Source organism: Streptomyces sp. NBC_00425 (assembly GCF_036030735.1).
Lineage (GTDB): Bacteria > Actinomycetota > Actinomycetes > Streptomycetales > Streptomycetaceae > Streptomyces.
In genome coordinates this window covers 1,314,552-2,237,297 of the sequence record NZ_CP107928.1, presented here as the reverse complement: position 1 = coordinate 2,237,297, position 922,746 = coordinate 1,314,552, and the positions used below count along the sequence as shown (strand labels likewise).

The window sequence follows — 922,746 nt, the reverse complement described above, 5'->3', positions numbered from 1 at the left end:
TCGGCCCGCACGGCGACGGACTCCGTCTGTTGCGGGCCGAGCAGCGAGTGCACGACGAGACGGTCCGAATCACGCTCCACACACCAGACATGATGGTCGGTCAGGTGTGTCACGCGACCTGCGCCGAGGTGGGCGTCCAGTCCCGCGCGCAGGCGCTCCCAGGTGCGCCACCGGTGGTGCAGCGCCTCGGGGCGCCGGGCGCCGAGGCCGCGCGCGGGCTGCCGGTAGAACTGCCCGCCCGCCTCGGCTGCGGAGTCGACCAGCATCACGCGCACGCCTCGCGCCGCGGCCGCCAGAGCGGCGGCGAGCCCGGCCGGGCCGGCGCCGATCACCGCGAGGACGGGGCGCCGCTCACTCATCGTGGCCCGACCCGGACTGCGAGCGGACGACGGCCCCCGGCGCGGCCGGCACCAGACAGGCCCGCAGACCGGGTCGGCCGTCGACGGTGACCAGACAGTCGAAGCAGACTCCGATCCCGCAGAACACCCCGCGCGGCCGGCCCGCACCGCGGGTCGTGCGCCAGGCCGTGACACCGCCCGACCACAGCGCGGCGGCCAGCGTCTGCCCGGGCAGCGCCTCGATCTCCCGGTCGTCGAAGGTGACGGTGAACGGGACGCCGGGACGGGCCCGGACCAACCGCAGGGGATTCACGGAGAGGCCTCCTCGCTGAAGGGTTCCGCCCGGCCGGACCGGGCGGCCGGGCGGCCGGGGTCCGGGGAGCGGGGCGGGCGGTCGAAGCGGTCGGGTCGGAACGGCGTCAGATCCAGTTCCGGGCTCGCGCCGGTGAGCGTCTGCGCGAGGAGCCGGCCCGTGCCGGTGGCGAGACCGATGCCCGCGCCCTCGTGTCCGCAGGCGTGGAACAGACCCGGCACCCGCGGGTCGGGGCCGACCGCGGGCAGGTGGTCGGGCAGGTACGGGCGGAAGCCGACGTAGGTGCGCATCGCCCGGACGTGTGCCAGGAACGGGAAGAGGCGGGTGGCCCCCGCCGCCAGGGCGCGCACGACCGGCAGCGAGAAGGACCTGTCGAACCCGACCCGTTCCCGGCTCGCGCCGATCAGCACCGGACCGGCGGCGGTGCCCTCGACGACCGGGGAGGTCTGCAGGGCCGCCGAGTCGCTCGCCACGTCGGCCACGTAGTCGGCGGCGTACACCTTGTGCCGTACGCGTGGCGGCAGCGGCTCGGTGACGAGGACGAAGCCACGGCGGGGCAGCACGGGAACCGCGACGCCGGCCAGGGCGGCGACCTCCGCCGCTCCGACGCCCGCCGCGTTGACCACGGCGGGCGCGAGGATGTCGCCGCGGTCGGTCCGCACGCCCCGCACCGCACCGTCGGGGCCGCGCAGGATCCGGGTCACCGTACGGCCGGTCTCCAGCCGTGCGCCCGAGGCGCACATCAGGTGGGCGGCGGCGAGGGTGGGCATGACCTGGGCGTCCTGCGGGTACAGCACTCCGCCGGCGAGACCGGCCGCCAAGTGGGGTTCCAGGTCCCGAAGTTGCCCCGCGTCGACAGGGACGGCGCGCACCCCGGCGGCGCGCTGCCCGGCCGCGAGAGCCGTCAGCGCGGTGAGGGATTCCGCGGTCGACGCCACCACGAGGCCGCCCTTGGGCTCGTACTCCACGGCCGCGGCGAGCTCCCCCTCGGCCAGTTCCCGCCACAACCGGAGCGACAGCAGGGCCAGTTGGAGTTCCGGCCCGGGCTTCTTGTCGGAGACGAGGAGATTGCCCTCGCCGGCGCCGGTGGTGCCGCCGCCCACCGGGCCACGGTCCACCACGATCACGTCGAGACCGGCGCGTGCCGCGTACAGCGCACAGGCGGCGCCCACCATGCCCGCGCCGACGACCACCACGTCACCGCTCGGTCGCTTGGTCACGACAGTAATATGTCACATGGCGCTGTGCCGAGGAAGAGCGCGTGCAGGCGCGCGCCGATGAGTGGGGCACCTCAAAATGAGAGTGCAAATGAGAGTGGATGCCCCAAAATGATAGTGATGCAGGTCACTCTCAGGAGGTGGGCATATCTTGCCACGGCGATTAGCGCTGGTCACAGCTCCGCGAGCGGATGAGACGTTCGCGTCGTGGGTGGATCGGATGGCTCGCGTGAACCGATGTCCGCCGGCTGAGGTCGCCAACCTGATGGGGCTGCACCTTCGGGGGGTTTATGCGAGTACCCGGCCCCCTGTGTTCGGAGTGCAGTGTGATGAGGCGGTCCGGCAGGCCGTGTACGCAGCGACGGGTGTCCCAGGCAGCGCAGTGGACAGGATGCACCTGTCGGTTTTCGAGGATGGGCCGCTGAGTGTGGCGGCGGTGCTGTCCGCCAGCAAGGCGCGTGGGCCGTCGGCGGCCCGGGAGTGGGTGGAGGTGTACGGCAGCCGGGCCTGTCCGTGCTGTCTGCTGGCGTCGGGCGGGGTGTGGCGGCTGTGGTGGAAGCTGTCGTGTGCGGCGGTGTGCCCCGAGCATCAGGTGAAGCTGCTGGATCGGTGTCCGGCGTGCGGTTGGGCGCTGCGGTGGGGTGGAGCCCGGCCTCGGGTCCGTGCCACGGTGGGACAGGCCTCCAACGTGCTGCGCGAATTCCGTTCACGGGAGACCGTGTCCACAGTGGCTGCCCGCAGTTCGCGTGAGCCGGGCGGACGAGCGGACGGTCGACGCACAGCGGCGATGGCTGGACACCGCGTACCGCCGGGCATATCCCACGCTGGGAGGCGTGAAGGTATCGGCAGGAGAGTGGTTCGCGGCGTTCCGCGCGTGTGTGATCTTCTTGCGGCTCGGGCTGCCCACGATCATGGGACGTTTGCCGGGCGTGCCTGGCTGGTGTGCCCGGGCTCTTCTGGATGAACGCGTCGAGCGAGATGTGCACCGGAACCAGTTCGGCTGGGGCCCTGCTTCGGCCGGAGCTGCGGCAGCGTTTCTTACGGTGGTGACCCCTCTTCTGGCCGCGCCCGACAGGCGGGAGTTGAGTCGGTTTTTGTCGCCGTTGGTGCGTACGGCGATTGAGGAAGGTTGCTTGACGGCCCGTCCGTTGGTGCGGCTTCCGGTGCCGGGGGTTTTCGCGAGGGCAGTGGCAGCGCAGGTGCCGGTGGACAGTTCGGCCAGGAGTCCGCGGAAAGGAAATACTCGCGGTGAGCTGTGATGCGAAGGTACCGGAGCCATCTGTTCGAGACATCGACATGGTGCGGGTACGGTACGTCGATTCTGAGGGACTCCAGCATCTGGTACGGCTGGATGAGGCTGCTGACGTGCCGTTCGAGAACGGCAGGATGGTGCGGGCCATCCCCAGCCACCGGGACCAAGGGCACATGCCGGGCCAGTACTGGGTCGCGAAGTGGGGTGACTTCGCCGACTATGAAAGCGTTCTGGAGCCGAAGTGGCTGACGCTGCTGGACTTCGACCCACAGGTGACCGTGTTCGTCATGCAGCCCTTGGAATTCGACGCGATCGACGCTCGCGGGGTTTGGCAGCACACACCGGACGTCTTCGTACGCCACCGCGACGGCAGGGTGCTGCTGCTGGACGTGAAGAACCCTGAACTGCGTGACGATCCTGAGGTGTTGCTGCAGGAGGAGCGCACCCGACATACCTGCGCGCGGCTGGGCTGGGACTACGCGATGGTTTCGGAGCCGAGCGGGCAGCTGTACCACCTCGCCACCGGTACCCTCGACCGTCGTACCGAAGGGTGCAACCCCGGATGCCCGTACGACACAACACTGCTCGCCCTGGGCGATGCCGCCCCCACCGTTACCGGACGACACCTCGCGGCGGAGCGCGCCCGGGCCGGACGCAACATCTTCCGCTCCGGTTTCGCCCGGCTGGCGCACCGATGGCGCGGCCCCCGCTCATGACACATGCGTTGCCTCGGTGAGCCAACGCATGAGCAGCGTCTACCGATTGCCGCCTGGCAGAGAAAGAGGTACCGATGGTTCGCAAGGAGACCCTTGCGCAGCTCCTCGACGAAGGACGCCGCAAGATCCAGGTGACCGACGAGGAGCTCGCCGAGGCCAAGCGCCGCCGCCAACTCCTGGCCGCGTCCGCACGCCGGGCCTTCCCCGGTTCCACCGCCTACTACAACGGGAGCGTCGCGCACGGCGACGCCCAACACCCCGCTGACCGACGTCGACCTCGGCGTCGTCCTCACCAAGAAGGACGCTGAGCCGTACGGCCCCGGCAAGAAGAGCGCCCTGGACCTCATGGAGAAGGTCCGCGAGGTGATCCACGAGGACCTCGACGACGAGTTCGACAAGCTCACCATCGAGGTCGAAGGCCGCCGCCGCGCCGTACTCGTACGGTTCGGCGACCGGTCACGCAGGGCCAGGCCGACTTCACCACGGACGTGCTGACCGCGCTCCCGCCCCCCTCGGGCCGCGGGCTGCACATCCCGAACTCAAGGATCGCTGACCAGTGGGACCGCGCCGACCCGATCACCCACACGCGGATGGTGCTCCAGGCCATCGAGGCCACCGAGGTCGTATTCGCCCGTACGGTCCGGCTGCTGAAGCACTGGAACGGCACGCACAGCAAGCCCATGTGCTCCTGGAACAACAAGGCTCTCTGCCTCGGCTGCCTCGACGAGCCCATGCCGCTCGTCAACGCACTTCGCGCCTTCTTCACCTACGCGGCGGACGAGATCGACAAGGGCCCGACGCCCGACCCGGCCGGCGTGGCCGGCCCGATCCCGCTCAACATGCCGCGCCGCGACGTGCACAAGCGGCTGTCCACCGCCAAGGAGTACATCGACCTCGCCATCGAGCATGAGAAGGCAGGGCGGCCGCTCAGTGCGCAGCACGCGCTGCACCAAGTGCTCCCGGAACTCGTGCTGGACGCGGACGGAACACAGGAGGAGGCCGCCCGCCTCGTGCGGACCATCCTCACGGGCGGTACGGCCGCCTCGGGCCTGGGGCTCGCCACCCGACTCAACACGCCGACCAGGCCCCGGGCCTGGGGAGACTGACGTCATGCCCCTCTGGTACGGGGTCCAGCCGTCATGGTGGGCCCCGCTCGAACTTCACGGCGGCATAGGCGACGGACGGCGGCTGGACCTGGGCCCAGACCGCCGCACTGATCGTCCCCTTCATCGCCCTCTTCGGCGCCTTCCTGACATACGCCCTCAACCAACGGGCCGTACGCAAGGAGCGCCGGGCCAAGACCTTCGCGGAGGCCCTGACGGCGGTCGAGGAGTACCTGGAGATGCCGTACCGCATACGGCGGCGGCCCAAGTCCTCCTCCGCCGTACGGCAGCAGCTCACCGACGAGGTTAGCGGTCTACTGGCTCGGATGGCCTTCCACCAGGCATGGCTTCAGATCGAGGCATCGGAAGTCGCGGGTCCCTACGCGACTCTCGTGGCCACGGCACGAGCGGAAGCAGGCGCCCAGATGAGTCTCGCCTGGCAGCAGCCACCGATCACCAGCGACGGCGGCATGAACCTCTGCGTGCCGTATCCCCGCGACCGGTCGAACGCTGCCCGGGCCACGTGCCTTGAGATGATGCGCCGGCACCTCTGAAGCCAGAAGGTGTTCATGGCCGGGCCCCAGCTTCTGCGCCAAGGCCGAGGTTTCTCTCGATTCGCTACCCGGGCGCACCTCGGACGGAAGGCCACGGGACGCGACGAGCTCATTAGTCAACTCCACCGTGGCCAAGTACCACCAGAAGATCCAGTCGAGGAAGGCCTCGTCGTAGTCGCCGCGTTGGTCGGCCCGCCGGTGACGCAGGTCGAAGCGATTGGCGATTTCGAAGAGAGTTCCCTCGTCCTTGCCCAGTTGGTCTTTGACCAGGGCACGGCGCTCCTCCAGGATGCGGCCAAAGTTGAAGATCGCCGACCTCTTGCTGTCAGACGATGCATCACGCCCTCGGAAAAGTGCGATTGCGTGGCGCACGCCGGCCGTGACGTCGCGCGGGCTGTCGTGGAGGGCCCGACGCACCAACTCGGAGCGGGCGTCGTCGGTGACGGCGACCAGATGTCCGAGGTCCTCGCCCTCTGCGGCCAACTCGTACTCGATGCCGGCTTCACGCAGCAGCCGGTTCACCCTCCAACGGTACAGAATGCGTGCAGAGCCGTTATGGAACTCCGAGTGGTGCCAGCCGCAGCCGCCATAGCTGTGAAAATGCCGCCGCCTGAGACGACTGACCAAGTCGTGGTACTGCGCGCCCTCCGCGCCTGACGAGGGAGTAGTACAGGGGACGCGGTCAAGTTCACTGCTGAGCGTTGCGGACCGCCTGTGTGAAGCGGTCGTCACCCAGCGTCTGGTCGGGACGAGTCCCTGGACGTTCTCATGCGGCTCTTTCCGATGCCGGCCCCGTACTGATCGACCCCACCGAGAAGTTCTGTCTCGGTGGGGTCGGTCGTACGGGGCCGGCGTGGGCGGCACCTACCTGACGGGGACTACAAGTGCCTGGCCCAATGCGCGGCCGCCCAAGAGGACTACCTCGCCGGATTTCCCAGAGCCTCGGCTTCCCTCCGGGGTGCCGCCCCGCTCATCGGCGCGACCGGCATCCACTCCGGCACGGCCCCGCCGTTGCGGACTCGGCCTCCGACCTCGGCCGGTTCCGAAGGACCTCACCGACCACCCCGGTTCCAGCGGTTCGACAAGATCCTCATCTCCCGCTGACACGTTCGGAGCCGGGAGCCTGTCGGGAGTCGAGCCCGTCGCCACCGACGAGGTGCTCGCCTGACTGACAGCCGATCCAGGTGCGAGAACCCGTGGGAGAGGTGTCCTCGGAGGCAGCTGCACCGCGCAACTGATGTCCCGGCCGTCGTCAGTGTCGGATCGGGTCCGGGATCACCGTGATCGCGTACTCGGTGTTCGCGGGGTCGGTGGAGAAGAAGTGGGCGTTGGTCAGATAGAGCTTGTCGCCGTGGCGGGCGAGGGTGGTGGGGGTGTCGAACCGGGGGTCGCTCACCTCGGCCTTGAGCCGGCCGGCCGTGCCGGACTTGTTGAGCCGCAGGACGGTGAGCTTGTTGGGCGTGTTGCGTACGACGTAGAGGGTGCGGCCCTCCAGGCGCATGCCGTCGCCCCAGGCCATGTCCACGTTGCCGAGGTCCACCGGCTTGGCGTGGCCGGTGGCCGGGTTCACCCGGAACAGCGTGTTGGAGTTGGTGTCGACGACCAGGAGCGCCTTGCCGTCGGGGGTGGGGGCGATGCCGTTGGCGTTCCATCCGTAGTTGCCCTCCCCCCCGTAGGGCATCCCGTGGAGGGGGATGGTCCTGACCTGGCTCTGCCGGGGCAGCTGACCGTGCTTGCCCAGAGGGATCTTGTACAGGTTGGGGGCGAAGGAGTCGGTGACGTAGATGGCCCCGTTGAGGACCGCGAAGTCGTTGACGGCGGTGTAGGAGCCCTTGGGGGCCAACTGGTAGCGGGCCAGCAGCTTGCCGCTGTGGGAGTCGATCACGCGGACGCTCCCGCCGTAGCCGTCGGCGACGAACAGACGGTCGTGGTGGTCCAGCAGGATGCCGATCGATCCGACCCCGGTGGCCGGGGAGAACACGTGCCGCTTTCCGGTCCTCAGGTCGAAGCGGTAGATGGTGCCGTCCACGAAGGACGTGACGTAGGCCGTCGAGCCCTTGATCACGATGCCTTCGGGGCGCACGCCCTTCGGCATCTGCAGGGTCGAGGGCCACTGCGCCGGGGCCGTGGTGCGCACCGCGTGGGCGCTCTGTGTCACAGGGGCCGAGGGCTCGGCGGCGTAGGCGATCGGGGCGGCCGTCAGCACCGCCGCGACCAGGCCGGCGGACAGGGCAGAGGACAGTTTCATGATCTCGGTTCCTTCGAAATCGAGTTACGCGACTACTTTCAATATAGTTCACTCTATCGGCTAGAGTGTCAACATGAGTAGGGCCGAGGAACGACAGGAAGAGGAGGCGACCATGTCCGGAACACCTGAGCGGCGCCGCTACCGCTCCACGCTGCGCGACGAACGCGCGGCCGATACCCGCACCCGGATCATCGACGCCGCCCGCACCCTGTTCAGGGAACGCGGCTTCGCCGGCACCACGGTCGCGGTCATCGCCAAGCAGGCCGGGGTCGCCGCTCCCACGGTCTACGCCGTGTTCTGCAACAAGGCCGAGATCATCAAGGAACTGGTCCGCCGGCTCGAAGTCGAGGCCGACGGCGAACAGTGGCGCGCCCGCATCGGCGCCGAACCCGATCCGCGACGGAAACTCGACCTGTACGCCGCCTGGCACCGCCTTCTCTTCAGCAGGGGCCGGGACGTCCTCGGCGCCGCCATCGACGCCGGCGGCGACCCCGCCGTCCGCGAACTCCGAGAAGAGGGCGACCGCAGCAACCAGACGTGGCTCGGCCCCGTCGTCGACGCCCTCATGGAGGCCGGCCTCATCGCCCCCGGCCTCACCCGGCAGGATGCCGTCGACCGCATGATGCTCCTGAGCAGCGTCGAGCTCTACTTCCGTGCCACGGGCGGACGCGGCTGGACCGACGACCAGTACCAGCAGTGGCTGACCGAATCACTGCGTCAACAGCTGCTGGCCCAGCCACGGGCGACGACACCAGATCGGCGGTGACGGCAGGCCGTGCTGGTCCGTATGCGGACGACAACGGTCCGTTCCCTGGGGCTGCCACCACTCAGGCACCGGTAAGTGGACCACCGCGACGGCTCCGCCAACCGTGCTGTGCGGGAATGGCGCGACGCCGGGGTTCCGGGCAGCGGCCTTCAACGACGACGCTGATCATGACCGGCGTCCGGCTCGGCCTGGGGAGGGCGGTCCCCGGCATGATGATCGTCGAACTCCTCATGGTCTCGGGCAGTTTCGGCGGTCTGATCCTCGAATACCGCAGCCGCTTCGAGGCTCCAGGCTCTACGCGACGATCGTGATCGTCCTCGTCGAGGCCCTGTTGCTGATCGCCGCCGACCGCTGGGCCGAGCGCAAGGCCGCCCCCTGGGCCGCCTTCCAGAACCCCTCCGAGGAGCAAGCGTGATCGTGAGGCGTCAGCAAGAAGTTCACGGGGCGTGAGGGCGGTACGGTCCACGCCCTGCCCGAAGGCGACCTGACCATCGACGACAACGAGTTCGTGACCGTGCTCGGCCCCAGCGGCTGCGGCAGGACGGCACTTCTTCGTGCCATCGCGGGCCTCACGGACTGGGACGAGGGAGAGATCCTCGTAGACGCCACCCCCCGTCCGCGCCTCCGGACCGGAACGGGCCATGGTCGTCCAGAACTTCGCCCTTCTGCCCTGGACCACGGTCCTGGACAACGTCGTCTTCAGCGTGTGGGTCTGGCTCGGGCTCTCGCTGTCGAGCCCCGGCTGCTGCCCTTGGACGAGCCCTTCGGCGCCCTTGACGAGCAGACGCGCCGCATTCTTCAGGAGGAGCTGCTCGGCATCCGGGATGCGTAAACAGATCACCGTCGTCTTCATCACCCACAGCATGGACGAGGCCGTACTGCTCGGTGATCGCGTGGTGCGATGAGCCCGCGCCCCGGACGGATCGCGGAGATCGTCCCGGTGGGGTTGCCCCGGCCCCGCTCCTCGGACGTCGGCGGCTTGGAGCGGTCGCCGGAATGCACCGCGATCACCCAGCGTCTCTGGGAGAGCTTGCGCACCACGCACCCCGACCACCGCACGCCCGCCGCGGCGCCGGGCACGATCGCTTCGCGGACGAGATCAGCGTCCGCTTCCGCGCCCTGTGCGAAGCGCACGGCTTCGCGGAGAACTTCGACGCACTGACCGGCACGGGCCTGCGCGACCGCGTCTACACCTGGACCGCCGCAAGCTACCTTTTCCTCGCGGAGGCACACACGCCGAGGCAGCCGCTGACCAGCCGGCTACCGCACCGACCCATCCCCTCACCGACGGCGCCGGGCTCATCGGCCGCCTTGAGCGGGCCGGCGCCGACGGCCTGAGCCGCAACGAGGCCAATCTCCTTACCAAGAACACCACCGGCCAGTACCTGCCGCTCGGGGAGTGGTTCAAGTACCGCTACTACGGTTCGGGAACGGGTGGGGCGGCGGCCTCCGCCGGTATCACTCGCCGCACGGGCCGGAGTGGTCGCAGTAGGGCTGCAATTGACTGCTCCCGCAGCCGCACAGCACGGCCCTGCTCTCGGGGTGCGTCCCCTCCTGCGTGTCCAGCAGCAGTTCGCCGCGCACGAGCAACTGCCCGGCAGGCGTACGGGTGATGCGAGTGGGTCGGTCCGGAGTCTCTCTCCCGCCATCTGCCAGTTCGTACTGCAGCGCGCCGGAAGGGCAGCGCCGCACCACCTCTGCCAGTCGGTCGGCCGGGGCGCCATCGGGCCGAATCCACGGACGTGCACTCGCGTCGAAGACCTCGGGGAGGCCTCCGAGGCATTCAGCGGCATGCAGACAGCGCCTCGCCTCGAAGGTCACGGTGATCTCCGGCGCCTGGTACGCCTTCTTCTGCGGCTTGTCGCTCATACCGGTCCTCCATACTTCGGTCTTCGGCCGGCCGGTTCAGTCGCTGACCTTGCTCCGGGCCTGGTACAGCAGATCGGCGTACTCGGGGTGGCGGTCGATCCAGGCTGCGTAGAAGGGACACGTGGCCAGCACGCGCAACCCTGCGGCGCGTGCCTCGTCAAGGGAGGTGCGAACCAGCGCCGAACCGACCCCCCGGCCCTCGAACTCCGGAGCCACCTCCGTGTGCAGGAAGGCGATCAGTTCTGATGTGCGGAGATACTGAGAGAAGCCCGCGACCTCCTCCGACCAACCCTCCACCCTGGCCTCATAGCGGCGAGCCTCGGGAACGTCGATCACCTTGGTGGTCACTAGTCCTCCTCGGGGAATGTTGATGCATCAATAAAATATCCATGCCAAGTTGACGTGTCAACCTATGGTAGGGCGGTCTGACTCGTCGTCCACCGCGGCCGGTATCGCGCCGCTCAGCCGCAGTCCTTCTCCAGCTGATCGAGGATGCGGTTGGAGATCTGGGCGAGCATGGCGAGCTCTGCCGGGGTGAGCGGGTCGATGAACAGGCGGCGGACCGCTTCGACATGACGGGGAGCCGCGGCCGCGAGGGCCTCACGGCCGGCGGGGGTGACGGCCACGAACGCCCCGCGTGCGTCGGAGGGACAGTCCTCCCGGACGATCAGGCCGCGCTTGGCCATCCGGTTGAGGTGGTGGGACATTCGGCTCTTCTCCCACTCCAGCGCCCTGGCGAGCTCCAGCACGCGCAGCCTGCCCTCGGGAACCTCGGTGAGCTCGACGAGCACCCCGTAGTCGGCGGAGGACAGGCCGGAATCGGCCTGCATCTCGCGGCCCAGCCGGCCGAGGAGTCTGTCCTGTAGCCGCACGAAGCTGCGCCAGGCGTGTTGCTCCGTGTCGGTGAGCCAGCGTGATGTCTCAGTCATAGGTGCGAGTCTAGTCGACTTGTTGACACATCATCTGATTCTCGGCTTGGGAGTTCTGCTGCCCGCGCACTGATGACGGTACGTCCGCGCGCTGATGCCGGGAAGCGGTCGAGCATCGCGCGCAGTTCCTCGGCGCTGACGTTGGCGCCGAAGGGCTCCGTGCCCGGTTCCAGTCGAACCCCTACGGCAAGTGGTCCGGCAATGACCGGGTCGAAGCCGAAGTCGTCGACGAGGCGCGTGACGATGGCGAGGTCGTCCTGATCGTCACCGGCGACGGCGATCGCCTTGCGTCCCGGCGCACCCGAGGGCCGGGCCCCGTCCTCGAGATCGTGGTAGCCCATGTGATTGAAGGCCTTGACCACGCGTGCTCCGGACAGGTGTTCCTGCACGATCTCGCTTGACGAGGTGTACGGGTCGGTGAGGTCCTCGCGGATGCCGTCGACCTCCCACCAGTAGTTCATCGCGTCGATGACGAGTGCGCCCCGTAGCGCTTCGGCCGGAACGGTGCGGTACTTGCCGAGCGGTAGGGCCAGGATGGTGACGTCCCCCTGCGCGGCGGCCTGCGTGGCGGTGACCGGGACCGCGCCAGGAGTGAGGACCTCCGTGGTGAGGGCGATCTTGTCGGGGCCGCCGGATCCGGCGATGAGAACGCGGTAGCCGGCTGCCAGGGCCAGTCGTGCCAGCACGGTGCCGACCTTTCCCGCGCCCAGGATGCCGACGGTGCCGACGGCTGTGGTGTCCATTGTCTTCTCCGTTCGCGGCGTCAGCCGGCGAGGATGTCGCGGACCATCGGGATCACCTTCGTGCCGTACAGCTCGACCGCGCGCAGTCGCGGGCCGACCGGCATCGATCCCGAGGTGTAGACGAGGTCGAACCGGCCGACGTCGAGTGCCTGGACGGCGGCGGCGATCTTGCGGGCGACCGTCTCGGGTGAGCCGATGTAGAGGGAGCCGTGTGCGATCTCGCGTTCGTACTCCTCCCGGCGGACCGGCGGCCAGCCGCGCGTTGCGCCGATGCGGTCGCGGATGACCCGGTAGCGGGGCCAGTGCAGTTCCCTGGCCTCCTCGTCCGTGTCGGCGATGAACCCCGGCGAGTGCATCCCGACCGGATGAGCGGTCGTGCCGAGCTCTGCGGTGGCGCGTCGGTAGAGGTCCACGTAGGGCGCGAAACGGTCCGGGGCGCCGCCGATGATCGCGATCATGAGCGGGAAACCGTAGCTCGCGGTGCGGATCACTGACTGCGGCGAACCACCGACGCCGACCCAGGTGGTCAGGCGTCCGGACTCGGTCTTCGGGAAGACGTCGGCGTTGTCGAGCGATGCCCGCGTGGTGCCGCTCCAGGTGACGGGCTTCTCCTCCAGCAGCTTCGCGAAGAGCTCGATCTTCTCCTCGAACAGCACGTCGTAGTCGCTCAGGTCGTATCCGAACAGCGGGAACGACTCGGTGAAGGAGCCGCGCCCGAGAATGACCTCGGCCCGGCCGTTGGAGAGGGCGTCCACGGTCGCGAACCGCTGGAAGACGCGGACCGGGTCGTCGGAACTCAGTACGGTCACACCGGATGCCAGACGGATACGGCTCGTACGGGTGGCGATGCCGGCGAGCACCGTCTCCGGAGTCGAGATCGCGAACTCCGGACGGTGGTGCTCACCGAGGGCGAGGACATCGACGCCGGTCTCATCCGCGAGAACGGCCTCCGCGACGACCTGGCGGATGGCCGTCGCGTCGGACACGAGGGCGCCGGAGTCGTCCTCCGGCACATCGCCAAAGGTGTCCAGGCCGAAGACGAGATCAGACATGGGTGGTTCCTTCGTGAGTAGTTGTCAACCAGTGGTGGTGGCATGGGGGGAGGGGGTCGAGGGGGGGGAAAAGCGCGAGCTCGGTACGGCTATTCGTCACACTTGCGTGGCGTCCGTGCGTGCGGTGTCCACCAGGGAGGCCGCTTCACCGGTCGCCCCGTTCGGAGAGGCCGCTCGCGTCGCGCGCACCGGATGCTTGCTCATGATCGAGAGCCTGTTGAAGGCGTTCATCGTGATCGCCCCCCAGATCACCGCGGAGATCTGGTCGTCCGTGAGTTCATCTCGAGCGGCCCCGTAGGCGGATTCCTGTGCGAGTGCGTCGGTCGGGTCGGTCGTCGCCTCGGCCAGTGCCAGGGCCGCACGCTCCAGAGGGGTGAACACTTCGGTGTCCCGCCAGGCGGCCAGTACTCCCAGCCGCTGTGCCGACTCGCCCGCGCGTACGGCCGCTTTGGTGTGGGTGTCGAGACAGAAGGCGCAGCCGTTCAGCTGTGACACGCGGAGGTTGACCAGCTCCATGACGGTGCGGTCCAGTCCGGCGTCGGCGGCGACCGCGTGGACCGCTTCCGAGGTCTGCTTCAGAGCGCGGAAGGCACGGGGGCTCTGCTTGTCGATGAAGATCCTCCGGGGCGCGGCTCCCGGTGTACGGCTGCTCACTGATGGCCTCCTTCAGGGGCTGCCCGCGGCTTCCCCTGCTATTCATGCGCGTGCTGTGGCGACTGGCGACTGTCCGACCGTCCATGGCATTGTAGTTGATGCGACAACTTAAATTGTTGAAAGACGGAAGACGGACGGTGGTATCGGTGAGCAACGTGGAAGCCGAGTCTCTGGCGGTGGCGTGCGGAGCACTGGTCGACGAGAGGCAGCCGACCTCGGTGCCCCGGGTCGATGTGCTCTCCGCGCGCGATGTGCCCCTGGGCGGTCCGCGCGCGATGCATGTACTACGGACGCTGCCGCAGCGCTCCCGGACGCTGATCGGGGCCTGGTGCTTCGCCGATCGCTACGGCCCGCACGACGTCCCGTCGATGGGCGGCATGGACGTTCCCACGCATCCGCACACAGGTCTGCAGACGGTGACCTGGCTGTTCGAGGGGGAGATCGAGCACCGTGACAGCCTTGGCACCCACGCCCTCATCCGGCCCGGTGAGCTGAACCTCATGACGGGCGGGTACGGCATCTGCCACTCGGAGGTCTCCACCTCGCGCACCACCGTCCTGCACGGCGTCCAGCTGTGGGTGGCCCTCCCCGAGGAGCACCGGAACACCGGACGGGACTTCCAGCACCACGCACCCGAACCGGTGAGCATCGACGGGGCCGAGATCAGGGTCTTCCTGGGTTCGCTCACCGAAGCCACCTCCCCGGTGCGTACGTTCACGCCCCTTCTCGGTGCCCAGATCACCCTGGAGCCGCGAGCGACGATCACCCTCGCCCTGGACACCGGCTTCGAGCACGGCCTTCTCGTGGACAGCGGTGACGTCCGTGTGGCCGACACGCTGCTCAGCCCGGCGGAGATGGGTTATGTCCACCCGGGCATCGAGACCCTGACGTTGACGAACGAGTCGGACAGTCCGGCGCGGACGATCCTGCTCGGCGGCACTCCGTTCGAGGAGGAGATCGTCATGTGGTGGAACTTCGTCGGACGCAGTCACGAGGACATCGTCCGGGCCCGAGAGGACTGGGAGGCCACGTCCGAGCGCTTCGGCAGCATCGAGGAATACCCGGGGGGCCGCCTTGCCGCACCCGCCCTGCCGAACGCCGTCATCAGGCCGCGCGGCAACCCCCCGCGTCGCTGACCACCGCTCGAAAGGCGCCCCTGGGGGCCCGGCCTTCTGTCGCTCCGATCGCCACCCGCAAGGTTGACGCGTCATCTTTCTGAGACTAGCCTTGTAGACGCATCAACCATTGTGCAGTTCGTTGAACGTTGAACGACATCACTCAAGGAGTCACACCATGGGCATCTTCGGCCGCAAGAACACGACCACCGAGACCGCCGCGGTGAACCCCGAGCTCGCCGCGCTGTCCGGTGACTACACGATCGACGCATCCCACACCACGATCGGCTTCACGGCCCGCCACGCCATGGTCACCAACGTCAAGGGCAGCTTCCTCGACTTCTCCGGCAGTCTGCACCTGGACGGCTCGGACCCGTCCAAGTCCACCGCCTCCATCGACGTCAAGATGGAGAGCATCGACACCGGCAACGCCGACCGTGACGGGCACCTGAAGAGCGCGGACTTCTTCAAGACGGACGAGTTCCCGACGATGACCTTCCGCTCCACCGAGGCGGTCGCCCTCGGCGGTGACGACTACCGCATCACCGGTGACCTCTCCATCCTCGGAACGACCAAGCCGCTCACCATCGACCTGGAATTCAACGGCGCGGCCCAGGACCCCTTCGGCAACGAGCGCGTCGGGTTCGAGGGCAAGGCGGAGATCCTGCGCTCCGAGTGGGGCCTCACGTGGAACGCGGCGCTGGAGACGGGCGGCGTCCTGGTGTCGGACAAGATCAAGCTGACCTTCGACATCTCGGCGATCCGGAACGCGGGCTGAGTGTCGGGCCCGGCAGGGTGTCAGGCCCGGCGGAGTGTGAGGACGGGGCGGACCGTGAAGTCCTCGTAGAGGCCGTCGCCGTCCTCCCCGTACACGAACTCGGCCGTATCGGGGTGTGTGTGGGCGGTGGCCAGCGGCAGCCAGGCCAGCAGGTGACCGTATCCGCCGCAGACCGACTCGCCGCCGTCACCACCGCGAACTTCACTGGTGTCGCTGGTGAGTTCGGTGCTGTAGGTGTCGTGGGCGATCCGGAGGCCGAAGGCATTGGGCTCGTTGTGGGGGCCGGTTAGGTCCCCGTACGGGATGCGGTCGAGGGGGCAGTCGTCGCCCCACCGGAACACGGTGCCGGCCCCGGCTCCACAGGCGTGCTCCCACTCGTCGGAGGTGGGCATGCGCAGACCGCGTTCCGCGAGGACGGCCGGCATGTCGGCGGGCGCCTCGGTCAGTTGCTCCCCCTCCACCGCCATGAGCACCGTGGGCAGGACGACGGTGCGGCGCGGGCTGAGCACTCGCACGAGATGCTCCCGCAGGTCGGTGCCGTATTCGAACCCCTGTTCCCGACTCACCGCGTAGTCGGCGGTCTGCTCGGCCGTCGGACGCCAGGTCCGCGCGTCGAAGCCGAGGGTCACCCGGCCGCCGGGTATCAGGGCGAACTCCTGCCCGTCCCGCTCGATCCGTACCCGGTGCGAGGGCCCTCCGAGATGCTCGACGGCCTCGACGCCGACCAGTCGGCCGCCCACCAGGTCGGCGGCCTCACGAGCGACGCGCCGCGCGGCGGCCGGCTCGAACGAACGCCACTGGTCGAGGGTGAGTGCGGCGAGAGGGCCGCCGTCGACGGAGCAGACCGACGAGTCCGGGGCGGCACCGCGAGAGGTGGAGGAGCCGGCAGCGTCGGGGGCGTCAGGAAACATGCGACGGAGTGTGGCACGGGGGTCCGACATCGGCTTCCGGCCGTCGGCAGCGCCCGCCCGGCATCGTGCGTCGAGCAGGTCGGGTCCTGTCCGGCCGCCCCGCCCTCAGCCCGCCGAACGCCGCCCGCGACCGGGCGGCCGATGTGCGCGACGCGCCATGGCGCCGCCCGCATTCTCCGTTCGGTAGCCGATCTGCCGGATACCCACCCGAGGTGTCGCGAGGAACAGGGCCGAGGGCAGGCTCTGCCCGACCACGGTCGTGGCTCCGTGCCGTCGCAGTCCCTCGGCGAGGGCGTCGGCCACCGCGCGCTCTGCCATCTGGACTCTCCCTCATCGCCGGGCGGTTTCCGGCCTCGGTGAAATCGTTGGTTCAGCGCCCGTGCGGCGTCCGGCACAGCTCTGTGCAGGGCTGAGAAGCAACGGTTATTGTGATCGGGTGGATCTGCGCAGACTCGGGTACTTCGTGGTACTGGCCGAAGAACTGCACTTCCGTCGTGCGGCAGAACGCCTCCACATCGCCCAGCCCGGCCTCTCTCAACAGATCCGCGTCCTGGAGCGCGAGCTGGAAGCCACCCTGTTCGAACGCAGTACGGCGGGTGTGGCGCTGACCGACGCGGGCCGGATTCTGTTCGAAGAGAGCGTTCCCCTCCTGCACGAAATCGAGAGGATCAAGAATCGCGTCCGCGCCGCCGCGCAGGGCCAGACGGGGCTGCTGCGGATCGTGCACACCCGTTCCCTGGCCGATGGCCTCCCCTACGATCTGGTGAGAGGATTCCGGCTCTCGCACCCCGGGGCCGAAATCGCCGTGGAGATCGCCTGGACCACTCGGAACGTCGCGATGCTCCGCTCCGCCGAGGCCGACGCCGCGTTTGTCCGGCTTCCCCTCGCCGACGCCACAGATCTGCGGGTGCTCCCCCTGGGCAGCACCGAACTCGTCGCCGCGCTTCCGTCCGCGCATCCGTTGGCGCGCCGCCGCACCCTGCGCTTCGCCGATCTGCGCGGGACCGATGTCGTGAGCTGGCCCCGGGACCAGGCCCCCGGCTACTTCGATTACGTCCAGTCCACGGTGTGGGGCGAGGAGCCACCCACCGTCTCGGCGTCCGAACCCGACCCCGAGCACCTGCTCGCGGCCGTCGCAGCCGGCGTCGGGGTGTGTGTGCTCGATATGCAGCGCGCCCGCAAGCTGCGGCCCAGGGGAGTCGTACTGCGCCGGTTCGCCCGTCCCGCGCTGAGCGCAGAGTTCGGCCTGGCTTGGAACCCGGGCCGGGTTCCGCCCCTGCTCGACGCGTTCCTCACGCACTGCCGGAACGCCCGTGACACCCCACCCGACCACGACACTTGAGAAGCTTCAGTCCTCAAGTGGAACGACCTCGGTATCGGACGCGGCCTCCACTGCGGCTGTTCGCTGGATCCCGTCAGCCGCTACGGGAAGGTGCACACAGTGCGTACGCGGGTGATGGGAGGCACTCGGTTCCTCGGAGTCCGGCCCCGGGGATCAATCGAACCGCGGTTGGCGCTGAGATTGATCATGGCCCGGCTGTTGCAGCCCGAAGGGCGTTGACGCGGTTCTCGTACTCGCGGCGGGCCTTGCGCTGAGCCGGGACGGTCGGGGCGACTTGGCCGCCGTCGAGGGGCCCACAGCGGGCGAGGAACTGGCGGTGGATCGCCGGGGTAGTGCTGACGCGCAGCGTGTAGCCCCGGCCGCGCCATACGGTGACGCCCTGGTCGAGCGCGGTGCGCTCGGCGGGCTCCAGGTCCGCCGAGCGGGTTCGACCTGGGGGAGCCATCGATGTCCGGGTGTATCACGAACGTTCGTTACCGGACAACTTGTCCACCAACCGGAGCACCGCCTGCGGCCAGTGCTGGACCAACACCGACAACGGCACTTGCCACGGCTCCCCCGCTAACAGCGCGCCCAGAAGACGATCGGCCCGCTCGGGGTCGCCGGCGGCGGCGATCGCCCAGGCCGCAGCGGCCAGCGCCTGCACCTGATCGCCCGGGTCGGTGATCGAGCGCGCCAGCAGGCCTTCGCCGCACTGAAAGCCTCACCCGGCGCCGGCGCCTACTACGACCAGCAACGCGCCCGCGGCATAGGCCACCGGGCCGCGCTCCGCCAGCTCGGCAACCGGCTCGTCGGGATCCTGCACGGCTGCCTCAAGACCGGCACCCCGTACGACGAACACACCGCCTGGGCGGATGTTTGACAGCGTGCCGGGCACGGCCTTCTGGTACGGGAACGACGACTCCGCCGCCGGCACTGCGGGGCCGGCGGCGGAGTCGTTGGAGTGAGCGGTTACGCGATCTTCAGGTCCGTGAGCGTGAAGGGCTCGAGCGAGCCGCCACCCAGCTTGTCGAGCTGGCCGTTGACGATTAGCAGCCGGCCGTCGTGCAGCGAGGCGGTCGTGGGGAAGCGGAACGACGGGTCCGTCCTCTCGCTGACGACCTGGCCGCTGACCAGGTTGCCTGCCAGCTTGAGCTTCGTGATGACGGCCGCGGCGTTGCGCACCACGTAGAGGGTGCGGCCCTTCACCTCGAGGCCGTCGCCGCCGGTGACGGTCGCGCCACCGGTGTTGATACGGCTGATGGAGCCGTCCTTGGTGGCGACGCGGTACAGGTTGCCCGTGTCGGTCTGGACGACGACGAGGTACTGCTGGCTCACCGCGATGACGCCGTTGGCGTTGAACGCGCCCTTGGGGTCGACGCCGGCAAAGGATGAGAACACCTGCAGGGTGGAGTTCCGGGTGATGTCGGTCTTGTCGACCCGGTAGACGACGTCGCGGCTGGAGTCGGTGACGTACAGGTCGCCCTTCGGCGTCAGGGTGACGTCGTTGACGAAGGTGTCGCCAGAGCCCGAGACGGTGTGGATCGCCAAGAGCTTGGCGCTCTGGCGGTCGTAAATGAAGAGCTTGCCGGTGGTTCCGCCGGCCACGATGAGCAGCTTGTCGGTCGCCTTGATGCCGTTGGCGCTCGTGCGGCCGTCTGCGCCAGCGGACAGGAAGACTTCGGCGGAGTCGGTGTCGCCCAGCTGCCCTCGGAACACAGCGCCGTTGCCGAGGGACGTGGTGTAGAAGGTGTTGCCGATGGTGTCGACGCCCTCGAGGAAGAGCCGGTCGCCGGGCACGGTGTAGGTGATCGTGCTGGACGGGGCCTGGCTGGCGCTGGCGGGCACGGTCGCGAGCAGAGTGACAAGTGCAAGAGCGCCCGTCGTGGTGAACAAGCGGATGTTGCGCATGAGGGTGGTGGGGCCGGTCACGAGGTTCTCCGTCGGGTGTTTGCCATCCCCTATAGATGACGCGTCATGTACTTTAGTTGATTTAAATGACGTGTCAAGTGTTGAGGTAGGATGACGTCATGACCGAGTGGCTCAACGACAAGCAGCAGCGCACCTGGCGCGAGTTCCTGCAGGTGAAGAGTCGGCTGGACGTCGAGCTCAACCGGCAACTGCAGGAGTGCAACGACCTGTCGCAGTCCGACTACGCCGTCCTGGTCGAGCTGATCGAGGCTCCTGAGGGGCGCCTGCGTCCCTTCGAACTCGGCGCGGTGCTGGCCTGGGAGCAGAGCCGGCTGTCGCACCACCTGTCGCGGATGGTCAAGCGGGGTCTCGTCGTTCGAGAGGAGTGCAGGTCGGACCGACGTGGCGCCTATGTCGTCCTGACGCCCGCCGGTAAGCAGGCCATCATCACCGCTGCTCCCCCTCACGTGGCCAGGGTGCGGGAGTTGCTCTTCGACGGGCTCACGGATCGCGAGACGCAGAGCTTCGCGTCCTTGATGAGCAAGATGCTCGCGCGGCTCGACGACCTGCAGGCTGGTCAGCAGACCTAGACCTCGTAGAACGCCTGTCGGCACAAGTGACCGCCGGTCGTTCGGACCCGGAAGCACTAGCGCGCAACCGGGCTCACCCGGCTCACCACTTAGAGGCCCTAACGGAAGTTGTTGATCATGTGACTTTCGGCTTGGGTGGTGGTGGGGAAACGACAGTCGCGGCCTTGGATCGTGTCGGATGAACTGTGGTCGCTCATCGAGCCGTTGCTGCCCGAGCCAGGTCCGAAGCTGGTGGAGGGCCGCCCGCGGGTGGGGGCCGGCAGGCGCTGTGCGGGATCTTGTTCGTGCTGCATACAGGGATCCAGTGGGAGTACCTGCCGCAGGAGTTGGGCTTCGGCTCGGGCATGACGTGCTGGCGGCGCCTGGCCGCGTGGAACGAGGCCGGCGTGGGGGACGAACTGCACCTGGTGCTGCTGAAGAAGCTGCGGGCCGCGGGGAAGCCGGACTGGTCGCGAGCGGTGATCGACTCCTCCCATGTGCGGGCCGCTCGGCGCGGCTCAAAAGCGGGCCCAGCCCGGTCGACCGTGCACGGCCGGGCAGCAAGCACCACGTCCTCACCGACGGCCAGGGCATCCCACTCGCGGTGTCGCTGACCGGAGGCAACCGCAACGACGTCACGCAGTTGCTGGCGTTCTGGCTCGCCTTGCCCTGGCAGCCGGCTACCAGGTGAGCATCGCGGGTTCCGGCGACCCTCAGAAGATCGCGCTCACGGTGGACGTGCTCGCGATCGGAGCCCTGGCCGTCACCGTCGAGCAGGCGGCTGGCGGCTGGCGGCTGGCGAAGCAGACCTGGTGATTCTCGCGCTGCCCCTCGGTCGCCACCGCGAACTGCCTGTCGAGCAGCTGCGCGGGAAGCTCGTCCTCGATGCCATGAACCACTGGTACGAGGTCGACGGCCCTCGCCCGGACCTGACTGACCCGAGGACGTCGTCGAGCGAAGCGGTTCAGGCGTTCCTCGCGGGCACCCACCTGGTCAAGGGGGTCTGATGCAGGTTCGGGCACATGGGCTACCACGACCTCGAGGCCGGCGCCCGTCCTGCAGGCCACGCAGAGCGCAAGGCGATCGGAGTGGCCGGGCCGCACCCGTGGGTTGACCGGGCTGCGGAGTTCGTGGACGACCTTGGCTTTGATCCCGTCCACGCCGGCGGTCTGCCTGCTGGCGTCGCCTTCCAACCGGGCACCGAAGGGTTCGGCGCCAACGGGAGCAGTGAGAGCCTGACCCGTCTGCTCGGGAGCTTCCCAAGCAGTGAACGGGGGGTTGAGGTCGCCGCCGCCCGCAGCACGCTGCCCAGCCCCTGGACGCACGACGCCTGGCGACGGCAGGACGCCACGACCAGTCAGCACCGAGCACCGTCCGAGCACGAGACCAGACCGGATAGATGGCACAAGTAGATGTCTGGTCCGGCGAAGCGCACCAGACCGCCAGCAGCCATCCCGGCGTGTGATCTACCCCTTGGTAGCCCCAGTCGAGCGAGTTCAGTGGTGACCGACTGCAACGTGTCGAAGGAGGAGGCGGTGCTCGATCGCGCGCGTCCCGTCGATCCGATACAGGCGGTAGGCGCCACTCCGGACGCGTGCACTTTGGGCAACCGCAGAGTGCATGATGTGTCATGCTGTAGCCATGAGCGATGCCACTAGCGGATCCGGCTACGTCGAGCGCAACCGCGAGCAGGACTTCCAGCGGGACTCGAACTACATCAACGACCGGATAACTGCCGACGGCTCGGGCGGATGGCCGGTCGAGCCCGACCGCTACCGGCTGGTTGTCGCCCGCGCCTGCCCGTGGGCAAACCGCTCGACCATCGTCCGGCGCCTGCTGGGCCTGGAGCCGGTGCTGTCCATGGGCATCTGCGGTCCTGTGCACGACAAGCGCTCCTGGACGTTCGACCTCGACCCGGATGGGCGCGACCCGGTGCTGGGCTACGAGCGGCTGCAGGAGGCGTTTCTCGCCCGCGACCCGCAGTACTCCCGCGGCATCACCGTCCCTGCGATCGTCGACGTCCGCACGAAGTCCGTCGTCACCAACGACTTCGCGCAGATCACCCTCGACCTGTCCACCGAGTGGACGGCGTATCACCGTGACGGCGCCCCCGACCTTTACCCCGAGCACCTGCGGGACGAGATGCACGAGGTCATGCAGCGCGTCTACACCGAGGTCAACAACGGCGTGTACCGCTGCGGCTTTGCCGGCTCCCAGCAGGCTTACGACAAGGCGTACTCACGACTGTTCACCGCTCTGGACTGGTTGTCGGAGCGACTGGCCGACCGCCGCTACCTGATGGGCGACACGATCACGGAGGCCGACATCCGGTTGTTCACCACTCTGGCTCGGTTCGACGCCGTCTACCACGGGCACTTCAAGTGCAACCGGCAGAAGCTGTCGGAGATGCCGGTGCTGTGGGCCTACGCCCGCGACCTGTTCCAGACCCCGGGCTTTGGTGACACGACCGATTTCCCGCAGATCAAGGAGCACTACTACGTCGTCCACGCATTCATCAATCCGTCCCAGGTGACCCCGCTGGGGCCGGACACCGCGAACTGGCTGACCCGCCACGGGCGGGAGGAGCTGGGCGGCTCGCCGTTCGGTGACGGGACGCCGCCCGGGCCCGTCGCCGCGGGCGAGGCGGTCCCGGCCGAGCACGGCCCTGGGGGCATCGGCCACCGCTGAACGGCGGAGGCCAGCCCTTCCCATAGCCCTCGAGCGAGCCGCACCCGGCCGGGCACCTGCGGTGTCGTCACCGAGTGGATCGCGTACACACCCCATCGAGCATCCGCGCCGACTTCGCCATGCGAGGCCGGACCGCGAGCCAGTCCCGGTCCGTCGCCCGCCGCGCGGCGCTGATCAGCTTCACCTGCATCAGCACCGAGAACAGATCCAACGCGTCGTCGATCGCAGACGCCTTCAGGTGCCGACCACCGACGTCAGCAGCGCCGTGCGCTTCGGCTCCGGCGTGCGCTCCAGGATCGGCGCCCTCGACCCCAGGCCGACCCGCGCCAGCGTCGCCAGCCGGTTCGGCGGCACCTTGTCCGGCCTTGGGGACTAGCGGAACAGCCAGTAACGCTAAGCACTTGATCTTGCTACGTTCGCCTACAACTCAAACGTCAGCTGCCCGCCGGTTTCGAGCGCGGTATGCCGGGTCTGGGCCCGGGTACGGGCGTGGTGGTTACGGTCGTAGTGCAGGTGGCAGCCCTGGCATGGCTTTGAGGTTGGCCGGGTGACAGTTCTCCGGCGTGTGGTCGAGGTGCGCGCTCTCGTCGTCAGGATGACCCGCGAACCGGTGCCGTACACGGGCTGTCCGTGCCGGTTGGGACACCGGCCGGGGTGACTGCCGCGTCCGCACTCGCCTTCACACTCGCACCGCCAGCCGGCGCGTTCGTTGATGGCGTTGGAGATGTCCGGCCAGTCGGCGGGACAACGCTCGCGGTCCTAGGGACGGATCGGCACGTGGGGTCACCGTTCCGCAGCGTCGAGCTGGTGGGGGACGGCGGAGGCGCGCAGGTCTTGGAGGTCGGGGATGTGGTTGTAGAGGGTGCCCGGGGAGATGCCCAGCATTTTGGCGATCGAGGTGATGGAGCGGCCGGGGTCGGGCAGCAGGTCGCGGGCGGCGCGGATGACTTCCTCGGTAGCGACGGTGGGGCGCCCGCCGACCCGGCCGCGGGCGCGGGCGGCGGCCAGGCCCTCGCGGGTGCCCTGGACGATGAGTTCGCGGATGAACTCCGCCAGAGCGGCGAAGACGTGGAAGACGAGTCGGCCGCCGGGGGTGGTGGTGTCGAGGTTCTCGTGCAGCGAGGTGAAGCCGATCCCGCGCGTCCGGAGTTCGGCGACCATGTTGATGAGGTCCTGGAGGCTGCGGCCGTAGCGGTCGAGCGACGGGACGACGAGGGTGTCGCCAGCGTCGAGGAAGGCGTGGCACGCCTTCAATTCCGGGCGGAGGGCGTTCTTGCCGGACTTCTTGTCCGAGAAGATCTTCCGGCATCCGGCGGTGGTGAGGGCGTCGATCTGCCGGTCGAGCTTCTGTCCGCCGCTGGACACCCGCGCGTACCCGATCTTGATCTCGGTGCAGACAAGCGGTTCGGCAACGAGGAGTTCGGGGTGGCCGGACGGCTCCGGAGTCTCACTCATGACCCCGGATCATGTCAGAAAACGGTGGTCGAGGGTTCTTGAATGACCCAGGTTTTTGAAGGGTTTTTTGAAGGGGCTGCGGGGTGTGCGGACCCCCGCACGGTGATCTCCAGAAAACGTTCGTTTTTTGAAGGCGAGGCTCGTCGACCCGCATCGTCTTCTTTGTTGGATGGGAGTGTCGCAGTAAGGGCGGTTGGTGCGATGCCGGGCCCTCATCAGCACCCCGGGCGAGACTCTGACGGCACGGTCGGCGGCAGCCCGGCGGGGACGCAAGGGGTCATCCCGGTTTCTGATCGATCTCGGCGAGTTGCGCCTCCACCTGGTCTCCCAATTCGATCAGCAGGTCCATCTGCGCAGGGGTCACGTGGTCGATCAGCACATTGCGCACGTCAGCCAGGTGGAGCGGGGCGGCTGCCTCGACGAGGGTGCGGCCCTGTTCGGTGATGACCACGACGGCCCCTCGCTGGTCGGTCGCGCATCGCTCGCGGCGGATGAGGTTGCGGTTCTGCATGCGGGTCAGATGCTGCGACAGACGGCTCTTCTCCCATTGCAGCGCATCTCCGAGTGCGAACGACCGCAGGCGTCCCTCGGGCGCCTCAGACAGGTGCGCCAGCACCTGGTAGTCGGCGGTGGACAGCCCGCTGTGGGTGCGCAGCTGCCGCTCGATGTATTCGGACAGGCCGGCCTGCATCTTCATGAGGCTGCGCCAAGCCCGCTGTTCACGCTCGTCCAGCCATCGCGGTTCGTCCATGAAGCCCATCCTACCGCTTTGGTTGACATGTTAACCAGTCCGTCGTACGGTTTGGTTAACACCTCAACCAAATGGCTTGCGGAGGTCGGAGCCGCCTACAGAAACGCGGCGACAACAGACCGGACGACGAAGCTGCTCTGCCGCCTCGACAGCCTTCAGCAATTACTGGAACAGGGAGCACTCATGTCTGCAGACACCCGCTACGCCATCGTGGGCACCGGAAACATCGGTTCGGCGCTGGCGCGTCTCTTCGCCCGGGCCGGAGTCGAGGTCAGCATCGCCAACACCCGCGGACCGGGCTCGATCAGCGAACTCGCCGCCTCCTGGGGTTCCACGGTCCGGGCCGTGACGCTCACCGAGGCACTGGCGAGCGACGTCATCTTCATGGCCATCCCGTTCGGCGCAGTCGAGACGTTCGGCAACGCCCTGCCCGACTGGAACGGGAAGATCGTCGTCGACACCACCAACGCGCACTACGCGCCCAACGCGGGCGACATCCTCAAGGGTCGGCTCTCCTCGCAGTACGCGGCCGAGGTCCTGCCCGGCGCCCAGATCGTGAAGGGCTTCAACCACCTTCCCGCCCAGACGCTCGCCGCCGAAGTGCCCTCCGGCCAGGGCAAGCGCGTGGTCTTCGTCTCCAGCGACTCCGGGGAGGCCAGCTCCCAGATCGCCGAGCTCGCCCGCACGCTCGGCCTGTCGCCGGTGGAACTCGGCAGGATCGACGAAGGCGGACGCCTCATCGAGGTTCCCGGCGCACTGGTGCTCAGGAACTTCACCGAACAGCCCCTCACCTGATCGGCCGCATTCCGCCTTCCACAGGCGGTGCGGCCGGCGCCGACGAGCCGTCCCGCCTCAGCGTCTGCCGTCACCGGCCGCACCGCGGCGGCCGGCGCCCGGCCCGCGGCCGGGTTGCCGCGCAGCAGCGCTCTCCATCGATGAGACCGCACTTCAGCAACGCTCACGCGTGAGCAGCAAAACCCGCCGGCACACCCATCCTCCACGGATGCCGGTCCCTCACAGCTCGGGCGGTCCGAATCACTCTCCAGAAAGGCATGACCCGTGTTTGTCTTCGCCGCCGTACTGAGCGTTCTGCTCGCCGTTGTCGGGCTGGCCGCCGGACTACCGAAAGCCCTGCTCAAGGGCAGCATTCCAGCCCAGTTGCAGTCTCCCGGAGGCTTCAGCGCCCCGCTGGTCCGGTTCATCGGGCTGGCCGAGCTGGCCGCAGCCGCAGGGCTCATCGCCGGTCTCTTCTGGCAGCCCATCGGCGTTGCCGCCGCCCTGGGATTCGCAGTCCTGCTCGTCGGAGCCGTCGGCTTCCACGCCAAGTCCGGCGACTACGCCAACCCCGAGACCCGCGGCAACGCGATGGCACCCATCATCCTCACCGTCATCGCGATCGCTGCCGCCGCCACGCTCGTCCTCGCCTCCTGACCAGCGCCTGAATCCGAGGCGCCACAGCTCACCTTCCGCCCGGCAAACCCGGCCGGGTGATCGCGAGACCGCCCTCGCTACGCGGACCGTCACCGATCATCCGCATTCCCGACCACTGCTACACCTGAGGAACATCCCATGGCCACTCTTCTGCATCTCGATTCCTCGCTGTTTTCCGGCGACGCCTCCTCCTCCCGCGCCGTGACCGCCGCCTTCCGCCGGACCTGGCAGGAGCACCACCCCGAGGGCACGGTCATCTACCGTGACCTCGCCACGAACCCCGTACCGCACCTCACCGCCGACGCCCACACCGCCGGCCAGACCGACCCGGCCACGCACACCCCCGCCCAGGCCGCCGCCCTCGCCCACCGGCTGACGCTGATCGACGAGCTGGAGAACGCCGACGCCATACTGATCGGCGCTCCGATGTACAACTACTCGATTCCCTCGACCCTCAAGGCGTGGCTCGACAACATCGTCCTCGTCGGCCGCACCGCCGGCGTGGAAAGCTCCAGGCTCAAGGGCACCCCCGTCGCCGTCGTCGCCAGCCGCGGCGGCTCCTACGCCCCGGGCACGCCCCGCGAGGGCTACGAATACGTGCAGAACTACCTCACGGCCGTTCTGGCCGACGCGCTCGCCCTGGACGTGAACTTCATCGTCCCGGAACTCACGATGGCCGTACACAACCCGGCGATGTCCCAGCTGATCCCCCTCTTCGAAGCCTCCCGCCAGCAGGCACTGGACGACGCAGCCTCCACGGCCAAGGTGATAGCCCACCGCATCGCCGCCTAGAAACAGCGCCCTCCGGACGGCGGCCGTGAAGCACGCTTCACGGCCGCCGTGGGCGAACTCCAGCGGGGACAGGCGGCTGGCTGCCCTCGAAGGAATTTCTCGCCCCGGAGGAGCTGGACGACGCGAACCGGCGAATCGGCGAGGCGGCCGGCGCTGCCGGGCGGGACCCGAGCCGGACCAACCGGGTCTACAACCTGGTCGGTGACCGTTCGACTACACAGCGGGTCGACCTGCTGACGAGCTGGCCGGTCGAGCACGGCATGAACGGCACTGCTCCACAGTGAACGTCTGCCGGCCGCAGCCGCTGCTGCCCTGGCCCGAGGACACGCCGGCGCCCCAGACGAAGGCGTAGCGGCCGGCGGACAGTCGAGGCACGCGAGTTTCTCCACACTTGCAGGTGGACGCGCCGAGCAGACAAGCGGTGCCGAGCGCGCGGCGCCCACCCGCCCGCCGGGAGCCGTCTCATCCCGGTCGGTCACGGCTACGGCCTCGGCGGTGACTTCGCCGGTGTCGCTCGTCACGGAGATTCCGCAAAACCCCGGCGCCCGAGAGTCGGCCGCGAGCCGACCCCCGGCACCCTCGCCGCTGCCGTCATGGAGGTCGGCGCGCCCCGCCGAACAACCTTGTCAGGGTGTGCAGACGAAGTTCGTGAATCCGCCGTGCCGGGACGGCAGGTCGGCGAGGGCGCTGTTGATCTTCTCGAGCGGGAAGGCATGGTGTTCGAAGACGGAGAGGTCGAGCACTCCGCTGCCGGCCATGTCGGCCATGTCCTGGGCTTCCCCGGTGGAGAACCAGAGGCTGCCGATGACGCTGTTCTGCGAGCACATCATCGAGAACAGGTCGAGGGCAGGCCGCCCCATCATGCCCCCGATGTTCACCGCGACTCCGCCACGGCCCAGGGAGGAGAGCGCCTCGACGAAAGACTCCTCGGGGCTCCCGGGACCAAGGCTGTCGATCAGAATGTCGGCGCCCTCGCCGTCCGTACGTTCGCGTACCCACTCGGGCAACGGTCCGGTGCCGGCGGCGTGGACGTCGATGCGGTCGGGTGCGAGGGCCTTGACGTCTTGCAGCAGGTCGGCGTTGCGCCCGGTGCCCAGGATGCGGCCGACGCCGAGGCCGAGAGCGATGAGACAGGCACCCAGCCCCAGGGTTCCGGAGATGCCGTCGATGAGCACGGTGCGGCCCGGTCCGGCACCTGCCTTGCGCAGCGCAGAGTAGGCGGTACCCAGGTAGCCGAAGCGGGCTCCCTGCTCGAAGGTGACGCTGTCGGGCAGCTTGACGAGGTTGCGCTGCGGCGCCGTGAGGTATTCGGACAGCCCGCCGTAGGGGTAGGCGTCGAAACGGTCCTGGCCGTCGGTGCCGAAGGAGAAGTAGCCCATGAAGGTGTAGTTGTCGCAGTTGGGCTCCTCGCCTCGGCGACAGGCCCGGCAGGCTCCGCAGGACAGGCCGGGGTTGACGTAGACCCGGTCGCCCACTTCGACGTCGGTGACCAGGCTGCCGACCTGGGCGACCACGCCCGCGGAGTCGAGGCCGAAGACCGCCGGGAGCTTCGGCAGCGGCAGGTAAGGAAACCACTCGGCGTACGTGGTGAGCACGTTGCCCAGGTTCGGTACGACGTTGCATGCCTTGACCTGGACGAGGACATCGGTCGGCCGCGGCTCGGGAACGGGCAGCCGGTCGAGCTGCATAGGGGCGCCGATCTCGTGCAGCCGGGCGGTGAGCATCGTGTTCATGGCGGATGTCTCCTGAGATGTGGGGTTCGCTGGGGTGTGGTCGGACGACCGGGCGGTAGGCGGGGCTATGGCGTGCGCGCCTTCAAGGCCGCCACCAGGGCGTCGGTGGTGCTCACCTCGCCGAGCAGCGCGAAGGAGTCGAGTGTGGCCTGGTGGGCCTCGTCGGAGGCTGCGGAGCACGCGTCGGAGACCAGCACGGTCCGGTAGCCGTGGTTGACGGCTTCGCGTGCGGTGCCTTCCACGGAGACGTTCGTGGCGACGCCGGTGAAGAGCACGGTGTCGATGCCCTTGCCGCGCAGCAGGACGTCGAGTTCGGTGCCGTGGAATCCGGTGACGCGAGGATGGGTGATCACCAGGTCGCCGGCTTCGGGTGTGAGTTCCTTGACGATCGCGGCGCCTTCAGTGCCGTCTTCGAGTGCCTGGTGCTCGGCGACGAGGGCGAGGAGCGGGCAGTTGGCGAACAGGTCGGGGTAGCCGGGCCGGAACGCCACCCGGGTGTAGACGATCGTGGCGCCGGCGTCACGGGCCGCGCGGTTGAGCCGGTCGGCGCCGGCGATGACACCGCGCCGTTCGACGGGTTCCGCGAAGAACGGGCCGAAGGCCCCGTCGGCCGTCACGATGTCCCGCTGCCAGTGGACGTTGATCACGGCAGTGCGGGAAGGGTCGAGCTCGGTCATGGCGACCTCCGGAGAACTGTTGGGCGGCGGCTGGGTTCACGAAGCGAATGGGGCCGGACCGAAGTCGCTGTGAGTTGGTCGGCCGCGCGGGATCCGACGACGGGCATCCGCACGCCTCCGGACGCCAGATTCCCGGTAACTGGCATGCTAGCCTTCTAGAACAAAAAGGTAGCTTCGGCGACACCGGCGGGCAATACCCTGGACACACGAATTCGCAAGCTCGGCACGGGGGACATCTGATGGCACGGGACGAAACCGCACCGCAGCCCGGTCACCGCAGGTCGGAGGGCGCTTCCGGAGCGCAGTTCGCTCCTCGGGGTGCCCGTGGCCGGGCTCCGATGCGCCTGGGATCGCTGGCGTACGAGCAGATCAAGGAGCGGCTGTTGGAGGGCGGGTACCGCCCGGGACAGCGACTTTCCGCCGTCGAGCTGGGTGCCGAACTGGGGGTGAGTAAACAGCCCGTCATGGAGGCGCTGCGCCTGCTGTCCGCGGATGGACTGGTGACGATCATCCCGCAGGTCGGCTGCGAGGTTGCGCGCTACGAAGTGCACGAAGTCCAGGACTTCTTCGCCCTGTTCGCAAGTATGGAAGGCACCATCGCCGGCCTCGCGGCAACGCGCTGCACCGAGGCCGGGCTACGCGGGCTCGACGCCATTTCCGCGCGCATCGGGCACCTCACTTCCGAAACTGATCCCGCGGCGCGTTCCCACCACTACCGCGCCCTCAACCGCGAGTACCACGCGCAGATCCACACGCTCGCGGGTTCCGCCGTGGTTGCCGAGGTCAGTCACCGTATGTGGGATCTCAGCGACTTCCTGATCAACACTTCCGGTGCTGATCATCCTCTGCACGCCGCGCTCGACGCCCGCCACGACGACCACGAGAGCATCCGGAAGGCATTGTGGGACCACGACGCCGACACCGCTCGCAGAGAGATGGAACGCCACATCCTCGGCACACTGGCGATCATGCGCCCGACGCAGCTCTGACAGGATCTTCTGCGCGTACCACAGCTGTACTCACAGGCCCCTGCCGCACATGGTGTCGGCAGAGGCCTGCGTCATGCGGCTCGGTTCACGCGCGGGTGGGAAGAGCTGTCGTCACCGAGAATCCGGCGATGTACTCCTTGATCGGCCGGTAGTAGCGCGACGTCATCTGGTAGGGGCCCGCGGCCGACAGTGCCGCATAGGCGGCGATCCACGATCGGATCTCCTGGGCCGAGTTGCCGCCCCGGGCGACGATGTCGTCATTGCTGTAGGCGTCGATCGCATCGAAGTCGGCGGCGGCCAGGTGGTCGAGAAACGCGTTGTCCCACTCGGGGTTCAGGTCCTGGAGTTCTGTGTCGCCGGCGGCGAAACTCGCTGCCGCGTCGATGATCCGCTGCTGGCGGGCCGCTCTCATCTGCGCGGTGGGGTTGCGGTTGGAAATGAGCCGCTGCTCCGCCTCCGGCGTCGCGTCGGCGAGCCTGGGCACCGGCGGATCGTGGGACAGCCCGCCGGACCCGACGAGAAGGACCCGCTGGTCGCTCTGTGCCAGCCGGGTGCCCAGCGCATGTCCCAGGGCGCGCACACGCTCCACGGGAGTGAAGGGCGGCGCGACGCTGTTGAGGAACACGGGCACCACCGGGACGCTGTCGGGCGCACCGAAAAGGATCTCCAACGGCTGGACGATCCCGTGGTCGACTTCCATGCGGAGGGAGACCGCGAGGTCGACGCCGGCGTTCAAGGCTGCCTGCGCCAGTGCGTGGGCCGTCTCCCGCGGGACGTTCAGCGGTCCCTCCGCCGTGCCGAAGTCACCGATGCCTCGGGCCTGGAGCCCGATGCAGTAGGGCGGCATGAGCTCGTAGAAGAAACCGTTGTAGTGATCCGGCCCGAAGACCACCACGAGCTCCGGATCGTAGTCCTTCACGAACCCCCGGGCCGAGGCGAAGGCGGCGTCCACTTCCTTCGCCACGTCCTCAGGGGGCTGCGTGAACTCCAGCAGCGGGCTGTGCGACATGCAGGTCAGTGCGAGAGGCATGTTCCGGTTCCTCTCAGTCTTCCTGGTCGCGGTCGAGAAGGAAATCGAGGTGGATGCGGTTGAAGGTGTCCGCATCCTCGTACTGGGGCCAGTGGCCGCAGTTCTCCATCACCGCCAGGCGCCCGTGGGGAATCAGGCCGGCGATGCGGCGGCCTTCGTCGACCGGGCCGGAGGGATCCTTCGTCGTCCACACCACCAGGGCGTCAGCCTGGATCGCGCGCAGGTCGTCGTCGGAGAGCATGTTCCGCTTGCGGATCTCCGGGTTCTGCAGCGCCATGTTCGCTTCACACGCCTTGATCCAGTCCGGCTGCTGGAAGATGGCCTGCCGAGTCCTGATGAGGTCGTCGGTGACCATCGACGGGTCCGCCATCAGCCACTCGAGACGAGCCTGTACGCGTTCCCAGGAGGGGTCCTTCGCGGCCTCCATCGACAGGGTGTACAGCCGCTCCATCACCGCCGGGTTGGCCATGGTGCCACCCATGGTGTTGAGCACGACGCGCTCCACCCGTTCCGGCTGCCGTCGGGCGAACGCCGCAGTGACCCAGCCGCCGAGCGATTCCCCCGACAAGTACGCCTTCTCCGCACCGAGCGTGTCGAGGACGGCGTTGACCTGCTCGATGTAGTGCCTGATCTCCAGCGGGTGGTCGGGCTTGGCGGAGTAGCCGTGCCCGATGAAGTCGATGGCCCAGACGGAGAAGTACTCGGCGTGTGCGGCCAGGTTCCGCACGTAGGCTTCGGCGTGCCCGGTGATGCCGTGCAGCATCAGGAGGACGGGCTTGGAGTCGTCGCCCGCGTGCAGGTAGCGCGTGCGGTACGGGCCTGCCTGGAGGAACCCCTGGCTGAACTCGACCTGGGCGAGGTCCGACCAGACGCTCGTGTACGTTTCGTGGGTCATCGGTTCGCTTCCTCGATTGGGGTCGTCTCCCAGCCGAGCACCGCGTCCAGTGCCTGCTGGAGGAGCTTCCGGGCGTCCCCGGTGTTGTTCACCGGCTCGCTGTGCCGCCAGGCGACATATCCGTCGGGGCGCACGAGCAGCGCGCCCCCTTCGGGGAGTTCGCGGACACCGTGCCACTCGCCGTACGGGTCGGCGCTGCCGGGCTCCCCGACAACGACCGTGCGCAGATACGGGACGTCCAGTTCGTCGGTGGCCGCGGACCAGGCTTGTCCCGCGATTCCGGTGACCAGACTGAACTTGCCCTTGCCCGTGACGTCCAAGGTCGACAGGCGCCTGCCGTCCCGGCCCACCAGCCAGGCGTGCGGGATCTTGGCGCCGGGACGTGTGGTGGCCTGCAGGTACAGGCCCCGGTCCCGCTTCCACTCCTCCGGGGCGGAGTCGGGTTCCGGGACCACCGCGGACGACTCGTAGCGCTGGTTCAGCTCCGTTCCCTGGGCACTGAACTCGGTCTGTTTCAGCTCCAGGGCCTGGTAGAGCGCCTCGCGTACCCGTTCCCCTTCGGGCCCCGGGTCCTTCAGGCGCCGCATTCCGGCGGCGAAGGGGTCCTTCGCGCCCGGGTCCTTGAAGCACTCCTGAATCGGCCGGTAGTCGAGCCGGGACTGGTTGGCGCGGGCCACGACCTGCTTGCCCACGGGAGCCCGCTCGGGCGAGTAGGAATCCAGCAGGCTGGGCGCGGCGTGCCCCTGGATGACGTAGGCGAGCTTCCAGGCGAGGTTGAACGCGTCCTGGATGGAGGTGTTCGACCCAAGGCCGCTGCTCGGCGGGTGCCGGTGAACGGCGTCGCCCCCGCAGAAGACACGCCCCCGTGAGTAGTGCAGGGCGTGCTGCTGATTGACGTACCAGGTGGACACGGACCGGATGGTCAGGTCGATGTCCGGGTCTCCGATCAGGATGCGGACCCGGTCGAGGAGCGCTTCCGGGGAGTACTCGGGCTCGCCATCGGCCATGTCGAAGCCCCAGCCGGCGATCCACTGGTCCCACGGGCGGACCGCTCGCAGGACCGCCATGCCGATCTCACCGAACTCGGCAGCCGGGGACGCGATCCAGTGCAGAGTGCTCGGCCGGTGCTTCACATACCGGCTCAGGTCCGCGTCGAACTGGACGTAGACCGTACCGGCGCGGGCCATGCGTCCCTCGAAAGGCAGCTCCGCCTCTTCGGCGATCTGCGAGCGAGCTCCGTCGGCGCCCACCAGATAGCGCGTCCTGAACGTGTACTCGCGACCGGTGATCCTGTCCTGCAACCGCGCGGTGACGCCCTGGCCGTCCTGCTCGTGCCCCAGGTACTCCGTGTTGAAGCGGAGGTCGGTTCCGCGGGCGGCCGCGTTCTGTACCAGCACCGGTTCCAGCAAGGGCTGAACCACGTCGACAAGGGGGCACGGACTGCCACTGAGGTAGTCACCCCTGCGCGTGTCCCCGGTGCCCCAGGCCCGCAGCCGGGCGATCTCCTCCCCGGCGAGGCTGGTGGCGAAGAGCATGTCGCCCATCTGGTCCCAGGGTGTCGCCACCCGGAGAACCTCCTCTTCCACCCCGAGGTCTCGCAGCACCTCCAGCGCGCGCTGGTTGGTGATGTGGGCACGGGGGGTGTTCGCGACCCACGTCCAGCGCGACACCATCGCCACGCGCACGCCGTAGGTGGCGAGCGCCAGAGCTGTGGTCGCACCCATGGGTCCGGCGCCGACGACCAGAACGTCGGCATCAAAGACTTCGTTGTCGCTCATCTCGTCCCTCGATGAATAGAGGCGCCAGTGCCCGCAGCGGCCGCGGGATGTCGGCGGGGCGGATTCCACCGGTCCAGTTGAACAACAACTGGCGTACTAGCATGCAAGTAACGCTAGAGCGGGTTTCCTGCCAGCACAACCCCCTGCTTTCGGAGCCTGACTCAGACTCCGCTTCGCAGCGTCCGGGACAGACCGAGCGCGGCGGTGCGCACCGCCGGAGCCAGCCGCGCCGGGTGGAAGCTTGCCCGGGGTACTGCCACGGACAACGCTGCGACGGCCTTGCCGCCCGCCCCGAACACCGGGGCCGCAATGCAGCCCACCCCCTCGGCGGCCTCCTGCTCCTCATAGGCGAGGCCCGACACCTGGACCTGCTCAAGCGCGGTGCGGAGTCTGGCCGGGTCGGTCACCGAATAGCGGGTCAGCCGGGGCAACGGGCCCGCGAGCACCTCGTCGGTGAGTTCGGCCGGCGAGAAGGCCAGCAGAGCCTTGCCCACGCCCGTACAGGTCAGGGGCAGGCTGCCGCCGATACGCGAAGGAAGGGCGAGGGATTCGTGACCGTGAATCCGCTCGACGTAGACGACCTCGTGCCCCTCACGCACTCCGAGATGCACGGTGGCGCGCGTCGCCTCGAACAGATCCTGGAGAAACGGAAGGGCCGCCTCGCGCAGGTCACGGCGGCGCGGCACGAGCGATCCCAGCTCGAAGAGCTTTCCCCCGAGGTGATACCCCTCCTCGCTGCGCTCGAGCAGGCCGAGATCCAACAGAGAGCCCACCAGCCGGAACGTGGTGCTCTTGGCGAGGCCCGCGCGCTCCGCAAGTTCCGTGAGACGGAACGGTCCGCCACTGGGCTTGAAGCACTCCAGCAGAAGAATGGCCTTTTCCAGCATGGTGCCGTTCACCCTGTGCCGTGACATGGAACAAACTTTGCCGCATCTGCCGTGTGTCGTCTATCCAGGGATTGGTTTGACCCGCACTCCCGGAGGTTGCCCATGCCGCCCCATTCCCCCGACGCGCCTTCCCCGGAGACACGCAAAACGGCCGACGCTCTCTGGGAAGCAGAGCAGTCGGGCACACCGTGTCCGGCGGTACGCGACCAGCTGCCCGCCGGTGACCTCAGCACCGCCTACGCCGTACAGCGCATCAACGTCGAGCGCAGGCTCGCTCAGGGCCGCCGTCTCGTCGGCCGCAAGATCGGCCTGACCTCACCGGCCGTTCAACACCAGCTGGGAGTCGACGAGCCCGACTTCGGCGCCCTTCTGTCCGACATGGCGGTACCCGACGGCGGGACCGTGCCACACGGGCGGCTGCTCCAGCCCAAAATCGAGGCAGAGGTCGCACTCGTCCTGGCCTCGGACCTGCCGCACCCCGAGACGACGCTCGCCGATGTGCTGCGCGCTGTGGACTTCGCCCTGCCCGCCCTGGAGATCGTCGACAGCCGGATCGCGAACTGGGACATCAGCCTGGTCGACACGGTCGCCGACAACGCCTCCTCCGGCATGTTCGTCATCGGCGGCACTCCGGTGCCACTGACCTCGGTCGATCTTCGCACCGTGCGCATGACGCTCACCCGCGACGGTGAGGAGGTCTCCCACGGCAGCGGCGCCGACTGCCTCGGCAGCCCCCTGAACGCAGCCGTGTGGCTCGCGTCGACGCTGGCCGCGATGGGCGACCCGCTGCGCGCCGGCGATGTAGTACTGACCGGCGCTCTCGGCCCCATGGTCGCCGTCCTCCCCGGCAGCCGCTACGAAACGGTGATCTCCGGACTCGGCTCCGTACGTGTCGGCTTCGCTTCCCCCGCACCCGACCAGAAGGCAGAGCAGCAGTGACCACCACGACACCCTCGCCCCGTACCAAGGTGGCCGTCATCGGCTCGGGGAACATCGGCACCGACCTCATGATCAAGGTTCTGCGGCTGTCGGAGAGCCTGGAGATCGCCGCCATGGTTGGCATCGACCCGGCTTCCGACGGTCTTGCGCGGGCACGTCGCCTCAAGGTCGCCACCACGCACGAGGGCATCGACGGCCTGGTGGCCATGGACGAGTTCCAGGATGTGAGCATCGTCTTCGACGCCACCTCCGCGGGCGCCCACCGTCGTCACGACCAGGTCCTGCGCGAGCACGGAAAGACGGTCGTCGACCTCACTCCCGCCGCGCTGGGGCCGTACGTCGTCCCACCGGTCAACGGCGGTGACCACGTGGACGCCTCCAACGTCAACATGGTGACCTGCGGCGGCCAGGCCACCATCCCGATCGTCGCCGCCGTCAACGCGGTCACTCCGGTCCACTACGGCGAGATCGTCGCCTCCATCGCCTCCCGCTCCGCAGGCCCCGGCACCCGGGCGAACATCGACGAGTTCACCGAGACCACGTCCTCGGCCATCGAGAAGGTCGGCGGCGCGAGGACGGGTAAAGCGATCATCGTCCTCAACCCGGCCGAGCCACCGCTGATCATGCGGGACACCGTCTACTGCCTGGTCGGCGACTGCGACGAGGCGGCAGTGACCGCTTCGGTGGAGGACATGGTCGCCCGTGTGCGGACGTACGTGCCCGGCTACCGGCTGAAGCAGAAGGTGCAGTTCGAGCGGGTGCCGGCCGACGACCCGCTGCACGCCCTCGCCGCCCCCGGCGCCGACGAGGCCCTCAAGGTCTCGGTCTTCCTGGAGGTCGAGGGCGCCGCCCACTACCTCCCGGCCTACGCCGGAAACCTCGACATCATGACCTCGGCCGCGCTGCGTACCGCGGAGCGCATGGCCGCCCACCGTGCCACGGAGGTCGCAGCCCGATGACCCGTCTGTACATCCAGGACGTGACCCTGCGGGACGGGATGCACGCCGTCCGCCACCGCTACACCGTCGAGCAGGCCCGCACCATCGCGGCAGCGCTGGACGCGGCAGGCGTGGCCGCGATCGAGATCGCACACGGCGACGGGCTGTCCGGCTCCAGCATCAACTACGGCGTCGGCGCCCACACCGACTGGGAGTGGATCGAGGCCGTCACCGACGCCACCCACCACGCCGTGCCCACCACCCTCCTGCTGCCCGGCATCGCCACCATCCACGACCTCAAGCAGGCGCACGCCCTGGGCATCCGCTCCGTGCGTATCGCCACCCACTGCACCGAGGCCGACATCGCCGCCCAACACATCGCCGCCGCACGGGAACTGGACATGGACGTCGCCGGGTTCCTGATGATGTCCCACATGGCCGAGCCCGCTGAACTCGCCCGCCAGGCCAAGCTGATGGAGTCCTACGGCGCCCACTGCATATACGTCACCGACTCCGGCGGCCGCCTGACGATGGACGGCATCCGCGACCGCTTTCGCAGCTACCGCGAAGTCCTTTCCCCGGACACCGAGTTGGGCATCCACGCCCACCACAACCTCGCCCTCGGCGTCGCCAACAGCGTGGTCGCCGTCGAGGAGGGTGTCACCCGCGTCGACGCCTCACTCGCCGGACAGGGCGCGGGCGCCGGCAACTGCCCGCTGGAGGCGTTCGTCGCGGTCGCCGACCTCATGGGCTGGGAGCACGGCTGCGACCTGTTCCCCCTCATGGACGCCGCCGACGATCTCGTACGACCGCTGCAGGACCGCGAGGTGCGGGTGGACCGCGAGACCCTGACGCTCGGCTACGCGGGCGTCTACTCCAGCTTCCTGCGCCATGCCGAAAAGGCCTCCGAGCGCTACGGCATCGACACCCGCGCGATCCTCGTCGAGGTCGGACGCCGCAAGATGGTCGGCGGCCAGGAGGACATGATCACCGACATCGCTCTCGATCTCGCGTCGCGAGCGTCATCAGCCTGACGTGACGGTCCGGTCCAGCACCTGCAGGCGCACGGCCGGCTGAGGAAGGGGGCGGGCACGTCGCCTGAGACGGTGGCGAAAGCGCGGAAGTGGCACGAGTCGCGGCGCAGCCGAGTGAGCGGGACGAACACCTTGCGGAAGTAGGTGACCGTACTGGGCCGGCCGACGGCGGCCGGCCCAGGCCTTGCGCACCACGCCCGCGCAGCCGAGCGTGCTGACCGCAAAGCCCGCGCCCCATTCCGCTGAAGGTCCTACAGTCGCGCGATCCGCTCGATCGGCCGCTTGAGGGCGGGGCGCCGAGTGGCGCCGTCGACGAGCCCACCTTGCAACCCCACCTCGCGGGGCTTCTTCTGGGGGCTCTCGGTGTACCGCGCACCTGTGCGGACTGTCATCGCGTCTCCCCAAATCGCCTTACTGGCATGCTAGCCTTCCGGCGATCGCAACGTGAGTCTGCCTCACACCCGGAGGCATTTAGCCCGGGGTCACTGAACTTCGGTGGGCACCAATGACGGCCTACTCACCCTCAGCTGCGCGGAGCCATGGCGCAGCTCTGCTGACCCGTGAGCGGAAGGAATACTTCCGGCTCGTGCAGCAAGGCGTGAGTTACGCGGAGGCGGCCAAGTCATCAACCTCCACACGGGAAAGCGCGGGAAAGCGATGGCGCAACGGCCGGAACCCCTTAGGTGGACAGAAGGCGGCGCCACCGGCCAGACCGGTGGTGCCGCCTTCTGGAACGTCCCGCTACCTGCGCGAAGCCGCGCGCTGATCCCCGCATCACCCTGTGTGCGCTCGCCCGGGAGCGACCTCGAAGACCGGCACGGTCCCACCAAAGGTGCCGACATCCCGACGCAGGAACCACACGACAAGCCGGAACCACACGACAAACAGAGAGAAGCAGCCATGACCACCGTGCATGCGACAACCGTCGAGATTCCCACCCAGCACGGCACGGCCGACGCCTACCTGGCCCGCCCCGACGACAACCTCCCCCACCCCGCAGTCCTGTTCTACATGGACGCCTTCGGGATCCGCCCGCACCTGAAAAGGATGGCCGACCGCCTCGCAGGGGCCGGATACACCGTCCTGGTCCCCAACCTCTTCTACCGCCACGGGCGAGCACCCGTCTTCGAGTTGCCCGACTTCATCGACCTCTCCCAGCGCCCGGAGATCTTCCTGCAGGTCCGACCGCTCATGCAGGCGCTGACCCCCGAACTGGCGATGCACGACGCCGCTGCCTATCTGCGCTGGCTCACCGACTGCCCCCATGCCGCCGCCGGGCCCGCCGGCACCACCGGCTACTGCATGGGTGCCGGCCTGGCCCTGCGCACTGCCGCCACCTACCCGCAGCAGATCGCCGCCGCTGCCGGTTTCCACGGCGGCAACCTGGCACCCGACACCCCCGACAGCCCGCACCTGCTGGCCGACCGCATCACCGCCGAGGTGTACTTCGGCCACGCGGACCAGGACCACTCACTGCCCACCGAGCAGATCGACCGCCTCGACAAGGCGCTCACGGCGGCAGGCGTCCGCCACCACACCGAGGTCTATACCGGCGCGCACCACGGCTACACCCAGGCCGACACCGACGGCTACAACCCCGAGGCCGCGGAACGCCACTGGACAGCGCTGCTCGCCCTACTGAACCGCACCTTGTGAATCGCGACCGGCACAGGGCCGGACTACGGCTAGATCAACTCAACGGCTCAACCACAGCAGGCGCCGGTACTTGTCGTGGTCGTAGCCGCGGTCCGCGAGAAGCGCGTCGGGTCGGCGTCTGGGCCGACCGGGAACCCTGCGCCGGTGTCGACGATGCTCTGAGCGGCCCGGGTGACGCTGTGTACGCCACATGCTGGATGAAGCGCAGCGAGCGGTGTCAAGATCCCCGACTATCGGCGCTCGTCACCGAAGACGAGCTGAACCGTCCGCCGAACTTCCACTGGTAAGTGCACAGTGGCCTCATCCGTAAGGGCTGTCCTTCATGACACGTTTCGCAGATCGAGTAGTCATCGTGACCGGAGCCGGTGCCCCTGACGGAATCGGCGCTGCGGTGGCCAGGGGGCTGGTCGCCGAGGGTGCGCGCGTCGTGTTGGGCGCGACGTCCGAGCGGGTGCACCAGCGAGCGGCGGAGCTGGGGCCCGCCGCGGTCGGTGTGATCGCCGATCTCACCATCGACGGGGCCTCGGATGCCCTGGTGCAGGCCGCGATGGACCGCTGGGGCCGCGTCGACGTGCTGGTGAACAACGCCGGCATGACGTCCGTGGCGTCGGGCTGGGACGCGGGCGACGACGTCGCCGATCTGTCTCTGGCCGACTGGGAAACGGCGCTGTCCCGCAACCTGACCAGCGCTTTCCTGATGAGTAGGGCCGTGGTACCGATCATGCGGGCTGCCCGGTACGGCCGTATCGTCTCGGTCGGCTCCACCACCGGCACGGTCAGCGCAATGCCGGGGCAGGCCACGTACACGGCCGCGAAGGCGGGGCTGCTGGGGCTGTCCCGGGCGCTCGCCCTTGAGGTGGTGTCGTGCGGCGTCACCGTGAACGTCGTGGCCCCCGGCTATGTGGCGACCGGCTCGCAGTTGGAGTTCGAGGCAGCGGCCGCCGCGGCGGGCCCGATCGGACGCAGTGCCACACCGGACGAGATCGCGGCTTGCGTCATGTTTCTGGCGCACGAATCGGCGTCGTTCGTCACCGGCTCGGCTCTCGTGGCCGATGGCGGGCACAGCCTTCCGGAGACGTGGCCCCGACCGTGAGTCCCGTGCAGCTTCTCACAGGAGGTTTTGCCCGACGGCAGTCGACCTGATGAACGAGATGGCTCGGATGCGTCGGTCGCGGAGCCACGTGGAAAGCACATCGCCTGACGTGGTCGTGGGCATGATGTTCACGACCCCTGAGGGGCACGGGATGGTGTGTGACCAGCGTGCGTGAGCCACCTGCCGGGGCGACCGCGTAGGTCCCGTTGGCGCTTACGGCCTCTTCAGAGAACCAGCGAAAGTCGCCGTCCATGACCCGGCAACCGTAGAGGTCATCGCCGAGTCTCCGATGCCGCCGACGCGACCCATGCCATGGCTGCTGTCGATGCGGCTGCTGCTGCGCTCGAAGGCTGGCGTCACCTTGCTCCGCGTAAGCGGTCCGACTTCCTGCGCCGCACCTTCGAGCTGATGTTGCGCGGCCATGAGGCGTTGGCATGGTTGATCTCTGCCGAGAACGGAAAGTCACTTTCAGACGCCAGGGCAGAGATCACCTATGCCGCCGAGTTAGGTGCGTTCAGTCGGCACTGATCGTCCGTCGAGAAATAGGCCGGTTCTCCCGACCCCGTCGACGGACGAGGCCGATGTCGCGGTGGTCAACGTGCCAGTCCGGTCAAGGTGGTACTCGCCGAAATCCCCATGCCGGTGATCCACTCGGTCACCGGTTGGTACACGAGTGTCGGGAGCGGCTCGGCCCCAGCGAAGGCGCAGGCGATCCAGGTGCGGACCTCTGCGCCACCTGTGCCGGCCGGAGCGAGGTCGTCGGCCGTGAGGTCGGCCAGCTCTTCCCACTGGTCGCCGGCCAGCAGCGCCAGGAACTTCTTGTCCCACGCGGGGTTGATGGCCTCAGCTGCCTTTGCGAGGTTGTCGGTGATGAGCTTTTGGCGGTCGGCCTCGGTCAGGTCGCGGGCTCCGGGGATCAACGAGGGCGGAGCGTGGGAGATCCCGCCTGAGCCGATGACCAAGACGCGCTCGTCGGCCGCGATCTGGCTTCGGAGGAACGCGCCGACCGCCGCTCCGAGTGCTGCGGTTCGCTTCGCTGTCGACAGCGGGCGGTCCACACAGTTGATGATGATGGGGATCATGGGTACGGCTGAGAGCGAGCCGAAGAGATCGAACGTCGACTGGCCGAAGCCGTGGTCCAGTCGAAGGTCTGGAGCCATGGCGATGTCGATACCGGCGGCCGCAAGGTACTCACCCATGGCGAGAGCGAGATCGTGGGGAACGTCGTAGTCCTCCTGCGGAGTTCCCCAGTCTCCGTAACCGGTAGCCGACTCGACGACGGTGAAGCAGGGGGCGATGCCTGCGAGCGCCCGCATGTGATCGGGCCCGAAGTACACGATCAACGTCGGGTCGTATGTCTGGACAGCTTTGGCCAGCTTGGTGAATCCGGCCCGGAATTCGGCACCCTGGACGTGTTCGGTGTCCTGAGCCATCTGGGGGCTGTGCGAGAGCGCTACGGCGGCGATCTGGGGACCTGCAATGTTCATGACGGCGTCTTCTCCTGGTTTGGGGTATCGCGAAGCTCCGAGGGAAGTGCGGCGGAAGGGACATCTTGGAAGGCGACGGGTCGGAGGAAGCGGGCGACAGAGGCAGTGCCGACGGAGGTGCTGAGAGGCGCGGTGCTGGCCGGGTAGGGGCCGCCGTGCTGCTGAGCGTCAGTGACGGCGACTCCGGTTGGCCAGTCGTTCCAAAGAACGCGTCCGGCGTGCTCTGCGAGCCGAGCCACGAGTTCGATCTCGCCTGGGTCGGCGTCCTCGGAGCCCTGGACGGTCGCAGTGAGCTGACCGGGGAACAAGTCGACGAGGCTCAGGACGTCGGCCAGGTCCTCGTACTCGATGAGGACGGATGCTGGACCGAACGCTTCAAGGTCGAGGATCTCGGGATGCTCTCGAACGGTGGAGGTGCTGGTTCTGAACAGCACTGGCGACACCTCGTCGGCCAGGACCGCTCCGCGAGCAGTCTCAGTCAGGGCAGCGAGCTCCTTGACGCTGCGCAGGAATCCTGCCGCGATGTGGTCATTCAGCAGCGGCCCCGCGACGAGGTCCGGCAGACGCGTAAGGAACTCATCGACGTGAGGGACGAAGATCAAGCCGGGCTTCGTGCAGAACTGCCCAGCTCCGAGCATCACCGACCCTGCGAAGCCTGTCGTGATCGCGTCGGGTCGGTTCGCCCAGCCCCGTGGTGTGACGACGACCGGGTTGGTACTCCCGAGCTCACCGTAGAAGGGGATCGGCTCTGGTCGTCCCATGGCAAGGTCGAACAAGGCTCGTCCGCCGGCTGTCGAGCCAGTGAAGGCCACGCCCTTGATGATCGGACTGACAACGGCTTCGGCACCTGCCTGGTGACCCTCGATCAGACCGAAGGTTCCGTCCGGCGCTCCGCTGTCGGTCAGTGCGGAGAGGACGAGGTCCGCGGTGGCCCGGGAAAGGTCCGGATGGCCCGGATGTGCCTTGAGAACGACCGGGCAGCCCGCCGCGAGGGCACTCGCGGTGTCTCCTCCGGCCACGCTGAAGGCGAAGGGAAAGTTGCTGGCAGCGAAGACCAGAACCGGTCCGAGAGGTACGTGCGTTCGTCGCAGATCGGGTCGGGGCCCGATGGGCCAGTCAGGGTCGGCATGATCGACTTGATTGTCGCTCAGGGCTCCGGCGGCCAGGCGGTCGGCCAAGAGCCTGAGCTGGAACGTCGTGCGGGCGAGCTCCCCAATGAGCCGTCCCTCGGGCAGGTGCGTCTCGCGCATGGCCACAGGGATGAGGTCACCTGAGTGGGCGTCGAGCGCGGCGGCGATGGCGCGGAGCCACGCGGCGCGCATCGTGCGTGCGGCTCGGGCGACGGGACGCGCAGCACCCGCGGCTGCGGCGAGGACGTCCTTGGGAGCGAGAACCGAGGCGCTCATCGGGTGCACTCGGTGAGGAACCGGTTGATGAGGGCGTTGACGAGGCCAGCGCGTTCGATCTGCAGCCAATGCCCGGTCCGAGACAGAAGATGCAGGTCTGCGCGCGGCATGTGCTGGGCAAGCAGAACGCTGTTCTCGGCAGGCACCACACGGTCTTCCCGACCATGAAGAATGAGCGTGGGGACAGAGATGCTCTCAAGCTCTTCGTCGGTGTGGCCCGGCCCTGCGGCTGCGAGTCCCGCAAAGACGCTCTGCATCGCCTCGTGCGCTCCAGGCCGGGCGCTGACTTCGTACCGTTGCCTGACGAGCGCGGGCGTGACGATGTCCTGATCGGTCACGAAGCACTCGCGCAACAGCTGTTCCATCGCCTCTGGGCTGGGCACGTACTCTCGAAGGAGGCGCTGTGCGTGCGACTGCGACGGGCGCAGCCGAGTGCTGAGAAGGACAAGCCCGGCGATACGGTCAGGCTGTTCCAGCGCCATGCTCAATGCCACACGCGCACCCATGGAGTTGCCCACGACGACCACCTGGTCGAGCTCTCGTTCGTCCAGGATCTGCCAGGCCTGCCGCGTCCACAGCCGTGGGCCGTACGTCAGTTCAACCGGCTTGGCGCTGTCGCCGAAGCCGATGAGGTCGGGCGCGAGAATGCGATGGCCGCCGAGTGCCGGAATCGTGCGGTTGAAGTTGGCGTCAGCGGTCGTGCCGGGGGCTGTGCCGTGCAGGAGAAGAACTGCTGGCCCATCCCCGACGTCCAGGACGCTGCTCTGCGGCAGTGAGTCAGCCATGGCTTCGCTCATCGCGAACCCTCGGTGACCGCCAGCCGCGCCAAGACGCGCTGCTCTGCTTCGGTCCGGCTCCACGTGCGACGGCCGGGTTCGTTGAGCAGGTGCTGCAGCGCGGCGTCGATCATGTCGTGAAGTGGCAGGAACGGCTCGATCAGGCCGGCAGCGTCCGCGGCGGAGATGTCACCGATGGTGTTCTCGTTGCTGAAAGGGAACACGCAGTCCACGCCGTTGAACACGGGGAGGTCCTCGCCGGTGGCGCCGCCACCCACGGTGCGTACGCGCGGAGTGGTGCCGGAGACCTCTGCGCAGACGTCGACAAAACCCTCGAGCGAGGTGTTGCAGCGGCGAGAGGCGACGTTGTAGGGCTGGAATCCTTCGGCGACGAGCTCGGCGGCGCGGGCCAACGCGGTGGCCGCGTGCTTGAGCCAGACGTACTGGTGTACTGCCTGACCGTCGCCAGGGAACAGGATCAGTTCATTGTCGAGGAGTCGGTTGAGGACGAACTCTTCGCGTGCAATGAAGTTGCCGGGTCCCAGTACCAGCGGGAAACGGATCGAGACGGTGCTCAGCGGAGCGGGACGAAGCTCTCGCAGCGCCAGCTCGCAGCCGATCTTCTCCACGGCGTAGGAGCCCCACAGGGGATGCGGCCCGTAGGGGAGGTCCTCGGGCCACGGCAGGATCGGTGATGGCTGATAGACGTTGAGGGTCGAGACGTGTACGTAGTGAGGCACCTTCGGCAACGTCTCGAGCATCGACCGGGTCTGGTCGGCGGTGTAAGCCGACAGGTCGACGGCGACGTCGATGTCGAGCTCGGCGAGTAGGGCGCGGTCCTGTTGCACGTTCCGATCGCCGATGATCTGCTCGACGGGAGCGTTCCACTCCGGCTGCCGATTACCGCGGTGGAACGCGACGACGTCGTGGCCGGCCCTCAGCAGCTCGTTGACGAGCTCGACCCCGAGGAAGCGAGTGCCTCCCATGACCAGCGTTCGCATGTTGAGCCTTTCCGTCGCGGCTGATGACAGTCAGGTAACGCCGCATTCGTGGGTCTCGTCCAATAGGACGATGCGACAAGCCGAGAAGGAGCGCTTATTGATGCTCGGCCGAGGACGACCTGCGATACGCGTCGCTGACGGGAGCACAGTGCCGAATGAAGGCGTCGAGTAGTCCAGATCGTCTGCCGGCGCTCCAGGCGAGGCCGAAATCGGCTGTCAGCGACGGTCGCGTGAACCGCCGAATCGCGACCCCGCGAGGACGCAGTCTGCTGGGTCGCTCGGCGTCGAGTACGCACACGCCTACGTCGGCTGCGACGGCGGCGAGCAGGTGCTCCGGATCGGTCTCAGATGCCACCACGACGGGTCGATTGTCGCCCCAGCGCGTCGATAGTTGAGTTCTTCTGCCGGAACCACGAAGTAGCTGAGTCTCCGAAGGTCCATTGGGAGACGATAACCAACGGTTCTCAGTGCTGCACAGATCACTATTGGACCGACCCCGTGTCGCGGTTCCACGCTGGTGCCGGACGGCCCACCGTGGCTCGTCGAAACGTGGAGGAAACGATGAGGCAACGCACCGTCGCCGATGCCTTGGCCGAAGGGCTGGCGCGCCACGGGGTCACTGACATCTTCGGGCAGAGTCTGCCGTCGGCACTCTTCCTGGCCACCCCGAAGGTGGGGATCCGCCAGATCACGTACCGCACAGAGAATGCCGGCGGCACGATGGCCGACGGCTACGCGCGCGTCTCCGGGCGGATCGGCGTCGTGGCAGCGCAGAACGGTCCGGCCGCGACGTTGCTCGTCCCGCCGATGGCGGAGGCCCTGAAGGTCTCGGTGCCTCTGCTGGCGCTCGTTCAGGACGTGCCCTTGGCCAATCGAGACCGCAACGCGTTCCAGGAGTTCGACCACCGGGGATTGTTCAGCTCGGTCGCGAAGTGGATCGGGTCGCTCGACGACCCCGCACGCATCGACGACTACCTTGACATGGCCATCGCCACCGCGTGCTCCGGCAGGCCAGGACCGGTCGTCCTGCTGCTCCCGCGAGACGTGCTGATGATGGCAGCTCCCTCTACCTCCGTTCGGCGCGCGTCCCACGGCAGCTTCCCACTCGACCGGACGCAGGTCGGGGCCGCCGAGACCCACCGTGCTGCGGAGCTCATCGCCCGCGCAGAGCAGCCGCTGCTCATCGCCGGCGGCGGCGTGCATCTCTCCGGTGCTGCCGACGCCGTGGCCTCGCTTCAGGAGCGGGCGTCTGTCGCCGTGGCCACGACCACAATGGGCAAGGGAGCCGTCGACGAGCGTCACCCCCTGTCCTTGGGCGTCGTGTCGAACTACATGGGCAAGCACTCTGCCACCCACCACCTCCGTGACTGGGTCAAGGCCAGCGACCTGGTGATCTTCGTCGGCTCGCGCACGAATGAGAACGGCACCGACGCGTGGCAGGCCTTCCCGAGTGACGCAACCGTCATCCACCTCGACATCGACAGCGCCGAGATGGGCCGCAACTACGAGGCGGACCTCCGAGTGGCTGGTGATGCCCGCCTGAACCTCGAGGCGATCCTCGACGCTCTCGAAGGCATGGACCTCACCAAGCGCAACGAGGCGCGCGACGCGGTGGCGGAGGTCATCGCAGAAGCCAGAGCCCGCTTCACCGAGGCGGTTGCCGACCTCGTGACGGGCGACAGCCGGCCGATCCGCCCAGAGCGGGTGTCGGCCGAGATCGACGCCGCCGTCGCCAACCGCCGAGCCATCGTGACCGCCGACGCCAGCTACTCGACCATCTGGATGGGCAACTACATGCGCTCGCGGCGCGTGGGACAGCGCTTCCTTGCTCCTCGTGGACTGGCCGGCTTGGGCTGGGGGCTCCCGCTGGCCCTGGGAGCCCGCGCCGCGGACCCCGACTCCGTGGTCGTCGCGCTTGTCGGCGACGGCGGCTTCGGCCATGTCTGGTCCGAGCTCGAGAGCTCCGTTCGTGAGGGCCTGCCCGTGGTCGTCGTCGTGCTCGACAACGGCATCCTCGGCTTCCAGAAGCACGTAGAACTCGTCCAGTTCGGCGAACACACTTCCGCAGTCGACTTCGCGCCCGTCGACCACGCCGCAGTCGCTCGGGCCTGCGGCGCCGACGCGATCCGCGTCGAGGCCCCCTCAGAACTCGGACCGGCGCTCAAGAAGGCGCTGGACAGCGGGCGGACGTGGCTCATCGAGGTCCGGTGTGACCCCGATGCGCGTCCGCCTATCACATCGTGGGACGGAAAGGTGGAGTGATGGTGGACTTCTGTATCGGCAGCTGCGCCAAGATCGACTCGGTCGACTGGGTCAAGCAGGCTGAGGACGCCGGCGCGAGCCACTTCGGGGTCGGCGAAGGACCGCTCCTGTTCAGCGACCCGTACCAGTACCTCGCACTCGCCTCACGTGACACCAGCACGATCAAGCTGGGGACGTGGGTCACCAACCCCTTGACCCGGATTCCTCCGGTGACGGCCAACTCCATCGCGACGCTGAACGCTCTCGCACCCGGCCGGGTCTTCATGGCGATGGGCACCGCCAACAACGCGCTGAGGTCGATGGGTGCGAAGCCTTCGACGATGCGTGAGCTCGATGACGCGTTCAGTGTCATCAAGGGCCTGCTCGATGGGCAGCGGGTGACACAGAAGTGGCGGGGCCAGGAGCGCGAAGTCGAGTTCCTCGACAAGGAGGGCCTCTGGTACGACCTCGACAACCGGCCCGAGATCTGGATGGCGGTAGGGGGCCCGAAGGGCATGGCGATCGCCGCCAAGCACGCCGATGCCATCACCTACTGCCTCGGACCCAACCCGGACATGATCCAGGTCGTCCGCCGGGCCCTCGACAAGGCCGTCGCGGACGCCGGCCGCGAGCCCGGCTCGGTCAAGCTCGTCAGCAACACGTGGTTCTACCAGCTGCGGCCCGGCGAGACCTGGGAGGACGGGGTCGACAAGGGCTTCGGCTCCGGGCCGATCAGCTCCTGCATCGTGAACTCGGGATTCATGGCAGAGCACGTCGACCAGCTCGGCCAGCCGATCGTCGAGGCATCGACCAACGCCGCGATGGCCTACCTCGGTGACCCCACCGTGCAGGACGCTCCCCACTACCTCGACGTGTGGGCGAAGTACCTACGCGGTCTCGATCCGGTTCACCGACCCATCATCACCAAGGAGCTCGTCGACTACTGGTGCCTGTGCGGCTCCCCCGAAGAGCTCCAGCAGCAGCACCAGCTCATGAGGGACTCCGGCGTCGACATGGTCGGGGTCATGCTCTCCAACCCCTTCACCGCCGACCGCGACATCGCCGACATCGGCTCGTCGATCCTCGCCCACGGCTGAATCAACCCCCGTCTCGGATCCGGCCGGCAACTCCAAGCACCACCGCAGAGAGAAGAGAAGCGCCATGAATCCCATCGACCCGGCACGTAGCGCCGTGATCGCCGTGCACCTTCAAGGTGACGTCGTGGGTCCGGCCGGAGCCCTGGCCCCGTTCTTCCAGGCCGAAATCCAGCGCACCGGAGTGCTGGGGACCATCAGTCGGCTACTGGACGGTGCGCGAGCCGGCGGCGTCAAGGTCGTCTACACGCGGGTCGCCTTCCGGCCCGACTTCTCCGACATGGTCCCCAACTCGCCGCTGCTGGCGATGACCGCGCAAAACAATTGCCTCGTGGACGGGACCCCCGCGGCCGAGATCGTGAGTGAGGTCGCCCCCCGAGCCGGGGAAACGATCGTCACCCACCAGCGGGTCACCGGGTTTCACGCCAGTTCCCTGGACGTACTGCTGCGAGGAGCCGGCATCGACACGGTCATCATCGCGGGGGTCGCCACCAACCTCTCGGTGGAGGGCACCGCGCGAGCTGCCTCCGACCTCGGCTACCGGACGATTGTTGTCTCCGACGGCTGCTCAGCAGGCTCCGAGGCAGCTCACAGCGCCTCCTTGGAGTCGCTCGGGCTTCTGGCTGAGATCGCCACCGCCGACGAACTGCTCACCGCGGTCCGCACGTCGGCCACGGTCTGAGAGGCCATCGAGATGACGACCAGTAGGTCCATGTCAATCCCCTGGTTTCGTAGAGGCCTCCGTTGAGCGGCCAGGTCGTCCTGGTCGTAGTTGTTGCGCGCCTCGTTGATGATCTGTTCGAACTCGGCGGGCGGCAGGCCGCCCGCCGCGCTGTGGCGCCGTCATGTGTTGTAGAAGTCGACGATCCATATTGCGATCTTGACGCGGGCCTCCGGTTTCGGTGGATGTACTCGACCTTGATGGTCGAGTTGAAGCTCTCTGCGGCGGCTTTGTCGAAGCACGACGCTCGCCCGTCGCGTAGCCGAGCAGGGGGTGCGAGGGCCTGCTCAGCAAGGAGCGGGTCTGGCACGAGTGGCGCGGAGAGAACCGCGAGAAGGAATTCCTCGACACCGAGAGCGGCTTCTACCACCCCAGCGACGTCCCCATCTGGGTGGCGTGCGGCGGCCCAAAGGGCATCAAGGTCGCAGCCAGGTACGCCGATGCGACCATCTGCTGCCTCGGCCCGAACGCGGACATGATCAAGCTCGTCAAGTCGAGATCGACAAGGCTGTCGCCGAGGCCGGCCGCCCCCCAGGCTCGTCAACTCTCATTTTCAGGGGCCGCTCTCAGCCGACGGCGCGCCGGCCGATGTGCCGAGCCGGCGCGCTCAGTCGAACTCGCTGGGCTCGGGGGCCGGAGTGCGGCCCTCCCGGACGTCCTTGAGCCGGGTGGTGCCGTGGCTCACCGCGTCCTTGGTGCTGTCGTGGTCCGCACCGCCGTACCCGCCGTTGGTGACGGTGATCGCGTCGTCCCCGACCCGTACGGCCGCGACGTCCACCGTGAGGGTGACCGGTGAGCCGCCGGAGGTCCCCTTCACCGTCACGGTGACGCCCTCGCGGGCGTCCCCCGACTTCGGCAGCGAGGCTTCGACGACCTGCACGGTGAGGGTGCCGTCGGAGCCCTTCGCGGTGAACTGGTCGCACTCGGTGGGCAGCGACCCCAGCCAGTCCAGCGACTTGTCGAGGTCGTCCCGGTCGTAGGCGGCGACCTGGTAGAGCAGCCGCGAGTCGCCCTCGGTGAAGCCGGTGAGCTCCGACGCGCCGGACGGGCGGCCCAGCAGGTCGTCGCCGTACAGCCCGTCGAGCAGCCGCTGGCAGTCGGCGGCCTGCGTCTTGCCGGTGAGGAACTGCTGGGTGTCGACCGTGCCGATGAGCAGCTCGTCCTCCCAGGACTGCGCCGTCTTCTCCGCCACCTGCGTCCAGTCGTCCTCCAGGTCGCCCTCGGTGATCAGAGCGGTCCGCGCGCCGGCCGACGTGAGCGTGTTCTTGCCGGGGGACGCGGTGGTCGTCCGTTCGGCCACGGGCGAGGCCGCGACGCCGGAGGCGCTCGACGCGCTGGACGCGCCGTCCTCCCCGCCGGAACACGCGGCCGTCGTGACGAGCAGCGTTCCGGCGGCCAGGACGGCCGTCAGCGCCCGCACCGGGCGCACCGGGCGGCCCGGACGGGTCGGTCCCGCCGGGCCGGACGGGCGGGGCGGGCAGGTCGGGCGGGACGACGGACGAGGGGTGGTCACGGATGCCTCCAGAGGACGGGGTCGGCTGCCCTGCCCTCCACGGCACCACCGGCCAGGCCGCTCGACCAGCGCAACGAGTCGTACGGGTGAAGCCGCGGCGCCGGCGAGGGACAGCCCGGCGTCCGCGGGGCCGCCGGGAAAATGCGAGGTGGCGGGCACCGGGCGCAGGGCATCATGGCCATCCCGTCGCCCGATCGCGGCGCCGGGGTGATCATCGTCGGGGGAACGACCGGGGGCACCTGTGACCGTCACCAACATCCTGCTGTCCGGCATCGTCGGCTCGACCGCCTACGGCCTCGCCCACGAGGGCTCCGACGTGGACCGGCTCGGCATGTTCGCCGCACCCACCGAGGAACTGCACGGCCTGCACACCCCGAAGGAGTCGCACGTCAGCACGGCGCCCGACCGCACCCTGCACGAGGCCGCGAAGTGGTGCCGGCTCGCGCTCGGCGGCAATCCGACCGTCATGGAACTCGTCTGGCTGCCCGACGAGCTGTACGAGGTGCGCACCCCGCTCGGCGACGAACTCATCGGCCTGCGCACCACGTTGCTCAGCGCCCAGCGGGTGCGCGACGCCTATCTCGGGTACGCGACCCAGCAGTTCCGCCGACTGCGCAACCGCGGCGAGGGCGCTCCCGCGGCGGACAGCCGCAGACGCAGCGCCAAGCACGCCCGGCATCTCAGGCGGCTGTGCACCCAGGGATACGAGCTGTACTCCGCTGGGCGGCTGACGATCAGGGTCGAGGACCCGGAGAGCTACCACCGCTTCGGCGAGGAGGTCGCCGCCGATCCCGACGCCGCGCTGCCGCTGCTGCGCCGCTTCGAGGAGGCGTTCGCCGAGACGCGCAGCGTCCTGCCGGACCGGCCCGACGAGAGCGCCGCCGACGCCTGGCTGCGCCGGGTCCGCAGACGGTTCTACGCGGCGGCGTAGTCATGTCCCCACCGCCACGGCGCCGTCGACGGCAAGCCCGTTCCGGCCGAGGCCGAGGCCGAGGCCGAGGCCGAGGGGAGCCTCGCGCACCGTGGCCGAGGCGTCCGCCCCAGGACGACGATCCCCCGGACGACGGTAAATAACGTGCCGGGCCGGTCCTTCGCTCCTACACTCACTGCAGATCGAGCGCGACCGCTGCACGGCGGCGCGCCGTACCACCGCACACGAGGGGGCCCGGCCATGCGTGACCACACCGCTGTCGTCGCCCCCCGCTCCCGCTACGAGGTGATCCTCGTGTCTTCGTCCGTCCGGTGCCCGCTGCGCGGCCGGCACCGGATCGCCTGACGAAGGTCCGAGCGAACAAGAGACGTTCACCGCAGCACTTCTGACGATCCATCATCGTCGGACCTGCCGCGCGACCGTTCGAGCCCGTGCGGCTCGCCGCCCTCGTCCCGGCACATCGCGCCGCCCGTTCCCAGGAACATCCCGAAAGGCCGACGGCCGTGCGCACCAACCCCGATCGTGACCTCACCCGACTCTCCGCCGTCCGCAACCTGGGCATCCTCGCCCACGTCGACGCGGGCAAGACCACCGTCACCGAGCGGATCCTGTACGCCACCGGGACCACGCACAAGCGCGGCGAGGTCCACGACGGCACCACCGTCACCGACTTCGACCCCCAGGAGCGCGACCGCGGGATCACCATCTTCGCCGCGGCCGTCAGCTGCGAGTGGGACGGCCACCGCGTCAACCTGATCGACACCCCCGGGCACGTCGACTTCGCCGACGAGGTGGAGCGGTCCCTGCGGGTGCTGGACGGGGCGGTCGCCGTGTTCGACGCCGTGGCCGGCGTGGAACCGCAGAGCGAGTCCGTGTGGCGGCAGGCCGACCGCTACGGCGTGCCCAGGATCGCGTTCGTGAACAAGCTGGACCGGGCGGGCGCCGATCTCGACGCCGCGGTGGAGTCCATCCGGGCCCGGCTGCACCCCGTGCCGTTGGTCGTACAGCTGCCGATCGGGGCGGAGGACGCCTTCGAGGGGGTCGTCGACCTGCTGCGGATGCGGGCGCTGACCTGGAGTGCGGACGGCGGCGACACGGCCGTCGACACGCCCGTCCCGGAAGAGCTGCGGGAGGAGGCGCTGCGCCGGCGCAGACTGCTGGAGGAAGCCGTGGCGGAGCGGCACCCGGCAGCCCTGGAGGAGTTCTGCGACCGAGGGAAGCTGTCGGCGCGGACGCTCTCCGAAGCGCTGCGCGACCTCACCCGCACGGGTGACGGCGTGGTCGTGCTGTGCGGCTCGGCCTACCGAAACCGCGGGATCCAGCCGCTGCTCGACGCCGTCGTCGCGTATCTGCCGTCGCCCCTGGACGTGCCGCCGGTACGCGGTGCCGATCCGGCCGGCGGCGGGGTCCGCGGCGTCGGCCGGCAGCGGGACGCGGCCGGCGAGCAGCGTCGGGCCGACCCGGACGCGCCGTTCGCGGCCCTCGCGTTCAAGGTCGGGGCCACGCCCACGGGCCGGCTGACCTACCTCAGGGTGTACTCGGGCACGATCGAGAAGGGAGACGCGGTGTGGGAGTCGGGCACGCGGCGCACCGAGCGGATCGGGCGGATCCTGCGGGTGCAGGCCGACCGGCACGCCCAGTTGGAGCGGGCGGTCGCCGGGGACATCGTGGCGGTCGTGGGGCTCAAGGCGGCCCGCGCGGGCTCGACGCTGGCCGCGCCGGAGGCGCCCCTCGTCCTCGAGCCGCCCGGCGTGCCCGCGCCGGTCGTGTCGGTGGCGGTGGAGGCGCGTACCGGCGCCGACGCCGACCGCCTGGCGTCGGCGCTGGCGCGGTCGGCCGAGGAGGATCCGTCGCTGACGGTCAGGACCGATCCCGAGACCGGTCAGACGGTGCTGTCGGGCATGGGCGAACTGCATCTGGAGGTCGCGGTGGAGAAGATCCGCCGCAGCCTCGGTGTGGAGATCACCGTCGGCCGTCCACGGGTGACGTACCGCGAGACGGTCGCCCGGGGCGTGTCCGGTCTCGTCTTCCGGCACGTCAAACAGGACGGCGGGGCAGGGCAGTTCGCGCATGTCGTGCTCGACGTCGAACCGCTGGGCGCCGAACAGCAGGGCGCCGGGTCGCCGGGTGCGGACGCCGACGACCCGACCGGGTTCGTGTTCCGTTCGGCCGTCGTCGGCGGACGGGTGCCCCAGGAGTACGTTCGTGCCGTCGAGGCCGGCTGCCGGGACGCCCTCGCCGAGGGCCCGATCGGGGGACACCCGGTCACCGGCCTCAGGGTCACCCTGACCGACGGGGCGACGCACGTGAAGGACTCCTCCGAGACGGCCTTCCGCACGGCCGGCCGGCTCGGGCTCCGGGAGGCCCTGCGCCGCTGCGCGATGGTGCTGCTGGAACCGGTGGTCGAGGTGACGGTCACCGTGCCCGAAGGTGTGGTCGGCAAAGTCCTCGGCGACCTCGCCGGCCGACGCGGGCGGGTCACCGACTCGACCGTGCGCGGAGGTTCGGCCGTCGTCACCGCGACCGTGCCGCTGGCCGAACTGTTCGGCTACGCGACCCGGTTGCGCAGCCGGACCCAGGGGCGCGGCGTCTTCTCGGCCCGTCCGACGGGGTACGCCCCGGCGCCGACGGCGACGCCGGCGCGGTAGATCCCGGCGCGGGCCCGCAGGACCGGGGTCCCCGCGGGCCCGGCAGGCCCGCGGGGACCCCGGTCGCACGAGCCCCCGGTGCGTGCCGCGAACCGACCACGTTCGCGGCACGCACCGGGCCGGGGCAGCAGAACCGCCCCCCGCCGTGCGGGCGGTGCGCAGACCGGCGCGGGGGCTGCCGTCAGGGGTACGAGACCACCGTGGACGGCACCGTCGACGTGCCGGACGTCGGCGCGCCGAGGTCGTTGATCACGTGCTCGTACTGGCCCTGGCCGCCGAGCGAGACCACCAGGAGGTCGTGGAACTTCACGCCCGGCACGTCCGGGGCGGCGAAGCCGTGGTGCTGGACGATCGTGGGATCGACGTTGTAGAAGCAGTAACTGCCCAGCCCCCAGCCCTCGTGCGCGGTGACGTCGTCGCCGACCTTGTAGGCGGCGTACCCCTTCAGGGCGCCGTTCTGGATCGCCGCCTGGTTCGGGGCGTCGTACGCCTTCTCGTTCTGGAAGAAGATCGTGCGGCCGCGCTGGCCGTACCACTGCACGTCGTACTTGTTGAAGTGCTCCACGAACAGGCCCGTCGCCAGCACGTCGTGGCCGTTGACGACGACCCCGTAGTCGGCCCGGTTGGTCTCCCAGCCGACGCCCTCGCCGTGGTCGGCCCGCCAGACCCAGGTGTGGTCGACGATCGTGTGCCGGTTGTTGATCACCATGCTGGTGGTGGCCCTGCCGGCGCCCGCTCCGCCGATCCTGATGAAGACGTCCTGCACGGTGGTGGGGTCGGCCAAGTGGTCGCGCCGCGCTCCGGGCGGACCGACCTCCAGCAGGGTCGCCGAGTCGACCGGACCGGCGTCGATCAGGAAGCCGGCCAGCCGCACGCCGTCCACGTCGGCGACCTTCACGGCCGTGACGCCGTTGTCGGGGATGAGCGTGGCGTAGCCGAGGCCGAGGACGACGGTGCCCGCGCGGTTCACCCGGATCGGCCGGTCGAGGTGGTACACGCCCGGTGTGAGCAGCAGGTGCAGGCCCTGGTCGAGGGCCTGGTTGAGGGTGGCGGCCAAGACGCCCGGCCTGGCCACGTAGAACCGCGACAGGGGCAGCGAGCTGCCGCGCGGGGTGCCGCGGCCCCAGGTCACACCGCGTGCGTCGGTGCGCTTGGCGGGCAGGAACACGCGGTAGCCGCCGCGGTCGACGTACAGGAACGGCTTCTCCCGGGAGACGGGAGTCGTCTCGAGCGTGGTGTAGGGCGGGTTGGGGAAGCTCTGGGCGGGGGCGCCCTCGACGCCCGAGAAGACCATGTTCCACACGCCGTTGAGCCAGCTGCCGACGGCGCTGTCCCGGGTGTACCACTGCTGCTGCGAGTAGGGGCCGATCCCGCCTTCGATCCGGCTGTCGGCGATGTAGCCGCCACTGGCCCAACCGAAGCCCGACGGGGCGAGGTTGAGGCCGCCGTGGACGTGCATCCGGCGGAACGGGGCGGCCTGGGCGACCGCCCACCGGTTGGTGCCGCTGACCGGGACGAGCGCGAGGTTCTCCGCCGAACGCCAGAAGTTCTGCGTGGCGTTGCCGCCGAACCAGCCCGCGTCGACGGTCACGTCGCCGTTGATGGTGGTGTCGTCGGGGGAGAGGCCGAGGCCGGCGATGGACGTGTAGAAACCGAGTTGGGCGTTGAGTCCGTGGTAGACGCCGGGCCTGAACAGCAGGGCGTAGCGTCCGGTGCCGAACTGGGCCGACTCCTGCTGCCGGAACACCTCGTCGAGGCGGGCCTGGATGTCCGGGGTCGACGGGTCGAAGACGAGGACGTTCGGGCCGAGGTCGCCGCCGCCCGGCAGGGCGCAGGGACGCCCGCCGCGCGAGGGTGCGGCCGACGGCGTGCCGGTCGACGCCGTGGACGCCGATGTCGCGGACGCCGGTGCGGCGGAGGCCGGTGCGGCGGCCGGTCCGGCGAGGACGGGGGCGGCCGCGGCCGTGGCGGCGGCCGCGAGCACGGCTCTGCGGCGTACGGCGGGGGTGTCCGACGGCGGCTGGGCGTGGGGCATGGCGGCTCTCCTCGGTGCGGGCCGCTCACGGGGAACGGCTGGCTAAAGGAAGTGAACGGACACGTGCTTGAGAGCGCTCTCTCAGCGCTGAATGCTTCAACTGCCCGAACGTGCGCGTCAAGTGGTGCGACCGGAGTTGTCCGCCGAAGCGGCCCCGAGAAGGCCCCGAGAAAGCACCGAAGGCGCCTTGGAGGTCCAGGGGTGGGCCCGGGGTGGGCCCGGGGTGGGCCCGGAGTGGTCCGGAGTGTGCCGGAACCCTTGACGGGAGTCGCTTCCGAGGTTTAACTCACGTCCTAAATTAAGCCCTGATGACACCGGGAGCCGATCCATGCGCAGCATTCGAGCCGCGGCCACAGGAGCCGTCGTCATGTCACTCGCCCTCTCGGCCACGGCCTGCGGAGGCGGCGGCTCGACGGACGGCGGGGGATCCGACGACTCTCCGAAGACCTTGACCTACTGGGCCTCCAACCAGGGCGCGAGCATCGAGGTGGACAAGAAGGTCCTCCAGCCGGAACTCGACAAGTTCGAGAAGCGGACCGGGATCAAGGTGAAGCTGGAGGTCGTCCCCTGGTCGGACCTGCTCAACCGGATCCTCACCGCGACCACGTCCGGTCAGGGCCCCGACGTCCTCAACATCGGCAACACCTGGTCGGCCTCGCTCCAGGCCACGGGCGCGCTGCTGCCGTGGAACGACGCGAACCTCGCGAAGATCGGGGGCAAGGGCCGCTTCGTGGCCTCCGCGCTCGGCTCCACCGGGGCGCAGGGGCAGGACCCGGCCGCGGTGCCGCTGTACTCGATGGCGTACGCCCTGTACTACAACAAGCAGATCTTCGCCGACGCCGGCATCGCACAAGCCCCCACCACCTGGGACGAGTTGGTGGCAGACGGCAAGAAGATCCAGGCGAAGGGCAAACAGGTCCTGGGCGCCGAGGGCGCGAACGTCGCGGAGAACATCCACCACGTCTTCGTCTTCGCCGAGCAGCACGGCGCGCACTTCTTCACCGCCGACGGCAAGCCCGACTTCACCTCCGGCGGCGTGGTCTCGGCGGTCAAGCAGTACGTCGACCTGATGGCGAAGGACAAGGTCATCCCGCAGGGCAACGCCGAGTACGCGCAGAACCAGTCCGTCAGCGACTTCGCCAAGGGCAGGACGGCGATGCTGCTGTGGCAGTCCGCGTCGGCCAACCTCGCGTCCCAGGGCATGAGCGCGGACGCGTACGGCATCGCCCCGGTACCCGTGCAGTCCGGCTCCCCGGGCGCCGGCGCCCAGGTGAACTCGATGGTCGCGGGCATCAACCTGGCGGTCTTCAAGAACACCGACAACCTCGACGGCGCGACCGAGTTCGTGAAGTTCATGACCGGCGACGAGGAACAGAAGATCCTCAACACGGCCTACAGCACCATCCCGCCCGTCGCCTCCGCCCAGTCGGACGCCGCGTTCGACTCGCCCGCGAACGCGGTCCTCAAGGACACCCTCGCCAAGAGCGCCGCCGCGCTCCCCCAGGTCGCCGATGAGTCGCAGTTCGAGACGGTGGTCGGCACGGCCGTCAAGGAACTGTTCGCCGACGCCGCCGCGGGCCGCGCGGTCACCGCCGAGTCGGTGAAGGCCAAGCTCGCCAAGGCCCAGCAGCAGATGCCGGCGAAGTGAGCCCGATGACCACCACCGTCGAGGTCGTGAAACCCCCGGCACGCCCCGACGGCGGCGGGACCCCGCGACCGCGCCCCGGCCGCCTCCGCCGCGTCGGACTGCCCTACCTGCTGCTCCTGCCCGCCCTGATCCTGGAACTCCTCGTCCACCTGGTGCCGATGGTGATCGGCATCGTGATGAGCTTCAGGGAACTCACCCAGTTCTACATCCGTGACTGGGGCACGGCCCCCTGGTCCGGCCTCGACAACTACCGGATGTCGGTGGACTTCGACGCGCCCGTCGGCGAGGCCCTGCTCCACTCGTTCCTCGTCACGGTCGGCTTCACCCTGCTGTCGGTCGGCCTGTGCTGGCTCGTCGGCACGGCGGCGGCGGTCTTGATGCAGGACGCCTTCCGCGGCCGCGGACTCCTGCGCGCGCTGTTCCTGGTGCCGTACGCGCTGCCCGTCTACGCGGCGGTGATCACCTGGGTCTTCATGTTCCAGCACGACAACGGCCTGGTGAACCACGTCCTGCACGACCAGCTGCACCTCACCGACAACCGGTCCTTCTGGCTCATCGGGGACAACAGCTTCTACGCGCTGCTCACCGTGTCGGTGTGGAAGGGCTGGCCGTTCGCCTTCCTCATCGTGACGGCGGGCCTGCAGAACATTCCGCGCGAGCTGTACGAGGCGGCCGCGCTGGACGGCGCCGGGGTGTGGCAGCAGCTCCGCCGCATCACCCTGCCGTCCCTGGGCCCGGTCAACCAGGTGCTGGTGCTGGTGCTGTTCCTGTGGACGTTCAACGACTTCAACACCCCCTACGTCCTGTTCGGCAGGGCGGCCCCGGAAGCCGCGGACCTCATCTCGGTCCACATCTACCAGGCGTCCTTCGTCACCTGGAACTTCGGCACGGGCTCGGCGATGTCGGTCCTGCTGCTGCTCTTCCTGCTGGCCGTGACGGGCGTCTACCTGGCCCTCACCTCGCGACGGAGGTCTTCGCATGCGCGGTGACTCGCCCATGGCGCCGCCGAGTTCCTTCCTCTGGTCCCGACGGATCTTCCTCACCCTGCTCACCGGCTTCGTGCTGCTGCCGGTGTACGTGATGGTCTCCAGCTCGCTCAAGCCGCTCGCGGACGTCACGGGCGAGTTCCGCTGGCTGCCCAGCGGTCTGACGGTCCGCCCGTACATCGACATCTGGTCGACCGTCCCGCTCGCCCGGTACTTCGTGAACTCGCTGATCGTGGCGGGTGCGGCGACGGTCTGCTCGGTGGTGATCGCCGTGTTCAGCGCGTACGCGGTGAGCCGCTACGAGTTCCGGGGCAAGCGGGTGTTCACGGTCACCGTCCTGTCCACGCAGATGTTCCCCGGCATCCTCTTCCTCCTCCCGCTGTTCCTGCTCTACGTCAACATCGGCAACGCAACCGGCATCGCCCTGTTCGGCTCGCGGGGCGGGTTGATCCTGACGTATCTGACGTTCTCGCTCCCCTTCTCCATCTGGATGCTGATCGGATACTTCGACTCGGTGCCGCGCGACCTCGACGAGGCCGCACTGGTCGACGGCTGCGGCCCGCTCGGCGCGCTGCTGCGGATCGTGGTGCCGGCCGCGATCCCCGGCATCGTCGCCGTCGCCGTCTACGCCTTCATGACCGCGTGGGGCGAGGTGCTGTTCGCCTCCGTCATGACCAACGACACCACCCGCACGCTCGCCGTCGGACTCCAGGGCTACTCCACCCTCAACGACGTGTACTGGAACCAGATCATGGCCGCCTCGCTCGTCGTCAGCGTGCCCGTGGTCGCCGGGTTCCTGCTGCTCCAGCGCTACCTGGTCGCCGGACTGACGGCGGGCGCCGTCAAGTGACCTCCTCCGCATCCTCCGAAGGGACTTCCGTGACCATCGACTTCGCCGCACTCCCGCACGACTTCCTGTGGGGCACGGCCACGGCGGCGTACCAGATCGAGGGAGCCGTGGCTGAGGACGGACGTGCGCCGTCGATCTGGGACACGTTCTCCCACACCCCCGGCAAGGTCGCGGGCGACGACAACGGCGACGTCGCCTGCGACCACTACCACCGCTGGCGCGAGGACATCGCGCTGATGCGGCAACTGGGCGCCGACGCCTACCGGTTGTCCGTCGCCTGGCCGCGGGTCGTGCCCGGCGGTGACGGACCGGCCAACGCCAAGGGCCTGGCCTTCTACGACCAGGTGGTCGACGGGCTGCTGGAGGCGGGCATCACCCCGTCCGTCACCCTCTACCACTGGGACCTCCCGCAGGTGCTCCAGGACCGGGGAGGCTGGCCCGAGCGGGCGACCGCCGAGCACTTCGCCGCGTACGCCTCGGTCGTGGCCGAACGCCTCGGCGACCGCGTCACCCACTGGGCCACCCTCAACGAGCCCCTGTGCTCGGCCTGGATCGGACACCTCGACGGCACGATGGCCCCCGGCCTCAAGGACCTGACGGCGGCCGTCCGCGCCTCGTACCACCTGCTCCTCGGACACGGCCTCGCCGCACAGGCGGTCCGCGCCGCCGCCCCCGCCGCCCGGGTCGGCATCGTCAACAACCTCTCCACGATCCACCCCGCCACCGACCGCCCCGAGGACGTCGCCGCAGCCCGGCGCATGGACGGCCACACCAACCGTTGGTGGCTCGACCCGGTGCACGGCCGCGGCTTCCCGGCCGACATGCGCGAGGTGTACGGCGTCGAACTACCCGAAAAAGGAGGGGACTTGGAGACGATCGCGGCCCCGCTCGACTGGCTGGGCCTGAACTACTACTTCCCGCAGACCGTCGCCGACGACCCCACCGGCCCGGCGCCCCGTGTCCGCGCGGTCCGCCGGCCCGGCGTCCCGCGCACCGGCATGGACTGGGAGGTCGACGCGAGCGGCATCGAGGACCTGCTGCTCCGCCTCACCGACGAGTACGGGGCACGCAAGCTGTACGTCACCGAGAACGGCTCCGCGTTCGAGGACGTCGTCCGCCCCGACGGCACGGTGGACGATCCGCAACGCGAGGACTACCTGGTGAAGCACCTGGCCGCCTGCGCCTCCGCCGCCCGCAAGGGGGCCCCGCTGGCCGGCTACTTCGCCTGGTCGCTGCTGGACAACTTCGAGTGGGCGTACGGCTACGACAAGCGCTTCGGCCTCGTCCACGTCGACTACCGCACCCAGACGCGCACCATCAAGGGCACCGGTCACCGATACGCGGACATCATCCGCGGCCACCGCGAGCGAGGGCGAAAGGCCGCCTGAGGCCGTCCGGTCGGGCCCGCCGCAGCGCACCAAGGAACTCTCCCGGATGGTGCCCGAAGACACCGAACTGATCGCCTACATCGCTCCGAAGCCCGACGCGTACAAAGGCGACGTTCCGTTCACGCACCTCGGGCTCACAGGGCGGGAGACGATCACCTCGCACCCGGGGAAGACCGCACTCTCCGGGTTCTGTTGCGTTGCGTCACACGCCGGCTTCCACGAGGAACGGACTCGGGTGGCCTGACCAGGAGACGTGGAGGCTGTCGCGGGCTCTGGTGCAGGCGACGAAGAGGAGGCAGCGTTCGGACATCATGTCGGTCTCGTGCTGCTGGGCGTCGAGGTCGGGTGGGGTGACCGCTTTCGCGAAGGGCAGGGCGTCCTCGGTGACGCCGACCACGGCGACGCAGCGGAACTCGAGACCCTTGAACGAGTGCATGGTGCCGACCCGGACGGCGTCCGCGCCCTTGACCGTGTCGGCGGAGCGTAGGGCGACGGCGGGCAGTCCGGCGGCCTCGAGGTGGGCCACCGTCGTCGCGCACGCCTTGTTGAAGCGGGCGGTGACTCCGATCTCCGCCGGGTGCACTCCCGCGTCCATCCACGCCCGCACCTGCGCCGCGAGCGCGTCGAGTTCGGCTTCCTCGGTCGCTGCCGAGTGGACGGCGGGCCCGTCGCCGTGCAGGGCGGAGCGGTAACCGAGCAGAGTGTCCTTGCGGTTGGCGTCCTCCAGCTCGGCGATCGGCCGGCCGACGAGCAGCGCGGTCGACCAGCGCAGGATCTCCTGCGTGCTGCGGTAGTTCTTGCGCAGCTTCACCGACCGCCCGGTCACCTTGATGCCCAGCGACCTCAGGGACACCTTCGAGTCGTAGATGCGCTGGTGGGGGTCGCCCGCGATGAACAGGTCGTCGGGGCGGGCGGGGACGGCCGCGCGCAGCAGACGCCACTGCGCCGGGTGCAGGTCCTGCGCCTCGTCCACCACGACGTGCCGGTACTGCGGGCCCTTCTCCTCCAGCAGCCGTGCGGCGTCCGCACACGTCTGCAGCCAGGTGCGGGCTCCGTCGGCGGCCAGATCGGCCGTGAACCGCTCCACCGTCTTCCACACCAGGGGCCGCTCGGCCGCCGCCAGCCGGCTTCCGCGGCCACGTCGGTCCGCCGCCTCGTACGCGGCCAGGGTCGTGATGCCCTGGGCCAGGACGACGTGCCGGTACTCCTGGAGAAGGAACTGCGCGCTGCCGGGGAAGCCGGTCGCTTTCGCGGCCTTGCCCCAGCGGCTCTCCTCCTGGTTGTGCAGCAGGGGCCGCAGAGTCACTGCGCCGGGCGACTCGGCGACGACACGGCTCGCGAAGCCGTCCACCGTCGAGATGTCCACCCGTGCGCGCAGCTCCGGGTCCTCCACCAGGGACTCGAGACCGGCGCGCAGCGCACTGACGAGCGCGTTGGTGTACGTCGTGAGGAGGATGCGGTCTCCGTCGCGCAGATGCCCGAGCAGGTGCTTGACGCGGTGCAGCGCGACCACGGTCTTGCCGGTGCCGGGCCCGCCCGTGACCTGGGCGGGCCCGGAGTAGGACGCCCGGTAGGCGACCTTGCGCTGGGAGGGGTGCAGGAAGACCCGCCAGGCCGCGAACGGCTTCTCGAGGATGTCCCGCAGTTCCTCGGGAGCCGTGACCAGGGCGATGCGGGCCCGGCTGTGCCGGATCGCCGTCTCGTAGTCCTGGGTGTCCACCGGCTGGGACGACGCCTGCAGCGCGGGCGCGACGATGTCCCGCCAGACCTCCTCGACGCCGCAGCCCTCCGCGAGGTACTGCAGCACCTCCCGCTGGTCCTGCGGCAGCAGCGGCGCGAAGATCTCCAGCTGCTCCTTGTCGACGAGCGACCGGGCCTGGCGCAGCGTCTCGGCGTCGATGCCGAGCGCGGTGAGGTCTCCGTCGGAGAACTTCGCGAACAGCCGCTCCTTCGGTGACGTCAGCGCCACCCGCTCGTACGCCGGTGTGAGCTCGTCCAGGGTCGCCGCGTCGCGGATCTCGACGGCCCGTGTCACCTCGTTGATGCTGGACTTCTGCTTCTTCGCCCAGGCGATCGCTTTGTCGTGCTGCATGACCCGCAGCAGGACGAACGTGTCCCCGGTCGGCGGGGCGAGGACGACACCGCGCCAGAACTGGTCGATGCGGATCGTCCGGATCTGCTTGTCCTTCGCGTTGGTCAGGCTCTCCAGTTTCAGCCCCGGATCCTTGAAGAGCTGATCGAGGGTGAGCCGGCTGAACTTCTCCCACGCGTCCAGGACACCCTTCCGCACCGGCGGCTGGAGTTTGGGGAGTTCGGCGAAGAACGCGATGTCGAAGGCGAGCTGCGGCATGGGTGGATCCTAAGGGCCGGGCGGGCTGCGGCGGGGGGAGAAGCGGCAGGTCAGGTGGTCAGGTGGGCGAGCCGGACGGGCCACCGTCGAGATCGAGACGGATCACCGCGAGCGTCTCGGCCACCTCGGCGGTGAGTTCGTCGTCGGGGCCCCACACCACGCACAGGTCGGCGTGCAGTGGGTCCAGGACGCCGAGCGCGTCCGTCGTCCGGCCCTGCGCGAGCAGCAGCATGCCGATGTCGCGGCGCAGTTCGACGGCTTCCTCGCTCACGTCGCCGTCCACCGACCGTACGACGTCGAGGACGCCGTTCAGTCCGGCGAGCGCCTCTGTCACCTGGCCGAGTTCGCCACGGCAGCGGGCCGCCTGGGCCCGGCTGTCCCGGGCGTCCTCGCTGCTCGGTCCGCTGACCCGCCCGTAGGCGTCGGCCAGTGCCTCGAACTCGGGCAGGGCGGCCCGGTGGTCGCCGGCCAGCTGGCGGCTGAACGCACGGCGCCGGCGCAGTCCGAGGACCGCCTTGCTCTCCGCGCCGAGGGCCCGCGCGGCCGGTGCGATCATCTCGCCGACGACCTCGGCGGCCTGCGCGTACCGTTCCTCCTCCATGAGGGCGACGTAGTGCGCGTGGACGTCGAGGATCTGAGCCCGCAGTGCCTCCCGTTCGGCGGCCGGTACGGGCGCGGGAGGCGCGTCGGCTCCGGAGGCGGACGCGGCGCGCAGCGCGTGCGTGGCTCCGGCACGTGAGCGGGGTGCGTAGGGGCGGCGGAAGATGCCGGTCGGGTCGGGCGCGCCGAGGGGCCCCGACCCGTCGGGAACGCCGTCCTCACCGGCCGGCGGCAGGAAGGGCCGCAGCCGCTCGTACACCTCCTGCACGTCCACGGGACGCGCCTCGGGTGCCTTGCGGAGCAGATGCAGGACGAGCTCCTCCAGTTCCTCCGGAACGTCGGACCGCAGCTGCCGCAGAGGCGTGGGAGCCGCACTGACGTGCTGCATCATCAGGTGGAACTCGCCGTCGCCGCTGAACAGCATCCGTCCGCAGAGGAGTTCGTGCAGCACGCAGCCCAGGGCGTACAGGTCGGTGCGCGGCGTGACCCGTCCGCCGCGCACCTGTTCCGGTGCCATGTACTGGTGCGTCCCGATGGGACTGCCGGTCGCCGTCAGCCGGGTGACGTCCGTCTGGAGGATGGCCGCGATGCCGAAGTCGAGCACCTTCACGGTGCCGTCGCGTGCGACGAGAATGTTGCCCGGCTTCAGGTCCCGGTGCACCACGGGCACGTCGTGCGCGTACGACAGCACGGTCGCCACCTGCGCCGCCACGGCCACCGCCCAGCTGACGGGCAGCGGGCGCTCCGGGTTCACGTACGCGGTCAGCGGCACGCCGTCGACCAGCTCCATCACCAGGAACAGCTGCTCGTACGACTCGTCCAGCACCGCGTCGTACACCTGCGGCACACCGAGGTGCTGGATACGGGCGGTGATCCGCGCCTCGCGCTTGAACCGCTTCGCGAACTCCTCCGCCAGGTGTGGTGACGTCACGGCCTGTGGACGGATCAGCTTCACGGCGACCGGCCGGTCGAGGACGGCGTCATAGCCCCGCCACACGTCCCCCATGCCGCCGTGGCCGAACTGCTCGAGCAGTTCGTAGCGTTCCGCGATCCGACGTCCGTCCGGCACCTGGCCCCCGCCCCGCCGCCCCCGTCGAGCGAGCGTCCGAAGTGATCTCCGCTGTGGTCGGAGACCAGTTTCGCCGCCCCGGGCCGTGCACGTCCAGCCGGATCGCGGGGGGCGGCCGGCACCATCGGCCGACGTCATCGGCTCGGGTCGGCTCAGGCGTCGGGCCAGGTCAGGTCTGCTCGGTTCAGGCCTCGGACGGTGCACTCCGCCCAGACGGTCTTGCCCGGACCGCCCGTGGTGCGCGCGGTGCACCCCCAGCGGTCGGCCAGCGTCTCGACGAGCAGCAGCCCGCGACCGCCCTCGTCCGGTGCGGCGGCGCTGCGGACGCGGGGCAGGCGTTCGCCCCGGGTGTCGCTGACCTCGAGCCGTACGGTGCCGGTGGCCGGGTCCGCGGTGAGCAGGACGTGGAAGTCCCGTCCGGCGACGTGGCCGTGCCGTACGGCGTTCGCGCACAGCTCCGCCGCGACCAGGACGACGGCGTCGTGCGCGGCGCTGCCGTAGAGGATGCCCCAGGCGTCGAGGCGGTGCCCGCACAGCCGCCGGGCCAGGCGGGCCCCACGCGAGGTGGAGCTGAAGCGCATCGCGAACCGGTGGGCCGTGAGGGGTGGTTGTGTTGCGGTCATGCACACACGGTTGCGCTCTGTGGCATAGCGTGACCAGTGGTGACGCGCTGACGTCGGCTCTTCGTACGCGGCGGGCGCGGGCGCTGTACAGGACGGTACGCGGGCGTGGGGAGAGGCGGCAGGACGGTGACCATGCGGGACGAGGACGAGGAACAGCGGCAGCAGCGGCCGGAGGACGACCCGGGGACGGGCGTCGTCACCGCGTTCGGACGGCAGCTGAAGCTGCTGCGGGTGAGGGCGGGGCTGGAACGCGCCGAGTTCGGCAGCCGGGTCGGCTACGCGGCGGACACGGTGGCGTCCATCGAGCAGGGACGGCGGATTCCCCAGGCCCGCTTCATCGACAAGGCCGACGAGGCGCTCGGGGCCGGGGGCTTGCTGACGGCCCTGAAGGAGGAGGTGGGGCGGGCTCAGTATCCGGCGTTCTTCCGGGACATGGCGCGGCTGGAGGCGGAAGCGGTCGAGCTGTGCGCGTACGACACGCTCGTGGTCAACGGGCTGCTCCAGACCGAGGAGTACATGCGAGGTCTCCTCTCCATGCGCCGTCCATTGCTCGACGAGGAAACGATCGAACTGCGCGTCGCCGCACGTCTGGCGCGACAGGAGATCTTCAACCGCTGGCCTGCCCCGCTACTGAGCTTCGTGATGGAGGAGCCGCTGTTGCAACGGCCGTTGGGCGGGAAGGCCGTGCTGCGTGGACAGCTTGAGCATCTGCTCCTGACCGGCGAGAAGCGCAACGTGGAGCTTCAGGTGATGCCGCTGGACCGCGAGGACAACGCCGGTGTGGACGGACCGTTCACGGTGATCAACCGCAAGGCCGGCGAACAGTTCGTGTACGCCGAGGTGCAGGGACGCAGCAGCCTTCTGACCAAGCGTGATGAGACGAGTCTCGCGGCGGCCCGTTATGGGATTATCCGAAGCCAGGCACTCAGTCCGCGCGAGAGCCTGGACCACATCGCGAAGTTGCTGGGAGAGCTATGAACGCCGCAGGAAGCGAATCGGTGGCCACCGAACCGGCCTGGTTCAAGAGCAGTTACAGCGGCGCTGAAGGCGGCCAGTGCCTTGAGATCGCCGCGACCTCTGAAACCGTCCTCGTCCGTGACTCCAAGCGACCGGCAGAAGCCAGGTTGTCCTTCGGGGCCGAGGCGTGGGCGGGCTTTGTGCAGATGGCCGCAGCGCGCTGAACTGAGCGAGAACTGACGGGACCCGGTGCGGGCAGCGCACCGGGTCCCGTACTGTTCACAGCTCGTCCAGGCCCTCCTCCCGGCGGATCATCCGCCAGGCCGCGCGGCGGGCGCTGCGGTCGAGGTTGGACTTGAAGTCCCGGTCCGCGCCGAAGTAGCGCTTGCCGAGGGTGTCGATCGTGGAGACATGATCCATCATATTCTCCTCGAACTTCTTGTCGTAGACGATGCCGAAGTTCTCCTCGTCGTTGACGAGGGCGGCGGCCCGGACCTTCGGGTCCTGGTTGGTGAGGTTGAACACCGGCAGCAGGTCCTGCTCGGTGAAGTCCGTGCCGAACTTGGCGTTGAACTTGTCGATCAGCTCGGACAGCAGTGACTTGTCCGCGTCCTTACCGCCTCCCACGCCGTCGCCGAAGCCCTTCAGCTCGGCGGGCCCCTCGGGAGTGAGGGACACGTCGTGCTCGCCGGTCTTCTCGACGCGCAGGTGACTGAGGTCCACTTCGCCTATGTCCACTCCGCCGTCCGCGAGGCGGGGGAGGCGGTTGAGCAGGTAGCGACCGTAGAGGTACAGGCGCTCCAGCTCCGGGTCCTGGTACGGCACGATCTGCGCGAGGAAGCCGTACTTGCGGACGTAGTCGTTGAGGTTGGCCCGGAACTCCTCGGCGGTCTCGACGTCGTCGTCCTCCTCGCTCTCCAGGAGGTGGGTGAAGCGGACGACGGCGGGGGACAGGAGCCGGTACAGCTCTGCGTGCAGCTTCTCCCACTTGGACTGGGAGCCGGCCGCCTTCTCCTGCGCCTCGAAGTACGCGGCGACGAACCCGTCCATGTCCTGCTCGGAGATGACCGGCGCGGACATGACCCGACTCTGGGCCGTGTAGAGGAGGTTGGGGTCGGAGGGCAGGGTGTGCGCTTCCTCGAAGTACGGGCGGAAGGCGTCCTGTATGTCCTCGGCGTCGTTGACGAAGTCCAGGACGGCGAGGTCGCCCTGGGACTTGCGTTCGGCGGTGCGGTTGAGGCGGGACAGGGTCTGCACGGCGGCGATGCCGGTGAGCGTCTTGTTGACGTACATCGTCGTCAGCAGCGGCTGGTCGAAGCCGGTCTGGTACTTCTCCGCGACGACCAGGATGCGGTACTCCTGCTGGCCCTTGCCGCCCGCCTTCGCCGCTTTGTCGTCGGCGCGGGTGTAGACGAAGGCCTTCGGCAGCGCGCCTTCCGAGATGCCGCCGTTCTCCTTGACCTCGGTGGTCTCCTCGCCGTCGACGGTCAGGGAACCGGAGATCGCGACGAGGACGCCGAGATCCGGGTACTTGGTGTCGTAGTCGCGGTCGGCGATGTAGCTGCGGATGGCGCGGGCCATCTGCACGGCGGAGAGCCGGGACGCCGTCACGACCATCGCCTTCGCCCGTCCGCCGAGTCGGCCGCGGGTGTGCGCGACGAAGTGCTCGACGATCACCTGCGCGTGCTGCGACACCGTGTGCTCGTGCATGAGCGCGAACCGGGCGAGCAGGCTGTTCGCCTTGGAGGGGTCGACCTCCTTCTCGTCGTGGTTGAGGTTCGCGAGCTTCCAATAGGTGTTGTACGTGACGTAGTTGCGCAGCGGGTCGAGGATGAAGCCTTCCTCGATGGCCTGGCGCATCGAGTAGGTGTGGAAGGGCCGGTAGACGGTCTTGCCGTTCTCCACGCCCTCCGTGCCGAAGAGTTCAAGCGTCTTCTGCTTCGGCGTCGCCGTGAAGGCGAAGTAGGAGAGGTTGCCGGCGTGCGAGCGCTCGACCGCCTTCGCCTTCAGCTTCTCGTCCACGGTGACGGTGGTCGCGCCCTCGTCGTCCGAGTCGGCGTCCAGACCGAGGTCCCGCAGGGCCGACTTCACGGCCGTGGCGGCGTCGCCGGACTGGGAGGAGTGGGCCTCGTCCACGATGATCGCGAAGCGGGTGCCCTTGATCTCGGTCGGGTTGCGCTTGATGTAGTCGAGCAGCGCCGGGAACGAGTGCAGGGTGACCGTGACGATCTTCCCGGTGTCCCGGGACAGCGCGCGGGCCAACTGCTCGCTCTTCGCGCCGTGCTTCTCGTCGACCTTCACGACCAGGCCGTCCGTCTGAGAGAAGCTGCCGACCGTCGCCGAGAGCTGGGCGTCCAGGGCGCGCCGGTCCGTGATGACGATGACCTTGTCGAAGACGGGCTCACCGGGCTTGATGCGGCCGTCGGCGAGGGCGTCGGGTCGCAGGACGCGCGGGTCGGGGCGGGCGTGGAGGTCGCTGAGGCGGTGGGCCAGCCAGCCGATGGTGTTCGACTTGCCGGACCCGGCGGACGCCATGATCAGGTAGTTCTGGCCCGCGCCGTGCACGGACGCGTGCGCGGTGAGCTTCCGGACCACGTCCCACTGGTGGAACCGGGGGAAGATCGTCGACTTGGTGGTGCCGCCGCCGGGGGTTTTCGTCTTCTGCTGGTGCACGAAGCGCTGGAGCAGGTCGAGCCAGTTGTCCCGCTGCCAGACCTGTTCCCAGAGGTAGGAAGTGGCGTAGGAGCCGTGGGCCGTGGGCTCCGTGTTTCCGGCTCCACCGGGCTGACCAGGGCCGTTCGAGCCGGTGTTGAACGGCAGGAACTGGGTGCTCTTGCCGCGCAGTTGCGTGGTGACGAAGACCAGGTCGGGGTCGACGGCGAAGTTGGCGATCACGCGCCGCGTGAAGATCAACTCCGTCGGGTCGCGGTCGGTCCGGTACTGCTCCTTGGCCTGTTCGACGCCCTGGCCGGTGAGCGGGTTCTTCAACTCGGCCGTGGCGACCGGGATGCCGTTGAGGAACAGGGTGAGATCCAGCCGGTGACCCCAGTCGGCCTGCTTGGTGGCGTAGGGGAGTTCGCGGACGACAGTGAGGCGGTTGGCCCGGTAGCCGTCAAGAACGGAGTCTGCGGAGACGAGGTTGGGCCTGAAGTAGGCGACCCGGAGACGGACCCCACGATCCTTGACGCCGTTGCGGAGGACATGGAGCAGCCCGTCATCGGCGATGGCCCGGTCGAGCCGCTGAGCGAACCCGCGCTGCGCTTCGTTGGGGTCCCGGCCGTAGAGGGTGAGGAGCTGGTCCCACTCGTCGGGCTGCGACTTCCCGACGAAGGTGAACAGCTCGTTGGTGTCCAGCCCGAGGTCGGCCCGGTAATCCTCGGGATTCGCCTCCCGCCAGCCCCGCTCGCAGAGGGCGGCGACTATGGCGGACCCGAAGGAGGACTCGTCGTGCACGGGGCTCATACGGAGACTCCTTCGGTCACGTTGCGCCCGCTGGCGGTGGACACGTCGAACTGGCCGGTTACGGCGGCGGTGATGAGGGCTTGGCGGCGTTCCATGAGCAAGCTGATCTGATGATGGGCCAGTCTGTTACAGCGAGACGCGTGGTGCAGCGCCTCACCGGCAATCGTGGCGACGCGACGCTGGTGGTCCGGCGACGGCAAGGGTGCCTTCACCTGAGATAGGTGGGTGGGACCGAAGTGCTGCATGGTGGCACCCGTTTTCAGCAGGTCGATCTGCTGGGAGAACGAGGAGGACCGCAGAAATGCCTCTACATAGTTCATTTCTACGTTTGCCTGCGCCGGTCGCAGAATGATCAGACCGGTATAGGGGACGGAGCCGACGACAGCTGGGGATTGGACCACGGACACCCCGCCCATCGTCGCGCTCCCGCTGATCAATCGGTCACCCATGCGAAGACGGAAGTGCGACCACTGCCGAGCGACCTTTGCAGGGTCTAGGAAATTACAGCCGTTGAGGGTTACCTCGCCATGCTTCAATCCCGAGATGCGGATGAGCGGGACCCCATCGGGATGAAAGTCTGCGGCCATGATGCCGGGACCTTCGCGGAAGCGGACGATATAGCGTAGCGGTACGAGGTCCGCACGTTGCCCAACTGCGTCGTCTAGTACCCGCTGAGATCGTTCTGCGGCCAATTTGTCGAGCTGTCGATAAAGGCGGATCAGCTCGTTGATGCGGGCGATCTCGGTGTCGAGGAAGTCGGCGATGCGGTGTTGCTCTTCCAGCGGAGCTGCGGGCAGAAGTAGGTTCCCAACCTGATCGAAGTTGAGACCCTCACGGTTTCCGCCAGCCTGAAGCTCGCGGATCTGTTCCTGCCCTGGACGAGAGGCCAAGGCGTAAGCCAGATACCTAGAGTTGACTTCTTCGGTGGGGCGGATGATACAGACGTGCTGGTTTACGTTCGCCTCTCCGAAACTCAGTGGAGTCCGCGCAACTCGTCCGAGGGATGCGCCTGTGATGTTCAGCAGCACGTCGTCAGGCTGGACTCGTGTCGCCCGCATATCGCGATGTGTAGCCTGGTCGAGGAATGCGACGTCGTCCAGCCGCAGGCCATCAAAGTGGATGTTCTGACTCCGCAGGAAAATGATCCCCTCTTTTGCGTAAGTTTCCGAACCGCCGGTCGGCGTCTTGCCGCTGCCGATCTTTGATGCCACCGACTTGACGCGGCGAGTGCCCCAGAGCGACGTGAACGTGACGCTCATTCTGTCACATCCCTCAACAGTCCCTGAATTTCCGCCTCCAGCGCCTTCAACTCCGCGTCGATCTCCGCCAGCGGCCGGGGCGGCTCGTACACGTAGAAGTGTCGCGTGAACGGAATCTCGTACCCGATCTTTGTCTTGCTGTGGTCGATCCACGCGTCCGGGACGTGCGGGTGGACCTCTCGCTTCAGGTACTCCTCGACGTCCTCGCCCAGCGGTACGTTCTCGTAGTCGCGGAGTTCTGCGTCCGGCTCGGGCTGGCCCTTGATGCGCTGGACCTCGCCCTGCGGGTTCCGTACGCCGATCGCGTCGCGCAGGGCCTTGTTGAAGGGGGCGCCGGAGGGCCAGGTCGAGCCGGCCGCGACCACCGCGTCCTTGAGGGCGACCCAGGCCTCCTGCTTGGTGGCCCAGCTCCGGACCTGCATCGACTCGAAGGCGTCGAACATGACCGTTGCCTGCGGGAGCTTCTGGATGACCTTGGACGCCTCCAGGGCCGCCAGCGTTTCCTCCGTCACCTCGAAGCGCAGCTTCAGCGGGCGCTCGACCGTGATCCGCTGGTAGCCGAAGTCCTCGTTGGCGAAGACCTTCACCTTGCCGTGCAGCGGGTGTTCCGGATCGCCGGCCACGGCCAACGCGTCGCCGTACAGCTTGACCACCGTCGCGATGTGGTCCTTGCTCAGCTCCTTGCGCTTGTCGCCCAGCGACTTTCGCATCTTCTGCCACTGGTCGCGAGCGTCCAGGAGCACGACCTTGCCCTTGTGGTCCGGGTTTTTCCTGTTCGTCAGGATCCAGAAGTACGTGGAGATGCCGGTGTTGTAGAAGAGCTGGTCCGGCAGGGCGACGATGGCCTCCAGCCAGTCGTTCTCCAGGATCCAGCGGCGGATCTCCGACTCGCCCGAGCCCGCCGCGCCCGTGAAGAGGGGCGAGCCGTTGAAGACGATGGCAAGGCGCGAACCGCCGCCGCCGTTGACGTCCACCGGCTTCATCTTCGAGATCATGTGCTGGATGAACAGCAGCGAGCCGTCGTTGATGCGCGGCAGCCCCGCGCCGAAGCGGCCCGCCTCGCCGAGCGACTTGTGCTCGGCCTCGACGTCGTCCTTGACCTTCTTCCACTCCACGCCGAACGGCGGGTTGGCGAGCATGTAGTCGAAGGACTTGCGGGCGTGACCGTCGTCGTTGAACGAGTTGCCGAAGGCGATGTTCTCCGGGTCCTGGCCTTTGATCATGAGGTCGGACCGGCAGATCGCCCAGGACTCGGGGTTGAGCTCCTGCCCGTACACCTCCACCGTGGCACCCGGATTGAGCTCGGTGATGAGGTCGTCCATCGCGGAGAGCATGCCGCCGGTGCCGCAGGCCGGGTCGAGGACCGTGCGGACCGTGCCGGGCAGCTGGAGCGCGTCACCGTCCGGGGCGACGAGCAGCCGCACCATGAGCTGGATGACCTCGCGCGGGGTGAAGTGCTCGCCGGCCGTCTCGTTGGACTGCTCGGCGAAGCGCCGGATCAGCTCCTCGAAGATGTAGCCCATGTTGTGGTTGGGCACGACCTCGGGACGCAGGTCCAGGTCGGTGAACTTACCGATGACCTGGTAGAGGAGGCCCGCGCTGTCCAGGCGCTTGATCTGCTGCGCGAACTCGAAGCGGTCCAGCACGCCCTGCGCGTTGTCCGAGAAGGCCCCCACGTACACCTGGAGGTTCTTCGCCGCGCTCCCCGGGTCGCCGGCGATCTTCTTCAGCGTCAGGTCGGACTTGTTGTAGAAGGAGTGGCCGGAGGCGCGGCGCAGGAAGCGGTCCGGGTCGATCCCGGTGTCCTTGTACTGCGCGGCCTCCTCAGCGACCTTCTCGCGCGTCGGCGCGAGCACGCACTCGAGGCGTCGCAGCACGGTGAACGGCAGGATGACCTTGCCGTAGTCGGACTGCTTGTAGTCCCCCCGCAGGAGGTCGGCGACGGACCACGCGTGGTTCGCCAACTCCGTGTGCTTACTGCTGTTCACCTGAATCCCCGAATCCCTCTCCGAAATGTTCTGCATGTCCCGCCCCCACCTCGTCGCGGCATGAGCCGCGCGGGTGCCGACCAGTGTGGTCCATGTGCACGAAAGTCCGTATGTCTAATGCGGTGAATCGTCACCTTGCGGGTGAGCCGGTGTGTCCCGGTCCGGGAGGAGTTGCCCCCCGGTGAGGCCGCCCGCCAGCAGCCGTGCCGTCGCCTCGGCCAGCCGTGTCGCCCGCCGGGCCTCGGCCCGCAGTTCGTGCACGTGTCGGAACGCCTCCCCGTACCGGCGCTGCTCCTCCAGCGGCAGCAGCGGGACGCGCAGTCGGCCCGGGTTGACCGTCAGGACCGTGCTGCCTGTCGACGCGCCCGCGATGTTCTCGTCCGCGCCCATGAACCCGGCGAGGAACCAGGCGTCCAGGCGGGCCGGGTCGGGACGGAACAGGTGGACGTGCGGGCCGAGCAGTGCGCCCGCGTCCTCCTGGCCCGCGACCCGCGCCATCGGGCCGTCCCCGCCGGAGACCGCCCGTACGAGGACGTCCCCGACGGCGACCCGCGGTACCACGGCACCGCGCAGCTCCTCAGGGTCGCCGGAGGGGCCCGACCCGCGCGCGATGTCCGCGCCGGTCAGCACCGGGCGGCTCCCGGGCTCCCCGTCCGCGCCTGCCGCCCTTTGGGTCTCCGCCGCTCCTTCCCCGCGGGCCCGCGCACCCTCCGGGACCGTCCGCAGCAGGGTGAGCGCGCCTCCTCGGGAGAGGTCGGACGCCGTCGCCGTACGCCACTCGCGGGCCGAGTCGCCCGCGGCGCTCCAGCCCTCGTGACCGGCGGCCCGCGCCAACGACTTCGCCGCCTTGACGAGGTTCCGGCGGGTCGCGTCGGCCTGCGCCGACAGCTCCGCCGGATCGACGTCGGCGCGGGACGCCCGTACGAGACGTGCCGGGGTCAGGTCCACCACGTCGTCCAGCAGGTCCACCACGCCGACGGCGTGCGCGACGCCTGGCTCGCCCTCGAACGCGTCCGGGCGTTCCCGGAAGGTGTGCCACGCCCGTGCGATCCGCGCGGTGATCCCGGCCCAGTCCAGGGAGGCGGACCGGCTGCCACCGCCTCCCGCCGCTGCCCTCGTCCCCGTCCCCGCTGAGGCCCCTGCTGACGTCGGCGCTTCCGCCGTGTCCACGAACAGCACCGACTTGCGCTCCGGGCCGCCCGGTTCAGGTCGTTGCAGTACCCACACCTGGAGGCCGACGTGCAACGGCACCGACGCGCCGACCGGCAGGGCGATCACCGCGCGCAGTGCCCCGCCGCGTACAAGCTCCGCCCGTACGCGGCGGCCCGACGCGCGGCCTGCCACGGCCGGCGGCAGGATCAGGGCCGCGTGGCCGCCGGGGGTGAGGTGGGCCAGTGCGTGCTGCACCCACGCCAGCTCCGACTCCGCGCGGGGAGGGACGCCGTAGGCCCAGCGCGGGTCGTACGCGAGCTCGTCGTGACCCCAGTCCCGGACGCCGAACGGCGGGTTGCACAGCACCGCGTCGGCGACCAGTGCGGGGAAGGCGTCCGCGCGCAGACTGTCACCGGCGCGCACGGTGACCGTGGCCTGCGGTGCCGTCAGCGTCAGGCTCACCGCGCTGCGCCGGGCCTGCACGGGGAGCGTGTCCTGCCCGTACAGCTCGCGTGCGCCCCGGCGGGCGGCGGACGCCAGGAGGGTGCCGCTGCCGCACGCCGGGTCGAGGACGCGGACCGGTGCTCCGGGGATCAGGCCTGCCAGCAGGTCGGCGAGCGGCTCCGGGGTGCGGTACGCGCCGGACGCGGCGCTGTCCTCCAACTCCCGCTCGGCGAGCACGCCGAGCGCGGCCTCGCCGCCCTCCTCGCGTACACACACGTACAGCGCGCGCAGCACCGCCGCGTCGTCCACGGTGAAGCGCACGCCGTCCACGCCGTCTGCGCCGGGCACGGCGTGCGCCGCCGCGTCGTCCGCGTCCCGCTGTGCGCGGCTGACGAGATCCGCGTCGGGCGACTGTGCGGCCGCCGTCAGGTCCCCCGGAGCGCGGCCGGCCGCCGCGAGGACGAGAAGCAGCAGGTCGGACGTGATGCCGCCGCTCCGGGCGTGCAGGCGCAGGGTCGTCCGCAGCTCCTCCGACGGACTCGCGGCCGAGGCCTGGCCGCGCGACGCGAGCCAGGCGCGCACCGCCTCCAGGTCGTACAGCGGGCTGCTGTCCGTGCCGCCGGACGGCGCAGGGAAGTCGCCGTGCCGACGACGCCAGTTGCTGACCGTGGCGCGCGTGACGCCCGCGATGCGGGAGATCTCGGCGGCGGTCACCTGGGCGGATGGCTGGGACATGAAGGGGTCCTGGCTCTCTCGACGTCTCGGCAGTGGACGTCAACAAACTACAGCACTCGTCAAATCTGTCAACGTGATTGACGATGCTTTCAGTGCTGTGCTTATATGTGAATGCTTCCGATGGTAAGCGGTGGTCCAGTGGATCCCTGCCGCTCGGGGGCCGTCCGTCGTGGACGGGACGGACCAGGTGGACATCAGTGAACGAACGGAGAACGCCATGACGAACCCGACGCCCGCGCCCGACCCCCAGCCCGCCCAGGACCCGAAGCAGCTGCACGAGCCGCAGCAGCCCGCCCACGGCCGGCAGGGCGGCTGGGTCTCGCCGCCGCCGCTGCCGCAGGTCCCGGCCGGGCCCGGGGTGCCGTCCCGCCGCAGACAGCGGATCAAGCTCGGCGCGACGGCTGCCGTGGCCCTGTTCGTCGGCGTCGGCATAGGGGCCGGCGGCAGCAGCGGGTCGGCGTCCGGCGACACCACGGACGCGAAGGCCGTGCCCGGCCCCACGGTGACGGTCACCGAGGCGGCGCGGAGCGAGGCGGACCCCGCCCCCGAGGTTACGGAGACCGTCACGGCGACGGTCACCGCCCAGCCGAAGAAGGCCGAACCGGCCGGCCCCGCGACCACGTTCTCCGGCGAGGGCGAGTACCTGGTCGGCGAGGACATCAAACCCGGGACCTACAAGACCGCCGGTCCCGAGGGCGAGTTCGGCTGCTACTGGGAGCGGGCCAAGGACGCCAGCGGCGAGTTCGGCTCGATCATCGCCAACAACAACCTGGAAGGACCAGGCCGGGTGACCCTCCACAAGGGGGAGTACTTCAAGACCAACCGCTGCGAGGAGTGGAAGAGGGTCGGATGACGCCCTCCATCGCCGCGTCCCGGCAGGTCCCTGCCGGGCATGTGGCCTGGTGGGGTGGAACTGCGACTACGAGAGCGGCCCTGTCCTGCCTTAACATCAGGTCGATCACCGTGTCCGGGCCGATCGGGGAGGAAATCGGGCGTTCACGGGGAGGGGGAGGACGACGTCCATGACCCCCGAGCCGGCTGCCGCAGCCGACCTGGAGCAGCTGAGGCGTGCCGAACTGGAAAGGCGTGAGCGACTGCGCCGGGACCGGGAGGGCGGTGCGCGCGCTCCGCTGCGGGCCAGGCGTCGCCCGACGGGGAACGACTCTCTCACCGGGCAGCCGGACGAGTCCGGGTCCGGAGCTCCCACGCCGTTGCCGACGCCACTGCCCGCCCGCGTGTCACACGCCCTGCGACGGGCCTTGGACGAGCCGGGAGGAGACTGCGCGGTCACCGACCGCATCGAGGAACTGGCCGTCCGTGCGACCGACCCGCTGGGGGCGGCGGCCGCCGAAGCCGCCGACCTGCTGACACGGAAGGACCCCCTGGCCGCGTTGGGGCATCTCGTGGACCTGACCGTCAGCGGTCTTCCGCTCCTGGAGCAGGACGAGCTCTCCCGTGCCGAAGCGCTCCGCTCGGGGAGGGTGCCCGCGCCGGAGGTGCGGCCGGACTCGGTCGACTCGTGGCAACTGCATCTGGAGTCCGTCGAGGCACATGGGCGCGCGGTCCTGTCGACGGCCACCTGGCAACGACTCGTCGCAACGCTGCCGCTGTCCGTCGTCGACGACCTGATCGACGAAGGCGCCCTCACCTCGGCCGCGATCGGTGACGCCTGGCCGGAGCCCAGCGACCGCAGTCGGTATGTGACGGCACGTCTGGACCCCACAGGCTGACCGATGCCGAGGTGACCGCCCTGGACTGGGGAGACGAGGCGCGCCGCCGGATCCTCGAGGCGGGCGGCACGGTCGACCAGGTCGACGGGCGCCACGACGGCTGGAGTCTGCGCTCGGCGCTGCTGGGCGGAGACGTTTGCGCACTGGACGCCGTCCAGGTGCACGGAAACCAGGACCTGCCCCCGGAACTCGTCCACTTCGCGGTGGCCCTGCTGGGCATACGTCAAGGTGCCCCGGTCGACGCCCGTATGGGCCGGGACTGGTCCCTGTTCGGGGTGCTGGAGGACTGCACCCCCGAAAACCGTCTCGTCTCGGGCCGCACTCCGTTCCACTTCTGGGCCGGAACGCGACGCCTGTACCGCCTGCTGGACGACATGCACTGGGCCATGGCCTGCGAACCGGAGCGCACCGAGAACGCGGTACGCGCGGCCCTGCAACAGGCCGCGGCACTGCGCAACCCGGAGACGCAGGGTGCCGCCGGCGCGGCGGACCGGGAGGCACGGGTCGTACAGGCCTACCTCATCTTCCTGCATGCCCGTCCTGGCGATCGTGACCGGCTCGACCAGGGCGTGGGGCTGCTGGAAGACGTGCTGAAGCGGGGAGGCCGGGAGCGGGGCGGCGTCGGCGGGGCGCAGCGACGTCGTATGAGGGACCTGAGTGAACTCCTACAGTCCCTGCGGCTCAAGTCCAAGCCGCACGACGTCCTCAACCCCTACCTGGCGCTGTGCGTCGAGCACGACTCCACCGAATGGGGACAGGGATGGCGCGACCTGCGTCGACAGGTCGCCACGGAGCAACTCGAGTACATCAACGGGGCGAAGGACCGTATCCGGCGGATCGAGACCGCACGACGTCTGGGGGAGGAGCCTGAGCCCCTCTACGAGCTGCCCCTGGACGAGCGGTTCCTCTGGGTGCCGGACGACCGGAGTGACCTGCTGCAACCACGGCCGCAACCCCTGGCGCGCCGCACGAAGCCCAGCACCGAGCAGGAGAAGTCGTGGACCGCTACCGAGGCGGCCCGGGAAATCATCGGCCGCTGCGCCGGGAGACTGAGGAACGATCACTGATGCCCGCCAAGAGAGAACCCCGCAAGCCCACGGCGGAGCCCCGACGCATCAAGGCGTTCGAAGGGGTGCGCAGCAAGCCGGTGAAGAAGGCGGCACGGCGTGTCCCACCGCGTGACCCTGCGAGCCCCGAGTCCCGCGGTGACGGGGCGCGGGCATCAGGCAGCAGCCTGGCCCGCCCGGTACCGGCCGAAGACGTCCGGCGCGGCGACCGCGATGTCCCAAGCGCACGCGTCACCGGGGAAGGCGGGCCGCTGCTCGATCCTCGCGCGGACCCCGAGGTGATGTTCCGCATTCTCAGCGACAAGATCGCGGCGAAGGTGGACCGGGCGGCCATGAAGGCCGGAGCGAGCGCTGCCCAGGAAGTGAGCCGAAGGCTCACCGCGGAACTGGACGCGGCCATCGCCGGAGCACAGTCGGCCGCGGGCAAGATGGGCTCCCTCGTACAACAGGCGGTGCAGGCGGCCGTGGACGAGGCCTTGCGTACCGCCGTGCTCAACGCGACCCGTGTGCACGAGGAACACCTGGCGCAGCTGGCACTGATCGACCGCACCGCCCAGATGTCGCAGGACATCGCCGCTGTGCGCCTGCGTGTCGAAGAGGAGATGCGGCGTTCCGGGATCACGAGAATCACCGAGGCCGACCCCGAGTCCTTCAATCTGGTGAACCCTGCCGAGCATGCGGGCAGTTCCGCCTACGAGGTCCTCGCGCCCGCGTACGCGGACAGCCGCACGGGCCGCATCGTCCAGCGGGGTGAGATGAGGCGCCTGCCGTCGCACGCCGCCCCCATCGCGGAGGGAGGCGACGACCGATGACCTTCGGCATCGACTTCGGTACGAGCAACTCGGTCGTGGCCCGCTGGACGGGGAACGGCACCGAGGTGATCCGGGTGGACAGCGCCGCTCTGCCCGCGGAGTGGAACAGGCCGGGCTTCGACGAACTCTTTCCGTCCGTCGTGTCGCTGCGCGACATCCAGCGGACGCTGTGCTTCGGATGGTCCGCCAAGTGCGAGACCGCGGAGCCCCAGGACGCAGTCAAACGCATGCTCGCGTCACGCCCGAAGGGCATGGACGAGGAGAAGACTCCTCGCGCCGGCGCGCTCCCCGAGGAACACGAGGTCTGGCTGGGCGACGAGCCGTTCCGCAGCACGGTCGTCGCGGCGGCGCTCTTCGATCAGATGAAGGCCGGCGCGCGCCGCAATCTCCGCGAGATGGACGAGGCGGTGGTGACGGTCCCGGCCAACGCCACCGGAGCCGCCCGCTATCGCACCAGAGCTGCGGCCCGCCTGGCGAAGATCAAGGTCAAGGCTCTGATCAACGAACCGACGGCAGCCGCGATCAGCTACGCCCACGACTTCCCCGGAGAAGGCCGGTTCCTTGTCTTCGACTGGGGCGGCGGCACCATCGACGTCACCGTCCTAGAGCACTACGACGGCATCTTCGACGAGATGGCGTCACGCGGAATCACCGCGCTCGGCGGCCTCGAGTTCGACGAGGCACTCGTGAAGCTGGTCCTCACCAGGCTCGGCAGCCACCCGGAGAGGCTGACCCGGCTGGAGGCACGCCGCTGGAGGCGGCACGTCGAGCTGACGAAGATCGTGTTGTCGCAACCCGGCACGGACCAGGTGCTGTTCGAGCCGCTCGGCGGACTGCCTCCCGTCGTCATCCACCGAGGTGAGTTCGAGGAGGCGGTGCAACCGCTCGTGCGGCGTGCGCTCGTGCCACTGGCCGAGTGTCTTCAGGACGTGGGGCTCACCGCACAGGACCTCGACGCCGTCCTGATGATCGGTGGGACCTCGCAGATTCCGCTGGTGCGTCGTGAGGTCGAGCGGGTCCTGGGCAAGGCGGTGGTCGACGCCCGTCTGTGCAAGCCGATGACGGCGGTCGCCCGGGGCGCGGCGATCACCGCGGCGGAGATCGACGGCCTTGTCCCCGAGACCACCATCTCGGTTGCCACCAGCCATGACCTGGGGCTGTCCTTCGACGCCGGGGGACGACAGCGAGGCTTCGCCACGGTGATCCCCCGCTATTCGACGCTTCCGGCACGCGGTACGCGCAGCGCCATGCCCGCGGTCCGCGGGGCTTCCAAGGTCGTCCTGGAGATCGTCGAGGGTGACGGCAAGCGTGCCGCGGACGACGAGCGGACGTTCCCCCTCGCGCGGCTCGAACTTCCGGTGCCCCAGCCTCACGCCGAGCCGTCGGACAACATGTTCGACGTCGACTACCACTACGACCGCAGCGGCATCCTCAAACTGTATGCGAGGACCCGCCACAGCGGTGCGGTGATCCTCGACGAGGAACTGGACTGCTTCGGGCCGGACGGCACCCCCATCGCCCAGGGGCTCGACCGCGAACTCGAACGACTGCTCACCCGGATCGTCGAACCGGCCGTCGACCGTGCCGCCCAGGCTCCCGTCCCCACCGCGAGTGTCGAAACCGCTCTGGAAGAGATGCTCGTACCGGACGAGACGGAACACGACCTGACCCCGAGTGTGGTGGTCGACGGGCGTGGCATCATGACCGCCGGCCGCACGGCGGCGTCGCCTCGTCCGCCCAGCGTTCGTCTGCTCGGCTCCGCACTCACGGCCATCAGACGCCGCTATCCCGAGCACCGGGTGGTGACCGTGCTGGGCACGGACATCGTCGATGCGGTCGAGTACGACGACAAGGACGTCGTCGAGAGAGCGATCGAGGAGGGCCGCATCGTGACGGTCCCGTCCACTTCGCCGCAGTCGGTGTTGAACGTGGCGCAGCAACTGGACGCGGTCGTCGTCTCCATGGGTGACCTGACGCGCTTTCGGACACCTCATCCCTGGGTGACGCAGAAAGGGCGGTTCGTGAAGCTGACCCACGTGGATCGCAACTGGGTGTTCCTCTAGAGCCTTTGGCCTGCGGACCCGGCGTCCCGGGGAGCGGGAACCTGCCGGCGCCGGGTCCGCAGCGGGTTCAGCAGTCGCGCAGTTCTGCCGACTGGTTGAGGATCTGGGCGCGCTGGGAGGTGAAGCGGGTGTGGGTGGGGCCGCCGCGGGCTCCGGGGCGGAAGGCCGCGACGCGGTGGCAGTTCTGGAAGGCCAGGGTGATGTCGAAGTGGCGTTCCAGGCTGCCGCGGATGGCGTCGCTGGCGAGGGCGCGCAGTAGCTGGCCCCGCTCCTGCTCGGAGGCCGGCGGGGTCTGGTTGTCGGCGAACTCGGTGATCCCGGCGTGGAGTTGGGTGGCCAGGACGGAGACGAGGTCGTAGGCGTAGGGGAGGGAGGTACGGATCGTGTTCACGAAGTCCTCCTCGCGGACGGGGCCGGCTTCGGCTTCGGCGAGGAGCTCGGGGGAGACGTCGAGAGACATGGGTGTCCTTGTTCTGTGGCAGGGGGAGAGGGAGGGGGAAGGGGGTCAGGGGAGGAGTGCGGGGGGCGGGGTGAAGTCCGGGTCCACCTGGGCGGCCAGGTCCTGGCCGGTCGCCTCGTTCGCCCAGGTGCGGGCGTTGCGGAGGTGGAAGTGGACGGCATGGCGGTGGAGGGCCGGCCAGTCCTTCGGGCGGGCGTCGACCGCGCTGCGCAGGACGTCCAGGGCGTGACGGTTGGGCTCCTCCAACTCACCCTGAGGGTGGCCGCGTTCGGCCGATCGGACCCAGGGGGAGAGGGCGACGTGGGTGAGGAGGTCGTCGCCCACTTCCTCCTTGAGGAAGAGCAGGTCGTCCTCGCCGGTCACCTTGTTGCCGACCACGGCGAGGGGGATGCCGTACTCGCGGGCGTGGTCGCGGTACTGGCGGTAGACGGAGACGCCTCTGCGGGTGGGTTCGGCCACCAGGAACGTCATGTCGAAGCGGGCGAACAGGCCGGAGGCGAAGGCGTCGGCGCCCGCCGTCATGTCCATCACCAGGTACTCGCCGGGGCCGTCGACCAGGTGGCTCAGATAGAGCTCCACCGCGCCCAGCTTGGAGTGGTAGCAGGCCACCCCCAGGTCGCTCTCGTCGAACGCGCCCGTCACCATCAGCGGCACGCCGCCCACCCGTCGTACGTGGCGGGTGTGCAGCTCGTCGTCGCCCAACAGGCGAAGGAGCCGTGAACCGCGGCCCGGCGGGGTCGTCTTGACCATCGTCTCGCGGGAGGCGATGCGCGGGTTGTCGCCGCGCAGCAGGTCCTTGACGTCGTCCAGATGCGCGGCCAGCGGCGGGGCCGTGAACGGCGGTGCGCCGGCCGTGGGGTCCAGGGCCTCGGACAGGTGCTGGTTGATGTCGCCGTCCACGGCCAGCACCGGCGCGCCGGACCGCGCCAACCGGCGGGCGAACAGGGCCGTCAGGGTCGTCTTGCCGCTGCCGCCCTTCCCCACGAATGCGACGCGCATCACACCGCCTTGATGAAAATGAATGTCATGTGGCTAGATTTAGGGGTGCCTCATGATCTCTGTCAAGTCGACTTCCGGGCGCGGTGACGCCATGATCACCCTCGCTCCACTTACTGCATATGATGTGCAAGTGCGTGACTACTGCATACGGCCCGCTGGCCCCGACGACCTGGACGGCGCCCGAGCCGTCATGCTGGACACCGTCTACCGGGACTTCGGCAGCGGCTACGTGCCCCGCTGGCACCGCGACATCATCGATCCCGCCGCCGCCTACCTCGCCCCCGACCGCCACACCCTGCTGGTCGCGATCGACGGCGGCAACGGCGGCAGCGGCGAGGTCGTCGCCACCGCCGCCCTCGACTCCCGCGGACCCGCGCATCCGCCGAACCCCCGGCACGTCGCCGAGCGCTACCCCTGCGGCACCACCGCGCAGTTGCGCCGCGTCTACGTCCGCCCCGAACACCGCAGACGCGGTCTCGCCCGCCGACTGGTCGCCGAACTGCTCGCCTTCGCGGTCGCCGACGGCGGGTACCGCTCCGTCTATCTGCACACCGACCCCGCCGTCGAAGGCGCCGAGGCGTTCTGGCGGTCGCTCGCCGCCGTCGTGCACGACGAACGGGAGGAGGCGGACGGCGGCCAGGGCATCGTCCACTTCGACGTCCCGTTCGACGCTCTCCTCCCTGCCTGCTTCGCCCCTCGCCCCCGCTCCCGCACCACAGGCCGGTAACCCCATGCGCTTCGCCCGCTCCGCCCCGCTCGCCCCTCACACTCCTCCCGCCCCTCGCACTCCTCCCGCCCGCCTCGCGTCCCCGCCCCGTCGCCGCCCCCGGCTCCTCGCCGCCCTGTGCCTCGCCCCGCTGCTCACCGGCTGTTTCGCCGCCTCCGGCGAGGACGAAGGCGACGCCAAGGGGTCCGCCGCCGGGGGCGGCGCCCGGCTGCGCGTCGCCCTCGCCTTCCCGCCCGCCGAGAACCTCTCCCCGTACGGGGCCGACGCGACGATCCTCAGCCGGCTCGGCGTCACCGAGGGGCTGACCGCCCTCGACGCCAACGGGGCCGCCGCCCCCGCGCTCGCCGCGTCCTGGCGCCGCGAGGACGACCGCACCTGGCTGTTCACCCTGCGCGAGGCCGTCTTCCAGGACGGCTCGGACGTGACCCCCGCCGCCGTCGCCGCGTCCCTCACCCGGGCCACCCTCGCCAGGCCGGCCCCGGCCGCCCTCGCCGGCGTCACCCTCACCGCGAAGGCCGGCGGCGGTACGGGCGTGCGCGTCACGACCGCGCGGCCCGACCCGGTCCTGCCCCTGCGGCTGTCCAGCCCCTCCCTCGCCGTCCTGTCCCCGAAGGCGTACGCGAAGAAGGGGGCCGTCGACCCGGCCGGCACCGCCACCGGACCCTTCGAACTCACCGAGGTGAACGGGGCCACCGCCGCAGCCCTCGACCGCTTCGACGACTACTGGGGCGGTCTGGCCCGGGCCTCCGGCGTCGACGTGCGCTTCATCGCCGACGGGAGTGCCCGCGCCAACGCCCTGCGCACCGGCCAGGTCGACGTCGCCGAGGCGATACCCGTCGCGCAGGCCGCCGGCCTCGACGCGGACACCCGCCGTGAGACCGCCACGACCCGCACCACCAGCCTGCACCTCAACACCAGGTCGGGCGTGTTCAAGACCCCGGCGTTGCGCGCCGCCGCCCGGGCGGCCGTCGACACCTCCGCCCTCGCCGAGGGCGTCTACGAAGGGCACGCCGACGCAGGCGCCGGCATCTACGGCCCCGCCGTCACCTGGGCCGCGAGCAAGCGCGTCCAGCCCACCGGACGTGCAAGGCCCGCCGCCCCCGGCGGAGCCTTTGTCACCCTCGCCACCTATGACAACCGGCCCGAACTCCCTGAAGTGGCACAGGTGTTGAAGCAGCAGATGGAGAAGGCCGGCTTCACGGTGAAGCTTGAGGTGCGCGAGTACGCGCGGCTGGAGACCGACGCGCTCGCGGGGAAGTTCGACGCCGTCGTCGGGGCCCGCAACAGCCTGCTGGACACCGGCGACCCGGTGTCGCTCCTGGCGAGCGACTTCACCTGCGCCGGCGGCTACAACCTCGCGCTGCTCTGCGACAAGGGGGTCGACCGGGCCGTCGGCGCGGCACAGGCCGTCGCCGACACCGGCGGACGACAGGACGCCGCCATGGCCGCCGAAGCCGCGGTGCTCGGCACCGACGCCGTCGTCCCGCTCGTCCACCAGCGCGTCGTCACCGGCGTCGACGACGACGTCAGCGGGGTGCTCCTCGACCCCTACGAGCGCACCCTCGTCGGCACCGGGACCCGGCGCTGACGGCATGAGAAGCAGGGTGGGCACGCTGCTGTGGCGTGCCGTACTGGCCGCGCTGCTGGTGTGCGGGACCGGGCTGCTGCCGTGGATCTCGCACACCGACCCGGCGCTCACCGTGCTCAAGGCGCAGTCCGCCGACCGGGACGCCACCGCGCAGGCACTCGCCGACGTCCGCGCCCGACTCGGCCTGGACGACGGCCCGCTGCACCTGCTCGGGCAGTGGCTGGCGGGCCTGCCGCGCGGGGACGCCGGACGGTCCTGGATCTCCGGCGCCGAGGTCATGCCCGGCGTCCTCGTCGCCCTCGGCGCGTCCCTGCTGCTGGTGGCGGTGGCCCTGGCCGTCGCGCTGGTCACCGCCGCCGGCGTGTGCGCCCGCACCCTGCGCCTCGGCGCGCGACGCCGCCTCGACGGCCGGCCTGCCGGCGGCTCCGGCTCCGCCGTGCTCGCCGCGCTGCCGGAGTTCCTCATCGCCTCCGTCCTCGCCACGGTGGTCGGCGTGCAGCTGGGATGGCTGCCCGCCCTCGGCTGGTACGGCCCGCAGTGGACCGTGCTGCCCGCGCTCGCCCTCGGCCTGCCCGCCGGGGCAGTCCTCGGGCGCCTCCTCGACGACCAGCTGCCCGCCGCCTTCGCCGAGCCCTGGGCTGTCGCCACGGCCGCCCGAGGCCTGCCCGGCCGGAGCGTCGCCCGCAAGGCGCTGCGCCGCTGCGTGCCCGGACTGCTGCCCAACGTCGGGCTGTTCCTGGTGGGACTGACCGGCGGATCCGTCGCCGTGGAGCAGATCTTCGACATCCCGGGGCTCGGCCGCACGACCCTCCAGGCGGCGATCGCCCAGGACCTGCCCGTTCTCCAGGCGGGTGTCCTCGTGCTCGTCGCGCTCGCGGCCGTCACCACCGCCGTGGTCCGCCTCGCCGCCCGGCGGCTCATCGGGCCCGCCCTGCGCGACGGGGCCCTGCACTCCCTGCACCGGCCGGCGCCGCCCGCCCGGCGGATCCCGCCGCTCGCCCACGGCGTCGCGCTGCTCGCCGTCGTCCTGGGCGGTCTGCCCCGCGACCCGCTCGCCCTCGACACCGACGCCCGACTCCAAGCCCCCTCCGGGGCCCACCCGTTCGGCACCGACGCACTGGGGCGCGACGTCCTCGCCCGGGTCGCCCACGGCGCCCTCGACACCCTCACGCACGCCCTCGCGGTCAGCGCGATCGCGCTCGCGGCAGGCCTCCTGCTCGGGCTGCTGCCCCGGCTGTCCGGGCCTCTCGTCGACACGGTGAACGCCGTCCCGCCCGTCCTCGCGGCGCTCCTGGTCGCCGCCGTCCGGGGCGGCGGAGCCTGGACGCCCGTCCTCGCCGTGGCCGTGGTCGCCTGGGCGCCGCTCGCCGCGCACACGTCCGCGCTGCTGCGCGAGGAGCGGGCGACCCTCCACCTCGCCGCCACCCGGGCCCTCGGCGCCGGACCCTGGCGACTGCTCACCGGCGAACTCCTGCCCGCCGTCCTGCCTCCGGTCGCCCGGCACGCCCTTCTGCGCCTGCCCGGCATCGCCCTCGCCCTGGCCTCCCTCGGCTTCCTCGGCCTCGGCGCGCAGCCGCCGTCCCCCGAATGGGGCCTGCTGCTCGCCGAGAACCAGCCCTACGCCGAACGCGCTCCCTGGGCCGTCCTCGCCCCCGCCGCCGTCCTTGCCGTGCTGGGCGCCCTGGCGGTGACGGCGGCCGGGCTGCGACGAAGCCCGGGGCGACGCCGCGCGACGGACCGCGACTCCGGCGCTCGCTGCGGTGAACGCCCGCCCTCACAGCCTGAGTCGGTGAGTGCGGGATGACGGAGGTGCGACCCGAAGCCCGTCGTGGGACGGGCGTCGGCCCCCGACTGCCGTCCCTGCTGAGACTTCTGATCGCCACTCAATTCGCCTTCAACATCGGATTCTTCGCGGTCCTGCCCTTTCTCGCCGAGCATCTGGGCGACGCGGTGGGCATGGCCGGCTGGCTGGTCGGTTTCGTGCTGGGCCTGCGGACCTTCAGCCAGCAAGGGCTGTTCGTGGTCGGCGGGGCGCTCGCCGACCGCCACGGAGTACGGCCCGTCGTCCTCGCCGGGTGCGCGCTGCGCGTCGCAGGCTTCGCCTGGCTCGGTTACGCGGAGCAGACCTGGACGGTCGTCGCGGCGGTGCTCCTCACCGGGTTCGCGGCCGCATTGTTCTCGCCCGCCGTCGAGTCCGAGGCGGCGCGGCAGGCCGTCCTGCACGAGGAGGCCGGCGGCGGGCCGCGGACCCGGGTGCTGGCCCTGTTCACGGTCGCCGGGCAGGCCGGGGCGTTCCTCGGCCCGCTGCTCGGCGCACTGCTCCTCGAGGCCGACTTCCGCACGGTGTGCCTGGCCGGCGCCGGGGTCTTCGTGCTCGTCCTCGCCGCTCACGCCCGGCTGCTGCCGAGGCACCTCCCCGGACGCCCCCGCGTCCGCCTGCGCGGCGGTACGGGACCGCTGCTGCGCAACCGCCGCTTCCTCGCCCTGTGCTGCGCCCACGGCGCCTACCTCCTCGCCTACAACCAGCTCTACCTCGCCCTGCCCGCCGAGGTGGAGCGGGCGGCCGGTTCGCAGGCGCCGCTGGCCTGGCTGTTCGCGCTGTCCTCGCTGCTGGCGGTGACCGCCCAGCTGCCGGTCACCCGGTGGACGGGGGAGCGGACCGGCCCACGCCGCTCGATGGCCGCCGGACTCGCGCTGATCGCCGCCGGGTTCGCCGTCGTGGCCGCCGCCCTGCCCGCCGGCCGGACCGGCACGGCCGGGCTGCTGCCCGCGGCCGGATTCGTCGTGCTGCTCACCGTCGGTCAGATGCTCGTCGCCCCCGCCGCCCGGGCCTGGGTGCCCGACCTCGCCGAGGAGGGCCGGCTCGGTCTGTACACCGGGGCGCTGTCCTCGGTCTCCGGGCTGATCGTGCTGCTCGGCAGCGCGGGCACCGGCGCCCTCCTCGACACCGGACTGCCCCGGGCCGTCCCCTGGCTCGTGCTCGCCGTGGTCCCGGCCGCCGCCGTCGTGCTGTTGCCGCGCCGCGGGTGAAGGCGCAGGCCCGCGGGTGAACGCGTGGGCCGCGGGTGAACGCGTGGGCCGTGCCCGACGTACCAGGTGGACGTGGCAGGATCCCCACGATGAGTGCGTCCCCGGCCGTCCGGAGTCTGCGCGCCGCGGTGTTCGCCGCGGTGTGCGTCCTGCTGGCCGCCGCCGGACACGGACTCGCCACGGGCGGCCCGCCCCCGCCATGGGCGGACGGCGCCGGCTTCCTGGCGGTCTTCGCGGCCGGATGGCTGCTCGGCGCCCGCGAGCGCTCGCTGCCCGGGATCGGCGCGGCCACGCTCGCCACGCAGGCCGGCCTGCACGTCGCCTTCGACGCCGCCCACTCCCGGGCGGCCGCGCGCACCATGCCGGCGATGCCGATGACGTCCGCGCAGGGCATGCACCTGCACGCCCAGGCGACGGCCGTGACCCCGCACGCCACGGCGGCCCACGTCCTCGCCGCGCTGGCCGCCTCCTGGTGGCTGCGGCGCGGGGAGGCCGCCCTGTGGTCGCTGCTGCGCCGTGCGGTGGCGTTCCTGCCGGGCCTCGCCGCCTGGTGGCGGGGCACCCCCGTCCCGCCGCCCGTGCCCCCGATCCGGGCCGCCGCCCCCGCTCCCGTTCCCACACGGCAGTCGCTGCTCCGTCACGCGGTGAGCCGTCGCGGCCCGCCCACCCCGATCCCGTACGCGACCTGACCCCGAGCCGGCCCGAGCCGGACCCACACCCTTCCTGTACGGAGATCATCCACCCATGTCCTCGACACCCGTGTCCCCTGCACCCATGTCCTCGACATCCATGTCCCCTGCACCCGTGTCCTCGACACGGCCCGTCCTGCGCCGCGCCGGTCTCGGCGCCGTGCTCGCCGCCGCCGCGGTCCTCGCCGCCGCAGGCGCCGCCTCCGCGCACGTCACCGTGCACCCCGAGAGCTACGCCGAGGGCGCCACCGACGGCGTGCTCAGCTTCCGGGTCCCCAACGAGGAGGACACCGCGAGCACCACCGAGGTGCAGGTCTTCCTGCCCACCGACCACCCCGTGCTCGGCGTGCTGGTCCACCCGCAGGACGGCTGGACCGCGAAGGTGACCACGACGAAGCTCAAGACGCCCGTGAAGACGGACGACGGCACGATCACCGAGGCCGCCTCCGAGATCACCTGGACCGGCGGCAAGATCGGCGCCGGCCAGTACGAGGACTTCGACGTCGCCTTCGGGCAGCTCCCCGACGACACCGGCCGGCTGACCTTCAAGACCCTGCAGACCTACTCCGACGGCAAGACCGTCCGCTGGATCGAGGAGGCCGCGGCGGGAGCGGACGAGCCGGAGAACCCGGCGCCGGTGCTCGCGCTGACGCCGGCGGCGGACGCCGGCGCCACCGACGCCCCCTCCGCCCCCGCGAAGAGCGCGAGCGGCGCCGAGGCCACCGAGGCCGGTACGGCGCAGGCCGTCGACGGCAGTGACTCCACCGCCCGGCAACTGGGCGCCGCCGGGCTGGCCGTAGGCGTCCTCGGGCTCGCGGCAGCCGCCTTCGCCGTCGTACGGACGCGCCCGCGCCGCTCGTAACGGCGCGAGAACCACAGGAGAAGCGAGAACCACAGGGGGAAGGGCCCGGACCGAGTTCACGGTCCGGGCCCTTCCCCCTGTGAAGTGACGAACTGTACGAACTGCCCGAGTCACACGGGCTACACGAGCTCCAGCACCTTCTCCGCCGAGGTCTGCGCCGCGACCCGCGAGGTCCGCCACAGCCACAGCACGTCGCGGCCGAACGACCAGACCAGCGAGCCCAGCGCCAGCAGCACGACCGCGAAGTTGGCGGCGTACGGCAGCAGATCGGCGCCGGCCAGCAGCAACAGGACGCCCTGCAGGGCGGCGACCGTCTTGCGGGCGGTGCTCGGCGGCAGCGGGGCGTTGAGCCAGGGGGCCACCCGGGCCGCCGCGACGAACACGTAGCGCATGCCGCCGATGAGCAGGACCCACGGGCCCAGCGCCATGGACACGTACACGCTGAGCACCAGGATCAGGAACGCGTCGACCTCCATGTCGAACCGCGCGCCCAGCGCCGTCGAGGTGTTGGTGCGGCGGGCGACCTTGCCGTCGACCCCGTCGAGGATCAGGGCCACGGCCGTCAGGCCGACCAGCAGTGTCACCGGCGGCGTGCTCTCGAAGGAGTCCGCGACCAGCGCGGTCACCCCGCCGACCAGCGTCGCCCGGCCGAGCGTGACCCGGTTGGCCGGGCCGAAGGAGCGCAGGCTGGAGCGGTGCAGCGCCCGGGAGAGGACCGCCCAGGTGGCGATGGCGAAGACGAGGCCGGTGACCCAGCCCGCCGGCCCCATGCCGATCGCCGTGCCGAGCAGGGCCAGCAACAGGATCTGCACGCCCGCTCCCACAGCGGTCTCCTGCTGGACCAGCCTTGCGTCGTAAGTGTTGTTCAGGGCCACCGCACATTCCTCCGGCCAGATGACAGAGATGATCAGTGCCGCGTACTGTGCGCGGACTGTGCACACCTCGGTACGTGAACAGGTTCCCGATCGTTCAGGAGGATGTGGATGTCGACCGGCGCACGTGCGTTCTGGGTCAGCTCTCCGGGAGAGGGCGAGATCCGTCACGTCGAGCTTGCGGACCCCGCCGAGGGCGAGGTTCTGGTGCGTTCGCTGTGGTCCGGCGTCAGCCGCGGCACGGAGACCCTGGTCTTCCGCGGCGGGGTGCCCGAGAGCCAGCACGCGGTGATGCGGGCCCCGTTCCAGGAGGGCGACTTCCCCGGGCCCGTGAAGTACGGCTATCTCAACGTGGGGGTGGTGGAACAGGGTCCCGCGGCGCTCGTCGGGCGCACGGTCTTCTGCCTCTACCCGCACCAGACCCGGTACGTCGTCCCGGCGACGGCGGTGACGGTCGTGCCGGACTCGGTGCCCGCCGAACGCGCCGTCCTCGCCGGCACCGTCGAGACGGCCGTCAACGCCCTGTGGGACGCGGCGCCGCTGGCCGGCGACCGGATCGCGGTGGTCGGCGGCGGCATGGTCGGCTGCTCGGTGGCCGCGCTGCTCGCCCGCTTCCCCGGCGTGCGCGTCCAGCTGGTCGACGCCGACCCGGCGCGTGCGAAGACCGCGCAAGCGCTCGGCGTCGACTTCGCGACGCCCGCCGACGCGCTCGGCGGCCGCGACCTAGTGGTGCACGCGAGCGCGACCGAACAGGGCCTCGCCCGCTCCCTCGAGCTGCTCGCCGACGAGGGCACGGTCCTCGAACTGAGCTGGTACGGCGACCGGAAGGTGTCCCTCCCGCTGGGCGAGGACTTCCACTCCCGCCGCCTGGTCATCCGCAGCAGCCAGGTCGGAGCCGTCTCCCCGGCCCGCCGCGCCAGCCGCACCTACGCCGACCGGCTCGCCCTCGCGCTGGAACTGCTGGCCGACCCGGCGCTCGACGCCCTCGTCACCGGTGACAGCGCCTTCGGGGAGCTGCCGGAGGTGATGCCGAAGCTCGCGTCCGGCGAGATCCCGGCGCTGTGCCACCGCATCGGGTACGAGCAGGAGCGCCTGACCTGAGAAAAGAGTGAGATCGGACTGAACGGGGGGAACCGAGCAGCCGTACTACACGGCATCCCCCGGTTGGCCAATGGCCGGGGGACCAGACGCGCCGCACCTGGAGGGTCGTCCGTTGTTCAGTGTCACCGTCCGCGATCACATCATGATCGCCCACAGCTTCCGCGGCGAGGTCTTCGGACCCGCGCAGCGCCTGCACGGAGCGACGTTCCTGGTGGACGCCACATTCCGGCGCGAGCAGCTCGACGACGACAACATCGTCGTCGACATCGGCCTCGCCACGCAGGAGCTCGGGGCCGTGGTCAGCGAGCTGAACTACCGCAACCTCGACAACGAGCCCGACTTCGCCGGGGTCAACACGTCGACCGAGTTCCTCGCCAAGGTCGTCGCCGACCGGCTCGCGGAGCGCATCCACAAGGGCGCGCTCGGCGAGGGCGCCCGGGGCATCACCGCCATCGCCGTCAGCCTGCACGAGTCGCACATCGCCTGGGCGAGCTACGAGCGTGCGCTGTGACCGATGCGACCCTGGAGAAGGCCGTGCCCGCGGCCCCGCTCGCCTACGTGCCCGCGCAGGCGGCGCTCCCCCAGATCGGCGGGATCATCCCCATGTCCCTGCGTTCCGTGCACTTCGTGATGCCGGGCGGCGTCGACGACGCGGCGAACCCGAGCGGCGGCAACGCCTACGACCGGCGCCTCTGCCTGGATCTGCCCGGCTTCGGCTGGCAGGTCCACAAGCAGCTGGTGGCCGGCTCCTGGCCCCGGCCGGAGGCGGCCGCCCGCGCGGAACTGGCGCGCACGCTGCGTGAGTTCCCCGACGGCACGATCGTCCTGCTCGACGGGCTGGTGGCCTGCGGGGTGCCGGAGATCATCGTGCCCGAGGCCGAACGGCTGCAGCTCGCCGTCCTGGTGCACCTGCCGCTGGGCGACGAGCGCGGTCTCGCGCCGGAGACCGCGGCCGAACTCGACGCCAAGGAGCGGGCCGTGCTGCGGGCCGTGCCCGCGGTGATCGCCACCAGCGAGTGGGCGGTCCGCCGTCTCGTCTCCCACCACGGCCTCGCCCCCGAGCGGGTGCACGTCGCCGCCCCCGGCGCCGACATCGCCCCGCTGGCCTCCGGCACCGACGGCGTGTCCCGGCTGCTGTGCGTGGCCGCCGTGACTCCGCGCAAGGGCCAGCACCGGCTCGTGGAGGCGCTGGCCGCGGCCAGGGACCTGCCGTGGAGCTGCTCCTGCGTGGGCGGCCTCGGGCAGGACCCGGAGTACGTCGACCACCTGCGCGGCCTCATCCGCAGACACGGTCTCGAGGACCGGCTGGAGCTGGCGGGCCCCAAGGCGGGCGCCGAACTCGACGCCGCCTACGCCTCCGCCGACCTGATGGTCCTCACCTCCTACGCCGAGACGTACGGCATGGCCGTCACGGAGGCGCTGGCCCGCGGCATCCCCGTCCTCGCGACGGACGTCGGCGGTCTGCCCGAGGCGGTCGGCCGCGCCCCCGACGGCGGCGTCCCCGGCATCCTCGTCCCGCCGGAGGACCCGGCCGCGCTCGCGGCCGAACTGCGCGGCTGGTTCGGCGAGGCCGACGTGCGACGGCGGCTCAAGGCGGCCGCGCGCAGCCGCCGGGCGGCCCTGAACGGCTGGGCGAGCACCGCCCAGAGCCTGGCCGGCGTGCTCGGCCGGCTCCCGAGCGAACCCCGGAGGGCGGCATGAGGAAGACGACGGCGACCCCGGCCGACGTGGCGCGACGCGTCGGCGGCATCCCGACCCAGCCGGGCCGGACGGAGGCAGGTTCTGTGCTCGAGACGACGGCTCTCGCCGACGGCGGCCCCGTGGGGCCGGCCGCGGTGCACGGCGTCGAGGCCGTGGCGCCGGGCGTCATCGCCGGCGCCGGACCGGTGGGCCGGCCCGGCGAGCGGCCCACCGTACGGCTGCGCGACAGCGGGCCGGAGGAGCAGCCCCGCTACGCCCCCGAGTGGCTGGAGCTGCGCGAGCCGGCCGACGCCGCCGCCCGGGCGATGGACCTGCTGGACCCGCTGCGGATCCGGCTCGCCAACCTGCCCGGCCGCAGCGGGATCGCCATCCACGACCTGGGCTGCGGCACCGGCTCCATGGGCCGCTGGCTGGCCCCGCGGCTGGACGGCCCGCAGCACTGGGTCCTGCACGACCGCGACCCCTACCTCCTGCACTTCGCGGCCGTCGCCTCGCCGCGGGCGGCCGCCGACGGCAGCCGGGTCACCGTGGAGACGCGGCGCGGCGACGTCGCCCGGCTCACCCCGGACGCGCTGGCCGGCGCCTCGCTGGTGACCGCCTCCGCGCTGCTGGACGTCCTCACCCGCGAGGAGATCGAGACGCTCGCCGCGGCGTGTGCGGGCGCGGGCTGCCCGGCGCTGCTGACGCTGTCGGTCGCCGGCCGCGTCGAACTGAGCGCGCCCGACCCGCTGGACCAGGAGATAGCGGCCGCCTTCAACGACCACCAGCGGCGCGACGGACTCCTCGGCCCCGACGCGGTGAACGTCGCCTGCGAGGCGTTCGCCGACCAGGGCGCGACCGTCAAGGTGCACCCCAGCCCGTGGCGGCTCGGCCCGGAGAACGTCGGCCTGACCGCCCAGTGGCTGCGCGGCTGGGTCGGGGCCGCCGTGGAGGAGCGCCCCGAACTGGCCGAGCGCGCCGAGCCCTACCTGGCGGCCCGGCTCGCGGCCTGCGCGGCGGGCGACCTGCACGTCACCGTGCACCACAGCGACCTGCTGGCACTTGCCCGCCCGACGGGCGGAGCCGGATGAGCGCGGAGACGGTCGGCCCCAGGCTGGCGGCCGCGGCGCCCGTGCTGTGGGCCGAGGGGGCCCTGCCGGCCGCACGGCGGCCGCAGCGCGGCCCGGTGGCCGTCCGTACGGGCCCGGCCGTGTCCGAGGCCCGTATCGGGGTCATCGTGACCGCGCCGCACACGAAGCGGTCCCGGCTGCGCGCCCTGCTCGGGGGCCGCGCGCTGCGCACGCACTTCGGGACCGTCGCCGGGGTCGTCATCCTCACGGTCCTGCTGTGGCGGCTGGGCACCGGCGTCTTCCTGGACGGGCTGCGGCGGATCGACGCGCCGATCCTGCTGGCGGCGCTCGGCATCGGCGCCGTCACCACCGTGTTCAGCGCCTGGCGGTGGGCGCTGGTGGCCCGCGCGCTGCGCATCCGGCTGCCGCTCGGCGCCGCCGTCGCCGACTACTACCGGGCCCTGTTCCTCAACGCGGCGCTGCCCGGCGGCGTCCTCGGCGACGTGCACCGCGCGGTCCGGCACGGGCAGAGCGCCGGCGACGTCGGACGCGGTGTGCGGGCCGTCGTCCTGGAGCGCACCGCGGGACAGCTGGTGCTGACCGTGGCGGGCGTGACGATTCTGCTGACCCTGCCCTCCCCGGTCATGGCGGACGCCCGCCAGATCGCGCCGATCGTCCTGCTGGCCGGCGCGGGCGCGCTCGCCGTCGTCCTCGCCGTCCGGATGAACTCCGCAGCGCCCCGGCGCTCGGGGCGGCTGCGGGCGGCGCTGACCGAGGCGCGCGAGGGGCTGGTGTCCCGGCGCAACGGACCGGGCGTCGCCCTGTCCTCGGCGGTCGTGCTGGCCGGGCACCTCGGGATGTTCGTGGTGGCCGCCCGGGTCGCCGGCTCCGGCGCCTCCGTGCTCGCGCTGCTGCCCATCGCCGTCCTCGCCCTGCTCGCCATGGGCCTGCCGCTGAACGTCGGCGGCTGGGGCCCCCGCGAGGGCGTCACCGCGTGGGCGTTCGGCGCGGCCGGGCTCGGCGCGAGCACCGGCCTCGCGGTCGCCGTCGTGTACGGCGTGCTCAGCTTCGTCGCGGCGCTGCCGGGGGCGGTCGTGCTCGTCGTCCGCTGGTACGCGGGACTGCGCGACCGAAGCGCCGCCGGGGCCGCGCGCGACGGGGCTCCGGTCGCGGAGCCGCCCGCCGCGACGGCGGCCCCGTCCGCTCCGCTCTTCGAGGCCGCCGAAGCCGCGGCGACCGGCGGGGCCGCCGAGGCGGTTCAGGCTCCGGGGGATTCCGCGGTGAGCAGGGAGAAATACGCGCCGAAGGAATCCGCCAGGCTCGCCAGGAGTTCCTTCCCCTTTTCCGCCGACCCCAGGGAAGGACGGCCGATGACGCCCGAATCGGTATAGGCGGACATTCCCAGCGTGAGCAGATGACGGCGGTCGTCCGCGACGAAATCGGCCGACTCATAACCGGGCCGGACGAGTTCGGGGTGGGCGTGCAGCAGGATCGAGGTCTCGATCTCCCCGGCGTGCATGTCGGTGAGCAGCGAGGTCGACACTCCGGACTGCACCAGCGCCGCCTCCCAGTCCTCCGGGGCCGGGAAGAGGGCCATCCGCTCACCTGCGGCGGAGGACTCCTGGACGACGTTGCCCAGGACGTAGTTCCCGCCGTGTCCGTTGACCAGCACCAGGGCCTCGACGCCCGAGCGGCGCAGCGACGCCGCGACGTCCCGTACCACCGCGTGAAGGGTCACCGAGGAGATGCTGACGGTTCCCGGCCAGGCCGCGTGCTCGTGCGAGCAGGCGATGGTCACCGGCGGGAGGAGGTGCACCGGGTACGCCCCGGCGATCTCCCGTGCGATGGCGCAGGCCACCAGGGTGTCGGTGGCCAGCGGCAGGTGCGGGCCGTGCTGCTCGAAGCTCCCGACGGGAAGAACCGCCACCTGCGTCGAGACGCCGGCGCCCCGGGTCCGTACGTCTTCGGTAGTGTCCGTCGGCACCAGCCCGTACGCCGCCGACCGTATGTCCGAACCACTCATTTCTTCCCGGCCCTTCGTCTCTGCTTAGGAACCAGATCATGACAGAAAAAATTGGCGTACTCGGCACGAAGACCCCGCAGCGCACCGGTGTGGAACGCGTGGTGAATGCCCCCCTGCCCACCGTGTACGGCAAATTCCAGGCGATCGGTTACATGGACCACGACCGTGGTGACGAACAGGTCGCCCTGGTGTACGGGGAGATAGGCGCCGAGGAAGTTCTGACCCGGCTGCATTCCGAATGCCTGACCGGTGACGCGTTCGGCTCCCAGCACTGCGAGTGCGGCGCGCAGCTGGAGTCCGCGCTGCGGTCGGTCGTCGCCGAGGGCAGCGGGATCGTCGTCTACCTGCGCGGCCACGAGGGCCGTGGAATCGGCCTGCTGGGCAAGCTGCGTGCGATGGCGCTGCAGGCGGAGGGCCTGGACACCGTCGAGGCGAACGTCGCTCTCGGGTTCCCGGTCGACGCCCGCGACTACAAGGTGGCCGCCGACATCCTGCGCGACCTGGGCGTGGAGTCCGTCCGCCTGATGTCGAACAACCCGCGCAAGCGGGAGGCGCTGACGGACAACGGCATCAGGGTCGCCGAAGAGGTGCCCCTGCTGATCGAGCCGTGCGAGAACAACATCACCTACCTGCGCACCAAGCGGGAGCGGATGGACCACCGGCTGCCCCACCTGGACGCGGTGGCCCACTGGTCCTGAGCGTGCTTCGGACCGCTGTCCCCACGGGTAGGGAACACATCGGTCCCGGCGTTCCACCGCCCCGGCTCCGGCGTACGGGCCGGGGCCGCCGCCGAAAGGAGCCGTTCGCGTGAACACGCATGCCTCGGTCGTCGTCATCGGCGGCGGGGTGATGGGCACGAGCATCGCCTACCACCTCGCCGCCGCGGGCGTCCGCGACGTCCTGCTCGTCGAGCGGGACGAACTCGCCGCGGGCTCGACCTCGAAGGCCGCCGGAGGGGTCCGCGCCCAGTTCTCCGACGAGCTCAACATCCAGCTCGGTGCGCGCAGCCTCGAGGCGTTCGCGCGGTTCGGCGAGGAGATCGGGCAGGACATCGGGCTGCGCCGCGTCGGCTACCTGTTCCTGCTCTCCAGCCCCGAGGACGTCGCCGCCTTCGAGGCGGGCGTGCGGCTGCAGAACGCACTCGGCGTGCCCAGCCGCCTCATCGCCCCCGCCGAGGCCGGCCGGCTCTCCCCGCTGATCCGCACCGACGGGTTACTCGCGGCCGCGTTCTCGCCCGACGACGGCCACTGCACGCCCGAAGCCGTCGTCCACGGGTACGCGGCCGCCGCCCGCCGCTGCGGCGCGCGCGTCCTGCGGCACACCGCGGTCACCGGCATCGAACGGCAGGGGAGTGCCGTCACGGCCGTGCAGACCACCCTCGGCCGCATCACCACCGACACGGTGATCTGCGCGGCCGGCGCCTGGTCCAGGGCCGTCGGCGCGATGGCCGGCGTCGACCTGCCGGTGCAGCCGCTGCGCCGCCAGATCGCGGTCACCGAACCGGTGCCCGGCCTGCCGCCGGAGCTGCCCATGACCATCGACTTCAGCAGCTCCCTCTACTTCCACGCCGAGGGCCCCGGCCTCCTGGTCGGGATGTCCGACCCCGACGAGCGCCCGGGCTTCGCCACCGACGCCCACGACCGGTGGATCCCGCGCCTCGCCGACGCCATGCAACGCCGCGCCCCCGCCCTGCTCGACCTGCGCCGCACCGGGGGCTGGGCGGGCCTGTACGAGGTCACCCCGGACCACAACGCCCTGATCGGCGAGGCGTCGTCGGTGTCCCGCTTCCTGTACGCGACGGGCTTCTCCGGTCACGGCTTCCTCCAGGGCCCGGCCGTCGGCGAGGTCGTCCGGGACCTGTACCTCGGCCGCGTACCCTTCGTGGACGTCACCCCCCTGAGCGCCGACCGTTTCGCGGCCGACGCCCCGCGTCCGGAGGTCAACCGCGTATGACCGAACTGCACCTGTGGCTGCGCCACGAGGCCCGCACCACCGAACGCCGCACCCCGGTCGTCCCCGACGACGCCCGCCGCCTTCTCGAGTCCGGCGTGGCGCTGACCGTCGAGGACTCGCCGCAGCGCGTGTTCGCCACCGACGCCTACGCGGCGGCCGGCGCCCGGATCGCCCCCGCCGGCTCCTGGACGTCCGCGCCGCACGACACGGTCGTCCTCGGCCTGAAGGAACTCCCGGACACCCCCGACGAGTTGACGCACCGCCATGTCTTCTTCGGGCACGCCTACAAGCAACAGCCGGGAGCACGCGCCCTGTTGGAACGGTTCGCCGCCGGAGGAGGGGCCCTCCTCGATCTGGAGTACCTGATCGACGACCACGGGCGCCGCCTCGCCGCGTTCGGATACTGGGCGGGCTACCTCGGCGCGGCGCTGGCGGTGCTGCACCACCGGGGCAGGCTCACGGCGCCCCTGCGCCCCTCGGAGAAGGCCGAGTGGGACGAGGCGCTGCGCCCTGCTCCCGGCGACGAGGAGTTCACCGCCCTCGTCGTCGGCGCCCTGGGCCGCAGCGGCCGGGGCGCGCGGGCCGCGTTCGGCGCCGCCGGCGCGGAACCCGCCTGCTGGGACCTGGCGGAGACCCGCGACCTGGACCGCACCGCGCTGCTGGCCCACGACGTCCTGGTCAACTGCGTCCTCGCCACGACACCGGTGCCGCCGTTCGTCCGCGAGGAGGACCTCGACGACCCCGCCCGGCGGCTGCGCACCCTCTCCGACGTCACCTGTGACGTGGGCTCGCCGCTCAACGTCCTGCCCGTGTACGACCGCACCACCGAGTGGAGCGACCCCGTGCGCCGGCTGCGCAAGGAGCCCCCGCTCGACCTGATCGCCATCGACAACCTGCCGTCCCTGCTGCCGCGAGAGGCCAGCGCCGACTTCTCCGCGGCCCTGACCCCCGTGCTGCTGGACTTCGGCGCCGCCGGACCGTGGGACCGCTGCCTCGACCGCTTCCACGCCGCCTGCCGTGAACTCGGCCTCACCGCAGGGGAGTCCGGCCGTGTCTGACCGCGTCCCCGCCTCCGGCGCCGTCCACTGGGTCGGCGCGGGCCTGTCCACGGGCAGCGGTCTGGCGGCCCTGTGCGCCCACACCGACCGGGTGCGCCTGTGGCACCGTACGGCCGAGCGGGCGGCCGAGGCGCTCGACCGGCTGGGTCTCACCGGCCGCGCCGAGCCGCGCGCCTACACCCTCGACGCGCTGACGGCCGAACTGGCCCCCGGGGACGTCGTCGTGTCGATGCTGCCCGCGTCCGGGCACGCGGCGCTGCTGTCGGCGTGCGTCGCCCGGCGGGCCCACTTCGCCTGCTCCAGCTATGTCTCGGACGAGATCCTGGAGCTGGCGCCCGCGGCGGCCGGCTCCGGGACCGTCGTCCTCACCGAAGCGGGTCTCGACCCCGGAGTCGACCACCTCTTCGCGCACCGTCTCGTCGCCCGGGCCCGGGAGGCGATCGGCGACGACACAGCGGCGTCGTACCGGTTCACCTCCTACTGCGGAGGCGTGCCGGCCGTCCCCGACGCGTTTCGGTACCGCTTCAGCTGGGCGCCCCTCGGAGTCCTCAACGCCCTGCGCGCGCCCGCCCGTTACGTGGAGGACGGCGCCGAGATCGTGGCCGCCCGGCCCTGGGAGGCCACGCGGGCCCACCGGGTGGGCGACGAGCGCTTCGAGGCCTATCCCAACCGGGACAGCGTCCCGTTCATCGCGCAGTACGCGCTGCCGCCGTCCTGGCGGGCGCTGACCTTCGTGCGCGGCACGCTGCGTCTGGACGGCTGGCTGCGCGCCTGGGAGCCGGTGTTCGAGGAGCTGAGGGCGGGGGACGACACCCGGATCGAGGCGCTGGCCCGGGAGCTGGCGGCCGCCCACCCCACCACCGACGCCGACCGCGACCGCGTGGTCCTCGCCGTGTCGCTGGAGGTCCACGCGGACGCGGCGGCGGGCGGCGGACCCGGCGGCGCGAACGGAGGGGGGAACGGCACAGGCCGCTCCTGGTACGGCAGTCATCTCCTGGACCTGGAGGGCGACGAGACGGAGAGCGCGATGGCCCGCTGTGTCTCCCGGCCGCTCGCCCTCGGCGTCCGCCACATTCTGGACGGCTCGCTGCCGGCGGGCCTGAACCGGGCGGCCGGGACCGCCGCCCGCTCCGAGGAGTGGATGCGTGAACTCGCGGAGGAAGGACTGGAGTTCAGCTCGTGGCCGGGGGAGTGAGGGCCGAGCGGCCGGGGTCCGCGGCGGCCGGGAGGCGCGCCGTCAGTCCTTGATCGCCTCGTGCACCAGGCGCTTGAGGTCGGGGTAGAGCTTCAGGGACCGCCTCGGCCTCAGCTGGGTCAGGAACTGCACGCTCACGTCGTGGTCCGGGTCGACCCAGAACGTCGTGGTGGCGACGCCGCTCCAGCCGTAGGTGCCGAGCCCCGAGGGCGCCTGGGTGCGGCTCGGGTCGACGACCACGGAGACGCCGAGGCCGAAGCCCACGCCGTCGTTCCCGGGCTCGTCGTGGGCCGGGCGGCTGCCGAAGGCGCGCAGGTCGACGCCGTCGGGCAGATGGTTGGCCGTCATCAGGCCGACTGTCTGCGGCCGGAGCAGTCGCACCCCGTCGAGCTCGCCGCCGCGGCGCAGCATCTCGGTGAAGCGGTGGATGTCGTACGCGGTCGCCACCATGCCGCCGCTGCCGGACAGGAAGCGGGGGCGGCCGGACAACGGCAGTCCGGGGATCGGCTCGATGCCGTCGTCGCCGTCGCCGTACAGCTCCGCCAGCCGGCCGGCCTGTTCCGCCGTGACCTGGAAGCCGGCGTCGGGCATGCCGAGAGGGCGGAAGATCCGCTCGGCGAGGAACTCGTCCAGCGGCTTGCCGGAGACGACCTCGATGACGCGGCCCAGGACGTTGGTGGCCACCGAGTAGTTCCACTGCGTGCCCGGCTCGAACTGCAGCGGCAGCCGTGCGTACGCCTCCACCGTCGCGGCCAGGTCCGAGCCCGGCAGCACCGCCGACTCCAGGCCCGCCTCGCGGTAGAGGGCGTCGACGGGGTGACAGTGGTAGAAGGCGAAGGTGAGACCCGCGGTGTGGGTCATCAGGTGCTTCACCAGCAGGGGCCGCTCGAGCGGGCGCGTGGTGAGGTCCGCGCCGGCGCCGGCCTCGTACACCCGCAGCCCGGCGAAGGCCGGCAGATGGTCGGCGACCGGGTCGTCGAGCCGCAGCCGGCCCTCCTCGACCAGTATCAGCGCGGCCGCCGAGGTGACCGGTTTGGTCATGGAGTAGATCCGGTAGAGGGTGTCGTGCTCGACGGGCAGTCCGGCGGCGATGTCGCGACGGCCGTACGCGGTGAGGTGGGCGACCCGGCCGCCACGGGAGACGGCCAGGAGGAATCCGGGCAGGCGCCCCGCGTCGACCCGGCGGACGACGTGCCGGTCCAGGCGGTCCAGCGCCTCCGGGTCGAGCCCCGCCTCGCTCGGATCGACCTCTTGCCGCAGCAGTGCCATCGTTCGTTCTCCTCCGGTGCGCTCGCTCGAGGCGCGGTCCCGGCCAGGCTCGCCCGGACGACCTCAGATCTCATGGTCGCGTAGGGACCGGCCGTGCGGACCCCTTTCGACGTCAAGATCGATGTGCGTTGCGTCGCGTCGACCGGCCGGGGGAGCGCAGGCGGCGGACGATGCGCGTGCCGGGCGGGGCAGCGTGCGGCAGAGGGGCAGTGCCGCCACGGCGGCCAGCGCCGCCACGAGGAGCGGCGAGCGGGCCGGGCCGAGGTCCATGAGCACGGTCGCCGTCGCCACGCCGAGCACCGGCCCGACGTTCATCGCCGTCTGCTGCAGACCGCCGGCGACCCCCGCCGACTCCGCGGGCGCCTGCCGGACGACGACATGGGTCGCCGCCACCATCACCGCGCCGAACCCCGCTCCCACCAGGGCGAAGCCGGTGCAGAAGGCGAGCGGCCCGACGGCCCGGGCGAGCACCAGGAGACCCGCGGCGAGGACCGCCGTCGCGCCCGCGACGGTGGCGCGGGCGCCTGCCCGGCGCAGCAGGACCGCGGAGACGGGCGCGGCGGCCACCAGCAGCACGGCCAGCGGCAGACTGAGCAGGGCGCTGTGCAGCGCGGTGAGCCCCAGGCCGTCCTGGAGGATGTAGACGCAGGCGAACAGCCCGCCGTTGAGTGCCGCCGACGCGACGACGAGCAGGCCGAGCGCCGCGCCCACCGCCGGGGAGCCCACCACGCCCGGCGGCAGCAGCGGGGAAGGGGTGCGGCGTTCGTGCCGTACGAAGGCGGCTCCGGCCAGGACGGCGACCGCCGCCGACCACGTCGTGCCGGGGAGGGTGACGAGCGTGTGCACCAGGCAGGCCAGGGTCACCGCGAGCAGCAGGGCGCCGGGCAGGTCGAGCGGGGCGTCGGCGGGCGGACGCGGTCGCTCGGGGACGGTGAGGGCGAGGACGCCGAACAGCAGTGCGGGCACGATGTTGAGGAGGAACACGGCCCGCCAGCCGAACTCCGTGGCCAGCGCCCCGCCCACCACCGGCCCGGCCGCCGCGGCCACCCCGATGGACGCGGTGCGCACGGCGATCGGCGTCCGCAGCCGCTCGGGCGGGTAGGCGGTCCGCAGCATCCCGAGCGTGGCCGGTTGCAGCAGCGCCCCGAACACCCCCTGCACGATCCGCAGGACGATCACCCAGCCGATGCCGGGTGCGAGCGCGATGCCCGCCGAGGCGGCGCCGAAGCCGAGCATGCCCAGAGCGAAGGTGCGGCGGTGCCCGTAGCGGTCGCCGAGCCGCCCGGCGAACACCAGCAGGCCGGCCACCGCGACGAGGTATCCGGTGCTGGTCCACTGGACCTGGGCGAAGGTGGCGTGCAGGTCGCGTCGCAGGGCGGGCTGGGCGACCGTGAGGACGGTGCCGTCCAGGGCGACCACCATGGCGCCGGCCACGCTGCCCGCCAGCGTCAGCGGCAGCGGCGAGGGTCGGGAGGAACGCATCACCGGCCGGGCTCCGGACCGAGATGCGCGTCCAGGACCGTGCGCAGAAGAGGTGCGAAGTCGGTCGCTCCGGTGGCGAGTTGGAGGCTGCCCCAGCGCCAGAGCTGCGCGACGCCGTGCAGGTTCGCCCACAGTGCGCCCGCGACCGTGCGGGCGTCGCAGCCGGGGCGGGCCAGGCCGACCAGGTCCACCAGGACGGCGAACAACGGAAGGCTGGTGTCCCGCAGCCGCAGATGCCCGCTCTCCAGCAGATCGTGACGGAACATCAGGTCGTACATGCCGGGCTCGCCCGCCGCGAACTCGAGGTAGGCGCGTGCCAGTTCGGTCAGCCGGGTGCGCGGGTCGGCGCCGCCGGCGCCGACGGTCGCGCTCACCCGGGCGCCCAGCCGGGCGAAGCCGCGCTGCGCGATGGCCGACAGCAGTTCCAGGTGTGTGGGGAAGTGGCGGCGCGGCGCGCCGTGCGAGACGCCGGCCCTGCGGGCGATCTCCCGCAGCGTGAGGGCTCCGGCGCCCTCCCGGGCCAGCAGGTCCACGCCGACGTCGACGAGACGGGTGCGCAGATCGGGATCGGGCTTCTCCGGTTCGCTCATGGACACTGTCTACCAGTCATCGGTAGACAGTGTCTACCGATGAGGGCGGGGCACACGGGACGGGCCGGGGGAATGCGACCCGGGACACCGGCGGTTGAGCCGGGCATGACTCAGGAAACGACGCAGAACGCACTGCTCGCGCTGCTCGCCGAGGGCCGCAGCGGGGTACTGGTCACCCTCAAGCGCGACGGCCGCCCCCAGTTGTCGAACGTCAGCCACCACTACTACCCGGGCGAGCGCGTCATCCGGATCTCCGTCACCGACGGCCGCGCCAAGACCCGCAACCTGCGCCGTGACCCCCGGGCCTCCTACCACGTCACCGTCCCCGGCCACCGCGCCTACACCGTCGCCGAGGGCGCCGCCGACCTCACGCCGGTCGCCGCGGACCCCTATGACGAGACGGTCGAGGAACTGGTCCGCCTCTACCGCGACGTGCAGGGCGAACACCCCGACTGGGAGGACTACCGCGCCGCGATGGTCCGCGACCGCAGGCTGGTGCTGCGCCTTCGGGTGGAGCGGGCGTACGGCATCCCGCGGGGCGCCGACGGCCGCTGAGCGCCACACCCGGCCCGCGCCCGCCCCGGCCCCGCCCGCCCAGGACGTAGGCCCGAGGGCGCAGGTCCGACGGCCGATGTCCCGGCGGCAGGCCGCGCCTAGGCTGCGAGGGCGGACGGACGTCCGTCGCACCCCTGATGAGGAGAAGCCGAGATGCCCGTCGACGGTCGCAGTCACCTCCGTGTCGCCCGGCCCACCCGCGACCTCGCCACGGCCGAGCGGTTCTGGACGGAGGGGCTCGGTCTTCGCGTCCTGTGGCGGGCCGAGGGCGGCGACGGGCCGGGCGAGCACGCCCTGCTGATGCTCGGCTGGCCCGACGCGGGCTGGCACCTGGAGCTCGTGCACGAGCCGGGCCGTCCCGTGGAACCCCGGCCGACGGAGGAGGACCTCCTGGTGATCTACGTCGACGGTGCGGTCCCGGACGACCTGGTGGACCGGCTGGCACGCAGCGGCGGCAGGCAGGTGCGGTCGCCCAACCCGTACTGGAACGAGTGGGGGGTGACCTTCGAGGACCCCGACGGGTACCGGCTGGTGCTGTGCCGGCGTGGATGGTCCAACGTGACGGCGTGACAGTGTGACCGCCGGGCTTCGGGCTACTGCCGGCTGACCGTCCTGGTCACGCCCGCGACGACCGTCGTGGCCAGGATCCAGCCGGTCACGATGAGGACGTACGCCAGCCACTGGTAGTGGCCGACCGGCGCGTACGCGCTCTCCTGGCCGAACGAGATCACCGGCAGCAGCAGATCGAGGGTGTAGAACACCGGGTTGAAGTCCGGCGCCTCGCCCTCCTTGAGCGGGGGCGGGTGGTGTCCGGCGTACGCGATCGAGCCGACGACCAGCAGGGACAGCAGCCAGCCGGCCGCGCGTAGCGGACGAAACCCGTAGCCGACCGCCGCGTCCTGGAGACGGCCCCACGCTCGGCCGTACCAGGGCAGGGTGCGGCGGTGCCGGCGCTGCTTGGCCAGCTGGACGACCCGGGCCGCCCGGTCGTCGCCGATGCGCCGGTAGGCGGCCGTCAGCTGCTCGTAGGCGTGCGGGTCGAACGCGCCGTCGTCGCGCTCCAGCATCGGCAGCCGCCGCTCGGCGGGCTCGTGGGGGGTGAGGAAGGTGTACGTGAGGTCCAGCAGCCGCACCTGGTCCGGCAGCATCTCCGGCTGCAGCTGGAGCTGGCCCACTTCGGCCCGCCGCAGGTTGAGCCTGCCCTTGATCGGGGCGCCCTCGCGCAGCCAGAGCTCCCCGATGACGCAGCTGCTGGCCCGCAGCGCCGTGCCGCCCGGGTTGGACAGGGTGGTGCGCAGCAGGTCCACTCGGCCGGGGACGCGGGCGCCGCGCAGATCGATCCGGCCGTCCGCGCGCAGTCGCCGGGCCAGCAGGTTGGCGCCGACGTCGAGGGACTCCGCGGTCAGCACCTGGGCCCCGGGGTTGCTCAGTTCGGCGTCCTCGAGGTCGATCGAGCCGGTGACGGAGGCGCCGTCGAGGCGGATCAGGCCCTGGAGGCGCAGACCGCGGGCGCAGAGGTCGTTGTCGATGGAGACCTGGTTGAACTGCAGGGCGGGCTGGGCGGGGTCCGGGGCGGTGACCTCCGCCCCGTCTAGGTACAGCGCGCCCGAGATCTGCGCTCTGCTGAGGCGCACGGGGCCGCCGATACGGCAGCCGGTCAGCCGCAGCCCCCCGTCGACCCGGACGTGTGACGCGTCCAGACCGGGCAGTTCGGAGTCGCGCAGGCTGAGATGGGCGAGCTGCGCGCCGACCAGTCTCGGGGCCTCGTCGAAGCGGCAGTGGACCAGCCGGAACACGCAGTCGACGTCCGCCTGCCGCAGGTCGAGCAGACCGGTGATGTGCGCGCCGACGACCTTGAGGGCCGCTATCTCCCCGGTTTCCCGGGGGCCGCCCAGGAGCAGCGCCCGCAACACCGCCGCCCGCAGGCGGGGTCGGGGGCCGTTCTCCTCGCCCGCGACGCGGAAGTCCACGGTCGCCCCCGTGGCGAAGGCCCGCCAGACTCGTCGTTCGGCCGGTGTCAGTGCGTTGATCTCCATCAGCCGCGACTCTGGCGGGCCCTCGTGAGCGGTGTCAACCGACTATGCCCGTAGGTTCCATTCGGTGATCACGGGTCGCCCGTGCTCCGTCGACAGACGGCTGACCGTGGCCGTGGCGAGCTGGAACAACCGTCCTTCGGCGGGCGGCAGCCCGAGCCGGCGGGCCGTCAGCACCCGCAGGAAGTGGGAGTGGGCGACGAGGACGACGTCCCCGCGGGCGAGCGCGGGCACCGCCCGCTCCAGCACCCGGTCGGCCCGCCGTCCGACCTCGTCGGGCGACTCGCCGGGGTGGCCCTGCGGGCCGGGCGGCACGCCGTCCGTCCACAGGTCCCAGGCGGGACGGGTGCGGTGGATGTCGACGGTGGTGACGCCCTCGTACCCGCCGTAGTCCCATTCGTGCAGGTCGGGCTCGGGTGCGACGCCGGGGACGCCGGCGAGTTCCGCGGTGCGCGTCGCGCGGTGCAGCGGGCTGGTGAGAGCGAGCGAGAAGGTCCGGCCGGAGAGGAGCGGGACGAGGGACTTGGCCTGGTCCTCGCCGTGCGCGGTGAGGGGCAGGTCGGTCCAGCTGGTGTGCCGTCCCGACCTGCTCCACTCCGTCTCTCCGTGGCGGACCAGCAGAAGGTCCCCCACGGCCGGACCTACTTCTCCGCCGACTCGACGGCGTGGCCGCCGAACTGGTTGCGCAGCGCGGCGATCATCTTCATCTGCGGCGAGTCGTCCTGCCGGGAGGCGAACCGCGCGAACAGCGAGGCCGTGATCGCGGGCAGCGGCACGGCGTTGTCGATGGCCGCCTCGACCGTCCACCGGCCCTCGCCGGAGTCCTCGGCGTAACCGCGCAGCTTGTCCAGGTGGGTGTCCTCGTCGAGGGCGTTGACGGCCAGGTCCAGCAGCCAGGAGCGGATGACCGTGCCCTCCTGCCAGGACCGGAAGACCTCGCGCACGTTCTCCACGGAGTCGATCTTCTCCAGCAGTTCCCAGCCCTCGGCGTAGGCCTGCATCATGGCGTACTCGATGCCGTTGTGGACCATCTTGGAGAAGTGCCCGGCGCCGACCTTGCCCGCGTGGACGTAGCCGTACGGGCCGTCCGGCTTCAGCGCGTCGAAGACCGGCTGCACGCGGGCGATGTGCTCGGCGTCGCCGCCGACCATCAGGGCGTAGCCGTTCTGCAGGCCCCAGACGCCCCCGGAGACGCCCGCGTCGACGAAGCCGATGCCCTTGGCGCCGAGTTCGGCGGCGTGCTTCTCGTCGTCGGTCCAGCGGGAGTTGCCGCCGTCGACGACGGTGTCGCCGGGCTCGAGCAGGCCGCCGAGCTCGTCGACCACGGACTGGGTGGCCGCCCCCGCCGGGACCATCACCCAGACGGTGCGCGGCGCTTCGAGCCTGCCGACGAGTTCGGCCAGGTCCTTGACGTCGGAGACCTCGGGGTTGCGGTCGTATCCGACGACGGTGTGGCCGGCGCGGCGGATGCGCTCGCGCATGTTGCCGCCCATCTTGCCCAGACCGACCAGGCCCAGCTGCATCGATGTCATGTCAGTTCTCTACTTCCTGAGTTCGCGGTAGGCGGCGACGAGTGCGGTGGTGGAGGAGTCGAGGCCGGGGACCTCGGCGCCCTGGGTGAGGGCGGGCTCGACGCGCTTGGCGAGGACCTTGCCGAGCTCCACGCCCCACTGGTCGAAGGAGTCGATGTTCCAGACCGCGCCCTGCACGAACACCTTGTGCTCGTAGAGGGCGACGAGCTGACCGAGGACGGACGGGGTGAGTTCCTTCGCCAGGATCGTCGTGGTGGGGTGGTCGCCCTTGAACGTCTTGTGCGCCACCAGCTCCTCCGGCACCCCTTCCGCGCGGACCTCCTCGGGCGTCTTGCCGAACGCCAGCGCCTGCGTCTGCGCGAAGAAGTTCGCCATCAACAGGTCGTGCTGCGCGCCGAGTTCGCCGCTCAGTTCGTCGACCGGCCGGGCGAAGCCGATGAAGTCGGCGGGGATGAGCTTCGTGCCCTGGTGGATCAACTGGTAGTAGGCGTGCTGCCCGTTGGTGCCCGGCGTGCCCCACACCACCGGTCCGGTCTGCCACTGCACGGGCCGGCCCTCGCGGTCCACCGACTTGCCGTTGGACTCCATGTCCAGCTGCTGCAGGTAGGCGGCGAACTTCGACAGGTAGTGGCTGTAGGGCAGCACGGCGTGCGACTGCGCGTCGTGGAAGTTGCCGTACCAGACGCCCAGCAGGCCCAGGATGAGCGGGGCGTTGGACTCGGCGGGCGCGGTGCGGAAGTGCTCGTCGACGAGGTGGAAGCCGTCGAGCATCTCCCGGAACCGCTCCGGGCCGATGGCGATCATGAGCGACAGGCCGATCGCCGAGTCGAAGGAGTAGCGGCCGCCGACCCAGTCCCAGAACTCGAACATGTTGGCCGTGTCGATGCCGAAGCCGGCGACCTTCCCGGCGTTCGTCGACAGCGCCACGAAGTGCTGGGCGACCGCCTTCTCGTCGCCGCCCAGTCCGTCCAGGAGCCAGGAGCGGGCCGAGGTGGCGTTGGTGATCGTCTCGATGGTGGTGAAGGTCTTCGACGCGACGATGAACAGCGTCTCCGCCGGGTCCAGATCCCGGACCGCCTCGTGCAGGTCGGCGCCGTCCACGTTGGACACGAAGCGCACCGTGAGGTCGCGGTCGCTGTAGCTGCGCAGCGCCTCGTAGGCCATCGCCGGGCCCAGGTCGGAGCCGCCGATGCCGATGTTGACGACGTTGCGGATGCGGCGGCCGGTGTGTCCGGTCCACTCGCCGGAGCGCACCCGCTCGGCGAAGCCGGCCATCCTGTCGAGCACGGCGTGCACCGCCGGGACCACGTTCTCCCCGTCGACCTCGATCACCGCGTCGCGCGGGGCGCGCAGGGCGGTGTGCAGCACCGCCCGGTCCTCGGTGGTGTTGATCTTCTCGCCGCGGAACATGGCGTCGCGGAGCCCGAACACATCGGTGGCGGAGGCGAGTTCACGCAAGAGCGCGAGCGTCTCGTCGGTCACGAGGTTCTTCGAGTAGTCGATGCGCAGATCGCCGACGCGCACCACGTACCGCTCGGCGCGCTGCGGGTCGGCGGCGAACAGGTCCCGCAGACTCGCCTGCCGTCCGGCGCGGTGGTTCTGGAGGGCGGTCCACTCGGGCCGCCGGTCGGGGCGGGGGGTGTCAGACATGAGCAGGGGTCTCCTTGGTGCCCTCGCCGCGCAGGGCGATGGCGTACATCTCGTCCGCGTCGAGGCGCCTGAGCTCCTCGGCGATGAGTTCGGAGGTGGTGCGGACCTTCAGCGCGAGGGTGCGCGAGGGCTGTCCGGGCAGGGTGAGCGTGGCCAGCGGGCCCTCGGGGCGGTCGATGACGATGTCACCGTCCGCGGTGCCGAGCCGCACGGCCGTGACCACCGGGCCGTCGGTGACGACGCGGTCGATGGTGACCTTCAGCCGCGCCTCCAGCCAGCGGGCCAGCAGCTCCGCGGCGGGGTTGTCCGCCTCGGCCTCGACCGCGCCCGAGACGATCGGCACCCGAGCCTGGTCCAGGGCCGCCGCCAGCATCGAGCGCCACGGGGTGAGGCGGGTCCAGGCGAGGTCGGTGTCGCCGGGGGCGTAGGAGCGCACCCGGGTCTCCAGGGCCTGCAGCGGGTTCTCGACGGCGTACAGGTCGGTGATCCTGCGCTGGGCCAGTGCGCCCAGCGGGTCCTTCGACGGGTTCTGCGGCGCGTCGACGGGCCACCACACGACGACCGGCGCGTCCGGCAGCAGCAGCGGCAGCACGACGGAGTCGGCGTGGTCGGAGACCTCGCCGTAGGTCCGCAGCACGACCGTCTCGCCGGTGCCGGCCTCGGAGCCGACGCGGACCTCGGCGTCCAGCCGGGACCCGGTGCGCTCGCGCGGGGTGCGGGCGTGCCGCTTGATGACGACCAGGGTGCGCGAGGGGTGCTCGTGCGAGGCCTCCTCGGCCGCCTTGATGGCGTCGTAGGCGTTCTCCTCGTCCGTGACGATGACCATCGTCAGGACCATGCCCACGGCCGGTGTGCCGATGGCGCGGCGGCCCTTCACCAGCGCCTTGTTGATCTTGCTTGCAGTGGTGTCGGTCAGGTCGATCTTCATGGCCTGCGCCAGCTCCGTCCGTCTCGTGCGAGCATCTCGTCGGCTTCCTCGGGTCCCCAGCTGCCCGAGGGGTACTGCGCGGGCCTGCCGTGCCGCGCCCAGTACTCCTCGATCGGGTCGAGGATCTTCCAGGACTCTTCCACTTCCTGGTGGCGCGGGAACAGGTTGGCGTCGCCGAGCAGCACGTCCAGGATGAGGCGCTCGTACGCCTCGGGACTGGACTCGGTGAAGGACTCGCCGTAGGCGAAGTCCATCGTGACGTCCCGGATCTCCATGGAGGTGCCGGGCACCTTCGAGCCGAAGCGGACCGTGATCCCCTCGTCCGGCTGGACCCGGATGACGATGGCGTTGGCGCCCAGCTCCTCGGTGGCGCTGGAGTCGAACGGGGAGTGCGGGGCCCGCTGGAAGACGACCGCGATCTCGGTGACGCGCCGGCCGAGCCGCTTGCCGGTGCGCAGGTAGAAGGGGACGCCCGCCCAGCGGCGGTTGTCGACGTTCAGCTTCACCGCGGCGAAGGTGTCCGTCGTGGACGACGGGTCGATGCCGTCCTCCTCGAGGTAGCCGCGTACCTTCTCACCGCCCTGCCAGGCGCCCGCGTACTGGGCCCGCACGGTGTGCCGGCCCAGGTCGTCCGGCAGCTTCACGGACCGCAGCACCTTGAGCTTCTCGGTGAGCAGCGAGGCGGCGTCGAAGGAGGCCGGCTCCTCCATGGCGGTCAGCGCCATGAGCTGCAGGAGGTGGTTCTGGATGACGTCACGCGCCGAGCCGATGCCGTCGTAGTAGCCGGCCCGGCCGCCGATGCCGATGTCCTCGGCCATGGTGATCTGCACGTGGTCCACGAAGGACCGGTTCCAGATCGGCTCGAACATGGTGTTGGCGAAGCGCAGCGCCAGGATGTTCTGGACGGTCTCCTTGCCCAGGTAGTGGTCGATGCGGAAGACCTGGTCGGGTTCGAACACGTCGTGCACCACCGCGTTGAGCTGCTGAGCGCTCGCAAGGTCGCGCCCGAACGGCTTCTCGATGACCGCGCGCCGCCAGGAGCCCTCCGGCGCCTTCGCCAGCCCGTGCTTCTTGAGCTGCTCGACGACCTTGGGGAAGAACTTCGGCGGCACGGAGAGGTAGAAGGCGAAGTTGCCGCCGGTGCCCCGGGAGGCGTCCAGCTCCTCCACGGCCGTCTTGAGCTGCTTGAACGCCGTGTCGTCGTCGAAGTCGCCGGGGATGAACCGCATGCCCTCGGCGAGCTGCTGCCAGACCTCCTCGCGAAACGGCGTGCGGGAGTGCTCGCGCACCGCGTCGTGGACGATCTGCGCGAAGTCCTCGTCCTCCCAGTCGCGGCGGGCGAAGCCGACGAGCGAGAAGCCCGGCGGGAGCAGTCCGCGGTTGGCGAGGTCGTACACCGCCGGCATCAGCTTCTTGCGGGACAGGTCGCCCGTCACCCCGAAGATGACGAGGCCGGAGGGGCCCGCGATGCGGGGCAGGCGCCGGTCGCGGGGGTCCCTCAGGGGGTTCTCCCAGGCCGCGCCGAGACTGCTGCTGCTCATTCCGCGTCAACTCCCTTGCTCATCGGCGACTTCGTGACCGCGTCCAGAAGGTCCTGCCACGCCGCCTCGAACTCGGCGACGTCCTCGTCCTCCAACCGGGTGACCGCCTCGTTCGGGGAGAGGCCCGGCGCCTCCACCGCGACGAGGCCGCCGGCCGCCCCGGGGGGACCCCCGGCAGCCGTGTCGCCGGTGACCTCGCCGTGGTCGGCGGCGGCTTCCGGCGCGGTCCCGGGCCCGGTGCGGGCCGTGTCCGGCGCCACCGGGTCGTTCCCGTCCAGGGTGTCCCTGTAAGCAGGATGCTTCACACCGGTGGACGCCCACAGCGGACGCCTCCGGTTCGCCCCGGCCCCGGGCGCCTCGCTCCGGGGGCCGCCGGGCCCGGTCCGCCGCCGGGAGGGGCCCTCCGGCCGGGCACGGACGTCCTCCTCGGACGGTCGCCTGGGTGCTCCCGCTGGCGCGGTCGCTTCGGTCACGGTGATCATCTTCTTTCTGGCGTTGCGGTCAACCGCGGGCGGCGGCCACGGATTCCCGGGCCGCGGCGGCGACGTTCTCGGCGGTGAAGCCGTACTCGGCGAACAGGGTCCCGGCGTCGGCGGAGGCGCCGAAGTGCTCGAGGGAGACGATGCGCCCCGCGTCGCCCACGAACCGGTGCCAGGTCAGGCCGATGCCCGCCTCGACGGCGACCCGGGCCCGCACGGACGGTGGAAGCACCTGGTCGCGGTAGGCCCGCGGCTGCTCCTCGAACCACTCCACGGACGGCATCGACACCACCCGGGCGTCGATCCCCTCGGCCCGCAGCGCCTCGCGCGCGTCGACGGCCAGCCGCACCTCGGAGCCGGTGGCGATGAGCACCACGTCGGGGACGTCCGACGCGGAGTCCCGGAGCACGTACCCGCCCTTCGCCGCGTCCGGGTTCGGCGCGTACGTCGGCAGGCCCTGGCGGGAGAGGGCGAGTCCGTGCGGGGCGGGGCGGGTGGCGTGCCGCCGCAGGATCTCGGCCCAGGCGATCGCGGTCTCGTTGGCGTCGGCCGGGCGGACCACGTTCAGGCCGGGGACGGCGCGCAGCGACGCGAGGTGCTCGACCGGCTGGTGGGTGGGGCCGTCCTCGCCGAGGCCGACGGAGTCGTGCGTCCACACGTAGGTCACCGGCAGCTGCATCAGCGCCGACATGCGGACGGCGTTGCGCATGTAGTCGGAGAACACGAGGAACGTGCCGCCGTAGACGCGGGTGTCGCCGTGCAGCGCGATGCCGTTCATCGTCGCCGCCATCGCGAACTCGCGGATGCCGAAGTGGACCGTGCGGCCGTACGGGCTCGCCTCGGGCAGCGGGTTGCCCTCGGGCAGGAACGACGACGTCGTGTCGATGGTGGTGTTGTTGGAGCCGGCGAGGTCGGCGGAGCCGCCCCACAGCTCAGGCAGCACCGGGCCGAGCGCCTGCAGCACCTTGCCGGACGCGGCGCGGGTGGCGACCGACCCGCCGGGTTCGAACACCGGCAGCGCGTCCTCCCAGCCGTCGGGGAGCCGGCCCGCGACGACCCGGTCGAACAGGGCCGCCCGCGCGGGGTTCGCGGCCCGCCACCCGGCGAGCCGCCTGTCCCAGGCGGCGTGGGCCTGCGCGCCCCGGTCGAGGGCGGTGCGGGTGTGCGCGAGGACCTTGTCCTCGGCCTCGAAGGTCTTCTCCGGGTCGAAGCCCAGGACGCGCTTGGTGGCGGCGACCTCGTCCGCGCCGAGCGCCGAGCCGTGCGCGGCCTCGGTGTTGCGCGCGTTCGGCGCGGGCCAGGCGATGATCGTGCGCAGCGAGATGATCGACGGGCGGCCGGTCTCGGCCTGCGCCGCCCGCAGCGCCTGGTGGAGGGCGGGGACGTCGACGTCGCCGTCCCCGGCCGGCTCGACGCGCTGGGTGTGCCAGCCGTAGGCCGCGTACCGCCCCAGCACGTCCTCGGAGAACGCGGTGGCGGTGTCGCCCTCGATGGAGATGTGGTTGTCGTCGTAGACGAGGACGAGGTTGCCGAGCTTCTGGTGTCCCGCCAGCGAGGAGGCCTCCGCAGAGACGCCCTCCTCCAGGTCGCCGTCGGAGACGATGCCCCAGATCGTGTGGTCGAAGGGCGACTCGCCCTGCGGGGCGTCGGGGTCGAACAGACCGCGCTCGTAGCGCGCGGCCATCGCCATGCCGACGGCGTTGGCGACGCCCTGGCCGAGGGGTCCGGTGGTCGTCTCGACACCGGCGGTGTGCCCGTACTCGGGGTGTCCGGGCGTCTTCGAGCCGTGCGTGCGGAAGCGCTTCAGGTCCGCCAGCTCCAGCTCGTACCCGGCGAGGAAGAGCTGGGTGTAGAGGGTGAGCGAGGTGTGGCCCGGGGACAGCACGAAGCGGTCGCGCCCGGTCCACTCCGGATCGGCGGGATCGTGCCGCATCACCTTCTGAAAGATCGTGTAGGCGACGGGAGCCAGACTCATGGCGGTGCCGGGATGCCCGTTGCCCGCCTGCTGTACGGCGTCAGCCGCCAGAAGGCGGGCGGTGTCGACCGCACGCCGGTCGGTGTCGGTCCAGGTGAAATCGTTCGGTGTCTGCGTGCTCATCTTCAAGAAATCCTCGATGGGAGCGGTCAGCTGCTCTGACGTGTTCAAACTTAAAAGTCTGACTTTTCGGCGGGTAGGTCTCCCTGTGTCAGGCTGTGGTGAAAGTGGGACACCCCCGGGCGACAGATGAGCACCCCGGGACGGCAACTGGGCGGCGCGAGCAGGACATGGCGGACACACCTACCCAAGGCGGCGCCGAACACGGCATCAGAACCTTTCCCTTCCCGGTCGAGCACAGCGTCGGCGGCATCGGCATGCAGGTGGGCCCGATGGGTCCCGCGCACGGCGGCCGCTCCTGGCACACGGATGCCCCGCCGGACCGTGTGCACCGCATCGACTTCCACGTCGTGATGCTGTTCGACGCCGGTCCCGTCCGCCACATGATCGACTTCACCCGGCACGAGGCGGCGGCCGGCGACGTGCTGTGGATCCGCCCGGGGCAGGTCCACCGCTTCTCGAAGTCGAGCGAGTACCGCGGAACCGCCCTGACCATGCAGCCCGGCTTCCTGCCGCGTTCCACCGTCGAGGCGGCCGGCCTCTACCGCTACGACCTGCCGCCGCTGCTGCATCCGGACGAGGCGCAGCTCGCGGGGCTGCGCGCGGCGCTGACCCACCTGCGGCGCGAGTACGACGACGGGGCGGCGGGCACCCTCCCGCTGAGCCTGCACACGGCGGTGCTGCGGCACTCGCTCTCGGCGTTCCTGCTGCGGCTCGCGCATCTGGCGGCGAGCGGCGCGGAGGCGACACGGCGTCAGGCGGACACGACGTTCACGCTGTTCAGGGACGCGGTGGAGAAGGAGTTCGCCGCCAACCACAGTGTCAGCGCCTACGCCGACTCCCTCGGCTACTCACGGCGCACCCTCGTGCGGGCGGTCCGTGCGGCCACCGGCGAGACGCCCAAGGGCTTCATCGACAAGCGGGTCGTCCTCGAGGCGAAACGGCTCCTGGCGCACACGGACCTGCCGATCGGCCGGGTGGGCGTGGCGGTCGGCTTCCCCGACCCTGCGAACTTCTCCAGGTTCTTCCAACTGCACACCGGTCAGACGCCGGTGGCCTTCCGCGCCGAACAGGGCTGACGGCGGCGGCGCGGGCCTGCGTGCGGCAGGACGGAGCCGGGCGGCCGGCCTCGGTGCGAGGCCGGCCGGCCGGATCCGTCGAGCCGCCGGTTCAGTGACCGAAGGTGAACCAGTTGACGTTCACGAAGTCCGCCGGCTGACCGCTCGTGAAGGTCAGATAGACGTCGTGGGTTCCGGTGACGGAGCTGATGTTCGCCGGGATCGTCCGCCAGCTCTGCCAGCCGCCGGTGTTGCCCACCGCGAAGCTGCCGACGAGGGCGGCGCTGCGGCTGTCGAGGCGCACCTCGACCAGTCCGCTGACCCCGCCCGCCGCACCGCCGGCGACCCGTGCGCTGAACTGGGTCGCCGCCGACGAGCCGAAGTTCACGCCCTTGTACAGTGCCCAGTCGCCGTTTGCGAGGGCGCCGATGTTCTGGCCGCCGCCGGTGTCCGAGGTGGACTCGGTGATCGTGCCCGACTGGCTGTCGTACGACTCGGCCTGGATCGTGCCGTAGGCGCCTCGGCTGCCGGTCGGCGGGGGCGTCGTGGTGCCGCCGCCGGTGCCCGCGGCCTGCAGCACCTGCACGTAGTCGACGACCATCGGACGGCCCGGCTGGGTGTCGCCGTCCAGACCGCCGCCGAAGGCGTCGGGGAACGCCCCGCCCATCGCCACGTTCAGGATGACGAAGTAGCCGTGGTTCGTGGCGTTGGTCCACGTCGTCGCGTCGACCTGGTTCGCGGTGACGGTGTGGTAGTTCACGCCGTCGACGTAGAAGCGGATCGCCTCGGGGCTCACCGAGCGGTCCCACTCCATGCTGTACGTGTGGAAACCGGACTGGCACGTCGTGTTCGGACACGCGACGGAGTTGCCGATGCCGGTCGTCTCGTTGCACGGGCCGCCCGGGTTGCTGCCGCAGTGCATCGTCGCCCACACCTTGTTCAGGCCCTGGACGTTCTCCATGATGTCCAGCTCGCCGACGCCCGGCCAGTTCTGGTAGTTGCCCCGGTACGGTGCGCCGAGCGCCCAGAACGCTGGCCAGTAACCCTCGGCGGCGGTGCCGGTCACGTTCGGCATCTGGATCCGCGCCTCGACGCGCAGTCTGCCGCCGGACGGGGGCTGGAAGTCGGTGCGGTTGGTCTCGATGCGGCCGGACGTCCAGCGGCCGGCGGAGTCGCGCAGCGGGGTGATGCGCAGGTTGCCGTTGCCGTCGAGTGAGACGTTGGCCGTGCTGTTGGTCATCGTCTCGACCTCGCCGGTGCCCCAGTTGGCGGGGCCGCCCGGGTACGAGGTCCCGGTGCTGTACTGCCAGTCGGAGGTGTTCACGCCGGTCCCGGCGGGTCCGGTGAAGTCGTCGAGGAAGACCTGCGTCCAGCCGGACGGCGGCGTGGGCGCGGAGGCGTTCGCGGGCAGGGTGACGGCCGCGGCGGCCGCTGCCGCCAGGCCCAGCGTGCTGAGCACGGCGATGAGCGCGCGTCGCCGTCGGGGGATGCCGGAGGTTGTACTCATGAGGGGGGCCTCTCGGGTACGGAGTGATGGCGCGGGTGCCTTTCCCCACGTTTGAGAGCGCTCTCACAGTGCGCCCAATGTGCTCTCCGTCCCGAGGGCCGTCAAGAGTCAAAGCAAAGAAACTCCTTTCCTCCCACGGAAGTTCAGGGCGTGAACCGCACAAACGTGTGAAAGCGCGCCGGGCGCGGCGCAGTCGACGATCGGACCGTGTGGCCGCCCCGTCCGCGCACCGCCCCTACGCGAGGGGGTGGTCGTAACGGATGAACCCGCGGAACTCCGCCACCTTGTCGTACAGGGCCCGGGCGGTGGCGTTGCCCTCCTGGGTGGTCCAGTAGAGACGGCCGGCCCCCCCGCTCGCGCGCGGCGTCGGCCACCCGTTCGATCAACGCCCGTGCCACGCCCCGGCCACGGGCCGCCTCGTCGACGTAGAGATCCTCGAGGTAGCAACTGTCCGCCGTCCAGGCCGTGGAGTGGAACAGGTAGTGTGCGATGCCCACCAGACGTCCCTCCGCCCGGGCGGCGACCGCGTGCACCTCGGTCCCCTCCCGCAGGCGTCGCCACATCGTCTCGTAGCCCTCGTCGGGCACCTCGGTGCGGTAGAAGGTCTTGTAGCCGCGCGCCAGCGCTTCCCAGGCGGCGCGGTCCCCCGGGGCGAGCGAACCGGTCTCGATCATGGTCGCGCATTCTCGCCGAGGGGCGGCGACCGCGCCAACCGGGATTTCCCCCGCGCGGGCGGGGGCGAGGGGGGCAGAGCTGTCGGTGGTCGGTGGGTCAGTCGTGGTGTTGCTGTGGCTGCCAGCCCAGGGCTCGGGAGATGCCGCGGGCGGCGAGGCGGACCGCGGGCGCCAGGACCGGGACCTGGGCGCCGGCGTGCGGGACCACGACCGAGACGGCGGCGGTCACGGCGCCGTCCGGGCCGCGCACCGGAGCGGCCACCGACAGGGCGTCGTCCGTGACCTGACGGCTGCTCACCGCGACACCCGTGCGCCGCACTTCTGCCAGCGTCCGGCGCAACCGCAGCGGATCGGTGATGGTGTGGGCCGTGTAGGACGTCAACGGACCGGCGCAGTAGTCCTCTTGGAGCTCCGGGCTGCCGTGCGCCAGCAGGGCGAGCCCGACGCCGGTGACGTGCAGGGGCCAGCGGGCGCCCACCCGGATGTGCACGCCGACCGCCGACCGCCCCGACAGCCACTCGGTGTAGACGACCTCGTGGCCGTCGCGCACCGCCAACTGCACGTTCTCGTGGGTGGCTTCGTACAGGTCCTCCAGATACGGCAGCGCCGCCTGCCGCAGTGCCAGGCCGCGCGGCGCGAGCGCCGCGACCTCCCACAGCCGCAGCCCCACGTGGTACGTGCCCGACCCGTCGCGCTCCAGTGCGCCCCAGTCGGTCAGCGCGGCGACCAGCCGGTGGGCCGTGCTGAGCGTCAGGCCGGCGCGACGGCTGATGTCGGTGAGGGACAGCGCGGGATGCGTGTGGTCGAACGCCGCCAGCACGGACAGCAGGCGGCCGGGCGCGGAGCGGGCGTTCCCGTCGGGTGCCGGCCGGTCCATCGGGTCCTCCTCGCGGGTCGGGCTGACGGGGTCGGGCGCGGCGGCTCGCGGGGGAGGGCTCACGGCCTCAGGCGAGTCCGTCCTCGGCGATCCGCAGCAGCAGGGTGTGCAGCGCGTCGCGGTCGGCCGGGGCCAGCGGGCCGAGCAGTTCGTTGGTCACCCGCAGGCCGGCCTCGTCGGTGCCGCGCAGAAACGCGCGGCCGTCCTCGGTGAGGACGACGATCCTGCTGCGCCGGTCGTCGGGGGACGGCCTGCGCTCGGCGAAGCCCAGCTTCTCCAGGTCGTCGACGAGGCCGACGATCGCGCTGGGATCGTAGCCCAGCCGTGTGCTCAGCTCGCGCTGGAGCGCGCCCTCGGAGGTGGCGAGGAAACGCAGCACCGCGTAGTGGCGCAGCCGCAGCCCCGACTCCTGGAGGAACGTGTTGAAGAGCTGACCCGAGCGCAGCCCCAGGCGGTAGAGCAGGTAGCCCGTGTCGGCGTGCAGTGCGCGCATCCACGGCTCGTCCCCGTCGATCGGGGCGGCGTTCACTGCGTTGTCCTGGCGGGCGATGGCTGGCTCCCTGGTCTCGGTCCCCTCCCGGGGGCGGTTCGTCGTACAGATTTCAGCATGCCGCACGTTCAGGATGACAACAACTATTGACGACGACAATTATTGCTCTTAGCTTCGATCTCGAAGCCGTACCCCTCGTACCCCTCGTGCCGCCCGGCCGCCTCGCCGTGGCCGGCCGTACTCCCCATGTGAAGGGACACCGTCGTGCCCAGCATCGATCTCACCGGCAAGGTCGCCGTCGTCACCGGCAGCGGCCGGGGCCTCGGCCTCGCCTATGCGCACGCCCTGGCCGCCCACGGTGCGGCCGTCGTCGTCAACGACGTCGACGAGGCGGTCGCCGAGCAGGCCGTGAAGTCCCTCGTCGAGGCGGGCGGCAGGGCCGTCGCCGAGGTGGTCCCGGTCGGCACCGCCGAGGCCGCGGAACGGCTGGTCGACCGCGCCGTGCAGGAGTTCGGGCGGCTCGACGTCCTGGTCACCAACGCGGGCATCCTGCGCGACAAGGTGTTGTGGAAGATGACCGACGACGACTTCGACGCGGTGATCGCCACCCACCTCAAGGGCACCTTCACCTGCGCCCGCGCCGCCGCGGTGCGGATGCGCGAGCAGGGCGAGGGCGGCACGCTGATCCTCGTCGGCTCGCCGGCCGGCCAGCGCGGCAACTTCGGCCAGACGAACTACGCGGCCGCCAAGGCCGGCATCGCCGCGTTCGCCCGGACCTGGTCGATGGAGCTGGGCCGGGCGAACATCACCGTCAACGCGATCGTCCCGGTCGCCGCGACCGCGATGACCGAGACCATCCCCGCCTTCGCCCCGTACGTCGAGGCCCTGAAGAACGGCGAGCCGTTCCCGGACTTCCTGCGCAAGGGCGAGGGCTTCGGCACCCCCGAGGACTGCGCGGCGCTCGTGCCCTTCCTGGCCTCCGAGGCCGCCCGGGGCGTCACCGGCCAGGCCATCGGCATCGGCGGCGACAAGGTGGCACTCTGGTCGCATCCGCAGGAGATCCGCACGGCCTACGCCGACGGCGGCTGGACCCCCGAGACGCTGGCCGACGTCTTCCCCACCTCGGTCGGCGCCGAGCTCCAGACGGTCGGCATCCCGGCCCCCACGTTCCCGGAGGCGTGATGAGTCCCGCCGCGAGCCCCCTCCCGTCCCCCGCCATGAACGTCGACGACCTGGTCGCCATCGACGTCCACACCCACGCCGAGGTGTCGTCCAAGGGGCACTCCTCCCTGGACGACGACCTGCACGACGCGTCCTCCGCCTACTTCAAGGTCGAGGGCAAGCGCAAGCCCACCCTGGAGGAGACCGCCCGCTACTACCGTGAGCGCAGGATGGCCGCCGTGATCTTCACGGTGGACGCCGAGTCCGCGACCGGAACCGCTCCCGTGCCCAACGAGGAGGTCGCCGAGGCCGCCGCCGCCAACGCCGACGTCCTCATCCCCTTCGCCTCCATCGACCCCTTCCGCGGGAAGGCGGGAGTGAAGCAGGCGCGCCGCCTGGTGGAGGAGTACGGGGTGAGGGGCTTCAAGTTCCACCCCAGCATCCAGGGCTTCTTCCCCAACGACCGCTCGGTGGCGTACGACCTGTTCGAGGTGATCGAGGAGACGGGGACCATCGCCCTGTTCCACACCGGCCAGACGGGCATCGGCGCCGGGGTCCCGGGCGGCGGCGGGATCCGGCTCAAGTACTCCAACCCGCTGCACGTGGACGACGTCGCCGCGGACTTCCCGCACCTCAAGATCATCCTGGCGCATCCGTCGTTCCCCTGGCAGGACGAGGCCCTGGCGGTCGCCACCCACAAGCCGGGCGTGCACATCGACCTGTCCGGCTGGTCGCCGAAGTACTTCCCGCCGCAGCTCGTGCAGTACGCCAACACGCTGCTGAAGGACAAGGTCCTCTTCGGCTCCGACTTCCCCGTCCTCACCCCCGACCGCTGGCTCGCCGACTTCGACAAGCTGACGATCAAGGACGAGGTGAAGCCGAAGATCCTCAAGGAGAACGCCGCCCGTCTGCTCGGGCTGACCACACCGTAAGGGGCGTGGAAGATGCGCAACGAGGGACTGGGGTCCTGGCCCGCACGCCGGGCCCGCAAGACCCCGCACCGCACCGCCCTGGTCCACGACGGCAGGCCGACGGACTACCTCGCCCTGCACACCCGCACCACGCGCCTGGCGCACGCCCTGCGCGCCCGGGGCGTGCGGCGGGGCGACCGTATCGCCTACCTCGGTCCGAACCACCCCTCCTATCTGGAGGCCCTGTTCGCCGCCGGCTGCCTCGGCGCGGTCTTCGTCCCCCTGAACACCCGCCTCGCCGGCCCCGAGATCGCCTACCAGCTCGCCGACTCCGGGGCGAAGGCCCTCGTCTACGGGCCCTCGCACGCGGGCCTCGTCGCCGGACTGCCCGGGCACACGGACGTCCGGACGTACCTCGAGGTCGGGGCCGAGTACGAGGAGGCGCTCGCCGCGGCGCCGGACGAGCCGATCGACACGCCGGTCGCGCCCGACGACACCTGCATCATCATGTACACCTCGGGGACCACCGGCCGCCCCAAGGGCGCCATGCTCACCCACGGCAACCTCACCTGGAACGCGATCAACGTCCTCGTCGACACGGACCTCGTCGCCGACGAACGCGCCCTCGTCTCCGCGCCGCTGTTCCACACGGCCGGACTGAACATGCTGACCCTGCCGGTGCTCCTCAAGGGCGGCTGCTGCGTGCTCGTCGAGGCCTTCGACCCGCGGGCCACCCTCGACCTGATCGAGGAGCACCGGATCACCTTCATGTTCGGGGTGCCGACCATGTTCGACCAGGTCGCCCGGCACCCGCGCTGGCCCGCCGCCGACCTGTCCTCCCTGCGCATCCTGACCTGCGGCGGCTCCCCGGTGTCCTCGCCGCTCATCGAGGCCTACCAGGCGCGCGGTCTGACCTTCCTGCAGGGCTACGGCATGACCGAGGCCTCGCCCGGCACGCTCTTCCTGGACGCCGAGCACGCCGTCAGCAAGGCGGGCTCGGCAGGCGTCCCGCACTTCTTCAGCGACGTGCGGGTCGTACGGCCGGACCTGGCTCCCGTCGAGACCGGCGAGACCGGCGAGGTCGTGGTCCGCGGCCCGCACGTCATGCCCGGCTACTGGGGGCTGCCCGAGGAGACGGCCGCGGCCTTCGCCGACGGCTGGTTCCGCAGCGGGGACGCCGCCCGGGTCGACGAGGACGGATACGTGCACATCGTCGACCGCATCAAGGACATGATCATCTCGGGCGGGGAGAACATCTACCCCGCCGAGATCGAGGACCTGCTGCTGGCCCACCCCGACATCGTGGAGTGCGCGGTCATCGGGGTGGCGGACGACAAGTGGGGCGAGGTGCCCCGCGCGGTCGTCGTGCCCCGCGAGGGCGCCGTGCTCGACCCCGGCCAGGTGCTGGCCTCCCTGGCGGGCCGGCTCGCCAGGTACAAGATCCCCAAGTCGGTGGTCATCGCGGACGAACTGCCGCGCACCGCCTCGGGCAAGCTCCTCAAGGCCCGGGTGCGCTCCCGGTTCGGCACCCACTCCTGAACGACTCCGCTATGAGCAACTCCCCTGTGAGGAACGGTATATGAGCATCATCGTCAACGGCCTCGACGAGCTGAGGAAGCTGTCCGGCAGCGACCTGGGCACCAGCGAGTGGATCGAGGTCACCCAGGAGCGCATCGACACGTTCGCCGACGCGACCGGGGACCACCAGTGGATCCACGTGGACCCGGAGAAGGCCGCGGCAGGACCCTTCGGAGCGCCGATCGCCCACGGGTACCTGACCCTCTCCCTCTTCATCCCCCTCTTCACCGAACTGCTCGACGTCCAGGGCGTCACCACCAAGGTCAACTACGGGCTGAACAAGGTCCGCTTCCCCTCGCCGGTCAAGGTCGGCTCGCGGATCCGTCTGGTCGGCAAGCTGACCGACGTCGAGGACGTTGCCGGCGGGGTGCAGATCACCGTCGACGGGGCGATCGAGATCGAGGGCGGCGCGAAGCCCGCGGCCGTGCTGCAGAGCCTTTCGCGGTTCTACGGATAAGGGCTGACGCCGAGCACCGCTGAGTGAGGGGGTGCGGGGAACCGCGGACCGGTCGGGCCGGCCGCGCGGTTCCCCGCACCCCTTTCGGGGCGCGTCAGCTCACGACGTCCACGAAGATCGGGTTCGAGTAGAACCAGGTGTCCGCCCACGGGTCGCCGTTGCCCGGCTGGTGCGGGATCGGACCGCGCGGGTCCACCGAAGCGCCCAGGTAACCGGTTCCGCCCCGGTTGCCGTCGCTGCCCCGCAGCCGGACGTAGAAGGACTCGTCGCCCACCAAGAGCGGGACGCGCAGGGTGTACGTGCCCTTGCGGCCGCTCACGTCGGTGGAGCGCACGACCCTGGTGTCGGGCGCCCGCCAGGAGTCACGGTCGGACACCGGGCCCCGCACCGCACCGCGGATCACGTCGACGTGCGCCAACTCCGGCAGGATCCCTTGCGGGTTGGGGCGGGAGGCGGTGGTCACCGTGATGTCCAGGGTGAGCTTCTCGCCCCGGCGCACCCGCAGCCGTCCGCCGAGGGTGACGCCCCGGCCGCCGTCGTGCCCGCGCCGCAGCCGCACCTCGAGGCCGTCCAGCAGATGACCGTGGTCCAGCCAGACGCGGCCCTCCCGCAGACCCGTCATCACCGCGCGGTAGCCGTAGCGGGTCACGCCCACGTGGGTGCGGCTGAACTGGCCGGGCCAGAAGTCGCTGCCCGGCTGCGGGGTGTCGGTGTTCACCGGGTCCGGCAGCCTGCCGGTGTCGTCGAAGGTCTGCCCGGCCGGCCAGTCGCCGTTCTTCCAGGTGTCGAAGACGGTCCGGTGGTTGTCGGAGTTGGTGGTGATCGTGAACAGCCGGCCCTCGGCCAGCATCGAGTCCCACAGACCGCCCACGGTCGCGGTCGCCCAGTCGAAGCCGCCGTACGTGAGGTACGCGTCCGCCGGATAGCCCGCCCAGGACTGCGCCGACGGCTTGTTCTCGTACTCGCCGCGGATCGACGTGGCGCCGCGCCAGCCGGGGATCGCCGCGCCCTGGGCGCCGGGCGCGCCCTCCATGCCGATCACGATCTCGGGGGCCGCGTCGCGCCAGCCGCGCATCTCGTGCGGCGAGTCGATGCCCAGGCGCAGCGGGTGGTTGGCGAGGACGAGCACGTCGTCGACGTAGCCCGTGCGGCGCTGCTCGGCCAGCCACTTGATCGCCTTGACGGCGTGCGCCTCGTTGCGGGCGGTGTCGGCGGCGCCGGCGGATCCCTCGGTGTAGCCCAGCAGCTTGCCGTCGTAGGCCAGCTCGAACCGGGTGAGCAGGTCGACCTCGTGCGGGCCGGGCGCGGCGAACACCGTGCAGTGTTCGGCGGCCGGGATGTACCACTCCAGGCCCTGGAAGATCAGCTGGCGGGGGTTGGCGGCGCGGGCCTTCAGGATCTCCTTGTGCTCCAGCGCGGCACCGTGGGAGGCGTGCCCGAAGTTGGAGTGCTCGTTGAACACCATCCAGTCCAGGCCGTACCGGGCGGCGGCCCGCGCCTGCTGGGAGAACGTGTACTTCGCGTCGTGGCTGTACACGGAGTGCACGTGGTGGTCGCCGACGAGGTAGGCGAGCCGCGGGTCCTCGCCGCCGCAGCCCCTCTCGCCGGCCGCGGCCGGACCGGCCAGGGCGGGCGTGGCCGCGCCGCCCAGCGTGAACGCGGCGCCGAACAGGCCTGCACGGCGCAGAAGTTGCCGCCGGGACACGCCCTGGGGGTCGAGCGCGGCGGGGGAGACGGACGGGTCGGCCCAGACGGGCAGCTGCTGCTCGGTCATCAGGACTTCCATGAGGTCTCAGTGGTTCAGGAAGGAGGTCACGGGCAGCGCCCGCTCGACGATGCGCACGTCGCCGAGGCGGCCGTGCAGGATCTGGTCGATCTGTCCGGCGTACGTGTATCCGCCGAGCAGCCACGGCAGCCCGACGGAGGCGATGCCGACGGCCGCGGCCTTCGGGTTGCGGACCACGGGGCAGCCCTCGACGTACAGCGTGGTGTGCCGGCCGTCGTTGACGACCGCGAGGTGCCACCAGGTCTCCAGCGGCGTCTCCTGGCCCCAGTTGGTGGCGATGCCCTGCTGGTTCAGCGGACGCATCGCCCACTGCGGTTCCCGGTCGTTGGAGAGCGAGAGGGTGGCGAGCGGTTCGTCCGGATCGTCGGCGGACTTGCCCGCGGCGCCGCCCGTGCCGGTCCGGCCGACCAGCCCCGACCAGGCGTGGTGCGCCGGATCCCAGTCGGCGGGAAGACGGTAGAACGCCTCGACGGTGTAACCGTGTGCGAAGGTCGCCGCGTTCAGCGGGGCGCCGTCGACCGTGCGCAGGTAGGCGCCCTTCAGCGGGGACTTGAAGCCCCGGAACTCCAGGCTGCCGTGTCCGGGCTGGTCGGGATGGTGGTCGGACGACCAGCCGAGCGTTCCGCCGCCGACCGCGACGACCATGAGGTCGTTGCCCCGCCCGGACAGGTCACGCACGGTCCCGGAGACGGCCGAGCCGTCGGCGTGCCCGTCGAACCGCCAGTAGGCGGCCGTGCCCGGCACGAGGACCTTCGACACGGGTCGCGCCGGGCGGGCCGGCACCGGATCGAATCCGGCGAAGCGTTCGGCGAAGTCGATGCCGACCGTGAACCGGTCGGCGTCGCCGCTCAGTTCGAGCTCCTGCCGCTCCAGTTCGCCCAGCCCCTTCGCCGCCCGGCTCCGGATCCAGGGCGAGACGGTCTCCACGTCGATGACGTTCCGGTCGAGGTCGAAGCGGTACAGGCGGATCATCGCGGCGCCGCCGAAGTACCGGTTCTGGTAGTTCGTCAGATGCAGATGGACGTCGTGTCCGGCCGCGTTCTTCCGCGTCGCGCGGCCGGCGGGCCAGTAGTGCCCGTTGAGCGTGAGGAAGATCTGGTCGTGGTCCTCGATCAGCCGGTCCCACAGCTGCTGTCCGTACGCCGAGAGGGCGTCGTCCTCGACGACCAGTTCGTGGGTGGTCAGCACGACCGGCGTCCTCGGGTGCCGGGCGAGGACGTCGGCTGCCCAGGCGTACCCCTGTTCCGACAGCCGCCAGTCCAGTGCCAGCACCATCCACTCCCGGCCGCCCGCGCGGAACAGGTGGAAGCTGTTGTAGCCGTCCGGGGAGGCCCCGCCGAAGGTCGGTCGGCCCCGGAACCGCTGCGGGCCGAAGGCGTCCAGGTAGGGGGTCGCGCCGCGCCGGTCGGTCGACGAGGACGGCACGTCGTGGTTGCCCGCCAGCACGCTGTAGCCCACCCCGCGCCGGTCGAGCAGCCCGAACGCCTCGCTGATCGCGGCGACTTCCTCCTTCGCGCCGTTCTGGGTGAGGTCCCCCAGGTGGGACAGGAACACGATGTTGTCGTCCGCGCCCCGCTCCAGCAGATAGCGCAGCGACGCCTCGACCGGCGCCCTGTCGATGCTCGGCCCGTCGAAGAGGTACTGCGTGTCGGGCATGACGGCGAGCGTGAAACGGCGGCTGTCGGGGTCCGGGCGCCACCGGGCGGGGGCCGCTTCGGCGGCGGCCGGAACGGCGAGCCCGGCCGTCGCGGCGGCTCCGAGCAGGGCGGTGGCCCGCAGAAAGCCGCGCCTGCCGGCGCCGGGCCGGACGGCCTCTTCCTGAGTGTGGGCATGCGAAGTACACACGTGCTGCTCCGTTGCGAAGTCCGTTACCGGAGAGAGGGGTTCACAGGACGCGCAGGATCCAGCTCCACCGGTGGACGCCTGCCGGGACGAGGTAGGAGGGGAGGGTGTCGGGGCCGCACGACGCCGTGCCGAGGCCGCGGTGCGCGGCGTCCACGTGCACGACGCAGCCGTCCCGCGCGGTGAGCTCGTCGTGGTGGGCGGCGGCGGTCAGGTCCTCGGCGCGGTAGCGCGTGACGCAGACCTGGCGCGGCTCGTCCAGCGTGACCGCGAGGCCGGTGGCGTCCGGCGCCGAGAGCGTGAAGCGCCGCACGCCGTGCCGGCCGCCGCTCTCCTGCGGACGCAGATAGGGGGTGAACGCCTCGTCGACGGCGAGCGAGTGATGGCCCACCGGCGCGCCCGAGCCGCGGTCGGGGTAGGACTCCCAGGGGCCCTGCCCGAACCACTCCAGCAGGTCCAGCCCCGCGACCGTCTCGAAGACCGAGCCGACGCGCGGCACGTCCTCGAACTCCTCGGGCAGCTCCGCCTGTTCGTCGATCCGCAGGCCGCCCTCGACCGGCGTGAACACCTGCCGGTGCCGTACGACGCCGCCGGCGCCCGCGTACTCGGCGAGCACGGTCACGCCGTCGCCCTCCTGACGCACGGAGACCAGCCTGCGCACGAGCGAGTCCAGTCCCCACGCCCGCCAGCGACGCGCCATCCCGCCCAGCTCGTCGTTGTCGGTGGGCGCCCGCCACAGCGACAGCGTCGGCGCGGCGTGGAGCAGCGGGTGGACGAGGAGTCCGGCGGCGTCGGTCTCGACCCGGCCGGACCCCGCGGGCGCGTCGAACGGCTCGGCCGTCCGCAGCCGTACCTGCGGCGCGCACACCGCGGTGCCGCGCGGCGCCCACGGCAGGTCCTGCGCCGTCGTCACCCGCAGCGTCAGCCATGCCTCGCCGCCGTCCCGCGGAAGGTCGAAGGGCAGCGGCAGCAGGGCCGTCCCGCCCGGACACAGGTCGGGCAGTTCGGCGGCCGCGGTGAGCGTGCCGCCGTGGGCGAGCGACAGCTCCCACTCGCCCGCGAGCCACTCCAGACCGCGGAAATTCTGGTGGTTGGAGACCACCACCCCGTCCTCCCGCAGGCCGTGCAGCCGCACCGGCGCGGCGAGCTCCCGGTGCTCGGACATCACCGGCTTCGGAGTGCGGTCGGGGAAGACCACGCCGTCCGCGATGAACGCGCCGTCGTGGTCCTTCTCGCCGAAGTCGCCGCCGTACGCCCAGCGGTACCCGGGCGCGGCGACACCGTTGTCATACAGTCCGGCGCCCCCACGCCCGACCGGTCTCGCGTCGTTCACACCCTGGAGGATGCCGTGGTCCCAGAACTCCCAGATGAACCCGCCCTGAAGACCCGGGGTGGCCTCGATGGCGGCCCAGTGGTCGGCCAGCGTGCCGTTGCTGTTGCCCATCGCGTGGGAGTACTCGCACTGGATGAGCGGCTTGGTCTGCAGCCCGGACAGCGCGTGCGCCACACAGTCCTCCAGCGGCGCGTACATCGGGCAGGCGATGTCGGAGGCGACCTCCGGGTCGGCCCAGCCGAGCTTGGCGGCGCCCTCGTACTGCACCGGCCGGGTCGGATCGTGGCGGCGGACCCAGCCCGCGGCCGCGTCGTGGTTCGCGCCGTAGTCGGACTCGTTGCCCAGCGACCACACGATGACCGACGGGTGGTTCTTGTCGCGCAGCACCATCCGCGACACCCGGTCCACGAACGCGTTCAGGTAGCGGGGGTCGTCGGCGATCTCGTGGGCGTGGTCGTGGGACTCGATGTCCGCCTCGTCGACGACGTAGAAGCCGAGTTCGTCGGCGAGGTCGTACAGCGCGGGGTCGTTCGGGTAGTGCGCGGTGCGGATCGCGTTGAAGCCGTAGCGCTTGAGCACGACCAGGTCGGCGCGCATGTCCTCGTGTGACACGGTCCGTCCGGTCAGCGGGTGGAAGTCGTGCCGGTTGACCCCCCGGACGAAGATCCGCTCTCCGTTGACCAGCAGGTCGCGGCCCACGATCGTCACGTCCCGGAAGCCGATCCGGTGGCGGGAGGTGTCCGCGACGGAGCCGTCCGCGCGGTGCAGGCGCAGGGTCAGGCCGTACAGATCGGGCGTCTCGGCGCTCCAGGCGCGCACCCCGGGCACGCGCACGCCCAGCCGCACCTCGCCGAGGAAGGCGGAGACCCGCTCCTCCCGCGCGTTGGCCAGGTCGAACCCGGCGTCCCGCGCCAGCGGCAGGCCGTCCAGCTCGCCGCTGACGTACCAACCCGCGGGCAGCGCACCGCCCGCGTCCCGCACCCGGCAGTCGACGCGCAGCTCGCCGTCGGCCGATGCCACCACGTCCACGTCGGCCAGGTGCAGCGGGTCGGTGGCGTAGAGGAGCACCGAACGGGTGATCCCGCCGTGCCACCACTGGTCCTGGTCCTCGATGTGCGAGGCGTCCGACCACTTGACCACCGTCAGCCGGACGAGGTGCCGCCCGCCCGGGCGCACGACGTCCGAGAGGTCGAACTCGGCCGCCAGGTGGGAGTCCTTGGACACACCGACCGGCCGCCCGTCGACGTGCACCAGCAGCACGCTCTCGGCGGCCCCCACCTGCAGCACGATCCGGCGTCCCGCCCACTCGGCGGGGACGTCGAAGCCCCGCTCGTACACACCCGTCGGATTGGCGTCGGGCGCCAGCGGGGGCACGTCCGCGAACGGCATGCGGACGTTGAGGTACTGCGGGAGGTCGTCGGCGCCGTCGACGGACTGCATGGTCCACACGCCGGGCACGGCCGCGCTCGACCATCGACCGCCGACCGGCGCGTCCGGAGCGGGCAGCAACTGGAAACGCCAGTCGCCGTCCAGGGAGTGTGCTCCGGAGCGCCGGTCGACGGCGTTCATGGGAAGCCGGCCCCAGGAGGTCACCTCGGGCGCCGACCAGGGCCGCAGCGCCAGCAGCGGGTCCGTCACTTGATGGCTCCCTTGGCGAGGTCCCCGATGATCTGGCGGGCGCCTACCGCGAACACGATCAGCAGGGGGACGAGGGCGAGCAGGGCGCCGGTCATGACCATTCCGTAGTCCGTCGTCCCGTGGGTGCCGTTGAGCTGGGACAGGGCGACCTGGAGGGTCACGTTGTCGGGATCGGTGAGGGCGATCAGGGGCCAGGCGTAGTCGTTCCACTGCCCCATGAAGGTGAAGATGCCGAGGAAGGCCAGGCCCGGCCGGACGACGGGAAGGGCCACGTGCCAGTACTGGCGCAGGAAGTTCGCGCCGTCGATGCGGGAGGCGTCCAGCAGTTCGTCGTGGATGGCGCCCCTCATGTACTGCCGCATCCAGAAGATGCCGAACGCGTTGGCGGCCGCCGGCACGATCAGCGCCGTCATCGACCCGATCCAGCCGAGCTTGGCCATGATGACGAACTGCGGGATCGCCTGGAGCTGCGCCGGCACCATGAAGATGAACATGAGCAGCACGAACAGCAGGCGCTTGCCCGGGAAGTCGAACTTGGCGAAGACGAAGGCGGCCAGCGAGTCGAAGAACAGGACCAGGAACGTCACCGATCCCGCGACCAGCAGGGAGTTGAGCATCGAGCCGAAGAAGTCGACGGTGTCGAAGAGGCTGCGCAGGTTCTCCAGGAAGTGCGTGCCCGGCAGCAGCTTGGGCGGGTAGGAGAAGATCTCCGACGTGGTGTGCGTCGACATGATCACGGCCCAGTAGAACGGGAACGCCGAGAGCAGGACACCGACGACGAGGACCGCGTGCAGGGCGATCCCGCGGCGGCGGGATCCGTCGACCCCCCTGGTTCGCCGGGTGGTCGGGCTGGTACGCCGGGTGGTCCGGATGGATGCCATGGTGTGTGGCCCCCCTAGTCTTCGCCCCGGCGCTGCACCAGCCGCCAGTTGATGATCGAGAAGAGGACGACGACGAGGAAGATGCCCCACGCCACGGCGGCGCCGTAGCCGAAGTCGTTGTTGTCGAAGGTCTGCTGGAAGAAGTAGAGGACCATGGTCCGGCCGGCGTGGCCCGGCCCGCCCGAGAACGTCGAGTCGTTCGAGGTGTTCTGCAGCAGGACCTGGGGTTCGGAGAAGCTCTGCAGACCCGTGACCGTCGACACGACGAGCACGAACAGCAGCACCGGACGCATCATCGGCAGGGTGATCCGGAAGAAGGTCTGCACGGGACCCGCGCCGTCCATGCGCGCCGCCTCGTACAGCTCGCCGGGGACGGTCTGCAGGCCGGCCAGGAAGATGATCGCGTTGTAGCCGGTCCACTGCCAGGTCATCAGCGTCGCGACGGCGATCCTGATGCCCCACGGGGTGTTCAGCCAGGCGATCTGGTCGAAGCCGACGCCCTGCAGAAAGGCGTTCACCAGGCCGAAGTTGGTGGAGAACACCGAGCCGAAGACGATCGCGATCGCCACCACCGAGGTGACGTTCGGCAGGAAGTAGGCGATCCGGTAGAGGGTCCTGAAGCGGACCGCCGAGTTGAGCAGCACGGCCGTCACCATCGCCAGGAAGATCATGGGGAAGGTGGCCAGCGCCCAGATGACGATCGTGGTTCCGATCGAGCTCCAGAACTGGGAGTCGCCGAGCAGGTACCGGTACTGCGACAGCCCGGCCCACTCCATCGAGCCGAGGCCGTCCCAGCGGTGGAAGGACAGGTACAGGGAGAAGCCGACCGGGATCAGGCCGAAGCAGAGGAACAGCAGATAGAAGGGGGAGATCGCGGCGTACAGGTGCCAGTACGCGCGCAGGCCCTTGCGGGGCTGGACGACGGGCGTGGGCGCGACGACCGCGGGGGGCGTCTCGACCGCGGGGAGGGTGGCCATCAGACGCTCACCCCCAGGTGCCTCGCGATGCGCCGGCAGGTGCTCATGGCGTCACTCCAGGCTTGCTCCGGGTCCTTGCCGAGGACGCCGACGTTCTTGATCTCGTCCTTGACGGGCTGTCCGAGCGCCACGTCGAAGGGGCTGTTGTAGGCGACGACGATCTTCTGCGCGGCGGGGCCGAAGACGTCCATCGTGACCTGCCCGCCGAAGAACTCGTCGGGCTCGCGCACCTGTTTCAGGCCGTACGAGGCGGGGGTGGAGGGGAACAGCCCCGCGTCCAGGAAGCCCTGCGCCTGGTTTCCCGCGTCGAGCATCCAGCTGATGATCTGGAACGCCTGCTCGGGTTCCCGGCACGCCTTGGTGACCGACAGGAACGAACCGCCGTTGTTCGCGGGCCGCACGGGCATGTCGGCCACCCGCCAGCGGCCCTTGGTCTTCGGCACGCCGGTCTTGAGGTCGTTGGTGGCCCAGGAGGCGCCCAGCTGGCTGGGCAGCTTGCCGTCCTCCACCGCCGACAGCTGGTCCGGGGTGCCGCTGACCAGGTTCGAGACGATGCCGCGCCGCTTGGCCTCGACGGCGAGCGCCCAGGCGCGGCGTACGTGCTCCTGGTCGCCGATGAAGTGGCGGTCCTTGTCCACGTACCGTGCACTGCCCTGCTGCACCGCGTTCTCGAAGACGCTGTTGACGTCCGTCAGCAGTGAGGTCCCCGGGAGCCGCTTGCGCAGCTGTTCGCCGGCCGCGAAGAACTTCTCCCAGGTGTTCAGCTCCCGGGAGACGTCGGCCGGCTCGTAGGGCAGGCCCGCCTTCTGGAAGACCGCGTACTGGTAGAGGTGCGCGACGGGACCGCAGTCGATCGGGAAGCCGATCAGGGAGCCGTCGTCGGCGACGCCCTGGTCCCACTTCCACGGCAGGTACTGGCTCCTGTACTTCTCCGCGCCCAGCGTGCGCAGGTCCACGAACTGGTCGGCGTCGGGCAGATAGGACGCCATGTCCTCGCCCTTGAGCCCGGCGATGTCGGGGATGTGGGCGCGGCCGGCCAGCGTGGTGATCAGCTTGGAGCGGTAGTAGCCGCCGATCTTGATGGCCTGGAGGTCGACCGAGCCGTCGTAACGGGACTTGGCGTTCTTGACCACGGTGTCACCGAGGCCGCCGTCCCAGTACCAGAGGACCATGTTCCGGCCGGTCGAGCCGGTCGGGACGGCGCAGCCGGCCGCCAGGCCGCCGAGCGCCGTGGCTGCCGTGCCGGCCAGGCCCGCGCGCAGCAGGCCTCTTCGTGAGAGCCGCACAGCTCCCACCGCCTTTCGGATCTGTTCGCGTCTTCGCAGACGGGGTGCCGTTCGAGGGGCGTGCGTGGGGGGCGTCGTCCGTCCGGCTCAGGACCGCAGGACGGGCGGGGTGACGGGGGCGTGCCGTACGGGCGGGCCCACGTCCGCCGGGATGCGGTCGGCGAGGAAGCCGTACGCCCGCACGAGGTCCGGGTCGGTGAGCGAGCGCCACCAGCGCCGCACGCCGTACCAGCCGGGCGCGGCGAGTGCGCCGCCGTGGTGCCGTACGGACAGTCCGGCGGCGAGGACGGCGAACCGCAGCCGCTCCGCCAGCGGCCAGCCGCCGAGCGAGGCCGCCACGAAGCTCGCGCCGAACACGTCGCCGGCGCCGGTCGCGTCCAGGACGTCGACGTCCAGGGCGGGGACCTGCGCGTACTCGCCGGTGGTCTGGTCGACCGCGATCGCGCCGTGCGCGCCCCGGGTGACCACGGCCACCGGCACCAGCTCGGCGAGCGTGCCGAGCGCGGCGACCGCGCTGTCGGTGCGGGTGTAGGCCATCGCCTCGGTCTCGTTGGGGAGGAAGGCGTGGCACAGGGCCAGCTGGTCCAGCAGGTCGGCGGACCACTGAAGGGTGGGGTCCCAGCCGACGTCGGCGTAGACGTGGGTGCCGTTCGCGGCCGCCTTGGCGATCCAGGCGCGGGGTTCGGCCTCGAGGTGCACGAGGGCCGTGCGCGCCTCGGGCGGGTCGCCCATCAGCGCGTCCTGCGAGTACGGCGGCTCCTGGCCGTGGGTGACGAGGGCCCGGTCGGCGGCGGGGGCGACCCCGTTCACGGCGGGCCCGGCCCCGGGGAGGGCGAGGGCGACGGTGACGGGGGTGTGCCAGCCGTCGGCCGTGCGGGAGAGCGCCAGGTCCACGCCCTCCTGGCCGGCGAGGACCTGGCGGCAGTGGGCGCCGTAGAAGTCGTCGCCGAAGACCGTGGCGAGCGAGGTCTGCAGGCCGAAGCGGGACGCCGCGACCGCGAGGTTGGCGATGCCGCCGGGGCCGCAGCCCATGCCGCCGGTCCAGATCTCCTCACCCGGCGCCGGCGGCCTGCCGAGACCCGTGAGGACGAGGTCGTAGAAGAGCAGCCCGGTGAGCAGCACCTCGGGCCGGTCGTCGTCCACCGCACATCCTCTCGTCAAATCTCTTCATTTCGGTGACCGGAATCGTGCGCCCCTCGGCGAGATTGGTCAATACCTCAGCAGAAGTGAGCATGGATTTGATTGAAGATGACGAGTAGTGTTCACGTCGTGCTGGCAGAACGACGACATCAACTCATCCTGCGGGCCCTGCGCGCCGGGGGCCCCGCGGCCGTGACCGATCTCTCCGAGGAGCTGGGCGTGAGCCCGGCCACGATCAGGCGCGACCTGGTCAAACTCGAGGAGGACGGCCTGCTCACCCGGGTGCACGGCGGGGCCGTCGCGGAGGAGGGCGACCAGCCCTTCGCCGAGGTGGCCGAGGTGCGCGTGGCCGAGAAGGACGCGATAGCGGCCCGGGCCGCCGCGATGGTCGAGGACGGCCAGACCGTTCTGCTCGACATCGGCACCACCGCCTACCGGCTGGCCCGGCAGTTGCACGGCCGCAGACTCACGGTGATCACCAGCAACCTGGTGGTCTACGAGGAGCTCGCCGACGACGAGGGCATCGAGCTGGTGCTCCTCGGCGGCATGGTCCGCCGCGAGTACCGTTCGCTGGTGGGCTTCCTCACCGAGGACAACCTGCGCCAGCTGCACGCCGACTGGCTCTTCCTCGGCACCAGCGGCGTGCGCCCGGGTGGACAGGTGATGGACACGACGGTCGTCGAGGTGCCGGTCAAACGGGCCATGATCAAGGCCGGCGGCAGGGTCGTCCTGCTCGCCGACGCGGCGAAGTTCCCGGGCACGGGCATGGCGAAGGTCTGCGGTCCCGAGGACCTGGACGTGGTGGTGACGAACGGGCCGGTCGACCCGGCGACCCGGTCCTCCTTCGAGGAGGCGGGCGTCGAGGTGGTCCTGGCAGGAAAGGTGCAGGCGTGAAACTGACGATTCTGGGCGGCGGCGGCTTCCGGGTGCCGCTCGTGTACGGCGCGCTCCTGACGGACCGCGGCGAGGGGCGTGTCACGGACGTCGTCCTGCACGACCTGGACGACGGCCGGCTGCGGGCGGTCGCCCGGGTGCTGGCGGAGCAGGCCGCCGCCGTGCCCGGCGCCCCCCGGGTCACCGTCGCCACCGACCTCGACGAGGCCCTGCGCGGCGCCGACTTCGTCTTCTCCGCGATCCGCGTCGGCGGCCTCGAGGGCCGCGCCGACGACGAGCGGGTGGCCCTCGCGCAGGGCGTCCTCGGCCAGGAGACGGTCGGCGCAGGGGGCATCGCCTACGGTCTGCGGACGGTCCCCGTCGCCGTCGACATCGCCCGCCGGGCGGCCCGTCTCGCCCCCGACGCCTGGGTCATCAACTTCACCAACCCGGCGGGGCTCGTCACCGAGGCCATGTCCCGCCACCTCGGCGACCGCGTCATCGGCATCTGCGACTCGCCGGTCGGCCTCGGCCGCCGTATCGCCCGGGTCCTGGGCGCCGACCCGAAGCAGGCGTGGATCGACTACGTCGGCCTCAACCACCTCGGCTGGGTCCGCGGCCTGCGGATCGCCGGCCGCGACGAGCTCCCTCGGCTGCTCGCCGACCCCGACCTGCTCGGCTCCTTCGAGGAGGGCAAGCTCTTCGGCGCCGACTGGCTGCAGTCCCTCGGCGCGATCCCCAACGAGTACCTGCACTACTACTACTTCAACCGGGAGACCGTCCGCGCCTACCAGCAGGCCGAGAAGACCCGCGGCGCCTTCCTCGCCGACCAGCAGGCCCGCTTCTACGAGGAGATGCGCGACCCCGGGGCGGCGGCCCTGGCCGCCTGGGACCGCACCCGCGCCGAACGCGAGGCCACCTACATGGCCGAGAACCGGGAGAGCGCCGGGGCCGGCGAACGCGACGCCGACGACCTCTCCGGCGGCTACGAGAAGGTCGCCCTCGCCCTGATGCGGGCGATCGCCCGCGACGAGCGCACGACGCTGATCCTCAACGTCCGCAACCAGGGCGTCCTCTCGGTGCTGGACGACGATGCCGTCATCGAGGTGCCCTGCCTCGTCGACTCCGGCGGCGCCCATCCGGTGGCCGTCGCCCCGCTGCCCGAGCACGCCACGGGGCTGGTCTGCGCGGTGAAGGGCGTCGAGCGCGAGGTGCTCTCCGCCGCCGAGTCCGGCTCCCGGGCGACGGCCGTCAAGGCGTTCGCGCTGCACCCGCTGGTCGACTCGGTGAACGTCGCCCGCAGGTTGGTCGAGGGCTATACCGACGTCCACCCCGGGCTGGCGTACCTTAAGTAGCCCCATCGGAGGGAAAGCGCTTTCCCTCCGATGGGTCCAGCACCCGGCCTCCGGGCCTCCCGCACTTCGTGGTCCCTCTCTGGAGATTCCCCATGCATGACGAACGCCGCCGCATCGAGGAGCGCGTCGAGCGCGTCCACGACCAGCGCGTCAAGCCCGCCGTATACGCGGCCACCGTGCCCCTCGAGGTCGAGGCCTGGCAGGCGCCGGGGGAGCCCGTGCCCTTCGAGGAGGCCGCGGCCGCGGCCTACGAGCCCTTCGCCATGGACACCCCCTGGGGCCCGCCCTGGGGCACCACCTGGTTCCGGATGCGCGGCCGGGTGCCCGCCGAGTGGGCCGGCCGGCGCGTCGAGGCCGTCATCGACCTCGGCTTCGTCGGCGACTGGCCCGGCAACCAGGCCGAAGCCCTCGTCCACCGCACCGACGGGACGCCGCTGAAGGCCGTCAACCCGCTCAACCAGTACGTGCCCATCGGCAACCCGGCGACGGGCGGCGAGAGCGTCGACTACCTCGTCGAGGCGGCCTCCAACCCCGACATCCTGGCCGGCGACTTCGCCGCGCCGACCCCCCTCGGCGACGTGCTGACGGCCGGCGACCGTCCGCTGTACACCTTCCGCCGCGCCGACCTCGCGGTCCTCGACGAGCAGGTCTGGCACCTCGACCTCGACCTCCAGGTGCTGCGCGGCCTGATGGTCCACCTCGCCGAGCACGAACCGCGCCGCCACGAGATCATGCACGCCCTGGACCGGGCCATGGACGCCCTCGACCTGGACGACGTCTCCGGCAGCGCCGCCGCCGTCCGCGAGGTCCTCGCCCCGGTCCTGGCCCGGCCCGCGCACGCCAGCGCCCACACCATCTCCGGCGTCGGCCACGCGCACATCGACTCCGCCTGGCTGTGGCCGATCCGCGAGACCAAGCGCAAGACCTCCCGCACCTTCTCCAACGTCACCGCGCTCGCAGAGGAGTACGACGACTTCATCTTCGCCTGCTCGCAGGCCCAGCAGTACGAGTGGGTGCGCGACAACTACCCGCACGTGTGGGCGCGCATCCAGGAGTCGGTGAAGAAGGGACAGTGGGTCCCGGTCGGCGGCATGTGGGTCGAGTCCGACGGCAACCTGCCCGGCGGCGAGGCCATCGCCCGACAGCTCGTCCACGGCAAGCGGTTCTTCATCGAGCACTTCGGCGTCGAGACCAAGGGCGTCTGGCTGCCCGACTCGTTCGGCTACAACGCCGCCTACCCGCAGCTCGCCAAGCTCGCCGGCAACGACTGGTTCCTCACCCAGAAGATCTCCTGGAACCAGACCAACAAGTTCCCCCACCACACCTTCTGGTGGGAGGGCATCGACGGCACCCGCATCTTCACCCACTTCCCGCCCGTCGACACCTACAACGCCCGCTTCAGCGGCGAGGAGATGGACCGCGCGGTGCGCAACTACTCCGAGAAGGGCGGCGGCACCCGGTCGCTGGCCCCCTTCGGGTGGGGCGACGGCGGCGGCGGCCCCACCCGCGAGATCATGGAGCGGGCGCGCCGGCTGGCCGACCTGGAAGGCTCGCCGAAGGTCGTCGTCGAGCACCCCGACGCGTTCTTCGCCAAGGCCCGCGAGGAGTACCCGGACGCCCCCGTGTGGGTCGGCGAGCTCTACCTGGAGCTGCACCGCGCCACGTACACCACGCAGGCACGCGGCAAGCAGGGCAACCGCCGGTCCGAACACCGGCTCCGCGAAGCCGAGTTGTGGGCGACCACGGCCGCGCTGCACGCGCCGGGCTACGCCTACCCGTACGAGAGGCTCGACCGGCTCTGGAAGACGGTGCTGCTGCACCAGTTCCACGACATCCTGCCGGGCTCCTCGATCGCCTGGGTGCACCGCGAGGCGGAGGCCGAGTACGCCCGCGTCGCGGGGGAGCTGGAGGCGCTGACCGCAGAGGCGGTCGCCGCGCTGGGCGCGGGCGCCACCCGGGTGTTCAACACCAGCCCGTACGACCGCGCCGAGGTCGTCCGCACCTCCGCGGGGGCCCCGGCCTACGTGGAGGTCCCGGCGAGCGGCACCGCGCCCCTGGCCGCGGCCGCCGTCGGGTCCCCGCAGCCGGTGACGGTCCGCGGCCTGACCCTCGACAACGGACTGGTCCGCGTGGAGCTCGCGGCGGACGGCACGCTGTCCTCGGTACGCGACCTGCGGGCGGACCGCGAGGTCCTCGCCGGCCCCGGCAACCTGCTCCGCCTGCACACCGACCTGCCCAACTACTGGGACGCCTGGGACATCGACAAGCACTACAAGAACCGCTTCACCGACCTGCTCGACCCGGACTCGGTCACCGTCGTGGAGGACGACCCGCTGCTCGGCGCCCTGCGCGTCACCCGGTCCTTCGGCAAGGGCTCGACGCTCACCCAGACGATCACCGTGCGGGCCGGCAGCCCCCGCGTCGACATCGAGACCGACCTCGACTGGCACGAGGCCGAGAAGATCCTCAAGGCCGCCTTCCCGGTCGACGTCCGTGCGCCGCACTCGTCCGCCGAGATCCAGTTCGGGCACGTCCAGCGGCCCACCCACACCAACACCAGCTGGGAGGCGGCCCGTTTCGAGGTCTCCGGCCACCGCTGGGTGCACGTCGGCGAACCCGGCTACGGTGTCGCGGTCCTCAACGACTCGACGTACGGCCACGACGTCTCCCGCACGGTCCGCGAGGACGGCGGCACGACGACCACGGTCGCCCTCAGCCTGGTGCGCGCCCCGCGCATCCCGGACCCCGAGGCCGACCAGGGCCGGCACCGGTTCACGTACTCGCTGCTGCCGGGCGCCACCATCGCGGACGCGGTCGCCGAGGGCTACGCCCTCAACCTGCCGCTGCGCATGGCCGAGTCGGCGGGCGCCGCGGAGCCGGTCGTGTCCGTGGACGGCGACGGCGTGACCGTGGAGGCCGTCAAGCTCGCCGACGACCGGTCGGGCGACGTCGTGGTGCGGCTGTACGAGTCCCGCGGCGGACGGGCCCGGGGCGTGCTGCGCACCGGCTTCCCGCTGGCCGGCGCGCACGTCACCGACCTGCTGGAACGACCCCTGCAGGACGAGGCGGCGGCTGCCGTGCCCGGCGACGGCACGGTCGTCGTGACCCTGCGCCCCTTCCAGATCCTGACGCTGCGACTGCGCCGGGGCGAGTGACGCCCGGCCCGTACCGCAGGCCCGGACGTCACTGACGCACGGTCGGGCCGGTCGGCCGCTCCCCGTGACAGCGGCCGACCGACCCGATCCCCCGTGCCCCGAGGATCCCCCGTCGATCCCCGGGGTTCCCCCCGTCGATCCCTGTGCTTCCCCCCAAGGGCCGGTGCTCCCCCGGTGGCCCTTCCCCCTTGAGAGTCCGCGGGGGAGCCCCTGATACACCCCCTGCGGGAAAAAGTCCCCCGGACCGGGATCCGGGGGACTTTCACGGCCGTGGGGGAGGCTTCGGCCGGGCTTCCTCGGCTCTCGCCGGGAGGCTCAGCCGGTGAAGCCGGCCGTGATGGAGGTGAACTGCCAGGTGCTCTGGCTGATGCCGGAGCAGTTGCTCACCACGCCGCCGCCCGGGCAGGGCCGGTCGCGGTTGACGGCCCAGTAGGCGAGCCGGGCGATGTGGTGGCCGTTGGCCCAGTCACGGATCGACGTCCAGATCGCCGGGGTGGTGTTCTCCTGTTGGTCCGACAGGCCGTTCATGCCGGAGATGCCGATGTGGGCGTAGGCGGTGGCGTCGTCCCAGCCGAAGGTCGACTTCAGCTTGTTCTTCAGGCCCTCGGTGGCGTTCACGGTGTTGCCGTACATGTCCGAACCGCCGCCGAAGTCGAACGGCATGATGGTGAAGACGTCGATGTCGGCGCCGATCGACTTGGCCTGCTCGATGAGACGGTTGCCGTAGTAGGTCGGCCCGGTCGTGGACGTCCCGAAGGTGACGACGGTCTTCAGGCCGGGGTTGTCGGCCTTGACCGTCTTCAGCGCGGTGAGGATCCGTGCCTGTACGGCCTCGTTCTCGAACTCGTCGGTGTTCTCGATGTCCATGTCGATCGCCTTGAGCGAGTAGGCGTCGATCACCTTCTGCAGGGCGCCCGCCAGTGCGCTCGCCGAGGAGCAGTTGGCGCCGAGCTTGCTGCCCTGCCAGCCGCCGAACGAGGGCACGATGTCACCGCCCGCCGAGCGGATCTGGTTGACGACGCTCTGGTCGACCCCGCCGGCCAGCGCCCGGTTGCCGTCCCACAGGGGGTTGCAGCCGCCGCCGTCCAGGACGAACGCCATCGTGAACCACTTGACGCCGGTCGCGTTCATCACCGTGGTCACGTTCGGCGGGTCTCCCCACCCTTCGAACAGGTAGGGCGCGGCCTGCTTGAACCCGGTGCCGCCGCCCCCGCCCGCGCTGGTCGTGACGGACACGGAGTTGGAGGCCGCGGAGGTGTTGCCGGCGGCGTCGCGCGCCTTCACGGTGAAGGTGTACCCCGTGCTCGGGGACAGCCCGCTGACCGTGGCGGCCGTGCCGGAGACGGTGAGCACGTTCGCGGACCCGCTGTAGACGTCGTAGGACGTGACGCCGACGTTGTCGGTGGCGGCGTTCCAGGACAACGACACGCTGGACGACGTCTTGCCGGTCGAGGTGAGCCCGCCGGGCGCGGTCGGGGCCTGCGTGTCCGTGCCGCCCCCGCCGCCGGGTCCGTCCAGGCTGACGTCGTCCGCGTGGTAGGCGCCCTGGGCGTACCAGCCGTGGACGTAGATCGTGGCGCTGGTCTGCGAGGCCCCGGTGGTGAAGGACACCGACAGCCGGCTGTACGCCGAGGGCGACGACGTCCAGGTGGAGGCGCCGCCGTCGACGCCGAGGTAGACGTAGGAGCCGCGCACCCAGCCGGTCAGCGCGTAGGCGGTGTTCGGCCGGACGGAGACGGTCTGGCTGCACTTGGCGTTGTCGCCCGAACTCACCGCCCCCATGAGGGCTTTGGACCCGCTGTGGGCGGGCGAGGAGACGACGGAGCCGAGGTTTCCCGTACAGGACCAGGGCGACAGGGCGCCCGACTCGAACCCGGGGTTGGTCAGGACGTTGGCCGCCTGGGCGGTGCCCGGCAGGGCCACGGCGCCGGCGAGGGCGAGCCCGGCGGTGCCGAGCAGGGCGAGGAAGCGACGCCAGGGGCGTCGAAGGGGTGTGCTGCGCACGCGATCTCCCTGAAGGAATGGGGGTGTTCGGGAGTGCAGGGGAGTGCAGGGGGTGCGCAACAAAGTTGGTATGGACCAATCCGCCTGTCAAGACAATGGGCGGGATTGGTCCATACCGGTGGGTGAAATATCCGCTTCGGGCTGTCTAGAGCGGCAGCGCCTGCGCGGCCGGCGCGACCTCCACGGAGTCGGCCGGGGCGGGCATGGCCGGCAGCAGCGGCTCGGCCGCCACCTCCTCCATCCGCTGGTGCGGCAGCGTCACCGCGCGCAGCGGCCGCGGGCCCGACACCACCGTGTAGTCCTGTCCCAGGAACGGCGGCACGACCTCGCCCGGGTCCTCGCCGAGCGCCAACTGCACGGCGGCCCAGGGGGCGTTGACCCCGCACTGGGACAGCTGGTGCAGTCCGCCGGCCGGGCGGGTGTTGACGTCCATCAGGACCGGGCGGTCGCCGAACATCCGGAACTGGATGTTGGACAGGTAGTGCAGCCCGAAGCCCTCGGCGATGAGCCGCGCCGGCTCCAGCCACTGCTCGTGCAGGGTGAAGCCCCGCCGGCGGCCGTTCTTCGTCCGGCCGATGGCCATCCGCACGACGTTGTCGGGGCCGGTGAGACAGTCCACGGACACCTCCGGCTGCTCCAGGCGCGGCATGACGAGCCAGTCGACCTGGGACCCGTCCTGCTCCTCGGCCTGCTTCAGCACCTCGACCACCGCGTCCAGTTGGACGTACGGGCTCGGGAAACCGGTGAGGTGCGCCAGCGAGAAGGGGGCCCGGGTGATCATCCGGAAGCCGACCCCGCCCGCGCCGGACGCCGGCTTGAAGCACGGCTTGTGTCCCGCGTCCTCCAACTCCTCGACGGCGGCCACGAGTTCCTCCGCCGACCGGATCCGGTACCACGGCGGCACGGGCACGCCGATCGCCTGCACGGCCTCGTACGCGATCACCTTGTCGTGGAACACGGCGACGGCCTCCGGCGGCGGCGCCAGCAGCGCGGTGCCGACCGCCTCGAAGTCGGCGCGGTGCGCCACGATCGCCGACTGGTGCAGCCGGGGCACGAAGACGTCGATGCCGCGGCGCCGGCACTGGGCCAGCGCGTACTCGACGTACGCGGCCGGGGAGAGGCCCTCCGGCTCGAGCTCGGCGGTGTCGGCGGCGGCCAGCACGGGGGAGTCGGCGTCACCGTGCGTGGCGTGGATCTCGACGGCGCGGTCGCTGGGATTTCGTCGCAGCTGATCCGTGAAGAACACGTTCTCCGCGTACGTGCGGTTGAGCCAGACGCGTACGCGAGAGACCATGCGAGGCCGCCTTTCACGGTTCGCGGGCAGGGCGAAGCAGGCCCGGCCCGGGCAGGGGGAATGGTGGGTCACCAAACCGCCCTGCGGAAGGGACGTCCATGGCGGTGGTGTTGGGGCGATCATACGGCTTCCCGGGGGTGCCGCGTGCAACGCGGGTGTTACGGAATTCCCGATCTTGTTCACGTGTGGCGGCCTGTCCGGTAATGGGGAGCTCCGGCGCAGGTGGAGCCCGGTGCCGGCCTCGCGGACGACGTGATCCGACCTTGTACCGGGGCCGCGAATGTGTTCTCGTGGGCACACTGGTGTGTGCATGTGGATACGGAGCGTGGGCTCCTGAGCGGGGGTACGAAGTGACGTCGACGGCCGGTGCCGACGGGCGACTCCTGGCCATCAGCGATCTGCACATCGGCTATGCGGAGAACCGGGCGCTCGTCGAGGCCATGGTCCCGGAGACGGACGAGGACTGGCTGCTCGTCGCAGGGGACGTCTCGGAGAGCACCGACGACATCCGCTGGGCGCTGAAGACCCTCGCGAGCCGCTTCCGCAAGGTCGTCTGGGCCCCCGGCAACCACGAGCTGTGGACGTACCCCACGGATCCGGTCACCCTGCGCGGCGTCGCCCGCTACGAGCACCTGGTCGACCTCTGCCGCGACCTCGGCGTGACGAGCCCCGAGGATCCCTACCCGGTCTGGGAGGGCCCCGGCGGCCCGGTCGCCGTCGCGCCGCTGTTCCTGCTGTACGACTACTCGTTCCTGCCGGCCGGCTGCACGACCAAGGAGGAGGGGCTGGCCTACGCGGAGGGCACGGGCATCGTCTGCAACGACGAGTACCTGCTGTACCCCGACCCGTATCCGAGCCGCGAGGCCTGGTGCCGGGCGCGGGTCGCCGAGACCGGTCGGCGGCTCGCCGAGATCCCGGCGGACCTGCCGACGGTCCTCGTCAACCACTACCCGCTGCACCGTCACCCCATGGACGTCCTGTGGCACCCCGAGTTCGCCATGTGGTGCGGCACGGCCCTCACCGCGGACTGGCACCGGCGGTTCCGCGTCGAGGCCATGGTCTACGGCCACCTGCACATCCCGCGCACCACCAGGCAGGACGGCGTCCGCTTCGAGGAGGTGTCGGTGGGCTACCCCCGCGAATGGCGCAAACGGTCGCAGCAGCCGGGCCGCCTGCGGCGCATCCTGCCGCGGGAGGCCGAGGTCTCGTGATCGACGAACTGTTGCCCGCTTCCGTGGTGGTGGTGGAGGCGTTCGGCGAGGAGGGCGTCCGCGAGTTCGGGAACACGCCGCTGTACCCGCAGGAGGCGGCGCTTCTGGTCCGGGCGGTCGACAAGCGGCGCCGCGAGTTCACCGTCGTCCGCGGCTGCGCCCGGCGCGCCATGGAGAAACTCGGGGTGCCCGCGCAGCCCGTGCTGCGCGGCGAGCGCGGCGCGCCGTGCTGGCCGGACGGTGTCACGGGCAGCATGACGCACTGCGCGGACTACTCCGCGGCGGCCCTGGCCCGGTCCGTGGACCTGGCCTCGCTCGGTGTCGACGCCGAACCGAACGGGCCGCTGCCCGAGGGAGTGCTGGCCGCCATCGCCCTGCCCGAGGAGCTGGCGAGGCTCGAGCGGCTGGCCGCGGACCGTCCCGACGTCCACTGGGACAGGCTCCTGTTCAGCGCCAAGGAGTCCGTCTACAAGGCGTGGTTCCCCCTCACCGGCAAGTGGCTGGACTTCGGTGAGGCCGACATCGACCTCTCGGCCGACGCCGGCCTCACCCCCGTCGGCGCCGGACCGGCCGCGGGCGCGCAGGGCTCGTTCCGGGCCCGGCTGCTGGTCCCCGGGCCGGTGGTCGGCGGGCGCCGGGTCGGGTGCTTCGACGGCCGCTGGACCGTACGGCGCGGACTGGTCGCCACGGCCGTGACGGTGCCGCACCGCTGAGGCGGCCGCCCGCGGTCATCTGCCGGGGCACCAACTGTGCAGCAGCCGGAAGAACTCCTCCTCGTTGCCGGCCAGCCCGGCGTCGGCCAGCGCCTGCTCGGCCTCCGCCAGGACGCCGGGCGGCACCACCGGGGGCAGGCGGTCGTGCGGCGGGCGGGAGGCGCCGACGCGCCCACCGCCCTCCTCGTCGCCGAAGGCGGCGCGCACGGTGTGCAGCAGCCGGAGGTAGGCCTGGACTGCGGTGCGTTCGCGGTCGGTCAGTACGGCAGTGGGCATCGGTCGGCTCTCCCCGTGTCGGCGTCGTCGTCTGCCACGCGCCCCCACGGCGCGTACGCCACCGTGCGGCGGCGCACCCCCAGCTTGCCGCCCACCACTGACAATCCGACGGGCCTCGACGTCGGTTCGCCCGCTCAGCGCAGCGGCCGCACTCGCGCAACCCCGTCCCGGAAAGGGCTCCTGAGCTGTGTGAAAGGTCCTTGCGCGGGCTGCCGTCGGCCCGGATCGGGACGGGGCGCGCCGAGGCCCGTCACCTCATGAACGCGCCCGGCGCGCGCCCCCGGCCGCGCCGCCGCTCAGTTCTGCGGGCCCAGGTATCCGAGCGAGGCCTCGATACGGCCCGCCAGGTGGTCGCGCTGACCGCGGCCCCGGGGGGACGATCCCGGCAGCCAGGTACGGCACTTGCTGGCCAGCAGCAGACCGAAGGTCTCGGCCTGCCGTTCGTCGGCCAGGTCGAAACGGGTGCGCGCCGCGACGCTGCGCACCGTCGCCCGCAGGTCCGCTCCGTCGCTGAGTAAACGCGCCGCGACCGCGGCGCCCTCGACGTGCTGGCTGCAGTGCCCCGCCTTCATGTGCCACAGCTCGTGCCCCAGGATCACCAACTGGTGGTCGGGCGCGGTGCGTTCCTCGATGACGACGAGGTCCTGGTCGGCCATGTCGAGCCACAGCCCGCTGGCCGTGTCCGCGGGGAAGGGCGCCATCCGGAAGTGCACCGGGCGGCCACGCCGTCTGCTCATCCCGTCGCACAGAGCGGCGTACAGGTCGGCCGGCGGGGCGGGGGCCGGGAGGGTCAGCTCCGAGACCAGTTCGCCGCTGAGCCGGCGCATTTCCTTCGCGATGCTCACGCTTCTCCCCCGGATCACGACTCGGGCCGCTTCACGCTCTCCAGGAGCATGTCCAGCCACTCGGCGACCTTGTCGCGGTGCTGGTCGGTGGGCAGCTGAGCGGCACGCCACGCGATCCCGCGCACGCCGTGGTCCTGCAGCAGCCGCTCCAGCGGGTCCTCGGCGGCCGCGGCCGCCTCCCGCGCGGCGAGCTTCTGCAGCAGCTCCTGCTCGGTGTGCTGCAACGCCCCCGCGAGCGCCTCCGGGTCCTCCGCCGTGAGGAAGCCCGCGTGCACGCGGAAGAAGCGCTGAAGGGCGTCGCAGTGCTCCATCGTGGGACGCCGGTCGCCGTTGATGAGGGCGCCCGCCTGCTGGCGCGACATGCCCGCGCCGTCGGCGATCTCCTGCTGGGTGTACTTGCGGCCGTTCGGCTTGAGCCGCGTACGGCGCAGCAGGTCCAGGCGTTGCAGGAAGCGGGCCTGCACATCGGGCTCGCCGGCTGGCCGGCCGCTCAGCAGGGCCCTGACCACGGGCTCGGGGACACCGGAGGCGACGGACAGCCGCCCGGTGCCGAAGACCTCCGCGTGCGCCACGCCGAGCCGGTCGGCGAGCGCGGCGACACGGGCGACGACGGCCGACAGCAGCACCGTCGCCGTGGCGCCCGGAACCTCGAAGCCATCCTCCGCCACCGACAGGTCTCCTAGGTCTCTCACGTCCCCGTACACAGGGACACGCTCATCGGCACAGACGGTCGCCGTGAACTTGTGGAGAGTAGCGGGTGTTTCGAACTCACATCCAGGTCTCGCCACAACTGTGGCCAATTTCAGCCGTCAACGAGCATGGAATGCCACGATAGTTGACATGGCCGCGCCTCGGCAGCAGGATCGGGGCGCCGCGTGAAGGCCGCATAGGCAAGAGGGGTGACCTCCCGATGGCATATCAGGCAGGTGGGCAGCGGTCCGTGCCGCGTCCCGTCCCCGAAGGACCCGAGGCCCAGGCCTATCTGCAGGACTGCGCCGTCTACCTGGAGGCCGTCCCCTTCCCCTCCGTCGTGGTCGACCATCGCTGGGACGTGGTGCAGTCCAACGCTGCTTTCGCGTCACTTTTCCGTGCGGTGGGCCCGCATCCGACAGCCTTGCCGGGCGACAACTTCCTGCGCTTCGTGCTCTTCCACCCCGACGCGCCCTCGGTGCTCGGCGACCACGAGGCCGGCTGGTGCCTGCCGATGCTCGCCGGTTTCGCTGCGGCCGTTGAGCGGCACGGCCACGACCACGGGCTGCTGGCGATCCGCCGTGAGATCGCCCAGGACCCGATCATGGAGGCCGCCTACCGGTACGGCCTGCCGCACTGGATCCGCGCGGTGGGCGAGGGGGCCGCGGAGCACGACGGGGCGGTCCGCCCGCTGGTGCATCCCGACCCGCGCTGGGGCGCCACGGACTGCCGCATCGTCGAGGACACCCCGAGGGCCCTGCGGGACATGGGGTACACGCGGCTGACGATGGTGCTGCGCGAGGCGCGTCCCGCACCCGCCGCCCGCAGGACGCGCGCCGTGCGCCGCTCCGCGAGCCATCTCAGCGTGGTGCCGGCCGCCGAGGCCTGACGCCCCCGGGGCGTCCGCGTCCGGCGGGTCACAGGTCGAGGACCAGTTTCCTCCCCCGGCACCGGGACACACAGATCATCATGGTCTCCCCGGCCTCCCGCTCCTCGGCGGTGAGCACCGAGTCGCGGTGCTCCGGCACGCCCTCCAGCACATCGGTCTCGCAGGTGCCGCAGGTGCCCTCGGTACAGGAGAAGAGCACCTCGACGCCGGCCGCCCGCACCGTGTCCAGCACGGACACGCCCGGCGCGACCGTCACCGTACGGCCGCTCTGCGCGAGCTCGACCTCGAACTCGACGTCCGTGCCCGCGGGTTGCTCCTTGGCCTGGAACCGCTCGACGTGCAGCGCCCCGGCCGGGCAGCGCTCCTCCACCGCGTCCAGCAGGGGACCCGGGCCGCAGCAGTAGACGAGGGCGTCCGCGGGCAGTTCGTCGAGCACCGAGGCGAGGTCCAGCAGACCGGTCTCGTCCTGCGGCGCGACCGTGACCCGTTCTCCGTACCGCGCCAACTCCTGGATGAACGCCATGGATTCGCGGGTACGGCCGCCGTACAGCAGACGCCACTCGGCGCCCGCCGCCTCGGCCGCCGCGAGCATCGGCAGGACGGGCGTGATCCCGATGCCGCCCGCGATGAACCGGTAACGGGCCGCCGGGCGCAGGGCGAAGTGGTTGCGCGGACCGCGCACCCGGACCTTGTCGCCCTGCCTCACCTCCTCGTGCACATGGGCCGACCCGCCCCGCCCCGCCGGCTCGCGCAGCACCGCGATCCGCCAGGCGCTCCGGTCGGCCGGGTCGCCGCAGAGCGAGTACTGCCGCTCCAGCCCCGGCCCGAGGACCACGTCGACGTGGGCGCCGGGCTCCCAGGCCGCCAGCGGCTCGCCCAGTGGGTGGCGCAGAGTGAGGGCGAGTACGCCGTCGGCCGCGAACTCGCGCCGTGCGACGACGAGTTCGACTTCGTGGACGTCACTCATGAGGCTTCCTCCGGTGGCTCGGGCCCCTCGGGGGCGGGGTCGTGCGGTGTGTGACCCTCGGGGTGGGCGAGCATCCACTCCCACATCAGCACCGGGTCCTGTGCGGTGTGCTCGGCTCCGCAGTGGCAGGTGCCGTGCAGGACGTCGGTGCCCGGCAGCCAGTCGATGCGGTAGACCTCGCCGGTGGGGCTGCTCACAGGACCGGCTCCACCGGCTTGTCGCCCTCCTCCACCAGCCGGGCGAGGATGCGGCGGGCGGCGAGACCGCCGGTGTCGATGTTGATGCTCAGCTCCTGGTAGCCGGACCGCTCCGAACCCAGCGTCCGCTGAAGGAGGTTGAGGGCGTCGACGTCCTGCATGACCACCGTGTGGTTGTTGCCCCGCAGGAACTCGGTGACCTCGTCGTCGTCCGTCGCCCAGTCCCGCGAGACCATCCAGAAGTCGTACACCTTGCCGTCGGCGGACGGGGTGATCGCGTACGTGATCTCGGTGTGGAAGCCGTTCGGGTCGCTCCCGTCGGCCTCCGGCAGCACGCCCACCGGCGCGATGCGGCTGTGCAGCAGATACAGGCACGGCGCGTGGTACTCGATGTCCTGCCACCGGGTGATCCGCCCCTCGATCCCGGTAGAACGGGCGTAGAAGGGCGGGCACTCGGCGTCGTCCATGTGCCGGCTCACCCGCACGATCCCGGCGCCCTCGTCGACCTCGGTGGTGATGGGCGTCTCGGCGACCTCGGGGGTGCCGATGTATCCGCCGTGCAGATACGTCTCGTGGGACAGGTCCAGGAGGTTGTCGACGAGCAGCCCGTAGTCCGCGTCGATCGGCTCCATGCCGCGCACGGTCGTCCAGCCGGGGGAGTCCAGATGCCGGGCGCGCGGCACGGCCTGCGGGTCGGCGAGGGCCGGATCGCCGATCCACACCCACACCAGGGAGTCCTGCTCGACGACCGGGTAGGCGGTGACCCGGGCGGTGCGCGGGATGCGCTTCTGCCCCGGCACGTACACGCAGGCGCCGGTCGTGTCGTAGGTGAACCCGTGGTAGCCGCACACGATCCGGTCGCCGTCCAGCCGGCTCTCGGAGAGCGGGAACCGGCGGTGCACACACCGGTCGTGCAGCACGACCGGCGTGCCGTCCTCCTCGGTACGGTAGAAGACCAGCGGCTCCCCGAGGACCGTCCGCCCGAGCAGCTCCTCGCGGCCGACCTCGTGACTGTAGGCGGCGACGTACCACTGGTTCCTGGCGAATGCGGTGGTGTGCGGCATGGTGTGGGGCTCCCGTCTCTGGGTCGTGGCGACATCGTCGTGACGGGCTTCACAGGGGCGCAAGACGGCTTCCGCCTCACGGAAGCCCGCCCGGCCGGGACCGGCGCCCGGCGGCCCCCTCCCGCGCCGCGCGCCCCGCGTACCGCTGACCTTCACATCGGCGTCATCCGGCCCTTCCCTGACGTTCGACGCCCTTGCCACACTCCGTAGGCGCGCTTCCGTCACCACCGGCCGGCCCAGTCCTTGCGTACGAGAGGTGCCTCACCATGTCCGAAGTCAACCGGCGCCGCTTCCTCCAGCTCACGGGCGCCACAACGGCGTTCACCGCCCTGTCCGGCAGCGTCGAACGCGCTGCGGCCCTGCCCGCGCACCACCGCACGGGGTCGATCGAGGACGTGGAGCACATCGTCGTCCTGATGCAGGAGAACCGCTCCTTCGACCACTACTTCGGCACGCTCCGCGGCGTCCGCGGCTTCGGCGACCCTCGGCCGGCGACCCTCGCGAACGGCAGGTCGGTCTGGCACCAGGCGGACGCCGCTGGCAAGGACGTGCTGCCCTTTCGTCCCGACGCCGACGACCTGGGACTCGCCTTCGTCCAGGACCTCCCGCACGGCTGGAACGACGGCCACGCGGCCTTCGCCGACGGCAGGTACGACCGGTGGGTGCCCGCCAAGAGCGCGACGACGATGGCGTACCTGACGCGCAAGGACATCCCGTTCCACTACGCGCTCGCCGACGCCTTCACCGTCTGCGACGCCTACCACTGCTCCTTCATCGGCTCCACCGACCCCAACCGCTACTACCTGTGGACCGGTCATACGGGGAACGACGGCAAGGGCGGCGGCCCGGTCCTCGGCAACGACGAGGTCGGCTACAGCTGGACGACGTACCCCGAGCGCCTCGAGCGGGCGGGCGTCTCCTGGAAGATCTACCAGGACGTCGGCGACGGTCTGGACGCGAACGGCAGCTGGGGCTGGATCCAGGACGCCTACCGCGGCAACTACGGCGACAACTCGCTGCTCTACTTCACGCAGTACCAGAACGCGAAGCCCGGCGACCCCCTGTACGACAAGGCCCGCACGGGCACCGACGCGCGCGCGGGGCAGGGCTACTTCGACCGGCTGAAGGCGGACGTCCTGGGCGGGAAGCTGCCGCAGGTCTCCTGGATCGTCGCACCGGAGGCCTTCACCGAACACCCCAACTGGCCCGCCAACTACGGGGCCTGGTACGTCTCGCAGGTCCTCGACGCGCTCACCGCAGACCCCGAGGTGTGGGCCAGGACGGCCCTGTTCGTCACCTACGACGAGAACGACGGGTTCTTCGACCACGTCGTCCCGCCCTTCCCGCCGGCCTCCGCGGAGCGGGGCCGCTCGACGGTCGACGTCGGGCCCGACGTCTTCAAGGGCGACAGCGGCCACGTCCCCGGCCCCTACGGACTCGGCCAGCGTGTCCCGATGCTCGTCGTCTCCCCCTGGAGCAAGGGTGGTTACGTCTGCTCGGAGACGCTCGACCACACCTCGGTCATCCGCTTCGTCGAGCGTCGCTTCGGCGTCCACGAGCCGAACATCTCCCCGTGGCGGCGCGCGGTCTGCGGCGACCTGACCGCCGCGTTCGACTTCTCCCGCAAGGACGCCCGGCGGGTCGTCCTGCCGGAGACCGGCGGCTACGCGCCCCCGGACCGGGAACGCCACCCCGACTCCGTGCCCACCCCGCCGGCCCGCCCCGTCCTGCCGAAGCAGGAGCGCGGCACGCGACCCACCCGGCCGCTCAAGTACGCGCCCCGCGTGGACGGTTCGGCCGATCCGGCCGCCGGGACCCTCACCCTCGACTTCGCCTCCGGGGCCGAGGCCGGCGCCGCGTTCCTCGTCACCTCGGGCAACCGGGGGGACGGCCCGTGGAGCTACACGACCGGGGCCGGCGCGACCGTCTCGGACACCTGGAACGCGGCGTACTCCGGCGGCTCGCACGATCTGACCGTGCACGGACCGAACGGCTTCCTGCGCGTCTTCAAGGGGCGGGGGCAGACGGCCGGACCCGAGGTGACCGCACGGCACGTCGGCGACGGCGTCGAGCTGACCTTCACCCACCGGGGCTCCGGCACGGTGGAGTTGAAGGTGACGGACGGGTACGGCCGCCCGGCGACGACCGTCCGGGTGCGGCCCGGCGCCGTCCTCAAACGGACCGTGGACCTGCGGGCGAGCAGGCGCTGGTACGACCTGAGCGTCACCTCCGCCGCCGATCCGGCGTTCCTCAGGCGGTTCGCAGGACATGTGGAGAACGGGCGGCCCGGTGTGAGCGACCCGGCGATCGTCACGGCGTGAACGCGGCCGGGGGCGCGGGCCGCGGGTGCGGTGAATGCGCGATGAAGACCGCATCGCGGGGACTGGTCAGGTCCCGGTGGGCTCGGGATAGTGTGCCCCGGTGACCACGCATTCGAACACACCTGCAGGCTGGTATCCCGATCCGCACGGCGCGGCCCAGACCCTGCGTTACTGGGACGGCGCCCAGTGGACCGAGCAGACCCATGCCGACGGCAAGGGCGGCCCCGCCCCGCAGATACCGCAGCAGGCGGGGCCCGACGCCCGGGTCCAGCGCCAGGTGCAGCAGCAGGCCGGGGTCACGCCGAGCGGCCCCGGCGGCGGCTCCCTGTTCAGCGAGCCGGTGCTGGTGGTGAACCAGAAGGCGAAGCTGATCGAGCTCACCAACGAGTACAAGGTGATGGACCAGCAGGGCAACCAGCTCGGCTCGGTGGTCCAGGTCGGCCAGAGCACGCTGCGCAAGATCGTGCGCTTCCTCGCCAGCATCGACCAGTACCTGACGCAGCGACTGGAGATCCGCGACGCCCACGGGCGGCCGGTGCTGCTGCTGACCCGCCCGGCGAAGATCTTCAAGTCGCGGGTGATCGTGACCCGCCCCGACGGACAGCCGGTCGGCGAGATCGTCCAGCAGAACGTCTTCGGGAAGATCAACTTCGCGATCAAGGCGGACGGCCGCCAGGTCGGCGCCATCAAGGCGGAGAACTGGCGGGCCTGGAACTTCGCGATCGTCGACCACGCGGACAACGAGGTCGCCCGGATCACCAAGACCTGGGAAGGCCTCGCCAAGACGATGTTCACCACCGCGGACAACTACGTCCTGCAGATCCACTACCAGCTGCCCGAGCCGCTGTTGAGCCTCGTCGTGGCCACCGCCCTGACCGTGGACACCGCGCTCAAGCAGGACGCGCGCGGTCTGGGCTGACGCCCTCCCGCGGGTGGCGCCCTCGGGCGGGTGGCGCCCTCCCGCACGGGTGGCGCCCTCCGCGCACGGGTGGCGCCCTCCGCGCACGGGTGGCGCCCTCCGCGCACGGGTGGCGCCCTCCGCGCACGGGTGGCGCCCTCAGGGAAGGCGCCATCCGTTCCGGAACTACAGCGGGGTGAGGTGCTCCGGGCCGGTCGTCGGCCGGGGCAGCAGCGCCGGTTCGGCGGACGCCGTCTCCGGCCTCAGGGCCAGCACCGCCGCCACCGGGTGCTCCTCGTCCGCGACGGCCGCCGGGTGCGGCGCGGCCCGCGACAGCAGCACCACGCCCCGCCCCGCGAGCCCGGCTCCCGCCAGGGCGAGGAGCATCCCCGCGGGCCCGCCCTGGAGCCGTTCGCCGAGGAGCGCGAGGCCGATCACCGCGGCGGCCACCGGGTTGGCCAGCGTCACCATCGCCAGCGGGGCGCCGAGACCGTCCCGGTAGGCCGTCTGCGACAGCAGCAGTCCGCCCGTCGCGAAGGCCGCGACCAGGAGCGCCACCCCGATCACCTGCATGCTCAGCAGCGAGCCCGACCGGTCCGTCGCGGCCACCGTCACCGTCTGGGTGAGCGCCGAGGCGACGCCCGAGGCGAAGCCGGACGCGCTCGCGTGCCGCAGCCCCGGACGGGCGCCGCGCCGGGCCAGCAGCCCGATCAGCGCGGCCGTCGCCCCCGCCACGGCCACCGCCTCCGGCCCGCTCAGGACCTCCTCGGGGGCCGGCCCCGAGGCGGTGACCAGGATCGCGGCCAGGCCGGCCAGGGTGAGGGCGGTGCCGCGCCACTCGGCGGCGTCGACCCGGCGTCCCGCGACCCGTGCGCCCATCGGCACCGCCGCCACCAGGGTGAGCGCGCCGAGCGGCTGCACCACGGTGAGCGGGCCGTACTTCAGGGCCACGACGTGCAGCAGCGCGGCGGCGGCGTTCAGCCCCACCGAGCACCACCAGGCCCCGTTGCCGAGCAGGCCGGCCAGGCCCGAACCGGGATGCCGGGAGGCGAGCCGCTCCTGGGCGACCGCGGCGGCCGCGTACGCGACGGCCGAGAACAGGGAGAGGACGACGGCGACCAGGGTGGCGTTCATCGGCCCGCTCCTGCCAGGACCGGCTGCTCGGCCGGGACGTGGGCGCGCGTGCCGGGCCCGGCCTCGGTGGCCGTTCCGGGCGTGCGCCGGGGCACGGGGATCAGCGCCAGCGCCGCACCGAGCAGGGCGGCCGCGGCGATCGCGTCGAGCCAGTAGTGGTTCGCCGTGCCCACGATCACCAGCAGGGTGAGCAGCGGGTGCAGCAGCCACAGCCACCGCCACCGTGACCGGGTGGCGACGATCAGACCGATCGCCACCATCAGCGCCCAGCCGAAGTGGAGCGAGGGCATCGCCGCGAACTGGTTCGACAGATGGTCGCTCTGCGGCGGCCCGTACACCGACGGACCGTACACGCGCGCGGTGTCCACCAGGCCCGTCGCCGCCAGCATCCGCGGCGGGGCGAGCGGGAACGTCAGATGCAGCACCAGGGCGGCGGCGGTCACCGCGGCCAGCACCCGCCGCGCCCAGGTGTAGTGCGCCGGACGCCGCAGGTACAGCCAGACCAGGAAGGCCAGGGTGGCCGGGAAGTGCACGGTCGCGTAGTAGGCGTTCGCGGCTTCGGCCAGGCCGTCGCCGCGCAGCAGCAGGGACTGCACCGCGCCCTCGCCGGGCAGGTGCAGCCACCGCTCGGCGTGCCAGACGTCCCGGGCGTCGCGGAAGGCCTCGCCGGTGTGGCCCGCGGCCAGTTGCCGGCCGAGTTTGTACACGGCGAAGAGACCTGCGACGAGCAGGAGCTCTCGGACTACGGGCGGCCTCGCCGGTGTGACCGGCTCCGCTTCTGCAGGCTCGGTGCGGGCATTCATCCCCCGGCCCCTTCGCTGACGTGGTGCGTGTGAGGTGGTGCTGCCGGGCGGTGGCTCGTGCATGCACCATCGATACGATGTCGTACCGATACGCCAGTGTACCGATACGGACGCGTACCGGTACACTGGCGTATCGATTGATGTGCGCCACACTGGAGACCTGGGCCCGACCGGAGGCCCGCACCGCCTTCGGACGGGCACGCCCGGCGGAAGAGAAACGAGGGGGAGAGCAGATGACGTCGCAGGCCGCGGACGGACCGGAGTCGGCCGCCGCCACGCGCCGCTCGAAGATCACGCCCGAGCGGGAACAGGAGTTCTTCGACGCCGTCCTCGACCAGGTCCGTGAATGCGGCTACGAAGCCGTCACCATGGAGGGCGTCGCGGCGAGCACCCGCTGCAGCAAGTCGACGCTCTACCGGCAGTGGAGGACCAAGCCGCAGTTCGTCGTCGCCGCCCTGCGCTCCCGCCGGCAGGCCCGGTTGACCGGCATCGACACCGGCTCGCTCGCCGGGGACCTGCGCGAGGCCGCGGAGGCCGCGGGCCGCTGGTCCACCCATGACACCGAGCTGATGCAGGCCCTCGGCCACGCGGTCACCGGCGACCAGGAGCTCGCCCGCGCGCTGCGCGAGGCGATCGTCGCCCCGGAGATCGACGCCCTCCGGGAGATCCTGCGGCGCGGGGTGGAACGCGGCGAGATCGCCGGTGACCACCCGGCGCTGGAGTACGTCCCCGCGCAGATGTTCGGGGTGATCCGCGCCCGCCCGGTCGTCGACGGGGAGTACGCGGACCAGGAGTACCTGCTGCGTTTCGTGGAGGCCGCGGTGCTGCCGGCCCTCGGACTCGTCCCGCGCTCCGGCGGCGGCCTGCCGGGGGGCCGCTCGGGGGCCGCTCCGGGACCCGAAGGACCCAGGCCGCCGTCCACGGGATGACTGGACGGCAGCCTGTATCGCGCCGCACCGTGGGGACGGGGGCGGCGCGCACCCCCCGGCCGGGTGGGACCCCCCTGTGAGTACAGGGGGTCCCACCCGGCCGATCGTGTCCCGCGGGCCGGCTCCGGCGGTCAGACGTCCTGTCCGCTGCCGCCGCCCGTCGACACCTTGACGCTCGCGGTGATCGTGTCGATGACCGACACGTCCTGATCGGTGTCGAGACCGAAGCGGAGCACCACCATGCGCTTGGCGTCCGCGGGCGCCGGGAACGCCAGCGACTCGACATAGCCGTCCGCGCCCTTGCTCGTCACCGCCTTCCAGCGCACCAGATAGCCCTTCTGCCCGGCCACCGTCACCGCCTTCGAGGCGAGCACCTGGTGCGAGGTGATCGCGCCGTACGTCGTCCCGCCGTACGACTGCTCGGCGTTGGCCGCGATGTCCGCCTTCGCGACCTCCTCGGCCGTGCCGCCCTTGCTCCCCAGCACCTCGGCGGGCGACGAGTACACGCCCCCCTTGGTGCAGGTCTTGGTGGTGTCGCCCGGGCACTTGTAGGAGGCGCCGGAGACGACCTGGACGCCCACGTTGAGCTCCTGGCCCGCCCAGCCCTTCGGGATGGGGATGCTGATCCCGTTGAGCGCGTCGGTCACCGAACCGCTCTTGATCGTCGGCGGCTCGGAGCCCCGCGGCGAGGGCGACTCCCCGCCGGACCCGCCGGACCCGCCCGACCCGCCCTGACCGCCGCCGCCCGGGCCGCCGGGACCGCCCTGCCCGCCCGGTCCCTGGGCCGTGCCACCGCCGCCGCCCGAGCCGTCGTCCTTGGCGAGCGCGTACACGCCGACCCCGATGCTGGCGAGGACGGCGACGGCGGCCGCCACGGCTATGCCCGTGCGCAGCCCCCGCCGCCGGCCGGGCGCGGGCGCCGCGGGATACCCCGGGTAGCCGGCCTGCCCGGGGCCGCCGGGATACACGGGGCCGCCGGGGTACGCGGGACCTCCGGCGTATGCGGGACCTCCGGGGTACGCGGGGCCGCCGGGATACGCCGGGCCCCCCGGGTACGCCGGATACCCCGGCTGACCCGCGCCGCCGGGGTGGGCCGCGGGCGCGCCGTCGGCCGCGGTCTGCGCCGGCGGACCCCAAGCGGCGGCCGAGCCCGCGGCGCGGGTCTGGTCCGTCCATGCCTTGCCGTCCCACCAGCGTTCGGTGGCGGGACCGTCATTCGTCTGCCCCGGATCGGGATACCAACCGGGAGGAGTCACCTGCGTCATACCCCCACCGTATGAGGCGTCGGTGAGATCCGGATGAGAGGGAGCGCACTCCGTCGGAACCGGCCCCCGGCGCCAGGCCGCCCGGGTGGCGCGAATTCGACGTCAATTCGGTGCGCGTCACTCGCCGTTGACGTCATGGGGGCACTTCCGCAGGCCCGCCGGGGCCTTCGGCGCCGCGAGCCGTCACCCGTCGAGGCGGGACCTGCGCGGACAGCCCTCCGCGCGAGCCCTCGGAGAGCTACGCTCGACGTCGGTACGTCGTTCGGGCGACTTGGGGAGGTAGCGGGATGACGGAGGTCAGGCCGGCGGCGGCCACCTCGGCTTCCCTGTGGGAGCGCGACGCGGAGGTCGCCGCCATCGCGCAGGCGGTGGAGACGCTCTGCGCCGACCGGTCCTCCAGGGGTCACCTGCTGGTGCTCCGCGGCGAGGCCGGATTCGGCAAGACCGCCCTGCTGGCCGAGACGCGTCGCATCGCCGAGGCCCGCGGCTGCGCCGTCTGGTCGGCCCGCGGCGGCGAGACACTGAGGTCCGTCCCCTTCAACATGGTGCGGCAGCTGCTGCAGCCCGCCCTGATGTCCCTGCACCCGGAGGAGGCCCGCGAGTACCTCGGCGACTGGTTCGGCATCGCCGGTCCCGCTCTCGGCATCGTCGAGCCCGGAGAGGGCCACGCCGACCCGCAGGGCGTGTGCGACGGCCTCGTGGCCGCCGTCACCCGGCTGGCCAGGCGGGACTACCCGCTCGTGCTCCTCGTCGACGACGCGCACTGGGCCGACCAGGAATCCCTGCGCTGGCTGGCCGCCTTCGTGGAACGCCTCGACGAGCTGCCGGTCCTGATCGTCGTGGCCCGCAGGCCCGGCGACGTGAAGGCCGACGCGGCCCGCCACCTCGACGCCGTCGGGGAGGCCGCGGGCCACGCCGTCACCAGCCTCAGCGCCCTGACCCCGGCCGCGGTCGCCGGCCTGACCCGGGCCACCCTCGGCGACCACGCCGAGGGCTCGTTCTGCCGCGAGGTGTGGGCGGTCACCGACGGCAACCCGTACGAGACCGTCGAACTCCTCGCCAAGGTCCGCGACCGCGAGTTGACGCCGAGCGAGTCCTCCGCCACCGAACTGCGCGCCCTGAACCGGGCGGCCCGCGGCGGAGGACTCGTCGACCGCCTGGAGAAACTCGGCGTCGACGCCACCAAGTTCGCGATGGCGGCCGCGATCCTCGGCGCCGACATCTCCGTGGCCCAGGCCGCCCGGCTCGCCGGCCTCGGCCGTGACGACGCGGCGCGCTGCGCCGAACTGCTGCGCAGCGCCCGTATCCTCACCGAGCCCGATCCCGCCGCCGCCCCGGCCGAGGACGGCGACCTGGAGTTCGTCCACCCGCTGATCGCCTCCGCCGTCTACGACTCCATCCCCGGCGGCCTGCGCACCGCGATGCACGGCATCGCCGCCCAGGTCGTCGCCGACGCGGGGAAGGGCCTCGCGGCCGCCTCCCGGCATCTGCTGCAGGTGCACGCGGAGGGCGACGAGGAACTCGTCGAGCAGCTGCGCGAGGCCGCACGGGAACACCTCGCCGTCGGCGCCCCCGACGCGGCCCGCCGCTGTCTGGAACGGGCCCTGCGCGAACCGCCCGTGCCCGAGGTCCACGCGCGCGTGCTGTACGAACTGGGCTGCGCCACCCTGCTCACCGCACCGGCCCGGACCATCGAGCACCTGCGCAAGGCGCTCTCCCTGCCGGGCCTCGACGGCGACGAGCGGGTCGACGCCGTCTACCGCCTCTCCCAGGCGCTGCTGCACAACGACCAGTTGGGGGAGGCCGTCCGCACGGTCGAGGCGGAGGCCGCCCGGCAGGCGCCCGGGCCCGCTCGGCTGCGGCTGCAGGCCGTCCAGTTCATGTGGGAGGGCGTGAACGCCGGTGACCCGGCCTCCGCCCGCCGCTCCGAGAAGCTCGCCTCCCTCGCGGCGACCTGCACCGGCCGGGACAACTCCGAGCGCGCCCTGCTGATCCTGCGCGGGTTCGACCTGATGACCCACGGCGAGAACGCCGAGGAGGTCGTCGAGTTCTGCGACCGCGCCCTCGTCAACGGCCGCCTCGCCCCCGGGCTCGGCTGGACCGACCAGGAGTGGGGCATCGAGCTGCTGATGATGCTGGCCAGCTCCTACGCCTACACCGACCGGCTCGACCGCGCCGACGTCCTCTTCAACGAGGCCCTGCGCGCCTATGTGTCGGCCGGCTGGAGCGGCGGTCACCTCGCCCTGGCCCACGCCTACGTCGGTCTCGGGCTGCGTCGCAGGGGGCGTCTGAAGGAGGCGGAGGAATCGCTCACGGAGTCCCTGCGCCTCGCCGAACGCGTCGGCCGCGGGCTGCCGCTGTACTGGTCGGCGACCTGCAACCTCGTCGACACGCTGCTGGTGCGCGGCCATGTCGACCGGGCCTGGGAGGTGGCCGAACAGTACGGCTTCGCCCCGCCCTACCCGTCGACGATCGTGCTGCCCGACCCCCGGTCGGTGCGCGGCCGGCTGCTGCTGGCCGTCGGCCGGGTCCAGGAGGGCGTCAACGAGCTGGAGGAGGCCGAGAAGGCGGCGGCGGCCCGCGGCCACCTCAACCCGGTGATGGTGCCCTGGGCCGTCGACCTGGCCCGGGCTCTCGCCGTGCAGGACCCGGCACGGGCGAACCGGCTCGCCGCCGAGGCCCGCCGTCAGGCCGAGCGCTTCGGCACCGACACCGCGATCGGCGAGGCCCTGCGCTGCGCCGCCGCCCTGGAGACCGGGCAGCGTGCCGTACGGCTCGCCCAGCAGGCGGTCACCTACCTGGAACTGTCGCCCTGTCAGTACGAACACGCCGCCGCGCGGATCGAGTACGGCATCCTCTCCCGCTCGGTCGCCGAACTCGGCCGCGGCCTGACGCTGGCCCGCTCCTGTGGCGCGGACGGCCTCGTGGAGAAGGCGCAGCAGGCCCTTAAGGGGCTCGGCGCACCCCAGGTCGGCCTGGTCCCCGGCCAGACCAGGAGGTAGGGGGACGGCGAGGCGACGGCCCGCACTCCCGGACACGCAGCGGCTCCCCGGCGCACCCGGCGAGCCGGCAGCGCGCCTGGGGGCCGCAGGCCGACGCGTGCGCCGGCGGCGGAGGCGACGGTCCCCGGCGCGGCGGCACCGGGCGTCGCCGGGCCGGACGCCCGGCCGTTCGGGGCCGACGGCCTGGGCTCCCGGATACGCAGCGGCTCCCCGGCGAGCCGGGCGCGCGTCTGCGGGTCGCACGCCGACGCGTGCGCCCACGGCGGAGGCGACGGCCCCGGCGCGGCAGCTCGAAGCGATCATCTCCGGCGCACTCGTCCGCCCGGCCTGACGGAGGCCGGCCTCACGGAGTCCGGCCTCACGGATGAGGGTTCCCGGCCCACGTGCCGATCGCCTCGCGCGTCGCACGCCCGCCGTACGGTCTCAACCGGTCAAGCCGTCCTCCGCCTCCTCCTCCGCCAGTACCCGCTGGGCCGTGGCGAAGGCCGAGTTCGCGGCCGGGACCCCGCAGTAGACGGCCGTCTGGAGCAGCACCGCGCCGATCTCCTCGGGGGTGAGTCCGTTGCGGCGGGCCGCCCTGACGTGCATCGCCAGCTCGTCGTAGTGGCCGTGCGCCACCAGCGCGGTCAGCGTGATCATGCTGCGCTCGCGGCGGTCGAGCGTCGGGTCGGTCCAGATCTCCCCCCAGGCGTAGCGGGAGATGAAGTCCTGGTATCGGGCGGTGAACGCGTTCTGCCGCGACTGGGCCCGGTCCACGTGGGCGTCGCCCAGCACCTCGCGCCGCACCTCCATGCCCCGCTTCGCGGGTCCGTCGAGATGCGCCCGCAGCACGGTCAGCACGGCTTCGGGACACTGCGCGGGAGCGAGGTGCGAGGCCCCCGGCAGTTCGACGAGCGTGGCGTCCGGCACCGCGTCCGCGATCTCCCGCAGATGCGCCGGCGGCGTCGCCGGGTCCTGCCGGCCGGCGATCAGCAGGGTCCGAACGGCGATCTCCGGCAGCCGCTCGCGCAGGTCGAACGCGGCCAGCGCGTCACAGCACGCGGCGTACGCCTCCGGGTCCGCCGCACGGTGGTCCGCGATCAGCTCCGGCACGGTGAACCCGGGCGTGAACCACCGGGCGTCCGCGGTCTCGACGAGCCCCGCGAGCCCCTCCCCGCGCACCAGCGCGGCCCGCTCCTCCCACGGCCTCGACCCGTTGAAGTGGGCGGACGAACAGATCATCGCCAGCGACGACACCCGCTGCGGGTGGTGCAGCGCCAGATGCAGCCCCACCGCCCCGCCCAGGGAGACGCCCGCGTACGCGAACCGCTCCAGGCCGAGGGAGTCGGCGAGCGCCAGCACCAGGTCGGCGAGGTCGCCCACGGTGGCGCCGGGCCCGATCAGGTCGGCGGGCGAGCCCCCGTGCCCGGGCAGGTCCCAGCGGACCACCCGGTGGGTGGCGGACAGTTCGGGCGCGATCTTGCCCCACACGGCGTACGAGGCGCCCAGAGAGGGGCCGAGCAGCAGCGGGGGGCCGCAGGACGGGCCCTCGGCGCGGTGGTGGAGAAGGTTCTCGGTCAACGTCGCTCCAGCGCACGGTCGGTGAGGGCTCCGGCGGAGCCGGTGTAGCGGGCGGGGTCGGTGAGCTCGCCGAGGTCGAGTCCGGTCAAGTCCGGTTCCTCGGCGAGGAGTCGGTGCAGCGGCAGGTCCTCGGCGTAGGCGCGCCGGGCGAGTTCCGTCAGCAACTCCTTGGCGCGGGCGCGGCCGAGCAGCGCCGACAGCTCGGCGGACAGCCGCTCGGAGACGATCAGTCCGTGGGTGAGACCGAGGTTCGCGCGCATCGCGTCGGCGTCCACCCGCAGCCCTTCCGTGAGTTCGGCCGCGTCCCGGGCGGCACCGCCGACCAGCCGCAGCAGGTCCCTGAGCGGCTCCCACTCGGCGTGCCAGGCGCCGGCGGGGCGCTCGTCCTGCGCGGCGAGCGACCCGTAGAGCACGGCCGCGAGCTGCGGGGCGCGCCGGGCGGCCGCCGCGATCAGCGTCGAGCGCACCGGGTTCGCCTTGTGCGGCATGGCCGAGGAGCCGCCTCCGCTGCCCTCGGCCACCTCGCCGATCTCGGTGCGGGCGAGTGTGAGGACGTCCGCCGCCATCTTGCCGAGGGCGCCGACGGTGAACGCCAGGCAGCCGGCGAGGTCGGCGACGGGCGTGCGCAGGGTGTGCCACGGCAACAGGGGTGCCGCCAGACCGAGTTCCCGCGCGAAGGCGGCGGGCAGTGCCGTCGCGTCGTCGGCGCCGTACGCCGTGAAGGCGGCCAGGGTCCCTGCGGCGCCGCCGAGTTGGGCGGGCAGCGAGTCCCGTACGGCGGTCACCCGGTCCCGCGCGTCCAGCACCAGGGAACGCCACCCGGCCGCCTTCAGCCCGAACGTGGTCGGCACCGCGTGCTGGGTCAGCGTCCGCCCCGGCATCGCAGTGTCCCGGTGCGCCGCGGCGAGGCCGGTCAGTGCGTTCCCGGTGCGGTCGAGGTCGGCGAGGACGAGGCCGAGCGTGCGCACGGCGACCAGCATCGCCGCCGTGTCCATGATGTCCTGGCTGGTCGCGCCCCGGTGGACGTACGGACCGTGCCGCTCGCCGGCCGCCGCCGTCAGGTCGGCTACCAGCGGGATCACCGGGTTCCCGCCGCCGCGGGCGCGCTCGGCGAGGGAGCGCACGTCGAAGCCGCCGCCCTCCGCGGCCGAGGTGACCGCCGCCCCGGACCCCTCCGGGGCCAGACCCAGCGCCTCCTGGGCGCGGGTGAGCGCCGCCTCCGCGTCGAGCAGCGCCCGCAGCCAGGCATCGTCGTCGGTGGCGGAGGCGGCGGGGGAGCCGGTCCACCCGGGGGAGAGCAGACCGCTTCCGTACGGGACGTCGGATGGCGCAGGTGTCACTGGAACTCCAGGAAGACCGTCTCGCCTTCGCCCTGAAGGCGGATGTCGAAACGGTAGGTGCCGAGCGGCCCGTCCGTGGCGATCAGCGTGTCGCGCCGCGCCGGGTCCACCCGCCGCAGCAGCGGGTCGGCGGCCAGCGCGGCCTCGTCGCCGGGGAGGTAGATCCGGGTGTAGAGGTGCACGAGCAGGCCGCGCGCGAACACGCAGACGCTCAGGTACGGGGCGCTCCGCCCGCGTGCGCCGGGCCGCAGCGTACGCGCCGTCCAGTGGCCGTTCGCGTCCGTCTGGATCCGTCCCCACCCGGTGAACTCCACGCCGTTGCGGCCGAGGAATCCGCCGCTCGACGGGTCGCGCCGCATCGAGCCGTCGACCTGCGGCACGTTGCCCTCGGGGTCCGCGCCCCACAGCTCCACGAACGCGTCCGGCAACGGGTTGCCCTCACCGTCGTACACGAAGCCCTGCAGCGCGATGGCGTCCGGGTGGCCGGCCGGGGCGATGTCGCCGCCGCCGGGGAACGGCAGTGCGTGGCCGTAGAAGGGGCCGACCGTGTGCGACGGCGTGGGCAGCACGCTCTCCGGACGGCTGGTGTCGATCTTCGTCATGGCGGCTCAGCGTCCTTCTTCGATCCAGGTGGCGTGCGGCCCGTCGAGCACGATGTCCCAGTGGTAGCCCATGGAGAACTCGGGCACCGAGAGGCTGTGGTCGTAGGTGGCGACCAGTCGCTGCCGGGCCGCGTCGTCCGTGACCGACTGGATGATCGGGTCGTAGGGGAACAGCGGGTCGCTCGGGAAGTACATCTGCGTCACGAGCCGCTGGGTGAACGCCGTGCCGAACAGCGAGAAGTGGATGTGGGCCGGCCGCCACGCGTTGAGGTGCTGACGCCACGGGTAGGGTCCGGGCTGGATCGTGGTGAAGCGGTAGAAACCGGTGTCGTCCGTCAGCGTGCGGCCGACGCCCGTGAAGTTCGGGTCCAGCGGCGCGTCGTGCTGCTCACGCTGATGGGCGTACCGCCCCGCCGAGTTGGCCTGCCAGATCTCCACCAGCTGACCGCGGAGCGGATGTCCGTCGCGGTCCAGCAACCGGCCGGAGACCGTGATCCGTTCGCCGACCGGCTCGCCGGTGTGCTGCCGGGTGAGGTCGTTGTCGATCTCCGTGACGTCCCGCTCGCCGAAGGCGGGGGAGGACAGCTCCACCAGCTCCGGGTCCTGCGTCACGTCGATGGTGACCGGCGGCTGCTGCGGATGGCGCAGGACGGAGGAGCGGTACGGCGCGTAGTCGCGCCGCGGCTGGTGCTCCACGGGCGCGCCGCCGGCGAGCCGCTTCTCGTAGGCGGCGTGCTCGGCCGCGATCTCCAGGTCGATGTCGGCTTGCGTGAGTGTCATGGCGTTTCCCGTGTTTCCTGACGTTCGAGGACGGGGGTGAGGCCCCGGCCCTACGCCGATGCGGAGGGCGGCGGTGTCCGCGCCGCCGCCCCGGCGGGCGAGCCGGTCAATTAATCAGGGCACTGATTATTTTTCCGAGGGTTTTCACACGCTGCCATTGGAGGCGAGCCCCGTCAAGACCCCAGGCAGGGATGGTGAGCAGAGGCGGCGGCACACGAGATCCGGCCGAGTGGAGGGGAGTATCGTTCAGTGCACCGATGAAATCCAGGGACGAAGACGGACGTCGACGCCACGCAGAGGAGCGCACATGGCAGCGGTGGACCTCACCAGCCACCCCGGGCATCTCGCCCGACGGCTGCAGCAGGCGCACTACCTGTTGTGGAACACGATGGTCTCCGAGGAGATCACCTCCCCGCAGTTCGCGGTGCTCAACGCGCTCGTCGCCGAGCCCGGCCTCGACCAGCGCACGGTGGGGGAGCGGGTGGGGCTCGACCGCTCCACCGTCGCCGAGGTGATCAGCCGGCTCATCCGCCGGGAACTCCTCGACAAAGCCCGCGACCCGCAAGACGGCCGCCGCTACCTGCTGGGACTCACCGAGGAAGGGCTGCGCACGCACCGCAGGCTCACCGTGCGCACGGCCCGGATGAACCAGGTCTTCCTCTCGCCGCTCTCGGCCGCGGAACAGACGGTGTTCCTCGAACTCATCCAGCGCGTGTCGGACGCGGCCGAGGGGCTGCGCAATCCGGGGGAACCGCTGACCGCCCCGTCCTGATCGCCCGGCTGCTCCGCCGGGGCCGGTGGGATCGGTGGGGCCGGCGGGCCGTTCCGGACGGCCCGGTCGTCCGCGCCGCCGCTCCGGACACGCCGCCTCGTCCCGTCCCGGCGGACCGGTCACGGCGCGCGCGACACGGGCCTGTCCGCCGGTGACACGTTCGAGGCCGGTGATGCCTGCGAGGCGGAGGAGGAGGCGGAGGACGAGGACGCCGAGGCCGACGACGCGTTCGCGAAGACGACCCACACCTGGCCCCGGGCGAAGGCGACCGGGGCGCCGTCGGCGGTGGTGAAGTCGGTGCCGTCCGTCGCCGTGCCGCGTCTCCAGTTCACGTCGTAGGCCCGTCCGTCCCGCAGCACCTGCGCCTTTCCCGAACCCACCGTCTCGGTGTACGGCGTGTTGTTGCCCAGGAAGTCGTGGAAGCGCGACGTGCGCACCTTCACGTACTGCACGACCACCGTGGCCGGCGCCAGAGGCTGTCCTTCGCTCGTCCGGGTCGCCGCGCCGTCCGTCGAGACCAGCCAGCCCGCCCTGCTCGCGGACCAGGTGAAGGTGAAGCGGGCCGCCGGGTAGCGCACTGCGCGCGAGGCCGCCGTCGTGCCGCCCGAGGGCGCCGGCCCGTACCGGAAACCCGTGGTCAGCGCGGCGGCGCCCGGAGCGGACGGCAGCAGCCGGTTCGGGCGCAGAAACAGATTGTGCGGCGCCGCACGGTCCGCGCCGCGGAAGTACGCGCCGGACGCGTCGGACGGCGTGACGGCGTCCAGCGGCGCCCTGTCGATCAGCGGCAGCAGCCTGCCCTGCGCCCCGGAGAACGCCAGCACCGGCTGGTGGAACTGGCGCAGCAGCTCCAGATCGGACTCGCGGGCGCTGCGCACCGGACCGACCGCTTTCGGCAGCCGCGTCGCGTACACGGCCATCAGCCGGCTCAGCCCGCCCTCGACCTGCTCCACGTACACGACGTCCGCCGCGTCGAGCCCGGTCTGCGGTCGGGCGGGCGGCGCGTTGTCGATCTTCACGGCGAGCACGGGCGCGGCGACGGCACTCGGACGGTCCCCGCCGGGGCTCGGTTTCTGCGAGGCGCTGCGGCCGTCGTCCCCCGAGGGTTCCCGGGACGTGGTGCAGCCCGCCGTGAGAGAGACCGCCAGTGCGGCGGCCAGCGCCGAGGCCAGCAGCGCCGCCGCGGCCGGGGAGCGTCCGGCGCCCTCCGTGCGCGCCGGACGTCTGGAGCGTTTCGGACGACTCGGAACTCTCTCGCTCATCGTGTCCACCCCGTTCGGTGTCTCGATTGTGCGCTCGTCGGGCGACGGCGGCCATCCGTGACCGCGAGCGGCCGTCGGCGGTTCGGGGGCCAGGGCACGGGTACCCGGGCGGCAGCCAGGACCCGGGCCCCCCGGACCCGCCGGGACGGACCGGCCGGCGGAGGGAGCGCGGCACGATGAAGGCTGTGACCTGGCAGGGCAAGCGGGACGTGCGGGTGGACACCGTGCCCGACCCGACGATCCAGGAACCGACGGACGCCGTCGTCCGCATCACGTCCAGCGGGCTGTGCGGCTCCGACCTGCACCTGTACGAGGTGCTCACCCCGTTCATGACCCCGGGCGACATCCTGGGACACGAGCCCATGGGAATCGTCGAGGAGGTCGGCGCGGCCGTGCCCGACCTGAAGGTCGGCGACCGGGTCGTGGTGCCGTTCCAGATCGCCTGCGGCAACTGCTGGATGTGCCTGAACTCGCTGCCCACCCAGTGCGAGACCACCCAGGTCACCGGCGAGGGCATGGGCGCCGCCCTGTTCGGATACACCCGGCTGTACGGCGCGGTGCCGGGCGCCCAGGCCGAGTACCTGCGCGTGCCCCAGGCCCAGTTCGGCCCCATCAAGGTGCCCGAGGGCCCGCCCGACGACCGCTTCGTCTATCTCTCCGACGTCCTGCCCACCGCCTGGCAGGCGGTCGAGTACGCGGACGTGCCGGAGGGCGGCAGCGTCGCCGTGCTGGGCCTCGGCCCCATCGGTGACATGGCCTGCCGGGTGGCCCAGGTGCGCGGCGCCGGACAGGTCTTCGGCGTGGACCTGGTCGGCGACCGGCTGCGCCGGGCCCGCGCCCGGGGCGTGGTGACGTTCGACCTGCGCGGCTTCGACAGCGAGAAGGAACTCGTCGCCGCCATCCGCGACGTGACCGACGGCCGCGGCCCGGACGCCGTGATCGACGCCGTGGGCACCGAGGCGCACGGCAGCGCGGCCGCCCGGATGGTCCAGAACGCCTCCGCCCTGCTGCCGCGGAAACTGAGCGGACCGCTTGCGGAACGTTTCAGCGTCGACCGCCTCGCCGCCCTGCACACCGCCATCGAGCTGGTGCGCCGCGGCGGCACGCTCTCCCTGGTCGGCGTCTACGGCGGCATGGCCGATCCGCTGCCCATGCTCACCATGTTCGACAAGCAGCTCCAGATCCGCATGGGCCAGGCGAACGTGCGCCGCTGGGCCGACCGGATCCTGCCCTACCTGACCGACGAGGACCCGCTCGGCGTCGACGACTTCGCCACCCACCGGGTGCCGCTGGCGGACGCTCCGCACGCGTACGACATGTTCCAGCGCAAGCAGGACGGCGCGGTGAAGGTCCTGATGACGCCGTAGGCCTTCGGGCCGAGGGAGCGAGCCGAGGGAGCCGCGGGAGCGAGCCGAGGGGAGCGAACGCCGGCCGACGGGCGGCTTGCGGCCCGCCGACCCCGCCGGGGGCGCCGACCCCGGGACGTCCGTCAGGCGCGCGGCGGCGCCCCGAGGATCTCCGCCAGGTCGTAGCGCACCGGTTCCTCCAGTTGGGCGTACGTGCAGCTCTCCGGGGTGCGGTCCGGGCGCCAGCGGCGGAACCGCGCCGTGTGCCGGAACCGCGCCCCGTTCTCCATGTGGTCGTACGCCACCTCGACCACCCGCTCGGGCCGCAGCGGCACCCAGGACAGGTCCTTCTTGCCCGACCAGCGGCTCGGCGCCCCGGGCAGCCGGGCGCTCTCGTGCGCCGCCTCGTCCGACCAGGCCGCCCACGGGTGCCCGGTCGCCTCCGCCGTCCGCAGCGGCTCCAGCTCCTCGACCAGCTCCGCCCGGCGCTGCATGGTGAAGGCCGCACAGACCCCCACGTGCTGGAGGACGCCCGCCTCGTCGTGCAGGCCCAGCAGCAGCGAGCCCACCACGGGCCCGCTCTTGTGGAAGCGGTATCCGGCGACCACGACGTCCGCGGTGCGCTCGTGCTTGACCTTGAACATCGCGCGCTCGTTCTGCAGGTACCGCAGACCCGGCGGCTTGGCGATCACCCCGTCGAGTCCCGCGCCCTCGTACACCTCGAACCACCGGCGGGCCACTTCGACGTCGGTCGTCGCCGGCGCCACGTGCACCGGCGCCGTCACCCCCGCCAACGCCCTGGTCAGCAGCTCCCGCCGGTCGCTCTGCGGCACGTCCAGGACCGCCTCGTCGGCCAGCGCCAGCAGGTCGAAGGCGACGAACGACGCCGGGGTGCGCTCGGCGAGCGTACGCACCCGGGAGTCCGCCGGATGGATGCGCTCCGTCAGCGCGTCGAAGTCGAGCCGTCCCTCCCGGGCGATCACGATCTCGCCGTCCAGCACGCACCGTTTCGGCAACCGCTCCCGCAACGCCTCCACCAATTCGGGGAAGTATCTGGTCAGGGGCTTTCCGGTGCGACTGCCCAGTTCGATCTCGTCCCCGTCCCGGAAGACGATGGCGCGGAATCCGTCCCACTTCGCCTCGTACTGCATGCCCGGGGGGATGGTCGCCACCGACTTGGCGAGCATCGGCTTCACGGGCGGCATCACGGGCAGATCCATGGTGCGATTCTGCGCGCCGATCGCCTCGGCCGCCCGGCGGGCGGGGTCGCCGGGCGCGCGGGCGAGTCGCCGGCGTGCGCGCGCATGCGAGTCGCCAGGGGTGTGTCTACCGTGGCTCGCATGGCTGATGCGGTGGAACTGGAAGCGGCCGGCCGGACGGTGCGCCTGTCCAGCCCGGACAAGGTGTTCTTCCCGGAGCGCGGCTTCACCAAGCTGGACCTCGCCCGCTACTACCAGGCGGTCGCCCCCGGCATCCTGCGTGCCCTGCGCAACCGTCCCACCACCCTCGAGCGCTACCCCGACGGAGTGACCGGGGAGTCCTTCTTCCAGAAGCGGGCGCCCAAGAACATGCCCGACTGGATCCCCACCGCGCACATCACCTTCCCCAGCGGACGCAGCGCCGACGAGATGTGCCCGACGGAGGAGGCTGCCGTCCTGTGGGCCGCACAGTACGGCACCCTCACCTTCCACCCGTGGCCGGTGCGGCGCACCGACGTGGACCGCCCCGACGAACTGCGCATCGACCTCGACCCGCAACCCGGCACCGACTACGACGACGCCGTCCGCGCCGCCCACGAACTACGTTCCGTGCTGAACGAGTTCGGCGGACTGCGCGGCTGGCCCAAGACCTCCGGCGGGCGCGGCCTGCACGTCTTCGTGCCGATCGAGCCGCGCTGGACGTTCACCCAGGTCCGGCGCGCCGCCATCGCCGTGGGCCGGGAGATGGAGCGGCGGATGCCGGACCAGGTCACCATCCGCTGGTGGAAGGAGGAACGCGGCGAGCGCATCTTCGTCGACTACAACCAGACCGCCCGCGACCGCACCATCGCCTCCGCCTACTCCGTACGCCCGCGCCCGCACGCTCCGGTCTCGGCGCCCCTGCGCTGGGAGGAAGTGGGCGAGGCCCACCCCCGCGACTTCGACATCGCGACCATGCCCGCCCGTTTCGCCGAACTCGGCGACGTCCACGCCGACATGGACGACCACGCCTTCTCCCTCGACGCCCTCCTCGACCTGGCCCGGCGCGACGAGCACGACCACGGCCTCGGCGACCTGCCGTATCCGCCGGAGTACCCGAAGATGCCGGGCGAACCGAAGCGGGTGCAGCCCAGCAGGGCGAAGAAGGAGACGCCCGACGCGGGAGAGCCCCCGGCGGGCGCCACAGCTCCTTGACCGTTGACAGGGACGGCCGCGTGCCGAGGTCAACGTCCGGCGTGCTGCGGCCCCGCCGCCGACGGCGTGCTGCGGTGCCCCCGCTGCGGGGAGAGCGCTCTCAGCGGACTCCCGTCCGGCCCGTGGGCCGGGGCTATCCTGATCCGCAGTCGGCCAGGAGGAGCCCTGAAGTGACCGAGACAGTGTCGCGTCCCACGCTGGAGGCCGTGGCCGAGCGGGCCGGGGTCTCCCGGGCGACCGTGTCGAGAGTCGTCAACGGCGGGGACGGCGTCCGCGAACCGCTCGTCGAACGGGTGCGGCAGGCCGTGGAGGAGCTCGGCTACGTGCCCAACCAGGCCGCGCGCAGCCTCGTGACGAAGCGGCACGACGCCGTGGCCGTCGTCATCGCCGAGCCGGAGACCAGGGTCTTCGCCGACCCCTTCTTCGCGCTCCAGCTCCGTGGCATCAGCAAGGAGCTGACCGCCCACGACAACCAGCTGGTATTGCTGCTCACCGAGGGCCGGGACGACCACGCGCGCGTCGCCCGCTACCTCGCCGGCGGCCATGTCGACGGGGCGCTGGTCTTCTCGCTGCACCTCGACGACCCGCTGCCGGGCCTGATCCAGGGCGCGGGCGTTCCGACCGTGTTCGGCGGGCGGCCGGGCTGGAGCGACGGCACCCGCGACGTGGTCTACGTGGACAGCGACAACCGCGGCGGCGCCCGCGACGCCGTACGCCTGCTGGCCGGTCTCGGCCGCACCCGCATCGCGCACATCACCGGTCCGCTCGACCAGACCTCCGCGGCCGACCGGCTCGACGGGTACCGGGAGGTCATGGGCGACGCCGACCCGGGTCTGGTCGTCGAGAGCGACTTCACCCCCGGCGGCGGCGAACGCGCCATGCGCGAACTCCTCGAGCGTCGCCCCGACGTCGACGCCGTGTTCGCGGCCAACGACCTCACCGCCTCGGGCGCGGTGCGCGTGCTGCGGGAGCGAGGCAGGCGGGTGCCCGAGGACGTGGCCGTGGTCGGCTTCGACGACATGATGCCCCTCGCCGAGCAGACCGATCCGCCGCTGACGACGGTCCGCCAGGACATCGAGGAGATGGGCCGGATCATGGCCCGCCTCCTGCTGCGCCGCCTGGAGCGGCGCACCGCCGAGGGCGATCGGAGCGGTGTGGACGGCCCCGATGCCCCGGTGGTGCTGCCGACCACGCTGGTGCGCCGCGCGTCGGCCTAGACCGACGCGGCGCGCGGCGACGGCCCGACACCGCGCGCCGCGCCGGGCCGGGCCGGGCGCCATACCTGCGTGCCGCGCCCCCGCCCTGCGTGCCGCGCCCCCGTCCTGATGTCGCCCGCCTCAGCGGCCCTTCACCGTCCGGTCGGGGGCCGCGGCGTCACGTCTCCCGCGGGATGCTCCTGATCACCGCGAAGCGTGCGCCGTAGGGGTCGGCGAGCTTGGCGATGCGGCCGACGCCCTCCACGTCCGTGGCGGGCATCCGCAGTCCGCCGCCCCGGCCCGTGGCCTCGGCGACGACCGCGTCCACGTCGGTGACCTCGAAGTACGGCAGCCAGTACGGATCGGACCCCGCCTCCGCGGGATCGTCGGCGAGCGGGACGATCCCGCCGAACATCGCCTCCTCCCCGCCGTCGGCCGGGTTGACGCAGGTGTACGTGCCGCCGGGGAAGGGGGCGGCCGAGGTCTCCAGGCCCAGCGCGGTGTGGTAGAAGGCCGCCGCCGCGGCGATGTCCGGCGTGTACAGCTCGACCCAGCACAGCGAGCCGGGCTCGTCCGCCAGGTCCACGCCCTTCGTCAGGGCCGGCTCCCAGAGGCCGAAGGTGACGCCCGCCTGGTCGGCGAGGACCGCCATGGTGCCCTGGCCCATCACGTCCATCGGGGGGAGCAGCACTCTGCCGTGCGCCTGCTCGGCGGTCTTGGCGGTGGCCTGCGCGTCGGCTGTGCGGAAGTAGACCGTCCAGGACGGCGGCCCCTGTTCGGGGGTGGTCTGCATGCCGCCCGCCACGGTTCTGCCGTCCAGCTGGAAGAAGCCGTAGCCGCCGGCGTCGGGTCCCGCCGACCGGAACCGCCAACCGAAGAGCGCGTCGTAGAAGGAGACGGCGCCGTCGATGTCGGGTGTGCCGACGTCGATCCAGTTCGGAGCGCCGTCGACGAAACGGGTGGTGAGCATCATCGCCCTCCTCGAAAGGGGTCCCGTTCTCTGCACTGCCGAGTCTGGCACCGCCCACTGACAATCGCTGCCCGAGCGGACCCGCTTTCCGAAGCGCCCGCGGGCGGGTCATGGGCCACGCGGGTGGCCGCCGGTCGGGCGCGCGAGCGCGACGGCGACGCCGGGCGTCGGCCGGATTCCGCCGGGTCCCGACGGCATGGTCGCTCCGCGCGCCGCCGTGCGGCCCGTCGCCCGCGACGCCATCATCGGGGCGACGCCAGGACGACGTCAGGGCGACGCCGGCGCGCATCGGCGTGCACCGCAGCGCATCGGCGCGCCAGGGCACCACGTCGGGCACAGGGCCGGTGATGTCGCGCGTATACCCGGCGTTGATCGAACGTTTTGCGCCGCCGGGCACTGTTCTGGCCATGTACACCGACACGATTCCCACGCCCGACCTCTCCTGGCAGCGGGAGGCGCTGTGCGCGCAGACGGGGGCGGACTTCTTCTTCCCCGAACCCGGCAGTTCGGTGCGCGAGGCCAAGCGCATCTGCGGCATGTGCGACATGCGCCCCGCCTGCCTGGACTACGCCCTGGCCCACGACGAGCGCTTCGGCGTCTGGGGCGGCCTCTCCGAGAAGGAGCGACTGCAGATCAGACGCACCGCCGACTGACCCGTGCCGCGGCGGCGGATCGACCTGTGCCGACACGGCGGATCGACCTGTGCCGCGGCGGCGGAACGACCTGTCGCCGTCCCGGAATTCGAACGACCGCGTCGCGGGGGTGCGGTTAAGATCCGGGGGCGAGTTCGGGCTTGGCGCGGAGACAGGCGCATCGCCCTGCACAGGCGATCACGCCGGATTCCGTCCGGCCGTCCCGAACGCGTGCGCGGTCCCGTGGAGCAGAGGCCGACTCGACACCCGGTCAGGGTGGAATCGCCGGTTCGCATCCGGTCGGGGCCGCGGTACGGAGCACAGGGGCGGGCCGGGGGGCGGGGGCGAATGGGCGAGGAGAAGACGAGGGCGGCAAAGACCCAGCAGGTCACCGAGACGGAGCTGGCCGCCTTCCATCAGGTCGTGGGCAAGCTGCGGGCGCTGCCGGTCGACGATCCCGTACGGCTGCACGCCGAGCGGGTGGCCACGTCCTTCGCGCGCGACGGATGGCGGCGCAGGCGTCGTATCCGGGGCGCCGACGTGGCGGCCGCCGACGCGGCGACGATGGCCGCCACCGCCACCGGCGCACTGGACCGGCGTGAGGACGCGCCCCTCGTGAGCAGCGGCGAGGGCGGCGTGTTCCACCGGTCGCGCCCCTGCTACGTCTGCAAGTCGCACTATCGGGAGGCCGACGCGTTCTACCACCGGCTCTGCCCCGGCTGCGCCGCCGACAATGCGGCCCGTCGCGCGCTGAGCACCGACCTGAGGGGGCGCCGGGTGCTGCTGACCGGCGGCAGGGTCAAGATCGGTTTCCAGCTGGCGCTGATGATGCTGCGGGACGGCGCGGAGATCGTCGTCACCTCCCGGTTCCCGCACGACGCCGTCCGCCGTTTCCGGGCCGAGCCGGGCAGCGAGCGATGGCTGCACCGGCTCACGGTCCTCGCCGTCGACCTGCGCGACCCCCGACAGGTGCTGGGGCTGTGCGAGGAACTGCGCCAGGAGGGCGAGCCGTTCGACATCCTCGTCAACAACGCGGCGCAGACCGTGCGGCGACCGCCCGAGTCGTACGCGCTGCTGGCCGCAGGGGAGCGGGACGTCCTGCCCGAGGGCGCCCGGCGGGCGCCGGGCTTCACGCCGATGAGGATGCTGGAGGGGCTCGGCGGCACGGTGTCGGCGCTCCCGGCCGCGCTGCGCGAGGCCGACGAGGCGGGGCTGCTGCCCGACCCCTCCCCGGAGAACTCCTGGTCGGTCCGGCTCGGCGCGCTGGACCCGGCCGAGGTCCTGGAGACCCAGCTGGTCAACGCGCTCGCCCCGGCGCTGCTGTGCGACCGGCTGCTGCCGTTGCTGCTGGCGTCGCCGCGTCCGCGCCGGTACGTGATCAACGTGACCGCGGTCGAGGGACGGTTCGCCGTGCGCAACAAGATGCCCGGGCATCCGCACACCAACATGGCCAAGGCCGCCCTGAACATGCTCACCCGCACCAGCGCCGCCGCACTCGCCGAGCAGGGCGTGCACATGTGCGCCGTCGACACAGGCTGGGTCACGGACGAGAACCCGGCGCCGAAGAAGGCCCGGATGGCGGGCGCGGGGTTCCGTACGCCGCTGGACGTCGTGGACGGCGCCGCGCGCGTGTACGACCCGATCGTGCGCGGCGAGGCAGGGCACCCGGTCTCGGGCGTGTTCCTCAAGGACTACCAGGAGGCGGACTGGTGAGCGGGGCCGGGCGCGGACCGGTTCGCGGACCGGTCCGCGCCCGCACGCCCTCGGCGGGCCTCCCGTCGGCCGGGCCGCGCAGGAGGCCCCCCGCCGGCCGCCGTACTGCCTGTCCGGCGGCATGAGGCCGGCCGTCCGCCGGACCGTGTCGCCGCACTGCCTGCCTGGCGGCATGAGGCCGCGGACGGCGAACGGCCCGCGCCGCGAAACCGTTTCCGCGTGCGAGCCGTTCGAGGCGCCTGGTGCTCCGCGCCGTCAGCCCGCGGCGCGGGCGGCCATCCGGGCCTTGCGCGCGGCCAGCTTCTCGTCGAACTTCAGGGCCTCGGCGTCCAGGCCGCCCATGTACAGGCCGAGCTCCTCCTGCGCCTGGCGTCCCTCGGGGCCGAGGCCGTCGATCTCCATGACCTTCAGGAAGCGCAGCACGGGCTGGATGACGTCGTCGTGGTGGATGCGCAGGTTGTAGATCTCGCCGATCGCCATCTGCGCGGCGGCCCGCTCGAAGCCGGGCATGCCGTGGCCGGGCATGCGGAAGTTCACGATGACGTCGCGCACGGCCTGCATGGTGAGGTCGGGGGCGAGCTCGAAGGCGGCCTTCAGCAGGTTGCGGTAGAAGACCATGTGCAGGTTCTCGTCGGTCGCGATGCGCGCCAGCATGCGGTCGCAGACCGGGTCGCCCGACTGGTGGCCGGTGTTGCGGTGCGATACACGGGTCGCGAGCTCCTGGAAGGACACGTACGCGACCGAGTGCAGCATCGAGTGACGGTTGTCCGACTCGAAGCCCTCGCCCATGTGGGCCATCCGGAACTGCTCCAGCTTGTCCGGGTCCACCGCACGCGAGGCGAGGAGGTAGTCGCGCATCACGATGCCGTGCCGGCCCTCCTCGGCCGTCCAGCGGTGCACCCAGGTGCCCCAGGCGCCGTCCCGGCCGAAGAGCGAGGCGATCTCGTGGTGGTAGCTGGGCAGGTTGTCCTCGGTGAGGAGGTTCACGACCAGCGCGATCCGGCCGATCTCGGTGACCTTGGACTGCTCCTTCTCCCACGCCTCGCCGTCCTCGAAGAAGCCGGGGAAGTTGCGGGCGTCGCTCCACGGCACGTACTCGTGGGGCATCCAGTCCTTGGTGACCTTCAGGTGCCGGTTGAGTTCCGTCTCGACCACTTCCTCCAGCGCGAACAGCAGCTTGGCGTCGGTCCAGACGGCCGGATTGCCGAGGTGAGGGGAGGTGATCGACACGAGGAACTCCAGGGGACGTGAAGCGGAGTGGAACCGTCCGGCGAGCGGAACCGGAACTTACGGGATCGTAGGCTACGAATCCGTAGGTTACGAAGCCGCGGACTAAGCAGGGCGTAAAGATCGCTGATCAGCCGGGTTCCCCGGGCGATTCGGGGCATGCCGAACAGCCCCGGGGAATCGCAGGTCCAGGGCTGAAAAGGTGATCCGGTCACCCGGTCAGGCGTACAGCTCCCGCAGCCGCACCGAGAGGCATGTCACACAGCCCTCGAGTTTCTCGAACTCGCCGATGTCGACGAGGACGGGCTCGTGACCGAGATCGGCGAGCAGATCCGCCGTCTTCGGCGCGCTCGCCGCCATGAGCAGGTGGGGGCCGCCGAGGAGCACCACGTGCGCGCCGGCCTCCTCGGGCACCGACAGGAAGCGCGGGAACAGCGACGGCCGGTCCACCTGGGGGATGTGACCGATCACCGTGCCGTCGGGCAGCGCCGTGACCGCCGACTTCAGGTGCAGCACCTTGCTCACCGGCACCGCCACCACCGTCGCCCCGAGCGGTTCGAAGGCGGCCCGCAGCTGCTGGACGCCGGCCGCGTTGGTCCGCCCGCCCCGGCCGACGTAGATCGTGTCCCCGACCTTGAGCACGTCGCCGCCGTCCAGCGTGCCGGGCTCCCAGATCCAGTTCACCGAGCAGCCGAGGCGCGCCACGGCCTCCTCGACGCCGACGGTCTCCTCGCGCCGGGACTCGGCGCCGGAACGCGCGATCAGGGCGACGTTGCGGTACATCACCACCGTGTCCTCGACGAACACGGAGTCCGGGCAGTCGTCGGCCGGATCGACCTCGACGGTCTCCCAGCCGTGCGTGCGCAGGGCGTCGGCGTAGGCCTCCCACTGCTCCAGGGCGAGCTCCACGTCGACCTTCTCCCGCTCGACGTGCGTCACCAGGCCTTCGGCGAGGCGCGGGCTGGGGCGGCGGATGAGGGCCTTCTTGCTGGGCACGTCCAGGTCTCCGAATCGGGTGGAAAACCGGCGCCTCGGGCGCGGCGCCGGTCAGCCATCATGCAGCGCGGGACCACCAGGACAAAACCCCTCAGTAACAATGTGGCCCTCCCGAGACCCGCGCGGGGCGCCGAGAGACCCCGGGGCGTGTTTCGCCCTAGGCCGGGTCCGCCACCTCCTCAGCCGTCGTCTCCCTCAGCGTGCCGTCCATCAGCAGCCAGCGTGTGATGCCGATCGACTCCAGGAACGGCAGATCGTGGCCGGCCACGATCAGCGCCCCCTCGTACGACTCGAGCGCCGTCGTCAGCTGGCGCACGCTCGCCATGTCGAGGTTGTTGGTCGGCTCGTCGAGGAGCAGCAGCTGCGGCGCCGGCTCGGCGAGCATCAGGGCCGCCAGGGCCGCCCGGAAGCGTTCCCCGCCGGACAGGGTCGCCGCCTTCTGGTCGGCGCGGGCGCCCCGGAACAGGAAGCGGGCGAGCCGGGCCCGGATCCGGTTGTCGGTCGCTCCGGGCGCGAAGCGGGCCACGTTCTCGGCGACCGTGAGGTCGTCGTCGAGGACGTCGAGGCGCTGCGGCAGGAAACGCAGCGGCACGTGCGCGTGCGCCTCGCCCGCCTCCGGCGCCAGCTCCCCGGCGATCGTGCGCAGCAGCGTCGTCTTCCCGGATCCGTTGCGCCCCACCAGCGCCACCCGCTCCGGGCCGCGCAGATCGAAACCGCCCTCCACGCGCGCGCCGTGGGCGAGCCGCAGGTCCATGAGGGTGAGGACCTCCCGCCCCGGGGGCACGGCCGTGTACGGCAGGTCGACGCGGATCTCGTCGTCGTCGCGTACGGCCTCCACGGCGTCGTCGAGCCGGTCCCTGGCCACGGCGAGCTTCTCCTCGTGCATGATCCGGTGCTTGCCCGCCGACTCCTGCGCCGCGCGTTTGCGCGCCCCCATGACGATCTTGGGTTCCCGCTTGCTGTCCCACATCTTCTGCCCGTACCGCTTCCGGCGGGCGAGCTTGACCTGGGCGTCCACCAGTTCGCGTTTCTGTTTGCGCAGGTCGGCCTCCGCGACGCGCACCATGCGCTCGGCGGCCTCCTGCTCGGTGGCCAGGGCCTCCTCGTAGGCGGTGAAGTTGCCGCCGTACCAGGTGATCTCCCCCGAGCGCAGGTCGGCGATCTGGTCGACGAGGTCCAGCAGCTCCCGGTCGTGGCTGACCACGACCAGCACGCCCGGCCAGGACGTGACGGCCGCGTACAGCCGCCGCCGGGCGTACAGGTCGAGGTTGTTGGTCGGCTCGTCCAGCAGCAGGACGTCCGGCCGGCGCAGCAGCAGAGCGGCCAGCCGCAGCAGCACCGACTCGCCGCCGGACACCTCACCGGTCGTGCGGTCGAGGTCGACGTGGCCGAGCCCGAGCTCGCCGAGGGTGGCCAGGGCGCGCTCCTCGACGTCCCAGTCGTCGCCGACGGTCTCGAAGTGCTCCTCGGCCGCGTCGCCGGCCTCGATGGCGTGCAGGGCGGCCCGCCGGTCGGCGATGCCGAGCGCCTGGTCGATCCGCAGGGACGTGTCCAGGGTGACGTTCTGCGGGAGGTAGCCGACCTCGCCCGCGACGCGCACGGCGCCGTCGGCGGGGGTCAGTTCTCCGGCGATCAGCTTCAGCAGGGTCGACTTGCCGGAGCCGTTGACGCCGACGAGTCCGGTGCGGCCGCTGCCGAAGGCGACGTCGAGGTCGTCGAAGACGGGGGTTCCGTCGGGCCAGGAGAAGGCGAGGGAGGTACAGGTGATGGACTGATGCAAAGCGGGCCTCGTGGGTGCGTGTGCGGTCAGGGACGACACGTGTCGAGACACCGGAGGGCGGCGACCACCGCGGCGAGCGCGGAGCGCGGAGACAGCACGAAAAGCCCTGCTCCGCCGGGACGGCTCGAGGCCGAGGTCGCACGCTGCGCACACACACCGACAAGGGGTGTGGCGCGGGTGTCTCGGGACCTCAGACGAGCAACGTCCTACTCCGATCGGCGGCAACAGAAGCGCTTCACACCGTAGGAGGGCGGGGGGAGGGCCGTCAAAGGATTTTACGACGGGTCAGCAGGCGTCCCGCATCAGCTCCGCCAGATCGTGGTCCAGGTCGAGCTGACGGTGCTCCGTACCGGCGGGCACCAGCTCGCTCGCCGCCTGCAGGAAGCGGCGGATGTCGGCCGAGTGGACGTGCACGACGGCGGTGCCCTCGGGCGCGTGGAACTCCAGGACGGTGCGGTCGTACCCGTAGGGGCGTACCCGGACGTCGCCATGGCCCTCGGCGTCGTGCAGGCCCGCGGCGAGCAGTTCGCGCGAGAACGTCCAGCAGACCTCGACGCCCTCCAGGGTGGCCGGGGCCGGGAAGGTCATCCGCACGGCGAACGGGTCCAGGCGGTCGTAGTGCAGGGTGGCGGGGATGTTGGGCATCCGAGGCGCGGCCGCGACCAGACGGGCCTCTACGAGCTGTTCGATGACGGTGGACAACGCCTTGCTCCCTCGTGACGGCGGGACGAAACTCCGGGCGGTGGAACCGGACACTGGAAGAGACGCCGGAACCGGCCGATCCGTGCACACCACTTTCAAGTGACCTCGGTCACCGCGTTTCATGCACGGGAGTGACTCAGCTCTCCTGCCGTGACCCGTAAGGCGGTTGGGGCGGACGAGGGCCTCTGGACGCCGGCGGGAGCCTGGACTAGCTTCCCCCGCCATGAGGCGCTTGGGGAAGACGCGACGCACGGTACGGACAGCGCGGGGCCGCGGCCGAGTGGCCGCGGCGGCCTGCGGGGCGGCGCTCGCCGTGCTCACGGCACTGCCCGCGCAAGCCCACCCGGCGCCGTCGGCGCCGCCGCACTGGGAGCTCGAGGACACCGGCGTCACCGCGCGCCTGCGCGGTCTCGCGGCGGTCGACCGCGACACCGCGTGGGTCGCCGGAACCCAGGGCGTCGTGCTGCGCACCGCCGACGGCGGCGCGACCTGGCGGGACGTCTCCCCGCCCGGCGCGGCCGGCCTGCAGTTCCGCGACGTCGAGGCGTTCGACGCCCGCCGTGCCGTGGTGCTCGCCATCGGTGAGGGCGAGGCATCACGCGTGTACCGCACCGACGACGGCGGGACGACCTGGACCGAGTCCTTCCGCAACACCGACCCCCGCGCGTTCTACGACTGCATGACCTTCTTCGACCGCCGCCACGGACTCGCCGTGAGCGATCCCGTCGACGGGAGGTTCCGCGTCCTGTCGACCGGCGACGGCGGCCGCACCTGGACGGTCCTGCCCGACGCGGGGATGCCGGCCGCCCAGGAAGGCGAGGCGGGATTCGCCGCGAGCGGCCAGTGCCTGGTCGCCTCCGGAGCCAGGGACGTCTGGCTGGCGACCGGCGGGGCCGCACGCGCGCGGGTGCTGCACTCCTCCGACCGCGGGCTGACCTGGAAGGCCGCCGACGTCCCCGTTCCCGCCGGGGACCCCGCGCGCGGTGTCTTCGCCCTCGCCTTCCGCGACCGCGCGCACGGCCTCGCCGTGGGCGGCGACTACCGCCCCGACCAGCCCTCCCCGCGGGCCGCCGCCACGACCGCGGACGGCGGCCGCACCTGGCGGCCCGCGTCCGCCCCGCCGCCCGCCTACCGCTCAGGCGTCGCCTGGCTGCCGCACAGCCGCACCGCCGCCCTCGCGGTCGGCCCCGCCGGCACCGACCTGACCACCGACGCCGGCCGCACCTGGCGCACCCTCGACACCGGCTCGTACGACACCGTGGACTGCACGCCCGACCTCGGCTGCTGGGCCGCGGGTGAACAGGGCCGCGTGGCACGCCTGGAGAGCTGAACCGCTTTCCGGGTACCCGGGGGGCACGAACGCGAAGGGAGTGAGCGTCCATGCCACGCGGTTCCAGCCCCAAGCGGGAGCGCCAGTACGCGCACATCAAGGAGAGCGCGCAGGACCGGGGAGAGAGCGCCGGCCGCGCGAAGGAGATCGCCGCGCGGACGGTCAACAAGGAGCGCGCCCGGTCCGGCGAGTCGAAGACCGCGAGCCGCACCTCCACCGAGGACATGTCATCCGGCAGGCGAGGCGGTCAGCGGTCCGGCAAGGGCTCGCGGGGGCCCACCTACGACCAGCTGTACGAAGAGGCCAGGCGGCGGGGCGTCAAGGGCCGCTCGGACATGAACAAGAGCCAGTTGCGGCGCGCGCTCGACGACTGAGGGCGGCCCCGGCGGGCGGGCCCGCGAACGGAAATCATGATCGCGGGCCCGCCGCCGGGGCCGTACGCTCGTCCTCATCATGACGACCGTCAGCATTCCCGCGGGCTGGCCCGCGACCGAGGCAGAGGCCCGCGCCGTCCAGGACGAGCTGCGGGCCCGCGTCCTGCTCGAGCCGGGGCCGCCCGTGGGCGTCGGCCATGTGACGGGGGTCGACGTCGCCTACGACGACGAGCGCGACGTCGTCGCCGCGGCCGCCGTCGTGCTGGACGCGGCGAGCCTGGAGGTCGTCGCCGAGGCCACCGCCGTCGGGCGGATCTCCTTCCCCTACGTGCCCGGACTGCTCGCGTTCCGCGAGATCCCCACCGTGCTCGCCGCCCTGGACGCCCTGCCGCACGAGCCGGGCCTGGTGGTGTGCGACGGCTACGGTCTGGCCCACCCGCGCCGCTTCGGCCTCGCCAGCCACCTCGGGGTGCTCACCGGGCTGCCCACCATCGGCGTCGCCAAGAACCCGTTCGTCTTCACCCACGCAGACCCGGACGCCCCGCGCGGATCGGCGTCCCCACTGCTGGCGGGCGACGAGGAGGTGGGGCGGGCGCTGCGCACCCGGGCGGACGTGAAGCCGGTGTTCGTCTCCGTCGGCCACCGCGTCACCCTGGACGACGCCTGTGCCCACACGCTCGCCCTCACCCCCAGGTTCCGGCTCCCGGAGACCACCCGCCGGGCCGACTCACTGTGCCGGCGGGCCCTTCACGAGGCCACGATCCGCCACTGACCCACCTCCCGGTACTCCGAGTCGAGGATCGCCGCGCCGTCCCCGTCCCGCAGGGCGTAGTGCTTGAGGTTGCCGCCCCAGTACCGCAGGATCCGCTGCAGTTCCCCCACCGGGTCCTGAGCGGTCGCGCCCTCGTCGACGGTGACCTCCAGAACGAACTTCATGCTGCTCCCCTTTCGCTCCGACCGAGCACTTCAATCGTTTCATTGAAGTGCTTGTGGGGACTTCGGCGCGGAGCGGACGGTGGTCGGCGGGGAAAGCCTCAAATGCGAGGTGAGGGCCCGGGCGGGCGTACGCGGTCCGGGCGCCGGCCCGGGGAGCGGAGCGCCGTCCGGGTGCGCCGACCGAGTACGTCGTCTGAGTACCCGTACGGATGTAGGTCCGGCGCCGCGTCGGCAGGCTGGGCCGCATGACCACGCACCGTGCCCCCAAGCCCCTCGCCGACCCGGACCGCCCGGTCGAGCGTGCCGTGAACGCCGCGCTGATCCTCGCCGTCCTGGCCGGCCTCGGCTGGATCGTCGGGATGATCTACACGCTCGTGCAGTGGCCGCTCTGAGGGCGCTACCGGGCCGCTACGGCGCCACGGCCGCGGTCAGCGGCGCGCCGCGACGCGGAAGCGGACGCCCGCGCGGGTCAACCGCCCGGTCAGCGCGTCGCCCATCGCCACCGCCGTGGTGACCTGCCCGGCCGTCGGCGGGAGGTCGTCGCAGGCCAGCGCCATCGCCGCCTCGGCGAACATCTTCGCCGTCTCGTCGTAGCCCGGGTCGCCGCCCGCGACCTCGGTGTACACCCGCCGGCCGCCGCCCTCGCCGACGAACCGGACGGAGAACCAGCTCCGCGCCCGCTTCTGCTCGCTCGGCCCCTCGCCGGGCTTGAGCCGGTCCGACAGCCAGCGCCGGGCGGGCGGGACCTGGGCGGCTGCGGCGAGCGTCCCGACCGCGGCGACGCCGCCCACGGCGACGGGCAGCCGCCGGACGGCCGCGTAGTGGCGGTAGCGGAAGTCGGGGCCGTAACGCTGCAGCGTCCGGGCCGACCGGAGCACGATCTGCGGGTCGATGGTCGGCAGCGGCAGCGCCCAGGCGCCGACCTCCCCGGCGAACCGGGGCGCGCCCACCGGTGCGACGGCCCGGCGGCCCATCAGCCGCGGCTCGTGCCGCCCCCGTTCCCGTGCCGCGGCCAGCATCTGCCGCCCGCGCGCGAACTGACCGAGCGCGGAGGCGAAGGTCCCGCCCGAGAAGGAGGCGTCGGCCCTCACGAAGCCGTCCACGGTCAGCGGCACGCCCTCCGGGAGCTGCCGGACGGTGAAGTACACGCCGAGGTCGTGCGGGACGGAGTCGAAGCCGCACGCGTGGATCAGCCGTGCCCCCGTCTCCCGCGCGCGTGCGTCGTGCCGGACGTACATCAGGTCCACGAACTCCGGCTCGCCGGTGAGGTCGAGGTAGTCCGCGCCGGTGTCCGCGCAGGCGGCCACCAGTTCCTCGCCGTAGCGCACGTAGGGGCCCACCGTCGTGGCCACCACGCGCGCGTGCTCCGCCAGCACGCGCAGGGACGCCGGGTCCGCGACGTCGGCGCGCAGCACCCCGATGTCCACGTTGAGCCGTTCGCGCAGCCGCTCCAGCTTGCGCTCGTCCCGCCCGGCGATCGCCCAGCGCAGCCCCGCGGGCGCGTGGACGGCGAGGTACTCCGCGGTGAGGGTTCCCACGAAGCCCGTCGCCCCGAAGAGCACGACGTCGTACGGACGGTCGCTCGTTTTCAGCCTGCTCATGACATCCCTTCGCGGTGCAGCCCGTGCCGCTGTCGGTGGCTGAGGCTAGCGTGAGGAGTGCGGAGGCCGACGACGAGCCCGGAGGCAGCAGGTGACCGTGGACCGCCATGCCCTGAGGAAATGGGAGAAAGTGCGCGAGTTCGCACTCGGACTGCCGGGTGCGGCCGAGGAGTTCCCCTGGGGCGAGAGCGTGGCCAAGGTGAACGGGAAGGTGTTCGTCTTCCTCGGCGTCGACGACGGCAGTCACCCGCCGGCCGTCACCCTCAAGCTCAGGGACGAGACCGCGCACGCCCACGCACTGGCCGCGCCCGGCGCCGAGCCCGCCGGGTACGGCCTCGGCAGGTCGGGCTGGGTGCGCATCCCGTTGGAGGAGAAGGGTGCTCCCGCGGACGACCTGCTCTGCGACTGGGTGGAGGAGAGCTATCGCACGATCGCTCCCCGACGGCTCATATCCGAGCTGGAGACACGCTGAACCGTCGGGCCTGCGCGCCGCGATCCGGCTAAGCGCTTGCTCGCTCTGCTCTTGTGTCCGCAGGGACACGTTCCTAGCATCACTGGTGTTACATCAGTTGTGTCACAGCAAGGGGGCTGGATGACGACGGGACGGACGACCGGGCACGGCCCGCTGACCGGCGTGCGCGTGCTGGAGCTCGCCGGGATCGGCCCGGGCCCCTTCGCGGGCATGCTGCTGGCCGATCTCGGCGCCGACGTGGTCCGGGTGGACCGCCCCGGCGGCTCCGCCCTCGGCATCGACCCGGCCCGTGACGTCACCAACCGCAACAAGCGCTCGGTGCTCGTGGACCTCAAGGCGCCGGACGGCCCCGCGCGCGTCCTCGACCTCGCCGCCCGAGCCGACGTGCTGATCGAGGGCAACCGCCCGGGTGTCGCCGAGCGGCTCGGCGTCGGCCCCGCGGACTGCCACGCCCGCAACCCCCGACTGGTCTACGGCCGGATGACCGGCTGGGGCCAGGAGGGCCCGCTCGCCCACCGCGCCGGCCACGACATCGCCTACATCGCCCTCACCGGCGCCCTGGGCCTGATCGGCCCTCCGGACGCACCCCCGCCGGCCCCCGCCAACCTGCTCGGCGACTACGCGGGCGGTTCCCTCTACCTCGTCGTCGGCGTCCTCGCGGCGCTGCACCACGCGCGCGTGAGCGGCGTCGGCCAGGTCGTCGACGCGGCCATCGTGGACGGCGCCGCCCACCTCTCCGCGATGATCCACGGCATGCTCGCGGCCGGCGGCTGGCAGGACCGGCGCGGCGCCAACCTGCTCGACGGGGGCTGCCCGTACTACGGCGTCTACGAGACCGCCGACGGCGGGTACATGGCCGTCGGCGCGCTGGAGCCGCAGTTCTACGACGCGTTCGTGGACCTCCTGGGCCTCGCCGACCTCCGTGACGCCCGCAAGGACTGGACGCGTTGGGAAGAGCTGCGCGAGGCCGTCGCCGCCCGCTTCCGCACCCGCACCCGCGACGCGTGGACGGCGGTCTTCGAGGGCTCCGACGCGTGCGTGGCGCCGGTGCTGTCGCTGCGGGAGGCCCCGCACCACCCGCACCTGGCGGCCCGCGGCACCTTCGTCGACCACGGCGGCATCACCCAGCCCGCCCCCGCCCCGCGGTTCTCCGCGACCCCCACGACCGTCCGCACCGGCCCGGCACGGCCCGGCGCCGACACGCACCGGGTGGCCCGTGACTGGGACATACCGGAGCTCGCCCCCGATCTCGAGCAGCCTCTCCCGAACACCCCGGCCCGGGGCGACTGAACCCGCCCGGCCGGGCCCACCCTCCCGAAAGGCCCACCAGTGAGCACCGAAGCGTACGTGTACGACGCGATCCGCACCCCGCGCGGGCGCGGCAAGGCGAACGGCTCCCTGCACGGAACGAAGCCCATCGACCTCGTCGTCGGCCTCATCCACGAACTCCGCGACCGCTTCCCCGGCCTGGACCCGGCCGGGATCGACGACATCGTGCTCGGCGTGGTCAGCCCCGTGGGCGACCAGGGCTCTGACATCGCGCGCACCGCCGCGATCGCCGCCGGGCTGCCCGACACCGTGGCGGGCGTGCAGGAGAACCGCTTCTGCGCCTCGGGTCTGGAAGCCGTCAACCTGGCCGCCATGAAGGTCCGCTCGGGCTGGGAGGACCTGGTCCTCGCGGGCGGCGTCGAGTCGATGTCCCGGGTGCCGATGGCCTCGGACGGCGGCGCCTGGTTCAACGACCCGATGACCAACCTGGGCGTCAACTTCGTGCCACAGGGCATCGGCGCCGACCTCATCGCCACCATCGAGGGCTTCTCCCGGCGCGACGTCGACGAGTACGCCGCCCTGTCGCAGGAGCGGGCGGCGACGGCGTGGAAGGAGGGCCGCTTCGACCGCTCCGTCGTCCCGGTGAGGGACCGCAGCGGACTCGTCGTCCTCGACCACGACGAGCACCCCCGTCCCGGCACCACCGCGGACTCCCTCGCCAAGCTGAAGCCGTCGTTCGCCGACATCGGCGAACTCGGCGGGTTCGACGCCGTGGCGCTGCAGAAGTACCACTGGGTGGAGAAGATCGACCACGTCCACCACGCGGGCAACTCCTCCGGCATCGTCGACGGGGCCTCCCTGGTCGCCATCGGCACCAAGGAGGCCGGTGAGCGCCACGGGCTCGCCCCGCGCGCGCGGATCGTCTCCGCGGCCGTCTCCGGCTCCGAGCCGACGATCATGCTCACCGGTCCCGCGCCCGCAACCCGCAAGGCCCTCGCGAAGGCCGGCCTGACCATCGACGACATCGACCTCGTCGAGATCAACGAGGCGTTCGCCGCGGTGGTCCTGCGCTTCGTCAGGGACATGGGCCTGTCCCTGGACAAGGTCAACGTCAACGGCGGCGCGATCGCGCTGGGCCATCCGCTCGGCGCCACCGGCGCGATGATCCTCGGCTCGCTCGTCGACGAACTGGAGCGCCAGGACAAGCGCTACGGCCTCGCCACCCTCTGCGTCGGCGGCGGCATGGGCATCGCCACCGTCGTCGAGCGCGTCTGACCACCCCAGCGGAACCCGAGACCTCTACGGAGAACCCGTCATGACACAGAGCACCACCATCCGCTGGGAACAGGACCGCACCGGCCTCGTCACCCTCGTCCTCGACGACCCCGACCAGTCCGCGAACACCATGAACGCGGCCTTCCGCGCCTCCCTGGCCGCGGTCGCCGACCGCCTGGAGGCCGAGAAGGACTCCGTCCGGGGCGTCATCCTCACCTCGGCCAAGAAGACCTTCTTCGCCGGCGGCGACCTGCGCGACCTCATCCGCGTCACCCCGGACACGGCGCAGGAGCTGCTGGACGGCGGACTGGAGATCAAGCGCAACCTCCGCCGCATCGAGACCCTCGGCAAGCCCGTCGTCGCCGCCCTGAACGGCGCGGCCCTCGGCGGCGGCTACGAACTCGCCCTGGCCTGCCACCACCGCATCGCGCTCGACGCGCCCGGATCGAAGATCGGCTGCCCCGAGGTCACCCTCGGTCTGCTCCCCGGCGGCGGCGGCGTCGCGCGCACGGTCCGGCTGCTGGGCATCACCGACGCCCTCCTGAAGGTCCTCCTCAAGGGCACCCAGTACAGCCCGCGGCGGGCCCTGGAGAACGGTCTGGTCGACGACGTCGCCACCACGCCCGACGAACTGCTCGCCAAGGCCCGCGCCTTCGTCGACGCGAACCCCGAGTCGCAGCAGCCCTGGGACAGGCCGGGCTACCGCATCCCGGGCGGCACCCCGTCGAACCCCCGGTTCGCCGCCAACCTGCCCGCGTTCCCGGCCAGCCTGCGCAAGGAGACGGGCGGCGCCCCCTACCCCGCGCCGCGCAACATCCTCGCCGCGGCCGTCGAGGGCGCCCAGGTCGACTTCGAGACCGCACAGGTCATCGAGGCCCGCTACTTCGTCGAGCTGGCCGCCGGACAGACGTCGAAGAACATGATCCAGGCGTTCTTCTTCGACCTCCAGGCCGTCAACTCGGGCCTCAGCCGCCCCAAGGGCGTCGCACCCCGCCCGGTGCGCAGGGCGGCCGTCCTGGGCGCCGGGATGATGGGCGCCGGCATCGCCTACGCGTGCGCCCGCGCAGGCATCGACGTGGTTCTGAAGGACGTCTCCCTGGAGGCCGCCGTCAAGGGCAAGGCCTACTCCGAGAAGCTGTGCGCCAAGGCCGTCTCCCGCGGCCGCACGACCAAGGAGAAGGCGGACGCGCTCCTCGCCCGCATCACGCCCACCGCGGACCCCGCCGACCTGGCCGGCTGCGACGCCGTCATCGAGGCCGTCTTCGAGGACACCTCCCTCAAGCACAAGGTGTTCCAGGAGATCGAGCAGGTCGTCGCCCCCGACGCCCTGCTGTGCTCCAACACCTCCACGCTGCCCATCACCGCCCTCGCCGAAGGCGTCGAGCGCCAGGCCGACTTCATCGGGCTGCACTTCTTCTCACCCGTCGACAAGATGCCCCTCGTCGAGATCATCAAGGGCGAGCGCACCGGCGACGAGGCGCTCGCGCGCGCCTTCGACCTGGTGCGGCAGATCAACAAGACGCCGATCGTCGTCAACGACTCGCGCGGCTTCTTCACCTCCCGGGTGATCGGCCACTTCATCAACGAGGGCGTCGCCATGGTCGGCGAGGGCATCGAGCCCGCCTCCGTGGAACAGGCGGCCGCGCAGGCCGGCTACCCCGCCAAGGTGCTCTCCCTGATGGACGAGCTGACGCTCACCCTGCCGCGCAAGATCCGGGGTGAGTCGAAGCGGGCCGTGGAGGAGGCCGGCGGCACCTGGCCCGGCCACCCCGCCGAGGCCGTCATCGACCGCATGGTCGACGAGTTCGGCCGCACGGGGCGCAGCGGCGGCGCCGGCTTCTACGAGTACGGGGAGGACGGCAGGCGGACCGGCCTGTGGCCGGGTCTGCGCGAGCACTTCACCCGCGCGGGCGCCGAGATCCCCTTCGAGGACATGCAGGAGCGCATGCTCTTCTCCGAGGCCCTCGACACCGTCAGGCTCGTGGAGGAGGGCGTCCTGACCTCCGTGGCCGACGCCAACATCGGCTCCCTCTTCGGGATCGGCTTCCCCGGCTGGACCGGCGGAGTGCTCCAGTACATCAACGGCTACGACGGCGGGCTTCCCGGCTTCGTGGCCCGCGCGCGTGAACTCGCCGCACGCTACGGCGACCGTTTCACCCCGCCCGCCCTGCTGGTGGAGAAGGCGCAACGGGGGGAGACCTTCACGGACGCGCGCTGAGCGCCCGGACCGTCACGGGGAGCCGTCCGCCGGCGGCTCCCCGAGCCACTCCCGCAGCTCCTCCGTGAGCGAGCGCTGGAAGGCCGTCAGCAGCGCCTGGACGACCAGCGGCTGCATGTGCGCCGACAGCGACCGCACCGCCTGCGCGTCACGCTCCGGCACCTCCTCGCGCAGCAGCCGCGACAGCTCGTGGGCCGCCGCGCGCGCATGGTCGAGCAGGACGGTGCGCGCCGCGCGGATCGACTCCGGCGACAACGGCACGTCCAGCAGCCGGACGCCCAGCCGCAGCAGGCCGGGGTCGACCGCGTACCCGTCGTCGTCGCGGTGTACGACGTCCATCGCGACGAGCCGGTCCAGGTCCTCCTCGCCGAGCGTCCGCCCCGCCCGCCGCTGCAGCTCCTCCCGGGTCACCGTCTCCACCGCGTCCGGCGCCCAGGAAGCCACCACGGCCCGGTGCACGGCGAGGTCGTGGGCGTCGAGACCGGGCGGCAGTCGGTCCAGATAGCGCTCGATCGCGGCCAGCGTCAGCCCCTGCCCGCGCAGCTCCTCGATCAGCGCCAGGCGCGCGAGGTGCCCGGCGCCGTAACGCCCCACCCGGCGCGGCCCGATGACCGGCGGCGGGAGCAGCCCTTTGGTGCCGTAGAAGCGCACCGTGCGCACCGTGACCCCGGCGCGCGCGGCCAGCTCGTCGACCGTGAGGGCCGGCTCCTCGGTCTCGCTCGTCATGTGCAGCAGTATCGCTGTCACACCGATGCTGTGAAACCCGTGACGGCACAGCGACAGGCGGATCCCGAGGACCGGCGCGCCTGCGGACCGGCGTCGATGTCAGTGGCGTCGCCTACCGTGGCGTCATGGGGGAGATCACTTATGTCAGGGGCGACGCCACCGTGCCGTCGGTGAAGGGCGTGAAGGTGATCGCCCATGTCTGCAACGACATCGGGGGATGGGGGAAGGGCTTCGTCCTCGCGCTGTCCCGCCGCTGGCCCGAACCGGAGGCGGCCTACCGCGCCTGGCACCGGGAGCGGGCCTCCAACGACTTCGGCCTGGGCGCCCTCCAGCTGGTCCAGGTGGAGCCGTACGTGTGGGTCGCCAACATGATCGGCCAGCGCGGCGTGCGGACGGGCAGCAAGGGCGTCCCCGTGCGGTACGAGGCCATCGACGCGGCGCTGGCCCGGCTGGCCGGCCCCGCACGGGAACTCCACGCGTCCGTGCACATGCCGCGGATAGGCTGCGGCCTGGCCGGGGGCAAGTGGTCCCGCGTCGAGCCGCTCGTGAGTGAGCGGCTCGTGCGACGGGGCGTCGCGGTGACGGTGTACGACCACGGGGAGGGGTAGCGCCCATGCGCGCACAGACCGACGGGCACAGCGACGGCGTCGACGGCATCGACGTGCTGGTTCTCGGCGGAGCCGGCGTGGACACGATCGTGTACGTGCCGGAGCTGCCGCTCCCGTACGCCGACAGCTACATGATCGACAGCGGGATCCGCGCCCGCGCCGGCCAGACCGGTGACTTCGTGGCCCTGGGCCTCGCCGCCCTCGGCCTGCGCACCCACCATCTCGACTTCCTCGGCGACGACCCCGAGGGCGACCTCGTCCGTGCCCTGCACGACGAGCACGGCATCGCCCTCACCGCGCTCCCGCAGCCCGCCGGCACCAAGCGCGCGGTGAACCTGGTGAGCCCGGACGGCCGGCGGCTGTCGCTGTACGACACCAGCCGCGGGCGAGCGGACGACCGCTTCCCCGAGGACACCCTGCGCGCCCTCGCCGCGGCGAGCCGCCATGCGCACGTGTCCATCACGCAGCCCTGCGCCGAGGCGCTGCCCGTCCTGCGTGAGGCGGGCGTCGGCATCTCCACCGACCTGCACAACTGGGACGGCGAGAACCCCTACCAGGCGGCCTTCGCTCACGAGGCGGACGTCGTGTTCGTGTCCGCGACCGCCCTGTCCGACCCGCGGGCGACCATGCGCCGCATCGCCGAGCGCGGTCGCGCCGAAGCGGTCGTCGCCACCGCCGGAGCCGAGGGAGCGTATCTGCTGGCGGGCGGCGAGCTGACACATGTCCCCGCCGTCGCCCCGCCCGGACCGGTGGTCGACTCCAACGGCGCGGGCGACGCCTTCGCCGCCGCCTTCCTGTTCGGCCGGCTCCACGGCGAAACGCCCCGCCGGTGCGCCGAGTTCGGGGCACTGGCGGGGGCGTACGCGTGCACGGTGCCGGCCACGGAGAGCGCCGCCCTGCCCCGCGCCGAGCTGCTGGCGCGGGCGGGCGCCCGCTGACCGGAGGCCCGGCGGGCTCAGGCGGGCCGGGCGGCCCGGGCGAGGTCAGTTCTGCTTACGTCTCGCAGCGGACAGGCCGATCACCCCGACGAGGGCGACGACCGCGCCCACCAGGGTCAGCACGGGCACGCTGCCGATGAGGCCGACGGCCATCACCACCGCCCCGATCAGCGGCACCACTCTCCATGCGCCCAGACCCTCGTTGCCGTTCCGTGCAGCCGCCATGGCCGTCCCCCGCTCTCTTCGCAGTTCCTGCACGGCTTGATACCCACAACCTCCGCTTGTCAGACAGGAGTTCGCTGACTTCCGGCATCGCGGGGCGAAGCGGCGGCCCGCCGCGGTTGGCTCAATGCTCGTGGACGTCGTTCGTCGCCGCGATCTTCTTCCAGGACTTCGGCTGCACGGGGGCGGCCGCCGCCTTCGCGATCCCCGCCGTCCGTGCGGCGGCGGACGTCCCCGTGGTGGAGGCCGCCGGCTTCGCCGGCCGGAACAGCCAGGCGTCGAACAGCGCGCCCAGCTGCCTGCCCGAGACACGCTCGGCGTACCGCTGGAGATCGGCGACCGTCGCGTTGCCGTACGCGTGCTCCCTCGGCCACCCCTTCAGGACGGCGAAGAAGGCGTCGTCGCCGATCTCGTCGCGCAGGGCCTGCACCGCCAGCGCGCCCCGGTCGTACACGGCGATGTCGAACTGCCTGTCCGGACCCGGGTCGCCGGGCTTCACCGTCCAGAAGGCGTCGTCGGCCGGGTGCGAGGCGTACACGTAGTCCGCGATCTCCCGGGCCGTGCCCTCGTCCTCGTGCTCGGACCACAGCCACTGCGCGTACCGCGCGAAGCCCTCGTTCAGCCAGATGTCCTTCCACCCGGCGACGGACACGAAGTCGCCGTACCACTGGTGGGCCAGTTCGTGCACCACGACGGAGGTGTTGGAGCCGCCGGCGAACTGCCGCGGGCTGTAGAAGGGCCGGGTCTGCGTTTCCAGGGCGTACCCGGTGTTCGTGTTCGGCACATACCCGCCGAGCGCGTCGAAGGGATACGGCCCGAAGTACCCGCTCAGCCAGTCGGCGATCTCCCCGGTCCGCTCGACGCTCGCCCGCGCCGCGCCCGCGTCGGCGCCCAGATCCCTGCTGTAGGCGTTGACCACCGGCACGCCGCTCTCGGTCGTGCCGGTGGTGAGGTCGAACCTTCCGACGGCGAGCGTGGCCAGGTAGGTCGCCTGCGGCTTGCTGGAGCGCCAGTTGAAGCGCGTCCAGCCGGCCCGTGAACTCGTCGACTGCAGCGTGCCGTTGGAGAGGGCCTGGGTGCCGTCGGGCACCTGCACGGACACGTCGTAGGTGGCCTTGTCGAGCGGGTGGTCGTTGCTCGGGAACCACCACCAGGCCGCCTCGGGCTCGTTGGCGCCGACCCCGCCGTCCGGGGTGCGGTGCCAGCTGGTGAAGCCGTACGCCTGCTTCGAGGACGGCACGCCGCGGTAGCGGACCACGATCGTGACCTGCGCCCCCTCGGTCAGCGGCTTCCTCGGCGTGATCTCCAGCTCGTGCTCGCCCGAGGCCGCGAACGCCGCCGCCGCGCCGTCGACGCGCACCTCGCTCACGTCGAGCAGGAAGTCCAGGTCGAACCGCGACAGGTCCTGCGTGGCCTTCGCCAGGATCGTCGCCGTGCCCTCGAGCTCGTCCGTGGCCGGCCGGTACTTCAGCCGCAGGTCGTAGTGGGAGACGTCGTAGCCGCCGTTGCCGTACGCCGGATAGTAGGGGTCGCCGATGCCCGGTGCGCCGGGGGAGCCGCTCGCGGCCGACGCCGGGATCGCCAGCAGGACGGAGGCGGCGGCGAGCGCGCCGGGCGCGGTGAATCTGCGGTGCACGTGAACTCCAAGTCGTAGAGGAGCGCAGTCTGTTCGGAGCCTATGGACTCCCTGTGCCTCAGGACCTGCCCGACACCGCTCCCGTCACACGATCGCCATTCGGCCGTCACGAGCCGTCCGACGTGGCCGGCCCGGTCCCGGCCGGCGCCGGCCCGCGCTCCCGGCTCACCGTTCGCCGTCGCCTCATCTGCCCTCTTCTGCACGGGAGTTGACACGGGTACCGTCCCGCGCATGTGGACACGCATGCGCTTCACGACCTGGAGACCGCTCGCCACCGCCGCCGTCACCCTCCTGGTGGCCGCCTTCCTCACCCCTGCCGCGGCCCACGGCGCGCCCCGGGAGAGCCGACCCGTCTACTCCTACGAGAACGCCGTCCGCGAGGCCGTCTGGGTCGACACCGGACTCGACGCCGACGGCGACGGCCGGACCGACCGCGTCGCCGTCGACGTCGTCCGGCCGCGCGAACCCGCCGCGCAGGGCCGCAAAGTGCCCGTCATCATGGACGCCAGCCCCTACTACTCCTGCTGCGGACGCGGCAACGAGAGCCAGCGCAAGACCTACGACGCCGAGGGCCGCGTCGTCCGGATGCCGCTGTTCTACGACAACTACTTCGTGCCGCGGGGCTACGCCTTCGTCGGCGTCGACCTGGCCGGAACCAACCGCTCCGACGGCTGCGAGGACGTCGGCGGCCGCGGCGAGGTGCAGTCCGCGAAGGCGGTCGTCGACTGGCTGGGCGGCCGCGCCAAGGGCTACACCAGCCGCACCGGCGACACGACCGTCAAGGCGAGCTGGACCAACGGCCGAACGGGCATGATCGGCAAGAGCTGGGACGGCACCATCGCCAACGCCGTCGCCGCGACCGGCGTGCGGGGGCTGAGGACGATCGTCCCCATCGCCGCCATCTCCTCCTGGTACGACTACTACTTCGCCCAGGGCGCGCCCCTCTACGACTCCGGCCCCGACGCCCTCGCGGACTACGTCAGCAGTCCCGACGCCCGCGGCCGGTGCACCGCCGTCCAGCGCCGGCTCGTCGACGAGGCCCCGCGCACCGGCGACCGGACGCCGCTGTGGACCGCGCGCGACTACGTCAAGGACGCGCACAAGGTGAAGGCCAGCGTCTTCCTCGTGCACGGCATGCAGGACCTCAACGTCCGCACCAAGCACCTCGGCCAGTGGTGGGACGCCCTGGCGAAGAACGGCGTGCACCGCAAGATCTGGCTCTCCCAGACCGGCCACGTCGACCCCTTCGACTTCCGTCGCGCCGCCTGGGTCGACACCCTGCACCGCTGGTTCGACCACGAACTCCTCGGCTACGACAACGGCATCGACCGCGAGCCCATGGCCGACGTCGAACGCCACCCCGACCAGTGGGTCACCTCGACGTCCTGGCCGCCGCGCGGCACGCAGCCCGCGACCCTGCGCCCGGCCGCCGGCGAGCGCCCGGGCGTCGGGAAGCTCGGCCTGCGCAGGAGCACCGGGGCCGCAGCCTTCACCGACGACCCGCAGCACGACGAGAGCGACTGGGCCGCGCAGATCGACACCCCGACGCCCGACAAGGCGGGCTTCGTGACCGGCGCCCTCACCCGCGACCTGCGGCTGGCCGGCTCCTCGAAGGTCACCGTCACCGCCACGCCCAGCACGGCGACGGCCCACCTGAGCGCCGTCCTCGTCGATCTCGGCCCCGACACGATCCGCGACTACGCGGCGGCAGGCGAGGGGATCACCACCCTCGCCGCCCGCACCTGCTGGGGCGCGAGCACCGCGGGCGACAGCGCCTGCTTCAAGGAGACGAAGGCGGCGACGGCCGCCGTCGGCGCCACGGTCGTCAGCCGGGGCTGGGCCGACCTCGGGACCTTCGCCGACCCCGGCAAGGGCGTGCCGCTGACCCCGGGCCGGGCGTACACCATCACCCTGGACCTCGCGGCCACCGACCACGTCGTACCGGCCGGCCACCGCCTCGCACTGATCGTCGCGGGAACCGACAAGGACCTCATCGACCCGCCCGCCGACCGGCCGACCCTCACCCTGGACCTGGCCCGCACCTCGGCCCGGGTCCCCGTCGTGGGCGGCGCGAAGGCGTTCGCCGCAGCGACGGCCGGATCACCGGCGGCCGGCACCGCGCACCGCGCACCGCACACGGCTCCGCCGGCCGGGGCCGGCGCGCCGAGGAACGCCTTCCGGATCCCGTGACCGACAGGCCGAAGCGCGCTCCGGATCCCGTGCCCGGCCGGCCGGGCAACGCGCGTCGGCTTCCGTGACCGGTCAGGAGGAGGCGGCCAGTGCGGCCGCCTCCTCCGCGCACCCCCAGGCGACGGTCACGCCGGCGCCGCCGTGGCCGTAGTTGTGGATCACCGCACGGCCGTCGGGCAGCGTCCGCCGCTCCAGCCGTACCGCAGGCCGGGCAGGCCGCAGGCCCACCCGGTGCTCCAGGATCCGCGCCCCCGCCACCTCGGGCCGCAGCGCGGCGCACCGCCGCACGATCGCCTCCGCCTGAGCCGGATCCGGCTCCAGGGACCACACGCCGTCCTCGGCCGTGCCGCCCAGCAGCAGCCGCCCCGGCTGCGGGAAGAGGTAGGCCATCTTCCCGTCCGGGGCGGTGGAGACCAGCCAGGTCCGCAGCCCCGGGTTCTCCACGACGACCAGCTGCCCGCGCACCGGCCGCACCGTACGGTCCGCGACCAGGTCACGGGCGCCGAGGCCGGTGCAGTTGACGACGATCGGCGCGTCCACAGCCGTCAGATCGGACACGACCCGCTCCTCGACCGTGCCGCCCGCCCGCAGCAGCCGCTCCCGCAGCCACGGAAGGTGAGCCGCCATGTCGATGAGCGGCAGCCGCGCCCACAGGGCGTTCCCGGCCGGGTGCTCCCGGACGGTGGCCCGCCGCAGCACGGACAGCCGGCCCGCCGCCCAGGCCTCGACGTTCGCCGGGTCCGCCGGGCTCATGGCCCCCTCGACCAGCCGCACCCCGCTCTCCCCGGGACGCCCGGCCAGCTCCTGGTACACCTCCAGCGAGCGCAGCGCCCACGCGCGCGCCGACGCCATCGGCTCGATGCGGTACGGCCACCACAGCGCGCCGGCGACGGCCGAGGTGGTCCGCTCCACGGGGTCCCGCGACCACACCCGCACCCGACGGCCCCGCTCGGCGAGGACCACCGCCGTCGCCAGCCCGACGACCCCGCCGCCGACCACGACGATCTCGCCGCTCACCCGAGTGTCCACGCCCGGACGCTAACCGACCGCGCCCCGCTTCGGCGACCGGACGGACCCCGGCGTCCCGGCCGTCGCACGCGCACTAGGATCTGCTGTCTGATGACTGCCACTCTCGTCGCCAAGAACCTCGCCGCCGGGCACGGCGACCGCTCCCTCTTCTCCGGGCTCGACCTCGTGGTCGCCCCCGGGGACGTGATCGGGCTGGTCGGCGCCAACGGCGCGGGCAAGTCCACCCTGCTGAAGCTGCTCGCCGGGCTCACCGCGCCCGAGCAGGGCGAGCTCAGGCTCTCCCCGCCGACCGCGACCGTCGGCCATCTTCCCCAGGAACCGGAGCGCCGCCCCGGGGAGAGCGTCCGCGAGTTCCTCGCCCGCCGCACCGGCGTCGCCGAGGCGCAGCGCACGATGGACGAGGCGACCCAGGCCCTGGTCGACGGGGCGCCCGGCGCGGACGACGCCTACGCGACGAGCCTGGAACGCTGGCTCGACCTCGGCGGCGCCGACCTCGACGAGCGCGCCGAGGAGGTCGCCGACTCGCTGGGGCTCGGCGTGGACCTCGACCAGCCGATGACCTCCCTGTCCGGCGGCCAGGCCGCCCGCGCCGGCCTCGCCTCCCTCCTCCTGTCCCGCTACGACGTCTTCCTGCTCGACGAGCCGACCAACGACCTCGACCTGGACGGGCTGGAGCGCCTCGAACGCTTCGTGAGCGGTCTGCGCGCCGGCACGGTCGTCGTCAGCCACGACCGCGAGTTCCTCACCCGCACGGTCACCAAGGTCCTCGAACTGGACCTGGCACAGCAGCAGATCAACCTCTACGGAGGCGGCTACGACGCCTACCTGGAGGAGCGGGACGTGGCCCGCCGGCACGCGCGCGACGACTTCGAGGAGTACGCCGACAAGAAGGCCGCCCTCCAGGACCGGGCGCAGACCCAGCGCTCCTGGATGGACAAGGGCGTGAAGAACGCGCGCCGCAAGGCGGCCAACGACAACGACAAGATCGGCCGCAAGTTCCGCAGCGAGGCCAGCGAGAAGCAGGCCGCCAAGGCGCGGCAGACCCAGCGCATGATCGAGCGCCTGGAGGTCGTCGAGGAGCCGCGCAAGGAGTGGGAGCTGCGCATGGAGATCGCGGCCGCCCCGCGCTCCGGCGCGGTGGTCGCCTCCCTGCGCGACGCGGAGGTGCGCCGCGGCGGCTTCACGTTCGGTCCGGCGACGCTGCAGATCGACTGGGCCGACCGGGTCGCGGTGACCGGCGCGAACGGCGCGGGCAAGTCCACCCTCCTCGGGGCGCTGCTCGGACGGGTCCCGCTGGACGCCGGACACGCGGCCCTGGGCTCGGGCGTCCTGGTCGGCGAGGTCGACCAGGCGCGGGCGCTGTTCCACGGCGCACAGGCGCTGCTGGAGGCCTTCCGCGCCGCCGTCCCCGACACCGAGCCGGTCGAGGTCCGCACCCTGCTGGCCAAGTTCGGCCTGAAGTCGGACCACGTCATGCGCCCGGCGGCCAGCCTGTCGCCCGGCGAGCGCACCCGTGCCGCTCTCGCACTGCTCCAGGGGCGGGGCGTCAACCTCCTGGTCCTCGACGAGCCGACCAACCACCTCGACCTGCCGGCCATCGAACAGCTGGAGTCGGCCCTCGACGCCTACGAGGGCACCCTCCTCCTCGTCACCCACGACCGCCGCATGCTGGACGCGGTCCATGTCACGCGCCGCCTGGAGGTCGCGAACGGCAAGGTGACGGAGCGGTAGCCGCGGGGAGGTCCGTTCACCCCAGTCGGGTGGCGAGCCCCGGGTAGTCCAGGACGTACCCGTCCGGGTCGAAGACGACGTCGCTGCGGAAGCTTCCCGAGGCGAAGCGGACCATCGCGCCGCCGCCCCCGCCCGCCCCGAGATGCGTGTACGTCTGCCACGACGGCCGCACGGTCAGCGCGGGCACCGAGACCCAGGCCATCAGGAACCGGCGCTCGCCCGCCTGTCGGTGCAGCCCGTGCCGCAGCACCGGCATGGTGTTGGTGAGCGGGCACAGGCCCAGGTCGCAGTCGAGGGCCTCCTCGAAGCCGGGCAGGCGTTCCCCGTCGGCCGTCCAGCCGCCCCGTCCGTCGTGCCGCAGGTCGAGGGAGCGCGTGCGCGCGGCGGTCTCGACCGTGACCCGCAGCCGGCGGGTCACGAATCCGTCGGCCGCGTCGAGCTCGTAGGACACCCAGTACGGCTCCGGCGTCGTGCCGACCGCCCGCCCGCGGGCCCGGAGCGCGCCGTCGCGCTCCTCGGTCCACGCGGTCTCGTAGCCGCCGCTCGCCGACACGCTCCAGCTGAGGACCCGGGAAGCATCCATGCCGCGACTTTACGAGCGGTCCGGGCCCCGGCGCGTGCGCCCGCGGTCCCGGACCGCTCGTTCAGCTCCCCGTCAGCGCGTGCCCTTCTTCGGGTCCGCCAGGCCCGCTCGGCGCAGAGCGTCGGCCATCGCGCTGTTGGCCGGCGGCGGCGCCTGGCGCGAACCGCCGCCGCCACCGCCACCTCCGCCACGCTGCCCGCCCTGCTGCCGCTGCTGCGGCGGTCGCCCGCCGCCGCGCTGCGAACGGCCCCCGCCGGAGGACTGCCCCTGACCCCCCTGCGGGGCCGCCTCGTCGTCGAGCCGGAGCGTCAGCGAGATCCGCTTGCGCGGGATGTCGACGTCGAGCACCTTCACCTTGACGATGTCGCCGGGCTTGACGACGTCCCGGGGGTCCTTGACGAACGTCTTCGACAGCGCGGAGACGTGGGCCAGTCCGTCCTGGTGGACGCCGACGTCGATGAACGCCCCGAAGGCCGCCACGTTCGTCACCACGCCCTCCAGGACCATCCCGGAGGTCAGGTCGGAGATCTTCTCCACGCCGTCCTTGAAGGTCGCCGTCTTGAACGCGGGCCGCGGGTCGCGCCCGGGCTTCTCCAGCTCCCTGAGGATGTCGGTGACGGTCGGCAGTCCGAACGTCTCGTCCACGAAGTCCGTCGGCCGCAGCGAGCGCAGCACACCCGTGTTGCCGATGAGGGACGCCACCTCCTGACCGGAGGTCTTCACCATGCGCCGCACCACCGGGTACGCCTCGGGGTGCACGCTGGAGGAGTCCAGCGGGTCGGAGCCGCCGCGGATGCGCAGGAAGCCCGCGCACTGCTCGTAGGCCTTCGGGCCGAGCCGGGCCACCTTCTTCAGCTCGGAGCGGGAGGTGAAGGGCCCGTTGGCGTCCCGGTGCGCCACGATGTTCTCGGCGAGACCGGAGGAGATGCCGGACACCCGCGAGAGAAGCGGCGCCGAGGCGGTGTTGACGTCCACGCCGACGCCGTTCACGCAGTCCTCCACCACCGCGTCCAGCGAGCGCGACAGCTTCACCTCGGACAGGTCGTGCTGGTACTGGCCGACGCCGATCGACTTGGGGTCGATCTTCACCAGCTCGGCCAGCGGGTCCTGGAGCCGGCGGGCGATCGACACGGCGCCGCGCAGCGACACGTCCATGTCGGGCAGCTCCTGGGAGGCGAAGGCCGAGGCCGAGTACACGGAGGCGCCCGCCTCGGACACCATCACCTTGGTGAGCTGCAGTTCCGGGTGCTTCGTGATGAGTTCGCCGGCCAGCTTGTCGGTCTCGCGGGACGCGGTGCCGTTGCCGATGGCGACCAGGTCGACGGCGTGCTCCCTGGCCAGCCGCGCGAGCCGGGCGATCGCCTCGTCCCACTTGTTCGCCGGGACGTGCGGGTAGATCACGTCCGTCGCGACGACCTTGCCGGTCGCGTCGACGACGGCGACCTTCACGCCCGTACGGAAGCCGGGGTCCAGGCCCAGCGTCGCGCGCGTGCCGGCCGGGGCGGCGAGCAGCAGGTCGCGGAGGTTGGCGGCGAAGACGTTCACGGCCTCGTCCTCGGCGGCCGTGCGCAGCCGCAGCCGCAGGTCGATGCCGAGGTGGACCAGGATGCGGGTGCGCCACGCCCAGCGGACCGTGTCGCTCAGCCACTTGTCGCCGGGGCGACCGCGCTCGGCGATCTTGAACCTCGAGGCGATGATGGGCTCGTACGAGGAGGGGCCGGGCTGCTCGGAGGGCTCCTCCGGCTCCAGGACGAGGTCGAGGACGTCCTCCTTCTCGCCGCGCAGCATCGCCAGGATCCGGTGCGAGGGCAGCGCGGTGAACGGCTCGGCGAAGTCGAAGTAGTCGGCGAACTTCGCGCCCGCCTCCTCCTTGCCCTCGCGCACCCTGGCCGCCAGCCGCCCGCGCGCCCACATGCGTTCGCGCAGCTCGCCGATCAGGTCGGCGTCCTCCGAGAACCGCTCGGTGAGGATCGCCCGCGCGCCGTCCAGCGCGGCCTGCGGGTCGGCGACGCCCTTGTCGGCGTCCACGAACGCGGCGGCGGCCGCGAGCGGGTCGACCGAGGCGTCCCCGAGCAGGCCCTCGGCGAGCGGCTCGAGGCCCGCCTCGCGCGCGATCTGCGCCTTGGTGCGCCGCTTGGGCTTGAACGGGAGATAGATGTCCTCGAGGCGCGCCTTGGTCTGCGCGTCGCGGATCTGCGCCTCGAGGGCGTCGGTGAGCTTGCCCTGCTCGCGCACCGATTCCAGGACCGCCGACCGCCGCTCCTCCAGCTCCCGCAGATAGCGCAGCCGCTCCTCGAGCGTGCGCAGCTGCGCGTCGTCGAGCATCTCGGTCGCTTCCTTGCGGTAGCGAGCGATGAAGGGCACCGTCGAGCCGCCGTCGAGCAGCTCCACGGCGGCCTTGACCTGCCGCTCCCGTACGCCGAGCTCTTCGGCGATCCTGCCTTCGATGGATCCTGCTTCGATGGACCCGGGTGTCGTCACGATCCCGTACCGCCTTCTCCACTGAGGTTGCGCGGCAATTGTGGCAGGTGGCGCCGACAATCGGGGATCAGGGCGCGGCCATCGGGCCACGGGGCCGTCTCATCCCGACGTGCTCCACGTGAAGTGCGGCTCCCGGCGCTGAAGGAACGCGGCGACGCCTTCCGCGGTGTCGCCGCTGCCGCGCGCCTGCGCGCTCCAGTGGGCGTCGCGGTCGGTGCGTCCGTTCGCGAACTCCTTGGCGGCGGCCTGGGTCAGCTGCGAGCGCGACGCCAGCAGGCGGGTGAACTCGGCGACCCGCCCGTCGAGCGCGTCCGCGGGGAGCACCTCGTCGACCAGCCCGGTGCGCAGCGCCCGCCCTGCGTCGATCAACTCGCCGGAGAAAAGCAGGTACTTGGCGGTGGCGGGCCCCACCAGGGACACCAGCCGCCGGGTCGCGGAGGACGGGTAGACGATCCCGAGCCGGGCCGGTGTCACCCCGAACAGCGCGCCCTCCTCGGCGAACCGCAGGTCGCAGGCGGCGGCGAGCTGGGCGCCGCCGCCGACGCAGTGGCCCCGCACGGCGGCCAGCGTGGGCTTCGGGAACGCCGCCAGGGCCTCCTCGGCCCGCACGGCCAGCGCCTGCGCCTCGTCCGGTGAGCCCTGCAGGGTGGAGATGTCGGCGCCCGCGCAGAAGGTGCCGCCCGCACCCGTCAGCACCAGTGCCCGTACGGCGGGGTCGGCGGCCAGGGCGTCCAGCAGCGGGGGCAGCCCCGCCCACATCGCGGCCGTCATGGCGTTGCGCTTCGCGGGGTGGTGCAGGACGACGGTGGCGACCGCGTCCGTGACGCCGTGCAGCAGTTCGGGCTCCATGCCCCGGATGCTAGCCACCCGGCTCGTTCCGTGATCGGGTGGGCCGACGGGGGCGACCACGGCGACGCCGGCGGTGACGGCGGCAAAAGGAGTCAGAACGGGAAGAGCGTCGCCGCCGGACCCGTACGGCCCGAAGAGGGCGCGAAGGCGACGTGAATGCGAAAGAAACGGTCCTGCGGCCGCCCGGGTCTCCCGGATGCGGTCGAAAACGCTCGATAACCGCTGACTTCTGTTCAGTCATCCGAGGAGGACCGCCTCGTTGCCAACATTCCGGATGTGGTGACAATCGAGCGCGAGGGCGGCGACCGGACGATGGACGATCACGGGCGCGGGCCCGACCCACGCCCAGAGGGCGGACCAGGCGCACTTCCCGAGCCCCCCGCGGAGTCCGTGCCGCGCCCGCTGCCCTACGAAGGCGTCTGGCGGTTCACCGCCTCCGCCGTGGACGCCTCGGTCCCGCAGGCCCGGCACGCGGTGCGGGACCTGCTGTACCGCCAGGGTGTGCCGCTCTCCGACGACCTGGCCCAGGGGCTCCTGCTGATCGTCTCCGAGCTGGTGACCAACGCCGTGCGGCACGCGGCCCTGCTGTCACCCGAGCTGGCGGTGGAGGTCGCCGTCGGAGCCGAGTGGGTGCGGGTCGCCGTGGAGGACGCCCACCCCTACCGCCCGACCGCCCTGGAGGCCGATCACGGCCGCACCGGCGGCCGGGGACTGCTCCTGGTGCGGGAGATCGCCAGGGAGGCGGGCGGGGTGTGCGACGTCGAGCACACGGCCGGCGGCGGCAAGGTGATCTGGGCCGCCGTGCCGCTCAAGCCCGAGCGCACGCGCTGATGCTCACCAGCCCGCCGAGGGGCCCGTCAACTCGCGGACCGCGGGCCGTGCCGCGTCCAGCACGGTCATGAACCAGGAGGAGAACGGCTCCTTCGCGTGCCGTTCCGCCAGCTCGGCGGGCGTCACGAAGGCCGTGTCGCCGACCTCGTCCGCCTCCGGCCGCAGCGGGGACTGCACCAGACCGACGAACAGGTGGTTGTACTCCTGCTCCACCAGGCCCGAGTCCGGGTCCGGGTGGTTGTAGCGGACCGTGCCCGCCTCGGCGAGCAGCGACGGGGAGACGCCCAGCTCCTCGTGGGTGCGCCGGGCGGCCGCCGCGAACGGCGCCTCGTTCGGGTAGGGGTGGCCGCAGCAGGTGTTGGACCACACGCCGGGGGAGTGGTACTTGCCGAGCGCGCGCTGCTGGATCAGCAGCCGGCCCCGCTCGTCGAAGAGGAACACGGAGAACGCGCGGTGCAGCTGCCCGGGCGGCTGGTGGGCGGCGAGCTTCTCCGCGGTGCCGATCGTGACGCCGTTCTCGTCGACCAGCTCCAGCAAGATCGCTTCGGCGATCCCGTTCGACGAGTCGTGTGTCGCGGTGGCAGGTGTGATCGGCATACCCATCCTTAGCATCGGTCCTCGCGTCCCAGTCTGCCGCACTCGCCCGGCGCTCCCGGCCCTTCGCGGGAAAGCGCGCATGTCCCGCGCGCGTGTCCCGTTCGGCGCGGCGGGGGACTCGAAGGCGATCTTGCCCGGCGGCGGGTCCATGGAACCGTATCGAACGTCTGTGCGTATCCGCTGGTGTGCCGAACGGGCGCTCAGTGGCAGAGCCGCGCCTCGTGTTCGGCGTGCCCGCTCGGCTCCAGCTGGAAGGTGCAGTGCTCCACGTCGAAGTGGTCGCCCAGACACCCCTGGAGCTCGTGCAGCATCTTCTCGTGGCCGATCGCGTTCAGCGCCTCCGAGCTCACCACCACGTGCGCCGACAGCACCGGCATGCCGGAGGTGATCGTCCAGGCGTGCAGATCGTGCACGTCCTCCACCCCGTCCAGGGCGAGGATGTGGGACCGCACCTCGGCCATGTCGACGTCCTTGGGGGCCGACTCCAGCAGCACGTCGAGCGTCTCGCGCAGCAGCTTCACGGTCCGCGGCACGATCATCAGGCCGATGACCAGCGAGGCGATCGGGTCGGCGGTCTGCCAGCCGGTGGTCAGGATCACCACCGCCGAGATCAGCACCGCCACCGAGCCCAGCGCGTCGGCGGCCACCTCGAGGAACGCCCCGCGCACGTTCAGGCTCTCCGCCTGGCCGCGCATCAGCAGGGTCAGCGAGACCATGTTCGCCGCCAGGCCGATCGCGCCGAACCAGATCATCAGCCCGCCCTCGGTGGCGGCCGGCGAGAAGAACCGCTGGACCGCCTCGTACAGGACGTAACCGCCCACCCCGAGCAGCAGCAGACAGTTGGCGAGGGCGGCCAGGATCTCGGCGCGGGCGAGCCCGAAGGTGCGGTTCGCGCTCGGCGGCCGGCCCGCGAAGTGGATGGCGAGCAGCGCCATGCCCAGACCCAGCGCGTCCGTCGCCATGTGCGCCGCGTCCGCGACCAGCGCCAGGGAGTCCGCCAGCACTCCGCCGACGATCTCCACCACCATCACGCCGAGCGTGATCGCCAGAGCGCCGCGCAGCCTGCCGCGGTACGCCGCCGCGGCCGTGCCGGTGGGCGGCACGTGCGCGTGCGTGTGGCCGTGATCGTGCCCAGCCCCCATGGATACAGCCTTCCCGTGGTCCGTACGTGTGCTGCCCGGGCTCACAGTCAACTACGGGTGGGGGGTATCCGGCAACGCGGCACTGAACACCGTTGTCATGTGCCCTGACCTGCGGAAACGAAGCGCAGGTCAGGGCAGCTCCACACCCACTGTCAGGGGCGGTGCAGCCGCCAGCCCTGCCAAGCCGACTCGACCATCTCCCGTACCCCGCGCCGGGCCGTCCAGCCCAGTTCCCGGGCCGCCAGTTGCGCCGCGGCCACCGCGCGCGGCGCGTCCCCGGGCCTGCGCCCCTCGACGACGGCCGGGCGGGCGTCGCCGGTGACCTCGCCGATCAGGGTGACCAGCTCGCGCACCGAGACGCCCTCGCCCCGGCCGATGTTGACCGTCAGGTCGCCCGTCGCGTCCGGCGCGCCGAGCCGCCGGGCCGCCGCGAGATGGGCCTCGGCCAGGTCCGCCACGTGGATGTAGTCCCGCACGCAGGTCCCGTCCGCCGTCGGGTAGTCGTCGCCGAAGATCCGCGGGGCCTCGCCGCGGGTGAGCCGGTCGAAGACCATCGGGACGACGTTGAAGATCCCGGTGTCGGCCAGCTCGGGCGCCGCCGCCCCGGCCACGTTGAAGTAGCGCAGGCACGTCGTCGCGATGCCGTGCGCCTGTCCCGCCGCCCGCACCAGCCACTCTCCGGCGAGCTTGGTCTCGCCGTACGGGTTCACCGGCGCGCACGGGGTGTCCTCGGTGATGAGGTCCACATCGGGATTGCCGTAGACGGCCGCGGAGGAGGAGAACAGGAACCGCCGGATCCCGGCCTCGGCGACCGCCTCGAGCAGCGTGGCGAGACCGCCCACGTTGTCCCGGTAGTAGCGGGTGGGCTGCGCCACCGACTCCCCGACCTGCTTGTGCGCGGCCAGGTGCACGACACCGGTCACGGCGTGCTCCGCGAGGGTCTTCCTGAGCAGGTCGCCGTCGAGCGCCGAGCCTCTGACCAGCGGGACGTCCGCCCCGAGCCGGGCGGTGACGCCGGACGAGAGGTCGTCCAGCACGACGACCCTTTCCCCGGCCCCCGTGACGGCGCGCGCCACGTGGGCCCCAATGTATCCGGCTCCGCCGGTGATCAGCCACGTCATGCCTGTGACCCTATGCCGACCGCGGTGAAGGCCCGGCCCTGGGCGATATCCGGGATGTCGGCTCCGGGGGCCGCGGTTTGTCGGCCGGGCCGCCGATCACCCATGATGATCTCGGCGAAGGCCGGTTCCACCGGGGGACGGTGGCGCCGGGGACCGTGTCGGCCGTGCCGCAACGGGCGGTGAACGCGGCCTTCCCGGCATCCGATAGCCTCTGCCGACATGCCGCCCGCCTGGTGCGGCGCCGGTGAGGTCGCCGGTGCAGCCAAGGGGCGCCCCCCATCGTTCATGACCGGCGTGAACCGCGCCGGACCCAGGGAGTGAGTTCGGTTGTCGACCGCCATCCTCACCGGCTCGCCGGTCCCCGGATCGTCGATCGAGGGCGACCTGCGGTCCCTCGGCTTCGACGTCCTGACCGCCTCCGACGCCGGTGACGCCGAGACACTCCTCGCCGCCGTCCCCGGCGACCAGCGCGTCGCCGTCGTGGACGCCCGTTTCGTCGGCCACGAGCACGCGCTGCGCCTCGGGCTCACCGACCCCCGCTTCCCGCTCGCCGCGATCCCGGGCGCGCTGACCGCGCAGCCGGCCGGCCGGCAGGCCCTGACCCGCGCGATGGCCCGCGAGAACTCCGCGAGCGGCGGCACCCTGCTGGCCGTCGAGAGCCTCGCCGACCGTGTGGTCGCCGCCCTCGACGCCGACGGCGTCGGAGTGCACCGCCCCGAACTGGGCAGCCTGGTCGCGCAGGTCCCCGTCGACCCGCAGACCCGCAACGAGGCACGGCAGGCCGTGGCCGCCCTGGACGACGAGGCGGTGCGCCTGAAGTCGGCCGTCAAGGCCCGCGACGGCTTCTTCACCACGTACTTCATCAGCCCGTACTCCCGCTACATCGCCCGCTGGTGCGCCCGTCGCGGCCTCACCCCGAACCAGGTCACGACCGCCTCGCTGATCACCGCGCTGATCGCGGCGGGCTGCGCGGCCACCGGCACCCGCGGCGGGTTCGTCGCGGCCGGCGTCCTGCTGATCGCCTCGTTCGTCCTGGACTGCACCGACGGCCAGCTCGCCCGCTACTCCCTGCAGTACTCCACCCTGGGCGCCTGGCTCGACGCCACCTTCGACCGGGCCAAGGAGTACGCCTACTACGCGGGCCTCGCCCTGGGGGCGGCGCGCGGCGGCGACGACGTGTGGGCGCTCGCGCTGGGCGCCATGGTCCTGCAGACCTGCCGGCACGTCGTGGACTTCTCCTTCAACGAGGCCAACCACGACGCCACCGCCAACACCAGCCCCACCGCCGCCCTCTCCGACAAGCTCGACAGCGTGGGCTGGACGGTCTGGGTGCGGCGGATGATAGTTCTGCCCATCGGCGAACGATGGGCCATGATCGCCGTGCTGACCGCGCTCACCACCCCCCGCATCACCTTCTACGCGCTGCTGATCGGCTGTGCCTTCGCGGCGACGTACACGACGGCGGGCCGCGTTCTGCGCTCGCTGACCCGCAAGGCCAGGCGGACGGACCGGGCGGCGCAGGCGCTGGCGGACCTCGCGGACAGCGGGCCGCTGACCGAGGCGCTGGTCCGCCTCCTTCCCGGCAAGCCCCGGCGCACGGCGCCCCTCAGCGCCGCCGTCGGCGCCGTCCTGGTCGCCCTCGGGGCCTGGATGTGGGGCCCGAGCTGGTGGGTCGTCCTGATGGCCGGCGCGTACGTGCTGGCGTCCGCCGAGGCCGTCACCCATCCCCTCAAGGGCTCCCTCGACTGGCTGATCCCCCCGCTGTTCCGCGCCGCCGAGTACGGCACGGTCCTGATCCTGGCGGCCCGGGCCGACGTGGACGGAGCGCTTCCTGCGGCTTTCGGGCTGGTCGCCGCCGTCGCCTACCATCACTACGACACGGTGTACCGCATCCGCGGCGACGCCGGAGCGCCGCCGGCCTGGCTGGTGCGCACCGTCGGGGGGCAGGAGGGGCGGACGCTGCTCGTGGCCGTGCTGGCCGCGCTGCTCACCGCTTCGCAGTTCACGGTCGCGCTCACGGTCCTCGCCGTGGCCGTCGCCGTGGTGGTGCTCCTCGAGAGCATCCGCTTCTGGGTGGCCGCTCACAAGGGTGGCGCTCCCGCCGTACACGATGAAGGAGAACCCGCATGATCGGCCTCGTGCTGGCGGCCGGCGCCGGACGGCGTCTGCGCCCCTACACCGACAGCCTGCCCAAGGCGCTGGTGCCGGTGGGGCCCGCGGGCATAGAAGGCGAGCCCACGGTCCTCGACCTGACGCTCGGCAACTTCGCCGAGATCGGGCTGACCGAGGTCGCGGTCATCGTCGGCTACCGCAAGGAGGCCGTGTACGCGCGCAAAGCGGCGCTGGAGGCGAAGTACGGCCTCAGGATCACCCTCATCGACAACGACAGGGCCGAGGAGTGGAACAACGCGTACTCCCTGTGGTGCGGTCGTGACGCCCTCAAGGACGGCGTGATCCTCGCCAACGGCGACACCGTGCACCCGGTCTCCGTCGAGCGGACGCTGCTGGCCGCCCGTGGCGAGGGCAGGAGGATCATCCTCGCGCTGGACACCGTGAAGTCCCTCGCGGACGAGGAGATGAAGGTCGTCGTCGACCCCGAGAAGGGCATGACGAAGATCACCAAGCTGATGGACCCGGCCGAGGCGACCGGCGAGTACATCGGCGTCACGCTCATCGAGGGCGACGCGGCGCCCGAACTGGCCGACGCGCTGAAGACCGTGTGGGAGACCGACCCGCAGCAGTTCTACGAGCACGGGTACCAGGAACTGGTGAACCGCGGCTTCCGTATCGACGTGGCGCCGATCGGCGACGTCAAGTGGGTGGAGATCGACAACCACGACGATCTCGCCCGCGGACGGGAGATCGCGTGCCAGTACTGACCCGGCTGATTCCCTCACCGGTGGTCGTGGACATCCGCCCGGGCGCCCTCGACGACCTGGTCGGGGTCCTCGCCGACGAGCGCATCTCGCACTCGGGCAAGCTCGCGATCGCCGTCAGCGGCGGCTCGGGCGCCCGGCTGCGCGAGCGTCTCACCCCGGCCCTGCCCGGCGCCACCTGGTACGAGGTGGGCGGCGGCACCCTCGACGACGCCGTCCAGCTGGCCGGCGACATAAAGGCCGGCCACTACGACGCCGTCGTGGGCCTGGGCGGCGGCAAGATCATCGACTGCGCCAAGTTCGCCGCGGCGCGGGTGGGCCTGCCGCTGGTCGCCGTGCCGACGAACCTCGCGCACGACGGCCTGTGTTCGCCGGTCGCCACCCTCGACAACGACGCGGGGCGCGGCTCCTACGGCGTGCCGAACCCGATCGCGGTCGTCATCGACCTGGACGTCATCCGCGAGGCGCCGGTGCGGTTCGTGCGCGCCGGCATCGGCGACGCGGTGTCCAACATCTCGGCGATCGCCGACTGGGAGCTCGCCCACCAGGTCAAGGGCGAGAAGATCGACGGTCTCGCGGCCGCGATCGCCCGCCAGGCCGGCGAGGCCGTGCTGCGGCACCCGGGCGGCATCGGCGACACCGGCTTCCTCCAGGTGCTGGCCGAGGCACTGGTGCTCAGCGGCATCGCGATGTCGGTGTCGGGCGACTCCCGCCCCTCCTCCGGCGCGTGCCACGAGATCAACCACGCCTTCGACCTGCTCTTCCCCCGGCGGGCCGCGGCCCACGGGGAACAGTGCGGACTCGGCGCGGCCTTCGCGATGTACCTGCGCGGAGCGCACGAGGAGTCGGCCTACATGGCCCAGGTACTGCGGCGGCACGGACTGCCCGTCCTGCCGCAGGACATCGGCTTCACGGTGGACGAGTTCGTCCGCGCCGTGGGGTTCGCTCCCGAGACCCGGCCCGGCCGCTACACGATCCTCGAACACCTCGACCTCAAGCCCGACCAGATCAAGGACGTCTACACCGAATATGTCAAGGCCATCGGTAGCTGAACTCAGACCGGTCGTCCACCCCCCGGGGGTGAAGGACCGGCGCAGCGGTGAGCACTGGATGGGACGCCTCTACATGCGTGAGGTGTCCCTGCGGGTGGACCGCTACCTGGTGAACACCAGGGTCACGCCCAACCAGCTCACGTATCTGATGACCGTCTTCGGGGTGCTCGCGGCCCCGGCCCTGCTGGTGCCGGGGATCACGGGTGCCGTGCTCGGCGTGGTCTGCGTCCAGATGTACCTGCTGCTGGACTGCGTGGACGGCGAGATCGCGCGCTGGAAGAAGCAGTACTCGCTGGCCGGGGTCTATCTGGACCGGGTCGGCGCGTACCTGACCGACGCGGCCGTGCTCGTCGGTTTCGGTCTGCGCGCCGCCGACCTGTGGGGCAGCGGGCGCATCGACTGGCTGTGGGCCTTCCTCGGCACGCTGGCCGCGCTCGGCGCGATCCTGATCAAGGCGGAGACCGACCTCGTCGGCGTCGCCCGCCACCAGGGCGGGATGCCGCCGGTCAAGGAGTCGGCGTCCGAGCCGCGCTCCTCCGGCATGGCGCTGGCCCGCCGGGCCGCCTCGGCGCTCCAGTTCCACCGGCTGATCCTCGGCATCGAGGCGTCCCTGCTCATCCTGGTCCTGGCCGTCGCCGACCAGATGCGCGGCGACCTGTTCTTCTCCCGGCTCGGTGTGGCCGTGCTGGCCGGCATCGCGCTGCTGCAGACGCTGCTGCACCTGGTGTCCATCCTCGCCTCGAGCAGGCTCAAGTGAGCGCGGCGACGAAGGTCGGCGCGGTGATCATCACCATGGGCAACCGCCCCGACGAGCTGCGGGCCCTGCTCGACTCGGTCGCAGGGCAGGACGGCGACCGGGTGGAGGTGGTCGTGGTCGGCAACGGCGCGCCCGTCCCGGACGTCCCCGAGGGCGTCCGGACGGTCGAGCTGCCCGAGAACCTCGGCATCCCCGGCGGCCGCAACGTCGGCATCGAGGCCTTCGGGCCCGGCGGCCGCGACGTCGACGTCCTGCTCTTCCTGGACGACGACGGACTGCTGGCCCACACGGACACGGCCGAGCTGTGCCGCCGGGCCTTCGACGCCGATCCGGAACTGGGCATCATCAGCTTCCGGATCGCCGACCCCGACACCGGCGTCACCCAGCGCCGCCACGTGCCCCGGCTGCGTGCCTCCGACCCGATGCGCTCGTCCCGGGTCACCACCTTCCTCGGCGGCGCGAACGCCGTCCGCACGAAGGTGCTCGAGCAGGTCGGCGGCCTCCCCGGCGAGTTCTTCTACGCCCATGAGGAGACCGACCTCGCGTGGCGGGCGCTCGACGCGGGCTGGATGATCGACTACCGCTCGGACATGGTGCTGTACCACCCGACGACCGCGCCCTCACGGCACGCGGTCTACCACCGCATGGTGGCCCGCAACCGGGTGTGGCTGGCCCGCCGGAACCTTCCCGCCCCGCTGGTCCCGGTCTACCTCGGGGTCTGGATGCTGCTCACGCTGGTCCGCCGCCCCTCGGGGCCGGCCCTGAAGGCGTGGTTCGGCGGTTTCCGGGAGGGCTGGAGCACTCCCTGCGGGCCGCGCAGGCCCATGAAGTGGCGTACGGTGTGGCGGCTGACCCGACTGGGCCGGCCTCCGGTGATCTGACAAGCTCGTCCCTGAGGGCCCCGGGACGTACCGCGGCCCCCGGCTCATGCGGGCCCCCTCAAGGCCGCGCATCCCGAAGACGAAGGTTTCCTACCTGTGAGTGAGACAACGCATGACGTCGGAGTCGCCGTGAGCGCGCTTCCGTCGCCCGACGAGGGCCTCACGGCGGCGCAGCTGGCAGCCAGGTACGGGCTGGCCGTGAGCGGCGCCCGGCCTCCGCTGCGGGAGTACGTGCGCCAGCTGTGGGGGCGCCGTCACTTCATCCTGGCGTTCTCCCGGGCGAAGCTGGCCGCGCAGTACAGCCAGGCCAAGCTGGGCCAACTGTGGCAGGTGGCAACGCCCTTGCTGAACGCGGCCGTGTACTTCATGATCTTCGGCCTCCTCCTGAACGCCAGTCGCGGGATGCCCAAGGACGTGTACATCCCCTTCCTGGTCACGGGCGTCTTCGTGTTCACCTTCACGCAGACCTCGGTGATGAGCGGCGTCCGGGCGATCTCCGGCAACCTCGGTCTGGTGCGCGCGCTGCACTTCCCGCGCGCCTCGCTGCCGATCTCCTTCGCGCTGCAGCAGCTCCAGCAACTGCTGTACTCGATGCTGGTGCTGTTCGCCGTGGTGATCGGCATGGGCAGCTACCCGGACCTGTCCTGGACGCTGATCGTCCCGGTGCTGGCCCTGCAGTTCTGCTTCAACACCGGCCTGGCGCTGGTGTTCGCGCGGGCCGGCGCGAAGACCCCCGACCTGGCGCAGCTGATGCCGTTCGTGATGCGGACGTGGATGTACGCCTCCGGCGTGATGTTCTCCATCCCCGTCTTCCTCGCGGACAAGCCGCAGTGGGTGGCGAACGTCCTGCAGTGGAACCCCGCCGCCATCTACATGGACCTCATGCGCTTCGCGCTCATCGAGGAGTACGGCGCGGAGAACCTGCCCGACCACGTGTGGGCGGTCGCGGGCGGCTGGGCGGTCCTCATGGCCGTCGGCGGGTTCGTGTACTTCTGGAAGGCGGAGGAGAGGTACGGCCGTGGTTGATCCGCTTCCGGGGGAGAAGGCGGGACGTAGGGTCCCGACGGTCATCGCCGACGAGGTCCACATCGTCTACCGCGTCAACGGCGCCAAGAGCGGGAAGGGCAGCGCCACCGCCGCCCTCAGCCGTATCGTCAAGCGCGGTGAGGAACGCGGCGTGCGCAAGGTGCACGCGGTGCGCGGCGTCTCCTTCGTCGCCCACCGGGGCGAGGCCATCGGTCTGATCGGCTCCAACGGCTCGGGCAAGTCCACGCTGCTGCGCGCCATCGCCGGGCTGCTGCCGCCGGAGAGCGGCAAGGTCTACACCGACGGACAGCCCTCGCTGCTCGGCGTCAACGCCGCGATGATGAACGACCTCACCGGCGAACGCAACGTCACCCTGGGCGGTCTGGCGATGGGCATGTCCCGTGAGGAGATCAGGGAGCGCTACCAGGGGATCGTCGACTTCTCGGGCATCAACGAGAAGGGCGACTTCATCAGCCTGCCGATGCGCACCTACTCCTCCGGCATGCAGGCCCGGCTGCGGTTCTCCATCGCCGCGGCCAAGGACCACGACGTCCTGATGATCGACGAGGCCCTCGCCACCGGCGACGCCAAGTTCCGCCGGCGCTCCGAGGCACGGGTGCGCGAGCTGCGCGAGCAGGCCGGCACGGTGTTCCTGGTCAGCCACAGCAACCAGTCGATCAGGGACACCTGCGACCGGGTGCTCTGGCTGGAACGCGGTGAACTGCGTCTGGACGGGCCGACCGAAGAGGTCCTGCGGGAGTACGAGAAGTTCTCGGGCAAGTAGCTCGTGCCGCCGGGGCCCCGTCGGAACTGTCCGGCGGGGCCCCGCGTCTGCAAAGGAAGCGTCAACTCCCGCCCGCGCAAGGAATCTTGACGCCAATCGGTGTGTTGTTGTGATGTGCAGGACACCCCTGCGCACCTTGCTGCGTTGTACAACGTAAGCTGGACCGGTCCCGAAACGCGTCAAGTGGGGCGATAACGCTCAGCGCCCATGGCCGAAGCCCGCGCCGACGTGCGGGCGGCGTGTCCGAAATAGTGTGTATTGGGTCAGCAGTGTAGAACGGGAGATGTGACGGCATTGGCTACGGAAACTCCCCAGCTCAGCGCAGGCCGCGCCGTTTCCGCAGCGGGCGGCCGGGGATGACGGCGACCGCCGCGCCGGGCGTCGGCGACCCGGTGGACGCCACGCTGGACAAGGCCGCGCACGAGAACTTCCCCGTGGCCCCCTTCTTCCTGCCCCGGGCCTGGCGTGACGACCTCATGGCGGTGTACGGCTTCGCCCGTCTCGTCGACGACATCGGCGACGGAGACCTCGCGCCGGGCGGCGCCGACGCCCGGCTGCTCGGCGTGCCGGCCGCCGAGGCCGCGGACCGCATGGTCCTGCTGGACGCGTTCGAGGCCGATCTGCGACGGGTCTTCGACGGCACGCCCCGGCACCCTCTGCTGCGCCGCCTCCAGCCGGCCGTCCGCCGCCGCGCGCTCGGTCCGGAGCCCTTCCTCGGCCTGATCGCCGCCAACCGGCAGGACCAGCTCGTCACCCGCTACGAGACCTACGACGACCTCCTCGCCTACTGCGAGCTGTCCGCCAATCCCGTGGGCCGACTGGTCCTCGCCGTCACCGGCGCCTCGAGCCCCGAGCGGATCCGCCTCTCCGACTCCGTCTGCACCGCACTGCAGATCGTCGAACACCTGCAGGACGTGACCGAGGACCTCGGCCGTGACCGTGTCTACCTGCCCGCCGCGGACATGAAGCGCTTTCACGTCCAGGAAACGGACCTTGCCGAGGGGACCGCGGGCGCGTCGGTGCGCGCGCTGGTCGCGTACGAGGCGCAACGCGCCCGCGATCTGCTGAATGAAGGCGCCCCCTTGGTGGGTAGCGTCCACGGCAGGCTGAGACTGCTGCTCGCGGGGTTCGTGGCGGGAGGAAGGGCGGCGATCCGAGCGATCGCCGCCGCCGAGTACGACGTACTTCCCGGCCCGCCCAAGCCCGGCAAGCTCCAGTTGCTGCGCGAGGTGGGCGTGACCCTGCGAGGAGAGGGGTGATCCGGACCGTGGAGTCGTCCGTGCACGCGTCCGCACCGGTACTCGCCGCCTACAGCTACTGCGAGACCGTCACCGGACATCAGGCCCGCAACTTCGCGTACGGGATCCGGCTGCTGCCCACGCCCGAACGCCGCGCGATGTCGGCGCTCTACGCCTTCTCGCGCCGCGTCGACGACATCGGCGACGGCGCGCTGGACGGCGACGTCAAGAGTGCCCGGCTCGAGGACACCAGGGCGCTGCTCACCCGCATCCGCGCGGGCGAGATCGAGGAGGACGACACCGACCCCGTCGCCGTCGCCCTCGCGCACACGGCCCGGGCCTTCCCGGTCCCGCTGGGCGGCCTGGACGAACTGATCGACGGCGTGCTGATGGACGTGCGCGGCGAGACGTACGAGACCTGGGACGACCTGAAGGTGTACTGCCGCTGCGTGGCGGGCGCCATCGGGCGGCTCTCCCTCGGTGTGTTCGGCACCCAGCCGGGGGCGCGCGGAGCCGAGCGCGCGCCGGAGTACGCCGACACGCTCGGGCTCGCACTCCAGCTCACGAACATCCTCAGAGACGTGCGCGAGGACGCGGCGGGCGGCCGGACCTATCTGCCCGCCGACGACCTCGCCAAGTTCGGCTGCTCGGCCGGGTTCGACGGGCCGAAGCCGCCGGAGGGCTCCGACTTCGCGGGTCTCGTCCACTTCGAGGTGCGGCGGGCCCGCACCCTTTTCGCCGAGGGCTACCGGCTGCTGCCCATGCTCGACCGGCGCAGCGGCGCCTGCGTCGCCGCCATGGCCGGCATCTACCGCCGGCTCCTCGACCGCATCGAGCGCGACCCCGAGGCCGTGCTGCGCGGCCGCGTCTCGCTGCCCGGCCGGGAGAAGGCCTATGTCGCCGTGCGCGGCCTGTCGGGCCTGGACGCCCGGCACGTGTCGCGACGGAGCGTCAGGAGGCACGCCTGATGGACGTGCCGGGCGACGACCTGGGCCACGGTGACGCCACCGGGGAAAAGCGGTGCGCAACCCTCCGGTGCGGCGCGGCGTCCCTGACTGCGACGGCCTGCGGTGCAGCATTCAAACACCAGGGCCGGCCTGCACGGGAGGGTGCACGATGAACGACGAGCAGCTGGCGGACGCCGCGCAGGCGCCCGGACCTCCGGGGCGCACCGCCGTCGTCGTCGGGGGCGGGCTGGCCGGAGTCACCGCCGCGCTCGCGCTCGCCGACGCGGGTGTGCGCGTCACCCTGCTCGAGGGGCGGCCCCGGCTCGGCGGCCTCGCCTTCTCCTTCCGGCGCGGCGAGCTGACCGTCGACAACGGACAGCACGTCTACCTGCGCTGCTGCACCGCCTACCGGTGGTTCCTCGACCGCATCGACGGCAGCGCGCTGGCGCCGCTGCAGAATCGTCTCGACGTGCCCGTCGTCGACGTCGACAAGCCCGAGGGGCGGCGGCTCGGCCGGCTGCGCCGCGACGCCCTGCCGGTGCCCCTGCATCTGGGGCGCAGCCTCGCCGCGTATCCGCACCTCTCGCTCGCCGAACGCGCCAGGGTTGGCCGCGCGGCGCTCGCGCTGAAGGGGCTCGACCTCGCCGATCCGGCCCTGGACGCGCAGGACTTCGGCAGCTGGCTGACCGCGCACGGACAGTCGGCGCGCGCCGTCGAGGCCCTGTGGGACCTGGTCGGGGTCGCCACCCTCAACGCGGTCGCGGGCGACTGCTCGCTGGGGCTCGCCGCGATGGTGTTCAAGACCGGCCTGCTGTCCGACCCGGGCGCGGCCGACATCGGCTGGGCGCACGTCCCGCTGGGCGAGCTGCACGACCGGCTGGCCCGCAGGGCGCTCGACTCCGCGGGCGTGCGCACCGAGGTCCGTACCCGCGTCGCCTCCCTCGCTCCCGACGACGACGGGACCTGGCGCGTGCGGATTCCCGGCGAGACGCTCCGCACGGACGCCGTCGTGCTCGCCGTACCGCAGCGCGAGGCCTACGACCTGCTGCCCGCCGGAGCGCTCCACGACGTCGGACGACTGCTCGAGATCGGCACCGCGCCCATCCTCAACGTGCACGTCGTCTACGACCGCAAGGTGCTCGACACGCCCTTCTTCGCGGCCCTCGGCACCCCCGTGCAGTGGGTGTTCGACCGCACCCACGCCTCCGGGCTGCGCGAGGGCCAGTACCTCGCCCTCTCCCAGTCCGCCGCACAGGACGAGATCGACGAGCCCGTCGCCGCCCTGCGCGAGCGCTATCTGCCCGAGCTGCGACGGCTGCTGCCGGGCGCGCGCCGCGCCGAGGTGAAGGACTTCTTCGTGACCAGGGAGCGGACCGCCACGTTCGCCCCCGCCCCCGGCGTCGGGCGGCTCCGCCCCGGCGCCCGCACCGAAGCCCCCGGCCTGTACCTGGCCGGAGCGTGGACCGCCACAGGGTGGCCCGCGACCATGGAGGGTGCGGTCCGCAGCGGCGTGAGCGCGGCGGACGCCGCGCTCGGCGCCCTGGGCCGGCCCCGTCGCCTCTTCGCGTTCGAGGAGACGGCCCACAGCATCGTCCCGGGGGGCGACCCCCGCACCTTCGGCCCAGAGCCGGAGGGAACCGGCGTATCCCTGCGAGGTGGGACCCGGTGACGTTCGACCAGCACGGCTCGGCACACCCCCGCACCCCCTCCGGTACCGCGACAAGAGGAGAATCTGTGCCCACTGTGCCCCCGGCCACGTCGGCCGCCCGGCGGACCGCGGTGGACGTGACCGCGCTCCTGGAGCGCGGCCGCACCCTGGCCACACCGGTGCTGCGGGCGGCCGTCGACCGTCTGGCGCCGCCGATGGACACGGTCGCCGCCTACCACTTCGGCTGGATCGACGCCCAGGGCAACCCGACCGACGGCGACGGCGGCAAGGCGGTGCGTCCCGCGCTCGCCGTGCTCTCCGCGGAGGTCGCCGGGGCCGCTCCCGAGGTCGGCGTCCCCGGCGCGGTCGCCGTGGAGCTGGTCCACAACTTCTCGCTGCTGCACGACGACCTGATGGACGGCGACGAACAGCGCCGCCACCGCGACACCGTCTGGAAGGTGCACGGCCCCGCCCAGGCCATCCTGGTCGGCGACGCCCTGTTCGCCCTCGCCAACGAGATCCTGCTGGAACTCGGCACCGTCGAGGCCGGCCGCGCCACGCGCCGGCTGACCACCGCCACCCGCGCCCTCATCGACGGCCAGGCGCAGGACATCTCCTACGAGCACCGCGACCGGGTCAGCGTCGAGGAGTGCCTGGAGATGGAGGGCAACAAGACCGGCGCCCTGCTGGCCTGCGCCAGCTCGATCGGCGCGGTGCTCGGCGGAGCCGACGAGCGCACCGCGGACACCCTGGAGAGGTATGGCCACCACCTCGGCCTCGCCTTCCAGGCCGTCGACGATCTCCTCGGCATCTGGGGCGACCCGGAGGCCACCGGCAAGCAGACCTGGAGCGACCTGCGCCAGCGCAAGAAGTCACTGCCCGTGGTGGCCGCCCTCGCCGCGGGCGGCCCCGCCTCCGAGCGGCTCGGCGAGATCCTCGCCGCGGACGCCAAGAGCAGCGACTTCGCCAACTTCTCCGAGGAGGAGTTCGCGGCCCGGGCCGCCCTGATCGAGGAGGCGGGCGGCCGTGAGTGGACCGCCGGGGAGGCACGCCGGCAGCACGCCGTCGCCATCGAGGCCCTGAACGCCGTGGACATGCCCGAGCCGGTGCGGGAGCGGTTCACGGCGCTCGCCGACTTCGTCGTCGTACGAAAGAGATGATCACTATCGGTCGAATAGCCCTCGCGTAGTCGCCGGCCGGTGTGCGAGGAGAGAGAGCACCGGCCGACGGCGGACCCACAGCAGACGCAACGAGATGCACACTGCACGAAGGGGAAGCCATGACAGCGACGACCGACGGAAGCACCGGGGCGGCCCTGCCGCCCCGCGCTGCCGCGGCCAGCGAAACAGCCCTCACCATCCCCGTGGCGGCCGGGGTACAAGAAGCCGCCGCACGCGCCACGCAACGCGCCACCGACTTCCTGCTCGCCCGGCAGGACGCCGAGGGCTGGTGGAAGGGCGACCTCGAGACGAACGTCACGATGGACGCCGAGGATCTGCTGCTCCGCCAGTTCCTGGGCATCCGCGACGAGGCGACCACCCGGGCCACCGCGCTCTTCGTCCGCGGCGAGCAGCGCGAGGACGGCACCTGGGCCACCTTCTACGGCGGGCCGCCCGACCTCTCCGCCACCGTCGAGGCGTACGTCGCCCTGCGGCTGGCCGGCGACGAACCCGACGCGCCCCACATGGCCCGGGCCTCCGCCTGGATCCGCGACCAGGGGGGCATCGCGGCCGCCCGGGTCTTCACCCGGATCTGGCTGGCCCTGTTCGGCTGGTGGAGGTGGGAGGACCTGCCCGAACTGCCGCCCGAGCTCTTGTTCTTCCCCAAATGGTTTCCGCTGAGCATCTACAACTTCGGCTGCTGGGCCCGCCAGACGATCGTGCCGCTCACCGTCGTCTCGGCGAAGCGCCCGGTGCGCCCGGCGCCCTTCCCGCTCGACGAGCTGCACACCGACCCCGCCGACCCCTGTCCCCCCAGACCTCTTGCCCCCGTGAACACCTGGGACGGTCTCTTCCAGCGGCTCGACAAGGTGGTGCGCGGATACCGGACGGTCGCGGTGCGCAGGCTGCGCAAGGCGGCCCTGAACTCCGCCGCGCGGTGGATCGTCGAGCGCCAGGAGAACGACGGTTGCTGGGGCGGGATCCAGCCGCCCGCCGTGTACTCGGTCATCGCCCTGCACCTGCTCGGCTACGACTTCGGACATCCCGTGATGCAGGCCGGGCTGCGGTCGCTCGACCGTTACGCGGTGTGGCGCGAGGACGGCGCCCGGATGATCGAGGCCTGCCAGTCGCCGGTGTGGGACACCTGCCTGGCGACGATCGCGCTGGCCGACGCGGGAGTGCCCGCCGACCATCCGCAACTGGTCAAGGCCGCCGACTGGATGCTCGGCGAGCAGGTCGTGCGCCCCGGCGACTGGTCGGTACGAAGGCCTCAACTGCCGCCCGGTGGATGGGCGTTCGAGTTCCACAACGACAACTACCCGGACATCGACGACACCGCCGAGGTGGTGCTCGCCCTGCGCCGGGTCGCGCACCACGACCCGGAGCGGATGGACCGGGCCATCGCGCGCGGTGTGCGCTGGAACCTCGGGATGCAGTCGAAGAACGGCGCGTGGGGCGCCTTCGACGTCGACAACACCAGCCGGTTCCCCGACCGGCTGCCGTTCTGCGACTTCGGCGAGGTCATCGACCCGCCGTCCGCCGACGTCACCGCTCACGTGGTCGAGATGCTGGCCGTGGAGGGGCTCTCGGCCGACCCGCGCACCCGGCGCGGCATCACCTGGCTGCTGGCCGAACAGGAGCCGGAGGGTTCGTGGTTCGGGCGCTGGGGCGTCAACTACATCTACGGCACCGGGTCGGTGGTGCCCGCGCTCACGGCAGCGGGGCTGTCCCCACGGCATCCCGCGATCCGCCGGGCGGTGGCCTGGCTGGAACGGGTGCAGAACGACGACGGGGGCTGGGGCGAGGACCTGCGCTCCTACCGGGACCCCGCCCGCTGGAGCGGCCGGGGCGCCTCGACCGCCTCACAGACCGCCTGGGCCCTGATGGCGCTGCTGGCGGCGGGGGAGCGGGACTCCGAGGCCGTCGAACGCGGTGTCGCCTGGCTGGCGGCGACACAGCGGGAGGACGGCTCCTGGGACGAGCCGTACTTCACCGGCACCGGATTCCCCTGGGACTTCTCGATCAACTACCACCTCTACCGGCAGGTCTTCCCGCTGACCGCGCTGGGCCGGTATCTGCACGGAGAGCCGTTCAGCAAGAAGCCCGCCCCGCACGCGGCGTCCATCGAGGCCGAGGGGAGCTGATGAACGCGCAGCCCGTCCCGGCCCCGCTGCTGATCGCCTGCGCGCTCGGCATCGAGCACCTCGCCCTGCGCCTGGGCGACCGCAGCGGGGCCGACGGGCCGGTCACCGTCCTGCGGACGGGCATGGGCCCCAGAGCGGCGGAACGCTCCGTCACCCGGGTGCTGGCCGACCCGGTGCTCGGCGGGGCGGTCGTGCTGGCCACCGGCTTCTGCGCCGGTCTCGCGCCCGGCATGCACCCCGGCGACCTGGTCGTCGCCGAGGAGACCCGGGACCCGCGCGGCCGGGTGCCCTGCGTCGGCGCCGACCTGCTGGTCAAGGAGCTGGTGCGCATCCTGCCGGGGCGCACCGTGCACACCGGCCCGCTCACCGGCTCCGACCACGTGGTGCGCGGACACGAACGGGCCGACCTGCGTGCGACGGGCGCGATCGCGGTCGACATGGAGTCGGCGTCCACGCTCTGGAGCGCCGTGCGGGCCGAACCGCGCCCGGTTGCGGCCGTACGGGTGGTCGTGGACGCTCCTGAACATGAACTCGTCCGGATCGGCACGGTGCGCGGTGGAATATCGGCTTTCCGCGTCCTTCGTTCAGTGCTGCCTGCTTTTTTCGAATGGCACCGTAATGTTCTGCTCCCCCGGAGGTGAGCCACATGGCCATGCCGCTGCGCCAGTCCATCAAGGTCGCTACATACCTGGCTGAACAGAAGCTCCGCAAGCGGGACAAGTTCCCGCTCATCGTCGAGCTGGAACCCCTCTTCGCCTGCAACCTCAAGTGCGAGGGCTGCGGCAAGATCCAGCACCCGGCGGGAGTGCTGAAACAGCGCATGCCGGTCGCCCAGGCCGTCGGTGCGGTGCTGGAGTCCGGTGCGCCGATGGTGTCCATCGCGGGCGGCGAGCCCCTGATGCACCCTCAGATCGACGAGATCGTCCGGCAGTTGGTGGCGAAGAGGAAGTACGTCTTCCTCTGCACCAACGCCATGCTGCTGCGCAAGAAGATGGAGAAGTTCACGCCCTCTCCCTACTTCGCCTTCGCCGTGCACATCGACGGGCTGCGGGAGCGGCACGACGAGTCGGTGGCGAAGGAGGGCGTCTTCGACGAGGCCGTGGCGGCCATCAAGGAGGCCAAGCGGCGCGGGTTCCGGGTGACCACCAACTCGACCTTCTTCAACACCGACACCCCGCAGACCATCGTCGAGGTCCTCAACTTCCTCAACGACGACCTCAAGGTCGACGAGATGATGATCTCGCCCGCCTACGCCTACGAGAAGGCGCCCGACCAGGAGCACTTCCTCGGGGTTGAGCAGACCCGCGAACTGTTCAAGAAGGCCTTCTCGGGCGGCAACCGGCGTCGCTGGCGGCTCAACCACTCGCCGCTGTTCCTCGACTTCCTCGAGGGCAAGGTCGACTTCCCGTGCACCGCGTGGGCCATCCCGAACTACTCCCTCTTCGGCTGGCAGCGGCCCTGCTACCTGATGAGCGACGGATACGTGCCGACGTACCGCGAGCTCATCGAGGAGACCGACTGGGACCGGTACGGCCGCGGGAAGGACCCGCGCTGCGCCAACTGCATGGCGCACTGCGGCTACGAGCCGACCGCCGTCCTCGCCACCATGGGGTCGCTGAAGGAGTCCCTGCGCGCGATGCGCGAGACCGTCAACGGAAACCGGGAGTGAGGCGGTGACCGCCGTCAGCCTGGGCCTGCCCGGGATGCCGGTCCGGCCGGTGGCGTCGCGCCGCAGGAGCCGGCAGATCCAGGTCGGCTCCGTGGCGGTGGGTGGAGACGCCCCGGTGTCGGTGCAGTCGATGACGACGACGCGTACGTCGGACATCGGGGCGACGTTGCAGCAGATCGCGGAGCTGACGGCGTCGGGGTGTCAGATCGTGCGGGTGGCGTGTCCGACGCAGGACGACGCGGACGCGTTGTCGACGATCGCGCGCAAGTCGCAGATCCCGGTGATCGCGGACATCCACTTCCAGCCGAAGTACGTGTTCGCGGCGATCGAGGCGGGCTGTGCGGCGGTGCGGGTGAACCCGGGCAACATCAAGCAGTTCGACGACAAGGTGCGGGAGATCGCGAAGGCGGCGAAGGAGCACGGCACGCCGATCCGCATCGGTGTGAACGCGGGCTCGCTGGACCGTCGGCTGCTGCAGAAGTACGGCAGGGCGACGCCGGAGGCGCTGGTGGAGTCGGCGCTGTGGGAGGCGTCGCTGTTCGAGGAGCACGACTTCCGTGACATCAAGATCTCGGTGAAGCACAACGACCCGGTCGTGATGATCGAGGCGTACCGGCAGCTCGCCGCGCAGTGCGACTATCCCCTCCACCTCGGTGTCACGGAGGCGGGCCCGGCGTTCCAGGGCACGATCAAGTCGGCGGTCGCCTTCGGGGCGCTGCTCTGCGAGGGCATCGGCGACACCATCCGGGTCTCGTTGTCGGCTCCTCCGGTGGAGGAGGTCAAGGTCGGCAACCAGATCCTGGAGTCCCTGAACCTCAAGCAGCGCGGGCTGGAGATCGTCTCCTGCCCGTCCTGCGGCCGCGCCCAGGTCGACGTGTACAAGCTCGCCGAGGAAGTGACGGCGGGGCTCGAGGGCATGGAGGTCCCGCTGCGGGTCGCCGTCATGGGCTGCGTCGTCAACGGCCCCGGCGAGGCCCGCGAGGCCGACCTCGGCGTCGCCTCCGGCAACGGCAAGGGCCAGATCTTCGTGAAGGGCGAGGTCGTCAAGACCGTCCCCGAGTCGAAGATCGTGGAGACCCTCATCGAGGAGGCGATGAGGATCGCCGAGCAGTTGGAGCAGGACGGGGCCGCCTCCGGGGCCCCCGTGGTCACGGGGAAACCGGCAGTGACGGTGAGTTGAGGCAAGGCACGGACCGAGAGGGGGCCCGACGTGACGATCCTGGAGACCATCCGGCAACCACGCGACCTGAAGGCGCTGTCCGAGGCGGAACTCGGTGAACTGTCCGACGAGATAAGGGAGTTCCTGATCCACGCGGTCGCCAGGACCGGTGGACATCTGGGGCCCAACCTGGGCGTGGTGGAAGTGACCCTCGCGCTGCACCGGGTGTTCGAGTCGCCGGGCGACCGCATCCTGTGGGACACCGGCCACCAGAGCTATGTGCACAAACTGCTGACCGGGCGTCAGGACTTCTCCAAGCTGCGCGGGAAGGGCGGCCTGTCCGGCTATCCCTCGCGCGAGGAGTCCGAGCACGACGTCATCGAGAACAGCCACGCCTCCACCGCGCTGGGCTGGGCCGACGGGCTCGCCAAGGCACGCCAGGTGCGGGGCGGCAAGGGCCATGTGGTCGCGGTCATCGGCGACGGCGCGCTCACCGGCGGCATGGCCTGGGAGGCGCTGAACAACATCGCGGCCGCCAGGAACCGGCCGTTGATCATCGTCGTCAACGACAACGAGCGGTCGTACGCGCCCACCATCGGCGGCCTCGCCAACCACCTGGCGGCGCTGCGCACCACCGACGGCTACGAGCGGGTGCTGGCCTGGGGGAAGGACGTCCTGCTGCGCACACCGCTGGTCGGGCACACCCTCTACGAGTCCCTGCACGGCGCGAAGAAGGGCTTCAAGGACGCCTTCGCGCCGCAGGGCATGTTCGAGGACCTCGGCCTGAAGTACGTCGGTCCGATCGACGGTCACGACGTCGCAGCCGTCGAGTCCGCGCTGCGGCGGGCGAAGCGCTTCCACGGGCCGGTGCTGGTGCACTGCCTGACCGAGAAGGGCCGCGGCTACGAACCCGCCCTCGCCCACGAGGAGGACCACTTCCACACCGTGGGCGCGATGGACCCGCTCACCTGCGTCCCGCTCGCGCCCGCCGGCGGGCCGTCCTGGACGTCGGTCTTCGGCGACGAGATCGTGGCGATCGGCGAGGAACGCGACGACGTCGTGGCGATCACCGCGGCGATGCTGCACCCGGTGGGGCTCGGCAGGTTCGCCGAACGCTTCCCGGACCGCGTGTGGGACGTCGGCATAGCCGAGCAGCACGCGGCGGTGAGCGCGGCGGGCCTGGCGACCGGCGGCCTGCACCCGGTCGTGGCCGTCTACGCCACGTTTTTGAACCGCGCCTTCGACCAGCTGCTGATGGACGTGGCGCTGCACCGCTGCGGGGTGACGTTCGTCCTGGACCGGGCCGGGGTCACCGGCGTCGACGGGGCGTCCCACAACGGGATGTGGGACATGTCCGCGCTCCAGGTGGTGCCCGGGCTCAGGATCGCCGCCCCGCGCGACGCCGACCAGCTCCGCGCCCAGCTGCGGGAGGCCGTCGCGGTGGACGACGCGCCGACGGTGGTCCGCTTCCCCAAGGAGTCGGTCGGACCGGAGATCCCGGCGGTCGGCACGGTGGGCGGTATGGACGTCCTGCACCGCGCCGAACGGCCCGAGGTGCTGCTGGTGGCCGTCGGCGTGATGGCGCCGGTGTGCCTGCGGGCCGCCGAACTGCTGCAGGCACGGGGCGTCGCCTGCACGGTCGTCGACCCCCGGTGGGTCAAACCCGTCGATCCGGCCCTGCCCGGCCTCGCCGCCGAGCACCGGCTGGTGGCGGTCGTCGAGGACAACAGCCGGGCGGCGGGCGTCGGCTCGGCGGTGGCGCTGGCCCTCGGCGACGCCGAGGTCGACGTGCCCGTCCGGCGGTTCGGCATCCCGGAGCAGTTTCTCGCGCACGCCAAGCGCGGGGAGGTGCTCGCCGACGTCGGTCTGACGCCTGTCGAGATCGCCGGCCGGATCAGCGCGAGCCTGGCCGTGCGGGGCGTCACGTCCGCCCACGGTCCGCTCGCCGGCCCACTCAAGGAGAAGGCTGAATGACCACGGAGTTCGACCTCGGCGCGCTGCTGGCCGAGCGCGGAGCCGAGCGCTACGAGCTGCACGCCAGATATCTCAATCACCAGCTGCCGCGCATGCTGCACACCATCGGCTTCGACAAGGTCTACGAGCGGGGCGAGGGCGCCTACTTCTGGGACGCCGAGGGCCACGACCACCTGGACATGCTCGCCGGGTTCGGGGTGATGGGCCTCGGCCGTCACCACCCCGTCGTCCGCAAGGCGCTGCACGACGTCCTCGACGCGGGGCTCGCCGACCTCACCCGCTTCGACTGCCAGCCGCTGCCCGGGCTGCTGGCCGAGAAGCTGCTCGCGCACAGCCCTCACCTGGACCGGGCGTTCTTCGGCAACAGCGGCACCGAAGCGGTGGAGACGGCGCTGAAGTTCGCCCGGTACGCCACCGGCCGGCCCAGGGTCCTGTACTGCGACCACGCCTTCCACGGGCTCACCACGGGCTCGCTGTCGGTGAACGGCGAGTCGGGCTTCCGGGACGGCTTCTCCCCGCTGCTGCCCGACACGGCGATCCCCCTCGGCGATCTCGACGCGCTGGCCCGCGAGGTGAAGAAGGGCGACGTCGCCGCCCTGATCGTCGAGCCGATCCAGGGCAAGGGCGTGCACGAGGCGCCGCCGGGCTACCTGCGCGCCGCGCAGGAGCTGCTGCACCGCCACAAGGCGCTGCTCATCGCGGACGAGGTGCAGACGGGCCTCGGGCGGACCGGCGACTTCTACGCCTACCAGCACGAGGAGGGGGTCGAGCCGGACCTCGTGTGCGTGGCCAAGGCGCTGTCCGGGGGCTATGTGCCGGTCGGGGCCACCCTCGGCAAGGACTGGATCTTCAAGAAGGTCTACTCCTCCATGGACCGGGTGCTGGTGCACTCGGCGAGCTTCGGCTCCAACGCGCAGGCCATGGCGGCCGGGCTCGCCGTGCTGTCCGTCATGGAGAACGAGCAGATCGTGGCGAACGCCCGGGCCACCGGCGACCTGCTCAGAAGCAGGCTGGCGGCACTCGTCGAGAAGTACGAGCTGCTGGCCGACGTCCGCGGCCGGGGTCTGATGATCGGCATCGAGTTCGGAAAGCCCAGATCGCTGAAACTGCGCGGCCGCTGGACGATGCTCCAGGCGGCCCGCAAGGGACTCTTCGCGCAGATGGTGGTCGTGCCGCTGCTGCAACGCCACCGGATCCTCACCCAGGTCTCCGGCGACCATCTGGAGGTGATCAAGCTGATCCCGCCGCTGATCGTGGGGGAGCGGGAGGTGGACCGGTTCGTCGACGCGTTCACCGCGGTGATGGACGACGCGCACAGCGGCGGCGGACTGATGTGGGACTTCAGCAAGACCCTGGTCAAGCAGGCGGTCGCCAACCGCTGACGCCGCACGGGCCGCCGCAGGCGTCACCGTCGTTTTGCCTCTGAGGCAAGAAATTTGCCGCAGAGGCAAAATCGGCGTCCAATGAAGGCATGAGCTCAACCGAGTCAGAGCCCTCGCCGGAACAGAGCGAGGCGCTCTCCGCCGTCGCCCCCCAACTGCGCGACCTGCGCCGTCGGGCCGCCCTCACCCTCGAGACCGCCGCCCGGGCGGCCGGGCTGTCGCCCGCCCATCTCTCCCGGCTGGAGACCGGGCAGCGCCAGCCCTCGCTGCCGATGCTGCTCGCCCTCGCCCGCGTCTACGGTACGACGGTCTCGGAGCTGCTCGGCGAGACGGCCGCCGCCCGGGACGCCGTCGTGCGCGCCGCCACCATGGAGCCGACCCGCGCGGGCGGCTGGACGTACTGGCAGAGCGGCGCGTCCGGGCGGGCGATGCAGGCCCTGCGGGTCCGCGTCCCGTACGGGGCGCAGGGCGACATCGTGCGGGTGCACCCCGGCGAGGAATGGCTGCACGTGCTGCGCGGGCGGCTGCGGCTGCGCCTCGCGGACGCCACGGACCTGCTCGGGCCCGGTGACAGCGCGCACTTCGACTCGCTCACCCCGCACCGGATCGCCGCACAGGACGCCGACGGGGTCGAGCTCCTCTTCGTCCACACCTTGCTGCAGAGCCCCACGGCCACGCTGTGCCTGGGCCCGAACCCGTCGGAGACCGGAGTGACGTCATGAGCGACATCGAGGAGAAGTTCCCCCGCACCCTCTGGATCCGGCTGATCATCTACATCGCCGTCGGACACCTCTTCGCGGGGTTCCTCTGGCTGCTGTTCGAGGTGGGCGCCAAGCAGTAGGGCGGGGCCGTCAGTCCACGAGCCGCTCGCGCAGCCGGGCGCGGGTCTCGGGGGAGAGGCCGAGGCCCTGTTCCAGGTACGCGTCGACGCCGCCCCAGGTCTGCTCCACGGTCTCGAAGGCCGCCTCGAGGTACTCCGCCCGGGCGTCGAAGAGCGGACCGAGCAGCTCCATGACCTCGGGGGAGTAGGCCGCGGCGGAGGTGGCGCTGCGGCGCACCTTGTAGCGGCGGTGCTTGGCGTTGGACTCCAGGTAGTCGGCGAGGATCGCCTCGCGCTCCACGCCCACGGCGAGCAGCGTCACCGCGACGGACAGACCCGCGCGGTCCTTGCCGGCCGCGCAGTGCATCAGCGCCGGCACGCTGTCCTCGGCGAGCGCGTGCAGCACCCGTGAGTGCTCCGCCGTGCGTTCCGTGACGATCCTGCGGTAGGAGGCGATCATCCGGCCGGCCGCCTTGCCGTCGCCGAGGATGCCGCGCAACTGGTCGATCTCGCCGTCCCGCACCATCTTCCAGAACTCGGCGCCGTCCGCCGGGTCCGACAGGGGCAGGTTCACGTTGCGCACGCCTGGCAGCTCGACGTCCGGGCCCTCCAACTTCTGGTCCGCGGCGTTGCGGAAGTCGAAGACGGTGTGCAGGCCCAGGCCGGCGAGGAACGCCGCGTCCTCGTCGGTCGCGTGCGCGAGGTGGCCGCTGCGGAACAGCACGCCGTGGCGCACGCGCCGGCCGTCGACGGTCGGCAGACCCCCGACGTCCCGGAAGTTGCGCACGCCGGCCAGCTCGGGCTCGGTCGACGGGATCTGCTGCGTCACGGGGGCTCCCTCCCAGTCGGTCCGCGTCGGCGCGGCTCGTGGTGGCCGACAGGACCTCCTCGACCATACGACACGGGCCCTCGGGGCAACGCGGCGTCCACAGGCCGGCCGGTCGGGACCGTCCGCCCAGGTGGGGCATCGTCCGCCGGAAGTTGCCCGAGGGGCCGACCGCGTTCGATGATGTTGACGCTTGATCGCACCTGTTCGAATCAGTGGGGGTTTTTGATGCCCGAGATCGCCGACGCCGGCCGCACCTGGGTCCTTTCCGGGCCCACGGGCAGTTATGCCCTCCACCTCACCGAGGCCGACGAGCTGGTGCACCTGCACTGGGGCCCGCGCATCTCGCTCGCCGACGCCGAGGCCCTGGCCGCGCTTCCCTGGTCGGAGCGCGGCGCGTCCTTCGAGTCCCCGCTCGACGGCCGCGAGGAGTATCCGGTCGAGGGCGGCCCCCGCTTCGTCCGGCCCGCCCTGTCGGTGCGCACCGGCGAACGGCGCGGCACCGAGTGGACCTTCGAGACGCACGAGCGGGACGGCGACGAACTGCGGCTGCGCTTCCGGGACGCCGGGCTCGCCGTCACCCTGCACTACCGGATGCGCGGCGATGTCGTCGAGCGCTGGACGACCCTGCGCAACGAGGGCGAGGAGCCGCTGGAACTGCTCCGCGCGGACTCGGCCACCTGGACCCTGCCCGAGCGGGACGACTGGCGGCTGTCGCAGCTGCACGGCCGCTGGGCCGCCGAGTCGCGGCTCGCGCGCACCCCGCTCGGCCACGGCGAGACGGTCATCGGCAGCCGCCGCGGACACACCGGGCACCAGCACCTGCCCTGGGTCGCCCTGGACACCGACGCCACCGAGGAGCGCGGCGAGGTCTACGGCTGCGCCCTCGGCTGGTCGGGCTCCTGGCGGATCGCCGTCGCCCAGCTCCCCGACGCGCGCGTGCAGATCACCGGCGGAGCCGGGTACGACGACTCGGGTCTGCTGCGCCTCGCGGCCGGCGAGTCCTTCACCACGCCGGTCTTCGCCGGCCTGTGGAGCGACGCCGGCTTCGGCGGGGCGAGCCGCGCCTGGCACGCCTATCAGCGGGCCCATGTCGTCCCGGACGCCGATCAGGACCGGCCGGTGCTGTTCAACTCCTGGGAGGCGACCTACTTCGACATCTCCGAGGAGCAGCAGGCGACCCTCGCCCGGCGCGCCGCGGCGATCGGCGTCGAGCTCTTCGTGGTGGACGACGGCTGGTTCGGGGCCCGCACCGGCGACCACGCCGGGCTCGGCGACTGGCAGCCCAACCCGGACCGCTTCCCGAACGGGCTGAAGCCCCTCGCCGACCACGTGCGGGGCCTCGGCATGCAGTTCGGCATCTGGGTCGAGCCCGAGATGGTCAACCCGGACAGCGACCTCTACCGGGCGCACCCGGACTGGGTGCAGTTCCAATCCGGACGAAAGCGGACGGAGTTCCGCAACCAGCTCATGCTGAACCTCGCGCGCGAGGACGTCCAGGAGTACCTCTGGGAACAGCTCGACGGGCTCCTCTCCAGCGCGCCGATCGACTACGTCAAGTGGGACTTCAACCGCTGCTTCACCGACGCCGGCTGGCCCGACGACCCCTATCCGCAACGTCTGTGGGTCGACCACGTACGGGCCCTGTACAACCTGCTGGACCGGCTGCGGGCGGCCCACCCGGGCGTCGCCTTCGAGTCCTGCTCGGGCGGCGGCGGGCGCATCGACCTCGGGATCATGAGCCGCACCGACCAGGTGTGGACGTCCGACAACACCGACCCGCTGGACCGGCTCGACATCCAGCACGGCTTCAGCCAGATCCACCCCGCCCGGGTCATGGCCGCGTGGGTCACCGACAGCCCCAACACGCAGCTCAACGGGCGGGTCAGCTCGCTGCGCTTCCGGTTCGTCAGCGCCATGGCCGGGGTGCTCGGCGTCGGCGGTGACCTCGCCGAGTGGAGCGAGGAGGAGCTCGCCGAGGCGCGGCGGTGGGTGGACCTCTACAAGGACGTCCGGCATGTCGTGCAGCAGGGCGACCTGTACCGGCTGCGTCCCCCGGCGGGCGGCCTGAGCGCCGTCCAGTACGTGCTCGGGGACGAGACCGTGGTCCTCGCCTGGCTCCAGGCCCAGCGGTTCGGCGAGCCCGTTCCGGCGCTGCGGCTGCGCGGACTCGACCCGGCGGCGTCGTACGAATGCCGTGAAACAGGTGAAATCCACCGAGGCGCCGTGCTCCTGCACCACGGGTTGCGCACCGGACTGCGGGGCGACCTTGATGCGTCGGTTATCCGGCTGCGTCGCATCTGAGGTTTCTGTCCGAATTGGATTCTTAGTTCCAACTCGCCCTGTCATGAAGAAAGCTGGAGAAGCGTCACGTGAGCAGCGTCATATCCGTGACCGTACGTCGCCCGTCATGTTCACGTAATTCGTGTGGTTTTCCGGAGTGCTTGACCCGATAGGGTCGATTTGATTCACGGAGCGTGACCGGTAATTCTCGCGGCGGATCAAGAGAAATGCCATGTCAGTGCAACCTCTGCTTGTCCCTGTGCGTCCTGGTCGCTTACGTTCCACACCAATCCGGACGGACGCCTAATCCTGCCGCCGCCCGGAATCCGCACACTCACCCGTGCACGGCAGGAGCGGGGGACCCACAGGCACGACCGCCTGTTCCGGTCCCGGAACAGGCTCGGGGTAAAGCCGCGTCCCGACGTGGCCGGACATCTCCAGTCCGCACCCGACAGCTCACCTCGCAGGCGCCGGAGAGGAATTCGTCATGCCCGCGAAGGGTAAGCACCGCCGTCCCAAGGCCCAGCGTTTCACCCGTTCCATAGCCGCCGCCGGAACCGGCGGGGCCGCGCTCGCGCTTCCGCTCATGGCCGCCTCCGGCGCCCACGCGGCCACGGGGGAGTCGGCCCCCCAGGCCGTTTCCCAGGCCGTCGCGCAGACGGTTTCCCAGAAGGCCGTGCAGGCCGCTCCGGTGACCCGGAAGACCGCCGCCACCCGGACCTACACCGTGCGGTCCGGCGACTACCTCTCGAAGATCGCGACCGAACAGCACGTCAGCGGCGGCTGGAAGAAGCTGTACCAGGACAACCGCGAGGCCGTCGGCGCCGACCCCTCGCTGATCCACCCCGGCCTCGAGCTGTCGATCGGCAAGAGGGCGGCGGCCGGCGCCTCCAGGTCGTCCGGTTCGACCGCTTCCTCGTCGTCGGCGGACTCTTCGCCGAAGTCCTCGAAGTCCTCGAAGTCCTCGGGGGCGTCGAAGTCGTCGTCCTCCGTGGCCTCCGCGAAGACGGTCACCCAGGCCGCCGAGAGCAACGCGGGCGGCTTCACCCTGCCCGTGTCCGGCGCCACCGTCGGCACGCCGTACCACCAGTCGGGCAGCATGTGGTCCAGCGGCTACCACACCGGCGTCGACTTCGTCGTCCCGACCGGCACCCCGCTCAAGGCCGTCGCCGCCGGCACCGTCGTCTCCGCGGGCTGGGGCGGCGCCTACGGCAACCAGGTCGTCATCAAGCTGAACGACGGCTACTACGCCCAGTACGCCCACCTGTCCCAGCTCTCCGTCTCGGCCGGCCAGACCGTCGGCGCGGGCCAGCAGGTCGGGCTCTCCGGCGCCACGGGCAACGTGACCGGACCGCACCTGCACTTCGAGATCCGCACCACGCCGGACTACGGCTCGGACGTCGACCCGCTCGCCTACCTCCGCTCCCACGGCGTCTCGGTCGGCTGACCTCCGCCGAGGACCCGCCCGGCACTCAAGCCGAAGGCCGGACCCCGATCGTCAGATCCGGGGCCCGGCCTTCGGCGTGTCCGGTTGGTGTGCGCCGCCCGGCCCTCGGGGTGTCCGGTTCGCGTGCGGGGCGGACCCCGGTGATTCATGATCGCTTCATTGCGGTCCTGTGGCGTGTCCGGTCGCACCGTCGACAGGAGAAGCCGCGGCGGACACAGTGGTGCCGTCAGACGGCAAGCGCTTTCAGCGCGTTGGCCCCGGACCCGGTCGGACGCCGGCCAGGCGTCGGCCCGGGTTCCGCCGCTCGCGACAGGCCGCCCGCCGCCCCGGTCCGACCGAAGGAGCCGCATCCCGTGACGACGACGCGCAGAGCATTCGGCGCACTCGCCGCCTCCACCGCCCTGACCGCCCTCGCCCCCGCGGCGACGGCGAGGGCCGCGCCGCGCCCTCGGCTCCTCGCCCACGACGACTTCCGGCACGGGCTCGGCCGGTGGGCCGTCGAGCGGGAACAGGGCGGAACGGTCACCGCCTCCTGCGGGAGCCTCGAGATCGACGTGCCGGCCGGCGCCACCGTCTGGTTCAGGCAGCGGCTCGACGGGCCGTACGTCCTCGAGTACGTCGCCACGCCCGTCTCCGCGGGCGGGCCCAACGACCGCGTATCCGACCTCAACAACTTCTGGAACGCCGTCGACGTCCGCTCCCCGGACGATCTCTTCGCCACCCCGCGCGGCGGCGCCCTCGCCGAGTACGACCACCTCAAGACGTACTACGTCGGCTACGGCGCCAACGGCAACACCACGACCAGGCTGCGCCGTTACGTCGGCGAGCCGGGCGTGCGCCCGCTGCTGTACGACTACACCGAACCGCTGCTCGTCGCGAACCGGCCGCACCACGTGCGGATCGTCTCCGACGGCTCGGTCGTGCGCTGGTGGAACAACGGGCGGCTGGTCTTCGACCACACCGACCCGGAGCCGTACATGAGCGGCCACTTCGCCTTCCGTACCACCTGGAGCCACTTCCGCATCAACGACTTCCGCGTGTGGTCCCTTATTCCCTGATTGGCAAACTCTTTAGGAGTGGCCTTTCTCACCGACCGTCAACCCCTGCCTACGGTCGCGTAGGTCACATTCGAAGGTGAATCATGATCTGCCGTGGCAGACGATTCGAAGAGTGACAACAGATCAGTGATCGGGTCGTACGTGGCGGTGGGGGACAGCTTCACCGAAGGCGTCGGCGACCCCGGCCCCGACGGGGCGTTCGTCGGCTGGGCCGACCGGTTCGCGGTACTTCTCGCGGACCTGCGGCCCGAAGGCGACTTCGCCTACGCCAACCTCGCGGTCCGCGGAAAGCTGCTCGACCAGATCATGGAGGACCAGCTCGCCAGGGCGGTGGAACTCGCCCCGGATCTGGTCTCCTTCTGCGCGGGCGGCAACGACATCCTCCGTCCCGGCACCGACCCGGACGAGGTCGCCGAGCGTTTCGAGCGCGCGATCTCGGCCCTGACCGCCGTAGCCGGCACGGTCATGGTGACCACCGGCTTCGACACCCGTGGCGTTCCCGTGCTCAAGCATCTGCGCGGCAAGATCGCCACCTTCAACGGGCACGTCCGCGCCGTCGCCGACCGGTACGGCTGTCCCGTGCTCGACCTGTGGTCTCTGAAGTCCGTGCAGGACCGCAGGGCCTGGGACGGCGACCGGCTCCACCTCTCCCCGGAGGGGCACACGAGGGTGGCCCTGCGCGCCGGGCAGGTCCTCGGCCTCGACGTGCCGGCCGATCCGGAGCAGCCCTGGCCGCTGCTCCCGCCGCGCGGCGCCCTCGACGTACGGCGCGACGACGTGCACTGGGCCCGCGAGTACCTGGTGCCGTGGATCGGGCGCCGGCTGCGCGGTGAGTCCTCCGGCGACCACGTGATCGCCAAGGGCGCGCTCTCCCCTGACGACATCAGGATGCGCATCGCGGCCGTCGCGTAGCCGGTCCCGGATCACCACTCGCTCGCGGGGGAGCGGCCGGCCGTCGGCGTCGTACGGCCGGCCGCTCCACCAGTGAGGTGATCGCACGGGAGTGGCGTCGGCGCGGGACCCGGGGCCGGTGCTGGGATGACCGCACCCGCACCGTCCGCGCCGACACCTTCGAGGACCGGTCCCGTATGCCCCTTTCCCGTACGTCCGTCGCCTCGGCGCTCGTCGCCCTGCTCACCCTCGGCGGCCCGGCGCTCGCCGCCCCCACGGCAGCGGCGCTGCCCGCCCGGCCCGCGATCGCAGCCGACGCCGTGTGGGCCGGTGCCCTACCGGCCGACGACGCCGCCGCCACCGTGACCGTGACCGGCGAGGGCAGCGCGAACGCGGAGCCCGACCTCGCGGTCGTCGGCGTCGGCGTCGAGGCCACCGCCAAGACCCCGCAGGCCGCGATGGACGCGCAGAGCGGCGCGGCCGCCGCGCTGCTCGCCGCGGTCCGCGCCGAGGGCGTCGCCGAGCGGGACGTCCGCACCGAGAGCGTCTCCCTCCGTCCCGTCCACGACTACACGGGCGGCGCCTCCCGGCTGACGGGCTACCAGGCCGCCCAGTCCTTCACCGTCAAGGTGCGCCGGGTGTCGAGGACCGGCGCGGTCCTTCAGGCGGTCACGGACGCCGCGGGCGACGCGGCACGCATCGGCTTCGTGGTCTTCGACGTCTCCGACCCGGCCCCGCTGCAGGCCCGTGCGCGGGAGGCCGCGCACGCCGACGCCCGGGCCAAGGCCGAGCAGTACGCCCGCCTCAGCGGCCGCGGCCTGGGCCGGCTGATCTCGCTCAGCGAGGACGCGTCCACGACGCCGCGACCCGTCCCCTCGGCCGGGGACACGCCCGGCGCCGGCACGGCCGCCGTACCCGCGGCGCCCGGCGAGATCCGGGCGACGGCGACGGTGACGGCGGTCTACGCGCTGGACTGAGCACCGCCCGGGCGGGCACCTGACCGCCGCCACGCCCCGCGCCTCGATCTGCTCGATGGCCGCCCGCAGCATTTCCTCCCGCCGCTCGGCCACGCCCAACCGGACCGTCACCACGCCCGTCACCCTACGCAGGGGCTGTGAGCTGTACCGACGCCGTCATGCGCGGTCGCCGAACCGCTCCGTGACGGCCCGCAGCCGTTCCTTCGCGAGCGCGTGCGCGGCGGCCCGCGGGGTCGTCCCGTCGGTCTCCGCGCGGGCCAGCACCTGCTCCGTCAGGAGGCGCATCGAGCGGCGGGTGTGGCCGAAGGCCTCCCGGGCGTCCGCGCCGACGTCGCCGAAGAGCGTCCACCACCACCAGGCGTTGGTCCCGGAGTTGACGACGACGTCGGGCAGCACGCTCACCCCGCGCGCGTGCAGCAGCGCCTCCGCCTCCGGGAGGACCGGCATGTTCGCGGCCTCGGCGATCCAGCGGGCGGTGATGCGCTCCTGCTCCCGCACGCCGATCGCGTACGACACCGCGGCCGGCACCAGCACCTCGGCCTCCGCCGACAGCCAGGCGTCGCCGGGCAGTTCACGGTCGCCGGGGCGCAGCGCGGACCGGTCGACCGTGCCGTGGCCGTCCCGTGCGGCCAGCAGCGCCTCCACGTCGAGCCCGTCGGGGTGGACGATCGTGCCCTCGACGTCGGCGACGGCCACGACCGTCAGTCCCGCGCGCGTGAGGAAGCGCGCGGTGGCGCCGCCCATGGTGCCGAGCCCCTGGAGCGCGACCCGCGTCCCGGCGTACGGCGCGCCGGCCCGGTCCAGGGCCGTCAGCACGGACTCGGCCACGCCGCAGCCGCCGACCAGCGCGTCGAGGCCGATGCCGTCCACCTCGACGGCGAAGGCGTCCGCCAGGCGCGCGCGGGCCGTGTGCGCGTCGTCCAGCAACGGGTAGACGGCCTGCACGGACGACACGAGACCCGCCTCGGCGGCGGCCCGGTCCACCAGGCCCTGGGTCAGTCCCAGGTCCTCGCCGGTGGTCCAGCAGCTCTCCACGTACGGACGCATCGCCCGCAGGTAGCGCACCAGCACCCCGTACGCCCGCGGATCCCGTGGATCGCAGTCGATGCCGCCCTTGGCCCCGCCCAGCGGGACGTACGCCGCGTCCGGGTCGTAGTGCAGCGCCTCCTTGAGGCTCATGCCGCGGGCCAGGCCGGTCACCTCCGCCAGGGTGCAGCCCTCCCGCATCCGCAGTCCGCCGCTGCACACGCCGCGCACGAGCCGGTCGACGACCAGGAAGCCCCGACGGCCGGTGACGTCGTCCGTCCAGGTCAGGGACAACAGAGGGGCGTCGGACACACGGACTCCAAGACCGGGGCGGTACTGAACTGTGGGTCAGTATCGGGACGGGGCGCGAGGGCTGTCGACGCGTTGTCGGACGAGGCGACCATAATGGAATGCCTCAGCGACTCCACCTGGAGGTACCGTGTCCGGTTTCCGTTCCCTGAGCTCCGGGCTCCGCGGTCTGCAGCCCGAGGCCTTCGGCGCGGATCCGAGCGGTGAGCGCCTGGCGCGCATCCGCAGATCGCCCCACTACGAGGACGGCGTCTTCCAGAACCCCGGCGGCCCGGCGCGCACCCGCCCCTCGGGCTCGATGCTGGACTTCGCCAAGGTCTTCTTCGACAAGGAGCAGCGCCCCCGGCGGGCTCCCGCAGGCACCGTGCCGGTGCACGCCACCACCCTCGCCGACCTCGCCAAGCCGCCGGTCACCGGCCTCAGGACGACCTGGATGGGGCACTCCAGCGTGCTCGCGGAGATCGACGGGCAGCGGGTGCTGTTCGATCCCGTCTGGGGCGAGCGCTGCTCCCCGTTCGCCTTCGCGGGACCCAAGCGGCTGCACCCGGTGCCGCTGCCGCTGGCCGCGCTCGGTCCGGTCGACGTCGTCGTCATCTCGCACGACCACTACGACCACCTGGACCTGCCCACGATCAAGGCGCTGGCCGGCACGGACACCCTGTTCGCGGTGCCGCTCGGCGTCGGCGCCCACCTCGAGCACTGGGGCGTGTCCGCGGGGCGGCTGCGCGAGCTGGACTGGCACGAGGCGACCGAGGTCGGCGGGCTGACCCTGACGGCGACCCCGGCCCGCCACTTCTGCGGCCGAGGGCTGCGCAACACCCAGCACACCCTGTGGGCCTCGTGGGTGGTGGCTGGTGCGGAGCACCGGATCTTCCACAGCGGGGACACCGGTTATTTCGACGGTTTCCGGGACATCGGCGCGGCGCACGGCCCGTTCGACGCGACGATGATCCAGATCGGCGCGTACTCCGACTTCTGGCCCGACATCCACATGACGCCCGAGGAGGGCATGCGGGCCCATCTCGACCTCCAGGGCGGCGCCGGCGGTGTGATGATGCCGATCCACTGGGCCACCTTCAACCTGGCCACCCACGCGTGGGCCGAGCCGGGGGAGGGCACGCTGGCCGCCGGGCGGGCCGCAGGGGCGCGGGTCGCCCTGCCTCGCCCGGGGGAGCCGTTCGAGCCTACCGCCGAGACCGTTCCGCAGGAGCCGTGGTGGCGCGGTGTGGCCAGGGCTCCCGTCGGGGGATGGCGGCCGCTGGACGATCCGGCAGCCAAGGCCAACGCCGATACCCAGAGTGACATCCAGGCGGGCGTCACCGAGGACGGCGAGGCGCCGGAGACGGTTCCGGCGGGCTGACCGGAGCTGGGACGTTCGACCGTGCGGGTCGGCGGGGCGCATCGCCCCGCCGACCCGCACGGTCGTTTCCGTACCGCTTCTGACCAGGTCTGATCGAACTGCCTTCATGTTGCTTCGTGGTCCGCGCGGGTCTATCGCTCTGTCGTGCGAAGCCTCATACCAGAGCGGGACGCTCCCTGGGGGAGTTTGTCAACTGCCCACCGCACATGATGGGTTGCCGACTACTGTGAGTGGCCATCGGGTGACACCGGGCCGTATTTCCCGGCTCTCCCGACCGACGACCCGGCCTGACGGACCAGTACGAGGACACCGATGTCTCACCTCCGCGCACCCGCCGCACGAGCAGACCGCCGTGAGGGCGGGCGGCACGGGCGGCCCGTCGCCCGCATCGCACCGGCGCCGGCCGAGACGCACATACGGTCCCAGTTGGTGCGGCTCGCCGTACTCCCCCCGACCGCGGTGGCGCTGAGCGCCTGCGCGGTGGTCCTGTTCACGGTGCGCTCCAGCGGCATGCGCCCCGGCCCGACCCTGTGGGCGGTGCTGGTCGGCGCCGCCGCCGTGAGCGGCGTCGGCATCGTGATCGCGGCGGTGGCCGCCGACCGCGCGGCCCGCTCCGTCAGCGACCGCCTCTCCGCGCTGCGCCGCAGCAGCGCACGCGGCGAGGCCGACCTGCGCGGCGTCATCGAGGCGCTGCGCCGCGGCGAGGTCCCCCCGCAGCGCACGTCGCGAGGCGGACCGCCGGCCGGCGCGGACGACTTCGAACTGCTCGCGGCCGACCTGGCACACGCCCACGACGGGGCCGTCACCGCCGTCGTGCAGGCCGCACAGCTGTCGAGCCAGGCCGGCAGCGAACAGAAGCTGGAGGTGTTCGTCAACCTCGCGCGGCGTCTGCAATCCCTGGTGCACCGAGAGATCTCGATCCTCGACGAGCTGGAGAACGAGATCGAGGACCCCGATCTGCTCAAGGGCCTCTTTCACGTCGACCACCTCGCCACCCGCATCCGCCGGCACGCCGAGAACCTCGCGGTCCTCGGCGGCGCCGTGTCGCGCCGGCAGTGGAGCAACCCGGTCCCCATGACCGAGGTGCTGCGCTCCGCCATCGCCGAGGTCGAGCAGTACGCCCGCGTGAAACTCGTCCCGCCCATCGACGGCGAACTGCGCGGCCACGCCGTGGCCGACGTCATCCACCTGCTCGCCGAACTCGTCGAGAACGCCACGGTGTTCTCCGCCCCGCACACCCAGGTGCTGCTGCGGGCCAACCTCGTCACCTCCGGGCTGGCCGTCGAGGTCGAGGACCGCGGGCTCGGCCTGCCGGTCGAGGAACAGAGCCGGATGAACGCCCTGCTCGCCGATCCCGACCAGGTCAACGTCGGACGGCTGCTGGCCGACGGGCGCATCGGCCTGTTCGTCGTCTCCCAGCTGGCCCGGCGGCACGGCATCCGGGTCCGTCTGCAGAGCAACATCTACGGCGGCGTCCAAGCAGTCCTCGTCGTCCCCCAGGCCCTGCTCGGCTCCGCGCCGGGCGTCCTCGCGGCGGCGTCGCCGGGCCCGGACGCCGACGGCGCGGGACAGTCGCTCGCGCCCGCCGCGGCTCCCGCAGTGGCCCCGGCGGCGACGCCGCGCACGACGGCCTCGGCCCGGCCGCCCCTGCCCGCCTCCCCGCCGGCCCGCCCCGGCCGCCCCGGGCCGCGGCTCGTCGCCGGCGCCGACCGGACGACGGCACGGGACGCCAGGGGCGCGGGCCGGTCGTTCGTCCCCGCCGGCGCCCCCGCCCCGGCGCACGTCACGGCCACGGCGCACGCCCGGACCGAGCCCCCGGCGGTCCAGGCACACCCGCAGACGCCGGACGCCGCGTCCGTCGGCGCCTCGGGCGCCGGCCTGCCGGGGGAGGCCCGGATGCCGTCGGGCCGGCCGCCGGGTCCGACCGCGTCGTCGCAGGCCCGGAACACGTCGGGGTCCGGCGCCCTCGAGGGCCCGCCGTCACCGCAGGGCGCCTCCGCGTCCGGGCGCACGGGGCCCCTCCCGCAGCCGCCCGGGACCGGCGCGCCGCGGGGCGACGGCGACCGGCCCGCCCCGCTCCCCGTCCGCGGCGCCCGGTCGGCGCGACCCAACCCCGCCGAGGCCGTGCCCGGCATCCGGAGCGGCGACCGGCCCGTCGTCGAGGAGCACGAGGGCATCGCGCCCACCCCGCGCGTCGGCACCGTGCGCGGCACCATGGGCAAGCCCCACCTGCCCCGCCGCCGCGCCCAGGAGCACATCGTCCCCCAACTGCGCGGTGGCCCGGCCCCCCGTCCGGACATCGAACCGTCCGCCGGTCACGACCCCGGTCTGATGGCCGCCTTCCAGCGGGGCGTCGGCCTCGCCGAGGCGCAGCAGAGCCTGGAGGCGGACGCCGCGGAGCCGTCGTCCCCGTACCTCGCGCTGCCGGACTCCCCGGAGTCGGCAGCCCGCCCCGAGCCGTACGGATCGGAGCCGGCGGCGCGCCCCCAGTCGTACCGATCGGAGTCGACGGCGCGTCCCGAGCCGCAGGGATCGCACCCGCCCGTCCGCCCCGAGCCGTACGGGTCGCAGCCGACAAGCCGCCCTGAGCCCTACAGGCCGCAGCCGACAGCCCGGCCTGAGCCCTACGGGTCGCAGTCGGCCGTCCGGCCTGAGCCGTACCCGGCCGGGCAGCCCTGGGACACGGGCTCGCTCCAGACGCCGGCTCGAGGTCGCGGCGAGCATCCGGGCGACGCCGGTCACGGCGGGGAGGCGACGGCCGGAGCCGCACGGGGCGTCCCGCTCCCGCTCCTGCCACCCGCGCCGTTCCCCATGGACACACGGTCGGCGCACCGGCCCGGGATATCCGAGGCGCGCCCCGCGCACGCCGCCGCGCCCCCCGAGGCGTACGGCGCGCGGGACGGGCTGGACCTGCCCGAACCCGACCGATCCACCGCCCGGCACGACGGGAGCGCACCAGCCGGATGAGCCCTGCGAGCACCCCCACCCCCACCCCCAGCGCTCCCGCAGACCTTCGTAACCCAAGGAGTCGATCCACCATGGCGAGCGATGCGCCGACCGGCCATGTATCCGACCTCGACTGGCTGATGAGCGGCCTCGTGCAGCGCGTGCCGCACACCATGAGCGCGGTGCTGCTCTCCTGCGACGGACTGGTGAAGTCGGTCCACGGCCTCGATGCCGACAGCGCCGACCACATGGCGGCGCTGGCGTCCGGCCTGTACTCCCTCGGCCGCAGCGCCGGCATCCGGTTCGCCGACGGCGGCGACGTCCGGCAGGTCGTCGTCGAACTCGACTCGACGCTGCTGTTCGTCACCACGGCCGGCTCCGGCACGTGCCTCGCGGTGCTCGCCGGACGTGAGGCCGACGCCGCCGTGCTCGGCTACGAGATGGCGATGCTGGTGAAGAGCGTCCGGCCGTATCTGACGACCGCGCCCCGGCAGCACGCCGTCGAACCGTCGGTGATGGGACCTTGAGGGTGGCGGCGGCCGGCGACGGGCCCTGGCTCGACGACGCGGCCGGACGGCTGGTGCGCCCTTTCACGGTCAGCGGCGGCCGTACCCGGCCCAGCGTCGCCCTCGACCTCATGTCGCAGGTGATGGCCACCGGGACGGCGCCCCTCGGCTACCTCGGACCCGAGCACGCACTGGCGCTGGACCTGACCCGTGCCCCCGTGTCGGTCGCCGAGATCGCGGCTCATCTGAAGCTCCCGGCGGCGGTCACCAAGGTGCTGCTGTCGGACCTCCTCGACTGCGGAGCGCTGACCACCAAACCCCCCGAGTACCACCACATCCCCACCGACCGGGCCCTTCTGGAGGCAGTGCTCGATGGACTACGACGACAACTCTGAGCACGACGACGCGTACCAGGCGTACGGGGCGCACCGCCGCCCCCCGGCGCACGACGGCGGCGGCTCGGACCCCTTCCCCACCGCACTGAAGATCCTGGTCGCGGGCGGCTTCGGCGTCGGCAAGACGACCTTCGTGGGCGCCGTGAGCGAGATCGCGCCGCTCAGCACGGAGGAGCTGCTCACCACCGTCAGCGCCGCGACCGACAACCTCGACGGCATCGAGAACAAGGTCGAGACGACCGTCGCCATGGACTTCGGTCGGATCAGCCTCGACCCACAGCATGTGCTCTACCTGTTCGGGACGCCCGGACAGGAGCGGTTCTGGTTCATGTGGGACGAGCTGTCCGAGGGCGCCCTCGGCGCGGTCATCCTCGCCGACACCCGGCGCCTCGAGGAGTGCTTCGCGGCCGTCGACTTCTTCGAGGAACGCGGCCTCGCCTTCATCGTCGCCGTCAACGAGTTCGACGGCTCCCACCGCTACGACCCCGAGGAGGTGCGGGCCGCCATCGACCTGGACCCGGAGATCCCCGTGGTGCGCTGCGACGCGCGGATCTCCGCCTCCGGCGTCCAGACCCTGCTCACCCTCGTCAAACACCTCATCGCCCACGCGCCGGCCGCACCCCAGCCGAGCCGCGGCGCACACATGTGACGCCCGCACACAACGCCCCGGAGCCGCATATGACGTTCGTCCACAGTGACGGAGCCCGGCCATGAGCTACGACCCACCGCGCCCGGTCGGTCGTCTGCTGCTCACCCCGGAGGACAGAGAGGCTCCCGCCCGTGCCCGCAGACTGCGCCGACTCGGCCTCGGGGAGCAGCCCGAACCCGCACTGGACGCCTTCGCGGGCCGCCTCGCCGAGGTGACCGGAGCGCCGTACGCCATGGTCAACTTCCTCGACGGGGAACGGCAGTTCTTCGCCGGGCTGCACACCCCGCAGGGCGGCCGGGCCGCTCGCGGCGGCAAGCCGGAGGTGGGCCGCCGACTGCCCCGCGAGTACGGCTACTGCCCGCACGTCGTCGCCCGGCGCAAGGCGCTGGTCCTGGAGGACGTCGGCGACTACCCGCGTTTCGCGGGCAACCCGGTGGTCGACGAGTACGGCATCCGCTCCTATCTCGGCGCCCCGCTCATCGACACCACCGGGATGGTGCTCGGCACGGTGTGCGTCGCCGCCCTCGCGCCCCGGCCCTGGGGCAGGGCCGGGCTGGAGACGATCAAGGCCACGGCCGCCGACCTCGTCGGACGGCTGCAGCGGCGCGACGCCGACGACCTCCCGCCCTGAGCGCCCGTCAGGGAGCGCGCCAGACGTTGTCGAACGCCGCCTTCTCGATGGACCGCCGCTGCCGGACGGCCTCGAGCTCCGTCACCGCGTCGGCGACCGTCGCCACCACCGTCACGACCGCTTCGCCGAGGGCGTCCGGGAGGCCGCCGGCCGGCTCCTCGCGCAGACCGACGGCGGCCGCCAGCCCGGCGAGGACCGGTTCCTGAGACGCCCAGCGTGCGGTGGCGCCGCTGCGGTCCGGCGAGTCCACGGGCGTCGTCCGCGCACCGATCAGGCGACGCGGCCGGCCCAGCACGCCGTCCGCCTCCAGCCGGGCCGTGTAGGCGGCGGCCAGACCGCGCCCGCGGCGCCACAGCCAGTCCTCGACCGGCTCGTACGGCGGCTCACGCAGCAGCGCCGAGGCGGCCTCGCGCAGGAGCGGATCGTGCGGCGCCGACGGCGGGCCGGGCACGAGGAGGCCGCCGTCCACGGCGAGCACTCCGGCCTCGGCCAGGTCGAGCGCCTCGGCGCCCGCGAGGGCGAGCGACAGATCGCCCTGCCCGACGGGTCGGGCGGCCGTCATGTCGATCGCGACGATCATCAGGTCCCGTGCTGTGGTCATCGGGGGCTCCACGTCAGTCGGCCGGCCTCGTGCGGGTTGCGGTCCAGGGTGGCACGGCCCACCGTGGTGTGCGGGAAACCGGACCGGGCGAGCGCGGCCGAGCGGGTGAACGCGGTGGGACCCGTGAGCACCCGTGAGCACCCGTGTGAAGCAGAGCTGTGGCGGCGCTTAAGAAAAGCTCGATGGACCTGGCCCGACGGAGTGCGGCAGATTGCTGGGCGAATCCACCCGTCTTCCCGGATGCGGGGCCTGTCGGCCTGCCCGCGCCGGGCCCTCATCACAGGAGCCGTTGCGTTGAAGGCGCTGGTCAAGGAGAAGGCGGAGCCCGGACTGTGGCTCCGGGACGTTCCGGAGCCCGTGGTGGGGCACGGCGACGTGCTGATCAAGGTGCTGCGCACCGGCATCTGCGGCACCGACCTGCACATCCGGTCCTGGGACGGCTGGGCGCAGCAGACGATCAGCACGCCCCTGGTGCTCGGGCACGAGTTCGTCGGCGAGGTCGTCGGGACCGGGCGGGACGTCACGGACATCGCCGTGGGCGACCGGGTCAGCGGTGAGGGACATCTCGTCTGCGGCAGGTGCCGCAACTGCCTCGCCGGACGCCGTCATCTGTGCCGGGCCACCGTCGGCCTCGGCGTCGGGCGGGACGGCGCCTTCGCCGAGTACGTCGCCCTGCCCGCGTCCAACGTGTGGGTGCACCGCGTGCCGGTGGACCTCGACGTCGCGGCGATCTTCGACCCGTTCGGCAACGCGGTACACACCGCGCTGTCCTTCCCGCTCGTCGGCGAGGACGTCCTGATCACCGGCGCCGGGCCGATCGGCCTGATGGCCGCCGCCGTCGCCCGGCACGCCGGAGCCCGCAACGTCATGATCACCGACGTCAGCGAGGAGCGGCTGGAGCTGGCCCGCAAGATCGGGGCGAGCCTCGCACTGAACGTCTCCCGGGCGTCCATCGCCGACGGACAGCGGGAGCTGGGGCTGCGCGAGGGCTTCGACATCGGCCTGGAGATGTCCGGGCGGCCCGAGGCGATGCGCGACATGATCGCCAACATGACGCACGGCGGCCGGATCGCGATGCTGGGGCTGCCCGCCGAAGAGTTCCCCGTCGACTGGGCCCGGATCGTCACGTCCATGATCACCGTCAAGGGCATCTACGGCCGGGAGATGTTCGAGACCTGGTACGCGATGTCGGTGCTGCTGGAGGGCGGTCTCGACCTCGCTCCCGTGATCACCGGCCGGTACGGCCACCGCGACTTCGAGGCGGCCTTCGCCGACGCGGCGAGCGGCCGCGGCGGCAAGGTCATCCTCGACTGGACCGCGTGAGCCGTCCGCTTCCGCCGCCTCCGAGTGCTTCCCTAGGAGCTTTCCGATGTTCGACTCCGTGCGCGACGACCTGCGCGCCACCCTCGACGAGATCCGCGCCGCCGGTCTGCACAAGCCCGAGCGGGTGATCGGCAGCCCGCAGTCCGCGACCGTCGCCGTGACCGCGGGCGGCCGGCCGGGCGAGGTCCTCAACTTCTGCGCCAACAACTACCTGGGGCTCGCCGATCACCCCGAGGTGATCGCCGCCGCCCACGAGGCCCTGGACCGCTGGGGCTACGGCATGGCGTCCGTGCGCTTCATCTGCGGGACGCAGGAGGTGCACAAGGAGCTGGAGGCGCGGCTGTCCGCGTTCCTCGGCCAGGAGGACACGATCCTGTACTCCTCCTGCTTCGACGCCAACGGCGGCGTCTTCGAGACGCTCCTCGGCCCCGAGGACGCGGTGATCTCCGACGCCCTCAACCACGCCTCGATCATCGACGGCATCCGGCTGTCCAAGGCACGCCGGTACCGGTACGCCAACCGTGATCTGGCGGACCTGGAACGGCAGTTGAAGGACGCGTCGGACGCGCGGCGCCGGCTCGTCGTCACCGACGGCGTGTTCTCCATGGACGGCTATCTGGCGCCCCTGGCCGAGATCTGCGACCTCGCCGACCGCTACGACGCCATGGTCATGGTCGACGACTCGCACGCCGTCGGCTTCGTCGGCCCCGGCGGCCGCGGGACGCCCGAGCTGCACGGCGTGATGGACCGGGTGGACATCCTCACCGGCACCCTGGGCAAGGCGCTGGGCGGCGCGTCCGGCGGTTATGTGGCCGCCCGCGCGGAGATCGTCGCCCTGCTCCGTCAGCGCTCGCGCCCGTACCTGTTCTCCAACACGCTCGCCCCGGTCATCGCCGCGGCCTCCCTGAAGGTCCTCGACCTGCTGGAGTCGGCGGACGACCTGCGGGTGCGGCTCGCCGAGAACACCGCGCTGTTCCGCCGCCGGATGACGGCCGAGGGCTTCGACGTGCTCCCCGGCGAGCACGCCATCGCCCCCGTGATGATCGGCGACGCGGCGAAGGCGGGCCGGATGGCGGAACTGCTGCTGGAACGCGGGGTGTACGTGATCGGCTTCTCGTACCCGGTGGTCCCGCAGGGGCAGGCCCGCATCCGCGTCCAGTTGTCCGCCGCGCACTCCACGGCCGACGTCGACCGTGCAGTCGACGCGTTCGTCTCGGCCCGGGCGGAGCTGGAGAGGTCCGGGGCGGCCACGGTCTGAACCGCGGGACTCCGCACCGGCGGCGGCCCGCGACGGGCGGCGGGCCCGCGGCCCGGAACCGGCGGCGTTCCGCAGCCGGCGGTCCGTCCGTCCGGACCACGGGGCGGCGGACTGTGGGCCGACGAGCGGCCGGTCCGGTCGGACGGTGGTCCTGAGGGCCCTGACATATTGCGATAATCGATCCCATGATCGAAGCGCGGCGGCTCCACATCCTCCGTGCGGTGGCCGACCACCGCACCGTGACGGCGGCGGCCGCCGCGCTGTATCTCACCCCGTCCGCCGTCTCCCAGCAACTGGCCGCCCTGGAGCAGGAGACCGGCCACCGGCTGGTCGAGCGTGGCGCCAAGGGCGTGCGGCTCACCCCCGCCGGCGAGATCCTGCTCGGTCACACCAACGCCGTCCTCGCCCAGCTGGAGCGGGCCGAGGCGGAGCTGGCGGCCTACAGCTCCGGTGCGGCCGGCACGGTCACCGTCGCGGCCTTCGCGACCGGCATCGCCCTCGTGGTGGCTCCCGCGGTGGCGCGGCTGGCCGGCACCGCCCCGGGGATACGGATCCGCGTCCAGGACGCCGAGGGCGACGCCAGCCTGCCGATGGTGCTCGACCGGCAGGTCGACGTCGCCGTGGCGGTCGAGTACCGCGGGGCCCCGGCCGCCGACGATCCGCGCCTGACGCATCTGCCGCTGTACGCGGAGCCCTTCGACGCGGTGGTGCCCGTCGCCCACCGGCTCGCCGACGCCGCCGAGGTCCCGCTGGCCGAGCTGGCCAAGGACATCTGGATCGGCCCCTACCCCGGCAACCCCTGCCACGACGTGGTCGTCCTGGCTTGCGAGAACGCCGGCTTCCAGCCCCGTCTGGAGCACTCCTCCGACGACTTCCGCGCGGTCGTCGCGCTCGCCTCGGCGGACGCGGGCGTGGCGCTCGTCCCGCGTTCGGCGCTGCGCGGCATGGACCTCACGGGGGTGGTCGTCCGGCCGGTCGACGGCGTGGCGCCGACCCGTCGGGTCTTCGCGGCCGTCCGCCGGGGCGCCGAGGAGCACCCGCTGATCCGGCCGGTGCTGGAGGCCCTCGGCGAGGCCGCCGCGGTGTGAGGCCCGCCGTGGAGTGAAGCCCTCAGCGACGCCCGGCCGCGGCGTGGGGCCCGCCGTGGCGCCAGGCCCTCCTCGGCGCCAGGCTGCGGTGTGGAGCCCTCTGTCGTGTGACGCCCGGGGTGTGAGGGCTGCGAAACACGGCCGTCTCATATCAGGGATACATTCCCGGATGTGAGACGAGACGCGGACGCTGCGCAGCCCCCCGACCCGGTCGACGCACGGCTCGCCGGCCGGCTGGCCGAGCTGCGGGCCGAACGCGGCTGGTCGCTGGTGGAGTTGGCCGAGCGCAGCGGGCTCAGCCGGTCCACCCTGTCGCGGGCCGAACGGGCGGAGATCAGCCCGACGGCCTCGCAGCTCAACCGCCTCTGCCAGGTCTACGGGCGGACCATGTCGCGACTGCTCGGCGAGGTCGAGGCGGAGCCCGCCCCGGTGGTGCACGCCGGAGATCAGCCCGTCTGGGCGGACCGGGCCTCCGGGTTCGTCCGGCGCTCCGTGTCGCCCCCGCACCCGGCGCTGCGCGGCGAGCTGGTCGAGGGGCGGCTCGCCGTCGGCGCGGACATCGCCTACGACCGGCCGCCCGTGGCCGGGCTCGAGCAGCATGTGTGGCTGCTGGACGGCGTCCTCGAAGTGACGGCCCAGGACGCCGTGCACCGCCTCGACGCCGGAGACTGCCTGCGCCTGCGGGTGTGGGGGCCGACCCGGTTCCGGTGCGCCGGCGAAACCGAAGCACGGTATGTGCTGGCGGTGGTGCTCCCGTGATCACGACCCGCCTCGACGCCCCCCGGCTCCTCGCCGACGCGCGGGAACTGGCCGGCCTGCTGATCGACACGGTGGACGGCGGCGCCTCGGTGGGCTTCCTCGCCCCGCTGGACCGGGCGGACGCCGTCGCCTGGTGGCGTGAGCGGGCACAACAGGTCGCCGCCGGACGCCTCGCGGTCTGGGCCGCCCTGGACGGCGACCGCGTCGTGGGCACCGTGAGCCTGGCCTTCGCCGACAAGCCCAACAGCCGTCACCGCGCAGAACTCGTCAAACTCATGGTGCACCGGGACGCCCGCGGCAGGGGCCTCGCCCGCACCCTGCTCGGCACCGCCGAGAAGGCCGCCGCCGCGGCCGGCGTCACCCTCCTGCACCTGGACACGGAGACCGACAGCCCGGCCGAACGCCTCTACCGCGCCACCGGGTGGACCAGGGCGGGGACGGTCCCCGACTACGCGGCGAACCCGTACGGAGTGCTGCGGCCGACCACCCTGTACTACAAGCACGTCGCCGCGGGGTGACTGTCAGCGGCAGCCGATACGGTGCGGAGCATGCCGGACGCCGAAGACGTACGCCGTATCGCCCTGTCCCTGCCGGACACCACGGAGAAGACCGCCTGGAGCATGCCCACCTTTCGCGTCGCGGGGAAGATGTTCGCCACCCTGCCCGAGGAGGAGACCTCGCTCGCCGTGCGCTGCCCCAAGGAGGAGCGCGACGAACTGGTGCTCGCGGAGCCCGGGAAGTTCTGGATCGCCGACCACGAGGCCCAGTTCGCCTGGGTGCGGGCCCGGCTGGCCGCTCTCGAGGACGAAGACGAGCTGCGCGACGTCCTCGCCGACTCCTGGCGGCAGGCGGCCCCGCAGCGCCTGCTGGAGGCCTATCCGGACCTCGGCGTCGCCCGCGACGGCTGACGGCGCCCGGGCGGCTGCGGCCCGGGAAACGTGGGCGCGACCATCGACCCGAGTGCGGTATTGTTTCCATGCGCGTTCGGCCAGGGGAAACCCCAGGTCAGGCGGGCAACGGGACGTGGCGCAGCTTGGTAGCGCACTTGACTGGGGGTCAAGGGGTCGCAGGTTCAAATCCTGTCGTCCCGACGGTGAGGTCGATCCGTCGGTCTTTTCGAGGCTCTGTTCCCACTGCGGGAGCGGAGCCTCGCCGCGTTACGGCAGCGCTCATCGATCGGCTTCGGGCACCCGGACGCTGTGGACGACCTTGTCCTCACCCGCGCTGATGAGGAACCGGCCGTCCGGCGAGAACGCCACGGCGTTCACCGAGCGGTTGTACTTGAGGGCGAGCAGTGATTGCCCCGATTCGGTCCGCCACACGCGGACCGCTCCGTCCTCGCTTCCGGTGGCGATCATGCTGCTGTCGGGACTGAAGGCCACGGCCCGTAGACCGCCCTGGTGCTCCACGCGGAAGAGCGGGGTCCAGGTCTGCGTATCGCTGACCTGAGCGGTGTGGTCCTGGCTGCAGGTGGCGACCGTCCGCCCGTCCGGCGAGAAGGCGACACCGAGGACGAAATCCCCGTGCTTGATCTGTGCCTCTTGCCGACCCGTCTCCGTGTCCCAGATGTAGGCGTTCCTGTCCTCGGATCCCGTGAGCAGGAGGCACCCGTCCGGGCTGAACGCCAGGGCCTTTACGGCCCGGGCGTGGCGCAGGGACAGGACACGGCTGCCCGTGCAGAGATCCCACACGCAGGCTGTGGCATCGGCGCTCCCGGTCGCCAGGAGCCGCCCGCTCCTGTCGTAGGCCACCGTGTTGACGAAATGGCGGTGAGTGAACTTCAGGGGGCTGGCCTCGGTCGTCATCTTCCAGACGCGGGCGAGATTGTCCGTGCTGCCGATCGCCAGGCTGTCACCGCCGGGGCTGAAGGCAAGGGCGTTGACCATCGTGCTCCACCCGCCGAGTCGGCGCTGCCAGGTCGGCTGGCCGGTGATCACGTCCCAGACCCGGACGAGTTTGCGGGAGCCGGTGGCAAACAGCCGCCCGGAAGGATGGACGGCCATGCTCACCACCCAGTGCCCGGTGTCGATCTCCTGCCGCGGCGTGAGATCCGGGGAGGGAGCCGTGGGCGGCCGGGATGCGTGTGAGGGTTCGGCGGGCCGGTCGGCCTGCGGGGCGCGCCGACCGGTGTGCGGAACGGACTGGCTGGTCCGGGGAACGGACCGGTCGGTCTTCGGGGTGGGCGGCTCGGCCTGCGTGTCGTGCTCCTCCCCGTTGAGCTGCTCGACCACGGTCTGCGGGGGTGTGGGTTTCCGCAGAGACGTGAAGTCGAAGAGGCGGGCGTCGCCACTGCGCTGGTAGAGGACGGGCGTGAAGCACTCCAGGCTGTCGTCCTTGTCCGCCCGCAGCGCGATACGGCCCGTGCGGACCGCCTCGTCGACCGGCCGGTTGGCCGCTAGGGCCTGGTAGAAGGCCCGGGAGAAGAGCACGGCCGCCTTGTCGGTCACCGCGAACTGCATGGCGACCACGGCCGGAACCGTGTACTCCAGCTTGGCCGCCGTGCTGGAGAACAGATCGCGAGCGTGGGAGGTTCCCGTCTCGCAACTGTTGAGCACGACGAGGCGGGGGGAGGGGTCGGCGACGCTGATGAGCGAGCCGAGCGCCTCCGCGTGCAGGGGCGACTCCCTGCCCTGTTCGTCGGAAAAGACGAGCATCCCCTGCCGTCGTTGATCGTCGAACTTTCCATGGCCGATGAAGTGGAAGATGTGACAGCCGGCGAACAGGGCGTTGAAGAGATCCTGTTTGGTTCCGCCGCCCACCCAGTCGAGCCGCACCCTTCCCTCGTCGATGAGCGGCTTGAGCGCGGTGCTCAGTCCTTCCTGTTCGGTCTCGGCCTCCAGCGGGGTGAGCGCACCTGGCAGGGACACCATCCCGAGGATGCTCAGCGGAGGCTCCACGCGCAGGGGGGCGACCGGCTCCAGCATCTCCACGTGGCGGATGACCGGGTGGTGCAGGCACAGATAGCCGCCCAGCTTCTCGTCGTACAGAAGCTCCCAGGGCAGTGCGGCGAGTTCCGGGGAACGGACCCGGAGGACCATGCGCAGCCGCTGACCGTGTTCCTGCGCCTTCTGTCTGCTGGACAAGTAGAGCGCCTTGATCCCGCTCTGGAACACGGACTCGAACAGGGTGCCGCCGACCTCCATGGCGGGCAGTTCCATCCCGGTTCCTATACTCCGCGAGTGGGCGGCGGACCCCAGGACTGCGGCTTCCAGAGAGGGCAGCCGCTCCAGCAACTCGTGCGCGTCGATGGCGGCGACCAGGGTGTCCTCGCCGGCCGGCGACGTCACGTCGATACGGTAGCCGTCGGGCGCTTCGCTCATTTCGAGGACAAAATCAAAATCCGCCGCCATGGCGCCCTTCTCTCCCCAGGCAGGCCGGGTCAACTCCCGTTAACGGTTTGCGAGGGAGTCGCGGGGGTGGTGTCACCCGTCCCTGTCGGCTGCGAATTGCTGAGCCATTTCTGGAAGGCGGAGAAATTCGTCGTGTCAGAGATCTGAGCCCAGACGACGATGTTGAAACGTCGATCCGTGTACATGGCCACCATGATGTTGCCAGCCGTGTAGCAGGCGCTGTCGCCGATGGTGACTGACTGGTCGTCCAGGTAGTAGGAATACGTACTTCCGGTCCGGTAGTCGCTCGTGGTGTTGCAGCTGGCCCCCTGCAGGTTGCTGGGCTGAGTCTGGCTCATCCACCAGTCCTGCATCTCGTTCACTTTGTCGAACATGAGATACCAGACTTGTTCGGGGACGCTGTCCTGCGTGCTGCAGTCAATTTCCACCGCTCCCTTGGGGGACTCGGCGGCCTCTCTGCAGGTCAGGTTCGACGTCACGCCGGACGGAATGTGTTTCTTGAGTGCGGTCAGTGAGGGCCCGTGCTGATTCGCCTCGGTGGTCACCCCCCACATCCCGCCAGCCAGCAGAAGTACGCCCAGAATGGCGATCACCACGCGCGGAGCCCGTTTCATCTTCGGAATCGTCATGAGGCGTCGGGAGATGCCACTGCCGATCAGGGCGGCAGCCAAGAGCATCACTCCGATGACGATGAGAACGATCTCGACGGCGAGAGGCATCGTTCAGCTCCTTCCAGAATTGGAAGAACCGTCAACTACCGAGCAGCATGCGAGTTTTCGTGCTAATTCATAGTTTATGGCGATTGCAGAGTTCCTGCTAGAGGACGGCAGCGCAGTCCTGGTCCGGGTCTCCGAGGAGTCGGCGCAGAGTTCCGTGCTCACCCGGGGAGCGTCGCCGTCCACCGTGATCGAGAAAGCCGAGGGCACCTTCGAGTCCGTCATGCGGGCCGTGCGGGGGGTTGCCCATGGGGTGGCCGCGCAGATGAAGGAATTTCCGCAACGGCCGGACGCGCTTGTGGTGCAATTCGGCGTCGAGTTGAACGCGCAGGCAGGGGCGATCGTCACGGCGGTCGGCGCGTCGGCTCAGCTGACCGTCAGCCTCACCTGGAACAAGCCCTGATCGATCGGCCTTCTGAGACTCCGTCAATTCAGTCTGTGAACCTCCCGTGCAGACTGGTGGTCAAGGGGGCGCAGGTTCAAATCCGGTCCCTGTTGTTTTTCACGGGCCGCGCGGCGCGCCGCCCCGGCCGGAGGCGCCTGTGAGGCCGCCGGTCGGCCTGTGTGTTCGCCGGACCGAAGACCCCCGCGCACCGCACGAAGCGGACCGGCAAGGCGGCGGAGACCGACGAGCGGGCCGCCGCGGCGGCGCTACCTGCGGGCCGTCCCCTGGCGGCGGCCGCGCGTGCGAGCGGCCCTGGGCGGCTCGATGAACTGCAGCTCCAACGTGGCCGGGGGGACGGCCAGGCCGGGGCCGCCCGCCGCCGCCCACGCCAGGATCTCCTCCGTGCAGTCGTCGTCCATGGCGAAGCCGACCCAGGCGGCCCGGCCGCCCGCCCGGCGGCCGACGGCCGAGGGCTGGACGACGATCACGTTCGCCTGGTCGCAGGGGCCGAGGCAGTCGGTCGTGCGGACGGCGAAGCCGCCGCCCGACGCGGCAGCGGCCCCCCGCAGCCGCGCCAGCTGCCACTCGTGGTCGAAGCCGGGATGCTTACGGCCGTCGCCGCAACAGCAGCCCCTGCACACCACGATCGTGCAGGGACGGCTTCCGGCGGCTCCGACCAGCGCGCGCTGGGCCGGCGGCATCCCGGTCAGGAGGCCGAGAGGCCCACGTGGGCCAGGGCCTGCCGGAGCAGGAACCCGTGCCCGCCGGGCATCTCGCTCTGCACCGCCAGGGAGGCGGCCTCCTGCGGGCTGAACCACACAAGGTCCAGCGCGTCCTGCCGGGGCCGGCAGTCACCCGTCACCGGCACGATGTAAGCCAGCGACACGGCGTGCTGACGCGGGTCGTGGTACGGGGTGAGGCCCTGCGTCGGGAAGTACTCGGCCACCGTGAACGGCTGGAGCGAGGTCGGCACCCGGGGCAGCGCCACCGGGCCGAGGTCCTTCTCTAGGTGGCGCAGCAGGGCGTCCCGGACGCGTTCGTGGTGCAGGACGCGGCCGGACACCAGAGTCCGGTTGACATTGCCGTCCGGCCCTATCCGCAGCAGCAGGCCGACGCTGGTGACTTCGCCGCTGTCGTCGACGCGCACGGGCACGGCCTCGACGTACAGGATCGGCATACGGGCGCGTGCCATCTCGAGCTCGTCGGAGCTCAGCCAACCCGGTGTGGTCTCGGTCAAGTCAGACATTGTTCGATCATACTTTCAGTGTCCGTCGGGAAGCCGGTAGACCCGGCGGGCGTTGTCGGCTCCGGCCCGGTGCGCCAGGCGCAGCGCGTCGGGAAGGCTCAGTTCACCCGCGTCCACCCGGTCCTGGAGCAGGTCTCCGAGACCCCGGCGGAAGGCCAGCGCGCCGAGCCAGTAGAACTCCGACACACCATAGGCGTCCGAGCTGTAGAGCAGTTTGCGGAACGGTGTGATCTCCAGCGCCTCCTCCAGGACCGCCCGCGCTCGCACGGGACCCACATGATGCAGGGTGAGCCCCACGTCCAGGTACACCTGCTCGAACACCGCGGCCAGGTAGGCGGCTTGCCGCTGGTAGGGCCAGCAGTGCAGGAGCAGCACAGGGATGGTGCCCGCGATGAGGTGCAGCCAGTCCGTGAGATGCGTCGGATCCACCCGGTGCAGCCGGATGTCGTTGTCGCCGAAGCCGGTGTGCAGTTGCAGCGGCAGCCCCAGATCGACCGCCGTCCACAGCAGATGCCGCATCAGCACCGGGTCCGCCAGCCGTCCGCCGCACGCCGCCCAGCGCCGGGCGGCCCGGGTGACGTCGGCGTCCGTGGGCCGGACCGGGTCGAGGTCGAACCCGGTCCGGTAGGCGGCCACCGACTTGACCCCCACCACGCCCGGCCGCCGGACCGCGTCCAGCGCGGCCGCCCGGAACGCGTCGGCGTACCCGTCGGCGTCGACGCCCCGCGCGGCGACGGCCTCGGCGACCGCCTCCAGCCGCACGATCTCGAGCGCGACCGCCGGTTTTGCGGCCGTGGCCAGCTCGGCGGGCGTGGTGACGCGGTGCGGGGCGAACCCGGTGTCGACGCAGAACACACCGGTTCGGCAGGCCTGGAGGAACCGCCGGTTCACCTCCTGCGGGCCCAGTGCGGCGCGCCGGGTCAGATAGGCGTCGGCGGGGGCGTGCGGGTCGAGGTCGAGCAGGGGCGCACAGTGGCGGCGCACCGCCACACCGACGGGCGTGTCGAACGTGGAGAACCCCGGCCAGAGGTCCCCCTCGGTCAGCAGCGCCTCGAAACCCGGCCGGTCCAGCGGGTCGGTGACCACACCATGGCAGTGGTGGTCGACCAGCCGCAGTTCCGCCAGCGCCTCGTGGACCGGCCGGCCGGCCATCTCAGTACACCCAGCGGTACGCGGCGGCCACCTGGTCGTCGTCGAGCCCGTCGACGGCGTCGATCTCGCCCTGCCGCACGGCGGCCACCGCGTCGGCGAGGACCGGGCCGAGGGCGGCGCGCAGCACCTCGTCGGCCCGGAACTCGGCGACGGCCCCCGCGAGCGAGGACGGCAGCCGGCGCACCCCCCGGGCCGCGGCCTCCCCGGCGCCGAGCCGCACCGGGTCCCCGGTGCTCTCCTCGGGCAGCACCGCGCCCGAAGCCACCCCGTCCAGCCCGGCCGCGATGAGGCAGCCGAGGGCCAGATACGGGTTGGCGGCCAGGTCGACCGGCTTGACCTCCAGGTTCGCCTGCTCCGCACGCCGGCCCGCGGTACCCCGCACCAGGCGCAGCGCGCACTCGCGGGTCTCCAGACCCCACGCGGTGAACACCCCCGCCCACTGTGAGGGCCGCAGCCGCAGAGCACTCGCCGGGCTGGGCGCGGTCACCGCCGTCAGCGCCGGGAGGCGGGCCAGGACGCCCGCGGCGAACGCCTCGGCGTCGGCCGTCATGCCGTGCCGGCGGTCGCCGCCCGCGTGCAGGTTCACGCCGTCCCGCCACGCGGAGAGATGCACATGGCCGCCGTTGCCGACGCCCTTCGCGACGACCGCGGGGGAGAAGGAGACCCGCAGCCCGTGCCGGCGGGCCACCGCCCGCACGGTCTGGCGGACGAGGACGCTGCGGTCGGCCGCGGCCACCGGGTCGAGAGCGCCGACGGAGATCTCGAACTGGCCGGGCGCGTACTCGGGATGGATCTGCTCGACGTCGACGCCCTGCGCCGCGCACGCGGCCAGCAGGTCGGCGGTGTACTCGCTCAGCTCGACCTGCCGCGTCGCGCCGTACGCCGGTCCGCCGGCGGCCGGGACGAACTCGCCGGCGGGCGCGGAGTCCAGGCCGACCGCCCACTCGATCTCGACGGCCGCCCGGAAGGCGAGACCGTGCGCACGGGCCGCGTCCGCCACGACGTGGCGCAGGAACGTGCGGGAGCAGCCCGGATGACGGTCGCCGTCCTGGGTGACGCGGTCGACCGGCGCCCACGCCCAGCCGGGCTGACCGGCCAGAACGACCAGCCGGTCGAGGTCCGGGTAGAGGCGCAGATCGCCGTCGGGCGAGCCCAGCACGTCGGTCGTGACGATGGCGTCGTTCGCCAGGAACGTGTCGAACACCGGCGACATCCCGACGCCCCAGGCCGTCGCCGAGGCCAGCCTGCCCGTGGGGACCGCCTTCACCCTGCCGATCCCCGCGGTGTCGACGTAGGCCAGCACGACGCCGTGCACGCCCGCCGCGGCCAGCTCCCCGCCGAGCGCGGTCGCCCGCTCGACGTCCCCGGGACGCCCGCCGGGGACGGGATCGGCAAGGGTGGTCATACGTCCTCCACGATCGGCGCGTGCGGCGGGTGCCCGTACGCCCGTCAGGGTTTCACGGCGACCGCGCCGTACTGCGGCACCACCGCGAGGGAGTCGGCCGTGCCGCGCCAGCGCGAGCACGACACCAGGCCCGGTTCCAGCAGTTCCAGACCGTCGAAGAACGCGGCGATCTCCGCGCCGCTGCGGGCGGTGATCGGCGGCTTGGCGTTCTCGTTCCAGAACTTCATCGCGGGGATCTGGCCCTCGCCGCCCACCTCGCTGTCGTGGGTGGGGTGCGTCAGGACCAGGAAGCTGCCGGCCGGGACGTCGGCCATGACCCGCCGGACGATGTCCCGGGCCGCCTCGACGTCCAGGACGAAGTTCAGGATGCCCAGCATCATCACCGCGACCGGCCGCGTGAAGTCCAGGGAGCGGCCCGCGCGTTCGAGGATCGCGGCCGGGTCGTGCACGTCCGCGTCGATGTAGTCGGTGCGGCCCTGCGCGGTGCCGGTCAGCAGCGTGCGGGCGTGCGCGAGGACGATGGGGTCGTTGTCGACGTAGACGATCCGCGACTCCGGCGCGATGCGCTGGGCGATCTCATGGGTGTTGTCCGCCGTCGGCAGCCCGGTGCCGATGTCGAGGAACTGCCGTACGCCGCGCTCCTCGGCGAGGAACCGCACCGCCTGTCCGAGGAACCAGCGGTCCGCGCGGGCGATCTCCCGGATGAGCGGGAACATCCCGGCGACGTGCTCGCCGACACCCCGGTCGACCTCGTAGTTGTCCTTGCCGCCGATCCAGTAGTTCCACACCCGCGCGTTGTGCGCCACGCTGGTGTCCAGCCGTCCCGGCCCGCTCACGTGACCGCCCCTTCCCGCGTCCTGCCCGCGCCCTGCCGTGTCCCGGGCCTCTGCCGCCATTGTGCCGCCGGATGATCACCGCTGTCCCCGGTAGGGTGAAAATCCGGTCGTCCACCTACAGGAAGCAGCACATGCCGTACTCGCACACCCCCGGACCGGCCGTCTCCGAGCCCCCGGCGGCTCCCGCGGACATCCGGCTGATCGTCACCGACATGGACGGCACGCTGCTCGACGACGAGAAGAAGGCGCCCGCGGACCTGTGGCGCGTGCTGGCGCTGCTGCGCGAGCGCGGGGTGCACTTCGCCCCGGCGAGCGGACGCCAGTACGCCACGCTGGCCGCGGACTTCGCCGAGGTCGCCGGGGCGGCCGAGGGGATGGCGTTCATCGCCGAGAACGGCGCGTACGTCGTGCGCGACGGGCGGGAGCTGAGCTCGGATCCGCTGGACCCGGCCGTCGTCGTGCGGGTGACGGAGGCCGCGCGCAGGCTCGCGGCCGACGGCGTCGACGTCGGCGCCGTGGTCTGCGGGAAGCGGTCGGCGTACGTCGAGCGGACCGACGAGGCGTTCCTGGCCGAGGCAGCCAGGTACTACCTGCGCCACGAGGTCGTCGAGGACGTCACCGCCGTCGACGACGACATCGTCAAGATCGCCCTGTACGACTTCGGGTCGGCCGAGGTGAGCACCGCCCCGGCGCTCGCGCCCTTCGCGCGGACCCACCAGGTCGTGGTCTCGGGCGAGCACTGGGTCGACGTGATGAACCGCACCGCCCACAAGGGCGCCGCACTGCGCCGCCTCCAGCGCGAGCTCGGCGTCACGCCCGCGCAGACCATGGTGTTCGGCGACTACCTCAACGACCTGCAGATGCTGGACGCCGCCGACTGGTCGTTCGCCATGGCCAACGCCCACCCCGAGGTCGTGCGCAGGGCCCGCCATCTGGCGCCCTCCAACAACGAGGACGGGGTGCTGCGCACCATCACGCGCGTGCTGGGCCTCTGAAACGGGCGAACGCCCAGGGGACCGGACCGTTCGGCCGACCGCGTCGGGGCGTCCCGCGTAACGTGGCCGCATGCGCCCCATGACCGAACCGGCCGTCGTCGCCCGCCTGGCCCGGGAGATCACCCCGGACCTGGAATCCGGGCGGCTGGAGGACTTCTACCGGGATCTGCACCGCCACCCCGAGCTGTCCTTCCGGGAGCACCGCACCGCCGCCGCCCTGGCCGGGCGACTGCGGGCGGCCGGGTACCGAGTGACGGAGGGCGTGGCCCGCACCGGCGTGGTCGGGGTACTGGCCAACGGCGAGGGTCCGGTGGTGTGGCTGCGCGGCGACATGGACGCGCTGCCCGTGCGGGAGGCGACGGGCCTCGCCTACGCCTCGACGGCCGACGGCGTGATGCACGCCTGCGGCCACGACCTGCACGTCACCTGGCTGGCGGCGGCCGCCGAGTCGCTCGCCGCCGCCCGCGAGACGTGGTCCGGGACGCTCGTCGTCGTCGGGCAGCCTGCGGAGGAGGTCGGGGGCGGTGCGGCGGCGATGGTCGCCGACGGCGTCCACGACCGCTTCCCGCGGCCCGACGTGCTGTTCGGCCAGCATGTCGCGCCCGGTCTCGCCGGGTTCTATCCGCACACCCCCGGGCTGACCCTGTCGGCCTCGGACGACGTGGACGTCGTCGTGCACGGCGTGGGCGGACACGGGTCCCGGCCTGAGTCGACGGTCGACCCCGTGGTGACCGCCGCCTTCGTCGTGACCCGGCTGCAGACGGTGGTCGCCCGGGAGATCGCCGCGAACGAGTCGGCGGTGCTCACGGTGGGGCGCTTCCACGCCGGCACGACGTCCAACATCATTCCGGACGAGGCGCGGCTGGGGGTCAACATCCGTACCCAGGACACCCGGGTGCGGGGCCGTCTCCTCGCGGCGATCCGGCGGATCGTCGAGGCGGAGTGCGCCGCCGCGGGCTGCCCCCGCCCGCCGGACGTCACCGTCCGGCCCGGCTGCCCGACGACGGTCAACGACCCTTCGCTGGACGGTGAGATCGCCGCCGTCCACCGGGAACTCTTCGGCCCGGACACGGTGTTCGACTTCGGCCAGGCGCTCGGCAGCGAGGACTTCTCCCTGCTCGCTCCGGAAGGCGTGCCGTACGACTACTGGTACGTGACCTCGACCCCGGCGCCGGTGTGGGAGGCGGCGCCGGGGGAGGGGGTGATGGAGAAGGCGGCGGGCGTGCCGGGCAACCACAGTCCGCTGTTCGCGCCCGACCTCTCGGTGCTCGCGCCGGGCGTACGCACCCTGGTCTCGGCGGCGCTGTCCCGGCTCGCCCGCACGCCCTAGGCCGGCGCGGGTCAGTTGTCGCGCGGCCAGTTCTCCGCCTCGAACATCCAGCGCTGCTTCTCGAGGTCGGCGGTGATGGAGATCAGCAGGTCCTGGGTCACCGGGTCCGCTTCCTCGGTCGCCGTGATCCGCTCGCGCAGCCGTGTGATGGCGGCCCCCAGGGACTCGGCGATCACCTGGACGGCGTCCTCGTCCCGCACCCAGCCGTCCTTGGGGGAGGGCAGGGTGAACGCGGAGGCGATCGTCTCCGGGCGACCGTCCGGCGGCAGGCCCAGCGCGGCCGCGCGCTCGGCGACGGTGTCGGCGTAGGAGCGGGCCGCGGTGACGACCTCGTCCAGCTGGAGATGGATCGAGCGGAACCGGGGGCCCACGATGTTCCAGTGCGCCTGCTTGCCGATCAGGGAGAGGCCGAGGAGATCCACGAGGGTGCCCTGCAGCGCGTCGAACGTGATCTGGCGGGCGGGCTCGGGCAGGGGGCTCTTCACGACAGTCATACGGTGCTCCTCCTCGTCGCGTCGTGTGGTGCGGTACGGAGCAGTGCCACGCGTTCCTGCTCGCCCGTACCGCCCCAGACACCCGAGGTCTGTCCGCTGCCGAGGGCGTAGGACAGGCACTCGGCGCGCACCGGGCAGCGGGCGCAGACCCGCTTGGCCGCCGCGGCCTCCCGCAGGGCCGGTCCGGCCGTGCCCACGGGGAAGAACAACTCCGGGTCCTCGCCCACGCAGGCGGCGACGTGCAACCACTCCATGCAGGCGCGGGTGCCCTGGGCGTACCGCTGCAAACAGGTGGTTTCCCGATTCCCGGTCCCCCGGGGGAGGTCGTCGGGCTCAGACGGCGAGGGTCCGGTCGAGGAAGCGGGTCAGGTCCGCGAAGACGTCCGCCCTGTTCGTCTCGTGGAAGACCTCGTGCCGGGCGCCCGGATAGATCCGCTCGGTGTGCGCGCCGCCGCCGAGCCGCTCGACGCCGGCACGGCTGCCGCGCAGCGGCACCAGCCGGTCGTCGTCGCCGTGCAGCCACAGCAGCGGCAGCGCGCCGACGTCGCCGTGCTCGGCGACGGTCGCCAGGGTCCGTACGAAGGCCCGCAGCGTGGGCCGCTTCATCGGTCCGTGCCAGACCAGCGGATCGGCCGCGTACGCCGCGCCGACCGCCGGGTCGCGGGAGAGCGCGGCCGGGCTGACGGGAACGTCGGGGATCTCGTCGTACGCCAGCAGCCGTGCCGGCAGCGGCCAGTCGCCGATCACCGGGCCGGACAGCACCAGCGCGGCGAGAGAGGCGCCGTGGCGCTGGGCGTACCGGGCCGCGATCAGGCCGCCCATCGAGTGCCCGATCAGGACCAGCGGCAGACCCGGGTGGGCGGCCGCGGCGAGCTCCGCCACGGCGTGCAGGTCGGTGACGACGTCCTCGAAGTCCTCGATCACCACGCGCTCGCCCGCCGACCTGCCGTGCCCACGGTGGTCGGGGGCGTAGACGGCCGCGCCGTGACCGGTCAGGACGCCGGCGAGTTCCTCGTAGCGGCCGGCGTGCTCGCCGTAACCGTGCACCACGAGGGCGAGGCTGCGGGGAACCGGCGGGGACCACTCGCGCGCGGCGATCGTGCCGTGGGTCCCGGCGAGGAGACGGGTACCGGTGACGACGGATGCGGTCATCGCTGCTCCAGCTGCGTCGGCGAAGGCGTCCGGGGATCTTCCCAGGGCGGCGCGTCGGGGTCTATAGTCGAAAACTAGCAGTGCTAACCAAGGAGTCCGTCGTGCGCCCCGTCCACTTCGCGGCCGCCCGCCGCACCCCCGTCGGCCGACTGCGCGGAGCCCTGTCCTGCGTCCGGCCCGACGACCTCGCCGCCGCCGTCGTCCGCGGGCTCGTCGCCGAGGTGCCCGCGCTCGACCCGGCCCGCGTCGACGACGTCTACTGGGGCGCGGCCAACCAGGCCGGCGAGGACAACCGCAACGTCGCCCGGATGGCCGCCCTGCTCGCCGGTCTGCCCGAGACCGTGCCAGGCGCCACGGTGAACCGGCTGTGCGCCTCCGGACTCGAGGCCGTGACGACCGCGGCCCGCACCATCGCCGCCGGCGAGGCCGACATCGTGATCGCGGGCGGCTCCGAGTCGATGAGCCGTGCCCCCTTCGTGCTGGCCCGCCCCGAGGAGGCCCTTCCGCAGCGCGTCGAGACGGTGGACACCCGGCTCGGCTGGCGTCTGGTCAACCCCGCGATGAAGGACCTGCACGGCCTGCTGGCCATGGGGGAGACGGCCGAGGAGGTCGCCGTCCGGTACGGGATCACGCGCGAACGCCAGGACGAGTTCGCCCTGCGCAGCCACCGGCTGGCCGCGCAGGCCCGCGAGAAGGGCCACTTCGACGACGAGATGCTGCCGGTGCGGCGTCCCGACGGCGTGCTCGTCGACGCCGACGAGGGCATCCGCGAGGACACCTCGTACGAGAAGCTGGCCCGGCTCAAGCCGGTCTTCCGGGAAGGCGGCACGGTCACCGCCGGCAACTCCTCGCCCATGAACGACGGGGCGGCGGGACTGCTCCTGGTCAGCGAGGAGGCGCTCAACGAGCTGGGCCTCGAGTCGCTGGGCCGCTATGTCGCCGGGGCCTCCGCCGGGGTCCACCCCGACGTGATGGGGCTCGGTCCGGTGCCCGCCACCCGCAAGGCGCTGGCCCGCGCCGAGTGGAGCGTCGAGGACGTCCAGGAGGCCGAGTTCAACGAGGCGTTCGCCGCCCAGGCGCTCGCCTGCGTGGACCGGTTGGGCGTCGACCCCGACCTGGTCAACCCGAGCGGCGGGGCGATCGCCCTCGGCCATCCGCTGGGCGGTTCGGGAGCCCGCATCCTCACCACGCTCCTGCACCGCATGCGCCGCACCGGGGCCGAGCGCGGACTGGCCACGATGTGCGTGGGCGTCGGACAGGGCACCGCGGTGCTGGTCGAACGGCACTGACGGCGCGCGCCCGTCGCCCGCACCGCCCCGGCGTCGGGGCGGCGGGCGGCGGTCACCTGGCGAGACGGCCTGCCGGGTGTTCGACGGATGTGCGTAGCATCGGCTCCCGCATGAACACGATGACCCTGTGGCACATCACCGGCTGGGAGTTCGCCGCCCTCGCCCTCGCGGCCGTGCTCGTCGGCTTCTCCAAGACGGCCGTCAGCGGGGCCAACACGGTCAGCCTCGCCGTCTTCGCGGCGGTCCTGCCCGCCCGTGCCTCCACGGGCGTCCTGCTGCCGATCCTCATCGCCGGGGACGTCCTGGCCGTTCTCACCTACCGGCGGCACGCCCACTGGCCCACGCTGTGGCGGCTGTTCCCGGCGGTCGCGGCGGGCGTGGTCCTCGGCACGCTGTTCCTGGTGTGGGCCGACGACGGGATCGTCCGGACCTCGATCGGCGCGATCCTGCTGCTGATGGCGGGCGTCACGGTGTGGCGGCGGCGCACGGCCGACGCGGCGGACGACCCCGACGCCGTGGTCACCCGGGCCGGACGTCTCAAGGCCCGCTCCTACGGCGTGCTCGGCGGTTTCACCACGATGGTCGCCAACGCGGGCGGCCCGGTCATGTCGATGTACCTGCTCTCGGCAGGCTTCCGCAAGCTCGGCTTCCTCGGCACCTCGGCGTTCTTCTTCCTGATCGTCAACGTGTCGAAGGTGCCGTTCAGTGTGGGCCTCGGCCTCATCGACGGCCGCTCGCTGCTTCTGGACGCCGCCCTCGCCGCGTTCGTCGTCCCCGGCGCGCTCTTCGGCAAGTGGGCGGTGCACCGCATCAACCAGCGGCTGTTCGAGCAGCTGGTGATCGCGGCGACCGTCGTGGGCGGGCTGCAGCTGCTGCTGCGGTAGACGGCCCGGGAGCCACCGGGCGGGGCACCGTGGCGGGAGCCGGGACGCGCTGCGGCCGCTTTCGTCGAGGCGCGAGCGTGGGCCGGGCCGGGACGGAGGTCAGCGCAGCCGCGGAGCCCGGGCCTGCGCGTCCACCGCCGCGCCCGTCCGCTCCACCGACGCCGCCAGCTCGCGCGCCCACCGTGCCAGCCCCGTGAGATCCAGCCCGTACGGCCGGTCCTCTCCCGCGTCGGCCGCCCACTCCTCGGCGGCCCCGGCCCCGCGCCGCAGCAGCCGCACCCCGCCCGTGAGGTTCCCTCGGGCCGTGTGCGTGAGACCCACGGCGAGCTGGGCGAGGCCCCGCCACAGGGTGCGCTCCGCAGCGGGGCCCGACTTCCAGGCGTCCTCGAAGACCTCGTGCGCGTGGAAGGGCTTCCCGGCGTCCAGCAGCGCCTGCGCCTCGGCGACGGTCTCCCGCGGGGTGCGGACGACGCCCTCGGGCTGCCGCTCCACCCCGGGCGTCCCGTACGGCAGGGGCCGGCCGAGTCCGTCCCGGGGCCGGGCGTTGCGCGCCCGCCCTTCGCCGTCCCGGTCCCTGGCTCCGGCGGGCCGGTCGCCGCTCGTTCCGCCTGTGCTGCCCCAACGGTCCATATGCCGATTGTCCCGCGTGAGGGCCCGCTACGGCGCAGCGCTCCGAGTGGGGTAAAGTGCTGTTCGCGCGATCACACGGGCAACACCGTGCGGAGCGCACCGGGACGTGGCGCAGCTTGGTAGCGCACTTGACTGGGGGTCAAGGGGTCGCAGGTTCAAATCCTGTCGTCCCGACTTGCGAAGTAGCAGGTCGGAGGTCATTTCCAGTTGATCGGAAGTGGCCTCTTCGGCGTTCTCGGGGACCAGATGGGAACCGAGTGCTATAGGCGGTTATGTAGCGCACCTTGACTCGGTCAAGGTGCGCTACAGGGGCGATCGTCAAACGCTCCGAACTGCGCAAACGTTTCCTTGACGCCGCGTTAGGCCGACAGTGCACGGCGTCGCGCAACTGGCGCCCCCACCGGTTCGGCGGACTCCTCCAGGTCGAGCAGATCGCGCCCCCTTCCACGCCCGTAGGTTCGCCGAGCCGGTCCCATTACTGGGCCGGCGTGGTGATTGGGCACGGGATGTGCTTGATCTTGCTTTATGTGGCATTTAGGTTCGCTGGGAGGAAAGCGCTGCGAGGTCCCAGTCCCGTGCCACCGTCCGGAAGGGAGGTGTGGAGCGCGTGCATGCGAGGTGCGACTTTCGGAATGTTTCAGGTCAGAAGGGACGTCTCGGAGGGTTGCGATGGCTGCGGGCGTTCGCCGTACTGCCGTTGCTGGCGTCGGTGCTCGCCGCTTGCGGCAGTGACGAGGGCTCCGGTAGGCCCACCCTCAACTGGTACAACTTCCCCGACGACTCCGGTGCGCTCCAGAAGGCGGCCGACCGGTGCAGCCAGGCGTCAGGCGGCCGCTACAGGATCAGCTACAACAAGCTCCCGCGTGCCGCGGACGGCCAGCGCCAGCAACTCGTCCGCAGACTCGCCGCCGAGGACGATTCGCTCGACATCCTGGGCCTGGACGTCACCTGGGCGGCGGAGTTCGCCGAGGCGCGCTGGATCCGGGAATGGACGGGGGCGGCGAAGCAGCAGGCTGTCGAGGGCACCCTGCGCGTACCCCTGCAGACCTCGACCTGGAAGGGCAAGCTGTACGCCGTCCCGTACAACACCAACACCCAACTGCTGTGGTATCGCAAGGACCTGGTGCCCACCCCGCCCAGGACCTGGGCCGAGATGCTCGACATGGCCGGCGCCCTCGCCCGGCAGGGCAAACCGCACTTCGTGGAAATCCAGGGTGCCCAGTACGAGGGCCTGACCGTCTGGTTCAACACGCTGATCAACAGTGCGGGCGGCTCCATCCTCAACGCGAGCGCGACCGAGCCCTCCCTCGGTCCTCCCGCTGTGCGGGCCGCGGGGATCATGCGTGAGCTGGCGAACTCCCCGGCCGCGGACCCCTCCCTGTCCAACCAGATGGAGGACCAGAACCGCCTGGCCATGGAGTCGGGGACGGCGGCGTTCGAACTCAACTACCCGTTCGTCTATCCGTCGATGAAGGCGAACAACCCGGAGCTGTTCAAGAACTTCCGCTGGGCGCCGTACCCCCGGGTCGACCCGAACCGCCCGGCACGGCCCACCATCGGCGGCATCGATCTCGCGGTGAGCGCCTACGCGCGCCGGCCCGACCTGGCCTTCGACGCGGCGCTGTGCCTGCGCAACCGGGAGAACCAGCTCACCGCCGCGCTCGAGGGCGGTCTGCCGCCCACCCTGCGCGCCCTGTACGACGAGCCGGCGTTCATGAAGGAGTACCCCTTCTCCGCGGAGGTGCTGGCCGCCCTGGAGTCGGCGAGCGTGCGCCCGATCACTCCGGTCTACCAGAACGTGTCGATCGCGGTCTCCCACACGCTGTCCCCGCCGTCCGGGATCAAACCGGCGAGCTCCGTCAACACCATCAGGGAGCAGATCGACGATGCCCTGCGATCCGAGGGTGTGATCCCGTGAACGACCACCTCCCGCACCACTCCGTCAGCCTGCGCCGCGGCGCGCGGGCCTCGTCCTCGGACGGCCCGAGATGAGCACGCGGGCGCAACCGGCCGGAACCCCGCCGTCCCCCGAGACGGAGCGGACGGAGCCGGACCGGGCGGCACTCTCGGCGGGCGCCAGGCAGGAGCGGCGGCTCGGGTGGCTGCTCTGCGCGCCCGCCGTCGTCGTCATGATCGCCGTGACCGCCTACCCCATCGGGTACGCCGTCTACCTGTCCCTCCAGCGGTACGACCTGCGCTTCCCGGGACAGGCGAAGTTCGTGGGCCTGAGCAACTACGGGGCGGTGCTGTCCTCCCCGTTCTGGTGGGACGCCTTCTGGGTCACGCTGTTCATCACCGTTGTGTCCGTGGTGATCGAGCTGGTCCTCGGCATGGGGCTCGCTCTGGTCATGCACCGCACGCTCTTCTGGCGCGGCGTCGTCCGCACGTCGGTCCTCATTCCGTACGGGATCGTCACCGTGGTCGCCGCCTTCTCCTGGCAGTACGCCTGGACCCCGGATCTCGGATACCTCGCCGGATTGCTGCCCAGCGGGGAGGCTCCGCTGACCGAGCAGTGGCCCGCCCTCTGGCTGATCATCCTCGCCGAGGTGTGGAAGACGACGCCGTTCATGGCCCTGCTGCTGCTCGCGGGCCTCGCCCTGGTCCCCGAGGAGACCCTGAAGGCGGCCATGGTGGACGGTGCCACCGCCTGGCAGCGCTTCACCAAGATCATGCTGCCGCTGATGAAGCCGGCCGTCCTGGTGGCACTGCTCTTCCGCACACTGGACGCGTTCCGGATCTTCGACAACATCTACATCCTGACCGCGGGAGCCCAGGGGACCGGCTCTCTGTCGATCCTCGGGTACGACAACCTGTTCACCTCGCTGAACCTGGGCATCGGGTCGGCGATCTCGGTCCTGATCTTCATCTGCGTCGGGATCATCGCCTTCACCTTCGTCAAACTGTTCGGCACCGCCGCACCCGGCGCGGAGGTGAAGCGCTGATGGCCGCGGTGGGAAAGACACATGCCGCCCGATGGGGTGTCCTGAACGTCGTGGTGGTGCTGTACGCCCTGTTCCCGGTGTGGTGGATCGCCGCGCTGTCGTTCAAGGACCCCGCCACCCTGACGGACGGCAACTACATCCCCACGGACTGGACCTGGGAGAACTACCAGGGCATCTTCGAGACCACCGAGTTCACCCGTGCGCTGATCAACTCGATCGGTATCGCCCTGATCGCCACGGTGATCGCGGTGGCGCTGGGCACCATGGCCGCCTACGCGGTGGCCAGGCTGCGCTTCCCCGGCAAGCGGGTACTCATCGGCATGTCACTGCTGATCGCCATGTTCCCCCCGATCTCCCTGGTGTCACCGCTGTTCAACATCGAGCGGATCATCGGGATCTTCGACACCTGGGTCGGGCTGATCATCCCGTACATGACCTTCTCCCTGCCGCTCGCGATCTACACCCTGTCGGCTTTCTTCCGGGAGATCCCCTGGGATCTGGAGAAGGCCGCCAAGGTCGACGGGGCGACGCCCGCGCAGGCCTTCCGGTTGGTCATCGCGCCGCTGGCCGCGCCGGGCGTGTTCACCACGGCCATTCTCGTGTTCATCTTCTGCTGGAACGACTTCTTGTTCGCGATCTCGCTGACGTCCACCGAGTCCGCGCGCACCGTGCCTGCCGCGATCGCGTTCTTCACCGGCAGCTCCCAGTTCCAGCAGCCCACAGGGTCGATCGCCGCCGCCGCTGTGGTCATCACCATCCCGATCATCGTTTTCGTCCTGCTCTTCCAACGGCGGATCGTCGCCGGACTGACCTCCGGGGCGGTCAAGGGGTGAACGGGCCGACCACGGCAGGCAGGCCACCGGTCCGGGACACCGACAGCGGTACCCGGACCCGGAAGGCATGAGGCAAGGAGGCATCATCCATGGCCGAGATCATCCTTGAGGGAGTCACCAAGCGCTTTCCCGACGGGGCCCTCGCCGTGAAGGACGTGGACCTCGAGATCGCCGACGGCGAGTTCGTGATCCTGGTCGGTCCGTCGGGATGCGGCAAGTCCACCACCCTGAACATGATCGCCGGACTTGAGGACATCACCGAGGGCACCCTGCGCATCGGAGGCCGAGTCGTCAACGACCTGGCTCCCAAGGAACGCGACGTCGCCATGGTGTTCCAGAGCTATGCCCTGTACCCGCACATGAACGTCCGCGAGAACATGGGCTTCCCGCTGCGCCTGGCCAAGGTGGAGAAGGACACCATCGACGCCAAGGTGACGGAAGCCGCCCGGATCCTTGACCTCACCGAGCACCTGGACCGCAAGCCCGCCAACCTCTCGGGTGGTCAGCGCCAGCGCGTGGCCATGGGGCGGGCGATCGTCCGTGACCCCGAGGCGTTCCTGATGGACGAGCCACTGTCCAACCTGGACGCCAAACTCCGGGTACAGATGCGCACTCAGATCTCCCGGCTGCAGCGGAGCCTCGGCACGACCACCGTGTACGTCACCCACGACCAGACCGAGGCGATGACGCTCGGCGACCGGGTCGTGGTCATGAGGCAGGGCCTGGTCCAGCAGATCGGCACACCTGCCGAGTTGTACGACCTGCCGCGCAACATCTTCGTCGCGGGCTTCATCGGCTCCCCGGCGATGAACTTCCTGAACGCCACTCTGGAGGGCGGTGCCCTGCGCTCGTCCCTGGGCGACCTGACCCTCGACGACCGTACGAGGCAGGCGCTGGAAAGACAGAACGCGCCCCGCGAGGTCATCGTCGGGCTGCGACCGGAGGCATTCGAGGACGTGGCCCTGGCACACGACCGGGACCGGACGGGCCCGGTCTTCACCGCCACCGTGGAGGTACTGGAGTCGCTGGGCTCCGATGCGTATGTCTACTTCACCGCGGAGGGCGGGCCCGCGACGACCGCCGAACTGGAAGAGCTCGCCAAGGACTCGGGCCTGCGCGACACCGGCGCCGACACCCATAACATCGTGGCCCGCCTGGACGCCGCCACCCGTGCCCGCGAGGGCGAACCGCTGGAGCTACAGGTCGACATGGCCAAGGCTCACGTGTTCGACCCGGCGACCGGAGCGAACCTTACGCATCCAGTGAGGGCGGACTGACGATGCACCACACAGGGCGCGATACGCAGCCGTGTACCCGGCGACTCAAGAGGCGGCTGGTCTTCGTCGACTACGCAGGCGTCCCGGAACGGGTGTTCCCCGCGGAGGCGGCGCGTGGTGTCAGGCGCCACCGGCGGCCGGTGCCAGGTGCTCTTCTGAAGCGGCTTGGGGACCAGTTGGGGACCACACGGTCTGCGCGATAATGCACGGTAGGGCTATTGACGCACAACACACGCCCGGATTGCTTCTGTTATCTGCCGATGATGTGGGTGACTCTCACTCCTGGGGGTCAAGGGGTCGCAGGTTCAAATCCTGTCGTCCCGACTTTTCGAAGTCGCAGGTCAAGGGGCCGTTTCAGAGAAGATCTGAAACGGCCCCTCGACCGTTCTCGGGGCCCGGCGCGGTCCGCCGGCCACCGGCGGGATCGCGACACGAATCCCACCGGCGTTCTCAACGGGCGCGCCGTCAGCCCGGCTTGAGCACCATCGCCCGACCGCCGGAGGGAACCCCGTCCACCGGCCGGGCGCGTGCGCGGGTCACCTTCGGGTCAGCAGTGTCACGGACAGGGCGACGGCCATGAGCGGGAGGACGACGATCATCAGGTCTACCGCCCCTGTGATGAGCCGGTACTTCCGCCAGACGATTCCGCTCAGCTGGATCAGGGTGCGGCACGCCTCCTCGTCGACGGAGAGTTCCCTCGCCAGCCGTTCGGGAGCCGAGGCATAGCGACGCCAGGTCGCGAAGTACCGCTGGCCCACGTCCCCCTTCCCCAGCACCGGGCGCACCACCAGCAGCAGCAGCTCCGCCACCGCGCACACCCCGGCCAGCGCCGCGACGCAGAGCCAGCGGGCGACGCCGTGCACGGGAACGGTCACGGCCGACGCGCCGGCCACCGAGAACGCGGTGAACCCGATGCCCACGACGGTGAGCAGGGCGGCCGACTTGGCGTCGGCCCGCGCGTTCTCCTGCCGGGTCGCGTCGATCAGCGCGTTGATCTCGGTCGGGGGACCGGTCACGGTGCGCGCGTTGCGCCGGGGGGTGGTGGTCATGCCGCCTCCTTCTGCTGTGCGAGGTCCGACACCAGGCGCTTCGCCAGGCGTCGCAGAGCGATGTCGTCGCCACGGGTCGCCGCCCATGCCGCCGGAGGCGGGCCGTCGCCGAGCCAGGCCTCGACCGCGGCGCGCAGGGCCGTGCCCGCTCCGACGCCGGCGGCCGTCCGGGCCAGCAGGTCCTGGAGGATCACGGTCGCGGCGGCGTCGAGACCGTCGTCCCCCTCCTCTCCCGTCCGGGCCGGTCGCAGGTCGTCGTCCACCGGCATGGACGGGCTCGTGCCGCGGTTGGCGAGGGGCAGCAGGATGCAGTCGTGGAGCCAGCCGACGCCCGCCACCCGCCGGACCACCGCCAGACAGCTCTCGACGTCGGCCCGCAGTTCGTCACGCGCCGCCCGGCTGCCCGGCACCCTGTCCCCGCCGTCCCAGGCGTTCTTGCGGCAGACGAGGGTGTCCAGCGGCCAGGCCCCCGCCCCGGACCCGGACGCGGCCGCATAGCCGAGGAGGAAGCGGAACACATCCGCCGACCACGGGTCCTCGTAGGAGATCGCGATCCGGCCGACGGTCCCGTCGCGGCGCTGGGGCCGTGCCACCCCGCCCCTGGCCACGCGGCCCTGGCGGTTGAGTTCGGCGGCTTGCGAGCGGGCGCTGCTGGTGAGGTAGGCGAAGGCGGTGTCGGGGAGCGGACCGAGCGTCCGGAAGCGGGCGTGCGTGGCGCAGTGCGCCCGGATCCACACGTCCATGAAGAGGTCGACGCAGCCGACGCTCTCGCACACGTCACGGGGGCGGCTCGCCGTCGGGTCCGCCGTTCCGAACGGCGCGGGCCGATGACAGGGGCCCGTCCGGCAGGCCTCGTGCAGGGCTTGCCGGGCCTGGCGGGTGATGCCCCAGACGATGTCCGCGCTGCGCGGCAGGCAGGTGTCGGGGGCGGTGCAGAAGGAGCTGGACTTCGACATGACACGTTCCCTGGGGATGAGGAAGCCCACATGCGTGGGGCCGGCCCGTAGGGCCAACGTGTCCTGTGCACAGCACAGTAGGAGCGAAGTGCTCGGCCGCGGTGAGGCGGTCTCGTCACTATGACGGCCGGTCACCACCGTGTCAACGGCGGGGGACAGCGGCCGGGCGGTGCTCGACAGCGGTCCGCGGCGGCTCCGCGCACGCGGTGCTCGGCCTCGTGTCCGTTAGGAGGTGTCGGAGGCCGATCGGGCCCCGTTCCCGTCCGCAGCACACCACATCGCACCGAAGGGTGACAGACATGGCCACTCAGCTCCGTGAGGCGTTCGCCGAGCCGCAGTCCCGGGAAGCGCGCACCGTCTTGTTCATCGACCAGGTGGGCTCGACCGCCATGAAGGAGCAGCAGCCGGAGGCGAGTTGGCTGCCCGCCCTCGGCTGGCTGTACGACACGGTCACCGCCCTCGCCGTGCAGGCGGACCCCGAGGCGGAGATCAAGTACCTGGGGGACGGCATCATGATCACGTTCGACAGCGACCGGGCGACCGACGCCGTCAACGTCGCCGTGTCCGTGCAGGAGGCGGTCCACGACGCGAACCAGGGCCGCACGGGGGCCAGGGGCGTCATCGACTTCACCTGCAGCATCGGCGTCGGCACGGGGTCCGTCGTCGCCTTCACCACGCCGACGGGCGGCCACGACTACGTCGGCACGGTCGTCGACAAGGCGAAGCGCCTGTGCGACGCGGCCTCCCCGAAGGCCATCTTCGTCGACCGGGCCACGGCGTCCGCGGCCAACGTCATGAAGATCGCCAGCCGTCTCGGCATCGCCCTCGGCCGTGCCCCCGAGCAGTACCAGGGAGACGTGCAGCGGGCCCCGTTGAAGGGTTTCGACCAGCCGGTGGAGTACTACGAGATCCTCTGGGACCAGCAGCTGTACGGGCTCAAGTCGGAGGCGGTGACCCGCAACACCGACCGCATGCGGCAGGCCCCGTCCTCGCCGCCCGGGACCACCCGTCTCCCCGTCGAGCGCTCGGCGAACAAGCGGCCGCCCTCCCAGGACAGGCGTCCGGGGACCCAGGACAAGCGTCCGGGGGTCCAGGACAAGCGCCAAGGAGCCCTGGAGGAGCGGCACTCCGGGGAGGTGACCTGCTGGAAGCCGGACGCCAACTTCGGGTTCGTCCGCGACTCCCGGTCCGGCGAGGACTTCTACTTCCGTGCCGGCCACCTGGTCTACCCGGAGGACGCCGGGGAGTCCCTGCGGGTCGGCAGCCGGATCGTGTTCGTGGCGACGGGACGGGTCGACGGTGAGCGCAACCGCCACGCCGTGGGCATCCTCCTCGTCGACGACTACGCCGAGGGCACCCTGAAGCTGCCCGAGGGCAAGGCCCACGGCTGGCTGCGCGTCCAGGACCGGCTGGGCAACGGCCACCACGTCTTCACGTCCCGCTCGGCGGTCCAGCGGTTCACGCCGGGGACGCTGCTGAGCTTCAAGGTCGCGGCCAACGAGAAGGGCGGGCTGGCCGAGGAGATCGAGGAACCGGCGGAGGAGGACGCGGCCTGACGCCCCACCGGAGGGCGAGGGCGACCAGGGGGCGGGTTCCGCGGACACCGGAACCCGCCCCCCCTCGGGGCCCCAGGGCTCAACCGCTTGAACCATTCTGACCGGTTCACTACACTGTGTAGTGCCCCCGCTGCTAGCGTCGCTTCTGGAAACAGACCTGTGGCCCCCAGCGGGGTTTTTCCGTGCCATGTCGTCGTCGGGGCCACGCAGGGGTCACGTTCTTTCGCGAGGGGGGCGGAGAGTGGGATCGGGTTGCCTGGTTCTGGTCGACGGATGGAATCACTACATCGCCGCCTTACGGTGCTTCGGATACCGATCCGCCGCCGAGTTCCCGCTCGACCGGCTCGCCCTGCACGTGGCCGCCGAGACGGGCGCGGACGCCGTCAGCTCAGCCGCCGTCGTCATGGCCCTCCCGGACCGCAACCGCCCGGAGGAGGCGCCGGAGTTCCACGCCTGGCGCAAGCGGCTGCGCAAGCTCCGCAACTACGGCGTGCACCACGAACCGGCCCGTTTCAGCTACCACCAGCCGGCCTGCACACGGTGCAGGACGTCGTTGGACCGCAACGTGACGTGCGGGAACTGCGGGGCGTCGAACACCCCCGCGGGACGCCGCAAGGAGAAGGGCGCCGACATCAGGCTCGCCTCCCTCGCCCTGCGCGGCGCCTGGCAGCAGGAGTACTCCACGCTGATCGTCCTGTCCCAGGACTCCGACTTCGGCCCGATGGTGCAGGAGGTCAAGGAGGTCCACCGGTCGCAGGGCCGGCGCTACGCCCTGTACTCGGCGTTCCCGACCTGTGCCCGACCGGACCACGAGCACCGGGCCGTTCCCGGCACCCGCGAGCTACGGCTGGATTCCGGCGTCTACGGCGCTCTGATCGACCGGCCCCGCATCCACGTCACCGACTGGCGCGCGCAGGCTCCCTGAGGGTTCGCAGGACGGCTCCTGCTCCGTCGGCCGAGCCAGCCAGCGCAGCACGTCCCCGCAGTACTCGCGGAACTGCGTCATGAGCAGCGGAGAGGTGCCGGAGCGCCGGTTGTGCGCCATCGGCGTGCGCACCCGCGCGATCAGCTCCAGCCTTTCCTGCCAGTCGTTCTTCGAGTGGCCGAGGACGGGCCGCAGTTGCTCCCAGTGCATCATGATGACGGCCAGCAGGTCCTGCGGGTAGGCGTAGTCGAGCGGGCTCTCGTCCGGAGCGAGCTCGCCGAAACCCCGGCGCACCCGCTCCTGCCGGTTCTCACAACTCTCGATCAGCCGCTTCTGGCACTCCCTGAGCTTGACGAGCCACAGGTCGCCGTACGCGGCCTGCAGCGCGGTGGTCAGACCGGCCCGCAGGCCGGTCTCCGTCGCCTGCCACAACGACCAGTCGTCCGACTTGCGTTCCAGCAGCCCGAGATACTCCTGGAAGCTCTCCGAGAACCCCTCCCAGCCGTCGGCCGTCGGACGGATGATCCCCTCCCTGGCCAGCCGCTCGGCGTCCTGCGGCTGTGCGGTGACCTGAGGTCCGAAGAGGATTTCCAGGAGGGTGGTGAGCCGGTTCTCGTCGCGCAGCAGTTCCAGCATCTGCTCGTGGTGGCGGACCGTCAGATGGCTGCACGTCGCGACGGCCTCGCCGAGGTGGTGCGGCAGTTCGGCGGGCGACGGGGTCCCGTGGACCGCCCACCGGTCGTGCAGCACGGACAGCAGCGCGGATGCCAGGAACGGCTGACCTCCGACCTCCCGGCCCAGCCAGGCCAGCAGCGGCTGTCCCAGATCGGCGTCGATGTGCGGCGATCTCGCGAGCAGCGCCGTGAGTTCCCGGACGTCGAAGCATCCGAGGGTCACCGGGAGCCCGAAGATCTGCGGGAAGGTGGACAACTCCGGCGTCGACCGCACCACGATCTCCGCCAGGTCCCGCCGGGAGGTGGTGATGAGGGCGACCCGCACATCCGGCTCGTAGGCGAGGGCGCGGAGGAATTCGTAGGGAGCGGCGCGCCGGAAGACGTTCCGGGCGGCGTCGAACTCGTCCAGCACGGCCACGACCTGGTACCGGAGCCACCGCAGCTGACGCATGTAGGTGCGCATCCGCATACGCATGTCGTCCCAGGACACGGCCCGGGACAGGGACTCGTACAAGGGGTCCAGCCGGTCGGCGTGCAGGCCGCGGTCCGACATCCAGGTCTGCACGGCATAGGCGAGTTCACGGAAGAGCGACTGCTCGGAGTCGCAGCCGCTGACCGTGATCCACACCGGCACGAAGGTCAGGCCCCGGACACTGCTGCCCGTGGCGAGCTGGTCGTGGACGTGCCGGGCGAGGCTCGACTTGCCGACCCGAGGCGGTCCGACGATCGACACCGAGGCCGTCTCCAGTGAGGTGAACGTCCGGTTGCGGATCGAGCTGAACGCCGTGGTGCGGCCGACGAACTCCGGTCCCGCGACGGGGGATCCGTACCCTGCGTAGGGGTTGCTGATCAGGTCCCGAGGGCCGTCGGGCTCCGCCGCGTTCACGCCCATCGGTGCTGCAGCCACTGGCTGAAGAGTCCGACGCTGATGCGGTAACGGTTGCCGGAGAGACGCTGGAGCACTTCCCGGCGCTCCAGGTCCTGGATGACCCGCTCGGCCTCCGGATGGGCGCCCGGGTCACCCACGTGGTACATCGCCCGTCCGACCTCCCTCCGGGTCGCCCGGAGGACGTCCATCACGAGTTCGCCGCTGATGTCGGTGACCTCGCTGTCGCCCGGGGTGAGCAGGTTGTCGAACTCGTTCTCGCCCAGGGCCACGATGAGCCGGTCCGCGACCACCTCGACGTCCGCCGGTCCGATGGCCGGCCCCCGCACGTCGTCGCTGTTCATGTAGAGCACGAGCTCGTGACAGAACAACTGGATGTAGTAGGGGCTCCGGCCGGTGAGTTCGAGGATGCGGTCCACGGCGTTGCCCCGGTACCGGCTGGCTCCGTCGGGAAGCCGGATCGGATCCTCGATGAGCTTGCACGCGTAGGAGCGTTCCAGATACGACACCCGGGCCTCCGTGGCCACCTGGAACTCGTTCGGGAACTCCTGGATGAATCGCGGCATCAGATCGTTGCCCACCAGGACGCAGCGGAAGAACCCTCTCTCGAGCATGGCCTTCCAGCCCTTCATGAAGCTCTCGGGCAGGTTCCGGCTGCGGATCTCCTTGTGCACCATGCTGAACTCGTCGATCAGCAGCACCAGATGGCTGTCCGCGAGGGGCGGTGTCGCCTTCAGCCACGCGACCAGCCGACGCATGTACTCGATGAACTTCTGCTGGGGCGCGAGCCTGATCTGTTCCAGGCTGGGCTCGGGGAGCGGATCGGTCTCCCAGCCCTCGTCCATGACCAGATTGCTGATCGACCAGTGGAAGTCGTCGCCGATGCGGTAGAGGAAGTCGGCCAGGGAGATGCCGCCCGCCAGATCCTGGATGCTGAAACTCACCGGGAGACTCGGCAGCGTCAGCTTCTCCCGGAGGTGGAAGAGCACCGACGACTTCCCGGCGCGTTTCTGGCCGTAGACGATCACGCTGCCCCGGTGGGGGCCCGTCACCGTCTCCGCCAGGTTGGCGATCAGCGGGTCGCGGCCCATGAACATGTCCGGGTTCTCCACCGGCAGACCGGCGCTGTACGGGTTGGGGATCTCGGTCCACTTGGTGTCGGTGTGCAGCCGGATCGACTTCGGTTCCACCTCGGCCTCGACCCGGCGCTGCGAGCGCAGCGTGAACCCGATCCTGCTGACCAGGGTGATCAGTTCCTGCTCGATGGTGGGCTTGCCGGCGACCAGGGAGATCTGGCAGGTCTTGGACTCACCGGCCCCGATGGACTCCGCCACCGCGATCGTGGCCTCGGTGGCCGTGTAGTCGTCACTGGGCAGGACGGTCAGCACGACGTTGCTGACCGGGCTCGCTCCCGGCTCGTTCGACACCTCCAGCTGGACGTCCACCCGGCCGCCGCTGGGCAGATACCGGTCGACGACCAGTTCCACCTTCAGGTTCTCCGGCTCCACGCTCTTCTGGTACGCCTCGAAGTGCTTGCGGAGCTCCGTGTCGAGCGCGCACAGATAGGGGTGCAGGATCTGCAGCGACAGCGCTGTCGGGGCGCTCTCGTACTCCTCGACATGGGCACGGATGGTCCTGCTCGTGCCGCCGAAGAGCCGCTCGCGTTCGACGTACACGCTCTGCCGGACGTACTGGCGCAGTTCCGTGACGACCGAACGGCAGTGCTCGATCCTGGCGCGGTCCGTCGCCGAGGCCAGACCTATGACCTCCTCGGCGATCCGGTCCAGCTCCGTGGTGTGCCGGTCCAGCGCCGTCAGGGCCGGTACCGTCTCGGCCAGCACGCTTATCTGGTGGTAGACGTTCCGGCGGTGGACGTCCTCCTTCGCCGCGGCGAGCCACGCCTGCGTGAAGCTCGACTCGTCGGTCACCGTGACGTCGTCGTCGAGGTGGTCCGTCAGCGCCTTCTGGAAGATCTCGCGTGTGGTGCGGTCCGCCCAGACCCGCCTGATCAGACGGGTGACCGTCTCGCCGACCGTCGGGAGCGAGAGCAGCGTCACCAGGACCACCCGGGTCAGGTGCTTCTCGGCCATCACCAGGGCCAGCGCCTTCTCCAGGGACGGCAGCCGACGCGCGTCGAGCAGTTGCACGCCGCTGTGGGTGAACGACATCACCAACTGCCGGAGTTTGACGTCCACCAGGTCGTCCCAGTCGCTCTTGACGCTCACCGACTCGAGGTAGTAGGTCCGGATGACGTCCGGGTTGCCCTTCGCCTCGATGGCGCACGCGTCCCCCATCGCGGCCGCGAAATAGCGCAGCCTGCTGCGGAACCGGTCGTCCGTGCTCCCGAGGTCACGCATGATCCGGGCGGCCGAGAGGTTGTAGTCGGCGCGCTCGCGGGGGAAGTTGCTGTTGAGCCGTCCTTTGGCCCGCCCCGAGACCAGGTCGTCCAGGCGTTTGATGTCGTCTTCCGTGAACGTCCGCTTGGCCACCTTCTCCGCGCGCACGCCCCGGTACTCGCAGCGGTCGAGATGGAAGGTCAGCAGCGGACTGAGGTGGGACGTGGCCGCGTACTGGAGCTGCACGACGGCATCGACCTTGGAGTAGACGTTCGTCTCCATGGCCTGGATGAGCTGGTCCAGGGCGGCACGCAGCGGCAACTGCTGGGGATCGCGCTGGAGTTCGGCCTCCAGCAGCTTCCTCGCCTCCTGCGGCTGGAACGTCTTGAGCAGCGCCATGGCGATCCGGCCCACCAGTCGCACCCGCTCGTCGCCGGCGGCGGGTCCCCGGCCGAGCATGACGCGCAACTCGGCGAGTGCCTCCTCCCACCGTCCCGCGTGTTCCAGGATGGTGCTGCGCTGCTGGGACCAGTTCCAGAGTTCGGCGTCCGTCACGAACAGGTGCTTGTGCTCCTGGAGCAGGGCCAGGGCCTCGTCGCGGCTCTGCAGTCGGGTCGACAGGAGGTTCACGAGCCTGCGCACCGCGCGGGCACGGTGGTCTCCCTGCTCGATGGCCTGCTGGAAATGCCGCTTCGCGGCCGGGTAGTCCTTGCGGCGCTGTGCGGCCTCGGCGCGGGCGAAGGGGCCCTTGTCCTGCGAGGCGCCGTTGTGCGTCGGCTGGTTGTGCGGGGCGGCGGTCGGGGCGGCGGAGGGGCCGGGGGCGCCGACGGCCTGGGAGAGGTATTTCTCCGCACCCCAGGTCAGGGAGTGAAGGGGTGCGAGGGACTTCAGCGTGGTGAGCGCCTGGCGGGCCGAGATCAGGTCCCCGCGGTCGGCGCAGGTGCGGACCTTGTCCGACAGGGCACGCACCTGCGTGTCGTCGAGCCCCGGCGCCCGGACCTGCGGGTCCGGCGCCGGCGCCGCGGGCGGAACCCGGGACGCCGGTGCGGCCGCGGGCGTGGCCGACGGCGCGACCCGGGACACCTCCGGCGCGCGCGCCGCCGGCGGCGGAACGTGTGGTGCGCGGACGGCCGGCGCAGGGACAGGGCGCGGTGGGCCGGTGGCCACGGTGTGCGGGCCCGGACGCGAGGGCGGGGGGATCGGCGCCGGCCTCGTGGTCCGCACCGGGGCTGCGGGAGCGGGCTGCGGGTGCAGCTTCGCGGCGACCACGGCGAACGCGTCTGCGGGCGCACCGGGTGCGTTCCAGTCGTCGACCGGGAATCCGGTCAGTCCGTCCCGTGGAGCGCACAGCAGGCCGCCGTGCAGGACGCTCAGCCGGGCCGGGCCGGGCTCCCAGCCCGCGGCGTCGAGGACGAGACCGGCGAGTTCGGCGGCGCCGACGCCGTCGACGAGCACGGCGGCGACGAGCGCCGCCAGGGCCGGGTCGTCCGCGGGGGCGTCCTGGTCGATGCAGTTCCGCAAGGTGGTGGCGTAGGCGAGTTCACCGGCGTGCCGCTGGGCCACCGCCAGATCGAAGCAGGAGGAGCTGTCGTTCAGGGCGTCGGCGGCGTCCGCGAACAGTTCGAGTGCCCTGTCCCGTTCGCCGAGCAGCCAGACCATCCGTCCCGCGATCTGCAGGCAGTCGGCGGCGTTGAAGCTGTCCGCGACCCTGCGGAGGCGGCCGGCGCACTGGAGGATCTTGGCCGTGTCCCTGACCTTCAGGGCGTAGTTGTAGCTGTTCCGGATGCTCAGCAGATCGCGGTCCAGCTGGTCGCGGGTCTCGCGGTCCAGATCGTCGGTGTAGACGGCGAAGTCAGGTTCGGCGATGTGCAGCGGGAGGCCGCGGACCCGTTCCTCCAGCGCCTCCAGGGCGAGCAGAGCGGCGGGCGGGAGCACCACCTCGACCGGGGGAGGAGGCGGCGCCTGGGGTTCGGGCTGCTGAACCGCCCCCGAGGATGAACCGGCTGGATGCCCGCCGGTCGAGGCGGGCCCGAGCGAGCGGCGTTCGACCAGCTGGATGGCTTCCGCCTCCAGGATGATCTCCGCGTCCGCGGTGCGGATGACGAGGCAGTCCTCGTCGATCTCGGCGAGCGTTCCTTCAAAGCATTCCCCCGCATGCATGCGCACCCGGACGCTACTCCCGGGCGACACGCGCGATTTGATCGGCCCAAGGCGCACATTCCGACTGTACCCCCGCCCTCGGCATTCGGGTGAGGGGTCGTCAGGCTCTTGCTCCACTGACCACGACGTCGTGATGTGGAGGCCGTATCCGACTGTTTCGATACCGCTTGTGTCCGTTTCCGGCGGCGCGGGGGCGACGCCGTGCGGTTCGGCGACCCGCGAGGAGGCCCGGCGGCCGTACCCTGACCCGGGAGTGACCAGGGAGGCTACGCTGGGGATCATGCCGTCCTCCCGCCGCACCGCCAGGCAGGCCGACCTGCTGGAACGACTCGTCGCCCTGGTGACGGCGGAGGGCTTCGCCCATCTCACGCTGGACGACCTCGCCGAGCGGCTGCGCTGCTCCAAGACCACGCTGTACCAGCTCGCCCGCAGCAAGCAGGGGCTGGTCGTCGAGGCGGTCAAGCACTACTTTCGCGGGGCGACCGAGGCCGTCGAGAAGCGGGTGGCGCTGACCGCCGACCCCTCGGACCGCGTACGGGCCTACCTGACCGCCGTGGCCGAGCAGCTGCGCCCGCTCTCCCGCCGCTTCCTCGACGACGTCGCGGATTTCCCGCCCGCCCGCGAGGTGTACGAGGCCAACACGCGGATGGCCGCCGAGCGGGTGCGCCGGCTGATCGCGGAGGGTGTCTCGGACGGCGCCTTCCGCGAGGTGCACACCGCGTTCGTCGGAGAGGTCGCCGCCGCCACCATGCGGCAGATCCAGCAGGGTGAGCTGCAGGCGCGCACCGGACTGACCGACGCGGAGGCCTACGAACAGCTCGCCTCGCTGATCGTGCACGCCGTCTCCTCCTGACCTGCGCGCCCGGATCCTCCGTCCGGCCGCTCAGCCCGGACCTCCCGTCCGGTCGTTCCGCCCGGCCCCCGTCCGGCCCCTCCGCCCGCTCTCCGATGCGGCCTGCGACATCACTCGAGCGGGTCTTCGGCCTGGCTGTGGCACGCCTCCATGCCGTACTGTGAATGATACGTTCGTACGCACGCCAGTATCATTCGCAGTACTCCGCACTTTCCGTACTTTCCGCACTCCTCCGTGGAGGTCACCATGCCTGCCACCCGCGCCCTGCCGACCGAGGAAGCCGTCGAGCTCATCCAGCTCACCCGCACCCTCGCCGCCAAGGAACTCGCACCACGGGTCGCCGACGCGGAGGCGGACGGGGCGTTCCCCCGGGACGTCTTCCGCACCCTCGGCCGCAGCGGCCTGCTCGGGCTGCCCTTCGCCGAGGAGGACGGCGGGGCGGACCAGCCGTACGGCGTCTACCTCCAGGTCCTCGAGGAGGTCGCCGCGGTCTGGTCGAGCGTCGCCGTGGGGATCTCCGTGCACGCCCTGTCGTGCTTCCCCCTGTCCCGTTTCGGCACCGCGGAGCAGCGGCGCAGGTGGCTGCCGGACATGCTGGCCGGTGAGCTGCTCGGCGCGTACTGCCTGTCCGAGCCGCACGCCGGATCCGACCCGGCGGCCATGCTCACCCGCGCGGTCCGCGACGGCGACGCCTATGTGCTGAACGGCACCAAGGCCTGGACCACACACGGCGGTTACGCCGACTTCTACACGGTCATGGCCCGCACCTCCGACGACCGCACGCACGGCATCTCCTGCTTCCTCGTCCCGGCCGACGCCCCCGGGCTCAGCGCCGACCCGCCGGAACGCAAGATGGGCCTGACCGGCTCGGCGACCGCGACCATGCGGTTCGAGGACGTCCGGGTGCCCGTCGAACGCCGGATCGGGGAGGAGGGGCAGGGGCTGAAGATCGCGCTCGCCTCCCTTGACTGCGGCCGCCTGGGCATCGCCGCCGTGGCCACCGGTCTCGCCCAGGGCGCCCTCGACCACGCGGTGCGCTATGCCCGCGAACGGGAGACCTTCGGCAAGCCGATCATCGAGCACCAGGGCCTGGCGTTCGTGCTCGCCGACATGGGCGCGGCCATCGAGTCGGCGCGGGCCACCGCGCTGGCCGCCGCCCGGCTGAAGGACCTCGGCCTGCCCTTCACACGGGAGGCGTCCATCGCCAAACTCGTGGCCACGGACAATGCCATGAAGGTGACCACGGATGCCGTGCAGGTCCTCGGGGGGTACGGATACACCCGTGACTTCCCGGTGGAGCGCTTCATGCGCGAGGCCAAGGTCATGCAGATCTTCGAAGGAACCAACCAGATCCAGCGCATGATCATCTCCCGTGCGCTGGACCGCGACGAGGGCGGTGTGCTCACCGTCCTCGGCAAGGAGTGATGATGCAGCTCGAGAACACCGCCGCCCTCGTCACCGGCGGTGCGTCCGGCCTCGGCGCGGCCACCGCGCAGGCCCTCGCCGGGCGCGGCGCGCGGGTCTTCGCCCTCGACCTCAAGGACGGCGTCGACCAGGCGCCCGAGGTCGACGGCGTCACCTATGTGCCCGCCGACGTCACCGACCCCGAGCAGGTCCGGGCCGCCGTCGCGACCGCGGCCGGCTCCGGCGTGCCGCTGCGCACGGTCGTCAACTGCGCCGGCATCGGCCCGTCGGCGCGCATCCTCGGCAAGAAGGGCGTCCATGACCTCGGCCTGTACGCCAAGGTGATCCAGATCAACCTGATCGGCACGTTCAACGTGCTCGCGCTCGCCTCGGAGGCCATCGCCGAGACGGAGGCCGACGAAGACGGTCAGCGGGGCGTGATCGTCAACACCGCCTCGATCGCCGCGTACGACGGTCAGATCGGCCAGGCCGCGTACGCGTCCTCCAAGGGCGGGGTCGTCGGGCTGACCCTGCCGGCCGCCCGCGACCTGGCCCAGTACGGCATCCGGGTGTGCACCATCGCCCCGGGCATCGTGGAGACGCCGATGCTGGCGACCGTGTCGGAGGAGTTCCGCGCCTCGCTCGCGGCCGGCGTGCCGTTCCCGCGCCGGCTGGCCCGCCCCGAGGAGTACGCCCGGCTGGCGCTCACGATCGTCGACCACGACTACCTCAACGGCGAGACCATCAGGATGGACGGCGCCCTGCGGATGGCGCCCCGCTGAGCCCCCCGGGCCCACCGCGTCCACCGGGCCGGCCGGGCCCTCGGTGTGCCGGGACTGCGGGCCTCACGGCCTGACCAGCAGCTGGAAGTCGAACGCGTACCGGGACGCGCGGTAGATGTGCGTCCCGTACTCGACCGCCCGGCCGGTGTCGTCGTACGCCGTGCGCCGCATGGTCAGCAGGGCCGCCCCCTCCGCTTCGGCGAGGAGGGCGGCCTCCCCGGCGGTGGCGGCGCGGGCGCCCACCGTCTGGCGGGCACTGTGCAGGGTGACCCCCGCGGTGCGCAGCAGCCGGTACAGGCCCGTCGACTCCAGGCGCTCGGTGGCGAAGTCCGGCAGCGCCGGAGGCAGGTAGTTGCACAGGAACGCCACCGGCTGTCCGTGCGTGGCGCGCAGCCGCTCCAGCAGTGTGACCTCGCTGCCCTCCGCGACGGCCAGCGCGGCGGCGACGTCCGCGGTCGCCGGCACCCGCTCGTTGCGCACGACGCGTGTCGTCGGTCCCTGGCCCGCCGCCTCCAGGTCGTCGTACAGGCTGCTGAGCTCGAGGGGTCGTTTCACCTGGCTGTGCACCACCTGGGTGCCGACGCCGCGCCGGCGCACCAGCAGCCCCTTGTCGACGAGCGACTGGATGGCCTGGCGGACCGTGGGGCGGGACAGCCCGAGCCGGGTCGACAGGTCGATCTCGTTGCCCAGCAGATCGCCCGGGGCGAGCGCCCCCTGTTCGATCGCCTTCTCCAGCTGCTGGGCGAGCTGGTAGTAGAGCGGCACCGGGCTGGTGCGGTCCAGTGCGAAGTGCAGCGCGTGGAGCGCCGAGCCCTGCGCGGCACGGGTCCCGGCGCCGGTCTTCGCCATCGGGGCACCCCTTCGGGTCGTCGGTACGGCGCGGTCGTCACCGGGGAACCTGTGCGCCTCCGTCAAGATCAGGTCCGGTTGCCCGGCTGGTCGCGCCGTATGGGAGGCTCCTCACGGCGATCGGGACCTGGCTCTCCCCAGGTGTAGGTCCCGGGAGCGCACGCTGTCAAGACTTTGTTCTTACATTCGGACCTGCTCGTGAAATGATGTCATAACAAAGTATTGACAGTGGGCTCGCCAAGGAATTGAATCCGGTCCCAGCAGTGCACAGGCCGGGTCCGAGACGCCTGAACAGTCGCGGACCCGGCCCCCTGGCCCCAATCTGAGTAGAAACGGGCCCCGGATCCTCCGATCGCCTCCACCCGATCCCCGTCGTTTTCTCCGTCGCACAGTGAGGTGCAGGAAAGATGGACAGCTCTTCTCCGTCCCGCTCACGCAGCATCGCTCCGGTCGTGGCCATGGCCGCGGCGGTGGCCCTGACCCTCGCAGGCTGCTCCAGCAGCTCCGGCGGGAAGAAGTCCGAGGAGAGCGCGGACGGCGCTTCCGCGGGCAAGGCGAGCACCCCGCAGATGACGGTGGCGCTGGTGACCCACCAGTCGCCCGGCGACACCTTCTGGGACATCGTCCGCAAGGGCGCCGAGGCGGCCGCCGCCAAGGACAACGTCAAGCTCATCTACTCCGCCGACCCGAACGCCGGCAACCAGGCCAACCTGATCCAGAACGCGATCGACCAGAAGGTCGACGGCATCGCGGTCACCCTGGCCAAGCCGGACGCGCTCAAGGACGTCATAGCCAAGGCGAAGACCTCGAAGATACCCGTGGTCGGCCTCAACTCCGGGGTCAGCGAGTGGAAGAACCTCGGCCTGATGGAGTTCTTCGGCCAGGACGAGACCGTGGCCGGCGAGGCCCTCGGCAACCGGCTCAACACCGAGGGCGCCAAGAAGGCCGTCTGTGTCATCCAGGAGCAGGGCAACATCGGTCTCACCCAGCGCTGTGACGGCGTGAAGAAGACCTTCAAGGGCACCACCGAGGTCCTCAACGTCAACGGCACCGACATGCCGTCCGTGAAGTCGACGATCACCGCCAAGCTGAGCCAGGACAAGGCCATCGACTACGTGGTCACTCTCGGCGCCCCGTTCGCGCTGACGTCGGTGCAGTCGGTGGCGGACGCGGGCAGCAAGGCCAAGATCGCCACGTTCGACCTCAACAAGGACCTGACCGGGGCCATCAGCAAGGGCACGATCCAGTTCGCCGTCGACCAGCAGCCCTACCTCCAGGGCTACCTGGCGATCGACTCGCTGTGGCTCTACAAGAACAACGGCAACTACATGGGCGGCGGTGAGCAGCCGGTGCTGACCGGCCCGGCCTTCGTCGACAAGTCCAACGTCGAGGCGGTCGCCGCGTTCGCCGCGAAGGGCACCCGGTGATGAGCGGGACCCGGCATGCCGAGCCGGCGGTGACCACACCGCCGGTCTCCGGCCCGCAGCAGAGCGACGGCCGGACCGCCAGGCGTCCGCTGGCGCTGCGGCTGCTGGCCCGCCCCGAGGTGGGGGTGTTCCTGGGCGCTGTCGCCGTGTACGTGTTCTTCCTGATCACGGCCCCGCCGGTGCGCGAGGGCAGCGCGATGGCGAACGTCCTCTACCAGTCGTCGACCATCGGGATCATGGCGCTGCCGGTGGCGCTGCTGATGATCGGCGGCGAGTTCGACCTGTCGTCCGGCGTCGCGGTGATCACCTCGGCGCTCACCGCGAGCATGCTCAGCTACCAGCTCACCATGAACGTGTGGGTCGGTGTCGTGGTGGCGCTGACGGTGTCGCTGGGCATCGGGTTCCTCAACGGCTGGATGGTGGTGAAGACCGGCCTGCCGAGCTTCCTGATCACGCTGGGCACCTTCCTGATCCTGCAGGGCGTGAACCTGGCGGTGACCAAGCTGGTCACCACCAACGTGGCGACCGACGACATCAGCGACATGGACGGCTTCGGCCAGGCCAGGAAGGTCTTCGCGTCGTCGTTCCACATCGGCGACGTCCAGGTGAAGATCACCATCGTGTACTGGCTGGTGTTCGCGGCGCTGGCGACCTGGGTGCTGCTGCGCACCCGGTACGGCAACTGGATCTTCGCGGTGGGCGGCAACAAGGAGTCGGCGCGGGCGGTCGGCGTGCCGGTGACGTTCACGAAGATCTCGCTGTTCATGCTGGTCGGCTTCGGCGCCTGGTTCGTGGGGATGCATCAGCTGTTCACGTTCAACACCGTGCAGTCGGGTGAGGGCGTGGGCCAGGAGCTGATCTACATCTCCGCGGCCGTGATCGGCGGCTGTCTGCTGACCGGCGGCGCCGGCTCGGCGATCGGCCCGGTCTTCGGCGCGTTCATGTTCGGCATGGTGCAGCAGGGCATCGTCTACGCCGGCTGGAATCCCGACTGGTTCAAGGCCTTCCTCGGCGTGATGCTCCTCGGCGCCGTCCTGATCAATCTGTGGGTCAGCCGCACGGCGACCCGGAGGTGACCCACCCCATGACATCCACCGACAAGAGCGCTGCCCACGGGGCCGTCATCGCGGACACCGTCCCCGAGCCGGGGGACGGCCCGATCGTCGAACTGCGCGGCGCGGGCAAGTCCTACGGCAACATCCGTGCCCTGCACGGTGTGAGCCTCGCCGTCCACCCCGGGCGGGTGACCTGCGTACTCGGCGACAACGGCGCCGGCAAGTCCACCCTCATCAAGATCGTCTCCGGGCTGCACCAGCACACCGAGGGCGAGTTCCTCGTCGACGGCCGGCCGGTGCGCTTCACCACGCCCCGCGAGGCCCTCGACCGCGGTATCGCCACCGTCTACCAGGACCTCGCCACCGTCCCGCTGATGCCGGTCTGGCGCAACTTCTTCCTCGGCTCCGAGATGACGAAGGGCCCCTGGCCCGTGCGCCGTCTCGACATCGACGCCATGAAGAAGACCGCCGACCGCGAACTGCGCAACATGGGCATCGTCCTGGACGACATGGAGCAGCCCATCGGCACGCTCTCCGGCGGTCAGCGCCAGTGCGTCGCGATCGCCCGCGCCGTCTACTTCGGCGCCCGGGTGCTGATCCTGGACGAGCCCACCGCCGCCCTCGGCGTCAAGCAGTCCGGCGTGGTCCTGAAGTACATCGCCGCCGCCCGCGACCGCGGCCTCGGCGTCATCTTCATCACCCACAACCCGCACCACGCCTACATGGTCGGCGACCACTTCAGCGTCCTGCGTCTCGGCACCATGGAACTCACCGCCTCCCGCGACCAGGTCAGCCTCGAAGAACTCACCAACCACATGGCCGGCGGCGCCGAACTCGCGGCCCTCAAGCACGAGTTGTCCCAGGTGCGCGGCGTCGACGTCGACGAGCTCCCGGAGGCGAAGGACCTCACCGCACCCGTGGCGGCCTCGGACGAGGGCAAGTCCTGAGGCGCCCGTAGGACCGGACGGGAGCGTCCGCCGCCGACAGGCGGCGACGCTCCCGCGCTCGTGTGGTGGGGGAGATGGGCCGCATGCGGCCCGTGCCCGATGGTGCGGCTGTGGCCTGCGGCGCAACCCCCCCCACACGGGGGAGCGAGCCCATGACACACCCGTACCCACGTCTGCGCAGGGGCGCCCGTCGTCGTCGCGGCGGGAGCGCTGCCGGCGCCCGCCGTCGGCGTCGCAGCTGCTCGACTACGCGTTCAGGCACCCCGTGATGTTCCCGCCGGGTGAGAAGTTCTTCTACGGCAACACCAACCTGATCCTGCTCGGCCTGGTCGTCGAGAAGGCGAGCGGGCAGGCCCTGGACGACTACGTCCAGGAGCACATCCTGGATCCGGCCGGCGCGATGGCCACCGGCGTGCTGCCCGACGGCGAACGGATGGTCAGCGCGACCACCCAGAAGCAGCGGCTGATCACCCCGCCGACCCCGATCCCCGGCGCGGGATACGGCCTCGGCATCTTCGACGTGCGGGGATGGATCGGCCACAACGGCTTCCTGCCGGGCTACGAGTCGCTGACCATCTACCTGCCGTCGGCGCAGGCCACCCTGGTCGTCGTGCTGAACACCGACATCGACCACAAGAACCAGGAACCCAGCACCCTGTTCGGCGACGCGATCACGAGGATCGTCTCAGCGGACCACGTCTTCAACCTCCCCGCGCAACCGGCGGCGCGGTGAGGACGTTGCACCGCGGTGGGTGAACCCGCGGGGTCCGGTGCAGGAGCGGCCTGCGACCCCGCGCGACCCGGCGCGTGACGCCTGCGCCCCGGACCAGGTCGCGATCCGCCACGGCCGGTGAGCCCGCGGAGGGCGGCCGGGGCCGGGGCGTGCTCCGCCCCGGCCCCGGCCGCCCTCGTCCCGCTGCTCAGCCTGGTGTCAGGCGCCCCGTACCTCCGCGATCGTCACCGGCCGGTGCTCGTGCAGGGACAGCGTGCAGGCCTCGGCGATCCAGCCCGCCTCCAGCGCGTCCTCGATCGTGCAGGGCGACGGGCGGGTTCCGGCCACGACCTCGGTGAACGCGGTGAGTTCGGCGCGGTACGCGGCGGTGAAGCGGTCCATGAAGAAGTCGTGCGGGGTGCCGGCCGGGAAGGTGGCGCCGGGCTCCACGGAGCGCAGCGGCAGCTTGTCCTCCAGACCCACGGCGATCGAGTCGGTGAAGCCGTGGATCTCCATCCGCACGTCGTAACCCCGGGCGTTGTGGCGGGAGTTGGACACCACCGCGATCGTGCCGTCGTCGAGGGTGAGGATCGCGCCGGTGGTGTCGGCGTCGCCCGCCGCCTTGATGTAGTCGGCGCCCCGGTTGCCGCCGACCGCGTACACCTCGCTCACCTCGCGGCCCGTGACCCAGCGGATGATGTCGAAGTCGTGCACGGAACAGTCCCGGAAGATGCCGCCGGAGGCGGCCACGTACGCGGCGGGCGGCGGCGCCGGGTCCAGCGTGGTCGAGCGGACCGTGTGCAGCGTGCCCAGCTCACCGGTCTGCACGGCGGCCCGCGCGGCCACGAAGCCCGCGTCGAAACGGCGGTTGTAGCCGATCTGGATCGGCACCGGACTGCCCTGCACCGCCTTGAGCACCTCGACGCCCTCGGCCATCGTCCGGGCGACGGGCTTCTCGCAGAAGACGGGGACGCCCGCCTCGACGGCGGCGAGGATCAGGCCCGGGTGGGCGTCGGTCGCCGCGGCGATCACGACGCCGTCCACCCCGGCGGCCAGTACGGCCTCGGGGGAGTCCGCGACCTCGGCGCCGAACCGCTCGGCGGCGGTCTTGGCGGCCTCGGCGAACGGATCGGCCACGACGAGCGACTCGACGGCGTCGAGTCCGAAGAGGGTCTCGGCGTGGAAGGCGCCGATGCGGCCGAGGCCGAGGATTCCGATGCGCATGGGGGTGCAGCTCCTTGAGGGTCTTCGGGGGAGGGGACGGAGACGGTGAAGGGAAGGACGGGGGCGGGGAGGAGCGGAGGGTTGCCGGGGCGGGGGTGGACGTCTAGTCGAGTCCGCCGAGGACGTTCTGGTCCCAGTCGATCACCGAACCGGTGACCACGCCCGACCGGTCCGACAGCAGCAGGACGACGAAGTCGGCGATCTCGTCGGGCCGGCCCAGCCTGCCCATGGGCAACCGTGCGGCGGCCTGCTCACGCCAGTCGTCGCCGGCGCCGTGGAAGGCCCGCTGCGTGGCGTCCTCGCCTTCGGTGGCCGTCCAGCCGATGTTGAGGCCGTTGATCCGGATCCGGTCGAAGCGGTGGGCGTGCGCGGCGTTGCGGGTGAGGCCCATGAGCCCGGCCTTGGCGGCGACGTACGGCGCGAGGAAGGGCTGTCCGCCGTGCGCCGAGGAGGTGATGACGTTGACGATCGTGCCGGGGGCCGCCCGGGACAGCATGTCCGCGACCGCCGCCTGCATGGCGAAGAACGGCGCCCGCAGATTGATCGCGATGTGCTGGTCGAACAGCTCGGGGGAGGTGTCCAGCAGCGTGCCCCGGGAGGTCAGCCCCGCCGAGTTCACCAGGCAGTCGACCCGTCCGTAGGCCGCCACCGTCTCGGCCACCGACGCCCGTGCCTGTCCGGCGTCCGCCAGGTCGGCCTGGACGAACACGGCCTTGCCGCCGGCGGCGGCCAGTTCCGCGACCAGCGCCTCGCCCGGCTCCCGCCGCCGTCCGGTGACGGCCACGAGGGCGCCCTCACCGACCGCGGCCCGCGCGACGGCCGCGCCCACGCCCTGGCTGCCGCCGTTGACGAGGACGACCTTGTCGTCGAGAAGTCCCATGTACGGGTTCCTTTCAGCTGATGCGCCGCGCGGCGCCGGCCCGCAGCGCGTCCCGGAGCGTCGGTGGGGTCCACCCCTCGCGCAGCGCCTGCCGTACGAGGTCCGCCTGCGAGGGCGGGGCCAGTCCGTCGACCGGCGGGTCGGCGTCGAGGTTGGTGGGGAAGGGGTAGCCTTCGGCGCTCGCGGCGACGACCCGCTCCAGCCACTCCTCGCCGGCGCCTTGCGACCTGCGGCTCAGCAGCACGGGGAAGACCGCGTTCACCACCGCCTCCCGGTCCACGGTCTCCATCGCGCGCCCGAAGGCCGAGGACACCTGGAGCAGGTTGGCCGTGCGGCGCACGCCGGTCGTGCGGTTGGCGCCGGCGGCGTGGAAGACGGCCGGGTTGAAGAATGCGGCGTCGCCCTTGGCCAGCGGCAGCTGCACGTGCCGCTCGGCGAAATAGGCCTGGAACTCCGGCCGCCGCCATGCGAGATAGCCGGGCTCATAGGTCTGCGAGTACGGCAGATACAGCGTGGGACCGGATTCCACCGGCATGTCGCAGTGCGCGACCGCGCCCTGGAGCGTGAGCACCGGGGAGAGGCGGTGGACGTGCGCCGGGTAGGCGGCGGCCGCCCGGTCGGAGAGGAACCCGAGATGGTAGTCGCGGTGCGGGCTCTGGGCCGCGCCGCCCGGGTTGACCACGTTGACCTGCGAGGTCACCTGGTAGCCGGGGCCGAGCCAGGCGCGGGCGACCAGGGCCAGGACGTCGCTCGCGTAGTAGTCGGCGAACGCCTCCGGGTCGTGCAGGGCGGCCTTCTCCAGGGCGTTCCAGACGCGGTCGTTGGCGCCGGGCTTGGCGAAGTGGTCCCCTGCGGTCGCCCCCGAGGCGCGCTGCGCGGCGACGAGCGCGTCGAAGACGGCCGTCAGCCGGTCGACGACCGCCGTGTCGGGGAAGGCGCCGCGCAGCACGACCACGCCGGGGCCGTCGGAGAACGCCCGCACCAGCTCGGCGCGCACCGCACGGCCGCCGTCACCGGCCGCCCGCAGACGGGCGCTGTCGTAGACGAGGACGTTCGCCTCGACGGCCGCGGCGTGCGGGAAGTCGTCGAGGTCGGTCGTGCGCTCGACGAGCGAGCGGAACACGTCCAGGTCGCAGTCCTGCTCGGTCAGCCAGGCAGGACCCTGCACGGAGGTGAAGGACATCGGCGTCCCTTCGATGACAACGGCGGCTCAGCCCTGCCATTCTTGTCATGACAAACCCGTCGAACAACCAGCAGGCAGCCGTCAAAAACCCCTCAAGCCGAAGCCGAGGAGTCTTCCGTGGGTCACCCTTTCCCCCTCCGCGAGATCGCACGTCAGGCCGGTCTGAGCGAGGCGACCGTCGACCGGGTGCTCAACGGCAGGGGCGGGGTGCGGGAGTCCACCGCGCAGGAGGTGCGCCGGGCCATCGCCGACCTCGACCGCCAGCGCACCCAGGTCAGGCTCGTCGGCCGTACCTTCATGATCGACATCGTGATGCAGGCGCCGGAACGGTTCACCACCGCGGTGCGCTCCGCGCTGGAGGCCGAGCTGCCGTCGCTGCACCCGGCGGTGCTGCGCTCGCGCTTCCACTTCCGCGAGACCGGACCGGCCGGGGAGCTGGTGGCGACCCTGGACCGGATAGCGCGGCGGGGCTCGCAGGGGGTGATCCTCAAGGCGCCGGACGTCCCCGAGGTCACCGCGGCCGTCGGCCGGCTGGTGGCCGCCGGCGTCCCGGTCGTCACGCTGGTCACGGACCTGCCCGCCAGCGCCCGGCTCGCCTACGTCGGCATCGACGACCGCGCGGCCGGTGCGACCGCCGCCTATCTCGTGGGCCAGTGGCTGGGCGACCGGCCCGGCAACGTCCTCACCAGCCTGAGCAGCGGGTTCTTCCGCAACGAGGAGGAGCGCGAGATGGGCTTCCGCGGCGTGATGCGGGCCCGGCACCCGGAGCGGGCGCTCGTGGAGATCGTCGGCGGGCAGGGCCTGGACGTCACCCAGTACGACCTGGTGCGCGGCGCACTGGAACGGGACCCGCGGATCCGCGCGGTCTACTCGATCGGCGGCGGCAACATCGCCGCCCTGCGCGCCTTCGCCGACCTCGGACGGACGTGCGAGGTGTTCGTCGCCCACGACCTCGACCAGGACAACACCCGGCTGCTGCGCGAGCACCGGCTGTCCGCCGTCCTCCACCACGACCTGCGCCACGATGTGCGCGAGGCCTGTCACACCGTGATGCGGGCGCACGGCGCGCTGCCGCCGGCCGGCCCTCTGCCGCCGTCGGCGATCCAGGTCGTCACCCCGTACAACATGCCGCCCCGGGCGGCGGCCGGCTGACGCGGGCCGCCGCCCGGGGGCGTGCGCTTCCTCCGGTCCTCCCGGGGGTCCGGCCAGGTGCCCGGCCGGGTGCCGCGGAGGCCTTCTCGCGCCTCAGGCCCGCAGTGCGGGGGCGGCGGGCGCCGGGGTGACGCGGGCCGCGCCGCGGTACGTCGAGATCCCCACCGCCAGCAGCCAGTAGCTGAGGAGGAAGCCCATCAGCGCGGTCGTGGCCCAGCCGTTCGCCGCGTAGAAGAACGCGGGGTCGTTGCCGAAGAACAGCGACGGCACGAACACGAGGTTGACGCCGGCCAGGACGTGGGCGGAGCGGCCGGTCCAGCGCGGCAGCAGCCCGGTGCGGACGACGGCCTGGCCGAACGCGGTCAGGAACAGCGCCAGCATGAGGCGGGAGATCGACCCGTAGAGGATGTAGGTGCCGCTGACGTCGATCGTCGGGTCGATCGGGTGGTCGACGGCGATGACCGCGCCGGCCTCCAGCCCCATCGAGACCAGGGTGACCGTCGCGTACACGAGTCCGGTCGCGAAGGCGATCGAGCCGATCCACTCGTGGTCGGGGGAGACGCGCCGGACCAGTTCCCGCAACGCGGTCACGAAGACGACGAGACACGCCAGCGCGACGATCCCGACCAGCAGCCGGGACAGGACGTTGACGTCCGGCGGCGGGCCCGAGTAGAGGAAGTACAGCGGCACCTGGACGATGAGGGCGACGGCGGCGACGACGGCGGCGAGGCCGGTCAGGCGCCGGGCGGTGGCTTCGGACATGGGGTCCCCCGAGTTCTCGGCGTGGCGGATGCGGCGCCGGCCTCTCGGCTCCTGCGGGGCTCGTTCGGGCCGGCCCCTGAAGACTGCCGCTTCCTGCGGCCCCGGTCGCGGGGCCTGGGCGCCGGACCGGGGGTGGTCCTGGCCCCACCCCTACGGGTTCACCTCGACCCAGGAACGGCTCTCCGCGGAGCGCGCCATCGCCTCCAGCACGGTCGCGCTGTGCACCGCGTCCGCGAGCGTCGCCCCGTGCGGTGCGCCCTCGGCGACCGAGCGCAGGAAGCGGTGGGCCTCCACGACCTTGAGGTCGTCGTAGCCCATCGCGTTCGCGGCGCCCGGCTGGAACGCGCCGAACTCGCCGTCGCCCGGGCCCACGTACACCGTGCTGACCGGCTGGTCCTGGTACGCCGTGCCGCGGCTGACGCCCAGCTCGTTCATCCTGCGGAAGTCCCAGAACACCGCGCCCTCGGTGCCGTGCACCTCGAAGCCGTAGTCGTTCTGCGCGCCGACCGAGACCCGGCAGGCCTCCAGCACGCCCCGCGCGCCGGAGGCGAAGCGCAGCAGGCAGTTGACGTAGTCCTCGTTCTCGACCGGGCCGAGTTCGCCGCCCGCCGCGAGGCTGTGGCCCGCCGTCGCTCCCGTCGGTCGGGCCCGCTCCGGGACGAAGACCGCGGTGTCGGCCGCCAGCGACGTGATGTCGCCGAGCAGGAAGCGGGCCAGGTCCACGCCGTGCGAGGCCAGATCGCCGAGCACCCCGCTGCCGCCGCGCTCGCGTTCGTACCGCCAGGTCAGCGCACCGTCGGGGTGGGCCGCGTAATCGCTGAGGAGACGGATGCGGACATGGGTGACGGCGCCCAGCTCGCCGGCGGCGATCAGCGCACGGGCCGTCTCCACGGCGGGCGCGTTGCGGTAGTTGAAGCCGACGGCGCCCTGGACCCCGGCCCGGGCCACCGCGTCCGCCACGGCCACGGCGTCCTCGCGGGTGAGGCCCACCGGCTTCTCGATCCAGATGTGCTTGCCGGCCTCGGCCATCGCGACGCCGATCTCGCGGTGCAGGAAGTTCGGCGCGGTGATGCTGACGGCCTGGACGCGCGGGTCGGCGGCCACCTCACGCCAGTTGCGGGTGGTGGCGGTGAAGCCGAACTGCGCGGCGGCCTCCTCCGCCCGGCCGGGGACCTCCTCGGCGACGACCACCAGCTCCGGACGCAGGGCGAGCTGCGGGTAGTGGTGCCGGACGCGGGCGTACGCCTGGGTGTGCACCCGCCCCATCCAGCCGAACCCGACGACGGCGACACCGAGCGCGTCCACCATGACGGCCCCTCTCAGCCTTCTGCCGGCCCTCATTGGACCGGTCCATGTCCTGTCCAAGTCACCCTGGGGGCGACCCGCCGTGGGTGTCAAGCCTTTCGAAGCCCTGAGCCGGCGGCGACGCGGACCCCTTTGACAGCCGCGCGACGACATGGAACGGTCCATGTCATGAGACCACCGACCATCCGTGACGTCGCCGACCGCGCGGGCGTGTCCAAATCCCTGGTCTCCCTCGTGCTGCGCGGGACCGGCCAGGTGCGCGCTGAGAAGCGGGAGGCCGTCCTGCGGGCCGCCGGCGAACTGGGCTACCGGCCGAACACGGCCGCGCGCAGCCTCAGCGAGCAGCGCACCCTCCCCGGCCCCCCGGCACGTCCGGACGGCGGGACCCCCATGGTCGGCGTCCTCCTGCACGACCTGCGCAACCCCTGGTACGTGGATCTCCTCGACGGTCTCAACTCCCTGCTGCACGCGCACGGTCTGCACATGCTGCTCGCCGACGCCCGTCTCAACCGCCGCGTCGGCCAGGACCCGGCAGGCCCGTTCCTGGACCTCGGGGCGGACGGGCTGGTGATCGTCGGGACGCTGCCCGACCCGGCGGCGCTCGGCGCGGTGGCGGAGCGGATCCCGGTCGTCGTCGCGGGCGCCCGGGAACCCGTCCCGCCGGGGGTCGACGTGGTCGCGGGCGACGACGGACAGGGCGCGCGCCTGGTCACCGAGCACCTGCTGGCGCTCGGCCACCGCCGCATCGCCCACATCGCGGGCTACGGCGCGGTCGGCGAGCTGCGGCGGCGCAGCTTCGAGGCGGTGATGCGGGAGCACGGTGTGGAGCGGCCCGCCGTCGAGGCCAGTGACATGACCGAGGAGGGCGGCCACCGTGCCGCCGTCCGGCTGCTCGGACGTGCCGACCGGCCGACGGCGGTGTTCGCCGTGAACGACATGGCCGGTGTGGGCGCGCTGTCGGCCGCCGAGGAGCTGGGCCTCGCCGTTCCCGGGGACCTCTCGGTGGTCGGCTACGACAACACCAGCACCTCCCGGCTGCGGCACCTGTGGCTGACCACCGTCGACAACGCCGGCCACGAGGTCGGCCGCCGGGCCGCCCGTTGCCTCCTGGACCGCTTCGAGGGGGGCGGGGGACCGGGACGGGTGCAGCTCGCCGCGCCGCTGCTGGAGATCCGGGGGACGACGGCGCCGCCGGCCCCGCTCACCGGTTGATCGCGTAGACCTTGCGCAACGTCTCGTGGACCGTCCACGTCGTGCGGTCGCCCTCGCGCAGCACCGCCATGTCCCCGGGGCCCACCGTCAGCGTCGGTCCGCCCTCGACCTCGACGGTCGCCGAACCGCTGATCACGACGAACAGCTCGTCCGCCTCGGTGTCGGTGACCACGCCCGGGGTGATCTGCCAGATCCCCCGGATCTGCCGGCCGTCGTCGGACTCCCACACCACCGTGCCGCTGACCTCGGGGGAGCCGCAGACGATCTGGGCGGGGTCGAGCGGGTCGGGTTCGAGGGCGGCGTCGGGAACGTGGAGAGCGAAGCTGTGGGTCATGCGGCGACCCTAACGAGGCGGGCCGTTCTCGCGGGCTGGACACCGTGTGTGGCGTGCGCCCCGGCGGCGCGGCAGATCGTCGGGGACCGTGCCGCGTTGCCGGGTGGGAGTCCGCTGTCCGGCGTTGCGGGTGCGGCCTCGCGGAGTCGGGGTCAGGCTCGGGGTATGGGTGAACGGTGGCAGATCCGCCGGGCGGGCGCGGCGAACGCCCCGCACCGGGTGCTGATGATTCCGGGCGGGCTGTGCACGACGGAGTTCTACGCGGACGTGATGGCCGAGCCCGTGGTGGCGGGGCTCGGGATGGTCGCGGTGACCCAGCCCGGCTTCGGCCCCACCGAGGCGCCGGCGGACGTCTCCATGGAGCACTACGCCCGGCTGATGGCGGACTTCGCCGCCGACGCCGGCTGCGACACCGTCGTCGGTCACAGTCTGGGCGCGAACGTGGCGCTGGAGATGGCCGCGCTCGGGCTGTTCCACGGTCCGCTGGTGCTGCTGTCCCCGACCTTCTCGCGCGGTGACGAGGCCCGCTTCTTGACCGTCCTGAACGCCCTGGGCCGGGTGCCCGTGCTGGGCGGCGCGGCCTGGGCCGCCATGATCCGGCTGCTGCCCCGGGCGCTGAAACGCGAACTGCCGCCGCACCGCGCCGAGGCGCTGGCGGCGGCCATGGGCGGCAGCGACCCGGCGGCCTGCCGCCGGATCGTGCGGGCCTACTACGCGTACCTCGACCGGTATCCGTCCCTGGTGCCGCGGCTGTGCGAGTCCGGGGCGCCCGCCTGGGTGGTGCGCGGGGACCGGGACGGGATCGGACTGACGGACGGCGAACGGCGGGGCCTCGAGGCCTGCCCGCGGGTCCGCACGGTCGCGGTGACGGACGCGGGACACCTGGCCCTCGTCGAGCAGCCGGCCGCTGTCGCCGCCGTGGTCGCGGAGGCGGCCTCGGCGACGGTGCGCTGAGAGGCCGGGACCGGGGCCAGGGCCGGGGACCGGGATCGGGGCTTTCGCGGTCTCGGTCGCCGATGATGTGCGGCGGGCGGCGGGCGGCGGGCGGCGGGCGGCGGACGGCGGGCGGCGGACGCGGCCTCGCGCGCCCGGGTCGCTCAGGCGACGGGTGACGTGGCCTGCCGTACGTGGCGGGCGATCAGCGCGTAGGAGGCGCGGGTTCTCTCCTCGTTCTTCTCGTCGCCGTCGTAGCCGTGGTCGACGCCCGGCACGTCGTGATGCTCCACGAGCGCGCCGGCCCCCGCCAGACGCTCCGCGTACCGCACGCCCTCGGCCCGCAGCAGGTCGTGCGCCGCCGTGATCACCAGGGCCGGGGCGATGCCCGCGAGGTCGGCGGTGTCGGACGGGTGGGCGGGCGAGACCAGCCGGTCGGCGCGCAGGGCCGGGTCCGGGACGTACGACGAGTCGAAGACGTCCGCCATCCAGGGCCGCAGTATCGGCCGGGCGATGGCGGCCCGCTTGTCCCTGGCGCCGGTGGCGAGGTCCAGCGGGGGGTAGTGCAGCACCTGGAGCGCGATCGAGGGGCCGCCCTCCTCCAGGGCCCGGCGGGCGACGGCCGCCGCGAGACCGCCGCCGGCGCTCTGGCCGCCCACCGTGAGCCGTGTGCCGTCCCACCCGTGTGCGGCGCCGTGTTCCGCGACCCAGCGCACGACCTCGTAGGCCTGCCGGGGCGGACCGGGGAAGGGGAACTGCGGTGCCACCGCGTACTTCACGTTGACCACGACCACCCCCGCCTCGGCGGCGAGCAGACGGCACAGGGCGTCGTCGATCTCCGGCATCGACATGACGTACCCGCCGCCGTGGAAGTTGACGTGAACGGGCGGATCCGGTGTTCCCGCCGGGGGCGCGTACACGGTGACCGGAGCCGGTGCGACCGAGGTCGGCACGGTCGACTCCCGCGTATCGCGGGGGTATTCGGGCAGCCGGGCGAGCCGGTCGGCCGTCGATCCGGGTCCGCTCGCGCGGCGGCCTGCGAGTGCGGTGAGGCGCTGCATCGTGCGCGCGGCGAGAGCGGCCACCGACGGCCTGGCGAGGAAGGACATGTTGATCCGTTCGTCGTGCATGTCACGTCATCATCAGGAAACCTGTTGATGGACGGGGTGAAGCTAACACGTCGCGCCCCTACCGCACAGCCCTGCCCCACCGTCGGTCCGTACGTCCGCCCGCCTGTCCGCCCGCCGGTCCGGCCGGTCAGTCGCGGCGAGCCACCAGCCGGTAGGCGTTGGACACGCCGAGCCGGTGCGACAGCGGCCGCACCGCGAACCGGTCCAGCAAGGTGGCCACGACCAGCGCCGGGATGCCGGCGACCAGCAGCGTCCCGCGCAGCGTGCGGCGCAGCGCGCCCGGCGGTCGGGGCAGCCAGGGCGCGTCGTCGCGCGGCGCCGCGTGGTCCAGCGCGAGCCAGACGCCGGCCAGCAGGTCGACCGGGTCGTGCGGCTCCGCGTGCTGCTCCGCCACCACCGTGAAGCCCAGGCTCGTGAGCCGCTCCCGGAGATTGGCCACCGGCACGAGGTGCAGGTGCTGCGGCTGGAGCCAGGGCAGCCACCAGCGGCCCAGCATCCGCGCGTAGCGGCTCTCGGGGTCCGGCACCTCGATCAGCAGGTGCCCGCCGGGCCGGACCGTCTCCCGGGCGGCGCGCAGCTCACGGTCGGGATCGGTGCTGTGCTCCAGGTAGTGGAACATGCTCACCACGTCGTAACGGGCGGCGAGTTCGGACGCGAGGTGCGGGAAGTCACCGCGGTAGCCGTGCTCCACCCGGCCCTCCCGCTCGGCGAGTTCGACGCCGTCGGTGAAGTCGAGCCCGTCGAACACCGTGCCGGGCAGCACCTCCCGGGCGGCGGCGCAGAAGTGACCGTGCCCGGTGCCGACGTCCAGCCAGGTCTTCGGCGCGGGGTCGTGCGGCAGCATCGACTCGGCCCGTCCCCGGTACATCTTCGTCCGGCCGCCGAAGGTGTCGCCGAGCTTCTTCTCGCCCAGTCCGTCGTAGAAGTCCCGGTAGTAGAACTCCAGTCCCTGCGGGCTGAGCCGGGGGTTCTGGAAGGTGTGTCCGCAGCGCTCACAGCGGTCCAGCACGAACCGTCCGGGCTTGTGCTGGAGCAGGTCGGTGGTGCGCAGGCGGGTGGTCAGCTCCCGGGCGCCGCACCAGGGACAGTCGGTGCGGCGGGGCTCGAAGAAGTGCTCCAGCCCGGCGGCGAGGTCCGCCTGGTAGGCGGGCCGCAGCCCGGCGATCCGCTCGGCGGACCTGACGGGCTCGGCCGGCGTGCCGGACGTGGTCTGATCGGTCATCGCAACTCCCGTGCCAGTTCGTCGAGTCGGGCCGCCGCGGCGGATGCGCCGCCCGCGGCGCGGAACGCGGTGCGGATCCGGACGGCCGCCGCGCGGTGACCGGGGTCGTCCAGCACGGAGTCGAGCGCCGCGCCGAACCGCTGTGCGGTGACCCGGCCGAAGCGCACCCGCACACCGGCCCCCGCGTCCACGACCTGCCCGGCCACCACCGGCTGGTCGTCGCGGATGGGGGCCACGACGAGCGGGATCCCGTGCCACAGCGACTCGCACACGGTGTTGTGCCCCGCGTGGCAGACCACCGCGCCGACTCCCCTTTCCAGCAGCGCGAGTTGCGGCACGGACGGCACGATCAGCACGTCCTTGTCCGGCTCCCGCGCCGCCTGGGTGCCGCCGGGGTCGACGATCACCCCCTGCATGCGGTCGGCCCGCTCCCGCAGCGCGCTCCGGCACACGTCGAGGAACCGGCCGCCGACGTCGGCGTTCGCGGTGCCCAGCGTGACCAGCACGGTGGCGCGTCCCGCGTCGAGCCACTCCCAGGGGAAACCGGCGGCCGACGGCCGGGCCGAGACGGACGGGCCGACCCAGCAGACGCTTCCGCCGCTTCCGCCGCTTCCGGGGACGCCGGGCGCTGCGCCCGCCAACTCCGGCGTGCTGAAGGCCAGAACGAGATGCGGGGAGAACCGGGGGTCGCCGGCTCCGGCGGGGTCGCCCACGGCCGCCCGCAGCGCCGTCAGCCGCCCGTCCAGCCACTGGCGCACCTTGGGCAGCCCGGCCAGCGGGTCGGTGAACTCGGCGGACGTGGTCGCCGAGGTCGCCCAGGGCAGGCCCAGCCGTTCGGCGACGAGCGCGCCGGCGAAGGCCTGCTGGTCGGCGACGACGACATCGGGCCGGAACGTCTCGACGGCCGCCCGCACCCCCGGCGCCATCGCCTCGGCCAGCGGCAGCAGGTACCACTCCCACAGGAACTTCAGCGCCTCCGGCCCGCGCAGGTCGGCGGGCCGCTCACCCCCGGGGGCCCCGCCGCAGGCGAAGACCGGGCCCGCCCGGCGCCCCGCCAGCCTGGCGACCAGCTCCGGGTCGGGACAGACCCAGGCCACCCGGTGGCCGCGTGCGGCGAGCTCGGCGGCCACGCCGACCGTCGGGTTGACGTGCCCGACCAGCGGGGGGACGACGAACAGGAACCGGCTCATCCGGCGGCCTTCGCCGCGGTCCGTCCGGTCTCCTCGACGAGGGACAGCACGTGCCCGCCGACGGCGCCCGACGCCTCCACGAGCACCGAGTGCTCATGTCCCGGGATCACCACGGTCCGGCAGTCCGGCAGCACCGACTCCAGCCACGGCGCCAGTGCGGCGAGGTCGGAGTCGCCGCCGTAGACGGCGAGCACCGGGCAGCGCACCGCCGCGATGCGCTCCTCCGTCAGCACCCGGCTGGCCGGGATGTCCCGGCCGAGGGTGGTGTCGCGGGCGAGCCGGGCCGCGCCCTTGGCCAGGCGTGCCGTGTTGTGTCCGCGGTGGGCGCTGATCCAGGCGATCGCGTCGGGCTCGTTGTGGGCGAGCTGGGTCACGACCCGGTCCAGGATGCCGCCGAGCTTCACCGCCCAGGCGGCGGTGGCCGGTTCGGACTCGACGAGGGTCACGCTCGCAGCCCGCCCGGGGTGCCGGGCCGCGTAGCCGAACGCGATCGTGCCTCCGTAGGAGTTGCCGACCAGGTGCACCGGACCGGTCACCCCCAGCCGGTCGAGCAGTGCCTCGAGGTCGTCCACGTTGTGGTCCAGCGTGTAGCCCTCGGCGGGGCGTGCGCTGCGACCGTGGCCGCGCAGGTCGTACATGACGACGTCGAGGCCCGCGGCCGCGAACGCGGGGGCCACGGTGAAGTAGTAACTGGCCAGACTGTCGGTGAGCAGACCGTGCACCAGCACCACGGTGGCGGTGGGCGGCCGGCCCTCCCTCGGGCCGAGCCGCTGTACGTGCAACCGGACGGCGCCGGTGTCGACCATCGCCATGGCTCAGCCCGCCTCCGCCGCGGCCTTCAGACTCGTCACGACGTACTCGACGAGCCGTCCCACGGTGAGTTCGATGATCTCGTCGAACTCCATGCCGGCCAGGAACTCGGCGAAGTTGACCCGGTCGCCGTACCGCTCCTGGAGCAGTCCGGCGAGGGTGACCAGGTCGATGCTCTCCAGCTCCAGGTCGCGGTTGAAGGTGGTGTGCATGCCGATCTCGACGTCGTCGAGGCCGTACTCGTCCTCCAGGAGCCGCGCGAGCATCCCCGTGAGGTCGGCGAGGACGGACTCCTCCTCGGCCGTGACGGGGGAGTGGGGGGTGGGGGATGTCATGGGGTGTCGTACTCCTTCTCGGTCGAGGGTCCCGTCGTCCATGCCACCGCGTACGCGCGGCGCGGCAGCCGGGGAGGGTTGGCGGCCGGTGCGCAGTGCACGGTGTAGGCGCGTTCCAGGCGGCCCGCGACGGTCAGCCGGTCGCCGGCCGGCGTCGCGTCGAGCACCCTGAAGTCCCTTGGTCTGCCGCCGAATCCGGTGCCCTCCGCCTTCGCGACGGCCTCCTTGGCCACCCAGAAGCGGGTGAACCACAGGGCCTCGGAGTCGCCGCCGGCGGCGGACAGGGCGTCCAGCAGGGCCAGTTCGTCCGGGCCCAGGGCGGTGGCGAGGGTCTGCGGGGTGCGCTCGACGACCTCCTCGATGTCGATCCCCGGCCCGGGGCCGGGCCGGTGCGGGCGGACGATCGCCACGCCCGCCTCCGCGCAGTGGGCCAGTGAGACGTCCAGCGGCGGCAGGGTGCGGCCGTGCTCGCCGGTGACGTACGGGAGGCCGGCCGCGTCGTTGCGCACCCGCAGTTCCGCCGGGAACACCGGGCCCTCGCCGTGGTCCCAGAGCCACCGCCGTACCGCGTCCTTGGCCGCGATCCGGCCCAGCAGCCACTGCCGCCGTCCGCGCGGCGCGTGTTCCGCGTACTGCGCACGCTCCTGGCCGCCCAGCGAGTTGCGCATGATCAGTTCGCGGGAGGCCAGGTCCGGCCATCGCTCGTGCAGCAGCTGCCAGCCGCCCGGGCGGGTCTCGGACAGGGTGTGGCGCTCGGGGAACCGCTCGACGGGCCGGGTGCCGGGGTCGTTGTCGAAGCGGCGGTCCTGCCAGCCGCGCAGCTCCGCCCAGACCGTGCCGTCCACCGTCAGCTGGACGTCGGCCTCGAGGAACGCGTCGGTGAGCGAGGTGATCCGCACCAGGCATCCCACCCGTGTCCCGGGCGCCGGATGCGGCCCGTGGAAACGCATCTCCCGCATGCCGACCGGGAACACCACGGTCCGCTCGGAACGGGTCGCCATGATCCAGTAGCCGAGGATCTGGCCGACGTTGTCCAGCAGCGCACCGGGCGCGGCCGGGGTGGTGATGACCCCGCGCACATGGCGGTCGCCGATCGCGGTGAGTTCGGTGACGCCGCGGAACGCCGGTCCGTGGAACATCCAGCGCTCGTCGTAGAGCTGGGCGGCGGTGTGGTCGGGGGTGCGTTCGGGCGCGGGGAGGGCGGCCCAGGGGGCGGGCGGTGCGGGGTAGGTCCCGGCGAGTTCCACGGTGGCCCGGGCCCGTGGGCCGAAGGAGACGGTGAGCCGGTCCACGCCCGCGGGCGTGAGGGTGACCGGCACGTCGACGGCGGGGGCGGCGGTGAGCCATTCCTCGAAGCGTGCCCCGTGCACGGCGACCGGCAGCGCCCGGCCGGCGTCCGCGGCCCGTGCGGCGTCCGCCGCCGCGTCCATGACGTGCTGCACGATCGTCGTGGCCGGGACGACCGGCCAGCGGTCGGCGAGGTCCGGCCAGCCGGGGCGCTGCGGGAAGAAGCAGTGGTCCAGGAGGTAGGGCATGGACTCGGTGGAGACGCGGACGGTCGTGCGTCCGGGCGCGACCGGGCGGTGTGGCACGGGCGCCGCGGCGTGCGTGCTCATCAGGGCGGCGGCGGTGTCCGCCGTGTCGCGGAGCAGGGCGCTCAGTTCGGCGGCGATCGGGGAGCGTGCGACGAGGGCGTCCAGCGGCGACGGACCGCCGGGGGCGGCCGTGGGGGCCGGAGCCGGGGCGGCGGGGTCCGTGCGGGCGGGGTCCGTGCGGGCGGGGTCCGCGCCGGGGTGGGCGCGAGGCACGGTTTGCACGTCGTCCCGCCCCTCGCCTCGCAGCCCGGCCCGCAGTTCGTCCCTCAGCTCGGCGAGGCGCTGCGGCGCGAGCGAGACCAGGGCGCCGCCCAGATCCAGCTGTGTCGGGGGGCGCCGGCGCGCGTCCGTCGTCCCGGCGGCGGACGAGGACGGCGGCAGGAGGGGCGCCACCGCGGCCCCGGCCGCCCACAGCGCGGTGGCGACCCGGCGCAGCTGGGCGAGGCCCGTGCGGTGGGGTGAGTTGGCGGCGATCACCAGGTGGTCGCGTCCGCCCAGGGTGTCGCCGACGAGGGAGCCGAGCTGACCGGGTCCGACCTGCACGAACGCGGTGTGACCGGCCGCGTGCAGGGCCTCGGCGAGCTGCCGGAAGCGGACGGGCTCCAGCAGATGCCGCACGAACAGGGACCGAACGCCGTGCTCGTCCGCGGGGAACGGAGCGGCGGTCGTCCCCGACCAGAGCGGGGTGTGCGGAGGATGCAGCCGGAACCGGCCGGCCGCCGCCTCGATCGGGCCGATGTGCGGCTTCAGCATCGGCGTGTGGAAGCCCGACCGGAACGGCAGCACCTGGCTGAGCACGCCCCGGGCGCGGAACGCCCGCACGAAGTCCTCCACCGCCGCCTGCGGACCGCACACCATGGACTGGCCGGGCGCGTTGTCGTGGGACAGCACCAGACCCTCCCGTGCTCCGCCCTCGTCGCGCAGGGCGGCCCGCACACGCTCCGCCGACGCGCCGATCGCGCCGAAGGCCAGTCCGGGGACCGCGACGGTGTCCGGGTCGAACTCCGCCATGAAGGCGTCGACCTCCTCCCCGGCGTACAGTCCGGCCGCCGCCATCGCCGTCCACTCGCCGACGCTGTGCCCGGCGACCGCGTCCGGCACGATCCCGCTGCGGCGCAGCGCGGCGTCGAGGAGGCGGCCGACGGCGACGACGCCGAAGCCGTGCCGGCCCACGTCGCCGGTCCGGTCGCCGTCGACGGCCGGGACGGGCAGGGCGAAGTGCGCCGCCACGTCGTCGACCTGCGGGGTGAAGTCGCCCTCCAGCCCGGGGAACAGGAACGCGAGCCGGCCCCGGCCGGCGCCCAGCAGCGGGGTCGGCCGGAACCAGACGTCGCTGCGGCCGTGCCAGGCACGCTCCTTGGCGACGGCCCGGCGGGCCAGCGCGAGCCGTCTGGCGGTCGGCTCGACGATGCCGAGTCGGGTCACTCCGGCGTCCGGGTGCGGCCGGGAGGGGTCCAGGCCGGCGGCCCGCACGGTGTCGTCGGCCCCGTCCAGGAGGGCCGCGAGCCGAGCGGGGGAGCCGGCGGCGAGCAGCAGGACGCGCTCGGGTTCGGCGACGTCCAGGACCGCGCGGGGCGTCGTCGCGGCGCGCGGCCCGCGGGCGGCGGGCGCCTCCTCCAGCACCACGTGCGCGTTGATCCCGCCGAACCCGAAGGCGTTGACGGCGGCCCGCCGCACGGGCTGGTCGGCCGTGGTCTCCCAGTCGGCGGCCTTGTCCAGGGTGCGGAACCGGGTGCGGGCCAGCGCCGGGTGGGGGTCGTCGCAGTGCAGCGTCGGCAGCAGCGTGCGGTGGTGCACGGCGAGAGCGGCCTTGACCAGGCCTGCCACCCCGGCGGCGGGCATGGTGTGCCCGATCATCGACTTGACCGACCCGAGGACCGCCTCGCCGTCCCCGGGGCCGAACACCTCGGCCAGCGTGACGAGTTCGGCTCCGTCGCCGGCCGGGGTGGCGGTGCCGTGCGCCTCCAGCAGACCCACCGAGCCGGGTGCGGCCGGATCGAGCCCGGCGGCCCGCCACGCCTGCCGCACGGCCAGCGCCTGACCGCCCGGATCCGGGTTGACCAGCCCGGCCGCCCGGCCGTCGCTGGCCACCCCGGTACCCCGGATGACGGCGTAGACCCGGTCGCCGTCGCGCTCGGCGTCGGACAGCCGCTTGAGGACGACGACGCCCGTGCCCTCGCCGATCAGGATGCCGTCGGCCTCCCGGTGGAAGGGGCGGATGCGCTGGCTGGGAGAGAGGGCGCGCAGCTGCGAGAAGACGCTCCACAGCGTGATGTCGTGGCAGTGGTGCACCCCGCCGGCGAGCATCAGGTCGCACCGGCCGGAGGCGAGTTCGCCCACCGCCTGGTCCACGGCGACCAGCGACGAGGCGCAGGCCGCGTCCACGGTGTACGCCGGCCCGCGCAGATCGAGCCGGTTGGCGATCCGGGAGGCGGCCAGGTTGGGCACCAGGCCGATCGCGGACTCGGGACTGTCCGGGCCGAGCCGCTCGGTGAACGCGGCCCGTACCCGGTCGAGTTGCCCGTCCGTCAGATCGGGCAGCAGCTCGCCCAGGGTGCGCACGAGCTGGCCGGCGGTGCGCACCCGCTGGTCGAGCCGGACCAGGCCGGGCGTGAGATAGCCGCCCCGGCCGAGGACGACGCCGACGCGCCCCCGCTCGGGGAGACGGTCCGCGCCGCCCGCGTCCTCCAGCGCGGCCGAGGCCACGTGCAGGGCGATGAGCTGGTCGGGCTCGGTCCCGGCCACCGAGTTCGGCATGACCCCGAACCGGGTGACCTCGACCTGCGCGAGCCCGTCCACGAATCCGCCGCGCCGGGTGTACACCCGGTCCGCGACGGCCGGGTCGGCGGCCGTGCCGGGCCGGTAGAACGCGGCGTCCCAGCGTCCCTCCGGCGCCTCGCCGATCGCGTCGACCCCGTCGCGCAGGTTGCGCCAGTACGCGTCCAGTCCGGCGGCCCCCGGCAGCAGCACCGACATCCCGACGATGGCGACCGGCACCTGACGCGCCGTCGTCCGACCGTCGATCACCCGGTGCTCCGGCAGGGGGTGTTCCGGAATCCGACGTTCCGTCACCGGAGCCGGCCCCGCCTCGGCCGGCCCGGACGACGTCACCGCGGCGGTCACCAGCCCGAGGCGGTGTAGACGACGGCGGTGGCCGACTCCTCGCCCCAGGCCAGCTCGCGCAGCAGCGCCGCGGTCCCCTCCTCGGGGTCGATCAGCCGGATGCCGCGCCGGGCGTACTCGCGGGCCAACTCGGCCCCGACCATGCCGGCGTGCCCGGCGGCGGGCGCCCACGGACCCCAGTGCACGGTCACGGCACGGCGGCCGGTGCGGGCGGCGAAGGCCGCGCCGAGAGTCTCCAGCGCGTCGTTGGCGGCCGCGTAGTCCACCTGGCCCCGGTTGCCCAGCACGGCCGAGACCGAGCCGAACAGCACGGTGAAGGCCGGTGTGGAAGGCAGCTCCTCCAGCGCGGTGAGCAGGGCGTGCGCGCCGGTCGCCTTCGTGCCGTAGACGCGCTGGAACGACTCGGCGCTCTTCTCGCCGATCAGCCGGTCCTCGATGACGCCGGCCGCGTGGACGACGCCGTCGAGCCTGCCGTGCTCGGCGTGGATCTCCTTCACCGCCTGGCGCACGGCGTCCGGCTCCCGGAAGTCGACGGTGCGGTAGCGGGCCCGCCCGCCGAGCGCGTCGAGTTCGGCCAGCGTGGCCGTGATCTCCCTCTGGGCGAGCAGGAGTTCGGCAGCACGGTTGATCTCGGCGGGCTTCAGACCGCCGCGCGCGGCGAGTGCGGCGCGCAGGTCGGCCGGGGTGCGCGCGGCCGCGGTGTCCGCGTCCTCGGGGCCGTCCGGCGCGGGGGTGCGGCCGAGCAGCTCCAGCCGGCAGCGGGCGGCCCCGGCGAGCGCGGCGGCGAACTGCGCGGTGATGCCCCGCGCGCCGCCCGCCAGCAGCACCACCGAGTCCCGGTCCAGGCCGAGCGCGGCCGCCTCCGCGACCCCGTCCCCGGCCGGTCCGGCGCCCGTGCTGCCGAGCGCGCCGAGCGGCGCCTCCACCAGCTCGAAGCCGTGCCGTCCGGCCGCCGTCCGCAACACGACCGGCGTGCGGTCGGCGGCGACGGCCTCCTCGACCACCGCGTCCGCGACGGCGGACGCCGACACGTCGTTGAGGTCGACGACCCGTGCGAGCGTGTCCGGGCACTCCCGCGCCAGGGTCCGGAACAGACCGCGCAGGCCCGCCGTCCGGGTGTCGGGGGCGTCGGCGTCGGCTCGCCGGACGGCCAGCAGCCACCGCGGCCCGCCCTCGAGGGCGGCCTTCAGCACGGGGAAGGCGTCCGGCAGCACCGGTGCGCCGTCGTCGGCGCTCGTGAGAGCCCCGAGGTACAGCACTCCGTCCACCGCCCCGTCGTCCCGCGACAGGACGTGGTCCCGGCCCCGGACGGTGACGTGGGCGCCGTGCGCGACCAGCCGGGCGGCGATCTCCGGGGCGTCCCCGAGGACGGCCCAGCGGGTGCCGGCGAGCACCGCGGACGGGTCCGCGACCGCCTGCGCCGAGGTGTCGAGGAGCACCGGACGCAGGACGTGCCGGCGTGGGGCCTCGGCGGGCGCCTCGGCGCTGTCCGGCGCCACGGGTGCGGTGGGTGGGGTGGGCGCGATGGGGCTCGTGGCTGCGGTGGCGGTGGGCGCGGTGGGGGTGGGTGCGGTGGCCGGGCCGCCGCCCAGCCGGGCCGTGAGCCAGTCGGTCACCGCGGCGGCCGTGCGCGCCTTGGCCAGCTCCTCCAGCTCGGCGTCCTCCATCGCGGTCAGGTCCGCGCCGGCGCCGCCCAGCCGTCGGGCCAGCTCACCGGCGATCTCCGCCCGTTTGATGGAGTCGATGCTGAGGTCCGCCTCCAGGTCGAGGTCGGGCTCGATCATGTCGACGGGGTAGCCGGTGCGCTCGCTGATGATCTCCAGGACGACCTGCTGGACGTCCGGCGGCCCGCCGGCCGGCGTCACCGCCTCGGCGGCCGAGCCCGTGTCCGCCGCTCCCGTGTCCGCCGCCGGTGTCCGCGCCGTCGACTGCGGTCGTGGCGCGACGAGTTCGGCCGGCGCCGACGCCGCCTGCGGGACGACCACGGGCGCGGCGATCGTGGCCCCTGGCGTGGCGCCGAAGTAGGTGAGCAGCACGTCCCGTTGGGCGGCGATCATCTCGCGGCTGGTGCGCAGGAACTCGGAGATGAGCGCGTCCCGGTCGGAGGGGACGCCGGGCGGGGGGTTCGTCGTCACAGTCGTCTCCTGGGTCTCCGCGACTCGTCGGGCCGGTGCGAGCGCACCGGGTAGGAGCGCGCCGGCGGCGGTGCGGACCAGCTGTCCGTCGACCGTCCAGCCGGGCAGCTTCGGCACGGGCGTCCGTACGGCGTCCACGGCGTCCCGGCCGCGCAGCAGCCACCCCGCGCGCACCGGCAGACCCGCGACGGCGAGCGCGGCCAGGGCGTCGAGCCAGCCGCCGAGCCCGCTGCCCGGCCGGGGCTCGCAGGCCACCGTGCGGTGCGGGCGGTCGCCGAGGATCTGCCCGACCAGCCGGGTGAGCACCGACCCCGGCCCCGCCTCGACGAAGACGCGCGCCCCGGCCGCGTACATCGCCTCGATCTGCTCGGCGAAGGCGACCGGCGCGCTGATCTGGGCGGCGAGCCCGGCCCGGACGGCGTCCGCGTCGGCGGGGTAGGGGGCGGCCGTGCGGTTGGACCACACGGGGAACTCGGGGGCGTGCACCGGGCGGTCGGCGAGCGCTCCGGCGAACCGGTCGGCGGCGCCCGCCACCAGCGGACTGTGGAAGGCGCAGGCCACGGGGATGCGCTGGGCCCCGAGTCCGGCCTCACGCAGCAGCCGGACGGCTTCGGCGACGGCGTCCGTCGGTCCCGCGATCACCGTCTGCCCGGGCGAGTTGCGGTTGGCGACGACGACGGAGTCCGGTGCGGCCCCGGCCTTCAGCGCCTCGGTCACCGCCTTCGCGTCCGCCGTGACGGCGGCCATGGTCCCGGGGTCGCCGTCGCCGCGGTTCCCGCCGCCCTCGCCGTCGGCGCGTCGTGCGGCTTCCAGGATCGCCGCGGCCCGCTCCGAGCTCAGCTCCAGCAGCGTCTCGGGGGTCAGGGCGCCGGCCGCGCAGAGGGCGACCAGCTCGCCGTAGCTGTGTCCGGCGGCCATGTCGGGGCGCACCCCGGCCGCGGTGAGCACGGCGTGGGCGGCGAGGCCCGCGAGGCCGAGGGCGGGCTGGGCCGCCCGGGTGTCGGTCAGCGCGGCCTGCTGCCGGGCGCGTCCGGCGTCGTCGAAGGCGGCCGGCGGGTACAGGGCGTCGGCGTGGGCGCGCCCGAGCTCCAGGTACGGGCGCAGCTCGGGGAAGGCCACGAACAGGTCGGCGAGCATGCCGGTGCGCTGACTGCCCTGCCCCGGGAAGAGGAAGGCGACCTTGCCCTCCCCGGCGTCGTTCCGGCTGGTGCTGGTGCTGGTGCTGGTGCTGGTGCTGGTGCTGGTGCTGGTGCTGGTGCTGGTGCTGGCGCCGGCGCCGGGGGCGTCGCCGGGGAGTTCGTCGTGCTCCTCGTGGCGGACGGCCCGGTGGATGCCGCGCGCCGGGGCGGTCCCGGCCGGGTCGGCCGTCAGCCACAGCAGTTTCTCCACCAGGTCGTCGACGTCCGTCGCCACGACCGCGAACCACGTCCGATCCGCGCTCGCGTCCGCCCGTCGCGCCGCGCTCAGCGCGAGGTCGCGGAGCCGCCACGGCCGTCCGCCGGTCTGCGCGGCGCCGAGGAGTTCGGTCACGGCACGGCGGGCCGCCGCCTCGTCCCGGCCCCGGAAGACGAACAGTTCGGCCGGCCAGGCGTCCAGTCCGCGCACCGGCGGCACGCCCTCGGCGTGAGCGGCGAGCACCACATGGAAGTTGGTGCCGCCGAAGCCGAACGCGCTCACCCCCGCCAGGCGTTCGCGAGGAGGAACCGCCCACGGGCGGGCCTCGGCGTGGAAGGCGAACGGGCTGGCGGCCGCGTCCCAGGCCGGGTTGGGGGCCTCGACGTGCAGCGTGGGCGGTCTGACGCCGGTGTGCAGCGACAGCAGCGTCTTGATCAGGCCGGCGAGTCCCGCGGCGCATTTGGTGTGCCCGATCTGCGACTTCACCGAGCCGAGCACACAGCCGCCCGGCTTCGCCCCGGCCTCGTCGAACACCTCGGTGAGGATGCGCAGTTCGGTGCGGTCGCCGACCACCGTGCCGGTGCCGTGCGCCTCGACGAGCCCGACGTCGGCCGGGGAGACGCCCGCGTTGCGGTAGGCGCGTTCCAGGGCCGAGCGCTGTCCCTCGGGCCGCGGCGCGGTCAGCCCGAGCGAACGTCCGTCGCTGGAGGAGCCGAGCCCCTTGATGACGCCGTAGATCCGGTCGCCGTCGCGTTCGGCGTCCGCGAGACGCTTGAGGACCACGCAGGCCACGCCCTCGCCGAGGGCGATGCCGTCCGCCGAGCCGTCGAAGGCGCGGGAGCGGCCGGTCGGGGACAGGGCGTGCACGGAGGAGAAGAGGACGTAGTCGTTGATGCCGTTGTGCAGGTCGGCGCCGCCGCACAGCACCACGTCGGACGTGCCGCCGACCAGTTCCTTGCAGGCGACGTCCACGGCGGCCAGCGAGGAGGCGCAGGCCGCGTCGACGGTGTAGTTGGCGCCGCCGAGGTCCAGCCGGTTGGCGATCCGCCCGGAGATGACGTTGGCGAGCATGCCGGGGAAGGAGTCCTCGGTCAGCTGCGGCAGCTGACGGTCCAGGCCGGCCGGGACCTCGCCGTAGTACGAGGGCAGCACCGCCCGCAGGGTGGCGGCGTTCGACAGGTCGCTGCCCGCCTCCGCGCCGAACACCACGGAGGTGCGGGAGCGGTCGAAGCGCCGCCCCCCGTCGCCGTATCCGGCGTCGTCGAGGGCGCGCCGGGCGGCTTCCAGGGACAGCAGCTGCACCGGTTCGACGCTGCCGAGGGAGGCCGGCGGGATGCCGTAGCGCAGCGGGTCGAAGGGGATGCGGGGCAGGAATCCGCCCCACTTGGACGGGGTGGACGTGCCGTGGTGGACGGCCGGGTCCCAGCGGTCCGCCGGGACCTCGCCCACCGCGTCCACGCCCCCCACGACGTTCGCCCAGAAGGCGGCCAGGTCGGGCGCTCCGGGGAACATGCAGGCCATGCCGACGACGGCGACGTCGAGCGGGGCCGGAGCCGCGGCCTCGGCCGGTTCGTCCGGCAGCGCGAACTCGGCCGCGCGCCGGGCGAGATGAGCGAGCGCCCCGGTCGTCACCGAGGTGTGCAGCGCGGCGAGGGTGGTCGGGGCCGAGCGCAGCACCGCCACCTCCCCGGCCATGAACATCCCCTCGGTGAGCTGGCGTCCCTCGTCGACGGGGGTGAGGAGACCGCCGGCGTCCCGGGTCACGCCCTTGCTGGCGACGCGCAGCCGGCCGACGTTGAGCCGTTCCAGCTCCTCCCAGATCCGCCGCTCCGGCACGCCCTCGGCGCGCAGCCCGGCCGCCCGGTCCCGGTAGCCGGCCGCGAACGGGCTCGGCACACACCGTGTGGCGTGACCCGGCGCCGACTCCAGGAGCGCGGTGCCGCCGGCCGCCATGACCTGCCGCTGGAAGAGCGGCCGGATCGCCCCGAGCGCCACCGCCTCCTCGGTGAACAGGTACGCGGTGCCCATCAGCACGCCCACGGCCGCTCCGCGCGCGGTCAGCGGGGCGGCGAGCGCGGCGACCATCGCCGCCGACCGCTCGTCGTGCACCCCGCCCGCGAAGAACACCTCGACGTCGGCGGCCTCACGGTCCGTCAAGAAATCTTCCAGGACAGCCAGTTGGGCCTCCCAGAGCGGAAAGCTGGCGCGCGGTCCGACGTGCCCGCCGCACTCCGCGCCCTCGAAGACGAACCGGCGCGCCCCCGCCTCCAGGAACTGCCGCAGCAGTCCCGGGGACGGCACGTGCAGGAAGGTGCGCACACCGTCCCGCTCCAGCGCCTGCGCCTGGGAGGGCCGTCCGCCCGCGATGATCGCGTGCGTCGGCCGCAGCTGCCGCACGGCCTCCAGCTGGGCGGCGCGCACCTCCTCCGGCGCGAAGCCGAGGACGCCCACGCCCCAGGGCCGGCCGGCCGCCGCCTCCCGTGTCTCGGTCAGCATCGCCCGGGTCCGCTCGCCGTCCGCCAGCGCCAGCGCCAGGAACGGCAGGGCCCCGTCCGCCGCCACCGCCGCGGCGAACGCCGCCTCGTCGCTCACCCGGGTCATGGGGCCCTGTGCGACCGGCAGCCGGGTGCCGAGCGCCCGGGCCATCGGCGATCCGTCCCCCAGCGCCCGCCCGGCGGTGTCGTCGCGCAGGGCGTCCAGCACGGCTTCCCTGAGCGCGCGGACCGTCCGCCGGACGTCCACCCAGCGCTCGGCGAACCGGGCGGCGAGGAACCCGTCCTGGCCCACCGGGAGCAGCTGGGTGCGCGGGTCCTGGGCGCCCAGCGTCGCGGCCACCGTCTCGGCGGTGGCGTCCGGCGCGAGCCGTGGCGCGTCCGGGCCGCGCCGCAGCAGGACGCGGTGACCGGCCAGGACGACGGTCTCCGAACCGTCCAGGGTGCGCAGCACGGCCGCGGCCGGCTCGGGCAGGGCCGATTCGGCGAGCAGCGCCAGCTGACTGTCCAGGACCACTCCGGCCGCCCCGCCGGCCACCGCGGCGGCCGCGGTGCGCGGGCCGATGCCGCCGCAGGCCCATACCGGCACGCTCACCTCGGGCGCGGCGAGGAGCTGCTGGAGCAGGACGTAGGTGCTCAGTTCGCCGATCCGGCCACCGCACTCGGCGCCGCGCGCGATCAGGCCGTGCGCCCCGACGCGCATCGCGTCCCGCGCGCCCGCCAGGTCGGTGACCTCCACCAGCACCCGGTGACACACCGTCAAAGTGCCGACGTCCCACGGACTTTGCGTGGCGTCCCGGGCCGCGTCCGCGGTGACTATCACGGTGTGCGGGCCGTCCGGGGCCAGATCGGCGGGGCCGAGCGCGCAGTGCGCGCCGACCCGGACGCCGAACGCGCCGGGGGAGGCCCGGCGCAGGCGGGCGAGAGCCTCCCGGGATCTTCGGTCCCCCGGCCCCAGGTCGAGCACGCCCAGGCCGCCGGCCCGGCCGACCGCCAGGGCGAGCCCCGCGTCGGGCTCTCCGAACGGAGTGATGCCGATGATCATGTCCTCGGGACGCACAGCGGACGTCATGATTCTCCGAATCAAGGTGAGACTGCACGGTGGGGGGTTCGGGACAGCAAAGGCGGCTCACCGGATTCCAGCGGGCAGAGGTTCACCGCGGAACGCCGTTCTACAGCGCGTGCTCGAAACGCGTTGAAAGGTAGTGCGCTTATTACTCACTGGTCAACGTTCGAACGATCGGCCGGTATTCAGCCGCAACGATTCGGTCAGTCGCACGCACGGGGCGGGGTGCAGGAATGCGGATGAACTCCTTCTGCCGCCGCCCGGGATCGTGGGCCGGGGGTGTCGTCGAAGCGTCAACGACTCGTGGAAATAGGCCCCTTGGGACCGCAAGTCCGACATCGGGACGTCCGTTTCCGGCGTCGTCCGCACGGCGCGCCGCGATCGGTGTGTCGGCCCCTGAGCGGCGGGGAAGGCTTCGTGGTCATGGTCACTCCCGCCCGCTCCGCGGCCGTGGATGTCCTGGAACAGCTCTTCGCGGACGCCGCTCGCGGGCGGTCGGCCGGCGTGCCCGGGCTGCCGGTCGACGGGCCCCGGGCGACCGGCCCACGGACCTCGGGCGGCTGGTCGAAGGAGCCCGGGCGGGCCGGGTGGCGGCGTCCGGTCGGCCGACGGCTGCGCCGGACCGCCCGCGGCGCGTGCGCTCCGCGGTGAGACGGGTCTTGACGGGGGCCGGGCCGCTGCCAAGACTGGGTTGACTACGCAGTCAAGCCGATCCTCGGGAGGTCGTCGACCGGCTTGGCTGCGTGGTCCCGGCGTGCGAGCCGGGCGGCCCGGTGACCGGCAGCCAGGGGACGCCTCGTCCGCCGTCCGGGTCCGTGGCGCGGGCGTCCGGAGTGTTGGCCGCCGGACCGCTGTGACAATCAGCCCATAGTGCGCGTATGACGCGTACCCGTACGGCGCTGCTCTGCGCCGCCGCCCTCCTCGCCTCGACCCTGCAGACCGCGGTCGCGGCCGCCCTCCCCGAGCGCCACGACCGTGCCTGCACCACCACCCGCGACCCGCAGGGCCAGGCGCGCAAGGTCCTCGACATCGTCCGCAAGGCCAAGAAGGAGCTCGACCTCGAGGCCGCCCTCGTCAAGGTCACGGTCGGCGGCCGTGAACTCGTCACGGCCGCCGTCGGCGAGTCCATGACGGACGTCCCCGCCACCCCCGCCATGCACTTCCGGACCGGCTCGGTCGGCATCGCCTTCATGGGCACGGTGCTGCTCCAGCTCGTCGAGGAGGGCCGGGCGGACCTCGACGACCCGGTCTCCCGGTGGCTGCCCCGGCTGCCGCACGGCGACAAGATCACCCTGCGCATGCTCGGCGACTCCACCTCCGGCCTGCACGACTACGTCACCGACCCGGCCTTCCTCAAGAAGCTCTACGCCGACCCCTGGCAGCACTGGACCCCCGAGGAGGTCGTCGGGTTCTCCCTGAGCCACCCCCTGTGGTACGCGCCGGGCACCAACTGGAGCTACTCGCACGCCAACTTCGTCCTCCTCGGCCGCGCCCTGGAGAAGATCTCCGGCACTCCGCTCGACCGCCTGCTGCGCCAACGCGTCTACCGGCCGCTCGGCCTGCGCAACACCCGCAGCAACGAGACCGCGGTCATCCCGCAGCCCGTGCTGCACGCCTACGACGACGAGCGCGGCACCTACGAGGAGTCCACCTACTGGAACCCGTCCTGGACCACCGCGCCCGGCGCCGTCCTGACCCAGGACATCTGCGACCTCGCCCGCTCCGGACAGGCCGTCGGCTCGGGTGAGCTGCTCTCGCGGCAGTCCTTCCGCACCCAGCTGAACCCGGGCACGGTCGGCCTCGGCCACCCGACCGCCACCTGCCCCGCGACGGTCTGCCTGCCCATGACCGAGGACTTCCACTTCGGCCTCGGCGTCGTCGTGAAGAACGGCTGGGTGGTCCAGAACCCGTCCTTCTTCGGCTACGCGGCCGTGATGGCGTACGAACCGCACCAGCGGCTCTCCATCGCCGTGTCCACGACGGTGGGCCGCAACGCGCCCGCCGGCAACAACTCCCAGACGATCACCGAGCGGATCGCGAAACTGCTGGACCCGCAGCACCCCCTCGGAACCTGACCCGCGCCGCTCGAGCGGGCCGAAGGCCCCGTCCTCCTTCCCGGGACGGGGCCTTCGGCCGTGCGCACGAGAGCGCGGCGCTCACCGGGTGTCCGCCCGGGAACTCCGGGCCGACCTCGAACCGGGCGCCGTCCGGCGGCGGCGTCACGTCCCGTCGTGTCGAGCGGTGATCTCCGTCAGGTAGGCGCGCAGCATCGTCTTCGCCTCGTCGAGCAGGAGCGCGTCCCCTTCGGGGGCCCGGCGGAACGCCTCCTGGGCGAGGGCGTCGGCGGCGAGGATCGCGGCGTGGCCGGCCCTGGCCAGTGCCTCGTCGTCGCCGGCCACGCCCAGGGCGCGCAGGACGCGGCGGATCCCGTCGGCCATCCGGCCCTTGTGCTCGCGGTCGGCGGCCCGGGTCCGCTCGGTCAGCCCGCTGCCGAACCACAGGGCGCGAAAGCCGTGCTCGGTGCGGTACACCTCGGCGTACGTGTCGACCAGGACGCCCACCGGATCGTCCCACCGCTCCTGCGCCGCCGCCCGGACCAGGTCGTCCATGACGCCCTCCAGACGGGCGAAGTACCCGGTCGCGAGAGCGTCGATGATCGCATTCCGGTCGGGGAGGTACTGGTACAGCGAGCCGACCGACACCTTCGCCTCGGCCGCGACCCGGGTCGTGGTGAGCGCCTCGACGCCCTCGTCCACCAGGATGCGCTCGGCGGCCTCCAGCATCAGCGCCAGACGTGCCCTGCTGCGCGCCTGCCGGGGGGTACGGCGCAGGGGAACGCCGCCGTCGGGACCCGCGGTCGCCTGGACCAAGGAACTGCCTCCAAATCTGAACGTGACTTTGTTTCACGTTTACGCTACCTTCGCGCCCATGACCGCCTCAAGCGCGACGCCGGGCCGGGAGCGGACCGCCGTGGCGGACGCCTGCCGGCGCCTGGGGGCCGAAGGCCTCCTCATCGGCACGGCCGGGAACGTGAGCGTACGCGTCGAGGACCGGGTCGCGATCACCGCGACCGGCGCCGTCCTCGCCGACCTCACCCCTGACCAGGTGACCGTGGTGGACCTGGACGGCAGGATCGTGACCGGGGACCTGCAGCCGACCTCGGAGCTGGAGCTGCACCTGGGCGTCTACCGCCGTCACGGAGCCGGCGCGGTCGTCCACACGCACGCCCCGATGGCCACCGCCGTCTCCTGTGTGCTCGACGAACTGCCCTGCATCCACTACCAGTTGCTCGCCCTCGGCGGCACGGTGCGGGTCGCGCCCTACGCCACGTTCGGCACGCCCGAACTCGCCGAGTCCGTGCTCACCGCGCTCGAGGGCCGCAGCGCCGTGCTGATGGCCAACCACGGCGCGCTCACCCACGCTCCGACCCTGGCGAAGGCCGTCGAGAACGCGCTGCTCCTCGAATGGGCGTGCGGCGTCTACCAGCGCGCGGCCGCCATGGGCCGCCCGCGCGTCCTCGACGAACAGCAGCAGCTCGCGGTCGTCGAGGCCGCGATCGCCCGGAACTACGGCGCCACCCACCCCGTTCCACCCGCGCAGGAGGAAGCCCGATGAAGGTCGTCACGATGGGCGTGCACGTGCTCGACGTACTGGTGCGGCCGGTGCAGGAGATACCCGAGGGCCAGGGCGCGACCCTGGTGGACGACATCCGGATGACGGCCGCCGGAACCGCCGGCGGCACCGCGCTCACCCTCGCCAAACTCGGCGCCGAGGTGCGCACCGCGGGCGCCGTCGGCTCCGACCCGACCGGGGACATGCTGATCCAGCTGCTGAACAGGGGCGGCGTCGACACCGGGTTCGTGGTCCGCCGCACCGACACCGCCACCTCCGCGAGCGTCCTGCCGATCCGGCCCAACGGCGACCGTCCCTCGCTGCACCTGCTCGGCGCGAACATCACGTACGGACCCGACGACGTCCCCTGGGACGCCCTCGCCGAGGCGACCCATCTGCACCTCGGCGGCCCGGAGCTGATCGGCGTCGACGCGGCGGCGCGCATCCTGTCCTACGCCAGGGAACACGGCGTCGTGACCTCCGTGGACCTGCTCGCCCCCGGTGTCCTCGGCAGCTTCGAGCAGATCGAGGCGGCCCTGCCGTACATCGACCATCTGCTGCCCAACGAGGACCAGGTCCTCGGCTTCACCGGTGAGAGCGACCTGCTCACGGGCGCCCGGAAGCTGCTCGCCGCCGGCGTGGGCGTCGTCGCCGTCACGCGCGGCGGGGACGGCGCGCTCGTGGTGACGGCGGACGGCGCGGAGCCGGTGCCCGCCTTCGCCATCGACGTCGTCGACACCACCGGATGCGGCGACGCGTTCTCCGCGGGCTACCTCCGGGGCGTCGGCCTGGGCCGCACGCCGGGCGACGCCGCCGTCCTCGGCAGCGCCGCCGCCGCACTCGTCGCCCAGGGACTCGGCAGCGACCACGGCGACTTCGACCTCGCCGCCGCCGACGCGTTCGCCGCGACACAGAAACCCCGCCAGTGAGCCGACCGCGCGCGAGCGCCCGGCGCCCAGAAGAGGGCCGCTCCCAGCGCTGCCGGGCGAGTCGCGGCGGGGCGGTGCGGACCGGCGTGGGCGGACCTGGGCCGGGCGGACCTGGGCGGGGCCGCGGCCTCCGGGAGGAACCGGCCTGACGGGGGGGCGCGTTCACGCGACGTCTGCGGGCGCGCGCTCACACGGTGGGCGCGCGTTCACGCGGCAGGCACGCCCTCACACAGCCGGCGCGTTCACGCGGCGCCGAACGCCGTGAACGCCCAGCCCGTCGCCTGGTGCAGGGCGTCTCCCGGGAGCGCGGCCCGCGCGTCGCGCAGGGCTTCGGCGAGGGACAGCCCGCGGCGCAGGCCCTCGTGCAGGGCCAGCATCAGGGGAACGACCGCCGCGTCGTTGACCGGTGCGCTGCTGGCGACCACGCCGGCCGTGCCCAGCGGCAGCAACGCCGTGACCAGACCGAGGAGTTCGTCCGCGCCGACCGAGGCGAGCCGGGCGGTGTCGCAGCTGGAGAGGATGATCCGGTACGGGCTGCGGGCCAGCCGCTCGAAGTCGTGGACGATCAGCGGACCGTCCGCCATCCGCAACGAGGAGAACATGGGGCTGTCGGCGCGGAACGTGCCGTGCGCGGCGATGTGCGCCAGCGCCGCCCCGTCCAACTCCGCTAGGACGCGCGGCACACGGGCGTCCTCGTGCTCCAGCACGACGGGCGCGCCGTACCGCCCGGCGACCTCCGGGACCTCCGCCCCGCAGGTGGCCAGCCCCGGCCCGCGCACGAGGACCTGCCGCCCGCCCGGGGGAGGTTCCGTCTCCCCGGCCCGCAGCCAGCCGCTCGCCGACGGCGACACGCTGACCACCCGCTCCCGCAGCGCGGGCAGCAGCGCCCACGGCACCCGGTGCAACCGTGCCGGCGGCACCACCACGACCGGTCCCGGCCCCAGCCGCCCGGCCGCCTCGCCGAGCAGCAGCTCCTCCAGCCGCCGTCCCATCGCCTCCACCACCGGCAGCCGTCCCTCCGCGCCGGGATGGGCCAGCCGGCGCAGCCCGGCCTGAACGTGCTCGGCCTCCCGCTCCGCGTCGGCCAGCAGCCCGCCCGCGAACCGGCGCACCCGCCCGCCCCCGCACAGCAGCACCTGCACCCGTCCGTCCAGCACGGCCAGTTCGACCAGTCGCCCCTCGCCGAGCCGGTCCAGCAGCCGCCCGGCGTCGAACCGGTCGCCGCCGAGCCGGTCGCCGCCCCAGGGCGCCACCCCGCGGATGTGCAGGGTCCGGGAGCGGATCTCCCGCTCCAGACGCCGCTGTTCGCGTTCCAGGGCCGGCACCGGCCGGCCGTCCCTGCGGGCGGCCTCCGCGCGGGAGGCGATCACCCGGAACGCGGTGAGTCCGCTCAGCAGCGCAGGGTCGGCAGGCGGCCGGGTCGGCGGCGTGGACAAGGCCGTGGCCCGCCAGCGCTCGCTCCACGCCAGCAGTTGCCGCGGCCCGCCCCGCTCCAGGCTGACCTGCTGGGCCAGTGCGGCCAGTTCCGCGCCCCTCGCGGTCGCGCGGGCCCGCAGTTCCGAGGCCCCCAGCGTCGTGCGGTGGTCGTCGAGGACGTCGAGGCCGCGCCGGCAGGCCTCCAGCACACCCCGCCCGGAGCCGGTGGCCCGCGCCCACAGCGCCTGGGCCGCCCAGCCCGTCACCCGGGCCAGCGGCGGACCGCTGCGCCGGCTGCGCGCCGCGATCCGCAGACACCGCTCTGCGTCCGCGGCCCAGCCGAGGTCCAGCGCGATCCGGCCCGCCAGCAGCCAGGCCTCAGGTGCTGCGGGCGCCTGGAAGGCCGCCAGCCGCTCGGCGAGCCGGGCGGCGTCCGCGACCAGGCGGCCCGACCTGCGTCCGGTGGCGGCCCGGGCCTCGATCAGCACGAGCCGCGCGTGCGCCTCCCACCAGGTGCGCCGCTGACCGGCGAAGAGCCGCTCGGCGACGGCCGCGCGGGCGATCGCCGTCGCCGGATCGTCCGCCAGCCGGGCCGCCCGCGCGGCCGTCAGCAGCAGCTCCGCCTTGCGGGTGGACTGCCCGCCGATCCCGTCGAGCACGCCGATCGCGGTATCCGCCTCGGCCAGTGCCTCCGGGGCGAGGCCGGCCGCCATCAGGACCTCGCAGCGCCGGATGGCGAGCATGAACGTCGGCGTGCCGAGCCCCGCGTACCGCTCCTGCGCCTCGTCGAGGAGCCGCAGCGCGGCCGGCACGTCCCCGGAGTGGAACGCGGCCAGCCCCCGGCTCTCCACCGCGTCCGCCTTGTCGTGTTCCTGGCCGGTGGTGTCCCACAGCGCCTCGGCCGCGGTGAAGTCCGCCTCGGCCCGCTCCACCGCCCCGAGAGCCAGGTGCACGGTGGCGCGCAGGGTGCGGGCGCGCGCCGTCCAGATGACGTCGTCCGCCTGACGCAGCACGGGTATCGCCCGGCGGACGTCCTCCAGCGCCTCCCGATGACGGCCGAGCACCCACAGGGAGTAGGCCCGCCGGTAGAGCACGCGCGCGCGGGTGTGGCCCGTGCCGCGGGCGACGCCCCGCTCGAACGCGGCCAGCCCCTGCCGGGTGCGGCCCGCGTGCACCAGAGCCACGCCGAGTGTGCCGAGGACGTCCGCCTCGCGCTCGGCCGAGTCCGAGCGCGCCGCGAGGTCCCGGGCGCGGCGCAGATGGTCGAGGGCGAGACGGACGTCCCCCCAGTCCCGCTGCCAGATGCCGATGACCTGATGCGCCACCGAGGCGTGCAACGGCGTCGGATCGGTCTCGAGCACTTCCTCCGCCCGCGACAACGCGTCGCCCGGGGCGGCGAAGACCATCGGCAGCAGTTCGAGAACCGAGTCGTTTCCCGCTGTCACCCCAGGGATGGTAGTGCTCGGAGCCGCACACCACACCGGTTCGCGACGAAGGCGCGCGCGGCCGCAACCGCACCACCCTCATCCGCCGTCGCACCACCTGTATCAGACGACCGCCTCGCGGCTCACTCTGACGACCACCGGCTTGCAGGGGAGGACATGCCATGGCACCGCAGCGTTTCCACGAGCAGTTCGACCAGATCCAGCGTTCGCTGCCCGACGTCCCGTTGGCGATGGGCCCGGACGACTCCGCCGAGTTCATCTACGAGAAGGGCGTCGTCCTGGCCCGTGACGGCGAGGAGGCCCAGGTCGTCGAGGACGCCGTCCGTACGCACTTCACCGCGACCGAGGGTCTCGTCCCGGACCATGTGCGCCGCGCGGGCCCGCAGGCGGGCCGGTCGGGCATCACCCGTATCCGGGTCGGCGACCCGGGCGAGGGCGGCCGCGCCGCCGACCACGCCGTCGCGGGGGCGTTGCGCGCGCTGCGGGAGACGGAGGGACGCGCGGGCCGCCGGCTGGTCAGCCGCAACCACGTGGTGTCGATCGCGGTGAACGCCTGCCCCGGCGACGAGCCGGTGCCCGCGCCGCGCACCGGGCCGCCCAACCCCGGCGCCGCGGCGTGGGCCCACGACCCGGCGCGCGCTGTCGGCGTCCTCGTCGTCGACACCGGCCTCACGCACGACTACCGCTCCTACCCGCTGCTGGCGCACACCGGCGGCGACCTCCAGGCCCGGGAGACCGACGAGGACGGCGTCCTCCAGCAGTACGTCGGCCACGGCACGTTCATCGCCGGCCTCGTCGCGGCCGTCGCGCCGAACACCGACGTCACCGTGCGCGGCACGCTCAACGACGCGGGTGCGATCCTGGAGTCCGAGTTCGGCGAGAGACTCTTCGACGCCGTCAAGGACGGCTGGCCCGACATCCTCAGCATCTCCGCGGGCACCTCCAACGGCCGTGTCGACGGTCTGCTCGGCGTCGCCGCGTTCATGGACGAACTCCGCTCGCGGCACACCCTGTTGGTCGCGGCCGCCGGCAACAACGCGAGTGCGGCGCCGTTCTGGCCCGCCGCCTACGCCGCCCTTCCCGAACACGCCGACGCGGTCCTGTCGGTGGGCGCGCTGCGCGGCGACGGCGCGTTCGGCGCGTGCTTCAGCAACCACGGCCCCTGGGTGAAGGCGTACGCCCCCGGGGAGCGGCTGGTCAGCGCCTTCACCGGCTTCGGCACTCCCGTTCCGTACGTCTACCAGCACTCCACCTACGACGCCTGCCGCTACGGCTTCGCCTACTCCTGCACCTGCCGGTCCCCGCGCCACACCGGGGTGTTGAGCGAGGCGCAGCAGGCGGCGCCGGGCAAGCCGGACCAGGTGATGTTCGAGGGGCTCGCGTCCTGGAGCGGGACGTCCTTCGCGACCCCCGTGGCGGCGGGCCTGGTCGCCGCCCACATGAGCGCGAACCAGCTGACCGACCCCCGGGCCGCTGCCCGCCAACTGCTGGCGGGCAACGCCGAGTTCGCCGAGGTGCGGGGCGTCCGTGTGCCGGCCCTGCTGCCGCCCACCTGGCGGCCGGTCCCGGTCGGTCCAGCGTGAGGGCCGCATGAGGTCCGGGACGGACCCCGCCACGGCGTACGATGACAGGCCGTACACGAGGGGTGGGACCGTGGACCGTACTGAGGTCGGCGCGCTCGTCCAGTCCGCCGTCGACGGCGACGCGGCGGCCTGGAAGGGCCTGGTGGACGGGCTGAGCCCACTGGTGTGGTCGGTCGTGCGCGCCCACCGGCTCTCGGACGCCGACGGACACGAGGTGTACCAGACCGTCTGGTTCCGCTTCGCCCAGCACCTCGGACGGATCCGCGAGCCGCACAAGGCGGGGTCCTGGCTCGCGAGCACCGCCCGCAACGAGTGCCTGAAAGTGATCAAGGGGCTGCACCGGCTCACCCCGACCGACGATCCGCACCTGCTCGACCGGGCCAGCGAGGACCGCACGCCCGAGCAGTCGGTGCTCGACTCGGAGGAGGCGGCCGCACAGGGCGAGCGCGTGCGGTTCCTGTGGCAGGAGTTCGAGGCGCTCGGCGAGCGCTGCCGCCAACTGCTGCGGGTGCTGATCGCCTCGCCGCCGCCCAGCTACCAGGAGGTGTCGGCCGCCCTGGGCATCGCCGTGGGCAGCATCGGCCCGATGCGCCAGCGGTGCCTGCGCCGGCTGCGCGCCCGACTCGACGCACGGGGAGCTCTGTGAACGCCATGAGCGACATGAACGGCAAGAACGGCATGAACGGCAAGAACGGCATGAACCCCATGGACCACGTGGACGACGGTGAGCCGGACGACTTCTTCGGTGACGTCCCCTTCGTCGACGAGGAGTTCGACCACGACCGGATGGAGGAGGAACTCCGCGACGCCGCCGCCGCCTTGGACCCGGTGCCGGCCGAGCTGAGGCGGGCCGCCGTCGAGGCCTACGCGCTGCACGACCTGGACGCGCGGATCGCCGAGCTGACCTTCGACTCGCTGGTCGACGCGGTCCCGGTGCGGGGGGCGGTGGACGTGCCGCGGATGCTGACGTTCCACTCGGACGGTCTCACGGTCGACGTCGAGGTGACCGAGGACGGACTGCTGGGGCAGCTCCTGCCGCCGCAGCCAGCGTCGATCGAGGTCCTGCACGGCCCCCGGGCCGGCGCCGCGCTCACCGCCGACGACCTGGGCCGCTTCGCCTCCGCGACACCGCCCGCCGGCCCGTTCGCGCTGCGGCTGCGGACCGGCGGGGACGTCGTCGTCACGGAGTGGCTGCGCGCCTGAGCCTTCGCCCCGCCGGACGGCTCAGGCGGAACAGGCCGGGGGACGGGTCGTTCAGGACAGCTCATGTGGGACAGGCCGTTCAGGACGGGTCGTGCGGGGCGGCCGGCCGGTCACATGCTGTCGACGGCGCTCAGCCGGTGACGGCGTCCACGAGAGCAGCCAGCGCCGACGCGAGCCGGGTGACTCCCGGGCCGACCGGGCCGCCCGGCTCGCTCATGTACGTGTCCCGGCGGATCTCCACCATCAGCGCGCTCACCCGGGCGTCCTTCCCGTAGTACTCGAGCGGTACGTACGTCCCCGCGAACGGGCTGTCGAGGCCCGTGTCGCCGATCTCCCCGAACGCCGTCCGCGCGGCCGCCGCCAGCTCCGGCGGGGTGTGGAAGCCGTCGGTGCCCAGGCACACCGCGGGCCGCGGGCCGTCGCCGTGCAGCTCGTAGGGGAGCGGCGCGGCGGGATAGGAGTGGACGTCGATGACGACGACCCGTCCGACGGCGGCGAGCCGTTCGCCGACGGCGTCGGCCATCGCCCGGGCGTACGGCCGGAAGTAGCGGGCGAGCAGCGGCCCGGGGTCGGTGTCCTCGGGCCGCAGCGGCTCGCGGTGCGTGGTCCGGGTGTAGACGGCGCCCATGCCGACGGCCCGCATCTCCTCCCGCTCGTCCGGGAACCGCTCCGGGTCGACGACCAGGCGCGACAGCCGGTTCACGAACCGCCAGGGCGCCGTTCCCGCCCGCCGGGCCGCCTCCTCGGCGATCCGCGCGGTGTGCGCGTCGGTGATGTGGTCCAGCTCCCGCTCCAGCGCCCCGTCGCCCAGCACGATGCCCGCCCGCACCTCGGCCGGTATCTCCCGCGCCGAGTGCGGCACATGGAGGATCACCGGCGACCCGGCGGCGCCGGGAAGGAACGCGAAGGACGGTACGGCGGAGGTCATGAGGCTGCTCCAGGGCGTTGTCAGTGGCGTGGTGCATGATCGGAGACGCCGTCACAGCATGGCGGGCAACCGAGCGGGGGAGCGGCATGGCGGCGACGAACGAGCAGGTGGCAGAGCACGCGTTCCTGAAGGCGCTGTACCGGGACGGCTATTACCCGGATCACCTGGTGGACCGGGGCAGGGAGATCCTGCTGCGGCTGTGCGAGCGCGTCGAGGCCGAGCGGCCCGCCGGACTCGACGCGCTGTACGCCCTCACCCACGCCGCCACCGAGGAGTTCAACGCCCTGCAGGACGCCTTCTGGGAGGCCGGCAGCGACATCGAGACCGTGGCCCGGGAGGAGATAGCCGGGGACTTCCGGTTCGTCGCCCGGTCCTACGGCTTCGCGGACGCCGACGTGGAGGAGCTGATCGCCACCCGGGACTGGTGACCCAGGGCCGCGGCGGACGCGCCGCGCCCCGGCCGGTCGGTGCCGGTCGGGGCGCGGTGGTGCCGTACGGGTGCGGCGCCGGGCCGCGTGCGTCAGCTCAGCGAGGCGAGGGCCTCGTTCCAGGTGGCCGACGGGCGCATGACCGCCGCAGCCTTGGCCGGGTCGGGCTGGTAGTAGCCGCCGATGTCGGCCGGCTCGCCCTGCGCGGCGATCAGCTCGCCGACGATCGTCTGCTCGGCCGCGGCCAGCGTCTCGGCGAGCGGCGCGAACACCTTCGCCAGGTCCGAGTCCTCGGTCTGCGCGGCCAGCTCCTGCGCCCAGTACAGGGACAGGAAGAAGTGGCTGCCGCGGTTGTCGATGCCGCCGACGCGACGGGTCGGGGACTTGTCCTCGTTGAGGAAGGTCGCCGTGGCGCGGTCGAGGGCGTCGGCGAGGACCTTGGCGCGGGTGTTGCCGGTGGCCGTCGCGAACTGCTCGAGGGAGGGCACGAGCGCGAAGAACTCGCCGAGCGAGTCCCAGCGCAGGTAGTTCTCCTTGACCAGCTGCTGGACGTGCTTGGGCGCGGAGCCGCCGGCGCCCGTCTCGAACAGGCCGCCGCCCGCCATCAGCGGGACGACCGACAGCATCTTGGCGCTGGTGCCCAGCTCCAGGATGGGGAAGAGGTCGGTCAGGTAGTCGCGCAGCACGTTGCCGGTCACCGAGATGGTGTTCTCGCCGCGGCGGATGCGCTCCACCGACAGCTTGGTGGCGTCGACCGGGGCGAGGACGCGGATGTCCAGGCCCTCGGTGTCGTGGTCCGCGAGGTAGGCGTCGACCTTGGCGATGAGGTTGGCGTCGTGCGCGCGGGTCTCGTCCAGCCAGAACACGGCCGGGTCGCCGGTGGCGCGGGCGCGGGTGACGGCCAGCTTCACCCAGTCCCGGATCGGCGCGTCCTTGGTCTGGCAGGCGCGGAAGACGTCGCCCTCGGCGACCGGCTGTTCGATGAGGACGTTGCCGGCCCCGTCGACCAGACGGACCGTGCCGGCGGCCTTGATCTCGAAGGTCTTGTCGTGCGAGCCGTACTCCTCGGCCTTCTGCGCCATGAGGCCGACGTTCGGGACGGAGCCCATGGTCGACGGGTCGTACGCGCCGTGCGCGCGGCAGTCGTCGAGCACGGCCTGGTAGACGCCGGAGTAGGAGGAGTCCGGCAGGACCGCGAGGGTGTCGGCCTCCTGGCCGTCCGGGCCCCACATGTGGCCCGAGGTGCGGATCATGGCCGGCATCGACGCGTCGACGATGACGTCGGACGGCACGTGCAGGTTGGTGATGCCCTTGTCGGAGTCGACCATCGCCAGGGCCGGGCCCTCGGCGAGCTCGGCCTCGAAGGAGGCCTTGACCGCGTCGCCCTCGGGCAGGGCCTCCAGGCCCTTGAGGATGCCGCCGAGGCCGTCGTTGGGGGAGAGGCCGGCCGCGGCCAGCGTCGCGCCGTACTGCGCGAAGGTCTTCGGGAAGAACGCGCGCACCACGTGACCGAAGACGATCGGGTCGGAGACCTTCATCATCGTGGCCTTCAGGTGCACCGAGAACAGCACGCCCTCGGCCTTGGCGCGGGCGATCTGCGCGGTGAGGAACTCGCGCAGCGCGGCCACGCGCATCACGGAGGCGTCGACGACCTCGCCCTCGAGGACCGGCACCGACTCGCGCAGGACCGTGGTGGAGCCGTCCTCGGCGACCAGCTCGATCCGCACCGAACCGGCCTCGGAGATCACCACGGACTTCTCGGTGGAGCGGAAGTCGTTCTCGCCCATGGTCGCGACGTTGGTCTTGGACTCCGACGACCAGGCGCCCATGCGGTGCGGGTGGGTCTTGGCGTAGTTCTTGACCGACGCGGGCGCGCGGCGGTCGGAGTTGCCCTCGCGCAGGACCGGGTTCACGGCCGAGCCCTTGACCTTGTCGTAGCGGGCCTGTACGTCCCGCTCCTCGTCGGTCTTCGGGTCGTCCGGGTAGGCCGGCAGCGCGTAGCCCTGGGCCTGCAGCTCGGCGACCGCGGCCTTGAGCTGCGGGATCGACGCCGAGATGTTCGGCAGCTTGATGATGTTGGCCTCGGGCGTCTTCGCCAGCTCGCCGAGCTCGGTCAGCGCGTCCGGGATCCGCTGGTCCTCGGTCAGGTACTCCGGGAACTGGGCGATGATGCGTCCGGCCAGCGAGATGTCCCGCGTCTGGACCGCGACACCCGCCTGCGAGGCGTACGCCTGGACCACCGGCAGGAAGGAATACGTCGCCAGGGCCGGGGCCTCGTCAGTGTGCGTATAGATGATGGTCGAGTCAGTCACCGGGTGCTCCGCTCCACGTCTGCAACATTGCTCGACATCAAGATATCTCGTGCTCGGGTTCGGCTCGACAGGGGTCTCCTCACATCCGGGACGGCCCAGGTGCCCGCCGGATGCAACCGAAACGGCCGTTTCCGCGGTCAACCAGGTAGATCCTCGACCTGATCCGACGGCCGGACCGACCACCCGGCCGCCCGAGCGAAAGCGGACCATGAGATATCGCAGCAGAGTGACGGCCCCGGCGGCCGCCCTGATCGGCACGGCAGCAGTCCTGGCCGGGGGAACCGCGGCTCACGCGGACGGGAAGCCCGACGACGCCCCCGCCCCCGAGACGCTCGCGGACCCCGTCTTCCCGAACCTGGGCAACGGCGGCTACCGCGTCACCGCCTACCACCTCGACGTCGCCTACGACGCGACGACCACCCTCGTCGACGCCACCGCCACCCTGGACCTGCGCACCACCCAGGCCCTCACCCGACTCTCCCTCGACTCCCTCGGCCTCGACATACGCACCGTCCGGGTCGACGGCCGCACCGCCGCCTTCGAGCAGGCGGACGAGAAGCTGCGGATCACGCCCGCCCGGCCGCTGCGCGCCCGGCAGCGCGTCACGGTGTGCGTGACGTACACGGCCGACCCGCGGCGCACCCTCGCGCACACCGCCTGGGTCCCCACCCCGGACGGGTTCGCGATATGCCCCCAGCCCGACTCCGCGCACACCGTGTTCCCCTGCAACGACCACCCGTCGGACAAGGCGGACTTCACCTTCCGCATCACCGTGCCGGCCGCCCTGCGCGCCGTCGCGAACGGCTCGCTGGTGTGCACCGAGGACCTGGCCGGCGACCGGACCGCGTACACCTACCGCTCCCGCTCGCCGATCGCCACCGAACTGGTGCAGATCACGGTCGGCGACTACGTCGTCAAGGAGCGCCAGGGGCCGCACGGGCTGCGTCTGCGCGATGTCGTGCCGGTCGCCCGCGCCGAGGCCCTGGAGCCGGCGCTCGCCCTCACCCCGGGCCTGGTCGAGTGGCTCGAGGCGCGGCTGGGCGCCTACCCCTTCGAGACGTACGGACTGCTGCCCTGCAACTCCGACGCCCCGAACGCCTTCGACTTCACCGGCCTCGAGACCCAGACCCTCACCCTCTACAAGCCCAACTTCCTGCTGCAGGCGGAGCCGAAGATCGGCTCGCACATGATGCACGAGCTGGTCCACTCCTACTTCGGCAACAGCGTCAGCCCCGCCACCTGGGCAGACCTGTGGATCAACGAGGGCCACGCCGACTTCTACGGACTGCTCTACCGCTACGAGCGCGGCTGGGCGGACTCCCTGGGCCTGACCACCTTCGAGGCCCGGATGAAGGACACCTACGCGCGCGGCGACCAGTGGCGGAAGTCCTCCGGTCCGGTCGCCGCGCCGAACGCGGCCAACCTCTTCGACAGCCAGCGCTACCTGGGCGGCGTCCTCGTGCTGTACGCGCTGCGCCAGCTCATCGGCGAGGACGCCTTCCACGCGGTCGAGCGGGCCTTCCTGGCCCGCTACCGCGACTCCTCGGCGTCGACGGAGGACTACATGGCCGTCGCCTCCCACGTCGGCGGGCAGGACGTCTCCGGCTTCCTGCGCGACTGGCTGTACGGCACGACGACCCCGAGGATGCCCGGTCACCCCGACTGGACGGTCACCCCGGTGCCGCCGTCCCTCACCGCGCCGCGCCGGCGGGCGGACGCGCGGTGGCACGAGAACTCGGCCACGCTCTGACCCGAGTGAGCGCCGTCAGTCGTGCAGGGCGGGCATCTCGCCCTGCACGACCCCGTCGCCGGTCCGCTGCTGCGGGATGACGACGGCGCCCGACTGCAACGCCACCGTGCGGGCCGGCGCCGGGATCCGGATGCCCTCCTCGCGGTAGCGGCGGTGCAGCCGCTTGATGAACTCGTGCTTGATCCGGTACTGGTCGCTGAACTCGCCGACGCCCAGGATCACGGTGAAGCCGATCCGCGAGTCGCCGAAGGTGTGGAAGCGGATCGCGGGCTCGTGGTCGGGCAGGGCGCCGTCCACTCCCGTCATGACCTCCGCGATGACCTCCGACGTCACCCGCTCCACCTGCTCCAGATCGCTGTCGTAGGCCACCCCTACCTGCACCAGGACCGTCAACTGCTGCTCGGGACGCATGTAGTTGGTCATGTTCGTCTTCGCGAGCTGGCCGTTGGGGATGACGACCAGGTTGTTGGAGAGCGCGCGCACGGTCGTCTGACGCCAGTTGATGTCCTCGACGTAGCCCTCCTCACCGCTGCTCAGCTTGATGTAGTCACCGCGCTGGACGGTCTTGGAGGCGAGGATGTGGATGCCCGCGAACAGGTTCGCGAGGGTGTCCTGCAGCGCGAGCGCGACCGCCAGACCACCGACGCCGAGAGCGGTGAGCAGGGGCGCTATGGAGATGCCCAGCGTCTGCAGCATCACCAGGAAGCCGATCGCCAGGACCAGGATCCGGGTGATGTTCACGAAGATGGTGGCCGACCCGGCGACTCCCGAGCGCGACGACGTCACCGTCTGCACCAGTCCGGCGACGACCCGCGCCGCCGACACCGTCACCACGAAGATCAGCAGCACCGTCAGACACTGGTTGACGGTGTGCTGGACCGCCTTGGTCAGCGGCAGCACCGCGGCCGCGGCCGCCGCGCCGCCGGCGATCGCCGCCCACGGCACGACGGTGCGCAGCGCGTCCACGACGACGTCGTCGCCGCTCCACTTGGTGCGCTTGGCGTGCTTCGCCAGCCAGCGCAGCACGGTGCGCGACAGAAAGGCCGTCAACAGACCGGTGGCCAGGGCGATTCCGGCGAGGACGCCGTCGTCGAGGGTCAGTGCGCGGTTCACCGGTCACCTCCGGGAAGTCGATCCGCGGCCGACGCGGCCGCCGACGGCCGGATGTGAAGTCTCGTCACGATGTCACCTGTTCGGTTCCGGGATGTGCGATGGCGCCCCCGCCCGGTCGGGCACCGGGGGCGCGACCGCTCATCCTGCCGTATCCGGCACGGCAGTTCGTACCGCAGGATCCGGTCGCTGCGGCCGCATCGCGCCGCTCGGGCCGAGGCATGCGGCCGGGCCGTGAGCAGCCCTGAGCAGCGGTGAGGAGCAGCGAGCAGCCGTGCGGAGCCGGGGGTAGCGGGACGGGCCCGTGGTCACGGACGGCCGAAAACGCCCCGGCGCGCCGACGCGTCGGAGCCGCGACGGCGGGCGCGGGCGTGCGGCAGGCCGACGTCGGCGACCGGATCAGACGATCTTCATGCGTACCAGTGCCGCGAGCGTCAGCGCGCCCGGCACCAACGGCAGCCACACGGTGATGATGCGGTAGCCGAGGACCACGGCGGTGGCGACCGCCACCGGCCCGCCCGCCGCCACCAGCGCCACCACCAGCGCCGCCTCCACCGAGCCGATCCCGCCGGGCGTCGGCACCAGCGCGACGGCCACCGTGGCCGCCACGTACGCCACCGCCATGTGCGCCGCGGGCACCGGCAGGTGCAACGCCTGCCCCACGGCGGCGAAGCCGGCCGCCTGCAGCAGCGGGAACGCCAGCGAGCCGCCCCACAGCGCGAGCGCCCGGGCGGGCCGGGAGTGCACCGAACGCGCCTCGCCGAGCGCGGTCCGCAGGAACGAGCACACCGCCGACCGCAGCCGTCGCACGCAGGCGAGCGCGCCCGCCGCGACCAGCGCCACCGTCGCGAGGGCGGCGAGCAGCGGGCCGAACGAGCCGCCAGGCAGCAGGGGGCCGAGCCGCAGCGCGTCCGGGAAGGCGAGCAGCAGCGCGGTCAGCAGGCCCACCCGGGCCACGCCCTCCGCCAGCAGATACAGCGCGAGGGCCGCCGAGGAACGGGCCAGCGGCACCCCGCACACCGACATGAACCGCAGGTTGACCGCGCTCGCGCCCAGCCCCGTCGGCAGCAGGTGGTTGGCCGCGCCCGCCGCGAACTGCGCAGCCAGCAGCCGCCGTCCGGGCAGCCGCTGCACGACCGCGCCCTGCCGGGTGACGGCCGCCGCCACCCAGGTCAGACAGGTCGCGCCGACCGCGGCCAGCAGCCAGGGCCACTCGGCGCCGCGCAACTGCGCGACTCCGTCGGCGAGTACCGACCGGTGCCGCACCGCGACCACGGTGACCAGCAGGAGCGGAAGCAGACACAGGAGCTGACGCACCGGCAGCCGCCGGGCCGCTCCGCCGGGGGCGAGAGGAACCGCTGTCACACCTGTCGAGGGTTCCCGAACGGGGCCAACCGCCGGTTTCACCAGCGTGGACGGAACATTGCTCACGGTCATCGGGGCCTTCGTGTTCGGGGGCGTCGTGCGGGGGGCGCCTGTGCCGGGGGCCTTCGGGCAGATGGCTTTCGTGTCGTCGCCCCCGACGGTGTCGGAGACGTTCCTGCGGGTGGACGTCGGAAAGGACTTGACCTCAATAATGCTTGAGGTTCTACGGTCGGTCCCATGAGCATGGACGCGATCGCCATGACGCAGCTGTACAGCGTCATGAACAGCCAACAGGAACGCCGCCCCTTCGACCGTGCGACACTGCGCCGCATCGGCGCGTTCGCCCGACCGCACCGCCGCCGCATCGCCCTGTTCGTCGTGCTGGGGGTGCTGACCGCGCTGCTGGCCGTCGCCACCCCCGTCCTCGCGGGGAAGGTCGTCGACGCGATCGTGTCGCACGGCGACCCGGGCACCGTCGTGCGGCTGGCGCTGCTCATCGCGGGCATCGCGGTGCTGGAGGCGGCGCTCGGCGTCCTGGGCAGGAGGCTGTCGGCGACGCTCGGGGAGGGACTCATCCTCGATCTGCGCACGGCCGTGTTCGATCATGTGCAGCGGATGCCGGTCGCGTTCTTCACACGTACCCGTACGGGAGCGCTCGTCTCCCGACTCAACAACGACGTCATCGGAGCGCAGCGCGCCTTCAGCAACACGCTCTCCGGAGTGGTCTCCAACCTGGTCACCCTGGTGCTCACCCTCGCCGTCATGCTCACCCTCTCCTGGCAGGTCACGCTCCTCGCGCTGGTCCTGCTGCCGGTGTTCGTGATCCCGGCGCGGCGGATGGGCAGGCGGATGGCCGGCATGCAGCGGGAGGCGGCCGCGCTCAACGCGTCGATGGGCACCCGGATGACCGAGCGGTTCTCCGCCCCCGGCGCCACGCTGGTCAAACTGTTCGGCCGCCCCGAGGAGGAGTCGGCCGAGTTCGCGGCCCGCGCGGCCCGGGTGCGCGACATCGGCGTCCGCACGGCCACCGCCCAGTCGGTGTTCATGACCGCCCTGACCCTCGTCTCCGCGCTGGCCCTCGCCCTGGTCTACGGCCTCGGCGGCCACCTCGCGCTGAAGGGCTCCCTCGAACCGGGCGCCGTCGTCGCCCTCGCCCTGCTGCTGACCCGCCTCTACGCCCCGCTCACCTCGCTCGCCGGGGCCCGGGTCGAGGCGATGAGCGCCCTGGTCAGCTTCGAGCGGGTCTTCGAGGTGCTCGACCTGAAGCCGCTGATCGAGGAGAAGCCGGACGCCCGCGAGGTGCCCGAGGGGCCGGTCTCCGTCGAGTTCGACGACGTCCGTTTCGGCTACCCGTCCGCCGACAAGGTCTCCCTCGCCTCCCTGGAGGAGGTCGCCGTCCTGGACTCCCGCGGCGGCGCCGAGGTCCTGCACGGCGTCTCCTTCCGCGCCGACCCGGGGCAGACCATCGCCCTCGTCGGCTCCTCCGGCGCCGGCAAGTCGACGATCGCCCAACTCCTGCCGCGCCTCTACGACGTCGACGAGGGCGCCGTCCGCATCGGCGGCGTGGACGTGCGCGACCTGAGCGCGAGCACCCTGCGGGCGACCCTCGGCATGGTCACCCAGGACGGTCACCTGTTCCACGACACCGTTCGGGCCAACCTCCTGCTCGCCCGCCCGTCGGCCACCGAGGACGACCTGTGGGACGCGCTGCGCCGCTCCCGCCTCGACGACCTCGTGCGCTCCCTGCCCGACGGTCTCGACACCGTCGTCGGCGAACGCGGCTACCGGCTCTCCGGCGGCGAACGCCAGCGCATGACCATCGCCCGGCTGCTGCTGGCCGGCCAGCGCGTCGTCATCCTCGACGAGGCCACCGCCCACCTCGACAACACCTCCGAGGCGGCCGTCCAGGAGGCCCTCGCCGAGGCGCTGGCCGACCGTACGGCCGTCGTCATCGCGCACCGGCTGTCCACCGTCCGCGCCGCCGACCTGATCCTCGTCGTCGAGTCCGGCCGGGTCGTGGAGCGCGGCGACCACGAGCAACTGCTGGCGGCCGGCGGACGGTACGCGGAGCTGTACCGGACCCAGTTCGACGAGCCCGCCGCGACCGAGGCGGTCGTCCTGTGACACGGCGGTGAGGCGACGGCGTGCGGCAGCCGCCCCCGGGTCCGGCCCGGGGGCGGCTGCCGCGTGGCGCGGGCGGCCCGGGCCGACGGGCGCCGGGCGCGGCGTCAGCGGCCGTCGCGGGCGGCCCGGACGAGGGCGTCGAAGAGGCCCTGCTGCGCGGGGTCCTCGTGGGCGGTGTCCTCGGGGTGCCACTGCACGGCCGTGAACCATCCCTGGGCGCCGGGGAGTTCGAGGCCCTCCACGGTGCCGTCGGCGGCGCGCGCGGTGACCGTGAGGCCCCCGCCGGTGCGGTCCACCCGCTGGTGGTGATAGCAGGAGGCGTCGACCTTCCCGGCGCCGGCGGCCCGCTCCAGCAGCGAGCCGCTCCGCACCGCCACCGGGTGCACGACATGCCGGTGTTCGCCCTCCGGGCCGCCCATGTCCTGCTCCAGGGAACCGCCGAGCGCGACGTTGACGACCTGCAGGCCGCGGCAGATCGCCAGCAGCGGCAGACCCAGGTCCAGTGCGGTACGGGCGACCCGCAGATCGAAGGCGTCCTGCAGCTCGTCCACGTCGTAGACGCTGCGGTGGGTGTCGGCGGCGCCGTAGCGGTGCGGGGCGAGGTCGCCGCCGCCGGGGAGCAGGACGCCGTCGAAGCGGGCGAGGCGGGCGGCGACGTCCCGCTCGTCCTGGTCGGCGGGATGGACGCCGACCGGTTCGCCGCCGGCCCGCCAGACGGCCTCGACGAGGGCCCGGGCGTTGACCTCGGCGGCGTAGCGCAGCGCGGACGTGGTCGCGCTGAAGCGGGCGGGGATCGCGACGAGGGGGCGCGGGGCAGTCGTCACAGCCGGATCCGTCACAGCTGGATCCAGGTGGTCTTGAGTTCGGTGTACTTCTCCAGCGCGTGCGCGGACTTGTCGCGTCCGTTGCCCGACTGCTTCATGCCGCCGAAGGGGACGGTCAGGTCGCCCTCCTCGTAGCAGTTGACCCACACCGTCCCGGCTCTGAGGGCGCGCGCGACCCGGTGGGCGGTGGACAGGTCGGAGGTCCACAGGCCGGCGGCGAGGCCGTACTCGGTGGCGTTGGCCAGCCGCACCGCCTCCTCCACGTCGTCGAAGGTCAGCACCGAGAGCACCGGGCCGAAGATCTCCTCGCGGGCCAGGCGCATGCCCGGGTCCACCTGGTCGAAGACGGTGGGGTGCACGTAGCTGCCGCCCGTGCCGGTCAGGGTCCGGCCGCCGCCGGCCCGCAGCCGTGCGCCCTGGCCCACGCCGGCGCCGATGTGCTCGAGGACGCGCTCCAGGTGACCCTCGCCCACCAGTGCGCCCATCTCGGTCGCCGGGTCCAGGGGGTCGCCGACCCGCAGTTCACCGGCCCGGGCGACGATCGCCTCGGTGACGCGTTCGGCGATCGAGGAGTGCACCAGCAGCCGGGAGGGGGCGGTGCACATCTCGCCCTGGTTGAAGAAGATGCCCCAGGCGGCGGTGGCGGCGGCCTGCTCCAGGTCGGGGGCGTCGGGGAGGATGATGTTCGGCGACTTGCCGCCCAGTTCCAGCCAGACGCGCTTGAGATTGGAGTCGGCGGCGTAGCGCAGGAAGTGACGGCCGACCGCCGTGGAGCCGGTGAACGCCAGCACGTCCACGTCGGGGTGCAGGCCCAGCGCCCGGCCGGCCGTCGGGCCGTCCCCGGCGACGACGTTGAGCACGCCCGGCGGCAGTCCCGCCTCGGTCGCGATCCGCCCCAGCATCAGGGCGGACAGCGGTGAGCTCTCCGACGGCTTGAGCACGACCGTGCAGCCCGCCGCCAGCGCCGGCGCGATCTTCCAGCTCGCCAGCGTCAGCGGGAAGTTCCACGGCACGACGGCGCCCACGACGCCGGCCGGCTCCCGGGTGACCAGTGCCAGGGCGTCCGGGGCGGCGTGCGGCGACTCGTCGGTCAGCTTGTCCGCCAACTGCCCGTACCAGCGGAAGGTGTCGATCGCCGCGCGGAGCTCGATCCCGTACGCGTCCGTGAACGGCTTGCCCATCTCCAGGCTGATCGTCAGGGCGAGCTTCTCCCGCTGCTCCGCGAGCAGTTCGGCCACGCGCAGCAGGACGCGGCCCCGTTCGGCGGGCGCGAGCCGCGGCCAGGGCCCGGAGTCGAAGGCCCGGCGGGCGGCGGCCACGGCCAGGTCGACCTCGGCGCCCTGCGCGTCGGCGACCTCGCCGAGGACCTGCCCGTCGCGGGGTGAGACGACGGTGAACGCGGCGCCCGAACCCGGTTCGTCCGCCCCGTCGATGTGGTGCTGGGCCGGCAGCCGCAACTCCTCGGCGCGGCGCAGCAGATCGTCATGGGTGAGGGCCGGCATCTCGGCTCTCCTGTTCTCTTCGTGGCCTGCAGTGGCCTGCAGTGGCCTGCAGTGGCCTGCAGTGGCCTGCAGTGGCCTGCAGTGGCCTGCAGTGGCCTGCAGTGGCCTGCAGTGGCCTGCAGTGGCCTGCAGTGGCCTGCAGTGGCCTGCAGTGGCCTGTGGTGGTGTGCGCGGCATCGGTTCCGTGGCCCGTGATCGCCGCCTGTGATCCGGGGGCCGACGGCGGCGTCCGGGGAGTGAGGCCGCCGCCGGCCGTTCACGGAACGCCGGGGGTCAGCCGGTGGCGGCGTGCCTGGACCGGGTCAGCCGTGCCGCGCACAGCCCGAGGACCAGCACCACCGGCACGGTCAGCTGGAGCCAGACGGCCGTGGCCCGGTCGCCCCCGATGAGCGTGGTGAAGTTCTCGATGATCAGCCAGATGGCGCCCGCGATGCCGAGCGCGCCCAGCACCGGTGCGACCAGGGTGTTCCACAGCCGGGTGTCGGCGCGGGAACGGCGGAAGAAGACGACCACGGAGAGGGACGTCAGGAAGTACAGGAGCATCATCGCCAGGACGGCGACTCCGCTGAACCAGGAGAACAGCGTCAGCACCGGGTCCTTGCCGAGCAGCGCGAACGGGACGACCAGCGCCGCCGCGATCACCGTCTGCACGGTGCCTGCCGCCCAGGGGGAGTGGCGCCGGTTGAGCCTGGTCAGCCGGTGCGGCAGCAGCCCCTCACGGCCGAGGGAGAACAGATAGCGGTTGGCGGAGTTGTGGAACGCCAGGATGCCGGCGAACAGCGAGGTGGCCAGCAGGACGGGCAGCACGTCACCGGCCCAGGAGCCGAACAGCGCGGTGATCGGCGCGAAGACCCACGAGGTCGCGTCACCGGACTCCAGCGCCTTGCCCGCCTGCGCCGTCGCCGCGGACGCGCCGTGCGCCGAGACCAGCATCCACGAGGTGAAGGCGAAGAAGCCGGTGACCACCGCGACCGACAGATAGGTGGCGCGCGGCACGGTCCTGCGGGGCTCCCGCGCCTCCTCGCCGTAGATGGCGGTGGCCTCGAAGCCGAACATCGACGCCACGGCGAACATCAGCGCCACGCCGGGCGCGCCCTGGAGCGCGGCGTGCGGCGAGAAGCTCTCGCCGAAGCCGAGGCCCTCGGGGCCGCCGCCCTTGAAGAAGGTCACGAGGGCGAACACGATGAGGATGCTGAACTCCGCTAGGACGAAGACGGCCAGCAGCTTCGCGCCCATCTCGATCCCGGCCGCGCCGAGGACCTGGACGACCGCCATGGTGAGCAGCGTCCAGACCCACCACGCGAGGTGCACGTCGGTGTAGTACGCGACGAGACCGCCGACCGTCGCGCCGTAGAGCCCGTACATGGCGGCCTGGATGGCGCAGTAGGCGAAGAGGGCGACAGCGGCGCTGCCGGAGCCGGCCGAGCGGCCGAGGCCCTTGCCGATGTACGTGTAGAAGGCGCCGGCGTCCACCACGTGGCGGCCCATGGCGACGAAGCCGATGGAGAACAGCAGGACCATGACGCCGGCGGCGAGGTACGCGGCGGGCGCGCCCGCTCCGTTGCCGATGGCGACGGCGATGGGGACGGCCCCGGCGATGCCGGTCAGCGGGGCCTGGGCGGAGAGGACGAAGAACAGGATGCCCAGAACGCCGAGGGAATCGGGCTTGAGCCTGCCTGTCGTGCTTGCGTCGTGCGGGGAGTGCGGGGCGACCGCCGTCTGACTGTCCACTCGGATCACCTGTCGGGGACGGGAAGGGATGGGAGTTTGTTTTGAGCCAAACGAGTTGCCTCATGGTGGTCGCGAACTATCCGTTTGGCAAGGCTCTGCGGAAAGATTTCCGCCCCGGCGCCGGACGTCCCGGCATCCGGCCGGGACCGTCCGCTCCGGGCGTACGCCGACGACCGCCGTCGCCGGACGCCCGACGCCGGTCGTCCGGTGCCGGGACAGGGGAACGTGCAGGTCGGAAGGTCGTACGGGTTCAGACGACCATGCGCGGTCGGAGTGCTGCGCGCGCTCGGAGGGCTACGGGCGGTCGGAGGGCTACGGGCGGTCGGAGTGCTGCACGCGGCCGGAGGGCTCCGCGTGGGCGTGGCCGAGGCCGTCGTCGCGGCCGCCGGCGGCGGCGAGGAGCCTCAGCAGCGAGCGCAGCTGCTCCAGAGCGGCGTCCGTGACGTCGGGCTCGCCGAGGACGAGCTGGTGCAGCACCAGCCCGTCGAGGGCGGCGAAGACCAGCCGGGCCAGCGCCTCGTCCGCGCCGGCGGGCAGCATCCGGCCCAGTTCGCGCCGGCTGGCGTCGAAGTACTCGTCGTACAGCTCGCGGATCTGCGGCAGCAGCTCGGGCCTGCGGCGGGACTCCAGCAGCAGCTCGTACTGGAACGCCTGGGTGCCCGGATCCGCCGTGACCATCTCGGAGAGCCCCGTCGAGAAGTCGGCGATCTCGCCGGTGCCCGGCTCGAGCGCGCTGGTGCTCAGCGAGGTGCGGATGGTGTGGGCGAGGGCCGCCTCGATCAGCGCGTCGCGGGAACCGAAGTGGTGCACGACCAGACCGTGGGTGACCCCGGCCTCCTCGGCGACGGCCCGGTAGGTGAGCCTGCGCAGACCGCCCCGCGCCACCACGCGCACGGCGGCGTTCAGCAGGGCCTCGCGCCCCTCGCCGTAGTTCAGGCGCTTCCTCGGCCGGCGGCCCGTCGGGGCGTCCGCGGAGTCGGTCATGCCGGTGACCCTACCCGCCGGCCCGGCAGCGGCCCTCGCGGGTGTCACCGCCTGGGTGGGCGGACGCCGCGGAACTCCCAGTCGCCGCCGAGGGCGGTGGACAGCACCTCCTCGGACTCGGTCGGCTGGGCGCCGACGTCGGAGCGCACCGCGGTCGGGCCGGTCACGATGTGGTTGGTGAGCCGTCCGAGGCCCTCGACCTCCACCTCGACGACGTCGCCGGGCCGCACGGGCCGCGAGTTGGCCGGGGTGCCCGACAGCAGCACGTCTCCCGGGTACAGGGTGATGGTGCGCGCGATGTCGGCGACGAGGTAGTGCATGTCCCACTGCATCTCGTCGGTCGAACCGTCCTGCACGACCTCGCCGTTGACGTACGTGCGCAGCCGCTTGCCGTGGAAGTCCCAGTCGGTGACCAGTCCCGGCCCGAGCGGGCACAGGGTGTCGGAGCCCTTCACCCGGAGCATGGAGCCGGCGTCGGTGTCGCGGAAGTCGTGCAGACCGTAGTCGTTGGCGACGGTGTACCCCGCGATGAACTCCCCTGCTTCGGCGGGCGAGATGTTGCGCGCGGTCCTGCCGATCACGATGGCGACCTCGCCCTCGTAGTTGAGCCACCTGCAGCCCTCCGGGCGGACGATCGCGCCCCGGTGGGAGTTGAGGGAGGAGGTCGGCTTGTGGAAGTAGGTGGGGGTGGCCGGGAGGTCGATCCCGAACTCGTCGACGCGGCTGCGGTGGTTGAGATGGACGGCGATCACCTTCGACGGCACGACCGGCGGCAGGTGCTGCGCCTCTTCGGTTCTGACGCGGCGGCCGTCGCCGGCGACGAGTTCGTCCCCGTCGACGGTGACCTGGACGGCGGCGCCGTCGAGGAGGATGCGGCGGTACTCGGGCATGGCGGGGCTCCTAGGGGCGGCTGTGCGGGGTGCGGCGGGGCGCGGGACTGCTGTTCGGGAGGCTGCCGGGCGGCGTGTGGGCCAGGTCCGCCGGCGCCGGGCCGGCGCCGGTCCAGCCGTCGGACGGGCGGTCGAACCAGAGGTGCACCTGGCCCGTGCCGATGGAGTTCTCGTACTCGCCGTACTGACGGGCGGTCGCGACGCAGGCCTGCTCGCCCAGGGCGCCGGCCATCATCAGGTAGTGGAAGAACTTCGCCTCGGGCCGGTACTTCCAGAACTCGTCCATCGTGTCGAGGACCTTGTCGTGACGGCCCTCCTTGAACCAGGCGATGCGCTCGTGGTCGGCCTCGCGCGCCTCGGGCGTACGGATGTGCACCGGGTCGCTGGACTCGTGGTCGCGCAGTTCGCGCAGTGGCCAGAAGGTGTGCGAGAGGGCGCCGGACGCGATGAGCAGGACACGGCGGCCGGGGGTGGCGGCGATGCCGTCGGCCAGCGCGCGGCCGAGCCGCAGATGGTCCTCCATGTCACCGGTCTGGCACACCCCGATGGTCACCCACCGTTTGTCGGGCAGCCCCTCGCCGAGGAACTTCCACAGGTTGATCGTCGCGTAGTAGACCGGCAGGTGGACGTCCTCGATCGCGGTGATCCAGGTGCCGTGCCGGTCCGCGAACTTCTCGATGTTCTCGGCGAGTTCGGGATCTCCAGGGAAGTCGTACGGCATCCGGCACATGCCGCGCGGCAGCTCCTCGGAGGTGAACAGCCCGGCGCGGCGCCGCTGGGCGGTGACGACGAACTCGACGGTCGTCGCCCAGTGCGAGTCGAGGACGACGACGGTGTCGTAGTCGTCGCGGGCGAAGACGTCCTCGCGCAGCTGCCGCAGCCCGGTGACGAGGGTGATCTCCTTGCCCTGGTTGAGCTCCCGCCGTTCGGCTTCAGGAAGCACGATGGTGGGGACGTGGGCGAGCAGCCCCGCCCCGACGATCTCACCCATGGTCCCGGCTCCATCCGTTCGGCGCGGTCACGGTGTTCTTCAGGTCGCAGTAGAAGTCGAAGCTCCAGGAGCCGCCCTCGCGCCCGACGCCGGACCGGCGGGAGCCGCCGAAGGGCGCCCGGAGGTCGCGGACGAAGAAGCAGTTGACCCAGACCGTGCCCGCGACCAGTCGTGCCGTGACGCGTTCGGCGCGCTCACGGTCGCCGGTGGCGAGGGTGGCCGCCAGGCCGAAGCGGGTGTCGTTGGCGAGCCGGACGGCTTCGTCCTCGGTGGTGAAGGTCTGCAGCGTGAGGACGGGGCCGAAGACCTCTTCCTGGACGATCTCCGAGTCCTGGGCCACGTCGGTGAGCAGCGTCGGCGCGTAGTACCGGCCGTCCTTGCGGTGCCCGCCGACGACCGCGCGGGCCCCGGCGTCCAGCGCCCGCCGCACGAACCCGTCGATCTTCTCCAGCTGACGGGGGTGGATGCTGGGCCCGATGTCGGTGGCCTCGTCGCGGGGATCGCCCTGCGTGAGCTGCCCGGCCTTCTCCACGAACCGCCGGGTGAACTCCTCGGCGACCGGTTCCTCGACCAGGAACCGGGTGGCGGCCAGGCACACCTGGCCGGCGTTGTCGTACTGCTCCACCGCGAGGTCGACGGCGAGGTCGAGGTCGGCGTCGGCGAACACCAGCAGCGGTGACTTGCCGCCGAGTTCCAGGCTGAGCGGGGTGAGGTGGGCGGCGGCCGACGCGGCGATCCGCCGGGCCGTCGGGACGGAACCGGTGAAGCTGATGCGGCGGACGTCCGGGTGGGAGGTGAGCGCGTCGCCGATCTCGGAGCCGTAGCCCTGGACCACGTTCAGCACCCCGGCCGGCAGCCCCGCCTCGGCGGCGATGTCCGCGAGCAGGGACGCGGTCAGCGGGGACCACTCGGCGGGCTTGAGGACCACGGTGTTGCCGGCCGCGAGGGCCGGGGCGACCTTCCAGGTGGCGAGCATGAGCGGCGCGTTCCACGGGGTGATCAGCACACTCGGGCCCGCCGGGTCCCAGGAGACGTGGTTGGTGTGGCCCCGGGTGTCGAAGTCCTCGTGCTCCAGCTTCAGCAGCCAGTCGGCGAAGAAGCGGAAGTTGTGCGCCACCCGGGGCATCACCCCGCGGCGGTGCGAGCGCAGCAGGGCGCCGTTGTCGGTGGTCTCGACGATCGCCAGCTCCTCGAGCCGCTTCTCCACGCCGTCGGCGACGGCGTGCAGGATGCGGGCGCGTTCGGCGCGCGGGGTGGCCGCCCAGGCGGGGAAGGCGGCCTTGGCGGCGGCCACGGCGGCGGCGGCCTGAGCCGGGGTGCCGCGCGCGATCTCGCCGATCGCGCGGCCGTCGATGGGCGAGACGTCGGTGAACGTCTCGGCGGAGGCGACGCGTTCACCGCCGATCCAGTGCCGTGCGTCCACGGTGACCCCGGCCACCGTGAGGGTGTGCTCGATCATGCCGGTCTCCAAGTTCTGTGAGGCGTGAGGGGGTTACTCGGCGCCGGACGTGCCGGACTCCAGCAGCCGGCCGCCGTCCCAGACAACGCCGACCTGTCGGTAGTAGGCGGCGATCGGTTCGCGGATCTCCAGCCGGGCCAGTTCCTCCGTGGGCGCCTCGAACAGCTCGAGTTCCGCCTCGCCGACCCATGCGGGGCCCGCCTCGAAGGAGGCCGCACCGGTCTCGATCAGCTCGTCGAGGGCCGGCCCCCTCCCCTTCTCGATGGAGGGCAGCCAGCGGTGGTGGGCCATGGGGTGCGCGTTGACGAACCCGTTCGTCTCCGACGGCTCGCGCAGCGTCACCACCGTCTGGGCGAGCCGCCGGTCCGCCGCTGCCAGCGTCGCTCCGAACCGGGCCCCCGCCTCGATGCGCGGGGCCGGCCCGTAGGGGTGCGGCCGTGTCTGGTGGATGGAGCCGAGCTTCTTCGGATACCCCTGGTGCAGCCCGCGGGCGATGGCGAAGTCCTTGTCCACCCAGATGTAGACGCACCGCGAGTAGGTCTGCCCCCGGTACGCGCAGCGGACGACCGCGAACGCCTCCTTGTACTGGGAGAGCACCGGGTCGAGCAGTTCGTCGCCGGAGGCGGCGCAGGACTGCCAGTCGGCCCAGATCAACGCCACCGCGCCGGGGTCCTCGTCGGCGAGCTCCAGCGGCTCGGGCAGCAGTTCGCGCACCCGGGCCGGGTCGGTCCGGTACTCGACGGTCAGCAGGTCGCCGGAGTAGCGCCACGGCGGCGACGGGATCAGCGACGAGGCGCCGGTCGCCGTCTTGGGGTGGAAGTATCCACGGACAGAGGACATGACGGGCTTCCTTACGGGGTGAGGGCGGGCGACTTCAGCAACTGGGCGCGGTAGCGGGCGGCGGCCGTCGCGGCCGCCGGACCGCCGAGGGCGACGACGCCGACCAGCCGGCCGCCGGTGTGGTAGCCGACCAGGACGTCGCCGTCGGGGTCGCCGTCCAGGACGCGTACGTCGTCCGTGCCGAGACCGGGCGCCCCGAAGGACTGCAGCCGGAAGTCGTGCTGGTCGCTCCAGAAGGTGGGCAGCGGGGCGAAGGGGCCGGGCTCCGGGCCGGCGCCGGTGAGACCGGCGACCAGGGTCTTCGCGGCGTGCCTGGCGGTGTCGGTGGGGATCGACCAGTGCTCGACGCGGCGGGGCACGCCGTCGTAACGGGCGTTGGGGAATCGGGCCACGTCGCCGACGGCGACCACGTCGGACCGGCCGCCGACCCGCAGCCGCTCGTCGGTGAGGACGCCGTCGGCGAGGTCGAGGCCGTTGCCGTCGAGCCATTCCACGTTGGCGACCGAGCCGACGGACTCGACCACCACGTCGGCGGGCAGCACTCGGCCGTCCGCGAGGACGACGCCGCTCACCCGCTCCTCGCCCCGGAAGCCGGCCACGCCCGTGCCGAGCGCGAAGCGCACCCCGCGCTCCTCGTGCCGCTTCAGCAGCGCGCGGCCCAGCAGCTCGCCGAGCGGGCCGGCCATGGGCAGGGGCAGCGGGTCGACGACGGTCACCTCGGCCGCGCCGAGACGGACGGCGGTGGCTGCGACCTCGCAGCCGATGAATCCCGCGCCGACGACGACCAGCCGGACGCCGGGTCCGGTCAGCTCGTCACGCAGGCCCTTCGCGTCGTCCAGGGTGCGGACGGTGTGGCGGCCGGCGAGCGGCCCGGGGCAGCGCAGCCGTCGCGGCCGCATCCCGGTGGCGACGACCAGCCCGTCGTAGGACAGCGCGCGGCCGTCGTCGAGGGTGACCGTCCGTTCGTCGAGCCGGGCGGCGACGACCTTCGTGCCGAGCCGCCACTCCACGTCGGCCGCGGCCGCCTTCGGGGTGAAGGCCAGTGACGCGAACGGCGCCTTGCCCGCCAGCACGTCCTTGGACAGCGGGGGGCGGTTGTAGGGCATGTGGGGCTCGTCGCCGACGACGGTGACGGCCCCGGTCCAGCCCGCCGCGCGCAGCTGCTCGGCGGCACGCAGTCCGCCCATCGAGCCGCCCGCGACGACGATCGTCCCGGTCATGGAGTTCAGCCCTCGATCCGGATGGCCTGCAGGGGGCAGACGTCGGCGGCTTCCTCGACCTCGTCGCGCAGCGCGTCGTCGGCGTCGGGGACGTAGGCGAGCCGCCCGTCGTCGTCCAGCGAGAAGACGTCCGGGGCGGCGAAGACGCACTGGCCGTGGTCCTGGCACTTGTTCATGTCGACGACGACCTTCATGACGGTTCTCCTGAGGGGTGGGCGCGTCGGAGCGGAGGGGGAGGAGACGGGAGGGCCCGGCCCGGTGCGGACCGACAGCGTCCGGTGAGGGCCGGGCCCCGGTGCCACAGGGCGGCGGGAGAGCCGCCCTGACTCGTTTGGCGTCAAACAACATAGGAAGCCGCCGCCCCCTGGTCAATACCTGTCCAGATGGATAAATTTTTTGCACCGCCCCCTTGCGGGCCACGACTCCCTTCCATACCGTTCGGGATCAAACGAACGGCTCCAGGGGTTCGCCCGGGACCGTCCTCCCGCTCCCTCCCGGCCCCGGACCCGCCGCCTCAGTGCCTTCCCGTCCGGCCGAAGCCCCCGGGGAGCCCGCCTTTCCGCCCTAGGAGAACCCGGTGAGCGCATCCGACAGCCCAGACATCCGCCGGCACATGGAACGGCTCGCCGCCGAGGGCGTCGACGTGGTCCGGGTCCAGTACCCCGACCTGATGGGCACCGACCGCGCCCGCGACGTCCTGCTCGACCACCTGCCCTCGGCCGACGAGCACGGCCTGGCCTTCTGCCGCGCCGTCTACCACACCACCCCCCAGGGCGACGTGGTCCCGGTGCCGGGCGGCCTCGACGCCGGGCTGCCGGACGTCTGCGTACGCCCCGACCTGTCCACGGCCGTCCCCCTGCCCTGGGAACCCGGCGTCGCCGCCTGCCTCGGCGAGGTCAGCGACCCGGCGACCGGGGAACCCGCCGCGGAATCCCCGCGCGACCTGCTGCGCACCGTCCTGGCCCGCTGCGCCGAGCAGGGACTGCGACCCGTCGTCGGCCCAGAGCTGGAGTACTTCCTCCTCGAACCGGCCCCCGGCACGCCCACCGGCTGGCGCCGCGCCCCGGAGACGACCGGCGCCGTCTACACAGCCGGCCTGCGCGCCGACCCCGGCAACCATCTGCTGCGCACCCTGCGCCAGCTGCGCGACCTCGGTCTGGGCGTCACCAACGGCAACCACGAGTTCGACGGCGGCCAGATCGAGATCAACCTGACGCACTCCGACGCCCTCGACGCGGCCGACCGCGCCTTCCGCTTCAAGGCCGCGGTCAAGGAACTGGCCCGCAAGGAGGGCAGGCTGGCCACCTTCATGGCCAAGCCCTTCGGCGACGCGGGAGGCTCCGGCTTCCACCTCCACCTGTCCTGCGACGACGCCGACGGCGACAACGCCTTCGACGACCCGGCCGGCGCCCACGGCCTCTCGGCCACGGCCCGGCACGCCGTCGCCGGCATCCTCGCCCACGCACCGGCGCTCGCGGCACTGGCCAACCCCACCGTGAACTCGTACAAGCGCTTCGGCCCCGACACCCTCGCGCCGTGGCTGATCGACTGGGGCCTCGACAACCGCAGCGCCATGGTCCGCATCCCGCCGGAGCGCGGCAGCGGCGCCCGGCTCGAACTGCGTCTCGGCGACGCCGGCGCCAACCCCTACCTGCTCGTCGCGGGCACGATCGCCGCCGCCCTGCTCGGCGTCCGGGCGGGCGAGGAGCCGGCCGCCCCGCTGGAGGGCTACGGGTACGACACCACCCGCTCCGCCCTGCTGCCCACGAGCCTGCCGGCGGCGCTCGACGCGCTGGAGGCGGACACCGCACTCACCGATCTCCTCGGCAAGGACTTCACCGCCTCCTTCCTCGCCTACAAGCGCAACGAGGCCGAGCGCTTCGGCCGGCATGTCACCGACTGGGAGTTCACCGAGTACGCCTACCACCTCTGAGGCCGGGTCGGCCGCCCCGAACCGTGCCCTCCCCGAGCCCGCGGCCGCCCCGAGCCCGCGCCCTCGCGCCCGGCCGGATGTCCCAACCCCGACAGCCCCGATCGCCCCGAGCCCCGGCCGCCCCAGCCCGGCCGCCCCGTCCCACTCCGCTCCGCCCTGCACAGGAGACCACCTATGAACAGCCCCACCGCCGCCGTCCCCACCAGCAGGGCCGAGCTGCGCGCCGCCCTGGAAGAGCCCCTGCCGCTGGACCGGGTGGACCTCGCCGACCTCGACAACTTCGCCGACGGCGTCACCCCGTGGCGGATGTTCCACACCCTGCGCCACCAGGACCCGGTCCACTGGCAGCCCGAGGAGGCCCCCAACTCCGGCTTCTGGGCGGTCACCCGGCACGCCGACATCGCACGCGTCGACCGCGACGCCGAGACCTTCACCTCCACCCGCTTCGTCAACCTGGAGGAGGTCGACGAGGACCAGATCAAGAAGCGCGCCTCGATCCTGGAGATGGACGGCGTCCGCCACCGCGCCCTGCGCAGCGTCATCCAGCGCCAGTTCGGCGCCGGCGTCATCAACAGCTACAGCGACTTCCTGCGCGGCCTGACCGCGAGGACCCTGGACGCGGCGCTGGCCAAGGGCTCGTTCGACTTCGTCGCCGACGTCTCCGCCGACTTCCCCATCAACGTGCTCGCCCGGCTCCTCGACGTGCCGCCGGAGGACAACCAGCAGCTCATCGACTGGGGCAACCGCATCATCGGCAACACCGACCCCGACTACGCCGACGTGCTCCTGCACAGTGCGGAGAGCGAGAAGTACCGCGACCTGCCGTTCCGTTCGCCCGCCTCGCTCGAGGTCTTCGAGTACGGCCGCGAGCTGGCCCGGCAGCGGCGCGGCGGCGACGGCCAGGACCTGGTGTCCAAGCTCGTCAACACCGTCCCGCGCGACGGGGTCCCGCTCTCCGCGCAGGACTTCGACAACTACTTCCTGCTGCTGGTGGTGGCCGGCAACGAGACCACCCGCCACACCATCTCCCACTCCATGCTGGCCCTGCTCCAGCACCCCGACCAGCTCGCCAGGCTGCGGGACGACCCCTCGCTCATCCCGACGGCGGTCGAGGAGTTCCTGCGCTGGGCCTCCCCGGTGTACCACTTCCGCCGCACCGCCACCCGGGACGTCGAACTCGGGGGCAAGCGGGTCAGGGAGGGCGACAAGGTCGTCATGTGGTACGCCTCCGGCAACCGCGACGAGGCCGTCTTCGGCGACCCGTACGACTTCGACGTCGCCCGGACGCACAACGACCACGTCACCTTCGGCAAGGGCAGCCCCCACCTGTGTCTGGGCAACCTGCTCGCCCGCACCGAGATCCGCATCATGTTCGAGGAGCTCATCCCGCGGATCGCCGACATCCGGCTGGCCGGCGACGTCCCCCGGGTCCGCTCCAACTTCGTCAACGGCATCAAGAAGCTGCCGGTCGAGGTCACCCTGGCCTGAGCGCCGGCTCAGGGCCGCCCGGTGGGGCGGACGAGGAGCAGGGCGATGTCGTCGCTGCGGGGCGCGGAGCGACGGGAGTGCTGGATGAGCGCATCGGCGAGGGCGTCCAGGGTGCCCGGACCGGCCCGCTCCAGCCGGCGGGCGAGGGCGACGACGGAGTCCCCGAGGTCCACCCCGGGCGCCTCGACGAGCCCGTCGGTGTAGAAGGCCAGCACGGAGCCGGGCGGCAGCGGGACCTCGGTGCACGAGTAGGACACGTCGGGGTCGATGCCCAGCAGCAGCCCCGGCGGCAGCTGCAGGATCTCGGTGCGGCCGTCGGGGTGGCGCAGCAGCGGGGGCGGGTGCCCGGCGGTGGCCAGGAAGGCGCGCTGCCCGGTGAGGTCGATGTGGGCGTACAGACAGCTGGTGAACAGTCCGGGGTCGAGATCGGTGAGCAGCCGGTTGGTGCGGGCGAGGACCTCGTCCGGGGGCGCGCCCGCGGTGGCGTGGACGGCGGTGCGGACCTGCCCCATCAGAGCGGCGGCCGTCATGTTGTGGCCCTGGACGTCGCCGATGGCCGCCGCGGCGGTGGTGGCGTCGAGGCGGATCAGATCGTAGAAGTCGCCGCCGACGTCCATGCCGCGGGTCGCGGGAAGGTAGCGGGCGGCCACCTCCAGGCCGGGGACGCCGGGCAGGGCGTGGGGGAGCAGGGCGGCCTGCAGGTCGTGCGCGAGCTGGTGCTTGTTGTCGTACAGGCGGGCGCGGTCGAGGGACTGCGCGATCAGCCCGGCGGTGGAGGTGAGGACGGCGCGTTCCTCGGCGGCGAAGGCGCGGGGCCGGTCGTAGGCGAGCACCAGGGAACCGACCGGGTGGCCGGAGGTGATCAGCGGCAGGAAGGCCCAGGCCCCCATGCCGTCCTGCAGCACCGCGGGCGGATAGGCGCGCTTGAGCTCGGCGAAGTCGCCGAAGAAGGCGGGCACGCCCGTCGTCAGGGTGTGCACGGCCGGGGTGGCGGAGGTGAGCGGCTCGGCGTCGAAGCGTTCCATGACGTCCGCGGAGTAGCCGCGGTAGCCGATGATCCGCAGCCTGCCGTCCTCGGCGGTCATCAGGGCGAGCGCCGCCGCGCCGAAGGCGGGCAGCATCTGGTCCGCGACCTGGTCGACCACGTCCCGCACGCCGACCGCCTCGGTGAGCGTGGCGGCCAGATGCATCAGGTGGTACAGGGTGGCGGCCCGCCCGGGAGCGGTGGACGCGCCCGCCTCCGGCCCGGGCGGGCCGGAGACCGGCGGGTGGGTGTGGGCCGAATGGGTGGGCGCGATGTGCACGCTGATGCCCGAGGCGTCCGGGGTGAGCCGGAACGACAGCCACCGGTCCGGGGGGCGCAGGGCGGTGAAGGACACCGGCTCCCGGCTGAGCACGGTCGCCCGGTAGCTGTCCTCGGCGGTCGGCTCGTCCAGCCAGGGCAGGGCCTCCCACGGCTTCGTGCCGAGCAGGGTCTCGACGTCGGCGCCGAGCAGTTCGGCGGCCTTGGTGCTGACGAAGGCGATACGGCCGTCCACGCCCAGTGAGCAGCAGCCGCCGGGGATGCGCTCGACGAAGTCGACCGCCGCCTGCGCCTCGTCCGGTCCCGTGGTCCGGGCCCGCAGCGGCGGCAGCATCAGCGGTTCCGCGCCGGGCCGCACCGGCCGCCCCGCCTCGGCGGCGTGCCGCAGGACCAGGCCCAGCCGGTGACACGCGCCGGTGATGGCCTCCCGCTCGCGCGGGTTCAGCTCCGGCGGGTGCGAGGCGGGCCAGTGCAGCACCAGTCCGCCCCAGACGTCGGCGCCGGTGGCCACGGCGGCGGCGGCCAGCGCGAACCGGTACGGCACGACGAGCGCCAGCCGCGGATAACGGCGCGCCATCTCCTCACGCCCGCCCACCCACACCAGACGCCGCTCCCGCACCGCGTCGGAGACCGGCGAGACGGCGTCCAGCAGCACGCGCGCCCAGGGCATGGAGATCTCCCACGGGGTCCCGCCCAGCGCGGTCAGCCGCAGGACCGGCTCGTCCTCCTGCAGCAGATAGACGGCGGTCACGGAGGCGCCGGTCCGCCGCGCGAGTTCGACCAGCACCGGCTCCAGCAGCTCCGGACCGGAACCGGCACGGTGGTCTTCGGCGGCAGCGTCCGCCACGTTCTCACCTTCCCCGGAACGCAGGGCCAGGGAGCGCGGTCAGGAGTGACTCCCTCATTACCGGACCTTACGCCCCCTGCGCGCGCCGGTCTCGCAGTGCGCGAACGCCCCGGTCGGCAGCGGGCCGGCGCGATCGGCCGCACGGGTCAGCTCGCCTCGTCGACGGCCGGCCGTGCCGCGGGCGACGGTCCCCCTCGTGGCCCGGGGCGTTGTCGGCCCCCGGCGCCACAGTCCCCGTCGAGGACCGAAACCCGCTGATCGACGACCTCTCCGGCTCCTGGGAGGAGACCCGGACCGCCCGTGACATCCTCGTGGGACGAGGCCTTGAAGCCGCGGCGCCCGTGCTCGCGGTGCTCTGCGACGAGCAGCCGCCCGTGGACCGGGCCGTCTCGGCTGACGTGCTGTGCCGGATCGGCGAGCCCGCGCTCGCCGAGGCCCTCGCCGGTGCCGCCTCGGCCGGCTCGCGAGAAACGGCCCGCAGGCCCGGCTGGGCGCTCGGCCGTCTGTAGGTCGCGGACGCGAATCAGTGCGCTGCTGGACGGCTGGACACTCGTCTTCGGCGACTCGTCCGAGGACGCCCATCGCACGCGGGACGCCGGCGAGGATCTGGGTGACGAGGTCCGCGAACGCGTGGTGCGGGAGCGGTGCGCGGCTCTCGACAAGCGGTCCGGCGCGCTACCTGCCGCCCCATCAGGACGGCCTCCCCCGTGAGCGGGCGGAGTGCTCGCGCTCACGGCGTGCGGCCGCCGGCACGGCCACCCGGCGGGGGCGCTTTGCGGTCTGACGCACCGCCGCAAGGCGCTGTGTCCTGTATCACTCCTCGTAAAGTGAGTGGCGGGCCGGGGTGTTGTGCGTACCCACCCGTGACGAGCGGAGCCCGGATGCGAGGATGAGGCCGTCATGACTGCTGGGTGGGGTGCGCGCACGGTACGCGCCGCGGTGTTCGCGGCCGTCTGCGTACTGCTCGCTGCCCTCGGACACGTCCTCATGTCGGGCTCCGCCGTGCCGTGGTGGACGATGTCCGCCGGCTTCGCCGTCACGAGCGGCGTCGGCTGGGCTCTGGCGGGCCGTGAGCGCGGACTCCCGCTGGTGGTGTCCGTCGTGGTCGTCGCGCAGGGGGCGCTGCACTCGGCCTTCTCCTGGGGCCGGTCGGCGGCGCCGGTGTCCGGAAACGGTTCCACGGCGCAGGACATGAGCGGCATGTCGGCGGGCTCGATGCCGGCGGGCTCGATGTCCATGGACGCGATGGACATGGGTTCCATGGGCTCCGGGCACATCGGGCATGCGGCGCACGCCGAGCACCTCGGGCACCTGGCGCACGGCACCGGCGGTATGTCGTCGCTGGGCATGCTCGCCGCCCACACGCTGGCCGCCCTGCTGACGGGTCTGTGGCTGGCCCACGGCGAGCGGGCCGCCTTCCGGCTCCTGCGCGCCGTCGCCGGCCGGCTCGCCGCGCCGCTGTTCCTGCCGCTCGCGGCCCTGCCCGTCCCACCGCGCCGGCCCCGCCTGCGGCCGACGCGCGAGCGCGCCGAGCGGATCCCGCGGCTGACGCTCACCCACACGATCATCTCCCGGGGGCCTCCGGCCGGGACCGCTGTCGTCTGAGACAGCCGGTTTCCCGAAGCCGTCACGCCGGCGCCGCGTTCGTCGCGTCCGTCGGCTGTGGCTTCGGGCACGGGACGCACACGTCGTACGTCCCCGTCCCCATCCCCTCCAGTCCGGGACCTTCCGCAGCGGCGGACCTCACACCGTGCACGGCCCTCCGGGCGCCTGCCCGGGCGCCTGCCCGGGCACCTGCCCGGGTGCTGTGCCGTGCCGTGCCACGTCGCGTTGCGTCGCCTCGCGTCGCGTCGATCGTCCCGGACCACCCGAGAAGGACATCAGGTGATCACTCCTGTCCTCCCCCTGTCGTGCGAACAGCGCGACACGCGGCGCACGGCGTTCGACCAGCACCTCACGACGACGCAGCCGGACGACGCGGCCACCGGCTGGGCGCTCGCCGCCCGCACCGGCGATCCCGACGCCGTCGACCGGTTCGTGCGGGCCCTGCACCCGGACGTCGTCCGCTACGTCACATACCTCTCCGCCGACCGCCAGCTGGCCGACGACCTCGCGCAGGACACGTTCCTGCGGGCGCTCGGCAGCCTGCACCGGTTCGAGGGGCGCTCCTCGGCACGCACCTGGCTGCTGTCCATCGCGCGCCGCACGGTCGTCGACAGCCTGCGTCACGCCGCCGCCCGGCCGCGCCGGGCCGACGTGGACGACTGGACGATCTGGGCCGAGCGCGCCCAGCCCGGCGGTCTGCCCGGCTTCGACGACGGCGTGGCCCTGCTCGACCTGCTGGACGCGCTGCCCGCCGAGCGCCGGGAGGCGTTCGTCCTCACGCAACTGGCGGGCCTGCCCTATGCGGAGGCGGCCGAGGCCGGCGGCTGCCCCGTCGGGACGATCCGCTCGCGGGTGGCCCGGGCCCGCGCGACCCTCGTCGGCCTCCTCGAGGAAGCCGAGGGGGCCGCAGGGGCCGCGAGGGCCGCGGGGGCCCAGGGAGGGGACGGGGCGGAGGTCCTGACCGCGGTCGCCGCCTGACACGAAGTCCCGGCCCGCCCGGTGCCCAGGGGCGCCGGGCCGGTCGCCGGAACATCGGCGCGCCCGCGGGGGTCCGGGCGTTCCGGCAGGTCCGGCTCACGTCCGGCTCGTGGGCGTTTGGCACACTGTCCGGAACCCCGGTGAAAGAGGTTCCGCATGTCGATGGTCGGCCACCTGCGCAAAGTCGCGAACCTGGCGCTGCGCAGCCGACGGCGTGTGGACCTCAGCCATCCGGCCCGCTCCCCGCTCGGTTCGACGGTCGTCAACTGCGTCGTCTACCGCGACGGAGTCCGCCGACCGCCGAGCGACTCCGTGGAGGAGGCCGTGCGGTACGCCCGCAAGCACCGGGGCGGATTCGTCTGGCTGGGCCTGCACGAACCGAGCGCGGAGGAATTCGCCGGAGCCGCGGAGCTCTTCGGTCTGCACCCGCTCGCCGCCGAGGACGCCGTCCACGCCCGCCAGCGCCCCAAGGTCGAGCAGTACGGCGACGTGCTGTTCGCCGTGTTCAACACCGTGACGTACGTCGAACACGCCGAACTGACCGCGACCAGCGAGGTCGTCGACACCGGGTCGATCATGGTCTTCACCGGCCCCGACTTCGTCGTCACCGTCCGCCACGGCCGGCACGGCTCCCTCGGACCCCTGCGGGAGGACCTCGAGGCGGATCCACGGCAACTGGCCAAGGGACCCTCCGCCGTTCTGCACGCCATCGCCGACCACGTCGTCGACGACTACGTCGCCGTCGCGGACGCGGTCCAGGGCGACATCGAGCAGGCCGAGACCGACGTGTTCTCCCCGCTCAGCCCCCGGACCGCCGACGCCGGCCGGATCTACCAGCTCAAGCGCGAACTCCTCGAGTTCAAGCGGGCCGTCGTCCCGCTCACCCGCCCCCTCGACCGGCTCGCCACCGAACCGAGGAGCTGCGTCGACCCGGAGATACAGACGTACTTCCGCAACGTCGCCGGCCATCTCCTGCGCGTCACGGAACAGATCGCCGCCTTCGACGCCCTGCTCGACTCGATCCTCCAGGCCCACCTGGCGCAGGTCACCGTCGCTCAGAACGAGGACATGCGCAAGATCACCGCCTGGGCCGCGATCATCGCCGTGCCCACCATGGTGTGCGGCGTCTACGGCATGAACTTCGACCACATGCCCGAGCTGCACTGGCGCTTCGGCTACCCCCTCGCCCTCGCCGTCATGGCCGTCGCCTGTGTCGTCATCCACCGCGGCTTCAAACGCAACGGCTGGCTCTAGCCGCGGACGCGTGGTCCCCGCGGCAGGCGGCGATCAGCCGGTGGGGGCCGGGGCGCAGACACGGCGGTAGGGGGCGTCGGGGATGCAGGTGCGCCACCGGGCCGGGGAGGCCCTCATGAATGGTGTGTCCGGTGGTTCAGGCCGCATCACGGAAGGGGTCAGTCCGCCTTGTGGAAGACGAGCACCTCCGTGGAGGCGACGCCCAGGGGCGCCACGAAGCTCGCCTCCAGGCCGCAGCCGAGCGTCGCGAAGAGGTCCACGCACATGGTGCGAGGCATCGCGGCCGGGAAGGACCCGTGCCCCGTCCCGCCCTGCGTGGCCCAGGTGCGCACCGCGGCCGGGTCCAGGCAGGTCTCGGTCATGACGTCGAAGACGATCCGGCCACCGGGCCGCGTGACACGTGCCATCTCGAAGAAGTAGCGGACGGCGCAGAGGAAGGTCACGGTGTTGAAGACCTTGTGCGCCTGAACGAGGTCGACGCTCCCGTCGGACGTCGGGGCGAGGCTGGACCCCTCGGTCGGCATGGCGATCACGCCGAACGTGTTCACCAGGTAGTCGGCCCACGGCGCCGCCGTCTCGTAGATCTCGTAGCGGTCCGGCGAACACTCCTTCAGCGTCTTCTCCAGATACCGTCCGGACCCGGGGCCGATCTCCAGCACCGTCTTCGGGCCGGCGGCGAAGACGCCGAGAGCGCGGAGTTCGTCGATCGTGGACTGGGTGGCTCCAGGCGTCCCGTTCATGACGGCGTCGATGTGGTCGCCGACCGACATGCCGGCCGCCCGTGCGGCCCGCATCGTCGCCTCGAAGGGGATGAAGTCGTCGACGCCCCCCAGGTTGTTGCTGCTGCGCACGATGTCGAATCCCGTACGGCCCAACAGCCGCTTGGCCCCCGACTTCCATGCCGACGTGCCCTTGCCTGCTGCGCTCATCAGGCATCTCCCCAGGTCGTTGCCACCCTGGGGTCAGCATAGGATTTTCGGACACCGGGGCGCAGCGAGACGGCGAATTCGCCGCCGCGGCGGGAAGCCGCGCCGCCGACCACCGCCGGCCCGCTTCACGGGTGCTCGGCGGCCGGCTGCGCGGAACCCCGCTCGCCCACGCTGACCAGGCCGGTCTCGTAGGCGGCGATGACGGCCTGGACGCGGTCGCGCAGTTGCAGCTTGCCGAGGACGCGCGAGACATGGGTCTTGACCGTGGTCTCGGCCAGGTGCAGACGGCCGGCGACCTCGGCGTTGCTCAGCCCCCGGGCCACCAGACCCAGGACTTCGCGTTCACGCGAGGTCAGCGAGGCCAGGTCGCGGTGGATCGCGCTGCTCTCGGTCCCTTGTCGGGTAAACCGTTCGACGAGCCGCCGGGTGACGGTGGGCGCGAGCAGGGCGTCCCCGGAGCGGACCGTGCGGACGGCCGAGATCAGCTGCTCGGGAGTGACGTCCTTGAGCAGGAAGCCGCTCGCGCCGGCGGACAGCGCCGCGTAGACGTACCGGTCGAGGTCGAAGGTGGTCAGGATGATCACTCGGGGTTCGCCCGGAACGCCGGTGAGGATGCGGCGGGTGGCCTCCAGGCCGTCCATCTCCGGCATCCGGACGTCCATCAGCACCACGTCGGGCCGGGTACGCCGGACCGCGTCGACGGCCTCGGATCCGTCGGTGGCCTCGGCGACCACCTCGATGCCGTCGGAACGCAGGATCATCCGGAAGCCGGTCCGGACGAGGGTCTGGTCGTCGGCGAGCACCACGCGGGGCGGCGGCTCGGTCACGGTGCCTCCAGGGGAATGAGCGCCTCGACACGGTAACCGCCCGTCAGACGCCGGCCGTTGTCCAGGGTTCCGTCGTACACGGAGAGGCGCTCGCGCAGTCCGAGCAGCCCGCGGCCGTGGCCGGCGACCGCGCCCGGGCCGGGAACACCGCCGGTGTCGCAGACCTCCACCCGCAACAGGTCCGGGGAGTACTCGACGCGGACGCTCGCCCGCGCCCCGGACGCGTGTTTCACGGTGTTGGTCAGCGCCTCCTGGACCACGCGGTAGACGGTGAGCCCGATGCCGGGCGGTACGGGGCGGGCCACTCCGCTGACCTCGAGGCCGACCGGCAGACCGGTGTCACGGACCCGCCCGACGAGCGTCTCCAGCTGCTCCAGCCCCGGCTGCGGGGCCAGGTCCCCGGCGCGGTCCGCGTCCTGGCCGCCGCCGTCCATGGTGAGCAGGCCCATGACGTGACGCAGATCGGTCATCGCGGCCCGCCCGCTCGCCTCGACGGCCAGCAGGGCCTCGTCAGCGTCGTCGGGGACGGCCCGCATGACCCTGCGGGCGGCGCCGGCCTGGATGACCATGACGCTGACGTTGTGGGTGACGACGTCGTGCAGTTCGCGGGCGATCCTGGCGCGCTCCTCGGCGACGGCACGACGCAGCGCGCCGGCCTGCTCGTGTTCCACGGCGGTCAGCCGTGCGCGGCCCTCGTCGGTGCGCACCCGCCAGGTACGCAGGCCGTTGGCGGCCATCGCCAGCGGCCCGAGGACCCACAGGACCACGTACTCGTTCGGGACGATGCCCGGCTGATACGGGTAGACGTGCGTGGTCGAGGAGCCCGACGTGTACACCAGGAGGACCGCCGTCGGCAGGGCCACCAGGGTGGGAATCCTGTACGGGCTGTAGGCGGCGGCGCTGTAGACGGCGACCACGAGGGGATAGAACGTCAGCCGGGCGACGTCCTGCGGGGTGAGCAGCGCGAGGCAGGTCACCGCGCAGAGCACGGCGAGGGGGAAGCGGCGGCGCATCACCAGCGCGCCGGAGGTGACGAGCGCGAGGGCGCTCAGGGCGATCGCGGCAGGCGTGCCCGCCGGGTGGATCGCCCTCCCCACGCCGGGGAGGATCTCGCGGACCTGGTTGTCCGAGACGTCGACGGCGTAGTACACGGTGGTGACGGCGAAGACCGCCGCCACCGCCAGGTCGAACTGCCGGCCGCGCCGGGTGAGGCGCGGCGCGGGCCCGGTCGGGAGCAGCGCACGGCGGGCTGCCCCGCGAACCCGGTCCACCGCGGTCGTCTCGTTCGTCACCGGCACATTCTCGCCTCCGCCCCGCCCCCGTGGGATCCGTCCCGGAGGGCACATCCGGCGCGGCTCCTACGCCGGTCGCCTACTTCTCAAGGAGGACGCCGGCAGGCCCTCGTTCCCACGGAGGACCGCGAACGGCTCGGGCGAAGGACGTGCCCGGTCCGGATGCCCGCCTAGCGTCCGGGGCGTCGAACGCGTCGAACGCGTGGAAGCAAGGAGCCCTTCATGACCGAGCCGCTGATCGAACTGCGCGACGTGAGCCGCAGATACGACGACGGGCCGCCCGCCCTGCACGACGTGTCGCTGACCGTGGAGTCCGGTGAGGCGGTCGCGATCCTCGGTCCGTCCGGCAGCGGCAAGTCCACGCTGCTGAACCTGGTCGCGGGCCTGGACCGGCCGGACACGGGGACCGTGACCGTGGACGGCGTACGGGTCGACGGGCTGGGCGAGGCCGCGGCGGCGCGCTACCGGCGCACCAGGGTCGGCATGGTCTTCCAGTTCTTCCACCTCCTCGACGATCTGACCGTCGCCGACAACGTCGCACTGCCGGCGCAGCTGGCCGGCATGGCGCGAGGAGAGGCGCACCGCCGCGCGGCGGAACTCCTCGAGACGCTCGGCATCGACCGGCACGCCCGCGCCCACCCGGGGCGGCTGTCCGGCGGTGAACGCCAACGCGTCGCGGTGGCAAGGGCGTTGATGAACCGCCCGCCGCTGATCCTGGCCGACGAGCCCACCGGCGCGCTGGACACGGCGGCCGGCGGCGACGTCAGCAGGCTGCTCAGACAGCTCAACGCCGAGGGCCGGACCCTGGTGGTGGTCACCCACGACGTCGCCCTGGCCCGCTCCTGCACCAGCCGCACCGTGCGGATCGTCGACGGCCGGATCGCCGCGGACGCCGATGCGGGGGACGCCGACGCGGAGGACGCCCACGTGCGGGACGTCGGCGTGGAGGACGTCACTTCGCGGGGCGCCGGCGTCGAGGCCGCCCGATGAGCGCGCTGGGCCGGGTGGTGCGTTCGGGCGTGGGACGACGCCGGGTGCAGACGCTCGTGATCGGTCTGACCGCGATGATCGCGGTCGCCGCGTCCGTCCTGGGCGGTTCGCTGCTGGTGGTCTCGGGCGCGCCCTTCGACGACGCCTTCGCCCGGCAGCACGGCGCTCACCTGTCCGTCGAGTTCGACGCCGCCCGTACCGACGCCGGCCGGGCGAAGGAGACGGGGAGCGCCGACGGCGTGGCCGCCGTGGCAGGGCCGTTCCGCACGGTGTCGGCCGCCCCACGGATCCGCGGCGGCGCGGGCGGGTGGCCGATGACCGTCGTCGGCCGGGGCGACCCCGGCGGCGCGGTCGACGACCTGACGTTGACCGCCGGGCGCTGGGCCGCCCGGCCCGGCGAGATCGTGCTGAACGCCGACGGCTCGCTGTTTCCCGCCCTCGGTCTCGAACTGACCTTCCCGGGCCTGCCCGGCGACCCCGTCCTGAAGGCGGTGGGCGCGGCCCGTTCGGTCACCGGGAGCGCCGACGCGTGGGTGACACCGGCCCAGGCCGCCGCACTCACCACGCCCGAACGCCCCGGCGGGCACCAGATGCTCTACCGCTTCACCGCGGCCGGCACGGCCGCACAGATCGCGGCAGGCCGCGAGGCCGTGACGGAGGGGGCCGAGACGGTGACGGGAACACGGTCCTGGCTCACCGTCAGGGCGTCCGCCGAGCGCGACACCGCGCTGTACGTGCCCTTCCTCCTCACGTTCGGCGTCCTGGGCCTGGTCATGTCGGTGCTCATCGTGGGCAGCGTGGTCGCCGGCGCGGTGGGCGCGGGACTGACCCGGATCGGCGTCCTCAAGGCCCTCGGCTTCACGCCGGCGCAGGTCGTACGGGCCTACGTGGGCCAGGCGCTCGTCCCGGCGGCGGCAGGCGCGGTGCTCGGCCTCCTCGCGGGCCACCTGCTGGCCGTGCCGGTCATGTCCGACACGGCGGACGTGTACGGCGCCACGTCCCTGGCGGTGGCCCCCAGGGTCGACGCGGCCGTGGTCGCGGGCGTGCTCGGCCTGGTCGCGGTCACCGCCTGGGCGAGCGCCTGGCGGGCCGGCCGGCTGCGCACGGTCGACGCCCTCGCCGTCGGACGCGGCGCGCGGACGGACCGCGGGCGGTGGGCGGCACGCCTGGCCGGGCGGCTGCCCCTGGCACGGCCGTTCGCCCTGGGACTGACCCGCCCCTTCGCACGCCCCGCCCGTGCCCTGGCGACGGGGACGGCGATCCTGTTCGGCACCACCGCCATCACCTTCACCGTGGGCATGGGGGCGTCGCTCGGCGAGGTCACGAGGGCACGGGCCCACGACGCGGCCGACGTCACCGTCGCCGCGCCCCTGCCGCAGCCCGGCCCGGACGGGCCGCTCCCCGGCACACGGCCCGAGCCCGACACAGTCGCCGTCGCCGCGGCGATCGACGCCCAGCCCGCCACCCGGGCGTACTACACGACCGCGACGGCCCGGGCCACCGTTCCCGGCGCGGCCGGCACCGTCGCGGTGGTCGCCTTCACCGGCGACGCGTCCTGGGGCGGCTACACCCTGGTCTCCGGCCGCTGGATCGCCGGGCCCGGCGAGGCCGCCGTCCCCACGCCCTTCCTCACGGCCACCGGTACGCACCTCGGGGACACCGTCACGCTGGGCGGCCTGGGCGACCTGGGCCGGTCGGGCGGCCCGGGCGCGGCGGTCACGGTCCGGCTCGTCGGGGAGGTGCTCGACCCCCGCGAAGACGGCATGCAGGTGTTCACCGACGCAGCGACGCTCGCACCCGCACACCCTGACCTGACCGACACCACGCAGCACATCGCGGTGACCTCCGGCACCTCCGCCGCCGGTTATGCCGACGCGCTGAACACGAGCCTCGAACCACTGGGCGTCACCGCCCGGGCCGGCCGGGTCGAAGGCGGCAGCGACATGGTCGCCACCCTGAACGCGCTGTCCGCGCTCCTGACGCTGATGCTCGTCGCCGTGGCGGCGCTGGGCGTCCTCAACGCGGTGGTCCTCGACACCCGCGAGCGCGTCCGCGAACTCGGCGTCCACAAAGCCCTGGGCATGACCCCCCGGCAGACGACGGCGATGGTCGTCACCTCCGTCGTCCTCACCGGGCTGGCCGGCGGCGTCCTGGGCGTGCCGCTCGGCGTCGCCCTGCACGGCTGGGTCGTTCCCGCCATGGGCCACAGCGCCGGCCTGCGACTTCCGCACTCCGTCCTCGCCGTCTACCCCGCGGACCGACTGGCGCTGCTCGCCACGGGAGGCCTGCTCATCGCCGTCCTCGGGGCGCTGCTGCCCGCGGGCCGGGCGGCCGCGGCGCGCACCGCGACCGCCCTGCGCACCGAATAGCCGTGAAGCACCGTCGGGCCGCCGGAGGCCCGGCGGCCGACCGCGATGCGGGAACCGCGGAGGCACCAGGCAGACTCTGCGTGTTGTAGTCCCTTCGCACCTAAGGATGAGCACGCATGATCACCCTCACCAAGGAAGACGGCCCGGCCGACCTGGACGGCGTCACCCACCTGTCCATCGGGGTCTCCTGGGATCCCACCGCCGGCAGCAGCGGCGGGGTGCTGGGCAAGCTGCGCCGCAAGACCGGCACCGACCTCGACCTGATCGCGGTCGCCATGCAGGGCGCGGACCCGGTGCGCCTCGCGGGTCTCGACTCACTCGACCCGATGGGCAACCGCTCCCTGGTGCACAGCGGTGACAACCAGACCGGGCACGGGGACGGGGACGACGAGACGGTGACCGTCGAGTTCGCCCGGATACCGGCCAACATCACGTCGATCGTGTTCGTCGCCGCGGCCTACAAGAAGGGCAGCTCCTTCCAGAAGGCGCGCAACATCAGCTTCAAGGTCTACGACGCGACCGGCGGCAACCCCCAGCAGGTCGCCGACATCTGGCCGAGCCTGCTCACCCAGGACAACGGCTGCGCCGTGGCGAAGGCCCTGCGGGTCGGCGGCACGTGGAAGCTCGAGGTGATCAACGTGACGGGCAAGGTCAAGCAGGGCGACGAACACGCCCTGATGCGTTTCGCCGTCAGCAAGTAACGGTGTGCGCAGGCGGGTTCTGCCGAGCCGGGACGACGGGGTGACCGGGCGAGGGGTGCGGCGTGGAAACGGGCACCCTCGCCGGCGGTCCCGCCGGCGAGGGTGCCCGTGCACTCTCGCCGGCGGTGTCCGTCCGTGGTGACGGTTGCTCAGTTCAGCGTCCACTTCTGGTTGTTCTGCCCGTTGCAGGTCCACAGGAGCAGCTTGGTGCCGTTGGCGGTCGCCGCGTTGGAGGCGTCGAGGCACAGGCCCGAGAGGTTGTTGGTGACGGTGCCGTCGGGGTGGGCGGTCCACTTCTGGTTGGTGCCGCCGGTGCAGTCCCAGATGATGACCTTGGTGCCGTTGGCGGTGCCGCTGTTGTCGGCGTCCAGGCACTTGTCGCCGTAGACGACGAGTTCTCCGCGCGAGGTCTGGGCGAAGGTCTCGTTGCGTCCGCCGGAGCAGTCCCAGAGCTGGGCCTGGGTGGCGTTGACGTGGGTGTTCTTGTCGATGTCCACACAGCGGTGGGAGGCGGATCCGACCAGGGCGACACCGTCGGTGCCGGGGATGCCCTGGACGCGTAGCGCGTCGATGTCCGGGGCGGCGCCGCCGGAGACCGCGGCGAACTTCACGGTGTTCGCGCCCTTGGCCAGGTGTGCGAGCACGGACACCGTGCGGTAGGCGGTGGCCGAGCCGGTCGGCGGGAACGCCACGACAGACGTGAACTGGCCGTTGACCTGGACGGAGGCCTTGCGGGCCGTGCCGCCGCCGTTGGCGTAGGTGATGTCGACCAGCTTGGTGCCCGCCGTGGCGGCGGTGACACCGGTGAAGACCGGGGTGGTGGCGGTCGTGGTGTCCTCGAAGGCGGCGCCGGCCGCCTCGGTGCCGGAGACGGTCAGCAGTACGGCGTCGTCGGCGGGTACGGACGTGGTGTACCCGGTGGCGAACGATCCGGCGGCGGTGCGGGTCCAGGCGTTGCGCACGGCGGCCGGGGCGCCGGTCAGGCCGAGGTCGGCCCAGCGGACGGTGATGTCCGCGGCGGAGCCGGTGCGGTTGAGCAGCATCACCGCGCGCTTGCCGGTGCCGGACAGCACCTTGCCGTACACCTGCAGATCGCGTGTGTCCTCGGCGACCTTGACGCCCTGGAGCCCGCGCGGGTCCTGGTCGACGGCGAGGACCTCGGGGTTGGTGAGGATGTCGCGGGTCTCCGCGCTCATCGTGGCCACGTTGTTGCCCGCCAGCAGCGGGGCGCCGGCGATCGACCACAGGCTCATGTGCAGCCGGTTGCGCTGGGCGGTCATGCCGCTGAGGCCGACCATCATCATGTCGGGGTCGTTGTAGTACCCCGTGTGCTGGGCCGCGGGCTGCAGGGCCTGGTCGAAGTTGCGGTACATCTTCGTCAGCCCCGGCGTCTCCTTGTAGAAGAGGACGTCGTCGCTGGTGCGCCACAGGTCGCCGTGTCCGGTCGCCCAGTTCCAGGGCAGTCCGGTGCCCCACTCGCAGAAGGACAGCACGAGCCTGCGGCCGGTGACCGCCGACGCGGCCTCGTTCGCGGCGGAGATCTGCTTGTACTGGGTCTCCTGGTCCAGCCCCTCCACCCGGCCGCCGCACCAGTCGATCTTGACGTAGTCGAAGCCCCAGCGCTGGAAGGTCTCCAGGTCCTGCTGGTAGTGGCCCTCCATACCGGTGTTGGGGGCGGCGGGGCGGGTGGTGGGGTAGTAGTAGCCGCAGCCCTGCTTGCCCGCGTCGGTGTAGATGCCGGCCTTGAGGCCCTTGCCGTGGATGTGGTCGGCGATCGCCTTCATCCCGCCGGGCCACAGGTTCTCGTCGACGACGATGGCGCCGTTCGCGTCGCGGGCGCCCTGCCACCAGCCGTCGTCGAGGTTGACGTACTTGTAGCCGGCCGCGGCCATGCCGGAGGAGACCAGTGCGTCGGCCTGCTGCTTGATCGCGGTGGAGTCGATGCTGCTGAAGAACGAGTTCCAGGACGCCCAGCCCATCGGCGGGGGTGTGACGTCGATCTGGCCGGTGCTCACGGCGACCGGTTCGGCGGGCAGGGACGCCGGCGGCTCCTGCCGGTCGAGGGCCGCCAGACCCATGACGACGAGCCCGACGGCGAGGGTCTGCACGGTGACGCGTCTGATCCAATGACGGGCAGGGGTGACGGGCATGCGGCTCTACCTTCTGTCCGACATTTCGGACGGGGTTCGAAGATCCGGTCAGAAGGTAGAGGTGGGGTCGCGAGGGGTCAATGGTTTTGTCGTTTCGCGTTGGGTTTTGTGTGACCATCAGGGCGGGCGGGGCCCGTCCCGGTGTCGCCGGAGGAGGGTTCGCGAGACCGCCCGCCGGACGTCGCCGGACGTCGCCGGATGCCGCCGGAACGTCACCTCGCCCGGCGTTCCCCCGCTTCCGGCTGCTCCAGGTGGGAGGCGATGACCGCGGCCTGGACCCGGCGCTGCACGCCCAGCTTGGCCAGGAGACGGGAGATGTGGTTCTTGACGGTCTTCTCGGAGAGGAAGAGCTTCGTGCCGATCTCGCGGTTCGTCAGCCCCTCGCCGATGAGGGCCAGGATGTCCCTCCCGCGCGGTGACAGGCCCGCCAGCTCTGACGGCACGGCGGGGGCGTCCTGCAGGTCGTCCAGCAGGAACACCCGGATCGGGTTCTGCTCGCTGAAGGCGCGTGGCTCCGGCATGGCGATCCCTCGTTCCCCGGTGGAGGACGGGCTGCGACCGGCCCGTGCTTGCGATCATCACGCGCCGGAGCCGGACGCACCAGGGCCGACCGGCCCTACTCCCGCACCGGTGCCGGCCGTGTGAGCCGTGCCGGTCATGACATCACCGACGTGTGCGGGGGCGCCGTGCCTGTCCGCTTCTTCGGCGACCGTGCGGGCCCGGTCGGGTCAGATGAGGCTGCCGGCGCCGTGAGGGGCGTACAGGTCGAGGAGGCGGGTCCTGGCGGAGCGCAGACGGTGGGCGAGGACCCGGCCCACCCACTGGCCGACCTCGTGACCCAGGGCCGGGTCGTCCCGGCACATCGACCGGACGGCCGTGGCGTCGAACTCGTAGGCTCGTACCGGTGTCATCGCCTCGGCGCCCATCTGCCAGGCGTGCGGCGGGAACAGCCAGGACCAGCCGACCAGCTCGTTGTGGCCGAGGCTCTCGATGACGGCGGCCCGACGGCCCGGCACGTGCATGTCGAGTTCGACCCTGCCGGTGCGGATGATCCAGAAGCGGTCGGCGCGTTCGCCCTCTTCGAACAGACGCGCTCCCTGGGGGACGCAGACCTCGCGGGCGAAGCGCATGAGCCGCTCGCGGTGTTCGGCGGACAGCGAGCGCACGATGTCGGGGGTGGAAGTGGCGAGCATGACATGCCTCCCTCGCGGGGCTTCGGGCTTCCGAGGACAGCGTGCACTGCGCTCCGGACCGGGACCATGCGCCGTGTGGTCCAGTGACCGGTCCTTCCGGTACCGCAGACCGCCCTGCGGGCCGCCCCGGGGGCGTGGCCGCCCTACTGACGGTCGAGCCACGCGCGGTAGGCCGCCACCGCCGTCGGCAGGGTGGGGAAGACGAGGTCCTCGCCGACCGACTGCGCGAGACCGTACTTCCCGAGGTCGTCCCACAGGTCCTGCTTCACGCGGGCGAGGGCGAACACGATGCCGCGGTGACTCAGTTCGCGTCGCAGATCCTCCACGGCGTCGAGGGCGGTGATGTCGACCTCGACGTTGGCCTCGGTGTTCAGGACGAACCAGCGGACCGCGGCGCCCTGTTCGTCGACGGCGGCCAGGGCGCGACGCCGGAAGTCCTCCGCGTTGGCGAAGAACAACGGCGAGTCGTAGCGGTAGACCAGCAGACCGGGGATGGTGCGGGCCTGCGGGTAGTCGTCGACGTCGTGCATGCCGGCCACCCCGGGGACCACACCCTCGACGGCGTCGTGCGGGCGCGCCACCCGGGTCAGCAGTTCGGCCACCGACAGGCCGACGGCCACGATCACCCCGTACAGGATGTCCAGGGCGAGGACCCCGGCGAGGCACCCGAGCGCCAGCAGCAGCTCCCTGCGGCGGAAGGCCGCCAGCCGGCGGAAGCCCGCGAGGTCGATCATGCGGACCGCCGCGTAGACGACGAGCGCGCCGAGCACGGTGGAGGGCGTGCGAGTCAGCAGCGGACTGAGGAAGAGCAGCACGGCGAGCACCACCGCTCCGGCCACCAGCGAGTACACCTGGCTGCGGGCGCCGCCCGTGGAGGCGAGCGCGGTGCGGCTGGCGCTGCTGCTCACCGGGAATCCGTGAAACATCCCCGCGCCCAGGTTCGCCGCGCCCAGGGCGAGGAACTCCTGGTCGGCATCGAGCCCGGGGCCGTCGGCGCCGCGGTCGGCGAAGGCCCGCGCGGTGAGGATGAAGTCGGTGTAGGCGACCAGGAGCACGCCCAGCGCCGGCAGGACGAGGTGCGGCAGCTCGCTCAGGTCCGGCACGGCGAGGCCCGGCAGACCGGACGGCACCTCGCCGATCACCTTCAGCCCGTACCGCCCGTCGAGGTCGAAGAGCACGACGGCGGCCGTGCCGAGGACGAAGGCGACGAGCGGGCCGGGCACGGCGGGAGCGTATCGGGCCGTCAAGAAGAGGAACGTGAGGACGACGCTGGAGAAGACGACGGTCGCCGGGTCCGCGTCGGGCAGGTGGACGAGGAAGGACCACAGCTGGGGGAAGAACTCGGTGCCGCTCGTCCGCACCCCGGTCAGCCTGGGCAGCTGGTCCACCGTCATGATGAGCGCCACGCCCGCCAGATAGCCGATGAGGACCGGGCGGGACAGCAGGTCCGCGAGGAAGCCCAGCCGCAGCGTCCGGGCCACCAGGCAGAGCAGCCCGACAGTGATCGCGAGGGCCGCTGCCAGGGAGGCGTAACGCTCGGCGTCGCCCGCGGCGAGCGGTGCGATCACGGCGGCCGTCATGAGCGCCGTCGTGGACTCCGGGCCGACCGACAGCAAGCGTGATGTCCCGAACACCGCGTACAGCGCGAGGGCCGGCAGGATCGCCCACAGGCCGGCCACCGGAGGCAGCCCGGCCACGCCCGCGTAGGCCATGACCTGCGGCACCAGATAAGCGGCCACGGTCACCCCGGCGAGCAGATCACCCGCCAGCCACGCACGCCGGTAGCCGAGGAGCGCGACCGGACCGGGCACCAGTCGGCGCCACTTTGGAACGTGCCTGGCCGACCCCTTGGACATCTGCCGCCTTCCGCCGTCTGCCCTCATGATCCACCGCTGGACGACGAGGTACGCGACTTCGGCCGGGTCCGGCGCGTCCGCAGCACCGCATCGAGTCCAACGGCCCACGCGCACCGTAACGTTCGGCCCCGGCGGTGCGGACCCTCGGCAGCCGGCGCCGGCCGGGGTCCGGTACCAGGGCAGGTCGTGTCGGGCACCGGCTCGGGAGCGACGGCACCGCTGCGTCGGACCTCGCCGGCGTGGTGGGTCCGCCGTCCGGCCCGCGGCGCCGAACCGTGCGGGGGGCCGGTCGGCCCGGAGCCGGGCCCAGCGGAGCTGGCGCTGAAGGAGAAGCCCGCGCAGACGGATCTGCACCGGCGGACGGTCGAGGGACCTGCCAGGAGGGTCCTGCTCGACGCCTCGCGTGAGGCCGACCTGCTGGTGGTCGGTGCCCGTCGCGCGCCCGGACACCTCGGGATCCGGCTGGGGCGGGTGGCGCACACGGTCCTGCACCACTCTGCCTGCGCCGTCGCGGTCGTACCCGAACGGGCGTGACGGACCCGCGAGTGCGTGACGGACCCGCACGGTGTGACGGAGGAGGCCGGCCGCCCGGATGCCGGCGGGGAAGGACCCGGCGGGACCGGAAAGGACCGGACCCGACCGCCGTGGGGCCACGCAGGTGACGGCCATGGGCCGGAAGGCTCAGTGCCCGGGCCCGGTGGCGCTTTCCCTCCTATCGTGGAGCCGCACAGTGACGGGCGGCACCGAGGCGGGCAGCGCATGAGGGAACCGCGGATCGACTACGCGGCAGTGTTCCGGGCCCTCCCCGGCATGGTGGCTCTGCTGACCCCCGACCTCGTGTACGTCGACGCCAACGAGGACTTCCTCCGGCTGGCCGGGCGCACCCGCGAGCAGCTGCTGGGCCGCTACATGTTCGACGTCTTCCCCGAGAACCCCAACGACGCGGCCGCGGCCGGCATGCGCGAGACCCAGGCGTCGATGATGCGTGTGGTGGAAACCGCGGAGCGCGACACCATGGCGTTGCTGCGCTACGACATCGAGGACCGCGCGCGGCCCGGCCACTGGGTGGAGCACTTCTGGAGCCCGGTCAACGCCCCCGTCCTGGGCCCGGACGGGGACGTGGTTCTGATCGTGCACCGGGTGGAGGAGGTCACCGAACTCATCCGCGCCCGCGGCGGCACGGGCAGCGACAGCAGCCGGGCGCGCGTGCTCGAGGCCGAGCTGTACACCCGTGCCCGTGAACTGCAGGACGTGAACGAACGTCTGCGCCGGGCCCACGCGCACGACCGTGAGGTCGCGCTGGCTCTTCAGGCGGCGATGCTGCCCACCCCGACGCCGGTCGGACACCACAGGGCAGCCGTCCGTTACCGTCCCGCCGTCGGCACCCTCAACGTGTGCGGCGACTGGTACGACCTGGTCGACCTGCCCGGTGACCGCATCGCGGTCGCCGTCGGCGACGTCGTGGGCCATGGTCTGCGGGCGGCCGGTGTCATGGGGCAGCTGCGCAGCGCGCTCAGCGCCGCCGCCCGGGTCGCCGACGGCCCCGCCCGGGCCGTGGAGGCCCTCGGTCTGTACGCCCGCCATGTCGACGGCGCCGAGTCGAGCACGGTGGTGAAGATCTTCATCGACTGGGCCACCCACACCCTCACGTACAGCAGCGCGGGCCACCCGCCACCCGCGCTGCTCGACCCGGACGGCACCGTGACCTTCCTCGACCGGGCGACCGACCCGCCGCTCGGCGCGCGCCCCGAGCACGTCGCGCGACCGCAGGCCAGTACGTCCTTCGCCGAGGGCGCCACGCTGGTCCTGTACACCGACGGACTGATCGAGCGTCGCCACGAGGACATCGACGTCGGTCTGGCCCGTCTCACCGACTCCCTCGTCCGCCACGGACAGTCCGACCCCGAGGCGCTGGCCGACGCGCTCCTGGCCGACCTGCTGCCCCCCACCGGCACCACCGACGACACGGCGCTGGTCGTCCTGCGCCTGTGATCCGTGACCTGACCTGCCGCGTCATGAGCGGCTGCTGCGGGCAGCAGCCGCCGTGACAGACGAGGCGGACGTCGCCGGAGTCCCCCTCAGTCCTCCCGCCGCACGACGCACAGGGCCCAGATGACGAAGGCGTACAGCGCGATCAGGGTGAGCGACCAGACGGGGTAGTACGGGATCGACAGGAAGTTCGCGATGAGCAGCAGTCCCGCGATGCCGACCGCGACGACCCGTGCCCACGTGGCGCGCGAGAAGAGGCCGACGCTCACGGCCATGGCGATCACTCCGAGGACCAGCTGGATCCAGCCCCAGCTCGTCAGGTCGAACTTGAAGACGTAGTTCGGGGTGGAGACGAACACGTCGTCCTCGGCGATGGCCATGATGCCCCGGAAGAGATCGAGGACGCCGGCGATGAACAGCATGACGGCGGCGAACGTCACCAGCCCGCCGGCCCCCGCATGGGCCGATTCCGAGCGGTGGTGAGTCGTGGTCGTGCTCATGGTGGATTCCTCGCTTCCTCGGTGAGATACAACGCCCAGCGCTGTGTCTCCGAGCCTGCGGGCGTCCGGGCGACGCGTGATCACCCGTCGCGGGTGAAGTCGGCGAACCGCGCCGGCCGGCGTCGGCCGCGTCGCCCCGGGCCGGCCGCGCGGGCGTTCGTGCGCTCACGGCGGTGTCGCGGTCGGCCGGGAACGCGAATCACCCTCTGCGGGCGATGTCGCTGAGGGCGAAGAGGAGTCCACTTCACCTGACCCCTGCTCCGAGTCGAGGACCCGTACATGACCCCACCGGCTCCTTCGCACGACAGCCGCTCGGCGGGCCGTGACGCGCGGCTGTCCTGGCCGGCCCGCCGCCAGGCGGTGCTCGGGGGTCTGCGGACGGTCATGACGGCGACCGGACTCGTCGTCGGGTACTACCTGCTGCCCATGGACTCGGGGTTCTCAGGTGGCTCGGCCGTCGGCGTCGTCGTGGGTCTGCTGGGCATGCTGGCGCTCTTCGCGTGGCAGATCCGTACGATCGCCCGCTCCCCTTCCCCCCGTCTGCGGGCCGTCGAGGCGCTCTCCACCACCGTGCCGCTCTTCCTCCTGCTCTTCTCGGGTGCCTATTTCCTGCTCGAGCGCGGCACGCCCGGCAGCTTCAGCGAGCCCCTCACGAGGACCGACTCGCTGTACTTCACCCTCACCGTGTTCAGCACGGTCGGCTTCGGCGACATCACCGCCGTCACGCAGACGGCGCGCGTCCTCACGATGGTGCAGATGGTGGGGAACATCCTGCTCGTCGGAGTGGCCGCCAAGGTGGTGGCAAGCGCGGTGCGAACCGGTCTGCACCGGAAGGAGAAAGGCGAGACGGGCGGGACGGGCAGGACGGGGGAGACGGGAGAGGAAGCGGAGTAGCGGGGGAACGGGTAGCGAGGACGGGGCGGGAAGCCGGGTACATGCCCCTTCGCCGGCTTCCGGCTCTGCTCGGCACTGCCCGGCGGTGCCCGGCGGTGCCCGGCGGTGCCCGGCGGCGCCGTGACGTGTGACGCCGGTCAGCCGAAGAAGACCTCGAACTCGTCGTACAGCGACGGATCGACGAGTTTGTTCTTCGCCGTGGCCTCGGCGAGGGGGACGCGGACGATCCGGGTGCCCTGCAGGGCGACCATGACGCCGAAGTCGCCGTCCTTGACCGCGTCGATGGCGTGCAGCCCGAAGCGTGTGGCCAGCCAGCGGTCGAAGGCGCTGGGGGTGCCGCCGCGCTGAACATGCCCGAGAACTGTGGTGCGGGCGTCCTTGCCGGTGCGTTCCGAGATCTCGCGGGCCAGCCACTCGCCGACGCCGGACAGCCGCACGTGGTCGAACTCGTCCCGCGACTGGTCTTTGAGGACCACCTGCCCCTCCTTCGGGGCGGCTCCCTCGGCCACCACGACGATCGGCGCATAGTTGATCTTGAATCTGTTCTGCACCTGCTCACATACCTGATCGATGTCGAAGGGCCGTTCCGGGATGAGGATCACGTTGCCGCCGCCCGCGACGCCGGCGTGCAGGGCGATCCACCCGGAGTGGCGACCCATGACCTCCACCACCAGGGCGCGCATGTGGGACTCGGCGGTGGTGTGGAGCCGGTCGATGGCCTCGGTCGCGATACCGACCGCGGTGTCGAAGCCGAAGGTGTAGTCGGTGCCGCAGACGTCGTTGTCGATGGTCTTCGGCACGCCGACCAGGGGGACCCCGTGACGGCTCAGTTCGGTGGCCACGCCGAGGGTGTCCTCGCCGCCGATCACGACGAGCGCGTCGACGTCGTGCGCGGCAAGGGTGTCCTGCATGCGACGCATCCCGTCCTCGTGGGTGAACGGGTTGGTGCGTGAGGAGCCGAGGATGGTGCCGCCGCGGGGGAGGATCCCCCGCACCCTGGCGACGTCCAGCGGCAGGACGACATCCCGGAGCAGGCCGAGCCAGCCGTCCCGAAACCCGACGAAGTCGAAGCCGTACGCGTCGACGCCTTTGCGGACGACACTGCGGATCACGGCGTTCAGGCCGGGGCAGTCACCGCCGCCGGTCAGTACTCCGACCCTCATGGGCTTTCTCCCATCCGCTGGACGGCACGCGCAGCCGCGACCCCCGTGGCGATCGGCACCGCTGCCGGGAACATGGATCGCCTGCTTCCAGCGTCCTCCCGTTCGCCCCGCAACGGCCACCCGGCGGACGGCGGGTCACCCGGCGGGAGGCCGTGACGGGCGGCTGCCGGACCGGCGCTACGAGCTTGCCGGGCGACTGCTCGCCCAGGCCGTGGAGGAATCCGCAGCGACCGGCGAGGCGGTGCAACCGGTACTGCGACGCAAGGCGGAAGAGCTCGGTGCTCACCTGGGGGAGTCGGACGGCGCGGTCCTGCTCGACGTCCTGGAGCGGTACGGATTCGAGCCCGGCCGCGAGGAGCGGGCCGTCGTGCTGGGCAACTGGCCCTTCCACGCCCTGGCCCGCGACCACACGGAGACGGTCTGCGGCATGAACCTGCACCTGTTGCGCGGTGTCCTGCGCGGACTGGGGGAGTGCGGGTACACGGCCACGCTTGCGCCCGGCCCGGGTCGGTGCTGTGTCCGCCTGGAGCCCGCCGCCTGAACGCTGCACGAGAGGAAACCGGACCGCGCTCGCCGCGCCACGGGTGATCGCGCGTGTATGACGGTCGTCTACTTCGACGAGGTCCGGCTCCCACTGCTGCAGATGTACCAGCGCGGTGTCCACTTCCACAACGGCAAGGGCCACGCACGCCCCGACATGACGCCGACCCTCGAGGCGGTGGCGGCCGGGAGGCTCCATCCCGAGCTGGTCACCAGCGGGATCCACGGCTGGGAAGAGATCCCCGACGAGCCGACCTCGGGCCGCGCCGGCCACAAGCCGGTCTTCGTCCTGGAGAGCGAGGAGGCAGGAGACAGGAGGAGACCGGAGGAGATCGGAGGAGACCGGAGGAACGATGCACCGGACCAGGGGGTCAGTCGAACTCGCCCGGGACCGTCACGGCGGTCCGCCCCGGGGCTGTCACGCCACGGCGTTCAGCAAGTCGGCCAGGACGTCGGGCCGTTCCAGGGCGATGAAGTGGCCGGCCTTCGGCACCTGAGTGAAGTCGGCGGCCGGCAGCAGCCTCCTGTCGGCCTCCCGGTCCGACGTCCTGGACCAGTCGTTCTCGCCGTAGACGAGGTGGACGGGGGCCTTGACCTCGGGGTAGCGGGAGCGGGCGGCGATGAGGCTGGGCAGGGCCTGGTACACGGCCCGGGCGACGGTCGGGTAGCCGGGGCGGCCGCCCACCTGGAGGAGTTCGTCCACGTAGTCCTCCCGCAGTGCGCTCTTGTCGCCGAGGCCGCCCCGCAGGATCGCGCCGAGGGCGGGCCTGGGTTCCACCCCGGCGATCACCGGGCCCACACCGGGCGTGAGGACGCCGCCGACCACCACACGGGCGAGGAGGGAGGACCGGGCGATCCCGCCGCGGAAGTCGTACGTGTTGACCGCTACGACGCGCCGGACGCGCTCGGGCAGGTCGGCCGCGGTGGTCAGGGCGAGTACCGCCCCCATGGACTCGCCGGCCAACGTGACGTCGTGGAGGTCGAGTTCGGTGAGGAGCCGCTCGACGCCCGCCCGCATGGCCGGCTCGTCGTACGACGCCCCGGGCACGATCTCGGAGTAGCCCATCCCCGGCAGATCCAGGGCGTACACGGTGTACCGGTCCGAGACGAGCGGGACGAGGTGGCGGAAGTGCTCGGCCTGGGTGCGCACCGTGTGCAGCAGCACCAGCGGGGACCCGGTGCCCGCCTTGAGATAGCGCAGGGATCCCTCGTGGCCGTGGCGTCCTGCGCGTGAGGGGATGGTGTGGCTGGTGGTGCCGGGGATGTGGATCGTGGGGCGTGGGTCCTGGGTGGGCATGTCGCCGTCTCCTTGTGCGAAGGGGCTTACTTGGCCAGCTGGGGATACAGTGCCGCGAGGTCGCCGGCGAGGCCTGCCTTGACGTGGCGGGAGATGTCGTCGGCGAGGACCTCGTGGGCGTCCGTCTCGATGCCGTCGAGGGCGAGTGCGGCGACGTCCCGGGGGTCCGACTTGGGTGCGTCGACGCCCGCTGCGAGGTCGGTGTCGACGTATCCCACGTGCAGTCCGGTGACGTTGATCCCGCGCGGCTGCAGTTCCAGGCGCAGGGAGTTGGTCTGCGACCACAGGGCGGCCTTGGAGGCGCTGTAGGAGCCGCCGAGCGCGATCCACGAGAGCACGGAGTGCACGTTGAGGAGGTGGCCGCCGCCGTTGCGCTCGATCACCGGCACCAACGCCCGGGTGAGCAGCAGCGGTCCGTAGAAGTTGGTCTCGAACTCCCGGCGCACGTCGTCGACCGGGGAGTCGAGGAAGGACGCGCCGACCGAGGCGCCGGCGTTGTTGATCAGCACGGTGATGTCCTGCGCCTGGGCGGCGGCGGCCGCCACGGAGGCCGGGTCGGTCACTTCCAGCGCCACGGGCACGGCGTCGGGGTGCGTCACGCCGCGCGGGTCGCGGGCCGTGGCGTAGACCTTGCCGGCGCCGCGTGCGTAGAGCTCCTCCACCAGGGCCTTGCCGATGCCCCGGCTGCCGCCGGTGACGAGGATGTTCGCGCCCTTCAGAGCGGTCATGACTGCCTCCACAGATGAGGAAACTGATCGGTTTCCACCACAGTAAACCGATCGGTTTCCCAGCGCAAGCGCCCGGGCGGATCCGTCGGTGCGGACGGGTGATCGGTCGGGGTGTGGTCGCCGGTCCGTGCGGGCCTCCGGCCCCGCCCGGCTCGCCCCAGCCCCGACCGGCCGCTCCCGGCCGGAGGCGGCCCACTCGCTTGCGCCACGGAAACCGACCTGTTTCTCTTAGGGAAAACAGATCGGTTTCCAGTTCGATGGCCGGCCTGTGACCAGCGACTAAGGGGAAATGTGCGTACCACCTTCGACCGAAGCGCGCCCGCCTCCGGGAAAACAGGATCGGGCCGTCGCGGCTCACACGCCGTGCGCTGGTGGGTGCTCGTCGTGCTGGGCACCGCGCAGCTCATGGTCACGCTCGACGCGACCGTCGTGAACATCGCGCTTCCCGCGGCGCAGCACGACCTCGGCTTCAGCGACGGCAGCAGGCAGTGGGTCATCACGGGTTACGCCCTGGCGTTCGGCAGCCTGCTGCTGCTCGGTGGCCGGCTCGGCGACCTGTTCGGCCGGCGAACCACCTTCGTGACCGGCCTGATCGGATTCGCGGGCGCATCGGTCCTCGGCGGCGCGGCCACCGGCTTCGACGTTCTCGTCACGGCACGGGTGGCCCAGGGTCTCTTCGCCGCGCTGCTCGCGCCGGCGGCGCTCTCCCTGCTCAGCGTGACGTTCACCGACCCCAAAGAGAGGCCGAAGGCGTTCGGCGTCTTCAGCGCGCTGGCCGGGGCGGGCGGCGCGGTCGGGCTGCTGCTCGGCGGCATGCTCACCGAATGGGCGTCCTGGCGCTGGGTGATGTACGTGAACGTCGTCTTCGCCGCCGTCGCGCTGGTCGGTGCGGTGCTGCTGCTGGCCAGGCCCGCGGTCGCCGAGCGGCCCAGGCTCGACGTTCCCGGCGCCCTCGTGGCGAGCGCCGCGCTGTTCGCCGTCGTCTACGGGTTCGCGCACGTCGAATCCACCAGCTGGACCGACCCGGTCACCCTCGGCTGCTTGATCGTCGGCGTGATCCTGCTCGCGGTGTTCGTCCGGCTGGAGTCCCGGGTCGCGCATCCGCTGCTGCCGCTGCGACTCGTGCTGGACCGGACCCGCGGCGGTTCGTTCCTCGCGGTGTTCGTCATCGGCATGGGGATGTTCTCGATCTTCCTGTTCCTGACCTACTACCTGCAGGCCGGTATCGGCTACTCGCCGATCAGGACGGGTCTGGCGTTCCTGCCGATGGTCGCGGGCATCGTCGCCGCGTCGACCACGGCGCCCGCGCTGCTGCTGCCCAGGGTCGGTCCGAAGATCGTGATCAGTGCCGGCTTCCTCGTCGCCGCCTCCGGCATGGCCCTGCTGACCCGACTCGCGCTGGACAGTGCCTACGTCGTCGACATCATGCCCGGCCTGATCCTGCTGGGTCTCGGCCTCGGGGGAGTGATGGCCACCGCCTTCCAGGGCGCGACCGCGGGCGTGCACCACGAGGACACGGGCGTGGCCTCGGCGCTGATCAACACCGGTCAGCAGGTGGGCGGCTCGATCAGCACGGCGCTGCTGACCACCGTCGCCTCGTCGGCCGCTACCGACTACCTGGCCTCGCACGAGCCGGGCGCGCTGACCGTGGCGCAGGCCGGGATCGAGAGTTACACGGCCACCCTGGCGTGGGGCGCCGGGTTCTTCGTCGTCGGTTCCGTCCTGTCGGCGTTGCTGATACCGAATGCGCCTCTCGTGTCGGCGGAGGGCGAGCCCGTGATCGCTCACTGAGCCTGAACCGCCGGGGGTGCGCGGTCGCTCGCCACCGGGGAGGGGAGGCGCCCCGTACCCGCGCCGACCGCCGATCTCGTGGCGGTCGGCGCGGGCCGTGTTCCTCCACCCTCCCGGCCGTGGACGGCGCCGACGATCACCCCGCTGGGCGTCGTAAACCGATCGGTTTTCAATTGGCGGGAATCGAGTTAACCTCGCGGTATGACCACCGACGCGAAGTCAAGTCCCCGAGAGCGGCTGCTGGAGGCGGCGGCCACGCTCACCTACCGAGACGGTGTCAGCATCGGCGTCGACGCGCTGTGCAAGGCGGCGGGGGTGTCGAAGCGTTCCATGTACCAGCTGTTCGAGAGCAAGGGCGAACTGCTGGCGGCGAGCCTGGAGGATCGCGCCTCCGCCTATGTGGCGACGCTGCTGCCCGCGGCGGACGCCCACGGTTCGCCCCGCGAGCGGATCATGCACGTGTTCGACGAGTTGGCCTCCCAGGCGGGTGAGCCCGACTTCCAGGGCTGCCGGTTCCTCGCCGTGCAGATCGAGCTCAAGGACCAGAGCCACCCTGCGAGCCGGGTGGCCCACCGGGTGAAGGAGAACCTGACGGGCTTCTTCCGCGCCGAGGCCGAACAGGGTGGGGCGAACGACCCGGATCTGCTGGCCCGCCAGCTGATGCTGGTCTTCGACGGCGCCAGCGCCCGTGCGGGGATCAAGGCCGACACGGCGACAGGGCTCGTCGTCCCCACGGTGACCGTCCTGCTCGACGCGGCCGACATGCGCTGACGCATCGCGCTCGAGGGCGGTCTCGGCGACCGTCCTGCCCGGCGGGGCGGGGGCGGCAGGCTCCCTCTCGTCCCGCCGCCGGCGTCGCCCGGAGCTCTGGCCGAGCGCCTGTCCGGGTACAGGGCACAGGGCGCAGGGTGCAGGCGCTCACCCCGGCCGACCGGGTCTTCCGGACCGGCCCCGACGTCGATCCGCCCATGCCCGAGCCCGCCCTCGCCCGATCCCCCATGTCCGGCACCGGCCGCAGCCGAACAACTGCCGAGCAGCTGCCGGGGTCGGCGCCGCGTCGGTCTCCCCCGATCCCGTGTGGTCGGTTCAGCGCTGGTCGGGCAGGGCGCGGGCGAGTGAGTCCAGTGCGGCCGGCGGGTCGGGGCCGGCGGGGGCGAGGACGGCGCTGGTCGCGCCGGCCGCATGGCGGGCGTCGATCGTCGCGCGGGCCTGGGCGGGGGCGCCGGCGATGCTCGGCCCGCGGATCGGCTCCGGCGGCCGAGGGAGAGGGCTTGTGCGGCACGGTTGCCGGGTGGGGGAGGGGAGCCTTGTGCGGCACGGTTGTCAGGGACCGTGCCGCACAAGCGGTCAGTGTCTGCCGGCTGCCGGCTGCCGTCTCGCGCGGGCGGGCGCGCTCGGGTCCGGTGCGCAGGACGCGGGCGCGGCGTCCCTGGAACCGACCTGCGCAAGGCCGTCCGGTCCGGGGCGCCGGCCCTGATCGAGGTGCCCACCGACCGCGATGCCGCGGGCCCCTGGGTACCCGGCTGGTGGGACTTCCCGATCCCGGCGTGCATCACGGACGAGCGCCAGGACGAGTACCACCGCACCCGGGCCACCGAGCAGCACCTCTGACACGACCCGAGCCCAGTGCCGACGGCCGCCCGTGCAGCCGAAACCCGGCCGCACGGGCGGCAGTCGTCGCAGACGCATGCCTCACCCGACCGTCCGACCGCTCCTCGACCGGACACTCGGGCGGGAACCGAGTCGATCACTTTTCCGGTCAGTGTGAGTGAGCGGCTCGGTCGCCGGGTGGGGAGCCGGCCGGCAGGCCTGCTCGGGTAGCCCACATCGTGGTTGTTCAGGGGAGGCGCAGGGATGCTCGTTTCGCGGACGCAGGACAGGCCGCCCGTCTCCGCGCCGGGTTGCGGCTGGTATGCGTCGGCTCCTGTCCTGTCTGCGGTCGGCGTGTACGGCGGCACGGTGTGGACGGTGCGATCGTGGGCGGACTGCCCGCTCGGGAACGACTCCAGCAACAACATCGGGCTGCAGATGATGATGCCGGCGGTGTGGCTCTGCATGACCCTGTTGGTGCTGCTGACCCAACTCGCACTGCGAAGGCGGCCTCTCCCCGGCGGCCGGGCCACCATGTGTCTCGCCCTGCTCGGAACAGTCGTCACGCTGACGCTTCTGTACCGTTTCGGGATGGGCTGGCCGTATCATCCACCGGAGGGGGACTGCACGGAGGGATACCCGCTCTTTCCCTTCACGGGCAAGACGGGCCCGCACGCCGCGGACCAGGTGTATTGAGCCGCAGCGTTGTTGACACGGCTGACGGCCGGCCGGCCGCCGCGGCGACCGGGGGGTGCCCCGATCGGCGGTCCTCATATCGGATACAGTGTTGCTGTTATGGTGCTGAGGGGACTGGGTGAGGTGTTTCGTGGCGGCTGCTGACCCTATGAGGGCGAGCGCACCTGCTCGGCGTTCACCGGGGCGACCGCCCGTGCCGTTGGAGCGGATCGTCGCCACCGCACTGAAGATCGTGGACGAGGAGGGCTCCGACGCTCTCTCGATGCGGACGCTGGCACAACGCCTGGGCTCGGGCACGGCGACGCTGTACCGGCACTTCGACAACCGGGCGGTCCTGATCGCCCATGTCGTGGACCGCATGTTCGCCGGCGTGGAACCGAACAGCGCCGAGCTCCGCTCGATGGGCTGGCAGCAGGCGCTGGGGGCGGTCGCGCACGCGATGTTCGACGCCCTGGCCCGGCACCGGAACGCGGCGCGCCTGATGGTCGAGCAGATTCCCTTGGGGCCCAACGCGATGGCGCTGCGGGAGCGCTGTATCGCGGTGTTGCTCGACAGCGGCTTCCCGCCGCGAGTGGCGGCGCACGCCTACGCGACCCTCGCCCGCTACGTCCTCGGATTCGCCATGCAGGCCGGCGGGCACGGCGGGGCGGGAAGCGACGACGCGGCGCTGTCCGCCGACTTTCGCAGCGTGGATCCGGAGCTGTTCCCGGCAACCGTGGCGGTGGCCGGGTCGATGCCCGTTCCGATCGAGGACGAGTTCTCCTTCGGTCTCGAGCTTCTTCTCAGCGGGCTGGCCCGCCTGCGTGACGACATCTGACTCGGCGGGCGACGGGCAGCAGCCCAGCTCACGGCCCTGGCCCGTGAGCCTCACCTCCCTTGCCGCCGGTCTCACCCCCGCTTCGGCACCGCGCCGTGAGCGCTGTCAGACCCGGGGGCCTTCGGGCCCCGTACCGCGCAGCAGCCGCTCCCCGGACTCGCGCAGCCGGTCCTTGACCTCGTCGAGGCCGGACGCGAGCAGTCCGTGATCGCGTTTGCGCCACCTGCCGGCGATCATCACGGCTTCGATGTTCGCGATGTCGGCGTGCAGGACCGTGGCGACGGGGTCGTGCGCCGGCCACAGGTTGAGGGCCCGGGCGTCGACGGCGACCAGGTCTGCCTGCATGCCCACCTCGATCCGGCCCACCTGGTCTGCCAGGCCCAGGGCCCTCGCCCCTTCGACCGTGGCCCAGGCCAGTGCCTGTTTGGCGGTGACCGAGGGCGTGTCGAGGTGCGTGCCGGTCGTCTGCCGGTGGTGGGCGTGGTCCAGGCTGCGCTGGTGGGCCAGGGCGAACCTGGCCGCGGTGAGAAGCTTGCCGGGCACGGCGGTGTCGATGTCGGTCCCCAGGGAGGGCGCCGAGCCCAGGCGCAGCAGCGACCCGGTGACGGGTGTGCCGTGTCCCTGGCCCAGTTCGTTCTCCGGGGTGCTGGTGAACGTGACACCCGCTTCGACGAGCCTCTTGATCCAGTCCTCGGACAGGCCGGATCCGTGCACGATGTTGGTCAGCGGGCCGAACAGGCCGGCGGCGCGCACGGCTTCCCAGCCGGGTGAGGGGTCCCCGCCGCTCTGGTGCATCGAGACGACGAGACCGCGTTGTGCGCCGGCGTGGAAATCGGCCGACGCGGTCTCGACGGAGGAGTACTGCGGTCCCTGGAGCGCCATGCCCAGTGTGATGAGGGCGTGATCGCGCACAGGCCCGTCGAGCAGCCGGTCGATCTCGGCGAGTGGGTGGGGGATCTCCGGTGCACGGTAGGGCGTGCCGTGCAGGAAGACGGCGCGGACACCGGACCGGGCCAGACCCTCGACGGCCGCGTCGGCGTGCTCGGGGGACAGGACGTTGTGACACCAGTCGCCCACGGTGGTCGTACCGCAGTTGATCTGGCTCAGGGCGCCGGCGAGATTGCTGATGTGCATGTCGGCAGGGGTGTAGCGCCCGGCGCACTCACCGTGGAGACGGGTGAGGTACTCCATCAGGGTCCAGTCGGCGCCCACCGAGCGCAACGCGGTCTGCCAGGTGTGCAGGTGGGCGTTGACCAGACCGGGGATGACGATACGGCCGCAGAGGTCGACGACCTCGGCGTCCGGCGCCTCGATGTCCGCGCCGACGGCGGAGATACGGTCGGCGTCCACGAGGACGTCGACGTGCTCGGCGTCGGGCCGGCCCGGCGCCATCGTGACGACCCGCGCCCCGCGCAGCAGTACGCGGCTCATACGGTGGCCCCCGAACCGGAACGGATGTGGCCCTGGTGGGACATGGTGCGACTCCTTGGTCAGGGGTTACGGCGTCATCGCCCGCGCGGCGGATCGTGTGGTGGTGAGGAAGTCCCGAGTGGCGATGTGCCCGATGTAGCCGTCGGGACGGATCAGCAGCAGTGTGTCTCCGGCCAGGCCGTAGCCACGCCGCAGCGTGTTCCCGGAGTCGGAGAGAACGAGCCCGTCGTCGGCGGCCGCCCCGACGGTCAGCCGCTTCAGCCGGGCGCCGGCCGTCGGCCAGACGAGCCGTTCGAGGTCCCGGGCGGCGCCGGCACCGTAGGCGATCGCGGTGAAGTGCGGCCCGCGGAACACGTCGAACAGCCGGGTCCCGGTCCCCTCGGCGCCGAAGAGCTCCGCGTCCGGCGCGCGGTCGCCGACGCGCAGCGTCCCGGTGCGCATCCCGTCGGCGGGGGCGAGCGGGCCGCCGTGGTACGTCAGGCCGAGCTGCTGCTCGTCCTTGCCCCGCTTCATGCTCGACGGGTCGAGCCTGGCGATGCCGCCCCACTTCTCCGTGGACAGACCCAGGACCCCGGCGGCGATCGGCTGCCTCTCCGTCTCGTAGGTGTCCAGCAGCGCCTGGTCCGCACCGGCGAGGACCTGACCGAGCTTCCAGCCGAGGTTGTAACCGTCCTGCATACCGGTGTTCAGGCCCTGGGCGCCGGCCGGGGGGTGAACGTGCGCGGCGTCACCGGCGAGGAGGACACGTCCTCGGCCGTAGCTCCGCGCCAGGCGGATGTTGGGCCGGAACACCGACGTCCAGTGGATCTCGTGCAGTTGAATGCGCCGGTCGTGGGTGTGGTCGTGGATCCGCCGGAGGATGTCGTCCTTCTTCGAGGGCGGTTCCTCGTCCGGCGTGAGACGGATCATCCACTGGAACATGTCGCTGTCGGGGAGCGGGCAGGCGCCGACGAGTCTGCCGCCCGGGCGGGGCCACATGTGCCACCGGTCGCGAGCCAGGCCGCTCACCGAGGCGTCGACGATGAGGACCCGGTCGCTGTCGTCCGTCGTCCCGACGAAACCGACGCCGAGCTGCCTGCGGACCACACTGGAACCGCCGTCCGCGCCCACGACGTAGCGGGCGACGATCTCCTCCGTGCCCTGCGCGTCGGCCACCCGGGCGACGACGGTCTCGTCGTCCTGCGTCAGCCCGGTCAGTTCGCGGCCGAACTCGATTTCGCGGCCGAGCTCGTTCAGCCGGGCGTGCAGTGCCCGGTCCGTACGGAACTGGGGGATCAGCCAGGTGTTCGGGTACGGGACGTCCGTGGTCGCCTCCTTGTGGGGGAACATCTTCCACGGCATCGCGAGCGGTCCCACGTGGAGGCCGAGCTTGGGGTAGGTGCTGCCGCCGGCCAGCACGTCGTCGAGGGCCCCGAGGTCTTCGAGGACTTCGAGGCTGCGGGGCTGGACGCCCTTGGCGCGGGAGCCGTCGAAGGCGTGCGGGGACCGGTCGACGATGCGTACGTCGAGTCCCCGGCGTACGAGGTCGACGGCCACGGCGGAGCCCGACGGGCCCGCGCCGACGATCAGGACGTCGATGACGGGTGAACGGTTCATGAGTCGAGCCTTTCGGTGCGTGCGGCCACGAACGAAACGATCTGATCGGCGACGTCGCGGGGCCGTTCGAAGGGAGCCATGTGGCCGCATTCGGCAATGACCTGGTGGTGCCGGGGCTTCAGCAGCGTGCGCGCCGTGTCGAAGTGGGCCATCGGCGTGACCTGGTCCTCGTCGCCCCACAGCAGCAGCGTCGGAATGCCGAGGGCACCCGTCTGCCGGAACAGGTCGTCGCGGCCGGAGACCGGGAGGTGCTGCAGCGTGTCGAAGACCGCGTACAGCGAGCCCTCGAAGCGGAACGCGTCGAGGACCATCTCGGTCAGTTCCGCGACCAGTTCGGGGTCGCGGACGTTGTGTCCGAGGTGCCCCTGGAGTATCCGGCGGCCACGCCGCCGGGCGACGAAGCCGGCCAGCAGGTCGCTGCGCAGCAGCCGGTGCGGGGAGGTCGGCCGCGGTGTCGTGAGACCGGCGGGTCCGACGATGGTGAGAGTGGACACCGACGAGGGATGCCGGGCGGCGTAGGTCATGGCGACCAGCGCGCCCAGGGAGGTGCCGACGAGGTGCAGTGGCCGCGCCGTCAGACCGAGCCGCTCCGTCAGCTCGGCCAGCTGCCGCGCGAACAGCGACTCGTCGTATCGCGCGCGCACCCGGTCCGAGTAGCCGCGGCCGTACGCGCTGCAGGCCAGGGTGCGCAGCCCGTGGGCGTGCAGCTCGGTGACGAGGCCGTCCCAGTAGAACAGCGGGATGGTCAGTCCGCCGGCCATCACGACGACGTCGCCGTCCTCGGGCCCGGCGAGTTCGTAGTGCGTGACGCCGTCGGACAGTGCGATGAAACTGCCGCGCAGGTCCTGTCGTGAGCCCGCGGTGAGCTGCCGGTCCTCGCCCGACGCGACGAAGTACTTCATGGAACGGCCTCCTGGTCTCAGGGCGTGGGGGTGCCGGCGGAGGAGCCGAGGAACTGTGCGATCGCGTCCGCGACCCACTGCGGTTCCTCCTCCGGCAGCAGGTGACCGCCGTGGGGATGTACGAGCTCCTCGGCGCCGGGGATGTCACGGGTGAAGTGCTGGCCGTCGATGCCTGCGCTGCGCAGCACCAGCGTGGGCACCGTGATGCGGGGGATCCGCGCGGAGCGGTCGGGCTGGGCGGTGTTGCAGAAGTCGACGAAGGCCGAGCGGTTTCCGGGCCGGCTCATGAGCTGGTGGGCCCGGTCCACCATGGCGTCGTCCACGACCGTCGAGTGCGGGCCGACGGTCGAGCGCAGACCGCGCTCGACGGCGCCGCGCGGCATCACGCGCCGCAGCAGGGGGCGCAGCAGCGGGTTGCGGGTCATGTGCATGCCGGCCGGTACCGCCTTGTCCGGGTACCCGGTGGCATTGACCAGCACCAGGCCGGTCAGTCGCTCCGGGTGGTCCAGCGCGAGGTTCCAGGCGATGTCGCCGCCCAGCGAATTGCCGGCCACCGCGCAGCGCGGCACTTTCAGTGCCTCGAGGAAGGCCGCCATCGTCGCGGCGTAGGTCGGCACGCGGTAGTCGCGGTCCCGGCGAGGGCCGGTGAGGCCGAACGCCGGCAGGTCGGGGCGGATGACGTCGAAGGACTGCGACAGCAGGGCCGCCGCACGGTCGAAGTGCTGCAGCGACGAGGCGCTGCCGTGCAGCAGCACGAGTGCCGGGCCGCGTCCGGCGCGTTTGTAGTGGATCCGTGACCCACCGGCGGCGACGAACCGGGAATCGGGCTGCGGCTCAGACCAGGTACTCATAATGGATACACTGTTACCGAAAATGTGCCGTGTCAAGTGCGACCCCTCTTGGGGGCGCGGCGGTGGGGCCGTGGTGAAGGCCCCACCGCCGCCGGTTTCGGGGTGTCCCTGCTACTTGATGCGGATCTCGGCGAGCTGCAGGCGGCGCCTGGTGCTCTCGTCCGAGGCGGGCTTGCCGAGCTTCGAGGCCGTCAGGCGCAGATAGCGGCCGGTGGCGGAAGCGAGGGTGTAGGTCTGAGCGGCACCGCCCGGGTCGGGTTCGGCGGTGACCGTGCGGGCGGTGGTGTAGGCGCCGGATCCATCAGGGCGGGTCTGGATCGTGAAGTCGACGGGGAAGCCCGCGGTGCCGCCGCCGACCGCGCCGGTGCCGGTACGGGGGTGGAGGGTGACGGACCCGACGGCCCGGTCGGCACCGAGGTCGATCTCGATCCACACGGGTGTCGCGCTGACGTCGGCGGAGGGGAAGTCGATGCTGGTGAAGCCCTGGGCGCCGGACACGCTGGTGAGGGTGCCGTCGAGGACGCGTGTCTTGCCCCAGTCGCCGTTCTCCAGCGTGTAGTTGGCGGTGACGGTGGTCGCGGCGGTGGGGACGGTGAGTTCCGCGAGCTGAAGGCGGTACTTGGTGGTCTCGTCGACGGGCGGGGTGCCGAGCTTGGTGGCCTGGAGGCGCACGTAACGGGCGGTGGTGGTCCTGAATCCGTACGTCTGCACGAGCCCGCCCGGGTTGGGCTCGGCCGTGACGGTGCGGGCGGTGGTGTAGGCGCCGGATCCGTCGGGGCGGGTCTGGATCGTGAAGTCGACGGGGAAGCCGGCTGTGCCGCCGCCGACCGCCGGGGTGTCGGTGCGCGGGAAGAGCCGCACGGCGTCGAGGTCGGTGTCGGCGCCGAGGTCGATCTCGACCCATACGGGGTTCGCGCTGACGTCGGCGGAGGGGAAGTCGATGCTGGTGTAGCCCTTGGCGCCGGTCACGCTGGTGAGCTTGCCGTCGGTGAGCCGGGTCTTGCCCCAGTCGCTGTTCTCCAGGCTGCTGTTGCTGGTGACCGGTCGGCCGAGGGCGAGGTCGTCCAGGCGGCCCGCGCCGGTGACCGTGAACGTCCAGCTGCCCGGCTGGAGGGTGAAGTAGACGTACGAGGCGTCCTTGCTCGCGTAGCCGAGGCCCGGGACGCTTCCGGTGGAGGCGCCGCCCGTGAAGACGGTGGTCCCGTTGGCCTTGACGACCGGTGAGGAGCCGCCGTACGTCGGGACGCCCACCCGCGCGGTCGTCGCGCCCGGTGAGGTGAGGGTCAGGGTGACCTGGCCGCCGTCGCGCGTGATGCCGAAGCGGATGTCGCCCTTGACGGTCGGCGTGACCGTGTTGATCTTCGTGAGTGTGCCGGTCTGCGGGATGACGTCGTACGTCTCCCAGCCGGGCTTGGTGGGACGGACGCCGGCGGCGTAGGCGGACAGGGTGTACAGGGGGCCGCCGTTCCAGGCATGGTTGTCGGTGCCGCCTGACTTGTCCCATATCTCCCACAGGGTGTGGCAGGCGGGGTCGGCGACCTGGGCGGCGTAGCGGTTGCGCATCCGTTCCTCGGCGACGGTGGCCGCCCCCATCAGGTAGAGCGCCTCGAGGACGTAGAACTCCATGTAGGGGCTGGCGTTGAGGTGGGTGCGCAGCACCTCGGTGATCCCCCGGTGGCGGGAGGCGGGCGCGAGGCCGGCGACGACGGCGAGGCCGTTGGCGCGGTCGTCGGTGTCCTTGGTGTAGCCGGGTGAGCGGTACTCGTTCTTGGAGGTGTCCCACAGCACGCGGTCGAAGTTGGCCTTGATGCTGTCGCGCTTGGCCTGCCAGGCGGCGATGTCGCCGCTGTTGCCGCTGAGGCCGGCGAGCGTGATGGCCGTGCCGAGGGCCAGGTAGTACCAGCAGTTGTCCAGGACGCGGGCGTCGATGTTGGAGCCCCAGTCCTCCCAGTCCCAGTCCCCGACGCGGTGGCCGACCAGCCCGGCCGAGTCCAGGCTCCACAGGTTCAGGTAGGCCTTCACCGACGGGTAGGTGCCGGAGACGGCGTCGGAGTTGCCGGTGTAGAGGTGGTAGGTGCCGAAGGCCCACACCGAGGCGAGCATCTGGACGGGCAGCTCGGCGGTCCAGATGGTGGACGGCATCGGCGAGTAGAGCACCCCGCCCGGCTTCTGCCAGGCGGCGAGCTGGGCGATGGCCTTGGCGCCGAGGGCGTGGGAGCGGGTGTCGAAGGTGTAGAAGCCCTCCTTGAGCTGGTTGACCACGTCGCCCCACCACTGGGCGCGCTCGCGGGTGGGGCAGTCCATGTAGTTGTCGCGCATGTTGACGTACATCGTGCGCGCAGCCTTGCCCCACAGGGTGTCGAGGAAGGGCTCACTGCTGCTGAACGATCCGGCGAAGTCGGTGTCGTAGCCGGACTCCCGGTACTTCAGGTCCAGGATGGTGACGCCCGCGGGGATCGTGTACTTCACCGCCGTGCCGCTCATCCAGGCCAGGGCCTCGAACTCCTGGACCCCGCCCGCGCAGACGTAGGTGGCGCGAACGTTGTTCTCCGCCCCGCGCGTGAGGCCGGTCAGTCCGTCGCCGTCCGCGTAGTGGTCGGTCTGCATGCCGATCACCGCGCCGGCCGGAGCGTCCACCTTCAGATACGGCGTGACTTGGAGGTTCGAGGGCAAGGTGGCCGTGATGGCGGTGGCGCCCTGTCCCGTGGACGGCAGGGAGGACGCGTTGCCGTAGGACTTCAGGCCCGAGTACCGGAACTGCGGGACGGGCCGCCGGACGAGATTGTTCCAGGGCGCGGCGCCGGCGGCTCCGAAGTCGGTGGGGGCGCTCCACGCGCCGTCGTCGAAGCCGGCGGACTCCCAGGCGGTCACGGCGGTGGCGTTGCGGGCGTCGTAGTAGACGTTCGACTCGGGCAGACGGAAGTTGACCTGGGTGCCGCCGGTGTTGTTGGCGTAGCCCGGGTGGACGGTGTGCTTCCAGCTGGTGTCACTGACGACCCGGGTGGTGGTGGAACCGGTGGTGATGTCGGACTGGAACAGCAGACCGCCCTTGCCGCTGTCGCTGTGCGAGAAGCCCTGCTTGCCGAAGTACCACACCAGTAGCGCCACGGTGTTGCGGCCGCTCGTGAGGTACGGAGCGAGGTCGATCTCGTCGTAGTAGGTGCCGGTGCGGTCGGGGCCGCGCTTGAGCTGGCCGTCGAAGACGACGAGCGTGCCGTTGACCCACAGCCAGTACTTGGAGTCCGCCGCGATCTGCGTCACCGCCTTCGACGGCGCGGAGCCCAGAGTGAACGACTTGCGGAACGCCACCCACTGGTTCGTCGAGCTGGACGGAGCCCAGATCCACTGTGCGGTCCAGGAGACGGCGGCCGACGCCGCCGGAGCGAACGCCGGCAGAAGCACCGAGCCGAGGGTGGGCGTGAGCGCCACGGCTATTGCCGAGCGCAGGATGGACCGGCGCGTTACCGAGGACATGCGGGCTCCTACTGTCGATGTGCGGTGATGGCGGGGGGAGGACAGGCGTCCTGGAGACCGAGGCGGGGAGGGCGCGTGAGGCGAGGATCTCCCGCTCGATCGCCTCCGACAGCCCGAGCTCGGCGAAGCGCGTTTTGAATCGTTTCATTCCGGTGTTTGCAGCGGGAATTCTTTGGGGCCGCTCGAGCTGATGTCAAGGCCCGTGCAGGAGGTATCCCGGCGGGGCGTCTTCCACCCGGGCTCCACGACCGACGGGCGGGCGTCCGTCGACGGCCCGCCGCCGGCGGCGCCGGTCGACATCGGAAGCCGGTGCCGCCCGCCGGCTCCCCAAGCGGTCGGCCCGGGGCGCAGCGGACCGGGCGGCAACCGCAACGGCCCTGGTCGCACGGTTCGCGCACCCTCTGCGGGCAGGCCGGGGCGACGTCAACGGCTGTGGCAGGAGCTGTCGGCGCACGCCGGCACTCCTCCCGTTCCGGCGCCGGGGCCGTCCGTGAGCGGCACGAGGTCCGGGGCTCTGCCACGGAACGGACGGCGGCGGGCCGGGCTGCTTCGCCGGGTGGTGGACCACGGGGTGGTTGACCCCGCAAGCCTGTATACAGCAAAGTGTGCGGCAGGACAGACGAGGAGTTCCGTGACTCGGGCAACCGGTAAGAGCGAGGCGATCTACGAGCGGCTGAAGAGTGACATCGAGTCGCTGCGGCTGCGGCCGGGGGCCAAGCTGGGCGAGGTCCAGCTGGGCGAGGAGTTGGGTGCCTCGCGGACGCCGGTGCGCGAGGCGATCCGGCGGCTGGCCCGGGAAGGGCTGGTGGACTTCGTGCCGGGGGAGGTGGCCCGGGTGGCCGCGATCTCGCTGGGCGGGGTGCGGGCGCTGTTCGAGTTCCGGATGCTGCTGGAGCCCCGTGCGGCCGCGGCGGCCGCGACGACGGGGGCGGCCGACGAGCGGGCGCTGCTGCCGTTCGGCGAACTGCTCGAGCGGCTGGAGGAGTTCGACGCCTCCTTCCGGGCGCTGGACGCCGGCGCGCAGGCGCGGTCCTACCGGGAGTTCTACGAGGTGGCCGAATCCTTCGACCGGGCCGTCGTCGCCGCTTGCCGCAACCCCTACCTCGCCCGCACGATCGGTGACCTGCGCAGTGAGACCGTACGGCTGCGGCACCTCTCGCACAGCGGCCCGCGCCGCATGCTCACGTCCCTGGAGGAGCATCGAGCGATGCTGAAGGCGATCGTTCAGGGAGACACGGAGGCGGCGGAGGCGGCTGCCCGGCACCATCTCGCGCAGACCCTCCGGGCGCTCATCGACAGCCTGACCGGTCAGGGCTTCGCGATCGGTGCGCACGTCCACCTGGATGCCGCCCGCGGGTGAACCGCCCGCCGTGAACCGCCGTCGGTATCCCGCCTGCCCGGTAATCCGTCCGCCGGTGATCAGCGCGTCCGTGAACCCGCCCGTACTGCTCGGTCCGGCGATCGGCGTTGCCTGGGGCTTCCGCATCAAGCCCCTGTATACGGGAGTGGATGCAGCACTCTACGACGGGAGGGTGCCCTTTCGTGCCGCGCTTACCGTCGGCGCCGCCGGCCTGCTCGGGTTCGTCACCGACGAGACCTTCGAGCACCTCTCCGAGCATGACAGGGAAGGGGCGCGCACCGTATGAGCGCCATCGTCCGCACCACCGACCCCGCCACATTGTGTGACGTGGATCATGTCATCCCATTGGTTACGTTGAGGTGACCGGATGCCGATGGTGACTATGGGGATGCGGCAGGAGAACTCGCTGAAGGAGAGGGCCGGCGCATCGAGGGTGTGTGCGCCGCAGGGTCCGGGTCTTCTCGGCGGGCCGGCAGGCCAAGGGTGAATCGTGGGGCAACGCCCCATGGGCAGGTCTGCCGAAACCTGACCGCGCGTCGCTGATCCATCCCGAGTCGCGCACGTCGCGGCTCGCATCCATCCCGTAACGGTAGTCGTACCGCCTCCACGTCGGAGGCGTGAGGAGTGTTGTCATGACCAGCGAGAACGTCGACATCGCGCGTGAGTACTTCCAGGCCGTCCAGAAGGGCGACCTGGTCAAGGTGGGCGAGCTTCTGGACGAGGGCATCGTCTGGCATCAGCCGGGCGGCAACCGGTTCTCCGGTGAGCACAGGGGGCGCGACGCCGTCTTCGCGATGCTCGGCGGGATGATGGAGGCCAGTCAGGGCTCCTTCGCCATCGACACGATCCACGCCCTCATGGGCAACGGCGACACGGTGGCCGCCTCGATCCACTTCGCCGGGCGGCGCGAGGGCGCGTCCATGAGCATGGACGGCGTGGACGTCCTGCGCCTCAAGGACGGCAAGATCGTCGAGATGTGGCTGTTCTCCGGCGACCAGGTGGCCGAGGACGCTTTCTGGGGGCAGTGAGCCACCCGTGCCCTTCGCGGGCGAGAGCCGTCCCGTACCGCGGTGATCGTCGCGCGGCTCGGCACGCGACGGCGGACACCGTGGCGGCAGTGAGTTCAGGGCGTCGCGCCGTACGGTCCGTCGGCACGACGTCCCGCCGGTCGCCGCCTCCGGCGACCGGTCACGGTCACTGGCGGGCGTCGTAGCTCTCGCGTGCGGCGAGTACCTCGGTGAAGTGTTCCTCCGCCCAGAGGGCGATGGCTCGAAGCGGGGTGTACAGGGTCCGCCCCAGTGCGGTCAGTTCGTATTCGACCCGGGGCGGGACCTCGCCGTACACGTGCCGGGTGACGAGCCCGTCGCGTTCCAGGTCCCGGAGCGTCTCGGTGAGCACCTTGGCGCTGATGCCGTCGACGCTGGTGCGCAGGTCGCCGAAGCGCAGGGGGCCGACGCTGAGCGCGATCACCACCATGGCCGTCCACTTGTTGGCGATGCGGGCGAGCGAGGTACGGGACGGGCAGGTCGCCGTCATCACGTCGAAGGCCGGGAATTGTGGCAGCGTCACATGCCCTCATCGGTTGTGTCGAGGCGACTGGTACCGGTGGTGAGTATAGGAACCCGGCAGGCCGATCTTCACCGGGGACGCCGTCCGGCGCCAGGCCGGTGCTCGCCCGTTCCGGCATTCTTCACGGCACGGCGAGCGGTCCCGCATGCCTTTGGCGCGAGGGCCGTCGACGGCATGGGGAGATCTGTCGACGATCCGTACGACGAGTCCTCGCCGTACGAGATCGATCGCCACGGCGGAGCCCGAAGGGCCCGCACCGACGACCAGGACTTCGCTGACCTGCGGGTTGTTCACGAGTCGAGCCTTCGCCGCGAGCGGCCACGAACGGGACGATCTGATCGGCGACGCCGCGGGGCCGTTCGAAGGGGGCCATGTGGCCGCATTCGGGAATGACGAGATGGCGCTGGGGCTTCAGCAAGTCACGCGCTGTCTCGAGGTGGGCCATGGGCGTGACTTCGTCCTGGTCGCCCCACAGCAGCAGCGTCGGGATGCCCAGCGCCCCCGTCTGCCGGAAGAGGTCGTCCCGGCCGGCGACGGGCAGATGCTGGAGCGTGTCGAAGACCGCGTACAGCGAGCCGTCGAAGCGGAACGCGTCGAGGACCATCTCATCCCGCACACCCGCACCGGCAAGAAGCTCGAGGTCCCCGTCAAGCGCATCCTTCAGGGCGCCCCGGTCGAGGAGGTCGTCAACCTGGCCGCCGTGGACGCCCCCCACCTCATCGACCACTACGCCCGCCTGGGCGTCGAGCACCAGGACCGATCGGCATGACCACCGCACACATCACCCTCGCCGTCGCACTGTCACTGATCTTCTTCTCCTTCGGAACGGCGAAGATCGCCGCCGTTGCGTTCATGCGTCAGGCAGGCAACCACGGCGGACGCCCGAAGGTCATCGACGACGACATGCTCACCTTCGCCCTCGCACTCAAGGACAAGGGTGTCCCCTTACCCGACATCGCGAAGAAGCTCACCATCAAGACCGGGAAGAACGCGGGCAAGAACCCCCCGGTCGCCTCCCTCTACCGGGCGCTCGCCGAAGCCGAGGAAGTCGCAATCGACGACGGCCTGCCGCTGCGGCCCAAGCCCGTACACATCCGTCGGCCCGAGGACCCCCTCACCCGTGAGGAGATCGACCTGCGCGAGAGGCTCCAGGCCCAGCCCCCGGGATGCCGTAGAGCCCTTCTCCTGCGTGCTACTGGCTGTGTCGGGGTCGTGGCGTCCGTCGGCCAGGGCGTATGCAGTGCCCGGCCGGTTTCGCCATCCGCCCTCCAGCGAACTCCCCGGTCAACGACCTGGTCCTCTTCAGGTTCGGGTGTGGTGGCGATGAGGATCTGAGCGGCCTCGGTGATGTCGCCGGCGCGGACGGCGCGGGCCATTGCTTCGCGGGCGGCGTCGGCGGTGGTGTCCGGGGGAACCACCAACAGGGCGAAGTGGTCGGAGTCAGCCATGTGGATCCGCCCGTCAACGGGGTGCGGCGACGCCTCGTAGCAGGTCAGCACCGATGCCGACCTGCTACGTACGCGAGCTCGCCGTCGTTTCACGGTACTCCCGCCGCCCGCACCGCCGCTCTCCGCAGCGCCTCCGCCGGAAAATACCTGGTCACACCGGACATCGGCCCATCGAGCAGGCGTACAGTGAAAGCACCGGAAGTACTTCGCGCTCCCGCTTTCACGCGGGTGTCATTTCCGGCGATCGCCTAGAAACCGAACTGCCGATGGGCAGCCCGGGGGCAGGTTCGCATCATGACCACCACCCTCGACCGGACCGCGCCCCGCGACCTCGCCGCAGAGCTCCCGGCACGCTTGTCCCTCACCCCGAAGACCACCCTCGCCGGCCAGCTGGACGGTGCCTGGTGGCCCTACTCCCGCGACCTTGCAGCCGAGATTCCGCCGCTCGCCGCGGCCCTGGAAGAACCCTGGGGGCGCATCACCCGCGTCACCGTGAGCCCCACCCGCTGGCCCGTCATCCCGCACACGGTTTCCGTGTCCGGGAAGACCGTGCACGTGGGCTGGTTCACCGAACAGGACCCCGACAAGCTCATCCTGCTCTCCTACACCGTCGGCCGCTGGGACCTGCTGGTAGTTCCGCCCGAGACCGAGCCCGCAGCCGCGGCCCGGCTGATGGCCGCCGCCGCGATCCCGGGCAGCGCCCTGACGGCAGGCGTCCTCATGGCCAATGAGGCCGCCGTCGGGCGCGGCATCCGCGACGCCCGCCGCCGGGAAGCCACCTGGGAGGGCGAAGGCGGGGCCTGTATGTCCCCCTTCGGGTACCCGATCGACCGCACCGGGGGCGACCGCAGGGGCGCGGTCAGCGCCAGCGCCAGGGTCGCGCCGAGGGCAGGGACAGATGTCCGCGGCGGCCGTGTCCCGCACGCCGATGTCGTCGGGGGACATCCGTAACGACTCGATGACTGCGAACAGGGTCTCCGTTCCGTTCGGCATCGGCTCGCCCACGCTCGCACCGGTTCGATTTTCAGCACGATGTCGGTCATGAGCGTGATGGCTGCCCGTGTGATGAGACGCCGCGTGGGGGATGAGCTGTTCGTGGTCGCGCGCGTCCGCGGGCTGACGATCTTGAGGGTGCGGTCGAAGAACAGGACTTCCTCCGCCGCGTCGCGGTCGGTCGCGCCGGACGGGGTGACCATGCCGAACAGCGGCAGGCTCTGGTCTTCCGTGAGCCGTGCGTTGCCGTCCTTCCCGCGCATCATCTACGCGCCGGACGTTCACCGATTCAGCTCCGCGCCACATGGCGTCCTGATCTGCCGTGACCGCTCACAGATTTGACGCCCACCGTAGGGGCTCCCAAGCTGGGGGAGGGGCTTGTGGAAGGGGCCACGGCCGTGAGTAGTGGACAGAGTGATCTTCCCCGGCTGCTGACGGCCGCGGAGACGGCGGCACCGGTGGGTGCCGTCGATGTGGTCGCCGAGCACCTGCTGCGGCGTTTCGAGGCCACGAAGGTCTCTTTTCTCATCGTCGATCTGACGGGAAGGACGGTGGTGCGGCTGTCCACCGCCGGGGCGGTCGAGGGCGGGCGGGAAGCGGAGCGGATTCCCATGTTCGGCAGCGCCTACGAGCAGGTGGTCTGCACCCAGCGGCTGTACCAGGAGGAGAGCAGCCAGGGACAGCGGGTGATCGTGCCGGTCACCAACCGGGGGGACGCGATCGGGCTGCTGGAAGTGCTTCTGCCGGCCGCCGCCGGTGAGGACGTCCTCGAAGGGGTCAGGGAAGCAGCCCACGCCCTGGCCTACATAGTGATCGCCAACGGACGCTTCACCGACCTGTACACCTGGGGCAAACGCTCCCGTCCCCCCACCCTGGCAGCGGAAATCCAGTACCAGCTGCTGCCCCAGTCACTGTCGTGCGAGGCCGCGCAGTTCACCCTCTGCGGGAGCATGGAGCCCTCCGAAGACCTCAGCGGCGACACCTTCGACTACACCCTGGACCGCGACACCCTGCACGTGTCGGTGACCGACCCCATGGGCCACGACATCGACGCCGCGCTGGCTGCCACGGTCCTGGTGGCCGCCCTGCGCGGCGCCCGTCGCACGGGAGTCGGTCTGGCCGAACAGGCCCACCGGGCCGACCAGGCCCTGGCCGACCACGGCCAGGGGCACGCCACCGGGCAGCTGTTGCGCGTCAACCTCACCACCGGGCGGGCCCAGCTGGTCAACGCCGGCCATCCGTGGCCACTGCGCGTGCGTGAGGGGACCGCGAAGGAGATCATCTGCCTGGTGGACCAACCCTTCGGGCTGTCCGAGTCCGCGCGCCACTCCTACCGCGTTCAGGACGTCGATCTGCGCCCCGGTGACCGTCTGCTCATGCTCACCGACGGCATGCTCGAACGTCATGGGGGGACGGTCGACCTGCCTGCCCTGCTGGAGCACACCCGGGACCTGCACCCGCGGGAGACGGCGCTGACGTTGACGTCCGCCGTCCGTGAGGCTGCCGGCGGCCGGCTCGAGGACGATGCCACCGTGATGTGCCTGGACTGGCACGGCCCTCAGGAGACCGAGCGGCACGTGAACTCCGGCGCGGACCTCCGGCAGGCTTCGGCCGGCCGTACGAAGCCGTGGCCATGAGCCGTCACTCAGGCGGCCTCCGGTATGGGGTGCTCCTCATGGCGCGCAGGAGGTGCATCAGGGTGGCGTCGAAGCCGATGCTCCCGGATTCGAGGGCATCCAGCGATTGCGCCACGGCGGGGGCGGGCGAGCGCTCTGACGCCTGAACTACTCCGGCCCGCTCACCACCCGAGACGGTGTGGACCTGGGGCTCTCGGGGCTGACACGGTGAGCACCGCACTGTGCCGTCACGCTGATGTCACGCCGCTGCGCGTTCGACCGGCGGCCGACGCCTCACTTCCCGCCGGCTGACGGCCGGCGGCTGGTAGGCCACGTCGAGTGTGCCCGTGTCCGTGCCGGGCGGCACGATGGCGTCGATCCGGTCCAGGACGTCGTCCGAGAGCGTGTCCGATGGCCCAGTGGTAGCCGTGCAGACGCAGCGGTGCGACGAGACTGCCGCCCTCGGCCAGGGCGTCGATCCAGGGCAGGTCCCAGGTGTCGACGGTGACCACGATGGCGTCGAAGCCGCCGTCCGGAACCACACCGGCGGACAGGTGCTCGGCGTCCGCGGTGACCACGCTCACGTGGTCGTACCCGGCCTGAGGCAGGAAGCGAAGGGCCCTGTCAGTGACGGCGGGGTCGATGTCGAGGGTGGTGACGTGACAGGTCGGACCGACGAGTTGGGCGAGGAGGGCGGCGTTGTAGCCACCGGAGCCGATCTCCAGAACGCGGTGGCCGGCCTGGATGCGGGCGGCTTCGAGCATCTCGGCCTGCAGCCACGGCGCGGAAGGCGCGCTCGATTGCGGCGGAGCGGATATGGCTGCCGGCGCGGAGCTGCTCAACGAGCTGGTGGCGAAGCTCGCTCGCGTCGCTGACTTCAGTAGCCGGCGAAGTCGTCACGGCACTCCTTCCGGGTTGAACGGGCGGTTGGAACGTGGTGCGAAGGGAGCATCGGGAGCGGGCCGGTGTCTCTGCTCCGGCGGACCAGTGGCCCTGGCGCGGGTCCGGTGATCACGGGGTGTCCCCGCTCATCCGGCGCTGCAGCTCCCACAGGGTCCGGAACAGCCCTGGCTGCTGGGTGAGCTGGGCGTAGGTGCCCTCCTGGACGATCCGCCCTTCGTTCAACGCCACGATCCGGTCGGCGACGGCGACGTTGGCGAGGCGGTGCGTGATCAGCAGGATGGCGTGGTCCTTGGCTAACCGGCGATCCGCCGCTATGTTGCCGCGCTGCTTCGGCCACTCAAGTTCATGGAGCTGTGGGCGCCTCCTCCTTTGAGGCGGGACACGAGGGGCCTGGGCCAGCTGACCCATGGCGGCGCGTGGTTTGACTTCCGTCGAGCACCTTCGCTCCTGACTGCCCTCCAGGCCGTCCGCGTGACGGTGATCACGGACGTCCTTCGGGGGGTGCTGCGTAGGCTTGGGCCGTCGCCACGGCGGGGTCCGCGAGAGTGGGCGAAGCCCTCCTCCAGTCACCTGACGAGGCGTCAGGAAAGTCGGCAAGTGGTCAGCGTGAGTCCTGAAAAACCTGGGGACAGCTGCCCGGACATGTGAGTCGTTGTAGGGTGTCGAAACAGCCCTTGACCTGCAAAAACGCAGGCAGGGAGCCTACTTGTGGGAGTGCCCCGATGTTGCGTACCATGTTCAAGTCCAAGATCTAGCGTTTGGATGTTTTCGCAGGTCAGGCGTGCGACGGCCGCGATTCGGTCAGCAAATGGTCAGCATCAGCGTTCACTCGGTGCTGACGTCGTCGGCGATCGGGCTGTGGACGGACTGCTTCGATCCAGCGGTATCGGAGCGGTGATCTCCTCTGTGCCAGGGAACCGTGCGCTTCGCCGATGCGACTGTGCAGGGGGGAGCCTCCCTCTGAGTGGTGGACACGCTGATACTGGATCTGCTTGATCCGGAGGAAGCGAGAAGGCCGCCGATGGCGATGAAGGACTACTCGGACGAGTTCAAGGCCGATGCCGTGGCCCTGTACGAGTCCACACCCGGGGCGACCTGCAAGAGCATCGCCGCTGACCTGGGAGTTAACCGGGCGACCCTGCGTGAGTGGGTGCTGCGGGACCGCGAACGCCGTGGCGTCAGCGCTGCGGCTGCGAAGCCGGCCGCCCCATGTCGCGAGGCGGTACCGTCCGCTGACCGGGACGAGCGGGTCCGTCAGCTGGAGGCCCGGGTGGCAGAACTCGAGGCGAGTGAGCGCAAGCTCGCCACCGAGCGGGACGTCCTCCGCAAGGCAGCCAAGTATTTCGCCGGAGAGACGAACTGGTGATCAGCCGCTTCCAGTTCGTTGACGACCACCGGGACACCTACGAGGTGAAGCGGCTCTGCCACGTCCTGGACGTGAACCGGTCCAGCTACTACAAGTGGCTCGCCGGCGCCGAGGCCAGGGCCGCCCGGCAGCACAAGGACCAGGTCCTGGCCGAGGAGATCCTCGAGGTCCACGGCGAGTCCGGCGGCGCCTACGGCTCCCCGCGAGTGACCGCCGAGCTCCGCGAGAAAGGGCAGCGGGTCAACGAAAAGCGGGTCGCCCGGATCATGCGGAGGTTCTCCATCACCGGAATCCGCCTGCGCAGACGCGTCCGCACCACCGTCGCGGACCCGGCAGCCTCACCGGTTCCGGACCTGTTCCAGCGGGACTTCACCGCCGCCGAGCCGGGGCGCAAGTACATGGGCGACATCACGTATCTCCCGCTGGCAGACGGAAAGTTCCTCTATCTCGCCACGGTGCTGGACTGCTTCAGCCGCAAGGTCGTCGGCTGGTCCATCGCCGGCCACATGCGCACCGACCTGGTCGCCGACGCACTGCGGATGGCGGCCTCGACCCGCGGCGGCCTGGACGGCGCCGTGTTCCACTCCGACCACGGGGCCCAATACGGCTCCCGGGCCTTCGCCGGCCTCTGCGACCAGCTCGGAGTCACCCGGTCGATGGGCGCGGTCGGCACCAGCGCCGACAACGCGGCCTGCGAAAGCTTCCACGCGTCCCTGAAACGCGAGACCCTCCAGGGAGCCCGCGACTACGGCGACGCCGGCACCTGCAGAAGGACGGTATTTGCCTGGCTGACCCGCTACAACACCCGCCGTCGGCACTCCGCCAACGGCCACCTCAGCCCCAACGAATACGAACGCCGACACCACACCGCTAAACTCACGCTCGCCGCGTGATCAATAACCGCGTGCCCACCTTCATGGGGGAAGGCCCGGGATCCGATACGCGAACGGCCGCTTTTCCGCAACACTCCTCCGGGGTGTCAGTAGCGGTCCGTACCCTCGACGGCATGGAGGGGAACGAGCGGACAGTCCCACTCGGGGAGGAAGCCGACGCGGAGGCCTGGCGACGGCTGAGCGCGTTCGCGTACCTCAGCGCGCCCGAGCGCCTGGAGTACGTCGCGGTGATGCGGGTGTTCTGCGGCACGCTGCTCGCCGACCTGTCCGTACCCGACCTTCTTGCCAAGCTGGCCGAGAAGGACGTCCCGAGTGCGGCGCTGGACGCGGAAACGCTCACCCGCAGGCTCGAAGAGCTCGTACGCTGGGGCAATCTGCTGCGCAGCACGCACACTGTCAAAGCGGCCAGCATCACCGAATACCAGCGCTCGCGGTCGCGCTACCAGCTGTCGAAGCTGGGGGAGCGCGTGCAGCGGGGCGCGGACGAGGTACTGGCCGGGGCGGACGCGGCACGCGAGGTGAGCAGCGAGCTGCTGGTTCTCGTCGATCGCGGACTGCGCGAGATCGCCGCCATGGCCGCGGCGCCGGGTGGTGCCGATCCGCAGCAGGCGCTGGAGCGGATCAGTACGCTCTTCGTGCAATTCGCCGAATTCGCCGAGTCCGTCCGGGACTTCTACGCCTATCTGGGCCAGGTGCTGGCGCGCTACGACCTCGACTCGGCCGAGTACCAGGGGTTCAAGGAGCTGCTGCTCGACTACGTCGAGGCCATTACCGAGGACGTCTCCTTCCGGGCCCCGCGCATCGCGGCTCACCTGGACGCCGTCCGGCCCCACCTGCCCGGGCTGCTCGCCCGGATCGACGCACACGCGGCGGGCATGGGTGCACTCGCCGACGGGCTGACCGAGACGCGGGTGCAGCGCAGCCGCGGACGGGACATCGCGGACTGGGAGGGGCTGCGAGAGTGGTTCACCGACACCGGAGGGCACTCCAGCCAGGTGGATCAGCTCCGGGACGCCACCCTGCGGGCCCTGCAGTCGCTTCTCGCCAACGCGAAGCGGATGCTGCGTTCGGCGTCCGGCGAGATGTCCCGTCGCAAGGACCTGCTGAGGCTCGCGGCCTGGTTCGACGCGGCAGAGCCGGAAGAGGCCCACGACCTGGCGGTCGCCGCCTTCGGGCTCTACGGCGCACGCCACTTGGGGGTGGCACCGGACCCCGACCGGTCCGTTCCGGCTTACGTGAGCTGGTGGACAGGACCCGTGGTGGACGTGCCGGTGGCGCTGCGCGAGCGCGGCAGCAGAGCTCCGCGTGGACGGGCCGCGGCCGCCGAGGACCACTCCGAGCAGAAGCGTCACCTCATGGAGCAGGCACGCCAACAGGCCGAGGCCCGGCAGGCGGCTGGCGACGAACTGCGCAGCGCCTCGGGCAGGTTCGACCAGGTGCGCCTCAGCGCCCCGGGTATGCGACTGCTCCTGGAGCTCCTGACGACCGCTCTCGGCAACGCCCGGCTGAGCAGGGACCCCGGCGATTTCCTGCTCGACGGCGCGCTGGCGGAGGACGCGGATCTCGGTATCCGGCTGACCGCGTGGCGCACCCCCGGCCGGTCCAGCGTCCTGCGTTCGGTGGACGGCGACCTGACGGCGGACGATCTCTCGCTGGCCGTCGAGACCCTGGCCGTCGAGACCCTGGCCGCCGGGAGCACATCCGCACCGGCGATGGGGGAGGAGAGCGCCTGATGCCCCTGCCCTCTGCGCACGACGTCGCCCTCGCGGCCGAGCGCCGCACCGCCGCCCGGCTCCTGCTGGCCCACCCCCTGGTCACCAGCACCGGACCGCACAGCGACACCTTTCCACTGATCCGGCGCCACGCAGACTGGCTGGCCCAACGTTTCCAGCAGGTGTTCGGATACCGCCTGCTCGTGGAGGCGTCCTACGCCCGGCTGTTCAAGGCGGGCCTCGGCCCGGGCTCGGGTCACCGTCTGGAACGACCGTCGACCGGAACGCCGTTCAGCCCGCGGACCTACGCCTACCTGGCCCTCGCCCTGTCGGTCCTCGTCACCGCGCCGGAACAGCTCCTGCTCTCCCAACTCGTCGCCGACCTTCGGGCCGCGGCCGTCGACGCCGGCATCGAGATCGCCGACACCGGGCGGCAGGCCGAGCGGCGGACCCTCGCGGCCGCCCTGCGGCAACTCGTCGAATGGGGCGTTCTGGTCGAGACCGAGGGGCATGTCGGGGCCGTTGCCGAGGAGCGGGCCGGTGAGGCGTTGCTGACCGTGGACCGCGAGATCGCGCGAGCCATCGTCGCCGGCCCGCTCGCCCAGAGTCGCGACGGCGCGGACCTCGTGCGCCGCGCCGCCGACCCCGGTTTCGGCGGGCCACGCACCTACGTTCGCAGACGGCTCGTCGAAACCCCCGTCGTCCACCTCGACGACCTCACGGACGCCGAGCGCGAATGGCTGCGCACCCGGCAGCGCCGCGAGGCGCAGGCGTTCTCCGAACTGCTCGGCCTGGAAGCCGAGATCCGCGCCGAGGGCATCGCCCTCGTCGACGTCGAGGACGAACTCACCGACCTGCACCTGCCGGGCACGGGCACGGTGGCTCAAGCCGCGCTGCTCCTCGTGGAGCGGCTGGTCGACCGGCTGCGTCCCGAAGACCCGGGCCACCCGGCGATCGGCGGACGGCTGGTCATCGGCGTACCCGTCCCGGACGGGCTGCTCCCCGACCTGCTCGACGAACTGATCGAGGAGTACGGCAGGCGCGCCAACTGGCAACGCGGCCACCTGGAGGACCGGGACGGATTCCTCGCGGCCGTACTCGATCTCCTCGGCCGGATGCGTCTGATGGCTCCCGCCGGGCCGGTGCGCGCGGACGGCCACGGCCTGCCTGAGGGATACGAGCAGACGGTGGCCGACGGGCGTTCGGTCACCGATGTCGCTCAGGCGCGGGGCCAGGACCGTCCGGACGGAGGCTGGATTCTGCTTGCCGCAGCCGCCCGTTACGCCACCACGGTGGCCGTCAAACCCCGTACCGACCGGTCCCCAGCGGACGACGTCTTCGAGGAGCTGCCCCGATGAACCGCCCGCCGACCCCGCACCGCTACCGACTGCACCGCGCGGGCATCCGGAACGTCTGGCAGTACGACGAGCAGGAGTTCGCCTTCGGCGAGGGCCGCCTGCTGCTGCGCGGCAAGAACGGCGCCGGCAAGTCCAAGGCCCTGGAGATGCTGCTGCCCTACCTCCTCGACGGCGACGCCCGTGCGCTGGACGCCACGGGAACCGGACGCACCACGCTGGCCTGGCTGATGCTCGACGGCTTCGAGCAGACCAACAGGCTGGGCCATCTGTGGTTGGAGTTCGTGCGGACGGACGAGCACGGGAACGACCACCATCTGACGATCGGCGCGGCCATCCGCGCGTCCCAGTCGACCAAGACGGCGAAGCCGTTCTTCTTCACCACGCGACTGCGCATCGGTGAGGGCCTCGACCTCGCCCCCGCCGGGCGCCCCCTCCCTGTCGACCAGCTCAAGTCACTCGTGGGCTCGGAGAACGTCACCGACCGCGCCGTCGAGCACCGGGCCAGGGTCGCCCGCGAACTGTTCGGCCTCACCGACCCGGCGCGCTACCGCAACCTGCTCCACCTACTGCACCGTCTGCGCCGTCCCACCATCGGCGACCGCATCGACTCCGGCGGGCTGGTCTCGGTCCTCGCCGAAACCCTGCCCGCCCTCGACGACGAGGTCGTGGAGAAGGTCGCCCGTAGTCTGGACGACCTGGACTCCGTGAGGGCCTACCTCGGACGCCTCGAACGCACCGACCAGGCCCTGCGCACCTTCCTCACCGGCTACCGCGGCTATCTGCACGGGGCGCTGCGCCGCCGCACGGACCAGGTCACCGGTGAGCTGGAGCAACTGATGGAGCACCGCAGGTCCGCGGGTGACGCGGCGCGCAGGGCCGAGGGGCTCCGCGAGCGCGAGCAGGAACTCGACGCCCGCGTCGAAACCCTCACGGCCGAGTCGAATGCAGCTGAGACGGACCTGGCCGCCCTGCACGCCGGCGCCGGATATCGCAGCCTGCAGGAGCTCGGGGAGAAACGCGCCACGGTCACCGCCCTGCACAGCGCTGCCGCCACCGCCTTCAAGGCAGTCCGCCAGGCGCACGGCAACCAGGAGGAGGCGGGGCGGCGTCTCACCGCCGAGGCCCGACGACTCGGGGAAGAGCTGGTCGAATTGAGCACCACACACGGCGAGTTGGTCCGGGAAGCCGAGCGGTCCGGGATCGATCCCGTGCACCTGGGGGAGCCCGTGGCGACGCCCGTCGCACCGGTCACGCCCGCCGCCACAGCCGAACTGACCGCACCTGAGGGTGACTTCCACCTGGTACGACACGGCGAGGTGCTGGCGGTCGACACCGACACGTGCACGACCGCGCTGCGGGCCTGGGACGCCCGACTCGACGTCGCGCAGCCGGTGATCAGGAACCGCGTCAGGTTCGTCACGGAACTGGGCGCTCTCATCGAGCGGTCGAGTGAGGCGCAGAGGCAGGCGGACGAGGCCGACGCCGCCCGTGAACGACTGGAGGAACAGGCGGACCACGCGCGGACCCGGGCCGACGAACGCCGACATGAAACCGCCCGTGAGTCGGAGGCGTACGCCGTCGCGGCCAGAGACTGGAGCGAGCCGCTGCGGACCTCCACCCGCGTGTCCCTGGATGCCGTGGACGCCCTTGTCGCGCAGGACCCGGTCGACGGTCCGCTGCCCGCGCAGACCCCCGACGAGGTGGCCGAGGCGGCCCGGTCGGCCGTCGACCCATGGTTGGCGGAGCTGGGCGCGGAGCGTGACGACGTCGCCCTGGCCGTCCGCGAACTGGAAGCCGAGCAGGACCGCCTCCGACGCAGGCGCGAGGAATGGGAACGCCGCACCGACCCCGAGCCTCCGCCTCCGCCCCACCGCACGGCCCCCCGCGCGCCCGGCACGGGAGCGCCCCTGTACCGGCTGGTGGACTTCGCCCACGACCTGGAGCCGGACGCGCGAGCAGGGCTGGAGGCCGCGCTGGAAGCGAGCGGTCTGCTCGACGCCTGGGTGCGTGCAGACGGCGCGGTCCTCGACCCCACCACCCATGACACCCTCGTGGTCCCGGGAGCACCTGTGGCCGGGCCGACGCTCGCTCGGGTGTTGCGAGCGGTCGCCGCCCCCGACGCCGGAGTGACGGCGGAGCAGATCGAGCGCGTGCTGGCGGCGGTGGCTCTGGCCGGGCTCGGGGGTCGCATCAGCGATGCCGGCCCGGTGGACGAGACGGCAGAGGCGGGGCCGCCCAGCGTGATCGGTACCGACGGCTCCTGGCGGCTCGGCATCGCCCATGGCCGCCACACCAAGAAGGCCGCCGAGTACGTCGGTGCGGAGGTGCGTGCGGAGACGCGCCGCCGGGCGCTGGCGGAACTCGACCGAGGACTGGCCGACCTGGAAGGCGAGTTGGCGGAACGCCGGCACGGCCTGCGGATCCTCACCGAGCACCGCGACCGGGTCGGCGACACCCTGCGCCGGCCGCCCTCGGCACGTGGGCTGACGGATGCGTGGGCCCGTACGACCGAGGCCGAGCGCACCGCGGATTCCCTCGCCTCGCAGGCGTCCGCGGCCGCCCGCGAAGCGGAGCAGGCACGTGCCCGCGCGGTCGCAGCCCGGCGCGAGACCGAGGCGACGGCGAGTGCCCAGGACCTCCCGGCGGACCCGGCCGCACTGGAAACGGTCCGTCTGGCCCTGGACCGCCTCGGGCAGGGTGCGCAGCGCCTTCGTCGGCGCGTGCGCACGGTCCTGTCCACGGCCGACGGCCACCAGGGCGGCCGGACGGACTACGCGCGCGCCGAGTCCGCCCGACGGGAGGCCGAGTCGGACTACTCCGAGCCGCTCGGCCGCCTGGAGACCGCCCGCCGAACCGTCCAGGCCATGGAAGGGGCCCTCGGAGCCACGGAGCAGGAGATCCTCGCCCGGGAGGCCGCGGCGATGCGCCGTCTGAAGGCGGTGGGACGCCAACTCCCGCACACACGAAGGGACCTGGCCGAGGTGCACGACCTGCGCGTACGGGCGGAAGAGGACGAGAGGGTGCGGCGCGGGGCACTCGCCGGCCAGGAGACCGAGGTGCTGGCCTGCGGCAAAAGACTGCGTACGGCCCTCTCGCTGCCGGGCGTGCTGAGAGGGGCGGGTCTCGACCCCGGCGCGGACGACGGGGCCCTGAAGTCCCCTGATCCCGTCCACCACGACGTGCGCGACCGCATCGCGGCGCTGCGCCTGCTGGGAGACGCCGTGCGTCGCGGCCTGGACGCCGAACGTCATGACATCTCGGACACCACCCTCCTCAACCGCCACACCGACCTGCGCGACCAGCTCTCCGGCGGCTACGACGCGACGATCGAGGAACACGACGGCATCAAACTGTGCCGGCTCGTCGACGACCACGGCCCGCACGACATCGCCGTGGTCGGCGAGCGCATCGCGGCCGAGGCCGCCGAGGCACGTGACCGTCTGACGGAGCGCGAACGCGAGGTCTTCCAGCGCTTCCTGACGGGAGAACTGGGTGACCATCTGTCCTCGCAGGTGCTCGCCGCAGGCGCCCTGGTCGCCGCCCTCAACGGCACCCTCGCCACGGTGCGTACCTCACACGGCCTGGGCGTCACCCTGGACTGGAAGCTGGCGGACGGTGTCGAAGCCGACGTCAAGGCGGCCGTCGACCTCCTGCGCAGCCCCTCCGGGCTACGCACCCGTGAGCAGTCCGAACAACTCCGCGACGTCCTCCAGCGTCGTATCGAGGACGCCCGCCGCGCCGACCCGGCCGCCGGCTATGCGGCCCACCTGCGCGCGGCCCTGGATTACCGGGGCTGGTTCGCCTTCACCCCCTGGGTGGTCGACGACGCGGCACCGGGCAGCCGCCGTAAGCTCTCCGGCCGCACGGGCCTGAGCCAAGGCGAACAGCGGGTCCTCTCCTACCTGGTCCTCTTCGCCGCTGCGGCAGCGCACTTCACCAGTCTCGCCGACACCGCCCCGCACACCCCCCGACTGATCCTCCTGGACGACGCGTTCGCCAAGGTGGACGAGCCCACGCACGCCCGCCTCGGCCGCATTCTGGTCGACCTCGACCTCGACTTCGTCCTCACCAGTGAGCGACTGATCGGCAACTGGCCCGACGTACCGTCCCTCCAGATCTACGAGTGTCTGCGGGACCCGCGTGCGCGGGGCGTGGCCACGCTCCACTACACGTGGAACGGGCGGCAGCGAAGGCTGATGTCGGTATGACAGGACGTGAGAGAGCCCACGAGCACCCTCCGGCCGACGAAGCCCTCGCGTTTCTCACCCGGCCGGGCCTCACCCGCCTCTGGACGGCGGCACGGACCCGGCTCGAACGCAACGGGCTCCGACCGGCCGGAACCATCAGACTCGAGCACCTGGACGCACCGGAGCGCGAGGCACTGTCCCTCCTCCTGTCTCGATCGATCACCGGCCCCACCACCACGATCCGCCTGCCGGACCTGGACACCCGCCTGCGCACCAGCGCGGTCGGACGGGGCCTGGCCTCGACGCTGGAGGAACTGGGGCCGCCCCTCACGGACCGCCGGGCGGTCCGCGACGCGGCGGCGGCCGAACGAGCCCGCGTGTCGTCAGCGGCTCAGACGGAGGTGGAAGCCACATCGCTGTCCGCCCAGCCCTGGACGGCACAGTGGCTGGAGGAGATACGACGCGGCGGCACACTCGCCCGCCAGGATCCGAAGTCCGCGGCGACCGTGATCACCCAGGCCGTCCAGGTCCTGGCGATGCTCTTCCCCGGCACGGCCCCACGCCCCGCCCCGGCCGCCTGGGGCCGGGGCGAACTGGCCACCCGCGCCACCGGCTCGGCCCATGGCCTGGACGACGGCACGCTGCTGTCCCGACTGGTCCTGCGCGGCATCGCGCTGGCGAACGGTGTCGAGCTCCCCGCAGACGCGCCCGCGCGCCGGGCCCTGTGGCGCATGGCCTCGGTCGCCCCGGACGAAGTCTCCAGCACGGTGCTCACACTCGGCCTGCGCCCCACCGGCGGCACGTGGCGGGAGGCGGCCCTGCGCGAGCGCGCCGACCACCACATGGAAACTCACGTGACCCTGCGCGAGCTACGCACACTGAGGCTGGAGGTGCCGCCTGGCACCCACGTCCGCGTCTGCGAGAACCCACGCGTGGTCGAGGCCGCGGCCGACACCGGCCGTACGGCGCCCCTGGTCTGCACGTCGGGGAGCGCCACGACGGTCGTTCTCACCCTCCTGGACGCGTTGGCGGCGTCCGGTTGCACCTTCGCCTACCACGGTGACTTCGACTGGCCCGGGATCGCGCTGGCCAACCGGATCACGCATCGGTACGGAGCCGAGCCATGGCGGATGCGCGCGGCCGACTACGAGTACCTCGCGGCCCGCACGCAGGTGTACGGCACACCGCAAGTGGCCCTCGTCGGAACGCCGGCCGAGGCGGTGTGGGACGCGGAACTGGCCCCCACCATGGACGCCCTGGGAATCGCGCTCCACGAGGAGGCGGCGCTGGATCTGCTTTTGGAGGACCTCGGGTGAAGGCTCCGGCCGGGCGGCGGACCGCCTGACGGCACACACCACAGCGGACCCCCTGACGGCACACACCACAAGCGGATACACGTGATAAGTGTCGACATTCTATTGTTAACGCCGTCAACAAATGCAACCATTGATAGCTGGATTGGCCCTGTGTACGGTTGTCCGTATGACGGACGCTCCGGCCCCAGAGGCCACCCCGCTGGTCACCGGCTCTGAGATCGCCAGGCTGGCGGGCGTCACCCGCGCCGCCGTCTCGAACTGGCGGCGACGTTACGACGACTTTCCCAAGCCGGCCGGCGGGGGCGTCAACAGTCCGCTGTTCGACCTGGCTGAGGTGCAGGCATGGCTGGACAGGCAGCGCAAGGGGCAGGACGTCTCCGTGGAGGTGCAACTCTGGCAGGCGCTGCGCGGAGTGTACGGCGACGAGATGCTCGGTGGGCTCGTGGATGTCGCCCGCCTCCTCATCGAGGGAGAGGCGCGTGATGAGCTTCCGGCGGACGTCGTCCGGCTCGCTCGGGATCTGGCCGCGAGTGGTGGCGCGGCACAGGTGGTGAACGTCCTCGCAGAGCGCTACACCGACTCCGTACGACGGACCGGATCGGACCAGGTCACCTCACCACGGGTCGTCCGTGCCGTACGCCACTTCGCCGGTGAGGTGGCACCTGACGCGACCATCTTCGACCCAGCCTGCGGTATCGGCTCCCTCCTGCTCGCCGTCGGTCCCGAGCAAGGCCCCAGACGATGCGGGCAGGAGTCCAACGCCCACAGGGCCATGTTCGCGCAACTGTGGGCCGACCTCACCGGGCGCATCGACGTCGGCATCGTCATGGGGGACTCCCTGCGTGACGACCAGTGGACGGACCTCCAGGCCGACCTGGTGGTCTGTGACCCCCCAGTCGGTGAACCCGACTGGGGGCGGGAGGATCTGTTGCTCGACTCGCGCTGGGAGTTCGGCACCCCGTCTCGTGCGGAAGGGGAACTCGCCTGGCTGCAGCACGCCTATGCGCACACCGCGCCCGGCGGTCGTGTCCTCATGGTCCTGCCCGCCTCGGTCGCCTACCGCAAAGCGGGCCGCCGTATCCGCGCCGAGCTCGTACGACGGGGCATTCTCACCCAGGTCACCGCCCTTCCGTCCGGCACAGCGGCCTCGCATGCGCTTCCGGTCCACCTCTGGCAGCTGCGCCGCCCGCGGACCCTGGGGGATGCCGTCACCAGCGTCCGCATGGTCGATCTGACGGCGGGCGATCCGGACGCCTCACTGGAACCGGCTCCCGAGCAGATGGCGGAAGTTCCCCTGATCGATCTGCTTGACGACGCCGTGGATCTCACGCCCGGCCGTCATGTCGAGGATTCCCATCGCGACTACGCGGTTGAATATCAGACCTTGCGGCGGGATCTGACCGAGCAGGTGAGGCTGTTGTCGGAGTTGCTGCCAGCGCTGGTCGCGGCCGACGGCCCGGGCTCGCTGGACGGCCCCACTGTCAGCGTCGCCGACCTCGCGCGCGCAGGGCTCGTCGAGTACGGCGATCCGGAACCGGTCTCGATCAGCGACCAGCTCGACACCGACTACCTCCAGGGCTTTCTGCGCAGCGGGGCCAACACCCGGCGCTCCACGAGCAATAGCGGCACCTTCCGTCTTGACGGCAAGGGCGCCCGCATCCCGCAGATGGACATCACCGAGCAACGGCGGTACGGGGCGGCCTTCCGCGCGCTCCAGGAGTTCGAGGAGCGAGCGCGCAGAGTGGTGGAGCTGAGTCGGGACGCGGCGACCCTGGCAAGGGACGGGCTCGGCAACGGCGCGCTCGCCCCGGAAAGGTGACGCGGAGCGTCAGACCGCCTGGTCCGTGAGCAGATTCGGTCGGGGCACGAACGAACTGGCCGCCCCGCTCCAGGTCACCGCCAAAGCCTCCCGCGCGCGCGTGCACGCGACGAACAGCAGGCACCGCTCTCGCAGCAGATCCGAGTCGCGCTGCAGCGCGTCCACGGAGGCCGGCGTCACCTCGCGGGCGAAAGGCATCGCGCTCGCCGTCACACCCAGGACGGCGACACAGCGGAACTCCAGCCCCTTCATGGCGTGCATGGTGGCGAGTCGCACCCCGTCCGCGTCGGGCCCGGGGTTGTCCCTGACCCGGACCACCGGGACCTTGGCCGCGGCCAGCCTGTCGTAAGCCTTGTCGAGCAGCACATTGAATCGTGCGCACACACCGATCTCCGACGGCCGGATGCCCTGGGCGATCCAGCCCTCGACGCGCTCGACGAGCGCGGCGATCTCCGCCTGCTCGGAGCCGTACCCGTCCACGTGCGGCCTCCGCCCATGCAGCAGGGAGCGATAACCGGCCAGGGTGTCCCTGCCCTCGCCGCCCAGGTCGTCGACCGAGACCGGGCTGAGGATGCCCGTCGACCAGATGAGGATCTCCTCCGTCGAGCGGTAATTGATCCGCAGACGGTGCGTCCGGCCGGCCACCGAGATGCCCATGGAGCCGAGTGAAACTTTCGAGTCGTAGATGCGCTGGTGCGGGTCGCCCGTGATGAACAGATCGTCGCCGCCGGGCGCCACCGCGCCGCGCAGCACACGCCACTGCGCGGGGTGCAGGTCCTGCGCCTCGTCGACCACGACGTGGTCGTGCGTGGGCGCCGACCCGGCAAGGAGTTCGGCCGCCCGCGCGCACACCTTCAGGTGCGTGGTGGCCTTCTGGGCCCGCAGCATCGACTCGAACAGCTCGACTGCCGACCACAGGTGATCGCGTCGCGCCGAAGGCAGCGCGCTGCCGCGACCGCGCCGCAGGGTTGTGCGGTAGGCGTCGGCGGTGCGCAGGTCCTGGGCGAGCACGACGTGCCGGTACTCCTGGGCCAGGAACTGCTCCGTCCACGGCAGTCCCAGCTGCTTGACGACCCGCTGCCACAGCTGCCGCTCTTCCCGGTCGTTCACGGGGGAGGGGGACATGCGGTCGAGCCGGGTCACGACGCCGTGCGCATACGCGTTGACGGTGGTCACGTCGACGCGGCCGAGCAGCGCCTCGTCCCCGTCCAGCAACAGCGACAGGTTCTCGCGCAGCGAGCCCGCCAAGGCGTTCGTGTAGGTGGTCAGCAGGACCCGGGTGTCGGGCGAGCGGGAGAGGAGGTGCTTGACGCGGTGCAGGACCGCGACCGTCTTGCCCGTGCCGGGACCGCCGGTGATCTGGACCGGACCGCCGTACGACATCCGGTAGGCGACCCGCCGCTGCGAGGGGTGCAGGAACACCCGCCAGGCCGTGAACGGTTTCTCCAGGATGTCCGCCAGCTCTTCGGGGCCGCTGACCAGGGTGATGCGGCTCTTGGTGTTGGCGATGGCGACGGCGAGGCTCTCCTCGGGGGCGGGGCCCGCGTCTACCGGACGGCGGACGGCGACCACGTCCCGGTACACCTCGTCGGGACCGAACCCCTCGGCGAGATACTGGAGCACCTCGCACTGGTCCTCGGGCAGCAGTGTCTCGAACGCCTTGAGCTGCGCCTTGTCGACGATGGTCCGCACCGCGCGCAGCACCTGGTCGTCGATGCCCAGTTCGCGCAGCACGCCGTCCGAGTACTTCGCGAAGAGCAGGGAGCCGGCGGCGGCGGCCGCCTTCTCCAGCGCCGGAGTCAGCTGTTCGAGCGCGACCACGTTGCGGACTTCGAGTGCCCGGGTCGCGGAGTTCGTGGTGTACAGCCTCTTGGCTGCCCAGGTATACGCGTCGTCGTGCCGTACGACGTTGACGAGCAGGAACACATCACTGCCGTCGTCTGGGGCCAGGACGACACCGCGCCAGAAGTCGTTGATGCGGATGGTCCGCATGCGGGTGTCCTGCGCGTTCTGCACGGACTCGAGGTGAAGCCCCTTGTCCGCGTGCAGCTCGGGCACGGAGAGCAACTGGAACTTCTGCATCGCCTTGCGCACGCCGGCCTTGACGGGCTTCTCCAGTGAGTCGTAGCTCTCCCAGAAACTGTTGGCGAACGCGAGCTGCGGCACGAGGTGAACTCCCCATCCTGAACGGACACTCCGCAGTCGATCATACGCGCGGGGTGTTCGCCAACCGCTCGGCCAGCTCCTCGATCTCCGCGAGCAGTCCGACGGGTTCCTGGTCCAGATCGAGGGCGTGCTGATGGATGACGATGCCCGCGTGACGCACCCGGTGGGCGGCGTGCGGGGCATTTCCCTTCGCGTACACGAGGTGTCCCTCGCGCAGGTTGAGGGCTGTGCAGTACGCCAGCATCTGGTAGAGGTCGGCGTCCGGATAGCCGCCCGGCCGCTCGGCCTTGTACTTGGCGTCCGCGACCGCGCACGGGATGCCGTCCGGCCCGTACAGCACGAGGTCCGGTCTCATGCGGATCGCGGCGGCGGCGTCGAGGTGGTGCGGGTCCTGGAGGCGGGCGGTGTGGACGCCCGGACCCTGGCCCCGGCCCCGCTTCCGGAAGGTCTCGCGCAGGGCGGTCGTCACGAAGTCCTCGAAGAGCCTGTTCATGTCGAAGAGGAAGCCGTCGATGCGCAGCCCGCCGGGCGTGTGCTCGGCGGAGACGCCGTCCAGTACCGCGCGGGCGAGACGCAGGGCGTGCTGGTACCGGGCGTTGAGGCGGCTGGGCAGCCAGTCGGGGAGCGGCTGACCGCGCACGATCATGGTCACGTCGGCGAGCCGGGCACGCTGGTGGAGAAGCCTGCGGCGTACGTCGCGCGGCACACCGGGCAGCCGAAGGAGACGCTCGACGCCCGCGCGCAGGATGCGGTTCTCCGCGATGTCGGTGGTGAACTCGTCGTATGCCAACTCGACCGGCAGCATCGCCCCGAAGCGCCGCCGGATCTGTTCGGCCTCTCTGATCCGGCCGCGGACGACGAGCAAGGATTCCTCGGCCGCCCGATATCCCTGCAGCAGGCCTTGTCGCAGGGCCCCGTCCACCTGCCGCTCCACGGCGTGGGCGAGCGCGGGCAGCAGATCGCGGTGCTCGGCGACCTCGACTTCCCCGTCTCGCCAAGTCCGCTTCGGGTCGAGGCTGTAGCCGAGCAGGAAGAAGAGCCGTGCGACGGGCACCTTGGGCGTGACGCGTACGGTGACCGGAGAGCTGCCGTCCGATGCTGTGACGGCCACGGCGCCCACCTTGCTACCGGCCCGCAGTGACCAGAACCCGGGCACGTACGGGTCGGGGGCCGCGTCCACGATGTCGGAAGCGGCGAGGGCACGGCCGACGGCGTCCGGCAGGGCGAGACGGGCCGCCGGCGCGTGCTCGACCAGTTCGACGGACCGCACCGCGTCCACTGCGGGCGTCATCCCAGCGACTCCCGCAGCGCGGCCAGACCGTACCGCCTCTCGATGTCCACGCCCTCCCCGTAGTGATGCTCCTCCAGCAGGGGCAGGATCTTCGTCCGCCAGGTCCGCTCCAGTCCGCCCTCCCGGTAGACGCCCTTCTTCATCAGGTACGAGGGCCCGATGCGGAAATCCGCCTCGTCGATACGGGAGTTGAGTGCGTCGAGCAGGTCGGCGGGCTCCGCGTCCTTGCCTTCCCTGGCCAGCCAGCGGCGCAGCAGACCGCGAGTCGGCTCCGTGCGCGGTGACAGTTCGACGAAGGCGAAGCGACGGCGCATGGCCGCGTCCACGAGGGCGATGGACCGGTCGGCGGTGTTCATCGTGCCGATGACGAAGAGATTCGGCGGCAACGCGAAGTCGTCACCGGAGTAGGTGAGCCGCACCGACTTGTTGCGGTACTCCAGCAGGAAGTACAGCTCGCCGAAGACCTTCGCCAGGTTGGCCCTGTTGATCTCGTCGATGATCAGGAAGTGCGGGATGTGCCGGTTGCCCTCGCGGGAGGCCAGGTCGGCCAGCTCACGCAGCGGGCCGGCGGTCAACCGGAAGGCGACCTCCCTGGTCTGCGGGTCCTCCTGCGGCCGGAAGCCCTCGAAGAAGTCCTCGTAGGCGTAGGAGGGGTGGAACTGCACGAGCTTGACCTGCTCGGGCCCGCCACCGAGGAACTCGGCGAGCTTCAACGCCAGGTACGTCTTGCCGGTGCCTGGCGGCCCGTAGAGCACCAGCTGACGGTCGTCCGCGAGCAGATCACGCACTTCGCGCAGCCACGCGGTGTCGTGCACGAGGAGGTCGTCCGCCAGCCCGTCCGTGGGCTCGGGCAGCTCGGGCTCACGCCGGGCGACGATCGCCGGGATCTCGACACTCGGATCCCGGTCTATGGCTTTGGCCTCCTTCGTCAGCTCCTCGTCGCTTCGGCCCAGCCCCTCGACGAGGGCCTGGACGGGCGTCAGGTCGACGACGTCGTGCTGGATCGAGAGCTTCTGCTGGAGAGCCTCCGGCAACTCGTCGTACGGAATGCCCGCAGGCCTCCAGCCGGCTCTCCGCCGCAGATTGGACAGTCCACCCTCGGACTCGACCTGCTCGGCCTCACCGGTGACCGTGCCCACGTACAACTGTCCGTCGGAGATGGCGCAGAGGGTGTCGCCCAACCGCATCTGGGTCAGGAAGCAGTGCAGCTCGTCCACCATGGTCTGCTTCTGACTGTACGAGGTGGTGGCGTCGTACCCCTCCTGCACGTACTGCCGCAGCACGCTCTTGGTGGGGTCCGCCTCGTCCACCTGCGGTAGATGCGTGGCCGAGAGGGTCACCCATCCGTCGGGCACCCACAGGCGCTTCACGAGGTCGCGGCCCGACACGTTCGAGCCCCGCACCAGCCAGGTCTTGTGCGGGGTCCGCCACGAGCTCCCGAGGTAGTCGACGAGAGGGAAGCCTTCTTCCGTGCGCCACTGTGCCAGGCCATCTGTGCTGCGCCCCGCTACCACGGAGGCGGCCGCGGAGGGCGAGTTGCACTCGATGTCCCGTGTCGTCTCCCAGTGGCCCTGCCACCGGGCCGACCCTCTGCGGATGCCGCCGTCCGCGACCAGCTTCTCCCGTTGGGCCGCGGGATACGGCGGGATGCCGGGGGTTTCCTCGGGATGCACGGGCGAGCCCGCGAGGACGAGGAACTTCAGACTTCCGTTCATCCCCTTCTCGGGCAACACCCGCCCTCGGGCCTGCGGCCCACCGTTCGGCAGGGTCAGCAGGAACTCAGGGTACTCGTCGGCCATGAACCTCCCCCTCTGTACCAGTAGTCCGATCGTGTCGGCAGCGTAGCGTCAGCCCCAGGCGATCTCCGGGCTACGACCTTTTCCCGTCGCAGGATGAGAGCTGTCAGGACCTGGCTAGCAGGCGTCGGGCGGAGTCGGCGATCCACGCCCCAATGGACTCGCGCAGGCTCGGGTTCTCCACCAGGTTCTCCGCGTACTGCGGCCAGAGGCTGCGGACGTGTTCGATGGTTGCGACGGCCTCGTCCCGCAGACGTGCACCAGTTGGTCCGAATCGGTGCCCAAGGGCGGTTTCAAGTCTGTCGAAGGCTGCGAGTCGGACTCGTCCGAAAGACTTGCTCCCTCCGAACTTGAGTCCGAGATCCTCCGGTTCGTCGCTGGGCGCGTAGGGGGCGGTGGACACCAAGTCGTACACCGGGGAGAGGGACGGGAACCGCCTGTCACGGTAGATCAGTGACCAGTTCTTCAGGTGGGCGTCCCCGTTCCCGACCACCACGGAGAAGGCGATGCGTCGGGCGGTCTCGCGCAGCGAGTCGACGTCATGGCCACGATGGGCGATGGCCGCGACCGTCTCGAACGTGGACTGGTATTTGTCCTGCGGGTACTTGTCGCGGACCTGCGCGAAGTCCTCGATGTGGACGGGGGTGCGGTGCTCGTCCCGAGAGCGGTCGAAACGGCGTACGGCGTAGGCCCACTGCTCGTTGTTCGGCCACATGCGGTCGGGAAGGCCGTCGAGTTCATCGCGGTGCATGAGACGTACGTCGGGGACGTCGAGCCCCGCTGCCTTCGCCAGGGACATCATGGTGAACTCATTGCGCGGTACATCCGCATGGCGGTAGTCCGGAAATTTGACCAGCCAGTCGCCGTGCTGGCCCGCGGCGGGTACCGTCAGCCGATCCCCCCTGGCCAGCATCGAGAACTTCAGGGCGACGCCGGCCAAGGAGAACCGCCACGGCGAGTCGGAGGGGAAACCGTAGGCCCCCCCGGGCCGCTTCCCCGCCTGTGCAGGTGCGCTGTCAGACCATTCCCAACCATCGTCGGGCCCCTCGGCGGGCAGCACTTGGACAGCCCCCGGCAGGTCGTGTCCCACCTGAGCCAGAAGCTCCATCTCACGGTCCAGGGAGACACCGCGGTCGTCGGCGATCCATTCCCGCAGAGGACCTTCGGGCAGCAGGTTGGAGAACCAGCGGGGCAGCCGCAGCGCAGAAGCGTAGGGCGCCCTCAGATTCTCTTCGAAGCGCAACCCCAGGACGGGGCGCTGCGGGTCGGTCACATAGGACTCGTTGACGACGAAACGTGTGTGGTCGCCCTTCTGACAGAGCGTGCCGATCCGGCGGGAGTGCAGGAGGACGGCATAGTACGTCTCCACGAGAGTGGTCATCCGCGATGGTGTCCTGTTCACGAAGGGTGGACTGGTCAGAACATCTCTTCTGGCTCGTCGAGTTCCTCGAGGGTGTCGAAGTCGAGGGTGTCCAATGACGGTGTGTCCTCGTAGTCCCACTCCGCCATTCGGCCGAGGAATTGCGCCAGGTGCTGCTGGATGATCTCCTGCCGCCGGTACAGGAATGCCTCGCGGTCCCCTCCGGCGAGAGCCTGGCTGGTCTCCCGGTTCATCGTGTGTGACGCCAGAACCTTCTCCCAGGTGGCGTCGTCGAGGTGATCGGGACGGCGGGCGAGCAAGGTGGTGATCTCCGAGACCGGGTCCTCGGCGCTGGGCAGGAACAAGCGGTTCGCCGCGTAGAGCACCTGCTGAGCGGTGAGCCCACGCGGAAAGATCACGTGTGCCACCGTGCCGGCGGTCTTCTGGTCGGCAAGCAGCGTCGACAGATCCTGGACGTCGAAGGGCGCACCGGTGACCAGAGAGCGGGGACGCAGGGACCACCACGAGCTGAGGATGATCTTCGCGGCGGCCTCGTTGGTTCGGAAGCGCTCGATTGTCGGAATCGACGGCTGAGCCTCCGCCATGGCGTCCATGAGCCCCATGATCGAACCGTGCTCGTCGCCCTTGCGGATTCGGGCGCACAGCACCCTCGACACCTGGGTGAAGCTTCCCTTGAAGACGGCGGGCCCGGACACCGCCACACGCCAGTACAGCCGGCGCAGCAGCCGACGGGTGTTGGGTTCCGGCTCGGGGAAGTGGGCGAAGAAGCGGGTCATGACGACCAGCAACGCCCGATAGACGAGGAGTGCGAGGTGCGGCACCTGCGCCTCGCTCTGCAGGAATGCGATGGCGCGGACCAGGGCCTCCTCACCTTCACCGTATGCGGAGTACTGATCTTCGTCCTCGAACTCCGGAGCGGTGCGGCGGCCGACGGACGTGAACTCATTACGGATGTCCCGAGAGGGATCCGGCCCCCGACGCGCGAGGATCGACGCGAGCACGGTGTCCGTGTCAATGGTGCCGAAGCCGGTCCTGGTCGCGATGCGGTCGGCGATCCGGGAGAGATTCAGCCTTTCCGCCGCCCCCTCCTCGGGGCCCGCATACAGCGCGGAGAAGATCTCTGCCCGGTTGAGGCGTTTTCCGTAGTTGTTCATACGGTCGAAGATGTCGGTCAGGATGTCGAGATCGTCCTGCCGAACGAGGTACGCGGGCACCTTGTACTGGCGCAGCGCGGTGGCGACTCGGTCAGCCTCGTCGAACAGTTCCGCGACCAGTTCCCCCTCGGTTCGGAACCAGCCGAGGAGCCTCTTGAGGTCGAAGAGAACGGGCAACGCGATGTGCTGGGGTTCACGGGTCTTGGGCTGAGCGATGAACCTCTTCTCCGCGAGGTCGTAGTAGATGGAGAACGGCTCGTGGAGGTGTCCTTCGGGGCTCAGGGCATTGGCGAGACTGGTGATGCGCTGCTGCCCGTCCACCACCCAGAGGGCGTCCGGAGAGGCCGGGGCGTCGATCTTCAGCTGGCCCAGCGTGAAGGACCGCGGGGGTGTCTTGCGAACCCAGAGGAGAAGGTTTCCGATGGGGTAGCCCTTGACGATGCTGTCGAAGAGACGGAGCACGTCACTGGTGCCCCAGCGGAAATCACGCTGGAAGTGCGGGACGTGGATTCTGCCGTTCCACGCCTGGGCAACGAGGTCGCCCAGCTCATACGTGGTCGCACTCGGCTGGGTGTCCAGGCCTGTGGTGGTCATCTCCGTGTCCCCCTGCTTCGGCTCATGTGATCAGATTCGCGTGACGACGGACGGTGGGCAACGCTTTTCCGGGGAGAGGTCGATGCCCGAGAGGAACGGCCGCCCGTCACAGGCCGCCGGGCGGGACCCATGTCGCGACGTGCTCGCTCAGCGTGCGTACCGCCTGGAAAACGCGTGCGCGGGCGGTCGACTACGTGACCTACACGGTACTACCCGTAGAGATCTCCGGATGTTGCGCTGTGGTGTTCCGGCCTTGCTCGACACGGCACTCCTACCTGTTGGGGCCCGTCCATTCGCTGGTCAGCGGTAAGGCGAGCGCGGAGCGGACAAGACGGGGACCAGGAGGAGCGCCGGCGGCTGCGACCGCCGGACCCGGAACCGCAGACCGTGGGCGTTCCCACCTTGGTGACCCCGGTGGCTCTCTCCATCGGTGCGGCTGGTGACCACCATGCGGTAGCGGCGGGCGTCCAACGTGCTGCTCCTCGCGTGTACGGGAAAGGGGGGAGTCCTTCAGGCGGTGGCGGCGGCCAGGACTCGGAGCAGCTCGCTCACGTCCTGGTGCCAGGCTCGAACCTCGGTCGGGGTGGGAGGCAGGTCGTACGTGTGGTAATGACAGGCGGCGCTGAGACCGGACCAGACGGTGTACCACTGGCGCGCGACGGAGGGACTGACGTACCACTGAAGGCAGAGCATGCGGGTGCGGGCATTGAGGGTCATGCGAGGGCTGACCGACCGCCAGAAGGCGTCGAGGGTTTCGTCGAGGGCCAGCCGGAGCAGGGTGGCCGCGGCGCGCGCCCGGACATCGGGGGAGAGCGCGGTGTCGTCCGGCGGATTGAGCAACTGGTCTGCGGCCGACAGGAGTTCGTTCGTGGGGAGAACGCGGGTGGAGAGCGGGGGAATGGTCACCGGGCGAGCACCTCCTTGGCGAGCCGCTGCGTACGGTCGACCAGAGTCAGGCGGTCACCGGCGGGCGTGGCCGGCGCCTGGTGCGATGCCTGGTTCAGCCTCTGGATCAACTCCCGGGCCCAGAGGCCGTGGTCGCGGGTGACGGCGTCCAGCACCTTGCTCCGCTCCTTGCCCCGCATGCCCATCGCGAGGGCCGCCAGGCCGGTGAGGGGCCCCGGCCGGGTGACCTGCTCCTGGATGGAGCGCTGCCCGAAACCGGCCGCGCGCAGGGCACGCCGCGCGGTGTCCTGGTAGGCGGCCTCCAGTGCCAGACGGCACATCGAGGGGAGCACCCGGTCGGCGACTTCCGGCGGAAGGTGCGGATCGAGAGCGATGGCCCGTGCCTCCGCCAGGGCCTGGCTCACCGGGTCGCTGACGGAGGTGACATGAACGACCGAGTCGGTCTGCCGGGACACCCGCATGACCGTCGCCCTCAGGCCGAGCCGCTGGATGGCCTCTTCGAGCCGGGTGTCGTGAGTGAAGACGACGACCTGCCGGTGCCGCGCGTACAGGTCGAGAACCTTGGCGAGGCCGTCGACCTTCTCCGGGTCCATGGACTGCACCGGGTCGTCGATGACCAGGAAACCGAAGGGACTCTCCTGGTGGGTGGCGCGCGGGATGAACAGGGAGAGGGCTAGTGAGTGCAGTTCGCCCTGGCTCATGACGCCGAAGGCGGGCGCGTCGGCCTCGTCCACGGAGACGGGGAGACTGACCTGTCGTTGCGGACCGACACCGGTGAGCCCGATCGCGCCCAGCAGGACGCTGCTGCGTTCGCACAACAGTCGCCAGATCTGCCCGGACTGGTCGGCGAACGGCTTGAACCGGGCGTCCCGCAATTCGTCGGTGAGCGCCCGCACCCAGTCGCGTACGGCCTTGACCTGCTTGCGGGCGGGCTTCGCCGCCTGCGCGGCCTCCGCCTGTCCCAACCACCCGGACAGGCGTGCGGCCACGGGCTGCCAGCGGCCGTCCTGCGCCGTCACCCGTCGGCGGGCGTCCTCTCGGACCTGATCACAGGCATCACCGAGGACCGCTGCAGCGCGTTCCGCACGGTCGGCCAGCTCGCGCGGGTCACGAACCGTGCGGCAGGCGACCAGATCCCGCCACAGCGCGGCGAGGGAGGGCTCGTCGGCCTGGAGCCAGACAGGGGCTGGCCGCATCAGGTCGTGCACCTCCCGCACCGCGTTCACGAGTTCACGGTGTGCTGCCTCGGCCTCGGCGGCCTCCGTCTGGAGCCTCTCGACCTGCGCGCGTGTGCGCTCCGCCCAGGAGCGGTCCAAGAGGTCAGTGCTGCCGCATACGGGGCAGTCGGAGACGTCGGGATGGCGGCGGCGGTGTTCCAGCGCGGCGTCGAGCAGCTTGATCAACTGCCTGGCGTCCTCGGCGGACCCGCGGCGTGCGTCGTCGGCCGCGGCGGCCGACGAGCGCAGCCGGGTCACGGCCTTCGCGATCAACGGCCGGTCCGGGGGCTCGAGATCGGCCAGCCGCCGCAGTCGGGCGAGGTGTGCCTCGTCGGCGGCGCCGTGGCCCTGCAACAGGGCCCGGACGGCGTCCAGGTCGGGGCTCCTGCCGGAGAGCGCCGTGATCGCCTCCTTGGCGCGCGGGTCGTCCACCTCCGACAACTCCTGGATCACGGTGGCGGTGAGGGCCTTCGCGGCGGTCTCGGCGTCGGTCAGGGTCTTGGCCCGAGCCCGTGCCGCCGCGTCGGTTTCACTGAGCAGTTCGAGGCCGAGGATCCGGGCGATCTCGTCGTGCAGGGTGGTCAGCGGCCCGTTGATCACCGCACCGAGCTGCGTGTACGGGAGGAACGGCCGGTACAATGACAGTTGCTCGGAGTCGATCACGTCGTGCACGACTTCGCCGGTGGCCTGTCCGGCTTCCTCCACGACGGTACGGGACTCCTCGAGCCCTTCGCCGTACCAGACCCGGCGTACGGTCACGGGCTCCCTGGTGCCCTCACCGTCACTGCCCGCGTCGAAGCCGAGCTCCACCGCGACCTCGGGGGCGGAGTGCTCGTGGAGGTTGCGCCAGCCCTTCTTCCATACCTGAGTGCGCCCCTGCCAGCGGTAGTTGTCGCCCGTCAAGGCCATCTCCGCGGCCTCGGCGAAGCTCGACTTGCCGGAGCCGTTGCGGCCCGCCACCAGCGTCAGACCGGGGCCGGGATTCAGCCGGACCGTGGCGGCGGGCCCGATGCCGCGCCAGCCGGAGGCCGTGATGGACCGCATGTACACGGTCCCGGAACGGCCACCGCTCCGGGGTTGTGCGGCAGGCAGCAGATCCCGCAGCAGGGTCTGCTCCTCGGCAGAGAGTCCGGAAGCCGGCAGACGGGCGAGGAGCAGGTCACGGAGGCTGGTGTCGCTCATGTGCGAACTCCTCGGGCGCTGGATGGCTGCGGCGGTCGTGCCCAAGGTGACGCGAGGGGACGGTGAGCCGTTGTCGGACCGAGCATGCCGCAGACATGTTAGCGACGTCAACGGACTTACTTGGATCGGGTCGATGTGGTGCGTGTACACGGATTCGAACGGCGCACCTATGTGCGAAAAGGGGTGCCTCGAGCCGGTCCATCCGCCGGGCCGAGGCCCGTCGGCCTCCCCACGGACCACGGCTGCCGTGCGATGGGCGACGTGTGGTGGTCAGCGCAGTGCTGAGCCGATCCACGCCATCGCCTGCTGCGGCGTGGCGCGGGTGTCGACGCCGAGAATGCGGATGGTGCCCAACAGGCCTTTCGCACGCCGTACTTGCAGGGACCGATGGGTGTGACTGCCTTGCTGGGGATGGACGATGACGGAGACCGGGGCGTCGGCGGGCGCGTAGCCGCTGCTGTAGGTGAGGAGCTGGTGGACGTCGGTCGCGCTCACGCCGTGGCGGTCGTAGCGCTTGTACTTGGCGTCCACGGGCAGCAGCGTGCGTTGTCCCGTGTCGTGTCCTGGAAGGCTGAGCAGGAGGTCGGGCCGGAAGGTCGAGGCGTTGCCCAAGTCCCCGCGGACGGTGATGCCGACGCCGCTTCCGCCGGGTACGGCCTGGCCCCCGTGCAGGCCGACGGCCTCGGTGCCGAGACGGCGGACGACGGCTTCCCAGAGCGCGGGCATGGTGAGCAGGAGGCCGTCCGCCGTGGTGCCTTGGTCGGTGAGCAGGTCGGTCACGCCGCCGCCGCGCAGCAGCAGGCGGGCCCAGGTGTGGGCGGGCCGGTAGCGGGCGTTGAGGCGGGTGTAGTGAGTGCGGTCCAGAGCGCGGAGCGCCGCGGCCGGGGTCGGAGCCTGCGGGAAGGCACCGGCGATGCCGTGCAGGGCGCGTGCCAGGTCGGGGCTGTCGGTCAGGCCGATCGCCGCCCTCAGTGCGCTCCCCAGAACGCGGTTGTCCCAGATGTCCGCCTCCCGGTCGAAGGTGCGGACGTGCAGCTGGTCCAGTTGCCCATAGCGGCGGGTGGCCTGGGCGGCGACGTCCAGGCGTCCCCGGAGTACCGGTTCGACGCTCCGGCGGCGTACGTAGTCCCGGCGCGGTCCCTCCCGTAGCAGCCGCTCGCACTCTTCGAGCAGGGCGGCGGCGACCAGGTCGGCGTAACCCTCGGGGCCTGTTACCCACCGCCTGGCCGTCGCCGGGACCGGAGTGCCGAGGGCGTAGGCGAGCCAGCTCATGAGCTGCTCTCCCGGAATGGCGAACTTGGGTGCGATGACCACGCGGACACGGTCCAGGGCCAGAACTCCGACGGTCGCGTCGGCCTTGAGCCGCCATCCGGTGCGCTCCCTGGTCAGGGTGAGGCAGCCCCGTGCCTGGAGGGCGTGCAGGCGAGCGACGTCCCGGGGAGTGAGCTGATCGGAATCCAGCGGGGCGGACTCGTACTCGCCGAGCCGGACCGGGGCGCGGTCAGGCATCCGGGCCGGGGACGCCGCTGGTGAACTCGGTCGCGAGCGCGTCCGCCAGGTCCTGCGGGGGCATGAGGAGCGGACGCCCCGTGTCGGCGTCGACCAGGCCGCCGAGGATGCGGTGCAGCAGTTCCGCCCGGCCGAGGCAGTAGTCCTCCAGGAGTGGGATCACCTCGTGGTGGAAGGCCGCGGCCAGGTCCTCCTCGGTGGCGATCGGTTCACCGTCGCGGAGCAGGTAGGCGTGCCCGATCTGGTGGTCGGCGTCGAGATGGCGGGCGATGCGGGCGTTGAGGGACTCGAAGAACGCGGCCAGGTCCAGGGGTCCGACGGTCCCGGAGACGGCATCCGGGTCCGGGCCCACGGGCAGGAACGCGAAGCGGCGGCGGACCGCGGCATCCAGGTGGCTGATGCTCCGGTCGGCGGTGTTCATCGTGCCGATGACCCGGACGTTCGGCGGTACGGAGAAGCGGCGCTTGCTGACGGGCAGGGCGACCGGCAGGTTCCGCTTGTCGAGTTCGAGGAGCGTGATCAACTCGCCGAAGATGCGTGGCAGGTCGCCGCGGTTGATTTCGTCGATGACCAGCAAGAACTTCTGGTCGGGAGGGGCGGCGGCGGCCCGGCTGCACAGGCTGTGGAACAGGCCGTCCGTGAGGGCGAGGGTGAGCCCCGGGCCGGTGGCGCTCAGGTCCGGCTTGAAGCCCTCGACGAAGTCCTCGTAGCCGTAGGAGGGATGGAAGGTGACCAAGCGGACCCGGTCACCGTGCAGCATCTCGGCCTGCGCCTGGGCACGTTGGCGGGCGTCGGCGCCGAGCGCGTCCGCGCGGCCGTCCAGGGCGAGGGCGGTGCCGAGCGCGAGCCGGGTCTTGCCCGTCCCGGGCGGCCCGTGGAGGATCACCTGACCCTTGCGCTCCAGTGCGTCCAGTACGACCTGCACGTCATCGGGCAGCGGGACGGGCGTGCCAGCCTGTGCCTGGCCCGTACCCGGGGTGGAGACGGAGTCGGTGCTGTGTGTGGTGAACCGGGCGAAGAGGGACGGGTCGACCTTGGCGAAGGTCGACCGCCACCCGTGCTGGGGCTTCGGAAGTTTCTGCGCGTGGGAAGGGTCCCAGGCCACGGGGACGACGTGGTGGAACTCCGCCCGGTCGGGGTCGTAGCGGTAGCTCCCGTCGACCCTGCCGGTGGCCAGGATCTCGTCCGTCCCGCGGTTGGCGACGATCCGGTCTCCCGCCTCCAGATCCCGGAAGGCCAGCAGCCGGCGGGCGAGGGTCAGGCTGCCGCCACTGCTGCGCGGCCAGTGCGCGTCCAGGGCCTGCTGCAGTTCGGTGTCGCTCTGGTACTGGCCGAGATCGCCGAGCTCGTCCCACCCGACGCAGATGAACTCGCCGTCCCGGCATTCCTTCCACAGGCGGCCGCGCTCGCCGGGGGCGATCTTCCAGATGGCGCGTTGCCGTGGATTGAAGTGCTTGTACAGGAAGCGCATCACCTCCTGTCCCGTCCAGCCCTCGAACTCCTCACGGGTTCGCACGAGTTCACGCAGTTGACGGTTCGTGCGCGCGGCGGGGACCCCCGCCTGCGCCTCGCCGCCGAGCAGCGTGACGAACGTCCGCATGTGCTCGGCCGCGTAGATCGGCAGGAAGTGCTGAGGGAAGTAGGTCGCCAGGGATTTCGTCACCAACGTCGGCCCGCATCTCAGCACTTCGAGGTCGTCCAGGGCCTCGAAGTCCCCTGCCTCGACGGCGTCGAAGGCACGGACGAACTGTCCGCGCAGTTCCGCCCACGCGTCCTGCGGATCCATGCCGCGCAGGGGAGCGGCCAGCCGCCATTCGCCGGAGTTGTGGTGGTACATGATGTGCTTCGCGGCACTGCCGCCCTTGATGCTCCCCAGATGGGGAGTGCCGAACTCCATGAGTCGGCAGTAGGTCGGCCCCGACCCGGGCGGCGCGCCCTGCCCGAGGGCATAGCGCTCCAGCGGCAGCTCCGCCCACTCCTCCAACGGAAACTGGGACAGCACCTGCTTGCGCTCGTCCTCGGCAGCCGCCTCGACGTCCGCCACGGCGGTCCGGTCGAACTCGGCCGCCGCTGCGCGCACATCCACCCCGTTGGTCATGGAGGCCATGATGCCGGAGCGCGAGACGGCCTTCCCATAGCCCGGCGGGATTGGGCAACTTGCTGCATGCGGCTCAGGTGGCTGGCACGATGCTCGGTAGTGCGAGATGGGCTCCCAGGCAACGGGCGTCAGGGCGAGGGGATAGGCCGTGCAGGACTGGATCTACATCCTGAATCCGAACAAGGACACCCTCGACGGGGAGCCGGCCGGCAAGGAGACCATGCGTCGCCTTGCTCACGATGACCCGAAGAGTGATTTCTGGCTCAGCCGACGTAACCGCATGGAGCCGGGCGACCGACTGTGGTTCTTCTTCAGTCATCCGGAGTCGGCGGTGGCGGCGGTGGCCGAGGTCGACAACAAACCGCGGGAGGATCCCGACGACCCGGATTTCGGCTATCGGGTCGAGGCGACCCTACTGCCCGAACCCACCGACGCCTTGTACGGCAGCCCGGTGGGCCGGGACGAGCTGGAACTCGGCCAGGTTCGGTCCGTGCAGAAGGTCAAGCCAGGGGCGTTGAAGATCCTGCTGGAGCGGGCCGGTCTGTGACGCGACGATCGCGGGCAGAACGGCTACCAGGGCTCCAGCCCTCGCTCGGCCGGGTTCGTGTGGGGCAAGAGGGCCTCCCGGGCACGTGAGTTCAGTCCCATCAGCGTGTCCACTGTGCGGTCGACGAAGAAGACGAACGCCTTGGCGGTGTCGGCGAAGGCCGCTGCCGGGCGGCTGATACCGGCTGTCGTGATCACGATGAGCCGCTTGGGAGCGTCCTCACCGGCCGCTGCGGCTAGGCCATTCAGTCGCTGAACCTCGGAAGTGGACAGGCTCTTGGCCCGGTTGTGCCACTCGATGTGGAACGCGTCGGACCGGATGGGCTGTTCGGCGTCCCCCTCTTCGAGGTCCCCGAACCCGAATTCCCTCAGCTGCTCGAGAACCGTGTCGGTGATGTGCCGGGGGCTGGGCGCCCGTTGCGAGGCCATCGGCTCGGCCTCCTCGTCGAGCTGACCGAGATCGAGGCCGACGTCCCCAAGCCACTCGGGCGGAGCGGCATCTTCTGCCAAGAGGGACTCCTGCCACTCGGACCGGTGCCCGGCGGGAGCCGGTTCCCCGTGACCGGGCGGCTCGCACGACACCTCCACGTCCCAGGCCTTCAGGCCCCTGCCGAGCACGTCGGCGATGTCCGCCACCGACGCATCCGCACGGGGTACCCCTGGCGCGGCCCGCGTGCCGCGCCACAGGTTCCAGGCCAGATCGACCCGGCCCCACGCTCCGCATTCAGCGAGGTACGCATCCACCAGCCAGCCGAGGGCGGGCTTGAGCGAGACACGCACGAACGCGTCGGGGAACTCGGCCTCGACGAAGCTGCCGTCGCGTCCGCCCACGATGTCGAGTTTCGGCGAGTGGCGGGGGCCGTACGGGAAGTAGCCGTTCCCTGCCGCCACGCGCCTCACTCGGACACCCTGTGCGTCCAGGAGGTCGGCCAGCTCGGTCATGTCGGACGGCTCGCTCTCGTTCCAGCGCCACGGCGAGGGAACCGGTACGTCCGTGAGGTGTGCCGACGCCACGGCATGCAGGGTGTCGACGAGTGCCTCGTCGGGCGTGTCCAGCGGCCAGACGGACGGCTCACTGTTCAGTACCGGATCCATCACCGTCCAGACGATGGTGTGCCCCATGCGCACCTGGGCCAGGACGACCGAGCGCCGTCCGGACAGCGTGACCTTCAGATGCATCAGGCGGTTCACGTCGTCGAAGTGCACCCGGTCGGCCAGCTCGGGATGACGTTCGCACAGAGCCTGTTCCAGGCTCTTGAAGTGCAGGTGTCTGCCAAAGGCGGCGACCATGTCACCGGGCGGAAAGGGCAAGGGACACACTCCTGTTGAGTAGCGGCGCGGCGTGGCTGGGGATGCCGTGATCCGTCGACGGAGCGTAGGTCGACCGGATGCCGTCACTCAAAGCGTTTGGCCGTCCTCAACGGCATTGGCTGCCGGATTGACCGGAAACCGCCTTCGGCCCCCCTCGCCGTGCCGGCCGATCTCCGCCCAGACGGTCTTGCCGGAGGGCGGACGGGGCTCCGTGCCCCACCGGTCGGCCAGGGTGTCGACCAGGAGCAGTCCGCGGCCCGACTCGTCGTGCGGGCCCCGCTCCGAGGGCACGGCGGGGCGACACTCGCCCCGAGTGTCGCTCACGGCGATGCGCAGGGTGCCGGCCGCCTCGTCCAGCGTCAGCGCCAGCAGGAAGTCGCGCCCCTGGACGCGGCCGTGCAGCGCCGCGTTCGCCGCCAGTTCCGCGACGACGTGTTCGGCCCGCTCGATGACGTGGGGTGACGTCTCCCAGGCGGTCAGCCGTTCCACGGCCAGCAGTCGGGCGAGACGAGCGCCGCGGCGGGTGGAGGAGAGCCGCTGCGCGAACGTGCGTACGGTAGCGCAGGATTGGGGCGTAGAGGCGTGCATGGGACAACCGTGACGGGCGTGCGGGGGTGCGTTCCAGTAGCGCGGCCCGTACGCTGCGTCAGCGTACGGGCACGTTCTGTGGACGGTACGGGGATCTTGCCGTCACTCTGGGTGTTGTCGATCGCGGAGAAATCGCAGAGGACGTACGCATCTGGAGGTGGCCGCGTATGACGGACAGCAGTGACATGACGGCGTGCGACTGGGAGCGCGAGCCCGACCCCTCCGACAGTCTGCGGACGTTCGGTGCGGTCGTCCAGGCCCTGCGCGAGCACGCGGGGCTCAGTCGGGTGGACTTCGGGGCGCGGGTGCGGTTCTCCAAACACACGGTGGAATCGGTGGAGTTGGGGCGGCGAATGCCCGACGAGTCGTTCGTGGAGCGGGCGGAGGAGGCCCTGGGCAACACGGGCGCGCTGCGGAAGGCGGCCGGGCACCTGACGCGGGGCGAGGCGGGGCTGGCGGCTTGGTTCCGGCGGTGGGCTCGGCTGGAGAAGGTGGCGGTGAGCCTGTGTACGTATGAGTGTCGGCTGGTGCCGGGGTTGTTGCAGTCGGAGGGGTATGCGCGGGCGGTGTTCGACAACAGTATCCCGCCGCTGTCGGATGAGCAGTTGGAGGCCCAGGTCGTGGCGCGCATGGAGCGGCAGAAGATGCTGCGCGAGCGGCCGAACGTGCCGTTCAGCTTCATCGTCGAGGAGCACCTGTTCCGGCGACGGCTTGGTGGGCGTGAGGTGACGCGGGGGCTGCTGGACCATGTTCTGGAGCTGACTGCGCCGAGGAACGTGACGCTGCAAGTCATGCCCCTGGATGCCGAGTTCCATGCGTGCCTGGATGGTCCCGTACAGCTGTTGGAGACCCCTGAGCGGAGGAGGCTCGCGTACTCCGAAGGGCAGCAGAACGGTCGCCTGATCAGCGACGCGAAAGAGGTGAGCCTCCTCTACCAGTGCTATGACACACTGCGCTCGCAGGCCCTCAACCCCAAAGACTCGCGGGGTCTGCTGGAGCGACTGCGAGGAGAGCTATGAGCACGACGGAACTCGCCTGGTTCAAGTCCAGTTACAGCGGCACCCAGGGCGACAGTTGCGTGGAGGTCGCCGTCACCGAACAGGCCATCTGCGTCAGGGACTCCAAGGACGTGACTCGCCCGCACTTCGCCGTCGGGCGTGAGGAGTGGTCGCGGTTCGTGGGGTTCGCGGCGGGGGCCTGAGCCGTCGTCGTCCCGGCGGTCGAGTGATGACGTTCACCGCCGGGACGCCGGCCCGCCCGGTCAGTCTGCGGCAGGCCTGACAAGCTTCTCGGCCTCGTCGCGGAGGCTCTTGATTTCCTGCAACGCTGTTTCACGCTCAGCGCTGATCTCCGCACCCTGCTTCGTGAGACCGCTGAGCGACTGTTCCACCTCAGCGATCCACTGACTCAGGTGCTGCTCACCAGAGTCAGTAAGAGTGGCCCGTAGTCTGCGTGCCTCATCGTCGAAGTGATCCCTGATCATCTTCCGGTGCTTGTTGATCGCGATCCACTTGCCCTGGTCCTGCGCGACGCTCTTCAAGTCCATCAACGGTCCCATGACCGCCAGTGCCAACTGCACCTTGCCGGCCGTACTGGCGACCTTGTTGGCCGCCTTGACCTTGCCCCACGGCTTGAACTTGCCCACGCCGTTGGTGATCTTCCCGCTGGCGTCGAGCACCTTCTGGCCCACTCGGCTCTTGTTGAGCCACTTCGCCATGTCGGCGGCCGCGTTCCCCGACTCGCTACTGCCGGCTGCGACCTTACCGATCCACTCGTGCAACTTTCTGGCGCCCGCCTTCGCGGCCTTCTCCGCCGCTTCTCTGACTGCGCGTTCCAACGGCGACGCGCCATCCGGGGAGGTGTCGATCGTCGCCTCGGGTGAGTCGAGGTCGTTCGCCCAGGCGTCAGGCTCAGGCACACCGGTTCCGTACTCGGCGACCAGAGCGTCGAAAGCTGCCCTCATCGACGAGGAGAACGTGGTGTCGAAGTCGTTGCTCGCGAACACCAGTTCCTCGGTGACGGCACGAGCGACGTCGACGGGGACGACGCCATCCTTCTCCGAGACGCTGGCAGCGGTTCTGCCTCCCGCCTTTCTGATCTTGGAAGCGACGACATCGCACTCCCGCTCCAGGGTGCTCAGCACACGCTCCTTCGCCCGGGAGATCGTGTCCTCGACCTTCCTCGTGGTCTCCGCGGCGCTGAGTTCGTCGCCGTCCAGTACCCACTTCTGTTCGGCGTCCGCCAGAACCCGGAGGAGTTCGAATGCCTGCGCCTTGGGCCGGACACCGCTGACACCGGGTGCGATGACTCTCCACAACTCGGCCGTAAGAGCGTCGATACCGCTCTCCGCGAGGAGCAAGTCACGCTGGGAGGCAGAGAGTTCGGGGTCATTGATCGCGTCGACGTAGTCGCGTGCGTCGGTCGGGACGATCGGGACACGGTCGGCGAAGGGACCGAGTCGCTTGCGGATCTCGTCGAGGATGACGCCGCGATCACTGTTCTCGGCGTTCATCTTGTTGACGACAACCACACTTCGGTCAGCGAATCCGTCGACATCGAGCGCTCGCAGGATCGCCCTGGTCTCCGCCTCGCCCGGTAGTTCGCTGGTTGTCACGATCATCAGTGCGTCCGCACCACGCACACCACGCCGCGCGGCATCGGAATGCTCGTCGTTGCCCGACAGCGTCCCGGGAAGGTCGATCAGCGTCACGCCGTTCCAAGGGTGCGGCGTCGCCTTGTGCGTCTTGGGCGCGGCGTCGACGAGTTCCTCGACATCGGACGACGGGAGCCGGCGCAGTGCCGCGATGAGCATCGACTTCCCGGCGCTGTAAGGGCCCAGGAGCCCGATCCGGAGCGGGCTCGTGTCCGCATGGGGCAGGCTCGCTGTCAGGCCCCGAGTGCGAGGGTGAGCGTTGAGAGCACTCTCAGCCCGTGCGATCAGCGCGGGTACGCGGGCGTTCAGACCCCCGTCGCTCTCCAACGCGTCAACCGGATTGCCGTCAGTCATCTGCGTTTCCTTCGCTTGCTCCGCGGGTGCCGACGCTCCCGGAATCCGCGCAGATCTCCATCCGCTCGGTGAGGACATCCACGAATTGGTCCTGTAGGCACGCCTGCACTTCCAGGACTCGGGACGCGTCGGTCCAGACGCGAAGTTCGACTCCCGGCGTTCGGCGTGCCAGGCGGATCGCCGCCGGGTCCCCGCCCGCGAGGGTCTGAAGCCGGCGCACCAGGACGAGGTCGATCGCATCGAGGGCGGACCGCACGGCCGACCGCAGCAGAATGAGTTGCTCGAACCGCGCTCGCGTGCTGCTGATATCCGCGGACTGCGCTTCGGACTGGGCCGCGACTTGAGCTGTCGCGTCATCGACGATTCGAGCCAACTGCGCTTCGACCCCGTCGAACAGCTCATCGAGGCTGGCAGCGGCCGCGGCCGTGGTTGCGCTGGTCCACTTGTCCTTCGCCTGCCGCGCGCGGTCAACCTCACCGCTCACAGCTTTCGCCGCTCCGGCCAGGGTCTCCGCCACGTAGACCGCAGCTGCCGCGGGAGGAGGGACCGCGAACTTCTTGGGGATCCCCTTGGCGGCAAAGGAGCCCAGGAGGGTTGTCGCCGCTCCTTTGGCAGCCGCAGCTGCCGAGCCCAGGCTCACGACCTTCACGTCGGGGCGCGGTCGTACACGCGGGCTCGCGTCGTCCTGACGCGCCTGAGGGCTCGCCCGCGCGCGCAGAACCCTCCCCCGCTTCCGCGTCTCCTGCTCGAACTCGTTCTCGAGACTGGAGAAGAGTCCCTCCAACTCCAGCCCGGTGATGAAGTCGCCCCACCGCTGTGCGTGATCCACGCCGCCCAGGTCGCGGACCACATCCGGCAATCGCTCTTGAGCACGGTGACGCTCGGCTTCGAGTCGGTCGCGCGTGTTGTGGCCCGCGATCCGGAAGGCTTCGAGCAATGCGCCCCGTTCACTCGGCGCTGAGCGTTCGAGTTCGTCGAGCGCGAGAACGATCTGAGGGAGTACCTCGACCGCCCGGTCGTGGAACGCGGCGAGCGGGGTCCGTACACCTTCGGCCAGCCGAACGGCACGTAGCGGAATGGCGCGCTCGGTCAGGAGCTGGGCGAGAGACTGCTCCAGCTCGGGCAACCTGCTCGCCCGAAGGGCCCTGTCTCCCAGCTCGCGATCTCCCGTGGACAAGGCTTCGTGTGCGGCACCGGAGTGGACCGCGAGGACGACGGGCGGTGCGACTCCGACCGCTCTGGAGACCTGCTCGATCCGGACGGTGTGACCCGACGTCGACGCGAACGCCCTCTCCGGGCGCTGGGCGAAGAGTTGAAGACGGGCCGGTGTGTCGACTCGTTCCTTCACGTTGACGACAGCGAGCAGGGGCTTCCCGGAGAGGAGGAGTCGCTGGAGTTCGGCGGACTCTTCATCGCGAAGCGTATCGGCGTAGTTCCAGATCACGGCGTCGGCGATGTCGCAGGCGGCCCGAGCATGTTGGGAGTCGAGGTCGTCGTCCTTCGCGGCGACGCCAGGCGTGTCGAGGTAGGTCACGGAGCCGATGTCGAACGCGGAGGTCTTCCGTGTGGTGCGGTGCGCCCCTCGCCCGATTCCGGATCGGTCCGCATCGCGGGTCAGGGCCTTGCGGAGCGTGGTCTTACCGGACTTCGTTCTTCCGGCGACGGCCACCAGCAGTCTGCCTCTCGCCGCGGGCATGGCATGTACGGCATCGCGCAGCTCGCGTTCGAGTGCCCCGATGTGGCTGATGGCTCCGACGAGATCATCGCTCTCGATTGCGTGCGCGGAGTACGACGTTCGCTGAAGATGTGCCTCGACCTCGGCCCGCAGGGTGGACTGGATATCGCGGTAGGCCGAGCGACTCGCGTCCACCGCACCGGACGGAAGCGCGAGCTCGCCGACCAGTGATTCAAGGGCCTCGCGGAGATCCGGTTCGGTTCGCCGCACGTCCATGGCCGCTGCCACGCGGTCGAACAACTGGATGTTTTTCGTGTACCAGGACTCAAGAGCTCGCAGCTCGCTGATGCCGGTCCGAGAGGCGACCGCCGACAGGCCCGCCACGAGCCGTGCGGCCGAAGTCATGGCAGGCGGGGCCGGAGAAGCGGCCGTGCTCACGAGCGCCGTCGCGAGCCCATACTCGATCACTGCCCGCGCGCTGTCGTCCGCGAGCATTTGCAGAGTGCTGCCCGAAACGGCACCGGTGTCCCGAGCCTCGAGTGCCCAGAGCAGGGCGGCAAGCCGATCCGATCTGAACCCGAACCGCGAGTCCGGCGCGAGCCAGCGCCACCACCCCGGTCGCACGGACAGGACCGCTTCGTACGACTGCTCCGCGGCGACGAAGTCCCGCACTTTCTCAAGCCGCGTCACCAGATCGCGGTTCCGCAGATCCCGAGCCGCCGAGACGCTGTGCCTGAGCACGAGCTCACGCGCGTCTGCCGCCTGCCGGGTCCTTCGGCGACGGCTCAGGTCAGTCAGCACGCGTTCGATGTCGATCTCACGGACCGACCGCCAGATCTCCTTGGGCCATTCCTGATCCGCCCGACGACACGGCTCAAGGACTCCAGGCAATAGCCGTTCCGCGATCGATACAGCCGCGAGGCCCACTCGAAGCGCTTCCACCGGCACACCCTCAAGTGCCTGGAGATGAGACCGTACTCCTTCGAGCCGCATCAACTCCAGGAGGACTCTGGCCTCGTCCGGTGCAAGAGCCCGGCCTCGATCCGATGCCAGGCGGACCAGTTCCTGTTCCTCGACGCGCGCCGCCGCGGCTTCGGACACCCACCGAAGAGTGCTCCCGGACGGTGGCAGACCGGCACACCCACACGCTTGGGCGACCACCGCCACGTTCTTGGCGAGGCTCTCGAGTGAGGCCGACCCGGCCATGGCGTCGACACCCAATGGCTCCAGAAGGAGGGCCAACACCTCGGCTCTGAGACTCGCCGTGTCATTCACTGCCGTGCCATTCACCACTACTCCTCGTGGGGGCGGTGGTACCGGAACTCGGGGAGTGGGCCGGGGCTCGGGGGAATCAAGGCCCGCGACTGCTGAGGCACCTCCGCTCGTACGATCCGGTGGCGAGGCGGCACGCAGGTGCGTGGTGTGAAAACCCATCTACCGCGCGACAAGGTGACTCCGAGCACTCGTTCCTTGTCCCGCAACCAGGGATATCTGTTCTGCAACTCGGCATAGTTGTCGTTGGTGACGACGGTTCCGCCGGTGTCCTCCGCGATTGCTGTGACAAGCGCATCGCCCTTGCCCTCGGTTCCGGCCGGAGGCTGGATGAGCTCGCCCTTGCTGAGCGCCGAATCCACCGTCACGCGTTCTTCCTCCGCGACCTTGTGCCTGAAAGTGGCGTCGACGACGACGTGGAGCACGGCGTCGGGATAGCGCGATGTCAGGGCGTCGCGCGCGGCCAGCAGTTGGGCGTAGGACGGTCGGTCGTCGCTGCCGTAAACACCAGGTTGCCGCGGCGACCTGCCGATCCACGCCAGGTTAGAACCGTCTACTACGAGCGCCGCAGGCGCTGAACCCGTGGCTCGCTTCCGTACCTGTGTCGGCAGCGGCCTGGTGACCACGTTGCCAGCGAGCAGATCCTCAAGTTCCTTGCGTACTGCCGGCGTCGGGCCCCCAGAGCTGAAACTCTTGATGTCCTCGTTCAGCACTTCCTCGCCAGTACGTTCAAGGGTCGCCTTGACGTGCAGAAGCCCGTTCGTGTCGTACGTGTACTCCAACAGGAATCGGGAGTCCTCACGAGCCCGAGGGTCCCGATAGGTGAGCCGGAGGTCTGTCAACTGCACATTGTCGGGGTGATCCAGGGGCCGCTCCGGGTCACCCTCCCAGATCTCCACGGCGAGACTGCGGGCATTGTCCCGGCGCGGCGTGTAGCTCTTGCGCTCTTTCCACGGCAGTGGTGAGTTGCGGGGAATGATCTGGCTGAACCTTCGCTGGCCGGTGTGGTCTGTGACGACCGTACCCAGGGCATGGCTCGTCGCCACTTGGATTACGCCGTCAGCCTCCCCCGACAGCACAGCTGCCGCGAGGGAGGCGCCGCGGGCAACCGCCGTCATGGGATCGCACAGGTCGACCTCGACGGGCTGCTGCTGCATGACTTCGGCGACCGCCGCCCGGACGCTCGGGATCTGGCTCGTGCCGCCGATCATCAGCACCGCGTCAACGTCCAGAGGCGCCATGTGCAGGTCGGTGAGGCACTGCTGGACCGGTGCGAGAGCGCGGTCCACGAGGTCAGTGATGGCGTCCTCCAGCTCCTCCTGCCACACCTCGACGGTGTCACCGTCCGGAGTCCTGACGGTGACGGAGCCCTCGGTGGACAGGCGGATCTTGCTGCGCTCCACGTCCAGCCCGAACTGCCGCTCCTGCGCAGGCGTCCACGCCGATCGCGCCGGAGCCCGTTCGAGGACAAGGTCACGCAGACGGCGGTCGATCTCCAGTCCGCCCAGCTCGGTCACACCCCGTGACGCAAGCTCTTCGAAGAACCCGTCCTGGTAATCGAGCACGGTGACGTCGATCGTGCCGCCACCCCAGTCGAAGACCAGAATGGTGGGATCCTTCCGTAGCTCATGTAGGTCATGTCGTAGATCGTGCGCGTATGAGATCGCGGCGGCCGTCGGCTCGTTGAGCAGCGCCAGGACGTTGATGCCCGCGAACTGCGCGGCGGCGCGCGTGCGATAGCGCGCGGCACCTGTGGCGTTGGCGGGCACGGTGATCACGGCCTGCTCGATGGCGGTGAGGTTGTGCTCCGCACCCTTCCGCATGGCCTGGAAGACGCCGGCAGCCACCGTCGTGGCCGCGAACCTGCGCCCGTGGATCGTGACGTACTCGTCGCTCTTGAGGAGTCGCTTGCAGGCCTCGGCCGCCTCCTCGGAGCGGAGCTTGGCCTCCCAGCCGAACAGTGCCCCCCGACGCAGCGAACTCATGCCCACCACCGACGGGAAGAGGTACTCGAAGCCGGGATGGCGCCAGTCGGCGTCAATGTGGTGGGCGTCCAGCAGCAGTACGTCGGCTTCGTTGCCCAGCCACTGGGCCACCACGGAGTTGGTGGTGCCGAAATCGATCCCGGTGGCGGTCACATGCCCTCCCCGTTCGTCGCATCGTCGTCCCCGGCAGAGTTGTCTCCTCCGTCGGGCCCGGGCAGGCGGCGCAGTTGTCCGGAGAGCACCAGCTTGCCGGTGGCCTGGTCCACGTAGGCCGGGCGCAGCACCTCGAACGCCTCACCAGCGCCTTCCACCACGACGAAGAGCTCGCTTTCGCTGTCGGGTGAGTCCACGCACCGCACGCCTTGGTCCAGCAAGGCGGTCCGAATGCCCTTCCGAAGCGAACTGGCACTCTGGTTGGGCGCGCCGGCGAGCAGATCGACCTCGACCATCCGGGCCACGTACTCCTCCCGAGAGCGGAACGCCTCCAGAACGGCTTGGCGCAAGGCAGCGGTCACAGCGGCCTGTGTGGGTCGCTCCTCTTCCGGGACAGCGGTCAGGAGGTCGGTCGCCCGCTCGGCGAAACGGGAGAGCAGCATGTGAGGGCTGAGTAGCTCCTCGGGACGGTAGATGCGAGGGGAGTCCTTGGGGACATCGGCCGCCGCGCGCTGCTTCTCCCGACGATGTTTGAGGCCGTTGTTCCCCTTGGGGGTAACCCGCTTGGGGGCCGCTGTGGTCTTCCGCTGGCTGCGGGGCACCTTTTTCACTGTGTGTGCTTCCTTGCGTTGCGATCGGGGCGCCGGGGGGTGCTGAGCAGGTGGGGCAGCAGATCCGCCACCGCTCGCTGCCGCACGAGCCCGAGGCCTTCGGGAGAGTGAGGGATCGTTCGCCTGGTCAGCGGGGCCAAGGGCGGGACCAGCGTGACCGGCACCTCGTCCGGAAGCTCGAACACATCCGCGTCGAGCGGTAGCACGAAGAACCCGGACAAGTCCTCGTCGCGTTCGGCGTCTCTGATGCGTTTCATCGCGCTGTTGAGCCGCGCGCTCATGTCCACGTCGTGCACATGCTCCCGGCGGAGGTCCCGGTACCGGGTCTCCCAGCTCGGTGCACCGTGCGGCAGCCCGAGGTCCAGGTAGGGGTTGGACGCTGCCGGTCTGTCATTACGGGGAACCGCCCGACGCTGCTCGACCATGCGAAGGTTGGACTCGGCTAGCTCGCGCGATCCACTGATCCCCTTAAGGGCGGCGGCCGCCGCGTCCAGTTCCTCCCGGAGCAGCAGCGTGTACGCATGGAAGTTGAGGGCCTCGGCCCGGTAGGCCGGGTCAGCGGTCTCGAACGACACCAGCTTGTCTATCTGGGACGACGCATGGGCGAGGTCGTTCAGGCACAGCAGGTCGTAGGCCTGACGCAGGGCCATGAGCGCGTGGATGGGTGACCGCGTGGGGTTGACGGCTGCCTTGGGCTCCCACAGAGAGAAAATGAGCCGCCACAAGCCTCTGTCTTCCCATATGTCCCGGTCCCAGTTGCCGACAGCTACCCCGTCCAGGAGCCGGCGCAGCCGGAGCACCAGATCGCGGGGCAGCTCCCTCTCAAGCTCCTTCACCACCGAAGCGTCGCCGTCGGCAACTCGCTCCAAGAGGTCGTAGACGTCGCCGACCGAGGGCAGCGGCTCACCCCCGGCGAGGAACGCGTTCCGCCGCTGCCGGGCCCTCCACTCCAGCGCGGCTGCCTGCTCGGCGGATACCTGATCGGGAACCAGCCGGGCTTTGAGGTACGCGTGCTCCGGCTCATCGGCCCGGTACTGCCAGGGCTGATGCTCGGGGCCGACCGCTCCGGCGTCAATGAGGTCATCGAGGACGCTCAGCGGTATCCAGGGCAGCACACGCGGCAGCATGCGAGGCGGGAAGGTGACCGTACCATCCGTCCCGAGCGCCGAGAGGAGAGTGAGGGCCCCGGAGGGGTCCTCACTCCCGGATGCGGCGGTCGTATCGTCGCCCGCTGTCAGGGCGGTGAGCCGTTGCTCCCCGACCTCGGTCAGCCATAGGAGGCCGCCCGCGTGGACCGCCGTAAGCGTCGCGGCGACCGTGGCCGGGTCGGCTTGTTCGAGGACGGTCCGCACCGCAGGCAGCAGCCGGTCGTCGGGTTCGTCGCGCAGGGCGTCGGCCAGGGCGTCGTGCGTCGCGTCCGGTGTGAGGGATGCGAGTTGTTGGAGTAGAGCGTGGGCCTGCAGTACCGCCTGGGCTCCGAACACCCCCACCTTCCGCCACCTGCGTACGGTGAACCCGTCGACCCCCGCGTCCGCACTCTGAGCGTCGCGGCGCTCCCTGAGCGCCCTCAGCCGCTCTCGCTCCCGTGCGACCGCCTCGGCCCGCGCTCCAGAGGCCGGCTGCCCCGCCCCGTCGGCCAGCGGCGGACTCGTCACTCCCCGGCTCCTTCGTGCCGGGGGCCGTGGCCGGGGGGCGGGGTGAGAGTGGAGGTGTAGTTCTCGCCGTCGATGAGCGGGGTCTCTAGGGTGAGGCCGGCGGCGGCCATGCGGTCGTACTCGGCGAGGACCAGGTGCTTGGTGCGGTACTCGCCGTACTTGGCGATCTCGTTGTGCTTGAGGCCGCCGTTGTCGGTCTGGAAGGACTCCAGGATGTAGTCGGCGTCTTCGGCGGAGACTCCGTAGAGGTGGAGGAAGTAGGCGTCCAGTTCGGCGCGGAGTTGGGCGCGGCGGTCCTCATTCCAGGTGAAGGGGGCGCCAGGGTCGCCGAGGTCTTCGGCCAATGGCTGCATGTCCCAAGCGGTATAGACGAGTTCGAGGGTGCGAGGGTTGAGGAAGGTCGTGTGGGGGGACAGGTCGGCGGGGTGGGGAACGGGAAGCTGCTTCCATGTCATCAGGCCCAAGTGGATGCCGCCGACCTTCTGGCGGGCCACGAAGTCGAAGACCAGGGAGCTCTGTGCGGCGGCCAAGGCAGCTGTCAGTTCGGCCGGGGTGCCGGGAAGCATCAGTGGGAAGCTGTTCCCCACTGCCACCTTCGGCAAGAATGCTGGAATCGCCGTGCGCTCATCAGTTGTGCGGGCAACATCACGCCAGCCAAGTAGCCAGTCCCGTTCCCACTCCAGCTCCGCCAAGCGCAGGTCCACGCCGGCAATGGTGATTTCCTTGCCCTTGCGTACAGTTGGGATTCGTCCACTTTCCTTGATCCACTGCCGCGGCTGTGCCACACCGTACGCGTTCTCCTTGTCTTCCAGGGGAACATGCTCGTAGTCGTCGTTACCAAGGTCGTAGTAGCGGTTCCAGCGATGGTCGAAGAGGTGTGCCATCTTCGCGTCGTACAGTGGCAGCATTCGCTCCCCCTCTTGCATGAAAATGTTGCCCTGAAGTTCCCATCCCTCCGCCTCTAGCCCGGACCGGTCACGGAATAGATCAGAGTCATCGGTCAAGTTGAAGAGGTGCTTGAAGGTGATCTGCCATGGGTTGCCGTCCATGCGGCCCTCTGTAACCAGTACCGGGAAGCGACGCTGAATCGCGGCGGTAAGGTCGGCGTTCCTGCGCGTCCGAAATACCGGCAAGGTTCCCGTGTTTGGGTTGATGAGGGCGATCTCCTCGGGGGAGAGAGCGAAAACCGTCTTGCCGTCGGCGAGCTCCTCAGGGTGACCCAGGAAGAACGCAAATCTTGCGGCGGGCTCTGACAGTTCGCGGCCCGTTAGCGAGATCAGCGCAAACTGATAGCTGGCGTGAACTGCAGGGAACAGCTTTTCTCGTTTGCCGTTCTCAAAATCGTACAAGTGCGTTACGGAACCTTGCTGCGTCAACTCTTGGAAGAGGAACTGGGCGCTGGCTCCAGTGGCAATCTGTGTGGGGACGATAGTGCCGCAGCGTCCCTTGGGTGAGATGATCGAAACGAACCGTTCAGTGAAGAGCTGGTCCGTTTGGAGTGAGTTAACGCCCTTAACGGAGAGTCCCTTGCGGAGCAGTGGGTACGCTCCCGAAGACCCCAGGAACAAGAACGATGACTTCACCTTGCGCCGTTCCGCGTAGTAGTGGGCCCCCTCCTCGGGATGCTTTGCAGCCCACTCGGCAATGGCCGTGCGCCGCGCTGTACCGGAGATCTCCGCGATAGATGGCTCAACTACGCTGAAGTACTCTTGGTCCTTAAAGTCGACCCGATCCCACGGCGGATTCCCCAACACACAGTCGAAGCCACCAGCCCAACCCGTCACCGGATCAACCTCCAGCGCCGAAGGGCTGGCAGGCACACTGAAGACCTCGGGAAACTCCAGGTACCAGTGGAAGAACCGGTATTCCTGGCTGAGTCGGACGATCTCCTGGTGTGTCTCGGGTAGCGCACCTTTGCCGTCGGACGACTGGAGCGACAGGAAGACGCGCTGCGTCACGGGTGCCGGCGCGGCCTCCGTCTGCTCCCACATGAACGCGGCGCACCAGGCGTCGGCGATGTGGAGGGCGTTGAGGTAGGCGGGGGATTCGGCCCACTTGTGGTAGCGCTCGGCGAGCTTGCGGACCTGGCCGAGTCCGTCCGTGGGGGAGTTGTCCAGGAGGTCACGCAGCTCAGACCCGAACGCCGTGTTGGTGACGCTGACCGTCTCCTCCATCTCGGCGTCCAGCGTGACGATGCCCTTGTGCTCGTCCTTGTTGCGCCTGAGCCACTCCCTGGCCACCGACGCGTCATCACCCTCGACGACCTTGAACGCCGCGTCCGGAATGCCACCCCGCAGCAGCGAGGGCGTCGCCCCGATCAGCCCGTTCCCGAGCTTGACGTGCGCGTCGAGGAAGCCCAGGGCCTTACCGGGCTCCAGTGCCTCCATCCACAACGAGACCTTGGCCAGCTCAACCGCCGTTGGGTTCAAGTCCACCCCGTACACACACCGGGCGATGACCTCGTGCAGCGCCTCCCGGACGCGCTCGACCGGCGGCTCGGGGTTCTGCTCCCGTACCGCCGCCACCCGCTTGGCGATGCGCCGTGCGGCGGCGACCAGGAAGTGCCCCGAGCCGCAGGCCGGGTCGCAGACGGTCAGGGACAGCAGCTCGGAGGCCACCGTCTCCCGGGCCTCCGGGTCCGTCTGCTTCGCCTCGGCGACCTTGCTCTCGCCCCGCTCCTGCGCCGCGTCTATCACCGGGTCCAGGGTTGAGTCGAGCAAGACGTCGACCAGGGAACTCGGCGTGTAGTACGAGCCGGTCTTCTTGCGCTCGTTGCCCGCGCGGGGCACCAGCTCGAAGGTGCGGTCGGCGTTCGGCTCGGGCACGAGGTCGAGGAGGGACTCGTAGATCGATCCCAGTTCCTCGGCGTCCAGGGTGCGGTAGTCGACGGTCCGCCAGCGTTGCGCCTCCGTGTCGCGGACGACGGCGAGGTGGCGTACGGCGGCCATCAGGTGCACGTTGGCGAGGGACAGCCCGCGCAGCGGGGCGTCGGCCGGGTCGTCGTCGAAGAGACCGCCGAGGCCCGGCAGACCCAGTTCAGGGAGGCCCCCCTCCTTGCCGAGGGCGTCGAGGATCAGACGCAGTGCCTCGTACCGGTCGGAGTGGGAGGTGCCCTGGCGACGCCGGGACTGCTCGCGCAGCCGGGCCGTGGAGAAGTAGTTGGCGTACCGCTTGCGGGCCTTGGCCGGCGTCTCCGGCGGGTGCAGCGCGTCGCGGTCCTCGGCGACGAAGACGAACAGCAGGCGGTAGACCAGGCGCAACAGGGCCGCGTGGTACGTGTGGCGGTCGAAGTTCTCGCGCAGCGTGCCGTTTGCCGGGTGCTTGAGGAAGCCCGTGCCCAGTTCCGTGATCGCGAGCCGAACGCCCTCGCTGATGTCGTCCAGGAAGCGCGCACCGAGACGGATCGCGGCGTCCCGCCACACCTCCAGCCAACAGGTCCACTGCGTGCCGCCGTCACGGCCCTCGAAGCGGGAGGCGTGCAGGAGCCGGTACAGGACGACGAACTCGCTGAACAGTTCGCCGTCGAAGATCGCTTCGAGGTCGAACTCGACGTACGCGGCGGTGGCGAGCGCGTTCGAGTCGCGCAGCAGACGGAGCTGGCGGCCGTTGGTGAGCAGCGCCCACAGGTGCGGTTCGGTGCGGTTGAGGGCTTCCTGGAGAAGCGACTGTGGAGCGGGGGAGCCGGCGCCCTGGTGCTTGTCGAGCCTGACGCTCCAGGACGTCACGTGGACGAGCGTGTTGTCCCGGCGATGGCTCACCGCGAACGTCTTTGTGCCGTCCTCGGAAACGATGCCGTCGGCGCCGACCGGGGACAGGTGCCCGAAGCCCAGCGCCTCGAAGAAAGGCATCACCCAGTTGGTGCGGGCGTAACCGGTGCTGTCCGGGCGGACGGACGCCTCGGGCTCGGCGGGCAGCTTCTCCCGCAGCTCGCGCCAGAGCGATTTGAGGTTGTCCCAGTGGCGCTCGGCCTCGTCGCGCACCGAACGGGAGCCGGGGATGCGGTAGTCGGCGGGGGCGAGACCCCGGAGGTCCTTGGTGGCCTTGCCCTCGGAGATCCGTACCAGCATGTCGGCGGGCAGCAGCCCCCCGACCGTGTGGACGGCGGTGAACACCTGGTGGCGGGTGGTGGCGGACATCAGGCGGACACTCCAGAAGCAACGGCCGGGGCTGCGGCGGGGGCGGCGGGCAGGTACACGTACGCGCCGAGGACGTCGGCGGGCTTCTGCACGGTGACGGACAGGCCTCGGACGATCTCGCCGGACGCCTGGCGCACCCGGCGGTGCGAGGCGTCCAGCTCGGCGGCCAGCTCCTCGCCGTACGTCTCCAGATAGCTGTATACGTCGGGGAGTTGGGTGAGCAGACGCGTCATCGTGCGCTCGGCGTAGTGGCGGTCCGTGCTCTCGGACGCCGTCGCGTCGAGCAGGTCCCGCGCCCGCTCCGGCGGCAGCCACTCCGCCTTCCTGGCCGAGCCTTCGAAGGCGACCAGCCGGGCGTCCTCCGCGACCAGCTGCTTCTCGCCGCTGCGGGAGGGCAGCGTGAGGTGGAAGCGGTAGCGGACCAGGAGCAGAGTGGTCATGGTGGTGACCGCGTCCGTCGTCACCACGCCGCAGCGGCGGGCCGGGCGGGCGCCGTCGGCCTGGGTGTCCAGGGCGGCGTTCAGGACATGGGACGCGAGGGCCCCAACGACGGGATCGGTGCGCACGAGCGCCGCCTCACCCCTGGCCACCGCCGGGTCCGCGCGGAACGGGATCGGGCGGTCCTTCTCGATCACCTCCGCGCCGACCGTCGGCGCGAGCGCGTCCCGCAGGCCGATGGGCGTGCCGCCCACCTGGGCCGTGAAGTCGTCGCCGTCGCCGCGGAGCACGGCGTTCAGGGCGCTCAGCGACTCCCGTACGAACGTGTCGATCTCGCCCGCTCCGCCCAGCGCCTCGCGGACCGCGGCGACCTCGCGGGCCACCTCCTGCGGATGCACGGACCGCTGCGCGAACCGCGAACGGGACGCCTTCTCGCGCTCGGCCGCCGAGTTCCAGTCGCTGTCCAGCTTCGCCGTGCTCACCTTGAAGGCGTCAGCGCTGAACAGGGCGTCCTGGTCCTCGCGGCCGCGCATCAGCAGCCACTCGACGATCGCGTCCGTGACGCCCGTCGACAGCTCGTCGGGGACGGAGACGGAGATGCCGAGGTCCTTCTTGATCTGGCGGTGCTTCTTGATGAGGACTTCGAGGACCTTGCCGTCGATGCCGTTGTCGTCGCCGTACAGGGTGATGACGCGGACCTGGTCCTTGCGCTGGCCGTAGCGGTCGACCCGGCCCTCGCGCTGGTCGTGGCGGGTCGGGTTCCAGGCCAGGTCGTAGTGGACGACGGCGTCGAAGTGATGCTGGAGGTTCACGCCCTCGGACAGGCAGTCGGTCGCGATCAGGACGCGGCGGGCGGCGGCGTCCTCGCCGGCCTCCTCCGCGAGCTTCTCGATGCGCTCCAGGCGCTGCTGCGGGGAGAGCGTGCCGGTGACCGCCTTGACGACGGTCTTCGCGCCGAGCGGGCTCCGCCTGCCCGAGTCCTTGTCGTTCTCCAGCTGCTCGGCGAGGTACTCGGCCGTCGGGATGTAGCGGCAGAACACGATCGGGTTGTGGCCGTCCGCGAGCAGTGCCTTGAGGTGCTTGATGAGTGCCTTGAGCTTCAGGTCCTTGGCGGGGCCTTCCAACTCCTTCGCGATGTCCGCGAGTTCGCCGAGGTAGGAGCGCGGGTCCTCGGTGTCCTCGGTCGTCTCCGCGCCCGGTGCGACGTCCATGCCCTCCATCGCGTCGCTGTCGGCCGCGTCGCTGTTGAGCGGCGCGCCCAGCTTGTCGGCCTCCTCCGCCGACGCGGCGATCGCCGCCGCCGAACGCGTCCGCAGCGTCTGCGCGGCGGCGCGCGGGGACGACACCAGGGAGCGGAGCAGCGCGATCGCCGACCACCAGGCGATGCGCGCCTCGCGCCTGCCCTGGCTGCCCGCCTGCTCGACGCGCTCACTCGCGTACGCGATCGCGTCGTCGAGCAGGGCCCGGTACTCCGGCGACAGCTTGTACGTCTCGTCCTTGAAGTAGCGGTCCGAGGGGAACGCCGTCCGCTCCGCGAGGGAGTCGTCGCTGAGACCGTCCTCCTTGGTGAGGTACTGGCGTACGTCCGCTCGCTTGCGCGCCACGAAGTGCTGGGCGAGAAGCTTCCTGCCCCCCTCCGAATCCAGGCTCACGTCGGCCAGTTCGGGCTTGACGAGGCCCAGGAGGTTGCGGAACGCGGACTCCTTGCCGCTGTGCGGGGTCGCCGTCACGAGCAGTAGGTGCCGGTTCTCGTCCGCCGCGACGCGGCGCAGCAGTTCGAAGCGGAGCTGGTTCTGCGAGGCCGTCGAGGTGTCGTCGGCGACCACGCAGGTGTGCGCCTCGTCGACGATCACCAGGTCGGGGCAGTGGCGCACGAAGTCGTCGCGGTGGCGCGGGGACTTGATGAAGTCCGTTGAGACGATCACGTGCGGGTACTTGTCGAAGAGGGACTGGCCCAGGTCCAGGCCTCGTTCGAGGCGCGAGACCGTCGAGGACAGCACCAGCTCAGCGTCGATGCCGAACTTGGTGCGCAGCTCCTGCTGCCACTGCTCGGCGAGCGCGGGGGAGCAGAGCACGGCCAGGCCCGTCGCCTCGCCCTGCGCGAGGAGTTCGCTCGCGACCAGGCCCGCCTCGATCGTCTTGCCGATGCCGACGTCGTCGGAGATCAGCATCCGGACCGTCTTCTGGCGCAGGGCCATGAGGAGCGGCACGAGCTGGTAGGCGCGCGGCTCCACCGCGATGCCGGCCAGTGAGCGGAACGGGCCCGCGCCGGAGCGGAAGCCGACACGAAGTGCCGTACGCAGCAGGCCCGCCGCGCGCTGGTCACCGAGGTCGCTCGGTTCCGGCGCCGCGAACTTCGCCTCGTCGACCGTCTCGAACGCGGGGAACACGGCGGCGATGTCGTCGTCCGAACCGCCCAGCGGGCGCAGGACGAGCAGGTCGGGCTTGCTCTCGGGGAGCACCACCCATTCGCGGCCGCGGGCCTTCACCAGGGAACCGGCGGAGTACGTGAGTGCCATGTGAGTCTTCAAGTCCTCTGGATGGGCGGTCAGTTGGCGGCCGGAGAGCCGAAGTAGCGGGCGTTGGCGGCGGCGACGGCGTCCCAGTCGGCGCCGTGGGCGAAGCGGATGACGTCCCAGCGGGCGTTGAAGAGGCGGTCCTCGGCGTCCTCGTCCCGGAAGGTGTCCTGCTCCTTGTCCGGCAGGTCCACGAAGACGGCCACGTTCACGCCGGGCAGGCGGTACACGTAGTCGGGGGTGGCCATCGCCTCGGTGAGGAACGAGCCCGGCTCGTCCGGCAGCCGCAGGCCGCGCGCCTTCGCCCAGCCCAGGAAGTCGCCCTGAGCCGCCAGCACGGTCGCCGATGCCGCCTTGTCCGATGCCTCGACGGCCGTCCTGGCCGCCGCCTCGACCGGTGTCGGCGCGTCGGCGGCGGAGACCTGGTCGAGCAGTCGCCGGTACTGCTCCGAGCGCGACTCGCCGCGCGACTCCCGCCGGGCCTTCGCCGACGCCAGCCGCACCAGCAGGTCCCGCACCGAGTGCCGGTTGATGAGGGCGTGGTTGAGCTGGTTGCCGTACGTCAGCAGGCACTCGTAGCAGCCGAGCGCGCACGGCCGGTCCGGGTGCGGGCCGCCCAGGTCGGCGCCGTCCGCGTCGAAGTGGCAGATGTCCAGGGCGCGCACGGCCGCCTTCGCCAGAGCGTCCTCCTCCGCCTGGAGGCGGCGCAGCACACCCGCGCCGCCCTCGGCGGCCTCCGTGAACAGGATGCGGCCCCGCGGGCCGTCGTCCGGCGGCAGCAGCTCGCTGGACAGCTCGGCGTCCTCCAGCTCGAACGCGGCCTCGATGCCCCGCTCCAAGGCGTACATCAGGGAGAGCGCCACCGGCTCCGGCAGCGGCTCGTCCAGGGTGACGACGAGGATGTTACGGCGGTCCTCCACGTACGGGATGACCCGCTTCTTGCGGCGCCGCTCGTTGCCGTCCGCGTCGATCACGGGCAGCTCGCTGGAGTCGCCGGAGGCCTCGGAGGCGTCCTTGTCGTTCATCCAGCGGCCGTCCGCGAGGTCCAGCCAGTACCCGGCCGGCTCGTCGCTCTTGGCGCGCACCCGGCCGGTGTTGGTGATCCGGACGGTCGCCGAGTCCCCGTACGCCACCTCGGCGAGCGGCGCGCCCGAGGCGTCTGTGACCGACGCGTTCAGACGGCCCTTGCGGTTGCCGTGGTCCTGGAAGCGATACGACGTCTCCAGCTTGAAGCCGGCGCGACGCCGCTCCTCCTCGTCGGACGAGATCCGCTCACGGCGGGTGGTGTACACGGTGTGCAGGTGCAGCAGGCCGTACGTCGCCGAGCCCAGCGGCTCGTGGCACATGGCGCAGCGGTCCTCCAGCTGCTCCGGATCATGGTGGTAGCCGCACTGCGCGCAGCGGCGGGCCTCGCTGGTCGCCAGCTCGCCCGAGGAGTCCGGCGGCAGCTGGATGCGGGTCACCTGGTAGCGGGCGCCCTCGTGGTAGATCAGCGCCCCCGGACCGAACTCGCGGATCGCGAGGAAACGCGGCCGCTGAAGGTAGTCGCCGTCCCCACGGCGCCGGCCGACGGTCGGGATGTAGGCGGCGAGCGGGAGCCGCGGGAAGCTGTAGCCGGGCAGGAAGCCTTCGGACGCCAGATAGCGGTACGGGTTGAAGTCGGAGAGGACCGACTTGCTGTCGGCGCTCTCGTTCATCAGCAGATTCAGTTGTGTCTCGGCCTCCCGGCGGCGGGCGTTGGCGCGGATGCGGTCGCCCTCGGTGAGGCTGTAGTCCAGGCGGCGCCTGTTCTGGATGTACTGGTCGTCGAGTGCGGAGCGGAACAGCTGCCGCCAGCGGTCGAAGGCCCGGTCGAAGCGGGTCGCCACCGTCGCCACCCGGTCCTGGATCCAGTCGTCGTGCCACCAGGTGGTGTCGGCGAAGTCCGGCAGGAGCGGGCCGAGGACGCGCAGGGCCGCGTCGACCGTGCGGCGCCGGGCGCTCTCGTCGAGCGAGGCCGCCAGGATGTCCGGCAGCAGCTCCAGCGCGGGGTTCGGACGGTCACCCGTGTCCGGGTACGACACGTCGAGCACCTCGGGGACGGCTCGGCCGAGCTTCAGACCGGCCTCCGCGATCCAGATGCCCTGGAGGTGGGAGAGGACGAGGTCCTCGTTGGCGAGGTCCAGACGCGGCGGGGCGACCGCGCCCGCGACCATGCGCTCCGAGCGGCGGAAGTAGTACTGATCGTGGCTGTTGCCTGTCGCGCAGTAGGTGGTGACGAGGGCGGGCTGTCCGCTGCGGCCCGCGCGGCCCGAGCGCTGCGCGTAGTTCGCGGGAGTGGGCGGTACGTTGCGCATCATCACCGCGTTGAGCTGGGAGATGTCGACGCCGAGCTCCATCGTCGGGGAGCAGTACAGCAGCTTCAACTCCGCCTTACGGAAGGCCTCTTCGCGCTGCTCCCGCTCCTCCGGCGACACCTGCGCGGTGTGCTCGCGCGCGAACAGGCCGGACAGGGCGCCCGCCGCGTCCTTGTACAGGTCGCGGAAGAAGGTGTTGACGCGCGGTCCGTCGCCGCTCTGGTAGGTGCGGGTCAGCGGGTCGTGCGTGCCCCGCTCGCCCCTGCCCGCGCGCCAGACGAGGGACTGGGCGGCCACGCGGTAGCCCGTGGCGACCGGGGCGGAGGGCCGGCGGTAGCGACCCGCCCGCTGCGGGGCCTCCGTCACCTCCTTCACCAGGCCCGCCTTGGCCAGGACCTTCAGCAACTCCTCGATGACCAGCTGGAGATCGGCTGGGTCGAGCTTCTTGAAGGACGTGTCCGCGCGGCGCAGGTACTTGCCGAACTTGCCGCGTGCCGACAGGAACAGAGCCGAGCGGTCCATGCCGCGGCCGGACGGGTGCGGATAGGCGGTGCCGACCTTCGGCTTGTCCGCGGCGGACAGCACCCACGGGTCGATCAGCCGCTCCTCGCTCGCCCGCTGGAGCGAGTCGAAGTCGTCACGGAAGTACGAGACGTCGATGGCGAGGGACCGGCGCATCTCGTTGAGCAGCGCCTTCATGACCTCGGCCCGCAGCGCCGGGTCGGCGTCGCGCAGCGCCTCGTGCGTGCCCGCCCAGCGGTCCTGCTTGGCCGCCACCCAGTCCAGGTCCTCGTAGCCGATCTCCAGCAGGCCGGTCTGCTCCAGGTTCGGCATCGTGATGCGCCAGCCGCGCTCCAGATCCAGATACAGCCGGAACGCGATCACGTCACGCAGGGTCTTGGCGGCGTTGCGGGCGAGGGAGGGCGGCAGGTCGCTGTCGCCCGTGTAGTCGGCCGGCTCGATGGCGAGCGCGTTCGTCACCGACGAGGCCAGCTCTTCGTGGTGGACGCCGTCCTCGCCCGCGTCCAGAGCCGCCCGGTACAGGGCCCCGCGCAACTGAGTGATCTGCACGAAGTCGTTGAAGTGACCCGCCTGGAGGGACGCGTCCTGCCGGTTGTCGACGAACGTGAGGAGCTTGCGCGCCTCCTTGTCCAGGGTCTCCTCCGGCACCGACTTCAGCGAGCGCACCACCGACGCCGAGATCAGCGAGGTCGCGGAGGACCGACCCTCCTGGTCCAGCGTCGCCAGCTTCGCGAAGTCCCGGCCGCGGGTCTGCTCGTAAGCGACCCCGCAGTGCAGACAGAAGAGGAAGGGGGAGGGGACGAACGCCGCCTGGAGTTCGCCGCTCCCCTCGCGGCCGCGCGGATCGACGGTGACCGCACGCGGCACCCGGTCGCGGTACGACTTCTTCACGACTTCCTGGCCCTTGTCGTCCAACTCCAGCCAGGACTCGGGCAGGCGGCGTTCGTTCACGGCGTGCTGAACGTTGGACGGCCACGCCCGCTCGTGATCGACGTACAGGTAGCCGTCGCCCTGCCGGCCGCCCGTCGCGGAGGTGTCCCTGCGCGCCTCGTACCGGACGTCGCCGTCCTTGGCGGTCCGCCACACCGTCAGGTACTCCTGGCCGCACTCCCGGCAGAACGCCAGCGGCATCAGCAACTTGCCTTCGCTGCCGGGCTGTTCGAGCTGGTAGGAGCGGGTGAGGTGGCGCGAGAGCTTGTCCTCCAGGGTGACGTACACGGTGTCGCCCTTGGAGAGGAACTGGTGCAGCCGGAACGCGAACAGCGGCCGTTCGGTCACCGGGTGCCGCGCCTGCGAGCCGGCTTCAAGGGTGGCGCGGATGGCGGCGACGCACTGGTCCTCGTCGACCCCGGTCCGCTCGTGCAGTTCCTTCGCCGCGACCTCGATCTTCGTGGGCTGCTGCCGGACGAGCCGGCCCGTGGTCTCGTCGGTGGCCAGGCCGAAGCGGGTCTCGATCCAGCGGGCCAGCGGGTCGCGTACGAGATCGTCGTACGCGCGCGGCGCGGCGGGGGAGTTGAGACGCTCGGCGGGAACGGCGTCGGGCGTGTCGTGGGTCGCGCGGACCAGAGTCTCGCCGATGACATGCTCCGGGCGCACCGGAGTGCCGAACAGGGTGCTCGCCACCCCGGCGACGACCTTCTTCTGGTCGTCGAGCGTGCCCTCCGTCGACATGGTGGCCGACGTGCCGATGCACTGGAGGTCCTGTGCCTGGCAGGCCTCGCGGACGCGGCGGATCAGCAGGGCGACGTCGGCGCCCTGCCGGCCGCGATAGGTGTGCAGCTCGTCGAAGACCAGGAACTCCAGGCCTCGCGCCATCTTGATGAGGCTGGCCCGGTCGGCGGGGCGGGTCAGCATCAGTTCCAGCATCACGTAGTTGGTGAGCAGGATGTCCGGCGGGTTGTCGCGGATCTCCTTGCGCTTCTCGTCGTCCTCCTGGCCCGTGTACCGGGCGAAGGTGACCGGTTCGCGGCCGGCGCCGTAGCCGTCGCGCAGATACTTCTCCAGCTCCTTGAGCTGGCTGTTGGCGAGCGCGTTCATCGGGTAGACGATGATCGCCCGTACCCTCTTGGCGGCCTTCGGCCCCTCCGCGTCCCGCTGGTGGAGCACCTTGTTCACGATAGGGACGATGTATGCGAGCGACTTGCCGGACCCGGTGCCCGTCGTCAGGACGTACGACGCGCCGGACGCGGCGGCGTCGATCGCTTCGCGCTGGTGCTGGTGGAGGGTCAGCGGGCGGCCGTCGGGCACCGTGCCGCCCTCGGTCTTCCTCGCCTGGAAGATACGGGCGCACTCGTCGTGCAGGACCTTCTGCCCGGCCAGCTCGACCACCGTGCCGCCGCCCTGGAAGAAGGGGTTCAACGAGAGCCACGGGTCGGGCCACTGCGACTTGCTGTTGAGGTCGTCCTCGACGAACGCGGCGATGCGGTCGTCCCGGATGACGGTGCCGCCCTCGGTGAAGGAGCGGTAGTCCTTGATGAGCGTGCGGTGGACGCCGAAGACGTCCATGCCCGCGCCCGTGGCGGTGACCGGCGTCGGCTCCGGCTTCGGGGCGGCGGCCTGCCGTGTGGTGGCGCGGGCCGCGGGATCGCGCAGTGGGCGGGTCGGGTCCAGGGCTCCCCAGTGCGGCAGCAGCGGGGTGTCCCCGTCCTGCTCGGCCAGCGGCAGCAGTGCGTCGCGTACGGCGACGGCGTCCGCGGGACGGGCCGCCGGGTCCTTGGCGAGCAGCCGGTCGACGAGCCGGGCGAGCTCGGCGGGGATCTCGCCGCGGATGAGGGTGATGGGGGTCGGCTGTTCACGGGTGTGCTTGGCGGCGAGTTCGAAGGGCGACTCGCTGGTGAACGGCGGTACGCCCACCAGCATTTCGTAGAGCACACATCCGAGGGCGTACAGGTCGGCCGCCTGGGTGACCTGCTTGGCCTCGAACTGCTCCGGAGCCATGTACCGGGCGGTGCCCACGCTGACGCCGGTGCTGGTCAGCCGGGCGTCGTCGGGGTCGTCGACGATGCGCCCCATGCCGAAGTCGAGGACCTTGACGGTGCCGCCCTGGGTCAGCATGACGTTGGCGGGCTTGAGGTCGCGGTGGACGACCTCGGCGGCGTGCGCGGCGGCGAGACCGGACGCGATCTGGGCGCCGACGGCCGCGGCCCAGGTGACCGGGAGCTGCCGTTCCTCCGCGATGAGGTCCCGAAGCGTCTCGCCGTGCAGGAACTCCATCGCGAGGTAGGGCAGACCGTCCTGGCCCCCGGCCACCCCGCCGGCGACGATGCGCGTGAGATTGAGATCGTCGAGGCGACGCATGATGCGTACCTCGCGGGCGAAGCGTTCGGTGGCTTTGGGATCGGCCGTGGTGTCGATGCGGGTGCCCGTGCGGCGGCGCAGGATGGTCTTGACGGCGACCGTGCGCTCAGGGGTGCCCTCGGCTGCCTGAAGATCCTCGGCCTGGTGAACCTCACCCATGTTGCCCTTGCCGATGACATGCCCGATGCGGAACCTGCCGTCCAGCAGCTCCTGGCTCACTGCCGCTCCCCTCGTCCTCCGCCGTCCCGTTTCCCGGTCCCGTGCCGAGGCGGGGAAACGGAACGTGCCCCCTACATTCGTCGCGCACCGCTCATCGTGGCAGAGCGGGAGTGCAGTGTCCGCAACCGTACACGAAGTGAGGGGATTGCGGAATGCTGTGAATCTGTTGACATCGTCAACGTGTCACCCTACGGTGAATCTCGTCATCGGGGAGGGGGTGGGTGGTGTGGGACACCAGTCGGTCGGAGGGTCTGAGGCGCCAAGCGGTGTGCCGGGGCGGGACTCGGGCCGTGCCGCCGCGAGTGGGGTGCAGGGGAACCGGGCGAGTGGCGGAGTCGGACTCAAGGCTGCCCTGGCCGGAATGCTGACCCGCCTGCGCCGCGCGGCGGTGGACGGCGCGGTGCCGGAATCCGTGTTCGTGGAGCATGTCCGCGCGCTGGGGCTGGGGGACGTCGAGCGGGAGCGGCTTCGTGAAGAGCTGGCCGGGCTGGGGCTGCCCGTCCTGAGGGCGGTGGCGCATGCAGACGGTGACGGTTCGAATGCGGAAAAGGTTGCACGGATTCGTGAAGAAATTGTGCCCATCCCCGTCTTCTCCTCCGGTGACGTGGTGCGGGCCTTGTTGGAGCGCTATGCCGACGCCGAGGGATATGTGACGTCGCGAGCCCTGGACGGTGTGGCTCGGCTGGCCGGACTCGGGGCGCGGGACGCGGCAGCCCTGCGGGCGGGGGCGCGGATTCGGGGCCAGGTCCTCGCGACCGCCGAGGCGGTGGCCGCGAGGGGTGAGGACGAGAGGCAAGAGGCCGTGAGCGAGCAGGGTCGGGGTCCAGTCGGGCCTGCCGTCCCGGTCGTCGAGGCAGCCGCCCCCGTGGCCGGTGACGATCTCACGGGTCTCACCGAGCCCACCGACGCCGAGGCACACCAACTGGAGGACGGCCCGGAGGGCGAGCCCTTTCCTCCTTCGGACACGGAGCCCGGAGGTGACCTCGGCGACCTCACGGCCGCAGTGGCCGCCGCGCTGACCGTCCTGGAGAACGACCGCTTCCGACGGCGGCCGGACATGCGTCTGTTGAGCGCCGAGGCGGAGGTCGGACTCGCCGTGCTGCTACGGGGAGGACCCGACCGTCTGGCCGAGGAACCGGACGACGAGGCTCTGAGGGGCCTGCCGCACGAGGACCTCCGGATCCGCGCCCGGGACTGTCTCGTCCTGCACAACCAGCGACTCGTGCACAAGATGGCCCCCCGGTATCTGGAACAGGGGCTGGACTACGACGACTTGTTTCAGCACGGCGCGCTGGGCCTGATGCGGGCGGCGCGCAAATTCGACCCTTCCAAGGGCTTCAAGTTCTCGACGTACGCGACCTGGTGGATCCGCCAGTCGATCAGCCGGGCCATCGCGGACGAGGGCGCCGTCATCCGCATCCCGGTCCATATGCACGAACAGGTCCGCAAGGTGGCGCTTGCGGAGCGCACCCTCGCGATCCAGGGTCGGCCTGCCGGCGTAGCCGACGTGGCCGTGTACTGCGACATGACCATGCAGAAGGTCGAGGAAGCCCGGAAGCTGAGCCGGCGCACCGACTCCCTCGACCGTGTCATCGGGGACGGGGTCACGCTCGGCGACTTCATCGGGCAGGCGAACCCACTGCCACCCGTGGACAAGGCCGTACTCGACGCGATGCTGCTGGAGCAGGTCATGCACGTGGTCGACACGTTCTCCGGACGCGAGGCCCGCATCCTCGTCCGGCGTCTCGGCCTCGACGGCGACGAGACCCTGACCCTGGACGAGCTCGGGCGGGAGTTCGGGGTGACGCGGGAGCGCATCAGACAGATCGAAGTCAAGATCCTGCCCGTCTTCAGGCAGCGGCTTCGGGAGGCCGGCCTCACCGCCGCGTACGGGTACGACAGTGGCCCGGCCCCTGCGGCGCCCGGCGAGGCCGTCAAGAGGCAGGCTTCGGGCCGTGGCGCCGGCAGGGCAAGGGCACAGAGGAAGCACCCCGAGGAGAAGCGGACGCCTGACGCGCTGAGCCCGGACGTGCCGCAGGACGCTTCGCGGGACGTGCCGTCGCGGTCGGCCGAAGCGGTGGAAATATCGGCCGTCGAAGCCGTCGAAGCCGTCGAAGCCGTCGAAGCCGCCGGATGCCTGGGAGCGGAGACGACAGTGGCCGGACCCGCCGACCGCACCACAACCGACAGCATGCTGTCGGCGGTCCTCATGGATGAACAGGAGGAGCCGCAGGTGCAGCTGCAGGTGGAAGGACCTTCCGAGGGACACCCGGACGATTCCCAGCCGCTAACGGATCAGGGGGTGGGGGCTGTCGCCGCAGAGGCACTTGAGCCCGGAAACGAACTGGTTCCGCAACCGCGCGCGGCCGCGCCGGAGCCACTCCCGCGGCATTCGCCCTCGGTGCCGGCCGCCACCGAGGCGAGCGAGCCTGCCGCACCCGAGCGGTACACGGCGGACTGGCGGCAGGCGCTGCGTATGCCGACGGAGTTCGGCGGGGGAGTGGCCTGGCTCGCCGAATACGCCCTGCTCGCCGTGGGGCATGTTCAGCTCACCGTGCTGCTCGGTCCGTCCCCCGCCGACGCCGTCGTGCGTGCCGTGCGGGAACGGGGGGTGCTCGACCGACCGGTGGTCAAGGCCCTGGAGGTGTTGCGCACCGTCTTCGACGCCGTGAAGGAGGTTGGGCTGACGCCCGAGGACTTCTTCGAGCGCCCGTCCGCGGAACTGCGTGGGATGTCGCCTCGAACCTATCTGGCTCAGCGGCCGCTGGTGCACAACGAGCCGCGCCTTGCGGCCCGTGCGGCCCTGCGGGAGTTCGTCGCTGAGCTGTCCTCTCGGCCTGTCCCGGACGTGGGGCCGGCCGGCACTGCACAGGGCGGGCAGACGGACGACGCCCGAGTGCAGGCCCCGACCACAACGATGAGCAAGGAGCCTCAAGGCGAACGGCAACCGCAGTTGTCGCTCGCACCAGACCACCCCTCGACCGACGACAGGGGGCGGGACAAGGAGCGGCGAGGCTTCGCGGCCATGGCCGCCCAAGAGCCGGTGTCGCTGGTCAAGGCAGGACAGCGGCCAGTGCCTGCTCCGATCAGACAGGAACTGCCCCCGGCCGACACCGTGAATCACGGTTCCGTGCGCGCCGTGGCAGCCGAGCAGCAGCCCGTTCGGGGCGACGCGGAAGCCGAGGAGCGGACCACTGGTGCCGAAGCGGGGTCGGGAAGCACGCCGCCCGCGACCGAAGGGCAGGCTGAGGATGCCGTCGGGCGGCATCCAGTTCCGGTTCATGAGAGAACGGCAGGCCGACAGTACGAGCCTCCCCACGAGGCGTGTGGGCAGGAGCCTGCCCACGAGGAGGCCGACAGGCAGTCGGGTCCGGTCGCCACGGCCGCCGAGGGTGGCCCGATGCTCACCCGCGCGGACACCGTGCGGCAACTCGTCCAGCTTCAGGCGAAGGCGGACCAGCAGCTCGCCCAGGCGCTCGCGGAAGCCGAGGAAGAGCGGGCAAGGCTCAGTGCCGAAGTCGAGCAGCACCTCGATGACGCTCGCCGTGAGCATGAGGCAGAACTGACGCACGCATGGGACCAACACCGCCGGAGACTGGCCGAGGAGCGGTCGGCCGGCGACGCCAGGATGGCTGCTGCCCGAGAAGACGCAGAACGTCGGCTCGACGCCCTGGAGGAGGCGCTGCTGCGCCGCACAGACAGATCTCTCCTCCGCAAGGAGCAGCATCTGCGCGCACAGGCGGAGGAACGGATCGCGCGCATCGAGGACGGGCATCGCGAGGCGCACCAGGCCTTGGCCGAGCGCGCTGAATACGCCGAGCAGAGGGAGCGCTCGGCACGGACAGCCCTGGCCGCAGCCGGTGAGCGCGGCACCCGGGCGGAGCAGCGTGCCAAGGACGCCGAGCAGCGCGCGAACGATGCGGAGCACAGGGCGAGCAGGGCAGAGGAACGGGCAGCGGTCCTGTACCAGCGGGCGAACGAAGCCCAGCGGCGGGCAGAGGAAACCGCCCAGCGGCTGCGGCGCTACCGGGAGGAAGGGGAGGCCCGCATCGCGGGCCTGGAGCAGCGGCTGCGGCAGGCCGAGATCTTGCTCGCCGAGCGCGACGCGGCTCTACAGGCCGCCCAGCAGCAGGCGTCGGCCCAGGTGGCGGCAGCCGAGCAGCGGGCCGCGGCACGGATCGCTCAGATCGAGCACGACGCCTGGGCCCGCATCACCGAGCTGAAGCAACAGTTCGCGGCCGAAGGCGAAGCCGCCGCCGCCGACCGCTCGACACTCCGCAACCGCTGGCGACGGTCCTGACACCGCACTCCCGGCACCTCGCACCCGGCATCCCGCCTCACTCGTACCGCTTCAGGAGCACGGCCATGGACCCCAGACACGAACTCGTCTCCTCACTGCACCGTCGGCTCGTCGGCCCGACCTTCGGGGAACACGAGCTGCTCGAAGCGCCGCCCGACCGCGAATACCTCATGGGCACCCTGTATCCGCAGGAGGCCGACCTGCAATGGCAGTTGGACCTCGCCGCCGAAGAGCTGGAGGGCTCCGGCACGGAGGACGGCGCCGAGGACACGGCACCCGTGGCGGACCCCGTGCCCGAAGCCAATTCCTGGCTGCCGTCCTCACTCGGCCTCAGCTTCTACACCGATGCCACGACCATCGACGTCCGCTGCGCCGGAGCCCGCTACAAGACCCTCGCCGCGACCGGCGAGCGGGGCCGTCGCTGGGAACGCGTCCCCCTGCCCGAGGAGACCCATGCGCTCGGACCCGACCGGAACCACGTGCCCGTGCTCGACGGACGCGCCGAGATCCGTGTCCGCAGGCGCGCCTTCGGCTCCGGGCAACTCGTCACCGTGGCGCTCGTCAACACCTCCCACCATGAGCAGGCGCTCGGCAAGGCCGCGCAATGGGACCGGATGCTTTTCCAGGTCGAATTGGAGGCGAGACCTGCGGACGGCGATGTCCTGCCCTACCCCAGTGTGCGGCTTGCCAGCCGTGACCTGGAGGAACAGGAGCTGCGTCTCCAGTACCGGCACGTCCGTACACACGCTGTAGGCCACGGGTGCGCGGTCGAGGAACGGTACGCCGAGAGCAATGAGAGCGGCGAGCGGGCGGTCATGGCTCTCAGGGTCGCCGTCATGCCCGAGGCGGAGGTCAGCGGTGTCCGGGCGGCCGGCTTCACCGGTTCCCCCGTCCTGAACGTGCTCCACCTCGCAGATCCGGCTGTACCGCTCGCCCAACTCCACGAGGAGCTGGCGGAGTTCGCTGCCGACTACCGAGCCTGGTACGTGGGACAGATGAACACCGAGGTCCCTGCGTGGGGCCGTGACGCCGCCGACCGTGTCTTGGCCCGTATCGCCGCTGCCGTCACCCGGATCGAGTCCGGCGTCCGTACCCTCTGCGATCCGGCGCGCCCTGAGCTGCTGCACGCCTTCCGCACCGCGAACCGTGCGATGGCCCTCCAGATGCGCCACTCCGCCCGGGACCAGGCAGGCGAACGCCGCGCCCGCCGTGACCCGGTGCTCCTCGATCCGGAACCCAGTCCGGAGGCCGTGTGGCGGCCCTTCCAGCTCGCGTTCTTCCTGCTCTCCCTGGACGGCGTGGCCGACCCCCGACATCCTGACCGGGAGACCGCCGACCTGATCTGGTTCCCGACCGGCGGCGGCAAAACGGAGGCCTATCTGCTGCTGGCCGCCTTCGCCATGCTGCTCCGCCGGCGCGACGAAGGCGGTGGGGGCACGGCGGTGTTGAGCCGCTACACCTTGAGCCTGCTCACCACCCAGCAGTTCCAGCGCGCGGCCACCACCATCTGCGCACTGGAGACGCTGCGCCGCGCCGACCCTGCTCCCTATGGGGACGAGCCTTTCTCCATCGGCCTGTGGGTGGGCGAGGCCACCTCCCCGAACTCGTACGAGAAGGCTCGCGCCGTCCTCGACGATGTGCGGGGCGCGGCCCGGCCCGACGACGTCTTCATCCTCGACCGCTGCCCATGGTGCGGCACACGCATCATGCCCGCCCATAAGTCGCCCGACATCGGGGACTACGGAGTGCGCGCCACCGCCGGCTCCTTCGCGTTCTTCTGCCCACGTGACGAGTGCGCCTTCCACGACGAGCTGCCCGTCGCCGTCGTCGACGAACAGTTGTATGACCGGCCGCCCTCCTTCGTTCTCGGCACGGTGGACAAGTTCGCCCGGCTCGCCTGGGAACCGCGCTCGGGACGGCTTTTCGGCGCGGACACCGGCAACCGCCCGCCGGCCCTCGTCATCCAGGACGAGCTGCACCTGCTCACCGGCCCGCTCGGCACCACCGTCGGCCTGTACGAGGCGGCTGTGCTCGGGCTGTGCACCGACCGTGAAGGCATCGGACCCAAGGTCGTGGCGTCCACGGCGACGATCCGCCGCTCCGGCGAGCAGATCCGCGCCCTCTACGGCAGCGGCGCCCAGCTCTTTCCGCCCGCCGGGCTCGACGCCCGCCACTCCTACTTCGCCGAACCCGACACGTCCCGGCCCGGCCGCCGTTATCTCGGCGTCATGGCCCAGGGACACACGGCGGGCCGCGCCGCGGTCGCCACCGCCGCCGCGATGCTCCAGGGCGCCTACGAACTTCCCGAGGAGCACCGGGACGCCTACTGGACGCTGGTCGCGTACCACCACAGCCTGCGCGAACTCGGCCGGACGGTCACGGCGGCGGCCGACGACATCCCCGCACAGCTCACGTCGCTGGACCCGGGTTCCGAAGCCAGGGACCTGCCGGACCATCAGGTGCAGGAGCTCACCAGCAACCTGCCGCGCGCCGAACAGCCGGTGCTTCTCGACCGGTTGGAAAAGCCGTGGGACGACCCACAGTCGGTGTCGTTCCTGCCCTGTACCAACATGCTGTCCGTGGGTATCGACGTGAAGCGGCTCGCGCTGATGCTCATGCAGGGACAGCCCAAGACGACGGCCGAGTACATCCAGGCCACAAGCCGGGTGGGCCGGCATACCGTGCCCGGTCTCGTCGTCACCTTCTTCAACGCCACCCGCCCCAGGGACCGTTCGCACTACGAGACCTTCGACGTGTACCACCGCTCCCTGTACCGGCACGTCGAACCGACCAGCGTCACCCCCTGGTCCGTCCCCTCACGCCGGCGCGCCCTGCATGCGGCGCTCGTCATCCTCGTACGCCACCGCCTCGGCCTCGCGGCCGAGAACCGGGCCGGGCACATCCTCGATCGGCTGCCCGAAGCGGAAGCCCTGGTCGGCGAGCTGACAGGGCGAGCCGCTGCCGGTGAGCCCCATGCCGCCGACGCCGTACGCAAGGAACTCACCGAGCTCCTGGCCGAATGGGAGGAAGCCGCGCGCGAGGCCCGCAAGGACGGCCGCGAGCTTTACTACCGCAGTCAGGGCAAGGGACAGTCCAACCTCATCAAGAGCTTCGAGCAACGCTACGGCCTCTGGGAGACACCGAACTCCATGCGCAACGTCGACCGGGAATGCCAGGTGACGGTGAAGGGAGCCGACCTGTGAACCGCACACTGCGCGTACGCCAGTCGCAGACCGTTCTGCCGTTCGGGGTCGGGGCCGTCTTCGACATCCAGGGCGAGTCGTTCGTCGCCACCGGAATCGGCGACTGGCCGCAGAAGGGCAGACAGCGCGTCGAGTCGCCCCGGCTCGCGGGCCGGCTCGGCGTCACAGGCTTCTACGCCGCACCCCCCACGGCCAACGACCGCTTCGACACCCCCGACGCCCCCGGAGCCCCCTATATCCGCTTTCCCTCCTGGCTGTTCTGCGGGTCCTGCCGTCGAATGAAGCGGTGGCGCATCGCCGACGAAAAGCCGGGACAGCCGCCCCGTTGCCCGTCCTGCTCACCCGGCCGGACCCTCGCCCCCATGCGGTTCGTCCAGATCTGCGCGGCCGGGCATCTGGGCGACGTCGACTGGTGGTTCTGGGCACACTCGCGGCAAGAGGCCGGCGAACGGCGACAGTGCGGCGAACGCGAGAAGCTCTGCTTCCTCGTGTCCGAGCGCGCCTCCGGCCTCGAAGCGCTCTGCGTCTCCTGCACGGCCAAGGGATGCGGGGCCTCCCGGGACCTGCTCGACATCCTCGGCACGCACGGCATGCGTTGCTCGGGACGCAACCCCTGGCAGCGGGCCAAGGAAGCCGTGGAGTGCGCGATGCCCGTACAGATCGTGCAGCGCACCGCGGGCAACCTGTACTACCCGGTCGTGCACTCGGCGCTCGACATACCCGAGTCGGACACTCCCGCGTCGCACGGAGACGAAGAACTCGCCGCACGCGTACGCGAGCACGACCTGTGGGTGTCGCTGTGCCGGATCGCCGGCACAGCGCGCGCCGACGTCTTCCGCACGATGATCCAGGAGGACACCGGCGCCGACGACCGACTCCTCGACGCCATGCTCGCGGAGGAGACCGGGCAGCCCCTGCCCGTCGTATCGTCCGACCCGGCGGCGACTCCGGTCCGTCCCGATCTCAGCCGCGAGGAATGGACCGCCTTCACGGCGCCCGCCATGCCCGCCACACGCGACTTCGCACTGCGCGAGACCACCCTCGGACTCGGCCAGGAGACCGCCGAACCCTGGGCGGGCCTGCACCGCCGCATCGGTCGGGTCGTCCTCGTCGACCGGCTGCGCGAGGTACGCGCCCTGTCCGGTTTCAGCAGGGTCTCCCCGGACGCGACGCTCGTGCCCGCCGACACGTCCCGACGCCTCAAATGGCTCCCCGCCGTCGAGGTCTTCGGCGAAGGCATTCTCCTCACCCTCGACAAGAACGAACTCACTGCCTGGGAAGGGGACACAGACGTGCGGAGGCGCGTCGCCGGCATGCGCGCGGACTTCGACCGATCGTTCCAGAAAGACCGACTCCAGGCCCTCACCGGCGAGGAACTCTCCGCGCGCTTCGTCCTCCTGCACACCCTCGCCCACCTGCTGATCCGCCAGCTCTCCTTCGAATCCGGCTACACGACGGCCAGCCTGCGCGAGCGCGTCTACGCACGCCCCGAACAGGACCAGTACGGCGTCCTCGTCTACACCGCCGCGGGAGACGCCGAAGGCACGCTCGGGGGGCTTGTGCAGCAGGGCGAGCCGCCGCGTCTCGCGGAGACCCTGCTGCGGATGACCGAGGCCGCCGCATGGTGCTCCGCGGACCCGCTCTGCGCGGAACACACCGGCCAGGGCTTCGGCAACCTCAACCGCGCGGCCTGCCATGCCTGCGCGCTGTTGCCCGAGACGAGCTGCGAGACCGGCAACACCCTCCTCGACCGGGCTCTCGTCATCGGCGGCGAGCACGTGCCCGGCTACCTGGAGTCGATCGTCACGGCCGCCCGGAGCGCCGTGGCGCACGCCCTGGAGGAAATGTGACCCTCACCTACCTCGACCTCGTACCGGAACAGCGCGGCTGCCTCGAAAACCTCCCCTTCGACGGCGATCATTTGATCAGCGGCCCGCCCGGCAGCGGCAAGAGTCTCCTTGCGGCCCAGCGGGCCATCATGCTCGCCCTCACCGGCACCCCGGCGGTGCTGCTGACGCGGTCCAATCTGCTCCGCCAGTCACTGGCCTCGACCGTACACGCGCTCGGCCCGGCGGACCGCAGTGTGCGCGTGGCGACCGCACACGCGTGGCTCACCGAGTGGTACGGCGGACCGCCCCCACGCGATGCCGATGGCTGGTTCGACTGGCCCGCCCTCTATGCACGCGCCGCGGAGACCGGACCAGTGCCCGGACTCAGCCTGGTCGTCGACGAAGGCCAAGACCTGCCACCGGAGTTCTACCGTCTCTGCCGGCTGCTCGAAAGCCGTACGACGGTGTTCGCGGACGAATGCCAGCGGCTGACCGACACGAACTCCACACTCACCGAGATCGCCGAGCGGCTGGTCCGGTGCACACGTCTCGAGCTTGACGGCAACCATCGCAACACACGCCAGATCGCGTCCCTCGCCGCACACTTCCACACGGGCACCGGTCTGCCCGTCCTCCCCGAATCCGAAGGGCCACCCCCACGACTGCACCGTCTGCCGCGCCACGGCGCGGCCGACCTGCTGATCCTGCTGGCGCAGAGACACCCGCAGCACAGCATCGGCGTGATCGTGAACTCGACCCACACGCAGTTCTCACTGCTCGGCAGTCTGCAGCGCAGAGCGCCGAGGCTGAAACCACAGCTGTACACCTCGCGGGCCCGTGCGGGACAAGGCCGCTACCGCACGCTGGACCTCGGTCGTCCGGGGATCGTGCTCGTCCACCGGGCGAGCGCCAAAGGGCTGGGCTTCGACACTGTTGTCATCCCCGACACGCATACGGACGCGGCGGTCGATCCCACCTCGGCCGCCCTGCGCATGACGTACTACGTCCTGACGACCCGGGCGCGACGTGAACTCCATCTCGCGTACGAGGGGGAAACGGAGCCGCCTCTGTGCGCGCAGGTGGGACCCGGTGACCTGCTGCGCGGATGACGAAGGCCGTCATCCGCCCCACTGACCATCGGCATCCCACTCCTCTCCGCTGGAGGCAGACCTCTGTTTGATCGCACCGTCGTTTCACCCCGTAGCGTCAGGGGCAGCTCAGGGCGGGTGGCGTGGCATCGAGGTTCCCGGACAACGCACTGGGGCGGCGATGCGCGGCTGACTGGTGCCGGCCCGGCCGTCCGCTATGTCACCCTCGTCGCCGAACGCCCTGCATGCGACGGGCTGCCGCTCGGGAGCGTCTGTACGAGTTGGCGAGAGGGTGACCACCGCATCACCACCGGCGCAGCGCGGTTACGACCGGCCAGTGACTTATGGCGCTCAGGGCTGATGGGAATCGGAGAAGTCAGCGATGGGTCGGTGTGAGCCCTGAAACACCCGGGGGCGGCTGACCAAACGCGCGAATCGTTGTAGCCTCCGGCGAACGCCCTTGACCTGTAAACAGCAGGCAGGGAGCAGACAATCCGGGAGTATCTCCATGTTGCGTACCATGTTCAAGTCCAAGATCCATCGTGCCACCGTCACCCAGGCCGACCTGCACTACGTGGGATCGGTGACCATCGACGCCGACCTGTTGGACGCCGCCGACCTGCTGCCGGGCGAGCTCGTGCACATCGTCGACATCGACAACGGCGCGCGGCTGGAGACCTACGTCATCGAGGGTGAGCGCGGCTCCGGTGTGATCGGCATCAACGGCGCCGCCGCGCATCTCGTGCACCCCGGCGACCTGGTGATCATCATCAGCTACGCTCAGGTGACCGACGCCGAGGCGCGGGCCCTGGAGCCGCGGATCGTGCACGTGGACCGTGACAACCGGATCGTGGCCCTGGGCGCCGACCCCTCGGAGCCGGTACCGGGCACCGACCAGGAGCGCAGTCCGCACGCCGTGTCGGTCTGACCGACGCGGCCCGCGTACCTTCTGCAGCCATCCCAGCCATCCCAGCCATCCCAGCCATCGCACCGGGAGTGCCCATGAACGACATCGAGATCCGCGACGACCGGGCGGCGGGCCGCCTCGAAGCCCTCGGTGACGGCGGCGAAGTCGTGGGCCGCATCGAGTACTTCGTCCTGGAGTCGCCCGCGCCCGCGCTGGTCCCGGTGCACACGATCGTCGAGCCGGCGCACGAGGGCAAGGGCATCGCGGGGTCGCTGGCGCGCGAGCTGTACGCCCTGTCCGCGCGCGAGGGCGTGCCGGTGGCGCCGCTGTGCCCCTACGTCGTGAAGTGGGCCGAGCGCCACCCCGACGAGGCCCCGGTCGCGGACCCCGGGCTGCTGAGCGCCGCGAAGGACTGGCTGCGCGCCCACCCCGGCCGGTTCTGACCTTCGGGCCCGGGTCGGGCGGGCTGCCCTGCGGCGGTCCGCACGTGAGGCGGCCCGGCATCGGGGGGACGGCAGTCCGGGCGGCTCGCCGTCCGGCGGAGCGTGAGCCAGGCGGAGCGTGAGCCAGGCGGCTCGCGGTCCGGGCGGCCTGCCGTCCCGACGGCCTGCGATCCGGGCGGCCTGCTGTCTCGGCGTTCCGGCGTTCTGCCGCCTCGGCGGCCCGGCGGCTCGTGTTCCGACGTCGTGGCGTCGCGGCGGCCTGGTGTTCCGGGTGGTCGGGGCGCGGGCGGTCCAGGGCCAGGGGTGTGGTCGGCTCCCGGCGTTCGTGGGGCTGTCGGCTCACGGCGTCCACGGGCCGTCGCTCCCGCCGTCCGCTCGGACGACCGCGGGGCTACGGACGGTCGCGGCCAGGCGGGTGAGTGTGCGGGGCGGCCCCGGGTACGCGGGGGAGTAGTTCCACAGCCAAGCCCCCGCAAGCGGCCGGAGGACACGATGACCGACCCGTACCCCGACCCCGTCCCGCCCGGGCCGACGCCAGGCCCCGACCCGGTTCTTCCGGAGCCCTACCCGAGCCCGGTGCCCACGCCCGAGCCGCAGCCCCCCGGCCCTCAGCCCCCCGGCCCGCAACCGCCCGGCCCGGATCCGGCGCCGCCCCCGCGGCCCGGCCCGCCGGACCCCTCGCCGTCGCCGATCCCCCCGGGGCCTGAGCCGGTCCCCAGCCCGGAGCCCGGCCCGCCCCTGACCTGACGCGGCCGGGGTGGGCGGTCCCTGCCGCTCACCCCCGCCGCCCGGCCTGCCGGTCCCGAGGTGCTCCCAGGTCAGGGTGCTCCCGGGAACGTCGCCTACGCGTCCACCTCCGAGCGGTCCCCGCCCCACAGCGTGTGGAACGCTCCCTCCCGGTCCACCCTCCGGTAGGTGTGCGCCCCGAAGAAGTCCCGCTGCCCCTGGGTGAGCGCCGCGGGCAGCCGCTCCGCCCGCAGGGCGTCGTAGTAGGCCAGTGCCGCCGCGAATCCGGGTGTGGCGACGCCCTGCAGCGTCGCCGACACCAGCACCTCGCGCCACGCGTCCTGTGCCGCCGCGATCTCGGAGGCGAACGTCGCGTCGGAGAGCAGGCTCGGCAGGTCGGCCCGGGCGTCGTACGCGGCCCGGATCCGGTCCAGGAACGCCGCGCGGATGATGCAGCCGCCGCGCCAGATCGAGGAGACGGCGCCGAGGTCGATGTCCCAGCCGTACTCCTCGCTGCCCGCCGCGATCTCGTGGAAGCCCTGCGTGTACGACACGATCTTGGAGGCGTACAGCGCCTGCTCCACCCGGTCGGCGAACGCCTGCGCCTCGGCCTCGCCCAGCGCGGCGGCCTTCGGCCCCGCCAGACCGCGCGAGGCCTCGCGCAGCCCCGCGTGTCCCGACAGCGACCGTGCGAAGACGGCCTCCGCGATGCCCGACACCGGAACCCCGAGGTCGAGCGCGATCTGGACGGTCCAGCGGCCGGTGCCCTTCTGCTCGGCCTGGTCCACCACGACGTCCACGAAGGGCTTGCCGGTCGCCGCGTCCACGTGGGACAGCACCTCGGCGGTGATCTCGATCAGGTAGGAGTCGAGGCGTCCCGTGTTCCAGGTGCGGAAGATGTCCGCGATCTGCGCGGGCTCGTACCCGGCGACGTCGCGCAGCAACTGGTAGGCCTCGCCGATGAGCTGCATGTCGGCGTACTCGATGCCGTTGTGCACCATCTTCACGAAGTGGCCGGCGCCGTCGGGGCCGACGTGGGTGACGCAGGGCGCCCCGTCCGCGGCCTTGGCGGAGATCTTCTCCAGCATCGGGCCCAGCGACTCGTACGACTCGGGGGAACCGCCCGGCATGATGCTCGGGCCGTGCAGCGCGCCCTCCTCACCGCCGGAGATGCCGGCGCCGACGAAGTGGAGCCCCTGTTCGCGCAGTTCGCGCTCGCGGCGCCGGGTGTCGGCGAAGTGCGCGTTGCCGCCGTCGATGATCATGTCGCCGGGCTCGAGCAGCGGCGCGAACTCCCTGATCACCGCGTCGGTGGGCTCACCCGCCTTGACCATGACGACCAGACGGCGGGGTCGTTCCAGCGCCGCGACGAAGTCCTTGGCGGTCTCGGCCGCCACGAACTCGCCCTCGTGACCGAACTCCTCCACCAGCGCGTGGGTGCGTGCCGCCGTGCGGTTGTGCACCGCGACCGCGTAGCCGTTGCGTGCGAAGTTGCGGGCGAGATTGCGGCCCATGACCGCGAGTCCCGTGACGCCGATCTGGGCTGAAGTGCTCATACGGGTGACTCCTTGGGAGGTGCGCGTCGGTAGCGTGCTGTCATCCTGTCGTCCTCGGGTCCATCTTGACGGGTTTCCCGTGCCGATTCGTTCCGCGACCGGCCCGCGGACGGCCTGTCGGCGGCCCTCCGACGGCGGTCGCGCTCCCTGTGGCGCCGGAGCGGCCGATTGTCGCCTTGTCATGGCCTGTTCGCAGCCCATACTTTTGCCGCTCCTGACGCAATGTCGAGGGGGACCCCATGGCCGTACGCGGCCGGCACCGCCGGTATCAGCCGAACAGGATCAACCGCGCCTCACTCACCGTCACGGCGGGTGGCGCAGGCATGGCGATACCGCTCATGGGCGCCGCGACCGCCCAGGCGGCCGACGTCGACACCTGGGACAAGGTCGCCGCCTGCGAGTCGACCAACGACTGGGACATCAACTCCGGCAACGGCTACTACGGCGGGCTGCAGTTCACGCAGTCCACGTGGGAGGCGTACGGCGGCACGCGGTACGCGCCCCGAGCGGATCTGGCCACCCGGGACCAGCAGATCGCGGTGGCCGAGAAGGTGCTCGACGGACAGGGGCCCGGCGCGTGGCCGGCGTGCTCGGTGCGGGCGGGCCTGAGCCGTGGCGGCGGCGACCCCGACATCCACCCGAACGGCTCGGCGAAGACGGCCGCGAAGAGCGACAAGAACGCCAAGAACGCCAAGAACGCCGAGAGCGGCACGTCCCGGGCGACCGGGGCGAAGAAGTCCGGCGGGTCGGCACGGTCCGGCGGTGCGTCGAAGACGTCCCTGGACGACGTGCGGCCGCAGAGCACCCCCCAGTCGAGGGCGGGCACCGCGGAGATGTACACGGTCGTACGCGGCGACACCCTGTCCGGCATCGCCGACGACGAGGACGTCCGCGGCGGGTGGCAGGGCCTGTACGCGGCGAACCGGACGACCATCGGCGCCGATCCCGACCTGATCCTGCCCGGTCAGCGGCTCAGTCTGCGGGCCGGGACGACGTCTGCCGGCACCACCCCGAGCAGCCACGGCAAGTCCGGCGGCCACGGCGAGTCCCGCGGTCAGGGGAAGCCGAGCGGCCACGGCGAGCAGCACAGGCAGAGCAAGCCGGCCACGAGCTCCAAGGGCTCCAAGAGCGCCAAGGGTTCCCAGGGTTCCAAGAGCTCCAAGGCCGGGAAGAGCGACGGCGGGACGTCCACCGGGCGTTCCTTCGTGGCTCCGGTCGACGCGGCCACCGGAACGCGGTACCACGCGTCCGGTTCGTCCTGGTCGAAGGGCTACCACACCGGGGTCGACTTCCCCGTGGCCACGGGCACGACCGTGAAGGCGGTCGCGGCCGGAGAAGTGGTGAGCGCGGGCTGGGGCGGGTCGTTCGGCTACCAGGTGGTCATCCGGCACGGTGACGGCCGCTACACGCAGTACGCCCACCTGTCGGCCATCTCCGTGCGGGACGGCCAGTCGGTGGGCGGCGGTCAGCGCATCGGCCGGTCCGGCTCCACGGGCAACAGCACGGGCCCTCATCTGCACTTCGAGGTGCGGACGGGGCCCGGCTTCGGATCGGACGTCGACCCGGTGGCCTATCTGAGGGCCGGCGGCGTCAGGATTTGACCCGCACCCGGTGCCGGTCCACCGTGACCGGCACCGGGATGTGCAGCCCCCCGTAGAGCGGGGTGTAGAACGACGGCAGGACGGCGGCCGTCACGGCTGCCGTCTGCCCGGAGCGTGCGTCCTCGTACAGGTCGTCCAGGTCGTCGCGTGCGTCGTACCGGGCGTCGCCGTGGCGGTCGTCCGCCCCGCGAGCGTTCCCGTCGGCGAGCGAGGCGGAGATCAGGCGGTCCGGGCCGGTCCCGGCCGTGGCCCTCGGTTCCACGGCGGCGACAGGCGCTGGAGCCGCGACAGGCGACTCGACCGCGGCAGGCGCCGGGGCGGCCGTCGGGACGGTGACGGTCTCGGTCCGGGTGCGCGCGGCCGGCACACCGGCCGTCGCCGGCTCCGGCTGAGTGCCCTGCAGGCGCTCCGTCGTGAGCAGGATCAGTCCGCCCGCCGCCACCACGGCGCAGCCCAGGGCGAGCACGGTGCCCGCGGTGCCGTGGCGGAAGGTCTCGCCGAACATCGTGATGCCGACCGCCGCCGCCACCACCGGGTTGATCACGGTGAGCGTGGCCAGCGGCGCGGCGAGGCCCGCACCCCGGTAGGAGGCCTGGGAGAGCATCATGCCGGCCGTGGCCAGCACCCCGATGACGGCCAGCGAGGGGATGTCGGCCGCCGAGACGCCGCCCGTCCAGTCGACGGCGACGGTCTTGGTGAAGACGGACGACATGCCGAACGCGATGCCCGAAGCGGTCGCCAGCAGCACGCTGCGCACCACCGGGTGCCGGTGTGCGGCCCGCCCGGCGATCATCAGGGTCACCACCGCGCCGGCGGTGACCACGGCCACCGTGATCCGCTGCGGGGTGGTGAGCGACTGTGCGTCGGACGCCCCGACCAGCGACAGCAGACCCGCGAGACCGACCGTCGCCATGATCGCGCCCCGCCAGGCCGTGGCCCCGGCCCGGCGGCCGACGAACAGCGCGGCCATGGGCAGCGCGAACACGATCGTCAGCGCGCCCAGCGGCTGGACCAGGCTGAGCGGACCGTAGGCGAGCGCCACCACGTGCAGGATTCCGCCGAGGCCGTTCAGCGCCACCGCGGCCCACCAGCCGGGGCGGCGCAGCGGAGCGTATTCCTCGCCCGGCGAGGACACCGCCACCTGCTCCTGCACGATCGCCCCGGCCGCGTACGCGACAGCGGAGACGAGCGACAGGACCACGGACAACGCGAGGGCGCTCATGAGCTGCTCCTCTGCGTGAGGCGGGGGCATACAGCCCGGCGCGGCGAACGGTCGGCTCTCATAACCAACACGATGCCGTGTCGATCTGTTCCCGTCGTCGTCCCTGAGCACGCAATGAGTCCTACTACCGATGGAGTACGACGGGCCCTGCGTCCTCCCTCAGGCGGGTGACGGACCAGGGATCCCCCTGACCCCGCCCCCTACCCTCCTTGGTACTACTGCACTTCGTGGACCTCGACACCGAACTCGCCCTGCTCCGCCCGCTGGGCGGCTTCTTCGCCCTGCGCACCTCACCGGGGAGCCCAGGAGAGCACGACCGGCGGCTGCCCACCCTCGCGCAGGCCTACGCGCGGACTCACTCGCCGCCCTCGACGGGCGCCGCAGGGCGCTCCGGAGTGGAATTCCACGACGACCCGCTGGCCTTTCGTGTCCGAAACGTGACCCGAGCGCTACGGGCCCCCGAGGAGCGGGTCGGCGCGTCCGTGGCACAGCAGGGACTGGCGGCCCGGCTGTGGTCGGTCGCCCTGGGCTGCGCCGTCCTGTACGGGTGCGTCCCCGACCTCGCCCCCGGGCTGCTGCGCTGGGACCCGGACGCGGGCGCGCCGGACGACCTGTGGCTGACACGGGTGCGGGCGGGCCGGCCCGGAGATGCGGCGGGCGTGGCCGAGACCGTCCTGGAGGGTCACCTCGAACCCCTCTCCGCGGCCCTGCGGGCCCGCTGCCCGGTCGCGCCCGGCCTGCTGCGCGGCAACGCCGCCTCCGCCCTGGCCGCGACGGCCCGTCTGCTGGGCCGGTGGGCGGACGGGCACAGCCGTCCCGACGTCGCCGTGCGCACGCGTGATCTCACCGCGAGGCTCCTCGCCCACCCCCTCCTCGCGGGCACCGGCTCGCTGTCCGGCGACGCCTTCCGCCGCCGCAGCTGCTGCCTGTACTACCGGGTCCCGGGCGGAGGCGTCTGCGGCGACTGTTGCTTCACACGACCCCCGCGCTCTTCCCCGCGCGCCGCGTCTGGGTGACCATGAAGGGAGTCGGCCGCTGAGACTGGGGGTTCCGGGTGCGAGTAGGCCTGCTGACTCGGGAGTATCCCCCGGACGTGTACGGCGGCGCGGGCGTCCATGTGGAGTTCCTCGCCCGTGAGTTGCGACGGCTGATCGACCTCGACGTGCACTGCTGGGGCGAGGGCCGCACGGACGGGGTGCGGCGGCACCGGCCGTGGCCGGCCCTGGACGGCGCCAACGACGCGCTGCGCACCTTCTCGGTCGACCTGGCCATGGCGGCCGCCCTGGAAGGGCGTGAACTCGTCCACTCCCACACCTGGTACGCGAACCTCGCCGGTCATCTCGCCAAGGAGCTCTACGGCGTCCCGCACGTGGTGACCGCGCACTCGCTGGAGCCGCTGCGCCCCTGGAAGGCCGAGCAACTCGGCGGGGGCTACGCCCTGTCGAGCTGGGCCGAGCGGACCGCGGTGGAGGCCGCCGACGCGGTGATCGCCGTCTCCGGCGCGATGCGCGAGGACATCCTCGCCTGCTATCCCTCGCTGGCCCCGGACCGGGTCCACGTCGTGCACAACGGCATCGACACGGCTCTCTACCGGCCCGACCGGGGCACGGACGCGCTCAGCCGGATCGGCCTCGACCCGGACCGGCCGTTCGTGCTGTTCGTCGGCAGGATCACCCGGCAGAAGGGCGTGCCGCATCTGCTGCGCGCCGTACGGGACATCGATCCCGCGGCGCAGGTCGTACTGTGCGCCGGAGCCCCCGACACCCCGGAGATCGAGCAGGAGTTCCGGGATCTCTTCTCCGAGCTGCGCGGCTCCCGGGACGGGGTGCACTGGATACCCAGGATGCTGCCGCGCCCCGAGGTGATCCAACTCCTCACGCACGCGGCCGTCTTCGTCTGCCCCTCGGTGTACGAACCGCTGGGCATCGTCAACCTGGAGGCGATGGCCTGCGGCACGCCGGTGGTGGCCTCCCGGGTCGGCGGGATCCCGGAGGTCGTCGAGGACGGGGTGACGGGCAGGCTGGTGACCGTCGACGAGGATTTCGAGGCGAACCTCGCGGGCGCGCTGGACGAGATCCTCGGCGACCCGGCGGCCGCGGCGCGGATGGGTGAGGCGGGACGGGCACGTGCGGTGGAGGAGTTCGGCTGGGACGCGGTGGCCCGCCGCACGGTCCGGCTGTACCAGGAGATCGTCAAACAGGCGTAGGGAGCCCCGCGCCGGGGCAGCCATGGGTATCCGACCAGGGTGAGGGGAGCGGCCATGCGGCGTGGAGGACCTACGGTGCTCGGGATCGTGCTGGCGGGCGGTGAGGGCAAGCGGCTGATGCCGCTCACCGCGGACCGGGCCAAGCCGGCCGTCACGTTCGGCGGCACCTACCGGCTCGTCGACTTCGTCCTGTCCAACCTCGTCAACGCCGACATCCTGCGCATCTGCGTGCTGACGCAGTACAAGTCGCATTCGCTGGACCGGCACATCACGACGACGTGGCGCATGTCGAGTCTGCTCGGCAACTACGTCACCCCGGTCCCGGCGCAGCAGCGGCTCGGGCCGCGCTGGTACCTCGGCAGCGCGGACGCCATCCTGCAGTCGCTGAACCTGATCTACGACGAGCGGCCCGAGTACGTGGCCGTGTTCGGCGCCGACCACGTCTACCGCATGGACCCGCGCCAGATGCTCGCCCAGCACATCGAGAGCGGCGCGGGCGTGACGGTGGCGGGGATCCGGGTCCCGCGGGGCGAGTCCTCCTCCTTCGGGGTGATCACCCCCGGTTCGGACGGTCAGTCGGTCGAGCGTTTCCTGGAGAAGCCGGCCGACCCGCCGGGGCTCGTGGACGACCCGGAGTCGGTGTTCGCGTCGATGGGGAACTACATCTTCACCACCAAGGCCCTGATAGAGGCGCTCCAGCGGGACGCCGAGGACGAGGCGTCCGTGCACGACATGGGCGGCTCGATCCTGCCCCAGCTCACCGAACGCGGCGAGGCCGGGCTGTACGACTTCAGCGAGAACCACGTCCCCGGCGAGACCACCCGGGACCAGGGCTACTGGCGTGACGTCGGCACGCTCGACGCGTACTACGACGCGCACATGGACCTGATCGCCGAGCGCCCCGCCTTCAACCTGTACAACCGCAGCTGGCCGATCTACACCCACTCGGGCCAGCTCTCCCCGGCGCGTTTCAACGCGGGAGGCATCGCCGGTGAGTCGATCATCAGTTCGGGGTGCCTGATCCGTGGACAGGTGACCCGGTCGGTGCTGTCGCCGGGGGTGGTGGTCGACCCGGGGGCGGTCGTCCAGGGCTCGATCCTGCACGACAACGTGCACATCGGCCGGGGAGCCGTGGTGCGCGGGGCCGTTCTGGACAAGAACGTCGACGTCCCTCCGGGCGCGACCATCGGCGTGAACCCGGAGCGGGACGCGGAGCTGTACACGGTGTCCCCGGGCGGCGTGATCGCCCTGGGCAAGGGGTGCCGGGTGTCATGAACTTAATCGGATGTTAACTGTGCGTAGCCTGATCGTGCTTGACCGTAATCGCCTCCGAGGGGTTGACTGGTTTCCCACCCGTCCTTCGCTCACCCGTCCTCGACGCGAGGCAAGTCCGTGACTGCTGATGATCTGCTGGCCCCCCTCGACCTGGCGTTCTGGAACCTCGAGTCGGCCGAGCACCCCATGCACCTGGGCGCCCTCGGCGTCTTCTCGGCGCACTCGCCCGCCGCGGGCGCCCACGCGGCCGACCTGCTCGCGGACCGGGCGTCCGGCGTCCCCGGGCTGCGGATGCGGATCCGGGACGTATGGCAGCCGCTCGCCTTCGGGGGAGCCGTGCGCGAGGCCGCCCCGGACTTCGACCCGCGCCACCACGTGCGTCTGCACGCTCCCGCCGCCGACTTCCAGACCGCGGCCGGCCGGCTCATGGAACGGCCCCTGGAGCGCGGCCGTCCGCCCTGGGAGGCACACGTCCTGCCGGGTGCGGACGGCGCCTCGTTCGCCGTGCTCTTCAAGTTCCACCACGCCCTCGCCGACGGTCTGCGCGCCCTGACGCTGGCCGCGGCCGTCCTCGACCCGATGGACCTGCCCGAGCGCCGGCCCCGCCCGGCCGAGCCCGCCCGCAGGCTCATCCCCGACGTCGACCGGCTGCGCGGACTGCTGCGCGGGGCCGTCTCCGACGTCGGCCGCGCCCTCGACATCGGCGCCTCCCTCGCCGTCTCGGGCCTCGGCGTGCGTTCCAGCGCCGCGCTCACCGCCGCGCCCAGCGGCACCCGTCGCACCGCCGGCGTGGTCATCGACCTCGACGACGTGCACCGGATCCGCAAGGTCGCCGGCGGCACCGTCAACGACGTGCTGATCGCGGTCGTCGCCGGAGCCCTGCGCCGCTGGCTCGACGAGCGCGGCGACGGCAGTGCGGGCGTACGGCCGCGCGCCCTGATCCCCGTCTCCCAGCGTCGCCCGCGCACCGCCCACCCGCAGGGCAACCGGCTCTCCGGGTACGTGGTGCGGCTCCCGGTCGACGACCCCGACCCGCTCGGCCGGCTCGCCCACGTCCGCACCACCATGGACCGCAACAAGGACGCCGGGCCGCACCGGGGCGCGGGCGCCGTCGCCCTGCTCGCCGACCACGTCCCGGCCCTCGGCCACCGGCTCGGCGGGCCGCTGGCCGGCCAGGCGGCCCGGTTCTGGTTCGACATCCTCGTCACCAGCGTCCCGCTGCCCAGCCTCGGCCTGAGGCTCGGCGGGAATCCGGTCGACGAGGTCTTCCCCTATGCGCCGCTGGCCCGCGGCCAGGCCCTGGCCGTCGCGGTCTCCACCTACCGCGGCCGCGTCCACTACGGGCTCGTCGCCGACGCCGAGGCCGTCCCCGACCTCGACCGGGTCGCCCGCGCGCTGACCGCCGAGGTGGAGACGCTCATCACGGCCTGCGGCCCTTGACGGGAACGCGTTTGGAGGAGAGGCGCGGCGCTCCGTAAAATTCCCCCTTCGTAAGGCGGGCGCGGTCGGAGCGCCGCCCGGGTGAGCAGGGAAGCGGCAGCGCGATGACGGTGACAGAGGACAACTCGGCGGCAATCACCGAGGAGGCCGTGGACACGGTCGTGCACGGGCCCGGCATCGATCCCGAGCGGCTCGCGGTCTGCCTCGGCGTGCTGGAGGAGCTGGACAAGCTCGACGTGGACCACCCGGACGCGATCGCCGTGCGCCGGGCCACCGCGGGCGTCTACCGCACGGTCAAGCAGCGCCGCCGGCAGGAACGCCGGGCCGCCAAGACCGCCCACGACAAGACGGTCACCGAAGCCACCGCCACCGGCTCCGCCCAGCGCATCGACGACGAGACCGAGGGCATCCTGCCGTCGTCCGTCACCGAGGAGGGCAGGATCGCCGGGATACTCCAGCGACCCCGCTCCTGCTACACCTGCAAGACCCGGTACGTCGAGGTCGACTACTTCTACCACCAGCTCTGTCCCGAGTGCGCCCGCCTGAACCGCGACAAGCGCGACGTGCGCGCCGACCTCACCGGCAAGCGCGCGCTGCTCACCGGCGGCCGCGCCAAGATCGGCATGTACATCGCGCTGCGGCTGCTGCGCGACGGCGCGCACACCACGATCACCACGCGGTTCCCGAAGGACGCCATCCGCCGCTTCAAGGCCATGGACGACTCGGCCGACTGGATCCACCGCCTGGAGGTCGTCGGCATCGATCTGCGCGACCCGGCGCAGGCCGTGGCCCTCGCCGAGCAGGTAGCCGCCGCCGGTCCGCTCGACATCCTCATCAACAACGCCACTCAGACCGTGCGCCGGCTGCCCTCCGCCTACGCCGCACTGGTGGGCGGCGAGAGCGCCCCGCTGCCCGCCGGCGAGCTGCCCGCCCACCACGTCATCGGCGCGTTCGGCTCGGGCGCCGTCGACGGGCTCGCGGCACTGCCGGTCGGCGCCAGCGCCCTGGACGCGCAGAAGGTCGCCGACCTCGCCCTGGTCGCGGGCAACGCCAGCGTCGCCCGGCACCTCGACGGCACGGCGATCGACGCGGGCGGCCTGGTCCCCGACGTCGTCGACACCAACACCTGGGTGCAGACCATCGAGCAGATCTCCCCGGTGGAGCTGCTCGAGACCCAGCTGTGCAACTACACGTCGCCGTTCATCCTGATCAGCAAGCTCCGGCCGGCCATGGCCGACGCCGCGGCGAAGGCCGGGAGCGGGCGCGCGTACGTCGTGAACGTCTCGGCGATGGAGGGCGTCTTCGGCCGCGGCTACAAGGGCGCCGGACACCCGAACACGAACGCGGCCAAGGCCGCGATGAACATGGTGACCCGCACCAGCGCGCAGGAGATGTTTCAGACCGACGGCATCCTCATGACCTCCGTCGACACCGGCTGGATCACCGACGAGCGCCCGCACTACGACAAGCTGCGCCTCGCGGAGGAGGGCTTCCACGCGCCGCTCGACCTGGTGGACGGCGCGGCCCGGGTCTACGACCCGGTCGTGCGGGGCGAGGCCGGCGAGGACCTGTACGGGGTCTTCCTCAAGGACTACGCGCCGGGCAAGTGGTGACCGCAGGCGCGCGCCGCTGAGCCGCACGTCACTCGGGCCCGGGCTCCTGACGTGCGGCGCGTGCCGCCCGTACCCGCGTGCCGCCGTCCACCAGCAGGTCCGCGCCCGTGATCCACCGGGCCTCCTCCGAGCACAGCCACAGCACCGCCCGGGCCACGTCCTGCGGCTCGCCGATGCGTTCGAGCGGCAGCTCCCGTGCGACGGCCCGCTCCCTCGGCTCCCAGACGAACCGGGCCATCTCGGTGCGGACGAGGCCGGGGGAGACGGAGTTCACCCGCACCCCCGGGCCCAGCTCGCCCGCCAGCTGCTGGGTGAGGTGCAGCAGGGCCGCCTTGCTGGTGCCGTAGGCCCCGACGCCCGGTCCCACATGGCCCGCGCCCTCCGTGCAGACGCTGACCACGGTCCCGCCGTGCTCGCGCATCCAGCCGTGCCACGCGCACTGCACCAGCCGCAGCGGGGCCTCGACGTTCACGGCGAACGCCTCCCGCCAGACGTCCGGGTCGGCGTCCATGAGGGGGCCGTACGGCTGGTTGGTCGCCGCGTTGTTCACCAGGACGTCCAGCCGCCCGAAGGAGCGCAGACACAGGTCGGTGAGCTCCTCGGGGTGACCGGGGTCCGCGACGCTCCCGGCCAGCCCCACGCCGCCCAGCTCGGCGGCGGCGTGCCGCACCTCGTCGGGGTCCCGTGCGCTCACGCACACCCGCGCCCCGGCGTCCCGGAGCGCCCGGGCCACCGCCCATCCGATGCCCCGCGTGCCCCCGGTGACGAGGGCGGCCCTGCCGCGCAACCCGTACGACGACGTCATCGGCGTACGGTCTCACGGCCGGCTCCCAACCGACAGGCCCGGGACGGGAGTTGCGCCCCCTCGCCACCGCCGGCCGGTGGCCCTGGGGTGTCGGAGAGGCGGCGCGGGGGGCGTCGGCGAGGGCCGGACGGGCCGGGGGCGGCCTCCGGGCGTGGCGCGAGGGACCGGGAGGGGGTTCGGCGACATACGCCGTCCGGGTGAACTCATAGGGTGTGGAAGAGGTGAAAAGGGTTCAATTCGCTTACGGGGCCTGTGAGTGACGCGCCATGGTTGTGTCAAATCTTCAGGCCCTATCGAGCGGCACCCCGCTCATTTGGTTAATGTGTAGCGGACGGACAGCAGGACGGAGTGCCACCCACACCCACCGTCCGTCTGGGACAAGCCGGTTCACAACGGCCAGCTCTCCTGGGAGTCACCGGCGCCACCGTGTCGCCACCGACTCCAGCCAGACCCTAGGGAGCGTTCAGCGCCGGACCGCAGACTGGCCGGCACGCCCCGAGGGTGACCCGACACATAAGGAGTGCGCGGTGACACCGGAGAAGACGAATCGCGAGCAACGTCCCAAGGAACGCCCGGAGCGGGCCGGCCGCAGGCCCGGCGAGATCGGCAACCTCGACGTGTGGGCCCGCTCCGCCCCCATCCGCCTGGCCGGCTACGAGGACGACCTGGCCGAGGACCACATCCTGCCCAGCGTGGACTGAACCCACGGACCGCGCCTCGCGCGATCACCGCCGCATGGGCGTGCGCACGCACCCGAGCCACGCCCATGCCGCCCCGCCTCCGCCCCCGGCCTCCCCGTCCGTCTGCGCCCAGGCCGACGCGGCCGGGGCCGGCCCGTCCGGGCCTCAGGTCGCGCTCTCGTCGAGCGGCGCCGTGCGCCGCCAGGGGCGCAGGTTCTCCAGCTGCTCCGCCACGCGCAGCAGCTCCGCCTCCGATCCCGGCCGTCCGACCAGCTGTACGGCCGCGGGCGCACCGGACGGCAGCGTGCCGAACGGGACCGCCATCGCCGGCCAGCCGGTCAGGTTCCACGGCGGCGTCAGCGGCGAGTAGTTCGTGTTCGCCAGGACGTTGCGCAGCCAGCCCCGCTCGTGCCACGGCGCGGCCTTCGGCGACCGCCGCGCCAGCGCCGGGGTGAGCAGCACGTCGTACTGCGCGAAGAACGGCTCCAGCCGGCGCCGCAGCTCCTCGCGCGCCGAGCCCTCGCGCACTCCGTTCAGCAAGCGCCGGCCGAGCGCCGCGTGCACCCGGGTGCGGCGGGTCAGCAGGCGGGCGTCCAGGGCGGCCGCGTCCACGGCCGTGCCCGCCGTCCAGTGGGCGAGCGAGGTCACGCCCAGCGACAGCGGATAGGGCGGATCGGCCCGCCGCACGAGGTGCCCCGCCTTCATCAGCACGCCGGCCGCGTCCCTGGCCGCGCCCGCGTAGGGAGCGCTCACCGCGACCCCGGCCAGCGGACTGCGCACGGAGACCGCGATCCGCAGCGCCCCGGCCCCGTCGGCCGCCGTGACGTCGGCGTCGGCGAGCACGGAGAGCATCAGCCGCGCGTCCGCCACCGTGGTCGCCAGCGGGCCGTTCTCCGACATCCCGAACCAGTCGCCCTCCCCGATCCCGGCCGGCACCACCCCGTGGCCCGGCTTCACGGTCACCAGGCCGCAGTTGGCCGCCGGGATGCGCAGCGAGCCCATGCCGTCGTTGCCGAGCGCGATCGGCGTCATCCCGGCGGCGACCGCGGCCGCGCTCCCGCCGGAGGAGCCGCCCGCCGTGCGGGAGACGTCCCACGGATTGCGGGCGGTGCCGTGGACGCCCTCCGTGGTGCCGAACACGCACAGCTCCGGCACGTTCGTCAGCCCGACGACCACCGCGCCGGCCGCGCGCAGCCGGGCCACGGTGACATGGTCGGCTGCGGACGGGGCGTCGGGCGTCGCCGCCGAGCCGACGCGCATGGCCTCGCCCCGCACGCCGAGGTTGTCCTTGACCGCCACCGGCACCCCGGCCAGCGCCAGCTCGCCCAGGTCGGGCCGGGCGGCCACCTCGTCGGCCTCCGCGAGCGCGGCCTCGGCCCGCACCGCGCGGAACGCGCCGACACGGCCGTCCAGCCGCTCGATCCGCGCGAGGTGCTCCGCCACCACCTCCCGGGGCGTGACCCGCTTCTCCCGCACGGCGGCGGCGATCTCGACGGCGGTCCGGCCCACCCAGGCAGCCACGGCAGCTCCTCTGCACTACTCGCGAGTACGTAGGGAGAACTGTGCCCCGGCGGACGTCCCGAGTCGAGAGGCGCCGGCCGACCGGCCGGTGATCCATCCGGCGCCGGATGGATCACGGGGTGCCCGTGGCGGGTACGGTCGGAGGAGCCGAACCTCGAGAGCGGGAAGGGGAACGCCGCGTGAGCGACTTCGAAGGGCCGACGGCCCCGGTGGCCGGGAGCGCCTCGGGCATCGGTCCGGTGAACCTGCTCGGGCGCAGCCGCGTCCCGGTCAGCCCGCTCGGCTTCGGAGCCGCCGCCCTCGGCAACCTGTTCGCCGAGGTCGGCGAGGAGCAGGCGCGGGAGACCGTGGCGGCAGCCTGGCGGCAGGGCGTCCGCTACTTCGACACGGCGCCGCACTACGGTCTCGGCCTGTCCGAACGGCGTCTCGGCGCCGCGCTGCGCGAATACCCCCGGGCGCACTACACGGTCTCCACCAAGGTGGGCCGCCGACTGGAGCCGGCCGACGGCCACGGCGACGACCTGGCGAACGGTTTCGCCGTCCCGGCCGAGCACCGCCGCGTGTGGGACTTCAGCGCCGACGGCGTGCGCCGCACGCTGGAGGCGAGCCTGGAACGCCTCGGCCTCGACCGCGTGGACGTCGTCTACCTCCACGACCCCGACGACCACGCCGAGCAGGCCTTCCGGGAGGGCTACCCGGCGCTCGAGCGGCTGCGCTCCGAAGGCGTCGTCGGGGCGATCGGGGCCGGCATGAACCAGGCGGAGATGCTCACGCGCTTCGTCCGCGACACGGACGTCGACGTGGTGCTGTGCGCCGGCCGGTACACGCTGCTCGACCAGCGGGCCGGAGCCGAACTGCTGCCCGCGGCGCTCGAGCGGGGCGTGTCGGTGGTCGTGGGGGGCGCGTTCAACTCCGGCCTGCTCGCCGACCCCCGGCCCGGGGCGACGTACGAGTACAGCCGGGCCCCCGCCGGCCTGGTGGACCGGGCCCTGCGTCTGCGGGAGGCCGCCGGCCGGCACGGCGTCGGCCTGCGCGCCGCGGCCCTGGCGTTCTGCGCCGCCCATCCGGCCGTCGCGAGCGTGCTGGTCGGCGTCCGCTCGGCGGACGAAGCGCGCGACTGCGCCGTGCAGTTCGGCACGCCCGTGCCCGCCGCCCTCTGGCAGGAGCTGCGGGACACCGGTCTGCTTCCCTCCGAGGAGCCGTCATGAGAACCGCCCTGCCCACCGTGAGCCGCGAGGACCGCGTCGCCGGCCCCGCTCCCGTCGTCCGGGAGCCGGTGTGATCGTCGACGCGCATCACCACGTCTGGGACCTGTCGGTGCGCGACCAGGACTGGATCGCCGAAGGCAGCCCACTGCGGCGGGACTTCGGCGTCGGCGACCTGGCGTCCGAGGCCCGCGCGGCGGGGGTCGACCGCACGGTCCTCGTCCAGACGGTCACCGTGGCCGAGGAGACGCCCGAGTTCCTCGCGCTCGCGGCGGGGAGCGACCTGATCGCGGGCGTCGTCGGCTGGACCGACCTGACCCGAGCGGACGTCTCCGACGAACTGGCCCGGCTGCGGGAGCTGCCCGGCGGCCGGTACCTCAAAGGGATCCGGCACCAGGTGCAGGGCGAGAGCGACCCGGAGTGGCTGCTGCGGGCCGACGTGCGGCGCGGGCTGGCCGCCGTCGCCGACGCCGGTCTCGTCTACGACCTGGTGGTGCTGCCCGGCCAGCTGCCGGCCTGCGTCCGTGCGGCCGCCGCGCTGCCCGGACTCACCTTCGTGCTGGACCACCTGGGCAAGCCGCCCGTCGCCGCAGGCGAGCTGGAGCCCTGGGCTCGCGACGTCCGGGCGCTCGCCGCCCTGCCCCACACGGTCTGCAAGCTCTCCGGCATGGTGACGGAGGCCGACCCCGCGTCCTGGACCGTCGACGACCTGCGCCCGTACGCGGACACGGTGCTGGAGGCCTTCGGCCCGGCCCGGCTGATGTTCGGCTCGGACTGGCCGGTGTGCACGGTTGCCGCTTCGTACGGCGAAGTCATGGACCTCGCACGGCGGTTGACCGACCCGGGCGACCACGTCGAGATCTTCGAGACCACCGCGGCCCGCGTCTACGGCCTGTGAGCAGCGCCGGCGCCTACGGCGTGCGCGCCGCGTCCGCGAGCCGGGTCGGCGGCAGGTACTCGCGCACGTACGTCCGCTCCCAGCACGCGCCCGTCGCCCGCAGCTCACGCCAGGTCGTGAACCGGTAGCGGAACAGACGGGCGCGGACGTGGCGCGGGGGCTCGCCGGGCGGGAACGGGGAACGGCGCAGCAGCTTCAGCGTGTCGCGGTCGTTCTCCAGCAGCCGTTCCACCAGGGCGGCGAACCACGCCCCGGCGTAGGCGGGGGAGAGCGCCGCGAACCACATCATCCAGTCCAGGCGCAGATGGTAGGGGGCGAACTGACGCGGCCAGCGCCGCGGATCGCCCGGCTTGCCCTTGAACTCGTACTCCCGCCAGTCGGAGTCCTCGCGGGGCGCGGTGTCGAGCGTGCCCTCGACCACCACCTCGTAGCGGATCCGGCTGACGCTGCCGAACGCGCCGTAGGTGTTGACCAGGTGGAGCGGATCGAAGGACCGGTTCATCACCTGCCGGCGCGAGAGCATGTTGAGCACCGGCCGGTGGCTGAGGAACAGCAGCACGGCGGCCACGGCGAGGACGGTGACCTCGTACCAGAGGGGCGTGTCGGGGCCCGGACCGTGGTCGGAGGGGAGCGCCAGCGCCGGCACCGCCAGGACGACGGTGATCCAGTTGAGCCAGGAGAAGTTGCCCGACAGCAGCAGCCACAGCTGGGTGAGGATCATCAGCGAGGCGGCCGCCGTCGCCGCCGGCTGCGGGGCGAACAGCGCGAACGGCACGACGAGTTGGGTGACGTGGTTCGCCGCCGCCTCGACGCGGTGCACCGGCCCCGGCAGGCGGTGGAAGAACCAGCTCAGCGGGCCGGGCATCGGCTGCGTCTCGTGGTGGTGGTAGAGGCAGGTGAGCTTCCGCCAGCAGGCGTCCCCCCGCATCTTGATCAGGCCCGCGCCGAACTCGACCCGGAACAGGATCCAGCGGATCAGGAAGAGCACGACGACCGGCGGGGCCACTTCGTCGTTGCCCAGGAACACCGCGAGGAAGCCGGTCTCCAGCAGCAGCGACTCCCAGCCGAACCCGTACCAGGTCTGGCCCACGTTGACGATCGACAGGTACAGCGCCCACGGCACCAGCCACAGTGTCATCGCCGCCCAGAGCGGCAGCAGCCCGTCGACTCCGGCCAGCAGCGCCGCCGACACCGCGCACCCCGTCCACGCGCAGCACGCGAAGAACCGGTCGGAGTAGCGCAGCTGGAACAGGCTGGGCGCCCGTCGGAAGGGCACCTGCTCGACGAAACGGGGCACCGGCAGCATCCCCCGTTCCCCGAGCAGCGCCCGGAACTGCAGCACCGTGGCCAGGAACGCGACCACGTACAGGCCCGCCAGGGCGCGCTGGAAGACCAGTCGGCTCAGCCAGTAGTCGGGTGCGGTGAACCACTCCACGGCCGTGCGCTCCTTCGCTCAGGTCCTGTCCCTTCCCGGACAGCCCTTCCTGGACAGCCCTTCCCGGACAGGCTCTTCCCGGACAGGCCCTCTCCGGTCGGGGCTCGCTGCGGTCGGGGCCCTCTTCGGCCGGCTCGTCACTTTTCGTATCCGTCCGCTCCGCTTGCGTGACTCGTGCGGACCGAGCAGACAATAGTGGGCGAACCACTTCGGTTCGATCCGTTCGGACGATGCGGAGCACGTGGTGCGACTACCCACAGCCACTCTCCTCACCGCCTGCGCGCTCTCGGCGGCGCTCGTCGTCGCCTGCCGCGGCGGCGAGGCGGCGAACCACACGATGCCGGGCTCGGACGTCGTCCTCCCGGCCGCCGAGGGCCGCGCCCTCTTCGACGACCCCTTCGCGGTCGGCTCGGACCCCGACGCCGACGCCGACGGCGGTGCGGACGCGGACGGCCCGGAGCTCGACCGCGGACTCGACCCCGGCTCCTTCGACCCCGACGCGATCGGTCCCGAGACCGTGCCCGAGGTGCCCGACCTGCCCGACGGCGGCGGGCTGATCCCGGACGGTCCGGACGAGTCCGGCGAGCTCGGCGAGCCGGACCGGTCCGGCGGCCTCCAGCCGTCCGGCGCGCCCGACCGGCCGGACGCCGTCTTCGGCAGCCCCGTCGACGTCGCCCTGGGCTGACCGTGGCCGCAGGCCCGGTGCTCCCCGCTCGAATAATCGGGCAAATCCTGGCAAGGTGGGCCCATGGCTGATCGGGGAGCGAGAGCCCTGTCACTCCCGGACGACTGGCCCGCCCACCCGGACCCGATCCTGGCGCTCAATCGCATGGGCGGCTTCGACTGGGACCTGGACTCCGGCGTGTTCCAGATGGACGCCCGGGCCCACGAGATCTTCGACCTGCGCCCCGACGAGTACGACGGCGACCCGGCGACGCTCGCCGTGCGGGTCCCACCGAACGAGGGCATCCGCCTGGACGAGCTGGTCTCCCAGGCCATCAAGGACGGCAGCGAGAACTACGGCGCCTACTTCCGCCTGCGACTGCGCGACGGCACCCTGCGCTGGACCCACACCCAGGGCCACATCCGGCGCGACGGCACCGGCCGGCCGCGCCGGATCGTCGGCATCGTCCGCGACGCCACCGACGAGCTGCACGACCTCGCCGACCGCCACGAGGCGGCCGCCCTCGACGACGCGCGCCGCGAGCAGACCAACGTCGTCCAGCTCACCACGGCGGCCCTCGCGCACGCCCGCACCGTCCAGGACGTCATCGACGTGCTCAAGGACACCCACGGCCTCACCCACCTGGGGGCGACCAGCCTCGTCATGGGCCTGGTCGAGGCCGGCCGGATCCGGCTGATCGCCGAGGGGCCCGAGGGCAGCTTCGTGCCCGGCACCCTGGTCACCCGGATCGACGAGCCCTATCCGATGAGCGAGGTCGTGCGGACCCTCACCCCCCGCTTCATCGAGTCGCCCGAGGAGTTCGCCGGCGGCTACCCCGTGCTGTGGCCGCACCTGACCGACCTGAAGATCACCTCGGCGGCCTATCTGCCGCTCATCGTGCAGGCCCGTCCGATCGGCGCGATGGGGCTGCTCTACAGCGACCGCCACGGCTTCACGCCCGAGGAGCGCAACATCCTCGTCGCCCTCGGCTCCAGCATCGCGCAGAGCCTGCAGCGGGCGATGTTCTACGAGCAGGAGAAGGACATCGCGCAGGGCCTCCAGCAGGCCATGCTCCCGCGCACCATTCCCAGCGTGCGCGGCGCGGACGTGGCCGTCCGCTACCGCGCCGCCACCATAGGCGGCGCGAACGGCCGGGACATCGGCGGCGACTGGTACGACGTGATCCCGCTGCCCGGCGGCCGGGTCGGCGCGGTCATCGGCGACGTCCAGGGCCACGACACGCACGCGGCCGCCGTCATGGGCCAGCTGCGGATCGTGCTGAGGGCCTACGCGGCCGAGGGACACACCCCGGCGGCCGTGATGGCCCGGGCCTCCGTCTTCCTGCACGAGCTCGACACCGACCGCTTCGCGACCTGCCTGTACGCGGAGGCGGACCTGTCCACCGGGGTCGTCCAGCTGGTCCGCGCCGGGCACATCGAGCCCCTGCTGCGCGGTCCGGACGGGAACTGCCGGCGCGTTGCGGTGCCCGGGGGACTGCCGCTCGGCCTGTCCGCCGAGTTCGGCAGTCTCGGCTACCCGGTCGGCACGGTCGAGCTCGATCCCGGGCACACCCTGCTGATGTGCACCGACGGCCTGGTGGAGCAGCCCGGCGCCGACCTCGACGACGGCATGCAGACCCTCGCGGCCTTCATCGCCGCGGGCCCCGACGACGTCCGGGAACTCGCCGACCGGCTCATCGAGATCGCCGAGGAGCGCGGCGGGGACGACGACGTGGCCCTGCTGCTGCTGCGCCGACGCGGCCCGGACAACCCGCAGTCCGGCAACCGCCTCCAGCAGCACGTGGCGCCCGGCGACCCGGAGGCCCTCACCGAGGCCCGGCACATGATCCGTGCCGCCGTCCGCTCCTGGGGGGCCCGGGACCGCTCCGACGAGATCGAGCTGGTCGCCGACGAGCTGGTCACCAACGCCCTCATGCACACCGAGGGCGCGGCGATCGTCACCCTGCGCGCGCTGACCGGCGGCGACCGCCGGCTGCGCGTGGAGGTCGAGGACTCCTCCAGCGCGCTGCCGCGCCGCCGCGACGCCGGCGAGTCGGGCGTCTCCGGCCGCGGCCTGCTCCTGGTGGACCTGCTCACCGACGGCTGGGGAGTGGAGGCGCGGGGCGGCGGAAAGTGCGTGTGGTGCGAGTTCGTGGTGCACGAGCACCACTGAGCCCGCGTGGCACTCTGGACGTATGCCGGAACTTCCCGAGGTGGAAGCCCTCAAGGACTTCCTGGCCGAGCATCTGGTCGGCCACGAGATCGTGCGCGTGCTGCCCGTCGCGATCAGCGTGCTGAAGACGTACGACCCGCCCGTCACCGCCCTGGACGGGCAGGAGGTCACCGCTGTGCACCGGCACGGCAAGTTCCTCGACCTGACGACCGCGGACGGCCTGCACCTCGTCACCCACCTCGCCCGCGCGGGGTGGCTGCACTGGAAGGACCGCCTCCCCGACGGCCCGCCCCGCCCCGGCAAGGGCCCCCTCGCCCTGCGGGTCGCCCTGGAGACCGGCGAGGGCTTCGACCTCACCGAGGCCGGCACCCAGAAGCGGCTCGCCGTGTACGTCGTCCGCGATCCGCAGGAGGTGCCCGGCGTCGCCCGGCTCGGCCCCGACCCGCTCGCCGCCGGCTTCGACGAGGCCCGCTTCGCCGCCCTGCTCGCGGGAGAGCGCCGTCAGCTCAAGGGCGCCCTGCGCGACCAGAGCCTGATCGCCGGCGTCGGCAACGCGTACAGCGACGAGATCCTGCACGCCGCGAGGATGTCCCCCTTCAAGCTGGCGTCCTCCCTGACGCCGGAGGAGATCCACACCCTCCACGGGGCGCTGCGCACGACACTGACGGAGGCCGTCGAACGCTCGCGGGGCCTGGCGGCGGGACGGCTGAAGGCCGAGAAGAAGAGCGGTCTGCGCGTCCACGGCCGCGCCGGCGAACCGTGTCCGGTGTGCGGCGACACCGTCCGGGAGGTCTCCTTCAGCGACTCCTCGCTCCAGTACTGCCCCACCTGCCAGACGGGCGGCCGGCCACTGGCGGACCGGCGAATGTCACGCCTGCTCAAGTAGACCGCCGCGGCGGCCCGTTCGCAGGACCCCGGTGGCGTCCCGCTCCTTCGCCTCGCGCCCTCGGGACGGGGCCGCTCGCGGCGGCACGGGTTTCCCGCCGGCGCGGGCAGGGAACGCCGGGCGTGCCTGCTGCGGCGCCGCGCCCTCGGCGCCCGTCGGCCGTCACGCGACGCCGGGCCGCGGTTCCGGTGGCTTGTCGCGGCGCGGAGCCTCGGCCGGTCCGGTCGGTTCGGCCGGTCCGGGCGGCCGGTTGCGGGTGGCCAGGCGGACGACGGCTGCGCCGACGGCGAAGGCTGCCGCGGGAACGGCCAACAGCCGGGTGCCGAGCACGATCGGGATGTCGCCGCTCGGAAGAAGCGCCGCGAGGGCCGTGGCGGCCGCAGCGGTCGCGGACACGGTCGTCCACCAGAGCGCCGGACGGGGCGTGACCAGGGGCGGCGGGCCGTGCCAGCGGTGCAGCAGTCCGTGGCGGCCGATACGGACCGTCGCCCAGATCCAGCCGGCCAGCCCGGCCGCCGACGACGCCGTGTGCAGGACGATCCACCAGGGCACGCCCGCCGCCGCGTTGTGGCCGAGGGCGGCGAAACCCACCGTGGTGCCGGGCAGTTGATCGTGCGTGACGTCGTCCCACAGGCGGTGGGTCACGGCGCCGAGCCAAGCCGACGACACCGTCACGTACCAGGGATGACGGACCGAGCCGAGGACGCCGTACTCGCGCCACCACCCCGGCAGGTGGGCGGCGGCCACCGGGGCGCTCCAGCGGATGAGGAGGGCCGCTGTCACGCTCAGCGGCACACCCCACACCACCAGGCCCGTCCAGGTGTGGCCGTAGGTCGCCAGCGGGGCGCCCGCCGCGTAGGGCAGGTCGGGTGCGGTGGACCCGGCCACGAGCGCGACCCCGTCGAACCAGCGCGGGCGCGACAGCTTCAGCGGCAGCACGGCCGCCGCATGGGGAGGAAACGTCAACGGCACCCGCCGATTGTCGCCGCTCTCCCGCCCGGGGCTGGGCGGAATCGGCGGATCCGAAGGCCCGCAGAGACATCCGCTTGCGGAACGGTCGTGGGGGAAAGACGTGGGAATCGTCCGCGCGGACGAATCCTCAGAAAAGTGGGCACGGTCCGGCAGGATCGCCAGGCCGGCGGAGCGGCTCTCATGTACGGGTGAGGCGGTGCCGGAGTGACCTGAACTCACTCCGGCCGGTCACTGGGCGGGGAGCGTCACCAGGTGCTCGCCGCCCGCCGTGCGCAGCTCGTAGCGGGCGATCTCGTCGGGGTGCCAGGCCGCCGCGCCCTGCATGGTGTTGGGGCGGGCGTCGTGCAGGGGAACGTTCCAGCTGGTGACGGTCTGCTCGGAGCCGTCGAGGCCGACGGCGATCAGACGGCAGGAACGCGGGCCCGCACCGTCCTTGACCTCCAGCCGCACATGGCTGCCCCATTCCTCGTTCTCGGTCGTGACCTGGGCCCACACCCCGGACTTCTCGTCCGTCGCGGTGAGCCGCACGGCGTTCGCACCGTCGTCGTCGCCGCTGCCGCCGCCCGCCATCATCGCGATCACGGGACCGGCGAGGGCCACCACCACGGAGGCGGCCACGGCGTACAGCACGCGTCGGCGCACCGCCCGGTGCCGGGCCGCCACCTCGGCGAGCAGCCGGTCCAGCAGCTGCGGGCCGGGCCCGGCGAAGGGGTGCACGGCACGCGGGGTGGCACGCCGGTAGAGCATCATCTGCCGTGCGGTGGGGCCGAACTCGGTGACCTGTGCCGCACACTGAGGACACTCCATGAGGTGGTCCTCGAAGCGGAAAGCCTCTGCTTCGTCCAGCACGCCGAGCGCGTACGCGCCGACGTCGCGATGCCTTTCCAGGGACCTCATGCCGAAACCTCGTGCCGTTGAGTGCCAGTGGGGTTACTCGTTGCTCCCACCGGTACGCACCTGGCAGACGAATCACTCAAGCCGCGTACCGAATCGTGACCCAGATGTTCGGAGCGGTCCGGCCCGCGGATTGGTGCGAGTCTAGAAAAGATGAATCGCCAGGTGGCCGAGCGGCAACCCGAGCTGCCAGGCGGGCGTCCAGACCTTGGGTCCGTCGTCCTCGCCGACGCCGACGGAGCCGCCCGGCACCGCGTTGAGGTCGGGAGCGAGCAGCTCCGTCTCCTCCAGCCAGCGCCAGGCCGCGGCGGCGAGTTCCAGATCGGGGGCGGGCCCCTCCGACGCCGACGCCTCGTCCGTCAGTTGTGACATACGTGCGCCGACCCACTCCTGCCACGGCTGGTCGTACGCCGTGAGCGAAAGCCAGGTCTCCAGCTGGGTCACGACCCGGATGCCGGGCAGTTCGCCGTCGGTGTCGGACAGGAAGATCGTCAGCGCCAGGGCGTCGCGCCCCGCGCGGAACTCGAAGGACGTCGGCGGCATGAGATCGCCGGTCCGCAGCAGTTCGTCGGCGATGTACTCGGCGTACAACCAGGCCATGGGAACGGTCAGTTCGCCGCCGCCGGTGCCGTCCGTGCTCTGGTGCCCTCTGTGCAGCATCCCTTCCTGCCTTCCTCCGGTGCGTGCGCTTCGCCCGTCGCCGGGACGCTGGAGACCCGCTTCCCGGACCCGTCCGGAACACGGATAAGGACACCCGATTACCCAACGGGGGTCCTCGGCAAGGCGCTTTACGAAGGCTTGACCCGACCGTGGGTTTCAGTGCAGGTCGGCCGCGTATCCCGGAAGCACCCGGCGCAGGGCGCGCAGCGCGTAGTACGCGCGGGACTTCACGGTACCGGGCGGAATGCCGAGTGCTTCGGCGGCCTCCGCCACACTCGCCCCTCGGAAATACACCAGCACCAGGACTTCACGGTGCTGCGGAGTGAGAGTCTTCACAGCCTCGCGCACATCGAGGGTCGCGGCCGCCCGCTCGGCGTGGTCGGCGCAGACCGGCGCGTTCTCCAGCACCGCGTCGCCGACCTCGGCGGGCCGGGCCTGGCGGGCCCGCCGGGCGTCGATCGCGAGCCGCCGGCCGACGGTGAGCAGCCAGGGCCGCACGGAGTCGAAGGCGTCGGCGCGCAGCGCCTCCGGGTGCTGCCAGGCGCGGACCAGGGTCTCCTGGACCAGGTCCTCGGCGCGCTGGCGGTCGCCGTCGCACAGCCGCAGCAGCAGCGCGAAGAGCGGCCGGCCGTGCTCGCGCTGGAGCGCGGCCAGCTCGTGTTCGGCGGTCGTCGTCCGGGCGTTGAGGGCGGCGGTGGCGGTCATGGGCGTATGGCATCGCAAGGGGCCGGTTCAAGACAGGGCGCGCACAGGGGTCTGCGGCGGACGGTCGATCGCGTCGACGAACGGTTCGACGAACGGTCCCGGCTACGCCGATCGCGGGCATCGCCCGTGGACGAAGGGAGTGCCGCGTCGGCCGGTCGTCCCACATCGACTAGTAGTGATACATGCATAAATATGACAATTCGGATGAACTGGGGTGATCCGGTGATCGCGCGCAGACATCAGGTGGCCCTGGCCCTGACGGTCGTCCTCACCGCGGCCGCCGCCTGCCAGAGCCAGGACCACCGGCCGGGAGAACGGCCCGGACGCCCGGCGCCCGCCGGCGCCCGCGGCTTCACCCTCGTGGCCTCGGGCGACATCCTTCCGCACACCACCGTCATCGACCGTGCCCGCTTCGACGGCGGCGGCGTCGCCTACGACTTCCGCCCCATGCTCGCGGGGATCGCACCCGTCGTCTCCCGCGCCGACGTCGCCCTGTGCCACATGGAGACGGTGTACGGCGCGAACGGCGACTACACCGGCTACCCCGCCTTCAAGTCCCCGCCCGAGATCGCCGCCGCCCTCGCCGCCACCGGCTACGACGGCTGCTCCACCGCCTCCAACCACAGCCTCGACGACGGAGCCGCCGGCGTGCAGCGCACCCTGGACGCGCTCGACGCCGCCGGCGTGCGGCACGCGGGCACCGCGCGCACCGAGGCCGAGGGCAACTCGGTCACCCTGCTGCGCGCGGGCCCGGCCCGCGTCGCCCACCTCGCCTACACCTACGACACCAACGGCTACCCCCTCCCGCCCGGGCAGCCCTGGACCGTCAACGTCATCGACGAGAACCGCATCCTCGCCGACGCCAAGGTCGCCCGGAAGGCGGGCGCGGACGTGGTGGTCGTCTCCGTGCACTGGGGCACCGAATGGCAGGACGCCCCGGACGACCGCCAGCTCACCCTCGCCCGCACGCTCACCGCCTCCCGCACCGACGGCCGCCCCGACATCGACCTGGTCCTCGGGACCCACGCCCATGTCCCCCAGGCCTACGAGAAGGTCAACGGCACGTGGGTCGTCTACGGCATGGGCGACCAGATCGCCGGCGAGATGTTCAACCACCAGGGGGCCCAGGACGCGCGCGGCAACCAGTCCACCGTCGCCCGCTTCACCTTCGCCCCGCCCGCCCGGGCCGGAGGCCGCTGGGAGGTGCGCAGGGCCGAGTTCGTGCCGCAGATGTTCGACGTCGACGCGGGACGGGTCGTCGACCTGAACAAGGCCCTCGCCCAGGGCGCCGGCGTCCAGGGGGTGCGCGACCGGATCAGGGACGTCGTCCTCAGCAGGGGCGCGGCCAAGGACGGGCTGGTGATGGGGGAGTAGCGAGGGCCCGGAGCCCCGGGTCACCCGGCCGGAGCCCCGGGTCACCCGGCCGGAACGCCGGTGAACCGGCCGGACCGGGACGGCGGGCTACGGCACCACCGTCACCGGCCACCGCCCCGCCTTCACCAGCCGCACCGCGACCGAACCCACGATCCGGTGCCCGGCCTGCTCGGAGGCGCCCACCACCACCGCGTCCGCCTTCAGCTCGTCCGCCGCCCTCGCCAGACCGCCGTAGGGATCGCCGCGGAAGGTGTGGAACTCCCAGCGCACGTCGAATATCCCCCGGGTCCGCTCGGTCGCCTCGCGGATCTGGGCGACCAGTTCCTCGGCGACGGCGTCGGTCGTCTCCGCGACCGGCACGCCCAGCGCGGCGCCCGCCGTCATCACCGGCTGCACGTAGACCACGGCGAGCAGCGCGTGCTGGCGGCGGGCCAGCCCGCCGGCGTAGGCCGCCGCGCGCAGCGAGGAGTCCGATCCGTCCACCCCGACGAGGACGACCTTGGGGCCGTCGGTACCTCGCTCGAACTGGTGCGCGGGCTGCTGCGAGTGCTGTTCCGTCACGGCCCGAGGCTATCGGAAGCCCCAGGTCCCGCCCGTGCCGGGCCGCCCGACGGGCGGCCCGGCCCAGGTGTTCCTACAGTCGGAGCATGAGTGCCACCGTGGAGCGCACCGCGGCCGACCGCACCGCGCGCCCGGCCCGGCGGCCGGCGGGCCGCGTCCTCACCCGGGTCCCCGAGACGTTCGCGGCCTTCCTCGGCGCCCTCGGCCTGCTGTGCGTCCTGCTGGCGCTGATCCCGCCGCTGCGCCGCCTGCTGCGCCCGGTCGTCCGCTTCCTCGACCTGCTCATCGTCCCGGTCAGCGCCAACCTGGCCTACGCCGTCTTCCTCTTCCTGCTGGCCGCCGCCACCGCCGCCCGCAAGAAGGTCGCGTGGTGGCTGGTCGTCGTCTACCTGGGACTGCTCGTCCTCACCGACGTCCTCGGCGTGGCCGTCGGCCTGTACGCCCAGTCGGTCCCGTCCCTGGTGGTCTGCGCGCTCGCGCTGGCCCTGCTCGTCCTCGCCCGTCGCGAGTTCTACGCCGCCTCCCGTCGGGCGGCCCTGCGGCGGGCGCTCGCCGTGCTGTTCGTGGGGCTCGGCCTCGCGATCCTCGCCGGCTGGGGCCTCGTCGAGGCGTTCCCGGGCACCCTCCCCGCCGACCAGCGCCTCGGCTGGGCCGCCAACCGGGTCCTCGGCGGCCTGGTCTCCGCCGGTTCCTTCGACGGCCGCCCGCCCCGCGCCCTGTTCTTCCTGCTCGGGCTCTTCGGCGCCCTCGCCCTGCTCAACGCCGCCGCCGTCCTGTTCCGTTCACAGCGTATGGAAGCGGCCCTGCACGACGACGAGGAGACCCGTATCCGCGCCCTGCTGAAGGCGTACGGCGCACAGGACTCGCTGGGTTACTTCGCCACCCGGCGCGACAAGGCCGTCGTCTTCTCGCCCAGCGGCAAGGCCGCCGTCACCTACCGGGTCGAGGCCGGCGTCTGCCTGGCCAGCGGCGACCCCGTCGGCGACCGCGAGGCCTGGCCGCACGCCATCGCCGCCTGGCTGGACGCGGCCCGCCGGCACGCCTGGGCCCCCGCGGTGATGGGCGCGTCGGAGGACGGCGCCAGAGCCTTCGCGCGCGCCGGGCTCGGGGCGCTGCAACTCGGCGACGAGGCCATCCTGCACGTCGCCTCCTTCGACCTCGGCGGCCGTGAGATGCGGGTGACCCGGCAGGCCGTCAACCGGGTCCGCCGCACCGGCGCCACCTGCCGCGTACGCCGCCACTCGGCCCTCACCGACCAGGAGATGGAGGACGTGGTCGACCGCGCCGACGCCTGGCGCGACACCGAGACCGAACGCGGCTTCTCGATGGCCCTGGACCGCCTCGGCGACCCCGCCGACGCCGACTGCCTCCTCGTCGAGGCCCTGGACGGCGACGGCCGTCTCCTGGCGCTGCTCTCCTTCGTCCCCTGGGGCGCCGACGGCGTCTCGCTGGACCTGATGCGCCGCGACCGCTCGGCCCCCAACGGTGTCATGGAGTTCATGGTCGCCGACCTGTGCGCCGCCGCCCCCAAGCTCGGCGTGCGCCGGATCTCGCTGAACTTCGCCGTCTTCCGCTCGGCGTTCGAGGAGGGCGCCCGCATCGGCGCCGGACCGGTTCTGCGGCTGTGGCGCCGGCTGCTGCTGTTCTTCTCCAAGTGGTGGCAGCTGGAGGCGCTCTACCGCTCCAACGCCAAGTACCGGCCCGAGTGGTACCCCCGCTTCCTGTGCTACGGCGACGCCGGCTCCCTGGCCCGGGTGGGCCTGGCCTCCGGAATCGCCGAGGGCTTCGTCTCCGTGCCCTCCCTGCGCAAGCTCTGGGGAAAGCGGCACCCGAAGGGCGGGCCCCGCCCCGCCACCACCGAGGGCCTGCCGTCGCTGGCGGCGCTCGGCCTCGACGGAGGGGACGAGGCCGCACGGAGCGGTCCGGACGCGGGCCTGCCCGACCAGGTCCGCGTCCGGCGCCGCACCCTCGACCGGCTGCGTGCCCGGGGCGTCGACCCCTACCCGGTCGGCGTCCCGGCGCGCACCCACACGCTCGCCGAGGTCCGCGCCCTCGCCGGCGGCGGCGAGACGGTCACCGTCGCCGGCCGGATCATGCGCGTCCGCGACTTCGGCGGCATCGTCTTCGTGACCTTGCGCGACTGGTCGGGCGACCACCAGCTCGCCCTCACCCGCGCCGCCCTCGGCTCCGGGGACGCCTCCGGTTCCGCGGCCGCCGGGCGCTCCGGGGACCCGGCGGGTTCCGCGGGTCCGGCGGGTTGCGGAGGCTCCCTCGGAGCCTTCCGGGCCGACACCGACCTCGGCGACCACCTCTGCGTCACCGGCACGGCAGGCGTCAGCGACAAGGGCGAGCCGACCGTCTTCGTGACGGCCTGGCAGCTCACCGCCAAATGCCTGCGCCCCCTGCCCGACAAGCGCCGCGGCCTGACCGACCCCGAGGCCAGGGTCCGCATGCGCCATCTCGACCTGGTGGCCGGCCCCGCCGCGCGCGACGTCGTCCGCGCCCGCTCGACCGCCGTCCAGGCCCTGCGTCAGGGGCTGCTGCAACGCGGCTACCTCGAGGTCGAGACGCCCATGCTCCAGCAGATCCACGGCGGCGCCAACGCCCGGCCCTTCACCACCCACATCAACGCCTACGACCTCGACCTGTATCTGCGCATCGCCCCCGAGCTGTATCTGAAGCGGCTGTGCGTCGGCGGTCTGGAGAAGGTCTTCGAGATGGGCCGCACCTTCCGCAACGAAGGCGTCTCCTACAAGCACAACCCCGAGTTCACGATGCTCGAGGCCTACCAGGCGTACGCCGACTACGACGAGATGCTCCAGCTGGCCCGCGAACTGATCCAGGGCGCGGCCACGGCCGCCTTCGGCTCACCGGTCGTCCACAAGGACGGGCGCGAGCACGACATCTCGGGGGAGTGGCCGGTGCGAACGGTCCACGGCGCGATCTCCGAGGCGCTCGGCGAGGAGATCGACGCCGACACGGAGCTCGCGGCCCTGCAGCGGCACTGCGACCGCGCCGGCGTCCCGTACACACCGGACGACGGCCCGGGCGACGTCGTCCTGGAGATGTACGAGCGGCTCGTCGAGGAGAGGACCCTGCTGCCGACCTTCTACAAGGACTTCCCCACCGACGTCTCCCCGCTCACCCGGCAGCACCGTCTGGACCCGCGTCTCGCCGAACGCTGGGACCTCGTCGCCTTCGGCACCGAACTCGGCACGGCGTACTCGGAGTTGACCGACCCGGTCGAGCAGCGCCGGCGGCTGACCGAGCAGTCCCTGCTGGCCGCCGGCGGTGACCCCGAGGCGATGGAGCTCGACGAGGACTTCCTCGACGCCCTGGAGTACGCGATGCCGCCGACCGGCGGCCTCGGCATCGGCGTCGACCGCCTGGTCATGTTCCTCACCGGGCTCACCATCCGCGAGACCCTGCCGTTCCCGCTGGTGCGGCACCGCTGAACGGCCGCCGACGCAGGGCGCCGCACCGCCCGGCATCCCCGGCGCCGCGCTGCGCCGGGCGGGTGGAATCATGCCGCCGGTCCGGTGTCGGCAGGGTGCGCCAGGTGCCGGTCGGGCGACTGATGACTGCATGAAGAAGGAGCAGTTGTTCACGCGGCGCCGGGCGTTGCTCGCCGGCGCCGCCGCCGCCGTCGGAGCGGCCGGCACGGCCGGAGTGTTCGCGTGGGGCGACAAGGGCGAGCCTGTCAGGGGCGCCGTCCCCGCCGCGGGCGCCCCGGCGCGCAGCCTCCCGCTGAAGCCCTCCGCCTACCGCCTCCAGCCGCTGACCGGCTACGGCCCCCCGCGCGCCGCGCCAGCCCGCACCCCGGTGCGCCACGAACCCCTGCTGCGGATGACCGGCCGCGGCCGCACCATGGTGCTGACCTTCGACGACGGACCCGACCCCCACTACACCCCCGGCGTCCTCGACACGCTGGCCGAGTACGACGTGCGCGCGACGTTCTTCGTGTGCGGGGAGATGGCCGTCGACAACCAGGACCTGCTGGCGCGGATGGCCGACGAGGGCCATGTCGTCGGCAACCACACCTGGTCGCATCCGCTGCTCACCAGGCTGACCCGCGGTCAGATCCGCTCCGAGATGTCCCGCACCAGCGACGTCATCGAGGAGGGCTACGGGGAGCGGCCCCGCTGGTTCCGCGCCCCCTACGGCGCGTGGAACCGCGCCGCCTTCCAGCTCGGCGCCGAACTGGGCATGGAGCCGCTCGCCTGGACGGTCGACACCCTCGACTGGACCACCCCCGGCACCGGCGCGATCGTCGACCGGGTCGAGAAGGGCGCCGCCCCCGGCGTCGTGGTGCTCTCGCACGACGCCGGGGGCGACCGCAGCCAGAGTGTGCGGGCGCTGCGCAGGTATCTGCCGCAGCTTCTGGACTCCGGCTACCACCTCACGCTGCCGCACTCGCAGCGCGCCTGACGCGGGCCCGCCCGCCCGGCCGGGTGCGCTCAGCGGACCTCGACCAGGCGGGCGAAGGCGACGACGTTGCCGTCGTACCCGTTCGCCTTGGAGAAACCGCCGCCGCAGGTGATGACCCGCAGTTCCGGCGATCCCTTGGAGGCGTAGACGCGGTCGCCGGGGAAGTTGTTCTTCGCGAACACCTCGATGCCGTAGATCTCGAACACCGCCGTCTTCCCGTCCTTGCGTGACACCTCGACGCGGTTCCCCTTCTTGAGCGCGCCGAGGCCGTAGAAGACGGCGGGGCCGAGTTTGTTGTCGACATGGCCGACGACGACCGCCGTCCCCTTCTCGCCCGGCGAGACGCCGCCGGTGAACCAGCCGGCGAGATTCGGGTCCTCCGGCGGCGGCGCTCCCACCCAGCCGTCCGTGTCCAGGCCGACCGCCATGACCGGCGCGTCGACCCGGATGGCGGGAATCCGCACCCGGTCCGGCTCGGCGTAGGGCAGGGCGGCCGCCGTCCGTCCGAAGACGTCGCCGACGGTCCGGCCGTCCGCGGCGGCCGCCGAGGCCGGCTGCGGCGGGCCGATGTCGAACTCTCCCGACCCGTTCCGGATGAGCGCGAGACCGGTCAGCAGAACAAGCGCTATCACGCCCCAGGGTGCGCGCTTCCTCCGCCGCTCCTCCTCTTCCGCCACCTCGGACAGCTCGTACGCAGACATTCGCCATCCCCTTTCGACGCGGCCGTCGCCGCGTCTTATCGCGCATACGAGAACGCTAAGTGCCGCGACGTGAACCGGCGACGGGGCAACGGCGAACGGGTGGCCCCGGCTTCGTCCGGTGCGCCATCCGAGTTGACGGCGGCAGATATTTTCTGACGGTCCGTGACCTGCGGCGATATCCGATTGTGTGCATATCGCTCGGCGTGTCCGCTCACCAGGACGGACCATTCCCGAAATGCGGGCGCCCGCACGGCATCCGAGGGTCGGTCCGGGAGGTGCTTTCTCGCCGACATGCCGGGGACGGGACCCGGGGCGCCTTCCGCGGAGGATCACATGCGTACCACTCGTGCTCTGGCGGCTTCGGCGGTCTCCGCCGCCGCGGCCACCGCCCTCGCCCTCACCGCCCCCGCCGCCGTCGCCCGCGACGGCATGGGCGCCAACCCCAGCAACATCGTCGTCCTGCCCGCCGTCATCGCCCGCGGCGGACAGCTCACCATCACCGTCGACGGCTGCCCCGGCGGCGGCGCCGTGACCTCGGCCGCGTTCCCGCAGGCCCAGCTCACGCCGATCAACGGCGCCAACCAGACCGCCAGGGGCACCGCCACCGTCAACGAGACCGCCCGCCCCGGCGCCTACGACGTCACCGTCAACTGCTCCGGCCGTACCCTCACCCGCCCGGCCGCCTTCACCGTCATCGGCGGTGTCCGCGGCGGCCTCGGCGGCAGCAGCACCAGCGGCGCCACCCCGACCGACGTCGCGATCGGCGGCGGGCTCGTCGCCGCGGCGGTGGTCGGCGGCGGGCTGTTCTGGATGCGTCGCCGCGCCGAGCGCCGCATCTGACGTCCGCCACCGCGCGTCACCCAGGACTTCGCCCCGGACCTGCTGGGATCCGGGGCGAAGCCCCGTGCGCGGCGGGCCGTCAGCCGCCGTCCTCACCTGTGCGACGCCGCGCGACGCGGTAGGCGGCCCCGACGGAACCCGCGACGAGCGCCGCGCCCAGCCCGATCTCCTGGAGGTCGAACCCGGCGAAACTGCCGCCCTCGCCGGCGTGCACACCCCGGGGTGGCTGAGGGCGCACGGGATCCGGGCGGACGGCGGCGATCGTCAGCTCCTTGACGGCGCTCACGCCCCCGCAGCTGAACGTCACCCGGTACGAGGCGCCCGGCTCGGCGTCCCGGTCGACCCGTGCCACCGCCGAGGTGGAGCGCTTCGGGATGTCGACGGTGTCGAACACCCCCGACGTGACGGTCACGGAACTCCGGCAGCCGCTGGTGACGCGGTCGACCTGGAGGACGACCTCGCCGCCAGCGGCGACCGTCGAGGGCAGCACCCGGTAGCCGTTGGACATGACGTAGTGGTCGTCGTCGCCGTCGCTCGCGACGGCGGCCGGTGCGAAGCAGGTCAGGGCGGTGACGCCCAGCAGAGCGGCCGAAGCGACGCGTATCGCGCGCATGGTGGATCCTCCGGTCTTCGAGGAGCAGCTTGCGGACCTGTTCCGCTTTCTCCGGCAATGCTCCTCGATGACCGAAACGCTAGGAACGTGTGTGCGCTCCCGCGATCGCTGTCGTGCGAATGGGGCACGGGTGTGGGCCGCACGGGGGAAGCCGTTCCTGCACCCGGGGGACGGCGGCGGCGTGGCGGCCGTCCCCCGGCGCGTGGACGTGGGCGTGGACGTGGGGGTGGGCGGGTGTCAGCCCCGAGGGCCTCAGCTCCCGATTCCCGGGAACAGGCGCAGGAACGGTTCCGCCGACGCGGTGACACCGCGGCTGTACGGCGCGTCGAAGTCCCAGATGAGGAAGAGCAGGAAGGCGATGAGCGCGGAGAACAGCCCGGCCAGGACCAGTTCGCGGGTGGTGCGCCGGATCTGCAGCGCGAACACCATGCCGATGGTGATGACGGCCCCCGCCAGCAGTCCGAACCACACGACGCCGGGCATGGTCGCCCCCGTCGACTCGGCGCGGGCGTTGCGCGCCTGGTCGGCCGCGGCCAGCTGGTCGAGCAGCGGCTGGTAGGCCTGCGCCTGGAAGTCGTCGGCCGGCCGGTGGTCCGTGACGTCCACCCGGACCTGGTGGAGGAGCTCGTCGCCGCGCCGGCTCACCTCGCCGCCGTCGGCCATCTCCTTCCACTCCGTGGTGACGACGTGTCCGACATAGGCGTTGACATCCGCTCGAATGCGGTCACGTACGTCGGCCGGGTAGACGCGCACCCGCTCGGAGATCTCGTGCAGCGCCTGCGCCTCGGCCTGCACGTGGTCCTGGGCGACGCTGCGCGCCTCCCAGACGCCGGCGATCGCCAGACCGAGGACGATGGCGTACACCACGCCGATCCACATCGTCATGTACTCGATGACGTCCGGGGTATCCGAGGGGTCCTCGTCCTCCGGAGCCCTGCGGTGCCGTACGAGGGTGATGACGACCACCACCGCGCAGGCGGCGAGCATCGCGAGGGTGAGAACAAGCCATTCCGGCAAGGAAAGCCTCCAGGATCGGGCATTCAGCGCGGTCGCAGCGCGGCGACGGCGATCAGCGCGGGCACGGTGACGAGCAGGACGTAGGTGACCGGCGACTGGCCCCCGCGGGAGGGCCGCTGACGCGCTGTCGCGTGGTAGGCCGGGTAGGTCACCGGAGCCGCCGAGGGGCGCGGGGCGGGCGCCGGCTCGGGGGTGCGGGCGGGCGCGGGCGCCGGCGGGGGTGTGGGAGCCGGCCGTGGAAGCGGCGCGGCGCGGCGCGGCGGCGCGGGCGCCGCTGGTTTCGGGCGCGGCTTCGGCGCCGGCGGCCGGGGCGCCGGGGGCGGCGGCTTCGGGGTCGGCTTCGGGGGCGGGGTCGGCGTGGGGGTGGGGGTCGGCGTCGGTTCGGGCGGTTGCGGCTTCGGCGGTTTCGGTGGTTCGGGCGGCGGGGTGGGCTGTGGGCACACCGGGGAGCCCTCCCACCCGTAACTCCCCGCGACGGCCACCGCGTCGGTGCCGTCCGGGCCGGTCGAGGCGTACGCGCACGCGTCGGCCGTCGCCAGTCCGGCCGGGACGGCCGCGAGGATCCAGACCGCGGTCACCAGGGCCAGACCTCGTGTGACGAGGGCGGATCGGGTCGGTTCGGGTCCATGCACGACGAAGATCATGGGGCTTCGCGCGGCGGCCGGAGTCCTCGCCCGGCGGGGATTGCCCCGAACGGGGGAAGAACGGCTCCTCGGGTTTGCCGGCTGGTGCGTTCGCTTATGCGGGCCGTCGTCCGTCTGTGCGACCGGCAGTGCGATCGCCGCGTTGCGGGCAGGTGGGGCGTCCGGTCCGGGGCCGTCGTGAGCGGCCCGGGACGGACCGCGTCACGGGTCGTGGAAAGAAATTTGTGCCGCGGTTGAACACAACGGACCTCCGCGTGCGTACCCAGTGTCGTGCGGTGGCGCAGCAGGGCGCCGCAACACCTTGGGAGGATCGGGGAGTTGTTGACGATGAAGACCACCTGGCGGAGCGCCTCACTCGCGGCTGGCACCGTGGCCGTACTGGCGCTGACGACGGCGTGCGGATCCGAAAGCGGCACGTCAGCGTCGAGCCAGAACGTCGGGGCCACGGCTCCGGCCGGTGGCATCGGGGGCGTCGGCAGCGGTTACGGCCAGGTCGGCGCCAGTGCGAGCGCCGCGCCCGGCGGCGTCGGTTCTGGCACCGGAGCGCAGGGCGGTTCCACGGGCGAGCTGGCCGTCGCCGCGAACCCGGAACTGGGCAAGATCCTCACCGACGGCGCCGGCAAGACCCTCTACCGCTTCGACGCGGACACCGCGGAACCCCCGAAGTCGAACTGTGACGGCGACTGCGCGACCGCCTGGCCGCCGGTGTCCGCCGACGACGCGAGCGCCGGCGACGGCATCGACAAGTCGCTGCTCGGCGAGATCACCCGCTCCGACGGCAGCAAGCAGCTCACCGTGGGCGGCTGGCCCGCCTACTACTACGCCAAGGACGCCAACGCCGGCGACACCACCGGGCAGGGCGTCGGCAACAAGTGGTTCGCGCTGGCTCCCGACGGCAAGAAGGCCAAGGGCGGCGCGGGCGGGAGCGGGGGCGGGGGCGGCGACGCAGCCCTGGCCGGGCTGTCCGTCCGCAAGGACCCGAACCTCGGCGACATCGTCGTCGACAAGAACGGCATGACCGTCTACCGGTTCCTGAAGGACAAGGCGTGGCCCAAGCCGGTGTCGAACTGCAACGGCGCCTGCCTGGAGAAGTGGCCGGCGGTGGCGCCGGTCGAGGCGAACGACACCAAGGGCGTCCAGAAGAAGGGCCTGATGAGCTTCACCCGGGGCGACGGCGTCAAGCAGCAGACGGTCAACTGCTCGCCGATCTACACCTTCTCCGGTGACAAGTCCCCCGGCGACATCAACGGTCAGGGAGTGGGCGGCACGTGGTACGCCGTCGCGCCCGACGGGAAGCTGGTCGGAGCGCCGGGGCAGTAGGAACGCCTCCCCAGGGCCGGTTCCCGCAGCTGTCCCTCGCGCACGACCCGTTGGTCCGCCCCCTCCGCGCCGCACGGAGGGGGCGGACCGCTGTGCTTGTCGGGCCCCCTCCTCCTGTGCGTAGAATTCGGCCGCCCTCCGGGCCGCTTCCGGAACCCTCCGGAGCGGCCCGGACACTTTTCGTAGCCCCGCGGGGGTCGTCGGTCCGGCACGTGCCGGAGGCAGTGACCGGGAACGGACGGTCAATTTCCGTTTCCCCTCGCCCGTTTGGCGGGCGATCAGTAGCCTCAGCTCGAACACCGGATCGCCAACGCCTTGGAGAGATAGATGGAGCGTCCCGCCTGGGCCCCTCGGAGCATCGACATCTCGGTGCCGAGCGTCTCGCGGATCTACGACTACTACCTGGGCGGATCGCACAACTTCGAGGTGGACCGGGAAGCGGCCCGCAGGGCCATGGAGTTCGTCCCCGGACTGCCCAAGATCAGTCAGGCGAACCGGGCGTTCATGCGCCGTGCCGTGAGGTACGCGGTCGACGAGGGCGTCACCCAGTTCCTCGACATCGGCTCCGGGATCCCCACGTTCGGCAACGCGCACGAGATCGCCCGGGCGGCGAGCCCCGGCGCGCGCGTGGTCTACGTCGACCACGACCCGGTGGCCGTGGCGCACAGCCAGGCGGTGCTGACCGACTGCGACGGCGTCGACGTCGTGGCCGCCGACCTGCGCAAGCCGCAGGAGATCCTGACCAGCCCGCAGGTGGAGCAACTGCTCGACCTGACGCGGCCGGTGGCCCTCCTGCTGGTCGCGGTGCTCCACTTCGTCGAGGACGCCGACGACCCGCACACGGCGGTGGCGGAACTCGGCGCCGCGCTCGCGCCCGGCAGTCTGCTGGTGCTCACGCATGCCTCGTACGAGGGAATCCCGCAGCTGTCGCAGCGGGCCGAGGGCGCCGTCGACGTGTACAAGGACATTCGCAATCCGCTGGTCATGCGTTCGCGTGACGAGATCGGGCGGTTCTTCGAGGGGTACGACATGGTGGAGCCGGGACTGGTGCCGATGCCGCACTGGCGGCCGGACACGGCGCCGGAGGACGAGGACCCCTGGGCCTTCTCCGGGTTCGCCGGCGTGGGGCGTACGGCGTGAGTGCGGAGCCGGACGGGCCGGAGGACAGACTGCGGCGGTTCGTGACGATCTGGAGCCGGGCCGTGTACCCGGTGACCTCGACGTCACTGACCCGCCTCGAACTCGAAGAGCAACTCCTGCCGCTGGCGCGGCGGTTGCGTGAGGCGCTGCTGCAGCGGACCCTCGACGCCGACGCCGCCAGGGCGGTCGGCGCCGCCCTGGTCGACGTGCACTGCACCGATCCCGAGGCACTCAGCCGCACACTCGACTGCGTGGACGCCTATCTGGTGCTCTACTGCGGCGAGGACGGCCCCCAGGAGGACCTGCGCACCCGTGCCTCACGTCTGCAGCACGCCATGGCGGGCGGCTACGCGGCGGCGCTGCGCGAGCGCACCCTCGCCGAGCAGGAGGCCATCGCCCAGGCCGCGTTGCGCGCCCAGGGCGTCGTCGCGCAGGCCCTGCACGCCAGCGAGGCCCGCTTCCGCGCGGTCTTCGAGGGGGCCGCGATAGGGATCAGCATCGCCGACCTGGAAGGCAACGTCCTCCAGGTCAACGGGGCGTTGCTGCGCATGTTCGGCGGTTCGGAGCAGTCGCTGCTGGGCCGCAAGGTCCAGGACCTCACCCACCCCGAGGACGCGCCGCAGACCTGGCGGCTCTACGACGAGCTCGTCCGCGGCGAACGGGAGCACTACCACACGGAGAAGGCTTTCAGCCGCCCCGACGGAACGGTCCTGTGGACCAATCTGACGGTCTCGCTGCTGCGGGACGCGGACGGGGCCCCGCAGTACCAGCTGGCGCTGATGGAGGACACCACCGAGCGCCGGCTGCTCAACCTGCGGTTGCGCTACGAGGCCACCCACGACGCGCTCACCGGACTGCCCAACCGCACCCTGTTCTTCGAACGGCTGGAGAAGGTGCTGGCGGCCGGCGAGGGCCGCCGGTTCGGTCTGTGCTACCTCGACCTCGACGGTTTCAAGACCATCAACGACAGCCTCGGGCACGCCGCCGGCGACCGGCTGCTGGTGGAGGTCGCGGACCGGCTGCAGTCCTGCGCGACCGCACCCGGCGAGATGGTCGCCCGCCTCGGCGGCGACGAGTTCGTGGCGCTGACCACCGGCCCCGACACCCGCCACGAGGTCGACGAGCTCGCCGCACGCATCATGAACGCGCTGATCGCGCCCGTGAGCATCGACGGCCGGGAGCTCACCGTGCGCGGCAGCATCGGCATCGTCGAAGGGCCGGCCGGGGAGCGCAGCGCGGCGGAGGTGCTGCGCAGCGCCGACATCACCATGTACCGGGCCAAGTCGGCGGGCGGCAACCGCTTCGAGGTCGCCGACCCGGAGGCCGACGCCCGCGCCATCACCCGGCACGGCCTGACCACGGCGCTCCCGGCGGCCCTCGAACGCGGCGAGTTCTTCATCGAGTACCAGCCGCTGGTCCACCTCGGCGACGGCAGCGTGCGCGGCGCGGAGGCGCTGGTGCGCTGGCGGCATCCGCAGCACGGGGTGCTGGGTCCCGACCGGTTCATCCCGCTCGCCGAGCACACCGGGCTGATCGTGCCGCTGGGCCGCTGGGTGCTGGAGGAGTCGGTGCGGCAGGCCGGCGAGTGGCGGGAAAGCCACCAGGACACCGGCCCGCTGCGCATCAACGTCAACCTGTCCCCGTGCCAGCTCACCCACCCGGGCCTGGTGCAGGACACCGTCGACATCCTGGAGCGCGCGGGCGTCGACCCGGCCGCGCTGTGCCTGGAGGTGACGGAGTCGGCGTTGATCGGCGCCGACGACGCCCTGCTCAAACCGCTGCGCCGGCTCGCCGAGATGGGCGTGGACATCGCGCTCGACGATTTCGGCACGGGCTACTCCAACCTCGCCAACCTGCGCCGGCTCCCGGTCAGCGTGCTCAAGCTGGACCGCTCCTTCACCCAGGGCATGCAGCAGTTCCCCGCGGACCCCGTCGACCTCAAGATCGTCGAGGGGATCGTCTCGCTCGCGCACAGTCTCGACCTCGCGGTCACCGTCGAGGGCGTGGAGACCGGCGCCCAGGCCGAGCAGCTGCGGATACTCGGCTGCGACACGGCCCAGGGGTGGTACTACGCCCGCCCCGGCCCCCCGGACCGTCTCCACGACCTGGCCCTGGTGGACGCGACGGGCTGACCTCGGGCGCGACTGCTCCATGTGGGGGAGCGGGCGGTCGCGGCAGGGACCACGGCCACCGGCGCGCGGCCCCCGGCGCGCGGCCAGGCGCTCGGCCCGCCGCGCCGCGCGGGCGGCCCGGCTCACCGCTCCAGCAGCATGCGCTGCAGCTCACGCGCCGCCCGGGGCGGCGCCACGTCACTGCGGTGGGCCAGGGCGATCGTGCGGTGCAGACCCGGCCGGGCGAGCGGGGTGACCCGCAGGCCCCGGCCGGAGCGGGCGGCCACCATACGGGGGACGACGGCCACCCCGAGGCCGGCCCGCACGAACCCGAGCACCGCGTCCATCTCGCCGCCCTCGACCGCGAAGTCGGGTTCGAAACCCTCCGCGCGGCATGCGGCCACCGTGAGTTCCCGCAGGTCGTAGCCGTGCCGGAACATGACCAGACGTTCGCCCTCCAGGTCGGCGATCCGCACGGTGCGCCCCTGTCCCGGCTGGGGCGCCTCGGGCGAGGACACCACCACCAGGTCCTCACGCAGCAGCTCCACCGTGGTCAGCGCCGGCGACGGGCTGGGCAGCGGCAGGACGACCAGGGCGAGGTCCAGGGCCCCGCGCGCCAGTTCGCGGACGAGGTCGTGCGAACCACCCTCCTCGATCAGGAGCCGGATGCCCGGATAGCGGTCGTGGAAGGCGCGCAGCACGTCCGGCAGCAGGCCCGTGCAGACACTGGGCGTCGCCCCGAGCCGCACCCGCCCGCCGCGCATCTGCACCAGCTCCTGCACCTCGTACCGGGCGGTCTCGGTGTCCGCGAGGATCCGCCGGGCGAGCGGCAGCAGCGCCTCGCCCGCGTCGGTGAGCGTGATGTTCCCCCGCGCCCGCAGGAAGAGATCCGCCCCCAACTCCCGCTCCAGGGCCTTGATCTGCTGCGACAGCGACGGCTGTGCCACGTGCACGAGCTCGGCGGCGCGGGTGAAGTGCCGGGTCTCGGCGACCGCCACGAAGTACTGGAGCTGCTGGAACTGCATGCCTCCAGCGTACGCTGACGATAGGCGAGGCCTATGGAATCCAGGCGGACCATGTCTTGGACCGATCGGGCGGCCCGGCCGTAGCGTCTGCAGACATGGCTCTGGCAACGCGGACGGACCGACGGTCGTCCATGGCGCGCACGGTGTGGGACTCCTCCGTCGGCAAGAAGACGGTGATGGCCGTAAGCGGCATGATCATGCTGCTGTACCTGGTCGCCCACGTCATCGGCAACCTCAAGATCTTCTTCGGTCCGGCGGAGTTCGACCACTACGCCCACTGGCTGCGCACGGTCGGCGAACCGTTCATGCACTACGAGTGGACGCTCTGGCTCGTACGCGTCGCACTGGTCGTCGCGGTGGTCGCCCACGCCGTCTCCGCGTACCAGCTCAGCCGCCGCGACCTGAAGGCGCGGCCCGACAAGTACGTGCACAAAAAGCCACGGGCGAGCTACGCCACCCGCACCATGCGCTGGGGCGGCATCATCCTCGCCCTGTTCATCGTGTGGCACATCCTGGATCTGACCACCGGCACCGTGCACAGCGGCGGCTTCCAGCCGGGCCACCCGTACCAGAACGTCGTGGACACCTTCTCCACCTGGTACGGCAACGCCGTCTACATCGTCGCGATGCTCGCCCTCGGCCTGCACGTACGGCACGGCTTCTGGAGCGCGGCCCAGACCCTCGGCGTCGGCAGCCGCACCCGCGACCGCGCCCTCAAGATCTTCGCCGACGTCCTCGCACTGCTGCTCACGGCTGGTTTCCTCGCCGTGCCCGTGGGCGTCATGACCGGAGTGGTGAGTTGAACATGAGTCCCTTCTCCTCCTACGCGGACTACCCGACCGGTGAGCCGGTCGTCGACACCAAGGCGCCGTCCGGCCCCGTCGCCGAGCGCTGGGACAAGCGCCGGTTCGAGGCCGCTCTGGTCAATCCCGCCAACCGGCGCAGGCACACGGTGATCGTCGTCGGCACCGGCCTCGCGGGCGGCTCCGCCGGGGCCACGCTCGCCGAACAGGGCTACCACGTCGTCCAGTTCTGCTACCAGGACTCCCCGCGCCGCGCCCACTCCATCGCCGCCCAGGGCGGCATCAACGCGGCGAAGAACTACCGCAACGACGGCGACTCCGTGCACCGGCTCTTCTACGACACCGTCAAGGGCGGCGACTTCCGGGCCCGGGAGTCCAACGTGCACCGGCTCGCGCAGATCTCCGTCGAGATCATCGACCAGTGCGTCGCGCAGGGCGTGCCCTTCGCCCGCGAGTACGGCGGCCTGCTCGACACCCGCTCGTTCGGCGGCGTGCAGGTCTCGCGGACCTTCTACGCCCGCGGCCAGACGGGCCAGCAACTGCTCCTCGGCGCCTACCAGGCCCTCAGCCGGCAGATCGCCGCCGGCAACGTCGAGATGCACCCGCGGACCGAGATGCTCGACCTGATCGTCGTCGACGGCCGGGCCCGCGGCATCGTGGCCCGGGACCTGATCACCGGGAGGATCGACACCTACGTCGCGGACGCCGTCGTCCTGGCCACCGGCGGTTACGGAAACGTCTTCTACCTGTCGACCAACGCCATGAACTCCAACGCCACCGCGATCTGGCGGGCGCACCGGCGTGGCGCCTACTTCGCCAACCCCTGTTTCACGCAGATCCACCCCACCTGCATCCCGCGCACCGGCGACCACCAGTCGAAGCTGACGCTGATGAGCGAGTCGCTGCGCAACGACGGCCGGATCTGGGTGCCGAAGGCCGAGGGCGACGACCGTCCGCCGAACCGGATCCCCGAGGACGAGCGCGACTACTACCTGGAGCGGATCTACCCCGCGTTCGGCAACCTGGTCCCGCGGGACATCGCCTCGCGCGCCGCCAAGAACGTCTGCGACGAGGGCCGGGGCGTCGGCCCCGGCGGACAGGGCGTGTACCTGGACTTCGCCGACGCGATCGCGCGCATGGGCCGCGAGATTGTCGAGGCCCGGTACGGCAACCTCTTCGACATGTACCGGCGGATCACCGACGAGGATCCCTACGAGGTCCCGATGCGGATCTACCCGGCCGTGCACTACACGATGGGCGGACTGTGGGTCGACTACGACCTGCAGACCACCGTCCCCGGCCTGTTCGCGATCGGCGAGGCCAACTTCTCCGACCACGGCGCGAACCGCCTCGGCGCGAGCGCCCTCATGCAGGGCCTCGCCGACGGCTACTTCGTCCTCCCGGCGACCGTCAACGACTACCTCGCCCGCCATCCGCGCCAGAGCGAGGTGAGCGACGAACACCCCGCGGTCCAGGAGGCGCTGGCCGAGACCCAGGACCGCCTGAACCTGCTGCTGTCGGTGGACGGCGACCGCACCCCGGACTCCTTCCACCGCGAACTCGGTGAACTCATGTGGGAGTTCTGCGGCATGGCCCGCACCGACGCCGGACTGCGCAAGGCCCTGGAGCGCATCCCGCAGATCCGCGAGGAGTTCTGGCGGCGCATCAAGGTCCCAGGGACCGGCGAGGAGTTCAACCAGTCCCTGGAGAAGGCCAACCGGATCGTCGACTACCTCGAACTCGCCGAGCTGATGTGCCTCGACGCGCTGCACCGCGCCGAGTCCTGCGGCGGCCACTTCCGCGAGGAGTCCCAGACACCGGACGGCGAAGCCGCGCGCCGCGACGACGAGTTCGCCTACGCGGCCGCCTGGGAGTTCACCGGCACGGGGCACGCGCCCACCCTGCACAGGGAAGACCTGGTCTTCGAGTACGTCCACCCCACCCAGCGGAGCTACGCATGAGGCTCACCCTGCGCGTCTGGCGGCAGCGCAACACCGACGCCGACGGCGCCATGTCCACGTACGAAGTGGACGGCATCTCGCCCGACATGTCGTTCCTGGAGATGCTCGACACCCTCAACGAGGAGCTGATCCTGCGCGGCGACGACCCGGTCGCCTTCGACCACGACTGCCGCGAGGGCATCTGCGGCGCGTGTTCGCTCGTCATCAACGGCGACGCGCACGGACCGGAGCGCACCACCACCTGCCAGCTGCACATGCGGTCCTTCCGGGACGGCGACACCATCGACGTCGAGCCGTGGCGGGCCGCCGCCTTCCCGGTCGTCAAGGACCTGGTGGTCGACCGCGGCGCCTTCGACCGGATCATCCAGGCCGGCGGGTACGTCACCGCACCCACCGGCGCCGCGCCCGAGGCCCACGCCACGCCGGTGCCCAAACCGGACGCCGACTTCGCCTTCGAGCACGCGGAGTGCATCGGCTGCGGGGCGTGTGTGGCCGCGTGCCCCAACGGGGCGGCGATGCTGTTCACGTCCGCCAAGGTCAACCATCTCAACGTGCTGCCGCAGGGCGCGCCCGAGCGGGAGACCCGGGTGCTGGACATGGTGGCGCAGATGGACGAGGAGGGGTTCGGCGGCTGCACGCTCGCCGGGGAGTGCGCGACCGCCTGCCCCAAGGGCATCCCGCTGACGTCCATCACCGGCATGAACAGGGAGTGGCTGCGGGCGACCCGGAAGGCCGCCAAGCGGTAGCGCCGGGCAGATGGAGCGTTCGCCGAAGGTGCGGACGGGCGGGGCCGGGAGTGGTGCTCCCCGGCCCCGTCTCGCGTCCGCGGGACGGATAGGGTGCGGCCCTTGACGGGCGAACCCCGACCGCCGACGGACCGTGCGGCGATCGGCCAACCGACCGGCCAACCGACCGGCCAACCGACCGGCGAGGCGAACGGCGACCGGTGACAGACCGGCGAAGCGACCGGTGACAGACCGGCGAAGCGACCGGTGAGAAGACCGGCGGAGAGACCGGCGCCCTCCGACCCGCCCCTGCGTCGGCCCGAGTCGTTCAGCAAGCCCACATCAGCTCTCTTCGCGCCGGTCACGCCCAGGTCGGCCGGGAGCGGAAGAACAGGGGCGGCAGCACCCACGCCACGGGGCTGCAGCCGCTGCGCCTACCCGGCCCGCGACAGGAGAGAGCCATGACCGGCATTTCCACGCTAGACCGTCCCCAGCAGTCCACGGCACCCGCCCGCTACACCGTCACCCTGGCCCGCGACGAGGACGACGTACGGGCCGCGCAGCGGCTGCGGCACGACGTGTTCGCCGGCGAGCTCGGCGCCTCGCTGGCGTCCTTGCAGCCGGGCCTCGACGTCGACCCGTTCGACGCCCACTGCGACCACCTGCTGGTGCGCGACACATACACCGGCCAGGTCGTCGGGACCTACCGGCTGCTGCCGCCGGAGCGCGCCTCGGCCGCCGGACGCCTCTACTCGGACGGCGAGTTCGACCTCGGCGCGCTCGACGCGATCCGGCCCGGCCTTGTCGAGGTCGGCCGCTCCTGCGTGCACCCCGACCACCGCGACGGCGCCGTCATCGGCCTCATCTGGGCCGGCATCGCCCGGTACATGGTGGACCGCGGCCACGCGTGGCTGGCCGGCTGCTGCTCCATTCCGCTGGCCGACGGCGGCGCGCTGGCGGCCGGCGCCTGGCAGCGGGTGCGCGCGAAGCACCTGGCGCCCGAGGAGTACCGGGTGCGCCCGCTGCGGCCGTGGACGCCGCCCCCGTCCGCCCCGTCCGCCCCGTCCGCCCCGCCCGCCCCGCCCGCCGCGGCCGGACGCACCGAGCTGCCCGCCCTGCTGCGCGGCTACCTCCGTCTCGGCGCCTGGGTGTGCGGGGAGCCCGCCCACGACCCCGACTTCGGCGTCGCCGACCTGTACGTGCTGCTGCCGATGAGCCGGGTCGACCCGCGCTACCTGCGGCACTTCCTCTCCCTCGTGCCCGCCGCGTGAGCGTCTGGCTGCCCGGAGCGCCCTGCACTCCGCGGGTGTGCGTGCGGGCGACGGCGTCCCGCACGGGCGTGGCGAGGGCCGTGCTGCGGCTCACGGCGGTCGCGGTGCTGGTGCTGGCCGGGGTGGTGCTGTCGCCGCTCCGGGGGCTGATCCCGGCCGGCGCGGTGCGACGGTGGAGCCGGACCGTCGTCCGGGCGGCCGGGGTGCGGGTCCGGGTGACCGGCGCGAGCGCGCCGGCCGCCGGGGGACTGCTGCTCGTCGCCAATCACATCTCCTGGCTGGACGTCCCGCTGCTGGCCGGCGTCCGCCCGGCCCGGATGCTCGCCAAGGCCGAGATCCGGCGGTGGCCGGTGGCGGGCGCGCTGGCCGCGCGCGGCGGAGTGCTCTTCATCGACCGCGACCGGCTGCGCTCCCTGCCGGCCACGGTGGAACGGATCGCGCAGGTGCTGCGCTCCGGCCGGGCGGTCGCCGTGTTCCCGGAGGGGAGCACCTGGTGCGGCCGGGCCCAGGGGCGTTTCCGGCGGGCGGTGTTCCAGGCCGCGCTGGACGCCGGCGCCCGGGTCCAGCCCGTGCGCATCGGCTACCGCGACGGCGGCGGGGCGGTCAGCACGGCGGCCGCCTTCGTCGGCGACGATTCCCTGCTCGCCTCACTGTGGCGGGTGGCGTCCACCCGGGGCCTGGTGGCCGAGGTCGAGGTGCTGCCCGCCCTCGCGGCGGACGGTCACCCGGACCGCAGGGCACTGGCCGAGGCTGCCGGGGCCGGGGTGCTCGACGCGCCGCGTGAGCGGCCCTCACCCGTCCCGGCCGCCGTCCGGCACGGCCCGCGCGGCGCACGGCAGGCGGTCGGCGGCGGCAGCCGGCCGCCGCGGCGATTCCCGGCAACGCGGGGACGGTCGTGCCGAGTTGATGGGATCATGACGCGTCCCGACCTTCGAGGGGAGCGCGTGTGAGTACGGAACCGGCCGACGCACCGGTGCTGGTGACGGGCGGCAGCGGCTTCGTGGCCGCCCATCTCGTCGAGCAGCTCCTCACACGCGGCTACCGCGTGCACACCACCGTGCGCTCCACGGCGAACGCGGCCAAGTGCGGTCCGCTGCACGCCCTCCAGGACGACTTTCCCGGCCGCCTCGTCCTCTTCGAGGCCGACCTGCTCACCGAGGGCTCCTTCGACAAGGCGATGCGGGACTGCACGGTGGTCTTCCACGTCGCCTCGCCGTTCCTGATGCCGGAGAAGATCAAGGACGGCCGCCGGGACGTCGTGGAGCCCGCTCTGCGGGGCACCCGCAACGTCGTGGCGTCGGTCGAGCGCACGAGGACGGTCCGCCGGCTCGTCCTCACCTCCACGGTGGGCGCGATCTTCGGCGACTACGCCGACGTACGGGAGATGGACGGCGGGACGCTGTCGGAGAAGTACGTCAACACCACCAGCACGGTGGAGAACAACCCCTACCACTACGCCAAGACGGTCGCCGAGCAGGCGGCCTGGGAGGCCGAGGCCGCACAGCACCGCTGGCGCATGGTCTCCCTCAACCCCGGCCTGGTCCTGGGCCCTTCGCTCACCCCGGCCTCCGACTCGGGCAGTCTGTTCCTGCTGGACGAACTGTTCAAGGGCTACTTCTTCTACGGCGCCCCGGACTTCAGTTTCACCACGGTCGACGTGCGGGACGTGGCCGCGGCCCACATCGCGGCCGCCGAACACCCCGGCGCCCACGGCCGGTACATCCTCGCGGCCGAGGAGATGACCTCCTTCCACCGGATGGCGCAGATCCTCCTGGAGCACCACCCGAGGAACCTGCGCCTGCCCCGGACGGCACTGCCGCACTGGCCGGTCCGCGTCCTCGGTCCCGCCTTCGGACTCTCCCAGGCCTACATCCGCAGCCATCTCGGGATCCGCTTCCGCGTCGACAACCGCAGGAGCACCGAGGAACTGGGACTCGTCTACCGCCCGATCGAGGAGACCGTGACGGACCACTACCGGGCCTGGCGGGAACAGCGCGCTCGCGGGAGCGGCGCGCTCCGCGGCGTCCGGCGCTGACCGCGCGGGGCCGGACAGGGCGCCGCCGCGCCCGAGATCGGTCACCCGGGGAAAACCCCGCGGTTCGCTGCGTGCCGGAGCGTGGCCGCCCGGCGGGGGGCGTCGGCGCGCTCGCCGTCGACGATCGCGGCCAGCCGCCGGAAGGACTCCAGCAGCGCGGTCCGGTCGTAGGTGCTGGTCGTCACCAGCACCTCCTGCGCTCCCGTCTCCTCGAGCACGGTCTCCAGCTCACGGGCGACCTGTTCCTCGTCGCCGACGACGCCGCCGGCGAGCCCGGCCTCGTAGAATCCGCGCGCCCTGGCCGTCATCGGCCTCCTCTCGGCCTCCTCGGCGGGCGGCAGCGGAGGGAACGTGCCGTGGGTCCGCGAGTACGCCATGGACCAGGCCTCCGGTACCAGCAACCGGCGCGCGGCCTCCGGCGTCGCGGCCACGGCGACCGTCCCCGAGACGACGACGTACGGTTCCGCCGCCCACGGCGAGGGCCGGAAACCGGCGCGGTAGCGGTCGATGCCGCGTCGCATCCTGTCGCGGTCGCGGAGGTCGCCGACCACCATGGGCAGGCCCGCGCGGGCGGCGATCTCCGCTCCCTCGCCCAGGGCCAGCACGAACGGCGGCACGGCCAGACCCTCCGACGGCCGGGCGCGGACCCCCGTGGGCGAGGCGCCGACGAACCAGTCGAGCAGTTCCCGCAGCTGCCCGGCGAAGTCGTCGGCGTCGTCCTTGTCCCGGCCGAGCGCCCTGCGCACCCCGTCGGTGAAGCCCACCGAGCGGCCGAGCCCCATGTCGATCCGGCCCGGGAAGAGGGACTCCAGGACGCCGAACTGCTCGGCCACGACCAGCGGTCGGTGGTTGGGCAGCATCACCCCGCCGGTGCCGACCCGGATGGTGCTGGTCGCACCGGCCACGGCCGCCGCCAGGACGGTGGGCGCGGACCCGGCGACACCCGGCACGCCGTGGTGCTCCGACACCCAGAAGCGGTGGAAGCCGAGCCGCTCGGCCTCCTGCGCCAGCCGCACGGTGTCGCGCAGCGCCTGTGCGCCGGTGTGGCCCTCACGGATGCGCGAGCGGTCGAGGACGGAGAAGCGGGCCGAGGCGATCACGGAGCTCATACAGGGTTCAACGTCTGGCGGTCCCCGGGATTCCTCGCCCGGGTGCGTCGGTCCGCGTACACCCGCCCCGCGTCCCCTGCCGGGCGTCCTCCACCCGTCGCCCTCCACCCGCCTCAGCCCTCGGGCTGCAACAGGCCGCGCTCGTACGCCTTCAGCAGGCGCTGGGGCACGAGGTGCCGCACACCGTCGACGGTGACCGACACCAGCCGCGGCGCGGTCGCCTTCCACCGGGCGCGGCGGTGGCGGGTGTTGCTGCGGGACGTCTTCCGTTTGGGAACGGCCATGGGAACCTCCTCGATCGGCTCGCGGTGAGCTTCGAGGACGCTATATGAAAATGGATACCATGAGCAATTAGGGCGACGGGGTGGGTGCGGGTGGGTGCGGGGGGGGCGAGGGGGGGCGGGGCGGCGGGGGCGTCGAAGGCCGCCCGGCGGCGGCGCCTGGCTAGGGTGGGCGGCGTGAACGAGAGCAACAGGCGGCCCCTCGCCGTGTTCGACCTGGACAACACCCTCGCCGACACGGCCCATCGGCAGCGGTTCCTGGAGCGCAGGCCGCGCGACTGGGACGCGTTCTTCGCGGCCGCGCCGGACGACCCGCCGATCCCGGAGGGCGTCGCGCTGGCGCTGTCCAGCGCCGAGGAGTGCGAGGTCGTCTACCTCACCGGCCGACCCGAGCGCTGCCGGCGCGACACACTGGAGTGGCTCGCCGCGCAGGGGCTGCCGGAGGGACGCGTGCACATGCGGCGCAACGGCGACCGCCGGCCCGCCCGGCTCGCCAAGCTGGAGATCCTGCGCGGGCTCGCCCGCGACCGGACCGTGCGCGTCCTGGTGGACGACGACGAGTTGGTCTGCGCCGACGCCGAACGGGCCGGGTTCACCGTCGTGCGGGCCCGCTGGGCCGCCCCTTCGGGCGAGCTGAAGCAGGCGCAGGAGGGTGAGGGCCGTACCTGAGCGGCTCAGTCCGACTCGTCCAGGCGGAAGCCGACCTTCAGGCCCACCTGCCAGTGCGCGATGTCGCCGTTCTCGATCTGGCCGCGCACCTGGGTCACCTCGAACCAGTCCAGGTTGCGCAGCGTCTGCGAGGCGCGGGCGAGTCCGTTGCGGACGGCCTGGTCGACGCCGTCCGGCGACGTGCCGACGATCTCCGTGACCCGGTAGGTGTGGTTCGACATCGGGGCTGCTCCTCTCGACCGTGACGGCGTCGTCACGTGTGTCACGCGTCACTCCACCGTGCCCCAAGCTGCGTCGGAGCGCGAGGCGTCGGCGCGGACGGGCGGCTTCCGGGTCGATCCCCTTGACCCCTCGCATTGGTCCATACCAAAATCCGGGGCACCCGTTCGAGCGCCGCGCTCGTCCCCCATGTCGGGCCCCCGCCCTGTCCGCCAGACAGAACAGGACCCCCGTGCGACGTCGCCTCCTCGCCCTCCTCTGTGTGTCCGCCGCCCTTCTGACCGCCTGTGGGGTGCTGCCCGGGACGGGGGGACCCGACCGGAGCACGGTCACGGTGTGGCTGATGAAGGACAGCGCCTCGCAGGAGTTCCTGGACCGGTTCACCGCGGACTTCGAACACGGCCACCCCGACCTCGACCTCGACGTCCGCATCCAGGAGTGGACCGGCGTCGGCGACAAGGTGGAGGCCGCCCTGGAGGCCGGGTCCGACGACGAGAACGGGCCGGACGTCATCGAGGTGGGCAACACCCAGGTGCCGCGGTACGTCGTCGGGCGGGGGCTGCTCGACCTGACGCTGGAGTCGGCGGCCAAGTGGGGACGGGACGACTGGCTGCCCGGTCTCGCCGAACCCGGACAGCAGCGCTTCCACCAGTACGGCATCCCCTGGTACGCGGCCAACCGGGTGGTGATCTACCGCAAGGACCTCTTCGAGCAGGCCGGCGTCACCGCCCTGCCCCGCACCCGCGCCGAGTGGCTGGCCGCCACCCGGAAGCTGAACGCGGGCGGCCGGCAGGGCATCTATCTCGCGGGCCAGGACTGGTACACCCTCTCCGGGTTCATCTGGGACGAGGGCGGCGACCTCGCCACCGAGGAGGGCGGGCGCTGGCAGGGCGCCCTCGACACGAAGGCCGCCCTGCGCGGCATGGACTTCTACCGGCGCCTGCAGTCGCTCGGCAGGGGACCGGTCGCCGCCGACGAGGAACACCCGCCCCAGGCGGGGGTGTTCGCCGCGGGCAGGGTGGCCCAGATCGTGGCCGTGCCCGGGCTGGCTCGGGTCGTGCTGGAGCAGAACCCCGCCCTGGAGGGCGAGTTGGGCTTCTTCCCGGTGCCCGGCAAGAGCGCGGACCGGCCGGGCGCCGTCTTCACCGGCGGATCCGACCTCGTCGTCCCCCGCAACACCGACGTCCGCGCGGGCGCCGTCGCCGTGGTCGCCGCGCTGACCGGCGCCAGATGGGACACCGAGCTGGCCCGCACCATGGACTACGTGCCCAACAAGGCCGAACTGGCCGGAGCCGTCGCGGGGGAGGAGGGCGCCTCGGCCATGGCGGCGGGGGCCGCGCAGGGCCGCGCGACCCCCAGCACGCCCGAGTGGGCCGCCGTCGAGGCGGACAACCCGATCAAGGGCTACATGACGAAGGTGCTCACCGGGGCCGACCCGGCGACCGAGGCCCGCAGCGCCGCCCGCCGGATCACCCGGGCGCTGACGGTGACCTCCTGAGCGTCCCCGCTCCGCCCTCGCTCCGTCCCCGCTCCGCCCCCCGCGGGAACCTGGCCGACGGCTCGCGTGCGACGCCGACCTCGCGCGGAGGACCGTCAGCGAGCTGCTGCGGCCGGCGGCGGGCCCGGCCGGACGGTGCGGCGGAGCGTGTGGAGCACCTCGATCACCTCGTCCGCACGGGTGTCGGGGTTCACGAAGGCCATGCGCAGGACCGTCCTGCCGTTCCACCGGGTCGGCACGCACAGCGTGGCACCCGTCCGGGCGGCCTGCGCGGACCATGCCGCGTAGTCCTGCGCGCTCCATCCCGGTCGTTCGAACAGGACGACGGACAACTCGGGTTCGGCGACCAGGCGCAGGTGGTCGCTTGCCCGGATGGCGTCGGCGACCTGTCGGCTGGTGGTCAGGGTCCGTTCCACGGCGGTCGCGTAGCGGTCGGTGCCGTGGACGGCCAGGCTGAACCAGAACGGCAGGCCGCGGGCGCGGCGGCTGAGGTGGAGCGCCAGGTCCGACGGGTTGTGGGCGTCGCGGTCGATGGCGTCGAGGTAGTGCGCCGACTGACTGTGCGCGGCGCGTGCCGGAGCGGGGTCGCGGTAGAGCAGCGCGCAGCAGTCGTACGGCGCGAACAGCCACTTGTGGGGATCGACGACGAAGCTGTCGGCGCGCTCGATGCCGGTGTAGCGATGGCGCACGCTGGCAGCCGCCAGGCCGGCTCCGCCGTAGGCGCCGTCGACGTGCAGCCACACGCCGTGCCGTTCACAGGCGTCGGCGATCGTGTCGAGCTCGTCGACCAGGCCGGCGTTCGTGGTCCCCGCGGTGGCCGCGACGGCGAACACCCCGTCGGTGGCGTCGAGGGCGGCGTTCACGGCGGCTCCGGTGAGGTGCCCGTGCCGGTCCACGGGCGCGGTGACCACCTCCACGTCCATGGCGCGCGCCGCGGACCGGATCGAGGAGTGTGCGCTGTCGGCGCACACGATCTTCCAGCCTCCGGCCGGGCGGGGCCGGCCGGAGGCGGCGGCGCGGGCCGCGACGAGGGCGGAGAGGTTGCCCATGGTGCCGCCGCTGACGAAGCATCCCGCCGCGGTGGCGGGCCAGCCGAGCAGCCGGATGAGCCACGCGAGCGCCTCGTTCTCGGCGTGGATGGCCCCGGCCCCGGCCTCCCAGGTCCCCGCGAAGATGTTCGCCGCACCGGTGACGGCTTCGAAGGCGAGCGCGGCCCGGGTGGGGGCCGCGGGGATGTAGGCCAGGTTCGTCGGCCCGTTCTGGGCACGGGTGGCGGGCGCCAGGACGCGGTCGAAGAGAGAGAGCGCTGCGGCGGCGCCGATCCCGGGGGCGGTGACGGTGCTGCCGGCGGCTTCGGCCAGGTCGGCTGCGGGGCGGGCGCCCGTCACCGGGTCCGGGTCCTGCCTCAGACGCTGCCAGGCGTACTGCACGGCAACCGAGACAACCTCGTCCTCGTCACCCCACACCCGGCCCTCGGCAGGGGAGACGCTCTTCACTGTCATGTCATCGCATGGTGCTTTCTGCATGGCCGAAACCTAGGAACGGTCATCAGGATGCGCAATATGCGTCCAATGCATTGCGCATTATGCTCAATGGCATAGGTGTGTGCCGTGGCATACTGGGCATCATGCGAAACGTGGACGCCGTCGACGCCCGCATCCTCCTCGCGCTCGACGCGGACCCGCAGGCGACCACCGTGGCTCTGGCCGACCGGCTCGGCCTCGCCCGCAACACGGTCCAGAGCCGGTTGCGCAGACTCGAGGAGAGCGGCCACCTCAAGGAACCCAGCCGCCGGGTCGACCCGGCCGCGCTGGGCTACCCCCTGCTCGCCCTGATCACCCTGTCGATCAGTCAGAGAGTGGGGGAGCCCACCCGCGAGGGCGTCCTGCGCATCCCCGAAGTCGTCGAACTCCTCGTCACCACCGGCGACGCGGACCTCCTCGCCCGGGTCGTCGCCCGTGACACCACGGACCTCCACCGCATCACCAACCACCTCCTCGAAGTCCCCGGCGTCGTCCGCTCCAACACCACCATCGTGCTGAGTGAACTGCAGCCCCTCAGCGTGCGCCCCCTCCTGCGACGCCACGCCGGTTCCTGAGCCACGCCGGCCCTTGAGCCACGACGGGGCCGCCCGGGCGTCCTTCTCGGCGCTCTGAGGGCACGTGCTTCCTCCGGACACTTGACAGGAGAAGTGCGCCGATACCTGAATATGTGTTCAGCAGTCCCACCGAACCGGTGATGAACTGCCGAAATCGACGGCCAGGGAGGACAAGGTGTCCGAGGGAGACTCGCCGCCGACGGCAGCGGCCGGACGCACCGCCGTCCCGCTCGACGACATCGACCGGCAGATCCTCAGCCGGCTCCTCGAGGACGGCCGGATCTCGGTCCGCTCACTCGCCGAGCAGGTGCACATCTCCCGGGCCAACGCCTACACCCGCATCGGCCGGCTCGTGGCCGAGGACGTCATCACGGGCTTCACCGCGCAGCTCGACGCCCAGCGGGCGGGCCTCGGCACGAGCGCGTACGTCACGATGAGCATCGAGCAGAACGCCTGGCGTGACATCTCCCGCGACCTGCGCCGCATCCCCTACGTGGAGCATGTCGCCCTCGTCACCGGCGACTTCGACGTCCTGGTGCTGGTGCGCGCCCCGGACAACCTGGCCCTGCGCACGGTCGTGCTGGAGAGCATCCAGGCGGTGCCGGGCGTGCGCTCGACCCGCACCTGGCTCGTCTTCGACGAGGTGCGGGGACGCGGCGCCACCTGGACGGACTGAGGCCGGCGGCTTCACCGGTCCACCAGCTCGGCGGCCTCGACGCACCTCGCGGACGCCGGCGCGGGACCCGGCGGCGGCGTGGCGTGCCTGCGTGAGCGCACCACCCGGAACCGCCCGGTGACGAAGTGGGCTCCCCCGCCCGGCAGATCCGCGAGTGCCGAGGACGGGTCGGCCGGCAGATCGTCCAGGTTCTCCACCAGCGGCACCCCGGCGTCGAGCGCCGCCGTCTCGGCCGCCGCGAGGACCAGCGTGTCGGTGGAGTGCACCGAGGCGTAGAGCGCGCCGTGCCGCGCCACCGTACGGCGCAGGAGCGCCAGACTGTGCGAGGTGGACTCGGTGCCGATGAGGAAGGAGATCGGTCCGGGCCACTCCCGCGTGTAGACCTGCTCGTCCGAGGCGCGCAGCCGCACCAGCAGCGGACTGCGCAGCTCGGCGCCCAGATGGCGCGGATGGGGCACCGGGCCGGAGGCGTGCACGACCGGGCCGTACCGTGCGGCCTCGGTCAGCGCGGCGCGCACCTCGTCGTCGGTTGTCGCGCCCAGCACCCCCGCCGCGCGCACGGGGTGTCCGAGCAGCCGGTCCACGGCGTCACCGAGGTCGGTCCCCAGGTCACGCAGTGTCTTGTGGCCTTCGTCGGTGCCGAAGCCGCGCTCCGGCACCAGGATGTTCTGCGGTGTGGTGCGCACCGTCCCGTTGCACAGGCAGGAGGAGAGGGCGAGCCCGCGGACCAGGCCGGGGTAGTCGTCGGTCGAGTCCACGACGACGGTGTTCAGGCCGGTCCGGTTGGCGAACACGGTGGCCTGCGCGGCATGCCGCTCCAGCCAGTCCGCGACGCGCGCGGAGCCCGTGAAGTCGACGATCCGCACGGCCGGGTCGGTGGCCAGCCGCAGGTGCGCCCTCCGCCCCGGCTCCGACACGGCGAGGGTCACGAGGTCCGGGTCGTGACCGGCCTCCTCCAGCACCTGCCGGGCGACGCGCACGGTGATCGCCAGCGGCAGCACCGAGCGCGGATGCGGGGCGACGACGACGGGATTGCCGGTGACCAGGCTGGCGAACAGGCCCGGGTAACCGTTCCAGAGCGGGAAGTCGGGACAGCCGATGAGCAGTGACACGCCACGTGGCACCAGGGTGCAGGTACCCCGCAGTGCGAGCGGTGGCCCACCGCGTCGTCCCGCGCTCTCCCAGTGCAGGCCGGACGGAACCCGCTCCGACTCGGCGAAGGCCTGGGCCACCACCTCGAGCGCACGGTCCTGCGCGCGCGGCCCGGCGGCGTGCAGCGCGGCCCGCAACGGCTGACCGGTGGTGTGGTGCACCGCGAGGGCCAGTTCGTGACTGCGGGTGTTGAGCCGCCGCAGGATCTCCACGGCGAGCCCGGCACGCCGACGGGGCCCCGCGGCACGCCAGCCGGGCGCCGCCCGTGCTGCCGCCGCGACCAGCTCCGAGGGTTCACATCGGGGATAGGCGATGGCGAGGCCGAGCCCGTACGGCGACGACTCCGTGCGCACACGGGCGACTTCGCCGGGCTGCACCAGATCGAAGGGCCGCCCCAGCAGCGAGCCGAACACCTTTCCCGCGGTGCGGGTCGACCGCATGCCCGCGTCGGCCGCGTCCTGGACGGTCGCCTCGGCGAAGGGACGGTGGCACTCACCGGCGGCGAGGGCGCGGACGACGCTGTGCAGGAGTTCGCGATGACGCTCGTAGGGGCCGGGGCGCACGGCCGTCAGCCTCTCCGGCTCGCCGCGAGCGCCGACAGGGCGTCGTACTGCGCCGGCACCCCGATCGTCACCCGGACGCCCTCGCCGGGCACCGGACGGACGACGTCGGGGCGGGAGTCGGGCACATCGCGGCCCGGCACACGGGCGGGCAGCTGGGACAGAGACGCACGGACACGCACCATGCTCGACTCGCTTCTGCAGCGCTGGGGCCCGAGGTCTGCCGTCGGGCGTTCGACAGGGAAATCGTGAACACGGGAAGCCGATTGCTCAACTGTTCGGTGATTTCGGCTACGGATCGCCGGAAAGGGGAGTTCCGCGCGGCAAACCGTCTCCCCGGAGAAGCTCCGGGGCCTCGGCCACGAGACGAACGGCACGCGGTCCGGGGCGCGACACGCCATCCCCATGATCACGAAGCGGACACAGCGGCTTTCCGGCGTCCTCGCAGGGGCCGGCTCCCGGCAGACTGCTCGCCGCCCGCAGATCGGACGTCCGCGGGCCGGCCCGTGACGAACGAGGAATCCATGCACACCATCCGGACCCGGCTCCGCCGCGGGGCGCTGACGGCCCTCGCAGCGGCCCTCGCAACTGCCTTCGCCCTGCTCACCGCCGGTTGCTCGAAGGCGTCCGAGACCACGCGGACCGGAGGCTGCCGTGCCGACGGCACATGGTCGGCACGGCAGAAGGCCGCCTGGCTGCGCGGTGCGGTCTCCTTCCGCACGGCCGAGGGCGCCGCCGCGTCGGGCGCCAGGATGTCGGTCGTCGTGGGCGCGCCGCGGTCGGTCGACGCCCGGCGGCTGTGCCGTCCGCTCGACGTGCAGGTCGAGTTCTGGACGCTCACCACGACCACGACCACGACGACGGCCACGACGACGACGGCCACGGCGACGCGGACCGTTTCGTCGTCCGTCAGGCGCCGTCACCTCACTGCGGACGGTGGCACGACCCGGACCGTCGGCTTCCCCGGTGGCCTTCCCGCCGGGCGGGAAGGCGTGTGCGTCGGGGTGCTCGCCGCCGTGTACGCGGGTGGACCCCTGACCGGACGAGAGCTGCCCCGGGTGACACCGGGCCCGTCGGCCGACGTGGACGCGTCGGTACGGTTCGTCACCGACCGGGTCGGCGCGTACCGGCTGTTCCCGCCGCCCGATCCCGCGCGGTGCGCCCCGGGCCGGTCCGCCGTCAGCCCCTCGTCCACCGGGGAGCCGGGCTGGGACCCCTTCCATCCGTGACCGGCGGAGTGGGCCGGCGGGGCGGGACGGCGGGGCGGGGCGGGCCGGCGGGGAGCCGGCCGGGGTGGCCGCCGACGGCCCGGGCGAGGGCGGGACTCACGGCATGAGCCCCGCCCCCGGGAACCCCGGGGCGTACCGTCGGCGGGCGGTGGGCCGGCTCAGTGCGCGGTGGCGAGGGTGAGCATGAAGCCGGCGTCGGGGTCGGCCCAGAGCTCCCGCGTGCGAAGGCCCGCGGCGGCCATCTCCTGCTGCAGCCCGGAGACGGTGAACTTGGCGCTGCGCTCGGTGATCCATTCCTCGCCGCGTTCGAACGGCACGGCCAGGTCGAGTTCCCGGATCTTCACCAGTTGCTCGGTTCGACTGCGCAGCCTCATCTCGACGTGACTCTCCCCGCTGTTCCACACGGCGGCGTGATCGAAGGCGTCGGGGTCGAAGTCGGCGTCCAGTTCACGGTTCAGGACGTGCAGCAGGTTCTTGTCGAACTCGGCCGTGACGCCCTGCACGTCGTCGTAGGCGGCGATCATCTCCTGCTCGTCCTTCACCAGGTCGGCGCCGATCAGCAGGAAGTCCCCTGGGCGCATGATGTCCCGGAGCCCCCGCAGGAAGGGGCCGCGGGCGGGCCGCAGGAAGTTGCCCAGCGTGCTGCCGAGGAAGGCGATGATCCGGGAACCCTCCGCGGGCAGCTCCGGAAGGACGAGCGGAGCCGTGAAGTCGGCCCGCAGGGCGTGCAGCCGGATGCCCGGGTATTCCTGGACGAGCTGCGCGCCGGCCTGGTGCAGCGCGTCCGCGCTGACGTCGATCGGAACGTAGTGCAGGCCCGTCGGCCCCAACGCCTCGATGATCAGCTTCGTCTTGGTCGAGCTGCCTGATCCGAGCTCGACGAGGCTGCGGGCCCCGGTCCGCGCGGCGATGTCGCCGGCGTGCAGCCGCAGCAGCCCGAGCTCGGCTCGCCACAGGGGGTACTCCGGAAGCTGGGTGATCTCCTCGAAGAGCTCGCTGCCCCGGGCGTCGTAGAACCAGGTGGGCGCCGTGGACTTCGGGGTACGGGTCAGCCCGGCGCCGACATCGGCGCGCAGGGCGGTGCCGTAGTGCTCGGCCTCGAGAGTGTCGGTGTAGCCGTAGGCGCGGGTGCCGGTCATGAGTGCCTCTCTTCGGCCGCCGCCTCGTCGGCGGGATGGGGGGATCGCCTTTCGCCGGCGGCGTCGGTGCCGTCCTCGGGGAGGGCGGGGGTGATCGGGAACGGACTCACGTACCGGTCTCCTTGCGTGGTGCGGATGCCGTGTCCGCGCTCGGGTCCTTGAGCGGGGTGAGCAGGACGTCGGCGCGGCTCGCCACGAGCAGGGTCCGGTCCGGGACCTCCTGCCAGCGCGGATCGTCGTCGTACGGTTCGGAGGCCACGACCACCGTGCCCCTGCCGGGGTCCGCCAGATACCAGAGGGTGTCGCCCCATGCGGTCGCGGTGACGGCCGTCCCGTCGGTGAGCAGCAGGTTGAGCCGGGAGCCGGGGGCCGCGGCGGCGACCTCGAGGACGGTGTCCGTCAGCGCCTGGCCCGCCGGGTCCCCGGCGCGCAGCCGGGCGAGGAGCAGCGCCCACACGAACGCGGAGTCGTTGCGGGCCTCCATGGACAGCAGGTCGGCGGCGGGCAGGGTGCGCGTCAGCGGCCCCAGCGAGCGCGGCCAGCCGGCGACCGCCCCGTTGTGGCTGAACAGCCAGGCGTCCGCCGCGTACGGGGCCGCCGCGGCCTCCGCGTCGGCGCCGGCCAGGGTGGCGTCCCGGACGGCGGCCAGCACGGCCCCGCTGCGCACGACCCGGGCCAGGTCGGCGAAGGACAGGTCCGCCCAGATGGGCCCGGCCCTGCGGTAGCGGGCCGGCGCCGGGTCGCCCGCGGCGTACCAGCCCACCCCGAAGCCGTCCGCGTTGACCGTGCCGTGGCGCTGCCGCCGCGGCGCCCACGACTGGCGGTACAGCGCGTGCGGGGGATCGACGAGGAGCCTGCCGAGTGCCTCCTCGGGCCCCAGGTAGGCGAGGTGACGGCACATCAGAGCGCCCCCGGGCGGGCCGTGCGGAACCCGGAGAAGATCTGCCGCCGGATCGGGTAGTCCCAGTTGCGGAAGGTGCCCCGGCAGGCGACCGGGTCCACCGCGAACGAACCGCCGCGCAGCACCTTGTGCTCGGGCCCGAAGAACACCTCCGAGTACTCCTTGTACGGGAACGCCCGAAAGCCCGGGTAGGGAAGGAAGTCGCTGGACGTCCACTCCCAGACGTCGCCGATCAACTGCCGTACGCCGAGCGGGGAGGCGCCGGCCGGGTAGCTGCCCGCCGGGGCCGGACGCAGATGGCGCTGGCCCAGGTTGGCGTGTTCCGGCGTGGGATCGGCGTCGCCCCATGGATAGCGCATCGAGCCGCCGGTCGCGGGGTCGAAGCGGGCCGCCTTCTCCCACTCGGTCTCGGTGGGCAGCCGGCGTCCCGCCCAGCGGGCGTAGGCGTCGGCCTCGTACCAGCACACGTGGAGCACCGGCTCGTCGGGCGGCACGACCTCGGTGACGCCGAACCGGCGGCGCATCCACTGCCCGCCGTCACGGCGCCAGAACAGCGGCGCGTGGATGCCGTGCCGGCGGATGTGCGCCCAGCCGTCCCGCGTCCACCAGCGTTCCTCGTCGTAGCCGCCGTCCTCGATGAACGTCTGGTAGGCCGCGTTCGTCACCGGGGTCGTGTCGATGTGGAAGGGGGCCACCTCACGCCGGTGGGCGGGGCGTTCGTTGTCCAGGGCCCAGGGCTCGCCGGAGGTGCCCATGGTGAACGGACCGCCCGGGACGAGCACTTCGGCCGGGCCGGTGAACAGCGGGACCGGTTCGGGGTCGGGGGCGGTGAGCACCGGCGGCCCCGTGCGGAGCTGATGGGTGATCAGCATGGTCTCGTCGTGCTGCTGTTCGTGCTGCGCGATCATCCCGAAGGCGAAGCCGGACTCGGTGAGCCGGGTGCCGTGGAAGTCGGCCGACTCCAGCACGTCGGTGACCCGGCCGCGTACCTCCGCCGCGTACCGCCGGGCCTCGGCGGGCGGCAGCAGGGGCAGCGTGGGGCGCTCGGCGCGCGAGTGCTCGAAGGCGTCGTACAGGCCGTCGATCTCGGGGCGCATCGCCTCCCGGCCGGCCACCGCGCGCAGCAGCCACAGTTCCTCCTGGTTGCCGATGTGGGCGAGGTCCCACACCAGCGGGGACATCAGCGGGGAGTGCTGGGCGGTGAGGTCGGGTTCCTCGACGCAGGTGGTCAGCAGCGTCGTGCGGGCGCGGGCCGTCGTGAGCGAGGCGAGTGCGCGGGCGCGCAGCACGTCCGGGTCCGGGGCGGCCGTGTTCGAGGCGGGTGAGGCGGCCGCGTCGGTTGCGGGCTCCGCGTCCAGGGCGGGCTCGGTCATGGGCGGAGGTCCTTCCCGTGCGCGCGGGCGTCCGTGCCGCGCAGGCGGTCGAGCTGGTCGTCGGCGGGTGTGCGCCCCTTGAGGACGTAGCGGTCCCGGTAGCCCGTCACGGCCTCCAGCACGGCGTCGTCGGCGCCGAGGCGGGGCAGCGCCCGCAGGGCCGCGGCGAAGCAGGCGACCGCCGTCTCGTGCAGTTCGGGGTCGGTGAGCGCGTTGCGGGCCGCGTCCATCCACAGCGGATTGTGCGGGGCCGGCAGCGGCCGGGCCCGCTCGGCCAGCGGTTTGACCGCGCGGTAGGCGAACTCGGCGGCCTCGGGGTCCTCGAACAGGGCCGTCGTCACGGCGAGCGGCACGATCCAGCCGTCGTCGCCGGGCTGTGCGTCGATCATGCGCAGTTCCAGATGGCCGCGCGGCCTGACCGGCGGGAACAAGGTGGTGAGGTGGTAGTCGAGATCCTCCCGGGTCGGCTCACCCGTTCGGGTCCACTGCCGGAAGGTCAGGCGGTCGGGCACCTCCCAGGCGCCCTCGGCACGCCGGACGCACATCACCGGCGCGTCCAGCACGTGCCGCGCCCATGCCGCGCGCGGATCGCCGTCCATGGCCGGACCGCCCGCACGACCGGCGCCGATCTCCATCCACAGCAGCTGCCGCGTGGAGCGCCAGCCGGTGGGGACGCCGCCGAGCAGCGGGGAGTTGGCGAAGGCCGCCATCAGCACCGCGCCCAGCGTGTGCGACAGCCACCAGCGCCGGCCGTGCCCGAGCGGGCCCGGCTCCTCGTATCCGGCGTCCAGGCAGACCTGTACGGAGGCCGAGGTGCACATCATGGCGCGGCCCGCCGGTCCCGTGCGGTCGAGGCAGGCCTCCATGGCGTCGTAGCGCGGTTCGTGCAGGAACCGGCGCGGTGGGTGCCAGGGGTCGGTGCCGATGCCGGCGAGGGCGAGTCCCTGCTCGTGCAGGGTCGCGCGGACCGCGGCCAGGTCGGCGGAGACGGTGTGCACGCACTCCATGAGGGAGGCGGCGGGCGGCGAGCTCAGCTCCAGCTGGCCGCCGGGTTCGACGGTGAGCGGCGAGCCGAGGGGCACGTCCCGCAGTGCGGCGTAGGCCGCTTCGAGTCGTTCGGGTGTGACGGGGAGCTGCGGTGCGTGCAGCCCGTGGACGAGCCATTCCACCTCGACCCCGACGGTTCGGGGCGGGCCGGTCTTGAAGCAGATTCCCCTGACGAGCGCCTCCACCTCGGCTTCGGTGAGGGCGGTGCGCGGTTCTGCTCCGTTCGTACAGTCGCTGACCGAGTCGGACATGTCGGGATCCTCCTGAGATTCCACCATGCCACCGGTCGGGCCTCGGTGCGGCCGGACCGGTAGAGCTCGTTCCACCCAAGACCCTGAATCCGATTCGCACAAGGGTGCACATCGGCACTTTCAGGACCGTGAAGCCCGGGTTCCGTGGCGATTCTCCACCGGTTCACTGCCGGTTTCCCGCCGCCCCAGAGCTGCTTCCCGGGGCGGACCCGGAGCATGCGCCACATGGGCGAGGCGCCGGAAAATCTTGTTGCACACGATGTCCAGGATCGCTCACGATGCGTGCATGAGCTCGACGGGGGAGACGCGCCGCGTGCGGCGCGAGGCGGTGTGCGGGCCGGGAGCGACCGCGCGGCGCGCGCTCACGGGGTCCACGGGGGTGGCCCCGTGAGCGCGCGCCTGCGCGGCATCGCCCGGGAGACGGAGCGGATCGTGACCGCCGGCGGCTATCGCGCGTCCGACGGGCGCGAGGTGTCCCTCGCCGCGGCGGTCGAGGCCGCCCGGGCCGGCACGCGGACGAGGGGACCGGGACCGGTCGACGTGCCCGCGGCCCCGCCGGTGGACCTGCGCGTCGAGGTCACCGGCGAGAGCAGCCTGGAGGCCGCCCGCCGGCTCGCCGTCGCGTCCGCGGAACCGGCCGCCGCAGGGAACCCGGTCGCCGGGGAAGCGCCGGTCGGCGGGAGAGCGCCGGTCGCCGGGAGAGCGCCGGTCGCCGGGGGAGCGCCGGTCGCCGGGGGAGAGGCGGTCGCCGTCCTCAACTTCGCGTCCGCGCGCAACCCCGGCGGCGGCTTCCTCAACGGGGCCCAGGCGCAGGAGGAGGCGCTGTGCCGGGCCTCCGCGCTGTACACGTGCCTGCTGGAGGCCCGGGGGTTCTACGACCACCACCGCGCCCACCGCGACCCGTTCTACACGGACCGCGTGATCCACTCACCGGCCGTCCCCGTCTTCCGCGACGACCGGGGCCGTCTGCTGGACGCGCCGTACACCGTCGGCTTCCTGACGGCCGCCGCGCCGAACGCGGGCGTGGTGCTGCGCACGGCGCCGCAGCGGGCCGGCGAGCTGCCGCGCGCCCTGTCCGCCCGCGCCGAACGGGTCCTGGAGACGGCCGCCGCGCACGGCTACCGCCGCCTGGTGCTGGGCGCGTGGGGCTGCGGGGTGTTCCGCAACGATCCCGCGCAGGTGGCGGAGGCGTTCCGGGCCCTGCTGGCGGCCGGCGGCCGCTTCGAGCACAGCTTCGCCCACGTGGTCTTCGGGGTGCTGGACCGGACCCCGGGCGGCACGGTCCGCGCCGCCTTCGGGCACGCCTTCGACCGGGCGGGTGCTCAGGTCCAGCCGTAGCGCTCGTGCAGGCGCTGCCGCACCAGGTTGAACCGCATCCGGTCCAGCGCGCAGGCCTCACGGCGCATGCCGTCCTCGTGCAGTCGCAGCACGCGGTCGACGTCGACCCAGGAGTCGCGGCCGGTCCGGTCCCACGGCCCGCTGCCGATGGCCACCCACTCCCGGTCGCCGTCGTGCCGTTTGCTGGAGAGCTGCACGGCCAGGAAGGTGCCGCCCGGCTCCCGGGCGACGACGAGCACCGGACGGTCCTTGCCCCGGCCGTCGTTCTCCTCGAACGGCACCCAGGTCCACACGATCTCGCCGGGGTCCGGGTCGCCGTCGTGCGCGGGGGAGTACTCGGTTCGCACCCGGCCGACCTCACGCGGGTCGGCCTCGACGGTGGCGGTGGGGCCGGAGCGGCCCGGGACGTCTGCATCGGTAAACGCGGTCACGGGGGCACCTTAAGCGGTGTCCCCGTGACCGTGCCTCACCGGTGTGTCACCTCTCCTCGACGGTCACCTTCTGCGAAGCCGGCGCTGCCGACCCGTTCAGCGGCGAACTCCCGCCGGGAGCATGGCCGTTCTGGTTCATCGAGGCGAGCAGCTGCCGGGCCAGCCCCAGTCCCGTCCCGCCCATGGTGAGCGCCTTGGCGAACACGTCGGCCATGCCGTCGGCGCCGTTGAGCAGCACCATGTTGTCGACGTTGCCGAAGGCGGACGCGCCCGCCTTCACGATCTCCGGCCAGTTCTCGGCGAGTTGCTGGGCGACGACCGCCTCCTGGTTCTCGGCGAGCGCGGCGGCACGGGCCTTGATGGCCTCCGCCTCCGCGAGACCCTGTGCCTTCGCCGCCTCGGCCGCCGCCAGACCCCTGGCCTGTGCGGAGGCCGCCTCGGCCTCACCGGTGGCCCGGGTCGCGGCCGCGGAGGCCTCACCCCGGGTCCTGGTCGCCTCGGCCTCGGCGCCGGCGGCCTGCTTGACGCGGGTCGCCTCGGCGGCCGCCGCGAGCTCCGTCTCCTTCGCCTTGGCCTCGGCCGCCGAGATCCGGGCGTCGCGCTCCGCCTCGGCCAGCGTGCGCTTCTCGTAGGCCTGCGCGTCAGCGGGCTTGCGCACGTCAGCCTGGAGCTGCTGCTCGCGACGGTGCGCCTCCAGCTCGGCCACCCGTGTCTCCTGGACGACGACCTCCTGCCGGGCGGCGGCGTCGGCGAGGGGTCCCGCCTGACGGGCCTTCGCTCCCGCCTTGTCCCGCTCGGCCTGGTAGCCGGCCTGGAGGATCTCGCTGTCCCGGGTGGCCTCCGCCATCCGGGCGAACGAGGCCTGCTCCGCCTCCGTGGCGAGCCGGTTGGCCTCCGCCTGGGCGATGCGCGCGTCCCGCTGCACGGCCGCCGCGTGCGGCATCGCCATGTTCTTGATGTATCCGGTCGGGTCCTCGATCTCGTGGATCTGCAGCGAGTCCACGATCAGGCCCAGCTTCTCCATCTCCGTACCGCAGGCGGCACGGGTCTGCCCGGTGAGCTTCTCCCGGTCGCGGATCATGTCCTCGACCGTCAGCCCGCCCACGATGGACCGCAGATGACCGGCGAAGACGTTGTGCACCCGCTCCGACATCAGCTTCTGCTGGTCGAGGAAGCGCCGGGCCGCGTTGGCGATCGACACGAAGTCGTCGCCCACCTTGAAGATGACCACGCCCCGCACCCTGAGCGGAATGCCCTGGTGCGTCACGCAGTCCACCTGCAGTTCGGTCTCGTTCAGGTCGAGCGACAGCTTGCGCACCACCTGCACGCCGGGCATCACCAGCGTTCCGCGTCCGGTGACGATGCGGAAACCCATGCCCGCCTCGAGACCCTCGGTACGGTGGTTGGAGCCGGAGATGACGAGTGCCTCGTTGGGCTCCGCGACGCGCCACATCATCTTGAACAGACCGATCAGAGCGAGGACGGCGACAACCGCCACCCCCGCAACGACGCCGACAACCATCGGCATACGCCCCCTTGTGATGGTGCCCTTTCGGCACCGAACGAAGGGAGTCTGCGCCTCACCGGCCCCGGGTTGAAGACGCTGACGCATCCTTGTTGCAATCTTGACGCTTACGTTCCCGAAGCCGCACGAAAGCGGCTCTCACCTGGGTCGCGGCGGGCTCAACTGTCGTACGCGCGGGTGACGTAGACCGACCGGGGCGGCAGGTGCTCCACCACCATCACGACGGTGCCGCGCTCGATGCGGGCCGTGCCGTCCGCCGCGTAGGCGAGGAAGTGCTCGGCCCCGCCGCGCACCCGGACCATGACCTCGCCGACGAGCCCCGGTCCGATCGTCCCGGTGACCCGCCCCATCAGCCCGACCATCGACGCGTCGTCCATGGTCACAGGGTACGGGCACAACACGGCCGTCAGGCCGGGGAGTCGGCGACCGCTTCGCTCGGCCACCGCTCGTGCCAGCGCAGCTCGGCCTCCAGTTGGGCGGCGAGCGAGAGCAGCAGCGGCTCGCTGTGCGCCGGACCGAGGAGCTGGGCCCCGACCGGCAGCCCGCCGGGGGCGAAGCCGGCCGGGACATTGACGCCGGGCCAGCCCAGCACGTTCCACGGCCAGGCGTACGGGCAGGCGGCGATCATGGCGCGGTCGGTGGCGATCCCGCTCAGCTCCAGCATGGCCCCGATGCGCGGCGGGGGAGCGGCCGTCGTCGGCGCGAGGACCACGTCGTAACGGTCGAAGAAGGCGCCGACGCGGCGGTGCAGGACGGTCTCGGCGCGCCGGGCCGCCCGCAGCGGCGCTCCGCCGAGCAGTCTGCCCAGCCGGGCGGCGTCCCGGGTGCGCCGGTCCAGGAGCGCGGGGAAGGGCGCGTCGGCGACCCACTCGGCGATGCCCGCGGTCGCCCGGGGCACGAAGGTGAGGCCGATCTGCCCGTACGGTGGATCGGCCTCCTCGACCGTGTGGCCCAGGCCGGCCAGTGTCTCGGCGAGTTCGAGGACCCGGGCGCGGACCTCGGGCCGCAAACGGGCGGCCACGGCGGTGAACGGCGGCTTCAGCGACAGCGCGATCCGCAGCCTTCCGGGGTCGCGGCGCACCGCCGCCGAGGCGTCGACGGCCGGCGGCCGGTGCGGGTCGCCCGCGTGGTTGCCCGCGGCCGCGTCGAGCAGCAGGGCCGCGTCGGCGACGGTCCGGGCCAGGGTGCCGTTGACGGTGATGCCCTGGAAGGACTCGCCGCGCGGCCAGGTCGAGATGCGGCCGCGCTGCGGTTTGACGCCGATCAGATGCGTCCAGGAGGCCGGGATGCGGACGGAGCCGGCCCCGTCCGAGCCGAGGGCGGCCGGCACCAGCCCCGCCGCCACCGCCGCCGCCGAACCGCCGGAGGATCCGCCGGGCGTGTGCCCGGTGCTCCACGGGTTGCGGGTGGCGCCGAAGGCCGGGCCCTCGGTGAACGGCCACTGCCCGAGCTCGCAGGTGTTGGTCTTGCCCACGATCACGGCTCCCGCCGCCCGCAGCCGGCGGACCGCCTCGCCGTCCTCGGCGACGGGCGGGTGGGCGCCGGCGCAGCCGAACGCGGTCGGCTCGCCCGCCACGTCCATGTCGTCCTTGACGGCGACGGGTACCCCGAGCAGAGGGCGGCGCACGCCGGACGCCAATTCCCGGTCGGCCGCCTCGGCCTCGGCGAGCGCGGCCTCGGCCCGCACCACCCGGAAGGCGTTGAGGACGCCCTGCGTCGCCTCGATCCGGGCGAGGGTCCGCTCGACGAGCGTGCGGGACGACACCTCGCCCTCGGCCAGGGCGCGTGCGGTGTCCGTCAGACCTGCGGCACGGTCGGGCGTCATACGGGGCACCTCCGGGACGACGTTGTCTACCGCACGGTAACCTGCGGCGCCCGAACAGCGGAACGGCACGCGAAATATGGCGAGTTGGGCGTCCTGACGGAGAGGGTCGGACCCTTCGGCGGCACAGTCGCCTCACAGGCGCCTCGTGTTCCTGCGCAAAGGATTGACGTGTTCTCGCCCCGCCCCTAGCTTCTGATCGACTTTCCGGACCTTGTTCGGGATGTCGAACCCTGAGCCGTAGGAGAGCCGCACCATGACGACACGTCACCCCGCCCCGTCCCGCCGTGCCCTGCTGCGCGCGATGGCCGTCCTGCCCGCCGCCGCGTTCGTGCTCGGCGAGGCCCCCGGCCTGCTCGGCACGGCCCTCGCCGCCGCGCCCGCCGCCGGATCGGCCACCCGCTACACCATCGTGCCGTTCCTCGACAGCGACGACGGGACGGTGAACGTCTACCAGTCCGACGACGCCACCGACTTCCGGCTGGTGCAGGCCTCCGCGTACACCCCGCCCGCCAACCGCATCCGCGACGCGAGCGTCTTCAAGCACACCAACGGCTACTACTACATCACCTACACCACCCACACCTGGCAGGACGCCAGCACCACCATCGGCTTCGCCCGCAGCTCCGACCGGGTCAACTGGTCTTTCCTGTACGACTACACGGTCCCGATCGCCAACCTCTCCCGCGCCTGGGCGCCGGAGTTCTTCGTCGACAGCGACGGCAGCGTCAACGTCATCGTGTCCTGTTCGACGACGAACGACGAGTGGATCTTCACGCCGTACCTCCTCAAGGCCACCAACTCAAGTCTCACTGCCTGGAGTTCACCGGTCGCCCTGTCCGGCATCGGCGCCAATCACATCGACACGTACATCGTGAAGACCGGCTCGACCTACCACGCGTTCACCAAGAACGAGACGGCGAAGTACATCGAGTACGCGACGGCGTCCAACCTCGCCGGCCCCTACACGATCAAGAAGACCGGCGACTGGGCCGGCTGGGGCAGTTACCGCGAGGGACCGACCGTCATCCAGCTCGACAACGGCGCCTGGCGGATCTTCTTCGACGGCTACGGCGACCACAAGTACTACTACAGCGACAGCTACGACTCCTTCGCGACCTGGAGCGCCCCCAAGGCGCTGCCCGGCATCTCGGGCACGGCGCGCCACTTCACGGTCGTCAAGGAGACGGTGACCGGTGGCCCCACCCTGACCAAGAACGCCACGCGCTCCCTGCGTTCGGGCAACTACACGACCCGCTACTGGCAGGAGCAGTCCGCCCTGCTGAACCTCCCCGTGGTGACCGCTTCCAGCACCGCCGCCGAGAAGCAGGCGGCCACCTTCACCGTCGTCGCCGGACTCGCCGACGCCAACGCCTACTCGTTCCGTGACGCGGCCGGCAAGTACCTGCGCCACTACTCCTTCCGCGGCCGCTTCGACGCCAACGACGGCACGTCCACCTTCGCGCGGGACGCCACCTTCATCGCCCGCACCGGCACGGCCGCCGGCTCGGTCCGCTTCGAGTCGTACAACTACCCCGGCAACTACCTGCGCCACTACAACTACGAACTGCGCGTGGAGCAGTCCGACGGCACGGACCTCTTCCGGCAGGACAGCTCCTTCGTGCCGGTGACAGCCTGGTCCTGAGCCGGGTATGACGCGTCGGCGGATGCGCGGGGCCGGTCGCAGCGATGCCTTGTCGCGGGGAGCCTGGCGGGCGGCTCAGAAGACGGTCACCTCGCGGCTGTAGAGGACGAACGAGCGGGACGGGTCGTAGAAGCCGCCGCTCGGTGCGGACCGCTCCCGCAGGGAACGCTCGTACGAAGGGAAGTGGGTCAGGGCTTCGTCCGGAGAGTCGTAGTACAGGACGGCGACTCCCGCGTACGCGGGTTCGCCTCCGCCGCCGAAGTGGCGCAGCGCCTTCTCGGCCCCCGGGGCCTGCAGGTGCTGAACATGTCCACGCAACGCCTGCACCCGCGGCGCCTCTTCGGCGAGCACCTCCTCATGGGCGGCCCGCCACCGCTCGGCGAAGTCGTCCGGGGTGACTCCTTGCGACCTGTGGAGGAAGTGCAGCACCTTCACGGGCCTCTCGTCGCCGCCCGATGCCGGTGGGGGCGCGAGCACCACGGGGCGGGTCAGCAGGGCCAGGGCGCTGGGCAGGTCGTTGAAGTGGGCGCCGTCGGGGCCGATCACCTCGCGCGAGTACGGGTCGGACATCGTGGCGGCCAGCTCCTCCACGCTGTCGAAGTGCAGCTCGGTGACGGAGTCCCGGCCGAACTCGGTGAGGTGCGCAGGGTCCCCGTCGCTGCCGAAGGACGCGTCGAACACGTGGTTCTGCACATAGCGGCGAATGTGAAGAGGGTTCGCGGCCGACAGAGGTCCGTGCACATGCTGGAGGTGGTGCAGGAACGCTTGGTGCGTCATGCCGGGCTTGCGGCGGACGGCGGCGATCAGGGTCAGCACGGCTCTCCGGTGGAGTGGAGGGGGCAGCATCGCGGGGAGGTCCGCGATGCCGGTCGCGACGGGGGGCTTTCGGGCTGGATCGGAGCCGCGTCGGATCAGCCCGCCGTCTGCCGGACCGGCACTGGGACGGCTCCCGTCCGGCGTCGCCGGGCGGCGACGCCGAGTGCGGCGGTGGCGGCGACCCCGACCAGGGCGAGGACGCCGAGGGCGTTCGCCCTGGTGCCGACGGCGGAGGCGAGGGCGAGCACCACGAGCGGGCAGATGAACTGGCCGAGGAAGAAGGAGCCCGTCCACAGTCCGGTGCCGCGGCCGCGGTCGGCGAAGTCGAGCTTGGACATGGCGAGGGTCAGCAGGCTCGGCAGCATGATGCCGCCGCCGAGGCAGTTGATCACGGCGCCGAGGGTCAGCACGACGGGGCCGGGAGCGAGCCAGATCACCGCGAAGCCGAGGGTGCACAGGCCGAAGGCGGTGGGCAGCCAGTCCTGCGGGCTGCGGCCGGACCTGGTGAAGACGACCGCGCCGATCACGATCGCGGCGCTGGAGCCGGCGCTGGCCAGTCCGATCACGGCGGAGTCGCTCACGCCCATGTCGTCCAGGAGGTACGCCATCTCCACCTGGACGGTGTAGAAGAGGACGGCGCCGAACACGGTCAGCGCGCATGTGCCGGCCAGCGGACGCCAGGGGAAGGGCCGCTCGGCCATCGGTACCGGGGCGGCGGGGGAGGGCTCCTTCGCGTGGGCGTCCGGCCGGGGCTGCGGGAGGAAGGCGGCCATGGCGGGGGCGAGCAGCAGGCTCACGGCATAGGCCCAGAACGGCGCGCGCCAGCCGGCCGATCCGGCCGCACCGCCCAGGACGAAGAAGGCCGTCGCGGAGATCGAGGCGCACATCGTCTGCATCGCGAGATAGCGGTCGCGTTGCCGGCCCGCGTAGTAGTCGCCGAGCAGGGTGGTGCAGCAGGTCATGATGGCGGCTTCGGCGACGCCGACGAGAGCGCGGCTTGCGACGACGGCGACGAGCGAGTCCAGCCACAGGGGAGCGGTGCCGAGGATCGCGTACACCACGGTCGCGACGACGAGGAGGCGTTTACGGCCGAGCCGGTCCACGAGGACGCCGGCGAAGGGGGCCAGCAGGGCCAGGGACAGGGCGGGGATCGTCAGCGCCATGGGGACGAGGGCGTCGGCGCCCGCCACGTCCGCGAAGTGGTCCTGCATCTGCGGCAGGATGGGAGCGATGAGCACCGCGCCCAGGATGGGCAGACAGGCGCCGGCCATCAGCAGCGTGAGGCGAAGCCGGTGGCCGGGGCCGGACACGGTCTGCTCGGGCCGGTCGTCGGTGACCGCAGCGGACGGCGGGGACGGGAGCGGGGACACGGGTGCAGGCATGCGGGAACTCCACGTGGCGTGTCGGGAGGGAACGAACGGGGTGGTGCGGCCGTCGTGGTCGGGCCGGCCGGTACCCGTGGCGGCCTCGGAGCGGGGCGCCGGTGACTGCCGGGCGTCAGGGCGGGCCGGCTCGCCGGGCGCCTGCGCGGTCCCGGCCGCGGTGGCGGTGCGGCTCCGGCGCCGGGTTGAGACGACTATGGACCAGCCGACCGGTCATGCCTAGCCCTCGTCCGATCGATATCGGAGATGCGGATCATCCAGGGCCTGGATGCAGGACCGCCGTCAGCTCGGTGAGCCGGCGGCGGGACGGCCGGGTGCGGACGGGGCCAGCTCCGCGCCCACCCGGGCCGCGGTCTCGCGCAGCCAGATGTGGGCCGCGTCGTGGGTGTGCACCGGGTGCCACCACAGTGCCTCCTGGAGAGGGACCGCACCGTAGGGCGGTTCCATGAGGCGTACGGCGGCCACGCCGCGCAGCAGTTCGGCCAGACGCTGCTGCACCAGAGCGATCCGGCGGGTGCCTGCGACCAGGAAGGGCAGCGCCTGGAAGCTGTCGACGAAGATCTCCACGCGGGGTTCGACGCCGAGCATGCTCAGCTGCCGGGCGGCCGGGGCGTCGTGGGCGCGCTGGTAGATGACCCAGGGCAGCCGTGCCAGGTCGTCCATCGTCAGCTGGTCGCCGACCTCGTCGTTCGTCTCGGCCACCAGGAAGGCCCAGCGGTCGCTGAACAGGTCGGCGGCGGGGAAACCGCTGATGATGCCGCGCGGCATCAGAAGCCCGTCGGCCGTGCTGAGCAGCGGTGCGGTGTCCTCCGTGACGTCGACGGGCGGCCGCTGGAAGCGCAGCCGTACCCCAGGGGCCTCGGCGTGCACGGTCCGGGCGAGCTCGGCGCCGAACACGGCGAGTGCGTAGTCGGAGGTGAGCAGGGTGAACTCGTACTCCTCGCTGCCCGGGGCGAAGTCGGCCCTGCTGCTGAAGACCCGTTCCAGCAGGTCGCAGGCGGTCGAGGTGCGGTCCAGCAGAGCGCGGCCGAGGGCGGTCAGTTCGTACTGCCTGCCGACGCGCGAGAGCAGATCGTCGTCGAAGTGGCGGCGCAGGCGGGCCAGGGCCGCGCTCATGGCCGGCTGACTGAGCCCGACGCGCTGTCCGGCGCGGGTGACGTTGCGTTCCTCCAGCAGGGCCTGCAGGGACAGGACGAGATTGAGGTCGAGGCCGGAGAGGGACACGACGCCTCCAGAGCGAGGCCGCTCGCGGCGGCATTTACCGAACAGATGATCAACATCTCAAGAATCTATTTCCCAGATTACGGCGTGGGGGTCAGATTGGTCCCACCGCAATCTGGAGGACATTCCCGTGAAACCCGCAGCCGCTTCCGCGTCCTTCTCCGGACCCTTCGCCCTTGGCGTCTTCTCCGGCCCTGACCAGGTGTCTTTCCCCGGTCTCCTGATCCCCGGGGGCCGCGTGCTGGATCTTCGCACGGCTCTCGGAGAGCCGGCCCCGACGACCCGGGGGATCCTCGAGCGCTGGGACGAGATGCTCCCCCGCCTGCACGAGCTCGCGGCCGACGAGACGGCCGGCTGGCGACCGTTGGAGCAACTGCGGGCGCACGCGCCGGTCGAGCCCCGCCAGGTCTTCCAGTCCGGCGCCAACTACCGGCAGCATGTGATCGACCTGGAGGTCGCCCATCGGGCCGCCGACGACCCCCGCACCGTGGAGGAGGCGCGCGCGGAGATCGCCGCGGTCATGGACCGGCGGGCGGCCGAGGACCTGCCGTACGTGTTCACCGGTCTGCCGAGCGCGATCACCGGACCCTTCGACGACGTCGTACTTCCGGAGTGGGCCGAACAGCCCGACTGGGAGCTGGAGTTGGCGGCCGTCATCGCCAGGCCCGCCCACCGGGTGACGGTCGAGGAGGCCCTGGGGTACGTCGCCGGCTACACCATCGCCAACGACCTCACCGACCGCGCCACCGTCTTCCGCCGGGACATGAAGGCGATCGGCACCGACTGGCTGCGCTGCAAGAACGCTCCCGGTTTCACCCCGCTCGGCCCGTGGATCGTGCCCGCCGGGTCGATCACCGACCCGGGTGACCTGCGGGTCACCCTGAAGCTCAACGGCGAGACCATGCAGGACGAGTCCACCGAGGACATGCTCTTCGGCATCGCGCGGCTGGTGTCGTACATCTCCCGGACCGCCCGCCTCCTGCCCGGCGACCTGGTGCTCACCGGCAGCCCGGCCGGCAACGGCATGCACTGGGGCCGGCTGCTGCGCGACGGCGACGTCATGGAGGGTTCGATCACCGGTCTCGGCGTGCAGCGCACGCGGTGCGTCCGGGAGACGTCATGAGAGCGGACCGGCGCGATCCCGAGGGGGCGATCGCCGAGGCGGCCAAGGCGTACTCCAACTGGGGGCGGTGGGGCGCGGACGACGTCCTCGGCACACTGAACTTCCTCGACGAGGCCAAGCGCCGCGAAGGCGCGGCACTGGTCCGCCGGGGCGTCGGCTTCTCGCTGTCGCAGCGGTTCGACATGAACGGGCCGCAGAAGGGCTGGCGCCGCCGCACCAACCCCGTGCACACCATGCTGGACACGGGAACGGACGCGGCGCTGGGCAACCAGGGCTTCCCGCACGGCATCGGCGGCGCCGACGACGTGATCGCGATGCCCCTGCAGTGCTCCACCCAGTGGGACGGACTCGGGCACATCTTCGACCACGGCAAGGCGTGGAACGGGCGGGACGCCGCGAAGGTCGTCACCTCCGAAGGCGACCTGGTCACCGGCGTCGAGCACATGGCCCCGCACGTCGCCGGACGCGGCGTCCTCCTCGACGTCGGCCGGGTGATCGGCGACGAACGCGGAGAACTGCCCGACGGGTTCGCGATCACCGCGGAGCACCTGACCGCGACGGCCCGGGCGCACGGTGTGGCCGTCGGACGCGGTGACATCGTCGTCGTCCGGACCGGGCGGCTGGCGCGCGCCCGCCGCGAAGGCTGGGGCGACTACGCGGGCGGCGACTCACCCGGGCTGTCCTTCACCACGGCCGGCTGGCTGCACACGAGCGAGATCGCCGCGATCGCCACCGACACCTGGGGCTTCGAGGTGCGGCCGAACGAGTTCGACGACGCCTTCCAGCCGCTCCACCAGGTGGCCATCCCCAACATGGGCCTGCTGATCGGCGAGATGTGGGACCCCGACGCTCTCGCCGAGGACTGCGCCCGTGACGGCGTGTACGAGTTCTGGCTCACCGCCGCACCCCTGCCCATCACCGGAGCGGTCGGCTCCCCGGTCAACCCGATCGCCGTCAAGTGACCCGCCCAACGAAGGAGTCGGCCATGGAGAGAACGACGCGGAGACCGAGAGTCCTGGTCGTCGGAGGGGGCACCGCCGGCAACGCGGTCACCGTGCTGCTGCGGCGGGCCGGCATCGACGTCGATCTCGTCGAGGCCAGGCCGGACTGGAACGTACGCGGCTCCGGCATCACCCTTCAGGGCAACGCCCTGCGCGTGCTGCGCGAGATCGGCGTCTGGGACGAGGTCCGCGAGCACGGCTTCGCCTTCGATTCCCTGGGGTTGACGACGCCTGACGGCACCGTGCTGCACGTCGGCGAGGTCCTGCGCACCGGCGGAGACGACCTCCCCGCCACCTTGGGCATGCAGCGCCCGGTGCTCCAGCGCATCCTCGTCGACGCCGTCCGGGCGTCCGGCGCGAACGTCCGGCTCGGCACCACCGCCGAGATCCTCACCGACGACGACTCAGCGGTGACCGTCCGGTTCAGCGACGGCGCCGAGGGCCGCTACGACCTCGTCGTGGCCGCCGACGGCCTGCACTCCGCGACCCGCGGGGCCATCGGCATCGACGTCGCACCCGAGCCGACCGGCATGGCCATCTGGCGTGTCCCCGCCCCCCGCCCTGCAGGCGTGGAACGCAGCGACCTCTCCCACGGCGGGCCCTGCTACATCGCCGGCTACACGCCCACCGGCAAGGACACCGTCTACGCCTACCTGGTGGAGCCCAGCCGCGACCGCACCGCCATCCCGCCCGAGTCCTACGCGCGGGAGATGCGCCGCCTCGCCGAGGGCTACGGCGGCGCCTGGCACGAGATCCGCGACTCGATCACCGACCCGGCCCAGGTGAACTACACCTGGTTCGACCGGATGCTGGTCGAGGGGTCCTGGCACCGGGGCCGGGTCGTCCTCGTCGGCGACGCCGCGCACTGCTGCCCGCCCACGATGGCCCAGGGCGCGGCGATGGCCCTGGAGGACGCCTCGGTGCTCTCCCAGCTGCTGACCGGCGGATCCGCCTGGGACACGGAGCTGTTCACGCGCTACCACGAGCGGCGGATCGACCGCGTCCGGATGGTCGTCGACGCGTCCGTGCAGATCGGGCAGTGGCAGCTCGACGGCGTCCCCGGAGACGTGCCCGGCCTGATGGGCGCCACCATGACCGTGCTCAGGGAGCTGCCGTGACGGCCCACCCTCCGCCCGCCACGGCGAGGCGTCCTCAGCCCGACCACCGCCCCTCGAACGCCGACGCGCGCCCCTCCCCGACCGTCGACGTACACGCCCACATCCTGATCCCCGAGGTCGAGGCCTTCGTGGCCGGCCTGCCCAAACTGGCCGAGGCCAGGGACCTCGAGGCCCGCCGCAACGGCCCCGCGTCCCTCGCGGTCAGCGGCCCCATGGTCCGCGCCGTCCTCCCCCGGGCCACCGATGTGCGCCTACGGCTGGCCGCGATGGACGCGCAGGGCGTGGACGTGCAGTTGGTCAGCCCTTCGCCGTCGCACTACCACTACTGGGCGGACGAGGAGACGGCCGAGAAAGTCTGGCGGCTCGCAGCCGAGGCCACGGCCGCACACTGCGCCCAGGCTCCCGACCGGCTGCGCGGGCTCGGCCTGGTCCCCCTCCAGCACCCGCGACAGGCGGTGCGCGCACTCGACCACGCCCTGGAACAGGGGTTGCTTGGCGTGGAGATCTCCAGCCACGCCCCCGGACGGGAACTGTCCGACCCGGCGTACGAGCCCTTGTGGTCGCGGGCCGCGGCGACCGGCGCGATCCTCTTCCTGCACCCCTTCGGCTGCACGCTCGACGAACGCCTCGACCAGTGGTACCTGTCGAACACGGTCGGCCAGCCCACCGAGAACGCCGTCGCCCTCTCGCACCTGATCTTCTCCGGGGTCCTGGACCGGCACCCGGAGCTGAAGCTGATCGCCGCGCACGGCGGCGGCTACCTGCCCACCCACATCGGCCGCTCCGACCACGCCTGGTCCGCCCGGTCCGACGCGGGCGCCGGCTGCGCGCACCTGCCCAGCAGCTACCTCGAGCGCCTGTACTTCGACTCCCTCGTCCACGATCCGCACGTGCTGCGGGCGCTGACCGGCGCGGCCGGCGCGGACCGTGTGCTGCTCGGCTCCGACTTCCCCTTCGACATGGGCACCGAGGACCCCGTCGGCGCACTGCGCGCCGCACGCCTTCCCGACGCCGACTTCCACGCCGTCCGCGGCGGGAACGCGGCGGCCCTGCTGCGCCTGACCTGAACCTCACAGAGAAGGAACCCCCACCATGAGCGCACGCCTGCTGACGCATCTGCGGCACGTCGACCTCGCCGTGCCCGACTACGACAAGCAGCTCGACTTCTACGCCGGCGTCTGGGGCCTGACCAAGGTCGCCGAGGACTCCGGCATCTCCTTCCTCGCCGCCGAGGGCAGCCCCGAACAGTACGTCGTACGCCTGCGCAAGGCCGAGGAGAAGCGCCTCGACCTGGTCTCCTACGGCGCCGGGAGCGCGGCGGACGTGGACGCCCTGGCCGAGCGACTGCTCGCGGGCGGCGTCCAGTTGATCTCCCGGCCGGGCAGGGTGGACACCCCCGGAGGCGGCTACGGCTTCCGCTTCTTCGACATCGACGGCCGCACCATCGAGGTCTCCGCCGACGTGGACGTGCGGCAGCACCGCAGGATCGAGGAGAAGGAGTCCATCCCGGTCAAGCTGTCCCACGTCGTGCTGAACTCACCGGACCTCGACCGGACCCGTGAGTGGTACGAGCGTCACCTCGGCTTCCGCCACTCCGACACGCTCAGCTCGCCGTACGTCGGCGACGTCATGCACTTCATGCGGATCAGCAACCAGCACCACTCCATGGCCATCGCCAAGGGCCCGCACACCTCCCTGCACCACGTCTCCTTCGAGATGCGCGGCCTGGACGAGTACATGCGCGGCTCCGGCCGGGTGATGCGGGCCGGCGTCCAGAAGGTATGGGGCCCCGGCCGGCACGTGGCGGGCGACAACACCTTCACGTACTTCCTCGACCCGCACGGCAACACCGTCGAGTACACGACGGAGTTGGAGCTGCTGGACGAGGACGCCTGGCACCCCCACGTCTACGACTTCTCCCAGCCCGAGGTCACCGACCAGTGGGGCACCGCCAACCCCATGAACGAGCTGGTCGCCAAGGAGTCCTTCAACGACGTCGACCGCGGCGTGTTCGTCGCCCCGCCGGTCTGATCCCTTCGAACACCGTCGGAACCTGGAGCCCTGCATGCGTTTCGCCACCTATGAACACCGACACCGGCGCCGGGTCGCCGTCGTGCAGGAGGACGGCGCCCTCCGCCCGGTCGCCGGGGCGCGCTCGCTCACGGAGCTGATCGGCTCCGGCGACGGACTCGACGCCCTCCTGCGCGCCGGCGCCGCCACGCTCGACGTCCCGCCGGGCCCCCATGTCTCGCAGGTGCGGCTCCTTCCGCCGCTCCAACCGCCCACCGTGCGGGACTTCGTCACCTTCGAGGAACACGTCGAAGGGGTACGGCGTTCCGTGGACGGCGTCGGCGGCGTACCCGAAGCCTGGTACGACGCCCCGACGTTCTACTTCACCAACCCGTACGCCGTCATCGGCGCCCACGACGACGTCCCGGTGCCGCCGGGCAGCGAAGTCCTCGACTTCGAGCTGGAGGTCGCCGCCGTCATCGGCCGGGAGGGGCGGGACCTGACGCCGGAGCAGGCACGGAACCACATCATCGGGTACACGATCTTCAACGACTGGTCGGCCCGCGACCTGCAGTCCCGCGAGATGCAGGTCCGCCTCGGCCCGTGCAAGGGCAAGGACACGGCCGCCACCCTCGGCCCGTACCTGGTCACCGCCGACGAACTGGAGCCGTACCGCGACGCCGACGGGTTTCTGCGCCTCGCGCTGACCGCCTCGGTGAACGGCGAGGTCGTCGGCGAGGACCTGCTGTCCAACATGAGCTGGACCTTCGAGGAGATGGTCGCCTACGCCTCACGCGGCGCCGTCGTCCGCCCCGGCGACGTGCTCGGCTCGGGCACCTGCGGCAACGGCGGCTGCCTCGCCGAGCTGTGGGGCGTCCGGGGCGAGCAGTCCCCGCCTCCGCTGAAGCCGGGCGACACCGTCACGCTCACCGTGGAGGGCATCGGCGCCGTCTCCAACACCGTGATCGCGGGCAGGAACCCGGTGTCGCTGCCGACCGCCCGCCGGCGCACCCGGGAGCGGCCGTGAACGACGGGCGCCCCGGGAGGCTCCTCGGCAGGGTCGTCGTCGTGACCGGTGCCGCGCGTGGCCAGGGCGCCGCCGAGGCCGAGGCCCTGACCCGCGAGGGAGCCCGGGTCATCGCCACCGACGCCACTCCGGCGCCCGGCTGCCGCCGCCTCGACGTCACCGACGAGGAGCAGTGGGCACAGCTGGCCGCTGAACTGCGGGAGTCGTACGGCCAGGTGCACGGCCTGGTGAACAACGCGGGCATCACCTGGCGCGCCCGCCTCGACGAGGTGACCCCCGACGACATCGCCCGCGTCCACGCCGTCAACGTCACCGGCCCACTCCTCGCCATCCAGCACCTGACACCCCTCATGCCGCCCGGCTCGTCCATCGTGAACGTCGGCTCCGTCGCCGCGCTCACCGGCCACTCCCCGGTCGCCTACACGACGAGCAAATGGGCGCTGCGCGGCCTGTCGAAGGCGGCCGTCACGGAACTCGGCCCGCGCGGCATCCGCGTCAACACGATCCACCCCGGCTTCATCGAGACCGAGATGACCGCCTCCGCCGCGTCCGCCTTCCGTGAGGCGAACGTCCGCGAGACTCCGCTCGGCCGCACCGGAACCGTGCACGAGGTCGCCCCGCTCGTGGTCTTCCTCCTGTCCGACGACTCCTCCTTCATCACCGGGGCCGAGATCCCGGTCGACGGTGGACTCACCGCGCACGGCGGCGTCAAGTCCATAGCGGAATCGACGCGTTCGACTGCGGTCGTCTCGGCTCCTGATTCGACTCCAGTGAGGGCGGCTGCTCCGAGCACGGAGGTCGGGCAAGTCCGCCGGTGACGGCGAACGTCCGGGGCCAGCCGTCGATTCCGTGCTGGATCAGCACGGTCACCGACGGCGGCCTCCCGCATGGTGGTGGCGAGCCGCACCGCCGCGGCCGCGCGGCAGGAGGCGGGCGGGGGCACCCGGGCGGGAACGCGCAGGCCACCGCCCAGTAGAGTGCGCCCCTGTCGTCCCGAGCCGTCCACGAACACCGAGGTAGCGCGCAGTGACCCCCGCACGACCAGGACCGTCGCCCGCCGTCACCGCCGCCGTCACCGTCGTCGGGATCGGAGCAGACGGCTGGGCGGGTCTCCCGGAGGCCTCCCGCGCCGCGTTGGGCGCGGCCGAGGTCCTGATCGGGGGTCCGCGTCAGCTGGACCTCCTGCCGCCCGACTGCGCCGGCCTGCGCGTCCCCTGGCCCTCGCCGCTGCGACCCGCGGTCCCCGGCCTCCTCGCCACGCACGCCGGCCGCCGGATCGCCGTCCTGGCCAGCGGGGACCCCATGTTCCACGGCATCGGACGCGCCCTCGCCGAGGAACTCGGCCCCGCGCGACTGCACGTGCTGCCGCACCCCTCGTCGGTCTCCCTCGCCGCCGCCCGGCTCGGCTGGCCGCTCGAGGACGCCGAGGTCGTCACGCTCGTCGGCCGCCCTGCGGCCCGCCTCGCCGGCGCCCTGCACAGCGGCCGGCGGCTCCTCGTCCTCGGCGCGGACGCCGGCGCCCCCGCTCAGATCGCCGCCCTGCTGCGCGACCGGGGTTTCGGGCCCAGCCCGATGCGCGTCCTGGAGCAACTCGGCGGTGCGCGGGAGCACATGACCGCGCCGCGCACCGCCGACGACTGGCCCGCCGACGGACCGCTCGGCGACCCGCTCAACATCGTCGCCGTCGAGTGCCGCCGCGCCCCGCACGCGCTGCGGCTCGGCGCGGGCCCCGGGCTGCCGGACGAGGCGTACGAGCACGACGGGCAGCTCACCAAGCGGCACGTCCGCGCGGCCACGCTCGGCGCACTCGCCCCTGCCCCTGGTGAGCTGCTCTGGGACGTCGGCGGCGGCTCGGGCTCCATCGCGATCGAGTGGATGCGCACGCATCCCTCGTGCCGTGCGGTCACCGTCGAGCGGGACCCGGCGCGGGCCGCGCGCATCGCCCGCAACGCCGACCGGCTCGGGGTGCCCGGACTGCGCGTGGTCACCGGCGCGGCGCCCGCGGCCCTCGCCGAACTCCCGCCGCCCGACGCGGTGTTCGTCGGCGGCGGTCTCACCGCGCCCGGCCTCCTCGACGTCTGCTGGGAGGCGCTGCCGGCCGGCGGGCGACTGGTCGCCAACACCGTGACGATGGAGTCGGAGGCGCTGCTCGCCGAGGCCCGTCGTCGTCACGGAGGCGAGCTGGTGCGGCTGGCGGTGGCGCACGCCGTCCCCGTCGGCGCCTTCACCGGCTGGCGGCAGGCGATGCCGGTGACCCAGTGGGCCGTCCACAAGACCCTCGACACCTCTGCGGGAGAAGACCGATGACCGTGTACTTCATCGGCGCCGGGCCCGGCGCCGCCGACCTGATCACGGTGCGCGGCGCGCGCACGCTCGCCGCCTGCCGGGTCTGTCTGTACGCGGGCAGTCTGGTCCCGCGCGAGCTGCTCGCCGAATGCCCGCCGGACGCACGGCTGGTGGACACCGCCCAGCTGGATCTCGACCGGATCACCGCCGAGCTGGTGCGCGCCCACGAGGAGGGGCACGACGTGGCGCGGCTGCACTCCGGCGACCCGTCGGTGTTCAGCGCCGTCGCCGAGCAGATGCGGCGCCTCGACGCGGCCGGCGTGCCCTACGAGGTCGTCCCCGGCGTGCCCGCCTTCGCCGCCGCGGCCGCCGCCCTCAAGCGCGAGCTGACCGTGCCGACCGTCGGCCAGACCGTCATCCTCACCCGGATCGCCCACCGGGCCACCGCCATGCCCGAGGGCGAGGACCTGGCCACCCTCGGCCGCAGCGGCGCGCTGATCGTGCTGCACCTCGCGGCCCGTTACGTGGACCGGGTCGTCGGCGAGCTCCTTCCGCACTACGGCGCCGACTGCCCCGCCGCCGTCGTCGCCTACGCCTCCCGCCCCGAGGAGCTGATCATCCGTGGCACGCTCGACGAGATCGCCGGCAAGGTGAAGGAGGCCGGGGTGCTGCGCACGGCCGTCATCATGGTCGGCCGGACGCTGGGAGCGGAGCAGTTCCGCGACAGCCACCTCTACTCCCCGGACCGCGACCGCCACATCTGCTGAACGCCCGCGCCCGACGGCGCACAGCGGCGCAGGGCCGGCACGCGTCGGTCACACCCTCACGGGACGAACGGCGCGCGGCTCGGCTGCGGCGGGTCGCGAGCAGGGGGGCAGGGGGCAGGGAGCGGCGGGCAGTGTGGCTACGGTCCGGCCACCGCGCTGCGGCCCACGACCGTCCCCGCGCGGTCGATGCAGATGACGTCGACCGCGACCGGGGCCCCGCGCAGCACGCCCAGCGCCTCGTCGCGGGCGGTCGTCGCCACGAGGTCGCCGAGCGGGACCCCGGCCGCGGCGCACAGCTGGAGCGCTGCGAGCCCCGTGTTGGCGCCGGCCACCTCCGCGGCGAGCGCCGGGCCCGCGCCGCCCCTTCGGGCCAGCTCGGCGAGGAAGCCCTTGTCGACCTGGGAACGGGCCGAGTGCAGGTCGAGGTGGCCCGCGGCGAGCTTGGAGAGCTTGGCGAAGCCGCCGCAGATCGTCAGACGGTCCACGGGATGGCGGCGCACGTACTTCAGGACCGCGCCGGCGAAGTCGCCCATGTCGAGCAGGGCGTCCTCGGGCAGCCGGTACTCGGCGAGGACCGTCCGCTCCGACGTCGACCCCGTGCACCCGGCGACATGCGTGCGGCCCGCAGCCCGGGCCACGTCCACGCCCCGCCGGATGGAGTCGATCCACGCCGAGCAGGAGTACGGCACGACGATCCCGGTCGTGCCGAGGATGGACAGCCCGCCGAGGATGCCCAGACGCGGGTTCCAGGTGGAGCGGGCGATCTCCTCGCCGTGGTCGACGGAGAGGGTGATCTCGACGTCCCCGGCACCGCCGTGCCGGGCCGCCACCTCGGCCACGTGGTCGCGCATCATCTGGCGCGGGACCGGGTTGACGGCGGGCTCCCCGACCGGCAGGGGCAGGCCGGCAAGGGTGACCGTGCCCACGCCGGGCCCCGCCCGGAACACCACCCCGGAACCGGCCGGCAGCAACCGCACCGTGGCCCGGACCAGCGCCCCGTGCGTGACGTCCGGATCGTCGCCGGCGTCCTTCACGATCCCGGCCATGGCGTGCTCGTCCGTCAGCTCCTCGGCCGCCAGGGCGAACGCCGGCGTCTGCCCCTTCGGCAGCGTGATCGTCACCGGGTCGGGGAACCCGCCGGTCAGCAGGGCGGTGTAGGCGGCCGTGGTGGCCGCCGTCGCACAGGCGCCGGTCGTCCAGCCCGGCCGCAGCCCGGTGTGCTTGAGTTGTGCGCCGCGGCCGCCCTTCGGGTCGCCCGCGCCTGCCACGTCACTGCTCATGATCGGATCCGGACTCTCGTGCACGTACTGATTCTCGGCGGAACCACGGAGGCCCGCCGCCTCGCCGAGTTGCTGCACGGCACGCCCGGCCTGGAGCTGACCAGCTCCCTGGCCGGACGGGTGGCCAGTCCCCGGCTGCCGCCGGGCGAGGTCCGCGTCGGTGGCTTCGGCGGGACCGAAGGGCTGACGGCCTGGTTGCGCGAGCGGGCCGTCGACGCGCTCATCGACGCCACCCACCCCTTCGCCGGGACCATCAGCTTCCACGCGGCACGGTCCGCCGCCACCGCCCATGTTCCCCTGCTCGCCCTGCGCCGCCCCGGCTGGGTCCCCGTCGAGGGCGACCGCTGGCACGAGGCCGACTCCCTGGAGCACGCGGCGCGGCTGCTGCCCGCGCTCGGCCGCCGCGTGTTCCTCACCACGGGACGGATGGGCCTGCCCGCGTTCGCCGCCCTGGACGGACCGTGGTTCCTCGTGCGGTCCGTCGACGCGCCCGAGGCCCCGCGCCCGCCGCACTGCGAGATCCTGCTCGACCGCGGCCCCTTCAGCCTGGACGGGGAGCGTGAGCTGCTGCGCCGCCACCGCATCGACGTCGTGGTGACGAAGGACAGCGGAGGAGCGGCGACCGCGCCGAAGCTGACCGCGGCCCGTGAGGCCGGGCTGCCCGTGGTCGTGGTCCGGCGGCCGGCCGTCCCCGAGGGCGTGCCCGAGGTGGAGGAACCCGAGCAGGCGGCCCGCTGGGTGGCGGAGCGCCTCGCCGCCCGCCCCTGACGTCCCGCCGTTCTCACGTCCCGCCCCTGCCGTCCACACGGGAGGGGACCCGGCCCCTGATGCCTTGGCCTCACGCCCGAGCCCGTGCCGTCCGTGTGGGAGGCGTCCTCGCCGTTGCCGTCCGTGCGGGTGGCGTCCTCGTCCCCGGCGCCCGTGCTGGTGGCGTCCCCGCCCGTGCCGGCTGCCCTGCTCACGCCTGTGCCGCCGACGTCCGCGCAGGGTGGCGTCCCCGCCCCTGACGGCCGCGGCGGCGCCGGTCGCCCGGCGCCGCCCACGCTCACGCCTCGGGGTACCGGCGGGGGGTCCAGACGATCTGCTCGCCGTCCCCCCGCCGCACGGCCCGGGTCTGTGAGGAGCCCACCAGCAGGATCGTCCGCATGTCGACCACGGCGGGGTCCAGATCGGCCAGCCGCACGATCCGCACCCGCTCGCCGGGGCCGCCGACGTCGCGCGCGACCACCACCGGGGTGTCCGGCGCCCGGTGCTCCAGCAGCAGCTCGCGCGCCTTGCCCACCTGCCAGGTGCGGCTGTGCGAGCCCGGGTTGTACAGGGCCAGCACCAGGTCCGCCGAGGCCGCCGCGCGCAGCCGATCGGCGATCACCTCCCACGGCTTGAGCCGGTCGGAGAGGGAGATGGTGGCGTAATCGTGGCCGAGCGGGGCGCCCGCGCGGGCGGCGGCTGCGTTGGCGGCGGTCACCCCCGGCAGCACCCGCACCGGCACGTCCGCGTACTCGGGCTGCGAGGCGGCCTCCAGGACGGCGGTCGCCATCGCGAACACCCCCGGGTCGCCGCCGGAGACGACGGCCACCCGCCGCCCGCGCTGCGCCAGCTGCAGCGCGAACTCGGCGCGTTCGGACTCCACCCGGTTGTCGCTGCCGTGCCGCAGCTGTCCGGGCCGCACGGGCACCCGGTCGAGGTACGTGGTGTAGCCCACCAGATCGTCGGCGGCGGCCAGCGCGGCCCGGGTCTCGGGCGTCAGCCACAACGGGCCGGCGGGGCCGGTGCCGACCACCACGACGTCCCCGAGGGGCCGCACGGGACGCTCGGCGTCGACCCGGCTGGGCAGCACGGCCACCGAGAAGTAGGGCACCGACTCCGGGTCCACGTCGGCCAGTTCGCCGGTCCGCTCCCCGCTCATCGTGGCCCGCTCCACGTACCGCGCCTCGTCCAGCCGTCCCGCGGCCTCCAGGGCGCGCCGCACCTTGGGGAAGGTGCGGCCGAGCTTCATCACGACGGCCACGTCGGTGGCGGCGAGCCGCGCGGTGAGCTCTTCCTCGGGCAGCGTGCCCGGCAGCACCGTCAGCACCTCCTCGCCCTCGGCGAGCGGGGCGCCCAGCCGGGCGGCGGCGGCGGACACCGACGTGACACCGGGGACGACCTCGGTCTCGTAACGGTCGGCGAGCCGCTTGTGCATGTGCATGTAGGAGCCGTAGAACAGCGGATCGCCCTCGGCGAGCACCGCGACCGTGCGACCCGCGTCGAGATGCACGGCCAGCCGGGCGGCCGCCTCGGCGTAGAACTCGTCCATGGCGCCCTGGTAGCCGCCCGGGTGGTCGGTGGTCTCCGTGGTGACCGGGTAGACCAGCCGCTCCTCGACGTGGTCGGCGCGCAGGTGCTTCGCCGCGATCGAGCGGGCGATGGACCGGCCGTGCCGCGCGCTGTGATACGCGATCACGTCCGCCTCGCCGATCACCTCGACGGCCCGTACGGTCATCAGGGACGGGTCGCCGGGGCCGAGCCCGACGCCGTACAGCTTGCCGCTCATTCTTCCTCGCTCGCGATCGCGTTGAGCGCGGCGGCCGCGATGGCGCTGCCGCCACGGCGTCCGCGCACCACCAGGTACTCCAGGCCGAGCGTGTTCGCCGCCAGGGCGTCCTTGGACTCGGCCGCGCCGATGAACCCGACCGGCGCGCCGATCACGGCGGCGGGCCGGGGCGCGCCCTCCTCGATCATCTCCAGCAGCCGGAAGAGGGCGGTGGGCGCGTTGCCGACGGCGACCACCGAGCCCTCGAGCCGGTCCCGCCACAGCTCCAGCGCGGCGGCGGTGCGCGTGGTGCCCTGCCGCGCCGCCAGCTCCGGCACGCTCGGGTCGGACAGCGTGCACAGCACGTCGTTGGCGGCGGGCAGCCGACGTCGGGTCACCCCGCTGGCCACCATCTGCACGTCGGTGAAGATCGGCGCGCCGGCCCGCAGGGCCTCGCGGGCGCGGGCCACGACGGACGGCGTGTACGCCAGGTCGTGTACGAGGTCGACCATCCCGCAGGCGTGGATCATCCGGACCGCGACCTGGCTGACGTCGGCGGGCAGTCCTTCGAGGTCGGACTCCGCGCGGATGGTGGCGAAGGACCGGCGGTAGATGGCCGCTCCGTCCTTCTCGTAGTCGTAGCTGCTCACGGTGTTCGTCTCGCTGCTCTCGATGGTGGTACGGCTCATGAGGTGATCGCCGCCAGGGCGGCGGCGAGGTGGTCGGTGTCGGTCATCGGTGCGGTGCGCGTCGGACGGCCCGACCGCACCGCGGACAGCCGGTAGCCGCCGTCGGCGGAGGCGACCACGTCGATCCGGTCGCCGTGGGGGTGTCCGCAGCGCCGTTCGCAGCCGGACCAGTACAGCGGGAGGGGGCAGGCGCCGGCCGCGTCGACAGTGTCGGCCGCGTCGGCCCGGACGTCGGCGTGGGATTTGCCACACCCCGGCCGTCCGACGCACGCGCCGACCCGCGGCCAGGGCGAGGCCGGATCGGTGATGAGACCGGCCGCGGCGAGCCGCACGAGCGACTCGGCCCGCTGCCGTGGGGCCTGGTCCGGCACCGGGACGACGACTCCGCGCCACGGGGTCAGCCGCAGCTCGGTCCCGGCGACCCGCGTCAACTCCCGCCACTGGCGGGCGGAGAGCCGCCCGAGCGGCACGTGCGCGGACAGGGCGTCGCCGACGACACCGGGCGGGGGCCCCTGTGCGACCGCGGCGGCGGCGACTTCCGTCACGGGCGACCGGCCGATGCCCTCGGCGTCCAGACGGTGACGCACCCGCTCCGCCAACTCGCCTCCGGACAGAACGAGTTCGGCCACCCGCCAGACTCCGCCGCCGGACTCCCGTACGGCTTCCAGGAACGTCTCGGCCGCCAGCAGCGCGGCCCGCGGCGCGTCCTGCGCGGACACCCGCACCGCAGCCGGATCGAGCACCGCGCCGCCGTCGCCGGTGGCCCGCAGCGTCACGTCGGCGCCGAGCCCGGCGACGTCCCCGCGCCCGTCGTCCAGGGCGAACAGGAACCGGCCCGACAGCTCCCGCGCCGGTCCGCTCCCGCACAGCGCCGCGTCGAGATCCGACAGCCAGGGCCGGACGTCGTGCAGGCCGCGTCCGTCCAGGCCGGACAACGGCGAGGCGACGATGTTGCGCACCCGCTCGTGCCCGGGGGAGGGCAGCAGTCCGGCCGCGTCCAGCAGGACGGCGAGCTCCGCGCCGCAGCCGTCCGCGAGGCCCCGCAACTGCACGTTGCCGCGCGAGGTCAGATGGATCTCCCCGTCGCCCAGCCGCCCGGCGGCCTCGCCCAGCGCTTCGGTCTGACGGACGCTCAGCACCCCGCCGGGCACCCGGACCCGGGCCAACGCCCCGTCGTCCGCCGCGTGCAGTCGCAACGCCCCGGGGCAGGCGTCACCGCGGTCCCGTGAGACCGCTGTGGCCTGGGATGTTGGACGGAGGTCAGCCGAGGACATGGCGGCGAGCATACCCACGTCCACCTGGGAGGTATGCCTGTGCCCTCTTCCCCCGCCCCTTACTATGCTCTGCGGTGGATCATCCGGTCCGCCGACGCCACGACGGCGACAGGGGAGGAAGCCCGGTGCGAATCCGGCGCGGTCCCGCCACTGTGAGCCCGGCCCTCAGAAGCCGGGCGAGTCAGGAACTCCCGCCGTCCGACACCGCCCGGGGCGCGGACACCCCGAGGAAGGCCGACGCCCCATGATCCTTCTGCTGTCGACGTCCGACACCGACCTGCTGAGCGCCCGTGCCGCAGCCGGCCCGGTCCCGTACCGCTTCGCCAACCCGGCCCGGCTGGTCCTCGACGACCTTCCCGCGCTCCTCGACGGCGCCGACCTCGTCGTCGTACGCCTCCTCGGCGGGGTGCGCGCCTGGCAGGACGGCCTCGACCTGCTGCTCGCCGACGGCCGCCCGGTCGTCGTCCTGACCGGTGAACAGGCCCCCGACGCCCAGCTGATGGCCGCCTCCACGGTTCCCGTCGGCATCGCCGCCGAGGCCCACGCCTATCTCGCCCACGGCGGCCCGGCCAACCTGGAGCAGCTCGCCCGTTTCCTCTCCGACACGGTCCTGCTCACCGGCCACGGTTTCGACGCCCCGGCGTCCGCCCCCACCTGGGGTCCGCTGGAGCGGCCGGCGCGGGCCGACGCCCCCGGGGTCCCGACGATCGCCGTGCTGTACTACCGGGCCCATCACATGAGCGGCAACACCGCCTTCGTGCACGCCCTGTGCGACGCCGTCGAGGCGTCCGGCGCCCGGGCGCTCCCGCTGTACGTCGCCTCCCTGCGCGCCCCCGAGCCGGAACTGATCGAGGAACTGCGGGCCGCCGACGCGATCGTCGCCACGGTGCTCGCCGCGGGCGGCACCCGCCCCGCGGAGGCCTCGGCGGGCGGCGACGACGAGTCCTGGGACGCGGGCGCGCTGACCTCCCTGGACGTCCCGATCCTTCAGGCACTGTGCCTGACCTCCTCACGGAGCGACTGGGAGACGAGCGACGAAGGCGTCTCCCCGCTGGACGCGGCCGGACAGATCGCCGTCCCGGAGTTCGACGGCCGGCTGATCACCGTCCCGTTCTCCTTCAAGGAGATCGACGCCGACGGACTGCCCGCCTACGTCGCCGACCCCGAACGGGCGGCCCGTGTCGCCGGCATCGCCGTACGCCATGCCCGGCTGCGCCACATCCCGCCGGCCGACAAGCGTCTCGCGCTCGTCCTCTCCGCCTATCCCACCAAGCACTCCCGCATCGGCAACGCGGTCGGACTGGACACCCCCGCCAGTGCCGTCGCGCTGCTGCGCCGACTGCGCGAGGAGGGCTACGACTTCGGGACGGACGCCGAGGTGCCGGGGCTGGCCTCCGGCGACGGCGACGAGCTGATCCGGGCGCTCATCGAGGCGGGCGGCCACGACCAGGACTGGCTCACCGAGGAGCAGCTGGCGCGCAACCCGGTGCGGATCCCGGCGGCGGACTACCGCCGCTGGTTCGCCGCGCTGCCCGAGGAGCTGCGCACGTCCGTCGAGGAGCACTGGGGCCCGCCGCCCGGCGAGATGTTCGTCGACCGCAGCCGCAACCCGCAGGGCGACATCGTCCTCGCCGCCCTGCGCTTCGGGAACCTGCTGATCCTCATCCAGCCCCCGCGCGGCTTCGGCGAGAACCCGATCGCCATCTACCACGACCCGGACCTGCCGCCCTCGCACCACTACCTGGCCGCCTACCGCTGGATCGCCGCGCGGACCGAGGACGGCGGCTTCGGCGCCGACGCGATGATCCACCTCGGCAAGCACGGCAACCTGGAGTGGCTGCCCGGCAAGAACGCCGGCCTGTCCGCCGCCTGCGGCCCCGACGCCGCTCTCGGCGACCTGCCCCTGGTCTACCCCTTCCTGGTCAACGACCCGGGCGAGGGCACCCAGGCCAAGCGCCGCGCGCACGCCACCCTCGTCGACCACCTCGTCCCGCCGATGGCCCGCGCCGACTCCTACGGCGACATCGCGCGGCTCGAGCAACTCCTCGACGAGTACGCCCAGATCGCATCCATGGACCCGGCGAAGCTGCCGGCGATCCGCGCCCAGATCTGGACCCTCATCCAGGCCGCCAAGCTCGACCACGACCTCGGCCTCGCCGACCGTCCCGACGACGACGGCTTCGACGACTTCCTGCTGCACGTCGACGGCTGGCTCTGCGAGGTCAAGGACGCCCAGATCCGCGACGGCCTGCACGTCCTCGGCAACCCGCCGGCCGGCGGCGACCGCGTCAACCTCGTCCTCGCGATCCTGCGCGCCCGCCAGATCTGGGGCGGCGCCACCGCCCTGCCCGGCCTGCGCGAGGCACTCGGCCTCGACGAGTCCGCCGCGACCCGCACCACGGCCGACGAGGCGGAGGCCCGGGCCCGGGCCCTCGTCCAGGCGATGGAGGACGCGGACTGGAACCCGGCCGCCGTCCCGGCCGAGCACGGCGAACAGGTCGCCGCCGTGCTGGAGTTCGCCGCCCGCGAGGTCGTCCCGCGGCTGGCCGGCACCACCGCCGAACTCGACCACGCCGTGCACGCGCTGGCCGGCGGATTCGTGCCGGCGGGTCCCTCCGGCTCGCCGCTGCGCGGTCTGGTCAACGTCCTGCCGACCGGCCGCAACTTCTACTCCGTCGACCCCAAGGCCGTCCCCTCCCGGCTCGCCTGGGAGACCGGCCAGGCCCTCGCCGACTCGCTCCTGGAGCGCTACCGCACCGACAACGGCGAGTGGCCGACGTCCGTCGGGCTGTCCCTGTGGGGCACGAGCGCCATGCGCACCGCGGGCGACGACGTGGCCGAGGCCCTGGCGCTGCTCGGCGTCCGCCCCGTCTGGGACGACGCCTCGCGCCGGGTGACCGGTGTGGAGGCCGTCCCGCACGAGGAGCTGGGCCGCCCGCGCATCGACGTCACCCTGCGCATCTCGGGCTTCTTCCGGGACGCCTTCCCGCACACCATCGGGCTGCTGGACGACGCCGTCCGCCTCGCGGCCTCGCTCGACGAGCCGGCCGAGGTCAACCACGTGCGCGCGCACGTCCGGGCCGACCTGGCGGAGCACGGCGACGAGCGCCGGGCCACCACCCGTATCTTCGGCTCCCGCCCCGGCACCTACGGCGCCGGCCTGCTCCAGCTGATCGACTCCCGCGACTGGCGCACCGACGCCGACCTCGCCGAGGTCTACACGGTGTGGGGCGGTTACGCCTACGGCCGCGAACTGGACGGTCGTCCGGCCCGCGACGAGATGGAGACGGCGTACAAGCGGATCGCGGTGGCCGCGAAGAACACCGACACGCGCGAGCACGACATCGCCGACTCCGACGACTACTTCCAGTACCACGGCGGCATGGTCGCCACCGTCCGCGCCCTGCGGGGCACCGCACCCGAGGCGTACATCGGCGACTCCACCCGCCCCGAGACGGTCCGCACGCGCACGCTCGTCGAGGAGACCTCCCGCGTCTTCCGCGCCCGGGTCGTGAACCCCAAGTGGATCGAGGCGATGCGCCGCCACGGTTACAAGGGCGCCTTCGAGCTCGCCGCCACCGTGGACTACCTGTTCGGCTACGACGCCACCACCGGCGTGGTCGCCGACTGGATGTACGACAAGCTCACCGAGACCTACGTCCTGGACCCGACGAACCGCGAGTTCCTCCAGCAGGCCAACCCGTGGGCGCTGCACGGCATCGCCGAGCGACTGCTGGAGGCGCAGTCGCGCGGGATGTGGGCGAAGCCCGACCCGGCGGTGCTGGAGCAGTTGCGGCAGGTGTACCTGGAGACGGAGGGGGACCTCGAGGGCGAGGACTGACCGGCCCGCTCGACCGCGCCCGCCGCCGTGAGGCCGCGGGCGCGCGCATGCCGGCCGGGGCCCGCCTCGCGGTGGCCGGGGGCCGGATTCATCGACGCGGCGCCCTGCGGACGGTCAGGACGGCGACGTCGTCGTGGCGGCGGCCGTCCCCGGCGAAGCCGCGCGCGTCCTCGTGCAGGGCCCCGGGCAGTTCGGTGGGGGAGCGGTCGAGGTGCTTCATCAGCCGCTCGTCGAGCGGGTAGAACGTGCCGTCGGCGGCCCGGGTCTCGGTGAGCCCGTCGGTGGTCAGCACCAGTGTGGCGCCGTCGGGGAAAGCGAACCAGTCCACCGTCGTGGGCTCGACGGCCAGTTCGGCGAGCCCGAGCGGGACGCCCGGGTCCACCGCGGCCGTGGTGACGGCCCCCTCGTGCACCAGACGCGGGGGTATGTGGCCGCAGTTGACGACCTGTGCCTCGTCGTCCGCGTCGACGCAGACGATGAGCGCGGTCACGAACCGTTCGTCGTCGCCGGTCTGTTCGGCGTAGGAGTTGTGCCGGACGACGGCGGCGTCGAGGGCGTCGACGAGCGCGGTGAGCGTGGCCTCCCGGTAGGCCGCCTCGCGGAAGGCGCCGATGACGGCGAACGCGGCGCCCACCGCGGCCAGGCCCTTGCCCTGGACGTCCCCGATCAGCACCCGCGTGCCCCACGGCGAGTCGACCACGTCGTAGATGTCACCGCCGACGAGCCGGTCCTCCTGCACGGGCTCGTAGACGCCGTTGACGAGGACGTCGTCGGTGAGCAGGGGGAGCGGATGCAGGATGTGCCGCTGCATGGCGGCGGCGGTGGAGCGCAGGCGCAGCATCTCCTGCTCCCGAGCGATGCGCCGGTGGCAGGCGTACACGGAGACGACCCCGAGCACCAGGGTGAGCAGCACCAGGAGGCTGCGGTCCAGCCACCTGGCCCCGTCGCCGGCCCGCAGGAACAGGGTGAGGGAGACGAACAGGGTGGTCCACGCGGCGACGAACCTGGTCTGCTGCACGGTGCACAGCGCCGACGCCGTCCCCGGCAGGAAGACCAGGAGGCCGAGCAGCCACACCTCGGACCCGGACAGCACGCCGAGCACCTCGACCAGCACCGTCACCGTGAGCACGCCGACGACCGTCTCGGCGTTGCCCGGGGGCTCGATGGCGTCGACGGCGTCGAGGGCGCCGGCAGGTCTCTTGCGGCGGATACCGATCATGGGGTCTCCCGGGCGCGTGGCGATCCCCTCCACCTTAGGCAGACCGGCGGTGCCCGCGGCGTGCCGACCCCGCGGGCCGGGCTTACGGGCCGGGGTCACGGGGCCGGGGTGAAGGGCCCGGGCCCGCGGCCGGGGTCGTGGCGCCGGCGAAGGTCGAGGTGATCGCCGGGCTGACCGGCTGCACTGCCTCCATCCGCATCGAGGCGGCTGAGCTGCGGCAGGGCGTCTGTCAGGCCGAGGGGGCCGGCTACCTCATCACCACGTTCCCCGAGGAGCGGCACAAGGAGACCTGGCTCGACGCCGCGGCGATCTACGGCGGCCGGTACCTGGTCGGCTCCCGCTGGGCGGTCAGCGCGCAGCCCGAGCTGCTGACGCGGTTCCAGCCCAAACTTGGCGGGGAAATCCGGGAGTTGGGTGCGGCCGCTGCCTCGTCCGCCGCGCCGGGCGCCTCCTGACGCGAGGGCCCGTTCGGGTCGCGCGGCCCGTGTCGATCGCGGGGCCCGTGCCGCCCGCGTCGACCTCCCCGGGCGGCGTCCGTCTCGCTACGGGCGCGGCCAGGGGCGTCCGCCGATGGCCTCGATGCCGTTGTTGAAGCGCCGGAGGTACCCCGCGAAGGCGGCGATGTCGTCGTCGGACCAGTCGTGCATCACCTGGTCCAGGATGTCGATGATCCCCTCCCGCTCCGCGTCCAGCAGGCGCAGCCCCTCGTCGGTGAGCCGGAACTTGCGTGCCATCCCGCCCTCCGGGTCGGGGATGCGCTCGATCAGCCGCGCGCGCATCGCCGCCGCCGTCTGCCGGTTGAGGGTGGAGACGTCCAGGCCGAAGGCGTCGCTGAGCTCCCCGATCGACATGGGCCCCTGCACCCGGATCCGGCTCAGCAGGACGTAGGCGCTGCGCTCCAGAACGCTGTTCTTGCGGCGGCCGCCCCGCTGGTTCAGGAACGTGTGACGGCTCAGCAGCATCTGCTCGTACTCGACCTCGTGGGCGGGCGTCTCCATGCATCCATCCTGGCATGCCGGTGTGCATGGGCCATGTCATGTGCGCAATACACATCGCATGTACGATGCACATCGCATGTACGATGCACACCCTCACGCACCCCTTTCCCGAGGAGTCCCCATGGGCGCCATCGCCCCCCAGCCCGCGGCCCGTCCCGGCGCCGTGATCGCCACGCTGGCCTTCGCCGGTACCACGGCGGCGATCATGCAGACGCTGGTCACGCCGCTGATCGCCGAACTGCCGCAGATCCTGGACACCTCGTCCTCGAACGCGGCCTGGGTGATCACGGTCACGCTGCTGGTGGCGGCCGTGTGCGTGCCCGTCGTCGGCCGCCTCGGCGACCTCCTGGGCAAGCGCCGGATGCTGCTCGCGTGCTCGGTGCCGCTCGTCGTCGGCTCGGTGGTCTGCGCGTTCGCCTCCGACGTGGTGACGATGATCGTGGGCCGCGGTCTCCAGGGCATGGGCATGGGCATGGTGCCCCTCGGCATCGCGCTGCTGCGGGACGTCGTGCCCGCCGAGAAGCTCAGCGGCTCCATCGCGCTGGTCAGCGCCTCCATGGGCATCGGCGGTGCGATCGGCCTGCCGCTGGCCGCCGCGGTCGCCCAGTACGCGAACTGGCGTGTGCTGTTCTGGGGCTCCGCCGCACTGGCCGCCGTCGTCGCCGTCCTGATCTACACGCTCGTCCCGGACGTCCCGGCGGGCGCGAAGGGCCAGCGCTTCGACCTGCCGGGCGCGATCGGCCTCGGCATCGGCCTGGTCTGCCTGCTGCTCGGCGTCTCCAAGGGCGCCGACTGGGGCTGGGCCTCCGGTGCCACGCTCGGTCTGTTCGCCGCCGCCGTCGTGGCGCTGGCCGGCTGGGGCCTGTGGGAGGTGCGCACCACCGACCCGCTGATCGACCTGCGCACCACGGCCCGCCCCAGGGTGCTGCTGACCAACCTCGCCTCCGTCTTCATCGGCTTCGGCATGTACGCGAGCATGCTGGTGATGCCGCAGCTGCTCCAGTTCCCGGAGGCCACCGGCTACGGCCTCGGTCAGTCGATGCTCGCGGCAGGTCTGTGGATGGCGCCCGGCGGTCTGACGATGATGCTGGTCTCGCCGCTCGGCGGGAAGCTCACCAACGCCCGCGGCCCGAAGTTCACGCTGGTCTGCGGCGCGCTGGTGCTGGCGGCCGGCTACTTCGTCTCGCTGGCGCTGATGGGGTCCGCCTGGGGCGTCATGATGGTCACGCTCGTGACCAGCGGCGGCGTGGGCCTCGCGTACGGGGCGATGCCCGCCCTGATCATGAGCTCGGTCCCGCTGACCGAGACCGCCGCCGCCAACGGGTTCAACACCCTGATGCGCTCGCTCGGCACCTCGATCGGTTCCGCCGTCATCGGTGTGATCCTCTCCCAGCTGACCACCACCATGGGCGGCCACACCTTCGCCTCCGAAGACGGTTTCCGCACCGCGCTCCTCGTCGGCGGCGGCCTCGCGCTGGTCTCCGCGGCCATCGCGGCCGTCATCCCCGCCGCACGCGCCGCCGCGGACGAGGACGTCGCCGACCCGGCGGCCGAGCCCGAGCAGGCCAAGGTCTGAGCGGGCCAAGGTCTGAGCGGGCCAAGGTCTGAGCGGGCCGTGTTCCGGGCCGGCCCGGTTGTGCGCGGGCCGGGGTTCCCGCGCGGTCGTGCGCCCTTCGCCGGTGCGCCCCCACGGCCGTGTCCGTACGGGCTTCGCCCTTGCCGCCGCGCCCTAGGTGTACTGAGCATGAGCGCCGGGGTTCGGTGCGGTGTCGTCCGGGGTCGGCTCGGCGGCCGGCCATCCATCAGCCGGGTGAACAACGCTGTGGCTCGATACACCTAGGGCCGGGTCAGCCTTCGCGTCGTCAGCGCCAGGTGCAGCCGCAGCCGGCCCTGCGGGGTGCGCACCGGCCAGCCCAGCAGGTGTTCGGCGTGGGCCAGCCGGTCCTGGAGCGTGGAGTGGTGCACGTTGGCCTCGGCTGCGGCCGCCCGCAGACTCGCTGTCGCGGTGACGGCGTACAGCGTGGTCAGCAGCCAGGGCGCGTCCGCGGCGGCCGTGTCCAACGCCCGGACGTCCGGCGGCGGTTCGGCGCCCGGAGCGACGAGCTCGGCCAGCAGCGCGATCCCGCCGAGCTCCTCGGCGTACACCACCCGAGGGCCGGGATCCAGTGCTCCCCCTTCCGCGGTGAACCGCAGCGCGGTCCGGGCGGCGTCCCACGACCCGGGCAGCTCCAGCACCGGCACGGCCGGGCCGACACCGGTGCGGACCGCGGACGGCTCGGCGCCGCCGGGAGCGGCGGGGGCGGGGACGACCCTGGGCCGGCCCGCCGCGGTGGCGAGAGCGCGGGCCGGTGCGAGAAGGTCGAGGCCGAGACGGCGCGCGGCGTGCAGCCGGGCCGGTTCGGCTGCCGCGGCGTCCAGAAGCGTCTCGACGAGGGCGGGATCGTCCAGCGGGGCCCGGCCCCGGGTGCGGTCCAGGACGAGACGGGCCGCACCCGCGGCCCGCTCCAGGATCACCGCGTCGACCACGCTCGGCGTCGTGTCGGCGCGTTCCAGCCAGAACGCGGGCGCCCCGTCCGGGGTCAGCGGGGCGGACGGCCACGCGGGGTCCGGCGGCGGGCCGGAGTCCCGCCGGACGCCGTCGGCCTCGATCCGGATCCGCACCCCACGGCCGGCGTCGACGAGCCGCGCCGGAACGCCGGCGAGCACCGCGGCCCCGCGCACCAGCGCCTCGACCCCGGCACGGCCCTCCGTCAGCCGGTCGAAATAGGCGATGACGCGCACGGCGGCGCCGGCGTCCGGGTCCAGTGCCGTCAGGCGCCCCGCCAGCTCTTTCATACGGTCATCATGCGCCACACGCCCCTCGATGAGGAGAGCCGAGCCCCGCTCCCGCTACTCGGCGAGCAGCCTGCGCAGCCAGTCCAGGTGGGCCGCCCGGGCCGACTTCGACAGCGTGGCCTGCGGCGCGAAACCGTCGAAGCCGTGGAAGCCGCCCGGCCACACATGCAGTTCGGCGACCCCTCCGGCCTGCCAGATCCGGGAGGCGTAGTCGACGACCTCGTCCCGGAAGGTCTCGGCGGAGCCCACGTCGAGGAAGGCGGGCGGCAGCCCGGACAGGTCCTCGGCACGGGCGGGCGCCGCGTACGGCGACACGTCCGGGCCGCCGCGCGCCGCCCCGAGCAGCGCCGTCCAGCCGGTGTCGTTGGCGGTGCGGTCCCATACGCCGAGGCCCGCCATCTGGTGGGAGGAGACGGTGTCGTTGCGGTCGTCCAGCATCGGGCACATCAGCAGCTGGCCGATCGGCTGCGGGCCGCCGCGGTCGCGCAGCAGCAGGGCCAGCGCGGCGGTCAGTCCGCCGCCCGCGCTGGCACCGGCGATCACGATGCGGTCGGGGTCCGCGCCCAGCTCCTTGGCGTGCTCCGCCGTCCACAGCAGCCCGGCGTAGACGTCCTCGACGGGCGCCGGGTGCGGGTGCTCGGGCGCGAGGCGGTACTCCACCGACACCACGACCAGGTCCAGCGCGCGTGCCCAGTCCAGCGCCACGTCCACGCCGGCCCGGTTGTTGCCGAGGACCATGCCGCCGCCGTGCACGTGGTAGACGACGGGACGCGGCCGGTCGGGGGCCGGCGCGGCGGGGCGGCAGATCAGCAGGGAGATCTCCGGCGAGCCCTCGGGGCCCCGCACGGTGCGGTCCTCCACCTCCAGGGCGCCGCCCGCCGTCAGGTCCAGCTGGGACAGCATCGCCATGGCCGGGCCTTGGCGGACGGCCTCGAGGTCCTCCATGGCCAGGCCCGGCTGGAGCATGTCCTTGATCAGTTCCAGGGCGGCGGCGAGTTCCGGGTCGAACGGCGGTGGGGCGGATGTCATGGCGTGTCTCCTCGACGGGGCGGCTCCTGCGGCCATGATCTGCGCACCCACGCCCCTCGGGAGCGCCGCCGTTCGGCGGAACCTGCCCGCCGTTCGGCGGGTGGCACCCGGGGTCCGCCCCGCGCCTTGCCAGGACGTGACCTTCCGTTCATCTGCGAAGGGTGGACAATCGGCCGTTTATACGACAACGATTTTCACCCCCACACCGGCACCAGGAGTATCACCCGTGAACGTCTCGCTCTCCGTCTGGCTGTCGACCGTCGTGGCGCTGTGCGCGCTCGTCGCCGTCGACTTCTTCATCGGCCGCAAGCCGCACGACGTCTCGGTCAAGGAGGCCGGGACCTGGACCGTCGTCTGGGTCGTGCTGGCCTGCCTGTTCGGTCTCGGTGTGTTCGTCTTCGGCGGCGGCGGACCGACGGGTGAGTTCTTCGCCGGATACATCACCGAGAAGTCACTGAGCGTGGACAACCTCTTCGTGTTCGTCCTGATCATGGGCAAGTTCGCGGTTCCCTCGCAGTACCAGCAGCGGGTCCTCATGGTGGGTGTGCTGGTGGCCCTCGTGCTGCGCGCGCTGTTCATCGCGGCCGGCGCGGCGATCATCTCGACGTTCTCCTGGGTCTTCTACCTCTTCGGCGCCTTCCTGATCTGGACGGCCTGGAAGCTGATCCAGGATGCCAAGAAGGGCGCCCACGAGGAGGAGTTCGAGGAGAACAAGCTGCTCAAGGCCGTGGAGAGGCGCTTCGGCGTGGCGGACCGCTACCACGGCACGAAGCTGTGGATCGAGCAGAACGGCAAGCGGGTCATGACCCCGATGCTGGTCGTGATGCTGGCGATCGGCTCCACGGACGTGCTCTTCGCGCTCGACTCGATCCCGGCGATCTACGGGCTGACCGAGGACCCGTACATCGTCTTCACCGCCAACGCCTTCGCGCTGATGGGCCTGCGGCAGCTGTACTTCCTCATCGGCGGTCTGCTGAAGAAGCTGGTCCACCTCAGCTACGGCCTGTCGATCATCCTCGGCTTCATCGGCGTCAAGCTGCTGCTGCACGCATTGCACGAGTCCGGGGTGCACGTGCCCGAGATCGGCATCCCGTTCTCGCTCGGCTTCATCGTGCTCGTCCTCGCCGTGACGACCTTCACCAGCCTGCGGGCGGCGGGGCGGCAGGAGGAGGCCGCACCGGACACGTCCCCGGCGTGACGCACGCGCGGCTCGGCCCCCGTCGCGCAGCCCGGTAATCGAGCATGTGGCCGATGCCTTGTGGGGGCCCAGTCATGCCATCCGCTCGCCTCGCGCCGGACGCCGCCGCTTTCTATAACGCTAGTGATGGATCCGCCTAGGCGGCGGGCGCCGCGGTGGCTCGCATCAGGACGCAGTCGAACTCGATCACCCGACCCGTCGTCGCCTCGCGCGTCACCGGATACATGCCGGTGATGCCGAACCCGGCCGCCTCGTAGCGCGCGACGGCCTCGCCCATGCCGGGACTGCCCTCGTACAGCTTCAGCACGGCCACCTCGGACTGCATCCCGACGAACTCCGCGATCCGCTCCCCGGCACCGCCGAACACCTCGAGGTCATAGCCCTGGGTGTCCATCTTCAGGTAGGGGCGCGGGTCGGCGAGGCCGGCGAGCGCCTCGTCCATGACCTCGTCCAGCCGGCGGACGCGGATCTCCTCCGTGTCGTCCTTCGCGAAACGGCTGTAGCGGCCCTTGCCGTACTCGCTGGCCGACAGCAGGGAGTTCATGGTCTTCCAGCCGGTGTGGATCCGCGCGGTCGTCTCCTCGCGGCCCAGCCCGCACCGGTGCACCTGCCACTGCGGGTCGTGCTCGGCCGCCTTCTCCAGCCGGGCGAACGTCGCCGACGTGGGCTCGAACGACACGATCCGCCCCGTGTATCCGGCCCTGCGCAGCCCCTTGGCGTACTGGCCGGTGTTGGCGCCGACGTCGAACACGCAGTTCACGCCGTAGAGCTCGAGCATCGCGGCGACGTGCTGGGTGCAGAGGTACGCGGCGGCCGCCAGCTGTGTCGCGCGCTCGTCCCGGCGGGCCGAGGGGTCCAGGAGAAGCACGGCGCCGGTGTCGCCCAGCCGCACGGCCTCGTCCTCGGCGGCCTCGGAGCGGGCCGCGTCGCCCGTCGGCCGCAGGACCCAGGTGTCCTTGCCGGCGCCGGTCACCCGGTACGGGCCGCCGCGTCGGGAGACCACCGCCTTCCCCGGCCCGAGGTCGGTCACCTGGACGCCGATGCGCGGCATCAGATCGAGCAGTCGTCGATAAAGGGTGCTCATCTCCCCAGCCCTATCAGACGGGACCGCCCGCGGTCTGCGGCTTGACCGACATTCGCCGCTCCTCTCACCCGACGCTCCTCTCACCCGACCAGGAAGCGCGCGCACGCCGGAGGGGCCCGGAACGGATTCCGGGCCCCTCGGGTGTGCTCATGTGCCGTCGGTCGTTCCCGTCCCGGCGCGCCGCCGGTCGGGGCCGCTGCCGGAGGGCGCCGCGCCGTCAGGGCGTCAGGCGGCGGCGACCTCGCCCGCGTGGCCGTGCAGACGGGCGACGACCTCGGTCAGCTGGGCGGCGACCTCGGCGTCGTCGACCGGGTGGGTCTCGGCGAAGCGGGTCAGCGAGCCCGGGATGGAGAGCTTGAGGTCCTCGATGACCTTGCCGCCGGCGATGCCCACGGCCTTGCGGGCCTCGTCCTGCGCCCACACGCCGCCGAACTGGCCGAACGCGGTGCCGACCACGGCGACCGGCTTGCCGCCGAACGCGCCGGCGCCGTAGGGACGCGACAGCCAGTCGATGGCGTTCTTCAGGACGGCCGGGATCGTGCCGTTGTACTCGGGGGAGAAGAGCAGGAAGGCGTCGGCGGCCAGGGCGGCCTCGCGCAGCCGGGCGGCGGCGGCCGGGACGCTGCCTTCGACGTCGAGGTCCTCGTTGTAGAACGGGATCTCGGCCAGGCCCTCGAACAGGTCGACCTCGGCGCCCTCGGGAGCGACCTTGACGGCCGCCTCGGCGAGCTGGCGGTTGGTCGAGCCGGCGCGAAGGCTGCCGACGAGCGCGAGGATGCGGACAGACATGGGTACTCCCAGAGGCTGAAACACTGCGGCAATAATCCGGACCGGGGTCCGTTTAATGTTCTAGCACCCTAACCGGACCGCGGTCCAGTTTCATTCCCGATGCTTTACGCTGGCGTCATGTCCGCCGTGCTGCCTCCATGTCCCGAGCCCGAGGAGAGCGCCGCCGAGCCGGAGCTGCTGCAACTCGGTCCGGCGGGCGACGAGCCGTGTCTGCGCGCGGACGCGGCCCGCAACCGGGCCAGGCTGCTGGACGCCGCCGCCCGTCTGATCGCCGAGCACGGCGCGGCCGGGGTCACCATGGAGGCGGTGGCGAGCGCGGCGAACGTCGGCAAGGGGACCGTCTTCCGCCGCTTCGGTGACCGCACGGGTCTGCTGAACGCCCTCCTGGACCACTCGGAGAAGCAGTTCCAGGCGGCCTTCCTGAGCGGCCCCGCGCCGCTGGGGCCGGGCGCGCCGCCGGTGGAGCGGCTGCGGGCGTTCGGCCTCGCGCTTCTCGCCCGTACCGTCGACCAGCTGGATCTGCAGCTCGCGGCCGAGCCGGGGCCGGACCGCCGGCACTCGGTCCCGGTGCGCCGGGTGCATCACCACCACCTCGCGGTGCTGCTGCGGCAGGCACTGCCCGATGCGGACGGCGAACTCCTCGCGCACACGCTGATGGGATACCTCAACCCCGTCCTCGTCCACCATCTCACCCGGCAGTGCGGCATGGCGCCGGAGCGTCTGGAGGCGGGCTGGAGCGACCTGGTGGACCGGGTCACGGGCGAGCGCCGCGGAACGGACGCCGCCTGACGCGCTGCGGCGCGCGCCGGTTCGGGACCGCGGGAACGGGGGAGCGGCGGCGCCTCGTGGCGTTTGCTGACGACCCGTCACGACCGGCTTCTTCGACGGATCATCGGATTCGGCGTCCCCCGCCCGGGACCCGGCTCACGGCTTCTGCCAAGATGCGCTACGTCATGGTGCAGATACCGAACACGCCCGCGCCGACGATGCCGCCGGCGCCGCGCCCCGTGCCCACGAGCGCCGACGTGGCCCGCCTGGCCGGAGTCTCGCGCGCGACCGTCTCCTACGTCCTGAACAACACCAGCGCCGTACGCATCAGCGAGCCCACCCGCCGCCGGGTCCGCGAGGCCGCGAAGGAACTCGGGTACGTGCCGCACGCGGCCGCCCGCACCCTGCGCGCCGGACACAGCCGGACGGTCCTGATGCCCACCCTGCCGGTGCCCGCGGGACCGCTGTACAGCCGGTTCGTACACGACTTCCAGGGCGCGATGAGCCGCCTCGACTACACGGTCGTCCAGTACGGCGCGAGCGGCGTGAGCGGTGACGACGCCGCCCGCGCGTGGGCCGAGCTGAGACCCGTCGCCGTGCTGGTGCCCGGCACCGGCATCGGACCCGAAGGGGTGGCGATCCTCAAGCGGTCCGGCGCCCGGGCCGTGGTGACCCTCGGCCCCGAGGCCGTCGAGGGCGCGCACGCGATGCTCCTGGACCAGGCCGACGTCGGCCGGGGAGCCGCCGGGCACCTCCACGCCCGCGGGCGCCGCCGGATCGGGGTGGTGGTTCCGGAGGAACGCGGCATGGAGCTGTTCTCCGCGCCCCGCCTCGCGGGCGCCCGTGAGGCCCTGCGGGGCACCGACGCCACCGTCACCGAGCTGCCCCTCGCCTACACGGAGGAGTCCGCGGACGCCCTCGCCGCGCGCTGGCACGGCCTCGGTCTCGACGCAGTGTTCGCCTACAACGACGAGTACGCCATGCTGCTGTTGCGCGCCCTGCGAGACGCCGGCCTGCGCGTTCCCGAGGACGTGGCCGTCATCGGGGCCGACGACCTGCTGCTCGGCCGGCTGCTTCGGCCGCGGCTGAGCACCGTGCGGATCACGCTGCCCTCCGGCCGCGACCTCGCCTCCCTGGTGGACCGGGCGGTCCGCAACCCCGCGGCGGCTCCCGAGTCGCACGCGTGGTTCACGGTCGCCGTGGTGCACCGCGACTCCAGCTGAACTACCGTCCAGGGGGAGGCACGCCATGCGCACCACGGTCGGCATCATCGGCGGCGGCCCGGCGGGGCTGCTGCTCGCCCGTCTGCTGCACCGGGCGGGAATCGCCTGTGTCGTGCTGGAGAGCAGGACGCGCGCCCACGCGGAGGGGCGCCAGCGTGCCGGAATGCTGGAGCAGGGCACGGTCGACGCGCTGCGCGCGGCCGGCGCCGCCGACCGGTTGGACGCCGAGGGCCTGGTGCACCACGGCATCGAGCTGCGCTTCGACGGCGAACGCCATCGCCTCGACTTCCCCGCCCTCACCGGTGGCCGCACGGTCACGATCTACGCCCAGACGGAGATCGTGAAGGATCTCGTCGCGCTTCAACTGGCCGACGGGCCGCCCCTGTTGTTCGAGGCGGAGGCGCTCGCCGTCGAGCGGCCGCAGAGCGAGACCCCCGTCGTGCGATTCCGGCACGAAGGCCGGGAACGGACCCTGCACTGCGCGTGGGTGGCGGGCTGCGACGGCTCCCACGGCGTCGCCCGCAACGCCTTCCCGGACGCGGCCGACGGTCGCACATACGCCCATGACTACCCGTACTCCTGGCTCGGCGTCACCGCCGAAGTGCCGCCCTCCTGCGACGAGTTGATCTACGCACGCCACGCACGCGGCTTCGCCCTGCACAGCATGCGCTCGCCGCACGTCTCCCGGCTCTACCTCCAGGTCCCCCGCGGCACGAGCCTGCGGGACTGGCCCGACGAGCGGATCTGGGACGAGCTCGCCGCGCGCTTCGCCGTCGACGCCGACTGGAGCTTGCGTCGCGGCCCGATCACCGCCAGGTCCGTGACCAGGATGCGCAGTGTCGTCCACGAGCCGATGCGGCACGGCCGGCTGGTGCTGGCCGGCGACGCCGCCCACATCGTCCCGCCCACCGGCGCCAAGGGACTCAACCTCGCCGTCTCCGACGTCCGGATCCTGGCCAGGGCCTTTGCCGAACTGCACGACCGGGGGTCGACGCGACTCCTGGACGGGTACTCGGACCTGTGCCTGCGACGTGTGTGGCAGGCCACCCGATTCTCCTACGACATGACTAGGATGTTGCACGCTCAACCAGATGGGGATGCGTTCGACCACCGGATGCAGCTCGCCCGGCTGCGCCGGATCACCGCATCCCGCCACGCGGCCGCCGAACTGGCGGCGAACTACACGGGACTTCCCCTCTCCCCGTGAGAGCGGTGAAGCCCGCGGGTCACCGATCGGAGAGCCCCCATGCCGTTGCTCGACCCCACCAACTGGCAGTCCCGCACCCTGTCGGGGCCGCGCCACACCGTCACCGAGCCCGCCACCGGTGAGCAGCTGGGCACGGTCGTCCTGGCGGCCGGCGCGGACGTCGCGCCCGCCGCCGAGGCGGCCCGCGCCGCGCAGACCGAGTGGGCGCGCGCCCCGCACTTCGTCCGTGCCGGGGTGCTGCGCCGGGCGGGCGACCTGTTCGCCGCGCACGCCGAGGAGCTGCGCGAGTGGATCGTCCGCGAGTCGGGCTCCATCGCGGGCAAGGCCGACTTCGAGCTGCACGTCGCGGCCCAGGAGTGCTACGAGGCCGCCGCCCTCGCGTCCCGCCCGGCCGGCCAGGTCCTGCCCAGCGAGGCGCCCCGGCTGTCGTACACCCGGCGGGTCCCCGTCGGCGTCGTGGGCGTGATCTCCCCCTTCAACGCCCCGCTGATCCTGTCCATCCGCTCCGTCGCGCCCGCCCTCGCGCTCGGCAACGCCGTCGTCCTCAAGCCGGACCCGCGCACCGCCGTCTGCGGCGGGCTGTCGCTGGCCGCGGTGTTCGCGCAGGCGGGACTGCCCGAGGACCTGCTGCACGTCCTCCCGGGCGGCGCCGAGACCGGCGAGGCCCTCGTCGCCGACCCGCGCGTGCCGGTCATCTCGTTCACCGGCTCCACCGCGGCCGGCCGGGCCGTCGGAGAGGCGGCCGGACGTCACCTCAAGCGCGCGCACCTCGAACTCGGCGGCAACTCCGCCCTGATCGTGCTGGAGGACGCCGACCTCGACGCGGTGATCTCCACGGCCGCCTGGGGCTCGTTCTTCCACCAGGGCCAGATCTGCATGACCACCGGCCGCCACCTGGTGCACGCCTCCCTCTACGAGGAGTACGTCGAACGGCTCGCGGCGAAGGCGGACGCGCTCGCCGTCGGCGACCCGCACCGCGCACAGGTCCACCTCGGCCCGCTCATCGACGACGGCCAACTCGCCAAGGTGCACGGCCTGGTGGAGGCCAGCACCGCGGCCGGGGCGAAACTCGCCGCGGGCGGCACGCACCAGGACCGCTTCTACCGGCCGACGGTCCTCGCGGGCGTCGACGACGACACTCCCGCCTACGCGGAGGAGGTCTTCGGCCCGGTGGCCCCCGTGCGCCCCTTCACCACGCCGGACGAGGCGGCGGCGCTGGCCGCGCGCAGCTCCTACGGGCTCTCGCTCGGCATCGTCACCCGTGACGCCGCCCGCGGCCTCGACCTGGCCGAGCGCGTTCCGACCGGCATCGTGCACATCAACGACCAGACAGTGAACGACGAGGCCGTGGCGCCCTTCGGCGGAGTGGCCGCCTCGGGCACCGGCGCCCGGTTCGGCGGCGAGGCCAACCTGGAGGCGTTCACCGACGTCCGGTGGACGACGGTGCGGGCCGACGTGGCGCCCTACCCGTTCTAGGGCGCCCGCTCGCCGGCGGACAGCTCGCCGGGGCCTACTCGCCCTGGGTCGCCGGGGAGTCGCCGGCCTCGCTCGCGGCCTGCTCCTTCTCGATGGACCTGCGCACCTCGTCCATGTCCAGCCCCCGCGCCTGTCCGATGACGTCCGTCAGGGCGGCCTCGGGCAGCGCGCCGGGCTGGGCGAACACGGCGACCCGGTCGCGCACGATCATCAGCGTCGGGATCGACTGGATGCCGAAGGCCTCGGCCAGCTCCGGCTGGGCCTCGGTGTCCACCTTGCCGAACACAAGGTCGGGGTTGGCCTCGGCCGCCTTGTCGTAGACCGGGGCGAACTGACGGCACGGTCCGCACCAGGACGCCCAGAAGTCGATCAGGACGAAGTCGTTGTCGGTGACCGTCTGGTCGAAGTTCTCCTTGGTGAGCTCCACGGTGCTGCTCATGACCTGATTCCCTCTTCCCGGAGTTCGTCGGGTGTGTCCCGACATGGGGTGAAGCCGCCCGTGACAACGCCGGCGGCCGGACGCGTATTCCGCGCCCCTACCCGTGTGGCCACCCCGCACACCACCCACCAGACTGACCCCATGACGGAAACGGAAACCAACGCTTACGACGTCGTGGTGCTCGGGGCCGGGCCCGTGGGGGAGAACGTCGCCGACCGCACCCGCGCGGCCGGCCTCACCACCGCGGTCGTGGAGAGCGAACTCGTCGGCGGCGAGTGCTCGTACTGGGCCTGTATGCCCAGCAAGGCCCTGCTGCGCCCGGTCATCGCCCGCGCCGACGCCCGCAGGCTGCCCGGCCTGCGCCAGGCCGTGCAGGGCCCCCTGGACGCCGAGGCCGTCCTCGCCCGCCGCAACTGGTACACCGGCGACTGGACGGACGACGGTCAGGCCGACTGGCTCAAGAGCATCGGCGCGGACCTCCACCGCGGCCACGGCCGACTGACCGGCCCGCGCACGGTGACCGTGGGGGACACCGTGCTCACGGCCCGCCACGCGGTCGTCGTCGCCACCGGCACCCGCGCCGTCCTGCCGGACCTGCCCGGCCTCGCCGAGGTCCGGCCCTGGACGAGCCGGGAGGCCACCAGCGCCCAGGCCGCGCCCGGTCGGCTCGTCGTGGTCGGCGGGGGAGTCGTCGCCACCGAGATGGCCACCGCCTGGCAGGCTCTCGGCTCGCAGGTCACCCTCCTGGTGCGGGGCAAGGGCCTGCTCGACCGCATGGAGCCGTTCGCCGGCGCGCTCGTCGCCGAGGCGCTGACCGAGGCCGGCGCGGACGTGCGCACCGGCACCTCGGTGGCGTCGGTGACGCGCACGGACGGCGTCGTCGTGGTCGTCACCGACTCCGGGGAGCGCATCGAGGCCGACGAGATCCTCTTCGCCGTCGGCCGCGCCCCGCGCACCGACGACATCGGCCTCGAGACGGTCGGCCTGGAACCCGGCTCCTGGCTCGGGGTCGACGACAGCCTGCGCGTCACCGGCACCGACTGGCTCTACGGGGTGGGCGACGTCAACCACCGTGCCCTGCTCACCCACCAGGGCAAGTACCAGGCCCGGATCGCGGGCGCGGCCATCGCCGCCCGTGCCGCCGGAACATCCCCGGCGCAGAACGACCCGTGGGGCGCCCACACCGCCACCGCCGACCACGAGTGCGTTCCGCAGGTCGTGTTCACCGACCCGGAGGCTGCCTCGGTCGGCCTGTCCCTCGCGGAGGCGGAACGGGCCGGGCACCGGGTACGGGCCGTCGACGTCGACATGTCGTCGGTGGCGGGAGCCGGACTGTACGCCGAGGGCTACCGGGGCCGCGCCCGGATGGTCGTCGACCTGGAGCGGGAGATCCTGCGCGGGGTCACCTTCGTCGGTCCCGGCGTCGGCGAGCTGATCCACTCCGCGACCGTCGCCGTCGTCGGCCAGGTGCCGATCGCCCGGCTGTGGCACGCCGTCCCGTCCTACCCGACGATCAGCGAGGTGTGGTTGCGCCTGCTGGAGGCGTACCGGGACAACTGACCTACGGCAGCTCGAAGTCCAGCGCCCGCGCCGCCTCGGCCGGGGTCGGCTGCGCCCACCGCTCCAGGACGTTACGGTCCGCGGCCAGCGAGCGCGGTTCGGCCCGGTCGAGGTAGAGCAGGCCGTCGAGATGGTCCGTCTCGTGCTGGACGATCCGGGCGGGCCAGCCGCCGAACACCTCGTCCAGCGGCCTGCCGTGCTCGTCCTCGCCGGTCAGCCGGACCTCGGCGTGCCGGGCCACCACCGCCTGATAACCCGGCACGCTCAGACAGCCCTCGAAGAACGCGGCCCGGGCCGAACCCACCGGTTCGTACGACGGGTTGACCAGCACCCGGAACGGCTGGGGCACCCTCCCGCGGGCCAGGCGCACCTCCTCCGGCACCGTCGCCGGGTCCTCGACGACCGCGATCCGCAGTTCCACGCCGACCTGCGGCGCGGCGAGACCGACGCCGGGCGCCGCGTGCATGGTGAGGCGCAGCGCCTCTACGAAGCGGGCCAGCAGCGCCGGGTCGAGCTGACCCTCGTAACGCGCCGTGCCCGCCCGCAGAACGGGGTGTCCGGCCAGGACGAGGGGCAACGGGCCGCCGGGCGCGAGGAGTTCCTCGATCCGTTCGGCAAGGGGTGCGAGGGGACGGGGAGATGCCATCGCGCCAGCATGCCACGGCCGCACTCGACGTGACGCAGGTCACTCGAAGTGGCGGGAACTCGGAGGCATCGTCCCCCGACTACTGGAGCGCATGGCTGAGAACAGCCCCCGTCCCGCTCCGTTTCACGCCCCACGCCCCGTTCGCTCCCCCCGTTCCCGGAGAAGCCGCCGATGTCCACCGCTCCCTCCCTCACCGCGGAAGAGGCCCCGCAGCCGACGGCCCCCGAGCCGAAGACCCGCGGCCCGTGGGCCCCGCTGCGCCCCCTGGTCCTGCGTCTGCATTTCTACGCCGGCGTGTTCGTGGCGCCCTTCCTGCTGGTCGCCGCCGTCACCGGGCTTCTGTACGCCGCCTCGTTCCAGGCCGAGAAGCTCGTGTACGCGCACGAGATGACCGTGCCCGTCGGCGACGCGAAACTGCCGATATCCGAGCAGGTCGACGCCGCCCGCAAGGCCCACCCGGAGGGAACCGTTTCGGCGGTGCGTCCCTCGCCAAAGGACGATGCCTCCACCCGCGTGATGCTGTCCGGCGTCCAGGGGGTCGGCGCCACCCACACCCTCGCGGTGTTCGTCGACCCGTACACGGGCGAGGTGCGCGGCGCGCTGGAGCAGTACGGCTCGACGGGCGCGCTGCCGCTGCGCACCTGGATCGACGAGTTCCACCGCGATCTGCACCTCGGTGAGAACGGCCGCCTCTACAGCGAACTCGCCGCGAGCTGGCTGTGGGTGATCGCGGGCGGTGGAGTCGTGCTGTGGTTCTCCCGCCGGCGCGCGCAGCGCAAGGTCCGCGGGGTCACCGGACGGCGGCGCACGCTCGGCCTGCACGGGACCGTCGGCGTCTGGGCGGCGGCCGGCTTCTTCTTCCTGTCCGCGACCGGTCTGACCTGGTCGACGTACGCGGGCGCCCACATCGACGAGCTGCGCACCTCGCTCGGCCAGGCCACCCCGTCGGTGTCGGCGGCCGCGAGCGGCGGCGACCACGCAGGCCACGACGCGGCCTCCGGGGCGGGCGGGGACGGCGAACACGGCGTGGGTCTCGACAAGGTCCTGGCCGCCGCGCGCGCCGAGGGTCTCGGCGACCCGGTCGAGATCGTCCCGCCCGCCGACGCCTCGTCCGCCTATGTCGTCAAGCAGGTGCAGCGCAGCTGGCCCGAGAAGCAGGACGCGGTCGCGGTGGACCCGGCCTCCGGGAAGGTCACCGACACCTTGCGGTTCGCCGACCACCCGCTGCTGGCCAAGCTGACCCGGTACGGCATCGACCTGCACACCGGCGTCCTGTTCGGCCTGGCCAACCAGATCGCGCTGATGCTTCTCGCACTCGCTCTGATCCTGCTGATCGTGTGGGGTTACCGCATGTGGTGGCAGCGTGGCCGGGGCAGCGCCTTCGGCCGGCCGATCCCGCGCGGCGCCTGGGCGCAGGTCCCGCCGTACGTCCTGGTCCCGCTGATGGCGGGGGTCGCCGTGGTCGGCTACTTCGTCCCGCTGCTCGGCATCCCGCTCGCCGGGTTCCTCGTGGTGGACGTGGTCGTCGGCGAGATCGCGCACCGGCGCAAGCGGGCGACGTCCGCCGCCTGAGCCGTCGCGGACGGCGTGAGCGGCCCGGCGGTGACCGGTCGTCACCGCCGGGCCGCACGCCGCCGGGCTGTCCGCCCCGGGGCCGCCCGCCGTCCGGCAGGGCGGCCGTCCGGGGCGGTGGGTGGACGGGCCGTCAGTCCTGCGGGAAGTCGCCCGTCAGAGCAGACGCGATCCGCAGGTGCGGTCCGGCATCCGTGTGCCGGCCCTGCCGCTCCAGGGTGCGGCCCAGCATCAGCCGGGCGTAGTGCTCGACCGGGTCGCGTTCGACGATGATCCGCAACTCGGTCTCGGCGCGGCGCAGTTGGGCCGAGTGGTAGTAGGCGCGGGCCAGCAGCAGGCGCGGACCGGTCTGCTCCGGCGTCTCCTCGACCAGGCCGGCCAGCACCCGGGCCGCGGCGGTGTACTCCCGCGCCCCGAAGAACAGCTGCGCCCGCTCCCAGCGTTCGGCCGGCGTCCCGTGGGAGTAGTACTCCTCGGTCCCGCCGTGTGCCCTCTCGTACCTCATGTCCACTGCTGACCTCCTTCGGAGCCGTCAACCGGACCGCATAGTTGAATATTCCACTATGCGGCGCGGTGGCGGTGCCGGGGCCCGCACCGCGTCACGACGGCTGCGGCGGACCCTCCTCGGGCCCGAGCGGGACGTCGAGGAGGGTCGTCAGCTCTTCGGTGAACGCCCGCGTACGGGCGCCGTCCAGGCCGCCGAGCGGCTCCAGCAGTTGCTCCAGCAGCCCTCGGACGACCGTGATCGCCCGCAGGGTGACGTCCCGTCCCCGTCCGGTGAGGGACAGTTGCACGGCGCGCGGGTCGCGGGGGTCCCGGGCGCGTTCGACCAGGCCGGCTGACTCCAGGGCGCGGGCGAGCTTGGAGACGTACAGCGGCTCCAGGCCGGTGTGGTCGGCGAGCCTGCGCTGGCTGGGGCGCTCGCCGTCGCGCTGCATCCCGTACAGCGACGCGACCAACGAGTACTGCGCGTGGGTGAGTTCGAGCGGGGCCAGCGCCCGGTCGACCGCCACGCGCCACTTCGTCGACAGGCGCCACACCAGGTAACCGGGCGTGGCCGCTTCGGAACCCTTGCTCATTCCGTTAGTTTACATGGCTACTATGCGTGGCCCGTGGCCCGCGGTTCTCTGCTCTCTGCTCTCGGCCCTCGTTCCCCCTTCTCGCCGCGGCGGCGGGGTGTCGCGCAGGCCCGCGGTCAGGGGCTGGACGGGTGGGCGTGGGCGGCCCGCAGCAGCGTCGCGGCGCCTCGCACCGCGGCCGTATGGGGCGCGGGGACGGGCAGGACGGGCGCGTGCAGCCGGTCGGTGAGGCGGTAGGTGAGGTCGGGGCGCAGGGCGCCCCCGCCGGCGAGGAGCACGCCCCGCCGGAGGGCGTCGCGTGTCTGGGAGGTGCGGTCCTGTTCCAGCATCGCCGTCACCATGGCCGCGACCGCCTCGGTGATCCGCGCGGGCGGGGTGAGCCGGTCCAGGTCGCTGGTGCCCAGCGCGGTGTGGCGGGCGTCGGTCACCGCGCCGTCGGTGAGGAGCGTGACCTCGGTCAGGTGGGCGCCGATGTCCACGACGAGCAACGGACGGCTCAGGTCGGCGTCCGCGGCCACGGCCACGGCGCGCGCGGTCGGGACGGTCAGGAACCCGCGGGGCCGCAGGACCTCGACCGCGGCGCGGGCCTCGGTCCGGTAGGCCATGCCGCCCAGTACGGGCGTGGCCACGATGACCAGGGGGCGGCCGAAGCGGGGCAGGCGGTGACCGAGCAGCCGGTCGAGCATCCGGGCGGTTCCGGGGGTGTCGACGATGGCGCCGCGCCGGACGGGGTACGTGACGCCCGCGGCGGGGAAGGCGACCGTCGGCACGTCGATGATCACTTTTTCGCCGGAGGTCCAGGCACGCGTGCGGGCGCTGCCCAGGTCGAGGGCGACGCCCCAGCACCGGCTGCACCGGGGCCACGAGCGGTGCCGGGCGGTCATGGGGCCGGGAACCGGCACGGCGTTCATCGTCCTGCCTCCGCGACGCGCCGGCAGCGGGTGCAGCAGCGGGCCTGCGGCACGATCATCAAGTGCTCCCGGGCGATCGGCTCCAGGCACCGGTGGCAGGAGCCGTAGCGGCCCTGGTCCATCCGTGCGAGGGCGGCTTCCACGTCGGTGAGGACCATGCGGGCGGACGCGGCGAGTTTCACGCGGACCTCGATCTGGGAGACGGCCCGCCGGTCGAGGGCCGCGTCCGTGCGGGTCGAAGCGGGGGAGGAGAGCTGTTGCAGCTGCTCCCGGCGGAACAGGCGCTGCTCGTGCAGGTTCTCGCGCAGCGCGGCGAGGTCCTCGACGGACAGGGTCGTCGGGTCGCGGTCGTCGATGATCTGGTCGTCGATGATCTGGTGGTTCACCGAATCACCCCTTGGGCAGGGCAGGGCGGGAGAGGCCTGGCGGACGGGTGCTCGTCAGACGGCGTCGCGCTGGCAGGGAACGCAGAAGCGGGTGTACGGCAGGATCTCGAGGCGCTCGACGGGGATGGCCCCGGAGCAGCCCCGGCAGACGCCGTAGCTGCCGTCCCGGACGCGGACGAACGCGGCCTCGACCTCGGCGAGGACATGCCGGACGGTGTCTTTCTGCGCGGACATCGCCTGTTCCGCCGGGTCGGGTCCGGCCTCGTCGATGGCCTTCAGCTGGGTGAGGCGGGATGCGCGTTCGTGTTCGAGACGCTGGCGGGCCTCGTGCGCCGTCAGCCGTTCGGGGCGGGCGTCGGTCCGGGGCGAGTCGAGCGACATGACGGTTCCTTCTTTCGGTGAGGCGCGGCGAGGCTCGGTGAGGGGCGAGGCGCGGATCGCGGTTCCTGCCTCCACCGTGGCCGCACCGCCGCCGGAATCCCATCGGGCGCAATACCCATCTCCGGGCCGTCCGGCGACCCATCACGGTGGGTGGCCCAGGTGAGGGAAATGGGCATCGGAGCCCATCGACGAGGGGAGCGGGCGCGGGGGAAGCTGGGCAGGACCGGCGGTGGAGACACAACGGTCTCCCACAGACACAGCAGAGGAAGGCGTCGTCCCCGTGTCCCTGTTCTGGCGGATCTTCGCGCTCAACGCGGTGGTGCTGGGCAGCGCCACCGCGCTGCTGCTGTGGGCTCCGGTGACGGTCTCCGTGCCGGTGGTGCTGACCGAGGCGGTCATCCTCGTGGCCGGCCTGGTCGTCATGCTGGTCGCCAACGCCGCCCTGCTGCGGATCGGCCTGGCCCCGCTCGACCGGCTCACCCGGCTGATGGCCACCGTCGACCTGCTGCGCCCCGGGCAGCGGCTGCCCGAACGCGGCCGCGTCGAGACCGCCGAGCTGATCCGCACGTTCAACGCCATGCTCGAGCGACTCGAGCACGAAAGGGCGTCCAGCAGCGCCCGCGTCCTGCTCGCGCAGGAGGCGGAGCGACGCCGCATCGCCCAGGAACTGCACGACGAGGTGGGACAGAGCATGACCGCGATCCTGCTGGCGCTGGAGCGGACCGCCGACGAGGCGGACGAGCCCCTGCGCGGTGAGCTGCGGCAGATGCAGGAGATCACCCGGGGAAGCCTGGACGAGGTGCGGCGTCTCGTGCGTCGGCTGCGGCCGGGCGTCCTCGAGGACCTCGGCCTGGTCAGCGCGCTGACCTCGCTCACCACCGAGTTCGCCACCCATGTGGGACTGCGCGTCGTGCGCCGTTTCGACACCGGCCTGCCGGTGCTGGACCACCAGACGGAACTGGTGCTGTACCGCGTCGCCCAGGAGGCCCTGACCAACGCGGCCCGCCACGCCGAGGCCGGACGGGTCGAGGTCGGCCTGCACCACACGGGGGAGGCGGTGGTGCTGGCCGTCGCCGACGACGGCCGGGGAACCGGGGCCGCCCCCGAAGGCGCGGGAATGCGCGGAATGCGCGAGCGGGCCCTGCTGATCGGGGCCACGCTGGACATCACCTCCCGGCCGCGGGCCGGCACCCAGGTCCGACTGACCGTGCCCCTCCTCAGGAAGCAGCCATGAGCGCGCCCGACACCTCCGTGATCCGCATCCTCCTCGCCGACGACCACGCCCTGGTCCGTCGCGGCGTGCGACTCATCCTCGACCGTGAGCCGGACCTCGAGGTCGTCGCCGAGGCCGGCGACGGCGCGGAGGCCGTCGAACTGGCCCGCACCCGTCAGGTCGACCTCGCGGTCCTGGACATCGCCATGCCGCGGATGACCGGCCTGCAGGCCACCCGGGAGCTCGTCGCGCTGAAGCCGGAGGTGCGGGTGCTGATGCTGACGATGCACGACAACGAGCAGTACTTCTTCCAGGCGCTGAAGGCGGGCGCCAGCGGATACGTGCTGAAGTCGGTGGCCGACCGCGACCTGGTGGCGGCATGCAGGGCCGCCATGCGCGACGAGCCCTTCCTGTACCCGGGGGCGGTCACCGCGCTCATCCGCAACTACCTCGACCGGGTCCGAGGCGGTGAGGAGCCGCCCGACCAGGTGCTGACCGCCCGCGAGGAGGAGGTCCTCAAGCTCGTCGCCGAGGGCCACTCCTCCAAGGAGATCGCCGAGATGCTCTTCATCAGCATCAAGACCGTCCACCGGCACCGGGCGAACCTGCTGCACAAGCTCGGGCTGCGCGACCGGCTGGAACTCACCCGTTACGCGATCCGCGCGGGCCTCATCGAGGCCTGAACACGTCGCTCACCGACGAGGCCCCGGTCGGCGCTCTCCCGCCGCGGCCCCGCGGACGCCGCACGGCCACGCGCCCACCGACATCGACACCGGCCGCGTGCACACCGACATCGCACGGAAAGGGACGGAGCATGGCACGCCGCACGCACACCGTCCCGCTTTCGGGGGGCCGGGGGCGAGGCCTGGTCCGGGGCCGGGACCCGGCAGCCGTGCCCGCCGAGGTGCACGCCGTCCTGATCATGCTGCTCGTCCTGTTCGCCCTGCTCGGTCCGCTCGGTACGCCCGCCCTCGTCGGCGCCGAGGTCCCGGCGCCCCGCGAGGTGACGCACGCCGCCGGGGTCTCACCGACGCACGACACGCCGCGCACACAGGACGCGGACCCCGCCGTCCCCTCCGCCACCGTGCGCAGCGGCAGGGACGCCGCCGGCGAACGTCCTACGCCGCCGGCCCCCGCCGCCCACCCGCAGCTCGGCGCGGCGGGCGCTCCACTCCTGCCCGGGCGGACGCCGGCGCCACCGGTGGACTCACCGGCCCCGGACCGACCGGCACACCGACCCGGGGTGCGCGCGCCCCCTGCCCTCTCCGGCACCTGACCCTCTCCCCCTCCCCCTTCCCTTCCTTTCCCGGGCTGCGGCCACCGTCGTGGCCGCGGTGTGCCTGCCGGAGGCCCGCTGTGCAACGCTCCCCGCTCGTCAGAGGGCTGCTCGCCCTCTCCGCCGTCGCCCTGTCCCTGTACGTCGCGCTCACCGTGCCCGTCCACCTCGGACTCGATCTGCGGGGCGGCACCCAGATCGTGCTCGAGACCCGCCCCGTCGACCCGGCCGACGCCGGCGACGAGGTCACGGACCGCACCGTGGAGGTGCTGCGCGGCCGGATCGACGCGCTCGGCGTCGCCGAGCCCACCATCGCCCGCTCCGGCGGCGACCGGATCATCGTCGAACTGCCCGGCGTGCAGGATCCCCGCAAGGCGGCCGACGTGCTCGGCCGGACCGCACAGCTCACCTTCCACCAGGTGCTCGGCGCGGCGGCGGACGCCGACGGCACGTCGGACCCACTGCCGAAGCGGCCCCACGAGCAGGTGACGGCCGACGAGTCCGGCAGTCCGCTGCGGCTGCGGGCCGCCGCACTCACCGGCAAGGACGTCGAGAAGGCAGCCGCCCGCTTCGACCAGCAGACCGGCGCCGGATGGCATGTCACGGTGGACTTCAAGGGGTCGGGCGGAGCGGGCTGGGCCCGGCTGACCGGCGAGGCCGCCTGTCGTCCGCCCGGGGATCCGGGTCGCCGCGTCGCCATCGTCCTGGACGACAGGATCGTCTCCTCGCCACAGGTCGACCCCTCGGTGGCGTGCCGGTCCGGCATCAGCGGCGGCTCCACCCAGATCACCGGATCCTTCGACGACGCCGAGGCCAAGGAGCTGGCCCTGCTCATCAACGGCGGCGCGCTGCCGGTGCCGGTCGAGACCGTCGAGCAGCGCACCGTCGGCCCCACCCTCGGCGCGCGGGCCATCGAGGCGAGCGCCTGGGCGGCCGTCGTCGGCACCGCCGCGACCTCGCTGTTCATCATCGCCGTGTACCGGATCATGGGCGTCCTCGCCACGGTGGCCCTCGCCTGCTACGGCCTCATGTCCTACGCGGCCCTCGCCGCGCTCGGAGCCACCCTCACCCTGCCCGGCCTCGCCGGATTCGTCCTGGCCGTCGGCATGGCGGTGGACGCCAACGTCCTCGTCTTCGAACGCGCCCGCGAGGAGTACGCCGCCCGCCGCCGGACCACCCCGAGGTCGTCGCTGACCGTCGGGTTCCGCAAGGCCTTCAGCGCGATCGCCGACTCCAACATCACCACCCTCATCGCCGCCGGCCTGCTGTTCTTCTTCGCCTCCGGACCCGTGCGCGGCTTCGGGGTGACGCTGGGCATCGGCGTCCTGGCCTCCATGGTCAGCGCCCTCGTCGTCACCCGCGCCCTCGCCGACCTCGCGATCGGCCGGCCCCGCCTGCGTCGCCGCCCCCACCTGACCGGCATCGCCCACACCGGCGTCGTCCGCGCCCGGCTCGCCCGCACGAACCCGAGCCTGCTGCGCCACCCCCGCCGATGGCTGGCCGTCTCGGCCGCGGCCCTCGTCCTGGCGGCCTCCGGGATCGCTGTGCGCGGCCTCGACCTCGGCGTCGAGTTCACCGGCGGTCGCCTCGTCGAATACACCACGGCAACGCCCGTGGACGCCGACCGGGCCCGCTCCGCGCTCGCCGACGCCGGGTTCCCCCGCGCCGTCGTCCAGACCTCCGGCGAGAACCGGTTCACCGTCCGCACCCACCACCTCGACGAAGCCCAGGCGGCGACGCTCACCGACACCGTCACCGACCTGGCACGCGATGCCGACAAGATCCGTGACGAGACCATCGGGCCCAGCCTCGGCGAGGAGCTCCGCCGGGGCGCACTCGTCGCCCTCGTCGTCGCCCTCGGCGCACAACTGCTGTACCTGGCGGCACGTTTCCGCTGGCTGCTGGGAAGCTCCGCGGTCGCCGCGCTCGTCCATGACGTCGTGATCCTCGTCGGCGTCTTCGCCTGGCTCGGCAAGCCCGTCGACGGTGTCTTCCTGGCGGCGCTGCTGACCGTCATCGGCTACTCGGTCAACGACTCCGTCGTGGTCCTCGACCGGATCAGGGAACTCGGCCGCCGCGACCGCGGGGAACCCTTCGCCCGCATCGCCGACCAGGCGCTGCTGCAGACCCTGCCGCGGACCGTCAGCACCGGCATGGGCGCCGTGTTCATCCTCACCGCACTCGCCGTCCTCGGCGGCGACACCCTGACCGACTTCGCCCTCGCGCTGCTCATCGGCCTCGTGGTGGGCACCTGGTCGTCGATGTTCACCGCCACGCCGCTGGCCGTCGAACTGCACCGGCGCACCCGGGCGGGCTCCTCGCGGGGGCGTGGCGCGCTCGGCCGTCCGGGTGGTGGCCTGCGGGGGCCGTGAAGCCTTGGCGCCCGAGTGGGACGTATGGCCTCTGAGCGCCGGTGGACGGGCCCGCCCACCGGCGCCGGCCGGGCGCCGTCGAGGAAGGGACAAGGCGATCGAGACTGAATCCGCGAGCGGTCCGTACCCGTCGCTCGAGCACAGGAACGGAGCGGTCCCCGACCTCCGGCGGCGCGGGATCGACCCGGACTTCTGGTACCCGGTCGCCGTGTCCCGGAGCGTGGCGAGGAAGAAGACGTTCGCCGCCCGGTTCGCGGGGGAGCGGATCGCCCTGTACCGCGGCGAGGACGGCACGGTCTTCGCTCTGGAGGACCGGTGCGCCCACCGCCAGGTGCCCCTGAGCATGGGGGTGGTGGAGGGCGAGGTGCTGCGCTGCTGCTACCACGCCTGGGCCTACCGTGGGAACGGCCGCATCTCGCAGATCCCGTATCTGCCCAAGGGGGTGGGCCGGCCGCCGCGGGGCGTGCGCGCCTATCCGGTCCGGGAAGCCTACGGTCTCGTCTTCGTCTTCCCCGGCGATCCCGGGAAGGCCGCCGCCACGCCGCTGCCCGACCTGCCGGAGTTCCGTTCGGCCCGGCACCGGACCATGACGTTCTCGCGGACCGTGCGGTGCCACTACTCGTTCATGCACGAGAACCTGCTCGACATGAACCACCAGTTCCTGCACCGGGGCGTCCTCGGCAGGATCCGGCCCGAACTGCTGGGCTTCGACACCGGTCCGGACTTCGTGGAGGCGCGGTACCTGTTCGTCCCCGCGGGCGGGAGGAAGGACCGGGGCGCGGCGCTGCTGTCGGCCGAGGGCCTGGGCGGCGGTTCCTCGCCCGACGTCATCACCGTCCGCACCCAGTACCCGTACCAGACGCTGCAAGCGGTCCCGGAGAAGGCCGAGCTCCCGGCGTTCTCCCTGTGGGCCGCCTACGTGCCGCAGGACGCCGAGCAGCGCGTCAACCACACCTTCGGACTGCTCATGATCGCGAAGCCGCCGATCCCGGGTGCCCTGCACGCCGCCTGGCCGTTCATCAGAAGGTTCACCGAACGCGTCTTCGCCGAGGACCGGATGGCCGTCGAGGCCGAGCAGCGGGCCTGGGACGAGCAGGGCGAGGACCGCAATCAGGAGGTCTTCCCGCTGATCCTGCACGTCCGCGACGTGCTGAGGAACAACGGCGTGCCCCTGCGGCCCCCCGCGGTGCGGACCGGCGCGGGCCCCTGCGCCGGCAGCGCGGTGTGCTCGCCCTGACGCCGGAGCGGGCGACCGGCGGTGCGACGGAAGGAAGGGCGCGGCCAGCCTCACCGGCACCCGGCTGCGCCCTCATGGGCACCCGGGTCAGGACCCGTTCGCGGAGTCCAGGGCCGACTGGAGGGACTGACGGTAGCCCTCGCTGGTGTAGGTGGCTCCGGAGACCGTGTCGATGTCGGCGCTCTGGGCGGTGAGGGCCTCTCTGGTCAGCTGCGGGACGGCGTAGCTGTTGATCTGCCGGTCCCGGGGGTTCTCCTGGGGATAGCTGACCGCCGTGACGTCGGTGAGCTTTCCGTCCTTCAGCGTGATGCGGACCTGGACGGGCCCCCAGCGGGTCTGGACGGAATCACCGGTGAGGGTCCGGGTCCCCGTGGCGGCGGACCCGCCCGACCCGGCCGTCCCGCTCGGCGTGCCCGACGCGCCGGACGGCGCCGGGGACGCCAGTGCGGCGACGCCCGGTGCCGTGTGCGGCTTGAGCGACAGCAGCAGCACCATCCCGGAGACGGTCGCGGCGCCCGCCAGCACGATGCGGCGCAGCGGACGGTTCTTCCTCAACGTGTGCAAGACGGCCTCACAGCTCGAAGGACTCGTGGTGGATACGGCTGTCCGGGACCCCGGCGGCGCGCAGCGCCCCGTACAGGTCCTGGGTGAAGCCGTGCGGGCCGCACAGGTACACGTCATGGGCGGCCAGGTCGGGCACGGCCGCGCACAGCGACCGGGTGCTGAGATCGGGGCGCCGGCCGTCCGGGCCGTTGAGCGCGTAGAGCACTTTCGCCCCGCGCCACCGGGCGACCGTCTCCAGTTCGCCGCCCAGGGCGAGGTCCTCGGCCGAGCGGGCGCGGTAGAGGAGGGTGACGTCTCCGGGCAGCGTCTCGAACAGGGCCCGCAGCGGGGTGACGCCGACGCCGCCCGCGATCAGCAGGGACCTGTGCGCGCCCTGCCGGTCCGCGGTCATCGCCCCGTACGGCCCCTCCGCCCACACCCGGGTGCCCGGTCGCAGCAGCGGCACGGCGGCGCTGTGGTCGCCGAGCGCCTTGACGGTGATGCGCAGCAGGTCCGGGCGCGGCGGCGCGGACAGGGAGTACGGCGTGGACGTCCAGCGCATGCCCTCGGCGAGGAACCGCCAGCGCAGGAACTGCCCCGGCCGTGCGCCCATCTCGTCCAGCCGCCGGCCGCGTACGACGACGGAGTACACGCCCGGCGCCTCGCGGTGCACCGAGTCGACCCGCAGCCGGTGCCGCAGGTTCAGCCGCACCGGGACGAGGATCCGGAACCACACGACCAGGGCGGCGGCCCCCAGGTACAGCGCGTACCAGGCGATCTGTGCGGGACGGCTGCCGACGAGGTCGGATCCCAGGGCCAACTGGTGGCCGAAGGCGAGGAAGACCGCCGCGTACGTCAGCAGGTGCACGTAGTACCAGAACTCGTGACCGACCCGGTGGCGCACCGCGCGGGCCGAGACGATCCCCACCGTGAGGAGGACGACCGTCCCGGCGGTGGCCTTGAGCATCTCCGGGTAGTCCAGGACCACCGTGAGCGTCTCGTGCACGAGTGAGGAGCGGTCCTGGGCGGCGTACCCGAGCAGGATCAGCACGACGTGCGCCGACAGCAGGCAGATCGTGTAGCGGCCCGCCATCGCGTGCCAGCGGGTCACCCGGTCCGTCCCGATCCGTCGTTCGAGGAGCGGCACGCGCGCCATCATCCCGACCAGCACGGCACAGGCGTATCCGGACAGCAGGCCCGCGATCCGCCCGGCCCCCGTCAGCCATCCCGCGGCGCCGACGACCGACTCCGTGTCGTGCCACCACAGGGCGACCACGGCAGCGGCCCCGCCCCACAGGACGGCGAGCACCGGGCCGGCGGCGGAACGCCGGGGAGCGGGCGGCGCGGGGGCCACCCTTCGTCGCGCATACGCCGTCGTCATCCGCGTGCCCCTTCCCCAGCCTGCGGCCCGCCTCCGGGCCGTCCGGGACGCCACTGTGCCGACCCAACCTCTGAGCCCGCTCTCAGCGCCGGGGGCAACGGGGACGGCTCCGCCGGCTCCACCGCAGGTGGGAGGGGCTGCTCGGACGACCGGCGCCGAGCCGCGACGCGGCGGACCCAGAGCGGAACCAGAGCGGACTCAGAGGAAACTCAGAGGCCGGGAGAGCGGCCCACGACACCGCGAGGCCGCATCCTGGTACCTGAGATGAACACTTCCCGCCCCCGTGGCTCCGGCCGCCCCGCGCTGACCCGGGCCGACGGCGCGCCGCTCAGGGTCCTCGTCGTCGACGACGACCCCGACCTCGCCGAGGTGCTCTCCGGCGCCCTGCGCTACGACGGCTGGGAGGTGCGCACGGCGGGCGACGGCGCTTCGGCCGTCACCCGGGCGCGCGAGCTGCTGCCCGACGCCATCGTCCTCGACGTCATGCTCCCGGACACCGACGGCTTCTCCGTGCTGCGCTCGCTGCGTGCCGTGCGTCCCGACGTGTGCGTGCTGTTCCTGACCGCGCGGGACGCGGTGGAGGACCGCATCGCGGGCATCACGGCGGGCGGCGACGACTACGTGACGAAACCGTTCAGCCTGGAGGAGGTCGTCGCGCGTCTGCGCGGACTGCTGCGCCGGGCCGGCATGGCCCGGCAGACTGCGGAGGGGCCGCGGCTGACCGTCGGCGACCTGGAGATGGACGAGGACGCCCGGGAGGTCACGCGCGGTGGCGAGCGCGTCGAACTGTCCCCGACCGAGTTCGAACTGCTGCGCTTCCTCATGCGCAACCCGCGACGCGTCCTGAGCAAGACGCAGATCCTCGACCGGGTGTGGTCCTACGACTTCGGCGGGCAGGCCCACGTCGTCGAGCTGTACATCTCCTACCTGCGCAAGAAGGTGGACGCCGGCCGCCCGCCCATGATCCACACGGTGCGCGGCGCCGGATACGTGCTCAAGCCGGTCGTCCGGTGACGACGCCCGGCCAAGGACGCGAAGGACGGCTCGCAGGACGGCTCGCAGGGCGTCCCCTCCGGAATGCGGCGCGCCGGTGGCTGTCCCGTCTGCCCCGGCCGCACACGCTGCGGGCACGGCTCACCGTCGGCCTCGTCGTGCTGCTCGCGGTCAGCTGCGCGGCGGTAGGGGTGGCGGCCGTGGTGGAACTGAACGGCTTCCTCACCGGCCGCCTCGACCAGCAGCTGCGCGAGACGGGCGCACGGTTCCCGGCGAGCCTGGAGCACGGCGGGGCCCGGCCCTCGGACCACGACGGCGACGAGGAGGGCGACGGCGACACCCGCCGGCAGCCCGTCGGGACCTTCGGAGCCCGGCTGGTCGGCGACACGGTCACCAACGCCGCGGTGGTGGGCGCCACGGGCGCGGGCGCACGGAACGTCCCGCTCTCGGCCGCGGACCGGCGAACGCTCGCCGCGGTCCCGGCCGACGGCCGCGGCCACACCGTCGACCTCTCCGCCCTGGACGACTATCGCGTGATGGCCGTCCGGGGCAGGGACGGCGACGTCCTGGTCGCCGGACTGCCCACGGAGCCCGTCGAGGCCGCCGTCCACCGGCTGGAACTCGTCGCCGCGGTCGTCTTCGGCGCCGCGCTCGCCGTGGCGGGCTTCGCGGGAGCGCTGTGGGTGCGCTGGTCGCTACGGCCGCTCAGCAGAGTGGCTGCGACCGCGACGAATGTCAGCAGGCTGCCGCTGTCCAGCGGCGAGGTGGAGCTCTGGCCGCGCGCCCCCGAGGCCGACCCGCGCGGTGAGGTCGGACGGGTCGCCGACGCCTTCAACACGATGCTCGGACACGTCGAGGACGCGCTGACCAAGCGGCACGCGAGCGAGGAGCGGCTGCGCAGCTTCGCCGCCGACGCCAGCCACGAGCTGCGCACGCCCGTGGCGTCGATCCGCGGGCATGCGGAGCTGGCGCTGCTGCATCCCGGCCCGGTGCCGCACAAGGTGGTGCGGGCCCTGGAACGCATCGAGGCCGAGTCGGCCCGCATGGGCGAGATGGTCGACGACCTCCTGCTCCTGGCCCGTCTGGACGCGGGCCGGCCCCTGGAACGGCTGCCCGTCGACCTGACCCGCCTGGTCCTCGACACGGTGACGGACGCGCAGGCCGCGGGCCCCGGACATCGCTGGAGGCTGGAGCTGCCCGAGGAGCCGGTGACGGTGCCGGGCGACGCCCACCGGCTCCACCAGATGCTGGGCAACCTGCTGGCCAACGCCCGCCTGCACACCCCCGGCGGCAGCACGGTCACCGTGTCGCTGGAGACCGAGGACGCCACGGCGGTGCTCACGGTGCACGACGACGGCCCCGGCGTGCCCGCGGACGTCCGGCCCCGGGTTTTCGAGCGCTTCACCCACGGGGACCGCCGCCGCACCGGGGGTGCGGGCAGTGGCACGGGCACCGGCCTCGGGCTGTCGATCGTCGCGGCGGTGGCCGACGCCCACGGAGGCGGCGTCGCCCTCGAGAGCGCCCCCGGTTCGACCACCTTCACCGTACGCATCCCCGCCGGCCAGGGATGACCGGACGCCGGAGTCCCTCGCCCGACGCCTCTCCCGGCCCCGACGACGACCGCGGGTGCGGCCGGGTCGGTCCGCTGTGACTTCTCCCACCTGCTCTTGCCGGGGCGCGTGACGCCTACCTACGTTCGGTCGCATGTCCTCCCATGGTGACGCCCTCCCCGCCGAACCCGACGAACCCGCCGAGGCGCGCGGGCCTGCCGCGGACCGGCCCGGCGCGTCCGCCCTGGTCGGCCTGGACATCGACCTGAGCTCCCACGAAATGCTGCGCCGCGCTCATGTGCTCGACGCCCTCGGCCCGGCCTGGGACCCCCTCGCCGCACTGCACGGCGAGGAAGCGGCGTACGAACTGCTCTACTCGGGCCTCAGCGCGGACCAGCAGCGGGTGTACGACGAGCTGGTCTCGGCCGGTGTCCTCCCGCGCAGAGGGGGTGGCCATGCTGCCGCTTGACCCGCAGGCCGACATCGGGCGTCGCGCCTGGGTGGCCTGCCCGAACTGCGACGACCGCCGTGGCTGCGCGACCTGCGAGCAGGGGCGCACCTGCTCCGAGCACTGGCGCTATCTGCTCTCCCACGCCGGCAGCCTGCTCCACCTGCAGTGCCGGTCCTGCACCCACATCTGGACCCACGAGACCCACTTCGGCGCCACCCGCTCCCCGTGGGAACGCATCACCAGCGGCCTGCGACGACGGTGACCGCGCACGACGGCCTGCCCGGCCGGCGGTGCGCCCGCCGCCCTCCGCCGGCGAGGCCGGACGGCGGATCGGTGCCGACTTTCGGGTGACCCCACCGTCTGTCGCCGGGGACGGCGGACCCGCCCTGGCCGAGGATCGCGGTCGGCGGACATCCCTGCCTGCCGTTCTCCCGCCCGGAGGCAGCTGTGCACATCCTGCTCCTTGCCAGCGCGTTCAACAGCCTCACCCAGCGCGCCCACGCCGAACTGCGCGACCGTGGCCACACCGTGGCGGTGGAACTGGCGCTGCCGGGCAGCCCGTTGCCGGAGACCGTGCGGCGGCACGCACCCGAGCTCGTCGTCGCGCCGATGCTGAGGACGGCGATTCCGCAGGAGGTGTGGACGGCGCACACCTGCCTCGTCGTGCATCCGGGGCCCGTGGGCGACCGCGGACCGTCCTCCCTGGACTGGGCGATCCACGAGGGCGTCGACCGGTGGGGCGTCACCGTCCTGCAGGCCGACGGGGAGATGGACGCCGGTGACGTGTGGGCCTCCGTGCCGTGCCGGGTCCCGCCGGTGTCCAAGAGCGAGCTGTACCGGGGCGAGATCGCCGACGCCGCGCTGAAGGCCCTCATGCTCGCGGTGGAGCGCTTCGCCGGCGGAACGTACGTACCCGTCCGGCAACCCGCGTCCGGCACGACGGACGCCGGCCCGGGCACGCGTCCCTACCTCGACCAGAGCGTCCGGCGGATCGACTGGGCCGCGGACTCCACCGAGGCCGTCCTGCGCAGGCTCAGGGCGGCGGACTCCCAGCCCGGAGTGCTGGACACGCTGCTCGGCGACGAGTGGTACCTGCACGGCGGCCACCCGGAGAACGTGCTGCGCGGCCGTCCCGGCGAGCTGCTGGCCACCCGGGCCGGAGCACTCTGCCGGGCCACCCGGGACGGCGCCGTGTGGATCCCCGAACTGCGGGCCCGGCGCGGGCCCGGGCAGCCTCCCACGTTCCGGCTGCCGGCCGTCCGGGCCCTGGGCGACCGGCTGCCGCCGTTGCCCGAGCACCCCCTGCCCCCGCTGCCCGAGGCGGCGCCCGGCGCCTGGACCGACATCCGCTACCGGGAGGACGGGAACGTCGGCTTCCTGTCGTTCTCCTTCCCCGGCGGCGCCATGAGCACGGAGCAGTGCCGGCGCCTGCTGGACGCCTACCGGGAGGCGTGCACGCGGCCCACGTCCGTGCTGGTCCTGGGCGGAGAACGGGACTTCTTCTCCAACGGGATCCACCTCAACGTCATCGAGGCCGCGGACGACCCCGCGGCCGAGTCCTGGGCGAACATCAACGCCATCGACGACCTGGTCGAGGCGGTCCTCACGACGACGGACCGGCTGGTGGTCGCGGCGGTCGCGGGCAACGCCGCCGCGGGCGGGGTGATGCTGGCCCTCGCCGCGGACGAGCTGTGGTGCCGCTCGGGCGCCGTGCTGAACCCCCACTACCGCCTGCTGGGCCTGTACGGCTCGGAGTACTGGACGTACACCCTCCCGCGCAGGGTGGGGGCTGCGACGGCCGACCGGCTCCTGCGCGAGGCCCTGCCGGTGAGCTCGGCGGGCGCACTGCGCCTCGGGCTGGTCGACCGCGTGGTCGACTGCGGTCCGGACGCGTTCGCGCGGGAGGTCGCAGGCCTGGCGGCCCGCCTGGCGTCGCTCCCGGCGACGGCGGCCCGGATCACCGCGAAGAAGACGGAACTCGACCGGCTGGAGGCAGCCACCCCGCTGGCCGGCTTCCGCGAGCGTGAGCTGGCCCGGATGCGCCGCACCTTCGACGACCCGGACGCCGCCTACCACGCCCTGCGTCGCTCGTTCGTCCACAAGGAGCGGCCCGCCGGCACCCCGCCGCACCTGGCTTCCGCCGCGGTTGCGCAGGACGCTCCCGTCCCCACTGCCGCCGCCGTCACCGGAACGGCCCACCATGGCGTCCCGTCGCGGCCGAACGGCTGATACGAAGAAACAGAAGGAAAACCGAGAAACGCGAAGAAAAGCGAAGAAACGCGACGGCCGAAATACAGGCCTTCATCCCTTACCTCCCCAGGAGGCGGTCCCATGACTGAGGCGACGCCGGGCACGGTCGGCGCTGCGGACGCGGACGGCGCGCCCGCCGACGAGACACCCACGATCCACATCCTCTGGATCAACGCGGGACTGAGCTGCGACGGCGACTCGGTCGCGCTGACGGCCGCCATGCAGCCCAGCATCGAGGAGATCGTGCTCGGCGTACTGCCGGGTCTCCCGAAGATCGCCGTCCACTGGCCGCTCATCGACTTCGAGTGCGGTCCGATCGGCGGCTCGGACACGTTCATCGAGTGGTTCTTCAAGGGGGAGCGGGGCGAGATCGACCCGTTCGTCCTGGTCGTCGAAGGGTCCATCCCCAACGAGGCGATCAAGCCCGAGGGCTACTGGTGCGGCTTCGGCGACAACCCGGAGACCGGCCAGCCGATCACCACCAGCGAGTGGATCGACCGGCTCGCCCCGAAGGCCCTGGCGGTCGTCGCCATCGGCACCTGCGCCACCTACGGCGGCATCCACGCCATGGCCGGCAACCCGACCGGCGCCATGGGCGTCCCGGACTACCTCGGCTGGGACTGGAAGTCCCACGCGGGCATCCCCATCGTGTGCGTCCCGGGCTGTCCGATCCAGCCGGACAACTTCTCCGAGACGCTCACCTACCTGCTCTACCAGGCGGCCGGCTCCGCCCCGATGATCCCGCTGGACGACAAGCTGCGCCCCACCTGGCTGTTCGGGGCCACCGTGCACGAGGGCTGCGACCGCGCCGGCTACTACGAGCAGGGCCAGTTCGCGCTGTCGTACGACTCCCCGACATGCCTGGTCAAGCTCGGCTGCTGGGGCCCGGTCGTCAAGTGCAACGTGCCCAAGCGCGGCTGGATGAACGGGATCGGCGGCTGCCCCAACGTGGGCGGCATCTGCATCGCCTGCACGATGCCGGGATTCCCCGACAAGTTCATGCCGTTCATGGACGAGCCGCCCGGCGCCAAGGTGTCGAGCAACGCCAGCGGAGCGTACGGCGCCGTGGTCCGCAAGCTGCGGTCGATCACGGCCAGGACGGTGGACAAGGAGCCCAAGTGGCGCAGCACCGGAGACCGGATCACCACCGGATACCGACCCCCGTGGTGAGCGGCCACCGCACGTAGTCCGCTCCCCGATTCGTGCACCCCCCCGCACACACCCCGTACCTCCCGCGCAACGAAGGGCACGGCACAGATGGCACCGAAGACGAAGGCGGCCGGCGACGGCACCGGCCTGGTGGAGATGGCCTGGGACCCGATCACCCGGATCGTGGGCAGCCTCGGCATCCACACGAAGATCGACTTCAAGCAGAAGCGGGTCGCGGAGTGCTACAGCACCTCGTCGGTCTTCCGTGGCTACAGCGTCTTCATGCGCGGCAAGGACCCACGCGACGCCCACTTCATCACCAGCCGCATCTGCGGGATCTGCGGGGACAACCACGCCACCTGCTCGGTGTACGCGCAGAACATGGCGTACGGCGTCAAGCCCCCGCACCTCGCAGAGTGGATCATCAACCTCGGCGAGTCCGCGGAGTACATGTTCGACCACAACATCTTCCAGGAGAACCTGGTGGGGGTCGACTACTGCGAGAAGATGGTCAAGGAGACCAACCCCGGCGTCCTCGAACTCGCCGAGCGCACCGAGGCCCCGCACGCGGCCGAGCACGGCTACCGCACGATCGCCGACATCATGCGCTCGCTCAACCCGCTGGAAGGCGAGTTCTACCGCGAGGCCCTCCAGGTCAGCCGCTACACGCGCGAGATGTTCTGCCTCATGGAGGGCCGCCATGTGCACCCCTCCACGCTCTACCCGGGCGGCGTCGGGACCATCGCCTCCGTACAGCTCTTCACGGACTACCTCAGCCGCCTGATGCGCTACGTGGAGTTCATGAAGCGCGTGGTGCCCCTGCACGACGACCTGTTCGACTTCTTCTACGAGGCGCTGCCCGGCTACGAGGAAGTGGGCCGCCGCCGCGTCCTGCTCGGCTGCTGGGGCGCGCTGAACGACCCGGAGTACTGCGACTTCACCTACGCCAACATGTCGGACTGGGGCCGGCGGATGTTCGTCACGCCCGGCATCATCGTGGACGGCAAGCTGGTCACCAACGACCTCACGGACATCAACCTCGGCATCCGCATCCTGCTGGGCAGCTCCTACTACGAGGACTGGCAGGGCCAGGAGCAGTTCGTCACCCACGACCCGCTCGGCAACCCGGTGGACCCGCGCCACCCGTGGAACCAGCACACCATCCCCGCCCCGCAGAAGCGGGACTTCGACGACAAGTACAGCTGGGTGATGTCCCCACGCTGGTTCGACGGCAAGGACCACCTCGCCCTGGACACCGGCGGCGGCCCCATCGCCCGCCTGTGGTCGACGGCCCTGTCCGGGCTCGTCGACATCGGCTACGTCAAGGCCACCGGGCACAGCGTGGTCATCAACCTGCCCCGCAGCATGACCAAGCCGGAGACCACCTTCGAGTGGAAGATCCCGAAGTGGTCCAACGCCCTGGAGCGCAACCGCGCCCGCACCTACTTCCAGGCGTACTCCGCCGCCGTCGCGCTGCACTTCGCCGAGAAGGGGCTGGAGGAGGTCCGCGCCGGACGCACCCAGACCTGGGAGAAGTTCGAGGTGCCGGACGAGGGCATCGGCGTCGGCTTCACCGAGGCCGTCCGGGGCGTCCTGTCCCACCACATGGTGATCCGCGACGGCAAGATCGCCAACTATCACCCGTACCCGCCCACCCCGTGGAACGCCAGCACCAGGGACACCTTCGGGACCCCGGGCCCGTACGAGGACGCCGTGCAGAACACGCCCATCTTCGAGGAGAACACCCCGGAGAACTTCAAGGGCATCGACATCATGCGCGCCGTCCGCAGCTTCGACCCCTGTCTGCCCTGCGGCGTCCACATGTACGTCGGCGGCGGCAAGACGGTGAAGTCGATGCACGTGCCCACCGGCCTGAGCGGACTGGGCGGATGAGCGCGGCGACGGCGGCGACGCCGGTGAACGCGGAGCAGACCGGACGCCGTGTCGAGGAGGTTCTGGAGCGGCTGACCGCGAGCGGCGACCCGGCCGCGGCCGCGGCCGCGGAGGAACTGGTGCGGTCTCTCATGGACTTCTACGGCGCCGGACTGGCCCGCATCATCCACCTGCTGACCTCCGCCCCGGACGGCCCGGCCGCCCGGCTGCTCGGCGACGAGCTGGTCGCGAGCCTGCTCGTCCTGCACGACCTGCACCCCGAGGACCGCGACGCCCGCATCGCCCGGGCCCTCGACAGCGTCCGCGAACACGCCCTGGAGGTCGTGGACTTCGACGAGCGCAGCGGCACCCTGTCGCTGCGGGCCCGGGAGGCCGGCGGCTGCGGATGCGGCTCCGGCGGGGATGCCCGGCAGGCCGCGGAGGCCGCCCTCGCCTGCTTCGCACCGGAGGTCAGGGCCGTCGACGTGCAGAGCGCGCCCGCGGGGCCCACGCTCCTGCAGATCGGCGCCGCCCCGACGGGAGCCCGATGACGGCGTCCCCGGCGACGCGCCCGTCCGGGCTGCGGAGGTTCGTCACCGAACGAGCTCCGCAGCCCGAACGGTGCGAGCTGTGCGCCGTGACGGTCCCGGCGGGCCACCGCCATCTGGTCGACACCGAGAAACGCGCCCTGGTCTGCGCCTGCGCCCCCTGCGGGCTGCTGATGGAACAGCCGGGGGCCGCCGCGGGCCGCTTCCGCACGGTCCCGGACCGCTACCTCGCCGACCCCGCACATCACCTCGACGACAACGCGTGGGACGCGCTGCAGATCCCGGTCGGCGTCGCCTTCCTCTTCCGCAACGCGGCACTCGACCGGCTGGTCGCCCTCTACCCGAGCCCGGCCGGCGCCACCGAGAGCGAACTCGACCCCGCCACCTGGACCGACGTCCTCGGCGGCAGCCGCCTCGCCGCACTGCTCGAACCCGATGTGGAGGCGCTGCTGCTGCGCCGCACCGACGGCGGCTGCGTGTGCCACCTCGTCCCCATCGACGTCTGCTACGAACTCGTCGGCCGCATGCGCCTGTTGTGGCAGGGCTTCGACGGCGGGGCCGAGGCCCGCGCCGCTCTGGACGCGTTCTTCGCGGACGTCGCGCGCCGCGCCCGGCCCGTGGACGAGGCGGAGCGCCCGCCGCGGAAGGCGGTGCGGCCGTGACGGAGTTCTCCTTCGCCTGCACCGGCGTGCGCGCCGACCGGTACGCCGCCGGGCCGACCCTGGTCTTCCGGCTGCGGGTCACCGCCGCGGCCGGCGCACGCGTGCACGCCCTCGCGCTGCGCTGCCAGATCCGCATCGAACCCGCCCGCCGGACCTACGGGGCGGCCGAGGCCGACGGCCTGTCGGACCTCTTCGGCGAGCGCTCCCGCTGGGGCAGCACGCTCCAGCCGGTGCAGTTCGCCCAGGTCGCGCTCATGGTCCCGAGCTTCACCGGAGAGATCGAGACCGACCTCGTGGTGCCCTGCACGTACGACATGGACGTCGCCGCGACCCGCTACCTCACCGCCCTCACCGACGGTGAGGTCCCGCTGCTGATGCTGTTCTCGGGGACGGCCTTCACCGGGGACGGCGGCTTCCGGGTCGAGCCGGTCCCCTGGGACCGGGAGGCGGTGTTCCGGCTGCCGGTCGCCGCCTGGCGGGAGATGGTCGAGCAGCACTTCCCCGGCTGCGGCTGGATCCGGCTGCCGCGCGACACCATGGACGCCCTGCTCGCCTACCGCTCCCGGCACGCGCTGACCTCCTGGGAGGCGACCCTCGAGGCCCTGCTCGACGGCGGCGGCTCCCTCGCCCCGCCCGCGAGCGATCCGTTCCGCGCGCTCACCGGCAGCACCGGAAGGACGGACCCGTGACCGTGACCACCTTCGCGCCCGAGACGCAGGAGCGGTTCGCCCTCGCCCGGCAGGTGGCCGACGCCGTGCTCTTCGAGGGCTACGTCCTCTACCCGTACCGCGCCTCCGCCGCCAAGAACCGGCTGCGCTGGCAGTTCGGGGTGCTGGTGCCGCCCGGCTGGGGCGCGGAGTGCGAGGAGCACGACTTCCAGCACACCGAATGCCTGATGGAACCGAAGGCGGGCGCGACCCTCTCGGTCGAGGTGCGCTTCCTGCACGCCCGACGGCGCACGGTGCAGCGCGCCCGCCCGGACGGCGGCCACGACACGGTGCCCGAACTCCGCCTCGACGACCGGGTGCTGATGCCCTGGGACGAGGGGAGCGAGGAACGGGTCGAGGTCGTCGCGTCGGTGGACGAACTCCTCGGGGACGGCGTCACGCATCCCTTCCGCCGCCCCGCCCGCGAGGACGCCGAACCGGTCCTGGACGCGGCCGGCCGCACCGTGGGCCGGCTGGTCCGGCGGTGCGAGGAGATCAGCGGGACGATCAGGCTGTCCGCCCGCGAACTCGACGGCCCCTACCGGGCGCTGCGCCTGACGGCCGTCGTCGAGAACACCAGCGACTGGACGCCCCGCGACAGCCGCGGCGCCGGCCGGGACGCGGCGCTGCCGCACTCCCTGGTGGCCACCCACCTCCTCATGGCGCTGAGCGCCGGATCGTTTCTGTCGATGACCGATCCCCCCGAATGGGCCAAGGGCGCGGTCGCCGCCTGCCGCAACCTGCACACCTGGCCCGTGCTCGCCGGCGAACCCGGCCGCGCCGACCTCGTGCTGTCCTCGCCGATCATCCTGGAGGACCATCCGGCCATCGCACCGGAGAGCCCCGGCGCGCTCTACGACGCCACCGAGATCGACGAGATCCTCGCGCTGCGCACCGCGGCCCTCACCGACGAGGAGAAACGGGAGGCCCGGGGCACCGACGAGCGGGCGGCCGCCGTGATCGAGCTGGCGGACTCGATGCCGGCCGAGGTCCTGGAACGGCTGCACGGCGCGGTGCGCAGTCTGCGCGAGGTCACCGGCCCGGGCCCCACCGCCCCGGACCCAGCGACCGCGGACCATGCCGTCCCGCATCCGGGCTTCCCCGACGAGCACGGGGTGCCGCGGCCGGACACCCCCTGGTGGGACCCCGCGAGCGACGCCGGCTTCGACCCCGCGCAGGACCGTGTCCTCGTCGACGGCCGGCCGGTGGGCAAGGGCAGCCGCGTCGCGCTGCGACCGGGCCTGCGGCGCACCGACGCGCAGGACATCTTCCTGCGGGGCCGCACGGCGACGGTCGAGGCGGTCCTGCACGACGTCGACGGCGGGGTGCACCTCGCGGTCACGGTCGACGGCGACCCGGGCGCCGACATCCGCCGCGAGCAGGGACGGTTCCTGTACTTCCAGCCCGACGAGGTCGCACCGCTGGAGGAGGACGGATGAAGCCCTCCGCACCTCCGGGTCCCCGGACCCTCGTCGCCGGCATCGGCAACATCTTCCTCGGCGACGACGGCTTCGGCGTGGAGACCGCCCGCCGGCTCGCCGGACGCGACCTGCCCGCCCGCACCGAGGTCGTGGACATCGGCGTACGGGGGATGCACCTCGCCTACCAGCTGCTCGACGGCTACGACACCCTCGTCCTCGTGGACGCCACGGCCCGCGGCGAAGCCCCGGGCACCCTGTACGTCATCGAGCACGAGGCCGGCGGCGGGACCCCTGCGCCCGCCGCGGCGATGGACGGCCACCGGATGACCCCCGACGCCGTCCTCGCGCTGCTGGCCACCCTCTGCGCCGGGACCGGCACGGAGCCGCCGCGCCGCGTCCTGGTGGTCGGCTGCGAACCGGCCTCGGTGGAGGAGGGCATCGGTCTCAGCGCACCGGTGTCCGGAGCCGTACCGCGGGCCGTCCGGCTGATCGAAGAACTGCTGCGGAACGGCGAGCCGCCCGCGGCACAGACCCCGACCGCGCAGGCATCGACATGAGGAGAGACGAGATGAAGAAGATCGTCATCGGCGGAGCGGCCCTGGCCGCCGTGGTCGCCGTCTTCGCCGAGGTGTTCCCCGACATCAGGCGCTACCTGAGGATCCGACGGATGTGACCGCCGGCGCCCCCGGTGCGCCGTGCGGTTGCGTCGAACGGCGTACCCGCGAAGCCGGTGACGGCGTGCCGGGCCGTGCGACCCGGGCGGGCGCGCCTCTAATGAAGCCCGGCGGAGGCAGCCTGCGAAAGGACGGAGCCCCATGCACGAGATGTCCGTCGCGCTGGCCGTCGTCGACCAGGTGGCCGAGGCCGCCGCCCGGTCCGCGGGCGTCACGGCGGTGCGGTCCGTACGGCTCCAGGTGGGCGAACTGGCCGGCGTCGTACCGGACGCTCTCGCCTTCTCCTTCGAGCTGGCCTGCGCCGGAACCGTGCTGGAAGGCGCCGAACTGATCACCGAGGAGGTGCCGGGGCGGGCCCGCTGCACGCCCTGTGCGCACGAATGGGCCGTCGGCATGCCACCCCGGCTGACCTGCCCCGCGTGCGGTGCGGCGCACACCGAGCTGCTCGCCGGCCGGGAGCTGCAGATCGTCGACGTGCACTGGGAGGACGGCCTTCCGAACGCGTCCACCCGCGAACCGATCTCCGAGGAGCGCTGAACCATGTGCCGTGTCGTCGACCTGCGGCAGGCCGTACTCGCGAAGAACGACGCGAGCGCCGACGCACTGCGCGCCCGCCTCGCCGCCCGCGGCACGGCCGTCGTCAACCTGATGTCCAGTCCGGGCAGCGGCAAGACCGCGCTGCTGGAGCAGGAACTGCTGCGGGCACGGGAGCGGTCCGTTCCCGTCGCGGCACTGAGCGCCGATCTCGCCACCGAGAACGACGCGGTCCGCCTGGCGCGTTCGGGCGTCCCCGTGAAGCAGGTGCTCACCGACGGACTGTGCCACCTGGAGGCGGGGATGCTCGCCGGGCACCTCGACGGATGGCTGCCCGACGACACCCGGCTGCTGTTCGTGGAGAACGTCGGCAACCTGGTCTGCCCGGCCTCCTACGACCTGGGGGAGACACTGAGGGTCACGCTCGCCTCCGTGACGGAGGGCGAGGACAAGCCGCTCAAGTACCCCACCGCCTTCGGCCTCGCCCACCTGGTCGTGCTCACCAAGACCGACATCGCGCAGGCCGTCGAGTTCGACGAGCTCGCCTTCCGCGCGAACGTCGAACAGGTCAACCCGGGAGTCGAGGTGATCCTGACCTCCGCACGCCGGGGGCGGGGGATCGGCGCGCTGCTCGACCGGGCGACGGCGGCCGCGGCCGGAGAGCCGGTCCACACGCCCGTGATGGCCCGGCCGCCGCAGCACCACGGTCACTCGCACCCGCACGACGGGCACGTCCACCCCCACGACGCGCACCACGGTCACCCCCACGTGCACGACGCCCACGCCCACGCTCACGCTCACGACGGGCGCTCCCACGACGGGCACTCCCACGCGGCCCCGGAGGCCGACGGCACCATGGCCCACACCCACCCGTGAGCGGTCAGCAGGCCCCGGCCGCCCTCGTCGAGGACACTCCGCTACGACGCCGGGTCACCGTCCGGGGAGTGGTGCAGGGCGTGGGATTCCGGCCCTACCTGTACGGCCTCGCCACCGAGCTCGCCCTGGCCGGACACGTGACCAACACACCCGAGGGCGTCGTGGCGGAGGTCGAGGGCGCCGCCTCGGCCGTGGCCCGGTTCTGCGACCGGATCGCCGCCCAGGCGCCCCCGCTGGCCCGCGTCGAGTCGGTGCGGCACCGGGACATGCCTCCCGCGGGCGGCACCGGCTTCACCATCCTCGCCTCCCGCACCGACGGGCCGGCCCGCACCCTGGTCTCCCCGGATGCCGCCACCTGCGCCGACTGCCTCGCCGAGCTGGCCGACCCGGCCGACCGGCGGTACCGTCACCCCTTCGTCAACTGCACCCACTGCGGCCCGCGCTTCACGATCGTCACCGCAGTGCCCTACGACCGGTCCCACACCACCATGGCCGGCTTCGCGATGTGCCCCGACTGCGCCCGGGAGTACGCGGACCCCGCCGACCGCCGGTTCCACGCGCAGCCGGTCGCCTGCCCGGCGTGCGGGCCGCGGCTGCGGCTGGTCCTCGGCCGGGAACCGGGGCCCGGGAGCGGGGCGGGGGCGGACCCGGTCACCGAGGCGCGCACCCTGCTGACGCGGGGCGCGATCCTCGCCGTGAAGGGCCTGGGCGGCTATCACCTGGCCTGCGACGCCGCGAACCCGACCGCGGTGGCCCTCCTGCGGCGCCGGAAGGCGCGCGGCGACAAGCCGTTCGCCGTCATGGCCCGGTCCGCGGACGACGTCCGTCACCTCGTCCGGCTCGGACCCGAGGAGCGGAGCCTTCTCGAAGGCCCGGCCCGGCCGGTCGTCCTGATGAGGCGGCTCCCGCGGCCGTCGGACGCCGACGGGCGCCCGTGTCCCGCCGAGGCCGTCGCGCCCCGCAGCCCGGACCTCGGTGTGATGCTGCCGTACACCCCCCTGCACCATCTGCTGCTCGGCCTGCCCGGTGACCCGGCCGGGCCCCGGCTGCTCGTCATGACCAGCGGCAACGTCTCCGGTGAGCCGATCGTCACCGACGACGCCGAGGCCCTGGAGCGGCTCGCGCACCTCGCCGACGCCTGGCTCACGCACGACCGGCCGATCCACGTCCCGTGCGACGACTCCGTGGTCCGCGTCTGCGACGGGGAGCCGCTGGTGATCCGCCGCTCGCGTGGCTACGCCCCGTTGCCGCTCTCCCTGCCGCTGCCCGTGCGGCCGGCGCTCGCCGTCGGCGGAGACCTGAAGAACGCCTTCTGCCTGGCAGCGGACCGTCGCGCCTGGCTGTCGGCCCACATCGGCGACATGGACGACCTCGCCACCCAGCAGGCCTTCGGCCGCGCGGTGGCGCAGTTGCAGAGCATCACGGGCGTGCGGCCCGAGACCCTGGCGTCCGACCGGCATCCGGGCTACCGGTCCGCCCGGTGGGCCGACCGGAACGCGGCACGCCGGCCGGTCGTACGCGTCCAGCACCATCACGCGCACATCGCCGCGGCCATGGCCGAGCACGGGCTCGACGGCACCCGCGCGGTGATCGGCGTCGCGTTCGACGGCACTGGCCACGGTGACGACGGCGCAGTGTGGGGTGGGGAGTTCCTGCTCGCCGACTACGACGGCTTCACCCGGTTCGCGCACCTCGCGTACGTCCCGCTGCCCGGCGGCGACGCCGCGGTGCGCCGCCCGTATCGCATGGCGCTGGCCCATCTGCGGGCGGCCGGGATCGGCTGGTCCACGGACCTGGCCTGCACGGCGGCCTGTCCGCCCGACGAACTACCGCTTCTGGAAAGGCAGTTGGAGCGTGGGCTGAACTGCGTCCCGACGTCCAGCATGGGGCGGCTCTTCGACGCGGTGTCCTCACTCGCCGGGGTGTGCCACCGGGCCGGGTACGAGGCGCAGGCCGCCGTCGAGCTGGAGGGGGCCGCTGTGCACGCGCCCGCCGCGGACACCGCCGCGTACGCCTTCGCCCTGCACGTGCCCGAGGACGGCCGCGACGCGGCGAGCGCCGGAGGCGCCCTGCGAGCCGATCCGGCCCCCGTGCTCGCGGCGATCGTCGGCGACCTGCGCGCGGGCGTCGCGCCGGGCGTCGTCGCGGCGCGCTTCCACCGGGCCGTGACCGCCCTCGTGCACCGGGTCTGCGTGTGGGCGCGGGAGCTGCACGGACGGGACACGGTGGCCCTGACGGGCGGCGTGTTCGCCAACACGCTGCTCTCCACGGCCTGTGCCGCCGTCCTGCGCGAGGACGGCTTCACCGTCCTGCGGCACCGCCTGGTGCCGCCGGGCGACGGCGGCCTGGCGCTGGGCCAGCTGATGGTGGCCGCCCGGCCCCCTTCCCGTCCCACCGACTGAGCAACGCCCGACCACAGCGAGGAGAGGCCCATGTGCCTGGCGGTACCCGGCAAAGTGCTGGACATCGAGGAACGTGACGGCACCCGGATGGCCACCGTCGACTTCGGCGGCGTGGTCAAGGAGGTGTGCCTGGAGTACCTGCCCGACCTCAGGGTCGGCGAGTACGCCATCGTCCACGTCGGGTTCGCCCTGCAACGCCTGGACGAGGAGTCGGCGCGGCAGACGCTCGAACTCTTCGCCGAACTGGGGCTGTTGCAGGAGGAGTTCGGCGACCCCTGGGAGTCGGCGGCGATGGAGGCGGGCGAGGACGCCGTGGAAGAGGTGCGCAAGTGAAGTACATCGACGAGTTCCAGGACCCGGAGCTGGCGCGTCGGCTCCTGGACGACATCCACGCCACGGTGACCAGGCCGTGGGCCCTGATGGAGGTGTGCGGAGGGCAGACGCACAGCATCATCCGGCACGGGATCGACCAACTCCTGCCGGAAAAGCTTGAGTTGATCCACGGGCCGGGGTGCCCGGTGTGCGTGACCCCGCTGGAGGTCATCGACAAGGCCCTGGAGATCGCCTCCCGGCCGGAGGTGATCTTCTGTTCCTTCGGCGACATGCTGCGCGTGCCGGGCACGGGGCGGGACCTGTTCCAGGTCCGGGGCGAGGGCGGTGACGTGCGCGTCGTCTACTCGCCGCTCGACGCGCTGCGCATCGCCCGGCAGAACCCCGACCGCGAGGTCGTGTTCTTCGGCATCGGCTTCGAGACGACGGCGCCCCCCAACGCCATGACGGTTCATCAGGCCCGGAAGTCGGGCATCTCCAACTTCAGCATGCTGGTGTCCCATGTCCGCGTGCCACCGGCCATCGAGGCGATCATGTCGTCGCCGAGCTGCCGGGTGCAGGGCTTCCTCGCGGCCGGACACGTCTGCAGCGTGATGGGCATGGAGGAGTACCCGGAACTCGCGGAGCGCTTCCGTGTGCCGATCGTCGTGACGGGCTTCGAACCGCTCGACATCCTCGAAGGCGTGCGCCGGGCCGTGCACCAGCTGGAACGCGGTGAGCGCACCGTCGACAACGCCTACGCGCGGGCCGTGCGCCCGGAGGGCAACCCGGCAGCCCGCGCCATGCTGGAGGACGTCTTCGAGGTCACCGACCGTGCCTGGCGCGGCATCGGGGTGATCCCCGGCAGCGGCTGGCGGCTGTCGCCGAAGTACCGCGACCACGACGCCGAGCACCGCTTCCCGGTCGACGGCATCCGGACCGAGGAACCCGCCGCGTGCCGCAGCGGGGAGGTCCTGCAGGGACTGCTCAAACCGCACGAGTGCGAGGCCTTCGGCACCGTGTGCACCCCGCGCACCCCCCTGGGGGCCACCATGGTCTCCAGCGAGGGCGCCTGCGCCGCGTACTACCTCTACCGGCGGCTCGACATGCCCGCCGGCAAGGCCAGGGAGGCGACCCCCGTTGTCTGAGACCACCGCTGTTCCCGCCACCGCTCTTCCCACCGCCGCCCTGGACGTCGAGGCGTGGACGTGTCCGGCGCCCCTGCGCGACCGGCCGCGCGTCGTGATGGGCCACGGCGGTGGCGGAGCCCTGTCCGCCGAACTGGTCCAGCAGATCTTCGCGCCCGCCTACGGGGGCGAGGTGCTCGCCCAGATGGGAGATGCCGCCGTCGTCGCCCTGGGCGGCGCCCGGCTCGCGTTCTCCACCGACTCCTACGTGGTGCGTCCGCTGTTCTTCCCCGGCGGCAGCATCGGCGACCTGGCGGTCAACGGCACCGTCAACGACCTCGCCATGAGCGGGGCTCGGGCCGCCTACCTCTCCTGCGGATTCATCCTGGAGGAGGGCGTCGAGCTGGACGTGGTCACGCGGGTGTCCGAGGCGCTGGGCGCTGCCGCGCGCACCGCCGGGGTGCAGGTGGCCACCGGTGACACCAAGGTGGTGGAGGCAGGCCACGGCGACGGCGTGTTCATCAACACGGCGGGCATCGGTCTCGTCCCCGCGGGCGTCGACCTGCGTCCGCAGCGGGTCGTCCCCGGCGATGTCGTGATCGTCAGCGGCGCCATCGGCGTCCACGGAGTGGCGATCATGAGCGTGCGCGAGGGCCTGGAGTTCGGCGTGGAGATCGAGAGCGACTGCGCGGCGCTCGGCGGCCTGGTCGACGCCATGCTCGCGGTCACCCCGGATCTGCACGTCCTGCGCGATCCCACCCGGGGCGGCCTCGCGGCCGCGCTCAACGAGATCGCGGCGGCCTCCGGCGCCGGGGTGGTCATCCGGGAACGCGACGTCCCCGTCCCGCCTCCGGTGGCCAACGCCTGCGCCGTTCTCGGGCTGGACCCCCTCTACATCGCCAACGAGGGCAAGCTCGTGGCCTTCGTGCCGCGCGAGCACGCCGACGCCGTCCTCGAGGCGATGCGGGCGCATCCGCTGGGCGCGGATTCCGTGATCATCGGTGAGGCCGTCGAGGAGCATCCCGGCATGGTCGTGACCCGGACCGGCCTCGGGGGAACGCGCGTCGTCGATCTGCCGATCGGGGAGCAACTGCCGCGCATCTGCTGACAGGGCGCGCCGCTCGCCGAGGAGAGCGCCCGTCCGGCCCCCGATCGGAAGGTCAGCCCGCTCGGGGCCCGGACGGCGGGTCCTGTGGGTCCACACCGCTCCTCGAGGACGCGTCCTTCGTGCCGCTGGGGCGCTGCGAGCGGCCCCTGCGTCCGGCGTCGTGCCTGCCCTTCTCCTCGGCGTCGCCGTACTCCTCGCCGCGCGCACCGGAAGTCTCGACCGTGTCACCCGGCACGGACTTCGTCTCCTGCGCGGACTTCGTCCGGCCGCGGCCACGGTCCCCGGCGTGCTCACCCGGGTGGAACGAGCGGTGGGCGCTCGGGTTGTCCTGCCGGCCGGTCTCGTCCACGTCGGGGGACCAGCCGTGGTGCTCGCCGCCCGTGTGACGGCTGGGACCCTCGCCGTGCGGTGGTTCGGACGAGCGTGGTTTCTTCGACATGGTCCGATCCGCCCTTCCACGGTCACGGGGACGTCGCTCACGCCCACCCGGTATGAGTGAATTATCCTCTTTTACGCCAGGGCGGGCACGTCGTGGGTGTGGTCGCAGTGCGACGGCCCGCCGGTGGGAAGTCCGGCGGGCCGTCGGTGACCCGGTGATCGGGTCAGGGGGCGATGTCCCACTGCTGGCAGACGTTGTCGAGCTGCTGCCACTGGCGCACCGCGGTGCCGTTGGCCGTTCCGCAGTTCGCGACGTCCAGTGTCATGCCGGTGTTGACGTTGGAGATCGTGTAGTGGGTGCCGACCTTCGTGACGTCCCACTGCTGGCAGCGGTTGCCGAGCGAGGCCCACAGCTGGACGGTCGTGCCGTTGGACTGCGCGCAGTTCTTGTCGTCCAGGACGGTGCCGCTGTTGACGTTGGTGATGGTGTAGTGGCCGTTGCCCGCGCCGGCGAACTTCCACTGCTGGCAGGCGTTGCCGAGCGAGGACCAGAGGTCGACCGAAGTCCCGTTGCCGGTACCGCAGTTCACCGCGTCCAGGACCTTGCCGGAGTTGGGGTTGGTCAGCCGGTAGGCGGTGCCGGCGACGGGGAAGGTGACGGCCGGGGTGGTGTAGCCGACGGAGGTGATGTTGGCCTGGACGGCGTTGTCGGCGGCGTTGGTCGGGTAGCCGGAGGTCATGACGCCTTCGAAGAAGGAGCCGTCGGACCCGTTGCTGTTGTCACCGCCGGTGCCGAGGACGATGGCGCCCTCCAGGTGCATGGGAGTGTATCCGCCGAGGTTGGGCAGCGCCCCGTCGTACCAGGTGGTCAGTGAGCCCGATTGCGCGTTGCCCCCCTTGATCGCGTAGGTCGTCGTGCCGTTGTTCTTCTCCATGGCCGTGACGTATTCGCTGGAGATCCCGGTGTTGGCCGAGTTGGCTCCGTTCCCTCCGAAGAACAGCCCGTTCTCGAGGTCGGCCTCGACCCAGGGACCCGATCCGGCGCCGGAGCACGAGAACCAGCACTCCGTGCCGAAGTTGATGGCGTCCATGTGGCCGTTGCCGGTGTCGTTGCCGGACGTCTCGGCGTTGCCGTAGTCGAAGCAGCAGCGGTTGTTGACGTGGTGGCCGCTGGTCACCATGTAGGCGCCCTCGGGTGAGCTGCCGGTGGCGATGCCCGTGGTGCTGTTGTCGCGGTAGCCGACGCCGGCGGACACGAAGACGCCGTAGGCGGCGTGACCGCCGACGGTGACCGGCAGCGCGTTGGCGATCGCGCCGACGTCCTGCCCGCCGTTGCCGCCCGGCCCCTCGACGGTCAGGTCGTTGTGGCGGGTGCTCTGGTCGTAGATCTTGGTGATGATGCAGGTCGTGCCCGAGCAGAAGGAGTCCTGCGCCGCCGCGTTGGCGTAGCCGCCGGCGCTGAGGACGCCGATGTCGGCGGTGGCGGAGTCCGAGGCGCGCTTGACCTGGTAGAGAGGGCCGTTGTAGGCGGCGAAGAGCGCCCGCGTGGTGCTGTGGGCTGCGGCGCAGGGTGTGCCCGCGGAGGCGTAGATGTCGCACGGCAGGGACGAGGCGGCCTCGGCCGTGCCGGCGGTGCTGATGACCCCGGCCAGGAGGCCGGCGAGCAGGGCGAGGACCGCGCCCACGACCCTCAGGCGGAGCCCTTCGAGGTGTCTGGTTATCACTGTGAACCTCTTCCGTCTTGCGTTCTTCACTGGCCCGGTGCCGAAGGCGTGGGCAGCAGGGGGGTGTTCGGCCGCCGACCGGGGATTGTGAGCGCTAACAATCGGGATGCCCGGACGCCATCACTCATCCGGTTCGTGGGGGGCTGGGCGGGGCGTGAACGGTGCGTCGGCGGCTCTGGTGTCGGAGCCGGTCCAGGGTGTGCCTGGACTGTTCTCGTACGAATGGCGGTGATCGACCGGTCCCGTGACTCCGCCTTTTTTACGCTGGCGTGAACACCGGGTCAACACCGTTGAACGGTCAAGAGTGCGGAAACAAAGGTCATGCCATCCCTTGACCTTGATTTCCGTTATTCCGGAACGGTGTCGCTCCTCCCGGCGGAATGTGTGCGCTCACAAACGGCACAGCCATTCAGACCTGCGGAGTCACCGGAACATCGCCCGGATGATCCCCACGGTGCGCGCCAGATGCGGCTCGGAGCGGTCCGCGCGGTGGGCGACCGCCAGTTCCACGCGGGCGTCCGGTCCGGCCAGCGGCAGATAGGCGACTCCGTCGAGCGCCAGGGCGGTCACGGGTTCGGGCACGACCGCGACGCCGAGACCGCCGGCCACCAGCGTGACCAGCGTCGAGGTCTCGCCGACCTCGTGGCGGATGTGCGGCTCGACGCCGGCGTCGCGCAGGAGGCCCAGGACGACGTCGTACATCACCGACCGGCGGCCGGCCGAGTGCACGATCAGGTCGGCGCCGGCCAGGTCCGCCGCGCGCAGCCGTCTGCGGCGGGCGAGGGGGTGGTCGACCGGCACGGCGACGACCAGCCGGTCCCGGCGCAGGGCGTGCACGGTGAGGGAGCGGCCGGCCGCCACGGGACGCAGCAGCGCGACGTCGATCGCGCCGGTGCGCAGCGCCTCGACCTGGTCGGGCGCGAGCATCTCGCCGCGGAAGGAGAAGTCGACGCCGGGAAGCTCCTCGGTGAGCCGCCGTGAGAGGGCGGGCAGCAGGCTGTACGTCGCCGAGCCCACACAGCCGATCGCGAGGTGGCCCACCGAACCGGCCGCGACGAGCCGTGCGTGCTGGGCGGCCTCGTCGACGCCGGCGAGGATCGCGCGCGCCCGCTCCAGGTAGGCCCGGCCGGCCTCGGTGAGGTCGACGCGGCGGGTGGTGCGGTGCAGCAGCTCGACGCCGAGTTCTGCCTCGAGCCGGCGGATCTGGGTGGACAGCGGCGGCTGGGCCATGTGGAGGCGCTCGGCGGCGCGACCGAAGTGACGCTCCTCGGCCACAGCCACGAAGTACCGCAGGTGGCGCAGATCCATAGGTCATCCGTATCAATCAGCTCGGATATGCGTACTTCAGAATATCGCGGGCCCGGATTAGCGTCGCTGCCATGAGTGCTTTCCTGTACGCCGCCACACGGACGCCGTTCGGCCGCTTCAACGGCGCGCTGGCCGGGGTCCGGCCCGACGACCTCGCCGCCGCCGCGATCACCTCGACCCTCGCCCGGGTGCCCGGCCTCGACCCCGCCGCGATCGACGACGTGGTGTGGGGCAACGCGAACGGAGCCGGCGAGGAGAACCGCAACGTCGGCCGCATGGCGGCGCTGCTCGCCGGCCTTCCGGTGAGCGTGCCCGGGTCCACGGTCAACCGGCTGTGCGGCTCGAGCCTCGACGCGGCGATGACGGCCGGCCGGATGATCGAGACCGGCGACGCCGAGGTGGTGCTGACCGGCGGCGTCGAGTCGATGACCCGGGCGCCGTGGGTGCTGCCCAAGTCGGCGAAGCCGTTCCCGGCCGGCGACGTCACCGCGGTCTCGACCACGCTCGGCTGGCGGCTGGTCAATGCGCGGATGCCGAAGGAGTGGACGGTCAGCCTCGGCGAGGCCAACGAGCAGCTCCGGGAGCGCTTCGGCATCTCCCGCGAACGGCAGGACGAGTTCGCCGCCCGCTCCCACCGGCTCGCCCACCAGGCATGGGAGTCGGGCTTCTACGACGACCTGGTGGCGCCGGTCGAGGGCGTCGGACTGACCCGCGACGAGAGCATCCGGGCCGGATCCACGCCGGAGGTGCTGGCCGGGCTCAAGCCGGTCTTCCGGACGCCGGACCAGGGCGGCACCATCACGGCGGGCAACGCCAGCCCCCTCAACGACGGGGCCTGTGCCGTCCTGCTGGGCAGCGAGAAGGCCGCGGCCGCCGTCGGGGCGGACCCGATCGCCCGCATCGCCGGCCGCGGCATGAGCGCGCTGGAGCCACAGGCCTTCGGCTACGCCCCGGTCGAAGCCGCGAACCGGGCGCTGGCCCGGGCCGGGATCGGCTGGGACCAGGTGGGCGCGGTCGAGCTCAACGAGGCCTTCGCGGTGCAGTCGCTCGCCTGCCTCGACGCCTGGAAGGTCGACCCCGCCCTCGTCAACCAGAAGGGCGGAGCCATCGCGATCGGGCACCCGCTGGGCGCCTCGGGCGGCCGGGTCCTCGCCACCCTGGCCAAGGTGCTGCGCGAGACCCGGCAGCGCTACGGCGTCGCGGCGATCTGCATCGGGGTGGGCCAGGGCCTGGCCGTCGTCCTCGAGAACTGCGCGGGCACGGGGGCGACCCGGTGAGCCGGGCCGACATCGTCGACAGCACCGACGCCGCGGTCGCCGGGATCGAGGACGGCTCCACGGTCCTGGTCGGTGGCTTCGGCCTGGCCGGGATGCCGTTCGATCTGATCGACGCGCTCATCAGGCAGGGGGCGAAGGACCTCACGATCGTGTCCAACAACGCCGGCAACGGCGACGTCGGGCTGGCCGCGCTGCTGGCCGCCGGCCGGGTGCGCAAGGTCCTGTGCTCCTTTCCCCGCCAGGCGGACTCCTACGTGTTCGACGGGCTCTACCGCGAGGGCAAAGTCGAACTGGAGGTGGTGCCGCAGGGCAACCTCGCCGAGCGGATGCGTGCGGCGGGCGCCGGCATCGGCGCGTTCTACTGCCCGACCGCGGTCGGCACTCCGCTCGCCGAGGGCAAGGAGGAGCGGGAGATCGACGGCCGCACGTACCTGCTGGAGTACCCCATCAAGGGGGACTACGCGCTGATCGGCGCACACCTCGCGGACACGCTGGGCAACCTCGTCTACCGCAAGACCGCGCGCAACTTCGGACCGGTCATGGCCACGGCCGCGACGACCACCGTCGTCCAGGTCGACGAGATCGTCGCGCCCGGAAAGCTCGATCCCGAGGCCGTCGTCACGCCGTCCATCTACGTCGACCGGGTCGTCCAGGTGGCGGCCCGTCGCTACACCGTTCAGGGGGCACGATGACCACCGCGTCGAGCGATCGGGCCGGTGCCGACCACCGGCTCTCGATGGACGAACTGGCGGCCGTCATCGCCCGGGACATCCCGGCCGGCGCGTTCGTCAACCTCGGCATCGGACAGCCCACCAAGATCGCCGACCATCTGCCGGCCGGATCCGGGGTGGTGCTGCACACCGAGAACGGCATGCTCAACATGGGCCCCAAGGCCGAGGGCGACGCGGTCGACCCCGACCTGACCAACGCCGGCAAGGTCCCGGTGACCGAACTGCCGGGGGCGGCGTACTTCCATCACGCCGACTCCTTCGCCATGATGCGCGGCGGGCACCTCGACGTCTGCGTCCTCGGCGCGTACCAGGTCGCCTTCGACGGGGACCTCGCCAACTGGCACACCGGCAGGCAGGACGACATCCCCGCCGTCGGCGGTGCCATGGACCTCGCCATCGGCGCCAAGGACGTCTACGTGATGATGACCCTCTTCACCCGCTCCGGCGAGCCCAAGCTCGTGCCGCGGTGCGCCTACCCGCTCACCGGAGTCGGCTGCGTCAGCCGCGTCTACACCGACCACGGCGTCTTCGACGTCGGCCCCGACGGCGTGCGGATCCGGGAGACGTACGGCGTCGGCGCCGGCGAACTCGCGGAGCGGCTCGGCATCACGCCGACGCACTGAGCATCTCGGAACGAGGTGAGCGGGCGCCGAAGTCGGGGGAGGCCGTGGACCCGGTTCGAGCAGGCCCCGCGGGGCGGGAAGGTCATCGCCTTCCCGCCCCACCGTCCACCGCCGCGCGGCGCAGCAGGAGGCCGGCCGGAACGACCGCCGAGATCACGGCGAGCACCGCGCAGGCGCCCAGGACCGCCGCGAGCGTCGCCCACGGCATCTCGACGGACGTCCACACCGAGCGCAGGCCCAACGCGCCCCACATGCCCGCCAGTTGGAGACCGGCGACCAGTGCTCCGAGCAGCCCGCCGACCACGACCACCATCAGCGCCTCCGCGCCCACGAGCCGCAGCACCTGCCACCGGGTGGCGCCGGCCAGCCGCAGCACGGCCAGTTCGCGGGACCGGTCGGAGGTCGCCATGACCATCGTGTTGGCCAGCGAGATGCCGGTGTAGAGCAGGGCGATCCCGAGGACCAGGAAGACGCCCATCCGGGTCGTGCGGTCGGTCCGCGGGTACATCGCGCGCACCCAGGCGTCCCTGGTGACCACCTCCCCGCCCGACGCTCGCACCGCCTGACGCAGTCCGGCCGCCACGGCGCGTACGTCGGCGCCCTCCGCGAGGCGTACGTCCACCCGGTCGACGGGCGCCGCGGCGGCGTTGCGCGGGGTGACGTAGACGCCGTTGTCGCCGGTGCCGACGGTCATGACCGCGGCGATCCGCAACGACCTCCTCGTGCCGTCGCCGAGCCACACGTCCACCCGCTCACCCACGGTGTGCTTCTCCCACTCCTCGTTGACGATGATCGAGTCGTCGTCGAGAGCGCTCACGGTCCCTGCGGCGAGCGGAAGACGGGCCGTCGCCGCGAACGGCCGCGGCGCGACGGCCCTGGCCTCGGATCTGATGAGCGCCACGCCGTCCTCCAGGACGTACACCGCGCTCGACGAACTCGCCGAGACCTCGGCGCCGGACACGCCCCTGAGCCGCCGCACCGTCGCCTCGTCGAAACCGGCGTCGCCCGCCGAAGTGACCACGAGGTCGGCGGCCGTCCGCCCGCGCACCTCGGTGGCCCTCGCCTCGTCCAGGGTCGCGGTGGCGCCGAGGAGCGAGCCCGCCAGCGCGACCGTGACCAGCACGGGCGCCGCGACGGCCGCGGTGCGGCGCACCCCGGCAGCGGCGTTCTCCCGCGCCAGCATCCCGCCGGCGCCCGGCAGCCGGGCCGGCAGCCAGGCGATCAGCCGGGTCGGCCACCGCACCAGCGCCGGCGCGAGCAGGGCGACCGCGGTGATCAGCAGCATGGGCCGGCTCACGTAGGTCTTGCGCTGCAGCAGTTCGCCCGGGTTCGTCACCAGGGCCCAGACGAGCGTCACCGCGGCGGCGGTCAGCAGGGCCGCGCCGAACAGCAGGCGCCCCCGTGTCATCGGCCGGGTGTCCACGGACGCCTCGCGCAGCGCCTCGGCGGGACCGGTGCGCCCCGCCCGCCAGGACGCGGCCAGCACGCCGCACAGGGCCACCGACAGCCCCGTCCAGAACGCCACGTGGCAGGGCCAGGCGTGGTCGCCGATGGTGAACCAGCGGGGTGCGAGGTTCTCCTCGACCGCCCATCTCGCGAGCCCCGGCGCCGCGCGGGAACCGAGTACGCACCCGGCGGCCGAGGCGAGCACACCCACCGCCAGCGCCTCCCGGACGACCATGCGGCGGATCTGCCCCGGGGTCGCCCCGGCGGTGCGGAGCAGTCCGAACTCGCGGCGTCGCTGGGCCACCGCGAACGCGAACGTCGAGGCCACCACGAACACCGATACGAACCCGGTGACACCGCCGGCCGTGCCGAACATCGCGTTCATCGCGGTGAGGGCCTCGCGGTCGCGGTCGGGGTCGGGGTCGGCGTACCGGCGCGCGTCCCCGGTGAGGACCTGGACGCCCTCGTCGCCGCGCACCGCCTCGCGCACGGCCGCCGGATCGGCGTCCACCACGAGCTGGGAGCTGCGCGGCGACAGTTCGGCGGCGCGGGCGTCGGTGTAGAACACGGCGTTCTCGAAGCCCGGCCCGGTCACGGCGCCGACGACGCCCACGGTGCCGACGACGCGCACGGTGCCGCCGTCGGTCCGCACCCGCGCCCCCGGACGGGCCCAGTCACCGCTGACGACGACCTCGTCCGCGGCCTCGGGCGCACGCCCCGCGTCGAGCCGGTACGGCGCGAAGGCCGCGGTGGGCCAGGGATGGCCCACCAGATCGGCGGGCCCGCCCTCCGCCCGCACGGCGAACGACCGGTCCTGCACGACGGTCCCGAGGTTCCGCAGCCTCGCGACCGCGTCGGCGGGCACGGCACGCGGCTGCGCGAGCTTCTGGCTGCGCTCACCGATCGGGGTGGGCACCCGCAGGGTGTCCTGGCCCCTGACGACGACGGGCGCGGCGGCGAACCGCTCCGGACCGCGCTGCGGTGCGTCCAGCGAGGACGCGAGGGTCAGTCCCATCACGGCGACCAGCGCCACCCCCAGACAGAGGGCGACGAAGCTGCCGACGAAGGTGACCCATCGGGTGCGCAGGGCGCCCGGCGTGGTGCTCAGCACGGCGCCGCCTCCAGCCCGGACAGACGCGCCGCGATGTCCTGCGCGGAGGCGCCGAGCAGCTCGCCGTCGACCCGGCCGTCGACGAGGAGGACGACGCGGTCGGCGTAGGAGGCCGCGACGGGGTCGTGGGTGACCATGACGATCGTCCGGCCGTCCCGGTCGACCATGCCGCGCAGCAGCGTCAGCACCTCGCGGCCGGTCCGCGAGTCGAGCGCGCCGGTCGGCTCGTCGCCGAACAGCACTTCCGGACGGGTGATCATGGCGCGGGCCAGGGCGACCCGTTGCTGCTGACCGCCGGACAACTCCGACGGTCGGTGCCGCGCCCGGTCGCCGAGTCCGACCTGCCGGAGCACCTCACGCACCTGTGCCTTCTTCGGGCGGCGGCCGGCGAGCCGCAGCGGCAGGGACACGTTCTGCTCGGCGGTCAGCGAGGGCAGCAGGTTGAACGCCTGGAACACGAAGCCGATGCGCTCGCGGCGCAACAGGGTCAGCGCGGTCTCGCTCAGCCCGGTCAGCTCCGTGTCGCCCACGGTGACCGAGCCCGACGTGGGCCGGTCCAGGCCGGCGGCGCACTGCAGCAGGGTCGACTTGCCGGACCCGGAGGGGCCCATGACGGCGGTGAACGTCCCCCTCGGGATGGCGAGCGACACGTGGTCGAGGGCGGTGACGGACGTGCCGCCCGAGCCGTATCGCCGGGTCACGGAGTCCAGCCGGATCGCGTCGTTGCTCATGTGGTGCCCCATCAGTATCTGTCCCTCGGCTCGTCGGTGTCTCCACGAAACCGCGGAAGCCTCCCGCGGCGCAGTGAGGCCGGACCGAGTCCCGGGGTAGGGCCAGGCATACCTCCGACACGGGTCCTGGACCGATGGCACCGGACCGGTGGGGCCGCCTACGGTCATGCACATGCACCCTCGGAATGTGTGGCAGGCCATGTCCCGGCCCGGCTTTCTGCTCTCGGCCTGGCCCTGGCGCTCCGCCGCGTATCTGCTCACCGGCGCGCTGACGGGCGCCGTCACCCTGGTGGGCATCGTGGCGGTGGCCGTGGTCTGCGGTGCGCTCGCCGTCGTCCTGGTGGGGCTGCCGCTGCTCGTGGTGGTCGCCCTCGGCGGGATACCGGTGGCCCGGGTGGAGCGGCGCAGGATGCGCCTGGTCGACCGCGACCCGGTGTCCGACGGGCACCGGACGCCGGCCGCACCGGGACTGCGACCCTGGCTGACCACCCGGCTGCGCGAACAGACGACCTGGCGTGAGCTCGGGTACACGCTGCTGTTCGCCGGGCTGCTGTGGCCGGTCGACGCGCTGGCCGTCACCGTCGCGCTGCTCTGCCCGATGTCCCTGGCGGCCACTCCGCTGCTGATGGCCACGGTCGGCGACGGCCACGAGGCGAAGGTGCTCAAACAGTGGACGGTCACCGCCTGGCCGACCGCCTTCGGCGTCGCCGTACTGGGCCTGCTCCTGACGGGCCTGGGCGCCTACCTCCTCGGTGTCACGGCGGGCGCCCGGGCCGGCCTGGCCCGGCTCCTGATCGCCCCACGCGAGGGCGACCTCGGCGCCACGGTGGTCGAACTGGCCCGCTCCCGTGTCCGGTTGGTCGACGCCTTCGAGGCCGAACGGCGCCGTATCGAGCGCGATCTGCACGACGGCGCCCAACAGCGCCTCGTCGCCCTGACGATGGCCCTCGGGCTGGCCCGCATGGACGCCCCGCCCGGCCCGCTGGCCGAGCAGCTCACCAGGGCCCACGAGGAGGCGGGCAAGGCGCTCGCGGAGCTGCGTGAGCTCATCCACGGCATCCACCCCCAGGTCCTCACGGACTACGGCCTGCCCGCCGCGATCAGCGACGCCGCCGACCGCTGCGTGGTCCCCGTCGACGTCGACCTCGCACTGCCGGGACGGCCCGCCCGGGCGATCGAATCCGCCGCCTACTTCGTGGTCTGCGAGGCGCTGGCCAACGTCGCCAAACACAGCGGCGCCGGCCGCGCGCAGGTCAGCGGGGGACATCACGAAGGACGCCTGTTCCTCGAAGTGCGCGACGACGGCCGCGGCGGTGCGGACCCCTCGGCCGGCAGCGGACTCACCGGACTCGCCGACCGGGTCTCGGTCCTCGATGGCAGACTTGCCCTGACCAGTCCGCCAGGTGGACCGACCCTCTTGCGTGTGGAGTTTCCTTGCGAGGTGCCCGAGGCGGCCGACCGCTGAGCGTAGTGCTGGCCGAGGACAGCGTGCTGCTGCGGGAAGGGCTCATCGGCCTGCTCGACCGCTGCGGACACCGGGTGGTGTCCGCGGTCGGGGACGCGCGGGCACTGGTCGACGCGGTCGAGGAACATGTCCCCGACATCGTCGTGACGGACGTGCGGATGCCGCCCGGTTTCCAGGACGAGGGACTGCACGCGGCAGTGCGGATGCGTGAGAAGCGCCCCGCACTGCCCGTCCTGGTCCTCAGCCAGTACGTGCAACGGACGTACGCCGCCGAACTCCTGGACTCCGGCGACGGATCGGGCGTCGGCTATCTGCTCAAGGACCGGGTCGGCCAGGTCGAGGAGTTCGTGGCAGCGCTGCACAAGGTGGCCGACGGCGGGACGGTGGTCGACCCCGAGGTGGTACGCCAGTTGCTGCGCCGCCGCCGCGATCCGCTGGAGCAGCTCACGCCGCGCGAACGCGAGGTGCTGGCACTGATCGCCGAAGGCAGGTCCAACGGCGCGATCGCCAAGGAGCTGGTGGTTTCCGAGGCGGCGATCGGCAAGCACATCGGCAACATCCTCACCAAGCTGGACCTGCCTCCGACGGACACCACGCACCGCAGGGTCCTGGCCGTCCTCGCCTACCTCCGGGCCTGACCCGCCCGCCGAGCGCGCGGGGCCGGCACGGCCGTGGCCGCCCCGTCCGGACGTCGACCACCACCCCGCCGGCACCACGGGCCCGGCGGCCGCCGTGACCGACCGGCGCTGACCGGCCGATGGTGACCGGCCGACGCTGACCGCCCGCCGGTGACCGGCCGACGCTGTGCGCCACCCCGCCGGACCGCTTGCCCAGGGCACTTCGAGAAGATGAGTGCATGATCGCCGATGAAACTGAGCCGCCGTCCCCGGACCGAGAGCCGCAGCCCGCACCCGGCAACACCTCCGACGCCGTGCGGGCCGCGGCGGAGGACGACTCACCCGCCGCGACCCGTCGGCCGACAGCCGCCACCGGGCTCGAAGGCGGTATGGAGCGTGCAGTGGCCGCGCTGAAGCCGCGGATGCGCGGCTGGCTGCACGCCGGCGTGTTCCCCCTCGCGCTGGCCGGCGGGATCGTCCTGATCGCCGTGTCGCGTTCGGGGGCGGCGGTGGCGGCCTGCGCGGTGTACGCGGTGTCGGCCTGCCTGCTGTTCGGCACCAGTGCGGTCTACCACCGCGGGACGTGGGGCCCGCGCGGTGAGGCGGTGCTGCGGCGGCTGGACCACGCGAACATCTTCCTCATCATCGCCGGCACCTACACCCCGCTGGCGGTACTGCTGCTGCCCGCGGACCGGCAGCGGCTGCTGCTGGCCGTGGTGTGGGCGGGCGCGCTCGCCGGGATCGCCTTCCGCACCCTGTGGATCGGGGCTCCCCGGTGGCTGTACACCCCGTGCTACATCGCGCTGGGCTGGGTGGCCGTCTTCAATCTCCCGGACTTCGCGCGCACCGGCGGCGCGGCCGTCGTCGTCCTCGTCGTCGTCGGCGGCCTGCTCTACACCGCGGGAGCCGTCGTCTACGGACTCAAGCGCCCGGACCCCTCACCCTCGTGGTTCGGCTTCCACGAGGTCTTCCACGCCCTGACGATCGCCGCCTTCGCCGCGCACTACACGGCCATCCTCCTCGCGGCCGCATAGCCGCACAGCCGCACAGCCGCATCGTGTCGGTGGGCGTCGGTCGCCGTTCAGTCCCCGGCCCGTATCAGCCCGCTCTCGTAGGCGAAGATCACTGCGTGGACACGGTCGCGGAGGCCGAGCTTGGTCAGGATGCGGCCGAGATGGGTCTTGACGGTCGTCTCTCCCACGAAGAGGCGCTCGGCGATCTCGCCGTTGGCCAGCCCCCGGGCGACCAGGGCGAGGACCTCTCGTTCCCGCTCGGTGAGCGCGGCCAGGCGGGCGCGCTGGGCGGCCGCGGAAGCGGGGGCCTGCCGGACGAAGCGTTCGACCAGACGCCGGGTGAGCGAGGGCGCCACCATGACCTCGCCCCGCAGCACCGCGCGGACGGTGACCAGGATCTCCTCGGCGGGGGCGTCCTTGACGAGGAATCCGTTCGCGCCGGCGCGCAGGGCCGCGTAGGCGTACTCGTCGAGATCGAAGGTGGTGACGACGAGGATTCTGGGGCCGTCGGGCTGCGCGCAGAGGTGTTCGGTCGCGGCGAGCCCGTCGAGACCGGGCATGCGCACGTCCATCAGGACGAGGTCCGGCTCCAGGGCGGCCACGCCCGTGATCGCCGCGTCCCCGTCGGCGGCCTCGCCCACCACGGTGAGGTCGGGCTGGCTGTCGATGACCATGCGCAGCCCCATCCGGATCAGCTCCTGGTCGTCGCAGATCAGCACCCGCGACGACGACGGGGCAGCATCCGGAGTCGGGGCCGGAGCCGGGCCGGTCATGGAGTCCCCGTGGTGGGCTCGGTCCCGGGGCGCAGGGTGGCGGTGACCCGGTAGCCTCCGCCGGGTGTGGGTCCGGCGTCGACGCTTCCGCCGTGAAGGGCGGCGCGTTCGCGCATGCCGGTGAGTCCGTGACCACGGGAGAGCAGCGGGGCGGGGCACTCCGGGACGGCTCCCGTTCCCGTTCCCGCTCCCGTTCCCGCCGAGTTCTCCACTTGGACGTGGACGAGTCGCCCCGGCCCCTCGGCGCCTGTGTCCACCCGTACCTGGATCGTGGCGTCCGGCGGGGCGTGCTTGACGACGTTGGTGAGCGCCTCCTGCACGATGCGGTACGTCTGCGCGGTGAGGTCCGCGGGAAGGCCGCCCGGCTCTCCGCGAAGGTCCAGCCGGGCGCGCGTGCCGTTCGTGTCGAGGCGCCCGACCAGGCGCCGCAGATCGGCGGAGAGAGAATCGCCGGCCCCGCCGTTGCCGTCGCCGGGGCTGCGGGCCGGGGGGTCCGCGTCCGGGGTGCGCAGCACCTCCAGCAGCCGGCGCAGTTCGTCCAGGGCCTCGCGGCCGGTCGCGCTGATGACACCGAGGGTGCGGTCGACGACCGTGGGGTCGGTGTGCCGCATCAGCCTGCCGCCCTCGGCGTTCAGCACCATCACGCTCACGCCGTGCGCGAGGACGTCGTGGATCTCGCGGGCGATACGCGCCCGCTCCTCGGCGACGGCGACCCGGGCCAGGGCGAGGCGCTCCGACTCGGCGAGCGCGGCCCGTCGCTCGAACTCGGCGACATAGGCGCGCCGGGCACGGATGTACTCGCCGAACACCCAGGCCCCGGCCAGCAGGAGCCCCACGGCGAGCGGGGTGAGCAAGGCACCGCGCGCGCCCGGGCCGCCGTGGTCCCGCTGCCACGCGGGAATCCACAGCAGTACGCAGGCGGCGGCACAGACCACCGTCGCCGCGGCGGCGCGGCGCAGGCCGCGTACCGTGAGGGTGGCCAGGGCCGCGGCCAGGGCGACGGCGCCGCGTCCCGGTTCCTGTCCCCACACCTGCCCGAGGTACTGCGCCCAGAACGCGGCCGTCACCAGGGCCGCGACGAGGACCGGCCGGTGACGGCGCCACAGCAGGGGCAGCACCAGGGCGGCGTACACGACCGCCTGTACCCAGACGGGCCGCCAGCCCGGCTGCGGGCGGATCACCGGGGGCACGGCCACCAGCACGAGCAGCAGGACGTCCGTCAGCCACGGATGTCCGCGCCGCAGGCGGGGCAGGGTCTCGATCAGCCGTTGCACCGACTCACGCTACGGCCGGGGCCCGCTCCCCGGCATCGTCCTGGCGGGCGTCACGGGGTCCTCCCGCAGTCGTACGGACACCGGCCGGAGATACGACGTGAGGCCACGCGCGGTGCTTCCAGCATGGCCGCCATGTCGATCACCACCGAGTTCCTCAGGCGGCCCCTCATGACCGGTGCCGTGGCGGCCAGTTCACGACGGCTGGCTTACGCGATGACCGAGGGCATCGGTCTGGAACGGGCCCGGATCGTCGCTGAACTCGGCCCGGGGACCGGGGTGTTCACCGATGCGATCCTCGCCCGGCTCGCCCCGGACGCACGGCTCGTCGCCGTCGAGCTCAACCCGGTGCTCGCCGCCCGGCTGTCGGCCACCCGGCACGATCCCCGGCTGACCGTGGTCCAGCGCACGGCCGCCGAACTGGCCGCCGCGGTGGGCGAACCGGTCGACGCGGTGGTCTCCGGGCTGCCCTGGACGGTCATGCCGCAGGACCGGCGCGGACACATCCTGGACGCCGTGACCGAAGTCCTCGCGCCCGGCGGCCGGTTCACCACCTTCGCCTATCTGCACGCGGCCTGGACCCCGCCCGCCCGCCACTTCACCGCGGAACTCGCCCGCCGCTTCGACCGGCTGGAACGCTCGAGGCCGGTGTGGACGAACCTTCCGCCCGCCTTCGTGCACCGGGCCACCCGGAGACCGTGACCGCGGACGAAGTGTGTCGACTGTGACCCTCGCGTCCGGCGCCGGCACGCAGTTCACCCTCACCTACCAGCCGTGGACGGCGGGCTCGGGCCAGGAGTTGAAGGCGACCACCGTCGTCGTGACCCCGCCCAACGAGACCACCCCGATGACCCTCACCTGGCCGGGCGGCAGCGTTCTGCTCCAGGGCGGCGACACCCACCCGGGCAGCTGCACCGGCCCCGTGGGCAGCTGACGGCTTCGGTCGGCCCCGAAGCCGAAGCCGAAGCCGGTCACGGTCGGAGGCCGATGTCGGTCAGCCACTGTCCGGTGGTGCGGGGGCGATGCCGATCAGTCGCTCGCCTCGTCCTGCTGGGTCGTCGTCGCGAAGGCGCGGCGGGGTCCGAGGTTGCCGAAGATCTTGGTGAGTGTGCGGGTGCGGACCAGTACGACCTGAGTGATCACCTGGAGGAAGATCCACGAGACCGCGTACAGGACGCCGTCCAGCGCGGGGACGCTGTCGACGGGCAAGGTGTAGGCCATGAGGAGCCGAAGCAGGGCGTCGCCCAGCAGGCCGACGCCCCACAGCACCGTCAAGCCGCGCCACACACGCCGGAACGACGCGTCGGACGCCCACAACCGCTCCAGCGTCGTGGTCTTCTGGGGCAGGAGGGTGCGCAGTGCCTGGTAGGTGAACGGGCGCCCGGTGAACAGGGTGACCAGCAGCCAGATTCCGGCCAGCGCGGTGAACAGGCCGTTGCGGGCCAGAGCGATGCGCGGGTCCGAGGTCAGCAGCGAAGCCACCGCGCTCACCGCGAGCAGTGCGAGGGTGAAGATCCCGATCGCGTCCAGTCGTCGATGGCGTATCGCGGAGTGGAGCGTGTGCAGAGCGGGCGCCGAACCGCTGAGCAGCAGGGCGGTGATCTCACCCGCTCCGTATGCACGTAACAGGTAATAGAGCCCCACGGGCAGCACGATGTCGCAGACGACGGTGACCAAGAAGGCCCAGGGTGGAGAGGGGCTCCCGGATGTGGTGGTGGATGCCGTCGCGGACTGTGCGGACGTGGGCGTCGTGGACTCAGGGCGGGGTGTGGGGGAGGTCATGAGATGTGCTCCGGAGTCGTGGCCTTGGGCATGCCGGCCGAACTTGGTCTCACACGGGCGTCGTGCAGCGGTCGAACGCGACCGTCAGTTCGCGAGCGCACAGGTCCAGGTCCATCGCCGCCTGGGACAGATGGCGGCGCAGGACGGCATCGATCGCGCCACGGATGGCCACGGCCATGGTGAGGCAGTCGAAGTCGGCGAACTCCCCTGCTTCACAGCCCTTTTCGAGCAGATCGGCGAGCCGGTCCACGGACATGATGCTGCGTTCGACGTCCTCCAGGCCGGTGATCTGCCGGTCCCGGATCATTTTGACGATCTCGGTGAGCGCCTGGGTGTGCATCGGATAGCGCGTGATGAAGTCGAAGTTCGACGTGATGTACGCGCTCAGCTTGCCGCGGTACGTCCGCTCGTCGCCCATACGTATGCCGGCCACTTTTTCGGCCATCTCGAGGATGACGCGGGCGGCTTCCGCGAAAAGCTCGGGCTTGCCGGAGAAGTGGTACGAGATCATTCCCGTACTGCAGAGTTCGGCCTGCTGCGAGATTCTGCTGAACGACGCCTTTGTGTAACCGGATTCGGCGAGCGTTTCGATAGCCGCCTGCACTATCTGCGCCCGCCGCGCATTCTGCGTGAAAGTCCTGGTCTGCGCCTTGGCTGTTCTGGCCGTCATGACTTCAGATTAACCGGGTCTTGATCGTGATTTTCCTAGAGTTCGGAGGTTCGTTGCCTCGTTGAGATAAGTCGGCAGTCAGCACACCGGCGTCCGTCGAGCCGTCCTGCGGACGGCGTCGACGAGCTCCATCGTGGCGACCGAGTCCATGAGTTGCCGGGTGTCGCCGCCGCCCGAGCGGCCTGCTCGCGCGAACTCCGCCAGCAGGAGCGCCAGCTGGTCGGCGGCGGGCAGGACCAGCCGCTCCTCGCGGTCCTGTTCCTCGATGACGAGCAGCGGCTGGTGGGTGGCCGGCGGGGTGAACGCCCGGGTCACCGTCAACCGGGCCCGGTCGCCCCACACCGTGTACGTCGACGCGTAGGCGTGCTCGAAGCCGAACGCCAACTCGGCCAGCACCCCCGACGGTGAGGTGAGCAGTACCTGCCCCGACAGGTCTAGGCCGTCAGAGGCGCGGGTGCGCAACGTCGCCCCGGCCACCTCCAGTCCCGGCCCGAGCAGGTGCACGGCGGCCCGCAGCGGGTACACGCCGACGTCGAGCAGCGCGCCGCCGCCCAGCCGGGCGTCGTAGCGGATGTCGTCCTGCGGCAGCGGCGGAATGCAGAACGCGGCACGGAAGGAGGCCGGCCGGCCCACGCGGCCGTCGGCCACCAGTTCCCGCACCCTGGCGTGTTGCGGATGGTGCAGGAACATGAAGTTCTCCCGCAGCGCCAGTCCGCGTTCCGCCGCCAGCGCGCACTGGGAACGCGCTTCGGCGGCGTCGACCCCGATCGGCTTCTCCACCAGCACGTGCTTGCCCGCTTGCAGTGCCGTCTCGGTCCAGTGGCGGTGCAGGGCCGTCGGGGTCGACACGTACACCGCGTCCACGTCCGTGCGCTCCAGCAGTGACTCGGCGTCCTCCTCGGCCGCGCAGTCGAACTGTTGCGCGAAGCGTGCCGCCTTCTTCGCCGCGCGTCCGGCGACGGCGACCAGCTCCCACTCCGGCATGCGGGTCACCGTGGGCAGAACCCGCCGCTCGGCCATCGACGAGGTACCGATCACGCCCAGGCGCAGCGGCCGCGCCGCCGGGGCCGTCACAGCGACCTCAGCGCGGTGACCAGCGTACGTGCCTGAACGCTCAAGTTGTGGCTGTAGCGCAGCAGTTCGTCGACCTGCCGCAGCGACACCCAGCGGAACTCGTCCGATTCCAGAGGCGTCTCGTCCTCGATCTCGATGATCACGTAGTGGCTCTGGGCGTTGAGGAACCGCCCGCCCTCCTCCGACAGCAGCACGTCGTACACGGCACTGCCGCGACGGTTCTGCACCTCGTCCAGGTAGGGCGGCCACGATGCGCGCGGCAGGTGCGAGTAGTTCTGGATCGTGCACTGCACCGTCGGCCCCAGCTCGACCACTGTCAGGAAGCCGGCCTCGGCGCGCGCCCGCAGCAGCACGTGGCGTACGCCGTCGACCCGGCGCACGAACAGGGCCGCGATGCCCGTCCCGTGCGGCTCGATCAGCGGCTGCGACCACGCCGCCACTTCACGGCGGCCCGAGACGACGTCCACGGCCACCACGCTGAAGTGGTGTCCGCGCACATGGGACACCGTGTGCGGATCGTGCCGCCAGCCCTGTGTGTCCGCCAGTCCGATGGAAGCCACGCTCACGTCGTGCTCCGCGCGTCGCCGAGTGATCCAACTGCGTATCTCGGCGTCCGAGTGCAGCGATCCGGCCAGGGCGGAGGCGTCCGCCCGCCAGTCGGGCAGGCACGACAGGACCGTCCGGGCGTCCATGTTCACGACGTTGTCCTGCCCGAGCAGCATGTTCACCTGACGCAGAGTCAGCCAGGCGAAGTCCTCGCCCGCCTCCACCTCAGGACCGACCCGCACGATCATGTTGCGGTTCCTCTTGCGGAGGAACCACGAACCCTGCTCCGACTGGAGGACGTCGGCCACCACCGCACCCGGCTCGGGACTGCGGAAACAGTCCAGGTACCGGACGGCCGAACCGCCGTGCACCCGCCTGTAGTTGCTCTTCGTAGCCTGGACGGTCGGCGACAACTGCATCCCGTTCACGTTGCCCGGCTCCGACTTCGCCTGCATCAGCAGGTGAGGTATCCCCCCGAAGTCCCGTATGGCGATCCCCAGGATGCCGATCTCGGGCTGATCGACGATCGGCTGCTCCCACGCCGGCACCGGACCGAAGTCCGAGTGGACCCGCAGCCCGTGCACCGAGAAGAAGCCACCGCTCGCGTGCCGCAGATCGCCGGTCCCCTCCTCGAACCGCCAGCCGGCCAGCCCCGCGAACGGCACCCGTTCCACCTGCTGCGGCTGCGCGCGACGCCTGTCCTCCAGCCACGCCTCGAGTTCCACGTCGCTCAGCACACCGCCGTCGACGGTCGCCGCGGAGACCGCCAGAGCCGCCAACGTGTGGGCCTCCTCGCCGTGCGACGCCGCAGGCGCGATTGTCGGAGTCATCAATCAGCCCTTCTCTCGACCGGGGAGTGCGACCGTTCGCGTGATCAACCAGGGCGGGCGCCGGCGCGCGCACCCGCGCCGAGGGACGCGCAGCCCGATCCGCCCCCACAGAGTGCCCGTTCGTATTCGAGCATTCGCCTAGACCGCGGCCCCTTGCGGCGGGCCCCGCCACTGGCTATGGCCCGCCACCGCGTCCGGCGGCAGTGGCCGCGACCTGCCCGGGCGACCGAGCGGGCAAGGCCCACGACGTGCCTAGAGATTCCCCTAGAGCGTTTCCCCGGATCGCCGGACAGCCCCTGTCCGCGTGCGAATGTGTGAGCCACCCCCAGCCTCCCGCCCCCGGTTTTGGAGTGCCATCGATGAACCAGCCGGTGCCCACCGCCGTCCGAAACACCGCTCCGGGTCACGAGCCCGTGGCCGTGGTCGGCCTCGCGTGCCGGCTCCCGGGCGCCGACGATCCGGCCGCCTACTGGGAGCTGCTGGCCGCGGGCCGCAGCGCCGTCACCGACACTCCGCAGGACCGGCGCACGGGCGCACCCGCCCAGGGCTGGCCCACCCCGCACGGTGGCACCGCACCCCTGCGCGGCGGCTACGTCAGCGCACCCGCCGACTTCGACGCCGCGTTCTTCGGCATCTCGCCCCGCGAGGCCGACGCCATGGACCCGCAGGCCCGCCTCGCTCTCGAACTGGGCTGGGAGGCCCTGGAGCACGCCCGCGTCCCGGTCACCGCCACCCTGCGCGATGTGGCGGTCTACCTGGGCGTCGACGGATGCGACTACGCCGACGTCGTCCGCGACGCCGGACAGGGAACCGGACACCACACGCTCACCGGCCTCCACCGCTCCCTCATCGCCAACCGGCTGTCCTACGCGCTCGGCGTCAGCGGCCCCAGCGTGACCGTCGACAGCGCTCAGTCGTCCTCCCTGGTCGCCGTCCAGCTCGCCTGCGACAGCCTCCGGCTCGGTGACTGCGACCTCGCCCTCGCCGGCGGAGTGCACCTCAACCTCGGTCCGCGAAGCTCCCTGGCCGCGGCCCAGTTCGGGGCGCTCTCCCCGGACGGCGCCTGCCACACCTTCGACGCCCGCGCCAACGGCTACGTACGCGGCGAAGGCGGCGGCATCGTCGTGCTGAAGCTGCTCTCACGCGCCGTCGCCGACGGCGACCGCATCCACGCCGTCATCCGCGGCGGCGCCCTGAACAACGACGGCGCCGGAACCAGCATCACCACTCCGGACGCCGACGCTCAAGCGGCCGTCCTGCGCACCGCGTGCCGGCGCGCCGGGGTCGACCCCGCCGGCATCGGCTACGTCGAACTCCACGGCACCGGAACCCGCGTCGGCGACCCCGTCGAGGCCGCCGCCCTCGGCGCGGTGCTCGGCACCGCCGACGGACGAAGCGCCCCGCTGGCCGTCGGCTCCGTGAAGACCAACATCGGCCACCTGGAAGGCGCCGCCGGCATCGCGGGACTGCTCAAGACGGTGCTCTGCCTGTCCCACCGTCGACTCGTGCCCAGCCTGAACCACGACGAGCCGAACCCCGCCATCGACCTCGACGGCCTCGGCCTGCGCGTCCAACGCGACACCACCGCCTGGGCCCCGGCCGTCGCCGGCGACCCGCTGCGCGCCGGAGTCTCCTCCTTCGGCATGGGCGGCACCAACGTCCACCTCGTCCTCGAAGAAGCCCCCGCGGCCGAAGAGGGCCTGCGGCAGCCGCGCACCACCCCGGCCACCGTGCCCTGGCTGCTGTCCGCCGCCACCCCTGGCGCGCTCCGCCTCCAGACGGACCGCCTCACCGCACACGTCCGCGACACCGACACCGACCCCGTCGACATCGCGTGGTCCCTGCTGACCACCCGCACCCCACTCGCGCACCGGGCCCTCGCCGTGGGCTCGGACACCGCCGGCCTGCTCAGCGGCATCACCGCAGCGGCCCCGTCCCACCCCCTCGACGGCGACGTGAACCGGCCCGTGTTCGTCTTCCCCGGCCAGGGGAGCCAGTGGGCCGGCATGGCCGCCGAACTCCTCGCGTCCTCACCCGTCTTCGCGGCACGCCTCACCGAGTGCGGCCGGGCACTGGCTCCGCACGTCGCATGGGATCTCGCCGCCGTGCTGCGCGGCGACGCCGACGCTCCGCCCCTGGACCGGTCCGACGTCGTGCAGCCCGTGCTCTGGGCCGTCATGGTGTCCCTGGCCGCCCTGTGGCAGTCGTACGGCGTCCGGCCCGCCGCCGTCGTCGGACACTCACAGGGCGAGATCGCCGCCGCCTGCGTGGCCGGAGCCCTCAGCCTGGAGGACGCCGCCCTGGTCGTCGCGCTGCGCAGCAAGATCCTCGTTCCGCTCGAGGGCCGCAGCGGAATGGTCGCGCTCGCCCTGTCCGAGGACGCCGCCCGCCGATTCACCGCGAAATGGGACGATCGCGTCACCGTCGCCGCCCTCAACGGCCCCGCCTCCACGGTCGTCTCCGCCGACATCGAGACCGTCGACGACATCCTCGCCACCGCGGAGCGCGAGAACATCCGTGCCGGCCGCGTCGGAATCGACTACGCCTCCCATTCGCCGCACGTGAACCCGGCGCGCGAGCAGATGCTCGACCTCCTCGCGGGGATCACCCCGCGCCGGCCGGACGTGCCCTTCCTGTCCACCGTCACCGGAGACTGGCTCGAAGGCCCGGTCACCGACGCCAGGTACTGGTACGACAACCTCCGCAACCCCGTCCTCCTGGAACCGGCCGTGCGTGCCCTGGCGCTCGCAGGTCACGGCGCTTTCGTCGAGGTCAGCCCGCATCCCGTGCTCATCGCCCCGGTCAAGGAGACCGTCGAGGCCGCGACCGGCCCCCGGCAGGCGGTCGTCACCGGAACCCTGCGCAGGGGCCAGGGTGGAGCCGCCCGGTTCCAGACCTCTCTCGGAGTCCTGTGGAGCCACGGCGCCGACGTCGACTGGACCCCCGTCTTCACCGGTCTGGCGCCCCGGCGTTGCGATCTGCCCACCTACGCCTTCCAGCGCCGACGCCACTGGGTCACCGGCGACTCCGACAACGCCGCGAACACGCCGACGGCCACCGCGACGGCACCCGCCGCCGACGCCCCCGTGACCACCACCACGGCGACCGCCTCCGACGACGAGGCGGGCTCCGGACTCGGCAGCGGTGACGCGCTCCGCCTCGTCCGCGAGTGCACCGCGGTCGTCCTCGGCTACCCGGACCAGGCCCTGGTCGACCCCCAGCGGACCTTCAAAGAGCTCGGCATCGACTCCGTCACCGCCGTCGAGCTGCGCGACCGGATCAACTCCGTCGGCGGCCTCACCCTCGCGACGACCGCCGTCTACGAGTACCCCACGCCCGCCCGGCTCGCCGAGAGCCTGAGCGCCTCGGCCCCCGCCTCCACCGAAGCCGCCTCACGCGATCTCCACGCGCTCGCCGACGAACCGATCGCGATCGTGTCGATGGGGTGCCGCTTCCCGGGCGGCGTCCGCGCCCCCGAGGATCTGTGGCGCCTGGTCCGCGACGAGACCGATGCCGTCACCGCGTTCCCCACCGATCGCGGCTGGGACGTCGAGGCCCTCTACGACCCCGACCCCGACCGCACCGGCACCACCTATGTGCGCGAGGGCGGGTTCCTGGAGGGCGCGGCCGACTTCGACGCCGCCTTCTTCGGGATCTCCCCGCGTGAGGCGACGGCGATGGACCCGCAGCAGCGACTTCTCCTGGAAACCTCCTGGGAGACGATCGAACGGGCAGGACTCGACCCCCGCGCTCTGCACGCCACTGCCACCGGCGTCTTCGTCGGAGTCACCGCGCCCGAGTACGGCCCCCGCCTCCACGAGGCCGGTGAAGCCGTCGAGGGCCACCTCCTCACGGGCACGACGGCCAGTGTGGCGTCCGGGCGCATCGCCTATGCCCTGGGACTGGAGGGCCCGGCGGTCACCGTCGACACGGCCTGCTCCTCCTCCCTGGTCGCCCTGCACCTGGCGGTGCGCGCGCTGCGCTCCGGAGAGTGCTCACTGGCCCTCGCCGCCGGCGCCACCGTGATGTCCGGCCCCGGCATGTTCGTCGAGTTCAGCCGTCAGCGCGGCCTGGCCGCCGACGGCCGCTGCAAGCCCTTCGCGGCCGGCGCCGACGGCACCAACTGGGCCGAGGGTGTGGGTGTGCTGTTGCTGGAGCGGTTGTCGGACGCGCGGGCGCTGGGGCATCAGGTGCTGGCGGTGGTGCGGGGTTCGGCGATCAATCAGGACGGTGCGTCGAACGGGTTGACGGCTCCGAACGGTCTTGCGCAGCAGCGGGTGATCCGTGCGGCGCTGGCGGACGCGGGTCTGTCGGCTGCGGATGTGGACGTGGTGGAGGCGCACGGCACGGGGACGAAGCTGGGCGACCCGATCGAGGCGCAGGCGCTGCTGGCGACCTACGGTCAGGAGCGCCAGGGCGACCGCCCGTTGTGGCTCGGGTCCCTCAAGTCGAACATCGGCCACGCGCAGGCGGCGGCCGGCGTCGGTGGCGTGATCAAGATGGTGCAGGCCATGAGGGCAGCGGTGCTGCCCAAGTCCCTTTACGCCGGGACCCCGTCGCCGCTCGTCGACTGGTCGTCGGGTGCGGTGGAGCTGCTGGCGCAGGCCCGTGCGTGGGAGGAGACCGAGGGCCGGCCGCGGCGGGCGGCGGTGTCGTCGTTCGGCATCAGCGGCACCAACGCCCACGTCGTCCTCGAAGGCGTGACCGAACCGGCCGTGACCGAACCGGCCGTGCTTGAACCGGCGGGGACGGAGCCGGCTGCGACCGAGCTCGCTCACTCGGTCGCGGGCGCGCCTGCCCGTGAGGTCGCACTGCCCTGGCTCGTCTCCGCCCGCACTCCGTCCGCGCTCGCGGAGCAGGAGGCCCGGCTCACGAAGTTCACCGCCGAGTCCAGCTCCCTCGACGCGGTGGATGTGGCGTGGTCGTTGTGGCGTTCGCGGTCGGTGTTCGAGTGCCGGTCGGTGGGTGTGGCGGGTGAGTGGGTGGTGTCGGGTTCTGTGGTGGGTGGTGCTGCGTCTCCGGTGTTCGTGTTTCCGGGTCAGGGTGCGCAGTGGGTGGGTATGGCGGTGGAGTTGTTGGATGTGTCGGAGGTGTTTGCTGCGCGGTTTGTTGAGTGTGGTGTGGCGTTGGAGGGGTTGGTGGATTGGTCGTTGGTGGATGTGGTGCGGGGGGTGGGGGGTGCGCCTGGGTTGGATCGGGTGGATGTGGTGCAGCCGGTGTTGTGGGCGGTGATGGTGTCGTTGGCTGCGTTGTGGGAGTCGTTCGGTGTGCGGCCGGCTGCGGTGGTGGGTCATTCGCAGGGGGAGATTGCTGCTGCGGTGGTGGCGGGTGCGTTGAGTGTGGTGGATGGTGCGCGGGTGGTGGCGTTGCGGTCGCGGGCGATTGTGGCGTTGGCGGGTGGTGGGGGGATGGTGTCGGTGGCTCTTGCTGCTGAGGGTCCTGGTGGTGTGTCGGAGTTGGTGGGTCGTTGGGGTGGTCGGGTGTCGGTGGCGGCGGTGAATGGTCCGTCGTCGACGGTGGTGTCGGGTGATGTGGGTGCGTTGGATGAGTTGGTGGAGTTGTGTGAGGGGTTGGGGGTGAGGGTGCGTCGGATCGATGTGGATTATGCGTCGCATTCGGCTGGTGTGGATGTGTTGGAGGGGGAGTTGGCTGAGGTGTTGGGTTCGGTGTCGGCGTTGGTGCCGTCGGTGCCGTTCTTGTCGACGGTGACGGGTGAGTGGGTTGAGGGTGCGGTGACGGATGGGGGTATTGGTTCCGGAATCTGCGGCAGTCGGTGTTGTTGGAGCCGGTGGTGCGGCGTCTGGTGGGGGAGGGGTTCGGTGCGTTTGTGGAGATGAGTCCGCATCCGGTGTTGGCGGTGCCGATCGGTGAGACGGTCGAGGCTGTGGGTGGGGATGCGGTGGTGGTGGGTTCGTTGCGTCGTGGTGAGGGTGGTCTGGAGCGGTTCTACCTGTCGTTGGGTGAGGCGTGGGCTGGGGGTGTGGCGGTCGACTGGGGGCCGGTGTTCGCGGGGTTGTCGCCGTGTCGGGTGGAGTTGCCGACGTATGCGTTCCAGCGCAGCCGCTACTGGCTGGACCTGCCGAAGCCTGTGGTGGGTGCGGATCCGGTGGAGGAGGAGTTCTGGCGGACCGTCGAGGAGGGTGACCTCGAAGGGCTCGCGGGCACGCTCGGTGTGGCGGAGGGGCTGGAGAGCGTCGTGCCGGCTCTCGCCGCCTGGCGCACCGCACACCGCGAGCGAGGAGTGGTCGACGGATGGCGGCACCGCGTGGAGTGGCGGCCGCTGACCACGACAGCCCCCGCCGCCGCCGGAGGAACCTGGCTGATCGTCGCCCCCGAGTCGATGGAAGGCGACCACCTGGTCACCGACGTGCGGGCGGAACTGGAAGCACGCGGAGCTCGTGCTGTCGTCGTCGCCGTCGACGCCGCCCGGCTGGACCGGGCTGCGCTCGGGGCACTGTTGACCACCGCCGACGTGTTCGCCGGGGCGCTGTCGCTGCTGGCGCTCGACGAGCGGCCGCACCCCCGGCAGCCGGCCGTACCGCTCGGGCTCGCCGGCACCCTCACACTCCTGCAGGCCCTCGGCGACGTGGGCATCGACGCACCGCTGTGGTGTGTGACCCGAGGCGCCGTGGCCGTCGGCGACGACGACGGGCCGGCGGCGCCCGAGCAGGCCGGCGTCTGGGGCATCGGCCGGAGCGCCGCCCTGGAACACCCCAAGCGCTGGGGCGGACTCGTCGACCTGCCGCAGGCCGGGGCGCACGGCTTCACGGGGCTGCTGCTGGACGCCGTCACGGCAGGCGTGGCGGAGGACCAGGTGGCCCTGCGAGACGGCAGGACGTACGGCCGTCGGCTCGTCCACGCCGCCACCCTCGGCAAGCCGGCACCGCGTGACTGGCGTCCGCGCGGCACCGTCCTCGTCACCGGGGGAACCGGCGCGCTCGGCGCCCATGTCGCCCGATGGCTGGCCACCCGTGGAGCCGAACACCTCGTCCTGACCGGACGTCGTGGCGACGGCTCCCACCTCGCCGCTCTGCGGGACGAACTCGCAGACCACGGCACCCGGATCACGGTCGCCGCCTGTGACACCGCGGACCGCCAGGCGCTCGCCGACCTGGTCGACGGCCTTGCCGGGAGCGGCAGTCCGGTGCGGTCGGTCGTCCACGCGGCAGGCGTCAGCGTCCTCGGCCCGATCACGGAGACCGACGTCGACGACCTCGCCGCGACGCTGTCCGGCAAGGTGCTCGGCGCCGCCCACCTCGACGAGGTGCTGGACACGGCCGAACTCGACGCCGTCGTCTACTTCTCCTCGATCTCCGGCACCTGGGGGGTCGCCGACCACGCCGCCTACGGCGCCGCGAACGCGATCCTCGACGCCCGTGCCGAACGCCGGCGCGCCGACGGCGCGCCCGTGCTCAGCGTGGCCTGGGGACCCTGGGCCGGCGGCGGCATGATCGCCGAATCCGTCCAGAACGACCTGCGCCGTCGCGGCGTCCCCGTCATCGAGCCGGCCACCGCGATCACCGGCCTTCAGCAGGCCCTCGACCACGAGGACACGGTCGTCGCGGTCGCCGACGTCGACTGGCGACGGTTCGCGGAGGTCTTCACCTCCGCACGCGGCAGTGCCCTCCTCGCGGAACTCTCCCCCTCCGGAGTCGAGACGACGGAAACGCTTGCCGGGGCCGCCCGGGGCGACGACGTCTCCGCCGCGCTGCGCGAGATGGCAGATCTCGAGCCCGGGCGGCGGACCGCCGCACTGCACGCCCTGATCGGCGCCCACGTGGCAGGGGCGCTGGGGCACGCGGACGCGGAAGCGGTCAGCGTCGACGCCGCCTTCAAGGAACTCGGCCTCGACTCCCTCACCGCTGTGGCACTGCGCGACCGACTGCAGCGTGCCACCGGCCTGAAGCTGCCCACCACCGTCGTCTTCGACCACCCCAGCATCTCCGCGCTCGCCGCCTGCGTCGACGACCTGGCCTTCGGCGGCAGGCGCGCGGACGCGCGGCCCGCCACGGACACCGCCGGCGCGGTCGCTCCGACGGCCGCCGACGAACCGATCGCGATCGTGTCGATGGGGTGCCGCTTCCCCGGCGGCGTGCGCGCCCCCGAGGACCTGTGGCGTCTCGTGGCCGACGGCATGGACGTCATGTCCCCGCTGCCCACCGACCGCGGCTGGGACCTCGACGCCCTCTACGACCCCGACCCCGACCGCCTCGGCACCAGCTACGTCCGGGAGAGCGGATTCCTCGACGACGCGGCCGAGTTCGACGCCGCGTTCTTCGGGATCTCGCCGCGTGAGGCGACGGCGATGGACCCGCAGCAGCGACTGCTGCTGGAGACGACCTGGGAGACCCTGGAGCGCGCCGGCATCGACCCCAGGACACTGCGGGGCAGCTCGACCGGCGTGTACGTCGGCCTGACCGACCAGGAATACGCAGACCGGCTGCGCGCTGCCTCCGGGGACAACGAGGGATACCTCGCGACCGGAGCGGCAGCCAGTGTGGCGTCCGGGCGCATCGCCTATGCCCTGGGACTGGAGGGCCCGGCGGTCACCGTCGACACGGCCTGCTCCTCCTCCCTGGTCGCCCTGCACCTGGCGGTGCGCGCGCTGCGCGCCGGTGAGTGCCGTCTGGCGGTGGCCGGTGCTGCCACCGTGATGTCGGGACCCGGGGCGTTCGTCGCCTTCAGTCGCCAGCGTGCCCTCGCACCCGACGGCCGCTGCAAGCCCTTCGCCGCCGACGCCGACGGATTCGCCCTGTCCGAGGGTGTGGGTGTGCTGTTGCTGGAGCGGTTGTCGGACGCGCGGGCGCTGGGGCATCAGGTGCTGGCGGTGGTGCGGGGTTCGGCGATCAACCAGGACGGTGCGTCGAACGGGTTGACGGCTCCGAACGGTCTTGCGCAGCAGCGGGTGATCCGTGCGGCGCTGGCGGACGCGGGTCTGTCGGCTGCGGATGTGGACGTGGTGGAGGCGCACGGCACGGGGACGAAGCTGGGCGACCCGATCGAGGCGCAGGCGCTGCTGGCGACCTACGGTCAGGAGCGCGAGGGCGACCGCCCGTTGTGGCTCGGGTCCGTGAAGTCCAACATCGGCCACACCCAGGCCGCTTCGGGCATGGCCGGGATCATCAAGATGGTGCAGGCCATGCGCCACGCCACGCTGCCCGAGTCGCTGCGAGGCGATCAGCCTTCCCCGATCGTCGACTGGTCGTCGGGTGCGGTGGAGTTGCTGGCGCAGGCCCGTGCGTGGGAGGAGACCGAGGGCCGGCCGCGGCGGGCGGCGGTGTCGTCGTTCGGCATCAGCGGGACGAACGCCCACGTCGTCCTGGAAGCGCCGCCGCAGGACGTCGCGGACGCCGACTCCGAGCCGGCCGGGCGCAACCCGGCGCACGACCGGGCGGTCGTGCCCCTCCTCACCTCGGCCCGCACGGAAGCGGCGCTGGCCGCCCAGGTCCGGCAGCTGACCGCGCACCTGGAGTCCACCGCGGCCGACGTGGTGGATGTGGCGTGGTCGTTGTGGCGTTCGCGGTCGGTGTTCGAGTGCCGGTCGGTGGGTGTGGCGGGTGAGTGGGTGGTGTCGGGTTCTGTGGTGGGTGGTGCTGCGTCTCCGGTGTTCGTGTTTCCGGGTCAGGGTGCGCAGTGGGTGGGTATGGCGGTGGAGTTGTTGGATGTGTCGGAGGTGTTTGCTGCGCGGTTTGTTGAGTGTGGTGTGGCGTTGGAGGGGTTGGTGGATTGGTCGTTGGTGGATGTGGTGCGGGGGGTGGGGGGTGCGCCTGGGTTGGATCGGGTGGATGTGGTGCAGCCGGTGTTGTGGGCGGTGATGGTGTCGTTGGCTGCGTTGTGGGAGTCGTTCGGTGTGCGGCCGGCTGCGGTGGTGGGTCATTCGCAGGGGGAGATTGCTGCTGCGGTGGTGGCGGGTGCGTTGAGTGTGGTGGATGGTGCGCGGGTGGTGGCGTTGCGGTCGCGGGCGATTGTGGCGTTGGCGGGTGGTGGGGGGATGGTGTCGGTGGCTCTTGCTGCTGAGGGTCCTGGTGGTGTGTCGGAGTTGGTGGGTCGTTGGGGTGGTCGGGTGTCGGTGGCGGCGGTGAATGGTCCGTCGTCGACGGTGGTGTCGGGTGATGTGGGTGCGTTGGATGAGTTGGTGGAGTTGTGTGAGGGGTTGGGGGTGAGGGTGCGTCGGATCGATGTGGATTATGCGTCGCATTCGGCTGGTGTGGATGTGTTGGAGGGGGAGTTGGCTGAGGTGTTGGGTTCGGTGTCGGCGTTGGTGCCGTCGGTGCCGTTTTTGTCGACGGTGACGGGTGAGTGGGTTGAGGGTGCGGTGACGGATGGGGGGTATTGGTTCCGGAATCTGCGGCAGTCGGTGTTGTTGGAGCCGGTGGTGCGGCGTCTGTTGGGGGAGGGGTTCGGTGCGTTTGTGGAGATGAGTCCGCATCCGGTGTTGGCGGTGCCGATCGGTGAGACGGTCGAGGCTGTGGGTGGGGATGCGGTGGTGGTGGGTTCGTTGCGTCGTGGTGAGGGTGGTCTGGAGCGGTTCTACCTGTCGTTGGGTGAGGCGTGGGCTGGGGGTGTGGCGGTCGACTGGGGGCCGGTGTTCGCGGGGTTGTCGCCGTGTCGGGTGGAGTTGCCGACGTATGCGTTCCAGCGCAGCCGCTACTGGCTGGACCTGCCGAAGGTGCAGGCGGGGGTCGATCCGGCGCAGGAGGAGTTCTGGCGGATCGTGGAGGAGGGTGACGTCGAGGGGTTGGCGGGCACGCTCGGGCTGGAGGGGACCGGGGGTCTTGGTGATGTCCTGCCGGCGTTGTCGGCGTGGCACCGGGGACGGCAGGGCCGGGCGAAGCTGGACAGTTGGCGTTACCGGGTGGCGTGGCGGCCCTACCAGCTCCCCGAAGGAGCCGCGCTCGACGGGACCTGGCTCCTCGTCGTCCCCGAACGGTGGACGGACGACGACGTGACGGTCCGGGCGCGACGCGTTCTGGAGGAGGCGACGCGAGTCATCCTGGTCGTCGTGCCGGAGCGGGCTGACCGGACGGTCGTCGCCGAACTGCTGGAGGCCGCGGTGAAACCCGGCGACGCGCCCGCCGGCGTGCTGTCGCTGCTGGCCCTGGACGACACACCGGACAAGCGCAGCCCGGGTGTCACCAGGGGACTGCTCGGCTCCATGGCCTTGAGTCAGGCCCTCGCGGACAACGCGATCCACGCGGGGCTGTGGTCACTGACGCGCGGCGCCGTCGCCGTCGACGGAGGGGACGAGCCGGTCGCCGGCCAGGCTGCCGTGTGGGGTCTGCTCCGGGTGGCCGCTCTGGACGATCCCGAGCGGTCCGGCGGGCTGGTGGACCTCCCCGTGGACGGCGGCACCGAACTGCTGTCGCGGCTGCCCGCGCTGCTCGCGGCAGGCGACGCGTCCGGCGGAGAGAGCGAGTTCGCGCTCCGGCCCGGGCCGAGGGCGGTGCACGTCCGGCGGATGGTGCGCGCCCCGCTCGCCGGCTCCGTCGAGGCGCCGGTGTGGCAACCGCGAGGCTCCGTACTCATCACCGGAGGCACCGGGGCGCTCGGCGCCCATGTGGCAAGGGATCTCGCCCGCGAGGGCGCGGAGCATCTGGTGCTGACCAGCCGGCGCGGTCCCGACGCGCCCGGTGCGGCTGAGCTCGAGCGCGAACTGACCGACCTCGGATGCCGGGTGACCGTCGTCGCCTGCGACGTGGCCGACCGCGGCGCGCTCGCCGAGGTCATGCGGGGCATCCCGGAAGAGACTCCCCTGACCGCGGTCGTCCACACCGCGGGCGCCGTCGACCGGGCGCGGCCGCTCACGAAGATCGACGCCGACGAGGCCGTCGAGCTGATGCACGCCAAGGTCGTGGGCGCCGAGAACCTGCACGAGCTGCTGGGCGCACAGCCGTTGGACGCCTTCGTGCTCTTCTCCTCCGGAGCCGGCGTCTGGGGCAACGGCGGCCAGGGGCCGTACGCGGCGGCCAACGCCCACCTCGACGCGCTCGCCGAACGGCGCCGCGCCGTCGGCCTGCCCGCCACCTCGATCGCCTGGGGCGCCTGGGCCGGCGGCGGCATGGTCGACGCCGAGGTCGGCGAGCAGCTGGCGCGGCGCGGAGTGCCCGCGATGGAGCCGGCGCTCGCCGTGCGCGCCCTGCGCGAATCGGTGGCGGCGGACGAGACCACCGTCGTCGTGGCGGACATCCGCTGGGACCGGTTCGTTCCCGCCTACTGTGCCCACGGGCACCGCCCGCTGATCGACGAGATCCCGGACGTACAGACCCTGCCGGCCGCGCAGGACGCCGAACGGGCGGCCGGGCGCACCGCGGACGCGAGCACAGCGGCCGACGGGCTCCGTGGCGAACTGGCCGCGTTGCCGGCCGCCAAGCGCAAGCGCCGGCTGGCCGAGCTGGTCCGGACGCACGTCGTCGCGGTCCTCGGCTCCGGAGCCGCCGACGTCGTCAGGCCCGGCCGGGCCTTCCGGGACATGGGATTCGATTCCCTGACCGCTGTCGAACTGCGCAACCGGCTGGGTTCCGCACTCGGCGCAAAGCTCTCGGCGACGCTCGTCTTCGACCACCCGACGCCGAACGCCCTCGCCGACCACCTGGGCGCGGAACTCTTCCCCGAGGACGACGGCGACAGCGCGCTCGACCCCCGGCTGAAGGAGATCGAGGCGGCCTACCGCGCCACCTCGGACCCGGCCGGCAGGGCGGAACTCGCCGAGGCGCTGCGCGGACTGCTCGAATCCTGGGCGGCGCCCACCGGCGCACCCACCCCCGCGACCGTGGACGAGGAACTGGTCGGCGCCTCCGACCAGGACATGTTCGACCTGATCGACAAGGAACTCGGGATCTCCTGAGCGCACCCCCGACACGACTTCCCGATTCTCGAAGGGCTGACTGGCATGGCCAACACGCACAACACCGAGGACAAGCTGCGGGACTACCTCAAGCGCGTCACCACGGACCTGCGACAGACCCGTCACAGGCTCACCGACCTGGAGACGCGGGCGCACGAGCCCATAGCCATCGTGGCCACCGCCTGTCACATGCCCGGTGGAGTGCGCAGCCCTGAGGACCTGTGGCGGATCGTCGCCGACGGCGTCGACACCGTTTCGGACCTGCCGACCGACCGTGGCTGGGACATCGAGGCGCTGTACGACCCCGACCCGGAGCGCATCGGCACCAGCTACGTCCGCCAGGGCGCCTTCCTGCACGACGCGGCCGAGTTCGACGCCGGGTTCTTCGAGATCTCGCCGCGTGAGGCGACCGCCATGGACCCGCAGCAGCGACTGCTCCTGGAAACCACCTGGGAGGCGTTCGAACGGGCCGGCATCGACCCCACGACCCTGCGGGGCAGTTCCACCGGTGTGTTCGTCGGCGCCAGCAACCAGGCCTACGCGCCCGACGGCGCCCGCGCGCCCGAGGGCATCGAAGGACACCTGCTGACCGGCGGATCCGCCGCCGTGCTGTCGGGGCGCATCTCCTACAGCTTCGGGTTCGAGGGCCCGGCCGTCAGCCTCGACACCATGTGCTCCTCCTCGCTGGTCGCCCTCCATCTCGCGGTCCGGGCGCTGCGTTCCGGAGAGTGCTCGATGGCGGTCGCGGGCGGTGTCACCGTCATGGCCAGCATGCGCAACTTCATCGAGTTCAGCCGTCAGCGCGGCCTGGCCGCCGACGGCCGCTGCAAGCCCTTCGCGGCCGGCGCCGACGGCACGGGCTGGGGCGAAGGCGTCGGCGTGCTGTTGCTGGAGCGGTTGTCGGACGCGCGGGCGCTGGGGCATCAGGTGCTGGCGGTGGTGCGGGGTTCGGCGATCAACCAGGACGGTGCGTCGAACGGGTTGACGGCTCCGAACGGTCCGTCGCAGCAGCGGGTGATCCGTGCGGCGCTGGCGGACGCGGGTCTGTCGGCTGCGGATGTGGACGTGGTGGAGGCGCACGGCACGGGGACGAAGCTCGGCGACCCGATCGAGGCGCAGGCGCTGCAGGCCACCTACGGCCAGGAGCGCGACGCCGGCGCCCCGCTGTTGATCGGTTCCCTGAAGTCCAACGTCGGCCACACCCAGGCCGCTTCCGGTGTCGTGGGCATCATCAAGATGGTCGAGTCGCTCCGGCACGGCGTCGCCCCCAAGTCGCTCCACGGAGAGGAGCTCACCCCGCACGTCGACTGGTCCTCCGGCACGCTGCGCCTGCTCACCGAGGCGGTCGACTGGCCGGACACGGGACGGCCGCGCCGCGCGGGCGTCTCCTCCTTCGGAGGCAGCGGCACGAACGCGCACGTCGTTCTCGAGCAGGCGCCGGTCGCCGAACCGGCGGAAGCCGCCGGGACGACGGATGCCGGGGCCACGGACGCCCAGGTGACGGACGCCAAGGCGGCGGACAGGGCGGAGAAGGCCGGTGTCGTCCTGCCCTGGATGCTGTCGGCCCGGTCGGAGGCCGCGCTGAAGGAGCAGGCACAGCGACTGCTCGACCGCATCGAGTCCGCCGGCCTCTCCGCGGTGGACGTCTCCCACGCGCTCGCCACCGGTCGCGCCGCACTGGAGGAGCGCGCCGTCGTCATCGGCACGGACCATGCCGGCCTGGTCGACGGTCTGCGCGCCCTGGCCGGCGGCGAACGGCCCGCGAATGCCGCCCGCGGCCTCACCGAGAGCCCCGCCTCCCCCCTCGACCCGGTGTTCGTGTTTCCGGGTCAGGGTGCGCAGTGGGTGGGTATGGCGGTGGAGTTGTTGGATGTGTCGGAGGTGTTTGCTGCGCGGTTTGTTGAGTGTGGTGTGGCGTTGGAGGGGTTGGTGGATTGGTCGTTGGTGGATGTGGTGCGGGGGGTGGGGGGTGCGCCTGGGTTGGATCGGGTGGATGTGGTGCAGCCGGTGTTGTGGGCGGTGATGGTGTCGTTGGCTGCGTTGTGGGAGTCGTTCGGTGTGCGGCCGGCTGCGGTGGTGGGTCATTCGCAGGGGGAGATTGCTGCTGCGGTGGTGGCGGGTGCGTTGAGTGTGGTGGATGGTGCGCGGGTGGTGGCGTTGCGGTCGCGGGCGATTGTGGCGTTGGCGGGTGGTGGGGGGATGGTGTCGGTGGCTCTTGCTGCTGAGGGTCCTGGTGGTGTGTCGGAGTTGGTGGGTCGTTGGGGTGGTCGGGTGTCGGTGGCGGCGGTGAATGGTCCGTCGTCGACGGTGGTGTCGGGTGATGTGGGTGCGTTGGATGAGTTGGTGGAGTTGTGTGAGGGGTTGGGGGTGAGGGTGCGTCGGATCGATGTGGATTATGCGTCGCATTCGGCTGGTGTGGATGTGTTGGAGGGGGAGTTGGCTGAGGTGTTGGGTTCGGTGTCGGCGTTGGTGCCGTCGGTGCCGTTTTTGTCGACGGTGACGGGTGAGTGGGTTGAGGGTGCGGTGACGGATGGGGGGTATTGGTTCCGGAATCTGCGGCAGTCGGTGTTGTTGGAGCCGGTGGTGCGGCGTCTGGTGGGGGAGGGGTTCGGTGCGTTTGTGGAGATGAGTCCGCATCCGGTGTTGGCGGTGCCGATCGGTGAGACGGTCGAGGCTGTGGGTGGGGATGCGGTGGTGGTGGGTTCGTTGCGTCGTGGTGAGGGTGGTCTGGAGCGGTTCTACCTGTCGTTGGGTGAGGCGTGGGCTGGGGGTGTGGCGGTCGACTGGGGGCCGGTGTTCGCGGGGTTGTCGCCGTGTCGGGTGGAGTTGCCGACGTATGCGTTCCAGCGCAGCCGCTACTGGCTGGACCTGCCGAAGGTGCAGGCGGGGGTCGATCCGGCGCAGGAGGAGTTCTGGCGGATCGTGGAGGAGGGTGACGTCGAGGGGTTGGCGGGCACGCTCGGGCTGGAGGGGACCGGGGGTCTTGGTGATGTCCTGCCGGCGTTGTCGGCGTGGCACCGGGGACGGCAGGGCCGGGCGAAGCTGGACAGTTGGCGTTACCGGGTGGCGTGGCGGCCCTACCAGCTCCCCGAAGGAGCCGCGCTCGACGGGACCTGGCTCCTCGTCGTCCCCGAAGAGCACACGCGGTCACCGCTGGCCGTCGCCGTCGAAGACGCCCTGAGCGAGGCGGGCGCGACCGCCGTCACCCTCGCGTTGGCCGCCGACGAGCTGGACCGCGCACTCGTCGCCGCGCGCCTCACAGCCGCCGTCGCCGGAACCGACGGCGTGGCCGGGACCGACTCCGTGCGCGGCGTCGTGTCCCTGCTGGCCCTCGACGAGCGCCTCGCCCCGGACCACTCGGGTGCGACCGTCGGCATGATGTCCTCGCTGGTCCTGGTCCAGGGCATGCTGGACGCCGGCATCGAGGCCAGGACGTGGCTCCTGACCAGCGAGGCTGTCAGCACCGGTGACGGCGACAAGGTCAGCCGTCCGATACAGGGCGCGCTCTGGGGATTCGGCCGGGTGGTCGCCCTGGAACAGCCGCGGCGCTGGGGCGGCCTCGTCGACCTTCCCTCCGCTCCCGACCCCGACGCCGCCCGCGCTCTGGTCGCCGTCCTGGCCGCAGGAGGCGACGAGGACCAGATCGCCCTGCGAGGTTCGAGCGCCTACATCCGACGGCTGGTCCGCACCCCCCTGGCCGGCCGAAGCGCGGCGCGTCCCTGGAGCACCAGCGGCGCCGCGCTGATCACCGGAGGCACCGGCGGCCTCGGCGCCCACACGGCTCGACTGCTCGCCCGCAAGGGCGCCGAGCATCTCGTGCTGACCAGCCGCCACGGCGAGCGGGCGCCGGGCGCGGAGGCGCTGCGGCAGGAACTGACCGAGCTGGGCTGCCGGGTGACCGTCGCCGCGTGCGACGTCGCCGATCGCGAAGCGCTGCACCGTCTCGTCGAGCAGGTGGAGTCCGACGGTCCCGCCATCCGCACCGTCGTGCACACCGCGGGCGTCGGCATGCTGGCCTCCCTCGCCGACACCGACCTCGACTTCTTCGCCGAGGGAGCCCGCGCCAAGCTGCTCGGCGCCGTCAACCTCGACGAACTCTTCGACCACGACCGGCTGGACGCCTTCGTCCTGTACTCCTCCGTCGCCGGCACCTGGGGCAGCGGCGACCACGGCGCCTACTCGGCCTCCAACGCGTACGTCGACGCTCTCGCCGACCATCGCAGAGCGCGCGGGCTGACCGGCATGTCCCTCGCCTGGGGCATCTGGAGCCCGGAGGGCGGAGGCATGGCCGTCAACGTCGTTCGGGAGCAACTGCGCTGGCGCGGGATCCCGTTCATGGACGCCGGACTCGCCGTCGCGGGCCTCGAGCAGGCACTCGACCACGACGAGACCTTCCTCGCCGTCGCCGACATCGACTGGGAGCGTTTCGTTCCCGTCTTCACCGCCGCGCACTCCCGACCGCTGCTGCACGAGGTCCCCGAGGTGGCGGCCGCGATGCGGGCCGACGAAGCCGTTCTCGACCGCGCCTCGGAGCGCGGCGGCGGCCTGCGTGCCGAACTCGCCGGCCAGAGCTCCGCCGAACGCGACCGAACCCTGACCGACGTGGTCCGCACCCAGGTCGCCGCCGTCCTCGGCTACGCGGACGGCAGCGACATCGCCGCCACACGCGCGTTCCGGGAACTCGGATTCGACTCCCTCACCGCGGTCGAACTCCGCAACCGCCTCAACGAGGCGACCGGCCTCACACTGCCCGCCGCGATCGTCTTCGACCACCCCAACGTCCGCGACCTCGCACGCCATCTGCGCGGACAGCTCGTCGACGACACCGCCGAGGAGCGGCCCACCACGCTCCCGGCCGTTCCGGCGGCCCGCCCGGCCCTTGAGGACGAACCGATCGCCATCGTCTCCATGGGCTGCCGCTTCCCCGGCGGAGCACACTCACCGGACGACTTCTGGCGCCTCGTCCTCGACGAGAGAGACGCCATCTCGTCCCTGCCCCTCGACCGCGGCTGGGACGTGGAGAACCTGTACGACCCCGATCCGGACCGAGCGGGCACCACCTACGCCCGCGACGGCGGGTTCCTGCACGACGCCGCCGAGTTCGACGCCGCGTTCTTCGGGATCTCCCCGCGTGAGGCGACGGCGATGGACCCGCAGCAGCGGCTGCTCCTGGAGACCGCCTGGGAGACCCTGGAGCGGGCCGGCATCGCGCCCGACAGCCTGCGCGGCAGCGACACCGGAGTCTTCGTAGGCGTGTCCCACCAGGGTTACGGAGCGAGCGGGGTCGTGCCGGAGGGACTCGAAGGCCACCTCATCACCGGCACCGTCACCAGCATCGCCTCCGGCCGCATCTCCTACACACTCGGCCTCGAAGGGCCGGCCGTGACCATGGACACCGGATGCTCCTCCGCGCTCGTCGCCATGCACCAGGCGATGCGTTCCCTTCGTTCGGGCGAGTGCTCGCTCGCACTGACCGGCGGGGCCGCCGTCATGGGCGAGCCCATCGGCCTGGTCGGCTTCAGCCGTCAGCGCGGCCTGGCCGTCGACGGCCGGTGCAAGGCGTTCGGCGCCGAAGCCGATGGCATGGGCATGGCCGAGGGTGTGGGTGTGCTGTTGCTGGAGCGGTTGTCGGACGCGCGGGCGCTGGGGCATCAGGTGCTGGCGGTGGTGCGGGGTTCGGCGATCAACCAGGACGGTGCGTCGAACGGGTTGACGGCTCCGAACGGTCTTGCGCAGCAGCGGGTGATCCGTGCGGCGTTGGCGGACGCGGGTCTGTCGGCTGCGGATGTGGACGTGGTGGAGGCGCACGGCACGGGGACGAAGCTGGGCGACCCGATCGAGGCGCAGGCGCTGCTGGCGACCTACGGTCAGGAGCGTGACGGCGACCGCCCGTTGTGGCTCGGGTCCGTGAAGTCCAACATCGGCCACACCCAGGCCGCTTCGGGCATGGCCGGGATCATCAAGATGGTGCAGGCCATACGACACGCCACCCTGCCGAAGTCCCTGCACGCCGAGGAGATCTCCCCGATCGTCGACTGGTCGGCAGGACAGGTCGAGGTCCTCGCGCACACCCGCCCCTGGGAGCGCAACGGCCGGCCTCGCAGGGCCGGTGTCTCCTCCTTCGGCGTCAGCGGCACCAACGCCCACATCATCCTCGAAGAGCCTGAGCCGCCGCTCGCCGTGGAGGAGCCCGCGCCGCTCGTCGCCGAGCCGCCCCGCACCGTCGTGCCGTGGCTGCTGTCCGCCCGCTCGGGCAAGGCGCTGCGTGCCCAGGCCGAGCAGCTGCTGACCCATCTGGAGAGCTCGAACGGCGATCCCGTCGACATCGCGCACTCCCTCCTGACCGGCCGTGCCGCGCTGGAGGAGCGCGCGGCCGTCGTCGGCGTCGACCGTGACAGCCTCGTCGCTTCGCTGCGCGCTCTGGCCGCCGGAACGTCCGGCACGGGCCTCGCGCGGGGCGCCGCCCGGCGCATCGGCGACTCCGTTGATCCGGTGTTCGTGTTTCCGGGTCAGGGTGCGCAGTGGGTGGGTATGGCGGTGGAGTTGTTGGATGTGTCGGAGGTGTTTGCTGCGCGGTTTGTTGAGTGTGGTGTGGCGTTGGAGGGGTTGGTGGATTGGTCGTTGGTGGATGTGGTGCGGGGGTGGGGGTGCGCCTGGGTTGGATCGGGTGGATGTGGTGCAGCCGGTGTTGTGGGCGGTGATGGTGTCGTTGGCTGCGTTGTGGGAGTCGTTCGGTGTGCGGCCGGCTGCGGTGGTGGGTCATTCGCAGGGGGAGATTGCTGCTGCGGTGGTGGCGGGTGCGTTGAGTGTGGTGGATGGTGCGCGGGTGGTGGCGTTGCGGTCGCGGGCGATTGTGGCGTTGGCGGGTGGTGGGGGGATGGTGTCGGTGGCTCTTGCTGCTGAGGGTCCTGGTGGTGTGTCGGAGTTGGTGGGTCGTTGGGGTGGTCGGGTGTCGGTGGCGGCGGTGAATGGTCCGTCGTCGACGGTGGTGTCGGGTGATGTGGGTGCGTTGGATGAGTTGGTGGAGTTGTGTGAGGGGTTGGGGGTGAGGGTGCGTCGGATCGATGTGGATTATGCGTCGCATTCGGCTGGTGTGGATGTGTTGGAGGGGGAGTTGGCTGAGGTGTTGGGTTCGGTGTCGGCGTTGGTGCCGTCGGTGCCGTTTTTGTCGACGGTGACGGGTGAGTGGGTTGAGGGTGCGGTGACGGATGGGGGGTATTGGTTCCGGAATCTGCGGCAGTCGGTGTTGTTGGAGCCGGTGGTGCGGCGTCTGTTGGGGGAGGGGTTCGGTGCGTTTGTGGAGATGAGTCCGCATCCGGTGTTGGCGGTGCCGATCGGTGAGACGGTCGAGGCTGTGGGTGGGGATGCGGTGGTGGTGGGTTCGTTGCGTCGTGGTGAGGGTGGTCTGGAGCGGTTCTACCTGTCGTTGGGTGAGGCGTGGGCTGGGGGTGTGGCGGTCGACTGGGGGCCGGTGTTCGCGGGGTTGTCGCCGTGTCGGGTGGAGTTGCCGACGTATGCGTTCCAGCGCAGCCGCTACTGGCTGGAGCCGGCCGCCCCGCAGACCGCTGCCGACGGCGGGACGTTCGGCGGGGTGAACCTTCTCGACGACGGATTCTGGGCCAGCGTGGACAGCCACGATCTCGATTCCCTGGCGGACAGCCTCGGACTCGACGACGTGCGCTCACTCGCCGAGGTGGTGCCCGCCCTGTCGTCCTGGCGGCGGGACCGGCTCAACCACTCCACGCTCGACGGCTGGCGATACCGGGTCGCCTGGCGGCCCCGCACCGAACAGCCCGCACGCACCCACGAGCTGGCGAACACGTGGCTGCTCGTCGTACCGGCCGGATACGAGGACGACCCCCTCGTCAGGGATGTGCACGCCGCGATCGGCGACAGGTCTGCCGGGGCCCGCGTCCTCGTCGTGGGCGGCCCGGACGCCGAACGTGACCGCATGGCCGACCTCGTGCGCGCCCTGGCCGACGGCGTCGAGGTCGGTGGCGTGCTGTCGCTGCTCGCGCTGGACGAGTCCCCCTGGTCGGCCGAGGGCGTGCTGCCCACCGGCCTCGTCCTGACCACGACCCTGCTTCAGGTGCTCGGGGACACCCGCCTGGAGGCCCCGGTGTGGTGTGCCACGCGTGGCGCGGTCGCCGTGCGCCGCAGCGACCGGCTGACCAGCCCCCTGCAGGCGATGATCTGGGGTCTCGGCCGCATCGCCGCCCTGGAGTACCCGCAGCGCTGGGGCGGGCTCGTCGACCTGCCCGGCACACTCGACGACCGTGCGGCACGCCGGCTGATCGGCGCCTTGTCCGGGACGCTCGAAGAGGACCACCTCGCGGTGCGCGCTTCCGGACTCTTCGCCCGCCGCCTGGTGCGCGCCGGTGACGGACCGCGGCCGGAGGGCAGTTGGCGGCCGTCCGGCACCGTCCTGGTGACGGGCGGCACCGGCGGGCTCGGCCGGCACGTCGCCCGCTGGCTCGCACGCGGTGGCGCCGAACACCTCGTGCTCGCCTCCCGGCGCGGCCCCGACGCGTCGGGCGCCGCCGAACTCGTCGCCGAGCTCGCCGAGTCGGGCACACAGGCCACCGTCGTCGCCTGCGACGTCTCCGACGCCGAAGCGGTGCGCCGTCTCGTCGACGACCTGCCCGGCGGCGGCACCCTCACAGCGGTGGTGCACACCGCCGGCATCATCGACGACGGCCTCATCGACGCGCTCACCCCGCAGCGCGCCCATGACGTCCTGCGCCCCAAGGCCGATGCGGCGCTCGCCCTCGACGCCGCCACCCGCCATCTCGACCTCGACGCGTTCGTGCTGTTCTCGTCGATGGCAGGCACCCTCGGCGGTCCCGGACAGGGCAGCTACGCCGCGGCCAACGCCTTCCTCGACGCCCTGGCCGCCGCCCGCAGGGCGCAGGGACTGCCCGCCACCTCCATCGGCTGGGGAACCTGGGCGGGCGGCGGCATGGTCGGGGAGGAGGTCGCCGAGCGGCTGCGCCGGGACGGCGTACCCCCGATGGACCCCGAACTGGCCATCGCCTCCCTGCAGAAGGCGCTGGAGCAGGACGAGGAGTTCCTGATCGTCGCCGACGTCGACTGGAAGCTGATCACCGCCCGCGCGTTCGCCGCGCTGCGCGAGCTCCCCGAGGCACGGGTGCCGCTCTCCACGGACAGCGGCGAGAAGAAGGCCGACTCCGTCGACGGACCGCCGCTCGTCCAGCGCCTCGCGGGCCTGTCCCCGGCGGAGCGGCGTGCCGCGCTGGTCACGGAGGTCCGCGCCCAGGCATCCGCCGTCCTCGGCCATGCCGACCCCGACGCGGTCCCCGACGGGAGTGCCTTCCGGGACGTCGGCTTCGACTCGCTCACCGCCGTCGAACTGCGCAACCGGTTCGTGGAGGCCACCGGGCTGCGCCTGCCGGTCACGCTCGCCTTCGACCACCCCTCCGCAGGAGCCCTCGCCGCCTACCTGGACGCAGAGCTGTTCGGTACGGGGGCGGCCGCCGAGCCGCCGCTCGAACTGCCGACGGCGGCCGTCGACGACGACCCGATCGTCATCGTCGGCATGAGCTGCCGCTTCCCCGGCGGTGTCGTCTCACCCGAGGATCTGTGGCAACTCGTCGCCGACGGCGCCGACGCCATCACACCGTTCCCCGCCGACCGCGGCTGGGACGTCGAGAGCCTCTACGATCCCGACCCCGACCGCATCGGCCACTCGTACGCCCGGCACGGCGGCTTCCTGCACGACGCCGACCGCTTCGACCCCGCGTTCTTCGGGATCACGCCCCGCGAGGCCGTGGCCGTCGACCCGCAGCACCGGCTGCTGCTGGAGACGTCCTGGGAGGCGTTCGAACGCGCCGGGATCGATCCGGACCGCATCCGCGGCGCCCGCGCGGGCGTCTTCGTCGGATCCAACTACAACGACTACGGAAGCCGTGCCCGCAAGGCCCCCGAGGAGCTGGAGGGCTACCTGGCCACCGGCAGCGCCGGCAGCGTCGCCTCGGGACGCATCGCCTACACCTTCGGCCTGGAAGGACCGGCCGTCACCGTCGACACCGCCTGCTCGTCCTCCCTGGTCGCCCTGCACCTGGCGGTGCAGGCCCTGAGGTCCGGCGAGTGCGAACTCGCCCTGGCCGGCGGCGTCACCGTGATGTCCACCCCGGACACCTTCGTCGAGTTCAGCAGGCAGCGTGCCCTCTCGCCGGACGGCCGCTGCAAGCCGTTCGCCGCCGAGGCCGACGGCGCGGGCTGGGCCGAGGGCGTCGGTCTTCTCCTGCTGGAGCGTCTGTCGGACGCCCGCCGGGGCGGGCACCCCGTGCTCGCCACCGTCGCCGGCACCGCCGTCAACCAGGACGGCGCCTCCAACGGGCTCACCGCGCCCAGCGGACCCGCCCAGCAGAAGGTCATCCGCCAGGCGCTGGCCTCGGCCGGGCTCTCACCGCTGGACGTGGACGCCGTCGAGGCGCACGGCACCGGAACCACCCTCGGCGACCCCATCGAGGCGCAGGCGCTGCTGGCCGTCTACGGTCAGGACCGGCCTGTGGAGCGGCCGCTGTGGCTCGGGGCGCTGAAGTCCAACATCGGCCACACACAGGCCGCTTCCGGCGTCGCCGGCATCATCAAGATGGTGATGGCGATGCGTCACCGCGTCCTGCCGCGCACCCTGCACGCCGAACAGCCGTCCCCGCACATCGACTGGTCGTCCGGCGCTGTGCGCCTGCTGCAGGAAGAGCGCGACTGGGCCCCCGGTGACACGCCGCGGCGTGCGGGTGTCTCGTCGTTCGGCGTCTCCGGCACCAACGCACACGTGATCATCCAAGAACCCGCGACATCCGCCCCGGTGGAGTCCCGTCCGGCCGACGGCGCCTCCCGCACCCTGCCGTGGCTGCTGTCGGCCCGTGGCGACGCCGCCCTGCGCGCCCAGGCCCGCCGCTTCCTCGCCCACATCGCCGCCCGTCCCGACAGCGCTCCGGCCGACCTGGCGCTCTCCCTGGCCACCACCCGCGCCCACCACGACCACCGCGCGGCCGTCGCCACCGGCGACACCGAGGCGCTCACCGAGGCGCTCACCTCTCTCGCCGAGGGCCGGGAGCACCCGCTGCTCGCCACCGGCCGGGCCCGCGGGGGCAAGGTGGCCTTCCTCTTCTCCGGACAGGGCAGTCAGCAGGCCGCCACCGGACGGGTCCTGTACGAGCGGCACGAGATCTTCGCCGACGCCCTCGACGAGGCCTGCGCCCACCTCGACGCCGACCTCGAACTGCCCCTGCGCGACGTCCTGTTCGCCGAACCGGGCAGCCCCGAGTCGGCATTCCTGGACCGCACCGCCTACACCCAGGCCGGACTCTTCGCCGTCCAGGTCGCCCTGTACCGCCTGCTGGAGAGCCTGGACGTACGGCCCGACGCGGTGCTCGGCCACTCGGTCGGCGAGATCGCCGCAGCCCACGTCGCGGGGGTACTCACCCTGGAGGACGCGTGCCGGCTCGTCGCCGTGCGCGGGAAACTCATGGGGAACCTGCCGACGGGCGGCGTCATGATCTCCGTCCAGGCCGGTGAGGAGGAGGTGACACCGCTGCTCGCCGCCCACGAGGGCCGGGTGTCCGTCGCGGCGGTCAACAGCCCGCTCGCCACCGTCCTGTCCGGCGACGAGGAAGCCGTCACCGCGGTGGCCGCGGAACTGGCCGGCCGGGGCCGCAAGACACACCGTCTGCAGGTCGGCCACGCCTTCCACTCCCACCACATGAACGACATGCTCGACGAGTTCGCCGCACACACGGCGCTCGTCGACCACGCCGCCCCCGCCCTGCCCGTGGTCTCCACCGTCACCGGACGCCCCGTCACCGCCGACGAGCCGATGGACGGCGCCTACTGGGTAGGCCAGGTGCGCGACGCCGTCCGCTTCCACGAGGGCATTCGCACACTCGAGGAACAGGGCGTCACCACCTACGTCGAGATCGGGCCGGGCGGCGTGCTGACCGCGCTCGCCGGAGACTGCGTCGACGGCGTCGCCACACTCGTGCCGACACTGCGGCGCGACGAGGAGGAAGACGCCTCGCTGACCACCGCCCTCGCCCGGCTGCACACCCACGGCCACCGCGTGGACTGGGACAACTGGTTCACCCCCTCGGGAGCCGTCCGCACCGACCTGCCCACCTACCCCTTCCAGCGGCGCCGCTACTGGCTCGAGGCGACCGGCTCCGACAGCACCCGCACGGACCTGGATCCCGTACGCCACCAGCTGCTCACCGGCGCTGTCGCCCTCGCCGACAGCTCGGGCGTCGTGCTGACGGGAACCGTCTCCGTGAACGACAGGCCCTGGCTCGCCGACCACGCCCTGGACGGCCGCATCCTCTTCCCCGGCACCGCCTTCCTCGACCTCGCCATGGAGGCGTGCGGACACGTCGGCGCCGCCCGGATCGGTGACCTCACCCTCCAGACGCCGCTCGTGCTCCCCGAGAGCGGCAGCGTCCAGCTTCAGGTGTCCGTCGCGGCGCCCGACGGCAACGGCGACCGCGCCCTCTCGGTGCACTCCCGGCCCGCCACCGGCACCGCCTGGACACGGCACGCCGACGGCACCCTCACCGACACGCCGTCGGCCGTCGCACCCGCACCTCTGCCGGCCGCCTGGCCGCCGGCGTCCGCCACCCCCGTGGACGTCAGCGGCCTGTACGACCGCATCGCCGCCGGCGGCTTCGCCTACGGCCCCGCGTTCCGCGGACTGCGCGCGGCCTGGCGCGACGGCGACGACGTGTACGCCGAGATCGCCCCCGAGGAAGGCGAACACCTGCAGGGCGCCGACCGGTTCCGCGTCCACCCCGCCCTGCTGGACGCCGCCCTGCACACGGTGGCGCTGGCCCCCGCCGCAGGCACCGGCACCGTCCTGCCGTTCACCTTCTCCGACGTCGTCCCGCACTCCGCCGGCGCCACCGCACTGCGCGTGCGTCTCACCCCCGTCGGCGAGCACACCTACCGGGTGGGCATCCTCGACGACGCGGGACACCGGGTCGCCGACATCGACGGCCTCACCCTGCGCCCCGTGGACACCAGCGCCCTGCCGTCCGCTCCGGGGCGCGGCGCACTGCACCGGATCCGCTGGACGCCCGCCGGCATCGGCACGGCGCCCGTCGGCACGCCGCACCTCGTCGGCAGCGTGCTGCCGCCCGACGCACCGGCGTTCGGCACCGCCGTCCGGCACCCGGACCCCGCCGCGCTGCACGCGGCCACGGGCACAGCCGTGCCCGCGACGGTCCTGGCGGCGATGCCCGACACCCGGTCCGACGCGGACGCCGACCTCCCCGCTGCCACGCGACGTGCCACCACCCACGCGCTGAGCCTGCTCACCGACTGGCTGGCGCAGGACGGCCTGGCGGCCTCCCGGCTGGTGGTGCTGACCCGGAACGCCGTCACCACCGGATCCGAGGACGCGCCCCGCACCGATCCGGCCCAGGCGGCCGTCTGGGGGCTGGTCCGTGCGGCGCGCGCCGAGAACCCGGGCCGCTTCGCGCTGATCGACCACGACGGCAGTGCGGCCTCCCTGGCACAGCTGCCGGCCGCGCTCGCCTCGGACGAGAGCGAGATCGCCCTGCGCGAGGGTTCCGCGCTCACACCCCGGCTCATCCAGGCGGCGCCGCCCGCCGAGACGGCGGACGGGGCCTTCGAGGACGGCACCGTCCTGGTCACCGGGGCCGGCGGCATCCTGGGACGGGAGATCGCCCGCCACCTGGTCACCGCCCACGGCGTGCGCTCCCTGGTGCTGGCCGGACGGCGCGGCCCGGCGGCCGACGGCATGACCGAACTCCACGAGGAGCTCAGCGGCCACGGGGCCCACGTCACCGTCGCGGCCTGCGACGTCGCCGATCGCGAGGCCCTGACCGCCCTGCTCGGCGACATCCCCGCGGACCGGCCGCTTCGCGCCGTCGTCCACACCGCGGGCGTCCTCGACGACGGCATCGTGCAGTCGCTCACTCCCGAGCGCGTCGACACGGTCCTGCGGGCCAAGGCCGACGCGACCGTCCTGCTGGAGGAGCTCACCCGCGACACCGGCGCCGCGCTCGTTCTGTTCTCCTCGATCGCCGGAACCCTCGGCGGCGTCGGGCAGGGCAACTATTCGGCCGCCAACGCCTTCCTCGACGCCTTCGCCGCCCGCCGCGCCGCCGCCGGACGCCGCGTCCAGTCCCTCGCCTGGGGTCTGTGGGCCGAACGCAGCGGCATGACCGGCAAGCTCGGCGAAGCGGACATGCGCCGCATCGCCCGCAGCGGACTGCGGCCCATGGAGACCGGCCACGCACTCGCCCTGCTCGACGCGGCACTGCGCTCCCGGGACCCCTACCACGCGCCCGTCGACCTCGACCCGGCCGCGCTACGCGCCTCCGACGGGTCGGTGCCGGACCTGGTGCGCGACCTCGTCCCGGCCCGCACCCGGCACCAGGCCGCACCGGCCACCGGCGCGTCGGCGGTGCCCGCGGAGGGCGAGCTGCGCACCCGTCTCGCCGGGCTCGCCCCGGACGCCCGGCACGCCCTCGTCCTGGACGCCGTGCTCGCCCAGGCGGCCCTGGTCGTCGGGCACGACAGCCCCGACTCCATCGACCCGGAAGGAGGCTTCCTGGACAGCGGGTTCAACTCGTTGACCGCCGTCGAACTGCGCAACCGCATCGGCGCCCTCGCAGGAACACGACTGCCCGCGACCCTCATGTTCGACTACCCGACGCCGGAACGGCTCGCCGCGCACCTCCTGGAACGCATCACCCACGAGGCGCAGCCGGCCACCTCCCCGGTCCTCGACCGTCTCGACGCCCTGGAGGCACAGTTCACCGCGTCGGTCCTGGACGGCGCCGTCCAGGAGCGGCTGCGCAGCAGGCTCAGCGGTCTGCTGGCCCGCCTCGACGACGCGGCGGCCGGAGCCGCCGTCGGCCCCGCGCCGTCGGCGCCGGCCGCCGACGAGGTCTCCGACGACGAACTGCGCGCCTTCCTCGAGGGCGACCTCGACGAGGTCTGAACCGACCGGCCGCGCCTCGGCCCGGACACGGCGTCCGGGCCGAGGCGGCCACCACCTCTCACCCACCACCTCTCACCCGTCACATGGATGGAACAGTGAAGGCTCTCGTGCTCGCGGGGGGATCAGGTTCACGACTGCGCCCGATCACCCACACGTCCAGCAAGCAATTGGTCCCGGTCGCCAACAAACCGATCCTCTTCTACGGTCTCGAATCCATCGCCGCCGCGGGCATCACCGACGTCGGCGTCATCGTCGGCAGCACCGCCCCGGAAATCGAGGCAGCCGTCGGCGACGGCTCCGCCTTCGGCCTGAACGTCACCTACATCCCGCAGAGCGAACCCCTGGGGCTCGCCCACGCCGTGCTCATCGCCGAATCCTTCCTGGGCGACGACGACTTCGTCATGTACCTCGGTGACAACTTCGTCCTCGACGGCATCACCGACGTCGTCGAGGAGTTCCGCAAGGACCCACGCGACGCCCAGGTGCTGCTCACCCGGGTGAACAATCCCACGGCCTTCGGAGTGGCGGTCACCGACGACAACGGCAACGTCCTCGTACTCGAGGAGAAGCCGCGCAAGCCGCGCAGCGACCTGGCCGTCGCCGGCGTGTACCTGTTCACGGCGGCCGTCCACGAAGCGGTGCGGGCCGTCCAGCCGTCCCCGCGCGGCGAGCTGGAGATCACCGACGCGCTGCAGTGGATGATCGACCAGGGAATGGAGGTCCGCTCCACGGTCATCACCGGTTACTGGAAGGACACCGGCAACGTCACCGACATGCTGGAGGTCAACCGCACCCTCCTCGAACGCCTCCAGCCCTGCGTCAACGGCTACGTCGACGACGAGAGCGAGATCATCGGACGCGTCCGGATCGAGGCGGGCGCCGAGGTCCGGCGCTCCCGCATCGTCGGTCCCGTGATCATCGGCGCCGGCAGCGTCGTCAGCGACTCGTACGTCGGCCCTTCCACGTCGGTCGCGGAGAACTGCCGTATCTCCCACAGCGAGATCGAGTACTCGATCGTGCTGCGGGAGTCGTCCTTCGACCGGATCCGGCGGGTGGCGGCCTCCCTCGTCGGCCGCAACGTCAAAGTCGCCGTGGCCCCCGGACTGCCTGCCACGCACCGTCTCGTCATAGGCGATCACGGGCACGTCCAGCTCTCGTCATGACCGCCGTACGCCTCCTCGTCGTCACCGCGGTACCAGCCGAACGCGACGCCGTCGCGCGAGGTCTGGGCCCCGCGGCGGCGGTCGAGCGCGGCACCCTGCCGGGCCGCGAGATGCTCCGGATCGACTGCACCGGGGACGCCTCGTCCGTACGGGCCGACCGCACGGCGGCGGATCAGGGTCCCGTCCGTCACCGGCAGCTCGTCGCCGACCTGGTGGCAGGGGGAGTGGGCCCCGCCGCCGCGGCCGCGGCGACCGACGCGGCACTCACCGCGGCGGCCGTCCGGGGCGACCGGTACCACCTGGTCGTCTCGACAGGCATCGCGGGGGGCTTCGCGCCGGTCGCCGACGTCGGCTCCGTCGTCGTCGCCGACCGTGTCATCGCCGCCGACCTCGGCTGCGAGACCCCTGACGGATTCCTCTCCATGGACCGCCTCGGCTTCGGAGTCTCCGAGCACGCCTGCGCACCCCACCTCTCCGCCGCCGTGGCCCGGGTCCTCGCCGCCGTCCACGCCCCCGTCCTGACCGTCTCCACCGTCACCGGTACCGCGGAACGCGCCCAGCGCCTACGGCAACGCCACGGAGCCGCGGCCGAGGCGATGGAGGGCTTCGGCGTCGCCGAGGCCGCCGCCGTCCACGGCGTCCCGCTGCTGGAACTGCGCACCGTCTCCAACGCCGTCGGCCCCCGCGACCGGGCCGCCTGGCGCATCCCCGACGCCCTGACGGCACTTCAGGACGCCTTCGCGGTCCTGTACACCGTTCTCGCCCGAGGCGCCCCACCGCCATACGTCTGAGCAGCCCGGGCCCCGAACTCCCGTAGACGAAACGGCGGTTCGGGGCCCCGGCACGTCCTGGTCGTCCGACCGGCCATTGCTCCGGCCTGCGTGAATGGCGGCGGGCTCATGATTTCCAAGGGTTTCCCCAGAGAACCCGGCCGGGTGCCGAGAAAGGCTCCCGGGCCGGGTCATGCTGTCCCCACCGCTCGAGGAGCACACCAGCAGTCGGACGCCCACCGGGCCCGCCGACCACGCGCGGGGACACGTTCCGTCACAGAACCGATCAGCATGGGGGCAGTCCATGACGAATGAAGCGCAGCTTCGGGACTACCTCAAGCGGGTCACCGTCGATCTCCACAACACCCGCCGCCGGCTGCGGCAGCTGGAGGCTCGCGAGCAGGAGCCCGTCGCCATCGTCGGCATGAGCTGCCGTCTGCCCGGCGGCGTCCGCACCCCCGACGACTTCTGGGACCTGCTGGTCGACGGGACCGACGCGGTGACCGACTGGCCCGCCGACCGGGGCTGGTCCACCGCGCCCGGGCCGGACGGCGCCGCTGCCGGGCGTCGCCGTGGCGGATTCCTCGACGACGCCGACCGGTTCGACCCGGCCTTCTTCGGCATCTCCCCGCGCGAGGCGCTCGCGATGGACCCGCAGCAGCGTCTGCTGCTCGAAGTGGTCTGGGAGGCCTTCGAGCGCGCCGGCATCGATCCCGCCACATTGCGGGGCAGCCGCTCGGGAGTGTTCGTCGGGTGCAGCGACCAGGGCTACACCTCCGGGCTGCGCGAGGTGCCCGACGACGTCCGGGGCCATCTGCTCACCGGCAACTCCATGTCGGTCCTCTCCGGCCGTGTCGCCTACACCCTGGGGCTGGAGGGCCCGGCCGTCACCGTCGACACCGCCTGCTCCTCCTCCCTGGTCGCCCTGCACCTGGCCGCCCAGTCGGTGCGCTCCGGCGAGTGCTCTCTCGCCGTCGTCGGCGGTGTCACCGTCATGTCCAGCCCCGGCGCCTTCATCGAGTTCGAGCAGCAGGGCGGCCTGGCCGGCGACGGCCGCTGCAAGGCCTTCTCCGACGACGCGGACGGGACGGGCTGGGCCGAGGGCGCCGGAACCATCGTCGTCGAACGTCTCTCCGACGCCCGCCGCAACGGCCATCAGGTGCTGGCGGTGCTGCGCGGCAGCGCGGTCAACCAGGACGGCGCCTCCAACGGCCTCACCGCCCCGAGCGGCCTGGCCCAGCAGCGCGTCATCCTCGCCGCCCTCGCCAACGCCGGCCTGCCCGCGTCCGAGATCGACGCCGTCGAGGCCCACGGCACGGGCACCTCGCTCGGCGACCCCATCGAGGCCCAGGCGCTTCTCGCCACGTACGGCCAGGGTCGTACCGCCGACCGGCCGCTGTGGCTCGGCTCGGCGAAATCCAACATCGGCCACACCCAGGCCGCGGCCGGCGTCGTCGGCGTGATCAAGTCCGTCCTCGCGCTACGGCACGGCGTCCTGCCGCCCACCCTGCACGCCGATCGCCCCTCGCAACACGTCGACTGGAGCGCCGGTCACGTCCGCCTGCTCACCGGGCCCGTCGACTGGCCGCACGTCGACCACCCGCACCGCGTCGGAGTCTCGGCGTTCGGCGTCTCCGGCACCAACGCCCACGCCGTCATCGAGCAGGCCCCCGAACCCGCCTCGGACGAGATCACCCCGGAACCGGAACCCCGTACCGCCCTCCCGGTCCTGCCGTGGCTCCTGTCCGCCCGCGACGAGACCGCGCTGCGCGGTCAGGCGGGTCGCCTGGCCGCTCACCTGACCGAGCGCCCGGACACCGACCTCTACGACCTCGCAGCCTCCCTGGCCACGACCCGCACCGCCTTCGAGGCCCGCGCCGTGATCCAGGGCCACGACCGCACCGAACTCCTCGCCGGCCTCGCCGCGTTGGCCACAGGCGAGCCCGACGCGCGCACCACGATCGGGACGACCCGGGGTGGGCGGACGGCGTTCTTGTTCTCGGGTCAGGGTGCGCAGCGGGTGGGGATGGGGCGTGGGTTGTATGCGTCGTTCCCGGTGTTCGCGGAGGCGTTCGACGCGGTGTGCGCCGAGGTGGGTGGTGGGTTGCGGGAGGTCGTGTTCGGTGAGGACGTGGCGCTGCTGGATCGTACGGAGTGGGCGCAGCCTGCGTTGTTCGCGGTCGAGGTGGCGTTGTTCCGTCTGGTGGAGTCGTTCGGGGTGCGCCCGGACTTCCTGATGGGGCATTCGGTCGGTGAGATCGCTGCCGCGCATGTGGCGGGTGTGTTCTCTCTTGCGGATGCGTGTGCTCTGGTGGTGGCGCGGGGGCGGTTGATGCAGGCGTTGCCCGAGGGTGGCGCGATGGTCGCTCTCCAGGCGGCCGAGGACGAGGTGCTGCCGCTGCTGGAGGGCCGTCAGACGGAGGTGTCGGTCGCTGCGGTGAACGGCCCCCGCGCGGTGGTGATCGCGGGTGTCGAGGCGGCCGTCACGGAGATAGCCGACCAGTTCAAGGCACAAGGTCGTCGGACGTCTCGTCTTCGGGTGTCGCATGCGTTCCATTCGCCGTTGATGGAGCCGATGCTGGAGGCTTTCCGTGAGGTCGCGGAGGGTGTCTCCTACGGTTCTGCGTCGGTGCCGTTGGTGTCGAACGTGTCCGGGCGGCTCGCGGTGGAGGGCGAGTTGGCGTCGGCGGACTATTGGGTGCGGCATGTGCGTGAGGCGGTGCGGTTCGCCGACGGGATCAGTGTGCTCGCTGCCGAGGGCGTGACCCGTTTCCTGGAGATCGGCCCCGACTCCACCCTCACCGCACTCGCGCAGAACAGCGCTGCGGACGACGTGCTGTGCGCGCCGGTCCTCCGCAAGGACGGTCAGGAGTCCCGGCACTTCGTGGCGGCCCTCGCGCGACTGCATGTGAGCGGCGCGGCGGTGGCGTGGTCCACGCTCCTCCCGGCGGCGCGGACGGTCGAGCTGCCCACCTACGCCTTCCGCCGTGACCGGTTCTGGCTGGAACGTTCCTACGCCGAGGACGGCTCGGCCGTCGCCGTCGACGGCCTGCACCACCGTGTCGTCTGGCGTACGGTCGCCGGCCTGCCCGAGGGCGCGCGGCTCTCCGGGCGCTGGCTGTTCCTGAGGCCCGTGTCCTCGGCGGGCGCAGACGGCTGGGACGGCGCGCTGACCGGCGCACTGGACGACGCCGGTGCCGAACTGGTCACTGTCGAGCACCACCACAGCGACGGCCGGGCCGAGTTGGCGCGCCGTATCGCCGTGGCCGCCGGCGACGCCCCGGTCGCCGGCGTCGTCTCCACCCTCGCCCTGCAGCGCGGGGGGAACGGAGACGTGCCCGACGGCGTTCTCGCGACCACGGTGCTCGTCCAGGCCCTCGGAGACGCCGCCGTCTCGGCGCCGCTCTGGACCCTGACCCGGGAAGCCGTCACCGCCACGGCCGGCGATCCGGCCCCGGAACCCGACCAGGCCGCCGTCTGGGGCCTGGGACGTGTCGTCGCCCTGGAACACCCCGACCGCTGGGGCGGGCTCGTGGACCTGCCCGCGACCCTGGACCGGCGTACGGCCGCCCGGCTGGTCACCCTGCTCGCCGACGGCACGACGGCGGCCGGCCCGCGCGAGGACCAGGCCGCGGTCCGCTCCGGCGGACTCCTGGGCCGCCGCCTGGTCCCGGCCTCTCCGGCACCGGAATCCGCTTGGCAGCCGTCCGGCACGGTCCTGGTGACCGGAGGCACAGGCGCGCTGGGCGCCAGAGTGGCCCGCTGGGCCGCCCGGGCGGGCGCCGCGCACCTGGTCCTGGTCAGCCGCAACGGGGACCGGGCACCGGACGCCGAGGAGCTGCGCGGCGAACTACTGGACGCCGGCGTCGAAGTGACCTTCGCAGCACTGGATCTGACGAACCGCAAGGCGTTGCGCGCGCTGCTCGACGCCCACCCTGTCGACGCGGTCGTCCACACGGCGGGGGCGCTGGAGGACGGCGTCCTCGACGGCCTCACGCCGGCCGCCTTCAAGAAGGTCTTCGCCGCCAAGGTCGCCGGCGCGCGCAACCTGGACGAGCTGACCCGGAACCGCGAGCTCTCCGCCTTCATCCTCTTCTCCTCCTTCGCCGGCACGGTCGGCTCCGCCGGACAGGCCAACTACGCCGCCGCCAACGCCCTGTTGGACGCCCTCGCGGAGCGACGCAGGAGCGAGGGGCTGCCCGCCACCTCGATTGCCTGGGGGCCGTGGGCAGGCGGCGGCATGGCCGCCGACGCCGACGCGGAGGGCCGGCAAGTGAGGGGCGGTGTGGGCCTCCTCGCCCCTGACCGCGCCCTGGACGCCCTCGCCGCCGCCGCTGGGGACGCGACTGCCGCGGCCTTCGTGGCCGACGTCGACTGGAGCCGCTTCGGCGCCGCCTTCACCGCGGTCCGGCACAGCCCGTTCCTCGGAGAGGTGTACCGCGCCCCGGTCGTCCCCGGGGGCGCCGCCGAGACCGTCACGACCGGACTCCAGGCGCGTCTGCGCGGCCTCGCCCCTGAGGCGCGCCTGCGGGAACTCGTCACCGAGGTCCGCGCCCGGGCCGCGGCGGCACTCGGACACGCCGGCACCGAACAGGTCGGCGCGGAGCGGGCCTTCCGCGATCTGGGCGTGGACTCGTTGATCGCGGTGGAGCTGCGCAACGTCCTGGCCTCCGTGTCGGGCGTCGCCCTCCCCACGACAGCGGTCTTCGACCATCCGACCCCGCAGGCGCTGGCCGAGTTCCTCCACGCCGAGCTGTTCGGGGACGAGACCGCCGCTGCCATAACGCCGTACGGGACCACTGCGGTCGCGGTGGACGAGCCGGTGGCGATCGTGGGTATGGCCTGCCGTTTTCCCGGTGACGTCGAGACCCCGGAACAGTTCTGGGAGCTGCTCGCGGACGGCCGCGAGGGCATCGGGGACTTCCCCACCGACCGTGGCTGGGACCTCGACCTGCTCTTCGCCCCTGACCCGGACAACCCGTACGCCAGCCACACAGCGCGCGGTGGATTCCTCTCCGATGTCGGTGGGTTCGATGCGGAGTTCTTCGGGGTGTCGCCGCGTGAGGCGTTGGCGATGGATCCGCAGCAGCGGTTGTTGTTGGAGGTGTCGTGGGAGGCGGTGGAGCGGGCGGGGGTGGATCCTCGGTCGTTGCGTGGGAGTCGTACGGGTGTGTTCGTGGGGACGAACGGTCAGGACTATCCGGCGTTGTTGAGTGTGTCGGAGGGTGACTTCGGCGGGTATGTCGGCACGGGCAATGCGGCGAGTGTGGCGTCGGGCCGGGTGTCGTATGTGCTGGGTCTGGAGGGTCCGGCGGTGACGGTGGACACGGCGTGCTCGTCGTCGTTGGTGGCTCTGCATCTGGCGGCGCAGGCGCTGCGGTCGGGGGAGTGCGACCTGGCCCTGGCCGGCGGCGTCACCGTCATGTCGACGCCGGGTGCCTTCGTGGAGTTCAGCCGTCAGGGTGGTCTGGCGGCGGATGGTCGGTGCAGGGCGTTCGGTGAGGGTGCGGACGGTACGGGGTGGGGTGAGGGGGTGGGTGTTCTTCTTGTGGAGCGGTTGTCGGATGCGCGTCGGCTGGGGCATCGGGTGTTGGCGGTGGTGCGGGGTTCGGCGGTGAACCAGGATGGTGCGTCGAATGGTTTGACGGCTCCGAACGGTCCGTCGCAGCAGCGGGTGATTCGTGCGGCGTTGGGGTCGGCGGGTCTGTCGGCGGTGGATGTGGATGTGGTGGAGGCGCACGGTACGGGGACGAAGCTGGGTGATCCGATCGAGGCGCAGGCGTTGCTGGCGACTTACGGGCAGGGCCGTGGGGAGGGGCGGCCGTTGTGGTTGGGGTCGGTGAAGTCGAATGTGGGTCATACGCAGGCGGCTGCGGGTGTCGCCGGTGTGATCAAGATGGTGCAGGCGTTGCGTCATGGTGTGCTGCCGGCGACGTTGCATGTGGGTGAGCCGTCGTCGCATGTGGACTGGTCGTCGGGTGCGGTGGAGTTGTTGACGGAACAGCGGGCGTGGCCCGAGGAGGGTGGGCGTCCCAGGCGTGCGGGTGTGTCGTCGTTCGGTCTGTCCGGGACGAACGCGCACGTGATTCTCGAACAGGCCCCGACCGAGCCCGCGGACGAGGTTGAGGGTGAGGGCGCGGGTGAGGGTGCGGGTGCGGGTCTGCCGGTGGTGCCGTGGGTGCTGTCCGGACGCAGCTCCGGCGCCTTGCGTTCCCAGGCTGCCCGTCTGCTGGACGCCGTGAGGTCCACCCCCGACATCGACTGCGCGGAGGTCGGCGCCGCCCTCGCCGCGACGCGTACCGCCTTCGAGGACCGGGCGGTCGTCTGGGGCCGGGATCGCACCGAACTCCTCGCTGCTCTCGCAGCGTTGGCGGCAGGCGAGGCCGGCTCCCACACTGTCACCGGAACGGTGAGCGAGGGTCGGACGGCGTTCTTGTTCTCGGGTCAGGGTGCGCAGCGGGTGGGGATGGGGCGTGGGTTGTATGCGTCGTTCCCGGTGTTCGCGGAGGCGTTCGACGCGGTGTGCGCCGAGGTGGGTGGTGGGTTGCGGGATGTCGTGTTCGGTGGGGACGTGGCGCTGCTGGATCGTACCCAGTGGGCGCAGCCTGCGTTGTTCGCGGTCGAGGTGGCGTTGTTCCGTCTGGTCGAATCGTTCGGGGTGCGCCCGGACTTCCTGATGGGGCATTCGGTCGGTGAGATCGCTGCCGCGCATGTGGCGGGTGTGTTCTCTCTTGCGGATGCGTGTGCTCTGGTGGTGGCGCGCGGTCGGTTGATGCAGGCGTTGCCGTCGGGTGGTGTGATGGTGGCGGTGGAGGCGGCCGAGGACGAGGTGCTGCCGCTGCTGGAAGGCCGAGAGGCCGAGGTGTCGGTCGCTGCGGTGAACGGCCCCCGCGCGGTGGTGATCGCGGGTGTCGAGGCAGCGGTGACCGAGATCGCCGCCGAGCTGAAGGCGTTGGGCCGTCGGACGTCTCGTCTGCGGGTCTCGCATGCGTTCCACTCGCCGTTGATGGAGCCGATGCTGGAGGCTTTCCGTGAGGTCGCGGAGGGTGTCTCCTATGGTTCTGCGTCGGTGCCGTTGGTGTCGAACGTGTCCGGGCGGCTCGCGGTGGAGGGCGAGTTGGCGTCGGCGGACTATTGGGTGCGGCATGTGCGTGAGGCGGTGCGGTTCGCCGACGGGATCAGTGTGCTCGCCGGCGAGGGCGTGACCCGATTCCTGGAGATCGGCCCCGACGGCACCCTCACCGCACTCGCCCGGACCGCTCTCGGGGACGGTGTCCTCTGCGTTCCCGTGCAGCGCAAGGGCCGCCCCGAAGTCGACGGCCTGTTCGCGGCGATGGCCGCTCAGCACGCCTGCGGACTTCCCGTCCGCTGGGACGGGTTCTTCGCCGGCGTGCGCCCCGCGCCGCTGCCCACGTACGCCTTCCAGCGCACCCGGTACTGGCCCGAGGTGAAGAAGAGGGCCCTTGCGGCGACGGCCGCGGTGACGGCCGGGGAGGCCGCGTTCTGGGCTGCCGTCGATCAGGGTGACGCCGATGAACTCGCCGGCGTACTCGGCCTCGACGGCGGAGAGCTGAACGGTGTCGTGCCGGCGCTGGCGGAGTGGCGGCGTGCTCAGCTCGAGCGGACCGCCGTGGATTCGCTGCGCTACCGCGTCCGTTGGGATCGTCTGGCGACGGACGGCGAGCGGACGGTCAGCGGTCGGTGGCTGCTGCTGCAGGCCGGTGACGACGAGGTGCTGCCCGGCATCGAGGAGTTCGTGCCGGGAGTCGAGCGCGTGGTCTGCGCCGCCGGCAGGGAACGCACGGTCCTGCGCGATCTGTTCGGCGCGGCCATGGCCGACGGCGTTCCCGTCGCCGGTGTGCTCTCGTGCCTGCCGGGTGTGGACAGCGCCCTCACCCTGGTGCAGGGCCACCGAGACGCCGGCCTCAGCGCGCCGCTGTGGATCGTCACCAGCGGCGCCGTGGCCGTGGGAGCCGGGACCGAGGCAGCGGTCGAGCCCGGGTCGGCCTCCGTGTGGGGCTTCGGCCGGGTCGCCGCGCTCGAACACCCGGACGTCTGGGGCGGTTTGCTCGATCTGCCCGCACGGCCGGACCGACGCGCCCTCGCTCAGGCCGCCGCCGTTCTGGAGGCCGCCGACGAGGACCAGGTCGCGGTGCGCGGCGCCCAGGCCTACGCCCGCAGGCTTGTGTCCGCACCCGTCCCCGCCGGCACAGGGGAGTGGACGTCCCCGGAGCGCGTCCTGATCACCGGCGGCACCGGCGCCCTCGGCGCGCGTGTCGCGCACTGGGCCGTCGCGCGCGGGGCGCGCGAGCTGGTGCTGACCGGCCGTCGTGGACCCGAGGCGCCCGGCGCGGACGAGCTGCGCGCGCAACTCGCCGAGCTCGGTGCGCGGGTGAACGTGGTGGCCTGCGACATGGGCGACCGGGAAGCGGTCGAGCAGCTCCTCGTCGAGTACCCCGTGGACGCGGTGCTGCACTGCGCGGGCGTCCTCGACGACGACGTCATCGCCGCCTGCTCGCCCGACCGGCTCGCGGCCGTGCTGCGGGCCAAGGCCGTGGCCGCCGACCACCTCGACGAGCTGACCCGTGACAGCGGCCTGTCGGCCTTCGTGACCTTCTCCTCGATCGCCGGCGTCTGGGGGAGCGGCGGGCAGGCCGCGTACGCAGCCGCCAACGCACACCTCGACGCGCTGGTCGAACGCCGTCGCGCCCGCGGCCTGGCCGGCACCTCCGTGGCCTGGGGGCCGTGGGGCGGCACGGGCATGGCCGCCGACGAGGAGGCGGCGAAACTGCTGATCCGCAGGGGGCTGCGGCCGCTCGATCCCGCTGCCGCGCTGACCGCGCTCGAGTGCGCACTGGCCGGCCGGGACACGACCGTGGTCGTGGCCGACGTGGACTGGGAGCGGTTCCTGGCCGCCTTCACCACCGGCCGTCCCAGCCCCCTGCTCGCCGTGCCGGCCGGCACGGCCGCGGCCCCGGCCGCGGACGGCGCCGTCCGGACGGCGGGCAGCACGCTGCGCGATCGCCTCGCGCCGCTCACCGCGCAGGAGCGCGACGCCGGCCTGCTCGACCTGGTGTGCCGTCGTGCCGCCGCCGCGCTCGGCCACGCCGACCCGGCCGCGGTCACCGTGGGACGGGCCTTCCGCGACATGGGGTTCGACTCGCTGACCGCGGTCGAACTGCGCAACGACCTCACCGCCGAGACCGGCGTCCCGCTGCCGACCACGCTGGTCTTCGACCATCCCACGCCGCTCGCCGTCGCCGAGCACCTGAGGGACGTGCTGTTCGGGACCGTCGAGGTCCGGCACGAGGTCACGGCACGGATCGCCGACACCGACCCCGTGGTCATCGTCGGCATGGGCTGTCGGCTGCCCGGTGGCATCGACGGCCCCGACCAGCTGTGGGAGCTGCTGGCCGCGGGCGGCGACACCGTCGGCGGGTTCCCCGAGGACCGCGGCTGGGACCTGACGTCCCTGCTCGAGGTCAGCGACACCCGTTCCGGCGGCTTCCTGACCCGGGCCTCCGCCTTCGACGCCGCGTTCTTCGGCATCAGTCCCCGCGAGGCCCAGGCGCTCGACCCGCAGCAGCGGCTGGTGCTGGAAACCTCCTGGGAGGCGCTGGAGTTCGCCGGCATCGACCCCACCGCCCTGAAGGGCTCGCGCACCGGCGTCTTCGTCGGCGCCGGCAGTTCCGGCTACGCCACCGGTCTGACGGAGATCCCCGAAGGCCTCGGCGGACATCTGCTGACGGGCCAGGCGGGCAGTGTGGTCTCCGGCCGCATCGCCTACTCCCTCGGACTCGAGGGCCCCGCCGTCACCGTCGACACCGCCTGCTCCTCCTCCCTGGTCGCCCTGCACCTGGCCGCGCAGTCTCTGCGGTCCGGCGAGAGCGACCTGGCCCTCGCCGGAGGCGTGACGGTCATGGCCGACCCGGGCGCCTTCGTCGAGTTCAGCCTTCAGGGCGGCCTTGCCCCCGACGGCCGGTGCAAGGCGTTCTCCCAGGATGCCGACGGCACCGGCTGGGCCGAGGGCGTCGGCATCCTCGTCGTGGAGCGGCTGTCCGACGCCCGGCGCAACGGTCACCGTGTGCTGGCCGTCGTCGAGGGGACCGCCGTCAACCAGGACGGCGCGTCCAACGGTCTGACCGCCCCCAACGGGCCGTCGCAGCAGCGGGTCATCCGGCAGGCGCTGGCATCGGCGGGGCTGTCCCCCAAGGACGTGGACGCCGTGGAGGCGCACGGCACCGGCACCACCCTCGGCGACCCCATCGAGGCCCAGGCGCTGATCGCGGCCTACGGCCAGGACCGCGACGAGGACCGGCCCCTGTGGCTCGGCTCCGTCAAGTCCAACCTGGGTCACACCCAGGCCGCCGCCGGAGCCGTCGGCGTCATCAAGATGGTCCTCGCCCTGCGGGGCGGGATGCTGCCGGCCACCCTGCACGCCGGCCGCCCCTCCTCCCGCGTCGACTGGAACACCGGTCGGGTCCGCCTCCTGGACGAGGCCGTGGCCTGGCCCGCCGGCGACCGCACCCGCCGCGCCGGTGTCTCCGCGTTCGGCGTCTCCGGCACCAACGCACACGTCGTCCTCGCCGAACCGGCCGCTGCCGGACACGAGCCGAGCGCCCCCCGCGCCGGCGGCACGGACCGCGCGCGGACCGCGCTGCCGTGGCTGTTGGCGGCGCGCAGCGCACCCGCCCTGCGCGACCAGGCGAGCCGGCTCCTCGCCCACCTGGAACAGCGCCCGCTGCTCGACGCCGCCGACGTCGCGCACTCGCTCGCCTTCACTCGCGCGCCGCTCGAACACCGCGCCGTCGTCACCGGCTCCGACCGCGCCGCACTGCTGGCCGGACTGCGCGCGCTCGCCTCGGGGGAGACGAACCCCGCCGTGGTCACCGGGGACACCCTCGGCGGGGGCGGCACCGCGTTCCTGTTCGCCGGACAGGGCACCCAGCGCCCGGGGATGGGCCGCGGACTGCACGACGCGTTCCCCGTGTACGCCGACGCCTTCGACGCCGTCTGCGGGCACTTCGACGGACTCCTCCCGCGGCCTCTCGCCGAGGTGGTGCACGAGGGCGACGCGGACACCCTGAACCGCACCGAGTACGCCCAGCCCGCCCTGTTCGCCGTGGAGGTCGCCCTCTTCCGCCTCCTGGAGTCGTTCGGGGCGCGGCCCACCCACCTGGTCGGCCACTCCGTGGGCGAGATCGCCGCCGCCCACGTGGCCGGGGTGTTCAGCCTGCCCGACGCCTGCCGCCTGGTCGCCGCCCGCGGCCGGCTGATGCAGGCGCTGCCCGAGGGCGGCGCGATGATCGCCCTCCAGGCGTCCGAGGACGAGGTGCTGCCGCTGCTCGCCGGGTGCGAGGAGGCCCTCGGGGTGGCGGCCGTCAACGGACCCCGGTCCGTGGTCGTCTCCGGAGACGAGGACGCCGCTCTCGCCGTCGCCGCCCACTTCGCGGAGCAGGGCCGCAAGACCACCCGGCTGCGGGTCGGTCACGCCTTCCACTCGCCGCGGATGCAGCCGATGCTCGACGACTTCCGGGCCGTCGCGGACACCGTCGCGTACACCGAGCCGCACGTCCCCGTCGTCTCCGACCTCACCGGCCGTGTCGCCGAACCCGGACTGCTGACGGACGCCGCGTACTGGGTGCGGCACGTGCGGCACGCCGTACGGTTCGCCGACGCGGTCGCCGCCCTGGAGGAGCACGGCGTCGTCCGTCTCGTCGAACTCGGCCCGGACACCACCCTGACCGCCCTGGCACAGGGGTCCTGGCAGGGCAGCGCACCGCTCGCCGTGCCCACGCTGCGCGACGACCGCGACGAGGCGGAGACGTTCCTGACCGCGGTCGGCGCCCTGCACGCCCACGGCGCACCCGTCGACCGGCGCGCCGTGCTCGCCGCCACCGCGCCCGGCGCCAGCCCGGTGGAGCTGCCCACCTACGCCTTCCAGCACCGGCCGTACTGGATCGAGTCGGGGGCGGCGGGGGGCGACCCGGCCGCCGCCGGACTCATGCCCGCCGACCACCCCCTGCTCGGCGCGGTCGTCCCGTCCGCCGTCGACGACTCCCTGCTGTTCACCGGCCGCCTCGGCACCCGGGCCGCGAGCTGGCTCGCCGCCCACCGCATCGGCGGCACGGCCGTCGTCCCGAGCACCGCCTTCCTCGAGCTCGCTCTCGCCGTCGGCGCCCACGCGGGCTGCCCGCAGGTCCGGGAACTGGTCCTGGAACGCCCGCTGTCACTGCCCGAGCACGACGCCGTCGCCCTGCAGATCCGGGTGGAGGCGCCCGACGCCCGTGGTGATCGCGCCTTCGCCGTCCACGCACGCCCCGCCGCCGGCACCGGCGCCGCGTGGAACCGGCACGCCGCCGGTGTCCTCACGGCGCAGACCGAACCGGCCCCGGACCACGACCTGACGGAATGGCCGCCGCCCGGCGCCGAGGAGCTGGACACCGAGGGGCTGTACACGCGGCTGCGGGAGGCCGGTCTCGACTACGGGCCCGTCTTCCAGGGCCTGTCGGCAGCCTGGCGGGACCGGACCGCCGTGTACGCCGAGGTCGCGCTCCCCGAGTCCGCCACGGCCGACGCCGGCCGCCACGACCTGCACCCGGCCCTGCTCGACGCCGCCCTGCACCCGTTGGGCCTCGGGACGTTCGACGGCCTGGGCGAGGGACGCATGCTGTTCTCCGCGGGCGCGGTCCGGCTGTTCGCCACCGGCGCCACGACGCTCCGCGTCCGCCTGGAGCGCAGCGGAGCGGACACGCTGTCCCTCACCGCCGCCGACGCGGTCGGCGACCCCGTCCTGACCGTCGGGTCGCTGCTGCTGCGGCCGGTGCCCGGAGCGCCCACGAGCACCGCGGCCGCAGCCCGCACGGAGACCGTGCCCGTCACGGAACCGGGCCGCCGCCGGGCCGCCGCCCGTACCCAGCCCCCCGGCAGCCTCCTCGAACGGCTGGCCGGCCGGCCGGCCGCGGAACGCGAGCGCTCGCTCCTCGCCACCGTCCGGGACAGGGTCGCCGCCGTGCTCGGCCACAGCGGTCCCGACGAGGTGGAACCCGCCAGGCCCTTCACCGACCTCGGCCTCACCTCCCTGACCGCGGTCGAACTGCGCAACGGGCTCAGCGCGGCCCTCGGCGTCACCCTGCCCGCCACCCTCGTCTTCGACCACCCGACGCCGGCCGTCCTCGCCCGACACCTCGCCGACGACCTGTTCGGGGCCGTCGTCACCGGCGCGCCCGCCCGCGTCCGCCGTGCCGTCGACGACGACCCGATCGCGGTCGTCGGCATGGCCTGCCGCTACCCCGGCGGCATCGCCGGGCCCGAGGACCTGTGGGACCTGGTGCGCGCCGGAGTGGACGGCATCTCGCCCCTGCCCACCGACCGCAACTGGAGTCCCGAGCGGCTCTACCACCCCGACCCCGACCACCCGGGCACGGTCTACACCCGGGAAGGCGGGTTCCTCCACGACGCGAGCAGCTTCGACCCGGCGTTCTTCGCGATCAGTCCGCGCGAGGCCCTCGCCATGGACCCCCAGCAGCGTCTGCTCCTCGAGGTGTCCTGGGAGGCCCTGGAGCGCGCCGGCGTCGACCCCGTCGCCGCCCGCGGCTCCGACACCGGCGTCTTCGCCGGCGTCACCTACCAGGACTACGTGACGATCCTCGCCGCCTCCGACGACAACTTCGAGGGCTACGTGGGGACCGGCAACTCGCCCAGCGTGCTGTCCGGCCGCATCTCCTACGCCCTCGGTCTGGAAGGCCCGGCCGTCTCCGTCGACACCGCCTGCTCCTCCTCCCTCGTCGCCCTGCACCTGGCCGCGCAGTCGCTGCGCCAGGGAGAATGCGAACTCGCCCTGGCCGGCGGTGTCACCGTGATGTCGACGCCGGGCTCGCTCATCGAGTTCAGCCGTCAGCGCGCCCTCGCGGAGGACGGCCGCTGCAAGCCGTTCTCCGCCGACGCCGACGGCGCGAGCTGGGCCGAGGGCGTCGGCATGATCGTCCTGGAACGCCTCTCCGACGCGCGCCGCAACGGTCACCAGGTGCTCGCCGTCGTCAGCGGCTCCGCCCTCAACCAGGACGGCGCGTCCAACGGTCTGACCGCCCCCAACGGGCCGTCGCAGCAGCGGGTCATCCGGCAGGCGCTGGCATCGGCGGGGCTGTCCCCCAAGGACGTGGACGCCGTGGAGGCGCACGGCACCGGCACCACCCTCGGCGACCCCATCGAGGCCCAGGCGCTGATCGCGGCCTACGGCCAGGACCGCGACGAGGACCGGCCCCTGTGGCTCGGCTCGCTCAAGTCCAACATCGGGCACAGCCAGGCCGCCGCGGGCGTCGGCGGCGTCATCAAGATGGTCATGGCCCTGCGCGAAGGGATCCTGCCGCGCACCCTGTACGCGGACGACCCGACCCCGCACGTCGACTGGAGCGCCGGCCGGGTCCGGCTGCTGAGCGAGGAACAGCCCTGGCCCGTCACCGGCCGCGCCCGCCGCGCCGGGGTGTCCTCCTTCGGCATGAGCGGCACCAACGCGCACGTCATCGTCGAGCAGGCCCCCGACGCGCCGGCGCTGCCCGCCGAGCGGGCCGCACTGCCCGCCGTCCCCGTGCTGCTGTCCGCCCGCACGCCCGCCGCGCTGCGCGCCCAGGCCGTCCGGCTGCGCGCCCACCTGCGCGCCCGGCCCGGCACCTCGCTCACCGACCTCGGCTACACCCTCGCCGTCGGACGCGCCTCCTTCGCCCACCGCGCCGCCGTCCTGGCCGACGACGCGGACCGGCTCGACGAGACGCTCGCCGCGCTCGCCGCCGACGGACCGCTCAGCGCGCCCGCGGTGGTCGGCGCGGCCCTCCCCGGAGGCGACGAACCCGTGCTCGTGTTCCCGGGACAGGGTGCCCAGTGGGCCGGCATGGCCCGCGAACTCCTTCACGAGTCAGCGGTGTTCGCCGAACTGATCGACCGTTGCGAGCAGGCGCTCGCCCCGCACGTCGACTGGTCTCTGACCGCGGTGCTGCGGGGCGACGACGACGCCGCCGACCTCGGCCGCGTCGATGTCGTCCAGCCCGCCCTGTGGGCCGTCATGGTGGCGACCGCCGCTCTGTGGCAAGCCCACGGCGTCCGTCCGGCCGCCGTCGTCGGACACTCCCAGGGCGAGATCGCGGCCGCGTGCGTCGCCGGCGCCCTGAGCCTGGAGGACGGCGCCCGCGTCGTCGCCCTGCGCAGCCGTGCCATCACCGGCATCGCCGGAACCGGCGGCATGATGTCCGTGCCGCTGTCGGCCGACGACACCCGCGCCCGCATGGCGCCGTGGGCGGACCGACTCGCCGTCGCGGCCGTCAACGGACCCACGTCCGTCGTCGTCTCCGGCGAGGCCGGCGCGCTGGACGAACTGCACGTCGCCCTCACCGGCGACGGCATCCGGGCCCGCAAGGTCAACGTGGACTACGGGTCGCACTCCGCACAGGTCGAGGCGATCCGGGACACCGTCCTCGCCGCACTGGACGGCATCACGCCGCGGGAGGCGGAGATCCCCTTCCGCTCCTCCCTCACCGGCGACTGGTTCGACACCACCGGGCTGACCGCCGACTACTGGTACGCCAACCTGCGCGAGACCGTCCGCTTCGAGGAGGCCGTGCGCGGTCTGATCGCCGCCGGACACCGCACCTTCGTCGAGGTCGGACCGCATCCCGTGCTCGCGGTCGGACTGCGGGAGACCCTCGACGCGGCCGGAACGGACGGCGCCGTCCTCGGTTCCCTGCGACGCGACCGGGGCGACCTCAGGCAGTTCCTCAGCGCGCTCGCCGAGGCCCACGTCCACGGCGTCGGCATCGACTTCGAAGCGGTCTTCGCCGGCACCGGCGCCACTCGCGCCGACCTGCCCACCTACCCGTTCGAACACCGGCGTTACTGGCCGACCCTGCGGGAGACTGTCGCCGCCGACCTCGCCGCCGACGGCGGGCTCACGGCCGATTCCGTCGAGGCCCGCTTCTGGCAGACCGTGGAGCAGGAGGACCTGGAGAGCCTGACCGACGCCCTCGACCTGCCGGCCGACGCCCCGCTCAGCACCGTGCTGCCCGCGCTGGGCAGCTGGCGGCGCGCCCGCCGGGCACTGGCCACCACCGACGCCCTGCGCTACCGCGTCGCCTTCACACCGCTCGACCCGGGCCCGGCCACCCTCACCGGAACCTGGCTGCTGCTCACCCCCGCCGACGCCGCCGGCCACACCGCGCTCGCCGACGCGGTCGCCGACGCGCTGGCCGCGGGCGGCGCCCGCACGGTCCGGCGGATCGTCCTGCCGGACGGCGGCGCCGACCGGGCCACCCTCGCGGGCCTCCTCACCGCCGACGAGGACACGGGGCGCGTCGACGGCCTGCTCTCCCTGCTCGCACTCGACACCCGCGACCACCCCGCCCACCCGGCAGTCCCGGTCGGTCTCGCCTCGACGCTCGCCCTGGTGCAGGCGCTCGGCGACCTCGGCGTCGACGCACCCCTGTGGTGCGCGACCAGGGGCGCCGTCGCGGTGGGCGCGGCCGATCCGGCGCCGGACGCCGCCCAGGCCCTCGTCTGGGGCTTCGGCCGGGTCGCCGCCATGGAGCACGCCGAGCGCTGGGGCGGTCTGATCGATCTGCCCGCCGACCTCGACTCCCGCTCCGCGACCCGCCTGGCCGCCGTCCTCGCCGACGCCGGCCAGGAGGACCAGATCGCGCTGCGCGCCACGGGCGCCCACGGCCGGCGGCTGGTCCACGCCCCGGGCGCGGACGTCCCCGTCGAGACCTGGCGGCCCCGCGGAACCGTGCTGGTCACCGGCGGCACGGGAGCTCTGGGCGGTCACGTCGCCCGTTGGCTCGCCGACCGCGGCGCGACCCGTCTCGTGCTGGCCGGCCGCCGTGGCGCCGACGCGCCGGGCGCCGTCGACCTGCGGGACGAACTCACCGCCCGGGGAGTCGACGTCACCCTCGCGGCCTGTGACGTGTCCGACCGGACCGCCCTCGCCGGCCTGCTCGCCGCGGTGCCCGTGGACCTGCCGCTGGACGCGGTGTTCCACGTCGCCGGCGCCCTCGACGACGGTGTGATCGAATCGCTCGACGCCGACCGCATGGAACCGGTCCTGCGCGGCAAGGCCGCCGCCGCCCGGGCCCTGCACGAACTCACCCGCGACCTCGACCTCTCCGCCTTCGTCATGTTCTCCTCCACCGCGGGCGTCCTGGGCGGCGCGGGACTCGGCAACTACGCTCCCGGCAACGCGTATCTCGACGCCCTCGCCGCCGAACGCCGTGCCGCCGGCCTTCCCGCCACGGCCGTGTCCTGGGGCCTGTGGGCCGAGGGAGGCATGGTGGGAGACGCCGCCGGCGACCGCATGCGCCGTTACGGAGTGCACCCCATGGACACCGCCGAGGCCTGCGAGGCCCTCGGCCGTGCCCTCGACCTCGGCGACACCCACATCGTCGTCACCGACCTGCGCTGGGACACCTACGCGCTGTCCTTCACCGCCCCGCGGCCGACCCGCCTCCTCGACGAACTCCCCGCCGCACGAAGGGCGTTGCAGGCCGCACCGCAGGACACCACGGCCGCGGCCGAGGTGTCTTCGCTGCACGCCCACCTGACGGCCCTGCCCGACTACGAACGGGCCGACGCCGCCCTGGAGATCGTGCGCGGACACGTCGCGAGCGTCCTCGGATACCCCTCGGCCGACTCCGTCGAACCCGAACGTCCCTTCACCGACCTCGGCATCGACTCGCTCAGCGCCATAGAGCTGCGCAACGGCATGAACCGCGTCACCGGCCTGCGCCTGCCGAGCACCCTCGTCTTCGACCACCCCGACTGCCGGGCCCTGGCCGACTTCCTGCTCGCCCAGGTTGCCGACGACACGGCACCAGCCGCGCCGGACGTGGCCCCGCGCCGCACCGTGGTCGACGACGACCCGATCGCCGTCGTCGCCATGGGCTGCCGGTTCCCCGGCGGCATCAGCACCCCCGACCAGCTGTGGCGGATGCTCCTGGACGGTGAGGAGGGCCTCGCCCCCTTCCCCGAGGACCGCGGTTGGGATCTGGACGCCCTCTACCACCCCGAGCCCGGGAAGGCCGGCGCCGTCTCCACCCGGACCGGCGGATTCCTCAGCGACGCGGGCGGATTCGACCCGGCGTTCTTCAACATCTCGCCGCGCGAGGCCGTGGCGATGGACCCGCAGCAGCGGCTCCTGCTGGAAATGGCGTGGGAGACGTTCGAGCGGGCGGGGATCGATCCGCGGTCGCTGCGCGGCAGCCGGACCGGTGTGTTCGCCGGCACCAACGGCCAGGACTACACCGGAATGCTCGCCGCCTCCGGCGAGGACTTCGAGGGCTACATGCTCACCGGCAACGCGGCCAGCGTCGTCTCCGGCCGGCTGTCCTACACCTTCGGGCTGGAAGGCCCGGCGGTCACCGTCGACACCGCCTGCTCCGCCTCCCTCGTGGCCCTGCACCTCGCCGCGCAGTCCCTGCGCAGCGGCGAATGCGACCTGGCCCTCGCCGGCGGCGTCACGGTCATGGCCTCACCCGGTCTGTTCGTGGACTTCAGTCGTCAGCAGGGGTTGGCGGTGGACGGTCGGTGCAAGGCGTTCGCGGAGGCGGCGGACGGGACGGGGTTCTCGGAGGGTGGTGGTCTGTTGTTGGTGGAGCGGTTGTCGGATGCGCGTCGGCTGGGGCATCCGGTGTTGGCGGTGGTGCGGGGTTCGGCGGTGAATCAGGACGGTGCGTCGAATGGTTTGAGTGCGCCGAACGGTCCGTCGCAGCAGCGGGTGATCCGGGCGGCGTTGGCGGATGCGGGTGTGTCGGCGGTGGATGTGGATGTGGTGGAGGCGCATGGCACGGGGACGCGGTTGGGTGATCCGATCGAGGCGCAGGCGTTGTTGGCGACCTATGGTCAGGGTCGTTCGGTGGATCGGCCGTTGTGGTTGGGGTCGGTGAAGTCGAATGTGGGTCATACGCAGGCGGGTGCCGGTGTGGCGGGTGTGATGAAGATGGTGTTGGCGATGCGGTCCGGTGTGGTGCCGGCGACGTTGCATGTGGATGAGCCGTCGTCGCATGTGGACTGGTCGGCCGGTGCGGTGGAGTTGGTGACGCGGGCGCGGGTCTGGGAGGAGGAGGGCGGGCGTCCGCGGCGTGCGGGTGTGTCGTCGTTCGGCATCAGCGGCACCAACGCGCACGTCATCCTGGAAGGCGTCGCCGACGCACCCCACGACACGTCCGACGCCGACGCCGATGACGCGGACACCCCGCCCGCCCCCTGGGTCCTCACCGCACGCAGCCGTGACGCCCTGCGCGACCAGGCCGCCCGACTCCTCGAGCACCTGCGGGAGTCGCCCGACACGAGCGTCGCCGACATCGGCCTGTCGCTCGCCGCGACCCGCACCGCCTTCGAACACCGCGCCGTCGTCCTCGGCGTCGACCGGGCGGCGCTGACCGACGGACTGCGGCTGATCGCCTCCGGCGAGAGCGGACCGCACACGGTCACCGGCGCCCGCCGCGGTGAGGGCAGGACCGCCTTCCTGTTCTCCGGGCAGGGCGCCCAGCGCCCCGGCATGGGACGCGGACTGTACGAAGCGTTCCCGGTCTACGCAGACGCCTTCGACGCCGTCTGCGCCCACCTCGGCGACGAACTGCGCGACCTCGTCCTCGGCGGCGAAGCCGAGCAGCTGAACCGCACCGAGTGGGCCCAGCCCGCGCTGTTCGCCGTCGAGGTGGCCCTGTACCGCCTGCTGGAGTCGTGGGGCGTCCGCCCGGACCACGTCGCCGGCCACTCCGTCGGAGAGATCGCCGCGGCCCATGTCGCCGGAGTGTTCTCCCTCCGGGACGCCTGCGCCCTGATCGCCGCCCGCGGCCGGCTCATGCAGGAACTCCCCTCCGGGGGAGCGATGTTCGCGCTCGAAGCCACCGAGGACGAGGTGCTGACCCTGCTGGAGGGGATCCGCGACGCGGGCATCGCCGCGGTGAACGGCCCGCGCTCGGTGGTCGTCTCCGGCGCCGAGGAACCGGTCGCCCGCATCGCCGCGGCGCTCGCCGCCGACGGGCGCCGCACCACCCGGCTGCGGGTCAGCCACGCCTTCCACTCGCCGCTCATGGAGCCGATGCTCGACGCGTTCCGCGAGGTCGCCGTGAGCATCGCCTACGAGGCGCCCCGGATGGCGGTGGTCTCCAACGTCACCGGCCGCGCCGCCGACGGCGAACTCCAGGACCCGGAGTACTGGGTGCGCCATGTGCGGGAGGCCGTCCGCTTCGCCGACGGCGTCCGCTGGCTCGCCGAGCACGGCGTCGACCGGTTCCTGGAGGTCGGTCCCGACGGCACCCTCACCGCGATGGCGCAGAGCTGCCTGCCGGACGCCGAAGGCGCCCTCCTCGTGCCGTCGCTGCGCAAGGACCGCGCCGAGCGCGAGACGCTGCTCCACGCCGTCGCCCAGGCCTTCACGCACGGCCTGCCGGTGGACTGGCCGCGACTCTTCGACGGCGCCGCCGCCCGCACCGTGCAACTGCCCACGTACCCCTTCCAGCGCCGCCGCTTCTGGCCCGGGCCGCCCCTGCTCCTCGGCGACGTCACCTCCGCCGGACTGGGCGCGAGCAGCCACCCGCTGCTCGGCGCGGCCGTGGAACTGGCCGACGGCGACACCCATGTCCTCACCGGCCGGCTCGCGCTCGGCAGCAGCCCGTGGCTCAAGGACCACGCGCTCACCAGCACCGCCCTCTTCCCGGCGACCGGGTTCCTCGACCTGGCCCTGCACGCCGGCGCCCGGACCGGCTGCGAACAGGTCGCGGAGCTGACGATCCTGGCCCCGCTCACCCTGCCCGCCCAGGGCGGTGTCCAGGTCCAGGTACGGGTCGAGGCCCCGGACGCCACCGGCGCCCGCCCCCTGACCGTGCACGGCCGGCCCGACGCCGCCGAGGCCGGCACACCGTGGACCCTGCATGCCGGCGGTCTGCTCACCGCCGCCGAACCGGCGGCCGCACCGTACGACTTCACCGTCTGGCCGCCCGAGCACGGCACGGAGGTCCCGCTCGACGGCTTCTACGAGGCCTTCGCCGACCGCGGCCACCTCTACGGCCCGCTGTTCCAGGGGCTGACCCGGGTCTGGACGCGTGGCGAGGAGGTGTTCGCCGAGGTCGAGCTGCCCGCGGACGCCGCCCCGGCCGCCGATGCCTTCGACCTGCACCCGGCCCTGCTCGACGCCGCGCTGCACGCCGTGATGTTCGTGCCCATGAAGGACGCCGGACGGCTGCCCTTCTCGTGGAGCGACGTGCGCCTGGACGCCGTCGGAGCATCGGCGCTGCGGCTGCGGATGGTCCAGGAGGGCCCGGAGGCCGTCGGCCTCGCCCTCGCCGACCCGACGGGCCGCCCGGTCGGCTCCGTCGGCTCGCTCACCCTGCGCGAGCTGACCGGCGATCTGGCGGGCTCCACCGTCGGCGCCCCGGACCGTCAGGGCCTGTACGAACTGGACTGGCAGCCGGTGGCCGCGGTGAACGCCGTCGCGCCGGCCGCATGGACGATCGTCGGCGCGGAAGAGGCGGAGGCACTGGCCGGCGCCCTGCGCGCCGCCGGTCGCACCGTGCGCCGTGTCCCCGGCCTCGACGCTCTGGCGGGGGCCGGGGAGGTGCCCGACACCGTCCTGTACGCCGTGCCCGTCACGGCTGACGTCCCGGGCGACGCCGGCGGCCTGGTCGACGCGACCCGTGCGACCCTCGCCGAGGCGCTCGCCGTCGTCCGGCAGTGGGCGGACGACCCGGTGTTCGCGCACGCCCGGCTCGCCGTCGTCACCCGTGACGCCGTCCCCGCAGGCCCCCGGCCGGCCGACCCGGCGCAGGCGGCGGTCTGGGGCCTCGTGCGGGCCGCCCGCACCGAGAACCCGGGCCGATTCGTCCTCGCCGACACCGACGGCGGCGACGCCTCGGCGGGGGCACTGCCCGCCGCGCTCGGCGACGCCGCGTTCGAACTCGTCGTCCGGGACGGGACGGTGGCCGCACCGCACATCGTCCCGCTGGCCGCCGACCGCGCCCTCCTGCCGCCCGCCGGCACCGCCGCCTGGCGGCTGGGCGTGGAACACAGGGGCAGCCTGGACGGCCTGCGTCTCGAGGCCTGCCCGGAGGTCGACGCGGCGCTCGCCCCCAACGAGGTGCGCATCTCGATGCGCGCCGCCGGCGTCAACTTCCGCGACGTCCTCACCGCGCTCGGCATGTACCCCGGCGACGCCACCGCGATCGGCCTGGAGGGCGCCGGCGTGGTCACCGGCGTCGGCGCCGAGGTGACCGCCCTCGCCCCCGGGGACCGGGTGATGGGCATGTTCGCCGGCGCCTTCGGGCCCGTCGCGGTCGCCGACGCCCGGATGGTCACGCGCATCCCGAAGGGCTGGAGCTTCGCCGAGGCCGCGACCGTCCCCATCGCCTACCTCACCGCCTACTACGCGCTGGTCGACCTCGGCGGACTCGAACCCGGCGAGAGCGTTCTCGTGCACGCGGCGGCCAGCGGCGTAGGCTCGGCCGCCGTCCAGCTCGCCCGGCACCTCGGCGCCGAGGTCTACGGAACCGCGTCACCCGCCAAGTGGGACGCGCTGCGCGCCGCCGGCCTCGACGACGCCCATACCGCCTCCTCCCGCGACCTCGGCTTCGAGGAGCGGCTGCGCAACGCCACCGACGGCCGCGGTTTCGACGTCGTCCTCGACTCGCTGGCCCGGGAGTTCGTCGACGCCTCCCTGCGGCTGCTGCCGCGCGGCGGCCGCTTCCTGGAGATGGGCAAGACCGACGTACGCGACACCGGACAGATCGCCGCCGACCATCCCGGCGTCGTCTACCGGGCGTTCGACCTGATCGAGGCCGGCCCCGACCGCATCGGCGAGATCCTGACCGATCTGGCCGACCTGTTCGGGCGCGGCGTGCTCAGGCCGCTGCCGATGGCCGTATGGGACGTCCGCAGGGCGCCAGACGCCTTCCGGTTCGTCAGCCAGGCACGGCACATCGGCAAGGTCGTGCTGACCCTGCCGGCCGAACTCGACCCGGCCGGCACGGTCCTGCTGACCGGCGGACTCGGCGGACTCGGCCGCATCACCGCCCGTCACCTCGTCGCCGAGCACGGCGTACGGCACCTGCTGATCGCCGGCCGGCGCGGCCCGGACGCGCCCGGCGCGGCCGAACTGCGCGACGAACTCGCCCAGTTGGGAGCCGACGTCACGGTGGCCGCCTGCGACGTGGCCGACCGCACCGCGCTCGCCGCGCTCCTCGCGGGCGTCCCCGCCGACCGGGCGCTGACTGCCGTGATCCACACCGCGGGCGTCCTCGCGGACGGCGTGCTGTCCTCGATGACTCCGGACCGACTGGACGAAGCGCTGCGGCCCAAGGTCGACGCCGTGGTCGCGCTGCACGAACTGACCCGCGACCTCGACCTCGCCCGATTCGTGGTCTTCTCCTCCGTCGCCGGCACGTTCGGCGGAGCGGGACAGGCCAACTACTCGGCCGCCAACGCCTTCCTGGACGCCTTCGCACACCGCCGTCGCGCCCAGGGCCTGCCCGCCGTGTCGCTCGCCTGGGGGACCTGGCTGCCCGAGGCGGGCATGACCGGAGAACTCGGCGACGCCGACCGCGAACGGCACGCCCGTACCGGCATGGCGCCGCTCGACGCCACCACCGGCATGCGGCTCCTGGACGCCGCCGCCGGCACCGACCGCGCCGCGCTGCTGCCGATGGACCTGGACCCGGCCGCGCTGCGCGAACACCACGACGTCCTGCCGGTGCTCCTGCGCGGCCTGGTCCGCACCCCCGCCCGGCGCCGCGCCACGGCCGCCGGGACGGCGCCCGTCACGGCGGCTCCGCAGTCGCTGGCCGACCGGCTGGCTCCGCTGCCCTCCGCGGACCGCGACCAGCTCCTCCTCGACGTGGTCGCCGAGCAGGCCGCCGCCGTCCTCGGACACGGCTCGGCGGCCGACATCGATCCCGAACAGACCTTCCAGGAGCTGGGCTTCGACTCGCTGACGGCGGTCGAGCTGCGCAACCGGCTCGGCGCCGCCACCGGCCTGCGGCTGCCCGCCACCCTCGTCTTCGACTACCCGACCGCCCTGGCCCAGGCCCGGTACCTGCTGAACGAACTGTCCCTGCCCGAGCCGCCCGGCACCGCGCAGGCCCTCCTCGCGGAGATGGACCGCCTGGAGGGCTCCCTGGCGGACGCCGACATGGCCGGTGAGGACCACGAGAAGGTCACCGCCCGGCTGCGCGAGCTGCTCTCCCGCTGGCAGGGCGAGCCCCTCGTGACCGCCGCCGTCCCCGCCGCACGGGACGACGAGCTCGCCGACGTCGAGACGGCGGGCGACCTCTTCGACCTGATCGACCGCGAGCTGGGGGACGCATGAGCGCCCCGCAGGTCCTCCGCACGCACCCGACGCCCCGGCCCCGCCCGGTTCAAGGAAGTGACTTTCGTGGCTGACGACGACAAGTACGTTGAATACCTCAAGCGGGTCACGGGTGAACTCCGGCAGACCCGCCGCAGGCTGCGCGAGGTCGAGGACCGCAGCCGGGAGCCGATCGCCGTCGTCGCGATGAGCTGCCGCTTCCCCGGCGACATCCGTTCGCCCGAGGACCTGTGGCGGCTCGTCGACGAGGGCCGGGACGCCATCGGCCCACTGCCTCAGGACCGGGGCTGGGACATCGCCGACCGGTACGACCCGGACCCGGACCGGCCCGGCACGTTCTCCACCCGGGAGGGCGGCTTCCTGCGCGACGCCGCCTCCTTCGACGCCGCCTTCTTCGGCATGAGCCCCCGCGAGGCCCTCGCCACCGACCCGCAGCAGCGCATCCTGCTGGAGGCGTCCTGGGAACTCCTGGAGCGCGCCGGGATCCGGCCCCGGACCCTGCGCGGCAGCGCCACCGGCGTGTTCGTGGGCGCGGCGACCTCCGGTTACGGACAGGGCCCGGTCGAGGTGCCCGAGGACGTGCACGGCCTGATGCTCGCCGGGAACGCGACCTCGGTCGCCTCCGGCCGTATCTCCTACGTCCTGGGCCTGGAAGGGCCGGCCGTCACCGTCGACACCGCCTGCTCCTCCTCCCTGGTCGCCCTGCACTGGGCGGTGCAGGCCCTGCGGGCCGGCGAGTGCGACCTCGCGATGGCCGGCGGCGTCGCCGTGATGGCCACCCCGGGCCTGCTGTTCGAGTTCAGCAGGCAGCGCGGCCTCGCCCCCGACGGACGCTGCAAGGCCTTCGCCGACGCCGCGGACGGCACCGGCTGGTCCGAGGGCGTGGGCCTGCTGCTGGTGGAACGCCTCTCCGACGCCCGCCGCAACGGGCACCCCGTGCTGGCCGTGGTCCGCGGCTCCGCCGTGAACTCCGACGGCGCCTCCAACGGTCTGACCGCGCCCAACGGGCCCGCCCAGCAGCGCGTCATCGAGCAGGCCCTCGCCAACGCCGGGATCACCGCCGCGGACGTCGACGCCGTCGAGGCGCACGGCACGGGCACCACCCTCGGCGACCCCATCGAGGCCCAGGCCCTGCTCACCACCTACGGCCGTGCCAAGGACGCCGAGCATCCGCTGCACCTGGGTTCCCTGAAGTCGAACCTCGGCCACACGCAGGCGGCGGCCGGCGTCGCAGGCGTCATCAAGACCGTCATGGCCCTCCGGCACGGACGCCTGCCGCGCACGCTGCACGTGGACCAGCCGTCCACGCACGTCGACTGGGACGCCGGTCACGTCCGGCTGCTCACCGAGGCCGCCGACTGGCCGCTCACCGAGGGACGTCCCCGCCGCGCCGCCGTCTCGTCCTTCGGCATCAGCGGCACCAACGCCCACGTCGTCCTGGAGGCCGCGCCCTCCGAGACCGACAACGCCGAGAAGAGCGAGGCCGAGGGGACCCCGCGGAGCGAGGAGGCGGGTCCCGCCCCCGAGACCGCCGTACGGCTGCCGCTGGCGCCCTGGCTGCTGTCCGCGCGCAGCGCCGAAGCGCTGCGCGCCCAGGCCGACCGCCTCCTCGAGCACGCCGACGCCCACCCCGCCGACGACCCGCACGTCACCGCCCGCGCACTCGCCGGGACGCGGCAGGCCTTCGAACACCGGGCCGTGGTCCTCGCCGAGGACACGGCCGGCGCCCGCGACGCCCTGCGCGCCCTCGCCGCGGGGGAGGAGCACCCGGACGTCGTGACGGGCCGCACCCTGCGCGGCGCGACCGCGTTCCTCTTCTCCGGCCAGGGCGCCCAGCGGCCCGGCATGGGCCGCGAACTGTACGACGCGTTCCCCGCGTTCGCCCGCGCCTTCGACGAGGTCTGCGCCCATCTCGACCCCGAACTGGGGCTGAGCCTGAAGAAAGCCGTCCTCGACAGCGCCCCGGACGACGAGGCGCTGCGGGAGACCGGCCTCGCCCAGCCCGCCCTGTTCGCCGTCGAGGTCTCCCTCTACCGCCTGCTGGAATCGTGGGGCGTCACGCCCAAGTACGTTCTCGGGCACTCGCTGGGCGAACTCTCCGCCGCCCACGTCGCCGGCGTGTGGTCGCTGCCCGACGCCTGCCGGCTCGTCGCCGCCCGCGGGCGGCTGATGCAGGCCCTGCCGCGCGGGGGCGCCATGGTCTCCGTCGAGGCCGCCGAGGACGAGGTGACCGCCCTGCTCGCCGCACACGGCGACGCCGTGTCGGTCGCCGCCGTCAACGGCCCGCGCGCCACCGTGATCTCCGGTGACGAGAGCGCCGTCGAAGCCGTCGCGTCCGCCCTCGCGGCCCGCGGCCGCACCACCCGCAGGCTGCGGGTCTCGCACGCCTTCCACTCGGCACGCATGGACGCCGTCCTGGACGACTTCCGGGCCGTGGCCGAGAGCGTCACCGCGCACACCCCGCGCCTGACCGTCGTCTCCGACCTCACCGGACGTCCCGCCACGGCCGAGGAACTGGCGTCGGCCGACTACTGGGTGCGCCACCTGCGCCACACCGTCCGCTTCACCGACGGCGTGGACTGGCTCGCCACCCACGGTGTCACCCGCTACCTGGAGATCGGCCCCGACGCCACCCTCAGCGCGCTCGCCCGGACCGCGCTGCCCGACGACAGCGCCGACCGCCTCTGCGTGCCCGTGCTGCGCAAGGACCGCCCCGAGTCCCGCACCCTGCTCGCCGCGGTCGCCGCCGTCCACGTCCACGGCGCCTCCGTCGAACCGGAGGCCCTGCTCGGCAGCGACCCGGCCGACCCGCGGGTCGACCTGCCCACCTACGCGTTCACGGGGGACCGCTACTGGCTGCGCCCCTCCCTCGGCACCGGCGACGTCACCGGCGCCGGGCTCGTCGGCGCCGGCCACCCGCTGCTCGGGGCCGTCGTCCGCGTCGCCGACGACGACCGGGTCCTGCTCACCGGACGGCTGTCCACCCGCGCCCAGCCCTGGCTCGCCGACCACACCGTGTCCGGCACGGTCCTGCTGCCCGGCGCCGCGTTCGTCGAACTCGTGCTGCGCGCCGGCGACGAGGTCGGCTGCGGTCTCCTGGACGACCTCACGCTCGAAGCCCCGCTGGCGCTCCAGGACGCCTCCGGCGTCCAGCTGCAGATCGCCGTCGGCGCCCCCGACGCGGACGGCCGCAGGCCGGTCGCCGTGCACTCCCGGGCCGACGCCGACGACGACGGCCCCTGGACCCGGCACGCCACCGCCGTCCTCGCACCGGCGCCCGCCGCGCCCGAGGCCGAGCCCGTCGCCTGGCCTCCCGCCGACGCCCGCAGCGTCCCCCTGGACGGCTTCTACGACGCTCTCGCCGTCCAGGGCTACCAGTACGGCCCCGCCTTCCAGGGCCTGCGGGCCGCATGGCGGTCCGGCGACGTCTGGTACGCCGAGGTGACCCTCCCGGAGGACCAGCACCGCGACGCCGCCCGCTTCGGCCTGCACCCGGCGCTTCTGGACGCCGCCCTGCACGCCCAGCTCGCCGGTGCCGACGCCGACGCCGACGCCGGCGACGACAGCGGGGGCGGGGGCGGTGGCGGACGGCACGGCGTGGGCCTGCCGTTCGCGTTCAGCGGCGTCACGCTGCACGCCGTCGGCGCCACCGGGCTCCGGGTCCGCCTGGAGCGCGGTCCTTCCGGCGCCGTGAGCCTGCAGCTCTCCGACGGCACGGGACGCCCCGTCGCGACCGTCGGCTCCCTCGTCAGCCGCCCGGTCTCCCAGGTCACCCCGCACACCTCCCGGCCCGCCGACGGCGCCCTGTACGCGGTGCGCTGGACCCACACCGCCCTGCCCGACACCGCTGCGGCCGACCTCGCTCCCGACGCCGACGGTCTGCGGCTCGCCGGCGACGATCCGGCGGACCTGGTCCCCGGCCGGCCGGTGCTCGGCCCCGACGACGGCGCCCCCTCGGCCGTGGTCCTGCCGTGCGTCTCCGCGCCCGACGAGACCCCGGCCGGCATCGCCGGCCGCGTCCTGACCGGCCTGCGGACACTGCTGGCCGATCCGCGCACCGACAGCGCCCCGATCGTGATCGTCACACGCGGCGCCGTCGGCGCGGTCGACGGCGAGGACGTCACCGACCTGTCCGCAGCCGCCGTCTGGGGCCTGGTCCGTTCGGCCCAGACCGAGAACCCGGGACGCGTCGTCGTCGCCGACGTCGACGACACCGCCGCCTCCCGAGCGGCCCTCGCGGCCGCCGTCAGCACCGGGGCGACTCAGTTCGCCCTGCGCGACGGCATGCTGCTCACCCCCGCGCTGACCCGAATCCCCGCGCTGACCAGAACCCCGGCAGCCGATCCGGCACCCGTCTGGGACGCCGAGGGCACGGTCCTCATCACCGGCGGCACCGGCGCGCTCGGCGCGCTGGTCGCCCGCCACCTGGTCGCCGCGCACGGCGTGCGCTCCCTGGTGCTGACCTCCCGAAGGGGCGCCGAAGCCCCCGGCGCCCGCGAGCTGACCGACGAACTCACCGCCCACGGAGCCGTCGTACGCGTCGAGGCGTGCGACGCCGCCGACCCGCGAGCCCTGGCCGACCTCCTCGGCACGCTGCCCGCACAGCGGCCGCTGCGCGCCGTGGTGCACACCGCCGGCGTCCTCGACGACGGCGTGTTCGGCTCGCTCACCCCCGACCGGCTCGCCGCCGTGCTGCGGGCGAAGGCGGACGCCGCGCTCACCCTGCACGAGGCGACCCGGGACGCCGACCTCACCGCTTTCGTCCTGTTCTCCTCGGCCTCCGGGCTGCTGGGCGGCGCCGGACAGGCCAACTACGCCGCCGCCAACACCGTCCTGGACGCCCTGGCCCAGCACCGCCGCGCCATCGGTCTGCCCGCCACCTCGCTGGCCTGGACGCTGTGGGACCACGACAGCGGCATGACCGGCGGGCTCGGCGAGGACGGCCGGCGCCGCATCGCGGCCTCCGGACTGCCCGCCCTGGACCCGGACCGGGCCCTGCGCCTGCTCGACGAGGCGCTCGCCGTCGGCGAGCCGCTGCTCGCGCCGCTGCGCACCGACCTTGCCGCGCTGCGCTCCGCCGCCTCGTCCGGACGGCTGCCCGCCCTCCTGCACGGCCTCGTACCGGCGGCCCCGGCCCGGCGCACCGCCCGCGCCGCGGACGCGGACACCTCCGCACTGAGCCGCCTCCTGTCCGGCCTGTCCGCACCCGAACAGGAGCGCCACCTGCTCGAGTTGGTCCGCCGCCACGCCGCCGTGGCCCTCGGCCACGGCTCGGCCGGCGCCGTCGACGGCGAACAGTCCTTCAAGGACCTCGGCTTCGACTCCCTGAGCTCCGTCGACCTGCGCAACCGCCTCAACGCCGAGACCGGACTACGGCTGCCGGCCACGCTCGTCTTCGACCACCCCCGCCCCACCGCGCTCGCCCGTCACCTCGTACGCGAACTCGCGGGAGTCACCGAGGAGTTCGCCACCACCAGGACCGCGGCCGAGGAGGACGACCCGGTCGTCGTCGTCGCCATGGCCTGCCAGTACCCCGGCGGGGTCACCTCCCCCGAGGACCTGTGGCGTTTCGTCTCCGAGGGCGGGGACGCCATCGGCGCGTTCCCCACCGACCGTGGCTGGGACCTGGACCGCCTGCCCGGCCTGGAGGCCGGATTCCTCTACGGCGCCACGCACTTCGACGCCTCCCTCTTCGGCATCGCACCTCGCGAGGCGCTCGCCATGGACCCCCAGCAGCGGCTGCTGCTGGAGACCTCCTGGGAGGTCTTCGAACGCGCCGGGATCGATCCCCTCTCCCTGCGCGGCAGCGGCACCGGCGTCTACGTCGGCGCGATGGGCTCCGGCTACGCCTCCGGCCTGGCCGACATCCCCGAAGGCATGGAGGGCTACATCGGACTCGGCGTGTCCGGCAGCGTCATCTCCGGCCGCGTCGCCTACACCTTCGGCCTGGAGGGGCCGACCATGACGGTCGACACCGCCTGCTCGTCCGCACTGGTCGCTCTGCACCTCGCCGCCCACGCCCTGCGCCAGGGCGAGTGCTCGATGGCCCTGGCCGGCGGCGTCACGGTCATGGCCACCCCCGGCACCTACACCGAGTTCACGGCCCAGAACGGGCTGGCGGCCGACGGCCGTTGCAAGGCCTTCGCCGCCGGCGCCGACGGCACCAGCTTCTCCGAGGGCGTCGGCATGCTCCTGCTGGAACGACTCTCCGACGCCCGCCGCGAAGGCCACCCCGTCCTCGCCGTGATCCGCGGATCCGCCACCAACCAGGACGGCGCCTCCAACGGCCTGACCGCCCCCAACGGCCCCTCCCAGGAGCGCGTCATCCGACAGGCGCTGGCCTCGGCCGGCCTCTCCCCGTCCGACGTCGACGCCGTCGAGGCGCACGGCACCGGAACCACCCTCGGCGACCCCATCGAGGCCCAGGCGCTGTTCGCGACCTACGGTCGCGAACGCGACGCGGAACCCCTGCTGCTGGGATCCGCGAAGTCCAACTTCGGTCACACCCAGGCCGCCGCCGGCGCCGCGGGCGTCATCAAGATGGTCATGGCCATGCGCCACGGCGAACTGCCGCGCACCCTGCACGTCGACGAGCCCTCCCCGCACATCGACTGGTCCAGCGGCGCCATCGAGCTGCTCACCGAGGCCCGTCCCTGGCCGGCCCGCCGCGACCGGCCGCGCCGCGCGGGCGTGTCCTCCTTCGGGATCAGCGGCAGCAACGCCCACGTCGTCCTGGAGGAGCCGCCCGCAGCCAGGCCCGCCGCCGAACGGGCGGCGCCCGCCGCCGTGCCCCGGGTGCACCCCCTCTCCGGGCACACCCCGGACGCACTGCGTGCCCAGGCCGCCCGGCTGCACACCCACCTGCTGCGCCACGAGGACGACCCCCGCGACCTCGCCCGCACCCTCGCCGTCGCCCGCCATCCGCACGCCCACCGCGCCGCCGTCGTCGCCGGGGACCGCACGGAACTCCTGGCCGGGCTCGCCGCCGTCGCCGCCGGCGAGCCGGACGCCCGTACCGTCACCGGCACCGCCGGCGGCGCACGGCTCGCCCTCCTGTTCAGCGGACAGGGCGCCCAGCGCCCCGGCATGGGCCGCGACCTGTACGACGCACACCCCGTCTACGCGCGCACCTTCGACGAGGTGTGCGCCGGACTCGACCTCCACCTCGACGGACCGCCGCTGCGCGATGTCGTCCTCGCCGCCCCGGACAGCGCCGAGGCCGCCCTGCTGGACCGCACCGCCTACACACAGGCCGCCCTCTTCGCGTACGGCACCGCCGCCCACGCCCTCGTCCGGTCCTGGGGCGTGCTGCCCGACGTGCTCGCCGGGCACTCCATCGGCGAACTGACCGCCGCCCACGCCAGCGGAGTCCTCGACCTGACCGACGCCTGCGCCCTGGTCGCGGCCCGGGGCAGGCTCATGCAGAGCCTGCCCGAGGGCGGCGCCATGGCCGCCCTGGAGGCGACCGAGGACGAGGTGCGGCCCCTGCTGGAGGACCGGTCCGACCGCGTCGCCGTCGCCGCGGTCAACGGACCGGTCTCCGTGGTCGTCTCCGGCCAAGCCGAGGACGTGGAGGCGATCACCGCCGAGTTCGCGGCCCGCGGCCGCAAGACCCGACGACTGCGGGTCAGCCACGCCTTCCACTCGCCGCTGATGGACGCCATGCTCGACGAGTTCCGCGCCGTCGCCGCCCGCGTCCGCTTCCACCACCCCACCGTCCCCGTCGTGTCCAACGTGACCGGCGACCTCGCGGCCGGCGACGACCTGACCACCCCCGACTACTGGGTGCGCCACGTCCGCCGGGCCGTCCGCTTCGGCGACACCGTCCGCACCCTGGAGGCCGACGGCGTCACCCTCGCACTCGAACTCGGCCCCGACGCCACCCTCACCACCCTGGTCCGAGGCGGCCTCAGCGCCTCCGCTGCGGTGACCGCCGTACCCCTGGTGCGCCGCGACGTGCCCGAGGGCCGCTCCGCGCTGCTCGCCGCCGCCACCCTGCACGTACACGGGCTCGGCGACGTCCCGGCGCCGCCGGCCGACGCCGCGGCCCGGCCCGTGCCCCTGCCGACGTACGCCTTCCAGCGCGAGCGCTTCTGGCTGGAGGCGTCCGCGCCGGCTCCCGCCGCGGCCGGCCAGGAGGCCGCGTTCTGGAAACTCGTCGAGGCGACGGACGCCTCGGCCCTCGCCGAGCGCCTCGCGGTCGACCCCGACGCCCCGCTCAGCGCCGTCCTGCCCGCCCTCGCCGCCTGGCGCGGCGAGGACCGCAGGCAGGCGGAGATCCAGGGCTGGGAGCACCGTGTCGTGTGGCGGCCCACCACGGAGAACGCCGCCACGCCCGCCGGCACCTGGGTCCTCGCCGTCCCGGACCGGCTCGACGGCGGAGCCTGGGCGACCTCCGTCGCGGACGCGCTCACCGCGCACGGCGTCCGCGTCCGTGTCCTGCCCGTCGACTGCGCCACCGTCGACCGCACGGCCCTGGCAACCGCCCTGGGCTCCCTGCGCGAGGACGGCGACGGGCCCTGGACGGGCGTGCTGTCGCTGCTCGCCGCCGACACCGCCGCAACTCCCGGACTCGACGCCGTCCCGGCCGGTCTCGCCGCGACCGCCGCCCTCGTCCAGGCCCTCGCCGACGGAGCCGCGGGTACCGACGCGGTGCGCCTGTGGGCGCTCACCGCGGGCGCCGCCGGCGTCCTCGGGACGGAGGCGCCCGTCGTCCCCGAACAGGCCGCCGTGTGGGGCCTGGGCCGTACCGCCGCCCTCGAACATCCGCAGCTCTGGGGTGGGCTGGTGGACCTGCCCGCGGGCACCGACGCCGCCGTCGCGGGCGACGTGGCCCGCCGCCTGGCCGCAGCGCTCGCCGATCGGGCAGGCGAGGACCAGATCGCCGTACGGCCCGCCGGCACGTTCGTGCGCCGCCTCGAGCGCGTCCCGGCCGGCGCGCCTGTGGCGGCCGCGCCCGACTGGTCCGGCACCGTCCTGCTCACCGGGGCCACCGGCGCGCTCGGTCTGCGCACCGCCGTCTGGCTCGCCGCGCAGGGCGCCGGCCGCATCGTGGCCGTCAGCCGGTCCGGCCCGGGTTCCGACGGCGCCTCCCGCCTCAAGGACGCGCTCGCCGACTCCGGCACCGAACTGGTCCTGGCCGCCTGCGACACCGCCGACCGCGACGCGCTCGCCGCACTGCTCGCCGAGCACCCCGTCGACGCCGTCGTGCACACCGCCGGCGTGCTCGACGACCGGCTTCTCGACGGCATGGACGCCGCAGCCCTGGACCGCGTCCTGCGGCCCAAGCTGGCCGCCGCGCGCCACCTCGACGAACTGACGCGTGGGCGCGAACTCACCGCGTTCGTCCTGTACTCGTCGATCTCCGGCACCCTCGGCACCATCGGCCAGGCCAACTACGCGGCGGCCAACGCCTGTCTGGACGCCCTGGCCGAACAGCGCAGAGCGGCCGGGCTGCCCGCCACCTCGCTGGCATGGGGGCCGTGGGCGGGCGGCGGCATGGCCACCGCCGACGCCGACGCCGAGAACCGTATGCGGCGCGGCGGCATCGACCCGCTCGACCCCGAGCGGGCGGTCGACGCCCTCGGCCGGGCCGTCGCACGCACCGACGCCGTCCTCGCCGTCGCCGACATCGACTGGGCACGTTTCGCGCCCGGCTTCACCACCTCCCGGCCCAGCCCGCTGCTCTCCGGACTCCCCGAGGTCCGTGACCTGCACGCCCGCCGCCCGCAGAGCGCCACGGGCGCCCCGCAGGCCCTGCGTGAACGGCTCGCCGGACAGTCCGCGGCCGAACGCGAACGCACCCTGACCGGCCTGGTGCGGACCGAGGCCGCGGCAGTCCTCGGCCACACCGGCACCGACCGGGTCGGCGCCTCCACGGCGTTCAACGCCCTCGGCTTCGACTCGTTGATGGCGGTCGAGCTGCGCAACCGGATCGGCGCCGCCACCGGCCTCGCCCTGCCCGCCACCCTGCTGTTCGACCAGCCGAGCGCCACCGCGCTCGCCGCGTATCTGCGGGGCCGGCTCTCGGACGACGCCGAAGGCTCCGAGACCGTCCTCGCCGGCCTCGACTCCCTGGAGGCCGCCCTGGCCGCACTGGCCGACGACGACGCCCGGCGCGACCGTATCGGCGCCCGGCTGCAGTCGCTCCTCACAGGTTTCACCGGCTTCACCGGCGGCCCCGCCGTCGCCGTCCCCGCCACCGGCGGTGACGACGTCAGCGACCGGATCCAGTCCGCCGGCGCGGACGAGATCTTCGACTTCATCGAGAACGACCTCGGCATCTCCTGACGGCGCGGCCAAGGGACCTGAGAACGGGTGACAACACATGAGCGATGAGGAAAAACTCCTCGGCTACCTGAAGAAGGTCACGGCCGACCTCCACCAGACGCGACAGCGCCTGGCCGCGGCCGAGGCACACCGCAACGACCCCGTCGCGATCGTCGCGATGGGCTGTCGCTTCCCGGGCGGGGTCGGCGACCCCGACGACCTGTGGCGGCTGCTCGACGACGGCGGCGACGCCATGTCCGAGTGGCCCCACGACCGGGGCTGGGACGTCGACGCCCTGTACGACCCGACACCTGGCACCCCCGGCCGCAGCTACACCCGAACCGGCGGATTCATCGACCGGGTCGGCGACTTCGACGCCGGGTTCTTCGGCATCTCACCGCGCGAGGCCGTCGGCACCGACCCGCAACAGCGGATCCTCCTGGAGATCTGCTGGGAGGCGCTGGAACGCGCCGGGATCGACCCGCTCGCCCTGCGCGGCAGCCGCACCGGCGTGTTCTCCGGCACCAACCTCCAGGACTACACCACCCTGCTCAGCCTGTCCGACAACGCAGGCGACGACGGGGTGGGCAACGCGCCCAGCGTCCTGTCCGGCCGGATCTCCTACACCCTCGGCCTCGAAGGCCCCGCGGTCTCCGTCGACACCGCCTGCTCCTCCTCCCTGGTCACCCTCCACCTGGCGGCGCAGGCGCTGCGCGCCGGGGAGTGCGACCTGGCGCTGGCCGGCGGCGTCACCGTCATGTCGACGCCCACGATCTTCCTCGAGTTCAGCCGCCAGCGCGGCCTGTCGCCGGACGGCCGCTGCCGCGCCTTCGCCGACACCGCCGACGGCACCGCCTGGGGCGAGGGCGCAGGAGTCCTCGTCCTCGAACGGCTCTCCGACGCCCGCCGCCACGGACATCCCGTGCTCGCCGTCCTGCGCGGCTCCGCCGTCAACCAGGACGGCGCCTCCAACGGCCTGACCGCCCCCAACGGCCCCTCCCAGGAACGCGTCATCTGGCAGGCCCTCACCAACGCGAGGCTCGCACCCGCCGACGTGGACGCCGTCGAGGCGCACGGCACCGGAACCACCCTCGGCGACCCCATCGAGGCGCAGGCCCTGCTCGCCACCTACGGACAGGACCGGCCCGCGGACCGGCCGCTGCTGCTCGGCTCGGTGAAGTCGAACATCGGCCACACCCAGGCCGCGGCCGGTGTCGCCGGCGTCATCAAGACGGTCCTCGCGCTGCGCGCGGGACGGCTGCCCGCGACCCTCCACGTAGACCGGCCGAGCCGGCACGTCGACTGGAGCGCCGGAAACGTCGAACTGCTCACCGAGGCCCGCGGCTGGCCCGCCGTCGGCGACCGCCCGCGCCGCGCGGGCGTGTCCTCCTTCGGAGTCAGCGGCACCAACGCCCACGTCATCCTGGAACAGGCCCCGCCCACCGAGCAGGACGACGAGAACGGGCCCGCGGACGACACGCCCCGCCCGCGCGCCTTCACCGTGTCCGCCCGCACCGCGCCCGCCCTGCGCGACCAGGCCCGCCGGCTCGCCGCAAGCCTGCGCGCCGACCCGGACGGCGCACCGCGCCTCGCCGACCTCGCCTGGTCCCTCGCGACCACCCGGTCCGCACTCGAACACCGTGCCGTCGTCGTCGCCCCCGGCACCGACGTCCTCCTGCGCGGCCTGACCGCCCTGGCCGACGGCGCCCCCGACCCCGCCGTGGTGCGCGGCGTAGCCGACGCCGAGGGCGACCCGGTCTTCCTCTTCCCCGGCCAGGGCCCGCAGTGGGAGGGCATGGCCACCGAACTCCACGACGCAGACGCCCGGTTCCGCGCCTCCTTCGACGAAGCCGCCGCCGCCGTGGAGGAGTTCGTCGACTACCGCGTCCTGGACGTGCTGCGGGGCGCCGCCGGCGCCCCGCCCCTGGAGCGCCTCGACGTCGTCCAGCCCACCCTCTTCGTCGTCTGCGTTGCCCTCGCCCGACTGTGGATGGCGTGCGGGGTCCGCCCCGCCGCGGTCGCCGGACAGAGCCAGGGTGAGATCGCCGCCGCACACATCGCGGGCGTCCTCACCCTCCAGGACGCGGCCCGGGTCGTCGTCACCCGCTCCCGGGAACTCACCGCCATCACCGGCCGCGGCGGCATGGTCGCCGTACCGCTCGCGCTCGCCGAGGTCGAACGCCTCATCGCCCCCTACGACGGCCGCATCTCCGTCGGCTCCGTCACCGGCCCGCGGTCCGTCACCGTGTCCGGGGATGCCGAACCGCTGGCCGCACTGTTGGCCCGCCTCACCGAAGACGGGATCCGCGCACGCCGAGTGCCGGTGGACTACGCCTCGCACTGCGCCCAGGTGGAGGAGGTCCGCGACGCCCTGCTCGCCGGATTCGCACCGGTGCGCCCGCGCCCCGCCGAGATCCCCTTCCACTCCACCGTCACCGGAGACCGGGTCCAGGACACCACCGCACTCGACGCCGCCTACTGGTACGACAACATCCGCCGCACCGTACGCTTCGAGAGCACGGTGCGCGCTCTCGCCGAAGCCGGACAGCGCGTCTTCGTGGAGATGAGCCCGCACCCCGTGGTCACCACGGCGGTCGGCGACATCCTCGACGACCTCGGCATCACCGGCGGCGCCGTCCTCGGCACCCTGCGCCGCGACGAGGGCGGGACCGAACGCTTCCTCACGTCCGTGGCCGGACTCGCGGTCCGCGGCGGACCCGTCGACTTCGACGTCGTCCACGACGAGCCCGCGCGCCGCCTCGACCTGCCCGTCTACGCCTTCCAACGCCGCCGGTACTGGCCGGGGTTCACCGCAGCCGCGCCCACGGTGACCGCCGGCGCCGCGGACGCCCCGTTCTGGCAGGCCGTCGAGTCGGGCGACCTCACCGCCCTCGCCGCAGCGCTCGGCCTCGACGAACAGGCCACGGCCGCACTGCACCCCGCCCTGGCCGACTACCGGCGGCGCGGCAACGACCGTGCCATCGCCGACCGCTGGCGCTACCGCATCACCTGGCGCCCGCTGCAGGACACGCCGACGCCGGCCCTCACCGGCCGCTGGACACTCGTCGTGTCCCGCGGCCACCACAACGGTCCCGAGGCCACCTGCGTGCAGGCCGCCCTGGCCCGCGCCGGAGCCGACTGCACCCTCGTCGTGGTCGACGAGCACGCCGACCGCACGGCGCTCGCCGCCGTGCTGGCCGAGGCGACGGCCGACGCCCGCGGCGTCCTGTCCCTGCTCGCCCTCGACGGCAGCGCGCATCCCGGGCACCCGCTGCTGCCCGGTGGTTTCGCCGCCACCGTCGCCCTGGTGCAGGCCATGGACGACCTCAACGTCCGGCTCCCGGTGTGGTTCCTCACCCGCGGCGCCGTAGCCACCCGTGCCGGCGAGGCCCCCGCCGCACCGGCCCAGGCCCTCGTCTGGGGCTTCGGCCGGGTCGTCGCCCTGGAACAGGCCGACTGCTGGGGCGGCCTGATCGACCTGCCCGACCAGCTCGACGCGCGCACCGCCGACCGGGTCGTCGCCGTCCTCGCCGGAACCGACCACGAGGACCAGGTCGCCGTCCGCGCCACCGGCACGCTGGGCCGCCGACTGGAGCGCGCCGCCGTCGGCGGACTCGCCGGCCGACGCCGGTGGCGACCGGAGGGCACCGTCCTCGTGACCGGCGGCACCGGCGCCCTCGGCCGTCACGTGGCCCGCTGGCTCGCCCGCGAGGGAGCGGCGCACCTCCTCCTCGTCAGCCGCTCCGGCCCGGAGGCGGAATCCGCCGCCGGGCTGCTCGCCGAACTGACCGCTCTCGGCGCCCGCGCGGACCTCGTCGCCTGCGACATCGCCGACCCCGCGGACCTCGCCGGCCTGCTGGCCTCCGTCCCCGAGGAGCGCCCCCTCACCGCCGTCTTCCACACCGCCGCCGTTCTCGACGACGGAGTCATCGGCTCGCTCACGCCCGAGCGCCTCGCCGAGGTCCTGCGGGTCAAGGCGGGAGGCGCCCGCAACCTGGACGCCGCGACCGCCGGCCTGGACCTCTCCGCCTTCGTGCTGTTCTCCTCGTCCTCGGGCGTCTTCGGCAGCCCCGGACACGGCAACTACGCCCCCGGCAACGCCTTCCTGGACGCCCTCGCCGAGGACCGCCGCTCGCGCGGTCTGCCCGCCACGGCGATCGCATGGAGCGGCTGGGCCGACGGAGGCATGGCCTCCGGCACGGTCGGCGAACGACTCCAGCGCCACGGCGTCCGCCTCATGGACCCCGCCGTCGCCGTCACGGCCCTGCAACACGCCCTCGATCAGGACGACACCGCACTCGTCGTCACCGACATCGACTGGGAGGTCTTCGGGGCGGAGCTCGGCAAGGGCCGCCCGCGCCGTCTCTACGCCGAACTTCCGGATCTGGGACGGCTGCGCGCGCAGCACGCCGCCGCCCCGGCCGTCTCCGGCGGCGACGACAACGACGTGATGGCCACGATCGCCGCCCTCGGGGAGGCCGACCGCCGGCATGCCCTGCTCGAGCTGGTGCGCGGACACATCGCCTACGTCCTCAACCATCCGAGCCCCGACGACGTCGAGCCGGCCCGGGCCTTCCGGGAACTCGGCTTCGACTCCCTCACCGCCGTGGAGCTGCGCAACACCCTGGGCGAGGCGACCGGCATGCGGCTGCCCGCCACCCTCGTGTACGACTACCCCACGCCCGCGGCCCTGGCCGAGTACCTCGGCGAGCAGCTCGCCCCGGCGGACGCCTCCGCCTCCGACTCCGAGGTCGCCGTCAGCCGCCGGGACACGGGCGAGGACCCGGTCGTGATCGTCGGCATGGCCTGCCGCTTCCCCGGCGGGGCGGACACTCCGGAGCGGTTCTGGCAGCTGCTGGCCGACGGGACCGACGTGATGGGCCCCTTCCCGGAGGACCGGGACTGGGACGTGGCCGGGCTCTACCATCCCGAACCCGGCACGGCGGGCCGTACCGCCACACTCACCGGTGGATTCCTGGACGGCTTCGCCGACTTCGATCCCGGCGTCTTCGCCATCTCGCCCCGCGAGGCTCTGGCCATGGACCCGCAGCAGCGGCTGCTGCTCGAGACCGCTTGGGAGACGTTCGAGCGGGCCGGAATCGATCCGCGGTCACTGCGCGGCAGCCGGACCGGTGTCTTCGCCGGCACGAACTACCAGGACTACACCTCCCGCCCGCTCGCGCCCGGCGACGACGTCGGCGCCCACCTGGGCACGGGCAACTCCGCGAGCGTCCTGTCGGGCCGCGTCTCCTACACCTTCGGGCTGGAAGGGCCGGCGGTCACCGTCGACACCGCCTGCTCGTCGTCGCTGGTCGCCCTGCATCTGGCGGCGCAGGCGCTGCGTGCGGGGGAGTGCGACCTGGCGCTGGCCGGCGGCGTCACCGTGATGTCGACGCCCGGTCTGTTCGTGGACTTCAGTCGTCAGCAGGGGTTGGCGGTGGACGGTCGGTGCAAGGCGTTCGCGGAGGCGGCGGACGGGACGGGGTTCTCGGAGGGTGGTGGTCTGTTGTTGGTGGAGCGGTTGGCGGATGCGCGTCGGCTGGGGCATCCGGTGTTGGCGGTGGTGCGGGGTTCGGCGGTGAATCAGGACGGTGCGTCGAATGGTTTGAGTGCGCCGAACGGTCCGTCGCAGCAGCGGGTGATCCGGGCGGCGTTGGCGGATGCGGGTGTGTCGGCGGTGGATGTGGATGTGGTGGAGGCGCATGGCACGGGGACGCGGTTGGGTGATCCGATCGAGGCGCAGGCGTTGTTGGCGACCTATGGTCAGGGTCGTTCGGTGGATCGGCCGTTGTGGTTGGGGTCGGTGAAGTCGAATGTGGGTCATACGCAGGCGGGTGCCGGTGTGGCGGGTGTGATGAAGATGGTGTTGGCGATGCGGTCCGGTGTGGTGCCGGCGACGTTGCATGTGGATGAGCCGTCGTCGCATGTGGACTGGTCGGCCGGTGCGGTGGAGTTGGTGACGCGGGCGCGGGTCTGGGAGGAGGAGGGCGGGCGTCCGCGGCGTGCGGGTGTGTCGTCGTTCGGCATCAGCGGCACCAACGCGCACGTCATCCTGGAAGGCGTCGCCGACGCACCCCACGACACGTCCGACGCCGATGAACCGCGCACCGACGAACCGCGCACCGACGAACCTCTCGCCGTCACCTCGCAGGCGCAGGCGCAGGCGCAGTCACGGGTGCAGTGCCCGGTGCCCTGGATCGTCACCGGTCGCAGCCGTGACGCCCTGCGCGACCAGGCCGCCCGGCTGCTCGACCACGTGAGCGCACACCCCGAGGTCGCCGTCGCCGACACCGCGTTGGCGCTCGCGACCACCCGGACGCCGTTCGCCCACCGAGCCGTCCTCGTCGGCGACGATCACGACGGCCTCGCGGCCCGGCTGCGGGCCCTGGCCGAGGGAACGCCGCTGCCCGGCACGGTCACCGGCGCCGCACGCGCAGGCGGCCGCACGGCCTTCCTGTTCACCGGCCAGGGGGCGCAGCGGCCCGGCATGGGCCGCGAACTGCACGCCGCCCACCCGGTGTTCGCGCAGGCCTTCGACGCCGTGTGCGAACGCGTTCCCGGACTGCGGGCGGTGGTCCTGGGAGACGACGCCGAACTCCTGAACCGCACCGAGCACGCACAGCCCGCCCTGTTCGCCTTCGAAGTCGCCCTGTACCGCCTGCTGGAGTCGTGGGGCGTCCGCCCGGACCACGTCGCCGGCCACTCCGTCGGAGAGATCGCCGCGGCCCATGTCGCCGGAGTGTTCTCCCTCGACGACGCCTGCGCCCTGGTCGCCGCCCGCGGCCGGCTCATGCAGGAACTCCCCTCCGGCGGCGCGATGGCGTCGATCCGGGCCACCGAGCAGGAGGTCCTGCCGCTGCTGGCCGGACGGGAACGCGAAGTCGGCATCGCCGCCCTCAACGGGCCCTCCGCGACCGTCGTCTCCGGCACGGAGGAGGCCGTCGCCCGGATCTGCGAGCATTTCTCGGCGGCCGGCCGGCGCACGACGCGGCTCCGGGTCAGCCACGCCTTCCACTCCCCGCTCATGGATCCGGCGCTCGACGACTTCCGGGCCGTCGCCGAAGGCATCTCCTACCGCGAGCCGGTCCTGTCCGTCGTCTCCGCACGGACCGGTGAACCGGCCGCCGCCGGTCTGCTCACCGACCCCGAGCACTGGGTGCGGCACCTCCGTGAGCCGGTCCGCTTCCACGACTGCGTCACCCGGCTGCACGGCCTCGGCGTCCGCCGCTTCCTGGAGGTCGGGCCGGACAGTTCGCTCACCGCGCTCGCCGAGACGGCGCTCGCCGAGGCGGAGCCCGACACGCCCGAAACGGTGTTCGCGGCGGCCGCCTCGCGGGACGAGTCAGAGACCGGCTCCCTGCTCCGCGCCGTCGGCACACTGTTCGCGCACGGCGCCGAGCCGGACTGGACGGCGCTCCTCCCCGGCGCCCGCGCCGTGCCGTTGCCCACCTACGCATTCCAGCGGCAGCGGTTCTGGCTGCCGACCGTGGCCGCCGCCGGCGACCCCGGCGCCGCCGGACTGCACCCCGCGGACCACCCGTTCCTCGCGGCCGAGATAGCCCGCGCGGGCTCGGACGACCTGCTGTTCACCGGACGGCTGTCACTGCGCAGCCACCCCTGGCTCGCCGACCACGCCGTCCTCGGGCAGGTGATCCTCCCCGCCACCGGCTACCTCGACCTCGCCGTGCACGTGGGCGACCGCACCGGCTGCGGCCACCTGAGCGAACTCACCCTGCTCAGCCCGCTCGTCGTGCCCGCCGAGGGCGCCGCCCACCTCCAGGTCACCGCGGAAGCCGCCGACGATCAGGGCCGTCGTGCCTTCGCCGTGTGGTCGAGGCCCTCGGCGGACGACGGGGAATGGCAGCGGCACGCCCAGGGCGTCCTCGCTCCGCAGCCGCCGTCCGTGCCGGCCGGCGACCTGGCCGCCTGGCCTCCGCCGGGAGCCTCCCTCGTCTCCGGCGAGGACCCCTACCCGGCCTTCGCCGCAGCGGGCTTCGCCTACGGTCCGAGCTTCCGCGGCCTGGGCAGCGTGTGGGAGCGCGGCGAGGAGGTGTATGCCGAGGTCGCGTTGCCGGAACCGTACCGGGACGACGCCTCCCGGCACGCCCTGCATCCTGCCCTGCTCGACGCGGCCGTCCAGGCCCTGCTGGTCAGGCGCCCCGGGCTGCGGCACGACGACGAGGACACGGCGCCGCCGATGCTGCCGTTCGCGTGGACCGGGCTGACCCTGCACGCCACCGGCGCGACCGCGCTGAGGGTGCGCCTGAGCCCCGCCGGCCACGACCACGGCTACCGGGTCCTGGTCACCGACACCACCGGCCGGGCCGTCGCCACCGCCGATGCGATCACCCTGCGGGAGGCGCCCGCCGCCCCGGCCCCGGCGGGGCCGGGCCGGCCCGAACTGCTGCGCCTGGACTGGCAGGAGACGCTTCCCGCCCCCGAGCCGCCCGCTCCGCGCACGGTGCGCTGGATCGTCCTCGGCGGGGGCGACGACCGGGTGGTCGCCTCCCTCGACGCGGCGGGCGTCCATGTGGAGACCTACGCCGACCTCGAGTCGCTCGCCAAGGCCGTCGACACCGGCATGACGATGCCCGAGGTGGTCGTCGTCGCACCGGAGCCGGGTCACGTCGGCGATCACGGCATGCCCGAGGCGTTGCGGGGCCGGCTGTCCCGCACCCACGAGGTGATGAGCGGCTGGCTCGCCGACGAGCGGTACACCGACGCCCGGCTCGTGTTCGTCACCCGCCGCGCGGTGACGGCTGCCCAGGACGACGCATCCGCGGACGCGGCGCTGCCGGATGTGACCGCTGCCGCCCTGTGGGGACTGGTCCGCGCCGGACAGAGCGAACACCCCGGCCGCTTCCAGCTGGTGGACCTGCCCGGCGGGGCGGAGGCCGGCGACGAGGCCGCACTGCTCGGCGCGATCGCCTCCGGTCGCCCGCACAGTGCGGTCCGCGAGGGACGGGTCCTGTACCCCGACGCCGTGCCCGCCGCCCCCGGCGCCGTACCCGACCTCGCCGCGGGCACGGTGCTCGTCACCGGCGCCACCGGCGCCCTCGGCCGGGCCGTCGCCCGCCACCTCGTCACCCGGCACGGTGTGCGTTCGCTGCTGCTCGCCGGACGGCGCGGCCCCGCCGCGGACGGCGCGGACGCTCTGGTGTCCGAGCTGACCGAGCTGGGCGCCCGAGTACGGCTGGAGGCCTGCGACGTGGCCCGGCGTGCCGACGTCGAGCGGCTGTTGACCCACGTGCCCGCCGACGCGCCGCTGACCGGGGTGGTCCACGCGGCCGGTGTCACCGACGACGCCGTCCTCACCGCACTCGACGGGGCGCGCTTCGACACGGTACTGCGTCCGAAGGCGGACGGCGCCTGGAACCTGCACCACGCCACGACGGACCACCGTCCGGCCGCGTTCGTGCTGTTCTCCTCGGCGGCGGGCACCTTCGGCGCCCCCGGCCAGGCCAACTACGCGGCGGCGAACGCCTTCCTCGACGGCCTCGCGGCCCTCAGACGCTCACTCGGACGACCTGCGTCGTCCGTCGCCTGGGGCCTGTGGAGCGACGACAGCGGCATCACCGCCCGCCTGTCCCGGACCGACCGGGGCCGGCTGAGCCGCGGCGGCCTGCGTCCCCTGACCACCGAGGACGCCCTCGCTCTGCTGGACGACGCCCTCACCACGGCCGACCCCGCGGTGATCGCCGTCGCCACTGGTTCGGGCCGGGCGGGAGTCCGCTCGATGCTGAGGCCCGGCGCCGCGGCGGCGCGTCGCAGGAGCGCGTCCGGTCCGTCGGAGCCGGCCGGCCCGTCGCTGCTGGCCGGACGCTCCGCGGAAGAGGGCCGCACCCTGCTGCTCGGTCTGGTGCGCGACCTCGCCGCCACCGTGCTGGGGCACGCGAGCGCCGACGAGGTGGAGCCCGACCGGCTCTTCACCGAGCAGGGCTTCGACTCCCTCACGGTGGTCGAACTCCGTAACCACCTCGCCACCGCCACCGGCCTGAAGCTGGCGCCGACCCTCCTGTTCGACCACGCCACACCCGAGGCCCTCGCCGCCCATGTGCACGGCCGGCTCGCAGATCGGTCCCCCCAGGAGACCGGCCGGGAACAGACGGCTGCGGGCACGCCGGGCATCCGCCCCGAGGACACCCTCGGGGGCCTGTTCAAGCAGGCTTGCCTCGACGACCGTGTCGACGACGGCTTCACCCTGCTCCAGGCGGCGGCGGAACTGCGTCCCACCTTCACCTCGCCGGACGAACTCCCCGGCCTGCCCGTGGCGATCCGGCTCTCGGCAGGCGCCGCCGCGGCGCCGCTGGTCTGCTTCAGCTCCTATGTCGCCCTCGCCGGTGTCCACCAGTACGCCCGGTTCGCCTCGCCGTTCCGCGGCCGGCGCGACGTGTGGGCGCTGCCCACCCAGGGCTTCGGCGCGGGTGAGGCGCTGCCGGCGACCTTCGACGCGGTGGCCGACCTGCACGCCGACGCCGTACGGCGGACCGTCGGGGACGTTCGGCCGGTCCTGCTCGGCTCGTCGTCCGGCGGGGTCCTCGCCCTCTCGGCCGCCCGGCGGATGCAGGAGCGCGGCGCCCCGCCGGCCGCCGTCGTCCTGCTGGACACCTACATGCCACGGGCCGACTCCCCGTTCCTGCGCTTCTCCCAGCAGATGCTCAGCGGCATGTTCGAACGGGAGTCGATGTTCGCGCACATGGACTCGGCACGGCTCACCGCGATGAGCTGGTACGTCGCGATGATCGGGGAATGGGAGCCGGACCCCCTGGAGTGCCCCGTGCTGCTGGTGCGCTCCAGCGAGCCCCCGGTGCCCGCGGAACCCGGTGAGGAGATGCGGCCCGAGGAGTGGCAGACGTCCTGGCACCGGGCCCACACCGTCCTCGACGTCCCCGGCAACCACTTCACGATGATGGAGGACCACGCCCGCTCCACCGCCGGGGCCACCGACGGCTGGCTCACCGCCCGAGGCGCCTGACCGGCCCCCGCACCGAGGGCCCTGCCCCCCGCTCGACGGGGGCAGGGCCCTCGGCCTTGCCGGCAGGCGGCGTCCAGGGCATGCCGGGCCGGGTTTAGAGAAAGACCTAGTGCCCCCCTCGACATACTGCTTGGCAAGGATCGGGAACGATCTCTGCCGCTCCTTGTGCCGACGGTGCCTGGGGGATGGCGGCCCCGGATTGTCAGAGTCCGTCCATCGTCCCATGTGATTGGAAGCCGAGCTGTGACCGAAGAGCCCTCCGTCGCACTTGTCCGCCCGCTGCACGAGATCCTCACGCACCACGCACTGCAGCGAGCGGACGAGCGGGTCTTCCAGGACTCCCGGCGCTCCGTCACCTACGGCGCTCTGGAGCGGCGCACCCGGTTCCTCGCCGGGCACCTCGCCGCACTCGGGGTGGAACGCGGTGACCGCGTCCTGCTGCGCATGGGCAACCGGGTAGAGATGGTGGAGAGTTATCTCGCCGTCACGCGCGCGGGAGCCGTCGGCGTGCCGGTCGACCCACGCTCGTCCGACACCGAGCTCGCCCACCATCTCCTCGACAGCGGCGCCCGCACGGTGATCAGCGGCGCGGCGCAGCTGCCCCAGCTGCTGAGGACCGGTCGGAGCACGGGGCTGGACTGCCGTCTGATCGTCGTCGGGGCCGCCGAACCGGTGGCGGGCGCCACCGACTTCGAGCACCTCGCCGTCACCCCGCCGCCCGCCGACGCTCGGGACGACCTGGGCCTGGACGAGACGGCCTGGATCCTGTACACCTCCGGCACCACCGGACGTCCCAAGGGCGTCGTCACGACCCAGCGCAAGTCCCTCTGGGCCACGGCCGCATGCACCCAGCCGATCCTCGGCCTGTCCGCGACCGACCGCCTCGTGTGGCCGATGCCGCTGTACCATGCCGCCTCGCACAACATCGGTGTACTCGCCACGCTGGCCGTCGGGGCCTTCGCCCACATCCTGGAGGGCTCGGCCCCTGACGAGATCATGGAGACCGTCCGCAGCGAGCGGGCCACCTTCCTGGTCGGCTCCCCCACCACCTACCACCGCATGGTGGACCTCGCCCGCGAGCGCGGGCTCGAACTGCCGCAGCTGCGGGTGTGCATGGCGGCCGGCTCGGCCTGCCCGCCCGCGCTGCACGAAGCCTTCGAGGACGCCTTCGGCATCCGCCTCCTGGACAGCTACGGCAGCAGCGAGACCGGAGGCGCCATCACCACGCAGGCCCTCACCGGGCCACGCGTCCTGGGCACGACCGGCACCCCGCTGCCCGGCCTGACGCTGCGTCTGACGGACGCGCTGACCGGCGAGGAGGTGACTGCCGGCCACGAGGGCGAGATCTGGGTGCGCAGTCCGGCCACCATGACCGGATATCACAACGCCCCGGAGGCGACCCGGGCCGTGCTCGTGGACGGCTGGTACCGCACCGGCGACCTCGGCCGGCAGGACTCCGCCGGGAGGCTCACCATCACCGGCCGGGTCAAGGAACTCATCATCCGCGGCGGCGAGAACATCCACCCCGCGGAGGTGGAGCACGTCCTGGCCGGGGTGCCCGGCGTGGCCGAGGCCGCGGTGGCGGGCAAGCCCCACGCCGTACTGGGCGAGGTGCCCGTCGCCTACCTGGTGCCGGGTCCGGAAGGCCCCGGGGGCATCGACACGCGCGAGCTTCTGGAGACCTGCCGTCGGGAACTGTCCTACTTCAAGGTGCCCGACGAGTTCCACGTCATCGACGGCATCCCGCGTACGTCGACGGGGAAGACCGCACGTCAGCGGCTGGCCGAGCTGCCCGCGACGCTGCTCGTCGTCAATCCGTCGGTGAACGTCCGCCCCGATCTGGCCGCCGAAGGCCCGACCGGAACAGCGCCCGCCGCGATCCCGATGTCCGCCGACGCGGTCCTTCCGACGACGCGGCACGGGCTGCTCGGCCTGGTGCGCTCCGTGGTCGCGGACGTCCTCGGTCTGCCCTTGGAGGAGGTGACCGCCGATCGGCCTCTGCACGAACTCGGCTTCACCTCCCTGTCCGCCGTGACCCTCCGCGACCGGCTGTCGGCCGCCTCCGGCCACCGTCTCTCAGCCGCCGTGGCCTACGACTACCCGACCCCGCAAGCCCTCGCGCGGTACCTCGACGGCCTGGGGGAGGGCGGCCTCGGCGCGGAGAGCGCGGAGAGCGCGGGGGACGCCGAGGCAACGGCGGTGACGGGCCGGTCGGACGAGCCCATCGCCATCGTGGCGATGGGCTGCCGCCTGCCCGGCGGGGCCCGGACGCCCAAGGAGCTGTGGGACCTGCTCGTGGCGGAGACCGACGCGGTCGGACCGCTTCCCGACGACCGGGGCTGGAACCTGGACCGGCTCCTGGGCGAGGAAGGCGGCGGCGGTGGGAAGTCGTCCGCCCGGCAGGGCGCGTTCCTGGAGGACGCCGGGCGGTTCGACGAGGCGTTCTTCGGGATATCGCCGCGTGAGGCGCTGGCGATGGATCCGCAGCAGCGGCTGCTGCTGGAGACGGCCTGGGAGACCTTCGAACGCGCGGGCATCGACCCGGGGTCGCTGAAGGGCAGCCGGACGGGCGTCTTCGCCGGTGTGATGTACGGGGGCTACGGCCCCGGCCTCCACGAGCGTGCCCCCGAGAACCTGGAGGGCTACCTCGGCAACGGATCGGCCGTCAGCGTCGCCTCCGGCCGCATCTCCTACACGCTGGGTCTGCTGGGGCCGGCGATCACGGTGGACACGGCGTGTTCGTCGTCGCTGGTGGCGATCCATCTGGCGGCGCAGTCGCTGCGGCAGGGCGAGTGCACCCTCGCCCTCGCGGGCGGCGCCACCGTCATGTCGACGCCCGGTGCACTCGTGGAGTTCAGCCGCCAGGGGGCGCTCTCGGACGACGGTCGGTGTCGGGCGTTCGCGGCCGGGGCGAACGGCACGGGTTTCGCCGAGGGTGTCGGCCTGGTCCTGCTGGAACGTCTGTCGGACGCCCGCAGACTCGGGCATCCGGTCCTGGCCGTGGTGCGGGGTTCGGCGATCAACCAGGACGGCGCCTCCAACGGGCTCACCGCCCCGAACGGTCCCGCGCAGCAACGGGTGATCCGCACCGCCCTGGCGCGGGCCGGCCTAGCTCCCGCCGAGATCAGCGCCGTGGAGGCGCACGGCACCGGCACCACTCTCGGCGACCCCATCGAGGCGCAGGCACTTCTGGCGACCTACGGTCAGGACCGTCCGGCCGGAGAGCCGCTCCTGCTGGGTTCGGTGAAGTCCAACATCGGTCACACCCAGGCCGCGGCCGGTGTCGCCGGCGTCATCAAGATGGTCATGGCGATGAGGCACGACATGCTGCCGCGCACGCTCCACATCGACGAACCCTCACCCCACGTCGACTGGAGCACAGACCGACTCCAGCTCCTGACCGAATCCCAGCCCTGGCCGCGCACGGGCACTCCCCGCCGCGCCGGCGTCTCCTCCTTCGGCGCCAGTGGTACGAACGCGCATCTGATCCTGGAGGAGCCGCCTGCCGAGCCTGTTCCCGAAGCCGTCGCCGAACCGTCCGGCGGGGTGGGGGTGCCGATGCTGCTGTCGGGGCGTGGTGAGGGTGCGCTGCGGGCCCAGGCGGCACGGCTGGCGGACTTCCTGGAACGTCATCCGGACCTGCCCACCGACACGGTGGCGGGCATGCTGGCGGGCTCGCGCACGGTGTTCGAACACCGCGCCGCGATCACCGGCGACGACCGCACGCAACTCGTCACGCGTCTGCGGGCGCTGGCGGACACGGATGCGGACGGCCACGCGGGTGTGGTGCGCGGCTCCGGTCGCCGGCTGGGTGATCCCGTGTTCGTGTTCCCCGGTCAGGGTGCCCAGTGGCCGTCCATGGCCGTCGAACTCCTGGATGACGGCGGTGCTTTCGCGCGGCGTATGCAGGAGTGCCGTGAGGCGTTGGAGCCGTTCGTCGACTGGGACCTGTTCGCGGTGCTGCGTGGTGAGCCGGGTCAGCCCGACTTCCATCGGGTGGACGTCGTCCAGCCGGCTCTGTGGGCGGTCAAGGTGTCCCTCGCCGCGCAGTGGCAGGCCGCGGGCGTCCGTCCCGTGGCGGTGGTGGGTCACTCGCAGGGCGAGATCGCCGCCGCGACCGTGTCGGGCGCCCTCACCCTGGCCGACGGCGCGCGCATCGTGACGCTGCGCTCGAAGCTGATCTCCCAGATCGCCGGCCGCGGCGGAATGATCTCCCTGGCAGTGCCGCGGGAGCGGGCCGAGACCATCGCCGCCGACCTCGGACTGGACATCGGAGCGCTCAACAGCCCCGCCAACACCGTCCTGTCCGGCTCCCTCCACGCCCTCGACGAACTCAGCGCCTGGTGCGAGGAGAACGAGGTACGCCACCGACGCGTCCTCATCGACTACGCCTCCCACTCCGTTCACGCCGAGGCCATCAAGGAGCAGATCCTCGAGGCGCTGGCACCCGTCGCACCACGCAGCGGCGAACTGCCCTTCTACTCCTCCCTGACCGGCGGTCCCGTCGACGGCGCCCACCTGGACGCCGACTACTGGTACCGCAACCTGCGTCACACCGTCGACTACCAGGCCGCCACCCGCGCCCTGGCCCACGCCGGCATCACCGCGTTCATCGAGGTCAGCCCCCACCCCGTCCTCACCCTCCCGACGCAGGAAACACTCGACGCCCTGGACGACCTCGCCGAACAGGGCGCCGTCCTCGCCACACTCCACCGCGACCACGGCGACGCACACGACTGGACACACGCCCTCAGCACCGCCTGGACCCAGGGCGTGACCCTCCACCCGACCCCCGCGCCCACCGCCACACCCATCCACCCCGACCTGCCCACCTACCCCTTCCAGGGCACCCGCCACTGGCTCACCACACCGACAGGCGGTGACCCGCAGTCGTTCGGCCTGCGCCCCGTCGCGCACCCGCTGCTGGGCGCCGCGATCCACCGCGCGGACGAGGACGGCGTGGTGTTCACCGGGCGGGTCTCCACGGCCACGCATCCGTGGCTGGCCGACCACGTGGTGCGCGGGTCCGTCCTGTTTCCCGGAACGGCCTTCGTCGAGGCCGCGATCCGGGCGGGTGACGAGGTGGGCGCCCCCTGTCTCGAGGAACTGGTCCTCGAGGCCCCGCTCCTGGTCGGGGCACAGCAGACCGTCAGCCTGCAGGTGACCGTCGGGGCGCCGGACGCCTCGGGACGCCGTGCGGTGAGCGTCCACTCCGCGCCGCAGAGCGGCGCCGAATCGACGGCCGACCCACTGTGGTCCCGGCATGCCCACGGCTTCCTGGTCCCCGCCCTGCCGGAAGACACCGCCGCCGAAGCCCTCGCGACCTGGCCACCGCAGGGCGCGCAAGCGATGCCCGTCGAGGACGCCTACGAACGGATGGCCCAGGCCGGATACGGCTACGGCCCCGCGTTCCGGGGCCTGCGCGCCGTGTGGACCAGGGACGCGGAAGTCTTCGCCGAAATCGCCCTGCCCGAAGGGGAGACGACCGACGGCTGGAGTCTGCACCCGGCATTGCTGGACGCTGCCCTGCATCCCGACGTCCTGGGCGAAGTGGACAAGGATGTATCCGGCCCGCTCAACCTGCCGTTCTCCTGGCACGGTGTACGACTGCACGCGGCCGGTGCCACCACGCTGCGAGTGCTGCTGACCCGGCCGGAGCCGGAGGGCGTCGCGCTGCTCGCCGTGGACCCGGCGGGAGCCCTCGTCGTCTCCGTGGGCGCCTTGTCGACGCGGCCCATGGGGGAAGCGGCTTCCGCGGAGGACGAGACCGTCCGGCAGATGCTGCTGCACACCCAGTGGCAGCCTGTGACGACCCCGCCCGAGCCGCAGCCCGCGGGCCGGTGGCTGGCGGTGGGCCCCGACGCCGCCCGCACCGCCTCCGCCCTCACCGACGCGGGGTTCGACGCGCACGGGGTGCCGGACCTGACGGCGGACGTCTCGGGGCCCGCGCCCGACACCCTGCTCGTGCTCTGTGACCGTTCCGGGCCGGGAGCCGCCCACACCACGGCCGACACCGCCGATGGCATGGCCGACACCGCGGCCGCGGTCCACGCGCGCGTGCAGGCAGCCCTCGCGCAGGTGCAGCACTGGTTGCGCGACGAACGGTACGAGGCCACTCGTCTTGTTCTCGCGACCCGTGGCGCCGTCGCGGCCGAGCCCGCTTCCGGCGTCGCCGACCTGGCCGGGGCCCCCGTGTGGGGCCTCGCCCGGACGGTGCAGGCCGAACACCCCGGACGTCTCGTCCTGATCGACCTGGACTCCGAGGCGGACTCGCTCGCCGCGGACGTGGCCGGGCTGCGCGCCGCCGTCGAGTCCGGCGAACCTCAGACCGCCGTTCGCGCAGGCGGTGTTCTCGTCCCCCGCCTGACGCGCGCCGCCGACCTCGCGTCCGAAGAACCGCGAACGCTCGACCCGGAGGGCGTCACCCTCGTCACCGGCGGAACCACCGGCCTGGGCCGGCTCGTCGCCCGGCACATGGTCACCGCACACGGCGCCCGCCACCTGTTGCTGCTGAGCAGAAGCGGACGCGCGGCCGACGGCGCCGACGACCTGATCGGCGAACTCACCGATCTGGGCGCGTCCGTGACGGTCGAAGCGTGCGACGTGGCCGACCGGGAGGCCCTGGCGACGGTGCTCGCCGGCCTCGACCGTCCCGTGACCGCCGTGGTGCACAGCGCAGGCGTCCTCGACGACGGGACGGTGTCCGGTCTTTCTCCGGAGCAGGTCGCCACTGTGCTGCGGCCCAAGGTGGACGCGGCACTGCACCTGCACGACCTCACGCGCGGCGCCGACCTGAAGCACTTCATCCTGTTCTCGTCGGTCGCCGGCATCCTGGGCGGACCGGGACAGGCCAACTACGCCGCGGCCAACGCCTTCCTCGACGCCCTGGCCGAGCACCGGCGCTCGCTCGGACTGCCTGCCACCGCGGTGGCCTGGGGCCTATGGGAGGCCGGCGGTCTCACCGCGCATCTGGGCGCCACCGACCGCGTCCGCATCGCCCGCAACGGCGTCCGGTCGCTCGAAGCCGAGCAGGGACTGGCACTGCTCGACGCCGCCGTCGCCCGGCGAGGCGCCGCCTTCGTGGCCGCCCTCTTCGACCACGCCGCCCTGCGACGGCGTTCCGGCGGGGTGCCCACGCTGCTGAGCGGTCTCGTCCGCGCCGTCACGCGGCGTACCGCCGCCGTCGAATCCGGTGACGCGCAGGGTACCGGCGCCTGGCTCGCCGGACTCTCGGCGAAGGAGGCCGAACGCGCCCTGCTCGACGCGGTGCGCAAGCACGCGGCAGCGGTCCTCGGACACGAGTCGCCGCAGGCCGTACGCGCCGACAGCGCGTTCAAGGACATCGGCTTCGACTCGCTCTCCGCCGTCGAGCTGCGCAACCGCCTCAACACCGCGACCGGCCTGCGGCTGGCCCCGACCGTGGTCTTCGACCATCCGACGCCGCAGGCCCTGGCGGAGCACCTGGCCGAGAGCCGCGGCGGAGCCGCCGCAGCGGCGCCCCTCCCGGCGCTCCGGGCGAGCGCCACGACGGACGCGGACCCCATCGCCATCGTCGCCATGGGGTGCCGCCTGCCCGGTGGGGTCGCAGGCCCGGAGGACCTGTGGGAACTGCTGCGCTCGGGAACCGACGCGATCAGCGACTTCCCCGACGACCGCGGCTGGGACCTGGACGCCCTGTACGACCCCGACCCGGACAGACCGGGCACGTCCTACTCCCGCAGCGGTGGCTTCCTCGAGGATGCCGGGCGGTTCGACGAGGCGTTCTTCGGGATATCGCCGCGTGAGGCGCTGGCGATGGATCCGCAGCAGCGGCTGCTGCTGGAGACGGCCTGGGAGACCTTCGAACGCGCGGGCATCGACCCGACATCCCTCGGCAACAGCACGGCCGGCGTGTTCGTCGGCGCCATCGCCCAGGAGTACGGCTCGACCTTGCTGCACGAAGCCCCTGACGGGCTGGACGGCATGCTCCTCACGGGCAACGCCACCAGTGTGATCTCCGGTCGGCTTTCGTATCTCCTGGGTCTGCTGGGGCCGGCGATCACGGTGGACACGGCGTGTTCGTCGTCGCTGGTGGCGATCCATCTGGCGGCGCAGTCGCTGCGGCAGGGCGAGTGCACCCTCGCCCTCGCGGGCGGCGCCACCGTCCTGTCGACTCCCGGTACGTTCACCGCTTTCAGCAGGCAGCGCGCCATGTCTCCCGACGGTCGGTGTCGGGCGTTCGCGGCCGGGGCGAACGGCACGGGTTTCGCCGAGGGTGTCGGCCTGGTGCTGCTGGAACGTCTGTCGGACGCACGTCGGCTGGGGCATCCGGTCCTGGCCGTGGTGCGGGGTTCGGCGGTGAACCAGGACGGCGCCTCCAACGGGCTCACCGCCCCGAACGGTCCCGCGCAGCAACGGCTGATCCGCACCGCCCTGGCGCAGGCGGCCCTCACTCCCGCCGAGATCAGCGCCGTGGAGGCACACAGCACCGGCAGCACCCTCGGCGACCCCATCGAGGCGCAGGCACTTCTGGCGACCTACGGTCAGGACCGTCCGGCCGGAGAGCCGCTCCTGCTGGGTTCGGTGAAGTCCAACATCGGTCACACCCAGGCCGCGGCCGGTGTCGCCGGCGTCATCAAGATGGTCATGGCGATGAGGCACGACACGCTGCCGCGCACGCTCCACATCGACGAACCCTCACCCCACGTCGACTGGAGCACGGGCCAGGCCAAACTGCTGACGGAGAACCAGCCCTGGCCGCGCACCGGCACCCCGCGCCGCGCCGGCGTCTCGGCGTTCGGGATCAGTGGTACGAACGCGCATCTGATCCTGGAGGAGCCGCCTGCCGAGCCTGTTCCCGAGGCCGTCGCCGAACCGTCCGGCGGGGTGGGGGTGCCGATGCTGCTGTCGGGGCGGGGTGAGGGTGCGCTGCGGGCCCAGGCGGGACGGGTGGCGGACTTCCTGGACCGCTATCCCGATCTGTCCGCGGACGTGGTGGCGCGCATGCTGGCGGGCTCGCGGACGGTGTTCGAACACCGTGCGGCGGTCGCCGGGGACGACCGCACCGAGTTGCTGACGCGTCTGCGGGCGCTGGCGGACACGGATGCGGACGGCCACGCGGGTGTGGTGCGCGGCTCCGGTCGCCGGCTGGGTGATCCCGTGTTCGTGTTCCCCGGTCAGGGTGCCCAGTGGCCCGGCATGGCCGTCAAGCTTCTCGACGACGGCGGTGCTTTCGCGCGGCGTATGCAGGAGTGCCGTGAGGCGTTGGAGCCGTTCGTCGACTGGGATCTGTTCGCGGTGCTGCGTGGTGAGCCGGGTCAGCCCGACTTCCATCGGGTGGACGTCGTCCAGCCGGCTCTGTGGGCGGTCAAGGTGTCCCTCGCCGCGCAGTGGCAGGCCGCGGGCGTCCGTCCCGTGGCGGTGGTGGGTCACTCGCAGGGCGAGATCGCCGCCGCGACCGTGTCGGGCGCCCTCACCCTGGCCGACGGCGCGCGCATCGTGACGCTGCGCTCGAAGCTGATCTCCCAGATCGCCGGCCGCGGCGGAATGATCTCCCTGGCAGTGCCGCGGGAGCGGGCCGAGACCATCGCCGCCGACCTCGGACTGGACATCGGAGCGCTCAACAGCCCCGCCAACACCGTTCTCTCCGGTCCCGTGGAGACACTCGACCAACTCACCGCCTGGTGCGAGAAGCACCACGTGAGGCACCGACGCGTCCCGATCGATCACGCCTCCCACTCCGTTCACGCCGAGGCCATCAAGGAGCAGATCCTCGAGGCGCTGGCACCCGTCGCACCACGCAGCGGCGAACTGCCCTTCTACTCCTCCCTGACCGGCGGTCCCGTCGACGGCGCCCACCTGGACGCCGACTACTGGTACCGCAACCTGCGTCACACCGTCGACTACCAGGCCGCCACCCGCGCCCTGGCCCACGCCGGCATCACCGCGTTCATCGAGGTCAGCCCTCACCCCGTCCTCACCCCTCCGACGCAGGAAACACTCGACGCCCTGGACGACCTCGCCGAACAGGGCGCCGTCCTCGCCACACTCCACCGCGACCACGGCGACACCCACGACTGGACACACGCCCTCAGCACCGCCTGGACCCAAGGCGTCACCCTCCACCCGACCCCCGCGCCCACCGCCACACCCATCCACCCCGACCTGCCCACCTACCCCTTCCAGGGCACCCGCCACTGGCTCACCACACCGACAGGCGCCTCCCGCGGTGCGTCCGGCGTGGGCGCGGTCTCCACCTCGCATCCCCTGCTGGGTGCGGCCGTGGAACTGCCCGGTACCGAGACCGTTGTGTTCACCGGCCGGCTGTCGGCGGGCAAGCCCGCGTGGTCGGCGGACGGGCAGGCCGAGGGTGTGGAGCAGGAAGTGGACTGGCTCGCCGCGGAGTTGGCACTCTCGGCCGGCGGGCAGCTGGGCAGGGGCCGGCTGCGCACCCTGACCGCGCAGGCGCCGCTCGTCATGCCGGGTTCCGGCGCCGTCCAGGTCCGCGTCACGGTCGGCGAGGGTGGAGAGCCCGGTGTCCGCACGGTCTCCGTGCACTCCCGGCGCGGCGACGACGTCCTGGGGTTGCCCTGGACCTGCCACGCGAGGGGTGAGCTGGTCGCAACGGCGGCCGAGCCGGACTGGGACCTCGAGACCTGGCCGCCCGCGGACGCCCTCCCGGTGCCCGAACCCGAGCTGCGCCTGGAGTACCGCACCCTGCACTCCGCCGTTCGGAGCGTATGGCGACGGGACAGCGAGGTGTTCGCGGAGATCCTCGTACCGGACGCGCTGCGTGAGGAGGCACGGAGGTTCGGACTTCACCCCGCGCTGGCACAGGCACTGCTCGGCCTGGCGGGCATGAAGGGCGTCGCGCCCGAGATCGCCGCCGCGTCCAGGCGGGTACGGGACTGGGGAGAGGTCTCGCTGCACGCGTCCGGCGCCTCCGTCCTGCGCGTCCGGGTCTCCCAGGGGCCGAACGGCTCGGTGTCACTGGCCGCCGCCGACGCCACTGGATCCCCTGTCCTCTCGGTCCCGGCGCTGCGGCTCGCACCCGTCGTGCGTGCGGAGCTCAGGGCATCGACCGTGGCGCAGCAGGACGCTCTGTTCGGCATCGAGTGGACCGCAGTGGACACACGGGCGAACACCGCCGGCGCCGACGCCACGTGGGCCGTCGTGGGCGAGGATCCCGTGCGCATGCGGTCCTCGCTGATGACCGCGGGACGCTACACGGAGACGTACCCGGACCTGACGGCGCTGGCGGCCGCCGTGGAGGGGGGCCGACCCGTCCCCGACGTCGTGGTGGTCCCCTTCCTGGAGCAGCCCGGCGAGCCGGCCGGGCGGGAACTGGTGGACGCCGTTCACGCCACCACGGCCCGTGCCCTTCAGACAGCCCGTGCGTGGGTGAGCACACCGGCCTTCGACCGCTCCCGGCTGGTGTTCCTCACCAGTGGCGCGGTCCCCGCTGTGGCCGGGCCCGACGACACGTCGCCGCTCAACCTCGCGGCAGCGGGCGTCTGGGGTCTGATCCGCGGCGCGCAGACGGAGTACCCGGACCGCTTCGTACTCGTGGACACCGACCTCGCCAAGCCCACCTGGCGCGCCCTGGACCGCGTGGCGTCCTCCACCGAACCGCAGTGGGCGCTGCGCGGACGGACGGCGCGGGTCCCGCGGCTGGCCCGCCTCGTACCGGGCGGTGCTCTCCCGGGTCTGGACGCCGGCCCGGACGGTACGGTGCTGGTCACCGGCGGGACGGGCATGCTGGGCTCGGCCGTGGCCCGCCACCTGGTGACCGAGCACGGAGTGCGGGATCTGCTGCTGACGAGCCGTCAGGGCCCGGACGCGCCGGAGGCGGCGTTCCTGGAAGCCGAACTGACGGAGCTCGGGGCCCGGGTCCAGGTGGCCGCCTGCGACGTCGCGGACCACGAAGCCCTGGCCGCGCTGCTCACGGACCGGCGGATCGGGGCCGTGGTGCACACGGCCGGCGCGGCGGACGACGGCGGTCTCCCGTCCCTGACGGCGGAGCGCCTGAGCAAGGTACTGCGCCCCAAGGTGGACGCGGTCGTGAACCTGTACGAACAGGTCCGCGAGGCAGGGGTGGGGCAGTTCGTGCTGTTCTCCTCGGCCGCCGGCATCCTGGGCGGTCCTGGACAGGCCGACTACGCGGCCGCCAACGCCTTCCTGGACGCGTTCGCCCACCACATGCGCTCCCGTGGTGTCGCCGCCACCTCGATCGCATGGGGTCCGTGGGCCGGGGCGAGCGGTCTGCCGGGGCAGGCCGGGAAGGACCGGCTCCCGGTGGCGCCGCGCGGAACGCATCCGCTCACCGAACGGCAGGGTCTCGGGCTCTTCGACGCTGCGTGGGCGGCGGGGCGCGGCCTCGTGATCGCGTCCCGGCTGGACTTCGCCGGACTGGCCGGCGACGCGGAGACCGGCAATGTGGCCTCCGTCCTGCGGGCCATCGTGCACGTCGGCGCCCGCCGCACGGCCCGGGCCACGCCGGCGGAGCAGACGGACCTGCGACACCGCCTGGCGGCGATGAGCAAGGCGGAGCGGGAGACGGTGGTGACCGACCTCGTACGGGACCGGGCGAGTGCCGTCCTCGGCCACGCCACACCTGGCAGCGTGGCCGCGGACGCCCCGCTGAGGAACCTCGGATTCGACTCGCTCACCGCTCTGCAACTGCGCACGGCACTCGTCGAGGCGACCGGGCTGAGGCTGCCGACGAAGGTGGCGTTCGAGTTCGACACGCCTGTGGACCTCGCGGCGCACCTGATCGAGCGGATCCTCGCCCCGGCGTCCTCACGACTCAACGGAACGGAAAGGCCCTCGGATGAGAATTGACGATGTGTTCATCGACTCGCTCGGTGTCACGCTGCACGAGTTCGAGCCCGTCGAGCGGGCTGTGTCCAAGGGGCTGATCAGCCAGGAGCTCGTGGACGCGAACGGGCTCACCGGCACCCACCTGGCGCACGACATCCCGGCCGTGGAACTCGCGATCTCCGCCGCGCGCGTCGCCATGGACCGGTCGAAGCTGCAACGCGAGGACATCACGCACCACGTGCACAGCGGTGTGTACTACCAGGGGCCGCCCGGGTCCTACGCCCCCGGATACGTGCTGCGCGAATTGGAGGTGGAGCCGGTCTCGTCCCTGTACCTGCGCCAGGGCTGCAACGGCATGCTGGGGGCACTGGAGGTGGCGGTCGGGCAGATGACGGGCGCCGCTCAGGCGGAGAACGTCCTGCTCACCTCCGGTGAGAACTTCACCGCTACGGGCTCGGACCGCTACACGGGCATCGGCCAGGCGTACTTCCTCTCCGACGGCGGCGCCGCGGTCTGGCTCAGCGCGGACGAAGGGTTCGCGCAGATCAGGTCGCTGAGCGCGGGCATCCTGCCGGAGCTCGAACGGTGGCATCGCGGTGACGGCTCGCTGCTGGCGGACGAAGGCCGTGAAAGCGACGCGGACATGGCTGAACGGGCCACTCGCTACAGCGAGACCGAGACCCCGCTCTCGGAGACCCTCGAGAAACTCACCCTCTTCAACCTCGGTGTCATCCGCCGGGCACTCGTCGACGCCGACCTGAATGCCGACGACATCGCCAAGGTCGTCCCGATCAACATCGACGGCCGGATGATCGAGTACTCGGTCATGATGCCGCTCGGCCTGCCCATGGACCGCTCCACGTGGGACTTCGGCAAGGGCATCGGGCATGTGGGCGGCGCCGATGTCTTCATCACCCTGGAGCATCTGGTCCGTACGCGCGAGGTGGCTCCCGGCGACCACGTACTGCTGATCTCCCAGGGCCCGGGCTGGATGTGCACGGCCGCTGTCGTCACCCTCGTCGATCTTCCCACCTGGGCGCTGTGACGTTGCCGCTGCCACCGTGCGCTCGTCCTCGACGCGTCGAGGACGGCCGGTGGCAGCGGTGCGACCACACGGAACGTGGTCGGCGCACGCACCACCTCGAAGACGTCGCACGAGCCGCCGGCCGGTGGCGCAGCCCTCCGGCCGGCGGCGGCCGTGTCGCGTGCCGTTCGGCGTACGACCTCGCCCCCGAGCCCCGCGGCAGCGCCGCCGTCGCGGCCGCATCCACCAGGCCGGCCACGGTGGGCGCGGGCTTCGCGAACACGACGGAGCCGATGCCCCGTCCGGTGCCGACCGCACCCGCTCCGGAGCCGGGTCGACCGCCGGACGCAGCGCGGCGTCGCGCCGGCCTGTCCCGTGAGCAGCGGCCCGGCCGCCGTCGGCCGGGTGTCGTCCCGGGTCCTGGCCGGCCGCGTCTCGGCCGCCCCCGTCGTCTCGACGCCCGCGAACAGGGCCTGACGTCCGGCGGGGAGTGAGAGCGCGGGACCCGCGATGACCCGTGCCGCACGCGGCGCGAGAGCCACGCCGGACGACGTGCGGATGCCGGACGTGGCGCGGACCGGCGTCCGGGGTCTCGTCGGTGCAGCGCAGGACCGGGCCCCGGGGCGCTGCGTCCTCGTCGCGTGACGACCGCGTCCCGGGTCACGACGACCAGCGGGCCTGCACCGGCCGGGGGTCGCGGCGTGCGGGACGGGCGTTTCCTCGTCGACCGCTCGCAGCACGGACGGCAGCTCGTGCGGGACGGCTTTCGCCGCGGCCGCCCGCCGGCATCAGGGCGCGTGGACCCGCGGCGCGTCAGGGCCGACCACCGTCCACAGGTGCGGGCGCGCCGCCGACCGCGGCAGTTCGTACGGGTCCCAGCAGCGGTCGAGGAGGGCGTCCTGCTGTGCAGCCGACGCGGCTCGTACGGCGTCGCCCCGCAGCGGTGCGCAGGTCACCGAGCGCGCGGTCAGCACCGGGTCCCCGGCGCCGTCGGCCGCCTCCAGGTCCCAGGAGCCGTCCGTCGTCCGCAGAAGCCGCACACGCAGCACGGACGCGCCGGAGGCGTACAGGGACACGTCCCGCCAGCGCACCGCCGCCTCTCGGACCGGGCGTACGGCGCCGGCCAGCGCAGCGTCCAACAGCACAGGATGGAGGGCGTGACGGTCCTGGCCCGTCACCCAGTCGGGCAGCGCCACCTCGACGAAGACCTCGTCGCCGCGCCGCCACACGGCGCGGGGCGTCCGCGCGGCGTCCGGCCCGCCGGCGCCGCGCTCCCCGCCGACCCGGCGGGCGCCCTGCGGAGGCCACTCGGACAGGTTCACGTCGGATCCCGCGGGGGAGCCCGGCGCCACCGTCGCCGTCGCGTAACGGGTCCACGGTCTTCGTGACGCGCCTCGTTTGTCCCGCCGCCCGTGCACCGTGATCCGCCTGATCCCGTCGGCCTCCGGCGCACCGACCGTCACCCGAAGTTGCACGCCGCCGTCGCGCGGCAGCACCAGTGGCTCGTCCGCCGCCACGTCCAGCGCCCGGGCGCAGCCGACGCGGCCCGCCGCGTGCAGCACCAGGTCCAGCAGGGCCGCTCCGGCGAACACCGCCGCGCCGTCCACGCGTTGCGGCAGCGTCGGGTCGCCGGCGGCCGCGGTGATCCGGCCCGTGCACACCAGTTCGTCGCGCCCGGGCAGTTCGACCACGGCCGAGAGCAGGGGATGGCCCGCGTCGTCCAGCCCCAGTTCGACGGCGTCGGAAGAGCAGAGCGCTTCCCGCGACCGCTTCCGGGACCGTCGCCACAGCGGCCGTGTCGGCAGCCCCGCCAACAGTGCGCGGGCGATCTCCCCGGCCGGGTCGCGAGGAACCTCGATGACCTCGTGGATCTCCTCCGGGAGCTTGTACGCGGACAACCTCTGCCGGCAGGCGGTCAGCACCGCCGCCACGTCGAGCTCCCCGGCCGTCGGTACCACGTAGGCGACCGGCACCTCGCCGAGCGTCCCGTGGGCTACGCCCGCGACGGCGGCGTCCGCGACCCCGGGCGCCCGCACGAGGGCGTCTTCCACCTCGCGCGGGTGGATGTTCTCCCCGCCCCGGGTGATCAGCTCCTCGAGCCGGCCGGTGATCGTCAGATATCCGTCCGCGTCCCGGCGGGCCAGGTCACCGGTGCGGTACCAGCCTTCGGAAAGCACCTTCGCGGTTTCCTCAGGCTGCCGGTGATAGCCGGTCATCAGTGCCGGACCGGACACCCACACCTCGCCTTCGGCACCCCGCTCCACCTCGTCGCCCGTGCGCGGGTCCGTGAGCCGCAGCGTCAGTCCCGGCAGCGGCACACCGCACGAGCCGGGCACGTACGGGCCCTGCGGCAGGTGGGTGGTCATCGCGCCGCCGGTCTCCGCCGAGCCGTAGCCGTCCAGCAGCGCGATGCCGAACGCGGAACGGAACGCCTCGTGCAGGGACTGCGGACACGGCGAGTCCGCCACCGTGCACACCCTCAGCGCCAAGCCGCCGACCGCGCCGGACCGGGCGAGCTCCACCATCTGGCGGTACATCGTGGGCACACCCACCAGGAAGGTGGCGTGCTCCTCGACGGCCCGGCGCAGCACCTCGTCGGCGGCCGGACCGTCCGTGATGCAGACCGTGGCGCCGACCGCCACGACACCGAGCACGCACATGTTGTGCGCCGCCGCGTGGAAGAGCGGCACCGGCCACACGACCCGGTCCTGAGGGGACAGCCCCAGCAGCGGTGCGCTGCAGGCGGCCGTCGTCCACAGCGACGTCCGCTGCGTGGTCACGACCCCGAGGGGCCGGCCGGCCGTCCCGGAGGTGTAGAGCATCCAGGCCGGCTCGTCCAGGCCCAGGTCGTCGCGGGGCGGATCGCGCAACGACCACGTCGACGCCAGTTCCTCCCAGCGCGGCAGCTCGTCGTCGGCCGCCTCCGTGAACCCCGGCTCGAAGTCCCGTCCCACGAGGACCACGACGACGTCCGGCCGGTCCGCAAGCACGCGGCGCAGCCGGGGCAGCTGCGCCGCACCGGCGATGACCAGCCGCGCCGCGCAGTCGTCCAGCAGGTATGCCAGTTCCGCGTCGGTCGACTCCGGGTCGACCGGCACCCCGACGGCGCTCGCCCGGGTGACGGCGAGGTAACTCTCCACCGCCTCCACCCGGTTGGGCAGGCAGATCACCGCCGAAGCGCCTCGCGCCAGGCCCAGCCCCACCAGATGACCGGCCGCCCGGGCGGTACGCCGGTCCAGTTCGGCCCAGGTCACCGCCCGACCGGAGTCCTTGAACGCGATCCGGTCGGGCCGCTGGGCCGCGTGCCCGGCGAGCAGTTCGTGCACCGGGCGGATGAGTCCCGCCTGGAACGTGCCGTCCGCGGTCACGACTTCCTCCTCACGTGCCGGCCGCACGGTAGCGGCGCACCGCCAGCGTCCGGCCCACCACCGCGATCAGCACCGACCAGGACAACGACACCAGCACGGGATGCTGGGCGGGCCAGGCGCCCGTGGCCGCGAGCCCCGGGTTGCCGAACAGTTGCCGTGTCGCCTGCACCGTCGCGCTCAGCGGGTTCCACTCGGCGGCCCAGCGCAGCACCGTCGGGAGCGTGGAGGGCGCCACGAACGCGTTGGAGAGGAACGTCAGCGGGAACAGCCACAGGAAGTTGCTGGTGGCCGCCGCCTCCGGGGCGCGCACCGACAGGCCGATGACGACACCCACCCACGACAGCGCGTAACCCATCAGCAGCAGCAGGCCGAATGCGGCGGCGGCCCGCAGCGCCCCGTGATGGATGCGCCAGCCGACCAGCAGCGCGCACAGCACCATCACCGTCATCACCATGACGTTCTGCACGAGATCCGCGACGGTGCGGCCGGTGAGCAGCGCCCCCCGCGCCATCGGCAGGGAGCGGAACCGGTCGACCATGCCGCTCTGCATGTCGTTGGCCATGCTGACACTGCTGTTGCCGGCGGTGGCGAAGGCGATGGTCTGCGCGAAGAACCCGGGCATCATGTACTCGCGGTATGCGGCGGCGTTCGCGGCGCCGGGCAGGCTGAACGACCCGGCGAAGATGTAGGCGAAGAGCAGCACGAAGACGATCGGCTGCACCAGACTGAGGACGACCACCTCGGGGATGCGGATCGTCCGGATCACGTTGCGCCGCGTCACGACGAGTACGTCGCGCAGCGATTTGGCGGCCGATCCGGGCCTCAGCCCGGGTACGGACGATGCCGTGGCCGACACGTTCATCACTCCTTCTCGTTCGCCGCGCCGGCACCGACCGCCGTGCGCGATGTGTTCCCCGGGGCGGCCTCGGTGAGGGCGAGGAAGACCTCGTCGAGCGTGGGGCGGCGCAGTCCGATGTCGGTGACCTCGATGCCTGCGTCGTCCAGTGCGGCGATCACCTGGGTCACCAGCCGCACCCCGCCGTCGACGGGAACCGAGACCATGCCGCGGGGGCCGTCGACGTCCGGTGCGCGGGTGCCGTACCGGGCCAGCAGAGCGGCCGCGGAGTCGAGTTGCCCGCGCCGGGAGACGACCGCCTCCACCCGCTGGCCGCCCGCCTGCGCCTTCAGTTCGCGCGGTGAGCCACGGGCGATGATCCGTCCGTGGTCGACGACCGCGATGTCCCGCGCCAGGCGGTCGGCCTCCTCGAGGTACTGAGTGGTGAGCAGGAGCGTGGTGCCCTGCGACACGAGGCCCTCGATGGCGTCCCACAGCATCAGCCGGCTGGTCGGATCCAGGCCGGTCGACGGCTCGTCGAGGAACATCACCGAAGGGCGCACGACGAGCGCGCAGGCCAGGTCCAGACGTCGCCGCATGCCGCCCGAGTACGTGCTGGACATCCGGTCGGCGGCCCCGGTGAGGTCGAACCGGTCCAGCAGCTCGTCCGCGCGCCCGAGGGCGGCCCGGGAGCGAAGCCCGTACAGCTCACCGATCATCCGTAGGTTCTCCCGGCCCGTGAGCCGGTCGTCGACGGCGGCGAACTGGCCCGAGAGGCCGATGGAGAGCCGGACCCGGTCAGGGTGGCGGACCACGTCGTGGCCCGCCACGACGGCGGTGCCCGCGTCGGGCCGCAGCAGGGTGGCGAGCAGGCGCACCGTCGTGGTCTTGCCCGCTCCGTTGGGGCCGAGCAGTCCGAGGACGCTGCCTTCCGGCACGTCAAGGTCCACTCCGTCCAGCGCCCGGGTCTTGCCGAAGGTCTTGACCAGACCCGTGGCGTGAATGGCACCCGCCATGGGGTTCTCCGTCCTCGTGTGCAGGGATGGGGCGGGGGTGAGTGGGGCGGGCGCCCCGGGCCGGGTGCCCGCGCCCCGGACACCCGGCCCGGCGGATCAGGTGGCGGCGATGAGCTTCAGCTCGGGGTGGGCCGTGCCGCCCTCGATGGCCGTGGACGAGACATGGGAGACGACGCGCTCGTCGACCGGGTCGTTCGCCGGGTCGTCGTGCACGACGACGTGCTCGTACGTCGTCACGCGCTGGGCCGGGACGCGGTCGGCCGACCGGATGAGCTGGATCAGTTCGAGCAGGTTGGAGCGGTGCTTGGCGCCGGCCGAGGAGACGACGTTCTCCTCCAGCATGATCGAGCCGAGGTCGTCGGCTCCGTAGTGCAGGGAGAGCTGGCCGATCTCCTTGCCCGTGGTCAGCCAGGAGCCCTGGATGTGGCGGACGTTGTCGAGGAACAGCCGGGCGATCGCGATCATCCGCAGGTACTCGAACTGCGTGGCCTGTGTCTGGCCCTTGAGGTGGTTGTTCTCGGGCTGGTACGTGTACGGGATGAAGGCGCGGAAGCCGCCCGTGCGGTCCTGCACGTCACGGATCATCCGCAGGTGCTCGATGCGCTCGGCGTTGGTCTCGCCGGTGCCCATCAGCATGGTGGACGTCGACTCGACGCCCAGTCCGTGCGCGGTCTCCATGATCTCCAGCCAGCGCTCGCCGGACTCCTTGAGCGGGGCGATCGCCTTGCGCGGCCGGGCGGGCAGCAGCTCGGCGCCGGCGCCGGCGAAGGAGTCGAGGCCGGCCGCGTGGATCCGGGTGATCGCCTCCTCCACGCTCACCTTCGAGATCCGCGCCATGTGCTCGACCTCGGACGCGCCCAGCGAGTGGATCACCAGTTGCGGGAACGCCTTCTTGATGGCGGAGAAGTGCTGCTCGTAGTACTCGACGCCGTAGTCCGGGTGGTGGCCGCCCTGGAACATGATCTGGGTGCCGCCGAGCTCGACGGTCTCCGCGCAGCGGCGCAGGATGTCGTCGAGGTCGCGGGTCCAGCCCTTGGCCTTGTCCTTGGGGGCCGCGTAGAAGGCGCAGAACTTGCACGCCGTGACGCACACGTTCGTGTAGTTGATGTTCCGCTCGATGATGTACGTCGCGATGTGCTCGGTTCCCGCGTACAGCCGGCGGCGTACCGCGTCGGCGGCGGCGCCCAGCGCGTGCAGCGGGGCGTCGCGGTAGAGGTCGAGAGCCTCTTCGGGGGTGATCCGCCCACCGGCGGCGGCACGGTCGAGGACGGACTGGAGGCGGTGTTGCGGAGGTCGGGGCATGGTGGTGGCCGGGCCTTTCCGGTGGCGTGGGGCGTTCAGGGGGCGAGGGGATCGAGCAGCCGGACGGCGACGTCGGGCGGGAAGCCCTCCTCGCCGCCGCCGACCTGGCGCGCGAATTCGGCGATGCCGGCGAGCTGTTCCTCGCCGAGACTGAAGTCGAGGGCCGTGGTGTAGTAGCGCTCGAGCGTCGCGGCGTCGAACTCCTCCCACTGCGCGGCCTGTTCGCAGACCTTCGCCACCTCCGCCAGGGACAGGTCCCGGGAGGCCAGCAGATCGGCGTGGACCTGGCGCACCAGTGCGGGTTCGCGGGCCAGGAAGTCGCGGCGCGCGGCGAACACGGCGAACACGAAGGGCAGTCCGGTCCAGTCCTTCCACATCCGGCCCAGATCGTGCACCTCCAGGCCCATCCGGGGCGCCTCGTGCAGGGCAGCGCGCAGGGCGGCGTCGCCGATGACCACGGCGGCCTTCGCCTCGGACATCATGGTGCGCAGGTCCGGCGGGCACACGAAGTACTCGGGGTTCACCCCCACGCGCTCCGCCAGCAGCAGCTGCGCCAGACGGACCGACGTGCGGCTCGTCGAACCCAGTGCCACCGGCTGCCCGTCCAGCTCCTCCAGTGGTACCTGGCTGACGATCAGGCAGGACATGACGTCTCCGTCGCTGCCGACCGCGATGTCCGGCAGGGCGACCAGGTCGTCCGCATGCCGCAGGAACTCCAGCAGGCTGATCGGTCCCATGTCGAGATCGCCCGCGGCGAGCGCGTCGTTGAGGCCGTCCGGCGTGTCGGTGTGCAGATCCATGTCGAGGAGGGACCCGGTGCGGGCGAGTCCCCAGAACAGCGGCAGGCAGTTGAGGAACTGTATGTGGCCCACGCGGGGCCGGCGCCGGCGCACAGGCGTCGACCGCACTGTGTCGGGCGCGAGTTGCTGGGTCATGGTGCACAACTCCCGGAACGGGTCGAGGGGGAGGGACAGGGGAGCGCCGTCAGGCTCGGGGGACCGCGGCGGTGAAGTGCTCGTTCAGCACGGCCAGCACCTCGGCCGGCCGTTCCGAGAGGAAGAAGTGCCCGCCGGAGAAGACCCGCACGTCCGATGCGGCCTCGGTGTGCTCACCCCACGCGCGGGCTTCCTCCAACGACGTACGCGGGTCGGCGTCGCCGGTGAGGACGGTCACGGGGCAGCGCACCGCGGCGCCGGGCTCGCAGCGGTACGTCTCGACGGCCCGGTAGTCGCTGCGGATCGCGGGCAGCACCATGCGCAGCAACTCCTCGTCCTGGAGGACCTGGGCGTCGGTGCCGGCCAGAGCGCGCAGTTCGGCGATCACACCGTCGTCGTCGCGCAGGTGCACGTTCTCGTTCCGCACCCGCGAAGGGGCGCGGCGCCCGGAGGCGAACAGCCGGACGGGACCCGCTCCGGTGCGCTCCATGCGACGCGCGACTTCGAAGGCCACCAGGGCGCCCATGCTGTGACCGAAGAACGTCATGGGACGGTCGTCGTCCCACTCCGCGAGGGCAGCGCAGACCTCGTCGGCCAGTGCGGCGATCGAGGCGGGGCCCGCTTCATGCCGCCGGTCCTGACGACCGGGGTACTGGATCGCCGCGACATCGACGCCGGGGCTGAGCGCGGCGGCGACCGGCAGGTAGAAGCTCGCCGAACCGCCCGCGTGCGGGAAGCAGACCAGCCGCTCGGCCGCGTCGGAGGAGGGCCGGAACCTGCGGACCCACAGGTTGTCGGTGGTGGAACTCATCGGACGTGTGTCCTTCCCGTGCGTCGATGTAGCGGCCCGGCGGTGCGGTGGCCGGGGCGGTCCGGTGGTGTGGCGACCCGGCCGCCGGGCGGAGAACGAGGTCACCGGGCGGTGAATCCGGCCACCGGGCGTTGAACCCGGCCGCTCCGGGGCCCGGGTGCGAGAACGAGGGCCTAGTCGGCGGCCTCGGGGCCGTACACCTCGACCCCGTCGGAGACACGGCGCACGTGAATGCATTCGCCGGGGCACTCCTTGACCGAGTCGACCACGTCCGTGAGCAGATCCAGGGCGAAGCGCGTCGTCGCTCCCGGAGCCTGGAGCAGTTCGTCCTGCTCGCTCTTGACGTAGGCGAGCCCGTCGATGTCCAGTTCGAACACCTCGGGGACGTACTGGACACAGATCCCGTCGCCGGTGCACAGGTCCTGGTCGATCCAGACTTCCAGGTCCTCGTCATTCGTCGTCCGTGGGGACATAAACACCTGCCTGGCATGTCGTCGTGGTGTGGACACGGTGCGCGGACATCTGCTCGCGACCGAGCGGAGTGCGCACCGCACACGTGGGGAGTCGTGCACGCGGTACACGAAGGGCCCGGCCACCGCGGCCGGGCCGGTGGGTCACACCCGCATGGGCTGCGGCGACTCGCGCAGTGCCGGGTCGGGGCCGTCGTACTCGCGGATGATCTCGTAGCGGGTGTTGCGCTCCACGGGGCGGAACCCGGCGTCGCGGATGAGGTCCAGCAGGTCCTCGCGGGTCAGCTTGTTCGGCGTGCCGTAGTTGTCGGCGTCGTGCGTGATCTTGTACTCGACGACCGATCCGTCCATGTCGTCCGCGCCGTGCTGGAGCGCGAGCTGCGCGGTCTGGACGCCGTGCATCACCCAGAAGACCTTCACGTGCGGGACGTTGTCGAAGAGCAGCCGCGAGACCGCGAACGTCTTCAGCGCCTCCGCGCCCGTGGCCATCGTGGTCCGGGCCTGGAGCCGGTTGCGGACCTTGCCGTCCTTCATGTCGACGAAGTCGTGCTGGTAGCGCAGCGGGATGAAGACCTGGAAGCCGTTCGTCTCGTCCTGAAGCTCGCGCAGCCGCAGGACGTGGTCGACGCGGTGGCGGGGCTCCTCGATGTGGCCGTACAGCATGGTGGCCGGCGTCTTGAGGCCCTTCTCGTGCGCCAGCCGGTGGATGCGCGACCAGTCCTCCCAGTGGGTGCGGTGGTCGACGATGTGCTGCCGGACCTCCCAGTCGAAGATCTCCGCGCCGCCGCCGGTCAGCGACTCCAGGCCCGCGTCGATCAGCTCGTCCAGGATCTCCGAGGCGGTGAGCCCGCTGATCGTCTCGAAGTGGTGGATCTCCGTCGCCGTGAACGCCTTCAGACCGACGTTCGGCAGCGCCTTCTTCAGCTCGCGCAGCGAGCGCGGGTAGTAGCGCCACGGCAGGTTGGGATGCAGGCCGTTGACGATGTGGAGCTCCGACAGGTGCTCGTTCTCCATCGCCTTGGCCAGACGCACGGCCTCCTCGATGCGCATCGTGTACGCGTCCTGCTCACCCGGCTTGCGCTGGAAGGAGCAGTAGGCGCACGAAGCGGTGCACACGTTGGTCATGTTGAGGTGACGGTTGACGTTGAAGTGGACCACGTCACCGTTCTTGCGGGTCCGCACCTCGTGCGCCAGTCCGCCCAGCCACGCCAGGTCGTCCGACTCGTACAGGGCGATGCCGTCCTCGCGGGACAGCCGCTCCCCGGAGAAGACCTTCTCCTCCAGCTCGCGCTTGAGCCCAGCGTCCATGGCCGGGAACCTCCTCGTTCAGTGCCAGGCGGCACGCGTGGTGACGGTGCGCGCACATGGCATGGGCGTGGTCTGCCGCGTCGACGGTCCCCAGGGCGCGACCGCGACGCCCCGCGGAACCGGCCGTTGCGCCCGGTGGTGGCCGGGCGGCACGGTACGGATCCGCACCACACGGCGACCCGTCGATCCGACCGGCCTCGGCGACCCGCGGAACCGGCCAACGATCCGGCAGCCGCGGGTCCCCGGCCGGACGGCGGGCATCGACGCCGCGTCGGGTGGGGCCCGCTCATCCTCGCGGAGGGCAGTCTGGGGAAAACCCCACATCCGCAACGGCTTTGCTGAGGGCATCGCTGCCGTACCACTGACAAGAACGCTGCCGTACCACGGAAAAGAACGCTGCCGTACCACGGACAAGAAGGAAGGACCGGCCATGACGGCGCCCCTGACCCTCGCGCACTCGCCCTGCCCCAACGACACGTTCGTCTTCCACGCCTGGACCGAGGGGCTGCTCCCCGACGCACCGGGTACACGGCTCACCCTCGCCGACATCGACATCACCAACGGCCTCGCCGAACGCGGCGAACTGGACGTCCTGAAGGTCTCCTACGGTGTGCTGCCGCGCATCCTCGCCGACTACGCGCTGCTGCCCTGCGGTGGCGCCCTGGGCCACGGCTGCGGTCCTCTCGTCCTGGTGGCCGAGCCCGGTGAGCCCGCCGACCTCGCCGGCGCCCGCGTCGCGGTGCCCAGCACCACGTCGACGGCCTACCTGCTGTTCCGGCTCTGGGCGGCCGACGCGATACCGGGCGGTGTCGGCGAGATCGTCGTCCTGCCCTTCCACGAGATCATGCCCGCCGTCCGGGACGGCGCCGTCGACGCCGGACTCGTCATCCACGAAGCCCGTTTCACCTACGGCCGCTACGGTCTGCACTGCACGGCCGACATGGGTGAGGAGTGGGAGAAGCGCACCGGACTGCCCATCCCGCTGGGCGCGATCGTCGCCCGCCGCTCCCTGGGCGAACCCGTACTGCGTCGGCTCACCGACACGATCCGCGCCTCCCTGCGCGCGGCACGGGAGAACCCCGACGCCTCCCGCGCCCATGTCCTGCGGCACGCGCAGGAGATGGAACCGGACGTCGTCGACCAGCACATCGGCCTGTACGTCAACGAGTTCACCGCCGAGCTCGGCCAGGACGGACTGTACGCCGTGCGTACCCTCCTGGACCGCTCGGCCGAGCTCGGCCTCCTGCCGCGCGTCGCCGAGAACGCACTGGACACGACCCTCCGCCTGTGAGCGCGGGACGGCGATCCCGAGGCCCGGCCGGTCTGCGGCCTGCCCGGCAACGCTAGAAGTTCTCTTAGAGCCGCCCGGACCACAGCCCGAAACGGGCGCAACCCTTCCCATAATCGGCCCGAGGGACAGGCCTGGCACCGGGAACGCCGCGGGCCGTCCCGCGAGGGCATCGGACGGCACGCCGGCCCTCTCCAGGCCCCGGCGCCCGTGAGGCGCCGGGGCCGCCCGATGCCCCGTGCCCCACCGCGAGCCTGCGTGCCCGCCGCCGAAGGGAGACCGATCCGTGAGCGAGGACAGGCTGCGCGAGTTCCTGACCCGAGTCTCCAGCGACCTCCAGCGCACCCGCGCCCGGCTGCGCCAGGTCGAGGGCAGGGCAACGGAACCGATCGCCGTCGTCTCCATGAGCTGCCGCTACCCCGGTGGGGTGCGCACGCCGGAAGACCTCTGGCACCTCGTCGACACGGGCACCGACGGCATCTCCGCCTTCCCGGACAACCGCGGCTGGGACCTCGGCGCACTCTACGATCCCGATCCCGCCAACCCCGGCACCTGCTACACCCGGGAAGGCGGCTTCCTCCACGACGCCGCCGACTTCGACCCCGCCTTCTTCGGCATGTCCCCGCGTGAGGCCCTCGCCACCGACCCGCAGCAGCGGATCCTGCTCGAGATCGTCTGGGAATCCCTCGAACGGGCCGGCCTGCGCCCGGCCGACCTGCGCGGAAGCGCCACCGGGGTGTTCGCCGGAGTCATGTACAACGACTACGCCACCCGGTTCCCCGAGCCGCCCCCCGGCGTCGAGGGCCACCTCGGCAACGGCAGCGCCGCGAGCATCGCCTCGGGGCGCGTCTCCTACACCTTCGGCTTCGAGGGGCCCGCCGTCACGGTGGACACCGCGTGCTCCTCCTCCCTCGTCGCCCTCCATCTCGCGGTGCAGTCACTGCGGCAGGGCGAGTGCGACCTCGCCCTCGCGGGCGGTGTCGCCTTCATGTCGACGCCCGTCACCTTCCTGGAGTTCAGCCGACAGCGCGGACTCGCGCCGGACGGCCGCTGCAAGTCCTTCGCCGACGCCACCGACGGCACCGGCTGGAGCGAGGGCGCGGGCGTCCTCCTGCTCGAACGCCTCTCCGACGCGCGTCGCAACGGCCACGAGGTGCTCGCCGTCGTCCGCGGCTCCGCCGTCAACCAGGACGGCGCGAGCAGCGGACTCACCGCCCCCAACGGCCCGTCCCAACAGCGCGTCATCCGGCAGGCGTTGACCTCCGCCGGGCTCTCGCCGCTGGACGTCGACGCCGTCGAGGCGCACGGCACCGGAACCACCCTCGGCGACCCCATCGAGGCCCAGGCACTCCTGGCCGCCTACGGACAGGACCGCGCCGAGGACCGTCCGCTCTGGCTCGGCTCCCTGAAGTCCAACATCGGTCACACCCAGGCCGCCGCCGGCGTCGGCGGAGTCATCAAGATGGTCATGGCGCTGCGCCATGACCGCCTGCCCCGCACCCTGCACGTCGACGCGCCCACCACCAAGGTCGACTGGACCGAGGGCCACGTGCGTCTCCTCACCGAGCCCGTCGTGTGGGCGCCCGGCGACCGGCCCCGGAGGGCCGGGGTTTCCGCATTCGGGGTCTCCGGCACCAACGCCCACGTCATTCTGGAGGAGACCCCGCCGAACGAGGCCGAGGCCACAGAACCGGAAGACGCCGACACGCCGCCCGAACCCACGGCGCCCCCGGTCATCCCGTGGGCCCTCTCCGCCCGGACCGCCGACGCCCTGAGAGCGCAGGCCGCCGGCCTGCTCGACCACCTCGACACACACCCGGAGACCGACGACCTGGCCGTCGCCCACACGCTGACCCTTCGACGCTCCCTCTTCGAACAACGCGCCGTCGTCCTCGGCACCGATCGCGAGACCCTCACCGCGGGCCTCGACGTCCTCGCCGCCGGCGGCACCTCACCCGACGTCGTCACCGCGACCGCCCGCCGGGGTGGGCGGACGGCGTTCTTGTTCTCGGGTCAGGGTGCGCAGCGGGTGGGGATGGGGCGTGGGTTGTATGCGTCGTTCCCGGTGTTCGCGGAGGCGTTCGACGCGGTGTGCGCCGAGGTGGGTGGTGGGTTGCGGGATGTCGTGTTCGGTGGGGACGTGGCGCTGCTGGATCGTACGGAGTGGGCGCAGCCTGCGTTGTTCGCGGTCGAGGTGGCGTTGTTCCGTCTGGTGGAGTCGTTCGGGGTGCGCCCGGACTTCTTGATGGGGCATTCGGTCGGTGAGATCGCTGCCGCGCATGTGGCGGGTGTGTTCTCTCTTGCGGATGCGTGTGCTCTGGTGGTGGCGCGGGGGCGGTTGATGCAGGCGTTGCCCGAGGGCGGGGCGATGGTCGCTCTCCAGGCGGCCGAGGACGAGGTGCTGCCGCTGCTGGTGGGCCGAGAGGCCGAGGTGTCGGTCGCTGCGGTGAACGGCCCCCGCGCGGTGGTGATCGCGGGTGTCGAGGCAGCGGTGACCGAGATCGCCGCCGAGCTGAAGGCGCAAGGTCGTCGGACGTCTCGTCTTCGGGTGTCGCATGCGTTCCATTCGCCGTTGATGGAGCCGATGTTGGAGGCTTTCCGTGAGGTCGCGGAGGGCATCGTCTATGACGCTCCGCTGGTGCCGTTGGTGTCGAATGTGTCCGGGCGGCTCGTGGTGGAGGGCGAGTTGGCGTCGGCGGACTATTGGGTGCGGCATGTGCGTGAGGCGGTGCGGTTCGCCGACGGGATGGGTGTGTTGGCCGGCGAGGGCGTGACCCGTTTCCTGGAGATCGGTCCCGACTCCACCCTCACCGCACTCGCCCGTGCCGTCGCCGAAGAAAGCGGCGACGAAGCCCTTTTCGTCGCGACACTCCGTAAGGAGCGGGACGAGTCTCGGACCACGGTGGCGGCGATGGCGGCGCTGCACGCCTCCGGCAGGCCCGTGGACTGGAAGGCGCTCCTGAACGACACCGACGAGTCCGTCCAGTTGCCCACATACCCCTTCCAGCGGACACGCTACTGGCTCGATCCTGTCGCGAACCACGCCGGACGTCGGGGGGAACACCCGCTGCTCTCGGACGGAATCGGCCTCGCCGACTCCACCACCGTGGTGGCCACGGGACGTCTCTCCCCGCGCACGCAGCCCTGGCTCGGCGAGCTCGCCACGGGCGGCGGCTCACTCGTGGCCGCCTCCGTCCTGACGGACCTGGCTCTTCACGCCGGACGCGGCATCGGCGCCCATCACCTCGCCGAACTGCGCGTCGACGCCCCCCTGCCGCTCCCCACGACAGGGGAGACCGAGGTGCAGACGGTCACCGAGGCAGTCCAGGGCGAGCGGCGTTGGACCTTCGCGCTGTACGCGCGACCGTACGACCCCGACGCCGGCCCGTCGGACGAGGACCGGCCCTGGACCCGCCACGCCCGCGGAACCCTGCTCGACGGCCCCGAAGATCCGGCCGGCCCGAGTCCCGAAGCCTCCGAAGCCACCGCGGCCTGGCCCCCGCCGGGCGCGGTGCCCGTCCACCTGGACGAGGTGTACACGGACCTCGACCTGCCTCGCTCGCAAGCGCTGACAGCAGTCTGGCGCCTGGGAGACGAGGTCTTCGCCGAGGCCGCTCTGCCGGAGACGGCGGAAGCCGAGGCGGCCAGGTTCGCCGTCCACCCCGCCCTCCTGGACTCCGCCCTGCTCGTACTGACGGCAGCCGGACAGCCGGTGCCGCACCTCGTGGCCTGGTCCGGAGTCACCCTCCACGCGCGTGCGGCGGCGAGCATACGGCTGCACGTCGTTCCGCGCTCGACGACGGAAAGCGAGCTCCGGCTGCTGGACGTCACGGGGGCCCCCGTCCTGACCGCCGCGACCGTAGCCGTCCTGCCCTTCGACGCCGAGGAACGTCCCGACGCCGTCCGGCACCACGGCAGCGACCTCTACAGCGTCACGTGGACCGCGGCCGAGGCCGCCACGGAGCGGGACAACGTCGGGGCCGTGGCCCGGAAGAGCCCGGACGAGCTCCTGACCGCCCTGTCGGCCACCTCGGACGACGCCCCCTTCGCCGACCTCGTCGCCCTCCCGTGGCACACCGCGGACGCCGACAGCGGCACCGGGCTCGTGGCCGACGTCCACACTGCCACGGCGCAAGCGCTCCGCCTGCTCCAGCGCTGGCTCACCGAAGCGCGCGCCGACCACTCACGTCTGCTGCTGCTCACTCGCGGTGCGGTAGCCGCACGCCCCGGCGAGACCGTGGTCGACCTGCCCGCCGCCGCGGTGCGAGGGCTGTTCAAGTCGGCCGCGTCGGAGAACCCCGGGCGGATCCTGCTCCTCGACACCGACACCGACACCACTCCCACCGACGACCAGCTCAAGGACGCGGCTGGGCGAGGAAGTGACGAACTCGTACTGCGCGACGCGCAGTTGCTCGCTCCGATGCTGAATCGGGTAGCGGCCCCCGCTCAGCGACCGGCGGCAGCGGCCTTCCCCGCCGACCGGACGGTGCTCGTCACCGGTGGCACCGGCACGGTGGGGTCCGCCACCGTCCGCCACCTCGTGCACCGGCACGGTGTGCGACACCTGCTCCTCGTCACCCGGCGGGGCCCGCAGACCCCGGGCGCTGCCGAACTGATCGCCGAACTCGCCGCCGCCGACGCCCGAGTCACCGTCGTGAGCTGCGACGCCGCCGACCGTGACTCGCTCGCCGACGTCATCCGCGACATCTCGCCCGAACACCCGCTCGGCGCCGTGGTGCACATCGCCGGAACGCTCGACGACCGCGTCGTCACCTCCCTCACCCCTGAGCGACTCACCTCGGTGCTGCGGCCCAAGGTCGACGCGGCGGTCCATCTCCACGAGTTGACGCGACACCTCGACCTGTCGGCGTTCGTGCTGTTCTCCTCGGCCGCCGCCACGTTCGCCGGTCCTGGTCAGGGCAACTACGTCGCCGCGAACTCCTTCCTCGACGCCTTCGCCGTGAGTCTGCGCGGCGACGGACGTCCCGCGGTGTCCGTCGCCTGGGGCCTGTGGGAAGCCGACAGCGTCATGACCAGCGGTCTCACAGGTGCCGCGCAGAGCCGCGCCGCCCGCAACGGCATCGGCGCGCTGCCCACCGGCGACGCCCTCGCCCTCTTCGACCGTGCCCTGACCCACACCGACGTCACCCCGATCCCGCTCCGCCTGGACCGCGCCGCGCTACGCCGGACCGCCGACCGGCTGCCCCCGTTGCTGCGTGCCCTGGCGGGCCGCCCCGCCCTGCGCGAGGCTGCGTCAGCGGCGCGATCCGCCGTCCCGCAGCTCGACCTCCTCGCGCTGCCCGAGTCCCGCCGTCGCGACGCGTTGGCCGCACTCGTGCGGAGCACGCTGGCCGACGTGCTCGGGCACGCCCCCGAGACGCACATCCGCCCGGACACGCCGTTCACGCAGCTGGGACTCGATTCCCTGACTGCGCTGGAGCTGCGGAACTCCCTCAGTAGAGCGAGCGGAGTACGGCTGCCGGCGACCCTCGTCTTCGATCACCCCACGCCCGAAGCGGTCACCGAACTCCTCCAGGCCGAACTGGCGCCGTCTTCGCACACCGACGCCGCCACGGCCGGCTTCTCCGAGTCCGCTGCGCTCGCCGACGATCCCATCGCGATCATCGGCATGGGCTGTCGATTCCCGGGTGGCGTCGAGACCCCGGAACAGTTCTGGGATCTGCTCCTCCAAGGGGAGGACTCCATCGGCGGCTTCCCCACGGACCGTGGCTGGGACAACCTCACCGCATTCGACGACCTGGACGGCGTCGGACGCGACACACCTGCCTACCCGCGTCGGGGTGGGTTCTTGTCGGGTGTGGGTGGGTTCGATGCGGAGTTCTTCGGGGTGTCGCCGCGTGAGGCGTTGGCGATGGATCCGCAGCAGCGGTTGTTGTTGGAGGTGTCGTGGGAGGCGGTGGAGCGGGCGGGGGTGGATCCTCGGTCGTTGCGTGGGAGTCGTACGGGTGTGTTCGTGGGGACGAACGGTCAGGACTATCCGGCATTGTTGAGTGTGTCGGAGGGTGACTTCGGCGGGTATGTCGGCACGGGCAATGCGGCGAGTGTGGCGTCGGGCCGGGTGTCGTATGTGCTGGGTCTGGAGGGTCCGGCGGTGACGGTCGACACGGCGTGCTCGTCGTCGCTGGTCGCCCTGCACCTTGCCGCCCAGTCGCTCCGCTCCGACGAATGCTCGAAGGCCCTCGTCGCAGGCGTCACCGTGATGTCCACTCCCGCTGCTTTCGTGGAGTTCGGTCGTCAGGGTGGTCTGGCGGCGGATGGTCGGTGCAGGGCGTTCGGTGAGGGTGCGGACGGTACGGGGTGGGGTGAGGGGGTGGGTGTTCTTCTTGTGGAGCGGTTGTCGGATGCGCGTCGGCTGGGGCATCGGGTGTTGGCGGTGGTGCGGGGTTCGGCGGTGAACCAGGATGGTGCGTCGAACGGTTTGACGGCTCCGAACGGTCCGTCGCAGCAGCGGGTGATTCGTGCGGCGTTGGGGTCGGCGGGTCTGTCGGCGGTGGATGTGGATGTGGTGGAGGCGCACGGTACGGGGACGAAGCTGGGTGATCCGATCGAGGCGCAGGCGTTGCTGGCGACTTACGGTCAGGGCCGTTCGGAGGGGCGGCCGTTGTGGTTGGGGTCGGTGAAGTCGAATGTGGGTCATACGCAGGCGGCTGCGGGTGTCGCCGGTGTGATCAAGATGGTGCAGGCGTTGCGTCATGGTGTGCTGCCGGCGACGTTGCATGTGGGTGAGCCGTCGTCGCATGTGGACTGGTCGTCGGGTGCGGTGGAGTTGTTGACGGAACAGCGGGCGTGGCCCGAGGAGGGTGGGCGTCCCAGGCGCGCGGGTGTGTCGTCGTTCGGTCTGTCCGGGACGAACGCGCACGTCATCCTCGAACAGGCCCCGATCGAGCCCGCGGACGAGGTTGAGGTTGAGGTTGAGGGCGCGGGTGCGGGTCTGCCGGTGGTGCCGTGGGTGTTGTCCGGACGCAGCTCCGACGCCCTGCGCTCACAAGCCACCCGGCTGCACGCCTACGCGCAGACGAGGGCAGACCTCAACCCCGTTGCTGTGGCCAGTGCTCTGATCGCCACCCGCACGCCTTTCGAGAACCGCGCCGTCGTCTACGGCCGCGATCAAGCGGAACTGCTGGCCGGCCTCCACTGCCTCGCCGTCGGAGATCCCGCGGCCAACCTGGTTCAAGGCACAGCGGCGGATCCCGGCCGGACGGCGTTCTTGTTCTCGGGTCAGGGTGCGCAGCGGGTGGGGATGGGGCGTGGGTTGTATGCGTCGTTCCCGGTGTTCGCGGAGGCGTTCGACGCGGTGTGCGCGCAGGTGGGTGGTGGGTTGCGGGAGGTCGTGTTCGGTGAGGACGTGGCGCTGCTGGATCGTACGGAGTGGGCGCAGCCTGCGTTGTTCGCGGTCGAGGTGGCGTTGTTCCGGCTGGTCGAATCGTTCGGGGTGCGCCCGGACTTCCTGATGGGTCACTCCGTCGGTGAGATCGCTGCCGCGCATGTGGCGGGTGTGTTCTCTCTGGAGGATGCGTGTGCTCTGGTGGTGGCGCGCGGTCGGTTGATGCAGGCGTTGCCGTCGGGTGGTGTGATGGTGGCGGTGGAGGCGGCCGAGGACGAGGTGCTGCCGCTGCTGGTGGGCCGAGAGGCCGAGGTGTCGGTCGCTGCGGTGAACGGCCCCCGCGCGGTGGTGATCGCGGGTGTCGAGGCAGCGGTGACCGAGATCGCCGCCGAGCTGAAGGCGTTGGGCCGTCGGACGTCTCGTCTGCGGGTCTCGCATGCGTTCCATTCGCCGTTGATGGAGCCGATGTTGGAGGCTTTCCGTGAGGTCGCGGAGGGCATCGTCTATGACGCTCCGCTGGTGCCGTTGGTGTCGAATGTGTCCGGGCGGCTCGTGGTGGAGGGCGAGTTGGCGTCGGCGGACGATTGGGTGCGGCATGTGCGTGAGGCGGTGCGGTTCGCCGACGGGATGGGTGTGTTGGCCGGCGAGGGCGTGACCCGTTTCCTGGAGATCGGTCCCGACTCCACCCTCACCGCACTCGCGCAGAGCAGCCTCCCCGACGACACCGGCGACGCACTGTTCGTATCGATGCTCCGCAAGGACAGGAGCGAGGTGGATACCGTTGTCGCGTGCCTTGCCGCCGGATACACGGCAGGGCTCTTCGTCGACTGGACCGCCGTGACCGGTGAGGTCTCCACGGCCGGCGTCGACCTGCCGACATACGCCTTCCAGCGTGAGCGGTTCTGGCCGCAGACCAAGCGCAGTGAAGTCGTGCGCGACGCGGAACTCTGGGAACTCGCCGAACCGGAGGAAGCGCGCGAGCTGGCGCACACGTTGAACATCGGCGAGGACGTCGTCCAGGAGGTCCTGGCGGGACTGTCGGCCCGGCATCGCGATCGCACGGTTCGGGCCGAGGTGGACGGCTGGCAGTACCGTGTCGACTGGCAGGAGGTGGCTCTCACGCCCGGTGACATCCCTTCCGGGCAGTGGCTGGTGCTCCACTCGGCGAGGCACTCGGCCCACCTGGAGACGGTGACCGCTGCTCTGCCCGAGCACCTTCTCCTCTCCCTCGCCGACGAGCCCGACCGTGCGGAGCTGGCCCGCGCCGTCGCTGCCCTTGCGGGCCGGCGGATCGCCGGAGCCGTCGTCCTGTGCGACACACTCGTGCAGGCGCTCATCGCCACACAGGCAATGGGCGACGCGAAGGCAGCAGGGCCCACCTGGCTGGTGACCCGGGGAGCGGTCTCCGTGGGCGAACTCGACGACGGTCCGCTGCAGGCCGAGCAGGCCGCCGTCTGGGGACTGGGACGTGTCGCCGCACTGGAACACCCCGACCGCTGGGGCGGCCTCGTCGATCTGCCGGAGATGCCGGACGCGAACACCGCCGCGCTCCTCGCATCGGTCCTCTCATCCTCCTCGGAGGATCAACTCGCGCTCCGCGAAGGCCGGATACACGTCCGCAGGCTTCGGCAGGCGTTCGCACAGAGGCCCATCGGACCGGGCTGGAAACCGGAAGGAAAGATCCTGGTCACCGGTGGCACCGGTGCTCTCGGCGGGCACGTCGCGCGCTGGCTCGTCCGACGTGGAGCCACCGACCTGGTACTCACCGGCCGTCAGGGCCCAGACGCCGACGGAGCCGACGAACTCGTCGCCGAGCTCCGCGACTCGGGTGCGCAACGCGTGAGCGTCGAGCGTTGCGACGTGTCCGACCGGGCGGCGGTCGCCGACCTGCTCTCCCGGCACCGCGTCAGCGCCGTCTTCCATGTCGCCGGCGTCCCCGACCACATGCCCTTCGACGACATCGACGCCGCTCATGTGGGGCGGGTGGTGGGGGCGAAGGCGTGGGGTGCGGTGTATCTGGATGAGTTGACGCGTGGTTGGGATCTGTCTGCGTTCGTGGTGTTCTCGTCGATTGCGGGTGTGTGGGGGAGTGGGGGGCAGGGGGCGTATGCGGCGGCGAATGCGTGGGCTGATGCGGTGGTGGAGTCGCGTCGTGGTCGTGGTCTGGTGGGTGTGTCGGTGGGGTGGGGTCCTTGGGCGGGTGGGGGGATGGTGTCGGGTGAGGGTGCGGTGGAGTTGGGTCGTCGTGGGTTGCGGGTGATGGATCCGGGGCGTGCTCTGGTGGGGTTGGGGTCGGTGTTGGAGGGCGGTGGGGGTTCGGTGGTGGTGGCTGATGTGGAGTGGGACCGGTTCGTTCCGGCGTTCACCAGCCGCCGTCCCAGCCCCCTGCTCACCACCCTGCCGCGCCTGACCGGCCCGGACGTCGTCGAAGAGCACACGACCGAAGACGCCCGAGCCGTCCTTACCGCCCGATTGGCGCACCGGCCTGAGAAGGAACGTCTGCGCGCGTTGCGGGAACTGGTCCGCAAGCGGGCCGGGGTGGTGCTCGGTCGACCCGAAGGCTCGGCCCTGGACCTCGACCGGCCCTTCAACGACGTGGGTTTCGACTCCCTCACCGCCGTCGAACTCCGCAATCAGCTCCACGCCGAGACGGGGCTGCGGCTGCCGTCGACGCTGGTCTTCGACCATCCGAGTCCCCGCCACCTCGCCGATCACCTGCATGACGAGCTGTTCGGCCGGCAGGGCCTCAGGGATACAGAGCCGGGAGCGCCGTTGCGGCCAGGACGAGGTGACGAGTCCTCGCTCCGTGACGCACTCGCCGCGATCCCCTTCTCGCGTTGGGAGGAGAGCGGCCTGCTGTCAGCTGTCCTGTCGTTGGCGGACAGCGGCCCGATCGGACGGGCCACTGAAGAGGCCCTCCCGTCCGGGCCCACGGCGTACGGCACCGCCCGCCTCACGGGCACATCCGAGCATCCCCAGGACGACGACGAGTCCGTATCCGTATCCGGCGCGATCGACGCCATGGACGTCGACGCACTCGTTCAACTGGCCCTGGGCGACTCCACCTCCTGAGGCACCACCCCACCGCCACGTCTTCCCGTCCGCCCGCGAACGGGCCACGAACCAGTGGAGTTTGAGCATGCCCACTTCCGAAGAGCGCGTCGTCGCCGCGCTGCGCGCCTCCCTGACCGAGAACGAGCGACTGCGCCAGCGCAACGACGAACTCAGCCGGGCAGCGAGCGAACCCATCGCCATTGTCGGCATGGCGTGCCGCTACCCCGGTGACGTCACCACCCCGGAACAGCTGTGGGAACTGGTCGCGGCCGGCGTCGACGCCATCACGCCGTTCCCCGCGGACCGTGGCTGGGAGCTGACCGACGGCGCCTCCTCGGCGACCCTGGGACAGGGCGGATTCGTCGCCACGGCCACGGATTTCGACGCCGCCTTCTTCGGGGTGTCACCTCGCGAGGCCGTCGCGATGGACCCCCAACAGCGTCTCGTTCTGGAGGCGTCCTGGGAGGCGCTGGAGCGCGCAGGCATCAAGCCCGCCTCCGTGCGCGGCAGTCGCACCGGCGTCTTCGTCGGATGCAGCAACCAGAACTACGGGGCCGTCTCGGGAGACGACCTGCCGGAGGGCGTCGAGGGTCACTTGCTGACCGGCAACGCCGCGAGCGTCGTCTCGGGCCGGGTGTCGTACGTGCTGGGTCTGGAGGGTCCGGCGGTGACGGTGGACACGGCGTGCTCGTCGTCGTTGGTGGCTCTGCATCTGGCGGCGCAGGCGCTGCGGTCGGGGGAGTGCGACCTGGCCCTGGCCGGCGGCGTCACCGTGATGTCCACCCCCGATGTCTTTGTCGAGTTCGGTCGTCAGGGTGGTCTGGCGGCGGATGGTCGGTGCAGGGCGTTCGGTGAGGGTGCGGACGGTACGGGGTGGGGTGAGGGGGTGGGTGTTCTTCTTGTGGAGCGGTTGTCGGATGCGCGTCGGCTGGGGCATCGGGTGTTGGCGGTGGTGCGGGGTTCGGCGGTGAACCAGGATGGTGCGTCGAATGGTTTGACGGCTCCGAACGGTCCGTCGCAGCAGCGGGTGATTCGTGCGGCGTTGGGGTCGGCGGGTCTGTCGGCGGTGGATGTGGATGTGGTGGAGGCGCACGGCACGGGGACGAAGCTGGGTGACCCGATCGAGGCGCAGGCGTTGCTGGCGACCTATGGTCAGGGCCGTGGGGAGGGGCGGCCGTTGTGGTTGGGGTCGGTGAAGTCGAATGTGGGTCATACGCAGGCGGCTGCGGGTGTCGCCGGTGTGATCAAGATGGTGCAGGCGTTGCGTCATGGTGTGCTGCCGGCGACGTTGCATGTGGACGCACCGTCGTCGCATGTGGACTGGTCTGCGGGGGACGTCCGGCTGCTGACGGAACAGCAGCCGTGGCCCCGCACCGGCCGCCCCAGGGTGGCCGGCGTCTCCGCCTTCGGGGTCAGCGGTACCAACGCCCATGTCATCCTCGAACAGGCCCCGATGGTGGACCCCCAGGCCGACTCCGCCCTTGCCGCCTCGCACCCCGCACCGGCCGTCTGGCCGCTCTCAGGCCGGACCGAGGAGGCCCTGCGTTCCCAGGCGCGCTCTCTCGCGACGTTCGCCGACAGGCGATCCGACATCGCACCCGGTCGTGCCGGCCTGTGCCTGGCGACGGCGCGGACGCACTTCGAGCATCGGGCCGTGGTCGTCACCGAGGACGCCACCGGCCTCGTCGAGGCTCTCAACGCGTTGGCACGCGGCACTGCTTCGACAGACGTGATCGTCGGACAAGACAACGGTGACGCGCGACAGGCGTTCTTGTTCTCGGGTCAGGGTGCGCAGCGGGCGGGGATGGGGCGTGGGTTGTATGCGTCGTTCCCGGTGTTCGCGGAGGCGTTCGACGCGGTGTGCGCGCAGGTGGGTGGTGGGTTGCGGGAGGTCGTGTTCGGTGAGGACGTGGCGCTGCTGGATCGTACGGAGTGGGCGCAGCCTGCGTTGTTCGCGGTCGAGGTGGCGTTGTTCCGTCTGGTGGAGTCGTTCGGGGTGCGCCCGGACTTCCTGATGGGGCATTCGGTCGGTGAGATCGCTGCCGCGCACGTGGCGGGTGTGTTCTCTCTTGCGGATGCGTGTGCTCTGGTGGTGGCGCGCGGTCGGTTGATGCAGGCGTTGCCCGAGGGTGGCGCGATGGTCGCTCTCCAGGCGGCCGAGGACGAGGTGCTGCCGCTGCTGGTGGGCCGAGAGGCCGAGGTGTCGGTCGCTGCGGTGAACGGCCCCCGCGCGGTGGTGATCGCGGGTGTCGAGGCGGCCGTCACGGAGATAGCCGACCAGTTCAAGGCGCAAGGTCGTCGGACGTCTCGTCTTCGGGTGTCGCATGCGTTCCATTCGCCGTTGATGGAGCCGATGTTGGAGGCTTTCCGTGAGGTCGCGGAGGGTGTCTTCTACGGTTCTGCGTCGGTGCCGTTGGTGTCGAATGTGTCCGGGCGGCTCGTGGTGGAGGGCGAGTTGGCGTCGGCGGACTATTGGGTGCGGCATGTGCGTGAGGCGGTGCGGTTCGCCGACGGGATGGGTGTGTTGGCCGGCGAGGGCGTGACCCGTTTCCTGGAGATCGGCCCCGACTCCACCCTCACCGCACTCGCGCAGAACAGCCTCCCCGACGACACCGGCGACGCACTGTTCGTATCGATGCTCCGCAAGGACGGTTCTGAGCACCTGGCGGCCCTGCGGGCGGTGGCGAAGCTCCACGTCGACGGCGCGGACATCGACTGGCCGCCCGTGCTGGGGGGCGGCACGGGCGACGGCGGCGAACCCGTCGACCTGCCGACGTATCCGTTCCAGCGGCAGCGCTATTGGCTCGCCCCGAGCCAACCGCCGGTCGGCGGCCCGTCGGGTCCGACGCGGGCTTCCGTCGTGGTCGACGCGGAGTTCTGGGCTTCCGTGGCGGGCGAGGACGTGCCGACTCTCGCGGCCGGCCTCGACCTGGCGCCCGACGCTCTCGCTCCGGTCGTCCCAGCCCTCGCGAAGTGGTACCACCGACGACAGGAGCAGGCAGCGATCGACGCCCTGCGGTACGAGGTGTCCTGGCGGCCGCTGACCCGCGACGACGAGATCCGGCCGGGGGCACGCGCGTCCGGCACCGGGAACTGGACGGTCCTGTTCCCGTCCGACGCCGAGGGCGACTCGCGGGAGACGATGAACAGCCTCGTCTCCGGACTCCGGAGGCAGGGACTCACCCCGCACATCATCGAAGTGGACGCGGCCGACCCCCGAGCATGCGCCGAGGCCCTCCGCCTTCTCGTGGACGGGACCGACACGTCCGACGCCACCCGAAGCCCGGACGGCATCCTCTCGCTCCTCGCTTTCGCCACGTCGGTCGGGCCGGCCGTGGGGGCGCTCAACGCGCTGCGCGCGCTGGCCGACGCCCGCATTCCGGGCGTACGACTCTGGGCCCTCACCCAAGGCGCCGTCGCAGTCGGCAGGACCGAAAGCGTCGCTCGCTTCTCGCACAACGCCGTATGGGGACTGGGACGCGTCGCGGCGCTCGAGCACCCGGATGTCTGGGGCGGTTCGATAGATCTGCCCGAGCGCGTCGACGACCGGGCGTGCAGCCGTCTCGTGCACGCGCTGACGCGTTTGAAGGGCGGCGAGGACCAGATCGCCGTCCGCTCGCACGGTGTCTTCGGCCGTCGGCTCGAGCAGTCCGCGCCGTTGCCGCAGCCCGCCGTTCCCTGGCAGCCGAACGGGACGGTGCTGATCACGGGGGGCACCGGAGCCCTGGGGGCACACGTGGCCCGCTGGGCCGTATTGCGCGGCGCCCGCGATCTCGTCCTGGTGAGCCGCAGCGGCGAAACCGCGCCCGGTGCCGCCGAGCTGCGCGGCGAGTTGGAGCAGGCGGGTGCGCGGGTCACCGTGCGAGGCATGGACGTCTCCGTGCGCGCGGACCTCGTCGCCCTTTTTGCCGAGCACTCCTTCGATGCCGTCTTCCACACGGCCGGGGTGCTGGACGACGCCACGTTGCTGTCGACCGACGCCGAACGCGTCGATCGGATCATGCGTCCCAAGACGTCGGCCGCCCATCTGCTCGACCAGCTGACCCGCGACAGGGAACTCTCCGCGTTCGTCCTCTTCTCCTCGCTGGCAGGAACACTGGGGAGCCCGGGGCAGGGCGCCTACGCCGCCGCCAACGCGGTCCTTGACGCTCTCGCCGAGCGTCGGCGAGCCGACGGCCTCACCGCCACGTCCATCGCCTGGGGGCCGTGGGCGGGGGACGGGATGGCCGTCGTGTCCGGTGACCGGCGGCGCGGCCAAGGCGCCATGACCGCACTCGCACCGCAAATCGCGCTGTCCGCCCTCGGCGCGGTACTGGACGCGGGCATCACCACGCAGCTCGTCGTGGACGCAGACTGGAAGCGTTTCGTCCCCGCGTTCACCACCACCCGCCCCAGCGCCCTCCTCTCCCGCCTCGCGGTTCCCGTCGCCACCACCGGAACGGGCGGCGCCGCGAGAGCCGGTGAGGCCGACGGCAGCCTGCGGTCGCGGGCGGCCGGGCTGCCGCGTGAGACCGGGCGGCGCCTCGTACTGGAGGAGGTGCGGAAGCTGGCGGCCGCCATGCTCGGACACGAGGGTGCCGAACAGGTCGGCGCGGAGCGGGCCTTCCGCGATCTGGGCGTGGACTCGTTGATCGCGGTGGAGTTGCGCAACGTCCTGGCCTCCGTGTCGGGCGTCGCCCTCCCGGCGACGGCGGTCTTCGACCATCCGACCCCGCAGGCGCTCGCGACTTTCGTCTACGACGAGTTGTTCGGGGACGAGACCGCCGCTGCCATAACGCCGTACGGGACCACTGCGGTCGCGGTGGACGAGCCGGTGGCGATCGTGGGTATGGCCTGCCGTTTTCCCGGTGACGTCGAGACCCCGGAACAGTTCTGGGAGCTGCTCGCAGAGGGCCGCGAGGGCATCGGGGACTTCCCCGCCGACCGCGGCTGGGCTGCGCTGCAACCTGTCTACGACCGGTACGCCAACGAGGACGGCATGGCCGGTGAGTACCCGCGTCGGGGTGGGTTCTTGTCGGGTGTGGGTGGGTTCGATGCGGAGTTCTTCGGGGTGTCGCCGCGTGAGGCGTTGGCGATGGATCCGCAGCAGCGGTTGTTGTTGGAGGTGTCGTGGGAGGCGGTGGAGCGGGCGGGGGTGGATCCTCGGTCGTTGCGTGGGAGTCGTACGGGTGTGTTCGTGGGGACGAACGGTCAGGATTATCCGGCGTTGTTGAGTGTGTCGGAGGGTGACTTCGGCGGGTATGTCGGCACGGGCAATGCGGCGAGTGTGGCGTCGGGCCGGGTGTCGTATGTGCTGGGTCTGGAGGGTCCGGCGGTGACGGTGGACACGGCGTGCTCGTCGTCGTTGGTGGCTCTGCATCTGGCGGCGCAGGCGCTGCGGTCGGGGGAGTGCGACCTGGCCCTGGCCGGCGGCGTCACCGTCATGTCGACGCCGGGTGCTTTCGTGGAGTTCGGTCGTCAGGGTGGTCTGGCGGCGGATGGTCGGTGCAGGGCGTTCGGTGAGGGTGCGGACGGTACGGGGTGGGGTGAGGGGGTGGGTGTTCTTCTTGTGGAGCGGTTGTCGGATGCGCGTCGGCTGGGGCATCGGGTGTTGGCGGTGGTGCGGGGTTCGGCGGTGAACCAGGATGGTGCGTCGAACGGTTTGACGGCTCCGAACGGTCCGTCGCAGCAGCGGGTGATTCGTGCGGCGTTGGGGTCGGCGGGTCTGTCGGCGGTGGATGTGGATGTGGTGGAGGCGCACGGTACGGGGACGAAGCTGGGTGATCCGATCGAGGCGCAGGCGTTGCTGGCGACCTATGGTCAGGGCCGTGGGGAGGGGCGGCCGTTGTGGTTGGGGTCGGTGAAGTCGAATGTGGGTCATACGCAGGCGGCTGCGGGTGTCGCCGGTGTGATCAAGATGGTGCAGGCGTTGCGTCATGGTGTGCTGCCGGCGACGTTGCATGTGGACGCACCGTCGTCGCATGTGGACTGGTCTGCGGGGAACGTCCGGCTGCTGACGGAACGGCAGCCGTGGCCCGAGGAGGGTGGGCGTCCCAGGCGTGCGGGTGTGTCGTCGTTCGGTCTGTCCGGGACGAACGCGCACGTGATTCTCGAACAGGCCCCGACCGAGCCGGTATCGCCGGAAAAACGCAGCGCGGCGGACGACGGAGCTGTACTGCCCTGGCTCGTCAGTGGTCACACTGAAGGGGCTCTGCACGCCCAGGCCTCACGGTTGCTCACGATGCTCGAAGAGCGGGACGACTCGTCGTCCGCCGACCTGACCCGCGCGTTGGCCACGAGCCGTACCTCCTTCGAGCGCCGAGCCGTGGTGCTCGCAGCCACCCGTCAGGAGCTGGCCGAAGAACTGCGTGGCCTCCAGCTGGGTGCGCCCGGACTGCGCACCGTCGTGGGCGAAGGACTCCGGGGTGGGCGGACGGCGTTCTTGTTCTCGGGTCAGGGTGCGCAGCGGGTGGGGATGGGGCGTGGGTTGTATGCGTCGTTCCCGGTGTTCGCGGAGGCGTTCGACGCGGTGTGCGCCGAGGTGGGTGGTGGGTTGCGGGAGGTCGTGTTCGGTGAGGACGTGGCGCTGCTGGATCGTACGCAGTGGGCGCAGCCTGCGTTGTTCGCGGTCGAGGTGGCGTTGTTCCGTCTGGTGGAGTCGTTCGGGGTGCGCCCGGACTTCCTGATGGGGCATTCGGTCGGTGAGATCGCTGCCGCGCATGTGGCGGGTGTGTTCTCTCTTGCGGATGCGTGTGCTCTGGTGGTGGCGCGGGGGCGGTTGATGCAGGCGTTGCCCGAGGGTGGCGCGATGGTCGCTCTCCAGGCGGCCGAGGACGAGGTGCTGCCGCTGCTGGAGGGCCGTCAGACGGAGGTGTCGGTCGCTGCGGTGAACGGCCCCCGCGCGGTGGTGATCGCGGGTGTCGAGGCGGCCGTCACGGAGATAGCCGACCAGTTCAAGGCACAAGGTCGTCGGACGTCTCGTCTTCGGGTGTCGCATGCGTTCCATTCGCCGTTGATGGAGCCGATGTTGGAGGCTTTCCGTGAGGTCGCGGAGGGCATCGTCTATGACGCTCCGCTCGTGCCGTTGGTGTCGAACGTGTCCGGGCGGCTCGTGGTGGAGGGCGAGTTGGCGTCGGCGGACTATTGGGTGCGGCATGTGCGTGAGGCGGTGCGGTTCGCCGACGGGATCAGTGTGCTCGCTGCCGAGGGCGTGACCCGTTTCCTGGAGATCGGCCCCGACTCCACCCTCACCGCACTCGCGCAGAACAGCCTCCCCGACGACACCGGCGACGCACTGTTCGTATCGATGCTCCGCAAGGACGGTTCCGAGCACCTGGCGGCCCTGCGGGCGGTGGCGAAGCTCCACGTCGACGGCGCGGACATCGACTGGCCGCCCGTGCTGGGGGGCGGCACGGGCGACGGCGGCGAACCCGTCGACCTGCCCACCTACGCCTTCCAGCACACCGATTTCTGGCCCACGGTCACCGCTCGCACGGTGGCGTCGGCGAATCCGCCCGTCTCCGACGGCGACGCGTCCTTCTGGTCGATGGTGGAGGAGGGGACCCACGAACTCGCGGCGACCCTCGGGGTGCCCGAGGAGGCGCTGGAGGCCGTGCTGCCCGCGCTGACGGAACTGCGTCGCGAGCAGGTGACGCGCGCCGAAGTCGACGGCTGGAAGTACGACGTCGGATGGGAACCGGTGGCACTGCCGGCCTCGACGCCTCCGGACGGGCGTTGGCTGCTGCTACAGGGACCTGACGCTCTTCCCCTCGCGGGGCTCGATCGGTTCCTCCCCGGTCTGGAGCGGCTCACCTGCGACGCGCGGGACAGGAAATCGCTCACGGATCTTCTGCGGTCGGCCACCGAGGAGACCGCGCCGACCGGTGTGCTCTCCTGCCTCTCCCTGCCGGGTCTCGCTGACGACCGTGTCGTCGCCGGTCCGGACGCTGACGTGGTGCACGCCATGACTCTCGTCCAGGCCCTCGGTGACGCAGGCGTCGCAGCGCCCCTGTGGGTCGTCACCCGGGCAGGGTTCGGACCCGGCCGCGCCCCCGACCATCCGGCGCAGGCCGCGATATGGGGGTTCGGCCGGGTGGCCGCTCTCGAACACCCGGACCGCTGGGGCGGCCTCGTCGATCTGCCGACGACGCCGAACGACGGGGAACTCGCCGCTCTCGCCTCGGTGCTGGCGTATCGCGGCGAAGACCAAGTGGCGTTGAGCGGCGGGCAGGTCTTCGGCCGTCGGCTGCGTCCGGCACCGCTGAACGGAACGGAACCGGTCTCTTCGCAGAGCCACGCCCGTTCGGCTCCGCGGCGACTGCTCGTCACCGGGGGGACCGGTGTGCTCGGGGTGCGCGTCGCCGAGTGGTTCGTCGCACGCGGGACGGAGGAGCTCGTACTGACCAGCAGGAGCGGTCCGGACGCTCCCGGTCTGGCAGACACCGTCCTTCGACTGCGGGCGGCCGGAGCCGAACGCGTCGACGTCGTCGCGTGCGACGTCGCCGACCGCTCCCAGGTCGCTGCCCTCCTCGAAGCCCACCGTGTCGACGGCATCGCTCATGTGGCCGGTGTCCTGGACATGGAGGAGATCGACGCGATGACGCCCGCTCATGTGGGGCGGGTGGTGGGGGCGAAGGCGTGGGGTGCGGTGTATTTGGATGAGTTGACGCGTGGTTGGGATCTGTCTGCGTTCGTGGTGTTCTCGTCGATTGCGGGTGTGTGGGGGAGTGGGGGGCAGGGGGCGTATGCGGCGGCGAATGCGTGGGCTGATGCGGTGGTGGAGTCGCGTCGTGGTCGTGGTCTGGTGGGTGTGTCGGTGGGGTGGGGTCCTTGGGCGGGTGGGGGGATGGTGTCGGGTGAGGGTGCGGTGGAGTTGGGTCGTCGTGGGTTGCGGGTGATGGATCCGGGGCGTGCTCTGGTGGGGTTGGGGTCGGTGTTGGAGGGCGGTGGGGGTTCGGTGGTGGTGGCTGATGTGGAGTGGGACCGGTTCGTTCCGGCGTTCACCAGCCGCCGTCCCAGCCCCCTGCTCACCACCCTCCCCCAGGCGGCCGAGATCCTGACGGCCCTCGGGGCGCCGTCCGCGCCCTCCGCCGCCGGCGCCCTGACGGCCCTGGCCGAGCGCGTCGCCGCCCTGCCGCCCCAAGGGCGCGCCGATGCCCTCCTCGAGCACGTACGGCGGGCCGCGGGCAGGGCCCTTGGCCACGACGGCACGACAGTGATGGCCGCGGACCGGGCGTTCCGCGACATGGGGTTCGACTCGCTGACCGCCGTGGAGCTGCGCAACGCCCTGATCAAGGACACCGGTCTGGCGCTGCCCGCGACCCTGGTGTTCGACCATCCCACCCCGGCGGCTCTGGCACAGCACCTCGACGCCGAACTGTCCGGGGAGAGCGGGACGATGGCGACCATGCTGGCGGACCTGGAAGCGGGTATCGCCCGCATCATGAAGGCGGATCCCGATCAGGACGCCCGCTCGTTGCTCGGCGCCCGGCTCCGGACCCTGTTGAGCGAGATCGAACTCCTCGGAGCCGGTCCTGACGTTCACGGCCCGTCGCTCGGCGACCGGCTGGACGGGGCCAGCGACGAGGAACTGTTCGACCTCATCAGCCGCGAGCTGGAGCAGTAGCCGCCGGTATCGGCCGCCGGAGGCCGGACCGCTGCGTCCCGCGGCAACAGCCCCACCGCGTCGACGTGTCGACGCCGGACATGAGTCGGCGGCCGTACCGATCGACGGTACGGCCGCTGAGGAGCAGGCCGAGCCCACCCGGCCCCGCACGAGGCTTGTGGCCGGCGGTGGGGACGAGCGGCCGGGGGACGCAACCTTGTTGAGGGCGCCCGTTACTTGATGAATTCGGGCAGGACCCGCGGGGGCCACTGGCCGACGGTCAGCATGCCCATGGAGTGGGCACGCGCCACGAGAGCAGCCCTGTTGGGCGCCTTGAGCTTTCGCAGCATGAGGCCGACGTGATACTCGACGCCCTGCCGGCTGAGGTAGAGCCGTGCTGCGAGTTGCACCGTCGAGGAGCCGCTGGCGACACCCTCGAGGACCTGTGCGTCGAGCTTGCTGAGAAGCCGTTCGCGAGGGTTGAGCACCCCTTCCTCGGGGCCTGAGGAGGGCGCCTCCTTGTCCGGCCGCACCTGTACGACGATGCCGGCCATGAGTCCCGTGGTGTTCTGTACGGCGATGCCTGTCAGCTCTCCGGAGAAGGCCCGGCCCTCGTCGCCCAGACCGACCACACGCTCGGCGAAGCGGTTGCAGCGCCCTTGCGAAAGCCGGTTGAAGTGCCGGTCGAGCACGGAGGGGGAACTGGGGTGCAGCAGCTCATACAGACTTCGTCCGCAGATGTCGGCGGAGGTACTGCCGAACTGGCGGGAGAAATCCGGCTCCGCTGCCACGATGTGCATGCCGGTGTCGATGTGCGCCGTGTAGAGGCGGCGGCTGCTCTCCGTGCGTGGGCGGTGATCGGGTTGGGCTCTGTGCGCGGTCGAAGAAGTGTGCGGGGCCGCCGCCCAGTCTCTGTCGGGCCAGGAGCCTGCTGTTCGCGTGGTCACTGCGACGCACCGTCTTTCTGCACTCATGTGGGGGATCTACTGCCCGAAGGCAGAGTTTGATCGGACACAGTGCTGCTTGTGCAGGTAGGAGATCGAGCGGTGACCCTTCCTGCGTGCCTCTGATCAACTGTGTCGAGCCTAGGAATATGGCATGGAGTGGGTCAAGCAAACCTTTGCGTGGCCCTAAAACACTGTGGTTCGGTGGTTCGGTCGTTCGGACGCCCCGAGTCGGCGTCTGTCGAGCCGCCGAAGACCAACTCGCTTTCAACCAACAGGGGTTGGCTGCTCGTGGCAGCCGAACGCGCCGCCGGGCCGTGGTGTGGCCGAACGCTTCCGGCGGTTGCTCGCGGGACGAGTCGAAGCGGTGTGCAAAGTTTGCTGCGGGGCGTGCCCGTTCGGTGCCCGAGTCAGGGTGACTGCTCGGCGTCCGCTCTCCTGAGTGCTTTGGCCAGCTCCGGCCGTCCGGATATGCCGAGTTTTCGATAGGAGTTCGTGAGGTGTTTCTCCACCATGCGTGACGACGTGCCCAATTGACTTGCGATCTCTGAATTGCTGAGGCCTGTCGACGCGAGACGCGCGACTCTGAGTTCGGAGGGGGTCAGCCGACTGCCGTGGTTTTTGGATTTCCTCGTTCCCTCGGTCAGCTTGGTGCGAATCTTCTCCGTCAGCCCGGGGACGTCATGCTCGTGGGACAGGTCGTGCGCCCGGCCGAGCGCGGTCGATCTTCGGTTCCGCCGTGTGTCAGGATGAGTTGCGAGAGCGTACAGGCCTCGCAACAGCTCATATCCGTTGTTGCCCTTCTCCAGGACCGTGACGGCCTCCTCGAGCAGCTCGGGGCCCCTTCGTCCGGATGTGACCCGCCCGAGGACGACCAGGGAACGCCCCAGCGGGGTGGTCGACCCCCAGGCGCGGGCCCTGTTCATCTCCGACTGTGCGGCGTTCACGGCCTCTTCGTGTTCGCCCAGGCGGTGGTGCATGAGGGCGGCACACGACAACCACGGCAGGACGGCCGGGTTCTTCCAGCCGATCTGCTCGGTGTGCCGGCCCGCGGTCCGGTAGTGGCCCAGCGCGGTGCGGGGTTCGTCACGGCGTGCCGCGAGTGTGCCTCGTGCCATGTGCAGGAGTGCCGTCAGGTACTGGTTCTCGGCGTGCAGCCGGTGCTGGGTGAGCAGCTGTTCCGCCAGCTCCGGCTCGTCGGAGTGCAGCGCGACGATGGAGAGGACGGCGGCGCAGACGGTGGGCAGCCCGCCGGTCTCGGGTCCCGCGAGAGCGTCGGCCTGGATGATCTTGTCCCGGGCGTAGGCCCGGTGCCCGTCGGCGAGGGCGACCAGGGCCTGTTCGCAGCGGATGACGGCCTGTTCCACGTCACCGCCGCGGCGGTGGGCGAGGCGGTTCGCCTCACGCAGCCAGTTGGCCGCACCCGCCGTCTGCTCCGCACCGGCGAGGATGTTCACGGCCAACGGCGCGGTGGTGTGCACGTGCTCCGGCGTGGGCGGCTCCTGCTCCAGCACCCGGGTGCACCACCCGGCCAGCTGCTCCGCGGGAACGGCGTTGGCGACGAACGCGATGTGCATCAGCGACGTGACCAGTTCCCTCTCGCCCTTGGTGGCCAGCCGGGGAGAGGGGCCGAGGTCGCGTAAGCGTCGCAGCGCCCGTCGGATGTGCGTGGGATCCTGCGCCGACAGGATGTGCTCGCGTGCCTCCAGGCGCAGCACCAGCTCGCGCTCCACCCAGTCCTCGGTGACCGACTGACGCAGTTCGTCGGTGATGGCGGCTCTGATGACGTTGATGCGCAGGGAGGGCGGATCCATCTGGAGGGGCCCCAGCCGCAGCATCGCGTCGGCCCGCTCCTGTACGGATTCGAGGAGCGGCGCGGCCTCCACGACGTGCCGCAGCGCCGCGGCCGTCGCGAAACTGCGCTCGGCGGTGGCGAGGTCGACGAGCAGTCTCGCCCGGTGCTGTCCGGAGAGCGAGGAGTCGAGGAGGGCGCGTCGCAGATAGCGCGCCGAGTCCCGGGGCGAACCGCGGCGCAGCGCGCTGTCCGCGGCGGTGCGCAGGATCTGCACCGCTTCCGGGCCGCGCAGGGATATCACCGCCATCAGCTGCTCCGCGGCGAGCTCGGCCGGATGCCCGGTACGGTGCAGGAGTTCGGCCGTCACTGCGCGCATGGCGGTGCGCTCCTCCGCGGGCATGTTCTCTTCCACCAGGTCCCGCAGGATCGTCCCCGAGGTGAGCCGGCACGCGCGCTGGTCCACGAGACCGGCGAGGCGCAGCATTTCGACAGCCTGTGCCCCTCCCCCTTCGTCGAGTTCGGCGAGGCGGGCCACGAAGTGTTCGTCCGCGGCGGCGCCGAGCAGGGTGAGCGCGTAGGCGGACCGCCGCACATGGTCCGGCTGCGACCGCAGATAGGCGTCGAGTCGCCGGCGCAGGCGCTCGGGCCGCAGGGTCGCGGCGACGGCCGCGTCCGTCGCGGTCGGACGCAGCCTCAGATACCGGGCCTCGTCCAGCACCGCCTGCAGCAACAGGGGGTTGCCGCCGGAGCGCACCGCCACGGTTTTCACGAACAGCGCGTCCGGTGCGTCGCCGAGGGTCTTCTCCACGAGCAGGCGCACGCTGTTGAGGCCGAGTGGCGACAGCTCCAGGATCCGGTCCGCTGTCTCGTGCCGGGAGCGATCCAGGTCCCCGACGCCGTTCGGCTGCGCCGAGCACTCCTCGGGGGCGAGCAGATCGCGTACGTGCGGCCGTCTGACGCGTACGTCGCCGGGAAGAACGGAGAACACGAAGAGGACCCGTCGCCGCGCGCGTTGTGCCACCGCAAGGGAGAGGGCCTGCAAGGACCCGGTGTCCGCCCAGTGCAGGTCGTCCACCATGAGCACCGTGGGCCGGGCTTCGGAAATGGAGTTCAGCAGCGTCGCCAGCCAGCACGGCGCCTGCTGAGGGCTGAGCTCGGACCACCGAGGGGCCGCCGGGAGCGCGCCGGCCGCACGGGCCGCGCCCGATGCGCTCTCGCGCGGGAAGGCGTTCGTCCCTCGGAGCCGGCGGGCCAGATCGTCGGGAACGGCGATCCCGCGCAGCGAGTCCACCAACTGCCCCACCACGCCGAGCCGGAACCGTTCCTCGGCGGCGGACGCCTGGGCTCTGAGCAGTACGAAGCCGTGGTCTCGACCGAGGGCGGCCATGGACTCCAGGAACGTCGACCGGCCCACTCCCATCGGGCCCTGTACGACGAGCAGCGAGCCCTGTCCGCCCTCCGTGGCGCACAGGGCCGCGGTGGCCTGTGCGAGGGCGGACTCACGTTCTAACAACACCGTGCTGGTACTCCCTCGTGCGCGCGGATGCTGCCCTGGGCGGCGGAGCTGGGTGGTCGCTGTGCCCGTCCGGGACCGGCGGATCGGGTGGTGACCACCGGGCGGGCGTGTCTCGGCCGGCGCGCGGGACGCGCTGTGCCGGGCCGTGGGGTGCTATCGGTGGCCCGGACCGGGAGAAACCGTCGGCTCAGGACGGCGATGCGAGGCAAAGGCTACGGCGCGAGCCGGAGGGGCGGTGTGCGGAGAAAACATGGAGTCACCCATACAGAAGATGTGCCGAAAGTTCACTCATGGCCCTTGCGACTTTGAGCTTCAGCAGATCACAGCGAAGGGTGCGCCAGCAAGGGGGCGCAGAAGGCAAACGGAAGTGTCGTCCGGCGGAAGGCTCCATAAAGCCCGGCCGGGCAAGGACGGATGGCGTCGCGAGCCGGTCGTTCACGGCCGTCACGGCACGGCGTGCCAGGTGGGAGGCGCGCCGGGCCGGTGCGGAATTGCGTCCGCGAACGTCGGAGGGTCGGCTGTGTCAGCGCGCGTGCAATTGCAGGAAATGCCTGCGTCGCCCGCCTCCCGCGCCTTGCGAGGGAGGGGCGTCGGAAAGCGGGCTTTCAACACCCCATTGCGAGGTGCTCTCCTGAATGGACGTCACATTGCCCCGTTGTGTCATGCGGAACACACTCCGATGACGTCCGGCAGGGGTTCGGGGCTCGCCCGGAGCGGTTCGGCGAGCGGCCGTCACTGCCCGGGCCCGGCGTCATGGAAGCCGTGCGACTCCAGCGAGTCCCACAGCTCTCGCCGCCCCGTCAGGCCCAGCTTGCGATAGACCGAGGTCAGGTGGACCTCCACCGTTCGACGCGTGACGAACAGCGTCTCGGCGATGTACGCGTTCGACCTTCCGTCGGCCGCGAGGCGAGCGACCTGCGACTCGCTCTGTGTGAGCGCGCCCGGTCCTCGGGACACGGGACGGCGCGGTCGTGCACCGGTGGCGAGCAACGCCCGGTGGGCGACCGTGTGGAGGGGCAGGGAACCGACGCCGTACGCCTCCTCCCAGCCCTGCCGCAGTACCTCGCGAGCGGCCTTCTTGTACCCGAGCCGCTGGAGCGCCTGGCCCCGGGCGACCCGGACCCGGGCGAGCGACAGGGCGGCCCGGGTGCCCGTGAGGACCTGTTCGGCCTCCTCCAGGAGGGCCGGCCGCTGGTCGTCGCTCATCGTCGCCGCCCACAGTTCGAGTCCCGCGCCCAACGCGCACGGCAGGCCCGCGGACCGGGCGTCGGCGACGGCCCTCTCCGCCAGCGCGAGCGCCGAAGCGCGGTCGCCCAGGGCGAGATGGGTGCGTCCGGCCCAGTACCACCAGGGCGAGACAGCCGGGCTGGTGCGCTGCCAGCCCGCCTGCCGGCGGGCGCACTCCTCGAAGTGGACCAGGGCCCGCGTGGGGTCCTCCTGGGCCAGATACAGGCGGCCGCGGGCGCTCACCACTTCGTTCCACTGCCAGGAGTCGTCCTGGACGGGGTCGGGTATCTCCGCCTCCAGGAGGGCGGCCTGAGCCAGATCGCCCTGGTCGAGCAGCGTGTGAAGGCGCACGGCGAGCGCCAGGGCCTCGAACGGGGTGGCCCGTGCGACGGTGATGCCCGCAAGGGCGGCGGCGCTGGCGCGTGAGGCCTGCTCGAGGGCTCCGAGTCGCTGGTGCGCCTCCGCGCTGAGGGCGAGCAGGTTCCGATGGCCCGGGCCGAGCACCGCGTCGGCCCCTATGACCAGCCTCTGGTAGACCGCATCGGCCTCGTGCGGGAGGTCCGCGTACAGCAGTCCCGACGCGGCGGCGCCGAGGAAGACCGGGTCGTCGGTGGTCGCCGTGCTGCGGCGGATCGCGGTGCGGGCGGCCGCGACGGCTTCGGCGACGCGGTCCATGCGGGACGCCGAGATGACGGCCCGTGTGGCGAGCAGAGCGCGTTGCTCGGGAGTGTCGCCGGGCAGGGATAGGTCGAACGAGACGGTCTGGAGCAGTTCGGTGTAGGCGGCCCGGTTGGCGGAGGCCGCGATGAGCAGTTGCGCCTCCATCAGTTGCGGATCGGCCGCCCCTGAGGCGGTCGAGGCCGCTTCGGAACGGCATCGGGCCAGGAGGCCCGCCGCGCGCGCCACCTGGCCCTGGAGGGTGAGTGCCTCGGCGAGCGCGACGAGGGCCTCGAGTCGCAGTTTCGGCTCGGTCGCCCCGTCCAGCGCAGACGTCAGGTGACGGACGCTGGCCTCGACGTCGACCCTCATCTCGGCCACGCCCAGTTCGAAGAGCAGGCCCGGGTCGCCCGCTTCCTCGGTGCCCTCGGGCACGCAGGCGCGCAGCAGCTCCACCGCTCGGACCGGTGAGGCGTGCAGGACGGCCTCACGGGCGGCGTCGCGCAGGACGGCGGCGGCCCAGGGATGATGTGCGGTGGACGGCGCGTGGCAGAGGTGCTCGGCCACGTCCGAGGGGCTCGCCCCCTCGTCGTGCAGCAACCGCGCCGCGCGACCGTGCACGGCGTCGCGTTCGTCGTCGGACATGTCGCCGAGGACGACGTCGCGCAGCAGGGCGTGGGAGAAGGACCAGCTTCCGTCGCTGTTCGACGTGACGAGCCCGTCGGAGACGAGGGCGAGCAGGGAGCGGGCGAAGACCGGGCTGTCCAGCAGGGCGAGGCGGGCGCCGTTCTCCGGTGTGACCCTGTCCCCGAGCACGGCCAGGGCCCGGGCGGCCTGGACGGTGGCCGCGGGGTGCCGGTGCAGCAGACCCGCCGCGCGCAGGCGGAACGCGTGGATGTCCTGTCCGGGCACGGAGGCGACATGGTCGGCGGTGAGCGGCAGCCGCTCCTCGCGCAGCGCCGTCAGGAGTCGCGTCGCCAGCAGGGGGTTGCCGTTGGTGGCCGCCAGACACGACTCCTGGAAGGCCGCGTCGGTCTCCGAGCCGAGCAGCCGCAGCGTCAGCAGGCCGATTCCCTCACTCGTCAGGGGACGCGGCCGCACCAGCCGGCACAGAGGGAGGGCTGCCACGTCGTTGAGGGCCGGCTCGTCGGCGCCGCTGCGACGGGCGAGCGCCAGCAGCACCGGCAGACCCGCCAGGCGGCGCGCGGTGTGCGCGAGGAAGCGCAGCGACGCGGTGTCGGCCTCCTCCGCGTCGTCCACCACGATGACCAATGGGCTCTCGGCCGCGGCGGACCGGACCACTTCGTGCAGTTCGGCGAGTACGCCGAAGGACAGGGTCGAGCCGTCGACGTCATAGCAGGGAAGCTCCCGCAACCGCGCGTTCGCGCCGGAGGCGTCAGGCGGATGCGCCCATGCGGTCAGGGGCATCAGGCCCGCGCCCGCGTCGAGGCCGGCCAGCAGGGTGTGGGCAGTGCTCAGGGGCAGCCGCTCGCCCTCCTGCCCAGCTGTGGTGTGGACCACGCGCAGACCCTCGGCCCGTGCCTGGGCGACCAGAGCGCGGAGCAGGGTCGTCTTGCCGATGCCGTCCGGGCCTTCGAGCATGACCAGAGCGGGGTCGCCGGCCGCGGTGCGCCGCGTGAGCTCGACGAGGAGGGCGAGTTCGCCCTCACGCTCCACCGGCTCCGGGCCCGGCCCCCTCTGCTGCCGTTCGCGGGTAACGCTCCCGTGCACAGCGGTCATCCACCCTGTACCTCTCTCCCGGAGCGCCGGTGGCGACCGGGACCCGTGCCCACGCCCCGCAGGACCGGTCGTGAAGACCGGCACTGACACGTGGAACCCCTCCCGATGAGCCATCCTCGCGTAAACCGGGCCGGTAGAAAGCCTGGATCACTCTTTTCCCCTAGCTGTGCCTTCATCCCGTCCGTGTCCGTCCGTGGCCTTCTGTGCCGTTTTGGCCGTCCGGGCCTTTTCGGGCCCGGATCGGGTCAGGGCTGATGACGGCGCGCGGCCGGCCGGCGTCACGATCCGACGGACGTCCCGCTGCGGGTGTGCAGCCGCTCCCGCCACGGCGCGGTGTCCGCCACAGCGGCTTCGGCCTCGGGCAGGCACAGGTACACGTCCCGTCCGGCGTCCTCCTCGGGCGTGGGCGCGATGTGCACCGTCGGTACCGGCAGGTCGGGGAACTCGTACCAGAAGGGGCGTCCGGCGCCGAGGTCGATCCGGTACAACGGGAACTGCGACCAGTTGTTGACCGACAGGGACGTCGTCGACACGTCGGGGGCTCGCACCGACATCACGTGCCGGGACACGCCCTTGCGCCGGTAGGAGCCGAGGAAGGCGATCTCGTCGCGGATCTTGTCCTCGGTGTTGCTCTCCAGGCAGCGCCGCACGTCCCTCGCCACGACTCCCAGCGGTGACTCGCGCAACCGGGCGGCGTCGAGCGAGGTCCAGCTGTTGCTGACGCAGTTGCCCCAGTAGGAGGACGGCAGGGCGTCGCCCAGCCGGCTCTGCGCGCCGACGATCAGCCCGAGCCACTCCACGGCGTCGGCCGGACGGCCCCGCAGTTCGCTCAGTACTTGCCAAAGGTGCGCGGTGAGCGCGTCGTTCGTCGACACCCACGCGTCCGGTCCGGGCAGGGTCCGCTGGGCCTCCGCCTTGAGCGCGGCCAGTTCCGCCGCCCCGAACCGGGTCGTGACGGTCGCCAGCTTGTTGACGCCCACCCGCAGTGTGGTCGTCAGGTGTCGGACCCTGCCCACACCCACGAACGCCCGCGCATCGAGGGTGGCGGAGTCCGTGGACAGCCGACCGAGCCCGTCCAGCGCCGCGCGGTCGTGACTGGGCTCTTCCCACGGCGTCCCGAGGTGCTCGCGCGACCAGCTCTCCAGGAAGGCGAGGGTGCTGCCGCCGTCCGCGAGGCTGTGGTTGACGAGCACGCCGAGAACGGAGCCGCCGCCCGCCATCCGGGTCAGTCGTATCTTCAGCAGCGGCGTGTCCCGGCCCACCACGCCGAACGCGCTCACTTCGCGCAGCAACTTCCCGATGACGGGCTCGGCGCGCAGGCCGTGGCCGAACTCGCGCATCGGGTCGGGGCAGAACGCCTCGGTGAACCGGACGCCCGCGTCGTTGCAGAGCACGCTCAGTCCGCCGTCCGCGTCCCGCTCCAGACGCCCCGCGAGCAGGGGGTAGCGGCGCAGCGTGCGCGCCAGCGAGTCGCGCAGCGCCGCGCCGTCGAGGGTGCCGCGGTAGAAGAACGTCAGCGGCGTGTACCACGGACCGGTCAGCAGGTCGTAGCCGGTCAGCCGGATCCGTGCGCCGTCGGCCGCGCCGGCCCGCACGGTGTGCACCCGCTCCACCCGGCTGTCGACGGCGGTGCGGAACGCGGGCAGGCCCTTCCTCGCCGCGCGGTGCGCGGAGTCCTTCCGAGCCACGGCCGTCAGCTCCAGGACACGAGCAGTCGGTCCACGCCGTAGTGCACGGCCCGGTCGCGCAGCGGTACCTCCCCGGCCGGCGCCGCGAGCCGCAGCGAGGGGAAGCGTTCGAACAGGGCGCGCAGTCCGATGCGCAGGCTGGCCCGCGCCAGGTGCTGACCCAGGCACTGGTGCGCGCCGAAGCCCAGCGCGAGGTGTTTGCGGGGGACGCGGGTGACGTCGAGCCGATCGGGGTCGGTGAAGACCTCGGGGTCGCGGTTGGCGGCGGGCAGCGCCAGGACCACCGTCTGACCCGCCCTGATCACGGTGTCGCCGATCTCCACGTCCTCCAGCGCGCACCGGCTGGAACCCATCTGGGAGATCGTCAGATAGCGCAGCAGCTCGTCCACCGCGCCGGTCTCGTACAGCTCCGGCCGTTCCCGCAGCAGGGCCAGCTGGTCCGGGTTCTCCAGCAGGGCGAAGACACTGAGGGACAGCATGTTCGGCGTGGTGTCGAGCGAGCCGCCCAGGGTGAGGACGGCGAGGTTGACCAGTTCGTCCTCGGTCAGCTCACCGGTCGCCGCCAGCCGGCCGAAGAAGTCCTCGCCCCGCTCTGCCGTCCGCTCCCGCACCATCGGCCGGATGAGCCCGTCCATCGACTCCACGTGGTGGATGAACTCCTCCAGCGTGTAGGTGAGGGTCATCAGTGCCGAGAAGTGCTCCTGGATGCCGTCCATCAGTTCCGGCGAGACGTCCATCAACGAGCACACCGAGCGCAGGCTGACCTTCTCCGCGAAGCCGGTGACCAGGTCGACGGGGGAGCCTTCGGCGGCCATCTCCGTCAGCGCCCCGTCCACGATGCGCGTCAGCTGCGGCTCGTACTGCTGAATGCGCCGCAGCGTGAAGTGCCCTGCCAGCAGCCGCCGGTACTTGGTGTGGTCGGGGGCGTCCATCTTCGCGAACGAGCCGGGCGGGGAGGGCTGCGGCGCGTACTCGGTCATCGGGAACGGCGGCGCGACCACATGCGCCAGCAACTCGTTCCGGTGGCTGAAGCGGTCGTCGGCGAGGATCTGCCGGACCAGGTCGTGCCGGGTCACCAGCCAGCCCGAGGTGTCCTTCGGCGCCACCTCGAAGGTGACCGGGCTGACCGGCTGCTCGGCGCGCAGCCGCGCGTACTCGGCGGGCGGGTCGAACGGGCACCTGCCCCGTTCCGAGGGGATCACGGGCGGGTCGGGCCTGGTCTTCATGGGGTCGCTCCGTCGTGAGAGGGGCCGGGACTGGGGGCTTGGGGGAGGGACGTGGGCCGCCGCCTCAGGCGTGGTGCACACGCAGGGGCAGGTGCCGGGCGCCGAAGACGTTGGTCCCGTGCCAGCTGAGCCGCACCGCGGGATCGACGCCGATGCGGACGTACCTGTCCAGCAGGGCGTCGAGGGCGATCCGGCCCTCGAGCCGGGCCAGCGGCGCCCCGATGCAGTAGTGGATGCCGTGACCGAACGCGGCCTGCCGGGCGTTGGAACGGTCCGGGCGGAACGCGTCCGCGTCCTCGAAGACCCGTTCGTCGCGGTTGGCGGACAGCAGCCACAGATGGACGAGGGTGTCGGGTCCGACATCCGTCCCGGCGACGGTCGCCGCGGTCGTGGTGACCCGCTCGATCCGGGTGAACGGCGGGCGCAGCCGCAGCGTTTCCTCGATCACCGCCGGTATCAGCGAACGGTCCGCACGCACCCGTTCCAGCAGCTGCGGATCGCGGTCCAGGCACAGCAGCGCGTTGCCGACGAGGACCGACGTGGTGATGTGCCCGGCGAGCAGCAGCAGCGTCGCGAAACTCGCGATGTCCTCGTCCTCCAGCCGCTCGCCGTCGAGTTCGGCCGCGACGAGGGTGCTCAGCAGATCGCCGCTCGGCTCCCCCCGCCGGGCCTCGATGAAGCCCTGGAGGTAGGCGGAGATGGTGACCGCGGTCTCCTCCATCCGGCGCACGCTCTCGGGATCGTCCGGATCGGTGGACAGCAGTTGGTCCGCCCAGCCCTGGAACCTGTCGCGGTCCTCCGTCGGGACGCCCAGCATGCGCGCGATGACCGTCACCGGCAGCGGGTTGGCCAGGACGTCCACGAGATCGAAGGCGTCCACGGGGGCGGCGTCCAGCAGTTGACCGGTCAGTTCCGTGATCCACGGCTCGAGGCCGGTGATCAGGCCCGGGGTGAACGCCCGGCTGACCAGACGGCGCATCTTGCCGTGCAGCGGCGGGTCCAGGAGCAGCAGCGTGCCCCTCGGGGCCTGCTTCTCACCGCCCGACAGCCGGCCCACCGTGTCCGAGGAGAACGTCGCCGTGTCGGCGAGGATCCGCTGCACGTCCGCGTGGCGGAACACGTGCACATTGCCGCTGCCGTCCCGCCACACCGGCTGCTCCTCGCGCATCCGCGCCGCCCAGGCCAGCAACGCGACGCCGCCGTCGGGTTCGACGCCCGGCGGGCGTTCGAGCCGGAACTCGCCCCCGGGTGTCGAATCGAGCACGTCCGAGGTGCCTTGCTGCGCCACCCGGATTCCCCTTTCGCAGATGTCGTACGACGGTCGCGCGGGCCTCGTACGCTCGTCGGCGCCGCTGTCCGATCGCCCGGCCACTCCAGCACGGCGGCGCGGCGCGGGGCCAGAGCGGGCCGCGCAGTCTAGGGATTCACCGCGTACCGGCCGGCACGGCCGCCTGTGTCCCGGCTCCCGCGTCCTTTGCCACGGCCGAATCTCTGGAGGAAATCCCAGACAGCGGTCCGTGCCCGGTCGATCCCCCGCAGCACACCGCAAGATGGGCTCGCCCAGGCAACCCATCGGATCGGCGAGCGCGCAGGAGGCCCGCATGGACATCGCGATCGACCACGACAAGTGCATCGGCGCCGGCCAGTGCGCGTTCATCGCCCCCGAGGTCTTCGACCAGGACGACGACGGATCGGCCCTGCTGCTGGTCGAGCGACCCGCGGCCGCACAGGTCTCCGCCGTGCGGGAGGCCGCCGAGTCCTGCCCGATGAGCGCCATCTCAGTGGCGGACGACCGGGAGCGGACGGCCTGAGCGCCGCCCCGGGCCACCCGCACGGAACCGATGAGGAGAGGAACCCATGCGCGTCCTGTTCGCCGGCCTGCCGGAGAAGTCGCACGTCTTCACGATGGTGCCGCTGGCCTGGGCCCTGACGGCCGCTGGGCACGAGGTGCTGATGGCCAACGCGCCGTCGCTGAACGAGACGGTCACCCGCACCGGACTGGTGGCCGCGCCGATCGGCACGGACCACCACCTCCACCACGACATGGCCATGGCCCGTGAGTCGCAGGACGCGGACGTGGCGAACTGGAGCCGCCTCGGATACGGCGACGTCGACCACGCGAGCCTGGTCGAGCGGTACGCCGTCAGCGTCCCGTACGGGTTCGCCCGCTACAACGACCCGATCCTCGACGACCTCGTCGCACTCGCGCGGGACTGGCGGCCCGACCTCGTGGTGCACGATCCGATCGCCTACGCGGGCGGCATCGCCGCGCGAGCCTGCGGCGCCGCGCACGCACGCCTGCTGTGGTCCGCGGACGTCTACGGCCAGGCCCGCGCCACGTTCGTCGAACTGGCCCGGGACGTGGCCGAGGACCAGCGCGCCGACCCGCTGGCCGACTGGATCGACGAACGCGGACGCGCCTACGGGGTGCGGTGCGACGAAGAACTGCTCAACGGGCAGTTCACCCTCGACACCCTGCCGCCGAGCCTGCGCCCGCCGAGCGAACTGCACCAGGTCTCGATGCGGTACGTGCCCCACAACGGCCCCGCGGTGCAGTGGGAATGGCTGCGCGAGGAGCCCAAACGGCCCCGCGTCTGCGTCACTCTGGGCCGCACCAACACCGAGGCCTACGGCGGAGACTACGTCGACGTCGCGAACCTGCTGCGCGCCATGTCGCGGCTGGACGCCGACATCGTCGCGGCCCTCATGCCCGAACAGGCCGAGGAACTGGACGACCTGCCCGCCAACGTGTTGGCCGTCAGCGAAGTGGCGCTCAGCACGCTGCTGCCGACGTGCTCCGCCGTGGTCCACCACGGCGGCTGGGGCTCGTTCTCCACCGCTCTCGTCAACGCGGTGCCGCAGCTCGCGATGTCCACCCTCGTCGCCGACCAGGAACTGCGCGGACGGTCCCTGGAGGACGCCGGCGCCGGATTCTTCCTGCACCACACCGACGCCGACCCCGACCGGGTCACGGACCTCACCCGACGGCTCCTGGAGGACCCCTCCCACGCCGCCGCCGCCCGCCGGCTGCGCGACGAGTCCGCCGCCATGCCCACCCCGCACGCCATCGTCCCGGAACTCGAACGTCTCGCCGCGGCCCGCTGAAAGGTCCGCGCGACCGCACGCACACCCACGAGGAAGGAGGACGGCGCCCGCCCGGCACTCCCGGTGACGCGCCGCACCCAGATGAGTCAGACACGCATCCTGGTGACCGGCGGTGCCGGTTTCATCGGTTCCCACTACGTCCGGACCCTGCTCGGCCCCCTCGGCCCCGACGACGTCACCGTCACCGTCCTCGACGCCTTCACCTACGCGGCCAACCTGGCCAACCTCGACCCGGTGGCGGACTCCGACCGCTACCGGCTCGTCGTCGGCGACATCTGCGACGACGACCTGGTGGACCGGCTGACGGCCGAGCACGACCAGGTGGTGCACTTCGCCGCCGAGTCCCACGTCGACCGCTCCCTGGCCAGCGCCACCGAGTTCGTGCGCTCCAACGTCCTGGGTACCCAGACCCTGCTGGACGCCGCCCTGCGGCACGGCGTGGGCCGGTTCGTGCACATCTCCACCGACGAGGTCTACGGCTCCATCGCTGCGGGCTCCTGCTCCGAGGAGCAGCCGCTGCACCCCAACTCGCCCTACGCCGCCTCGAAGGCGTCCAGTGACCTGATCGCCCTCGCCTACCACCGTTCCCACGGCCTGGACGTGCGGGTGACCCGGTGCTCGAACAACTACGGACACCACCAGTTCCCCGAGAAGATCATCCCCCTGTTCGTCACCCGCCTGCTCGCGGGGAAGACGGTCCCGCTCTACGGCGACGGTCTGAACGTGCGCGACTGGCTGCACGTCGACGACCACATCCGTGCCGTCGAGCTGGTCCGCACCCAGGGCCGTGCCGGTGAGGTCTACAACATCGGCGGCGGCACCGAACTCGACAACCGCGGTCTGACCGGACTCCTCCTCGAAGCCTGCGGTGCGGACTGGGACAGGGTGGAGTACGTCACCGACCGCAAGGGTCACGACCGCCGCTACTCCGTGGACTGGCGCAAGGCCCATGTCGAGCTCGGCTACAAGCCGCAGACGGACTTCGCCGAAGGCCTCGCGGAAACCGTCGCCTGGTACCGGGACAACCCCGGGGTATGGGGCCGGGCCGTCCGCCCCGACCCGGCGACGGGGGCCGCGGCGTGCTGACCTGGCGCACCCTCGGTCCGCTGCGGGTCTCGGCCGACGGCCGGGACGTCACACCGACGGCGCCGAAGGTCCGCCAGGTGCTGGCTCTACTGCTGGCCCGGCACGACACGGTCGTCCCGCTGACCGCGCTGACGTCCGAGCTGTGGGCGGGGCGCCCGCCGCGCAGCGCCACCGCCACCGTGCAGACGTACGCCTATCAGTTGCGCAAGGCACTGCACGGCGGCGAGGACCCCGGGCCGGTCGAGAGCGGCCCGCTCGTCACCCACGCCCACGGATACCTGCTGCGGGTGCTGCCCGGCGCATGTGACGCGGAGGCGTTCGCACAGCTCACCGGCCGGGCCCGGACGGCACTCGCCGACGGCGACCCGGCCGGCGCCGTCGTGCTGCTCGACCAGGCCCTGCTGCTGTGGGAGGGGCCGCCGTTCGCGGACGTCGCGCCGGGACCGGCGCTGCACGGGCACGCCCTGCGCCTGACCGAGCTCCACCTCCAGGCCGAGGAGCTGCGCATCACCGCCGGCCTGCACCTGGGCCGACACCGCGACCTCGTGGGCGAGTTGAAGGAGCTGGCCTGCGCGCACCCGCTGCACGAGTGGTTCCAGGGCTCACTCATCATCGCCCTGGAACGGTGCGGCAGGCGGAGCGAGGCCCTCGACGTCTACCGGCGGCTGAGCACGCAACTGCGGGACGAGCTGGGACTGGATCCCTCACCGGGCCTGCAGCGTCTGCGCCAGCACGTGCTGACCGATCGGGTCAGCACGGCCGATCTGGACCTGCTGCCCGGCTGACGCCGGCGCCCGGTCCGTTCCTCAACGGCCGACCGACCCGTCCCGCTGCTCCGCCGCGGCACGCCACAGGTCCTCCACCATGTCGCGGGGCGTGCGCCGCGGCTCCCATCCGAGGACGGTGCGCGCGGCCGACACGTCCACGGCCATCCAGTCGGCGTCCGTCAGCGATCGCGACTGCGTGACGGGACGCTCCACGAGCCGGGCCGGGCGGCCGCTGATGGAGATCAGCAGGTCCACCATGTCCCGGACGGGCTGCGAGGCTCCGCTCGCGACGTTCACCACGCGCCCGGCCGCGCCGGGGGAGCGCAGCGCCGCGACGACGGCCCGGGACACGTCCTGCGCGTCGACGAAGTCACGGCTGCTGCGCAGCGGCGACACCCGCACCTCGGCCGTACGTCCCTCGGCCGCCTCGGCCGTTCCCTCGAGCAGTTGCGTGGCCACCTGCCCGAGCAGACTCCCGCGCGGAGTGCCGGCGCCGATGACGTTCGACAGCCGCAGCACCACCGCGTCCGCCGCGCCGGTCCCGACGGCCCGCAGCACCGCACGCGTGCCGTGCAGCTTCGACTGCCCGTAGCCGGTGGCCGGCACCTCCGGGGAGGACTCCGTGAGCCACACCCCTCGGGGCTGCGGGCTGTACTCGTGCACCGAGCCCAGCTGTACCAGCCGAGGCCGGGGGCCGGCGGCGGCCAGCGCCGCGAGGAGCCGCTCCACGAGCAGCTGGTTGCTGTGGCGCATCCGGTCGGCGGTGGGCGACCACACCTCTCCGGCGGCGTTCACCACGGCCTCGGGGTGCGCCTCGTCGATCAGCTCGACCAGTGCCCGGGGCTCGGCGTCGGCCAGATCCATGGGATGGAAGCGCCAGGACGCCGGGGTCTTGCGGGGGTGACGGGCGACGGCGAGGACCTCGTAGCCGGCCCGCTCCAGGGCGGTTCCCACATGACGGCCGACGAATCCGGTCGCCCCGAGGAGCAGCACGCGGCCCGACCTCTCGTCCGCACCGCCCGGGCGTCCCAGCGCACCGACCTCCGGCATTGCCGTCTCTCCTCCCGGGCCCGCGCGCTGCACGCCCGGTCGCCGTCGCTGCCCCGCTCGGTCGCGGGTCTGACGACACCACTCAAGCAGCCGTCGATCGAGGATCACTCCAGGCCGCGTCGACCTGAGCCGTTCGTGGCCGGCTCTCGATCGGTCCTCGATCCCGACGTCCTACGGTGTAGCCACCATGAAGGTTCGAGAGATGGCCGTGCCGGACGCCTACCACATCACGCCGCATCAGTTCCGTGACGAACGCGGCAGTTTCTACGAGTCGTTCCGGTGCGACCGGCTGGCCGAGGAGATCGGCCGTCCGGTGCCCGTGGCTCAGGTGAACTACTCCGTGTCGCGCCGCAGCACCCTGCGCGGACTGCACGGCACGCTGCTGTCGCCGGGGCAGGCCAAGGTGGTGTGCGTGGTGCGCGGCACCGTCCTCGACATCGTCGTGGATCTGCGGGTCGGCTCCCCCACATGGGGGGTGCACGAGGTGAACTGGCTGTCCGCCGAGTCGGGCGAGACGCTGTTCGTCGCCGAGGGGCTGATGCACGGGTTCCTCGCCCTCACCGACGACACCTGTGTGTCGTATCTGTGTTCCACCGAGTTCGTGCCCGGGACACAAGTGGACGTCGACCCTTTCGACCCCGATCTCGCCCTGCCCTGGAGCCTGTCGGAGACCCCCGTGATGTCGGTGAAGGACTCGGCGGCGATCTCCGTGGCCGAGGCCCGGGACACCGGGCTCCTGGCCCGTTACGAGGACTGCCTGGCGTACTACGAGGCGCTCCGGGCGGATGCCCGCTGAACCACCTTCCCGGCCCTTCCCCGGGCCGTCAGACACCCTTCGGAGAGCCGATGACGCCCGGCGCCCCCACGCCCGCCCGCCACTACGCCCTGCTGCTGTTCGCCGACTTCGGCCACATCGCCCCCACGCTGGGAGTGGCCCGTGAACTCCTCGCCCGCGGCCACCGTGTCACCTATGTCGTCGACGAGCGGTTCGGACCGGTCGTGGAGGACTGCGGCGCCCGCGCCGTCACCTACGTCTCCGCGCGCGGCGACTTCTACCGTGCCGCCGACCCCAGCCCGGACCGGCTCGCCCGGGACGGCTACGACCTCCTCGTCGACACCGTGCGCACCGTCTTCCCCGCCGCACTGGAGGCGCTGGCAGCCGATCCGCCCGACGTGGTGCTCTACGACTTCGAGACGGTCGCCGCCGGCCGTGTGGCCGCGCGTGTCCTCGGAGCCGTGCCGGTCCAGGTCTGCCCCAGTCACGCCGCCAACGAGACCTTCTCCCTGCGCGCCCAGATGTGGGACCCCGGGCATCCGCTGATGGCCGAGGGAGCCAGGGTGCTGATCGGTTTCATGGGCGAACACGGCATCGGACTCGACGAGATGGGCCGGTACGGCACCGAGTGGGACACCCGCAACCTGGTCTTCCTGCCGCGCGCCTTCCAGATCGAGGGGGACGGCTTCGACGACCGGTTCGCCTTCGTGGGCCCCGTCTTCGCCGAACCCGAACCCGGCCTCTGGTCGCCGCCGGACGACGGGCGCCGCGTCGCTCTGGTCTCGCTGGGCACGGAGTCGGGGGACCGAGGCGACTTCTTCCGTCTGTGCGCCGAGGCGTTCTCGCCGACCGAGTGGCATGTCGTCATGACGCTCGGCCGCGACAGCGACCCCGCGCTCCTCGGGTCGCTGCCGGCGCATGTCGAGGCGCACCCCTGGCTGCCGCACCCCGCCGTGCTGCCGCACGCCGACGTGTTCGTGTGCCACGCGGGCATGGGCAGCCTCATGGAGTCCCTGTCCTACGGCACGCCCGTGGTGGCCCTTCCCCGCGCTCATGAACTGGCGCTGAGCGCACAGCGGCTGGAAGAGCTGGGGGTCGGGCGGGCCCTGGTCCGGACCGGTCTGACCGCTGGGCGTCTCGCCGGCACGGTGGAGGAGCTGCTCGCCGACCCCGGCGGACCCGCGGCCCTCGCCTCGATGCGGGACGCCGTCCGCACGGCGGGCGGCGCCGCCCGTGCCGCCGACCTGCTGCAGACCTGGGCGGAGCGGGTTCCGGCGACGCCCGCGCTCGGCTGAGCGACCCGGTCGGCACGCGAAACGGGGTGGGTCCCGGCGGCTTCCGGCGCCGGGACCCACCCCGTGGACGTGTCTGCGGGTCAGTGCGGCAGGGTCACGTACTCGATCACCGTGTTGATGCTGTGGTCGATCATTTCGTCGGTCAGGCCCGGGTACACGCCGATCCAGAACGTCCGCTCGGTGGTGATGTCACTGTTGGTGAGCGGTCCGCTGACCCGGAACTCCTGTCCCTCGTAAGCCGGGTGACGGGTCAGGTTGCCCGCGAAGAAGCGGCGGGTGGCGACCATGCTGGACTCCAGATGGTCGATCAGGGCGCCGGGCTGGAACGGTGTGCCCGGCTGCACGGTGATGGCGAAGCCGAACCAGCTCGGGTCGCTGCCCGGCGTGGCTTCGGGGAGCAGCAGGTGCGGCAGCCCGTCCAGGCCCTCCCGCAGCCGGGCCCAGTTGTGGCGTCTGGCCTTGCCGAACTCGTCGATGCGGCTGAGCTGCTGGAGCCCGAGCGCCGCGGAGACGTCCGTCGACTTCAGGTTGTAGCCCACGTGGGAGAAGATGTACTTGTGGTCGTAGCCCTCCGGCAGCGAACCCATCTGGTGCTCGAAACGCTTGAAGCAGCGGTTGTCCTCACCCGGCTCGCACCAGCAGTCCCGGCCCCAGTCGCGCATCGATTCCACGATCCGCGCCAGGGCCAGGTTGTCCGTCAGCACGCAGCCGCCCTCGCCCATCGTGATGTGGTGGGCGGGATAGAAGCTCTCGGTCGCCAGGTCGCCGAAGGTTCCGGTGAGCTGTCCCTCGTAGGTGCTGCCCAGCGCGTCGCAGTTGTCCTCGATGAGGAACAGGCCACGGTCCTCGGCCAGTTGGGCGATCTCGCGCACCTGGAAGGGATTGCCCAGCGCATGGGCCATCATGATCGCGCGGGTGCGCGGACCGATGGCCGCCTCCACCCGCTCCAGTGAGGCGTTGTAGGTGCCCAGCTCGACGTCGACGAAGACCGGCACCATGCCGTTCTGCAGGATCGGGTTGACCGTCGTGGGGAACCCGGCGGCCACTGTGATCACCTCGTCGCCGCGCTTCAGCCGGTCCTCGCCCAGCTGCGGCGAGGTCAGGCTGCTCAGGGCCAGCAGATTGGCCGACGAGCCGGAGTTGGTCAGATGCGCCTTGCGCAGCCCGAAGTACTTCGCCAGTGCACGTTCCAGCCTGCGCGAGCTGACACCGGCCGCGATGCGCATGTCGAGTGCCGCTTCCACCAGCGCCACCCGGTCGTCCTCGCTGAGCACCGCACCGGACGCCAGCACCGGCGTGATGCCCGGCACGAACCCCGATGAGAGGGTGGAGCGGTGGTAGTCCCGTACCAGGTCGAGGATCTCGGTCTTGTCGTTCCCCACGGCTGATGGCCTCCTGTATGTGCCGGTGGGGACGAGACGTACTCGCCGGCTCGCAGTCGAAGCGAGTCCCCACGCCCGTATCGTTCGATCGGGGGAACCCCAGACCAGCACGCGCGCCCACCCGCGGGCCAGGCACGCCGCACGAATCTAGGGATCCACCAAAAGCATCAGGTCTAGGGATTTCATCGTCAGGGACCCGGCACGGTGAAGTGCCAAGCCCGCGTGGGCCTTTCGCCCCTCCCTGGAGACGCACTCATGAAGTACGGCCGCCCACCGGGCAAGCCCGGGCAGATCGTCGTCCTGCGCGCGGGAGGGGCGTCCGGCGAGCGCGTCCGGCTCGGCGTCCACGACCTGCTGAACGGGACCTTCGCCACACCCCGCACCTTCTTCTACCGGCAGACCCTGGACTCCGACGCCCTGGCCGACTCCCTGCGCCGCACACTGGCGCACCATCCGCTGCTCACGGGACGCCTCGAGCGCGACGCGGACGGCGGCCTCAGCGTGGTGTGCAACGACGCCGGGGCGATGTTCGCCGTCACCCACTCCGACCAGGTCATGCCGGACTACGGGCCGGACCGCTCCGCCAAGCAGGACCTGCGCCGGTACATCCACTCCGTCAACGCCTTCCGCGTCGTCGGGCACGACACACCGCTGCTCACGGTCAAGGTCACCCACATGCGAGGAGGCGGCTCCGTGCTCGGCGTCGCCGTCAACCACAGCGTCGTCGACGGCAGCGGCTACCTCGACTTCCTGCGCCACTGGTCGCGTACGCACGCCGGACAGGACGCTCACACGGCGCCGTACGACCGCGCGCTGCTGGACGGCCTGGCCGGCGAGGCGCGTCCCGCACCGGACGACCCGCAGTACCAGGTCGTCACCGGACGGCAGAAGTTCGGGTTCATCTGGAGGGTCAACTCCCGTGCGTGGAAGGTGCGCACCGTCACCGTCCGACTGACCGCCACGGAGGTCCTCGCCCTGCGCGCGGCCGCGCGCGCCGGACAGGACCGCGACCTGCCTCCCGCCTCCAGCGCGGTCGCGCTGGGGGCACACCTGTGGCGGGTCCTCGGCGCGCTCCGCGACCGCGACCCCGGGGCCGAGGAGCGGCTGGGGATCGTGGTCGGACTGCGGGCCGTGCTGAAGGACCGCCTTCCGCACGGCTACGGGGGCAATGCGGTGTCCAACACCACGGCCGTGCTGTCGGCCCGCGAGCTGCGCGAAGAGCCCCTCGCCCACACCGTCGCCGCGGTACGCGCCGCCGTGGAACGCGTCACGCCCGTCCGGGTGCGTCAGGAGGCCGCCTTCCTGGAGGCCCAGCGGCAGGCCGGGCGCTCGGCACGGGTCCTCAGCCGCATGTCACTGGACGCCTTCGACGGCACGGTCGCCCTGAACGACTCCGGCAGGTTGCCGGTGTACACGCTGGAGTTCGGCGCCGGACGGCCGTTCTGGTTCGAGTTCCCGGCAAGCCCCATCCCCTGGACGGCACTCGTCACGCCCACCCCCGACGACGACCACAGCCGCGATGTCCACTTGAGTGTTCCCCGTGAGGCCGCCGACGCCCTGCGCAGCCCCCGGTGGGCCGAACGTCTGCGCGGCGCCGCCGACGGTCCTGGCGGCCTCTGATCGCGGCTCCCGGTCGACTCGCGCAGCCGAGCGGCGAGTCGGTGCGCGTTCTGAACCGCCCCACCGGGGGAGAGGGGAGCCGGGTCCGCATGGCGAAGGGCCTGCCGACACCGGCTCCGACGGCGTCAGCAGGCCCTTCCCTCCAGTTACGGCCTCACAGGCCCGCGGCCTGGCGCAGCGCGTCCACGCGGTCCGTGCGCTCCCACGTGAAGTCGGGCAGCTCACGGCCGAAGTGGCCGTACGCGGCGGTCTGGGCGTAGATCGGGCGCAGCAGGTCGAGATCGCGGATGATCGCGGCCGGACGAAGGTCGAAGACGTCGTCGATGGCCTTCTCGATCTTCTCGACGTCGACCTTGGCGGTGCCGAAGGTCTCGACGAACAGCCCCACCGGCTCGGCCTTGCCGATCGCGTAGGCGACCTGGACCTCGCAGCGGGCCGCCAGACCGGCCGCCACCACGTTCTTCGCCACCCAGCGCATCGCGTACGCGGCCGAGCGGTCGACCTTGGAGGGGTCCTTGCCCGAGAACGCGCCGCCGCCGTGCCGGGCCATGCCGCCGTAGGTGTCGATGATGATCTTGCGGCCGGTGAGGCCGGCGTCGCCCATCGGACCGCCGATCTCGAAACGCCCGGTCGGGTTCACCAGCAGCCGGTAGTTCTCGGTGTCCAGCTTGATGCCCTCGTCCAGGAGCGCCTTCAGCTCCGGCTCCACGACGGACTCGCGGATGTCGGGCGCCAGCAGCGAGTCCAGGTCGATGTCGGACGCGTGCTGCGAGGAGACGACGACGGTGTCCAGACGGACCGCCTTGTCCCCGTCGTACTCGATGGTGACCTGGGTCTTGCCGTCGGGACGCAGGTAGGGGATGGTCCCGTTCTTGCGGACGTCCGACAGACGCTTCGACAGCCGGTGCGCCAGGAAGATCGGCAGCGGCATCAGCGTCGGCGTCTCGTCGGAGGCGTAACCGAACATCAGGCCCTGGTCACCGGCGCCCTGACGGTCCAGCTCGTCCCCTTCCCCACCTGCGGCGGACCCCTCGACCCGGGACTCGTACGCCGTGTCGACACCCTGGGCGATGTCCGCGGACTGCGCCCCGATGGACACCGAGACGCCGCAGGAGGCGCCGTCGAAGCCCTTCTTGGAGGAGTCGTAGCCGATCTCGAGGATCTTGTCGCGCACCAGCTGGGGGATCGGCGCGTAGGACTTGGTGGTGACCTCGCCGGCCACATGCACCAGACCGGTCGTGATCAGGGTCTCGACGGCGACCCGGGAGGCCGGGTCCTCACGCAGCAGGGCGTCGAGAACGGTGTCGCTGATCTGGTCAGCGATCTTGTCGGGGTGACCCTCGGTCACAGACTCCGAAGTGAACAGGCGACGGGGCATGATTCTCCTGGGGTACCGCGGCCCCCCGACGGGACACCGCGCGGAACGGACGGTTCGGGTTCCCGCGCCTGCCGGTGCGGTTCAGACCAGGTGCCGGCGCATCCAGTCGGCCAGGACGCCGGAGGCCACCGCGGCCGCCTCGGGCCAGGCCCGCTCGGCGGACTCGTCGGCCTGGTCGCTGACGTACTTCACGATCCGCACCGGCAGGCCGAACCGCGCGGCCACGGAGGCGATCGCGTAGCCCTCCATGTCGACCAGGTCGGCCCGCTCGGCCAGCAGCGCGCGGGTGCGGCCGTCGGCGACGAAGGAGTCGCCGGTGGCCAGGGTGGGCCCGGGTTCGGGCCGTACGGTCAGCGGACGGCCGTAGTGGACCCCGCTGAGCCGGTGGAGGACATCGTCCGCAAGGTCGTGCTGAATGACCCGGGACACCTCGACGACACCGCTCAGCGAGCCGCCGAGGGACCCGGCCGTACCGAGGTTGACGATCTCCCGTGGGCGTGCCGACGACAGGGCCCACGCGAGCTCCACGGTGGCCCGCACCTTCCCCATGCCGGTGATCAGGACGGGAAGGGTGTCGTCGAAGTGCGCCGCCTCCGCCTCGGCCGCCGTCACGATCAACGGAAGGTCGGGACGTATGCGGCCTCGGAGGCGAGCCGTGAAGGCGGCTTCGGGCAGGGCGGGGAGCAGCACGGGAATCCTGTTCGGGAGGGGCGCGGGTCGAGGTGGGGCCGGTGTCAGGTGTTCCGGACGGCCAGCGGTGTGGCCAGCAGCGCCGTCACGGCGAGTGCGCTCGGCGCGATGAGCCCCTTGCGGTCCTTCGCCCTGAGATGGAAGACCACAGCTCCGCAGAAGTACAGGAACACGCCTGCGCCGGCGGCGATCCCCACCGGCCGGTAGACCAGCCCGAGAAGCAGTCCCGAGGCCCCGGCCAGCTCCACCGACGCCAGCCGGGGCAGCCACGGGTCGGGCACGTCCACCGCGCGCATCGCGGCGACCACGGATGCCTGTCGCCGCAGCTTGCCCAGCGCCGAGACCAGGAGGACCAGCGACGGGACGATGATGAAGGACGCGTAGTTCAACACGGTCTCCGGTGGACGAGGTGGCGAGGGACCGTGCAGCGACGGCCGTCCCCATGGTGGCCGCGATCGGCCCAGGAGATCCCTAGTGCTGAATTCCGCGTTCTGCGGGTACACGGGCTGCCGGCGGGGTAGTTCGGGTCCTCGGGACGGTTGTCGGACGACGGTTCGACGAGAGCGGCCGGGCACGTGACGAGGACCACGTGCCGTCGTTCGCCGGTGACGGCCGGCCCTGCCCACCCGCCGCATACGACGGCGATATTCGGGCATCCGAGGACGAAGTCAGCACCAGATCGTATGCCCGAGCCGAGACCGGAAGGATTGATCGCGGGTGTGCCTCCTGTGAGACCGCTCACGGTGGCATACTCCAGTGAGACTCATGTCTGCCGTAGCCGCCGTGTTTTTCTCAGTGGACTGCATCCTGGTCAGGGGAAGCAGCCTGTCCCGCCTTGTCGAGGAGCGCCTCGGACTGAGCGGGGCCTCGAGCGTGCATGAAACCCATGCGACCGACGCTGCGCGCTGGGCGGGCATCCCGGAGAACGCACTGCACACCCAGCTCGCGGGGCTGCCCCTGATCCCCGGAATCGCGGAGACCACGCAGTGGTGCTGGAACAGCGGCCTGGTGCCGATCATCTCCAGCCTCACCTGGACCCCGATCGGCGCGCACCTCGCCGAGCGGTTCGGTTTCCACTCGTACTCGGGACGCTGCCTGGACGCGAGGAACGGCAGGTTCACGGGCCAGGCCGGCTGCCCGTACACGCCCGCGAGCCAGGCCGAGTTCGTCGAGCGTCGTGCCGACGATCTCGGGGTCGCGCCGCACGGCTGCGCGGCCGTGGGCGCCTGCCCGACCGACGGCCCGCTCTTCGGCTCGGTCGGCCTCGCCATCGCCTTCAACGCCCCGTCGGAGGTGAGCGCACTCGCGACCGCCTCCGTCGAAGGAGACGACCTCCGCGCCGTGATACCCGCGTTGCAAGGTCTGACCGCCAGCAGGGTCTGAGCGACGGCGACGGCGAAGGCGACTGCGGTCGACCGGCGAAGCGGTGGGACGGTGTCTCTAGGCGCCGCTCTCCCGCAGCATGTCCTCGCGTTCGACGATCTTCACGCGTTCGCGGCCCTGTGGCTCGCCGAGGGCTTTCTCGGCGGCGTCGAGTCGGTGCCAGCCCTCCCAGGTGGTGTAGCGGACCTCGCGCTCGGCGAGGAGCGCGTCGACGGCTTCCGGCTCGGGTGTGTCGGGGGTGTGCAGGCGGCCGTTCGCGTGGTCGTCGAGGAGGTTGGACACGGTCTCGTTGGCGTCGCCCTTGGTGTGGCCGATGAGGCCGACCGGGCCGCGTCGGATCCAGCCGGTGACGTAGGTGGACTGCAGGTGTGCGCCGGATTCCTCGATGACCCGGCCGCCCTCGTCCGGGACGGTGCCGGAGTCGAGGTCCCAGGGCAGCTTCGGCAGCTTCTCGGAGAGGTAGCCGACGGCGCGGTAGACGGCCTGGACGTCCCAGTCCTTGAACTGGCCGGTGCCCTTGACGTTGCCGGTGCCGTCGAGGGCGGTGCGCTCGGTGCGCAGGCCGACGACGTGGCCGTCCTCGCCGAGGATCTCGGTCGGTGACTCGAAGAAGTGCAGGAACAGTTTGTGGGGGCGGTCGCCCACGTCGCGTATCGCCCAGTTCTCCAGCGTCTTGGCGACCATGTCGGCCTGCTTGTTGCCGCGTCGCGTCGCGATCGAGCCGTCGTCGTAGTCGATGTCCTCGGGGTCGACGATGACCTCGATGGTGGGGGAGTGGTCGAGTTCGCGCAGTTCCATCGGCGAGAACTTGGCCTGTGCGGGCCCGCGCCGGCCGAAGACGTGGATCTCGCGTGCCTTGTTGGCCTTGAGGCCGTCGTGGACGTTGGCCGGGATCTCCGTGGGCAGTAGCTCGTCCGCCGTCTTGGCGAGCACGCGGGCGACGTCGAGGGCGACGTTGCCGACGCCGAGGACCGCGATCTTCTCGGCCTCCAGCGGCCAGGTGCGCGGTACGTCCGGGTGGCCGTCGTACCAGGAGACGAAGTCCGCGGCGCCGTGGGAGCCGTCGAGGTCGATGCCCGGTATCGACATCTCCCGGTCGGCCGTGGCGCCGGTGGAGAAGATGACGCCGTCGTAGAAGGCGCGCAGGTCGTCCAGGCTGATGTCGCTCGGGTAGTCGACGTTGCCGAAGAGGCGGATCTGGGGCTTGTCGAGGACCTGGTGCAGGGCGGTGACGATGCCCTTGATGCGGGGGTGGTCGGGGGCGACGCCGTAGCGGATCAGGCCGAAGGGGGCCGGCATGCGTTCGAAGAGGTCGATGGAGACACCCGGGTCGGTGGCCACGGCGGACTTGAGCAGCGCGTCGGCGGCGTAGATCCCGGCGGGGCCGGCTCCGACAATGGCTACCCGCAGGGGGCGGGGCATGATCAGGTTCCCTTCGAGCGGCGACAGATCGACTCGGGGGAAGCCTAAAATGCGTCAGTCCCAGCAGGCCCGGGCGCCCGAAGGCCTAAGGCAATCCCTAGTGCTCCGCGCCTACTTCCCTGCCTCGGTCCCGTCCGTGCCCGCGTCGAGCACCTGGTCGGCGAAGTGCGCCCGCCCCGACGGTCGTGACCCTTTCCGGCACGAGAACTCCTGACGCCGCTCTCGCCGAGCGGCCCGCTGCCGAGAACAGCGGGCTCGAAGGCCGTCGAAGCTCATCCAGCGTTTTCCCCAGTACGACTGTGACGTGCGGGAGTCGGCGGACGACTCGGCTTCTGGCGGGGTTCATGGGCGGGAAGGAGGCCTCTTCCCAGGTCAGCGCACTCTTCCGCGTGGTTTCAGCGGCACCGGCGGCAGCTCCGGGGCGGGCAGCGGACCTCCGTCGTAGCCCGTCGCCTCGCCGAAACGGGTGCCCTTCATCCAGTCCTCGCGAGCCTGCACGATCTCGGCGTGGGTGCGGCCGACGAAGTTCCACCACATATCGAACTCCCTCCCCGTTTCCGCAGGTCATCGACCTTCGGGACCGAGCCCGGTCAGCAAGGCGTCAGCATCGGTCGCGAGGAGCTGGTCGGGCGCTGGCACAGGGTTCGTCGGTTCGTGGGATGGGGTCGTTCCCCGCCGCCGACCTGTACCGGATCGTGTACGGGGGCGACACTTCGACGACCGCTGCTGCGGATGCTCGCACTCCTTGAAGTGACGACATCGCCGTGCGCGCGACGGGCCGCGGCACGGGGCCGTGCGGTGGCCCCATGCGGCTGCTCTCACCGGCGGAATCGGGCGGACCACGAGGGTTCGACCAGGTCCCACTCGGCGTCCCACTGCGCGTACCTTCTCCGGTCCAGGACCCGGCACATTCCGTCCCGGGCCGCATAGGATCCGGTGGCCACGCCGAACGCCGTCAGTCCGCCGATCAGCCAGCCGCTGGCCGTCGCATTGAGCGTGGTCGTCGGTGCGGTGGCGACGTTTCCCCTCCGGTCGACCCACACCCGCACGGATGTCCCCTTGGCCGTTCCCGGCTTCACCATGGCAGCTCCGGTCCGCGTTGTACCGTCGGCGTCGGTCCAGCGGACCTGCGCAGGCCGCTTCGCCCAGTCGCCGCCCCTGACGGCCGATGTCAGCCAGGCGGTGACCTGATGACGTTCTGCGGCCTGGACACGTACGGTGCGCATCGACGCCTCGTACGCCGCGAGGCCCGCACTGATCGCGGCCGTCGGCAGTCCGACGACGAGAACGATCAAGAGAACCCGGCGGAACCAGTGTTCGAACTTGTCGGACGGGCGTCTCAGAGGATTCGCGCCCCCGGGCGTGTCGCCGCCACGCCTCGACGGCGGACCGGATGGGTACGGCGAACCGTGTACGTCCATGAGTCGGCCTCCAGCCATTCGCCGGCCGTCCCCCGCCACTCCTCTCACGGTCGAACGACGAGGGGCCCGGTGCATGGGGCCGAAGGTCCCTGCGGCTCGGTATCCGGCCCGGTTCCACATGCGGCGGAGAGGGGATGGAGTGATTCTCGAAGGAGGGGAAGCAGCCTGTCCGGCACGTCGGCGGCTTCCGTACCGGGTTCGCCGTCGGGCTCGTACACCCTCATCCACCGTCGCATCCCGCGTCGTCACGGGACGGAGGCCGCCGCCATGCAACCGGTCGTCACTGTGGGCCTCGATGGCTCAACCGAAAGTCTCGCCGCCGCTCGGTGGGCTGCCGACGAGGCCGACAAGCGCAGGCTCACGCTGCGTCTGCTGCATGCGTGGCCCATGCTGTTGCCGGAGCCCGCGCACGCCGCTTCCGAGGTCGACCAGGAACGCCGGCTGCTGGTCGTGGGCCGACGAGCCCCCCGGCACAGTGGGACACCCCATCTCGAACCGGTTGCCCACGCCGCCATCCACCACGGGCGCTGCCCCGTCGCCTTCTTCCCACATGACTGAGTCCGGGCACCAGGAGCGACGGCTGCCCCGCGCGGAGGTGTGCGAGACCCACACCGCGGTCGTGTTCTTCGTCGGCGATCGCGCCTACAAGGCCAAAAAGCCGGTGGAACTGGGGTTTCTGGACTACACCACGCGGGCGGCGCGCAGGGTCGCGTGCGAGCGCGAGGTCGCTCTCAATCGCCGCTTCGCCCCCGACGTGTATCTGGGCTTGGGCGAATTCAGCGGCCCGGAAGCCGAGGCGCCCGAACCCCTCGTGGTGATGCGGCGCATGCCGGCGGACCGGCGTCTCTCGCGACTGGTCCGAGAAGGGGCGGTCCTGGACGACGTCCTCCGTTCTCTCGCCCGGCACCTCGCCGCGTGGCACGCGGAAGCGCCCCGGAGCCCGAAGGTGGACGCGCAGGGCACGCGAGATGCTCTGGCGTCGCGGTGGGAGGCCGGCTTCGCGCAGGTTCACGCGTCGGCCGACGACGGCTCCGTGCCCGCGGGACTGGCCGAGACGGAACGACTGGTGCGTCGCTATCTCACCGGCCGCGATCGGTTGTTCGCATCCCGGATCGAGCAGGGGCGGGTGGTCGACGGCCATGGAGACCTCCTCGCGGAGGACATCTTCTGCCTCGACGACGGTCCCCGTGTCCTGGACTGCCTGGAGTTCGACGACCGGCTGCGCCACGTCGACGGCCTGGACGACGCCGCCTTCCTCGCCATGGACCTGGAACAGCTGGGAGTACCGGAGGCCGCCGCCTACTTCCTCGGGCAGTACAGCGAATACTCCGGCGACCCCGCCCCCGCGTCGCTGTGGCACCACTACGTCGCCTACCGCGCGTTCGTCCGCGCCAAGGTCTCCCTGATCCAGGCTCAGCAGGGTGCGCCGGGCGCGCGGGTCGCGTCGGGGCGGCTGGCCTCGGTGGCGCTGCGCCACCTGCGCACCTCCGCCGTAGGTTTGACCGTCGTCGGCGGGCTTCCGGGCAGTGGCAAGTCCACCCTTTCCGGTGCGCTGGCCGACCGGTTGGGGGTCACCCTGCTCAGCAGCGACCGCGTCAGAAAGGAACTTGCGGGCATTTCCGCGGAGGAGTCCGCGGCGGACGCCTACGGCGAGGGCCTGTACACGGCGGAGTGGACAGCCAGAACCTACGCCGCACTCCTCGACCGGGCGACCGCGCTGCTGTCCGCCGGTGAGTCGGTGGTCCTCGACGCCACCTGGTCGGACCCGGCACAGCGCGAGGCCGCACGGCACGTAGCCGAACGCACCAGCGCCGATCTGGTGGCCCTGCGCTGCCACGTTTCCGAGGACGTGTCGGCGTCCCGTCTGCGCACGCGTGGGTCCGGTCCCTCCGACGCCGACCTCGACATCGCCGCCGCCATGGCGGCCCGGGAAGCCGCGTGGCCCGAGGCGGTCGCCGTCGACACCGGTGGCCCGCTGGAGTCCGTGGTCGTCAGGGCGCTGGCAGCCGTACGCCCGTGGGGTACGGGCCAGGCCCCGGTCTTCCGACGCCCCTACATGGAGCCGGACTGACGGGAACGACGAAGGCGCTGCGGCATCCCTCGTCGCAGGGATGCCCCGACCGGAGCGCCGCCGCCCCCGGAGGTGGCCTCTTCGGCCGGCCACCACCGTCTGGCAGCTCTCCGGCGGACCGTCGCGGCCGCCACCGTCCGACCGTGACAGGCCCGGTCATGAGGCGCCTCATCGGTCCGCAGCGGTACCTGGCCGTGGGTGCGACGATCGCCCGCGTTCCCGATTCACCTCGGTCCTGCCGACCGCAGGCTGTCCGGCAGGGCCGGACGGTGTGCCGCAGGGACCTCCCGGCCCCTGTCGGCCGGTGCTGCGCGACGGCACCGTGGGGACAGGGAGCGGGACAGGGCTGCCGGCCTCAAGGGCGGCCGGGACAGCCCGGGGACACCCGGCATCACGCCGGGAACCGGGGCCGCTCCTGTCCTGAGACCTCGTCGCCGAGCCGTCCACTCCCACCAGTACGGGGCCGCTCATGACGGCTCCCCCCTCTCAGCTCGCAACGGACGTGGTGGTGCTGAAGGGGTTCGCGGCGCGGGACGGACGACCCGAGGGCCGGGCCCACGACCCGCTGGCCGCGCTGCGGGAGCTTTACCCGGACGTCGCTGTGTACCGCCGTCGAGTCCGGGGCGGGACGCGTCGAGCCGTCGTCGAGGCGAGCACGTCGGCCCAACTCGTCGTGATCGGCACGCGACCCCGGGCCGGATGGAACGCCGCCCTGCCTGCCACGGTCAGCCGAGCGGCCCTGCGGCAGGCCGACTGTTCCGTGGCGGTGATCCCCGAGCAGCGAACCCCGTTGACGGTCCCACTGCGACCTGTGTCGCAGTGGGACCGCCCGGCGGGGACGCCATGGGGCGGCCCCCATCACGCGCGAGCTGCTGAGGGCGGCGAAGGCGTCGCCCCCCCCGGGGGGGCGGAGTCGGACCGCACCGGGGCAGGACGAGTGGGTCGGCGTACCTGTGGCCGCTGCACGGCGGGGCCGCCCCGCTGCACGGAGGGGCGCCCCGGGGCGCCGGGACGGGGGCTCAGACGACGTCGAGTACCTCGGCCACGGGGCGGCGCGGTGTGCCGGGGCCCGCGGGTCCGTATCCGAGCCGGAGCACCATCTGGACGAACCCCATGGCCGACTGCGGGTCGCGCACGCTCCACCGAAGCTCCGGCCATTCGAGGGCCTGCGAGGTGAGGGACGTGGCCAGGCCGTCGAGGGTGGCCTGGAGCAGGACGCGTTCCATGGCCTGGCCTGCCAGGAGCCAGTCCCTGGGCCTGTCGTTCACGGTGCCCAGCAGGGCGAGCTGGGGAGCGTTCTCGAACGCGGCGGCCTCCCGGCCCGGAACGAGGCTCCTGCCGGCGAAGTCGCGCACGGGCGCCCTGCCGTAGAGCTTGCGCGGCCCGAAGGCGTACTCGGGCACCCCGTCGCTCGCCGCGCCCGCACTCTCCGGGCCGATGCGGGTCCAGCGCCTCAGCTCTTCGGATGCCGAGGCGTCCGTGGCATCGCGCCCCTCCGCGTCGTGCACCAGGTTCAGCAGCATCTGCACATGCCATACATCGGGGAAGATGAGCCGCACCCCCTCCAGCAGCGCGGCGGCGCTCAGGGCGTCCTTGACGGCCTGGGGTATCGCCTCGTCGGTGAACGGCTCGCGGCTGGTGTGGCGGTGACGGATCGCCGGATACAGCGGGGCGAGATCCTCCTCGACGCCGTCTCCCGTGAGCGCCGGTCCGGTCAGGCGGACCACCGCGAGCAGTCGAGGTTCCGCCGGGTCGGGCAGCAACCGGGTGCTCGCCGCCCAGCCGGCGTGGGCAATGGCGACCCGCAGGTTGAACAGGGCGGCGGCGCACCCCAGGTGCAGGCCGCGAGTGGTGGGGTCGGCCTGCGGCATGGCGCGATCGAGATCCGAGTACACCTGGATCGCGCTGTCGTCGCGCAGGAACCGGAATCTCCACGGCTGTGCGTTGTGCATGGACGGAGCCGCGGCGGCGTCTTCGACCAACGCCGTCACGGTCGTCGTCCCGAGTGCGCTCACGGACACCGCACCCGCCTCCCTTCGAGGCCACCGATCCTCACGCAAGGGCGATTGCCGTCTCCTCCACTGTCCCACGGCCGCCCCGGGCACGTGCGGCGACACCTGTCGGACCGCAGGCCCGACAGGGAACCTCGACTGGCGGACGAGGGACGCCCGACCCGAACCGGGGACGGCGCCGACTTCCCGATCATTTTGTGCCCGACGGAGCGTTGCCACCGTCACGTAGGACGGTCGGCCGACGGAGGTACTCGTCCTCGTCGATCTGTCCGCGGGCGAACCGCTCCGCCAGGAACTGCTCGGCGGCGGCCCCGGGCTGCTCCGGGCCGGTCGACGCCTTGGAACCGGACGGCTGGGACAGGGCCCGGGACAGCAGGACAGCGATGGCGATGAGGAGAGCCCAGAAGACGACCATGCCGACCGACATGGCGAACCAGCCCCATCCACCGGGGTCATGGCCGTACCAGAACATCATCGTCACCCACTTCCTCGCGGACACCAGGCGCGGGTCGTAGGCGCGTTGTCCTGGTGTGCCGCTCTCACTCTCATCCCATTCCGATCGCCGGCCTTGGGCCGTAAGGGCCAGTCCTGGTGAGGCGTTGGTCCCTGACTTCGTGGGACCGTGGACAAGAGGGGCAGGACAGGGCAGGAGGACCCAGGTCGACGCCGATCACCAGGCGGGTGGGCCCCTCGCACACCCGACGCCCGAAGGGGCCCCGTCCACCTGGGTGACATCCCCGTGGGGCCTGTTGCCGTGGCGACCGCCGTCGTCTCGTACCAAGCTGGAAGATGGGTGAGCGTCCGCGCCGGTCCTTGGGCCGGGCGACGCCCGCCGGGTCGCCCAGTCCCCGAAGACGGAGGTGGCGGCGGTGACGCTTCCCCTGGTGGTCGGCATCGACGGATCCGAGGCGAGCCTTGAGGCGGTGGACTGGGCCGCTGAAGAGTCGGCACTGCACGAGGTGCCCCTCCATCTCGTGCACGCGGCCGTGCCGGAGCATGCGGTGTCCGACCTGATCGCCGTCGCGTCGGAGCGGGCGAGGCGAGGCGCATCGGCTGTGCGGCTGTCCGACGAGGTGGTGCACGAGGAGGCGGCAGCGGCTCTGGTCGGGAAGGGGCGCAACGCCTTGGCGCTCGTCCTCGGCTCCAGGGGCCTCGGCGATCTCGCCGGGCTGCTCCTCGGCTCGGTCAGCCTTGCCGTGGCCGCCCACGCCGACTGCCCGGTGATCGTCGTGCGCGGTGCGGCGGAGCACCGTCATGGCCGATTCGGCAGCGTTGTCGTCGGTGTCGAGGACGGAGAGGGGAGCGACACGGCCCTGCAGTTCGCCTTCCGTGAGGCTCAGGTGCGGCACTGCCGACTGGTCGCGGTGCATGCGTGGTCCGTTCCGGTCGGGAACCCCGGGCCGCCCGGCCTGTCCGGGTACGCGCTCCAGGCCGGGCAGCGGCCACCGGGGGAGATGCTCTCCGACAAGCTGGCCGGTCCCGCGGCGCGGTACCCGGAGGTCGCGGTGAGCAGCGAGGTGGTCGAGGGGTCGGCACGGCGCGCGCTCCTGGACCAAGCGTCCCGAGCGGATGTGCTCGTCGTCGGAGCGCGACGACTCATCTCCGCTTCGGTGCTCAGGGGGCCAGTCCGGCGCGGCGTGACGCGTCGGACACGAGTTCCTCGACGGTGTCGTCGATCCGGTGGAGCAGCTCCGCGGAGACGTCGACGACTCCGTCCACGCCCTGGCACAGGCGAATGGCGACGGGGATGAGGGACTTGCGCTCGACGGTGCCCTTCAGGGAGACACGGCCGTCCACGACGCGCACCGTGATCGCGTCGGGCATGATGCCGAGGGTGCGCAGAAGGATCTCCCCGCAGATCTCCTCCCGGATGGCGCTGTCTCCCCGCAGGAAGACCCGCAGCAGGTCGGCCCTGCTGATCACACCGACCAGCCTGCCGCCTTCGTCGACCACCGGCAGCCGTTTGACGTGGTGGCGCTCCATGACCTGCGCGGCCTCCACCGCCGTCCACTGCGGCCTCGCGGTCACGGCGGGGCTGTTCATCAGCCCCTCGGCGGTCGTCGCCTCCGCCTTCGCGCGGGAAGCGGGCTTCGCGTGCAGGACCGGCAACAGGCCCGCGGGATCCAGGTGTGCGGCCTCCTTGCGCAGCAGGTCCGCCTCGGAGACCACGCCCACGACGCGCTCGCCGTCGTCGACGACGGGTACGGCGGTGATGCCGTACTCGGCAAGCTGCTTGGCGATCTCCTTGAAGCCGGTGTCCCGGTTCACCCGGACGACCGAAGTGGTCATGAGGTCGCTCACCATCCTGTGCCACATGGCTTCCGTCTCCTCATTTCGCGTGCTCTCCTCCTTCCACTCTCCGCCCGGCGCGCGGGACGCGCATGTGCCGAACGGCCTCCACCGGCGCCGATCCGGCGGGGCCGGACGGCGACTGGGACGCCTGAGGGGCGGTACTGCGGCCGACAACGAGCTGAGCCGCTCTGCGCGACGTGCCCAAGGCTGCTCCCGCAGCCGGAGCGACATGACATCGGTGCACCCTCGCGCCAGGTGCACGGCTGCAGGATCTCTCGCTGATCCTCGCCCCGTGCCGTCGTCGGCGGCGGGTCTGTCAGCCGAAGAAGACCTCGAACTCGTCGTACAGCGACGGATCGACGAGTTTGTTCTTCGCCGTGGCCTCGGCGAGGGGGACGCGGACGATCCGGGTGCCCTGCAGGGCGACCATGACGCCGAAGTCGCCGTCCTTGACCGCGTCGATGGCGTGCAGCCCGAAGCGTGTGGCCAGCCAGCGGTCGAAGGCGCTGGGGGTGCCGCCGCGCTGAACATGCCCGAGAACTGTGGTGCGGGCGTCCTTGCCAGTGCGTTCCGAGATCTCGCGGGCCAGCCACTCGCCGACGCCGGACAGCCGCACGTGGTCGAACTCGTCCCGCGACTGGTCTTTGAGGACCACCTGCCCCTCCTTCGGGGCGGCTCCCTCGGCCACCACGACGATCGGCGCATAGTTGATCTTGAATCTGTTCTGCACCTGCTCACATACCTGATCGATGTCGAAGGGCCGTTCCGGGATGAGGATCACGTTGCCGCCGCCCGCGACGCCGGCGTGCAGGGCGATCCACCCGGAGTGGCGACCCATGACCTCCACCACCAGGGCGCGCATGTGGGACTCGGCGGTGGTGTGGAGCCGGTCGATGGCCTCGGTCGCGATACCGACCGCGGTGTCGAAGCCGAAGGTGTAGTCGGTGCCGCAGACGTCGTTGTCGATGGTCTTCGGCACGCCGACCAGGGGGACCCCGTGACGGCTCAGTTCGGTGGCCACGCCGAGGGTGTCCTCGCCGCCGATCACGACGAGCGCGTCGACGTCGTGCGCGGCAAGGGTGTCCTGCATGCGACGCAGCCCGTCCTCGTGGGTGAACGGGTTGGTGCGTGAGGAGCCGAGGATGGTGCCGCCGCGGGGGAGGATCCCCCGCACCCTGGCGACGTCCAGCGGCAGGACGACATCCCGGAGCAGGCCGAGCCAGCCGTCCCGAAACCCGACGAAGTCGAAGCCGTACGCGTCGACGCCTTTGCGGACGACACTGCGGATCACGGCGTTCAGGCCGGGGCAGTCACCGCCGCCGGTCAGTACTCCGACCCTCATGGGCTTTCTCCCATCCGCTGGACGCCTGCGCACTCGCGGCCTTCGCCGCGACCGGGAGTGTCTGCCTGGAACCGCGATCGCCTGTTTCCAGCCTCCTCCCGTTCGGTCCGCAGTGGCCACTCGACCCGGCTCCTCCGGCGAGGACACGCAGCGCGGTGCGGGCATCTTCCCCGTCGGCCTCCGCGCCGGCGGACCGGAAGCATGCCTCGCATTCGAGAGCGGTCGGCCACCGGGGCGCGCCCCGCGCAACCACTGCCCGGGCATCGCGTGGCGGTACTCGTCGGCCGGGGCGACGCTGGAGAGGGGGAGCGCGACGGCGCGGGGACACGCTGGAGAGGTGTCATGGCCGGTGCGGACGGGAGCAGGCCGATCGTCCCACTGCACCACGCACGCTGCCCCTCATCACGGTTCCCGTGTGAGCCGACGAACGGACCGGAGACGCTGCCCCGAACGGCCCTGGTTCCGGCGGCGGGCCCGTCCCACGATGGGAGAGCGCCGTCCCGTCGGGGACGGCGGGTCCGTGACCTGTCAGCCGAGTTCCCTGGAGCCCCCGATGGCAGCCTGGTACGAGGGCCTTCGCGCCATGAGGCTCCCCTCTGCGACGCCCGTGGACCCGCCACCCGACGGGATCGGGTGATGCGCACCGCCGTGGACCCGCCGGCGCAGGGCGGAGGCGAGGACGAGTCGGCCGGAGCCCCGACCGGCTCGAGTCCACGTTCCACCGCGGTGCGGGAACTCGCCGCCGAAGACGTCTTCGCCGCGCTGGACTCGTCACAGCGCGGGCTGTCGGCGGTGCGGGCACACGACCGCCTGCAGCGGTACGGAGCCAATGAACTGCCCCGCGCCCGCCGCCGCCCCGTATGGCGGCAGCTGGGGGCACAGTTCACGGACCTCTTCGCGGTGGTGCTGATCGTCGCGTCGGGGATCACCTTCCTGGCGTACCGGCTTGGCGAGCCGCGCGACATCGGCACGTTGCAGCTGGCGGTGGCGATCCTGGGCGTTGTGGTGTTGAACGCCGGTATCGGCTTCGCCCAGGAGTACTCGGCCGAACGGACGGCTCAGGCGCTGGAGGCGATGGTGCCCCACACCTGCCGGGTACTGCGCGCAGGCGAACGGCAGGAGGTGTCCGCCCGTGATCTGGTCCCGGGTGACGTGGTGGTGCTGGAGGCCGGAGACGCCGTTCCGGCGGATTGCCGGGTGGTCGAGGCGCACGAGCTGGCGGTGAACAACGCGCCGCTGACCGGCGAGAGCAACGCCGTGAGCCGCACGGCCGCCCCGGTGGCGGGCGGAGCGCCCCTGGACGCCCGCAACTGCGTGTTCATGGGCACGGATGCGGTCGCCGGTTCCGGGCGAGCCGTCGTCTTCGCCACCGGCGGGGAGACCGAGTTCGGGCGGATCTACCGGCTGGCCGCGGCTGCTCCGCGGCAGAAGACACCGCTGCAGATCCAGGTGGCCTCCATGGCCCGGCGGGTGGCGGGGCTGGCCCTGGCGATCGGGGCGTTGATGTTCGCCGTCCGGCTGCCCACTGGGCAGTCCGTGGTGACCTCCTTCGTGTTCGCTTTGGGGGTGATGGTGGCGATGGTGCCGGAAGGGCTGCCGGCCACCCTCTCGGTGTCCCTGGCGATCGGCGTACGGCGCATGGCGCGTCGGCACGCCCTGATCAAGCAGTTGCTCGCAGTGGAGGCCCTCGGGTCGACCACGGTGGTGTGCACCGACAAGACCGGGACGCTCACCCAGGCGGAGATGACCGTCACCCAGGTGTGGGCGGGAGGTGCGCCGCATCCGGTGGCCGGGGTGGGCTACACCCCGAGCGGCGAGGTCTTCGACGCGGCGCCGGTGCGGGAACTGCTGAGGGTGGCCGCCCTGTGCTGCAACGCTCGACTGGTCCCGCCCGGGTGTTCCGATCGCCCCGGGAGCCGGGAGCGCTGGCGGGTGCTCGGCGACACCACCGAGGGCGCGCTCCTCGTCGTCGCGGCCAAAGCCGGGACGGACCTCGGGGCAGAGGAGGAGGCGGCGCCCCGGGTGACGGAGTTCCCCTTCGACTCGGACCGCAAGCTCATGACGACGGTGCACAAGAACGGTGCCACTTACCAGGCGTGCGTGAAGGGGGCGCCGGGGGAGCTGGTGGCGCGCTGCACCGAGGTGGAGTGGGAAGGGAGGCGCGGGCCGCTCACCGCGGAGGACCGGGCGGCCGTCGTCGCGGCGGGTGACGCGCTCGCGTCGCGGGGACTGAGGGTGCTGGCCGTGGCGCGGCGGGAACTGGACTCGCCCCGTCCCGCGCAGGCCGAGGCCGAGTCCGCGCTGACCCTGCTGGGGCTGGTCGGCATGCTCGATCCGCCGCGTCCGGAGGTCACCGACGCGGTCACCGCCGTCCGCCGGGCCGGCATCCGTATCGTCATGGTCACCGGCGACCATCCGCTGACCGGGGAGGCCGTGGCCCGCCGGGTGGGGATCGTCCGGCGGCCGGATCCGGTCGTGGCGACGGGTAGCCGACTCGACGCCATGGACGACGAGGCGCTCGACACCCTGCTCGCAGAGCCGTCGGAGCTCCTGCTGTGCCGGGTCAGCCCGGAGCACAAGATGCGTGTGGTCACCGCCTTCCAACGCAGGGGCGAGGTGGTGGCGGTCACCGGGGACGGCGCGAACGACGCCCCCGCCCTCAAACACGCGGACATCGGTGTGGCGATGGGAGCGTCGGGCACCGACGTGGCCCGCGAGGCGGCCTCGATGGTCCTGCTCGACGACTCCTTCGCGTCCATCGCCGCGGCGGTGCGGCTCGGTCGGGCCGTGTACCAGAACATCCGCAAGTTCCTCGTCTACCTCTTCAGCCACAACATCGGGGAGCTGGTTCCGATCCTGGCCGCGACCTTCGCCGGATTCCCTCTGGTGCCCATCAGCGCGGTGCAGATCCTGGCCATCGACCTGGGCTCCGACGTGCTGCCCGCGCTGGCCCTGGGAGCGGAGCCACCCGAGCCCGATGTGATGGACCGCCCGCCCCGCTCCCGGGGGGAGCGGTTGTTCTCGGGCGCCGTGGTCGGGCGGATCCTGTTCCTCGGCGGCATCCAGGCGGCATGCGTCACCGCCGTCTTCTTCTGGCACGTCGTCGCCTCGGGCATCCCGTTCGACGACTTCACCAAGGACACGCCCGTCTACCGGGAGGCGATCACCATGGTCCAGGCGGGGATCGTGCTCAGCCAGTTCTTCAACGCGCTCGCGGTGCGCACCGACCGACAGAGCGTCCTGAAGGTGGGGATCCTGTCCAATCCGCCCCTGCTTGCGGCAGGGGGCTTCGGCGTGGCCCTGATGGTCGCGATCAGTTACGCGCCGCCGCTGCAGGCCGTCTTCAACACGGCCCCGCTCGACGCCGCCGACTGGGCGCTTCTGGCCGGGCTCGGCACTCTGCCCCTGCTCGCGGACGAGGCCCGCAAGGCGTGGCTGCGCCGCGCCGGCCCTGCGAAGGGAGCCCCACGGTGAAGGTGATCGTCGTCGGCTGCGGACGGGTGGGCAACGCGCTCGCCGGTCTGCTCGCCTCGGAAGGGCACGACGTGGAGGTGGTCGACCGGCGCCTCAAGGCCGCCCGTCGCCTGCCCGACAGCCCCCGCATCCGCTTTCACCAGGGCAACGGCTTCAGCCGGGCGGTGCTGCGGAAGGCCGGGATCGAGAATGCGGACGCCTTCGTCGCCGTGACCTCCGGGGACAACAGCAACATCGTCAGCGCGCGCACGGCGAGGGAGACCTACCGGGTGCCGATCGTCCTCGCCCGTATCTACGACCCCCGCCGGGCCGACATCTACCGCGAACTGGGGATCCCCACCATCGCCAGCGTCCGCTGGACGGTGCACCAGATCCACCGCATGCTGCTGCATCGCCACCTGAGCCCCGAACTCGGCTTCGGCAACGGGGAGACCCTGCTCGTCCGTTCCGAGGTGCCCGACTATCTCATCGGGCGGCGGCTGGCCGAGTTCGATGTCGACGGTGAGATCCGTGTCATCGAGGTCACCCGCGGGGGCCGCTCGCTGATCCCCTCGCACGGCACGCCGGCGGAGGAGGGCGATCTGGTCACCTTCGCCGTGGCCGCCGACGCCCTGAGCAGGTTGGGCGGCTTTCTCGACAAGGAGCTGGGAACGTGAAGGTACTCATCGCCGGCGCGGGACGGCTCGGCGCCCAGATCGCGCAGGTGCTTTCCGCGGCCCGGAACGAGGTCACGCTGATCGACGCCGACGACGACCGGCTGGCCGAACTGGAGGGCCGCATCCCGGTACGGCTGGTGGCGGGGGACGCCTGCGAACCGCCCCTCCTGGAAGCCGCCGGTGCCCTGACCGCCGACCTCGTCATCGCCGCCACCGGTGACGACGAGGACAACCTGGTGATCAGTCTGCTCGCCAAACGACAGTTCTCGGTGCCCCGCGTGGCCGCCCGCGTCAACGACGCCGAGAACACCTGGCTGTTCGACGAACGCTGGGGCGTCGACGCCTCCGTCCCCGCCGCCGCCCCGCTGATCTCCCTCATCGAGGAGGCCACCGGCGCCACCGACACGGTCGCCCTGCTACGGCTCAGCAAGGCCGGTGTCGACGTCATCGAAACGGCCATCACGCCGGAGTCCAGGACCTCAGGGCTTGCGCTGGGAGACGTCAGGCTGCCCGAGGGGACGGTCGTCGCCACCATTGTCCGCGACGGGCAGCCCACCGTGCCGGACCCTTCGACACTGCTCCGGCCCGGCGACGAACTCCTGCTCGTCTCGCACACCGCGACCGAGCAGGAGATCCATGAGGCGTTCCACTGAACGCCTCGGGGGGTGGATCGGACCGGCTCACCGCGTCCCAGCCGTTCGCGCCGGAGTCCCCGACTCGCCGGTGAGGTGGGGTTCGACGTCCACGACGCCCTCGACGGCGCGGACGAGGCGCACTGCGACAGAGATGAGAGAGGTGTCGTGGAGGTGTCCACGGAGCGTGACGACTCCCTCGTTCACGTTCACGTGGATGGCGTGGCTGAAGGCCGGGAAGAGGTAGGACACCACGGTGCGGCGGACCTCCTCCTCGATGTCGTCGTCCGACCGCAGGAAGACCTTCAGCAGATCGGCGCGGCTGACGACGCCCTGAAGCATGCCGATGTCGTCGACCACCGGCAGCCGCTTGACGCGACGGACGGCCATGATCCTCGCGGCCTGGGCCAGCGCGGCGTCGGGGTGCACCGTGACGGCGGGAGTGCTCATGAGGTCCCCGGCCGTCGTCGCCCCGGCCTTGGCGACGTCGGACAGACGCTGTCGCTGCTCGTAGAGGCCCTGTGCGCCTTCGCGGAACTCCTCCTTGGGCAGCAGGTCGGCCTCGGAGACGACGCCGATGACGCGGCCTTCGCCCTCCAGCACCGGCATCGCACTGACCTTCCACTGCTCCATGGTCCGCACGATTTCCTTGAAGGGCGCGTCGCGTCCGACTGCCACGACCGTCTGGGTCATCACGTCGTCCACGATGTGCGGGGTCTCGGGCATGTCCCATCACCTCGTCTCGCTTCGTCAGGGCACCTCGCCGGCGCCATGGGGCGCGTACAGGTCGAGCAGCCTCACCCGAGCGGACCTGAGCCGACGCGCGAGCACTCCGGAGACATAGGTGCACAGCTCGTGGTCCAGTCCCGGGTCCCGGGCGCACATCTCACGCACCGGGGCCGCGTCGAACTCGTAGGCCCGCACCGGGCTGGTGGCCTCGGCTCCCAAATGCCAGCGGTGCGGAGGGACGAGCCAGGACCAGCCCAGCAGCCTTCCGGCGCCGAGCGTCTCGATGGCCGCTGCCTGCCGGCCGGGCACCTGGAGGTCGAGAGCGACTGTGCCCGTGTGAATGATCCAGAAACGGTCGGCCTCCGCGCCCTCGTCGAAGATGCGCTCGCCCGTCACGAACGACACCTCACGTGCCAGCGCCATGAGCTGCTCGCGGTGCTCCTTGCTCATGGCTCCGAAAACGCCGGTCCTCGTGACCATTGCGGCTTCCCTTCTCCATGGCCTCGCGGGTGGGAGCGGGCTTCGCACCCGGTCACGGACGTCTCGCCGTGCGGGGCCGTGGTCTTCCTGGGCTTGAAGGCGCGTGCCGGCGGGGGCGCATCCGGCGCCGTGTCCCTCCCGGCGTACGACTCCACGATCGTCGCAAACCGGCGTGGCGCAACCGGGACGGAGATCCTCCTGCCGATTCCGCGCCACGGTGTCGGTCCACGTGTCGCGACGGCTCCAGGGCGGTGCGACGGTATTCACAGAAGGTCTCGCTGTTCCCGGGCAGGAAGGCGGTGGGGAGAATGGAGCTCCCCCTGGTGGTGGGTGTCGATGGGTCGGATTCCAGCCTGGAGGCCGTGGACTGGGCGGTCGACGAGGGGGCACGTCACGGCGTGCCGGTGCGGCTCGTCTACGCCTCCCGGTGGGAGCGGTACGAGGGAGGCCGCCCGTCGTTCACCACCGGTCGCCCGTCCGATGTGGTCCTGGCGGACCACGTCATCGCGTCCTGCACCGAGCGCGCCCGGCTCCGCAACCCGGAGCTGAAGGTGTCGGGCGAAGTGGTGCCCGACGACGCGGCGTCCGCCTTGCTGCATGCCGCCCCAGAGTCCTTCGCCCTGGTCACGGGCTCCCGCGGCCGCAGTGAGACGGCAGGGTTGCTCCTGGGCTCGGTCAGCCTCACGGTGGCGGCCCGGGCCGTCTGCCCGGTCGTCGTGGTCCGTGGCGTCGAGCCGAACCGACAGGGCTCCCACGGCAGGGTCGTGGTCGGCGTCGGCGACTCCACCGAAGGCTCTGCCACCGTACGGTTCGCGCTCAAGGAAGCCGAGACGCGCGGCTGCGCACTCGAAGCGGTACACGCCTGGCGCCGTCCCGCCCACGAGCACACGGACCAACCCCTGGCCGAGGACGACGCCGTCCGGGCCCACGAGGAACGGGCCTCCGCCCTCCTCACCGACGCCCTGCGCGACGCCGGCCATCCTCAGGTCGACGTGCGTCGCCGAGCCGTCGAGGGCCCCGCTCACCGCGCTCTCCTGGACGCATCCGCCGACGCCGACCTCATCGTTGTGGGAGCTCTGCGCAGGCACGGTCACTTCGGTCTGCAGCTCGGCAGGGTCGCCCATGCCCTGCTGCACCACTCCGAATGCCCCGTGGCCGTCGTCCCGCAGCGCGCCTGAACCTCCGCCCGCGTTGTGAGGGGAGAGGGCGAGGCGAGGGATGTCGGACTGGACGTGGGAGTACGAGGGGTACGACCCCGCCGCCGAGCAGTTGCGCGAAGCACTGTGCACGCTCGGCAACGGCTACTTCGCCACGCGCGGCGCCGTGCCCGAGTGCCGGGCGAGTCTGACCCACTACCCGGCCACCTACGCGGCCGGGGTCTACGACCGCCTGGAGTCGGCCGTGGCGGGACGCCGGGTGGTGAACGAGGACCTGGTGAACCTGCCGAACTGGCTCCTCCTGAGATTCCGCCTCCGCCCCGCCGACGGGACGGTGGGCCCGTGGTTCTCCCCCGACACCCGCCGGCCGACCGACCACCGGCACGTTCTGGACCTGCGCCGAGCCACGCTGACCCGCACCTTCCGGTTCCACGACGACGAGGGGCGCGTGCTCAGCGTCGAACAGGTCCGCCTCGTGCACATGGCCGATCCTCACCTGGCCGCGCTGCGGACGGTGTTCACGGCCGAGAACTGGTCCGGCGAGGTCGAGATCGAGTCCGGCCTCGACGCAGAGGTGATCAACGGCAACGTGCACCGGTACCGCGCCCTCGAAAGCCGCCACGTCACCCGCGTGCACACAGGGGCGCGGGAGCCCCGGACGCTCTGGCTGACCTGCCGGACCAGGACCTCGGACGTCGGCGTCGCCCTGGCCGCCCGGACGGTCGTCGGCGGCCCGTCGCCGGCTTCTTCGGAGCTCGGAACCGTGCGCCGCCGCGTCGTGCACCACCTGGTGGTCCCGATGGCGCCGGGCCGCCCCGTGACGGTGGACAAGACCGTGGCGCTGCACACCTCACGCGACGCTGCCATCAGCGACCCGCTCGAGGCAGCGCTGGACCGGGTGTCCACGGCGGGGGACTTCCCGGCCCTGCTGAGCTGCCATGCCGCGGCCTGGGAGCGGCTGTGGCGGCGAGCGGAGATCGAGGTGCCCGGCAGGGCCGGCCGCGTCCTGCGCCTCCACCTCTTCCACGTCCTGCAGACGTTGTCGCCGCACACCGGGGGCCTGGACGTGGGGGTCCCGGCCCGGGGACTGCACGGTGAGGCGTACCGGGGCCACGTCTTCTGGGACGAGCTGTTCGTCCTGCCCTACCTCAACCTGCACTTCCCGGAAGTCTCCCGAGCGTTGCTGAACTACCGTCACCGGCGCCTGCCACGGGCCTGCCGGTCTGCCGCCGCGGTCGGCCGGCGGGGCGCGATGTACCCGTGGCAGAGCGGCAGCGACGGCCGTGAGGAGACCCAGGAACGGCATCTCAACCCCCGCTCCGGGCGCTGGCTGCCGGACCACTCGCGGCTCCAGCGCCACGTGGGCTCGGCCGTCGCCTACAACGTGTGGCAGTACTGCGAGGCAACCGGAGACACCGAGTTCCTGCAGACCAAGGGCGCGGAGATGCTCCTGCAGATCGCCCGTTTCTGGGCGGATCTCGCGGTCCTGGACCCCGCCGCGGGCCGCTACCGCATCCGCGGTGTGGTCGGCCCCGACGAGTACCACGACTCCTACCCGGGCGCCGCCCTGCCGGGCCTGGACGACAACGCGTACACCAACGTCATGGCCGTCTGGGTCCTCGCCCGCGCCCTGGACCTCGTGGGGCGCCTGCCCGTGTGGCGCAGGGAGGAACTGCTCGACCGCATCCGGCTGGACGGCGACGAGCTCACGAGGTGGGAGGACGTCTCCCGGCGGCTGACGGTGCCGTTCCACGAGGGTGTCATCAGTCAGTTCGCGGGCTACGGCGAGCTCGCCGAGCTGGACTGGGACGCCTACCGGGAGCGGTACGGCGACATCCGGCGGCTGGACCGGATTCTGGAGGCGGAGGGCGACACGGTCAACCGCTACAAGGCGTCGAAGCAGGCCGACGTCCTGATGCTCGGCTACCTCTTCTCACCGGCCGAGCTGCGGGGCCTGTTCCGGCGTCTCGGGTACGACCTGGAGGACGAGGTGTGGCGCAGGAGCGTCGACTACTACCTCCGGCGCACCAGCCACGGCTCCACGCTCAGCGGGCTGGTCCACGGCCTCGTCCTCGCCAGGGCCAGACGAGCCGACGCCTGGCGGTACATCCAGGAGGCGCTCGAGGCCGACATCGCCGACATTCAGGGCGGCACGACCGGCGAGGGCGTCCATCTCGGAGCCATGGCCGGAACCCTCGACCTGGTCCAGCGGGGCCTGACGGGACTGGAGACGCGTGAAGGCGCCCTGTGGCTCGACCCGGTGCCGCTGCCGGCGCTCTCCGAGTACGGCTTCTCGCTGCGTTACCGCGGTCACTGGGGCATTACCGTCCGACGCCGGAGCGGACGTCTGCAGATCGGCATACCCGACTCGGAGGAGTCGTCCATCCGTGTCGTACTCCCCGACCGAGCCGTGACCGTCGCTCCGGGCGAGACCTGCACGCTGGTGCTGCCCGAAGAGGGGTCCGCCCGGACGGGCACGCCGGTCCCCGGGCCTGACTCATGATCCGCCGCACCAGACCGTAGGCTCCGAAGACGGGTTCAGCTTCGGGCGACACAGGGCCGTGGGAGACCTGGATGAAGTGGTTGGTCTCGCTGCTCGGCGCCGGGCTTGTCCTGTTCACCCTGCGCGACACCGCGGGAGCGATGCTGCTGGACAGCCTTGCCACCGAGGTCGTACGCATCCGCGTGGATTTCGCCCAGTACGCCGAGGCGTACTACTTCCACGACGGCGAGGACCACGCGTCGCTGGCGGCCATGGCAGGCTACGCTGCCGTGCTCGCCCCAGCGCGGGCAGGCAGCCGGACGGCCGGAGCGACTGGCGGGCGCCCTGCTCGCCGGTGCGCTCAAGGACCTCGCCGCGATCCTCGACCAGCGCTTGCTCCACACGGACGGGACGCCGACGGAAGTGTTCGACGCGTATGCCGCCGATCACGGCCGCGACCCCGTCCGACCTTCGTGATCACCCCCTGAACCGGGGCCGAACGGTCGGTGCGGTCCGGTCATGCCGGTCCGTCGTCGATGCGGAGGGCCAGGCGGGGGCAGGCGGCGACGGCTCGGCGGGCGTGGGTGCGCAGGTTCTCGGGCACGGTCGGGTCCACGGCGATCGGGTAACCCCATTCATCGAGGTCGATCAGTTCGGGGAGCAGTTCGGCGCACAGGCCCTGGCCGGTGCAGGCGATGCGGTCGATGCGCAGGGTCCGGGTGCGGGTCATCGCCATGTCTGCGGAGGCTCGGCGGACGGTACCGGGATCCGGGGCGGCTGCCGGGCTTCGGGGCAGGCACCGTCGGCGAGGTGCCGACCGACATCGTCGGAGAAGGCGCGCAGGGCGGAGGCGGCCAGCCGGGCGGCGCCGTCCGGGTGGCGGCAGGCGCCCCGGTCCGGCAGTAGACCGGTCCGCCGGTGCAGCCGCGACAGCAGGTCCGCGTCCGCCCGCCCGGCGGCCAGCGCGGTGAAATCCCCGGCCACGGCGGGCAGCCCGAGCCGGCAGGGACCGCACTGGCGGGCACTGTGGGCGGCCAGGTAGGCCAGCATCCGGGCCGTCTCGGTCAGTCCGCAGGCCGAGCGGGGGAGCGCTATGAGTACTCCCGCGCCGGGTGCGGCGCCCAGGGGGGCCAGGTCGCGGCGGGCGAGCGGCGTGTGCAGGTGGGCCTCGGGGAGCCAGGTGCCGGCGAACCCGCCGAGCAGGACCGCGTCGAGTCGTTCCGTGGGCCCTCCGGCACGGTCGAGGACGGTGGTGAGCGGCGTGCCGAGCGCGACCTCCCGTACCCCCGGAGCGGCGACGGCTCCGGAGACGGTGACGAGGGTGGTGCCGGGCTCGTCCGGGGTGCCCGCCTGCCGGAACCAGTCGGAGCCGTAGCGGGCGACGAGGGCGAGGTGGGCGAGTGTCTCGACGTTGTGGACCAGGGTGGGGCGGCGGTCGACTCCGCGTTCATGGGGGCGTGGCGGGCCGCCCTCCGGGCGGGCGGGACCCCCGTTGAGCCAGCGCACCAGCGAGGTCGACTCGCTGGACACGTAGGCGTGCGGCAGAGTGTGCAAACGCAGTCGTACCGGATCGACGCGGGCGCGTCGGCGCTCCTCCACGGCGGCGTCGAGCTGCTCGTGCCGGGTCGAGCGGTCGCGGGGCAGGCACACATGGACGGTGTCGGCGCCTATCGCCGCCGCGGCGAGGACGGCCCCGTCGAGGACGAGGTGGGGTGCCACGGTGAGCAGGAACCGGTCCTTGCCGCTGGCCGGCTCGCTTTCCATGGCGTTGACGACGACCACGGCGCGCCCACGCCGTTCCGCGACCGCACGCAGTTTGCGGGCGGTGGGGAAGCCAGCCCCGCCGCGTCCGGTGAGCCCTGCCGTCTCGGCGGCCTCCACCAGCGCCGCCGAGCCGTGGGCGGTGAGGACCGCGGCGACGGGCGACGGCCCGTGGCGCTCCAGATGATCGGCCAGGGTGGCCGCCCGCCCGGTGGCATGCCAGGCCGCCAGAAGCCTGAGGGCGGCGTCGTGCCGCACGGGTGAGGGCCGGCGGGTCGTGTGCTGTGTCACGGCAGAGGAGTTCGGTGTCAGGGCAGAGGAGTTCACTGTCCACCCCCGAGGAGGATCGTCGTCGTGGCGGCACGGTGGGCCCAACCGGGCTGGAGCGGCCCGGCGGTGAGGAACGCGGTCAGCACGACCGGTACGGCGGTCGCGGTCACTGCGGCCACCAGGCGTCCGGCGACCCGTCCCGGGCCGGCTTTCGCCAGTCGCCACCACACGGCGCCGACCACCGAGGCCAGGCATCCGACGTAGAGCCACAGCTGAAGGGGGAGCCTGGTGTCGGTGCCGCTGCCGACGCCGTGGAAGAGGGCGAGAGGCCAGGCTGCGTACGCCAGCCAGTGCACTGCCTTCCAGCGCCGCACACCCATCCGCAGCCGCAGCGCGCTGGTGACCAGCACCGCGAGCAGCAGGTCGAGCGCGGTCGTGCCCAGCCCGAGCCACAGCGGACGGTAGGACGCCGCGAACGGCACCACGGACACCGCCCACACCAGATGCACGAACGGATCGAGCAGCGCGGTCACCACGTGCACGGCGAGGAACACCAGGGTGAGCAGGGACAGGTTGCGGTGCAGCCGTCCGATCTCGAACCGGCCGATGCCGCGTGGCGCGGCCCGCCCGCCGGAGACGACCCCGAGCACCACGGTGGCGGTGAGCAGGATCAGCGTGAGGGTGCCGCTCGCCCGGCTGGCGTACCACAGAGGGCTGCCGGTCAGAGCCAGGGCGGTCATCGCGAGCCTCCGGCGTCAGAGGGGTGAGCGTCGGGCGGCCAACCACCCAGGCGTACGACGGTGCCGTCGAGACGCACCAGACGGGCAGGCAGGGCGGCGGAGCGCAGCCAGTCGAGGGCTCCGTCGCCGAGGACGATCGCCGCTGTGCTCGCGGTGTTGGCGTCGACACAGGTGCCGGCGGTGACGGTCACCGTGCGCCAGACGGGGGCGGCGGGTTCCCCGGTGACCGGGTCGACGATGTGGTGGAGGGTGCGTCCGGCGCGTCGCCAGGTGCGCACGCTGACACCGGACGTCGCCATCGCGCCTCCGGTCACGGCGACGGTCGGCCCGCGGCCGGAGGCCGGCTCGGCGTGATCGTCCGCCAGGGAGATCCGCCAGCCGCCCCGAGGGGTCGGGCCGTCTGTCGCGAGGTCGCCGCCGAGGCTGACCAGGACCCCGCAGCCGGTGGCCGCGGCGGCGCGCTGTGCGGCGCGGTCGGATGCGAGGGCCTTGGCGGTGGCGCCCAGGTCGAGGCGCGTGTGCGGCGGCAGGCGCAGCCGGCGGGTCCGGGCGTCGAAGGCGATCCGTTTCCAGCCGGTGGCGGGACGGCCGACGGGTACGGGGCGTGCGTCGTCGGGGCGCAGGGAGACGAAGGTGCGGTCGTAGCCGAGCGCGATCACGGCGCTCCCCACGGTCGGGTCCACGGCGCCGGCGGTGAGCCGGGCGGCCCGCAGCGCGGCCTGGAGGGCTTCGGCGAAGCGTTCGGTGACCGCCGTCGGGGTGCCCGCGCTCAGGTTCACCCGGGTGAGCTCGGAGTCGGGCCGGAAACGGCTGCACGTGAGGTCGACGGCGGCGAGCTCGGCGCGCAGGACCGCCTCCGCGGCGGGCAGGGCGCGCGGATCGGTCACGAGCAGCACGGCTGTGGTGCCGAGGGCCTGGAAGGCGGCTCGGGCGGGAGGCGGCGCCAGGGTGCCCATGGTCAGGACGCCCCCGTCGTCGCGTGCGGCTGTCGCGGGGTCGCGGAGGGCGGCGGGGACGGGGACAACGGCGCCGGTGACGCGGCGGCGGCCGTGCCCCCGTCTTCGTTCTCGTCGTCCTCGTGACCGCCGCCCCGGCCGTGTTCCTGGTCGTCTTCTCCTGCGGTGGTGGAGGAGGACGCAGCGTGCCCGGGAACGGGTGGGGTCGTCGGCGCGGGAGTGGCCGAACCGCCCGGCAACAGGTGGGTGTAGAGGCCGCCCAGGGCCGCCGTGCCCGCGACGGCGGCGACGGCGATCCACCGGGTGAGGCGGCGGGTCCGACGCAGGCCGCGCTCGCGTCCTTGCGGGGAACGCGGGGGAGGGACGGGCTGGGCGAAGTCGTCGGGCGAGGGTGACATGGCGGCGGCTCCTCGTGGGTCGGCGGCCCGGTTCGGCTGCGTGCACCTCCAGGCTGTGCCGACGGCACACGGGAACTCGCTCACGACCTCTTCAGAACCCGTAAAGATCTCCGGCCCACGGTCCTCCGCGGTCCCGGCCCCCGGTCCTCATTCCGGCCACAGCGGCAGATCCAGTACGACGGTCAGACCGCCGCCCGGTGTGTCCTCCAACCGCGCCGTGCCGCCGTTGACGGTGACCAGCCGGTGGACGATGGCGAGCCCCAGGCCGGTGCCCCTGGCCTCCGTATTGCCGAACCGGCGGAAGGCGACCGCCTTCGCTTCGTCGGACATGCCGGGACCGTCGTCGATCACGCGCACGCTGCACGACCCCTGGGCCGTCCGAAGGGCGACCGTCACGCTTCCCCCGCCGGGAACGGCCTCCACGGCGTTGGCGATCAGGTTGTCGAGGATCTGCTCCACGTGACCCGCGCCCAGCGCGGCAGTGGGCGCTGGACCTTCGGGCGCGGTCAGCCGGATGTCTCGCTCCTCGGCCACGGGCGACCAGGCGGCCACCCGCTCGGCCACCACCTCGCGGACCCGCACGGCGTCCGGACGCGGTGTGGCCTGTTCGGCGCGTGCCACCGCCAGCAGTCCGTCGACCAGCCGGGACAGCCTTGCGACCTCCTGCTGGGCGGCGGCCAATTCCGCGGCGGTGTCGCCCTCGGCCCCGGCGGACAGCACGTCGAGCCGCAGCCGCAGCGCGGTCAGCGGGGTGCGCAACTGGTGGGACACGTCCGCGATCACGGCCCGGTGGCCGTGCACCAGGGCCTCCGTGCGGGCCGCCATGGTGTTGAAGGTAGCGGCCAGGCGGCGGACCTCCGGCGGTCCGTCGCCGACGTCGGCCCGCTCGTCGAGAGCGCCCTCGCCGAGCCGTCGGGCGGTCGAGTCCAGAGTCGACAGCGGGCGGCTCACCCAACGGGCGAGACGGATGGACAACAACACGGATGCGGCGAGCCCTGCCACGCCGATCACGGCGGACCAGCCCCAGATCGCGGTGACACGGGCATGCAGCGGTGTCGCGGACCGGGCTAGGACGACGGCGCCGGCGGGCTGCCGGATCTCACCGGCGGGTTCCGCGGTCAGCAGCCGGCCCTCGTCCTCCGGCCCTTCGGGCTCCTGCCCGGCCAGAACCCTCGTCACCAGCTCCTGCGCGTCTTCACCCCGGGCCGCCGTACATGGAGTGCTCGCGACCAGGTGGCCGGCGGCGTCGTACACGGCGGCGCAGTCGCCCGAGCGGGCGGCGGCGGCCAGCTCCCCCCGCACAGCGGCCGCCGACTTATGATCGGAAAGGTGTTCCTCGGCGGCCGCGGCGATCACGCGGGTGGCGGCCCGCTGGTTGTCGCGGAAGGCCACGCGCTCGCGGGCCGTGAGCGAAACCCCCAGCGGGACCACGGCCAGCACCAGCAGCATAGAGGTCAGGACCAGGAGAGCCCAGGTGATCCGACGGCTCACGACTGCTCCCCGGCCGCCCCGAGCCGGAACCCGTGCCCGTAGACGGTCTCGATCAGCCCCGGCACGCCCAGCTTGCGGCGCAACGCCGCGACGTGCACATCCAGCACTTTGGTGGGGCCGTACCAGTGGGCGTCCCAGGCCCGGTCCAGGATCTGCTGCCTGCTCACCACCCGGCCGGGGTCAGCGACCAGGCACTCCAGGATGCCGAACTCCTTCGGCGTCAGCGCCACCGCTTGGCCGTCCACCGAGACCTGGCGGGTGCGCAGGTCGAGTTCCAGCGGACCGTGCCGCAGGATCTCCGGCCCGGTCGGGCGTCTGCGGCGCAGCACGGCCCGGATCCTTGCGAGCAGCTCCGCCAGCCCGAACGGCTTGACCAGGTAGTCGTCGGCCCCCTCGTCCAGGGCCACCACCCGGTCCGCCTCCTCGCCCCGTGCGGTCACCGCGATGATCACAGCGTCCGACCGGGCCCGCAGCCTGCGGCACACGTCGACGCCGTCGATGTCGGGCAGCCCGAGATCGAGCAGTACGACATCGGGACTGGGCGACGACAGCGCCTCCCGCCCGGTCCGGACGCCATCGACGACGTATCCGGCCTGTCGCAGCCCGCGCACCAGCGACTCTGCGATGCCGCGGTCGTCCTCCACGACCAGCACCCGCGTTTCCTCGGCCCCGCTCATGGCCTGGGCGTTCATGCCTGACACCCGCCTTCCGGACGAGGGGATCGACGGCGGCGACTCCTCTTCCAGCCTGCGCCTACGCCGGTGCCGACGGCAGGGGCCGTTGGTCCCCTTACCGGTCTCGGTGGCCGGGCCGGCCGGGACGGGGAGCGAGCCGAACGCGCCCGCCCCGCGAGCCGTTCGGCGGGCTGCTGGGGTTCAGAAGAAGCTGAGAGGTTCCTGTGCCAGGCTGACGCGTCGTACCGGCCGCCACGGGGAGACCGTGCGCGCGTCGTTTCCGCACGGATCACCTTCTGGAGGAAACACCTGATGAGCCTCACTGTCGTCAACGGGCTGCCCGCACACGTTCTGATCGTGCACTTCGTCATCGTGCTCGTGCCTTTGAGTGCCTTGGCGGTCGTGGTCGGCGCGATATGGCCGGGCGCGGCGCGGCGGATGGGCGTGGTGCTGCCGTTGCTGGCGCTGGTGACGCTCGTCAGTGTGCCCCTGGCGACGCAGGCGGGCGAGTGGCTGGAGGAGCATGTGGACGGCAATGCTCTGGTGCGCAGGCATGCCGAACTCGGCGACGGGTTGCTTCCCTGGGCTGCGGGTTTGTTGGTGCTGGCGACGGCGATCTGGTGGACGGCCCGCAGGTCGGCCGCGGCCGAGGCCGGATCCGGGGAGGGGGGCCGGCTGATCGCGGCACGGTCCGCGACGGCCGTGCGTGTCGTGACAGTGGTGCTCTGTCTCGGGGTGGCCGCGGGCGCGATGGTGGACGTGTACCGGATCGGGGACTCCGGGGCCAAGGCCGCCTGGCAAGGCGGGTTCTCCAAGACCGCCCGGGGCGACAACGGCTGACGCAGTGACACGGGCTGATGCATGCGGCACCGCGACGTCGGCGCGAGCCTGGCCGGGAGATCTCCCGGCCAGGCCACGGTGACGCCGCCGTCCGGGTAGTTGCCCTGGACGGCCTGGACGACTCCGCCGCCCTCGTCAGCGGGCCGCCGGAAGGCGTGCGGCCCGCTGACGGGCCGGGTGACTCCAGCCTGCCTGCCTCTGCGCCTGGCGGGTGGACATCCGGTTCAGGCGCCCTTTCGCAGGCGACCAGAAGAACTCCGGCATCTTCGGCGAGTACGACACCAGCAGGTTCTGCGGTAGGTCCGAGGCACGATCGGAGGTCATGACGCCGGGCTGCGTGAGCGGCTGCCGAACCAGGGGGCCGAGGGGCGGTCACCCGGCGAACTCCGGGTGATCGGCCATGTCCGCGGGACCTCGGCGGCCGTCATGGTGCCGGAGAGCGAGATTCCGAGGCCGACCGCCGGGCTTCGCTGGGACTTCCCGGCGTCACTTCGCCCGGTGTTCCCCCGCTTCCGGCTGCTCCAGGTGGGAGGCGATGACCGCGGCCTGGACCCGGCGCTGCACGCCCAGCTTGGCCAGGAGGCGGGAGATGTGGTTCTTGACGGTCTTCTCGGAAAGGTAGAGCTTCTTGCCGATCTCGCGGTTGGTGAGCCCCTCGCCGATGAGGGCCAGGATGTCCCTCTCGCGCGGTGACAGGCCCGCCAGCTCTGACGGCACGGCGGGGGTGTCCTGCGGGTCGGCCCGCAGCGAACGCATCAGGCGGGCCGTGGTCGCGGGGTCCAGCATCGACTGGCCCGACGCCACCGTGCGCACCGCCGAGACGAGGTCGGACCCCTTGATCTGCTTGAGGACGTAGCCCGAGGCACCGGCCATGATCGCGTCGAGCAGGGCCTCCTCGTCGTCGAACGAGGTCAGCATCAGACAGGCCAGTTCCGGCATCTGGCTGCGCAGCTCCCGGCAGACCGAGATGCCGTCGCCGTCCGGCAGCCGCACGTCGAGGACGGCGACGTCGGGGCGCAGCGCGGGGCCCCGGGCGAGGGCGTGGTCGACGGTGCCCGCGTCGCCGACCACCGAGATGTCCGGTTCGGCCTCGAGCAGGTCTGCCAGGCCACGGCGGACGACCTCGTGGTCGTCCAGCAGGAACACCCGGATCGGGTTCTGTTCGCTGAAGGCGCGTGGCTGCTCTGGCATGGTGACCCCTCGTTCCCCGGTGGAGGACAGACTGCTAGCTGCCCGTGAGTCCGATCATCACGCGCAGGGTCCGAATGCACCAGGGCCGACCGGCCCTACTCCTGCACGGGCGGCATCCGTGTGAGGTCGAACGCCACATCCACGACCCCTTCCACCGCGCGGACCAGCCGTGCCGCCACCGGCACCAAGGCGGTGTCCCGGACCTGGCCGGCGAGGTTCACGACGCCGTCCAGTACCTCCACGCGCACGCACGAGTCCGGGGTGGGGAAGAGGTACGACACCACCTCGCGCCGAACCTCGTCGGCGATCTCGTCGTCGGCGCGGAGGAAGACCTTGAGCAGGTCGGACCGGCTGACGACGCCTTGCAGCAGACCCACGTCGTCGACCACGGGAAGCCGCTTGATCCTGGCGTGGGCCATGGTCCGGGCGGCCTGGGCGAGCGTGGTGTCCGGGCGGACGGTGAGGGCGGGGGAGGTCATGAGCTCCCCCGCGGTCACGGCCCCGGCCTTTGCCAGGTCGGACAGACGGCGCAGCTGGGTGTACCGGTCGGGGTCACTGTCGCGGAACTCCTCCTTGGGCAGGAGATCGGCTTCGGAGACGACACCGACGACCCGGCCCTCGCCCTCGATGACGGGCAGGGCGCTGACCTTCCAGTCCTGCATCAGCTGCACGATCTCCTTGAAGGCCGCCCCTCGGCCGATCGCGGCGACGGTATGGGTCATGACATCACTGACGATGTGCGGGGTGCCGTGCATGGCCTCTCCTTCGGTATCCGTCGGTATCGGCCGGGTCAGACGAGGTGGCCGGCGCCGTGAGGGGCGTACAGGTCGAGGAGGCGGGTCCTGGCGGAGCGCAGACGGTGGGCGAGGACCCGGCCCACCCACTGGCCGACCTCGTGACCCAGGGCCGGGTCGTCCCGGCACATCGACCGGACGGCCGTGGCGTCGAACTCGTAGGCTCGTACCGGTGTCATCGCCTCGGCGCCCATCTGCCAGGCGTGCGGCGGGAACAGCCAGGACCAGCCGACCAGCTCGTTGTGGCCGAGGCTCTCGATGACGGCGGCCCGACGGCCCGGCACGTGCATGTCGAGTTCGACCCTGCCGGTGCGGATGATCCAGAAGCGGTCGGCGCGTTCGCCCTCTTCGAACAGACGCGCTCCCTGGGGGACGGAGACCTCGCGGGCGAAGCGCATGAGCCGCTCGCGGTGTTCGGCGGACAGCGAGCGCACGATGTCGGGGGTGGAAGTGGCGAGCATGACATGCCTCCCTTGCGGGCTTCGAACGTGCAGTGCCAGCGTGCGCTCGGCCCTCGGCGAGGACCATGGGCCATGTGGCCCAGTGACTTCGTCGTCGTGACCCTGGGCGCACTGACCCTGGCCCTGACCTTCGGGGCACTGTCGAGCGGCTCGTCCGCGGGCTGCGCACCCACCGCGTCGGCGGCCGGCGCTAGCGGAACGCCCACCGCCACCAGGACTGACCACCGGTCCCACACGCTCAGGACAGAGGAAGACGCCAGGCCATGAACACATTCAAGGCCGTACTCGTCGCCACCCTGGAGGACTCCTGCCATGCGTATCGTCGTCGCCCTCGGCGGCAACGCCCTGATGCACCGGGGCGAACGCCCCGACGCCGCGGTCCAGCAGGCCAACATCGACCGGGTCGCCACCGCCCTCGCCGCCCTGGCCCACGAGCACGAGATCGTCCTCACCCATGGCAACGGCCCTCAGATCGGCCTGCTCGCGATGGAAAGCGCCATCGATCCGGCGCTCACCGCCCCCTACCCCCTCCATCTGTCGGGTGCCCAGACCCAGGGCATGATCGGTTCCCTGCTGGCCTGCACCCTGCACGACGCCCTGCCCGGCCGCCACATCGCGACTCTCGTGACCCACACCCTCGTACGCACCGACGACCCGGCGTTCGCCCGGCCCAGCAAGTTCGTCGGTCAGGTCTACTCCCGGGACATGGCGCGCTCCCTCGCCCGCAAGCGCGGTTGGCGCATCGCGCAGGACACCGTCGGCTGGCGCCGAGTCGTCCTCTCTCCGGCGCCGGAACGGATCCTGGAGACGGACACGGTCCACGAGCTGCTGAACAGCGCCACCATGGTGATCTGCGCGGGCGGAGGAGGTGTCCCCGTCACCAAGGACAGCGACACCGGGGCGCTGACCGGCGTGGAGGTGGTCGTCGACAAGGACCTCACCGCCGCCCTGCTCGCCGAGGACCTGAAAGCCGACTTCCTGCTCATCCTCACCGACGTCCCGTGCGTGTACGAGGCCTACAAGACCCCCGCGCAGCAGCCCGTTCTCGACGCCACGCCCGCCGACCTCCGCCGTGGGGGCTTCCCCGAAGGATCCATGGGGCCGAAGACGGAGGCGGCGGCGCGGTTCGTCGAACGGACCGGAGGACTCGCCGCCATAGGAGCGCTGGACGCGGCCTACGAGATCGTGCACGGCCGTTCGGGAACCTTGGTCCGCCCGGATCTCGCTGCCGGCTGATTCGCGGGAACGGGGAGAGGCCGGGCCGTCCGGCCCTCGGTCCCGGGGCCGGACGGCCGGCCCGTGGGCGCTGTCCGGCACTCCCCGCGACGATCACGAACGACGAGTATCGAGGCGCGCAGGACACGAAACGAGGAGAGGATCGGCGATGACCGCAACCGTGACAGCCGGCGACCGGACCACCGAGGCCTGGCGAGGCTTCGCCGGGGCCCGCTGGCGTGAGCTGATCGACGTGCGCGACTTCATCCAGGCCAACTACACCCCGTACGAGGGTGACGCCTCCTTCCTCACCGGTGCCACGGACCGCACCCGGGCGGTCTGGGAGAGGGTCGGCTCACTGTTTCCGGAGGAGCGTGCGCGCGGCATCCTGGACGTGGACACCGCGACCCCCTCGACGATCACCTCGCACGCGCCCGGCTGGATCGACCGGGACCGCGAACTGGTCGTCGGCCTTCAGACGGACGCCCCGCTGAAGCGGGCGATCATGCCGAACGGCGGTCTGCGGATGGTGGAGAACGGCCTGAAGGCGTACGGCTACGAAGCCGACCCGTTCGTGACCAAGGTCTTCGGCACCTACCGCAAGACCCACAACGACGGTGTCTTCGACGCCTACACGCCAGAGATGCGGACCGCCCGCAAGGTCGGCGTCATCACCGGGCTGCCCGACGCATACGGCCGCGGCCGGATCATCGGCGACTACCGGCGCGTCGCCCTCTACGGCACCGACCGGCTGATCGACGCCAAGCGGGCGGAGAAGGCCGTTCTGGACGGCCGGGCCTCCAGCGAACACGTCATCCGTGACCGCGAGGAACTCGCCGAGCAGATCAGGGCGCTGGGCGAGCTGACGTGTATGGCGGCGACCTACGGCTGTGACGTGTCCCGCCCCGCGGTCACCGCGCACGAGGCCGTGCAGTGGCTCTATCTCGGCTATCTCGCCGCGGTGAAGGAGCAGAACGGCGCGGCGATGTCGCTGGGCCGCACGTCGACCTTCCTCGACGTGTACCTCCAGCGGGACCTGGACGCGGCGACCATCGACGAGACGCGCGCCCAGGAACTGATCGACGACTTCGTGATCAAGCTGCGGATCGTCCGGTTCCTGCGCACCCCCGAGTACGACGCCCTGTTCTCCGGCGACCCGACCTGGGTGACCGAGTCCATCGGCGGTGTCGGCGAGGACGGCCGCACACTGGTCACCCGCACCTCCTTCCGCTTCCTCCAGACCCTCTACAACCTGGGCCCCGCGCCCGAACCCAACCTGACCGTGCTGTGGTCGCCACGACTGCCCGTCGGCTTCAAGGAGTTCTGCGCCCAGGTGTCCATCGACACCAGCGCCGTCCAGTACGAGTCCGACGAGCTGATCCGCCCTCGCAACGGCGACGACACCGCGATCGCCTGCTGTGTCTCCGCCATGGCGGTGGGCAAGGAGATGCAGTTCTTCGGCGCGCGCGTCAACCTGGCCAAGGCGCTGCTCTACGCCGTCAACGGCGGCCGCGACGAGATGACCGGCGAGCAGGTCACCCCCGAGATGCCCGCTCTGACGGGCGAGCACCTGGACTTCGAGGAGCTGTCGGCGGCTTACGACCATGTCCTGGACTGGCTGGCGCGGACGTACGTCAACACCCTCAACGTCATCCACTACATGCACGACAAGTACGCCTACGAGCGCCTGGAGATGGCGCTGCACGACCATCCCGTGCACCGTTTCATGGCCTGTGGCGTCGCCGGGCTCTCCGTCGCCGCCGACAGCCTGTCCGCCGTCAAGTACGCCCGGGTCAAGGTTGTCCGGGACGCCACCGGGCTGGCCGTCGACTTCCTGACCGAGGGCTCGTTCCCTGCGTACGGCAACAACGACGACCGTGCCGACGCTCTGGCCGTCGGCCTGGTGGAGTCGTTCATGGCCAAGGTCCGTCGGCACCCCACCTACCGGGACGCCGAACACACCCAGTCGGTGCTGACGATCACCTCGAACGTCGTCTACGGCAAGCACACCGGCAACACCCCCGACGGGCGCCGGGCCGGGCAGCCCTTCGCCCCGGGCGCCAACCCGATGAACGGCCGGGACCGGCACGGCGTGGCCGCCTCCGCGCTCTCGGTCGCCAAGCTGCCGTACGAGCAGGCCCGCGACGGCATCTCGCTGACCACCACCATCACCCCGGAAGGGCTGGGGCGTGCCCCGGAGGAGCGTGCCGTCCACCTGGTGGGCATCCTCGACGCCTACATGGCTTCCGGCGGTTTTCACATGAACATCAACGTGTTGAACCGGGAGGTGCTCCAGGACGCCATGCAGCACCCCGAGAAGTACCCGGAGCTGACCATCCGGGTCTCCGGATACGCGGTCAACTTCGTCCGCCTGACGAGGGAGCAGCAGCTCGACGTGATCAGCCGCACCTTCCACGGAACGCTGTGAGAGCCATGACCGGATCGACGACCGGGCGGATCCACTCCTGGGACCTGTCCACCGGCGTGGACGGCCCCGGGACCCGGTTCGTCCTCTTTATGAGCGGCTGTCCGCTGCGCTGTCTGTACTGCGCCAACCCGGACACCTGGCACATGCGGGACGGCCGGGAGACGACGGTGGACGAGGTGATGGCGGAGATCGAGAAGTACCGGGCCTTCGTCACCACCGCCGGTGGCGGCATGACGATCACGGGGGGAGAGCCACTGCTCCAGCCGGCGTTCACCGGCGAGGTGCTGCGCCGCTGTAAGGAAGCCGGTCTGCACACCGCGCTGGACACCTCCGGCTTTCTCGGCTCCCGGGCCACCGACGAACTCCTTGCCGACACCGACCTGGTCCTGCTGGACATCAAGGCTTTCGACGTCGGCACCTACCGAAATCTGACCGGTGGTCGGCTGGCCCCCACACTCGGATTCGCCACCCGCCTCGACCGTCTCGGCGCCGCGATGTGGATCCGTCACGTGCTCGTTCCGGGTTGGACCGACGATCCGCAGGCTGTGGACGCCCTGGCCGGGTTCGTCGCGGGGCTCGAGGCGGTGGAGCGGGTCGACGTGCTGCCGTTCCACAAACTCGGGGCTCCGAAGTACGAGTCCCTCGCAATCCCCTTCCCGTTGAAGGACACGCCCACTCCGGAGCCCGAACTGGTCGAGCGGGTGCGAGGTCAGTTCCGCGACCGGGGCCTGAAGGTCTACTGACCTGTCGGCGGGGTGGGGCCGGCGGCGCGTCTCTGGTGAGACGGGGGATACGGCCGGTCGGGAGCCTCGGGAAGACCGTTCTTGCCGACCGAGTCGGTCAGACCGTATGCCCCCAGGTCGTCCAGCAGGTCCTGTTTCACCCGGGCGAGGGCGAACACGATGCCGCAACGGGTCAGTTCGCGGCGCGCACTTCGGCGACTGGGTCCAGGGCGGTGATGCCCACCTCCACGTCGGCCTCGGCGGTCAGGACGAACCAAACGCCTGGCTGCGGGCGCCCGCCGAGGAGGCAGCGCGGTGCGGCCGGCGGGTCCCGACCCCAACGGCCCGCGCACACAGGGCCGTTCGGCCCCACCGGCGCAGACCTTCGGCATCCGGCGCCGGTCGGCGTGCGGGACCAGAGTAAGTCGCGTCAGGCAACGACCCGACCGTCCCCGAAGGGAACCACCACCATGGCCGTCCACGAGCACCCGCACCCGAGTTCCGGCTTTCACCTGCCCTCGTTCCGCAGGAACCGGACCACCCCCGCCTCTGGGTCGGGCGTGTCGGCACGCACCGACACGTACACCGCGCGGGCCTGCGCCTTCGCGTCCCTGCGTCTGCTCACCGGGTTCGTCTTCCTGTGGGCCTTCCTCGACAAGACCTTCGGCCTCGGGTACGCCACCCCCTCCGGCAAGGGCTGGATCGACGGAGGGTCCCCGACGAAGGGTTTCCTCGGTTCCGTCGCCGTCGGACCGATGGAGTCCACCTTCCACTCATGGGCCGGCGACCCGTGGGCGAACTGGCTGTTCATGACAGGTCTGCTCGGGATCGGCCTCGCCCTGATCGCGGGAGTCGCGTTGCGGATCGCCGCCATCGCCGGGACCGCGATGATGGCGCTGATGTGGGTCGCCGAGTGGCCGCCGGCCAGGCATCTCTCGGACGGTTCGGCGAGCATGTCGACGAACCCGTTCGTCGACTACCACTTGATCTACGCCGTCGCCCTGATCGTCGTGGCCGCTGCCGCCGCCGGCGACACCCTGGGCGCGGGTCGGCTCTGGGCCCGCCTGCCCATCGTCCGCGACCACAGCTGGCTGCGCTGAACAGCGCCGACGCGGTTGCCGGTCATCAGGCCCGCCGCGCCGAGCCGCGCAGGGGTCGCTCGGCCCGAATTCGGGACCAGTGGCCCCTGCACGAGGAAGCTCCCGAAGACGACGCTGGAATCGGATCCCTCGCCCCAGGAGGTGGAGATCATGCTCCGCACCATCACCGTAGGTCTCGACGGCTCGCAGGAAAGCCGGGCCGCCGCGGAATGGGCGGCCCGCGAAGCGAAGCTGCGCGGCCTGCCCCTGAAAATCGTCCACGTCTGGGAACCGGTTCCGGAGCCCATGGCTCAGGCCCCGCTCCTTGGAGCCGAGACCCACCAGCACTGGACCGAGAGGATCCCCCGGGAGGCCGCGCAAGGTCTCAGGCTGCGCCACCCCGGCGTCGAGGTGCGCACAGAGCAGGTGTCCGGCCGTCCGGCCGAGGCCCTGGCCGAGGCGGCGGAGAGTGCCGAACTGCTCGTCCTCGGCTCGCGCGGTCTCGGCGGTCTCGGCGGTCTCATGGTCGGCTCGGTCGGCCTGTCCGTCATCGCACACGCGGACCGTCCCGTCGTGCTGGTGCGGGCACTGGAGGTGGCCGCCGACGAGCACGAGCCGGACCCGGTCGGCGTCCCCTCCGCCGCGACTCCCTTCCTGCCCGTGGTCCTCGGGTTCGATGTCGAGCACCCGGACGAGACGCTGATCGAGTTCGCCTTCGACGCCGCCAGGCGCCGGGCGACGCTCCTGCGGATCGTCCACGGCTGGAACCCGCCGCCGTACTACGCCTACGGCACGCCCGTCGACCCCGCGCTGCACGAGGCACTGGCCGCCGCCGCCGCCGAGGCCCTCGCCGAGGCGGTGCGGCCCTGGCGGCGCAAGTTCCCGGACGTGGAGGTCGTCGAGGTGTCCCGCTACGGCAGCGCGGCCGTCCACGTCGTGGAGGCCGCACGCGAGGCCTCCCTCGTGGTCGTGGGTCGCCGGATCCGCCGCAGCCCCCTGGGCGCCCACATCGGTCACGTCACCCACGCCGTCCTGCACCACAGCGCCGCCCCCGTCGCCGTCGTCCCCCACGGCTGACCCGCCCCGGGTCGCTCCCGAACACGAACACGCGCGAGGAGAAGAGAACCATGAAAGCAGCGGTCGTACGAGCGTTCGGCGAGCCCCTGGTCATCGAGGAGCGCCCCGACCCGCAGCCCGGCCCCGGCCAGGTCCGCGTCCGGGTGGAGGCGTCGGGGCTGTGCCACACCGACATCCACGCGGCACACGGAGACTGGCCGGTCAAGCCGAACCCGCCGTTCGTCCCGGGGCACGAGGGCGTCGGGCTGGTGGAGGCGCTCGGCGAAGGCGTGACCCACCTGTCCCTCGGGCAGCGGGTCGCCGTGCCCTGGCTCGGCCGGGCGTGCGGGCGGTGCGAGCACTGCCTGTCCGGCTGGGAGACCCTGTGCGAGCAGCAGATCAACACCGGATACGGCTGCGACGGCGCACACGCCGAGAAGATGCTCGCCTGGGCCGACTTCGCGCAGCCGGTGCCCGACGGCATCACCGCCCTGGAAGCCGCCCCGCTGACCTGCGCGGGCGTCACGACGTACAAGGCGCTGAAGGTCGCGGGCGTCCGTCCCGCCCAGCTCGTCGCGATCTCCGGAGTCGGCGGCCTCGGCCATCTGGCCCTGCAGTACGCGAAGATCGCCGGCGCGACCGTGGCCGCGATCGACGTGACCGACGACAAGCTCCGGCTGGCCACGGAACTCGGCGCGGACATCGTCATCGACGCCCGCACGGAGGACGTCGGCGCGGTGCTCAAGCGGCACGGCGGCGCGCACGCCGCCATCGCGCTCGCGGTGAACGACGCGGCCTTCGAGGCCGTCAACGCCGGCCTGCGGCGCGGCGGCAGGCTCGTCATGGTGGCCCTGCCCGCACACGGCACGGTCCGCGTGCCCGTCTTCGACACCGTGCTGAACGGCACCTCGGTGATCGGTTCGATCGTCGGCACCCGGCAGGACCTCGCCGAGGTCTTCCGACTGCACGCCACGGGCCGCACCGAGGTCGTCTACGAGGCCCGTCCCCTCGCCTCCGTCAACGACTCCATCGACGAGGTGCTGCGCGGCGAGGTCAAGGCCCGCATCGTGTTCGACCTCGGCGCGGGACGGTGAGGACCATGGACCTGCCGATCGTCGTGGGCGTGGACGGCTCGGAGCCGAGCCTGCGGGCCGCCGACTGGGCCGCCGACGAGGCCGCCCTGCGCGGGGCCCCGCTGCGGCTGGTGTACGCCTCCCTCTGGGAGCGCTACGAGGGCGAGTCCCTCGCGGAGGGCATCGGCAAGCCGAGCGAGCAGGTGCGGGCCGAGGACATCGTGCGGGTGGCCGCGGAGCGCGCCCGGCTGCGGCAGTGCGGCGTCGAAATCTTCACCGACGTGCTGCCGGAGGAGCCCGAGTACGCGCTCGTCCGTGAGGGACGCGGCGCCTGCGCGCTGGTGCTCGGCACCCGCGGTCGCAGCGGCCTGGCGGAGATGCTGCTCGGCTCGGTGAGCCTGACTGTGGCCGCGCACGCCGACTGCCCGGTGATCGTGGTGCGCCCCGGCAACGACAACCAGGTCCGTGCAGGTGCGCACCGCCGCGTGGTCGTGGGCGTCGGGGAGCAGGGCGCGGACTCCGCGGCGCTGCGCTTCGCGGTCCGGGAGGCGAGGCTGCGCCATGCGAGCCTGGACGCCGTACGGGCATGGCGGTGCCCCGCGCACGAGAGCACCGACCATCCCCTGCTCGCCGACGAGCCCGCGCGGCTGCATGAACAGCACGCCGTCGAGGTCCTGGACAGGGCGTTGAAGGAGACGCCCGCGGACGTGGACCTGCACCGGCTGACGGTCGAGGGCCCGGCCCGCAGGGTCCTGCTGAACGTCTCGCACGAGGCCGACCTGCTGGTGGTCGGCGCCCGCCGCAACCAGGGACACCTGGGGCTCCAGCTGGGGCGTGTGGCCCACGCGGTCCTGCACCACTCCGGCTGCGCCGTCGCCGTCGTACCCGAGCCGGTGTGAGCGCCGCGTTCTCCACGGCTGTTTCCGTCCAAGACCGTCCGGTGATCCCACGCCGATGACACCCGGAGTCCACCATGTCCAAGGTCGAACACCAGGACGCCACCGCACTGAGCGACGATGAACTGCGCACCCTGGACGCCCACTGGCGGGCCGCCGACTACCTGGCCGCCGGACAGATCTACCTGATGGCCAACCCCCTGCTGACCGAGCCCCTGCGGCCCGAGCACATCAAGCCCCGGCTGCTCGGCCACTGGGGCACCTCGCCCGGCCTCAACCTCGTGTACACCCACCTCAACCGGGTGATCAAGGCGCGGGGGCTCGACGCCCTGTGCGTCTGGGGTCCCGGCCACGGAGGTCCGTCCGTCCTGGCCAACTCCTGGCTGGAGGGCAGCTACAGCGAGACCTACCCGGACGTGCCGCGAGACGGTGCGGGCATGGCCCGGCTCTTTCGGCAGTTCTCCTTCCCCGGCGGTGTGCCCAGCCATGTAGCCCCGGAGACGCCCGGTTCCCTCCACGAGGGCGGCGAGCTCGGCTACTCCCTCTCGCACGCCTACGGCGCCGCCTTCGACAATCCGGACCTGCTGGTCGCCTGCGTGATCGGCGACGGCGAGGCGGAGACCGGGCCGCTGGCCGCGGCCTGGCACTCGAACAAGTTCCTCGACCCCATGCATGACGGAGCGGTGCTGCCGATCCTGCACCTCAACGGGTACAAGATCGCCAACCCGACGGTGCTCTCCCGCCTGCCTGAGTCCGAACTCGACGACCTCCTGCGGGGGTACGGCCACGAGCCGATCCACGTCACCGGCGACGACCCGCTCCAGGTGCACCGTGCCATGGCGGCGGCGATGGACGACGCCCTGGACCGGATCGCCGTGATGCAGCGGACCGCACGCGAGGACGGCGTCACCGAGCGCGTGCACTGGCCCATGATCGTGCTGCGCACGCCGAAGGGCTGGACCGGCCCCGCCGAGGTGGACGGCGTCCCCGTCGAGGGCACCTGGCGCGCGCACCAGGTCCCCCTGGCCGGGGTCAGGGAGAACCCCGAGCACCTCCGCCAACTGGAGACGTGGCTGCGCTCCTACCGGCCCCAGGAGCTCTTCGGCGCCGACGGACGGCCCGTCGCCGACGTCCTCGCCTGCGTCCCCGACGGCGCCAAGCGGCTCGGCGCCACGCCGCACGCCAACGGCGGCCTGCTCGTCCGCGACCTGCCCCTGCCGGCGCTCGACGAGTTCGCCGTGCCCGTCGACAAGCCGGGCACCACCCTGCACGAGCCCACCCGGGTTCTCGGCGACCTCCTCGCCCGGGTGATGAAGGACACCAGCGGGCGCCGCGACTTCCGGCTGGTCGGACCCGACGAGACCGCGTCCAACCGGCTCCAGGCCGTCTTCGACGTCAGCGGAAAGGCGTGGCAGGCCGAACACCTGCCGGTCGACGAGCACCTTGAACACCATGGCCGGGTGATGGAGATCCTCTCCGAACACACCTGCCAGGGCTGGCTGGAGGGGTATCTGCTGACCGGCCGGCACGGACTGTTCTCCTGCTACGAGGCGTTCGTCCACATCGTCGACTCGATGGTCAACCAGCACATCAAGTGGCTCAAGACATCCAGGGAGTTGGCCTGGCGTGCGCCCATCGCCTCCCTCAACTACCTGCTCACCTCGCATGTCTGGCGGCAGGACCACAACGGCTTCTCCCACCAGGACCCCGGCTTCGTCGACCACGTCCTCAACAAGAGCCCGGACGTCGTGCGCGTCTACCTGCCGCCGGACGCCAACACCCTGCTGTCGGTGGCCGACCACGTTCTGCGCAGCCGTGACTACGTCAACGTCGTCGTCGCCGGCAAGCAGCCGTGCTTCGACTGGCTGTCCATGGACGACGCCCGCGCGCACTGCGCCCGCGGCGCCGGGACCTGGGAGTGGGCCGGGACGGACCACGGCGGTGAACCCGACGTGGTCCTGGCCTGCGCCGGTGACGTGCCCACCCAGGAGGTGCTCGCCGCCGCCCAACTGCTGCGCCGACACCTGCCGGACCTCGCCGTCCGCGTGGTCAACGTCGTCGACATGACCCGGCTGCTGCCGCGTGAGGAACACCCGCACGGCATGAGCGACTTCGAGTACGACGGCCTGTTCACCACCGACAAGCCGGTGATCTTCGCGTACCACGGCTACCCCTGGCTCGTCCACCGCCTCGCCTACCGCCGCACCGGCCACCGCAACCTGCACGTACGCGGCTACAAGGAGTCCGGCACGACGACGACGCCGTTCGACATGGTCGTCCGCAACGACCTCGACCGCTACCGCCTCGTGATGGACGTCATCGACCGCGTTCCCGGCCTCGCCGTGCGGGCCGCTGCCGTACGCCAGCAGATGGCCGACGCACGCACCCGGCACCAGGCCTGGATCCGCGAACACGGCACCGACCTGCCCGAGGTCGCCGACTGGACCTGGAACAGCTGACCGCCCCTCACCCCGACCCTCACCGCCCGGAAGGAACTCACCGCCATGACCGTACGCGTCGGCATCAACGGCTTCGGCCGCATCGGCCGCACCTACCTGCGCGCCGCCCTCGACCGCGCCGACGAGGGCACCCAGGACGTCGAGGTGGTCGCAGTCAACGACATCACCTCACCCGCCACGCTGGCCCATCTCCTGGAGTACGACTCGACCTTCGGGCGCCTCGGACGCGATGTCGAGCACGACGACAGCTCCATCACGGTCGACGGACGGCGCATCGCCGTCACCGCCGAACGCGACCCGGCCGCCCTGCACTGGTCCGACTACGGGGCCGGCGTCGTCATCGAGTCGACCGGCCGGTTCCGGGACCGGGATTCCGCCGCCCTGCACCTCAAGGGCGGAGCGCACACCGTGCTGCTGTCGGCGCCCGGCAAGGGCGTGGACGCCACCATCGTGATGGGCGTGAACGACCGTGCCTATGACCGGCACCGGGACCGGATCGTCTCCGCCGCCTCCTGCACCACCAACTGCGTCGCCCCGATGGTGAAGGTGCTCGACGACGCCTTCGGCGTCGAACGCGGTGTCATGACCACCATCCACGGCTACACCAACGACCAGTCCCTGCTCGACGGCCCGCACAAGGACCTGCGCCGCGCCCGCTCGGCGGCCCTCAGCATCATCCCCACCAGCACGGGAGCCGCCCGCGCCGTGGGCCTGGTGATGCCCGAGCTGGCCGGGGCGCTCGACGGGATCGCGGTCCGGGTGCCGGTGGAGGACGGCTCGCTCACCGACCTCGCCGTCGTCCTCGCCCAGGAGGCGAGCATGGACGAGATCAACGCCGCGTTCCGAGGCGCGGCGGACGGAGCGCTGAACGGCATCCTGCGTGTCTCCACGGCCCCGATCGTGTCCCGGGACGTCATCGGCGACCCCGCCTCCTGCGTCTTCGACCCTGCCCTGACCCAGGTCAACGGCACCCTGGCCAAGGTCTTCGGCTGGTACGACAACGAGTGGGGCTACACCAACCGCCTCCTGGACCTGACGGCCCTCGTGGCAGACGACTGACGCGTCCCGACCGCTCACGGTCACGGCGCAGGCGGGGCCGGTCGGCGGCGGTCCGAGGGCCGAACGGCCCCGGGACGGCCCCCTGCAGCCCATGGGCTCGTCCTGCGCCGCGCCGGACGATCGAGGTATCGAGGTATCTCAAGTCATGGAGGAGACCTGCGATGACGGACGACCTGCTCGATCGGCCCACGGTCCACGCGCTGCTCGCGGACGGCACCACGGTATGCATCCGGCCGGCTCTGCCGGGCGACCGCGAACAGCTCCAGGGGTTCTACGAGGAGATGTCTCCGGACAACCTCCGTCTGCGGTTCTTCGCTGCGAGCCGACGCTCGGCCGCCATGGCCGCCGAGCGGGCCTGTGCCCGGCCTCACCCCGGCTACCGGGCTCTGCTTGCCGAGGCGGACGGACGGGTGATCGGCATCGCCGAGTACGACACCGGCGGGGAGAGGGACGGCGCGGAGATCTCCATCGCCGTGGCCGACGGACTGCACCACCGGGGCGTGGGCACTCTGCTCGTCGAGCACCTGGTCTCCGCGGCGCGGGCGGAGGGGATCACCACCTTCACGGCCGAGGCGCTCAGTGAGAACCACGAGGTGCTCCGCCTCTTCGCCGACCTCGGCCTGCGTACGCCCCTTCGCTTCGAGGGGCCGGAGGTCCGCTGCACCGTCCATCTCGACGAGGACGACACCTACCTGTCGGCCGTGGAGGCCCGGGGCAGGGCCGCCGACGTGGCCAGCCTGGTGCCGCTGTTGCGGCCGGCCGTGGTCGCCGTGGCCGGTGCGGGACGCACGCCCGGCTCGGTGGGCCGGGCGATCCTGCACCATCTGCACTCGGGCGGCTACACCGGCCGGCTCTTCGCGGTGAACCCCGGCGTCACGTCGGTGCTCGGTGTGCCGTCCCATCCGTCGGTCGCGGCCCTGCCCAGGACTCCCGACCTGGTGATCGTGGCCGTTCCGGCCGCCGCGGTCCCGTCCGTCGCCGACGAGTGCGGCCGGGCCGGGGTACGTGCGCTCGTCGTCGTCACCGCCGGCCTCGACCATCAACAGGCGAGGGCACTGCTGACCGCCTGCCGCGCCTACGGCATGCGGCTCGTCGGACCCAACTGCCTCGGCGTCGCTCACACCGAGCCCGGGCTCAGCCTCGACGCGACCTTCGCCGCCGAACACCCCCGCCCCGGTACGGCCGGTGTCGCGGTGCAGTCGGGAGGGGTCGGCATCGCCCTGCTCGACGGACTGTCCCGGCTCGGCATCGGCGTCTCGTCCTTCGCCTCGCTCGGCGACAAGTACGACGTCAGTGGCAACGACATGCTTCAGTGGTGGGAGAGCGACGGCCGCACCGACCTCGCCCTGCTGCACCTGGAGTCCTTCGGCAACCCGCGGGCCTTCTCCCGCACCGCCCGGCGGGTGACCCGCCGCATCCCGGTGCTCACGGTCGACGCCGGCCGCACCGACGCCGGCCGCAGGGCGGCCGCCTCGCACACCGCGGCCGCCGCCACCCGCACCATGACCCGCAGCGCACTGTTCACCCAGGCCGGCATCACCGTGACCCGCTCGGTCGGCGAACTCCTGGAAACGGCGGCCCTGTTCCACTCCCAGCCGCTGCCGGACGGCAGTCGTGTCGCGATCGTCACCAACGCGGGCGGCGCCGGCGTGCTGACCGCCGACGCCTGCGCGGAGGCGGGCCTGTCGCTTCCCCCGTTCACTCCGGCGGCGATCGACGAACTGCTCGCCGTGTTGCCGGACGGGGCCGCCATCGGCAACCCGATCGACGCCACCGCCGCCGTGTCGGAGGCACAGCTCACGGAGTGTGTCGACAGGCTGACCGGGTTCTCCGGCATCGACGCCGTGATCGTGGCCCTCGTTCCCACGGCGGTCGCCGCGGCCACCGGTGACGACCTGGTGCGGGCCGTCACCGCCGCTCCCGGACGGCGGACCCGGCCCGTGCTCGCCGTACGCCTGGAACAGGACAGGTCCGTCCGACTGCTGCCCGCCGCAGACGGTTCCACCGTCCCCTCGTACGCCGAACCGCAGGCAGCGGCTCGCGCGCTGGCTCACGCGGCCGACCGTGCCGCCTGGCTCGCCCGGCCCGTCGGCGCCGTCCCCGGCCTCGACGACATCGAGACCGCGCGGGCCCGCACGGTGGTGGCGGAGTACCTGGCCGCGCACCCCGATGGCGGCTGGCTGGACCCGGGCACGTGCGCCGATCTGCTGGCCTGCTACAGCGTCCCGCAGATCCCCTGGGCCTGGGCCGTGACGGAGGACGAGGCGGTTCTCGCCGCCGAGCGGCTGCGCGGTTTCGACGGCCGGGTGGTCATGAAGGCTCACTGGCCCGGACTGCTGCACAAGTCCCGGCAGCGGGCGATCCACCTTGACCTGCGCGGTGACGTCCAGGTGCGGGCCGCTTTCCGTGACCTGGAGACCCGCTTCGCCGGGCTCATGACCGGTGTGGTCCTGCAACCCCTCGCCGCTCGCGGAACCGAACTCTTCGCCGGCGTCGTCCAGGACGAGGTGTTCGGCCCGCTCGTCCTGTTCGGGCTCGGCGGCACGGCCACCGACGTGCTGGCGGACCACGCGGCCCGGCTTGCCCCGCTCACCGACCGCGACGTGCACGAACTGATCACCGCCCCGCGGTGCGCCCCGCTGCTGCTGGGCGCGGGCGGCCATGCCGCTGCCGACCTCGAAGGACTGGAACAGCTTCTGCTGCGGCTCTCCCGGATGGCGGTCGACCTGCCGCAGCTCGCCGAGGCCGACTTCAACCCCGTCCTGGCGACGCCGGGCGGCGCGACCGTGCTCGACGCGCGGCTACGGCTGCTGCCACGCTGCCCCCAGGACCCCTACCTGCGCCGACTGCGCTGAGGAGGAAACAGCCATGAGGCACGACAAGGTCGGCACCGTGATGACCGCGGACGTCGTCCGCGCCGAGTACGGCGCCCCGTTCAAGGAGGTGGCCCTGCTGCTCGCGACCCACCGGATCAGCGGACTGCCGGTGGTCGACGAGGACGACAAGGTCATCGGGGTCCTGTCCGAAACGGACCTGATCATGCACCAGGCCACCACTCCCGACCCCTACGAGACCAAGCACCGGGCGAGGCTCGCCGAACTGACGCCCGGCGCCAGGCGGCGAGGGGCCGGGCACGCACGGCCGGTGAGCTGATGACGCGGCCACCGGTCACCGTCCACGCCGACGACACCATCGTCCAGGCCGCCCGCGTTATCGCCCTGTGGCACGTGGAACCCGCACCGGACGCATGGAACGCAAGAGCGAGACGGAGATCGCCGTGGCCATGACCGGCCGGATCGACGGGGTGGTCGACGTGGTCGGCAATCTCACCTACCCGCTGGACGACGCTCACCTGCGCACCGAAGAGCAGGCGCAGACGATGCACGGCGTGGCCGACGACTGGCTGCGCCGACTGTGAGAGGAGGCGGACCGCCATGACCGACACCGTGTTGGTCACCTACGGAACGACGAACGGATCGACGGCCCGGATAGCCGGAGCCGTCGCCGACGTCCTGCGCAAGGCCGGGCTGACGGTCGAGGTTCTTCCGGCGCGGGCCGTCACCAGCGTGGCGCCGTACGACGCGGTCGTGGTCGGCGGTGCCCTGTACGCAGGCCGCTGGCACAAGGACGCGCGGCGCTTCGTTCGTCGCCACCGTCGTGCACTCGCGGAGCGCCCGGTGTGGTTCTTCAGCAGCGGACCGCTCGACGCCTCGGCCTCCGAGCGGGACATCCCGCCCGTGCGCGGCGTGCGGCGGGCCATGATCCGACTGGAGGTCCGCGACCACGTCACGTTCGGAGGGTGTCTGGAAGAAGGCGCCAAGGGGCGAGTGGCGGGGATGATCCTCCGCTCCGGAAAGGGCGGTGACTTCCGGGACTTCGGCGCGATCGAGACATGGACCGAAAGCGTGGCCGATGCGCTGACCCAGGGTTAGCGGGCAGGCGGAAGGCGCGCTCAGGCACAGTGGCCCCGGGCCCCCGGTCGGACCGGGGCACCGGGGCCGGCCTCATGGCATCGGCCACGACCGTGGTGGCACGACCGCCACGGGGCGCGTGGCCTCGCTGAGGAGCGACGACACGTGTCAGCCGGTCTAGTGGCCCCACTGCGGCCCCACCAGATCCCATTCCCGGCCCCACTGGTCGATACGGCGCCGGTCGAGCCGCCAGCGGACGACCGCTCCGGTGCCGAACACCAGACCGGCGAGGGAGGCCGCGGCCACGGTGCCGAGGAAGCCCGACTCGATCGTCGCCTCCGTCGTGCTCGGCGGCGCAGCAATGAGGCGGCCTTGGCTGTCCTGCCAGACCGTGATGTGTGCTCCGGCTTTGAGACCCGTGTCCGCCAGCGTTTCATCGGTGCGGGGCGAACCCTCGGGCGTCCGCCAGCTCACGGCCGTCATCCTGCGGTCGACGGTGCCGCCCATGGCGAGGGCGGTGCGTGGCACGTCGTCGAGGAGGACGGCCCGTACCGCCTGCCGGTCGGTTCGTTGACGTGCGAACGTGTCGTCTGCTGCATGGGCCGTGACCAGCCCGGCCACCGTGCCACCCACGGCGACGACGGCCCACACCGCCAACACGATCCACGCCTCGACGATGTCGTCACGCCGCCGTAGCGGGTTGTTCCGCCACCGCCACAGCCGCTTCCTCCTGGTCTCGCTCCTGGTCATCGGTCCGCACCTCCTCGTCGTCGTGGTGACGCTTTTGAAGGTGACAGCCGAGAGCCTGGCGCGACATGGGCCGACCAGGTGTCGGCACGGGGATGCTCGGGACCAACTCCGCCTTTGGACGGGGCCGTTCAGCCCATAGGAAAAAGAGCCCGACACAGGTCTGCCGCGAACGGTTTTGGGCCCGCAGGACGCCCGGGAGCGGCTTCCGCTGCGGGACTTCACCGCACAGCGGCGTCCGGAAGGACTCACGGCCCGGCCCTTCGAGCCGGACCCGCCCATCGCCCTGCTGACGACCGCACACGATCGCCGAGTCGACCCGCTGCGCGCCGGCCAGGCCCTTGAGCGGGTCTGGCTCGTCACGACGGTACGGCCTGCGCGCTTCCGTGACGGATCGGCGGTGGAGTGGGACGACCTGCGTGACACCCTGGTGACCTCCTGTGACGGCAGTGCGCATCCGCAGCTGCTCATACGCCTCGGTCACGGTCCGCAAGGTCCGGCCACACCCCGCCGTGCGGCGGGGCGGGAGATCACCGGGACGCTGGACGCACACCCCCGAGGACCGGACTGACAGCGGGAGACACGGGTCGCGATCGACGCGCCGGTCAGGGTCCGTCCGGCAAGGGAAGACGCGCGGCCGTCGACCTGATCCACCGCGGCGCCTCCGGGTCGCCGTCCGCCGTCCGCCGTCCGCCGTGAAGGGACCGTCCGGCGCGCGAGGTGGGCCGGACGGCCCAAGCGGGTCAGGTGAGGACCAGACAAACTGGATGTGCAGGGCGACTCGGCATACGGACGAAGGGATGGTGAGGAGCGTCATGAAAGGCTTCGTCTTCCACGGCCCCGGGCAGTTCGCCTGGGAGGAGGTCCCGGACCCTGGCATCAAGGAGCCCACTGACGCCATCGTGCGGGTGGGCGCCGTCACCATTTGCGGTACGGACCTGCACATTCTCAAGGGTGACGTGCCCGAGGTGCGTCCGGGGACGGTCCTGGGCCACGAGGCGGTCGGCGAGATCGTCGAGGTCGGCAGCGACGTCCGGACCGTCCGCCCGGGCGACCGTGTGCTGGTCTCCTGCATCAGCGCGTGCGGTCGCTGCCGCTACTGCCGAGAGGGCAGCTACGGCCAGTGCCGGGGCGGCGGGGGCTGGATCCTGGGCCATCTGATCGACGGCGCCCAGGCTGAGTATGTCCGTGTCCCCTTCGCCGACCTGTCGGTGCACGCTCTGCCCAGCGCGGTCGGCAGCAAGGACGCCGTCCTGCTCGCGGACATCTTCCCGACCTCGTACGAGGTGGGCGTGCTCAACGGGCGGGTCCGTCCGGGAGACACCGTCGCCGTCGTCGGAGCCGGGCCCATCGGCCTCGCGGCGATCGCCACCGCGCGCCTGTTCGCACCCGAGAGGATCGTCGCCGTCGACCTGGCCGCGTCCCGGCTGGAGGCGGCCAAACGGCTCGGCGCCGATGCCGTGGCCGATGCCCGCGAGGACCCCGAGCTGCTGATCGCCGATCTCACCGACGGGCTCGGCGCCGACGTCGTCATCGAGGCGGTCGGTGTGCCGGAGAGCTTCGAGATGTGCACCCGCATGGTGCGCCCCGGCGGCCACGTCGCCAACGTCGGCGTGCACGGCAAGCCCGCCACCCTGCACCTGGAAGACCTGTGGATCAAGAACGTGACCATCACCACCGGTCTGGTCGACACCCGCTCCACACCTACCCTGCTGCGCATGGCGGCCGCAGGCCGGCTGCCCACCGCACAGCTGGTCACCCACACCTTCCCCCTGGACCGCATGGAGGAGGCGTACGACGTCTTCGCCCGGGCTGCCGCCACCGGCGCGCTCAAGGTGGTCCTCGGCGAGCAGCCGCACGAGGAGATCGCTGTCCGGGCGGCCTGACGAGAGGACGTGAGAGGTCATGACCGAACAACACACGGCGAAGGCGCCGGAAGAAGCGCCGTCGGGCGATCTGGGCCGCCGGCTCGCCACACGCCGCACCCAGCTCGGACTGACGCGCGAGGAGACGGCCGGCCGGGCAGGCATGGACCCCGGCTACCTGAGGCACCTGGAGGAACATCCCGACGCCTCACCGAGCCACGGCGCGCTGCTCCGACTGGCGGGAGTCCTGGAGACCACCGTCTCGTCACTCACCGGAGGCGACGCCGACCAGCCGCCTGGTCCCGGACTGTCCGGGCACGCACCGAAGTTCACCGAGCTGAGCAGGACCGAGTGCGGCGACCTGCTCTCCACGCACGGCGTGGGGAGGCTCGCGGTCTCCACCGCCGAGGGCCCGGTGATCGTCCCAGTCAACTACAGCGTCATCGAGGGCACGATCGTCTTCAGAACCGCGCGCGGCGCGACGCCGTCGCTGGGGATCGGCGGCAAGGTCGCCTTCGAGATCGACCGCATCGACGACGCGTTCAGCCAGGGCTGGAGCGTGCTGGTGCGGGGCCGCGCACGCATGGTGACGGACGTCGAGGAGGCGGGACGGCTCGCACGCCAGGCGCACAGCACCCCGTGGGCCGGCGGCCGCCGTGACGTGTGGGTGCGCGTCGAACCGTACGCCGTCACGGGACGCCGCATCACGGTCTGAACCGGGTCGTTCTCGGGCCGGCCTTGGACCGACGGTCCCCGGCCGCAGGCTCCTCACGACTTGAGGATGGCCCGGCGCGGCCCGGATTCACCAGGTGAGAGACGAGAAGGCAGATGGACGCCAACGACGGATTCCGCGAACTCGACCGGCAGGAGTGCCTGCGCCTGCTGGCCAAGGTGCCCGTGGGACGCATCGTGTACACCCGGCACGCGCTGCCGGCCGTCCTGCCGGTCAACTTCGCCCTGGACCGCGACGGCGCGGTGCTGATACGCACCTCGGCCGCCTCGGAACTGGTGCGCGCGATCGACGGAGCGGTGGTCGCCTTCGAGGCCGACGAGGTCGACGCGGCCACGCACTCCGGATGGAGCGTCGTGGTCACCGGAGCCGCCGGCCTGATCACCGACCTCGCCGAGCACGAACGGCTGCTGCGCACCGGACCCCGTTCCTGGGTGTCGGCGCCTCGGGAGATCTTCGTACGCATCGATCCGGAGCTGGTCACCGGTCGCGAACTCGCAGCCGGACGCACCCTGCACGGCGTACGCCTGCCCTTCTGAACGGTCCTTGCCACAAGGGCCGTTCGGCGCTCGGTCGGGCCCGCTCGGCTCTGCCGCGGGCCTCGGAGCCCGAGAAGCATCGTCCACGCAGGCCGGTGCCCACGGCACGCGACGCCTCCATCGGGCAGATACCCACGACAGGGGAGGGACGGCCATGACCTCGCGTCACATAGCCGTAGGAGTGAACGGCTCCTTGATCTCAGCACGGGCGTCGGACTGGGCCGCGGCGGAGGCCGAGCGGCACGGCGTCGCCCTTCGTCTGCCGTACGCGGTCCCGGACCGTGCCGAGGCCGAACCGGTCCTTCGTTGCGCAGCGTCGCGGATACGGCGGCGGCATCCGGCCGTCAGGCGAAGCCCGGAGACCAGATCGGGGTGGATACGGACGCCGTGATCCATCCTCTGCGTGCTCCAGGGACGCAGCAAGGCCTGGTAGCGCGCCAGTTCCGGCGGATCGGTGACCAGCCGCGCATAGCCGGTGACGACCACGCCCCGTCCGCCATGGCTGACGGGGTCGATGTCGTCGGCCACGACTGCGCCTTCACCCCGGCGTGCCCGGTGTACCGGGTCAGCGCGGCGTCACCTCGGGTGCGGATGACGATGTCGCCGTCGATCAGGACACGGTTGACCGGACGGATGGTCGGCAGCGCCTGCCGGGTGAAGACGATCCGTCCCAGGGAGACACCGCCCAGGAGCCGCAGCGCCTCCGCGCCCGTCAGCTCGACACTCCGTATCGTCGGGTCGCTCACGGTTCTCTGTCTCCCGCCGCCATGTGTGGTCCGACCATGTGGGCGGAGCGACACCGCGGGGGATCGGTGCCGCTCCTGATGCCACTCTCCCTCGCGCCACACCGTCCCCGCCGGCGGCCGAAGGTCCCCGCCGGCGGGGACGGATGTCCCTTTCACCACGGGCGGGCTAGCGGCGGTGCATGGTCTCCAGTGCAGCAGCCCGCCGCTCAGACCACGGTGGCGGGGAGCCACAGGTCGGGGCCGAAGACCTCGTATCGGATGCGCTGTGCGGGAACCCCGGCGCGCAGCAGCCTGCCGCGCACGTCCCGCATGAAGGGCAGCGGTCCGCACAGGAACACGGTCGCGCCGTCGGGGAGTTCGATACCGCTCAGGTCCATCAGGCCGGTGCGGGCGTCGGGTTCCCGCGCTCCCGGGTGCTCGTACCAGAAGACGGCGTGGGCGTCCGGCAGTTGCGCGACGAGCTCGTGCGTCTCGGCACGCAGGGCATGGTCGGCGGGGGAGTGGTCGGCGTGCAGGACCAGTACCGGGCGGGTCGAGCCGGTGGCCGCGAGGTGGGCCAATATCCCCGTCATGGGGGTGCAGCCGATGCCCGCCGAAACGAGCACGAGCGGCGTGGCGGAGTCCGCCCCGTCGTCGAGGAAGACGTCACCGAAGGGTGCGGACAGCAGCAGTTCTTCCCCTTGACGGACGCCGTCGTACAGCAGGGAGGAGACCTCGCCGTCCGGGCTGGCGGCGTCGCCCCTGACCCGTTTCACGGTGATCCGCCGCAGGTCTCCCCCCGGGGCCGAGGACAGGCTGTACTGGCGCAGTTGGTGTGTTCCGTCGGCCATGCCCACGCGGACGCTCACGTACTGGCCCGCGCGGGCCCGCGGCGCCGGTTCGCCGTCGGCCGGACGGAGCAGGAAGGACACCACGTCGGCGGTCTCGGCACGGCGTTCGACGACCGTCCAGGGCCGCCAGGTCCCACCGGGCCGAACGCCCGCGTCCTGGTAGAGGAGTGCCTCACGACTGATCAGGGCGCCGGCCATCAGCCAGTAGACCTCGTCCCAGGCCGCCGCCACCTCCGCCGTGACCGCGTCGCCGAGGACCTCGGCGATGGCGCCGAACAGATACTTGTGGACGATCGTGTACTGGTCGTCGGTGACGCCGACGGCGGCGTGTTTGTGGGCGATCCGGGACAGCAGCGCGTCCGGCCGCGCTCCGGGACTCTCCAGCAGCGCTCCGGCGAATCCGGCGATCGACGCCGCCAGGGCACGGCGTTGGGCTCCGCTGGCCTGGTTGCCGCGGTTGAACATCCCGTCGAGAAGTTCCGGGCGGTCGTGGAACATCGTGGCGTAGAAGCGGTCGGTGATTTCGTCGAGTGCTCCGCCCACGGCGGGAAGGGTGGCTCGTACGAGGGCGGCGGATTCTGCGGACAGCATGGATTCTCCCGGAAGGGGTGGATGAAGGGAAAGGAAGCCGCGTCGCCTCAGACGGTGGCGTCTTCTGTGTAGCAGCCGCGGGACCGCCTCCAGGCGCTGTGGGGGCCTACGGGCCGAAGCAGGGCCGAAGGTCCCCTCCACTCGGGCGCACCGGCCCCGCGGGGTCCGCTCGCTCGGGGCCGGACGGCCGGGCGGCGGTGACCGGGCGACCCCTGCCACCGCTGCTGCCAGTGCAGGGCGGGAGTGGCGGCGGCGCGTGGACTACGGCTGCTGCGCCGGCTCGACGTCGGGGCGGGGCCGCATACGTCCGTAGTAGGCCGTACGCATCAGTTCCCGCATGTCGTCGAGCATGGGCATCCTCGGGTTGGCGGGCGCGCACTGGTCCTCATAGGCGTTGAGGGCCTGCTGGGGGAGGGCGTCCAGGAAGGTCCTTTCATCGACGCCGAGGGTCTGGAACGTCGGCTCGATGCCCACGGTGTCGCGGAGTCCCTCCACCGCGCGGGCGAGCGACTCGACGCCCTCGGCCGGGGTGGCGGCGGGCAGCCCGAGGGTGCGGGCGATGTCCTGGAAGCGTTCGGGGGCCCGGTAGTTCTCGTACTTGGGCCAGCCGGTGAGTTTCGTGGGGACGGTGCCGTTGTAGCGGATGACGTGCGGCAGCAGCACGGCGTTGGTGCGGCCGTGGGCGATGTGGAAGGTGGCGCCGAGGGTGTGGGACATGGCGTGGACGATGCCGAGGAAGGCGTTGCCGAAGGCCATGCCCGCGAGGGTGCCGGCGTTGTGCATCTTCTCCCGGGCCCGGGGCCGGTTCGCCCGGTCGTTCACGGCGGCTTCGAGGTTGTCGAAGATCAGCCGGATCGCGTGCAGGGCGAGGCCGTCGGTGAAGTCGTTGGCATACACCGACACATACGCCTCGACGGCGTGGGTCAGGGCGTCGAAGCCGCTGTCGGCGGCCAGCGCGTGGGGCAGCGCGGTGGTGAGCAGTGGGTCGACGATGGCCACGCTGGGCGTGAGCGCGTAGTCGGCCAGCGGGTACTTCTTGCCGGTGGCGGGGTCGGAGATGACGGCGAACGGTGTCACCTCCGCGCCGGTGCCGGAGGTCGTCGGGATGCACACCAGCCGGGCGAGCCTGCCCAGCGTCGGGAAGCGGAAGGCGCGTTTGCGGATGTCGGAGAACTTGTGCCGCATGTCGGCGAAGTCGACGTCCTTGCCTTCGGCCTGCTGCTCGTACAACAGCCACATCACCTTGGCCGCGTCCATCGGGGAGCCGCCTCCGAGGGCGATGACGGTGTCCGGGCGGAAGTCGCCCATGAGGCGTGCGCCGTGCCGGACGGAGCCGATGCTGGGCTCGGGTTCCACGTTGTCGATGATCTGGACGGTGACCGGTTCCCGGCGGCGCCGCAGCACGCGCTCGACCCGGTCGACGAGGCCGAGGCGGGTCATCGTCGCGTCGGTGACGACGGTGACGCGGTGGACGTCCGGCATCGAGGCGAGGTAGCGGATGGACTGCGGCTCGAAGTAGATCTTCGGCGGGACCTTGAACCACTGGAGGTTGTTGCGTCGCGCCGTGACGCGCTTGACGTTCAGCAGCTGGGCGGCGGAGACGTTGTTGGACACCGAGGTGCTGCCCCAGGAACCGCACCCCAGCGTCAGCGAGGGCAGCAGGCTGTTGTAGATGCCGCCGATCGCGCCCTGTGAGGACGGGGCGTTGACGATGACCCGCACGGTCTTCATCCGCTTGCCGTACGCCTCCGCCAGTGCCGTGTCTCCGGTGTGGATGACGGCGCTGTGGCCCTGCCCGTGGAAGGCCACCATGTCGGCGGCCAGGTCGAAGCCCCGTTCCGTGGAGCCGGCGCGCAGGACGGCGAGGACCGGGCAGAGTTTCTCGCGGGTGAGTGGCTCGTCGGGCCCGACCCGGCCGGTCTCGACGAGGATGAGCGAGGTGCTGTCGGGCACGGTGAAGCCCGCCTGCTCCGCGATCCAGGCCGGGCTCTGCCCGACGGCCGCCGAGTTGACCTTGGGTTCGCAGCCCGCGCCCGCGGTGTCCGCCCGGCTCGCGGGGAACAGGAACGCCTCCAGCTTCGCCTTCTCCTCGGCGGTGGCCAAGTGGGCGTGCAGGGTGCGGAATTCGGCCAGCGCGGCGTCGTAGATCTCTGCGTCCAGGATGACGGCCTGTTCGGAGGCACAGATCATGCCGTTGTCGAACGCCTTCGACAGCACCAGGTCGTTGACGGCCCGGCGCAGCTCGGCGCTTCGGTGGACATAGGCCGGCACGTTGCCGGCGCCCACGCCCAGGGCGGGCTTGCCGGCCGAATAGGCCGCCTTGACCATGGCGTTGCCGCCGGTGGCCAGGATCAGGGAGACGCCCGGGTGCCGCATCAGGGTGTTGGTGGCTGCCACGGACGGGGTCTCGATCCACTGCACACAGTGCTCGGGCGCACCCGCGGCGACGGCCGCGTCGCGCACGATGCGGGCCGCCTGCGCGGAGCAACGCTGGGCGGACGGGTGGAAGGCGAACACGACCGGGTTGCGGGTCTTCAGCGCCATCAGCGCCTTGAAGACGGTGGTGGAGGTCGGGTTGGTGACGGGCGTGATCGCGCACACCACTCCCACGGGCTCGGCCACCTCGATCATGTCCTCGAGGTCGTCGCGGGCGATGACGCCGACCGTCTTCATCGGGCCCATGCTGTGCGTGACGTGCTCGCAGGCGAACATGTTCTTGGCGGCCTTGTCCTCGAAGACGCCGCGACCGGTCTCCTCCACCGCGAGCATCGCGAGCGCGGTGTGCTGATCGAGGGCGGCGACCGACGCCTTCTTCACGATGTGGTCGACCTGCTCCTGGTCGAGCGCCTCGTAGTCGGCGAGTGCCTTGAGCCCGTTCGTCACCAGCCGGTCCACCGCGATGGCGGTGTCGGACGGCGCGGCGGCGGGGGCGGTGGTCGCGCCGGGTTCGTCGTGGCGGGTCATGGGGGGCGAGCCTCCGTCGTCGAGAGGGTGCCGCCGCGGGGGCGGCGGCACGGGGAGGGAGCGGCAAGATGAGGCGTGGGTATCGCTCCCACCAGCAGCGTCTCTCGTCAGGGGTTCTCCCTCCCAGGTCCCGTTGGTCCCTTCGCAGCGCTGAACGGCCCCGCTTCGACAAGGAGGTTCAGCCTGTTGACCACGCCGATCACCCCGTCGATGCGATACGTCAGCCAGATCGCCAGCGCGGCATCGACACGCTGCTCCGCGGTCCCTTCGAGGGTGACCATGCCGTCGCGTACCGAGACGGCCACGCTGTGGGCCGGCAGGCCCAGGCCTCGGTCCAGCACCTCGTCGAGGACGTCCCGTCGGATCTCGTCGTCCGTGCGCAGGAAGACCCGCAGCAGGTCCCGGCGGGTGGCGATGCCGATCAGCCGGTCCGCCTCGTCCACGACCGGGAGACGTTCCACGCCGTGTCTCTCCATCAGCCGGGCCGCGTCCCCGATGCGCTGTTCCGGATGCACGGTGATCGCGGGCGTCGTCATCAGCTCCGCCGCCGTGGTGGCGCCGGCCACCGCGTCGGCACGCCGCGTGGAGCGGCCCCGCCAGGGGATGCGGGGACGCCGAGCCCAGCCGTCCGCGGACCGGGCCGCCTGGCGCCGGATCAGATCGGTCTCGCTGATCACTCCCACGACCTTGTCGTCGTGATCCACGACGGGCAGGCCGCTGATGCCGTGCCGGTTCAGCAGACGCACCAGTTCCTTGAACGGCGTCCCCCGGTGCGCCTCTACGACCTCCCGGGTCATCACCTCACCCACGATGCGGGTCATGCCGACCACCTCCTGGTCACCTGGTGTCGCTCGTCCCGGTGCCGGGGAGGGCCGCGCGACCGGCCTCCAGCCGCGCGACCGGGACGCGGAACGGCGAGCAGGAGACGTAGTCGAGGCCCGCCGTATGGAAGAAGTGGATGGATTTTGGATCCCCGCCATGCTCGCCGCAGACGCCGATCTTCAGGTCGGGACGGGCGGCACGGCCTTCGTCGGCCGCGATCCGGACCAGACGGCCCACGCCCGCGCGGTCGAGCGTCTCGAACGGGGAGGTGGCGAAGATGCCTTTGTCGAGATAAGCGGAGAAGAACGCCGCCTCGACGTCGTCGCGGGAGAACCCCCAGGTGGTCTGGGTGAGGTCGTTGGTGCCGAACGAGAAGAACTCCGCCTCCTCGGCGATCCGGCCGGCCGTGAGCGCGGCCCGGGGCAACTCGATCATCGTGCCGACCGGACAGCGCACCGGGATGCCGGCCTCCTCGGACACCTCGGCGAGAACGTGTTCCACCTCTTGGCGTTCGATGCGCAGTTCCTCGACGGCGCCGACCAGTGGAACCATGATCTCCGCCTTCGGAGACCCGCCGGACCTCGTGCGTTCCACGACCGCCTCGGCGATGGCCCGCACCTGCATGGCGACCAGCCCCGGCACGACGAGGCCGAGGCGGACACCGCGCAGGCCGAGCATCGGGTTCTCCTCGTGCATACGGTTGACGGCATCGAGCAGCTCGGTGTCGTGGCGGTCGGGCGCGGCGCCCCGAGCCCCAGCGGTGGCGATGCGCACGGCGAGTTCGGTCCGGTCGGGCAGGAACTCGTGCAGGGGCGGGTCGATGAGCCGGATGGTTACCGGCAGACCGTCCATCGCCTCCAGAATGCCGACGAAATCTCGCCGCTGGAGCGGCAGCAGCGCGCTCAGCGCCTCCTCGCGCTCGGTCTCGTCGCGGGCCAGGATCATCGCCTCGACCAGCTTGCGGCGCTCGCCGAGGAACATGTGCTCGGTGCGGCACAGCCCGACGCCCTGCGCGCCGAACCGCCGGGCGCGGGCGGCGTCCTCGGGGGTGTCTGCGTTCGCCCGCACCTCCAGTCGCCGGGCGCCGTCCGCCCGTTCCATGGCGTGGGCCACGGCGTCCACCAGTCCCTCCGACCGCTCGCCCGTCTCGAAGTACCGCATCACGGCGGAGTCGACCAGGGGAGCCGCACCCAGGTACACGGTCCCCGCCGAGCCGTCGACGGAGATGACCGTGCCCTCCACGACGGTGGCCTCCCCCACGGTGAAGCGGCGCGCCCCGGTGTCCACGGTGAGTTCCTCGGCACCGCACACGCAGACCCTGCCCATGCCTCGGGCGACCACGGCCGCGTGGCTGGTCTTGCCGCCTCGGCTGGTGAGTACCGCCTGCGCGTCGATCATGCCGGGGAGGTCGTCGGGGGTGGTCTCCTGGCGTACGAGGACGACCTTCTCGCCCGCGGCGGCCCGACGGACGGCCTCGGCCGAGTCGAAGACCGCGGCGCCCACCGCGGCACCGGGCGAGGCCGGGAGTCCGTGTGCCAGTGGCTCGCCGACTGCCGAGGTGTCGAAGCGTGGGAACATCAGCCGCGCGAGCCCGTCCCCGCCGACCCGGGCCAGACTCTCGTCGCGGGAGATCAGCCCCTCGTCGGCCAGCTGCGCGGCGATGGCGAACGCGGCCTCGGCCGTGCGCTTGCCCACCCGGGTCTGGAGCATCCACAGTCGGCCGCGCTCGATGGTGAACTCGACGTCGCACAGATCCCGGTAGTGGGTCTCCAACGTCCGCAGGTGACAGAGGAGTTGCCCGTAGGAGCCCGGGTCCAGCTCCTCCAGGGCCGTCAGCGGTACGGCGTTGCGGATGCCGGCGACGACATCCTCGCCCTGCGCGTCGGCCAGGTAGTCGCCATAGAGGCCGGGCAGTCCCGTGGCCGGATCGCGAGTGAAGGCCACGCCGCTGCCGGAGTCGGGGCCGAGGTTGCCGAAGACCATGGTCTGCACGTTGACCGCGGTGCCCAGGTCGTCGGCGATGTGCTCGCGACGGCGGTACACGCGGGCGCGCTCGCCCCTCCAGGACTCGAAGACGGCGAGGACCGCGCGGCGCAACTGCTCGTCAGGGGACTGCGGGAAGTCCTCGCCGGTCTCGCGACGGATCAGCGTCTTGTACGTCTCGACGAGACCGGACAGGTCCGCCGCGTTCAGGCCCAGATCGTTCGCCGCGCCCCGGTCCGTCTTCAGGTCGGACAGGGCCTTCTCGAACAGTGAGCTGTCGACGCCCATGACGGTGCTGCCGAACATCTGTATGAGCCTTCGGTAGGAGTCCCAGGCGAAGCGCTCGTTCCCGGACGCCTTCGCCAGGCCGAGGACGGAGTCGTCGCCGAGGCCGATGTCGAGGATCGTCTCCATCATGCCGGGCATGGAGAACCGGGCCCCGGAGCGGACGGACAGCAACAGGGGGTCGTCCGGCTGCCCCAGCAGCCGTCCGGCGGCCCGCTCCAGCGCGGTCAGGCGCTCAGCGATCTCGAGGGCCAGACCGTCCGGCTCGGCGCCAGTGGCGAGAAAGACCCGGCAGGCCTCGGTGGTCACCGTGAATCCCGGCGGAACGGGCAGCCCCAGCCGGGTCATCTCGGCCAGGTTCGCGCCCTTGCCGCCGAGCAGGTCGGCCAGGTCACGGCTGCCCTCTGCGAAGTCGTACGCGTAACGGACCATGGCGCCGGTCTCCTCCGTCGGTCTGCGGGCTGGACACAGCTCCAGCGTCGGACTGCAGGAACGAGAGGGGCAGGGGCTGTCGGTCCCCTCCGCGGGGCCGGTCGGCCCAGGCGGGAAACACCGTGCACTCGGCCCCATGCGCTACCGCGCGCTGCGGCCGAGCACTAACGTGGCACATGATCGGACCGGAGGGCGTCCGAGTGCTTGAGGGGACCTGGAGGAACACCGGTGGGAAGCCCCGAGGAAGCCCGCGTACGGCTGCCTCAGCTGCGGCTCGACGAGCTGCTGGAGGAGCTGCAGGCACGGCTGGACGCGGCCCGCGGCACCCGCGACCGGGTGCACAGCCTGCTGGAGGCGGTGCTGGCGGTCGGCCGGGAGCTGGACCTGGAACAGGCCCTTCGCAGCATCGTGGAGGCGGCCGCAGTGCTGGTCGACGCCGAATACGCGGCGCTCGGTGTGATCGGACCGGACGGAAAGCGCCTGTCCGCCTTCCACACGGTCGGGATCAGCGAGGACCGGATCGCCGAAATCGGCTCGTACCCTGAAGGTCACGGCATTCTGGGCGAGCTGATCCGCCACCCGGAGCCGCTGCGCCTGGCGAAGATCTCCGATCACCCTGCCTCGTACGGCTTCCCGGCCCACCACCCGCCGATGAACACCTTCCTCGGCGTCCCGATCCGCGTGCGGGATCAGATTTTCGGCAACCTCTACCTGACCGAGAAACGGGACGGCTCCCAGTTCGACGAGGACGACGTCTCGGTCACGCTGACCCTCGCCGTCGCGGCCGGAGTCGCGATCGACAACGCCCGGTTGTACGCCGAGTCCCGGCAGCGTGAGCGCTGGCTGCGAGCGAACGCCGAGATCACCCACAGCCTGATGTCCGGGGGTGAGCGCGCTGAAGTCCTCGGTCTGATCGCCGAGCGGGCGGGCGACATCACCCAGTCCGCGCTGGCGGCGGTGGCGCTGCCCATGGAGGACACCGGGTCGCTCGCTGTGGAGATCGCCGTCGGGATGGATGCCGGGGCGCACCGAGGGCTCGTCCTGTCCATGGACAAGAGCCTCATGGGACTGGCCTTCGCCGGCGCAGCTCCGGTCACGAGCGCCGATGTCGGCCACGACGAGCGGATCTCTCTCGAGCCTCCCAGGTTCGGTGGACTCGGCCCTGCCGTGGCCGTGCCGATCGGCACGGGCGAGGCGGGCGCACGAGGCGTGGTGCTGCTGGCACGAGAGGCTGGAGGGCCTGCGTTCTCGGAGTCGGAGACCGAGACGTTGCAGGCCTTCGCCGCGCAGGCCGCCGTCGCCATGGAGCTGGCGGAGCGCCGCGAGGACGCCGAGCAGATCGCCGTGCTGGAGGACCGGGACCGGATCGCCCGCGACCTGCACGACCTGGCGATCCAGCGGCTGTTCGCCACCGGCATGACCCTTCAGAGCGCGGGCCGTTTCATCGAGCACGAAGGTGCCTCCGAACGCGTGGCGCGCGCGGTGGACGACCTCGACGAGACCATCAAGATCATCAGATCGACGATCTTCGGGTTGCGCACCCGCGACGGTACCGCGGAGGCCGGTCTGCGGGCCCGTGCCGTACGTGTCGTAGGGGAAGCGGCACCGGTCCTGAGCTTCGCCCCGAGCGTGCGGATGGAAGGCCTGCTGGACACCGACGTACCGAAGGAGACCGCCGACCACGTGGTGGCCGTGCTCTCCGAGGCACTGACCAACATCGCCCGGCACGCCCGGGCGAGCCGGGCCGAGGTGGTCCTGGCCACGGACGGCCGCGAGGTGCGCCTGTCGGTCACCGACAACGGCGTCGGCTTGCCGGCCGACGGCCGCCGGAGCGGGCTGCGCAACATGGCAGAGCGGGCCGAGAAATTGGCCGGCGGACTGGAGATCGGGAAACCCGAGGGCGGCGGGACCACGCTGACGTGGCGGGTGCCGTTGCAGAAGGCGTAGGACGGGCAAGGCGGACCCGGTGGTTCGTGACCGAGCGCTCAGGTCCGTGCGTCAGCGCCGTCCGGTCCCGGAGCCACATCGCGGGGCGCCTCACAGCGGCACGGCGTGGCGGGGAGGGAAGGACGCCGCCCGCTCCTCGCCGACCTGATGACGCGGTGCGCGACCGTTTCCGGCCGTTTCTCGCGTCTCCCTCGGGCGCCCTTCCCACCACCTTCAGCACATCATGCGGGTCCCTCGGTCGCCAGGGCCGAACGACCCGGTCAGGGGAGACCGGCGGCAGACCGGCCAAGTCCAGTAGCACGGCCTCCTTGGACGACGGGCCCGCCCCGCAGACCACGCCCCCTGAGCGTCCGTCGTCGTCCACCACCAGCACGGTGGTGGGGGCCGGTCGGGCCCCTGACGGGGACCTCAGGCCCCTGCTGCCGCCCGGGCCAGTTCGGAAGACTGACGGGGCATCTCTGAAGGAGGTCCGCACATGTCCGCCATCACCGTCGGTCTCGACGGCTCGCCCGAAAGCCTCGCAGCCGCAGACTGGGCCGCTCGCGAAGCGGCACAACGAGAGGTGCCCCTGCATCTTCTTCATGCAGGAGAACCGCTGCGCTCGACGTACCTGTCTTTCGTGGGAGATCCTGCGTCGGTCGTGATCGACGCTCAGCGAGAGTGGGCCGCCGACCTGCTGCGCGAGGCGAGGTCTCGGGTCACGGAGCTCCACCCTGGCCTCCGGGTCACGACCGAACAGGTGGAGACGGGGGCTGTTCCTGCCCTTCTGGCAGCCACCGAGGAAGCCGGATTGCTGGTCCTGGGATCCAGAAGGCTTGGCGCAGTGGCCGGGTTCCTGGTCGGTTCTGTCGGGCTGGCCGTGGTGGCGCGTACCGAGCACCCCGTCGTTCTCGTGCGAGCCGGTGGGCATGCGGAGGATGAGCGTCTGCCGGATGCCGCAGGTGCGCGGGCGACGAACACTCCGTACCGCGACGTGGTTCTCGGGCTGGACGTCGAGGACCCGGCCGACGTTGTCATCGAGTTCGCGTTCGAGGCCGCCCGGCGTCGAGCCGCCGGTCTGCGAGTGATCCACGGCTGGAATCCGGCGGCCGTCTACGGCTACGGTGCCGTGCTGGACTCGGGCCTCAACGCCGAATTGGCGGAGGAGGCACAGGTCGGACTGACTGATCTCCTGCGGCTCTGGAAGGACAAGTTCCCCGGCGTGGAGGTGACAGCGCAAGCCGTCATCGGCGGTGCCGGCCGTCATCTCGTGCACGCTTCACGGGACGCGGCGCTCGTCGTCGTCGGACGGGGCAAGCGCCAGGCCTCCATCGGCAGCCGCATCGGCCCGGTGACTCATGCCGTGCTCCAGCACGCCTCCGCACCGGTCGCGGTCGTGCCCCACGCCTGACGAGCGGAGGATACGGCGCCGTCCGGGTCCATCAGTGGCCCGCATGATGGAGCGGCTGCCCGGTTTCCCCGCCCTGCCCGAGCCGTTCGGCGGGGGCGACGGAGGTTGGCCCGTAGTGACGCCAGACCCAAGGAGTTTCTGATGGCTCGTCGGTAAAGTCAGCAAGGGGTCAGCGCTCGTCCGACCAGAGCTGCTCACAGACACCCGCACTCTGCAATCGAGGGGAGCTCTGGCCAGCCGCCTCAAGCAGACGGGTCAGCGCACTCTTCCGCGTGGTTTCAGCGGCACCGGCGGCAGCTCCGGGGCGGGCAGCGGACCTCCGTCGTAGCCCTTCACCTCGCCGAAACGGGTGCCCTTCATCCAGTCCTCGCGAGCCTGCACGATCTCCTCCTGGGACCGGCCGACGAAGTTCCACCACATGACCAGCTCCTCCTCGAACGGCTCGCCGCCGAGGAGCATCAGACCGGCGTCGGACTCCGCGCGCAGCGGCAGTTCGGTGCGGCCGCAGCCGAGGTAGAGCAGGGAACCGGGGAGCAGCGGGACGCCGTCCACGTGGACCTCGCCGGACATCGACAGCACGCCGTACTCGAAGTCGGGGTCGAGCGGCAGCCGTACGTCCGCGCCGTGGGCGAGCGTGAGGTCGGCGCCCACGAGGGGGGTGTACGCCGTGCCGGGTGAGAGGGCGCCGTCGAGGTCGCCGAGGAGCACGGTGGCGTGGAGGCCGGGGGCCGTGACGACGGGCAGGTCGGGGTGGTGCTCGAAGTGGGGGTCGGTGTGCCGGTGCGCGTCCGGCAGCGCCACCCACAGCTGGGCGCCGTGCAGATACCGGGCGTGTGAGCGCGGGCTCTCCTCGGAGTGGCTGATGGCGCGCCCCGAGGTCATCAGCCCGAGTTCCCGGGGCCGGACCGTCTGGAGGCTGCCCGTGGAGTCGCGGTGCAGCACCTCGCCCTCGTGCAGCCAGCTGACGGTCTGCAGACCCATGTGCGGGTGCGGCGGGACCTGCATGCCGGGTTCGTCGGCGATGTCGTCGGGGCCGTAGTGGTCGACGAAGGCCCAGGCGCCGATCATGCGCCGGCCCAGGTTCGGCAGCAGCCGCCGTACCTCCGTCGATCCGCCGAGCTGGACACGGCGGGGGCTCAGCAGCTCGCGGACGGGCTCGGCGACGACGAAGCCGCGGCCGCCGCACACGCTCGGCACGGGCGAGCGGTCAAGGTTGCTCATGCGGCCCAACCTAGCGGTCGGGTGCGCGGGCGCGCAGCGGGGACAGCGGACGGGCGCCCGCCGCGCCATGCCCCCGGCGGCTCCAGGGCCCTCAGCCGTCGAGGGTGGCGGCGAGTTCAGTGGTGGCCCGCACCATCTCGGCGTCGGGCTCGGGCTCCCGCTGCAGTTGGCGCAGCACGTCGCGCTGGGCGTGGACGGCATGCCGGGCCTCGCGCTCCCACCCCACGTAGTCGTCGGGGTGGTGGTGCAGTTTGGGATACGTGGCGGCGGTGGTCTCCCACTGCCGGGCGTCGGCGATGCTCTTGAGCAGACGCAGTATCTCCGCGCGGCAGGTGACCTGGGGGAGCCGGACGAGTTCCCAGAGGAAGGGCACCGTGGCCGCCGTCGCCTGGTCGACGACGAATCCGAACTGGCAGATGCGTCGACGTAGTTGGCCCAGTGCCGGGCCGGCGCTGTCGGCCTCGCCCCGGGCCAGCGTGATGAGCAGGGAGGGGATGGCCGCGGCGGAGCCGGTGGAGTCCTTGATGTCGGGCCACGGCACGTGTCCCAGGCCTGCGAGCGGGGTGGTTCTCTTCGTGGCAGTCATGTCAGAAGTCAGGGGTCGGGCGTCGGGGATCAGAGAGGGGGACGGGTCGGCAGCATGGCCCAGACGGTCTTGCCCACGGGGAAGCGGCGGGTCCATCCCCAGTGCTCCGAGAGGGCTTCGACGATGTGCAGTCCGCGGCCGTGCTCGAGGAGGTCGTCCGTGGACCGGGGGCAGACGGGCAGACCGTCGCTCGGATCGGTGACGGCGCACACCAGGTGCGAGCGCCGCAGGGTGAGTCTGAGCCGCACGGGGAACCGGTCCGTCCCGGCGTGGGGGAGCGCGTGCAGGACCGCGTTGGCGGCCAGTTCGGTGACGACGGTGATCGCGTCGTCGCCGCAGTGGCCCAGGGACCAGCAGTCCAGCGTGCGATGGGTGAAGTCGCGTGCCCGGGCGAATCCCTCGCCGCTGCCCGCGAGGTGCAGGACGGCGGTTCTGGGCGAGTCGCGGACGGAGACGGACTCAAGAGTTCGGAACTGCGCAGGTGATGACACGGTGCATCTCCCTGAGGTGACGTCAGAACGGGGCGCCGGAAGAGCGGTTGACGACAGGGCTATTATCCACGCTGACGATGTCCTCGTGCAATTTCACGGGAAATTGCGCGCACAAGTGAGGAGAGTGCGATGCCGTCGGTGCCGAACGGAGTGCGGGCGAGCTCGCTGGGCGTGCGCTGGATCAAGAGCAGCCACAGCAACGCCGAGGGCAACTGTGTCGAGGTCGCGGCCCTCGACGGGGGAGGTGTCGCGCTGCGCAACTCCCGTGATCCCGACGGGCCCGCGCTCGTGTACACCCCGGCGGAGGTGGCCGCGTTCGTGGCCGGGGCCAAGGGCGGGGAGTTCGACCACCTGGCGTGAAGGCGGCGTGAAGGGCGGTGGGGAGTCCCCGCGGGTCACGGGCCCGGGCGACCGGGCCGGGGCGGACTGGCCGGAAAGCGATCGGCCGGAGACGGGCCGGCCGGGGAATCCGGCGGTTCCGAAGGGCTCGAAAGGGGCTCAATTCCCCTCCCCCGTGCGGCTGGAGGGCTTCGGATGCGATACTTTCGGTCTGTCGTCTGCCGGTCCACGGGGAGTCAGGATGTCTGTCGAGTCGCCTCGCGTCTCCCGCCTCGAACCGTATCTGAACCGGGGCGAGCCCGCCCCGACCTTGCTGAAAATGCTGGTCGGCGTACAGCTGGCGGGCATCCGGGAGGACACCGGCCTCTCCCAGGAGCAGGCCGCGCGCTCCCTCGGGTTCAGCCCGGCGAAGCTGTCGCGCATCGAGGCCGGCAAGGGGCGCAGGCCGCCCGTCGAGGCGGACGTCCGCGCGCTCCTGTCGTTGTACGAGACCGAGGACCACGAGGCCTCCGTGCTGCTGCGCCTGCTGCGGCAGGCGGGGGAGCCGGGCTGGTGGCAGCGGTACGACAAGCGGCTGATGCCCGAGTGGTTCGACCGGCTGGTGGGGCTGCAGGAGGCCGCCACGGCGATCCGCACCTTCGAGATCCAGTACGTGCCGGGTCTGTTCCAGACGCCCGCTTACGCGCGCGCCGTCGTGGAGCGCGGGCTGCCGTCGGCGACGCCACGGGAGGTGGAGCGCCGGGTCGAGCTGCGGACCCGCCGCACCGAACTGCTGCGGCGACCGGACGCCCCGCAGGTGTGGGCGATCCTCGACGAGTCGGTGCTGCTGCGGGTGCTGGGCAGCCGAGAGGTGATGCGGGAGCAGCTCGCCCACCTGATGGAGCTGGCGGCCCTGCCCCATGTCACCGTCCAGGTGGTGCCGCTGGACGTCACCCATGCCTCGGCGCCCGCCATACCGGTCACCTATCTGCGCTTCCCCGGCGTCGACCTGCCCGACGTCGTCTATCTGGAGCAGATCAGGAGCGCGACCTTCCTCGAGGACCGGGACGAGACGGAGGAGTACCGGGTCGCCCTGGACCGGCTGGCCGACGAGGCGCTGAACCCGCGCGAGTCCGTCGCGCTGCTGGAGTCGACCGCGCGGCAGCGCTATCCCTGACCTGCGGCGGCCTCCCGGACGGGCAGGCGTGCCCCGGGGGTGTGTCAGCCAAGTCGGCCGACGCCGCCGAACTCGATCCACTCCTGGGTGAGCTGACGGGGCGCCACCTCGGTGTCCGGTCGCCAGGCCGAGACCTCGACCAGTCCGGGGTGCAGGATCTCCAGGCCGTCGAAGAGCGCGGCCACGTCCTTCTCCTGGCGCACCCGGCCCCAGTGGCCCTGGGTGGCCTTGTCCATGAAGTCGGTGACGAACGCCCTGACCTCGGCGTCCTCGCTGACCAGCTGGCACATCACCAGGCAGCTGCCGGGCGCGAGGCGTTCGCTGACCCGGCGCACCACCGCCTGCGGCCCGTCGACCTCGCTGTCGGGGATGCAGTGGAAGACCGAGTTGAACAGCACGGCGACCGGCTGTGAGAAGTCGATCAGCCGCCGGGTGTCCTCGTGGTCGAGGACGGCCTCCGTCGCCCGCAGGTCGGCGTGGATGACGGTGGTCCGCTCGTCCTGCTCGAGCAGGGCCCGGCCGTGCACGAGGACCATGGGGTCGTTGTCGACGTAGACGACGCGTGCGCTCGGGTCGACGCGCTGGGCGACCTGGTGCACGTTGTCCTGCGTGGGCAGACCGGAGCCGTGGTCGAGGAACTGCCGGATCCCGTGCTCCTGCGCCAGGGTCCGCACGGCCCGCTGCAGGAAGCGCCGGTTGTTCAGCGCGAGGGCACGCGTGCTCGGGACGACCTTGTCCAACTCCTCGCAGGCGGAGCGGTCGGCCGCGTAGTTGTCCCGGCCGCCCAGATAGTGGTCGTACATGCGCGCGGCCGTCGGGATCGTTTCGTCGATCTTCGTGGACAGCTGCTTGCCCGGCTGCATCTCTTCCCCCAGGATCCCCGCCGTGCCGTGGACCGGCGCGGCCGACAACACATCCTAGGGAAGGGCCAGTTGGCGCCACCACCCCCTCGGTCGACGGTCCCCGGAAGGGGGCTGCCCCCTCCCGCCGTCCCGGACTGACTGGACGACTGGTCCAAGTGCTGGATTCGTGGTCTAATCGCTGCATGGAACCCCAGGATCCGCAGGCCCTGCGGGAAGAGGAGCGGGAACGGGAACGGGACGCGATCCTGCGCGCCCTCGTCCCCGTCGTCGACGGCATCGCGGCGACCTTCGGCCCGGTGTGCGAGGTGGTGCTGCACGACTACCGGCGGCCGGAGAAGTCCGTCGTCGCCGTCGCCGGGGCGGTGACCGGACGGACGGTCGGCGGCGCCATGAGCGAGATCGGCATGCGGGTCCTCGCCCGCGGGGACGCCGCCGCGGACGAACTGAACTACGTCACCCGCGCCGGCGCCGGAAAGCTGGTGAAGTCGTCCACGATGGTGCTGCGCGACTCCACGGACGCGGTCTTCGGCGCCCTCTGCGTCAACGTGGACGTCACCGAGGTGGACCGGGCGCGCGCGGTGCTGGCCGCACTCGCGGGGACGACGACCGGGCCGTCCGACCCGCCGGCGACCACCTTCGGCGACGACATCGACTCCGTCGTGGACGCCCTCCTCGACGCCCATCTGCTGCGCCAGGACCAGACCTGGGCCGGCCTCGACCGGCCACGCAGGCTGGCCCTCTTCCGGAGCCTGGACGAACGCGGCGTGTTCGCGGTGCGCCGCGCGATCGAGCAGACCGCCGCCCGCCTCGGCATCTCACGCGCCTCCGCCTACACCTACCTCTCGCAGGCCAGAGCCACCCCGGCGACCGGGGCGGACGGCGCCGACGACACCCCCTGAAGGAGCACCCTCGTGACGACCACGCCCCTGCCGATCACCTTCGACGACGTCCGCGACGCGGCCGCCCGGCTCAAGGGCGTCGCACACCGCACCCCCGTGCTGCGCTCCCGGACGCTCGACCGGATCGTCGGCGCCGAGGTCCTGCTGAAGTGCGAGAACTTCCAGCGCGTCGGCGCCTTCAAGTTCCGCGGCGCCTACAACGCGGCCTCCCGGCTGGCCCCCGAACAGCTGGCCCGGGGCATCGCCGCGTACTCCTCCGGCAACCACGCCCAGGCCGTCGCCCTGGCCGCCCGGGAACTCGGCACGACCGCGGTGATCGTCATGCCCGAGGACGCGCCGCGCTCCAAGCGGGCGGCGACGGAGGGCTACGGGGCCGAGATCGTCACCTACGACCGTTATGCCGGTGACCGCGTCGCCATCGCCGAGGCCCTGGCCGCCGACCGCGGCCTGGCGCTGATCCCGCCCTATGAGCACCCGCACGTCATGGCGGGCCAGGGCACCGCCGCACTCGAGCTCCTGGAGGAAGCGGGCGAGCTGGACGCCCTGCTGGCCCCGGTCGGGGGCGGCGGACTGATCGCCGGCAGCGCGACCGCGGTCAAGGGACTGCGGCCCGGCATCCGGGTGGTCGGCGTCGAGCCCGAGGCCGGCGACGACACCAAGCGGTCCCTGGAAGCGGGCCGCCGGGTAGAGATCCCGGTGCCGCGCACCATCGCCGACGGGCAGGCCCTGCACACGCCGGGCGAGCTGACCTTCTCGGTGAACCGGCGGCTCGTCGACGCGATCGAGCTGGTCTCGGACGACGAGATCCGGGCCGCCATGCGGTTCGCCTTCGAACGGCTGAAGATCGTCGTGGAGCCCAGCGGCGCCACGCCGCTCGCCGCGCTCCTCGCCGGACGGGTCGACGACCTCCCCCGGCGCGTCGGCGTGATCGTCTCCGGCGGCAACGTCGACTCCGGCCGCTTCGCCGAGCTGTGCGGCGACGCCGTCTGAGGCCGGCACACCCCGTATGGCGGCCCCCGGTGGACAGGCGGACGATGGAGGCGTAGGGGGCGCGGCTCCCGCCGGTGGCGTCCAGGTCCGCCGGGGAGACCGCCCCCGGCCGTGGTCAAGCGCGGCAGGAAGGGAGGAGCGTCATGATGGAAGTGAAGACGCTCGACAAGCCGGACGAGCGCCGCGATTTCCCCCGCGGCCACATCGAGGCCGTCCACATGACCGGGCTCGACTTCGCCAGGGCGACCTTCGAACCCGGCTGGCGCTGGACCGAGTCGCTGGCGGGCGTCATGGGCACGGACACCTGCATGATCCACCACAACGGCTATGTGGTCTCCGGACGCATGCACATCACCATGGACGAGGGCGGCGAGAGCGAACTCGGCCCCGGCGACGTGTTCGTCGTCCCGCCCGGCCACGACGCGTGGGTCGTGGGCGACGAGCAGTGCGTCGTGTACGACTTCGCCGGGGCGATGGCCACGGAGTACGGGAAGGCCAAGGAGGCCTGAGGACCCGCCCGGACCGGCCCGGACCCATCCGGCACGGGCCCACCCGGCACGGTCCCCGGCGCTCTAGACGGGAAGCAGCCGGCCGATGAGTGCGCCGAGCTGGAGGGCGTTGCGGCATTCGTGCATCGCGACCAGCTCGGCGTACTCGGGTGCGGCCGAGTCGCCCGTGCCCCACAGGGACCGGGGCTCCGGGTTCAGCCAGTGCAGATGGCGGGCCTGTCCGGCGATCCGGCGCAGCGCGGCCAGGTTCGGGTCGGCCATGTTCGTCCGGGCGTCGCCGAGCACGAAGACCGTGGTGCGGGGGCCGACCGCGGCGCCGTACCGCTCCACGAACTCGCCCAGGGCGACGCCGTAGTCGCTGCTGCCGTGATAGCCCGTCAGCCGTGCCTCGGCCCGGATGCGGGCGCCGAGGCCTCCGGGATCGGCCGCGCCGTGTTCGAGCAGACCGGTCACCTCGTCGATCCGGTTGACGAAGGCGAACACCCGCACCTTGGAGAACTGGTCGTGCAGCGCCTGCACCAGCAGCATCGTGAAGTCGGAGAACCCCGTCACCGAGCCCGACACGTCGCACAGCAGCACCAGTTCGGGACGGACCGGACGCCGACGGCGCAGCACGGGCCGCATCGGCACGCCGCCCGTCGAGAGCGAGGCGCGCAGCGTGCGCCGCAGATCGATGGAACCCCGGGCGGCCCGGCGGCGGCGCGCGGCCATCCGGGTGGCCAGCTTGCGGGCCAACGGCTGCACCGTCCGCCGCAGTTCGGCCAGCCGGTCCTGGCCCGCGTACAGGAAGTCGACCCGGTCGGCGGTCGGGGCCACCGCCCGGCGGGCGATCTCGTCCCGCCCGCGCCGCTCCGCCACCCGGCGGCGCGCCTCCCCGGCCACCAGGCCGCGGAACGCCTCGATGCGGCGCCGGATCTCGTCCTCCAGCAGCCGGTCGGCGAAGCCGGAACCGCCGCTCCGCGCACGCATGTCGTTCCGCACCCGCGCCAACAGCGTCTGCGGGCGCAGCCGTTCGAGCGTCTGGTACGACGACCAGCCGTCCGCACCCGGCGAACTCCCGTACCCGCCCAGCCCGTCGACCGCCTCGATCGCCAGCCGGCCCAGCATCGCGTCGTCGCCCTCGGCGAGTGCGGCGGCCAGTCGCTCGCGCAGGTCGTCGCGGTCGCCCGGTTCGCCCCCGGGCGCGCCCACGCCGCGCGGGAAGTACAGGTCGAAGACGGTGTCGAACACCCGTCGCTGGTCCTCCGAGTGCAGCAGCGTCGCGGCCAGTCCTTCGCGCAGCAGTGCCCGGTCGACGAATCCCAGCGCCGCGGCGGCCTCGGCGGCGTCCACGGTCTCGCCCGTGCCGACGCGGACGCCGTGGGCGCGCAGCGCGGCGACGAAGCCGGCCAGCCGGTCGGCGACCCGGGCGCTCACACGGCGTCCAGGTCGAGCTTGGCGCCCGCCTTGAGGACGTCGTCCTGGTGCTTGAGGATCACGCCCAGACTGTCACGGACGACGTCCTCGTCCAGGGCGTCGGCGCCGAGCGCGAGGAGCGTGCGCGCCCAGTCGATCGTCTCCGCCACGGACGGCGCCTTGCGCAGGTCCATCGCGCGCAGCGCGCCCACCACCCGGACCACGGACTCGGCCAGCGCCGCGTCGATGCCGGGCACCTTCAGCCGGACGATCCGCCGCTCCAGCTCCTCCTGCGGGAACCCGATGTGCAGGAAGAGACAGCGGCGGCGCAGCGCCTCCGACAGCTCACGGCTGGCGTTGGAGGTGAGGACCACGAAGGGCCGCCGGGTCGCGGTGATCGTGCCCAGTTCCGGAACGGTGACCTGGAAGTCGCTGAGCACCTCGAGGAGCAGTCCCTCCACCTCGACGTCGGCCTTGTCGGTCTCGTCGATCAGCAGGACGGTCGGCTCGTCGCCGCGGATGGCGGTCAGCAGCGGGCGGGGGAGCAGGAACTCCTCGCTGAAGACGTCCGTGCGGGCCTCGTCCCAGGTCTCGTCGCGGCCGGCGCTGATGCGCAGCAGCTGCTTGGCGTGGTTCCACTCGTACAGCGCGCGGGACTCGTCGACGCCCTCGTAGCACTGCAGCCGCACCAGCCGGGCGCCCGCCACCTGCGCCACGGCCTTGGCCAGCTCGGTCTTGCCGACCCCGGCCGGTCCCTCCACCAGCAGTGGCTTGCCGAGCCGGTCGGCCAGGAAGACGGTGGTGGCGACGGCGGGGGAGGCCAGGTACCCGCTCTCGGCGAGCCGGTCGCGGACATCGTCGACGGACGTGAACAACGGGGGCCTCCGGCGGTCGGCGCGGGCTGGGAGCGTGATCCGCCCACTATCTAAGCGCTTGTTCACCGAATTTGTCATCAGCGTCCCTCACCCCGCAGCTCGCTCATCGCCGTGACTCACCCCGACCCTCGGCGCAGGCCTGCGGTGCCGTCCCTCGCCGCCGGGGGCGTTGTCGGTGGCGGGCGGTACGTTGCGGGACATGGGTGTGTATCTGGTGAGCGTGGACGGCCGGGAGTGGTTCGGGCGGGAGGAGGGCGGACACGGTGACACGGCCTCGGGACTCAACGAGCAACTGCGGCGGCGCGGACTGCCACCGTACCTGCCGGCGGAATCCGCAGGGCGGGCGCGGTGCCGGTTCGAGGAGAAGGCGAGCCCGTCCATGGACGGCTTCGCCGCGCTGTGCCGGGCGCACCTCACCCGGGCCGAGGAGGAGACGCTCCTCGGCTGGACCGTCCTGGTGCCGGTCTCCCTCGACCGGGAGGTGGAACTGCCGATCGGCGGCGCCTACGCGGACGAGACGCTGATCGCCGGGGCACCGCAGGTCCTCGCCCTCGCCGAGCGGCTGGCCCAGGCTCTCGACCTGCCCCTGGACGCGATACCGGAGACCGGCGGCAACCTCGAGCTGACGCGGTGGTTCCTTGACGGCGAGGCGAGCACAGCGGCCATGGCGCGGCCGGGGCCGTGGGCCGACGACCTTCAGGCGGCCTTCTACACGGCCCTGTACCTGCGCGCCGCCCGGTACGCGCTGCGGCACGGCTGCCCGATGACCTGGTCCTGACCCACGGCCCCGGCCGCGCGGCGAGAACGCCGTGGGACCGGGCCGTCGTCGCGGGGCGCCGGAGTCCGTGTGACCTGCCCGGGCGTGGGAACCCGGCCGACATGGACGATCATGCGCAGCTCCACGGGTCGTACTGGCTGGACACCGCGCCCCCCGGCGCCCCGCTGCCTCCGCCGGAGGGACCGCTCACCGTGGACGTCGCGGTCGTCGGCGCGGGCATCGCCGGACTGAGCACCGCGTGGGAGCTGGCCCGGCGGGGACGCTCCGTCGCCGTGCTGGAGGCGGACCGGATCGCGGCCGGGGTCACCGGGCACACGACGGCCAAGGTCAGCGCCCTGCACACCCTGGTCTACGACCGGCTGCGCCGCACCCGGGGCCCGGAGGCGGCCGCGCTGTACGCCCGCTCGCAGTCGGAGGCCGTCCGGCACGTCGCCGCGACCGCCGACACGCTCGGCGTCGACTGCGACTGGGAGGAGACGGCGGCCTACACCTACGCCGAGGACGCCTCCCGCACCGACGCCCTGAAGGCGGAGGCGGAGGCCGCCCGGGAGGCCGGGCTCCCGGCCGCGTACGTGACCGACACGGACCTGCCGTTCCCCGTCGCCGGCGCGGTCCGGGTCACGGGGCAGGCGCAGTTCCACCCCCGCAAGTACCTCCTCGCCCTCGCCGACGACATCCGGCGGCTCGGCGGCACGATCCACGAGCAGACCCGGGTCACCGGTCTCACCGAGGGCGACCCCTGCGTGCTCACCACCCGGTCGCCGGCGTCCGGCACCGAGGTGAGCGCCCGGTCCGTCGTCGTCGCCACCCACTACCCGGTCTTCGACCGGGCGCTGCTCTTCAGCCGGCTCTCCCCGCGCCGCGAACTGGTCGTGGCCGCGCCGCTCGACGCCATCGGCGCCCCGCTCGGCATGTACATCACCCAGGAGCAGAACACGCGCTCGGTGCGCACGGCGCCGACGGACGACGGCCGGCGCCTGCTCATCGTGACGGGCGAGCACTTCACGCCCGGCTCCGGCGGTGACGTCGAAGAGCGCTTCGCCCGCCTGTGCGCCTGGGCGACCGACCGCTTCGGCGATCTGACCTTCACCCACCGCTGGGCCACCCAGGACAACGACTCCACCGACTCCGTCCCGCTGGTCGGACCGCTGCACCCCGGCAGCCGCCACGCCTACGTGGCGACCGGCTTCGGCGGCTGGGGGATGAGCGGGGGCGTCATGGCCGGCCGTCTGCTGGCCGAGCGGATCACCGGCGGGACGAGTCCCTGGGACGAGCTGTACGACCCCCGCCGGCTGGCCTCCGTGGTCCGCGAGGGCGCCGCCTTCCTCAAGCAGCAGGCCGACGTGGCCCGGCACTTCGTTGGCGACCGGCTGCCCTCGCCCTCCGGGCCGTCCGTCGAGACCCTCGCACCGGGCGACGGCGCGGTGGTCCGCGTCGGCGGCGAGCGCTGCGCCGTCCACCGCGACGAGGACGGACAGCTCCACGCCCTGTCCGCGCGCTGCACCCATCTGGGCTGCCTCGTCGCCTTCAACCGCGCCGAGCGGGCCTGGGAGTGTCCCTGCCACGGCTCGCGGTTCGACGTGCGGGGCGCGGTCGTGCAGGGCCCGGCGGTCGACCCGCTGGAGCCCCGCGACCTCTGAACGGGCCCGGCGCGCCCGCCCGGCCGCGTCAGTCGACCAGGACGACCTCCAGCGTGCGCGGGCCGTGCACCCCCTCCACCCGGTCCAGTTCGATGTCGCTGGTCGCGGACGGGCCGGAGATCCACGTCAACGGGCGGGCCGGGTCGAGTCGTTCGAGGGCCTGCGGCACGGACGACACGAGCTGCCCGGGCACCCGCACCACGCACACATGGTGGTCGGGGACCAGGGTGATGCGGCGCCGGCCCTGCCCGGGGCCGCCGTCCAGGACGATCGTCCCGGTCTCCGCGATCGCCACCGCGCACGCCGTGACCACGCTGTCCACTCCGTCCAGCTCGTGCGCGGTGCTCTCGGCCCGGTCCTCGACCCGCTCGGCGTCCGCCGCCGACAGCCAGGCGGGGTCCAGCCCCGCCGGCGCGAGGACCGACCTCGTCCCGTGGACGGCGAGCAACCGGCCGATCAGGGAAGGGAGTTCGCTCTCCGTGCAGCGGTGCACGAGCGCCCGGTAGTCGGCCAGGTTCTCCGCCAGCAGCTCCGCCGTCTGCGCGGCGTCGCGCTCGCCGTGCTCCCGCAGGTACTCCCGGGCCACGGCCTCCCCGTACCCGGGGACCCGTCCGGACCCGCCCGACCCGCCCGACCCGCCGGACTCCGGAGCGTCGCCGCGAGGCACGTCGGCCAGCGCACGCCGGACCCGGCCCAGGATCTGTTCCCTGCTGCTCACTTCGCCGTCCCCTCGCCGGCGTCGCCGCCGTTGGTCCGCTGCCACCAGTCGCGGAAGGGTTCCGCGGGCACGGGCGGAAGATCCCGGCTGCCGCTCCACGCCCGGCCCGGTCCGGGCAGGGTGCGGGGGTGCAGGCGGCGGGTACGCGACGCCAGCCGCTGACCGGCGCGCAGCGCGCCGGGGCGGGCGAACGCCCAGCGGGCCGCCCGCATCGCCGCGCGCTCGGCGGCGTGGCCCTTGGCCGGCTTCAGCACCGTCCGGTTGCCCTCCAGGGTCACCGGCCCGCCCTGCACGACCCGTTCGCGCAGGTGCACCAGCACCTCCGGGATGTCGATGGCGACCGGGCAGACCTCGTAGCAGGCCCCGCACAGCGAGGAGGCGTACGGCAGCGAGGCGTCGATCTCGCTGCCGGTGCCCCGCAGTTGAGGGCTGAGGATCGCGCCGATCGGACCCGGGTAGACCGAGCCGTAGGCGTGGCCGCCGGCCCGCTCGTACACCGGGCACACGTTCAGACAGGCCGAGCAGCGGATACAGCGCAGGGCCTGCCGGCCGACCTCGTCGGCGAGGGTGTCGGTGCGGCCGTTGTCCAGCAGCACCAGATGGAACGTCCGCGGACCGTCGCCGTCCGTGGTGCCCGTCCACGTCGAGGTGTACGGGTTCATGCGTTCGGCCGTCGACGAGCGGGGCAGCGTCTGGAGGAAGACCTCCAGGTCGCGCCAGGTCGGCACGATCTTCTCGATGCCGACGACGGAGATCAGCGTCTCGGGCAGGGTGAGGCACATCCGCCCGTTGCCCTCCGACTCCACGACCACCAGGGTGCCCGTCTCGGCGACCATGAAGTTCGCGCCGGAGACGCCGACCCTGGCGCGCAGGAACTTCTCCCGCAGGTGCAGGCGGGCCGCCTCGGCGAGCTCGGCCGGCGTGTCCGTGAGGCCCTCCGGGGCCGGCCGCCCCCACCGGCTCATCTCCGCGGCGAAGATGTCCCGGATCTCGCCCCGGTTGCGGTGGATGGCCGGGACCAGGATGTGCGAGGGGCGGTCCTTGCCCAACTGCACGATCAGCTCGGCGAGATCGGTCTCGTAGGCCCGGATGCCCTCGGCCTCCAGCGCCTCGTTCAGCCCGATCTCCTGCGTCGCCATGGACTTGACCTTGACGACCTCCGACTCGCCGGTCTCCTTGACCAGCCGGGTGACGATCCGGTTCGCCTCGTCGGCGTCGGCCGCCCAGTGGACGGTGCCGCCGGCCGCGCTGACCGATTCCTCCAACTGGACCAGATAGCGGTCGAGATGCCGCAGCGTGTGGTCCTTGATCTGCTTGCCGGCCTCGCGCAGCGCGGCCCAGTCGGACACCTCGGCGACCGCCGCGGCGCGCTTGGCGCGGATGGTGTGCGTGGCGTGCCGCAGATTGGCGCGCAGAGTCGTGTCGCCGACCGCCTCCCGGGCGGCCTCCGGAAACGCCGGCATGCCGACGAACGTCCCGCTCACAGCGCCGGCTCCGTTTCCGTGCTCGCCAGGATCTCCGCGATGTGCACCGGCCGCATCCCGGTCCGCAGCCGGGCCATGGTCCCGCCGATGTGCATCAGACAGGAGTTGTCGGCCGCGCACAGCACCTCCGCGCCCGTCGACTCGGCGCTTCGCACCTTGTCGGCGCCCATCGCCGCCGAGACGTCGGAGTTCTTCAGCGCGAACGTGCCGCCGAAGCCGCAGCACTCGTCGGCGCCCGGCAGTTCCGCGAGCTCGAGCCCCTTGACCGCCTGGAGCAGCCGTCGGGGCCGGTCCCCGAGCCCCAGTGAGCGCAACCCGTGACAGGTCGGGTGGTAGGTCACCGTGTGCGGGTAGTACGCGCCGACGTCGGTCACCCCGAGCACGTCCACCAGGAACTCGGTGAGCTCGTACGTCTTCGGGACCACCGGGGCGAGGGTCGCGGCGAGCGTGTCCCCGCGCCCCTCCGCCCGGGCTCGCTCGCCCATCCGCGGATACAGCTCCCGCACCATCGCCCCGCAGGATCCCGACGGAGTCACGATCGCCTCGTACTCGCCGAAGACATCGGAGAAATGCCGGGCGAGCGGTTCGGCCTCATGGCGGTAGCCGGTGTTGTAGTGGGCCTGTCCGCAGCAGGTCTGCGCCATCGGGAAGTCGACGTCGATGCCCAGCCTGGTCAGCAGTTTCACCACGGCGCGGCCGGTATCCGGATAGAGCGTGTCGTTGACACAGGTCAGGAACAGGGCGACACGCATCGCGGCTCCTTGAGGGTCGGTCATCGGATGAATGAAGAGTAGCCCGCCATGGAGCTCCGGGGGAGACCCCGTCTCACCGTGTGGCGAGACGAGCCTGCGCCTCCCGCCACCGCTCCGCGTCGCCGCGCGGCTCGTAGCGTGTCAGCGGCTGGGTGCGGGCGAGCAGCCGGCGCATGTCGGCGCGGTCGCCGACCAGCCCGTGGGACCGGGCCTGGACGAGCACGTTGCCGAGCGCTGCCGCCTCCGTCGGACCGGCCACCACCGGCAGTCCGCAGGCGTCGGCGGTGAGCTGGCACAGCAGCGTGTTGCGGGTGCCGCCGCCGACGATGTGGACCACGTCGACGGCATGGCCGGCCAACCGCTGGGCCTCGTCGATCGCCCTGCGGTGCGCCAGGGCCAGGGAGTCGAGGATGCAGCGGGTGATCTCGCCGGGGGTGCCCGGAACCGGCTGCCCCGAGGCGCGGCAGGCCTCGGCGATCCGCTCCGGCATCCGCCCGGGCGGCAGGAAGACCGCGTCCCCCGCGTCCACGACCGAGCGCAGCGCGGGCGCCGCCGCCGCGTCCCGCAGCAGTTCCGCCAGGTCGGGGTGGTCCCAGGCGCGCATGCACTCCTGGAGCAGCCACAGTCCCATGATGTTGCGCAGATAGCGGACCGTGCCGTCGAGCCCCAGCTCGTTGGTGAAGTTGGCGGCGCGGCTCTCCTCGGTGAGCACGGGCGCCATGAGCTCCAGGCCGGCCAGCGACCAGGTGCCGGTGCAGATGTAGGCGAACCGCTCGTCGACGGCCGGGACGGCCGCCACGGCCGACGCGGTGTCGTGCGAGCCGACCGTGGTCAGCGGCACCGGCCCGGTGAGGCCCGTCTCCTCCAGCACCCGGTCCCGCAGCAGTCCCGCCGGGTCGCCGGGCCGCCGCAGCGGGGCGAACAGGGTGAGGTCGATCCCGAGCCGGTCGGCGACGGCGTGCGCCCAGCCGCCGGTACGGGGGTCGATCAGCTGCGTCGTCGAGGCGTTCGTCAGCTCCGTGCCCTGCTCGCCCGTCAGCCAGTACGCCAGCAGGTCGGGGATGAGCAGCAGCCGCCGCGCCTGCGCCAGCTGCCCCGTGGAGGCGGCGGCCGTCAGCTGGTAGAGCGTGTTGAACGGCGCGTACTGCAGACCGGTCGCCGCGTACAGCTCGGCCGCCGGCACGCTCGCCCACACCTTCTCGGCGACGCCGTCGGTGCGCGCGTCCCGGTAGTGCACGGGGTTGCCGAGCAGCGCCCCGTCGGCGTCCAGCAGACCGTAGTCCACGGCCCAGCTGTCGATGCCGACGGAGTCGACGTCGCCCGCCGCGCGCAGCCCGTCCAGCACTCCCGCGTACAGGGACAGCACGTCCCAGCGCAGCCCCTCGGGGAGGCGGACCGGGCGGTTGGCGAAGCGGTGCGCCTCGGTCAGCTCCAGCGTGTCGGGTCCGACGCGGCCGACCATGACGCGCCCGCTCGACGCGCCGAGGTCGACGGCGGCGTACGGCCGCACGGCCGTCACCGGAGGAACGCGGCCGCCACACCCGCGTCGACGGGGACGTGCAGTCCGGTGGTGTGGGTGAGCTCGCCGCCGGTCAGCGCGAACACGGCGTTGGCCACGTGCTCGGGCAGCACCTCGCGCTTGAGGATGGTCCGCTGCGCGTAGAACTCGCCCAGCTTCTCCTCCTCGATGCCGTAGGTGGCGGCCCGCTGGGCTCCCCAGCCGCCGGCGAAGATGCCCGAGCCGCGCACCACGCCGTCGGGGTTGACCCCGTTGACGCGGATGCCGTGCTCGCCCAGTTCGGCCGCGAGCAGCCGCACCTGGTGGGCCTGGTCGGCCTTGGTGGCGGAGTAGGCGATGTTGTTGGGCCCGGCGAAGACGGCGTTCTTCGAGGCGATGTAGACGATGTCGCCGCCGAGGCGCTGCGCGATCATCGTGCGCGCCGCCTCGCGCGAGACGAGGAAGGACCCGCGGGCCATGATGTCGTGCTGGAGGTCCCAGTCCTTCGCCGACGTCTCCAGCAGCGGCTTGGAGATCGAGATGCCGGCGTTGTTGACGACCAGGTCGACCCCGCCGAAGGCGAGCGCGGCGGCCTCGAACGCGGCGGCGATCTGCTCCTCGGACGTCACGTCGACGGTGACCGCGACGGCCTTGTCGGGTCCGCCGAGCTCCTCGGCGACGGCGGCTGCGTTCGCGCCGTTCAGGTCGGCCACGACCACACAGGCGCCCTCGGCGGCCAGCCGGCGTGCGATCGCCTTGCCGATCCCGCTGCCGCCTCCCGTCACCAGGGCGACCCGGGTGGCGAGCGGCCTGGGCTTCGGCATCCGCTGGAGCTTGGCCTCCTCGAGCGCCCAGTACTCGATGCGGAACTTCTCCGACTCCTCGATCGGCGTGTACGAGGACACCGCCTCGGCGCCCCGCATCACGTTGATCGCGTTGACGTAGAACTCGCCGGCCACCCGGGCGGTCTGCTTGTCCTTGCCGAAGGAGAACATGCCCACGCCCGGCACCAGCACGATCGCCGGGTCGGCGCCGCGCATCGCGGGGGAGCCGGGCTCGGCGTGCCGCGCGTAGTAGGCGGCGTACTCCTCGCGGTAGGCGGTGTGCAGCTCGCCGAGCCGGGCCACTGCGTCCTCCAGCGTTACGGTCGGCGGCAGGTCCAGGACCAGCGGCCGCACCTTGGTGCGCAGGAAGTGGTCGGGGCAGGAGGTGCCGAGCGCGGCGAGCCGCGGGTGCTCGGCCCGCGCGGTGAAGTCGAGGACGACGTCCGAGTCGTCGAAGTGCCCGACCTGCGGCCGGTCCTGTGAGGCGATCGCCCGCACGTACGGCGCGAGCGCGGCCGCCCGCTTCCGGCGCTCGCCCTCGGGCAGCGGGCCGTAGCCCTCGAGGACGGGCCCGAGGGGTTCGGTCCTGCCCTTGTCGGCGAGGAACGCCTCGGCGGTGCGGATGATGTGCAGCGAGTTGCGCTCGCACTCCTCGGCGCTGTCGCCCCAGGCGGTGATGCCGTGGCCGCCGAGGATCACGCCGATCGCCTGCGGGTTGGCCGCCTTGATGGCGGCGATGTCCAGGCCCAGCTGGAACCCGGGCCGCCGCCACGGCGCCCAGGCGACCGCGTCGCCGAAGCACTCCGCGGTCAGCTTCTCCCCGTCGGCGGCGCAGGCGAGCGCGATGCCGGAGTCCGGGTGGAGGTGGTCGACGTGCGGGGCGTCGACCAGTCCGTGCATCGCGGTGTCGATGGAAGGCGCCGCCCCGCCCTTGCCGTGCAGGCAGTAGTCGAACGCGGCGACCATCTCGTCCTCGCGCTCGACCCCCGGGTAGACGTCCCGCAGCGCCCGCAGCCGGTCCAGGCGCAGCACGGCCAGTCCGGCCCCGGTGAGCGTGCCGAGGTCGCCGCCCGACCCCTTCACCCACATCAGCTCGACGTCCCCGCCGGTGACGGGGTCCGTGTCGGAGCCCTTCGCTGACGTGTTGCCGCCGGCGTAGTTCGTGTTGCGGGGATCGGCGCCGAGCCGGTTCGACCGGGCGAGGAGAGCGGCGGCTTCGGGGTGGGTGGTCATGCGGAGTCCTTACTTCTCGAACGCGGGTGACGAAGCGCCCCGGGGGGCGCGGGGTGGTGTCGGCGATGCGGTTCCGCCGCCGGGTCGGCCGGCCACGACGGGCCCGCGGTCCGCGACGAGCAGGTGGCGGCGGCGGACGGCTACGCGCCCCAACCGGCCTGTTCCCCTCCCACCCGCTCGGCGACGATCTTCTGCGCCCACCCGGACGCGCGGTAGGCGGCGATGGGGTCGGGGTTCAGCCCGCTCTCCTCGCGCACCTCGCGCAGCAGCGGCCGTACGTCCGTGTTGTACGCGTCCATCAGGACGGCGTTGGCCTCCAGCACGTCGCCGCAGGCCTGGGCGGCGGCCAGGGCCGGGGCGTCGACGAGCAGCGCCTTGGCCGTCGCCTCCTGGACGTTCATCACGGAGCGGATGATCGCCGGGATCTTGGCCTCGATGTTGTGGCACTGGTCGAGCATGAACGCCACGTCGGAGGTGAAGCCGCCGCCACGCACCACCTCGTACATGATCCGGAACAGCTGGAAGGGGTCCGCCGCGCCCACCATCAGGTCGTCGTCGGCGTAGAACCGGGAGTTGAAGTCGAACCCGCCGAGTTTTCCCTCGCGCAGCAGTGTGGCGACGATGAACTCGATGTTGGTTCCGGGCGCGTGGTGCCCGGTGTCGACCACGACCTGCGCCTTGGGGCCCAGCTTCAGACAGTGCGCGTACGCCGTGCCCCAGTCCGGGACGTCCGTCGCGTAGAACGCCGGCTCGAAGAACTTGTACTCCAGCAGCATCCGCTGCCCGTCGCCGAGCCGCCCGTACACCTCGGCGAGGCCTTCCGCGAGCCGGTCCTGGCGCGCGCGGAGATCGTCCTGGCCCGGATAGTTCGTGCCGTCCGCGAACCACAGCTTCAGGTCGGTGGAACCGGTCGCGTCCATGATGTCGACGCACTCGAGCAGGTGGTCGACGGCCTTGCGGCGCACCGCCGCCTCCGGGTGGCATATGCTGCCCAGCTTGTAGGCGTCGTCCTGGAAGGTGTTGGAGTTGACGGCTCCCAGCTTCAGGCCGCGGTCCTGCGCGTGCTTCGCGAGCGCGGAGTAGTCCTCCACCTTGTCCCAGGGGATGTGCAGCGCGACCGTCGGGGCCGCCCCGGTGACCGCGTGCACCTGGGCCGCGTCGTCCAGTTTCTCCTGCGGGGTGCGCGGAACCCCCTCCTGGGCGAACACCTTGAAACGGGTCCCCGAGTTCCCGTACGCCCATGACGGCGTCTCGACGGCCTGGGTCTTCAGCGCGGCCTTCACGGCGACGAGGTCGGTCACTTCGGGCTCCTGTGACATCAGTCCGGGATCGACCCCCGGATGAAACGATTCAGAACGGGAAGCTATGAGCCAGCCGAACGGGTGTCAACCCCCCGGGTCCGGCGTGTTCACCGTGACCCATGCGTGACCTTCGGGTATCGAAAAGTTTTCGACACGTACCCATTGACGTGACATGCCCGGGATGCCTAACGTCCCGGCCATCCAGTTGAAACCTTTCACGACACCGCGGCGGCCCCGAGCGGCCCGGCCCGCGGCCGTCGTCGAGGAGCCACCCATGACCCACCCGTCCGACACGGGACCGGCCCCGGTGCTGGCACTGAGGGACGTGAGCAAGTCCTTCGGAGCCGTACGCGCCCTGCGGGGCGTCTCCCTGGAGCTGTTCCCCGGCGAGGTACACGCCCTCGCCGGCGAGAACGGCGCGGGCAAGTCGACCTTGATCAAGACCCTTGCGGGGGTGCACCGACCGGACGCCGGCCGGGTGCTGCTCGACGGCGAGCCCGTCGTCTTCCACGGTCCCGGCGACGCCCGCGACGCCGGAATCGCGGTGATCTACCAGGAGCCCACGCTCTTCCCCGACCTGTCGATCGCCGAGAACATCTTCATGGGCCGCCAGCCCCGGCGGGCCCTTCGCCGCATCGACCACAAGGCCACCCACGCCGCCACCGCCGCCCTGATGCAGCGCCTCGGCGTCGACCTCGACCCCGAGCGCCCGGCACGCGGACTGTCCATCGCCGACCAGCAGATCGTCGAGATCGCCAAGGCGCTCTCCTTCGACGCCCGCGTCCTGATCATGGACGAGCCCACCGCCGCCCTCACCGGCAGCGAGGTCGCCCGGCTGTTCGGCGTCGTGCGCACCCTGCGTGAACAGGGCGCGGCCGTGCTGTTCATCTCACACCGGCTGGAGGAGATCTTCGAGATCTGCCAGCGGGTGACCACCCTGCGCGACGGAGCGTGGATCGCCGGCGAGCCGATCGAGGGCATGACCGAGGACGACCTCGTCCGCCGGATGGTCGGCCGCGATCTCGACGAGCTCTACCCCAAGCAGGACGTCACACCGGGCGAAGTCGCCCTGAGCGTGCGCCGGCTGACCCGCGAGGGCGTCTTCACCGACGTGTCCTTCGAGGTCCGGCGCGGCGAGATCGTCGGCCTCGCCGGACTCGTCGGCGCCGGGCGCACCGAGGTCGCCCGCGCGGTCTTCGGCATCGACCGATGGGACGCCGGCGAGGTCTCGGTGGACGGCCGTCCGCTCACCAACGGGGCCCCGTCCACCGCGATGTCCGCGGGCCTCGCCCTGGTCCCCGAGGACCGGCGCGCCCAGGGCCTGGTGATGGACATGTCCATCGAGCGCAACATCGGCCTCACCGGTCTGCGCACCACGGTGAAGGCCGGACTGATGGACCGCGGCGCCGAACGCAGCCGCTCCCTCGACTGGGCGGTCAAGCTCCAGGTGAAGTACGCCCGGATCGCCGACAGCGTCAACACCCTCTCCGGCGGCAACCAGCAGAAGGTCGTGCTCGCCAAATGGCTGGCCACCGGCCCGAAGGTGCTGATCGTCGACGAGCCGACGCGCGGCATCGACGTCGGCACCAAGGCCGAGGTCCACCGACTGCTGAGCGAGCTGGCCGCCGACGGGGTCGCGGTCCTGATGATCTCCTCCGACCTGCCCGAGATCCTCGGCATGGCCGACCGCGTGCTGGTGATGCACGAGGGCCGGCTCGCCGCCGAGATCGCCCGCACCGACGCCACCGAGGAAACCGTGATGGCCGCAGCCACCGGGAGGGCCGCCGCATGACGGTGACCACACCCCACGAGGCATCCGTCGCCGGGACGCCGAAATCCAGCGGCACCCGGCTCGTCGACCGCGTCTTCAAGATGCGCGAACTCGCCATCCTGGTCGTCTTCCTGGCGATGATCGCCGTCACCCAGGCCGGCAACAGCGAGTTCCTCTCCGAGCAGGGCATCAAGGACCTGCTGCTGAACGCGACCATCCTGGTGCTGGTCGCCACCGGCCAGTCGCTGGTCGTCATCACCCGCAACGTCGACCTCTCGGTCGGCTCCACCCTCGGCATCAGCGCCTTCGCCGCAGGCACCTGTCTGCAGGGCGGCGGCAACCCGGTGATCGCGATCGCCCTGGCGGTCCTGCTGGGCGTCGGCTTCGGGCTGCTCAACGGCCTGCTGGTCAGCCTCGGTCAGGTGCCCGCCCTGGTCGTCACCCTCGGCACGCTCTACATCATCCGCGGCATCGACTCCATCTGGGTCGGCTCCCGGCAGATCACCGCGGCCGACCTGCCGGACTCCTTCGTCGACTTTGGCTCCGGCGGCCTCTCGGCGGTGCCGTGGCTGGCGCTCATCGCGGTCGCCGTCCTGATCGCGACCGCCTACTACCTCAAGCACTTCGGCAGCGGACGCGAGCTGTACGCGCTCGGCTCCAACCCCGAAGCCGCCCGGCTCGCCGGCATCCCGGTCCGCAAGCGGATCCTCGCCGCCTACACGTTCTGCGGCGGCCTCGCCGGGCTCGCCGGCGCCATGTACCTGGCCCGGTTCGGCAACGTCGACTCCGGGACCGGCAACGGCTACGAACTCACCGTCGTCAGCGCGGTCGTGGTCGGCGGCGTCGTCTTCACCGGCGGCTCCGGCAGCGTCTACGGCGCAGCACTCGGCGCCCTGCTCCTCACCTCCATCAACAGCGTCCTGCCCGCCCTCGGCGTCAGCTCGGTCTGGGTGCTCGCCATCAACGGCGTGCTGCTCCTGATGGCCATCGCGGTCGACCGGATCGTGGCGCTGCGGGTGGCGTCCGCCCTGAAGAAGAAGTCGGCCTCCGTGCCGGCCGTAGCGAAGGGAGAGGCCCGTGCCTGAGTCCCTGGCCCGCGCGATCCGCTGGGACACCGTCGTGGGCGCCCTCCTGATCGTCCTGCTGCTGTTCTCCTTCTCCTTCGTGGACGGCTTCGGCAACGCGCTGAACCTGTCCTTCCTGATCGGCAACACCCTGCCGATCGCGCTCATCGCCCTGCCGATGACCCTGCTGGTGGTCTCCGGCGAGATCGACCTCTCGGTCGCCTCCACGGCCGGCCTGTCCGGCGCGGTCATGGGCGCCCTGTGGAACCAGGGACTGACCATCGAGGCGATCATCCCGATCTGCCTGCTGCTGGGCGTGGTGTGCGGACTGGTCAACGGTCTGCTCGTGACGCGCCTCGGCCTGCCCTCCCTCGCCGTCACCATCGGCACCCTCGCCGCCTACCGGGGCATCGCACAGATCGTGCTCGGCTCCGACGCGGTGACCGACTTCCCCACCCAGTACCTGGACTTCGCGGCCGGAAGGGTCGGGGACAGCTTCCTCCCGCAGGCGTTCCTGCCCTTCGTGGTCCTGCTCGCGATCGCGGTGGTCGTCCTGCACGCCACCCCGTTCGGCCGCTCGCTCTTCGCGACCGGCGCCAGCGAGGAGGCCGCCCGGTTCGCCGGCGTCCGCGTCAAGCGGCAGAAGCTCATCCTGTTCACGGTGACCGGCCTGATGGCCTCCCTCACCGGCATCTTCTGGGCCCTGCACTACGCCAGCGCCCGCTACGACAACGCGACCGGCCTCGAACTCTCCGTCGTCGCCGCGGTGTTGCTCGGCGGCATCGACTTCGACGGCGGCAGGGGCACGTTGGGCGGCGCCATCGCGGGAGTGTTCCTCCTCGGCGCACTGCAGAACGTGATGAGCCTCCTCAACGTCTCCGCCCAGTCGCAGATCGTCGTCACGGGCGTCCTGCTCGTCGTCTCCGTGCTCGGCCCCCGGGTCGCACGCCAGATCTCCGTCGCGAGGGCGGGCCGTAGAGCCGCAGCCTCGACCCCGACGGCCTGAGAATCATCCGCCCCGCCCTCCCCAGTAAGGACTCACACCACCATGCGCAAGTCATCGCTCCGCCGTGCCTGTGCGGCCCTCGCCGCCGTCTCCTCCCTCGCCCTCGCCGCCACCGCCTGCGGCGGCACCACCAAGGAGGACGTGAAGAACGAGAGCACCGGCGCGGCCGCCGCCGCCACCGGCAAGGCCGATCCGAACGCGGCCACCAAGAAGGGCCTGACCGTCGGCTTCCTCCCCAAGCAGGTCAACAACCCCTACTTCACCTCCTCCGACAAGGGCGGCGAGGCGGCCCTGAAGGAGCTGGGCTCGAACTACAAGGAGGTCGGACCCTCCAGCGCCACCGACACCTCCAGCCAGGTCTCCTACGTCAACACCCTGACCCAGCAGCAGGTCGACGCGATGGCCGTGTCCGCGCAGGACCCGGGCGCCCTGTGCACCGCGCTCAAGCAGGCCATGAGCAACAAGATCAAGGTCGTCACCTACGACTCCGACACCAACCCCGAGTGCCGCAACGCCTTCGTCTCGCAGGCGTCCGCCGAGGACCTCGGGCGCACCGAGGTGCAGCTGCTCGCCGAACAGATCGGCTACAAGGGCGAGATCGCGATCCTGTCGGCCGCGCAGACCGCGACGAACCAGAACGTCTGGATCGACTTCATGAAGAAGGAGCTGGCGGACCCGAAGTACAAGGACGTCAAGCTGGTCAAGGTGGCGTACGGCAACGACGACGCGCAGCAGTCCTTCCAGCAGACCCAGGGCCTGCTGCAGCAGTACCCGAACCTGAAGGGGATCATCTCCCCGACCACCGTCGGCATCAAGGCGGCCGCTCAGTACCTGTCGGGCTCCAAGTACAAGGGCAAGGTCAAGCTGACCGGCCTCGGCACCCCGAACGACATGCGCACCTACGTCAAGAACGGCACCGTCGACGCCTTCGAGCTGTGGGACCCGGCGAAGCTCGGCGCGCTGGCCGCCCAGACCGCGGTGGCGCTGGTCTCGGGCCAGATCACCGGCGCCGAGGGCGAGACCTTCAAGGCCGGCGGCGCGGAGTACACCATCGGCAAGAACGGCGTGATCAACCTCGGCAAGCCGACCGTGTTCAACGCCAAGAACATCGACCAGTTCAACTTCTAGGTCTGGAGCGGTACTTCATGCAGCGCGTCTGTTTCCTGCTCAAGGTCCGACAGGACCGCCTCGCCGAGTACCGCGAACGCCACGCAGCCGTGTGGCCGGAGATGCTCGAAGCTCTCTCGGCCACCGGCTGGCACAACTACTCGCTCTTCCTGAGAGACGACGGCCTGCTCGTCGGCTACCTGGAGACCGAGGACTTCGACGCAGCCAGGGCCGGCATGGAGGCCACCGACGTCAACGCCCGCTGGCAGGCGGAGATGGCCCCATTCTTCGAGTCCCTGGACGGCTCCCGGCCCGACGAGGCCATGAAGCCCCTCACCGAGGTCTTCCACCTCGCCTGAGACCCGCTCCCGAAGACTGCCGACACCCCCCACCCCCACCCCCTGTCCCGCCACCCCGTCCCCTGCTCTCGCACGACAACGGAGTCCCCCGAGATGAGACGACGCACCCTGCTGGCCGGCGCCCTCCTCAGCGCCGCAGCCTCTCCCCTGCCGGTCGCCGGCACCGCTCGCGCCGCCGACCCCGGCCCCTCGGTCACCAGGAGGACGACCACGCAACTCGACGCCCAGGCCGTGTTCTTCGTGTCCTACGACGGCCTGGTCAACAACAACTCGTTTCAGAAGAACGGCCTGCTGACCTACAAGGGCTACCAGTACGCCACCTGGTACACCTCCACCCGGAACGCGGTCGTCGCCCGCCGGGTCCTGGGCGCTGCCACCTGGTCCACGGTCACGCTGGCGCACCAGCTCAAGTCCAGCGACTCGCACAACGTCATCTCCATGGGCGTCTCCAGGGTCGACGGCCGGCTCCACCTCAACATGGACTCCCACAGCGACGGCTTCTTCTACGTCAAGTCGGTGGCCGGACTCCTGGACGACCCGGCGACCACGCCCTGGACGTCGGCCGTGTTCGGCGCCGTCCAGACCACCCTCGACGGACTCGCGCTCACCTCCCAGTTCACCTACCCGCAGTTCGTCTCCACCCCCGAGGGCAGGCTCCAGCTCAGCTACCGGGTCGCCATATCCGGCAACGGCCGCAACGCGCTCGCCGAGTACGACGGTTCGACGTGGCAGAACCTCGGCGAGTGGTCCGGCTCCACCGGCACCTACACCAGCGAGCACGGCTCCAGCACGGCCCGCAACATGTACCTGCACGGCATCGACTACGACGTCAACGGCCGGCTGCACTCGTTGTTCACCTGGCGCGAGCAGAACGGCGCCGTGATGTGCTCCGGCGGCGGCATCACCAACCACGACACCGGCTACGTCTACTCCGACGACCGCGGCCGGACCTGGCGCAACAACGCGGGCACGGTCGTCGGCGTCACCGGCGGCTCGGACAAGGTGGCGGTCACGGACGGCGGGCTCGTCGTGGACGCGCTCAACCCCGACCACTCGCTGATGAACCAGGAGAGCCAGGCCACCGACTCCGCGGGCCGGCCGCACGCGATCATCAGCTACGTCCCCGGCCGCTTCGGCCAGTGCACCACGAACTACGTCGGCGACCGCACCGCCAACGGTCGCGCCTTCCATCTGCGCAAGAACGCCTCCGGCAGCTGGCAGAAGACGGAGATCCCGGTCGTCCTCGGCTCCAGCCAGCGCACCAAGCTCATCCTGGACAAGTACGACAACGCGTACGCGATCTTCCCGTTCGGCAGGATCGCCGGCGCCTCGAAGGCCTCCGGGTACACCGACTGGAAGATCCTCTTCGACGGCAGCGGCCTCAACGCCTTCGGCGAGGTCGTCATCGACGAGATGCGGGTCAAGGCCGACAACACGCTGTCGTTCATGTACCAGGAGAAGTCGAGCGGGACGACCCCGTCGGCGCTCCACGTCATCGACTTCACGCTGCCCGCATGACCGGCGCACCGGCTCGGCCAGGGGCCCGGCGGCATGACGGTAATGTGAAGGCCGTCCCGCCGTGCCCCGTTCACCTGGAGGTTCACGCCTGATGGCCCAGTCGGTGGGTATCAAGGACGTCGCCCGTGCCGCCGGAGTCTCCGTCGGCACGGTCTCCAACGTCATCAACCGCCCGGACACCGTCGCCACGGAGACCCGGGCCCGGGTGCTCTCGGCGATAGATCGTCTCGGATACGTCCGCAGCGAGTCGGCCCGCCAACTGCGCGCCGGACGCAGCCGGATCATGGGGCTGCTCGTCCTCGACATGGGCAACCCGTTCTTCGTGGACGTCGCCCGGGGCGCCGAGCGGGCCGCCCGGGACGCCGGACTCGGCGTCATGGTCTGCAACAGCGCCGAGAGCGCGGGCGAGGAGGCCGAGTACCTGTCGCTCTTCGCCGAGCAGCGGGTGCGCGGAGTGCTGCTCACCCCGGCGGACGCGACCGGCCGCAACATCGAGTCCTTCCGCCGGCACGGCATCCCCTTCGTCCTCGTCGACCGGGTCTCCGAGGGCACCGCCGAGTGCTCCGTGTCGGTGGACGACGTGGCGGGCGGCGCGCTCGCGGTACGGCACCTGATCGACGCCGGCCACCGCTCCATCGCCTATGTCAGCGGCCCGCCGGGCTTCACCCAGGTCCGCGACCGCCGCACCGGCGCGCTGGCCGCGCTCGCCGAGGCGGGCCTCGGCCCGGAGCGGCTGCGCGAACTGCCCACCGAGCGGCTCGACGTCGCCGCCGGCCGTGACGCGGGAGCCCGTCTGCTGGGCCTGGCCGACCGCCCGACCGCCGTGTTCTGCGCCAACGACCTGCTCGCGCTCGGCGTGCTGCAGGCCATGTACGCGGCAGGCGTGGGCGTCCCCGACGACCTCGCCATCGTCGGCTACGACGACATCGAGTTCGCGGCCGCGGCGGCGGTCCCCCTCACCTCCGTCCGGCAGCCCGCCGTCACCATGGGCGCCCTGGCCGCCGAGATGCTGCTGGAGGAGACCGAGGAGGGAGACGAGGGCGTGAGGCGGGAGCACGAACACCGCCGCGTGGTGCTCCAGCCGGAACTGGTGGTCCGCCGGTCGAGCCTGTCGGCCCGCTGACCGGCCACCGCGGCCGACCCCGCCGGGTGGCCCGCCTCCGCCGCGCGGCCCGCCCGTGCCCTCGGCTCCGTCCCGCCGGTGCCGATGGTCCGCTCCGCGCAGGGCGCCGATTGCGTCGTGGCCGCCTGCCGGGCTTCGGCGCCCGGGTCCGTGCTGAGCCGCCGTTCAGTGGCCGGCGGGTGATCCCCGGGCTTCGGCGCCGGCCGCCGATGTGCTGAAGTGGGACGCGGCCCGTACATCGAGCGTCCCAGGAGACCCCTGTTGTCCCTCAGCTACCGCCAGCCCGGCGTCGTACTCACCGACCGCCGCTTCACCGTCCCCCTCGACCACGCCGACCCGACGGGGGAGACGATCTCGCTGTACGCCCGTGAGGTCGTCGCGAGCGACAAGGCCGGCCAGGACCTGCCGTGGCTGCTCTACCTCCAGGGCGGACCCGGATTCGGCGCCCACCGCTTCGTCGGCCGGCCTGCCTGGCTCGGCCGCGCACTGGAGGAGTACCGCGTCCTCCTCCTCGACCAGCGCGGGACCGGCCACTCCACCCCGGCCAACCGCCAGACGCTCCCGCTGCGCGGCGGCCCGGCCGAACAGGCCGCCTACCTCGCGCACTTCCGCGCCGACTCCATCGTCCGGGACTGCGAGCTGATCCGCCGCGAGGTCACCGGCGGCACCCCGTGGACGGTGCTCGGCCAGAGTTTCGGGGGCTTCTGCACGGTCACCTACCTCTCCATCGCACCGGAGGGCCTGGCCGCCGCCCTGATCGCCGGCGGTCTGCCCGCGCTGGACGCCCACGCCGACGACGTCTACCGCGCCGCCTACCCGCGCATGGAGCGCAAGGTCGCCGCGCACTACGCCCGTTACCCGCAGGACGTCGAACGCGCGCGCCGCGTCGCCGACCACCTGCTGCACCACGAAGTGACCCTCCCCAGCGGCTACCGGCTCACCGTCGAGGCCTTCCAGACCGTCGGCATCCTCCTCGGCGGCGGCGAGGGCAGTCACCGTCTGCACCACCTCCTCGAAGACGCCTTCGTGCCCACCCTGCAGGGCCCCGCGCTCTCCGACGCCTTCCAGGAGGAGATGCAGGGCCGGCTCTCCTTCGCCGGACACCCGCTCTACGCCCTCCTCCACGAAGCGATCTACGGACAGGACGCCCGCCCCACCGCGTGGTCCGCCGAGCGGGTGCGCGCCGAGTTCCCGCAGTTCGACGCCGCCAAGACGCTCACCGGCGACGGCCCGCTGCTGCTCACCGGCGAGACGATCCACCCCTGGATGTTCGACGCCGACCCTGCGCTGCGCCCGCTGCGCGAGACCGCCGGACTCCTCGCCGCCCGCACCGACTGGACGTCCCTGTACGACCCGGCCCGCCTGGCCGTCAACGAGGTCCCGGTCGCGGCCGCGGTCTACCACGACGACCTGTACGTCGACACCGCCCACTCGCTGCGCACCGCGCGATCGATCCGGGGCCTGCGCACCTGGGTCACCGACGAGTTCGAGCACGACGGCGTCCGGGCCGGCGGCCCGCGTGTCCTCGACCGGCTGCTCGCCCTCGCCCGTGACGAAGCGTGACGCCGCTGTCACGCACTAGTCTGCGGACATGACCGAGCCGACGATCCCTCAGCTCCAGCCCATGCCCGAGGACTGGGAGCGCGCCCTGGCCGTGGTGGCGCATCCGGACGACCTCGAATACGGATGCTCGGCGGCGATCGCCGCCTGGACCGACGCCGGCCGTGAGGTCGCCTATGTGCTGGCGACCCGCGGCGAGGCCGGCATCGACACCCTCGCGCCCGCCGAGTGCGGCCCGCTGCGCGAGCGGGAGCAGCGGGCGAGCGCGGCCGTGGTGGGCGTCTCGACGGTCGAGTTCCTCGACCACCGGGACGGCGTCGTCGAGTACGGCCCCGCCCTGCGCCGCGACATCGCCGCCGCGATCCGCCGGCACCGCCCGGAGCTCGTGATCACGCTCAACCACCGTGACACCTGGGGCGGCGTCGCCTGGAACACCCCGGACCACGTCGCCGTCGGCCGCGCCACCCTCGACGCGGCCGGGGACGCCGGCAACCGGTGGATCTTCCCGGAACTCGTCGAGCAGGGCCTCCAGCCCTGGAACGGGGTGCGCTGGGTCGCCGTGGCCGGTTCCGCGACGCCCACCCACGCGGCCGACGCGTCGGCGGGGCTGGAGCGTGCCGTCGGCTCGCTGCTCGAGCACCGTGCCTACATCGAGGCGTTGACCGACGAGGAGCCCGAGACGTACGCCCGGGGGTTTCTGACCGGGGCGGCGAACTCCGTGGGGGAGCGGTTCGGCGGCCGGCCGGCCGTGGCGTTCGAGCTGTTCGGCCGGTAGCGGGAGGTCGCCCCGGACGGTGAGTGCCGGCGGGACCGGTGTGCCGGGAGAACGGGTGCGCGGAGCATGGCCGCAGGTCAGTAGGGTGGACGGATGCAAGAGGAGACGGTGGACCCGACCGCGCTGCGCGGCGACTGTGCGAACTGCTTCGGCCTGTGCTGTGTGGCCCTGCCCTTCGCCCGCTCGGCCGACTTCGCGATCGACAAGCCGGCCGGCACACCCTGCCCGAACCTGGGCGAGGACCACCGCTGCGGCATCCACGCGCGGCTGCGGGAGAAGGGCTTCACCGGCTGCACGGTCTACGACTGCTTCGGCGCCGGGCAGAAGGTCTCGCAGGTCACCTTCGGCGGCCGGGACCGGAGCAGCGCTTCGCCGGCCGAGGCCCGCCGGATGAACGAGGTGTTCCCGGTCGTGCGGCAGCTCCACGAACTCCTGTGGTATCTCGCGGAGGCCCTGGGCCTGCCCGCGGCCCGCCCGGTCCACGCCGCCCTGCGCCGGTCGCTTGCGAGAACCGAGGAACTGACCCTGCTGCCTCCGGCAGAGCTGGTCGCGCTCGACGTCGGGGCGCACCGGAGGGACGTCGACGTGCTGCTGCGCAGGACCAGTGAGCTGGTCCGGGCCGACGTCGACGGACGCCGCAAGGAGCGCCGGGGCGCCGACCTGGTGGGGGCCCGCCTCAAGGGCGCCGACCTGCACGGGGCGAACCTGCGCGGCGCCTTGCTCATAGCGGCGGACCTGACCGGCGCCGATCTGCGCCGGGCGGACATGATCGGCGCCGACCTGCGCGACGCCGATCTGACGGACGCCGACCTCACCGGCGCCTTCTTCCTCACCCAGCCCCAGCTGAACGCGGCCAGGGGAAGCGCGGGCACCCGGGTGCCGGGGTCACTCGACCGTCCGGTGCACTGGACAACGTCCCTCTGAGGAGGACTCCCGGCCGGAGCCGGAGTCCGCGCCGCCCTCCTCGTCCGCCGGCGTGTCCGACGAGGCATCCGGCCTCGTGGACGGCGTCGGTGTCCGCCGCTCCAGATGCAGCCGCAGCCCCTCCGGCATCAGGGTGAGCCGTTCCACGACCCGCAGTCGGTACGCCGGGTCCGGCCGCAGCTCATAGCGGCGCAGCAGCAGCCCGAGGACCAGCGCGGCCTCGTGCAGCGCGAACTGGCGTCCGATGCAGGCCCGCGCGCCCGTCCCGAACGGCTTGAAGGTGTGCGGGGCCCGTGCGCGGACGGCCTGGGCGTCGAAGCGGTCCGGGTCGAACCGCTCGACGTCCGGACCCCACACCGCGGGATCCCGGTGCAGCATGCCCGTGAGCACCAGTGCCCAGCCACCCCGCCGCACCGGGTGCTCCCCGCCCAGGACCGTGTCCTGCCGGGCCTCGCGCGCGAACGCGGGCGCCGTCGGCCACAGCCGCAGGGCCTCGTCCAGGACCCGGCGGACGTAGCGCAACTTCGCCACCTGCTCGTATGCGGGCACGGCCGTGTCGCCCCACACCCGGTCCACCTCGGCGCGGGCGCGGGCCGCGATGCGGGGGTTGCGGGAGAGGTAGTGCAGGGCGAAGGAGAGCGCGCCCGACGTCGTCTCGTGTCCGGCGACCAGGAAGGTGATGACCTGTCGCCGGACGTTCTCGTCCGACAGGCGCTCGCCCGTCTCGGGGTGGGCGGTGTCGAGCATCCGGTCGAGCAGGTCGCCGTCCTTGCCGCCCTCTGCGCGGCGGGCCCGCACCAGGGCGTCGACCGTGCGGTCGAGGTAGGCGATGTCGGCCCGGTTGCGGCGTGCGGCCCGCCGCATCAGCGCGGGGGACGGCACGGTGTTGAGACGCTGGGCGTAGCTGAGGGTTCCGACCATCGCGGTGACGAACGGGTGCGGCCGGTCGCGCTCGAAGGAGCCGAAGTCGTGCCCGAAGCCGGTGCGCGCGATCGTCTCCAGGGTCAGCTTGGTCATGTCGCCGGGCACGTCCACCGCCCGGCCCGCGGCCAGCTCCCGGTCCCAGTGGCCGGTGAGCCGTTCGGCCACGTCCAGCATCATCGGGTGGTAGGCCGCCATGGCCTCCCGGCTGAACCCCGGGGCGAGGACGTCGTGCGCCAGCTGCCAGTTGGGCTCGTGGTTGTACGCCGTGAACAGGGCGTCCCCGACGACGGGCCGCAGGTTGGCGATGCCGAGTCCCACGTGTTTGGCGAACCGCTGCTCGTCGGCCATGTCGGCGGCCAGCTCGGCGCCCCACACGAAGACGAACTCCCGGTTGAACGCCTTGCGCCGGAAGATCGGCCCGAGCCGGCCGGCGTAGCGCAGGGAGTCCTGTACGGGGGTGTGCCTGCTCGCGCCCAGGATGTCGCCCAGCAGGGGGAGCCGGTGCGGCGGGTGCGGAATGCGGTGCAGTTCGGGCCATCCGAGCTCCGCGCCGCGGAACCCTTTCGGCAGGGCGTCCGGCACCGCCCCGGCCGCCGCCGCTCCCGTCGTGCCCCTCGGACCCGTCGTCCCCGTCTCCGCCATGACGCGATCTCCCTTGATGCACCGGCAGGTTGACCATGTTGTACGTGAGTTCAATAACGCGCCTCAGTCTGGTCCCGCCGTCGAGCGGACGTCAAGTAAAGTGCGGGGATGGCCGCGAACCAGGGCGGGCGCACGCGGCGCCGACTCAGCACCGGGGAGCGCAGGGAACAGCTTCTGTCGGTGGGCGCGCGGCTGTTCTCGGAGAGCCCCTACGACGAGGTGTGGATCGAGCAGGTGGCCGAGATCGCGGGTGTCTCCCGCGGGCTGCTGTACCACTACTTCCCCACCAAGCGGGACTTCTTCGCGGCGGTCGTCGAGTGCGAGAGCGAGCGGATGCTGCGCATGACGGCGGCCGTCCCCGGCGTCCCGGTCCGCGAGCAGCTGACCGCCGGCCTCGACGCGTACCTGGAGTACGTGGAGACCCACGCGCACGGCTACCGCGCCTTCCACCGGGCGGACGCGGCCGGTGACCGCAGCGTGCGCACGGTCTACCGGCGGGCGCTGGCGGCGCAGGAGCGCCAGATCCTGGCCGCCCTGGGCGTCGACCCCGAATTCGGCCCGGTGTTCGAGGAGCGCCCCGAGGTGCGGCTGGCGGTGCGCGGCTGGCTGGCGTTCACCACGGCGGTCTGTCTGGAGTGGCTGCGGGGCGCGGATCTGTCGCGGGAGCAGGTGCGGGACCTGTGCGCACGGGCGCTGCTGGGAGTCATCGCGCCGGCGGCCTGATCCGCCCCTGGCGACGCGAAGGGTGCGGCCGCGGTGTTGGCGCAGGCGCGGATCTCCTATAGGTTAGGTAAGCCTTACCTTAGGAGGGTTCGGGATGGGTGACGACCAGAGCTGGCCGGCCGTGCCAGCCGCAGCCGAGCGCGCCCGCTCGGTGCTCGCGGCCTCGTGGTCCTGCACGGTGACCGCGGACGGCGGACGCGAGGAGTTCGTCGGCGTGCACGCCGTCGACGACGACGGCCGGGTGAGCCTGCGGGCGCCCGAGGACAGCGCGCTGCGCACGGCCGCGATCTGCGCACCCCGCGGCGAACCGTCCGCGGTGCTGGAGTTCGCCGACGTCGCACCCGTCCCGGTGCGCGCCCGGATCCGCGCCCGGCTCTGGCTGGCCGGCTGGTTCGCCCACGAGGACGGCGGCCTCGCCTTCCACGCGACGCGCGTCGTGCTGAAGGAGAGCACCGGCGCCGTGGTCGTCGACCTCGCCGAGTTCGCCGCAGCCGCCCCCGACCCGCTCGCCGCCGCCGAGGCCCACCTGCTCACGCATCTCGCCGACGCCCACCCCGACGCCGTGGAGCGGCTGACCCGGCTCGTCCGGTCCGACAGCCTGCACGGCGCCGTCCGCGTCCAGCCGCTCGCCGTCGACCGGCACGGACTGACGCTGCGCATTGAACGCGCCCGCGCCCACGGCGACGTACGCCTGCCCTTCCACGCGCCGGCCGACGACGTCTCCCAGCTCACCGAGCGCATGCACGTGCTGCTCACCCGGGCGGCCGCCGCGTCCTGCCCCCGCGCCGTCCTACAGCGGCAGCGCGCAGACGGCGACGGGTGACGCGAACGGCTCGCCGGCGAGCCGCAGTCCACCTCCCGCGTCCACCCGGAAGACGCTGACCGTGCCGGAGCGCTGGTTGGCGGCGAACAGCAGGCCGCCGTCCGGTGACAGGGCGATCTGGCGCGGGAAGTCCCCCTCCACCGGCACCGTGCCGAGCAGGCGCAGCCGGGCCCCGTCCTGCTCCACGGCGTAGCGTGCGAGGCTGTTGTCACCGCGGTTGGCGAGGAAGACGAACCGGCCGTCCGGCGTCAGGGCCGGCTGCGCCGGGTAGTTGGCGTCCGCCTTCGCGCCCGTGGACTGCGGCCTGCCGATCGTCAGCCGTCCGCTCGACGCGTCGTAGGCGCAGACCGCGAGGGTGTCGTCGGCCTCGTTCGCCAGGTACGCGTACCGGCCGCCCGGGTGGAACGCGAGGTGGCGCGGACCGGCCCCCGCCCGGGTGTGAGCCTGCGCCACCTCGGTTAGCGTGCCCGCCTTCTCGTCCAGGCGGTAGCTGTACACCGTGTCCGTGCCGAAGTCGACGGAGATGACATGGCCACCGTCCGGGGCGGTGACGAACTGGTGCGCATGCGGGCCCTGTTGACCGCTGCGGGGCGCCGGCCGGCGGTGCGTGACACTGTCCGTGCGCTCACCGAGCGCCCCCGAGGCGGCGATCGGGTGCACGGCCACACTCCCCGAACCGTAGTCGGCGCTCAGCAGCCACCGGCCACTCGGATGGACCGACACATGGCAGGTGTGCGCCCCGCCGGTGGCCCTGCCGCCCAGGACCGTCCGGTCGGCGAGCCGTACGGCGGTCACCGCGCCGCGCTCGCGTTCGTTCACCGCGTACAGCGTGCGGCCGTCCGGATGCACCGCGAGGTACGACGGGTCAGGGACACCGGTGATCGTGCCGCCGCCGGTGATCCGCCCGGAGGCGGGGTCGTAGGAGGCGACGCCGATGCCCTTCCCGCCGCCCTCGGCGGAGGTGTAGGTGCCCAGGTAGAGGGGGCGGGGACCGGAGGCGTCCGGCGTGGACCCCGGCGTGGTCGCGGGAGCGGCGGTCGACGACGACTGCCCGGGCGGCGCGGCCTGCGGGACCTCCCGCGCGGACGCCGGATCGGCGCCGCCGTCCCCCTCACCCGCGCAGCCTGCCAGGGCCGACGCCGCCGCCGCGCCGCCGAGCGCGCCGACGAAACGGCGCCTGCTCCAGCCTCGGCCGCCGTAGGTCTCGCCGGAGCGGGGAGACCCCCCGCGCGCCGCGCCCGTCCCGCCGCCCATGCCCGCACCTGTCCTCGTCGTACGCCTTCGCCGTGACAGCCACCTTGACCCGGACCGCCGTCGAACGCAAAAGCGCGGCGCGGCCGGGCCGACGGACCGGGACTACCAGTCGCCGTCCTCCACCGGGCTGCCCGGCGGGTCCTTCAGGTGCTGCACCTGGCCGGCGGCGGGCGGCTCCCACGGGTCCAGGTCGTCGCCGATCCATTCGCCGACCGGCCGCACCGTGCCCAGGGTGTCGCTCGGGGCGACGTCCTGCGCGTCGTCGTCGTAGTAGTCGAACCATGGCAGTCCCGCCTTGGTGTACGCGGCGCGGTCGACCGGCGACGGCGGTGGCTCCTCGCCGGTGATGCGGCGCCACTCCGGCGGCGTCACCAGATGCACGAAGACCCGGGCGGCGGGTTCCGTCGTGTAGTGCGCGAGCGGACGCTCGTCCCGGTAGACCTCCTGGCGCATCGAACCGCCCACCCCCAGGCCCATCGCGGCGGCCGCCCGGGCCCGCGGCGCGCCGCCCGGACGAGGCGCCGCGCCCGCCACAGGGGCCGCGGGCGGCAGGCTGCCGAACACCCCGCCGATCAGGTCCTGCGTCAGCGGGATGCGGCGGCGGCGCTCGGCCTCCAGCCACTCGGCGCGCCGACGCTCCTCCAGCGGGAACGACTGCAGCTGCACCCCGCCCCACACCTCCTCGCCGGTGACCTGGCCCTCCACGGTCGCGCCCAGGCCCAGCGGCACCGCGACGAACTGGCGCACCGTACCGCTGCCGGAGTTGATGCCGTCCAGCCAGGGCTGGCGGGGGAGCGCCACGTAGTTCTGCGGGTCCCGGGAGAGCCGTTCGCTCCACGGCCTGCCGGAGACCGCGCACACCTTGCCCGCCCCCACCTGCAGCGCGGCCGGCTCCGAGGACGACGCGAAGCTCAGCCACATCGCCTCGCGCAGGTACATGGGCAGCATCACGCCCCCGCGCGCGAGCCACTCGGCGGGCACGGTGCCGGCGTGGTCGCGGACGCGCCGCACCGGGAACACGCCGAGGCCGGGCGGCAGGTCGTGGGTGCCCTGCTCCGGCAGCCGCAGGGTCCGCATGAACCGCACCGCCACCCCGCCCGGCAGCCGCAGCATGTCCCCGTCGATCCGTACGGTCGTGTCGGTCATCCGTGGGCTCCCCTCGTCGTCGTGCACGTCAGTGGGAACGACGTGCGGTGGTGCTCCGGTTCCGCCGCGGCCGGAACCCACCGCGCAGCCGCTGCCTCAGCCGGTGCAGCCACGGACGGCGCTCACGCTGCTCCCGGCTGTTGCGGTCCAGCTCCTCCAGCAGGCGCTGGGTGCGGTGTTCGGTGTGGAGCTCGTCGATGATGCGGTCGACCTCGGTGAGCACCGCGCCGTGCAGCTGCCACTGGCGGGCGTCGTGCTGGAGCTGTTCGAGCAGGAGCTGGGCGAGCTTGTCCCGGGTCGCCGCGGCCTGCCGCAGCTCGGCGGTGAGCCGGGACTCGGCGGCGTCCGCGTTCTGGCTGACCTGCGTGGTCACCAGCACCGCGAAGCTGACCACCGCGTCGGCCATCTCCGACAGCAGCCGCTCGACGACCTCTCCCGTCCCGGCCGGGAACAGCGGCTGCGGCTCCCGCTGCTTGGCCAGGTCGGTGAAGGTGCGGGCGAGCACCCGCAGCACGACCGTGCAGATCTCCAGCGTGTCCAGGCCGGTGCGCAGCACCACCCGGTGCAGCAGACCCTCCCGCACGCGGGGGTTGAGCCGCAGGCTGTCCTCCGCCTGCCGCAGCGCCGCGTCCACCTCGACGATGTCGTGGTCCAGCCGGCGTGCCTCGTGCAGCCGTTCGGCCGCCCGTTCGTAGGGGGTGCGGCCGGCGGCCTCGTCGCCGATGCGCAGCATCAGCTGCCGCAGCCGGCGGGCCAGCCCCTCGATCGACTCGCCGGCCTCCTCCACCCACACCGGAGGCGGTAGCAGCAGGTTGCAGCCGAGCCCTACGAACGCGCCGATCAGGGTCTCCACCACCCGCGACCACGCCGTGTCCCCGACGGTGGTCACGCCGAGCACCAGCATGGCGCTGATCGCCACCTCGGGCACGTACTCGTCGACCCGCACCAGATGCCCCACGGCCAGTGAGGCCACGATCAGCAGCCCCAGGCTCCACCAGGTCAGACCCACCAGAAGACTGAAGGCGATGGCCACGAGGACTCCGGCCACGACCGCGTTCACCCGGCGGATGCCGTTCGTCAGCGTCGCGTAGAGGGTGACCTGCACGACCAGCAGCGCGGTCAGCGGCGCGGTGAGCGGCAGCGCCTCGGGGCTCAGGCGCAGCGCGATGACATACGCGAGGGTGGCCGCGGCGGCCGACCGCAGAGCCTGGACGACGACGGGGTCCCGGTGGCGCTGTACCAGCCGCACCAGCGGCGCCGCTCGTTCACGTACTTCCTGCATCCTTGAGTCCCTTCCCTTCCCCCGCTGCCTCGAACGTCTCCGCACCACCTCGCGTCGCACGCCGCGCGTGAGGCCACGTCGGCGGCCGGGATCTCCGACGGGACAGTCTGATCGATCAACGTCCATTCAGGACGATGGCTGTCCGCAAGTGTGCCTAGATTGTTCTCAGCGGCCGGGGGAACGCCGGACGCGGGAGACGAGGGGAAGACGCATGACGGACAGGGTCGGCACGGTCGGAACCGAGGTCCTCGCACAGGCGCACGCCTACCTGCGCGAGGTGGTCGCGGGCGTCGGGGACGGACAGTGGGGCAGCCCGACCCCGTGCGCCGGATGGACGGCACGACAGGTGCTCAACCACGCCCGCATCGACCAGCAGGGCTACGGTCTGGCCCTCACCGGCGGCCGGCCCGACAGCGACCCCTTCCACCCGGCCGACGCCCTCGACGGCGACCCGGCGGCCGAGCTGGACAAGGTCCTGGTCATGGTCGCCGAGGCCTACGCGGCGCTGCCCGCGGACACCGAGGAGGCGCCGACCCCGCTCGGCCCGCTGCCTCTGCGGATCGCCGTCGGAGCCGCCGCGATGGACGCCGCCGTGCACGCCTGGGACATCGCCGTCGCCACCGGTCAGGACCGCCCGCTGCCGGTGGACACGGCCGAGGGCATCAGGCCGGCGGCCGACCGGCTCGTGGACCACCTGCGCGACGCCTACCAGGTCTTCGCCCCGGCCAGGGAGCCCGCACCGGACCACGGCCCGGCAGAAGCGCTCCTGGCCTTCCTCGGCCGCGACCCGCACTGGACGCCGTCCGCGCACTGATGCGGTGCCCGCCCGCTCCCGTACGGCCCGCCGTCAGGTCCCCTGTGAACGGCCGTACGGGAGCCGCGTCGACCCGCTTCTCACCGCTTCCCCCCGCGCTCACCGCTTCTCCCGCTCCGCCTTGCGCAGCCGCAACGGTGCGCCGCCTCATCCGTGGACCGGATGCATCGCCTGCCAGGCCAGCCGCAGGTCCGCGCCCTCCCCGACGGACGTGAGGAAGTCGTCCAGATCGAGGAATTCCTGCCACGCCGGACGGCCGGCCGCCCGCGCCAGCTCCGCCACGACCAGATCCTCCAGATCCGTGGCCCGCTTGTTCTTCCACACCTTGTCGGCCAGGCTCACCAGCAGATCCTCCACCGTGATGCCCTGGGCCGCCCAGGAGGCGTGGGTCGCGGCGAACCGCGCCCGCTCGGCGGGCACCCCGTGCGCGAGCAGCAGCTCCCGTCCAGCCTCCTCGTGCCGCGCGCCGGGGCCGGACAGCTCACCGGGGTGCAGCGCCTTGCCGATGTCGTGCGTGGCCGCACCGAACAGCACCGCCTCCCGGTCCACGGGCAGTCGCGGGCAGCTCCGGGCGAGCCGTTCGACGAGCTGGGCGGCGACGTCGTGGACCGCTCTGAGGTGCGCCACCAGCCGGGGCGGGGCGCCGACCTCCTCCAGGAGCCGCACCGCCTCCGACGGCAGCGGACGCAGCGGCGGGTGCGAGGTCGCGTCCCGGGCGACGGACCGGACGGTCCAGGCGGTGGTCATCGCGCCAGCCTAACCACGAAGGCGCCGGCCGGAAGCCGGCCGGAAGTCGGCCGCACGCCACGAACGCACCCCAACTCCCGCCCGGAGGAACGCTCGTGCGCGGTGCACGTCGTCGCGTCCGGGGCGCGTTGCGTACCCTGGACCGGCCGTGAGCCCGCGCCGACGGCCGGGTTCGACGACCGGACCGCCCGACCGCCCGACCACCCGGACACGGCTCGACGGGCCGGGCGTGGACGGCACGGCACGCCCGGGGGCGGGCACGCGGCCGGCCGAGGAGGAAAGGGGCGGGCGCACGATGACGGACTCCCGGGAACGAGCCCGGAGCGTACTGACGGCGGCGGGCATCACACCGGGCCGCCTGGCCGATGTGCGCCCGCTCGGCGGCGGCACCTACAACACGGTCGAGGAGCTCCGCCTCACGGACGGCAGCGGCTACGCGCTGAAGGTCGCACCCACCGCACCGGCCCTGCGGTACGAGAGCCGACTGCTGGTCGCAGAGGCGGAGTTCTGCCGGGGCGCGGCCGAGGCGGCGGTGCCGGCGCCGCACGTCGTGGCCCTCGACGAGCAGTGGCTGCTGATGACCATGTGCCCGGGCGACCCGTGGGACGACTCGGTCACGACCGCAGAACAGGTGCCACTGCGAACGGAGTTGGGACGGCAGGTCGCCCGGCTGCACGAGGTGACCGGGCCCGGCTTCGGATATCCCTCCGGGGTGTTCGGCCCGCTCACCGCCGACTGGCGCACCGCCTTCGCGGCGATGCTCGACGCCGTGCTCGCCGACGCCCGCGACTACGGGGCCCGACTGCCCCGCCCCGCCGACGAGATCGCCGCCGTCGCCCGGTCCGCGTACGGCGCCCTCGACGAGGTCACCGTCCCGCGCCTCGTCCATTTCGACCTGTGGCCCGGCAACGTCCTCGTCGACCGCACCGGCGGCGGGGCCCGCATCGGAGGTCTCATCGACGGCGAGCGGATGTTCTGGGGCGACCCGCTCGCGGACTTCGTCTCGCTGGCCCTGCTCGGCGACATCAGGAAGGACGAGGCGTTCCTCGCGGGTTACCGCGAGGCCGGAGGCCGGGCCGTGTTCGACACGCCCGCCCGGCTGCGGCTCGCGCTCTACCGCGCCTACCTCTACCTGATCATGCTCGTCGAGACGGTACCCCGCGCGGTCGGCGCGGATCGCGAACGCTGGACGCAGGAGACGGTCGCCCCGGAACTCGTCGCCGCGCTGGACGAGATCACCGGGACGGACGAGATCACCAGGGCGGCCGTCTCTTAGCTCACATCGTGAACTAAGGGTTGGACGAATGTCGCGCCCAGCCCGTCCGCAGAGGTATGTTGCAGGTCGGGCAGGGCTCGGAGGGAGCGACATGACGGGGCGGAGCGGGCGCACGGTACGCGACCTGAGGCGGGCGAACCGCACGGCTGTGCTGCAGCGGCTGTACTTCGACGGCCCGTTGAGCCGTTTCGAGCTCGGCCCGGCCACCGGTCTGAGCTCCGGCTCGATCAGCAACGTCGTCGCCGAGCTGGTCGCGGACGGTCTGGTGGAGGAGGCCGGCAGCGTCGACTCCGACGGGGGCCGCCCCCGCATCCTGCTGCGGGCGGCCCCCGGCAGCGGCCACATGATCGGAGTGGACGTCGGCGAGACCCGGGTGCGGATCGAGCTGTTCGACCTGACGCTGACCGAACTCGCGCGCGTGGAGAAGCCGTTGGAGCAGCGGCGGTACGAGGTCGACGGCATCGTCGGTCACATCCGCGACGGCGTGGCCGAGGTGCTGGCGGCGGCCTCCGTCGGCCCCGAACAGCTTCTGGGCGTCGGCATCGGCGTCCCCGGCATCGTCGAGCACACCCCCGGGCGCGGCGCGGTGGTGCACGGTCAGACCATCGGCTGGGACGCCGTCCCGCTGGAGGAGCTGTTGCGCGAGGGCTCCCTTCTCCCCGAGTCGGTCCCGTACTTCATCGACAACGGCGCGAAGACCCTCGGCCAGGCCGAGATGTGGTTCGGCGGCGGACGCGGCGCGCACAACGCTGTCGTCGTCCTCTTCGGCTCGGGCGTCGGGGCCTGCCTCGTGACCCCCGAGGTGGAGCACGGCCGGGCTGTCGAGTGGGGACACCTCACCGTGCGGGTGCGCGGCCGCCGCTGCCGGTGCGGCGCCCTCGGCTGTCTGGAGGCGTACGCCGGCGCGGAGGCGCTGCTGGAGCGCTGGCGCGAGGCCGGCGGCCGGCCGCCGGAGGGCGCGGACGAGGAGACGGCGCTGACGGCGATGCTCGCCGCCGCCTACCCGCTGGACGGCGACACCGCCGACGGCGGGCGGACCCCCGACCCGGTGGCGCTCGCGGTGCTGGAGGAGACGGCGGAGTACCTGGGCGCAGGCCTCTCCGACCTGATCAACCTCTTCCAGCCCGAGCGCATCCTCATCGGCGGCTGGGCCGGCCTCCAGCTCGGCGCCCGCTTCCTGCCGGCCGTGCGCCGGCATGCCACCGCGTACGCGCTGCGCCACCCCGCGCAGAAGGTCAGCGTCGAGCTCGGCCGGCTCGGCCCCGACGCCGTCACCGTCGGCGCGGCGATCCTCCCGCTCGCCGACTTCTTCGCCCGCGGCGGCCGTCGCCCCGACCCCGTCCCCATCGGCCCGGCGCCGGCCTGGCGCACGGTGCTGGAGGAACGCGCCCCACGCTGAGGCGCCCGCCGCGCCATGCCGAGGGGCCCGTCGCGGTGTCGGCGCCGACGGGATTCGTCTGCGTCGCCGGCGCCGAAGGGCCGTCCCGGCGCCGATGGGTTCGCCGGACGCCGAAGGGGGGCCGTCCGCCGGCCCGAGACGGCAGCCCCGCCGCGGCTGTCCGCGCACATGACCCCGCGGCCCCTCGAACCGCCGTACCCCCCGGCTCCTGCCGGGCAGCTGCCCGCCCTCCCGGCGGCGGCTGGTCGGACACTCCCGGCTCGCCTCCGCCCCGCTCACGCCGACCCGCGTCACGTTTCGCCGGCCGCCCGGGAGGTACTCGCGTGGTGCCGGACGGACGGCGTCCGGCGCCAGCACCACCGCGAAGGGAGGCCGTCGTGGCCGCACACCGCCTCGAAGGCCCGGACGAGACCAGCGCACCCGTCCCGCGCGACCTGCCGGACCAGCAGGCCGACGCGGACGCGGAGGACCCCTGGGACATCGCCGGGCCGGATCGGTCGGCGAAGCCCGCCGAGGCCGCGGACGTCCCCGACACCGACGAGTCGGGCGCCGGCCGCAAGGGCGCGTCCCCGGGGGCGTCGCACACGGACATCGACCAGTCCGACGAGCCCGTGCCCGAAGAGCCGTCCGCCTGAGCGGCCCCCGTCGGTACGGCCGAGCCGATCCGCTCATGGCCGTGCTCGCGGGCACGCTGCCCAGTGCCGGTGACGTCGTCTATCGCCGGCCGGAGAACGCGTTCACGCCCGTCAGCTCGGCGGACAGCTCCCACAGCCGGGCCGCCTGCTCCGGGTCGGTCGCCCACTCCTTGACGCCGGTGCGCTCGTCGTCCGCGCCCGCGGGCTCGGCGACGTCGCAGTCCTCGAGATAGACCCCGCCCATCCCGTCGAGCTGCGCCGAGGTGGCCGCCCAGACCTGGGTGGCGGCGCCCTGCTGCGCAGACTTGAAGCCCTCCTGGGCGATGACGTTGCCCTCCTCGTCGATCCAGCCCCGCTCGATCATCTCCTCCTTGGGCAGGTGCCGCTGGAGGGGTGTGATGATGCCGCCTGGGTGCAGCGAGAAGGCCCGCACGCCCCGGTCGCGGGCGAGCCGGTCCAGGTGGCCGGCGAACAGCACGTTCGCGGTCTTGGCCTGCCCGTACGCCTGCCACTTGTCGTAGCCGCGCCGCCAGTGGACGTCGTCCCAGCGCATGCCGGAGAAGTGGTGGCCGCGGGAGGACACCGCGACCACACGGGCCCCGTTGGGCTCGATCGCGGGCCACAGCCGGTTGACGAGGGCGAAGTGGCCGAGGTGGTTGGTGGCGAACTGCGCCTCCCAGCCGGGCCCGACACGGGTCTCGGGGCAGGCCATCACGCCGGCGTTGCCGATGAGGAGATCGACGGTGCGGCCGGAGGCGAGGAAGCGGTCGGCGAAGCCGCGCACGCTGTCCAGGTCGGCCAGGTCCAGTTCGTCCACCTCGACGCCGTCGAGGCCGTCCAGGGCCTCGCGGGCGGTGTCCGGGCGTCGGGCGGGGACGACGACGTGGGCGCCGGCGCGGGTGAGCGAGCGTGTCGTCTCCAGGCCCAGCCCGGAGTAGCCGCCGGTGACGATCGCGAGCCGTCCGGTCAGGTCGACGCCGGCGAGGACGTCGTCGGCGGTGCTGTGGGCGTCGAACCCCGAGCCGATCTTGTGCTGTGCAGTGCTCATGCCGGAACGCTACGAATTGGAGTGCGCTCGAAGTCAAGCGCCCGTGCCCCGGGGCGGGCCGGGCAGAGAAGAGCCCCGACCGGACGGGGGAATCACGGTCGGGGCGGTCGATGCGTGGGTGCGCACGGCGGTCGCCTCTCGGCGAGACGCTCCACAGGGCTTCAGCCGGACGATCGTCCCCGTGGGCAGAAGGTGAGGCCCGGGGACACTGTCCCGTCCGCACCCACGGTTTGTTCAACGGGTAACCACTCATGGGTGTTCCCCGGTTCACGGCGGGGCCCGGTGACGTCCATCACCCCGCCGTCCGGCCGAGCGGGCTCACCGACAGGGACGCCAGAAGGTCGGCCGGGTCGTCGTACACCGTCTCCGCGCCCGCCTCCGTCAGGTCGGCGCGGGGGATGCCGCCGCACAGGAGGCCCACGCAGCGCACCCCGGCCCGGCGGCCGGCCTGCATGTCCCACACGGTGTCGCCGACGAACACGGCCCCCTCGGCGGACGCCCCGACCAGTTCCAGGGCGTGGGCCACCGGCTCCGGGGAGGGCTTGCCCGCCTCGACGTCGTCCGCGCTCGCGGTCGCGGCGATGGCGTCGTCGGCGTCGATGGCGCCGCGCAGGGCCGACAGCTCGGACCCGCTCGCCGAGGTGGCGAGCACCACCGTCCAGCCGTCGTCGCGCAGCCGGCGCAGCAGCCGCCCGGCGTCCCGCAGCGGCGGCAGCCGGTCGAAGTACTGGCCGTAGAGCGCCTTGTGGGCGGCGCTGAGCTCCGAGTCCGCGTCCGTGTCCCGGTCCTCGCCGAGCAGGTGGGCGATCAGGTCGTCGGAACCGAGGCCGACGGCCCGGTGCACGGCGTGCATCGGCACCCGGTGGCCCGCCTGCCGGAAGGCCTCCCACCAGGTGACGACATGCAGGTGGTTGGTGTCGACCAGGGTGCCGTCGACGTCGAACACGGCGGCGCGTGTCATCTCGGATCCTCTCTCTCGAGCCACCCGCCGGGTACCACCTCAGCGGCCCGCCACTCCCGCCGGCGTCCGCCCCTCGTGCGTCCAGGCGAGCAGGTCATCGAGCGGCCAGGCGGTGACGACCCGCTCGGCGGGCACCTCGCACTCCTCGGCCCGCGCACAGCCGAGGATCTGCCAGTCCAGCTGGCCCGGCGCGTGCGCGTCGGTGTCGACGGAGAACAGCGTGCCCGCGGCCACCGCCCGGCGCAGCAGCCGGCGCGGCGGGTCGAGCCGCTCGGGCCGGCTGTTGATCTCCACGGCCGTGCCGGACTCGGCGCACGCCGCGAACACCTCGTCCGCGTCGAACTCCGACTCCAGCCGCCCGCGCCCGCCCACCAGCCGTCCGGTGCAGTGGCCGAGCACGTCGGCGTGCGGATCGCGCACGGCCCTGACCATGCGGCGCGTCATCGCCCGGGCCTCCATGCGCAGTTTGGAGTGCACGGACACCACGACCACGTCGAGCCGCTCCAGCAGCTCCGGCTCCTGGTCGAGGGACCCGTCGTCGAGGATGTCGCACTCGATGCCGGTCAGCAGCCGGAAGGGCGCCCAGGTCGCGTTGAGCTCCTCGACCACGTCCAGCTGGTGGCGCAGCCGCTCGGGGGACAGGCCGCGGGCCACCGTCAGCCGCGGCGAGTGGTCGGTGAGCACGGCCCAATCGTGGCCGAGGGCCGCCGCCGTCCGGCCCATCTCCTCGATCGGGCTGCCGCCGTCCGACCAGTCGGAGTGGACATGGCAGTCTCCCCGCAGCAGCGCCCGCAGCCCGGTCCCCGCGCCCTCCGTGAGCGGCCGGCCGGCTTCGTCCTCCACCTTCGTCAGGTACGACGGCTGTTGCCCGGCCAGCGCCTCGCGCACCACCTGGGCGGTCTTGGGGCCCACGCCCTTCAGGGACTCCAGCGTCCCGGCGGCCGCGCGCTGCTCGACCTCCGCGGCGGGCAGCTCGCGCAGCACGCGGCCCGCCGTGCGGAACGCGCGCACCCGGTAGGTGGGGGCCAGCGACCGCTCCAGCAGGAAGGCGATCCGGTCCAGGGCCTCGACGGGGTCCATCGCCACCTCCTGGCTCCAGAGTTCCCCGCCCGCGCGCGGACCGCACGTCGGGGAGACGACGCGGCCGTGCTGCCCTCATGTCCGTGATCGAATGATTCGTGGCGATTGGTTCCGCTCTACCCTCTATGTCATGACCGAAATCGCGAGCCTCCGTATCTCCCGACCGCGGATCATGGTGCTGGGGGTGCAGCCCGCCGCCGTTCCGTTCCGCATCGTGGAAATCGACGCCGAGGTGGTCGGCGAGGCCAGGGACGTGACCGACGTCCTCGAGATCGCCGCCGCGTACGGCATCACGGTGCACGACCTCGACGACCCGGACGTGGTGCGCTGGGTGGGCGGGGACAAGTACACCTGGAACCCGCACTGACGCCGGTCCGGCCCTCGTCCCCGCCCCGCTGTCACGCGCGCGGCTTGCGGGCGTGCACCGCCCGGCCGACCCGGCGCCCCAGGATCAGATAGCCGATCAGCGCGCCGGTCGTGTTGAGGATGACGTCGTCGATGTCGAAGGCGCGTCCGGTCACCAGCGCGCCCTGGGCGAACTCCACCAGCAGCATGACGGCCGCCGTGAGCAGCAGCACGCGCAGCAGGCCGCGCGCCTGGGGGGCGACGACCGGCACCAGCACGCCGAAGGGCACGCCCAGCAGCAGGTTGCCGCCGATCTGCTTCACCGCGTCGCGCAGTTCCGGCTGGTCCAGATAGGCCCGCAGCGAGTCGCCCGGCCGCAGGTTGGAGTGCACCAGGGCCACCGAGGCGGGTGACGGCTCCAGCGTGACGCGGGCGAGCGCGACGGCGAACGCGACCATGAACGCGAAGGCGCACAGCATGGCCAGCAGCCGCAGCGGGAACGGCAGCGGCCGGCCGGCCTTCGCGTCGGTCTTCGTTCCGGTCCTTCTGCCGCTCTTCCCGCCGGTTCGGGGAGGCGTCTCGGTCCTGTTCCAGGGCTTCCAGCGCTTTCCGGGTGTTCCAGGTTTTCCGGGCTCCTCGGCGCCGCGCGGGCGGAACGCGGCGAGCGGACGTAGCGCTGCACGGGCCATGCGGTCCTCCAATAGTCAACTTCCCTGCGTGACAGGGCGATTACCCACGAAAACCCGGAGGATGCCGACCAACCCGTCCGGCGCCGGACACGAGGTCCGGCGCCGGGGGGGGGAGGTCAGGAGCCGTACACCACCTTCACCTCCTTGAAGCCGAGGGAGTGCAGCAGTCCCTCCAGCATGTGGGTGGTGTTGCTCTCGGCCCGCACGGTCAGCTCGCTCTCCTTCGCCGCGTCGCCGATGTGGCGGACCGCGAGCTTCTGCACGGCCTGTTCACCGCCGGGGTTGTCGGAGAAGAGGTCGCCGAGGCGGTCCAGGAGACCGCGCTGCTTGGAGACCGCGTAGGAGCGGTCGGGGTCGAGCGCCGGGGTGCCGAGCCGCGCGTGCGGCAGCCGGAGCGTGGCGGAGGTACGGTCCTCGTCGACCGTCACGTCGTCGTCGCCGACCTTGCCGAGGTCGACATAGGCGTCCACGGTGCCCGCCCCGACGTACAGGGTGCGGGTGCCGCGGATCGCGTCGGGCAGGTACTTGGCGTCCTTCTCCAGGTCCACGACGACCTGGAAGTTGCCGGAGGCGGCGTCGTAACGGCTCATGTCCTGGATGGATTGCAGCAGGGCGGGGCCCGTACGGTCGTGGGTCTCGGTGCCGAAGAGGTCGCGCAGTCCCGGCAGCAGGCTCAGCCGGATCCCGGCGAACATCACGACGAGCACGACCACGACGGCGGTGAGCGCCTTGGCCCAGCCGGGCATGCGGCCGGGGAGGCGCCTGGCGGGCTTGTCGGCCTTGGTGGGCTCGGTGGGCTCGATGGAAGTCGTCATGCGGACGGCCCTCCTTCCTGAGGACACGGATTCCCGCCAATTGCGCTGTCAGACCGCCTTGTTGGCAACCTGTGACGTACGGATCCACCACGGATCCACCGGGCACGCAGGCCGTCACGGGGTCCTTGCCGCCGCGGAACCGGTCTTCGGTCTCCGGTGGGCAGTGTCCGGCTGCTCGGACGCCTCCCGCTCCGGCGGCCCGGCCCGGCCACCCGTCACCCCCGCCACGAGGTCCGCCGCGACCGGAAGGCGACCGGGCCCGGTCGGGTCCGGCCACGTCACCCGGGCGGCCGATCCGCCCCGTGCCTCCCGTCCGCCGGACCGACGGGTCCGCCGGCAGGCCGGGACCGGACCTTCCGGGGGCCGGCAGGGGCGGGGGAGGAGGCGGGTGGATTACGGCGTGCTTGCGCGGGTGGGCGGAACGGACGCGGTCCGTAGCATGGGAGATCCCGCCCCAGCCGGACATGATCAGCGAGGAGCCGATCGTGCGAGACATCTCCGTGTTCAGCGGCAGTGCCCATCCCGAGCTGGCAGCCGAGGTCTGTGCCCACCTCGGCGTGCCCCTGAGTCCCACCCGTCTCAGCAGGTTCGCCAACGACTGCCTGGAGGTGCAGCTCCAGGCCAACTGCCGGGAACGGGACGTCTTCCTCGTCCAGCCCCTGGTCCGGCCCGTCCAGGAACACCTCGTCGAACTGCTGCTGATGTGCGACGCCGCCCGGGGCGCGTCGGCGGGCCGGATCACGGTCGTCATGCCGCACTACTCCTACGCCCGCTCCGACAAGAAGGACGCGCCCCGGATCTCGCTCGGCGGCCGGCTGGTCGCCGACCTGATGGCGGCGGCCGGCGTCCACCGGGTGCTCGCCATGACGCTGCACTCACCCCAGGTGCACGGCTTCTTCTCGATGCCCGTGGACCATCTGCACGCCCACCGGGAGCTGGCCGCCCACTTCCGCCGTTACGACCTCACCCGCACCACCGTCGTCTCGCCGGACCTCGGCAACGCCAAGGAGGCGGCGGCCTTCGCCCGGATGATCGGCGCCCAGGTGGCGGCGGGGGCCAAACAGCGGTTCGCCGACGACCGGGTCAGCATCAGCGCCGTGATCGGCGAGGTGGCGGGACGGGACGTGATCGTCCTCGACGACGAGATCGCCAAGGGCAGCACGGTCCTGGAACTGCTCGACCGGTTGCGGGAGTCGCAGCCGCGGTCGATACGGGTGGCGTGCACGCACGGCCTGTTCGCGGCCGGTGCGCTGAAACGGCTCAGCGAGCAGCCCGACGTGCTGGAGATCGTGTGCACCAACACCGTGCCGGTGCCCGCCGAGCAGCACACCGACAAGCTGCGGATCCTGTCCATCGCCCCCGCCCTCGCGGAGGCCGTCCGCCGTATCCACAACGGCGAGTCCGTCAGCGCCCTCTTCGACGCGGCGCGCGGCGAATAGCCGGGCCGGCCGGGTCGCAAGGGCCGTCGAGCAGCGCTTCCCGACGCCGTCATAACGTGCCGGAGGCGGCCCCGGGCCGCTCCAGGGCGGCCTCCAGGGTCGCGGCGGGCGGCAGCAGCCGGGACAGCCCGGTGGCCCGCAGGATGCGCAGGGTGAGCGGGTGCGGGCAGACCAGGTGCAGACGGCCGCCCTGGTCGAGGACCCGGCCGCGGGCCCGGTACAGCAGGCGCAGCCCGGAGCAGTCGAAGAACTCCACCGGGGTCAGGTCGATCACGATGCGCGGTGCGGCGCACGAGGTCGCCTCGTCGAGGTGCGGACCGATCTCGGTCGCCGCGACGATGTCGATCTCGCCGTGGAACTCCAGCACCGTGTACCCCCGGTCCTCCCGGACGCGTAGATGCGGGGTGCCCGCCGGAGATTTCTGCTGCACGACGACATCGCCTCCAACCAGCTCCACCGGTCGGGAGCCTCCAACGGGCGGGGCGCACGCAGCAGTTCCCCGCTCCAGCAAGTTACCCCCGATGGAGTGAATTCCAGCATGTTCGATTGACATATGTCTTCGAAATGCAACCGACTCTGACCGAGTTTTTTCGCGCCGTGAGCGAAGGGGGGTGAGGGGAGGGGCCGCCGGGTGGCGGGAGGGCTACGACAGGGCGTGCCAGGCCGTCGACAGGGCGGCGCGGAACTGCTCCGTCTGGTGCGCCGTGAGCTGCCGCACCATGCGCTCCTCCAGTTCCCGCACCGGGCCGGCGTGCCGGTCGAGGAGTTCGCGCCCCTCGTCGGTGAGCAGGATCAGCAGCTCGCGCCGGTTGTGCGGATTGCGCTCGCGGCGGATCAGCCCGCGCCCCTCCAGGGAGCGCACCAGATCGGCGATGGACTGGGCGGTGACGAAGGAGTCCCGGGCCAGCTGGGCGGCCGACAGTCCGTCGTGCCGCTGCAGCACGGTGAGCGCCGTGTACTGCAGGGCCGTGATCCCGGACGGCTTGACCAGCTCGTCCAGGTGGGATCGCACGACCAGCTCGACCTGCTTCACCATGTAGAGAAGGGACGGGGGCGCCCGGTGGGGCGAGGGTGCGGACGCTGTCCTGCGCGTTTGGGAGCCGGCCATGTGTCCGAGCCTAGAGCATTGACAGGAAACCTGTCTGTAAAGAGACTGCGAACCAACAGGAATCCTGTTTGTTGAAATCTTGGCGACGATGCTGAGGAGTGGCGATGACCACCTTCGAGACCGGCCCCGGTCGACTGTTCATCGGGGGACAGTGGCGCGAGGCCGCGGACGGAGCCCGGACCGAGGTGGTCGACCCCTCCCGGGGTGCGGTCGTCACCACCGTCGCGGAGGCCGGCCCCGTCGACGTGGATGCCGCCGTAGGGGCCGCACGGGAGGCCTTCGACGCCGGGCAGTGGTCCGGCCTCAGCGGCAGGGAGCGCGGCCGCGTCCTGCTCCGGGTGGCGGAACTGATCCGCGCCGAGGCCGACGCGATCGCCCGGCTGGAGAGCCTCGACGTCGGCAAGCCGATCACCCTGGCGCACGCCGTCGACGTCACCAACGCGGCCAACGACTACGAGTACTTCGCCACCCTCGCCTTCGCCCTGGACGGCGCGAACCGCGACACCCCCATGAACGCCCTCGCCTACACCCGGCGCGGCCCGCTCGGCGTCGTCGCCGCGATCACCCCCTTCAACTTCCCCCTCATCCTGGCCGGTTCGAAGATCGCCCCCGCCCTCGCCGCCGGCAACACGGTCGTCCACAAGCCCGCCGACGAGACCCCGCTCAGCGCCCTGTACATGGCCGACCTGTTCCAGCGGGCGGGCGTGCCCGACGGCGTGGTCAACGTCGTCACCGGCAGCGGCCCGGTGGCGGGCGAGGCACTGCTGCGCCACCCCGGCGTCGACAAGATCGCCTTCACCGGTTCCACCGCCGTCGGCCGGCACGCCGCGAGCATCGCCGGCGAGAACCTCAAGCCGGTGACCATGGAACTCGGCGGCAACGCGGCGCACCTCGTCTTCGAGGACGCGGACCTGGAGAAGGCGGTCGGGGCCGTCATCAAGGGCTTCGTCTTCAACACCGGCCAGTTCTGCATGGGCGGCCCGCGTCTGCTGGTGGCCCGTCCGGTCTACAGCACGCTGCTGAACATCCTCGCCGAGGCGGTGCCGGGCGTGCCGGTGGGCGACCCCCGGCGGCCGGAGACCGTCGTCGGCCCGATGGCGGGGGAGAAGCACCTGTGCAAGGTCGAGGAGTACGTCGACCTCGCGCGGAAGGAGGGCGCCCGCATCGTCTGCGGCGGTGAGCGCCTCGACCTCGACGGCGGGTACTACTACCGGCCCACCGTCATCGCGGATCTGGCCAACGACTCCCGGGTCGTGCAGGAGGAGATCTTCGGACCGGTCCTCACCGTCCAGCCCTTCGACGACGAGGACGAGGCCGTCGCGCTCGCCAACTCCACGCCGTACGGCCTGGCTGCGGGCGTCCAGACCGGCAACCTGGCCCGCGCGCACCGCGTCGCCGACCGCCTCCAGGCCGGCATCGTCTGGGTCAACGACTGGGCGATGCTCGACCCGGCCGTCCCCTTCGGCGGCGTCAAGGACTCCGGCTTCGGCCGCGAGTACGGCCCCGAGGCGCTCCAGTCGTACACCAAGGTCAAGTCCGTCGTCGTCTCGCTCGACTGAACGCGCCGCGAGAGCAAGGGAGTCACACCCATGACCATCACCACACGCGCCGCCGTCGTCGAGTCCGCCGGAGCGCCCTTCACCCTCTCCGAGGTCGTCCTCGAGGACCCCGCGCCGCACGAGGCGGTCGTCCGGCTGGTGGCGGCCGGGCTGTGCCACACCGACCTCGGGGTGGCGGGCGGCGGACTGCCCTTCCCGCTGCCCGGGGTCCTCGGTCACGAGGGCGCGGGGGTCGTCGAGGCGGTCGGTGCGGCCGTCACGGCCGTGGCCCCCGGCGACCACGTCGTGCTGTCCTTCACCTCCTGCGGGGACTGCCGCAACTGTCACGGCGGCCACCCCGCCTACTGCGCCTCGTGGCTGCCGCTGAACCTCCTCGGCGGCCGCCGCGCGGACGGCACCGGCACGATCAGCCGGGACGGCGAGCCGCTCGGCGGCCACTTCTTCGGCCAGTCCTCGTTCGCAGAGCGGGCGCTGGTCGACGAGCGCAGCCTCGTCAAGGTCGACCCCGACGTGCCGCTGGCGTCGATCGCCCCGCTGGGCTGCGGCGTCCAGACGGGGGTCGGCGCCGTCTGGAACGTGCTCGAGCCCGCGACGGGCAGCACCGTCGTCGTCCTCGGGGCCGGAGCCGTCGGCCTGTCGGCGGTCATGGCGGCCGCCCTCACCCCGGCCACCACGATCGTCGCGGTCGACCGGGTCGCCGAACGCCTGGACCTGGCAAGGGAGTTGGGTGCCACACATACCGTCGACGCCGGCCGGGACGACCTCGGCGACGCCCTCGTGGAGATCACCGGCGGGCGGGGCGCCGACGGCATCGTGGAGACCACGGGCAGCACGGCCGTACTGCGCCGGGGCGTCGACGCGCTCGCCGCCCGCGGCACCCTGGTGGTGGTCGGCGCGCCGCCCTTCGGCAGCGAAGTCGCCCTGGATGTGAACGGGTTGCTGGGCGGCAAGCGGGTCGTGGGCCTCACCCTCGGCGACAGCGAGACGCAGAGCTTCATTCCGGCCCTGGTCGAACTGGTCAAGGCGGGGCGGCTGCCGCTGGACCGTCTGATCGGCACGTACGCGTTCGCGGACATCGACCGGGCGGTCCAGGACATGACCTCGGGCAAGACGATCAAGCCCGTCCTGACGTTCTGACCTTCCGACGAACCCGCTGCCGCCGGAATCTGACGTCTCGTCAGTCGACTGTCAGGACCAGCTTCCCGGCGGTCCGGCCGGTGTCGCCGAGCCTGTGCGCCCCGGCGGCGTCGGCCAGCGGGAAGGTCCCCGCGATCGTGGCGCGCAACTGTCCCGCCTCGACCAGCCGGGCGACCTCCCGCGTCCCGGCGCGGTCGGCGTCCACCAGTATCCGGGCCGCCCGCCCGCCGAGGCGCTCGGCCTCGTCGTGGAGTTCCCCGGAACCGACCGGCAGGATCGACACCACGATCCCGCCCGGGCGCAGGACGCGCAGGGAGTCGACCGAGGTGTCCCCGGAGAGGTCCCGGCCCAGGACGAACGGCGGCTCGCCCAGGAGGCCGCCCGTGGCGCGCTGCTTCCAGTCGGTCGGGTTGACGCCCGCGGCGCGTACCCGCACCAGTCTCGACGGCGTCTACCCGTTCGAACTCGGCATCCCGAGCCGGGTGTTCGGCGCGGCCGACGGCCACTACGAGGTGCTGACCTGCACGGTCGACGGGCATCCGGTGCACACCAAGGCGGACTTCACGGTCGGCGTCGAGCACGGTCCCGAGCTGCTGGAGACGGCCGACACGGTGGTCATCGCCCCGGTGGCCCCCGACCGGATGGCCGACCACCTGTCCGACGGGGTCGCCGCGGCGCTCGCCCGGATCCGTCCCGAGGCGCGCCTCGTCTCCATCTGCACCGCCGCGTTCGTGCTCGCCGCCGCGGGCCTGCTCGACGGCCGCCGGGCCACCACCCACTGGAGTGTCGCGGAGGAGTTCCGCCGCAGGTACCCGCACGTCGAGCTCGACCCGGACGTCCTGTTCGTCGACGAGGACCGTGTGCTGACCTCGGCGGGAGCGGCCTGCGGCGTCGACGTCTGCCTGCATCTCGTCCGCAAGGACCACGGCAGCGAACTCGCCAACAAGGTGGCCCGCCGGTGCGTCGTCCCGCCCTTCCGGGACGGCGGCCAGGCCCGGTACGTCGAACAGTCGGTTCCCGAGGCCGGCGCGGCGAGCACCGCGGACACCCGCGCGTGGGCCCTGCGGCGGCTCGGCGAGCCGCTCACCCTGGCCGAGCTCGCCGCACACGCCAGGATGAGCCTGCGCACCTTCGCCCGCCGCTTCCACGACGAGACGGGGCTCAGTCCCGGCCGCTGGCTGATCCAGCAGCGCGTCGCGCACGCCCGGCATCTGCTGGAGGCCGGCGACCTCTCCGTGGACCAGATCGCCGGCCGCGTCGGCTTCGCCACGGGCGCCTCGCCGCGTCAGCATCTGCACGCGTCCATCGGCGTCTCTCCGCAGGCGTATCGCAGGACGTTCCAGACGACGCCTCGCTGAACCGCCGCTCACCGCTTCACCGCTCACCGCCGGCCGGGACCTTCTCAGCGGCTCGCGTGCAGCGCGACCAGCAACTGCCACACCTGGTCGGCGATCTCGGCGGGCGAGCCGTCCAGGTCGCCGTGCAGCCAGTCCGCCAGGACGCCGGCGAAGGTCGCGGCGACGGCCGAGGCGACCAGCGGCGCGTCCGCCGCGCCCGCCCGCTGCCGCTCCCGCAGGCTGTAGGCGCGCAGATCGCGGTGGAGCACCCGGCCGAGCGGCCCGCCGCCGCCCGGCGTCAGCAGCGTGCGGTAGAGCGTGCCGTGCGGGGTCAGCGACTCGAAGAACCCCGCCAGCGCGGCCGGGGCCCGCACCGGGTCGGGGCGCCCCTGCCAGGCGTGCAACGCCTCCACGGCCTCCCGTACGACGTCGGCGCAGGCGTCGACGGCGAGGGCCTCCAGGTCGGGATAGTGCACATAGAAAGTGGCCCGGCCGACGCCCGCCCGCCGTACCAGCGCGGCCACTCCCACCTCCTCCAGCGGCCGCTCGGCGCACTCATCGAGGAGCGCCGAGCGCAGCCGCGCACGCGTGCGGGCCGCCCGCGGGTCCTCGGGCTCCTGACGGGTCACTGTGCGACGAGGACGGCGACCAGGGCGACGGCGCCGGGCAGAGCCTGCGCGAACAGGATCCGGCGGTTCGCGGTGAGCGCGCCGTACACGCCCGCGACGATCACGCAGGACAGGAAGAACACCTGGGCGCGGAAGCCGGTGGGGTCGGCCGCGATCAGCCCCCACACCAGGCCCGCCGCGAGGAAGCCGTTGTAGAGCCCCTGGTTGGCGGCCATCGCGGCGGTCTTCTTCGCCATCTCGGGGTCGAAGCCGTGGAACGACAGACCCGGCTTCTTCTGCCACAGGAACATCTCCATCACCAGGATGTAGAGATGCAGCGCGGCCACCAGCGCGACCAGAACGTTCGCCAGGATTTCCATGGTCTCCCTCTCACTTCTTGGACAGGTGTCCACTATAGCGGGACACCTGTCCAAGAAGTCCAGGGGCGGTCGCCCGGCCCCCCCCGTGGGCGGCCGAAACGGGGGTATCCGCAGGGTTCGGAGGCGGGGCGCTCCGTCCCGGCCCGGATCTCGTGGAGGAGACGACGACATGGCACTGGTGAAAGCGGGCGTCGTGGTGCTCGACTGTGCCGAGCCCGAGAAGCTCGCCGAGTTCTACAAGGGGCTGCTGGACGCCGAGGAGACCGACCGGACCGCGAACCGCGTCGAGATCAGGAGCGACGACGGCACTCGCCTGGCCTTCCGGCGCGACGTGAACGCGACCCCGCCGAGCTGGCCCCGCCCAGAGAACTCCCTCCAGGCCCACCTGGACTTCCTGGTCGACGACCTCGACGAGGTGGAACGCAGGGTGGTCGGCCTGGGCGGCCGCCCCCTGGAGACCAAGGGCGCCCCGGGCCCCCACGAGGAACGGGGCTACGCCGATCCGGCGGGCCACTCCTTCACGCTCCGGCTGACGCCTTCGCCCGCCCCGAAACAGGGCTGAGCAGGGCTGAGCAGGGCTGAGCAGGGCTGAGTCGGGCTGAGTCGGGCTGAGCAGGGCTGAGCAGGGCTGGACCCGGCGCACGCGGAGCGGCGGGCCCAGCCCTTTCGGCAGGCGCCCGCCGCTCCGCGTGGTTTCCGCGCCGGGGAAGCCGTCCGTCCTTCCGCGCCACCGCGCGCTGCCCGCCGCGTTCCGCACACCGCGCCCGGGGCCCGTGACGGCGGGGCGGGCGTCAGTCGCGGCCGCCCTTCTCCTTGGCGGGCCAGACGCCGGTGGAGCGTTCGATCGCCTTGGCGCCGGTGCGGTCGGCGGCGCTGCGGGCGGCCGCGAAGATCGCGCCCTGCACCGCCGCGGCCAGCAGGACCTCGCCCCAGCCGCGGTCCCGGTCGAGCGCGTCCGGTGCGTCGTCCTCGTGCCGGATCGCCTTCCACGCCTTGCGGAACGCGAGCCCCGCCAGGGCGCCGCTCGCCCAGCCCAGCGCGAATCCGACGGGCTGGTAGACGAGGGGGAGTTTCCTCTTCTTGGCCATGGATCTCTTCACTCCTTCTCTGTCACGGGGGAGGGACGGCGGGCCCGGCCGGCTGCCGGAACCTCTTCACCGGCCGGCACCGGGCCGGGCGGTGTGCCGTCGCCGAACGGACGGCCGCCGAGCTCCTCCCGGCGGTGCGGGGAGTGCCAGCCGGCCAGGTCCGGGCCGAGGGGCACGATCCTCGTCGGGTTGATGCCGGTGTGCACCTGGTAGTAGTGCCGCTTGATGTGGTCGAAGTCGACGGTGTCGCCGAAGCCGGGCGTCTGGAAGAGGTCGCGGGCGTAGGCCCACAACACCCGATTTTCCGTCAGCTTCCAGCGGTTGCACTTGAAGTGACCGTGATAGACGGCGTCGAAACGCACCAGTGTGGTGAACAGCCTGATGTCCGCCTCGGTGAGGGTGTCGCCCACCAGGTACCGCTGCCGTGCCAGTCGCGGCGTGAGCAGCTCCAGGCGTCGGAAGACTCCCGTACACGCCTCGTCGTACGCGTCCTGGCTGTCGGCGAACCCCGCCCGGTACACCCCGTTGTTGACGTCCTCGTACACGTCGGCCATGACCGCGTCGATCTCGTCGCGCAGCCGCTCCGGGTAGAGGTCCGGCGCGCCGGGGCGGTGCAGGGCCGTCCACTCGGTGGCGAGGTCGAGGGTGAGCTGCTGGTAGTCGTTCGTCACCACTTCCCCGCTCGGCACGTCGACGATCGCGGGCACACTGACCCCGCCCGGGTGACCGGGCTCCCGCCGGTCGTACGCCTCGGCGAGGTACCGGATGCCGAGGACGGGATCGCGGCCGCCGGGGTCGAGGCCGAACCGCCAGCTGCGGTCGTCCTGGACCGGATCGGTGATCGCCATCGACAGCGCGCCCTCCAGGCCGAGGAGCCGCCGGGAGATCACGGCCCGGCTCGCCCAGGGGCAGGCGCGGCTGACCACCAGCCGGTAGCGGTCCGCGGCGACGGGCCGGCCGTCCCGGCCGTCCGCGGTGATCCGGTCGGTGAAGTGACTCCTGGCGCGCCTGAAGGCCGTGTGCCCGTAGGCGCTGTTGCCGTCGCCGCCCCCGTCGCCGCCCCCGTCGCTCATGGCTTCCTCCCGGTGGTTGTCGCGTCTCCTGTTCCCCGCGTTCCCTGTTTTCGGCCGGCGGCACGGTGTGATCGCGATCCGCCGGGGAATTCGGCGAAGGTGAGCGCGACACCTTCAGAACGGAACGCCGATCACCCGGCCGAGACGAAGGCCCGAGAGAGTCAGGGGGTGGACGATCGCAGCATCGGCCGGACCGCCGGCACGGCAGGCGAACGAGCAGGCCGGCCCGGCACAACCGGCCCGGACGGCCCGGACGGGCGATCCGGCCAGGACGGGACACCCGGCCCGTCCGGCACGTCAAGCGGGTCGGGCTCGCGGAGTGCGAGCGGTGCGGACGACGGCGCGGCCGATCGCCGCACACGCGTCACCGTGCTCGTGGCGCTGGCCGCCAACCTGGTCATCGCCGCCGCCAAGGGGCTGGGCGGCGTCCTCGCCGGGTCGCCGGCGCTGCTGTCGGAGGCCGCGCACTCGGTGGCCGACAGCCTGAACGAGGTGTTCCTGCTGGCCGCCCTGCGCCGCAGCCGCCGCCCCGCCGACCGCCGGCATCCTTTCGGCTACGGCAAGGAACGCTTCTTCTGGTCGCTCCTCGCCGCCGTCGGGATCTTCGTGATGGGCGGCTGCTTCTCCTTCTTCCAGGGCGTCGAGGCGCTGCGGTCGGGAGCCGACGAGAAGCTCAGCGGCTATGTGGCGGGCCTGATCGTGCTCGGCGTCTCCTTCCTCGCCGAGGGCGCCTCCCTGGCGCGGGCCCTGCACCAGGTGCGCCGGCAGGGCGGCAGCGCGGGCCTGCGGGACCCGGCCCTGCGCACGGTCGTCGCGGAGGACGGCACGGCCGTGCTCGGCGTCACCCTGGCCGCGATCGGCATGGCCCTGCACATGGTCACCGGACAGGTCGTCTGGGAGGCCTCCGCGTCGCTGGCGATCGGCGCGCTCCTCGTCTACGTCGCCTTCCGGCTCGGCCGCGACGCCCGCGACCAGCTCATCGGCGAGGCCGCGGATCCCGAGACCGGCGCGCGGATCCGTGCGCTCCTCGACGCCCAGCCGGAGATCGACAGCGTCGAAGCGGTGTTCACCATGCAGATGGGCCTGGACTCGGTACTCGTGGCGGCCCGCGTGGACCTCGTGCCGGGTATGGACAGCGAGCGGGTCGAGGAGGTCGCCGTCCGCATCAAGCGGTCCATCGCCTCGACGATCTCCGAGGCGGACCAGATCTTCCTCGACGTGACCGACCGGCCCGCGGGAGAGACGGCGGGAGGCCCCGCCGCGACGGGGGAGCGCGGCGGGGCCTGACGGTCGGGTGCCCGGTGGGAACGCCTTGATGCGTTCCCACCGCGGGTTTTCCGCTCGCGGCGCCCGCGAGGACGCCGCGAGCGCGATCCGGGAGGTCAGCGGCTCCCGGCCGGTTCCACGACGAACACCGGGATCTCCCGGTCCGTCTTCGTCTGGTACTCGGCGTACGGCGGGTAGGCGGCGACGGCCCGGTCCCACCACTCGGCCTTCTCCGCGCCAGTGACCTCACGGGCCGTCATGTCCTGCTTGAGCGGTCCGTCCTGCAGCTCGACCTGGGGGAGGGCCTTGATGTTGTGGTACCAGACGGGGTGCTTGGGCGCGCCGCCCTGGGACGCGACCAGGGCGTACCGGCCGTCGTGCTCGACGCGCATCAGCGGGGTCTTGCGAATCCGACCGCTCTTCACGCCGAGGGTCGTCAGCAGGATGACGGGCAGTCCCGTCTCCCGCAGGGTCGTGCCCTCGGTGCCGCCGGAGCTTTCGTAGAGCTCCACCTGCTCGCGCACCCACTGTGTCGGGCTGGGTTCGTACTCGCCTTCGAGAGGCATGGATTCCGTCCCCTTCGTCATGTCGCTGATGGCGCTGTGCCGTCATGTCGTCGTTCCGGACGCGTGGTCCGCGTGGTCCGCGTGGTCGTGCGTCGCGCACGTCGGCCCGCACAGTGCTGCAACACCGATGGCCGCGTGTTTCATCCGCACGTCCGGCCGCCTACGTCACCATCCGGACGGCGAGCACGGTCATCACCCCGCTCGACACGAGGGCCGTGACCAGACGTCCACGGTGGCCGGTGAGCGCCCGGCCCAGAAGGGCGCCGCCTCCGGCCAGCAGTACCTGCCAGCTCGCCGAGGCGACGAAGGCAGCCAGCACGAACACGCCCTGTTCCAGGGGCCGTACCGGGTCGGCGGTGCCGGCGCCCAGCACCAGCGCGGCGAAGTAGACCACGGTCGTGGGGTTGAGGAGGGTGATGCCGAGGAGGTTCAGATAGGCCCGGGCCGGGCTGGGCGCAGGCGGCCCGGACCGGGTGGCGAGCCGGTGTGCCCGGTACTGGCGCACGGCGCTCCGCGCGCCCCGGACCGCCAGCGCCAGCAGGACCAGGGCCGAGGCCCAGCGCAGTGGCGTCAGCACCGGCCGCAGCACGGCCGCGGCGGCGGAGCCGCCCACGGTCGCGACCAGGGCGTAGAGGCCGTCCGCGGTGGCGACGCCGAGCGCGGCGCACACCCCGGTGCGCAGCGAGGTGCGGGCGGTGAGCGAGACGAGGTAGGTCGCGACCGCGCCGACGGGCACGGCGATGCCGTACCCCGCGACCAGGCCCGCGACGAGCGCGGCCGTCACCGTCGTACGGCGTCGCGCCTTCGGGGACGGCCGGGCTGCTGCTGGACCGGTGCCGTAGGAGCGGCGGCGGACGTCAGCGGCAGAGGGGCGTCGAAAGTGAGCATGGCTGGATCCTGCGGGTGAGCAGCGGCCGAGGGCAACCGGATTTCGTGACCGGCAGCCGCGTGCAGGACCCGGTCCCGCGGCCGGACGGGAGCTGTCCTTCCCGGTTCAGTAGGGTTCCCGGGTGACCGAACAGGACGAAGAACCGGACGCAACTCGGCGGCCCTTCCTCTATGTCGTCGTCTGCGCCGCGGGCGTCGCGTCGGGCGTGGACGTGCTGATCACCGCCGCGCTGGAGCGACGGTGGAGGGTCGGCGTGATCGCCACGCCGTCGGCCATGAACGGCTTCTTCGACGCCGCCGCGGTCGAGGCGCAGACCGGCCTCCCCGTCCGCTCCGCCTGGCGGCGCCCCGCCGATCCGCGACCGTTCCCGCAGCCGGACGCCGTCGTCGTCGCCCCGGCCACCTTCAACACCCTGAACAAGTGGGCCGCCGGCATCGCCGACACCCTCGCCCTCGGCACCCTGTGCGAGGCCGTCGGACTCGGCGTCCCCATAGGCGTCCTGCCGTGTGTGAACGAGACCCTCGCCGGCCACCCCGCCTACCGGGGGAGCCTCGCCCGGCTGCGCGCGACGGGCGTGCGGTTCGGGTGCCCGTACGACACGGCGGAGAGTGCGGAGTTCCACTGGGAGCGGGCGCTGGACCTGCTCGGCTGAACCCGGGCGGCCGGGCCCACGTACGCTCCGTTCACGTACCTCCTTCACCTCCCACCGATGTCAGGAGCGGCGACGATGCAGTACGTGAAGCTCGGTTCGACGGGTCTGGACGTGTCGCGGATCTGTCTGGGCTGTATGACCTACGGCGTCCCGGACCGGGGCACGCACGAGTGGACCCTCGACGAGGAGGCGTCCAGGCCGCTGATCCGGCAGGCCCTGGAGGCGGGCGTCACCTTCTTCGACACCGCGAACGTCTACTCCGACGGCACCAGCGAGGAGATCGTCGGCAGGGCGCTGCGCGACTTCGCCCGGCGCGACGAGATCGTGCTCGCCACGAAGGTGCACGGCCGGATGCGGCCCGGACCCAACGGCGCCGGACTGTCCCGCAAAGCGATCCTGTCCGAGATCGACCACAGCCTGAGCCGCCTCGGCACCGACCACGTCGACCTGTACCAGATCCACCGTTTCGACCCGCACACCCCCGTCGAGGAGACGATGCAGGCGCTGCACGACGTGGTGAAAGCGGGCAAGGCCCGCTACATCGGGGCGAGTTCGATGTACGCCTGGCAGTTCGCCACGATGCAGCACACGGCCGAACGGCACGGCTGGACCCGGTTCGTGTCGATGCAGAACCACTACAACCTCCTCTACCGCGAGGAGGAGCGCGAGATGCTGCCCCTGTGCGCGGACCAGGGCGTCGGCGTGCTGCCCTGGAGCCCGCTGGCCCGCGGCCGCCTCACCCGCGACTGGGGCACGCGGACCGACCGCAGCGCCGGCGACGCGTTCGGCAGCACCCTCTACCCGGAGGGCGACCGGACCATCGTCGAAGCCGTCACCCGCATCGCCGGCGCCCGCGGGGTGCCGCGCGCCCAGGTGGCTCTGGCCTGGCTGCTGCACCGGAGCACGGTGACGGCCCCGATCATCGGCGCGTCGAAGCCGAACCACCTCGACGACGCGGTGGCGGCGGTCGAACTGGAGCTGACCGACAAGGAGTTGCAGGAACTCGAGCAGCCCTACGCCCCGCACGCCGTCGCCGGTCACTGAACCGGGCGCGACGGAAGGCGGAGCGTAGGCGAGGACGGAAGGGCGGCCCCGCGGGGCGGCGGGTGCTCCGGGGGGCCCGAGCGGGGCGGGTGAGGGGCCGGCGAGGGTCCGCGCGGGTCAGTGCGGGCTCGCCGGCGCGAACTCCGTGCCGCAGGGCCCGGCCCCCTCGCTCACCGGCAGGGCCAGTCGCTCGCCGTTCATCGTCAGCGTCCGGTAGTACGCGCCGATGCGCTCCGCCGAGCGCCCGACGTAGTGCCCGATGAACGACCGGCGGAACCGGTCGCCGCTGCGGTTGGGCTGCGATCCGTGCACCAGACTGCCGTTGAAGAACAGCACGTCGCCCGCGGCCATGTCGACCGGCGTCGCCGCGAGCCCGGGCGGCGGCGGCACGTACTCCCGAGCGAACGACACCTGAGCGTCGGCCGTCTCCGGACAGAACAGCTCCATCCGGTGCGTGCCGGGCACGACTTCCAGACCGCCGTTGTCGCGGTCGATCTCGTCGCAGGCCAGCCAGGCGGCCACGCACGTGCCCGGCTCGACCCGCAGATAGAAGTTGTCCTGGTGCAGTGCCTGGCCCCGGGCGCCCGGCGGCTTGAAGTAGAACATGCTCTGCGCGGCCAGCGCCTCCTCGTCGAGCAACTGCTCCAGGACGCCACGCAGTCGGGCGTCGAGCAGAACCCGGCGGGCGAGCGGACTGATCTCGTGCGGGTGCAGCACCCTCGGATACGCGGCGAGCGGGTCCACGGCGCCGGGGCGCGGCTCGAAATGCCCGGGCACCGGCCGCCCCGCAGCGTGCAGCGCCTCGAACTCGGCGCAGAGCCGGTCGACTTCGTCCTGCGTGAACAGCCCGCGAACGACGGTGAAACCGTCCTCCCGGTACTGCCGCAGATCCGCCTCGCTCAGGCGGGGAGTCCCGGCGGTGTCGATGTCCGTCACTGTCATGCGTGGCCTCCTGGGTCCGCCTGCCGCGGGACTGGCACCGTAACCCCGAGCCGGGCGACGCGAAAGACGGGGCGGGGCGGCTGCGGTCGGGCGAGGGAAAGGCAGGGCGAATTACGTCCGCGAAAGAGCCCGCGACAGGGGCGTCAAAAGGGACGGCAATACAGGGACCACCCCACAGGGCGATCCTGCTTTGACGTTTCGTCAATAGCCGGCGTCCGGTGCCCCGTGTACGAAACCGTGGGATCTCTTGTTCGTCCTGGTCCGGTTGTGCGAAGGTGTGCCTTGTCGGCGCGCGGACAACGATTTCCCCATCGTGCGCACGAGACGCCTCCCGTCACACTCCCCACGCTTCACGAGAGCTGTCCCGCTGCGGACGTCAGAGGCGCCGAACCCTGTGCGAGTCGTCCGCCGCCCGGGCGGAACCGCAAACCCGATGGTATGGACTTTATGCCGCATGCCCCGGAAGGAATGCAGCCCGTGAATGACGCAGGCCTGTCGAATTCCCCTTCGGCGCGCCGCTTCGACGCGACGGACGAACAGCTCAGCGCGGAGCTGAAGAAGTGGACGGGGGCGTCGCCCGCGCTGCATCCCGTCGGCGAGCTGCTCGACCGGCACTGGGAGGCCGCCTTCTCCTACGCCCGGTTGTGCACCGACGGCGAGCGCGCGGCCGGCATGCTCACCACGGCCGCCTTCACCCGGCTGTTCGGCGAGACCCTGCGGCAGAACGGTCCGACGGCCGCCTGGCGCCCCCATCTGCTGGTCACCGTCCGCCGCATCGCGGCCGAGTGGGACACCGACGGCCGCCGCGACCTGCTGCATCCCACGCTGCGCTCCGAGGGCGACGGCGACGGCGTGATCGCCGACCGGGCGGCCGCCCTCATGCTGCCGCCCGTGAACCGGCGCATGCTGTCCCGGGCGTTCCAGCGGCTGCCCGAGTCGGCTCGCTGCCTGCTCTGGCACGTCGAGGTCGAGGCCGAGCCGCTGGCGGTACCGGCCGGCCTGCTGGGCCTCGAGGAGGACGGCGCCCGCGGCGAGTTGAGCCGGTCCCGCGAGCGGCTTCGCGAGGAGTGCCTCCAGGTGCACCGTGAACTCGCCACCGACGACGAGTGCCAGCGCTACCACCGGCTGCTGGACGTCACCTGCCGGCGCGGCGGCGTCGACGTCGACCCCGATCTGCGCACCCATCTGGACGGCTGCCGGCACTGCACCCACACCGCCGACCAGTTGCTGCAGTTCGAGGGGCTGCTCGGCGCCGCGCTGGCCGACGGCATCCTGGGCTGGGCGGCCGCGGCCTATGTGGAGATCAGGGTGGCGGGGCACGGCGAGTCCGGCGACCCGGCCGGGAAGAAACCGCGCGGTTACGCGGGCGAGGCCTTCACGGACGGGTCCTTCGCGGCCGCGTCCGCCGGGGCCGGCGCCCGGCCCGCCACCCGCGGCCGACTGCGGTCCGGCCTGGTCTCCCGGATCGGAGCCCGCTTCGGCGACCTCCCCGGGGCCGCCGCCCCGGCCGGCCCCGGGGTCGCGTCCGCGCCCGGCTTCGACGCCGGCGCCGGCCGACGCCAGGGCTCCGCGACGGACGTGGACCCGCACCTCGGCTCCATGACGGACGTCGATCCGCGTCCCGGCGCGAGCCGTTCGGAGCAGAAGGCGGCCCGTCGCGCCGCCCGCCGGCGCAACCTCGCCGCCGCCGTGCTCACCGTGAGCGGGCTCGTCGTCCTGCCGCTCATGGTGTGGGCCGTCATCGACTCCGGTGACGGCTCCGCCCCGGCCGCGGGCAGCGGCGCGGCGGAGCCCGACGCCCCGGGCACGGACAAGGCCACCGGCGACCCGTCCTGGGCCGGCGCGGACGCCGCCGCTCAGGGCACCGTGCGCGGCCGTCTGCACAACGTCGCCTCCGGGCTGTGCATCGGCGTGGAAGGCGCCAAACCGGTCAGCGGCGCCGAGGCCGAACTCGCGGCCTGCACCTCCGCCGCCGGCCAGCAGTGGGCGTACGACCCGAACGGACTGCTGCGCAGCGCCGCGGCCCCCGACCTCTGCCTCGACTCGCGGCTCGGCTACTCGGTGCGGCTCGCGCCGTGCACGGGCACCGCCCAGCCGGACGCCAGGAACGTGCAGTACGACTTCACGCTGCAGGGCACGCTCGTCCCGCGTTCCGGGCAGAACCTCGCGCTGGCGCCCGCGGCCACCGACGGCTCGGGCGCACTCGTCCTGAAGAACCGGGTGGACAGCGCCGCCCAGCGGTGGGTGGTCGACACCTCGCGGCCCGACCCGCAGATGCAGTTCGTCAACTGGGGCGCCGACAGCGACCCCTCCGACGCCCCGGCCCCGTCCGTCACGCCGAAGGCCGCGAAGCCGGCGCCCACACCCACGCCGACGCCGTCCGCCGTCCCGACGGCGTCGGCGAGCGCGTCGCCGGGTCCGGGCGACACGTCCTGCTGGTACGGGAACCCCTGCTCCGGCGGCGGGCCCGGCGCGTCCGGCGGTTACGGACACGGCTCCGGCGGCTACGGGGGATACGGCGGCTACGGAGGGTACGGCGGTTACCCCTACGGGGGATACGGCGGCTACGGGGGATACGGCGGCGGTCGCTGAACCGGGCGGTCAGGCGCCGATCACCTGGAGCGAGGCCCACAGCGCCACCACGGCCGGGACCAGCGCGGCCGGCACCGTGAGCAGGCCGAGCCGGGTGAACTCGCCGACCTCGACGCGCTCGTCACGCTCCTGCACCACACGCCGCCACAGCAGCGTCGCGAGGGATCCGGCGTAGGTCAGGTTCGGGCCGATGTTCACCCCGAGCAGCACCGCGAGCACCGCCCCGGTCCCCGCCGGGGCGGCGAGCGGCACCAGGACCAGCACCGCGGGCAGGTTGTTGATCAGGTTCGCGAGGACGGCGGCCACTGCGGCGACGGCCAGCAGCGCGAGCAGACCCGAGCCGCCGGGCAGCACGTGCCGCAACGCGCCGGCGAGCCCGTTGTCGACCACCGCGCGCACCACGATCCCGAGCGCCAGCACGAACGCGAGGAACCCCGGCGCGGACGCCCGCACCACGGCGACCGGCGTCACACGACGTCGCGCCAGCGCCCGCCCGGCCATGACGAGGGCGCCGGCCAGCGCGGCCCAGGCCGGTTCGACCCCGACCGCGGAGGCCACCACGAATCCCGCCAGCGTGCAGGCCACGGTGACCAGCGCGAACAGCGGCAGCTTGGGCTCCGGACCGTCGTCGGCGGTGGGCTCGGCAGCGGGCAGATCGGCGGCGAAGAACCGTCGCAGGACCAGGTACTCGGCGCCGATCGCGACCACCCACGGCAGCGCCATCAGGGCGGCGAAGCGCGTGAAGCTCAGCCCGCTCGCGGCGAACGCCAGCAGGTTGGTCAGGTTGGAGACCGGCAGCAGCAGCGAGGCGGTGTTCGACAGGTGCGCGCATGCATAGACGTGCGGCCTCGACCGCACCCCCATCCGGGCGGCGGTGGCGAACACCACCGGCGTCAGCAGCACCACCGTGGCGTCCAGACTGAGCGCCGCCGTCACCGCCGACGCCAGCACGAACACCGCGGCCAGCAGGCGCCGGGGCCGGCCGGCCGCCCGGCGGGCCATCCACGCGCCGCAGGCGGTGAACAGTCCCTCGACGTCGCACAGGTGCGCCAGCACCAGCACCGCGGCGAGGAAGCCGACGACCGGCCCGAGACGTTCGGCTTCCGCCAGGGCGTGGTCCGGCGACACCGCGCCCAGGGCGATCACCGCCGCCGCTGCGGGAACGGCGACCAGGGCCTCCGACCGGCCGGCAGGGCGCAGCACCGCCCAGCCGAGAGCGGCGGCGAGCAGGAGGACGGACAGACTTTCGGCGAGCGGGGTGTTCAGGGCTGTTCTCCGGGACGGGGTCGGGACGCTGCCCGCCCATCGAGGAGGTCCGGGAGCCCGTCCATGAAAACATGTTCGGGTAAGAGCCCCGCCAGGCCGGGTCGGCGGGAGGACCGCCTCACCCCTCCTCGAGGAGCGCCAGCTCCGCCCAGATCGTCTTGCCCTCGGCCGTGTGCCGGCTGCCCCAGCGCTGGGTGAGCTGGGCGACCAGGAGCAGGCCGCGACCGCCCTCGTCCCAGGTCTTGGCCCGGCGCAGGTGCGGGGCTGTGTGGCTGTGGTCGGAGACCTCGCAGATCAGCGTCGTCGCGTCATGGATGAGCCGCAGCCGGATGGGGCGGGAGCCGTACCGGATCGCGTTGGTGACGAGCTCGCTCACCACCAGTTCGGTGGTGAACGACGCGTCGCTCAGCTCCCAGCGCGACAACTGCTCGACGGCCTGCTTGCGGATCGGCGCGACCAGCGCGGGGTCGGCGGGGATGTCCCAGGTCGCGACCTGGGAGGCGGGCAGGCCCCGGGTGCGTGCGAGCAGCAGCGCCACGTCGTCGGCGGCCCCGCCGGGCGGCAGCAGGGTGTGCAGGATCCGGTCGCAGGTCTCGTCCAGGGAGTCCGACGGGTCTGCCAGAGCCTCCCTGAGCAGCCGGTGACCGGCGTCCGCGTCCCGCTCGCGGGACTCGGTCAGGCCGTCGGTGTAGAAGGCGAGCACACTGCCCTCGGCCACCTCCAGCTCGGCCGACTCGAACGGCAGCCCGCCCACGCCCAGCGGGGGACCGGCGGGCAGCTCGATCCGCCGGGGCGTGCCGTCCGGCCGGAGCAGCACCGGCGGGGGGTGACCGGCGCGCGCCAGGCTGCAGCGCCGCGACACCGGGTCGTACACCGCGTACAGGCAGGTCGCGCCGACCTCGCCGGGGCTGCCCTCGCCGCCGGCCTCCTCCGACAGCCGGACCACCAGGTCGTCCAGGTGGGTGAGCAGCTCGTCGGGGGCCAGGTCGATGTCGGCGAGGGTGCGCACGGCGGTGCGCAGCCGGCCCATGGTGGCCGAGGCCTGGACGCCGTGTCCGACGACGTCCCCGACGACCATGGCCACGCGCATCCCGGACAGCGGGATGACGTCGAACCAGTCGCCGCCGACCCCGGCGCGGGCGGCCGGCAGATAGCGGGAGGCGGCCTCGACGGCCGCCGTGCGCGGCAGGGTCCGCGGCAGCAGGCTGCGCTGCAGGGCGAGGGCCGTCTCGCGTTCGCGGGAGTAGCGGCGGGCGTTGTCGATGCAGACGGCGGCCCGGGTCGTGACCTCCTCCGCCAGCAGCAGGTCGTCCGGGGAGAAGGGCTCGGGCCGGCGGAACCGGGTGAGGACGGCGACGCCGAGGGTGACGCCCCGGGCCTGGATCGGCACGGACATCGTGGAGTGGATGCCGAGCTCGCGCACCCGGGCGGCGCGTGCCGGGTCCCATTCCAGCCAGGCGTCCAGACCGCCGCCGGCCACCGTGCCGACGATGGTGCGGCCCGCGGCCAGCGAGTCGGCCTGCGGCGACCCGGCCGGAAAGTCCTGTGCCTCGCCGGGCTCGGCCACCGCCTCGGGGCTGCCGGCGTTGACCGAGTGGTGCGCCGCGCGTCGCAGACTCACCGGCGGGACGAACCGGGCCGGGGGTTCGCCGTCCTGCGGGTCGAGCAGGTCGACGCTGACGAAGTCCGCGAGCGCGGGGACGCACACCTCGGCCAGCTCCTGGGCCGTGCGCGTCACGTCGAGGGTGCTGCCGATGCGCACGCTCGCCTCGTTGACCAGCTGGAGCCGCTCACGGGAGCGGTGGTGCTCGGTGAAGTCGTGGGCGGCCAGGCACACGCCCCGGATCCGGCCGGCCGGATCGGTCACCGGCGCCATCCGGGCCAGCCAGGCGTGCGCGCGGCCCTCACCGCCGGTCCGCAGGTACGTCTCGACGTCCTGGGCCCGGCCGCTGTGGAGCACCTGGAGCATGTGCCGTTCCAGTTCGGAGCTCTGCGACAGGCCGCCGATCTCGGAGAGCCGCAGGCCCTTGACGCGCTCCTCGGGCAGCCCGATGACGTCGCTCATCGCGTCGTTGATCCGGCGCAGCCGTAGCTGTTCGTCGTAGACCGCCACCGGGCAGGGGGACTGGACCAGCCCCGCAGTGGCGAGCGGCTCCTCCGAGGGGGCGGGACCGTTCCCGGTGAGAGGGGTGACGACGAGCCACTGCCCGGGCCGGCCGTCCTCGGACCGGCTGTGGTGGGCGAGCAGCCAGGTCGGCATCGGTCGGCCGTCGCGGTGGCGCAAAGTCACCGTTCCGTCCCAGCGGGAACCGGTGGGGAGGGGCAGGGCCTCGCTCAGGAGTTCCGCGGCGGGCCGGCCCACGACCTCGTCCGGGGACCAGCCGAGGAGGGCCCGGGCGCCCTCGTTCCACCCGATGAGCGTGCCGACGTCGTCGACGACGGCCCGGGCCGTCGCGGCCTCGTCGAACGGATACTCCGGGCTCATCTCGCCACTCCCGTGCGGGCACTCACAGTGAACAGGCAGGTCACTTCCGTTCCAGCCTAGTGCGTACGGCCCGCGCGTGGACCGGAACCCCTGTGGGGCGGCCGCACAGCGGACGTGCGCCGGGGTCAAGAGGCAGAACCGGCCGATCTTCACCGAGAGCGGCCCAGAGGGTTCACGAGGACGCAGGGGGATTTCCGCACCCTGGACGGGCCGGAGTGGGGCGTCGTCAGATCCTGTTGGGCGGCGATGAGTTGCGAGGACTTCCGATTCCGATGTCCGGATGCGGGGAGAGCCGTCCACGTCGGTCACGCGCAGACCGGTCCTCGCCGCCCCCGCGGTCGCACCGGCCGCCGGAGCAGTCCTCGGCGCCCCGCCGGCCCTGGTCGCCGCGCACGCAAGGAGCGGGCCGGGGCGCCACACGGTACCGCTGCGTGACGGCCGGCGGTTCGCGCCAGGCGACGCCGTCGGACCCACCGCCCCGACCGGCCGGCACGCGGACGCCGGCGACCGACATCTTCCGCTCCGACCCGGACGAGGGCTCCGCCTCAAGGGCGTGCGCACCGCGTTCCGCGGCAAGGCGCTCCCCGTCGTGCGCGCCGTCGAGGCCGGAGCCCGCAAGGCGACCGCGCGGGCGCCCGCCCGCCCCTCACGCCGCCCCGCCTGGCCCTGCCCTCGCGGGAGCGGCTCAGCCCGTCGCGGTCCCCTCGAACGTCACCTTCGCCGTGTCCACCGTGCCCGCGCTGCGGCCGGGCGCGCTCTGCCACGACCAGTACAGGTTGGTGTGGGCGATGACCTGCTCCGGGGCGGGCGCGCCGTACTGGCTGAGATCCTCCGTGGTGTGCGCGTCACCGACCAGCGTCACGTCGTAGCCCCGCACGAAGGCTCCGTGCAGGGTCGAGCGGATGCACGCGTCCGTCTGCGCACCCGTGACGAAGACCCGGCCCACCCCGTGTTCGGCGAGCACCGACTCCAGCTCCGTGTCCTCGAAGGAGTCGAAGTAGGTCTTGTGCACGAGCGGCTCCGGATCGAGGCGGACCAGCTCCTCGACGTACTGCCAGTTCTCGCTGCCGCGCACCAGTTCGCCGTCCGAGTGCTGTATCCAGACGACCGGAGCGCCCTGCGCGCGGGCGGTGTCGATCAGGGCGCCGATGTTGGCGATCACCTCGTCGCGCCGGGGCGCGCCCGCCACCACGCCCTTCTGGACGTCGATGACGAGCAGGGCCGTACGCGGCCGGTCGGGCAGAGTGGTCATGGAGGCTCCCCGTTCTCGCAGTGCTGTGCGGACTGTCCACCCTAGGACGCCCCACTGACAACGCCCCGTCCGCACGGCCGCCGCCGGCACGCCCCGGCCCCGCCGGCAACGGCCCGAGGTCATTTCGTCCGCACCGTTGACGGGGTGTCATGACTGCAACAAGCATGTCCCTCGACCCCTCCCTGGGAGCGCTCCCATCGGCCGCCCGGTCCGGTACGGAGCGCCCCGCGTCTTTCGAGGAGCCCGGACGTGAAACGACGCAGAACGGCCCTGCTGTCCCTCGCGGCCCTGCTGGGCGCGGCGCTCACCGCGCTGCCCGCCCAGCAGGCCGGTGCCGACGAGACCGAACAGGTCAGGAACGGCGGCTTCGACACGACCGCCGACCCGTGGTGGACCAGTAACGTCAGCGCAGGCCTCGCCGACGGCAGGCTCTGCGCGGACGTGCCCGGCGGCACCGCCAACCGCTGGGACTCCGCCGTCGGCCAGAACGACATCACCCTGCAGAAGGGGTCGACGTACCGTTTCTCCTTCAGCGCCTCCGGAGTGCCCGAGGGGCATGTGGTGCGCGCTGTCGTGGGCCTCGGGGCCGCACCGTACGACACCTGGTACGAGGCGACCCCGGTGCTGAGCGCGTCGGGGGGTTCGTACGCGTACACCTTCACCGCGCCCGTCGACAGCGCGCAGGGGCAGGTCGCCTTCCAGGTCGGCGGCAGCGCCGACCCCTGGCGGTTCTGCCTGGACGACGTGTCGCTGCTGGGCGGGGTGCCGCCCGAGGTGTACGAGCCCGACACCGGACCGCGGGTGCGCGTCAACCAGGTCGCCTACCTGCCCGGCGGGCCGAAGAACGCCACGCTGGTGACGGACGCCGCGGGCAAGCTGCCCTGGCGGCTGAAGAACGCCGCCGGGACGACGGTCGCGAAGGGCTGGAGCGTGCCGCGCGGCCTCGACGCCTCGTCCGGACAGCGCGTGCACTCCATCGACTTCGGGGCCTACCGCAAGGGCGGCACCGGATTCACCCTGGTCGCCGACGGCGAGACCAGCCGCCCGTTCGACATCGGCACGGCCGCCTACCGCCGGTTGCGGGTCGACGCGGCGAAGTACTACTACACGCAGCGCAGCGGTATCGCGATCCGCGACGACCTGCGGCCCGGATACGGCAGGGCCGCCGGACACGTGGGCGTCGCGCCCAACCGGGGTGACGCGTCGGTGCCCTGTCAGCCCGGGGTGTGCGACTACGCCCTCGACGTCTCCGGCGGCTGGTACGACGCCGGGGACCACGGCAAGTACGTCGTCAACGGGGGTATCGCGGTCTGGGAGCTGATGAGCACCTACGAACGCTCCCTGCACGCCCGCACCGGGCATCCTGCCGCGCTCGGCGACGGCACGCTCGCCCTGCCCGAGAGCGGCAACAGGACGCCGGACGTCCTCGACGAGGCCCGCTGGGAGCTGGACTTCCTGCTGAGGATGCAGGTGCCGGCCGGTCAGCCGCTGGCGGGCATGGCCCATCACAAGGTCCACGACGAACAGTGGACGGGCCTGCCGCTGCTGCCTGACGACGACCCGCAAAAGCGCGAGCTGCACCCGCCGACGACCACCGCGACCCTCAACCTGGCCGCCACCGCCGCCCAGGCGGCCCGGCTCTACAAGCCCTACGACAAGGCGTTCGCGGCGAAGGCGCTGAAGGCGGCGCGCACCGCCTGGGCGGCGGCCGTGGCGCACCCGCAGGTGTACGCCGATCCGGCCGACGCCACCGGCGGAGGCGCCTACAACGACACCGACGCGACCGACGAGTTCTACTGGGCGGCTGCCGAGCTGTACCTGACCACGGGGGAGAAGCGGTACGCCGACTTCGTCGCCGGTTCGCCCGTGCACATCGCCGACGTGTTCGGCCCCTACGGCTTCGACTGGTCCCGCACGGCCGCCGCCGGTCGGCTCGACCTCGCCCTCGTGCCCAGCATGCTGCCGGGACGGGACAAGGTGCGCCGCTCGGTGGTGCGCGGCGCGGACACGTATCTGGCCGCGCTGGCGGCACAGCCGTACGGCATGCCCTACGCGCCCGACAACAATCTCTACGACTGGGGTTCGAGCCACCAGGTCCTGAACAACGCCGTGGTGATCGCCACCGCCTACGATCTGACCGGCGCCTCGAAGTACCGTGACGCCGCCGTCGAGAGCATGGACTACGTCCTCGGCCGCAACGCCCTCAACATCTCGTACGTCACCGGCTACGGCGAGGTGAACTCCCACCGTCAGCACAGCCGTTGGTACGCCCACCAGCTCGACCCGAACCTGCCGGACCCGCCGGCCGGGACGCTCGCGGGCGGACCGAACTCGAGCATCCAGGACCCCTATGCGCAGAGCAAGCTCCAGGGGTGCGTCGGGCAGTTCTGCTACATCGACGACATTCAGTCCTGGTCGACGAACGAGACCGCGATCAACTGGAATGCGGCGCTGGCCCGGATGGCGTCCTTCGTGGCGGATCAGCAATAGGACGCGACCGGTCGCGATCGTGCACGGACGAACACCTTCTGGTACCGCGCGGTCATCAGTTTGACCTGGGGAGATTTACGAGTAAGTACCCGCGCGGTACCGTGAAGGGCATGCCAGCCCTCAATGTGGAGTTCAGCGATCGCGAGCTGGAGGACCTGCGGCAGATCGCCAAGGAACGCGGTACGTCGATGAAGGCACTCGTGCGGGAGGCGGCCGCGGCCGACATCGCGCGGCACCGGGCGCTGCAGGAGGGCGCGGAGGAATTCCGCAGGTTCTTCGCGTCCCATGCCGACGAGTTCGCGGCCGCCTTCCCCGACGACGAGCGCTCCGCCAGGAGCGAGGGGCGGGTCGCCTGACCGATGACAGCCGTCATCCACATCGACGTGCCCTGGCTGCTCCAGCGCCATGAAGAGGTCCTGCCCGAGCAGCCCACCGTCAACGACTTCTCGGCCCTGGTCGCCGCCGTCGCCCGGCACCGGGTCGACCCGCCCAAACTGGGGGTGGACTCCGACCCCGCCTGGCGGGCCGCCGCACTGCTGCACACGCTCACCCTGCTCAGGCCGCTGCCGTCGGCCAACGCCCGCTTCGCCTGTGCGACGGCGGTGGCGTACATGTTCACCAGCGGTGTCGGCATCGATCCGCCGTACGGCGCGCTCGTCGACCTCGCCCGGGATCTCCTCGACGGCAAGACCGACGTGTACGGCGCGGCGGACCGGCTGCGCTCCTGGCAGATATAGCGCGCTCGCACGGGACGCCGAAGGAGAGGACGTCGAAGCCTTCCGGGCCGCCGGCCGAGGGCGGGAGGAACAGGGCCGGCGGCCGTTTCGCGCAGGAGAGCCGCCGTCCTGCGCGGGGCCCTTCGAGGAAGTGGCCGGTTCCACCCAACTACCCGGGCCGGTGCGGCGGGAGCGTGCGCGGAGCCCTGCCGCGTGCGCGTGTTTCACACGGGGCGCAAGAACGGATTCCGACCGGAACGCCCGGCCGTGCGGAAAGGCGCCGTACAAGGTGGGAGCCGCTTTCCGCTTATCGACTTTCTATCAACAATGGGCGCCTTCGGCTCTCGCCTTGTTGCGCGCGACTTAGTTGTGCAAAGGTGAACCACCCGTGCAGGGGATCATGGCCAGGTCCCCTGCGTTCGTCGGCGGAGGCGAATTGGCGCTCCCTGCCCGCACCGAACAGGTACGTACCAAAGGAATTCGCTCAGTGCCCACCCCCCAGCCTCCGCTTCCGCCCTACCCCCCGCCGGGCGAGGGCCCCGGAGAGTCCGACGAGTCCCTCGCCGCCGGGATACGCGGTGGCGCGGACAGCGAGGTCGCCCAGTCCACGGCGCTGCTGATCGCCCGGCACTGGCGGCCGGTGCACGAGTACGCGGTCATCTGTCTCGCCTCCTCCGGAAGCGTCGCGTCGATGATCACCGCCGCCGCCTTCCACCAGGTCTTCGACCGGCTCAAGCTGGGCGAGCCGGGCACCGCGCTGCGCCCTCGACTGCTGGTGACCGTCCGGGACATGGCCCGGCTGTGGTCCGCCGACGAGCAGCTGTCCGGCGTCCTGCCGGTGCTGCGCAAACCGGCCGGGGCGCGCGGTATGCGCACCGCGAAGTCCATGACGCCGGAGAACCGGGTGCTGGCGGAACGCTCGTTCCAGGGGCTCCCCGCGGTCGCCCGCTGCGTTCTGTGGCACGTGGAGGTCGAGGCCGAGCAGATCACCGTCGCAGCCGGACTGCTCGGCATGGACACCGAGACCGTGTCCGCGGCCCTCGAACAGGCCCGCGACAAGCTCCGCGAGGGCGTCGTGCGCGCCCACCGGGAACTCGCGCCGAGCAAGGACTGCCGTTTCTACAACCGACTGCTGGACGTGCCCATCCGGCGCGGCGGCGAACTCCTGCCCGACGTGCGCAAGCACCTGGACGAGTGCCGCTACTGCCGCTCCGCCGCGGAACAGCTCGGCGGCTTCGAGAGCGGCCTCGGCCTGCTGCTCGCCGAGGCGGTCCTCGGCTGGGGCGCCCGCCGCTACCACGACACCCGGCCGGGCCGGACCCGTCAGCAGACCGTGCGCCTCAAGGGCTCGGCGCGGCACCGGGGCGGCGGTACCCGGGGCCGGCGCGGCGCTCTTCTCGCGAAGATCCCCTCGCCGCGCCGGCGCTCGTCCGACGGCCCGCGCTCGGCGCGCAGGCTGTTCGCCGGCGTCGGCCTGGCGTCGGCCGGCCTGGTGACCACCCTGCTCGCGGCCGGCCTGTGGACGGACGGCGGCGGAGCCGACCCCGCCTCCTCCAGCACCGGCGTCCCCGGCACCGACTCGCAGGCCGCCACCGCCTCGCCGACCGCCCCCGGCACCGCCCGGCTGCCCGCCACGCCCCGGCAGACCAGGCTGCGCAACGCCGGCGCCGACCTGTGCCTGGACGTCCGCGGCGAGGCGAAGGCGGGCGCCTCCGTCGAGCTGGCGGGCTGTTCGTCCGAGGCGACCCAGCGCTGGTCGTACGACGACGACGGGCAGGTGCGCAGCGTGGCCCGGCCCGACCTGTGCGTGGACTCGCACGTGGACGCCGGCGTGGTCGTCCTCGGCGGGTGCGTCGACGCCACCGACGCCCGCGGCGACGACGTCCGCTACGACCTCACCGTGCAGGGCGAGTTGCTGCCGCGCTGGGACGACGCGCTCGCTCTCGCCCCGGCCGGTGAGAACGCCGGCAGCGACGTGGTGGTGAAGGTGCGCGACCACTCGGCGAGTCAGCGCTGGCTCACCGACGGCCCCTCGGCGAGCCCGGGCTCCCTCGCGGTCGCCGGCACCGGGGCGCCGCCCTCGGCCCGGCCCGTCGACCTGGCGGACGGGTCCGTCTGAGGCCCGGTCCTCCCCGGCCCGGGCCGACCGTCAGCCGGCGTCCTCGACCAGGTCCTCGGGGCCGACGGTCGACGGCCCGCGGTGGCCGCACAGGGCCAGCGTGAGGTCGAACTCGGCGAGCAGGCAGCGGATCACGTGCTCGACGCCGGACTGCCCGTCCAGGCCCAGCCCGTAGACGTAGGGCCTGCCGAGCAGGACCGCTCGTGCGCCGAGGGCGAGGGCCTTGAACACGTCGTCGCCGGTGCGCACCCCGCTGTCGAACAGCACGCTCAGCCGGTCGCCGACCGCCCGCGCCACCCGGGGCAGCGCGTCGGCGGCCGCCACCGCGCCGGCCACCTGCCGGCCGCCGTGGTTGGAGACCACCACGCCGTCCATCCCGGCGTCCGCCGCCAGTCGCGCGTCGTCGGGGTGCAGCACGCCCTTGAGGACGATCGGGCCGTCCCAGTTCTCCCGCAGGAACGCCAGGTCCGGCCAGGTCTTGCCGGGGTCCGCGAACAGGCTCACGAAGTGCAGCACCGCCGCGTTCGGGTCCTCGTGCACGGGCCTGGCGAGACCCGCCGCGAAGGCGGGGTCGGTGAAGTAGTTGGCCGTGCCCACACCGTGCAGGAACGGCAGATAGGCCTGGTCGAGGTCGCGGGGCCGCCAGGCCAGCATCGGGGTGTCGAGGGTGACGACCAGCACCGTGAAGCCGCTCGTTCTCGCGCGGCCCAGAAAGCTGCGGGTGACCTCACGGTCCTTGGACCAGTACAGCTGGAACCAGCGCTCGGCGTCCCCCATCGCCTCGGCCACCTGCTCGATGGGCGTGCTGGAGGCCGACGACAGGATGTACGGGACCCCGTGCGCCGCCGCCGCCCGGGCCGCCGCCGACTCGGCCTCCGGATGCATGATCGACAGCACCCCGACCGGCGCCAGCGCCAGCGGCGCTGGCAGCGTACGGCCCAGCAACTCGACCGACAGGTCCCGCTCGTGCACGTCGCGCAGCATGCGCGGCACGATCCGGCGGCGCTCCAGCGCCGCCCGGTTGGCCCGTGCCGTGCTTCCGTCGCCCGCGCTGCCCGCGACATAGCCGACCGGACCCGGTCCGAGCCGTTGCTCGGTGAGCTCCTCCAGGCGGGTCAGATCGGTGGGCAGCCGGGGGACCGCGCCGGTCATACCGTTGAGGTAGATCTCGTACTGGAAGTCCCCCCAGTGCTTGGCCATCCGACCGTCCCCTCTCTCGTCGTCCCGGCGTCCCGTCGCGCCGTCGCGCGGGCGGGGTGCAGCAGGGTGACCATACCGGCGGGTCGGTGCCGTGGTCCGGTCCATGCCGCCACTCGGGGCGCGCGCACCCACCGGGCGTCTGCGAGGGCCTCCGGGGGTGCGGTGCGCGGTCGGTCCGGTCGGCTTCCGAAGGGATCGCCGGGGGAGTGGGGGCGCTAGCGGAATGTTTCAGGCCGATTAACGAAGCTATGGGAACCGGTCATCGAACCGATCGAACGGATCATGAAGCGCTTGTTTTCGGCGTTGGAACGTTCGAATTTAGTGACTTCACGCCACTGATTCAATACGCAAGGTTACCGAAACCCATGGGGTCGATATGAGATTCGGCGACGGACTCGGCAGACTCGCGCTCGCCGCGTTCGGCACCGACCGAGTCGGACCGGCACACCCCGAATCGAGCGGAAGGATGCACACAATGCGGAACACCGCGCGCTGGGCAGCGACCCTCGGCCTCACGGCCGCAACCGTCTGCGGATCCCTCACCGGATCCGCGCTCGCCGCCCCGGCCGCAGCGCCGACCTCCCTGTACGCCCCGTCGGCACTCGTGCTGACCGTGGGCCACGGAGAGACCGCCGCCACCGTCAACGCGGCCCGGGCCGTCACTCTGAGCTGCGCGCCGACGCCGTCCGGCACACACCCGGCCGCCTCCCTGGCCTGCGCCGAACTGCGCGCCGTCGGCGGCGACCCGGAGCTCCTCGCGGGCCCCGGCCACGCCGTGTGCACCAGGCAGTACGACCCGGTGGTCGTCACCGTGGACGGCGTGTGGCAGGGCAGGCGCGTCGCCTTCGCGCACACCTTCGCCAACGAGTGCGTGAAGAACGCTGCCGAGAGCAGCCTCTTCGCGTTCTGAGGACCGGGATCACACGGTCCCCGTGGACACCGAGGCAGGCTCGTGACGTGGGGAGTGCGAGCCCCTGACGCGGGACCGCTGTGATCTCGTACCCGGAGGCCGGATCGGCGGTGTGGGGCTGCCGCCGGCCTCCGGGCTTTTCGTGTACGACCGGGCCGCATCCGACCGAGCGGATGCGGCCTTTCGGGCGGCTGGCTAGGAACGCTCCCGGTCCCGGTGGCTGGTGTCGCACCAGGGATAGCGGCGGCTGCGCCGGCAGGTGCACAGAGCGACCCGGAAGCGGTCGGAGGAGACGGTGGTGCCGTCCTCCAGTTCCACCTCCACCGGGCCCTCGACGAGCAGGGGTCCCCGGCGTCGGACGCTGATCCGGCAGGGCTTGTCGGCGGGGGAGTTCGGCACGGGCGACCACCAGCTCCTCGTTCTCGTCGTCGGCTCTCGTCGGCTCTCGTCGGCTCTCGTCGGAGTCGTCGGGTCTCGGCGCCTCCCGTCGTCGTGGGGCGGCGGGCCGGTCAGGGGGCGCGGACGGGCTCCCGTTCCGGCAGCGGGATCCGCAGGGAGGACCCGCCCGAGCGCCAGGCGGCCAGCAGACGGCTCCCGAGGCGGTCCTCCAGCATCCCGGTCGCGTCGACGCCGAACGCGATGTCGGCCGCGAGGTGGGGTTCTTCCTCGAGCAGGCCGGCGATGACCTCGTGGCGCACGACCTGCTCGTGGACGGCGTCCGCCTCGACGTGCTCGTCGTAGAAGTGCACGGCGGCGGGGCCGGCGTCCGCGCGGCGCATCGCCTGCGCGAGCCGCCGCGAGCCGGGCGAGGAGGTGATCTCCACCGCCGCGAAGTGGCCGATCAGCGCGCCTCGCAGGGACCGGTGCAGGCCGAACAGCGACATCATGTTGACCACGGCCAACGCCTGCGCGCACGCCGCGTCGAGGTAGCGGCCGTAGCCGGTGTCCAGCCCCAGGTCCTCCATCAGGTCCGCGAAGAGCCGGGCGTGCACGCGCTCGGCCCGGCCGCCGCCGTACTCGTCGAACTCCACCGCCGCCATGGCCGCCTTGGCCCGGCCCCACAGCCGCGGCAGCACCCACGCGTGCGGGTCCGCCTCCTTGAGGTGGTACAGGGAGCGCTGGGCCGCGTACTCGCGCAGCTGCCAGACCTCGCCCTCGGCGGCCAGGAAGTGACTGACCCCCGTGCCCTCGACGGGCTCCACGAGGATCTCCGCCAGCGCCTCGTCGAGTGAGGCGTGGACCGGTGTGTCCGCGCGCAGGGAGGTGAGGAAGCGGTGTTCCAGCGCGCCCCGGACCCGCAGCAGCGCCGGGTCCCACTCGCGGTCCGGGGACACCCCGGCGAAACCGCGGTAGTGCAGCTCGTAGCAGAGGTACAGGGCCAGCTGCAGGTCGTCGCCGTACGGGGAGGCGGACGCCGCCGCCTCGGCCGCCGGGAGCGGGCCCGCGTCCTCGAGGTATGCGCGGACGCCCGTGGAGATCGGCCCCCGGGGGACCGGCAGGGGCGGCCCGGCAAGGTCGTGTGCCATGCGGGCCGGGTACCCCGCGGGCGGCGGAACACCCCTCGGCCTGCGGTTCGACGGAGAAGGCGGTGCAAGGGAGAAGGCGGTGCGATGGGAAGGGGCGTCGGCGTCGCGCAGGGCGTCGCCCCTCTGTCCGGGTGTGTGGCGCCGGGGGCTCAGTCTCCCCGGGACTCCTCCTCGTCGCGCCGGTCGGTGGGGAGGGCGTCGGCGGCCTCTCCCCTGCGCCGGGAACGCTCGCCGTCCGGGTCGTCGCCGCGGGTCTCGGCGTCCTCCATCTCGCGGATGACCTCCTCCAGAGCGGTCCGGGGGCGGTCCTGGCCGGTGTCGGGCCGCTGGTCGTCGTCGGGCACGGTGGCTTCCTTCCGCCGGGTTCGGATCGGTCTCAGTGTTTCGCGAGGTGCAGCGGGATCGGCTCCGGGGGCGCGTCTGCGTCGTCGGCGAGCCGGGTGACCTCCGCCCACCAGGCCGGGCCGTCCTCCAGGTGGCGCAGCATGACGCCCTCGCGGATGGCCCAGGGGCAGACGGTGAGCGTGGAGAGCCCGGTGAGCTTCATCGCCGTGTGCCCGAGCACCGCGCCGGCCAGGCTCTGCGCGGCGCGCGGCGCGGAGACGCCGGGCAGCCGGGCGCGTTCGGCCGAGGGCAGGGCGGCCAGCCTGTCGATGGCCTCCCGCAGGTCGCCGCGGCGCAGGGTGCGGTCCATGAACGGGCCGTGCCGCCCGGGCGCCGCGCCGCACAGCCGGCCGAGCTGCTGGAAGGTCCGGGAGGTGGCCACCGCCGTGCGCGGGCCCTCCCAGCGGATCCGGGCTGCCACGTCCCTGAGCTGGTGACGGATCCGGCGGCGGACCGCGCGCAGGAGCTCGGGGGACGGCGGGTCCTGGTCCGCGAAGAAGTCGTGGGTGAGGCGGGCCGCGCCCAGCGGCAGGGAGACGACGAAGTCCGGCAGGCGGCCCCGGCCGAAGGCCATCTCGAAGGAACCGCCGCCGATGTCCATCAGCGCGAGGGGTCCCGACCGCCAGCCCATCCAGCGCCGGGCCCCGAGGAACGTCAGCTCCGCCTCCACCTCGCCCGGCAGGGTGGACAGCGCGACGCCGCTGCGCGCGCGGACGGTGCGCAGCACGGCCTGCCGGTTGGGGGCGGCGCGCACCACGGCGGTGGCGAAGGCGAGCGGCCCCGTGGCGCCCCACCGGTCCGCGGTCCGGGCCGCGGCGGAGACCGCCCGCACGAGTCGTTCCACGGCCTCGTCCGGGAGGGGGTCGCCGGGCTTGACCTGCTCGGACAGCCGCAGTCGCCACTTGGCCGTGTGCACCGGCAGCGGAACTCCGTCCGCCGCGTCGGCGACCACGAGCCGCACGGTGTTCGACCCCACGTCCAGCACGCTGATTCTCATGGACCGCGAGTACCCAGGCCCTTGCCTTCATGCGTCGCCGAGCGGGAACGGAACGTAACGGGATGATGTGGGATAAAGAGGAGTTCGTCGACGGCCCGGACGCCGGTGGGGGCCGCCGTCCGGTGCGGACGGCGGCCCCTCTCCCCGGTGGGCGGTTCTGTGCCCGGTCCGTCACATGTGGATCACCGGCGCGGCGTCGGCGTCCTGCTCCGGCACTCCACGGCGGAAGAGCGCGAAGGCGATGACCGCGCCCGCGACGAAGAAGCCGGCCGACCACCAGAAGGCCGTGGTGTAGCTCTCGATGGTGGCCTGTGCCCGGACCAGCTTGTCCGCCGGGTTCTTGCCGGCCAGGTACTCCGTCGCGGCACTCGCGGCGAGGGTGTTCAGCAGGGCCGTGCCGATCGATCCGCCCACCTGCTGCATCGCGTTGACGGTGGCCGAGGCCACGCCCGCGTCCTCGGCGGCGACCCCGCCGGTGGCCAGCTGCATGGCGGGCGGCATGACCAGACCGAGGCCGATGCCGGTGACGACCAGCTGCGGCAGGACGGCGCTCAGGTAGTGCGAGCCGACGCCGATCCCGGTCAGCCAGGCCATGCCGGCCGCGGCGATGGCGAAGCCCAGCGGGATGACCGCCTTCGGGCCCAGCCGTGGGACCAGGACCGTCGTGCCGAGCTGCGCGGCGATCATGAGCGCGCCGACCATCGGCAGGAACGCCACACCCGTCTTCGTGGGGCTGAAGCCGAGGTTCAGCTGCAGGTAGTAGGTGAGGAAGAGGAACACGCCGAACATGCCGGCGCCGGAGATGAGCACGGCGAAGAAGGAGGCCGCTCGGTTGCGGTCGAGCAGGATGCGCAGCGGCAGCAGCGGGTGTGCGGCGCGGGTCTGCCACCAGGTGAAGGCGGCGAGCAGCAGGGCGCCCGCGATCAGGAAGCCCCAGGTCCGGGGGGAGTCCCAGTCGTGCGTCTCCGCGTTGGAGAAGCCGTAGACGAGGGCGAAGAGTCCGGAGGCGACCAGGACGGTGCCGGGCACGTCCAGCTTGGAGTTCGCGGCGTCGCGGTGGTTGGAGAGCAGGAGCCAGCCGCCCGCGAAGGCGAGGACGGCGATGGCCACGTTGACGTAGAGCGTCCAGCGCCAGTCGAGCGCGTCGGTCAGGATGCCGCCGAGCAGCAGGCCCACCGCGCCGCCCGCGCCGGCGATGGCGCCGTAGACGCTGAACGCCTTGGCCCGCTCCTTGGCGTCGGTGAACGTGGTGTTGAGCAGGGAGAGCGCGGCCGGGGCGAGGAGCGCGCCGAACGCGCCCTGCAGTGCGCGGGCGGTGACCAGCATCTCGAAGTTGGTGGCGGCGCCGCCGAGCGCCGAGACGGCGGCGAAACCGACGACGCCGATCAGGAAGGCCGTCTTGCGGCCGAAGAGGTCGGCTATGCGGCCGCCGAGCAGCAGCAGGGAGGCGAAGGCCAGGGCGTACGCGGTGACGATCCACTGCCGGCTGCCGTCGGAGAAGCCGAGGTCTGCCTGGGCGGAGGGCAGCGCGATGTTCACGATGGTGGCGTCCAGGACCACCATCAGCTGGGCGAGGGCGACCACCGCGAGGATCCACCATTTCTTGGCGGAGGCCGCGGACGGATCCTGTTCGGCGCCGGCGAGGGCGTCTTCCGTCAGGGTTTTGGAGGACACGGGGAACCACTCCAGGGACGTCGGCAAAGAGCACGTAAACGAAACTGTTTCGTACACATGGAGGCTAGACCAGATTCTGCGAAACGGCAAAGTTTCGTTAGCGCGGGCCGGATGGGCCAGGGGACGATCACGCGGCCGGGCACGTCCGGCGGGGTCTACGCCAGCTGCCGTCGCACCAGCTCGTGCAGCCGGCCTCCGGTGTCCGCGAGGAGCTGCGCCGGCGGGCCCTGTTGGGCGATCCTGCCGTTCTCCATCACGATCACCCGGTCGGCGTCCATCACCGTCGACAGCCGGTGCGCGATGACCACGCGCGTCGCGTTGAGCTTGCGCGTGCTCTCGATGACCGTGCGCTGCGTCTCGTTGTCGAGGGCGCTGGTCGCCTCGTCGAAGAACAGGATGCGCGGCCGCCGGATCAGCGCCTGCGCGATCATGAGCCGCTGCCGCTGACCGCCCGAGACGGACCCGCTGCCGGAGACGATCGTGTGCAGCCCCATCGGCATACGCCGGATGTCCTCCGCGAGCCCCGCCAGCTCCGCGGCCGCCATCGCCTCCTCCGGCGTATAGGTCCCGGTCCCGCAGATGACGTCCAGCAGCGAGCCGGTGAACGGCTGGGCGTGCTGGAGCACCACCCCGCACTGCCGGCGCACCGCCGCCTGGTCCAGCGCGGCCAGGTCCTGGCCGTCGTACAGCACACTGCCCGAGAGGGGCCCGTCGAAGCCGATGAGCAGCCGCAGCAACGTCGACTTGCCGCAGCCGCTCGGGCCGACGACCGCCACGAACTCGCCCGGCCGCACCTCGAAGGAGACGTCGTCGAGGACGAGGGGACCGTCGTCGGAGTAGCGGAACGAGAGCCGGCGGGCCTCGAGCGCGCCGGTCAGCGGGCCGGGACGGGTGCTCGCGGCGCGCACCTCCGGGGTGGCCTCCAGTACCGGCCGGATCTCCTCGAGCAGCGGCAACGCGGCCACCGCCGACACGAACGCGCCGGTCAACGAGGTGACCGAGGTGAGCAGCATCGTCATCGAAGTGTTGAAGGTGAGGAAGTCCGCCGCCGACAGCGCCCCCCGGGCAGGGCCCGCCAGCAGCATGAACATCAGCAGCGAGCACAGCGGCAGGTACACCGAGCCCAGCACCGTGCTGAGGTTCTTGATCCGGCCGAGCCGCTGCTGCAGCTCACGACTGCGCGCGAACTGCGCCGCCCAGGCCGCGTACGCGTAGTTCTCGGCCGCCGCCACCCGCAGCTTCGGCAGCCCGCGCAACGTCTGGAACGCCTGGTTGTTCAGCTTGTTGGAGAGCACGACCAGCCGCCGCTGCCAGCGCACCTGCCACAGCCCGAGCGCCAGGAACACGGACGCGATCACGACCAGCATGCCGATCGCGGCCAGCGCCATCGGCACGCTGTACCAGAGCAGCAGCCCCAGGTTCATCGCGCCGATCGTGACGGACTGCGCGACCGAGGGTCCGAGCCCCGCCAGCAGCCGGCGGATCGCGCTGACGCCCATCGCGGCACTGGCCAGCTCACCCGTGGACCGTTCGGCGAAGAACGTCGTCGGCAGCCTGAGCAGCCGGTCCCACACCGCCGGCTGGAGCGTCGCCTCGACCCGGCCCTCCAGCCGCAGGATGGTCAGGTTCTGCAGCAGCGTGAACGCCGCCGCGACCACGCCGGCGACCATCACGGCCAGACACACCTGCACGATCAGACCCTGCTGGGCCTTCGGCACGTACTCGCCGAGCACCTTGCCGGTGGCGATCGGCACCAGCGCCCCGATCGCCACCGTCACCAACCCGCTCAGCAGCAGGTTCGTCAGATCCCCCGCGGTGCCGCGCATACAGAACCGCAGCAGCCCGAGCGGGCCGAGCCGCCGCTCCGGCAGCGGCCGGTAGAACATGACGGCCCGCGGCTCGAACTCCTCCGCGTTGGCCTTCTCGACCGGGGTCTCCCGACCGGTCGCCGGATGCACGGCGACATAGCCGCCACGCCGCCACAGCAGCGCGACGGGCGCCCCGGACAGCGCCCGGCGCCCGACCAGCGGCCCCACGTCGTCGCGCCACCAGCGGCCGTCGAGGCGGACGGCTCTGGCCCGCACCCGCGAGGCCACGGCGACCCGCTCGACCGGGTCCAGCCGGTCTCCGTCGTCGCCCGCCCGGGCGGGCTCGACGAGAGCGATCCCGGCGGCCCGCGCGACCAGCCGGCAGGCCGCGAAGGTCGCGTCGGCGTCGGCGCCCGTCGCGCGTTGCCCCGACTTCCTGCCGATCGACGCGAGCAGCGTCCGGTCGGCCTGGGCGCGCACCGCCTCGCCGGCCTTGATCCCGGCGGCCGTGCGGGTCTCGTGGGTGCGTTCCAGCTGCTCGATCCAGCGGTCCAGCGTGGTCAGCAGCCGGTACTGCTGGTCGACCATGGACTGCCACACCGCCGGGTCCATCAGCAGGTCGGCGGCCGCCTCCTCGCCGTACAGCGAGCCGTACTGCACACTGCCCGGCGGGACCTCCATCCAGAACACGTCGTCGTCCTGGACCTCCGCGGGCCCCTCCGCGGCCATCGGCGCCTGGAACAGGACCGACAGACCGCGGCCGACGCCGAGGGCCAGCGCGTACTCCAGCGGACTCGACGTCGGCGGCACATAGCGGGGGTTGCCGTACTCGTCGTACGACCAGGTCCGGGTGTGCGCGGGCTGGTACAGCTCACGCAGCCCGACGCGGTGCACCACGCAGTCCCGCGACGGGCGCGCGACCAGAGTGTGCCGGGGCCCGGCGACCGGCCCGAGCAGCAGCGCGCCCGCCTCCAGCCGGCCCAGATGGTGCCAGTGACCCTGCTCCCCGGCGTCCACCGCGAACAGGTCGAGCGCGCCCGACGCGACCAGCCACAGCACCTGCGGGCCCTCCAGGTCGAGGCGGCCCGAGCCGGCGCAGTCGATGCGCGAGCCCATCCGGCCCAGCGCGGCGAGCACGACGTCGAGCCCGCCCTCGGACACGGCAGTCATGTCATCGCTCCCTGACCAGGGCCGCGTACGAGCCGCCGCGCGCCACCAGTTCCTCGTGCCGACCGCGCTCCACGACCGTGCCGTGCCGGAGCACGACGATCTCGTCGCTGTCGCGCACCGTGCTCAGCCGGTGGGCGATCACCACGCACGCACAGCCGCGTCGGCGCAGGTTGTCCATGACCGTCTGCTCGGTCTCCGCGTCCAGTGCGCTGGTCACCTCGTCCAGCACCAGGATGCTGGGCCGGCGCACCAGCGCCCGCGCGATCTCGAGCCGTTGGCGCTGCCCGCCGGAGAAGTTGCGGCCGTCCTGCTCCACCCTGCTGCGGATGCCGCCGGGCCTGCGCAGGACGACGTCGAGGAGCGCCGCGTCGCGCAGGGCGTCCTCGATCGCGTCGTCGGGGATCGACGGGTCCCACAGCGCCACGTTGTCGCGGACCGACCCCTCGAACAGGAACACCTCCTGGTCGACGAAGGAGACGGACGAGGCCAGCGCCCCCCGCGGGATGTCCTCCAGCCGCTGCCCGTCGATCCGGATCACGCCCTCCCAGGGCGCGTACAGGCCCGAGATGAGCCGCGAGACCGTCGACTTGCCGCTGCCCGAGCCGCCCACCAGCGCCACCTGCTGCCCGGGCCCGACGGTCAGGTCGAAGCCGGTCAGCAGCGGCTTGTCCAGCGGGCTGTAGCCGAACGAGATGTTCTCCAGCTCGACGTGACCGCGCAGCCGGCGCGTGGAGCCGGCGCCCTCGCGGCGGTCGTAGAGCGGGTCGGCGCGGAAGTTCTCCACATCCTTCAGCCGGGCCACGTCCGCGGCGAAGTCCTGGATCCGGCCCGCCACGCCGTTGAGCCGGGTCAGCGGCGCGGTGAAGCGGGTGACCAGTGCCTGGAAGGCGACCAGCAGACCCACCGAGACATGGCCCTCGATCGCGCGCATCCCGCCGATCCACAGGATCAGCGCGCTGTTGAGCGTCGCGAGCGTCGGCGCCACCACGCCCAGCCAGGCGCTCGGCACCCCGAGCCGCTGCTGCTCCTCCAGGGTGGTCGCGTGCTGACCGGCCCACTTGCGGAAGTAGCCGTCCTCGCCGCCGGTCGCCTTCATCGTCTCGATCAACTGCAGCCCGGTGTACGCCGTGTTGGTGAGCCTCGCGTTGTCCGCGCGCAGCTTCGCCGTCCGGGTCGCCCGCATCCGGACGACGATCCGCATGGCGACGATGTTCAGCAGCGCCACCCCGACGCCGACGTACGTCAACTGCGGGTCGTACGAGTAGAGGAGAAAGGCGTACAGGACGACGACCACCGCGTCCACGCCCGCCGACGCCAGATCGCGGGCCAGGGTCTCGGCGACGGCGTCGTTCGACTGCAGGCGCTGGACCAGGTCGGCCGGGCTGCGCTGGGAGAAGAAGGTCACCGGCAGCCGCAGCAGATGCCGCAGGAAGCGGGCGCTGGACAACGTCGAGGAGATGATCCGGCCGTGGTGGAGGTTGGCCTGCTGGAGCCAGGTCAGCGCGACCGTGAGCGCCACGCACGTGCCCATCGACGCGAACAGCACTCCCAGCAGCGAGGTCTGACCGCCGATCAGGAACGTGTCGATCCAGGTCCGGCTCAGCGCCGGCACCGCCGCCCCGACCAGAACCAGCAGCAGGCTCGCCAGCACGGCGGCCGGCAGGGTGCCCGCGGTGCCGCGCAGCCGGGCCGGCATCGCGCCCAGCACACCGGGTCTGCGCCCGCCCCGCTCGAAGTCCGCACCCGGCTCCAGCACCAGCACGACACCCGTGAAGCTGCCGTCGAAGTCCTCCATGGGCACGAACCGCCGGCCCTTGCCGGGGTCGTTGACGAACACGCCGCGCCGGCCGAAGCGCCGGCCCAGGCCCTCGTGGACGACGTAGTGGTTGAACTCCCAGAAGAGGATCGCCGGCGTGCCGACACCGGCGAGCGCGGCCAGGTCCATCTGCATGCCCTTGGCCGTCAGCCCGTAACTGCGGGCCGCTTTCAGCAGGTTGCTCGCGCGCGAACCGTCCCGGGAGACCCCGCACGCGATGCGCAGCTCCTCCAGCGGGACGTGCCGGCCGTAGTGGGCGAGCACCATGGCGAGGGAGGCGGCCCCGCACTCCACGGCCTCCATCTGCAGCACCGTGGGCGTGCGGACGGTCTTCACCCGGCTCTTGGGGACCGGACGCCGGGGCGGCGCGGCCCGCCGTCGGCCACGGGTCTGATCTGCGGCGGTCACGGGAGCAGCCAATCGAGGGGATGCTGGTCGGCCAGCCGGATCGAGCCCGTGGCCATGGTCATGGAGGCGAGACCGTAGGGCGGGCCGCCCGCGGACGACCACCGGTACCCGCTCTCGGTCTCCGAGGACTTCTCGAGGCGGACCAGCACCGCCACCGGGCGGCCCTCCTCGGTGAACTGCTCGCCCAGCTGGCTGTCGCCGAGGAACGCGGCGATCTGCTGCGCCGACTGGGCCGTGCGGTCCACCGACTTGACCCGGCCGCGCAGCACTCCGTACCGCTGGGACGGCACGGTCTGCACGGTGAGGTCCACGGCCGCGTCCCGTGGGATCGAGGCCGCGTTCTCCGCAGGGACGTACACCGTGGCGTACAGCGGATCGTCGGCGCCGGCGACCTTCTCGACGGCTGCCACGTTCGCGCCGGTGGAGATGATCTGTCCGATGGAGGCGGCGAGCGCGGTGATGCGGCCCGCGGCGACCGTCCGCACCACGGTGGTCCCCTCGGGGGTCCGCACCTTGAGCACGGGGGCCTCGGCGGGCAGCCGCTCGCCCTCTTTCGCGAGGACGGCGGTGACCTGGCCGGCGGCGGGGCTCTGCAGGAGGTAGCTGCCCTCGCCGTGGGTGAGGACGGCGGGTGCGTCCACGGTGGACGTGACCGACCCGGTCACCGCCCACACGGACGCGGCCGCCAGGACGACCACCGTCACGGACAGCACCAGCCAGCCCTGCGGGCGTGCGAAACGCACCGGCAGGTCGAGTTCCTCCGGTGACTGGAGCTTGGCGAGGGCCTGTTGGCGGAACTGCACAGGGCTTCCCTGGGGTGTCTTCGCGCACCGACGAGTCCCGGAGCCGGGTGACGGCTCCGGGACTCAAAGGGTCACAAGGGCGCGATCAGAGACCGGCGACCAGGTTGGTGACCGGGGCGGTGCTCAGGCCGGTGACGCCCTCGACGGTGCCGACGGCGGTGTCGACCAGGGACGAGACGGGGGCGATGCCGTCCACCAGGCCGGTGACGGTGCCGAGGGCGTTCAGGGCCAGACCGCCGGAGACGTTGTCCAGCTCGGCGTCGGAGATCTCGACGGTCTCAACCTGGGGGGTGGAGTTCATGGGGGGACTTCCCTTCACATGGGTATTCATAAGGGGGAGCGGCCCCCTCTGGGGGACAGACGACGGCCGCGAACGCCGGCGCCGGGCCCCCGTCTCCGGAAGACCGCGGCGGCCTGCGGTGCGTTGGACTAAAGCAGCTCCATGGCTCGGACATCCAATCAATCACCGCTCTCACCTGGGCACTTGCGTCACAGGAGCGTCAAACCGTGCAGGTGCGGCCACGCCTTGGAGCCGACTTCTTCACACCTCGGACGGGATTCGCTCGGATGAGCGCCCGGCATCCTCACGGCGAATCCGACACTCCGTCCCCAAAGGCCCGGCCGGGGCCGCGCAGATGTGCAGAACCCATTGCGACGGTGACCTGCTTGGGCATGCGCTGTGCAGATTTCCCGAAGCGGGGATTCCACCGCCCGTCCTCGACGCAGAGTCGCCGTGCGGCTGCGGAACGTGGGTGCTTCCGGTCGTCGGTGAGGCGTCGGATCCGGCCACGGTGTGCGGATCCGGCCGACGTCTCAGCGCGCCTGACGCGCCGTCGGACACCGCGTCGCACCCACCGTCCGGGCTCCCCGCGGGCCACGGCGTCGATCGCCGGCCCCGGGTCCGCGGCACCCGTGAACGCTCACCGCCGTCGTCCCTCCGGCGCCCGGTGCGAGCGCCGTTGACCAGTGACGAAGCGGAACGAGCGGGTCCTTGTCGGGGGCCGGGGCGCAGAGGCCCGGCGGGAGCGCCGGGGGAGCGAAACCCCTGGAAAGGATCTTGTCGGTTTCGGTGGTCGTCATCGCGATATGGGCGACAGCTCCCCGGCTCGCGCGGCCGGGCGCGGGTCATGGCCGATTCAGCGTTTCGCAAAGGAAGTTGGCAATCGCGATTGAACGCCCCGGGCGCCGCCTGCGTACCCATGGCCAACCAGGCGCCGCTGTACGGATGTACGGAGCTGCCGCACCGGCAGTCAGACCCCGTCCCCCCAGGAGGTCGAGTTTTTTGAGTCACAAGCGAGTTACGAAGCGCAAGGCCATCATCGCGGCAGGCGGTGTGGCGGCCCTCGGAGCGGCGGCCATCCTGCTTCCCCAGGCCAACGCCTCCCAGGACGGCGGCACAACCGGAGCCGCCTCGGTGAAGACCCTGAAGGCGGGCGACGCCTCGGACCTCGCGTCCCAGCTCGAGAAGCTGCTCGGTGACGCCTTCGCCGGCTCGTACTACGACGACGCCGGCAAGCAACTGGTCGTCAACGTCGTGAACGTCTCCGGCGACAAGAACAACGTCGTCGCGCAGGCCGAGAAGGCGGGCGCCAAGGTCCGCGAGGTGGAGAACAGCAAGGCCGAACTCGAGGCGGCCGCGAAGACGCTGAAGACGAAGGCGACCGTCCCCGGCACCTCCTGGGCCGTCGACCCGAGGACGAACAAGATCCTCGTCACCGCCGACTCCACGGTCACCGGCAAGAAGTGGGACCGGATCGACTCGACCGTGCAGTCCCTCGGCTCGAGCATGGCGACCATCAAGAAGTCGGCCGGCACCCTCAAGCCGCTCGTCTCCGGCGGAGACGCGATATTCGGCGGCGGGGCGCGCTGCTCCCTCGGCTTCAACGTGACGGCGGGCGACGGCTCCCCGGCGTTCCTGACGGCAGGTCACTGCGGTGTCGCGGCCAAGCAGTGGTCCGACTCCGAGACCGGCCAGCCGATCGCCACCGTCGACCAGGCGACCTTCCCGGGCGACGGCGACTTCGCTCTTGTGAAGTACGACGACGCGAACACCCAGGCGCCCAGCGAGGTCAACACCGGTCAGCAGAAGGTCGCGATCAGCCAGGCGGCCGAGGCGACCGTCGGCACGCAGGTCTTCCGGATGGGCAGCACGACCGGCCTCAAGGACGGTCAGGTGCTCGGTCTCGACGCCACGGTGAACTACCCCGAGGGCACCGTCACCGGCCTCATCCAGACCGACGTCTGCGCCGAGCCCGGAGACAGCGGCGGCTCGCTCTTCACCCAGGACGGTCAGGCGATCGGTCTGACGTCCGGCGGAAGCGGTGACTGCACGGTCGGCGGCGAGACCTTCTTCCAGCCGGTGACCACCGCTCTGGCGGCGGTCGGCGCGACGCTCGGCGACGGCGGCGTCGGCGCCGGTGACGCGGTCGGCGGCGGCGAGGCGGGCGCCGGTGCGGTGGACGCGAACGGCGACGGCATCGACGACAACACCGGTGAGGCGATCCAGGGCGGCGGCGAGGCCGGTGCCGGTGCGGTGGACGCGAACGGCGACGGCATCGACGACAACACCGGTGAGGCGATCCAGGGCGGCGGCGAGGCCGGTGCCGGTGCGGTGGACGCGAACGGCGACGGCATCGACGACAACACCGGTGAGGCCATCCAGGGCGGCGGCGAGGCTGCCGACGGCGGCGTGGACCAGAACGGCGGCAAGCAGAACCAGAACGGCGGCAAGCAGAACAACCGCCAGAACCAGAACCAGAACCAGAACCAGAACGACAACGGCCAGGACGGCTCGGGTGTGACCGAGTCGCACTGACACAGCGCCATCCGAACGGTCCGGTCCTCCAGCGAGGGCCGGACCGTCGGCGTCTTGCCCGGCGTCTCCCCGGGCGACGTCCGCTCAGCCGTCCGGCCGGGCCCGCAGGAGCAGCAGGGCCACGTCGTCGATCCGGTCCTCGGCCTGCGCATAGCGCCCCACCAGTTCGTCGGCCAGCTCCTCCAGCGGGCGGTCACCGTGCTCGGCGAGCCGCCGCCCCAGCTCGGCCACCGCGTCCTCGATGTCCACCCCGGGCTTCTCGATGAGCCCGTCCGTGTACAGGGCGAGGACGCAGCCGGGGGAGAGATCCACCTCCGTCGTCGGGTACGTCGCCGAGGCGTCGATGCCCAGCAGCGGCCCGCCCGCCAGGTCCAGCACCCGGACCCGCCCGTTCGCACGGCGCAGCAGCGGCGGGGGATGACCGGCCCGGGCCATGACCGCCCGGCCGCCCGCAGGGTCGAGCCGCAGGTACAGACAGCTCGCCAGCAGGTCGGAGCCGAGGTCGATCAGCAGCCGGTTGGTGCTGCGCATGACCTCCGCCGGCTCCTGGCCCACCGTCGTGTAGGCGCGGACGGCGGTGCGCAGCTGCCCCATGAGACCGGCCGCCGTCACGTTGTGTCCCTGCACGTCGCCGATCACGGCCGCCGCGAGCGGCGGCGAGGGCACCAGGTCGTAGAAGTCCCCGCCGATCTCCATGCCACGCGTCGCGGGCAGATAGCGGGCGGTCGCCTCGACACCGGCCAGCCTCGGCAGGGACGGCGGCAGCAGCGCCGCCTGCAGTCCGTGCGCCAGCCGGTGCTTGGTGTCGTACAGCAGGGCGCGGTCCAGGGCCTGCGCGATCAGTCCTGCCAGGCTGGTCAGCACCGCGCGCTCGTGCGTGGAGAACGGGTGCGGCTCGGCGTAGGCCAGCACACAGGCGCCCACCGGACGGCCGGAGGCGATCAGCGGCAGATAGGCCCAGGAGCCGAATCCCTCGGCGGTGACGGGCCGGGCCGGGTACAGGCGTTGCAGCTGCTGCGGAGAGTCGAAGAACGCCGGCACACCGTGGGAGACGGCGCGCGCGCCCGGCGTCGGGGCGGTCAGCGACATCCCGTCGAACTGCTCCACCGCGGCCGGGTCGGGATATCCGTGGTGCCCGAGCACACGCAGCCGGCCCGCCCGCGCGCCGAGCAGTGCCAGCGCCTTGCTGCCCACCGCCGGCGCGATCTCGTCCGCCACCATCCCGACGACGTCCTGCACGCTCACGGTCTCGGTGAGCGCCCCGGCCAGACTCAGCGCCTGCGACATCGACACCAGCCGGGTCGGTGCGTCCCCGGAGCGGGCCCCGGCCGGCCCCATCTGCGACACGGACCGGGCCCGGCTGATCCGCACGCTGATGCCGGTGGTGCTCGGATACAGACGGAACGACAGCCATTCGGAGGGCGGGCGCAGCGCGACGAAGGAGGTGGCGTCCTGACCGATCAGCGCGGCCCGGTAGCGCTCCTCGTACATGGGATCGTTGAGCCACGGCACGGCCGCCCACAACTGCGAGCCCAGCAGCCCGCTCACCGGCACGCCGAGCATCTCGGCGGCGGCGCCGTTCGCGAACCCCACCCGCCCCCTCAGATCCAGCGAGCACATCCCGTACGGCAGCCGGGACACCATCCGCGCCGCCTCCACGGTGCCCAGCGTGTCGGAGACCCCGCCCACCGGGCCGGAGTCCAGGACGTCCGATTCGGCCCGCACCGCGAGATTCCGCGCCGCCGCGCGCTCCAGCCGCAGGGCGAGCCGCTCGCAGGCCGACGTCAGCTCCCTCCGCTCCCGTTCGGACAGCTCCGGCGGGTGGGAGCCGGGCCAGGTGACGAAGACCGCGCCGTAGGCCCGGGTCCCGGTGGCCACGGGCAGCGCGGCCAGTGCGAAGGGGTACGGCAGGACGACCGCGATGCGCGGATACCGCCGGGCCATCTCCTCCTCCCCGCCCACCCACACCAGCCGGCGTTCGCGCACCGCTTCGGCGACCGGGATCGGCGCGCTCAGGCCGACGCGCTCCCAGGGCGCGGCGAAGGACCGGGGCAGCCCCGCCATCACCGCCATCTCCAGGACCGTCCCGTCGCCCGGCCGCAGGTACACGGCTCCGGAGTGCGCGCCGACGGCGTCCATCATCGAGGTGAGCGCGAGGGAGAGCAGCGGCTGGCCGCCCGGCGCCCACATGGCCGCCGGCGCCTGGCCGGACGTCTGCTCGGGCACGGCGACCACCTCCTCGCCCGGTGTCGCGCGGGTGTCCGGCTCCAAATCTGCCCTCTGACGGCGCGACGCGCACGGCGAACGGACCCCGGGAGCTGCTGTTCCGTACCCCGTCGAGCCGGCCCCATGCCCCCTCGGTCGAAGCGCGCGACGGCGTATGACCGCCCCGTGTGCGCCCCCGCGCACCCTGATGGCCGGATCTTCGTGCCCGCGAAGCGGTCCCGGAGCCCAACAATGGGCACGCGTTCACCACCACGAGCCGGCGTACGGCGAGCTGAAGGGGCGGCAGTGATCCGGGTACTTCTGGTGCACGACGCGTGTCTGGTCAGATCGGTCCTCTCGCAGTGGCTGTCCAGGGAGCCCGATCTGCGGGTCGAGGACACTCCGTGGCGCAGCGCGCCGGGCCGGGTCGGGGCGGTCCGGCCGGACGTGTGCGCGGCGGATCTCGACTGCTCGGACACGTACGGCATCCCGCCGCTGGGCGACCTGTGCCCGCGCGGCGGCGGGACGCCGTCGCCGCGGCTGCTGGTCCTGGCCAGTGCGCACCGGCCGGGCCTGCTGAAACGGGCGCTGGAGGCGGGGGCGCTCGGGTACGTCGACAAGGCGGGCACGCCGGAGCAACTGCTGCGGGGTATCCGCAGGGTCGCTCAGGGGGAACGTTTCGTCACCGACTCGCTGGGGTTCGGCTTCCTCAAGGCCGCCGAGATGCCGCTGACCCGTCGGGAGTTAAGCGTGCTGACCCTCGCCGCCGAGGGCGCCTCCGTCGCGGAGATCGCCGGGAGTCTGCACCTGTCCCACGGGACCGTGCGCAACTACATGGCGGCGATCACCCGCAAGACCGGCGCCCGCAACCGCGTCGACGCCATCCGCATCTCGCAGGGGCAGGGCTGGCTGTGACGCCCGTCCGCCGTTCGCGGTCGTCCCGGCGTCCGTGGCGGCCGTCCAGCCGCCGACCAGGTCACGGTAGAGGGGAGAGCGGCGCAGCACCTCGTCGTGCGTCCCGTACGTCGTGCGCGGACCGTCCATGACCAGCACCCGTTCGGCGCGCAGGACCGAGCTGACGCGGTGGGCGACGACGACCAGGGTGCCGCCCGGCCGGGCCGCGAACGCCCGCTCGGCGCGCGCCTCGGCCTCCGGGTCCAGATGACAGGTCGCCTCGTCCAGGAGGGCGAGCGGGGCGGACGACAGGTACGCGCGCGTCAGCGCGATCAGCTGGCGCTCGCCCGCCGACAGCGCCGCCGGGTCGATCCGTGCCGCCGGCCCGCCCAGCGCGTCCATCAGCGGGGCCAGCCCGACCGCGGAGGCGGCGGCCAGCATCTCCTCCTCGGGCACGTGGTCCGGTCGAAGGTGCCCGAGGTTCTCACCGAGGGTGCCCCCGAACACGTACGCCTCCTGAGGGATGAGCACGCGCCGCGCGGCGGCCTGGGCGCCCGGCACCGGCCGGCCGCAGATCCGGATCGCGCCGCCCACGGGTGTCAGCAGCCCGGCGACCAGTGCGGTCAGCGTCGACTTCCCGACCCCGCTCGGACCTGCCACGGCCAGATGCGCCCCGGCGGGCAGACTCAGCGTGAGGCCGTCGACGACGGGTGCGGAGGCGGGTCCGTAGGCGAAGGAGAGGGCGTCCAGCGAAAGAGCGGCGGCCGGCGGGCCGGGGGACGAGCCGTTCGCCGGGCGGTCGGACGGGGTGGGCACGGGCCGGCCCTGGGCGGTGCGGGGGCGGGTCGGGGTGCGAGGCGGGATCGTGGGTGCGGTCCGGCCGGGGGCCGGTGCGGCGCCCGCCCGACCGTGGGAGGAGTCCTCGCCCTCCGGGGCGGCCGGCGGGGAGGCCGGCGGACCGACCCGCGGGGCCGGCATCGGGCCAGGGTGCGGGGTGCGAGCGGGGGGCGCCGGGTCGGTGCCCTCGACGGGGGGCGCGCCGGTCCCCTCCTCGGGTGCCGTCAAACGGCGCAGGACGACGGCGAGGCGGGAGCCGCTCGTGCCCAGACCGTGGATGAGGCCGGTCAGCGCCGGGAGCAGGGACTGCGTCACATAGGCGAGGGCGCCGACCAGCGCTCCGGGGGTGACGCCGTGGGCCAGGAGCCAGGGCGCGCCGGCCAGCAGCAGGACCAGGGGGAGGTGGCCGCCCAGCGCGAGGCAGACCACGCGGGCCACGCCCCACCGGGCCAGGGCGCGTGCCGCGCGCAGCTCGGCGTCGACCAGGGCGGCCGTGTCGGCGGCGATCCGGTCCTCCGCACCGGCCGCCGTGACGTCCCGCAGCCCCGGGCAGACGGCGCCCAGGCTCTTCGCCAGCGCCTCGTCCGCGCCGAGATACGCCTCCTGCCGTCGCGCCAGCGGACCGAGGGTCACCGCGAACAGCGCCACCCCGGCGGCCAGCGGCGGCGCGACGACCAGCAGCAGCGGCGGCGCGAGCGAGCTCAGACCGGCCAGCGCGCCGACGGAGGTGAACACGAACGAGCGGGAGACCATGATCAGCCCGGCGAAGGCGTCCCGGGCGATCTCCACCTGCTGGGTGAGGCCCGAGAGCGCCCCTCGGTCCGCCTCGCGCACCCCCCGCTCCACCACCCCGGCGACCAGCCCGTCCCGGAGCGGTTCGACCAGCGCCGCTACCGCGCCGTACACCCGCGCGGTGCCGTACGCGCCCACGAGCACCCCGAGCCCGGCGGTTCCCAGCCACCACAGCCCCACATCGGCGCGTCCGGCGAGGAAACCGTCGTCCAGGGCCTTGGCCAGGGCGTATCCGAGCAGGAAGGTCTGGCCGGCCTCCAGCACCGACCACCCGGCGAGCCGCACCAGCGCCCACCGCCGCCTCGCCAGGAACCGGCCCGCGTGCACCGTGAGCCCGCGCCGCCCGCCCCGTGCGGCGCTCATCGGCCCCCCTCCCGGCCTTCGCCGCCGGCGGGCCGCGCGCCGGTCCCGGTCCTCGCTTCGGCCGCCGGGTCGCCCGCCGCGCCGAAGACCGCCCGGTACTCCGGCAGCTGCCACAGCTCCCGGTGGGCGCCCACGGCGCGGACGCGGCCGCCGTCCAGCCAGGCCACCCGGTCGGCGCGGGCTGCCGTGCCGGCGCGATGGGCGGTGACGAGCCGGGTGGCGCCCGTCGCCGGGCCGAACACGACGTCCGTGACCTGGCGTTCGGTGATCGTGTCGAGGCTGGAGAGGGCGTCGTCGAGGATGAGGAGCCGGCCGCCGTGCGCGAACGCGCGGGCCAGGCCGAGGCGTTGGGCCTCGCCGCCGGAGTGCGGGGCGTCGGCGCAGAGCGTGGCGTAGCCGTGGGGCAGGCGGCGGACGAAGTCGTCCGCGCGGGCCGTGCGGGCGGCCTCGCGGACCAGGGCGGGGGAGGGGGCGCGGCCGGGGGCGCTCAGTGCGAGGGTGTCCTCGACGGTCGCGCCCAGCAGGGCCGGGCGGTCGAAGGCCTGGGCGATCTCCGCCCGCAGAGCGGACCGGGGGAGGTCGGGCAGCGGGACGCCGTCCAGCAGGACCTCACCGGCGTCCGGGTCGGCGAGCCGGCCCGCCAACGCGGCCAGCAGGGACTTGCCCGCGCCCGAGCGGCCCACCAGCGCCAGGGTCGTCCCGCCCGGCACGACCAGGTCGACGCCGTCCAGGACCGTACGGCCGCCGCGGCGGGCGCTCACCCCGCGGAACTCCAGCCGGCCCGGACCGTCCGGCGGGAGACGGCGGTCGCCGTAGGCCGGAGCGGGCTCGGCCAGGACTTCGCCCAGACGGGCGGCGGCCGCACGGGACCGGGCCAGGCCGGACAGCCGGCCCACCAGCACGCCGACGCCGGTCGCCAGCACGGCGTAGCGCGACGCGGCGAGCACGTCGCCCGGCGACAGCCGGTGCCGGGTGAGCAGCAGTCCGGCCACGGCGACGACGCCGAGGTGCAGCAGCGGCGCCACCGTCACGGCCTGCGCCGCCGCCCGGCCCTGCACCCGCCACATGCGCCGGCCCGCCTGCGACAGCTCGGGCAGCGGGCGCAGGACGCGTGCCGTGTCGCGGGCCTGCGTGCCGGCCGCGCGGATCGTGCGGGCGCCGTCGATCGCCTGGGCGAGCGCGTCGGCGATCCGCCCCTGCGCCCGCTGGTAGCCGGCCGCGGCCGCCGAGGTGTCGCGGGCGAGCGCCCTCAGCAGCAGGGCCAGGAGCGGCGCGCCGGTGAGGAACACGGCCGCGAGCCACGGGTCGAGGACGGCGAGCGCCGCGACCGCCCCGACGGGTCCGGCGAGCGCGGCCAGCAGCGCGGCCCGGGCGGCGGGGCCCGCACCGGCCTGCGCGGCGCTGCCGACCACCCGCGCCACGAGGTCGCCGGCCCCGAAGCGGACGGCGACCCGCGGGCCGGCGGCGAGGACGTGCCCGGTGACCCTGCGGCGCAGGAAGGCGGTGCTGCGGGCGTCGAGCGTGCCGCCGAGGACGGTCTCGCACGCGTCCAGCAGGGTCAGCAGCAGCACCAGGGCCCCGCAGTACAGCACCCAGCGGGTCGCGGGGGCGTGGGCGAGCAACAGGTCGAGGGCCCGGCCGAGGGCGGCCGGCAGGAGCAGCCCGGCGCCCGTCGCCATGACGCCGAGCAGCACCAGGGCCGTGCAACGCGAGCCGCTGTGCCGGGCCGCCGCGCCGAGCAGCCCGTCATCGGTGGTCCGGTCGGTCGGCATGCTGCT

Annotated in this window: 697 protein-coding genes, 3 tRNA genes, 26 pseudogenes and 2 riboswitches (1 of these 728 cut by a window edge); of the genes and pseudogenes, 381 read left to right on the top strand and 345 right to left on the bottom strand. The window is 72.2% G+C overall.

Annotated features, from left to right (window positions below; translation table 11 throughout):
- The 3 genes in view from OHS82_RS09310 to OHS82_RS09300 are tightly spaced (each overlapping or abutting the next) and all read right to left on the bottom strand, a layout consistent with a single transcriptional unit that may run on beyond the window.
- On the bottom strand, nt 1-359 hold the 5' end (the start) of the coding sequence (locus tag OHS82_RS09310) for an FAD/NAD(P)-dependent oxidoreductase (protein ID WP_057582147.1). The gene continues 1,048 nt to the left of window position 1, outside the view; the window shows 359 of its 1,407 coding nt (coding positions 1-359); the start codon lies at nt 357-359; its stop codon lies off the left edge, out of view.
- A complete protein-coding gene (locus OHS82_RS09305; protein WP_057582146.1) occupies nt 352-651 on the bottom strand; it encodes a (2Fe-2S)-binding protein in 300 nt (99 codons plus the stop codon). The genes OHS82_RS09310 and OHS82_RS09305 overlap by 8 nt, the downstream gene beginning before the upstream one ends.
- On the bottom strand, nt 648-1,871 hold the full coding sequence (locus OHS82_RS09300) for an NAD(P)/FAD-dependent oxidoreductase (RefSeq protein WP_057582145.1): 1,224 nt from the start codon (nt 1,869-1,871) through the stop codon (nt 648-650). The genes OHS82_RS09305 and OHS82_RS09300 overlap by 4 nt, the downstream gene beginning before the upstream one ends.
- A gap of 148 nt (nt 1,872-2,019) precedes the next feature.
- Between OHS82_RS09300 and OHS82_RS43480 the strand changes: the two genes are divergently transcribed.
- From OHS82_RS43480 to OHS82_RS09280, 5 genes are all read left to right on the top strand, one after another.
- A complete protein-coding gene (locus tag OHS82_RS43480; protein WP_370444182.1) occupies nt 2,020-2,832 on the top strand; it encodes a TniQ family protein in 813 nt (270 codons plus the stop codon).
- Between the two features lie 284 nt (nt 2,833-3,116).
- Entirely contained in the window at nt 3,117-3,836 is a 720-nt protein-coding gene (locus OHS82_RS09295; RefSeq protein ID WP_242433327.1) for a TnsA-like heteromeric transposase endonuclease subunit, read from the top strand.
- Between the two features lie 74 nt (nt 3,837-3,910).
- Nucleotides 3,911-4,144 carry a hypothetical protein gene (locus OHS82_RS09290; protein ID WP_057582144.1) on the top strand — a complete coding sequence of 78 codons (234 nt, stop codon included), beginning with the start codon at nt 3,911-3,913 and terminating at the stop codon, nt 4,142-4,144.
- A 37-nt stretch (nt 4,145-4,181) separates the two neighbouring features.
- Nucleotides 4,182-4,331, top strand: a complete 150-nt coding sequence (locus OHS82_RS09285) for a hypothetical protein (protein WP_157876426.1) — start codon at nt 4,182-4,184, stop codon at nt 4,329-4,331.
- Nucleotides 4,325-4,942: a hypothetical protein gene (locus OHS82_RS09280; RefSeq protein WP_057582143.1), complete on the top strand. Its 618-nt coding sequence runs from the start codon at nt 4,325-4,327 to the stop codon at nt 4,940-4,942. The genes OHS82_RS09285 and OHS82_RS09280 overlap by 7 nt, the downstream gene beginning before the upstream one ends.
- 644 nt (nt 4,943-5,586) lie before the next feature.
- Here OHS82_RS09280 and OHS82_RS09275 read toward each other — a convergent pair.
- Both OHS82_RS09275 and OHS82_RS09270 read right to left on the bottom strand, forming a co-directional pair.
- A pseudogene (locus OHS82_RS09275) lies at nt 5,587-6,129 on the bottom strand (hypothetical protein); the annotation flags it as partial.
- 616 nt (nt 6,130-6,745) lie between these two features.
- The gene (locus OHS82_RS09270) at nt 6,746-7,741 is read right to left on the bottom strand and encodes an SMP-30/gluconolactonase/LRE family protein (protein ID WP_057582141.1); all 996 of its coding nucleotides are present in this window, start codon (nt 7,739-7,741) and stop codon (nt 6,746-6,748) included.
- Nucleotides 7,742-7,853: 112 nt separating this feature from the next.
- Here OHS82_RS09270 and OHS82_RS09265 point away from each other — a divergent pair, with 112 nt between their 5' ends.
- The 5 genes and pseudogenes from OHS82_RS09265 to OHS82_RS09245 form a co-directional block, all read left to right on the top strand.
- Nucleotides 7,854-8,507 (top strand): TetR/AcrR family transcriptional regulator, encoded by a 654-nt coding sequence (locus tag OHS82_RS09265; RefSeq protein ID WP_057582140.1) that lies wholly within the window; start codon nt 7,854-7,856, stop codon nt 8,505-8,507.
- A 167-nt stretch (nt 8,508-8,674) separates the two neighbouring features.
- Nucleotides 8,675-8,818 (top strand): hypothetical protein, encoded by a 144-nt coding sequence (locus OHS82_RS09260; RefSeq protein ID WP_328433672.1) that lies wholly within the window; start codon nt 8,675-8,677, stop codon nt 8,816-8,818.
- Nucleotides 8,819-8,976: 158 nt separating this feature from the next.
- A pseudogene (locus OHS82_RS09255) lies at nt 8,977-9,108 on the top strand (ATP-binding cassette domain-containing protein); the annotation flags it as partial.
- A gap of 40 nt (nt 9,109-9,148) precedes the next feature.
- Nucleotides 9,149-9,412: a hypothetical protein gene (locus OHS82_RS09250; protein ID WP_057582139.1), complete on the top strand. Its 264-nt coding sequence runs from the start codon at nt 9,149-9,151 to the stop codon at nt 9,410-9,412.
- Nucleotides 9,413-9,572: 160 nt separating this feature from the next.
- A pseudogene (locus tag OHS82_RS09245) lies at nt 9,573-9,845 on the top strand (hypothetical protein); the annotation flags it as partial.
- Nucleotides 9,846-9,965: 120 nt separating this feature from the next.
- Here the strand turns inward: OHS82_RS09245 and OHS82_RS09240 are convergent.
- The 6 genes from OHS82_RS09240 to OHS82_RS09215 form a co-directional block, all read right to left on the bottom strand.
- Complete coding sequence (locus OHS82_RS09240; RefSeq protein WP_057582137.1) at nt 9,966-10,376, bottom strand: (4Fe-4S)-binding protein; 411 nt, start codon at nt 10,374-10,376, stop codon at nt 9,966-9,968.
- A 36-nt stretch (nt 10,377-10,412) separates the two neighbouring features.
- The gene (locus OHS82_RS09235; RefSeq protein ID WP_057582136.1) at nt 10,413-10,724 is read right to left on the bottom strand and encodes a GNAT family N-acetyltransferase; all 312 of its coding nucleotides are present in this window, start codon (nt 10,722-10,724) and stop codon (nt 10,413-10,415) included.
- Nucleotides 10,725-10,837: 113 nt separating this feature from the next.
- A complete protein-coding gene (locus OHS82_RS09230; protein ID WP_057582135.1) occupies nt 10,838-11,305 on the bottom strand; it encodes a MarR family winged helix-turn-helix transcriptional regulator in 468 nt (155 codons plus the stop codon).
- The gene (locus tag OHS82_RS09225) at nt 11,302-12,048 is read right to left on the bottom strand and encodes an NADPH-dependent F420 reductase (RefSeq protein WP_057582134.1); all 747 of its coding nucleotides are present in this window, start codon (nt 12,046-12,048) and stop codon (nt 11,302-11,304) included. Before OHS82_RS09225 ends, OHS82_RS09230 begins: the two co-directional genes overlap by 4 nt.
- Before the next feature lie 20 nt (nt 12,049-12,068).
- On the bottom strand, nt 12,069-13,100 hold the full coding sequence (locus tag OHS82_RS09220) for an LLM class flavin-dependent oxidoreductase (RefSeq protein ID WP_057582133.1): 1,032 nt from the start codon (nt 13,098-13,100) through the stop codon (nt 12,069-12,071).
- 96 nt (nt 13,101-13,196) lie between these two features.
- Nucleotides 13,197-13,754: a carboxymuconolactone decarboxylase family protein gene (locus OHS82_RS09215; RefSeq protein ID WP_079041492.1), complete on the bottom strand. Its 558-nt coding sequence runs from the start codon at nt 13,752-13,754 to the stop codon at nt 13,197-13,199.
- 146 nt (nt 13,755-13,900) lie between these two features.
- Here OHS82_RS09215 and OHS82_RS09210 point away from each other — a divergent pair, with 146 nt between their 5' ends.
- Nucleotides 13,901-14,890, top strand: coding sequence for a pirin family protein (locus OHS82_RS09210; RefSeq protein WP_057582132.1), 990 nt, complete (start codon nt 13,901-13,903; stop codon nt 14,888-14,890).
- A gap of 157 nt (nt 14,891-15,047) precedes the next feature.
- Nucleotides 15,048-15,647, top strand: coding sequence for a YceI family protein (locus OHS82_RS09205; RefSeq protein ID WP_057582131.1), 600 nt, complete (start codon nt 15,048-15,050; stop codon nt 15,645-15,647).
- Nucleotides 15,648-15,667: 20 nt separating this feature from the next.
- On the opposite strand, the gene OHS82_RS09200 is transcribed toward OHS82_RS09205, so the two are convergent.
- Both OHS82_RS09200 and OHS82_RS09195 read right to left on the bottom strand, forming a co-directional pair.
- Complete coding sequence (locus tag OHS82_RS09200) at nt 15,668-16,558, bottom strand: hypothetical protein (protein WP_328433671.1); 891 nt, start codon at nt 16,556-16,558, stop codon at nt 15,668-15,670.
- Nucleotides 16,559-16,663: 105 nt separating this feature from the next.
- Nucleotides 16,664-16,876, bottom strand: coding sequence for a hypothetical protein (locus OHS82_RS09195; RefSeq protein WP_157876425.1), 213 nt, complete (start codon nt 16,874-16,876; stop codon nt 16,664-16,666).
- Between the two features lie 118 nt (nt 16,877-16,994).
- Between OHS82_RS09195 and OHS82_RS09190 the strand changes: the two genes are divergently transcribed.
- Nucleotides 16,995-17,900, top strand: coding sequence for a LysR family transcriptional regulator (locus OHS82_RS09190; RefSeq protein ID WP_057582130.1), 906 nt, complete (start codon nt 16,995-16,997; stop codon nt 17,898-17,900).
- A 184-nt stretch (nt 17,901-18,084) separates the two neighbouring features.
- Here the strand turns inward: OHS82_RS09190 and OHS82_RS09185 are convergent, their stop codons facing one another.
- Entirely contained in the window at nt 18,085-18,345 is a 261-nt protein-coding gene (locus OHS82_RS09185) for a hypothetical protein (protein ID WP_242433326.1), read from the bottom strand.
- 15 nt (nt 18,346-18,360) lie between these two features.
- Nucleotides 18,361-18,546, bottom strand: coding sequence for a hypothetical protein (locus OHS82_RS09180; RefSeq protein WP_057582129.1), 186 nt, complete (start codon nt 18,544-18,546; stop codon nt 18,361-18,363).
- Between the two features lie 27 nt (nt 18,547-18,573).
- Between OHS82_RS09180 and OHS82_RS09175 the strand changes: the two are divergent.
- Nucleotides 18,574-18,762: pseudogene (locus OHS82_RS09175) on the top strand (IS110 family transposase); the annotation flags it as partial.
- Between the two features lie 89 nt (nt 18,763-18,851).
- Here OHS82_RS09175 and OHS82_RS09170 read toward each other — a convergent pair.
- Nucleotides 18,852-19,811, bottom strand: coding sequence for an SMP-30/gluconolactonase/LRE family protein (locus OHS82_RS09170; RefSeq protein ID WP_057582128.1), 960 nt, complete (start codon nt 19,809-19,811; stop codon nt 18,852-18,854).
- Between the two features lie 98 nt (nt 19,812-19,909).
- Between OHS82_RS09170 and OHS82_RS09165 the strand changes: the two genes are divergently transcribed.
- The 5 genes and pseudogenes from OHS82_RS09165 (at nt 19,910) to OHS82_RS09145 (ending at nt 23,047) form a co-directional block, all read left to right on the top strand.
- Nucleotides 19,910-20,380 carry a MarR family winged helix-turn-helix transcriptional regulator gene (locus tag OHS82_RS09165; RefSeq protein WP_057582127.1) on the top strand — a complete coding sequence of 157 codons (471 nt, stop codon included), beginning with the start codon at nt 19,910-19,912 and terminating at the stop codon, nt 20,378-20,380.
- A 141-nt stretch (nt 20,381-20,521) separates the two neighbouring features.
- Nucleotides 20,522-21,029 (top strand): annotated as a pseudogene (locus tag OHS82_RS09160) (IS5 family transposase); the annotation flags it as partial.
- A gap of 17 nt (nt 21,030-21,046) precedes the next feature.
- Nucleotides 21,047-21,175, top strand: a complete 129-nt coding sequence (locus OHS82_RS09155) for a hypothetical protein (protein WP_277922410.1) — start codon at nt 21,047-21,049, stop codon at nt 21,173-21,175.
- On the top strand, nt 21,172-21,366 hold the full coding sequence (locus OHS82_RS09150) for a hypothetical protein (RefSeq protein ID WP_063894314.1): 195 nt from the start codon (nt 21,172-21,174) through the stop codon (nt 21,364-21,366). The genes OHS82_RS09155 and OHS82_RS09150 overlap by 4 nt, the downstream gene beginning before the upstream one ends.
- 634 nt (nt 21,367-22,000) lie before the next feature.
- Nucleotides 22,001-23,047 (top strand): glutathione S-transferase family protein, encoded by a 1,047-nt coding sequence (locus OHS82_RS09145; RefSeq protein WP_057582126.1) that lies wholly within the window; start codon nt 22,001-22,003, stop codon nt 23,045-23,047.
- Nucleotides 23,048-23,830: 783 nt separating this feature from the next.
- On the opposite strand, the gene OHS82_RS09140 is transcribed toward OHS82_RS09145, so the two are convergent.
- Nucleotides 23,831-24,502 (bottom strand): recombinase family protein, encoded by a 672-nt coding sequence (locus OHS82_RS09140; protein WP_057582125.1) that lies wholly within the window; start codon nt 24,500-24,502, stop codon nt 23,831-23,833.
- 277 nt (nt 24,503-24,779) lie between these two features.
- Nucleotides 24,780-25,253: a MarR family winged helix-turn-helix transcriptional regulator gene (locus tag OHS82_RS09135; protein ID WP_057582258.1), complete on the bottom strand. Its 474-nt coding sequence runs from the start codon at nt 25,251-25,253 to the stop codon at nt 24,780-24,782.
- Between the two features lie 183 nt (nt 25,254-25,436).
- On the opposite strand from OHS82_RS09135, the gene OHS82_RS09130 reads away from it, so the two are divergent.
- The 3 genes from OHS82_RS09130 (at nt 25,437) to OHS82_RS09120 (ending at nt 27,476) form a co-directional block, all read left to right on the top strand.
- On the top strand, nt 25,437-26,048 hold the full coding sequence (locus OHS82_RS09130; protein WP_057582124.1) for an NADPH-dependent F420 reductase: 612 nt from the start codon (nt 25,437-25,439) through the stop codon (nt 26,046-26,048).
- 264 nt (nt 26,049-26,312) lie between these two features.
- A complete protein-coding gene (locus OHS82_RS09125) occupies nt 26,313-26,684 on the top strand; it encodes a DoxX family protein (protein ID WP_057582123.1) in 372 nt (123 codons plus the stop codon).
- A gap of 138 nt (nt 26,685-26,822) precedes the next feature.
- Entirely contained in the window at nt 26,823-27,476 is a 654-nt protein-coding gene (locus OHS82_RS09120) for an FMN-dependent NADH-azoreductase (protein WP_057582122.1), read from the top strand.
- A 626-nt stretch (nt 27,477-28,102) separates the two neighbouring features.
- Here OHS82_RS09120 and OHS82_RS09115 read toward each other — a convergent pair.
- Nucleotides 28,103-29,209, bottom strand: a complete 1,107-nt coding sequence (locus OHS82_RS09115) for an alcohol dehydrogenase catalytic domain-containing protein (protein WP_057582121.1) — start codon at nt 29,207-29,209, stop codon at nt 28,103-28,105.
- Nucleotides 29,210-29,274: 65 nt separating this feature from the next.
- Nucleotides 29,275-29,886 carry a cysteine hydrolase family protein gene (locus OHS82_RS09110; RefSeq protein ID WP_057582120.1) on the bottom strand — a complete coding sequence of 204 codons (612 nt, stop codon included), beginning with the start codon at nt 29,884-29,886 and terminating at the stop codon, nt 29,275-29,277.
- Between the two features lie 338 nt (nt 29,887-30,224).
- Here OHS82_RS09110 and OHS82_RS09105 point away from each other — a divergent pair, with 338 nt between their 5' ends.
- Nucleotides 30,225-30,875, top strand: coding sequence for a GntR family transcriptional regulator (locus OHS82_RS09105; RefSeq protein WP_057582119.1), 651 nt, complete (start codon nt 30,225-30,227; stop codon nt 30,873-30,875).
- Nucleotides 30,876-30,960: 85 nt separating this feature from the next.
- On the opposite strand, the gene OHS82_RS09100 is transcribed toward OHS82_RS09105, so the two are convergent.
- The 4 genes from OHS82_RS09100 to OHS82_RS09085 form a co-directional block, all read right to left on the bottom strand.
- Nucleotides 30,961-31,905, bottom strand: coding sequence for a 3-carboxyethylcatechol 2,3-dioxygenase (locus tag OHS82_RS09100; protein WP_057582118.1), 945 nt, complete (start codon nt 31,903-31,905; stop codon nt 30,961-30,963).
- 13 nt (nt 31,906-31,918) lie between these two features.
- The gene (locus OHS82_RS09095; protein ID WP_057582117.1) at nt 31,919-32,800 is read right to left on the bottom strand and encodes an alpha/beta fold hydrolase; all 882 of its coding nucleotides are present in this window, start codon (nt 32,798-32,800) and stop codon (nt 31,919-31,921) included.
- Nucleotides 32,797-34,578 (bottom strand): FAD-dependent oxidoreductase, encoded by a 1,782-nt coding sequence (locus tag OHS82_RS09090; protein WP_328433670.1) that lies wholly within the window; start codon nt 34,576-34,578, stop codon nt 32,797-32,799. The genes OHS82_RS09095 and OHS82_RS09090 overlap by 4 nt, the downstream gene beginning before the upstream one ends.
- A gap of 161 nt (nt 34,579-34,739) precedes the next feature.
- Nucleotides 34,740-35,465, bottom strand: coding sequence for an IclR family transcriptional regulator (locus OHS82_RS09085; RefSeq protein ID WP_057582257.1), 726 nt, complete (start codon nt 35,463-35,465; stop codon nt 34,740-34,742).
- 102 nt (nt 35,466-35,567) lie between these two features.
- Between OHS82_RS09085 and mhpD the strand changes: the two genes are divergently transcribed.
- The 3 genes from mhpD to dmpG are packed head-to-tail and all read left to right on the top strand — an operon-like array spanning nt 35,568 to nt 38,376.
- Nucleotides 35,568-36,404 (top strand): 2-keto-4-pentenoate hydratase, encoded by an 837-nt coding sequence (gene mhpD / locus OHS82_RS09080; protein WP_328433669.1) that lies wholly within the window; start codon nt 35,568-35,570, stop codon nt 36,402-36,404.
- The gene (locus OHS82_RS09075; RefSeq protein ID WP_079041489.1) at nt 36,401-37,363 is read left to right on the top strand and encodes an acetaldehyde dehydrogenase (acetylating); all 963 of its coding nucleotides are present in this window, start codon (nt 36,401-36,403) and stop codon (nt 37,361-37,363) included. The genes mhpD and OHS82_RS09075 overlap by 4 nt, the downstream gene beginning before the upstream one ends.
- Entirely contained in the window at nt 37,360-38,376 is a 1,017-nt protein-coding gene (gene dmpG / locus OHS82_RS09070) for a 4-hydroxy-2-oxovalerate aldolase (protein WP_328433668.1), read from the top strand. Before OHS82_RS09075 ends, dmpG begins: the two co-directional genes overlap by 4 nt.
- A gap of 251 nt (nt 38,377-38,627) precedes the next feature.
- On the opposite strand, the gene OHS82_RS09065 is transcribed toward dmpG, so the two are convergent.
- Entirely contained in the window at nt 38,628-38,768 is a 141-nt protein-coding gene (locus OHS82_RS09065) for a hypothetical protein (RefSeq protein ID WP_328433667.1), read from the bottom strand.
- 508 nt (nt 38,769-39,276) lie between these two features.
- Here OHS82_RS09065 and OHS82_RS09060 point away from each other — a divergent pair.
- The 3 genes and pseudogenes from OHS82_RS09060 to OHS82_RS09050 form a co-directional block, all read left to right on the top strand.
- Complete coding sequence (locus OHS82_RS09060; RefSeq protein ID WP_328433666.1) at nt 39,277-40,032, top strand: dienelactone hydrolase family protein; 756 nt, start codon at nt 39,277-39,279, stop codon at nt 40,030-40,032.
- A gap of 352 nt (nt 40,033-40,384) precedes the next feature.
- Nucleotides 40,385-41,125, top strand: coding sequence for an SDR family NAD(P)-dependent oxidoreductase (locus OHS82_RS09055; protein WP_199863919.1), 741 nt, complete (start codon nt 40,385-40,387; stop codon nt 41,123-41,125).
- Nucleotides 41,126-41,428: 303 nt separating this feature from the next.
- A pseudogene (locus tag OHS82_RS09050) lies at nt 41,429-41,653 on the top strand (aldehyde dehydrogenase family protein); the annotation flags it as partial.
- A gap of 65 nt (nt 41,654-41,718) precedes the next feature.
- Here OHS82_RS09050 and OHS82_RS09045 read toward each other — a convergent pair.
- The 4 genes from OHS82_RS09045 to OHS82_RS09030 are packed head-to-tail and all read right to left on the bottom strand — an operon-like array spanning nt 41,719 to nt 45,795.
- Nucleotides 41,719-42,612, bottom strand: coding sequence for a 3-carboxyethylcatechol 2,3-dioxygenase (locus tag OHS82_RS09045; RefSeq protein ID WP_328433665.1), 894 nt, complete (start codon nt 42,610-42,612; stop codon nt 41,719-41,721).
- A complete protein-coding gene (locus OHS82_RS09040) occupies nt 42,609-44,018 on the bottom strand; it encodes an aldehyde dehydrogenase (NADP(+)) (protein ID WP_328433664.1) in 1,410 nt (469 codons plus the stop codon). The genes OHS82_RS09045 and OHS82_RS09040 overlap by 4 nt, the downstream gene beginning before the upstream one ends.
- Nucleotides 44,015-44,815 (bottom strand): alpha/beta fold hydrolase, encoded by an 801-nt coding sequence (locus OHS82_RS09035; RefSeq protein ID WP_063894312.1) that lies wholly within the window; start codon nt 44,813-44,815, stop codon nt 44,015-44,017. The genes OHS82_RS09040 and OHS82_RS09035 overlap by 4 nt, the downstream gene beginning before the upstream one ends.
- Nucleotides 44,812-45,795 carry an NAD-dependent epimerase/dehydratase family protein gene (locus OHS82_RS09030; RefSeq protein WP_328433663.1) on the bottom strand — a complete coding sequence of 328 codons (984 nt, stop codon included), beginning with the start codon at nt 45,793-45,795 and terminating at the stop codon, nt 44,812-44,814. The genes OHS82_RS09035 and OHS82_RS09030 overlap by 4 nt, the downstream gene beginning before the upstream one ends.
- A 561-nt stretch (nt 45,796-46,356) precedes the next feature.
- On the opposite strand from OHS82_RS09030, the gene OHS82_RS09025 reads away from it, so the two are divergent.
- The 3 genes from OHS82_RS09025 (at nt 46,357) to OHS82_RS09015 (ending at nt 49,812) form a co-directional block, all read left to right on the top strand.
- A complete protein-coding gene (locus OHS82_RS09025) occupies nt 46,357-48,057 on the top strand; it encodes an acetolactate synthase catalytic subunit (protein WP_328433662.1) in 1,701 nt (566 codons plus the stop codon).
- Nucleotides 48,057-49,133, top strand: a complete 1,077-nt coding sequence (locus OHS82_RS09020; RefSeq protein WP_199863916.1) for an LLM class flavin-dependent oxidoreductase — start codon at nt 48,057-48,059, stop codon at nt 49,131-49,133. The genes OHS82_RS09025 and OHS82_RS09020 overlap by 1 nt, the downstream gene beginning before the upstream one ends.
- Nucleotides 49,134-49,197: 64 nt before the next feature.
- Entirely contained in the window at nt 49,198-49,812 is a 615-nt protein-coding gene (locus tag OHS82_RS09015) for a cysteine hydrolase family protein (protein WP_057582106.1), read from the top strand.
- Nucleotides 49,813-50,458: 646 nt separating this feature from the next.
- Here OHS82_RS09015 and OHS82_RS09010 read toward each other — a convergent pair.
- Nucleotides 50,459-51,280 carry a hypothetical protein gene (locus OHS82_RS09010; protein WP_328436042.1) on the bottom strand — a complete coding sequence of 274 codons (822 nt, stop codon included), beginning with the start codon at nt 51,278-51,280 and terminating at the stop codon, nt 50,459-50,461.
- Between the two features lie 325 nt (nt 51,281-51,605).
- Here OHS82_RS09010 and OHS82_RS09005 point away from each other — a divergent pair, with 325 nt between their 5' ends.
- Both OHS82_RS09005 and fusA read left to right on the top strand, forming a co-directional pair.
- Nucleotides 51,606-52,295 (top strand): nucleotidyltransferase domain-containing protein, encoded by a 690-nt coding sequence (locus OHS82_RS09005; RefSeq protein WP_057582104.1) that lies wholly within the window; start codon nt 51,606-51,608, stop codon nt 52,293-52,295.
- 503 nt (nt 52,296-52,798) lie between these two features.
- Nucleotides 52,799-54,943, top strand: coding sequence for an elongation factor G (gene fusA / locus OHS82_RS09000; RefSeq protein ID WP_328433661.1), 2,145 nt, complete (start codon nt 52,799-52,801; stop codon nt 54,941-54,943).
- 181 nt (nt 54,944-55,124) lie between these two features.
- Here fusA and OHS82_RS08995 read toward each other — a convergent pair whose 3' ends face one another.
- Nucleotides 55,125-56,978: a hypothetical protein gene (locus OHS82_RS08995; RefSeq protein WP_057582102.1), complete on the bottom strand. Its 1,854-nt coding sequence runs from the start codon at nt 56,976-56,978 to the stop codon at nt 55,125-55,127.
- A gap of 328 nt (nt 56,979-57,306) precedes the next feature.
- Between OHS82_RS08995 and OHS82_RS08990 the strand changes: the two genes are divergently transcribed.
- From OHS82_RS08990 to OHS82_RS08975, 4 genes are read left to right on the top strand one after another with little or no spacing between them, the layout of a single operon-like run.
- Entirely contained in the window at nt 57,307-58,626 is a 1,320-nt protein-coding gene (locus OHS82_RS08990; protein ID WP_057582101.1) for an ABC transporter substrate-binding protein, read from the top strand.
- A gap of 5 nt (nt 58,627-58,631) precedes the next feature.
- Nucleotides 58,632-59,615 carry a carbohydrate ABC transporter permease gene (locus OHS82_RS08985; RefSeq protein ID WP_057582100.1) on the top strand — a complete coding sequence of 328 codons (984 nt, stop codon included), beginning with the start codon at nt 58,632-58,634 and terminating at the stop codon, nt 59,613-59,615.
- Nucleotides 59,616-59,622: 7 nt separating this feature from the next.
- Nucleotides 59,623-60,462, top strand: coding sequence for a carbohydrate ABC transporter permease (locus tag OHS82_RS08980; RefSeq protein WP_057582254.1), 840 nt, complete (start codon nt 59,623-59,625; stop codon nt 60,460-60,462).
- A 29-nt stretch (nt 60,463-60,491) separates the two neighbouring features.
- Complete coding sequence (locus OHS82_RS08975) at nt 60,492-61,850, top strand: GH1 family beta-glucosidase (RefSeq protein WP_328433660.1); 1,359 nt, start codon at nt 60,492-60,494, stop codon at nt 61,848-61,850.
- 202 nt (nt 61,851-62,052) lie between these two features.
- Here the strand turns inward: OHS82_RS08975 and OHS82_RS08970 are convergent, their stop codons facing one another.
- The 3 genes from OHS82_RS08970 to OHS82_RS08960 all read right to left on the bottom strand — a co-directional run bounded on the left by OHS82_RS08970 (nt 62,053) and on the right by OHS82_RS08960 (nt 66,492).
- On the bottom strand, nt 62,053-64,200 hold the full coding sequence (locus OHS82_RS08970) for a DEAD/DEAH box helicase (protein WP_328433659.1): 2,148 nt from the start codon (nt 64,198-64,200) through the stop codon (nt 62,053-62,055).
- A 58-nt stretch (nt 64,201-64,258) separates the two neighbouring features.
- A complete protein-coding gene (locus OHS82_RS08965; protein WP_328433658.1) occupies nt 64,259-65,869 on the bottom strand; it encodes a serine/threonine-protein kinase in 1,611 nt (536 codons plus the stop codon).
- Between the two features lie 152 nt (nt 65,870-66,021).
- Nucleotides 66,022-66,492 (bottom strand): ATP-binding protein, encoded by a 471-nt coding sequence (locus OHS82_RS08960; protein ID WP_328433657.1) that lies wholly within the window; start codon nt 66,490-66,492, stop codon nt 66,022-66,024.
- Between the two features lie 132 nt (nt 66,493-66,624).
- On the opposite strand from OHS82_RS08960, the gene OHS82_RS08955 reads away from it, so the two are divergent.
- Complete coding sequence (locus OHS82_RS08955) at nt 66,625-67,470, top strand: helix-turn-helix domain-containing protein (protein ID WP_328433656.1); 846 nt, start codon at nt 66,625-66,627, stop codon at nt 67,468-67,470.
- On the top strand, nt 67,467-67,673 hold the full coding sequence (locus OHS82_RS08950) for a DUF397 domain-containing protein (protein WP_328433655.1): 207 nt from the start codon (nt 67,467-67,469) through the stop codon (nt 67,671-67,673). The genes OHS82_RS08955 and OHS82_RS08950 overlap by 4 nt, the downstream gene beginning before the upstream one ends.
- Before the next feature lie 55 nt (nt 67,674-67,728).
- On the opposite strand, the gene OHS82_RS08945 is transcribed toward OHS82_RS08950, so the two are convergent.
- From OHS82_RS08945 to OHS82_RS08930, 4 genes are all read right to left on the bottom strand, one after another.
- Nucleotides 67,729-70,911: a type I restriction endonuclease subunit R gene (locus OHS82_RS08945; protein ID WP_328433654.1), complete on the bottom strand. Its 3,183-nt coding sequence runs from the start codon at nt 70,909-70,911 to the stop codon at nt 67,729-67,731.
- Nucleotides 70,908-72,170, bottom strand: coding sequence for a restriction endonuclease subunit S (locus tag OHS82_RS08940; protein ID WP_328433653.1), 1,263 nt, complete (start codon nt 72,168-72,170; stop codon nt 70,908-70,910). Before OHS82_RS08940 ends, OHS82_RS08945 begins: the two co-directional genes overlap by 4 nt.
- Complete coding sequence (locus OHS82_RS08935; protein WP_328433652.1) at nt 72,167-74,158, bottom strand: type I restriction-modification system subunit M; 1,992 nt, start codon at nt 74,156-74,158, stop codon at nt 72,167-72,169. The genes OHS82_RS08940 and OHS82_RS08935 overlap by 4 nt, the downstream gene beginning before the upstream one ends.
- A gap of 114 nt (nt 74,159-74,272) precedes the next feature.
- The gene (locus OHS82_RS08930) at nt 74,273-76,489 is read right to left on the bottom strand and encodes an N-6 DNA methylase (RefSeq protein WP_328433651.1); all 2,217 of its coding nucleotides are present in this window, start codon (nt 76,487-76,489) and stop codon (nt 74,273-74,275) included.
- A gap of 217 nt (nt 76,490-76,706) precedes the next feature.
- On the opposite strand from OHS82_RS08930, the gene OHS82_RS08925 reads away from it, so the two are divergent.
- From OHS82_RS08925 to OHS82_RS08905, 5 genes are all read left to right on the top strand, one after another.
- A complete protein-coding gene (locus OHS82_RS08925) occupies nt 76,707-77,342 on the top strand; it encodes a hypothetical protein (protein ID WP_328433650.1) in 636 nt (211 codons plus the stop codon).
- Between the two features lie 169 nt (nt 77,343-77,511).
- Complete coding sequence (locus tag OHS82_RS08920) at nt 77,512-78,219, top strand: hypothetical protein (protein ID WP_328433649.1); 708 nt, start codon at nt 77,512-77,514, stop codon at nt 78,217-78,219.
- Nucleotides 78,220-78,230: 11 nt separating this feature from the next.
- Nucleotides 78,231-79,286, top strand: coding sequence for a hypothetical protein (locus OHS82_RS08915; RefSeq protein WP_328433648.1), 1,056 nt, complete (start codon nt 78,231-78,233; stop codon nt 79,284-79,286).
- Nucleotides 79,286-80,098 (top strand): hypothetical protein, encoded by an 813-nt coding sequence (locus tag OHS82_RS08910; protein WP_328433647.1) that lies wholly within the window; start codon nt 79,286-79,288, stop codon nt 80,096-80,098. The genes OHS82_RS08915 and OHS82_RS08910 overlap by 1 nt, the downstream gene beginning before the upstream one ends.
- The gene (locus OHS82_RS08905) at nt 80,095-82,161 is read left to right on the top strand and encodes an Hsp70 family protein (protein ID WP_328433646.1); all 2,067 of its coding nucleotides are present in this window, start codon (nt 80,095-80,097) and stop codon (nt 82,159-82,161) included. Before OHS82_RS08910 ends, OHS82_RS08905 begins: the two co-directional genes overlap by 4 nt.
- A 67-nt stretch (nt 82,162-82,228) precedes the next feature.
- Here OHS82_RS08905 and OHS82_RS08900 read toward each other — a convergent pair whose 3' ends face one another.
- Entirely contained in the window at nt 82,229-82,621 is a 393-nt protein-coding gene (locus OHS82_RS08900; protein ID WP_328433645.1) for an SCO5389 family protein, read from the bottom strand.
- Between the two features lie 45 nt (nt 82,622-82,666).
- Entirely contained in the window at nt 82,667-83,620 is a 954-nt protein-coding gene (locus tag OHS82_RS08895) for an ATP-binding protein (protein WP_328433644.1), read from the bottom strand.
- Between the two features lie 130 nt (nt 83,621-83,750).
- Here OHS82_RS08895 and OHS82_RS08890 point away from each other — a divergent pair, with 130 nt between their 5' ends.
- The 6 genes from OHS82_RS08890 to OHS82_RS08865 all read left to right on the top strand — a co-directional run bounded on the left by OHS82_RS08890 (nt 83,751) and on the right by OHS82_RS08865 (nt 90,516).
- Nucleotides 83,751-84,347: a GNAT family N-acetyltransferase gene (locus OHS82_RS08890; RefSeq protein ID WP_057582095.1), complete on the top strand. Its 597-nt coding sequence runs from the start codon at nt 83,751-83,753 to the stop codon at nt 84,345-84,347.
- A gap of 4 nt (nt 84,348-84,351) precedes the next feature.
- Nucleotides 84,352-85,935 (top strand): ABC transporter substrate-binding protein, encoded by a 1,584-nt coding sequence (locus tag OHS82_RS08885; RefSeq protein ID WP_328433643.1) that lies wholly within the window; start codon nt 84,352-84,354, stop codon nt 85,933-85,935.
- 4 nt (nt 85,936-85,939) lie between these two features.
- On the top strand, nt 85,940-87,739 hold the full coding sequence (locus tag OHS82_RS08880; protein ID WP_328433642.1) for an ABC transporter permease subunit: 1,800 nt from the start codon (nt 85,940-85,942) through the stop codon (nt 87,737-87,739).
- Nucleotides 87,736-88,965, top strand: a complete 1,230-nt coding sequence (locus OHS82_RS08875) for an MDR family MFS transporter (RefSeq protein WP_328433641.1) — start codon at nt 87,736-87,738, stop codon at nt 88,963-88,965. Before OHS82_RS08880 ends, OHS82_RS08875 begins: the two co-directional genes overlap by 4 nt.
- An 89-nt stretch (nt 88,966-89,054) precedes the next feature.
- A complete protein-coding gene (locus tag OHS82_RS08870) occupies nt 89,055-89,654 on the top strand; it encodes a hypothetical protein (protein WP_328433640.1) in 600 nt (199 codons plus the stop codon).
- 115 nt (nt 89,655-89,769) lie between these two features.
- The gene (locus OHS82_RS08865) at nt 89,770-90,516 is read left to right on the top strand and encodes a YcnI family protein (RefSeq protein WP_057582091.1); all 747 of its coding nucleotides are present in this window, start codon (nt 89,770-89,772) and stop codon (nt 90,514-90,516) included.
- Nucleotides 90,517-90,635: 119 nt separating this feature from the next.
- Here the strand turns inward: OHS82_RS08865 and OHS82_RS08860 are convergent, their stop codons facing one another.
- A complete protein-coding gene (locus OHS82_RS08860) occupies nt 90,636-91,391 on the bottom strand; it encodes a CDP-alcohol phosphatidyltransferase family protein (RefSeq protein ID WP_057582090.1) in 756 nt (251 codons plus the stop codon).
- A 108-nt stretch (nt 91,392-91,499) separates the two neighbouring features.
- Between OHS82_RS08860 and OHS82_RS08855 the strand changes: the two genes are divergently transcribed.
- The 5 genes from OHS82_RS08855 to OHS82_RS08835 all read left to right on the top strand — a co-directional run bounded on the left by OHS82_RS08855 (nt 91,500) and on the right by OHS82_RS08835 (nt 96,630).
- Nucleotides 91,500-92,489 (top strand): zinc-dependent alcohol dehydrogenase, encoded by a 990-nt coding sequence (locus tag OHS82_RS08855; protein ID WP_057582089.1) that lies wholly within the window; start codon nt 91,500-91,502, stop codon nt 92,487-92,489.
- Nucleotides 92,490-92,601: 112 nt separating this feature from the next.
- The gene (locus OHS82_RS08850; protein WP_057582088.1) at nt 92,602-93,000 is read left to right on the top strand and encodes a 6-pyruvoyl trahydropterin synthase family protein; all 399 of its coding nucleotides are present in this window, start codon (nt 92,602-92,604) and stop codon (nt 92,998-93,000) included.
- Nucleotides 92,997-94,190, top strand: coding sequence for a glycosyltransferase family 4 protein (locus OHS82_RS08845; RefSeq protein WP_057582087.1), 1,194 nt, complete (start codon nt 92,997-92,999; stop codon nt 94,188-94,190). The genes OHS82_RS08850 and OHS82_RS08845 overlap by 4 nt, the downstream gene beginning before the upstream one ends.
- Nucleotides 94,187-95,260, top strand: coding sequence for a methyltransferase domain-containing protein (locus OHS82_RS08840; protein WP_057582086.1), 1,074 nt, complete (start codon nt 94,187-94,189; stop codon nt 95,258-95,260). The genes OHS82_RS08845 and OHS82_RS08840 overlap by 4 nt, the downstream gene beginning before the upstream one ends.
- Nucleotides 95,257-96,630, top strand: a complete 1,374-nt coding sequence (locus OHS82_RS08835; protein ID WP_328433639.1) for a lysylphosphatidylglycerol synthase transmembrane domain-containing protein — start codon at nt 95,257-95,259, stop codon at nt 96,628-96,630. The genes OHS82_RS08840 and OHS82_RS08835 overlap by 4 nt, the downstream gene beginning before the upstream one ends.
- Here the strand turns inward: OHS82_RS08835 and OHS82_RS08830 are convergent.
- Nucleotides 96,603-97,262: pseudogene (locus OHS82_RS08830) on the bottom strand (creatininase family protein); the annotation flags it as partial. The gene OHS82_RS08835 and the pseudogene OHS82_RS08830 sit on opposite strands and share 28 nt — an antisense overlap.
- Nucleotides 97,263-97,300: 38 nt before the next feature.
- On the opposite strand from OHS82_RS08830, the gene ribA reads away from it, so the two are divergent.
- The 4 genes from ribA (at nt 97,301) to OHS82_RS08810 (ending at nt 101,468) form a co-directional block, all read left to right on the top strand.
- Complete coding sequence (gene ribA / locus OHS82_RS08825) at nt 97,301-97,960, top strand: GTP cyclohydrolase II (protein ID WP_057582085.1); 660 nt, start codon at nt 97,301-97,303, stop codon at nt 97,958-97,960.
- A 109-nt stretch (nt 97,961-98,069) separates the two neighbouring features.
- Entirely contained in the window at nt 98,070-99,215 is a 1,146-nt protein-coding gene (locus tag OHS82_RS08820; protein ID WP_057582084.1) for an NAD(P)/FAD-dependent oxidoreductase, read from the top strand.
- On the top strand, nt 99,212-100,273 hold the full coding sequence (locus tag OHS82_RS08815; RefSeq protein ID WP_328433638.1) for a saccharopine dehydrogenase: 1,062 nt from the start codon (nt 99,212-99,214) through the stop codon (nt 100,271-100,273). The genes OHS82_RS08820 and OHS82_RS08815 overlap by 4 nt, the downstream gene beginning before the upstream one ends.
- Nucleotides 100,266-101,468 carry a saccharopine dehydrogenase family protein gene (locus OHS82_RS08810; protein WP_328433637.1) on the top strand — a complete coding sequence of 401 codons (1,203 nt, stop codon included), beginning with the start codon at nt 100,266-100,268 and terminating at the stop codon, nt 101,466-101,468. The genes OHS82_RS08815 and OHS82_RS08810 overlap by 8 nt, the downstream gene beginning before the upstream one ends.
- Nucleotides 101,469-101,510: 42 nt before the next feature.
- On the opposite strand, the gene OHS82_RS08805 is transcribed toward OHS82_RS08810, so the two are convergent.
- From OHS82_RS08805 to OHS82_RS08795, 3 genes are all read right to left on the bottom strand, one after another.
- Nucleotides 101,511-102,737: a serine hydrolase domain-containing protein gene (locus OHS82_RS08805; RefSeq protein WP_057582081.1), complete on the bottom strand. Its 1,227-nt coding sequence runs from the start codon at nt 102,735-102,737 to the stop codon at nt 101,511-101,513.
- Nucleotides 102,738-102,800: 63 nt separating this feature from the next.
- Nucleotides 102,801-104,219, bottom strand: a complete 1,419-nt coding sequence (locus OHS82_RS08800; protein WP_328433636.1) for an MFS transporter — start codon at nt 104,217-104,219, stop codon at nt 102,801-102,803.
- Nucleotides 104,219-104,809, bottom strand: coding sequence for a TetR/AcrR family transcriptional regulator (locus OHS82_RS08795; protein WP_057582079.1), 591 nt, complete (start codon nt 104,807-104,809; stop codon nt 104,219-104,221). The genes OHS82_RS08800 and OHS82_RS08795 overlap by 1 nt, the downstream gene beginning before the upstream one ends.
- Nucleotides 104,810-104,914: 105 nt before the next feature.
- On the opposite strand from OHS82_RS08795, the gene OHS82_RS08790 reads away from it, so the two are divergent.
- A complete protein-coding gene (locus OHS82_RS08790; protein ID WP_328433635.1) occupies nt 104,915-105,364 on the top strand; it encodes a TIGR03618 family F420-dependent PPOX class oxidoreductase in 450 nt (149 codons plus the stop codon).
- 153 nt (nt 105,365-105,517) lie between these two features.
- Nucleotides 105,518-105,934, top strand: coding sequence for a VOC family protein (locus OHS82_RS08785; protein ID WP_328433634.1), 417 nt, complete (start codon nt 105,518-105,520; stop codon nt 105,932-105,934).
- A gap of 23 nt (nt 105,935-105,957) precedes the next feature.
- Here the strand turns inward: OHS82_RS08785 and OHS82_RS08780 are convergent, their stop codons facing one another.
- From OHS82_RS08780 to tkt, 8 genes and pseudogenes are all read right to left on the bottom strand, one after another.
- Nucleotides 105,958-107,400, bottom strand: coding sequence for a membrane-associated oxidoreductase (locus tag OHS82_RS08780; RefSeq protein WP_328433633.1), 1,443 nt, complete (start codon nt 107,398-107,400; stop codon nt 105,958-105,960).
- A gap of 42 nt (nt 107,401-107,442) precedes the next feature.
- Nucleotides 107,443-108,030 (bottom strand): histidine phosphatase family protein, encoded by a 588-nt coding sequence (locus OHS82_RS08775; RefSeq protein ID WP_057582075.1) that lies wholly within the window; start codon nt 108,028-108,030, stop codon nt 107,443-107,445.
- An 8-nt stretch (nt 108,031-108,038) separates the two neighbouring features.
- Nucleotides 108,039-108,920, bottom strand: a complete 882-nt coding sequence (gene gnd / locus OHS82_RS08770) for a phosphogluconate dehydrogenase (NAD(+)-dependent, decarboxylating) (protein ID WP_328436041.1) — start codon at nt 108,918-108,920, stop codon at nt 108,039-108,041.
- Between the two features lie 18 nt (nt 108,921-108,938).
- On the bottom strand, nt 108,939-110,579 hold the full coding sequence (gene pgi / locus OHS82_RS08765) for a glucose-6-phosphate isomerase (protein WP_328433632.1): 1,641 nt from the start codon (nt 110,577-110,579) through the stop codon (nt 108,939-108,941).
- Complete coding sequence (gene opcA / locus OHS82_RS08760; protein WP_057582822.1) at nt 110,572-111,507, bottom strand: glucose-6-phosphate dehydrogenase assembly protein OpcA; 936 nt, start codon at nt 111,505-111,507, stop codon at nt 110,572-110,574. The genes pgi and opcA overlap by 8 nt, the downstream gene beginning before the upstream one ends.
- Nucleotides 111,504-113,048 carry a glucose-6-phosphate dehydrogenase gene (zwf, locus tag OHS82_RS08755; RefSeq protein ID WP_057582820.1) on the bottom strand — a complete coding sequence of 515 codons (1,545 nt, stop codon included), beginning with the start codon at nt 113,046-113,048 and terminating at the stop codon, nt 111,504-111,506. Before zwf ends, opcA begins: the two co-directional genes overlap by 4 nt.
- Nucleotides 113,045-113,398, bottom strand: a pseudogene (locus tag OHS82_RS08750) (transaldolase); the annotation flags it as partial. The pseudogene OHS82_RS08750 and the gene zwf, both read right to left, overlap by 4 nt.
- 151 nt (nt 113,399-113,549) lie before the next feature.
- Nucleotides 113,550-115,625, bottom strand: a complete 2,076-nt coding sequence (gene tkt, locus OHS82_RS08745) for a transketolase (RefSeq protein ID WP_057582815.1) — start codon at nt 115,623-115,625, stop codon at nt 113,550-113,552.
- 167 nt (nt 115,626-115,792) lie between these two features.
- Between tkt and OHS82_RS08740 the strand changes: the two genes are divergently transcribed.
- The gene (locus OHS82_RS08740; RefSeq protein WP_057582814.1) at nt 115,793-116,701 is read left to right on the top strand and encodes a helix-turn-helix transcriptional regulator; all 909 of its coding nucleotides are present in this window, start codon (nt 115,793-115,795) and stop codon (nt 116,699-116,701) included.
- A 91-nt stretch (nt 116,702-116,792) separates the two neighbouring features.
- Here OHS82_RS08740 and OHS82_RS08735 read toward each other — a convergent pair whose 3' ends face one another.
- The 4 genes from OHS82_RS08735 to OHS82_RS08720 all read right to left on the bottom strand — a co-directional run bounded on the left by OHS82_RS08735 (nt 116,793) and on the right by OHS82_RS08720 (nt 120,231).
- A complete protein-coding gene (locus OHS82_RS08735) occupies nt 116,793-118,187 on the bottom strand; it encodes a glycoside hydrolase family 16 protein (protein ID WP_328433631.1) in 1,395 nt (464 codons plus the stop codon).
- A gap of 143 nt (nt 118,188-118,330) precedes the next feature.
- A complete protein-coding gene (locus OHS82_RS08730; RefSeq protein ID WP_328433630.1) occupies nt 118,331-118,861 on the bottom strand; it encodes a GNAT family N-acetyltransferase in 531 nt (176 codons plus the stop codon).
- A 97-nt stretch (nt 118,862-118,958) separates the two neighbouring features.
- Nucleotides 118,959-119,738 carry an IclR family transcriptional regulator gene (locus OHS82_RS08725; RefSeq protein WP_328433629.1) on the bottom strand — a complete coding sequence of 260 codons (780 nt, stop codon included), beginning with the start codon at nt 119,736-119,738 and terminating at the stop codon, nt 118,959-118,961.
- A gap of 67 nt (nt 119,739-119,805) precedes the next feature.
- A complete protein-coding gene (locus OHS82_RS08720) occupies nt 119,806-120,231 on the bottom strand; it encodes a MarR family winged helix-turn-helix transcriptional regulator (RefSeq protein ID WP_057582836.1) in 426 nt (141 codons plus the stop codon).
- 261 nt (nt 120,232-120,492) lie between these two features.
- On the opposite strand from OHS82_RS08720, the gene OHS82_RS08715 reads away from it, so the two are divergent.
- Genes OHS82_RS08715 through OHS82_RS08700 form a run of 4 tightly spaced genes read left to right on the top strand, consistent with a single transcriptional unit; the run spans nt 120,493 to nt 124,335 of the window.
- Nucleotides 120,493-121,410, top strand: coding sequence for an SDR family NAD(P)-dependent oxidoreductase (locus OHS82_RS08715; RefSeq protein WP_057582806.1), 918 nt, complete (start codon nt 120,493-120,495; stop codon nt 121,408-121,410).
- A gap of 35 nt (nt 121,411-121,445) precedes the next feature.
- Nucleotides 121,446-122,321: an amidohydrolase family protein gene (locus tag OHS82_RS08710; RefSeq protein WP_057582834.1), complete on the top strand. Its 876-nt coding sequence runs from the start codon at nt 121,446-121,448 to the stop codon at nt 122,319-122,321.
- A gap of 12 nt (nt 122,322-122,333) precedes the next feature.
- Nucleotides 122,334-123,839, top strand: coding sequence for an acyl-CoA synthetase (locus OHS82_RS08705; protein WP_328433628.1), 1,506 nt, complete (start codon nt 122,334-122,336; stop codon nt 123,837-123,839).
- 40 nt (nt 123,840-123,879) lie between these two features.
- Complete coding sequence (locus OHS82_RS08700; protein ID WP_266725511.1) at nt 123,880-124,335, top strand: MaoC family dehydratase; 456 nt, start codon at nt 123,880-123,882, stop codon at nt 124,333-124,335.
- A 94-nt stretch (nt 124,336-124,429) separates the two neighbouring features.
- On the opposite strand, the gene OHS82_RS08695 is transcribed toward OHS82_RS08700, so the two are convergent.
- From OHS82_RS08695 to OHS82_RS08665, 7 genes are all read right to left on the bottom strand, one after another.
- Nucleotides 124,430-126,109 carry a histidinol-phosphatase gene (locus OHS82_RS08695; RefSeq protein ID WP_328433627.1) on the bottom strand — a complete coding sequence of 560 codons (1,680 nt, stop codon included), beginning with the start codon at nt 126,107-126,109 and terminating at the stop codon, nt 124,430-124,432.
- An 18-nt stretch (nt 126,110-126,127) separates the two neighbouring features.
- On the bottom strand, nt 126,128-127,966 hold the full coding sequence (locus tag OHS82_RS08690) for a LamG-like jellyroll fold domain-containing protein (RefSeq protein ID WP_328433626.1): 1,839 nt from the start codon (nt 127,964-127,966) through the stop codon (nt 126,128-126,130).
- Between the two features lie 40 nt (nt 127,967-128,006).
- Complete coding sequence (locus tag OHS82_RS08685; RefSeq protein ID WP_328433625.1) at nt 128,007-130,934, bottom strand: glycoside hydrolase family 2 TIM barrel-domain containing protein; 2,928 nt, start codon at nt 130,932-130,934, stop codon at nt 128,007-128,009.
- On the bottom strand, nt 130,931-131,815 hold the full coding sequence (locus OHS82_RS08680) for a carbohydrate ABC transporter permease (protein WP_057582799.1): 885 nt from the start codon (nt 131,813-131,815) through the stop codon (nt 130,931-130,933). The genes OHS82_RS08685 and OHS82_RS08680 overlap by 4 nt, the downstream gene beginning before the upstream one ends.
- A gap of 14 nt (nt 131,816-131,829) precedes the next feature.
- On the bottom strand, nt 131,830-132,792 hold the full coding sequence (locus OHS82_RS08675) for a carbohydrate ABC transporter permease (RefSeq protein ID WP_057582797.1): 963 nt from the start codon (nt 132,790-132,792) through the stop codon (nt 131,830-131,832).
- Nucleotides 132,792-134,078 carry an ABC transporter substrate-binding protein gene (locus OHS82_RS08670; protein WP_328433624.1) on the bottom strand — a complete coding sequence of 429 codons (1,287 nt, stop codon included), beginning with the start codon at nt 134,076-134,078 and terminating at the stop codon, nt 132,792-132,794. Before OHS82_RS08670 ends, OHS82_RS08675 begins: the two co-directional genes overlap by 1 nt.
- A gap of 87 nt (nt 134,079-134,165) precedes the next feature.
- The gene (locus OHS82_RS08665; protein WP_328433623.1) at nt 134,166-135,221 is read right to left on the bottom strand and encodes a PfkB family carbohydrate kinase; all 1,056 of its coding nucleotides are present in this window, start codon (nt 135,219-135,221) and stop codon (nt 134,166-134,168) included.
- Between the two features lie 126 nt (nt 135,222-135,347).
- Between OHS82_RS08665 and OHS82_RS08660 the strand changes: the two genes are divergently transcribed.
- From OHS82_RS08660 to OHS82_RS08650, 3 genes are all read left to right on the top strand, one after another.
- Nucleotides 135,348-136,112 (top strand): DeoR/GlpR family DNA-binding transcription regulator, encoded by a 765-nt coding sequence (locus tag OHS82_RS08660; protein ID WP_057582794.1) that lies wholly within the window; start codon nt 135,348-135,350, stop codon nt 136,110-136,112.
- Nucleotides 136,109-137,446 (top strand): 6-phospho-beta-glucosidase, encoded by a 1,338-nt coding sequence (locus tag OHS82_RS08655; RefSeq protein WP_057582793.1) that lies wholly within the window; start codon nt 136,109-136,111, stop codon nt 137,444-137,446. Before OHS82_RS08660 ends, OHS82_RS08655 begins: the two co-directional genes overlap by 4 nt.
- Nucleotides 137,447-137,538: 92 nt before the next feature.
- Nucleotides 137,539-140,601: an alpha-mannosidase gene (locus tag OHS82_RS08650; protein ID WP_057582792.1), complete on the top strand. Its 3,063-nt coding sequence runs from the start codon at nt 137,539-137,541 to the stop codon at nt 140,599-140,601.
- A gap of 315 nt (nt 140,602-140,916) precedes the next feature.
- Here the strand turns inward: OHS82_RS08650 and OHS82_RS08645 are convergent, their stop codons facing one another.
- Together OHS82_RS08645 and OHS82_RS08640 are read right to left on the bottom strand one after the other, a co-directional pair.
- On the bottom strand, nt 140,917-142,605 hold the full coding sequence (locus OHS82_RS08645) for a fibronectin type III domain-containing protein (protein WP_057582791.1): 1,689 nt from the start codon (nt 142,603-142,605) through the stop codon (nt 140,917-140,919).
- 145 nt (nt 142,606-142,750) lie between these two features.
- The gene (locus OHS82_RS08640) at nt 142,751-143,899 is read right to left on the bottom strand and encodes an ATP-grasp domain-containing protein (RefSeq protein WP_057582790.1); all 1,149 of its coding nucleotides are present in this window, start codon (nt 143,897-143,899) and stop codon (nt 142,751-142,753) included.
- Between the two features lie 350 nt (nt 143,900-144,249).
- Between OHS82_RS08640 and OHS82_RS08635 the strand changes: the two genes are divergently transcribed.
- Nucleotides 144,250-145,110, top strand: a complete 861-nt coding sequence (locus tag OHS82_RS08635) for a metallophosphoesterase family protein (protein ID WP_057582789.1) — start codon at nt 144,250-144,252, stop codon at nt 145,108-145,110.
- Nucleotides 145,107-145,823, top strand: a complete 717-nt coding sequence (locus tag OHS82_RS08630; RefSeq protein ID WP_328433622.1) for a 4'-phosphopantetheinyl transferase family protein — start codon at nt 145,107-145,109, stop codon at nt 145,821-145,823. The genes OHS82_RS08635 and OHS82_RS08630 overlap by 4 nt, the downstream gene beginning before the upstream one ends.
- A gap of 15 nt (nt 145,824-145,838) precedes the next feature.
- On the opposite strand, the gene OHS82_RS08625 is transcribed toward OHS82_RS08630, so the two are convergent.
- From OHS82_RS08625 to OHS82_RS08615, 3 genes are all read right to left on the bottom strand, one after another.
- Nucleotides 145,839-146,099 (bottom strand): hypothetical protein, encoded by a 261-nt coding sequence (locus tag OHS82_RS08625; RefSeq protein ID WP_057582787.1) that lies wholly within the window; start codon nt 146,097-146,099, stop codon nt 145,839-145,841.
- A gap of 296 nt (nt 146,100-146,395) precedes the next feature.
- Nucleotides 146,396-146,926 carry a hypothetical protein gene (locus tag OHS82_RS08620; protein WP_057582786.1) on the bottom strand — a complete coding sequence of 177 codons (531 nt, stop codon included), beginning with the start codon at nt 146,924-146,926 and terminating at the stop codon, nt 146,396-146,398.
- A 32-nt stretch (nt 146,927-146,958) separates the two neighbouring features.
- Nucleotides 146,959-147,612 carry a helix-turn-helix domain-containing protein gene (locus tag OHS82_RS08615; protein WP_057582785.1) on the bottom strand — a complete coding sequence of 218 codons (654 nt, stop codon included), beginning with the start codon at nt 147,610-147,612 and terminating at the stop codon, nt 146,959-146,961.
- Nucleotides 147,613-147,854: 242 nt separating this feature from the next.
- Between OHS82_RS08615 and OHS82_RS08610 the strand changes: the two genes are divergently transcribed.
- Complete coding sequence (locus OHS82_RS08610; protein WP_057582784.1) at nt 147,855-148,523, top strand: MmyB family transcriptional regulator; 669 nt, start codon at nt 147,855-147,857, stop codon at nt 148,521-148,523.
- Nucleotides 148,524-148,551: 28 nt separating this feature from the next.
- Here the strand turns inward: OHS82_RS08610 and OHS82_RS08605 are convergent, their stop codons facing one another.
- From OHS82_RS08605 to OHS82_RS08595, 3 genes are read right to left on the bottom strand one after another with little or no spacing between them, the layout of a single operon-like run.
- The gene (locus tag OHS82_RS08605; RefSeq protein ID WP_057582782.1) at nt 148,552-149,490 is read right to left on the bottom strand and encodes a PDR/VanB family oxidoreductase; all 939 of its coding nucleotides are present in this window, start codon (nt 149,488-149,490) and stop codon (nt 148,552-148,554) included.
- Nucleotides 149,487-149,687 carry a hypothetical protein gene (locus OHS82_RS08600; RefSeq protein WP_057582780.1) on the bottom strand — a complete coding sequence of 67 codons (201 nt, stop codon included), beginning with the start codon at nt 149,685-149,687 and terminating at the stop codon, nt 149,487-149,489. The genes OHS82_RS08605 and OHS82_RS08600 overlap by 4 nt, the downstream gene beginning before the upstream one ends.
- Nucleotides 149,684-150,751, bottom strand: coding sequence for an aromatic ring-hydroxylating dioxygenase subunit alpha (locus OHS82_RS08595; RefSeq protein ID WP_057582778.1), 1,068 nt, complete (start codon nt 150,749-150,751; stop codon nt 149,684-149,686). The genes OHS82_RS08600 and OHS82_RS08595 overlap by 4 nt, the downstream gene beginning before the upstream one ends.
- Before the next feature lie 266 nt (nt 150,752-151,017).
- Between OHS82_RS08595 and OHS82_RS08590 the strand changes: the two genes are divergently transcribed.
- Both OHS82_RS08590 and OHS82_RS08585 read left to right on the top strand, forming a co-directional pair.
- On the top strand, nt 151,018-153,072 hold the full coding sequence (locus tag OHS82_RS08590; protein WP_328433621.1) for a phosphocholine-specific phospholipase C: 2,055 nt from the start codon (nt 151,018-151,020) through the stop codon (nt 153,070-153,072).
- A gap of 100 nt (nt 153,073-153,172) precedes the next feature.
- Entirely contained in the window at nt 153,173-153,991 is an 819-nt protein-coding gene (locus tag OHS82_RS08585; protein WP_057582775.1) for a phospholipid scramblase-related protein, read from the top strand.
- A 165-nt stretch (nt 153,992-154,156) separates the two neighbouring features.
- On the opposite strand, the gene OHS82_RS08580 is transcribed toward OHS82_RS08585, so the two are convergent.
- Both OHS82_RS08580 and OHS82_RS08575 read right to left on the bottom strand, forming a co-directional pair.
- Nucleotides 154,157-155,104 carry a hypothetical protein gene (locus OHS82_RS08580; protein WP_057582774.1) on the bottom strand — a complete coding sequence of 316 codons (948 nt, stop codon included), beginning with the start codon at nt 155,102-155,104 and terminating at the stop codon, nt 154,157-154,159.
- Nucleotides 155,101-155,907 carry a phosphatase PAP2 family protein gene (locus OHS82_RS08575; RefSeq protein WP_057582772.1) on the bottom strand — a complete coding sequence of 269 codons (807 nt, stop codon included), beginning with the start codon at nt 155,905-155,907 and terminating at the stop codon, nt 155,101-155,103. The genes OHS82_RS08580 and OHS82_RS08575 overlap by 4 nt, the downstream gene beginning before the upstream one ends.
- 233 nt (nt 155,908-156,140) lie before the next feature.
- Here OHS82_RS08575 and OHS82_RS08570 point away from each other — a divergent pair, with 233 nt between their 5' ends.
- A complete protein-coding gene (locus OHS82_RS08570) occupies nt 156,141-156,836 on the top strand; it encodes a TetR/AcrR family transcriptional regulator (RefSeq protein ID WP_242433384.1) in 696 nt (231 codons plus the stop codon).
- Between the two features lie 131 nt (nt 156,837-156,967).
- Here the strand turns inward: OHS82_RS08570 and OHS82_RS08565 are convergent, their stop codons facing one another.
- Entirely contained in the window at nt 156,968-158,101 is a 1,134-nt protein-coding gene (locus tag OHS82_RS08565; protein WP_057582771.1) for a DUF2510 domain-containing protein, read from the bottom strand.
- 287 nt (nt 158,102-158,388) lie between these two features.
- Between OHS82_RS08565 and OHS82_RS08560 the strand changes: the two genes are divergently transcribed.
- A complete protein-coding gene (locus tag OHS82_RS08560) occupies nt 158,389-161,103 on the top strand; it encodes an ATP-binding protein (RefSeq protein WP_057582769.1) in 2,715 nt (904 codons plus the stop codon).
- A gap of 423 nt (nt 161,104-161,526) precedes the next feature.
- Here the strand turns inward: OHS82_RS08560 and pcaDC are convergent, their stop codons facing one another.
- The 4 genes from pcaDC to pcaH are packed head-to-tail and all read right to left on the bottom strand — an operon-like array spanning nt 161,527 to nt 165,385.
- Complete coding sequence (gene pcaDC, locus OHS82_RS08555) at nt 161,527-162,663, bottom strand: bifunctional 3-oxoadipate enol-lactonase/4-carboxymuconolactone decarboxylase PcaDC (protein WP_057582767.1); 1,137 nt, start codon at nt 162,661-162,663, stop codon at nt 161,527-161,529.
- Nucleotides 162,660-164,003, bottom strand: coding sequence for a 3-carboxy-cis,cis-muconate cycloisomerase (pcaB, locus tag OHS82_RS08550; RefSeq protein WP_057582765.1), 1,344 nt, complete (start codon nt 164,001-164,003; stop codon nt 162,660-162,662). The genes pcaDC and pcaB overlap by 4 nt, the downstream gene beginning before the upstream one ends.
- Nucleotides 164,000-164,605: a protocatechuate 3,4-dioxygenase subunit alpha gene (pcaG, locus tag OHS82_RS08545; protein ID WP_057582763.1), complete on the bottom strand. Its 606-nt coding sequence runs from the start codon at nt 164,603-164,605 to the stop codon at nt 164,000-164,002. Before pcaG ends, pcaB begins: the two co-directional genes overlap by 4 nt.
- 6 nt (nt 164,606-164,611) lie before the next feature.
- Nucleotides 164,612-165,385 (bottom strand): protocatechuate 3,4-dioxygenase subunit beta, encoded by a 774-nt coding sequence (gene pcaH / locus OHS82_RS08540; protein ID WP_057582762.1) that lies wholly within the window; start codon nt 165,383-165,385, stop codon nt 164,612-164,614.
- Nucleotides 165,386-165,692: 307 nt separating this feature from the next.
- Between pcaH and OHS82_RS08535 the strand changes: the two genes are divergently transcribed.
- Nucleotides 165,693-166,157 carry a MarR family winged helix-turn-helix transcriptional regulator gene (locus tag OHS82_RS08535; RefSeq protein ID WP_057582761.1) on the top strand — a complete coding sequence of 155 codons (465 nt, stop codon included), beginning with the start codon at nt 165,693-165,695 and terminating at the stop codon, nt 166,155-166,157.
- A 119-nt stretch (nt 166,158-166,276) separates the two neighbouring features.
- Here the strand turns inward: OHS82_RS08535 and OHS82_RS08530 are convergent, their stop codons facing one another.
- Nucleotides 166,277-167,416, bottom strand: a complete 1,140-nt coding sequence (locus tag OHS82_RS08530) for a DUF3048 domain-containing protein (protein WP_079041551.1) — start codon at nt 167,414-167,416, stop codon at nt 166,277-166,279.
- A gap of 176 nt (nt 167,417-167,592) precedes the next feature.
- Here OHS82_RS08530 and OHS82_RS08525 point away from each other — a divergent pair, with 176 nt between their 5' ends.
- Nucleotides 167,593-168,783, top strand: coding sequence for a zinc-dependent alcohol dehydrogenase (locus OHS82_RS08525; protein WP_057582760.1), 1,191 nt, complete (start codon nt 167,593-167,595; stop codon nt 168,781-168,783).
- A gap of 122 nt (nt 168,784-168,905) precedes the next feature.
- Here OHS82_RS08525 and OHS82_RS08520 read toward each other — a convergent pair whose 3' ends face one another.
- Complete coding sequence (locus tag OHS82_RS08520) at nt 168,906-169,982, bottom strand: ATP-dependent DNA ligase (RefSeq protein ID WP_057582759.1); 1,077 nt, start codon at nt 169,980-169,982, stop codon at nt 168,906-168,908.
- Between the two features lie 120 nt (nt 169,983-170,102).
- Here OHS82_RS08520 and ligD point away from each other — a divergent pair, with 120 nt between their 5' ends.
- On the top strand, nt 170,103-171,155 hold the full coding sequence (gene ligD / locus OHS82_RS08515; RefSeq protein WP_057582758.1) for a non-homologous end-joining DNA ligase: 1,053 nt from the start codon (nt 170,103-170,105) through the stop codon (nt 171,153-171,155).
- 170 nt (nt 171,156-171,325) lie between these two features.
- The gene (locus tag OHS82_RS08510; protein WP_057582757.1) at nt 171,326-172,372 is read left to right on the top strand and encodes a LacI family DNA-binding transcriptional regulator; all 1,047 of its coding nucleotides are present in this window, start codon (nt 171,326-171,328) and stop codon (nt 172,370-172,372) included.
- A gap of 157 nt (nt 172,373-172,529) precedes the next feature.
- Here OHS82_RS08510 and OHS82_RS08505 read toward each other — a convergent pair whose 3' ends face one another.
- Nucleotides 172,530-173,321 (bottom strand): VOC family protein, encoded by a 792-nt coding sequence (locus OHS82_RS08505; RefSeq protein ID WP_057582830.1) that lies wholly within the window; start codon nt 173,319-173,321, stop codon nt 172,530-172,532.
- 407 nt (nt 173,322-173,728) lie between these two features.
- On the opposite strand from OHS82_RS08505, the gene OHS82_RS08500 reads away from it, so the two are divergent.
- The 3 genes from OHS82_RS08500 (at nt 173,729) to OHS82_RS08490 (ending at nt 175,666) form a co-directional block, all read left to right on the top strand.
- Nucleotides 173,729-173,974 carry a WhiB family transcriptional regulator gene (locus OHS82_RS08500; protein WP_057582756.1) on the top strand — a complete coding sequence of 82 codons (246 nt, stop codon included), beginning with the start codon at nt 173,729-173,731 and terminating at the stop codon, nt 173,972-173,974.
- 216 nt (nt 173,975-174,190) lie between these two features.
- Nucleotides 174,191-174,262 (top strand) — tRNA-Asp (locus OHS82_RS08495).
- A gap of 39 nt (nt 174,263-174,301) precedes the next feature.
- Nucleotides 174,302-175,666, top strand: coding sequence for an SDR family NAD(P)-dependent oxidoreductase (locus tag OHS82_RS08490; RefSeq protein WP_328433620.1), 1,365 nt, complete (start codon nt 174,302-174,304; stop codon nt 175,664-175,666).
- A 255-nt stretch (nt 175,667-175,921) separates the two neighbouring features.
- On the opposite strand, the gene OHS82_RS08485 is transcribed toward OHS82_RS08490, so the two are convergent.
- From OHS82_RS08485 to OHS82_RS08470, 4 genes are all read right to left on the bottom strand, one after another.
- Nucleotides 175,922-176,896 (bottom strand): acyl-ACP desaturase, encoded by a 975-nt coding sequence (locus OHS82_RS08485; protein WP_057582754.1) that lies wholly within the window; start codon nt 176,894-176,896, stop codon nt 175,922-175,924.
- Nucleotides 176,897-177,112: 216 nt separating this feature from the next.
- A complete protein-coding gene (gene ddaH / locus OHS82_RS08480; protein WP_057582753.1) occupies nt 177,113-177,889 on the bottom strand; it encodes a dimethylargininase in 777 nt (258 codons plus the stop codon).
- A gap of 157 nt (nt 177,890-178,046) precedes the next feature.
- Nucleotides 178,047-179,669 (bottom strand): ABC-F family ATP-binding cassette domain-containing protein, encoded by a 1,623-nt coding sequence (locus OHS82_RS08475; protein ID WP_057582752.1) that lies wholly within the window; start codon nt 179,667-179,669, stop codon nt 178,047-178,049.
- Nucleotides 179,670-179,954: 285 nt separating this feature from the next.
- Nucleotides 179,955-180,371: an SsgA family sporulation/cell division regulator gene (locus tag OHS82_RS08470; RefSeq protein ID WP_057582751.1), complete on the bottom strand. Its 417-nt coding sequence runs from the start codon at nt 180,369-180,371 to the stop codon at nt 179,955-179,957.
- A gap of 223 nt (nt 180,372-180,594) precedes the next feature.
- On the opposite strand from OHS82_RS08470, the gene OHS82_RS08465 reads away from it, so the two are divergent.
- The 3 genes from OHS82_RS08465 to OHS82_RS08455 all read left to right on the top strand — a co-directional run bounded on the left by OHS82_RS08465 (nt 180,595) and on the right by OHS82_RS08455 (nt 182,847).
- Complete coding sequence (locus OHS82_RS08465) at nt 180,595-181,701, top strand: WD40/YVTN/BNR-like repeat-containing protein (RefSeq protein ID WP_079041549.1); 1,107 nt, start codon at nt 180,595-180,597, stop codon at nt 181,699-181,701.
- Between the two features lie 50 nt (nt 181,702-181,751).
- Nucleotides 181,752-182,075, top strand: a complete 324-nt coding sequence (locus OHS82_RS08460; RefSeq protein WP_057582749.1) for a hypothetical protein — start codon at nt 181,752-181,754, stop codon at nt 182,073-182,075.
- 79 nt (nt 182,076-182,154) lie between these two features.
- Nucleotides 182,155-182,847, top strand: coding sequence for an endonuclease V (locus OHS82_RS08455; protein WP_057582748.1), 693 nt, complete (start codon nt 182,155-182,157; stop codon nt 182,845-182,847).
- Here the strand turns inward: OHS82_RS08455 and OHS82_RS08450 are convergent.
- Nucleotides 182,823-183,011 (bottom strand): hypothetical protein, encoded by a 189-nt coding sequence (locus OHS82_RS08450; protein WP_057582747.1) that lies wholly within the window; start codon nt 183,009-183,011, stop codon nt 182,823-182,825. The genes OHS82_RS08455 and OHS82_RS08450 overlap by 25 nt on opposite strands.
- A 245-nt stretch (nt 183,012-183,256) precedes the next feature.
- On the opposite strand from OHS82_RS08450, the gene mmpA reads away from it, so the two are divergent.
- Nucleotides 183,257-183,403 (top strand): morphogenic membrane protein MmpA, encoded by a 147-nt coding sequence (mmpA, locus tag OHS82_RS08445; RefSeq protein WP_199863958.1) that lies wholly within the window; start codon nt 183,257-183,259, stop codon nt 183,401-183,403.
- Between the two features lie 36 nt (nt 183,404-183,439).
- Here mmpA and OHS82_RS08440 read toward each other — a convergent pair whose 3' ends face one another.
- Complete coding sequence (locus tag OHS82_RS08440; RefSeq protein WP_057582746.1) at nt 183,440-184,612, bottom strand: saccharopine dehydrogenase family protein; 1,173 nt, start codon at nt 184,610-184,612, stop codon at nt 183,440-183,442.
- A gap of 91 nt (nt 184,613-184,703) precedes the next feature.
- Here OHS82_RS08440 and OHS82_RS08435 point away from each other — a divergent pair, with 91 nt between their 5' ends.
- The 4 genes from OHS82_RS08435 (at nt 184,704) to OHS82_RS08420 (ending at nt 189,846) form a co-directional block, all read left to right on the top strand.
- Nucleotides 184,704-185,084, top strand: coding sequence for an MmcQ/YjbR family DNA-binding protein (locus tag OHS82_RS08435; protein ID WP_328433619.1), 381 nt, complete (start codon nt 184,704-184,706; stop codon nt 185,082-185,084).
- A gap of 120 nt (nt 185,085-185,204) precedes the next feature.
- The gene (locus OHS82_RS08430) at nt 185,205-186,374 is read left to right on the top strand and encodes a CaiB/BaiF CoA transferase family protein (protein WP_328433618.1); all 1,170 of its coding nucleotides are present in this window, start codon (nt 185,205-185,207) and stop codon (nt 186,372-186,374) included.
- A gap of 39 nt (nt 186,375-186,413) precedes the next feature.
- Nucleotides 186,414-187,628 carry an acetyl-CoA C-acetyltransferase gene (locus OHS82_RS08425; RefSeq protein WP_328433617.1) on the top strand — a complete coding sequence of 405 codons (1,215 nt, stop codon included), beginning with the start codon at nt 186,414-186,416 and terminating at the stop codon, nt 187,626-187,628.
- 40 nt (nt 187,629-187,668) lie between these two features.
- Entirely contained in the window at nt 187,669-189,846 is a 2,178-nt protein-coding gene (locus OHS82_RS08420; protein ID WP_328433616.1) for a 3-hydroxyacyl-CoA dehydrogenase NAD-binding domain-containing protein, read from the top strand.
- Between the two features lie 12 nt (nt 189,847-189,858).
- On the opposite strand, the gene OHS82_RS08415 is transcribed toward OHS82_RS08420, so the two are convergent.
- Nucleotides 189,859-190,572 (bottom strand): MerR family transcriptional regulator, encoded by a 714-nt coding sequence (locus OHS82_RS08415; protein WP_266725389.1) that lies wholly within the window; start codon nt 190,570-190,572, stop codon nt 189,859-189,861.
- A gap of 125 nt (nt 190,573-190,697) precedes the next feature.
- On the opposite strand from OHS82_RS08415, the gene OHS82_RS08410 reads away from it, so the two are divergent.
- Together OHS82_RS08410 and OHS82_RS08405 are read left to right on the top strand one after the other, a co-directional pair.
- Nucleotides 190,698-191,180 (top strand): macro domain-containing protein, encoded by a 483-nt coding sequence (locus OHS82_RS08410; protein ID WP_057582744.1) that lies wholly within the window; start codon nt 190,698-190,700, stop codon nt 191,178-191,180.
- Between the two features lie 5 nt (nt 191,181-191,185).
- Nucleotides 191,186-192,118, top strand: a complete 933-nt coding sequence (locus OHS82_RS08405; protein WP_328433615.1) for a PfkB family carbohydrate kinase — start codon at nt 191,186-191,188, stop codon at nt 192,116-192,118.
- Between the two features lie 45 nt (nt 192,119-192,163).
- Here the strand turns inward: OHS82_RS08405 and OHS82_RS08400 are convergent, their stop codons facing one another.
- Together OHS82_RS08400 and OHS82_RS08395 are read right to left on the bottom strand one after the other, a co-directional pair.
- Complete coding sequence (locus tag OHS82_RS08400) at nt 192,164-192,343, bottom strand: hypothetical protein (protein ID WP_057582742.1); 180 nt, start codon at nt 192,341-192,343, stop codon at nt 192,164-192,166.
- 121 nt (nt 192,344-192,464) lie between these two features.
- A complete protein-coding gene (locus tag OHS82_RS08395; RefSeq protein WP_057582741.1) occupies nt 192,465-193,976 on the bottom strand; it encodes a M1 family metallopeptidase in 1,512 nt (503 codons plus the stop codon).
- Nucleotides 193,977-194,207: 231 nt separating this feature from the next.
- On the opposite strand from OHS82_RS08395, the gene OHS82_RS08390 reads away from it, so the two are divergent.
- Complete coding sequence (locus OHS82_RS08390; RefSeq protein ID WP_057582740.1) at nt 194,208-196,166, top strand: Xaa-Pro dipeptidyl-peptidase; 1,959 nt, start codon at nt 194,208-194,210, stop codon at nt 196,164-196,166.
- A 72-nt stretch (nt 196,167-196,238) separates the two neighbouring features.
- Here the strand turns inward: OHS82_RS08390 and OHS82_RS08385 are convergent, their stop codons facing one another.
- Nucleotides 196,239-197,195 carry an FAD-dependent oxidoreductase gene (locus OHS82_RS08385; RefSeq protein ID WP_328433614.1) on the bottom strand — a complete coding sequence of 319 codons (957 nt, stop codon included), beginning with the start codon at nt 197,193-197,195 and terminating at the stop codon, nt 196,239-196,241.
- Nucleotides 197,196-197,285: 90 nt separating this feature from the next.
- Between OHS82_RS08385 and OHS82_RS08380 the strand changes: the two genes are divergently transcribed.
- Nucleotides 197,286-198,926: an ABC-F family ATP-binding cassette domain-containing protein gene (locus OHS82_RS08380; protein WP_328433613.1), complete on the top strand. Its 1,641-nt coding sequence runs from the start codon at nt 197,286-197,288 to the stop codon at nt 198,924-198,926.
- A 16-nt stretch (nt 198,927-198,942) separates the two neighbouring features.
- Here the strand turns inward: OHS82_RS08380 and OHS82_RS08375 are convergent, their stop codons facing one another.
- From OHS82_RS08375 to OHS82_RS08365, 3 genes are all read right to left on the bottom strand, one after another.
- Nucleotides 198,943-199,509, bottom strand: a complete 567-nt coding sequence (locus OHS82_RS08375) for a putative glycolipid-binding domain-containing protein (RefSeq protein ID WP_328433612.1) — start codon at nt 199,507-199,509, stop codon at nt 198,943-198,945.
- A gap of 72 nt (nt 199,510-199,581) precedes the next feature.
- Nucleotides 199,582-201,990 carry a Tex family protein gene (locus tag OHS82_RS08370; protein WP_057582736.1) on the bottom strand — a complete coding sequence of 803 codons (2,409 nt, stop codon included), beginning with the start codon at nt 201,988-201,990 and terminating at the stop codon, nt 199,582-199,584.
- Nucleotides 201,991-202,089: 99 nt separating this feature from the next.
- Entirely contained in the window at nt 202,090-202,839 is a 750-nt protein-coding gene (locus tag OHS82_RS08365) for an enoyl-CoA hydratase/isomerase family protein (RefSeq protein ID WP_057582735.1), read from the bottom strand.
- Nucleotides 202,840-203,151: 312 nt separating this feature from the next.
- Here OHS82_RS08365 and OHS82_RS08360 point away from each other — a divergent pair, with 312 nt between their 5' ends.
- Nucleotides 203,152-203,670: an ATP-binding protein gene (locus OHS82_RS08360; protein WP_057582824.1), complete on the top strand. Its 519-nt coding sequence runs from the start codon at nt 203,152-203,154 to the stop codon at nt 203,668-203,670.
- A 3-nt stretch (nt 203,671-203,673) separates the two neighbouring features.
- Here OHS82_RS08360 and idi read toward each other — a convergent pair whose 3' ends face one another.
- The 3 genes from idi to galE all read right to left on the bottom strand — a co-directional run bounded on the left by idi (nt 203,674) and on the right by galE (nt 206,530).
- The gene (gene idi / locus OHS82_RS08355; RefSeq protein WP_057582734.1) at nt 203,674-204,267 is read right to left on the bottom strand and encodes an isopentenyl-diphosphate Delta-isomerase; all 594 of its coding nucleotides are present in this window, start codon (nt 204,265-204,267) and stop codon (nt 203,674-203,676) included.
- A 200-nt stretch (nt 204,268-204,467) separates the two neighbouring features.
- On the bottom strand, nt 204,468-205,409 hold the full coding sequence (locus tag OHS82_RS08350; RefSeq protein WP_057582733.1) for a cation diffusion facilitator family transporter: 942 nt from the start codon (nt 205,407-205,409) through the stop codon (nt 204,468-204,470).
- A gap of 152 nt (nt 205,410-205,561) precedes the next feature.
- The gene (gene galE / locus OHS82_RS08345) at nt 205,562-206,530 is read right to left on the bottom strand and encodes a UDP-glucose 4-epimerase GalE (RefSeq protein WP_057582732.1); all 969 of its coding nucleotides are present in this window, start codon (nt 206,528-206,530) and stop codon (nt 205,562-205,564) included.
- Nucleotides 206,531-206,857: 327 nt separating this feature from the next.
- Here galE and OHS82_RS08340 point away from each other — a divergent pair, with 327 nt between their 5' ends.
- The 20 genes from OHS82_RS08340 to OHS82_RS08250 all read left to right on the top strand — a co-directional run bounded on the left by OHS82_RS08340 (nt 206,858) and on the right by OHS82_RS08250 (nt 228,068).
- Nucleotides 206,858-208,660 carry a DUF5941 domain-containing protein gene (locus OHS82_RS08340; protein WP_328433611.1) on the top strand — a complete coding sequence of 601 codons (1,803 nt, stop codon included), beginning with the start codon at nt 206,858-206,860 and terminating at the stop codon, nt 208,658-208,660.
- Entirely contained in the window at nt 208,657-209,409 is a 753-nt protein-coding gene (locus tag OHS82_RS08335) for a phosphocholine cytidylyltransferase family protein (RefSeq protein ID WP_057582730.1), read from the top strand. The genes OHS82_RS08340 and OHS82_RS08335 overlap by 4 nt, the downstream gene beginning before the upstream one ends.
- Complete coding sequence (locus OHS82_RS08330) at nt 209,397-210,458, top strand: iron-containing alcohol dehydrogenase family protein (protein ID WP_057582729.1); 1,062 nt, start codon at nt 209,397-209,399, stop codon at nt 210,456-210,458. Before OHS82_RS08335 ends, OHS82_RS08330 begins: the two co-directional genes overlap by 13 nt.
- Nucleotides 210,436-211,215: a CDP-alcohol phosphatidyltransferase family protein gene (locus OHS82_RS08325; RefSeq protein ID WP_079041548.1), complete on the top strand. Its 780-nt coding sequence runs from the start codon at nt 210,436-210,438 to the stop codon at nt 211,213-211,215. The genes OHS82_RS08330 and OHS82_RS08325 overlap by 23 nt, the downstream gene beginning before the upstream one ends.
- Entirely contained in the window at nt 211,212-212,096 is an 885-nt protein-coding gene (locus OHS82_RS08320; RefSeq protein ID WP_328433610.1) for a glycosyltransferase family 2 protein, read from the top strand. Before OHS82_RS08325 ends, OHS82_RS08320 begins: the two co-directional genes overlap by 4 nt.
- A gap of 96 nt (nt 212,097-212,192) precedes the next feature.
- Nucleotides 212,193-213,122, top strand: coding sequence for an ABC transporter permease (locus OHS82_RS08315; protein ID WP_057582726.1), 930 nt, complete (start codon nt 212,193-212,195; stop codon nt 213,120-213,122).
- Complete coding sequence (locus OHS82_RS08310; RefSeq protein WP_057582725.1) at nt 213,115-213,906, top strand: ABC transporter ATP-binding protein; 792 nt, start codon at nt 213,115-213,117, stop codon at nt 213,904-213,906. Before OHS82_RS08315 ends, OHS82_RS08310 begins: the two co-directional genes overlap by 8 nt.
- A gap of 356 nt (nt 213,907-214,262) precedes the next feature.
- Nucleotides 214,263-215,165, top strand: a complete 903-nt coding sequence (hpnC, locus tag OHS82_RS08305) for a squalene synthase HpnC (protein ID WP_057582724.1) — start codon at nt 214,263-214,265, stop codon at nt 215,163-215,165.
- On the top strand, nt 215,162-216,112 hold the full coding sequence (gene hpnD, locus OHS82_RS08300; RefSeq protein ID WP_057582723.1) for a presqualene diphosphate synthase HpnD: 951 nt from the start codon (nt 215,162-215,164) through the stop codon (nt 216,110-216,112). Before hpnC ends, hpnD begins: the two co-directional genes overlap by 4 nt.
- Entirely contained in the window at nt 216,112-216,264 is a 153-nt protein-coding gene (locus tag OHS82_RS43475) for a DUF6380 family protein (RefSeq protein ID WP_443042006.1), read from the top strand. Before hpnD ends, OHS82_RS43475 begins: the two co-directional genes overlap by 1 nt.
- Nucleotides 216,261-217,760, top strand: coding sequence for a hydroxysqualene dehydroxylase HpnE (gene hpnE / locus OHS82_RS08295; RefSeq protein ID WP_057582722.1), 1,500 nt, complete (start codon nt 216,261-216,263; stop codon nt 217,758-217,760). Before OHS82_RS43475 ends, hpnE begins: the two co-directional genes overlap by 4 nt.
- 74 nt (nt 217,761-217,834) lie before the next feature.
- A complete protein-coding gene (locus OHS82_RS08290) occupies nt 217,835-218,899 on the top strand; it encodes a polyprenyl synthetase family protein (RefSeq protein WP_057582721.1) in 1,065 nt (354 codons plus the stop codon).
- A 119-nt stretch (nt 218,900-219,018) separates the two neighbouring features.
- The gene (gene shc, locus OHS82_RS08285; RefSeq protein ID WP_328433609.1) at nt 219,019-221,043 is read left to right on the top strand and encodes a squalene--hopene cyclase; all 2,025 of its coding nucleotides are present in this window, start codon (nt 219,019-219,021) and stop codon (nt 221,041-221,043) included.
- Nucleotides 221,043-221,684 (top strand): phosphorylase family protein, encoded by a 642-nt coding sequence (locus tag OHS82_RS08280; protein ID WP_057582719.1) that lies wholly within the window; start codon nt 221,043-221,045, stop codon nt 221,682-221,684. The genes shc and OHS82_RS08280 overlap by 1 nt, the downstream gene beginning before the upstream one ends.
- Before the next feature lie 5 nt (nt 221,685-221,689).
- Entirely contained in the window at nt 221,690-222,712 is a 1,023-nt protein-coding gene (gene hpnH / locus OHS82_RS08275) for an adenosyl-hopene transferase HpnH (protein WP_057582718.1), read from the top strand.
- Between the two features lie 4 nt (nt 222,713-222,716).
- The gene (gene ispG / locus OHS82_RS08270; protein ID WP_328433608.1) at nt 222,717-223,892 is read left to right on the top strand and encodes a flavodoxin-dependent (E)-4-hydroxy-3-methylbut-2-enyl-diphosphate synthase; all 1,176 of its coding nucleotides are present in this window, start codon (nt 222,717-222,719) and stop codon (nt 223,890-223,892) included.
- A 30-nt stretch (nt 223,893-223,922) separates the two neighbouring features.
- A complete protein-coding gene (gene dxs / locus OHS82_RS08265; RefSeq protein ID WP_057583797.1) occupies nt 223,923-225,845 on the top strand; it encodes a 1-deoxy-D-xylulose-5-phosphate synthase in 1,923 nt (640 codons plus the stop codon).
- On the top strand, nt 225,842-227,227 hold the full coding sequence (locus tag OHS82_RS08260; RefSeq protein WP_057583799.1) for an aspartate aminotransferase family protein: 1,386 nt from the start codon (nt 225,842-225,844) through the stop codon (nt 227,225-227,227). The genes dxs and OHS82_RS08260 overlap by 4 nt, the downstream gene beginning before the upstream one ends.
- Nucleotides 227,228-227,316: 89 nt before the next feature.
- On the top strand, nt 227,317-227,949 hold the full coding sequence (locus tag OHS82_RS08255; RefSeq protein ID WP_057583801.1) for a helix-turn-helix domain-containing protein: 633 nt from the start codon (nt 227,317-227,319) through the stop codon (nt 227,947-227,949).
- Nucleotides 227,946-228,068 carry a DUF6126 family protein gene (locus tag OHS82_RS08250; protein ID WP_057583803.1) on the top strand — a complete coding sequence of 41 codons (123 nt, stop codon included), beginning with the start codon at nt 227,946-227,948 and terminating at the stop codon, nt 228,066-228,068. The genes OHS82_RS08255 and OHS82_RS08250 overlap by 4 nt, the downstream gene beginning before the upstream one ends.
- A 10-nt stretch (nt 228,069-228,078) precedes the next feature.
- On the opposite strand, the gene OHS82_RS08245 is transcribed toward OHS82_RS08250, so the two are convergent.
- Nucleotides 228,079-228,876, bottom strand: coding sequence for a tyrosine-protein phosphatase (locus tag OHS82_RS08245; protein WP_057583805.1), 798 nt, complete (start codon nt 228,874-228,876; stop codon nt 228,079-228,081).
- 225 nt (nt 228,877-229,101) lie between these two features.
- Here OHS82_RS08245 and OHS82_RS08240 point away from each other — a divergent pair, with 225 nt between their 5' ends.
- The 5 genes from OHS82_RS08240 to OHS82_RS08220 all read left to right on the top strand — a co-directional run bounded on the left by OHS82_RS08240 (nt 229,102) and on the right by OHS82_RS08220 (nt 235,529).
- Nucleotides 229,102-231,177, top strand: a complete 2,076-nt coding sequence (locus OHS82_RS08240) for an alpha-galactosidase (RefSeq protein ID WP_057583807.1) — start codon at nt 229,102-229,104, stop codon at nt 231,175-231,177.
- A 304-nt stretch (nt 231,178-231,481) separates the two neighbouring features.
- Nucleotides 231,482-231,639, top strand: a riboswitch (cyclic di-AMP (ydaO/yuaA leader).
- Nucleotides 231,640-231,643: 4 nt separating this feature from the next.
- The gene (locus OHS82_RS08235; RefSeq protein ID WP_328433607.1) at nt 231,644-232,603 is read left to right on the top strand and encodes a M23 family metallopeptidase; all 960 of its coding nucleotides are present in this window, start codon (nt 231,644-231,646) and stop codon (nt 232,601-232,603) included.
- 353 nt (nt 232,604-232,956) lie between these two features.
- Entirely contained in the window at nt 232,957-233,661 is a 705-nt protein-coding gene (locus tag OHS82_RS08230) for a DUF6250 domain-containing protein (protein ID WP_328433606.1), read from the top strand.
- 126 nt (nt 233,662-233,787) lie between these two features.
- Nucleotides 233,788-234,573 (top strand): SGNH/GDSL hydrolase family protein, encoded by a 786-nt coding sequence (locus OHS82_RS08225; RefSeq protein WP_057583810.1) that lies wholly within the window; start codon nt 233,788-233,790, stop codon nt 234,571-234,573.
- 176 nt (nt 234,574-234,749) lie between these two features.
- The gene (locus OHS82_RS08220) at nt 234,750-235,529 is read left to right on the top strand and encodes an SIMPL domain-containing protein (RefSeq protein ID WP_057583895.1); all 780 of its coding nucleotides are present in this window, start codon (nt 234,750-234,752) and stop codon (nt 235,527-235,529) included.
- Between the two features lie 18 nt (nt 235,530-235,547).
- Here the strand turns inward: OHS82_RS08220 and OHS82_RS43470 are convergent.
- Nucleotides 235,548-235,643 (bottom strand): annotated as a pseudogene (locus tag OHS82_RS43470) (TetR family transcriptional regulator); the annotation flags it as partial.
- 42 nt (nt 235,644-235,685) lie between these two features.
- Nucleotides 235,686-236,867 carry a glutamate dehydrogenase gene (locus OHS82_RS08215; protein ID WP_057583813.1) on the bottom strand — a complete coding sequence of 394 codons (1,182 nt, stop codon included), beginning with the start codon at nt 236,865-236,867 and terminating at the stop codon, nt 235,686-235,688.
- 127 nt (nt 236,868-236,994) lie between these two features.
- Here OHS82_RS08215 and OHS82_RS08210 point away from each other — a divergent pair, with 127 nt between their 5' ends.
- From OHS82_RS08210 to OHS82_RS08185, 6 genes are all read left to right on the top strand, one after another.
- Nucleotides 236,995-238,224, top strand: a complete 1,230-nt coding sequence (locus tag OHS82_RS08210) for an MBL fold metallo-hydrolase (RefSeq protein ID WP_057583814.1) — start codon at nt 236,995-236,997, stop codon at nt 238,222-238,224.
- 312 nt (nt 238,225-238,536) lie between these two features.
- On the top strand, nt 238,537-241,191 hold the full coding sequence (locus OHS82_RS08205; RefSeq protein ID WP_443061774.1) for an ATP-binding protein: 2,655 nt from the start codon (nt 238,537-238,539) through the stop codon (nt 241,189-241,191).
- A gap of 71 nt (nt 241,192-241,262) precedes the next feature.
- Nucleotides 241,263-241,697 (top strand): roadblock/LC7 domain-containing protein, encoded by a 435-nt coding sequence (locus OHS82_RS08200; RefSeq protein ID WP_057583816.1) that lies wholly within the window; start codon nt 241,263-241,265, stop codon nt 241,695-241,697.
- Between the two features lie 2 nt (nt 241,698-241,699).
- A complete protein-coding gene (locus OHS82_RS08195) occupies nt 241,700-242,071 on the top strand; it encodes a DUF742 domain-containing protein (protein ID WP_057583818.1) in 372 nt (123 codons plus the stop codon).
- Nucleotides 242,049-242,720, top strand: coding sequence for a GTP-binding protein (locus OHS82_RS08190; protein ID WP_242433425.1), 672 nt, complete (start codon nt 242,049-242,051; stop codon nt 242,718-242,720). Before OHS82_RS08195 ends, OHS82_RS08190 begins: the two co-directional genes overlap by 23 nt.
- 61 nt (nt 242,721-242,781) lie before the next feature.
- Entirely contained in the window at nt 242,782-243,351 is a 570-nt protein-coding gene (locus OHS82_RS08185) for a GAF domain-containing protein (protein ID WP_057583820.1), read from the top strand.
- A 7-nt stretch (nt 243,352-243,358) separates the two neighbouring features.
- Here the strand turns inward: OHS82_RS08185 and OHS82_RS08180 are convergent, their stop codons facing one another.
- Both OHS82_RS08180 and OHS82_RS08175 read right to left on the bottom strand, forming a co-directional pair.
- Nucleotides 243,359-243,952 (bottom strand): GOLPH3/VPS74 family protein, encoded by a 594-nt coding sequence (locus tag OHS82_RS08180; protein ID WP_057583824.1) that lies wholly within the window; start codon nt 243,950-243,952, stop codon nt 243,359-243,361.
- Nucleotides 243,949-244,083: a hypothetical protein gene (locus OHS82_RS08175; RefSeq protein WP_277922420.1), complete on the bottom strand. Its 135-nt coding sequence runs from the start codon at nt 244,081-244,083 to the stop codon at nt 243,949-243,951. Before OHS82_RS08175 ends, OHS82_RS08180 begins: the two co-directional genes overlap by 4 nt.
- Nucleotides 244,084-244,246: 163 nt before the next feature.
- On the opposite strand from OHS82_RS08175, the gene tdh reads away from it, so the two are divergent.
- The 7 genes from tdh (at nt 244,247) to OHS82_RS08140 (ending at nt 249,471) form a co-directional block, all read left to right on the top strand.
- Entirely contained in the window at nt 244,247-245,275 is a 1,029-nt protein-coding gene (tdh, locus tag OHS82_RS08170) for an L-threonine 3-dehydrogenase (protein WP_057583825.1), read from the top strand.
- 46 nt (nt 245,276-245,321) lie between these two features.
- Complete coding sequence (locus OHS82_RS08165) at nt 245,322-246,533, top strand: glycine C-acetyltransferase (RefSeq protein ID WP_057583826.1); 1,212 nt, start codon at nt 245,322-245,324, stop codon at nt 246,531-246,533.
- 185 nt (nt 246,534-246,718) lie between these two features.
- A complete protein-coding gene (locus OHS82_RS08160) occupies nt 246,719-247,621 on the top strand; it encodes a LysR family transcriptional regulator (protein ID WP_057583827.1) in 903 nt (300 codons plus the stop codon).
- Between the two features lie 171 nt (nt 247,622-247,792).
- A complete protein-coding gene (locus tag OHS82_RS08155; RefSeq protein WP_057583829.1) occupies nt 247,793-248,380 on the top strand; it encodes a helix-turn-helix domain-containing protein in 588 nt (195 codons plus the stop codon).
- Nucleotides 248,377-248,898 carry a GNAT family N-acetyltransferase gene (locus OHS82_RS08150; RefSeq protein ID WP_057583831.1) on the top strand — a complete coding sequence of 174 codons (522 nt, stop codon included), beginning with the start codon at nt 248,377-248,379 and terminating at the stop codon, nt 248,896-248,898. The genes OHS82_RS08155 and OHS82_RS08150 overlap by 4 nt, the downstream gene beginning before the upstream one ends.
- A 30-nt stretch (nt 248,899-248,928) precedes the next feature.
- Nucleotides 248,929-249,288 (top strand): MmcQ/YjbR family DNA-binding protein, encoded by a 360-nt coding sequence (locus OHS82_RS08145; RefSeq protein ID WP_057583833.1) that lies wholly within the window; start codon nt 248,929-248,931, stop codon nt 249,286-249,288.
- A gap of 109 nt (nt 249,289-249,397) precedes the next feature.
- A tRNA-Pro gene (locus tag OHS82_RS08140) sits at nt 249,398-249,471 on the top strand.
- A 78-nt stretch (nt 249,472-249,549) separates the two neighbouring features.
- Here the strand turns inward: OHS82_RS08140 and OHS82_RS08135 are convergent.
- On the bottom strand, nt 249,550-251,700 hold the full coding sequence (locus OHS82_RS08135) for a CHAT domain-containing WD40 repeat protein (RefSeq protein ID WP_057583835.1): 2,151 nt from the start codon (nt 251,698-251,700) through the stop codon (nt 249,550-249,552).
- Between the two features lie 59 nt (nt 251,701-251,759).
- Nucleotides 251,760-252,449, bottom strand: a complete 690-nt coding sequence (locus OHS82_RS08130) for a hypothetical protein (RefSeq protein ID WP_057583836.1) — start codon at nt 252,447-252,449, stop codon at nt 251,760-251,762.
- Nucleotides 252,450-252,525: 76 nt separating this feature from the next.
- Between OHS82_RS08130 and OHS82_RS08125 the strand changes: the two genes are divergently transcribed.
- A complete protein-coding gene (locus tag OHS82_RS08125; protein WP_057583838.1) occupies nt 252,526-252,849 on the top strand; it encodes a CU044_2847 family protein in 324 nt (107 codons plus the stop codon).
- 248 nt (nt 252,850-253,097) lie between these two features.
- Here OHS82_RS08125 and OHS82_RS08120 read toward each other — a convergent pair whose 3' ends face one another.
- From OHS82_RS08120 to OHS82_RS08100, 5 genes are read right to left on the bottom strand one after another with little or no spacing between them, the layout of a single operon-like run.
- Entirely contained in the window at nt 253,098-253,532 is a 435-nt protein-coding gene (locus OHS82_RS08120) for a hypothetical protein (protein WP_057583841.1), read from the bottom strand.
- A gap of 5 nt (nt 253,533-253,537) precedes the next feature.
- Nucleotides 253,538-254,077 carry an NUDIX hydrolase family protein gene (locus tag OHS82_RS08115; RefSeq protein ID WP_107105374.1) on the bottom strand — a complete coding sequence of 180 codons (540 nt, stop codon included), beginning with the start codon at nt 254,075-254,077 and terminating at the stop codon, nt 253,538-253,540.
- Nucleotides 254,078-254,092: 15 nt separating this feature from the next.
- Entirely contained in the window at nt 254,093-255,229 is a 1,137-nt protein-coding gene (locus OHS82_RS08110; RefSeq protein ID WP_328433605.1) for an amidohydrolase family protein, read from the bottom strand.
- Nucleotide 255,230: 1 nt separating this feature from the next.
- A complete protein-coding gene (locus tag OHS82_RS08105; protein WP_057583845.1) occupies nt 255,231-256,634 on the bottom strand; it encodes a glutamine synthetase family protein in 1,404 nt (467 codons plus the stop codon).
- Between the two features lie 44 nt (nt 256,635-256,678).
- Nucleotides 256,679-257,470, bottom strand: a complete 792-nt coding sequence (locus OHS82_RS08100; RefSeq protein ID WP_057583847.1) for an SAM-dependent methyltransferase — start codon at nt 257,468-257,470, stop codon at nt 256,679-256,681.
- A gap of 131 nt (nt 257,471-257,601) precedes the next feature.
- On the opposite strand from OHS82_RS08100, the gene OHS82_RS08095 reads away from it, so the two are divergent.
- The gene (locus tag OHS82_RS08095; protein ID WP_057583852.1) at nt 257,602-258,465 is read left to right on the top strand and encodes a Cof-type HAD-IIB family hydrolase; all 864 of its coding nucleotides are present in this window, start codon (nt 257,602-257,604) and stop codon (nt 258,463-258,465) included.
- A gap of 79 nt (nt 258,466-258,544) precedes the next feature.
- Complete coding sequence (locus OHS82_RS08090) at nt 258,545-259,795, top strand: amidohydrolase (protein ID WP_057583897.1); 1,251 nt, start codon at nt 258,545-258,547, stop codon at nt 259,793-259,795.
- 11 nt (nt 259,796-259,806) lie between these two features.
- Here OHS82_RS08090 and OHS82_RS08085 read toward each other — a convergent pair whose 3' ends face one another.
- The 3 genes from OHS82_RS08085 to OHS82_RS08075 all read right to left on the bottom strand — a co-directional run bounded on the left by OHS82_RS08085 (nt 259,807) and on the right by OHS82_RS08075 (nt 261,441).
- Nucleotides 259,807-260,289: a Dps family protein gene (locus OHS82_RS08085; RefSeq protein WP_057583854.1), complete on the bottom strand. Its 483-nt coding sequence runs from the start codon at nt 260,287-260,289 to the stop codon at nt 259,807-259,809.
- Entirely contained in the window at nt 260,286-260,543 is a 258-nt protein-coding gene (locus OHS82_RS08080; RefSeq protein WP_057583899.1) for a WhiB family transcriptional regulator, read from the bottom strand. The genes OHS82_RS08085 and OHS82_RS08080 overlap by 4 nt, the downstream gene beginning before the upstream one ends.
- A 79-nt stretch (nt 260,544-260,622) precedes the next feature.
- Nucleotides 260,623-261,441, bottom strand: coding sequence for an alpha/beta hydrolase (locus tag OHS82_RS08075; protein ID WP_057583856.1), 819 nt, complete (start codon nt 261,439-261,441; stop codon nt 260,623-260,625).
- A gap of 101 nt (nt 261,442-261,542) precedes the next feature.
- On the opposite strand from OHS82_RS08075, the gene OHS82_RS08070 reads away from it, so the two are divergent.
- Together OHS82_RS08070 and OHS82_RS08065 are read left to right on the top strand one after the other, a co-directional pair.
- A complete protein-coding gene (locus OHS82_RS08070; RefSeq protein ID WP_328433604.1) occupies nt 261,543-262,730 on the top strand; it encodes a thiolase family protein in 1,188 nt (395 codons plus the stop codon).
- Between the two features lie 110 nt (nt 262,731-262,840).
- Nucleotides 262,841-263,614, top strand: coding sequence for a sulfite exporter TauE/SafE family protein (locus tag OHS82_RS08065; protein WP_057583860.1), 774 nt, complete (start codon nt 262,841-262,843; stop codon nt 263,612-263,614).
- 99 nt (nt 263,615-263,713) lie between these two features.
- Here OHS82_RS08065 and OHS82_RS08060 read toward each other — a convergent pair whose 3' ends face one another.
- Nucleotides 263,714-264,244, bottom strand: a complete 531-nt coding sequence (locus OHS82_RS08060) for a DUF309 domain-containing protein (RefSeq protein ID WP_057583861.1) — start codon at nt 264,242-264,244, stop codon at nt 263,714-263,716.
- Between the two features lie 100 nt (nt 264,245-264,344).
- Between OHS82_RS08060 and OHS82_RS08055 the strand changes: the two genes are divergently transcribed.
- The 5 genes from OHS82_RS08055 to OHS82_RS08035 all read left to right on the top strand — a co-directional run bounded on the left by OHS82_RS08055 (nt 264,345) and on the right by OHS82_RS08035 (nt 269,296).
- Nucleotides 264,345-264,418: transfer RNA gene (locus OHS82_RS08055), tRNA-Pro, on the top strand.
- A gap of 490 nt (nt 264,419-264,908) precedes the next feature.
- Nucleotides 264,909-266,162, top strand: coding sequence for an ABC transporter substrate-binding protein (locus OHS82_RS08050; protein WP_242433427.1), 1,254 nt, complete (start codon nt 264,909-264,911; stop codon nt 266,160-266,162).
- A 70-nt stretch (nt 266,163-266,232) separates the two neighbouring features.
- A complete protein-coding gene (locus tag OHS82_RS08045; RefSeq protein ID WP_057583863.1) occupies nt 266,233-267,186 on the top strand; it encodes a carbohydrate ABC transporter permease in 954 nt (317 codons plus the stop codon).
- Nucleotides 267,186-268,019, top strand: coding sequence for a carbohydrate ABC transporter permease (locus tag OHS82_RS08040; RefSeq protein ID WP_057583865.1), 834 nt, complete (start codon nt 267,186-267,188; stop codon nt 268,017-268,019). The genes OHS82_RS08045 and OHS82_RS08040 overlap by 1 nt, the downstream gene beginning before the upstream one ends.
- A gap of 89 nt (nt 268,020-268,108) precedes the next feature.
- A complete protein-coding gene (locus OHS82_RS08035) occupies nt 268,109-269,296 on the top strand; it encodes an ABC transporter ATP-binding protein (protein WP_319365862.1) in 1,188 nt (395 codons plus the stop codon).
- Nucleotides 269,297-269,832: 536 nt separating this feature from the next.
- Here OHS82_RS08035 and OHS82_RS08030 read toward each other — a convergent pair.
- Together OHS82_RS08030 and OHS82_RS08025 are read right to left on the bottom strand one after the other, a co-directional pair.
- Complete coding sequence (locus tag OHS82_RS08030) at nt 269,833-270,345, bottom strand: Pycsar system effector family protein (protein WP_057583869.1); 513 nt, start codon at nt 270,343-270,345, stop codon at nt 269,833-269,835.
- Nucleotides 270,342-271,301, bottom strand: coding sequence for a hypothetical protein (locus OHS82_RS08025; protein WP_057583871.1), 960 nt, complete (start codon nt 271,299-271,301; stop codon nt 270,342-270,344). The genes OHS82_RS08030 and OHS82_RS08025 overlap by 4 nt, the downstream gene beginning before the upstream one ends.
- Nucleotides 271,302-271,600: 299 nt before the next feature.
- Between OHS82_RS08025 and OHS82_RS08020 the strand changes: the two genes are divergently transcribed.
- Nucleotides 271,601-272,857: an adenylate/guanylate cyclase domain-containing protein gene (locus OHS82_RS08020; protein WP_057583873.1), complete on the top strand. Its 1,257-nt coding sequence runs from the start codon at nt 271,601-271,603 to the stop codon at nt 272,855-272,857.
- A 241-nt stretch (nt 272,858-273,098) separates the two neighbouring features.
- Nucleotides 273,099-273,782, top strand: coding sequence for an NYN domain-containing protein (locus OHS82_RS08015; RefSeq protein WP_328433603.1), 684 nt, complete (start codon nt 273,099-273,101; stop codon nt 273,780-273,782).
- Here the strand turns inward: OHS82_RS08015 and OHS82_RS08010 are convergent.
- Together OHS82_RS08010 and OHS82_RS08005 are read right to left on the bottom strand one after the other, a co-directional pair.
- A complete protein-coding gene (locus OHS82_RS08010; protein WP_328433602.1) occupies nt 273,699-275,363 on the bottom strand; it encodes a hypothetical protein in 1,665 nt (554 codons plus the stop codon). The genes OHS82_RS08015 and OHS82_RS08010 overlap by 84 nt on opposite strands.
- Nucleotides 275,339-279,838, bottom strand: a complete 4,500-nt coding sequence (locus tag OHS82_RS08005; RefSeq protein ID WP_328433601.1) for a hypothetical protein — start codon at nt 279,836-279,838, stop codon at nt 275,339-275,341. Before OHS82_RS08005 ends, OHS82_RS08010 begins: the two co-directional genes overlap by 25 nt.
- Before the next feature lie 280 nt (nt 279,839-280,118).
- Here OHS82_RS08005 and OHS82_RS08000 point away from each other — a divergent pair, with 280 nt between their 5' ends.
- From OHS82_RS08000 to OHS82_RS07990, 3 genes are all read left to right on the top strand, one after another.
- On the top strand, nt 280,119-280,691 hold the full coding sequence (locus OHS82_RS08000) for a TetR/AcrR family transcriptional regulator (RefSeq protein WP_057583881.1): 573 nt from the start codon (nt 280,119-280,121) through the stop codon (nt 280,689-280,691).
- A 246-nt stretch (nt 280,692-280,937) separates the two neighbouring features.
- Nucleotides 280,938-282,116, top strand: a complete 1,179-nt coding sequence (locus OHS82_RS07995; protein ID WP_057583883.1) for an acyl-CoA dehydrogenase family protein — start codon at nt 280,938-280,940, stop codon at nt 282,114-282,116.
- A 2-nt stretch (nt 282,117-282,118) separates the two neighbouring features.
- The gene (locus tag OHS82_RS07990) at nt 282,119-282,877 is read left to right on the top strand and encodes an SDR family NAD(P)-dependent oxidoreductase (protein WP_057583887.1); all 759 of its coding nucleotides are present in this window, start codon (nt 282,119-282,121) and stop codon (nt 282,875-282,877) included.
- A gap of 63 nt (nt 282,878-282,940) precedes the next feature.
- On the opposite strand, the gene OHS82_RS07985 is transcribed toward OHS82_RS07990, so the two are convergent.
- Nucleotides 282,941-283,726: a GntR family transcriptional regulator gene (locus OHS82_RS07985; RefSeq protein WP_057583889.1), complete on the bottom strand. Its 786-nt coding sequence runs from the start codon at nt 283,724-283,726 to the stop codon at nt 282,941-282,943.
- 407 nt (nt 283,727-284,133) lie between these two features.
- Here OHS82_RS07985 and OHS82_RS07980 point away from each other — a divergent pair, with 407 nt between their 5' ends.
- The 4 genes and pseudogenes from OHS82_RS07980 to OHS82_RS07965 form a co-directional block, all read left to right on the top strand.
- Nucleotides 284,134-285,153: a sugar ABC transporter substrate-binding protein gene (locus tag OHS82_RS07980; protein ID WP_057583891.1), complete on the top strand. Its 1,020-nt coding sequence runs from the start codon at nt 284,134-284,136 to the stop codon at nt 285,151-285,153.
- The gene (locus OHS82_RS07975) at nt 285,153-286,229 is read left to right on the top strand and encodes an ABC transporter permease (protein WP_057583922.1); all 1,077 of its coding nucleotides are present in this window, start codon (nt 285,153-285,155) and stop codon (nt 286,227-286,229) included. The genes OHS82_RS07980 and OHS82_RS07975 overlap by 1 nt, the downstream gene beginning before the upstream one ends.
- 8 nt (nt 286,230-286,237) lie before the next feature.
- Nucleotides 286,238-287,155 (top strand): ATP-binding cassette domain-containing protein, encoded by a 918-nt coding sequence (locus OHS82_RS07970; protein WP_328433600.1) that lies wholly within the window; start codon nt 286,238-286,240, stop codon nt 287,153-287,155.
- Nucleotides 287,156-287,369: 214 nt separating this feature from the next.
- A pseudogene (locus OHS82_RS07965) lies at nt 287,370-287,888 on the top strand (serine hydrolase domain-containing protein); the annotation flags it as partial.
- Nucleotides 287,889-288,086: 198 nt separating this feature from the next.
- Here OHS82_RS07965 and OHS82_RS07960 read toward each other — a convergent pair.
- The 3 genes from OHS82_RS07960 to OHS82_RS07950 all read right to left on the bottom strand — a co-directional run bounded on the left by OHS82_RS07960 (nt 288,087) and on the right by OHS82_RS07950 (nt 291,154).
- Nucleotides 288,087-289,091, bottom strand: coding sequence for a Gfo/Idh/MocA family protein (locus tag OHS82_RS07960; RefSeq protein ID WP_328433599.1), 1,005 nt, complete (start codon nt 289,089-289,091; stop codon nt 288,087-288,089).
- Nucleotides 289,092-289,194: 103 nt separating this feature from the next.
- Nucleotides 289,195-289,971 (bottom strand): SDR family oxidoreductase, encoded by a 777-nt coding sequence (locus OHS82_RS07955; RefSeq protein WP_057582430.1) that lies wholly within the window; start codon nt 289,969-289,971, stop codon nt 289,195-289,197.
- A 13-nt stretch (nt 289,972-289,984) separates the two neighbouring features.
- Complete coding sequence (locus OHS82_RS07950) at nt 289,985-291,154, bottom strand: phytanoyl-CoA dioxygenase family protein (protein WP_057582431.1); 1,170 nt, start codon at nt 291,152-291,154, stop codon at nt 289,985-289,987.
- Between the two features lie 117 nt (nt 291,155-291,271).
- Between OHS82_RS07950 and OHS82_RS07945 the strand changes: the two genes are divergently transcribed.
- On the top strand, nt 291,272-292,306 hold the full coding sequence (locus OHS82_RS07945; protein ID WP_057582432.1) for a LacI family DNA-binding transcriptional regulator: 1,035 nt from the start codon (nt 291,272-291,274) through the stop codon (nt 292,304-292,306).
- A gap of 93 nt (nt 292,307-292,399) precedes the next feature.
- Here the strand turns inward: OHS82_RS07945 and OHS82_RS07940 are convergent, their stop codons facing one another.
- Entirely contained in the window at nt 292,400-293,068 is a 669-nt protein-coding gene (locus OHS82_RS07940; RefSeq protein ID WP_057582433.1) for a hypothetical protein, read from the bottom strand.
- 150 nt (nt 293,069-293,218) lie between these two features.
- Nucleotides 293,219-294,376 carry a Gfo/Idh/MocA family protein gene (locus OHS82_RS07935; RefSeq protein WP_057582434.1) on the bottom strand — a complete coding sequence of 386 codons (1,158 nt, stop codon included), beginning with the start codon at nt 294,374-294,376 and terminating at the stop codon, nt 293,219-293,221.
- Between the two features lie 165 nt (nt 294,377-294,541).
- On the opposite strand from OHS82_RS07935, the gene OHS82_RS07930 reads away from it, so the two are divergent.
- Nucleotides 294,542-295,585, top strand: a complete 1,044-nt coding sequence (locus tag OHS82_RS07930; RefSeq protein ID WP_057582435.1) for a LacI family DNA-binding transcriptional regulator — start codon at nt 294,542-294,544, stop codon at nt 295,583-295,585.
- Here OHS82_RS07930 and OHS82_RS07925 read toward each other — a convergent pair.
- A complete protein-coding gene (locus OHS82_RS07925; protein ID WP_057582436.1) occupies nt 295,575-295,919 on the bottom strand; it encodes a cupin domain-containing protein in 345 nt (114 codons plus the stop codon). The genes OHS82_RS07930 and OHS82_RS07925 overlap by 11 nt on opposite strands.
- Before the next feature lie 165 nt (nt 295,920-296,084).
- On the opposite strand from OHS82_RS07925, the gene OHS82_RS07920 reads away from it, so the two are divergent.
- On the top strand, nt 296,085-296,873 hold the full coding sequence (locus tag OHS82_RS07920) for an alpha/beta fold hydrolase (protein WP_057582437.1): 789 nt from the start codon (nt 296,085-296,087) through the stop codon (nt 296,871-296,873).
- 143 nt (nt 296,874-297,016) lie between these two features.
- On the opposite strand, the gene OHS82_RS07915 is transcribed toward OHS82_RS07920, so the two are convergent.
- The 7 genes from OHS82_RS07915 to OHS82_RS07885 form a co-directional block, all read right to left on the bottom strand.
- Entirely contained in the window at nt 297,017-297,961 is a 945-nt protein-coding gene (locus OHS82_RS07915) for an alpha/beta hydrolase fold domain-containing protein (protein WP_328436039.1), read from the bottom strand.
- 148 nt (nt 297,962-298,109) lie between these two features.
- A complete protein-coding gene (locus OHS82_RS07910; protein WP_328433598.1) occupies nt 298,110-299,204 on the bottom strand; it encodes a class I SAM-dependent methyltransferase in 1,095 nt (364 codons plus the stop codon).
- Complete coding sequence (locus OHS82_RS07905; protein ID WP_328433597.1) at nt 299,201-300,394, bottom strand: glycosyltransferase; 1,194 nt, start codon at nt 300,392-300,394, stop codon at nt 299,201-299,203. The genes OHS82_RS07910 and OHS82_RS07905 overlap by 4 nt, the downstream gene beginning before the upstream one ends.
- Nucleotides 300,391-301,206 (bottom strand): alpha/beta fold hydrolase, encoded by an 816-nt coding sequence (locus OHS82_RS07900; protein WP_057582439.1) that lies wholly within the window; start codon nt 301,204-301,206, stop codon nt 300,391-300,393. Before OHS82_RS07900 ends, OHS82_RS07905 begins: the two co-directional genes overlap by 4 nt.
- Before the next feature lie 3 nt (nt 301,207-301,209).
- A complete protein-coding gene (locus OHS82_RS07895) occupies nt 301,210-301,539 on the bottom strand; it encodes an acyl carrier protein (protein ID WP_057582440.1) in 330 nt (109 codons plus the stop codon).
- A complete protein-coding gene (locus OHS82_RS07890) occupies nt 301,536-306,110 on the bottom strand; it encodes a beta-ketoacyl synthase N-terminal-like domain-containing protein (RefSeq protein WP_443061830.1) in 4,575 nt (1,524 codons plus the stop codon). Before OHS82_RS07890 ends, OHS82_RS07895 begins: the two co-directional genes overlap by 4 nt.
- A gap of 143 nt (nt 306,111-306,253) precedes the next feature.
- Nucleotides 306,254-313,351 carry an SDR family oxidoreductase gene (locus OHS82_RS07885; RefSeq protein ID WP_328433595.1) on the bottom strand — a complete coding sequence of 2,366 codons (7,098 nt, stop codon included), beginning with the start codon at nt 313,349-313,351 and terminating at the stop codon, nt 306,254-306,256.
- 417 nt (nt 313,352-313,768) lie between these two features.
- Here OHS82_RS07885 and OHS82_RS07880 point away from each other — a divergent pair, with 417 nt between their 5' ends.
- Together OHS82_RS07880 and OHS82_RS07875 are read left to right on the top strand one after the other, a co-directional pair.
- Complete coding sequence (locus OHS82_RS07880) at nt 313,769-313,996, top strand: hypothetical protein (protein ID WP_328433594.1); 228 nt, start codon at nt 313,769-313,771, stop codon at nt 313,994-313,996.
- Nucleotides 313,997-314,223: 227 nt separating this feature from the next.
- On the top strand, nt 314,224-315,420 hold the full coding sequence (locus OHS82_RS07875) for a serine hydrolase domain-containing protein (protein ID WP_328433593.1): 1,197 nt from the start codon (nt 314,224-314,226) through the stop codon (nt 315,418-315,420).
- A 144-nt stretch (nt 315,421-315,564) separates the two neighbouring features.
- Here OHS82_RS07875 and OHS82_RS07870 read toward each other — a convergent pair whose 3' ends face one another.
- Nucleotides 315,565-316,215 carry a TetR/AcrR family transcriptional regulator gene (locus tag OHS82_RS07870; RefSeq protein WP_057582442.1) on the bottom strand — a complete coding sequence of 217 codons (651 nt, stop codon included), beginning with the start codon at nt 316,213-316,215 and terminating at the stop codon, nt 315,565-315,567.
- A gap of 58 nt (nt 316,216-316,273) precedes the next feature.
- Here OHS82_RS07870 and OHS82_RS07865 point away from each other — a divergent pair, with 58 nt between their 5' ends.
- A complete protein-coding gene (locus OHS82_RS07865; RefSeq protein ID WP_057582443.1) occupies nt 316,274-316,960 on the top strand; it encodes a class II aldolase/adducin family protein in 687 nt (228 codons plus the stop codon).
- On the top strand, nt 316,957-317,886 hold the full coding sequence (locus OHS82_RS07860; RefSeq protein ID WP_057582444.1) for a carbohydrate kinase family protein: 930 nt from the start codon (nt 316,957-316,959) through the stop codon (nt 317,884-317,886). Before OHS82_RS07865 ends, OHS82_RS07860 begins: the two co-directional genes overlap by 4 nt.
- 242 nt (nt 317,887-318,128) lie before the next feature.
- On the opposite strand, the gene OHS82_RS07855 is transcribed toward OHS82_RS07860, so the two are convergent.
- A complete protein-coding gene (locus OHS82_RS07855) occupies nt 318,129-320,708 on the bottom strand; it encodes a CHAT domain-containing protein (protein WP_079041523.1) in 2,580 nt (859 codons plus the stop codon).
- 200 nt (nt 320,709-320,908) lie between these two features.
- Here OHS82_RS07855 and OHS82_RS07850 point away from each other — a divergent pair, with 200 nt between their 5' ends.
- From OHS82_RS07850 to OHS82_RS07840, 3 genes are read left to right on the top strand one after another with little or no spacing between them, the layout of a single operon-like run.
- Complete coding sequence (locus tag OHS82_RS07850) at nt 320,909-322,330, top strand: S8/S53 family peptidase (protein ID WP_328433592.1); 1,422 nt, start codon at nt 320,909-320,911, stop codon at nt 322,328-322,330.
- 7 nt (nt 322,331-322,337) lie between these two features.
- The gene (locus tag OHS82_RS07845; RefSeq protein WP_199863940.1) at nt 322,338-322,976 is read left to right on the top strand and encodes an RNA polymerase sigma factor; all 639 of its coding nucleotides are present in this window, start codon (nt 322,338-322,340) and stop codon (nt 322,974-322,976) included.
- 14 nt (nt 322,977-322,990) lie between these two features.
- On the top strand, nt 322,991-323,533 hold the full coding sequence (locus tag OHS82_RS07840; protein WP_328436038.1) for a hypothetical protein: 543 nt from the start codon (nt 322,991-322,993) through the stop codon (nt 323,531-323,533).
- 130 nt (nt 323,534-323,663) lie between these two features.
- Here the strand turns inward: OHS82_RS07840 and OHS82_RS07835 are convergent, their stop codons facing one another.
- A complete protein-coding gene (locus tag OHS82_RS07835) occupies nt 323,664-324,461 on the bottom strand; it encodes an N-formylglutamate amidohydrolase (protein WP_328433591.1) in 798 nt (265 codons plus the stop codon).
- 86 nt (nt 324,462-324,547) lie between these two features.
- Here OHS82_RS07835 and OHS82_RS07830 point away from each other — a divergent pair, with 86 nt between their 5' ends.
- A complete protein-coding gene (locus OHS82_RS07830) occupies nt 324,548-324,889 on the top strand; it encodes a DUF5713 family protein (protein ID WP_057582449.1) in 342 nt (113 codons plus the stop codon).
- A gap of 92 nt (nt 324,890-324,981) precedes the next feature.
- On the opposite strand, the gene OHS82_RS07825 is transcribed toward OHS82_RS07830, so the two are convergent.
- Entirely contained in the window at nt 324,982-327,201 is a 2,220-nt protein-coding gene (locus OHS82_RS07825; protein WP_057582450.1) for an NADP-dependent isocitrate dehydrogenase, read from the bottom strand.
- Between the two features lie 208 nt (nt 327,202-327,409).
- On the opposite strand from OHS82_RS07825, the gene OHS82_RS07820 reads away from it, so the two are divergent.
- On the top strand, nt 327,410-328,951 hold the full coding sequence (locus tag OHS82_RS07820; RefSeq protein ID WP_057582451.1) for a M1 family metallopeptidase: 1,542 nt from the start codon (nt 327,410-327,412) through the stop codon (nt 328,949-328,951).
- A 15-nt stretch (nt 328,952-328,966) separates the two neighbouring features.
- On the opposite strand, the gene OHS82_RS07815 is transcribed toward OHS82_RS07820, so the two are convergent.
- Nucleotides 328,967-330,064, bottom strand: coding sequence for a mechanosensitive ion channel family protein (locus OHS82_RS07815; RefSeq protein WP_057582452.1), 1,098 nt, complete (start codon nt 330,062-330,064; stop codon nt 328,967-328,969).
- Nucleotides 330,065-330,460: 396 nt separating this feature from the next.
- A complete protein-coding gene (locus OHS82_RS07810) occupies nt 330,461-331,426 on the bottom strand; it encodes a lysylphosphatidylglycerol synthase transmembrane domain-containing protein (protein ID WP_328433590.1) in 966 nt (321 codons plus the stop codon).
- 243 nt (nt 331,427-331,669) lie between these two features.
- Here OHS82_RS07810 and OHS82_RS07805 point away from each other — a divergent pair, with 243 nt between their 5' ends.
- On the top strand, nt 331,670-333,550 hold the full coding sequence (locus OHS82_RS07805) for an ABC transporter ATP-binding protein (RefSeq protein ID WP_107105326.1): 1,881 nt from the start codon (nt 331,670-331,672) through the stop codon (nt 333,548-333,550).
- 104 nt (nt 333,551-333,654) lie between these two features.
- Here OHS82_RS07805 and OHS82_RS07800 read toward each other — a convergent pair whose 3' ends face one another.
- The 10 genes from OHS82_RS07800 to OHS82_RS07755 form a co-directional block, all read right to left on the bottom strand.
- Nucleotides 333,655-334,374, bottom strand: coding sequence for a gamma-glutamyl-gamma-aminobutyrate hydrolase family protein (locus tag OHS82_RS07800; RefSeq protein WP_328433589.1), 720 nt, complete (start codon nt 334,372-334,374; stop codon nt 333,655-333,657).
- Nucleotides 334,375-334,385: 11 nt separating this feature from the next.
- Entirely contained in the window at nt 334,386-335,876 is a 1,491-nt protein-coding gene (locus tag OHS82_RS07795; protein WP_328433588.1) for an aldehyde dehydrogenase, read from the bottom strand.
- A gap of 273 nt (nt 335,877-336,149) precedes the next feature.
- The gene (locus OHS82_RS07790) at nt 336,150-337,607 is read right to left on the bottom strand and encodes an APC family permease (protein ID WP_057582458.1); all 1,458 of its coding nucleotides are present in this window, start codon (nt 337,605-337,607) and stop codon (nt 336,150-336,152) included.
- 312 nt (nt 337,608-337,919) lie between these two features.
- A complete protein-coding gene (locus tag OHS82_RS07785; protein ID WP_057582459.1) occupies nt 337,920-338,591 on the bottom strand; it encodes a TetR/AcrR family transcriptional regulator in 672 nt (223 codons plus the stop codon).
- Between the two features lie 44 nt (nt 338,592-338,635).
- On the bottom strand, nt 338,636-339,481 hold the full coding sequence (locus tag OHS82_RS07780; RefSeq protein ID WP_057582460.1) for a fumarylacetoacetate hydrolase family protein: 846 nt from the start codon (nt 339,479-339,481) through the stop codon (nt 338,636-338,638).
- A 10-nt stretch (nt 339,482-339,491) separates the two neighbouring features.
- A complete protein-coding gene (locus tag OHS82_RS07775; protein ID WP_242433363.1) occupies nt 339,492-340,472 on the bottom strand; it encodes a 3,4-dihydroxyphenylacetate 2,3-dioxygenase in 981 nt (326 codons plus the stop codon).
- Nucleotides 340,465-341,931, bottom strand: coding sequence for an aldehyde dehydrogenase (locus tag OHS82_RS07770; RefSeq protein WP_057582461.1), 1,467 nt, complete (start codon nt 341,929-341,931; stop codon nt 340,465-340,467). The genes OHS82_RS07775 and OHS82_RS07770 overlap by 8 nt, the downstream gene beginning before the upstream one ends.
- Before the next feature lie 33 nt (nt 341,932-341,964).
- Nucleotides 341,965-342,771 carry an acetoacetate decarboxylase family protein gene (locus tag OHS82_RS07765; RefSeq protein WP_328433587.1) on the bottom strand — a complete coding sequence of 269 codons (807 nt, stop codon included), beginning with the start codon at nt 342,769-342,771 and terminating at the stop codon, nt 341,965-341,967.
- Between the two features lie 11 nt (nt 342,772-342,782).
- The gene (locus OHS82_RS07760) at nt 342,783-343,991 is read right to left on the bottom strand and encodes an NAD(P)/FAD-dependent oxidoreductase (RefSeq protein WP_057582463.1); all 1,209 of its coding nucleotides are present in this window, start codon (nt 343,989-343,991) and stop codon (nt 342,783-342,785) included.
- Between the two features lie 5 nt (nt 343,992-343,996).
- A complete protein-coding gene (locus OHS82_RS07755) occupies nt 343,997-344,185 on the bottom strand; it encodes a ferredoxin (protein WP_057582464.1) in 189 nt (62 codons plus the stop codon).
- A gap of 383 nt (nt 344,186-344,568) precedes the next feature.
- On the opposite strand from OHS82_RS07755, the gene OHS82_RS07750 reads away from it, so the two are divergent.
- Together OHS82_RS07750 and OHS82_RS07745 are read left to right on the top strand one after the other, a co-directional pair.
- The gene (locus tag OHS82_RS07750; protein WP_057582465.1) at nt 344,569-345,924 is read left to right on the top strand and encodes a glutamine synthetase family protein; all 1,356 of its coding nucleotides are present in this window, start codon (nt 344,569-344,571) and stop codon (nt 345,922-345,924) included.
- Between the two features lie 174 nt (nt 345,925-346,098).
- A complete protein-coding gene (locus tag OHS82_RS07745; protein ID WP_057582466.1) occupies nt 346,099-347,412 on the top strand; it encodes a cytochrome P450 in 1,314 nt (437 codons plus the stop codon).
- A gap of 8 nt (nt 347,413-347,420) precedes the next feature.
- Here the strand turns inward: OHS82_RS07745 and OHS82_RS07740 are convergent, their stop codons facing one another.
- Nucleotides 347,421-349,562, bottom strand: a complete 2,142-nt coding sequence (locus tag OHS82_RS07740) for a SpoIIE family protein phosphatase (RefSeq protein WP_057582467.1) — start codon at nt 349,560-349,562, stop codon at nt 347,421-347,423.
- 209 nt (nt 349,563-349,771) lie between these two features.
- Between OHS82_RS07740 and OHS82_RS07735 the strand changes: the two genes are divergently transcribed.
- The 4 genes from OHS82_RS07735 (at nt 349,772) to OHS82_RS07720 (ending at nt 353,399) form a co-directional block, all read left to right on the top strand.
- Nucleotides 349,772-350,071 (top strand): hypothetical protein, encoded by a 300-nt coding sequence (locus tag OHS82_RS07735; protein ID WP_328433586.1) that lies wholly within the window; start codon nt 349,772-349,774, stop codon nt 350,069-350,071.
- Between the two features lie 391 nt (nt 350,072-350,462).
- A complete protein-coding gene (locus tag OHS82_RS07730) occupies nt 350,463-351,167 on the top strand; it encodes a hypothetical protein (RefSeq protein ID WP_328433585.1) in 705 nt (234 codons plus the stop codon).
- Nucleotides 351,168-351,446: 279 nt separating this feature from the next.
- Nucleotides 351,447-352,145, top strand: coding sequence for a sigma-70 family RNA polymerase sigma factor (locus tag OHS82_RS07725; RefSeq protein ID WP_057582470.1), 699 nt, complete (start codon nt 351,447-351,449; stop codon nt 352,143-352,145).
- A 156-nt stretch (nt 352,146-352,301) separates the two neighbouring features.
- Nucleotides 352,302-353,399 (top strand): magnesium and cobalt transport protein CorA, encoded by a 1,098-nt coding sequence (locus OHS82_RS07720; protein ID WP_057582471.1) that lies wholly within the window; start codon nt 352,302-352,304, stop codon nt 353,397-353,399.
- Between the two features lie 158 nt (nt 353,400-353,557).
- Here OHS82_RS07720 and OHS82_RS07715 read toward each other — a convergent pair whose 3' ends face one another.
- The 3 genes from OHS82_RS07715 to OHS82_RS07705 form a co-directional block, all read right to left on the bottom strand.
- Nucleotides 353,558-354,328, bottom strand: coding sequence for a methyltransferase domain-containing protein (locus tag OHS82_RS07715; protein ID WP_057582472.1), 771 nt, complete (start codon nt 354,326-354,328; stop codon nt 353,558-353,560).
- 125 nt (nt 354,329-354,453) lie between these two features.
- On the bottom strand, nt 354,454-355,155 hold the full coding sequence (locus OHS82_RS07710; protein ID WP_057582473.1) for a response regulator: 702 nt from the start codon (nt 355,153-355,155) through the stop codon (nt 354,454-354,456).
- The gene (locus OHS82_RS07705) at nt 355,152-356,447 is read right to left on the bottom strand and encodes a sensor histidine kinase (protein ID WP_328433584.1); all 1,296 of its coding nucleotides are present in this window, start codon (nt 356,445-356,447) and stop codon (nt 355,152-355,154) included. The genes OHS82_RS07710 and OHS82_RS07705 overlap by 4 nt, the downstream gene beginning before the upstream one ends.
- A 222-nt stretch (nt 356,448-356,669) precedes the next feature.
- On the opposite strand from OHS82_RS07705, the gene OHS82_RS07700 reads away from it, so the two are divergent.
- The 3 genes from OHS82_RS07700 to OHS82_RS07690 all read left to right on the top strand — a co-directional run bounded on the left by OHS82_RS07700 (nt 356,670) and on the right by OHS82_RS07690 (nt 360,507).
- Nucleotides 356,670-357,437, top strand: a complete 768-nt coding sequence (locus tag OHS82_RS07700) for an ABC transporter ATP-binding protein (RefSeq protein ID WP_057582474.1) — start codon at nt 356,670-356,672, stop codon at nt 357,435-357,437.
- Nucleotides 357,434-359,806 (top strand): ABC transporter permease, encoded by a 2,373-nt coding sequence (locus OHS82_RS07695; protein ID WP_199863942.1) that lies wholly within the window; start codon nt 357,434-357,436, stop codon nt 359,804-359,806. The genes OHS82_RS07700 and OHS82_RS07695 overlap by 4 nt, the downstream gene beginning before the upstream one ends.
- Before the next feature lie 116 nt (nt 359,807-359,922).
- Entirely contained in the window at nt 359,923-360,507 is a 585-nt protein-coding gene (locus OHS82_RS07690; RefSeq protein ID WP_057582475.1) for a TerD family protein, read from the top strand.
- 149 nt (nt 360,508-360,656) lie between these two features.
- Here the strand turns inward: OHS82_RS07690 and OHS82_RS07685 are convergent, their stop codons facing one another.
- From OHS82_RS07685 to OHS82_RS07670, 4 genes and pseudogenes are all read right to left on the bottom strand, one after another.
- Nucleotides 360,657-362,657, bottom strand: coding sequence for a ricin-type beta-trefoil lectin domain protein (locus OHS82_RS07685; protein WP_328433583.1), 2,001 nt, complete (start codon nt 362,655-362,657; stop codon nt 360,657-360,659).
- A gap of 212 nt (nt 362,658-362,869) precedes the next feature.
- A pseudogene (locus OHS82_RS07680) lies at nt 362,870-363,106 on the bottom strand (response regulator transcription factor); the annotation flags it as partial.
- A 279-nt stretch (nt 363,107-363,385) separates the two neighbouring features.
- A complete protein-coding gene (locus OHS82_RS07675; RefSeq protein WP_328433582.1) occupies nt 363,386-363,850 on the bottom strand; it encodes a Crp/Fnr family transcriptional regulator in 465 nt (154 codons plus the stop codon).
- A 143-nt stretch (nt 363,851-363,993) separates the two neighbouring features.
- Nucleotides 363,994-365,706, bottom strand: a complete 1,713-nt coding sequence (locus OHS82_RS07670) for a SulP family inorganic anion transporter (RefSeq protein WP_328433581.1) — start codon at nt 365,704-365,706, stop codon at nt 363,994-363,996.
- A 318-nt stretch (nt 365,707-366,024) separates the two neighbouring features.
- On the opposite strand from OHS82_RS07670, the pseudogene OHS82_RS07665 reads away from it, so the two are divergent.
- Together OHS82_RS07665 and OHS82_RS07660 are read left to right on the top strand one after the other, a co-directional pair.
- Nucleotides 366,025-366,240 (top strand): annotated as a pseudogene (locus OHS82_RS07665) (universal stress protein); the annotation flags it as partial.
- 225 nt (nt 366,241-366,465) lie between these two features.
- A complete protein-coding gene (locus OHS82_RS07660; protein WP_057582479.1) occupies nt 366,466-367,698 on the top strand; it encodes a PP2C family protein-serine/threonine phosphatase in 1,233 nt (410 codons plus the stop codon).
- An 86-nt stretch (nt 367,699-367,784) separates the two neighbouring features.
- On the opposite strand, the gene OHS82_RS07655 is transcribed toward OHS82_RS07660, so the two are convergent.
- The gene (locus tag OHS82_RS07655) at nt 367,785-368,195 is read right to left on the bottom strand and encodes a DUF7144 family membrane protein (RefSeq protein WP_057582480.1); all 411 of its coding nucleotides are present in this window, start codon (nt 368,193-368,195) and stop codon (nt 367,785-367,787) included.
- 279 nt (nt 368,196-368,474) lie between these two features.
- On the opposite strand from OHS82_RS07655, the gene OHS82_RS07650 reads away from it, so the two are divergent.
- Nucleotides 368,475-369,089, top strand: coding sequence for a potassium channel family protein (locus OHS82_RS07650; protein ID WP_328433580.1), 615 nt, complete (start codon nt 368,475-368,477; stop codon nt 369,087-369,089).
- Nucleotides 369,090-369,226: 137 nt separating this feature from the next.
- Here the strand turns inward: OHS82_RS07650 and OHS82_RS07645 are convergent, their stop codons facing one another.
- Nucleotides 369,227-370,252 carry a 6-phosphofructokinase gene (locus tag OHS82_RS07645; protein ID WP_328433579.1) on the bottom strand — a complete coding sequence of 342 codons (1,026 nt, stop codon included), beginning with the start codon at nt 370,250-370,252 and terminating at the stop codon, nt 369,227-369,229.
- A 211-nt stretch (nt 370,253-370,463) separates the two neighbouring features.
- Between OHS82_RS07645 and OHS82_RS07640 the strand changes: the two genes are divergently transcribed.
- The gene (locus OHS82_RS07640) at nt 370,464-370,793 is read left to right on the top strand and encodes a hypothetical protein (RefSeq protein ID WP_328433578.1); all 330 of its coding nucleotides are present in this window, start codon (nt 370,464-370,466) and stop codon (nt 370,791-370,793) included.
- 417 nt (nt 370,794-371,210) lie between these two features.
- Here OHS82_RS07640 and OHS82_RS07635 read toward each other — a convergent pair whose 3' ends face one another.
- Nucleotides 371,211-372,089 (bottom strand): alpha/beta fold hydrolase, encoded by an 879-nt coding sequence (locus OHS82_RS07635; RefSeq protein WP_328433577.1) that lies wholly within the window; start codon nt 372,087-372,089, stop codon nt 371,211-371,213.
- Between the two features lie 26 nt (nt 372,090-372,115).
- Nucleotides 372,116-372,817 (bottom strand): SDR family oxidoreductase, encoded by a 702-nt coding sequence (locus OHS82_RS07630; RefSeq protein ID WP_057581081.1) that lies wholly within the window; start codon nt 372,815-372,817, stop codon nt 372,116-372,118.
- 291 nt (nt 372,818-373,108) lie between these two features.
- Here OHS82_RS07630 and OHS82_RS07625 point away from each other — a divergent pair, with 291 nt between their 5' ends.
- The 5 genes from OHS82_RS07625 to OHS82_RS07605 all read left to right on the top strand — a co-directional run bounded on the left by OHS82_RS07625 (nt 373,109) and on the right by OHS82_RS07605 (nt 377,711).
- Nucleotides 373,109-374,608, top strand: a complete 1,500-nt coding sequence (locus OHS82_RS07625; protein ID WP_328433576.1) for an MFS transporter — start codon at nt 373,109-373,111, stop codon at nt 374,606-374,608.
- A gap of 201 nt (nt 374,609-374,809) precedes the next feature.
- Nucleotides 374,810-375,379, top strand: a complete 570-nt coding sequence (locus OHS82_RS07620) for a TetR/AcrR family transcriptional regulator (RefSeq protein ID WP_057581080.1) — start codon at nt 374,810-374,812, stop codon at nt 375,377-375,379.
- A 711-nt stretch (nt 375,380-376,090) separates the two neighbouring features.
- Nucleotides 376,091-376,219, top strand: coding sequence for a hypothetical protein (locus OHS82_RS07615; protein ID WP_277922403.1), 129 nt, complete (start codon nt 376,091-376,093; stop codon nt 376,217-376,219).
- 243 nt (nt 376,220-376,462) lie between these two features.
- Nucleotides 376,463-376,894, top strand: coding sequence for a hypothetical protein (locus tag OHS82_RS07610; RefSeq protein WP_328433575.1), 432 nt, complete (start codon nt 376,463-376,465; stop codon nt 376,892-376,894).
- A gap of 193 nt (nt 376,895-377,087) precedes the next feature.
- Nucleotides 377,088-377,711 carry a TetR/AcrR family transcriptional regulator gene (locus tag OHS82_RS07605; protein WP_242433250.1) on the top strand — a complete coding sequence of 208 codons (624 nt, stop codon included), beginning with the start codon at nt 377,088-377,090 and terminating at the stop codon, nt 377,709-377,711.
- A 105-nt stretch (nt 377,712-377,816) separates the two neighbouring features.
- Here the strand turns inward: OHS82_RS07605 and OHS82_RS07600 are convergent, their stop codons facing one another.
- The 5 genes from OHS82_RS07600 to OHS82_RS07580 all read right to left on the bottom strand — a co-directional run bounded on the left by OHS82_RS07600 (nt 377,817) and on the right by OHS82_RS07580 (nt 385,965).
- Entirely contained in the window at nt 377,817-379,142 is a 1,326-nt protein-coding gene (locus OHS82_RS07600; protein WP_057581077.1) for an amidohydrolase family protein, read from the bottom strand.
- A gap of 66 nt (nt 379,143-379,208) precedes the next feature.
- Nucleotides 379,209-380,738, bottom strand: coding sequence for an FAD-dependent oxidoreductase (locus tag OHS82_RS07595; protein WP_057581076.1), 1,530 nt, complete (start codon nt 380,736-380,738; stop codon nt 379,209-379,211).
- Nucleotides 380,735-381,640, bottom strand: coding sequence for an alpha/beta fold hydrolase (locus OHS82_RS07590; protein ID WP_057581075.1), 906 nt, complete (start codon nt 381,638-381,640; stop codon nt 380,735-380,737). Before OHS82_RS07590 ends, OHS82_RS07595 begins: the two co-directional genes overlap by 4 nt.
- A gap of 17 nt (nt 381,641-381,657) precedes the next feature.
- On the bottom strand, nt 381,658-382,491 hold the full coding sequence (locus tag OHS82_RS07585) for an alpha/beta fold hydrolase (RefSeq protein WP_328433574.1): 834 nt from the start codon (nt 382,489-382,491) through the stop codon (nt 381,658-381,660).
- 111 nt (nt 382,492-382,602) lie between these two features.
- Nucleotides 382,603-385,965 (bottom strand): alpha-L-rhamnosidase-related protein, encoded by a 3,363-nt coding sequence (locus OHS82_RS07580; protein ID WP_328433573.1) that lies wholly within the window; start codon nt 385,963-385,965, stop codon nt 382,603-382,605.
- 631 nt (nt 385,966-386,596) lie between these two features.
- Between OHS82_RS07580 and OHS82_RS07575 the strand changes: the two genes are divergently transcribed.
- The 3 genes from OHS82_RS07575 to OHS82_RS07565 all read left to right on the top strand — a co-directional run bounded on the left by OHS82_RS07575 (nt 386,597) and on the right by OHS82_RS07565 (nt 388,353).
- A complete protein-coding gene (locus OHS82_RS07575; RefSeq protein ID WP_328433572.1) occupies nt 386,597-387,325 on the top strand; it encodes a GntR family transcriptional regulator in 729 nt (242 codons plus the stop codon).
- Between the two features lie 55 nt (nt 387,326-387,380).
- The gene (locus OHS82_RS07570; protein ID WP_328433571.1) at nt 387,381-387,611 is read left to right on the top strand and encodes a hypothetical protein; all 231 of its coding nucleotides are present in this window, start codon (nt 387,381-387,383) and stop codon (nt 387,609-387,611) included.
- 346 nt (nt 387,612-387,957) lie between these two features.
- Nucleotides 387,958-388,353, top strand: coding sequence for a nuclear transport factor 2 family protein (locus tag OHS82_RS07565; RefSeq protein WP_328433570.1), 396 nt, complete (start codon nt 387,958-387,960; stop codon nt 388,351-388,353).
- A gap of 166 nt (nt 388,354-388,519) precedes the next feature.
- Here OHS82_RS07565 and OHS82_RS07560 read toward each other — a convergent pair whose 3' ends face one another.
- The 3 genes and pseudogenes from OHS82_RS07560 to OHS82_RS07550 form a co-directional block, all read right to left on the bottom strand.
- On the bottom strand, nt 388,520-388,888 hold the full coding sequence (locus OHS82_RS07560; protein WP_242433252.1) for a winged helix-turn-helix transcriptional regulator: 369 nt from the start codon (nt 388,886-388,888) through the stop codon (nt 388,520-388,522).
- 12 nt (nt 388,889-388,900) lie between these two features.
- A complete protein-coding gene (locus OHS82_RS07555) occupies nt 388,901-389,188 on the bottom strand; it encodes an FAD-dependent monooxygenase (RefSeq protein WP_334451119.1) in 288 nt (95 codons plus the stop codon).
- Nucleotides 389,189-389,198: 10 nt separating this feature from the next.
- Nucleotides 389,199-389,501, bottom strand: a pseudogene (locus tag OHS82_RS07550) (alpha/beta fold hydrolase); the annotation flags it as partial.
- Between the two features lie 158 nt (nt 389,502-389,659).
- On the opposite strand from OHS82_RS07550, the gene OHS82_RS07545 reads away from it, so the two are divergent.
- From OHS82_RS07545 to OHS82_RS07530, 4 genes are all read left to right on the top strand, one after another.
- Entirely contained in the window at nt 389,660-390,229 is a 570-nt protein-coding gene (locus OHS82_RS07545; protein WP_328436183.1) for a hypothetical protein, read from the top strand.
- A 407-nt stretch (nt 390,230-390,636) separates the two neighbouring features.
- Nucleotides 390,637-391,293 carry a DUF5994 family protein gene (locus tag OHS82_RS07540; protein ID WP_328433568.1) on the top strand — a complete coding sequence of 219 codons (657 nt, stop codon included), beginning with the start codon at nt 390,637-390,639 and terminating at the stop codon, nt 391,291-391,293.
- Between the two features lie 90 nt (nt 391,294-391,383).
- Entirely contained in the window at nt 391,384-391,677 is a 294-nt protein-coding gene (locus OHS82_RS07535; protein WP_328433567.1) for a hypothetical protein, read from the top strand.
- Nucleotides 391,678-391,733: 56 nt separating this feature from the next.
- Nucleotides 391,734-392,972, top strand: coding sequence for a PP2C family protein-serine/threonine phosphatase (locus tag OHS82_RS07530; RefSeq protein WP_107105281.1), 1,239 nt, complete (start codon nt 391,734-391,736; stop codon nt 392,970-392,972).
- Nucleotides 392,973-393,199: 227 nt separating this feature from the next.
- Here the strand turns inward: OHS82_RS07530 and OHS82_RS43465 are convergent, their stop codons facing one another.
- On the bottom strand, nt 393,200-393,793 hold the full coding sequence (locus tag OHS82_RS43465) for a methyltransferase domain-containing protein (protein WP_443061773.1): 594 nt from the start codon (nt 393,791-393,793) through the stop codon (nt 393,200-393,202).
- Between the two features lie 169 nt (nt 393,794-393,962).
- Nucleotides 393,963-394,157: pseudogene (locus OHS82_RS07515) on the bottom strand (hypothetical protein); the annotation flags it as partial.
- Between the two features lie 718 nt (nt 394,158-394,875).
- Here OHS82_RS07515 and OHS82_RS07510 point away from each other — a divergent pair.
- The 6 genes from OHS82_RS07510 (at nt 394,876) to OHS82_RS07485 (ending at nt 406,505) form a co-directional block, all read left to right on the top strand.
- Nucleotides 394,876-396,113, top strand: a protein-coding gene (locus OHS82_RS07510) for an IS3 family transposase (protein ID WP_328436037.1) whose coding sequence is annotated in 2 segments (ribosomal slippage) — nt 394,876-395,199 and nt 395,202-396,113 — 1,236 coding nt in all. Because the reading frame shifts where the segments join, the coding sequence is not laid out codon by codon here.
- Between the two features lie 113 nt (nt 396,114-396,226).
- Complete coding sequence (locus OHS82_RS07505) at nt 396,227-397,846, top strand: TIGR02677 family protein (RefSeq protein WP_328433566.1); 1,620 nt, start codon at nt 396,227-396,229, stop codon at nt 397,844-397,846.
- Nucleotides 397,846-399,183, top strand: a complete 1,338-nt coding sequence (locus OHS82_RS07500; protein ID WP_328433565.1) for a TIGR02678 family protein — start codon at nt 397,846-397,848, stop codon at nt 399,181-399,183. Before OHS82_RS07505 ends, OHS82_RS07500 begins: the two co-directional genes overlap by 1 nt.
- Nucleotides 399,180-403,391: a TIGR02680 family protein gene (locus OHS82_RS07495; protein ID WP_328433564.1), complete on the top strand. Its 4,212-nt coding sequence runs from the start codon at nt 399,180-399,182 to the stop codon at nt 403,389-403,391. The genes OHS82_RS07500 and OHS82_RS07495 overlap by 4 nt, the downstream gene beginning before the upstream one ends.
- Nucleotides 403,388-404,686: a TIGR02679 family protein gene (locus OHS82_RS07490; RefSeq protein WP_328433563.1), complete on the top strand. Its 1,299-nt coding sequence runs from the start codon at nt 403,388-403,390 to the stop codon at nt 404,684-404,686. Before OHS82_RS07495 ends, OHS82_RS07490 begins: the two co-directional genes overlap by 4 nt.
- Before the next feature lie 166 nt (nt 404,687-404,852).
- Complete coding sequence (locus tag OHS82_RS07485; protein ID WP_328433562.1) at nt 404,853-406,505, top strand: N-6 DNA methylase; 1,653 nt, start codon at nt 404,853-404,855, stop codon at nt 406,503-406,505.
- Nucleotides 406,506-406,514: 9 nt separating this feature from the next.
- On the opposite strand, the gene OHS82_RS07480 is transcribed toward OHS82_RS07485, so the two are convergent.
- The 9 genes from OHS82_RS07480 to OHS82_RS07440 all read right to left on the bottom strand — a co-directional run bounded on the left by OHS82_RS07480 (nt 406,515) and on the right by OHS82_RS07440 (nt 421,799).
- Nucleotides 406,515-408,671, bottom strand: a complete 2,157-nt coding sequence (locus OHS82_RS07480) for a UvrD-helicase domain-containing protein (RefSeq protein WP_328433561.1) — start codon at nt 408,669-408,671, stop codon at nt 406,515-406,517.
- A gap of 40 nt (nt 408,672-408,711) precedes the next feature.
- Complete coding sequence (locus OHS82_RS07475) at nt 408,712-409,962, bottom strand: McrC family protein (protein ID WP_328433560.1); 1,251 nt, start codon at nt 409,960-409,962, stop codon at nt 408,712-408,714.
- Entirely contained in the window at nt 409,959-411,761 is a 1,803-nt protein-coding gene (locus OHS82_RS07470) for a DUF4357 domain-containing protein (protein WP_328433559.1), read from the bottom strand. The genes OHS82_RS07475 and OHS82_RS07470 overlap by 4 nt, the downstream gene beginning before the upstream one ends.
- A gap of 103 nt (nt 411,762-411,864) precedes the next feature.
- A complete protein-coding gene (locus tag OHS82_RS07465) occupies nt 411,865-413,139 on the bottom strand; it encodes a type II toxin-antitoxin system HipA family toxin (protein ID WP_328433558.1) in 1,275 nt (424 codons plus the stop codon).
- 35 nt (nt 413,140-413,174) lie between these two features.
- A complete protein-coding gene (locus OHS82_RS07460) occupies nt 413,175-414,887 on the bottom strand; it encodes a DUF262 domain-containing protein (RefSeq protein WP_328433557.1) in 1,713 nt (570 codons plus the stop codon).
- A gap of 510 nt (nt 414,888-415,397) precedes the next feature.
- The gene (locus tag OHS82_RS07455; protein WP_328433556.1) at nt 415,398-415,793 is read right to left on the bottom strand and encodes a hypothetical protein; all 396 of its coding nucleotides are present in this window, start codon (nt 415,791-415,793) and stop codon (nt 415,398-415,400) included.
- Entirely contained in the window at nt 415,790-418,192 is a 2,403-nt protein-coding gene (locus OHS82_RS07450; RefSeq protein WP_328433555.1) for an AAA family ATPase, read from the bottom strand. The genes OHS82_RS07455 and OHS82_RS07450 overlap by 4 nt, the downstream gene beginning before the upstream one ends.
- A gap of 270 nt (nt 418,193-418,462) precedes the next feature.
- Nucleotides 418,463-419,701 carry an McrC family protein gene (locus tag OHS82_RS07445; protein ID WP_328433554.1) on the bottom strand — a complete coding sequence of 413 codons (1,239 nt, stop codon included), beginning with the start codon at nt 419,699-419,701 and terminating at the stop codon, nt 418,463-418,465.
- Complete coding sequence (locus tag OHS82_RS07440) at nt 419,694-421,799, bottom strand: AAA family ATPase (protein ID WP_328433553.1); 2,106 nt, start codon at nt 421,797-421,799, stop codon at nt 419,694-419,696. Before OHS82_RS07440 ends, OHS82_RS07445 begins: the two co-directional genes overlap by 8 nt.
- Nucleotides 421,800-421,947: 148 nt before the next feature.
- On the opposite strand from OHS82_RS07440, the gene OHS82_RS07435 reads away from it, so the two are divergent.
- Nucleotides 421,948-422,346, top strand: coding sequence for a hypothetical protein (locus OHS82_RS07435; RefSeq protein ID WP_328433552.1), 399 nt, complete (start codon nt 421,948-421,950; stop codon nt 422,344-422,346).
- Between the two features lie 23 nt (nt 422,347-422,369).
- Here the strand turns inward: OHS82_RS07435 and OHS82_RS07430 are convergent, their stop codons facing one another.
- Nucleotides 422,370-423,665: a hypothetical protein gene (locus OHS82_RS07430; protein ID WP_328433551.1), complete on the bottom strand. Its 1,296-nt coding sequence runs from the start codon at nt 423,663-423,665 to the stop codon at nt 422,370-422,372.
- Nucleotides 423,666-423,743: 78 nt separating this feature from the next.
- On the bottom strand, nt 423,744-424,244 hold the full coding sequence (locus OHS82_RS07425) for an ATP-binding protein (protein WP_328433550.1): 501 nt from the start codon (nt 424,242-424,244) through the stop codon (nt 423,744-423,746).
- Between the two features lie 167 nt (nt 424,245-424,411).
- Here OHS82_RS07425 and OHS82_RS07420 point away from each other — a divergent pair, with 167 nt between their 5' ends.
- Both OHS82_RS07420 and OHS82_RS07415 read left to right on the top strand, forming a co-directional pair.
- Nucleotides 424,412-425,263, top strand: coding sequence for a helix-turn-helix domain-containing protein (locus OHS82_RS07420; protein ID WP_328433549.1), 852 nt, complete (start codon nt 424,412-424,414; stop codon nt 425,261-425,263).
- Complete coding sequence (locus tag OHS82_RS07415; protein WP_328433548.1) at nt 425,260-425,445, top strand: DUF397 domain-containing protein; 186 nt, start codon at nt 425,260-425,262, stop codon at nt 425,443-425,445. The genes OHS82_RS07420 and OHS82_RS07415 overlap by 4 nt, the downstream gene beginning before the upstream one ends.
- 60 nt (nt 425,446-425,505) lie before the next feature.
- On the opposite strand, the gene OHS82_RS07410 is transcribed toward OHS82_RS07415, so the two are convergent.
- The 8 genes from OHS82_RS07410 to OHS82_RS07375 all read right to left on the bottom strand — a co-directional run bounded on the left by OHS82_RS07410 (nt 425,506) and on the right by OHS82_RS07375 (nt 448,066).
- A complete protein-coding gene (locus OHS82_RS07410) occupies nt 425,506-427,251 on the bottom strand; it encodes a GTPase (RefSeq protein WP_328433547.1) in 1,746 nt (581 codons plus the stop codon).
- On the bottom strand, nt 427,244-430,027 hold the full coding sequence (locus OHS82_RS07405) for a GTPase (protein WP_328433546.1): 2,784 nt from the start codon (nt 430,025-430,027) through the stop codon (nt 427,244-427,246). Before OHS82_RS07405 ends, OHS82_RS07410 begins: the two co-directional genes overlap by 8 nt.
- Before the next feature lie 191 nt (nt 430,028-430,218).
- A complete protein-coding gene (locus OHS82_RS07400) occupies nt 430,219-432,336 on the bottom strand; it encodes an Hsp70 family protein (protein WP_328433545.1) in 2,118 nt (705 codons plus the stop codon).
- On the bottom strand, nt 432,333-432,947 hold the full coding sequence (locus OHS82_RS07395; RefSeq protein ID WP_328433544.1) for a hypothetical protein: 615 nt from the start codon (nt 432,945-432,947) through the stop codon (nt 432,333-432,335). Before OHS82_RS07395 ends, OHS82_RS07400 begins: the two co-directional genes overlap by 4 nt.
- Nucleotides 432,944-434,602, bottom strand: a complete 1,659-nt coding sequence (locus OHS82_RS07390; RefSeq protein WP_328433543.1) for a hypothetical protein — start codon at nt 434,600-434,602, stop codon at nt 432,944-432,946. Before OHS82_RS07390 ends, OHS82_RS07395 begins: the two co-directional genes overlap by 4 nt.
- Nucleotides 434,599-438,738 (bottom strand): Eco57I restriction-modification methylase domain-containing protein, encoded by a 4,140-nt coding sequence (locus tag OHS82_RS07385; RefSeq protein ID WP_328433542.1) that lies wholly within the window; start codon nt 438,736-438,738, stop codon nt 434,599-434,601. The genes OHS82_RS07390 and OHS82_RS07385 overlap by 4 nt, the downstream gene beginning before the upstream one ends.
- Nucleotides 438,738-441,695 (bottom strand): helicase-related protein, encoded by a 2,958-nt coding sequence (locus tag OHS82_RS07380; protein ID WP_328433541.1) that lies wholly within the window; start codon nt 441,693-441,695, stop codon nt 438,738-438,740. Before OHS82_RS07380 ends, OHS82_RS07385 begins: the two co-directional genes overlap by 1 nt.
- A gap of 29 nt (nt 441,696-441,724) precedes the next feature.
- Nucleotides 441,725-448,066 (bottom strand): protein kinase domain-containing protein, encoded by a 6,342-nt coding sequence (locus OHS82_RS07375; RefSeq protein WP_328433540.1) that lies wholly within the window; start codon nt 448,064-448,066, stop codon nt 441,725-441,727.
- Between the two features lie 361 nt (nt 448,067-448,427).
- On the opposite strand from OHS82_RS07375, the gene OHS82_RS07370 reads away from it, so the two are divergent.
- The 6 genes from OHS82_RS07370 (at nt 448,428) to OHS82_RS07345 (ending at nt 459,836) form a co-directional block, all read left to right on the top strand.
- A complete protein-coding gene (locus OHS82_RS07370) occupies nt 448,428-452,366 on the top strand; it encodes a sigma-70 family RNA polymerase sigma factor (RefSeq protein WP_328433539.1) in 3,939 nt (1,312 codons plus the stop codon).
- Between the two features lie 65 nt (nt 452,367-452,431).
- Nucleotides 452,432-455,569 carry a helicase-related protein gene (locus OHS82_RS07365; protein ID WP_328433538.1) on the top strand — a complete coding sequence of 1,046 codons (3,138 nt, stop codon included), beginning with the start codon at nt 452,432-452,434 and terminating at the stop codon, nt 455,567-455,569.
- On the top strand, nt 455,566-457,419 hold the full coding sequence (locus OHS82_RS07360) for a DUF1998 domain-containing protein (RefSeq protein WP_328433537.1): 1,854 nt from the start codon (nt 455,566-455,568) through the stop codon (nt 457,417-457,419). Before OHS82_RS07365 ends, OHS82_RS07360 begins: the two co-directional genes overlap by 4 nt.
- Entirely contained in the window at nt 457,416-458,507 is a 1,092-nt protein-coding gene (locus OHS82_RS07355; protein WP_328433536.1) for a DNA helicase, read from the top strand. The genes OHS82_RS07360 and OHS82_RS07355 overlap by 4 nt, the downstream gene beginning before the upstream one ends.
- A 487-nt stretch (nt 458,508-458,994) precedes the next feature.
- The gene (gene panD / locus OHS82_RS07350; RefSeq protein WP_057581060.1) at nt 458,995-459,414 is read left to right on the top strand and encodes an aspartate 1-decarboxylase; all 420 of its coding nucleotides are present in this window, start codon (nt 458,995-458,997) and stop codon (nt 459,412-459,414) included.
- 74 nt (nt 459,415-459,488) lie between these two features.
- Nucleotides 459,489-459,836 (top strand): GNAT family N-acetyltransferase, encoded by a 348-nt coding sequence (locus OHS82_RS07345; protein WP_057581059.1) that lies wholly within the window; start codon nt 459,489-459,491, stop codon nt 459,834-459,836.
- 842 nt (nt 459,837-460,678) lie between these two features.
- Here the strand turns inward: OHS82_RS07345 and gndA are convergent.
- Nucleotides 460,679-462,118 carry an NADP-dependent phosphogluconate dehydrogenase gene (gndA, locus tag OHS82_RS07340; RefSeq protein ID WP_057581058.1) on the bottom strand — a complete coding sequence of 480 codons (1,440 nt, stop codon included), beginning with the start codon at nt 462,116-462,118 and terminating at the stop codon, nt 460,679-460,681.
- A gap of 239 nt (nt 462,119-462,357) precedes the next feature.
- Between gndA and OHS82_RS07335 the strand changes: the two genes are divergently transcribed.
- Nucleotides 462,358-463,719 carry a transglycosylase family protein gene (locus tag OHS82_RS07335; RefSeq protein ID WP_328433535.1) on the top strand — a complete coding sequence of 454 codons (1,362 nt, stop codon included), beginning with the start codon at nt 462,358-462,360 and terminating at the stop codon, nt 463,717-463,719.
- Here the strand turns inward: OHS82_RS07335 and OHS82_RS07330 are convergent.
- Entirely contained in the window at nt 463,709-464,941 is a 1,233-nt protein-coding gene (locus OHS82_RS07330) for a DMT family transporter (protein ID WP_057581056.1), read from the bottom strand. The genes OHS82_RS07335 and OHS82_RS07330 overlap by 11 nt on opposite strands.
- Before the next feature lie 227 nt (nt 464,942-465,168).
- Here OHS82_RS07330 and OHS82_RS07325 point away from each other — a divergent pair, with 227 nt between their 5' ends.
- The 5 genes from OHS82_RS07325 to OHS82_RS07305 all read left to right on the top strand — a co-directional run bounded on the left by OHS82_RS07325 (nt 465,169) and on the right by OHS82_RS07305 (nt 471,475).
- The gene (locus OHS82_RS07325) at nt 465,169-465,957 is read left to right on the top strand and encodes a (2Fe-2S)-binding protein (protein ID WP_057581103.1); all 789 of its coding nucleotides are present in this window, start codon (nt 465,169-465,171) and stop codon (nt 465,955-465,957) included.
- A gap of 38 nt (nt 465,958-465,995) precedes the next feature.
- On the top strand, nt 465,996-467,147 hold the full coding sequence (gene glgA, locus OHS82_RS07320; RefSeq protein ID WP_057581055.1) for a glycogen synthase: 1,152 nt from the start codon (nt 465,996-465,998) through the stop codon (nt 467,145-467,147).
- 54 nt (nt 467,148-467,201) lie between these two features.
- A complete protein-coding gene (glgC, locus tag OHS82_RS07315) occupies nt 467,202-468,422 on the top strand; it encodes a glucose-1-phosphate adenylyltransferase (protein ID WP_057581054.1) in 1,221 nt (406 codons plus the stop codon).
- Nucleotides 468,423-468,539: 117 nt separating this feature from the next.
- Nucleotides 468,540-469,862: a wax ester/triacylglycerol synthase family O-acyltransferase gene (locus OHS82_RS07310; RefSeq protein WP_057581053.1), complete on the top strand. Its 1,323-nt coding sequence runs from the start codon at nt 468,540-468,542 to the stop codon at nt 469,860-469,862.
- A 104-nt stretch (nt 469,863-469,966) separates the two neighbouring features.
- A complete protein-coding gene (locus tag OHS82_RS07305) occupies nt 469,967-471,475 on the top strand; it encodes an SDR family NAD(P)-dependent oxidoreductase (RefSeq protein WP_328433534.1) in 1,509 nt (502 codons plus the stop codon).
- Nucleotides 471,476-471,503: 28 nt separating this feature from the next.
- Here OHS82_RS07305 and OHS82_RS07300 read toward each other — a convergent pair whose 3' ends face one another.
- Complete coding sequence (locus tag OHS82_RS07300; RefSeq protein ID WP_328433533.1) at nt 471,504-472,280, bottom strand: SDR family oxidoreductase; 777 nt, start codon at nt 472,278-472,280, stop codon at nt 471,504-471,506.
- A 527-nt stretch (nt 472,281-472,807) separates the two neighbouring features.
- Here OHS82_RS07300 and OHS82_RS07295 point away from each other — a divergent pair.
- The gene (locus tag OHS82_RS07295) at nt 472,808-472,981 is read left to right on the top strand and encodes a hypothetical protein (RefSeq protein ID WP_107105279.1); all 174 of its coding nucleotides are present in this window, start codon (nt 472,808-472,810) and stop codon (nt 472,979-472,981) included.
- A 144-nt stretch (nt 472,982-473,125) separates the two neighbouring features.
- Here the strand turns inward: OHS82_RS07295 and OHS82_RS07290 are convergent, their stop codons facing one another.
- Nucleotides 473,126-474,481: an amidase gene (locus OHS82_RS07290; RefSeq protein ID WP_057581050.1), complete on the bottom strand. Its 1,356-nt coding sequence runs from the start codon at nt 474,479-474,481 to the stop codon at nt 473,126-473,128.
- 239 nt (nt 474,482-474,720) lie between these two features.
- Between OHS82_RS07290 and OHS82_RS07285 the strand changes: the two genes are divergently transcribed.
- Together OHS82_RS07285 and OHS82_RS07280 are read left to right on the top strand one after the other, a co-directional pair.
- Nucleotides 474,721-475,689, top strand: a complete 969-nt coding sequence (locus tag OHS82_RS07285; RefSeq protein ID WP_328436036.1) for an aldo/keto reductase — start codon at nt 474,721-474,723, stop codon at nt 475,687-475,689.
- Between the two features lie 70 nt (nt 475,690-475,759).
- The gene (locus OHS82_RS07280) at nt 475,760-476,584 is read left to right on the top strand and encodes an amidohydrolase family protein (RefSeq protein ID WP_328433532.1); all 825 of its coding nucleotides are present in this window, start codon (nt 475,760-475,762) and stop codon (nt 476,582-476,584) included.
- A 13-nt stretch (nt 476,585-476,597) separates the two neighbouring features.
- On the opposite strand, the gene OHS82_RS07275 is transcribed toward OHS82_RS07280, so the two are convergent.
- A complete protein-coding gene (locus OHS82_RS07275) occupies nt 476,598-478,019 on the bottom strand; it encodes a lipase maturation factor family protein (RefSeq protein ID WP_057581048.1) in 1,422 nt (473 codons plus the stop codon).
- A 244-nt stretch (nt 478,020-478,263) separates the two neighbouring features.
- Between OHS82_RS07275 and OHS82_RS07270 the strand changes: the two genes are divergently transcribed.
- The 3 genes from OHS82_RS07270 (at nt 478,264) to OHS82_RS07260 (ending at nt 481,741) form a co-directional block, all read left to right on the top strand.
- The gene (locus OHS82_RS07270; protein ID WP_328433531.1) at nt 478,264-478,704 is read left to right on the top strand and encodes a hypothetical protein; all 441 of its coding nucleotides are present in this window, start codon (nt 478,264-478,266) and stop codon (nt 478,702-478,704) included.
- Between the two features lie 63 nt (nt 478,705-478,767).
- The gene (locus tag OHS82_RS07265; RefSeq protein WP_328433530.1) at nt 478,768-480,855 is read left to right on the top strand and encodes a SpoIIE family protein phosphatase; all 2,088 of its coding nucleotides are present in this window, start codon (nt 478,768-478,770) and stop codon (nt 480,853-480,855) included.
- 22 nt (nt 480,856-480,877) lie between these two features.
- Nucleotides 480,878-481,741: an Fpg/Nei family DNA glycosylase gene (locus OHS82_RS07260; protein WP_057581045.1), complete on the top strand. Its 864-nt coding sequence runs from the start codon at nt 480,878-480,880 to the stop codon at nt 481,739-481,741.
- Between the two features lie 162 nt (nt 481,742-481,903).
- Here the strand turns inward: OHS82_RS07260 and OHS82_RS07255 are convergent, their stop codons facing one another.
- From OHS82_RS07255 to OHS82_RS07240, 4 genes are all read right to left on the bottom strand, one after another.
- Entirely contained in the window at nt 481,904-482,713 is an 810-nt protein-coding gene (locus OHS82_RS07255; RefSeq protein WP_157876391.1) for a DUF4184 family protein, read from the bottom strand.
- Between the two features lie 228 nt (nt 482,714-482,941).
- On the bottom strand, nt 482,942-483,610 hold the full coding sequence (locus OHS82_RS07250; RefSeq protein WP_057581043.1) for a zf-HC2 domain-containing protein: 669 nt from the start codon (nt 483,608-483,610) through the stop codon (nt 482,942-482,944).
- Between the two features lie 141 nt (nt 483,611-483,751).
- Nucleotides 483,752-484,267: a hypothetical protein gene (locus OHS82_RS07245; protein ID WP_057581042.1), complete on the bottom strand. Its 516-nt coding sequence runs from the start codon at nt 484,265-484,267 to the stop codon at nt 483,752-483,754.
- Nucleotides 484,268-484,423: 156 nt separating this feature from the next.
- Nucleotides 484,424-484,972: a sigma-70 family RNA polymerase sigma factor gene (locus tag OHS82_RS07240; RefSeq protein WP_266715978.1), complete on the bottom strand. Its 549-nt coding sequence runs from the start codon at nt 484,970-484,972 to the stop codon at nt 484,424-484,426.
- Between the two features lie 222 nt (nt 484,973-485,194).
- Here OHS82_RS07240 and OHS82_RS07235 point away from each other — a divergent pair, with 222 nt between their 5' ends.
- A complete protein-coding gene (locus OHS82_RS07235; RefSeq protein ID WP_057581101.1) occupies nt 485,195-486,346 on the top strand; it encodes a CapA family protein in 1,152 nt (383 codons plus the stop codon).
- An 87-nt stretch (nt 486,347-486,433) separates the two neighbouring features.
- Here OHS82_RS07235 and OHS82_RS07230 read toward each other — a convergent pair whose 3' ends face one another.
- Entirely contained in the window at nt 486,434-486,907 is a 474-nt protein-coding gene (locus OHS82_RS07230) for a universal stress protein (protein WP_057581040.1), read from the bottom strand.
- A gap of 86 nt (nt 486,908-486,993) precedes the next feature.
- On the opposite strand from OHS82_RS07230, the gene lysX reads away from it, so the two are divergent.
- Together lysX and OHS82_RS07220 are read left to right on the top strand one after the other, a co-directional pair.
- Complete coding sequence (gene lysX / locus OHS82_RS07225) at nt 486,994-490,362, top strand: bifunctional lysylphosphatidylglycerol synthetase/lysine--tRNA ligase LysX (RefSeq protein ID WP_328433529.1); 3,369 nt, start codon at nt 486,994-486,996, stop codon at nt 490,360-490,362.
- A 130-nt stretch (nt 490,363-490,492) separates the two neighbouring features.
- Nucleotides 490,493-491,335 (top strand): polysaccharide deacetylase family protein, encoded by an 843-nt coding sequence (locus OHS82_RS07220; RefSeq protein WP_057581038.1) that lies wholly within the window; start codon nt 490,493-490,495, stop codon nt 491,333-491,335.
- 29 nt (nt 491,336-491,364) lie between these two features.
- Here the strand turns inward: OHS82_RS07220 and OHS82_RS07215 are convergent, their stop codons facing one another.
- A complete protein-coding gene (locus OHS82_RS07215; RefSeq protein ID WP_057581037.1) occupies nt 491,365-492,036 on the bottom strand; it encodes a class F sortase in 672 nt (223 codons plus the stop codon).
- Nucleotides 492,037-492,369: 333 nt separating this feature from the next.
- On the opposite strand from OHS82_RS07215, the gene OHS82_RS07210 reads away from it, so the two are divergent.
- Nucleotides 492,370-492,876: a hypothetical protein gene (locus OHS82_RS07210; protein ID WP_328433528.1), complete on the top strand. Its 507-nt coding sequence runs from the start codon at nt 492,370-492,372 to the stop codon at nt 492,874-492,876.
- Between the two features lie 79 nt (nt 492,877-492,955).
- Here the strand turns inward: OHS82_RS07210 and OHS82_RS07205 are convergent, their stop codons facing one another.
- From OHS82_RS07205 to OHS82_RS07195, 3 genes are all read right to left on the bottom strand, one after another.
- Entirely contained in the window at nt 492,956-493,489 is a 534-nt protein-coding gene (locus OHS82_RS07205) for a hypothetical protein (RefSeq protein WP_057581035.1), read from the bottom strand.
- A 252-nt stretch (nt 493,490-493,741) separates the two neighbouring features.
- Complete coding sequence (locus OHS82_RS07200) at nt 493,742-494,506, bottom strand: bestrophin-like domain (protein ID WP_079041413.1); 765 nt, start codon at nt 494,504-494,506, stop codon at nt 493,742-493,744.
- 23 nt (nt 494,507-494,529) lie between these two features.
- A complete protein-coding gene (locus OHS82_RS07195; RefSeq protein ID WP_328433527.1) occupies nt 494,530-495,138 on the bottom strand; it encodes a hypothetical protein in 609 nt (202 codons plus the stop codon).
- Nucleotides 495,139-495,477: 339 nt separating this feature from the next.
- Here OHS82_RS07195 and OHS82_RS07190 point away from each other — a divergent pair, with 339 nt between their 5' ends.
- The 3 genes from OHS82_RS07190 to OHS82_RS07180 all read left to right on the top strand — a co-directional run bounded on the left by OHS82_RS07190 (nt 495,478) and on the right by OHS82_RS07180 (nt 499,742).
- The gene (locus OHS82_RS07190) at nt 495,478-496,470 is read left to right on the top strand and encodes an SCO0930 family lipoprotein (RefSeq protein ID WP_057581032.1); all 993 of its coding nucleotides are present in this window, start codon (nt 495,478-495,480) and stop codon (nt 496,468-496,470) included.
- A 327-nt stretch (nt 496,471-496,797) separates the two neighbouring features.
- On the top strand, nt 496,798-497,610 hold the full coding sequence (locus OHS82_RS07185) for an SAM-dependent methyltransferase (RefSeq protein ID WP_057581031.1): 813 nt from the start codon (nt 496,798-496,800) through the stop codon (nt 497,608-497,610).
- Nucleotides 497,607-499,742, top strand: a complete 2,136-nt coding sequence (locus OHS82_RS07180) for a putative bifunctional diguanylate cyclase/phosphodiesterase (protein ID WP_057581030.1) — start codon at nt 497,607-497,609, stop codon at nt 499,740-499,742. The genes OHS82_RS07185 and OHS82_RS07180 overlap by 4 nt, the downstream gene beginning before the upstream one ends.
- Nucleotides 499,743-499,864: 122 nt before the next feature.
- On the opposite strand, the gene OHS82_RS07175 is transcribed toward OHS82_RS07180, so the two are convergent.
- A complete protein-coding gene (locus OHS82_RS07175) occupies nt 499,865-500,746 on the bottom strand; it encodes a LysR family transcriptional regulator (protein ID WP_057581029.1) in 882 nt (293 codons plus the stop codon).
- A gap of 131 nt (nt 500,747-500,877) precedes the next feature.
- Between OHS82_RS07175 and OHS82_RS07170 the strand changes: the two genes are divergently transcribed.
- The 6 genes from OHS82_RS07170 to OHS82_RS07145 all read left to right on the top strand — a co-directional run bounded on the left by OHS82_RS07170 (nt 500,878) and on the right by OHS82_RS07145 (nt 507,541).
- On the top strand, nt 500,878-501,549 hold the full coding sequence (locus tag OHS82_RS07170; protein WP_057581028.1) for a succinate dehydrogenase: 672 nt from the start codon (nt 500,878-500,880) through the stop codon (nt 501,547-501,549).
- A 2-nt stretch (nt 501,550-501,551) separates the two neighbouring features.
- Nucleotides 501,552-503,510 (top strand): fumarate reductase/succinate dehydrogenase flavoprotein subunit, encoded by a 1,959-nt coding sequence (locus tag OHS82_RS07165; RefSeq protein WP_057581027.1) that lies wholly within the window; start codon nt 501,552-501,554, stop codon nt 503,508-503,510.
- A complete protein-coding gene (locus OHS82_RS07160) occupies nt 503,507-504,256 on the top strand; it encodes a succinate dehydrogenase/fumarate reductase iron-sulfur subunit (protein WP_057581026.1) in 750 nt (249 codons plus the stop codon). Before OHS82_RS07165 ends, OHS82_RS07160 begins: the two co-directional genes overlap by 4 nt.
- A 440-nt stretch (nt 504,257-504,696) precedes the next feature.
- The gene (locus tag OHS82_RS07155) at nt 504,697-505,506 is read left to right on the top strand and encodes a GNAT family N-acetyltransferase (RefSeq protein WP_328433526.1); all 810 of its coding nucleotides are present in this window, start codon (nt 504,697-504,699) and stop codon (nt 505,504-505,506) included.
- The gene (locus OHS82_RS07150; RefSeq protein ID WP_328433525.1) at nt 505,503-506,456 is read left to right on the top strand and encodes a lysophospholipid acyltransferase family protein; all 954 of its coding nucleotides are present in this window, start codon (nt 505,503-505,505) and stop codon (nt 506,454-506,456) included. Before OHS82_RS07155 ends, OHS82_RS07150 begins: the two co-directional genes overlap by 4 nt.
- Nucleotides 506,453-507,541, top strand: a complete 1,089-nt coding sequence (locus tag OHS82_RS07145) for an NAD-dependent epimerase/dehydratase family protein (protein WP_079041412.1) — start codon at nt 506,453-506,455, stop codon at nt 507,539-507,541. The genes OHS82_RS07150 and OHS82_RS07145 overlap by 4 nt, the downstream gene beginning before the upstream one ends.
- A 41-nt stretch (nt 507,542-507,582) precedes the next feature.
- On the opposite strand, the gene OHS82_RS07140 is transcribed toward OHS82_RS07145, so the two are convergent.
- Together OHS82_RS07140 and rpmF are read right to left on the bottom strand one after the other, a co-directional pair.
- Complete coding sequence (locus OHS82_RS07140; protein WP_057581024.1) at nt 507,583-508,650, bottom strand: LLM class flavin-dependent oxidoreductase; 1,068 nt, start codon at nt 508,648-508,650, stop codon at nt 507,583-507,585.
- A 113-nt stretch (nt 508,651-508,763) separates the two neighbouring features.
- Entirely contained in the window at nt 508,764-508,934 is a 171-nt protein-coding gene (gene rpmF / locus OHS82_RS07135) for a 50S ribosomal protein L32 (RefSeq protein ID WP_328433524.1), read from the bottom strand.
- 174 nt (nt 508,935-509,108) lie between these two features.
- On the opposite strand from rpmF, the gene OHS82_RS07130 reads away from it, so the two are divergent.
- Nucleotides 509,109-509,600 carry a phosphatase domain-containing protein gene (locus OHS82_RS07130; RefSeq protein ID WP_328433523.1) on the top strand — a complete coding sequence of 164 codons (492 nt, stop codon included), beginning with the start codon at nt 509,109-509,111 and terminating at the stop codon, nt 509,598-509,600.
- Between the two features lie 5 nt (nt 509,601-509,605).
- Here the strand turns inward: OHS82_RS07130 and OHS82_RS07125 are convergent, their stop codons facing one another.
- Nucleotides 509,606-509,821, bottom strand: a complete 216-nt coding sequence (locus tag OHS82_RS07125) for a dodecin (RefSeq protein WP_057581022.1) — start codon at nt 509,819-509,821, stop codon at nt 509,606-509,608.
- A gap of 230 nt (nt 509,822-510,051) precedes the next feature.
- Here OHS82_RS07125 and OHS82_RS07120 point away from each other — a divergent pair, with 230 nt between their 5' ends.
- Nucleotides 510,052-511,317 (top strand): extracellular solute-binding protein, encoded by a 1,266-nt coding sequence (locus tag OHS82_RS07120; RefSeq protein WP_328433522.1) that lies wholly within the window; start codon nt 510,052-510,054, stop codon nt 511,315-511,317.
- Nucleotides 511,318-511,412: 95 nt separating this feature from the next.
- On the opposite strand, the gene OHS82_RS07115 is transcribed toward OHS82_RS07120, so the two are convergent.
- On the bottom strand, nt 511,413-512,819 hold the full coding sequence (locus OHS82_RS07115; RefSeq protein WP_328433521.1) for a pyridoxal phosphate-dependent decarboxylase family protein: 1,407 nt from the start codon (nt 512,817-512,819) through the stop codon (nt 511,413-511,415).
- 125 nt (nt 512,820-512,944) lie between these two features.
- Here OHS82_RS07115 and OHS82_RS07110 point away from each other — a divergent pair, with 125 nt between their 5' ends.
- Nucleotides 512,945-513,415 carry an Lrp/AsnC family transcriptional regulator gene (locus OHS82_RS07110; RefSeq protein ID WP_242433245.1) on the top strand — a complete coding sequence of 157 codons (471 nt, stop codon included), beginning with the start codon at nt 512,945-512,947 and terminating at the stop codon, nt 513,413-513,415.
- Between the two features lie 175 nt (nt 513,416-513,590).
- The gene (locus OHS82_RS07105) at nt 513,591-514,091 is read left to right on the top strand and encodes an Lrp/AsnC family transcriptional regulator (protein ID WP_057581018.1); all 501 of its coding nucleotides are present in this window, start codon (nt 513,591-513,593) and stop codon (nt 514,089-514,091) included.
- Between the two features lie 11 nt (nt 514,092-514,102).
- On the opposite strand, the gene OHS82_RS07100 is transcribed toward OHS82_RS07105, so the two are convergent.
- On the bottom strand, nt 514,103-515,806 hold the full coding sequence (locus tag OHS82_RS07100) for an aldehyde dehydrogenase family protein (RefSeq protein WP_328433520.1): 1,704 nt from the start codon (nt 515,804-515,806) through the stop codon (nt 514,103-514,105).
- 5 nt (nt 515,807-515,811) lie between these two features.
- Nucleotides 515,812-515,988 carry a hypothetical protein gene (locus OHS82_RS07095; RefSeq protein WP_157876390.1) on the bottom strand — a complete coding sequence of 59 codons (177 nt, stop codon included), beginning with the start codon at nt 515,986-515,988 and terminating at the stop codon, nt 515,812-515,814.
- A gap of 339 nt (nt 515,989-516,327) precedes the next feature.
- Here OHS82_RS07095 and OHS82_RS07090 point away from each other — a divergent pair, with 339 nt between their 5' ends.
- The gene (locus OHS82_RS07090; RefSeq protein ID WP_328433519.1) at nt 516,328-517,032 is read left to right on the top strand and encodes a hypothetical protein; all 705 of its coding nucleotides are present in this window, start codon (nt 516,328-516,330) and stop codon (nt 517,030-517,032) included.
- Nucleotides 517,033-517,190: 158 nt separating this feature from the next.
- On the opposite strand, the gene egtD is transcribed toward OHS82_RS07090, so the two are convergent.
- The 4 genes from egtD to egtA form a co-directional block, all read right to left on the bottom strand.
- Nucleotides 517,191-518,171 (bottom strand): L-histidine N(alpha)-methyltransferase, encoded by a 981-nt coding sequence (gene egtD, locus OHS82_RS07085; protein ID WP_328433518.1) that lies wholly within the window; start codon nt 518,169-518,171, stop codon nt 517,191-517,193.
- Between the two features lie 106 nt (nt 518,172-518,277).
- On the bottom strand, nt 518,278-519,072 hold the full coding sequence (egtC, locus tag OHS82_RS07080; RefSeq protein WP_057581015.1) for an ergothioneine biosynthesis protein EgtC: 795 nt from the start codon (nt 519,070-519,072) through the stop codon (nt 518,278-518,280).
- Complete coding sequence (gene egtB / locus OHS82_RS07075) at nt 519,072-520,445, bottom strand: ergothioneine biosynthesis protein EgtB (RefSeq protein ID WP_057581014.1); 1,374 nt, start codon at nt 520,443-520,445, stop codon at nt 519,072-519,074. The genes egtC and egtB overlap by 1 nt, the downstream gene beginning before the upstream one ends.
- Nucleotides 520,442-521,743, bottom strand: a complete 1,302-nt coding sequence (gene egtA / locus OHS82_RS07070) for an ergothioneine biosynthesis glutamate--cysteine ligase EgtA (RefSeq protein WP_057581013.1) — start codon at nt 521,741-521,743, stop codon at nt 520,442-520,444. The genes egtB and egtA overlap by 4 nt, the downstream gene beginning before the upstream one ends.
- Before the next feature lie 387 nt (nt 521,744-522,130).
- On the opposite strand from egtA, the gene OHS82_RS07065 reads away from it, so the two are divergent.
- Nucleotides 522,131-523,081 carry a TIGR02452 family protein gene (locus OHS82_RS07065; protein ID WP_443061772.1) on the top strand — a complete coding sequence of 317 codons (951 nt, stop codon included), beginning with the start codon at nt 522,131-522,133 and terminating at the stop codon, nt 523,079-523,081.
- Here OHS82_RS07065 and OHS82_RS07060 read toward each other — a convergent pair.
- From OHS82_RS07060 to OHS82_RS07045, 4 genes are all read right to left on the bottom strand, one after another.
- Nucleotides 523,066-523,512: a type II toxin-antitoxin system PemK/MazF family toxin gene (locus OHS82_RS07060; RefSeq protein ID WP_057581011.1), complete on the bottom strand. Its 447-nt coding sequence runs from the start codon at nt 523,510-523,512 to the stop codon at nt 523,066-523,068. The genes OHS82_RS07065 and OHS82_RS07060 overlap by 16 nt on opposite strands.
- A gap of 46 nt (nt 523,513-523,558) precedes the next feature.
- Nucleotides 523,559-525,040 (bottom strand): flotillin family protein, encoded by a 1,482-nt coding sequence (locus OHS82_RS07055; RefSeq protein WP_057581010.1) that lies wholly within the window; start codon nt 525,038-525,040, stop codon nt 523,559-523,561.
- 155 nt (nt 525,041-525,195) lie between these two features.
- Complete coding sequence (locus OHS82_RS07050) at nt 525,196-525,414, bottom strand: hypothetical protein (protein ID WP_199863848.1); 219 nt, start codon at nt 525,412-525,414, stop codon at nt 525,196-525,198.
- Nucleotides 525,415-525,443: 29 nt separating this feature from the next.
- Nucleotides 525,444-526,862: an amidase gene (locus tag OHS82_RS07045; RefSeq protein WP_057581009.1), complete on the bottom strand. Its 1,419-nt coding sequence runs from the start codon at nt 526,860-526,862 to the stop codon at nt 525,444-525,446.
- Between the two features lie 253 nt (nt 526,863-527,115).
- Here OHS82_RS07045 and OHS82_RS07040 point away from each other — a divergent pair, with 253 nt between their 5' ends.
- A complete protein-coding gene (locus OHS82_RS07040) occupies nt 527,116-528,504 on the top strand; it encodes a glycoside hydrolase family 43 protein (RefSeq protein ID WP_328433516.1) in 1,389 nt (462 codons plus the stop codon).
- 75 nt (nt 528,505-528,579) lie between these two features.
- Here OHS82_RS07040 and OHS82_RS07035 read toward each other — a convergent pair whose 3' ends face one another.
- From OHS82_RS07035 to OHS82_RS07025, 3 genes are all read right to left on the bottom strand, one after another.
- Entirely contained in the window at nt 528,580-529,320 is a 741-nt protein-coding gene (locus tag OHS82_RS07035) for an EthD domain-containing protein (protein WP_328433515.1), read from the bottom strand.
- 95 nt (nt 529,321-529,415) lie between these two features.
- Nucleotides 529,416-530,702: an MFS transporter gene (locus tag OHS82_RS07030; RefSeq protein WP_328433514.1), complete on the bottom strand. Its 1,287-nt coding sequence runs from the start codon at nt 530,700-530,702 to the stop codon at nt 529,416-529,418.
- Nucleotides 530,703-530,984: 282 nt separating this feature from the next.
- On the bottom strand, nt 530,985-531,926 hold the full coding sequence (locus OHS82_RS07025) for a LysR family transcriptional regulator (RefSeq protein ID WP_057581005.1): 942 nt from the start codon (nt 531,924-531,926) through the stop codon (nt 530,985-530,987).
- Nucleotides 531,927-532,053: 127 nt separating this feature from the next.
- Here OHS82_RS07025 and OHS82_RS07020 point away from each other — a divergent pair, with 127 nt between their 5' ends.
- The 9 genes from OHS82_RS07020 to cobM all read left to right on the top strand — a co-directional run bounded on the left by OHS82_RS07020 (nt 532,054) and on the right by cobM (nt 541,255).
- Complete coding sequence (locus OHS82_RS07020; RefSeq protein ID WP_057581004.1) at nt 532,054-533,046, top strand: fumarylacetoacetate hydrolase family protein; 993 nt, start codon at nt 532,054-532,056, stop codon at nt 533,044-533,046.
- Nucleotides 533,043-534,008 carry a cyclase family protein gene (locus OHS82_RS07015; RefSeq protein ID WP_057581003.1) on the top strand — a complete coding sequence of 322 codons (966 nt, stop codon included), beginning with the start codon at nt 533,043-533,045 and terminating at the stop codon, nt 534,006-534,008. Before OHS82_RS07020 ends, OHS82_RS07015 begins: the two co-directional genes overlap by 4 nt.
- Before the next feature lie 23 nt (nt 534,009-534,031).
- Nucleotides 534,032-535,165, top strand: coding sequence for an FAD-dependent oxidoreductase (locus tag OHS82_RS07010; RefSeq protein WP_328433513.1), 1,134 nt, complete (start codon nt 534,032-534,034; stop codon nt 535,163-535,165).
- Entirely contained in the window at nt 535,162-536,232 is a 1,071-nt protein-coding gene (locus OHS82_RS07005) for an amidohydrolase family protein (RefSeq protein ID WP_328433512.1), read from the top strand. The genes OHS82_RS07010 and OHS82_RS07005 overlap by 4 nt, the downstream gene beginning before the upstream one ends.
- A 25-nt stretch (nt 536,233-536,257) precedes the next feature.
- The gene (locus tag OHS82_RS07000) at nt 536,258-537,196 is read left to right on the top strand and encodes a VOC family protein (RefSeq protein ID WP_328433511.1); all 939 of its coding nucleotides are present in this window, start codon (nt 536,258-536,260) and stop codon (nt 537,194-537,196) included.
- A 34-nt stretch (nt 537,197-537,230) separates the two neighbouring features.
- Nucleotides 537,231-538,202 carry a fumarylacetoacetate hydrolase family protein gene (locus OHS82_RS06995; protein ID WP_057581001.1) on the top strand — a complete coding sequence of 324 codons (972 nt, stop codon included), beginning with the start codon at nt 537,231-537,233 and terminating at the stop codon, nt 538,200-538,202.
- Nucleotides 538,199-539,020, top strand: coding sequence for an SDR family NAD(P)-dependent oxidoreductase (locus OHS82_RS06990; protein WP_328433510.1), 822 nt, complete (start codon nt 538,199-538,201; stop codon nt 539,018-539,020). Before OHS82_RS06995 ends, OHS82_RS06990 begins: the two co-directional genes overlap by 4 nt.
- Nucleotides 539,021-539,228: 208 nt before the next feature.
- The gene (gene cbiE, locus OHS82_RS06985) at nt 539,229-540,509 is read left to right on the top strand and encodes a precorrin-6y C5,15-methyltransferase (decarboxylating) subunit CbiE (RefSeq protein WP_328433509.1); all 1,281 of its coding nucleotides are present in this window, start codon (nt 539,229-539,231) and stop codon (nt 540,507-540,509) included.
- Entirely contained in the window at nt 540,506-541,255 is a 750-nt protein-coding gene (gene cobM / locus OHS82_RS06980; protein ID WP_057580998.1) for a precorrin-4 C(11)-methyltransferase, read from the top strand. Before cbiE ends, cobM begins: the two co-directional genes overlap by 4 nt.
- A gap of 137 nt (nt 541,256-541,392) precedes the next feature.
- Here cobM and OHS82_RS06975 read toward each other — a convergent pair whose 3' ends face one another.
- Nucleotides 541,393-542,535, bottom strand: a complete 1,143-nt coding sequence (locus tag OHS82_RS06975; RefSeq protein WP_057581095.1) for a cobalt-precorrin-5B (C(1))-methyltransferase — start codon at nt 542,533-542,535, stop codon at nt 541,393-541,395.
- Nucleotides 542,536-542,553: 18 nt separating this feature from the next.
- On the opposite strand from OHS82_RS06975, the gene OHS82_RS06970 reads away from it, so the two are divergent.
- The gene (locus tag OHS82_RS06970) at nt 542,554-543,303 is read left to right on the top strand and encodes a cobalt-precorrin-6A reductase (protein ID WP_328433508.1); all 750 of its coding nucleotides are present in this window, start codon (nt 542,554-542,556) and stop codon (nt 543,301-543,303) included.
- 277 nt (nt 543,304-543,580) lie between these two features.
- Here the strand turns inward: OHS82_RS06970 and OHS82_RS06965 are convergent, their stop codons facing one another.
- Genes OHS82_RS06965 through cobG form a run of 3 tightly spaced genes read right to left on the bottom strand, consistent with a single transcriptional unit; the run spans nt 543,581 to nt 547,022 of the window.
- Entirely contained in the window at nt 543,581-545,068 is a 1,488-nt protein-coding gene (locus tag OHS82_RS06965; RefSeq protein WP_328433507.1) for a precorrin-2 C(20)-methyltransferase, read from the bottom strand.
- On the bottom strand, nt 545,065-545,736 hold the full coding sequence (locus tag OHS82_RS06960; RefSeq protein WP_199863846.1) for a precorrin-8X methylmutase: 672 nt from the start codon (nt 545,734-545,736) through the stop codon (nt 545,065-545,067). The genes OHS82_RS06965 and OHS82_RS06960 overlap by 4 nt, the downstream gene beginning before the upstream one ends.
- Nucleotides 545,733-547,022, bottom strand: coding sequence for a precorrin-3B synthase (gene cobG, locus OHS82_RS06955; RefSeq protein ID WP_443061829.1), 1,290 nt, complete (start codon nt 547,020-547,022; stop codon nt 545,733-545,735). Before cobG ends, OHS82_RS06960 begins: the two co-directional genes overlap by 4 nt.
- Nucleotides 547,023-547,068: 46 nt before the next feature.
- A riboswitch (cobalamin riboswitch) is annotated at nt 547,069-547,220 on the top strand.
- A gap of 34 nt (nt 547,221-547,254) precedes the next feature.
- Between cobG and cobN the strand changes: the two genes are divergently transcribed.
- The gene (cobN, locus tag OHS82_RS06950) at nt 547,255-550,851 is read left to right on the top strand and encodes a cobaltochelatase subunit CobN (RefSeq protein WP_328433505.1); all 3,597 of its coding nucleotides are present in this window, start codon (nt 547,255-547,257) and stop codon (nt 550,849-550,851) included.
- Nucleotides 550,852-550,939: 88 nt separating this feature from the next.
- On the opposite strand, the gene OHS82_RS06945 is transcribed toward cobN, so the two are convergent.
- Nucleotides 550,940-552,070 (bottom strand): PP2C family protein-serine/threonine phosphatase, encoded by a 1,131-nt coding sequence (locus OHS82_RS06945; RefSeq protein WP_057580995.1) that lies wholly within the window; start codon nt 552,068-552,070, stop codon nt 550,940-550,942.
- Nucleotides 552,071-552,207: 137 nt separating this feature from the next.
- On the opposite strand from OHS82_RS06945, the gene OHS82_RS06940 reads away from it, so the two are divergent.
- Nucleotides 552,208-552,525, top strand: coding sequence for a hypothetical protein (locus OHS82_RS06940; RefSeq protein ID WP_347336115.1), 318 nt, complete (start codon nt 552,208-552,210; stop codon nt 552,523-552,525).
- 87 nt (nt 552,526-552,612) lie between these two features.
- On the opposite strand, the gene OHS82_RS06935 is transcribed toward OHS82_RS06940, so the two are convergent.
- On the bottom strand, nt 552,613-553,068 hold the full coding sequence (locus OHS82_RS06935) for a MarR family winged helix-turn-helix transcriptional regulator (protein ID WP_057580994.1): 456 nt from the start codon (nt 553,066-553,068) through the stop codon (nt 552,613-552,615).
- A gap of 121 nt (nt 553,069-553,189) precedes the next feature.
- On the opposite strand from OHS82_RS06935, the gene OHS82_RS06930 reads away from it, so the two are divergent.
- Complete coding sequence (locus OHS82_RS06930; protein ID WP_057580993.1) at nt 553,190-554,644, top strand: MFS transporter; 1,455 nt, start codon at nt 553,190-553,192, stop codon at nt 554,642-554,644.
- Between the two features lie 260 nt (nt 554,645-554,904).
- On the opposite strand, the gene OHS82_RS06925 is transcribed toward OHS82_RS06930, so the two are convergent.
- Together OHS82_RS06925 and OHS82_RS06920 are read right to left on the bottom strand one after the other, a co-directional pair.
- A complete protein-coding gene (locus OHS82_RS06925) occupies nt 554,905-555,903 on the bottom strand; it encodes a helix-turn-helix domain-containing protein (protein WP_057580992.1) in 999 nt (332 codons plus the stop codon).
- 54 nt (nt 555,904-555,957) lie between these two features.
- Nucleotides 555,958-556,932, bottom strand: a complete 975-nt coding sequence (locus OHS82_RS06920; protein ID WP_057580991.1) for an alpha/beta hydrolase — start codon at nt 556,930-556,932, stop codon at nt 555,958-555,960.
- A 226-nt stretch (nt 556,933-557,158) separates the two neighbouring features.
- Between OHS82_RS06920 and OHS82_RS06915 the strand changes: the two genes are divergently transcribed.
- The gene (locus tag OHS82_RS06915) at nt 557,159-558,130 is read left to right on the top strand and encodes a TerC family protein (protein ID WP_057580990.1); all 972 of its coding nucleotides are present in this window, start codon (nt 557,159-557,161) and stop codon (nt 558,128-558,130) included.
- A gap of 136 nt (nt 558,131-558,266) precedes the next feature.
- Here the strand turns inward: OHS82_RS06915 and OHS82_RS06910 are convergent, their stop codons facing one another.
- Both OHS82_RS06910 and OHS82_RS06905 read right to left on the bottom strand, forming a co-directional pair.
- A complete protein-coding gene (locus tag OHS82_RS06910; protein WP_328433504.1) occupies nt 558,267-559,214 on the bottom strand; it encodes an FkbM family methyltransferase in 948 nt (315 codons plus the stop codon).
- A gap of 225 nt (nt 559,215-559,439) precedes the next feature.
- Complete coding sequence (locus tag OHS82_RS06905) at nt 559,440-560,003, bottom strand: NAD(P)H-dependent oxidoreductase (RefSeq protein WP_057580988.1); 564 nt, start codon at nt 560,001-560,003, stop codon at nt 559,440-559,442.
- A gap of 99 nt (nt 560,004-560,102) precedes the next feature.
- Here OHS82_RS06905 and OHS82_RS06900 point away from each other — a divergent pair, with 99 nt between their 5' ends.
- From OHS82_RS06900 to OHS82_RS06885, 4 genes are all read left to right on the top strand, one after another.
- Entirely contained in the window at nt 560,103-560,792 is a 690-nt protein-coding gene (locus OHS82_RS06900) for a TetR/AcrR family transcriptional regulator (protein WP_079041408.1), read from the top strand.
- Nucleotides 560,793-560,944: 152 nt separating this feature from the next.
- Entirely contained in the window at nt 560,945-561,994 is a 1,050-nt protein-coding gene (locus OHS82_RS06895) for a LacI family DNA-binding transcriptional regulator (RefSeq protein WP_057580986.1), read from the top strand.
- Between the two features lie 25 nt (nt 561,995-562,019).
- Nucleotides 562,020-563,201 (top strand): 4-hydroxybenzoate 3-monooxygenase, encoded by a 1,182-nt coding sequence (locus tag OHS82_RS06890; RefSeq protein ID WP_057580985.1) that lies wholly within the window; start codon nt 562,020-562,022, stop codon nt 563,199-563,201.
- 39 nt (nt 563,202-563,240) lie between these two features.
- Nucleotides 563,241-564,677 (top strand): aldehyde dehydrogenase family protein, encoded by a 1,437-nt coding sequence (locus OHS82_RS06885; protein ID WP_057580984.1) that lies wholly within the window; start codon nt 563,241-563,243, stop codon nt 564,675-564,677.
- Between the two features lie 34 nt (nt 564,678-564,711).
- Here OHS82_RS06885 and trxA read toward each other — a convergent pair whose 3' ends face one another.
- Entirely contained in the window at nt 564,712-565,116 is a 405-nt protein-coding gene (gene trxA / locus OHS82_RS06880; RefSeq protein ID WP_057580983.1) for a thioredoxin, read from the bottom strand.
- 141 nt (nt 565,117-565,257) lie between these two features.
- On the opposite strand from trxA, the gene OHS82_RS06875 reads away from it, so the two are divergent.
- Complete coding sequence (locus OHS82_RS06875) at nt 565,258-566,676, top strand: dihydrolipoyl dehydrogenase family protein (RefSeq protein WP_057581093.1); 1,419 nt, start codon at nt 565,258-565,260, stop codon at nt 566,674-566,676.
- A 1-nt stretch (nt 566,677) separates the two neighbouring features.
- On the opposite strand, the gene OHS82_RS06870 is transcribed toward OHS82_RS06875, so the two are convergent.
- Entirely contained in the window at nt 566,678-567,322 is a 645-nt protein-coding gene (locus tag OHS82_RS06870; RefSeq protein WP_328433503.1) for a peptide deformylase, read from the bottom strand.
- A 171-nt stretch (nt 567,323-567,493) separates the two neighbouring features.
- Here OHS82_RS06870 and OHS82_RS06865 point away from each other — a divergent pair, with 171 nt between their 5' ends.
- Nucleotides 567,494-568,894 (top strand): PepSY-associated TM helix domain-containing protein, encoded by a 1,401-nt coding sequence (locus OHS82_RS06865; protein ID WP_328433502.1) that lies wholly within the window; start codon nt 567,494-567,496, stop codon nt 568,892-568,894.
- A gap of 133 nt (nt 568,895-569,027) precedes the next feature.
- Here the strand turns inward: OHS82_RS06865 and OHS82_RS06860 are convergent, their stop codons facing one another.
- The 5 genes from OHS82_RS06860 to OHS82_RS06840 form a co-directional block, all read right to left on the bottom strand.
- The gene (locus OHS82_RS06860) at nt 569,028-569,399 is read right to left on the bottom strand and encodes a tetratricopeptide repeat protein (protein ID WP_328433501.1); all 372 of its coding nucleotides are present in this window, start codon (nt 569,397-569,399) and stop codon (nt 569,028-569,030) included.
- A gap of 94 nt (nt 569,400-569,493) precedes the next feature.
- Nucleotides 569,494-569,973 (bottom strand): MarR family winged helix-turn-helix transcriptional regulator, encoded by a 480-nt coding sequence (locus OHS82_RS06855; RefSeq protein ID WP_057580980.1) that lies wholly within the window; start codon nt 569,971-569,973, stop codon nt 569,494-569,496.
- Nucleotides 569,974-570,089: 116 nt separating this feature from the next.
- Nucleotides 570,090-570,884, bottom strand: a complete 795-nt coding sequence (locus OHS82_RS06850; protein WP_328433500.1) for a rod shape-determining protein — start codon at nt 570,882-570,884, stop codon at nt 570,090-570,092.
- Nucleotides 570,881-571,270, bottom strand: a complete 390-nt coding sequence (locus OHS82_RS06845; RefSeq protein WP_079041407.1) for a TraR/DksA family transcriptional regulator — start codon at nt 571,268-571,270, stop codon at nt 570,881-570,883. The genes OHS82_RS06850 and OHS82_RS06845 overlap by 4 nt, the downstream gene beginning before the upstream one ends.
- A gap of 54 nt (nt 571,271-571,324) precedes the next feature.
- Nucleotides 571,325-571,651, bottom strand: a complete 327-nt coding sequence (locus OHS82_RS06840) for a TraR/DksA family transcriptional regulator (protein WP_328433499.1) — start codon at nt 571,649-571,651, stop codon at nt 571,325-571,327.
- Nucleotides 571,652-571,931: 280 nt separating this feature from the next.
- Between OHS82_RS06840 and OHS82_RS06835 the strand changes: the two genes are divergently transcribed.
- The 5 genes from OHS82_RS06835 (at nt 571,932) to OHS82_RS06815 (ending at nt 577,749) form a co-directional block, all read left to right on the top strand.
- Nucleotides 571,932-572,885, top strand: a complete 954-nt coding sequence (locus tag OHS82_RS06835; protein WP_328433498.1) for a HAMP domain-containing sensor histidine kinase — start codon at nt 571,932-571,934, stop codon at nt 572,883-572,885.
- The gene (locus OHS82_RS06830; RefSeq protein ID WP_057580976.1) at nt 572,882-573,547 is read left to right on the top strand and encodes a response regulator; all 666 of its coding nucleotides are present in this window, start codon (nt 572,882-572,884) and stop codon (nt 573,545-573,547) included. The genes OHS82_RS06835 and OHS82_RS06830 overlap by 4 nt, the downstream gene beginning before the upstream one ends.
- Nucleotides 573,548-573,678: 131 nt before the next feature.
- A complete protein-coding gene (locus OHS82_RS06825; protein WP_328433497.1) occupies nt 573,679-574,140 on the top strand; it encodes a hypothetical protein in 462 nt (153 codons plus the stop codon).
- A gap of 80 nt (nt 574,141-574,220) precedes the next feature.
- On the top strand, nt 574,221-576,512 hold the full coding sequence (secD, locus tag OHS82_RS06820; protein ID WP_328433496.1) for a protein translocase subunit SecD: 2,292 nt from the start codon (nt 574,221-574,223) through the stop codon (nt 576,510-576,512).
- A gap of 97 nt (nt 576,513-576,609) precedes the next feature.
- The gene (locus OHS82_RS06815; RefSeq protein WP_328436035.1) at nt 576,610-577,749 is read left to right on the top strand and encodes an aromatic ring-hydroxylating dioxygenase subunit alpha; all 1,140 of its coding nucleotides are present in this window, start codon (nt 576,610-576,612) and stop codon (nt 577,747-577,749) included.
- Nucleotides 577,750-577,836: 87 nt separating this feature from the next.
- Here OHS82_RS06815 and OHS82_RS06810 read toward each other — a convergent pair whose 3' ends face one another.
- Both OHS82_RS06810 and OHS82_RS06805 read right to left on the bottom strand, forming a co-directional pair.
- Nucleotides 577,837-578,313 carry an FMN-binding protein gene (locus OHS82_RS06810; protein ID WP_057580973.1) on the bottom strand — a complete coding sequence of 159 codons (477 nt, stop codon included), beginning with the start codon at nt 578,311-578,313 and terminating at the stop codon, nt 577,837-577,839.
- 7 nt (nt 578,314-578,320) lie between these two features.
- A complete protein-coding gene (locus OHS82_RS06805) occupies nt 578,321-579,673 on the bottom strand; it encodes a ferredoxin reductase family protein (protein ID WP_057580972.1) in 1,353 nt (450 codons plus the stop codon).
- 264 nt (nt 579,674-579,937) lie between these two features.
- Here OHS82_RS06805 and OHS82_RS06800 point away from each other — a divergent pair, with 264 nt between their 5' ends.
- The 19 genes from OHS82_RS06800 (at nt 579,938) to hypE (ending at nt 598,306) form a co-directional block, all read left to right on the top strand.
- On the top strand, nt 579,938-580,687 hold the full coding sequence (locus tag OHS82_RS06800) for a response regulator transcription factor (protein ID WP_057580971.1): 750 nt from the start codon (nt 579,938-579,940) through the stop codon (nt 580,685-580,687).
- 80 nt (nt 580,688-580,767) lie between these two features.
- Complete coding sequence (locus OHS82_RS06795; RefSeq protein ID WP_057581089.1) at nt 580,768-582,237, top strand: sensor histidine kinase; 1,470 nt, start codon at nt 580,768-580,770, stop codon at nt 582,235-582,237.
- A 133-nt stretch (nt 582,238-582,370) separates the two neighbouring features.
- Nucleotides 582,371-582,685, top strand: a complete 315-nt coding sequence (locus tag OHS82_RS06790; RefSeq protein ID WP_057580970.1) for a DUF6400 family protein — start codon at nt 582,371-582,373, stop codon at nt 582,683-582,685.
- The gene (locus OHS82_RS06785) at nt 582,672-582,929 is read left to right on the top strand and encodes a hypothetical protein (RefSeq protein WP_319195229.1); all 258 of its coding nucleotides are present in this window, start codon (nt 582,672-582,674) and stop codon (nt 582,927-582,929) included. The genes OHS82_RS06790 and OHS82_RS06785 overlap by 14 nt, the downstream gene beginning before the upstream one ends.
- A gap of 185 nt (nt 582,930-583,114) precedes the next feature.
- Nucleotides 583,115-584,896 (top strand): enoyl-CoA hydratase-related protein, encoded by a 1,782-nt coding sequence (locus OHS82_RS06780; protein ID WP_328433495.1) that lies wholly within the window; start codon nt 583,115-583,117, stop codon nt 584,894-584,896.
- A 102-nt stretch (nt 584,897-584,998) separates the two neighbouring features.
- Nucleotides 584,999-586,087 carry a hydrogenase expression protein HypE gene (locus OHS82_RS06775; protein WP_057580968.1) on the top strand — a complete coding sequence of 363 codons (1,089 nt, stop codon included), beginning with the start codon at nt 584,999-585,001 and terminating at the stop codon, nt 586,085-586,087.
- A gap of 87 nt (nt 586,088-586,174) precedes the next feature.
- Nucleotides 586,175-587,959, top strand: coding sequence for a nickel-dependent hydrogenase large subunit (locus OHS82_RS06770; protein WP_057580967.1), 1,785 nt, complete (start codon nt 586,175-586,177; stop codon nt 587,957-587,959).
- Complete coding sequence (locus OHS82_RS06765; RefSeq protein ID WP_057580966.1) at nt 587,956-588,489, top strand: hypothetical protein; 534 nt, start codon at nt 587,956-587,958, stop codon at nt 588,487-588,489. The genes OHS82_RS06770 and OHS82_RS06765 overlap by 4 nt, the downstream gene beginning before the upstream one ends.
- Complete coding sequence (locus OHS82_RS06760) at nt 588,486-589,148, top strand: DUF5947 family protein (protein ID WP_328433494.1); 663 nt, start codon at nt 588,486-588,488, stop codon at nt 589,146-589,148. Before OHS82_RS06765 ends, OHS82_RS06760 begins: the two co-directional genes overlap by 4 nt.
- On the top strand, nt 589,145-589,837 hold the full coding sequence (locus tag OHS82_RS06755) for a DUF6084 family protein (RefSeq protein ID WP_057580964.1): 693 nt from the start codon (nt 589,145-589,147) through the stop codon (nt 589,835-589,837). Before OHS82_RS06760 ends, OHS82_RS06755 begins: the two co-directional genes overlap by 4 nt.
- A complete protein-coding gene (locus OHS82_RS06750) occupies nt 589,834-591,294 on the top strand; it encodes a hypothetical protein (protein WP_057580963.1) in 1,461 nt (486 codons plus the stop codon). The genes OHS82_RS06755 and OHS82_RS06750 overlap by 4 nt, the downstream gene beginning before the upstream one ends.
- Nucleotides 591,291-591,833, top strand: a complete 543-nt coding sequence (locus tag OHS82_RS06745) for a hydrogenase maturation protease (protein ID WP_057580962.1) — start codon at nt 591,291-591,293, stop codon at nt 591,831-591,833. The genes OHS82_RS06750 and OHS82_RS06745 overlap by 4 nt, the downstream gene beginning before the upstream one ends.
- 11 nt (nt 591,834-591,844) lie before the next feature.
- A complete protein-coding gene (locus OHS82_RS43460; protein ID WP_373430421.1) occupies nt 591,845-591,949 on the top strand; it encodes a DUF6893 family small protein in 105 nt (34 codons plus the stop codon).
- Nucleotides 591,950-592,091: 142 nt separating this feature from the next.
- On the top strand, nt 592,092-592,487 hold the full coding sequence (locus OHS82_RS06740) for a hydrogenase maturation nickel metallochaperone HypA/HybF (RefSeq protein WP_057580961.1): 396 nt from the start codon (nt 592,092-592,094) through the stop codon (nt 592,485-592,487).
- 3 nt (nt 592,488-592,490) lie between these two features.
- Nucleotides 592,491-593,360 carry a hydrogenase nickel incorporation protein HypB gene (gene hypB / locus OHS82_RS06735; RefSeq protein WP_328433493.1) on the top strand — a complete coding sequence of 290 codons (870 nt, stop codon included), beginning with the start codon at nt 592,491-592,493 and terminating at the stop codon, nt 593,358-593,360.
- Complete coding sequence (gene hypF / locus OHS82_RS06730) at nt 593,357-595,762, top strand: carbamoyltransferase HypF (protein ID WP_328433492.1); 2,406 nt, start codon at nt 593,357-593,359, stop codon at nt 595,760-595,762. The genes hypB and hypF overlap by 4 nt, the downstream gene beginning before the upstream one ends.
- A 30-nt stretch (nt 595,763-595,792) precedes the next feature.
- The gene (locus OHS82_RS06725) at nt 595,793-596,095 is read left to right on the top strand and encodes a HypC/HybG/HupF family hydrogenase formation chaperone (RefSeq protein WP_079041406.1); all 303 of its coding nucleotides are present in this window, start codon (nt 595,793-595,795) and stop codon (nt 596,093-596,095) included.
- Nucleotides 596,092-597,219, top strand: a complete 1,128-nt coding sequence (gene hypD / locus OHS82_RS06720) for a hydrogenase formation protein HypD (RefSeq protein WP_057580958.1) — start codon at nt 596,092-596,094, stop codon at nt 597,217-597,219. The genes OHS82_RS06725 and hypD overlap by 4 nt, the downstream gene beginning before the upstream one ends.
- Nucleotides 597,212-598,306, top strand: a complete 1,095-nt coding sequence (gene hypE / locus OHS82_RS06715) for a hydrogenase expression/formation protein HypE (protein WP_328433491.1) — start codon at nt 597,212-597,214, stop codon at nt 598,304-598,306. Before hypD ends, hypE begins: the two co-directional genes overlap by 8 nt.
- 52 nt (nt 598,307-598,358) lie before the next feature.
- Here hypE and OHS82_RS06710 read toward each other — a convergent pair whose 3' ends face one another.
- The 3 genes from OHS82_RS06710 to OHS82_RS06700 all read right to left on the bottom strand — a co-directional run bounded on the left by OHS82_RS06710 (nt 598,359) and on the right by OHS82_RS06700 (nt 601,716).
- A complete protein-coding gene (locus OHS82_RS06710; protein ID WP_057580956.1) occupies nt 598,359-598,745 on the bottom strand; it encodes a hypothetical protein in 387 nt (128 codons plus the stop codon).
- 163 nt (nt 598,746-598,908) lie between these two features.
- Nucleotides 598,909-600,408 carry an arabinofuranosidase catalytic domain-containing protein gene (locus OHS82_RS06705; protein WP_328433490.1) on the bottom strand — a complete coding sequence of 500 codons (1,500 nt, stop codon included), beginning with the start codon at nt 600,406-600,408 and terminating at the stop codon, nt 598,909-598,911.
- A 423-nt stretch (nt 600,409-600,831) separates the two neighbouring features.
- Nucleotides 600,832-601,716, bottom strand: a complete 885-nt coding sequence (locus OHS82_RS06700) for a LysR family transcriptional regulator (protein WP_057580954.1) — start codon at nt 601,714-601,716, stop codon at nt 600,832-600,834.
- A gap of 71 nt (nt 601,717-601,787) precedes the next feature.
- Here OHS82_RS06700 and OHS82_RS06695 point away from each other — a divergent pair, with 71 nt between their 5' ends.
- From OHS82_RS06695 to OHS82_RS06685, 3 genes are read left to right on the top strand one after another with little or no spacing between them, the layout of a single operon-like run.
- Nucleotides 601,788-602,993, top strand: coding sequence for a thiolase family protein (locus tag OHS82_RS06695; protein WP_057580953.1), 1,206 nt, complete (start codon nt 601,788-601,790; stop codon nt 602,991-602,993).
- On the top strand, nt 602,990-603,685 hold the full coding sequence (locus tag OHS82_RS06690) for a 3-oxoacid CoA-transferase subunit A (protein WP_057580952.1): 696 nt from the start codon (nt 602,990-602,992) through the stop codon (nt 603,683-603,685). Before OHS82_RS06695 ends, OHS82_RS06690 begins: the two co-directional genes overlap by 4 nt.
- A complete protein-coding gene (locus tag OHS82_RS06685) occupies nt 603,682-604,347 on the top strand; it encodes a 3-oxoacid CoA-transferase subunit B (RefSeq protein ID WP_057580951.1) in 666 nt (221 codons plus the stop codon). Before OHS82_RS06690 ends, OHS82_RS06685 begins: the two co-directional genes overlap by 4 nt.
- Before the next feature lie 82 nt (nt 604,348-604,429).
- Here OHS82_RS06685 and OHS82_RS06680 read toward each other — a convergent pair whose 3' ends face one another.
- Nucleotides 604,430-606,904, bottom strand: a complete 2,475-nt coding sequence (locus tag OHS82_RS06680; protein ID WP_328433489.1) for an ABC transporter permease — start codon at nt 606,902-606,904, stop codon at nt 604,430-604,432.
- Nucleotides 606,898-607,635 carry an ABC transporter ATP-binding protein gene (locus OHS82_RS06675; RefSeq protein WP_079041421.1) on the bottom strand — a complete coding sequence of 246 codons (738 nt, stop codon included), beginning with the start codon at nt 607,633-607,635 and terminating at the stop codon, nt 606,898-606,900. Before OHS82_RS06675 ends, OHS82_RS06680 begins: the two co-directional genes overlap by 7 nt.
- A 199-nt stretch (nt 607,636-607,834) precedes the next feature.
- On the opposite strand from OHS82_RS06675, the gene OHS82_RS06670 reads away from it, so the two are divergent.
- The 3 genes from OHS82_RS06670 (at nt 607,835) to trhA (ending at nt 610,751) form a co-directional block, all read left to right on the top strand.
- Nucleotides 607,835-609,100 carry a sensor histidine kinase gene (locus tag OHS82_RS06670; protein WP_328436034.1) on the top strand — a complete coding sequence of 422 codons (1,266 nt, stop codon included), beginning with the start codon at nt 607,835-607,837 and terminating at the stop codon, nt 609,098-609,100.
- A gap of 5 nt (nt 609,101-609,105) precedes the next feature.
- Nucleotides 609,106-609,738 carry a response regulator gene (locus tag OHS82_RS06665; protein WP_057580948.1) on the top strand — a complete coding sequence of 211 codons (633 nt, stop codon included), beginning with the start codon at nt 609,106-609,108 and terminating at the stop codon, nt 609,736-609,738.
- 218 nt (nt 609,739-609,956) lie between these two features.
- Nucleotides 609,957-610,751, top strand: coding sequence for a PAQR family membrane homeostasis protein TrhA (trhA, locus tag OHS82_RS06660; protein WP_199863845.1), 795 nt, complete (start codon nt 609,957-609,959; stop codon nt 610,749-610,751).
- A 47-nt stretch (nt 610,752-610,798) separates the two neighbouring features.
- Here the strand turns inward: trhA and OHS82_RS06655 are convergent, their stop codons facing one another.
- Nucleotides 610,799-611,503 carry a response regulator transcription factor gene (locus OHS82_RS06655; protein WP_328433488.1) on the bottom strand — a complete coding sequence of 235 codons (705 nt, stop codon included), beginning with the start codon at nt 611,501-611,503 and terminating at the stop codon, nt 610,799-610,801.
- Nucleotides 611,500-612,777: a sensor histidine kinase gene (locus tag OHS82_RS06650; RefSeq protein ID WP_057580946.1), complete on the bottom strand. Its 1,278-nt coding sequence runs from the start codon at nt 612,775-612,777 to the stop codon at nt 611,500-611,502. The genes OHS82_RS06655 and OHS82_RS06650 overlap by 4 nt, the downstream gene beginning before the upstream one ends.
- A gap of 132 nt (nt 612,778-612,909) precedes the next feature.
- Between OHS82_RS06650 and OHS82_RS06645 the strand changes: the two genes are divergently transcribed.
- Nucleotides 612,910-613,476, top strand: a complete 567-nt coding sequence (locus OHS82_RS06645; protein ID WP_328433487.1) for a class I SAM-dependent methyltransferase — start codon at nt 612,910-612,912, stop codon at nt 613,474-613,476.
- Between the two features lie 13 nt (nt 613,477-613,489).
- The gene (locus OHS82_RS06640; protein WP_107105277.1) at nt 613,490-613,708 is read left to right on the top strand and encodes a DUF4232 domain-containing protein; all 219 of its coding nucleotides are present in this window, start codon (nt 613,490-613,492) and stop codon (nt 613,706-613,708) included.
- A gap of 95 nt (nt 613,709-613,803) precedes the next feature.
- On the opposite strand, the gene OHS82_RS06635 is transcribed toward OHS82_RS06640, so the two are convergent.
- The 4 genes from OHS82_RS06635 to OHS82_RS06620 form a co-directional block, all read right to left on the bottom strand.
- The gene (locus tag OHS82_RS06635; RefSeq protein WP_199863843.1) at nt 613,804-614,451 is read right to left on the bottom strand and encodes a VC0807 family protein; all 648 of its coding nucleotides are present in this window, start codon (nt 614,449-614,451) and stop codon (nt 613,804-613,806) included.
- A gap of 154 nt (nt 614,452-614,605) precedes the next feature.
- Complete coding sequence (locus tag OHS82_RS06630) at nt 614,606-615,226, bottom strand: TetR/AcrR family transcriptional regulator (protein WP_063894287.1); 621 nt, start codon at nt 615,224-615,226, stop codon at nt 614,606-614,608.
- A 78-nt stretch (nt 615,227-615,304) separates the two neighbouring features.
- Nucleotides 615,305-616,300, bottom strand: coding sequence for a Gfo/Idh/MocA family protein (locus OHS82_RS06625; RefSeq protein ID WP_242433240.1), 996 nt, complete (start codon nt 616,298-616,300; stop codon nt 615,305-615,307).
- Complete coding sequence (locus OHS82_RS06620; RefSeq protein WP_057580942.1) at nt 616,297-617,676, bottom strand: NDP-hexose 2,3-dehydratase family protein; 1,380 nt, start codon at nt 617,674-617,676, stop codon at nt 616,297-616,299. The genes OHS82_RS06625 and OHS82_RS06620 overlap by 4 nt, the downstream gene beginning before the upstream one ends.
- Before the next feature lie 359 nt (nt 617,677-618,035).
- Between OHS82_RS06620 and OHS82_RS06615 the strand changes: the two genes are divergently transcribed.
- The 11 genes and pseudogenes from OHS82_RS06615 to OHS82_RS06565 all read left to right on the top strand — a co-directional run bounded on the left by OHS82_RS06615 (nt 618,036) and on the right by OHS82_RS06565 (nt 706,863).
- Nucleotides 618,036-623,513, top strand: a complete 5,478-nt coding sequence (locus OHS82_RS06615; RefSeq protein WP_328433486.1) for a type I polyketide synthase — start codon at nt 618,036-618,038, stop codon at nt 623,511-623,513.
- Nucleotides 623,510-630,520: a type I polyketide synthase gene (locus tag OHS82_RS06610; protein ID WP_328433485.1), complete on the top strand. Its 7,011-nt coding sequence runs from the start codon at nt 623,510-623,512 to the stop codon at nt 630,518-630,520. The genes OHS82_RS06615 and OHS82_RS06610 overlap by 4 nt, the downstream gene beginning before the upstream one ends.
- A gap of 66 nt (nt 630,521-630,586) precedes the next feature.
- Nucleotides 630,587-642,590 (top strand): annotated as a pseudogene (locus OHS82_RS43455) (type I polyketide synthase); the annotation flags it as partial.
- Between the two features lie 15 nt (nt 642,591-642,605).
- Nucleotides 642,606-645,503 (top strand): type I polyketide synthase, encoded by a 2,898-nt coding sequence (locus tag OHS82_RS43450; RefSeq protein WP_443061828.1) that lies wholly within the window; start codon nt 642,606-642,608, stop codon nt 645,501-645,503.
- Nucleotides 645,504-645,598: 95 nt separating this feature from the next.
- Entirely contained in the window at nt 645,599-646,666 is a 1,068-nt protein-coding gene (locus OHS82_RS06595) for a glucose-1-phosphate thymidylyltransferase (RefSeq protein WP_328433483.1), read from the top strand.
- The gene (locus OHS82_RS06590) at nt 646,663-647,457 is read left to right on the top strand and encodes a futalosine hydrolase (RefSeq protein WP_328433482.1); all 795 of its coding nucleotides are present in this window, start codon (nt 646,663-646,665) and stop codon (nt 647,455-647,457) included. The genes OHS82_RS06595 and OHS82_RS06590 overlap by 4 nt, the downstream gene beginning before the upstream one ends.
- A 283-nt stretch (nt 647,458-647,740) precedes the next feature.
- Nucleotides 647,741-671,776, top strand: coding sequence for a type I polyketide synthase (locus tag OHS82_RS06585; protein WP_328433481.1), 24,036 nt, complete (start codon nt 647,741-647,743; stop codon nt 671,774-671,776).
- 66 nt (nt 671,777-671,842) lie between these two features.
- The gene (locus tag OHS82_RS06580; RefSeq protein WP_328433480.1) at nt 671,843-682,066 is read left to right on the top strand and encodes a type I polyketide synthase; all 10,224 of its coding nucleotides are present in this window, start codon (nt 671,843-671,845) and stop codon (nt 682,064-682,066) included.
- A 52-nt stretch (nt 682,067-682,118) separates the two neighbouring features.
- A pseudogene (locus OHS82_RS06575) lies at nt 682,119-693,020 on the top strand (type I polyketide synthase); the annotation flags it as partial.
- 243 nt (nt 693,021-693,263) lie between these two features.
- Entirely contained in the window at nt 693,264-705,839 is a 12,576-nt protein-coding gene (locus tag OHS82_RS06570; protein ID WP_328433478.1) for an SDR family NAD(P)-dependent oxidoreductase, read from the top strand.
- A complete protein-coding gene (locus OHS82_RS06565) occupies nt 705,829-706,863 on the top strand; it encodes a ketoacyl-ACP synthase III family protein (protein WP_057582074.1) in 1,035 nt (344 codons plus the stop codon). Before OHS82_RS06570 ends, OHS82_RS06565 begins: the two co-directional genes overlap by 11 nt.
- A 767-nt stretch (nt 706,864-707,630) precedes the next feature.
- On the opposite strand, the gene OHS82_RS06560 is transcribed toward OHS82_RS06565, so the two are convergent.
- From OHS82_RS06560 to mqnE, 8 genes are all read right to left on the bottom strand, one after another.
- Complete coding sequence (locus OHS82_RS06560) at nt 707,631-710,210, bottom strand: AMP-binding protein (RefSeq protein ID WP_328433477.1); 2,580 nt, start codon at nt 710,208-710,210, stop codon at nt 707,631-707,633.
- Nucleotides 710,211-710,220: 10 nt separating this feature from the next.
- Nucleotides 710,221-711,072: an ABC transporter permease gene (locus OHS82_RS06555; protein WP_057582072.1), complete on the bottom strand. Its 852-nt coding sequence runs from the start codon at nt 711,070-711,072 to the stop codon at nt 710,221-710,223.
- Nucleotides 711,072-712,061, bottom strand: a complete 990-nt coding sequence (locus tag OHS82_RS06550) for an ATP-binding cassette domain-containing protein (RefSeq protein WP_328433476.1) — start codon at nt 712,059-712,061, stop codon at nt 711,072-711,074. Before OHS82_RS06550 ends, OHS82_RS06555 begins: the two co-directional genes overlap by 1 nt.
- A 96-nt stretch (nt 712,062-712,157) precedes the next feature.
- On the bottom strand, nt 712,158-713,363 hold the full coding sequence (gene mqnC, locus OHS82_RS06545) for a cyclic dehypoxanthinyl futalosine synthase (RefSeq protein WP_266716222.1): 1,206 nt from the start codon (nt 713,361-713,363) through the stop codon (nt 712,158-712,160).
- A 35-nt stretch (nt 713,364-713,398) separates the two neighbouring features.
- A complete protein-coding gene (locus OHS82_RS06540) occupies nt 713,399-714,298 on the bottom strand; it encodes a menaquinone biosynthetic enzyme MqnA/MqnD family protein (protein WP_057583928.1) in 900 nt (299 codons plus the stop codon).
- A gap of 49 nt (nt 714,299-714,347) precedes the next feature.
- Nucleotides 714,348-715,109 (bottom strand): thioesterase II family protein, encoded by a 762-nt coding sequence (locus tag OHS82_RS06535; RefSeq protein ID WP_057583929.1) that lies wholly within the window; start codon nt 715,107-715,109, stop codon nt 714,348-714,350.
- 173 nt (nt 715,110-715,282) lie between these two features.
- Entirely contained in the window at nt 715,283-715,582 is a 300-nt protein-coding gene (locus OHS82_RS06530; protein ID WP_057583930.1) for a ferredoxin, read from the bottom strand.
- Nucleotides 715,583-715,723: 141 nt separating this feature from the next.
- Complete coding sequence (mqnE, locus tag OHS82_RS06525) at nt 715,724-716,887, bottom strand: aminofutalosine synthase MqnE (RefSeq protein ID WP_266716231.1); 1,164 nt, start codon at nt 716,885-716,887, stop codon at nt 715,724-715,726.
- Between the two features lie 430 nt (nt 716,888-717,317).
- On the opposite strand from mqnE, the gene OHS82_RS06520 reads away from it, so the two are divergent.
- The 3 genes from OHS82_RS06520 to OHS82_RS06510 all read left to right on the top strand — a co-directional run bounded on the left by OHS82_RS06520 (nt 717,318) and on the right by OHS82_RS06510 (nt 738,178).
- Complete coding sequence (locus tag OHS82_RS06520) at nt 717,318-718,178, top strand: 1,4-dihydroxy-6-naphthoate synthase (RefSeq protein WP_057584794.1); 861 nt, start codon at nt 717,318-717,320, stop codon at nt 718,176-718,178.
- Between the two features lie 235 nt (nt 718,179-718,413).
- Nucleotides 718,414-728,592 (top strand): type I polyketide synthase, encoded by a 10,179-nt coding sequence (locus OHS82_RS06515; RefSeq protein ID WP_443061771.1) that lies wholly within the window; start codon nt 718,414-718,416, stop codon nt 728,590-728,592.
- Nucleotides 728,593-728,653: 61 nt separating this feature from the next.
- Entirely contained in the window at nt 728,654-738,178 is a 9,525-nt protein-coding gene (locus tag OHS82_RS06510; protein WP_443061770.1) for a type I polyketide synthase, read from the top strand.
- A gap of 212 nt (nt 738,179-738,390) precedes the next feature.
- On the opposite strand, the gene OHS82_RS06505 is transcribed toward OHS82_RS06510, so the two are convergent.
- The 6 genes from OHS82_RS06505 to OHS82_RS06480 all read right to left on the bottom strand — a co-directional run bounded on the left by OHS82_RS06505 (nt 738,391) and on the right by OHS82_RS06480 (nt 750,238).
- A complete protein-coding gene (locus OHS82_RS06505) occupies nt 738,391-738,957 on the bottom strand; it encodes a LuxR C-terminal-related transcriptional regulator (protein ID WP_057583500.1) in 567 nt (188 codons plus the stop codon).
- Between the two features lie 554 nt (nt 738,958-739,511).
- A complete protein-coding gene (locus OHS82_RS06500) occupies nt 739,512-742,412 on the bottom strand; it encodes an AAA family ATPase (RefSeq protein ID WP_328433473.1) in 2,901 nt (966 codons plus the stop codon).
- Between the two features lie 732 nt (nt 742,413-743,144).
- Nucleotides 743,145-746,036 carry a helix-turn-helix transcriptional regulator gene (locus OHS82_RS06495; protein ID WP_328433472.1) on the bottom strand — a complete coding sequence of 964 codons (2,892 nt, stop codon included), beginning with the start codon at nt 746,034-746,036 and terminating at the stop codon, nt 743,145-743,147.
- 278 nt (nt 746,037-746,314) lie between these two features.
- Nucleotides 746,315-747,724, bottom strand: coding sequence for an acyltransferase (locus OHS82_RS06490; RefSeq protein ID WP_328433471.1), 1,410 nt, complete (start codon nt 747,722-747,724; stop codon nt 746,315-746,317).
- A gap of 5 nt (nt 747,725-747,729) precedes the next feature.
- Nucleotides 747,730-748,950 (bottom strand): cytochrome P450, encoded by a 1,221-nt coding sequence (locus tag OHS82_RS06485; RefSeq protein WP_328433470.1) that lies wholly within the window; start codon nt 748,948-748,950, stop codon nt 747,730-747,732.
- Between the two features lie 64 nt (nt 748,951-749,014).
- Nucleotides 749,015-750,238 carry a cytochrome P450 gene (locus tag OHS82_RS06480; RefSeq protein ID WP_328433469.1) on the bottom strand — a complete coding sequence of 408 codons (1,224 nt, stop codon included), beginning with the start codon at nt 750,236-750,238 and terminating at the stop codon, nt 749,015-749,017.
- A gap of 313 nt (nt 750,239-750,551) precedes the next feature.
- Between OHS82_RS06480 and OHS82_RS06475 the strand changes: the two genes are divergently transcribed.
- From OHS82_RS06475 to OHS82_RS06460, 4 genes are all read left to right on the top strand, one after another.
- Entirely contained in the window at nt 750,552-750,761 is a 210-nt protein-coding gene (locus OHS82_RS06475) for a ferredoxin (RefSeq protein WP_057583490.1), read from the top strand.
- A gap of 46 nt (nt 750,762-750,807) precedes the next feature.
- Nucleotides 750,808-752,055, top strand: coding sequence for an activator-dependent family glycosyltransferase (locus tag OHS82_RS06470; RefSeq protein ID WP_328433468.1), 1,248 nt, complete (start codon nt 750,808-750,810; stop codon nt 752,053-752,055).
- An 81-nt stretch (nt 752,056-752,136) separates the two neighbouring features.
- Complete coding sequence (rfbB, locus tag OHS82_RS06465; protein WP_057583502.1) at nt 752,137-753,141, top strand: dTDP-glucose 4,6-dehydratase; 1,005 nt, start codon at nt 752,137-752,139, stop codon at nt 753,139-753,141.
- The gene (locus OHS82_RS06460) at nt 753,135-753,926 is read left to right on the top strand and encodes an AfsR/SARP family transcriptional regulator (protein WP_063894337.1); all 792 of its coding nucleotides are present in this window, start codon (nt 753,135-753,137) and stop codon (nt 753,924-753,926) included. The genes rfbB and OHS82_RS06460 overlap by 7 nt, the downstream gene beginning before the upstream one ends.
- A gap of 21 nt (nt 753,927-753,947) precedes the next feature.
- Here OHS82_RS06460 and OHS82_RS06455 read toward each other — a convergent pair whose 3' ends face one another.
- A complete protein-coding gene (locus OHS82_RS06455) occupies nt 753,948-754,958 on the bottom strand; it encodes an NAD-dependent epimerase/dehydratase family protein (protein WP_328433467.1) in 1,011 nt (336 codons plus the stop codon).
- Nucleotides 754,959-755,145: 187 nt separating this feature from the next.
- Between OHS82_RS06455 and OHS82_RS06450 the strand changes: the two genes are divergently transcribed.
- Nucleotides 755,146-755,754 (top strand): dTDP-4-dehydrorhamnose 3,5-epimerase family protein, encoded by a 609-nt coding sequence (locus OHS82_RS06450; protein ID WP_328433466.1) that lies wholly within the window; start codon nt 755,146-755,148, stop codon nt 755,752-755,754.
- Between the two features lie 50 nt (nt 755,755-755,804).
- On the top strand, nt 755,805-757,028 hold the full coding sequence (locus OHS82_RS06445; protein WP_328433465.1) for a macrolide family glycosyltransferase: 1,224 nt from the start codon (nt 755,805-755,807) through the stop codon (nt 757,026-757,028).
- A gap of 80 nt (nt 757,029-757,108) precedes the next feature.
- Here the strand turns inward: OHS82_RS06445 and rfbH are convergent, their stop codons facing one another.
- Nucleotides 757,109-758,410 (bottom strand): lipopolysaccharide biosynthesis protein RfbH, encoded by a 1,302-nt coding sequence (rfbH, locus tag OHS82_RS06440; RefSeq protein WP_057583479.1) that lies wholly within the window; start codon nt 758,408-758,410, stop codon nt 757,109-757,111.
- A gap of 255 nt (nt 758,411-758,665) precedes the next feature.
- Between rfbH and OHS82_RS06435 the strand changes: the two genes are divergently transcribed.
- Complete coding sequence (locus tag OHS82_RS06435) at nt 758,666-760,030, top strand: acyltransferase (protein ID WP_328433464.1); 1,365 nt, start codon at nt 758,666-758,668, stop codon at nt 760,028-760,030.
- A gap of 154 nt (nt 760,031-760,184) precedes the next feature.
- Here OHS82_RS06435 and metK read toward each other — a convergent pair whose 3' ends face one another.
- The 3 genes from metK to OHS82_RS06420 form a co-directional block, all read right to left on the bottom strand.
- Nucleotides 760,185-761,408, bottom strand: a complete 1,224-nt coding sequence (metK, locus tag OHS82_RS06430) for a methionine adenosyltransferase (RefSeq protein WP_328433463.1) — start codon at nt 761,406-761,408, stop codon at nt 760,185-760,187.
- A gap of 81 nt (nt 761,409-761,489) precedes the next feature.
- The gene (locus OHS82_RS06425; protein ID WP_242432948.1) at nt 761,490-762,098 is read right to left on the bottom strand and encodes a nucleosidase; all 609 of its coding nucleotides are present in this window, start codon (nt 762,096-762,098) and stop codon (nt 761,490-761,492) included.
- 44 nt (nt 762,099-762,142) lie between these two features.
- Nucleotides 762,143-762,487: a DoxX family protein gene (locus OHS82_RS06420; RefSeq protein ID WP_057574875.1), complete on the bottom strand. Its 345-nt coding sequence runs from the start codon at nt 762,485-762,487 to the stop codon at nt 762,143-762,145.
- 484 nt (nt 762,488-762,971) lie between these two features.
- Between OHS82_RS06420 and OHS82_RS06415 the strand changes: the two genes are divergently transcribed.
- Complete coding sequence (locus tag OHS82_RS06415) at nt 762,972-763,481, top strand: haloacid dehalogenase (protein ID WP_157876253.1); 510 nt, start codon at nt 762,972-762,974, stop codon at nt 763,479-763,481.
- Nucleotides 763,482-763,538: 57 nt separating this feature from the next.
- On the opposite strand, the gene OHS82_RS06410 is transcribed toward OHS82_RS06415, so the two are convergent.
- The 3 genes and pseudogenes from OHS82_RS06410 to OHS82_RS06400 all read right to left on the bottom strand — a co-directional run bounded on the left by OHS82_RS06410 (nt 763,539) and on the right by OHS82_RS06400 (nt 766,324).
- The gene (locus OHS82_RS06410) at nt 763,539-764,903 is read right to left on the bottom strand and encodes an FAD-dependent oxidoreductase (RefSeq protein WP_328433462.1); all 1,365 of its coding nucleotides are present in this window, start codon (nt 764,901-764,903) and stop codon (nt 763,539-763,541) included.
- Nucleotides 764,904-765,275: 372 nt separating this feature from the next.
- Nucleotides 765,276-765,449 (bottom strand): annotated as a pseudogene (locus OHS82_RS06405) (pirin family protein); the annotation flags it as partial.
- Nucleotides 765,450-765,721: 272 nt separating this feature from the next.
- A complete protein-coding gene (locus tag OHS82_RS06400) occupies nt 765,722-766,324 on the bottom strand; it encodes an Rv1733c family protein (RefSeq protein ID WP_057584805.1) in 603 nt (200 codons plus the stop codon).
- Nucleotides 766,325-766,591: 267 nt separating this feature from the next.
- Here OHS82_RS06400 and OHS82_RS06395 point away from each other — a divergent pair.
- From OHS82_RS06395 to OHS82_RS43445, 3 genes and pseudogenes are all read left to right on the top strand, one after another.
- A pseudogene (locus OHS82_RS06395) lies at nt 766,592-766,756 on the top strand (universal stress protein); the annotation flags it as partial.
- Between the two features lie 118 nt (nt 766,757-766,874).
- Nucleotides 766,875-768,395: a bifunctional aminoglycoside phosphotransferase/ATP-binding protein gene (locus OHS82_RS06390; protein WP_242433466.1), complete on the top strand. Its 1,521-nt coding sequence runs from the start codon at nt 766,875-766,877 to the stop codon at nt 768,393-768,395.
- 469 nt (nt 768,396-768,864) lie between these two features.
- A pseudogene (locus tag OHS82_RS43445) lies at nt 768,865-769,158 on the top strand (universal stress protein); the annotation flags it as partial.
- A 256-nt stretch (nt 769,159-769,414) separates the two neighbouring features.
- On the opposite strand, the gene OHS82_RS06385 reads toward OHS82_RS43445, so the two are convergent.
- Nucleotides 769,415-770,416, bottom strand: coding sequence for an Acg family FMN-binding oxidoreductase (locus OHS82_RS06385; RefSeq protein ID WP_057584802.1), 1,002 nt, complete (start codon nt 770,414-770,416; stop codon nt 769,415-769,417).
- A gap of 181 nt (nt 770,417-770,597) precedes the next feature.
- The gene (locus OHS82_RS06380; protein WP_370444246.1) at nt 770,598-770,906 is read right to left on the bottom strand and encodes an SHOCT domain-containing protein; all 309 of its coding nucleotides are present in this window, start codon (nt 770,904-770,906) and stop codon (nt 770,598-770,600) included.
- A 370-nt stretch (nt 770,907-771,276) separates the two neighbouring features.
- On the opposite strand from OHS82_RS06380, the pseudogene OHS82_RS06375 reads away from it, so the two are divergent.
- A pseudogene (locus tag OHS82_RS06375) lies at nt 771,277-772,011 on the top strand (universal stress protein); the annotation flags it as partial.
- Nucleotides 772,012-772,021: 10 nt separating this feature from the next.
- Here OHS82_RS06375 and OHS82_RS06370 read toward each other — a convergent pair.
- Both OHS82_RS06370 and OHS82_RS06365 read right to left on the bottom strand, forming a co-directional pair.
- Nucleotides 772,022-772,723, bottom strand: coding sequence for a CBS domain-containing protein (locus OHS82_RS06370; protein WP_057584800.1), 702 nt, complete (start codon nt 772,721-772,723; stop codon nt 772,022-772,024).
- Nucleotides 772,724-773,015: 292 nt separating this feature from the next.
- Nucleotides 773,016-774,041, bottom strand: coding sequence for a 6-phosphofructokinase (locus OHS82_RS06365; RefSeq protein ID WP_063894342.1), 1,026 nt, complete (start codon nt 774,039-774,041; stop codon nt 773,016-773,018).
- Nucleotides 774,042-774,677: 636 nt separating this feature from the next.
- On the opposite strand from OHS82_RS06365, the gene OHS82_RS06360 reads away from it, so the two are divergent.
- Genes OHS82_RS06360 through OHS82_RS06350 form a run of 3 tightly spaced genes read left to right on the top strand, consistent with a single transcriptional unit; the run spans nt 774,678 to nt 778,824 of the window.
- Nucleotides 774,678-777,515, top strand: a complete 2,838-nt coding sequence (locus OHS82_RS06360) for a cation-translocating P-type ATPase (protein WP_328433460.1) — start codon at nt 774,678-774,680, stop codon at nt 777,513-777,515.
- Complete coding sequence (locus OHS82_RS06355) at nt 777,512-778,171, top strand: potassium channel family protein (protein WP_057577661.1); 660 nt, start codon at nt 777,512-777,514, stop codon at nt 778,169-778,171. Before OHS82_RS06360 ends, OHS82_RS06355 begins: the two co-directional genes overlap by 4 nt.
- Nucleotides 778,168-778,824: a potassium channel family protein gene (locus tag OHS82_RS06350; RefSeq protein WP_057577660.1), complete on the top strand. Its 657-nt coding sequence runs from the start codon at nt 778,168-778,170 to the stop codon at nt 778,822-778,824. Before OHS82_RS06355 ends, OHS82_RS06350 begins: the two co-directional genes overlap by 4 nt.
- Before the next feature lie 27 nt (nt 778,825-778,851).
- Here OHS82_RS06350 and OHS82_RS06345 read toward each other — a convergent pair whose 3' ends face one another.
- The gene (locus OHS82_RS06345; RefSeq protein WP_057577659.1) at nt 778,852-779,529 is read right to left on the bottom strand and encodes a CBS domain-containing protein; all 678 of its coding nucleotides are present in this window, start codon (nt 779,527-779,529) and stop codon (nt 778,852-778,854) included.
- 24 nt (nt 779,530-779,553) lie between these two features.
- The gene (locus OHS82_RS06340; protein WP_079041153.1) at nt 779,554-779,982 is read right to left on the bottom strand and encodes a Crp/Fnr family transcriptional regulator; all 429 of its coding nucleotides are present in this window, start codon (nt 779,980-779,982) and stop codon (nt 779,554-779,556) included.
- Nucleotides 779,983-780,320: 338 nt separating this feature from the next.
- On the opposite strand from OHS82_RS06340, the gene OHS82_RS06335 reads away from it, so the two are divergent.
- Together OHS82_RS06335 and OHS82_RS06330 are read left to right on the top strand one after the other, a co-directional pair.
- Complete coding sequence (locus OHS82_RS06335) at nt 780,321-781,190, top strand: universal stress protein (RefSeq protein ID WP_057577657.1); 870 nt, start codon at nt 780,321-780,323, stop codon at nt 781,188-781,190.
- A gap of 40 nt (nt 781,191-781,230) precedes the next feature.
- Nucleotides 781,231-783,672 (top strand): glycoside hydrolase family 65 protein, encoded by a 2,442-nt coding sequence (locus OHS82_RS06330; RefSeq protein ID WP_057577656.1) that lies wholly within the window; start codon nt 781,231-781,233, stop codon nt 783,670-783,672.
- A gap of 496 nt (nt 783,673-784,168) precedes the next feature.
- Here OHS82_RS06330 and OHS82_RS06325 read toward each other — a convergent pair whose 3' ends face one another.
- The 7 genes from OHS82_RS06325 to OHS82_RS06295 form a co-directional block, all read right to left on the bottom strand.
- Nucleotides 784,169-784,387, bottom strand: a complete 219-nt coding sequence (locus tag OHS82_RS06325; RefSeq protein WP_242433092.1) for a ferredoxin — start codon at nt 784,385-784,387, stop codon at nt 784,169-784,171.
- Nucleotides 784,378-785,703: an NADH-ubiquinone oxidoreductase-F iron-sulfur binding region domain-containing protein gene (locus OHS82_RS06320; RefSeq protein WP_107105175.1), complete on the bottom strand. Its 1,326-nt coding sequence runs from the start codon at nt 785,701-785,703 to the stop codon at nt 784,378-784,380. Before OHS82_RS06320 ends, OHS82_RS06325 begins: the two co-directional genes overlap by 10 nt.
- 32 nt (nt 785,704-785,735) lie before the next feature.
- A complete protein-coding gene (locus OHS82_RS06315; RefSeq protein WP_328433459.1) occupies nt 785,736-786,422 on the bottom strand; it encodes a ferric reductase-like transmembrane domain-containing protein in 687 nt (228 codons plus the stop codon).
- On the bottom strand, nt 786,419-787,378 hold the full coding sequence (locus OHS82_RS06310) for an FAD:protein FMN transferase (RefSeq protein WP_057577653.1): 960 nt from the start codon (nt 787,376-787,378) through the stop codon (nt 786,419-786,421). The genes OHS82_RS06315 and OHS82_RS06310 overlap by 4 nt, the downstream gene beginning before the upstream one ends.
- Before the next feature lie 2 nt (nt 787,379-787,380).
- Nucleotides 787,381-787,776, bottom strand: a complete 396-nt coding sequence (locus OHS82_RS06305) for a hypothetical protein (RefSeq protein ID WP_057577652.1) — start codon at nt 787,774-787,776, stop codon at nt 787,381-787,383.
- 147 nt (nt 787,777-787,923) lie between these two features.
- On the bottom strand, nt 787,924-789,267 hold the full coding sequence (locus tag OHS82_RS06300) for a sensor histidine kinase (RefSeq protein ID WP_328433458.1): 1,344 nt from the start codon (nt 789,265-789,267) through the stop codon (nt 787,924-787,926).
- Nucleotides 789,264-789,959 (bottom strand): response regulator transcription factor, encoded by a 696-nt coding sequence (locus tag OHS82_RS06295; protein ID WP_328433457.1) that lies wholly within the window; start codon nt 789,957-789,959, stop codon nt 789,264-789,266. Before OHS82_RS06295 ends, OHS82_RS06300 begins: the two co-directional genes overlap by 4 nt.
- A 294-nt stretch (nt 789,960-790,253) precedes the next feature.
- Between OHS82_RS06295 and OHS82_RS06290 the strand changes: the two genes are divergently transcribed.
- Nucleotides 790,254-790,781, top strand: a complete 528-nt coding sequence (locus OHS82_RS06290; RefSeq protein ID WP_328433456.1) for a DUF2231 domain-containing protein — start codon at nt 790,254-790,256, stop codon at nt 790,779-790,781.
- A 486-nt stretch (nt 790,782-791,267) separates the two neighbouring features.
- Here the strand turns inward: OHS82_RS06290 and OHS82_RS06285 are convergent, their stop codons facing one another.
- From OHS82_RS06285 to OHS82_RS06275, 3 genes are all read right to left on the bottom strand, one after another.
- Nucleotides 791,268-791,972: a response regulator gene (locus tag OHS82_RS06285; protein WP_057577643.1), complete on the bottom strand. Its 705-nt coding sequence runs from the start codon at nt 791,970-791,972 to the stop codon at nt 791,268-791,270.
- A gap of 95 nt (nt 791,973-792,067) precedes the next feature.
- On the bottom strand, nt 792,068-792,727 hold the full coding sequence (locus tag OHS82_RS06280; protein ID WP_328433455.1) for a CBS domain-containing protein: 660 nt from the start codon (nt 792,725-792,727) through the stop codon (nt 792,068-792,070).
- Between the two features lie 35 nt (nt 792,728-792,762).
- Complete coding sequence (locus OHS82_RS06275) at nt 792,763-793,227, bottom strand: Crp/Fnr family transcriptional regulator (RefSeq protein WP_328433454.1); 465 nt, start codon at nt 793,225-793,227, stop codon at nt 792,763-792,765.
- A gap of 312 nt (nt 793,228-793,539) precedes the next feature.
- On the opposite strand from OHS82_RS06275, the gene OHS82_RS06270 reads away from it, so the two are divergent.
- The 3 genes from OHS82_RS06270 (at nt 793,540) to pflA (ending at nt 797,613) form a co-directional block, all read left to right on the top strand.
- Nucleotides 793,540-794,463 (top strand): carbamate kinase, encoded by a 924-nt coding sequence (locus OHS82_RS06270; RefSeq protein ID WP_328433453.1) that lies wholly within the window; start codon nt 793,540-793,542, stop codon nt 794,461-794,463.
- 148 nt (nt 794,464-794,611) lie between these two features.
- Nucleotides 794,612-796,870, top strand: a complete 2,259-nt coding sequence (gene pflB / locus OHS82_RS06265; RefSeq protein ID WP_328433452.1) for a formate C-acetyltransferase — start codon at nt 794,612-794,614, stop codon at nt 796,868-796,870.
- 5 nt (nt 796,871-796,875) lie between these two features.
- Nucleotides 796,876-797,613: a pyruvate formate-lyase-activating protein gene (gene pflA / locus OHS82_RS06260; RefSeq protein ID WP_057577634.1), complete on the top strand. Its 738-nt coding sequence runs from the start codon at nt 796,876-796,878 to the stop codon at nt 797,611-797,613.
- Nucleotides 797,614-797,668: 55 nt separating this feature from the next.
- On the opposite strand, the pseudogene OHS82_RS43440 reads toward pflA, so the two are convergent.
- Nucleotides 797,669-797,878 (bottom strand): annotated as a pseudogene (locus tag OHS82_RS43440) (sodium-independent anion transporter); the annotation flags it as partial.
- Between the two features lie 184 nt (nt 797,879-798,062).
- On the opposite strand from OHS82_RS43440, the gene OHS82_RS06255 reads away from it, so the two are divergent.
- The 9 genes and pseudogenes from OHS82_RS06255 (at nt 798,063) to OHS82_RS06210 (ending at nt 809,146) form a co-directional block, all read left to right on the top strand.
- Complete coding sequence (locus tag OHS82_RS06255; RefSeq protein WP_328433451.1) at nt 798,063-798,692, top strand: DoxX family membrane protein; 630 nt, start codon at nt 798,063-798,065, stop codon at nt 798,690-798,692.
- Nucleotides 798,693-798,842: 150 nt separating this feature from the next.
- Nucleotides 798,843-799,748: a universal stress protein gene (locus OHS82_RS06250; RefSeq protein ID WP_328433450.1), complete on the top strand. Its 906-nt coding sequence runs from the start codon at nt 798,843-798,845 to the stop codon at nt 799,746-799,748.
- A gap of 50 nt (nt 799,749-799,798) precedes the next feature.
- Nucleotides 799,799-800,821: a zinc-dependent alcohol dehydrogenase gene (locus OHS82_RS06245; RefSeq protein WP_057577630.1), complete on the top strand. Its 1,023-nt coding sequence runs from the start codon at nt 799,799-799,801 to the stop codon at nt 800,819-800,821.
- A 5-nt stretch (nt 800,822-800,826) separates the two neighbouring features.
- Nucleotides 800,827-801,699, top strand: a complete 873-nt coding sequence (locus OHS82_RS06240; protein ID WP_328433449.1) for a universal stress protein — start codon at nt 800,827-800,829, stop codon at nt 801,697-801,699.
- Nucleotides 801,700-801,773: 74 nt separating this feature from the next.
- Nucleotides 801,774-804,155, top strand: coding sequence for a phosphoketolase family protein (locus OHS82_RS06235; protein ID WP_057577627.1), 2,382 nt, complete (start codon nt 801,774-801,776; stop codon nt 804,153-804,155).
- 45 nt (nt 804,156-804,200) lie between these two features.
- Complete coding sequence (gap, locus tag OHS82_RS06230) at nt 804,201-805,214, top strand: type I glyceraldehyde-3-phosphate dehydrogenase (protein WP_328433448.1); 1,014 nt, start codon at nt 804,201-804,203, stop codon at nt 805,212-805,214.
- Between the two features lie 161 nt (nt 805,215-805,375).
- Nucleotides 805,376-808,069, top strand: a complete 2,694-nt coding sequence (locus tag OHS82_RS06225; protein ID WP_328433447.1) for a bifunctional acetate--CoA ligase family protein/GNAT family N-acetyltransferase — start codon at nt 805,376-805,378, stop codon at nt 808,067-808,069.
- Nucleotides 808,070-808,082: 13 nt separating this feature from the next.
- A pseudogene (locus tag OHS82_RS43435) lies at nt 808,083-808,632 on the top strand (CBS domain-containing protein).
- Nucleotides 808,633-808,648: 16 nt separating this feature from the next.
- Nucleotides 808,649-809,146: a flavodoxin domain-containing protein gene (locus tag OHS82_RS06210; protein ID WP_057577622.1), complete on the top strand. Its 498-nt coding sequence runs from the start codon at nt 808,649-808,651 to the stop codon at nt 809,144-809,146.
- Nucleotides 809,147-809,302: 156 nt separating this feature from the next.
- On the opposite strand, the gene OHS82_RS06205 is transcribed toward OHS82_RS06210, so the two are convergent.
- Nucleotides 809,303-809,875, bottom strand: a complete 573-nt coding sequence (locus OHS82_RS06205; protein ID WP_328433444.1) for an Rv1733c family protein — start codon at nt 809,873-809,875, stop codon at nt 809,303-809,305.
- Between the two features lie 175 nt (nt 809,876-810,050).
- Between OHS82_RS06205 and OHS82_RS06200 the strand changes: the two genes are divergently transcribed.
- The 4 genes from OHS82_RS06200 (at nt 810,051) to OHS82_RS06185 (ending at nt 813,006) form a co-directional block, all read left to right on the top strand.
- Nucleotides 810,051-810,443 carry a hypothetical protein gene (locus OHS82_RS06200; RefSeq protein WP_328433443.1) on the top strand — a complete coding sequence of 131 codons (393 nt, stop codon included), beginning with the start codon at nt 810,051-810,053 and terminating at the stop codon, nt 810,441-810,443.
- A gap of 244 nt (nt 810,444-810,687) precedes the next feature.
- Nucleotides 810,688-811,758, top strand: coding sequence for a zinc-dependent alcohol dehydrogenase family protein (locus OHS82_RS06195; protein ID WP_057577617.1), 1,071 nt, complete (start codon nt 810,688-810,690; stop codon nt 811,756-811,758).
- 19 nt (nt 811,759-811,777) lie between these two features.
- Nucleotides 811,778-812,452, top strand: a complete 675-nt coding sequence (locus OHS82_RS06190) for a helix-turn-helix domain-containing protein (RefSeq protein WP_057577614.1) — start codon at nt 811,778-811,780, stop codon at nt 812,450-812,452.
- 113 nt (nt 812,453-812,565) lie between these two features.
- Nucleotides 812,566-813,006 (top strand): pyridoxamine 5'-phosphate oxidase family protein, encoded by a 441-nt coding sequence (locus OHS82_RS06185; protein WP_057577611.1) that lies wholly within the window; start codon nt 812,566-812,568, stop codon nt 813,004-813,006.
- Between the two features lie 339 nt (nt 813,007-813,345).
- Here OHS82_RS06185 and OHS82_RS06180 read toward each other — a convergent pair.
- The 5 genes and pseudogenes from OHS82_RS06180 to ppdK all read right to left on the bottom strand — a co-directional run.
- A pseudogene (locus tag OHS82_RS06180) lies at nt 813,346-813,752 on the bottom strand (pyridoxamine 5'-phosphate oxidase family protein); the annotation flags it as partial.
- A gap of 206 nt (nt 813,753-813,958) precedes the next feature.
- The gene (locus OHS82_RS06175; protein WP_328433442.1) at nt 813,959-815,173 is read right to left on the bottom strand and encodes a globin domain-containing protein; all 1,215 of its coding nucleotides are present in this window, start codon (nt 815,171-815,173) and stop codon (nt 813,959-813,961) included.
- Between the two features lie 261 nt (nt 815,174-815,434).
- Complete coding sequence (adhE, locus tag OHS82_RS06170) at nt 815,435-818,137, bottom strand: bifunctional acetaldehyde-CoA/alcohol dehydrogenase (protein WP_328433441.1); 2,703 nt, start codon at nt 818,135-818,137, stop codon at nt 815,435-815,437.
- A gap of 107 nt (nt 818,138-818,244) precedes the next feature.
- A complete protein-coding gene (locus OHS82_RS06165) occupies nt 818,245-818,958 on the bottom strand; it encodes a CBS domain-containing protein (protein ID WP_328433440.1) in 714 nt (237 codons plus the stop codon).
- 16 nt (nt 818,959-818,974) lie between these two features.
- Nucleotides 818,975-821,659 carry a pyruvate, phosphate dikinase gene (ppdK, locus tag OHS82_RS06160; RefSeq protein WP_328433439.1) on the bottom strand — a complete coding sequence of 895 codons (2,685 nt, stop codon included), beginning with the start codon at nt 821,657-821,659 and terminating at the stop codon, nt 818,975-818,977.
- A gap of 228 nt (nt 821,660-821,887) precedes the next feature.
- Between ppdK and OHS82_RS06155 the strand changes: the two genes are divergently transcribed.
- Together OHS82_RS06155 and OHS82_RS06150 are read left to right on the top strand one after the other, a co-directional pair.
- Entirely contained in the window at nt 821,888-823,606 is a 1,719-nt protein-coding gene (locus tag OHS82_RS06155; RefSeq protein ID WP_328433438.1) for a GAF domain-containing sensor histidine kinase, read from the top strand.
- Nucleotides 823,607-824,081: 475 nt separating this feature from the next.
- Nucleotides 824,082-824,996, top strand: a complete 915-nt coding sequence (locus OHS82_RS06150) for a universal stress protein (RefSeq protein ID WP_057577602.1) — start codon at nt 824,082-824,084, stop codon at nt 824,994-824,996.
- 255 nt (nt 824,997-825,251) lie between these two features.
- On the opposite strand, the gene OHS82_RS06145 is transcribed toward OHS82_RS06150, so the two are convergent.
- From OHS82_RS06145 to OHS82_RS06135, 3 genes are all read right to left on the bottom strand, one after another.
- The gene (locus tag OHS82_RS06145; RefSeq protein WP_328433437.1) at nt 825,252-826,217 is read right to left on the bottom strand and encodes a pirin family protein; all 966 of its coding nucleotides are present in this window, start codon (nt 826,215-826,217) and stop codon (nt 825,252-825,254) included.
- Between the two features lie 91 nt (nt 826,218-826,308).
- The gene (locus OHS82_RS06140; protein WP_328433436.1) at nt 826,309-826,803 is read right to left on the bottom strand and encodes a hypothetical protein; all 495 of its coding nucleotides are present in this window, start codon (nt 826,801-826,803) and stop codon (nt 826,309-826,311) included.
- 29 nt (nt 826,804-826,832) lie between these two features.
- Entirely contained in the window at nt 826,833-827,294 is a 462-nt protein-coding gene (locus OHS82_RS06135; RefSeq protein WP_057577593.1) for an ATP-binding protein, read from the bottom strand.
- Nucleotides 827,295-827,423: 129 nt separating this feature from the next.
- Here OHS82_RS06135 and OHS82_RS06130 point away from each other — a divergent pair, with 129 nt between their 5' ends.
- Entirely contained in the window at nt 827,424-827,654 is a 231-nt protein-coding gene (locus tag OHS82_RS06130) for a DUF397 domain-containing protein (protein WP_057577590.1), read from the top strand.
- 220 nt (nt 827,655-827,874) lie between these two features.
- A complete protein-coding gene (locus tag OHS82_RS06125) occupies nt 827,875-828,789 on the top strand; it encodes a helix-turn-helix domain-containing protein (RefSeq protein ID WP_057577585.1) in 915 nt (304 codons plus the stop codon).
- A gap of 44 nt (nt 828,790-828,833) precedes the next feature.
- Here the strand turns inward: OHS82_RS06125 and OHS82_RS06120 are convergent, their stop codons facing one another.
- Nucleotides 828,834-829,652 carry an SAM-dependent methyltransferase gene (locus OHS82_RS06120; protein ID WP_328436033.1) on the bottom strand — a complete coding sequence of 273 codons (819 nt, stop codon included), beginning with the start codon at nt 829,650-829,652 and terminating at the stop codon, nt 828,834-828,836.
- 182 nt (nt 829,653-829,834) lie between these two features.
- On the opposite strand from OHS82_RS06120, the gene OHS82_RS06115 reads away from it, so the two are divergent.
- The 3 genes from OHS82_RS06115 to OHS82_RS06105 all read left to right on the top strand — a co-directional run bounded on the left by OHS82_RS06115 (nt 829,835) and on the right by OHS82_RS06105 (nt 832,050).
- Nucleotides 829,835-830,551 carry a helix-turn-helix transcriptional regulator gene (locus OHS82_RS06115; protein ID WP_057577583.1) on the top strand — a complete coding sequence of 239 codons (717 nt, stop codon included), beginning with the start codon at nt 829,835-829,837 and terminating at the stop codon, nt 830,549-830,551.
- A gap of 12 nt (nt 830,552-830,563) precedes the next feature.
- Nucleotides 830,564-831,541, top strand: coding sequence for a threo-3-hydroxy-L-aspartate ammonia-lyase (locus OHS82_RS06110; protein ID WP_057577581.1), 978 nt, complete (start codon nt 830,564-830,566; stop codon nt 831,539-831,541).
- Between the two features lie 143 nt (nt 831,542-831,684).
- A complete protein-coding gene (locus OHS82_RS06105; protein ID WP_057577580.1) occupies nt 831,685-832,050 on the top strand; it encodes a cupin domain-containing protein in 366 nt (121 codons plus the stop codon).
- A gap of 63 nt (nt 832,051-832,113) precedes the next feature.
- On the opposite strand, the gene OHS82_RS06100 is transcribed toward OHS82_RS06105, so the two are convergent.
- Nucleotides 832,114-833,466: a VWA domain-containing protein gene (locus OHS82_RS06100; protein ID WP_057577578.1), complete on the bottom strand. Its 1,353-nt coding sequence runs from the start codon at nt 833,464-833,466 to the stop codon at nt 832,114-832,116.
- Nucleotides 833,463-834,320: an AAA family ATPase gene (locus OHS82_RS06095; protein ID WP_328433435.1), complete on the bottom strand. Its 858-nt coding sequence runs from the start codon at nt 834,318-834,320 to the stop codon at nt 833,463-833,465. Before OHS82_RS06095 ends, OHS82_RS06100 begins: the two co-directional genes overlap by 4 nt.
- Nucleotides 834,321-834,519: 199 nt before the next feature.
- Here OHS82_RS06095 and OHS82_RS06090 point away from each other — a divergent pair, with 199 nt between their 5' ends.
- Both OHS82_RS06090 and OHS82_RS06085 read left to right on the top strand, forming a co-directional pair.
- Nucleotides 834,520-835,098 (top strand): hypothetical protein, encoded by a 579-nt coding sequence (locus OHS82_RS06090; RefSeq protein WP_328433434.1) that lies wholly within the window; start codon nt 834,520-834,522, stop codon nt 835,096-835,098.
- A gap of 101 nt (nt 835,099-835,199) precedes the next feature.
- Nucleotides 835,200-836,738, top strand: a complete 1,539-nt coding sequence (locus OHS82_RS06085; protein WP_057577569.1) for an FAD-dependent oxidoreductase — start codon at nt 835,200-835,202, stop codon at nt 836,736-836,738.
- A gap of 28 nt (nt 836,739-836,766) precedes the next feature.
- Here OHS82_RS06085 and OHS82_RS06080 read toward each other — a convergent pair whose 3' ends face one another.
- From OHS82_RS06080 to rhaI, 6 genes are all read right to left on the bottom strand, one after another.
- Nucleotides 836,767-837,456, bottom strand: coding sequence for a LutC/YkgG family protein (locus tag OHS82_RS06080; RefSeq protein ID WP_057577568.1), 690 nt, complete (start codon nt 837,454-837,456; stop codon nt 836,767-836,769).
- On the bottom strand, nt 837,453-838,940 hold the full coding sequence (locus tag OHS82_RS06075) for a lactate utilization protein B (RefSeq protein WP_328433433.1): 1,488 nt from the start codon (nt 838,938-838,940) through the stop codon (nt 837,453-837,455). The genes OHS82_RS06080 and OHS82_RS06075 overlap by 4 nt, the downstream gene beginning before the upstream one ends.
- Nucleotides 838,937-839,692 (bottom strand): (Fe-S)-binding protein, encoded by a 756-nt coding sequence (locus OHS82_RS06070; RefSeq protein WP_328433432.1) that lies wholly within the window; start codon nt 839,690-839,692, stop codon nt 838,937-838,939. The genes OHS82_RS06075 and OHS82_RS06070 overlap by 4 nt, the downstream gene beginning before the upstream one ends.
- A gap of 73 nt (nt 839,693-839,765) precedes the next feature.
- The gene (locus OHS82_RS06065) at nt 839,766-841,202 is read right to left on the bottom strand and encodes a rhamnulokinase (RefSeq protein ID WP_057577672.1); all 1,437 of its coding nucleotides are present in this window, start codon (nt 841,200-841,202) and stop codon (nt 839,766-839,768) included.
- Nucleotides 841,203-841,207: 5 nt separating this feature from the next.
- Nucleotides 841,208-843,247, bottom strand: coding sequence for a bifunctional rhamnulose-1-phosphate aldolase/short-chain dehydrogenase (locus tag OHS82_RS06060; protein ID WP_057577566.1), 2,040 nt, complete (start codon nt 843,245-843,247; stop codon nt 841,208-841,210).
- 140 nt (nt 843,248-843,387) lie between these two features.
- Nucleotides 843,388-844,548 (bottom strand): L-rhamnose isomerase, encoded by a 1,161-nt coding sequence (gene rhaI, locus OHS82_RS06055; protein ID WP_057577564.1) that lies wholly within the window; start codon nt 844,546-844,548, stop codon nt 843,388-843,390.
- A gap of 274 nt (nt 844,549-844,822) precedes the next feature.
- On the opposite strand from rhaI, the gene OHS82_RS06050 reads away from it, so the two are divergent.
- From OHS82_RS06050 to OHS82_RS06005, 10 genes are all read left to right on the top strand, one after another.
- Nucleotides 844,823-846,340, top strand: coding sequence for a sugar ABC transporter ATP-binding protein (locus tag OHS82_RS06050; protein WP_328433431.1), 1,518 nt, complete (start codon nt 844,823-844,825; stop codon nt 846,338-846,340).
- Nucleotides 846,337-847,404 (top strand): ABC transporter permease, encoded by a 1,068-nt coding sequence (locus tag OHS82_RS06045; RefSeq protein WP_057577560.1) that lies wholly within the window; start codon nt 846,337-846,339, stop codon nt 847,402-847,404. Before OHS82_RS06050 ends, OHS82_RS06045 begins: the two co-directional genes overlap by 4 nt.
- Nucleotides 847,397-848,389: an ABC transporter permease gene (locus tag OHS82_RS06040; protein ID WP_057577558.1), complete on the top strand. Its 993-nt coding sequence runs from the start codon at nt 847,397-847,399 to the stop codon at nt 848,387-848,389. The genes OHS82_RS06045 and OHS82_RS06040 overlap by 8 nt, the downstream gene beginning before the upstream one ends.
- A 42-nt stretch (nt 848,390-848,431) precedes the next feature.
- Complete coding sequence (gene rhaS, locus OHS82_RS06035) at nt 848,432-849,517, top strand: rhamnose ABC transporter substrate-binding protein (protein ID WP_057577557.1); 1,086 nt, start codon at nt 848,432-848,434, stop codon at nt 849,515-849,517.
- 17 nt (nt 849,518-849,534) lie between these two features.
- Entirely contained in the window at nt 849,535-849,855 is a 321-nt protein-coding gene (locus OHS82_RS06030) for an L-rhamnose mutarotase (protein ID WP_057577555.1), read from the top strand.
- A 93-nt stretch (nt 849,856-849,948) separates the two neighbouring features.
- Nucleotides 849,949-851,373 (top strand): BNR repeat-containing protein, encoded by a 1,425-nt coding sequence (locus OHS82_RS06025; RefSeq protein ID WP_057577553.1) that lies wholly within the window; start codon nt 849,949-849,951, stop codon nt 851,371-851,373.
- Nucleotides 851,374-851,464: 91 nt separating this feature from the next.
- Complete coding sequence (locus OHS82_RS06020; RefSeq protein ID WP_057577552.1) at nt 851,465-852,496, top strand: LacI family DNA-binding transcriptional regulator; 1,032 nt, start codon at nt 851,465-851,467, stop codon at nt 852,494-852,496.
- A 261-nt stretch (nt 852,497-852,757) separates the two neighbouring features.
- The gene (locus OHS82_RS06015) at nt 852,758-854,059 is read left to right on the top strand and encodes an alpha/beta fold hydrolase (RefSeq protein ID WP_328433430.1); all 1,302 of its coding nucleotides are present in this window, start codon (nt 852,758-852,760) and stop codon (nt 854,057-854,059) included.
- Between the two features lie 28 nt (nt 854,060-854,087).
- Nucleotides 854,088-854,831 (top strand): PIG-L deacetylase family protein, encoded by a 744-nt coding sequence (locus OHS82_RS06010; RefSeq protein ID WP_057577548.1) that lies wholly within the window; start codon nt 854,088-854,090, stop codon nt 854,829-854,831.
- Nucleotides 854,832-854,924: 93 nt separating this feature from the next.
- The gene (locus OHS82_RS06005) at nt 854,925-855,755 is read left to right on the top strand and encodes a pentapeptide repeat-containing protein (protein ID WP_328433429.1); all 831 of its coding nucleotides are present in this window, start codon (nt 854,925-854,927) and stop codon (nt 855,753-855,755) included.
- On the opposite strand, the gene OHS82_RS06000 is transcribed toward OHS82_RS06005, so the two are convergent.
- Nucleotides 855,717-857,321 carry a cytochrome P450 gene (locus tag OHS82_RS06000; protein WP_328433428.1) on the bottom strand — a complete coding sequence of 535 codons (1,605 nt, stop codon included), beginning with the start codon at nt 857,319-857,321 and terminating at the stop codon, nt 855,717-855,719. The genes OHS82_RS06005 and OHS82_RS06000 overlap by 39 nt on opposite strands.
- A gap of 108 nt (nt 857,322-857,429) precedes the next feature.
- Here OHS82_RS06000 and OHS82_RS05995 point away from each other — a divergent pair, with 108 nt between their 5' ends.
- Both OHS82_RS05995 and OHS82_RS05990 read left to right on the top strand, forming a co-directional pair.
- On the top strand, nt 857,430-858,044 hold the full coding sequence (locus tag OHS82_RS05995; RefSeq protein ID WP_057577543.1) for a TetR/AcrR family transcriptional regulator: 615 nt from the start codon (nt 857,430-857,432) through the stop codon (nt 858,042-858,044).
- Nucleotides 858,045-858,138: 94 nt separating this feature from the next.
- Complete coding sequence (locus OHS82_RS05990; protein WP_328433427.1) at nt 858,139-858,867, top strand: DUF2470 domain-containing protein; 729 nt, start codon at nt 858,139-858,141, stop codon at nt 858,865-858,867.
- Here the strand turns inward: OHS82_RS05990 and OHS82_RS05985 are convergent.
- The 3 genes from OHS82_RS05985 to OHS82_RS05975 all read right to left on the bottom strand — a co-directional run bounded on the left by OHS82_RS05985 (nt 858,835) and on the right by OHS82_RS05975 (nt 862,549).
- Nucleotides 858,835-860,121: a lactonase family protein gene (locus tag OHS82_RS05985; protein ID WP_057577540.1), complete on the bottom strand. Its 1,287-nt coding sequence runs from the start codon at nt 860,119-860,121 to the stop codon at nt 858,835-858,837. The two genes, OHS82_RS05990 and OHS82_RS05985, sit on opposite strands and share 33 nt — an antisense overlap.
- A gap of 102 nt (nt 860,122-860,223) precedes the next feature.
- Nucleotides 860,224-861,267, bottom strand: a complete 1,044-nt coding sequence (locus OHS82_RS05980; protein WP_328433426.1) for a hypothetical protein — start codon at nt 861,265-861,267, stop codon at nt 860,224-860,226.
- Nucleotides 861,268-861,295: 28 nt separating this feature from the next.
- The gene (locus OHS82_RS05975; protein WP_057577538.1) at nt 861,296-862,549 is read right to left on the bottom strand and encodes an FUSC family protein; all 1,254 of its coding nucleotides are present in this window, start codon (nt 862,547-862,549) and stop codon (nt 861,296-861,298) included.
- A gap of 211 nt (nt 862,550-862,760) precedes the next feature.
- Between OHS82_RS05975 and OHS82_RS05970 the strand changes: the two genes are divergently transcribed.
- The gene (locus tag OHS82_RS05970; protein WP_057577536.1) at nt 862,761-863,363 is read left to right on the top strand and encodes a TIGR03086 family metal-binding protein; all 603 of its coding nucleotides are present in this window, start codon (nt 862,761-862,763) and stop codon (nt 863,361-863,363) included.
- 147 nt (nt 863,364-863,510) lie between these two features.
- Here the strand turns inward: OHS82_RS05970 and OHS82_RS05965 are convergent, their stop codons facing one another.
- Nucleotides 863,511-864,110 (bottom strand): HD domain-containing protein, encoded by a 600-nt coding sequence (locus tag OHS82_RS05965; RefSeq protein ID WP_057577534.1) that lies wholly within the window; start codon nt 864,108-864,110, stop codon nt 863,511-863,513.
- Nucleotides 864,111-864,405: 295 nt separating this feature from the next.
- Between OHS82_RS05965 and OHS82_RS05960 the strand changes: the two genes are divergently transcribed.
- From OHS82_RS05960 to OHS82_RS05950, 3 genes are all read left to right on the top strand, one after another.
- On the top strand, nt 864,406-865,386 hold the full coding sequence (locus OHS82_RS05960; RefSeq protein ID WP_057577532.1) for a phosphotransferase family protein: 981 nt from the start codon (nt 864,406-864,408) through the stop codon (nt 865,384-865,386).
- Nucleotides 865,387-865,477: 91 nt separating this feature from the next.
- Nucleotides 865,478-866,785, top strand: coding sequence for an ROK family transcriptional regulator (locus OHS82_RS05955; RefSeq protein ID WP_328433425.1), 1,308 nt, complete (start codon nt 865,478-865,480; stop codon nt 866,783-866,785).
- A gap of 377 nt (nt 866,786-867,162) precedes the next feature.
- Nucleotides 867,163-867,420 (top strand): hypothetical protein, encoded by a 258-nt coding sequence (locus OHS82_RS05950; RefSeq protein ID WP_057577531.1) that lies wholly within the window; start codon nt 867,163-867,165, stop codon nt 867,418-867,420.
- A 79-nt stretch (nt 867,421-867,499) separates the two neighbouring features.
- Here the strand turns inward: OHS82_RS05950 and OHS82_RS05945 are convergent, their stop codons facing one another.
- From OHS82_RS05945 to OHS82_RS05935, 3 genes are all read right to left on the bottom strand, one after another.
- On the bottom strand, nt 867,500-868,468 hold the full coding sequence (locus tag OHS82_RS05945) for an SDR family NAD(P)-dependent oxidoreductase (RefSeq protein WP_328433424.1): 969 nt from the start codon (nt 868,466-868,468) through the stop codon (nt 867,500-867,502).
- A gap of 292 nt (nt 868,469-868,760) precedes the next feature.
- The gene (locus OHS82_RS05940) at nt 868,761-869,429 is read right to left on the bottom strand and encodes an HAD family hydrolase (protein ID WP_057577528.1); all 669 of its coding nucleotides are present in this window, start codon (nt 869,427-869,429) and stop codon (nt 868,761-868,763) included.
- A gap of 39 nt (nt 869,430-869,468) precedes the next feature.
- Nucleotides 869,469-870,509, bottom strand: a complete 1,041-nt coding sequence (locus OHS82_RS05935; protein WP_328433423.1) for a PHP domain-containing protein — start codon at nt 870,507-870,509, stop codon at nt 869,469-869,471.
- Between the two features lie 130 nt (nt 870,510-870,639).
- Here OHS82_RS05935 and OHS82_RS05930 point away from each other — a divergent pair, with 130 nt between their 5' ends.
- Nucleotides 870,640-870,876, top strand: coding sequence for a hypothetical protein (locus tag OHS82_RS05930; protein ID WP_057577524.1), 237 nt, complete (start codon nt 870,640-870,642; stop codon nt 870,874-870,876).
- 31 nt (nt 870,877-870,907) lie between these two features.
- Here OHS82_RS05930 and OHS82_RS05925 read toward each other — a convergent pair whose 3' ends face one another.
- Nucleotides 870,908-871,543 (bottom strand): VanZ family protein, encoded by a 636-nt coding sequence (locus OHS82_RS05925; RefSeq protein WP_328433422.1) that lies wholly within the window; start codon nt 871,541-871,543, stop codon nt 870,908-870,910.
- A 116-nt stretch (nt 871,544-871,659) separates the two neighbouring features.
- Nucleotides 871,660-872,358 carry a DUF4230 domain-containing protein gene (locus OHS82_RS05920; RefSeq protein ID WP_057577522.1) on the bottom strand — a complete coding sequence of 233 codons (699 nt, stop codon included), beginning with the start codon at nt 872,356-872,358 and terminating at the stop codon, nt 871,660-871,662.
- Nucleotides 872,359-872,843: 485 nt separating this feature from the next.
- Here OHS82_RS05920 and OHS82_RS05915 point away from each other — a divergent pair, with 485 nt between their 5' ends.
- Nucleotides 872,844-873,797 (top strand): ribose-phosphate diphosphokinase, encoded by a 954-nt coding sequence (locus OHS82_RS05915; RefSeq protein WP_057577670.1) that lies wholly within the window; start codon nt 872,844-872,846, stop codon nt 873,795-873,797.
- A gap of 49 nt (nt 873,798-873,846) precedes the next feature.
- Here the strand turns inward: OHS82_RS05915 and OHS82_RS05910 are convergent, their stop codons facing one another.
- Nucleotides 873,847-874,227 carry an anti-sigma factor antagonist gene (locus OHS82_RS05910; RefSeq protein ID WP_057577669.1) on the bottom strand — a complete coding sequence of 127 codons (381 nt, stop codon included), beginning with the start codon at nt 874,225-874,227 and terminating at the stop codon, nt 873,847-873,849.
- A gap of 213 nt (nt 874,228-874,440) precedes the next feature.
- A complete protein-coding gene (locus OHS82_RS05905; RefSeq protein ID WP_199863744.1) occupies nt 874,441-874,833 on the bottom strand; it encodes a MarR family winged helix-turn-helix transcriptional regulator in 393 nt (130 codons plus the stop codon).
- 176 nt (nt 874,834-875,009) lie between these two features.
- Here OHS82_RS05905 and OHS82_RS05900 point away from each other — a divergent pair, with 176 nt between their 5' ends.
- Both OHS82_RS05900 and OHS82_RS05895 read left to right on the top strand, forming a co-directional pair.
- Nucleotides 875,010-876,464 carry an aldehyde dehydrogenase family protein gene (locus tag OHS82_RS05900; protein ID WP_328433421.1) on the top strand — a complete coding sequence of 485 codons (1,455 nt, stop codon included), beginning with the start codon at nt 875,010-875,012 and terminating at the stop codon, nt 876,462-876,464.
- A 30-nt stretch (nt 876,465-876,494) separates the two neighbouring features.
- Nucleotides 876,495-877,601 (top strand): NAD(P)-dependent alcohol dehydrogenase, encoded by a 1,107-nt coding sequence (locus OHS82_RS05895; RefSeq protein WP_057577514.1) that lies wholly within the window; start codon nt 876,495-876,497, stop codon nt 877,599-877,601.
- Nucleotides 877,602-877,641: 40 nt separating this feature from the next.
- On the opposite strand, the pseudogene OHS82_RS05890 reads toward OHS82_RS05895, so the two are convergent.
- Both OHS82_RS05890 and OHS82_RS43430 read right to left on the bottom strand, forming a co-directional pair.
- A pseudogene (locus tag OHS82_RS05890) lies at nt 877,642-877,941 on the bottom strand (zinc-binding dehydrogenase); the annotation flags it as partial.
- Nucleotides 877,942-877,980: 39 nt separating this feature from the next.
- Nucleotides 877,981-878,037 (bottom strand): annotated as a pseudogene (locus OHS82_RS43430) (hypothetical protein); the annotation flags it as partial.
- Between OHS82_RS43430 and OHS82_RS05885 the strand changes: the two are divergent.
- Nucleotides 878,012-878,959 carry a GlxA family transcriptional regulator gene (locus OHS82_RS05885; RefSeq protein WP_328433420.1) on the top strand — a complete coding sequence of 316 codons (948 nt, stop codon included), beginning with the start codon at nt 878,012-878,014 and terminating at the stop codon, nt 878,957-878,959. The pseudogene OHS82_RS43430 and the gene OHS82_RS05885 sit on opposite strands and share 26 nt — an antisense overlap.
- A gap of 44 nt (nt 878,960-879,003) precedes the next feature.
- Here OHS82_RS05885 and OHS82_RS05880 read toward each other — a convergent pair whose 3' ends face one another.
- The gene (locus OHS82_RS05880) at nt 879,004-879,567 is read right to left on the bottom strand and encodes a TetR/AcrR family transcriptional regulator (protein ID WP_057577509.1); all 564 of its coding nucleotides are present in this window, start codon (nt 879,565-879,567) and stop codon (nt 879,004-879,006) included.
- The gene (locus OHS82_RS05875; RefSeq protein WP_057577507.1) at nt 879,564-879,926 is read right to left on the bottom strand and encodes a DUF1304 domain-containing protein; all 363 of its coding nucleotides are present in this window, start codon (nt 879,924-879,926) and stop codon (nt 879,564-879,566) included. Before OHS82_RS05875 ends, OHS82_RS05880 begins: the two co-directional genes overlap by 4 nt.
- A 169-nt stretch (nt 879,927-880,095) precedes the next feature.
- Here OHS82_RS05875 and OHS82_RS05870 point away from each other — a divergent pair, with 169 nt between their 5' ends.
- On the top strand, nt 880,096-880,488 hold the full coding sequence (locus OHS82_RS05870) for a VOC family protein (protein WP_328433419.1): 393 nt from the start codon (nt 880,096-880,098) through the stop codon (nt 880,486-880,488).
- A gap of 229 nt (nt 880,489-880,717) precedes the next feature.
- Here the strand turns inward: OHS82_RS05870 and OHS82_RS05865 are convergent, their stop codons facing one another.
- Together OHS82_RS05865 and OHS82_RS05860 are read right to left on the bottom strand one after the other, a co-directional pair.
- Nucleotides 880,718-881,014 carry a DUF4235 domain-containing protein gene (locus OHS82_RS05865; RefSeq protein WP_057577503.1) on the bottom strand — a complete coding sequence of 99 codons (297 nt, stop codon included), beginning with the start codon at nt 881,012-881,014 and terminating at the stop codon, nt 880,718-880,720.
- Between the two features lie 8 nt (nt 881,015-881,022).
- The gene (locus OHS82_RS05860) at nt 881,023-882,087 is read right to left on the bottom strand and encodes a glutathione S-transferase family protein (protein WP_328433418.1); all 1,065 of its coding nucleotides are present in this window, start codon (nt 882,085-882,087) and stop codon (nt 881,023-881,025) included.
- 369 nt (nt 882,088-882,456) lie between these two features.
- Here OHS82_RS05860 and OHS82_RS05855 point away from each other — a divergent pair, with 369 nt between their 5' ends.
- Nucleotides 882,457-883,374, top strand: a complete 918-nt coding sequence (locus OHS82_RS05855) for a cation diffusion facilitator family transporter (RefSeq protein WP_328433417.1) — start codon at nt 882,457-882,459, stop codon at nt 883,372-883,374.
- A gap of 95 nt (nt 883,375-883,469) precedes the next feature.
- On the opposite strand, the gene OHS82_RS05850 is transcribed toward OHS82_RS05855, so the two are convergent.
- The gene (locus OHS82_RS05850; RefSeq protein ID WP_057577668.1) at nt 883,470-883,919 is read right to left on the bottom strand and encodes a nitroreductase family deazaflavin-dependent oxidoreductase; all 450 of its coding nucleotides are present in this window, start codon (nt 883,917-883,919) and stop codon (nt 883,470-883,472) included.
- Between the two features lie 160 nt (nt 883,920-884,079).
- Nucleotides 884,080-884,703, bottom strand: coding sequence for a LysE family transporter (locus OHS82_RS05845; RefSeq protein ID WP_057577498.1), 624 nt, complete (start codon nt 884,701-884,703; stop codon nt 884,080-884,082).
- Between the two features lie 226 nt (nt 884,704-884,929).
- Here OHS82_RS05845 and OHS82_RS05840 point away from each other — a divergent pair, with 226 nt between their 5' ends.
- On the top strand, nt 884,930-885,460 hold the full coding sequence (locus tag OHS82_RS05840) for a flavoprotein (protein WP_057577496.1): 531 nt from the start codon (nt 884,930-884,932) through the stop codon (nt 885,458-885,460).
- Nucleotides 885,461-885,535: 75 nt separating this feature from the next.
- Nucleotides 885,536-886,504 (top strand): aldo/keto reductase, encoded by a 969-nt coding sequence (locus tag OHS82_RS05835; protein ID WP_057577494.1) that lies wholly within the window; start codon nt 885,536-885,538, stop codon nt 886,502-886,504.
- Nucleotides 886,505-886,621: 117 nt separating this feature from the next.
- On the opposite strand, the gene OHS82_RS05830 is transcribed toward OHS82_RS05835, so the two are convergent.
- A complete protein-coding gene (locus OHS82_RS05830; protein ID WP_328433416.1) occupies nt 886,622-887,446 on the bottom strand; it encodes a phytanoyl-CoA dioxygenase family protein in 825 nt (274 codons plus the stop codon).
- 468 nt (nt 887,447-887,914) lie between these two features.
- On the opposite strand from OHS82_RS05830, the gene OHS82_RS05825 reads away from it, so the two are divergent.
- On the top strand, nt 887,915-890,038 hold the full coding sequence (locus OHS82_RS05825) for a ricin-type beta-trefoil lectin domain protein (protein ID WP_063894239.1): 2,124 nt from the start codon (nt 887,915-887,917) through the stop codon (nt 890,036-890,038).
- A gap of 9 nt (nt 890,039-890,047) precedes the next feature.
- On the opposite strand, the gene OHS82_RS05820 is transcribed toward OHS82_RS05825, so the two are convergent.
- From OHS82_RS05820 to OHS82_RS05810, 3 genes are all read right to left on the bottom strand, one after another.
- Nucleotides 890,048-891,304 (bottom strand): SLC13 family permease, encoded by a 1,257-nt coding sequence (locus tag OHS82_RS05820; protein ID WP_328436032.1) that lies wholly within the window; start codon nt 891,302-891,304, stop codon nt 890,048-890,050.
- 118 nt (nt 891,305-891,422) lie between these two features.
- Nucleotides 891,423-893,789, bottom strand: a complete 2,367-nt coding sequence (locus tag OHS82_RS05815; RefSeq protein ID WP_057577486.1) for a SpoIIE family protein phosphatase — start codon at nt 893,787-893,789, stop codon at nt 891,423-891,425.
- Between the two features lie 685 nt (nt 893,790-894,474).
- Nucleotides 894,475-895,041 (bottom strand): cysteine hydrolase family protein, encoded by a 567-nt coding sequence (locus OHS82_RS05810; RefSeq protein ID WP_328433415.1) that lies wholly within the window; start codon nt 895,039-895,041, stop codon nt 894,475-894,477.
- A 249-nt stretch (nt 895,042-895,290) separates the two neighbouring features.
- Between OHS82_RS05810 and OHS82_RS05805 the strand changes: the two genes are divergently transcribed.
- The 4 genes from OHS82_RS05805 to OHS82_RS05790 all read left to right on the top strand — a co-directional run bounded on the left by OHS82_RS05805 (nt 895,291) and on the right by OHS82_RS05790 (nt 900,366).
- Entirely contained in the window at nt 895,291-897,531 is a 2,241-nt protein-coding gene (locus OHS82_RS05805; protein WP_328433414.1) for a glycoside hydrolase family 9 protein, read from the top strand.
- Between the two features lie 110 nt (nt 897,532-897,641).
- Entirely contained in the window at nt 897,642-897,887 is a 246-nt protein-coding gene (locus OHS82_RS05800) for a hypothetical protein (protein ID WP_057577667.1), read from the top strand.
- 3 nt (nt 897,888-897,890) lie between these two features.
- Nucleotides 897,891-898,268 carry a hypothetical protein gene (locus tag OHS82_RS05795; RefSeq protein ID WP_057577480.1) on the top strand — a complete coding sequence of 126 codons (378 nt, stop codon included), beginning with the start codon at nt 897,891-897,893 and terminating at the stop codon, nt 898,266-898,268.
- A 466-nt stretch (nt 898,269-898,734) separates the two neighbouring features.
- Nucleotides 898,735-900,366 (top strand): RICIN domain-containing protein, encoded by a 1,632-nt coding sequence (locus tag OHS82_RS05790; protein ID WP_328433413.1) that lies wholly within the window; start codon nt 898,735-898,737, stop codon nt 900,364-900,366.
- A gap of 30 nt (nt 900,367-900,396) precedes the next feature.
- On the opposite strand, the gene OHS82_RS05785 is transcribed toward OHS82_RS05790, so the two are convergent.
- Nucleotides 900,397-901,566 carry a lactate 2-monooxygenase gene (locus tag OHS82_RS05785; protein ID WP_057577477.1) on the bottom strand — a complete coding sequence of 390 codons (1,170 nt, stop codon included), beginning with the start codon at nt 901,564-901,566 and terminating at the stop codon, nt 900,397-900,399.
- A 475-nt stretch (nt 901,567-902,041) separates the two neighbouring features.
- On the opposite strand from OHS82_RS05785, the gene OHS82_RS05780 reads away from it, so the two are divergent.
- The gene (locus OHS82_RS05780; protein ID WP_057577475.1) at nt 902,042-902,476 is read left to right on the top strand and encodes a subtilase-type protease inhibitor; all 435 of its coding nucleotides are present in this window, start codon (nt 902,042-902,044) and stop codon (nt 902,474-902,476) included.
- A 195-nt stretch (nt 902,477-902,671) separates the two neighbouring features.
- Here OHS82_RS05780 and OHS82_RS05775 read toward each other — a convergent pair whose 3' ends face one another.
- The 9 genes from OHS82_RS05775 to OHS82_RS05735 form a co-directional block, all read right to left on the bottom strand.
- Nucleotides 902,672-902,875 carry a CDGSH iron-sulfur domain-containing protein gene (locus OHS82_RS05775; protein WP_057577473.1) on the bottom strand — a complete coding sequence of 68 codons (204 nt, stop codon included), beginning with the start codon at nt 902,873-902,875 and terminating at the stop codon, nt 902,672-902,674.
- 110 nt (nt 902,876-902,985) lie between these two features.
- Nucleotides 902,986-904,002: an iron-containing redox enzyme family protein gene (locus OHS82_RS05770; protein WP_328433412.1), complete on the bottom strand. Its 1,017-nt coding sequence runs from the start codon at nt 904,000-904,002 to the stop codon at nt 902,986-902,988.
- Between the two features lie 149 nt (nt 904,003-904,151).
- A complete protein-coding gene (locus tag OHS82_RS05765) occupies nt 904,152-904,346 on the bottom strand; it encodes a hypothetical protein (protein ID WP_057577470.1) in 195 nt (64 codons plus the stop codon).
- A 32-nt stretch (nt 904,347-904,378) separates the two neighbouring features.
- Nucleotides 904,379-905,383, bottom strand: a complete 1,005-nt coding sequence (locus OHS82_RS05760) for a Ppx/GppA phosphatase family protein (RefSeq protein WP_328433411.1) — start codon at nt 905,381-905,383, stop codon at nt 904,379-904,381.
- Nucleotides 905,384-905,554: 171 nt separating this feature from the next.
- Complete coding sequence (locus OHS82_RS05755; RefSeq protein WP_057577467.1) at nt 905,555-907,057, bottom strand: MFS transporter; 1,503 nt, start codon at nt 907,055-907,057, stop codon at nt 905,555-905,557.
- Between the two features lie 155 nt (nt 907,058-907,212).
- A complete protein-coding gene (locus OHS82_RS05750) occupies nt 907,213-910,035 on the bottom strand; it encodes an NHLP bacteriocin export ABC transporter permease/ATPase subunit (RefSeq protein ID WP_057577465.1) in 2,823 nt (940 codons plus the stop codon).
- Nucleotide 910,036: 1 nt separating this feature from the next.
- Nucleotides 910,037-912,259 (bottom strand): NHLP family bacteriocin export ABC transporter peptidase/permease/ATPase subunit, encoded by a 2,223-nt coding sequence (locus tag OHS82_RS05745; RefSeq protein ID WP_057577463.1) that lies wholly within the window; start codon nt 912,257-912,259, stop codon nt 910,037-910,039.
- Nucleotides 912,256-913,062, bottom strand: a complete 807-nt coding sequence (locus OHS82_RS05740) for an HlyD family efflux transporter periplasmic adaptor subunit (RefSeq protein ID WP_057577460.1) — start codon at nt 913,060-913,062, stop codon at nt 912,256-912,258. Before OHS82_RS05740 ends, OHS82_RS05745 begins: the two co-directional genes overlap by 4 nt.
- An 85-nt stretch (nt 913,063-913,147) precedes the next feature.
- Entirely contained in the window at nt 913,148-913,363 is a 216-nt protein-coding gene (locus OHS82_RS05735) for a hypothetical protein (protein ID WP_057577458.1), read from the bottom strand.
- A 981-nt stretch (nt 913,364-914,344) separates the two neighbouring features.
- Between OHS82_RS05735 and OHS82_RS05730 the strand changes: the two genes are divergently transcribed.
- The gene (locus OHS82_RS05730) at nt 914,345-915,877 is read left to right on the top strand and encodes a S1 family peptidase (RefSeq protein WP_328433410.1); all 1,533 of its coding nucleotides are present in this window, start codon (nt 914,345-914,347) and stop codon (nt 915,875-915,877) included.
- Between the two features lie 84 nt (nt 915,878-915,961).
- Here the strand turns inward: OHS82_RS05730 and OHS82_RS05725 are convergent, their stop codons facing one another.
- Nucleotides 915,962-918,067, bottom strand: a complete 2,106-nt coding sequence (locus tag OHS82_RS05725; protein WP_199863747.1) for a SpoIIE family protein phosphatase — start codon at nt 918,065-918,067, stop codon at nt 915,962-915,964.
- Between the two features lie 159 nt (nt 918,068-918,226).
- On the opposite strand from OHS82_RS05725, the pseudogene OHS82_RS05720 reads away from it, so the two are divergent.
- Nucleotides 918,227-918,913 (top strand): annotated as a pseudogene (locus tag OHS82_RS05720) (LuxR C-terminal-related transcriptional regulator); the annotation flags it as partial.
- Here OHS82_RS05720 and OHS82_RS05715 read toward each other — a convergent pair.
- Together OHS82_RS05715 and OHS82_RS05710 are read right to left on the bottom strand one after the other, a co-directional pair.
- Nucleotides 918,827-920,968: an ABC transporter ATP-binding protein gene (locus tag OHS82_RS05715; protein ID WP_328433409.1), complete on the bottom strand. Its 2,142-nt coding sequence runs from the start codon at nt 920,966-920,968 to the stop codon at nt 918,827-918,829. The pseudogene OHS82_RS05720 and the gene OHS82_RS05715 overlap by 87 nt on opposite strands.
- Nucleotides 920,965-922,740, bottom strand: coding sequence for an ABC transporter ATP-binding protein (locus OHS82_RS05710; protein ID WP_328433408.1), 1,776 nt, complete (start codon nt 922,738-922,740; stop codon nt 920,965-920,967). Before OHS82_RS05710 ends, OHS82_RS05715 begins: the two co-directional genes overlap by 4 nt.
- Nucleotides 922,741-922,746: the final 6 nt, after the last annotated feature.

Coding starts and splice junctions, on each gene's coding strand:
- OHS82_RS06455 (WP_328433467.1), bottom strand. CDS start 754,958: ATGCCGGAGGTCGGTGCGCTGGGACGCCCGGGCGGTGCGGACGAGAGG.
- OHS82_RS06885 (WP_057580984.1), top strand. CDS start 563,241: ATGCCGTTGCTCGACCCCACCAACTGGCAGTCCCGCACCCTGTCGGGG.
- OHS82_RS07140 (WP_057581024.1), bottom strand. CDS start 508,650: ATGAGCTCCGTGATCGCCTCGGCCCGCTTCTCCGTCCTCGACCGCTCG.
- OHS82_RS08240 (WP_057583807.1), top strand. CDS start 229,102: ATGCCCGAGATCGCCGACGCCGGCCGCACCTGGGTCCTTTCCGGGCCC.
- lysX (WP_328433529.1), top strand. CDS start 486,994: ATGAGTGCCACCGTGGAGCGCACCGCGGCCGACCGCACCGCGCGCCCG.
- OHS82_RS08035 (WP_319365862.1), top strand. CDS start 268,109: ATGGCCGAGATCATCCTTGAGGGAGTCACCAAGCGCTTTCCCGACGGG.
- OHS82_RS07410 (WP_328433547.1), bottom strand. CDS start 427,251: ATGACTGACGGCAATCCGGTTGACGCGTTGGAGAGCGACGGGGGTCTG.
- OHS82_RS08350 (WP_057582733.1), bottom strand. CDS start 205,409: ATGGGGGCTGGGCACGATCACGGCCACACGCACGCGCACGTGCCGCCC.
- OHS82_RS05860 (WP_328433418.1), bottom strand. CDS start 882,087: ATGAGCGACGGGGGCGGCGACGGGGGCGGCGACGGCAACAGCGCCTAC.
- OHS82_RS08440 (WP_057582746.1), bottom strand. CDS start 184,612: ATGAGCAGGCTGAAAACGAGCGACCGTCCGTACGACGTCGTGCTCTTC.
- OHS82_RS06020 (WP_057577552.1), top strand. CDS start 851,465: ATGGCCCAGTCGGTGGGTATCAAGGACGTCGCCCGTGCCGCCGGAGTC.
- OHS82_RS08110 (WP_328433605.1), bottom strand. CDS start 255,229: ATGGCCGGCCGGCCGGTCCACGAGGCGCTGGCGGAACTGCGGCTGGTC.
- OHS82_RS07970 (WP_328433600.1), top strand. CDS start 286,238: ATGACATCCACCGACAAGAGCGCTGCCCACGGGGCCGTCATCGCGGAC.
- glgC (WP_057581054.1), top strand. CDS start 467,202: ATGCGGCGTGGAGGACCTACGGTGCTCGGGATCGTGCTGGCGGGCGGT.
- OHS82_RS07370 (WP_328433539.1), top strand. CDS start 448,428: ATGCTGACCCGCCTGCGCCGCGCGGCGGTGGACGGCGCGGTGCCGGAA.
- OHS82_RS07985 (WP_057583889.1), bottom strand. CDS start 283,726: ATGGCGAAGACCGGCGCCGGGACCCGTGCCGCGCAGGGCTCGGCGCTC.
- OHS82_RS06025 (WP_057577553.1), top strand. CDS start 849,949: ATGAGACGACGCACCCTGCTGGCCGGCGCCCTCCTCAGCGCCGCAGCC.
- OHS82_RS05710 (WP_328433408.1), bottom strand. CDS start 922,740: ATGCCGACCGACCGGACCACCGATGACGGGCTGCTCGGCGCGGCGGCC.
- OHS82_RS06400 (WP_057584805.1), bottom strand. CDS start 766,324: ATGGACGTACACGGTTCGCCGTACCCATCCGGTCCGCCGTCGAGGCGT.
- OHS82_RS08185 (WP_057583820.1), top strand. CDS start 242,782: ATGAGCTACGACCCACCGCGCCCGGTCGGTCGTCTGCTGCTCACCCCG.
- OHS82_RS06310 (WP_057577653.1), bottom strand. CDS start 787,378: ATGGGCACCCTGGCGCCGCCTCCCGCCCGAGCCGCCTTCCAGGCCCTC.
- OHS82_RS06805 (WP_057580972.1), bottom strand. CDS start 579,673: ATGACGACGGCGTATGCGCGACGAAGGGTGGCCCCCGCGCCGCCCGCT.
- egtA (WP_057581013.1), bottom strand. CDS start 521,743: ATGTCCGACTCGGTCAGCGACTGTACGAACGGAGCAGAACCGCGCACC.
- OHS82_RS05895 (WP_057577514.1), top strand. CDS start 876,495: ATGACCATCACCACACGCGCCGCCGTCGTCGAGTCCGCCGGAGCGCCC.
- OHS82_RS06240 (WP_328433449.1), top strand. CDS start 800,827: ATGGACCTGCCGATCGTCGTGGGCGTGGACGGCTCGGAGCCGAGCCTG.
- OHS82_RS06965 (WP_328433507.1), bottom strand. CDS start 545,068: ATGAGCGGCAAGCTGTACGGCGTCGGGCTCGGCCCCGGCGACCCGTCC.
- OHS82_RS08200 (WP_057583816.1), top strand. CDS start 241,263: ATGGCGAGCGATGCGCCGACCGGCCATGTATCCGACCTCGACTGGCTG.
- OHS82_RS08995 (WP_057582102.1), bottom strand. CDS start 56,978: ATGCCCCACGCCCAGCCGCCGTCGGACACCCCCGCCGTACGCCGCAGA.
- OHS82_RS06620 (WP_057580942.1), bottom strand. CDS start 617,676: ATGACTCCGACAATCGCGCCTGCGGCGTCGCACGGCGAGGAGGCCCAC.
- OHS82_RS06960 (WP_199863846.1), bottom strand. CDS start 545,736: ATGAGCCGTACCACCATCGAGAGCAGCGAGACGAACACCGTGAGCAGC.
- mmpA (WP_199863958.1), top strand. CDS start 183,257: ATGACCACGCACCGTGCCCCCAAGCCCCTCGCCGACCCGGACCGCCCG.
- OHS82_RS07045 (WP_057581009.1), bottom strand. CDS start 526,862: ATGACGCCCGACCGTGCCGCAGGTCTGACGGACACCGCACGCGCCCTG.
- OHS82_RS08000 (WP_057583881.1), top strand. CDS start 280,119: ATGCCGTCCTCCCGCCGCACCGCCAGGCAGGCCGACCTGCTGGAACGA.
- OHS82_RS07910 (WP_328433598.1), bottom strand. CDS start 299,204: ATGACCGATCAGACCACGTCCGGCACGCCGGCCGAGCCCGTCAGGTCC.
- OHS82_RS09220 (WP_057582133.1), bottom strand. CDS start 13,100: ATGTCTGATCTCGTCTTCGGCCTGGACACCTTTGGCGATGTGCCGGAG.
- OHS82_RS06060 (WP_057577566.1), bottom strand. CDS start 843,247: ATGACCACCCACCCCGAAGCCGCCGCTCTCCTCGCCCGGTCGAACCGG.
- OHS82_RS07995 (WP_057583883.1), top strand. CDS start 280,938: ATGCCTGCCACCCGCGCCCTGCCGACCGAGGAAGCCGTCGAGCTCATC.
- OHS82_RS08970 (WP_328433659.1), bottom strand. CDS start 64,200: ATGCCGCAGCTCGCCTTCGACATCGCGTTCTTCGCCGAACTCCCCAAA.
- OHS82_RS07115 (WP_328433521.1), bottom strand. CDS start 512,819: ATGACAGTGAAGAGCGTCTCCCCTGCCGAGGGCCGGGTGTGGGGTGAC.
- OHS82_RS06370 (WP_057584800.1), bottom strand. CDS start 772,723: ATGTGGCACAGGATGGTGAGCGACCTCATGACCACTTCGGTCGTCCGG.
- OHS82_RS07190 (WP_057581032.1), top strand. CDS start 495,478: ATGAAGACCACCTGGCGGAGCGCCTCACTCGCGGCTGGCACCGTGGCC.
- OHS82_RS09020 (WP_199863916.1), top strand. CDS start 48,057: ATGGTGGACTTCTGTATCGGCAGCTGCGCCAAGATCGACTCGGTCGAC.
- OHS82_RS08930 (WP_328433651.1), bottom strand. CDS start 76,489: ATGTCCCAGCCATCCGCCCAGGTGACCGCCGCCGAGATCTCCCGCATC.
- OHS82_RS09260 (WP_328433672.1), top strand. CDS start 8,675: ATGACCGGCGTCCGGCTCGGCCTGGGGAGGGCGGTCCCCGGCATGATG.
- OHS82_RS08075 (WP_057583856.1), bottom strand. CDS start 261,441: ATGACCGCATCCGTCGTCACCGGTACCCGTCTCCTCGCCGGGACCCAC.
- OHS82_RS07650 (WP_328433580.1), top strand. CDS start 368,475: ATGACCCCACCGGCTCCTTCGCACGACAGCCGCTCGGCGGGCCGTGAC.
- OHS82_RS06995 (WP_057581001.1), top strand. CDS start 537,231: ATGCGTTTCGCCACCTATGAACACCGACACCGGCGCCGGGTCGCCGTC.
- OHS82_RS06790 (WP_057580970.1), top strand. CDS start 582,371: ATGTCCTCCCATGGTGACGCCCTCCCCGCCGAACCCGACGAACCCGCC.
- OHS82_RS06280 (WP_328433455.1), bottom strand. CDS start 792,727: ATGCACGGCACCCCGCACATCGTCAGTGATGTCATGACCCATACCGTC.
- OHS82_RS06740 (WP_057580961.1), top strand. CDS start 592,092: ATGCACGAGATGTCCGTCGCGCTGGCCGTCGTCGACCAGGTGGCCGAG.
- OHS82_RS06840 (WP_328433499.1), bottom strand. CDS start 571,651: ATGTCGCTCGACTCGCCCCGGACCGACGCCCGCCCCGAACGGCTGACG.
- OHS82_RS06565 (WP_057582074.1), top strand. CDS start 705,829: ATGAGAATTGACGATGTGTTCATCGACTCGCTCGGTGTCACGCTGCAC.
- OHS82_RS08005 (WP_328433601.1), bottom strand. CDS start 279,838: ATGCATGCGGGGGAATGCTTTGAAGGAACGCTCGCCGAGATCGACGAG.
- OHS82_RS05815 (WP_057577486.1), bottom strand. CDS start 893,789: ATGAGCCCGGAGTATCCGTTCGACGAGGCCGCGACGGCCCGGGCCGTC.
- adhE (WP_328433441.1), bottom strand. CDS start 818,137: ATGACCCGCCACGACGAACCCGGCGCGACCACCGCCCCCGCCGCCGCG.
- OHS82_RS07420 (WP_328433549.1), top strand. CDS start 424,412: ATGACGGACAGCAGTGACATGACGGCGTGCGACTGGGAGCGCGAGCCC.
- OHS82_RS05905 (WP_199863744.1), bottom strand. CDS start 874,833: ATGGTGAAGCAGGTCGAGCTGGTCGTGCGATCCCACCTGGACGAGCTG.
- OHS82_RS08990 (WP_057582101.1), top strand. CDS start 57,307: ATGCGCAGCATTCGAGCCGCGGCCACAGGAGCCGTCGTCATGTCACTC.
- OHS82_RS05990 (WP_328433427.1), top strand. CDS start 858,139: ATGGGTGACGACCAGAGCTGGCCGGCCGTGCCAGCCGCAGCCGAGCGC.
- OHS82_RS08620 (WP_057582786.1), bottom strand. CDS start 146,926: ATGCGCCGGCTCAGCGGCGAACTGGTCTCGGAGCTGACCCTCCCGGCC.
- OHS82_RS07265 (WP_328433530.1), top strand. CDS start 478,768: ATGGCTGATCGGGGAGCGAGAGCCCTGTCACTCCCGGACGACTGGCCC.
- OHS82_RS07760 (WP_057582463.1), bottom strand. CDS start 343,991: ATGACCGGGACGATCGTCGTCGCGGGCGGCTCGATGGGCGGACTGCGT.
- OHS82_RS06225 (WP_328433447.1), top strand. CDS start 805,376: ATGACGGACGACCTGCTCGATCGGCCCACGGTCCACGCGCTGCTCGCG.
- OHS82_RS07890 (WP_443061830.1), bottom strand. CDS start 306,110: ATGTCGGTGCTGCTGCCGGGGGCCGCCGGACTGGACGCGTACTGGCGC.
- OHS82_RS07210 (WP_328433528.1), top strand. CDS start 492,370: ATGCGTACCACTCGTGCTCTGGCGGCTTCGGCGGTCTCCGCCGCCGCG.
- OHS82_RS07205 (WP_057581035.1), bottom strand. CDS start 493,489: ATGCGCGCGATACGCGTCGCTTCGGCCGCTCTGCTGGGCGTCACCGCC.
- OHS82_RS07475 (WP_328433560.1), bottom strand. CDS start 409,962: ATGACGCCCGCAGTGGACGCGGTGCGGTCCGTCGAACTGGTCGAGCAC.
- OHS82_RS08680 (WP_057582799.1), bottom strand. CDS start 131,815: ATGGCATCCATCCGGACCACCCGGCGTACCAGCCCGACCACCCGGCGA.
- OHS82_RS06905 (WP_057580988.1), bottom strand. CDS start 560,003: ATGTCTGTCCGCATCCTCGCGCTCGTCGGCAGCCTTCGCGCCGGCTCG.
- OHS82_RS08960 (WP_328433657.1), bottom strand. CDS start 66,492: ATGACCGCAACACAACCACCCCTCACGGCCCACCGGTTCGCGATGCGC.
- OHS82_RS08795 (WP_057582079.1), bottom strand. CDS start 104,809: ATGAGCGAACCGGAGAAGCCCGATCCCGATCTGCGCACCCGTCTCGTC.
- OHS82_RS07490 (WP_328433563.1), top strand. CDS start 403,388: ATGACAGGACGTGAGAGAGCCCACGAGCACCCTCCGGCCGACGAAGCC.
- OHS82_RS06045 (WP_057577560.1), top strand. CDS start 846,337: ATGACGGTGACCACACCCCACGAGGCATCCGTCGCCGGGACGCCGAAA.
- OHS82_RS05920 (WP_057577522.1), bottom strand. CDS start 872,358: ATGACGACTTCCATCGAGCCCACCGAGCCCACCAAGGCCGACAAGCCC.
- OHS82_RS08125 (WP_057583838.1), top strand. CDS start 252,526: ATGGCGATTGCAGAGTTCCTGCTAGAGGACGGCAGCGCAGTCCTGGTC.
- OHS82_RS09110 (WP_057582120.1), bottom strand. CDS start 29,886: ATGACCGAGCTCGACCCTTCCCGCACTGCCGTGATCAACGTCCACTGG.
- ligD (WP_057582758.1), top strand. CDS start 170,103: ATGGCTGATGCGGTGGAACTGGAAGCGGCCGGCCGGACGGTGCGCCTG.
- OHS82_RS07905 (WP_328433597.1), bottom strand. CDS start 300,394: ATGAGCCGGTTCCTGTTCGTCGTCCCCCCGCTGGTCGGGCACGTCAAC.
- OHS82_RS06930 (WP_057580993.1), top strand. CDS start 553,190: ATGGGCGCCATCGCCCCCCAGCCCGCGGCCCGTCCCGGCGCCGTGATC.
- OHS82_RS08560 (WP_057582769.1), top strand. CDS start 158,389: ATGACGGAGGTCAGGCCGGCGGCGGCCACCTCGGCTTCCCTGTGGGAG.
- OHS82_RS06700 (WP_057580954.1), bottom strand. CDS start 601,716: ATGGATCTGCGCCACCTGCGGTACTTCGTGGCTGTGGCCGAGGAGCGT.
- OHS82_RS09145 (WP_057582126.1), top strand. CDS start 22,001: ATGAGCGATGCCACTAGCGGATCCGGCTACGTCGAGCGCAACCGCGAG.
- OHS82_RS06140 (WP_328433436.1), bottom strand. CDS start 826,803: ATGACTGCCACGAAGAGAACCACCCCGCTCGCAGGCCTGGGACACGTG.
- OHS82_RS06255 (WP_328433451.1), top strand. CDS start 798,063: ATGGCCGTCCACGAGCACCCGCACCCGAGTTCCGGCTTTCACCTGCCC.
- rpmF (WP_328433524.1), bottom strand. CDS start 508,934: ATGGCCGTTCCCAAACGGAAGACGTCCCGCAGCAACACCCGCCACCGC.
- egtB (WP_057581014.1), bottom strand. CDS start 520,445: ATGACCGAGCCCGCCCTGGACGCGGAGCCCGCAACCGACGCGGCCGCC.
- OHS82_RS07915 (WP_328436039.1), bottom strand. CDS start 297,961: ATGTCCTTCCTCGCCAGGCCGTCGGTGGCCGCTCTCGCCGCGCGCACG.
- OHS82_RS07955 (WP_057582430.1), bottom strand. CDS start 289,971: ATGGGACTTCTCGACGACAAGGTCGTCCTCGTCAACGGCGGCAGCCAG.
- OHS82_RS08535 (WP_057582761.1), top strand. CDS start 165,693: ATGGCAGCGGTGGACCTCACCAGCCACCCCGGGCATCTCGCCCGACGG.
- OHS82_RS08695 (WP_328433627.1), bottom strand. CDS start 126,109: ATGACCGAGCAGCAGCTGCCCGTCTGGGCCGACCCGTCCGTCTCCCCC.
- OHS82_RS07010 (WP_328433513.1), top strand. CDS start 534,032: ATGGAGAGAACGACGCGGAGACCGAGAGTCCTGGTCGTCGGAGGGGGC.
- OHS82_RS07645 (WP_328433579.1), bottom strand. CDS start 370,252: ATGAGGGTCGGAGTACTGACCGGCGGCGGTGACTGCCCCGGCCTGAAC.
- OHS82_RS07700 (WP_057582474.1), top strand. CDS start 356,670: ATGACCGAGCCGCTGATCGAACTGCGCGACGTGAGCCGCAGATACGAC.
- gap (WP_328433448.1), top strand. CDS start 804,201: ATGACCGTACGCGTCGGCATCAACGGCTTCGGCCGCATCGGCCGCACC.
- OHS82_RS09100 (WP_057582118.1), bottom strand. CDS start 31,905: ATGCCTCTCGCACTGACCTGCATGTCGCACAGCCCGCTGCTGGAGTTC.
- OHS82_RS08115 (WP_107105374.1), bottom strand. CDS start 254,077: ATGTCTGACTTGACCGAGACCACACCGGGTTGGCTGAGCTCCGACGAG.
- OHS82_RS08085 (WP_057583854.1), bottom strand. CDS start 260,289: ATGACTGTCGTGAAGAGCCCCCTGCCCGAGCCCGCCCGCCAGATCACG.
- rhaS (WP_057577557.1), top strand. CDS start 848,432: ATGCGCAAGTCATCGCTCCGCCGTGCCTGTGCGGCCCTCGCCGCCGTC.
- OHS82_RS06825 (WP_328433497.1), top strand. CDS start 573,679: ATGGCACGCCGCACGCACACCGTCCCGCTTTCGGGGGGCCGGGGGCGA.
- OHS82_RS06685 (WP_057580951.1), top strand. CDS start 603,682: ATGACCACCGCGTCGAGCGATCGGGCCGGTGCCGACCACCGGCTCTCG.
- OHS82_RS08060 (WP_057583861.1), bottom strand. CDS start 264,244: ATGGACCGTTGGGGCAGCACAGGCGGAACGAGCGGCGACCGGCCCGCC.
- OHS82_RS07730 (WP_328433585.1), top strand. CDS start 350,463: ATGACTGCTGGGTGGGGTGCGCGCACGGTACGCGCCGCGGTGTTCGCG.
- OHS82_RS07545 (WP_328436183.1), top strand. CDS start 389,660: ATGACCACCGCACACATCACCCTCGCCGTCGCACTGTCACTGATCTTC.
- OHS82_RS08985 (WP_057582100.1), top strand. CDS start 58,632: ATGACCACCACCGTCGAGGTCGTGAAACCCCCGGCACGCCCCGACGGC.
- OHS82_RS07090 (WP_328433519.1), top strand. CDS start 516,328: ATGCACACCATCCGGACCCGGCTCCGCCGCGGGGCGCTGACGGCCCTC.
- OHS82_RS06505 (WP_057583500.1), bottom strand. CDS start 738,957: ATGCACATCGTGGCAGCGGAGCCGGATTTCTCCCGCCAGTTCGGCAGT.
- OHS82_RS06090 (WP_328433434.1), top strand. CDS start 834,520: ATGGGTGTGTATCTGGTGAGCGTGGACGGCCGGGAGTGGTTCGGGCGG.
- OHS82_RS06050 (WP_328433431.1), top strand. CDS start 844,823: ATGACCCACCCGTCCGACACGGGACCGGCCCCGGTGCTGGCACTGAGG.
- OHS82_RS06555 (WP_057582072.1), bottom strand. CDS start 711,072: ATGAACGTGTCGGCCACGGCATCGTCCGTACCCGGGCTGAGGCCCGGA.
- OHS82_RS08505 (WP_057582830.1), bottom strand. CDS start 173,321: ATGCTCACCACCCGTTTCGTCGACGGCGCTCCGAACTGGATCGACGTC.
- OHS82_RS06295 (WP_328433457.1), bottom strand. CDS start 789,959: ATGAACGCCCAGGCCATGAGCGGGGCCGAGGAAACGCGGGTGCTGGTC.
- OHS82_RS06935 (WP_057580994.1), bottom strand. CDS start 553,068: ATGGAGACGCCCGCCCACGAGGTCGAGTACGAGCAGATGCTGCTGAGC.
- egtC (WP_057581015.1), bottom strand. CDS start 519,072: ATGTGCCGTCACCTCGCCTACCTGGGGCCCGAGGAGGCACTCGGCAGG.
- OHS82_RS08120 (WP_057583841.1), bottom strand. CDS start 253,532: ATGCCGCCGGCCCAGCGCGCGCTGGTCGGAGCCGCCGGAAGCCGTCCC.
- OHS82_RS09105 (WP_057582119.1), top strand. CDS start 30,225: ATGCGCCTGGGATCGCTGGCGTACGAGCAGATCAAGGAGCGGCTGTTG.
- ribA (WP_057582085.1), top strand. CDS start 97,301: ATGACAGAAAAAATTGGCGTACTCGGCACGAAGACCCCGCAGCGCACC.
- OHS82_RS08640 (WP_057582790.1), bottom strand. CDS start 143,899: ATGGTCTCTCGCGTACGCGTCTGGCTCAACCGCACGTACGCGGAGAAC.
- OHS82_RS06875 (WP_057581093.1), top strand. CDS start 565,258: ATGACGGAAACGGAAACCAACGCTTACGACGTCGTGGTGCTCGGGGCC.
- OHS82_RS08375 (WP_328433612.1), bottom strand. CDS start 199,509: ATGGATGCTTCCCGGGTCCTCAGCTGGAGCGTGTCGGCGAGCGGCGGC.
- OHS82_RS08030 (WP_057583869.1), bottom strand. CDS start 270,345: ATGACCACCACCCCCCGGCGCAACGCGCGCACCGTGACCGGTCCCCCG.
- OHS82_RS09265 (WP_057582140.1), top strand. CDS start 7,854: ATGTCCGGAACACCTGAGCGGCGCCGCTACCGCTCCACGCTGCGCGAC.
- OHS82_RS05980 (WP_328433426.1), bottom strand. CDS start 861,267: ATGACCGACACGACCGTACGGATCGACGGGGACATGCTGCGGCTGCCG.
- OHS82_RS08720 (WP_057582836.1), bottom strand. CDS start 120,231: ATGCGCGCACTGCACGCCGACACGGGCTACCTGCTCTACCGCCTGGGG.
- OHS82_RS08065 (WP_057583860.1), top strand. CDS start 262,841: ATGAACACGATGACCCTGTGGCACATCACCGGCTGGGAGTTCGCCGCC.
- OHS82_RS08365 (WP_057582735.1), bottom strand. CDS start 202,839: ATGGAGCCCGAACTGCTGCACGGCGTCACGGACGCGGTCGCCACCGTC.
- OHS82_RS07415 (WP_328433548.1), top strand. CDS start 425,260: ATGAGCACGACGGAACTCGCCTGGTTCAAGTCCAGTTACAGCGGCACC.
- OHS82_RS07610 (WP_328433575.1), top strand. CDS start 376,463: ATGCTCGTTTCGCGGACGCAGGACAGGCCGCCCGTCTCCGCGCCGGGT.
- gnd (WP_328436041.1), bottom strand. CDS start 108,920: ATGCAGCTGGGCCTGGTCGGTCTGGGCAAGATGGGCGGCAACATGCGC.
- OHS82_RS08950 (WP_328433655.1), top strand. CDS start 67,467: ATGAACGCCGCAGGAAGCGAATCGGTGGCCACCGAACCGGCCTGGTTC.
- OHS82_RS06920 (WP_057580991.1), bottom strand. CDS start 556,932: ATGACATCCGCCCCACCGCCGTTCGACCCGGAACTCGCCGCCGCCCTG.
- OHS82_RS08130 (WP_057583836.1), bottom strand. CDS start 252,449: ATGCCTCTCGCCGTCGAGATCGTTCTCATCGTCATCGGAGTGATGCTC.
- cobG (WP_443061829.1), bottom strand. CDS start 547,022: ATGCTCGCCGCCATGTCCTCGGCTGACCTCCGTCCAACATCCCAGGCC.
- OHS82_RS07775 (WP_242433363.1), bottom strand. CDS start 340,472: ATGGGTGAGATCGTCGGGGCGGGGCTGCTCGCCCACGTCCCCACCATC.
- OHS82_RS07425 (WP_328433550.1), bottom strand. CDS start 424,244: ATGCACGCCTCTACGCCCCAATCCTGCGCTACCGTACGCACGTTCGCG.
- OHS82_RS06445 (WP_328433465.1), top strand. CDS start 755,805: ATGACGCCCGGCGCCCCCACGCCCGCCCGCCACTACGCCCTGCTGCTG.
- OHS82_RS09290 (WP_057582144.1), top strand. CDS start 3,911: ATGGTTCGCAAGGAGACCCTTGCGCAGCTCCTCGACGAAGGACGCCGC.
- OHS82_RS06540 (WP_057583928.1), bottom strand. CDS start 714,298: ATGACCCAGCAACTCGCGCCCGACACAGTGCGGTCGACGCCTGTGCGC.
- OHS82_RS08280 (WP_057582719.1), top strand. CDS start 221,043: ATGAACGCGCAGCCCGTCCCGGCCCCGCTGCTGATCGCCTGCGCGCTC.
- OHS82_RS05850 (WP_057577668.1), bottom strand. CDS start 883,919: ATGCCTCTCGAAGGCGAGTACGAACCCAGCCCGACACAGTGGGTGCGC.
- OHS82_RS07920 (WP_057582437.1), top strand. CDS start 296,085: ATGGGTGAACGGTGGCAGATCCGCCGGGCGGGCGCGGCGAACGCCCCG.
- OHS82_RS08940 (WP_328433653.1), bottom strand. CDS start 72,170: ATGAGCGTCACGTTCACGTCGCTCTGGGGCACTCGCCGCGTCAAGTCG.
- OHS82_RS07695 (WP_199863942.1), top strand. CDS start 357,434: ATGAGCGCGCTGGGCCGGGTGGTGCGTTCGGGCGTGGGACGACGCCGG.
- OHS82_RS05940 (WP_057577528.1), bottom strand. CDS start 869,429: ATGACACGCGCCGCCGTGTTCGACGTCGACGGCACCCTGGTCGACACC.
- pflB (WP_328433452.1), top strand. CDS start 794,612: ATGACCGCAACCGTGACAGCCGGCGACCGGACCACCGAGGCCTGGCGA.
- OHS82_RS05725 (WP_199863747.1), bottom strand. CDS start 918,067: ATGTGGGCGCCGGGCGGCCAGCCGCTGCTCTCCCTCGCGCTCACCTCG.
- OHS82_RS06585 (WP_328433481.1), top strand. CDS start 647,741: ATGACGAATGAAGCGCAGCTTCGGGACTACCTCAAGCGGGTCACCGTC.
- OHS82_RS08840 (WP_057582086.1), top strand. CDS start 94,187: ATGAGGAAGACGACGGCGACCCCGGCCGACGTGGCGCGACGCGTCGGC.
- OHS82_RS05825 (WP_063894239.1), top strand. CDS start 887,915: ATGCAGCCCGTGAATGACGCAGGCCTGTCGAATTCCCCTTCGGCGCGC.
- OHS82_RS08610 (WP_057582784.1), top strand. CDS start 147,855: ATGGCATATCAGGCAGGTGGGCAGCGGTCCGTGCCGCGTCCCGTCCCC.
- OHS82_RS06145 (WP_328433437.1), bottom strand. CDS start 826,217: ATGAGCAACCTTGACCGCTCGCCCGTGCCGAGCGTGTGCGGCGGCCGC.
- OHS82_RS07720 (WP_057582471.1), top strand. CDS start 352,302: ATGTCGATGGTCGGCCACCTGCGCAAAGTCGCGAACCTGGCGCTGCGC.
- OHS82_RS08525 (WP_057582760.1), top strand. CDS start 167,593: ATGAAGGCTGTGACCTGGCAGGGCAAGCGGGACGTGCGGGTGGACACC.
- OHS82_RS09095 (WP_057582117.1), bottom strand. CDS start 32,800: ATGACCCACGAAACGTACACGAGCGTCTGGTCGGACCTCGCCCAGGTC.
- OHS82_RS08420 (WP_328433616.1), top strand. CDS start 187,669: ATGACACAGAGCACCACCATCCGCTGGGAACAGGACCGCACCGGCCTC.
- OHS82_RS08460 (WP_057582749.1), top strand. CDS start 181,752: ATGCCACGCGGTTCCAGCCCCAAGCGGGAGCGCCAGTACGCGCACATC.
- OHS82_RS06870 (WP_328433503.1), bottom strand. CDS start 567,322: ATGGCATCTCCCCGTCCCCTCGCACCCCTTGCCGAACGGATCGAGGAA.
- OHS82_RS06900 (WP_079041408.1), top strand. CDS start 560,103: ATGCTTTACGCTGGCGTCATGTCCGCCGTGCTGCCTCCATGTCCCGAG.
- OHS82_RS07170 (WP_057581028.1), top strand. CDS start 500,878: ATGGCGCGCACGGTGTGGGACTCCTCCGTCGGCAAGAAGACGGTGATG.
- OHS82_RS06115 (WP_057577583.1), top strand. CDS start 829,835: ATGGAACCCCAGGATCCGCAGGCCCTGCGGGAAGAGGAGCGGGAACGG.
- OHS82_RS07670 (WP_328433581.1), bottom strand. CDS start 365,706: ATGTCCAAGGGGTCGGCCAGGCACGTTCCAAAGTGGCGCCGACTGGTG.
- OHS82_RS08360 (WP_057582824.1), top strand. CDS start 203,152: ATGGACGATCACGGGCGCGGGCCCGACCCACGCCCAGAGGGCGGACCA.
- OHS82_RS08490 (WP_328433620.1), top strand. CDS start 174,302: ATGGGCGAGGAGAAGACGAGGGCGGCAAAGACCCAGCAGGTCACCGAG.
- mqnC (WP_266716222.1), bottom strand. CDS start 713,363: ATGCCCCGACCTCCGCAACACCGCCTCCAGTCCGTCCTCGACCGTGCC.
- OHS82_RS06470 (WP_328433468.1), top strand. CDS start 750,808: ATGCGCGTCCTGTTCGCCGGCCTGCCGGAGAAGTCGCACGTCTTCACG.
- OHS82_RS07095 (WP_157876390.1), bottom strand. CDS start 515,988: ATGGTGCGTGTCCGTGCGTCTCTGTCCCAGCTGCCCGCCCGTGTGCCG.
- OHS82_RS08135 (WP_057583835.1), bottom strand. CDS start 251,700: ATGAGCGAAGCGCCCGACGGCTACCGTATCGACGTGACGTCGCCGGCC.
- OHS82_RS08905 (WP_328433646.1), top strand. CDS start 80,095: ATGACCTTCGGCATCGACTTCGGTACGAGCAACTCGGTCGTGGCCCGC.
- OHS82_RS08700 (WP_266725511.1), top strand. CDS start 123,880: ATGAGCATCATCGTCAACGGCCTCGACGAGCTGAGGAAGCTGTCCGGC.
- OHS82_RS06890 (WP_057580985.1), top strand. CDS start 562,020: ATGCGCACCACGGTCGGCATCATCGGCGGCGGCCCGGCGGGGCTGCTG.
- OHS82_RS07925 (WP_057582436.1), bottom strand. CDS start 295,919: ATGACCCACAGCTTCGCTCTCCACGTTCCCGACGCCGCCCTCGAACCC.
- OHS82_RS07465 (WP_328433558.1), bottom strand. CDS start 413,139: ATGACCACTCTCGTGGAGACGTACTATGCCGTCCTCCTGCACTCCCGC.
- OHS82_RS07125 (WP_057581022.1), bottom strand. CDS start 509,821: ATGTCGAACCACACCTACCGGGTCACGGAGATCGTCGGCACGTCGCCG.
- OHS82_RS06830 (WP_057580976.1), top strand. CDS start 572,882: ATGAGCGCGCCCGACACCTCCGTGATCCGCATCCTCCTCGCCGACGAC.
- OHS82_RS07175 (WP_057581029.1), bottom strand. CDS start 500,746: ATGCAGTTCCAGCAGCTCCAGTACTTCGTGGCGGTCGCCGAGACCCGG.
- OHS82_RS06275 (WP_328433454.1), bottom strand. CDS start 793,227: ATGCTCGCCACTTCCACCCCCGACATCGTGCGCTCGCTGTCCGCCGAA.
- OHS82_RS07860 (WP_057582444.1), top strand. CDS start 316,957: ATGAAGGTCGTCACGATGGGCGTGCACGTGCTCGACGTACTGGTGCGG.
- OHS82_RS07240 (WP_266715978.1), bottom strand. CDS start 484,972: ATGACCGCCACCGCCGCCCTCAACGCCCGGACGACGACCGCCGAACAC.
- OHS82_RS06250 (WP_328433450.1), top strand. CDS start 798,843: ATGCTCCGCACCATCACCGTAGGTCTCGACGGCTCGCAGGAAAGCCGG.
- OHS82_RS08855 (WP_057582089.1), top strand. CDS start 91,500: ATGTCGACCGGCGCACGTGCGTTCTGGGTCAGCTCTCCGGGAGAGGGC.
- OHS82_RS08255 (WP_057583801.1), top strand. CDS start 227,317: ATGAGCTCAACCGAGTCAGAGCCCTCGCCGGAACAGAGCGAGGCGCTC.
- OHS82_RS09090 (WP_328433670.1), bottom strand. CDS start 34,578: ATGAGCGACAACGAAGTCTTTGATGCCGACGTTCTGGTCGTCGGCGCC.
- OHS82_RS07595 (WP_057581076.1), bottom strand. CDS start 380,738: ATGAACCGTTCACCCGTCATCGACGTCCTGATCGTCGGCGCGGGCCCG.
- OHS82_RS05925 (WP_328433422.1), bottom strand. CDS start 871,543: ATGGCCCGTGCAGCGCTACGTCCGCTCGCCGCGTTCCGCCCGCGCGGC.
- OHS82_RS08260 (WP_057583799.1), top strand. CDS start 225,842: ATGACCACGGAGTTCGACCTCGGCGCGCTGCTGGCCGAGCGCGGAGCC.
- OHS82_RS08465 (WP_079041549.1), top strand. CDS start 180,595: ATGAGGCGCTTGGGGAAGACGCGACGCACGGTACGGACAGCGCGGGGC.
- cobN (WP_328433505.1), top strand. CDS start 547,255: ATGATCCTTCTGCTGTCGACGTCCGACACCGACCTGCTGAGCGCCCGT.
- OHS82_RS07580 (WP_328433573.1), bottom strand. CDS start 385,965: ATGTCCTCGGTAACGCGCCGGTCCATCCTGCGCTCGGCAATAGCCGTG.
- OHS82_RS07000 (WP_328433511.1), top strand. CDS start 536,258: ATGAGCGCACGCCTGCTGACGCATCTGCGGCACGTCGACCTCGCCGTG.
- pgi (WP_328433632.1), bottom strand. CDS start 110,579: ATGTCTGACACCCCCCGCCCCGACCGGCGGCCCGAGTGGACCGCCCTC.
- OHS82_RS06335 (WP_057577657.1), top strand. CDS start 780,321: ATGGAGCTCCCCCTGGTGGTGGGTGTCGATGGGTCGGATTCCAGCCTG.
- OHS82_RS05970 (WP_057577536.1), top strand. CDS start 862,761: ATGACGGACAGGGTCGGCACGGTCGGAACCGAGGTCCTCGCACAGGCG.
- OHS82_RS07865 (WP_057582443.1), top strand. CDS start 316,274: ATGACCGCCTCAAGCGCGACGCCGGGCCGGGAGCGGACCGCCGTGGCG.
- OHS82_RS05935 (WP_328433423.1), bottom strand. CDS start 870,509: ATGGACCCCGTCGAGGCCCTGGACCGGATCGCCTTCCTGCTGGAGCGG.
- OHS82_RS08325 (WP_079041548.1), top strand. CDS start 210,436: ATGTCAAGGCCATCGGTAGCTGAACTCAGACCGGTCGTCCACCCCCCG.
- hypB (WP_328433493.1), top strand. CDS start 592,491: ATGTGCCGTGTCGTCGACCTGCGGCAGGCCGTACTCGCGAAGAACGAC.
- OHS82_RS08675 (WP_057582797.1), bottom strand. CDS start 132,792: ATGGCCACCCTCCCCGCGGTCGAGACGCCCCCCGCGGTCGTCGCGCCC.
- OHS82_RS08575 (WP_057582772.1), bottom strand. CDS start 155,907: ATGAATGCCCGCACCGAGCCTGCAGAAGCGGAGCCGGTCACACCGGCG.
- OHS82_RS07990 (WP_057583887.1), top strand. CDS start 282,119: ATGCAGCTCGAGAACACCGCCGCCCTCGTCACCGGCGGTGCGTCCGGC.
- OHS82_RS05975 (WP_057577538.1), bottom strand. CDS start 862,549: ATGCAGGAAGTACGTGAACGAGCGGCGCCGCTGGTGCGGCTGGTACAG.
- OHS82_RS08220 (WP_057583895.1), top strand. CDS start 234,750: ATGCCCCTTTCCCGTACGTCCGTCGCCTCGGCGCTCGTCGCCCTGCTC.
- OHS82_RS06410 (WP_328433462.1), bottom strand. CDS start 764,903: ATGCCCCGCCCCCTGCGGGTAGCCATTGTCGGAGCCGGCCCCGCCGGG.
- mhpD (WP_328433669.1), top strand. CDS start 35,568: ATGCCGCCCCATTCCCCCGACGCGCCTTCCCCGGAGACACGCAAAACG.
- OHS82_RS07690 (WP_057582475.1), top strand. CDS start 359,923: ATGATCACCCTCACCAAGGAAGACGGCCCGGCCGACCTGGACGGCGTC.
- OHS82_RS06130 (WP_057577590.1), top strand. CDS start 827,424: ATGCCGTCGGTGCCGAACGGAGTGCGGGCGAGCTCGCTGGGCGTGCGC.
- OHS82_RS09065 (WP_328433667.1), bottom strand. CDS start 38,768: ATGACAGTCCGCACAGGTGCGCGGTACACCGAGAGCCCCCAGAAGAAG.
- OHS82_RS08955 (WP_328433656.1), top strand. CDS start 66,625: ATGCGGGACGAGGACGAGGAACAGCGGCAGCAGCGGCCGGAGGACGAC.
- OHS82_RS08580 (WP_057582774.1), bottom strand. CDS start 155,104: ATGAACGCCACCCTGGTCGCCGTCGTCCTCTCCCTGTTCTCGGCCGTC.
- OHS82_RS07660 (WP_057582479.1), top strand. CDS start 366,466: ATGAGGGAACCGCGGATCGACTACGCGGCAGTGTTCCGGGCCCTCCCC.
- OHS82_RS06475 (WP_057583490.1), top strand. CDS start 750,552: ATGGACATCGCGATCGACCACGACAAGTGCATCGGCGCCGGCCAGTGC.
- OHS82_RS06535 (WP_057583929.1), bottom strand. CDS start 715,109: ATGAGTTCCACCACCGACAACCTGTGGGTCCGCAGGTTCCGGCCCTCC.
- OHS82_RS09035 (WP_063894312.1), bottom strand. CDS start 44,815: ATGAGCGAAGCCATGGCTGACTCACTGCCGCAGAGCAGCGTCCTGGAC.
- OHS82_RS09250 (WP_057582139.1), top strand. CDS start 9,149: ATGGTCGTCCAGAACTTCGCCCTTCTGCCCTGGACCACGGTCCTGGAC.
- dmpG (WP_328433668.1), top strand. CDS start 37,360: ATGACCCGTCTGTACATCCAGGACGTGACCCTGCGGGACGGGATGCAC.
- OHS82_RS07305 (WP_328433534.1), top strand. CDS start 469,967: ATGACGGTGACAGAGGACAACTCGGCGGCAATCACCGAGGAGGCCGTG.
- OHS82_RS08080 (WP_057583899.1), bottom strand. CDS start 260,543: ATGGAGTGGTTGCACGTCGCCGCCTGCGTGGGCGAGGACCCGGAGTTG.
- OHS82_RS09025 (WP_328433662.1), top strand. CDS start 46,357: ATGAGGCAACGCACCGTCGCCGATGCCTTGGCCGAAGGGCTGGCGCGC.
- OHS82_RS06975 (WP_057581095.1), bottom strand. CDS start 542,535: ATGAGCAGTGACGTGGCAGGCGCGGGCGACCCGAAGGGCGGCCGCGGC.
- OHS82_RS07165 (WP_057581027.1), top strand. CDS start 501,552: ATGAGTCCCTTCTCCTCCTACGCGGACTACCCGACCGGTGAGCCGGTC.
- OHS82_RS06125 (WP_057577585.1), top strand. CDS start 827,875: ATGTCTGTCGAGTCGCCTCGCGTCTCCCGCCTCGAACCGTATCTGAAC.
- zwf (WP_057582820.1), bottom strand. CDS start 113,048: ATGAGCAGCAGCAGTCTCGGCGCGGCCTGGGAGAACCCCCTGAGGGAC.
- OHS82_RS08870 (WP_328433640.1), top strand. CDS start 89,055: ATGAGTGCGTCCCCGGCCGTCCGGAGTCTGCGCGCCGCGGTGTTCGCC.
- OHS82_RS08790 (WP_328433635.1), top strand. CDS start 104,915: ATGACTCAGGAAACGACGCAGAACGCACTGCTCGCGCTGCTCGCCGAG.
- OHS82_RS06710 (WP_057580956.1), bottom strand. CDS start 598,745: ATGTCGAAGAAACCACGCTCGTCCGAACCACCGCACGGCGAGGGTCCC.
- OHS82_RS06005 (WP_328433429.1), top strand. CDS start 854,925: ATGCAAGAGGAGACGGTGGACCCGACCGCGCTGCGCGGCGACTGTGCG.
- OHS82_RS06860 (WP_328433501.1), bottom strand. CDS start 569,399: ATGAGGTACGAGAGGGCACACGGCGGGACCGAGGAGTACTACTCCCAC.
- OHS82_RS07540 (WP_328433568.1), top strand. CDS start 390,637: ATGACCACCACCCTCGACCGGACCGCGCCCCGCGACCTCGCCGCAGAG.
- OHS82_RS05945 (WP_328433424.1), bottom strand. CDS start 868,468: ATGAGCACTGCACAGCACAAGATCGGCTCGGGGTTCGACGCCCACAGC.
- OHS82_RS07260 (WP_057581045.1), top strand. CDS start 480,878: ATGCCGGAACTTCCCGAGGTGGAAGCCCTCAAGGACTTCCTGGCCGAG.
- trxA (WP_057580983.1), bottom strand. CDS start 565,116: ATGAGCAGCACCGTGGAGCTCACCAAGGAGAACTTCGACCAGACGGTC.
- OHS82_RS07930 (WP_057582435.1), top strand. CDS start 294,542: ATGAGACCACCGACCATCCGTGACGTCGCCGACCGCGCGGGCGTGTCC.
- OHS82_RS07335 (WP_328433535.1), top strand. CDS start 462,358: ATGGCCGTACGCGGCCGGCACCGCCGGTATCAGCCGAACAGGATCAAC.
- OHS82_RS06105 (WP_057577580.1), top strand. CDS start 831,685: ATGATGGAAGTGAAGACGCTCGACAAGCCGGACGAGCGCCGCGATTTC.
- hpnE (WP_057582722.1), top strand. CDS start 216,261: ATGAACGACGAGCAGCTGGCGGACGCCGCGCAGGCGCCCGGACCTCCG.
- OHS82_RS05930 (WP_057577524.1), top strand. CDS start 870,640: ATGACCGAAATCGCGAGCCTCCGTATCTCCCGACCGCGGATCATGGTG.
- OHS82_RS06235 (WP_057577627.1), top strand. CDS start 801,774: ATGTCCAAGGTCGAACACCAGGACGCCACCGCACTGAGCGACGATGAA.
- OHS82_RS07565 (WP_328433570.1), top strand. CDS start 387,958: ATGACCAGCGAGAACGTCGACATCGCGCGTGAGTACTTCCAGGCCGTC.
- OHS82_RS06495 (WP_328433472.1), bottom strand. CDS start 746,036: ATGACCGCTGTGCACGGGAGCGTTACCCGCGAACGGCAGCAGAGGGGG.
- OHS82_RS09205 (WP_057582131.1), top strand. CDS start 15,048: ATGGGCATCTTCGGCCGCAAGAACACGACCACCGAGACCGCCGCGGTG.
- ppdK (WP_328433439.1), bottom strand. CDS start 821,659: ATGGTCCGTTACGCGTACGACTTCGCAGAGGGCAGCCGTGACCTGGCC.
- OHS82_RS08835 (WP_328433639.1), top strand. CDS start 95,257: ATGAGCGCGGAGACGGTCGGCCCCAGGCTGGCGGCCGCGGCGCCCGTG.
- OHS82_RS07380 (WP_328433541.1), bottom strand. CDS start 441,695: ATGGCACTCACGTACTCCGCCGGTTCCCTGGTGAAGGCCCGCGGCCGC.
- OHS82_RS05870 (WP_328433419.1), top strand. CDS start 880,096: ATGGCACTGGTGAAAGCGGGCGTCGTGGTGCTCGACTGTGCCGAGCCC.
- OHS82_RS09130 (WP_057582124.1), top strand. CDS start 25,437: ATGTCTGCAGACACCCGCTACGCCATCGTGGGCACCGGAAACATCGGT.
- OHS82_RS06765 (WP_057580966.1), top strand. CDS start 587,956: ATGAGCGCGGCGACGGCGGCGACGCCGGTGAACGCGGAGCAGACCGGA.
- OHS82_RS09135 (WP_057582258.1), bottom strand. CDS start 25,253: ATGGACGAACCGCGATGGCTGGACGAGCGTGAACAGCGGGCTTGGCGC.
- OHS82_RS05785 (WP_057577477.1), bottom strand. CDS start 901,566: ATGGCCAAGCACTGGGGGGACTTCCAGTACGAGATCTACCTCAACGGT.
- OHS82_RS05985 (WP_057577540.1), bottom strand. CDS start 860,121: ATGGGCGGCGGGACGGGCGCGGCGCGCGGGGGGTCTCCCCGCTCCGGC.
- OHS82_RS05800 (WP_057577667.1), top strand. CDS start 897,642: ATGCCAGCCCTCAATGTGGAGTTCAGCGATCGCGAGCTGGAGGACCTG.
- OHS82_RS06315 (WP_328433459.1), bottom strand. CDS start 786,422: ATGACCGCCCTGGCTCTGACCGGCAGCCCTCTGTGGTACGCCAGCCGG.
- OHS82_RS07855 (WP_079041523.1), bottom strand. CDS start 320,708: ATGGTCTTCGCCGCCCCGGGCGACGCGTTGTCGCGGGCGGAGGAAGTG.
- OHS82_RS08190 (WP_242433425.1), top strand. CDS start 242,049: ATGGACTACGACGACAACTCTGAGCACGACGACGCGTACCAGGCGTAC.
- OHS82_RS07635 (WP_328433577.1), bottom strand. CDS start 372,089: ATGCCCACCCAGGACCCACGCCCCACGATCCACATCCCCGGCACCACC.
- OHS82_RS05810 (WP_328433415.1), bottom strand. CDS start 895,041: ATGACCACTCTGCCCGACCGGCCGCGTACGGCCCTGCTCGTCATCGAC.
- OHS82_RS07620 (WP_057581080.1), top strand. CDS start 374,810: ATGACCACCGACGCGAAGTCAAGTCCCCGAGAGCGGCTGCTGGAGGCG.
- OHS82_RS07250 (WP_057581043.1), bottom strand. CDS start 483,610: ATGAGGTCCCTGGAAAGGCATCGCGACGTCGGCGCGTACGCGCTCGGC.
- OHS82_RS07500 (WP_328433565.1), top strand. CDS start 397,846: ATGCCCCTGCCCTCTGCGCACGACGTCGCCCTCGCGGCCGAGCGCCGC.
- OHS82_RS08800 (WP_328433636.1), bottom strand. CDS start 104,219: ATGCGTTCCTCCCGACCCTCGCCGCTGCCGCTGACGCTGGCGGGCAGC.
- OHS82_RS08020 (WP_057583873.1), top strand. CDS start 271,601: ATGGCCACTCAGCTCCGTGAGGCGTTCGCCGAGCCGCAGTCCCGGGAA.
- OHS82_RS06520 (WP_057584794.1), top strand. CDS start 717,318: ATGACGGCGCCCCTGACCCTCGCGCACTCGCCCTGCCCCAACGACACG.
- tkt (WP_057582815.1), bottom strand. CDS start 115,625: ATGAGCACGCAGACACCGAACGATTTCACCTGGACCGACACCGACCGG.
- OHS82_RS07840 (WP_328436038.1), top strand. CDS start 322,991: ATGAACGGCAAGAACGGCATGAACGGCAAGAACGGCATGAACCCCATG.
- OHS82_RS07600 (WP_057581077.1), bottom strand. CDS start 379,142: ATGAGCCGCGTACTGCTGCGCGGGGCGCGGGTCGTCACGATGGCGCCG.
- OHS82_RS06785 (WP_319195229.1), top strand. CDS start 582,672: ATGCTGCCGCTTGACCCGCAGGCCGACATCGGGCGTCGCGCCTGGGTG.
- OHS82_RS08595 (WP_057582778.1), bottom strand. CDS start 150,751: ATGCCGCACACCACCGCATTCGCCAGGAACCAGTGGTACGTCGCCGCC.
- OHS82_RS08980 (WP_057582254.1), top strand. CDS start 59,623: ATGGCGCCGCCGAGTTCCTTCCTCTGGTCCCGACGGATCTTCCTCACC.
- mqnE (WP_266716231.1), bottom strand. CDS start 716,887: ATGGACGCTGGGCTCAAGCGCGAGCTGGAGGAGAAGGTCTTCTCCGGG.
- OHS82_RS08885 (WP_328433643.1), top strand. CDS start 84,352: ATGCGCTTCGCCCGCTCCGCCCCGCTCGCCCCTCACACTCCTCCCGCC.
- OHS82_RS05795 (WP_057577480.1), top strand. CDS start 897,891: ATGACAGCCGTCATCCACATCGACGTGCCCTGGCTGCTCCAGCGCCAT.
- OHS82_RS08590 (WP_328433621.1), top strand. CDS start 151,018: ATGTCCGAAGTCAACCGGCGCCGCTTCCTCCAGCTCACGGGCGCCACA.
- OHS82_RS05835 (WP_057577494.1), top strand. CDS start 885,536: ATGCAGTACGTGAAGCTCGGTTCGACGGGTCTGGACGTGTCGCGGATC.
- OHS82_RS07015 (WP_057581003.1), top strand. CDS start 533,043: ATGAGAGCGGACCGGCGCGATCCCGAGGGGGCGATCGCCGAGGCGGCC.
- OHS82_RS06345 (WP_057577659.1), bottom strand. CDS start 779,529: ATGCCCGAGACCCCGCACATCGTGGACGACGTGATGACCCAGACGGTC.
- OHS82_RS08025 (WP_057583871.1), bottom strand. CDS start 271,301: ATGTCGAAGTCCAGCTCCTTCTGCACCGCCCCCGACACCTGCCTGCCG.
- OHS82_RS06645 (WP_328433487.1), top strand. CDS start 612,910: ATGTCGATCACCACCGAGTTCCTCAGGCGGCCCCTCATGACCGGTGCC.
- OHS82_RS07040 (WP_328433516.1), top strand. CDS start 527,116: ATGACGACACGTCACCCCGCCCCGTCCCGCCGTGCCCTGCTGCGCGCG.
- trhA (WP_199863845.1), top strand. CDS start 609,957: ATGATCGCCGATGAAACTGAGCCGCCGTCCCCGGACCGAGAGCCGCAG.
- OHS82_RS07590 (WP_057581075.1), bottom strand. CDS start 381,640: ATGAAGTACTTCGTCGCGTCGGGCGAGGACCGGCAGCTCACCGCGGGC.
- OHS82_RS06210 (WP_057577622.1), top strand. CDS start 808,649: ATGACCGACACCGTGTTGGTCACCTACGGAACGACGAACGGATCGACG.
- OHS82_RS08805 (WP_057582081.1), bottom strand. CDS start 102,737: ATGGCACTGCTGCGGCAAGAGGTCGATCCGAGCGAGGCGGGGCTCGAC.
- OHS82_RS06610 (WP_328433485.1), top strand. CDS start 623,510: ATGAGTCCGCATCCGGTGTTGGCGGTGCCGATCGGTGAGACGGTCGAG.
- OHS82_RS07895 (WP_057582440.1), bottom strand. CDS start 301,539: ATGACATCCCCCACCCCCCACTCCCCCGTCACGGCCGAGGAGGAGTCC.
- OHS82_RS08410 (WP_057582744.1), top strand. CDS start 190,698: ATGGGGGAGATCACTTATGTCAGGGGCGACGCCACCGTGCCGTCGGTG.
- OHS82_RS05735 (WP_057577458.1), bottom strand. CDS start 913,363: ATGAACTCCACCCCCCAGGTTGAGACCGTCGAGATCTCCGACGCCGAG.
- OHS82_RS08565 (WP_057582771.1), bottom strand. CDS start 158,101: ATGACGCAGGTGACTCCTCCCGGTTGGTATCCCGATCCGGGGCAGACG.
- OHS82_RS07440 (WP_328433553.1), bottom strand. CDS start 421,799: ATGACCAACGGGGTGGATGTGCGCGCAGCGGCGGCCGAGTTCGACCGG.
- OHS82_RS07820 (WP_057582451.1), top strand. CDS start 327,410: ATGAGATATCGCAGCAGAGTGACGGCCCCGGCGGCCGCCCTGATCGGC.
- OHS82_RS06615 (WP_328433486.1), top strand. CDS start 618,036: ATGAACCAGCCGGTGCCCACCGCCGTCCGAAACACCGCTCCGGGTCAC.
- OHS82_RS07110 (WP_242433245.1), top strand. CDS start 512,945: ATGCGAAACGTGGACGCCGTCGACGCCCGCATCCTCCTCGCGCTCGAC.
- OHS82_RS06550 (WP_328433476.1), bottom strand. CDS start 712,061: ATGGCGGGTGCCATTCACGCCACGGGTCTGGTCAAGACCTTCGGCAAG.
- OHS82_RS06190 (WP_057577614.1), top strand. CDS start 811,778: ATGACCGAACAACACACGGCGAAGGCGCCGGAAGAAGCGCCGTCGGGC.
- OHS82_RS06945 (WP_057580995.1), bottom strand. CDS start 552,070: ATGATCGGTATCCGCCGCAAGAGACCTGCCGGCGCCCTCGACGCCGTC.
- OHS82_RS08925 (WP_328433650.1), top strand. CDS start 76,707: ATGACGAACCCGACGCCCGCGCCCGACCCCCAGCCCGCCCAGGACCCG.
- OHS82_RS09230 (WP_057582135.1), bottom strand. CDS start 11,305: ATGACTGAGACATCACGCTGGCTCACCGACACGGAGCAACACGCCTGG.
- OHS82_RS06745 (WP_057580962.1), top strand. CDS start 591,291: ATGAAGCCCTCCGCACCTCCGGGTCCCCGGACCCTCGTCGCCGGCATC.
- OHS82_RS06655 (WP_328433488.1), bottom strand. CDS start 611,503: ATGACCGGCCCGGCTCCGGCCCCGACTCCGGATGCTGCCCCGTCGTCG.
- OHS82_RS07880 (WP_328433594.1), top strand. CDS start 313,769: ATGGTCACTCCCGCCCGCTCCGCGGCCGTGGATGTCCTGGAACAGCTC.
- OHS82_RS07535 (WP_328433567.1), top strand. CDS start 391,384: ATGAGCGTGATGGCTGCCCGTGTGATGAGACGCCGCGTGGGGGATGAG.
- OHS82_RS43475 (WP_443042006.1), top strand. CDS start 216,112: ATGGACGTGCCGGGCGACGACCTGGGCCACGGTGACGCCACCGGGGAA.
- OHS82_RS07055 (WP_057581010.1), bottom strand. CDS start 525,040: ATGCCGATGGTTGTCGGCGTCGTTGCGGGGGTGGCGGTTGTCGCCGTC.
- OHS82_RS09040 (WP_328433664.1), bottom strand. CDS start 44,018: ATGAGCGCCTCGGTTCTCGCTCCCAAGGACGTCCTCGCCGCAGCCGCG.
- OHS82_RS06485 (WP_328433470.1), bottom strand. CDS start 748,950: ATGAAGACCAGGCCCGACCCGCCCGTGATCCCCTCGGAACGGGGCAGG.
- OHS82_RS06165 (WP_328433440.1), bottom strand. CDS start 818,958: ATGACCCGCATCGTGGGTGAGGTGATGACCCGGGAGGTCGTAGAGGCG.
- OHS82_RS07935 (WP_057582434.1), bottom strand. CDS start 294,376: ATGGTGGACGCGCTCGGTGTCGCCGTCGTCGGGTTCGGCTGGATGGGG.
- OHS82_RS06085 (WP_057577569.1), top strand. CDS start 835,200: ATGGACGATCATGCGCAGCTCCACGGGTCGTACTGGCTGGACACCGCG.
- OHS82_RS08380 (WP_328433613.1), top strand. CDS start 197,286: ATGACTGCCACTCTCGTCGCCAAGAACCTCGCCGCCGGGCACGGCGAC.
- OHS82_RS07770 (WP_057582461.1), bottom strand. CDS start 341,931: ATGATCGAGCACACCCTCACGGTGGCCGGGGTCACCGTGGACGCACGG.
- OHS82_RS08730 (WP_328433630.1), bottom strand. CDS start 118,861: ATGATCGAGACCGGTTCGCTCGCCCCGGGGGACCGCGCCGCCTGGGAA.
- OHS82_RS06800 (WP_057580971.1), top strand. CDS start 579,938: ATGAACACTTCCCGCCCCCGTGGCTCCGGCCGCCCCGCGCTGACCCGG.
- OHS82_RS09030 (WP_328433663.1), bottom strand. CDS start 45,795: ATGCGAACGCTGGTCATGGGAGGCACTCGCTTCCTCGGGGTCGAGCTC.
- OHS82_RS08105 (WP_057583845.1), bottom strand. CDS start 256,634: ATGACCACCCTTGCCGATCCCGTCCCCGGCGGGCGTCCCGGGGACGTC.
- OHS82_RS07470 (WP_328433559.1), bottom strand. CDS start 411,761: ATGGCCGACGAGTACCCTGAGTTCCTGCTGACCCTGCCGAACGGTGGG.
- OHS82_RS06195 (WP_057577617.1), top strand. CDS start 810,688: ATGAAAGGCTTCGTCTTCCACGGCCCCGGGCAGTTCGCCTGGGAGGAG.
- OHS82_RS06910 (WP_328433504.1), bottom strand. CDS start 559,214: ATGAGCACCCTTTATCGACGACTGCTCGATCTGATGCCGCGCATCGGC.
- OHS82_RS08815 (WP_328433638.1), top strand. CDS start 99,212: ATGACCGAACTGCACCTGTGGCTGCGCCACGAGGCCCGCACCACCGAA.
- OHS82_RS08945 (WP_328433654.1), bottom strand. CDS start 70,911: ATGAGCCCCGTGCACGACGAGTCCTCCTTCGGGTCCGCCATAGTCGCC.
- OHS82_RS08500 (WP_057582756.1), top strand. CDS start 173,729: ATGTACACCGACACGATTCCCACGCCCGACCTCTCCTGGCAGCGGGAG.
- OHS82_RS05965 (WP_057577534.1), bottom strand. CDS start 864,110: ATGACCACCGCCTGGACCGTCCGGTCCGTCGCCCGGGACGCGACCTCG.
- OHS82_RS08160 (WP_057583827.1), top strand. CDS start 246,719: ATGATCGAAGCGCGGCGGCTCCACATCCTCCGTGCGGTGGCCGACCAC.
- OHS82_RS06590 (WP_328433482.1), top strand. CDS start 646,663: ATGACCGCCGTACGCCTCCTCGTCGTCACCGCGGTACCAGCCGAACGC.
- OHS82_RS07835 (WP_328433591.1), bottom strand. CDS start 324,461: ATGACCTCCGCCGTACCGTCCTTCGCGTTCCTTCCCGGCGCCGCCGGG.
- OHS82_RS09240 (WP_057582137.1), bottom strand. CDS start 10,376: ATGAGCGACAAGCCGCAGAAGAAGGCGTACCAGGCGCCGGAGATCACC.
- OHS82_RS09120 (WP_057582122.1), top strand. CDS start 26,823: ATGGCCACTCTTCTGCATCTCGATTCCTCGCTGTTTTCCGGCGACGCC.
- OHS82_RS08250 (WP_057583803.1), top strand. CDS start 227,946: ATGAGCGACATCGAGGAGAAGTTCCCCCGCACCCTCTGGATCCGGCTG.
- OHS82_RS06120 (WP_328436033.1), bottom strand. CDS start 829,652: ATGCAGCCGGGCAAGCAGCTGTCCACGAAGATCGACGAAACGATCCCG.
- OHS82_RS08785 (WP_328433634.1), top strand. CDS start 105,518: ATGCCCGTCGACGGTCGCAGTCACCTCCGTGTCGCCCGGCCCACCCGC.
- OHS82_RS05830 (WP_328433416.1), bottom strand. CDS start 887,446: ATGACAGTGACGGACATCGACACCGCCGGGACTCCCCGCCTGAGCGAG.
- OHS82_RS08090 (WP_057583897.1), top strand. CDS start 258,545: ATGACCGAACCGGCCGTCGTCGCCCGCCTGGCCCGGGAGATCACCCCG.
- OHS82_RS06850 (WP_328433500.1), bottom strand. CDS start 570,884: ATGAACGCCGTGCCGGTTCCCGGCCCCATGACCGCCCGGCACCGCTCG.
- hpnH (WP_057582718.1), top strand. CDS start 221,690: ATGGCCATGCCGCTGCGCCAGTCCATCAAGGTCGCTACATACCTGGCT.
- OHS82_RS08235 (WP_328433607.1), top strand. CDS start 231,644: ATGCCCGCGAAGGGTAAGCACCGCCGTCCCAAGGCCCAGCGTTTCACC.
- OHS82_RS05760 (WP_328433411.1), bottom strand. CDS start 905,383: ATGAGAATCAGCGTGCTGGACGTGGGGTCGAACACCGTGCGGCTCGTG.
- OHS82_RS08430 (WP_328433618.1), top strand. CDS start 185,205: ATGACGACGGGACGGACGACCGGGCACGGCCCGCTGACCGGCGTGCGC.
- OHS82_RS05780 (WP_057577475.1), top strand. CDS start 902,042: ATGCGGAACACCGCGCGCTGGGCAGCGACCCTCGGCCTCACGGCCGCA.
- OHS82_RS08095 (WP_057583852.1), top strand. CDS start 257,602: ATGCCGTACTCGCACACCCCCGGACCGGCCGTCTCCGAGCCCCCGGCG.
- OHS82_RS07805 (WP_107105326.1), top strand. CDS start 331,670: ATGGACGCGATCGCCATGACGCAGCTGTACAGCGTCATGAACAGCCAA.
- OHS82_RS08705 (WP_328433628.1), top strand. CDS start 122,334: ATGCGCAACGAGGGACTGGGGTCCTGGCCCGCACGCCGGGCCCGCAAG.
- rfbB (WP_057583502.1), top strand. CDS start 752,137: ATGAGTCAGACACGCATCCTGGTGACCGGCGGTGCCGGTTTCATCGGT.
- OHS82_RS07160 (WP_057581026.1), top strand. CDS start 503,507: ATGAGGCTCACCCTGCGCGTCTGGCGGCAGCGCAACACCGACGCCGAC.
- OHS82_RS06010 (WP_057577548.1), top strand. CDS start 854,088: ATGACCGAGCCGACGATCCCTCAGCTCCAGCCCATGCCCGAGGACTGG.
- OHS82_RS05960 (WP_057577532.1), top strand. CDS start 864,406: ATGACGGACTCCCGGGAACGAGCCCGGAGCGTACTGACGGCGGCGGGC.
- OHS82_RS07885 (WP_328433595.1), bottom strand. CDS start 313,351: ATGACGTCCGCTGTGCGTCCCGAGGACATGATCATCGGCATCACTCCG.
- OHS82_RS08570 (WP_242433384.1), top strand. CDS start 156,141: ATGACGTCGCAGGCCGCGGACGGACCGGAGTCGGCCGCCGCCACGCGC.
- OHS82_RS06360 (WP_328433460.1), top strand. CDS start 774,678: ATGCGCACCGCCGTGGACCCGCCGGCGCAGGGCGGAGGCGAGGACGAG.
- OHS82_RS08875 (WP_328433641.1), top strand. CDS start 87,736: ATGACGGAGGTGCGACCCGAAGCCCGTCGTGGGACGGGCGTCGGCCCC.
- OHS82_RS08045 (WP_057583863.1), top strand. CDS start 266,233: ATGAGCACGCGGGCGCAACCGGCCGGAACCCCGCCGTCCCCCGAGACG.
- OHS82_RS07450 (WP_328433555.1), bottom strand. CDS start 418,192: ATGAGCGACACCAGCCTCCGTGACCTGCTCCTCGCCCGTCTGCCGGCT.
- OHS82_RS06770 (WP_057580967.1), top strand. CDS start 586,175: ATGGCACCGAAGACGAAGGCGGCCGGCGACGGCACCGGCCTGGTGGAG.
- OHS82_RS08530 (WP_079041551.1), bottom strand. CDS start 167,416: ATGAGCGAGAGAGTTCCGAGTCGTCCGAAACGCTCCAGACGTCCGGCG.
- OHS82_RS06695 (WP_057580953.1), top strand. CDS start 601,788: ATGAGTGCTTTCCTGTACGCCGCCACACGGACGCCGTTCGGCCGCTTC.
- OHS82_RS07385 (WP_328433542.1), bottom strand. CDS start 438,738: ATGTCCGCCACCACCCGCCACCAGGTGTTCACCGCCGTCCACACGGTC.
- OHS82_RS06435 (WP_328433464.1), top strand. CDS start 758,666: ATGAAGTACGGCCGCCCACCGGGCAAGCCCGGGCAGATCGTCGTCCTG.
- OHS82_RS07220 (WP_057581038.1), top strand. CDS start 490,493: ATGAAGAAGGAGCAGTTGTTCACGCGGCGCCGGGCGTTGCTCGCCGGC.
- OHS82_RS07485 (WP_328433562.1), top strand. CDS start 404,853: ATGACGGACGCTCCGGCCCCAGAGGCCACCCCGCTGGTCACCGGCTCT.
- OHS82_RS06925 (WP_057580992.1), bottom strand. CDS start 555,903: ATGAAAGAGCTGGCGGGGCGCCTGACGGCACTGGACCCGGACGCCGGC.
- OHS82_RS07630 (WP_057581081.1), bottom strand. CDS start 372,817: ATGACCGCTCTGAAGGGCGCGAACATCCTCGTCACCGGCGGCAGCCGG.
- OHS82_RS07495 (WP_328433564.1), top strand. CDS start 399,180: ATGAACCGCCCGCCGACCCCGCACCGCTACCGACTGCACCGCGCGGGC.
- OHS82_RS08520 (WP_057582759.1), bottom strand. CDS start 169,982: ATGGATCTGCCCGTGATGCCGCCCGTGAAGCCGATGCTCGCCAAGTCG.
- OHS82_RS08740 (WP_057582814.1), top strand. CDS start 115,793: ATGGCGGACACACCTACCCAAGGCGGCGCCGAACACGGCATCAGAACC.
- OHS82_RS09195 (WP_157876425.1), bottom strand. CDS start 16,876: ATGGCAGAGCGCGCGGTGGCCGACGCCCTCGCCGAGGGACTGCGACGG.
- OHS82_RS07745 (WP_057582466.1), top strand. CDS start 346,099: ATGAACAGCCCCACCGCCGCCGTCCCCACCAGCAGGGCCGAGCTGCGC.
- OHS82_RS08735 (WP_328433631.1), bottom strand. CDS start 118,187: ATGAGTACAACCTCCGGCATCCCCCGACGGCGACGCGCGCTCATCGCC.
- OHS82_RS06325 (WP_242433092.1), bottom strand. CDS start 784,387: ATGGCGATGACCCGCACCCGGACCCTGCGCATCGACCGCATCGCCTGC.
- OHS82_RS07365 (WP_328433538.1), top strand. CDS start 452,432: ATGGACCCCAGACACGAACTCGTCTCCTCACTGCACCGTCGGCTCGTC.
- OHS82_RS08180 (WP_057583824.1), bottom strand. CDS start 243,952: ATGACCACAGCACGGGACCTGATGATCGTCGCGATCGACATGACGGCC.
- OHS82_RS06150 (WP_057577602.1), top strand. CDS start 824,082: ATGTCCGCCATCACCGTCGGTCTCGACGGCTCGCCCGAAAGCCTCGCA.
- OHS82_RS09140 (WP_057582125.1), bottom strand. CDS start 24,502: ATGAGTGAGACTCCGGAGCCGTCCGGCCACCCCGAACTCCTCGTTGCC.
- OHS82_RS05770 (WP_328433412.1), bottom strand. CDS start 904,002: ATGGCACACGACCTTGCCGGGCCGCCCCTGCCGGTCCCCCGGGGGCCG.
- OHS82_RS07155 (WP_328433526.1), top strand. CDS start 504,697: ATGACCGGCATTTCCACGCTAGACCGTCCCCAGCAGTCCACGGCACCC.
- OHS82_RS09115 (WP_057582121.1), bottom strand. CDS start 29,209: ATGAACACGATGCTCACCGCCCGGCTGCACGAGATCGGCGCCCCTATG.
- OHS82_RS05955 (WP_328433425.1), top strand. CDS start 865,478: ATGACGGGGCGGAGCGGGCGCACGGTACGCGACCTGAGGCGGGCGAAC.
- OHS82_RS06305 (WP_057577652.1), bottom strand. CDS start 787,776: ATGTCACCCTCGCCCGACGACTTCGCCCAGCCCGTCCCTCCCCCGCGT.
- OHS82_RS08450 (WP_057582747.1), bottom strand. CDS start 183,011: ATGAAGTTCGTTCTGGAGGTCACCGTCGACGAGGGCGCGACCGCTCAG.
- OHS82_RS07960 (WP_328433599.1), bottom strand. CDS start 289,091: ATGCGCATCGGAATCCTCGGCCTCGGCCGCATCGGCGCCTTCCACGCC.
- OHS82_RS07850 (WP_328433592.1), top strand. CDS start 320,909: ATGGCACCGCAGCGTTTCCACGAGCAGTTCGACCAGATCCAGCGTTCG.
- pcaH (WP_057582762.1), bottom strand. CDS start 165,385: ATGACACTCACGCAAGCCGACATCGACCTGGAGATCGCGGCCGAGCAC.
- OHS82_RS06450 (WP_328433466.1), top strand. CDS start 755,146: ATGAAGGTTCGAGAGATGGCCGTGCCGGACGCCTACCACATCACGCCG.
- OHS82_RS08650 (WP_057582792.1), top strand. CDS start 137,539: ATGCATGACGAACGCCGCCGCATCGAGGAGCGCGTCGAGCGCGTCCAC.
- OHS82_RS05750 (WP_057577465.1), bottom strand. CDS start 910,035: ATGACTGCCGTGTCCGAGGGCGGGCTCGACGTCGTGCTCGCCGCGCTG.
- OHS82_RS06760 (WP_328433494.1), top strand. CDS start 588,486: ATGACGGCGTCCCCGGCGACGCGCCCGTCCGGGCTGCGGAGGTTCGTC.
- OHS82_RS06365 (WP_063894342.1), bottom strand. CDS start 774,041: ATGAGGGTCGGAGTACTGACCGGCGGCGGTGACTGCCCCGGCCTGAAC.
- OHS82_RS07845 (WP_199863940.1), top strand. CDS start 322,338: ATGAGGTCCGGGACGGACCCCGCCACGGCGTACGATGACAGGCCGTAC.
- OHS82_RS07330 (WP_057581056.1), bottom strand. CDS start 464,941: ATGAGCGCCCTCGCGTTGTCCGTGGTCCTGTCGCTCGTCTCCGCTGTC.
- egtD (WP_328433518.1), bottom strand. CDS start 518,171: ATGACCGGCACCCGCGCCTACGGCTACACCGACACTCTCGAGGCCGAG.
- galE (WP_057582732.1), bottom strand. CDS start 206,530: ATGACGTGGCTGATCACCGGCGGAGCCGGATACATTGGGGCCCACGTG.
- OHS82_RS06855 (WP_057580980.1), bottom strand. CDS start 569,973: ATGAGCAAGGGTTCCGAAGCGGCCACGCCCGGTTACCTGGTGTGGCGC.
- OHS82_RS09045 (WP_328433665.1), bottom strand. CDS start 42,612: ATGAACATTGCAGGTCCCCAGATCGCCGCCGTAGCGCTCTCGCACAGC.
- OHS82_RS08725 (WP_328433629.1), bottom strand. CDS start 119,738: ATGGACCGGCCGGCACCCGACGGGAACGCCCGCTCCGCGCCCGGCCGC.
- OHS82_RS43460 (WP_373430421.1), top strand. CDS start 591,845: ATGAAGAAGATCGTCATCGGCGGAGCGGCCCTGGCCGCCGTGGTCGCC.
- OHS82_RS06070 (WP_328433432.1), bottom strand. CDS start 839,692: ATGCGTGTCGCCCTGTTCCTGACCTGTGTCAACGACACGCTCTATCCG.
- OHS82_RS08710 (WP_057582834.1), top strand. CDS start 121,446: ATGAACGTCGACGACCTGGTCGCCATCGACGTCCACACCCACGCCGAG.
- OHS82_RS07030 (WP_328433514.1), bottom strand. CDS start 530,702: ATGCCTGCACCCGTGTCCCCGCTCCCGTCCCCGCCGTCCGCTGCGGTC.
- OHS82_RS07345 (WP_057581059.1), top strand. CDS start 459,489: ATGAACGACATCGAGATCCGCGACGACCGGGCGGCGGGCCGCCTCGAA.
- OHS82_RS05875 (WP_057577507.1), bottom strand. CDS start 879,926: ATGGAAATCCTGGCGAACGTTCTGGTCGCGCTGGTGGCCGCGCTGCAT.
- metK (WP_328433463.1), bottom strand. CDS start 761,408: ATGCCCCGTCGCCTGTTCACTTCGGAGTCTGTGACCGAGGGTCACCCC.
- OHS82_RS06245 (WP_057577630.1), top strand. CDS start 799,799: ATGAAAGCAGCGGTCGTACGAGCGTTCGGCGAGCCCCTGGTCATCGAG.
- OHS82_RS07940 (WP_057582433.1), bottom strand. CDS start 293,068: ATGTCCGAAGCCACCGCCCGGCGCCTGACCGGCCTCGCCGCCGTCGTC.
- OHS82_RS07685 (WP_328433583.1), bottom strand. CDS start 362,657: ATGCCCGTCACCCCTGCCCGTCATTGGATCAGACGCGTCACCGTGCAG.
- OHS82_RS08880 (WP_328433642.1), top strand. CDS start 85,940: ATGAGAAGCAGGGTGGGCACGCTGCTGTGGCGTGCCGTACTGGCCGCG.
- OHS82_RS07245 (WP_057581042.1), bottom strand. CDS start 484,267: ATGCTGCACAGAGGGCACCAGAGCACGGACGGCACCGGCGGCGGCGAA.
- OHS82_RS06270 (WP_328433453.1), top strand. CDS start 793,540: ATGCGTATCGTCGTCGCCCTCGGCGGCAACGCCCTGATGCACCGGGGC.
- OHS82_RS06185 (WP_057577611.1), top strand. CDS start 812,566: ATGGACGCCAACGACGGATTCCGCGAACTCGACCGGCAGGAGTGCCTG.
- OHS82_RS07050 (WP_199863848.1), bottom strand. CDS start 525,414: ATGGACGACGCGTCGATGGTCGGGCTGATGGGGCGGGTCACCGGGACG.
- OHS82_RS09060 (WP_328433666.1), top strand. CDS start 39,277: ATGACCACCGTGCATGCGACAACCGTCGAGATTCCCACCCAGCACGGC.
- OHS82_RS07300 (WP_328433533.1), bottom strand. CDS start 472,280: ATGACGTCGTCGTACGGGTTGCGCGGCAGGGCCGCCCTCGTCACCGGG.
- OHS82_RS08205 (WP_443061774.1), top strand. CDS start 238,537: ATGTCTCACCTCCGCGCACCCGCCGCACGAGCAGACCGCCGTGAGGGC.
- OHS82_RS07780 (WP_057582460.1), bottom strand. CDS start 339,481: ATGCCCGAGTACCGCCGCATCCTCCTCGACGGCGCCGCCGTCCAGGTC.
- OHS82_RS06530 (WP_057583930.1), bottom strand. CDS start 715,582: ATGTCCCCACGGACGACGAATGACGAGGACCTGGAAGTCTGGATCGAC.
- OHS82_RS07185 (WP_057581031.1), top strand. CDS start 496,798: ATGGAGCGTCCCGCCTGGGCCCCTCGGAGCATCGACATCTCGGTGCCG.
- OHS82_RS08920 (WP_328433649.1), top strand. CDS start 77,512: ATGACCCCCGAGCCGGCTGCCGCAGCCGACCTGGAGCAGCTGAGGCGT.
- OHS82_RS08415 (WP_266725389.1), bottom strand. CDS start 190,572: ATGACGAGCGAGACCGAGGAGCCGGCCCTCACGGTCGACGAGCTGGCC.
- OHS82_RS06285 (WP_057577643.1), bottom strand. CDS start 791,972: ATGCCAGAGCAGCCACGCGCCTTCAGCGAACAGAACCCGATCCGGGTG.
- OHS82_RS08335 (WP_057582730.1), top strand. CDS start 208,657: ATGATCGGCCTCGTGCTGGCGGCCGGCGCCGGACGGCGTCTGCGCCCC.
- OHS82_RS07715 (WP_057582472.1), bottom strand. CDS start 354,328: ATGAGCGCAGCAGGCAAGGGCACGTCGGCATGGAAGTCGGGGGCCAAG.
- cobM (WP_057580998.1), top strand. CDS start 540,506: ATGACCGTGTACTTCATCGGCGCCGGGCCCGGCGCCGCCGACCTGATC.
- opcA (WP_057582822.1), bottom strand. CDS start 111,507: ATGAAGATCGACCTGACCGACACCACTGCAAGCAAGATCAACAAGGCG.
- OHS82_RS06000 (WP_328433428.1), bottom strand. CDS start 857,321: ATGGCGGAGACGGGGACGACGGGTCCGAGGGGCACGACGGGAGCGGCG.
- OHS82_RS05995 (WP_057577543.1), top strand. CDS start 857,430: ATGGCCGCGAACCAGGGCGGGCGCACGCGGCGCCGACTCAGCACCGGG.
- OHS82_RS05865 (WP_057577503.1), bottom strand. CDS start 881,014: ATGGCCAAGAAGAGGAAACTCCCCCTCGTCTACCAGCCCGTCGGATTC.
- OHS82_RS06330 (WP_057577656.1), top strand. CDS start 781,231: ATGTCGGACTGGACGTGGGAGTACGAGGGGTACGACCCCGCCGCCGAG.
- shc (WP_328433609.1), top strand. CDS start 219,019: ATGACAGCGACGACCGACGGAAGCACCGGGGCGGCCCTGCCGCCCCGC.
- OHS82_RS07585 (WP_328433574.1), bottom strand. CDS start 382,491: ATGAGTACCTGGTCTGAGCCGCAGCCCGATTCCCGGTTCGTCGCCGCC.
- OHS82_RS07830 (WP_057582449.1), top strand. CDS start 324,548: ATGGCGGCGACGAACGAGCAGGTGGCAGAGCACGCGTTCCTGAAGGCG.
- OHS82_RS07950 (WP_057582431.1), bottom strand. CDS start 291,154: ATGTCCTTCACCTCCGTGCAGGGTCCTGCCTGGCTGACCGAGCAGGAC.
- OHS82_RS05715 (WP_328433409.1), bottom strand. CDS start 920,968: ATGAGCGCCGCACGGGGCGGGCGGCGCGGGCTCACGGTGCACGCGGGC.
- OHS82_RS06205 (WP_328433444.1), bottom strand. CDS start 809,875: ATGACCAGGAGCGAGACCAGGAGGAAGCGGCTGTGGCGGTGGCGGAAC.
- OHS82_RS05900 (WP_328433421.1), top strand. CDS start 875,010: ATGACCACCTTCGAGACCGGCCCCGGTCGACTGTTCATCGGGGGACAG.
- OHS82_RS08400 (WP_057582742.1), bottom strand. CDS start 192,343: ATGGCGGCTGCACGGAACGGCAACGAGGGTCTGGGCGCATGGAGAGTG.
- OHS82_RS07505 (WP_328433566.1), top strand. CDS start 396,227: ATGGAGGGGAACGAGCGGACAGTCCCACTCGGGGAGGAAGCCGACGCG.
- idi (WP_057582734.1), bottom strand. CDS start 204,267: ATGCCGATCACACCTGCCACCGCGACACACGACTCGTCGAACGGGATC.
- OHS82_RS06175 (WP_328433442.1), bottom strand. CDS start 815,173: ATGCTGTCCGCAGAATCCGCCGCCCTCGTACGAGCCACCCTTCCCGCC.
- OHS82_RS06865 (WP_328433502.1), top strand. CDS start 567,494: ATGTCCACCGCTCCCTCCCTCACCGCGGAAGAGGCCCCGCAGCCGACG.
- OHS82_RS07980 (WP_057583891.1), top strand. CDS start 284,134: ATGGACAGCTCTTCTCCGTCCCGCTCACGCAGCATCGCTCCGGTCGTG.
- OHS82_RS06675 (WP_079041421.1), bottom strand. CDS start 607,635: ATGAGCAACGACGCGATCCGGCTGGACTCCGTGACCCGGCGATACGGC.
- OHS82_RS07785 (WP_057582459.1), bottom strand. CDS start 338,591: ATGACCGACTCCGCGGACGCCCCGACGGGCCGCCGGCCGAGGAAGCGC.
- OHS82_RS07755 (WP_057582464.1), bottom strand. CDS start 344,185: ATGAAGGTCGTCGTCGACATGAACAAGTGCCAGGACCACGGCCAGTGC.
- panD (WP_057581060.1), top strand. CDS start 458,995: ATGTTGCGTACCATGTTCAAGTCCAAGATCCATCGTGCCACCGTCACC.
- pflA (WP_057577634.1), top strand. CDS start 796,876: ATGACCGGATCGACGACCGGGCGGATCCACTCCTGGGACCTGTCCACC.
- OHS82_RS08165 (WP_057583826.1), top strand. CDS start 245,322: ATGTTCGACTCCGTGCGCGACGACCTGCGCGCCACCCTCGACGAGATC.
- pcaG (WP_057582763.1), bottom strand. CDS start 164,605: ATGACGAAGATCGACACCAGCCGTCCGGAGAGCGTGCTGCCCACGCCG.
- OHS82_RS06030 (WP_057577555.1), top strand. CDS start 849,535: ATGCAGCGCGTCTGTTTCCTGCTCAAGGTCCGACAGGACCGCCTCGCC.
- OHS82_RS06390 (WP_242433466.1), top strand. CDS start 766,875: ATGACTGAGTCCGGGCACCAGGAGCGACGGCTGCCCCGCGCGGAGGTG.
- OHS82_RS07655 (WP_057582480.1), bottom strand. CDS start 368,195: ATGAGCACGACCACGACTCACCACCGCTCGGAATCGGCCCATGCGGGG.
- OHS82_RS07875 (WP_328433593.1), top strand. CDS start 314,224: ATGACGCGTACCCGTACGGCGCTGCTCTGCGCCGCCGCCCTCCTCGCC.
- OHS82_RS06895 (WP_057580986.1), top strand. CDS start 560,945: ATGCGCTACGTCATGGTGCAGATACCGAACACGCCCGCGCCGACGATG.
- OHS82_RS08780 (WP_328433633.1), bottom strand. CDS start 107,400: ATGGAGATCAACGCACTGACACCGGCCGAACGACGAGTCTGGCGGGCC.
- OHS82_RS08900 (WP_328433645.1), bottom strand. CDS start 82,621: ATGTCTCTCGACGTCTCCCCCGAGCTCCTCGCCGAAGCCGAAGCCGGC.
- OHS82_RS07460 (WP_328433557.1), bottom strand. CDS start 414,887: ATGACCACCACAGGCCTGGACACCCAGCCGAGTGCGACCACGTATGAG.
- OHS82_RS09185 (WP_242433326.1), bottom strand. CDS start 18,345: ATGGCTCCCCCAGGTCGAACCCGCTCGGCGGACCTGGAGCCCGCCGAG.
- OHS82_RS08390 (WP_057582740.1), top strand. CDS start 194,208: ATGTGGACACGCATGCGCTTCACGACCTGGAGACCGCTCGCCACCGCC.
- OHS82_RS07675 (WP_328433582.1), bottom strand. CDS start 363,850: ATGCTCGCCACTTCCACCCCCGACATCGTGCGCTCGCTGTCCGCCGAA.
- hpnC (WP_057582724.1), top strand. CDS start 214,263: ATGACGGCGACCGCCGCGCCGGGCGTCGGCGACCCGGTGGACGCCACG.
- OHS82_RS06290 (WP_328433456.1), top strand. CDS start 790,254: ATGAGCCTCACTGTCGTCAACGGGCTGCCCGCACACGTTCTGATCGTG.
- OHS82_RS09085 (WP_057582257.1), bottom strand. CDS start 35,465: ATGCTGGAAAAGGCCATTCTTCTGCTGGAGTGCTTCAAGCCCAGTGGC.
- OHS82_RS09200 (WP_328433671.1), bottom strand. CDS start 16,558: ATGTTTCCTGACGCCCCCGACGCTGCCGGCTCCTCCACCTCTCGCGGT.
- OHS82_RS06630 (WP_063894287.1), bottom strand. CDS start 615,226: ATGACGGCCAGAACAGCCAAGGCGCAGACCAGGACTTTCACGCAGAAT.
- OHS82_RS07795 (WP_328433588.1), bottom strand. CDS start 335,876: ATGCCGGCCCTCACCCATGACGATCTGCTGCGCCGCGCCGAGGAGTTG.
- OHS82_RS08910 (WP_328433647.1), top strand. CDS start 79,286: ATGCCCGCCAAGAGAGAACCCCGCAAGCCCACGGCGGAGCCCCGACGC.
- OHS82_RS07215 (WP_057581037.1), bottom strand. CDS start 492,036: ATGTCTGCGTACGAGCTGTCCGAGGTGGCGGAAGAGGAGGAGCGGCGG.
- OHS82_RS08040 (WP_057583865.1), top strand. CDS start 267,186: ATGGCCGCGGTGGGAAAGACACATGCCGCCCGATGGGGTGTCCTGAAC.
- OHS82_RS08625 (WP_057582787.1), bottom strand. CDS start 146,099: ATGCCCACTGCCGTACTGACCGACCGCGAACGCACCGCAGTCCAGGCC.
- OHS82_RS09165 (WP_057582127.1), top strand. CDS start 19,910: ATGACCGAGTGGCTCAACGACAAGCAGCAGCGCACCTGGCGCGAGTTC.
- OHS82_RS08455 (WP_057582748.1), top strand. CDS start 182,155: ATGACGACCGTCAGCATTCCCGCGGGCTGGCCCGCGACCGAGGCAGAG.
- OHS82_RS08405 (WP_328433615.1), top strand. CDS start 191,186: ATGCGCGCACAGACCGACGGGCACAGCGACGGCGTCGACGGCATCGAC.
- OHS82_RS06670 (WP_328436034.1), top strand. CDS start 607,835: ATGTCCCGGCCCGGCTTTCTGCTCTCGGCCTGGCCCTGGCGCTCCGCC.
- OHS82_RS09225 (WP_057582134.1), bottom strand. CDS start 12,048: ATGGACACCACAGCCGTCGGCACCGTCGGCATCCTGGGCGCGGGAAAG.
- OHS82_RS09270 (WP_057582141.1), bottom strand. CDS start 7,741: ATGAAACTGTCCTCTGCCCTGTCCGCCGGCCTGGTCGCGGCGGTGCTG.
- OHS82_RS09015 (WP_057582106.1), top strand. CDS start 49,198: ATGAATCCCATCGACCCGGCACGTAGCGCCGTGATCGCCGTGCACCTT.
- OHS82_RS08895 (WP_328433644.1), bottom strand. CDS start 83,620: ATGCGCGTCGCATTCGTGGGGAAGGGCGGCAGCGGCAAGACGACCCTG.
- OHS82_RS08605 (WP_057582782.1), bottom strand. CDS start 149,490: ATGAGTGACGTCCACGAAGTCGAACTCGTCGTCGCACGGCGCGAGTTC.
- OHS82_RS08145 (WP_057583833.1), top strand. CDS start 248,929: ATGCCGGACGCCGAAGACGTACGCCGTATCGCCCTGTCCCTGCCGGAC.
- OHS82_RS06725 (WP_079041406.1), top strand. CDS start 595,793: ATGTGCCTGGCGGTACCCGGCAAAGTGCTGGACATCGAGGAACGTGAC.
- gndA (WP_057581058.1), bottom strand. CDS start 462,118: ATGAGCACTTCAGCCCAGATCGGCGTCACGGGACTCGCGGTCATGGGC.
- OHS82_RS07900 (WP_057582439.1), bottom strand. CDS start 301,206: ATGGCGATGGTCGACACCGGCGCCGTCCGGTTGCACGTACAGCGGCTC.
- OHS82_RS07975 (WP_057583922.1), top strand. CDS start 285,153: ATGAGCGGGACCCGGCATGCCGAGCCGGCGGTGACCACACCGCCGGTC.
- OHS82_RS06340 (WP_079041153.1), bottom strand. CDS start 779,982: ATGAGCAAGGAGCACCGCGAGCAGCTCATGGCGCTGGCACGTGAGGTG.
- OHS82_RS06775 (WP_057580968.1), top strand. CDS start 584,999: ATGACTGAGGCGACGCCGGGCACGGTCGGCGCTGCGGACGCGGACGGC.
- OHS82_RS07445 (WP_328433554.1), bottom strand. CDS start 419,701: ATGCCTGACCGCGCCCCGGTCCGGCTCGGCGAGTACGAGTCCGCCCCG.
- OHS82_RS07765 (WP_328433587.1), bottom strand. CDS start 342,771: ATGTCCTCTGTCCGTGGATACTTCCACCCCAAGACGGCGACCGGCGCC.
- OHS82_RS09285 (WP_157876426.1), top strand. CDS start 4,182: ATGGAGAAGGTCCGCGAGGTGATCCACGAGGACCTCGACGACGAGTTC.